The organism is Pseudarthrobacter sp. Pseusp20 (genome assembly GCF_059492155.1).
This window is the reverse complement of record NZ_CP168521.1, coordinates 3,521,900-4,420,506: the sequence shown is the minus strand read 5'-3', so window position 1 is coordinate 4,420,506 and position 898,607 is coordinate 3,521,900. Positions and strand designations below refer to the sequence as shown.

The 898,607-nt window shown below is 66.4% G+C and carries 839 protein-coding genes, 3 tRNA genes, 6 pseudogenes and 3 riboswitches (2 of these 851 running past the window's edge); of the genes and pseudogenes, 454 read left to right on the top strand and 394 right to left on the bottom strand.

Annotated features, from left to right (window positions below; genetic code table 11):
- Together ACEN9K_RS20520 and ACEN9K_RS20515 are read right to left on the bottom strand one after the other, a co-directional pair.
- Positions 1-547 carry the 5' portion of a type 1 glutamine amidotransferase domain-containing protein gene (locus ACEN9K_RS20520; RefSeq protein ID WP_268002131.1) on the bottom strand. It extends 152 nt beyond the left edge of the window, so only the first 547 of its 699 coding nucleotides appear in the window; the start codon lies at positions 545-547; the stop codon falls past the left edge of the window.
- A gap of 24 nt (positions 548-571) precedes the next feature.
- Entirely contained in the window at positions 572-1,444 is an 873-nt protein-coding gene (locus tag ACEN9K_RS20515; RefSeq protein WP_495634956.1) for an aldo/keto reductase, read from the bottom strand.
- A gap of 141 nt (positions 1,445-1,585) precedes the next feature.
- Between ACEN9K_RS20515 and ACEN9K_RS20510 the strand changes: the two genes are divergently transcribed.
- From ACEN9K_RS20510 to ACEN9K_RS20500, 3 genes are all read left to right on the top strand, one after another.
- Positions 1,586-2,575, top strand: a complete 990-nt coding sequence (locus tag ACEN9K_RS20510) for an LLM class flavin-dependent oxidoreductase (RefSeq protein WP_018769951.1) — start codon at positions 1,586-1,588, stop codon at positions 2,573-2,575.
- A 219-nt stretch (positions 2,576-2,794) separates the two neighbouring features.
- Positions 2,795-5,425 carry a trehalase-like domain-containing protein gene (locus tag ACEN9K_RS20505; protein WP_056391950.1) on the top strand — a complete coding sequence of 877 codons (2,631 nt, stop codon included), beginning with the start codon at positions 2,795-2,797 and terminating at the stop codon, positions 5,423-5,425.
- 64 nt (positions 5,426-5,489) lie between these two features.
- On the top strand, positions 5,490-6,992 hold the full coding sequence (locus ACEN9K_RS20500; protein ID WP_495634955.1) for an MFS transporter: 1,503 nt from the start codon (positions 5,490-5,492) through the stop codon (positions 6,990-6,992).
- Positions 6,993-7,029: 37 nt separating this feature from the next.
- Here ACEN9K_RS20500 and ACEN9K_RS20495 read toward each other — a convergent pair whose 3' ends face one another.
- The 4 genes from ACEN9K_RS20495 to ACEN9K_RS20480 all read right to left on the bottom strand — a co-directional run bounded on the left by ACEN9K_RS20495 (position 7,030) and on the right by ACEN9K_RS20480 (position 10,706).
- A complete protein-coding gene (locus ACEN9K_RS20495) occupies positions 7,030-8,175 on the bottom strand; it encodes an FAD-dependent oxidoreductase (protein ID WP_495634954.1) in 1,146 nt (381 codons plus the stop codon).
- Positions 8,176-8,217: 42 nt separating this feature from the next.
- Entirely contained in the window at positions 8,218-9,144 is a 927-nt protein-coding gene (locus ACEN9K_RS20490) for an AEC family transporter (protein WP_026265877.1), read from the bottom strand.
- 51 nt (positions 9,145-9,195) lie between these two features.
- Positions 9,196-9,621: an aspartate 1-decarboxylase gene (gene panD / locus ACEN9K_RS20485; protein WP_026265878.1), complete on the bottom strand. Its 426-nt coding sequence runs from the start codon at positions 9,619-9,621 to the stop codon at positions 9,196-9,198.
- 170 nt (positions 9,622-9,791) lie between these two features.
- Positions 9,792-10,706 (bottom strand): LysR substrate-binding domain-containing protein, encoded by a 915-nt coding sequence (locus tag ACEN9K_RS20480; RefSeq protein WP_488315474.1) that lies wholly within the window; start codon positions 10,704-10,706, stop codon positions 9,792-9,794.
- A 155-nt stretch (positions 10,707-10,861) separates the two neighbouring features.
- On the opposite strand from ACEN9K_RS20480, the gene ACEN9K_RS20475 reads away from it, so the two are divergent.
- Positions 10,862-12,325 (top strand): amino acid permease, encoded by a 1,464-nt coding sequence (locus ACEN9K_RS20475; RefSeq protein WP_026265879.1) that lies wholly within the window; start codon positions 10,862-10,864, stop codon positions 12,323-12,325.
- Positions 12,326-12,629: 304 nt separating this feature from the next.
- Entirely contained in the window at positions 12,630-16,136 is a 3,507-nt protein-coding gene (locus tag ACEN9K_RS20470) for a bifunctional proline dehydrogenase/L-glutamate gamma-semialdehyde dehydrogenase (protein WP_495634953.1), read from the top strand.
- 140 nt (positions 16,137-16,276) lie between these two features.
- Here ACEN9K_RS20470 and ACEN9K_RS20465 read toward each other — a convergent pair whose 3' ends face one another.
- Together ACEN9K_RS20465 and ACEN9K_RS20460 are read right to left on the bottom strand one after the other, a co-directional pair.
- Positions 16,277-16,591, bottom strand: a complete 315-nt coding sequence (locus tag ACEN9K_RS20465) for a hypothetical protein (RefSeq protein WP_018769960.1) — start codon at positions 16,589-16,591, stop codon at positions 16,277-16,279.
- 167 nt (positions 16,592-16,758) lie between these two features.
- Positions 16,759-17,613: a LysR substrate-binding domain-containing protein gene (locus ACEN9K_RS20460; protein ID WP_134165003.1), complete on the bottom strand. Its 855-nt coding sequence runs from the start codon at positions 17,611-17,613 to the stop codon at positions 16,759-16,761.
- A 140-nt stretch (positions 17,614-17,753) separates the two neighbouring features.
- On the opposite strand from ACEN9K_RS20460, the gene ACEN9K_RS20455 reads away from it, so the two are divergent.
- On the top strand, positions 17,754-19,133 hold the full coding sequence (locus ACEN9K_RS20455) for an MFS transporter (RefSeq protein ID WP_134165004.1): 1,380 nt from the start codon (positions 17,754-17,756) through the stop codon (positions 19,131-19,133).
- Here ACEN9K_RS20455 and ACEN9K_RS20450 read toward each other — a convergent pair.
- From ACEN9K_RS20450 to ACEN9K_RS20440, 3 genes are all read right to left on the bottom strand, one after another.
- A complete protein-coding gene (locus ACEN9K_RS20450) occupies positions 19,130-20,311 on the bottom strand; it encodes a N(5)-(carboxyethyl)ornithine synthase (protein ID WP_495634952.1) in 1,182 nt (393 codons plus the stop codon). The genes ACEN9K_RS20455 and ACEN9K_RS20450 overlap by 4 nt on opposite strands.
- Positions 20,308-20,448 (bottom strand): hypothetical protein, encoded by a 141-nt coding sequence (locus tag ACEN9K_RS20445; protein WP_018769964.1) that lies wholly within the window; start codon positions 20,446-20,448, stop codon positions 20,308-20,310. Before ACEN9K_RS20445 ends, ACEN9K_RS20450 begins: the two co-directional genes overlap by 4 nt.
- Before the next feature lie 104 nt (positions 20,449-20,552).
- A tRNA-Gly gene (locus ACEN9K_RS20440) sits at positions 20,553-20,623 on the bottom strand.
- Between the two features lie 239 nt (positions 20,624-20,862).
- On the opposite strand from ACEN9K_RS20440, the gene ACEN9K_RS20435 reads away from it, so the two are divergent.
- Complete coding sequence (locus ACEN9K_RS20435) at positions 20,863-21,324, top strand: SRPBCC family protein (protein ID WP_478222750.1); 462 nt, start codon at positions 20,863-20,865, stop codon at positions 21,322-21,324.
- Positions 21,325-21,345: 21 nt separating this feature from the next.
- On the opposite strand, the gene ACEN9K_RS20430 is transcribed toward ACEN9K_RS20435, so the two are convergent.
- Positions 21,346-23,076 carry a CAP domain-containing protein gene (locus ACEN9K_RS20430; RefSeq protein ID WP_495634951.1) on the bottom strand — a complete coding sequence of 577 codons (1,731 nt, stop codon included), beginning with the start codon at positions 23,074-23,076 and terminating at the stop codon, positions 21,346-21,348.
- Between the two features lie 125 nt (positions 23,077-23,201).
- Between ACEN9K_RS20430 and dcd the strand changes: the two genes are divergently transcribed.
- Positions 23,202-23,777, top strand: a complete 576-nt coding sequence (gene dcd, locus ACEN9K_RS20425; protein WP_018769967.1) for a dCTP deaminase — start codon at positions 23,202-23,204, stop codon at positions 23,775-23,777.
- 67 nt (positions 23,778-23,844) lie between these two features.
- On the opposite strand, the gene ACEN9K_RS20420 is transcribed toward dcd, so the two are convergent.
- The 3 genes from ACEN9K_RS20420 to ACEN9K_RS20410 form a co-directional block, all read right to left on the bottom strand.
- Complete coding sequence (locus tag ACEN9K_RS20420) at positions 23,845-25,026, bottom strand: cation:proton antiporter (RefSeq protein WP_026265881.1); 1,182 nt, start codon at positions 25,024-25,026, stop codon at positions 23,845-23,847.
- A gap of 5 nt (positions 25,027-25,031) precedes the next feature.
- Entirely contained in the window at positions 25,032-25,514 is a 483-nt protein-coding gene (locus ACEN9K_RS20415) for a cation:proton antiporter regulatory subunit (protein WP_018769969.1), read from the bottom strand.
- Between the two features lie 64 nt (positions 25,515-25,578).
- Positions 25,579-26,982: an MFS transporter gene (locus tag ACEN9K_RS20410; RefSeq protein ID WP_495634950.1), complete on the bottom strand. Its 1,404-nt coding sequence runs from the start codon at positions 26,980-26,982 to the stop codon at positions 25,579-25,581.
- Between the two features lie 194 nt (positions 26,983-27,176).
- On the opposite strand from ACEN9K_RS20410, the gene ACEN9K_RS20405 reads away from it, so the two are divergent.
- The 6 genes from ACEN9K_RS20405 to mnhG are packed head-to-tail and all read left to right on the top strand — an operon-like array spanning position 27,177 to position 33,674.
- On the top strand, positions 27,177-30,263 hold the full coding sequence (locus tag ACEN9K_RS20405; RefSeq protein WP_495634949.1) for a Na+/H+ antiporter subunit A: 3,087 nt from the start codon (positions 27,177-27,179) through the stop codon (positions 30,261-30,263).
- On the top strand, positions 30,260-30,865 hold the full coding sequence (locus tag ACEN9K_RS20400) for a Na(+)/H(+) antiporter subunit C (protein WP_018769972.1): 606 nt from the start codon (positions 30,260-30,262) through the stop codon (positions 30,863-30,865). Before ACEN9K_RS20405 ends, ACEN9K_RS20400 begins: the two co-directional genes overlap by 4 nt.
- Complete coding sequence (locus ACEN9K_RS20395; RefSeq protein ID WP_018769973.1) at positions 30,862-32,463, top strand: Na+/H+ antiporter subunit D; 1,602 nt, start codon at positions 30,862-30,864, stop codon at positions 32,461-32,463. Before ACEN9K_RS20400 ends, ACEN9K_RS20395 begins: the two co-directional genes overlap by 4 nt.
- Positions 32,460-33,005 carry a Na+/H+ antiporter subunit E gene (locus ACEN9K_RS20390; protein ID WP_018769974.1) on the top strand — a complete coding sequence of 182 codons (546 nt, stop codon included), beginning with the start codon at positions 32,460-32,462 and terminating at the stop codon, positions 33,003-33,005. The genes ACEN9K_RS20395 and ACEN9K_RS20390 overlap by 4 nt, the downstream gene beginning before the upstream one ends.
- A complete protein-coding gene (locus ACEN9K_RS20385; RefSeq protein WP_018769975.1) occupies positions 33,005-33,280 on the top strand; it encodes an MrpF/PhaF family protein in 276 nt (91 codons plus the stop codon). The genes ACEN9K_RS20390 and ACEN9K_RS20385 overlap by 1 nt, the downstream gene beginning before the upstream one ends.
- Positions 33,270-33,674 carry a monovalent cation/H(+) antiporter subunit G gene (gene mnhG, locus ACEN9K_RS20380; RefSeq protein ID WP_018769976.1) on the top strand — a complete coding sequence of 135 codons (405 nt, stop codon included), beginning with the start codon at positions 33,270-33,272 and terminating at the stop codon, positions 33,672-33,674. Before ACEN9K_RS20385 ends, mnhG begins: the two co-directional genes overlap by 11 nt.
- Positions 33,675-33,683: 9 nt before the next feature.
- Here the strand turns inward: mnhG and ACEN9K_RS20375 are convergent, their stop codons facing one another.
- The 4 genes from ACEN9K_RS20375 to ACEN9K_RS20360 all read right to left on the bottom strand — a co-directional run bounded on the left by ACEN9K_RS20375 (position 33,684) and on the right by ACEN9K_RS20360 (position 36,093).
- The gene (locus tag ACEN9K_RS20375; protein WP_018769977.1) at positions 33,684-33,947 is read right to left on the bottom strand and encodes a DUF4235 domain-containing protein; all 264 of its coding nucleotides are present in this window, start codon (positions 33,945-33,947) and stop codon (positions 33,684-33,686) included.
- Between the two features lie 119 nt (positions 33,948-34,066).
- The gene (locus ACEN9K_RS20370) at positions 34,067-34,282 is read right to left on the bottom strand and encodes a CDGSH iron-sulfur domain-containing protein (protein ID WP_144600106.1); all 216 of its coding nucleotides are present in this window, start codon (positions 34,280-34,282) and stop codon (positions 34,067-34,069) included.
- A gap of 55 nt (positions 34,283-34,337) precedes the next feature.
- Entirely contained in the window at positions 34,338-35,390 is a 1,053-nt protein-coding gene (locus ACEN9K_RS20365; RefSeq protein ID WP_495634948.1) for an iron-containing redox enzyme family protein, read from the bottom strand.
- Between the two features lie 160 nt (positions 35,391-35,550).
- Positions 35,551-36,093 carry a heme-degrading domain-containing protein gene (locus ACEN9K_RS20360; protein ID WP_018769980.1) on the bottom strand — a complete coding sequence of 181 codons (543 nt, stop codon included), beginning with the start codon at positions 36,091-36,093 and terminating at the stop codon, positions 35,551-35,553.
- 85 nt (positions 36,094-36,178) lie between these two features.
- A riboswitch (TPP riboswitch) is annotated at positions 36,179-36,319 on the top strand.
- A 66-nt stretch (positions 36,320-36,385) separates the two neighbouring features.
- On the opposite strand from ACEN9K_RS20360, the gene ACEN9K_RS20355 reads away from it, so the two are divergent.
- The 5 genes from ACEN9K_RS20355 to ACEN9K_RS20335 all read left to right on the top strand — a co-directional run bounded on the left by ACEN9K_RS20355 (position 36,386) and on the right by ACEN9K_RS20335 (position 42,290).
- Entirely contained in the window at positions 36,386-37,009 is a 624-nt protein-coding gene (locus ACEN9K_RS20355; RefSeq protein ID WP_018769981.1) for an ECF transporter S component, read from the top strand.
- Positions 37,009-38,559 (top strand): ABC transporter ATP-binding protein, encoded by a 1,551-nt coding sequence (locus ACEN9K_RS20350; protein ID WP_018769982.1) that lies wholly within the window; start codon positions 37,009-37,011, stop codon positions 38,557-38,559. Before ACEN9K_RS20355 ends, ACEN9K_RS20350 begins: the two co-directional genes overlap by 1 nt.
- Positions 38,556-39,356 (top strand): energy-coupling factor transporter transmembrane component T family protein, encoded by an 801-nt coding sequence (locus ACEN9K_RS20345; protein WP_018769983.1) that lies wholly within the window; start codon positions 38,556-38,558, stop codon positions 39,354-39,356. Before ACEN9K_RS20350 ends, ACEN9K_RS20345 begins: the two co-directional genes overlap by 4 nt.
- A gap of 117 nt (positions 39,357-39,473) precedes the next feature.
- A complete protein-coding gene (locus ACEN9K_RS20340; RefSeq protein WP_018769984.1) occupies positions 39,474-40,997 on the top strand; it encodes a UDP-N-acetylglucosamine 1-carboxyvinyltransferase in 1,524 nt (507 codons plus the stop codon).
- A 66-nt stretch (positions 40,998-41,063) separates the two neighbouring features.
- A complete protein-coding gene (locus tag ACEN9K_RS20335; RefSeq protein WP_018769985.1) occupies positions 41,064-42,290 on the top strand; it encodes a glutamate--cysteine ligase 2 in 1,227 nt (408 codons plus the stop codon).
- Positions 42,291-42,425: 135 nt separating this feature from the next.
- On the opposite strand, the gene ACEN9K_RS20330 is transcribed toward ACEN9K_RS20335, so the two are convergent.
- The 3 genes from ACEN9K_RS20330 to ACEN9K_RS20320 are packed head-to-tail and all read right to left on the bottom strand — an operon-like array spanning position 42,426 to position 44,317.
- On the bottom strand, positions 42,426-43,634 hold the full coding sequence (locus tag ACEN9K_RS20330; protein ID WP_056391915.1) for an O-succinylhomoserine sulfhydrylase: 1,209 nt from the start codon (positions 43,632-43,634) through the stop codon (positions 42,426-42,428).
- Positions 43,635-44,045, bottom strand: coding sequence for a rhodanese-like domain-containing protein (locus tag ACEN9K_RS20325; RefSeq protein WP_018769987.1), 411 nt, complete (start codon positions 44,043-44,045; stop codon positions 43,635-43,637).
- Entirely contained in the window at positions 44,042-44,317 is a 276-nt protein-coding gene (locus ACEN9K_RS20320) for a DUF1737 domain-containing protein (RefSeq protein ID WP_018769988.1), read from the bottom strand. Before ACEN9K_RS20320 ends, ACEN9K_RS20325 begins: the two co-directional genes overlap by 4 nt.
- 13 nt (positions 44,318-44,330) lie before the next feature.
- A riboswitch (SAM riboswitch) is annotated at positions 44,331-44,446 on the bottom strand.
- A gap of 225 nt (positions 44,447-44,671) precedes the next feature.
- Between ACEN9K_RS20320 and opgC the strand changes: the two genes are divergently transcribed.
- Positions 44,672-47,137 carry an OpgC domain-containing protein gene (gene opgC, locus ACEN9K_RS20315; protein WP_018769989.1) on the top strand — a complete coding sequence of 822 codons (2,466 nt, stop codon included), beginning with the start codon at positions 44,672-44,674 and terminating at the stop codon, positions 47,135-47,137.
- Positions 47,138-47,231: 94 nt separating this feature from the next.
- On the opposite strand, the gene ACEN9K_RS20310 is transcribed toward opgC, so the two are convergent.
- Positions 47,232-47,486, bottom strand: coding sequence for a hypothetical protein (locus tag ACEN9K_RS20310; protein WP_018769990.1), 255 nt, complete (start codon positions 47,484-47,486; stop codon positions 47,232-47,234).
- Between the two features lie 224 nt (positions 47,487-47,710).
- On the opposite strand from ACEN9K_RS20310, the gene ACEN9K_RS20305 reads away from it, so the two are divergent.
- Positions 47,711-48,415 carry a TetR/AcrR family transcriptional regulator C-terminal domain-containing protein gene (locus ACEN9K_RS20305; protein WP_056391914.1) on the top strand — a complete coding sequence of 235 codons (705 nt, stop codon included), beginning with the start codon at positions 47,711-47,713 and terminating at the stop codon, positions 48,413-48,415.
- A 38-nt stretch (positions 48,416-48,453) separates the two neighbouring features.
- Here the strand turns inward: ACEN9K_RS20305 and ACEN9K_RS20300 are convergent, their stop codons facing one another.
- Together ACEN9K_RS20300 and ACEN9K_RS20295 are read right to left on the bottom strand one after the other, a co-directional pair.
- Positions 48,454-48,918, bottom strand: a complete 465-nt coding sequence (locus ACEN9K_RS20300; protein ID WP_018769992.1) for a pyridoxamine 5'-phosphate oxidase family protein — start codon at positions 48,916-48,918, stop codon at positions 48,454-48,456.
- Between the two features lie 59 nt (positions 48,919-48,977).
- Complete coding sequence (locus ACEN9K_RS20295; RefSeq protein ID WP_495634947.1) at positions 48,978-49,907, bottom strand: aminodeoxychorismate lyase; 930 nt, start codon at positions 49,905-49,907, stop codon at positions 48,978-48,980.
- A gap of 94 nt (positions 49,908-50,001) precedes the next feature.
- Between ACEN9K_RS20295 and cls the strand changes: the two genes are divergently transcribed.
- Positions 50,002-51,477 (top strand): cardiolipin synthase, encoded by a 1,476-nt coding sequence (cls, locus tag ACEN9K_RS20290; protein WP_026265885.1) that lies wholly within the window; start codon positions 50,002-50,004, stop codon positions 51,475-51,477.
- 26 nt (positions 51,478-51,503) lie between these two features.
- On the opposite strand, the gene pabB is transcribed toward cls, so the two are convergent.
- The 4 genes from pabB to ACEN9K_RS20270 form a co-directional block, all read right to left on the bottom strand.
- Positions 51,504-53,573, bottom strand: coding sequence for an aminodeoxychorismate synthase component I (pabB, locus tag ACEN9K_RS20285; protein ID WP_495634946.1), 2,070 nt, complete (start codon positions 53,571-53,573; stop codon positions 51,504-51,506).
- Positions 53,574-53,914: 341 nt separating this feature from the next.
- Positions 53,915-54,448 (bottom strand): low molecular weight protein-tyrosine-phosphatase, encoded by a 534-nt coding sequence (locus ACEN9K_RS20280; RefSeq protein WP_495634945.1) that lies wholly within the window; start codon positions 54,446-54,448, stop codon positions 53,915-53,917.
- Positions 54,449-54,601: 153 nt separating this feature from the next.
- Complete coding sequence (locus tag ACEN9K_RS20275; protein WP_495634944.1) at positions 54,602-55,225, bottom strand: LysE family transporter; 624 nt, start codon at positions 55,223-55,225, stop codon at positions 54,602-54,604.
- Between the two features lie 70 nt (positions 55,226-55,295).
- Positions 55,296-56,114: a methyltransferase domain-containing protein gene (locus ACEN9K_RS20270; protein ID WP_056391909.1), complete on the bottom strand. Its 819-nt coding sequence runs from the start codon at positions 56,112-56,114 to the stop codon at positions 55,296-55,298.
- Positions 56,115-56,342: 228 nt separating this feature from the next.
- On the opposite strand from ACEN9K_RS20270, the gene ACEN9K_RS20265 reads away from it, so the two are divergent.
- On the top strand, positions 56,343-58,376 hold the full coding sequence (locus tag ACEN9K_RS20265) for a phytase (RefSeq protein WP_495634943.1): 2,034 nt from the start codon (positions 56,343-56,345) through the stop codon (positions 58,374-58,376).
- Positions 58,377-58,466: 90 nt separating this feature from the next.
- Here ACEN9K_RS20265 and ACEN9K_RS20260 read toward each other — a convergent pair whose 3' ends face one another.
- Positions 58,467-58,979, bottom strand: a complete 513-nt coding sequence (locus ACEN9K_RS20260; RefSeq protein WP_495634942.1) for a MarR family winged helix-turn-helix transcriptional regulator — start codon at positions 58,977-58,979, stop codon at positions 58,467-58,469.
- Positions 58,980-59,164: 185 nt separating this feature from the next.
- On the opposite strand from ACEN9K_RS20260, the gene ACEN9K_RS20255 reads away from it, so the two are divergent.
- Positions 59,165-61,366, top strand: coding sequence for an MMPL family transporter (locus ACEN9K_RS20255; protein ID WP_056392092.1), 2,202 nt, complete (start codon positions 59,165-59,167; stop codon positions 61,364-61,366).
- Between the two features lie 30 nt (positions 61,367-61,396).
- On the opposite strand, the gene ACEN9K_RS20250 is transcribed toward ACEN9K_RS20255, so the two are convergent.
- A complete protein-coding gene (locus tag ACEN9K_RS20250) occupies positions 61,397-62,326 on the bottom strand; it encodes an NAD-dependent epimerase/dehydratase family protein (protein WP_268002112.1) in 930 nt (309 codons plus the stop codon).
- A gap of 125 nt (positions 62,327-62,451) precedes the next feature.
- Here ACEN9K_RS20250 and ACEN9K_RS20245 point away from each other — a divergent pair, with 125 nt between their 5' ends.
- The 7 genes from ACEN9K_RS20245 to ACEN9K_RS20215 all read left to right on the top strand — a co-directional run bounded on the left by ACEN9K_RS20245 (position 62,452) and on the right by ACEN9K_RS20215 (position 68,667).
- On the top strand, positions 62,452-63,204 hold the full coding sequence (locus tag ACEN9K_RS20245; RefSeq protein ID WP_056391907.1) for a TetR/AcrR family transcriptional regulator: 753 nt from the start codon (positions 62,452-62,454) through the stop codon (positions 63,202-63,204).
- Between the two features lie 90 nt (positions 63,205-63,294).
- Positions 63,295-63,729: a hypothetical protein gene (locus tag ACEN9K_RS20240; RefSeq protein WP_056391906.1), complete on the top strand. Its 435-nt coding sequence runs from the start codon at positions 63,295-63,297 to the stop codon at positions 63,727-63,729.
- Between the two features lie 233 nt (positions 63,730-63,962).
- The gene (gene dnaK, locus ACEN9K_RS20235) at positions 63,963-65,840 is read left to right on the top strand and encodes a molecular chaperone DnaK (RefSeq protein ID WP_018770004.1); all 1,878 of its coding nucleotides are present in this window, start codon (positions 63,963-63,965) and stop codon (positions 65,838-65,840) included.
- A gap of 3 nt (positions 65,841-65,843) precedes the next feature.
- Positions 65,844-66,542 (top strand): nucleotide exchange factor GrpE, encoded by a 699-nt coding sequence (locus ACEN9K_RS20230; protein WP_018770005.1) that lies wholly within the window; start codon positions 65,844-65,846, stop codon positions 66,540-66,542.
- A gap of 109 nt (positions 66,543-66,651) precedes the next feature.
- Positions 66,652-67,623: a DnaJ C-terminal domain-containing protein gene (locus ACEN9K_RS20225; protein ID WP_026265889.1), complete on the top strand. Its 972-nt coding sequence runs from the start codon at positions 66,652-66,654 to the stop codon at positions 67,621-67,623.
- A gap of 15 nt (positions 67,624-67,638) precedes the next feature.
- Positions 67,639-68,064: a heat shock protein transcriptional repressor HspR gene (locus ACEN9K_RS20220; RefSeq protein WP_018770007.1), complete on the top strand. Its 426-nt coding sequence runs from the start codon at positions 67,639-67,641 to the stop codon at positions 68,062-68,064.
- Between the two features lie 216 nt (positions 68,065-68,280).
- Complete coding sequence (locus tag ACEN9K_RS20215) at positions 68,281-68,667, top strand: hypothetical protein (RefSeq protein ID WP_018770008.1); 387 nt, start codon at positions 68,281-68,283, stop codon at positions 68,665-68,667.
- A gap of 61 nt (positions 68,668-68,728) precedes the next feature.
- On the opposite strand, the gene ACEN9K_RS20210 is transcribed toward ACEN9K_RS20215, so the two are convergent.
- On the bottom strand, positions 68,729-70,138 hold the full coding sequence (locus ACEN9K_RS20210) for an aldehyde dehydrogenase family protein (protein WP_134165025.1): 1,410 nt from the start codon (positions 70,136-70,138) through the stop codon (positions 68,729-68,731).
- A 344-nt stretch (positions 70,139-70,482) separates the two neighbouring features.
- On the opposite strand from ACEN9K_RS20210, the gene ACEN9K_RS20205 reads away from it, so the two are divergent.
- Positions 70,483-70,719 carry a hypothetical protein gene (locus ACEN9K_RS20205; RefSeq protein WP_495634941.1) on the top strand — a complete coding sequence of 79 codons (237 nt, stop codon included), beginning with the start codon at positions 70,483-70,485 and terminating at the stop codon, positions 70,717-70,719.
- A gap of 61 nt (positions 70,720-70,780) precedes the next feature.
- On the opposite strand, the gene ACEN9K_RS20200 is transcribed toward ACEN9K_RS20205, so the two are convergent.
- From ACEN9K_RS20200 to ACEN9K_RS20170, 7 genes are all read right to left on the bottom strand, one after another.
- Positions 70,781-72,283, bottom strand: coding sequence for an NAD-dependent succinate-semialdehyde dehydrogenase (locus ACEN9K_RS20200; protein WP_495634940.1), 1,503 nt, complete (start codon positions 72,281-72,283; stop codon positions 70,781-70,783).
- A gap of 23 nt (positions 72,284-72,306) precedes the next feature.
- Positions 72,307-73,128, bottom strand: a complete 822-nt coding sequence (locus ACEN9K_RS20195; RefSeq protein ID WP_478222767.1) for an HpcH/HpaI aldolase family protein — start codon at positions 73,126-73,128, stop codon at positions 72,307-72,309.
- Complete coding sequence (gene hpaH, locus ACEN9K_RS20190) at positions 73,113-73,898, bottom strand: 2-oxo-hept-4-ene-1,7-dioate hydratase (protein WP_495634939.1); 786 nt, start codon at positions 73,896-73,898, stop codon at positions 73,113-73,115. The genes ACEN9K_RS20195 and hpaH overlap by 16 nt, the downstream gene beginning before the upstream one ends.
- A gap of 2 nt (positions 73,899-73,900) precedes the next feature.
- Entirely contained in the window at positions 73,901-74,986 is a 1,086-nt protein-coding gene (hpaD, locus tag ACEN9K_RS20185; RefSeq protein WP_495634938.1) for a 3,4-dihydroxyphenylacetate 2,3-dioxygenase, read from the bottom strand.
- Positions 74,987-75,086: 100 nt separating this feature from the next.
- Entirely contained in the window at positions 75,087-76,598 is a 1,512-nt protein-coding gene (hpaE, locus tag ACEN9K_RS20180; protein ID WP_495634937.1) for a 5-carboxymethyl-2-hydroxymuconate semialdehyde dehydrogenase, read from the bottom strand.
- Between the two features lie 64 nt (positions 76,599-76,662).
- Positions 76,663-77,337 (bottom strand): GntR family transcriptional regulator, encoded by a 675-nt coding sequence (locus ACEN9K_RS20175; protein WP_018770016.1) that lies wholly within the window; start codon positions 77,335-77,337, stop codon positions 76,663-76,665.
- The gene (locus ACEN9K_RS20170) at positions 77,330-78,793 is read right to left on the bottom strand and encodes a fumarylacetoacetate hydrolase family protein (protein WP_056391897.1); all 1,464 of its coding nucleotides are present in this window, start codon (positions 78,791-78,793) and stop codon (positions 77,330-77,332) included. Before ACEN9K_RS20170 ends, ACEN9K_RS20175 begins: the two co-directional genes overlap by 8 nt.
- Positions 78,794-79,024: 231 nt before the next feature.
- On the opposite strand from ACEN9K_RS20170, the gene ACEN9K_RS20165 reads away from it, so the two are divergent.
- On the top strand, positions 79,025-80,947 hold the full coding sequence (locus ACEN9K_RS20165) for an FAD-binding monooxygenase (protein ID WP_268002108.1): 1,923 nt from the start codon (positions 79,025-79,027) through the stop codon (positions 80,945-80,947).
- On the opposite strand, the gene ACEN9K_RS20160 is transcribed toward ACEN9K_RS20165, so the two are convergent.
- From ACEN9K_RS20160 to ACEN9K_RS20130, 7 genes are all read right to left on the bottom strand, one after another.
- Positions 80,920-81,774, bottom strand: a complete 855-nt coding sequence (locus ACEN9K_RS20160) for a prephenate dehydratase (RefSeq protein ID WP_495634936.1) — start codon at positions 81,772-81,774, stop codon at positions 80,920-80,922. The two genes, ACEN9K_RS20165 and ACEN9K_RS20160, sit on opposite strands and share 28 nt — an antisense overlap.
- A gap of 53 nt (positions 81,775-81,827) precedes the next feature.
- Positions 81,828-83,741, bottom strand: coding sequence for an amylosucrase (locus tag ACEN9K_RS20155; protein ID WP_495634935.1), 1,914 nt, complete (start codon positions 83,739-83,741; stop codon positions 81,828-81,830).
- 62 nt (positions 83,742-83,803) lie between these two features.
- Positions 83,804-84,619, bottom strand: a complete 816-nt coding sequence (gene ppgK / locus ACEN9K_RS20150; protein ID WP_018770021.1) for a polyphosphate--glucose phosphotransferase — start codon at positions 84,617-84,619, stop codon at positions 83,804-83,806.
- The gene (locus ACEN9K_RS20145) at positions 84,607-86,322 is read right to left on the bottom strand and encodes a glycoside hydrolase family 13 protein (protein ID WP_495634934.1); all 1,716 of its coding nucleotides are present in this window, start codon (positions 86,320-86,322) and stop codon (positions 84,607-84,609) included. The genes ppgK and ACEN9K_RS20145 overlap by 13 nt, the downstream gene beginning before the upstream one ends.
- Positions 86,323-86,368: 46 nt before the next feature.
- Positions 86,369-87,259 (bottom strand): carbohydrate ABC transporter permease, encoded by an 891-nt coding sequence (locus tag ACEN9K_RS20140; RefSeq protein ID WP_018770023.1) that lies wholly within the window; start codon positions 87,257-87,259, stop codon positions 86,369-86,371.
- The gene (locus ACEN9K_RS20135) at positions 87,256-88,194 is read right to left on the bottom strand and encodes a carbohydrate ABC transporter permease (protein WP_026265892.1); all 939 of its coding nucleotides are present in this window, start codon (positions 88,192-88,194) and stop codon (positions 87,256-87,258) included. The genes ACEN9K_RS20140 and ACEN9K_RS20135 overlap by 4 nt, the downstream gene beginning before the upstream one ends.
- A gap of 43 nt (positions 88,195-88,237) precedes the next feature.
- The gene (locus ACEN9K_RS20130; protein WP_196804766.1) at positions 88,238-89,515 is read right to left on the bottom strand and encodes an ABC transporter substrate-binding protein; all 1,278 of its coding nucleotides are present in this window, start codon (positions 89,513-89,515) and stop codon (positions 88,238-88,240) included.
- A gap of 149 nt (positions 89,516-89,664) precedes the next feature.
- Between ACEN9K_RS20130 and ACEN9K_RS20125 the strand changes: the two genes are divergently transcribed.
- Positions 89,665-90,810 (top strand): ROK family protein, encoded by a 1,146-nt coding sequence (locus ACEN9K_RS20125; RefSeq protein WP_134165112.1) that lies wholly within the window; start codon positions 89,665-89,667, stop codon positions 90,808-90,810.
- Positions 90,811-90,830: 20 nt separating this feature from the next.
- Here the strand turns inward: ACEN9K_RS20125 and ACEN9K_RS20120 are convergent, their stop codons facing one another.
- Positions 90,831-91,490, bottom strand: coding sequence for a GntR family transcriptional regulator (locus ACEN9K_RS20120; protein ID WP_082581758.1), 660 nt, complete (start codon positions 91,488-91,490; stop codon positions 90,831-90,833).
- 135 nt (positions 91,491-91,625) lie between these two features.
- On the opposite strand from ACEN9K_RS20120, the gene glyA reads away from it, so the two are divergent.
- From glyA to purU (ACEN9K_RS20085), 7 genes are read left to right on the top strand one after another with little or no spacing between them, the layout of a single operon-like run.
- On the top strand, positions 91,626-92,966 hold the full coding sequence (gene glyA / locus ACEN9K_RS20115; protein ID WP_018770028.1) for a serine hydroxymethyltransferase: 1,341 nt from the start codon (positions 91,626-91,628) through the stop codon (positions 92,964-92,966).
- Complete coding sequence (locus ACEN9K_RS20110; protein ID WP_018770029.1) at positions 92,963-94,183, top strand: sarcosine oxidase subunit beta family protein; 1,221 nt, start codon at positions 92,963-92,965, stop codon at positions 94,181-94,183. Before glyA ends, ACEN9K_RS20110 begins: the two co-directional genes overlap by 4 nt.
- Positions 94,184-94,212: 29 nt before the next feature.
- Positions 94,213-94,584 carry a sarcosine oxidase subunit delta gene (locus ACEN9K_RS20105; RefSeq protein ID WP_495634933.1) on the top strand — a complete coding sequence of 124 codons (372 nt, stop codon included), beginning with the start codon at positions 94,213-94,215 and terminating at the stop codon, positions 94,582-94,584.
- Complete coding sequence (locus tag ACEN9K_RS20100; protein WP_478222776.1) at positions 94,581-97,523, top strand: sarcosine oxidase subunit alpha family protein; 2,943 nt, start codon at positions 94,581-94,583, stop codon at positions 97,521-97,523. The genes ACEN9K_RS20105 and ACEN9K_RS20100 overlap by 4 nt, the downstream gene beginning before the upstream one ends.
- On the top strand, positions 97,516-98,154 hold the full coding sequence (locus ACEN9K_RS20095; protein ID WP_495634932.1) for a sarcosine oxidase subunit gamma: 639 nt from the start codon (positions 97,516-97,518) through the stop codon (positions 98,152-98,154). Before ACEN9K_RS20100 ends, ACEN9K_RS20095 begins: the two co-directional genes overlap by 8 nt.
- Positions 98,154-99,581, top strand: a complete 1,428-nt coding sequence (locus tag ACEN9K_RS20090; protein ID WP_134165037.1) for an L-serine ammonia-lyase — start codon at positions 98,154-98,156, stop codon at positions 99,579-99,581. Before ACEN9K_RS20095 ends, ACEN9K_RS20090 begins: the two co-directional genes overlap by 1 nt.
- A 3-nt stretch (positions 99,582-99,584) precedes the next feature.
- Positions 99,585-100,481: a formyltetrahydrofolate deformylase gene (gene purU, locus ACEN9K_RS20085; RefSeq protein WP_056391878.1), complete on the top strand. Its 897-nt coding sequence runs from the start codon at positions 99,585-99,587 to the stop codon at positions 100,479-100,481.
- 87 nt (positions 100,482-100,568) lie between these two features.
- Here the strand turns inward: purU (ACEN9K_RS20085) and ACEN9K_RS20080 are convergent, their stop codons facing one another.
- Positions 100,569-101,150 (bottom strand): TetR/AcrR family transcriptional regulator, encoded by a 582-nt coding sequence (locus ACEN9K_RS20080; RefSeq protein ID WP_268002104.1) that lies wholly within the window; start codon positions 101,148-101,150, stop codon positions 100,569-100,571.
- A gap of 168 nt (positions 101,151-101,318) precedes the next feature.
- Between ACEN9K_RS20080 and ACEN9K_RS20075 the strand changes: the two genes are divergently transcribed.
- The 3 genes from ACEN9K_RS20075 to ACEN9K_RS20065 all read left to right on the top strand — a co-directional run bounded on the left by ACEN9K_RS20075 (position 101,319) and on the right by ACEN9K_RS20065 (position 104,585).
- Positions 101,319-101,663, top strand: coding sequence for a cupin domain-containing protein (locus tag ACEN9K_RS20075; protein WP_223992883.1), 345 nt, complete (start codon positions 101,319-101,321; stop codon positions 101,661-101,663).
- Between the two features lie 8 nt (positions 101,664-101,671).
- Positions 101,672-103,006 (top strand): flavin monoamine oxidase family protein, encoded by a 1,335-nt coding sequence (locus ACEN9K_RS20070; RefSeq protein WP_495634931.1) that lies wholly within the window; start codon positions 101,672-101,674, stop codon positions 103,004-103,006.
- Positions 103,007-103,109: 103 nt separating this feature from the next.
- Positions 103,110-104,585, top strand: a complete 1,476-nt coding sequence (locus ACEN9K_RS20065) for an APC family permease (RefSeq protein WP_018770038.1) — start codon at positions 103,110-103,112, stop codon at positions 104,583-104,585.
- On the opposite strand, the gene ACEN9K_RS20060 is transcribed toward ACEN9K_RS20065, so the two are convergent.
- Complete coding sequence (locus ACEN9K_RS20060; protein ID WP_268002102.1) at positions 104,578-105,207, bottom strand: AmiS/UreI family transporter; 630 nt, start codon at positions 105,205-105,207, stop codon at positions 104,578-104,580. The genes ACEN9K_RS20065 and ACEN9K_RS20060 overlap by 8 nt on opposite strands.
- A 203-nt stretch (positions 105,208-105,410) precedes the next feature.
- On the opposite strand from ACEN9K_RS20060, the gene gdhA reads away from it, so the two are divergent.
- Positions 105,411-106,748 carry an NADP-specific glutamate dehydrogenase gene (gdhA, locus tag ACEN9K_RS20055; RefSeq protein WP_018770040.1) on the top strand — a complete coding sequence of 446 codons (1,338 nt, stop codon included), beginning with the start codon at positions 105,411-105,413 and terminating at the stop codon, positions 106,746-106,748.
- 41 nt (positions 106,749-106,789) lie between these two features.
- Here the strand turns inward: gdhA and ACEN9K_RS20050 are convergent, their stop codons facing one another.
- Positions 106,790-107,761 carry an AraC-like ligand-binding domain-containing protein gene (locus tag ACEN9K_RS20050; protein WP_056391868.1) on the bottom strand — a complete coding sequence of 324 codons (972 nt, stop codon included), beginning with the start codon at positions 107,759-107,761 and terminating at the stop codon, positions 106,790-106,792.
- A 185-nt stretch (positions 107,762-107,946) separates the two neighbouring features.
- Here ACEN9K_RS20050 and ACEN9K_RS20045 point away from each other — a divergent pair, with 185 nt between their 5' ends.
- Together ACEN9K_RS20045 and ACEN9K_RS20040 are read left to right on the top strand one after the other, a co-directional pair.
- Entirely contained in the window at positions 107,947-108,621 is a 675-nt protein-coding gene (locus ACEN9K_RS20045; protein ID WP_495634930.1) for a DUF1345 domain-containing protein, read from the top strand.
- Positions 108,622-108,657: 36 nt separating this feature from the next.
- Complete coding sequence (locus ACEN9K_RS20040; protein ID WP_018770043.1) at positions 108,658-109,095, top strand: DUF1003 domain-containing protein; 438 nt, start codon at positions 108,658-108,660, stop codon at positions 109,093-109,095.
- A 54-nt stretch (positions 109,096-109,149) separates the two neighbouring features.
- On the opposite strand, the gene ACEN9K_RS20035 is transcribed toward ACEN9K_RS20040, so the two are convergent.
- Both ACEN9K_RS20035 and ACEN9K_RS20030 read right to left on the bottom strand, forming a co-directional pair.
- Positions 109,150-109,326 carry a CsbD family protein gene (locus ACEN9K_RS20035; RefSeq protein ID WP_018770044.1) on the bottom strand — a complete coding sequence of 59 codons (177 nt, stop codon included), beginning with the start codon at positions 109,324-109,326 and terminating at the stop codon, positions 109,150-109,152.
- Positions 109,327-109,411: 85 nt separating this feature from the next.
- Complete coding sequence (locus tag ACEN9K_RS20030; protein ID WP_056392088.1) at positions 109,412-110,017, bottom strand: TetR/AcrR family transcriptional regulator; 606 nt, start codon at positions 110,015-110,017, stop codon at positions 109,412-109,414.
- A 124-nt stretch (positions 110,018-110,141) separates the two neighbouring features.
- Here ACEN9K_RS20030 and ACEN9K_RS20025 point away from each other — a divergent pair, with 124 nt between their 5' ends.
- Both ACEN9K_RS20025 and ACEN9K_RS20020 read left to right on the top strand, forming a co-directional pair.
- Positions 110,142-112,085 carry a primary-amine oxidase gene (locus tag ACEN9K_RS20025; RefSeq protein WP_495634929.1) on the top strand — a complete coding sequence of 648 codons (1,944 nt, stop codon included), beginning with the start codon at positions 110,142-110,144 and terminating at the stop codon, positions 112,083-112,085.
- The gene (locus ACEN9K_RS20020; RefSeq protein WP_223992876.1) at positions 112,069-112,533 is read left to right on the top strand and encodes a hypothetical protein; all 465 of its coding nucleotides are present in this window, start codon (positions 112,069-112,071) and stop codon (positions 112,531-112,533) included. The genes ACEN9K_RS20025 and ACEN9K_RS20020 overlap by 17 nt, the downstream gene beginning before the upstream one ends.
- Before the next feature lie 20 nt (positions 112,534-112,553).
- Here the strand turns inward: ACEN9K_RS20020 and ACEN9K_RS20015 are convergent, their stop codons facing one another.
- The 5 genes from ACEN9K_RS20015 to ACEN9K_RS19995 form a co-directional block, all read right to left on the bottom strand.
- Positions 112,554-113,540: an NAD-dependent epimerase/dehydratase family protein gene (locus ACEN9K_RS20015; RefSeq protein ID WP_495634928.1), complete on the bottom strand. Its 987-nt coding sequence runs from the start codon at positions 113,538-113,540 to the stop codon at positions 112,554-112,556.
- Positions 113,541-113,644: 104 nt separating this feature from the next.
- Positions 113,645-114,019, bottom strand: a complete 375-nt coding sequence (locus ACEN9K_RS20010; RefSeq protein WP_018770049.1) for a cupin domain-containing protein — start codon at positions 114,017-114,019, stop codon at positions 113,645-113,647.
- Between the two features lie 158 nt (positions 114,020-114,177).
- The gene (locus ACEN9K_RS20005) at positions 114,178-114,924 is read right to left on the bottom strand and encodes a ThuA domain-containing protein (RefSeq protein ID WP_134165048.1); all 747 of its coding nucleotides are present in this window, start codon (positions 114,922-114,924) and stop codon (positions 114,178-114,180) included.
- A complete protein-coding gene (locus tag ACEN9K_RS20000; RefSeq protein WP_495634927.1) occupies positions 114,924-116,093 on the bottom strand; it encodes a Gfo/Idh/MocA family protein in 1,170 nt (389 codons plus the stop codon). The genes ACEN9K_RS20005 and ACEN9K_RS20000 overlap by 1 nt, the downstream gene beginning before the upstream one ends.
- 96 nt (positions 116,094-116,189) lie before the next feature.
- On the bottom strand, positions 116,190-117,185 hold the full coding sequence (locus ACEN9K_RS19995) for a LacI family DNA-binding transcriptional regulator (protein ID WP_223992860.1): 996 nt from the start codon (positions 117,183-117,185) through the stop codon (positions 116,190-116,192).
- 275 nt (positions 117,186-117,460) lie between these two features.
- On the opposite strand from ACEN9K_RS19995, the gene glnT reads away from it, so the two are divergent.
- The 8 genes from glnT to ACEN9K_RS19955 all read left to right on the top strand — a co-directional run bounded on the left by glnT (position 117,461) and on the right by ACEN9K_RS19955 (position 126,506).
- Complete coding sequence (gene glnT, locus ACEN9K_RS19990) at positions 117,461-118,828, top strand: type III glutamate--ammonia ligase (RefSeq protein WP_495635733.1); 1,368 nt, start codon at positions 117,461-117,463, stop codon at positions 118,826-118,828.
- Between the two features lie 30 nt (positions 118,829-118,858).
- Positions 118,859-119,767: a class II glutamine amidotransferase domain-containing protein gene (locus ACEN9K_RS19985; RefSeq protein WP_488315509.1), complete on the top strand. Its 909-nt coding sequence runs from the start codon at positions 118,859-118,861 to the stop codon at positions 119,765-119,767.
- Complete coding sequence (locus tag ACEN9K_RS19980) at positions 119,755-120,486, top strand: GltB/FmdC/FwdC-like GXGXG domain-containing protein (RefSeq protein ID WP_134165052.1); 732 nt, start codon at positions 119,755-119,757, stop codon at positions 120,484-120,486. Before ACEN9K_RS19985 ends, ACEN9K_RS19980 begins: the two co-directional genes overlap by 13 nt.
- 24 nt (positions 120,487-120,510) lie before the next feature.
- A complete protein-coding gene (locus ACEN9K_RS19975; RefSeq protein WP_056392081.1) occupies positions 120,511-121,848 on the top strand; it encodes an FMN-binding glutamate synthase family protein in 1,338 nt (445 codons plus the stop codon).
- Complete coding sequence (locus ACEN9K_RS19970) at positions 121,848-123,008, top strand: FAD-dependent oxidoreductase (protein WP_056391821.1); 1,161 nt, start codon at positions 121,848-121,850, stop codon at positions 123,006-123,008. Before ACEN9K_RS19975 ends, ACEN9K_RS19970 begins: the two co-directional genes overlap by 1 nt.
- Before the next feature lie 10 nt (positions 123,009-123,018).
- Positions 123,019-124,305 carry an allantoate amidohydrolase gene (locus tag ACEN9K_RS19965; protein WP_495634926.1) on the top strand — a complete coding sequence of 429 codons (1,287 nt, stop codon included), beginning with the start codon at positions 123,019-123,021 and terminating at the stop codon, positions 124,303-124,305.
- A 38-nt stretch (positions 124,306-124,343) separates the two neighbouring features.
- Complete coding sequence (locus ACEN9K_RS19960) at positions 124,344-124,967, top strand: helix-turn-helix domain-containing protein (protein WP_056391819.1); 624 nt, start codon at positions 124,344-124,346, stop codon at positions 124,965-124,967.
- A 246-nt stretch (positions 124,968-125,213) separates the two neighbouring features.
- Positions 125,214-126,506, top strand: a complete 1,293-nt coding sequence (locus tag ACEN9K_RS19955) for an ammonium transporter (RefSeq protein ID WP_018770060.1) — start codon at positions 125,214-125,216, stop codon at positions 126,504-126,506.
- 157 nt (positions 126,507-126,663) lie between these two features.
- On the opposite strand, the gene ACEN9K_RS19950 is transcribed toward ACEN9K_RS19955, so the two are convergent.
- On the bottom strand, positions 126,664-127,710 hold the full coding sequence (locus ACEN9K_RS19950) for a family 43 glycosylhydrolase (RefSeq protein WP_495634925.1): 1,047 nt from the start codon (positions 127,708-127,710) through the stop codon (positions 126,664-126,666).
- Between the two features lie 124 nt (positions 127,711-127,834).
- Positions 127,835-131,335, bottom strand: coding sequence for a DEAD/DEAH box helicase (locus tag ACEN9K_RS19945; RefSeq protein WP_495634924.1), 3,501 nt, complete (start codon positions 131,333-131,335; stop codon positions 127,835-127,837).
- Between the two features lie 213 nt (positions 131,336-131,548).
- Here ACEN9K_RS19945 and ACEN9K_RS19940 point away from each other — a divergent pair, with 213 nt between their 5' ends.
- From ACEN9K_RS19940 to ACEN9K_RS19925, 4 genes are all read left to right on the top strand, one after another.
- On the top strand, positions 131,549-132,130 hold the full coding sequence (locus ACEN9K_RS19940) for a DMP19 family protein (protein ID WP_495634923.1): 582 nt from the start codon (positions 131,549-131,551) through the stop codon (positions 132,128-132,130).
- 86 nt (positions 132,131-132,216) lie between these two features.
- Positions 132,217-132,912: a protein tyrosine phosphatase gene (locus tag ACEN9K_RS19935; protein ID WP_495634922.1), complete on the top strand. Its 696-nt coding sequence runs from the start codon at positions 132,217-132,219 to the stop codon at positions 132,910-132,912.
- Positions 132,913-133,094: 182 nt separating this feature from the next.
- Positions 133,095-133,673: an RNA polymerase sigma factor gene (locus tag ACEN9K_RS19930; RefSeq protein WP_018770065.1), complete on the top strand. Its 579-nt coding sequence runs from the start codon at positions 133,095-133,097 to the stop codon at positions 133,671-133,673.
- Positions 133,666-134,418 carry a hypothetical protein gene (locus ACEN9K_RS19925; RefSeq protein ID WP_488315515.1) on the top strand — a complete coding sequence of 251 codons (753 nt, stop codon included), beginning with the start codon at positions 133,666-133,668 and terminating at the stop codon, positions 134,416-134,418. Before ACEN9K_RS19930 ends, ACEN9K_RS19925 begins: the two co-directional genes overlap by 8 nt.
- A 23-nt stretch (positions 134,419-134,441) precedes the next feature.
- Here ACEN9K_RS19925 and ACEN9K_RS19920 read toward each other — a convergent pair whose 3' ends face one another.
- Positions 134,442-134,999 carry a COG4315 family predicted lipoprotein gene (locus ACEN9K_RS19920; protein ID WP_018770067.1) on the bottom strand — a complete coding sequence of 186 codons (558 nt, stop codon included), beginning with the start codon at positions 134,997-134,999 and terminating at the stop codon, positions 134,442-134,444.
- 233 nt (positions 135,000-135,232) lie between these two features.
- On the opposite strand from ACEN9K_RS19920, the gene ACEN9K_RS19915 reads away from it, so the two are divergent.
- The gene (locus tag ACEN9K_RS19915) at positions 135,233-135,733 is read left to right on the top strand and encodes a sigma-70 family RNA polymerase sigma factor (protein WP_134165059.1); all 501 of its coding nucleotides are present in this window, start codon (positions 135,233-135,235) and stop codon (positions 135,731-135,733) included.
- Positions 135,730-136,383, top strand: coding sequence for an anti-sigma factor family protein (locus ACEN9K_RS19910; protein WP_144600143.1), 654 nt, complete (start codon positions 135,730-135,732; stop codon positions 136,381-136,383). Before ACEN9K_RS19915 ends, ACEN9K_RS19910 begins: the two co-directional genes overlap by 4 nt.
- Here ACEN9K_RS19910 and ACEN9K_RS19905 read toward each other — a convergent pair.
- Both ACEN9K_RS19905 and ACEN9K_RS19900 read right to left on the bottom strand, forming a co-directional pair.
- Entirely contained in the window at positions 136,380-136,859 is a 480-nt protein-coding gene (locus ACEN9K_RS19905; protein WP_134165060.1) for an SRPBCC family protein, read from the bottom strand. The genes ACEN9K_RS19910 and ACEN9K_RS19905 overlap by 4 nt on opposite strands.
- Before the next feature lie 29 nt (positions 136,860-136,888).
- Positions 136,889-137,707, bottom strand: a complete 819-nt coding sequence (locus tag ACEN9K_RS19900) for a DUF1206 domain-containing protein (protein WP_495635732.1) — start codon at positions 137,705-137,707, stop codon at positions 136,889-136,891.
- Between the two features lie 343 nt (positions 137,708-138,050).
- Between ACEN9K_RS19900 and ACEN9K_RS19895 the strand changes: the two genes are divergently transcribed.
- Complete coding sequence (locus ACEN9K_RS19895) at positions 138,051-139,625, top strand: fimbrial protein (RefSeq protein WP_495634921.1); 1,575 nt, start codon at positions 138,051-138,053, stop codon at positions 139,623-139,625.
- 5 nt (positions 139,626-139,630) lie between these two features.
- Positions 139,631-140,077 (top strand): hypothetical protein, encoded by a 447-nt coding sequence (locus ACEN9K_RS19890; protein WP_018770073.1) that lies wholly within the window; start codon positions 139,631-139,633, stop codon positions 140,075-140,077.
- 17 nt (positions 140,078-140,094) lie between these two features.
- Here the strand turns inward: ACEN9K_RS19890 and trmB are convergent, their stop codons facing one another.
- Positions 140,095-141,018, bottom strand: coding sequence for a tRNA (guanosine(46)-N7)-methyltransferase TrmB (gene trmB / locus ACEN9K_RS19885; RefSeq protein ID WP_018770074.1), 924 nt, complete (start codon positions 141,016-141,018; stop codon positions 140,095-140,097).
- Between the two features lie 44 nt (positions 141,019-141,062).
- On the bottom strand, positions 141,063-141,332 hold the full coding sequence (locus tag ACEN9K_RS19880) for a hypothetical protein (protein ID WP_495634920.1): 270 nt from the start codon (positions 141,330-141,332) through the stop codon (positions 141,063-141,065).
- Between the two features lie 314 nt (positions 141,333-141,646).
- Here ACEN9K_RS19880 and ACEN9K_RS19875 point away from each other — a divergent pair, with 314 nt between their 5' ends.
- Positions 141,647-142,993 (top strand): MFS transporter, encoded by a 1,347-nt coding sequence (locus ACEN9K_RS19875; RefSeq protein ID WP_495634919.1) that lies wholly within the window; start codon positions 141,647-141,649, stop codon positions 142,991-142,993.
- Positions 142,994-143,001: 8 nt separating this feature from the next.
- Complete coding sequence (locus tag ACEN9K_RS19870) at positions 143,002-144,408, top strand: MFS transporter (protein ID WP_018770077.1); 1,407 nt, start codon at positions 143,002-143,004, stop codon at positions 144,406-144,408.
- Here the strand turns inward: ACEN9K_RS19870 and ACEN9K_RS19865 are convergent.
- Positions 144,405-145,163: an SAM-dependent methyltransferase gene (locus tag ACEN9K_RS19865; RefSeq protein ID WP_223992840.1), complete on the bottom strand. Its 759-nt coding sequence runs from the start codon at positions 145,161-145,163 to the stop codon at positions 144,405-144,407. The genes ACEN9K_RS19870 and ACEN9K_RS19865 overlap by 4 nt on opposite strands.
- A 316-nt stretch (positions 145,164-145,479) precedes the next feature.
- Between ACEN9K_RS19865 and ACEN9K_RS19860 the strand changes: the two genes are divergently transcribed.
- Positions 145,480-147,372, top strand: coding sequence for a DEAD/DEAH box helicase (locus ACEN9K_RS19860; RefSeq protein WP_018770079.1), 1,893 nt, complete (start codon positions 145,480-145,482; stop codon positions 147,370-147,372).
- Between the two features lie 71 nt (positions 147,373-147,443).
- Here ACEN9K_RS19860 and ACEN9K_RS19855 read toward each other — a convergent pair whose 3' ends face one another.
- From ACEN9K_RS19855 to ACEN9K_RS19825, 7 genes are all read right to left on the bottom strand, one after another.
- Positions 147,444-148,094 carry an MBL fold metallo-hydrolase gene (locus ACEN9K_RS19855; protein ID WP_018770080.1) on the bottom strand — a complete coding sequence of 217 codons (651 nt, stop codon included), beginning with the start codon at positions 148,092-148,094 and terminating at the stop codon, positions 147,444-147,446.
- Between the two features lie 21 nt (positions 148,095-148,115).
- Positions 148,116-148,418: a putative quinol monooxygenase gene (locus ACEN9K_RS19850; protein WP_018770081.1), complete on the bottom strand. Its 303-nt coding sequence runs from the start codon at positions 148,416-148,418 to the stop codon at positions 148,116-148,118.
- A gap of 45 nt (positions 148,419-148,463) precedes the next feature.
- The gene (locus tag ACEN9K_RS19845; RefSeq protein WP_018770082.1) at positions 148,464-149,477 is read right to left on the bottom strand and encodes an aldo/keto reductase; all 1,014 of its coding nucleotides are present in this window, start codon (positions 149,475-149,477) and stop codon (positions 148,464-148,466) included.
- A 39-nt stretch (positions 149,478-149,516) separates the two neighbouring features.
- Complete coding sequence (locus ACEN9K_RS19840) at positions 149,517-150,143, bottom strand: nucleoside/nucleotide kinase family protein (RefSeq protein WP_495634918.1); 627 nt, start codon at positions 150,141-150,143, stop codon at positions 149,517-149,519.
- 22 nt (positions 150,144-150,165) lie between these two features.
- Complete coding sequence (locus ACEN9K_RS19835) at positions 150,166-150,543, bottom strand: DMT family transporter (RefSeq protein ID WP_056391787.1); 378 nt, start codon at positions 150,541-150,543, stop codon at positions 150,166-150,168.
- Positions 150,543-150,866: a DMT family transporter gene (locus tag ACEN9K_RS19830; protein ID WP_056391785.1), complete on the bottom strand. Its 324-nt coding sequence runs from the start codon at positions 150,864-150,866 to the stop codon at positions 150,543-150,545. Before ACEN9K_RS19830 ends, ACEN9K_RS19835 begins: the two co-directional genes overlap by 1 nt.
- 10 nt (positions 150,867-150,876) lie before the next feature.
- Positions 150,877-150,942: riboswitch (guanidine-III (ykkC-III) riboswitch) on the bottom strand.
- Between the two features lie 87 nt (positions 150,943-151,029).
- On the bottom strand, positions 151,030-152,211 hold the full coding sequence (locus ACEN9K_RS19825; protein WP_056391782.1) for an ROK family transcriptional regulator: 1,182 nt from the start codon (positions 152,209-152,211) through the stop codon (positions 151,030-151,032).
- A gap of 126 nt (positions 152,212-152,337) precedes the next feature.
- Here ACEN9K_RS19825 and ACEN9K_RS19820 point away from each other — a divergent pair, with 126 nt between their 5' ends.
- The 6 genes from ACEN9K_RS19820 to ACEN9K_RS19795 are packed head-to-tail and all read left to right on the top strand — an operon-like array spanning position 152,338 to position 159,245.
- Positions 152,338-153,666, top strand: a complete 1,329-nt coding sequence (locus ACEN9K_RS19820) for an ABC transporter substrate-binding protein (protein WP_018772145.1) — start codon at positions 152,338-152,340, stop codon at positions 153,664-153,666.
- The gene (locus ACEN9K_RS19815; RefSeq protein ID WP_018772144.1) at positions 153,666-154,580 is read left to right on the top strand and encodes a carbohydrate ABC transporter permease; all 915 of its coding nucleotides are present in this window, start codon (positions 153,666-153,668) and stop codon (positions 154,578-154,580) included. Before ACEN9K_RS19820 ends, ACEN9K_RS19815 begins: the two co-directional genes overlap by 1 nt.
- Positions 154,577-155,461, top strand: a complete 885-nt coding sequence (locus ACEN9K_RS19810) for a carbohydrate ABC transporter permease (protein WP_495634917.1) — start codon at positions 154,577-154,579, stop codon at positions 155,459-155,461. The genes ACEN9K_RS19815 and ACEN9K_RS19810 overlap by 4 nt, the downstream gene beginning before the upstream one ends.
- 23 nt (positions 155,462-155,484) lie before the next feature.
- Positions 155,485-156,573, top strand: a complete 1,089-nt coding sequence (locus tag ACEN9K_RS19805) for an ABC transporter ATP-binding protein (protein ID WP_144600155.1) — start codon at positions 155,485-155,487, stop codon at positions 156,571-156,573.
- The gene (gene ggh / locus ACEN9K_RS19800) at positions 156,570-157,925 is read left to right on the top strand and encodes a glucosylglycerate hydrolase (RefSeq protein ID WP_478222801.1); all 1,356 of its coding nucleotides are present in this window, start codon (positions 156,570-156,572) and stop codon (positions 157,923-157,925) included. The genes ACEN9K_RS19805 and ggh overlap by 4 nt, the downstream gene beginning before the upstream one ends.
- A gap of 45 nt (positions 157,926-157,970) precedes the next feature.
- The gene (locus tag ACEN9K_RS19795) at positions 157,971-159,245 is read left to right on the top strand and encodes a Gfo/Idh/MocA family protein (protein WP_478222802.1); all 1,275 of its coding nucleotides are present in this window, start codon (positions 157,971-157,973) and stop codon (positions 159,243-159,245) included.
- Here the strand turns inward: ACEN9K_RS19795 and ACEN9K_RS19790 are convergent.
- A complete protein-coding gene (locus tag ACEN9K_RS19790) occupies positions 159,229-159,798 on the bottom strand; it encodes a HutD/Ves family protein (RefSeq protein ID WP_495634916.1) in 570 nt (189 codons plus the stop codon). The genes ACEN9K_RS19795 and ACEN9K_RS19790 overlap by 17 nt on opposite strands.
- Positions 159,799-159,903: 105 nt before the next feature.
- On the opposite strand from ACEN9K_RS19790, the gene ACEN9K_RS19785 reads away from it, so the two are divergent.
- Together ACEN9K_RS19785 and ACEN9K_RS19780 are read left to right on the top strand one after the other, a co-directional pair.
- The gene (locus tag ACEN9K_RS19785; protein ID WP_495634915.1) at positions 159,904-160,515 is read left to right on the top strand and encodes a phosphoribosylanthranilate isomerase; all 612 of its coding nucleotides are present in this window, start codon (positions 159,904-159,906) and stop codon (positions 160,513-160,515) included.
- Between the two features lie 84 nt (positions 160,516-160,599).
- On the top strand, positions 160,600-161,016 hold the full coding sequence (locus ACEN9K_RS19780; protein WP_056391776.1) for a YccF domain-containing protein: 417 nt from the start codon (positions 160,600-160,602) through the stop codon (positions 161,014-161,016).
- Here ACEN9K_RS19780 and ACEN9K_RS19775 read toward each other — a convergent pair.
- Genes ACEN9K_RS19775 through ACEN9K_RS19765 form a run of 3 tightly spaced genes read right to left on the bottom strand, consistent with a single transcriptional unit; the run spans position 161,013 to position 163,128 of the window.
- On the bottom strand, positions 161,013-161,396 hold the full coding sequence (locus ACEN9K_RS19775; protein WP_495634914.1) for a VOC family protein: 384 nt from the start codon (positions 161,394-161,396) through the stop codon (positions 161,013-161,015). The two genes, ACEN9K_RS19780 and ACEN9K_RS19775, sit on opposite strands and share 4 nt — an antisense overlap.
- A 56-nt stretch (positions 161,397-161,452) precedes the next feature.
- On the bottom strand, positions 161,453-162,262 hold the full coding sequence (locus ACEN9K_RS19770; RefSeq protein WP_495634913.1) for a 2-phosphosulfolactate phosphatase: 810 nt from the start codon (positions 162,260-162,262) through the stop codon (positions 161,453-161,455).
- Complete coding sequence (locus tag ACEN9K_RS19765; protein ID WP_495634912.1) at positions 162,259-163,128, bottom strand: DUF4031 domain-containing protein; 870 nt, start codon at positions 163,126-163,128, stop codon at positions 162,259-162,261. The genes ACEN9K_RS19770 and ACEN9K_RS19765 overlap by 4 nt, the downstream gene beginning before the upstream one ends.
- 118 nt (positions 163,129-163,246) lie before the next feature.
- On the opposite strand from ACEN9K_RS19765, the gene ACEN9K_RS19760 reads away from it, so the two are divergent.
- From ACEN9K_RS19760 to clpB, 5 genes are all read left to right on the top strand, one after another.
- Entirely contained in the window at positions 163,247-163,657 is a 411-nt protein-coding gene (locus ACEN9K_RS19760; protein WP_018772133.1) for a TOBE domain-containing protein, read from the top strand.
- Positions 163,654-164,544, top strand: a complete 891-nt coding sequence (modA, locus tag ACEN9K_RS19755; RefSeq protein ID WP_495634911.1) for a molybdate ABC transporter substrate-binding protein — start codon at positions 163,654-163,656, stop codon at positions 164,542-164,544. Before ACEN9K_RS19760 ends, modA begins: the two co-directional genes overlap by 4 nt.
- A gap of 38 nt (positions 164,545-164,582) precedes the next feature.
- Positions 164,583-165,443, top strand: a complete 861-nt coding sequence (locus tag ACEN9K_RS19750; RefSeq protein WP_495635731.1) for an ABC transporter permease — start codon at positions 164,583-164,585, stop codon at positions 165,441-165,443.
- The gene (locus tag ACEN9K_RS19745; RefSeq protein WP_018772130.1) at positions 165,440-166,525 is read left to right on the top strand and encodes a sulfate/molybdate ABC transporter ATP-binding protein; all 1,086 of its coding nucleotides are present in this window, start codon (positions 165,440-165,442) and stop codon (positions 166,523-166,525) included. Before ACEN9K_RS19750 ends, ACEN9K_RS19745 begins: the two co-directional genes overlap by 4 nt.
- A 161-nt stretch (positions 166,526-166,686) precedes the next feature.
- Positions 166,687-169,329, top strand: a complete 2,643-nt coding sequence (gene clpB, locus ACEN9K_RS19740; protein WP_018772129.1) for an ATP-dependent chaperone ClpB — start codon at positions 166,687-166,689, stop codon at positions 169,327-169,329.
- A 46-nt stretch (positions 169,330-169,375) separates the two neighbouring features.
- Here the strand turns inward: clpB and ACEN9K_RS19735 are convergent, their stop codons facing one another.
- Positions 169,376-170,053, bottom strand: a complete 678-nt coding sequence (locus ACEN9K_RS19735) for a septum formation family protein (protein ID WP_018772128.1) — start codon at positions 170,051-170,053, stop codon at positions 169,376-169,378.
- Positions 170,054-170,325: 272 nt separating this feature from the next.
- Here ACEN9K_RS19735 and ACEN9K_RS19730 point away from each other — a divergent pair, with 272 nt between their 5' ends.
- Together ACEN9K_RS19730 and ACEN9K_RS19725 are read left to right on the top strand one after the other, a co-directional pair.
- A complete protein-coding gene (locus ACEN9K_RS19730; RefSeq protein ID WP_018772127.1) occupies positions 170,326-170,559 on the top strand; it encodes a DUF3073 domain-containing protein in 234 nt (77 codons plus the stop codon).
- A 126-nt stretch (positions 170,560-170,685) separates the two neighbouring features.
- Positions 170,686-171,459 carry a VOC family protein gene (locus tag ACEN9K_RS19725; RefSeq protein WP_495634910.1) on the top strand — a complete coding sequence of 258 codons (774 nt, stop codon included), beginning with the start codon at positions 170,686-170,688 and terminating at the stop codon, positions 171,457-171,459.
- A 47-nt stretch (positions 171,460-171,506) separates the two neighbouring features.
- Here ACEN9K_RS19725 and purM read toward each other — a convergent pair whose 3' ends face one another.
- Genes purM through ACEN9K_RS19710 form a run of 3 tightly spaced genes read right to left on the bottom strand, consistent with a single transcriptional unit; the run spans position 171,507 to position 174,691 of the window.
- Entirely contained in the window at positions 171,507-172,652 is a 1,146-nt protein-coding gene (gene purM / locus ACEN9K_RS19720; RefSeq protein ID WP_018772125.1) for a phosphoribosylformylglycinamidine cyclo-ligase, read from the bottom strand.
- Positions 172,649-174,319 carry an amidophosphoribosyltransferase gene (gene purF, locus ACEN9K_RS19715; RefSeq protein ID WP_018772124.1) on the bottom strand — a complete coding sequence of 557 codons (1,671 nt, stop codon included), beginning with the start codon at positions 174,317-174,319 and terminating at the stop codon, positions 172,649-172,651. The genes purM and purF overlap by 4 nt, the downstream gene beginning before the upstream one ends.
- A gap of 57 nt (positions 174,320-174,376) precedes the next feature.
- Entirely contained in the window at positions 174,377-174,691 is a 315-nt protein-coding gene (locus ACEN9K_RS19710) for a hypothetical protein (RefSeq protein ID WP_018772123.1), read from the bottom strand.
- 320 nt (positions 174,692-175,011) lie between these two features.
- Here ACEN9K_RS19710 and ACEN9K_RS19705 point away from each other — a divergent pair, with 320 nt between their 5' ends.
- The 3 genes from ACEN9K_RS19705 to ACEN9K_RS19695 all read left to right on the top strand — a co-directional run bounded on the left by ACEN9K_RS19705 (position 175,012) and on the right by ACEN9K_RS19695 (position 179,224).
- Positions 175,012-176,118 (top strand): S-(hydroxymethyl)mycothiol dehydrogenase, encoded by a 1,107-nt coding sequence (locus ACEN9K_RS19705; RefSeq protein WP_224084132.1) that lies wholly within the window; start codon positions 175,012-175,014, stop codon positions 176,116-176,118.
- Positions 176,115-176,735, top strand: coding sequence for an MBL fold metallo-hydrolase (locus ACEN9K_RS19700; RefSeq protein WP_478222808.1), 621 nt, complete (start codon positions 176,115-176,117; stop codon positions 176,733-176,735). Before ACEN9K_RS19705 ends, ACEN9K_RS19700 begins: the two co-directional genes overlap by 4 nt.
- 140 nt (positions 176,736-176,875) lie before the next feature.
- Positions 176,876-179,224, top strand: coding sequence for an FdhF/YdeP family oxidoreductase (locus ACEN9K_RS19695; RefSeq protein WP_495634909.1), 2,349 nt, complete (start codon positions 176,876-176,878; stop codon positions 179,222-179,224).
- A 77-nt stretch (positions 179,225-179,301) separates the two neighbouring features.
- Here the strand turns inward: ACEN9K_RS19695 and ACEN9K_RS19690 are convergent, their stop codons facing one another.
- The 9 genes from ACEN9K_RS19690 to purU (ACEN9K_RS19650) all read right to left on the bottom strand — a co-directional run bounded on the left by ACEN9K_RS19690 (position 179,302) and on the right by purU (ACEN9K_RS19650) (position 192,705).
- Entirely contained in the window at positions 179,302-179,520 is a 219-nt protein-coding gene (locus ACEN9K_RS19690; protein WP_495634908.1) for a hypothetical protein, read from the bottom strand.
- Positions 179,521-179,654: 134 nt separating this feature from the next.
- Positions 179,655-181,133, bottom strand: a complete 1,479-nt coding sequence (locus tag ACEN9K_RS19685; protein WP_495634907.1) for an HNH endonuclease signature motif containing protein — start codon at positions 181,131-181,133, stop codon at positions 179,655-179,657.
- Between the two features lie 499 nt (positions 181,134-181,632).
- The gene (locus tag ACEN9K_RS19680; protein ID WP_495634906.1) at positions 181,633-184,140 is read right to left on the bottom strand and encodes a GcvT family protein; all 2,508 of its coding nucleotides are present in this window, start codon (positions 184,138-184,140) and stop codon (positions 181,633-181,635) included.
- Positions 184,141-184,396: 256 nt separating this feature from the next.
- A complete protein-coding gene (locus tag ACEN9K_RS19675; protein ID WP_018771783.1) occupies positions 184,397-185,809 on the bottom strand; it encodes an MFS transporter in 1,413 nt (470 codons plus the stop codon).
- Positions 185,810-186,193: 384 nt separating this feature from the next.
- A complete protein-coding gene (locus tag ACEN9K_RS19670; protein WP_495634905.1) occupies positions 186,194-187,567 on the bottom strand; it encodes a molybdopterin molybdotransferase MoeA in 1,374 nt (457 codons plus the stop codon).
- Positions 187,568-187,724: 157 nt separating this feature from the next.
- Positions 187,725-188,630: a bifunctional 5,10-methylenetetrahydrofolate dehydrogenase/5,10-methenyltetrahydrofolate cyclohydrolase gene (locus ACEN9K_RS19665; RefSeq protein ID WP_018771781.1), complete on the bottom strand. Its 906-nt coding sequence runs from the start codon at positions 188,628-188,630 to the stop codon at positions 187,725-187,727.
- On the bottom strand, positions 188,627-189,253 hold the full coding sequence (locus ACEN9K_RS19660; RefSeq protein WP_134165081.1) for a cyclodeaminase/cyclohydrolase family protein: 627 nt from the start codon (positions 189,251-189,253) through the stop codon (positions 188,627-188,629). Before ACEN9K_RS19660 ends, ACEN9K_RS19665 begins: the two co-directional genes overlap by 4 nt.
- Before the next feature lie 4 nt (positions 189,254-189,257).
- Positions 189,258-191,750 carry a GcvT family protein gene (locus tag ACEN9K_RS19655; protein ID WP_478222814.1) on the bottom strand — a complete coding sequence of 831 codons (2,493 nt, stop codon included), beginning with the start codon at positions 191,748-191,750 and terminating at the stop codon, positions 189,258-189,260.
- Positions 191,751-191,799: 49 nt separating this feature from the next.
- Positions 191,800-192,705 carry a formyltetrahydrofolate deformylase gene (gene purU, locus ACEN9K_RS19650; RefSeq protein WP_018771778.1) on the bottom strand — a complete coding sequence of 302 codons (906 nt, stop codon included), beginning with the start codon at positions 192,703-192,705 and terminating at the stop codon, positions 191,800-191,802.
- Positions 192,706-192,827: 122 nt separating this feature from the next.
- Here purU (ACEN9K_RS19650) and ACEN9K_RS19645 point away from each other — a divergent pair, with 122 nt between their 5' ends.
- Positions 192,828-193,508 (top strand): GntR family transcriptional regulator, encoded by a 681-nt coding sequence (locus ACEN9K_RS19645; protein WP_018771777.1) that lies wholly within the window; start codon positions 192,828-192,830, stop codon positions 193,506-193,508.
- A gap of 132 nt (positions 193,509-193,640) precedes the next feature.
- The gene (locus ACEN9K_RS19640; RefSeq protein WP_495634904.1) at positions 193,641-193,922 is read left to right on the top strand and encodes a hypothetical protein; all 282 of its coding nucleotides are present in this window, start codon (positions 193,641-193,643) and stop codon (positions 193,920-193,922) included.
- A gap of 28 nt (positions 193,923-193,950) precedes the next feature.
- On the opposite strand, the gene ACEN9K_RS19635 is transcribed toward ACEN9K_RS19640, so the two are convergent.
- The gene (locus tag ACEN9K_RS19635; RefSeq protein WP_134165084.1) at positions 193,951-195,267 is read right to left on the bottom strand and encodes a helix-turn-helix transcriptional regulator; all 1,317 of its coding nucleotides are present in this window, start codon (positions 195,265-195,267) and stop codon (positions 193,951-193,953) included.
- A 130-nt stretch (positions 195,268-195,397) separates the two neighbouring features.
- Between ACEN9K_RS19635 and hxlB the strand changes: the two genes are divergently transcribed.
- From hxlB to ACEN9K_RS19620, 3 genes are all read left to right on the top strand, one after another.
- Positions 195,398-195,997 (top strand): 6-phospho-3-hexuloisomerase, encoded by a 600-nt coding sequence (hxlB, locus tag ACEN9K_RS19630; RefSeq protein ID WP_134165085.1) that lies wholly within the window; start codon positions 195,398-195,400, stop codon positions 195,995-195,997.
- A 54-nt stretch (positions 195,998-196,051) separates the two neighbouring features.
- Positions 196,052-196,675: a 3-hexulose-6-phosphate synthase gene (gene hxlA, locus ACEN9K_RS19625; RefSeq protein ID WP_495634903.1), complete on the top strand. Its 624-nt coding sequence runs from the start codon at positions 196,052-196,054 to the stop codon at positions 196,673-196,675.
- Positions 196,676-196,777: 102 nt separating this feature from the next.
- Positions 196,778-197,755, top strand: coding sequence for a glucose-6-phosphate dehydrogenase assembly protein OpcA (locus ACEN9K_RS19620; protein ID WP_495634902.1), 978 nt, complete (start codon positions 196,778-196,780; stop codon positions 197,753-197,755).
- A gap of 65 nt (positions 197,756-197,820) precedes the next feature.
- On the opposite strand, the gene ACEN9K_RS19615 is transcribed toward ACEN9K_RS19620, so the two are convergent.
- From ACEN9K_RS19615 to ACEN9K_RS19580, 8 genes are all read right to left on the bottom strand, one after another.
- Positions 197,821-199,740: a BCCT family transporter gene (locus ACEN9K_RS19615; protein ID WP_043425550.1), complete on the bottom strand. Its 1,920-nt coding sequence runs from the start codon at positions 199,738-199,740 to the stop codon at positions 197,821-197,823.
- Positions 199,741-200,125: 385 nt separating this feature from the next.
- A complete protein-coding gene (locus tag ACEN9K_RS19610; RefSeq protein ID WP_018771770.1) occupies positions 200,126-200,935 on the bottom strand; it encodes an IclR family transcriptional regulator in 810 nt (269 codons plus the stop codon).
- 81 nt (positions 200,936-201,016) lie between these two features.
- A complete protein-coding gene (uraH, locus tag ACEN9K_RS19605) occupies positions 201,017-201,355 on the bottom strand; it encodes a hydroxyisourate hydrolase (protein ID WP_495634901.1) in 339 nt (112 codons plus the stop codon).
- Positions 201,352-201,849 carry a 2-oxo-4-hydroxy-4-carboxy-5-ureidoimidazoline decarboxylase gene (gene uraD / locus ACEN9K_RS19600; protein ID WP_056392068.1) on the bottom strand — a complete coding sequence of 166 codons (498 nt, stop codon included), beginning with the start codon at positions 201,847-201,849 and terminating at the stop codon, positions 201,352-201,354. The genes uraH and uraD overlap by 4 nt, the downstream gene beginning before the upstream one ends.
- 195 nt (positions 201,850-202,044) lie before the next feature.
- On the bottom strand, positions 202,045-202,470 hold the full coding sequence (locus ACEN9K_RS19595) for an ATP-binding protein (RefSeq protein WP_018771767.1): 426 nt from the start codon (positions 202,468-202,470) through the stop codon (positions 202,045-202,047).
- Positions 202,463-202,795, bottom strand: a complete 333-nt coding sequence (locus ACEN9K_RS19590; protein WP_018771766.1) for an STAS domain-containing protein — start codon at positions 202,793-202,795, stop codon at positions 202,463-202,465. The genes ACEN9K_RS19595 and ACEN9K_RS19590 overlap by 8 nt, the downstream gene beginning before the upstream one ends.
- Positions 202,795-204,753, bottom strand: coding sequence for a glycosyltransferase family 2 protein (locus ACEN9K_RS19585; protein WP_495634900.1), 1,959 nt, complete (start codon positions 204,751-204,753; stop codon positions 202,795-202,797). Before ACEN9K_RS19585 ends, ACEN9K_RS19590 begins: the two co-directional genes overlap by 1 nt.
- Complete coding sequence (locus ACEN9K_RS19580) at positions 204,750-205,862, bottom strand: PP2C family protein-serine/threonine phosphatase (protein WP_018771764.1); 1,113 nt, start codon at positions 205,860-205,862, stop codon at positions 204,750-204,752. Before ACEN9K_RS19580 ends, ACEN9K_RS19585 begins: the two co-directional genes overlap by 4 nt.
- Positions 205,863-206,107: 245 nt before the next feature.
- On the opposite strand from ACEN9K_RS19580, the gene ACEN9K_RS19575 reads away from it, so the two are divergent.
- Positions 206,108-206,389 (top strand): hypothetical protein, encoded by a 282-nt coding sequence (locus ACEN9K_RS19575; RefSeq protein WP_223992807.1) that lies wholly within the window; start codon positions 206,108-206,110, stop codon positions 206,387-206,389.
- Positions 206,390-206,561: 172 nt separating this feature from the next.
- Here ACEN9K_RS19575 and ACEN9K_RS19570 read toward each other — a convergent pair whose 3' ends face one another.
- A complete protein-coding gene (locus tag ACEN9K_RS19570; RefSeq protein ID WP_018771761.1) occupies positions 206,562-207,134 on the bottom strand; it encodes a GNAT family N-acetyltransferase in 573 nt (190 codons plus the stop codon).
- Positions 207,135-207,205: 71 nt separating this feature from the next.
- On the opposite strand from ACEN9K_RS19570, the gene ACEN9K_RS19565 reads away from it, so the two are divergent.
- Positions 207,206-208,600, top strand: coding sequence for an MFS transporter (locus ACEN9K_RS19565; protein WP_134165092.1), 1,395 nt, complete (start codon positions 207,206-207,208; stop codon positions 208,598-208,600).
- Between the two features lie 67 nt (positions 208,601-208,667).
- Here the strand turns inward: ACEN9K_RS19565 and bcp are convergent, their stop codons facing one another.
- The 7 genes from bcp to ACEN9K_RS19530 form a co-directional block, all read right to left on the bottom strand.
- On the bottom strand, positions 208,668-209,147 hold the full coding sequence (gene bcp / locus ACEN9K_RS19560) for a thioredoxin-dependent thiol peroxidase (RefSeq protein WP_018771759.1): 480 nt from the start codon (positions 209,145-209,147) through the stop codon (positions 208,668-208,670).
- A gap of 81 nt (positions 209,148-209,228) precedes the next feature.
- Positions 209,229-209,873: a winged helix-turn-helix domain-containing protein gene (locus ACEN9K_RS19555; protein ID WP_018771758.1), complete on the bottom strand. Its 645-nt coding sequence runs from the start codon at positions 209,871-209,873 to the stop codon at positions 209,229-209,231.
- Between the two features lie 9 nt (positions 209,874-209,882).
- Positions 209,883-211,226, bottom strand: coding sequence for an allantoinase AllB (gene allB, locus ACEN9K_RS19550; RefSeq protein WP_018771757.1), 1,344 nt, complete (start codon positions 211,224-211,226; stop codon positions 209,883-209,885).
- The gene (locus ACEN9K_RS19545; RefSeq protein ID WP_495634899.1) at positions 211,219-212,412 is read right to left on the bottom strand and encodes a glycerate kinase; all 1,194 of its coding nucleotides are present in this window, start codon (positions 212,410-212,412) and stop codon (positions 211,219-211,221) included. The genes allB and ACEN9K_RS19545 overlap by 8 nt, the downstream gene beginning before the upstream one ends.
- 2 nt (positions 212,413-212,414) lie before the next feature.
- Positions 212,415-214,205, bottom strand: a complete 1,791-nt coding sequence (gcl, locus tag ACEN9K_RS19540) for a glyoxylate carboligase (protein WP_495634898.1) — start codon at positions 214,203-214,205, stop codon at positions 212,415-212,417.
- 166 nt (positions 214,206-214,371) lie between these two features.
- On the bottom strand, positions 214,372-215,325 hold the full coding sequence (locus ACEN9K_RS19535; protein WP_495634897.1) for a 2-hydroxy-3-oxopropionate reductase: 954 nt from the start codon (positions 215,323-215,325) through the stop codon (positions 214,372-214,374).
- Positions 215,326-215,362: 37 nt separating this feature from the next.
- Entirely contained in the window at positions 215,363-216,163 is an 801-nt protein-coding gene (locus tag ACEN9K_RS19530; RefSeq protein WP_495634896.1) for a hydroxypyruvate isomerase family protein, read from the bottom strand.
- Between the two features lie 189 nt (positions 216,164-216,352).
- Between ACEN9K_RS19530 and ACEN9K_RS19525 the strand changes: the two genes are divergently transcribed.
- From ACEN9K_RS19525 to ACEN9K_RS19490, 8 genes are all read left to right on the top strand, one after another.
- The gene (locus ACEN9K_RS19525) at positions 216,353-217,225 is read left to right on the top strand and encodes a hypothetical protein (protein WP_495634895.1); all 873 of its coding nucleotides are present in this window, start codon (positions 216,353-216,355) and stop codon (positions 217,223-217,225) included.
- Positions 217,226-217,406: 181 nt separating this feature from the next.
- Positions 217,407-218,690, top strand: a complete 1,284-nt coding sequence (locus ACEN9K_RS19520; RefSeq protein ID WP_018771752.1) for an ABC transporter substrate-binding protein — start codon at positions 217,407-217,409, stop codon at positions 218,688-218,690.
- 66 nt (positions 218,691-218,756) lie between these two features.
- Positions 218,757-219,644, top strand: a complete 888-nt coding sequence (locus ACEN9K_RS19515) for a carbohydrate ABC transporter permease (RefSeq protein ID WP_026266149.1) — start codon at positions 218,757-218,759, stop codon at positions 219,642-219,644.
- Positions 219,644-220,594 (top strand): carbohydrate ABC transporter permease, encoded by a 951-nt coding sequence (locus ACEN9K_RS19510; protein WP_144600184.1) that lies wholly within the window; start codon positions 219,644-219,646, stop codon positions 220,592-220,594. The genes ACEN9K_RS19515 and ACEN9K_RS19510 overlap by 1 nt, the downstream gene beginning before the upstream one ends.
- A 68-nt stretch (positions 220,595-220,662) precedes the next feature.
- Entirely contained in the window at positions 220,663-221,706 is a 1,044-nt protein-coding gene (locus ACEN9K_RS19505) for a LacI family DNA-binding transcriptional regulator (RefSeq protein WP_018771749.1), read from the top strand.
- A 39-nt stretch (positions 221,707-221,745) separates the two neighbouring features.
- Complete coding sequence (locus tag ACEN9K_RS19500; RefSeq protein WP_056391679.1) at positions 221,746-223,329, top strand: glycoside hydrolase family 32 protein; 1,584 nt, start codon at positions 221,746-221,748, stop codon at positions 223,327-223,329.
- A 34-nt stretch (positions 223,330-223,363) separates the two neighbouring features.
- The gene (locus ACEN9K_RS19495; RefSeq protein ID WP_134165098.1) at positions 223,364-224,311 is read left to right on the top strand and encodes a carbohydrate kinase family protein; all 948 of its coding nucleotides are present in this window, start codon (positions 223,364-223,366) and stop codon (positions 224,309-224,311) included.
- Positions 224,312-224,337: 26 nt separating this feature from the next.
- Complete coding sequence (locus tag ACEN9K_RS19490) at positions 224,338-225,675, top strand: NosD domain-containing protein (protein WP_495635730.1); 1,338 nt, start codon at positions 224,338-224,340, stop codon at positions 225,673-225,675.
- Between the two features lie 78 nt (positions 225,676-225,753).
- Here the strand turns inward: ACEN9K_RS19490 and ACEN9K_RS19485 are convergent, their stop codons facing one another.
- Together ACEN9K_RS19485 and ACEN9K_RS19480 are read right to left on the bottom strand one after the other, a co-directional pair.
- Positions 225,754-227,043 carry an MFS transporter gene (locus tag ACEN9K_RS19485; RefSeq protein ID WP_026266147.1) on the bottom strand — a complete coding sequence of 430 codons (1,290 nt, stop codon included), beginning with the start codon at positions 227,041-227,043 and terminating at the stop codon, positions 225,754-225,756.
- Between the two features lie 45 nt (positions 227,044-227,088).
- Positions 227,089-228,357, bottom strand: a complete 1,269-nt coding sequence (locus tag ACEN9K_RS19480) for a M20 metallopeptidase family protein (protein ID WP_495634894.1) — start codon at positions 228,355-228,357, stop codon at positions 227,089-227,091.
- Between the two features lie 137 nt (positions 228,358-228,494).
- Between ACEN9K_RS19480 and ACEN9K_RS19475 the strand changes: the two genes are divergently transcribed.
- The 6 genes from ACEN9K_RS19475 to ACEN9K_RS19450 all read left to right on the top strand — a co-directional run bounded on the left by ACEN9K_RS19475 (position 228,495) and on the right by ACEN9K_RS19450 (position 234,033).
- Entirely contained in the window at positions 228,495-229,514 is a 1,020-nt protein-coding gene (locus tag ACEN9K_RS19475; RefSeq protein ID WP_144600185.1) for an Lrp/AsnC family transcriptional regulator, read from the top strand.
- 195 nt (positions 229,515-229,709) lie between these two features.
- Positions 229,710-231,161, top strand: a complete 1,452-nt coding sequence (locus ACEN9K_RS19470; protein ID WP_495635729.1) for a cation:dicarboxylate symporter family transporter — start codon at positions 229,710-229,712, stop codon at positions 231,159-231,161.
- A gap of 40 nt (positions 231,162-231,201) precedes the next feature.
- Complete coding sequence (locus tag ACEN9K_RS19465; protein WP_026266145.1) at positions 231,202-231,501, top strand: putative quinol monooxygenase; 300 nt, start codon at positions 231,202-231,204, stop codon at positions 231,499-231,501.
- Between the two features lie 92 nt (positions 231,502-231,593).
- Positions 231,594-232,472, top strand: a complete 879-nt coding sequence (locus ACEN9K_RS19460) for a Rieske (2Fe-2S) protein (RefSeq protein ID WP_134165102.1) — start codon at positions 231,594-231,596, stop codon at positions 232,470-232,472.
- A gap of 151 nt (positions 232,473-232,623) precedes the next feature.
- The gene (locus ACEN9K_RS19455; protein WP_495634893.1) at positions 232,624-233,196 is read left to right on the top strand and encodes a GyrI-like domain-containing protein; all 573 of its coding nucleotides are present in this window, start codon (positions 232,624-232,626) and stop codon (positions 233,194-233,196) included.
- Positions 233,197-233,199: 3 nt separating this feature from the next.
- Entirely contained in the window at positions 233,200-234,033 is an 834-nt protein-coding gene (locus ACEN9K_RS19450; protein WP_018771738.1) for an MBL fold metallo-hydrolase, read from the top strand.
- 86 nt (positions 234,034-234,119) lie between these two features.
- Here ACEN9K_RS19450 and ACEN9K_RS19445 read toward each other — a convergent pair whose 3' ends face one another.
- The 5 genes from ACEN9K_RS19445 to ACEN9K_RS19425 all read right to left on the bottom strand — a co-directional run bounded on the left by ACEN9K_RS19445 (position 234,120) and on the right by ACEN9K_RS19425 (position 239,800).
- Positions 234,120-235,640 (bottom strand): HNH endonuclease signature motif containing protein, encoded by a 1,521-nt coding sequence (locus tag ACEN9K_RS19445; RefSeq protein ID WP_495634892.1) that lies wholly within the window; start codon positions 235,638-235,640, stop codon positions 234,120-234,122.
- An 81-nt stretch (positions 235,641-235,721) separates the two neighbouring features.
- Positions 235,722-236,921, bottom strand: a complete 1,200-nt coding sequence (locus tag ACEN9K_RS19440) for an N-acetylglucosamine-6-phosphate deacetylase (RefSeq protein ID WP_495634891.1) — start codon at positions 236,919-236,921, stop codon at positions 235,722-235,724.
- A gap of 3 nt (positions 236,922-236,924) precedes the next feature.
- A complete protein-coding gene (locus ACEN9K_RS19435; RefSeq protein WP_495634890.1) occupies positions 236,925-237,728 on the bottom strand; it encodes a copper homeostasis protein CutC in 804 nt (267 codons plus the stop codon).
- Complete coding sequence (gene nagB, locus ACEN9K_RS19430; protein WP_495634889.1) at positions 237,713-238,492, bottom strand: glucosamine-6-phosphate deaminase; 780 nt, start codon at positions 238,490-238,492, stop codon at positions 237,713-237,715. The genes ACEN9K_RS19435 and nagB overlap by 16 nt, the downstream gene beginning before the upstream one ends.
- A 57-nt stretch (positions 238,493-238,549) precedes the next feature.
- Positions 238,550-239,800 (bottom strand): PTS transporter subunit EIIC, encoded by a 1,251-nt coding sequence (locus ACEN9K_RS19425; RefSeq protein ID WP_018770723.1) that lies wholly within the window; start codon positions 239,798-239,800, stop codon positions 238,550-238,552.
- A gap of 231 nt (positions 239,801-240,031) precedes the next feature.
- Between ACEN9K_RS19425 and ACEN9K_RS19420 the strand changes: the two genes are divergently transcribed.
- Together ACEN9K_RS19420 and ACEN9K_RS19415 are read left to right on the top strand one after the other, a co-directional pair.
- Positions 240,032-240,262, top strand: a complete 231-nt coding sequence (locus ACEN9K_RS19420; protein WP_018770722.1) for a PTS sugar transporter subunit IIB — start codon at positions 240,032-240,034, stop codon at positions 240,260-240,262.
- Complete coding sequence (locus tag ACEN9K_RS19415; protein WP_495634888.1) at positions 240,262-240,720, top strand: PTS sugar transporter subunit IIA; 459 nt, start codon at positions 240,262-240,264, stop codon at positions 240,718-240,720. Before ACEN9K_RS19420 ends, ACEN9K_RS19415 begins: the two co-directional genes overlap by 1 nt.
- 10 nt (positions 240,721-240,730) lie before the next feature.
- Here the strand turns inward: ACEN9K_RS19415 and ACEN9K_RS19410 are convergent, their stop codons facing one another.
- Positions 240,731-241,483 carry a GntR family transcriptional regulator gene (locus ACEN9K_RS19410; protein ID WP_018770720.1) on the bottom strand — a complete coding sequence of 251 codons (753 nt, stop codon included), beginning with the start codon at positions 241,481-241,483 and terminating at the stop codon, positions 240,731-240,733.
- Between the two features lie 111 nt (positions 241,484-241,594).
- Positions 241,595-242,989: an MFS transporter gene (locus ACEN9K_RS19405; protein WP_235509804.1), complete on the bottom strand. Its 1,395-nt coding sequence runs from the start codon at positions 242,987-242,989 to the stop codon at positions 241,595-241,597.
- 59 nt (positions 242,990-243,048) lie between these two features.
- Here ACEN9K_RS19405 and ACEN9K_RS19400 point away from each other — a divergent pair, with 59 nt between their 5' ends.
- Positions 243,049-243,930 (top strand): IclR family transcriptional regulator, encoded by an 882-nt coding sequence (locus tag ACEN9K_RS19400; protein ID WP_082581751.1) that lies wholly within the window; start codon positions 243,049-243,051, stop codon positions 243,928-243,930.
- A gap of 127 nt (positions 243,931-244,057) precedes the next feature.
- Positions 244,058-244,936 (top strand): hypothetical protein, encoded by an 879-nt coding sequence (locus ACEN9K_RS19395; protein WP_495634887.1) that lies wholly within the window; start codon positions 244,058-244,060, stop codon positions 244,934-244,936.
- 84 nt (positions 244,937-245,020) lie between these two features.
- On the opposite strand, the gene ACEN9K_RS19390 is transcribed toward ACEN9K_RS19395, so the two are convergent.
- The 3 genes from ACEN9K_RS19390 to ACEN9K_RS19380 form a co-directional block, all read right to left on the bottom strand.
- Positions 245,021-246,508, bottom strand: a complete 1,488-nt coding sequence (locus ACEN9K_RS19390) for a C4-dicarboxylate transporter DctA (RefSeq protein WP_018770716.1) — start codon at positions 246,506-246,508, stop codon at positions 245,021-245,023.
- Positions 246,509-246,616: 108 nt separating this feature from the next.
- Entirely contained in the window at positions 246,617-247,201 is a 585-nt protein-coding gene (locus tag ACEN9K_RS19385) for a dTMP kinase (RefSeq protein WP_056391648.1), read from the bottom strand.
- A gap of 163 nt (positions 247,202-247,364) precedes the next feature.
- Positions 247,365-248,747 (bottom strand): SLC13 family permease, encoded by a 1,383-nt coding sequence (locus tag ACEN9K_RS19380; protein ID WP_495634886.1) that lies wholly within the window; start codon positions 248,745-248,747, stop codon positions 247,365-247,367.
- Between the two features lie 116 nt (positions 248,748-248,863).
- Between ACEN9K_RS19380 and ACEN9K_RS19375 the strand changes: the two genes are divergently transcribed.
- Both ACEN9K_RS19375 and ACEN9K_RS19370 read left to right on the top strand, forming a co-directional pair.
- Positions 248,864-249,139 carry a hypothetical protein gene (locus ACEN9K_RS19375; protein WP_495634885.1) on the top strand — a complete coding sequence of 92 codons (276 nt, stop codon included), beginning with the start codon at positions 248,864-248,866 and terminating at the stop codon, positions 249,137-249,139.
- A 2-nt stretch (positions 249,140-249,141) separates the two neighbouring features.
- Entirely contained in the window at positions 249,142-250,074 is a 933-nt protein-coding gene (locus ACEN9K_RS19370) for a threonine/serine dehydratase (RefSeq protein WP_495634884.1), read from the top strand.
- Positions 250,075-250,154: 80 nt separating this feature from the next.
- Here ACEN9K_RS19370 and ACEN9K_RS19365 read toward each other — a convergent pair whose 3' ends face one another.
- On the bottom strand, positions 250,155-250,505 hold the full coding sequence (locus ACEN9K_RS19365) for a hypothetical protein (protein ID WP_018770711.1): 351 nt from the start codon (positions 250,503-250,505) through the stop codon (positions 250,155-250,157).
- Positions 250,506-250,661: 156 nt separating this feature from the next.
- Here ACEN9K_RS19365 and ACEN9K_RS19360 point away from each other — a divergent pair, with 156 nt between their 5' ends.
- Complete coding sequence (locus tag ACEN9K_RS19360) at positions 250,662-251,579, top strand: SMP-30/gluconolactonase/LRE family protein (protein ID WP_488315553.1); 918 nt, start codon at positions 250,662-250,664, stop codon at positions 251,577-251,579.
- Positions 251,580-251,632: 53 nt separating this feature from the next.
- Here the strand turns inward: ACEN9K_RS19360 and ACEN9K_RS19355 are convergent, their stop codons facing one another.
- The 3 genes from ACEN9K_RS19355 to hisC all read right to left on the bottom strand — a co-directional run bounded on the left by ACEN9K_RS19355 (position 251,633) and on the right by hisC (position 254,146).
- Positions 251,633-252,274, bottom strand: coding sequence for an NADPH-dependent F420 reductase (locus ACEN9K_RS19355; protein WP_495634883.1), 642 nt, complete (start codon positions 252,272-252,274; stop codon positions 251,633-251,635).
- Between the two features lie 70 nt (positions 252,275-252,344).
- Positions 252,345-252,977, bottom strand: a complete 633-nt coding sequence (locus ACEN9K_RS19350) for a YitT family protein (RefSeq protein ID WP_495635728.1) — start codon at positions 252,975-252,977, stop codon at positions 252,345-252,347.
- Between the two features lie 50 nt (positions 252,978-253,027).
- Positions 253,028-254,146, bottom strand: coding sequence for a histidinol-phosphate transaminase (hisC, locus tag ACEN9K_RS19345; protein ID WP_495634882.1), 1,119 nt, complete (start codon positions 254,144-254,146; stop codon positions 253,028-253,030).
- Positions 254,147-254,238: 92 nt separating this feature from the next.
- On the opposite strand from hisC, the gene ACEN9K_RS19340 reads away from it, so the two are divergent.
- Complete coding sequence (locus ACEN9K_RS19340) at positions 254,239-254,712, top strand: Lrp/AsnC family transcriptional regulator (protein WP_018770706.1); 474 nt, start codon at positions 254,239-254,241, stop codon at positions 254,710-254,712.
- 244 nt (positions 254,713-254,956) lie between these two features.
- Positions 254,957-256,957 carry a rhamnogalacturonan lyase gene (locus ACEN9K_RS19335; protein WP_495635727.1) on the top strand — a complete coding sequence of 667 codons (2,001 nt, stop codon included), beginning with the start codon at positions 254,957-254,959 and terminating at the stop codon, positions 256,955-256,957.
- Between the two features lie 388 nt (positions 256,958-257,345).
- Here ACEN9K_RS19335 and ACEN9K_RS19330 read toward each other — a convergent pair whose 3' ends face one another.
- The 3 genes from ACEN9K_RS19330 to ACEN9K_RS19320 all read right to left on the bottom strand — a co-directional run bounded on the left by ACEN9K_RS19330 (position 257,346) and on the right by ACEN9K_RS19320 (position 260,168).
- Entirely contained in the window at positions 257,346-257,885 is a 540-nt protein-coding gene (locus ACEN9K_RS19330; RefSeq protein ID WP_134165512.1) for a hypothetical protein, read from the bottom strand.
- A 59-nt stretch (positions 257,886-257,944) separates the two neighbouring features.
- On the bottom strand, positions 257,945-258,766 hold the full coding sequence (locus ACEN9K_RS19325) for a hypothetical protein (protein ID WP_224084126.1): 822 nt from the start codon (positions 258,764-258,766) through the stop codon (positions 257,945-257,947).
- 523 nt (positions 258,767-259,289) lie between these two features.
- Entirely contained in the window at positions 259,290-260,168 is an 879-nt protein-coding gene (locus tag ACEN9K_RS19320; RefSeq protein WP_026265989.1) for a MurR/RpiR family transcriptional regulator, read from the bottom strand.
- Between the two features lie 101 nt (positions 260,169-260,269).
- On the opposite strand from ACEN9K_RS19320, the gene ACEN9K_RS19315 reads away from it, so the two are divergent.
- From ACEN9K_RS19315 to ACEN9K_RS19305, 3 genes are read left to right on the top strand one after another with little or no spacing between them, the layout of a single operon-like run.
- Entirely contained in the window at positions 260,270-261,664 is a 1,395-nt protein-coding gene (locus ACEN9K_RS19315; protein ID WP_026265988.1) for an MFS transporter, read from the top strand.
- The gene (locus tag ACEN9K_RS19310) at positions 261,661-262,152 is read left to right on the top strand and encodes a GAF domain-containing protein (protein WP_495634881.1); all 492 of its coding nucleotides are present in this window, start codon (positions 261,661-261,663) and stop codon (positions 262,150-262,152) included. The genes ACEN9K_RS19315 and ACEN9K_RS19310 overlap by 4 nt, the downstream gene beginning before the upstream one ends.
- Positions 262,149-263,387, top strand: coding sequence for a metal-dependent hydrolase family protein (locus ACEN9K_RS19305; protein ID WP_018770698.1), 1,239 nt, complete (start codon positions 262,149-262,151; stop codon positions 263,385-263,387). The genes ACEN9K_RS19310 and ACEN9K_RS19305 overlap by 4 nt, the downstream gene beginning before the upstream one ends.
- 70 nt (positions 263,388-263,457) lie before the next feature.
- Here the strand turns inward: ACEN9K_RS19305 and ACEN9K_RS19300 are convergent, their stop codons facing one another.
- The 3 genes from ACEN9K_RS19300 to ACEN9K_RS19290 all read right to left on the bottom strand — a co-directional run bounded on the left by ACEN9K_RS19300 (position 263,458) and on the right by ACEN9K_RS19290 (position 267,558).
- Positions 263,458-264,426 (bottom strand): SRPBCC family protein, encoded by a 969-nt coding sequence (locus ACEN9K_RS19300; RefSeq protein WP_018770697.1) that lies wholly within the window; start codon positions 264,424-264,426, stop codon positions 263,458-263,460.
- A 177-nt stretch (positions 264,427-264,603) separates the two neighbouring features.
- Positions 264,604-267,261: an exo-rhamnogalacturonan lyase family protein gene (locus ACEN9K_RS19295; RefSeq protein WP_495634880.1), complete on the bottom strand. Its 2,658-nt coding sequence runs from the start codon at positions 267,259-267,261 to the stop codon at positions 264,604-264,606.
- A 144-nt stretch (positions 267,262-267,405) separates the two neighbouring features.
- Complete coding sequence (locus tag ACEN9K_RS19290; protein ID WP_200953170.1) at positions 267,406-267,558, bottom strand: hypothetical protein; 153 nt, start codon at positions 267,556-267,558, stop codon at positions 267,406-267,408.
- Between the two features lie 227 nt (positions 267,559-267,785).
- Between ACEN9K_RS19290 and ACEN9K_RS19285 the strand changes: the two genes are divergently transcribed.
- On the top strand, positions 267,786-268,397 hold the full coding sequence (locus ACEN9K_RS19285) for an NADPH-dependent FMN reductase (protein ID WP_018770694.1): 612 nt from the start codon (positions 267,786-267,788) through the stop codon (positions 268,395-268,397).
- Between the two features lie 93 nt (positions 268,398-268,490).
- Here ACEN9K_RS19285 and ACEN9K_RS19280 read toward each other — a convergent pair whose 3' ends face one another.
- On the bottom strand, positions 268,491-268,967 hold the full coding sequence (locus ACEN9K_RS19280; RefSeq protein WP_495634879.1) for a sensor histidine kinase: 477 nt from the start codon (positions 268,965-268,967) through the stop codon (positions 268,491-268,493).
- Positions 268,968-269,136: 169 nt separating this feature from the next.
- Between ACEN9K_RS19280 and ACEN9K_RS19275 the strand changes: the two genes are divergently transcribed.
- On the top strand, positions 269,137-269,889 hold the full coding sequence (locus ACEN9K_RS19275) for a ZIP family metal transporter (protein WP_056391631.1): 753 nt from the start codon (positions 269,137-269,139) through the stop codon (positions 269,887-269,889).
- 12 nt (positions 269,890-269,901) lie between these two features.
- Here ACEN9K_RS19275 and ACEN9K_RS19270 read toward each other — a convergent pair whose 3' ends face one another.
- Both ACEN9K_RS19270 and ACEN9K_RS19265 read right to left on the bottom strand, forming a co-directional pair.
- Positions 269,902-270,606, bottom strand: coding sequence for an ABC transporter ATP-binding protein (locus ACEN9K_RS19270; protein ID WP_495634878.1), 705 nt, complete (start codon positions 270,604-270,606; stop codon positions 269,902-269,904).
- Between the two features lie 26 nt (positions 270,607-270,632).
- On the bottom strand, positions 270,633-271,736 hold the full coding sequence (locus ACEN9K_RS19265; RefSeq protein WP_495634877.1) for an FtsX-like permease family protein: 1,104 nt from the start codon (positions 271,734-271,736) through the stop codon (positions 270,633-270,635).
- Positions 271,737-271,902: 166 nt separating this feature from the next.
- On the opposite strand from ACEN9K_RS19265, the gene ACEN9K_RS19260 reads away from it, so the two are divergent.
- The 4 genes from ACEN9K_RS19260 to ACEN9K_RS19245 all read left to right on the top strand — a co-directional run bounded on the left by ACEN9K_RS19260 (position 271,903) and on the right by ACEN9K_RS19245 (position 275,839).
- Positions 271,903-273,222, top strand: a complete 1,320-nt coding sequence (locus ACEN9K_RS19260; RefSeq protein WP_495634876.1) for a sensor histidine kinase — start codon at positions 271,903-271,905, stop codon at positions 273,220-273,222.
- Positions 273,215-273,874: a response regulator transcription factor gene (locus ACEN9K_RS19255; protein ID WP_018770688.1), complete on the top strand. Its 660-nt coding sequence runs from the start codon at positions 273,215-273,217 to the stop codon at positions 273,872-273,874. The genes ACEN9K_RS19260 and ACEN9K_RS19255 overlap by 8 nt, the downstream gene beginning before the upstream one ends.
- A gap of 86 nt (positions 273,875-273,960) precedes the next feature.
- A complete protein-coding gene (locus ACEN9K_RS19250) occupies positions 273,961-275,574 on the top strand; it encodes an AMP-binding protein (protein ID WP_495634875.1) in 1,614 nt (537 codons plus the stop codon).
- A 79-nt stretch (positions 275,575-275,653) separates the two neighbouring features.
- The gene (locus tag ACEN9K_RS19245; protein ID WP_018770686.1) at positions 275,654-275,839 is read left to right on the top strand and encodes a hypothetical protein; all 186 of its coding nucleotides are present in this window, start codon (positions 275,654-275,656) and stop codon (positions 275,837-275,839) included.
- A 189-nt stretch (positions 275,840-276,028) separates the two neighbouring features.
- Here ACEN9K_RS19245 and ACEN9K_RS19240 read toward each other — a convergent pair whose 3' ends face one another.
- Positions 276,029-276,547 carry a GNAT family N-acetyltransferase gene (locus ACEN9K_RS19240; RefSeq protein WP_223992769.1) on the bottom strand — a complete coding sequence of 173 codons (519 nt, stop codon included), beginning with the start codon at positions 276,545-276,547 and terminating at the stop codon, positions 276,029-276,031.
- A gap of 127 nt (positions 276,548-276,674) precedes the next feature.
- On the opposite strand from ACEN9K_RS19240, the gene ACEN9K_RS19235 reads away from it, so the two are divergent.
- The gene (locus ACEN9K_RS19235) at positions 276,675-277,913 is read left to right on the top strand and encodes a sensor histidine kinase (RefSeq protein WP_056391612.1); all 1,239 of its coding nucleotides are present in this window, start codon (positions 276,675-276,677) and stop codon (positions 277,911-277,913) included.
- A 59-nt stretch (positions 277,914-277,972) separates the two neighbouring features.
- On the opposite strand, the gene katG is transcribed toward ACEN9K_RS19235, so the two are convergent.
- Positions 277,973-280,267 carry a catalase/peroxidase HPI gene (katG, locus tag ACEN9K_RS19230; protein WP_495634874.1) on the bottom strand — a complete coding sequence of 765 codons (2,295 nt, stop codon included), beginning with the start codon at positions 280,265-280,267 and terminating at the stop codon, positions 277,973-277,975.
- Positions 280,268-280,540: 273 nt separating this feature from the next.
- On the opposite strand from katG, the gene ACEN9K_RS19225 reads away from it, so the two are divergent.
- From ACEN9K_RS19225 to ACEN9K_RS19210, 4 genes are all read left to right on the top strand, one after another.
- Positions 280,541-280,738: a hypothetical protein gene (locus ACEN9K_RS19225; RefSeq protein ID WP_018770682.1), complete on the top strand. Its 198-nt coding sequence runs from the start codon at positions 280,541-280,543 to the stop codon at positions 280,736-280,738.
- A 102-nt stretch (positions 280,739-280,840) separates the two neighbouring features.
- Complete coding sequence (locus ACEN9K_RS19220; protein WP_495634873.1) at positions 280,841-281,950, top strand: SDR family oxidoreductase; 1,110 nt, start codon at positions 280,841-280,843, stop codon at positions 281,948-281,950.
- Between the two features lie 156 nt (positions 281,951-282,106).
- Positions 282,107-283,855, top strand: a complete 1,749-nt coding sequence (locus ACEN9K_RS19215; protein ID WP_056391598.1) for an ABC transporter ATP-binding protein — start codon at positions 282,107-282,109, stop codon at positions 283,853-283,855.
- Complete coding sequence (locus ACEN9K_RS19210; protein WP_495634872.1) at positions 283,852-285,888, top strand: ABC transporter ATP-binding protein; 2,037 nt, start codon at positions 283,852-283,854, stop codon at positions 285,886-285,888. The genes ACEN9K_RS19215 and ACEN9K_RS19210 overlap by 4 nt, the downstream gene beginning before the upstream one ends.
- A 144-nt stretch (positions 285,889-286,032) precedes the next feature.
- Here the strand turns inward: ACEN9K_RS19210 and ACEN9K_RS19205 are convergent, their stop codons facing one another.
- From ACEN9K_RS19205 to ACEN9K_RS19170, 8 genes are all read right to left on the bottom strand, one after another.
- Complete coding sequence (locus ACEN9K_RS19205; RefSeq protein ID WP_018770677.1) at positions 286,033-287,124, bottom strand: type I restriction endonuclease; 1,092 nt, start codon at positions 287,122-287,124, stop codon at positions 286,033-286,035.
- 247 nt (positions 287,125-287,371) lie between these two features.
- Positions 287,372-288,748: an MFS transporter gene (locus ACEN9K_RS19200; RefSeq protein WP_495634871.1), complete on the bottom strand. Its 1,377-nt coding sequence runs from the start codon at positions 288,746-288,748 to the stop codon at positions 287,372-287,374.
- Between the two features lie 87 nt (positions 288,749-288,835).
- Positions 288,836-289,288 (bottom strand): MaoC family dehydratase, encoded by a 453-nt coding sequence (locus ACEN9K_RS19195; RefSeq protein WP_018770675.1) that lies wholly within the window; start codon positions 289,286-289,288, stop codon positions 288,836-288,838.
- A complete protein-coding gene (locus ACEN9K_RS19190) occupies positions 289,289-290,482 on the bottom strand; it encodes a thiolase family protein (RefSeq protein WP_018770674.1) in 1,194 nt (397 codons plus the stop codon). It abuts the gene before it with no gap.
- On the bottom strand, positions 290,482-291,258 hold the full coding sequence (gene fabG, locus ACEN9K_RS19185; RefSeq protein WP_018770673.1) for a 3-oxoacyl-ACP reductase FabG: 777 nt from the start codon (positions 291,256-291,258) through the stop codon (positions 290,482-290,484). The genes ACEN9K_RS19190 and fabG overlap by 1 nt, the downstream gene beginning before the upstream one ends.
- Positions 291,259-291,321: 63 nt before the next feature.
- A complete protein-coding gene (locus ACEN9K_RS19180; protein WP_495634870.1) occupies positions 291,322-292,518 on the bottom strand; it encodes an acyl-CoA dehydrogenase family protein in 1,197 nt (398 codons plus the stop codon).
- The gene (locus tag ACEN9K_RS19175) at positions 292,515-292,979 is read right to left on the bottom strand and encodes an acyl-CoA thioesterase (RefSeq protein WP_495634869.1); all 465 of its coding nucleotides are present in this window, start codon (positions 292,977-292,979) and stop codon (positions 292,515-292,517) included. The genes ACEN9K_RS19180 and ACEN9K_RS19175 overlap by 4 nt, the downstream gene beginning before the upstream one ends.
- Positions 292,972-294,222 carry a CaiB/BaiF CoA transferase family protein gene (locus ACEN9K_RS19170; protein ID WP_495634868.1) on the bottom strand — a complete coding sequence of 417 codons (1,251 nt, stop codon included), beginning with the start codon at positions 294,220-294,222 and terminating at the stop codon, positions 292,972-292,974. Before ACEN9K_RS19170 ends, ACEN9K_RS19175 begins: the two co-directional genes overlap by 8 nt.
- Positions 294,223-294,396: 174 nt before the next feature.
- Between ACEN9K_RS19170 and ACEN9K_RS19165 the strand changes: the two genes are divergently transcribed.
- Entirely contained in the window at positions 294,397-295,293 is an 897-nt protein-coding gene (locus ACEN9K_RS19165; RefSeq protein ID WP_495634867.1) for a LysR substrate-binding domain-containing protein, read from the top strand.
- Positions 295,294-295,443: 150 nt separating this feature from the next.
- Positions 295,444-296,631, top strand: coding sequence for an acyl-CoA dehydrogenase family protein (locus tag ACEN9K_RS19160; RefSeq protein WP_018770668.1), 1,188 nt, complete (start codon positions 295,444-295,446; stop codon positions 296,629-296,631).
- Between the two features lie 43 nt (positions 296,632-296,674).
- On the opposite strand, the gene ACEN9K_RS19155 is transcribed toward ACEN9K_RS19160, so the two are convergent.
- Positions 296,675-297,946, bottom strand: coding sequence for an alkaline phosphatase family protein (locus ACEN9K_RS19155; protein ID WP_495634866.1), 1,272 nt, complete (start codon positions 297,944-297,946; stop codon positions 296,675-296,677).
- The gene (locus ACEN9K_RS19150) at positions 297,943-299,595 is read right to left on the bottom strand and encodes an alkaline phosphatase D family protein (protein ID WP_026265984.1); all 1,653 of its coding nucleotides are present in this window, start codon (positions 299,593-299,595) and stop codon (positions 297,943-297,945) included. The genes ACEN9K_RS19155 and ACEN9K_RS19150 overlap by 4 nt, the downstream gene beginning before the upstream one ends.
- 302 nt (positions 299,596-299,897) lie before the next feature.
- On the opposite strand from ACEN9K_RS19150, the gene ACEN9K_RS19145 reads away from it, so the two are divergent.
- The 4 genes from ACEN9K_RS19145 (at position 299,898) to ACEN9K_RS19130 (ending at position 304,278) form a co-directional block, all read left to right on the top strand.
- The gene (locus tag ACEN9K_RS19145; RefSeq protein ID WP_495634865.1) at positions 299,898-301,346 is read left to right on the top strand and encodes an HNH endonuclease signature motif containing protein; all 1,449 of its coding nucleotides are present in this window, start codon (positions 299,898-299,900) and stop codon (positions 301,344-301,346) included.
- 308 nt (positions 301,347-301,654) lie between these two features.
- Positions 301,655-302,533, top strand: a complete 879-nt coding sequence (locus ACEN9K_RS19140) for a phosphatidylinositol-specific phospholipase C/glycerophosphodiester phosphodiesterase family protein (RefSeq protein WP_495634864.1) — start codon at positions 301,655-301,657, stop codon at positions 302,531-302,533.
- Positions 302,534-302,560: 27 nt separating this feature from the next.
- A complete protein-coding gene (locus ACEN9K_RS19135) occupies positions 302,561-303,616 on the top strand; it encodes a hypothetical protein (protein ID WP_495634863.1) in 1,056 nt (351 codons plus the stop codon).
- A 179-nt stretch (positions 303,617-303,795) separates the two neighbouring features.
- The gene (locus ACEN9K_RS19130) at positions 303,796-304,278 is read left to right on the top strand and encodes an SRPBCC family protein (RefSeq protein ID WP_018770662.1); all 483 of its coding nucleotides are present in this window, start codon (positions 303,796-303,798) and stop codon (positions 304,276-304,278) included.
- A gap of 79 nt (positions 304,279-304,357) precedes the next feature.
- Here ACEN9K_RS19130 and ACEN9K_RS19125 read toward each other — a convergent pair whose 3' ends face one another.
- Complete coding sequence (locus ACEN9K_RS19125; protein ID WP_018770661.1) at positions 304,358-305,755, bottom strand: MFS transporter; 1,398 nt, start codon at positions 305,753-305,755, stop codon at positions 304,358-304,360.
- Positions 305,756-305,870: 115 nt separating this feature from the next.
- Positions 305,871-306,806 (bottom strand): dihydrodipicolinate synthase family protein, encoded by a 936-nt coding sequence (locus ACEN9K_RS19120; protein WP_026265982.1) that lies wholly within the window; start codon positions 306,804-306,806, stop codon positions 305,871-305,873.
- Positions 306,807-306,972: 166 nt separating this feature from the next.
- On the opposite strand from ACEN9K_RS19120, the gene ACEN9K_RS19115 reads away from it, so the two are divergent.
- Positions 306,973-307,998 (top strand): LacI family DNA-binding transcriptional regulator, encoded by a 1,026-nt coding sequence (locus ACEN9K_RS19115; protein WP_495634862.1) that lies wholly within the window; start codon positions 306,973-306,975, stop codon positions 307,996-307,998.
- 14 nt (positions 307,999-308,012) lie between these two features.
- Here the strand turns inward: ACEN9K_RS19115 and ACEN9K_RS19110 are convergent.
- Positions 308,013-308,493, bottom strand: a pseudogene (locus ACEN9K_RS19110) (GNAT family N-acetyltransferase).
- A gap of 190 nt (positions 308,494-308,683) precedes the next feature.
- Between ACEN9K_RS19110 and ACEN9K_RS19105 the strand changes: the two are divergent.
- A complete protein-coding gene (locus ACEN9K_RS19105; protein WP_223992738.1) occupies positions 308,684-309,604 on the top strand; it encodes a patatin-like phospholipase family protein in 921 nt (306 codons plus the stop codon).
- Positions 309,605-309,812: 208 nt separating this feature from the next.
- The gene (locus tag ACEN9K_RS19100) at positions 309,813-309,956 is read left to right on the top strand and encodes a hypothetical protein (protein ID WP_155845608.1); all 144 of its coding nucleotides are present in this window, start codon (positions 309,813-309,815) and stop codon (positions 309,954-309,956) included.
- Positions 309,957-310,194: 238 nt separating this feature from the next.
- On the opposite strand, the gene ACEN9K_RS19095 is transcribed toward ACEN9K_RS19100, so the two are convergent.
- Positions 310,195-310,554: a VOC family protein gene (locus tag ACEN9K_RS19095; RefSeq protein WP_018770654.1), complete on the bottom strand. Its 360-nt coding sequence runs from the start codon at positions 310,552-310,554 to the stop codon at positions 310,195-310,197.
- A 119-nt stretch (positions 310,555-310,673) separates the two neighbouring features.
- Here ACEN9K_RS19095 and ACEN9K_RS19090 point away from each other — a divergent pair, with 119 nt between their 5' ends.
- From ACEN9K_RS19090 to ACEN9K_RS19050, 9 genes are all read left to right on the top strand, one after another.
- Positions 310,674-311,585 carry a LysR family transcriptional regulator gene (locus tag ACEN9K_RS19090; RefSeq protein WP_495634861.1) on the top strand — a complete coding sequence of 304 codons (912 nt, stop codon included), beginning with the start codon at positions 310,674-310,676 and terminating at the stop codon, positions 311,583-311,585.
- 121 nt (positions 311,586-311,706) lie between these two features.
- A complete protein-coding gene (locus tag ACEN9K_RS19085) occupies positions 311,707-313,080 on the top strand; it encodes an MFS transporter (RefSeq protein ID WP_018770652.1) in 1,374 nt (457 codons plus the stop codon).
- Positions 313,077-313,988 carry a shikimate dehydrogenase gene (locus ACEN9K_RS19080; protein ID WP_018770651.1) on the top strand — a complete coding sequence of 304 codons (912 nt, stop codon included), beginning with the start codon at positions 313,077-313,079 and terminating at the stop codon, positions 313,986-313,988. The genes ACEN9K_RS19085 and ACEN9K_RS19080 overlap by 4 nt, the downstream gene beginning before the upstream one ends.
- Complete coding sequence (locus tag ACEN9K_RS19075; protein WP_223992734.1) at positions 313,985-314,725, top strand: SDR family NAD(P)-dependent oxidoreductase; 741 nt, start codon at positions 313,985-313,987, stop codon at positions 314,723-314,725. Before ACEN9K_RS19080 ends, ACEN9K_RS19075 begins: the two co-directional genes overlap by 4 nt.
- A gap of 66 nt (positions 314,726-314,791) precedes the next feature.
- The gene (locus tag ACEN9K_RS19070) at positions 314,792-315,916 is read left to right on the top strand and encodes a Gfo/Idh/MocA family protein (protein ID WP_495634860.1); all 1,125 of its coding nucleotides are present in this window, start codon (positions 314,792-314,794) and stop codon (positions 315,914-315,916) included.
- Positions 315,917-315,924: 8 nt separating this feature from the next.
- Positions 315,925-317,991 carry an FAD-dependent oxidoreductase gene (locus ACEN9K_RS19065; RefSeq protein WP_495634859.1) on the top strand — a complete coding sequence of 689 codons (2,067 nt, stop codon included), beginning with the start codon at positions 315,925-315,927 and terminating at the stop codon, positions 317,989-317,991.
- Positions 317,988-318,857: a sugar phosphate isomerase/epimerase family protein gene (locus ACEN9K_RS19060; RefSeq protein ID WP_495634858.1), complete on the top strand. Its 870-nt coding sequence runs from the start codon at positions 317,988-317,990 to the stop codon at positions 318,855-318,857. The genes ACEN9K_RS19065 and ACEN9K_RS19060 overlap by 4 nt, the downstream gene beginning before the upstream one ends.
- The gene (locus ACEN9K_RS19055) at positions 318,854-319,693 is read left to right on the top strand and encodes an aldo/keto reductase (RefSeq protein WP_018770646.1); all 840 of its coding nucleotides are present in this window, start codon (positions 318,854-318,856) and stop codon (positions 319,691-319,693) included. Before ACEN9K_RS19060 ends, ACEN9K_RS19055 begins: the two co-directional genes overlap by 4 nt.
- Positions 319,694-319,705: 12 nt before the next feature.
- Positions 319,706-321,499: an FAD-dependent oxidoreductase gene (locus ACEN9K_RS19050; RefSeq protein WP_495634857.1), complete on the top strand. Its 1,794-nt coding sequence runs from the start codon at positions 319,706-319,708 to the stop codon at positions 321,497-321,499.
- Positions 321,500-321,560: 61 nt separating this feature from the next.
- Here ACEN9K_RS19050 and ACEN9K_RS19045 read toward each other — a convergent pair whose 3' ends face one another.
- On the bottom strand, positions 321,561-323,432 hold the full coding sequence (locus ACEN9K_RS19045; RefSeq protein WP_495634856.1) for a pectinesterase family protein: 1,872 nt from the start codon (positions 323,430-323,432) through the stop codon (positions 321,561-321,563).
- Positions 323,432-324,706 carry a pectate lyase family protein gene (locus tag ACEN9K_RS19040; protein WP_495634855.1) on the bottom strand — a complete coding sequence of 425 codons (1,275 nt, stop codon included), beginning with the start codon at positions 324,704-324,706 and terminating at the stop codon, positions 323,432-323,434. Before ACEN9K_RS19040 ends, ACEN9K_RS19045 begins: the two co-directional genes overlap by 1 nt.
- A 235-nt stretch (positions 324,707-324,941) precedes the next feature.
- Here ACEN9K_RS19040 and ACEN9K_RS19035 point away from each other — a divergent pair, with 235 nt between their 5' ends.
- The 4 genes from ACEN9K_RS19035 to ACEN9K_RS19020 all read left to right on the top strand — a co-directional run bounded on the left by ACEN9K_RS19035 (position 324,942) and on the right by ACEN9K_RS19020 (position 326,397).
- The gene (locus ACEN9K_RS19035; RefSeq protein ID WP_495634854.1) at positions 324,942-325,244 is read left to right on the top strand and encodes a hypothetical protein; all 303 of its coding nucleotides are present in this window, start codon (positions 324,942-324,944) and stop codon (positions 325,242-325,244) included.
- Between the two features lie 82 nt (positions 325,245-325,326).
- Positions 325,327-325,641 carry an ArsR/SmtB family transcription factor gene (locus tag ACEN9K_RS19030; RefSeq protein ID WP_018770641.1) on the top strand — a complete coding sequence of 105 codons (315 nt, stop codon included), beginning with the start codon at positions 325,327-325,329 and terminating at the stop codon, positions 325,639-325,641.
- Positions 325,638-326,045, top strand: coding sequence for an SRPBCC family protein (locus ACEN9K_RS19025; RefSeq protein ID WP_056391555.1), 408 nt, complete (start codon positions 325,638-325,640; stop codon positions 326,043-326,045). The genes ACEN9K_RS19030 and ACEN9K_RS19025 overlap by 4 nt, the downstream gene beginning before the upstream one ends.
- A 103-nt stretch (positions 326,046-326,148) precedes the next feature.
- Entirely contained in the window at positions 326,149-326,397 is a 249-nt protein-coding gene (locus ACEN9K_RS19020) for a hypothetical protein (protein WP_018770639.1), read from the top strand.
- A gap of 433 nt (positions 326,398-326,830) precedes the next feature.
- Here ACEN9K_RS19020 and ACEN9K_RS19015 read toward each other — a convergent pair whose 3' ends face one another.
- Both ACEN9K_RS19015 and ACEN9K_RS19010 read right to left on the bottom strand, forming a co-directional pair.
- Positions 326,831-328,591: a DUF5671 domain-containing protein gene (locus ACEN9K_RS19015; protein WP_495635726.1), complete on the bottom strand. Its 1,761-nt coding sequence runs from the start codon at positions 328,589-328,591 to the stop codon at positions 326,831-326,833.
- On the bottom strand, positions 328,588-329,052 hold the full coding sequence (locus tag ACEN9K_RS19010; protein ID WP_488315586.1) for an LpqB family beta-propeller domain-containing protein: 465 nt from the start codon (positions 329,050-329,052) through the stop codon (positions 328,588-328,590). Before ACEN9K_RS19010 ends, ACEN9K_RS19015 begins: the two co-directional genes overlap by 4 nt.
- A gap of 265 nt (positions 329,053-329,317) precedes the next feature.
- On the opposite strand from ACEN9K_RS19010, the gene ACEN9K_RS19005 reads away from it, so the two are divergent.
- From ACEN9K_RS19005 to ACEN9K_RS18995, 3 genes are all read left to right on the top strand, one after another.
- Positions 329,318-330,688, top strand: coding sequence for an MFS transporter (locus ACEN9K_RS19005; RefSeq protein ID WP_495634853.1), 1,371 nt, complete (start codon positions 329,318-329,320; stop codon positions 330,686-330,688).
- Between the two features lie 110 nt (positions 330,689-330,798).
- Positions 330,799-332,055 carry an aminopeptidase P family protein gene (locus tag ACEN9K_RS19000; protein WP_018770635.1) on the top strand — a complete coding sequence of 419 codons (1,257 nt, stop codon included), beginning with the start codon at positions 330,799-330,801 and terminating at the stop codon, positions 332,053-332,055.
- Positions 332,056-332,117: 62 nt separating this feature from the next.
- Positions 332,118-332,954 carry an IclR family transcriptional regulator gene (locus tag ACEN9K_RS18995; protein ID WP_056391544.1) on the top strand — a complete coding sequence of 279 codons (837 nt, stop codon included), beginning with the start codon at positions 332,118-332,120 and terminating at the stop codon, positions 332,952-332,954.
- A 26-nt stretch (positions 332,955-332,980) separates the two neighbouring features.
- Here ACEN9K_RS18995 and ACEN9K_RS18990 read toward each other — a convergent pair whose 3' ends face one another.
- Positions 332,981-334,315, bottom strand: coding sequence for an MBL fold metallo-hydrolase RNA specificity domain-containing protein (locus tag ACEN9K_RS18990; protein WP_495634852.1), 1,335 nt, complete (start codon positions 334,313-334,315; stop codon positions 332,981-332,983).
- 66 nt (positions 334,316-334,381) lie between these two features.
- Positions 334,382-334,849, bottom strand: a complete 468-nt coding sequence (locus tag ACEN9K_RS18985; protein ID WP_018770632.1) for an Hsp20/alpha crystallin family protein — start codon at positions 334,847-334,849, stop codon at positions 334,382-334,384.
- 271 nt (positions 334,850-335,120) lie between these two features.
- Between ACEN9K_RS18985 and ACEN9K_RS18980 the strand changes: the two genes are divergently transcribed.
- Both ACEN9K_RS18980 and ACEN9K_RS18975 read left to right on the top strand, forming a co-directional pair.
- On the top strand, positions 335,121-335,588 hold the full coding sequence (locus ACEN9K_RS18980; RefSeq protein ID WP_056391542.1) for a DUF4383 domain-containing protein: 468 nt from the start codon (positions 335,121-335,123) through the stop codon (positions 335,586-335,588).
- A 44-nt stretch (positions 335,589-335,632) separates the two neighbouring features.
- Positions 335,633-336,088 carry a universal stress protein gene (locus tag ACEN9K_RS18975; protein ID WP_134165487.1) on the top strand — a complete coding sequence of 152 codons (456 nt, stop codon included), beginning with the start codon at positions 335,633-335,635 and terminating at the stop codon, positions 336,086-336,088.
- A 502-nt stretch (positions 336,089-336,590) separates the two neighbouring features.
- Here ACEN9K_RS18975 and ACEN9K_RS18970 read toward each other — a convergent pair.
- Positions 336,591-338,204 (bottom strand): PucR family transcriptional regulator, encoded by a 1,614-nt coding sequence (locus ACEN9K_RS18970; RefSeq protein WP_495634851.1) that lies wholly within the window; start codon positions 338,202-338,204, stop codon positions 336,591-336,593.
- Positions 338,205-338,310: 106 nt separating this feature from the next.
- On the opposite strand from ACEN9K_RS18970, the gene ACEN9K_RS18965 reads away from it, so the two are divergent.
- Together ACEN9K_RS18965 and ACEN9K_RS18960 are read left to right on the top strand one after the other, a co-directional pair.
- On the top strand, positions 338,311-339,861 hold the full coding sequence (locus ACEN9K_RS18965) for a purine-cytosine permease family protein (RefSeq protein ID WP_144600233.1): 1,551 nt from the start codon (positions 338,311-338,313) through the stop codon (positions 339,859-339,861).
- Positions 339,862-339,923: 62 nt separating this feature from the next.
- A complete protein-coding gene (locus tag ACEN9K_RS18960; protein ID WP_495634850.1) occupies positions 339,924-340,871 on the top strand; it encodes a polysaccharide deacetylase family protein in 948 nt (315 codons plus the stop codon).
- 87 nt (positions 340,872-340,958) lie between these two features.
- Here the strand turns inward: ACEN9K_RS18960 and ACEN9K_RS18955 are convergent, their stop codons facing one another.
- The gene (locus tag ACEN9K_RS18955) at positions 340,959-341,801 is read right to left on the bottom strand and encodes a helix-turn-helix transcriptional regulator (RefSeq protein WP_018770626.1); all 843 of its coding nucleotides are present in this window, start codon (positions 341,799-341,801) and stop codon (positions 340,959-340,961) included.
- An 85-nt stretch (positions 341,802-341,886) separates the two neighbouring features.
- Between ACEN9K_RS18955 and ilvD the strand changes: the two genes are divergently transcribed.
- The 6 genes from ilvD to ACEN9K_RS18925 all read left to right on the top strand — a co-directional run bounded on the left by ilvD (position 341,887) and on the right by ACEN9K_RS18925 (position 348,179).
- Complete coding sequence (ilvD, locus tag ACEN9K_RS18950) at positions 341,887-343,746, top strand: dihydroxy-acid dehydratase (RefSeq protein WP_495634849.1); 1,860 nt, start codon at positions 341,887-341,889, stop codon at positions 343,744-343,746.
- Positions 343,747-343,851: 105 nt separating this feature from the next.
- A complete protein-coding gene (locus ACEN9K_RS18945) occupies positions 343,852-344,625 on the top strand; it encodes a hypothetical protein (RefSeq protein ID WP_018770624.1) in 774 nt (257 codons plus the stop codon).
- 82 nt (positions 344,626-344,707) lie between these two features.
- On the top strand, positions 344,708-345,526 hold the full coding sequence (locus ACEN9K_RS18940; protein WP_495634848.1) for an oxygenase MpaB family protein: 819 nt from the start codon (positions 344,708-344,710) through the stop codon (positions 345,524-345,526).
- Positions 345,519-346,427, top strand: a complete 909-nt coding sequence (locus tag ACEN9K_RS18935) for a DUF817 domain-containing protein (protein ID WP_495634847.1) — start codon at positions 345,519-345,521, stop codon at positions 346,425-346,427. Before ACEN9K_RS18940 ends, ACEN9K_RS18935 begins: the two co-directional genes overlap by 8 nt.
- 70 nt (positions 346,428-346,497) lie before the next feature.
- The gene (locus ACEN9K_RS18930; protein WP_495634846.1) at positions 346,498-347,739 is read left to right on the top strand and encodes an MFS transporter; all 1,242 of its coding nucleotides are present in this window, start codon (positions 346,498-346,500) and stop codon (positions 347,737-347,739) included.
- Between the two features lie 44 nt (positions 347,740-347,783).
- Positions 347,784-348,179 (top strand): (R)-mandelonitrile lyase, encoded by a 396-nt coding sequence (locus ACEN9K_RS18925; protein ID WP_134165516.1) that lies wholly within the window; start codon positions 347,784-347,786, stop codon positions 348,177-348,179.
- A gap of 77 nt (positions 348,180-348,256) precedes the next feature.
- On the opposite strand, the gene ACEN9K_RS18920 is transcribed toward ACEN9K_RS18925, so the two are convergent.
- From ACEN9K_RS18920 to ACEN9K_RS18895, 6 genes and pseudogenes are all read right to left on the bottom strand, one after another.
- On the bottom strand, positions 348,257-348,679 hold the full coding sequence (locus tag ACEN9K_RS18920) for a universal stress protein (RefSeq protein ID WP_018770619.1): 423 nt from the start codon (positions 348,677-348,679) through the stop codon (positions 348,257-348,259).
- A 112-nt stretch (positions 348,680-348,791) separates the two neighbouring features.
- The gene (locus ACEN9K_RS18915) at positions 348,792-350,168 is read right to left on the bottom strand and encodes an LLM class flavin-dependent oxidoreductase (RefSeq protein WP_018770618.1); all 1,377 of its coding nucleotides are present in this window, start codon (positions 350,166-350,168) and stop codon (positions 348,792-348,794) included.
- A 24-nt stretch (positions 350,169-350,192) separates the two neighbouring features.
- Positions 350,193-350,947 (bottom strand): annotated as a pseudogene (locus ACEN9K_RS18910) (ABC transporter ATP-binding protein).
- Positions 350,923-351,777 (bottom strand): ABC transporter permease, encoded by an 855-nt coding sequence (locus ACEN9K_RS18905; protein WP_144600238.1) that lies wholly within the window; start codon positions 351,775-351,777, stop codon positions 350,923-350,925. The pseudogene ACEN9K_RS18910 and the gene ACEN9K_RS18905 overlap by 25 nt, the downstream one beginning before the upstream one ends.
- Positions 351,774-352,892: an ABC transporter substrate-binding protein gene (locus ACEN9K_RS18900; protein ID WP_495634845.1), complete on the bottom strand. Its 1,119-nt coding sequence runs from the start codon at positions 352,890-352,892 to the stop codon at positions 351,774-351,776. The genes ACEN9K_RS18905 and ACEN9K_RS18900 overlap by 4 nt, the downstream gene beginning before the upstream one ends.
- 340 nt (positions 352,893-353,232) lie before the next feature.
- On the bottom strand, positions 353,233-354,120 hold the full coding sequence (locus ACEN9K_RS18895; RefSeq protein WP_495634844.1) for a helix-turn-helix transcriptional regulator: 888 nt from the start codon (positions 354,118-354,120) through the stop codon (positions 353,233-353,235).
- Between the two features lie 140 nt (positions 354,121-354,260).
- Here ACEN9K_RS18895 and ACEN9K_RS18890 point away from each other — a divergent pair, with 140 nt between their 5' ends.
- A complete protein-coding gene (locus ACEN9K_RS18890) occupies positions 354,261-355,277 on the top strand; it encodes a zinc-dependent alcohol dehydrogenase family protein (protein WP_018770613.1) in 1,017 nt (338 codons plus the stop codon).
- Between the two features lie 145 nt (positions 355,278-355,422).
- Positions 355,423-356,463, top strand: a complete 1,041-nt coding sequence (locus ACEN9K_RS18885) for an NAD(P)-dependent alcohol dehydrogenase (RefSeq protein ID WP_144600240.1) — start codon at positions 355,423-355,425, stop codon at positions 356,461-356,463.
- A 93-nt stretch (positions 356,464-356,556) separates the two neighbouring features.
- Here the strand turns inward: ACEN9K_RS18885 and ACEN9K_RS18880 are convergent, their stop codons facing one another.
- The 5 genes from ACEN9K_RS18880 to ACEN9K_RS18860 all read right to left on the bottom strand — a co-directional run bounded on the left by ACEN9K_RS18880 (position 356,557) and on the right by ACEN9K_RS18860 (position 360,189).
- Complete coding sequence (locus ACEN9K_RS18880) at positions 356,557-357,594, bottom strand: nitronate monooxygenase (RefSeq protein WP_495634843.1); 1,038 nt, start codon at positions 357,592-357,594, stop codon at positions 356,557-356,559.
- 170 nt (positions 357,595-357,764) lie between these two features.
- On the bottom strand, positions 357,765-357,959 hold the full coding sequence (locus tag ACEN9K_RS18875) for a hypothetical protein (protein ID WP_018770610.1): 195 nt from the start codon (positions 357,957-357,959) through the stop codon (positions 357,765-357,767).
- Positions 357,960-358,277: 318 nt separating this feature from the next.
- Positions 358,278-359,009, bottom strand: a complete 732-nt coding sequence (locus ACEN9K_RS18870) for a GAF and ANTAR domain-containing protein (RefSeq protein ID WP_056391502.1) — start codon at positions 359,007-359,009, stop codon at positions 358,278-358,280.
- Between the two features lie 100 nt (positions 359,010-359,109).
- Positions 359,110-359,460 carry a hypothetical protein gene (locus ACEN9K_RS18865; protein WP_495634842.1) on the bottom strand — a complete coding sequence of 117 codons (351 nt, stop codon included), beginning with the start codon at positions 359,458-359,460 and terminating at the stop codon, positions 359,110-359,112.
- A gap of 9 nt (positions 359,461-359,469) precedes the next feature.
- A complete protein-coding gene (locus ACEN9K_RS18860) occupies positions 359,470-360,189 on the bottom strand; it encodes a GAF and ANTAR domain-containing protein (protein WP_018770607.1) in 720 nt (239 codons plus the stop codon).
- Between the two features lie 67 nt (positions 360,190-360,256).
- On the opposite strand from ACEN9K_RS18860, the gene ACEN9K_RS18855 reads away from it, so the two are divergent.
- Positions 360,257-360,991 (top strand): GAF and ANTAR domain-containing protein, encoded by a 735-nt coding sequence (locus ACEN9K_RS18855; protein ID WP_495634841.1) that lies wholly within the window; start codon positions 360,257-360,259, stop codon positions 360,989-360,991.
- Between the two features lie 31 nt (positions 360,992-361,022).
- On the opposite strand, the gene ACEN9K_RS18850 is transcribed toward ACEN9K_RS18855, so the two are convergent.
- Positions 361,023-361,748 (bottom strand): Type 1 glutamine amidotransferase-like domain-containing protein, encoded by a 726-nt coding sequence (locus tag ACEN9K_RS18850; RefSeq protein WP_495634840.1) that lies wholly within the window; start codon positions 361,746-361,748, stop codon positions 361,023-361,025.
- 82 nt (positions 361,749-361,830) lie between these two features.
- Between ACEN9K_RS18850 and ACEN9K_RS18845 the strand changes: the two genes are divergently transcribed.
- The 3 genes from ACEN9K_RS18845 to ACEN9K_RS18835 all read left to right on the top strand — a co-directional run bounded on the left by ACEN9K_RS18845 (position 361,831) and on the right by ACEN9K_RS18835 (position 363,429).
- Positions 361,831-362,163, top strand: a complete 333-nt coding sequence (locus tag ACEN9K_RS18845) for an ArsR/SmtB family transcription factor (RefSeq protein WP_018770604.1) — start codon at positions 361,831-361,833, stop codon at positions 362,161-362,163.
- Positions 362,164-362,175: 12 nt separating this feature from the next.
- Positions 362,176-362,673 (top strand): SRPBCC family protein, encoded by a 498-nt coding sequence (locus tag ACEN9K_RS18840; RefSeq protein WP_495634839.1) that lies wholly within the window; start codon positions 362,176-362,178, stop codon positions 362,671-362,673.
- 156 nt (positions 362,674-362,829) lie between these two features.
- The gene (locus tag ACEN9K_RS18835; protein WP_018770602.1) at positions 362,830-363,429 is read left to right on the top strand and encodes a DnaJ family domain-containing protein; all 600 of its coding nucleotides are present in this window, start codon (positions 362,830-362,832) and stop codon (positions 363,427-363,429) included.
- Positions 363,430-363,562: 133 nt separating this feature from the next.
- Here the strand turns inward: ACEN9K_RS18835 and ACEN9K_RS18830 are convergent, their stop codons facing one another.
- Entirely contained in the window at positions 363,563-365,734 is a 2,172-nt protein-coding gene (locus ACEN9K_RS18830; protein WP_478222880.1) for a transglycosylase domain-containing protein, read from the bottom strand.
- Positions 365,735-365,912: 178 nt separating this feature from the next.
- Between ACEN9K_RS18830 and ACEN9K_RS18825 the strand changes: the two genes are divergently transcribed.
- Complete coding sequence (locus ACEN9K_RS18825; protein WP_018770600.1) at positions 365,913-366,539, top strand: PadR family transcriptional regulator; 627 nt, start codon at positions 365,913-365,915, stop codon at positions 366,537-366,539.
- A gap of 24 nt (positions 366,540-366,563) precedes the next feature.
- On the opposite strand, the gene ACEN9K_RS18820 is transcribed toward ACEN9K_RS18825, so the two are convergent.
- The 3 genes from ACEN9K_RS18820 to ACEN9K_RS18810 form a co-directional block, all read right to left on the bottom strand.
- Positions 366,564-367,883: an ammonium transporter gene (locus tag ACEN9K_RS18820; RefSeq protein WP_018770599.1), complete on the bottom strand. Its 1,320-nt coding sequence runs from the start codon at positions 367,881-367,883 to the stop codon at positions 366,564-366,566.
- Positions 367,884-368,204: 321 nt separating this feature from the next.
- Entirely contained in the window at positions 368,205-368,999 is a 795-nt protein-coding gene (locus ACEN9K_RS18815) for a carbon-nitrogen hydrolase family protein (RefSeq protein ID WP_142070975.1), read from the bottom strand.
- On the bottom strand, positions 368,999-369,235 hold the full coding sequence (locus ACEN9K_RS18810; RefSeq protein WP_026265973.1) for a DUF2630 family protein: 237 nt from the start codon (positions 369,233-369,235) through the stop codon (positions 368,999-369,001). The genes ACEN9K_RS18815 and ACEN9K_RS18810 overlap by 1 nt, the downstream gene beginning before the upstream one ends.
- A gap of 85 nt (positions 369,236-369,320) precedes the next feature.
- Here ACEN9K_RS18810 and ACEN9K_RS18805 point away from each other — a divergent pair, with 85 nt between their 5' ends.
- Complete coding sequence (locus ACEN9K_RS18805) at positions 369,321-369,719, top strand: hypothetical protein (protein WP_018770596.1); 399 nt, start codon at positions 369,321-369,323, stop codon at positions 369,717-369,719.
- Between the two features lie 32 nt (positions 369,720-369,751).
- Here ACEN9K_RS18805 and ACEN9K_RS18800 read toward each other — a convergent pair whose 3' ends face one another.
- The 3 genes from ACEN9K_RS18800 to ACEN9K_RS18790 are packed head-to-tail and all read right to left on the bottom strand — an operon-like array spanning position 369,752 to position 370,856.
- Complete coding sequence (locus tag ACEN9K_RS18800; protein WP_144600246.1) at positions 369,752-370,087, bottom strand: DUF202 domain-containing protein; 336 nt, start codon at positions 370,085-370,087, stop codon at positions 369,752-369,754.
- Between the two features lie 4 nt (positions 370,088-370,091).
- Complete coding sequence (locus ACEN9K_RS18795; RefSeq protein WP_495634838.1) at positions 370,092-370,487, bottom strand: YidH family protein; 396 nt, start codon at positions 370,485-370,487, stop codon at positions 370,092-370,094.
- A gap of 9 nt (positions 370,488-370,496) precedes the next feature.
- Complete coding sequence (locus ACEN9K_RS18790; protein WP_056392051.1) at positions 370,497-370,856, bottom strand: YnfA family protein; 360 nt, start codon at positions 370,854-370,856, stop codon at positions 370,497-370,499.
- Between the two features lie 54 nt (positions 370,857-370,910).
- Between ACEN9K_RS18790 and ACEN9K_RS18785 the strand changes: the two genes are divergently transcribed.
- The 3 genes from ACEN9K_RS18785 (at position 370,911) to ACEN9K_RS18775 (ending at position 374,391) form a co-directional block, all read left to right on the top strand.
- Positions 370,911-371,939 (top strand): LLM class flavin-dependent oxidoreductase, encoded by a 1,029-nt coding sequence (locus ACEN9K_RS18785; RefSeq protein ID WP_495634837.1) that lies wholly within the window; start codon positions 370,911-370,913, stop codon positions 371,937-371,939.
- Between the two features lie 156 nt (positions 371,940-372,095).
- Positions 372,096-373,193 carry a ferredoxin reductase gene (locus ACEN9K_RS18780; protein WP_018770591.1) on the top strand — a complete coding sequence of 366 codons (1,098 nt, stop codon included), beginning with the start codon at positions 372,096-372,098 and terminating at the stop codon, positions 373,191-373,193.
- A gap of 13 nt (positions 373,194-373,206) precedes the next feature.
- Positions 373,207-374,391 carry a fatty acid desaturase family protein gene (locus ACEN9K_RS18775; protein WP_056391468.1) on the top strand — a complete coding sequence of 395 codons (1,185 nt, stop codon included), beginning with the start codon at positions 373,207-373,209 and terminating at the stop codon, positions 374,389-374,391.
- A 73-nt stretch (positions 374,392-374,464) separates the two neighbouring features.
- On the opposite strand, the gene ACEN9K_RS18770 is transcribed toward ACEN9K_RS18775, so the two are convergent.
- Together ACEN9K_RS18770 and ACEN9K_RS18765 are read right to left on the bottom strand one after the other, a co-directional pair.
- Positions 374,465-375,376, bottom strand: coding sequence for a cation diffusion facilitator family transporter (locus tag ACEN9K_RS18770; protein ID WP_495635725.1), 912 nt, complete (start codon positions 375,374-375,376; stop codon positions 374,465-374,467).
- A gap of 143 nt (positions 375,377-375,519) precedes the next feature.
- On the bottom strand, positions 375,520-375,927 hold the full coding sequence (locus ACEN9K_RS18765; protein WP_235509800.1) for an ArsR/SmtB family transcription factor: 408 nt from the start codon (positions 375,925-375,927) through the stop codon (positions 375,520-375,522).
- A gap of 173 nt (positions 375,928-376,100) precedes the next feature.
- On the opposite strand from ACEN9K_RS18765, the gene ACEN9K_RS18760 reads away from it, so the two are divergent.
- Positions 376,101-376,937, top strand: a complete 837-nt coding sequence (locus ACEN9K_RS18760; protein WP_488315602.1) for an alpha/beta fold hydrolase — start codon at positions 376,101-376,103, stop codon at positions 376,935-376,937.
- A gap of 99 nt (positions 376,938-377,036) precedes the next feature.
- On the opposite strand, the gene ACEN9K_RS18755 is transcribed toward ACEN9K_RS18760, so the two are convergent.
- On the bottom strand, positions 377,037-377,447 hold the full coding sequence (locus tag ACEN9K_RS18755; RefSeq protein ID WP_134165453.1) for a response regulator transcription factor: 411 nt from the start codon (positions 377,445-377,447) through the stop codon (positions 377,037-377,039).
- 76 nt (positions 377,448-377,523) lie between these two features.
- Positions 377,524-378,267: a GAF and ANTAR domain-containing protein gene (locus tag ACEN9K_RS18750; protein ID WP_268001990.1), complete on the bottom strand. Its 744-nt coding sequence runs from the start codon at positions 378,265-378,267 to the stop codon at positions 377,524-377,526.
- 296 nt (positions 378,268-378,563) lie between these two features.
- Between ACEN9K_RS18750 and ACEN9K_RS18745 the strand changes: the two genes are divergently transcribed.
- The 4 genes from ACEN9K_RS18745 (at position 378,564) to ACEN9K_RS18730 (ending at position 382,919) form a co-directional block, all read left to right on the top strand.
- Positions 378,564-379,157: an adenylate kinase gene (locus ACEN9K_RS18745; protein ID WP_056391456.1), complete on the top strand. Its 594-nt coding sequence runs from the start codon at positions 378,564-378,566 to the stop codon at positions 379,155-379,157.
- A gap of 46 nt (positions 379,158-379,203) precedes the next feature.
- Positions 379,204-380,082: an NAD-dependent epimerase/dehydratase family protein gene (locus tag ACEN9K_RS18740; protein ID WP_018770582.1), complete on the top strand. Its 879-nt coding sequence runs from the start codon at positions 379,204-379,206 to the stop codon at positions 380,080-380,082.
- 95 nt (positions 380,083-380,177) lie between these two features.
- Positions 380,178-382,025, top strand: coding sequence for a S8 family serine peptidase (locus tag ACEN9K_RS18735; RefSeq protein WP_495634836.1), 1,848 nt, complete (start codon positions 380,178-380,180; stop codon positions 382,023-382,025).
- Positions 382,026-382,121: 96 nt separating this feature from the next.
- Positions 382,122-382,919: a phosphatase PAP2 family protein gene (locus tag ACEN9K_RS18730; protein WP_018770580.1), complete on the top strand. Its 798-nt coding sequence runs from the start codon at positions 382,122-382,124 to the stop codon at positions 382,917-382,919.
- 60 nt (positions 382,920-382,979) lie between these two features.
- Here ACEN9K_RS18730 and ACEN9K_RS18725 read toward each other — a convergent pair whose 3' ends face one another.
- Entirely contained in the window at positions 382,980-383,297 is a 318-nt protein-coding gene (locus ACEN9K_RS18725; protein WP_018770579.1) for a MerR family transcriptional regulator, read from the bottom strand.
- Between the two features lie 144 nt (positions 383,298-383,441).
- Between ACEN9K_RS18725 and ACEN9K_RS18720 the strand changes: the two genes are divergently transcribed.
- The 4 genes from ACEN9K_RS18720 (at position 383,442) to ACEN9K_RS18705 (ending at position 386,373) form a co-directional block, all read left to right on the top strand.
- Positions 383,442-383,867, top strand: coding sequence for an Hsp20/alpha crystallin family protein (locus ACEN9K_RS18720; protein ID WP_026265970.1), 426 nt, complete (start codon positions 383,442-383,444; stop codon positions 383,865-383,867).
- 64 nt (positions 383,868-383,931) lie between these two features.
- Positions 383,932-384,309 carry a J domain-containing protein gene (locus ACEN9K_RS18715; protein WP_018770577.1) on the top strand — a complete coding sequence of 126 codons (378 nt, stop codon included), beginning with the start codon at positions 383,932-383,934 and terminating at the stop codon, positions 384,307-384,309.
- Between the two features lie 41 nt (positions 384,310-384,350).
- On the top strand, positions 384,351-384,728 hold the full coding sequence (locus tag ACEN9K_RS18710; protein WP_495634835.1) for a hypothetical protein: 378 nt from the start codon (positions 384,351-384,353) through the stop codon (positions 384,726-384,728).
- A 97-nt stretch (positions 384,729-384,825) separates the two neighbouring features.
- Positions 384,826-386,373 (top strand): glycoside hydrolase family 1 protein, encoded by a 1,548-nt coding sequence (locus ACEN9K_RS18705; protein ID WP_056391432.1) that lies wholly within the window; start codon positions 384,826-384,828, stop codon positions 386,371-386,373.
- Between the two features lie 21 nt (positions 386,374-386,394).
- Here ACEN9K_RS18705 and ACEN9K_RS18700 read toward each other — a convergent pair whose 3' ends face one another.
- Together ACEN9K_RS18700 and ACEN9K_RS18695 are read right to left on the bottom strand one after the other, a co-directional pair.
- The gene (locus ACEN9K_RS18700) at positions 386,395-387,507 is read right to left on the bottom strand and encodes an App1 family protein phosphatidate phosphatase (RefSeq protein WP_495634834.1); all 1,113 of its coding nucleotides are present in this window, start codon (positions 387,505-387,507) and stop codon (positions 386,395-386,397) included.
- A 32-nt stretch (positions 387,508-387,539) separates the two neighbouring features.
- Positions 387,540-388,271 carry a DUF72 domain-containing protein gene (locus ACEN9K_RS18695; RefSeq protein ID WP_223992668.1) on the bottom strand — a complete coding sequence of 244 codons (732 nt, stop codon included), beginning with the start codon at positions 388,269-388,271 and terminating at the stop codon, positions 387,540-387,542.
- 43 nt (positions 388,272-388,314) lie between these two features.
- Between ACEN9K_RS18695 and ACEN9K_RS18690 the strand changes: the two genes are divergently transcribed.
- The 3 genes from ACEN9K_RS18690 (at position 388,315) to ACEN9K_RS18680 (ending at position 391,259) form a co-directional block, all read left to right on the top strand.
- Positions 388,315-390,141 (top strand): glycoside hydrolase family 15 protein, encoded by a 1,827-nt coding sequence (locus ACEN9K_RS18690; protein WP_261377376.1) that lies wholly within the window; start codon positions 388,315-388,317, stop codon positions 390,139-390,141.
- Positions 390,142-390,255: 114 nt separating this feature from the next.
- The gene (locus tag ACEN9K_RS18685; RefSeq protein WP_018770571.1) at positions 390,256-390,546 is read left to right on the top strand and encodes a hypothetical protein; all 291 of its coding nucleotides are present in this window, start codon (positions 390,256-390,258) and stop codon (positions 390,544-390,546) included.
- On the top strand, positions 390,546-391,259 hold the full coding sequence (locus ACEN9K_RS18680; protein ID WP_495634833.1) for an HAD family hydrolase: 714 nt from the start codon (positions 390,546-390,548) through the stop codon (positions 391,257-391,259). Before ACEN9K_RS18685 ends, ACEN9K_RS18680 begins: the two co-directional genes overlap by 1 nt.
- Positions 391,260-391,296: 37 nt before the next feature.
- Here the strand turns inward: ACEN9K_RS18680 and ACEN9K_RS18675 are convergent, their stop codons facing one another.
- On the bottom strand, positions 391,297-391,545 hold the full coding sequence (locus ACEN9K_RS18675) for a hypothetical protein (RefSeq protein WP_134165448.1): 249 nt from the start codon (positions 391,543-391,545) through the stop codon (positions 391,297-391,299).
- 192 nt (positions 391,546-391,737) lie between these two features.
- On the opposite strand from ACEN9K_RS18675, the gene ACEN9K_RS18670 reads away from it, so the two are divergent.
- Positions 391,738-392,919, top strand: a complete 1,182-nt coding sequence (locus tag ACEN9K_RS18670) for a zinc-dependent alcohol dehydrogenase (protein ID WP_495634832.1) — start codon at positions 391,738-391,740, stop codon at positions 392,917-392,919.
- Between the two features lie 85 nt (positions 392,920-393,004).
- Here ACEN9K_RS18670 and ACEN9K_RS18665 read toward each other — a convergent pair whose 3' ends face one another.
- From ACEN9K_RS18665 to ACEN9K_RS18650, 4 genes are read right to left on the bottom strand one after another with little or no spacing between them, the layout of a single operon-like run.
- Positions 393,005-393,817 (bottom strand): bifunctional allantoicase/(S)-ureidoglycine aminohydrolase, encoded by an 813-nt coding sequence (locus ACEN9K_RS18665; protein ID WP_018770567.1) that lies wholly within the window; start codon positions 393,815-393,817, stop codon positions 393,005-393,007.
- 17 nt (positions 393,818-393,834) lie between these two features.
- Positions 393,835-395,112 (bottom strand): DUF6986 family protein, encoded by a 1,278-nt coding sequence (locus ACEN9K_RS18660; protein WP_056391412.1) that lies wholly within the window; start codon positions 395,110-395,112, stop codon positions 393,835-393,837.
- A gap of 3 nt (positions 395,113-395,115) precedes the next feature.
- Positions 395,116-396,714, bottom strand: a complete 1,599-nt coding sequence (gene aceB / locus ACEN9K_RS18655; protein WP_224084119.1) for a malate synthase A — start codon at positions 396,712-396,714, stop codon at positions 395,116-395,118.
- Between the two features lie 34 nt (positions 396,715-396,748).
- Positions 396,749-398,197, bottom strand: a complete 1,449-nt coding sequence (locus ACEN9K_RS18650; RefSeq protein ID WP_056391405.1) for an NAD-dependent malic enzyme — start codon at positions 398,195-398,197, stop codon at positions 396,749-396,751.
- Positions 398,198-398,418: 221 nt separating this feature from the next.
- Between ACEN9K_RS18650 and ACEN9K_RS18645 the strand changes: the two genes are divergently transcribed.
- Positions 398,419-399,174, top strand: a complete 756-nt coding sequence (locus tag ACEN9K_RS18645) for an IclR family transcriptional regulator (RefSeq protein WP_018769696.1) — start codon at positions 398,419-398,421, stop codon at positions 399,172-399,174.
- Between the two features lie 89 nt (positions 399,175-399,263).
- Here ACEN9K_RS18645 and ACEN9K_RS18640 read toward each other — a convergent pair whose 3' ends face one another.
- Positions 399,264-400,769 (bottom strand): nucleobase:cation symporter-2 family protein, encoded by a 1,506-nt coding sequence (locus ACEN9K_RS18640; protein ID WP_018769697.1) that lies wholly within the window; start codon positions 400,767-400,769, stop codon positions 399,264-399,266.
- A gap of 134 nt (positions 400,770-400,903) precedes the next feature.
- Positions 400,904-401,812 carry a factor-independent urate hydroxylase gene (pucL, locus tag ACEN9K_RS18635; protein ID WP_018769698.1) on the bottom strand — a complete coding sequence of 303 codons (909 nt, stop codon included), beginning with the start codon at positions 401,810-401,812 and terminating at the stop codon, positions 400,904-400,906.
- Between the two features lie 371 nt (positions 401,813-402,183).
- Between pucL and ACEN9K_RS18630 the strand changes: the two genes are divergently transcribed.
- Positions 402,184-402,354 carry a hypothetical protein gene (locus tag ACEN9K_RS18630; RefSeq protein WP_268001983.1) on the top strand — a complete coding sequence of 57 codons (171 nt, stop codon included), beginning with the start codon at positions 402,184-402,186 and terminating at the stop codon, positions 402,352-402,354.
- A 30-nt stretch (positions 402,355-402,384) separates the two neighbouring features.
- On the opposite strand, the gene ligD is transcribed toward ACEN9K_RS18630, so the two are convergent.
- Positions 402,385-403,629 (bottom strand): non-homologous end-joining DNA ligase, encoded by a 1,245-nt coding sequence (ligD, locus tag ACEN9K_RS18625; RefSeq protein WP_018769700.1) that lies wholly within the window; start codon positions 403,627-403,629, stop codon positions 402,385-402,387.
- A gap of 31 nt (positions 403,630-403,660) precedes the next feature.
- Positions 403,661-405,031, bottom strand: coding sequence for an 8-oxoguanine deaminase (locus tag ACEN9K_RS18620; protein WP_018769701.1), 1,371 nt, complete (start codon positions 405,029-405,031; stop codon positions 403,661-403,663).
- 401 nt (positions 405,032-405,432) lie between these two features.
- Between ACEN9K_RS18620 and ACEN9K_RS18615 the strand changes: the two genes are divergently transcribed.
- The 9 genes from ACEN9K_RS18615 to ACEN9K_RS18575 all read left to right on the top strand — a co-directional run bounded on the left by ACEN9K_RS18615 (position 405,433) and on the right by ACEN9K_RS18575 (position 416,639).
- Positions 405,433-405,927, top strand: a complete 495-nt coding sequence (locus tag ACEN9K_RS18615) for a nucleoside deaminase (RefSeq protein WP_018769702.1) — start codon at positions 405,433-405,435, stop codon at positions 405,925-405,927.
- Between the two features lie 9 nt (positions 405,928-405,936).
- Positions 405,937-407,478, top strand: a complete 1,542-nt coding sequence (locus ACEN9K_RS18610) for an NCS2 family permease (RefSeq protein WP_495634831.1) — start codon at positions 405,937-405,939, stop codon at positions 407,476-407,478.
- A gap of 99 nt (positions 407,479-407,577) precedes the next feature.
- A complete protein-coding gene (locus ACEN9K_RS18605; RefSeq protein ID WP_495634830.1) occupies positions 407,578-408,795 on the top strand; it encodes an XdhC family protein in 1,218 nt (405 codons plus the stop codon).
- A complete protein-coding gene (locus ACEN9K_RS18600; RefSeq protein ID WP_495634829.1) occupies positions 408,786-409,721 on the top strand; it encodes an FAD binding domain-containing protein in 936 nt (311 codons plus the stop codon). The genes ACEN9K_RS18605 and ACEN9K_RS18600 overlap by 10 nt, the downstream gene beginning before the upstream one ends.
- Before the next feature lie 2 nt (positions 409,722-409,723).
- A complete protein-coding gene (locus tag ACEN9K_RS18595) occupies positions 409,724-412,555 on the top strand; it encodes a molybdopterin-dependent oxidoreductase (RefSeq protein WP_495634828.1) in 2,832 nt (943 codons plus the stop codon).
- 98 nt (positions 412,556-412,653) lie between these two features.
- Positions 412,654-413,634 (top strand): aldo/keto reductase, encoded by a 981-nt coding sequence (locus ACEN9K_RS18590; protein ID WP_495634827.1) that lies wholly within the window; start codon positions 412,654-412,656, stop codon positions 413,632-413,634.
- A gap of 32 nt (positions 413,635-413,666) precedes the next feature.
- Positions 413,667-414,407: a HEAT repeat domain-containing protein gene (locus ACEN9K_RS18585; protein WP_495634826.1), complete on the top strand. Its 741-nt coding sequence runs from the start codon at positions 413,667-413,669 to the stop codon at positions 414,405-414,407.
- Positions 414,404-415,054, top strand: coding sequence for a uracil-DNA glycosylase (locus ACEN9K_RS18580; protein ID WP_495634825.1), 651 nt, complete (start codon positions 414,404-414,406; stop codon positions 415,052-415,054). The genes ACEN9K_RS18585 and ACEN9K_RS18580 overlap by 4 nt, the downstream gene beginning before the upstream one ends.
- 49 nt (positions 415,055-415,103) lie before the next feature.
- Entirely contained in the window at positions 415,104-416,639 is a 1,536-nt protein-coding gene (locus ACEN9K_RS18575) for an HNH endonuclease signature motif containing protein (RefSeq protein WP_495634824.1), read from the top strand.
- A 13-nt stretch (positions 416,640-416,652) separates the two neighbouring features.
- Here ACEN9K_RS18575 and nboR read toward each other — a convergent pair whose 3' ends face one another.
- From nboR to aceE, 3 genes are all read right to left on the bottom strand, one after another.
- On the bottom strand, positions 416,653-417,303 hold the full coding sequence (gene nboR, locus ACEN9K_RS18570; protein WP_495634823.1) for a nicotine blue oxidoreductase: 651 nt from the start codon (positions 417,301-417,303) through the stop codon (positions 416,653-416,655).
- Positions 417,304-417,337: 34 nt separating this feature from the next.
- Positions 417,338-418,315, bottom strand: coding sequence for an NAD(P)H-dependent flavin oxidoreductase (locus tag ACEN9K_RS18565; RefSeq protein WP_495634822.1), 978 nt, complete (start codon positions 418,313-418,315; stop codon positions 417,338-417,340).
- Between the two features lie 117 nt (positions 418,316-418,432).
- A complete protein-coding gene (gene aceE / locus ACEN9K_RS18560) occupies positions 418,433-421,174 on the bottom strand; it encodes a pyruvate dehydrogenase (acetyl-transferring), homodimeric type (RefSeq protein ID WP_144601043.1) in 2,742 nt (913 codons plus the stop codon).
- A gap of 311 nt (positions 421,175-421,485) precedes the next feature.
- Between aceE and ACEN9K_RS18555 the strand changes: the two genes are divergently transcribed.
- The 3 genes from ACEN9K_RS18555 to ACEN9K_RS18545 are packed head-to-tail and all read left to right on the top strand — an operon-like array spanning position 421,486 to position 424,600.
- Positions 421,486-423,054: an NCS1 family nucleobase:cation symporter-1 gene (locus ACEN9K_RS18555; protein WP_495634821.1), complete on the top strand. Its 1,569-nt coding sequence runs from the start codon at positions 421,486-421,488 to the stop codon at positions 423,052-423,054.
- 27 nt (positions 423,055-423,081) lie between these two features.
- On the top strand, positions 423,082-423,825 hold the full coding sequence (locus tag ACEN9K_RS18550) for an aspartate/glutamate racemase family protein (protein ID WP_495634820.1): 744 nt from the start codon (positions 423,082-423,084) through the stop codon (positions 423,823-423,825).
- A gap of 13 nt (positions 423,826-423,838) precedes the next feature.
- Entirely contained in the window at positions 423,839-424,600 is a 762-nt protein-coding gene (locus tag ACEN9K_RS18545; protein ID WP_495634819.1) for an SDR family oxidoreductase, read from the top strand.
- Positions 424,601-424,640: 40 nt separating this feature from the next.
- On the opposite strand, the gene ACEN9K_RS18540 is transcribed toward ACEN9K_RS18545, so the two are convergent.
- From ACEN9K_RS18540 to ACEN9K_RS18530, 3 genes are read right to left on the bottom strand one after another with little or no spacing between them, the layout of a single operon-like run.
- Positions 424,641-425,018 carry a sterol carrier family protein gene (locus ACEN9K_RS18540; RefSeq protein ID WP_018768993.1) on the bottom strand — a complete coding sequence of 126 codons (378 nt, stop codon included), beginning with the start codon at positions 425,016-425,018 and terminating at the stop codon, positions 424,641-424,643.
- Between the two features lie 40 nt (positions 425,019-425,058).
- Positions 425,059-426,075 carry an asparaginase gene (locus ACEN9K_RS18535; RefSeq protein ID WP_018768992.1) on the bottom strand — a complete coding sequence of 339 codons (1,017 nt, stop codon included), beginning with the start codon at positions 426,073-426,075 and terminating at the stop codon, positions 425,059-425,061.
- Positions 426,076-426,128: 53 nt separating this feature from the next.
- Positions 426,129-427,715, bottom strand: a complete 1,587-nt coding sequence (locus ACEN9K_RS18530; RefSeq protein ID WP_495634818.1) for a molybdopterin-dependent oxidoreductase — start codon at positions 427,713-427,715, stop codon at positions 426,129-426,131.
- Positions 427,716-427,810: 95 nt separating this feature from the next.
- Between ACEN9K_RS18530 and purD the strand changes: the two genes are divergently transcribed.
- Entirely contained in the window at positions 427,811-429,127 is a 1,317-nt protein-coding gene (gene purD / locus ACEN9K_RS18525; RefSeq protein WP_018768990.1) for a phosphoribosylamine--glycine ligase, read from the top strand.
- A 1-nt stretch (position 429,128) separates the two neighbouring features.
- A complete protein-coding gene (locus ACEN9K_RS18520; RefSeq protein ID WP_018768989.1) occupies positions 429,129-430,067 on the top strand; it encodes a phosphoribosylaminoimidazolesuccinocarboxamide synthase in 939 nt (312 codons plus the stop codon).
- Between the two features lie 48 nt (positions 430,068-430,115).
- Here ACEN9K_RS18520 and ACEN9K_RS18515 read toward each other — a convergent pair whose 3' ends face one another.
- Complete coding sequence (locus ACEN9K_RS18515) at positions 430,116-431,384, bottom strand: helix-turn-helix domain-containing protein (protein ID WP_018768988.1); 1,269 nt, start codon at positions 431,382-431,384, stop codon at positions 430,116-430,118.
- A 128-nt stretch (positions 431,385-431,512) separates the two neighbouring features.
- Here ACEN9K_RS18515 and ACEN9K_RS18510 point away from each other — a divergent pair, with 128 nt between their 5' ends.
- On the top strand, positions 431,513-431,731 hold the full coding sequence (locus ACEN9K_RS18510; RefSeq protein WP_018768987.1) for a hypothetical protein: 219 nt from the start codon (positions 431,513-431,515) through the stop codon (positions 431,729-431,731).
- Between the two features lie 137 nt (positions 431,732-431,868).
- On the opposite strand, the gene ACEN9K_RS18505 is transcribed toward ACEN9K_RS18510, so the two are convergent.
- The 5 genes from ACEN9K_RS18505 to ACEN9K_RS18485 all read right to left on the bottom strand — a co-directional run bounded on the left by ACEN9K_RS18505 (position 431,869) and on the right by ACEN9K_RS18485 (position 439,069).
- Positions 431,869-431,945, bottom strand: a tRNA-Pro gene (locus ACEN9K_RS18505).
- Positions 431,946-432,028: 83 nt separating this feature from the next.
- The gene (locus ACEN9K_RS18500) at positions 432,029-433,855 is read right to left on the bottom strand and encodes an ABC transporter ATP-binding protein (protein WP_495634817.1); all 1,827 of its coding nucleotides are present in this window, start codon (positions 433,853-433,855) and stop codon (positions 432,029-432,031) included.
- Positions 433,852-435,660, bottom strand: a complete 1,809-nt coding sequence (locus tag ACEN9K_RS18495; protein ID WP_268001970.1) for an ABC transporter ATP-binding protein — start codon at positions 435,658-435,660, stop codon at positions 433,852-433,854. The genes ACEN9K_RS18500 and ACEN9K_RS18495 overlap by 4 nt, the downstream gene beginning before the upstream one ends.
- Positions 435,661-435,796: 136 nt before the next feature.
- Positions 435,797-436,741, bottom strand: coding sequence for a metallophosphoesterase (locus ACEN9K_RS18490; RefSeq protein ID WP_495634816.1), 945 nt, complete (start codon positions 436,739-436,741; stop codon positions 435,797-435,799).
- A gap of 6 nt (positions 436,742-436,747) precedes the next feature.
- A complete protein-coding gene (locus ACEN9K_RS18485; protein WP_495634815.1) occupies positions 436,748-439,069 on the bottom strand; it encodes a transglycosylase domain-containing protein in 2,322 nt (773 codons plus the stop codon).
- A gap of 37 nt (positions 439,070-439,106) precedes the next feature.
- Here ACEN9K_RS18485 and sp36 point away from each other — a divergent pair, with 37 nt between their 5' ends.
- The 8 genes from sp36 to arfA all read left to right on the top strand — a co-directional run bounded on the left by sp36 (position 439,107) and on the right by arfA (position 446,771).
- The gene (gene sp36, locus ACEN9K_RS18480) at positions 439,107-439,262 is read left to right on the top strand and encodes a Sp36 family protein (protein ID WP_009359196.1); all 156 of its coding nucleotides are present in this window, start codon (positions 439,107-439,109) and stop codon (positions 439,260-439,262) included.
- A 1-nt stretch (position 439,263) separates the two neighbouring features.
- Positions 439,264-439,797: a RidA family protein gene (locus tag ACEN9K_RS18475; RefSeq protein WP_018768982.1), complete on the top strand. Its 534-nt coding sequence runs from the start codon at positions 439,264-439,266 to the stop codon at positions 439,795-439,797.
- Between the two features lie 15 nt (positions 439,798-439,812).
- Positions 439,813-440,724, top strand: coding sequence for an NUDIX hydrolase (locus tag ACEN9K_RS18470; protein WP_018768981.1), 912 nt, complete (start codon positions 439,813-439,815; stop codon positions 440,722-440,724).
- A 59-nt stretch (positions 440,725-440,783) separates the two neighbouring features.
- Positions 440,784-441,782 carry a LacI family DNA-binding transcriptional regulator gene (locus tag ACEN9K_RS18465; protein WP_026265720.1) on the top strand — a complete coding sequence of 333 codons (999 nt, stop codon included), beginning with the start codon at positions 440,784-440,786 and terminating at the stop codon, positions 441,780-441,782.
- Between the two features lie 291 nt (positions 441,783-442,073).
- Entirely contained in the window at positions 442,074-443,339 is a 1,266-nt protein-coding gene (locus ACEN9K_RS18460) for an extracellular solute-binding protein (RefSeq protein ID WP_377204863.1), read from the top strand.
- Positions 443,340-443,365: 26 nt separating this feature from the next.
- Positions 443,366-444,268: a carbohydrate ABC transporter permease gene (locus ACEN9K_RS18455; RefSeq protein WP_018768978.1), complete on the top strand. Its 903-nt coding sequence runs from the start codon at positions 443,366-443,368 to the stop codon at positions 444,266-444,268.
- Positions 444,269-444,270: 2 nt separating this feature from the next.
- A complete protein-coding gene (locus ACEN9K_RS18450; protein WP_478222905.1) occupies positions 444,271-445,167 on the top strand; it encodes a carbohydrate ABC transporter permease in 897 nt (298 codons plus the stop codon).
- Between the two features lie 65 nt (positions 445,168-445,232).
- Entirely contained in the window at positions 445,233-446,771 is a 1,539-nt protein-coding gene (gene arfA, locus ACEN9K_RS18445) for an arabinosylfuranosidase ArfA (protein ID WP_495634814.1), read from the top strand.
- A 131-nt stretch (positions 446,772-446,902) separates the two neighbouring features.
- On the opposite strand, the gene ACEN9K_RS18440 is transcribed toward arfA, so the two are convergent.
- Entirely contained in the window at positions 446,903-447,580 is a 678-nt protein-coding gene (locus tag ACEN9K_RS18440; RefSeq protein WP_011775987.1) for a Crp/Fnr family transcriptional regulator, read from the bottom strand.
- Between the two features lie 195 nt (positions 447,581-447,775).
- On the opposite strand from ACEN9K_RS18440, the gene ACEN9K_RS18435 reads away from it, so the two are divergent.
- Positions 447,776-448,960: a MarP family serine protease gene (locus tag ACEN9K_RS18435; RefSeq protein WP_134164154.1), complete on the top strand. Its 1,185-nt coding sequence runs from the start codon at positions 447,776-447,778 to the stop codon at positions 448,958-448,960.
- 10 nt (positions 448,961-448,970) lie between these two features.
- Here the strand turns inward: ACEN9K_RS18435 and aroQ are convergent, their stop codons facing one another.
- The 5 genes from aroQ to ACEN9K_RS18410 all read right to left on the bottom strand — a co-directional run bounded on the left by aroQ (position 448,971) and on the right by ACEN9K_RS18410 (position 455,151).
- Complete coding sequence (gene aroQ / locus ACEN9K_RS18430; RefSeq protein ID WP_056392571.1) at positions 448,971-449,435, bottom strand: type II 3-dehydroquinate dehydratase; 465 nt, start codon at positions 449,433-449,435, stop codon at positions 448,971-448,973.
- 81 nt (positions 449,436-449,516) lie between these two features.
- The gene (locus ACEN9K_RS18425; protein WP_056392573.1) at positions 449,517-451,709 is read right to left on the bottom strand and encodes an alpha-galactosidase; all 2,193 of its coding nucleotides are present in this window, start codon (positions 451,707-451,709) and stop codon (positions 449,517-449,519) included.
- A gap of 152 nt (positions 451,710-451,861) precedes the next feature.
- Entirely contained in the window at positions 451,862-453,208 is a 1,347-nt protein-coding gene (locus tag ACEN9K_RS18420) for an ABC transporter substrate-binding protein (RefSeq protein WP_495634813.1), read from the bottom strand.
- A 76-nt stretch (positions 453,209-453,284) separates the two neighbouring features.
- Positions 453,285-454,208 (bottom strand): carbohydrate ABC transporter permease, encoded by a 924-nt coding sequence (locus ACEN9K_RS18415; protein WP_018768971.1) that lies wholly within the window; start codon positions 454,206-454,208, stop codon positions 453,285-453,287.
- Positions 454,209-454,218: 10 nt separating this feature from the next.
- Positions 454,219-455,151, bottom strand: a complete 933-nt coding sequence (locus ACEN9K_RS18410; RefSeq protein ID WP_018768970.1) for a carbohydrate ABC transporter permease — start codon at positions 455,149-455,151, stop codon at positions 454,219-454,221.
- Between the two features lie 181 nt (positions 455,152-455,332).
- Here ACEN9K_RS18410 and ACEN9K_RS18405 point away from each other — a divergent pair, with 181 nt between their 5' ends.
- Positions 455,333-456,538, top strand: a complete 1,206-nt coding sequence (locus ACEN9K_RS18405) for a Gfo/Idh/MocA family protein (protein ID WP_018768969.1) — start codon at positions 455,333-455,335, stop codon at positions 456,536-456,538.
- A 10-nt stretch (positions 456,539-456,548) separates the two neighbouring features.
- The gene (locus ACEN9K_RS18400) at positions 456,549-457,571 is read left to right on the top strand and encodes a LacI family DNA-binding transcriptional regulator (RefSeq protein WP_018768968.1); all 1,023 of its coding nucleotides are present in this window, start codon (positions 456,549-456,551) and stop codon (positions 457,569-457,571) included.
- On the opposite strand, the gene ACEN9K_RS18395 is transcribed toward ACEN9K_RS18400, so the two are convergent.
- The gene (locus ACEN9K_RS18395; protein WP_018768967.1) at positions 457,568-458,365 is read right to left on the bottom strand and encodes a DeoR/GlpR family DNA-binding transcription regulator; all 798 of its coding nucleotides are present in this window, start codon (positions 458,363-458,365) and stop codon (positions 457,568-457,570) included. The two genes, ACEN9K_RS18400 and ACEN9K_RS18395, sit on opposite strands and share 4 nt — an antisense overlap.
- A gap of 90 nt (positions 458,366-458,455) precedes the next feature.
- Complete coding sequence (acs, locus tag ACEN9K_RS18390; RefSeq protein WP_018768966.1) at positions 458,456-460,477, bottom strand: acetate--CoA ligase; 2,022 nt, start codon at positions 460,475-460,477, stop codon at positions 458,456-458,458.
- A gap of 409 nt (positions 460,478-460,886) precedes the next feature.
- Here acs and ACEN9K_RS18385 point away from each other — a divergent pair, with 409 nt between their 5' ends.
- The 3 genes from ACEN9K_RS18385 to ACEN9K_RS18375 are packed head-to-tail and all read left to right on the top strand — an operon-like array spanning position 460,887 to position 463,820.
- The gene (locus ACEN9K_RS18385) at positions 460,887-462,308 is read left to right on the top strand and encodes an energy-coupling factor transporter transmembrane component T family protein (RefSeq protein ID WP_495634812.1); all 1,422 of its coding nucleotides are present in this window, start codon (positions 460,887-460,889) and stop codon (positions 462,306-462,308) included.
- A 43-nt stretch (positions 462,309-462,351) separates the two neighbouring features.
- Complete coding sequence (gene nth / locus ACEN9K_RS18380; RefSeq protein WP_018768965.1) at positions 462,352-463,146, top strand: endonuclease III; 795 nt, start codon at positions 462,352-462,354, stop codon at positions 463,144-463,146.
- Entirely contained in the window at positions 463,143-463,820 is a 678-nt protein-coding gene (locus ACEN9K_RS18375) for an NUDIX hydrolase (RefSeq protein WP_056392582.1), read from the top strand. The genes nth and ACEN9K_RS18375 overlap by 4 nt, the downstream gene beginning before the upstream one ends.
- Before the next feature lie 3 nt (positions 463,821-463,823).
- Here ACEN9K_RS18375 and ACEN9K_RS18370 read toward each other — a convergent pair whose 3' ends face one another.
- Positions 463,824-464,015, bottom strand: coding sequence for a YegP family protein (locus ACEN9K_RS18370; RefSeq protein ID WP_018768963.1), 192 nt, complete (start codon positions 464,013-464,015; stop codon positions 463,824-463,826).
- A gap of 165 nt (positions 464,016-464,180) precedes the next feature.
- Positions 464,181-465,917 carry a bifunctional 3'-5' exonuclease/DNA polymerase gene (locus ACEN9K_RS18365; protein WP_026265717.1) on the bottom strand — a complete coding sequence of 579 codons (1,737 nt, stop codon included), beginning with the start codon at positions 465,915-465,917 and terminating at the stop codon, positions 464,181-464,183.
- A gap of 313 nt (positions 465,918-466,230) precedes the next feature.
- Here ACEN9K_RS18365 and ssd point away from each other — a divergent pair, with 313 nt between their 5' ends.
- The 7 genes from ssd (at position 466,231) to ACEN9K_RS18330 (ending at position 471,471) form a co-directional block, all read left to right on the top strand.
- Entirely contained in the window at positions 466,231-467,310 is a 1,080-nt protein-coding gene (gene ssd / locus ACEN9K_RS18360; protein ID WP_081620179.1) for a septum site-determining protein Ssd, read from the top strand.
- On the top strand, positions 467,307-468,611 hold the full coding sequence (locus tag ACEN9K_RS18355) for a TadA family conjugal transfer-associated ATPase (RefSeq protein ID WP_018768960.1): 1,305 nt from the start codon (positions 467,307-467,309) through the stop codon (positions 468,609-468,611). The genes ssd and ACEN9K_RS18355 overlap by 4 nt, the downstream gene beginning before the upstream one ends.
- Positions 468,608-469,405: a type II secretion system F family protein gene (locus tag ACEN9K_RS18350; protein WP_018768959.1), complete on the top strand. Its 798-nt coding sequence runs from the start codon at positions 468,608-468,610 to the stop codon at positions 469,403-469,405. Before ACEN9K_RS18355 ends, ACEN9K_RS18350 begins: the two co-directional genes overlap by 4 nt.
- Positions 469,402-470,007, top strand: coding sequence for a type II secretion system F family protein (locus tag ACEN9K_RS18345; protein WP_018768958.1), 606 nt, complete (start codon positions 469,402-469,404; stop codon positions 470,005-470,007). The genes ACEN9K_RS18350 and ACEN9K_RS18345 overlap by 4 nt, the downstream gene beginning before the upstream one ends.
- Before the next feature lie 164 nt (positions 470,008-470,171).
- Positions 470,172-470,552, top strand: coding sequence for a DUF4244 domain-containing protein (locus ACEN9K_RS18340; RefSeq protein WP_018768957.1), 381 nt, complete (start codon positions 470,172-470,174; stop codon positions 470,550-470,552).
- On the top strand, positions 470,549-471,052 hold the full coding sequence (locus ACEN9K_RS18335; protein WP_018768956.1) for a TadE family type IV pilus minor pilin: 504 nt from the start codon (positions 470,549-470,551) through the stop codon (positions 471,050-471,052). The genes ACEN9K_RS18340 and ACEN9K_RS18335 overlap by 4 nt, the downstream gene beginning before the upstream one ends.
- Positions 471,049-471,471: an Rv3654c family TadE-like protein gene (locus tag ACEN9K_RS18330; protein ID WP_018768955.1), complete on the top strand. Its 423-nt coding sequence runs from the start codon at positions 471,049-471,051 to the stop codon at positions 471,469-471,471. The genes ACEN9K_RS18335 and ACEN9K_RS18330 overlap by 4 nt, the downstream gene beginning before the upstream one ends.
- 21 nt (positions 471,472-471,492) lie before the next feature.
- Here the strand turns inward: ACEN9K_RS18330 and ACEN9K_RS18325 are convergent, their stop codons facing one another.
- The gene (locus tag ACEN9K_RS18325) at positions 471,493-473,868 is read right to left on the bottom strand and encodes a DEAD/DEAH box helicase (RefSeq protein ID WP_018768954.1); all 2,376 of its coding nucleotides are present in this window, start codon (positions 473,866-473,868) and stop codon (positions 471,493-471,495) included.
- Between the two features lie 86 nt (positions 473,869-473,954).
- Positions 473,955-474,647, bottom strand: a complete 693-nt coding sequence (locus ACEN9K_RS18320; RefSeq protein ID WP_018768953.1) for a GNAT family N-acetyltransferase — start codon at positions 474,645-474,647, stop codon at positions 473,955-473,957.
- Positions 474,648-474,779: 132 nt separating this feature from the next.
- On the opposite strand from ACEN9K_RS18320, the gene trhO reads away from it, so the two are divergent.
- The gene (trhO, locus tag ACEN9K_RS18315; protein ID WP_026265715.1) at positions 474,780-475,676 is read left to right on the top strand and encodes an oxygen-dependent tRNA uridine(34) hydroxylase TrhO; all 897 of its coding nucleotides are present in this window, start codon (positions 474,780-474,782) and stop codon (positions 475,674-475,676) included.
- A gap of 66 nt (positions 475,677-475,742) precedes the next feature.
- Here the strand turns inward: trhO and ACEN9K_RS18310 are convergent, their stop codons facing one another.
- Positions 475,743-476,306, bottom strand: a complete 564-nt coding sequence (locus ACEN9K_RS18310; protein WP_026265714.1) for a DUF6023 family protein — start codon at positions 476,304-476,306, stop codon at positions 475,743-475,745.
- Positions 476,307-476,356: 50 nt separating this feature from the next.
- A complete protein-coding gene (locus tag ACEN9K_RS18305; RefSeq protein ID WP_018768950.1) occupies positions 476,357-476,833 on the bottom strand; it encodes a DUF6023 family protein in 477 nt (158 codons plus the stop codon).
- Between the two features lie 43 nt (positions 476,834-476,876).
- On the opposite strand from ACEN9K_RS18305, the gene ACEN9K_RS18300 reads away from it, so the two are divergent.
- The 5 genes from ACEN9K_RS18300 (at position 476,877) to proC (ending at position 483,937) form a co-directional block, all read left to right on the top strand.
- Entirely contained in the window at positions 476,877-478,544 is a 1,668-nt protein-coding gene (locus ACEN9K_RS18300) for a DUF7059 domain-containing protein (RefSeq protein WP_018768949.1), read from the top strand.
- Positions 478,545-478,673: 129 nt separating this feature from the next.
- Positions 478,674-481,400: a type I DNA topoisomerase gene (topA, locus tag ACEN9K_RS18295; protein ID WP_018768948.1), complete on the top strand. Its 2,727-nt coding sequence runs from the start codon at positions 478,674-478,676 to the stop codon at positions 481,398-481,400.
- Positions 481,401-481,451: 51 nt separating this feature from the next.
- Positions 481,452-481,871: an SseB family protein gene (locus ACEN9K_RS18290; protein ID WP_018768947.1), complete on the top strand. Its 420-nt coding sequence runs from the start codon at positions 481,452-481,454 to the stop codon at positions 481,869-481,871.
- A 7-nt stretch (positions 481,872-481,878) separates the two neighbouring features.
- Positions 481,879-482,868, top strand: a complete 990-nt coding sequence (locus ACEN9K_RS18285; RefSeq protein WP_018768946.1) for a Ppx/GppA phosphatase family protein — start codon at positions 481,879-481,881, stop codon at positions 482,866-482,868.
- A 235-nt stretch (positions 482,869-483,103) separates the two neighbouring features.
- Positions 483,104-483,937, top strand: a complete 834-nt coding sequence (proC, locus tag ACEN9K_RS18280) for a pyrroline-5-carboxylate reductase (protein ID WP_018768945.1) — start codon at positions 483,104-483,106, stop codon at positions 483,935-483,937.
- Here the strand turns inward: proC and ACEN9K_RS18275 are convergent.
- Both ACEN9K_RS18275 and ACEN9K_RS18270 read right to left on the bottom strand, forming a co-directional pair.
- Positions 483,934-484,620 (bottom strand): potassium channel family protein, encoded by a 687-nt coding sequence (locus ACEN9K_RS18275; RefSeq protein ID WP_026265713.1) that lies wholly within the window; start codon positions 484,618-484,620, stop codon positions 483,934-483,936. The two genes, proC and ACEN9K_RS18275, sit on opposite strands and share 4 nt — an antisense overlap.
- Positions 484,613-486,046: a TrkH family potassium uptake protein gene (locus ACEN9K_RS18270; RefSeq protein WP_018768943.1), complete on the bottom strand. Its 1,434-nt coding sequence runs from the start codon at positions 486,044-486,046 to the stop codon at positions 484,613-484,615. Before ACEN9K_RS18270 ends, ACEN9K_RS18275 begins: the two co-directional genes overlap by 8 nt.
- Before the next feature lie 104 nt (positions 486,047-486,150).
- On the opposite strand from ACEN9K_RS18270, the gene ACEN9K_RS18265 reads away from it, so the two are divergent.
- Both ACEN9K_RS18265 and ACEN9K_RS18260 read left to right on the top strand, forming a co-directional pair.
- Entirely contained in the window at positions 486,151-487,362 is a 1,212-nt protein-coding gene (locus ACEN9K_RS18265) for an acetoin utilization protein AcuC (protein WP_056392604.1), read from the top strand.
- Positions 487,363-487,422: 60 nt separating this feature from the next.
- Entirely contained in the window at positions 487,423-488,067 is a 645-nt protein-coding gene (locus ACEN9K_RS18260) for an ArsR/SmtB family transcription factor (protein WP_018768941.1), read from the top strand.
- Between the two features lie 29 nt (positions 488,068-488,096).
- On the opposite strand, the gene ACEN9K_RS18255 is transcribed toward ACEN9K_RS18260, so the two are convergent.
- Positions 488,097-489,434 (bottom strand): alpha-hydroxy acid oxidase, encoded by a 1,338-nt coding sequence (locus ACEN9K_RS18255; protein WP_495634811.1) that lies wholly within the window; start codon positions 489,432-489,434, stop codon positions 488,097-488,099.
- 66 nt (positions 489,435-489,500) lie between these two features.
- Here ACEN9K_RS18255 and ACEN9K_RS18250 point away from each other — a divergent pair, with 66 nt between their 5' ends.
- On the top strand, positions 489,501-490,193 hold the full coding sequence (locus tag ACEN9K_RS18250; RefSeq protein ID WP_026265711.1) for a FadR/GntR family transcriptional regulator: 693 nt from the start codon (positions 489,501-489,503) through the stop codon (positions 490,191-490,193).
- A 25-nt stretch (positions 490,194-490,218) separates the two neighbouring features.
- Here ACEN9K_RS18250 and ACEN9K_RS18245 read toward each other — a convergent pair whose 3' ends face one another.
- Positions 490,219-491,253, bottom strand: a complete 1,035-nt coding sequence (locus ACEN9K_RS18245) for a LacI family DNA-binding transcriptional regulator (RefSeq protein ID WP_018768938.1) — start codon at positions 491,251-491,253, stop codon at positions 490,219-490,221.
- Positions 491,254-491,612: 359 nt separating this feature from the next.
- Between ACEN9K_RS18245 and ACEN9K_RS18240 the strand changes: the two genes are divergently transcribed.
- The 5 genes from ACEN9K_RS18240 to ACEN9K_RS18220 are packed head-to-tail and all read left to right on the top strand — an operon-like array spanning position 491,613 to position 497,495.
- Entirely contained in the window at positions 491,613-493,028 is a 1,416-nt protein-coding gene (locus ACEN9K_RS18240; RefSeq protein WP_018768937.1) for a Gfo/Idh/MocA family protein, read from the top strand.
- 10 nt (positions 493,029-493,038) lie between these two features.
- Complete coding sequence (locus tag ACEN9K_RS18235; protein ID WP_488315634.1) at positions 493,039-494,004, top strand: NAD-dependent epimerase/dehydratase family protein; 966 nt, start codon at positions 493,039-493,041, stop codon at positions 494,002-494,004.
- Complete coding sequence (locus ACEN9K_RS18230) at positions 494,001-494,906, top strand: 5-dehydro-4-deoxyglucarate dehydratase (protein WP_018768935.1); 906 nt, start codon at positions 494,001-494,003, stop codon at positions 494,904-494,906. The genes ACEN9K_RS18235 and ACEN9K_RS18230 overlap by 4 nt, the downstream gene beginning before the upstream one ends.
- Entirely contained in the window at positions 494,906-496,015 is a 1,110-nt protein-coding gene (locus ACEN9K_RS18225) for a mandelate racemase/muconate lactonizing enzyme family protein (protein WP_488315635.1), read from the top strand. The genes ACEN9K_RS18230 and ACEN9K_RS18225 overlap by 1 nt, the downstream gene beginning before the upstream one ends.
- Positions 496,016-496,043: 28 nt before the next feature.
- Positions 496,044-497,495: an aldehyde dehydrogenase (NADP(+)) gene (locus ACEN9K_RS18220; protein ID WP_495634810.1), complete on the top strand. Its 1,452-nt coding sequence runs from the start codon at positions 496,044-496,046 to the stop codon at positions 497,493-497,495.
- Positions 497,496-497,573: 78 nt separating this feature from the next.
- Here the strand turns inward: ACEN9K_RS18220 and ACEN9K_RS18215 are convergent, their stop codons facing one another.
- From ACEN9K_RS18215 to ACEN9K_RS18200, 4 genes are read right to left on the bottom strand one after another with little or no spacing between them, the layout of a single operon-like run.
- The gene (locus tag ACEN9K_RS18215; protein WP_495634809.1) at positions 497,574-498,686 is read right to left on the bottom strand and encodes a M24 family metallopeptidase; all 1,113 of its coding nucleotides are present in this window, start codon (positions 498,684-498,686) and stop codon (positions 497,574-497,576) included.
- Complete coding sequence (locus ACEN9K_RS18210) at positions 498,683-500,728, bottom strand: DUF6807 family protein (RefSeq protein ID WP_495634808.1); 2,046 nt, start codon at positions 500,726-500,728, stop codon at positions 498,683-498,685. The genes ACEN9K_RS18215 and ACEN9K_RS18210 overlap by 4 nt, the downstream gene beginning before the upstream one ends.
- A 30-nt stretch (positions 500,729-500,758) precedes the next feature.
- On the bottom strand, positions 500,759-501,880 hold the full coding sequence (locus ACEN9K_RS18205; protein WP_495634807.1) for an acetylxylan esterase: 1,122 nt from the start codon (positions 501,878-501,880) through the stop codon (positions 500,759-500,761).
- Between the two features lie 54 nt (positions 501,881-501,934).
- On the bottom strand, positions 501,935-503,203 hold the full coding sequence (locus ACEN9K_RS18200) for an ABC transporter substrate-binding protein (RefSeq protein WP_495634806.1): 1,269 nt from the start codon (positions 503,201-503,203) through the stop codon (positions 501,935-501,937).
- Positions 503,204-503,575: 372 nt separating this feature from the next.
- Between ACEN9K_RS18200 and ACEN9K_RS18195 the strand changes: the two genes are divergently transcribed.
- The 3 genes from ACEN9K_RS18195 (at position 503,576) to ACEN9K_RS18185 (ending at position 507,067) form a co-directional block, all read left to right on the top strand.
- Positions 503,576-504,520: a carbohydrate ABC transporter permease gene (locus tag ACEN9K_RS18195; RefSeq protein WP_018761806.1), complete on the top strand. Its 945-nt coding sequence runs from the start codon at positions 503,576-503,578 to the stop codon at positions 504,518-504,520.
- Entirely contained in the window at positions 504,510-505,454 is a 945-nt protein-coding gene (locus ACEN9K_RS18190) for a carbohydrate ABC transporter permease (protein ID WP_018768928.1), read from the top strand. Before ACEN9K_RS18195 ends, ACEN9K_RS18190 begins: the two co-directional genes overlap by 11 nt.
- 254 nt (positions 505,455-505,708) lie before the next feature.
- On the top strand, positions 505,709-507,067 hold the full coding sequence (locus ACEN9K_RS18185) for an ABC transporter substrate-binding protein (RefSeq protein ID WP_026265709.1): 1,359 nt from the start codon (positions 505,709-505,711) through the stop codon (positions 507,065-507,067).
- Positions 507,068-507,190: 123 nt separating this feature from the next.
- On the opposite strand, the gene ACEN9K_RS18180 is transcribed toward ACEN9K_RS18185, so the two are convergent.
- A complete protein-coding gene (locus ACEN9K_RS18180) occupies positions 507,191-509,242 on the bottom strand; it encodes a beta-galactosidase (RefSeq protein WP_495634805.1) in 2,052 nt (683 codons plus the stop codon).
- 198 nt (positions 509,243-509,440) lie between these two features.
- Between ACEN9K_RS18180 and ACEN9K_RS18175 the strand changes: the two genes are divergently transcribed.
- Genes ACEN9K_RS18175 through ACEN9K_RS18155 form a run of 5 tightly spaced genes read left to right on the top strand, consistent with a single transcriptional unit; the run spans position 509,441 to position 514,580 of the window.
- Positions 509,441-510,730 (top strand): ABC transporter substrate-binding protein, encoded by a 1,290-nt coding sequence (locus ACEN9K_RS18175; RefSeq protein WP_056392636.1) that lies wholly within the window; start codon positions 509,441-509,443, stop codon positions 510,728-510,730.
- Positions 510,731-510,775: 45 nt separating this feature from the next.
- On the top strand, positions 510,776-511,729 hold the full coding sequence (locus ACEN9K_RS18170; RefSeq protein WP_018768924.1) for a carbohydrate ABC transporter permease: 954 nt from the start codon (positions 510,776-510,778) through the stop codon (positions 511,727-511,729).
- Positions 511,726-512,643 carry a carbohydrate ABC transporter permease gene (locus tag ACEN9K_RS18165; protein WP_495634804.1) on the top strand — a complete coding sequence of 306 codons (918 nt, stop codon included), beginning with the start codon at positions 511,726-511,728 and terminating at the stop codon, positions 512,641-512,643. The genes ACEN9K_RS18170 and ACEN9K_RS18165 overlap by 4 nt, the downstream gene beginning before the upstream one ends.
- Positions 512,644-512,661: 18 nt before the next feature.
- On the top strand, positions 512,662-513,297 hold the full coding sequence (locus ACEN9K_RS18160; protein WP_495634803.1) for a Poxvirus protein I5: 636 nt from the start codon (positions 512,662-512,664) through the stop codon (positions 513,295-513,297).
- A 2-nt stretch (positions 513,298-513,299) separates the two neighbouring features.
- Positions 513,300-514,580 carry an MFS transporter gene (locus ACEN9K_RS18155; RefSeq protein WP_495634802.1) on the top strand — a complete coding sequence of 427 codons (1,281 nt, stop codon included), beginning with the start codon at positions 513,300-513,302 and terminating at the stop codon, positions 514,578-514,580.
- On the opposite strand, the gene ACEN9K_RS18150 is transcribed toward ACEN9K_RS18155, so the two are convergent.
- Entirely contained in the window at positions 514,567-517,842 is a 3,276-nt protein-coding gene (locus ACEN9K_RS18150) for a family 78 glycoside hydrolase catalytic domain (protein WP_495634801.1), read from the bottom strand. The two genes, ACEN9K_RS18155 and ACEN9K_RS18150, sit on opposite strands and share 14 nt — an antisense overlap.
- Complete coding sequence (locus ACEN9K_RS18145) at positions 517,839-519,047, bottom strand: Gfo/Idh/MocA family protein (RefSeq protein WP_134164119.1); 1,209 nt, start codon at positions 519,045-519,047, stop codon at positions 517,839-517,841. Before ACEN9K_RS18145 ends, ACEN9K_RS18150 begins: the two co-directional genes overlap by 4 nt.
- Positions 519,048-519,239: 192 nt before the next feature.
- Here ACEN9K_RS18145 and ACEN9K_RS18140 point away from each other — a divergent pair, with 192 nt between their 5' ends.
- The 6 genes from ACEN9K_RS18140 to ACEN9K_RS18115 all read left to right on the top strand — a co-directional run bounded on the left by ACEN9K_RS18140 (position 519,240) and on the right by ACEN9K_RS18115 (position 524,857).
- Complete coding sequence (locus ACEN9K_RS18140; protein WP_223992630.1) at positions 519,240-519,962, top strand: YesL family protein; 723 nt, start codon at positions 519,240-519,242, stop codon at positions 519,960-519,962.
- Positions 519,963-520,086: 124 nt separating this feature from the next.
- On the top strand, positions 520,087-521,616 hold the full coding sequence (locus ACEN9K_RS18135; RefSeq protein ID WP_018768917.1) for an extracellular solute-binding protein: 1,530 nt from the start codon (positions 520,087-520,089) through the stop codon (positions 521,614-521,616).
- The gene (locus ACEN9K_RS18130) at positions 521,617-522,591 is read left to right on the top strand and encodes an ABC transporter permease (protein ID WP_018768916.1); all 975 of its coding nucleotides are present in this window, start codon (positions 521,617-521,619) and stop codon (positions 522,589-522,591) included.
- A gap of 2 nt (positions 522,592-522,593) precedes the next feature.
- Complete coding sequence (locus ACEN9K_RS18125; protein WP_018768915.1) at positions 522,594-523,466, top strand: carbohydrate ABC transporter permease; 873 nt, start codon at positions 522,594-522,596, stop codon at positions 523,464-523,466.
- Positions 523,467-523,489: 23 nt separating this feature from the next.
- Positions 523,490-524,185, top strand: coding sequence for a rhamnogalacturonan acetylesterase (locus ACEN9K_RS18120; protein ID WP_018768914.1), 696 nt, complete (start codon positions 523,490-523,492; stop codon positions 524,183-524,185).
- 15 nt (positions 524,186-524,200) lie between these two features.
- A complete protein-coding gene (locus tag ACEN9K_RS18115) occupies positions 524,201-524,857 on the top strand; it encodes a DUF1961 family protein (protein WP_223992629.1) in 657 nt (218 codons plus the stop codon).
- Positions 524,858-524,951: 94 nt separating this feature from the next.
- Here the strand turns inward: ACEN9K_RS18115 and ACEN9K_RS18110 are convergent, their stop codons facing one another.
- Together ACEN9K_RS18110 and ACEN9K_RS18105 are read right to left on the bottom strand one after the other, a co-directional pair.
- A complete protein-coding gene (locus ACEN9K_RS18110; RefSeq protein WP_223992628.1) occupies positions 524,952-525,515 on the bottom strand; it encodes an ABC transporter substrate-binding protein in 564 nt (187 codons plus the stop codon).
- Positions 525,516-525,712: 197 nt separating this feature from the next.
- Positions 525,713-525,895 (bottom strand): hypothetical protein, encoded by a 183-nt coding sequence (locus ACEN9K_RS18105; RefSeq protein WP_018768911.1) that lies wholly within the window; start codon positions 525,893-525,895, stop codon positions 525,713-525,715.
- Here ACEN9K_RS18105 and ACEN9K_RS18100 point away from each other — a divergent pair.
- On the top strand, positions 525,830-526,207 hold the full coding sequence (locus ACEN9K_RS18100; protein WP_043424831.1) for a DUF7793 family protein: 378 nt from the start codon (positions 525,830-525,832) through the stop codon (positions 526,205-526,207). The genes ACEN9K_RS18105 and ACEN9K_RS18100 overlap by 66 nt on opposite strands.
- A gap of 17 nt (positions 526,208-526,224) precedes the next feature.
- Here ACEN9K_RS18100 and ACEN9K_RS18095 read toward each other — a convergent pair whose 3' ends face one another.
- Entirely contained in the window at positions 526,225-527,244 is a 1,020-nt protein-coding gene (locus ACEN9K_RS18095; RefSeq protein ID WP_223992627.1) for a LacI family DNA-binding transcriptional regulator, read from the bottom strand.
- A 150-nt stretch (positions 527,245-527,394) separates the two neighbouring features.
- Between ACEN9K_RS18095 and ACEN9K_RS18090 the strand changes: the two genes are divergently transcribed.
- From ACEN9K_RS18090 to ACEN9K_RS18055, 8 genes are all read left to right on the top strand, one after another.
- Positions 527,395-527,739, top strand: coding sequence for an L-rhamnose mutarotase (locus ACEN9K_RS18090; RefSeq protein WP_018768908.1), 345 nt, complete (start codon positions 527,395-527,397; stop codon positions 527,737-527,739).
- Between the two features lie 120 nt (positions 527,740-527,859).
- Positions 527,860-529,026, top strand: coding sequence for an L-rhamnose isomerase (gene rhaI / locus ACEN9K_RS18085; RefSeq protein WP_495634800.1), 1,167 nt, complete (start codon positions 527,860-527,862; stop codon positions 529,024-529,026).
- Positions 529,027-529,032: 6 nt separating this feature from the next.
- Entirely contained in the window at positions 529,033-531,069 is a 2,037-nt protein-coding gene (locus ACEN9K_RS18080) for a bifunctional aldolase/short-chain dehydrogenase (RefSeq protein ID WP_495634799.1), read from the top strand.
- The gene (locus ACEN9K_RS18075; RefSeq protein WP_495634798.1) at positions 531,066-532,517 is read left to right on the top strand and encodes a rhamnulokinase; all 1,452 of its coding nucleotides are present in this window, start codon (positions 531,066-531,068) and stop codon (positions 532,515-532,517) included. The genes ACEN9K_RS18080 and ACEN9K_RS18075 overlap by 4 nt, the downstream gene beginning before the upstream one ends.
- Positions 532,518-532,623: 106 nt before the next feature.
- Positions 532,624-533,643, top strand: coding sequence for an acetylxylan esterase (locus ACEN9K_RS18070; RefSeq protein WP_495634797.1), 1,020 nt, complete (start codon positions 532,624-532,626; stop codon positions 533,641-533,643).
- A gap of 315 nt (positions 533,644-533,958) precedes the next feature.
- Positions 533,959-535,098 (top strand): 3-deoxy-7-phosphoheptulonate synthase, encoded by a 1,140-nt coding sequence (locus ACEN9K_RS18065; protein ID WP_495634796.1) that lies wholly within the window; start codon positions 533,959-533,961, stop codon positions 535,096-535,098.
- Between the two features lie 154 nt (positions 535,099-535,252).
- On the top strand, positions 535,253-535,465 hold the full coding sequence (locus ACEN9K_RS18060; RefSeq protein WP_018768902.1) for a helix-turn-helix domain-containing protein: 213 nt from the start codon (positions 535,253-535,255) through the stop codon (positions 535,463-535,465).
- Positions 535,466-535,616: 151 nt separating this feature from the next.
- A complete protein-coding gene (locus tag ACEN9K_RS18055; RefSeq protein ID WP_003792170.1) occupies positions 535,617-535,715 on the top strand; it encodes a 30S ribosomal protein bS22 in 99 nt (32 codons plus the stop codon).
- A gap of 79 nt (positions 535,716-535,794) precedes the next feature.
- Here the strand turns inward: ACEN9K_RS18055 and ACEN9K_RS18050 are convergent, their stop codons facing one another.
- The gene (locus ACEN9K_RS18050; RefSeq protein WP_018768901.1) at positions 535,795-536,613 is read right to left on the bottom strand and encodes an HAD family hydrolase; all 819 of its coding nucleotides are present in this window, start codon (positions 536,611-536,613) and stop codon (positions 535,795-535,797) included.
- A gap of 78 nt (positions 536,614-536,691) precedes the next feature.
- Here ACEN9K_RS18050 and ACEN9K_RS18045 point away from each other — a divergent pair, with 78 nt between their 5' ends.
- Both ACEN9K_RS18045 and ACEN9K_RS18040 read left to right on the top strand, forming a co-directional pair.
- Positions 536,692-536,946 (top strand): glutaredoxin family protein, encoded by a 255-nt coding sequence (locus ACEN9K_RS18045; protein ID WP_018768900.1) that lies wholly within the window; start codon positions 536,692-536,694, stop codon positions 536,944-536,946.
- A gap of 93 nt (positions 536,947-537,039) precedes the next feature.
- The gene (locus tag ACEN9K_RS18040) at positions 537,040-537,744 is read left to right on the top strand and encodes a redox-sensing transcriptional repressor Rex (RefSeq protein WP_495635724.1); all 705 of its coding nucleotides are present in this window, start codon (positions 537,040-537,042) and stop codon (positions 537,742-537,744) included.
- 113 nt (positions 537,745-537,857) lie between these two features.
- On the opposite strand, the gene ACEN9K_RS18035 is transcribed toward ACEN9K_RS18040, so the two are convergent.
- Positions 537,858-538,709: a hypothetical protein gene (locus ACEN9K_RS18035; protein WP_495634795.1), complete on the bottom strand. Its 852-nt coding sequence runs from the start codon at positions 538,707-538,709 to the stop codon at positions 537,858-537,860.
- A 208-nt stretch (positions 538,710-538,917) separates the two neighbouring features.
- Positions 538,918-539,466: a YceI family protein gene (locus ACEN9K_RS18030; protein ID WP_018768897.1), complete on the bottom strand. Its 549-nt coding sequence runs from the start codon at positions 539,464-539,466 to the stop codon at positions 538,918-538,920.
- 215 nt (positions 539,467-539,681) lie between these two features.
- On the opposite strand from ACEN9K_RS18030, the gene ACEN9K_RS18025 reads away from it, so the two are divergent.
- The 10 genes from ACEN9K_RS18025 (at position 539,682) to ACEN9K_RS17980 (ending at position 553,819) form a co-directional block, all read left to right on the top strand.
- Positions 539,682-540,362: a histidine phosphatase family protein gene (locus tag ACEN9K_RS18025; RefSeq protein ID WP_142071195.1), complete on the top strand. Its 681-nt coding sequence runs from the start codon at positions 539,682-539,684 to the stop codon at positions 540,360-540,362.
- A gap of 35 nt (positions 540,363-540,397) precedes the next feature.
- Positions 540,398-540,976, top strand: coding sequence for a TlpA family protein disulfide reductase (locus ACEN9K_RS18020; protein WP_043424873.1), 579 nt, complete (start codon positions 540,398-540,400; stop codon positions 540,974-540,976).
- Positions 540,977-540,990: 14 nt separating this feature from the next.
- Entirely contained in the window at positions 540,991-541,746 is a 756-nt protein-coding gene (locus tag ACEN9K_RS18015) for a cytochrome c biogenesis CcdA family protein (RefSeq protein ID WP_268001924.1), read from the top strand.
- Positions 541,746-543,524: a cytochrome c biogenesis protein ResB gene (resB, locus tag ACEN9K_RS18010; protein ID WP_018768892.1), complete on the top strand. Its 1,779-nt coding sequence runs from the start codon at positions 541,746-541,748 to the stop codon at positions 543,522-543,524. The genes ACEN9K_RS18015 and resB overlap by 1 nt, the downstream gene beginning before the upstream one ends.
- Positions 543,524-544,636 carry a c-type cytochrome biogenesis protein CcsB gene (gene ccsB / locus ACEN9K_RS18005; RefSeq protein WP_018768891.1) on the top strand — a complete coding sequence of 371 codons (1,113 nt, stop codon included), beginning with the start codon at positions 543,524-543,526 and terminating at the stop codon, positions 544,634-544,636. Before resB ends, ccsB begins: the two co-directional genes overlap by 1 nt.
- Positions 544,637-544,833: 197 nt before the next feature.
- A complete protein-coding gene (locus ACEN9K_RS18000) occupies positions 544,834-546,921 on the top strand; it encodes an Hsp70 family protein (RefSeq protein ID WP_495634794.1) in 2,088 nt (695 codons plus the stop codon).
- A gap of 1 nt (position 546,922) precedes the next feature.
- Positions 546,923-549,022, top strand: a complete 2,100-nt coding sequence (locus tag ACEN9K_RS17995) for a LuxR C-terminal-related transcriptional regulator (protein ID WP_495634793.1) — start codon at positions 546,923-546,925, stop codon at positions 549,020-549,022.
- A gap of 165 nt (positions 549,023-549,187) precedes the next feature.
- The gene (locus ACEN9K_RS17990; RefSeq protein WP_488315647.1) at positions 549,188-550,306 is read left to right on the top strand and encodes an IniB N-terminal domain-containing protein; all 1,119 of its coding nucleotides are present in this window, start codon (positions 549,188-549,190) and stop codon (positions 550,304-550,306) included.
- 154 nt (positions 550,307-550,460) lie between these two features.
- Positions 550,461-552,329: a dynamin family protein gene (locus ACEN9K_RS17985; RefSeq protein ID WP_018768887.1), complete on the top strand. Its 1,869-nt coding sequence runs from the start codon at positions 550,461-550,463 to the stop codon at positions 552,327-552,329.
- Positions 552,326-553,819 carry a dynamin family protein gene (locus ACEN9K_RS17980; protein ID WP_495634792.1) on the top strand — a complete coding sequence of 498 codons (1,494 nt, stop codon included), beginning with the start codon at positions 552,326-552,328 and terminating at the stop codon, positions 553,817-553,819. Before ACEN9K_RS17985 ends, ACEN9K_RS17980 begins: the two co-directional genes overlap by 4 nt.
- 3 nt (positions 553,820-553,822) lie before the next feature.
- Here the strand turns inward: ACEN9K_RS17980 and ACEN9K_RS17975 are convergent, their stop codons facing one another.
- Positions 553,823-554,359, bottom strand: a complete 537-nt coding sequence (locus ACEN9K_RS17975) for a hypothetical protein (protein WP_495634791.1) — start codon at positions 554,357-554,359, stop codon at positions 553,823-553,825.
- 38 nt (positions 554,360-554,397) lie between these two features.
- On the bottom strand, positions 554,398-554,787 hold the full coding sequence (locus ACEN9K_RS17970; RefSeq protein ID WP_018768884.1) for a PLD nuclease N-terminal domain-containing protein: 390 nt from the start codon (positions 554,785-554,787) through the stop codon (positions 554,398-554,400).
- A 61-nt stretch (positions 554,788-554,848) separates the two neighbouring features.
- Between ACEN9K_RS17970 and ACEN9K_RS17965 the strand changes: the two genes are divergently transcribed.
- On the top strand, positions 554,849-555,163 hold the full coding sequence (locus tag ACEN9K_RS17965) for a DUF4229 domain-containing protein (protein ID WP_018768883.1): 315 nt from the start codon (positions 554,849-554,851) through the stop codon (positions 555,161-555,163).
- Here the strand turns inward: ACEN9K_RS17965 and ACEN9K_RS17960 are convergent.
- From ACEN9K_RS17960 to ACEN9K_RS17940, 5 genes are all read right to left on the bottom strand, one after another.
- Positions 555,160-556,041, bottom strand: coding sequence for a 1,4-dihydroxy-2-naphthoate polyprenyltransferase (locus ACEN9K_RS17960; RefSeq protein ID WP_026265707.1), 882 nt, complete (start codon positions 556,039-556,041; stop codon positions 555,160-555,162). The two genes, ACEN9K_RS17965 and ACEN9K_RS17960, sit on opposite strands and share 4 nt — an antisense overlap.
- A gap of 76 nt (positions 556,042-556,117) precedes the next feature.
- On the bottom strand, positions 556,118-557,311 hold the full coding sequence (locus ACEN9K_RS17955) for an AMP-binding protein (RefSeq protein WP_223992608.1): 1,194 nt from the start codon (positions 557,309-557,311) through the stop codon (positions 556,118-556,120).
- A 12-nt stretch (positions 557,312-557,323) separates the two neighbouring features.
- A complete protein-coding gene (locus ACEN9K_RS17950; RefSeq protein WP_018768880.1) occupies positions 557,324-558,277 on the bottom strand; it encodes a 1,4-dihydroxy-2-naphthoyl-CoA synthase in 954 nt (317 codons plus the stop codon).
- Between the two features lie 22 nt (positions 558,278-558,299).
- Positions 558,300-558,740, bottom strand: a complete 441-nt coding sequence (locus ACEN9K_RS17945; protein ID WP_142071216.1) for a VOC family protein — start codon at positions 558,738-558,740, stop codon at positions 558,300-558,302.
- A gap of 52 nt (positions 558,741-558,792) precedes the next feature.
- A complete protein-coding gene (locus ACEN9K_RS17940; RefSeq protein WP_018768878.1) occupies positions 558,793-559,554 on the bottom strand; it encodes a CPBP family intramembrane glutamic endopeptidase in 762 nt (253 codons plus the stop codon).
- A 166-nt stretch (positions 559,555-559,720) separates the two neighbouring features.
- Between ACEN9K_RS17940 and ACEN9K_RS17935 the strand changes: the two genes are divergently transcribed.
- From ACEN9K_RS17935 to ACEN9K_RS17920, 4 genes are all read left to right on the top strand, one after another.
- Positions 559,721-560,068 (top strand): molybdopterin oxidoreductase, encoded by a 348-nt coding sequence (locus ACEN9K_RS17935; protein ID WP_495634790.1) that lies wholly within the window; start codon positions 559,721-559,723, stop codon positions 560,066-560,068.
- Positions 560,068-562,614, top strand: coding sequence for a nitrite reductase large subunit NirB (nirB, locus tag ACEN9K_RS17930; RefSeq protein WP_495634789.1), 2,547 nt, complete (start codon positions 560,068-560,070; stop codon positions 562,612-562,614). The genes ACEN9K_RS17935 and nirB overlap by 1 nt, the downstream gene beginning before the upstream one ends.
- Positions 562,611-562,946, top strand: a complete 336-nt coding sequence (locus tag ACEN9K_RS17925; RefSeq protein WP_018768875.1) for a Rieske (2Fe-2S) protein — start codon at positions 562,611-562,613, stop codon at positions 562,944-562,946. The genes nirB and ACEN9K_RS17925 overlap by 4 nt, the downstream gene beginning before the upstream one ends.
- Before the next feature lie 174 nt (positions 562,947-563,120).
- Positions 563,121-564,581: an amino acid permease gene (locus ACEN9K_RS17920; RefSeq protein ID WP_056392681.1), complete on the top strand. Its 1,461-nt coding sequence runs from the start codon at positions 563,121-563,123 to the stop codon at positions 564,579-564,581.
- 108 nt (positions 564,582-564,689) lie between these two features.
- Here the strand turns inward: ACEN9K_RS17920 and ACEN9K_RS17915 are convergent.
- Positions 564,690-565,027 (bottom strand): annotated as a pseudogene (locus ACEN9K_RS17915) (dienelactone hydrolase family protein).
- A gap of 72 nt (positions 565,028-565,099) precedes the next feature.
- Here ACEN9K_RS17915 and ACEN9K_RS17910 point away from each other — a divergent pair.
- A complete protein-coding gene (locus ACEN9K_RS17910) occupies positions 565,100-566,206 on the top strand; it encodes a DNA polymerase IV (RefSeq protein ID WP_495634788.1) in 1,107 nt (368 codons plus the stop codon).
- Positions 566,207-566,251: 45 nt separating this feature from the next.
- On the opposite strand, the gene ACEN9K_RS17905 is transcribed toward ACEN9K_RS17910, so the two are convergent.
- Positions 566,252-566,428 carry a CsbD family protein gene (locus tag ACEN9K_RS17905; RefSeq protein ID WP_018768872.1) on the bottom strand — a complete coding sequence of 59 codons (177 nt, stop codon included), beginning with the start codon at positions 566,426-566,428 and terminating at the stop codon, positions 566,252-566,254.
- 129 nt (positions 566,429-566,557) lie between these two features.
- Between ACEN9K_RS17905 and ACEN9K_RS17900 the strand changes: the two genes are divergently transcribed.
- The 4 genes from ACEN9K_RS17900 to ACEN9K_RS17885 all read left to right on the top strand — a co-directional run bounded on the left by ACEN9K_RS17900 (position 566,558) and on the right by ACEN9K_RS17885 (position 570,263).
- Positions 566,558-567,232 carry a pentapeptide repeat-containing protein gene (locus tag ACEN9K_RS17900; RefSeq protein WP_495634787.1) on the top strand — a complete coding sequence of 225 codons (675 nt, stop codon included), beginning with the start codon at positions 566,558-566,560 and terminating at the stop codon, positions 567,230-567,232.
- Between the two features lie 119 nt (positions 567,233-567,351).
- A complete protein-coding gene (locus ACEN9K_RS17895; RefSeq protein ID WP_026265702.1) occupies positions 567,352-568,578 on the top strand; it encodes a thiolase family protein in 1,227 nt (408 codons plus the stop codon).
- Positions 568,578-569,387 carry an enoyl-CoA hydratase/isomerase family protein gene (locus tag ACEN9K_RS17890; protein WP_495634786.1) on the top strand — a complete coding sequence of 270 codons (810 nt, stop codon included), beginning with the start codon at positions 568,578-568,580 and terminating at the stop codon, positions 569,385-569,387. The genes ACEN9K_RS17895 and ACEN9K_RS17890 overlap by 1 nt, the downstream gene beginning before the upstream one ends.
- A 3-nt stretch (positions 569,388-569,390) precedes the next feature.
- Positions 569,391-570,263: a 3-hydroxyacyl-CoA dehydrogenase family protein gene (locus ACEN9K_RS17885; protein WP_018768868.1), complete on the top strand. Its 873-nt coding sequence runs from the start codon at positions 569,391-569,393 to the stop codon at positions 570,261-570,263.
- 9 nt (positions 570,264-570,272) lie between these two features.
- Here ACEN9K_RS17885 and ACEN9K_RS17880 read toward each other — a convergent pair whose 3' ends face one another.
- Positions 570,273-570,506, bottom strand: coding sequence for a DUF6480 family protein (locus tag ACEN9K_RS17880; protein WP_495634785.1), 234 nt, complete (start codon positions 570,504-570,506; stop codon positions 570,273-570,275).
- A gap of 74 nt (positions 570,507-570,580) precedes the next feature.
- Between ACEN9K_RS17880 and ACEN9K_RS17875 the strand changes: the two genes are divergently transcribed.
- Positions 570,581-571,189 carry a GNAT family N-acetyltransferase gene (locus tag ACEN9K_RS17875; RefSeq protein ID WP_495634784.1) on the top strand — a complete coding sequence of 203 codons (609 nt, stop codon included), beginning with the start codon at positions 570,581-570,583 and terminating at the stop codon, positions 571,187-571,189.
- 10 nt (positions 571,190-571,199) lie between these two features.
- Here the strand turns inward: ACEN9K_RS17875 and ACEN9K_RS17870 are convergent, their stop codons facing one another.
- Entirely contained in the window at positions 571,200-572,042 is an 843-nt protein-coding gene (locus ACEN9K_RS17870) for an SGNH/GDSL hydrolase family protein (RefSeq protein WP_018768865.1), read from the bottom strand.
- A gap of 204 nt (positions 572,043-572,246) precedes the next feature.
- On the opposite strand from ACEN9K_RS17870, the gene ACEN9K_RS17865 reads away from it, so the two are divergent.
- A complete protein-coding gene (locus ACEN9K_RS17865; protein ID WP_495634783.1) occupies positions 572,247-572,972 on the top strand; it encodes a tyrosine-protein phosphatase in 726 nt (241 codons plus the stop codon).
- Positions 572,973-573,062: 90 nt separating this feature from the next.
- Positions 573,063-575,201 (top strand): S1 family peptidase, encoded by a 2,139-nt coding sequence (locus ACEN9K_RS17860; protein ID WP_144601103.1) that lies wholly within the window; start codon positions 573,063-573,065, stop codon positions 575,199-575,201.
- A gap of 69 nt (positions 575,202-575,270) precedes the next feature.
- On the opposite strand, the gene ACEN9K_RS17855 is transcribed toward ACEN9K_RS17860, so the two are convergent.
- Together ACEN9K_RS17855 and ACEN9K_RS17850 are read right to left on the bottom strand one after the other, a co-directional pair.
- Entirely contained in the window at positions 575,271-575,978 is a 708-nt protein-coding gene (locus ACEN9K_RS17855) for a DUF4397 domain-containing protein (protein WP_495634782.1), read from the bottom strand.
- Between the two features lie 104 nt (positions 575,979-576,082).
- Positions 576,083-576,526 carry a PaaI family thioesterase gene (locus ACEN9K_RS17850; RefSeq protein WP_051081334.1) on the bottom strand — a complete coding sequence of 148 codons (444 nt, stop codon included), beginning with the start codon at positions 576,524-576,526 and terminating at the stop codon, positions 576,083-576,085.
- A 144-nt stretch (positions 576,527-576,670) separates the two neighbouring features.
- On the opposite strand from ACEN9K_RS17850, the gene paaZ reads away from it, so the two are divergent.
- The gene (gene paaZ / locus ACEN9K_RS17845) at positions 576,671-578,782 is read left to right on the top strand and encodes a phenylacetic acid degradation bifunctional protein PaaZ (protein WP_495634781.1); all 2,112 of its coding nucleotides are present in this window, start codon (positions 576,671-576,673) and stop codon (positions 578,780-578,782) included.
- 198 nt (positions 578,783-578,980) lie between these two features.
- The gene (locus ACEN9K_RS17840; protein ID WP_495634780.1) at positions 578,981-579,388 is read left to right on the top strand and encodes a VOC family protein; all 408 of its coding nucleotides are present in this window, start codon (positions 578,981-578,983) and stop codon (positions 579,386-579,388) included.
- Positions 579,389-579,496: 108 nt separating this feature from the next.
- On the opposite strand, the gene ACEN9K_RS17835 is transcribed toward ACEN9K_RS17840, so the two are convergent.
- The 5 genes from ACEN9K_RS17835 to ACEN9K_RS17815 all read right to left on the bottom strand — a co-directional run bounded on the left by ACEN9K_RS17835 (position 579,497) and on the right by ACEN9K_RS17815 (position 583,604).
- On the bottom strand, positions 579,497-579,802 hold the full coding sequence (locus ACEN9K_RS17835; RefSeq protein ID WP_018768858.1) for a hypothetical protein: 306 nt from the start codon (positions 579,800-579,802) through the stop codon (positions 579,497-579,499).
- Between the two features lie 13 nt (positions 579,803-579,815).
- Positions 579,816-580,952 (bottom strand): S1C family serine protease, encoded by a 1,137-nt coding sequence (locus ACEN9K_RS17830; RefSeq protein WP_495634779.1) that lies wholly within the window; start codon positions 580,950-580,952, stop codon positions 579,816-579,818.
- Between the two features lie 101 nt (positions 580,953-581,053).
- Positions 581,054-581,659: a TetR/AcrR family transcriptional regulator gene (locus ACEN9K_RS17825; RefSeq protein WP_134164094.1), complete on the bottom strand. Its 606-nt coding sequence runs from the start codon at positions 581,657-581,659 to the stop codon at positions 581,054-581,056.
- A gap of 115 nt (positions 581,660-581,774) precedes the next feature.
- The gene (paaK, locus tag ACEN9K_RS17820; protein ID WP_134164093.1) at positions 581,775-583,127 is read right to left on the bottom strand and encodes a phenylacetate--CoA ligase PaaK; all 1,353 of its coding nucleotides are present in this window, start codon (positions 583,125-583,127) and stop codon (positions 581,775-581,777) included.
- A 6-nt stretch (positions 583,128-583,133) separates the two neighbouring features.
- Positions 583,134-583,604, bottom strand: a complete 471-nt coding sequence (locus tag ACEN9K_RS17815; RefSeq protein ID WP_018768854.1) for a hotdog fold thioesterase — start codon at positions 583,602-583,604, stop codon at positions 583,134-583,136.
- 188 nt (positions 583,605-583,792) lie between these two features.
- On the opposite strand from ACEN9K_RS17815, the gene pta reads away from it, so the two are divergent.
- Positions 583,793-585,919, top strand: coding sequence for a phosphate acetyltransferase (gene pta, locus ACEN9K_RS17810; protein ID WP_495634778.1), 2,127 nt, complete (start codon positions 583,793-583,795; stop codon positions 585,917-585,919).
- Between the two features lie 78 nt (positions 585,920-585,997).
- Here pta and ACEN9K_RS17805 read toward each other — a convergent pair whose 3' ends face one another.
- Complete coding sequence (locus ACEN9K_RS17805; RefSeq protein WP_018768852.1) at positions 585,998-587,329, bottom strand: MFS transporter; 1,332 nt, start codon at positions 587,327-587,329, stop codon at positions 585,998-586,000.
- 269 nt (positions 587,330-587,598) lie between these two features.
- Here ACEN9K_RS17805 and ACEN9K_RS17800 point away from each other — a divergent pair, with 269 nt between their 5' ends.
- From ACEN9K_RS17800 to ACEN9K_RS17785, 4 genes are all read left to right on the top strand, one after another.
- Positions 587,599-588,324 carry a GntR family transcriptional regulator gene (locus tag ACEN9K_RS17800; RefSeq protein WP_043424825.1) on the top strand — a complete coding sequence of 242 codons (726 nt, stop codon included), beginning with the start codon at positions 587,599-587,601 and terminating at the stop codon, positions 588,322-588,324.
- A 172-nt stretch (positions 588,325-588,496) separates the two neighbouring features.
- The gene (locus tag ACEN9K_RS17795) at positions 588,497-589,846 is read left to right on the top strand and encodes an L-fuconate dehydratase (RefSeq protein ID WP_056392707.1); all 1,350 of its coding nucleotides are present in this window, start codon (positions 588,497-588,499) and stop codon (positions 589,844-589,846) included.
- Positions 589,843-591,372, top strand: a complete 1,530-nt coding sequence (locus tag ACEN9K_RS17790; RefSeq protein WP_223992597.1) for an aldehyde dehydrogenase (NADP(+)) — start codon at positions 589,843-589,845, stop codon at positions 591,370-591,372. Before ACEN9K_RS17795 ends, ACEN9K_RS17790 begins: the two co-directional genes overlap by 4 nt.
- Positions 591,369-592,568 (top strand): fumarylacetoacetate hydrolase family protein, encoded by a 1,200-nt coding sequence (locus ACEN9K_RS17785; protein WP_056392711.1) that lies wholly within the window; start codon positions 591,369-591,371, stop codon positions 592,566-592,568. Before ACEN9K_RS17790 ends, ACEN9K_RS17785 begins: the two co-directional genes overlap by 4 nt.
- Positions 592,569-592,654: 86 nt before the next feature.
- Here ACEN9K_RS17785 and ACEN9K_RS17780 read toward each other — a convergent pair whose 3' ends face one another.
- Positions 592,655-592,945 (bottom strand): hypothetical protein, encoded by a 291-nt coding sequence (locus tag ACEN9K_RS17780; RefSeq protein ID WP_018768847.1) that lies wholly within the window; start codon positions 592,943-592,945, stop codon positions 592,655-592,657.
- Between the two features lie 111 nt (positions 592,946-593,056).
- Here ACEN9K_RS17780 and ACEN9K_RS17775 point away from each other — a divergent pair, with 111 nt between their 5' ends.
- The 3 genes from ACEN9K_RS17775 to ACEN9K_RS17765 are packed head-to-tail and all read left to right on the top strand — an operon-like array spanning position 593,057 to position 595,201.
- A complete protein-coding gene (locus ACEN9K_RS17775; RefSeq protein WP_495634777.1) occupies positions 593,057-593,413 on the top strand; it encodes a VOC family protein in 357 nt (118 codons plus the stop codon).
- Between the two features lie 55 nt (positions 593,414-593,468).
- The gene (locus ACEN9K_RS17770) at positions 593,469-594,629 is read left to right on the top strand and encodes an acetate kinase (protein WP_056392715.1); all 1,161 of its coding nucleotides are present in this window, start codon (positions 593,469-593,471) and stop codon (positions 594,627-594,629) included.
- 5 nt (positions 594,630-594,634) lie between these two features.
- Entirely contained in the window at positions 594,635-595,201 is a 567-nt protein-coding gene (locus tag ACEN9K_RS17765; protein WP_056392717.1) for a GNAT family N-acetyltransferase, read from the top strand.
- On the opposite strand, the gene ACEN9K_RS17760 is transcribed toward ACEN9K_RS17765, so the two are convergent.
- The 3 genes from ACEN9K_RS17760 to ACEN9K_RS17750 form a co-directional block, all read right to left on the bottom strand.
- Positions 595,198-596,394, bottom strand: coding sequence for an NAD(P)/FAD-dependent oxidoreductase (locus ACEN9K_RS17760; RefSeq protein ID WP_223992590.1), 1,197 nt, complete (start codon positions 596,392-596,394; stop codon positions 595,198-595,200). The genes ACEN9K_RS17765 and ACEN9K_RS17760 overlap by 4 nt on opposite strands.
- A 4-nt stretch (positions 596,395-596,398) precedes the next feature.
- Positions 596,399-596,605 (bottom strand): hypervirulence associated TUDOR domain-containing protein, encoded by a 207-nt coding sequence (locus ACEN9K_RS17755; protein WP_018768841.1) that lies wholly within the window; start codon positions 596,603-596,605, stop codon positions 596,399-596,401.
- A 213-nt stretch (positions 596,606-596,818) separates the two neighbouring features.
- On the bottom strand, positions 596,819-599,053 hold the full coding sequence (locus tag ACEN9K_RS17750) for a S9 family peptidase (RefSeq protein ID WP_223992589.1): 2,235 nt from the start codon (positions 599,051-599,053) through the stop codon (positions 596,819-596,821).
- Positions 599,054-599,200: 147 nt separating this feature from the next.
- Between ACEN9K_RS17750 and ACEN9K_RS17745 the strand changes: the two genes are divergently transcribed.
- The 3 genes from ACEN9K_RS17745 (at position 599,201) to ACEN9K_RS17735 (ending at position 602,371) form a co-directional block, all read left to right on the top strand.
- Positions 599,201-599,767: a hypothetical protein gene (locus tag ACEN9K_RS17745; protein ID WP_223992588.1), complete on the top strand. Its 567-nt coding sequence runs from the start codon at positions 599,201-599,203 to the stop codon at positions 599,765-599,767.
- A gap of 13 nt (positions 599,768-599,780) precedes the next feature.
- Positions 599,781-601,421, top strand: coding sequence for an FAD-dependent monooxygenase (locus ACEN9K_RS17740; protein WP_495634776.1), 1,641 nt, complete (start codon positions 599,781-599,783; stop codon positions 601,419-601,421).
- A 527-nt stretch (positions 601,422-601,948) separates the two neighbouring features.
- Positions 601,949-602,371 (top strand): Hsp20/alpha crystallin family protein, encoded by a 423-nt coding sequence (locus tag ACEN9K_RS17735; protein ID WP_018768837.1) that lies wholly within the window; start codon positions 601,949-601,951, stop codon positions 602,369-602,371.
- A gap of 177 nt (positions 602,372-602,548) precedes the next feature.
- On the opposite strand, the gene ACEN9K_RS17730 is transcribed toward ACEN9K_RS17735, so the two are convergent.
- The 8 genes from ACEN9K_RS17730 to ACEN9K_RS17695 form a co-directional block, all read right to left on the bottom strand.
- Positions 602,549-603,496, bottom strand: coding sequence for an NAD(P)H-hydrate dehydratase (locus tag ACEN9K_RS17730; RefSeq protein WP_495635723.1), 948 nt, complete (start codon positions 603,494-603,496; stop codon positions 602,549-602,551).
- Positions 603,480-604,271 carry a histidine phosphatase family protein gene (locus ACEN9K_RS17725; RefSeq protein WP_223992584.1) on the bottom strand — a complete coding sequence of 264 codons (792 nt, stop codon included), beginning with the start codon at positions 604,269-604,271 and terminating at the stop codon, positions 603,480-603,482. The genes ACEN9K_RS17730 and ACEN9K_RS17725 overlap by 17 nt, the downstream gene beginning before the upstream one ends.
- A gap of 161 nt (positions 604,272-604,432) precedes the next feature.
- Entirely contained in the window at positions 604,433-606,118 is a 1,686-nt protein-coding gene (locus ACEN9K_RS17720) for an alkaline phosphatase D family protein (protein WP_495634775.1), read from the bottom strand.
- 219 nt (positions 606,119-606,337) lie between these two features.
- Positions 606,338-607,495, bottom strand: a complete 1,158-nt coding sequence (locus ACEN9K_RS17715; RefSeq protein WP_495634774.1) for an LCP family protein — start codon at positions 607,493-607,495, stop codon at positions 606,338-606,340.
- A 133-nt stretch (positions 607,496-607,628) separates the two neighbouring features.
- Positions 607,629-608,321 (bottom strand): arsenate reductase/protein-tyrosine-phosphatase family protein, encoded by a 693-nt coding sequence (locus ACEN9K_RS17710; protein WP_495634773.1) that lies wholly within the window; start codon positions 608,319-608,321, stop codon positions 607,629-607,631.
- A gap of 141 nt (positions 608,322-608,462) precedes the next feature.
- A complete protein-coding gene (locus ACEN9K_RS17705; RefSeq protein ID WP_134164080.1) occupies positions 608,463-609,095 on the bottom strand; it encodes a DUF305 domain-containing protein in 633 nt (210 codons plus the stop codon).
- A gap of 53 nt (positions 609,096-609,148) precedes the next feature.
- A complete protein-coding gene (locus ACEN9K_RS17700; RefSeq protein ID WP_495634772.1) occupies positions 609,149-609,658 on the bottom strand; it encodes a hypothetical protein in 510 nt (169 codons plus the stop codon).
- Between the two features lie 32 nt (positions 609,659-609,690).
- A complete protein-coding gene (locus ACEN9K_RS17695; protein ID WP_495635722.1) occupies positions 609,691-611,826 on the bottom strand; it encodes a heavy metal translocating P-type ATPase in 2,136 nt (711 codons plus the stop codon).
- Between the two features lie 449 nt (positions 611,827-612,275).
- On the opposite strand from ACEN9K_RS17695, the gene ACEN9K_RS17690 reads away from it, so the two are divergent.
- Complete coding sequence (locus ACEN9K_RS17690; protein WP_495635721.1) at positions 612,276-612,974, top strand: PAS and ANTAR domain-containing protein; 699 nt, start codon at positions 612,276-612,278, stop codon at positions 612,972-612,974.
- Positions 612,975-613,057: 83 nt separating this feature from the next.
- Positions 613,058-614,410 (top strand): Na+/H+ antiporter NhaA, encoded by a 1,353-nt coding sequence (nhaA, locus tag ACEN9K_RS17685; protein ID WP_478222958.1) that lies wholly within the window; start codon positions 613,058-613,060, stop codon positions 614,408-614,410.
- Positions 614,411-614,424: 14 nt separating this feature from the next.
- Here the strand turns inward: nhaA and ACEN9K_RS17680 are convergent, their stop codons facing one another.
- The 8 genes from ACEN9K_RS17680 to ACEN9K_RS17645 form a co-directional block, all read right to left on the bottom strand.
- The gene (locus ACEN9K_RS17680) at positions 614,425-614,685 is read right to left on the bottom strand and encodes a hypothetical protein (protein ID WP_018768825.1); all 261 of its coding nucleotides are present in this window, start codon (positions 614,683-614,685) and stop codon (positions 614,425-614,427) included.
- A 197-nt stretch (positions 614,686-614,882) separates the two neighbouring features.
- Positions 614,883-616,040 carry an ABC transporter ATP-binding protein gene (locus ACEN9K_RS17675; RefSeq protein ID WP_186447816.1) on the bottom strand — a complete coding sequence of 386 codons (1,158 nt, stop codon included), beginning with the start codon at positions 616,038-616,040 and terminating at the stop codon, positions 614,883-614,885.
- Positions 616,037-617,626 carry an ABC transporter permease gene (locus tag ACEN9K_RS17670; RefSeq protein WP_026265696.1) on the bottom strand — a complete coding sequence of 530 codons (1,590 nt, stop codon included), beginning with the start codon at positions 617,624-617,626 and terminating at the stop codon, positions 616,037-616,039. The genes ACEN9K_RS17675 and ACEN9K_RS17670 overlap by 4 nt, the downstream gene beginning before the upstream one ends.
- A gap of 4 nt (positions 617,627-617,630) precedes the next feature.
- Positions 617,631-618,686, bottom strand: a complete 1,056-nt coding sequence (locus tag ACEN9K_RS17665) for an iron ABC transporter substrate-binding protein (RefSeq protein WP_018768822.1) — start codon at positions 618,684-618,686, stop codon at positions 617,631-617,633.
- Between the two features lie 182 nt (positions 618,687-618,868).
- A complete protein-coding gene (gene ctaD, locus ACEN9K_RS17660) occupies positions 618,869-620,623 on the bottom strand; it encodes an aa3-type cytochrome oxidase subunit I (protein ID WP_495634771.1) in 1,755 nt (584 codons plus the stop codon).
- Between the two features lie 15 nt (positions 620,624-620,638).
- Positions 620,639-621,496, bottom strand: a complete 858-nt coding sequence (gene ctaC / locus ACEN9K_RS17655; protein ID WP_018768820.1) for an aa3-type cytochrome oxidase subunit II — start codon at positions 621,494-621,496, stop codon at positions 620,639-620,641.
- Positions 621,497-621,657: 161 nt separating this feature from the next.
- On the bottom strand, positions 621,658-622,146 hold the full coding sequence (locus tag ACEN9K_RS17650) for a hypothetical protein (protein WP_018768819.1): 489 nt from the start codon (positions 622,144-622,146) through the stop codon (positions 621,658-621,660).
- A 60-nt stretch (positions 622,147-622,206) separates the two neighbouring features.
- Positions 622,207-622,929, bottom strand: coding sequence for a VIT1/CCC1 transporter family protein (locus ACEN9K_RS17645; RefSeq protein ID WP_134164075.1), 723 nt, complete (start codon positions 622,927-622,929; stop codon positions 622,207-622,209).
- Between the two features lie 200 nt (positions 622,930-623,129).
- Between ACEN9K_RS17645 and ACEN9K_RS17640 the strand changes: the two genes are divergently transcribed.
- Positions 623,130-624,305 (top strand): carboxylate-amine ligase, encoded by a 1,176-nt coding sequence (locus tag ACEN9K_RS17640; protein WP_018768817.1) that lies wholly within the window; start codon positions 623,130-623,132, stop codon positions 624,303-624,305.
- On the opposite strand, the gene ACEN9K_RS17635 is transcribed toward ACEN9K_RS17640, so the two are convergent.
- The 6 genes from ACEN9K_RS17635 to ACEN9K_RS17610 form a co-directional block, all read right to left on the bottom strand.
- Complete coding sequence (locus ACEN9K_RS17635) at positions 624,299-625,933, bottom strand: phospholipase C (protein ID WP_056392752.1); 1,635 nt, start codon at positions 625,931-625,933, stop codon at positions 624,299-624,301. The genes ACEN9K_RS17640 and ACEN9K_RS17635 overlap by 7 nt on opposite strands.
- 1 nt (position 625,934) lies before the next feature.
- Positions 625,935-627,137: an alkaline phosphatase family protein gene (locus ACEN9K_RS17630; RefSeq protein ID WP_224084106.1), complete on the bottom strand. Its 1,203-nt coding sequence runs from the start codon at positions 627,135-627,137 to the stop codon at positions 625,935-625,937.
- 133 nt (positions 627,138-627,270) lie between these two features.
- A complete protein-coding gene (locus ACEN9K_RS17625; RefSeq protein ID WP_495634770.1) occupies positions 627,271-628,035 on the bottom strand; it encodes an ABC transporter permease in 765 nt (254 codons plus the stop codon).
- Entirely contained in the window at positions 628,032-628,847 is an 816-nt protein-coding gene (locus ACEN9K_RS17620; protein WP_495634769.1) for an ABC transporter ATP-binding protein, read from the bottom strand. Before ACEN9K_RS17620 ends, ACEN9K_RS17625 begins: the two co-directional genes overlap by 4 nt.
- 25 nt (positions 628,848-628,872) lie before the next feature.
- On the bottom strand, positions 628,873-629,238 hold the full coding sequence (locus ACEN9K_RS17615) for a DUF1048 domain-containing protein (RefSeq protein WP_018768812.1): 366 nt from the start codon (positions 629,236-629,238) through the stop codon (positions 628,873-628,875).
- The gene (locus ACEN9K_RS17610) at positions 629,235-629,591 is read right to left on the bottom strand and encodes a PadR family transcriptional regulator (protein WP_223992555.1); all 357 of its coding nucleotides are present in this window, start codon (positions 629,589-629,591) and stop codon (positions 629,235-629,237) included. Before ACEN9K_RS17610 ends, ACEN9K_RS17615 begins: the two co-directional genes overlap by 4 nt.
- Positions 629,592-629,788: 197 nt before the next feature.
- Between ACEN9K_RS17610 and ACEN9K_RS17605 the strand changes: the two genes are divergently transcribed.
- From ACEN9K_RS17605 to ACEN9K_RS17560, 10 genes are read left to right on the top strand one after another with little or no spacing between them, the layout of a single operon-like run.
- A complete protein-coding gene (locus ACEN9K_RS17605; protein ID WP_144601347.1) occupies positions 629,789-630,145 on the top strand; it encodes an SPW repeat domain-containing protein in 357 nt (118 codons plus the stop codon).
- 14 nt (positions 630,146-630,159) lie between these two features.
- Positions 630,160-630,507 carry a CU044_2847 family protein gene (locus ACEN9K_RS17600; protein WP_018768809.1) on the top strand — a complete coding sequence of 116 codons (348 nt, stop codon included), beginning with the start codon at positions 630,160-630,162 and terminating at the stop codon, positions 630,505-630,507.
- A 5-nt stretch (positions 630,508-630,512) separates the two neighbouring features.
- The gene (locus ACEN9K_RS17595; protein WP_018768808.1) at positions 630,513-631,853 is read left to right on the top strand and encodes a phosphoribosyltransferase; all 1,341 of its coding nucleotides are present in this window, start codon (positions 630,513-630,515) and stop codon (positions 631,851-631,853) included.
- On the top strand, positions 631,850-633,184 hold the full coding sequence (locus ACEN9K_RS17590; RefSeq protein WP_495634768.1) for an erythromycin esterase family protein: 1,335 nt from the start codon (positions 631,850-631,852) through the stop codon (positions 633,182-633,184). The genes ACEN9K_RS17595 and ACEN9K_RS17590 overlap by 4 nt, the downstream gene beginning before the upstream one ends.
- A 52-nt stretch (positions 633,185-633,236) precedes the next feature.
- Entirely contained in the window at positions 633,237-635,072 is a 1,836-nt protein-coding gene (acsA, locus tag ACEN9K_RS17585; protein ID WP_495635720.1) for an acetate--CoA ligase, read from the top strand.
- Positions 635,069-636,118 (top strand): pyruvate dehydrogenase (acetyl-transferring) E1 component subunit alpha, encoded by a 1,050-nt coding sequence (gene pdhA, locus ACEN9K_RS17580; RefSeq protein ID WP_495634767.1) that lies wholly within the window; start codon positions 635,069-635,071, stop codon positions 636,116-636,118. Before acsA ends, pdhA (ACEN9K_RS17580) begins: the two co-directional genes overlap by 4 nt.
- A complete protein-coding gene (locus tag ACEN9K_RS17575) occupies positions 636,115-637,107 on the top strand; it encodes an alpha-ketoacid dehydrogenase subunit beta (protein WP_018768804.1) in 993 nt (330 codons plus the stop codon). The genes pdhA (ACEN9K_RS17580) and ACEN9K_RS17575 overlap by 4 nt, the downstream gene beginning before the upstream one ends.
- On the top strand, positions 637,100-638,485 hold the full coding sequence (locus ACEN9K_RS17570) for a dihydrolipoamide acetyltransferase family protein (protein ID WP_495634766.1): 1,386 nt from the start codon (positions 637,100-637,102) through the stop codon (positions 638,483-638,485). Before ACEN9K_RS17575 ends, ACEN9K_RS17570 begins: the two co-directional genes overlap by 8 nt.
- A 28-nt stretch (positions 638,486-638,513) precedes the next feature.
- Positions 638,514-638,756, top strand: a complete 243-nt coding sequence (locus ACEN9K_RS17565; RefSeq protein ID WP_056392768.1) for an acyl carrier protein — start codon at positions 638,514-638,516, stop codon at positions 638,754-638,756.
- Positions 638,753-639,727: an alpha/beta fold hydrolase gene (locus ACEN9K_RS17560; protein WP_495634765.1), complete on the top strand. Its 975-nt coding sequence runs from the start codon at positions 638,753-638,755 to the stop codon at positions 639,725-639,727. Before ACEN9K_RS17565 ends, ACEN9K_RS17560 begins: the two co-directional genes overlap by 4 nt.
- 9 nt (positions 639,728-639,736) lie before the next feature.
- On the opposite strand, the gene ACEN9K_RS17555 is transcribed toward ACEN9K_RS17560, so the two are convergent.
- The 7 genes from ACEN9K_RS17555 to ACEN9K_RS17525 all read right to left on the bottom strand — a co-directional run bounded on the left by ACEN9K_RS17555 (position 639,737) and on the right by ACEN9K_RS17525 (position 645,159).
- A complete protein-coding gene (locus ACEN9K_RS17555; protein ID WP_495634764.1) occupies positions 639,737-641,014 on the bottom strand; it encodes an MFS transporter in 1,278 nt (425 codons plus the stop codon).
- A 140-nt stretch (positions 641,015-641,154) separates the two neighbouring features.
- A complete protein-coding gene (locus ACEN9K_RS17550; RefSeq protein WP_134164066.1) occupies positions 641,155-642,555 on the bottom strand; it encodes an MBL fold metallo-hydrolase in 1,401 nt (466 codons plus the stop codon).
- Positions 642,556-642,661: 106 nt separating this feature from the next.
- Positions 642,662-643,024: a thioredoxin family protein gene (locus tag ACEN9K_RS17545; protein ID WP_495634763.1), complete on the bottom strand. Its 363-nt coding sequence runs from the start codon at positions 643,022-643,024 to the stop codon at positions 642,662-642,664.
- A gap of 50 nt (positions 643,025-643,074) precedes the next feature.
- Positions 643,075-643,371: a rhodanese-like domain-containing protein gene (locus ACEN9K_RS17540; protein WP_495634762.1), complete on the bottom strand. Its 297-nt coding sequence runs from the start codon at positions 643,369-643,371 to the stop codon at positions 643,075-643,077.
- A gap of 53 nt (positions 643,372-643,424) precedes the next feature.
- On the bottom strand, positions 643,425-643,766 hold the full coding sequence (locus ACEN9K_RS17535; RefSeq protein WP_056392779.1) for a rhodanese-like domain-containing protein: 342 nt from the start codon (positions 643,764-643,766) through the stop codon (positions 643,425-643,427).
- A 20-nt stretch (positions 643,767-643,786) separates the two neighbouring features.
- Positions 643,787-644,545, bottom strand: a complete 759-nt coding sequence (locus ACEN9K_RS17530) for a sulfite exporter TauE/SafE family protein (protein ID WP_018768795.1) — start codon at positions 644,543-644,545, stop codon at positions 643,787-643,789.
- On the bottom strand, positions 644,542-645,159 hold the full coding sequence (locus ACEN9K_RS17525) for a rhodanese-like domain-containing protein (protein ID WP_495634761.1): 618 nt from the start codon (positions 645,157-645,159) through the stop codon (positions 644,542-644,544). The genes ACEN9K_RS17530 and ACEN9K_RS17525 overlap by 4 nt, the downstream gene beginning before the upstream one ends.
- 124 nt (positions 645,160-645,283) lie before the next feature.
- On the opposite strand from ACEN9K_RS17525, the gene ACEN9K_RS17520 reads away from it, so the two are divergent.
- Both ACEN9K_RS17520 and ACEN9K_RS17515 read left to right on the top strand, forming a co-directional pair.
- Entirely contained in the window at positions 645,284-645,541 is a 258-nt protein-coding gene (locus ACEN9K_RS17520) for a metal-sensitive transcriptional regulator (protein WP_018768793.1), read from the top strand.
- Between the two features lie 45 nt (positions 645,542-645,586).
- Positions 645,587-645,991 (top strand): DUF302 domain-containing protein, encoded by a 405-nt coding sequence (locus ACEN9K_RS17515; protein ID WP_495634760.1) that lies wholly within the window; start codon positions 645,587-645,589, stop codon positions 645,989-645,991.
- Between the two features lie 78 nt (positions 645,992-646,069).
- Here the strand turns inward: ACEN9K_RS17515 and ACEN9K_RS17510 are convergent, their stop codons facing one another.
- Positions 646,070-646,840, bottom strand: coding sequence for a CDP-alcohol phosphatidyltransferase family protein (locus ACEN9K_RS17510; protein ID WP_495634759.1), 771 nt, complete (start codon positions 646,838-646,840; stop codon positions 646,070-646,072).
- Between the two features lie 41 nt (positions 646,841-646,881).
- Positions 646,882-647,295, bottom strand: coding sequence for a hypothetical protein (locus tag ACEN9K_RS17505; protein ID WP_495634758.1), 414 nt, complete (start codon positions 647,293-647,295; stop codon positions 646,882-646,884).
- A 160-nt stretch (positions 647,296-647,455) separates the two neighbouring features.
- On the opposite strand from ACEN9K_RS17505, the gene ACEN9K_RS17500 reads away from it, so the two are divergent.
- Together ACEN9K_RS17500 and ACEN9K_RS17495 are read left to right on the top strand one after the other, a co-directional pair.
- Entirely contained in the window at positions 647,456-648,001 is a 546-nt protein-coding gene (locus tag ACEN9K_RS17500) for a YceI family protein (protein WP_018768789.1), read from the top strand.
- Between the two features lie 38 nt (positions 648,002-648,039).
- Entirely contained in the window at positions 648,040-649,401 is a 1,362-nt protein-coding gene (locus ACEN9K_RS17495) for a phenylacetate--CoA ligase family protein (RefSeq protein WP_268001883.1), read from the top strand.
- Positions 649,402-649,442: 41 nt separating this feature from the next.
- Here the strand turns inward: ACEN9K_RS17495 and ACEN9K_RS17490 are convergent, their stop codons facing one another.
- Positions 649,443-650,189 (bottom strand): ABC transporter permease, encoded by a 747-nt coding sequence (locus ACEN9K_RS17490; protein WP_223992542.1) that lies wholly within the window; start codon positions 650,187-650,189, stop codon positions 649,443-649,445.
- Positions 650,190-650,329: 140 nt separating this feature from the next.
- Here ACEN9K_RS17490 and ACEN9K_RS17485 point away from each other — a divergent pair, with 140 nt between their 5' ends.
- The 3 genes from ACEN9K_RS17485 to ACEN9K_RS17475 all read left to right on the top strand — a co-directional run bounded on the left by ACEN9K_RS17485 (position 650,330) and on the right by ACEN9K_RS17475 (position 655,702).
- Positions 650,330-652,903, top strand: a complete 2,574-nt coding sequence (locus tag ACEN9K_RS17485; RefSeq protein ID WP_495634757.1) for a DUF4118 domain-containing protein — start codon at positions 650,330-650,332, stop codon at positions 652,901-652,903.
- Positions 652,900-653,583, top strand: coding sequence for a response regulator (locus ACEN9K_RS17480; RefSeq protein ID WP_144601359.1), 684 nt, complete (start codon positions 652,900-652,902; stop codon positions 653,581-653,583). The genes ACEN9K_RS17485 and ACEN9K_RS17480 overlap by 4 nt, the downstream gene beginning before the upstream one ends.
- Positions 653,584-653,725: 142 nt before the next feature.
- Complete coding sequence (locus ACEN9K_RS17475; RefSeq protein ID WP_018768784.1) at positions 653,726-655,702, top strand: APC family permease; 1,977 nt, start codon at positions 653,726-653,728, stop codon at positions 655,700-655,702.
- On the opposite strand, the gene ACEN9K_RS17470 is transcribed toward ACEN9K_RS17475, so the two are convergent.
- Positions 655,671-656,111: a hypothetical protein gene (locus tag ACEN9K_RS17470; protein WP_056392795.1), complete on the bottom strand. Its 441-nt coding sequence runs from the start codon at positions 656,109-656,111 to the stop codon at positions 655,671-655,673. The two genes, ACEN9K_RS17475 and ACEN9K_RS17470, sit on opposite strands and share 32 nt — an antisense overlap.
- Positions 656,112-656,277: 166 nt before the next feature.
- Between ACEN9K_RS17470 and ACEN9K_RS17465 the strand changes: the two genes are divergently transcribed.
- Positions 656,278-656,796, top strand: a complete 519-nt coding sequence (locus ACEN9K_RS17465) for a GNAT family N-acetyltransferase (protein ID WP_018768782.1) — start codon at positions 656,278-656,280, stop codon at positions 656,794-656,796.
- Between the two features lie 3 nt (positions 656,797-656,799).
- Here the strand turns inward: ACEN9K_RS17465 and map are convergent, their stop codons facing one another.
- Positions 656,800-657,573, bottom strand: a complete 774-nt coding sequence (gene map / locus ACEN9K_RS17460) for a type I methionyl aminopeptidase (protein WP_495634756.1) — start codon at positions 657,571-657,573, stop codon at positions 656,800-656,802.
- Between the two features lie 140 nt (positions 657,574-657,713).
- Between map and ACEN9K_RS17455 the strand changes: the two genes are divergently transcribed.
- The 4 genes from ACEN9K_RS17455 to ACEN9K_RS17440 are packed head-to-tail and all read left to right on the top strand — an operon-like array spanning position 657,714 to position 660,734.
- On the top strand, positions 657,714-658,064 hold the full coding sequence (locus ACEN9K_RS17455) for an ArsR/SmtB family transcription factor (RefSeq protein WP_018768779.1): 351 nt from the start codon (positions 657,714-657,716) through the stop codon (positions 658,062-658,064).
- Complete coding sequence (locus tag ACEN9K_RS17450) at positions 658,061-658,765, top strand: aquaporin (protein WP_478222972.1); 705 nt, start codon at positions 658,061-658,063, stop codon at positions 658,763-658,765. The genes ACEN9K_RS17455 and ACEN9K_RS17450 overlap by 4 nt, the downstream gene beginning before the upstream one ends.
- Complete coding sequence (locus tag ACEN9K_RS17445) at positions 658,762-660,147, top strand: FAD-dependent oxidoreductase (RefSeq protein WP_495634755.1); 1,386 nt, start codon at positions 658,762-658,764, stop codon at positions 660,145-660,147. The genes ACEN9K_RS17450 and ACEN9K_RS17445 overlap by 4 nt, the downstream gene beginning before the upstream one ends.
- 38 nt (positions 660,148-660,185) lie before the next feature.
- Positions 660,186-660,734, top strand: coding sequence for a DinB family protein (locus ACEN9K_RS17440; protein WP_495634754.1), 549 nt, complete (start codon positions 660,186-660,188; stop codon positions 660,732-660,734).
- 169 nt (positions 660,735-660,903) lie between these two features.
- On the opposite strand, the gene ACEN9K_RS17435 is transcribed toward ACEN9K_RS17440, so the two are convergent.
- The 3 genes from ACEN9K_RS17435 to ACEN9K_RS17425 are packed head-to-tail and all read right to left on the bottom strand — an operon-like array spanning position 660,904 to position 663,717.
- On the bottom strand, positions 660,904-661,734 hold the full coding sequence (locus ACEN9K_RS17435) for an oxidoreductase (protein ID WP_495634753.1): 831 nt from the start codon (positions 661,732-661,734) through the stop codon (positions 660,904-660,906).
- Positions 661,735-661,781: 47 nt separating this feature from the next.
- The gene (locus ACEN9K_RS17430) at positions 661,782-662,810 is read right to left on the bottom strand and encodes an aldo/keto reductase (RefSeq protein WP_223992529.1); all 1,029 of its coding nucleotides are present in this window, start codon (positions 662,808-662,810) and stop codon (positions 661,782-661,784) included.
- A gap of 25 nt (positions 662,811-662,835) precedes the next feature.
- Positions 662,836-663,717 (bottom strand): aldo/keto reductase, encoded by an 882-nt coding sequence (locus tag ACEN9K_RS17425; RefSeq protein ID WP_018768773.1) that lies wholly within the window; start codon positions 663,715-663,717, stop codon positions 662,836-662,838.
- A 93-nt stretch (positions 663,718-663,810) separates the two neighbouring features.
- On the opposite strand from ACEN9K_RS17425, the gene ACEN9K_RS17420 reads away from it, so the two are divergent.
- On the top strand, positions 663,811-664,692 hold the full coding sequence (locus ACEN9K_RS17420) for a helix-turn-helix transcriptional regulator (RefSeq protein ID WP_043424856.1): 882 nt from the start codon (positions 663,811-663,813) through the stop codon (positions 664,690-664,692).
- Between the two features lie 142 nt (positions 664,693-664,834).
- Here ACEN9K_RS17420 and ACEN9K_RS17415 read toward each other — a convergent pair whose 3' ends face one another.
- From ACEN9K_RS17415 to ACEN9K_RS17380, 8 genes are all read right to left on the bottom strand, one after another.
- The gene (locus tag ACEN9K_RS17415; RefSeq protein ID WP_488315697.1) at positions 664,835-665,416 is read right to left on the bottom strand and encodes a hypothetical protein; all 582 of its coding nucleotides are present in this window, start codon (positions 665,414-665,416) and stop codon (positions 664,835-664,837) included.
- 230 nt (positions 665,417-665,646) lie between these two features.
- A complete protein-coding gene (locus ACEN9K_RS17410) occupies positions 665,647-666,621 on the bottom strand; it encodes a hypothetical protein (protein ID WP_488315698.1) in 975 nt (324 codons plus the stop codon).
- A 169-nt stretch (positions 666,622-666,790) separates the two neighbouring features.
- Entirely contained in the window at positions 666,791-669,454 is a 2,664-nt protein-coding gene (locus tag ACEN9K_RS17405) for an AMP-binding protein (RefSeq protein ID WP_495634752.1), read from the bottom strand.
- A 74-nt stretch (positions 669,455-669,528) separates the two neighbouring features.
- Positions 669,529-670,161 carry a hypothetical protein gene (locus ACEN9K_RS17400; protein WP_495634751.1) on the bottom strand — a complete coding sequence of 211 codons (633 nt, stop codon included), beginning with the start codon at positions 670,159-670,161 and terminating at the stop codon, positions 669,529-669,531.
- A 48-nt stretch (positions 670,162-670,209) separates the two neighbouring features.
- The gene (locus ACEN9K_RS17395; protein ID WP_495635719.1) at positions 670,210-670,770 is read right to left on the bottom strand and encodes a sortase domain-containing protein; all 561 of its coding nucleotides are present in this window, start codon (positions 670,768-670,770) and stop codon (positions 670,210-670,212) included.
- A gap of 170 nt (positions 670,771-670,940) precedes the next feature.
- A complete protein-coding gene (locus ACEN9K_RS17390; protein WP_026265692.1) occupies positions 670,941-671,711 on the bottom strand; it encodes a CHRD domain-containing protein in 771 nt (256 codons plus the stop codon).
- Between the two features lie 154 nt (positions 671,712-671,865).
- A complete protein-coding gene (locus ACEN9K_RS17385) occupies positions 671,866-672,258 on the bottom strand; it encodes a cupredoxin domain-containing protein (protein ID WP_018768765.1) in 393 nt (130 codons plus the stop codon).
- 106 nt (positions 672,259-672,364) lie between these two features.
- Positions 672,365-673,384 (bottom strand): hypothetical protein, encoded by a 1,020-nt coding sequence (locus ACEN9K_RS17380; RefSeq protein WP_495634750.1) that lies wholly within the window; start codon positions 673,382-673,384, stop codon positions 672,365-672,367.
- A 362-nt stretch (positions 673,385-673,746) separates the two neighbouring features.
- Here ACEN9K_RS17380 and paaA point away from each other — a divergent pair, with 362 nt between their 5' ends.
- The 6 genes from paaA to ACEN9K_RS17350 are packed head-to-tail and all read left to right on the top strand — an operon-like array spanning position 673,747 to position 678,612.
- Positions 673,747-674,742: a 1,2-phenylacetyl-CoA epoxidase subunit PaaA gene (paaA, locus tag ACEN9K_RS17375; RefSeq protein WP_134164041.1), complete on the top strand. Its 996-nt coding sequence runs from the start codon at positions 673,747-673,749 to the stop codon at positions 674,740-674,742.
- Positions 674,739-675,119 (top strand): 1,2-phenylacetyl-CoA epoxidase subunit PaaB, encoded by a 381-nt coding sequence (gene paaB / locus ACEN9K_RS17370; protein WP_223992514.1) that lies wholly within the window; start codon positions 674,739-674,741, stop codon positions 675,117-675,119. Before paaA ends, paaB begins: the two co-directional genes overlap by 4 nt.
- Complete coding sequence (gene paaC, locus ACEN9K_RS17365; RefSeq protein WP_495634749.1) at positions 675,116-676,039, top strand: 1,2-phenylacetyl-CoA epoxidase subunit PaaC; 924 nt, start codon at positions 675,116-675,118, stop codon at positions 676,037-676,039. The genes paaB and paaC overlap by 4 nt, the downstream gene beginning before the upstream one ends.
- 5 nt (positions 676,040-676,044) lie before the next feature.
- Positions 676,045-676,566: a 1,2-phenylacetyl-CoA epoxidase subunit PaaD gene (paaD, locus tag ACEN9K_RS17360; protein WP_495635718.1), complete on the top strand. Its 522-nt coding sequence runs from the start codon at positions 676,045-676,047 to the stop codon at positions 676,564-676,566.
- A 9-nt stretch (positions 676,567-676,575) separates the two neighbouring features.
- Positions 676,576-677,802, top strand: coding sequence for a 1,2-phenylacetyl-CoA epoxidase subunit PaaE (paaE, locus tag ACEN9K_RS17355; RefSeq protein WP_018768759.1), 1,227 nt, complete (start codon positions 676,576-676,578; stop codon positions 677,800-677,802).
- 24 nt (positions 677,803-677,826) lie between these two features.
- Positions 677,827-678,612 carry an enoyl-CoA hydratase/isomerase family protein gene (locus ACEN9K_RS17350; protein WP_224084103.1) on the top strand — a complete coding sequence of 262 codons (786 nt, stop codon included), beginning with the start codon at positions 677,827-677,829 and terminating at the stop codon, positions 678,610-678,612.
- Positions 678,613-678,757: 145 nt separating this feature from the next.
- On the opposite strand, the gene aceB (ACEN9K_RS17345) is transcribed toward ACEN9K_RS17350, so the two are convergent.
- Complete coding sequence (aceB, locus tag ACEN9K_RS17345) at positions 678,758-680,374, bottom strand: malate synthase A (RefSeq protein WP_224084102.1); 1,617 nt, start codon at positions 680,372-680,374, stop codon at positions 678,758-678,760.
- A gap of 227 nt (positions 680,375-680,601) precedes the next feature.
- Between aceB (ACEN9K_RS17345) and ACEN9K_RS17340 the strand changes: the two genes are divergently transcribed.
- The 3 genes from ACEN9K_RS17340 to ACEN9K_RS17330 all read left to right on the top strand — a co-directional run bounded on the left by ACEN9K_RS17340 (position 680,602) and on the right by ACEN9K_RS17330 (position 684,657).
- On the top strand, positions 680,602-682,347 hold the full coding sequence (locus ACEN9K_RS17340) for an L-lactate permease (RefSeq protein WP_495634748.1): 1,746 nt from the start codon (positions 680,602-680,604) through the stop codon (positions 682,345-682,347).
- Between the two features lie 102 nt (positions 682,348-682,449).
- A complete protein-coding gene (locus tag ACEN9K_RS17335) occupies positions 682,450-683,820 on the top strand; it encodes an FAD-binding oxidoreductase (protein WP_026265688.1) in 1,371 nt (456 codons plus the stop codon).
- Between the two features lie 111 nt (positions 683,821-683,931).
- Positions 683,932-684,657, top strand: coding sequence for a FadR/GntR family transcriptional regulator (locus ACEN9K_RS17330; protein WP_495634747.1), 726 nt, complete (start codon positions 683,932-683,934; stop codon positions 684,655-684,657).
- A 1-nt stretch (position 684,658) separates the two neighbouring features.
- Here the strand turns inward: ACEN9K_RS17330 and ACEN9K_RS17325 are convergent, their stop codons facing one another.
- Positions 684,659-685,351 (bottom strand): GntR family transcriptional regulator, encoded by a 693-nt coding sequence (locus tag ACEN9K_RS17325; protein WP_018768753.1) that lies wholly within the window; start codon positions 685,349-685,351, stop codon positions 684,659-684,661.
- A gap of 156 nt (positions 685,352-685,507) precedes the next feature.
- On the opposite strand from ACEN9K_RS17325, the gene ACEN9K_RS17320 reads away from it, so the two are divergent.
- The 5 genes and pseudogenes from ACEN9K_RS17320 to galU all read left to right on the top strand — a co-directional run bounded on the left by ACEN9K_RS17320 (position 685,508) and on the right by galU (position 691,998).
- On the top strand, positions 685,508-687,226 hold the full coding sequence (locus tag ACEN9K_RS17320; protein WP_495634746.1) for an L-lactate permease: 1,719 nt from the start codon (positions 685,508-685,510) through the stop codon (positions 687,224-687,226).
- On the top strand, positions 687,226-690,057 hold the full coding sequence (locus ACEN9K_RS17315) for an FAD-binding and (Fe-S)-binding domain-containing protein (protein ID WP_495634745.1): 2,832 nt from the start codon (positions 687,226-687,228) through the stop codon (positions 690,055-690,057). The genes ACEN9K_RS17320 and ACEN9K_RS17315 overlap by 1 nt, the downstream gene beginning before the upstream one ends.
- An 81-nt stretch (positions 690,058-690,138) precedes the next feature.
- Positions 690,139-690,264 (top strand): annotated as a pseudogene (locus tag ACEN9K_RS17310) (2Fe-2S iron-sulfur cluster-binding protein); the annotation flags it as partial.
- Positions 690,265-690,288: 24 nt separating this feature from the next.
- Entirely contained in the window at positions 690,289-691,098 is an 810-nt protein-coding gene (locus ACEN9K_RS17305) for an enoyl-CoA hydratase/isomerase family protein (protein ID WP_495634744.1), read from the top strand.
- A gap of 9 nt (positions 691,099-691,107) precedes the next feature.
- On the top strand, positions 691,108-691,998 hold the full coding sequence (galU, locus tag ACEN9K_RS17300) for a UTP--glucose-1-phosphate uridylyltransferase GalU (RefSeq protein ID WP_134164035.1): 891 nt from the start codon (positions 691,108-691,110) through the stop codon (positions 691,996-691,998).
- A gap of 10 nt (positions 691,999-692,008) precedes the next feature.
- Here the strand turns inward: galU and ACEN9K_RS17295 are convergent, their stop codons facing one another.
- From ACEN9K_RS17295 to ACEN9K_RS17275, 5 genes are all read right to left on the bottom strand, one after another.
- The gene (locus tag ACEN9K_RS17295; RefSeq protein ID WP_495634743.1) at positions 692,009-692,419 is read right to left on the bottom strand and encodes a VanZ family protein; all 411 of its coding nucleotides are present in this window, start codon (positions 692,417-692,419) and stop codon (positions 692,009-692,011) included.
- 291 nt (positions 692,420-692,710) lie between these two features.
- On the bottom strand, positions 692,711-693,313 hold the full coding sequence (locus ACEN9K_RS17290) for an LPXTG cell wall anchor domain-containing protein (RefSeq protein WP_495634742.1): 603 nt from the start codon (positions 693,311-693,313) through the stop codon (positions 692,711-692,713).
- A gap of 171 nt (positions 693,314-693,484) precedes the next feature.
- Positions 693,485-695,362 carry a DUF4012 domain-containing protein gene (locus ACEN9K_RS17285; protein WP_495634741.1) on the bottom strand — a complete coding sequence of 626 codons (1,878 nt, stop codon included), beginning with the start codon at positions 695,360-695,362 and terminating at the stop codon, positions 693,485-693,487.
- 8 nt (positions 695,363-695,370) lie between these two features.
- The gene (locus ACEN9K_RS17280; RefSeq protein WP_495634740.1) at positions 695,371-696,684 is read right to left on the bottom strand and encodes a UDP-glucose dehydrogenase family protein; all 1,314 of its coding nucleotides are present in this window, start codon (positions 696,682-696,684) and stop codon (positions 695,371-695,373) included.
- 58 nt (positions 696,685-696,742) lie between these two features.
- Positions 696,743-698,128, bottom strand: coding sequence for a sugar transferase (locus tag ACEN9K_RS17275; RefSeq protein WP_495634739.1), 1,386 nt, complete (start codon positions 698,126-698,128; stop codon positions 696,743-696,745).
- A gap of 381 nt (positions 698,129-698,509) precedes the next feature.
- Between ACEN9K_RS17275 and ACEN9K_RS17270 the strand changes: the two genes are divergently transcribed.
- The 7 genes from ACEN9K_RS17270 to ACEN9K_RS17240 are packed head-to-tail and all read left to right on the top strand — an operon-like array spanning position 698,510 to position 705,975.
- Positions 698,510-699,691: a glycosyltransferase gene (locus ACEN9K_RS17270; RefSeq protein WP_495634738.1), complete on the top strand. Its 1,182-nt coding sequence runs from the start codon at positions 698,510-698,512 to the stop codon at positions 699,689-699,691.
- 42 nt (positions 699,692-699,733) lie between these two features.
- Entirely contained in the window at positions 699,734-700,978 is a 1,245-nt protein-coding gene (locus ACEN9K_RS17265) for a hypothetical protein (protein WP_495634737.1), read from the top strand.
- The gene (locus ACEN9K_RS17260; RefSeq protein WP_495634736.1) at positions 700,944-702,107 is read left to right on the top strand and encodes a glycosyltransferase; all 1,164 of its coding nucleotides are present in this window, start codon (positions 700,944-700,946) and stop codon (positions 702,105-702,107) included. The genes ACEN9K_RS17265 and ACEN9K_RS17260 overlap by 35 nt, the downstream gene beginning before the upstream one ends.
- A complete protein-coding gene (locus ACEN9K_RS17255; protein WP_495634735.1) occupies positions 702,097-703,206 on the top strand; it encodes a glycosyltransferase in 1,110 nt (369 codons plus the stop codon). Before ACEN9K_RS17260 ends, ACEN9K_RS17255 begins: the two co-directional genes overlap by 11 nt.
- Positions 703,203-704,240: a glycosyltransferase gene (locus tag ACEN9K_RS17250; RefSeq protein WP_495634734.1), complete on the top strand. Its 1,038-nt coding sequence runs from the start codon at positions 703,203-703,205 to the stop codon at positions 704,238-704,240. The genes ACEN9K_RS17255 and ACEN9K_RS17250 overlap by 4 nt, the downstream gene beginning before the upstream one ends.
- Positions 704,237-705,034: a hypothetical protein gene (locus ACEN9K_RS17245; RefSeq protein ID WP_495634733.1), complete on the top strand. Its 798-nt coding sequence runs from the start codon at positions 704,237-704,239 to the stop codon at positions 705,032-705,034. Before ACEN9K_RS17250 ends, ACEN9K_RS17245 begins: the two co-directional genes overlap by 4 nt.
- Positions 705,035-705,060: 26 nt before the next feature.
- The gene (locus ACEN9K_RS17240) at positions 705,061-705,975 is read left to right on the top strand and encodes a glycosyltransferase (RefSeq protein WP_495634732.1); all 915 of its coding nucleotides are present in this window, start codon (positions 705,061-705,063) and stop codon (positions 705,973-705,975) included.
- A 520-nt stretch (positions 705,976-706,495) separates the two neighbouring features.
- Here the strand turns inward: ACEN9K_RS17240 and ACEN9K_RS17235 are convergent.
- The 4 genes from ACEN9K_RS17235 to ACEN9K_RS17220 form a co-directional block, all read right to left on the bottom strand.
- On the bottom strand, positions 706,496-707,062 hold the full coding sequence (locus tag ACEN9K_RS17235; protein ID WP_495634731.1) for a hypothetical protein: 567 nt from the start codon (positions 707,060-707,062) through the stop codon (positions 706,496-706,498).
- Between the two features lie 452 nt (positions 707,063-707,514).
- Positions 707,515-708,057: an acyltransferase gene (locus tag ACEN9K_RS17230; protein ID WP_495634730.1), complete on the bottom strand. Its 543-nt coding sequence runs from the start codon at positions 708,055-708,057 to the stop codon at positions 707,515-707,517.
- Positions 708,058-708,074: 17 nt separating this feature from the next.
- A complete protein-coding gene (locus ACEN9K_RS17225; protein ID WP_495634729.1) occupies positions 708,075-709,520 on the bottom strand; it encodes a lipopolysaccharide biosynthesis protein in 1,446 nt (481 codons plus the stop codon).
- A 106-nt stretch (positions 709,521-709,626) separates the two neighbouring features.
- Entirely contained in the window at positions 709,627-711,090 is a 1,464-nt protein-coding gene (locus tag ACEN9K_RS17220; RefSeq protein ID WP_495634728.1) for a tyrosine-protein kinase domain-containing protein, read from the bottom strand.
- A gap of 376 nt (positions 711,091-711,466) precedes the next feature.
- Here ACEN9K_RS17220 and ACEN9K_RS17215 point away from each other — a divergent pair, with 376 nt between their 5' ends.
- From ACEN9K_RS17215 to ACEN9K_RS17195, 5 genes and pseudogenes are all read left to right on the top strand, one after another.
- The gene (locus ACEN9K_RS17215) at positions 711,467-712,294 is read left to right on the top strand and encodes an MBL fold metallo-hydrolase (protein ID WP_495634727.1); all 828 of its coding nucleotides are present in this window, start codon (positions 711,467-711,469) and stop codon (positions 712,292-712,294) included.
- Positions 712,295-712,672: 378 nt separating this feature from the next.
- Entirely contained in the window at positions 712,673-713,788 is a 1,116-nt protein-coding gene (locus ACEN9K_RS17210; protein WP_495634726.1) for an acyltransferase family protein, read from the top strand.
- Between the two features lie 542 nt (positions 713,789-714,330).
- Entirely contained in the window at positions 714,331-715,434 is a 1,104-nt protein-coding gene (locus ACEN9K_RS17205) for an acyltransferase family protein (RefSeq protein WP_495634725.1), read from the top strand.
- A 340-nt stretch (positions 715,435-715,774) separates the two neighbouring features.
- Positions 715,775-715,900 (top strand): annotated as a pseudogene (locus ACEN9K_RS17200) (MBL fold metallo-hydrolase); the annotation flags it as partial.
- A gap of 30 nt (positions 715,901-715,930) precedes the next feature.
- Complete coding sequence (locus tag ACEN9K_RS17195) at positions 715,931-716,095, top strand: hypothetical protein (protein WP_495634724.1); 165 nt, start codon at positions 715,931-715,933, stop codon at positions 716,093-716,095.
- Positions 716,096-716,240: 145 nt separating this feature from the next.
- On the opposite strand, the gene ACEN9K_RS17190 is transcribed toward ACEN9K_RS17195, so the two are convergent.
- From ACEN9K_RS17190 to ACEN9K_RS17180, 3 genes and pseudogenes are all read right to left on the bottom strand, one after another.
- Positions 716,241-716,516, bottom strand: a complete 276-nt coding sequence (locus ACEN9K_RS17190; protein ID WP_495635717.1) for an MmyB family transcriptional regulator — start codon at positions 716,514-716,516, stop codon at positions 716,241-716,243.
- Between the two features lie 19 nt (positions 716,517-716,535).
- Positions 716,536-717,093, bottom strand: a pseudogene (locus ACEN9K_RS17185) (MmyB family transcriptional regulator); the annotation flags it as partial.
- Positions 717,094-717,193: 100 nt separating this feature from the next.
- Entirely contained in the window at positions 717,194-718,165 is a 972-nt protein-coding gene (locus tag ACEN9K_RS17180; RefSeq protein WP_495634723.1) for an aldo/keto reductase, read from the bottom strand.
- Positions 718,166-718,399: 234 nt separating this feature from the next.
- On the opposite strand from ACEN9K_RS17180, the gene ACEN9K_RS17175 reads away from it, so the two are divergent.
- Positions 718,400-718,546, top strand: coding sequence for a hypothetical protein (locus tag ACEN9K_RS17175; RefSeq protein WP_495634722.1), 147 nt, complete (start codon positions 718,400-718,402; stop codon positions 718,544-718,546).
- Positions 718,547-718,887: 341 nt separating this feature from the next.
- Positions 718,888-720,126, top strand: a complete 1,239-nt coding sequence (locus tag ACEN9K_RS17170; protein ID WP_495634721.1) for a MinD/ParA family ATP-binding protein — start codon at positions 718,888-718,890, stop codon at positions 720,124-720,126.
- Positions 720,127-720,181: 55 nt separating this feature from the next.
- Here the strand turns inward: ACEN9K_RS17170 and ACEN9K_RS17165 are convergent, their stop codons facing one another.
- From ACEN9K_RS17165 to ACEN9K_RS17150, 4 genes are read right to left on the bottom strand one after another with little or no spacing between them, the layout of a single operon-like run.
- Positions 720,182-721,357, bottom strand: coding sequence for an alpha-hydroxy acid oxidase (locus tag ACEN9K_RS17165; RefSeq protein WP_495634720.1), 1,176 nt, complete (start codon positions 721,355-721,357; stop codon positions 720,182-720,184).
- A gap of 23 nt (positions 721,358-721,380) precedes the next feature.
- Positions 721,381-722,145, bottom strand: coding sequence for an amino acid ABC transporter ATP-binding protein (locus tag ACEN9K_RS17160; protein ID WP_018768728.1), 765 nt, complete (start codon positions 722,143-722,145; stop codon positions 721,381-721,383).
- A complete protein-coding gene (locus tag ACEN9K_RS17155; RefSeq protein WP_018768727.1) occupies positions 722,142-723,104 on the bottom strand; it encodes an amino acid ABC transporter permease in 963 nt (320 codons plus the stop codon). The genes ACEN9K_RS17160 and ACEN9K_RS17155 overlap by 4 nt, the downstream gene beginning before the upstream one ends.
- 4 nt (positions 723,105-723,108) lie before the next feature.
- The gene (locus tag ACEN9K_RS17150) at positions 723,109-724,023 is read right to left on the bottom strand and encodes an ABC transporter substrate-binding protein (RefSeq protein WP_026265685.1); all 915 of its coding nucleotides are present in this window, start codon (positions 724,021-724,023) and stop codon (positions 723,109-723,111) included.
- A 228-nt stretch (positions 724,024-724,251) separates the two neighbouring features.
- Here ACEN9K_RS17150 and ACEN9K_RS17145 point away from each other — a divergent pair, with 228 nt between their 5' ends.
- From ACEN9K_RS17145 to ACEN9K_RS17135, 3 genes are all read left to right on the top strand, one after another.
- Complete coding sequence (locus ACEN9K_RS17145) at positions 724,252-724,950, top strand: GntR family transcriptional regulator (protein ID WP_495634719.1); 699 nt, start codon at positions 724,252-724,254, stop codon at positions 724,948-724,950.
- A 191-nt stretch (positions 724,951-725,141) separates the two neighbouring features.
- Positions 725,142-726,542, top strand: coding sequence for a glutamate decarboxylase (gad, locus tag ACEN9K_RS17140; protein ID WP_495634718.1), 1,401 nt, complete (start codon positions 725,142-725,144; stop codon positions 726,540-726,542).
- A 241-nt stretch (positions 726,543-726,783) separates the two neighbouring features.
- Positions 726,784-727,653 (top strand): class II glutamine amidotransferase, encoded by an 870-nt coding sequence (locus tag ACEN9K_RS17135; RefSeq protein WP_495634717.1) that lies wholly within the window; start codon positions 726,784-726,786, stop codon positions 727,651-727,653.
- 24 nt (positions 727,654-727,677) lie between these two features.
- Here ACEN9K_RS17135 and ACEN9K_RS17130 read toward each other — a convergent pair whose 3' ends face one another.
- Positions 727,678-728,388, bottom strand: a complete 711-nt coding sequence (locus ACEN9K_RS17130; protein ID WP_495634716.1) for a hypothetical protein — start codon at positions 728,386-728,388, stop codon at positions 727,678-727,680.
- Between the two features lie 171 nt (positions 728,389-728,559).
- Here ACEN9K_RS17130 and ACEN9K_RS17125 point away from each other — a divergent pair, with 171 nt between their 5' ends.
- On the top strand, positions 728,560-728,931 hold the full coding sequence (locus ACEN9K_RS17125) for a hypothetical protein (protein ID WP_495634715.1): 372 nt from the start codon (positions 728,560-728,562) through the stop codon (positions 728,929-728,931).
- Between the two features lie 84 nt (positions 728,932-729,015).
- On the opposite strand, the gene ACEN9K_RS17120 is transcribed toward ACEN9K_RS17125, so the two are convergent.
- The 3 genes from ACEN9K_RS17120 to ACEN9K_RS17110 form a co-directional block, all read right to left on the bottom strand.
- Positions 729,016-729,222, bottom strand: coding sequence for a hypothetical protein (locus tag ACEN9K_RS17120; RefSeq protein ID WP_018768720.1), 207 nt, complete (start codon positions 729,220-729,222; stop codon positions 729,016-729,018).
- 56 nt (positions 729,223-729,278) lie between these two features.
- Complete coding sequence (locus tag ACEN9K_RS17115) at positions 729,279-730,205, bottom strand: multidrug DMT transporter permease (protein ID WP_495634714.1); 927 nt, start codon at positions 730,203-730,205, stop codon at positions 729,279-729,281.
- An 86-nt stretch (positions 730,206-730,291) separates the two neighbouring features.
- The gene (locus ACEN9K_RS17110; protein ID WP_268001826.1) at positions 730,292-730,570 is read right to left on the bottom strand and encodes a hypothetical protein; all 279 of its coding nucleotides are present in this window, start codon (positions 730,568-730,570) and stop codon (positions 730,292-730,294) included.
- Positions 730,571-730,987: 417 nt separating this feature from the next.
- On the opposite strand from ACEN9K_RS17110, the gene ACEN9K_RS17105 reads away from it, so the two are divergent.
- From ACEN9K_RS17105 to ACEN9K_RS17095, 3 genes are all read left to right on the top strand, one after another.
- Positions 730,988-731,239, top strand: coding sequence for a hypothetical protein (locus ACEN9K_RS17105; RefSeq protein ID WP_018768717.1), 252 nt, complete (start codon positions 730,988-730,990; stop codon positions 731,237-731,239).
- A gap of 271 nt (positions 731,240-731,510) precedes the next feature.
- Positions 731,511-731,663, top strand: coding sequence for a hypothetical protein (locus tag ACEN9K_RS17100; RefSeq protein ID WP_018768715.1), 153 nt, complete (start codon positions 731,511-731,513; stop codon positions 731,661-731,663).
- A 129-nt stretch (positions 731,664-731,792) separates the two neighbouring features.
- Complete coding sequence (locus ACEN9K_RS17095; protein WP_018768714.1) at positions 731,793-732,614, top strand: alpha/beta fold hydrolase; 822 nt, start codon at positions 731,793-731,795, stop codon at positions 732,612-732,614.
- Between the two features lie 81 nt (positions 732,615-732,695).
- On the opposite strand, the gene ACEN9K_RS17090 is transcribed toward ACEN9K_RS17095, so the two are convergent.
- Positions 732,696-733,784, bottom strand: coding sequence for a glycerophosphodiester phosphodiesterase family protein (locus ACEN9K_RS17090; RefSeq protein WP_018768713.1), 1,089 nt, complete (start codon positions 733,782-733,784; stop codon positions 732,696-732,698).
- A gap of 278 nt (positions 733,785-734,062) precedes the next feature.
- On the opposite strand from ACEN9K_RS17090, the gene ACEN9K_RS17085 reads away from it, so the two are divergent.
- The 4 genes from ACEN9K_RS17085 to ACEN9K_RS17070 all read left to right on the top strand — a co-directional run bounded on the left by ACEN9K_RS17085 (position 734,063) and on the right by ACEN9K_RS17070 (position 740,113).
- Positions 734,063-735,085 (top strand): DUF6454 family protein, encoded by a 1,023-nt coding sequence (locus tag ACEN9K_RS17085; RefSeq protein ID WP_018768712.1) that lies wholly within the window; start codon positions 734,063-734,065, stop codon positions 735,083-735,085.
- A 31-nt stretch (positions 735,086-735,116) separates the two neighbouring features.
- Complete coding sequence (locus tag ACEN9K_RS17080; RefSeq protein ID WP_026265683.1) at positions 735,117-736,811, top strand: phospholipase C; 1,695 nt, start codon at positions 735,117-735,119, stop codon at positions 736,809-736,811.
- A gap of 90 nt (positions 736,812-736,901) precedes the next feature.
- Positions 736,902-737,573 carry a hypothetical protein gene (locus ACEN9K_RS17075; protein WP_018768710.1) on the top strand — a complete coding sequence of 224 codons (672 nt, stop codon included), beginning with the start codon at positions 736,902-736,904 and terminating at the stop codon, positions 737,571-737,573.
- Positions 737,574-737,578: 5 nt separating this feature from the next.
- A complete protein-coding gene (locus ACEN9K_RS17070; protein WP_495634713.1) occupies positions 737,579-740,113 on the top strand; it encodes a zinc metalloprotease in 2,535 nt (844 codons plus the stop codon).
- On the opposite strand, the gene ACEN9K_RS17065 is transcribed toward ACEN9K_RS17070, so the two are convergent.
- The 8 genes from ACEN9K_RS17065 to ACEN9K_RS17030 form a co-directional block, all read right to left on the bottom strand.
- A complete protein-coding gene (locus tag ACEN9K_RS17065; protein WP_495634712.1) occupies positions 740,031-741,836 on the bottom strand; it encodes a glycoside hydrolase family 15 protein in 1,806 nt (601 codons plus the stop codon). The genes ACEN9K_RS17070 and ACEN9K_RS17065 overlap by 83 nt on opposite strands.
- A gap of 62 nt (positions 741,837-741,898) precedes the next feature.
- Entirely contained in the window at positions 741,899-742,654 is a 756-nt protein-coding gene (locus tag ACEN9K_RS17060; RefSeq protein WP_056392892.1) for a ZIP family metal transporter, read from the bottom strand.
- Positions 742,654-743,271, bottom strand: a complete 618-nt coding sequence (locus tag ACEN9K_RS17055; RefSeq protein ID WP_495634711.1) for a hypothetical protein — start codon at positions 743,269-743,271, stop codon at positions 742,654-742,656. The genes ACEN9K_RS17060 and ACEN9K_RS17055 overlap by 1 nt, the downstream gene beginning before the upstream one ends.
- 42 nt (positions 743,272-743,313) lie before the next feature.
- Positions 743,314-744,420, bottom strand: coding sequence for an enolase C-terminal domain-like protein (locus tag ACEN9K_RS17050; RefSeq protein WP_495634710.1), 1,107 nt, complete (start codon positions 744,418-744,420; stop codon positions 743,314-743,316).
- 3 nt (positions 744,421-744,423) lie between these two features.
- Entirely contained in the window at positions 744,424-746,214 is a 1,791-nt protein-coding gene (locus ACEN9K_RS17045; RefSeq protein ID WP_495634709.1) for a thiamine pyrophosphate-requiring protein, read from the bottom strand.
- Between the two features lie 2 nt (positions 746,215-746,216).
- Entirely contained in the window at positions 746,217-747,872 is a 1,656-nt protein-coding gene (locus ACEN9K_RS17040; RefSeq protein WP_495634708.1) for a GMC family oxidoreductase, read from the bottom strand.
- Positions 747,869-748,534, bottom strand: coding sequence for a gluconate 2-dehydrogenase subunit 3 family protein (locus ACEN9K_RS17035; RefSeq protein ID WP_495634707.1), 666 nt, complete (start codon positions 748,532-748,534; stop codon positions 747,869-747,871). The genes ACEN9K_RS17040 and ACEN9K_RS17035 overlap by 4 nt, the downstream gene beginning before the upstream one ends.
- The gene (locus tag ACEN9K_RS17030; protein ID WP_495634706.1) at positions 748,531-748,998 is read right to left on the bottom strand and encodes a hypothetical protein; all 468 of its coding nucleotides are present in this window, start codon (positions 748,996-748,998) and stop codon (positions 748,531-748,533) included. The genes ACEN9K_RS17035 and ACEN9K_RS17030 overlap by 4 nt, the downstream gene beginning before the upstream one ends.
- 84 nt (positions 748,999-749,082) lie before the next feature.
- Between ACEN9K_RS17030 and ACEN9K_RS17025 the strand changes: the two genes are divergently transcribed.
- The gene (locus ACEN9K_RS17025; protein WP_051081332.1) at positions 749,083-749,583 is read left to right on the top strand and encodes a MarR family transcriptional regulator; all 501 of its coding nucleotides are present in this window, start codon (positions 749,083-749,085) and stop codon (positions 749,581-749,583) included.
- Between the two features lie 121 nt (positions 749,584-749,704).
- On the opposite strand, the gene ACEN9K_RS17020 is transcribed toward ACEN9K_RS17025, so the two are convergent.
- From ACEN9K_RS17020 to ACEN9K_RS17005, 4 genes are all read right to left on the bottom strand, one after another.
- Positions 749,705-750,670 carry an aldose 1-epimerase family protein gene (locus tag ACEN9K_RS17020; RefSeq protein ID WP_495634705.1) on the bottom strand — a complete coding sequence of 322 codons (966 nt, stop codon included), beginning with the start codon at positions 750,668-750,670 and terminating at the stop codon, positions 749,705-749,707.
- Entirely contained in the window at positions 750,667-751,740 is a 1,074-nt protein-coding gene (locus ACEN9K_RS17015; RefSeq protein ID WP_495634704.1) for a glucose 1-dehydrogenase, read from the bottom strand. Before ACEN9K_RS17015 ends, ACEN9K_RS17020 begins: the two co-directional genes overlap by 4 nt.
- 133 nt (positions 751,741-751,873) lie before the next feature.
- Positions 751,874-752,635 (bottom strand): phosphatase PAP2 family protein, encoded by a 762-nt coding sequence (locus tag ACEN9K_RS17010; RefSeq protein WP_495634703.1) that lies wholly within the window; start codon positions 752,633-752,635, stop codon positions 751,874-751,876.
- Between the two features lie 153 nt (positions 752,636-752,788).
- Positions 752,789-754,894, bottom strand: coding sequence for a transglycosylase domain-containing protein (locus ACEN9K_RS17005; RefSeq protein ID WP_051081330.1), 2,106 nt, complete (start codon positions 754,892-754,894; stop codon positions 752,789-752,791).
- 435 nt (positions 754,895-755,329) lie between these two features.
- Here ACEN9K_RS17005 and ACEN9K_RS17000 point away from each other — a divergent pair, with 435 nt between their 5' ends.
- From ACEN9K_RS17000 to ACEN9K_RS16975, 6 genes are all read left to right on the top strand, one after another.
- A complete protein-coding gene (locus tag ACEN9K_RS17000; RefSeq protein WP_018768695.1) occupies positions 755,330-755,794 on the top strand; it encodes a hypothetical protein in 465 nt (154 codons plus the stop codon).
- Between the two features lie 73 nt (positions 755,795-755,867).
- Entirely contained in the window at positions 755,868-756,920 is a 1,053-nt protein-coding gene (locus ACEN9K_RS16995) for a S1C family serine protease (protein WP_223992434.1), read from the top strand.
- Positions 756,921-757,146: 226 nt separating this feature from the next.
- The gene (locus tag ACEN9K_RS16990) at positions 757,147-758,496 is read left to right on the top strand and encodes an MFS transporter (protein WP_018768693.1); all 1,350 of its coding nucleotides are present in this window, start codon (positions 757,147-757,149) and stop codon (positions 758,494-758,496) included.
- A 517-nt stretch (positions 758,497-759,013) separates the two neighbouring features.
- Positions 759,014-759,226 carry a hypothetical protein gene (locus tag ACEN9K_RS16985; protein WP_018768692.1) on the top strand — a complete coding sequence of 71 codons (213 nt, stop codon included), beginning with the start codon at positions 759,014-759,016 and terminating at the stop codon, positions 759,224-759,226.
- Between the two features lie 130 nt (positions 759,227-759,356).
- Positions 759,357-759,815 (top strand): SRPBCC family protein, encoded by a 459-nt coding sequence (locus ACEN9K_RS16980; protein WP_018768691.1) that lies wholly within the window; start codon positions 759,357-759,359, stop codon positions 759,813-759,815.
- Positions 759,812-760,174 carry an ArsR/SmtB family transcription factor gene (locus tag ACEN9K_RS16975; RefSeq protein ID WP_018768690.1) on the top strand — a complete coding sequence of 121 codons (363 nt, stop codon included), beginning with the start codon at positions 759,812-759,814 and terminating at the stop codon, positions 760,172-760,174. The genes ACEN9K_RS16980 and ACEN9K_RS16975 overlap by 4 nt, the downstream gene beginning before the upstream one ends.
- Here ACEN9K_RS16975 and ACEN9K_RS16970 read toward each other — a convergent pair.
- From ACEN9K_RS16970 to ACEN9K_RS16940, 7 genes are all read right to left on the bottom strand, one after another.
- Positions 760,156-760,782: a maleylpyruvate isomerase family mycothiol-dependent enzyme gene (locus ACEN9K_RS16970; protein ID WP_018768689.1), complete on the bottom strand. Its 627-nt coding sequence runs from the start codon at positions 760,780-760,782 to the stop codon at positions 760,156-760,158. The genes ACEN9K_RS16975 and ACEN9K_RS16970 overlap by 19 nt on opposite strands.
- A gap of 175 nt (positions 760,783-760,957) precedes the next feature.
- Complete coding sequence (locus ACEN9K_RS16965) at positions 760,958-763,090, bottom strand: OmpL47-type beta-barrel domain-containing protein (protein WP_495634702.1); 2,133 nt, start codon at positions 763,088-763,090, stop codon at positions 760,958-760,960.
- Positions 763,087-763,584 carry a hypothetical protein gene (locus ACEN9K_RS16960; RefSeq protein WP_018768687.1) on the bottom strand — a complete coding sequence of 166 codons (498 nt, stop codon included), beginning with the start codon at positions 763,582-763,584 and terminating at the stop codon, positions 763,087-763,089. The genes ACEN9K_RS16965 and ACEN9K_RS16960 overlap by 4 nt, the downstream gene beginning before the upstream one ends.
- A gap of 1 nt (position 763,585) precedes the next feature.
- Positions 763,586-764,722 carry a COG1470 family protein gene (locus ACEN9K_RS16955; RefSeq protein WP_018768686.1) on the bottom strand — a complete coding sequence of 379 codons (1,137 nt, stop codon included), beginning with the start codon at positions 764,720-764,722 and terminating at the stop codon, positions 763,586-763,588.
- A 78-nt stretch (positions 764,723-764,800) separates the two neighbouring features.
- Positions 764,801-765,253: a hypothetical protein gene (locus ACEN9K_RS16950; RefSeq protein WP_495634701.1), complete on the bottom strand. Its 453-nt coding sequence runs from the start codon at positions 765,251-765,253 to the stop codon at positions 764,801-764,803.
- Positions 765,254-766,145: 892 nt separating this feature from the next.
- Positions 766,146-766,607, bottom strand: a complete 462-nt coding sequence (locus ACEN9K_RS16945; RefSeq protein WP_043449375.1) for an Lrp/AsnC family transcriptional regulator — start codon at positions 766,605-766,607, stop codon at positions 766,146-766,148.
- 180 nt (positions 766,608-766,787) lie between these two features.
- The gene (locus ACEN9K_RS16940) at positions 766,788-767,015 is read right to left on the bottom strand and encodes a hypothetical protein (protein WP_056392926.1); all 228 of its coding nucleotides are present in this window, start codon (positions 767,013-767,015) and stop codon (positions 766,788-766,790) included.
- A 343-nt stretch (positions 767,016-767,358) separates the two neighbouring features.
- Here ACEN9K_RS16940 and pdhA (ACEN9K_RS16935) point away from each other — a divergent pair, with 343 nt between their 5' ends.
- The 6 genes from pdhA (ACEN9K_RS16935) (at position 767,359) to ACEN9K_RS16910 (ending at position 773,222) form a co-directional block, all read left to right on the top strand.
- Entirely contained in the window at positions 767,359-768,585 is a 1,227-nt protein-coding gene (pdhA, locus tag ACEN9K_RS16935; protein WP_018768681.1) for a pyruvate dehydrogenase (acetyl-transferring) E1 component subunit alpha, read from the top strand.
- Complete coding sequence (locus ACEN9K_RS16930) at positions 768,582-769,709, top strand: alpha-ketoacid dehydrogenase subunit beta (RefSeq protein WP_495634700.1); 1,128 nt, start codon at positions 768,582-768,584, stop codon at positions 769,707-769,709. The genes pdhA (ACEN9K_RS16935) and ACEN9K_RS16930 overlap by 4 nt, the downstream gene beginning before the upstream one ends.
- Before the next feature lie 2 nt (positions 769,710-769,711).
- Positions 769,712-771,208: a dihydrolipoamide acetyltransferase family protein gene (locus ACEN9K_RS16925; RefSeq protein WP_495634699.1), complete on the top strand. Its 1,497-nt coding sequence runs from the start codon at positions 769,712-769,714 to the stop codon at positions 771,206-771,208.
- Positions 771,209-771,380: 172 nt separating this feature from the next.
- On the top strand, positions 771,381-771,527 hold the full coding sequence (locus tag ACEN9K_RS16920; RefSeq protein WP_018768678.1) for a lmo0937 family membrane protein: 147 nt from the start codon (positions 771,381-771,383) through the stop codon (positions 771,525-771,527).
- 210 nt (positions 771,528-771,737) lie between these two features.
- Complete coding sequence (locus ACEN9K_RS16915; protein ID WP_186447800.1) at positions 771,738-772,046, top strand: hypothetical protein; 309 nt, start codon at positions 771,738-771,740, stop codon at positions 772,044-772,046.
- A 447-nt stretch (positions 772,047-772,493) separates the two neighbouring features.
- Positions 772,494-773,222: a glycoside hydrolase family 16 protein gene (locus tag ACEN9K_RS16910; RefSeq protein WP_018768677.1), complete on the top strand. Its 729-nt coding sequence runs from the start codon at positions 772,494-772,496 to the stop codon at positions 773,220-773,222.
- 278 nt (positions 773,223-773,500) lie between these two features.
- On the opposite strand, the gene ACEN9K_RS16905 is transcribed toward ACEN9K_RS16910, so the two are convergent.
- Both ACEN9K_RS16905 and ACEN9K_RS16900 read right to left on the bottom strand, forming a co-directional pair.
- On the bottom strand, positions 773,501-774,748 hold the full coding sequence (locus ACEN9K_RS16905) for an RNA polymerase sigma factor (protein WP_495634698.1): 1,248 nt from the start codon (positions 774,746-774,748) through the stop codon (positions 773,501-773,503).
- The gene (locus ACEN9K_RS16900; RefSeq protein WP_018768675.1) at positions 774,748-775,083 is read right to left on the bottom strand and encodes a YciI family protein; all 336 of its coding nucleotides are present in this window, start codon (positions 775,081-775,083) and stop codon (positions 774,748-774,750) included. The genes ACEN9K_RS16905 and ACEN9K_RS16900 overlap by 1 nt, the downstream gene beginning before the upstream one ends.
- 195 nt (positions 775,084-775,278) lie before the next feature.
- Between ACEN9K_RS16900 and ACEN9K_RS16895 the strand changes: the two genes are divergently transcribed.
- Complete coding sequence (locus tag ACEN9K_RS16895; protein WP_495634697.1) at positions 775,279-776,730, top strand: FAD-dependent monooxygenase; 1,452 nt, start codon at positions 775,279-775,281, stop codon at positions 776,728-776,730.
- Positions 776,731-776,744: 14 nt separating this feature from the next.
- Here ACEN9K_RS16895 and ACEN9K_RS16890 read toward each other — a convergent pair whose 3' ends face one another.
- From ACEN9K_RS16890 to ACEN9K_RS16880, 3 genes are all read right to left on the bottom strand, one after another.
- The gene (locus ACEN9K_RS16890; protein ID WP_056392939.1) at positions 776,745-777,161 is read right to left on the bottom strand and encodes a VOC family protein; all 417 of its coding nucleotides are present in this window, start codon (positions 777,159-777,161) and stop codon (positions 776,745-776,747) included.
- A gap of 90 nt (positions 777,162-777,251) precedes the next feature.
- Positions 777,252-777,443: an ANTAR domain-containing protein gene (locus ACEN9K_RS16885; RefSeq protein ID WP_488315755.1), complete on the bottom strand. Its 192-nt coding sequence runs from the start codon at positions 777,441-777,443 to the stop codon at positions 777,252-777,254.
- 8 nt (positions 777,444-777,451) lie between these two features.
- Positions 777,452-777,988, bottom strand: coding sequence for a GAF domain-containing protein (locus ACEN9K_RS16880; protein ID WP_488315756.1), 537 nt, complete (start codon positions 777,986-777,988; stop codon positions 777,452-777,454).
- A 143-nt stretch (positions 777,989-778,131) separates the two neighbouring features.
- Here ACEN9K_RS16880 and ACEN9K_RS16875 point away from each other — a divergent pair, with 143 nt between their 5' ends.
- Positions 778,132-779,370 (top strand): acyltransferase family protein, encoded by a 1,239-nt coding sequence (locus ACEN9K_RS16875; RefSeq protein WP_495634696.1) that lies wholly within the window; start codon positions 778,132-778,134, stop codon positions 779,368-779,370.
- Between the two features lie 31 nt (positions 779,371-779,401).
- On the opposite strand, the gene ACEN9K_RS16870 is transcribed toward ACEN9K_RS16875, so the two are convergent.
- Together ACEN9K_RS16870 and ACEN9K_RS16865 are read right to left on the bottom strand one after the other, a co-directional pair.
- Entirely contained in the window at positions 779,402-780,130 is a 729-nt protein-coding gene (locus tag ACEN9K_RS16870) for a cation diffusion facilitator family transporter (RefSeq protein WP_495634695.1), read from the bottom strand.
- Positions 780,127-780,453 carry an ArsR/SmtB family transcription factor gene (locus ACEN9K_RS16865; RefSeq protein ID WP_488315759.1) on the bottom strand — a complete coding sequence of 109 codons (327 nt, stop codon included), beginning with the start codon at positions 780,451-780,453 and terminating at the stop codon, positions 780,127-780,129. The genes ACEN9K_RS16870 and ACEN9K_RS16865 overlap by 4 nt, the downstream gene beginning before the upstream one ends.
- A 179-nt stretch (positions 780,454-780,632) precedes the next feature.
- Here ACEN9K_RS16865 and ACEN9K_RS16860 point away from each other — a divergent pair, with 179 nt between their 5' ends.
- Complete coding sequence (locus tag ACEN9K_RS16860; RefSeq protein ID WP_495634694.1) at positions 780,633-782,171, top strand: HNH endonuclease signature motif containing protein; 1,539 nt, start codon at positions 780,633-780,635, stop codon at positions 782,169-782,171.
- A gap of 17 nt (positions 782,172-782,188) precedes the next feature.
- On the opposite strand, the gene ACEN9K_RS16855 is transcribed toward ACEN9K_RS16860, so the two are convergent.
- Positions 782,189-783,724, bottom strand: a complete 1,536-nt coding sequence (locus ACEN9K_RS16855; RefSeq protein ID WP_495634693.1) for an LCP family protein — start codon at positions 783,722-783,724, stop codon at positions 782,189-782,191.
- Positions 783,725-783,927: 203 nt separating this feature from the next.
- Here ACEN9K_RS16855 and ftsW point away from each other — a divergent pair, with 203 nt between their 5' ends.
- Both ftsW and ACEN9K_RS16845 read left to right on the top strand, forming a co-directional pair.
- Positions 783,928-785,229 carry a putative lipid II flippase FtsW gene (ftsW, locus tag ACEN9K_RS16850; RefSeq protein ID WP_268001805.1) on the top strand — a complete coding sequence of 434 codons (1,302 nt, stop codon included), beginning with the start codon at positions 783,928-783,930 and terminating at the stop codon, positions 785,227-785,229.
- The gene (locus ACEN9K_RS16845) at positions 785,213-786,532 is read left to right on the top strand and encodes an MFS transporter (protein ID WP_495634692.1); all 1,320 of its coding nucleotides are present in this window, start codon (positions 785,213-785,215) and stop codon (positions 786,530-786,532) included. Before ftsW ends, ACEN9K_RS16845 begins: the two co-directional genes overlap by 17 nt.
- Here the strand turns inward: ACEN9K_RS16845 and ACEN9K_RS16840 are convergent.
- The gene (locus ACEN9K_RS16840) at positions 786,529-786,675 is read right to left on the bottom strand and encodes a hypothetical protein (protein ID WP_155845532.1); all 147 of its coding nucleotides are present in this window, start codon (positions 786,673-786,675) and stop codon (positions 786,529-786,531) included. The genes ACEN9K_RS16845 and ACEN9K_RS16840 overlap by 4 nt on opposite strands.
- A 295-nt stretch (positions 786,676-786,970) precedes the next feature.
- The gene (locus ACEN9K_RS16835) at positions 786,971-787,741 is read right to left on the bottom strand and encodes an ANTAR domain-containing protein (RefSeq protein WP_231377410.1); all 771 of its coding nucleotides are present in this window, start codon (positions 787,739-787,741) and stop codon (positions 786,971-786,973) included.
- A gap of 206 nt (positions 787,742-787,947) precedes the next feature.
- Between ACEN9K_RS16835 and ACEN9K_RS16830 the strand changes: the two genes are divergently transcribed.
- Both ACEN9K_RS16830 and ACEN9K_RS16825 read left to right on the top strand, forming a co-directional pair.
- Positions 787,948-788,466 (top strand): MarR family winged helix-turn-helix transcriptional regulator, encoded by a 519-nt coding sequence (locus ACEN9K_RS16830; RefSeq protein WP_018768662.1) that lies wholly within the window; start codon positions 787,948-787,950, stop codon positions 788,464-788,466.
- Between the two features lie 62 nt (positions 788,467-788,528).
- A complete protein-coding gene (locus ACEN9K_RS16825) occupies positions 788,529-788,972 on the top strand; it encodes a hypothetical protein (protein ID WP_495634691.1) in 444 nt (147 codons plus the stop codon).
- Positions 788,973-789,113: 141 nt separating this feature from the next.
- On the opposite strand, the gene ACEN9K_RS16820 is transcribed toward ACEN9K_RS16825, so the two are convergent.
- Complete coding sequence (locus ACEN9K_RS16820) at positions 789,114-789,437, bottom strand: aminoacyl-tRNA hydrolase (protein ID WP_018768660.1); 324 nt, start codon at positions 789,435-789,437, stop codon at positions 789,114-789,116.
- A 156-nt stretch (positions 789,438-789,593) separates the two neighbouring features.
- Here ACEN9K_RS16820 and ACEN9K_RS16815 point away from each other — a divergent pair, with 156 nt between their 5' ends.
- Together ACEN9K_RS16815 and trxB are read left to right on the top strand one after the other, a co-directional pair.
- On the top strand, positions 789,594-790,028 hold the full coding sequence (locus tag ACEN9K_RS16815; protein WP_134163971.1) for an arsenate reductase ArsC: 435 nt from the start codon (positions 789,594-789,596) through the stop codon (positions 790,026-790,028).
- Positions 790,029-790,050: 22 nt separating this feature from the next.
- Entirely contained in the window at positions 790,051-791,028 is a 978-nt protein-coding gene (gene trxB / locus ACEN9K_RS16810) for a thioredoxin-disulfide reductase (protein ID WP_142071539.1), read from the top strand.
- A 51-nt stretch (positions 791,029-791,079) separates the two neighbouring features.
- Here the strand turns inward: trxB and ACEN9K_RS16805 are convergent, their stop codons facing one another.
- A complete protein-coding gene (locus ACEN9K_RS16805; RefSeq protein WP_018768657.1) occupies positions 791,080-791,421 on the bottom strand; it encodes a thioredoxin domain-containing protein in 342 nt (113 codons plus the stop codon).
- Positions 791,422-791,608: 187 nt separating this feature from the next.
- On the opposite strand from ACEN9K_RS16805, the gene ACEN9K_RS16800 reads away from it, so the two are divergent.
- On the top strand, positions 791,609-792,223 hold the full coding sequence (locus tag ACEN9K_RS16800) for a PAS and ANTAR domain-containing protein (RefSeq protein ID WP_056392957.1): 615 nt from the start codon (positions 791,609-791,611) through the stop codon (positions 792,221-792,223).
- A 7-nt stretch (positions 792,224-792,230) separates the two neighbouring features.
- Here ACEN9K_RS16800 and ACEN9K_RS16795 read toward each other — a convergent pair whose 3' ends face one another.
- Positions 792,231-792,626, bottom strand: a complete 396-nt coding sequence (locus ACEN9K_RS16795; RefSeq protein WP_223992407.1) for a hypothetical protein — start codon at positions 792,624-792,626, stop codon at positions 792,231-792,233.
- Between the two features lie 193 nt (positions 792,627-792,819).
- Between ACEN9K_RS16795 and ACEN9K_RS16790 the strand changes: the two genes are divergently transcribed.
- A complete protein-coding gene (locus ACEN9K_RS16790) occupies positions 792,820-793,251 on the top strand; it encodes a hypothetical protein (RefSeq protein WP_056393166.1) in 432 nt (143 codons plus the stop codon).
- Between the two features lie 89 nt (positions 793,252-793,340).
- Positions 793,341-794,558, top strand: a complete 1,218-nt coding sequence (locus ACEN9K_RS16785; RefSeq protein ID WP_018768653.1) for an MFS transporter — start codon at positions 793,341-793,343, stop codon at positions 794,556-794,558.
- Positions 794,559-794,606: 48 nt separating this feature from the next.
- On the opposite strand, the gene ACEN9K_RS16780 is transcribed toward ACEN9K_RS16785, so the two are convergent.
- A complete protein-coding gene (locus tag ACEN9K_RS16780) occupies positions 794,607-795,284 on the bottom strand; it encodes an NADPH-dependent F420 reductase (RefSeq protein WP_488315764.1) in 678 nt (225 codons plus the stop codon).
- A 140-nt stretch (positions 795,285-795,424) separates the two neighbouring features.
- On the opposite strand from ACEN9K_RS16780, the gene ACEN9K_RS16775 reads away from it, so the two are divergent.
- Together ACEN9K_RS16775 and ACEN9K_RS16770 are read left to right on the top strand one after the other, a co-directional pair.
- Entirely contained in the window at positions 795,425-796,003 is a 579-nt protein-coding gene (locus ACEN9K_RS16775) for a TetR/AcrR family transcriptional regulator (RefSeq protein WP_488315765.1), read from the top strand.
- Positions 796,004-796,108: 105 nt separating this feature from the next.
- A complete protein-coding gene (locus ACEN9K_RS16770) occupies positions 796,109-796,810 on the top strand; it encodes an esterase/lipase family protein (RefSeq protein WP_495634690.1) in 702 nt (233 codons plus the stop codon).
- Here the strand turns inward: ACEN9K_RS16770 and ACEN9K_RS16765 are convergent.
- The gene (locus ACEN9K_RS16765) at positions 796,779-797,906 is read right to left on the bottom strand and encodes a flavin-containing monooxygenase (RefSeq protein WP_495634689.1); all 1,128 of its coding nucleotides are present in this window, start codon (positions 797,904-797,906) and stop codon (positions 796,779-796,781) included. The genes ACEN9K_RS16770 and ACEN9K_RS16765 overlap by 32 nt on opposite strands.
- A 147-nt stretch (positions 797,907-798,053) precedes the next feature.
- Here ACEN9K_RS16765 and ACEN9K_RS16760 point away from each other — a divergent pair, with 147 nt between their 5' ends.
- The 6 genes from ACEN9K_RS16760 (at position 798,054) to ACEN9K_RS16735 (ending at position 801,976) form a co-directional block, all read left to right on the top strand.
- Positions 798,054-798,707 carry a TetR/AcrR family transcriptional regulator gene (locus ACEN9K_RS16760; protein ID WP_495634688.1) on the top strand — a complete coding sequence of 218 codons (654 nt, stop codon included), beginning with the start codon at positions 798,054-798,056 and terminating at the stop codon, positions 798,705-798,707.
- A 157-nt stretch (positions 798,708-798,864) separates the two neighbouring features.
- Complete coding sequence (locus ACEN9K_RS16755; protein WP_495634687.1) at positions 798,865-799,416, top strand: alternate-type signal peptide domain-containing protein; 552 nt, start codon at positions 798,865-798,867, stop codon at positions 799,414-799,416.
- 74 nt (positions 799,417-799,490) lie between these two features.
- The gene (locus tag ACEN9K_RS16750) at positions 799,491-800,099 is read left to right on the top strand and encodes a hypothetical protein (protein WP_495634686.1); all 609 of its coding nucleotides are present in this window, start codon (positions 799,491-799,493) and stop codon (positions 800,097-800,099) included.
- Positions 800,089-800,733: a signal peptidase I gene (locus ACEN9K_RS16745; RefSeq protein ID WP_495634685.1), complete on the top strand. Its 645-nt coding sequence runs from the start codon at positions 800,089-800,091 to the stop codon at positions 800,731-800,733. The genes ACEN9K_RS16750 and ACEN9K_RS16745 overlap by 11 nt, the downstream gene beginning before the upstream one ends.
- Positions 800,734-801,228: a hypothetical protein gene (locus ACEN9K_RS16740; RefSeq protein ID WP_018768644.1), complete on the top strand. Its 495-nt coding sequence runs from the start codon at positions 800,734-800,736 to the stop codon at positions 801,226-801,228.
- Between the two features lie 370 nt (positions 801,229-801,598).
- A complete protein-coding gene (locus ACEN9K_RS16735) occupies positions 801,599-801,976 on the top strand; it encodes a VOC family protein (protein ID WP_018768643.1) in 378 nt (125 codons plus the stop codon).
- A gap of 135 nt (positions 801,977-802,111) precedes the next feature.
- On the opposite strand, the gene ACEN9K_RS16730 is transcribed toward ACEN9K_RS16735, so the two are convergent.
- Positions 802,112-803,044: a phosphatase PAP2 family protein gene (locus ACEN9K_RS16730; protein WP_144600849.1), complete on the bottom strand. Its 933-nt coding sequence runs from the start codon at positions 803,042-803,044 to the stop codon at positions 802,112-802,114.
- Positions 803,045-803,145: 101 nt separating this feature from the next.
- On the bottom strand, positions 803,146-804,360 hold the full coding sequence (locus ACEN9K_RS16725; protein ID WP_495634684.1) for an MFS transporter: 1,215 nt from the start codon (positions 804,358-804,360) through the stop codon (positions 803,146-803,148).
- A 53-nt stretch (positions 804,361-804,413) separates the two neighbouring features.
- Between ACEN9K_RS16725 and ACEN9K_RS16720 the strand changes: the two genes are divergently transcribed.
- From ACEN9K_RS16720 to ACEN9K_RS16695, 6 genes are all read left to right on the top strand, one after another.
- On the top strand, positions 804,414-805,400 hold the full coding sequence (locus tag ACEN9K_RS16720; RefSeq protein ID WP_495634683.1) for an ABC transporter ATP-binding protein: 987 nt from the start codon (positions 804,414-804,416) through the stop codon (positions 805,398-805,400).
- A gap of 1 nt (position 805,401) precedes the next feature.
- A complete protein-coding gene (locus tag ACEN9K_RS16715) occupies positions 805,402-807,024 on the top strand; it encodes an ABC transporter permease (RefSeq protein WP_495634682.1) in 1,623 nt (540 codons plus the stop codon).
- Complete coding sequence (locus ACEN9K_RS16710; protein WP_134163956.1) at positions 807,021-807,533, top strand: GbsR/MarR family transcriptional regulator; 513 nt, start codon at positions 807,021-807,023, stop codon at positions 807,531-807,533. Before ACEN9K_RS16715 ends, ACEN9K_RS16710 begins: the two co-directional genes overlap by 4 nt.
- The gene (corA, locus tag ACEN9K_RS16705) at positions 807,530-808,546 is read left to right on the top strand and encodes a magnesium/cobalt transporter CorA (RefSeq protein WP_018768637.1); all 1,017 of its coding nucleotides are present in this window, start codon (positions 807,530-807,532) and stop codon (positions 808,544-808,546) included. The genes ACEN9K_RS16710 and corA overlap by 4 nt, the downstream gene beginning before the upstream one ends.
- Before the next feature lie 69 nt (positions 808,547-808,615).
- Positions 808,616-809,602 carry an o-succinylbenzoate synthase gene (locus tag ACEN9K_RS16700; RefSeq protein ID WP_495634681.1) on the top strand — a complete coding sequence of 329 codons (987 nt, stop codon included), beginning with the start codon at positions 808,616-808,618 and terminating at the stop codon, positions 809,600-809,602.
- 158 nt (positions 809,603-809,760) lie between these two features.
- Positions 809,761-810,003, top strand: coding sequence for a hypothetical protein (locus ACEN9K_RS16695; RefSeq protein ID WP_018768635.1), 243 nt, complete (start codon positions 809,761-809,763; stop codon positions 810,001-810,003).
- A gap of 34 nt (positions 810,004-810,037) precedes the next feature.
- Here ACEN9K_RS16695 and ACEN9K_RS16690 read toward each other — a convergent pair whose 3' ends face one another.
- Positions 810,038-811,210 (bottom strand): serine hydrolase domain-containing protein, encoded by a 1,173-nt coding sequence (locus ACEN9K_RS16690; RefSeq protein ID WP_495634680.1) that lies wholly within the window; start codon positions 811,208-811,210, stop codon positions 810,038-810,040.
- A 300-nt stretch (positions 811,211-811,510) separates the two neighbouring features.
- Here ACEN9K_RS16690 and ACEN9K_RS16685 point away from each other — a divergent pair, with 300 nt between their 5' ends.
- Both ACEN9K_RS16685 and menD read left to right on the top strand, forming a co-directional pair.
- Positions 811,511-813,577 (top strand): PhoX family protein, encoded by a 2,067-nt coding sequence (locus ACEN9K_RS16685; protein ID WP_495634679.1) that lies wholly within the window; start codon positions 811,511-811,513, stop codon positions 813,575-813,577.
- Between the two features lie 191 nt (positions 813,578-813,768).
- Positions 813,769-815,526, top strand: a complete 1,758-nt coding sequence (gene menD, locus ACEN9K_RS16680) for a 2-succinyl-5-enolpyruvyl-6-hydroxy-3-cyclohexene-1-carboxylic-acid synthase (RefSeq protein WP_208324231.1) — start codon at positions 813,769-813,771, stop codon at positions 815,524-815,526.
- Positions 815,527-815,645: 119 nt separating this feature from the next.
- Here the strand turns inward: menD and ACEN9K_RS16675 are convergent, their stop codons facing one another.
- From ACEN9K_RS16675 to ACEN9K_RS16660, 4 genes are all read right to left on the bottom strand, one after another.
- Complete coding sequence (locus ACEN9K_RS16675; RefSeq protein ID WP_018768631.1) at positions 815,646-816,422, bottom strand: amino acid ABC transporter ATP-binding protein; 777 nt, start codon at positions 816,420-816,422, stop codon at positions 815,646-815,648.
- A complete protein-coding gene (locus ACEN9K_RS16670) occupies positions 816,419-817,381 on the bottom strand; it encodes an amino acid ABC transporter permease (RefSeq protein WP_018768630.1) in 963 nt (320 codons plus the stop codon). The genes ACEN9K_RS16675 and ACEN9K_RS16670 overlap by 4 nt, the downstream gene beginning before the upstream one ends.
- A 35-nt stretch (positions 817,382-817,416) precedes the next feature.
- Entirely contained in the window at positions 817,417-818,370 is a 954-nt protein-coding gene (locus ACEN9K_RS16665; RefSeq protein WP_018768629.1) for an ABC transporter substrate-binding protein, read from the bottom strand.
- 183 nt (positions 818,371-818,553) lie between these two features.
- Positions 818,554-819,954 (bottom strand): isochorismate synthase, encoded by a 1,401-nt coding sequence (locus ACEN9K_RS16660; RefSeq protein WP_495634678.1) that lies wholly within the window; start codon positions 819,952-819,954, stop codon positions 818,554-818,556.
- A gap of 115 nt (positions 819,955-820,069) precedes the next feature.
- On the opposite strand from ACEN9K_RS16660, the gene ACEN9K_RS16655 reads away from it, so the two are divergent.
- The 4 genes from ACEN9K_RS16655 to ACEN9K_RS16640 all read left to right on the top strand — a co-directional run bounded on the left by ACEN9K_RS16655 (position 820,070) and on the right by ACEN9K_RS16640 (position 824,514).
- Positions 820,070-820,843: a demethylmenaquinone methyltransferase gene (locus ACEN9K_RS16655; RefSeq protein WP_377204606.1), complete on the top strand. Its 774-nt coding sequence runs from the start codon at positions 820,070-820,072 to the stop codon at positions 820,841-820,843.
- A 3-nt stretch (positions 820,844-820,846) separates the two neighbouring features.
- Positions 820,847-822,178 (top strand): geranylgeranyl reductase family protein, encoded by a 1,332-nt coding sequence (locus tag ACEN9K_RS16650; RefSeq protein WP_018768626.1) that lies wholly within the window; start codon positions 820,847-820,849, stop codon positions 822,176-822,178.
- The gene (locus tag ACEN9K_RS16645) at positions 822,175-823,275 is read left to right on the top strand and encodes a polyprenyl synthetase family protein (protein WP_056392994.1); all 1,101 of its coding nucleotides are present in this window, start codon (positions 822,175-822,177) and stop codon (positions 823,273-823,275) included. The genes ACEN9K_RS16650 and ACEN9K_RS16645 overlap by 4 nt, the downstream gene beginning before the upstream one ends.
- 399 nt (positions 823,276-823,674) lie before the next feature.
- Positions 823,675-824,514 carry a type IV toxin-antitoxin system AbiEi family antitoxin domain-containing protein gene (locus tag ACEN9K_RS16640; RefSeq protein WP_495634677.1) on the top strand — a complete coding sequence of 280 codons (840 nt, stop codon included), beginning with the start codon at positions 823,675-823,677 and terminating at the stop codon, positions 824,512-824,514.
- A 141-nt stretch (positions 824,515-824,655) separates the two neighbouring features.
- On the opposite strand, the gene ACEN9K_RS16635 is transcribed toward ACEN9K_RS16640, so the two are convergent.
- Together ACEN9K_RS16635 and ACEN9K_RS16630 are read right to left on the bottom strand one after the other, a co-directional pair.
- Positions 824,656-825,084 (bottom strand): hypothetical protein, encoded by a 429-nt coding sequence (locus ACEN9K_RS16635; RefSeq protein WP_056392997.1) that lies wholly within the window; start codon positions 825,082-825,084, stop codon positions 824,656-824,658.
- A gap of 51 nt (positions 825,085-825,135) precedes the next feature.
- Positions 825,136-825,789: a trimeric intracellular cation channel family protein gene (locus tag ACEN9K_RS16630; RefSeq protein ID WP_018769000.1), complete on the bottom strand. Its 654-nt coding sequence runs from the start codon at positions 825,787-825,789 to the stop codon at positions 825,136-825,138.
- Positions 825,790-825,849: 60 nt separating this feature from the next.
- On the opposite strand from ACEN9K_RS16630, the gene ACEN9K_RS16625 reads away from it, so the two are divergent.
- The 12 genes from ACEN9K_RS16625 to ACEN9K_RS16570 all read left to right on the top strand — a co-directional run bounded on the left by ACEN9K_RS16625 (position 825,850) and on the right by ACEN9K_RS16570 (position 839,193).
- Positions 825,850-826,719, top strand: a complete 870-nt coding sequence (locus ACEN9K_RS16625) for a sirohydrochlorin chelatase (protein WP_495634676.1) — start codon at positions 825,850-825,852, stop codon at positions 826,717-826,719.
- Between the two features lie 54 nt (positions 826,720-826,773).
- On the top strand, positions 826,774-828,519 hold the full coding sequence (locus ACEN9K_RS16620; protein WP_495634675.1) for a nitrite/sulfite reductase: 1,746 nt from the start codon (positions 826,774-826,776) through the stop codon (positions 828,517-828,519).
- Complete coding sequence (locus tag ACEN9K_RS16615; protein ID WP_018769003.1) at positions 828,519-829,247, top strand: phosphoadenylyl-sulfate reductase; 729 nt, start codon at positions 828,519-828,521, stop codon at positions 829,245-829,247. The genes ACEN9K_RS16620 and ACEN9K_RS16615 overlap by 1 nt, the downstream gene beginning before the upstream one ends.
- Entirely contained in the window at positions 829,244-830,188 is a 945-nt protein-coding gene (gene cysD / locus ACEN9K_RS16610; protein WP_018769004.1) for a sulfate adenylyltransferase subunit CysD, read from the top strand. Before ACEN9K_RS16615 ends, cysD begins: the two co-directional genes overlap by 4 nt.
- Positions 830,188-831,594, top strand: a complete 1,407-nt coding sequence (locus ACEN9K_RS16605) for a sulfate adenylyltransferase subunit 1 (protein WP_488315783.1) — start codon at positions 830,188-830,190, stop codon at positions 831,592-831,594. The genes cysD and ACEN9K_RS16605 overlap by 1 nt, the downstream gene beginning before the upstream one ends.
- Before the next feature lie 110 nt (positions 831,595-831,704).
- Positions 831,705-832,871: an RtcB family protein gene (locus ACEN9K_RS16600; RefSeq protein ID WP_018769006.1), complete on the top strand. Its 1,167-nt coding sequence runs from the start codon at positions 831,705-831,707 to the stop codon at positions 832,869-832,871.
- Between the two features lie 130 nt (positions 832,872-833,001).
- On the top strand, positions 833,002-834,132 hold the full coding sequence (locus ACEN9K_RS16595; protein ID WP_018769007.1) for an ABC transporter substrate-binding protein: 1,131 nt from the start codon (positions 833,002-833,004) through the stop codon (positions 834,130-834,132).
- Positions 834,133-834,160: 28 nt separating this feature from the next.
- On the top strand, positions 834,161-834,886 hold the full coding sequence (locus tag ACEN9K_RS16590; RefSeq protein ID WP_056393004.1) for an ABC transporter ATP-binding protein: 726 nt from the start codon (positions 834,161-834,163) through the stop codon (positions 834,884-834,886).
- Entirely contained in the window at positions 834,876-835,832 is a 957-nt protein-coding gene (locus tag ACEN9K_RS16585; protein ID WP_018769009.1) for an ABC transporter permease, read from the top strand. The genes ACEN9K_RS16590 and ACEN9K_RS16585 overlap by 11 nt, the downstream gene beginning before the upstream one ends.
- Positions 835,833-836,154: 322 nt before the next feature.
- A complete protein-coding gene (locus ACEN9K_RS16580) occupies positions 836,155-836,292 on the top strand; it encodes a hypothetical protein (RefSeq protein WP_495634674.1) in 138 nt (45 codons plus the stop codon).
- 74 nt (positions 836,293-836,366) lie between these two features.
- Complete coding sequence (cobA, locus tag ACEN9K_RS16575) at positions 836,367-837,629, top strand: uroporphyrinogen-III C-methyltransferase (RefSeq protein ID WP_018769011.1); 1,263 nt, start codon at positions 836,367-836,369, stop codon at positions 837,627-837,629.
- A gap of 97 nt (positions 837,630-837,726) precedes the next feature.
- Entirely contained in the window at positions 837,727-839,193 is a 1,467-nt protein-coding gene (locus ACEN9K_RS16570; RefSeq protein ID WP_018769012.1) for an FAD-dependent oxidoreductase, read from the top strand.
- A 72-nt stretch (positions 839,194-839,265) separates the two neighbouring features.
- Here ACEN9K_RS16570 and ACEN9K_RS16565 read toward each other — a convergent pair whose 3' ends face one another.
- Genes ACEN9K_RS16565 through ACEN9K_RS16555 form a run of 3 tightly spaced genes read right to left on the bottom strand, consistent with a single transcriptional unit; the run spans position 839,266 to position 841,675 of the window.
- Positions 839,266-840,525 (bottom strand): SRPBCC family protein, encoded by a 1,260-nt coding sequence (locus ACEN9K_RS16565; protein WP_488315787.1) that lies wholly within the window; start codon positions 840,523-840,525, stop codon positions 839,266-839,268.
- 28 nt (positions 840,526-840,553) lie between these two features.
- A complete protein-coding gene (locus ACEN9K_RS16560; protein WP_495634673.1) occupies positions 840,554-841,381 on the bottom strand; it encodes a DUF1206 domain-containing protein in 828 nt (275 codons plus the stop codon).
- Positions 841,382-841,384: 3 nt separating this feature from the next.
- On the bottom strand, positions 841,385-841,675 hold the full coding sequence (locus ACEN9K_RS16555; protein WP_026265726.1) for a hypothetical protein: 291 nt from the start codon (positions 841,673-841,675) through the stop codon (positions 841,385-841,387).
- Positions 841,676-841,835: 160 nt separating this feature from the next.
- Here ACEN9K_RS16555 and ACEN9K_RS16550 point away from each other — a divergent pair, with 160 nt between their 5' ends.
- A complete protein-coding gene (locus ACEN9K_RS16550; RefSeq protein WP_056393014.1) occupies positions 841,836-842,375 on the top strand; it encodes a hypothetical protein in 540 nt (179 codons plus the stop codon).
- Between the two features lie 89 nt (positions 842,376-842,464).
- On the opposite strand, the gene ACEN9K_RS16545 is transcribed toward ACEN9K_RS16550, so the two are convergent.
- The 3 genes from ACEN9K_RS16545 to ACEN9K_RS16535 all read right to left on the bottom strand — a co-directional run bounded on the left by ACEN9K_RS16545 (position 842,465) and on the right by ACEN9K_RS16535 (position 845,780).
- Entirely contained in the window at positions 842,465-843,724 is a 1,260-nt protein-coding gene (locus ACEN9K_RS16545) for an AI-2E family transporter (RefSeq protein WP_495634672.1), read from the bottom strand.
- A gap of 147 nt (positions 843,725-843,871) precedes the next feature.
- Positions 843,872-844,552, bottom strand: a complete 681-nt coding sequence (locus ACEN9K_RS16540; RefSeq protein WP_495634671.1) for a FadR/GntR family transcriptional regulator — start codon at positions 844,550-844,552, stop codon at positions 843,872-843,874.
- Between the two features lie 4 nt (positions 844,553-844,556).
- Positions 844,557-845,780, bottom strand: coding sequence for an MFS transporter (locus ACEN9K_RS16535; RefSeq protein ID WP_495634670.1), 1,224 nt, complete (start codon positions 845,778-845,780; stop codon positions 844,557-844,559).
- A 213-nt stretch (positions 845,781-845,993) separates the two neighbouring features.
- Between ACEN9K_RS16535 and ACEN9K_RS16530 the strand changes: the two genes are divergently transcribed.
- The gene (locus ACEN9K_RS16530; RefSeq protein ID WP_495634669.1) at positions 845,994-847,589 is read left to right on the top strand and encodes a CYTH and CHAD domain-containing protein; all 1,596 of its coding nucleotides are present in this window, start codon (positions 845,994-845,996) and stop codon (positions 847,587-847,589) included.
- A gap of 43 nt (positions 847,590-847,632) precedes the next feature.
- On the opposite strand, the gene ACEN9K_RS16525 is transcribed toward ACEN9K_RS16530, so the two are convergent.
- Complete coding sequence (locus ACEN9K_RS16525) at positions 847,633-849,069, bottom strand: PucR family transcriptional regulator (RefSeq protein WP_018769021.1); 1,437 nt, start codon at positions 849,067-849,069, stop codon at positions 847,633-847,635.
- A gap of 168 nt (positions 849,070-849,237) precedes the next feature.
- On the opposite strand from ACEN9K_RS16525, the gene ACEN9K_RS16520 reads away from it, so the two are divergent.
- Together ACEN9K_RS16520 and gabT are read left to right on the top strand one after the other, a co-directional pair.
- The gene (locus ACEN9K_RS16520) at positions 849,238-850,668 is read left to right on the top strand and encodes an aminobutyraldehyde dehydrogenase (protein ID WP_056393178.1); all 1,431 of its coding nucleotides are present in this window, start codon (positions 849,238-849,240) and stop codon (positions 850,666-850,668) included.
- A gap of 37 nt (positions 850,669-850,705) precedes the next feature.
- Positions 850,706-852,076: a 4-aminobutyrate--2-oxoglutarate transaminase gene (gene gabT, locus ACEN9K_RS16515; RefSeq protein ID WP_018769023.1), complete on the top strand. Its 1,371-nt coding sequence runs from the start codon at positions 850,706-850,708 to the stop codon at positions 852,074-852,076.
- Positions 852,077-852,154: 78 nt separating this feature from the next.
- On the opposite strand, the gene rarD is transcribed toward gabT, so the two are convergent.
- Entirely contained in the window at positions 852,155-853,159 is a 1,005-nt protein-coding gene (rarD, locus tag ACEN9K_RS16510; protein ID WP_018769024.1) for an EamA family transporter RarD, read from the bottom strand.
- 119 nt (positions 853,160-853,278) lie between these two features.
- On the opposite strand from rarD, the gene ACEN9K_RS16505 reads away from it, so the two are divergent.
- The 10 genes from ACEN9K_RS16505 to ACEN9K_RS16460 all read left to right on the top strand — a co-directional run bounded on the left by ACEN9K_RS16505 (position 853,279) and on the right by ACEN9K_RS16460 (position 864,320).
- Positions 853,279-854,274 (top strand): DNA topoisomerase IB, encoded by a 996-nt coding sequence (locus ACEN9K_RS16505; protein WP_495635716.1) that lies wholly within the window; start codon positions 853,279-853,281, stop codon positions 854,272-854,274.
- A 75-nt stretch (positions 854,275-854,349) separates the two neighbouring features.
- Positions 854,350-855,777: an FAD-dependent oxidoreductase gene (locus ACEN9K_RS16500; protein ID WP_495635715.1), complete on the top strand. Its 1,428-nt coding sequence runs from the start codon at positions 854,350-854,352 to the stop codon at positions 855,775-855,777.
- 43 nt (positions 855,778-855,820) lie between these two features.
- Positions 855,821-856,051, top strand: a complete 231-nt coding sequence (locus ACEN9K_RS16495) for a DUF4304 domain-containing protein (RefSeq protein ID WP_495634668.1) — start codon at positions 855,821-855,823, stop codon at positions 856,049-856,051.
- A 138-nt stretch (positions 856,052-856,189) separates the two neighbouring features.
- Positions 856,190-856,795 (top strand): TetR/AcrR family transcriptional regulator, encoded by a 606-nt coding sequence (locus ACEN9K_RS16490; protein ID WP_495634667.1) that lies wholly within the window; start codon positions 856,190-856,192, stop codon positions 856,793-856,795.
- A complete protein-coding gene (locus tag ACEN9K_RS16485; protein ID WP_495634666.1) occupies positions 856,795-858,066 on the top strand; it encodes a glycosyltransferase in 1,272 nt (423 codons plus the stop codon). Before ACEN9K_RS16490 ends, ACEN9K_RS16485 begins: the two co-directional genes overlap by 1 nt.
- Before the next feature lie 33 nt (positions 858,067-858,099).
- Positions 858,100-859,461, top strand: coding sequence for a helix-turn-helix domain-containing protein (locus tag ACEN9K_RS16480; RefSeq protein WP_056393038.1), 1,362 nt, complete (start codon positions 858,100-858,102; stop codon positions 859,459-859,461).
- Positions 859,462-859,585: 124 nt separating this feature from the next.
- The gene (gene exaC, locus ACEN9K_RS16475; protein WP_018769031.1) at positions 859,586-861,109 is read left to right on the top strand and encodes an acetaldehyde dehydrogenase ExaC; all 1,524 of its coding nucleotides are present in this window, start codon (positions 859,586-859,588) and stop codon (positions 861,107-861,109) included.
- Positions 861,110-861,151: 42 nt separating this feature from the next.
- The gene (adhP, locus tag ACEN9K_RS16470; RefSeq protein ID WP_208324225.1) at positions 861,152-862,174 is read left to right on the top strand and encodes an alcohol dehydrogenase AdhP; all 1,023 of its coding nucleotides are present in this window, start codon (positions 861,152-861,154) and stop codon (positions 862,172-862,174) included.
- Entirely contained in the window at positions 862,174-862,581 is a 408-nt protein-coding gene (locus ACEN9K_RS16465; RefSeq protein ID WP_026265729.1) for a DUF779 domain-containing protein, read from the top strand. The genes adhP and ACEN9K_RS16465 overlap by 1 nt, the downstream gene beginning before the upstream one ends.
- A gap of 176 nt (positions 862,582-862,757) precedes the next feature.
- A complete protein-coding gene (locus ACEN9K_RS16460; protein WP_495634665.1) occupies positions 862,758-864,320 on the top strand; it encodes an amino acid permease in 1,563 nt (520 codons plus the stop codon).
- Between the two features lie 76 nt (positions 864,321-864,396).
- Here the strand turns inward: ACEN9K_RS16460 and ACEN9K_RS16455 are convergent, their stop codons facing one another.
- From ACEN9K_RS16455 to ACEN9K_RS16445, 3 genes are all read right to left on the bottom strand, one after another.
- On the bottom strand, positions 864,397-865,032 hold the full coding sequence (locus ACEN9K_RS16455; RefSeq protein ID WP_495634664.1) for a DUF2461 domain-containing protein: 636 nt from the start codon (positions 865,030-865,032) through the stop codon (positions 864,397-864,399).
- Between the two features lie 137 nt (positions 865,033-865,169).
- Complete coding sequence (locus tag ACEN9K_RS16450; protein ID WP_134163929.1) at positions 865,170-866,666, bottom strand: catalase; 1,497 nt, start codon at positions 866,664-866,666, stop codon at positions 865,170-865,172.
- Positions 866,667-866,673: 7 nt separating this feature from the next.
- Positions 866,674-867,159, bottom strand: coding sequence for a Fur family transcriptional regulator (locus ACEN9K_RS16445; protein ID WP_495634663.1), 486 nt, complete (start codon positions 867,157-867,159; stop codon positions 866,674-866,676).
- A gap of 81 nt (positions 867,160-867,240) precedes the next feature.
- On the opposite strand from ACEN9K_RS16445, the gene ACEN9K_RS16440 reads away from it, so the two are divergent.
- Positions 867,241-868,512 carry an MFS transporter gene (locus tag ACEN9K_RS16440; RefSeq protein ID WP_495634662.1) on the top strand — a complete coding sequence of 424 codons (1,272 nt, stop codon included), beginning with the start codon at positions 867,241-867,243 and terminating at the stop codon, positions 868,510-868,512.
- A gap of 29 nt (positions 868,513-868,541) precedes the next feature.
- Positions 868,542-869,408 carry a zinc metalloprotease HtpX gene (gene htpX, locus ACEN9K_RS16435; protein ID WP_495634661.1) on the top strand — a complete coding sequence of 289 codons (867 nt, stop codon included), beginning with the start codon at positions 868,542-868,544 and terminating at the stop codon, positions 869,406-869,408.
- Positions 869,409-869,611: 203 nt separating this feature from the next.
- Here htpX and efeB read toward each other — a convergent pair whose 3' ends face one another.
- From efeB to ACEN9K_RS16415, 4 genes are all read right to left on the bottom strand, one after another.
- The gene (efeB, locus tag ACEN9K_RS16430; protein WP_495634660.1) at positions 869,612-871,009 is read right to left on the bottom strand and encodes an iron uptake transporter deferrochelatase/peroxidase subunit; all 1,398 of its coding nucleotides are present in this window, start codon (positions 871,007-871,009) and stop codon (positions 869,612-869,614) included.
- Positions 871,006-872,202 carry an iron uptake system protein EfeO gene (gene efeO / locus ACEN9K_RS16425; protein ID WP_018769041.1) on the bottom strand — a complete coding sequence of 399 codons (1,197 nt, stop codon included), beginning with the start codon at positions 872,200-872,202 and terminating at the stop codon, positions 871,006-871,008. Before efeO ends, efeB begins: the two co-directional genes overlap by 4 nt.
- Positions 872,203-872,254: 52 nt before the next feature.
- Positions 872,255-873,118 (bottom strand): iron uptake transporter permease EfeU, encoded by an 864-nt coding sequence (efeU, locus tag ACEN9K_RS16420; RefSeq protein WP_495634659.1) that lies wholly within the window; start codon positions 873,116-873,118, stop codon positions 872,255-872,257.
- A gap of 326 nt (positions 873,119-873,444) precedes the next feature.
- Positions 873,445-873,936: a YajQ family cyclic di-GMP-binding protein gene (locus ACEN9K_RS16415; protein WP_018769043.1), complete on the bottom strand. Its 492-nt coding sequence runs from the start codon at positions 873,934-873,936 to the stop codon at positions 873,445-873,447.
- Positions 873,937-874,122: 186 nt separating this feature from the next.
- On the opposite strand from ACEN9K_RS16415, the gene ACEN9K_RS16410 reads away from it, so the two are divergent.
- From ACEN9K_RS16410 to ACEN9K_RS16400, 3 genes are all read left to right on the top strand, one after another.
- Entirely contained in the window at positions 874,123-874,380 is a 258-nt protein-coding gene (locus ACEN9K_RS16410) for a hypothetical protein (RefSeq protein ID WP_018769044.1), read from the top strand.
- A gap of 166 nt (positions 874,381-874,546) precedes the next feature.
- A tRNA-Tyr gene (locus ACEN9K_RS16405) sits at positions 874,547-874,628 on the top strand.
- Between the two features lie 187 nt (positions 874,629-874,815).
- Complete coding sequence (locus ACEN9K_RS16400; protein ID WP_056393052.1) at positions 874,816-875,241, top strand: CBS domain-containing protein; 426 nt, start codon at positions 874,816-874,818, stop codon at positions 875,239-875,241.
- Positions 875,242-875,346: 105 nt separating this feature from the next.
- On the opposite strand, the gene ACEN9K_RS16395 is transcribed toward ACEN9K_RS16400, so the two are convergent.
- Positions 875,347-876,354 carry a LysM peptidoglycan-binding domain-containing protein gene (locus tag ACEN9K_RS16395; protein ID WP_478223075.1) on the bottom strand — a complete coding sequence of 336 codons (1,008 nt, stop codon included), beginning with the start codon at positions 876,352-876,354 and terminating at the stop codon, positions 875,347-875,349.
- Positions 876,355-876,755: 401 nt separating this feature from the next.
- Positions 876,756-877,490, bottom strand: a complete 735-nt coding sequence (locus ACEN9K_RS16390) for an ion channel (protein ID WP_018769047.1) — start codon at positions 877,488-877,490, stop codon at positions 876,756-876,758.
- 71 nt (positions 877,491-877,561) lie between these two features.
- On the opposite strand from ACEN9K_RS16390, the gene ACEN9K_RS16385 reads away from it, so the two are divergent.
- Positions 877,562-878,116 carry an acyl-CoA thioesterase gene (locus ACEN9K_RS16385; RefSeq protein WP_056393057.1) on the top strand — a complete coding sequence of 185 codons (555 nt, stop codon included), beginning with the start codon at positions 877,562-877,564 and terminating at the stop codon, positions 878,114-878,116.
- A gap of 92 nt (positions 878,117-878,208) precedes the next feature.
- Positions 878,209-878,646 carry a thioredoxin gene (gene trxA / locus ACEN9K_RS16380; protein WP_018769049.1) on the top strand — a complete coding sequence of 146 codons (438 nt, stop codon included), beginning with the start codon at positions 878,209-878,211 and terminating at the stop codon, positions 878,644-878,646.
- A gap of 68 nt (positions 878,647-878,714) precedes the next feature.
- Here the strand turns inward: trxA and ACEN9K_RS16375 are convergent, their stop codons facing one another.
- On the bottom strand, positions 878,715-878,993 hold the full coding sequence (locus ACEN9K_RS16375) for a putative quinol monooxygenase (protein WP_018769050.1): 279 nt from the start codon (positions 878,991-878,993) through the stop codon (positions 878,715-878,717).
- A gap of 103 nt (positions 878,994-879,096) precedes the next feature.
- On the opposite strand from ACEN9K_RS16375, the gene ACEN9K_RS16370 reads away from it, so the two are divergent.
- On the top strand, positions 879,097-880,773 hold the full coding sequence (locus ACEN9K_RS16370; protein WP_495634658.1) for an AMP-binding protein: 1,677 nt from the start codon (positions 879,097-879,099) through the stop codon (positions 880,771-880,773).
- Here the strand turns inward: ACEN9K_RS16370 and ACEN9K_RS16365 are convergent, their stop codons facing one another.
- The 4 genes from ACEN9K_RS16365 to ACEN9K_RS16350 form a co-directional block, all read right to left on the bottom strand.
- Positions 880,774-881,091 (bottom strand): hypothetical protein, encoded by a 318-nt coding sequence (locus ACEN9K_RS16365; protein WP_018769052.1) that lies wholly within the window; start codon positions 881,089-881,091, stop codon positions 880,774-880,776. It lies immediately after the preceding gene.
- Positions 881,092-881,228: 137 nt separating this feature from the next.
- Positions 881,229-882,722, bottom strand: coding sequence for a calpain family cysteine peptidase (locus ACEN9K_RS16360; RefSeq protein ID WP_495634657.1), 1,494 nt, complete (start codon positions 882,720-882,722; stop codon positions 881,229-881,231).
- A 69-nt stretch (positions 882,723-882,791) separates the two neighbouring features.
- On the bottom strand, positions 882,792-883,385 hold the full coding sequence (locus ACEN9K_RS16355) for a hypothetical protein (RefSeq protein ID WP_223992354.1): 594 nt from the start codon (positions 883,383-883,385) through the stop codon (positions 882,792-882,794).
- A 104-nt stretch (positions 883,386-883,489) separates the two neighbouring features.
- On the bottom strand, positions 883,490-884,476 hold the full coding sequence (locus ACEN9K_RS16350; protein WP_478223078.1) for a DNA-3-methyladenine glycosylase family protein: 987 nt from the start codon (positions 884,474-884,476) through the stop codon (positions 883,490-883,492).
- A gap of 184 nt (positions 884,477-884,660) precedes the next feature.
- Here ACEN9K_RS16350 and ACEN9K_RS16345 point away from each other — a divergent pair, with 184 nt between their 5' ends.
- Positions 884,661-885,065 carry a VOC family protein gene (locus ACEN9K_RS16345; RefSeq protein WP_018769056.1) on the top strand — a complete coding sequence of 135 codons (405 nt, stop codon included), beginning with the start codon at positions 884,661-884,663 and terminating at the stop codon, positions 885,063-885,065.
- Positions 885,066-885,136: 71 nt separating this feature from the next.
- Here the strand turns inward: ACEN9K_RS16345 and ACEN9K_RS16340 are convergent, their stop codons facing one another.
- Positions 885,137-886,324 carry an ArsB/NhaD family transporter gene (locus ACEN9K_RS16340; RefSeq protein ID WP_223992351.1) on the bottom strand — a complete coding sequence of 396 codons (1,188 nt, stop codon included), beginning with the start codon at positions 886,322-886,324 and terminating at the stop codon, positions 885,137-885,139.
- Positions 886,325-886,383: 59 nt separating this feature from the next.
- Between ACEN9K_RS16340 and ACEN9K_RS16335 the strand changes: the two genes are divergently transcribed.
- Genes ACEN9K_RS16335 through ACEN9K_RS16315 form a run of 5 tightly spaced genes read left to right on the top strand, consistent with a single transcriptional unit; the run spans position 886,384 to position 891,668 of the window.
- Entirely contained in the window at positions 886,384-887,769 is a 1,386-nt protein-coding gene (locus ACEN9K_RS16335) for a cystathionine beta-synthase (RefSeq protein ID WP_018769058.1), read from the top strand.
- 25 nt (positions 887,770-887,794) lie between these two features.
- Positions 887,795-888,958 (top strand): cystathionine gamma-synthase, encoded by a 1,164-nt coding sequence (locus tag ACEN9K_RS16330; protein ID WP_018769059.1) that lies wholly within the window; start codon positions 887,795-887,797, stop codon positions 888,956-888,958.
- Positions 888,959-889,007: 49 nt separating this feature from the next.
- A complete protein-coding gene (locus tag ACEN9K_RS16325; RefSeq protein WP_026265732.1) occupies positions 889,008-889,514 on the top strand; it encodes a winged helix-turn-helix transcriptional regulator in 507 nt (168 codons plus the stop codon).
- Positions 889,511-890,872, top strand: a complete 1,362-nt coding sequence (locus ACEN9K_RS16320) for an MFS transporter (RefSeq protein ID WP_495634656.1) — start codon at positions 889,511-889,513, stop codon at positions 890,870-890,872. The genes ACEN9K_RS16325 and ACEN9K_RS16320 overlap by 4 nt, the downstream gene beginning before the upstream one ends.
- A 25-nt stretch (positions 890,873-890,897) precedes the next feature.
- Positions 890,898-891,668: an SDR family oxidoreductase gene (locus tag ACEN9K_RS16315; RefSeq protein ID WP_018769062.1), complete on the top strand. Its 771-nt coding sequence runs from the start codon at positions 890,898-890,900 to the stop codon at positions 891,666-891,668.
- 103 nt (positions 891,669-891,771) lie between these two features.
- Here the strand turns inward: ACEN9K_RS16315 and ACEN9K_RS16310 are convergent, their stop codons facing one another.
- The 4 genes from ACEN9K_RS16310 to ACEN9K_RS16295 are packed head-to-tail and all read right to left on the bottom strand — an operon-like array spanning position 891,772 to position 896,337.
- The gene (locus ACEN9K_RS16310) at positions 891,772-892,977 is read right to left on the bottom strand and encodes an acyl-CoA dehydrogenase family protein (protein WP_495634655.1); all 1,206 of its coding nucleotides are present in this window, start codon (positions 892,975-892,977) and stop codon (positions 891,772-891,774) included.
- Positions 892,974-894,467, bottom strand: coding sequence for an APC family permease (locus ACEN9K_RS16305; protein ID WP_134163668.1), 1,494 nt, complete (start codon positions 894,465-894,467; stop codon positions 892,974-892,976). Before ACEN9K_RS16305 ends, ACEN9K_RS16310 begins: the two co-directional genes overlap by 4 nt.
- 13 nt (positions 894,468-894,480) lie before the next feature.
- Positions 894,481-895,692 (bottom strand): glutathionylspermidine synthase family protein, encoded by a 1,212-nt coding sequence (locus ACEN9K_RS16300; protein WP_495634654.1) that lies wholly within the window; start codon positions 895,690-895,692, stop codon positions 894,481-894,483.
- A gap of 3 nt (positions 895,693-895,695) precedes the next feature.
- A complete protein-coding gene (locus ACEN9K_RS16295; RefSeq protein WP_134163669.1) occupies positions 895,696-896,337 on the bottom strand; it encodes a Tat pathway signal protein in 642 nt (213 codons plus the stop codon).
- Positions 896,338-896,517: 180 nt separating this feature from the next.
- On the opposite strand from ACEN9K_RS16295, the gene ACEN9K_RS16290 reads away from it, so the two are divergent.
- Positions 896,518-897,171 (top strand): MOSC domain-containing protein, encoded by a 654-nt coding sequence (locus tag ACEN9K_RS16290; protein WP_056393075.1) that lies wholly within the window; start codon positions 896,518-896,520, stop codon positions 897,169-897,171.
- 395 nt (positions 897,172-897,566) lie between these two features.
- Positions 897,567-898,607 carry the 5' portion of a DEAD/DEAH box helicase gene (locus ACEN9K_RS16285; protein WP_018769068.1) on the top strand. The gene runs 1,017 nt beyond the window's last position, so 1,041 of the gene's 2,058 nt are visible here — the first part of the coding sequence; it begins with the start codon at positions 897,567-897,569; the stop codon falls past the right edge of the window.

The following is an 898,607-nucleotide window of genomic DNA, read 5'->3' as shown; positions in this document are numbered from 1 at the left end:
GCCACGGGGTGTTCTCCCCGGTCCCGCCGCCCAGCTCCTCCTCGTTGGTGAAGACCGTCAAACGCCGGCCCTTGAACGCGAACCCGCCGTCGTCGTCCGTTGCACGCAGCAGCCCCGCCGGACCGTGGCAGAACGGCGCAATGATCTTGCCGTCCCTGTTGGCTGACACCAGAAGGCGTCCCAGGTCGGCGTCCTTGTAGAGGTCCGCCATGGGGCCGTGGCCGCCGGGCATCACCACGGCGTCATACGCTGCGGCGTCGACGTCGGCCAGCACCAGCGGGTGCGCCAGCTCGCCGTCGATCTTTTCCAGGTAGTCCCGGAAGCCCTGTGCCCGGTCCTCGCCACCGGCCGATTCGGCAGCCAGGCTGACTTGGTCCACGGTGGGCTTCCGGCCGCCGGGGGTTGCGATGTGGACGGTGTTGCCGGCCTGCGTCAGGGTCTGGTGGGCCACCACCAGTTCCTCTGCCCAGTAGCCGGTGGGGTGCTCGCTGCCGTCCTTCATGGTGAGGGAATCCGCGGCCGAGACGACCATCAAAATGTTTGCCATGGTGTTTCTCCTGTCTCTGATGCTTTACTTGCCGGCCGCTTCAAGCTCCGCGTACGTATCGTCGTCGAGCGTGATGCCTGCGGCGCCCATGTTCTCTTCGAGGTGCTGCACGGAGCCGGTGCCGGGGATGGGCATCATCACGGGGGAGCGGCGCAGCAGCCAGGCCAGGGCCACCTGGGAGGTGGTGGCGCCAAGGCGCTTGGCGGCCTCATCCAGCGGTCCGCCCGGCCGGGCGAGCTCGCCGGCGGAGATCGGCGCCCACGGGATGAAGCCGATTCCGTTCTCCTCGGAGTAGCGCAGCACGTCCTCGGAGCTGCGGTCCGTCAGGTTGTAGCGGTTCTGGACGGTGGACACCGTGAAGTGCTTTCCGGCGGCTTCGAGTTCGGCCACGCCCACCTGGGACAGGCCCAGGGCGCGGACCTTGCCTTCGTCCTGGAGCTCACGCAGCACGCCGAACTGCTCCTCGGCGTCCACCTTGGGATCGATGCGGTGCAGCTGCAGCAGGTCCAGCGTGTCCACCTTCAGCTTGCGCAGGCTCAGTTCCGTCTGCTGGCGCAGGTATTCCGGCCGGCCAACGGGAACCCATTTGTTGGGCCCCGTGCGTGTGAAGCCCACCTTGGTGGCGATCTTCAGCCCCTCCTTGTAGGGGTGGAGGGCCTCGGCAATGATTTCCTCGCTGATGTTGGGGCCGTACGAGTCGGCGGTGTCAATGAAATCCACGCCGAGTTCGACGGCGCGGCGCACCACGGCCACGGCGGCCTGCCGGTCTGCGGGCTCACCCCAGACGCCGTCACCCACAATGCGCATGGCACCAAAACCCAGCCGGTGCACGGTTCCCAGGTCCTTGAGGTCGATCGTTGCGGACAGTTCCAGCTGCTTCGTTGAATCAGGGCTCATAGGGGCGGCAACCTCATCAGTATGCTGAGTATTCCCCAGCTCACAGAAATAAGGCGGGGCCCGCCGTCGTTATGCATCACGTGCCCGCCGCCATCCGGCCGGCACCCCCCTACGAAACATTTTGAAAGGCCGGCACCTGACGTGACTCTTCCCCTCTCCATCCTTGACCTGGCAACCATCGGCAAAGGCCAGACGGCGGCGGAGAGTTTCGCAGGTAGCGTGGCCATGGCGCAGGACGCCGAGAAGCTGGGCTACCGGCGCGTCTGGTACGCCGAGCACCACAACATGTCCTCCATCGCCTCCTCCGCCACCAGCGTGCTGATCGCCCACGTGGCGGCGCACACCGAAAGCATCCGGCTGGGCGCCGGCGGCGTCATGCTGCCCAACCATTCCCCGCTGACCATCGCAGAGCAGTTCGGCACCCTGGAAACGCTGCACCCCGGACGGATCGACCTGGGCCTGGGCCGGGCCCCGGGCAGCGACCAGAACACCATGCGCGCCCTGCGCCGGGACCCGATGTCCGCCGACAGCTTCCCGCAGGACGTCCTTGAACTGCAGGGCTACCTGACCGGCCCCACCCGCATCGAGGGCGTCGAGGCCACCCCGGGCAAGGGGACCAACGTGCCGCTGTACATCCTGGGCTCGTCCCTGTTCGGCGCCCGCCTGGCCGCACAGCTGGGCCTGCCCTACGCCTTCGCCTCGCACTTCGCCCCCGCCGCTTTGCAGGACGCGGTGGCCATCTACCGCAGCGAGTTTAAACCGTCCGCCCAGCTGGACGCGCCGCACGTGATCGCCGGCGTCAACGTCATCGCCGCCGACTCCGCGTCCGAGGCGCAGGCCATGTTCCAGGCCACCAAGCGCGCCCGCGTCTCCCTGTTTTTCGGCGGCGGCCGCGAATTCACCGACGACGAGGCGGACATGATCCTGGACTCGCCGCAGGGACGCCACATGGCACAAATGATGACGTACTCCGCAGTGGGGACGCCCGACGTCGTCATTGACTACCTGGACAGCTTTGGAAAGCACGCCGATGCAGACGAACTCATCGTGGCGCACCAGAGCCCGGGGACGGAGGCGCGCCTGCGGTCCGTGGAACTCCTGGCCGAGGCGGCCGGGCTGGTCCGGGTGTAGCCGCTGTGGTTTGCCGGCCGGTGCGCAACATGCAACGCCACTCGGCCGGTCGGACTTTTACACATACGCAATGAAGGGGACTTCCGGGGGTAACTGCCCGGGCTGAGGATGGGATGTGCCCCGGGTCATCCACCCGGAACCCCGGGGCGCCAACCGGTAGCCCGCGGACCGTCCGTGCGGCTGTGTTCCCGGCCTGGCCCTGCCTCAAAGGGGTTTTGGATGCCGACGCCATTGAACCAGAGCGTGGCGGATTCCGCGCTGCTCACCCGGTCCCTTCCGCTGGACATGCTGCGCGCCTTCATCCAGTCCGATGCGGCGGACAACGGGCTGACCCCCGCTCTGCTCACGGAACTCAAGGTGCTGGCCCGCGTCCCCAGCCTCCTGGTGGCCTGCAATTACGGCGGAACGCTGTGCGACGCCGAAGGCATCTCCACCGAGACGCTCCCGCTGGGCAGCGCGGCCATTGCGCTTCGTGCGCTGGCAGCGCTGCCCAATACCCATGCGGCGATCATCTCGGGCCGCTCACTGCGTGACCTGGCAGCGGTGTCACGGCTGCCCGCGGAGGTGCACCTCATCGGTTCGCACGGCGCCGAAGCGGACATGGGGTTCGCCCACGCGCAGACCCTGGCCACCGAGTCCGTCCTGCAAAAGGTCAATGCCGCCCTCAACGAGGCCGTCGGCTTCCACGAGGGCATCTGGATCGAACGCAAACCGGTGGCAGTTTCGGTGCACACCCGGCCGGCCCGGCCGGACGTGGTGGCCACCGTGACGGAAATTTCCCGGCAGATCGCTGCTGCCCACGGGCTGTTCTTCATTGTGGACGGCTCCGTGCTGGACCTGTCCGTGGTGGAACCGTCCAAGGGCGAGGCCTTGGAGACCCTCAGGTCCCGGCTGGGGGCCAGCGCGGCCATGTTCGCCGGGGACGCCGCCAGCGACGAACTGGCCATCGCCACCCTGCGCGGGCCCGACCTCGGGCTGCACGTGGGCCCGGGCGAGACGGCAGCACCGCACCGCCTCCGCGACCCCCAATCCTTCGCCCGCGTCCTGGCGTTCCTCTTCGAACTGCGGCGGGCGTGGCTGTTCGGGGAGGACGCGGTTGGCCTTGAACGCCACTCGATGATCGGCAACGGCTCCTCCACCGCGCTGCTGACGCCCGACGCGAAGATCTGCTGGATGAGCCACCCTCTGCCGGACTCCGGTTCACTGTTCGCCCACATTTTGGGCGGCGATGCCGCCGGGCACTTCTCGGTGGAACCGGTCAAAGCCTCCCAAGTGCTGGGACAGCGCTACGTGGACAGCACCATGATTGTCGAAACCCGCTGGGCGGACGTCACGGTCACCGACTACCTGGAGCCCGCACCGGAAGGCATCACCAGCCTGGTCCGGGTGCTGACGGGCCACGGCGCAGCCAGGATCACGTTTGCTCCGCGGCCGGACTACGCCAACGCCCCGTTCAGCATGGAGGCGCGGGGCGGGGAACTGCATGTGCTGGGCACCTCGGAGCCCATCATCCTGTTCGCGCCGGGCGCCGCGTTCAGCATCACCTCGGACGGCCGCCATGCCACGGCAACGGCATCCGTCAACCTCCAGGACGGGCCCGTGGTACTCAACCTCCGCTGCGGGGACACCGAACCGCAGTCCGCGGACCCCGGCGGGGAGACGGAACGGCGGGCCCGGGTGGCGCTCCATGCCCGGCAGTGGGTGCAGAACCTTTCCCTGCCATCGGTCAAGCCCTCGCTGGTACGGCGGTCGGCACTGGTGCTCCGCGCCCTGGTGCATGAACCCACGGGCGCCGTACTCGCGGCCCCCACCACTTCCCTGCCCGAGGGAATCGGCGGGACCAGGAACTGGGATTACCGGTACTGCTGGCTGCGGGATGCCTCCATGACCGTCAATGCGCTGGTGGACCTGGGCTCCACGGCGGAGGCAGCCGGATTCCTGGGCTGGCTGGGCCGGATCCTCGAACACGCACCCGGCCCCGAATGGCTGCACCCCCTTTACTCGGTGACGGGCGCGCCGCTGTCCACGGAAGCCGTGGTCGACAGCCTTCCCGGGTACGCGGGCTCCCGTCCGGTGCGGATCGGAAACGCGGCGGACCACCAGGTCCAGCTGGACGTCTTTGGGCCGGTGGCCGAACTCATCCACTCGCTGAGTGAACGCGAGGGCGCGCTCGCCGACGACCACTGGGAGCTGATGATCCAGATGGCCTCGGCGGTCCTGGCCCGCTGGCATGAGCCGGACCACGGGATCTGGGAAGCCCGGCGGGCGGCACGGCATCACGTGTATTCAAAGGTGATGTGCTGGGTGACCCTGGACCGCGCGCTGCGGACCGCGGCGCGGCACGGCCGGGAGCCGGACCCGGCCTGGGCGCCGGCGGCAGCCACGATCCGTGCGGAAGTGCTCCGTGAGGGCTGGGACGAGTCCGCGAAGTCCTACACTGTTGCCTACGACAGCCCGGACCTGGATGCCGCCGTCCTTCACATCGGTCTCTCCGGCCTGCTGGACGTCACGGACCAGCGTTTCCTGGACACCGTCACCGCTGTGGAGCGGGAGCTGCGGGTGGGGCCAACGGTCTTCCGCTACAGGTACGACGACGGGCTGCCGGGCCTGGAGGGCGGGTTCCACATCTGCACCACCTGGCTGATCGAGGCGTACGTGGCCGTGGGCCGCATCGATGAGGCCTGGGACCTTTTTGACCAGCTGGTGAACCTTTTCGGCCCCACCGGGCTGCTCCCCGAGGAATACGACCCCGGCACCGAGACCCACCTGGGCAACCATCCGCAGGCCTACTCGCACCTGGGTTTCATCCGCTGTGCCCGGCTGCTGGACGAACACCAGGACAGGAGATAGTCGGCTCCCGTCGTGGGTACGTAGAGTGGAGGTAACAGGGACCCACATTACTGAAACGAGACTGATGACGACCGCCCGCGCCCAGGGAGTGGGGTTCCGGTCCGAACGCGGACCCATCCTCATCGCACTGATGCTGTCCACGGGACTCGTGGCCATCGACTCCACCATCGTGGCCACGGCCGTGCCGTCGATCGTCCGTGACGTGGGCGGCTTTTCGTCCTTCCCCTGGCTGTTCTCCGCCTACCTGCTGGCGCAGGCAGTCACGGTACCCATCTACGGGAAACTTTCGGACATGGCGGGCCGCAAGCCCATCATCCTGACCGGCATTGGCCTGTTCCTGCTGGGCTCCGTGCTGTGCGGCTTCGCCTGGAGCATGCCGTCGCTGATCGCCTTCCGGGCCCTGCAGGGACTGGGCGCCGGCGCGGTGCTTCCGGTGTCCATCACCATCGCGGGCGACATCTACACCCTGCAGGAGCGCGCCAAGGTCCAGGGCTACCTGGCCAGCGTGTGGGCTGTTTCCTCGGTGGTTGGCCCCAGCCTGGGCGGCATTTTCTCCGCGCTGGGCATCTGGCGCGGCATCTTCCTGGTCAACGTCCCGCTCTGCCTGCTGGCCGGGTGGATGCTGGTCCGCACGCTCCACGAAAACGTGGAACGTGCCAAGCACAAGGTGGACTACGCCGGTGCCGTGCTCCTGGCCGGCTCCCTTGGCCTGCTGATCCTCGGCGCCCTCCAGGGCGGCCAGGCCTGGGCCTGGAATTCGCCCATCAGCATTGGCGTCTTCGTGGTGGGCGCAGTCCTGCTGGCCGCGTTCCTCCTGGTGGAGCGGCGCGCGGCCGAACCCATCCTGCCCTCCTGGGTGGTATCGCGGCGCCTGCTGGCCACTACCGCCCTGGTGTCCTTCGGGGTTGGCACGGTGATGATCGGCCTCACCTCCTACGTGCCCACCTTCCTGGAGGGAGCACTGTCTTCCTCGCCCCTGGTGGCCGGCCTGGCCCTGGCAGCCCTGACCCTCGGCTGGCCGCTCAGCGCTTCGCAGGCCGGCAGGTTCTACCTGCGCATCGGCTTCAAGTCCACGGCCCTGATCGGCATCGCCATTTCCGTGGCGGGCCTGCTGATCCTGTCACTGACCGCCGGCGCGCCCAACGTGGCGCTGATCGCCGTCAGCTGCTTCGTCGTCGGGCTCGGCCTGGGCCTGCTGGCCACGCCAACCCTGATCGCCGCCCAGTCCAGCGTCCCCTGGCATGAACGCGGCGTGGTGACCAGCACCAACATGTTTGCCCGCTCCATCGGCAGTGCGCTGGGCGTGGCCGTGTTCGGTGCCGTGGCCAACGCCATCTACGGCCGCAGCAGCGGCGGCGAGGGGGACCCCGCCACCGTGGTGGCCGCGTCCGGGGCTGTGTTCCTGGCCGCGCTGGTGGCCGGGTTGCTGACCGTCGCGGCGGTGCTGGCCATGCCCGCCGTCAAGGCCGAAACAGCGGAGCCTGCCGCAGAACCTGTGGAGGAACCTGTCGATCCGGAACCCGTGTCCAGCCCCGAAGGCGGCTCCAGCCATGGCCGCGCCGTCTAGTGGAATGCCGGCTGGCGCGATGCCCGCCGGGGGATGACTACCGGGAGGCTCGGAAGATCGACGGCGCGGGCCGGGCCCCGGTGGCAAGGTCGGCCAGGATCCGTCCGATGACGGGGGTGAACTTGAAGCCGTGCCCGGAGAAGCCGGCGCCGATCACCACAGGCCCCACCCGGTCCAGGATGAAGTCCTCGTCCGGGGTGGTGGTGTACGTGCAGCTGATGGCCTCGAGGTCATCGGGGTCGACGCCGGGCAGCCACTGCCGCGCGTAGTCCTGCAGCGCTGCCAGCTGCGTCGGTTCGGGCCGGAAGTCGCGGTGGTCCGGGTCCACCACGGGTCCCACCCCATGCCAGCCGGCCTTGATGCCCTCGCCCGGAGTCTGCATGCCATAGACAGGGGAGTACCAGCCCCGGTAGTCCAGGCCCGGATAGTGGTTGAAGCCGGGCCACACGGCGCCGGCGTCCGCCACCCGGAAATGCGCAGGCTGCTCCTGCGTCACCCGGAGCCGGGGTAGGCGGATCCCGCCAGCGTCCACGCCTGACGCGTTGCCGGAGAGAATATCCAGCAGCTTCCCGGTCCAGCCGCCTGCCGTCACCACTGCCTGCGCTGCCGTAACCACCTCGGTGCCCGCAGCCGATTCGAGCGTCAGCCGCACGCCGTCGTCGAGCACCACAAAGTCCACCACCTTGGTGTGGTGCCTGATCTCGGCGCCCCGGGCGGTGGCCAGCCGCTGGAAGGCGGGCAACGCGGCTTCCGGGTTGAGCTGGCCGCCGTCGGGCATGTGCAGGACCTGCTGGTCGAAGCGGATGCCGCGCCACCGTTCATGCGCCGCGGCAGGGTCCAGGAACTCGGCCCGGATCCCGGCAGCGGTGAGGGCAGCCGAAACCTTTTGGAGGTCCCCGCCGGGGCCGTGGTTGACGATCCCGGTGCGCGCCAGCAGCTGTGTGCCGCTTTCCTGCTCCAGCTCGTCCCACAGGGCCAGCCCCTCGGCCAGCATGTCCACGTACTCGGGCCGGTGGTAGCCCGGGTTCAGGTTCCGTGTTGCCCCGTGGGATGCGCCGATCCTGTGCCCGGGACCGAACTGCTCCACCAGCGTTACCTGCCGGCCGCGGCGGGACAACGCCCACGCGGCGGCGGAGCCCATGGCGCCGCCGCCGATCACCACGGTGTCAAGAACAGTGTTCATCAGCCCTCCAAGCTGGGTGTGCGGTTCAACAGATTCACAGGCTTATGCCAACAAAAGCGCGACGCCGATCATCGCCGGCACTGCCACCACGGTGGTGATTAGCACGGTGTCCTTCGCCACGGTGAGCCCCGTCTGGTACCTGCTGGCGGCCACGAACACGTTCTGCGCGGTGGGCAGGGCCGACGTGACCACCACCGCGAACAGGGCGTGGCCGTCCATCCCCAGCGCGAAGCGCGCGAAAACATAGGCAAGGGCCGGCTGGACCACCAGCTTGAAGCCGCTCGCCAGCAGGGTGTCCACGCGCCGCCCGGCCGAAGCCTGCAGCGGGCGGGTGCCGTTCAGGCTCATCCCGAAAGCGATCAGCATGGCGGGAATCGCCGCGCCGCCAATGAGGTGGATGGGTTCCATCACCAGCGCCGGAACCTGGAATCCGGTACCGGCCACCAGCAGCCCCAGGCCGGAGCCCACAATCATGGGGTTCCGCAGGATCATCAGGAGGAAGCCCAGGGCAGTGGTGCGGTGCGTGCTGGTGCTCGAGTCGAGGATCATCAGGAACATCGGGGTGAAGAACGCCAGCTGGAAGATCAGCAGCGGGGCCACGTAGCTGGCATCGCCCAGGACATATACCGCGATGGGAATACCCAGGTTCGCCGAGTTGGCCAGCGATGCTGACATGGCGGACATCAGCGATTCGGGGAGCGCCCGCTTCAGCCAGAACCTGGCGAGGGCGAAGAAGATGCCGGCGGTGGTGATGGCCGCCGCCGCGGTAACCAGCAGCGGTTCGGCGAATACTTCCTGCAGCCGGGCCTTGCTGAGGGTTTCGAAGAGCAGCGCCGGGCTGGCGACGAAGAAGGTGAGGCCGCTGAGTACGGGCCGGGCGTTGTCGCCCAGGATCCTCCGCCGGCCCACGAACCATCCCACCAGGATGATGCACCAGACCACGAAGAACCCGGCCAGCACCCCTAGCAAGGATCAGCCTTTTGGGCGCACTGGAGTAAAGGACCGGGTTGCACGCTCCGGTTACAGGGTGGCGTTGTTAAGCGCGAAAGGGGGGCGCATCATCCCGGGGGTGAGGCCCTCTGCGGGATCGTTGCCCAGCTGGATCATCCGGTTGTTTTCATCCACATGGACCACGCGGGGCTCGTAGGCCTTGGCCTCTTCGGTGGTCATCTGGGCGTAGGTGATGAGGATGACAATGTCGTTCTCGTGCATGAGGTGCGCCGCTGCACCATTGATGCCGATCACGCCGGAGCCGCGCTCACCGGCGATGGTGTAGGTCTCAAGCCGCGCGCCGTTGGTGACGTCCACAATGGACACCAGCTCGCCGGGGAGGATGTCGGCGGCCTCGAGCAGGTCAAGGTCCACGGTGACCGACCCAACGTAGTGCAGGTCGGCGTGCGTGACGGTGGCCCGGTGGATTTTGGACTTGAACATTGTTCGATTCATAACGGCTCCAGTCTAGACCTGCGGCCTTCTGCCCGCAGTGACGCAGGAAACACAAGAGTCACGTACGCTGCTGCGCAGTGATGCCGGGGATCGCTGCGCAAGGGGGGGCGCACCTGCGCAACGACGTGCTGTGTGGCGGCGCAGGGAAGGGTGCGTACGACGGCGGCCGGTCACCCGGCGTCGTCCCTTGCCACTGCGGCGGCGGCCGCAGCCAGGGTCTCCCGGGCGGCCAGGATGGCCGGGCGCTGGGCGCTGGAGCGGCGGACCGAGGTGAAGATGGTGCGGTGCGGCTTGCCGGGAAGCTCCAGCAGCTGGGCCGTGGTGCCGCGGCCGGTCCACACCAGGTCCGGCATCAGGGCCACGGCATTGCCGGACTCGATCAGGCGTGCCTGGGCCTGCAGGTCTGCGGTCTCAAAGCGGACATCGGGCTCGAAGCCGGAGCTGCGGCAGGCCTGTTCCGCCCAATGGCGCGACGCGGCACCCCTCGGTTCCATGACCCAGGCGAGGTGCGCCGTGTCCTCGATTCCGCGAATGGCCGGGCCGCCGTCGGACGCCGGGGGGACCGCCAGCCGGATGGCGTCGGTGGTCAGCTTTACCCGGTCCAGCTCCGGATAGCGCGGGGCGGCGTGCCCGGGGTATTGCTCGGCGATGACCAGGTCGAAGTCGCGCGCCCATGTCTCATGCAGCGCTGTCTCGGGCTCGCGCTGGATCATCTCGATCCGGACCTCGGGGTAGGCGGTGGCCATGCGGGTGAGGGTGTCCGGCATCAGGGCCAGCGCCGCGGACTGGAACACGGCAATCCGCACCGTCCCCGTGACTGTGGTCAGGGACGCGGCCAGGTCCGCTTCGGCCTGCTCCATGGTTTCCAGCAGCTGCGCCGTGTGCGCCACGAGCACCTCCGCCTGGGGTGTCAGCTGCACCCGCCGCCCGGTCTTCCGGAGCAGTTCCACGCCCACTTCCTTCTCCAGCAGGGCCAGCTGCTGGGATACCGACGACGGGCTGTACTGCAGTGCCTCAGCCACCTCTGCCAGCGTCCCCCGGATGCTTAACTCGCGGAGCAGCCGAAGCCTGCGGACGTCAAGCATGATGGATTCCTAACTGAAACTAATGAATATAGGTTAGAAGTAGTCACTTTATCTAACGCAACCGCGCACGCATACTGTTGAAACCGAGTTACCCCCGTCACAGCCAGTTTCCTTGGCGTGCCGCGGCGGGGTCGCACCCCAAGCAGGAGTTCCTGATGAGCAGTAAAGATATGAGCCAATCGATCATGCGGCGCAAGCCAATTGATGACATCGAAGAAGAAAACAAGCACAGCGGACTGTTCAAGTCCCTTGGCCTGTGGCAGCTCACCGCCATCGGCGTTGGCGGAATCATCGGCGTCGGCATCTTTTCCCTCGCGGGACTGGTGGCCGCCGGCAGCGAAGGAACACCCGGGGTGGGGCCCGCGGTACTGATTTCCTTCCTGATCGCAGGCCTGGCCTCAGCGGCCGCAGCCCTGTCCTACGCGGAGTTCGCGGGCATGATCCCGCGCGCCGGCTCCGCCTACACCTATGGCTACGTAGCGCTCGGCGAGGTGATCGGCTGGTTCATCGGCTGGGACCTGCTGCTGGAATACATTGCCATTGTGGCGGTGGTGGCCATCGGCATCTCCGGCTACCTTGACGCCTTCCTCGCCGGCATCGGCATCCATTTGCCCACCTGGATGACCTCCACCGCAGACGAGGGCAAGGGCGGAATCGTCAACATTCCCGCCATCCTGGTCTGCCTGCTGGTGACCTGGATCCTCTCCCGCGGCACCAAGGCGTTCGGCCGGTTCGAACTCGTGGCCGTGGCCATCAAGGTCATCCTGATCCTCTTCATCATCGGGCTGGGCATCTTCTACATCGACACCAACAACTACAACCCGTTCATGCCCAGCGGCTTCGGTCCCGTGGTGGCAGGCTCCGCCACTGTCTTCTTCGCCGTGTTCGGCTACGACGCCATGAGCACCGCGGCAGAGGAAGCCAAGGACGGCAAGAAGCACATGCCCAAGGCCATCGTGCTTTCGCTCATCATCGCCATGCTGCTTTACGTTGCCGCCACCCTGGTCCTCACCGGCATGCAGAACTACAAGGACATCGACCCCAAGGCGGGCTTCGCCTCGGCCTTCACCTCCGTGGGGCTCCCGGTCATCGCCACCATCATCTCTGTGTTCGCCGTGCTGTCCATCCTCACCGTGATGCTGACGTTCCTCCTGGGCGTTACCCGTGTCTGGTTCTCCATGAGCCGCGACGGCCTGCTCCCCGGCTGGTTCTCCAAGACCGACCGCCACGGCACCCCGCAGCGCGTCACCTGGATCGGCGGCATCGCGTCTGCTTTCCTTGCCGGCGTGTTCCCCATCAAGGCGGTCGCTGACCTGACCAACATCGGCATCCTGGCCGCGTTCGTCGTCGTCTGCCTGTCCGTGATCATCTTCCGCTATAAGCGCCCCGACGCCCCACGCACGTTCCGCCTGCCGCTGATGCCCCTGGTTCCGGCCTTCGGCGTCCTTGCCTCGGCCTTCCTGATGCTGCAGCTGCACTGGGAGACCTGGCTGCGGTTCGTGGTGTGGCTGATCATCGGCCTGGCCATCTACTTCGGCTACGGCCGCAAGCACTCGCTGATGAACCCCAACAGCCCGCGCCATGAGGAGCTCGTGGAGCTGCACCGCCCCCTCGCCTAGCCCACCTCCGGGACGCCCGCTCACATCCGGCGGGTTTTCCGGGAACCCCCGCTCACTTATGGGCGTCCCGCAGCGAACCCCCGCTCACCCAGTGAGCGGGGGTTCGCTGTTTGTTGCCGGAAGTGAGCGGGCGTTGAGGTTTCGGGCGTCAAAGGTGAGCGGGCGTGCGGGGGCGGAACCAGGGCGGCAAACCATCGGTTTTCCTAACCTGTATTGGTTGGAAAAGATCGCTTTATCTTATGTGAGCAGAAGCTCATACTGGTGGAAAGACCTTCTCCCACGGCAAGAAAGATCGGGAAAAATCATGACCCACGTTGCAATGGAACCAGCAACTTCAGCCGGTACCGCACCGCAGACCGTCGACGTCGACGTCCCCCAGGCAAAGGCCCTCGCCAATGAGTCAGTCGCCTTGGTCCGCCGCTGGCTCACCGAGGCCTCCAAGGTCCCCGTGGACGCCTCCGCCGAGCAGCTGGCCGGCGTGCTGAAGGACCCCAACGGCCTGGAGTTCACCGTGGGCTTCGTGGATGGCGTGGTCCGTCCCGAGGACCTGAACGTGGCGGCCCGCAACCTGGCCAAGCTCGCCCCCAAGGTCCCGGCCTTCCTGCCCTGGTACATGCGCAGTGCCGTGGCCATCGGCGGCACCATGGCCCCCGTCATGCCGCAGGTGGTCATCCCCATCGCCCGCAGGGTGCTCCGTGAAATGGTGGGCCACCTGATCGTTGACGCCACCGACGCCAAGCTGGGCCCGGCCATCGCCAAGATCCGCAAGGACGGCATCAAGCTCAACGTCAACCTCCTCGGCGAGGCAGTCCTGGGGGAGCACGAGGCGTCCCGCCGGCTCGAGGGCACGCACACGCTGCTGGCCCGTCCCGACGTCGACTACGTTTCCATCAAGGTCTCCTCCACCGTGGCCCCGCACTCCGCCTGGGCGTTCGATGAAGCCGTGGAACACGTCGTCGAAAAGCTCACCCCGCTCTTCCAGCGCGCAAACTCCTTCGCCGGCCCGGGAAAGAAGGCCAAGTTCATAAACCTGGACATGGAGGAGTACAAGGACCTGGACATGACCATCGCGGTCTTCACCAGGATCCTGGACAAGCCCGAGTTCAAGGACCTCGAAGCCGGCATCGTGCTCCAGGCCTACCTCCCGGACGCACTCTCCGCCATGATCCGCCTGCAGGACTGGGCCGCCGAGCGCCGCGCCAAGGGCGGCGCGGGCATCAAGGTCCGCGTGGTCAAGGGTGCCAACCTGCCCATGGAGCAGGTGGAGGCCTCCCTGCATGACTGGCCGCTGGCCACCTGGGGCACCAAGCAGGACTCGGACACGAGCTACAAGCGGGTCATCAACTACGCGCTGCACCCGGACCGGATCCAGAACATCCGGATCGGCGTGGCCGGCCACAACCTGTTCGACATCGCCTTCGCCTGGCTCCTGGCCAAGCAGCGCGGCGTGGAGTCCGGCATCGAGTTCGAGATGCTGCTGGGCATGGCGCAGGGCCAGGCAGAGGCGGTCAAGAAGGACGTGGGCTCCCTGCTGCTCTACACCCCCGTGGTGCACCCCTCCGAGTTCGACGTCGCCATCGCCTACCTGATCCGCCGCCTGGAAGAAGGCGCCAGCCAGGAAAACTTCATGTCCGCCGTCTTCGAACTCAGCGAGAACGAAGGCCTCTTCGAGCGCGAAAAGCAGCGCTTTCTGTCCTCGCTCGACGCCCTGGACAACAGCGTGCCGCTGCCCAACCGGCGCCAGGACCGCAACCTCCCGCCGGAGCCCATGCCGCACGCCGGTTTCCGGAACACCCCGGACACCGATCCCGCGCTGCCGGCCAACCGCACCTGGGGCCGCGCCATCCTGGAACGCGTCCCGGCCTCCACCCTGGGCAACGCGTCGGTCAAGGCCGCGTTCATCAACGACGAAGCAACCCTCAACACGGCCATCGCCAACGCCGTGGAAAAGGGCAAGGACTGGGGCGCCCTGTCCGGCAACGAGCGCGCGGACATCCTGCACCGCGCCGGGGAAATCCTGGAAGCCCGCCGGGCCGACCTCCTGGAGGTCATGGCCAGCGAGACCGGCAAGACGATCGACCAGGGCGACCCCGAAGTCAGCGAAGCCGTGGACTTCGCCCACTACTACGCCGAGTCCGCGCGGAAGCTGGACACGGTCGACGGCGCCACGTTCGTCCCAGCCAAGCTCACCGTTGTCACGCCGCCCTGGAACTTCCCGGTCGCCATCCCCGCAGGGTCCACCCTCGCGGCACTCGCCGCCGGCTCCGCCGTCGTCATCAAGCCTGCCAAGCAGGCCGCACGCAGCGGCGCCGTGATGATCGAAGCCCTGTGGGAAGCCGGCGTGCCCAAGGGCGTGCTGACCATGGTGCAGCTGGGGGAGCGGGAACTGGGCCGGCAGCTGATCAGCCACCCGTCCGTGGACCGCGTGATTCTCACCGGCGGCTACGAAACCGCCGAGCTGTTCCGTTCCTTCCGCAAGGACCTGCCGCTGCTTGCTGAAACGAGCGGCAAGAATGCCATCATCGTCACGCCCAGCGCGGACCTGGACTTGGCGGCCAAGGATGTGGCCTACTCCGCGTTCGGCCATGCCGGCCAGAAGTGCTCCGCGGCCTCGCTGGTGATCCTTGTGGGCTCGGTTGCCAAGTCCAAGCGCTTCCACAACCAGCTGATTGACGCCGTGACGTCCCTGAAGGTGGGCTACCCGCAGGACCCCACCAGCCAGATGGGCCCCATCATCGAGCCCGCCAACGGCAAGCTCCTCAACGCCCTGACCACCCTGGGCGAGGGCGAGAACTGGGCCGTGGAACCGCGGAAGCTGGATGACACCGGGCGGCTGTGGAGCCCCGGCGTGCGGTACGGCGTCAAGCGCGGCTCCTACTTCCACCTGACCGAGTTCTTCGGCCCGGTCCTGGGTGTGATGACCGCTGACACGCTGGAAGAGGCCATCGCCATCCAGAACCAGATCGAGTACGGCCTCACCGCAGGCCTGCACTCGCTGAACTCCGAGGAGCTGGGCATCTGGCTGGACACCATCCAGGCCGGCAACCTCTATGTGAACCGCGGCATCACCGGCGCCATCGTGCAGCGCCAGCCGTTCGGCGGCTGGAAGAAGTCCGCCGTCGGCGCCGGAACCAAGGCCGGCGGCCCCAACTACCTGGCCGGGCTCGGCGATTGGGCGCCGGGCACGGCCTCGGCGAATGCCGCTGTCACCCACCCCGGCGTGCGGCGCATCGTCAACGCCGCCGTCCCCGCCCTGCAGCCCGCCGAGCTCGAGTCCGTCCAGCGCGCCCTGGCCTCCGACGCCGAAGCGTGGGCCAAGGAGTTCGGCACCGCCAAGGACGTCTCCGGACTCAGCGCCGAGCGCAACATCTTCCGCTACCGGAGCCTGCCGGTCACCATCCGGCTCTCCGAAGGCGCGCCGCTGGCGCACCTCGTCCGGACTGTGGCGGCCGGCGTGCTGGCGGGTTCGGCAGTCACCGTGTCCACCGCCGTCGAACTTCCCGCCCAGCTGCGCTCCGTGCTCACCGCCCTTGATATCGACGTAGTGGTGGAGTCCGACGCCGGCTGGCTGGCTTCGGCGGCAGGCCTCGCCTCCGCGGGCAAACTGTCCGGTGCGCGCATCCGCCTGATCGGCGGCGACGCTTCCGCGCTCGCCGATGCGACCTGCGGCCGGCCGGACGTGGCCATCTATGCCCACGCCGTCACAGAGGCCGGGCGCGTGGAACTGCTTCCGTTCCTGCACGAGCAGGCCGTCAGCATCACGGCACACCGGTTCGGCACCCCGAACCACCTGTCGGACGCGCTGATCTGAGCCATTGAGGCTCTGATCCCTTGAAACCCGCGCGCCGGAGCCAGGCGCAAGGAATGGCCGGGCAGCCACCGCACGGTGGCTGCCCGGCCGTGTCTCTTTAGGGCCTTGTCTCTTTAGAGCAGTGTGTTTAGCCGGTCTCGCTAGCCCAGATACCAGCCCGGTGGTGTCCAGGTGGCCGGGACGCTGTGGGCCGAGAATTCCTCGCAGCGGGTGCAGGTGTACGCCACTTCGCCAAGAGTGGCCACGGTTCCGTCACGCCGGTAGGTGGGCGGAATGTACGATTCGAGGTAGACGAACTCGTCGGTACGGCATTTGTCGCAGGTGGGTTTTCCCACGTAGCCGGAGTCCACGGAGGCGTGTCCGGTTCCGAGGGTGTTCTGGCGGGTGGACGGCCGTGCGGTGTTGTACGGGCGCGCGTGCGCTGAACCGAGATGGATGTTCCTGGCTGTCGTCATTGGCTGCCTGTCCCAGGCGCGGCTTTCCGGCATGCGGATGCGCGCTTGTTTTAGTGAACCGGCCTGCTGCTTGACCTTGGTAATTGAGCATAGGGGATGGCACCTCCCCTATCAATGGACACGGGCCCCTAACTCCCCTAAATGCAGGAATTTGTGCCGATAGGGAGTTAAGTTTGGCGGTTAATGGTCCTTCCGACGATCGATTGGGTGAGGGCGTCGATCACCTCGGCGTTGGCCAACGGGTTGCGGATCAGCGTGAAATCCACATCCCCCACGGCGGGAAGATCGAACCGGCGCGTGATGATTTTCAGGTCCTCGGGCACCAGCGACGTCGGCATCACGGCCACGCCGATGCCGGCCCGGACTGCCGCAAGCACGCCGCTGATCTGGCGGGTGGTGCAGGTGATCCGCCAGGTCCTGCCATGGGCTTCCAGCGCATCGATGGCCAGCTTCCGGCTGAGGCTGGGGGCCGGGTAGGCGATCAGGGGCACGGGCGTTCCAGGCTCCAGCACCGTCTGCTCCAGCCCCACCCAGGAGAAGGAATCGTGCTGGACCACGGTGCCGTCCTTTGCGCCGGCCACCCATTTCACGAACACCAGGTCCAGCTGTCCGGCGTTGAGCTTCCGGTACAGCTGGTCGCTTTGCCCAACGGTCAGTTCCAGGTTGATCTGCGGGTAGATCTGCCGGAATTCACGCAGGATCCGGGGCAGCCCGGTGATGGCGAGGTCGTCCGCGGTGCCGAACCTCAGGCGGCCGCGCATTGCCGAGCCGGAGAAGTAGCGCGCGGCGGCGTCGTGCGCGGACAGGATGTTGCGGGCAAAACCCGCCATGGCGTCGCCGTTGTCCGTGAGCCTGACGTCTCGGGTATCCCGGGCAATCAGGCTGCGTTTGGCGGCCGCTTCAAGTTTTCGGATGTGCTGGCTGATGGTGGGCTGGGCCAGGCCCAGGCGCTCGGCGGCCTTGGTGAAACTCAGGGTGTCCGCCACCGCGAGGAAGGAACGCAGCTGGGCTGGTTCAAACATTGTGGGTTCCCGGGCCTTCCACTCTGGATGGGTTATTGCGTTTCGCAATACGAGTTATAGGGACCATACGCCTCCATAATCTGCTCCGCCAGCCTAGCGTTAAGGACATCCCAGACCGCCCGCAATTTGAGGACACTCCTGTGGCACCCCCACCGCCTTCGTCGGCCTCCGTCTCCCAGCCAGTCATCGACGCCGCGGGCACCCCGCCGCCGGACAACCAGACCCAGCCGCTCGCCGTCGTCGCCGAAAAGCTCCCCTGGAAGCACACCTTCATCTCGTTGAAAGTGCCCAACTTCCGGATCTTCGCCGTGGGCCACTTCATCGCCGTCATTGCCATCTGGATGCAGCGCATCGCCCAGGACTGGCTGGTGCTGCAGCTCTCGGGATCGGTGACGGCCGTCGGATTCACGGTGGCCCTGCAGTTCATGCCCTCCCTGCTGCTTGGCCCGTGGGGCGGCATGATCGCCGACCGGTTCGCCAAGCGGAAAATCCTCATTCTGTGCCAGGCTATGGCCGCCATCCTGGCTGCGTCACTGGCCCTGCTGGCGCTCACCGGCGTCATCATGGTCTGGCATGTTTATGTCATCGCCTGCGTCCTGGGCCTGGTGACCGTCCTTGACCAGCCCGCACGGCAGGTGTTCGTCAATGAACTCGTCGGCCCCAAGTATCTGCGGAACGCCATCAGCGTCAACTCCACCACCTTCCAGCTGGGCGGGCTGATCGGTCCCGCGATCGCGGGCCTGCTCCTGACGGCAGTAGGGGCGGGCTGGGCGTTCGCTGCGAACGCCCTGGCCTGCTGCTCAACGGTGACCATGCTCCTGCTCCTGCGCAAGGACCAGCTGTACGTCAGCGCCCCGACGCCCAAGAGCAAGGGCATGCTCCGGGAAGGGCTGCGCTACGCCCTGAGCAAGCCCACCATCTACTGGCCATGGCTCATGGCGGGGTTCATCTCGGTCTTCGCCATGAGCCTGCCGGTGCTGCTTGCCGCCTACGCGGACCACATCTTCCAGGTGGGCGCCGGCGGGTACGGACTCCTCAACGCCCTGGTGGCACTGGGTGCCCTGTCCGGCGCCGTGGCGTCCACCCGCCGTCGGCAGCTCCGCCTCCGGTCCGTGGTGTTCTGCGCGGGGATGTATGGCCTGATGCTCTGCCTCGCAACCCTCGCCCCGTCCATGGTGTGGTTCGGGGCCGTGATGGTCCTGTCAGGGTTCTGGTGCCTGATGTTCCTTACCGGCTCAAACCAGCTGGTGCAGGTCAGTTCCAACATGGCCATCCGCGGCCGCGTGATGAGCCTGTACATCATGGTGCTGATCGGGGGCCAGGCGCTGGGCGGCCCCATGCTGGGCTGGATCGCCGAACATGCCGATCCCCACGTTGCCCTGCTGGTATCCGGCGGTGTTCCCGCGCTGGCGGCCATGACGGTGGCGGTGGTCCTGGCGCGCAAGGGTGGATTGAAGCTCCGGATGGACCTGAAAGGCGGCCACCCGGTGAGGATCGTCAGCCGCCACGCAGGTGCCTAGGACTGCGCCAGCCGGTCCGCCATGTGAAGAACCTGGTGCGGATACTCCGGGGAGCGCTCCTGGAACTGGAGCACGGCTTCATTGCGGATGACCCCGTCACGGATCTCGATGGCCCGCGCGATGGTGTCATTGCCTTCCCAGGCGTCAGGACCGGCCATCACGGTTTCGAGGAACGGCTGCAGGGCCTGGCTTATCTCCCAGCTGGAGGAGTTCCAGAGGTAGGAGGGGCTGTGGTCCACCGCGTAGTAGTTGATGTGGTCCCCGACCGTAAACATCGGATCGGCAAACGTGGTGGAGCGGGCCCAGCTGAATCCCATGCCCTCATCACAGGAGACATCGATGATGAGGCTGCCCGGGCGGAATCCCGCCAGGTCCTCTGGCCGCAGGTACGTCAGGGGGTTGTTGGGGTCCTGCAGCGTGCAGTTGACCACGATGTCGCTTTCGGCGAGGAACGGGGCCAGCGGAACCCGGCCCCGCTCGGTGATGACCTGGCTCAGGAAGGGGGCCTCGGCGTCGTGGTCAAACTGCACGATGTTCACCGAATGGATAGGGGCACCCACCGCAGCCACACCGCGGTTGGTGAGCACCTGGACGTCGTGGACGCCGTGCGCGTTCAGTGCCGTCACAGCCCCGCGGGCGGTGGCGCCGAAACCGATCACCACGGCACTGAGGCGGCGCCCGTAGTCCCCGGTGGAACCGGTCAGGGCCAGCGCGTGCAGGACCGAACAGTAGCCGGCAAGTTCGTTGTTCTTGTGGAACACGTGCAGGCCGAACCCGCCGTCGCTGGCCCAGTGGTTCATCGCCTCAAAGGCGATGAGGGTGAGCTTCTTGTCAATGGCGAGTTGGGTGATGGCACGGTCCTGGACGCAGTGCGGCCACCCCCAGAGGACCTGCCCATCGCGCATGTCGGCAAGGTCTTCCGGCTGGGGTTTGGGCAGGAGCACGACGTCGGCCGCGGCCAGCAGCTCTTCCTTGTCCGCCATTCTTCCCACCAAGGTGGAGAGGTGGCTGTCCGGAACACCGAAGCGCTCGCCGTAGCCCTGTTCCAGGATGATGCGTCCGCGGAGTTCGGGGTCGATCCGCTCAAAATGCAGGGGATGGATGGGAACCCGGCGCTCGTCCGGTTTCCGCGTAGTGGCCAGGACGCCCAGGCTCAGCTGGGCCTGTTGGCCTGTCACTTCTTCTTAGCGGCCTTGCTGGATGTGATGTCCAGGGAGCTGGCCGGCGCAGCGGCGGCCTTCTTGTCTGCGCGCTTTTCCTTGAGGGACTTGCCGGACTTTTTTGATGCCGTTTGACGCGGGGACTTGTCAGCCATGATTGCTCCTGTAGCGGAACCGAAAAGGTTCCTGACTACCGACCCTACACCCCTGTACCTAATACGCGCCGGGGGTTGCAAAGCTGTGGGAAGAGGGAAAACAGAGCGGCTGACGGGAATCGAACCCGCGTATCAAGCTTGGGAAGCTAGCGCTCTACCATTGAGCTACAGCCGCATGCCGCCACTCGCGCGGGGCAGAACTTAGCTTAGCGCAGATCTGCGGGCTCCCCGCCAACCCCGAAGCTGTGCGGGTTCCGTGTCCTGAACGCGGGACGTCATCCAGTAACTCTTCAATAACGTCGGCGCTGTCGGCTGGGTCTGGGCGCCGGGCGCTGGCTAACCTGATCCGGGTAGCGGCCGCGTTGGGGGAGGCAGCTATTGCGGCAGCCGACGTCAACCACAGGAACTATCTTCATGGCAATCGCAGAGTACGAGGTCCTCATAGAACGCGACGCCATGGCGGTCTACCAGTACCTCCTCGACGCCACCAATCTTCCCTCCTGGCGCAACGATGTCCGCAGCGTGAAGCTCGTGCAGGGGCCGGCCGAGGCCGCGGGGGCTGTCTACCGGAAAATGGTGGCGGGCCGTTCGGGCCTGAGCATTCCCGCGGACCTGGAAATCACCAACGTGCGCCCCGGCGCAGAAATCCAGTTCCACGTTGTGTCCGGGCCGGCAACCCGCTGGGGCGGCTATTACCTGAGCACCGAAGACGGGGGAACCCGGGTCCGGTTCGCCATGGAAGCCAAACGCGAGGGGCGCCTCGGTTTCTTCAGCAGGTTCGGCTTCCTGGACGGTATGCTGCAGCGCCGTGTCAGCGCGGATGTGGCCCAACTGGACCGGCTGAAGCACGTGCTGGAGCTCCAACCGGCCATCTGAGCCCATGCCGGCAGTCCCGGCCTACTGGGCCAGGCGCTGCCCGGTCCAGGGTCCGGCAAGGTTCGACGGCGAGGCAAGGCTTCCCGCGGTCAGGTCCCAGTACTGCACGGTGTCGTTGGCGCGGCGGAGCGCCACGCCCGTGGAGTTCAGCCCAGTGACGTTGCGCAGCGCCCGGATTCCCGTAACGTCCGTCCAGCCGGTGGCCACGGTGGGCCGCGTCTCTGCACGGAGTGCGGTGGTGCCCCACCCGCGGTAGAGCTGCACGCTGCCGTCCGCTTTCAGCGCCAGCACGTCCTGGAAGCCATCGGCGTCATAGTCCACCATCGAAAGCCGGGAAGCGTAAACACCGGTGGCAACGGTGGCCCGCTCCGCGATATCGCCGGTGCCCTTGTTGGCGTAGAGGAACAGGTTCCCGGCCCCGTCCAGGGCCAGGATCTGGGGCATCCGGTTGTTGGCGCACCAGCCGCCCACGGCCAGGGTCAGCGTGTTCCAGCCGCCCTTACCGAGAGTGATGGCGGCCTGGAACCCACCCCCGGCGATGCCCCGGTGCAGTGTGAGGTCGCCGCCGGTCCACTGGGTGAGGACGTCATACGTGCCGTCACGGTCCCAGTCCGTGACAAAGACTTCCTTCGCTCCGCTGAACCCTGAGCCGATCACCCTGGCCGGAGCATAGGTGCGGGGTCCGGTGGATGCCCTGTCCAGCAGCTGCCCCGCGGAGTCGACGGACACGATGTCGGCCGGGCCTGTGATCGCGGCGGCGGCGAGATTAAGCGTGGGCGGCATGTGCTTGGCGGGTGCATCGCACAGGCTAGGCGCCGGCGGCGGGAAAGCGTCCCCTGATCCCGGGCCGCCCGGGGAATCCAGGGTCCCCGCCGGCAGCGTGGTGTAGCCGAAGAAGTTCACCACGCCCCAGATCTGGTAGGTGGAGTTGGTGTAGGAAATGCCGGCACCCATCACGTTGAACCGTGGATCGAGGAGCATGGCGTTGTGGCCCGGTGACCCCTTCCACCATTCCACCAGCTGGGCGGCGTCGCGGTCGGTACGGATGGCGATCACCTCGCCGGCGCCGTTGTTGGGGCTGAGGGCGCGGGGATCGGTCCAGAAACTTGCCCGGTGCTCGATCACGTCACGGCCGGCGATGCTGTCCGACCATTCCTGCGACATGCCGGCCACCGTGGGGTGGTACTTGACCTTGTTCAGGCCGTTGGCCACCCGGTATTCGTTGATCCTGGTGAACACGGTGAGGACGGCTGCAGCATTCGAGTCCGGGACCAGTGCCTCCGTGGAGGGAAGCGCGGTGCCGGACTCAGGGGTGGCCAGCCGGGTGGCCGGCGGCGAAGCCAGTTCCTGGTCCGGCGCCCACAACGGAGGGATGGACACCGTCCGGGGTGCGGGCTCCGCCGGAACGGCAGTTGGTGATGCCACCGGTGACGTTTCCGTGGAGGGCACAAGCGCAGTAGTTGCAGGAGCGGCTGTCACAGGCGCGGACGCTGCAGTTGGCGTGGCTGTGGCCGCCGGCAGGGGCGAGGCCACCCGGATGTCCGGGTCCACGGCAGGGGTGAGGCGTCCTGCGGAACCGTCACCATCGACGGATGTTCCGCCCCGAACCACGGGAGCCGCCAGCGAGATGCCAGCCGAATCCGCCTGGCTGAACGGCAGCGGCGCGGGAGGCGCTGCTGCCGACGAAGAGACCAGTGCCCACGCACAGAGCACGCCAATAAAAGAGGGTGCCACCAATTTATTCACAAACATCCCCAGCCCTGTTACGCCATCCGGGAGACCATTCCGGCGGCTTTCATTCGCAACATTAGCCCCACGAGGCCACAGCAACAACGGGAAAGTGCGGCTGTGGATAACCGATACGGTAATTTGGGACGGTGCTGATCTCTGACCGCGACATTCGTGCCGAAATTGATTCCCAGCGGATCGTGCTGGAACCGTTCGATCCTGCGATGGTCCAGCCGTCGTCCGTGGATGTCCGGATCGACAAGTTCTTCCGCCTGTTCGACAACCACAAGTACGCGCACATCGATCCCGCGCAGGAGCAGCCTGAGCTGACGAGGTTGGTGGAAGTGGAGCAGGACGAGGCCTTTATCCTGCACCCGGGGGAGTTCGTCCTGGGTTCCACCTATGAAACCGTGACGCTGCCCGACGACATCGCGGCCCGCCTGGAAGGCAAATCATCCCTGGGCCGCCTGGGCCTGCTCACGCACTCCACCGCAGGTTTCATCGACCCCGGATTTTCCGGCCACGTCACCCTGGAGCTGTCCAACATGGCCACGCTGCCCATCAAGCTGTGGCCGGGGATGAAGATCGGGCAGCTGTGCTTCTTCCGGCTCAGCTCGGCCGCGGAATACCCCTACGGCCAGGGCGAATACGGCAACCGGTACCAGGGCCAGCGCGGCCCGACCGCAAGCCGCAGCCACCTCAACTTCCACCGCACCAGCATTTAGCCGCACCAGCGTTCAGCTGCGGCAGTGTCCGGCAGAACCGGCACGGCCGCCGGCGCGCCTCCAGCGCCTAGAGCTGCGGGGCGACGGCCGGCCTCCGGATAAACGGCCTGGCCAGCGGTTCCACGTAGCGTGCGGCCAGCGGGCCCAGCACCGCCATCAGCAGCACGTAGGCCGTAGCCAGCGCCGCCAGCTCGCGCGGGACCACTCCCGATGCAACGGCCAGGCCGGCGATCACGATGGAGAATTCGCCGCGGGCCACCAGCGCGGCGCCGGCGCGGAACCGGCCGGGCCTGGCGATGCCGGCGCGTTTGGCGGCCCAAATCCCGGTGGCCATCTTGGTGGCGGTGGTGGCCGCCGCAAGGACCAGGGCCCAGCCAAGGACCGGGGGAATGGATGACGGGTCCGTGTTGAGTCCGAACGCCACAAAGAAGATGGCGGCAAACAGGTCGCGCAGGGGTTCAAGGATCCGGGTGGCGTTGTGGGCCGTGGAACCCGAGATTGCGATGCCCAGCATGAAGGCCCCCACGGCTGCGGAGACCTGCATTGCCGATGCCGCCCCCGCCACCAGCAGGGCGGCCCCCAGGACGTTGAGCAGGAAGACCTCGGAATTTTCGCTGTGCACCGCCTTGGAAACATGGTGCCCGTGCCGCAGCGCCACCATGAGGACCATGGTGACCACCGCCAGGGCGATGCCCACCGCGGTGAGCCCGCCCAGGAAACTTACTCCCGCGAGCGTTGCCGTGAGGATGGGCAGGTAGACGGCCATGGCCAGGTCCTCGAACACCAGGATGGACAGCACCACTGGTGTCTCGCGGTTTCCCAGCCGGCCGAGGTCGGTGATGACCTTGGCGGCGATGCCGGACGAGGATATGTACGTGACGCCGCCCATGACCATGGCGCCCACGCCGCCCCAGCCCAGGAGCAGGGCCAGTCCCGCGCCGGGCAGGAAGTTAAGGACCAGGTCCAGGACGCCGGCCTGCCACGAGCGCCGCAGGCCGGTGAAGAGCTCAGACGCCGTATATTCCAGTCCCAGCATAAGCAGCAGCAGGATGACGCCGATCTCGCCGGAGAGATGTGCGAACTCGTGCATGCCTTCCAGTTTGACGATGCCGCCCGCACCAAAAGCCAATCCGCCCAGCAGGTAGAGCGGGATGGGCGACATTCCGATCCGTCCGGCCAGCCTGGCCAGCAGCCCCAGGCAGAACACAACGGCCCCCAGTTCAATGAGGGTCAGGGCCAACGGGTCCATAGGGCTTAGCCGTGGCGCAGGATATCGGCCGCTGAGTCGAGGCCTTCCTGGGTACCCACAGCCACCAGCAGGTCGCCGGGGTGCAGCACGACGTCGGGGCCGGGCGACGGCAGCACCTCGCCCTCGCGCATGATGGCCACGATCGACACGCCGCAGCGGGTGCGGATGCAGGCCTTGCCCATGGGCTGGTTCTGGAACGGGGAGTCCGCGGCGATGGAGAACTGCCGGGTGACAATCCCGGGAACGTCCTTGTGCTCTTCCGCGAGCTTCATTGCCAGGTGCGTGCCGCCGAGGAGGTTGCCCAGGGTGGCGGCTTCGTCGCTGGTGAGCGGAATGGAAGCCTGGCAGGTGTCGGGGTCGTCCCAGGTGGAAACGATGAGTTCCGTCTGGCCTTCCCGCCGCTCCACGACACCGATGCGGCGTCCGGAGGCGGTCATGAAATCCTTCCGGCGGCCCAGGCCGGGAAGGTTGGTTTCGTCCACGTTCATAGGTCAAGCCTAGTCTGCCTGGCAACACTTGGCCGGGGCCTGGAACGTGGCCCGTAAGGTGTTTTCAGGCGGCGGGGACCACGGCGATGGGTGCCTTGGCCGGCGACTTCACCGGTAGCAGCACCACGAGCCCTGCCAGGAGGACCACCATGATGCCCAGGATCCCCCACCGCTGTGCCTGCCCGGCCGGCACCAGGGGGGTGGCCACGGTGATGCAGAGGGTGAACAGCGCCGGCGCCAGGAAGCTGACGGCCCGTCCGGTGGTGGCGTAAAGGCCGAACAGCTCCCCGGATTCGCCGTGCGGCGCGAGCCGGGCCAGGTATGCGCGGGAGGAGGACTGGGCAGGCCCGACGAACAGGCAGAGGAAGAGCCCGAATACCCAGAACGTGGTGGTCCCGGCCCACTGCATGCCGAAGAAGACATAGTCCCCGTTGCCCAGGGCCAGGATCGCCGACCCGGCGACCAGGAGGCCCGCCAGGGACCCGGTGATGACAGCTTTGGGGCCCACCTTGTCGTCCAGGAATCCGCCAATGACCGCCCCGACGGCAGCCACCACGTTTCCGAAAATGGCGAAGAAGATCACTTGGGACAGGGCAAAGCCGAAGGTACCGGCAGCGATGATGCCGCCAAACGTGAAGACGGCGGCCAGTCCGTCACGGAACACGGCACTGGCCAGCAGGAAGTGGATGGTGTGCGGGCTGGTGGCATAGATCGCCTTGATGCGCCGGAACAGCAGCCCGTAGCTGGCAAAAAAGCCCAGGCGGCCCGCCTGTGCGGACCGGGGCAGTTCGGGGACGGCAAACAGGACGGGGAGGGCGAAGACGAAGAACCACAGGGCGGAGAAGACGGCAACGAGCCTGATGTTGAGGCTGTCCCGGGTGGACGCGCCGAACCAGTCAAAGGCCGGCTGGACGAACAGCTGCAGGACGATCAGGAGTGCCACGATGCCGCCAAGATAGCCGGCTGCCCAACCCAGGCCGCTGACCTTTCCGATGTTTTGCGGCGTGGAGACCTGGGCCAGCATGGCGTTGTAGTTCACGCCGGCAAATTCAAAGAACACGTTGCCCAGGGCGATCAGCGATACCCCGAGGAGCAGGAATTCCGGGCGGGGGAATACGAAGAAGCACAGGGCCGTCAGGATGGCGACGGCGGCCGAGTTGACTCCCAGCCACAGCTTCCGCCGGCCCCCCGCGTCCGAACGCTGGCCCGTGACGGGCGCCAGCAGGGCGATGGCGAACCCGGCAACGGCAAGTGCGGCGCCCAGGACCGCCGAGGCACTGTCCTCGCCGCCGAAAGCCTTGGACGTCAGGTAGACGGTGAAGACAAAGGTGGTCATCACTGCGTTGAAGGCCGCCGAGCCCCAGTCCCAGGAAGCCCAGGCCAGTACGCGGCCCTTGCTGGAGTTCCGGGTTCCGGCTTCGAGTTCCGAGGCAGGCTGCATTGCTCCCGGAGCGCTGGCGCTGTTCATACGATGCATCGTATCCGCCGGTGGCGAACACCCTTGGGACCACGGGCCTTTGACGGCGGGGTTCCGCCGTCGGTGGCGCCGCTGACGGGGGAAGACACCCGACGGGCCTTGATAAACTGAGCCCTCCCGGACCTTACTTTTTGCCGCCTGCTCCAACTTTTGACAATCGAATTCCTGACGTTGCGGAGAATACAGTGATCACAGTCCTTGCCGTGCACTTTTCGGTGGCTGTCCTCGCGCCCTTCCTCTTCAGGCTCTGGGGCCGCAACGCCTTTTACGCGCTGGCTGCCGTTCCGGCTGCTTCCTTCGGCTGGCTGGTGTTCCAGCACGGTCCCGTCTACTCAGGGTCAGGGTCAGGAGCCGTCACCGAGGCCTTGGACTGGATCCCCAGCCTCCACCTGGAATTCGCCTTCCGCATGGACGCACTGGCTTGGGTGATGTCACTGCTGGTGCTTGGCGTCGGCGCCCTGGTGCTGGTTTATTGCGCCCGGTACTTCAAACGGAAAGACCAGGACCTCGGCCAGTTCGGCGCCCAGCTGCTGGCTTTCGCTGGTGCCATGTTCGGGCTGGTCACCGCCGATGACCTGCTGCTGCTGTTCATCTTCTGGGAACTGACCACCATCCTGTCCTACCTGCTGATCGGCTTCGCCCGGACCAGGCTTGCCGCCCGCCGGTCCGCCCTCCAGGCACTGATGGTCACCACTGCCGGCGGCCTGGCCATGCTGGTGGGCCTGATCATGCTGGGCTACACCGCGGGCACGTACCGTATCTCCAGCATCCTGGAGCAGGCTTCCACACTGGCGTCCGGACCGTCCGGCGCCGTGGTGGGTGCCGCCGTCGTGCTCATCCTGGTGGGTGCCATCACCAAGTCCGCGCTGGTCCCGTTCCACTTCTGGCTCCCCGGCGCCATGGCCGCGCCCACCCCCGTCAGCGCCTACCTGCATGCCGCCGCCATGGTGAAGGCCGGCATCTACCTGGTGGCGCGCCTCGCTCCGGGATTCTCCGCGACGGCGTACTGGCAGCCCGTGGTCCTGGGCCTGGGCCTGGCCACCATGCTGGTGGGCGGCTACCGGGCACTGCGGCAGACCGACATCAAGCTGATCCTCGCGTACGGCACCGTCAGCCAGCTGGGCTTCCTCACTATGGCGGTGGGCCTGGGAACGCCCGACGCCGCGCTGGCGGGCCTTGCCATGCTGCTGGCCCACGGCCTCTTCAAGGCCACGCTCTTCCTGGTGGTGGGCATCATCGATCACCAGTCCGGAACCCGCGACGTGCGCAAGCTGTCAGGGGTCTTCCGTTCCTCCCGTGCGCTGGGCATCGTGGCCGGCATCGGTGCCGCGTCCATGGCGGGCGTTCCGCTGCTGGCCGGCTTCGTCGCCAAGGAATCCGTGCTGGAGGCGTTCGTGCACCACGCCGCGGACCCGCACTCCGGACCGTGGGGCACGGTGGTCCTGGCTGGGCTGGTGGTGGGGTCAATCCTCACGTTCGCCTACAGCGCCCGCTTCATGTGGGGTGCCTTCGCGGTCAAACCCGGCGTGGACCCCATCCCCTTCAAAGCCATCCGGCCCTCCTTCCTCGCCGCCCCTGCCGTCCTCAGCGTCCTGACCATCGTGTACGGGCTCTGGCCCGTGCCGGTGGACGCCTGGATCCAGCCGTACGCGGCGCTGTTCGCTTCCACAGCGCCCGACGCCGGCACTCCGGCCGCGCAGGCGGGCCACCTTGCGCTGTGGCACGGACTGACCCCGGCGCTTGGGCTGACGGCCGTCACCTTCGTGCTTGGCGCGGCCATGTATCTTGGCCGCAACGCGGTGGCCCGCGTCCAGTCCCTGGTCCCGGCCTGGGTGGACGGCGACCGTGCCTACCAGCTGACCATCGGCGCCCTGGACGACGTGGCCGTCTGGATCACCGGCCGGACCCAGCGCGGCTCACTGTACTTCTACCTTGCCGTGATCCTCAGCGTGGCGTTCGTCCTGCCGCTCACGGTCATCCTCCTGGGTGGCAACCCCCTGCCGCAGAACGTCTACCTGGTGGATCCCAACTCCCCGCTGCAGCTTGTGGCCGGGGTGGGCATCGTGATCGGCGCCCTGGCCGCCGTTAAGGCGAACAAACGCTTCCTCGCTGTGCTGATGGTCTCCGTGACCGGGTACGGCATCGCCTTGGTGTTCGCCCTGCAGGGCGCTCCGGACCTGGCGCTGACCCAGATGCTGGTGGAGACCATCATCCTGGTGGCGTTCGTCCTTGCCATGCGCAGCCTCCCGCCGGAACTGCGGGACCGCACCGGCGGCAAATACCGGGTGGTGCGTGTCATCATCGGTTTGGGTTTCGGCGCCACCATGGTGTTCGCGGCCATTTTCGCCATGGGCGCCCGGACCGCCCTGCCCGTATCACTGCAGTTCCCGCAGCTTGCCTACGAGGGCGGCGGCGGCCTGAACGTGGTCAACGTGACCCTGGTGGACATCCGCGCCTGGGACACCTTCGGCGAGATCAGCGTCCTTGCGCTTGCCGCCACCGGCGTCGCCAGCCTGATCTTCGTACGCGGGCGCGGCGACCGGCTGCAGCGGTCCGCATCCGTTGCCGAGGGCACGGTGGGACGGTCCCACGGCGTGGATCCCGGTTCCCGCGACGGCGCGGCACTGGCCATCAGCCGCAGGTTCGCAGCCGCAGCCCGGGATCCCTGGATCGTCGCGGGCCGCACCCTGGCCCCCGAACGGCGCTCCATCATCTTCGAAGTGGTCACCCGGCTGCTCTTCCACTCGATGATCATCTTCTCGCTCTACCTGCTGCTGGCCGGCCACAACCTGCCGGGCGGCGGTTTCGCCGGCGGCCTCACCGCCGGCCTGGCGCTGACCATCCGCTACCTGGCCGGCGGACGCTTCGAACTGCGGGAGGCGGCGCCACTGAGCGCCGGCGCGCTGCTGGGCACCGGCCTGGCCCTGGCCGCCGTGTCCGGCGTGGTGCCCCTGCTGCTGGGCGGCCAGGTGTTCCAGTCCGCCATCATCCAGGTGTGGCTGCCCGTCTTCGGGGACATCAAATTCGTCACCTCCACGATCTTCGATATCGGGGTGTACATCGTGGTGGTGGGGCTGGTGCTTGACGTGCTGCGCAGCCTCGGGGCCGAAATTGACGAGCACATGGAGGAACGGTCGGCGGCCGCCCCACACCAGGACGAGCCGGACATCGACCGTCCCGGGCAGCCGGAACTGGAGGCTGAACGGGACCTGGAACCCCCGCTGGAGCCCGACACCGTCCCCGCCGAGACCACCGCAAAGGGCCACGCATGAGCGTCAACCTGACCCTGCTGATCGTCATGGGCGCCCTGTATGCCTGCGGCATCTACCTCATCCTGGAACGCAGCCTCACCCGGGTGCTGCTGGGGCTGATGCTCCTGGCCAACGCCACCAACCTGCTGATCCTGGCCACCGGGGGCTATGCAGGACTGGCGCCGCTGTTCGCCAAGGACACCCCGGCACAGGACTACAGCGACCCGCTCCCGCAGGCCCTGATCCTGACCTCGATCGTCATCTCCTTCGCCGTCACGGCGTTCATGCTCGGCATCATCTACCGCACCTGGCTGCTGGCGCGCCAGGACGACATCCAGGACGACCTGGAAGACCGCCGCGTGGCGGCGACCCCCAGCTTCGACGCGGAGGACGACGCCGAAGTTCCGGCGGAAACCTCCGAGTTCCCGCTCACCATGCTGGGATCGGACGGCCGGGACGTCTCAAACCATGCAGCGTCCAACAACAACGCAGATCTGCAAACGGACCAGCCGGTGGCCACGCTTGTGGCTGGCGGCCGGGAGATGCCCGCCGAACACGCTGCCGCGGAGGAAAAGCCCGGCTCACTCAACGTCGACTCCGGCCCGGAAGGAGGCGGAAAGTGAACATCGCAAGCTTTGCCCCGCTCGCCGTCGTACTTCCCATCCTGGGCGCTGCCCTGACCTTCCTGCTGATCCGGCATACCCGGGCCCAGCGCGCGGTGAGCATCGCCCTGCTCTCGCTGACGCTGGCGCTCGAATGCCTCCTGCTGGCATCGGCGTGGAACGGCGGGACCGCTGCCGTGGCCATCGGCGGCTGGCTGCCGCCGTGGGGCATCGTGATGGTGGTGGACCAGTTCTCGTCCCTGATGCTGGTGGTGTCCTCCGCCGTGAGCCTGGCCGTGCTGGTGTATGCCACCGGGCAGGGCATGGCCGACGGCGACCAGGACGCCCCGGTCTCGATCTTCCACCCCACCTACCTGATCCTGGTGGCGGGGGTGTCCAACGCGTTCCTGTCCGGGGACCTTTTCAACCTGTACGTGGGCTTCGAGATCCTGCTCACGGCAAGCTACGTCCTGATGACGCTGGGCGGCACCGGGCCGCGCATCCGCGCCGGCGTCACCTACGTGGTGGTGTCCGTGGTGTCCTCGGTGCTGTTCCTGATCTCCATAGCCATGGTCTACGGCGCCACCGGAACGGTGAACATGGCGGATCTGGCCATCAAGCTCGGGGACCTGGACCAGGGCACCAGGACCCTGCTGCACGTCATGCTGCTGGTGGCCTTCGGCATCAAGGCCGCCGTCTTCCCCCTGTCCTTCTGGCTCCCCGACTCCTACCCCACGGCGCCGGCCCCCGTCACCGCCGTGTTCGCCGGGCTGCTCACCAAGGTGGGTGTGTACGCGATGGTCCGGACCGAGACCCTGCTGTTCCCCGGGGACACCCTCAACACGCCCCTGATGGTGGCGGCGCTGCTGACCATGGTGGTGGGCATCCTTGGTGCCCTGGCCCAAAGCGACATCAAGCGGCTCCTGTCGTTCACCCTGGTCAGCCACATCGGGTACATGGTGTTCGGCCTGGCCATGTCCTCCGTTGCCGGGCTGGCCGCAGCGGTTTTCTACGTGGCCCACCACATCACCATCCAGACCAGCCTCTTCCTGGTCACCGGCCTGATCGAACGGCGGGGCGGGAGTTCCTCCGTGGACCGGCTGGCCGGCCTGGCCAAACTGTCGCCCATGCTGGCGATGCTGTTCTTCGTTCCGGCCATGAACCTCGCTGGCATCCCGCCCTTCTCGGGGTTCCTCGGCAAGGTGGGCCTGATGCAGGCCGGCGTTGAGCTGGGCACGCCACTGGCCTACGCCCTGGTGATCGGCGGGGTGGTGACGAGCCTCCTGACCCTGCTGGCCGTTGCCAGGGTCTGGAACCGCGCGTTCTGGCGCAGGCCCACCGACGCTGAGCATCCGGATCCGGTGCTCCTTGCCAGCCCGGCCCGGGTGTCGGGACCGGGCGCCAAGCTGAACACCGTGACCCTCCTGCCGCGCACCATGGTGGGCCCCACATTGGGCCTGGTGGCGCTGGGCGTTGCCCTGACCGTCTTTGCCGGGCCGCTGTTCGGGCTCTCGGACCGGGCAGCGCGGGACATGCTGGACCGGACCCCGTACATCCAGTCAGTCCTGGGCCCTGATGTCCCGGTTCCCGCCACGCCTGCCGTGGGAGGTATGCGATGAGCCGCAAACGCATCTCCCTGCGCCAGGAACTGCCTCTCCTGGTCTGGCTGGTGATTGTCTGGGGCGCCCTGTGGCAGGACTTCAGCCCCGGGAACCTCCTCTTCGGTGCCCTGCTGGCAGTGGGCGTGGCCCGGTTGTTCTACCTTCCGCCGGTGGAGCTCAGCGGCCGGTTCAACATCCTTTACGCGGTTCCCTTCGCGCTTGCCTTCGTGGGCAAAGTGGTGGTGGCGAGCGCCCAGGTGCTGTACCTGGCCACGGTCCGCGGCCCCAAGGTGACCAACGCCGTCGTTGCTGTGAGGCTGCGCAGCCACCAGGACCTGATCGTCACCGCCACCGGCCACGTGATCTCCCTGATCCCGGGGTCCCTGGTGGTCGAGGTGGACCGCTCCACATCCACCCTCTACCTGCACGCGCTCAACATCGCCTCCAAGCAGGACGTGGAGGGCCTGCGGAACGAAGTCCGGTCCATCGAGGCCGGCCTGATCCGCATCATGGGCAGCCCGGAGGAACTCGAAGCCGTCCGAATGGAGGCCGCCACGTGATGCATGTTGTCCTGGCTGTTACAGCCGTCATCTTCTCGCTTGCTGCGGCCGGTGCCATCATGCGGATCGCCCGCGGCCCGTCATTGCTGGACCGGGTGCTGGCGGCCGACGTCCTCCTGGCCATCCTGGCCGGAGCCCTGTGCATCGACATGGCCGTGAACCGGCACCTGAACAACCTCATGCTGGTGGTGGCCATTTCCATCATCGGCTTCATCGGGTCCGTCACCGTGGCCCGTTTTGTGGCGGACCGAAGGGTGAAGCCCGATGAATCCTGACTTGTCCGGTCCCGACGGCTGGATCGACGCCGTCTCGGCAGTATTCATGGTGGTGGGGGCGCTCATGTCCCTGGGCGCCGCCATCGGCCTGCTCCGCTTCCCCGACCTGCTGAGCCGCATGCACGCGGCCACCAAACCGCAGGTCCTGGGCCTGTTCCTGCTGCTGGCGGCTATTGGACTGCAGATGCGGACGTGGTGGGTATGGCCCGTCCTGGTGGTTGCCTGGATCTTCCAGCTGCTCACCGTACCGGTGTCCGCGCACATGGTGGGCCGCGCGGGGTACCGCACCAAGCACCTGCACCGGGAGCTGCTCACGGCCGACGAGCTGGAGGCCGTGGTGCAAAAAGCCGCCGCCGAGGCTGCCCGGAAAGACAGCCCCGACGGCGGCGGGTAACGCCGGGAGCTAGACGATGTCCTGCGACTTGGCGAAGCGGGTGATGGCGCGCTGGGTGCCGCGGTTGGCCAGCACCTGGATGATGGCGCTGACGGACGCCGAGATCAGCGCGAAGGTCAACGCCGAACGCAGGCTGGTGGGGACATCCTCGTTCTTGCCGGTGGGGGCTTTCTGCCCGGTGGTCTTCTCCCAGATGGTGTTGACCAGCTTGGTGCCGGCCAGGCCTGCGCCGAGGCTCACCCCGGTTCCGAGCAGCTTGATGAAAAGGTTCATTCCTATTACTCCTTGCGGGCGGAAAACGGACTGCCTCCAGCCTAGCCGTACGCCCGTGCCGGTCCGGGCAAGGCCGTGGCGTGCTGCAGGCGGGTTGTTGGACTAAATGGCTTGTTGGACTACTTCGCGGGCGGCTCGGTGCGGAACTTGATCATCTTGTGCGTGCCGTCGCAGTAGGGCTTGATGGCCGAGGCGCCGCAGCGGCACAAGGCAACGGTCCTGCGGTCGCGGGGCACCGCGTCCCCGGATGGGGTGACGATCTCGAAATCACCCCTGACGATCAGGGGCCCGTCCGGGCAGACCACGATGGAGCCCGCGGCGGATTCCTGGTCCATGTCCGATCCTGTTCCATGCTGTCCGGGTTTCATGCCTGCACCGCTTTCGTCGTAGTCATGCTGCGGCCGGCCCGGCCGCCCGCAGCGATGATGCGCCGGCTTCCCATGAGGACATCAGATGGGCGGACAGCCGGCCGTCGAGGGCCATGGCGGCAGTGGCCCCAAACAGGACGTCCGCGAGGAGTTCCGGTTCGGCTTCGACGAGGCCGCCGGCGAGGTCCCGGCCTGCGATCTGCTCGTGGACGGCGTCGGCCTCCACATGCTCATCGAAGTAGTGGGTGACGTCCGCGCCGAAACCGTGCCGGCGGAATCCGTTGCCGTAGAACCGGTTGGGCTGGGAGGAGGTCATCTCGTAGATCGCCAGGTGGCCGGTGATGGCACCCCGGAGCCGCCGGTTCAGGCCGCACAGCGACATGAGGTTGACGGACGCGAGGGAGACGGCGGGGACGGCATCCACGTACGCGCCGTAGCTGACGTCGAGGCCCAAACCGCGCATGGTCCGGGCGAACAGCGCGCTGTGCATGCGCTCGGGGCGGCCGCCGCCGTATTCATCCGCCTGGATTTCCACCAGGGCCGCCTTGGGCCGTCCGCTGAGCCGCGGAATGGCCCATGTATGCGGGTCGGCTTCCTTCAGCTGGTACATCGACTTGTGGATCAGGAACTCCCGGAGCTGGTCCAGGCCCGCCTTCCTGGCGACGTAGCGGGAGACGCTGGGCCCGGTGTCCGTGGCTGCGAGGCCGAACAGGACGTCGGCTACCTGGTCGCTGGTCAGGGCACCGGCAGGCAGTTCGAAGTCTGCGGCGGCCTGGTGCGCGGCGGTACGGAGGGCTGCCTCAAACGGTGCCTCGACCAGCTGCCGGACCCGGATTAACGCCGGCTCCCACTCCCAGTCGTCGGAGACGCCGGCCAGGCCGGAATAGTGGAGCTCGTAGAGGCAGAAGAGGGCCAGCTGGATGTCCTCGTCGCCGATGATGTCACTAGTGCCGGCCACCTGCCGTGCCGCGAGGTGGTACAGCCCGTCCAGCCCCGTCCCGGCTTCGGCCGGAGCCTGCGCAAGGAGTGCGAACAGGGCGTTGCTGAGGGGGCCTCTGGATTCCGGGATTCTCATGGTGCTCCTTGGTCTGCCGCGCTGGTGACGGGAACGAACGCGGGACCGCCCATGGTGACTCCCATGCCCTGTCCTCCTCGAAACCCGGGAACCAATATAGTAAGCATGATTACTAATAAAAGCTAAGCAGGCTTCCTGTTGGCGGCAGGTCAACCGGCGCCTAATCCCGCAGCGACGACCCCAGGATGTCGCGCAGCGCCTCAACCACCAGGTCATGGTCCTGCAGCTGCGGCAACCCGGAGACGGTCAGCGTGGCCACGGCGCCCACGCCGGTGACGTAGATCGGAAAGGCGCCGCCATGGGCTGCATACCGGGATTGGTCGAACCAGGCGTTGTCCTCGATCCGGCCGCCGCCCAGCCGGCCGCGAAGCCCCACCAAAAGTGACGGCACCTCGTACCGGGCGGCAGTGCGCTGCTTGGCGCGGATCCAGTGCCCGTTGTCCGGCGTGGCGCCCGGGAGCGCGACGTGGAACAGGACCTGCTCGCCCTTGGTGATGTCGATGGCGATGGGAAGGGACCGCTCCTTGCCCAGCTCCACCAGGAGCAGGCCCAGGTTCAACGCGTCATCCAGCGAAAAGCCGGGGAACTGGAGCTCCCGGACCTCCGCCTCGATGCGGGCGATCGACGCTTCCAGTGACCCCTCCAGCTGGGCGTCGGCGGAATCAGGATCGAATCCGGTCACATCCGGTGGAATGGCGCTCATGGCCCTCAATCTACCCCCGCCAGGTGTAAACTTGACCACGCCCGGAAGGGCAGTTCAAAAAGCCTTACCCATCCAAAAGCACCACTAATAACGACAGGGGAGCGCCGCCGTCGGACATCCTGGCACAAGCCGGGCACCGCAGGTGGGCGCTGAGAGTGCGGACAGCCGCAGACCCTCGAACCTGATCCGGTTAGTACCGGCGCAAGGGAGTCGAGTTCTCAAAGTGCCGCGGCTGCACGGCAACAGCCGTCAGCCGGGTCCACTTTCCCCTCCTGTTTCCCAGGAGGATCACATGAGTACTGCAGCAATCAAGAAGACCACCAGTAAGTCCTGGCGCGTCGTGGACATCGTGGTCGCCGCGCTGGTGGCCATCGCGGGCGGCGTCATTTTCTGGGCGTGGGACCAGGGAGCAGCCGCGCTTTCTGCCCCCATGAATGCCGCCTACCCGCCCCTGACCGGGCTGCTGGCGGGCGGCTGGATGATTCCCGGCGTGCTGGGAATGCTGATCATCCGCAAGCCCGGGGCCGCCCTGTTCTGTGAAACCGTGGCCGCCACCGGGGAACTCCTCATGGGTTCCCAGTACGGTGCCTCGGTCCTCTTCTCCGGCTTCATCCAGGGCCTCGGCGCGGAAATCATCTTCGCCATCTTCGTCTACCGCAAGTTCAACCTGCCCGTCTCCCTGCTGGCAGGCGCCGCGGCTGGATTCTTCTGCGGACTGAATGACTCATTCGCACCGTGGGGCTGGAACATCGCCTACTCCGGTGCGGACAAGCTGGCGTACATCGTGCTGACCACCCTCTCCGGCGCCATTCTCGCCGGCGCCCTGTCCTGGCTGGCCACCCGCGGCCTGGCGCGTACCGGCGTGCTGAGCTCCTTCGCTTCGCGCAAGGCCGCCACGGAGCCTGTCTTCTCCTGATGGCACCAGCCCAGCGTGACGGCGGCACCGTCCGCCCTGCCGCCGTCACAGCCCGGGGCTGGGGATGGCGGCACGCCGGCAGGGCCAAGCCTGCCGTCCATGCGCTTGACCTGGACATCAGCCCGGGGGAGCGGGTGCTCCTGCTCGGCCCCTCGGGCGCCGGGAAGTCCACGCTCCTGCACGCGCTCGCAGGGGTGCTGGGGGACATCAACGACGACGGCGGCGAGGCGGGGGACGCCGACGAGTCGGGTTCGCTGCTGGTTGACGGCGCCGTGCCCCGCGCCCAGCGCGGGCGCGCCGGACTTATGCAGCAGGACCCCGAGACGCAGGTGGTCCTGTCGCGGGTGGGGGACGACGTCGCCTTCGGTGCCGAAAACCTTGCCGTCCCACGGGAAGCAATCTGGGCGCGCGTGCACGAGGCGCTTGCCGACGTCGGACTGTCCCACCTGCCGCTGGACCACCCGACGTCGGCCCTGTCCGGCGGGCAAAAGCAGCGCCTGGCGCTGGCCGGCATCCTGGCCATGCGCCCGGGCCTGATCCTCCTGGATGAGCCAACCGCCAACCTGGACCCGGACGGCGTGTTGGAGGTCCGCGATGCCGTGGCGCGGTGCCTGGACAAGACCGGGGCCACGCTGGTGGTGGTGGAGCACCGGGTGTCCGTGTGGAAGGACCTGGTGGACCGGATCGTGGTCCTGCAGCCGGGCTCCGCCGCGGATCCTGCCGTACTCCTGGACGGGCCGCCGGACCAGGTGCTCACGGAGGCGCGGGCCATGCTGGCCGCCGCCGGTGTGTGGGTCCCCGGCTACGTCCCGGCAACCCGTGCCCGGGCGGTGGTCCCGGCCCCCGGCACGGGAAACCTCCTGCTCGCAGCCGAACAGTTGGCAGTCGCCCGCGAACGTCCCCGACGCAAGGGCTTAAGGAAGATTCCGCCGTCACCGGTCCAGGAAGGCCTGGCCGCGCAGGTGCGCGCCGGGCAGGCGCTCGCCGTGACGGGTCCCAACGGCGCCGGTAAGTCCACTTTCGCCCTGACCCTGGCAGGGCTGCTGGAACCGGTGTCCGGAAAGGTCTCCGCCACCATGGACCTGAGCCGCGGTGCCGGCATTGACCCGTACCGGTGGAAGGCGGATCAGCTGATTTCCCGAGTGGGGACGGTGTTCCAGGAGCCGGAGCACCAGTTCGTGACCGGCAGGGTGCTTGACGAACTGCTGTTCGGCCCCCGGCACCTGGGCCACGGCGGGGATCGGGTGGACGAACTGCTGGAGCGGCTGCGGCTCACCGCGCTGGTGGACGCCAACCCCTACACGCTCTCCGGTGGCGAGAAGCGGCGGCTGTCCGTGGCCACCGTCCTTGCCGCCAGCCCGCAGGTCCTGGTCCTGGATGAACCCACGTTCGGGCAGGACGCCAACACATGGGCCGAGCTGGCGTCCTTCCTGTCCGAGCTCCTGGATGCCGGCACTGCCGTGGTGTCCGTGACCCATGACGCCGAATTCACCCAGGCCTTGGGCGGGGCCGAACTGCGGATGGCCGCGGCGGAAGCGGTGGCGCCATGAGGCAGCAACTCACCCTGGGCGGCAACCATGCCCTCCTGGTCCGCGCCAATCCACTAAGCAAGTTCGCTGCCGTCCTGCTGATCACCGCCGTCCTGGCGCTGTCCATCGACTGGGTTTCGGCGTCCGTGGCCCTGGTCTTTGAGCTTCTGCTCTTTCCCCTGGCCGGGCTCACCCTGTCCCTGCTGTGGCAGCGCGGCTGGCCGCTGATCCTTGCCGCTGCCGTGGGTGGCTGGAGCACCTCCATCCTGGCCCCGGACAGCGGCCGGATCCTGCTCGACGCCGGGATCTGGTCCATGAGCGAAGGTTCCCTGCAGCTGGGCATCGGCTTCCTCCTGCGCGGCTTTGCGATCGCCCTTCCGGCCGTGCTCCTGATGAGCTGCACCGATCCCACGGACCTTGCCGACGCGCTGGCGCAGAAGGCGCGCCTGCCGCACCGCTTTGTCCTGGGAACGCTCGCCGCGATGCGCCTGGTGGGGCTCATGGCTGAAGAATGGCAGACCATCGGGATGGCCCGGCGTGCGCGTGGCGTGGGTTCGCGCGGCAGCGTGGCCCAGCGGGTGAAGGCCACGCTGGGCCAGAGTTTCGGGCTGCTGGTACAGGCCATCCGCCGCGCGTCCCGGCTTGCTGTGACCATGGAAGCCCGCGGTTTCGGCGGCGGCAACCGGACCTGGGCCCGGGAATCCACGTTCAGCGCGCTGGACCTTGGGGTGGTGGCCGGCGGTGTCCTGGTGGCCGGCCTCGCGCTATTTGCTGCCCTGGCCGCCGGGACCTGGAACATGGTGTGGCTGGGCAGTTGATGTTGGCGGTCCGGCCCAGGTGATTCCTATCGCATGCAGTGGGTAGAGGCTTTCCCGATGCCCCATACCAGTGGCCGATCAGGGCCCGCGTAACTCATCTATGATATATTTGCGGATATGACGCAGGAGACCGCTGAGCACGTTGCCGCCATGTTGAGGGATGCCCGGAGCGAGAAGGGCTGGACCCAGGGCCAGTTGGCCGCCGAGCTCGGCACCAGCCAGAGCGCCGTTGCCCGGATGGAGCAGGGCAAGCAGAACCTGAGCCTGAAGATGATCCAGAGGCTGGAAAAGATCTTCGACCGCAGCATCGTCAACGTCGGCAAGCCGCAGATGACGCACCTGCGGGTGGAGGGCGGCCGTACCCTCTCCGGTGCCGTGGATGTCAACAGCAGCAAGAACGCCGGCGTCGCCCTGCTGTGCGCCAGCCTGATCAACCGTGGCACCACCGTGCTCCGCCGGCTGGCACGGATCGAGGAAGTCAACCGCATTGTCGAAGTGCTGACCAGCATCGGCGTCGAGTGCACCTGGCTCAACGACACTGACCTGCGTCTTCGCCGTCCCGCCGTCCTGGACCTGGAAGCCATGGACGTTGACGCGGCGCGCAGGACCCGCAGCGTCATCATGCTGCTGGGTCCCCTTCTGGATGAGTCGCGGGAGTACCGGCTGCCCTACGCCGGCGGCTGCGACCTCGGCACCCGCACCGTGGAACCGCACATGCAGGCGTTGCGCCAGTTTGGCCTTGCCGTGGAAGCCACGGCCGGTTTCTACACGGTCCAGGCTCCGCCGGCGGACGCGCAGGACCGCTCCTTCGTCCTCACCGAACGCGGGGACACCGTCACCGAGAACGCCATCATGGCCGCGGCGCACCGGCCGGGAACCACCGTGATCCGCAACGCCAGCCCCAATTACATGGTGCAGGACCTGTGCTTCTACCTGCAGATGCTGGGCGTCACCATCGAGGGCGTGGGCACCACCACCCTGAAGATCACGGGCCGGGCCGACATTGACGCGGAGATCGAGTACTTCCCCTCCGAGGATCCCATCGAGGCGATGAGCCTCATCACGGCCGGCATCGTCACCAATTCCGAGGTCACGGTGCGGCGGGTGCCCATCGAGTTCATGGAAATCGAGTTGGCCACCTTGGGCCAGATGGGGCAGAAGCTGGAAATTTCGGGCGAGTACATGGCCCGCAACGGCCGCACCCGGCTGGTGGACGTGACCACCAAGCCCTCCGAGCTGCATGCCCCGGAGGACAAGATCCATCCGATGCCGTTCCCCGGGCTGAACATCGACAACCTGCCGTTCTTTGCCGTCATTGCCGCGAACGCCGATGGCCAGACCATGATCCACGACTGGGTCTACGAGAACCGGGCCATTTACCTGACAGAGCTGAACAGGCTTGGGGCGCAGGTGCAGTTGCTGGATCCGCACCGGATCTACGTCAACGGGCCCACCAAGTGGCGCGCCGCCGAGGTGGGCTGCCCGCCTGCACTTCGTCCGGCCGCCTGCCTGCTGCTGGCCATGCTCGCCGCCCGGGGCGTATCCGAACTGCGGAACATCTACGTGATCGAGCGTGGCTACGAGGACCTGGCGGAACGCCTGAACACCATCGGCGCCAAGGTGGAGTACTTCCAGGACTAGCATTCACGGTTCGTCATGAATCGCCGGGGCCCCTCGAATGCCGGACAAGTATCGCAGAATGTTCGTATGCGTACTTTTGGCGTAGAGGAGGAACTCCTGATCGTTGATCCGGAGTCCGGGGAACCCCTTGCCCTGGCCGACGCCCTCCTGGCCGGCCACCGCGTTGCGGCTGACGATCTTCCCGTGGACCCGGAGGTCCACCACTCCGGAAAACAGGCGGATTACGACGACGAGATGGGCTTGAGTGCCGAGCTGAAGCTTGAGCAGATCGAGACCCAGACCCGTCCGTGCCTCGAATACGGGAGCCTGCTCGAACAGATCCGCGCGGGCCGCGCCCTGGCGGACCAGGCCGCCAGGAAGCATGGCGCCAGGGTGGCGGCCCTCGCCACCTCGCCCTTGGCCTCCACCACCCACACGACGCCCGACCCCCGGTACGCCAAAATGCTGGAGCGCTTCGGCCTCACCGCCCAGGAGCAGCTGACCTGCGGCTTCCATGTGCACACGTTCATCGAATCGCCCGAAGAGGGCGTGGCGGTCCTGGACCGGATCCGCGACAAGCTGGCAGTGCTGACGGCCCTGAGCGCCAATTCACCCTTCTGGAACGGCGTTCCGACCGGGTTTGAAAGCTACCGCACCCAGGCCTGGAACCGGTGGCCCACGGCGGGCCCGGCCGGTATTTACGGGACGTACCCTGCCTACCGGCGCGTGGTGACGCGGCTGCTGGAAAGCGGCGTCATGCTCGATGAGGGCATGCTGTACTTCGACGCCCGGCTGTCCCGCAACCACCCCACCGTCGAGGTTCGCGTGGCGGACGTCTGCCTTCGTGCCGAGGATGCAGCGCTCATTGCCGTGCTGGTTCGGGCGCTGGTGGAATCCGCCAGCAGGGAATGGCAGGCCGACGTGGATCCTGCGCCGGTTCCCACCGTCCTCCTCCGGATGGCCTCGTGGCAGGCCAGCAGCGCCGGGCTAAGCGGTGAACTCCTGGATTTTGGGAATTTCCGGCCCGCACCGGCCGCGGACGTGGTCCGGTCCCTGGTGGATTACCTGGCTCCCGTCCTGTCCGAACAGGGGGAGCTGGCACTGGCACGGCAGGGGGTGGAGGACATCATCGCCCGCGGAACGGGAGCCGCCGAACAGCGCCGCGCCCGGGACAAGGCGGTGGCGGGACCGCCCCCGGAGGACATGGGGTTCGGCGCCGTGGTGCGGCAGGCCGTCAACGTGACCATGCGGGATGCCCTGGACCTTGCTGACGTGGAGGGCACGCCCGAACTGCTGCGGGTCCGCCAGAGCTGACCTTCGACGCGCATATCCATTCCCGACGCGCAGATTCCTCCTCGCGGCCCATATTTGGTGCGCGCCAGGGAATCTGCGCATCGAAAGGAGGAAGCGCGTCGCCCGGACCCAGAGGAGCTAGGGCTTCCCGCGCGGCTAGATCTGCTTGAGTGCCTGTTCCAGGTCGCGGAGGAGGTCCTCCGGGTCCTCGAGCCCTACCGAGAGCCGCACCACGCCGTCACTGAGCCCAATGGCGGCGCGCCCTTCCGGCCCCATGGCGCGGTGCGTGGTGGTGGCGGGGTGCGTGATCAGGGACTTCGAATCACCAAGGTTGTTGGAGATGTCGATGATGCGCAGCCCGTCCAGCAGTGCGAAGGCCGCTTCCTTGCCGGAGCGCCCGCCGGAGGGAGCCAGCTCAAGCGTGAGGACCGTACCGCCGGCGCTCATCTGCCGTGCCGCCAGGTCGTACTGCGGGTGGGACTTGAGCAGCGGGTACTTCACCCAGCTCACGGCGGGCTGTTCTTCCAGCCACTCTGCGAGCCGGAGCGCCGTGGCGGAGGAATGGTTCACGCGCAGACTCATGGTCTCCAGGCCCTTGGTCAGGACCCAGGCGTTGAACGCCGAGAGTGCGGGCCCGGTGTGGCGCATGAGCTGTTTTACGGGACCGTCGATGAACTCCTTGGTGCCCAGGATGGCGCCGCCCATGACCCTGCCCTGGCCGTCGATGTGCTTGGTGCCGGAGTAGACGATGACGTCGGCGCCCAGGTCACCGCAGCGCTGCAGCAGGGGAGTGGCGAAGACGTTGTCCGCCACCACCTTGGCGCCGGCGGCATGCGCAAGTTCGCTGACCGCGGCGATGTCCACGATCTCCTGCATCGGGTTGGACGGGGATTCGAAGAAGACGGCGGTGGTGGGCTTGGAGAGGGCCTCGCGCCACTGGTCCAGGTCCGGCCCGTCCACGAAGACGGTCTCCACGCCCCACCGGGGAAGGATCTCGTTCAAAATCACGAAGCACGAACCGAACAGCGACCGGGCGGCCACCACCCGGTCGCCGGCAGCCAGCAGGGCACCAAGCGCGGTGAACACCGCGGACATGCCCGACGCCGTCGCGAAGCAGGCTTCGGTGCCTTCCAGCAGCCGGAGCCGCTCCTGGAAGGTGGCCACGGACGGGTTTCCGTAGCGGGAGTAGACAAAGCGTTCGTCCTCGCCGGTGAAGGCGCGTTCAGCTGCTGCCGCGGATTCGTAGACGAAGCCGGAGTTCAGGAAAATGGCCTCGGACGTTTCCTGGAAGTTGGTGCGGTCCAGCCCGCCACGGACAGCCTGGGTGTCGGGGTTCCAGCCGGGGGCGTCTTGGTTGAAGGTCACTTAGTTCTTTCCGAGGTTGGTGGGAAGGCCGCGGTTTTTCCAGCCGTTGACGGTGCGTTCGCCATAGCGGTCCGGCTCGCCTTCAAAGCCCTCCAGCACGTTGTAGGAGGTGAAGCCGGCCCGGGTGGCCGCGATGGCTGCCGCGATGGACCGCTGGCCGGAGCGGCACAGGAACACCAGTTCGGTTGAACGGTCCTCGGGCGCCTGCTGGCTGAGGTCGTTGATGAAGTCGGGGTTGGGGATGCCGCCGGGGAAGGTCCACTGGATGAAGAGGGGGTCGTTGTCCGTGGCCTTGGTGTCCGGAATGCCGATGTGGGCCCATTCGCCCTCGGTGCGGACGTCCACCAGGATGGCGCCCTGTTCCAGCTTCTCCCATGCTTCCTGGGGCGTGAGGTCTCCCGCGTAGCTCATGCGTGGCCCTCGCCGTCGAACTCGCCTTCAAATTCGGCGTCCAGTTCATCCACTGCGGTGGCAACCGCGGCATCGGCCGAGGCGATTGCCGCCGGAAGGACCACTGCCTGCGCCACGATCACGCTGGTGCCGTTGAAGGTGGCTGCCGGGCTGCCGTGCAGCACATAGCCGTCGGCCAGGGCCGTGGAGATCCGCTCGCAGAATGAACGGTCATCCGGGCCGGTGATCAGGCGGTAGGACAATTTTTCGTCAGGGGCAGGTGCGTCAGACACGACGGATCTCCTTCTTTCACGCTTGCAGCTCGAATCGGTCGATATGCCGAGTATTCACCTGAGGCACCCCGCCGCGAAAGGGAGGGTTGCCGACCGGCCAGTCAGGGCTTCACACCGGTACTCATTACTCCCCAAAAACGTAACATCTGCCGCGCCAAGCCGCACCGCCGCCGTCGTCATGTTCCGTAATTGAGCAGCGCTGAAGGGAGGCGCGGGGTTGAAGGAAAGCGCGACGGCGGACATCGCCGCAGGTGGGCGGCCGGCCACGTGCCGCCCGGGGCCGCAGGGCCGATAAAGTTCTTACCGGGGCGCCGCCCCGTCGTCACAGCAATGAGCACCGGGGGTCCTGTCAGCATGCGGGCAAACACATCGCGCCACCAGGCCGCCATCCGGGGGACCCGCCGGCCGTCCATCGGGGCGTTCCTGGCCGCGGCCCTCGTCAGCCTCCTGGCCCTGCTGGCGGCTGCGCCGGCGCATGCGGCGGACGTTGCGCCGGAAAAGGGAAAGCCCTGGCTGGGCGCGGTGCTCGAGTGGGGCGAGGACACCGCCGCAGGTTTCAGCGGCCGGCTTGGTGCCAGTCCGGCCGTCTTCGGCCACGACATCACCATCCCCTACCGCGATGCGGAACGGAACGACCTTGACGGCTTCCTTCAGCAGGCCGCGTCCCTAGGCGCCCACGCCCTGCTCACGGTGAAGCCGTCAGTGCCCCTGGACCAGCTCGGCACCGCGGAAGCGGAAGCATTCGCAGCGCAGGTGCGCGACCTTACGTCCGGGTTCAAGGGGCAGTTGCTGATCCGGTTCGCCCCGGACATGAATGCAAGCTGGGTGGCCTGGGGCCAGCAGCCCGCCGCGTACCGGCAGGCCTTCAGGGCTGTGGCGGCAGCGTTCAAGAAGTACGACGGCGGCCGGGCCACCTTGGTGTGGGCGCCTTACCTGGGCAAGGACTACCCCTTTGACCGCAACCGGGATGCCCCGCAGCCCGGAACCGAAGGCTTTTCCCTCCTGGACACGAACGGCGACGGGGCCTGGAACTCAAGCGACAGCGCCTACGCCCCTTACTACCCGGGCGACGACGCAGTGGACTGGGCGGGGCTGGCCGCCTATCACGACGACACGGCCGGCGGCCCCGCCGTCAACTCCCAGCCGAGGGCCGGCGAGCTCCAGGACATGCTGACGGCCTCCGGCGGCGAAAACTTCTACGGCACCTATTCCGAGGGGCGCAACAAGCCGTTCCTCCTCCAGACCTCTGCTTTCTACAGCCCCGCGTCCGGCGGCGCGCAGGAGGCGGACATCAAGGCGGGCTGGTGGGACCAGGTGGTGGGAACTGCCACTTCCCCAGCTTTTGCCGGGACGGCCGCCGTTGTCTGGGACGAGCGCACCAGCACCAGGGATACCGGCGTGGCGAGCATCAGCTGGCTGCTCACGGGACAGGCGGGCATCGCCAAAGCGGCCCTGGACAGGCTGAAGGCATCGCCAATGGTCACCGGGCCGGTCACCGACGTGGCATCCGGGAGCACCTACGTCCGGGCCAACACGCTCTCCGGGGCTGCCGCCTGGACTGTTGCCGCCGCCATGGCCATCCTCCTGGTGGCCCTGTGGCAGATACCCCGCCGGATCAACGCAGCCACGGCCTGGGGCTACCAGGATCCCTCCGCCAGGGACTCGCGCATCGATCTGCTGCGCGGGATGGCCATCGTCTTTGTGGTGGTGAACCACCTGGGCATGGCATCGCTGTTCCAGCTGCTCACCCAGGAGGCCGTGGGCTTCGTGTCGGGTGCGGAACTGTTCGTCCTGTTCTCCGGACTGGTGGTGGGCATGGTGTACGGACCCAAGGCCAGGGAGGACTTCGGGCAGGTGGTCGACCTCACGACCCGCCGCGCCGGCAAGCTCTACCTGACGGCGCTGGCCGTGCTGATCGGCGTCTTCCTTCTGTCCCTGCTCCCGTTCTTCCACACCGAGGCCCTGACCACGTTCGTGGACCAGGGGACCGGTGGCGCCGGGCACAACGGGGCCGGCCGGACCTACGACCTCTATGCGGGCATGTCATCGCTGTTCCAGTTCCCCGTCCCGCCCCAGGTGCTTCCGGCCATCGTGCTGCTGCAGTTCGGTCCCTGGCAGTTCAATGTCATGGGGCTCTATGTGGTGCTGTTGCTGGTCAGCCCGCTGATCCTCGCGGCGCTGAACCGCGGAAAGGCCATCTGGGTCGTGGCGGTGTCGGTTGCCGTGTATGCGGCAGGTGCCATGACCAGGTTCCGGATCCTGCCCTCGCAGTTTGAGGACTCCTTCCCGCTGCTGGTGTGGCAGGTGCTTTTCGTGCTTGGGCTGGTTGCGGGCTACCATCGGCGCAGCATCACAGCGTGGCTGTCGCGCCACACGTGGGTGGTGGTTGCCTGCACCACGGCAGCATTCGCTTTGGCCTTCCTGTCCTGGGGCAACCCCTACCTGGCCAACGCCTATGACGTCCGACTGGCGCTGCTGCCGGATGCGTCCTACCGGGCAATGTATGACGCCTTCTTCGGCCGGACATACCTGGCCCCGGGCCGGCTGCTCAACGTCCTGGTCCTGGTGGTGGCTGCGTACGCATTCCTCAGTGCTTACTGGAAACCGGTGGACCGGGCCCTGGGCTGGTTCCTGGTCCCGCTGGGACGGGCCACGCTGTACGTCTTCATCATGCACGTGGTGCTGATCGCCGTCGTGGCCAACATCCCGGCCCTGCAGCAGCAAAGCATCCTCCTCAACACCGTGGCCTACGCCGTGGTCCTTGGGATGCTCTGGGTGATGGTCCGCACCAGGTTCCTCTTCCGGATCATCCCTGCCTAGCCCGGGGCATGAAAAATGCTGCGGCACGGGCGTGCCACAGCATTTGATCATGTACCACCCGGCTGCCCGGTGGCCTCTTACGAATCCGGGGGTCTCAGACCAGGCCCGGGTAGCTGGTCATGATGTAGTCCGCAGCGGCAGGACCCTTCATGCGCAGCCCGTTGCGGCGCGGCGGGATCCGGTGCTTCATGGCTGCCCAGAAGGTGGACTCGGTGCCGGCCGGCTGCTGGTTGAGGAAGCACCAGCTGGTGTACAGGCCGTAGAGGCGGTCGCGGTCCATGCTGGAACCAGCGGCGTGGTCGGGGTAGGTGGCTTCGTGGAGAAAAGTATCGAACTGCGAATGTGCCATGATGGCTTCCCTTCGCTAAGTGCTCGGCGCCGCCGTTCGGCTACAGCAGCAAGATTTGATGCCCTGCACATGGCCATCGAATCTATAGGTTGGGTCCCGTGAAAAGCATCCGGGGACTCAGCGTCGTCAGCGCCTGTCTACGATGTAGACTTTACCCGTAGACTACAAGTAAGGCAACCGTCTCGATTAATCCGGGCCGCCACTTCCACCGCTAGGACAACACCATGAATCCCCCGCACGCTTCCGGCCGCACCCCCGCCAAGGCCAGGCTGAGCAGGGAGGTCGTGCTGGCCAAGGCCCTGGAACTGGTTGATGCCGAAGGACTGGATGCACTGACCATGCGCCGCCTGGGGCAGGAGCTTGGCCGGGACCCGATGAGCCTGTACCGCTACGCCGAGAACCGCGCGGCGCTGCTGGACGGGGTTTCTGAGCTGGTGCTCAACCAGCTTCCGATTCATCCGGAGGACCCGGATTGGAAAGCGCAGCTTCGGAGCATCGCCCACAACCTGCGGATGCTGGCGCTCAAGCATCCCAACGTTGTCCCCCTGCTGGTGACGCGGCCCCTCTCCACGCCGCTGGGCATGCGTCCGCTGGGCACGTTGCGGCCATTGGAGCAGATCCTGACCCTGCTGGTGGCGGCAGGATTCGAGCCGGCTGATGCGCTGCACGTCTACCGCGCCTACTACGGCTTCCTCTACGGGCACCTCCTGAACGAACTGCAGGAGTACGTGGTGGACCCGGAAGAGAACGAGGTGCTGCTGCGGCTGGGGCTCCACCGGCTGCCCGCGAAGGAATTCCCCCGGCTGCGTGCGCTGGCGCCGGCGTTGGCTGACTACGACGGCGCCAAGGAGCTTGACCAAGGGCTCACCATCCTGCTGTCCGGGCTGGAAGCCCAGCTTTCACGGCAGGCGGCAGGCTCCAGCGCCTGACGGAGCGGCCGTGTAAAGGCGTGGTCGTTGAGCGGCCGCTATTCGAATGACGCCCGGCGCCGGTCCTGGAGGCGGGTGTTCCAGACGTCCGGCCGGTTCACCTGGAACCTGCGTCCGGTCAGCGCCTTGGCGTTCAGCCTGACGTAGTTTGCCTTTTCGCCGGGCTGCCACGGCTCCAGGCCAAGGCTGTCCACCGCATCTTTGACGGCCTGGTCTTCGATGATCCCGGTATTGCCCCGCGCCACCACGCTCCAGGCCAGTTCGGTGGTGGGGTCGTAGCCGTCGATCTCCAGTGCGGCAGGGCGTTCCATTTTCGCGTCCCACAGTTTTGAGCCGGGTGCCGTGCGGAAGACGATGCTGCGCAGGTGGACAACGTAATTCACGGGGAAGATTTCCGGATGTCCGTCCACCACGATGGCCAGCCTGCCCACCGTGTCGGTGTCAAGGAGTTCCCAGCAGTCGTCAAAGGACAGTTTTTCGATCGGCAGCTTGTGCGAGTCCATGGTGCACACCTTACGGGTGATGCCGGGGCGGGAAAAGGGCCGGCCCTGCCTGTTGCGGGCTAATGGATGCCGGCGAAAAGTCCGCTCAGTTCTGTGGTCAGTTCCTTTTGCACAGACGGGGTGCCGATCTCCCTGCCGTCAATCCGGTTCACGGGCGCCAGCAGGCGGACACTGGAGATCAGCCAGACCGCGTCTGCGTCCAGGAGGTCCTGTGGCACCAGCGGCCCGTAGCCCAGTTCCCAGCCCGCCGCCTTGGCGGCAGCAAAGAGAGCCCCCTGTGACGTTCCAGGCAGGATGCCGCTGTCCAGCTGTGGTGTGATGAGGCGCTTCACTGTTGTGCCGTCGTCGGACTTCTCCACATGCGCCAGCAGCACCGTGGAGGTGGGCCCTTCCAGGACCCGGCCATCGGAGGACGTGAAGATGACGTCGTCGGCGCCCTGTTTATGCGCGTGGCGCAGCGCTGCCATGTTGACGGCGTAGGAGAGCGTCTTGGCGCCCAGAAGCAGCCAGGGTGCCCGTTCGGCCACGTCACTGTCGTAGCCGCGGTCAAGGAGGATGACGTCGACGCCCGTTTCCCGCTGGCGGCGGGCGGCAGCTCCGGCCGGTGAGGCCTGGACCCAGGCGGTGGGGGCGGGCGCGCCTTCCACGCCGCGGGTCACCACCAGTTTGACCACCAGTTCATCTGCCGCCGGGTCTGCCGGCGGGTTCTCCGAACGGTGCCGGGCAACGGCAGCGGCAATGGCGCGCCGCCACGCATCCTGGTCCGGGATGTCCAGGTCCAGCGCCGCGGCGGATCCGCCAAGCCGGTCCAGGTGGGCCTGCATCTTCCGCACCGTTCCCCCAACCGCCAGCATGGTTTCGAACACGCCGTCGCCGCGCGTGACGCCAAGGTCCGTGACCAGCAGCTGGGGCTGGGAGGCATCCGCCACCCTGCCGTCGGGGAAGGCGGGGTCAAGGAAAACGAGAACCACGGGGGCTGGAGAGCTCATGGCACCAGCTTAGTGCGGCACCGCGGATAAGCTGGGCAGAGCGCCCCGGCCGGAAACCGTTCCCCGGGGCCCAACCTCCCCGGGAGTTATTGACGTGTTGTGGCCTTTTTCGCTTGCCGGCACCGCGCCGACGTGGGTTGTGGTGCTCCTGGGCTTCGCCGACCTTGTCATCAGGGTCCTGGCACTGGGCATCATCCCCGGCAACAGGCGGCCCACCACGGCGATGGCCTGGCTCCTGGGCATCTTCTTTATCCCATTCGTGGGCATCGCGCTGTTCCTGCTGTTTGGAAACTTCCAGCTGTCCAGCCGCCGCCGCGCCCAGCAGGAGCAGGTCAACGACAGGGTGCGGGCCGGCATCACCGCCCTCTCGGACGTGGACAGCGACTACCCCGGCCCCGAGTGGGTCAAGTCCGCCGCCGAGCTCAACCGCACCCTGGGTTCGCTGCCCATGGTGGACAACAACTCCGTTGACCTCATCCCCGGCTACCCGGATTCCATCCTGGCCATGACCCACGCGGTGCGGAAGGCGAAGAAGTTCGTCAACGCCGAGTTCTACATCATGAGCTCCGACCACGTCACCAACGACCTGCTCACGGCCATGGAAGAGGCCGCCGAGCGGGGCGTGGAAGTGCGGCTCCTGTTCGACCACATCGGCACGCTGCGCATCAAGGGCTACCGGAAGCTGCTGAAGCGCCTGAGGGCCGGCAAGATCCAGTGGAAGCGGATGCTTCCCCTCCTGCCCATCCATGGCCAGTGGCGCCGGCCGGACCTGCGCAACCACCGCAAGATCATGGTGATCGACGGCGAAATCGCCTTCACGGGGTCGCAGAACCTGATCGAGCCCTCCTACAACAACCCGCGCCACCGCAAGGCCGGCCGCGAGTGGGTGGAGCTGATGGCGTGCCTGCGCGGGCCCATCGTGACCACCCTGAACGTCGTCTTCGCCACCGACTGGCTGAGCGAGACCGACGAATCCCTGGAACACCAGTTGCAGCTCCCCGCGAATCCGGAGCCCGGCCACGTCACGGCCCAGGTGGTGCCCAGCGGTCCCGGGTTCATCACGGAAAACAACCTCCGGCTCTTCAACACGCTCATCTACTCCGCGCAGCACCGGATCTCCATTTGCAGCCCCTATTTCGTTCCGGACGATTCACTGCTGTACGCCATCACCACGGCAGCGCAGCGCGGCGTCGACGTGGAGCTGTTCGTGTCCGAGAAGGGCGACCAGTTCCTGGTCCACCACGCCCAGCGCTCCTACTATGAGGCGCTCCTTGAGGCCGGCGTGCGGATCTACCTCTACAAGGCGCCGTTCGTGCTGCACGCCAAGCACTTCACCATCGACGACGAGGTGGCCGTCCTGGGTTCCAGCAACATGGACATGAGGTCCTTCTCGCTGAACCTCGAGGTCTCCGTGATGCTCCTGGGCGAGGACATCGTGAACAAGATGCGGGCGGTGGAGGACACCTACCGGGACATCTCCCATGAGCTGAAGCTGGCAGACTGGCTGAACCGGCCGCTCGCCGCGCGCTATGTGGACAACGTGGCACGGCTGACGGCCACGGTGCAGTAGGACGGCCGTGCCTCCCTAAACCCGGGTCAGTCTTCGGGAAACTCCGCCCCCAGGGTGGAGAGCACCCCGTAGGCCTTGGTGCGGATCTCCTCATATTCGTCGTCCGGGTCGGAGTCCGAGGTGATGGCACCGCCGACGCCGAGCGACAGTTCCGCGGTTCCGTCGCCAGCCGTGCTGACCACCAGGGTCCGGATGGCGACGGCGAGATCCGCCGCCGCGTTGAGCGAGAAGTAGCCGATGGCACCTGAATAGATCCCCCGCGGCCCTGCCTCCAGGTCGTCAAGGATGGCCATGGTGCTGATCTTCGGAGCGCCCGTCATGGAGCCGGCCGGGAAGCAGGCCGCCACCGCCTCTGCCCGTGGTGCTCCGGGCAGGAGGTGGGCGTCGATGGTGCTGACCATCTGGTGGACGGTGGCGTAGCTCTCGATGGCGCAAAGCCTGCTGACCGTAACGGAGCCAGGCATGGCGAAGTGGCTGAGGTCGTTGCGCAGCAGGTCCACGATCATGATGTTCTCGGCCCTGTCCTTGACGGAGGTGGCCAGGTCCGTCCGCAGGCGGCTGTCCTCCTGCGGGTCGGCAGCCCGGCGCCGGGTGCCCTTGATCGGTTCGGCGCGCATTCCGCCGTCGGACCCTATCTTCAGGAACCGCTCGGGCGAGGTGCTGGCCACGGCAACGTTTCCCAGCCGGAGGTAACTGGCGAACGGGGCCGGGTTCCTGCTGCGGAGCGACAGGTAGGTGGCCCATGGATCCAGCGAGCCGGCCGGGACAGTGGCTTCTAGGGTGGTGGTCAGGCACACTTCGTAGGTGTTTCCCTGGGCGATCTGATGCTGTGCGGCGGCAATCTTCTCCCGGTACCGTGCCCCGGTGTCCCGGCTGCGGAAAGTGGGCGGTGTGGTGGGACGCACGACGCCGGTGCTGCCGCCGGCTTCCTGCGTTGGGTCCGCGGCGGCTTCCACGGCTGCCCGCGCCTCCACCAGCCACCCGCCGGCGTCCGGTGCCTCCAGGGCCAGGAGCCAGGCCGTGCCTTCGGCGTGGTCCAGGACCACCGCTCGGCCCGCGAAGATCAGGGCTGCGTCCGGCGTGGGCGCGGAAAGATCGCTGCCGCCGGTTTCGCGTTTCAGCTCATACCCCAGGCAGCCCAGCCAGCCCAGGGTGAATTCGCCGGGGTAGCCCTCGGGGGTCCGCACCGCCCGGCGGCCCCAGACGGTGTCGAGCCAGCGGAAGAAGGGGCCGGGAACGTTGGCAGTGGACGAGCCGGCGCTGATCCGGCTCACACCGCCACGGTGGGTGACGCACTGGCCGAATGTGCCGCCGTCGTCCGCCATGATGCTGAACCGGCTGCGCTCTGCGGCAGTCCGCTGTACAGGATCCGTGCTGTCCGGTCTGCTGCCTGTGTTGGAGGAGTCCAGCCAGACGGCGTTGCCAGAGCCGCCATACAGTGAGTGGAACAGGGTGGGTGCGTCCGGGGCGGCTTCAATGCGCTCGGCATGAAGGCGAAGGCCGCGGCGGGCTGACAACTCGGGGGCGAGGACCGGAGCCAGGGCGGGCAGGTAGGGGAGGAGTTGGAGGAGGTCCGCGGGGGCTGAGCCGTCGGCGAGGTTCCGGACGCGGAGGTCCGCGTGGCCGGGGACGTCGTCGCGGCCCAGCCACTCTTCCTCCTGGGCTGCCCAGAGGTCCCAGTACGGTTCATATGTTGCGCCGTCGCGCTCCAGTGCCCGGGTCCGCCGGACGTCGTCCGGGGATTCCGCCCAGATCACCGCGCCCAGCATGGGGCGGGCGGCCTCGGCGGCGGCCCCCACTCCCTCAACGATGACGATCTCCGCAGGCAGCGTCACCCGGGCGTCGCCGTCGTAGTGGTTAGCCCAGTCCCAGCTGGTCCAGGAGGCCGCCTGCCCCCGGCTCAGCGGGGTGAGGACCGTGGAGACGTAGCGTTCAATGCCCGCCGCCAGTCCGTCCCAACCCGGGTAGATGTCCTCAAGGTGGAACAGCGAGACCTTGTGGTGCGCCCGGAGCCGGGCCGCGAGCTCGACGGCGAGGGTGGTCTTGCCTGCGCCGGAGCGCCCGTCGATGGCGATGATGACGGGGGCTGGGCTCATGGACTAGAGCGTACCGTTTTCCGTTGCACCCTTTCACCCGTGGGGCAGTTGCTGCGCCGATGCGTGACGGCCGCTGCTCAGGTGGCCGCCCAGGAACCCGCTCACCAGCAGCAGGACAGCCCCTGCCCTCGCCAGGCGGCGTTGGCGCCGGCATGCACGATGCCTGCACGCTTCAGGGCGCGGTCCTTGCCGGGCCATGTCGCCCAGCCGGAGACTCTGCCTCTTCCAGTGTGGCGAGGAGCCGTGCGTACTTGCCGGATGTGCTGGGAAAGCCGTCCAGGCAGCAAGAAAATACTCCTGGTGCCGCTGGATTGCACCGTCTTTTGAAGAGTTTTTGGTGCCTAGTGCGGCTGCAGCTGGGTGTTCCGAAGGACCGCGGACCTGATGTGCTGGACCAGGCCGGGCAGGGCTGCATGGATCTGGTGCCAGACGGCGTCGAAATCCGCGTGGCCGCCGTACCAGGGGTCCTCGATGCCCTGATCCAGGCGGTCCCGCTCCGCCATGGTGGGATCGAAGCTGCGGAGCATCCGGATCTTGTCCAGGGATTCCCGGTCCGGCGCCGCCTCCGTGAGCCAGGCGTAGTGGTCGATGTCCAGGGCCAGGATCAGGTCGCGCTCGCGGAACCACCCGGGTTCCCACTCGCGGGCCACGTGGTGGTCCGAGGCCAGCTGGGTTGCGGCGAGCCGGCGGGCGGCGCGGGGATCAATGGGCCGGCCCGCCTCGTAACCGGTGGTGCCGGCGGAGTCCACCTCCACCAGGCCGTCAAGGCCCTCGCGTTCAAGCGCTGCCTTGAGCATGAGCTCGGCCATGGGGGACCGGCAGATATTGCCCGTGCAGACGGTGATGACGCGATATGCGCTCGACGCTGAGTTCATGCCCCTAAGCATGCGCGCTTCCGAACGCTCTTGGCTAGCCGCCTGTTCACAAAGTTTTACGGGTTTGTAAAGATGCATGACTAACGCCCGAATGGGTACGTCACACGCTGGTGCTACGTCACACGCTGGTGCCGAGTTTGGTGGGTACCTGGTTCAGTGGATCAGGGCCAGCAGGATACCCACACCCACGAACAGGACACCGAACACCCTGCTGAGGACCATTTGGCCCTGTTCCGTGTTGGTGAAGCGCTGGAATGACCTGGCAGCCGCCGCAAAGAAGAACCACATCACCAGGATGTCGATGACAACGATTGTCGCCGTCAACACGGCGTACTGGGTGAACAGGGGCAGGTCGGGCCGGATGAACTGGGGAGTGAAGGCGAGGAAGAACACGATCGCCTTCGGGTTCAACAGGTTGACCCAGAAGCCGCGCCGGAAAATGGACCACGCGGGTTCGTTGCGAAGGGCAGCTGCCTGCTCCTGGGCCACCGTGGGCTTGCTCAGGAACTGGCGGATGCCCAGGTACACCAAATAGGCCGCGCCCGCGTAACGGATCACGTTGAAGGCAAGGGGGGAACTGGCCACCAGCACCCCGACGCCCAGGGCCACGATCAGGACGTGCACCATCAGCGCAGCCTGCTGGCCCAGGATTCCCCAGATGGACCGGCGGAACCCCGCGTTCAGCGAGTTGCTCATGGTGTTGATGGCCCCGGCGCCCGGGGTGAAGCTGATCAGGGCGCCGGCACCTGCCAGGGTCAGCCAGAGGGAAAATTGCACTGAACAATCCTACGGTGGCAATTGGCTGCCCCTTTTTCAGTCCCTGTGCTGCTGTCTGGGCAACCAGGGATCAGGCCCGGGCGATGACCTCACCGTTTGGGATCAGGAACCATCCGTCGTCCGTGGAGCCCCAGCGGTGCCAGCCTGCAGAGATACGGGCAAGGTCGGCCGGGTTGGCAAACCCGTACTCCAGCGCCTGCTCGGCGAAGGCTGAGTGGAGCACCCGCTCACCCCAGACGCGCGCCTGCCAGCGCCGCTGCTGCGCGGTGGCGTAAAGCCAGTTGCTGCTGGTGGGGGCGACGTCGGTGAATCCCGCAGCCTGTGCCCAGCTGACCAGCCGCCGCCCGGCGTCGGGTTCTGCACCGTTCCGGCGGGCAATCCGCTGGTACAGGTCCATCCACTCGTCCAGTTCCGGAATGGCGGGGTACCAGCTCATGCCGTGGAAGTCGGCGTCGCGCACTGCCACGATGCCGCCGGGCTTGGCCACCCTCCGCATCTCCCTGAGGGCCTCAACGGGATCGGTCAGGTGCTGGAGCACCTGGTGGGCATGGACGACGTCGAACGTTTCGTCGGCGAAGTCGAGGTCGTAGATGTTGCCGGCAACGAATTCAACGTTGGGTACTTCCCTCTCGGTGGCGAGGGCCTGCGCCTGGGCGATGATGTCAGGTGAGCGGTCCAGGCCCGTGACCTTGCCGGGGCTGACCAGGGCGGCGAAGTCGCAGGTGATGGTGCCGGGGCCGCAGCCCACATCGAGCAGCGACTTACCAGGCGTGAGGTGCGGGAGGACAAACGCCGCGGAGTTTTCGGCGGTACGGGCGGCATGGGCGCGGACCACCGATTCGTGGTGGCCGTGCGTGTAAACGTCGTCTTCAGGCTGCTGCGCACTCATAACCAAACGCTACCCCCAACCTGCATTGCATGAGCGGACGCCCGGTCCGCGTCATGCAGCCCCCGGAAGGCGGGCCCGAAGGTATGGGTGCTATCCCCGTATCCCCCTGCCTGCGGCCGGGAATACGATGGCCCTCCAGCCGGCGCCGGGCTCCTGACCTCGCTGGACGTTCCATGACACCGCCGTTGCCGCCGAATAGGTGCGGCAACCAGTATTGGGGAGGCAAGAGTGACGCTCAAATCGAGGTTGGCTGCCGGATTGACGGTAGGCGGACTGCTGTCCGGACTGCTCGCGGGACTGGGTGCCCCGGCGGCAAACGCGGCCGTGGCACAGGTGAATGCGACGGTGGAAACTGCCCCAATGCACGGAACGGGGGACGCTGCGGACGACGCAGCGATCTGGATCCATCCCACCGACCCGTCGAAGAGCACCATCATCGGCACGGACAAGAGCACGGATGGCCACGGTCTGGTGGTCTATGACCTGTCGGGCCGGGAACTGTTCTATTACCCCGACGGGCGGATGAACAATGTGGACGTCCGCTACAACTTTCCCCTCGGCAGCAGCCGAGTGGGCCTGGTGGGTGTCAGCAACCGGGTCCGGAGCCTTGACTTCTACAAGGTCAACGAGGCCGACCGTTCGCTCACCAAGGTGGGCAGCTTTGCGCCGACCTCCAACATCGCCACACCCCGCGGGTTCTCCTTCTATCACTCGCCGGACACCGGCAAGTACTTTGCCTACGTCACTGACGTTGGCAAGGTCGAGCAGTGGGAGCTTGACGGCTCCACCGGATCGGTCACCGGCAAGCTCGTGCGCAGCTGGACCGTAAGCGGCCCCGCCCACACCGAGGGCCTGGTGGCCGATGACGAGATGAAACGGCTCTACATTGCGCAGGAGGATATCGGCGGAATCTGGCGGTACGGGGCTGAACCCGGGGATTCAACCGCGGGGACGAAGGTTGTCAGCACCACCGAGAATGGCGGGGACATCGTCCAGGACATCAAGGGCATCAGCATCTACTACGGCAGCGGGGGCGCCGGCTACCTGCTGGCAGCAAGCCAGGGCTCCAACCGGTTCCACGTCTACTCCCGCGACGACAACCGGCCATTGGGGGCCTTCGCCATCCCGGCCGGTAACGGAATCGACGCTGTCACGGGCATGGACGGCATAGACGTCACCAACTTCGGGGTTGGGGGCCCGTTCCCCCAGGGTTTCTTTGTCACCCAGGACACCAGCAACGACACCGGCAAGCAGAACTTCAAGCTCGTACCATGGCAGTCCATCGCAGCCGCCTACGTACCTGCCCTGCTCGTCGATGCGGCCTACGACCCCCGGAAGGTCGGGGCCGGCACCTCCACTCCGCCTCCGCCGGGGGACACCACGCCGCCCGAGACAACCATCACTTCCGGACCGCCCGCGACAACGACGTCGACCAGTGCCTCCTTCGCATTCACCTCGAGTGAGGCCAATTCAACCTTCCAGTGCAGCCTGGACGGCGCGGCGCGGACAGCGTGCACCTCGCCACAGACGTACTCCGGACTGGCGGTTGCATCGCATAACTTCAGCGTGTGGGCCACCGACGCTGCCGGCAATACGGACGCCACGGCGGCCACGCAGGCCTGGAGCGTCACCTCCGGCAACACCGGCGGTGGCGGCACCATCGTCCGCGAGTCAGTGAGCCAGGCCGTGAACACCACGGCAACCACCACCCTCAGGATCCCCAAGCCGGCCAATGTCGCGCAGGGCGACCTGCTGGTCAGCTGCGTGTCCCTCACGGGCGGTACCATCGCAACGTCAGGTGTCCCCGCCGGGTGGACAGTGCTGGCATCGGTGACCAATATCGCGAACCCCAAGGTCTACGGCTACTACAAAGTCGCCACCGGGACCGAGCCGGCGGATTATGCCTGGACCACCTCTTCGACGACGAGCGGGGGAGGCATCGCCAGGTATTCCGGCGCCTCAGGGCCCGACACCGCTGCCACGTCCGGCTCGGGCGCGGCGGCATCGTCGGGATCCATTCCAGCGGTGGCCACCACGGCCGCGAACGCGATGCTGGTGGGATGCATGAGCGTCAACTCAAGCTCCGTGACCCTGACTTCGCCGGCCGGGATGTCCCAGGCAGTGGAAACCGGTGCGCGCCGCTTCGAAGTTGCGGATGGCATCCAGGCGGCAGCGGGGCCAAGCGGGGCGAAGACGTGGAACTTCAGTGCGGCCCGCGAGTGGGCCGGGTGGCTGGTGGCGCTTCGACCCAAGGCGCCTTAGTCCCCGGGCGCCGCCCTGATTGGGGGAAGCAGGAAGGGCCGTCTTCGGAAATCCGAAACGGCCCTTTCCTGCGCTTTCCGGGAATGTCACCTAGCCATCGGCGGACTCGCTCCGGGCAGCCACCGTGGCCTCCACCATTGCGGTCATGAAGCGTGTGACTGTTTCCAGCTCGTCTTGCGAGAAGTCCGCCATGGCGCTGCCCATGTGCTGGGCCAGGGGAGCGAAGACAGCGCCCCCGTCCTGGAAGGCCTTGGGGGTCATCTTCAGCTGGACCTGGCGCCGGTCCGTGCTGTTCCGCTCGCGCACGATATGCCCCGAGTGGTCCAGTCGGTCGATGAGGGCGGTGGTGGCAGGCGAGCTCAGGTTCAGCTCTTTGCGCAGGACCCCGGGCGTCACCACGCTCCCGGCGGCCGTGTGCCGCATGATGACGGCGAGGGCATTCATGTCCGTGCGGTGCATGTCCTTCCTGCCGCCGGCGACATCCACATAGCGGTTGGCCTCCATGGTGAACTCCTGCAGGAGGCGGACCAGCGGGTGTGGCGGACCGCCGGGAGGGCCGCCGGATGGTCCTGGTGCCGCGCCAGCTGACGTCTTGCGTGCCATGCCCACCTCCCTGCCTTCCTGGTTCCACGCCCACACTTCCGTCCGGCCGTCCTGACGGATATTACTGCAGGCCCGGCATTCGTCCCCTACCTGCCGAATAAAGCTTGGCAGCCACTTATCTCTATGGTGGAGATAATCTATGCTGGAACAAATACTACTCCACCCGCTTATCGATGGAAGGCGCCATGAACCGCAATAAAGTTGCCAAGGAGCGAGTCCCTTTCTGGCTGCGCTGGCTGGTCCCTGTCGTCCTGGTGCTGACCTGGCTGGGTCTCGCCGGGGTCGGCGGCCCCACCTTCGGCCGGTTGGAGGAGGTCTCCTCCAACGATCAGGCGTCATTCCTGCCCGCCAGCGCCGAGGCCACCGAGGCGCAGGACTGGCAGGCAAAGTTCCGGGACTCGGATGAGGTCCCGGGGATCATCGTCATCGAGAAAAGCGAGGCTTTCACTCCCGCCCAGCTGGGGGAGCTGGCCACGCTCAAGACCAGCCTTGAAGACCTCAAGCTGGGCAGCACGGTGATCGGCCCGATTCCCTCCAAGGACGCCAAAGCGGTGCAGTTCGTGGTCCCGGTGGGGTCCTCGGTTGAGCTCAAGGATGCGGTCAAGGAACTCCGCGGGACTGTCACAGAAGCGGCCCCGGCAGGTGCCCAGACCTTCGTGACCGGCCCCGCCGGCCTTGCCGCCGACCTCACCGCAGCCTTCGGCGGCATTGACGGCATCCTCCTGCTGGTGGCCTTGTCCGCGGTGTTCGTCATCCTCCTCATCGTTTACCGGTCCCTGCTGCTGCCCATCATGGTGCTGCTGACCTCCGTGTTTGCCCTGTGCGCAGCAATCCTGCTGGTGTTCGGCATGGCCAAAGCCGGCTGGATCCAGCTCAACGGCCAAAGCCAGGGCATCCTCTCCATCCTGGTAATCGGCGCGGCCACGGACTACGCCCTGCTGTTCGTGGCACGCTTCCGGGAAGCTCTCACCCACACCACCAACCGCACCGCGGCTGTCCTGAACGCCTGGAAGGCGTCCTTCGAGCCCATCCTGGCCTCCGGCGCCACCGTGATCATCGCGCTGCTGTGCCTGCTCTTCTCCGACCTGAACTCCAACAAGGCGCTGGGACCGGTGGCGGCCGCAGGCATCCTGTGTGCCCTGTTCGCAGCGCTGACCCTGCTGCCCGCGCTGATGGCCCTGCTGGGCCGGGCAGCCTTCTGGCCGTTCCGTCCCAAGCTCCTCCCTGCAGACCAGCGTGAACCCGAACTGGTTACGGGCCTGGAAGGCCAGAAGGGGCTGTGGCGTGCCACCGGTTCGCTGGTAGCGCGGCGGCCCAGGACCGTCTGGGTGGCTTCGGTCCTCCTGCTGCTGGTTGCGGCAGGCGGCCTGTTCCAGCTGAAGGCCAACGGCGTACCGCAGACCGACGTCATCCTCACCGCCTCCAACGCCGTCGACGGCCAGGACGCACTGGCCCGCCATTTCGACGCCGGCAGCGGCAGCCCCGCCGTCGTGATTGCTGACCAGGCCAAGGCCGCCGAGGTGCTGGACCGCGTGAAAGCGGACGACGGCGTGGGCGAGGCCTACCTGCTGGGACCGGGCAGCGTCCCCATCACCGGAGCCCCCGGGGCTCCCAGCGCCCCGGACGTCCGCGAAGGAAAGGTGATCATCAACGCCACCCTCAACGACGCGGCGGACTCGCTGGAAGCGGAGGAAACCGTCAAGGCGCTGCGGGCCGGGGTGAAGGCCGTCGATCCCGGCGCCCTGGTGGGCGGCGTCACCGCTACGGCGCTGGACACCAACACCACCGCCCAGCACGACCTGGTGGTCATCATTCCGGTGGTCCTGGTGGTGATCCTCTTCATCCTGATGCTGCTGCTGCGCTCGATCGTGGCCCCGGTCCTGCTGGTGCTCTCCGTGGTGCTTTCCTACGCGGCGGCGCTCGGTGTGTCGGCCTTTGTCTTCAACAACATCCTTGGCTTCCCGGGCGCGGATGCGACGGTTCCGCTGTTTGGCTTCGTGTTCCTGGTGGCCCTGGGCGTGGACTACAACATCTTCCTGATGAGCCGGGTCCGTGAAGAGTCGCTCAAGCACGGCACCCGGCCCGGCATACTCCGTGGCCTGGTGGTGACTGGAGGGGTCATCACCTCCGCGGGCGTGGTGCTCGCGGCCACATTTGCAGCGCTTGGCGTCATTCCCATCATGTTCCTGGTGCAGTTGGCGTTCATAGTGGCGTTCGGTGTGCTGCTGGACACCGTCCTGGTGCGCTCGCTGCTGGTGCCGGCCCTGGCCTACGACATCGGACCGAAGATCTGGTGGCCCAGCAAGCTGGGGCGCGCGGACGGCGGGAATGCAGCCCGGCCGCGGGAGCCCGGCGTCGAGCCGCTGGAAGAAGTGCCCAGCCGCTGACCCTGCGCCAAAGCGCTAAAAATCGGAGCACTAACCCTGCTGCCGCCACCAGTCCACGGTGGCGGCAGCAGCCGTTTCCAGCGGAGTCGGACCGACTTCCAGGGCAGCCTGGGACGCGGCCGAGTCCATGATGAACGGCCGCTCAAACTGGTACAGCATCTCGGCCAGCTCGCGGGCGTCGGTTGAGAGCATCCCGGCGGTGCGGAGGGTCCAGCCGGGCAGGGCGCGCACCTTGGGCGCCGGCCGTCCTGCCGCGGCGGCGAAGGCGTGGGCCAGCTCCATCTGGGTAAGGGCCGGACCCGTGGGGGCGTGCCATACGGCATTCCAGGCGGAGGGCCTGTCCGCCGCCGCGATCATCGCCGTGGCCAGGTCCGGGACGTACGTGAACGAGTGCGGCTGCCGTGAGCTGCCCACCACGCTGACGTTCTTCCCCGCCAGGATGGGCACCACCATGCGCTCCCCGCCGTGCGCCATCCGGACGCGGGGACCAAAAAAGTCGCCTGCCACCACGCTCACCGTTGGCGTTGTGGCGGCCTCGCGGGCCCGGAGCAGCTCCGTCCGCACCCCGCGTTTGCCGCCCGCAGCGTGGCGCGGGCTGACCTCCGTCATCACGCTGTCCGGCTCGCTGTAGGAGTAGAGGCTTTCCGGGAATACGACGACGGCACCCGCTTGGTGCGCCGCAGTGAGGACCGCCTGCTCGGCGGCGGGAAGCTCCGCCCGCCATGCCGCGGCGGTGTACGCCGAGCCGTGAATGCAGTGGAAGACTGCCCGGGCGCCGGCCAGGGCTGATCGCAGAACCTCGGGATCCTTCGCATCACCGGCGATGAGCTCGATCAGCGGGTGCTGTGGTCCGCTGCCCGACCGCGTGAGGACGCGCACCTGCCGTCCCAGGTCTGCCAACTGTTCGGCCACCGTCCACCCCACCGGTCCCGCTCCGGTTACTACGTACACATCTGCCATTGTGGCCTCCTTGTTCCTTTTCCGAGAGCACTGCTCTCGGAAACAGCATGACCCTATAAGCCGGCTAAGTCAAGAGCGGTGCTCTCTTTTGATTCCGGCGCTCTCGTTTATGGCATGCTGGACCCGTGACTGACGTCGAAAAAACAGCCGGCACTGTTGTCCGCCCCCTCACCCCGCGGCAACGGGCACGGGCGCAAACCGTGGCGGATATCGTCCGCCTGGGGCGGCAGCACCTGGCAACGCACGGTGCGGCCGCTCTCTCCCTGCGGGCGGTGGCGAGGGACCTCGGGGTGGTGTCCTCCGCGGTCTACCGCTATGTGGAGAGCCGGGACGAGCTCCTGACCTTGTTGCTGATAGACGCCTTCGGCGAGCTTGGGGACGCGGTGGACGCCGCCGTCGCCCAAGCGCCGGAGGATGACCACACTGCCCGCTTCCGGGCGCTGGGCCGCGCGGTCCGGGAATGGGCCCTGCGCGAGCCTGCCAGCTACGCGCTCCTTTTTGGCAGCCCCGTGCCCGGCTACAGCGCCCCGGCGGAGCGCACGACGGGCCCGGGCACCAGGGTCATCGTCAGCCTCATCGGCATCCTGGATGCAGCTTCCCGGGCAGGGCAGCTGGCAGTTCCGGCCGAAGGCGCACCACAACTGCCGCCAACCCTGGGCAGGGACCTTGCCGCCATCCGTTCCGAGTTTGGCCTGGACCTTCCGGAGGAACTGGTGGCGAGGGGTGTCCTGGTGTGGAGCTCCCTCTTTGGTGCGGTCAGCTTCGAGGTGTTCAACCAGTACGGGCCGGATACCTTCCATGCGCCCGCTGACCTCTTCGACCATCACCTCGCCGTCCTGGCAGGCATCGCCGGCCTGCCGGCAGGGGCCTCCCGATAGGTGCCGGCGAAGCCCTGTTGGTGCGCGCGGGCCGTCGATAGACTGCCAGTGCGCCCGCATGGACGCGGAGCCTCGAAGGAGAGATGCACCATGACCGAGAACCCTGAAGTTGCAGCCGAGGAGCCCCGCAAGGGAAGCAGCGCGCCCGGACTGGAGGGTGAAGGCGGGCAGTACGTGGATGGTGACTATGGCGATGCCGGAGCCGTGGAAAGGCCGGCGGGCGAACGGGACGACCAGTATCCGGAAGGCAACTACGGCGATGCCGGAACAGTTGGGGCCCCTGCCGGAGGTGCGGGCGAAGGCGGGCAATACGTGGACGCGGACCATGGCGCCGCCGGTACCGTCAACGGGCCCGGGCGGGACCTTGCCGACGGCGAATACGAGGAAGGCGACTACGGGGAGGCCGGCACAGCCGGCGGCGCCCGAACAGAGGAGGCCGTCCGCGAAGGGCTTACCGACCGCCAGGTCCAGGCGACGGCGGAAGAGCGCGGCCCGCTGCACGGCGATCGGGACACGGAGCGCTGAGTAGCCCGGCGCCGCGTTCTCCTAAAGCGAACCCGCCTTCCGGCGTCGTAATTCTGCGCGCAGAAGCCCGCAAATCCAAGGAATACCGCGGCTGTTATCCGGCGCGGCATCCAAAGTTGAGCGGACTGCACTCAACTTTGGATTGACATCGGTGGCGCCCTGAGTAAAGTTGAGTGCAGAACGCTCAATGCTTAGGGCGCCAACGAGTTTCCAAGGAAAGAAGGAAGCAACACATGTCACGTGCAGTAGGTATCGACCTCGGAACCACCAACTCCGTCGTCTCCGTTCTCGAAGGTGGCGAGCCCACCGTTATTGCCAACGCCGAGGGTGGCCGCACCACGCCGTCGGTCGTTGCATTCTCCAAGTCCGGCGAGGTCCTGGTTGGCGAAATCGCCAAGCGCCAGGCCGTCAACAACATCGAGCGCACCATCGCTTCAGTCAAGCGCCACATGGGCACCGACTGGAAGGTGGACATCGACGCCAAGAAGTACACCCCGCAGGAAATTTCCGCGCGTATCCTCATGAAGCTGAAGAACGACGCCGAGTCCTACCTGGGTGAAAAGGTCACCGACGCCGTCATCACCGTCCCGGCCTACTTCAACGACGCCGAGCGCCAGGCCACCAAGGAAGCCGGCGAAATCGCAGGCCTGAACGTCCTGCGCATCGTCAACGAGCCCACCGCCGCGGCACTGGCCTACGGCCTGGACAAGGGCAAGGAAGACGAACTCATCCTGGTCTTCGACCTCGGTGGCGGCACCTTCGACGTCTCCCTGCTGGAAGTCGGCAAGGACGAAGACAACTTCTCCACCATCCAGGTCCGCGCCACCGCCGGTGACAACCGCCTGGGCGGCGACGACTGGGACCAGCGCGTCGTTGACTACCTGCTGAACCAGCTCAAGGTGAAGGGCATCGACCTCTCCAAGGACAAGATCGCCCTTCAGCGTCTCCGCGAAGCAGCTGAGCAGGCCAAGAAGGAACTCTCCTCCTCCACCAGCACCAACGTCTCGCTCCAGTACCTCTCCGTCACCCCCGACGGCCCGGTCCACCTGGACGAGCAGCTGACCCGCGCCAAGTTCCAGGACCTCACCAAGGACCTGCTGGAGCGCACCAAGAAGCCGTTCCACGACGTCATCAAGGAAGCCGGCATCAAGCTCTCCGACATCAACCACATCGTGCTGGTGGGCGGTTCAACCCGTATGCCCGCCGTCTACGACCTCGTGAAGGAACTGGCCGGCGGCAAGGAGCCCAACAAGGGCGTGAACCCGGACGAGGTCGTCGCAGTCGGCGCAGCCCTGCAGGCCGGCGTGCTGAAGGGTGAGCGCAAGGACGTCCTCCTGATCGACGTCACCCCGCTGTCCCTCGGCATCGAAACCAAGGGTGGCGTGATGACGCACCTGATCGAGCGCAACACCGCCATCCCCACCAAGCGGTCCGAGACCTTCACCACGGCGGATGACAACCAGCCGTCCGTGGCGATCCAGGTCTTCCAGGGCGAGCGCGAGTTCACCCGCGACAACAAACCGCTGGGCACGTTCGAACTCACCGGCATCGCCCCGGCACCGCGCGGTATTCCGCAGATCGAGGTCACCTTCGACATCGACGCGAACGGCATTGTGCACGTCTCCGCCAAGGACAAGGGCACCGGCAAGGAGCAGTCCATGACCATCACCGGTGGCTCCAGCCTCTCCAAGGAAGACATCGACCGGATGGTCCGCGACGCCGAGGAGCACGCAGCCGAGGACAAGGCGCGCCGCGAGGCAACCGACACCCGCAACACGGCCGAGCAGCTTGCCTACTCCGTGGACAAGCTGATCGCCGACAACGCGGACAAGCTGCCCGAAGAGGTCAAGACCGAGGTCCAGGCCGACGTCGACAGCCTCAAGAAGGCCCTTGAGGGCACCGACGACGCCGCTGTGAAGTCCGCGTTCGAGAAGCTGCAGGCTTCCCAGACCAAGCTGGGCGAGGCCATCTACGCCCAGGCCGGTTCGCCGGACGGCGCAGGCGCTGCAGGTGCTGCAGGTGCTGAAGGTGCCGCCGGAGCTTCGGCAGGTTCCAAGGACGAGGACATCGTCGACGCCGAAATCATCGACGAAGACGAAGCGAAGAAGTAACCCATGCCGCACCACGGTAACGAGGAAGAGCACAACACATCCGCAAGCCAGCAGAACACGCAGGGCAACGGCCAGGAGCCCGTCATTCGGGACAACCGCAAGGTTGACCCGGTGACCGGGCAGGCCCGGCACCCCGAGGGCGGCCAGTCCGCTCCGGGGGCCGGTTCCCGGGCCGGGGCAGCAGATTCCGACGGCGACGCGCTGGCCCAGGCCGAGGAGATTCTCAACGGCGTGGACGTGCCGGCCGAGGAATCCGTGGCCCAGGGTGCGCCCGCAGGGTCCGCCGGCGCCGAGGCAGCCGAACTGCGCAACGACCTGCTCCGCCTTCAGGCTGAGTACGTCAACTACCGCAAGCGCGTTGAACGCGACCGTGCCGTGGCAGGGGAAATGGCCGTCATCGGCGTCCTGAATTCCCTGCTCCCGGTTCTGGACGACGTCGACGCCGCACGGCAGCACGGTGACCTCACCGACGGCCCCTTCGCCGCGATCGCCACCAAACTGGAGAACGCGCTGAAGACCTACGGCCTGGTCCGCATCGACGAAACCGGCGTGGAGTTCGATCCCACGATCCACGAAGCCCTGATCCAGCAGCCCGGCGAGGACATCGAGGTTGACACCGTCAGCCAGGTCCTCCGCTCCGGCTACAAGTCAGGCGACCGTGTCCTCCGCGCAGCCCAGGTGATCGTGGCCGTCCCGGCTTAGTTGCCCCTCGCCTCCGCGGATGAGGGGGTCCCGCCCGGGCCCCCTCATCCGCTCCGGCGTTCAGCGGTAATCTCGCCCTAACGCTTTTGTACTTTGAAAGGAAACGCCATTGGCTAGCCAGGATTGGGTGGACAAGGACTTTTACAAGATCCTTGGTGTTGCCAAGGACGCTTCCGACGCCGACATCAAGAAGGCCTACCGGAAGCTTGCGCGGCAGCACCACCCTGATACGAATGCGGGGAACGCCGCTTCCGAGAGGAAGTTCAAGGACATCTCCGAGGCTTATTCGGTGCTTTCGGATCCGGATGAGCGCCAGCAGTATGACGCCATCCGGGCCATGGGCAGCGGGGCCCGCTTTGCTCCCGGCGGCGCCGGCGCCCCCAACGGCGGGTTCGAGGACATGTTCGGCGGCCTGTTCACCGGCAATACCGGACGGCACGCCGGTGGTTTCAATCCCTCCGCCGGCGGCATCCCGCCCGAGTTCGCCGACCTCTTCGGCGGCTTCGGCGGCGCCCCCGGATTCCAGCGTGCCCCGCAGAAGGGCGCCGACCGGACCGCGTCGACCAGCATCTCCTTTGCCGGCTCCATCCGCGGCACCACCATCGGCCTGCGTGAACCCAGCGGCGAGGTCATCGATGTCCGGGTTCCCGCGGGTATCAAGGACGGCCAGAAGGTCCGCGTGCGTGGCAAGGGCCAGCCCGGTCCTGCCGGCAATGGTGACCTGGTGGTCTCAGTGTCGGTCCAGCCACATGCGTTTTACACGCGCGACGGCGACAACCTCCGGATCCACGTCCCCGTCACCTTCCCGGAGGCTGCTTTGGGCGCGGACATCGAAGTTCCCACCATCGACGGCGACAAGGTCAAGGTCCGCGTCCCGGCAGGCACGCCGTCCGGCCGTACCCTGCGGGTCAAGGGCAAAGGCGTCAAGACGCCCAAGGCCACCGGCGACCTGCTGGTGACGATCGACGTCGCGGTTCCCAAGAATCTCAACAAGGACGCCGAAGCTGCGGTCAAGGCGTTCGCCGAGGCCACGTCGTCGGCGGACGTTCGCGAGGGCCTGGCAGCCAAGGCCCGGCTCTAGGCGCGGAGGTGAGCCGTGGACATCAATGCTGACCAGCCGATCTTTGTGATTTCGGTGGCGGCAGAGCTGGCGGACATGCACCCCCAGACCCTGCGGCAGTACGACAGGCTTGGCATCGTCAAGCCCAGCCGTGCCCCCGGAAAGTCCCGGCGCTATTCGCAGCGTGACGTGAACATGCTGCGGGAAGTGCAGCGGCTGTCGCACGAAGGTGTGTCGCTGGAGGGGATCAAGCGCATCCTGGAACTCGAAAACCAGGTGGCAGCCCTCCAGAGCCGGATCGCTGAACTCACCGAGGAACTCGGGCGGCGGCCGCGTTCCGTGGATTCGCGCATCTTCGCCGCCGGCGCCGCGGGCGATGTGGTGAGCCTGGCCCGTGGCCAGCGCCCCCGGCCCCGGTCACAGGCGGTCATGCTGTGGCGGCCCCGGGCGATCGGACAATAAGTGCGATCGGACAATAACGGGATGCCGGAGAGCAGGTAGCGTTTCCCGGTGCCCCGGACAAATATGAGTACCCGCTACTCGTGACGGAAAAGCCCCCTGGAATTTGAATGGAACCATCGCCGGATCAGCGGCGATGGTTCCGCAATTTCTGGGGGTTTTCGTGTTTAAGGTTCTCAGCGAAGCTGCTTCAACCCGGGTCCGGCCATGAGCCCGGGGATGGAATCCGTGGCCGCGTTCAGCAGCTCCTTGCCGGGGCAGATCCTGCTGGCCATCGGGCAGACCATTGTTGTGGTCTGCGTCTGCTTTGACATGGTCCGTGAATTGTCCGTCCCGCGGTCCCACCGGCGTTACGTGGCCAGCACCGTCTTCCGTACCCTGGCGATCCCGTCGATCGTGGCCAATGCCATGACCGTCTTCATCGCCCTGGTGGTGTCCTCCTGGGTGGACGTGGTGATGGGCATGTTTGTCCTGGTGGCCATTGTTTTCCGGTTCCACCACAACCAGGACGAGGACAACTGGTGGAAGGGCAAGGGCAAGAAACTTGCCCGGTGGGCCCGCCGGCAGTTCGCCGGCCGGACGTCCACGGCCCCGGCCATGGGGTAGCGCCGCGAAGCCCCGGGAGCCCGGCGCCGGCAACCTTGCGTGCCGGGCTCCCGCGTCAACATCAGCCGTTGATCACCTGCGGTACGCCCAGGGCCTTGAGGCCCTCCACGCCGAATTCCACGCCGTAGCCGGACTGCTTGGCGCCGCCGAACGGGATGCGCGGGTCCACGGCGCCGTGCCGGTTGATCCACACGGTTCCGGCCTGGATGCGGGCCGCGACCTCCCGGGCTGCTTCCAGGTTGGGGGACCAGACGGAGGCGCCCAGGCCGACGTCGAGCCCGTTCGCCTTTTCCACCGCCTCGTCGATGCTGCTGTAGCGGATGATCGGCAGGGCGGGGCCGAACTGTTCCTCGGCCACCAGCGGGTTGTCGTTGTCGATGTCCGCCACCAGGGTGGTGGGGTAGAAGTAGCCGGGCTGGCTGGTATCCGGGTTCCCGCCCAGCAGGACGCGTGCCCCGGAAGCCTTGGCCGCCTCCACGAGGGTGGCCACGACGTCGTACTGCGCCTTGTTCTGCAGCGGTCCCAGCACGTTGTTCTCGTCCAGGCCGTTGCCCATGGGCATCTGCTTGGCGACCGCCACGAGCTCGTCACAAACGTCGTCGTAGATGTCGTCGTGGACGTAGAGGCGCTTGAGCGCGGCGCAGGTCTGGCCGGTGTTGAGGAAGGCGCCCCAGAAGATGTCCGTGGCAATGGCCTTGGGGTCGGCGTCGGGCAGGACAATACCGGCGTCGTTGCCCCCAAGTTCCAGGGTGAGCCGCTTGACGGTGTCGGCGGAGGACTTGATGATGGCGCGGCCGCCGGCGGTGGAGCCGGTGAACATGATCTTGCCGATCGCCGGGTGGTCGGTGAGGCGGGCGCCCACCTCGCGGCCGCAGGACACCACGGACAGGATGCCTTCGGGGAGTTCCTCGTTGAGGACCTTGACCAGCGCCAGCACGGAGAGCGGAGTGTTGCCGGAGGGCTTGACGACGACGGTGTTGCCCATGCGCAGGGCCGGCGCCAGCTGCCAGACGGCGATCATCATGGGCCAGTTCCACGGGCCGATCGCCCCGACCACGCCGATGGGCCGGTAATGCAGCTCAGCGCGGGTCTCACCGTCGTCCACGATGGTTTCCGGTTCCAGCGGCAGGCCGGCCGTGGCGCGGAGCCAGGCGACGCAGGCGCCCACTTCGAAGCGGGCGTTGGGGCCGTTCAGCGGTTTGCCCTGCTCGCGGGAGAGCAGCTGGGCGAGTTCCTCGGCGGAGCGTTCGACGGCGTCGGCTGCCTTGAGCAGCGCGGCGGACCTTGCGTCGTGGCCCAGGGCAGCCCAGGCTGGCTGCGCGGCCACGGCTGCGGCCACGGCGCTTTCCAGGTAATCGAGGCTGTGGACGGGGGCTTCGCCTACCGGTTCGCCCGTGGCCGGATTGAGGATGGTCCGGCCAGTGCCGGCAGCGGGGGCAATGGAGGCAAGAAGTGCATCGTACGTTTCCAAGGGATACTCCACATCGAGTAGGCGAGGACGCCAGCCGGTCGGCGTAGCGGGTTACTCCCCAGTTTGGGTGAGTGCCCGCCCCCGCTCTTGTGTTTGTGCGCAGGACTGTTGGCGGAGAGGGAACGGCGTAAAAATCAGCCCGCCTTATTGTGAACTTGTCAGATTAAGCCTTAGGGTGGGGATCAGGCCGGCGAAGCCCTCGAGAACCGCCGGGTAACTCCTCCCCGGATCCAGGCAAACGACCCCGTCAAACGCCCAGCAGCGGTACCGCGGCCCTTATTGCGCCACGGCGCACAGGTGCTGGGTTTTGCGTCGTCGACGCCCCCGACAAGCAGGAGAACACCATGACCGTAGAGTCCGAGCTCACTGAAGCGCCCGCAACAGCACCTACCGACATCTCCCGAGGGGGCCGCTACGTTACGTTGCCACCCGGATCGGAGGGATCGCCGAAGCTTGAGGGCAGCTACGTCACGGTGCCCGGAGCCCTTCCCGGACATGGCAACAGGGCCCAGGGCACGTACGTGACACTTCCCGCGGCGCCGGCGGGGGCGACCGAGATCAGCTACACCCGCGTCGGCTGACCCGCGTCAAGAAGCACCTGCCACCCTTTCGACCAGGGCGGCAGGTGCTTCTTCCCCGCGGTTACCCGGCGTAGGGATCGGCGATGCCGATGTATTGGGTGGTGGTGTATTCGGCGATGCCTTCGGAGCCGCCTTCGCGGCCCAGGCCGGATTGCTTGACGCCGCCGAAGGGTGCGGCGGCGTTGGAGATGACGCCGGCGTTGAACCCGACCATGCCGAATTCGATCTGTTCGGCCACGCGCAGGAGGCGGTTGAAGTCGCGGCTGTAGAGGTAGGACGCCAGGCCGTATTCGGTGTTGTTGGCGAGCCGGATGGCGTCTTCCTCGGTGGTGAAGGTGGTCACCGGGGCTACGGGGCCGAAGATTTCCTGGCCAAGGATCGCCGCGTGGTTGGGCACGTTGGCCAGGACGGTGGGCTGGTAGAAGTAGCCCGGTCCGTCCACTGGTGCGCCGCCGGTCACGGCCACTGCTCCGGCGTCGACGGCGGCGCTCACCAGTGCATGCACCTCATCACGGGCGCCCGCGTCGATGAGGGGTCCCACCTGGGTGTCCGGATCGGTGCCGCGCCCGGTGTGCAGGGCGCCCATGGCGGCGGCGAACTTCCGGGTGAACTCCTGCGCCACGGATTCGTGGACGAGGAAGCGGTTGGCGGCGGTGCAGGCTTCGCCCATGTTCCGCATCTTGGCTGCCATGGCACCTTCGACGGCTTTGTCCAGGTCGGCGTCTTCGAAGACGATGAACGGCGCGTTCCCGCCGAGCTCCATCGAGGTGCGCAGCACGTTTTGCGCGGCGTCTGCCATGAGGCGCTTGCCGACGGGGGTGGAGCCGGTGAAGGAGACCTTCCGCAGCCTTGAGTCCTTCAGGAGCGGGCCGGAGATCCCGGACGCGGAGGAGGATGCGACGACGTTGAGGACCCCGGCGGGAAGGCCGGCGTCGAGCATGGTCTGGGCGAAGTACTGCGCCGTAAGCGGGGTGAGCTTGGCGGGTTTGAGGACCATGGTGCAGCCGGCGGCGATGGCGGGGGCGACCTTGCGGGTGGCCATGGCGAGCGGGAAGTTCCAGGGGGTGATGAGCAGGCAGGGGCCCACGGGTTTGTGCTGGACCAGGATCTTGTTCCTGCCCTCCGGGGTGGTGAGGTAGCGGCCGTAATCGCGGACGGTTTCCTCCGCGAACCAGCGCAGGAACTCCGCCCCGTAGGTGACCTCACCGCGGGCCTCGGCCAGCGGTTTGCCCATTTCCAGGGTCATCAGCAGGGCGAAGTCCTCGGCCCGCTCGGTCACCAGGTCGAAGGCCCGCCGGAGGATCTCCGCCCGGGTCCTGGGTGCGGTGCGCGCCCAGGACGCCTGCACGGCGTCGGCTGCATCGAGTGCGGCAATGGCGTCTTCGCTGGTGGCGGAGGCGAGGGTGGCGAGCACCTCCCCGGTGGCGGGGTCGTGCACATCGAACGTGCCGCCGTCGGACGCCTCGCGCCACTGACCGTTGATGAGCAGGCCGGTAGGGACGGAAGCCAGGAGCGAGGCTTCATGCTCCGGCGAAAAGGCAGGGGAGATCGCAGAAAGTGTCATGGGAAGTCCTTAGGAAGGGAAGGTCAGTAGCTGGCGGGGGTGTCGCCGTCGGCGTGGGGAATGTACTTTGCTGCGAGGGCCTCGGAACCGCGGGCGAGGAGTGCGACGTCGGCGCCCACCAGGATGAAGTCCGCGCCGTTGGCGAGGTAGTGCTCGGCCGTGGCGGGAGCGAAGGCGTTGACGCCCCCGGGTTTCCCGGCCGCCTTGGCAACGGACAGGCAGTGTTCGACGGCGGCGCGCACCTCGGGGTGTTCCTGCTGTCCCAGCAGGCCCATGGAAGCGGCGAGGTCGGAGGGGCCCACGAAGATGGCGTCCACACCGTCCACTTTGAGGATGTCCTCCACAGCCTCGACGGCCGCCGTCGATTCAATCTGGACGGTGACGCTGATGGTCTCGCTGGCCCGGGCGAGGTAGTCCGGAACCCGGTTCCAGCGTGCGGCGCGGGCCAGGGCCGAGCCCACGCCGCGGGCGCCGTGGGGCGGATAGCGGGTGGCAGCAACCGCCGCCTCCGCTTCCGCCACCGAATTCACCATGGGGATCAGCAGGTTCTGAACCCCCAGGTCCAGGTACTGCTTGATCACCACCGTGTCATTCACCGGCGGCCGGACCACGGTGTGGACCGGGTAGCCATGGATGGCCTGGAGCTGGGCGAGGATGGACTCGAGGCCGTTGGGGCTGTGCTCCGCGTCCACCAGCAGCCAGTCCAGCCCTGCCCCCGCGCAGAGTTCGGCGACCAGCGGGCTGCCGGAGCACACCCACATCCCGGCGAGCGGGCGGCCTGCCTTTCCCTTTTGCTTTTGCGCAGCCAGGGCGGAGCGGAAGGTGTCTTCTATTCGAAACGGCATGTCACAGCTCCCAGGGGTCCGTAGTCGGCGTGGACGGTGTCGCCCTTGTACACCCACAGTGGGCGGGTGAACGAGCCGGCCAGGATGATGTCGCCTGCCTTGAGCGCGTCGCCGTGGGCGGCGATCTTGTTGGCCAGCCAGTGCACGCCGTTGGCGGGATGGTCCAGCACGCCCGCGGCCACGCCGGTTTCCTCCACGGTCTGGTTCTTGTAGAGGATGGCGGAGACCCAGCGCAGGTCAACCGCGTCCGGCTTGACCGGGTTGCCGCCGATCACCATGGCGCCCATGGCGGCGTTGTCCGAGATGGTGTCCACGATGGTCCGGCCCTCCATCTCGATCCGGGAGTCCAGGATTTCGAGGGCCGGAACCACGTAGTCGGTGGCCTTCAGGACATCGAAGATGGTCACGCCCGGGCCCTTGAGTCCGTCCCTGAGGACGAACGCCAGCTCCACCTCCACGCGCGGGTGGGTGTACTGGTCCCACCGAACGGAGCAGCCGGTCTCCAGCACCATGTCATCGAAGATGGCGCCGTAGTCCGGTTCGGTGATGCCGGTGGCGGCCTGCATGGCCTTGGACGTGAGGCCGATCTTGCGCCCCACCAGGGTCCGGCCGGCGTCCTCGTTGCGGCGCCGCCACAGCTGCTGCACCGCGTAGGAATCCTCCACCGTCATCTCCGGGTACCGGGCGGTCAGGCGGGGGACAGGGGTGCGGGTCCGGCCGGCTTCCACCAGCTCGTCCGCGATGGCCTCAATCGTCGTGCGCTCCAGCATGGCTAGACCTGGACTCCCAGCTTGAAGCCCGTCCGGTCGCCTTCGGGCGAGCCGTCCTTGCGGGTGTAGGAGAAGCCGTCGGCACCCACCGTGACCGCCATCTCGGACTTTTCCTCGCGGACGATGACCGGCTGCGGGTTGCCGTCCAGGTCCAGGACCAGGGAGGCCTCGGTGTACCAGGAGGGGACCACGGGGTTGCCCCACCAGTCGCGGCGCTGGTTGTCGTGGACGTCCCAGGTGATGGTGGGGTTGTCCGGGTCGCCGGTGTAGTAGTCCTGGGTGTAGATCTCAATGCGGTGGCCGTCCGGGTCCAGGATGTAGAGGTAGAACGCGTTGGACACGCCGTGGCGGCCGGGGCCGCGTTCGATCCGGTCGCTGATGCGCAGGGCGCCCATCTTGTCGCAGATCTGGATGATGTTGTGCTTCTCGTGCGTGGCGAACGCGACGTGGTGCATGCGGGGGCCGTTGCCGCCGGTCAGGGCGGTGTCATGGACGGTCTGCTTGCGGTGCATCCAGGCGGCGTAGGTGACGCCGTCGGCATCCTTGATGTCCTCGGAGACGCGGAAGCCCAGGTCCTCCAGGTACTTGCGGCCGCGCGGGACGTCCGGGGTGACTTGGTTGAAGTGGTCCAGGCGGACCAGTTCACCGGCGGAGTAGAGGTCGTAGCGCTGGGTGAGCCGCTCCACGTGCTCCACGTCGTAGAAGAACTCGTACGGGAAGCCCAGCGGGTCCTCCACGCGGACGGAGTCGCCGATGCCTTTGGTGAAGCCTTCCTTGCGGCGCTCCACCCGGCAGCCGAGCTCCTTGTAGTAGGCCTCGGCGGCATCCACCTCCGCAGGGGACTTCACCCGGTAGGCGAAGGCGGCGACGGCGGCGATGGGTCCCTTGCGGAGCACCAGGTTGTGGTGGATGAATTCCTCCAGGGAGCGCAGGTAGATCGCGTTCTCGTCCTCCTCGGTGACGTGCAGGCCCAGGACGTCGACGTAGAACTCGCGGGACCTGGCGAGGTCGGTGACCACGATCTCCATGTAGGCGCAGCGGACGATGTCCGGTGCCGGGACGCTGGGGGTGGGAACGAAGTTGGTCATGATGGTCTCTCTTCTTTGAAAGGGGGCTTCTTCCCCAACTGACTGGCAGTAGTTGTCGTTTTGAGGCCTCAAAACGACAACAAGTGCGAGCTGGTTGGGTTCAGGCGCCGAATTTGGGGGTGTGGACATTGCCGAGCGTGATGTGCACGGCCTGCTGGTCGGTGTAGAAGTCGATGGAGCGGTAGCCGCCCTCGTGGCCCAGGCCGGAGGCCTTGACGCCGCCAAACGGGGTGCGCAGGTCGCGGACGTTGTGGCTGTTCAGCCACACCATGCCGGCCTCGACGTTCTGCGAGAAGTTGTGGGCCCGGGTCAGGTTCTGGGTCCAGATGTAGGCGGCCAGGCCGTACTTGGTGTTGTTCGCCAGGGCGAGGGCCTCGTCGTCGTTCTCGAACGGGGTGATGGCCACGACGGGTCCGAAGATTTCCTCCTGGAAGATCCGGGCGTCGGGCGCGACGTCGGCGAACACCGTGGGTGCGATGTAGTTGCCTTCGGGCAGGTGGCCGGGGCGGCCGCCGCCGGCCAGGAGCCGGCCTTCGGACTTTCCAATCTCCACGTAGGAGGCCACCTTGTCGTAGTGCTCGGGGTGGACCAGGGCCCCCACTTCGGTCTTGGGGTCATGGGGGTCACCCACCACGATGTTCTTTGCCCGGGCGGCGTACTTTTCGCAGAATTCGTCGTAGATGGCGCGCTCCACCAGGATGCGTGAGCCGGCGGTGCAGCGCTCCCCGTTGAGGGAGAAGACCCCGAACAGGGCGGAGTCGATGGCGGCGTCCACGTCGGCGTCGGCGAACACGACGCAGGGGGATTTGCCGCCGAGCTCCATGGACAGGCCCTTGAGGTTGGCCGCGGCGTTGCGGAAGATCGTCTGGCCGGTGGTGGTCTCGCCGGTGAAGGAGATCAGCGGGACGTCCGGGTGCTTGACCAGGGCGTCGCCGGCCTCCTCGCCCAGGCCGTTGACCAGGTTGAAGACGCCGTCCGGCAGCCCTGCATCCTTGAAGATGGTGGCCCACAGGGAGGCGGACAGCGGGGTGAATTCGGCGGGCTTGAGGACCACGGTGTTGCCGGTGGCCAGCGCCGGGGCGAGCTTCCACGACTCCAGCATGAACGGGGTGTTCCACGGCGTAATCAGGCCGGCGACGCCGATGGGCTTGCGGTTGACGTAGTTGATCTGGGAGCCGGGGACCTTCATGGCGTCGTCGAACTGGGCCACGATCAGGTCGGCGAAGAACCGGAAGTTCTCCGCAGCGCGGAGGGCCTGGCCCTTGGCCTGGGTGATCGGCAGGCCGGTGTCGAACGTTTCGAGTTCGGCGAGCCGGGCTTCCTGGGCCTCGACGGCGTCGGCAATCCGGTTCAGGACACGGGCGCGTTCACGGGGCTTCATCCGGGGCCACGGGCCGTTCACGAATGCTTCACGGGCGGCCGCGACGGCGAGGTCGATGTCTTCCTTCTGGCCGGCCGCGGCGGTGGCGTAGTTGCGGTTGGACACCGGGTCCAGGACATCGAAGGTCTTGCCGGAGATTGAGTCCACGAACTGGCCGTTGATGTAGTGCTGGATGTGGCTGGGCAGGTCATCCGGAACGTAGTGCTTGGTGGTTTCTACTGAGGTCGTCATCGTTGAAGTCCTAACTGTGGTCTCTTCGTACAAGTGGTCGCGTCGTACAACTGGTCTTTTCGTACTAATTGGTTTGGGCGAGGTAAGCGTCCAGGGTCGCCGTGCGGTGCCGGCGGGCTGCCTTCTCGATGTCGTCGGCATCGGCGCCGGACTCGATCAGCTTCAGGAGTTCCTCATGTTCTTCCACCGAGTCGCGGGCCCGGCCGGGGACGAAGCGGAAGGTGGAGGACCTGAGTGCGGCCAGCCGGTTCCAGCCGCGGTGTACCAGGTCCAGGATGTGCGGGTTGGGGCAGTGTTCGAACAGGACGCTGTGGAAGTCCTGGTTGAGCTGGGTGAAGCGCACCGGATCGAAGTGCTCCAGGCACTGGCGCATTTCCTGGTTCACGGCACGGGCCCGGGCAATGGCCTGGCCGTCGATCAGCGGTGCGGAGAGTGCCGTGGCGGCACCTTCCACGATGCTGAGGGTCTGCATGGTGTAGAGGTATTCGGTGGGGTCGATGCCTGCAACCGTGGCGCCGACGTTCCGTTCAAACGTCACCAGTCCCTCGGCTTCAAGCCTGCGGATCGCTTCCCGGACCGGAACCACGCTGAAGCCCAGGTCCTTCGCTATGGCACCCAGGACCAGCCGGTAGCCGGGAGTGTAGGTGCCTTCCACGATCCGTGCCTTGACGGCCTGGTACGCCTGTTGGGACTTGCTGCCGGGAGTGGCTGCCACGCCGGCCACGGCGGTTTCAGTCATGGCGGTTGCCTGCCCATTCCTTGTACCGGGCCTGCCATTCGGCGTTCATCGGGTAGAGGCCGTCCACGCTGTTGCCCTGCTTGACCATCTCGAAGATGAAGGTTTCCTCCTTTTCCTGCTGGATGCAGTCCTCAACGAGTTCTTCGGCGATGGCGGGCGGGATGACCAGGATGCCGTCGGAGTCGGCCACGATGATGTCGCCGGGCTGGACGGTGGCTCCGCCGCAGGCGATGGTGATGTCCGTGTCCCACGGGATGTGCCGGCGGCCCAGCACGGCGGGGTGCGGGTTGGCGAAGTACGTGGGCATTTCCAGGCCGGCCACCGCGGTATAGTCGCGGACGCCGCCGTCGGTGATGATCGCTGCCGCGCCGCGGACCTGGGCGCGCAGGGCCAGGATGTCGCCCACGGTGCCGGTGCCCTTTTCGCCGCGGGCTTCCATGACCAGGATTTCGCCTTCGTTGACGGAATCGATGGCGCGTTTCTGGGCGTTGAAGCCGCCGCCATGGGTCTTGAAGAGGTCTTCCCGGTTGGGCACGTAGCGCAGGGTCCGGGCCAGTCCCACCACGCGCCGGTCCGGGCGGGTGGCCTGGAGGCCGTCGATGCTGACGTTGTTAAGGCCGCGCTTGCGCATCTGGGATGACAGGGTGGCGGTGGCGACCGACTCGAGCTTGGCTTTCAGTTCCGGGGTGAGGGCGCTGTCAGGAGCAGGGAGCCCTGCGGCTTCGCGGGATCCGTAGGCCTCCTCCCGCTGCAGGTCGTCAACCTTGGGCTGGGCACCAAAGTCCGCGAACGCCGTCGTGCCTTGCTCAACGGTGGTGACCAGGCGTCCGGTGGTGAGGGTGCCATCAATCGTGCCCGCCTCAACCTCCAGGACGTCGCCCGGTGCGGCCACGGAGGCGCCGGCAGGGGTGCCGGTGAGGATGATGTCGCCCTCCTCGAGGGTGAGGAGCTGGGACAGGTCCGCCACCAGCCGGGCGAAGGGGAAGAGCAGGTCAGCGGTTGTGTCGTCCTGGACCAGTTCACCGTTGTGCCAGGTCCGGATGCGAAGTTTGGAAGGGTCGACGGCGTCTGCCGGAAGAAGTGCCGGGCCCACAGGGGTGAACCCGTCCCCGCCCTTGGACCGGAGGTTGGAGCCCTTGTCCGCGTAGCGCAGGTCGTACACGCCGAGGTCGTTGCTGGCGGTGACGGCGGCAACGTGGCTCCAGGCCTCCTCGACCGTGACGCGGCGGGCGGCCTTGCCGATGATGAGCGCAATCTCGCCTTCGTAGCCGAGCAGTTCGCAGCCGGCCGGGCGCTCCACGGGGCTTCCGCTGAGCGCCAGCGAGCTGGAAGGCTTGAGGAAGTAGGACGGTTGGGCCGGGGTGCGGCCACGCTGGGCGGCCCGGCTGGGGTAGTTGATGTGCACCGCGACCACCTTGCGTGCTGCTGCCAGGGTGTCGCCGTTGACCTGCTCCAAAACGTCTCCTCATCAGGTACGAAATCGTATACGATCACTATCCACAGATTTGCAGCTTCCGTCAACCCCCTTGTTTCGGCTGTTTTTGCGGCACTTCCGGAGCCACTTGTCGCCCGCGTCACAACCGGCGTACAGTGGAAAACAAGTTTAGAGTTTTCGATTATCGAATCTACTGTTCTGATATAGAACACGAACTGATGTGAATCATCCACAACGAAGTGAGGAAAGCCCGTGCAGTTCCACCACCACGGATACGTATCCGGTGACCCGCGCATCAAGCCGGCAGCCGGCGTCGGACTGAACCGCCCCGAGGAGCTCCCGGAGGAAGTGGACGTGCTCATCGTCGGCACCGGCCCAGCCGGAATGCTCGCCGCCGCGCAGTTGTCCATGTTCCCCAATGTCACCACGCGGATCATTGACCGCCGGCCGGGCCGCCTCGCTATTGGGCAGGCTGACGGGATCCAGGCGCGCAGCGTCGAAACCTTCCAGGCCTTCGGGTTCGCAGAGCGGATCATCGCCGAGGCCTACCGGATCACGGAGATGGCGTTCTGGAAGCCGGACCCTGCCAACAACGCCAACATCATCCGCGCCGCACGCGCCGTCGACGACGAAACAGGGATCAGCGAGTTCCCGCACCTGATCGTCAACCAGGCCCGCGTGCTGGACTACTTTGCCGAGTTTGCGGCGAACTCACCCACCCGCCTCAAGCCCGACTATGGCTATGACTTCCAGGGCCTCACCGTCGCCACCGAGGGCGACTACCCGGTCACTGTGACGCTGCTTCACACCGCCGGACCCAATGAGGGCCAGGAGCGGATTGTCCGTGCAAAGTACGTGGTGGGGGCCGACGGCGCGCGCAGCAAGGTTCGCCAGGCGATCGGCTGCACGCTGGCAGGGGACCAGGCCAACCACGCCTGGGGCGTCATGGACGTCCTGGCCGTCACCGACTTCCCTGACATCCGCACCAAGTGCGCCATCCAGGCCGAGAAGGGCAGCATCCTGCTGATTCCGCGGGAAGGCGGCTACCTGTTCCGCATGTACGTGGACCTGGGCGAAGTGGATCCTGCCACCCACCACGCCGTCCGCAACACGAGCATCGAGCAGATCATCCACAAGGCAAACGAGATCCTGCACCCCTACACCCTGGATGTACGCAACGTGGCGTGGCACAGCGTGTACGAGGTGGGCCACCGCCTCACGGACAGGTTCGACGACGTCCTGCCCGCGGACCGCGGCACCCGCACCCCGCGGGTGTTCATCACCGGCGATGCCTGCCACACCCACAGTGCCAAGGCCGGCCAGGGCATGAACGTCTCGATGCAGGACGGGTTCAACATCGCCTGGAAGCTGGGGCATGTGCTGGAGGGCCGCAGCCCCGAGAGCCTGCTGACCACCTACTCGGAGGAGCGGCAGGTGGTGGCCAGGAACCTGATCGACTTCGACAAGGAGTGGTCCACCATGATGGCCAAGAAGCCCGAGGAGTTCGAGCACCCCTCGGACCTTGAGGACTTCTACGTGCGGACCGCCGAGTTCCCGGCAGGTTTCATGACCCAGTACGCGCCGTCCCTGATTGTTGGCGGCACCGACCACCAGGACCTGGCCGCCGGCTTCCCCGTGGGCAAGCGTTTCAAGTCGGCACCGGTAGTCCGCGTGGGCGACACCAACCCCATCCACCTGGGCCACCACGCCACGGCTGACGGCCGCTGGCGGATCTATGTCTTCGCGGATGCGGCCCAGCCCGGAACGGACTCCACCACGGACAAGCTCGCCGAGTGGTTCGCGCACTCGCCGGAATCACCCCTGGCAGCAACACCCGCGGACGCCGACCCGGACGCGTGGTTCGATCTGAAGGTCATTTACCAGCAGCCGCACACCGCCGTCGACATCAATGCCGTCCCCTCCGTCTTCAAGCCGCAGGTGGGCCCGTTCAAGCTCACCGACTACGAGAAGGTGTACGCAACCGATCCCACGGCGGACATCTTCGACCTGCGCGGACTGGACCGCAACGGCGTCGTCGTGGTGGTCCGCCCGGACCAGTACGTGGCCAACGTCCTGCCGCTGACGGCAACCGCCGAGCTCGGCGCGTTCTTCGCGCCGCTGCTCAAGGCCGCGCCCGCACAGCCACGTCAGGCGGTGGCTGCCGCCGCCCGGTAGTCAGCCGCGGGGTACACGCCGAGGATCCGCACCTCGGTGGTGAAGAAGTCCAGTTCCTCGAGGGCCAGCTTCAGCGGCAGGTCCTCGGGGTGGCCCTCGACGTCGGCCATGAACATGGTGGCGGCAAACTCGTTGCCCACCATGTAGCTCTCCAGACGCGTCATGTTCACGCCGTTCGTGGCAAACCCGCCCAGCGCCTTGTACAGGGCGGAGGGGACGTTGCGGACGCGGAACACGAAACTGGTGACTGCCGGTCCGGGAAGATCCTGCCGGGCCGGCAGTGCCGTTTCCCGGGCAAGGACCACGAAGCGGGTGGTGTTGGAGGGGTCGTCCTCCACGCGCGAGGCCAGCACCTGGAGGCCGTAGATCTCCGCGGCCAGCGGGGGAGCCAGCGAGAGCTTGCGGGGGTCATTCCACTCGGCCACCTCCCGGGCGGACCCGGCGGTGTCGCCGGCGATGACCGGCTTGAGGCCGTGGTCGCGGATCAGCTTCCGGCACTGGCCCAGGGCGTGGATGTGGCTGTGCACCTCGGTGGCGCCCTCAATGGTGCTGCCCGGAATGCCCAGCAGGTCGAAATGGATGGGCAGGAAGTATTCGCCCACGATCTGCAGGTTGGACTGCGGCAGCAGGATGTGGATGTCCGCCACCCGGCCCGCGATGGAATTCTCGATGGGGATCATGGCCAGTTCCGCTTCGCCGCCGGCCACCAGTTCGAAGGCGTCCTCGAAGCTGGCGCACGGGACGCTTTCCATGTCCGGGAACATCTGCTGACACGCGATATTGGAGTTGGCGCCGGGCTCACCCTGGTACGCAATCTTGGAGGCCATGGTCCGTATGCTTTCACGCGCGCGGGCCCGTTGCGAAAACGGGCCCGCGAGTGCTACGCGGGGGTGACGCGCAGCCAGAGGTACTGCCGGGGGAGGAGGGTGATGCCGTCGTCCAGTTGCAGGGTGGCTTCGGAGAGAAGGTCGACGGCGGCAGGGGAGTACCCGCTAAAGGTTTCCGCCGGGAGGGTCTGGGCGGAGTCGCTGAAATTGGCGAGGGCCAGGACGGTGCTGCCACCGTCCGGACCGCCCGGGCGCTGGTAGCCGAGCACCGAGCGGTTGTTCGTACGGAAATCCACCAGCGTGGTTCCGGCAAATTCAGGAGTGCCGGCCCGGACCTCGATCATGCGCTTCAATCCGGCGTAGACGGCCCCCTCGGGGGTGGAGGGATCGTCACGGCGGGCGTATTGTTCGGCGGGAAAGTGCGGCCGGTGCACCCAGCGGCTGTCCTCCTCGTGGCCGGGCTCGGACGCGTAGGAGTAGTCGTTGACCTGCCCCACTTCGTCGCCCAGGTACAGCAGCGGGATGCCGCCGGTGCTGAAGGGCACCGAATGGGCCAGGAGGATCCGTTCCACCGCCTCCGCCGGGTCAACCTCCATCCCGCACAGGGACGCCGTCGTGCCGGAAATCCGGCAGTCACCCGTCTTGGGGTTGTCCTGGAAGGGGACGCCGCGGGCGAAGCTGCCCGGGAACCGGTTGACGTAGAAGGAGTTCAGGAAGCGGCGGTGGTCAAAGCCGTTGATGCCCAGCTCGGCCGCGTCCTCATCGGCGAAGGTCCAGCCGATGTCGTCATGGCTGCGGACGTAGTTCACCCATGCCGTACCGTCGGGGATGTTGTGCCTGCGCTCCAGCGCCTGTGACAGCAGGGACACGTCCCTGGTGGCCAGGGACTCCCAGATCAGGGCCATCTGCAGCGGGTTGTAGGAAAGCTGGCATTCCGCGGGGTCGATGTACAGTGCCACCTCGTCGGGGTGCACGATGGCCTCCGACTTGAACAGCAGCGACGGTGCCGCCAGGCGGCAGACCGCGTTGAACGCCCGGAGCAGCGTGTGCGCCTGGGGGAGGTTTTCGCAGGGCGTCCCCAGCTGCTTCCAGATGAAGGCGACAGCGTCCATGCGCAGGATATCCACCCCCTGGTTGGCCAGGAACAGCATCTCGGCGGCCATGGCCCGGAAAACGCCGGGGTTGGAGTAGTTCAGGTCCCACTGGTAGGTGTGGAACGTGGCCCACACCCACCGGCCGTCCGCCATCTGGATGAAGGACCCCGGATGGTTCTCCGGGAAGATCTCGCGGACATTCGCCTCAAAGGCGTCCGGCATGGTCCGGTCCGGGAAGATCCAGTAGTAGTCGCTGCACTCGGGATCGCCCGCGGCTGCCTTCCGGGCCCATTCGTGCTCGTCCGAGGTGTGGTTGAAGATGAAGTCCACCACCAGGCTGATCCCGTTGGCGCGCAGTTCGGCCGCGAGGGAGCGCAGCTGTTCCATGGTGCCCAGCTTGGGGTTGACCTCCCGGTAGCTCGACACGGCGTAGCCGCCGTCCGAATGCGGTTCGGGCGCCAGGAACAGCGGCATCAGGTGCAGGTAGGTGAGGCCCAGCTCCTTGAAATAGGGAATGCGGCTGCGCACTCCCTCCAGGCTTTCGGCGTAGCGGTCCACATAGCAGACGCCGCCCAGCATGCCGTTGGACTGGAACCAGTCCGGCGCCTCCTCGCGTTCGGCGTCCAGCGCCTTCAGCTCCGGGGAGCGCTCCTGCCACGACCGCGCGCTCTGCACCACCAGGGCGGACAGCTGCTCCAGCCAGTCCTGCCGGGCGCCGTAAAGCGAGTGGAACAGGCTGCGGAGGGTGGGGAAGTGCTCATCCAGCCGCCGGTCAAAGTCCGGATCCGCAGGGAGGCCGAGGTCCCGTTGCCGGGCGAGTGAAGCGATGACGGCCTGGCGCGCCTCTTCGTCCTCGTTAACGGTTTCCTGCATGCCACTGCCCCTTCCAGCCGCCGCCGAGATGTCCGGCCGCACATGTACTGAAGTATTCCATGTCACACATACTGAGCCTGTCCATCCTTGAGCCGCCTGCCGGCAAGGGCGGCGCCCACAACGCCCGCGGCGTTCTCGAGGCTGGCCGGAATGACCGGGGTGCGCAGTGAGAGGCGAGGGAGGTATTCGGTACTGCACGCTGAAATGCCCCCACCGATGATGATGAGGTCGGGCGAGAAGAGGAACTCCACGTGCGACAGGTACTGCTGCAGCCGGTCGGCGTACTCCACCCAGGTGAGGCCTTGGTTCTCCCTGACGACGGCCGATGCCCGGGACTCTGCCTTGCAGCCGCCGATTTCCAGGTGGCCCAGCTCGAAATTGGGAACGAGCCTGCCGTCCACCAGCAGTGCGGATCCGATGCCCGTCCCCAGGGTCAGGACCAGGACAACGCCGCGCTGGCCTTTCCCGGCGCCGTACAGGGCTTCCGCCGTACCGGCAGCGTCTGCGTCATTCACGACGCAAACGGATCGTCCAAGCCGGGACTCCAGGTAGGACTGGACATCAAGTCCCACCCAGCTGCCGTCCATGTTTGCTGCCGACAGCGCCACTCCGCGCTGGACAATCGAGGGGATGGCGACGCCGGCAGCCAGGTTCCCGTGCCCGGGGCTTTCGGATTGGAGCTCACTGATGAGCTGGTCCAGGGTGTCGGCCACGTCATCCACCCTGCCGCTGGACGGGGTCCGCAGGCGGCGGACACCGCCGGCCGGGGTGCCGCTGCCCAGGTTGACGAGTGCACCCTTAATCCAGGTCCCGCCAACATCGATTCCTATTCCGAAATCCAGTCCGGAGCCGGCGGCAGGGGCGCTCACCGCAGCCACGCCGTGGCAGCGCCGGGCAGCCGGCCGGCTTCGAGTGGCGAGCTGGAGACCAGCAGCTGGCCCGCGGGCAGCTCGAAGGGTTCCGTACCGAAGTTCGTTATGGAGGTCCAGCCGTTGGGGCGCCGGAAGGCCAGGACGTCATCCCGGCCGGTTTCCAGCAGCTCCAGCGCTTCTGTTGTTTGCAGCTGCGACCGCAGGGCGAGCGCCCGGCGGTAGAGGGACAGGGTTGAATCCCCCTTGCCCTCCTGGGCCTCCACTGAGCTGCCCGCGAACCATTCCGGCTGCGGCAGGTGGGAGCCGCCGGGGCCGAAACCGAATGAGCTGCCCGCCGAGGTCCACGGCAAGGGGACGCGGCAGCCGTCGCGGCCGATCTCCACGCCCTTGTTCCGGAAGAAGGCCGGATCCTGCCGGGCGGAGTCCGGGATTTCACTGCCGACTTCCTGCAGTCCCAGTTCCTCGCCTTGGTACAGGTACGCAGAACCCGGAAGGGCGAACATCAGCAGGGACGCGGCTCGGGCGCGGCGCAGGCCGAGTTCGGCGTCGACATCTTCCTGCCTGCCGCCGGCCAGAAGCCACCGCTTGCCCGCCTGCCCGGCCATGATGTCACCTCCGGCCGAAGGCTCGGACGCGGGGAGGCCGTAGCGCGTGGCATGCCGGACCACATCGTGGTTTGAGAACACCCAGGTGGACGACGCGCCGGATGCTTCGGCCTCTGCCAGGTTCTTGATGATCGTCTTCCGGAACTGGGCGGCGTCGAAGTCCGCCTGCAGCAGGTCGAAGTTGAAGGCCTGGCCCAGTCCCTCCGGGCTGGCGTAGCGGGCGCGGCGGTCGGTATGGACCCAGGCTTCGGCGACGGCGGTGCGCGGCGGGTTGTATTCATTGAACACGCGGCGCCACTCGGCGTAGATTTCGTGGACCTCGTCGCGGTCCCAGTACGGGTGCTGCCCCGTGAGGTACAGCGCCTCGCCCTGGGCCTCGAGGTCCGCCTTGGTGGGCAGGGTTTCTTCCAGGTTCTTCGTCAGGGCGTGGGCGACGTCGATGCGGAAGCCGTCCACGCCCCGGTCCGACCAGAAGCGCAGGGTTTTCAGGAAGTCTTCGCGGACTTCGGGGTTGTCCCAGTTGAAGTCGGGCTGTTCCTTGGCAAAGATGTGCATGTACCACTGCCCGGGGCTGCCGTCGGGTTCGGTGATGCGCTCCCAGGCGGGGCCGCCGAACACCGAGTCCCAGTCCGACGGCGGCAGCTCGCCTTCTTCGCCCAGCCCGTCGCGGAAGATGTACCGGTTGCGCGCCGCGGACCCCCTGGGCGAGGCGAGGGCTTCCCGGAACCACTGGTGCCGGTCCGACGAGTGGTTGGGCACGATGTCCACGATCAGCTTGAGGCCGGCGGCGTGCAGGGCGTTGGCCATCGCGTCGAAGTCCTCCAGCGTGCCCAGCAGCGGGTCCACGTTGCGGTAGTCGTCCACGTCGTAGCCCCCATCGGCGAGTGCGGAGGGGTAGAAGGGGCTCAGCCAGACGGCATCGATGCCCAGGTTTTTCAGGTACGGAACCTTGGCGGTGATGCCGTTGATGTCGCCGATGCCGTCGCCGTTCGAGTCCGCAAAGCTGCGGGGGTAGATCTGGTACACGGAGGCGTGGCGCCACCAGTTGGGGTCGGCCGTGGGGGCGGGATGGCTTTGGGTTGCCTGGGTGGCGGTGGTGGGCAAGATTGCTTCCTTCAGTTTCAGCTGTATCAGGTGTGTGGGTCCGGAGTTACTTGACGGCGCCCTGGGTGAGGCCGGACATGACCCAGCGCTGGGTAAACAGGTAGACGATGATCGCGGGGGCCATTGCCATCAGGTAGGAGGCGAAGGCCACGTTGTAGCTGTTGCTGAACTGCGTCTGGAAGATCTTTTGCAGCACGGGGATGGTCTGCAGTTCAGGATCGGAAATGATGAGTGACGGCATCATGAAGTCGTTCCATGACGCGATGAAGGCGAAGATGCCCACGGTTGCGCTCATGGGCCCCAGCAGGGGGAAGATGAGCTTCCAAAACACCTGCCACGTTCCCGCGCCGTCCATCCGCATACTTTCCTCCAACTCCAGGGGGATCGAGCGGAGGAAGGCGGTGAAGAGCATGGTGTTGAAGGCCAGGGCGAAAACGATGTGCAGGATGGCCACCCCGAGCGGGTTGTCGAGTCCGACGAGTCCCGTGAGCTGGATCTGCGGCAGCGCCACCACGGGGAACGGGATGAACATTGCCGCGAGCAGGTAAAAGAAGGACCAGCGGAAGAGCGGACGGTCCCAGTTGCGGACGATGGCGTAGGCGGCCAGGGCCGAAACGATGATCTCCCCTGCAACGGCGATCACCGACACGAACACGGAAATTCCAAAGCCGCGGGGGAAGTTTGTGAGCGTCCAGGCCTGGGCAAAGCTGTCGAAGGTCAGGGGGCTTGGCAGGGAGAAGGCGTTGCCGTCCACTGCCTGGCCAGTGGTTTTGAAGGCCATGCTGACCGTGACGTAGAGCGGGACGAGCACGCTGAGCGTGCAGACAATGAGGATGATGGTGGCGGGCCACTGGATGCGTTCGGGCCCGGCGGGTATCCGGCGGCCCTTGGCGGCCGCCGTGGGTTCTACCTGGATGATGCTGGGTGCGCTGCTCATGCTGCGATCCCTCCCTTGCCACGTGTGAAGCGAAGTTGGACGAGTGCGATGACGATGCTGATGAGGAAGAAGATCACGGCGTTGGCCATCTGGTAGGCATAGTCGCCGCCTTCGAAGCCGCGGAAGATCGACATCGCGACGCTTCGTGTGGCCACGCCGGGCCCGCCGTCGGTGAGGCCGATGATGATGTCGTAGGCGTTGAGGTAGTTCTTGAAGCCGAGGACCGTGTTGATCACGGCGTACCCCGCAATGAGCGGCAGGGTGATGTGCCGCAGGTTCTGCCAGGGCGATGCCCCGTCGATGGAACTCGCCTCGTAGACCTCGGCGGGGACCGTGAGGAGCCCCGCGATGTAGATCAGCATGGCACTCGGGATGGACTGCCACGCCGTGACGAAGACGATCGCAAGCCACGCGAGCTGGGGGTTTGCGAGAAGGCTGGTGGCCAGCGGCTCGATTCCCATGCTTTTGCCGGCAAGGGGCAGCGAGTTCGAGAAAAGGTACTGGAACACGAACGCGATGACGATGCCGGAGATCACCATGGGGATGACGAAGACGGTGCGAAGCGCGGCACGGAAGCGGACGCGGGACGTGAGGCCCAGGGCCAGGAGGAAGGCCACGGCATTCACGACGATGACGGTGACCAGCGAGAAAACGAGGGTGAAGCCGTAGGCGCCGAGGACTCCTTCATCACGGAACACCGCAATGAAGTTCCGGATGCCGATGAAATCAAAGTCACCGAAGCCCACGGAGTTCGTGAAGCTGTAGATGAACCCGAGAACGGCGGGCAGCGTGACGGCCAGCGTGAAGATCACCAGCGAGGGCAGGAGGAAAACATAGTAGAGCGGATCAACGCGGCTTTTGCGCACGCGTGTGGTTCCAGCCGCTGCCGGGGCCGTCACCTCCACCCTGGTGGAAGGTCTCGTCATTGATGACATGGATGGTCCTCGTTTCGTGCTTTGAGAGATCGAAAGTGTGGGTCTAAGCGCGGAAAGCCAGGCGGGCCCAGTCGGCGTCCATCCTGCGCAGCGTGCTCTCGGCATCGGCGCCGCCGATGATCGACTGGATGTAGTTGGCGGCCGGAATCGAGTTCGGAATGAACTGTGAGGCGCCCATGTAGAAGCGGCCCTCGTCGTAGTACTTCTGCATCTCGACGATTCGTGGGTCGGTCACCGGTGGCGCGTCCTTGGTCGTCCCGAAACCCAGGAATTTGGCGTTGTAAGGGTTCTGGATCTCCGGCCGCATCAGGTACTGCAGGAAATCGCGGGCACCCTGCTGCCCGTTGGCGACCTCGGGAACCCAGAGCGAGAGGTCGATGTTGACGCGGACTTTGAGATCTGCGGGATCACCGGTCATGGGCAGCGGGAAAGTTCCCAGATCCAGGTCTTTGCCGGCCTTTTCGATCTCGCCAAAGGCCCAGGGTCCCTGGAAGTACATGGCGGCCTGGCCCTGGGCCATTGCCGTGTTGCCGTCTCCGTAGCCGCGGCTTGCCGCATCGGGATTGACGTATTTGGTCAGTTGGACCATGCGCTTCACCGGCTCGAGCATCGTTTTCTGGAACGAAACTTCCGAATCCGGTCCGACGTTTTCGCCAATCCCATGCATTTTCTGATAGAAGTCGCGCACGTTGACCATGCCGCCCACCGTGTAGTCGAACAATCCCTGTGCCACGGTCCAGGGGTCGCGGAAAGTGCCGTAGATCGGCGTGATGCCTGCTGCCTTGAGCACCTCGCACACCTCGATCAGTTCATCCCAGGTTGTTGGGACGGCCACCCCGTTCTCTTCGAAGATGCGGCGGTTGTAGATGACCGAGGCCGCCATGACCGAGTAGGGGATGACGCTGGTGCGGCCGGCATAGGTTGGATACCAGTTGGTGAGGTCCAGCACGTCGTCCCGGATGGAGGCCGCTGCCGGGAGGTCGGAAAGATCCGAGAGCGCCCCGCGCTCCATGAACCGCGCCATCTCCAGGTTGTAGTTGAGGCATCCGAGGTCCGGGGGACTGCTGCGGACGAAGCTGGCAGAGAGATTTGTGGCCATGTCATGCAGGACACGCACCCGGTCCTGCGAGTCGGTGAACTTCGCAGCCAGGTCCCGGAAGTATGGAACTGCCTCCGGCTTTGACTGGTGGAACGTGATGGTGGGCCTGGCACTGGCCGGGGCGCAGCCGGCCAACCCGAAAGCGGTGAGCGCACCTCCCGCAGCGGCAAGGAAAGTGCGCCGGGAAACGTGTCTCCCGGCGGACGTCAAAGGTGGCAACATCGGCTCCTCTTGGACTCTCGGATAATTTATATGGGTCTTATATTTAGGACCTATATGAGGATGGGGGACGCAGGGGCTATCGTCAAGGGGTGGACGGAAATACGGCGAGCTCGACACAACTGTTACGGCAGATCAACTCGGAGGCGCTGTTGCGCTTCGCCCTCCAGGAACAGGTGTTTACTGCCGGAGAAGCCATGGCTGCCACCGGGCTTACCCGCGCCACGGTGCTCGGGGTTTGTGACGGCCTGGTTGATGCGGGCTGGCTGGAGGAATTGACTGACGCCCGTACCGAGGCCGGCAGGCTCAAGGGCAGGCCGGCGCGGCAGTACCAGCTGCGCGAAGCTGCGGGTGTGGTTGTGGGCCTGGATGCCGGGGAGGGCTACTTCACAACCATCGTTGCCGACCTGCGCGGCCGCGAGCTGGGCAAGCGCCGCCAAAGCATTGATTCGCACGCGCTGGGACGCGCCGGCCGCGTGGCGAATGCACGGGAGCTGATCCGCCTGACCCTTGAGGATGTTTCATGCACCCCGGAGGATGTCCTGCTCACGGCCGTCGGCGTCCCGGCGCCCATTGACGCGAACGGCGCGTCTCCCGCCGGAGGAGAATTCTGGCAGTTGATGAATTCCGGCTTCGCAGGGCACCTTTGGGGCACTGTCATCGTCGAAAATGACGCCAATCTCGCCGCCATCGCGGAGCAGGCACAGGAGCCGTCAGCCAACGTGGCCACCTTGCTGTCGGGTGAGCGGTTTGGTGCCGGCCTGATTGTCGATGGGCGCCTGCTGCGGGGTCGCCAGGGGGGCGCGGGGGAGATGCGGTTCCTGGATGAGCTGGACAGCAAGTTCGTGCCGGATGAGGGGAGCTCGGACGGGTTCGGAGCACTTGCGCGGAAGTGGGCGCGTGCCCGCATCCATTCCTACGATGGCGAGACGGTGCTGCGGCAAATACCCGAGGAGGACATCAACGCCGAAGATGTCTTCCAGGCGGCCCGCGCGGGAGACCCGCTGGCACAGGACATCATCGCCAGGCTCGGGGTGCGGCTGGCGCGAATCGCTGTGGTGCTCTCCAGCCTTCTTGACATTGAGCGGGTGGTCATCGCCGGCGCGATCTCACGCGCCATCGAACCGGTCCTGGAGCACGCCCGCAGCCTGCTGCCCACGGATTCCGGCCTGCCGCTGCCGGATCTGGTTGCGAGCACTCTCGGGGCGGAATCCGTAGTCCGGGGTGCCATTGAGTCGGCGCTGATGCGGATCAGGCGTGAACCCTCAGCGTTCATTCCGCGGGCGCCCCGTTCCTGAAAGGCGGGCGGGCGGACAGCCTAAAGCACGCTGCGGATGGCCTGCTCGAAACTGGTCACGTGCTCAAGGGCCAGCTTGCCCGCCCGGTCCGAGTCGCCGTCGGCCACTGCCTCCAGCAGTTCCACGTGTTCGGCGATGTGCTCCGCCACTGACGGCACCTTTTCCAGCACCATGCACCAAATGCGGGTGGCCAGGTTGTCGTAACGGATCAGCACGTCCTCGAGGTGGGTGTTGGCGGCGGCCCGGTAGATGAGGCGGTGGACCTTGATGTCATACCGCATGAGGTCATAGGGATCGTCATCCGCCCCCATCCTGGCAATTGCCGCCGCGGTTTCCCGTATTTCCTTGCGCAGGGCAGGGGTTGCCAGCTTGGCGGCCCGGCGGGCTGCCAGGGGTTCCAATGACTCCCGGAGTTCGGAGACGTCCGCGAGTTCGGTGATGTCGACGACGGTGGCGAACGTTCCACGGCGGGGGTACGACACGACGAGGTGGTCACCTTCCAGGCGCTTGAGCGCTTCCCGGACCGGCGTGCGGCCGATCCCGAGCTCGGCGGCGAGCTTGCCGTCGTTGATGGCCTCACCCGGCCGGATGTCGAGCATGATGAGCCGGTCCCGGAGGTGCCGGTAGGCCTGCTCGGCGAGCGAGAGGTCGCCTTCTCCGGCCAGCTGGTTCTCTGTCATTACGCTCATTCCGAGCTCTCCCAAGGTAGCTATTGACTGCCGCGTGATCTACAACATACTATTACGTCAGTTCTAATATATCAGTTACAGATCAGTTATGGATCAGTAACTCCGAAGGGCCCCAGAAGGAGAACCATGCAGGATGTACTGAACGCCTCGCTCGCCACGGTTGACGCCGACGTCGCCGCCGCTGTGGCGCGGGAACTGCACCGCCAGCAGTCCACCCTTGAAATGATCGCGTCGGAGAACTTCGCTCCGTCAGCCGTGATGGAAGCCCAGGGCTCGGTCCTGACCAACAAGTACGCCGAAGGCTACCCGGGCAAGCGCTACTACGGCGGCTGCGAGCACGTGGACGTCATTGAACAGCTCGCCATCGACCGCGTCAAAGCCCTCTTCGGCGCCGAATTCGCCAACGTCCAGCCGCACTCCGGCGCGCAGGCCAACGCCGCCGCCATGTTCGCCCTGCTGAACCCGGGTGACACCATCCTTGGCCTCTCCCTGGCCCACGGCGGCCACCTGACCCACGGGATGAAGATCAACTTCTCCGGCAAGCTCTACAACGTGGTCCCCTACCACGTCCGCGAATCAGACCTCCGCGTGGACATGGCCGAGGTGGAAGCGCTGGCCCTGGAACACAAGCCCAAACTGATCGTGGCCGGCTGGTCCGCCTACTCCCGCCAGCTGGACTTCGCCGAATTCCGCCGTATCGCCGACCTCGTGGGCGCCTACCTCATGGTGGACATGGCCCACTTCGCCGGCCTGGTGGCTGCAGGCCTGCATCCCAACCCCGTCCCGTACGCCGACGTGGTCACCACCACCACCCACAAGACCCTTGGCGGACCCCGCGGCGGCGTCATCCTCGCCAAGGAGGAATACGCCAAGAAGATCAACAGCGCCGTGTTCCCCGGCCAGCAGGGCGGACCGCTGGAGCACGTGGTTGCCGCCAAGGCGGTGGCCTTCAAGCTTGCCGCTGCTCCTGAATTCAAGGAACGCCAGGAGCGCGTCCTGCAGGGAGCAAAGCTGCTGGCAGAGCGACTCCTCCAGCCGGACGTCCAGGCCGCAGGCATCTCCGTGGTCAACGGCGGCACCGACGTCCACCTGGTCCTGGTGGACCTGCGCCACTCCGAACTGGACGGCCAGCAGGGTGAAGACGCCCTCCACAAGATCGGCATCACCGTCAACCGCAACGCCGTCCCGTTCGATCCCCGCCCGCCGATGGTTTCCTCCGGCCTCCGGATCGGCACCCCCGCCCTGGCCGCCCGCGGATTCGGCGCCGCCGAGTTCACCGAAGTGGCCGACATCATCGCCTCCGCGCTGATTGCATCGGCCGGCACGGGCACCCTGCCCGGGGACACCGCCGTCGAACTCCGCGAACGCGTGACGGCCCTGGCCGAAAAGTTCCCCCTTTACCCGCACCTCACCGCCGACGCCGGCCTGGCCGACGCTGAAGCAGACCTGATTGGAGCCGCCCAGTGAGCACCCAGCACCTTCCGGAGCACCCGGACTTCCTCTGGCGGAACCCGGAACCCAAGTCCTCCTATGACGCCGTGATCGTGGGCGGCGGCGGGCACGGCCTGGCCACCGCCTACTTCCTGGCCAAGAACCACGGGATGACCAACATTGCCGTCCTGGAAAAAGGCTGGCTGGCCGGCGGCAACATGGCCCGCAACACCACCATCATCCGCTCCAACTACCTCTGGGATGAGAGTGCGGCCATCTACGAGCACGCCCTCAAGCTCTGGGAGATCCTGCCCGAGGAACTCGAGTACGATTTCCTGTTCAGCCAGCGCGGCGTGATGAACCTGGCCCACACCCTGGGCGACGTCCGCGAAAGCATCCGCCGCGTGGGCGCCAACAAGCTCAACGGCGTGGACGCCGAATGGCTGGACCCGCAGCAGGTCAAGGAACTCTGCCCCATCCTGAACATCCGCGACAACATCCGCTACCCCGTCATGGGCGCCACCTACCAGCCGCGCGCCGGCATCGCCAAGCACGACCACGTGGCCTGGGCCTTCGCCCGCAAATGCGACGAAATGGGCGTTGACATCATCCAGAACTGCGAGGTGACCGGCTTCCTGAAGGAGGGGGACCGCGTGGTGGGCGTCAAGACCAACCGCGGCACCATCAACACCGAAAAGGTGGGCCTCTGCGCCGCAGGCCACAGCTCGGTCCTGGCCGAAATGGCCGGCTTCCAGCTGCCCATCCAGTCCCACCCGCTGCAGGCGCTGGTGTCCGAACTGCACGAGCCCGTCCACCCCACGGTGGTCATGTCCAACCACGTCCACGTCTACGTCTCCCAGGCCCACAAGGGCGAACTGGTCATGGGCGCCGGCGTCGACTCCTACAACGGCTACGGCCAGCGCGGCTCCTTCCACGTCATCGAGCAGCAGATGGCGGCCGCCGTCGAGCTCTTCCCCATCTTCGCCCGGGCCCACGTGCTCCGGACCTGGGGCGGGATCGTGGACACCACCCTGGACGCTTCCCCGATCGTGGGCCTGACCCCGGTGGAGAACATGTTCGTGAACTGCGGCTGGGGTACCGGCGGGTTCAAGGGCACGCCCGCCGCCGGCCTGACCTTCGCGCACACCATCGCCACCGGCGCCCCGCACGCACTGAACAAGCCGTTCTCGCTGGAGCGCTTCGAAACCGGCGCCCTCATCGACGAACACGGCGCCGCCGCCGTGGCCCACTAGCCGCCGCCACCAGAAAAGGACTAACGCACATGCTGCTGATCCCATGCCCCAACTGCGGCCCGCGGGACGAAACCGAATTCCACTACGGTGGCCAGGCCCACGTTCCGTACCCGGAGAACCCGTACGAGCTGAGCGACACCGAATGGTCCCGCTACCTCTTCTACCGCGAGAACCCCAAGGGCATCTTCGCCGAACGCTGGGTCCACAGCACCGGCTGCCGCCAGTGGTTCAACATGCTCCGCGACACCGTGAGCTACGACATCCAGGCCGTGTACCCGATGGGCGTGCCGCGGCCGGCCGCGCCCGTCCCGCCCGCAGCCGATACCGGCACCGCAAGCACCAGCCCGGCGAGCACCACCCCCCTCAGCCCCAGCACCGCCCCGGAAGGAGCGACCAAGTGACTTCCCAGAACGCCCGCCTGGCAACCGGCGGCCGCATCGACCGCACCATTTCCTGGCGCTTCACCGTTGACGGCGAGGAGTTCACCGGGCACCCCGGCGACACCCTGGCCTCGGCGCTGCTGGCCAACGGCCACATCGCCGCAGGCAACTCGCTCTACGAGGACCGCCCCCGCGGCATCATGTCCGCCGGCGTCGAGGAAGCCAACGCCCTGGTCCGCGTGGAGGCCCGGTTCCCCGGCCACGTCGCCGAGTCCATGCTCCCTGCCACCACCGTCTCGCTGGTGGACGGGCTGCAGGCCACCCTGCTGAACGGCCTGGGCAAGCTGGATCCGGAAGATGACCGCGCCGAGTACGACAAGAAGTACGTCCACACCGACATCCTGGTCATCGGCGGCGGCCCTGCCGGCCTGGCCGCGGCCCGCGAGGCAGTCCGCAGCGGTGCCCGCGTGATGCTCCTGGACGACCAGCCCGAGCTCGGCGGCTCCCTGCTCTCCGGCTCCACGGCCCCGGGCGTGGCAGAGACCATCGAGGGCAAGCCCGCCCTGGAATGGGTGGCCGACGTCGAAGCCGAGCTGGTGTCCGGCGCGGAATCCACCGTGCTGAACCGCACCACCGCGTTCGGCGCCTACGACGCCAACTACGTCATCGCCGTCCAGAACCGCACCGACCACCTGGGCAGCCCCGCGGCTCCCGGTGTGTCACGCCAGCGGATTTGGCACATCCGTGCCAACCAGGTGGTCCTGGCGCCCGGCGCCCACGAGCGTCCCCTGGTGTTCGAGAACAACGACCGCCCCGGCATCATGCTGGCATCGGCCGTCCGCACCTACCTCAACCGGTACGGCGTGGCCGCCGGGAAGCGCGTGGTCATCAGCACCACCAACGACAGTGCCTACGCCGCCGCAGCCGATCTCGCCGCCGCCGGCGTCAAGGTTGCCGCGGTGGTGGACGCCCGCCCTGCGCTGACCGCCGTGGCAACTGCCGCCGTCGAATCCGGAATCCGGGTGCTGATCGGCAGCGCGGTGGCCAACACCTCTGCCGACGCATCCGGCCGGCTGGACGGCGTCACCGTCCGCAGCATCAACGACGACGGCGAGCTCACCTCCGGCATCGAGCAGATCGCCTGCGACCTGCTGGCGGTGTCCGGCGGCTGGAGCCCGCTGGTCCACCTGCACTCGCAGCGGCAGGGCAAGCTGCGCTGGGACGACGAGCTGGCAGCCTTCGTGCCCAGCACCGAAGTGCCCAACCAGCAGACCATCGGCTCCGGCCGCGGCTCCTTCGCCACCGCCGACTGCCTTGCCGAGGGCGTTTCCGCCGGCGCGCGGGCCGCCATCGCCGCGGGCTTCGAATCCGCCGTCGAGCCTTCCGTTTTCGCTGAGCCCAAGGCCGCCGCCCCCACCCGCCAGCTCTGGCTGGTGCCGGGGGAGAACGGCACCCCCGACGACTGGCACCACCACTTCGTGGACTTCCAGCGCGACCAGTCCGTGGCTGATGTGCTGCGCTCCACCGGGGCCGGCATGCGTTCCGTGGAGCACATCAAGCGGTACACCTCCATCAGCACCGCCAACGACCAGGGCAAGACCTCCGGCGTCAACGCCATCGGCGTGATCGCGGCGGCCCTCCGCACGGCCGGCGAGGCCTCGCGCGGCATCGGCGACATCGGCACCACCACCTACCGTGCACCGTTCACCCCGGTGGCCTTCGCGGCACTGGCCGGACGCCAGCGCGGTGAACTGTTCGACCCCGCCCGCATCACCTCCATCCACCCCTGGCACGTCGCCAAGGGCGCACTGTTCGAGGACGTTGGACAGTGGAAGCGGCCCTGGTACTACCCCCAGGGCGGGGAGGACATGGACGCTGCCGTGCTCCGCGAGTGCGCCGCCGTCCGCGAATCCGTGGGCTTCATGGACGCCACCACCCTGGGCAAGATCGAGATCCGCGGCAAGGACGCGGGGGAGTTCCTGAACCGGGTCTACACCAACGCGTTCAAGAAGCTCGCCCCGGGTTCGGCGCGTTACGGCGTCATGTGCACGCCGGACGGGATGATCTTCGACGACGGCGTGACCCTCCGCGTGGACGACGACACCTACTTCATGACCACCACCACCGGCGGCGCCGCGAAGGTCCTGGACTGGCTGGAGGAGTGGCTGCAGACCGAGTGGCCCGAACTGGACGTGCACTGCACCTCGGTGACGGAACAGTGGAGCACCATCGCCGTCGTGGGACCCAAGTCCCGCGAAGTCATCGCGAAGGTGGCTCCGGAACTGGCTGCCAACGGTGGCCTGGAGGCCGAGGCGTTCCCGTTCATGACCTTCCGCGAAACCATCCTTGCCTCCGGCGTGCGGGCCCGGATCTGCCGGATTTCGTTCTCCGGTGAACTGGCCTACGAAATCAACGTGCCGGCCTGGTACGGACTGAACACCTGGGAAGCCGTGGCCGCCGCAGGTGCTGAATTCAACATCACCCCCTACGGCACGGAAACCATGCACGTGCTGCGCGCCGAAAAGGGTTACCCGATCGTCGGCCAGGACACGGACGGCACCGTCACGCCGCAGGATGCCGGGATGGAGTGGATTGTCTCCAAGGCCAAGGACTTCATCGGCAAGCGCTCCTACTCCCGGGCCGATGCCCAGCGCGAGGACCGCAAGCACCTGGTGAGCGTCCTGCCCGTCGACGGAACGCTCCGGCTGCCCGAAGGCACCCAGCTGGTGGAAAAGGGCCGCTCAACCAACCCGGCCTACGGCCCGGTGCCGATGGAAGGCTTCGTGACTTCCAGCTACCACAGCGCAGCGCTGGGCAGGTCCTTCGGCCTGGCCCTGATCAAGAACGGCCGCAACCGCATCGGCGAAACACTGGTGGCCGCCGCCGGCGACCAGCTGGTTGACGTGGTTGTTGCAGAAACAGTGCTTTTTGACCCAGAAGGGACCCGTAAAGATGGCTGAAACAGCAGCATCCCCCACCGCCGCAGACAAGAATCTCGCAGCCCGCGTCAGCCCTGCCAGGCAGCTCGCGGAGGCCTTCGCGGCAGGCTCCCTGGCCGGCACCGTCGAACTTAGGGAGCTGCCCTTCCTCACCATGGTGGGTCTCCGGGCCCAGGCAGGATCGGACACCGCGCAGCGCCTGGCCGCCGTCACCGGCGGACTGCCGGCCGGCGTCGGCGCCGTGGACAGCTCCGGCGACACCTCGGTCCTCTGGCTGGGACCCGGTGAATTCCTGGTGGTGGCACCCACCGAGGCACACGAGTCCCCGGGCGGCGGCCTGATCCCCGCCCTCCGGGACGCGCTGGGCGACGGCGCGGGCCAGGTGGTGGACCTGTCCGCCAACCGGACCACGTTCGAACTGTCCGGCCCCCGTGCCCGGGCGGTCCTGGAAAAGGGCTGCTCGCTGGACCTGCACCCCCGGGTGTTCAAGGCCGGCACCGCCTACTCCACGGAGATCGCCAACATCCCCGCCATCCTGTGGAAGACCGGTGAGGACTCCTTCCGGATCTTCCCGCGGGCATCGTTCGCCGAGTTCCTGGGCCGGTGGCTGCTGGACGCCATGCGGGAGTACGCCTCGCCAGAGGTCCCCTGATGGCGCTCAGCGTCCTGGACCTGTTCTCTGTTGGCATCGGGCCCTCGTCATCACACACGGTGGGCCCGATGCGGGCGGCCAAGCTCTTCGCCGATGGCCTGAAGGGCGACGGCCAGCTGGCATCCACCGTGCGCGTCCAGTCGGAACTGTTCGGTTCCCTGGGCGCCACGGGGCGCGGCCACGGCTCCGACAAGGCGGTGGTCCTGGGACTGCAGGGCCTGGAACCCGAAACGGTGGATACGTTCACCGCGGACGACCAGGTGGCGGCCGCGGCCCTCAACGCTGAACTGCACGTCGCCGGTTCGCACCGCGTGGACTTCAACTGGGAAGAGGACGTGGTGCTCCACCGCCGCAAGTCCCTTCCCGCGCACCCCAACGGCATGACCTTCCGGGCTTTCGACCACACCGGAGCCGTGCTGAGCGAGCGGAGCTTCTACTCGATCGGCGGCGGGTTCGTGGTGGACGGCGACGCGGAAGGCGCGGACAAGGTGGTGGCGGACGACACCGTCCTGCCCTACCCGTTCTCCACGGCGGACGAGCTCCTGCAGATCTGCAGCCGCGAAGGCATGTCCATCTCCGACGTCATGCTGGCCAACGAGCTCACCTGGCACAGCGAAGCCGAACTGCGGGAGAAGCTGCTGGGCCTGTGGGCCGTGATGCGCGAATGCGTGGAGAACGGCTGCAACGCCGAGGGCATCCTGCCGGGCGGCCTCAAGGTACCCCGGCGCGCACCTGCGCTGTTCCGCACGCTGACTGCCTCCGCAGCATCGGCGGAGGCGTCCGCAAAGGCGGCGGCAGCAACGCCGTCGCCCGTCCAGGCGCCGGCGGACCCGCTGCTGGCGATGGAATGGGTCAACCTGTTCGCGCTCGCCGTCAATGAGGAGAATGCGGCCGGCGGGCGGATCGTCACCGCGCCCACCAATGGCGCTGCCGGGATCGTGCCTGCCGTGCTGCACTACTACGTGAAATTTGTTCCGGGAGCAGACGACGACGGCGTGGTCCGCTTCCTGCTGGCGGCTGCCGCCGTCGGAATCCTGTTCAAGACGAACGCCTCCATCTCCGGTGCCGAAGTGGGCTGCCAGGGGGAGGTGGGCTCCGCCTGTTCGATGGCGGCGGCCGGGCTCTGCGAAGTGCTCGGCGGAACGCCCGCCCAGGTTGAGAACGCCGCGGAGGTGGGGATCGAGCACAACCTGGGCCTCACCTGCGATCCGGTGGGCGGCCTGGTGCAGATCCCCTGCATCGAGCGGAACGCGATCGCCAGCGTGAAGGCGATCAACGCAGCCCGACTGGCCCTGCACGGGGACGGCAGCCACAAGGTCTCGCTGGACAAGGCCATCAAGACCATGCGCGACACCGGAGCCGACATGAAAACCAAGTACAAGGAAACCTCCAGAGGAGGACTCGCCGTGAATGTGATCGAGTGCTGAGCCATGACTGTTACTGAAACCCAGATGCCCGCCCCGAAGGCGCCCACCACCGTGGAACACGTCCTGACCCTCGACTGCGCCGAGGGCCCCGGCATTGTGCACGCCGTCTCCGGCTTCCTGCTGGAACACGGCTGCGACATCATCGACAACAAGCAGTTCGGTGAGCGCTCCGAGGGCCACTTCTTCATGCGCGTCCACTTCGTGTCCGAGGGGGACGAGTCCACGCTGGATACCCTGCGGAAATCGTTTGCTCCCGTGGCGGACAAGTTCGGCATGCGGTGGCAGCTGGAACGCCACGGTTCAAAGCGCAGGGTGCTGATCATGGTGTCCAAGTTTGGGCACTGCCTCAACGACCTGCTGTTCCGGGCCCGCATCGGCGAACTTCCCGTTGACGTGGTGGCGGTGGTGTCCAACCACCGTGACCACCAGGCCCTGGTGGAGTGGCACGGCATCCCGTTCCACCACATCCCGGTCACGGCTGACACCAAGCCCGACGCCGAGGCCAGGCTCATGGAACTGGTTGATGGGCTGGAGGTGGAACTGGTGGTGCTGGCCCGCTACATGCAGGTGCTCAGTGACGACCTGACCCGGAAGCTGGACGGCCGCGCCATCAACATCCACCACTCGTTCCTGCCCAGCTTCAAGGGCGCCAAGCCGTACCACCAGGCCTATGCACGCGGCGTCAAGACCGTGGGCGCCACCGCCCACTACGTCAACGCCGAACTGGACGAGGGACCCATCATCGCCCAGCAGGTGGTGGAGGTGGACCACACCTACGGGCCCGAGGACCTGGTGGCCGCCGGCCGCGACACGGAATGCAAGGCCCTCTCCAACGCGGTGAAATGGCACTGCGAGGGCAGGGTCCTGCTGCAGGGCAACCGGACCGTGGTGCTGCGGTAGGCCGGTACAACTAAACATCACCGGCGCGGCCGGCTGCCCCCAAGGGCGGCCGGCCGCGCTTTGGCGTGCCCGGGCGGTGGCGGCCGCTCACGCCTCCCGCCGCGAAAGCACAACCCGGTGTACCTCCTCAAGGGCCGCGGCAATCTGGTCCCGCCCAACCCCGGCCAGGTACTGCAGCACCAGTCCGTCCAGGGCCGCGAAGAGCGTGCGGGCAACAATGCGGACGTCGCCCTGGACGCCAAAAGCCTGCAGCCCCTCGGCAAGTGCGTTGACGTAGTTTTCGTACAGTTCCGCCACCGGGCCGGCCAACTCGGGGCGCCGGCGTGCTTCCAGGATCATCTCGTACTGGAATACCTGCAGTCCGGGATCCTCCAGCAGCAGCTCCAGCAGTGCTTCGGTGAAGCTTCCCTCCTGCTCCGCTGCCTCCCGCAACCTGGACGCGGCGATGGATTGCTCCGAAGCCCATCGCAGCGCGGCGGCAATCAGCGCATCCCGGGACCCGAAGTGGTGTGCCACCAGGGAATTGTTCACGCCCGCGGCCTCCGCCACTGCCCGGTAGGTAAGCCCGCGCAGGCCCTTTTGCGCCACCACGTCCACCGCGGCCCGCAGCAGGGCTTCACGCCCTTTGCCGTACCCAGGAGTCCCCGCGGGAGCAGTTGAAGCAGTCATGACGACGAGTCTAGCCAGCACCAGGCCGGTTCAAATCCCCTATTGACTTAAAACTAAGCAATTGCTTAGATTGCTTTCATCGGGTGATGCCCATCACAGGCGAACCTCTTCCGTCCCGTTTTCCGGTGACCGCCCCGGCAACAAGCCGGCCCTTCCCTTGGAGCACTTATGACCACAACGACTGCATTCACCACCTCGTCCTCCTTTGACCCCGCCAGGAATGAGCCCTTTGAACTTGGCCGCGTCCAGTGGATCCGCCGCTTTGGCGAGGGCGGCCGGCCTGCCCTCGCCTGCGGCTACTGGCACGTCGACCCCACAGAGGCGCCCGAGCCTTTCGATCTCGTTATGGAGGCGGACGAGACCATCCACATCATCGAGGGCCACCTCCGCATCGAAGTGGAGGGCGGGGATGTGCATGAGCTCACCGCCGGCGGTGCCGCATCCTTCAACAAAGGGGCACGCACACGCTGGGCCGTGCTGGCGCCCACCGTCGAATTCTTCGTCTACTCCTAGGCCGCCCCATGGATCAGGAACGCAGCGCCGCGGAAAACGACGGCCTGGACGTCATTATCGTGGGGGCCGGGTTCGCCGGCCTGACCGCTGCCCGGGAACTGAACCGGCAGGGGTTGTCCGTGCACATCGTGGAAGCCAGGGCCCGCATAGGAGGCAGGACCTGGCTGGACCACCGGCTGGGCCGGGACCTTGAGATCGGCGGAACGTGGGTGCACTGGACCCAGCCTTACGTTTGGGCCGAACTGAAGCGCTACGGCATCGGCACGGTTCCGAGCCCGGAGCCGCAGCAGGCCTTCTGGTGGGCCGACGGCGCCCGCCGGGCAGGTGCCCCCGCCGACCTTCTGGAACTGATCGGCACCTGCAATGCGCAGTTCGTCCAGGACTCGCGCCGCTACTTCCCCGAGCCCTTCAGTCCGTTGGCCAGCGATGACTTCAAAGAGATCGACCACATCGCGGTCCAGGACCGGATCCGGGAGCAGTTCCCCGCGGGGACTGCGCGGGACATCCTGGAATCGTTCTGGGCATTGAACTTCAATGGTCCGCTGGAGGACGCCGCCCTGACCCAGGCGCTGCGTTGGGTGGCCCTGACCAACGGTGACTGGGCCGTCAACTTCGAAGCCTGCGCCACCTACAAGATCCAGGGTGGAACCGCGGCCCTGGCCAACGCCATCCTCCAGGACACACAGGCGGGCATGGACTTCGGCTTCACGGCAGCGGGGATCGTCGACGACGGACATTCCGTGACCGTCCGCAGCGCCGGCGGCCGGACGGTGACCGCAAAGACGGCCATTGTGACGGTGCCTATGCATGTCCTCCCGGGAATCGTGTTCGAGCCGCCGCTGCCACCGGCCAAAACGGACGGCGCCCGGCGCGGGCAGATCTCCAAAGGCGTCAAGGTATGGATCCGGCTCCGGGGCGAACGTGCACCCTTTGTCGCACTGGGGAACGCCGACTGGCCGTTGAACTTCTTCCAGGCTGAATACACGCTCGACGGCGACACGATCGTCGTCGGCTTCGGCCCGGACGCGTCGAAGATCGACGCCGCTGACAGGGCCGCAGTGCAGGCTCAGCTGTCCCGGCTGGTGCCCGGCGTTGAGGTGCTGGAGGTGGCCACCCACGACTGGGTGGCGGATCCGCTGGCAGGGGAGACATGGCCGATGCACAGGACAGGCTTCCTGGCCAACCACCTGGCCGCCCTGCAGGCGGGGCACGGAAACGTCCTCTTTGCCGGCTCTGACATCGCCAACGGCTGGGGCGGCTTCATTGACGGTGCCATCGAGAGCGGCATGGAGGCCGCGCTTGAAGCAGCATCGATTGTCAGCGGCCGGCCGGCACTGCGCTGACGGACAACAACTCATCGCTGGTGGACAAAGCAGCAGCGGGCGCCGCTGCCAAGCTGGATCCCACAGCAATTTTCCCGAACTCATGACCGTTAAGAAGGATCCAATGAGTATTTCGAATTCCGAGGCCCGGACCACTGACGCTCCGGCAAAGGAGCATTCCACGGCCCTCCGCGCCGGCAGCATCGGCGTGCTGGGCATCCTGTTCTTCGTCCTGTCCGCCCAGGCACCACTGACGGGGATCGTCGGCGCAGCGCCGCTCGCCGCAGCGCTGGGCAACGGCGCCGGCGCCCCGGGCGCCTACCTGATCGTGGGCATCGTCATCGTGATCTTCGCCGTGGGTTTTGTGGCGATGAGCCGGAAGATCCAGGCCAACGGCGCCTTCTACGCCTACGTGACGGCGGCATTCGGCAGGCGGACAGGAGCCGGCGCGGCCTGGCTGGCACTGCTGGCCTACAGCACTGTCCAGGCTGCCATGTACGGGCTCTACGGTGCGGCCTTCTCCGGGCTCCTTGCCTCTGCCGGGCTGGACATTCCCTGGTGGTTGCTGGCCCTGGCCACCATGGCCGGCGTCCAGGTACTGGGCTCCCTCAACATCGAACTCGGCGCCCGCGTGCTCGCCGTGCTGGTGGGGCTGGAGGTGGCCATCCTCCTGATGTTCGGCTTCACCGTGCTGTTCCATGGCGGCGGCCCGGAAGGCATCAGCGTGGCCGCGTCCTTCTCCCCGGAAGCCATCGGCGCAGGAGCTCCCGGTGTTGCCATCATGTTCGCGGTGGCCTCCATGTTCGGCTTCGAGTCCACGGCCATCTACTCCGCCGAGGCCAAGGATCCGCACCGCACCGTGGCCCGGGCAACCTACCTGTCCGTCGGCGTGATCTCGGTGTTCTTCGCCTTTATTTCCTGGATGCTGGTCAGCTATTACGGCCCCTCGCAGGTGATGGACGCCGCGGGCGCCGCGCTCGAATCAGGGGATGCCACGTCCTTCGTCCTGGGCCCGCTCGTGGAACTGTTCGGCCCCTGGGCGGGCATCGTGGCCGGCATCCTGCTGGTCACCTCGCTGCTCGCCGGCATCATCGCCTTCCATAACGGCATCAACCGCTACCTCCACTCCCTGGCGCTGCGTGGTTCCATGCCCGCCGTCCTCGCCCGGACCAACCGGCACCGGGCACCTGCCGTGGCAGCCTGGGTCCAGTCCGCCACCGCCGTCGTGCTGGTGGTGCCCTTCGCCATCCTGGCCCTGGATCCTGTCCTGACGCTGTTTTCCTGGTTCAGCGGCCTGGCCGTAGCGGCACTGCTGGTGCTGTACATGCTGTGCTCCGCGGCCGTCGTCGCGTTCTTCCGCCGGGAAAGCGCCGGCGCCCAACTGTGGCAGACCCGCGTCGCTCCCGTCCTGGCGGCGGTCCTGCTGGCCTGGGTTTTGTCCCTGGTGGTCAGCAACTTCACCGCCCTCATCGGTGGCAGCGCCGAGACTGCGACGGCCCTGCTGGTGGCGGTCCCGGTGGTCTTCCTGGCCGGCGTCCTGGTGGAATCGGCCATCCAGCGCCGCCACCACATTGCCACCCTGGGCCACGCGCTCACTTAGCCGGCAGGGACTTCCCGGCACCGGCCCGGCGCGGAACATTCTGTCCGCGCCGGGCCAGTGTGCGTGCCGCCACGAACAGGCCCGCCAGGAGCAACGCGGCCAGCCACGCAACGGCGGCCGATCGCGGCCAGAGACCGGCCAGGCCAAGAAGCGCCGGAACCGTGGCCGACGCCTGGCTGGTGAGCACCAGGGCCCAGCCCGTGAAGGGTTCGAGCCGCACTGCGTCGAGGGCCATGCCGGCGAACAGCAGTGCCCACAGCGCGGACCAGCACAGCCAAAGAACCGCGAGCAGCGGGTCAACGGTCAGCCAGGCGGCCGCCAGCACCAGCCCGCAGAATGCCACCATCCCGCAGAACCAGCCCAGGCCACGGCCCCCGAGTGCCAGCAGCAGGTCCAGTCCCGAGTACAGGTAGGTCACCGCGAACAGGAACATGCCGGCGGCCGTCAGGAGCATCGCCGGAGCGTCCCCGGACGAGGAAAGCTGGACGACGCCGAGCGCCAGTTGGGTGCCCCCGACGACGAGGCTGAGGACGGCGGCGTCGCGGCGGGGGAGGTGCCCAAGGGTGGCGAGGCCGTTGACCAGCAGGGCGGCGCCCGAAAGGAGGAGGCAGACGTACGGCATCAGGGCATCCTGTCCCGGCCACGCGGCTGATGGAATCTCATATAGCGGAAAGTTGCTTTCACAATGTGGAGATTATCGCACGTGGGGGCGCCCGGCTAACGGCGTCCGGTCGCAATCCGATAGGTTGAAGCGTAAACCTATCGGGGCGATGTTGCCTGCCTGGCGGCCGCTCCTGCCCCGGCGCAACGGTAAGGAAAAAGTTCATGGACGCACGGCTGGAAGCCATTAGGGACACCGTCCTGGCACGGAACCCGGGGGAAACAGAATTCCACCAGGCGGTGGTGGAGGTCTTTGAAAGCCTGGGCCCGGTGCACGACCGCCACCCCGAATTCCTGGAAGCCGCGATCCTGGAGCGCCTCTGCGAGCCCGAGCGCCAGATCATCTTCCGGGTCCCCTGGACGGACGACTCCGGCCGCGTGCGGATCAACCGCGGCTTCCGGGTGGAGTTCAACTCCGCCCTGGGCCCGTACAAGGGAGGCCTGCGCTTCCACCCCTCCGTATACCTCGGGATCGTCAAGTTCCTCGGCTTTGAGCAGATTTTCAAGAACGCCCTGACGGGAATGCCCATCGGCGGCGGCAAGGGCGGTTCCGACTTCGATCCCCGCGGCCGCAGCGACGCCGAAGTCATGAGGTTCTGCCAGTCCTTCATGACCGAGCTCTACCGCCATATCGGCGAATACACCGACGTCCCCGCCGGCGACATCGGTGTGGGCGGCCGCGAAATTGGCTACCTCTTCGGCCAGTACAAGCGGATCACCAACCGGTATGAGTCCGGGGTTCTCACCGGCAAGGGCATCTCCTGGGGCGGATCACTGGTGCGGCCGGAGGCCACCGGATTTGGCACTGTGATCTTCACAGAGCAGATGCTCCGGACCCGCGGGACGTCCTTTGATGGCCAGCGCGTCGTTGTCTCCGGATCCGGCAACGTGGCCATCAACGCCATCGCCAAGGCGCAGTCGCTCGGCGCCACCGTGGTGGCCTGCTCCGATTCCTCCGGTTATGTGGTGGATGAGGCGGGCATCGACGTCGGACTGCTCCGCGAGGTGAAGGAAGTGCAGCGGGCGCGGCTCAAGGACTACGCCGAGCGGCGGGCGGGCGTTGCCTACGTGGACGGCGGCTCGGTCTGGGACGTGGACGCTTCGGTGGCGCTGCCGTGCGCCACCCAGAATGAGCTCGACGGCGGTGCTGCCGCCCGGCTGGTGCGCGGCGGCCTGATGGCCGTCGGGGAAGGTGCCAACATGCCGTCCACGCGCGACGCCGTGGCGGTGTTCCAGGACGCCGGGGTGCTCTTCGGTCCCGGCAAAGCGGCGAATGCGGGAGGGGTAGCCACGTCGGCCCTGGAAATGCAGCAGAACGCCAGCCGGGACGCGTGGTCCTTCGAGCATACCGAGGCGCGGCTGACGGACATCATGGTGGGCATCCACGACCGGTGCGCGGCAACCGCCGAGGAATACGGCGAACCGGGCAACTACGTGCTCGGCGCGAACATCGGCGGCTTCATCAAGGTGGCCGACGCCATGTTGGCGCAGGGCTTGATCTAGCAGGGCTTGATCCGGGAGGGCTTTTTCCAGCAGGGCTTGATTTAGCCGCCGCGGCGCCACTGGGTGGGGGAGACCCCGAACGCGTCCCGGAACGTGCGGCTGAAGTGGGCGGCGTCCAGGAATCCCCAGGCGGCGGCCACGGCGCCCACGGACTTTCCGGCGTGCAGCGGGTCCCGAAGGTCCCGCCGGGCACCGTCCAGGCGCTGGCTCCGGATGAAGCCGGCAACTGTGCTGCCGGACTCGTGGAAGACGTTGTGCAGGTGCCGGGTGGAGATGAAGTGCGCCGCGGCGATTCCCGCCGGTGACAGCAGCGGCTCGGAGAGGTTGGCCTCGATGTACTCCCGGATCGACACGGCCAGGAGTGCCTGCGGCTTCATCCTGTCCGGGGAGATGTCCATTTCCGCATGCAGCATGGTGGACACCAGGTCCAGGGCATTCGTGGCCAGCCTGGATCCACTGGGCCCGTTCAGGACATCCAGGTTCGACGACAGCTGCCGGATGAACTGGCCCACAATGCCGCTGAGGCCGCTGCTGCCCATCCGTACCGCCGCAAGCTGGCCGACGTAATCCGTGGGCAGGGACAGCGCGTCGCAGGGAAACATGAGCACCATGATCCGGGTATTTTCCTCGAAGGCGAGGGTATAGGGCCGGTTGGTGTCGTAGATGGCAAGGTCCCCGGGGTGAAGCACCGCTTCCCGGTTGTCCTGGATCAGCAGGCCCGTTCCCTCCAGCTGCAGGTTCAGCTTGAAGTAGCGCTCGTGGGCCTGGGCGATCAACGCCGGCGTGCGGTGGACCTCGTGGGAGCTGGCGGTGACTTCAACGATGGACATCCGGTCCAGCACCCGCGAACGCATCTGTCCCCGGAAGCCGTCCACGTCGTCGGTCCGCGCTGTGAGGGGCACGAAGGATTCGGCCACCAGGTGCTTCCAGTGGTCGAACGAGCCGGCCACCCTGGAAACAAGGTCCTGCGGTGCATGTCCGGACGTTGCCCGGGTTGGAGCTGTTGCTGGCATGGTGTTCCTCGTTACGTATGCAGCGTGACGTTCCCCCGGCTGTGTCGTGGGACACAGTGAGTCCAGATTAACCCCGGCTCCGTCTTTTTTCAACAGTTGGCGAAAATAAAACTGCGGCTCCGCGCTGGGTAAATCCGGCGCGCGCTTCACAGGTGGGCTGCAGCCTCCCGTGGCAGGATCGAGCCATGGACGGAGCAGCTGCCCCCGGGGGCATCAAGCGGAACTTTAATTCCCCTGCGCACCACTCGCGGCTCAGGATGCTGGTGATGCTGGGCGTGGGCCTGGCTGCCGCCCTGCTGGTGGGCTTTTGGGGCAATTGGGCATACGCACCCGCTCTTGGCTGGGCTGCTGCGTCCGTGACGTACCTGCTGTGGGTGTGGATCGTCATTGGGCGCCTGGGGCCCGCCGCCACCGCGGCCCATGCGTTGCGTGAGGACCCGGGCCGGGTCTTTTCGGATGCGCTGGTGCTCACGGCCACGGTGGCCAGCTTTGCGGGCGTGGGGCTGATCCTGGCGGATGCCTCCAATGCCCAGGGCTACACCAAGGACGCAACCGTGGCCATGGCCCTGGGCAGCATTGCCTTGTCCTGGTTCCTGGTCCACACCCTGTTCACCCTGAGGTATGCGGCCATTTACTACCGGGACGGGACCGGCGTTGATTTCAACGAGGAGACCCCTCCCCGGTACGCGGACTTCGCCTACCTGGCCTTCACTGTGGGGATGACGTTCCAGGTGTCCGATACCAACCTCAAAACCAACGCCATCCGTTCCACCGTCCTGCGGCAGGCACTGCTGTCCTACCTCCTTGGTGCGATCGTGCTGGCCACCACCATCAACCTCGTGTCGGGTCTTATCCACTAGCCGCGCCGCCGGGCTGGCGGGACATAGTCTGGGTCCATGGCGGACATCAGAGTCAACTGGCACCGGCGGCACAAGGAAGGGCTCACCCCTGGCGAAAGGGCCGCGGACACCCTCCGGAACGGGATGGGCAGCTGGCCCTTCGTGGGCATCTTTTTGGCTTTCATGATGCTGTGGGCTGCCCTGAACTCCTACGTCCTGGCAACCAGTGCGTGGGACCCCTATCCCTACATCCTCCTGAACCTTTTCCTGTCCATGCTGGCCGGCCTGCAGGGGGCCATCCTGCTGATCGCGGCCAAGCGCCAGGATGCCATTGCCTCGGCGATGGCGCAGCATGACTATGAGACGGACGTGAGGGCGGCGGCGCAGATAGAAATGCTCATGAACATCAATGCCGAACAGTTGAAGCTGCTGCAGGAACTGCGGGACATGAGGAACGGGCCGCCCGCCGAAGGCGCCGGAGCCGAATTCCCCTGAAAACGACAATGGGTGCAGCTCCTGCTGGAGCTGCACCCATTACGCGAGCGTCGATTAATCCTTCTTGAACGCATCCTTGACGTGCTCGCCGGCCTGCTTGAGGTCCGACTTTGCCTGGTCTGTCTGGCCTTCGGCCTTCAGGCTTTCATCGCCTGTGGCGTTTCCGGCAGCTTCCTTGCCCTTGCCGCCGAGCTTCTCTGCTGCGTTGCCAATCTTGTCATCCAAACCCATGGAGATGCTCCTTACAGTTCGTGCTCGCTCCGGTGTGAACCAGAACCTGACCCCTCAATAGTAAGCATACTTTCGAGTATGGCGCTCATTTGCCCGCGGGATTTTTGCCGAGCAGCGCAAGGTAGCCCTCAAGCTGGGCGGCGTGTCCAAAGTCCGTCCTGCCCTCCGGCGCAAGGGCAGCCTCAATCTGCGCGCCGAGGAGCATGTTCAAAAGTTGGCCGGCCAGGACGTGGTCGTCGACGGCGGCGGTCACGTCCCCGCTGTCCCTCGCCTCCGCCAGGTAGCGCCGGATGGCAGCCAGCCATTCGTCCATGGAGCGCTGGTGGATCCCGGCTTTTTCGGCATCGTTGACCGCCCTCTGCCAGAACGGGATAACAATCCGTGCCTCGTTGACGCGCTCCTCATCCAGGGGGAGCACTTCAAGGCAAAAGGCCCGGAGTGCGGCGAGGCCGGACTTGCCCTGCGTGACCTCTGCAATCCGCTGGTTGGTGCGGTTGAACACATGGCTGAATGCGAACTCCAGCAGTGTGTCCTTGGTGGGGAAGTAGGGTTTCAGTGCGCCGTTGGCGAATCCTGCCTCCATGGCAATCTCCCGCATGGTGGCGCCTTCGAGACCCTGCCGGGCAATGATCCGCCAGGTGGCATCCACCAGTTCCAGGCGCCGCTCGTCATGGTCAACAATCTTGGGCACTGCGGCCACTCCCCGAAAAAATATTGGTCCAGCCTCTTGTGAGCCATGTTACGGACGTTTATTCTCTACAACTATAGAAAATAAACCCAGTGGCCGGAAACGGCCCGGACAAAGGTTCACCCCCATGACGCCTGCCCCAACCGAAACTGTCTCCGCCTTTGGCCTGGCAACCGCCGCCGAAATCCTGCAGGTTCGGGCCATCCTGCAGGCGGAAGGCCACCTGGGCCCGCAGCACAGGATCGCCTACCTTGGCCTGCTCGATCCCGCCCGCGGCGCGGCTCCGGAAACCGCGGACCGCCGCTTCCGTGTGTTCATCCACGACGTCTCCGGCGCGGCCCCACGCGACGTCATTGTCTCCGCCACGCACCAAAAGGTGGCCTCCGCCGTCGAACTCGACACCGCGGTGACCGGCGAACTGCCGGTCCTGGAGGAGGAATTCGAAGTGGTGGAGTCCCTGCTGGCCACCGATGAACGGTGGCTCAAGGCGCTGGCGGACCGCGGTCTCGCCGTGGAGAAAGTCCGCGTGGCTCCGCTGTCCGCCGGTGTCTTCGAATATGCCGGGGAGAAGGGCCGGCGCATCCTGCGCGGGCTGGCATTCGTCCAGGAGTTCCCGGAGGACAGCGCCTGGGCGCACCCCGTGGACGGCCTGGTGGCCTATGTGGACGTGGTCAGCAAGGAGGTCACCCAGGTGATCGACCTCGGCGTGATGCCCATCCCGGCCGAGCACGGCAACTACACGGACCCGGAACTGACCGGGCCGCTGCGGACCACCCAGAAACCCATCAGCATTACCCAGCCGGAGGGGCCCAGCTTCACGGTGACGGGCGGCAACCACGTGGAGTGGGAAAAGTGGAGCGTGGATGTGGGGTTCGATGTCCGCGAAGGCGTGGTCCTGCACAACCTTGCCTTCCAGGACGGCGGCCGGAAGCGGCCCATCATCAACCGGGCGTCCATCGCCGAGATGGTGGTCCCGTACGGTGACCCGTCACCGGTCCGGTCCTGGCAGAACTACTTCGACACCGGCGAATACCTGGTGGGCCAGTACGCCAACTCCCTGGAACTGGGCTGCGACTGCCTGGGCGAGATCACCTACCTGAGCCCCGTCATCTCCGATGCCTTTGGCAACCCCCGGGAAATCCGCAACGGCATCTGCATGCACGAGGAGGACTGGAGCATCCTCTCCAAGCACTCGGACCTCTGGAGCGGCGTCACCTACACCCGCCGCAACCGGCGCCTGGTCATTTCCTTCTTCACCACCATCGGCAACTACGACTACGGCTTCTACTGGTACCTCTACCTGGACGGCACCATCGAATTCGAGGCCAAGGCCACCGGCATTGTCTTCACGTCTGCCTTCCCCGAGGGCGGCTCGGATAACATTTCGCAGCTGGCACCCGGGCTGGGCGCGCCCTTCCATCAGCACCTCTTCAGTGCCCGGCTGGACATGGCCATCGACGGGTTCACCAACCGCGTGGAGGAGGAGGATGTGGTCCGCCAGCCCATGGGACCCGGCAATGAGCGGGGCAATGCCTTCTCCCGCAGGCGCACCGTCCTGGCCCGTGAATCACAGGGTGTCCGGGAGGCCGACGCGCGCACCGGCCGGACCTGGATCATCTCCAACCCGGACTCCCGGAACCGGCTGGGCGAACCCGTGGGCTACAAGCTGCATTCCCACAATCAGCCCACCCTGCTGGCGGATCCCGGCTCCTCCATCGCCCGCCGGGCCGCGTTCGCCACCAAGGACCTGTGGGTCACCCGCTACGCCGAGGACGAGCGCTACCCCACGGGCGACTTCGTGAACCAGCACGCCGGGGGAGCGGGTCTGCCGGCCTACGTGGCGCAGGACCGCGATATCGACGGGCAGGACATCGTGGTGTGGCACACCTTTGGCCTCACCCACTTCCCCCGCGTGGAGGACTGGCCCATCATGCCCGTGGACACCGTGGGCTTCAAGCTCCGTCCCGAGGGCTTCTTCGACCGCAGCCCGGTGCTGGATGTCCCGGCCAATCCGAACATGCAGGCTGCGGCCTGCCACACCGAGGGCGGCAGCGGTGGCTCCTGCCACTGACCTCCTTGCGCCGGCAGGGAGCACGACGGCGGCAGGACGGGCCGGTGCCAGGGGTCCGGTCCTGCATCCGCGGCTGGTGGCCGTGGTCACCGCCGTCTGCTGCGCGGCACACCTGTGGCTGGCCGCTGCCGGCCGTCATGGGGTGTGGCTGAGTGTACTCATGCTGGCACTCGCCGCCATCTGCATGCCGTGCGCGGTCCACATCTGGCGGCACAGCCGCGTGGGCGCCCTGCACCAGGTCACCGCCGCTGCAGTGGCCATGGCCGCCGTGCACGCTTTTCTGCTGCTGGCCGCGGGCGGTGCGGGGCACGCCCATGCCGGCGCTCCGCCGTCGTCCGTTGCCCCTGCGGACGGCGCGGCGGAACTGCTGCTGGTCATCGCACTGGAATTGGCGACAGCCCTGCTGGCCGCCGCGCTGGTGGCACGGCTCCGGCGGGTGCCCGTTTAGCGGGTGCCGCCCGGCCGGAGTCAGCCCGCGGGGACGCCCAGGGGCCGGGCGACGTGCAGCCGCTCATGCTCCACCAGCCATTGGATGGATTCGAAGACGGCCTGCTCCGGCTCATACCGGGGCGCATAACCCAGCACGGACGCGGCCTTTTCAATGCTGAAGCAGTGGCTGCGGTAGAGGTGGCCCCAGCTGGACTCGGCGTAGTCCCGGGAGGTGTTTTCGCGGAAGCGGTCCCACGTCACCGTCTCCAGCACGGCGGCGTGCCCGAACCAGGCAGCCGCGATGTCCGCGTAGCCACGCACGGTCAGGGCTGTGGGGGCCACGATGTTGAAGTCCTCGCCGGCGGCCGCCTCCCGCTGCGCGATGGCCTTTTCGAAAGCCTGGGCGACGTCGTCGGCATGCACGTGGTGCATCAGTTCCGCGCCGCTGCCGGGGATCCGGAGGGATTGGCCGGCGGAGAGCGTCTGCCAGACGGACGGATCCAGGTTTCCGAGCGGGCCAACGGGGTGCCACCCCGGACCGACGATGTGGCCGGGGTGCAGCGACGTGGTTGCCAGGCCTCCGCTGGCGGTCTCTTCCTTGAGCATCAACGCGATCCGGTTCTTCTGGATGCCGTAGTCGCCAAAGGGTGCTGCGGCGGAATCCGAACCTTCCCGGATGGGCAGCTTCAGGCTTTGCCCGTAGCGCCAGATGGAGCCGCAGTGCAGCAGGTGCCCCACCTCGCCGCGCAACCGGTGCACCAGCGCCGCCGCAGATTCGAGGGTGAAGCAGACCAGGTCCACCACGGCATCCGGCTTGAGCGCGGACACCCGCTCGGCGAACGTTCCGTCCCGGTCTTCCTCCTGCCGGTCCGCGGTGACCTGGTGGACCTGTTGCCATTCGGGCGTGTCCGTGTAGGGGGCGCTGGTGCCGCGGCTGATGTTGGTGACTTCGTGGCCTGCGCGGACCAGCCGGGGGACCAGGAACGAACCGATGTGGCCGCTGCCGCCGATGACGGTGACTTTCATTGCTCTCCGATCGTCGTGTTCCCCTCAACGGTAGGGCCCCGGCGGCAGGAAAGGGAGGTCTGGGGGACCTCCCTTTCCTGCCGGGTCGCCGTGCTTCCGCAGAATCAGGCGGGCTTGGCGTACTCGGCCGCGCTGATGACTTCATACCCAACGAACGTCTCGCCGCCCTCCACCCAGGCGTCGTGCCCGGCCGGGATGGAATAGGCGTCACCGGCGTGGATGGTCTTCTGCGTTCCATCGTTGAGCTGCACCGTCAAGGTGCCGCCGGTGCAGAAGCCCAGATGGTTGTTCTGGCAGCTGTCCGTCTTGACCACCGTCTTCACGGTTTCAGACCAGCGCCAGCCGGGCTCGAAGGTGAACCGGCCAAGGGTGGCGCCGCCAATGCTGACCACATCCACCTGGGTCTTGGGTGGGCGGCGCTTCTCATCGGGCTCGTCGAAAGATTTGGTTGCAAGGTCCGTGACCGTTACTGCGGGCATTTCTGGCTCCTTCATAAGGAGTGGTTATTGAGTTCGTCCGGGGCTGTGTGCGCCGGGAAAGGGGACCGGCAGGGCGGGATGTGCCCGTCCAGAACCTGCCGGCCCCGTGTGCGACGCTCCCAATGTGCTCCCGGACGGACCCGATGTCAATGACGCTTTTACTCCTGGAACCACTCCCGGGCAGGGTTGGTCACCGCCGGGGCTGAACGGGCCAGCTCCGGCTGGGCGGCCCACTTCACGCCGTTGGCCAGGACCCGCTGGATCTGCGGGTGGTGGTACACCGGGTACTCCTGGTCGCCGGGGCTGAAGTAGAAGATGCGGCCCTTGCCCCGGGTGAACGTAACGCCGGAGCGGAACACCTCGCCGCCCGCGAAGGAACTGATGAAGATCAGGTCGTCCGGATCCGGGATGTCGAACAGCTCGCCGTACATCTCCTGTTCGGGAATGACGATGGGACTGTCCACGCCTTCGGCGATGGGATGGGACGGCTTGACGGTCCAGACCAGTTCCCGCCCGCCGTCGTTGCGCCAGGCGAGGGAGCAGCTGGTGCCCAGGAGTTTGGTGAAGATCTTCGCGAAGTGCCCCGAATGGAGCACAATCAGTCCCATGCCGCCAAGCACGTGCCGGTGGACGCGTTCGACGACGGCGTCGCCCACCTCGGCGTGGGCCATATGGCCCCACCAGAGCAGGACGTCCGTCTCCGCAAGCACCTCCTCGTCAAGGCCGTGCTGGTCGTCGGTAGCCAGCACCGCCGTCGTGATGTCAGCGTCCGGGAAGTAGGAACGAAGTCCTGCCGCAATGGCACCGTGGATGCCGTCAGGATAGATCTCCCCGATGTGCGACGGCTCGTTGATGGCCTCGTGGACGCCCTCATTCCACACCCGGATCCTCAGTTTGCCGTTCATTAGAGACGAACCTCCCTCTGCTCCAGTGCGGACTGGTAGCACGCGTCGATGATCTGTGCACGGTAGAGCGCGAGGGAGCCGTCATGCCCGGCCCAAACGGCGTCGCCGCCGCGCACTGCCGTAACGAAGTCTTCCACCACTGCGTCATGCGCGCGGCCCGGGAGCACAGCCGGCACGTAGTCTGCGGATTCGCCGTCCTTGTCGGTAAACACCCGGAGCTGGCCGACCGGCGGGAAGGGTGCGCCGTGCACCTTGAGCTCCGCGCCGCCGTCGGTGCCGTAAACCGTGAAATCGAGCAGGTCGTCCTGTTCCCGGTAGGTGGCCCAGCCCGCTTCGATCAGCAGTGTGCCGCCGCCCTCAAGCCGGAGGAACGCTGACGCGAAGTCTTCCACCTCGAACGCGTGGCTGGTGGCCAGGGCCGTATACCGGCTGCCGCCACCCCTGCCCTGCGGGCCAAGCTCCGAGTGGGTGGCGGCGGAGACAGCCAGCACCTTCGGTTCGCCCAGGAGGTGGAGGGCGTAATCCAGCGCGTGCACGCCGATGTCCGCCAGCGGTCCGCCGCCGGCAAGCTCGGGGTTGGTGAACCAGCTTCCCAGCGTCGGGATGCCGGAGCGGCGCAGCCAGGAGGCCTTGGCGTAGTAGGGCCGGCCCAGCCCGCCGTCGTCGATCACTTCCTTCAACGCCTGGATGTCGCCGCGCCGGCGGTGGTTGAAGGCGACGTCCAGGACACGGCCTGCCTTGCGGGCGGCGTCCACCATGGCCTGGCCCTCGACGGCGTTGCGCGCGATGGGCTTTTCGCTCAGCACGTGGATTCCCCGCTCCAGGGCGGCGATGGCGATGGGTGCGTGGAGGAAGGTGGGCACTGCCACACTGATGGCGTCCAGGCCGCCGTGGTCCAGCATCTCTTCCCATCCGGCGAAACCGTTGGGAATGGCGTACTCGGCCTGCAGGGAGTCACGGAGCTCCTGCTCCATCCCGGCCAGCGACACGATGCGGACACCGTCCAGCTCGGAATAGGCCTTGAGGTGCTGCTGGCCGGCCCAGCCAATGCCCACCACACCCACGCGCAGTTCCGGGTTTCCTCCTGGCGCTGGCGGCTGCTGGACGGGGGTTTGCTGGTTGTTCACGAGGTTCTTTCCTTTTCCGGGCGGCGTTGGGGTGAGGGTCATGGAATCGATTCCAAAGTGGTTTGAATGGTGGATCGCAGAGGTTTTGGAATCGATTCCAAAATCCTTTCAGGAACTGCCCCGGGGAGTCAACCCCTGTCAGTTCTTTGTGGAATCCCGGATGACGAGCTCGTGCGGGAGGAATGTCCGGCCGCGGCGGTGGGCCGGGCCGGTCATCCGTTCGAGGAGTGCTTCGAAGGCCACGCGGCCCAGGTCGTAGGCCGGTTGCCGGATGGTGGTGAGCTCCGGGATGCACATCTCCGCCTGGATGGAATCATCGAAGCCGGCAACCGCCACATCGTCCGGCACCCGCAGGCCGGCGTCGATGATTTCCCGGACGCAGCCCGCCGCCACCGTGTCGCTGCCGCAGAACACGGCATCGGGCAGGCGGTCCATGGCCAGCAGTTCCCTGGTGAGGCGGCGGCCGGCGTGGAAATCGAAGTCACCGTTGGCGAACAGGCCCTGTTCCGCGGCCAGGCCCGCCTCGGACAGGGCCTCCCGGAACCCCTGTTCGCGCAGCCTGCCGGAGCGGGCAGCCCGGTTGCCGATGATGGCAAGCCGCCGGGCGCCTGTCCCGATGAGGTGCCGCGTAATGTCGTAAGCGGCCTGCCGGTCGTCAATGGATACACCGAACGCTGCCTCGGAATCGACGATCTCGCAGACCTGGACAACGCTCAGCTGCTCAGCCAGCGCTTCAACGTCGCCGTCCGGCATGGTGGGGGAAAACAGGATCAATCCGTCCACGGACCCGTTGCGCAGCATATCCACGAGCTGCTGTTCCCGCTCGAGGTCGCCGGACGTCGGGGCGATCAGGCTGACATAGCCGGACAAGGCCGCGGCGTCACCGAAGCCACGGAACGCTTCGCTGATGACGGGGGACTCGAGGTTTTTCGAGAGCGCCAGGATGCGCATGGTGCGGTCGCGGCGCAGGTCGCGTGCGGAGGCGAGCGGGCGGTAGTTGAGCTGCCGGATGGCACCGGCCACCTTTTCCCTGCTTGACGCGCTCACGGCCGGGCTTCCATTCAGCACGCGCGATACCGTGCCGACGGACACTCCCGCCGTTTTGGCGACGTCCTGCACAGTTGCTCGAGCCATTCCGATTCGTCCTTCCGCGGCCACTGGCCTAAGCCGCCCTCCACCCCGTGGTTGCGATTTTCAGCTTAGCCGCCGTTGCGGGTGCGGCGGGCCGGCTGCTGCGGCCACCATCATGCCCATCCCTTCCCGTCGGCTGAAACATGCATTTAACGTTCCTGTCCGACGCACGAAATCACCCCTTGGCTAATCTGGTGCAACAAGGTTTACTGATAGCTAACGCCAACCCTGACAGGAATGTTTCGATGACGAGTGTCGCAACCCCTGCTGTGACCCCAATGCCAGAAGGCGGCCTGAAGGCGCCCGCGCCGGCCGAAGAACCAACCATCTCCCTGGCCGATATTGCGCGGGCCCACAACGTCCGCTTCCTGCTGGCCACGTTCGTGGACATGACCGGGAAGCCCTGCGCCAAGCTGGTCCCGGTGGAGGCCGCGGCTGAACTCGAGGACGGCGCCATGGGGTTCGCGGGCTATGCCGCGGGCCTGATGGGGCAGAAGCCGCAGGACCCGGACCTGATCGCTGTTCCCGATCTGGCGTCCTTCACCCCGGTCCCCTTCATCAAGGAAGGCCTGGCCATCATCCACTGCGACCCGCATGTGGGCGGGAAGCCCTGGCCCTACGCCCCGCGCGTCATCCTGAAGAACACGTTGGCCGGCCTGGCGGAGAAAGGCATGCAGGCCAAGGTGGGCGCCGAGGTGGAGTACTTCCTGGTGAAGAAAAACGACGACGGGACGCTGAGTACCGCCGACGACAGGGACGATTCGCCCCGCCCCTGCTACGACGCCCGCGGCGTCACCCGGATGTACGACCACCTCACCTCCATTTCGGAGGCGATGAACTCCCTGGGCTGGGGCAACTATGCGAACGATCACGAGGACGCCGCCGGCCAGTTCGAGCAGAACTTCAACTTCACGGACGCGTTGACCACGGCGGACCGCGTGGTGTCCCTCCGCTACATCCTGAATATCCTGGCCGGGCAGCGCGGCATGACCGCCACCTTCATGCCCAAGCCGTTCACCGACCGCACCGGCACCGGCCTGCACTTCCACTTTTCGCTGTGGGCAGGTTCCGATCCGCTGTTCCCCAGTGAGGGAACGGACGACGGCGGCCGCGGCCTCGGGCTTTCCGGCCTGGCTTGTTCGTTCATCGCCGGGATCCTGGAACATGCTCCTGCGCTGCAGGCCTTCCTCGCCCCCACCGTGAACTCCTACAAGCGGACCGGCGCCACCACCAGCTCCTCGGGTGCCACCTGGTCGCCGCGGAAGGCATCCTTCGGCGGGAACGACCGCACCCACATGATCCGGGTGCCGGACAACAAACGGATCGAGCTCCGCTCCGGCGACGGCTCCGCCAACCCGTACCTGGCCATCGCCACCGCCCTTGCCGCCGGGCTGGACGGCGTGGAGAAGTCCCTGGATCCGGGTCGGCCGTCCGGGCCGGGAGAGTCCAAACCCGACGCGCATCTCCTTCCGGCCACGCTGCTCCACGCCGTGGAAGCACTGCGGAAGGACCCCGTGATCCTGGCCAGTCTCAGCGGGGATCCTGCCGTCGGCGGCTACTACGCGGACGCCAAGGAAGAGGAATTCCTCAGCTGGCACAACCAGGTCAGCGACTGGGAAATCCGCACGTACCTGACCTCGATTTAGCAACCCACACATCCAAGAAAAGGACTTTCCATGTGCGGAATCGCCGCGCTGCAGCTGCGCAATCCCTCGCTGCACCCCCAAATGGGCGCCCTGCTGTCCTCCATGCTCTGCCAGATCGTGGACCGCGGACCAGACTCGGCCGGCCTGGCCGTCTACAACACCCCGGGCCTAGTTTCCCCCGGAACCTCCACCCTCAGCCTCCTGGGCAAGGACCAGGGAATGACGCCGGCGGCCATCACCGCCGGCGTGGCCGTCCTCCTCCCGCTGGACGCGGCAGCAGCCGTCCGCGTGGTGGGTGACACCACCCTGGTGAGTGCCGGCGTCGGGACGGACCTCCTGGTGAAGGCCGTCGGCGAAACCCTGCCCGCCGCCACCATCATTGGCCGTGGCGAACACGTGGCCGTGATGAAGAGCGTGGGCCATCCCATGGAGATCGCCGCCGAGCACGGACTTGAGGCGATGGCCGGCAGCCAGGGCCTGTCCCACACCCGGATGGCCACCGAGTCAGCCGTCACCGCCGGGGGCTCGCACCCCTTTTCCGTGGCCGACGACCTCTGCCTGGTGCACAACGGCTCCTTCTCCAACCACGCCACCGTCCGCCGGGAACTCAAGCGCGAAGGCGTGGTGTTCGATTCCGAGAATGACACCGAGGTGGGCGCCCGATACGTAGCCTCCCGCCTGCAGCAGGGCGACACCCTCGAGGAAGCCCTGGTGAACCTGGGTAAGGTCCTGGACGGCTTCTACACGCTGGTGGTCACCACGGCGGACAGCATGGCCGTGGTCCGCGACCCCATCGCCTGCAAGCCGGCCATCATCGCCGAAACGGACGACTACGTGGCCATGGCCTCCGAATACCGTGCCCTGGCCGGGCTGCCCGGCATCGACAACGCCCGCATCTTTGAACCGGAACCCGGAAAGGTCTACACATGGTCACTCTGACGGCCCCCGAAACTTTCGCCCCGACGGCCGCCCCCGATGCCGGGCAGGTAGTGGTTGACCTGGCCATCAGCTCTGTCCGGGAACTGAACCAGGCCATCCACGACGCCGAAGACGGCCAGTCCTGGACCGTCACCAACCCCGGCGGGAAGCACAGCCTGGCCGTTGGCATCGACGCGGACATCGCGGTGGCCATCGACGGCCATGCCGGCTACTACGCAGCCGGGATGCACCAAAAGGGGAGCGTGGCCATCAACGGCAATGCCGGCGTCGGGCTGGCGGAAAACATCATGTCCGGGAAGGTCCATGTGACGGGGGATGCGTCCCAGTCCGCCGCGGCCACCGGGCACGGCGGCCTGGTGGTCATCGACGGCAACGCCGGAGCCCGCTGCGGGATCTCCATGAAAGGCGTGGACATCGTGGTGGGCGGCAACATCGGCCACATGTCCGCCTTTATGGCCCAGGCCGGCCGGCTGGTGGTCTGCGGCGACGCCGGTGACGCCCTGGGCGACTCCATCTACGAGGCACGGATCTACGTCAAAGGCACGGTGGCCTCCCTCGGCGCGGACTGCGTCGAAAAGCCGCTGCGAGATGAGCATCTGGCCGAGCTCGCGGAACTGCTCGCCGCCGCCGGGCGTACCGACAACCCGGCCGACTTCAAGCGCTACGGCTCAGCCCGGAACCTCTACCACTTCCACGTCGACAATTCGACTGCCTACTAGGAGGCTACCGTGACCATTACCTCCATGCCCGCCCCTGACATCGCTGAGCTTGGCCTGCGCGAGTCCGCCACCTTCGACCGCGCCACCATCGCCGACATCCAGCGCGCGGCCGCCACCGGCGTGTACGACATCCGCGGCTGGGGCGCCAAGCGCAAGGTCCCGCACTTCGACGACCTGCTGTTCCTCGGCGCCTCCATGTCCCGCTACCCGCTGGAGGGCTACCGCGAAAAGTGCGATACCGACGTCGTCCTCGGCGACCGGTACGCCAGCCGCCCGCTGCACCTGCAGACCCCGGTGACCATCGCCGGCATGAGCTTTGGCGCCCTCTCCGCCAACGCCAAGGAAGCGCTGGGGCGCGGCGCATCCGAGGTGGGAACCTCCACAACCACGGGCGACGGCGGCATGACGCCCGAGGAGCGCGGCCAGTCCAGGCACCTGGTGTACCAGTACCTGCCGTCCCGGTACGGCATGAACCCTGACGACCTCCGCAAGGCGGACGCCATCGAGATCGTGCTGGGCCAAGGCGCCAAGCCCGGTGGCGGGGGCATGCTCCTGGGCCAGAAAATCACCGAACGCGTCGCCGGGATGCGCACCCTGCCGGTGGGCATCGACCAGCGCTCCGCCAGCCGCCACCCGGACTGGACCGGCCCGGACGACCTGGAAATCAAGATCGGCGAGCTGCGTGAAATCACCGACTGGAAAACCCCCATCTACGTCAAGATCGGCGCCTCCCGGCCGTACTACGACACCGCCCTGGCAGTGAAGTCCGGCGCGGATGTGGTGGTGGTGGACGGGATGCAGGGCGGGACCGCCGCCACGCAGCAGGTGTTCATCGAGAACGTGGGCATCCCCACCCTGGCCGCCATCCCGCAGGCCGTCCAGGCCCTCCAGGAACTCGGCGTCCACCGCAAGGTCCAGCTCATCGTCTCCGGCGGAATCCGGACGGGGGCCGACGTCGCCAAGGCCATGGCCCTGGGTGCCGACGCCGTGGCCATCGGCACCGCGGCGCTGATCGCGCTGGGCGACAACGATCCCCGCTACGCTGCCGAATACTCCGCGCTGGGTTCCGCCGCCGGCTTCTACGACGACTTCCAGGACGGCCGCGACCCCGCCGGCATCACCACCCAGGACCCCGAATTGTCCTCCCGGCTCGACCCAGTGGTTGCCGGCAAGCGCCTGGCCAACTACCTGCGCGTCCTGACCATGGAGGCCCAGACCATCGCCCGGGCCTGCGGAAAGTCGCACCTGCACAACCTGGAACCGGAGGACCTGGTGGCACTGACCATCGAGGCGGCCGCCATGGCCCGGGTGCCGCTGGCCGGGACCAGCTGGATCCCGGGGGCAGGCCAAGGGGGCTTCTGATGACCGAGGCTTCCGACTATGTGGTGGTGGGTGCCGGCCTGGCCGGCGCCGCCACCGCCTGGCAACTGGCATCCCGCGGCCACCAGGTCACCCTGCTGGAACGCGACATCCCCGCCGCGCACGACGGCAGTTCCCACGGATCCGCCCGGATCTTCCGCTACGCCTACCCGGACCCGTTCTACACGCAGGCGGTGCTGGACTCGAAAGTCCTGTGGGACAGGCTCGCCCTGGATGCCGGCACGGAGCTGATCACACCTTTCGGGGCGGTGGACCACGGGTCCAGGCGGCAACCGGACCTGCTCGCCAAGGTGCTCGCCGACGTCGGAATTGACCACGAACTCCTCTCCGCCGCGGACGCCCGGAAGCGGTGGCCGCAGATCGCCTTCGACACGGAGGTCCTCTGGCACCCTGGCGCCGGCGTGATCGACGCCGAAACCGCGGTCAACGCCCTGGTGTCCCTCGCCGTCAGGAAGGGGGCGCGGCTACTGACGGGCTGGCACCTGGAGAGCATTGAGCGGGACGGCACCGGCTACCGCCTCTTCTCCTCCACCGGGGAAACGTTCGACGCGGGCCACGTGGTGGTCAGCGCGGGCGGCTGGCTGCCGGAGCTGCTGGGCTCCCTGTCACTTCCGGCGGGCTTCCTGGCCGCGCTCCCGGCGATCACCGTCCGGCAGGAGCAGGCGTTCCACTTCCGGTACAGGGACCACGACGGCGGCGCAGCCCCGGGTGCGGGCCCCTGGCCGACGTTCATCCACAAGGCGGCGGACATCCAGGCCTACGGTCTGCCCGGGGGCCGGGATGCCGGGTTCGCGGGCCAGAAAGTCGCCGAATACAACGGCGGCAGGCTCATTCCTTCCGCGGCAGGCCAGACGGGCCGGGTGGACCCGGCCAACCGCGCACGGGTGGTGGACTACGTGCGCCGCTGCCTGCCCGGCCTGGACCCGGAACCGTACGCCGAAACCACCTGCCTGTTCACCAACACTCCAAACGAGGACTTCCTCATCGACCGCGTGGACAACCTCACCGTCGTCTCGCCGTGCTCCGGGCACGGGGCAAAGTTCGCACCCCTGATCGGCCGGTGGGCAGCGGACCTGGCCACCGGCAGCGGGAATGTTCCGGACCGGTTCCGGAGCGCCTCTTCCACAGCATTCACCACCTAGAACGGACACCGTGAGCATTTCCCAGACAGCACCGGCGTCGGAGGCCCTGCCCTCCGCCGCAGCCAGCGCATCCACTGTTACCGGCCTCCTGCAGGACATCTCCACCGTCGGCAGGGATGCCTCCCGCGGCGGCTACTCCCGCCCGGTATTCTCCACCGCCGAGACAAACCTCCGCAGTTGGTTCATTGAGCAGGCGGCCCGGCGCGGGCTGGACGTGCACACGGATGCCAACGGGATTATCTGGGCCTGGTGGGACACAGCAACCGGAGTGCGGAAAGACGCCGTCGCCACCGGAAGCCACCTCGATTCCGTCCCCGGCGGCGGGGCGTACGACGGCCCGCTGGGGGTCGCCTCGGCGCTGGTCGCCGTCGACCTCCTCAAGGCCCGGAACTTGCGGCCGCGGCGGCCGCTGGCGATCGCCGTCTTCCCGGAAGAGGAGGGGTCACGGTTCGGCGTGGCCTGCCTGGGCTCACGGCTCCTCACCGGGGAACTGGACGCCAACAAGGCGCGCAACCTCAAAGACCCGGACGGCAACACGTATGCGGATGTCGCCGCGGCAAACGGCCAGGACCCGCGGCTGATCGGAGCCGACTACAAGACCCTGCAGCAGCTGGGGATGTTCGTGGAGCTGCACGTCGAGCAGGGGCGGGGGCTGATCGACCTCAACCAGCCGGTGGCCATCGGCTCGTCGATCCTGGGCCACGGCCGCTGGAAGCTGAGCATCACGGGGGAGGGGAACCACGCCGGCACCACGCTGATGAAGGACCGCCGGGACCCGATGATCGCCGCGGCCAAGGTGATGGTTTCCATCCGGGACACTGCCCGCAAATACCGTGACGCCCGTGCCACCGTGGGCCGGCTGCAGCCTGTTCCCGGCGGCACCAACGTCATCGCCTCCCGCGTGGACCTGTGGATCGACGTCCGGCACCCGGAGGACTCGGTCACCGCGGCCCTGGTGGAGGCCATCGGGCTCAACGCCCAGGTCCTTGCCGCCGAGGAAAACTGCACGGCGAGCCTGGGCACGGAGTCCCTGAGCCCCACAGTGCATTTCGACGGCGGGCTGCTGGACCGGCTGCGGGAACTGCTGCCTTCCGCGCCGGTGCTGGACACCGGCGCCGGCCACGACGCCGGCGTGCTGGCCGCGCGCCTGCCCACCGCCATGCTGTTCGTCCGGAATCCCACGGGCGTCTCGCATTCACCGGACGAACTGGTGGAAGACTGGGACGCCGAAGCCGGCGCGCTCGCCCTGGCGGACTCACTCTCCGGCCTGCTGGGTGAGGCACGGGCGATCGGCTAGCGCCGCCGTCGTCCGTCCACCCGCCTAAGATGGCTGACATGACCGAACAGGCCGGGGACCGCGCAGAAGACCAGCACGCCGGCGACGGATCTGCCGAGGTAGCCGGGCGCCTGGAACAGGTCATCGCGGCGCAGGTGCGGCACTACCGCACGGCCGCAGGCCTGTCGTCCGCTGAGCTTGCCGCCCGCACCGGCCTGTCCAAAGCCATGATCTCGCGGGTGGAAACAGCCACCACATCCTGCTCGCTCACCACTTTGCAGCGGCTGGCGGACGGGCTGAAGGTTCCCGTGACCGCGCTGTTCCGCGGCGCGGACACGGACCGGGACGCCACCTTCACCAAGAGCGGCCAGGGAAGCCTCACCGTCCGCAGCGGAACCCAGCATGGCCACGAATACCGTGTCCTGGGCACGCTGAAAGGGCGCACCGACGCCATCGAACCCACGCTGGTCACCCTCACCGACGCCTCCGACGTGTTTCCCCTCTTCCAGCACCCGGGCACCGAGTTCATCTACATGCTCTCCGGCAGGATGGTGTACGGCCACGGCTCCTACGAATACGCCATGGAAGCGGGCGACTCGCTGCTGCTGGACGGCGAAGGCCCCCACGGACCGCTGGAGCTGCTGGACCTGCCCATCCAGTTCCTGGCGATTTCCGCCAAATAGCTTCCTGTTGCCGGCTGTTTCTGCAGCAACTCCTGCGTGCGGCGGGACGCCTGAAACTCGGTGGCGGATGACCGAAACGATCATTTAACACGCCGGAAACCCACCCAGAAACAGCCGCCATACAGTTGGAACCAGACGGCAACAGCCGCCCCTCCGCTGAACGTGGTCTCTCCATCCGCGTCCCTCCACGGAGCGGCTCTGACGGCAACTTACCGTTCTCTCTTCGCATCTTGAAAGGGGTTTCCCATGGATTCGGGAAATGTCGCTTGGATTTTGGCCAGCTCGGCGCTGGTTTGCATGATGATCCCCGCCCTGGCCCTGTTTTACGGGGGCATGGTGGGGTCGCGGCGCATCCTCAACATGATGATGATGTGCTTCGGCGGCGCCAGCCTGGTGGCCGTACTCTGGGCATTGTTCGGGTACTCGATGGCGTTCGGCAACTCGGTTGGGGGGCTGGGGCTGATCGGTGACGTCACCGAGTTCCCCGGCATGGGGCAGATGCTGGCAAAGGATGACGCAGCGTCCATCCCGGTCATCCTGTTCGCCGCATTCCAGCTGTTCTTCGCCTGCGTCACCACGGCACTGGTTGCCGGCGCGGCGGCCGGGCGCATGAAGTTCGGGGCCTGGATGCTGTTCGCAGGCATCTGGGCCACCGTGGTCTACTTCCCCATCGCGCACTGGGTGTTCGCATTCGACTCGGCGGACGGCAGCACGGCTGGCGGCTGGATCGCCAACGGCATCAAGGCCATCGACTTCGCAGGCGGCACCGCGGTCCACATGAACGCCGGTGCGGCCGCCCTGGCCCTGGCCCTGGTCCTCGGCAAGAGCTCCGGCTGGCCCAAGGTGGAACACGCCAAGCCGCACAGCCGGCCGCTGGTCCTGGTGGGCGCAGGCCTGCTGTGGGTGGGCTGGTTCGGCTTCAACGCCGGTTCCGCCCTCTCTGCCGGCCAGTCGGCGTCGGTGGTCTTCCTCAACACCGCTGTGGCCGCATCCGCCGGCCTGCTCGCCTGGGCCCTGGTGGAGCGCGTCCGCCACGGTGCCGCCACCAGCATGGGCGCCGCCTCCGGCCTGATCTCCGCTCTCGTGGCCATCACCCCCGCCTGTGGTGCCGTCAGCCCGTTGGGCGCGGTGGCCATCGGCGCCATCGCCGGCGCTGTCTGCTCCCTGGCCATCGAGCTGAAGTTCCGGCTCGGCTTCGACGATTCCCTCGACGTCGTCGGTGTCCACCTGGTGGGCGGCATCCTGGGCACCCTGCTCATCGGCCTCTTCGCCACCGACGCAGCACCCAACGCCGTCAGCGGCCTGTTCTACGGCGGCGGGGTTGAACTGCTGGGCGTCCAGGCCCTCGCCACCGTCACGGTCCTGGTCTACTCCTTCGGCATCACCTGGGTCCTGGCAAAGATCCTGGACAAGACCATCGGCCTGCGCATCAAGCCCGAGGACGAACTGCGCGGCATCGACCTCGCGGCCCACTCCGAGCTGGCGTACCTGACGGACGAGGACCCGGTGGAACTGGGCTCGCCGCAGCGCGTCTCATAAAAGCTGCCGGGCGCCCGCCTGCTGGGGGCGGCGCCCGGTGCAGTGTTCACGCGGAGTGTCCCACGCGCCCCAGCGCACGAGTCAGGGCCAAACCTTGGACCGGTGCCGGCAGCCGCCGGCTTATAGTTCCGGGGTTTGGCCCTTCTGTGTTTTGGGTTCAGTGTTCCGTGCAGACCAGGATGCCGTCGCGCACCTCAAGCACCGCGGCCCGTACGTGGCTCAGCCGGGTGCGCGGGTCCGGCGCCATGGTGCCAATGTCCTCGCCGTTCCAGTGCGGGTGCGTGAAGTAGACCAGCAGTGCCCTCTCCGCGCCGCCGTCGCCAGAGTCCCCACCCTCAAGCGACACCACGTCCGCGTGGCGTCCGACGACGGCCCGCCCGTCCACCGATTCCGGCACCGTGAGGATCAGCCCGTCCAGGTGCTCCTGCCGGGTCCAGTTTCCGGTAGCGTCGCGGGAGCGGTAGACGCCCTGGCCTCGCCATTCGTCCACGATCATCCAGTACCAGCCGCCCAGCCGGAAGACCTTGGGCCCTTCGTGCGGCCGGCCAGGGATCGCGACGCCCTCGCGGACCCAGGATGCTGGATCCGCCGGGGTCTCCGTCACGGCGCTGTAAGTATTTGAGCCTCGGGTTTCGTCCTTGTACCAGAGCCGGTACCGGCCGTCCCCGCACCGTGCCACGGCGGCGTCGATGACCCGCGGTGAGGCCAGGTCCACGGCGCCCAGGTACTCCCAGTGCTCCAAGTCGCGGCTGGCGAGCTGGACGATTCCGGCCGTCCCGGTCCAGTCGGTGCGCCTGCCGCCGAGGACCGAGAGGTACATGATCCACCGGTCGCCGATGCGTACGACGTCGGGCGCCCAGAGGGTTGCCGGAAGGTCCGTTCCGGGCGGGATAAGTCCTCCGGCGGTGCCTTCGTAGCGCCAGGTGGCGCCGCCGTCGGACGACCTTGCGACGCCAATCCCGGTGCCGTGCACCCATTCAACCCCCGTCAGCCCCGGAGCGGTGGCGCGGCGCTGCGTGTAGAAGAGGACCCACTCGTCCCGCAGGTGGTCCGCCACCAGGACGGGATCTGTGGGGCCGTCCCACACCGGGTCGCGGTACGGGGTGGCAAAGGCGTCAGGACGCAGGTGGGGGAGGGCCGGCGGTGCAGTCATGTGCTGGGACACAATTTCTCCAACGTTGTAGTTTGCGTTGGGCACCAGCATAGGCGTCGATTTTCGACGCGCAAACGCACTTGCGCTGCGCGGATTCGCTGGCGCTACCAAGATGTGGGCCGCGACAGTGAAGATGCGCGTCGAAAACCAGGATGCGCGTCGGTAACGACGGGACCTACTCCTTGAACAGGCCCGCCAGGTCCTCGGCCGTGATGGCCCCGCCGGCCAGGGCATCGCCCTCCATGACGTCGGCAAACAGCTGCGACTTCCGGGTCTTCAGCGCCATGACCTTCTCCTCGATGGTGTCCTTGGCCACCAGCCGGTACACCATCACGTTCCGGGCCTGGCCGATCCGGTGCGTCCGGTCCACAGCCTGCGCCTCGGACGCCGGGTTCCACCACGGATCGAGCAGGAACACGTAGTCGGCCTCCGTGAGGTTGAGCCCAAAACCGCCGGCCTTCAGCGAAATCAGGAACACCGGCGCGCTGCCGTTCTTGAACTCACTGACCACGTCGGCGCGGTTCCGCGTGCTGCCGTCGAGGTAGCAGTACTCGATGTCCTCCTCGTCCAGGCGCTCCCGGACCTTGCCCAGGAACCCGGTGAACTGGCTGAAGATCAGCGCGCGGTGCCCCTCGGCCACCAGGTCCTCGAGCTGCTCGAACAACACATCCAGCTTGCTGGACCGCACCGCTGACAACGCCGGGTCCACCAGCGACACGTCCAGGCTCAACTGCCGCAGCAGGGTCAGCGACTGGAAGATGGTGAACCGGTTCTTGTTGACGTCCTCGATCAGTCCCAGGATCTTCTGCCGCTCGCGCTGCAGGTGCGTCTGGTACACCTTCTGGTGCCGCGGGTTCAGCACCACTTCAAGGATCTGTTCCTGCTTGGGCGGCAGGTCCTTGATCACCTGGTCCTTGGTTCGGCGCATCATCAGCGGGCGGACCCGGCGGCGGAGTTTTTCCAGCTGCCCCTTGTCGCCGTTCTTTTCCACCGGCTTCTGGTAGTACTCCGCGAAGCGCTTGGGGCTGGAGAACAGGCCGGGGGCCACGATGGAGGTCAGCGCCCAGAACTCCATGAGGTTGTTCTCCAGCGGAGTGCCCGTGATGGCGAGCTTGAACGCGGCCGGCAGCTTCCGTGCACACTGGTACGCCTTGGACTGGTGGTTCTTGACGAACTGCGCCTCATCAAGCACCAGCCCGTTCCAGGTGCGGGAGGCGTAGGCCTCGTAATCGATGCGGAACAAGGCATAGGAGGTGATGACGATGTCGGCACCGTCAAGGGCCTCCGCCACCTCCTGGCCGCTCTTGGCAAAGGTCTCGCCGACCGTCCGAACGGTCAGCCCCGGCGCAAACCGGGCCGCTTCGAGGGCCCAGTTGCCCACCACGCTGGTGGGCGCCACCACCAGGAAAGGCGCGACGGCGGCGGGCCGGCTTTCAGCGGCAGCGGCAGCACCGGCGTTGGTATTCCCGTCGTCGGTGTTCCCGCCGTCGGTATTCCCAAGGGACGAAGCAGCCGCGGCGGCCAGCTCCTTGGCGGCGCACATCAAGGCCAGGGCCTGCACGGTCTTGCCCAGGCCCATATCGTCGGCCAGGATGCCGCCCAACCCGTGCTTGTACAGGAAGCTGAGCCAGTTGTAGCCCTCCAGCTGGTACGGCCGCAGCTCCGCGTTCAAGGTGGGGGGCAGCGGCAGCCCGTCCGTGCCGCCCTCCAAGAGACCGCCCACGGCGGACCGCCAGGCCGCGGCCTGTTCGTCCACGATTCCCAGCTGTGCCAGTTCATCCCAGAGCCCCGCCTGGAACCGGCTGATCTGCAGCGGCGCATCCTTGTTGTCCTGCAGCGCCCTGGCTTCCTCGATCAGGGCCCGCAGCTGGTGCAGTTCCGGGAGGTCAAGGGAGAAGTAGGCGCCGCTGGGCAGCAGCATTTTGGTCTGTCCCGCGGCCAGGGCGGAGAACACGGCGGCGAAGGAAACAGGCTGGCCTTCCAGGGAAATCTGGATGCCCAGGTCGAACCAGTCGCGCTGTTCGGTTGCCTTGGTGGAGATGGACACCACCGGGGCCTCTTCAGCCTCGCGGTAGTCGGCGATGTCGCCCACCGTCTCCACGTCAACGTCCGGCGCCTCCCGCAGCCGCGGCAGCACTTCCTCGGTGAAGGCCAGCGTGTCCAGGCCCGTCAGTTCGGCCGACGCGGCCAGCCGGGGAGTGCCCCAGCCGCCCGTGGCGGACTCGCCCAGCGCGGGCACCGCGTCCCACGGACGGCCAATGCCCTCAAGGATGCGGGACTCCGCCGTGTCATCGCGGTAGCCCGCATCGCCGGGGTGCCGCCACAGAGGTTGCGCGGTGACCAGCTTGCCGGTCTTGTAGTGCCACTCCCAGTGCAGCCGCACCCGGTGGTCCGCCCCGTAATTGGCCAGCAGCGACAGGGTGGGGACGGCCAGTTCGGGCAGTTCCACCGACTCGTCGCGGGCCGTCACCCGGGCCGCCTGCTTGAGCTTTGGATAAAAGCCCGTGAGGAAGCGTGACTCGTCCCTGGCCGGTATGTGCAGGGTGCTTGCGGCCGTGACGAATGCCAGCAGTTCCTCGCTGAGCCCGTTCTCCAGCGGCGCCAGGGTGATGGTTCCGTCGGGGTCGGGAACGCCGGGCAGCGCGGCCTCGCCGGATGTGAAGAACAGCCCGTGCGCCGGCCGGCCGATGGTGCCCACCGACGCCGGATCAACCTCAGCGCCCTCCACGGTGATGGTAGGCGACAGCTCCAGCCCGCCGTCGGAGGTCCTGGCGGTGGTGCCGGCCTCAGCGGCGTCCGCCACCGGAGTGCCGTACCGGCTCAGGGAAAGCCCGACGGCGGCAGGGGCCTCGGCCAGCCGGACCGGCCCGGTGCCGCGCGAGTGGACCAGGGCGAGCCCGATCTTCCCGGCCTCGGACAGCAGGCTCCACAGGTTCTTCCCCGAGTAGGAGTTCAGGCTCAGCCACAGTCCCGCGGAGTTGTGCATCCGGCTGGCGGTAGAGGAGTGGCCGGCGAGGAACTCCTGCAGCCATTCCACGTGCGCCTGGTTGGATTCGCGCCGGAAGTTCAGGTAGTTCAGGGTGTTCCAGGAAACGTCGCCGCGGATCCACTTGCCCTTGGCCCCCATGATGACGGGCCGCGCCTTGAGCTGCCGCACCCCGCGCACCGGGTCCCGGCGCCCCGTGTAGGAGAAATGCGGCGGCGGTTCCTCGATCTCGAACTGTAGGGCCAGGGGAACGCCGCTGGTGGAAGGGGCTGAACCGGGCTGGGAGATCAGCGGGCTGAGGGCCTGTTCCCAGTCGGACAGGACCGCCGAGGGTGCGCGGGATACCTGCGTGGAGGTGGACGGCGCCAGCAGCTGCACCCGGATGGACGGGTTGTCCTCAGCCGCGAACAGCAAGGCCGCCACGTGCTTGCAGTCCTTGCGGACCGGGCAGCTGCACACTCCCACGGTGCAGCTCCAGCCGCCCGCCTTCCGGACCAGCTTGGCCGTGGTGGAATAAGGGACCTCCGCGCCGCCCCGGACCTTTCCCAGCATGAGGCCGGTGCCGCCGTCGAACGATATTCCCGAGACCCTGCTCGCCATGGCATAGGCCAGCCCGGCCGCCAGCGAGCGGTCGTTGATGGCGGGTGTCTGTATTGCCAGTTCCGCACTTTCGTCCGGTTGGGATGGCATGTACGCGCTACTTTCGGCAGGTCACGGCGGGGCCGGGTCCGGTGGGTGGTTATCTGATCCATCTTAGTTCGCCCGGCGGCACGCCCATGCCGGGCGCCTTCCCGGCCGGCCCCGAAAACTTCGCTTGACGTTCATTTGTCCGCCGATCCTGCCGTGGCCTGGCCGCCGTAGCGTGAAGGCGTCCGGCGTACCACCACCCCAGCAAGGAGTGCCATGACCACCAGCCAGCAGCCCGTCGTCCTGACCAGCAGCAGCATCGAAGGCAGGGACGAGGAGGTGGTGGAGGCCAACGTGGCCATCATCGATGCAATGCACAACGCCCTGCTGGCCACGGAGGACATGTCTCCCGTGGCCGTCCGCAGCTATTTTGTGGACTTCTACCTTTGCCAGGCCCTGGAGGGCGGGTTCGCGCAATACGCCGTCATGGCGGCCGCACGGTCCACCATGGACACGCTGGTCCGGGAGGGGATGGCCGGAATGGGCGCCGGCGCGCACCTGGACCCGTTCAACCGCGGCGTGGACGCCTATGACGCACTGACCGCCGAAACAGCTGCCGCCTACCTGGACGGCATTGATGGCATCGGTGCCGTGCCCGACGGCGTCTTCCGGATGGAGGAGCTCGACGGCGAGTTTGAAGAGCTGCTGGAACGCGAAAACATCACTGCCCTCAATGCCCGCTGGCTGCGCGGCCAGGCGGACCTTCTGGTGCTGGACGATGAGGAAGTGGGCCCGTATATCCAGCGCCTCGCGGCAACCCTGGTTCCCAGGGAGAAAGAAAATTCGAGGCGCCCGTAACCTTTCCGCAACCGGAGGCGATGTAGTCCGTGATGGGTCCCCCGGCGGACCCGATCCGATGTGTTGTCTAGGTTTGGAGAAGTTAGATGTCTGTGTTCACCGTTCTCGCCACCAGCAAAGTCGCCGCCGGAGTCCTGGCTGCAGGAACCCTGGCAGTGGGAGGAACCGGCGCCGCCGCCGTCTCGGGCGTCCTTCCCACCCAGGCCCAGCAGACCGCCCACGAGCTCTTCGGCGCACCTGCCCCCAAGCTTGCAGCCGAAGCAGCGGCTGACGCCCAGGCCACCCCGGCGCCCACGGCGACCGAAGCTGTGACCGGTGCCCTGAAGACCGCCGACGCCGATGCTTCCGCCACGGCCTCCGGTTCGGCTGCGGCCTCCGACGACAAGGTCACCGCCGGTGCGACTGCTTCCGCGGCAGCCAACACCGCCGTTGACGCCGCCGGTCCGGCGGCCCTGGGCCTGTGCACCGCCTATACCCACGGTGGCGTGGACGCTTCCTCCAAGGCGTTCTCCTCGCTGTCCATCGCAGCCCAGGGTGAGGCGAACATCGAGGGCTACTGCACCGACGTCGTGGCCAAGGCCGATGCCGCTGCCAAGGCTGCGACCGAGGCCAAGGGCTCCGCTGCCGTCGAGGCTGAGAAGCCTGAGCTTCCGTCCGCTCCCGCCGTTCCGGCAGTTCCTGCCGTCCCGGGTGCCGACGGCGCAACCGCTGTTCCTGCCGTTCCTGCCGTTCCCGCCGTGGGCGGCGACACCGTGCACGCTCCGTCGGTTTCCACCCGCTAAGGCACGTTGGCTAGTCTGGACTGCGGCCGCCGCTCCGGCTGCGGCCGCAGTCCAGGCAGCCGGCCGGGCGCGCACGCCTTTGGAAGTGCACCCCCGCCAGGCCTGCAAAGAGGCAGCTGGAAGGCCACGGAGACTGGCAGTCCGTACCGGAAACCGGGACAGGGCGCGGGCCGGATCCCGGGATGGAGGAGCCGCTGGTGCTAGACACTTTGGTCCAGGAAGAGATCGACATATTCGACAACGCGGCCGGAACCGATCCGGCCGTGTTGTTCGCGGCTGCCTATCGAACCTTCGCGGGGCCGGTGCACGGCTACCTCAAGGCCCGCGGCCTGGATGATCCCGAAGCTGTCACCCAGGACGTCTTCCTGGCCTTTTATCCCAAAATCGGCAGCCTCACCGGCGGTCTGGCGGGCGCCAAGTCCCTGCTCTTTTCCATCGCGCATGCCCGCATGGTGGACCACTACCGCCGGCTGGAGCGCAGGCCGCAGCTGACACCGTACGATCCCCAGCAGGACGGCCGCACCTCGCCGTCCGCGGAGGACCACGCCGTGGAACTGACCGCCGGGGCCGCGGCGATGCTGGAAGGCCTCAGCGCGGAACACCAGGAAGTGCTGGCCCTGCGCGTCGTGGCGGACCTGTCCATCGACCAGGTTGCCGACATCATGGGCAAGAGCGCCGGAGCCATCAAACAGCTCCAGCGCCGCGCCCTGCAGAACCTCAAGGCCCAAACGCTCAAGAGAAACCAGGCGAACCATGAGTGACACCGCAGGATCCCGCAACGACGGGACCGTTGACCAGCTCCTGCTGGAGGCCGGCGTGGACGACGACGGCCAGCTCCGTGATGCCCTGGTCAACCTGCGCGCCCTCGCGGCAGGCGCCCCTGAGCCCTCCGCCGAAATCGCGGCCCTGATGGCGGGAACTTCCGCTGCCGGCCCCGCCCCCACCACGGTGCTCTCCGCCGCCGAACCTGCGGCACCGTCCCCGCGTCCGGCCGGCCGCCCGGCCGATGAACTCGCCGCGCGCCGCAAGGCCAAGCGCCGGGTCACGCTCACCACCTTGTCTGTTGCCGCTTCGCTCGCGGCAGGTGGTGCCGTTGCCGCTGCTTCGGACCAGGGGTTCCGGGAATCCTTCACCCAGCTGAACCACGCCGTCACGTCATTCGTGACAGGGTCCAGTGCGGCACCCACCGGCCACGACATGCCGCAGGTGCCCGCGCCACAGCCTGCGGCGCCTGCCCCGCAGGCAACCAGCGGCCCGGACGCCGTCCCGGCGGCACCGGCCCCGGCTTCGGCACCTGCCGGTGCGGCGCCGTCGGGTGTTCCGGCACACGGAAACACGCCGAGCCATGGGGCTGCCACGCAGCAGCCCGCGGCTACGGAGCCGTCACTGCCCGCCACCGTTACGGAGGATGTCAGGAAGGGCCTGGAACCAAGCTCCAAGCTGCCCGTTCCCGTGCCCACGGAAGTCCCCCTCCCGGGCAAGGTCCCGGACGTTCCCCTGAAGTAGGCCGGACCGGTGGGCCTGCAGGCCTAGTAACCCTGGCCGGCTGCCTTGATCATCGCGCCCGACGGGTCCGACAGGTACCAGACGCCGCCCACACCCTGGCCCAGGATGTCGCCCGGCTTGGTGTCCTTTGCGAAGTAGTAGAGTGGCATGCCGTTCAGTGTCACCTGCTTCTTCCCGTCAGGGGTGCTGATGGTGCCCAGCTTGCCGGTCACGCCTTCGCCCGCGGGGGAGCCCGAGGTGGTGGTCAGCGGCGGCCACTGGACCAGGCAGGAGCCGGTGCAGGCGCTGGTGCCGGAGTCCTTGGTGTCCTTGGTGAAGAAGTAGAGGCTCATTCCCTTCGCATCCACCACAATGCTGCCTGCGGATGAGGATGCCGTTTTGAGGTCGACGGCGGCGCCCGCCTGGGTCGATGACGCGGAGGCTGAGGCGGTGCCGGACGAAGAAGCCGTGGCGGACGCGGTGCTGGAGGCACCCGTGGCCGGGCTGGTGGCCGACGGAGTGGTCCCGGTGCTGCTGCCGCAGCCGGTGAGGGCTGCTGCCAGGGCCAGGATGGCAAGGCCTGGCCCGACATGGTGCTTCATGATGTGCTCCTTGGCTGGTGTTTCCTGCTGATGCTGGTGCAGGCGCCCGGAGCTGAATTGCCGGACGCTAACCCCTACGACGCTTCCAGGTAAAGAATGGTTCACAGGCGCGCTCCGGAGCCACCCGGTTGAACCTTTTCCTGCTGCCCAACGTGGTAACAGCCGGGAGCGCAGGATGCCGTGGCGTTCCACGCTGTGCAGTGATGTGAACGGGCAGGGACGGGGGAAGCGGGATGCCGCTTGACGACAAGGTGGTGGAAGCCATCTACCGTGAACACGGCAGCGCCCTGCGCCGGTTCGTGCTCAGCGCCATCCGGGATCCGCAGCTCGCGGAGGACGTGGTGCAGGAAACCGTGCTGCGCGTCTGGCAGCATGCGCCGGACATCAACGGCAGCTTCCGCAGTTATCTGTACCGCACGGCCAGGAACATCATGATCGACAACTACCGCCGGAGCCAGCGCCGGCCGAACGAGGCGCTGGAGAGCAGCCTTACCGACCCCGCCGCAGTGATGGGCCGCGTTGACGAGATGCTCAACCGGGTCCTGATGGAGGAAGCGCTGCTGCGGCTGAGCAAGGAACACCGGGACGTCCTGGTGGCCCTGCACTACCGCAGGTTCACGGTCAACGAGGCGGCCGTCCAGCTCAACATCCCCAGCGGAACGGTCAAATCCCGCGCCTTCTACGCGCTTCGGGCACTGCGCACCATCCTGGACGAGATGGGGGTGGAGCGGTGAACACCGACCTCCACCACCTGCTGGGTGCCTACGTCCTGGGCGGCCTGGATCCCGACGACCTCGCACTCTTCGAGGCACACCTCCAGGACTGCGGCGCCTGCCGCAGGGAACTGGCGGTGCTGGAGAAGGTGCCCATGCTCCTTGACTCCCTTCCGGTCCCCGACGCCGTGGCGCTGACCGCCGTCCCCGGCGGCAGCGGGGGTGCCGGCGCCACCCCCGCCCGCCTGCTCGACGAACTGGGCCGCCGGCGTCGGACATTACGACGGCGGTGGGCGGCGCTGGCAGGTGCCCTTGCCGCCGCGTGCCTGGCCGTGGGACTTGCGGTGGGTCCCATGCTCGCCAGGCCGCCGCATCCGGACGCCACCTACTCGGTGGCATCCGGGGGAGGGCTGCAGGTCAACATCGACATGGCCCGGAAGACGTGGGGAACCGAGCTTGCGGTGAGCGGCAGCAGCCTCCCGGCGGAAGGGACCCTTTCACTGTGGGTGCGCGACCGCGCCGGCGGGGAGGACCGTGCCTGCGCCTGGACGGCCACCCCGAGCGGGAAGGTCAAGGTCACCGGGGCAACCCCCATCCAGCTGGGCAGCATCTCAAGCGTGGAACTGCGCGACGGCGCCCAGCACGCGGTGGCGGTCATTACCGTTCCCTAGGGTGTGAGTCCCCTGAACTCCGCGACCAGTGACTCGTCCTCGCAGGCGCGGGCGAAGGCCTCGATCCGCCGTTCGATCTCGTAGCCCAGCAGCCGGCTGCCGATCCGTTCCATGAGGGGCCGGAGCGCAGCCGGGCGGCACGAAAAGGTGTATTTCCAGACCGCCCGGGTGCCGCCGTCGTCCGCCGTGAAACGCCAGCCGCCGCCGAAGTTGGTGAAGAACCAGGGGCCGGAGACCATGGTCATGCCCACGTTGCGGGGCGGCGCATAGGAGACATACTGGCTCACCATCGCCAGGCCAAGCCGGGACCTGGTGCGGGTGCGGACGCCTTTTCCTGGCGCCCGGGCGCCGTCAAGGAAGCCCTGGGCGGAGATGAAAGGGTCCCACTTGAGCCGGAAGTCCCCGGTGGTTTGGGAGAGGGCGAAGGCAGTCTCCGGATCGATGCGGATCAAGCGTTCGGCACGTACCTGGGGCATGCCTCTACCTAACCATGCTGATTGACGGCTTACTTGGTCATTTTGGCCAGCCGCGCGCGCATGATCATGTATGCGCCGTAGCAGACCAGTCCGGCTCCCACCGCGGCCAGCAGGTAGGGGCCCAGCGGCTGGTCGCGGAGGGCCCGCAGCCCGCCGTCCAGGCCGGTGGAATCCTCAGGGTGCTCCTTGAGCGTGGCGATGGCGATAAGCAGTCCGGCCAGCAGCAGCACGGTTCCCTTGGCCAGGTAGCCCGCCACCCCCAGGGCCGTCACCGCTGTCCTGGCCGGGCCGGGGGAAGGCATCCGCAACTGCTTCTCAAACGATTTCTTTGGTCCCCGGATGCCGTACGCCACGCCCGTGACTGCCACCGCCACGCCGATCAGGACGAGCAGCGCCACCCCGCCAGGGGCCTGCATCATGGAAATGGTGAAGTCGCTGGCGGCCTTCCGGTTGTCATCGCCCGTCCCCGTGCCCAAGGCGAAGTGCCACAGGGTCAGGGCCAGGACGGCGTACACGATCGCCTGCAGGGCGGCCTTGGCCTTGTTCTTGATTTTCTTCCTGGTGGGCTGGTGGTTGAAGTCGAAGATGGCGTCGCCGGTCTGCCAGAGGGACAGTGCGGCGCAGGCGGCGAAGCTTCCCCACAGCAGGAACGGCCCCACGGGCATGGTGGCAAGTTCGGCAACGGCGCCGCTGAAATCGGCGTGGCCCGTGCCGCCCATGGCCAGGCGGATGGCGATGGCACCCACCAGCAGGTGCAGGATGCCGCTGGCTGCGAATCCGGACCGTGCCAGGATCTCGAGGACGCGCGAATTGGTGACGTCCTCTGCCGTGTCGACGGCCTGTTTCAGTTCTTCTTTGATCGTCGTTCCTTTGGACAGGCGCGTTGTGCGCCGCTGTGCGTGCCCTTCTTACACGGGTAATCGTGCCATGCCGGCCGGGCCCCGAACAGCCGGCCTGGAACAGCCGGCCCCGAACAGCCGGCCCGGAGCAGCCGGCCTGGAACAGCCGGCCTGGAACCGCCGGCCTCGAGCAGCCCGCCCGGCACGGCTCCACAGGAGACCGGCCACCCGATGCCCGGTTGTCCCGGCAGCCGCGGGCGGATGGGGAGGGATCCCCATCGCCGGGCCCCGGCAGCCTGTGCAACCATAAGGACCAGCGATTGACACGTACCGCACTTTTCCCGGGGGAACCATGACTTTTTACGGCGCAGACACCAGCCAGTTGCGGGCGCTGGCCAAGGCGGCAGACCAGGCAGCGTCGCTGCTGAGCAGCCGGGCAGGGTCACTGCACAGCCAGATCCAGTCCGCGCCGTGGAAGGGACGGGACGGGGACCGCTTCCGCCAGGAGTGGAGTGCCAGCCACCGGCCCGGCCTGGACAAGGTGGTGGCCAGCCTGCGGGAGAACTCGAAAATCCTGATGAAGCATGCCGACGAGCAGGAAAAGGCGTCGGCCGCCGGCGGGTCCGGCACCAGCGCTTGGGACCGGCTGACGTCGCTGGCCGCGCAGGCCAGGGAATGGCTCAGGGAAAAGGCCGAGGCAGCCAGGGCGGCGGCAGAACACCGCCGGGAGCTCGAGTCCGGGCTGGACCGGATGCTTAACGCCGGCCCGGAAGAGCAGGCGAAGTGGTGGGCCGCCCTCTCCGACGCGGACCGGAAATACCTGATTGAGGGCGAAGGCAGCGACGGCCCTTTCGCCGAGGACCTGATGCGCATGGATGGCGGCATTCCCGCCGCCGCCCAGCAGCTGGCCAAGCAGCACCTGCAGGAGCTGGCAAAGGCGGACATTCCGGTTTACTCGGAGACCGGGAAGGCCTCCATCGAGGCCCGGGTGGCCTGGGTCCATGGCGGTGCCGAGGTGGGGACCGAAGTGGTGGAGAACGCCGATGGTTCCGCCACGATGAAGGTTTACGGAAATATGGGCCTGGGCGTCAACGACACCACCGGAACGGCGGGGGCAACACTGACCGGGGAGGTCTCCCGCGAGTACACGTTCGCCAGCGTTGAGGAAGCGATGGCGGCGCGCCAACAGATGTACCGCGACCTTCCGCCGGACAGCATCGGCGAGATCAAGGACGTGGCGGGCAACCCGCCCGGATACATCCTGGACACCATTAATGATGCAGCGAAGGACAACGGCTCCACAGGGCAGACGGACAAGGCCAAGGGCACGTTTTCGCTGGCTGCCGAGGGTGAGGCCGGCACCGCGTCCGGCGGGGCAAAGCTTGACCTTGCGTACGAGCGGAACCTCACGGACGGTACCTCCACAGCCAGCGGCGAGGTCTCGGCACAGGGCAAGCTCAACCTGGACGGCAGGGTCTTCGAGGCCTCCGGCAAGGGCGGGCTGCAGGTCACCATGGACAAGGGCAACAACATCGAGTCAGTCTCCGTATCCATGGACGGCACCGTGGCCCAGGGGGTGACCTCCGGCGTGAAATCCGAGGCCGCCAAGTTCGATTCCACCGTGACCGCCGGAACGCAGGGGACGGTGAAGATTGATGTGGACTACTCACCGGAGAACCGGCCCGTCATTGACAGCTACCTTCGCAACGTCGCCCTGGGGAATGAGGCGGGCGCCGCCCGCGACGCCGCCCGCCTGTACGAGGCCGGCTCCGCCACCATCCAGGTGAACTCCGTGCTGACGGCCACCAACGAGGCAGGGTTCGACGTCAAGGTGGGTGAGGTGGAGGTCAAGACCGAGAACCAGTCCACCACCAACGTGTCCACATACTACAAAGTCCCCAATGACACCAAGCTCGAGAGGCTCTGAAACCAATGTCAGTGCACATCGAATCCCCGCTGGGCTTCACCGCAGACTTTCCCGAGCACACCCAGGTCCTGGATGATTCCACGGCTGGGCCCAACAGCGAGCAGTACGGCCTGCTGGGCGGCGTCCTGGTCACAGTGATCAAGGACGATACCTCGGTGCAGGATGCGCCGCAGGCCACCGGCTGGGCGCACCTGATGTCAGGGTTCTACCTTGAGGAGCGCGGCGGCACCCTCCTGGCGGAGGGCGGGCTGAACCTGCCCGGCAAGGCCGCCTATGCGGTGGTTGTGGGATATGACGACGACGGCGGGCCGGCCAAGGTGGCGGCCACCGTGGGCGTGTGGGAAAGCGGGCGGTTCATTGGCGTGGTGGTCATCTGGCCCTACCTGAACCCGGAGGCCGAACCCCGGCTGGACATGCTCAAGGAGATCGTGGCCTCGATCAGCGTGGCCTGACCGCCGCCCGGCACCCCTCAGCGGCGGCGGTAGCAGAGATCGAAGATCAGGCGGCCTGCCTCGTGGGCCTTCGACTCGAAGCTGGTCCGGATCCTGCCCTCGAAGCGGGGAGCCCAGCCGCCCGTTTCATCCACGCCTTCGTTGGGACCGGTGTGCTCCGTGCTCACCGGCGCGCGTCCCTCGCGGACGGGGGCGCCGCCCACCACGGATTCGACGCCGGACTGCCACACCTGGGTGAGCGGGCTTTCGGGTCCGCGGCGCTCGCCGGTGTGCAGGTTCTCGAAGTCCGCTGAGCCTGCCATGACGTCCCGGACATGGACGGCATAGTTGGACCAGTCGGTGGCGATCCGGAACAGGCCACCGGGCTTCAGCGCCCGGGCCGCCAGCTTGGCGAACTCCGGCTGGATGAGCCGGCGTTTGTGATGCCGCGACTTATGCCAGGGATCGGGGAAAAAGACCCACAGTTCGCTGACCGAGCCTTCGGGCAGCATGGTGGCCAGCACCTCCGGGGCATTTGCCTCCACCACCCGGACGTTGTCCAGGCCGCGGCTGTTGATCTTGATGATCGTGTTGGCCAAGCCCGGAGTGTAGACCTCGACGGCCAGGAAGTTGGTGTCCGGGTTCTGTTCGGCCGCATGGCAGATGGCGTCGCCAAGGCCGGAGCCGATTTCGACGATAAGCGGGGCCTCCCGGCCGAACTCTGCGGCGGCGTCGAAGGTGTAGTCGGGGTGGACCGAGGTGTTGGCCACGTGACGTGGAACGTTGACGGCCCAGCGCTCGGCGTGCTCTGCCCAGGCAGCCTGCCGCCGGCCCTGCAGCCTGGTGCCGCGGCGCACGAAGCTGACAGGCCGGCCGCCGTAGGTGCCAAAGGAGGCCTGGGTCCCGGGCGTAACGGGCCTGGGGACATGCGGCTGCTGGGGGTTTTCAGGGGATTCGCTCATCCCTTCCAGAATAGCGCCGCGGGGGCAGCGGAAGATCAGGGCGGTCAGAACAGGCCAATAGCGTCGAGTGCCGGGCCCAAGGCCAGGGCGAAGACCAGGCCGCAGATGCAGAGGGAAACTGCCGCGGCAGACCAGTTGCCCGATCCCCGCGGGGACCCCTTCAGGGCAGGCAGTGCCAGCCGCAGCGCCAGTACGGCGAAGAGGAGAGGCAGGCTGAACAGCACCATGGGGGTTACCCACGGCCTTGGGGACGGCCCTTCGTCCGGGTAGGTCATCAACATGGCGAACATGGACAGCGGCCCGGTGAGGAACATGCTCGCTGGGGCAAGAATCGCCAGGACCAGGCTGTTCGTTCCCTTGTTGCCTGGCCCTGCATTTCCTGTTCCTCCGTTTCCTGTTCCTCCGTTGCCTGGCCCTCCATTGCCGTGCACGCCCGGGGGCAGGGGAGGGTGGGGATCCTGTGATGGCGTCGTTTCCATGATGCTCCCTCAAGTTGGTGCGGCTTGTTGGTCCAGCCATTTGCCGGGCCGCGGCTGCTTACAACCTATGAAGCTGCAGGGGGTGCGGGAAGCTACCCGGCTTCGTATGTGGAAAACTCCCGGCGGCGCTTCCCTGCAAGAATGGGCGCATGACGGACGCAACGAATGCCGAAGCGAAGAAGCAGCGGCGGGGGGATGCCTCCGGCGACGCCCGGGGAAGGGCCCGGACAGGCAGCAGCGTGGTGGACACCAGCACGCTCGTGGACGCAGAAATCGATGAGCTTCCGGCAGCGGAGCCCACCCGGGTGGGCAGCCGCCGTGCCCTTGCCTATCTGGGGGTGTGCCTGGTCCTGATCGGACTGAACCTGCGCAGCGTCTTTTCCAGCCTTTCCGCGGTCCTTCCGGAGGTGACCTCGCAGGCAGCGCTGCCGGGTTGGTCCGTGGTGGTGCTGACCACCGTTCCCGTCACCCTGCTGGGTGTGTTCGCGCCGCTTGCGCCGGTCCTGGCCCGCCGGTTCGGTGCGGAGCGGGTGCTGCTGGGGGCCATGGCCCTGCTGACCGCGGGGCTGCTGCTGCGGCCAGTGGACACCGGTGCTGCCCTGGGCGGCGCCGGCCACCTGCCTGCCCTCCTGGTGGGCACGGCAGCCTGCGGCGCGGCCATCGCATTGTGCAACGTGCTTCTTCCGGGCCTGGTGAAGCGCGACTTCCCGCACCGGCTGGGACTTATGGGCGGCCTCTACACCACCGCGATTTGCGCCTCCGCCGCGCTCGGTGCCGGCTTTACCTACCCGGTCTACACCGCGACGGGGGAGTGGACCAGGGCGCTGTGGGTCTGGGCGGTGCCCGCCGCCGTCGTCCTTCTGTTGTTCCTTCCCGTGGCCGTTCGGCAGGGGACCGTCCGGCACCAGGCGGTCAGGGACGGGGTCAACGTGTGGCGCTCACCCGTTGCCTGGCAGGTGACCATCTTCATGGTGCTGCAGGCCATGATGTCCTTCAGTGGCTTCGCCTGGCTGGCCCCCATCCTCCGCGAGAGGGGTGTTGACGGGGCCACCGCGGGGCTGATCGTTGCCGTGTGCATCGTGCTGCAGATGCTGGGTTCCCTGTTCGCCCCCGCACTGGCCGCCAGGTTCCGGGACCAGCGCGCCATCAACACGGTGGTGGCGCTGATGACCGGCAGCGGGTTCGTGCTGAGCATCCTGGGCCCGCTGGACCTGGTCTGGGTGTGGGCCGGGCTGCTGGGGCTGGGGCAGGGAAGCCTTACCGCCTGCGCGCTGACCCTGATCATGCTCCGCACGCGCGACGGGCATACCGCCGCGCATCTTTCGGGCATGATGCAGGGTGTTGGCTACGGGGTGGGCTCCACGGGAACCCTCATGGTGGGCCAGCTGCACCAGGCCACCGGGTCCTTCATTCCCGCCGGAGTCCTGTTCATGGTGGTCGGCCTGCTCGCGGCGGTCTTCGGCTACCGTTCCGGCCGGGACCGGTACGTGGGCTAGGGAACGCTGTGCGCGACTCCACCCTCCCGGCCGCCCATCCCGCCACCGGGATCTTCCGGCCCCCGTACTTCTGGGTCACCATCGGCACCTGCGCCCTGGTGTTCCTGGCCGCCTTCGAATCTCTTGCCGTAACCACCATCATGCCCCTGGTCAGCCGGGAACTGAACGGCGGAAGCCTCTACGCCCTGGCCTTTGCGGGACCCCTGGCAACCGGCGTGATCGGCATGGTGGGCGCGGGCAACTGGTCCGACCGCCGCGGCCCGGCCATGCCGCTCTACACCTCCGTGGCACTGTTCGTGGCCGGCCTGCTGATCGCGGGCACCTCAAGCTCCATGCCCGTGCTGGTTGCCGGCCGGCTGGTCCAGGGGCTCGGCGGCGGCGCCCTCACCGTGGCGCTTTACGTGCTGGTGGCGCGGTTCTTTCCCGGGCCGCTGCACCCCAGGATCTTCGCCGCATTCTCGGCCGCCTGGGTGGTTCCCTCGCTGGTGGGGCCCTTCGCCGCCGGCGTCGTGGCCCAGGTCTTCAGCTGGCACTGGGTGTTTCTGGGTGTGGTTGGCCTGGTCATTCCGGCGCTGGCAATGATCGCCCCGGTACTGCGGGGGCTTGCAGAGCGCGAAAAGACAGGAGCGCCGGATAACACTGCTCCGCCCTGGGCCCCCGGACGCCTGGGGTGGGCGGCGCTCGCCGCGCTCGCCGTGCTGGGCCTGAACCTTTCCGCCGACGTCAGCATCCCCGCTTTTCCCGCCGCCACGGCACTCCTGGCGTCCGCCGCCGTCGTCCTTGCCTTGGTGGCTGTCCGGCCCCTGGTGCCCGCCGGTACCCTCACAGCCCGCCGCGGGCTGCCGAGCGTGATCCTGGCGCGGGGCCTCGCCTCGGCGTCGTTCTTCGGCGCTGAGGTCTATCTGCCCTACCTGCTGATCGACCGGTACGAATTCCCGCCCACCCTGGCGGGCCTGACCCTCACCGGGGGTGCGCTGGCCTGGGCCGGTGCCGCCGCTGTCCAGGGCCGGCTGGGCTCCCGGCTCCCGGATCTCCGCGCCGTCCGGGTGGGGTCGCTCATGGTCCTGGCGGCCGTGCTCCTGGCCCTGGCCACCACCGCGCTGCACTGGCCGGCCGCCGTCGCCATCGCCGGCTGGGTCCTGGCGGGCGGCGGCATGGGCCTGCTCTACCCGCGCCTGAGCGTGATGACCCTGGCGCTGTCCACCAAGGAGAACGAAGGCTTCAACAGCTCCGCCATGTCCATCTCCGATTCCCTCGGCGGGGCATTGTCGCTCGCCACCACAGGGCTCGTCTTCGCAGCCTTTACGACGGCGGCCCAGTCCTTCGCGGGCGTCTTCGCCTTCACCGCGGCCATCGGCGTCGCCGCGGCATTGGTGGCACCCCGCGTCACCGCCGGGAAGCCCGCGGGGAACTAGGGCAGGCGGGTGGCGCGCAGGACGACGTCGGCAATGGTCGCCTCCTGCCCCTCCGGCCCGGTCACCGGCCGCTCCCTGCTGGTGAGGACCTCGATCTGCCACCCGGGGCCGTTGAGCTTCAGTTCGCGGACCACGTCATCACCCGTGTAGAACATGTCCAGGTGCTGGTGGTGGTCGTTGCCCCAGGGCGGCAGCCGGTGCGGGTGGTGGCCCACCACCAGCAGGGTTCCGCCGGGCTTGACGGCGGAGGCAGCCGTGCGCAGCGGGATCCGCCAGTCCAGTTCCTGGGAATGCAGGAACTGGGACGTCACCAGGTCATAGGAAGTGCCGGGTTGCCACTGCGTCAGGTCCGCCAGTTGCCAGGTGATCCGGCTGGCGATGTCGCCATTGGACGCGCGTACGCTTTCCCGCGCCAGCTCCGCCAGTTCGTGGGAATGCGCCCGTTCCAGGGCGACGGCGGAAACGTCGACGGCGGTCACGGACCAGCCCTGCTGGGCAAGCCAAATGGCGTCGGCGCCTTCGCCGCATCCCAGTTCCAGCGCCTTGCCCGGACGCAGTCCGCCGGCTTCCCGGACCAGCTGCGGGTTCGGCTTTCCGCTCCAAAGCCGCGCCTTGGTGCGGTACCGCTCGTCCCATGCCGCTGCGGGATCGATGCCGCCGCCGCCCCCTTCCGGCGCGCCGCCGCCGTCGTTCCCGTGATGCCGGTGGGTCTCCTCGTGCTGCGTCTCCTGGCGTCGGCCCGGCTGTTCGCTCATGCCTCAACAGTGCCCCGCCGGAGCCCCGAAGGCAACGCCGGGGTCGGTTACAGGGCCGCGGGGTGCTAGACTGGAGGAACTTGATGTGCAGTGATGCCGCCTGCTCCTGATCTGGAGAACCTTTCCAGGGAGTGGGCTTTCTTCATGTGAGAGGCACATCCTGCGTCGATGAACGCGTTCCATTTGGTCCCTGCCGGCTGTCCTTATTTGCAGCGGCACGGTTGATCACCTGACTTTTCTTCGGCGAACCCCTGGTCCAACCGGCATCGGGGGCCGATATCCGCATGGATACCGCCTGAAAGACCGTAAAAACTACATGACAACTTTTGCTGCCCTCGGTACTCCCAAGGCCCTTGCAGACACCCTTTCCGCCCAGGGAATTGTTGAACCGTTCCCCATCCAGGTGAAGACCCTTCCGGACACGCTGTCCGGTCGTGACGTCCTGGGCCGCGGCCGGACCGGATCCGGCAAGACCATCGCTTTCGCCATCCCGCTTGTAGCAAGACTCGCTGAGCGGGAAGCCAAGCACTTCCGCAAACCCGGCCGCCCCATGGGCCTGGTCCTGGCACCCACCCGTGAACTGGCAACCCAGATCAACGCCACCATCGAGCCGCTGGCCAAGGCCGCCGGCCTGAACACCACCGTGATCTACGGCGGCATCTCCCAGGCCCGCCAGGAGAAGGCGCTGCGTGCCGGCGTCGACATCGTCATCGCCTGCCCAGGCCGCCTGGAGGACCTGATCCGCCAGCGCATCCTGACCCTGGAGGCAGTGGAGATCACGGTCCTGGACGAGGCCGACCACATGGCCGACCTCGGCTTCCTGCCCGTGGTCAAGAAGCTCATGGACATGACCCCCAGCCAGGGCCAGCGCCTGCTCTTCTCCGCCACCCTGGACAACGGCGTGGACAAGATCGTCCAGCGCTACCTGTCCAACCCGCTCACCCACTCTGTGGACGACCCGCAGGCCGCGGTGACCACCATGGAGCACCACGTGCTGGTGGTCAACGACCAGACCGTCAAGAAGCAGCTGATCGTTGAGCTCGCTTCGGGTGCCGGCCGCCGCGTCCTGTTCATGCGGACCAAGCACCACGCCCGCAAGCTGGCCAAGACCTTGACCGACGCCGGCATCCCCGCCGTCGACCTGCACGGCAACCTGTCGCAGAACGCCCGCGACCGCAACCTCGCCGAGTTCTCCAACGGCGACGTCCGCGTCCTGGTGGCCACCGACGTCGCTGCCCGCGGTGTCCACGTCGACGACGTCGAACTGGTCATCCACGTGGACCCGCCCACCGAGCACAAGGCGTACCTGCACCGTTCCGGCCGCACCGCGCGTGCCGGCTCCGACGGCACCGTGGTCACGCTGACCCTCCCGGAGCAGCAGTCCGACGTCAAGAAGCTCATGAAGGCTGCCGGCGTCGACGTGAACTTTGAGCGCGTCACGGCAAACTCCCCGCTCGTGGCCGACCTGGTGGGCGAGATCGCCGACAAGGTCGACCCCCGCACCCGCGCCGCTCTGATGGCCGCCAAGGCTCCCCGCCAGGGCGGCGGCACCTCCACCGGTGCCAATGCTGAGCGCAAGCGTGCACGCCGCCAGGCTGCACCGTCTGCCGGTGGGCGCGGCGGCCGGGGCGGACGCGGCAAGGTTTCGGCCGAACCGGCCCGCACCGATGTTCCCCGCGCCGAGCGCCGGGCCGTGGCCTTCGAGGGCCGCACGGAAGCCCGCGCGGCATTCGACCGCAATGCCGAGCAAAATGAGGACCGCGCGGTGGCAGCAGCCGCTGCCCGCCGCAACGCCCGTGGCCGTGGTACCGCTTCGACCCACCGCAACGACGTCCCCGCAGCAGGTGGCCGCTCATCGGCCGGCCGCGGTTCGGACGGCCGTGCAGCAGAGGGCCGGGGCGATTCCCGAATCACCCGCAGCGACGCACCGCGCGGCGGCACCGGCCGTCCGGCTTCAGGCGGACGCCCCGCCGGCGGCGGCCAGCGCAGCGGCCGCCCCGCAACCGGCCAGCGTGCAGCAGCGGGGGCATCCGGCCAGCGCTCAGGTGCGGGCGCAACCGGCGGCAGCAAGGCTGTCTGGTCCTCCAACACCGGTGGAACCTCAGGCGGCTCCTACAGTGCAGGCAATGGCGGCGGCTCCGGCCGTCCGGCCCGCAGCGGCCCGCGCCGCGCGTCCGCCCCGGCGTCGAACGAACGCCGCGGCCGCTAGCCAATGAACTAGCCAATGAAAATGGCGGGCTCAACCACACGGTTGAGCCCGCCTTTTTGTGTTTGACGTACCTACCAGCCGCGGGCGCGCCACTCTTCCAGATGCGGCCGCTCGGCGCCCAGCGTGGTGGGCTTGCCGTGCCCCGGGTGCACCACGGCGCTGTCCGGGTAGGCGTTGAACAGCCGCTCCGTGACATCGGACAGGAGCTGGGTGAACCGGCCGGGATCCTTCTGCGTGTTGCCCACTCCGCCCGGGAACAGCGAGTCGCCGGAGAAGATGTGGGCGGGGCCGTCCGGATCCTGGTAGACAAAAGCGATCGAGCCGGGCGTGTGCCCGCGCAGGTGCACGGCGGTCACGTCGAAGCCGTCGAAATTGCCGACGTCCCCGTGGCCAAGCCGCACGTCCACGGGAACCGGCAACGCATCGGCGTCGTCCGCTCCGGCGGCTGTCCGCGCGCCGGTGGCCTCCACCAGCCCCTTGAGCGCCCGGACATGGTCCCAGTGCTGGTGCGTGGTTGCGACCAGCGCCAGGCGCGGAGTGGCCGATGTGTCCGCAGCGCCGTCCGCGAGCAGCTGCTGGATGGCAGGGAGATCGTCAGCGGCGTCAATCAGCAGCTGTGCCCCGCTTTCCTTGGCGGTCAGCAGGTACACGTTGTTGTCCATCGCACTGACGGAGATGCTGCGGATGGTCAGGGCCGGCAGGTCGTAGCGAAGTGATTCCATGGGCTTTGTTCCAGCCACGGGCTACAGGTCGAGCGGCAGGGTGGTCGAGTAGACCTGCTTGGATGGCGGCGCGGCCAGGACCTCATGCAGCGCGCTCTTGCCTTCCGGTGTTCTCCGCCAGGCGGCGTAGTCGTCATGGTCCTGCGTGGTGGCCCAGGTTTCCACCACCAGGATGTGGCAGGGGTCGGCGTCATCCACCAGCGCTTCGATGCCCTGGTTGCCGGGCCACGCCCGGGTGGCGGCCAGCGTTTCGGACAGGTACTTCGCGGCGTTCTCGCGGTGGGCGGGGTCGATCTGGACTTCGAAGTGGACGATGGCAGGCATGGGGCTCCTTGGGTTGGGTGAGGGACGGGTTTTTGGAGAGCGGCTTTATTCCCGGCCTTCGGACACCCAGGCGGGGTCCGCTGAGCGGGAGCCGACGACGGCGTCCGACGCTGCGTCGAGGGCCTCCAGGTGCGCCGGGGTGAGGTCCAGGGCAAGCGCGCCAAGGTTTTCGTCGATGCGTGCGGCCTTGCGGGTGCCGGGAATGGGGACGACCGGCAGGCCGAGCCGCTTGCCCTGGGCGAGCAGCCAGGCCAGGGCCACCTGCGCCGGCGTGGCGGCCAGCTGGTCCGCCACGGCCCGGACGGCGTCCACCACGGCCTGGTTGGCGCTTGCGGCGTCCGGCGCAAAGCGGGGGATGTTCCGCCGGAAGTCCTTCTCGCCCAGGCTTGCGGTATCGACGGTTCCGGTGAGGAATCCGCGGCCCAGCGGCGAGTAGGGGACGAATCCCACTCCCAGGGCGGCTGCGGCGGGAACAACATTGCGTTCCACGTCCCGGCTCCAGATGGACCATTCGCTCTGGACCGCGGCGATCGGGTGGACCGCTGCCGCGTCCTGCAGCTCCTGCGCCGTCACTTCTGACAGGCCCAGGTGCTTGACCTTGCCCTGCTGGACCAGTTCCGCCATGGCGCCCACGGTTTCCTCGATGGGCACCCTGACGTCCCGGCGGTGCATGTAGTACAGGTCGATGGCGTCGGTGCCCAGCCGCTGCAGGCTCCGCTCAACCGCCTGGTGCACGTACCCGGCGTCGCCACGGATGTCCGTGTAGCCGTCAGTCGGCGTGCCCACCAGCGCGAACTTGGTGGCCAGCTGGACCTCGCCCCGCCGGTCCTTGAGCAGCCGGGAAATCAGTTCCTCGTTGCTGCCGCCGCCGTAGATGTCCGCGGTGTCGATGAAGCTGACGCCGGCGTCAACGGCGTGATGCAGTGTCCGCAGTGCCTCGGCGGGGTCAACCTCGCCGTATACGGGGGTAAGGGCCATGCCCCCGAATCCAAGGGGGCTGACGGCCAGGCCGTCGCCAAGCTGGACGGTGCCGCGGCGGTCGGTGGGTGCGTTTGCCATGGGTGCTCCTGTTCGTTTCCTGCTCTTGGAATTGGTTGTCTAAAGCCAGGGGATGATGCGGTCCGCGGCCGGGCGGGTGGCCTGGATCAGCCGGGCATTTGCTTCATCGGGTCCGCCGGCCCAGGCCACCGCAGCCTCCCGGTCCATCCCGAAGGATACGTGCCGGTCCACCAGCCGCTGCAGCCGCAGCGCGGGCGGGGTCTCGAGGAACCAGACCTGGTCCAGTTGCGCCCGTACCTCCTTCCACGGTTCCTGGTCCGCCAGCAGGTAGTTGCCCTCCGTGATGACCAGCGGGACGTCCGCCGGCACGGCAATGGAAGCCGCCACCGGCTCGTCCAGGGCGCGGCGGAACTCCGGTGCGTAGACGACGGCCTCGTCCCGGCGCACCAGGCGGCGCAGCAGCGAAAGGTACCCGCCGGCGTCGAACGTATCAATGGCGCCTTTACGCCGCCGCAGCGGGGTCCCCTCGATGATGGCGTTGCCCAGGTGGAAACCGTCCATGGGAACCACAACCGACATTCCCGGGCCGACCTGCTCCTGCAGCCAGGCGGCAAAGGTGGACTTCCCGGAGCCCGGCGCCCCGGCGATGCCCAGGATGGTCCGCGTTCCGGGCGCTACCCGGTGCCGCAGGGCGTCCAAGGCGTCAGTGATCTCGGGGGAGTCCATGGCAAAAGCCTAACCGCCGGGATCAGCGGCGGCTCGACTCCACGGGATAGTCAGCGGCGGCGTGGTCCCTGGCCGGCAGCGCCTTGAGGCCGGCCGCGCAGCCCACGATGCCTGCGATGAACAGCAGTTTCACCACACTGAACGGTTCCACCCCGGTGGCCATCGCCCAGCCCACCGTCAATGCGGCGCCAATGCCCACCCAGATGGCGTAGGCGGTGCCGAGCGGAATGCTGCGGATGGACATGCCCAGGCCCAGCATGCTCAGGGCGGCCGTGACGGCGAAGACGAGCGTGGGCAGCGGCCTGCTGAAACCGTCGGACAAGCCCAGCGCCGTGGCCCACACGGCTTCCAGGACAGCGGAGGCCAGGAGCACCAGCCAGGGAAACGGGCGCTTCATCATCACGCCACCACCTTCAGGCCAACCACGCACGCGGCGATGCCGGACAGCAGCAGCAGGCGCGCCGCCGTCGGACGTTCAACCTTGCTGGCCATCGCATAGGCGGAGGTCAGGACCACGCCCACCCCCACCCAAACCGCGTAGGCAGTGCCGGTGGGAATGGACTGCATGGCCACGGCCAGTCCGCCGGTGCTGGCGGCGACGGCCACAAGGAACAGGGCGGCAGGGGCCACGCGCCGGCGGCCGGAAGCCCGGGAGGCGTTGTGCAGGGCGGCTGCCCAGACGGCCTCCAGCGCGCCGGAAAGAAGAAGGATTAACCACGCCATGACCAGATCCTTTGGCCAGTCTTGTCGCGTGCCGGGTACTGAACCGTCGTCCGGAGGCTCGGGGTGGAGCCTTGGATCCCAGCGTAGCAACGCACGACGGCGGGCGGCCACGTTGGTGCCCAACCTCACCACCCGCGGTGGCCGGCCGGATCAACCGGCGCTCTCAGCCGGCGCGTTGCGCCAGCAGCTGTTCCACCCGCTCCGGCGCGTAGAGGCTCTCCTCCACCAGCCGGCACAGACCCACTGCGGTGGCCTTCCGGCTGTCAGCAGGGACGATCTCCAGATCCACCAGCGAGGGTTCGAAGGCATCGGCCAGGATTTGCTGCCGGCAGGCCTGCAGGAAACCAGGGAGGACCCCCACCAGCCCGCCCACCGCCACCCGGCCGGGGTTCAGCGTTCCCACGATGGCGGCGAGGACGCGTCCGAGCACCCTTCCGGCGTCTGCGACTGCGGCACGGACGTCCGGATCGTCGTCGGCCGCGTCAACGAGCCGCCGCAGCGACCCGTAATGCGCAAATTGCGGGGCGGCAAGCAGCGCGCGCCCGGAGGCCACCGCCGCCAGGCAGCCGTCCCTGCCGCACCGGCACCGGCAGCCGGCGGCTTCCGGGATGCGCACATGCCCGATGTCACCGGCGGCCCCGTGGGCGCCGCGCACCAACGAGCCCCGGACAATGATGCCGGAGCCGATCCCGGTGCTGACCTTCACCGCGACGAGGGAGTCGAGCGGGCCGCGGACCTCCCCCACCGCCATTGACCGGGTGTCGTTTTCCAGCAGGACCGGGCAGTCGAGCCTGGATTCCATGGCCTCCTGCAAAAGCTGCAGGTCCCAATGGGCAAGGACGGTCCGCTCCAGGCCCAGGCGGTGGAGGGGGTCAACGGGGGCGGGCAGTCCCACTCCTGCCCCTACGGGTTGCCGGCCGTCCAGCAGCCGCAGCGCCTCACCCACCACCTGGTCCACCACCACCTCCTGCGCATTCCCGATCTCCACAGGGATGCGGACGGAAGCCACCACCTCCCTGCTCAGGGACAGGAGATGGATTCCGGCGTGCGTATGGCCGATTTCCAGGCACACCACCAGCTTGTCGCGGTCATCGAACCGGAGGGAGCGGGGCGGCCGGCCCCGCTGGGCGCGCAGGGGAGTGGACTCGTAGACAAGGCCCGCCGCGAAAAGTGCATCGAGCCGCTCGTAGAGGGTGGATCGCGCCATTCCGGTGATCTCCAGCAGGTCCGCCCGGCTGTACCCCGCGGTGTTGGAGCGCAGGAGCTGGAGAAGATGCCCGGCGCTGGTGGCCGGCCCCGGCGACGGCTGGGCGGTCTCGCCCACCAGCGTCCTCTGCTCCGTCATGCGGCAGGCTTCCTTTCCACTGCGGGCGCGGGTATGGCCCGTCCATCATTGACGCGATCTGTATCACACAATTATGATCGATCATCAGACAAAATACCTAGCAGCCCTTCACCCCAGGAGGCTCTAATGTCCGTTTCCGCCCACCACGACGTCAGCCGGCGAGCATTGCTGAAGGGGGGCCTGACGGTTTTGGCGGCCGGTCCGGTCCTTGCAGCCTGCGGGGTGAATACCAGCGGGAGCGGAGGCAAGGGTTCGGTCAGCTTCCTCTCCACGCAGTTCTCCCCGGTGGAGGAACGCCAGAAGTACGAGGCCACGCTCAAGAAATTCGCGGGGGACATCAGCGTGGCCTACAACCCCGTTGACACGGGCGTATTCAACACCACGCTGAAATCCCAGCTGGCAGCGGGGAAAGTCGAGGTGGGAATCGCAGGAGGACTGCACGGTGACCTGGCCCCCTTCGCCTCGCAGCTTGAGGATCTCAGCTCGCTCATGAACGACCTCTCCTCGGCGGGCTACTCCAAGGACGTGACCGAGCTGGCCAAGCTGGGCACCGACGTCCCCCGGTACATCCCCTGGATCCAGGCCACCTACGTGCTGGCCATTAACAAGAAGGCGCTGCAGTGGCTGCCGTCGGGAGCTGATGTCAACAAGCTCACCTACGACCAGTACCTTGCCTGGGCCAAGGCCGCCAAGGACGCCAACGGCCGGCCCGTCTTCGGCCTTCCCGCCGGCCCCAAGGGACTCCACCACCGCTTCTACCAGGGCTTCCTGCTGCCCAGCTTCACGGGCGGGCAAATCACCACCTTCCGCAACCAGGACGCCGTCAGCGCCTGGACGTACATGCGCGAGCTTTGGGCCAACACGAATCCGGCGTCCACCAACTACGACTTCATGCAGGAGCCGCTGGCCAACGGCGAGGTCCTGGTGGCCTGGGACCACGTGGCGCGCCTCATCACGGCCGTCAAGGACAAGCCGGACGACTGGCAGATGGTTCCGGCCCCGTCCGGGCCCAAGGGCAGGGGCTACCTCCTGATCGTGGGTGGCATGGCAGTGCCGAAAGGTTCCCCCGAGAAGGACAAAGCCTTTGAGCTCATCAAGGCCCTGTCCAAGCCCGAGGCGCAGATCGAGACACTGAAATCCAACGCATTCTTCCCTGTGGTGAAGACGGACATCGGCGGTGACCTGCCAGGCGGCATCGCCCTTGAAGCGAAGGCCGTCAAGGCACAGCAGGAGGCTTCCGACGCCCTGCTCGCCCTGCCGCCCGTGGGCCTGGGCGACAAGGACCCCCAGGTCTCCCAGCTGTTCAAGAACTGCTTCCAGGAGATCTGCCTGAACAACTCGGACGTCAAGGCCACGCTGGACAAGCAGGGCGCGGAACTGGCCAAGATCATGGACACCCTCAACGTCCCGTGCTGGGCGCCGGATCCCAAGACATCCCCCTGCAAGGTCGCGTGATGGCCGCACCGGACGCGCCGGCGGCAGCCAGGCCGCACGTTCCCCCTGCGGGGCCCAAGGTCCGTGCCCCCAGGAGGAGGGGAAGCTCCGCGGCCCTGCTCCTGATCGCCCCGTCGATCGTGTTCATGACGCTGCTCTTTGGCTGGCCGATGGTCAGCGGCGTCCTGCAGGCATTCGGCGGCCCCGAAGGCTTGACGACGGCGAACTTTACCCGGATGTCCCAGGACCCGTACTTCTGGTCCTCCGTGGGCAACACCCTCCTGCTCATCGTGGTGATGATCCCCATCCAGTTCGTCCTCGCCCTGGCGATGGCCCTGCTGATCCGGGCCAAGCCCCGGGGGGCGTCTGCCTACTTCTACATCTGGGCCATCCCGCTCGCGGTCAGCGACCTCGCCGCCGGCCTGGTGTGGCTGACGGTCTTCACGGACCGCGGCTACCTCAACTCGCTCCTTGCATCCATGGGCCAGCAGCCCGTCTCCTGGCTCGCCTATGACAACTACCCCTCCATGTTCGCGGCGGTGCTCATTGCGGAGGTGTGGCGTGCCACGTCGCTGGTGTTCGTGATTGTCGTGGCCGGCCTGCAGTCCATTCCCAAGGATTACGAGGAAGCTGCCGGGGTCTTCGGGGCCAGCTTCTGGAACCGGCTGTGGCACGTGACCCTGCCGCTGCTGCGTCCCAGCCTGCAAACAGCGTTGATCCTGAGGACCATCCTGGCCTTCCAGACATTCGCCGTTGCCCTTGCCCTCACCGGCCAGAACTTTCCGCTGGTGGTGGGCGAGACCTACCGCTGGTACACAGGCCTGCAGGATCCCAACGTGGCATCGGCGCTGGCGCTGGTGGTCATGTTCGTCTCCATGGTCACGGCCGTGGGCTACCTGAAACTCCTGAGGGACCAGACGGAGGCGGCGCGATGAGCCATGCAACGACGGCCAGGACCACTGCCGGTGCCGACCGGCCCGAACCCGAGGTGGACCGCCGGCCCCTGGCCCGGCAGCGCCGCAACCGGGTGCTCCTCCAGGTGGCCTGCATCCTGATCACGCTCTTCATGGCACTGCCCATCTACCTGATCGCCCTGGCCGCGATGTCCAGCCGGCAATCGCTGCAGAAGTTCCCGCTCAGCTTCATCCCTGACAACTTCTCCACCGAGACCATGCAGACATTCCTGCAGTCCACCGGCATCCTGGGCGGCCTCATCAACTCCGTCCAGGTGGGCGTGTTCACGCTTGTGCTGTCGCTGCTCATCGGCGTTCCGGCAGGATACGCCGTGGCGCGCTTTGCCTTCTGGGGCAGGGAGCCGTACCAGCTCTTCCTGCTGTTCACCCGCGCCCTGCCGATCGTGGTGCTGTCCGTGCCGCTGGCCCAGCTCTTCCTGCAGACGGGGCTGTACGACAGTGCGCTCGCCGTCGTCCTGCTCCACTCGGCGCTGGCCCTGCCCACCACCATCCTGATTACGGCCTCGGTGTTCCTCGGTGTTCCGCGGGACGTGGAGGAAGCGGCGCGGATCTTCGGCTGCAGCCCGGTGCAGGCCTTCCTCAAAGTGGTGCTGCCCATGGCCATACCCGGCATCGCGGCGGCCTCGATCTTCACGTTCGTCATGTCCTGGAACGAGGTCCTGGGCGCGTCGATCCTGACCCTGAACCAGCGCACCCTACCTGCCCAGGTCCTCAGCTCCCTCGCCGAATCGCCACTTGCCTACCGCTTCGCCGGCGGCTTCCTGCTGGTGGTCCCGGCACTGGTCTTCATCTTCTTCATGCGCCGCTACCTCACCAACATGTGGGGCTCCACCATCCGCTGATTGCGTCCCAGAGAGGCCGTCCCATGGCTGACATCTCCATCAAGGGTCTGCACAAGACCTACCCGGGCAGCACCGAGCTGGCCACGAACAACGTCTCCCTCGAGGTTGCCGAGGGCGAGTTCATGGTGCTGCTGGGACCCTCCGGCTGTGGGAAGACCACCCTGCTGCGCATGGTGGCGGGCCTGGACTTCCCGGACCAGGGCAGCATCTCCATCGGCGGGAGGGACGTGACCTACCTGCCCCCGCAGGACCGCAACCTGTCCATGGTCTTCCAGTCCTACGCCGTCTTCCCGCACCGGAACGTCCGCACCAACATCGCGTTCGGGCTGATGATGAAGAAGGTCCCCCGGGAAGAGCTGGAACGGAAGGTGGAATGGGCGGCGGACCTGCTGCAGCTGAGCCCGTACCTGGACCGCTACCCCGCCAACCTCTCCGGCGGCCAGCGGCAGCGTGTCGCCGTTGCCCGGGCCATCGTCATGGACGCCGATGTGCTGCTGATGGATGAGCCCCTGTCCAACCTGGATGCCCTTCTTCGCCTCGACTTCCGCGCCGAGTTGAAGAAGATCGTCCAGCAGCTGGGTTCCACCACGCTGTACGTCACCCACGACCAGGTGGAGGCGATGAGCCTCTCGGACCGGGTGGCGGTGATGAAGAAGGGCCAGATCGCCCAGCTCGGCCACCCGATCACGGTGTACGAGGAGCCGGCCGACCGCTTTGTGGGCGGTTTCATCGGATCCCCGCCCATGAATTTCCTGGACGGCCGGATCACCCCGCAAGGTGGCCTGGAAGTGGGCGGCCAGAGCATTGCGGCGCCCGAATTCCTGGCCCGGGCAGCGGCCCGTACCGGCGGCACGGCGGTCATGGTGGGCATCCGGGCCGAGAACATTTCGCTGGAGCAGCGGGGCGCGGAGGGTTCCCTGGATGCGGCCGTGGAGGTGGTGGAACCGCTCGGACACGCCACCTTGCTGACCGTGGACCTGGGTGGGCAGACCGTCAAGGTCCAGGTTCCCTCAACAGCGCGGGTTTCGGCGGGGGACACGGTGGGACTGCGTTTCGAGCAAAGCGCCCTCCGCTTTTTCGACACGGAAACCCAGTTGGGGCTGACGGCGTGAGCGCCGAAGCGGACGCGACTGGTTTTCCGCTTCGGGACCTGGCGGACATGAGGCAGCGGGCCAGGGATGTCCTGGCCGCCAATGACCTGGGCACCATGGTCACCGCCGCGCCGAATCTCTATCCGCACATGTGGAGCTGGGACGCGGCCTTCGTGGCCACCGGCCTGTCCACGGTGAGCGTGGCCCGGGCGCTGCAGGAGCTGGACTACCTTCTCGCGGCGCAGTGGAAAAGCGGGATGATTCCGCACATCGTGTTCTCCGACGTCCCCGGCTACTTCCCGGACGTGGAGCGGTGGGGAACGCGCGGAGCATCGCCCGAGGGGGTGCAGTCCAGCGGCATCTGCCAGCCGCCCGTCCACGCGACGCTGCTGCGCCGCATCGTGGAGCGCGCGACGGCGGCGGGCGGCGAGGACGCCCGGCTCGCCGAAGAGTTCACCCGGCGGACGCTGCCCCAGTGGATCCGCTGGCATGCGTGGCTGCGCACCAGCCGCGGTGGCGACGGCTCGGGCCTGCTCACGATCTACCATGGCTGGGAGTCCGGCATGGATAACTCGCCGCGGTTCGACGGACCATACTCCAGGGTCCATCCCGGGCCGATGGAGCCCTTTGTCCGGACGGACACGCAAAAGGTGACCGACCGGAGCCAGCGGCCCAGCGACGAGGAATACAGCCGCTACCTCTGGCTGGTGCAGCAGATGGCCGACGTCCGGTTTGACGACGCCCGGCTGCCGGAAGTGATGGACTTCCAGGTCAAGGACGTCTTCATGTCGGCGATCTTCGCCGCGGCCAACGAGGACCTGGCCGTGTTGGCTGAACACATCGGCCTGCGCGGGGATGTGGCCCGGTTGCGGGAGTGGGCGGAGGAGTTCCGGGAGGGCGTGGACGCCACCGTGGATGACCAAACCGGGCTGGCGCGGGACCGCGATGTGCTGGCCGGTGAATGGATCGGGTTGCCCACGATGGCCGGTTTCGCCCCGCTCATCTCCACGGCGGATGACTCCCTGTTGCGGCGGCAGCTGGACATCTTCGAAGGACCGGACTGGACCGGCGACCCGCGCCTGGCCTTCCCGCTGCCGGCATCAACCTCCACCACCTATGAGGGCCTCAAACCCCGGCAGTACTGGCGCGGACCGGTCTGGCCGGTGATGAACTGGTTCCTGGCGGGCTGCCTGCGCAGGCGCGGTGACGGGGAACGGTACCTGCGGCTGCGGGACGCTTCCCTTGCCCAGCTGATGGAGGGCCACTTCGCCGAGTACTACGAACCGTTTACCGGCGAGCCGCTTGGCAGCATGGACCAGTCCTGGACGGCGGCCGTTGCCCTGGAATGGCTCGCCGATCCTGACGCCGGCTGACCCGTGGAGGCGCCGCCGTCGTCCCTTCCAGTAACCGCACCACCGGTGCGCCTCCTCATTGCCGGCGCCGGTGCACGGGGTTCCGCCTATGCCCGTCTTGCCGTGGATACCGGCCGGGCCGCCGTGGTGGGGATCGCGGAGCCGCGACGGCACCTGCGCGAAGCCATCGCGGCGGAGCTCCACGTGCCGGCGGAGCGTGTCTTCGAGGACTGGCAGGCCATGCTCCGCAACCGGCTGCCTGCCGACGGCATCATCATTGCCACCCCGGACCGCGACCACGGAAGGCCGTTTGCGGCCGCCGCAGCCCACGGCTACCCGGTCCTCCTGGAGAAGCCCATCGCGCCCGACCCCGCCGGCTGCGCGGAGCTGGCGCGCCTGCAGCAGGAATCGGGAATCAGGGCAGCCGTCTGCCACGTCCTGCGCTACACGCCGCTGACCACCCTGCTGCGGCAACTTCTCTCCGCCGGGGCAGTGGGCCGGGTCATCTCCGTCCAGCACCTGGAACCCGTGGGCTTCTGGCATTTCGCGCACTCCTACGTCCGCGGGAACTGGCGGCGTGAGGCGGAGTCCAGCCCCTTCCTGCTGGCCAAGTGCACGCACGACGTCGACTGGCTCTCCTTCATCATTGGAAGCCGGCCCCTTCGGGTGTCCTCCTTTGGCAGGCTGTCGCATTTCCGTCCGGAGGAAGCGCCGGAAGGCGCGTCAGGGCGCTGCACGGACTGCCCGGCGGAAGCCCGCTGCCCCTATTCGGCCCTGCGCATCTACGCGCCGGGCCGGCCGCCGGACGGTGCCCCTGCGGACCCCGGCAGGGCCTATTTTGCCGACGTGGTGGACCCGGGCGGCACACCGGAATCGCTGTGGAAGGCGTTGGCAACGGGGCCCTACGGGCGGTGCGTCTACTCAGGAGGCAACGACGTGGTGGACCACCAGGTGGTGAACATCGACTACGAGGACGGCACCACCGCCGCCTTCACCGCCACGGCCTTCACCGCCGCAGGCCCGCGCCGCACCAGGATCTTCGGGAGCCACGGAGAAATCTCCATCGAGGCAGGCAGCATCTCGGTCCATGACTTCCTGACCGGGACCACCACCGCCTACCCCGCCCCCGCCGCTGCCCCCACGGTGCCCGGCGAAAAGCATGAAGGCGGCGACCGGGGACTCGTGCAGGCCTGGGTCGCTGCCCTGGCCGGCGGTGACTGGTCCGGAGTGGTGTCGGGGCTGGAGGAGTCATTGGTCAGCCATGCGGTGGTTTTCGCGGCTGAGGAGGCGCGCCGGAGGGGCGCCGTGGTACCGGTGGAAGGGTTCAGTTCCCGGCTGTAACCGGATCGAGCGACACCACGGCCAGGAAGCCGCGGCCCAGGACCTCGGGCGAGTCGGCGTCGGAACCCACCACGGCGTCGTACCTGCCCAGCTCCAGCGGCTCGGTTCCGCTGTCGCTGACCGTCGCCTGCCCCTGCAGCAGCACCGCAAGCTGGCCCTCAAACACTGGGTGGGCGCGCTTCTTGGACAGCTCGATGATGGACGTGTAGCCCTTGAAGGCGGCCGTTCGCGTGATGACGTTCAGGTCCCGGATGTCACCGGTGGGCAGTTTGGCCACGGTGGCGGCGCCGCCGTCGAACCTGAAGGGACGGTACTTCTCCAGGGGCTGTTCCGCCCCGTCCACGGTGAGCAGCAGCAATTCTCCCTCGATGACAGTCAGGACCCGCTCCATGCCGGGGAACGCGGAGAAGTCCCCGGCCTTGGCCACGTCTGCGATGCTCACACGCCAGTCCCAGCCGCCGTCGGCCGCGCCCTGGCGGGCGATTTCCCTGGTCACCCCGCCGCCGTTGCGCCATGGTTCGGCCTTGAGTTCAGCGAAGCGGATGATCTGCATCAGCCCAGCCTAGTTCGCTGCGGTGGTCACGCGTCGCAGCCCGTACCCTGTCCCTGCTACTCTCCTGCGGGGGGTCATCACGAAAACAGCCTGAAGGAGCCGGGAATGTTCGTTAAAGTGTGTGGTCTCAGCACGCCCGAATCGGTGCGTGAAGCGGTGGATGCCGGCGCGGACGCCGTGGGGTTCGTCCTCACCGCAAGCCCCCGCGTTGTCTCGCCGTCGCAGGTGGCCTCCCTGCTGTCAGGGGTCCCCAAGGGTGTTTCCCCGATCGGGGTCTTCCGGGATGAGCCCGTGGCGGACGCCATCGCCATTGCCCGGGCCGCAGGCCTGGAATGGATCCAGCTGCACGGCCAGCGGTCGCGTGCGGACGTGGCAACAGTGCACGACGCCGGCATGAAGCTGGTCAGGGCCGTCACCATGGGTGCCGGCCAGGATGAGTTCGACGACTGGGGCGAGGACCTGCTCCTGATTGACGCCGCGGTGCCGGGCTCAGGAAAATCCTGGGACTACGCCTCCGTGGCGGACCTGCCGGTGCTGCAGGGACGGAACTGGCTGCTCGCCGGCGGACTGGACGCTGCCAATGTTGGCCAGGCATCAGCGGCCGCGCATGCCTGGGGAGTGGATGTTTCCTCAGGCGTGGAGGCATCCCGGGGCGTGAAGGACCCTGCCAAGATCCGCGCCTTTGTCCACGCCGCAAAGTCGGCCGCCACGGTGTAGGCGCCGCAGCCCGGCCGGGGATCAGGGCAGGATCAGGGGAGTCCCCCAGCGCCGTGTGGCAGGGGCTGGGGGCAGAATGGGTGCATGAAGACACTTCTGAACATCATCTGGCTGGTTTTCGGCGGCCTGTGGCTGGCCCTGGGCTATTTCCTCGCGGGCGTGGTCTGCTGCCTGCTGATCGTCACCATCCCCTGGGGCATCGCCTCGTTCCGGATCGCCGCCTACACGTTGTGGCCGTTCGGCCGGATGGTGGTGGACAAGCCCGGCGGCACCGGTGTCTTCTCGCTGCTGGGCAACGTGATCTGGCTGCTCGTGGCCGGCATCTGGATCGCCATCGGCCACGTGGTGACCGCGTTCGCCATGGCCGTGACCATCATCGGGATCCCGCTGGCCATCGCCAACCTCAAGCTCATCCCGGTATCCCTTATGCCGCTGGGCAAGCAGATCGTGCCCACCAATGCGCCGTTTGTGAGCAACTACCCCGTCAGCCGCTACCGCTAGGCGGATCCGTCCGGGCGCATCGCCCGCAGCACGCAGAACTCGTTGCCGTCGGGATCAGCCATGACAACCCAGGTTGCCGCTGCCCCCTGTCCCACCGAGATTTGCCGGGCGCCCAGCTCTTCCAGCCTGGCCACCTCCGCGTCCTGGTCCTCCGGGCGGAGGTCCAGGTGAAGGCGGTTCTTGAGTTCCTTCTGCTCCGGGACCCTGAGGAAAAGCAGGTCCGGCAACACGCCTTCCCCGGCGCTGCCTGCCGGCGGCTCCAGCACGATCTCGTCGTCCTCTTCATGGGTGCGGCGCCAGCCAAGCGCTTTTTCCCAAAAGGCAGCAGGAACCCGGGGGTCGGTGGAATCAATGGCAAGGGCTTGGATGCGCAGGCTCATCCGTGCAGTTTTGCATCCGGTTCCGGCATCCGTAAACCCGAGGAAGCCGCAGCCCCTTAGAGCGGCCGGAACGCCCCGTTGCGCAGGAGGGCCACCGAATCGCTTTGGTCCAGTTCCGCGGCGATGTCCACGTCCTCTCGGTAGCCGGCCCCGGTCAACTCGCGGCCGCTGGAACACAACTGGAGCATCTCACGCAGCCGAGGTTCGGCGGCTTCGAAAACGGCCATGGCAGCTACCGCCTCCGGCGCGTAGCCGTGCCTGCCGTCCCCGGCTTCGTAGCCGCCCCTGCCGGCGGCCGCCAGCCCGGCGATGAACGCGCCCGCCCCGATCTGGTCCTCCACCGCAGGCCGCAGCGTGCCGTCCGGCCAGCGCTCCCCGGCAGCAACCACCGCCAGTACCGCGTCCTCCGGAAGGTTCGCCGCCACCCAGTCGGCCGTGGCTGCGGCGTTCCGGAGGCACACTGCGGCCACCAGCGGTACGTCCCCGGCCAGCGCGTGGCAAAGTTCCGACCCGTTGGGGGAGGGCAGGACCACCTTTCCCAGGGCTTCTGCCGCGCGGAGGCTTGCGGGGGAGAGGCTCAGCCCGCCACCGCCGCGCGGGCCGGCCAGCTGCGCCTGGTGGTGGGCGGCGAAGTCTTCGGCGCTGGTGTCCCGCCACGGGTAGGGAAACACCTCCGCGCCGCGGTCCAGCGCCACACTGACGCAGGTGCTGAAGGAAAAGACATCCACCACCACCGCAATGTCGGCGCCGGACGCCACGGTCCCGGCTCCATCAAGGCCCCAGTCCAGCCTGACCGTGAACGGAAGCTGGCGGTGCGCGGCATTGGCGGAGTGCGTGTGCCGTGAACCGGGGCCCGGGGCGTTCATGCCAGTTCACCTTTTAGGTTCAGGTGCGCGGCGTCCTGCCACAGTTCCCGGGCCCGCGGGTGGTGGAAGAGCGGGTCCAGTTCCAGCAGGTGGCGCACGACGGCGGCCCTGCCGGCTGCGAAGTCGGCGTCACCGATGTGCGCGTAGTCTTTGCGGACAGCGGCAAGGTAGCGGGCGTATTCCTCAGGATCGCCGCCGAGGACCGAGAGGTCCGCGTCGCAGAGGAGGGCGCCGTCGTGGTCCCCTGGTTCGGGCCGGTGGTCCGACGTGAGCCGGACCAGCCGCGCCACTTCCGCCACCTCGTCCGGCGGCAGTCCGGTCCCGGCCAGCCGGCTTTCCGCCAGCCGGGCGGACTCCTCCTCGTCCCTGCCCGCCGCGCCGCGGTACACGGCATCGTGGAACCAGGCCGCCAGCAGCACGGTCCGCGGCGCCTGGCCCGGTTCGGTGAGCAGGTCCAGTGCCTCCAGGACGGAGAGCAGGTGGGTGCAGCCGTGGTAATGCCGGTGTGGTTCGCTCCACCGGTCCAGCAGGTCCAGGAACAGTGCGTCACGGCCCGGCATGATGGCTTCCCAGCGGGTCAGCAGCGGGACCTTCAGCGACTTGTTCCGCCGGCGTGCCGGGATCCGGAGCCCGCTGGCGATCAGTTTGCGGACCAGCACCCTGCCCTCCACCCGGACCGCGCCTGCCGTCACCAGCTCCTGAATGCGGCGTTCCGGCACATCGTAATGGTCGCCGTCGAACGCCCGCTCCGGGATCCCCGCGGCAGCTGCGAACGCATGCAGCTCATCCAGCGAAGAGTCCGAGACCAGGTGCGAGAAATGTGTTCCGTGTGCAGGCCACAGAGGCGGGTCAATGTAGATGGCCATGGAAGGAGTCTAGTGCCGCCCTTCGGGCAGGGGACGCGCAGCCACGGGGCACGCAGTCATTTTGCATATGCTCCCAGAAGCGGAGGCCTAATCCGCATCTGCGGACTAGAATCAAGAAATGACCCTTATCCGCGTTTCTGAAGCTGCCCGTCTCCTGGGCGTAAGTGACGATACCGTCCGCCGCTGGACGGAGCACGGAACACTTACCCCGCTCCGGGACGGTTCCGGCCGGCTCGCCGTCGATGGACTCGAGCTGGCCACGCATGCGCAAAAGCTGGCCCAGCTGCCCGATGACCCCAAGAGCGGGAGCAGCTCCGCCCGGAACCGGTTCGTGGGCCTGGTCACCAACGTCATCACGGACAAGGTGATGGCACAGGTGGAACTGCAGTGCGGGCCGTTCCGGGTGGTCTCGCTGATGAGCAGCGAGGCCGTGCGGGAACTGGGCCTGGAACCGGGCTCGGTGGCCACGGCGGTGGTCAAGGCAACAACGGTCATCATCGAATCCCCGAAGGGCAGGGCCGCCGCATGACCCGGACCTCCACGCGTACCGCGGTGTCCGCCTCCCTGGCGCGGCTCCTTTCGCTTGCTGTCCTGCCGGCCGCCGTGCTGCTGCTGGCCGTCCTCACCGGCTGCGCTGCGGGCGGAGCGGCCCAGGGCACAGGCCCTGGCGAGGAGAACAGCGCGGGCAACAGCGCAGCCGGCTCAGGCGCCAAGCCGGAAGGCACCATCACCGTTTTCGCGGCCGCCTCCCTCAAAGGCACCTTCACCGAACTCGCCCGCACCTTCGAGGCGGAAAACCCCGGCACCACGGTTGCCCTGAGCTTTGCAGGGTCCTCGGACCTGGCCAGCCAGATCAGCCAGGGGGCGCCGGCGGATGTCTTCGCGCCGGCGGACCTGGCCAACATGAAGAAGGTGCAGGACGCCGGGCTGGTGGACGGCGCCGCCAGGAACTTCGCCACCAACACCCTCGCCATCGCAGTAGCGCCGGGCAACCCGGCAGGAATCACCGCACTGAAGGACCTTGCCCGGCCGGGCCTCAAACTGGTCACCTGCGCAAGGCAGGTTCCCTGCGGGACTGCCGCGGCCACGGCCGCGGAGGCGGCCGGAGTGGCGCTGAATCCGGTCAGCGAGGAGAACGCGGTCACGGACGTCCTGGGCAAGGTGGCCTCCGGGGAGGCCGACGCCGGGCTGGTCTACGGCACGGACATCAAGTCCGCCGGGTCCAAGGTGGCCGGGATCCAGTTCCCGGAATCAGGGAGTGCGGTCAACACCTACCCGATCGCCGGCGTCGCCGGCGGCCGGAACAAGGCCGCCGCCCGGGCTTTCCTGGACCTGGTCACCGGTCCGGAAGGCCGGCGCGTCCTCGCTGCAGCGGGGTTTGGGCCGGCCGGCGCCGGTGACGGAAGCGTCAAGTGACCCGGGAGCAGGCAGCAAGGCGGCAGCCCTTTCTGCCCATGGTGCGGCGACGCACCCCAAGTCCGGCCTACTCCGGCATCCCCGGCTGGGTCCGCGTGCTGGCCGTCCTGGCCGCCGTCGTCGTCGTGCTTCCGCTGCTGGCGATGGTGCTCCGCGTGGACTGGCCACGGTTCCTTCCGCTGGTGACCTCCGGGCCGTCGCTGACGGCGCTGGGGCTGAGCCTGCGGACCTCGGCCGCCAGCACCCTGCTGTGCATTGTGCTGGGCGTGCCGCTGGCTATGGTCCTTGCCCGGGGCACCTTCCGCCTGCAGGGGCTGCTGCGCTCGCTGGTGCTCCTGCCGCTGGTCCTTCCTCCTGTGGTGGGCGGCATCGCGCTGCTCTACACGTTCGGCCGGCAGGGGCTGCTGGGGCAGGCGCTGAACGTGCTCGGCCTGCAGATCGCCTTCTCCACCACCGCGGTGGTCCTGGCGCAGACGTTCGTGGCGCTGCCGTTCCTGGTGGTGAGCCTTGAGGGTGCCCTGCGCACGTCGGGCTCCCGGTATGAGGCGGTGGCGGCGACACTGGGTGCCCGGCCCGGCATGGTGTTCCGTCGCGTCACGCTTCCGCTGGTGCTCCCGGGGCTGGCGTCCGGCGCGGTCCTCGCCTTCGCGCGGAGCCTGGGCGAGTTTGGCGCCACGCTGACGTTCGCGGGCAGCCTGCAGGGGGTGACGCGGACCCTGCCGCTGGAAATCTACCTGCAGCGCGAAACGGACCCGGACGCCGCCGTCGCCCTGTCCCTGGTACTCGTGGCCGTCGCCGTGGCGGTGGTTGCCCTTGCATACCGGCGCCCGGCACCGGGCCGTTCCGGGTCAGGCAAAAGGACGACGGCGCCGGCCCCGGCAGGAGGGGGTGTCCGGTGACATTGTCCTTCCACGCAGTGGTGGCCGGGCGCAGCTTCGACGTGGCCCTGAGCGTCCGACCGGGCGAAACCGTGGCCGTCATGGGGCCCAACGGTGCCGGCAAATCAACCCTGCTGGCCGGCATCGCGGGCCTCCTGCGGCCGGACAGCGGCCGGGCCGAACTCAACGGCAGGACCCTCTTTGACCTCGACGGCGGAAAACGTACGTGGGCGGCTCCGCACCGCCGCGGCACCGCCCTGCTGGCCCAGGAACCGCTGCTCTTCCCCCACCTGAATGCCCTGGACAATGTCTCGTTCGGGCCCCGCAGCGCCGGAGTTTCCAAGCGGAATGCGGAGGAGCAGGCGCTGCACTGGCTGGCCGAGGTGGAGGCCGGAGAACTGGCCGGGCGGCGTCCCGCCCAGCTGTCCGGCGGCCAGGCCCAGCGCGTGGCCGTGGCCCGTGCGCTCGCCGCCGACCCCGCCCTCCTCCTGCTCGACGAGCCGCTGGCAGCCCTGGATATCCACTCCGCGCCGCTGCTGCGCCGCCTGTTCAAGCGCGTCCTCGCAGGCCGGCAGGCCATCATCGTGACCCACGACGTACTGGACGCGCTGGTGCTCGCGGACCGGGTGGTCATCCTGGAAAACGGCCGGATCGCGGAGGAAGGCCCCACCCGGGCGGTGCTGGAGCGGCCGCGCAGCTCCTTTGCCGCCGGGCTCGCCGGGCTGAACTTCATTCCGGGCATCCTCGACGGGGCGGGGGTGCGGACCAGCCACGGCCTGCGGATTGCCGGCCACGACGAGGAAGCCGTCCCCGCCGCGGCGTCCGGGGAGCCTGGCCCGCTGCCCAGGGCGGGCGGTCCCGGCGTCGCCGTGTTCCCGCCGTCGGCCGTTTCCGTGTTCCTCGACGATGCGCACGGCAGCCCGCGGAACTCGTTTGCCGTCACCATCACGGACCTCGAGCCGCACGGCGACCAGATCCGCGTCCGGGCCGGCGGCCTGGCCGCGGACATCACCCCTGCCGCCTCCGCCGACCTGGGCCTTGTCCCCGGCATGACGGTGCACTTCGTGGTCAAGGCTGCGGCCGTGTCCGTGTACGGGACCTAGGCGGAGTATGTCCCGGCAGCCGATTGTCCAAGCAGGCCCGGCGGGACCTCCGGCTCTGGACAGCCGTTTCGCCGTGGGCAAACATGGCTAGTGGACGTCGCCGTCCAAAGTTGAGCGTAGTAGACTCAACTTAGTCAACAAGCCCCCGAAAGGAGCTCTCTTTGGACGTCAAATTCACCACCAAGAGCCAGGAGGCTCTTTCCGCCGCGGCAATGAACGCCTCGACGGCCGGCAACCCCCAGGTGGAACCGGCCCACCTCCTCAAGGCGCTGATGGACCAGCGTGAGGGCGTCGCCGTCGCGCTGCTTCGCGCAACCGGCGCCGATCCCGATGCCGTCAGCGTCCAGGCCAGCAGTGCCATCAAGGCACTGCCCGCCACGTCGGGCGGCTCCAGCCAGCAGGCGCAGCTGTCCCGGCCCGCACTGCAGGCCATCCAGCACGCCAAGGAGGAAGCGGACCGTCTGGGCGACAGCTTTGTCTCCACCGAGGTGCTCCTGGTGGGCCTCTCCACCGGCAACGATGCCGCCGCCCGCTTGCTGCGCGACGCCGGCGCCTCCCGCGAGGCACTCCTCGCCGCCCTGCCGGGCGTCCGCGGCGACCGCAAGGTGGACAGCCCGGACCCCGAAAACACCTTCCAGGCGCTCGAGAAGTACGGCACCGACCTCACCGCCATGGCCCGCGCCGGCAAGCTGGACCCCGTGATCGGCCGGGACGCCGAAATCCGGCGCGTTGTCCAGGTCCTGTCCCGCCGCACCAAGAACAACCCGGTGCTCATCGGCGAACCCGGCGTGGGCAAGACCGCCGTGGTGGAAGGCCTGGCCCAGCGGATGGTGGCCGGCGACGTCCCGGAGAGCCTGCGGGGCAAGACCCTCATCTCCCTTGACCTCGGCTCCATGGTGGCCGGCGCCAAGTACCGCGGCGAATTCGAGGAGCGGCTGAAGGCGGTCCTCGAGGAGATCAAGGGCTCAGACGGCCAGATTGTCACCTTCATCGACGAGATCCACACCGTGGTGGGCGCCGGCGCCACCGGCGATTCCTCCATGGACGCCGGCAACATGCTCAAGCCCATGCTGGCCCGTGGCGAGCTGCGGCTGATCGGCGCCACCACGCTGGACGAGTACCGGGAGAACATCGAGAAGGACGCAGCCCTGGAACGCCGCTTCCAGCAGGTGTACGTTGGCGAGCCCAGCGTGGAGGACACCATCGGCATCCTCCGTGGCCTGAAGGAGCGCTACGAGGCGCACCACAAGGTCTCCATCGCCGACTCCGCGCTGGTGGCGGCAGCCACGCTGTCCAACCGCTACATTTCGGGCCGCCAGCTGCCGGACAAGGCCATCGACCTGGTGGACGAGGCCGCGTCCCGGCTGCGCATGGAGATCGACTCCGCCCCGGAGGAGATCGACCAGCTGCGGCGCCAGGTGGACCGGCTCACCATGGAGGAGCTCGCGCTGGAGGGCGAGACCGACGCTGCCTCCGTGGAGCGGCTGGCTGCGCTCCGGGCCGACAAGGCGGACAAGGAGGAGGAGCTCTCCGCGCTCAACGCCCGCTGGGAGGCTGAAAAGGCCGGCCTGAACCGGGTGGGTGACCTGAAGGCCAAGCTCGATGAGCTGCGGTCCGCCGCGGACAAGGCCCAGCGCGAGGGTGACCTGGAGACCGCCTCGCGGATCCTCTACGGGGAAATTCCGGCGCTGGAACGCGAGCTGAACGCCGCTGCCGAAGCGGAGGCCGCCGTGACGGACAAGTCCGCGCAGATGGTGGCGGAGGAAGTGACGGCAGAAGACATCGCGGAGGTCATTTCCGCGTGGACCGGCATCCCGGCCGGCCGCATGCTGCAAGGTGAAAGCCAGAAGCTGCTGCACATGGAGGAGGAGCTCGGCAAGCGCCTCATCGGCCAGGGCAAGGCTGTAGCCGCAGTCTCAGACGCCGTCCGGCGCGCCAGGGCGGGCATCAGTGACCCCAACCGGCCCACGGGTTCCTTCCTGTTCCTGGGCCCCACCGGCGTAGGCAAGACCGAGCTGGCCAAGGCCCTGGCGGACTTCCTGTTCGACGACGAACGCGCCATGGTGCGGATTGACATGTCCGAGTACGGCGAGAAGCACAGCGTCGCCCGGCTGGTCGGGGCGCCTCCGGGATACGTGGGCTACGAGGAAGGCGGGCAGCTGACCGAGGCCGTGCGCCGTCGTCCCTACTCGGTGGTGCTGCTGGACGAAGTGGAGAAGGCGCACCCCGAGGTGTTCGACATCCTCCTGCAGGTGCTCGACGACGGCCGCCTCACCGACGGGCAGGGCCGCACCGTGGACTTCCGCAACGTGATCCTGGTGCTCACCTCCAACCTGGGCAGCCAGTTCCTGGTGGACCAGACGCTGGACGCCGAGGCCAAGCGCAATGCGGTCATGGCCACGGTGAACGCGTCCTTCAAGCCGGAGTTCCTCAACCGGCTCGATGAAGTGGTGCTGTTCGATGCCCTCACGGTGGAGGAGCTGGCGCACATTGTGGAACTGCACGTGGCGGAACTGGGCCGCAGGCTGCACGAGCGCCGGCTCACCCTCGATGTGACCGACAGCGCCAAGGCCTGGCTGGCCCTGTCCGGCTACGACCCCGCCTACGGCGCCCGGCCGCTGCGCCGCCTGGTGCAGCGCGAGATCGGCGACCGGCTGGCCAAGTCCATCCTCGCCGGTGAAATCAGCGACGGCGACACCGTCCTGGTTGATACCGCGCCGGACTTTGGGGAACTGACCGAAGGCAACGTGGACGCGTTGACGGGCGCCCCCAGTTCCGGACTGTCGGTGCGGCGGAAGGACTAGCCGCAGGGCCTCTGAAGCGGGCCGTGCTGCCCTGGCGGGCTGACCGTCAGGGCAGCACGCTCGCGTTAATCACATTGCCGGTGTCTGCCGTGACGTAGCAATCAACCCTGCGGTCGCCGGATTCCCAACTGGTGCTGCTGGGGAAGCTGCGCTGGTAGTTGAGCTGGAAGTTTTTCGCCGCCGGGCCGAGTTTCGCCGCCTGGCAGACTTCCAGTGCCTTGGCCTTGAGCGGCTCCGCCCCCGGGTACTTGGCGCTTTCCGGATATGTCAAGGTGGCCACCAGCTGGGCCGAATGGCCCGTATCGCAGGGCACCAGCGTGGACGTCAGGGCCTGGGGATCGAAATCCTTGAAGCAGTCACCCAGTGCGTACGCCGGGGGTGCGACCCCTTCGCGGGGAAGGGGTTGGGGAGTGGCCGGCGGCGTGACCGCGGTTTGCAGCACGCCCTGTGCGTCATTCTTTGCCGCATCGGTGCCAGGCGAGGAGTTCAACCAGACGGCAAGCCACACCAGTGAGCCGGCAACGGCGAGGATGACGACGACCAGAAACGCCTTCCACAGGGCAGGCTTCCTGTTGGTGTGTTTTTCCGGCGCAGGATCATGGCGCGGCTGGGACCAGGTAACGGATTCCGGGGCGGGGGCTGAACCGGTCCCACTGTGGATCTTCGGCAGGCTTCCGGTCCGCGGAGGCGAAGCGGGTTTCGGCGGGATGTCCTGGTGGTTCACGGGTGCGCATCCTCCTGGGTTTTGGTGCCACGGCTCGCCAACGGCCAGATAAAATCGGCAGTTCTTAAGCGACTCTACCGAAGAAAAATGCCGGAATCCCGCGGGAGGAGGTGCATCATGGTACCCCACCCGGCCGTCCGGGGCGCCGGGCGGCAAGCGGGGCCCGCCGAAAGCATGTAATCTAGGTGTACGACAAATTGACCAAACATTCCGGGGCCTCACCGATCGCCAAGGTGACCACCTCCGGTCCAAGTACAAAAGGGGGTCACGCCATGGGGCGCGGCCGTCAAAAGGCAAAAGCTACCAAGCAGGCTCGGGACATTAAGTACTACTCCCCGAACACTGACTACTCGGCACTTCAGCGTGAGCTGACGGGCCCTGGAAGTCGTTCAACGAGCCATTACTCGAATGAACCGGTCGAACCGGACTATTCGGCTTATGTGGATAAGTACGCGGATGATTTGGATGACGATGACGACGAGGTAGACAACCGTCGCATCGGCTAGTTGTCGCAAGCCTGCTGTGGCCCCTGGCCCGGCTGCTGTGGCGCCGCTTACGTCATGGAGCCCGCTGCCCCACCGAATTACCGGCAGGGCAGCGGGCTTTCCGTGTTTGGTTGGTAACCTGACCGCATGACTGTTCGGACCACGTACGCCAGCGGCGAGCCCTGCTGGGCGGATCTCCAGACCCCCGATGTTGATGCCGCCAAAGATTTCTACGGCCGCCTGTTCGGCTGGACCTACCAGGACTTCCCCACTCCGGACGGCCGCAGCTACGCGCAGGCCTTTGTCCGCGGGCAGTTGGTGGCCACCATTGCGCCGCAAAATCCCTTGCAGCTTGAGGCCGGCACCGCTGCCGAGTGGAACGTCTACTTTGCGGCCGCAGATGCCGCGGACGTGCTCCAGGAAGCGGGCCATGCCGGCGGAACCGCCCAGTTCGGGCCTGAGACGGTGGGCGACACCGGGGTGCTGGGCTTTTTGGCCCCTCCCGGCGGCGGAACCACCGGGATCTGGCAGGCGGGTACCCACTTCGGCAGCCGGCTCTTCAACGAGCCGGGCGCCTTGGCCTGGGCTGAGCTCTTTACACCCGAGCCGCAGGCCGCCATCGGCTTCTTCCAGCAGCTTTTCGGCCATGAAGTCACCGAGTACCCCCAGGACGACGGCGGCAGCTACAGCACGCTGCTCATCGACGGCAGCGAGGTGGCCGGCATCGTTCCTGCCGACGAAGGCGAGGAAGCGGACTGGCAGATCTACTTTGGCGCGGCAGATATTGCCGCGGCGGCAGCGGCCGCCCTGGCAGCAGGCGGCGAAGTCCTGGTGGAGCCGGATGACCGTCCCACGGTGGGATCACTGGCCACCATCGAGGACCCGCAGGGCGGTGTGCTGAACCTCATCCAGGTCGCTTAAAAGTGGAGGCTCCCCACCGCGTGCAGTGGGGAGCCTCCAGCAGTTGGCTAGGCGTAGGCGTTGACCAGGCGGACAGCGCCGCCGTCCACGCCCTTGGCGCCCTGGACGTAATCCGGGCCGGACTTCAGGATGGAGTCCGAATCCTCGGTGACCGTGCCCATGATCCAGGACGGCAGGCCCCGGTCGTTCAGGCGGGCAACGGCGGCGTCGGCAGCTTGGGGCGACACGATGGCCACCATGCCCACGCCAAGGTTCAGGGTGCGCTCGAGGTCCGCCAGGGGCACGTTGCCCAGCTCCGAGACCAGCTTGAAGATGGCCGGCAGTTCCCAAGTGGCGCGGTCCACGGTGGCCACGAGGCCCTGGGGGAGGACGCGGGCCAGGTTGGCGGCCAGGCCGCCGCCGGTGACGTGGCTGAAGCCGTGAACAGCCGCTTCGGCGCTGACCGGGAAGGTGCGGGCCAGGTCCAGGCAATCGGCCGCGTAGACGCGGGTGGGTTCCAGGAGTTCCTCACCCAGGGTGCGGCCCAGTTCGGACACCTGGCGGTCCAGGGCCCAGCCGGCGTGGTTGATGACGCGGCGGACCAGCGAGTAGCCGTTGGAGTGGAGGCCGGAAGAGGCCATGCCGATCACGACGTCGCCCGCACGGACGCGGTCCGGTCCCAGCAGGGCATCGGCCTCGACCACGCCGGTGGCTGCGCCGGCAACGTCGTATTCGTGCTCGCCCAGCAGGCCCGGGTGCTCGGCAGTCTCGCCGCCCACCAGGGCGGTGCCGGCCACGGAGCAGGCGGCCGCGATGCCGCGGACAATGCCCGCGATGCGTTCCGGGACCACCTTGCCGCAGGCGATGTAGTCGGTCATGTAGAGCGGCTCGGCGCCTACCACCACGATGTCATCCACCACCATGCCCACAAGGTCGAACCCGATGGTGTCGTGGATGTCCATGGCCTGGGCGATGGCAACCTTGGTGCCCACGCCGTCGGTGGACGTGGCCAGCAGCGGCCTCTTGTAGGTCAGCAGCCGGGAAACGTCGTAAAGGCCGGCGAACCCGCCCACCCCGCCGATCACCGAGGAGTTGTGGGTTGCCTTGACGGCATCCTTCATGAGCTCGACGGCGCGGTCCCCGGCTTCAACGTCCACGCCTGCGGAGGCGTAGGTGATGCCGGAGTTGTTTGCGGCGGGGCTAACGGAAGTCATACGGACTCTTTCTTATCGGCGCTGGTGGCGGCGGGTACGTCGGGCACAAGGTCGGCTTCGGTCAGCAGGTTCTCGAATTCTGAGTCCGGGCCCGGATCACAGCCGGTAGCCCCGGCCTTCTCAGCGGGGTCCTCGGTGGCGTCAACGGCCAGGGCGGCGGTTTGGCCGGGAAGCGCGGACGGGGAGGGCTTCAGGCCGCCCAGGTCGGTGCGTTCCAGGAGGTTCTTTCCCAGCTTGTCCGCGTCCGGGAGCTTGATGGGGTACTTGCCGGTGAAGCAGGCGGTGCAGAGGCGTTCGCGCGGCTGGCGGGTGGCACCGATCATGCCGTCCTCGGAGATGTAGGCCAGCGAGTCTGCGCCGATGGCTTGGGAGATCTCCTCAATGGTGGCACCGTTGGCAATCAGTTCGGCCCGGGAGGCGAAGTCGATGCCATAGAAGCACGGCCACTGCACAGGAGGGGAGGAAATCTTCACGTGCACTGCGGCGGCGCCGGCTTCCCGGAGCATCCGCACAATGGCGCGCTGGGTGTTGCCGCGGACGATCGAATCATCCACCACCACAACACGCTTGCCGCGGATCACGGATTCAAGGGCGTTGAGCTTGAGCCGGATGCCCAGCTGGCGCAGGGTCTGGGAGGGCTGGATGAAGGTACGGCCCACGTAGGAGTTCTTGACGAAGCCGTGCGCGAACGGGATACCGGATTCTTCGGCGTAGCCAACAGCCGCGGGGGTGCCGGATTCCGGCACGGGGATGACGATGTCCGCCTGCTGCGTGTTTTCGCGGGCCAGCTGGCGGCCCATCTCCACGCGGGACTCGTACACGGAGCGGCCGGCGATGGCCGCGTCCGGGCGCGCGAGGTAGACGTACTCGAAAACGCAACCTGCCGGCGTCGGCTCCGCGAACCGCTTGGACCGCACGCCTTCCTCGTCGATGGCAATGAACTCGCCCGGCTCGATCTCCCGGATGAAGCTGGCGCCCACGGTGGCCAGGGCGGACTGCTCGGAGGCAACCACCCAGCCGCGCTCCAGCCGGCCCAGGACCAGCGGGCGGATGCCGAAGGTGTCACGTGCAGCGTAGAGCGTGCCCTCGTCCATGAACACGAAGCAGAAGCCGCCCTTGATCTTGGGCAGGAGTTCGGTGGCGGTTTCTTCCAGGGTCTTGCCGGGCTCGCCCTCCAGCAGGGCGGTGACCAAGGCAGTGTCAGAGGTGTTGCCCTGCTTCATTTCGCCGGTGAGGTGGCCGCCGTTGCGTTCGGTGATCATGGCATTGAGCTCGGCGGTGTTGGTCAGGTTGCCGTTGTGTGCCAGGGCCACCGTGCCGGTGGCGGTGGCGCCAAGGGTGGGCTGCGCATTGGCCCAGTGGCTGGCGCCGGTGGTGGAGTAGCGGCAGTGGCCCACGGCCAGGTGCCCGGTCAGGGTGTTCAGCGTGGTCTCGTCGAAGACCTGGGACACGAGGCCCATGTCCTTGTAGACGTTGATCCGCTTGCCGTCGCTGGTTGCTATGCCAGCCGACTCCTGACCGCGGTGCTGCAGTGCATACAGCCCGTAATAGGTAAGTTTTGCTACCTCTTCGCCTGGGGCCCAGACGCCGAAGACGCCGCAAGCGTCCTGCGGGCCTTTTTCGCCGGGGAGAAGATCATGGGAAAGTTTTCCATCGCCGCGTGCCACTGGTCGATTATCTCACGATATGGGGTATGACTTTTCCGGCCGCCCGTTTGTGACTTGCTACGCCTGGGGATCGGTGTCCGGCTCCGAGTCGGGAACGGCCTCCACGACGGCCCGGTCCTGCCGCTTCAGGCTGCGGCGGTCCAGGACCAGCGCCAGTGCGGCGCCCAGGATTGCGCCGCACGCGGCAAACATCACCAGGAAGAATCCGAAGACAGCGCCGGGGTCGAACGTTGCATCGCCCGGTACCGCGTAGGCAACCACTGCGGCTGCAGCAACACCCACCAGCGCACCCAGGACCAGGAAGGGAACGTACTTGGGTGCCCGGCGGACGGTTACTTCGCGCCGCTCGGCAGCGGATTCTTCAAAAGCCATGCCATCAAGCGTACTGCCGGAGATTTTGGGGACATAACGGGGCGTACGCCGCCATTGAGCGCCCCGGGCGACCAAAAACGCCCAGGCGGCCAATGCCGGACGCCTATCGCCCCGCTGCCCTGCAACTGATATATCTATTGACACGAGGTGTGGCCGCTGTCATATTGCTAGGTAGCGCTATGTGCATTCTGTTGTGCATTACGCAATTGTTCAGGGGTTGGTAGGCCCAAGACCCCGTCCTTGAACAGCTGCGTCAGCTAGATTGGCACACGTCGCCGACTTACCGGACTGCCAAGGTCCAGGAAAGGAACACAAGAACAATGGTCCACAAGGTTCAAGCTGTCATTGTCCGGGAGAAGGACGCTCCGGTGTCGTTGGAGACCATCCTGGTGCCGGATCCGGGCCCGGGCGAGGCGCTGGTGGACATCCTGACCTGCGGCGTCTGCCACACCGACCTGCACTACAAGCAGGGCGGTATCGGAAACGACTTCCCGTACCTCCTGGGCCATGAAGCCACGGGTGTGGTCAGTGCCGTTGGCCCGGATGTGACCTCGGTGGCCCCCGGCGACCGGGTCATCCTTAACTGGCGTGCCGTCTGCGGGCAGTGCCGTGCGTGTGCCAAGGGCCAGCCGCAGTACTGCTTCAGCACGCACAACGCCACCCAGAAGATGACCCTGGAGGATGGAACCGTGCTTTCGCCGGCCCTGGGCATCGGCGCCTTCGCCGAGAAGACGCTGGTCGCCGCCGGGCAGTGCACCAAGGTGGACCCGGACGTTGACGCAGCCGCCGTGGGCCTGCTGGGTTGCGGCATCATGGCCGGCATCGGCGCCGCGATCAACACCGGCGAGGTCAAGCGCGGGGAATCCGTGGCCGTCATTGGCTGCGGCGGCGTGGGCATCGCTGCGGTCGCCGGGGCCAGGCTGGCCGGTGCCACGACGATCATCGCCGTGGACATCGACGACAACAAGATCGACATGGCCAAGTCGCTCGGTGCCACCCATGGCGTGAACTCGCGCCGGGAGGACGCCGTGGAAGCCATCCGTGCACTCACCGGAGGCCACGGAGCGGACGTGGTGATTGACGCCGTCGGCCGCCCTGAAACGTACAAGCAGGCCTTCTACGCCCGCGACCTTGCCGGCCGCGTGGTCCTTGTGGGTGTGCCGACGCCGGAGATGACGCTGGAACTGCCGCTGCTGGATGTTTTTGGCCGCGGCGGGTCGCTGAAGTCCTCCTGGTACGGCGACTGCCTTCCGTCCCGTGACTTCCCGATGCTCGTCTCGCACTACAAGCAGGGCAACCTGGACCTGGATGCCTTCGTGTCCGAGCGGATCACCATCGACCAGGTGGAGGAAGCGTTCGGCAAGATGCACGAGGGCAAGGTGCTGCGCTCCGTCGTCGAGGTCCAGCCGGCGGGAGCGTCCGCATGAGCGTCACCATCGAAAACCTGGTCACCTCCGGCACATTTTCGCTCGACGGCGGCACCTGGGACGTGGACAACAACGTCTGGATCGTGGGCAATGACGAGGAATGCATCATCATCGACGCGCCGCACGACGCCGCCGCGATCATCGCCCAGGTCCGCAGCCGGAAGGTGAAGGCCATCCTGCTCACGCACGCGCACAACGACCACATCGGTGCCGCACGCGAGGTCGCCGATGCCCTGGGCGCTCCGATCCACCTGAACAAGGAGGACCTGGTGTTGTGGGAGCAGGTCTACCCGGACGCCAAACCGGACCACTACCACTCCGATGGCGACGTGTTCCAGGTGGGCGGGGCAACCCTGAAGGCAATCCACACGCCGGGGCACTCGCCCGGGTCCACCTGCTTCTACCTGGAAAGCGAGGGGACGGTCTTCACCGGGGACACGCTGTTCAACGGCGGCCCAGGCGCCACCGGACGGTCCTACAGCGACTACCCCACCATCCTGGCGTCCATCCGGGGGAAGCTGCTGACCCTCCCGGCCGACACCGTGGTCCGCACCGGCCACGGCGGGAACACCACCATCGCCGCCGAGCAGGAAACGCTGGCGAAGGTAGCCCAGTAGCGCGCGACATTCAGTAAGGTGACGTGCCGGAGAAAGGCGCGCGGGGTGGCCGGGCGCGCCTTTCACTGGCCCTCGAACACCACTCGCCTTCGAACACCACTCACCTTCGAACAACACAGGCCGGTAAGGAAGTTGGAACGATGAAGTTCGGTAAGCAGCCCGCCCCCGTCGCGGACATCAATGAGGACAACCTTGAGGTCCACAAGCCCAAGACCGAGGCCGCCGGCGTCAAGGCCGTCATGGTTGCCCTGGAGCGTGCAGTCGCCCAGGCAGGGGTGGCCCGCACGGCGCAGTCGCTGCTGCGGTTGAACCAGCGTGGCGGCTTCGACTGCCCGGGCTGCGCGTGGCCGGAATCGGACAAGAAGCGCAAGACGGCCGAGTTCTGCGAGAACGGCGCCAAGGCGGTGGCCGAGGAGAACACCCTGCGCACCGTAGGTGCGGAGTTCTGGGCCAGGCACTCCATTGCCGAGCTGTCCACCAAGACCGAGTACTGGCTGGGCAACCAGGGCCGGCTTTCCGAACCGGTGGTGATCCGGGAGGGCGAGACGCACTACTCGCCCATCTCCTGGAATGAGGCGTTCGAGCTGATCGGGGAGCACATCCGGGCCAGCACCCCGGACCGCTGCGTCTTCTACACCTCCGGACGCACCGCGAACGAGACTGCCTTCCTCTACCAGTTGTTCGCCCGGTCCATCGGGACGAACAACCTGCCCGACTGCTCCAACATGTGCCACGAGTCTTCCGGCTCGGCGCTGAACCCGACCATCGGCATCGGCAAGGGCACGGTGTCCCTGGACGACATCCACGACGCCGAACTGATCTTCGTCGTCGGCCAGAACCCGGGCACCAACCACCCCCGCATGCTGTCCGCGCTGAAGGAATGCAAGGACAAGGGCGGCAAGGTAGTGGCCGTGAACCCGCTGCCAGAGGCGGGCCTGTTCAACTTCAAGGACCCCCAGACCGTCTCCGGCGTGGTGGGCGGCGGCACCCCGCTCGCGGACGAATACCTGCAGATCAAGGTGGGCGGGGACCTGGCGCTGTTCCAGGCGCTCGGCCACCTGCTCCTGGCGGCTGAAGAAGCCAACCCGGGGACCGTCGTCGACCATTCCTTCATCGCCGCGCAGACGGACGGATTCGACGCCTACCGCGAAGCCCGCCGGACTCTGGACTGGGACGAGACCGAGCGGGCCACCGGCCTGACCCGTGGGCAGATCGAGAAAGTGGCGTCGATGCTGGTGGCGTCCAAGGCGTCCATCTTCTGCTGGGCGCTGGGCGTGACGCAGCAGCCACACTCGGTGGACACCATCAAGGAGATGGTCAACGTGCTGCTGCTGCAGGGCAACTTCGGCAAGCCCGGCGCCGGCGCCTGCCCGGTCCGCGGGCACTCCAACGTCCAGGGCGACAGGACCATGGGCATCTGGGAGAAACCCAAGGAATGGCTCCTGCAGGCCCTGGACAGCGAGTTTGGAATCACCTCCCCCCGGCACCACGGCTACGACGCCGTGGAATCCATGGAGGCGTTCGAGCGCGACGAGGTGGACGTGTTCGTCTCGATGGGCGGCAACTTCTCGCTCGCCTGCTCGGACACCGAGGCCCTGGAAGCCGGGATGCAGCGGATCGGCCTGACCGTGCACATCAGCACCAAACCCAACCGCTCCCACATCGTGCACGGCCGCACCTCGCTGGTCCTGCCCACCCTGGGCCGGACCGACAAGGACGACAAGCACCCCAACGGCGCACAGTTCCTGTCGGTGGAGGACTCCATGTCCGTGGTCCACTCCACCCAGGGCCGCCTGACCCCTGTGTCCGAGCACCTGCTGGCCGAGCCCGTCATCGTGGCGCGGATGGCCGAGGCCACCTTCGGCCCGAACCACCCCGTCAACTGGAAGGCCATGGCCGAGGACTACGACGTGATCCGCGACCACATTGCCCGCGTCCTGCCCGGCTTCGAGGACTTCAACACAAGGGTCCGGACCAAGAACGGCTTCGTGCTGCCCAACCCGCCGCGCGACACCCGCTCCTTCGCCACCGACATCGGCCGCGGCCGGTTCACGGTCAGCCCGCTGGAATACCTCACCCCGCCGCCGGGGCACCTGGTGCTGCAGACCATCCGCAGCCACGACCAGTACAACACCACGTTCTACGGCCTGGATGACCGCTACCGCGGCATCTCCGGCGGCCGCCGCGTGATCCTCATCCACCCCGAGGACCTTGCCGAATCCGGCTTCCAGGACCGGGAGCTCGTGGACGTGGTCAGCACCTTCCAGGGCGTGGACCGCCGCGCGGACAAGTTCCGGTTGGTGGCCTACCCGACTGCCAAGGGCTGCGCCGCGGCGTACTTCCCCGAGGCCAACGCCCTGGTCCACAAGGAGAACGTGGCCCGCATCTCCAACACCCCCGGCTTCAAGGCCATGTTCGTCCGCTTCGAACCCCACAAGGGCGAGGACGCGGTGGCCGAAGAGGCAGGATTGCTGCAGGCCAGCGTGTAGATGGCGCGACAGAGCGCCCCTGCGTCCCCGGCTGGATAACAGCGGGGAGGCGGGGGCGCTCTTCCGTCGTTTACGGCCTAAACAGGGTTGTTTCCGTGGGGCTCGGCCTCCGGATCCAGGTCCTTGCCATAACCGCTGGCCGAGGCAAGCCCCGACACCTGCTGGCCGGCGTTCGTTTGACCGGGGGCAAACTGCCCGTCCTGTGGGTCCTGGGCTTCCCCCTCCGACCCGCCTGCGACATCCTGCCGCAGGTGCTCGTCGGAAGGAACGTTCTTGGATACCTCTTCATCAGCCATGCCAACAGCCAAACACTTGGGTCATAACGGCGGCAAGGGGTAAACGTGGGCCGCGTTCCGGCCATGCTCCCGGCATACAGTCCGCCCAGTAGAACCGTGGGGCACGTCCAAAACAGACCGGGGTGCAGCAGTCCTCATACGGGGGCGTGGAGGAACCGTTCCAAGGCTTCTTCTCCCGGGGACAGCGGAAGGAACGCAAGGTCCGGTGGGCCGCCGAGTGACTTTCCGGGGGGTCCCACTATCCGTTTGAGCCACTGGGGCCACCATGGTGGTTCCCAATCCTGGTGTTCGGACGTGTAATGGCGGCCGGTGGGTGAGGTCCAGCCGGGTGGTTCGTTCCTGGTGGCCGGGGTGGGTGTCCAGCCGGTGCTGTGCCGGAGTTTGTGGTGTTTTCGGCAGGGTTGTCCCAGGTTGGAGATCCCGGTGGTGCCGCCGTTGTTCCAGGCGATGATGTGGTCGGCGTCGTTGTCGAGTGAATTGTTGCTGCAACCGGGGAACGGGCATTTTCCGTCCCGCAGCCGCAGCCAGGCCCGCATCGCGCCCGTGACCCTGTAGCTGGTCCGCCCGATCTCCAGCGGCGCCCCGTCCCGCGGATCCACCAACACCCGGTAGAACGAGCTGGCGCCGTTGGCGACGAGTTGCCTGGCCATGGACGGCGGGATGGGCCCGTAGCCGTCGAGCATGGCTGGTTCATCGGTCAATCCCATCAGCGAGGAAACCGGGACGGTGACCAGCACCTGCGCTTGGATCCGTGGCGATGGGACATGTGCTGCTTCACCGTCTTCAACATCCCCGGTTGCGGTGCCGCTGCCCAGAATCGCGTCGGCGAAGGTGTCGGCCCGGAGCTGGGGCATGCTGCGGGGCTCGTCGGGGCCCTGCATGCTCCGGGCGAGGGCGGTGAGCCGGTTCCAGCCGGCCAAGGCTTGGTGGGCGGGCAGGTGTGCGGAGAGCCAGGCCATGCCGTCCTGGTCCGGCCGGAACTCCACCCGCCGATCCGCCACGGACTTAGCGTGGCGTTTTTCGATGCTCTCGGCATGGTGGCGTTCCCGCCAAATCCTTGCCTTGGCCCTGAACCGGTGCGCGGGCATCTGCCCGGCCGGGCAGCCCCGTGCCGGGTCCGGGGCGCCCGGGTCCAGGAAGTGCCCTTCCAGTGGGGCGGCACCGGCGGCATCAAGGCTGGCCGTCTCGTCAACCATGGCCAGGGCATGCTGCCACGACAGGTCCCCGGCTTCCAGTGCCGACAGCGTCCGGGGCAGCGTGGTGGCCAGGGCGTGGGAGGCGGCCAGGAACGACGACGCGGCCCGCGGCCCCAGAGACAGCACACACCCGACCTCAGCCGCGACAGCCATCTCCTGCGCCTGCACCGAAGCATCCGGCCCAGCAACACGATGGGCGCTGTCCGAGTACGTCACCGCGGCCTTCGCCTTCAACGCCGCGAACCCTGCCTCCACCTGACGGGCCCCGGCAATAATATCAAGGCAACCATCGGCGAGCCCCGCCAAGGGATCAGCCGGCGAGAACGGCTCGGGACCGTGCCCCTCCACCTCGGCATGAAGCACAGCAAGGGCACCACGGATATCCGCATATGCCTTGGCCACCGCTGCTTTCCCCATGAACTAATCATCGGGGGAGGGTCTGACATTAAGAGGAGCGGCCGGACCTTTCACCGGCAGGGGAGATCGGAGCTAAACGACGGCTCCGTCATGGCGCTGCACCCGGCGGGAACGGCGGGGGAGGCGCCAGGCCCAGTACGCAATCATGAGTCCTGCCGTCGCTGCCCCTCCCGCGTATGTCGACGGCGAGCGGGAGGACCCAGGGACGGGCCGAACAACAGGAGCGTCAGCGAGGTCACCATCACGCAGACCGCGGCGAACGTCCAAGGGCGGCGGCCCGGGCGCTGCTGAATCACGGCAGTGACGCCAGAATGTCATCTGGCCACACCCTGGTCAGCACGCTGTTCCCCCAAACACCTGTTCCCTCAAATTTGTTGTTGCTCCGGTGAGTCTACGACACGGTTTTGCCGCGCGAATCAGTGCCCTCCCCGAGGCACCAAAAAGGGTGGGTGGTCCTGCCGGTCTCAAGCAGGTCCACCCACCCTTTGGGCGGGGCTGGTCAGCCGCGGAGGCGTTCCATGCCCGGGTCAAAGAGCGGCTCCGCAGTGACGGTGGCGGCCACCCGCCGGCCGAAGTACTCGATCTCCACGGCGTCCCCTTCGGACACTGACGAGGGCAGCCAGGCGTAGGCGATGGGCTTGCGGATGGTGAAGCCGTACGCCGCGCTCGTGACGTACCCAACGGCTTCCCCAGCCACAAACACCGGTTCCTTGCCCAGCACCACGGACGTGCCGTCGTCGACCGTCAGGCAGCGCAGTGTCTTGGCCGCCGGCTGTTCGCGGAGCGACGCCAGGGCCTCGGCACCAACAAAGCCCGTCTTGTCCTTGGCCACGGAGAAGCCAAGGCCGGCCTGGTAGGGGTGGTGCTCGGACGTCATGTCCGTGCCCCACAGCCGGTAGCCCTTCTCAAGGCGCATGCTGTTGAAGGCACCGCGGCCGGCGGCGACGATGCCGTGCTCCTGGCCCGCCTCGAACAGCAGGTCCCAGAGCTTCAGCCCATATTCGGCCGTGGTGTAGAGCTCCCAGCCGAGCTCGCCCACGTAGGAGAGCCGCATGGCCGTAACGGGGATGCCCCCAACGGAGATTTCCTTGGTGCGGAAGTACTTGAGGCCGTCGTTGCTGAGGTCGTCCCCGCTGACCTTGCCGATGACCTCGCGGGCCAGCGGGCCCCAGAGCCCGATGCAGCAGGTGCTGCCCGTGATGTCGGTGACGTGGACCCACTGGGCAGGAGCAGCGGCCGACTGCTTCCGGGCCTCCACCCGGAGGTAGTCGAAGTCAACGTTGCTGTTGACGCCCAGCTGGAACTCCTCCTCGGCGAGCCTGGCGACGGTCACGTCACTGCGGATGCCGCCGTCGTCCGCCAGCAGCAGGCAGTACGTCACGGCACCCGGCTTTTTGGCGATATTGCCCGTGCTCAGGCGGTGCAGCAGTGCTTGGGCGCCGGGGCCGGCGACGGAGAGGCGCTTCAGCGGCGTCATGTCGAAAAGTCCGACGGCGGTGCGCGTCTTCCACGCTTCGGCGGCGGAAATGGGGGAGTGGAACATGGCGGACCATTCGTCGCGCCCAGGAGCCCGCCATTCTTCCGGCAGTTCGGCCAGGAGTCCGCGGTTGGCTTCGAACCAGTGCGGGCGCTCCCAGGCGGCGGACTCCAGGAAGAAGGCCCCGAGTTCCTTCTGGCGGACGTTGAACGGGCTGACGCGCAGGTCGCGCGGGGATTCGCGGGGCTGCAGCGGGTGCAGGACGTCGTAGATCTCCACGAAGTTCTGCTGCGACGTCTCGCTGACGTACGCGTCGGAGGTCTGCACCTTCTCGAAGCGTGTCAGCTCGCAGCCGTGCAGGTCGGTCTGCGGCTGGCCGTCGACGAGCAGTTCGGCCATGGCCTTGGCGACGCCGGCCGAGTGCGTGACCCACACTGCCTCGGCCACGAAGAAGCCGTCGAGGTCCGGCGCCTCGCCCATGAGCGGGCCGCCGTCAGGAGTGAAGGAGAAGATGCCGTTGAAGCCGTCCTGGATTCCGGTGCTGCGCAGTGCCGGCAGCAGGTCCTGGCTGTCCTCCCACGCGGGCACGAAGTCTTCAAGGGTGAAGTCCAGGCGGGAGGGCATGCGGTGGTCGGACATCTCCCCGGCCGGGACCTTGGGCAGTGCAGCCATGTCCACGGGCATGGGACGGTGGGCGTAGCTGCCGATGCCAATGCGGTCGCCCCACTCGCGGTAGTACAGGTCCTTGTCCTGGTAGCGCAGAATCGGCTTGCTGGCACCCTTCGGAAGCTCGTTGACGCCCTCAAGTTCGGCAAGGGGCGTGGTGACCACGTACTGGTGGGCCAGCGGCAGCAGCGGCACCTCCAGGCCCACCATCCGGCCGAGCTCACGGCCCCAGAAGCCTGCGCAGGACACCACGATGTCGGCTGGGATCACACCGGAGGAGGTCTCGACGCCGGTGACCTTGCTGCCCTCCCGTGCGATGCCGGTGACGGTGGTGGAGCCGAGGTAGGTGACACCGAGTTCGCGCGTCCGCTCGATCAGCAGCTGCACGGCCCGGGCCGCCAGGGCGATACCGTCGGTGGGGATAAGCAGGCCGCCCAGGACCTCACGGCCGCCGGCAAGCTTGCCGGTGTTCAGCAGCGGGTAGATCTTTTCGCATTCGTCGGCGTCCACGATCCGGCTTTCGACGCCCCAGGAGGTCATCAGGCCCATCTTGCGCTTGAGGTCGGCCAGGCGCTCTGGGGTGGTTGCCAGTTCCAGGCCGCCCACTTGGTTGAAGCAGGACTGGCCGTCCTTGGTCAGGGCGAGCAGCTTGTTAACGGTGTAGGTTGCGAATTCCGTCATGGTCCTGGACGGGTTGTTCTGGAACACGAGGCCAGGGGCGTGCGACGTGGAGCCGCCTGCGAGCTCCAGCGGGCCCTGCTCGACGACGGTGATGTCGTTCCAGCCGCGGCTTGCCAGCTCGTCGGCGAGGTTGGTGCCGACGATGCCGGCTCCGATGATGACGACGCGGGGTGATGCGCTCATAATTCTTGGTTCTCCTGGTTGGTGCTGAAATCCGCCTGGCCGGGGTGATGGAGTTCGCTTCGCTATGAGCAACGCGCATCACTATATGCAACAGGGTGTCTCAGCTCACATAGGATGTCAAGGGTTTCCTGCTTTGTTGCGGGGATGGGCGGTGCTGTGATCACAGGCGGCAAAGAGGCCCCCGCCGCTGGTGGGGCGAAGGCCTCTTTGGTGCAGCTCCGGTTATCCGGCGGCGTGTGTCCGTGCGGTCCCGGTGTCAGTGGGAGAAGTCTGCTGAAATCTCGGCGAGGGTGCGCCCTTTCGTCTCAGGCGCGAGCCATTGCGAGAGGACTGCGCCGAGTAATGCGACGGCGGCGGCTACGACCATGGTTGCGCCCATGCCGATGTTGGCGATCGCCCATGGCAGGGCGAAGGTGCCTAGTGCGGCTCCGATCCGGCTGAAGGACGCAGCGAAGCCCATACCGACGCCGCGCAGGTGGCCGGGGAATACCTCGGCCGGATAGACCTGGGTCATCGTGGTGTAGCCGGCATTGAAGTAGGAGAAGGCGAGAAACAGGACGAGCACGAGGATCGCTGGTGCGTTCCCCCATACTCCGATGACCAGCAGGATGCCCGCGCAGAGCCACTGCCCGGGCACAGTGAGGATTCGGCGGCCGAGCTTATCAATCAGAAGTACGCTGGTGACAACGCCCGCGACCGCAAGTGCGGACAGGCCGACTCCACCGGCCCAGCCGCCGCCGAAGCCGAATTGGTTGAGTACCTCGTCGGCGAAGGTCGCGATCGCGAAGTACGGAGTGACCGCGCAGAACCAAAAACCTGCAGTGAAGACAGTGGCGCGCCAGTACTGCCTCGAGAACAGCATTCCGAAGGAGGCGTTCTTGATTTTGGTCCCACTCTCCGCGGCTTGGGCCTCCTGGAGCATCCTCAGATCCATCTCTCCGGTGATGCTGTCGTGCATCTGCGGCGATTCGACATATCGGTGTGCGATCTCGAGTGCTTCCTTGTGCCGTCCCTTAGTAATGAGCCAGCTCGGCGATTCGGGGAGGCCCATGCGGGCGAGGAACAGAACGAATGCCAGTATCGTGCTCGTGCCGAGTACTAGGCGCCATGGGGTGCCGGCGTCGTGCAGGAGCGTGCCGATGATGAATGCCATCATGAAACCGACGTACCAGGCGATCAGGGTCAGCCCGAGCAACCGCCCGCGGAGCTTGGGTGGGGAGAACTCTGACAGCAGTGGCCCACCGATTGAGTACTCGCCGCCGATCGCGACGCCCATCATGAATCGGATGATGGCCAGCTGGATCACGGCGCCGTCTCCAGAGGTTACGAAGAATTGGGCTCCTGAGGCGACCAGGAACAGGCCCATGTCCACCAGGAACATTGGCTTGCGTCCGAACTTGTCAGTAGCCCAGCCAGCCAGCGGGGAGCCGATGAAGATACCAGCCAGCGGGCCTGCAGCGATCATGCCCAGCGATAGTGCGTCGAGCTGGAGATCTGACCGCATGGATCCGGTGACCGGGCCGATGATTCCGAGGATGTAACCGTCGAGGAACATCCCGCCTATGAAGACCGCTACAAGCCGCATCATGAAGCGGCGCTTGAACTTGGAGCTGGTCTCTTTTGATGAGGAGGTGTCGACGGGGGCCGTCGTCTTGGTTGGATTGATCATTGAGATTCGTTCCCTTCCGGCTTCAGCGCAAACCGCTGAAGGTGCCAGAGCGCTGTTTCCTGGACCCACGGACAGGCTTCGGCGTCGTTCCCCGGTTCCGGCGCCCCGCGCTGCTTTGATCGATGGTGCTGCCATCCCTGATAGTCATAGACAGTTTCCTTTGGTGATCTGGCGCTGCCGCATGGATACTGGCAGCGTTGTGCGGCCGATGCACGGGCCAGGGCCCCTTTCGGATCGGCCATCATGAATTCGTTCGTCTGTTCCCCAAAGTCATCACGGGTGGAGCCGGGGGACGGGAGGAGCGTATCCGGGCGTGCCTCGTTCCGTGATGATCAACAACCTTCGCTGTATGCAACAAAATCGTGCGCTAGCTCACATTCAATGTCAAGAGTGTGACCCCCTAAAGGCAAAGTGTGTAGGCGCTCCTGCTGGGGACTCCGGGTCACACCAAAGGCCCTGACCGCTGGGAGCTGGTGCTGCCCACGGAAGCGGGAGCACGGGAACGGGTCCCCCGGAATCAACACCCTGGGGTGGAACGGCCATGACCGCGTCCGCCCAGGCAAGCCCGCGCATCATGCCGGGCCCGGTGTGCTGGACTGGGAACGCAAGGCCGGACAGGAACCGGCAGGGGACCAGGCGTGTCCTTCCCGGATCGCCCTCGAGGTCGCAGCCGGACATCACGAGCTGCAACGGAGGCAGCTGCGCGCCCCCAAGCGAGGCCATCAGCGGTGCGCCCAGGGTGAGGAGGGCCATCATGGCCGCCAGGGGATTGCCGGGCAGGCCAATGACGAACCGGCCGCCGGGAAGCGCGGCGAGGACTGCCGGGTGCCCGGGACGCATCGCGATGCCGTCCACCAGCAACTGCCCGCCCATGGCGTCGACGGCGGCACGGAAATGGTCGGTGCCGGATTTTCCGGTGCCGCCGGTGGTGATGAGCACGTCTGCGTGCCCGCCATGGGGCATCACCGGGTTCTCCAGGGCAGCCAGCCAATCGCTGAACGAGTCACCGATTCTTTGCGGGCTGTCCGCAACACCGCCGAGCAGGGAAACCACGTGTCCGAGCTGCGGGCCAAAGGTGTCCCGGACCTGTCCCGGGCCCGGAATTCCTTGCGTCACCACTTCGGCGCCGGTGAGTACGACGGCGGCAGCGGGCCGGGCGCGGACCTGGACGGTGTCGTGCCCTGCCGCCGCAGCCAGGGCCACGTGCGCGGGATTAAGGACGGTGCCGGCAGGGATGAGTACGTCCCCTGACCGGGCTTCCTGCCCGGCAGGGCGGATGTGTTGGCCGCTGCACGGCTCACCGGGCTTCGCATCGGCACGCAGCGCCAGGATGTGGTTGCCGTTGGGGTCCCGCACGGCCAGGCCGCTTTCCTTGCGCAGGACGGCGTCGGCGCCGTGCGGTACCAGGCCGCCGGTGGCAATCACGGCGGCACTGTTTGCGGATAAAAATCTGTTGCCCTCACCGGGCAGGGATCCATGCTGGCCGGCTCCGGCCAGCAGCCATGGACCAGGCCCGTTCACGGCCCAACCGTCCATGGCGGACGAGGCATAATGCGGGAGGTCCTGGAGGGCGGTGACATCCCGGCTCAGCGTGCGTCCATTGGCTTCAGCGAGCGGGACTGCCACGGGCGGGAGCGGACCGGCGGAACCGAAGGCCACATGGCGCGCTTCGGACCACGGTATGCACCCGCGTTCCGGGACGGGACCCGGCGCAGCCGTGCTCCTTGAAACGCTGGCTGTCAATCCATTGGCAGGCATCCGGGGCCCCTCCTTGTTAAGTCACCGGCACCATGCCGGTTGCGGGGTCCCGTTTTCCGAAAACGGTGCTTCGATGAGGAATACCTCCCCAGGTCTTAGGCCCATCGAAGCACCTTTCACGGAAAACGGGACGCCCGTTGCTAACGCTGTGCCTTTCCTAGCCCGCGGCTTCCAGGACCTGGGACTCCAGGGGCCCGGCCGCCAGCGGCAGGGAAGACACTTGCCTGCGTGCAGCCTCCACGGTGTGAAGCAGCAGCAATGCCGTGGTCACTGAGCCCACGCCGCCGGGAACCGGGGTGAGCGCCGCTGCCGTCCCGGTGACGCCGGCTTCGTCCACGTCACCCACCAGCGAGCCGTCGGGAAGGACGTTCGTGCCGACGTCGACCACTACCGTCCGGGAGGAGACATGGCTGCCGGTCAGCAGGCCGGCGCGTCCGGCGGCGACCACCACGACGTCGGCATCCTTCGTGTAGCGCTCAAGAGGGCCCGACCTGGAATGGCAGACCGTCACGGCGGCATCGCGTGCCAGCAGCAGGAGGGACAGTGGCTTGCCCACCACGGCGGACCGGCCCACGACCACCACGCCCTTGCCCGCCAGGGGAACCTGGTAATGATCCAGGATTTCGACGACGGAGCGCGCGGTGGCGGGCGCAAAGGCCGGCTGCCCCACGGCAAGGCGACCCAGGCTCAACGGATTTGCGCCGTCAATGTCCTTTTCCGGGGCGATAAGGCCCACCAGGTTGTCCGTCCGGACACCGGGCGGCAGTGGAGTTTGCAGGATGATGCCGTTCACGGACGGTTCGGCGCTCAGGTCCCGCAGGACGCTGGCCAGCACCGGTTCCGTTGCGTCATGGCCCAGGTCGATGATCCGGCAACCCACTCCTGCCCGCTCCGCTGCCCGCTCGATGGAGCGGACGTACCAGTGCGTTGACTCATCGGCGGTCGCCATGACCACCGCCACGACCGGGCGGACGCCGTCCAGTTCAAGCGACCGGACCTGCTCCTGCACTTCCTTGTGGAACAAACCGGCCAAAGGCTTTCCGGAAAGTACTGCGGTGCTCAACCAAGGATCCTTTCCCGCACGCGGGCCGAGAGGGCCTCAGCCGCCAGGACTACCTTTTCCTCAATACCGTCCGTCTGCCGGGCAAGCAGCGCGCGTGCCTCCGGGTCCTTGACCGCCACGACGTTGATGTCGATGTTGACGCGCGCGGTGGCGGCAGCTGCGCGGGCGGCATCGGCAGCCGCTGCCACGTCGCTGATGACGTTCGCGTTGGCCACGTCGAACAGCTCCGTGGCGAGGTCCACGATGTCGCCTGAGACCTTGATGAGCTGGGCGGGTGTCTGTGCAGCCTGGATGAGTGCCGACTGGATCCCGGCCGCGCGCGCGGCCTTGGACTCATCCGTGTCGGACGGCAGCCTGTAGGAGTCGATGACTGCCTGGAAGGCCTGTTCGTCCGCGTCGGCCAGGCGCAGTGCCTCGGTAATGAGATTGTCTGCTGCCTGGGTAATGCGCTGCACCTGGGGTGCGTGCTGTTCGTACCTGGCGCCTGTGGTGTAACGCGCCACCATGGCCACCAGGGCTGCACCCTGGGCCGCATGCAGGGCCGCGGCTGCACCGCCGCCCGGCGTGGGCTGTTTTGCGGCCAGGCGTGTGAGGTAGCTGCTGACTGTCTCTGAGCTGATCATGGCACTACCCGCGGAGCCGGGTCATGGTGGGGTCGTACAGCGGGTCCTGGGTCACCGTGGCAACGATCCGGCGTCCGAAGTACTCGATCTCCACGGAGTCGCCGATCGAAACTTCGGCGGGCAGGTAGGAATAGGCGATCGGTTTCCTGACCGTGTAGCCGTAGGCGGCGCTGGTCACGTAGCCAACTGCCTGGTCCTTGTAGAACACCGGTTCCTTGCCGAGCACCAGGCTGCGGCCGTCGTCGACCGTGAGGCAGCGCAGGCGCCGCGCGGAGTTCTCCTCCGTGCGGCCTTCCAGGGCCGCCTTGCCGACGAAGTTGTCCTTGGCCATCTTCACCGCGAAGCCCAGGCCGGCCTCGAAGGGGTCGTGCTCGGTGGTCATGTCCGTGCCCCAGGAGCGGTAGCCCTTTTCCAGGCGGAGCGAGCTGAACGCGGCCCGCCCGGCAGCGATGACGCCAAACGGCTGGCCGGCCTTCCACAGTGCATCCCAGAGCCGCTGTCCGTTGTCGGCGCTGGTGTACAGTTCCCAGCCCAGCTCACCGACGTAGGACAGGCGCATGGCGGTAACGGGGACGCCACCGATGACCACCTTCTTGGCGCGGAAGTATTTCAGGCCATCGTTGGAGAAGTCATCACTGCTGACGGTGCTGACGAGGTCGCGGGCGAGCGGGCCCCACAGGCCGATGCAGCAGGTGCCGCCGGTGGTGTCGCGGACCTGGACCCAGTCGTCGGCGCTGCCGCTTGCTGTCTGGTGGCGGGCTGCGCGTTCAAAGTAGGCGGTGTCGATGTTGCCGTTGGCACCGAGCTGGAAGGTGTCCTCGCTGAGGCGGGCCACGGTGATGTCACTGCGGACCCCGCCCTGCTCGTCCAGGAGCAACGTGTAGGTGACGGCTCCGGGCTTCTTGTTCATTTCCGCGGTGGTCAGTTCCTGCAGCAGCTTCAGGGCGCCCGGTCCGGAGATTTCGAGGCGCTTGAGCGGGGTCATGTCGTACATGGCGACGGCGGTGCGCGTCTTCCATGCCTCGGCCGCGGCAATAGGCGAGCTGAACATGCCGGACCAGGAATCACGGGCCGGCGGCTGCCAGTCAGCGGGCATCTCCTTGAGGAGCTCGGCGTTGGCCTCGAACCAGTAGGGCCGTTCCCAGCCGCCGCCTTCCAGGAAGTAGCCGCCCAGCTGCTTGTGCCTGGCATGGAAGGGGCTGACGCGCAGGTTGCGCGGGGAGAGCTTGGGCTGCAGCGGGTGCAGGACGTCGTAGATCTCCACGAAGTTCTGCTGCGAGGTTTCGCTGACGTATTCGGGGGTCAGCTGCACGTCCTCGAAGCGGTGGATGTCGCAGTCGCCCAGGTCGATGGAGGACTTGCCGTCCACCAGGAGTTCGGCCACAGCGCGCGCGATGCCGGCGGAGTGGGTGACCCAGACGGCTTCGGCCACGAAGAAGCCGTCGAGTTCCCTGGACTCGCCAACGAGGGATCCGCCGTCGGGGGTGAAGGAGAAGATGCCGTTGAAGCCGTCCTCGATCTCGCTTTCGCGCAGGGCGGGCAGGATCTGCTTGGTGGCTTCCCACGCGGGGAGGAAGTCCTCGAGGGTGAAGTCCAGCCGGGACGGCATGTTGTGCTCGCTGATCTCATGCGGCTTGAAGCTGCCGAGTTCGTCGAGGTCCACGGGCATGGGCTTGTGGGCGTAGGAGCCGATGCCGTAGCGGTCGCCGTGTTCGCGGTAGTAGAGGTCCTGGTCCTGGTGCCGGAGGATGGGCAGCCGGGCGCCGTTGGGCAGTTCGTTCTTGCCCTGCTGTGCCGGAACCGGGGTGGTCTTGACGTACTGGTGGGCCAGGGGCAGCAGCGGCACGGACATGCCGATCAGCTCGCCCACCTTTGCACCCCAGAAGCCGGCGCAGGAGACCACGATGTCTGCCGGGATCACGCCGTCGGGCGTCTGGACGCCGGTGACCTGCCTGCCGGACTGTTCGATGCCGGTCACAGTGGTGTTGCCCAAGTACTTGACGCCGGCCGCTTCGGTGCGCTTGATCAGCAGCTGCACCGCCCGCGCCGCGCTGGCCAGGCCGTCGCTCGGGACGTGCAGGCCGCCGAGGATGTCCTCATCGTTGATGAGCGGGTAAAGCTCCTTGCATTCTGCCGGGGAAAGAATGGAGCCTTCGATGCCCCATGCCTGCGCATAGCCGAGCTTGCGCTTCAGGTCCGCGAGGCGGGTCTCGGTGGTGGCAACCTCCAGGCCGCCCACCTGGTTGAAGCAGCTGACGCCGTCTTCGGTGAGGGACAGCAGTTTCTCCACGGTGTACTTGGCGAACAGCGCCATGGACTTGGAGGGGTTGGTCTGGAAGACCAGTCCCGGGGCGTGCGAGGTGGAGCCGCCGGGCATGTTGAGGGGTCCCTGGTCCAGGACGGTGATGTTGTTCCAGCCGCGCGTGACGAGTTCATCCGCGAGGTTGGTGCCGACGATGCCGGCTCCGATAATGACAATGCGTGGTGACGATTCCAAGGAAGTCTCTCCTGCTGCTTTACGGGTTAGGTCTGCGGACGAGGGCTGCTTACCGGAACACCACGGTGCTGGTCTGGTCCAGCAGCACGCGGTGCTGGCAGTGCCAGCGGACGGCGCGGGAGAGGGCCAGTGCCTCGGCGTCCTGGCCCACGGTGGACAGCTGCGCCGGGCCGTAGCTGTGGTCCACGCGGATGACTTCCTGCTCGATGATGGGACCCTCATCCAGGTCCGCCGTGACGTAGTGGGCGGTGGCGCCCACCAGCTTGACTCCGCGGTCGTAGGCCTGGTGGTAGGGGCGTGCGCCCTTGAAGCCAGGGAGGAAGGAGTGGTGGATGTTGATGGCCCGGCCCTCCAGCGCCCGGCAGAGATCGTCGGAGAGCACCTGCATGTAACGGGCCAGGACCACGAGGTCGGCCTCGTACTCCTCCACCAGCTCCAGCAGCCTGCGTTCGGCGTCGGCCTTCGTGTCCGGTGTGACGGGGACGTAGATGAAGGGGAGCCCTGCGGCTTCCGCCATTGCACGGTGGGTCTCGTGGTTGGAAACGACCGCTACCAGTTCGCCGCCAAGGCTGCCGCCGCGCCAGCGGAAGATCAGGTCATTCAGGCAGTGCCCGAACTTGGACACCATCACCAGAACGCGCGGCTGGGTCTTGTCGTGGAAGCTGAAACTCATGTCGAACCGGCCTGCAATGGACGCAAATTCTTCCTCGAGCATCGCCGGCGTGTAGTTGGGGGAGCCGGAGAACGCTGTGCGCAGGTGCAGGGTCTCACGCAGGCTGTCATCGAACTGCTGGTGTTCCTCGATGTTGAAGCCACGCTCGAAGAGGAACGTGGTCACGGCCTGCACAATCCCTGCCTGCTCGCGGCAGGACAAGGTCAGCACGAACTTCTGCGCCTGCTCTTCCTTGAGCGCCGGCAGGGTAGCGGTTGCTGAAGCTGTTTCAATGAGGGTCATGTCCCTCCTCCTTCTAGATATATTCAAAAGCTGCGGACTGATATATTAGATTGGGTGTCAGCGTATACTGGTCTCGAGGCGAGGTCAATAGTTTTTTTCTGGTTGGGAAGAAGGGGCTCAGCATGGCATTCGAAGCTTTGGCGGTGGCGGACGACGCCGGCAGGAAGTCGCTGGCAGACGTCGCGTACGAGAGCATCCGCGACTGGTTGCTGACCCTTGAAATCAAGCCCGGCGAGCTGCTGAATGACGAGCTCCTTGCCAAGAACCTGGGCGTGGGGCGGACTCCGGTGCGCGAAGCGCTGAAGCGGCTGGAGCTGGACCGGCTGGTGAAGACCTACCCCCGGCGGGGTACCTTCGCCACCAGGGTGGACGTGACCGACCTTTCCTTCATCTCGGAAATCCGGGCCCAGCTCGAGCCCCTTGCTGCCGCACGTGCTGCCCGGGTGGCATCCCCGGCGGTTCGGGACGGGCTGCGTGCCACGCTCGAGAAGGTCGAGGCATTCGATGTTGCCGCAGCAACCGTAACCGAGACGCTGCAGCTGGATGCCCGGGTGCACCAGGGCATTTACGCCGCCGCTGCCAACCCTCACCTGGAGGACATCCTGATCCGCTATGACAACCTGGCAACGCGGATCTGGTGCATGGTCATCGACCGCCTGCCGGACCTGTCCCACCACGTGCGCGAACACCTCGATCTGCTCCGCGCCGTCATTGACGGGGATGAGGAGCGGGCCTCCGAGCTTGCCAAGGCCCACGTGAGTGGATTCGAGCATGCGGTCCGGGAGGCCCTCTTCAAGGCTTAGTCCCGGCCGGTCTGCGCGTCTGTTGACATCGGGTGTGACCTGCACCATACTCTGAATCCAGATTGATATATCAATCAAATATCAGAGTTGGATTCCCATGAGCGGCGATGGCGCCGGCGAACGGAGCGACCAGTGAATTCCCAGGCAACCCTTGAAGCCCCGCGGAGAGCCACCGGCCTTGACCGTCAACAACGTGGCCAGGGCGGCGGCACGTCGAAAAAGGCCCTTGGCCTCCGGACTGACTGGGCGCGCCTGCCTGGCCGCAATGTCGAGGTGTGGCTACTGGGGGAGTGCGTGGCCAGCGGGGTGGTGGACCAGGCTGCGGAGGATGGATCGGTGCTCTGGATAGCCGCCGAGGGCATCGGCACGCGGCGCATCTTCGACAAGCAATCGGGCTACCAGATCTGGGTGTGACTGTTCTTAGCCCTCGACGCTGCAGGTCCTAACGCAGTCCGTGGCTGTGGGCCAGCGCAATGGCTTCGGTCCGCGAAGCCACGCCCAGCTTCCTGAACAGGTTCCGCACGTGGAACTTGACCGTGTTCTCGCTGATGTTGAGCGCGGCGGCTATGCTTCGGTTGCGTTGGCCCGCAGCCAGCAGTTGGAGGACCTCGAGTTCCCGGGCCGCGAGGTTCCAGCCCGAGACGTCTGCCGGAGAAGCAGGCGGGTCCAGGGGCAGCGTGACGGAAATGTCCGCGCCCCACCCCGGCATGAGATCGACTTCCATGCGGCCGTCCAGTGCCTGGACCCTGCGCTGCAGCCGTTCCATGTTCGGGGCGTCAGCCGAGAGTCCGCCCCGTCCGTCGTCCCGGACATTGATCAGCAGGTTTTCGCCGTCGCAGTCCCACTGGGTCCGCACCCTGCGGACTTCCGGTTGCTCCATCATGGCCAACAGCAGCCCGCGCACGATGGCCCGCGCCGCGATGGCTACCTCGCCGGGCAGCGCCCGGCCATTCAAGGGGGGTTCGATGAATTGCACGTCGATCCCACTGAACCGGGTCAGCGGACGCAGATCCTCGCGAAGCCGTTCGAAGGCGGTGGCCACCGGTTCCTTCACCAGTTCTGCCGTCTGGTCATTGTGCGTGCGCAGTTCCACCAGCGCCTTGGCCGCGGCGTCACTGACGGTGGCCCGTGCCGTTGCGTCATCCAGGGAGCCTGACCGTGCGGCCGCCAGGATGGTTTCCAGGGTTGTGGAATGAAGGTCCACCAGCTCGCCCGTGACCCTGATCCGTTCCGCGGATGCTGCCCGTGACTCCAGCAGGTAGGACGGCGGCGCATCCTTCACCTTCTCCTGGATCCGGCGTGCTGCCATTACCCAGAGATAGGACACGAGGTCCAGGTTCTCCATGTCCCCGGCCTGCTGCCGGCCCCCGGCCGTCCCGGGATAGGTAATGACCAGCAAAGCGTTGCTGGGAGCGTACCTCAGGGCGAAGGCCTGCCGTTGCCTGCCTGCGATCTGTGCCGTTCCCGCCCAAGGCCCCTCAGCGGCCACCTGCTCGCGCAGCTGCTGGAGTTCGCTGATCGATACCCGGGCCACCACCTCCCCGTCGCCTGACTTCTTCTGCGGGCGTCCTGTGCATTCCTCGGTGAAGATCACCAGGGCGTCGCCGCCAGTGTAGGGGCGGACAGCTTCGTGCAGCCGTTCGGCAATGGCGGAGAGGGGCGCCTCCGCGATCCGGGCCACCGCGCGGAGCAGGGGCCAGGGAAGGGCGGTTTCGGGGAAGTCCGTAACCAGCCGAACGGGCGGGGTGCTCTCAATCATCTCGACAGATTACGCGAAGAATCCCGTCCTGAACTACCCGAACGGGTGGTTAAAACCATCCCGAATTGGCGTATCACCTACCCGCCCGTTTCGGCACGATGGATGCCAGGTACACGATGAAGGAGGAGATATGGACTCAACCGTTCTGACCGCTCCCGCGGTGGAAGCAACCGGCGGGGCCATCACGGGCAATATCTCCCTGGTGTTAAGGGAGATCGCAGACACCGCGGCCCGCATCAGCCCGGACAGGCTGCGCCAGGCGGTCTCGATGCTGGAGAACGCCGACCGCGTCTTTGTGGCCGGGGCAGGCCGCAGCGGCCTGGTGCTGAGGATGGCAGCGATGCGGCTGATGCACCTCGGCCTCGTGGTCCACGTGGCCGGGGACACCACCACCCCCGCCATCCGGAAGGGTGACCTTCTGCTCGTCGCATCGGGCTCCGGCAGCACGTCGGGGATCGTGAAGGCCGCCGAGACCGCCGCCAAGGCGGGGGCCCGGATCGTCGCCTTCACTGCCAACCCCGGTTCGGCACTCGCAGGACTGGCTGACGCCGTCGTGCTGCTCCCGGCCCAGCAAAAGACCGACCACGGCTCGGGCGTCTCCCGCCAGTACTCCGGGAGCCTCTTCGAACAGGTGCTCTTCGTGGCAACGGAGGCGGTGTTCCAAACACTCTGGGACAACGCCGACGTCCCCGCCGAGCAGTTGTGGCTGCGCCACGCCAACCTCGAATAGACCTTTCCCGACTTTCCAGTCCTTTGGACAAAACCCCAACAGAAAGAAGAAGCAATGAAACTTCAGGTAGCCATTGACCTCCTCACCGTCGAGGGCGCCCTCGAGCTGGCCGGCAAGGTCGCTGAATACGTGGACATCATCGAACTGGGCACGCCCCTCATCAAGGCTGCGGGCCTCTCCGCCGTTACGGCCATCAAGGAAGCCCACCCGGACAAGCTGGTTTTCGCCGACATGAAGACCATGGACGCCGGCGAACTCGAAGCCGACATCGCCTTCAAGGCGGGCGCCGACCTGGTCACCGTGCTCGGCTCCGCCGATGACTCCACGATCGCGGGCGCCGTCAAGGCCGCAAAGGCACACAGCAAGGGCGTCGTCGTTGACCTGATCGGCATCGCGGACAAGGCCACCCGGGCCAGGGAAGTGCGCGCCCTGGGTGCGAAGTTCGTCGAGATGCACGCGGGCCTGGACGAGCAGGCAAAGCCCGGCTTCGACCTGACTGGACTGCTACGCGCGGGCGAAGAATCGCAGGTGCCCTTCTCCGTGGCAGGCGGCGTGAACGTCAGCACCATCGCAGCCGTCCAGGCCGCAGGAGCCGACGTGGCGGTGGCCGGCGGCGCCATCTACGGCGCCGCAGATCCGGCTCTGGCCGCCAAGGAACTCCAGGCTGCCATCAACTAGGCCCTGGCATACGGCGGCGGCTCCACCTGGACCGGGGTGGGGCCGCCGCTGTGCCATGCCCTCATCGAGCCCGTTCCGTGGCGGACGAACCTGGAGAAGGCCATGATCGTTAACCTGCCCGACACCACCACCTCGAAGGTGTCCAAGAAACTCATGGCCCTGCGCGAGCAGGGCGGCGTGATCGCGCTGGGCCGGGTCCTGACCCTGGTGGTCGTGACCAAGTCCGGGATCGAGGAAGAAGCGATCGAGGCCGCGAACGACGCCAGCCGGGAACACCCCTGCCGGATCATCGTCCTCGCCGACGCCGGGAAGGACGCCGGGGACCGGCTCGACGCGCAGATCCGGGTGGGCGGGGACGCCGGCGCCTCGGAAGTGATCGTGCTGCGCGGCTACGGCCAACTGGCCCACGAGTCCGAGTCCCTGGTGGCCGCGCTGCTGCTTCCGGACGCCCCAATCGTGGCCTGGTGGCCGCACGGCGCCCCCGCGAACGCGTGCGAGACCTCCATCGGCGCGATCGCGCACCGCAGGATCACCGACTCCGCGAACGAACCCGACCCCCAGGCCGCACTGGAACGGATCCACCGCACCTACAAGGCCGGCGACACCGACCTCGCCTGGACCCGACTGACCAACTGGCGGATCCAGCTCGCAGCAGCCCTGGACCAGGTCGACCCATCCTTGGTGCTTGCCGCCGAAGTGGAGGGCGCCCCGGATTCCCCCAGCCCGCTGCTGATGGCTGCCTGGCTCAACGACGCGCTGGACGTACCTGTGAACAAGGTTGCAGGACCGGCAGGATCAGGCCTTGGCCGAGTGAGCCTCACGCTGGCCGACGGTCGGATTCAGCTTCTCCGCCCCGGAGGCTTCGTCGCCGAACTCACCCAACCCGGCCAACCCGTCCAGCGGATCCCGCTCCCGCGCCGCAGCCTCAGCGAATGCCTCGCCGAAGAACTCCGCCGCCTCCAGCCGGACCCTGTTTTCGGCGAGGTGCTGGCCACCGTGGGGCGTTTGTGCGCGGAAAGGCAAGTGCAGCCGGCGCCTGAGGCCGGTTACCAGCTGCAGGGTTGCATGGTGGTGGCCTAGCCGCAGGGCCGTTTAAGGATTTGGCCCCGGCGCATGATGCGCCGGGGCCAAATTCGGGTGTTTACCTAACGTGTGGCTGCCTTCTCCAGATCCTGCCCGTTGCCCGGGCACCTCTGGCCATCGGCGCACTCTTCTGCGCACTCGTGCTTTGTCACAAGGTCGAACTGCGCGCCCCGGTGTTGCTCCACGCCCGCCCGGATAGCCCGTTCCACCACAGAGTCCGCCAGCCGGCGGCGCAGGGAAAGGGGGTCCCTGCGCAGGTCCTTGGTGATGGCGAAACAAAGCAACAGCATGACGATCACGAAGGGCAGGGCAGCGACGATGGTGATCCGCTGCAGGCCCGACAACGCTTCGGAGGGCTGGTCACCGCCGGCCAAAAGCATGACCGCGGCCACGGCGCCGGTGAGGGCGCCCCAGAAGATGACCAAGGCACGCTTGGGGTCGGAGCTGCCATTGGAGCTCAGCGACGCCATGATCAGGGAGGCGGAATCAGCACCGGTAATGAAGAAGATTGCCACCAGGACCATGGCCAGGACAATTACGGCCGCAATCATCCACTCCGGCAGGGGGAGGTTCTTCACCAGGTTGAACAGGGCGCCGTCAAAATCGATGGTTGCCTTGCCGTCGGTGACGGTCATCAGGCCCGGCGTGCCGGCTTTGTCAGCTTCCTGCTGGATGTGGAAGGCCGTACCGCCGAAGATGCCAAACCAGATGACGCTGACAATGCTGGGGACCAGCAGTACGCCGGTGACGAACTGCCGGATGGTCCGGCCGCGGCTGATCCTGGCGATGAACATGCCCACGAAGGGCGTCCAGGAAATCCACCAGGCCCAATAGAAGATGGTCCAGCCGGACATCCAGGTCCGCAGCGCCTCGTCGCCAACGGCCTCGGTGCGGGAGGACATTTCGGCCAGGTCGCGCAGATAGTCGCCCACCGCCGAGGGGATGAGGTTGAGGATGAAAAGAGTGGGGCCCGCCACGAAGACGATGGCGGCGAGGACCACTGCAAGGACCATGTTGACGTTGGACAGCCACTGGATTCCACGGCTGATGCCGGACACGGCGGAGGCGATGAAGCACGCTGTCAGGATGGCCACGATGGCCACGAGCACGGGTGTTCCGATCTCGCCTGTCCAGCCGTTCGAGGTGAAGCCGCTCCCGATCTGCAGGGCGCCAAGACCCAGTGACGCGGCGGTACCGAAGAGGGTGGCGAAGATGGCCAGGATGTTGATGACCTTGCCCACCGGCCCCTCAACGGTCCTGATGCCGAACAACGAGGTGAAGGCGGCGGAGATCAGTTGCCTGCGTCCCAGCCGGTAGGTGCCATAGGCCATGGCAATGCCCACCACCGCATACATGGCCCAGGGGTGCAGGGTCCAGTGGAAAATCGAGGTGGCCATGGCAGTCTGGATGGCTGCCGGGGTGCGCCCGTCAACCGTTCCGGGCGGGGGAGAAACGAAGTGGTACAGCGGCTCGGCCACCCCATAGAACATCAGGCCGATGCCCATTCCGGCGGCGAACATCATGGCGATCCATGACACCGTGCGGAATTCGGGTTTTTCGCCGTCCTTGCCCAGCGGAATGTTGCCGAACTTGCCCATGGCCAGCCACAGGACAAACACGACGAACAGGGACGCCAGGACCATGAAGAGCCAGCCGGTGTATTCCATGACCCAGTCCAGGGCGTCCTTGGAAGTGGTGGCCAGGCTGTCCTTGTCGGCAAATCCCCACACCACGAAGGCAAGGGCAATGGCGCCGGTGATGCCGAACGTGGCCTTGTCCAGCGTCAGCTTCCGGTCGCGGCGCTGGGAGACGGCCTGCTCCCTGTTACTCAGCCGCAGTTCCGCCAGAATCTGCTTGTGTTCGTTGACGGCGGGAAGGGCGGCTGTCGATTCCTCTTGGTCGGTGTCCAGAGGCTCGGGGGGAGCGCCATCTGAAGGCGGCACTTTTGGCTTGGCGGAGGTTAGATCACTATTAATGGCCATGAAAGCGGGTCCTTTGGCTAGTCCATGGGCTTGCGTTTAGTGCTGGGAATCGGGCAGAGCAATCCGGGGGTGAATTGCCGCGTGGCCGTTCGCCAGCGGTGGCAGGGCCTTGAGCCCCATGGGGAGGTGTTCCGCAAAGATCAACAGAGTTCGCGCTAAGCAACAAGAGTGCTGTACGTCACTTTGAAAGTCAAGGATGCCAGGCAGCGTGAACCTTTTGGGGCGCATTGTGTCGGCGGACCGAGCTGTTGCATAGTGCGCTTGTTGTTGCGCTCCAGCGTCCGGGTTCAGCGCGCCGGCAGCGGCTCCCGCATAGGCGAAAGGGCAGGCCAACCGTTTGGGGACACAACAATGGCCCCGGGCACTGCCCGGGGCCATTGTTGTGTCATTTCCGCGTGTACCCCATATTGGCGCTGACCTGGAGCCCGGCTTCCTTGAGCGATTCGAGCAGGCCAGGAATCTTCTCGGGGTCGAACCGGAAGGCCGGGCCGGAGATGCTGAGGGCGCCAATCACGGTGCCCTGGTGGTTGTAGACCGGCACCGCCACTGCATTCAGGCCGATCTCGAACTCCTCGCGTACTACGGCGTATCCCTTGGCGGCTACCTCGAGCAGCTGTGCGTCCAGTTCCTTGCGGCTGGTGATGGTGCGGGCAGTCCGGGCAGCAAGGCCCGTCTCCTTGAGGATACGGTCCCGGTCGTCCGCCTCCAGGGCAGCCAGGAGGACTTTGCCGCTGGACGTGGCGTGCAGCGGGGTGAGGCTCCCCACCCAGTCGTAGGTGGCCAGGGTGGACGGGCCCATGGCCTGGTCCACATTCACCGCGTAGTTCGAGCGCAGGACCGCGAGGTTGACGGTTTCCTTGAATTCGTCGGCCAGGCTTTCCAGGACGGGCCGTGCCTCGCGGACCAGGCTGAGCCGCCCGGGGATGGAACTGGCCAGGCGCAGGATTCCAAAACCGAGCTGGTACTTGCCCCGCTCGCTGTTCTGGTGCACCATCTCGCGGGTCACCAGCGATCCCATCAGCCGGGAGACGGTGGACTTGTGGATCCCCATTTCCTCGGCTATTTCGCTCACGCCCGCGTGCCCTTCCCGGGCGAGGATCTCCAGGACGGTCAGGGCGCGCTCCACGGACTGCACGCCGCCGGACTGGCCGCCTTCGGCATCGGTATCGGATTCAGGGTCTCTATTCGAAGCCATACTTCCTGATCCTATGCCGGAAACTGTGACGGCGGTGACATTGGGTTAACGCGCTTGACACCCGGGCGCCCCCAGGCCGGCCTAGCTGCCGCGGTAGGTGGAGTACGCGAACGGGCTCAGGAGCAAAGGAACGTGGTAATGCTCCGGGCCGGTGACTTCGAAGACCAGGTCCACTTCAGGGAAGAACGTCGCGGTCTGCAGGCCGGCGTAGTACGTGCCCGTGGCGAAGTTCAACTTGTAGTGCCCGGGCTCCAGCTGTTCAGGCCCCAGGTCCTTCGCCCGGCCGTCGGCGTCCGTGCTGGAGGTGGCCAGCTCGCGCCAGGTACCGCCGTCGTTCTTAAAAAGGACGACGGCGACCCCCGCCGCCGGGCGCCCGGCGCCGGTGTCGAGGATGTGGGTGGTCACGTGGGAAACGCTCATTCGCTGATCAGTCCTTCAAGCCGCAGTACGGCGATTTCGCGCAGCTGCTGGGCCACGATGGTGTCTTCCTCCTGCGGGGAATTGCCGAGCCGCTGGTTCAGGGCCTGCAGGATTTCCGGAGCGGTGCGTCCGGCGGCCCGGATCAGGAAGACGCGGCCGAACTTCTCCTCGTACTCGCGGTTCCCCCGGGCCAGGGCTTCTGCTGCCGCAGCATCGGCCGGATCCACCCCGGCCTGCTCGGAACGGGACATGGACGCCTCGGTGCTGGCCGCCGTCGGACGTTCCCCGATCCTGGGGTGGTGGGCCATGGCGGCGTCAACCTCCGCAGGAGTGAAGGGGTTGGCTGCCTGGGCGGCGAACTCCAGCAGCTGGTCCCGGCTGGCGAACGGCCGGGCTGCTGCCACCGCCTCCACCCAGCGGCTGACGTCGATGCAGGGCCGGAGGGTGGCCTGGGCCGCGGCGGAGCCGGCGGCGTTGAATTCGGCAAGCTTCATGCTGGCGTATTCCTCGATGGTCATGCTGGCATCCATGGTGACGGCTATGCGGATGCCGGAGAACCCGGCGCCTGTTCGGGGATTTCCCCAAACAAGGCTTCCGCATCATGGAACTGTTATTTCAGCATACGTAATATTCAAGAACAGCCGCGTGGCCGTGTCAAGCGGCGGCGCGCAGCTCCAGCAGGGGCAGTCCTAATCCTGGGAGGACGTCCTGGAAAGGACCCAGGTGTTGGTGGCACCCTGGCGCTCGAAGGTCACCGTGGTGACCAGCGCCTCGATCAGCGCCAGGCCGCGGCCCGACTCGGCGTCGTCGCCGGGCGTGGCCGGCTCCATGGGGCCGTACGGTGGCTTGGCGTTGTAGGCACTCACCCGGGCCTGCAGCAGCGTGGGCTGCACGGTGGTCTCCACCCCCAGTTCCACCTCCCGGTCCCCGGCGGGCCTTGCGTGCTGGACGATGTTGGAGGCGGACTCGATGACGGCGGTGGTAAACGTCATCTGGTCCATGTCGTTGACGAACGGAACGTCCAGCCAGAGGCTGTCCAGGTCGTTGTGGACCGCTTCGATGGCGTCCTCGGCAGCAGGCCCCCGGAAGCTGCGCGAGGCCAGGACCTCAGTCATTGCCGAACGCCTCTTCGGCTGTGGCATACGCCGTAAGGACCTTGTCCATGCTGGTGAGCTTCAGGACCATGTTCACCTGGGGCTGCACCGCCGCGATCCGCAGGTCGCCGCCGGCCTGGCGGGCCGCCTTGAGGCAGCCGATCAGCGCGCCCAGCCCGGAGGAATCCATGAAGGCGGTGTTTTCCAGGTTCACCACGATCCGGTTGGACCCGCCGGCAATGACATCCGTGACGAACTCGCGCAGCTTGGGCGCGGAGACCATGTTGAGCCGCCCGTCCGCCTTGACTTCCGCGTACGAATCTTTGACCTCGTAACTGAACTCCATCAGGGTTCCTCTCTGTTTGCAGGTTCTGCGGCCGGTTCGTACCCCTTGTAGAGCACGGCGCGGACCAGGATGCTCATGACCACCAGGTCGAAAACCACCCAGACAACATTGACCAGGGTGCCCAGCGGTTCCGCCAGCCCGGCGGCAAGGCGGATGATTCCGACGACGGCGGCGACGGCAAGCAGGATGGACACCACGATCTGGGGCCGGATGAGGCTCCAGCTGGGTCCGCCGCTTTGGCGCGCCTTGGGGGTGACCGCGAACCCAAGGGGACGGCCGAACCACACGTTACGGGCCGCCGTCGTGCATGCCTTGATCCAGGTGGGGAACAGCGCCAGGCTGTACTGCTGCCCGCGCCAGGTGGGGATTCCGCGGCCGGCCACGGCGAACAGCAGCTGGTTGACCACCATGAACGGGATGAAGCGGATGAAGAAGTCCCAGCTCAGGCTGCTGACCGGCAGGATGCCCAGCAGCAGGTAGATGATGGGGGCCGCGAAGTAGATGACCGCGGCGAACCCGCTGAGGTAGGTCCACATGGTGGCGAAGTACATCAGGCGCTGGCCGAGCTTGAGGCCCTTCTGGACCAGCGGGTTTTCGCGGAGCAGCACCTGGATGGTGCCCTGCGCCCAGCGGAGGCGCTGGGTGAGCATGGTCTTCAGGTCCTCCGGCGCCAGGCCGTAGGCCAGGATCTCGTGGTGGTAGACGCTCTCCCAGCCCATGGCGTGCATGCGCATGGCGGTGGCCATGTCCTCGGTGACGGAGATGGTGGCCAGCGGCATTACCGGCTGGGCCTCGTCGCTGCGCTCCACGGTCAGCGCATCCAGGACGGCCTGGACGGATTCCAGGGCGCCCAGCGGCGACCAGTCGCGGGCGGACATGCGCTGGACGGCGTCGTCCGCCACCACCGGGACGCCGGACTCGCCCACGTGGGCCAGTTCCATGGCAGCGATCTCTTCGAGGTCGGCCTGCAGGGCAGCGACGTCGGCCTGGACCAGAATCTGGACGGCGGCATCCACGCGGCGGCGGACGCGGTACGTGACCTCGCTGAGGGGCCTGCCGGCGTCCACTTCCTCCTGGGCCTCGCGGGTGGCTGCCTCCACCTCGTCGAGGACCTCGGCCACCAGGGGAGAGTCCACGTCCGCCGACTTGCGGGCCTGCTTGATGGCTGCCCGGGATGCGGCCAGGGCACGGCGGATACTCTTCTCGGTCTCCTTGACGTAGCCCACCAGGCCCAGCTGCATCAGGGCCTCGCGGCGAAGGATGGCGTTGGAGCCGCAGAAGAAGGCGGCATTCCAGCCGTCCTTGCCCTGCTGGATGGGACCGTAGAACAGGGGCGCCTGGCTGCCTAGCGGATCATCGGCCGGCACATTGTTGAAGTATTGGGGGGTTTGGACCAGGGCCACCCGGCGGTTGTTGAAGTAGCCCAGGGTCTTTTCCAGGATGTCCGGCTCCGGGATCTGGTCCGCGTCCAGGATCAGCAGGAACTCGCCGTGGGTCACCATGAGGGCGTTGTTCAGGTTCCCGGCCTTGGCGTGGCGGGGGAGGTCCTTGGTCCAGTCCTCGCTGCGGGTGACGTAGCCCAGGCCATGCTGTTCGGCCAGGGCCTTGAGCTCGGGCCGGGCGCCGTCGTCCAGGATCCAGGTGCTGTGCGGGTGCCGGATCTTCTGGGCCGCCAGTGCGGTGGTGAGGACCATGTCCAGGTCTTCGTTGTAGGTGGTGATGAAGACGTCCACGGTTGCATCGTGCGGCGGCGCGGGAGCGCCTTTGCGGATCCTCAGTTTCCATACGGTCATGCCGAAGAGCATGACGTCGATGAGGCTGTAGGTTTCGGCCACCACCAACGGCAGGGCGATCCACCAGGCGTCCCAGTTGAGGGACGCCATCCAGCGCCACGCGATGTAGTTCAGGCCGGTCAGGACGGTCAGGACAACCACCACGCGGGTCCAGAAGCGGGTCAAGCCGGCACCTCCACGGGCAGGCGGCGGACCACAACCACCGTGACGTCGTCTTCGGCGGTTTCTGCGGGGGCCAGGGCCAGGATGGAGTTGCTGGCTTCCTGCGCCGTACCTGCGGACTGCGTTGCGTGCTGCACTGCCTCGGTGAAGTCCTCCACTGACCCGAACACATCCAGCACTCCGTCGCTGACCACAACCAGCGAGTCGCCCGGGGCCAGCTCCAGGCCCGCCTGCGGCCACTGAGTCCCGGGCCAGGCGCCAACCGGTGGTCCGCCGGAGGGGAGGCGGTCCGCCGGTCCGGCCGGCTGGACATGCAGCGCAAGGCCGTGCCCGGCGTCTACATAGCTGACCTTGCCTGATGCCGCGTCCAGGCGGGCATGGAACAGGGTGACAAAGGAGTTGGAGGAGTCCAGGTCGGCGGCGATCGCCTTGCTGGCGGCGCCGAACCCGGCGTCGAGGTCCTGCCGCAGGCCCGTGGAACGCATTACTGCGCGGACTGTTGCCGCGATCAGCGCCGCCCCCATGCCTTTGCCCATGGCATCGGCGAAAGTGAGGTGGAGCCCGTCCGGCGTCTGGTACCAATCGTAGAAGTCGCCGCCCACGCTTTGGGACGGGCGGAAGAGGCCCGCCACGTCGTAACCGTCAACCCGGATGTCTTCCTTGGGCAGGAGGCTTTGCTGCACTTCGGTGGCGCGTTCCAGCTCGCCCCGGGCAGCGGACTCCGCCGCGGCAGAGGGCCGGCGCCGGAACAGTGCATTGATCCGGGACTGCAGTTCCCGGGGGCTGAACGGCTTGCTGATGTATTCGTCGGCGCCGTTGTCCAGGCCGGTCAGCTTGTCGAGTTCGTCCGCACGGGCGGTGAGCATCACGATGAACGCGTCCGAGAACTCGCGAAGGAGCTTGCAGACCTCCAGCCCGTCAAGGTCCGGCAGGTTCAGGTCCAGGGTTACCAGGTCCGGCCTGGTGCGGCGGACTTCCTCCACCCCCGGGAGCCCTGCCCCGGCCTGGGTGACGTCGAAACCCTGCTTCACCAGGACGCGGACCAGGAGCCCGCGGATGTCGGGGTCGTCTTCGATGACCACGGCACGGCGGGTTTCGGGGGGAGAGACCATAGCTCTACTTCTACAGTATTAAGGCGCACGGGGCATGTCTTAGGCTCCACAGTTTCCGGTGACTTCGCTGACAGAAACGTTGTGTGCGGCCCCCTCAGCAGATCTTGCGGAAATCTTGGCATCTGCTTGCCGGGACGTTGAGGAACGGACGTCACACTCGAAGGAACGCAGCAGCGTGCAGGCGGAAAAGCCCGACGACGGGCCACGCGGCGGGCTGCATGGTTTGCGGAGAGCGGGGAAGCAGCATGGAACAAGTCAAAAAGAGGGGAGCGGACAAGGCCAAGGCATTGCTTCGCCTCTATTTCCACTCACGAAAAGTGCGGGCAGCGGCCAGGGAACTGGAGAACGCGCTGGCCGAATCGCGGGAAGTTTCCAGCTGGCCCGGAGACCGGCTCCCCGTGGGGGAGGAGATGTCCCGGCACGTGGAGAAACTGACCCGCCGGCTCAAGCTCGAGACCGAGGCGCACCACAGGCTGGGAATCCTTTTCAAGACTGCGGGTGGAGGGCATTCCGTAGCGGCGCTCTAGGTGCCACACTTAGCAGCAATCGATTGGCTGGGGATAGTCAGGAGATTGCTGTGAGTTTGTTTGTCGGTTGGTCGTACCTGATGGCTGGACTCATGACCATGGACGCGATGCTGCTGGCGCTGTGGGCCATGGAAGTCGATTGGCGAAAGTACTGGCACCGGAAGTAGCGCAGTTATTCCAGTTGCAGCCGCATCAGCACCCGGGGAAAGCCGTTGAGCACCGAGGTGGTGTCCGCAGCCTTGGTGAAGCCAGTATCCTCGAACAGCTTCCGGGTGCCCACGTAGGCCATGGTGAGGTCCACCTTGCGGCCGTTGTTGTCCACCGGATAACCCTCGATGGCCGGGGCCCCATAGGAGCGGGCCATCTCCACGGCGCCTGCCAGCAGAACGTGCGAGATGCCTTTGCCGCGGTGGCCGGGACGGACGCGCAGGCACCACACCGACCACACGTCCTGGTTGTCCACATGCGGGATCTTCCTGTTGCGGGCAAAGGCCGTGTCCGCCCGCGGATGGACCGCTGCCCACCCAACGGGTTCGCCGCCGTCGTACGCCACAATGCCGGGCGGGGGATCCTGGGCCACCAACTGGCGGACCAGCTCCCCGCGTTCCCCGCCACGGAGGGAGACGTTCTGGCGGGACGGGATGCGGTAGCTCAGGCACCAGCAGACGGTGGCATCCGGCCGTTTGGGCCCCACCAGTGTCTTCACGTCCTCGAAAATTGTTGCCGGACGAACCTCGATCGCCATGGAACTATCCTCACACCCACGTGCGAAACAGGGGGGACCAAAAGGCGGGCGCCGTCACTACACTGGGACGCATGACCGAGCAGGAACCGGGCAGGGCGGCTGCGGATTCCGACTCCACCGGCACCTTCCTGCGGAGCCCGGCAGAGCGCTCCCGCACCTTCACCGGCATCCTGGTGAACACAGCCCTGGCCAACATCACCACCAGCTATTTGTGGTTCGCGCTGACTTTTTGGTTGTACCTGGAGACGCGGAACGTGATTGCCACCGGGGTGGTGGGCGGCGCGTACATGCTGCTGATTGCCCTCTCCAGCATCAGCTTCGGCACCTTCGTGGACCGCTGCCGCAAGCTGGCCGTGATGCGCTTCGCTGCCTGCTTCACGCTGGTCATGTTCGTGCTGTCCGGGGTGATGTTCCTGCTGGTGCCTGCCGCGTCACTGCTGGACCTGGGGCAGGCATGGTTCTGGATCTTCACTCTGGTCATCCTGGTCGGCGCCGTGGTGGAGAACCTGCGGAACATTGCCCTGTCCACCACCGTCACCATCCTGATCGAACCGGAGCGCCGTGCCAATGCCAACGGGCTGGTGGGGATGGTGCAGGGGCTGATGTTCATTGTCACCTCCCTGCTGTCCGGATTGTCCGTCGGTCTGCTGGGCATGGGCTGGACCATCGCCGTCGCGCTGGTGCTCACGGCGCTGGCCTTCGCCCACCTGCTGACCCTGCGGATGCCCGAGGAGGTGCGGCCCGCGGCAACAGACGCCCGCGGCGGGTTCGACCTGAGGGGCTCGATCGCGGCAGTGCTGGCCATTTCGGGGCTGTTCGCGCTGATCCTGTTCTCCACGTTCAACAACTTCATCGGCGGCGTGTACATGGCGCTGATGGATCCGTACGGGCTGGAAATGTTCTCAGTGCAGATGTGGGGTGCTGTCTTTGCGGTCGGATCCACCGGGTTCATCATCGGCGGCGCCTTGATCGGCAAGTTCGGGCTCGGCGCCAACCCCCTGCGCACCCTGCTGGTTGCGGTGGCGGCCATGGGAGTGCTGGGTGCGGTCTTCACGCTGCGGGAGTGGGCGTGGCTCTACATCCTTGGGATCTGGCTGTACCTGGTGCTGGTCCCGTTCGTGGAGGCGGCCGAGCAGACCGTCATCCAACGGGTGGTGCCGTTGGAGCGGCAGGGGCGCGTTTTTGGCTTCGCCATGGCATTCGAGTCCGCTGCCGCACCGGTCACCGCGTTCGTCATCGCGCCCATTGCCCAGTTCTGGATCATCCCGTACGCACGGTCAGCGGAAGGTGCAGCCCGACTGGACCCGCTGCTTGGCGGGGGCACCTCCCGCGGAATCGCCCTGGTTTTCCTGGTGGCCGGCATCATCATGATCGCGGCCGCCCTGCTGGCCTTCCTGACTCCCGTTTACCGCCGGGTTTCGGCTTCGTATGCCCACGTGGCGGCGGAGGCGAAGGCAGGTGGTTAAACGCCCGGACGCTCCCGCAGCACGTGCGGAAGCGTCCGGGAAAACCCGCAGCAGGTGATGGATCGTCCTAGACGCCCAGGGCCTCCTTGAGGCGGGCGACGTGGCCGTCGGCCTGCACCTGGTACTGGGCCAGGGTGACTTTGCCTTCGGGGTCCACCACAACGGTGGAGCGGACAATGCCTTCGTGGATTTCGCCCTTGACCAGCTTCTCGCCCCAGGCGCCATAGGCCAGGGCAACGGCATGGTCGGGGTCCGAGAGCAGGGGGAAGGTCAGGGAGAAGTCGCCGCTGAAGCCGGCCAGGGCTTCCTGGGCATCCGGGGAAACCCCGATGACTTCGTAGCCCTTGCCCTGGAGGGAGGCTAGGCTGTCGCGGAAGTCGCAGGCCTCGGTGGTGCAGCCGGGGGTGGCGGCCTTCGGGTAGAAGTAGACAATGACGTTCTTGCCACGGTAATCGGCCAAGGAGGTCTCCCGGCCCTGGGCGTCCCGGAGGGTGAATTCAGGAGCCGGGGTGCCGGGCTGAAGCTTGGTGGTCAGGGTGGGGCTCATGGCGTTCCTTTGTAAGACTCGGTCAGTGATGGCCAAACATCAAGTGAAGCGGGTTGCCGCATACTGATACAAACCAGCGCGTCATATGCAGTATTCCGCCGGTCCACGAACTGCAGCGTGCGGACCCGGCACAAACTGGTACCCGCCGCCGCGGACAGTTGCCACGGCATGGCGGGCGTTGCCCAGTTTCTTGCGGATCCTGCCCACGTAGACGTCGATGGAGCGTGCCGTAGCGCCGGGGAAATCGAGGGACTCCAGGAACTCCTGCAGTTCCTCGCGGCCCACCGTCCGTGACAGGTGGGTCACCAGGTAGCGCAGCACTTTGTATTCGACGCCGGTCAGGGCCACGGGCCTGCCGTCCAGCAGGACGGTGTCGGCGGCGAGGTCCACGGCGACCCGGCTGACGGGGCCGGCCGACGGCGGCAGGCGGGTGCCGCCGTCGTCATCAGTTGCGCCGGGGTTCTCCGCCGCGGAGGGAGCCGGAGAGGAGTCGGCTGCGGCTCCTTCCGCGGCGGACGTGGGGGCTCCGGCGGCAGGCCAATGGACTTCCGCCTCCGGAGCAGTTTCGAGGGCCCTTGCCAGGACCATTTGGGCGGCGTGGCGCAGGAGTTCCGGGCTGGTTCCTTCGGCCGGAACCACCCACACCGCGAGACCGCGGGCGGCGGCCTTGCGTGAAGGAAATCCCGGCCGCGCCCCCGCCCCCGGATAGTGCGCTTCCACTGCCATGGCGTCTCCCTAGACGCCGCCGCGGCGGATCAGCCTGCCCGTGGGGGTCTGGCCGTCCACTACGGCGCCGCGGAGGAAGGTCTTGCGCACCACGCCGGACAGGGCTTTGCCGTCGTACGGGGTGATGGGGTTCTTGTGCTTGAGCTTGGACACGTCCACCACGAAGGCCTCGTCGGGCGCAAAGACGGCGAAGTCGGCGTCGTAGCCCAGCGCCAGCTGGCCCTTGTTGGTGAGGCGGGCCAGTCCGGCGGGCTTCTCCGCCATCCAGGACACCACCTGTTCCAGCCGGATGCCGCGGTGCCGAGCCTCGGTCCAGATCAGGGACAGGCCCAGCTGCAGCGAGGAGACGCCGCCCCAGGCCACGGCGAAGTCGCCGTTTTCCAGATCCTTCAGGTCCAGCGTGGAGGGGGAGTGGTCAGAGACGATGCAGTCGATGGTGCCGTCCAGGAGGCCCTGCCACAGCAGCTCCCGGTTGGAGGCCTCCCGGATGGGTGGGCAGCACTTGTAGGCGGTGGCACCGTCCGGGATCTCCTCCGCCATCAGGGTCAGGTAGTGCGGGCACGTCTCCACGGTGAGCTTGACGCCGTCGCGCTTTGCGCTGGCGATCATGGGCAGCGCGTCCGACGACGACAGGTGCAGGATGTGCGCACGCGCACCGGTCCAGCGGGCCCGTTCGATGACCTCGGCGATGGCCTTGTTCTCGGCGCCACGGGGGCGGGAGGCAAGGAACGTGGAGTAGTGGTCGCCGCCGGGGTGCGGGGCGCGGTCAATCGCGTGCGAGTCCTCGGCGTGGACGATCATGAGGGAGTCGAAGGACTTGAGCTCGGCCATGTCCTCCTCCATCTCGTCCGCGTCCAGGTGCGGGAACTCGTCCACGCCGGAGTGCAGGAGGAAGCACTTGAAGCCGAAGACGCCCTCATCATGCAGGGGGCGGAGGTCGGCCTTGTTGCCGGGGATGGCACCGCCCCAGAACCCGACGTCGATGAACGCCTGGTCTTCGGCCACCTCGCGCTTGAGCTTGAGGTTTTCCACCGTGGTGGTGGGCGGAACGGAGTTCAGGGGCATGTCGATGATGGTGGTCACGCCGCCTGCTGCCGCGGCCCGGGTGGCAGACGCGAAGCCCTCCCACTCGGTGCGGCCGGGCTCGTTGACGTGGACGTGGGTGTCCACCAGGCCCGGGAGCAGCGTCTCATCGTCGGCGAGGTCGATGATCTCGGCGCCGGCCAGGCCGTTGCCAAGCGGTTCGAGGGCCACGATCTTGCCGTTGCGGACGCCCACCTCGCGTGGCGCGATGCCGGCGGTGGTCAGGATGCGCCGGCCCCGGATGACGAGGTCGAAACGTTCTTCAGACACGGAGGTCCTCCTTGGTACTTGCGGCGGCAGGCCTGTTGGCTGCCAGCCCCGCACTGATTTGGGTGCCCAGCTGCTCCAGCAGCGGCCCTGCCTCTGCTATGCACCTGTTTACATCGGTTTCGAGCGCCGTCAAAGCGTAAACATCCTCGAATCCTGCGGCCGCTGCCTGGCCCTGGTCCAGGGTGGTCCGGCCGCAGACGGCGATGACCGGAACGCCCTGCGCCGCAGCAGCCCGGGCAACACCCATGGGGGTCTTGCCCAGCAGGCTTTGCTCATCCAGGCTGCCTTCGCCGGTGATCACCAGGTCGGCGCCGGCCAGCCGCTGCTCCAGTTCCGTGAATTCAAGGACGACGTCGATCCCCGGCCGCCGCGTGGCGGCCAGGACGGCGATGGCGGCGTAGCCCACGCCGCCGGCTGCCCCGGCTCCGGGAGCCTCGGCAGCCTTGACGGCGCGGAATCCGATTTCCCTGGCCAGGACTTCGACAAACCTGGCCAGGGCGGCGTCGAGCATGCCGACGTCCTGTTGTGTGGCTCCCTTTTGCGGGCCGAAAACCGCCGGGGCGCCCTGGGCGCCCAGCAGCGGGTTGTCGACGTCGGATGCCAGCACAAAGCGGGTGTCCACCAGCCGGGGCTCGAAATCGGTGAAGTCGATGCTGTGCAGGTTTGCCAGCGCAGCCCCGCCCGGTGCAAGTTCGTTGTTCCTGCTGTCCAGGAACCTGGCACCAAGCCCCTGCAGGAGCCCCGCGCCGCCGTCGGTGTTGGCGCTGCCGCCCACGCCCAGGACGATCCGCCGGCAGCCGGCGTCCAGGGCGGCCCTGATGAGCTGGCCCGTGCCCAGGCTGGTGGCTGTGGTGGCGTCAGCCGAGCCCGGCCTGCCGCCGTTCCGGACGCCCGGCATCAGCGCGAGCCCGGATGCCGTGGCCATCTCGATGACGGCTTCGTGCCCGCGGACGGCGAAGTCCGCATCCACGGGCTGCCCGCTGGGACCGGTGACCGTTGCGCTCCGGCGGGTGAAGCCGGAGCCGACGGCGGCGTCGAGGGTGCCCTCGCCGCCGTCGGCCACCGGAATCCGGACCACGTCAAGGTTCCCGCCGGCCCCGCGCTGCAGGCCCTTTTCGAGGAACCTGCAGACCTCCGGCGCGGACAGCGAACCCTTGAACTTGTCCGGGGCGATAACCACGCGCATGGTTATGCCTGCAGGGCCAGGATGGCGGTGGGTGCGTCTGCGGCGGTCTCGGCCAGGGGCTCGAACTCGTTGACGGCGTTGATTTCCACGCCCATGGAGATGTTGGTGACCTTTTCCAGGATCACTTCCACCACCACGGGAACCTGGAACTCGCCCATGAGCGCCTTGGCCTTGTCGAACGCGGCGGCGAGGTCGTTAGGGTCCTCCACGCGGACGGCCTTGCAGCCCAGGCCCTCGGCCACCTTGAGGTGGTCAACGCCGTAGCCGCGGGTGTCCTCGGACAGGTGTGCGCTGTTGATGTTCTCGAACGCCAGGGACACGTTCTGCTCCATGTTGAACCCGCGCTGGGACTGGCGGATCAGGCCCAGGTAGGAGTTGTTCACCACCACGTGGATGTAGGGGAGGTTGAACTGGGCGCCCACGGCCAGTTCCTCGATCATGAACTGGAAGTCGTAGTCGCCGGAGAGGGCCACCACGGTCTCATCCGGCTTGCCGCGGACCACGCCAAGCGCCGCCGGGGCGGTCCAGCCCAGCGGGCCTGCCTGGCCGGCGTTGATCCATTTGCGGGGACCGAACACGTGGAGCATCTGGGCCCCGGCGATCTGGGACAGGCCGATGGTGGACACGTAGATGGTGTCGCGGCCGAAGGACTTGTTCATCTCCTCGTACACGCGCTGCGGCTTGATGGGGATGTTCTCGAAGTGCGTCTTGCGGTGCAGGGAGGCCTTGCGGTCCTGGCACTCGGCAACCCAGGCGGTGTAGTCCGGCAGGGATCCTGCCGCCTTGCGCTCTTTGGCGAGTTCAACCAGCCCTGCCAGCGCCGCGCCGGCGTCGGACGCGATGCCCAGGTCCGGGGAGAACACGCGGCCGATCTGGGTGGGCTCGATGTCGATGTGCACGAACTTGCGGCCGGCGGTGTAGGTGTCCAGGCCGCCGGTGTGGCGGTTGGCCCAGCGGTTGCCGATGCCGATCACGAAGTCGCTCTTCAGGTAGTTCTCGTTGCCGTAGCGGTGGCTGGTCTGCAGGCCCACCATGCCGGCCATCAGGCGGTGGTCATCCGGGATGGTGCCCCAGCCCATCAGGGTGGGAATGACCGGAATGTTGAGGGTTTCGGCCAGTTCCACCAGCTGCGCGGAGGCGCCGGCGTTGATGATGCCGCCGCCGGCCACGATCAGCGGGTGCTTGGCCGCGGTCAGCATGTCCAGGGCCTTTTCCAGCTGCTTGCGGGAGGCCTTGGGCTTTTCGACGGGAAGGGGCTCGTAGGTATCGATGTCGAACTCGATCTCGGCCATTTGAACGTCGATGGGCAGGTCCAGGAGAACCGGGCCGGGGCGGCCGGAGCGCATCAGCTGGAAGGCCTTCTGGAAGGCGCCCGGAACCTGGCCGGGCTCCAGGATGGTCATGGCCATCTTGGTGACGGGCTTGGCGATGGATTCGATGTCCACGGCCTGGAAGTCTTCCTTGTGCAGCTTGGCAACCGGGGCCTGGCCGGTGATGCAGAGCATGGGGATGGAGTCTGCCCAGGCGGCGTAGAGGCCGGTGATCATGTCGGTGCCGGCAGGGCCGGAGGTGCCGATGCAGATGCCGATGTTGCCGTCCTTGGCGCGGCTGAAGCCGTCGGCCATGTGGCTGGCGCCTTCAACGTGGCGGGCAAGGGTGTGGCGGATGCCGCCGTGGGCGCGCATTGCGGAATAGAAGGGGTTGATCGCGGCGCCTGGCAGGCCGAACGCCTCGATGGCGCCTTCCTTTTCCAGGATGGCCACCGCTGCATCAACGGTACGCATCTTGCTCATGGGGTGCTCCTTGAAAGCTTGGGAAGTCTGTTTTTAGGTGTGCTGAAGGAAGGCCCGGCGGTCGCGGGGCACTTTGGGAGTGTCGGCGTCGTAAATTACGACGGCGGCCGGCGTGTCCGTGTCAATGTGCCCCGTTTTCGGGGCGGCCGGCTGGGCTGCGTGAGGTTTACTTGCGGCCGCTGAGCTGGAGGACCTGCTTGAAGAGTCCGGAGTGGTCCAGTGCGCCGTCACCCTGGTTGACGGTGGCGGCGACGAGCTGGGCGACGACGGCGCCGAGCGGGATGGCCACGTTGGCTTCGCGGGCGGCGGAGGTGACGATGCCCAGGTCCTTGTGGTGCAGGGCCAGGCGGAAGCCGGGATCGAAGTTGCGGTCCAGCATCTTCTGGCCCTTCTGCTCCAGGACCTTGGAACCGGCCAGGCCGCCGCCGAGGACCTTGAGGGCGGCGTCGGTGTCCACGCCGTAGGCCTCGAGGAAGGCGATGGCTTCGCCGAGGACTTCGATGTTGACCGCAACGATCAGCTGGTTGGCTGCCTTGACGGTCTGGCCGGATCCGGAGGGGCCCACGTGGACGATGGTTTTGCCGACGGCATTCAGGACGTCCTGGGCGTCGTCAAAGTCAGCCCTGTCCCCGCCCACCATGATGGAAAGGACGGCGTCGATGGCGCCCTGTTCGCCGCCGGAAACCGGGGCGTCGAGGGGGCGGATGCCTGCTTCCCTGGCCTCCGCCGCGAGGCGGACGGCGACGTCGGGGCGAATGCTGGAGGCGTCGATCCAGAGGGCGCCCTGCTTGGCGTTGGCGAAGACACCATCCTTGCCGCTGACCACGCCCTCGACGTCGGGGGAGTCCGGCACCATGGTGATGACGACGTCGGCATCCTTGACGGCGCCCGCGATGCTGGTGGCGCCCTTGCCGCCTTCGGAGACCAGCTTGTCGATCTTGTCCTGGCTGCGGTTGAAGCCGGTGACGGTGTGGCCGGCCTTGACCAGGTTGATGGCCATTGGCAGGCCCATGATTCCGAGTCCGATGACTGCAACGTTGCTCATGATGGTTCTCTTTCCTGAAAAGTCTGTTCGTGGTTTCCCAACTGACTCGCATTTGTTGTCGTTTTGAACGCTCATAACGACAACTACTGCGAGTTAGTTGGGCGGGTGGGGACTACTTGGCGATGCGTTCGCGGATGGCCCAGCTGAAGGCCGTCTCCTGCGGTTCCTTGTACTCGAGGCCGATGTAGCCCTCGTAGCCGAGTTCGCGGCTGCGGGCGATCCATTCGCCGAGCGGGAGGGTGCCGGTGCCGGGGGCGCCGCGGCCGGGGTTGTCGGCGATCTGGATGTGGCCGAAGTCCTTGGCGTGGTTTTCGATCACGGCCGGGACGTCGTCGCCGTTGACGGCCAGGTGGTAGAAGTCGGCGAGGAGCTTGATGTTGCCGGCGCCGGCCTCGGCCTTGACGCGGGCAATGACCCTGAGTGCGTCGTCGGCGGTGAGGAGCGGGTACCTGGGTGCGCCGCTGACCGGTTCCAGGAGGACGGTGCCGCCGATGCGGGCAACCCCTTCTGCCGCTGCCGCCAGGTTCCTGACAGCCAGTTCGTCCTGTTCTTCAGGGGCGAATTCGTCCTGCCTGTTGCCGTAGAGGGCGTTGAAGGCCTTGCAGCCCAGGCGCCCGCCGATGCCGGCAACAACGTCCACGTTGTCCTTGAACTCCGAGCAGCGTCCCTTCCATGAGACCAGGCCCCGGTCGCCGCCGGGCATGTTGCCGGCGTTGAAGTTCAGCCCGGTGAGCTGGACGCCGGCGTCCGTGATGGCGTTCTCGAACTTGGTGATCTCGCTGTCCGCCGGAACGGAGGTCTCGAAAGGCCACCAGAACTCGACGGCGTCAAAGCCGGCTGCCTTTGCCGCGGCAGGGCGCTCGAGCAGGGGAAGCTCCGTGAGGAGGATGGAGCAGTTCACTGTGTACGTCATCGTAGGTCCTTCCGAGGAGGGGCTTTGATCTATCTTCCCTTGCTTCCGGCTCCCTTGCGGTTTCCGCTTCGTGGAATTTAGATTCTGCTTTATGAAAAGTGTAGGGAAGGTGGGGTGGGGTAGTCAAGGGGAGCCGGGGGCAGGAGACTGGGATGAGGTAAGCCCGCTCAACAGGAATGGACTCGAGCGATGACCACCGGTGCCCGCCTGCGTCTCCTGGCCTGGCTCGTTGCCCTGGCCGGATTCCTTGCGGCCTGTGTTCCCGTGGCGGGCCTGCAGGAGGCCGCCACGGCTCCCGCTCCGGCTTCGGCCTCCGCGGAGACCGGCCTGCCGGGGGACGCTGCGGGTGGTGCGGCCCTTACTGCCCCGCCGGTTTCCAGTGATCCGGCGGCTCCGGTCCAGGCTTCCCTCCCCACCTCGGAGCCTTCGCCGGCGCCGGCACCCGTCCCTGCCCCGGTGCCGCAGCCGTTCGCCCTGAACCTCTACCGGGAGGGTGACTTCGTTCCGCAGTACACCTTTGACTGGTGCGTTGCCGCGAGCATCCAGATGGCGCACAACCTTATTGACGATACGGGCGGGGGCACCTGGGCTGACCGTGCGCAGCAGAATGAACTGTGGGAGATGGCGCGCGCCCGTTCCTCTGATTCGTTCAACGGTGCCAACCCCTTTGGCTGGGCCCAGGTGCTCACCGAATCGGGAATGGGACCGTACCGGGTGGTTAGCATTCCCGACTATCCGGAAGCGCTGAGGACGGCGGCCCGGGCCATTACCGACACGGGCCGGCCGGTGGGACTGGTCATGTGGAGCGGCAGGCACGCCTGGGTGATGAGCGGGTTCGAATCCCTCGGCGACCCCCGGCAATTCTCCGACTTCGCCGTGACCGGCATCCGCGTCCTGGATCCGCTGTACCCGTACGGCAGTGGACAGTGGGGCCCGTCGCCTGTTCCCAACAGCCTGCTGACCCCCGAGGAGCTGGCCACCCAGTTCGTGGTGCGGGAGCCGCGCCGCTGGAGCAGCGGGCTCCCCACCGGCTATCTCCTGGTGCTGCCGGTCACTGCCTGAACCTGCAGGCGGCTTCCCGGGACTTCTTTCTTGGGACTTCTTTCCCTGGACGGTTCTTCGCTGTGACACTTGACACCTTTCCCCGGTGAAACCTAAAGTAAATGCCAAGTCGTTTTGGCAAAACGATTTTTCACCCCGATAGTCTCTCCGTTTCCGTTCAAGAGAAAGTGAGTCGACAGCGATGTCCACTCGTAAAAACATCAACAGGCTCGCCACCATCGGCGGTATCTGCACCGTCGTCGCCCTGGCTGCCTCCGGGTGCGGCGCAGGGGGCCCGGCATCATCGTCCGGGAGCGCCGGCACCAGCACCGTAAACGTCCTGGTGGAAGCCGGCGGCCACGCCGAGCTGACGGGCGTCGCGGAACAATGCAAGAAGGAAACCGGCGTCGACGTCAACTTCGTCGAACTGCCCTACGACGGCATGTTCAACCGTCTCTCCAGCGAATTTTCCTCCGGCACGGTCTCCTTCGACGTCGCCGCCCTGGACTCCGTCTGGCTGCCCAGCTTCAAGGACGCCGTCCAGCCCATTGACGAACTCTTTACCGATGAGGCAAAGAAGGACATCTTCCCGGCGTTGGTCAAGGAAGCCAACGTGGACGGCCATTTCATCGGGATGCCCGCCTGGACCAACGCGGAAATCATCCTGTACCGCAAGGATCTGTTCGAGGACGCCAAGAACAAGGCTGACTTCCAGGCCAAGTACGGCTACGGGCTCGCCGCCCCTACAACATGGAAGCAGTACCAGGACATTTCCGCGTTCTTCACCAAGGACGGCATGTACGGAACCGACGTCAAGGGCGGTGTGGAAACCGAATGGCTTGCCCACGTCCTGCAGGCCGGCTCGCCCATGGTCCTGGATGCGAACAACAAGGTGGTCATCGACAACGCCGCCCACAAGGAAGCCCTGGACTTCTACACCAGCCTCGTCAAGGACGCGCCCTCGGGTGCCGCACAGGTTGACTGGGCTGCCGCGCAGAACCTGTTCAACCAGGGCAAGACGGCCATGACCCGTTTCTGGGCCCACGCTTACCGCCAGATCCCCAAGGACTCGGCAGTGGCCGGCAAGGTTGGTGCTGCACCCATGATCGCCGGTTCAGCCGGCGTCGGCGGCGTGCCAGGCCCCTGGTACCTGTCCGTACCGAAAGCCACCAAGAACGCGGACGCCGCCAAGAAGTTCGTCAAGTGCGCCTACGACTACAACGACAAGGGTATCGAGTCGAATCTTGGCCTGGCCGCACGCATCTCCGCCTTCGAGAAATACCAGGACAAGCCAGGCTATGAGAGCTTCAAGCCCCTGATCCAGACCCTCAACGGCAAGGCCACGGCCACGCGCCCCGCTACCGAAAAGTGGCAGCAGATCGTGGACACCGTGCTGGTGCCCATGCTCCAGAAGGCTGTCGCCGGCGGTGACTCCGCAACTCTCCTCGCCGATGCCAAAAAGCAGATCGAGGACCTCCTTAAGTAAGACCCCCGCGGCCGGCGCCTGACTCACCGGCGCCGGCCGCGGCCCCAACCAGCGGAAGAGAAAACCGTGCGTATCTCCGATCGCCGCTTCGCATTGTTCCTGATGACACCAGCGGCGCTGTTCCTGGCAGTTTTTGTGGCCTTTCCGCTGTTCCGCCTGGTGGCGGACAGCTTCTTCAAGATTTCCCCGATTGCCGGCGGCTCCCGCGAGTTCGTAGGCCTGGACAACTACGTCAGGGCCTTCGCCTCGGAGGCCTTCACCGGCGCAGGGTGGCGGACACTTGCCTACACCCTGGTGGTGGTCACGCTGGAATTCGCGCTGGGCCTGGGCATGGCGCTGCTGTTCACCATGCTGGGCAAGAGCTCCCAGATCTGGCGGACCGTCTTCATGTATCCGCTGATGATCGCCCCCATCGTGGCCGGCCTGCTGTGGAAATTCCTGATGATCGACAACTTCGGCCTGATCGGAACCCTCCTGCACCAGGCGGGGATCCTGTCCGACCCCAACCAGATCGGCTGGCTGTCGGACCCGGGCATCGTGCTCTACTCGGTGGCCGTCCCTGACATCTGGCTGACCACATCGTTCATGTGCCTGGTGCTCTTCGCAGGCCTGCAAAACATCCCCGGTGACCTGATCGAGGCAGCACGGCTGGACGGTGCACGCGCACCGGCACTGCTGTTCCGGATCATCCTGCCCCTGCTGCGGCCGGTCATCGCCGTCGCCCTGGTGGTCCGCGGCATCGACGCAGCCCGCGCCTTTGACACCATCCTCATCCAAACCAATGGCGGCCCGCAGTCCGCGTCGGAAACCATGAGCCTGCTGATCTACCGGACCATGATCCGGTTCGGAGACCCCGGGCTGGCAAGCGCCATGGGCACCCTCTACCTGCTGGCGATGCTTGCTGTCGCCTTCGTGGCGGTATCCACCATTTGGCGGCCAGGGAAGGACAACTGATGAGAACCGCAGAAAGAGTCAGGCACGACGGCGGGGCCACGCCCATGGCGCCCGGGACACCTTCGGCGCCGGTCGCCACAGGCAAGGAACGCATGCGCCGCGGTGTGAACCGGGAAGGCCTGGAAGCGGGCCGGCGCGGCACCCGCACGCTGCTGTGGGTCCTCCTGGCGGCAGCGATGGTGCTGTACGGGTTCCCGTTCCTGTACCTGCTGTTCACGTCCTTTAAGACGCCGATCGACACCATCGCGGTGCCGCCCACCATCCTTCCCCGGGAGTGGACGCTGGAGAACTACGCCAATGCGCTGGGCCGCAGCGGCGTGCCGGCGTCGTTCATCAACAGCATCCAGACGGCCATCATCAGTACCGTGCTTTCGCTGGTGCTGGCGGTGCCGGCGGCATACGGCATCACCCGGTACAAGACCCTCAGCGGCCGGATCTTCATCATGGCCGCGCTGGTGACCCGGATGGTGCCGCCGGTGGCCATCGGAATCCCGCTGGCGTCCATGATGGCCTCAATGGGGTTGGCCGACACTCCCATTGCACTGTCCATCGCCCACACCACCATTTCCTTGCCGCTCTCGATCTGGCTCATGTCCAGCTTCTTCGAAGCGGTGCCGAAGGACCTGGAGGAAGCGGCCACCGTGGACGGGTGCAGCCGGCTGGGAGCCCTGTGGCGCGTGGTGATCCCGGTGGTGTCCGGCGGCATCGCGGTCACAGCCATCTTCGCCTTCCTGGCCTCCTGGAACGAGTTCCTGTTCGCGCTCCTGATGACGGCCATCCGCTCCCAAACAACGCCCGTGGTGATCGCGAACTTCCAGACGCAGTTTGGCCTGGACTGGGGATCCATGACGGCCCTCGCCGCCGTGTATTCCATCCCCGTCATCCTCCTCACGCTGCTCCTGCAGCGCAGGATCGTGGCGGGCATGACCCTCGGCGCCGTCAAGGGCTAGATCACCAGCAACGAGTAGCCTACTGGTAGCCCCAGGGGCATCACTGACCATAAGGACGTGGGAGACAGATGAGCAACAAGAACATCGGCATCAAGGACGTGGCCGTGGCCGCCGGCGTGTCCGTCACCACCGTCTCCCATGTCCTCAATGACGTCTCATACGCCAGGGTGAGTCCGGAAACCCGGAACAAGGTGCGGTCCGCCGCCGAGCAGTTGGGGTACGGGCCAAACCGCCTGGCCCAGGCGCTGCGCACGCAGAGGACCGGCATGCTGGGCCTGGTCAGCGAGGATATCGCCACCACGCCGCACGCCGGGCGGATCATCCTCGGCGCCGACGAGGCCGCCAAAGCACGCGGGTACAACCTGATGATCATCAACACCTCCGGCTCGGCCAGCCTGGAGTCCCGGGAGGCCGACGTCGAGGCCCTCCTGGACCGCCGGGTGGACGGAATCCTCTACGCCACCATGTACCACCGCAACGTGGAACTGCCACCCAACCTCGGCAGCGTGCCCTCCGTGCTGGTGGACTCCGTGGCCACCGGCGGAAACATCACCGCAGTGATCCCGGATGAGGAAGGTGGTGCCCGCGCGGCCGTGACCGCGCTCCTCGAAGCGGGCCACACCCGGGTGGGATTCATCAACAACACTGACGACGTCCCCGCGACCCGTCAGCGGCTCCGGGCCTTCCGGGCCACGCTGACGGAAGCAGGGCTCGACGGCGACGCGGCACCTGTCGAGTCCGAGGTTTCCGAGGTGCATGGCGGCTATGAAGCGGCCCGGCGCATCCTGGCAGGCGCCCACCGGCCGACGGGCCTGTTCTGCTACAACGACCGGATGGCCATGGGCGCCTATCGCGCCGCTGCCGAACTGGGCCTGTCCATCCCGGCCGACCTTTCGATTGTCGGCTTCGATGACCAGGAACTGATCGCCGCCAACCTTTATCCGGGCCTCACCACCGTGGCCCTGCCGCACTACGAGATGGGTGCCTGGGCCACCGAGCACCTGATCGACGCCGTCGAGGGGAAGACGGACCTTTCCCTCATGGCCCTTCACCCGACCATCCTGAGTTGCCCCCTGGTGCGCCGCGACTCCATCGCGGCGCCCCGCCAGTAGGCAGCCAGCTCCTTCCACTTCCCAAGGGGAACACCAGACATGTCCAGTTGCCTTGATGCCGCCCGCCCGGAAACAGCTCCGGCAGAAATCTCCAGGTTCCGGCCTGCCATCCACTTCACGGCAAGGGATACCTGGCTGAACGATCCCAACGGCCTGGTGTTCCACGACGGCCTGTACCACCTCTTCTACCAAAACAACCCCTATGGCAGCGTCTGGGGCAACATGTCCTGGGGCCACGCCACCTCCCGTGACCTGCTGCACTGGACGGAACACCCGGTGGCGATTGCGTGCGACGAGACAGAGGACATCTTCTCCGGCAGCGTCGTGGTGGACCGCGGCAACACGGCCGGTTTCGGCACGGCGGACGCACCCGCCCTGGTGGCCATCTACACCAGTGCCTTCAAAGCCGCGTCAGAACTGAACGGCACGCAGGCCCAGTCCCTCGCGTACAGCACCGACGGCGGCATGACGTGGCAGAAATACGACGGAAACCCTGTCCTCACCAGGAATTCGGCGAACTTCAGGGATCCCAAGGTGTTCCGCTACCAAGGGGAGCTGGGCGCGTACTGGGTCATGGTCGCGGTCGAAGCGCATCACCAGCAGGTGGTCTTCTACCGTTCGGATGACCTCAAGTCGTGGGATTTCCTGAGTGATTTCGGCCCGGCCAACGCCGACGCCGGTGACTGGGAGTGCCCCGATCTTTTTCCCCTCGCAGTGGACGGGGACCCGGCCAACACCAAATGGGTCCTGATCGTCAACGTCAACCCCGGCGCAGTGGCTGGGGGATCCGGTGGCCAGTACTTCGTGGGCCAGTTCGACGGCGCCCGGTTCGTTCCGGACGCAGGTTCCCTCGTGGCTCCGGCCGGGCTGCGTACCGTCCCGGACCCCTCGGAGGCTTCGGCCGCGCTGCGGCAGTGCCTGTGGCTTGACTGGGGACGCGACTGCTACGCCTCCGTTTCGTTCAGCAACGCCCCGGATGACCGGCGCATCATCATCGGCTGGATGAACAACTGGGACTACGCCAACGAACTGCCCACAGCCCCATGGCGCTCTTCCATGACCCTGGCCCGCGAACTGCGTCTCACCGCAGTCGATGGCTGCGCCCGCCTGGTCCAACAGCCGGTCCTGCCGGAACCCGGCACAGGGGGAGCACTGCCCGCCGCAGGGGAGCACCTGACCGTGGAAACGGTTGAGCTGCGGAACGAAGCCCTCCGCCTGCCGGACCCCGTACCCGGCAGTGCCCAGGTCATCGAGGCTGACATACTGCCCGGCACGGCGGACCGGATCGGGTTCCAATTCTTCGGAAACAGCGACGGCACCGCCGGCGCCATCCTCAGTTACGACCCAGCAACTGCCCAACTCATCCTTGACCGCAGGCAGTCGGGAAACACTGGCTTTCACGGGAAATTCGCTTCGGTTGAGTCCGCGCCGGTCCACCTTGAAAACGGTGTCCTGAAGCTGCTGATTGTCGTGGACCACTGCTCGGTCGAAGTCTTCGCCCAGGGCGGCAGGACGGTCCTGACGGATCTCATCTTCCCAGGCCCCGGCAATACGGAGAACCGGCTGACGGTCGACGGAGGCCCGGCAACAATACTCAAGCTCGCCGTCAGTGAACTTGCTTAACGGTTCGCCCTCGCCCAACGAAAGGTCCAAAAAGATGCCAACAGTCCAGCAGGCTGCCGACCCAAGGCAGGGCATCGACGTGGTTGTTGTCGGTGAAGCCCTCATGGACATCGTGGTCACGCCGCGGGGCACCGTGGAGCACCCCGGCGGGTCGCCGGCCAACGTGGCCTATGGGCTGGGGCGGCTGGGGGCAAGCACGGCATTGTTCACCTCGATCGGCGACGACCACCACGGCTCCGCCATCGAACAGCACCTCCAAAGCGCGGGAGTCCAACTCCTGCCGGGTTCCCGGGTCCGCGGCGCAACCTCTACGGCCACCGCGGTTCTGGCGTCCGACGGTTCCGCCCAGTACGACTTCAACATCCGGTGGGACCTCCCACGGACCGCCCCGGCGGTCCTTCCCAAAATCCTGCACACCGGTTCGATCGCCTCCTTCCTGGCACCGGGCGCGCAAGGAGTCAGGGAGCTCCTTGAGCAGTCCCACGAGCGCTGCGTGGTCACCTACGATCCCAACATCCGCCCTGCCCTGCTCGGCAGCCACTTTGAGGCAAAGACCGTCTTCGAGGAACTTGTTCCGTTCACGGAGGTGGTGAAACTCAGCGATGAGGACGCCCGCTGGCTCTATCCGCGGCTGGCCGTGGATGACATCGCACAGCGAATCGTTGGGCTTGGGGCCGGTCTCGTCGCCGTCACCATGGGCGCGGAAGGATCCCTGCTCACAACAGGTGGCGCACGGGTGGAAGTACCGTCCGTCAGGTCGGCGGTGGTGGACACCATCGGGGCCGGCGACTCGTACATGGCTGCCCTCATCTACGGACTGCTTATGCGCGGAGCAGACGGGCTGGCACCGTCGGTGCTGGAGTCCCTGGGCCGCATGGCATCCAAGGCAGCGGCCATCACGGTGCGCCGCCCAGGGGCCCACCCTCCAACACTGGAGGAACTGCGGGAGGACCTTCCCGAGCATCAGCCGGTGGCCCCATGAACACCACAACACAAAGGGAAGAAGCCATGTCCAGCAACAACTACTACGACGTGACGACGTGGCCTGCCGGCGACCCGTTCGAGGACGTCGGTGAAGTCATCAACAGCATCATCGATGACATCAAGCACCGGCAGGCCGCCACCGATGCGAACAGCGGCGGAAAACCCGGCGCGGTGATCTACATACCGCCGGGGGACTACCGGCTGCGTACCCAGGTGCTGATCGACATCAGCTTCCTCAAGATCCAGGGATCGGGACACGGGTTTACGTCCTCCAGCATCCGGTTCAACGTTCCCGAAGACGACTGGCCCAACCTGCACGAGCTGTGGCCCGGCGGCAGCCGCATCCTGGTGGACATTCCCCTCAGTGGCGGCAGCGGGGAATCCCAAGGCGCCGCCTTCTACGTGGAGCGAACCGGGAGCCCGCGGATCAGCTCGGTGGAGTTCTCCAATTTCTGCATTGACGGGTTGCACTTCAGCCCGGACGGCTCGGGGATGCATCCGGAGAACACGTACGTCAACGGCAAGACTGGCATCCATGTGGCGAACGCGAATGACTCGTTCCGCGTCAACGGCATGGGATTCGTGTACCTCGAGAACGCCCTGACCATCTACAACGCTGATGCGCTTTCCATCCACGACAATTTCATCGCCGAATGCGGAAGCTGCATTGAACTGCGCGGGTGGGGGCAGGCGTCAAAGATCACTGACAACCTGATCGGGGCAGGCTTCAAGGGCCACTCGATCTACGCGGAGAAGCATGGCGGCCTCCTGGTCACCGCAAACAACGTCTTCCCCCGGGGTGCCAGCAGCATCCGTTTCAACGGCGTCACGCGCTCAAGCGTCACCAACAACCGCCTGCATTCGTTCTACCCCGGCATGGTGGTGCTCGAAGCGAACAGTTCGGAAAACCTCGTGGCCACGAACCACTTCCTGCGCGACCATGAGCCATGGACCCCGTTCCAGGGAGTCGGGAACGGTCTGGACGACCTCACAGGGCTTCTCTGCGTCAGCGGCAACAGCAACTCGGTGATCGGGAACCACTTTTCCGAGGTCATCGACGCGCACAGCGTCCGGCCGGCCGGCGCCACGCCGGTCATCATCCGGCTGATGGAGGGGGCGGGCAACTTCGTTTCCAACAACCATGTGGTGGCCCTTGACGTTAATGCCTCGTCGAGTGACTCCTGCTTCGAGGCCCAGGTGGGCGCCCTGCTGGCCACTGGCGCTGCCGACGGCCTCGCCGTGACGGCCGTCGTGGTCGATTCCGCGTCAACGCGGAACACCATCCTTGATTCCGGAACTGACGCCCAAATCAGCGCTGACAGGGCCGCGAATGCCGTCAGGGCCACCCCAAAGGCCGGCTGACAACGACAAGCCGGCTGACAACGACAAGAGGTCCCCGGCGCCGGAATGCTCGCCGGGGACCTCTTGGCAGCGGGACGGTCAGTGCGTCAGGTCCTTGCCCTTGGTCTCAGGGATGGTGAACACAAATGCGGCGCTGACCACCAGCAGCAGCACTGCGTACGCATTGAACACCTGCGGCGCGCCAAGCGAGGAACCCAGCCACTGCTGCAGGTAAGGGGCGGTGCCACCGAACAGGGCCACGCAGATGGAGTAGGGGACGCCCACGCCTACGGTGCGGATGGACGTTGGGAACAGCTCGGCGTACACGGCGGGGACGATGGCTGCGCTCGCGGCGATGAACACCAGCATCACGGACATGGAGACCGCCAGCTGCCAGGCCGAATCCTTCAGGAGCCAGGTCATGGGGAAGTGCAGCACTGCCGAGCCGATGGCGCCGGCCCAGAGGACTTTCTTGCGGCCGATGCGGTCGGACAGCTTGCCCCATACCGGCAGCGCGGCGATGAAGACGATATTCGCGATGACGCCGGCCCACAATGCCTCGCCGCGGTCGATCTTCAGGGCGGTGGTGGCGTAGCTCGGTGCCACGACGCCCCAGATGTAGTAAATCACCGTGAGGCCCACGGTCAGGCCGATGACCTGCAGCGCCTGCTTGCGGTAGCGGACAATCTGCGGCCAGATCCGCGCGCGCTTTTCGGTGACGGCTTCGCCCTGGAAGGCCTCGGTTTCGTGCAGCCGCGACCGCATGATCAGCGCGTACAGGCCCATGGCGGCACCGATGAGGAACGGCACTCGCCAGCCCCACGCGTTCATCGCCTCGGTGCTCAGGGCCATGTTCAGCACGGCTCCCAGCAGCGTGCCGAAGAGGATGCCCACCGTCCCCGACGTGTAGATCAGGGTGGCCCAGAAGCCGCGGTGCTCCTTGGGAGCCATCTCGGACAGATACGTTTGCGACGACGGCAGCTCACCGCCGTGCGCCAGGCCCTGCACCAGCCGGGCCACCAGCAGCATCAGGGAAGCGAACGCCCCGACGCTGGCAAAGGTGGGGGCGACGCCGATCATCAGGCTGCCCAGCGACGCGAGGCCGACGGCGAGCGTCATCGACGTCTTGCGGCCCACCCGGTCGCCGATCCAGCCGAAGAGGAAGCCGCCGAAGGGCCGGGCCACGAAGCCCACGGCGAAGATCGCCAGCGTGGACAGGACGGCCGATGCCGGGTCCGCTTTGCTGAACAGCTGGCTGGCAATGAACGGGGTAAACGTGGCGTAGATGGCCCAGTCGTACCACTCAACGGCGTTGCCGATGCCGGTGCCGACGACGGTCTTGGCGGTGGACATGCGTCCAGTCTGTGGCTTGGTTGCTGCAACGGACATGGTCTTCTTCCTGGTGGGTTGGGGCATGGTGGCGGTGCTGCCGGGCTAGGAGGCCTGCGAAAGGGCGGCCAGCCGGGAGATGGCGAGTTCCGCATAGAGGGCGGCCCCGTCAGCCAGCACGCCGTCGTGGAACGTTGCGTAGGGTGAATGGTTGAACGGCGAGGTTGCCGGATCGCCGCCCGGGGCCACGGCGCTGAGCCCCACAAAGGTGCCCGGTACCTCTTCGAGGACCCGGGAGAAGTCCTCCGAGCCGCTGAGGGGGGTGGCCCAGCGCGAGAGGCGGCGCTCGCCGAAGAGTTCGGTGATCACCTTTTCGGCGGTGTGGGTTTCGTCCTCGCTGGTGATGGTGAGGGGATACTCCTGCAGGTAGTCGACGGCGACCTCCACCCCGTGCGCGGCGGCGATTCCCTTGAGCAGGCGCGGCACGGCGTCCATCATCTTCAGGCGCGATGCTTCGGAGAACGTCCGGATGGTGGCCTCGATGCGGGCCGATTCGGGGATGACGTTCCGTTTGGTGCCGGCATGGAGCACGCCCACGGACAGGACCACGGGATCGAACATGTTGAACTGCCGGGTGACCATGACCTGCAGGGCAGTCACCATCTCTGCCGCCACGGTCACCGGATCCTTCGCCGAGTGCGGGGCCGAGCCGTGGCCGCCGGCGCCCAGCACCGTGACTTCCAGCCCGTCGGAGGCGCTGAGCATGACGCCGGGCTTGGTGCAGAAAGTGCCATGCGGTTCCAGTGAGGAGAACACGTGCATGCCGTAGGCCGCCTGGACGCGCGTGCCCGCGGCGTCCAGGACACCTTCCCGGAGCATGTAGCTGGCGCCGTCGAACCCTTCCTCACCCGGCTGGAACATGAGGACGACGTCGCCACGGAGTTGGTGCCTCTTCTCGGCCAAAAGGGTGGCGGCACCGGCGAGCATGGAGGTGTGCAGGTCGTGGCCACACGCGTGCATGGCACCGTCAGCCTGGGAGGTGAAGTCCACGCCGGTCTTCTCCTGGACAGGCAACCCGTCCATGTCGGCGCGAAGCAGGACGGCGGGGCGGACCGCGCTGTCCCCGGCATGGCTGTCCCCGGCACTGCTGCCGCCGTTCCCCTGCTCCCCGCCCGGGTGCCCGCCGCGCAGGACCGCGGTGACCGACGTCGTGTCCTTGCCCAGCGTGATCTCGTAGGGAAGTCCGTCCAGCGCCTGAAGGACCCGCTCCTGGGTGCGGGGGAGGTGCAGGCCAATTTCCGGCTGCCGGTGCAGGTCGTGGCGGAGCCGGATGAGGTCTACCTGCAGGTCCTTGGCGTCGTCGGTTATGGGCACGTGTCACTCCTTGGAAATAGGCATCAGGGCTTGTGGACTATTCTGAAGTGGCGTGGTTCACATCAGACGAAAGCGCTGGAATTATTCGTGGAATGCCGTTTGCGGGCAGAATTCGCGCATCAAAGAAAGGTGGTCCGATGGAGCTCAGTGAGGATGACCTTGCCCTGATCCAGGTCCTGCAGGCCGCGCCGCGCCTGGGGTGGACGGACGCTGCCAAGGTACTGGACGAGCATGCCACCACGCTGGCGGCCCGCTGGGAGCGCCTTACGGAAAGCGGGGCGGCGTGGGTGACGGCGCACCTGGCGGGTGACCCGAAGCAGATGCTCCTGGCCTACGTGGCGGTGGACTGCGAAATGAACCGCCGGGACAGTGTCACGGCGGAACTGGCTGCTGTTCCCGAGATCGTGACGGTGGAGGAGGCGGCCAGCAACCGCGACCTGATGCTGACCGTCATCACACGTTCACTGGAGGAGTTCAGCGACAAGATCATTACCCGCCTCAAAGCGGTTGAGGGGCTCACAAAATACCAGGTGGCCCTGTGCACCCGGCTGCACAGCAGTGGCGACGACTGGCGGTTGAATGTCCTGAGCCGTTCACAGTTGGCCACGCTGCGGACGCTTGGCTCCCCGGCTGCTCCGGATTCCGCTCGGCCCGGCCACCTTCCGCAGAGCCACCTCGACCTGCTGCCGTTCCTTGCCAGGGACGGCCGCGCGACGGCGGCTGGGATGGCCCGCTCCCTCGGACGGCACCCGGCAACCGTGCAGCGTCAGTTGAACCGCGTGCTGGCAAGCGGCATCCTGTCGTTTCGCTGCGAGATCGCCCAGCGGTATTCGTCGTTTCCGGTGACCTGCCAGTGGTTTGTCAACGTACCAGCGGGCCAGCATGAGGCGGCTGCCGCCGGGATCCGCACCATTAGCAATGTCCGGTTGAGTGCCTCCACCACCGGGCCCACCAACTTTGTCATCATCATGTGGCTCCACACGCTGGCGGATGTCATGTCCGCCGAACTGGCGCTGCAGCAGAAGGTGCCGGGCATCGAGATCGTGGAAAGTGCGGTGATGCTGCGCACCGTCAAGCGGGTGGGCTGGATGCTGAAGGAAGACACGACGGCGAGTGGCGCCGTCGTGCATGCCGGAAGCCTGGGTGCCGCGGAGTGAGCGGGCATTGCGCCGCAACAGCGCACACGTCCCCTGGATAGCACGCTTCATCTTTAATAGTTCCGCATTACGGATTTATCTTTCCGGAAACATCCGTTTCCTACCGTTGGGGTGATCCTGCGGCGTCCGATGGCGCCGCCGTCCGAAGCAGGCGTCCTCCTGGATGACGTCCTCCCTAACGAACAGGCACCCCGCATGAAGACCACCGCGCCCGCACCGCAGCCGCAAGTTCCGGCATCCGCGCCACGCACGAAACAGCTGTACAGGTCCCTCTTCGTCCAAATCCTCGCGGCGGTGGTGGCGGGTATCCTGGTGGGCCACTTCTGGCCGGATCTCGGCGCAGGGCTCCGTCCGCTGGGCGACGGCTTCATCCAGCTGATCAAGATGATCATCGCGCCGCTGATTTTCCTGGTCATCGTCACCGGCATCGCCGCGGTCAGCGACGTGAAGGCGGTGGGCCGGGTGGGTATCAAGGCCCTGGCCTACTTCACGGGTGCCACCCTGTTCGCGCTGGTCTTAGGGCTGGTGGTGGGGAACCTGGTGCAGCCGGGAGCCGGGCTCAACATCGACCCCGCAACCCTGTCCCAGGATGCCCTCAATGCCAAAACCGCCACCGCCCCGCCCAAGGATGCCGGAGCCTTCCTGCTGGGCATCATCCCCACCAGCGTCATTGGCGCCTTTGCCGGCAACAACCTCCTGCAGGTCCTGTGCTTCTCCGTGTTCTTCGGGGCGGCGATCGTCGTCGTCGGACGTGAACGCTGCCTGCCGGTGATCACCCTGATGGAAACGGTGCTGGAACTGTTCTTCAAGATCATGGCCTGGGTGATGCGGGCAGCGCCGGTGGGTGCCTTCGGTGCCATGGCCTTCATCATCGGCCAGTACGGCCTCGATTCCCTGGGGACGTACGCTGTGCTGATTGCGGCCTGTTACGGCGCCGCGGTGGCATTCATCGGGCTGCTGTTCGTGGTGGCGTGGGCCTACCCGCGGGTGCCGCTGTGGCAGTTCATGAAATATACGCGCGAGGAGTTCCTCCTGGCGCTGGGGACGGCGTCCACGGAGTCCGTACTGCCCCGGATCATGACCAAGCTGACCAACGCCGGCTGCTCGCGTGCCACCACCGGGCTGGTGGTTCCCACCGGCTACTCCTTCAACCTTGACGGGGCCGCCCTGTACCTCTCCATCTCGCTGCTCTTCCTGGCGCAGGCATTTGGCTACAACCTGGACCTGGGCCAGCAGTTGGCGGCCCTGGGAGTCCTGATGCTGACATCCAAGGGCATGGCGGGCGTTCCCGGTTCCGCCTTCCTGGCCCTTTCCGCCACCGCGGGGGCGCTGGGCATCTTCCCGGTGGCCGGCGTCGCGCTGCTGCTGGGCGCCGACCGGCTGATGGACTCCATGCGCGTCGTGGTGAACCTGCTGGGAAACTGCGTGGCCACCTTTGTCGTGGCCAAGTGGGAAGGGCAGTTCGACCGCGCCGCCATGTTGCGTGCATTTGCCGGTGAAGGTACGACGGCGGAAGCGGCCGGGCAGCCAGCCCCCACCAAGGTGCCGCAAGAGGAAGCGCCGCGCTCCGCCGTCGGGCCTGCCCACCAAAGCGCCGTGTCAGGCGGCGTCCCTGCGGAGCCCGCCGCGCCGGCGGTGGTCCCGTAGGTTCACCACCTCCTTCAGCCCCATGCTGCACAATGTCCCCATGACGTTTGCCAATGTGGGACTTCTTGGAACCAAGCCAGGCCAGCGCGACGCCCTCGTGGCCATCCTGCTCCGGCCCAAGCCCGGGATGAAGGAAGCCGGCTGCCTTCTCTATGAGGTGGGCATCAACGATGACCTGCCGGACACCGTCTTTGTTTCCGAACTCTGGGAATCCGCGGAAGCGCACCAGGCGTCGCTGGAACTGGCCAGCACGCGCGCCGCAATCGCCGAGGCGATGCCGCTGCTCTCAGGGGAGATGGGAGGCCACCGGTTTGCCGTTGTGGGGTCACCCCTGCGCTGACGGCGCCGGAGGCAGCCTGCCCAATAAACAGGTCTCCTGGACAGGGTGTTCTGTGATGAGTGGATTGCGGCGATTGGGGTAAGGGAGGACACATGAAACCGTTGCCCGCACTTGAGCTTGTCACCCGTTTCGAAGATGCCGAATGGCTTGACCCGTTGGCCAGGACTGTCCGGAAAGCCGTCAAGAAAGTCATCAAGCCCCAGTGGGCCCGGGACATCCTGCACGGCGTCCCCATCGGCCACCCGGTCCACCCCCTCGCTGTCCAGGTGCCGATTGGCGCCTGGGTCTCGGCGGGCGTGCTTGATGCCGTTCCCGGTGGCGAAAAAGCTGCCAGGTTGTTGATCGGTGTGGGCACCGCAAGCGTGCTTCCGTCCGCGCTGGCCGGGCTCATGGACTGGTCGCAGCTGCACCCGCAGCAGCAGCGGGTGGGCCTGGTGCACGCGGCGGCCAACGTCACGGCAACAGGCCTCTACATTGCATCACTCGTCCAGCGGGCCAGGGGCGGCCAGGGCGGCGGCAAGGTGCTTGCGTACCTGGGGCTCGCCACTGTGGGCGCCGGCGGGTTCCTTGGCGGGCACCTGACCTACCGCCAAGCCGCAGGGGTCAACCACAGCGAGGAGATTCCGCACCGCTTTCCCTCCGGCTGGCATCCGCTGTCCCCGCTGGCCGAACTGCCGGAGGGCGGCCTCCATAAGCGCGTCGTGGCCGGTATTCCGCTGCTGGTCCACCGCGAGGGCACCACCATCAATGTGCTGTCCGATGTCTGCAGCCACCTTTCCGGACCGCTTCACGAAGGCAAGATCAAGGACGTCGGCGGGGACGCATGCGTGGTCTGCCCCTGGCACCGGAGCACGTTCGCACTGCGCACGGGCGAAGTGAAGGCCGGTCCCGCCACGTCCAGGCAGCCGGTCTTCGAAACGCGCGTCACCGGGGACACCGTAGAGGTGTGCCTGCCCGGGGCCGACGGGTAGTGCGGGCGGACGGGTAGTAAGGACATTCGGCCCTACTGGCTGCTGTCACGCCGGGGAAAACTGGCTCCATGGGTTGGCTGCGTGTACGGTGAGTGACCTCCGGCAGGACATTGCGTCTCTCTACAAAACCCGCAAAGGAACTGTCGACTTCGTGGACGTTCCTCCGCTGCTCTTCGCTGTCGTCCAGGGTCAAGGGGACCCTGATGGGCCAGCATTCGCCGGGGCGGTGCAGGCGCTGTTTACCGTCAGCTACGCGGCACACTTTGGTCTTAAGAAGCAGTCCGGTGAGGTGACAAAAGTGATGCCCCTCGAAGCCTTGTGGTGGTTCGAGGACCCGGATCACACGGAGCCGCCGGAAGCCGTGAGCGCAGGCTTCACGGGACTCGGGGGCTTTGCCCGGGAGTCATGGCGCTGGCAGGCCATGATGGTGCAGCCTGAACCGATCGATGAAGCCCTTCTTGAGCGGGCCGTGGAAGAATCCCGTCCCAAAGGGCTTCCCGGTTTGGAGTTGGTCCGCTTCGAGCGTTGGGAAGAGGGCCGCTGCGCGCAGGCGCTCCATATCGGTCCCTACGCGGATGAAGGCCAGACCATCGCCCTTCTGGACGCGGCCATCACGGCCGCCGGATTTAAGGTCCGGGGGCGGCACCATGAGATCTACCTCGGCGATCCGCGACGCAGCGCACCGGAAAAGCTGCGCACTTTGCTTCGCCACCCAGTGGTGTGATTCATGATGGTGCGGATTTCAGAACCACGGGAGATTGCCTCCGGAGTGGTCCTCATGACCACCGGTTCAGGGCCCATGGCCTCAAATCTCTACCTTGTGAGGTCAGGTTCCGCGTGGGTGATGGTTGACTGCGGATGGGCGGCCAGTGCGGAGCCGGTCCGCAAGGCTGTGGAAGACATGCTCGGATCCGGGACTGCGCCCGCAGCCATCTTCCTGACGCACATCCATCCCGACCACTCGGGCGCTGCCGGGGCCCTGGCACGGCGGTGGGACATCCCGGTGTTCGTCCACCAGGCTGAATTGCCCATGGCTGCCGGGCGGTACATCCCTGAGTTCTCCATGCCGTTGGACCGGTGGCTCATCGCCCCGTTCCTGTGGTCCCTGCCGGCCCGTGCACGCCGGCGGGTTGAAGCCGCAGGCGACATCACCGACGTGGTGCAGAGCCTGCCCCGGGACGGAAAAATGCCAGGTCTACCCGAGTGGGTCGCCGTCCCAACGCCCGGCCACACCGCCGGACACGTGGCCTACTGGCGATCCCGCGACGGTGTCCTGATCACTGGTGATGCTGTTGTGACGGTCAACTTGAACTCGATTCGCGGGCTCCTGCCGGGAAGACAGGATCTGTCCGGGCCTCCCTGGTACACCACGTGGAACTGGAAGCTGGCCATGGAATCAGCCAGGCGCCTGGCGGAGCTGGGCCCACGGTTGCTGGCACCCGGGCACGGACCGCCCCTGGCCATGGGGGTGGTGCCCCGGCTCCGGGCCCTGGCCGCCAGGGAGCGTGCCTTGCGGATTCCACTTCGTCGCCGCCTTGGGGGAGCGCCCGAGGCTGCATAGCCACATGGGCGTCGGCAGTAAACCAGGCATGCGTAACCGCTGCTCCGCCGCAGCCTGACGGTCAGTCTCAACCTACGTGGCCAGTCTTAGACGGCGAGGCGCTCCAGGAGCGCTTCCTCTAGGAGGCTTCGTTGCCCCGGGAGGGTGCCTGGCGGCCAGTGGGTTGGTTGGGGGTCTTGGTGTTCGGGGTTGTAGTGGCGGCCGGTGGGTGAGGTCCAGCCGGGTGGTCCGTTGTTGGTGGCGGGGTCGGGGGTCCAGGCGCGGGCGTGCTTCAAACGGTGATGTTTGGGGCAAAGCTGCGCCAGGTTCCGGACGGCTGTTCTGCCGCCGTGTTCCCAGGCTGTGCCATGGTCGGTGTGGTTGTCGGGGGTGTGGTTGCTGCAGCCGGGGAAGGTGCAATTTCCGTCCCGCATGCGGATCCATTGTTTGATGGTTTCGGGGAGCCGGTAGCGGGTGCGTCCGATCTCCAGGGGTGCCCCGTCGCGGGGGTCGACCAGGACGCGGTAGAACGACTCCGCCCCGTCCGCGACAAGCCTCCGCGCCATCGACGCCGGGATGGGGCCAAGGCCGTCCAGCACGGCCGGCTCATCGGTGAGTCCGAGCCGGGCGAAGACCGGGACGGTGACCAGGACATCGGCCCGCGGGGTGGGGACCTTGCCAACATCACCAGTGCTCCCTGTGCCGGAAACGCTGCCTGCGGCCGCCGTATCACCTGTAGCCCGTGCAGCCTCACCCACAGCAGCCTCGGCCGTGGCCGTGGTGTTTCCTGCGCCGAGGAGGAGTGCTGCTGCGATGTCGGGGCGGAGTTGGGTGAGGGTGCGGGTTTCGTTAGGGCCTTGGAGGCCGCGGGCGGTGGCGGTGGTGCGGTTCCAAATGGCGCAGGCGGTGTCGCCGGGGAGGTAGAGCGAGAGCCAGGCCATGCCGTCGCGGTCGGGGGTGTATTCCATCCGCCGGTCCGCGACGCCTTTGGCGTGGCGTTTTTCGAGGGTTTCGGGGTGGTGGCGTTCCCGCCAGGCGCGGACCTTGGCGCGGAACCGGGCGGGGACGAGTTCGCCGGGCGCGGCGCCGCGGGCGGGGTTGGGGGCGTCGGGGTCGAAGAAGTGCGCCACCAAGGCAGCAGCCCCGTCGGGGGTGAGGCCTTCGGTTTCGTCGGCGACAAGCCTGGCATGCTGCCACGACACCGATCCAGACGACAATGCACCCATCACCCGCGGCAATGAAAACATCCGCCGGGACTGCTCCACCAAAGCACCCGCCGCCCCAGAACTCACTGTCAGGACTCCGGCGATCTCCTCCACCGCGGACATCTCCGCAAACACTTGCTCATTCAGCGGGGCGTCGGGGGCAAGGAGTGCCTGCTGGATTTCGACGCACTCCGCCACATCGCGCGCCTTCACCGCCGCGAGCTGAGCCTCCAACCGCCACACAGCCGCCAACCGCTCCAGACACAACTCATACCGCCGCTGCAACACATCAACAGCGGCACCTGCGACGGCCCCCAAACCAGCTGAGTCGAGGGAAGCGTCTTCCAGAACCAGTACATCCAACGCAGCAACGGAGGCACGAACGGCCTCCATCACCGCCGCCAGGTCAGTACTGATTTCCATAAAAACATCGTCCTACGAGGCACTGACAATAATAGGTCGTGGGTAGGCCACGGCAGCAGACGCCCATCGCCGCAATGCAGCTCAGCCGGGTGCGGTGACCCATTCGCCGCTTCGCAGCACTGCCTTCAGGTTCAGGTCCTGGTCAAGAACGACGACGTCGGCCTGCATTCCGGCGCGCAGGTCGCCCGCATGCGCCGAGAGACCCAGCAACGATGCCGGGACTGCCGACGCGGAGGTGACGGCATCCCGCAACGGAACTCCGGCAGCAACGCAGGAGCGGATGACGTCCAGCAACGTGCTGGTGCCGCCGGCAATGGCGCCAGTGGCGTCAACCCGGGCTACGCCGCCGGCAACTGTGACGGAGAGGGACCCCAGCCTGTACTGTCCGTCCTCCAGCCCGGTGGCGGCCATCGAATCGGTCACCAGCGTGATGTTGTGCGGCCCCACAAGGTCAAACACCAACTTCACGGTTTCCGGTGCCAGATGCACGCCATCGGCAATCAGCTCCACCACAGCCTGCCCGGCCTTGGCTGCGCTGAGGCTCGCCGATACTGGCCCGGGGGAGCGGTGGTGAAGCGGAGGCATGGCATTGAACAGGTGGGTTACCGTTGGGCGGTTCCTGCCGGTGGAATTGCCGGCCGAGTCCAAAGCCGCGGCCGCGCGCGCCAGGAAGGCTGCCGCCGTCGCATGGTCCGCGGCGGTGTGGCCCAGGGATGGGATGATGCCGCGGGCCGCAAGCTGGGCGGCGAGTTCGGAGGCGCCGGGCAGCTCGGCCGCCAAGGTCATGGAGGCCAGGGTTGGCCCTGCCGCGGCCAGCATGCGGGCCACCACCTCAGGATCCGGCTCCAGGAGCAGGACGGGATCGTGCGCGCCACACTGCTGGCCTGAGAGGAATGGACCTTCCAGGTGCGATCCGGCAATCAGCCCCAGGCCTGCCAGCTCCCGCAGTATCTCCAGGTTCCGGACCAGGTCCCCGGGCTCTCCGGTAACCAGGCTGGCCAGCAGCGTGGTGGTCCCGCGGCTGTGCAGGTAGCGTGCCGCCCGCTCGGCGCCGTCGGGATCGCCCTCCGAGAAATCCGAACCGTAGGCGCCATGGCAGTGCACGTCCACCAGTCCGGGCACCAGGAAGCGTCCGCCGGGTGCGTCCGGCGGAAGTACCCCGGGGAAGTCCTGCGCCGGGCCCGCGAAAGTGACCAGGCCGCCGTCGGCCGCCACCACCCCGTCCGCAATATCCAGCGAGGCGGTGACGATGCGGCCGCGAAGAAACAGTTCCTTGCCCATCGTTTACCGTCCTTCGTTCGTGGGTTGGGGCAGCGGCACGGCCGCCACGGCGGCAGCCATGCGGGCGGCCAGTCCGTGGTCCGCGGCGCCGGCGCGGTCCCCGCCCGCCCCGCCCCCTTCCCGGGGCCGCGCCGAGGTGTGCACGGCATGGACTCCCGCTTCAAGGAGCGACGGTACCAGCGCCAGGGTGACACCCCCACCGGCCATGATCTGGACCGAGGGAGCACTCCGGCGTCCCTGCCGCACAATCCTGCGCAGCATCTCCAGCCCCGCGGCGCAGTCGGGGGCCCCACCACTGGTGAGGAGCCGGTCCACCCCTGCGTACTCCAGCCGGGAAAGTGCCCCGGCAGGGTCCAGGCCGGCGGCCAGGGCTGCGTCGAACGCGCGGTGGAACGTGACTTCGGCATCCGGCCTCACGGCCCGCACTGCTGCCACAATGTGCCGGATTGCCTGGACATCCGGGCCGCCGTCGGATGCCAGGACACCAACCACCACGCCCGCGGCTCCGGCACCCAAAGCCGCAGCGGCATCGCGCTCAATGACATCGAGCTCGCCGGGCGAATAGGTGAAGTTGCCCGGCCGCGGACGCACCAGGACATGGACGGGAAGGCCCAGGCCGCACGCCTGCCCGATGGTGCCGATGCTTGGCGTGACGCCCTCTGTCTCCGCCAGGGCGGCGCACAGTTCAACCCGGGCCGCGCCGACGGCGCCGGCCAGCCGGACGCCGTCGGCATTCTCCACGGCCAGCTCAAACTGCGGCGCGGTGCATTCCACGGACACCAGCCTGCCGCTCAGAGTCCCTGCCATGCCGGCTTCCGGCCGAAGGTGTCCTGGTAATACTCGCGGTGGGCGAGCCGGGAGGCTGCGGCCTCGTCCACCAGTACCGAGACGTGCGGGTGCAGCTGGAGGGCCGACGCCGGGCAGATGGCCGCTACGGGACCTTCGACGGCGGCAGCCACAGCCTCTGCCTTGGCCTCCCCCATGGCCAGCAGCAGCAGGTGCCGGGCCTCACGGATGGTTCCCAGGCCCTGGGTCAGCACATGGTCCGGCACCTCCTCCGGTGCATCAAAGAAGCGGGCGTTGTCCAGGCGCGTCTGCCGGGTGAGCGTCTTGATCCGCGTACGGGAGGCCAGCGAGGACATGGGTTCATTGAAGCCCACATGGCCATCCGTCCCGATGCCCAGAATCTGGATATCCACGCCGCCCGCGGCGGCGATCCGGGCCTCGTAAGCGGCGGCCTCCGCCTGCGGATCCCGGGCCATGCCGTCCAGTCCGCGGACCGCGCCGTCGCCGAAGTCCACGCTGGTCGTGAATTCCTCCCGGATGACCGAGTGGTATGACTGCGGATGCCCGGCAGGCAGTCCCACGTACTCGTCCAGCAGGAACGCCTGGGCCTGCGCGAAGCTCAGGCCGCCGCTGCGGTGCCGTCCGATAAGTTCCTGGTAGGTGCCCAGCGGGGTGGACCCGGTGGCCAGTCCCAGGACGGACGGGCCGCGGCGGACCTGGTCCTCGATGGCATCAGCGGCCGTGCGGGCCACGTCGTCAGGGGTGGGAAGGATGATGATTTCCATGCGCTCTGGGTGCTTCCGGTTGCAGTTGCGGGAGATGGGGATGAAAACGGGGTGGCGCTACTTGGCGGCGTCGGTCTCCACGGTGACTTCGTCGTCCTCGCGGCCGGGGGTGCGCAGATTCCAGCGCTTGATGACGAAGGAGAAGAGGAAGTAGTAGATCGCCGCGTAGCCAAGTCCTATGGGGATGAGCAGCCAGCCGTTCTGTGATTTGCCGAAGTTGAGGACAAAGTCGATCAGGCCTGCAGAGAATGTGAACCCGTGATGGATTCCCAGCGCGTTGACCAGGGCCATGGACGTTCCGGTCAGGACGGCGTGGACGATGTAGAGCGGGAAGGCCACGAACATGAAGGAGTACTCAAGCGGTTCGGTGATGCCGGTGAAGAAGGCGGTCAGTGCGGTGGAGAGCATGATGCCGCCGACGATCTTCTTCTGCGAGGGCTTGGCGTGGCGCCAGATGGCAAGCGCTGCTGCAGGCAGGCCGAACATCATGATGGGGAAGAAGCCGGTCATGAAGATGCCCGCGCTGGGGTCTCCGGCGAAGAAGCGGTTGAGGTCACCGCGGACCAGGTGGCCCGAGGCGTCGGTGTAGTCGCCGATGAGGAACCAGACGCCGGAGTTCAGGATGTGGTGCAGTCCCGCGGGGATCAACATGCGGTTGGCGAAGCCGTAGATCCCGCCGCCGGCAACAGCATTGCTGGCCACGGCCTGGCCCACCGCGGAAAGGCCGGCGTTGAAGAGCGGGTAGGCCAAGGCAAGGACGACGCCGGCTACCAGGCTGGAAACGGAGGTCAGGATGGGCACCAGGCGGCGGCCGCTGAAGAATCCAAGGAAGTCCGGCAGTTTTGTGCGGTAGAAGCGCTGCCACAGTGATGCGGAAAGCAGGCCCACCACAATGCCGGCCAAGACGCCGTAATTGATCATCGCCTGCTTGCCGGCCGGGTCAACCTGTCCTGCCAGGACCAGCGGGGACATGGCCTTGAAGACGCCGTCGATCACCATGTAGCCAACGACGGCGGCCAAAGCAGTGGAACCATCAGCCTTCTTGGCCCAGCCGATGGCAATGCCCACCGCAAAAATGAGCGGCAGCCAGGTGAAGACCGCATTGCCGGCTGCGGAGATGACGGCGGCGCCGCCTTCGAATCCAGGAATGGCGCCAAGCAGGTCGGCCTGGCCAATGCGCAGCAGGATGCCTGCGGCGGGAAGAACGGCGATGGGCAGCATCAGGGTGCGGCCCAGGCGCTGCAGTGTGGCAAACGCCTTGTTTGGCTTCTTTTCGGGAGCCAAGGCGGCGGTCTCGGATGTTGACATGGTTGCACCTCTGCGGGTTCGGGTGGGGCTTGTAAAGGAGGGGTTCCAGCCGGTACTGTCTGGTTATGACCAGTTCAGTGTGATTCATCCCACGAGTACCTGTCAAGGCAATGGGAAATCCCGCCGGGCCATTCAAAAGGCCGGTGGTGGAAGCCATAATTGGTCGCACTTGGGCCGCCGGCCCCGGTGAGGAAGCAGTGCTCCCAGCGGGCACCATCAGAAAGGGCAACCATGTCCAAAGCAGAAAAGATCATTGAAGGACTGGGCGGCGCCGGCAACATCGTGGAGATTGAAGCCTGCATTACCCGCCTTCGCACGGAGGTTAAAGATGGTTCCCTCGTGAACGAGGCCTCCTTGAAGGCCGCCGGAGCCCACGGCGTGCTGACCTCCGGCACGGCTGTCCAGGTCATTGTTGGCCCGGAGGCCGACAACCTGGCCGAAGACATCGAGGACCTCCTCTAGTGGGTCAGTCCCTGGTGGTGCTGGCACCCATCGCGGGTACCGTAATTCGCCTTGCCGAAGTCCCGGACCCTGTGTTCGCCGGCCAGATGGTGGGTTCCGGCGCCGCAGTGGAACCGCCGGCGGGCGAGATGTTCGACGTCGTGTCCCCCGTGGCGGGAAAGGTGGTCAAGCTGCTGCCGCACGCCTTTGTTGTGGTTGAGTCCTCGGGGCGCGGCGTCCTCACCCATGTGGGCATCGATACGGTCAAGCTCAAAGGCGAAGGCTTTAAGCTTCTGATTGCCCAAGGCGACACTGTCGACGCCGGCGCTGCCGTCATGCGTGTCGATCCCACCGCCGCCCTTGCGGCAGGTTACTCGATGGTGAGTCCCGTCGTCATCCTCGATACCAAGCCGGACGTGGCAACGCTTACTGGAGCCGGCACGGTCACCGCCGGCCAGGAGCTGTTCTCGCTGGACTAGGGGTTGGCTTCTAGAGCCGGACTTCCATGTTCAGCGAGTAGCGGTCGGAGCGGTACCACGAACGTGAATGTTCGATGGCAAGGGGGCCTGAATAGGACACCCGGTCGAAGGCCAGAACCGGCGCCCCCGTGCCGGTTCCGAGGAGCGCCCCCACATCCGCGGGGGCGCCCTCGGACCGCACGCTCTGCCGTGCCCTGTCGATCTGGTGCCCGAACTGCGCGGCGAGGGCTTTGTAAACCGAGCCGGTCAGGTCGATGTCCAGAAGGCCGCGGGCATGTTCGGGGTTGTACCAGGCGTCATCCACGCTGACCGGCCGGCCGTCTGCCAGGCGGAGGCGCTTCAAGTGGATGGCCTCGGAGCCCGGCGGCAGGCTGAGCGCCTCTGCCGTATCCGCGGGGGCAGCGCCCGCTTCGGCCACCAGCACCACCGTACTGGGCACGTGTCCCATCGCCTCCATTTCCTGCGTGAACGAGGCCAGGTGGAGTGTTGACTGCACTGGGGAATCCGCCACGAAGGTACCCTTCGCCGGAACCCGGACCAGGTGCCCCTCGTTGACCAGGCGGCCGATGGCGGCGCGGACTGTAATGCGGCTGACACCGTAGGAGTCCATGAGCGTCCGCTCGCTGGGAAGCCGGGCGCCGGGCTCCAGTTCCTCTTTGGCGAGCTTGAGTATGATCAACCGCAGCTGCTCGTGCTTGGGGACCTGGGTGTTATTGATGGCCGTGGCCGCCGCTCCGGCGGTGCTCCTTGATGTGGCGGACAATTGAGGCCCCTCCTGCTGCTGGATAAGTCCGGTCCGGACCACCTGCTTGGATTATTCCACAGGCGCGGGCCGCGGGGGGCCGCCCGGCCACCTTTGTTGCCGGGCCGGGCGTTAGCGCACCAGTTCCGCATCGCGGGGCGCGGCAGGCTGCCGCACTGCCCTGGTGCGCAGTGCGAGCATGAGCACCGCACCCAGCAGGGCGGGCGCCGCGAAGGCAATGGCGGCTACGGGGACGCCGCCGCCTAAGCCCACCAGCAGTGCGCCGTAGGTTGGGCCTGCGATGGCTCCGATGCGTCCCACAGCAAGTGCCCAGCCAAGGCCGGTGGCGCGGGTGGCGGCAGGGTAGAACTGGGCGATGTAGTCGTTGATCATGTTCTGCGTGCCCAGGCCGCCGAAACCTGCGACGGCGGCGAGCACCGTCATGAGCGCGGCCGGCGGGTTGGCGGACATCAGGAGCAGGGCTGCCGCTGCACTGGCGAACCCCACCACCACCAGCGGCCCGGGCCCGAACTTCTGGCTGGCCACAGATGCCAGGACGGTGCCGACCACGGCACCCACCGAGTAGGCCAGCAGGAATGACACAGAGGATCCGACGCCGAACCCGGCAGTGCGCATGATCTGCGGCAGCCACGTGCTGACGCCAAAGATGGTCAGCAGGCTCAGGAGAGTGATGCCCCACAGCAGGACTGTGGTCTTGCCGGTGCCGTTGGCGAAGAGGGCGCGCGTGGGAGAGACCCGCACGGCTGTGGCCGGGACATCCGTGGTGCGGGGCAGCCCGTAGGCGGCCTCGATGCTGTCGGCCTCTGCGGTGCGGGACCGGGTCCGCAGGAACGACGGTGACTCCGGCAGCAGGAACCAGGCGAAGGGAACGATCAGCAGCCCTGCGGCACCGATCGCGTACACCGGGCGGAAACCACTGGACTCCAGGACAGCGAGGGACGTCAGCGAAGCGGCAACAGTACCCGTTGCCGGCCCGGTCAGCACCGCACCGAGGACCAGTGACTTTTTCCCCGGCGGCGCGAATTCATTGGTGAGGGCTACCGCCGTCGGCAGCAGGCCGCCCACGCCGAAGCAGGCGATGAAGCGGAACGCTGCGAAGAGCTCCCAGCTGGGTGCCATGGCGCAGGCGAGCATGGCCAGCGAGAACAACGCCAGGGCGGACACAAAGATCCGGCGGCGGCCCAGCCGGTCCGTGAGCGTACCCACGATGAGTGAACCGAGCAGCATCCCCACCAGCGCCAACGAGCCCACCGCGCCTGCCGCGGCGGGCGTGACATTGAAGGGCGGCTGCCCGATCAGGGCGGGGAGGGTGGCGCCGTAGACGTAGAGGTCGTAGCCGTCGGCGAGCAGGCCAAGCCAGCACAGCACGAAGATACCGGCCAGGGATTTGCTGGGGGCATTGGAGTTCATCATTGATTCCAATCGGGTCAAGGGACGCTGGCTGTATGCCTGCGGGACGTCCATCAGCTTGGCTTGCTGCAGCAGCCCTGCGAACGGTCTTTTCACTGGGTGAAAAGCCTCTTTGTGGCGGGGCCCACACCGCCCAGGCTTGAAGGACGCAACGGATGGAGGCAGAGATGGCGGGAGCGGGCAGGGCGGCAGCCGCCGCGCCCACAGAGGCCGCCACCGGTCTTCCGGGCACGCCCGTACTGGTGCGGGCTCTGAGCCTGCTTGCCCAGTTTACGGAACAGCGCCGTGCCCTGAATCTGTCCGAACTTTCCCGCCAGGCCGGACTTGCCCCTGCCACGGCCCTGCGGCTGGTGCGGCACCTGACGGAGTGGGGCGCGCTGGAACGCCTCGAGGACGGCCGCTACGTGGTGGGTGTGCGCCTCTGGGAAATTGCCTCGCTCTCGCCGCGGGGCCACGGGGTGCGGCAAATCGCCCTGCCTTACCTTGAGGATCTGTACGAGGTCACCCGGCATCACGTGCTGCTTGCCGTCCGCGAAGGCACGGACGCGGTCCTGATCGATCGGCTCTCTTCCCGGACCGCGACGGAGGTGGCTTACCGGGTTGGCGGACGCATGCCGCTGGGGACCACCGCCGTCGGGCAGGTCCTGCTGGCCCACGCCGCTCCGGAGCTGCTGCAGGAACTGCTTTCGCAGCCGGCGCCCCCAGGGGTGCCGGGCAGTGTTTCGGGTGCCGGGAGTCTCCCGGCGGCCCGGCTTCGCGGTGTCCTGGCAAACGTAAGGCAATCCGGCGTCGCAGTGGTTCGGCGGGACCATCCCTCCCGCACTGTCTCCGTCGCCGCACCCATTCATGGGGCTGCCGGCGATGTAGTGGCTGCATTGTCCATTGTGGTCCCGGATGCCCAGACGCCGGCGCATGAGCTGGTGCCGCTGGTCAGGGCCGCCGCGCGGGCCATCTCGCGAAGCCTCGGCCACCAGGCGAAGGCCAGCGGAGCATGGCGGCACCCGCAGCTCCAGGAGCCGGGCCACCCCCCGGCCTGACACTTGGCGTCCTCCCGGCGCTCGCCAATCCCGCCGGTTTTGAGACCGTTCCGTTATTTGCGTCCCGCCTTTCACCCTTTACGCTTGAGACTACTAAGCATGCTGTCTATTTCGGAGGTTAACCCTGATGCGAAAAGTTTCTGTGCTTGGAGTGGTAACTGCGGCGATGCTGGCCTTGGCCGGCTGTTCGGGAGGAGGCGGCGGAACTGCCAGCCCGTCAGGCACGGCAACGACGTCGGCATCCGCCTCTGCCAGCCAAACCGCCAACGCCAAGGTGTACTCGGAGGACGAGCTCCGCGACCTCATTTCGGGCATGAAGGACGCTGACGGCAACGAACTCAAGCTGTACTCCAAGGAGCAGGTTGACCAGGGCGGAAACATTGCCAACCTGCTCATGAGCACGGCAACCATCGACCCCAAGGACTGCAAGGACATCGCCACCGCCGGCTTGCTGGACAAGGTGGAAAGCGGCGACGTAGCCGTGGCGCTTTCCGAGGGCAACCAGCCGCGCACGCTGTCAGCACAGTCCGGCAGCCAGGGCCCCGACGCCGTCAAGACACTGAGTGACATCAGCGGCAAGATGAACCAGTGCGCCAAATTCTCGGTCTCCGCCCTTGGCCAGAAGTACGACGTTTCCAGCCAGGAGCTGAAGGCGGACACTGACGCTGATGAGACCTTCGCAACCGTCAGCACCCGCAGCGGCGACAACCAGCAGAAGCTGATGCAGGTTTCCGCTGCCCAGGGGCGCCTGTTGGTGGTTGCCACCAAGGGCGGCACCGATCTGGGCGACAAGGACCAGAAGGAGCTTGAGGAGCTCATTAACGACGTGTTGAAGAAGGCCGAAGGCGGCGCAACGTCCAGCCCCACCTCCACCAGCTCGTCCGGTTCTTCCGGCACGTCATCGCCGGGCAGCTCGGCGTCGTCCACTGCCTCGTCCACCTCGTCGGCGACGATGACCTCGGGCAGCGGTTCCTCGTCGTCGGCCTCCCCGACGGCGTCGCGGTAGCGGCACCAACTCCGCAATATTGAAACGGGGCGGGCCAGGACAATTACTGTCCTGGCCCGCCCCGTTCTCTCGTTGCCCGGCGCCCTACTTGGCTTTGCCGCTCAAGCCGACGCTGGCGCTTGTGTTTTCCGGCAACTCGGAGACGACCTCCCGTGTTGGTGCGCCCCGGAACTTCGGTGATGGGTCCTGTCCCGCTGTAAGCCGCTGCAGCTCCTGCCCCTCAAAATCCTCTTCCTTGCCCAGCAGGATCGCAGAGTCGTGGTTGGTGATCTCACCCTTGAAGGCGCGCAGCATGACGCTGCGGTCAAACTGGCCTTCCCACTTCGAGACAACGAAGGTGGCAACACAGTTGCCCAGCAGGTTGACTACGACGCGCATTGAGTCCATGAGCCGGTCTGCGCCAAGGAGCAGTGCCACGCCGGCCACCGGGAAGATACCCAGTGCTGCAGCAGTGGCGGAAAGTGCGAGGAACGAGGAGCCGGGAACTCCCGCCATGCCCTTGGACGTCAGCAGCAGTACGCCAAGGGCGGCCAGCTGTTGGCCAAGGTCAAGGTGGTGGCCGAAGGCCTGGGCCAGGAACAGCAGGGAGATCGAAAGGTAGATCGCGGCCCCATCGAGGTTGAAGGAGTAACCGGTGGGCACCACAAGGCCGGTGGTGGCACGGGAGCAGCCCGCGTTGGTCAGTTTGGTCATGATCCTGGGCATCACCGCTTCGGTTGATGCGGTGCCCAGGGCCAGGAGGAACTCCTCCCGCGTGTACTTCAGGAACTGCCAGAGCGGCACCCGGGCAAACCCCCAGGCCACGACGAACAGCAGGCCGATGAAGACCAAAGCGGCGCCGTAGCAGGCTGCGATCAGGACCGCGTAGGTGCTCAGGGTATCCAGCCCGTACTGGCCGATGATGAATGCCATGGCGCCGAAGGCGCCCAGCGGGGCGACCTTCATGATCCATGCCATGATCTTGAAGATCAGTTCCAGGATGGTTTCCATGACGTTGATGACCGGCAGGCACTTTTCGCGCCCGATCACTACGATGGCAGCACCAAAAAACACTGAGAAGAAGAGCACTTGCAGGAGGCTGTTGCTGGCAAATGCGCCGATGACGCTGGCCGGGATGATGTCCAGAATGAAGGACGCTGCATCCTTGGGTGCCGCGGACCCGGTCTTTGCGTCCAGGTCTGCCTGGGAGAGCGTCGACGGGTCGATGTTCAGGCCGGCTCCGGGCTGGACGATGTTTCCCACAATGAGTCCGAAGACCAGGGCGAACAGGGTTGCTCCCGTGAAGTAGAGCAGGGCCTTTACCCCAACCCTTCCGACCGCCTTGACGTCGCCTACGGCTGAAATTCCGGTAACGATCACCAGGAAGATCAGCGGCGCGATGATCATTTTGATGAGTTTGATGAAGCCATCTCCGAGCGGCCTCAGTTGTGATCCAAGGTCCGGCCAGAAATGCCCGATGAGGACACCTGCCACGACGGCGATCAGAATCTGGAAGAAGAGCGACTTGTACAGCGGCTTCCTCTTCGCGGGCACCGAACTCGCCTTCAGTGCCTCAGGGTTTGGGATCTTCATTGACCTTTGCCTATCAATCGGGAACAGCCCGTTTTCGGGGCCGTTTCCAACGTAATCCTCGTCACACTAATTCCGCAAGAGGAAAACCAAATTCCGCTATGTGGAATGTTAAATAGTGTTTGTGACTGCGACCCCGTCGAGTCGTGAGCGCAACTCGGCCATCAACTGCTGTGCGGGGACGGAGGCGTCCAGCTTCACGAAGCGCGCGTACTCCGGCAGGTCCCGGTATCCCGACTGGAATGCGGCGAGGTCATCAAGGCTCTCTGAGTCAGTGCCCCGGACAATGATGCGGTGGTGCGCCTCGACGGGGTCGATGTCCAGATGGAAGATGGCGTCCGGTTCCGGCAGGCGGGCCAGCAGCCACGGAAGGAACCGGCCGCGTGGCAATCCGTTGGCGGTCCGCAGTGCCAGCTGGCAGTGGAGGTGCCGGTCCATGATTACCAGGCCGTCGAACCGGCTGGCGCGCAGGTGCGATACCAGTACGTTGCCCACCCGGAGGGCGGTTTCGACGGCGTCGGCCAGTTTGGCGGGCAGGCGCACTCCCAGCCTGGCGGACAGCAGGGACATGACCCGCCGGCCCGCGTGGTTGCTCAGGAGCAGCGCACGGCCGCCCTCCGCCCGCACCGACGACGCCAAGGCGCGGGCCGCCGTCGACTTCCCTGATCCGTCGATACCCGTCAGCACAATGATCATCCGGCCTCCTCCCGCCGCCTTGTTCAACGCCGGGGGAGGGCGCAACGTCCCGGGTGAGCTGCAATTCACAGCTGGGGGACAGAGTCCGGGGCGGCAGGTCAAGGAAGTGAACAGCAAAGCGGGCCGCTAGATGCTGACGGGCCGCCTGATGGTGGAAAAGGACCTACATGATGCCGGTGGGTACCAGCAGGGCCCACGCCAGTACCGGTGCCACCAGCACCACGCCGCCTGCGTAGAACATCAGCTGCTTGTAGACGCGCTGCCGGTCGTCGTCGCGGGCGTTGGCCACTACGAGTGCTCCGTCCGTGGAGAAGGGGGATACGTCGACGACGGTGGCTGCGATGGCCAGCGCGGCCACGGTTCCGGAGGCGCTGAGCGAGCTGGTGGCCAGGAGTGGGCCGGCCAGCGGGATGAAAGCGGTCAGCAGGGCGGTGGAGGACGCGAAGGCCGAGCCGACACCGATCACGTAGCAGAGGACCAGGGCGATCAGCAGCGGAGCCCCCAGGGCCAGGGCGTGCTCGGCAAGCGTGTCGATGACGCCCACGTGCTCCAGCAGGGATACGTACGTGATCATGCCTGCCACGAGCAGGACGGTGGACCAGGAGATGCCGCCGATGAAGGTCTTGTGTTCCTTGATGTTGATGAACGCGAGCAGGAGGCCGGCGGAGAGGGCCACGAAGCCGATGGGCATGTGGAAGCCGAGGGTGCACACCAGCATTGCCGCGATCAGCGCCAGCGTCAGGATCTGCTGGCCGTGCGGGCGTCCGGCGGAGGAAGTGTCGATGTCCACGTGCAGCCCGCTGGCACCGTCGCGCAGTTTGCCGATCAGGGCGAACAGGACGATGGTCAGCACCGAGAGGATGAGGTTCAGGGCGAAGCTGGCAATGAACAGGCCGCCCTGGGAAATCGGGAAGTCGTTCTTCAGTGCGATGTTGTGGACCAGCACGCCGGCCACGGACAGCGGGGAGAATCCGCCGGCGTGTGCGCCGTTGATGATGAAGGCGCCCATGACCACGGGGTGGATGCGCGATTCGTAAGCGAACCCGATCGCGGCCGGTGCCAGCAGCGCGATGGCGGCCGGGGAGAACGTTCCGAGCGAGGTCAGCGCGGCGGCGACCAGGAAGAACACCCACGGCAGCAGCATCGTCTTGCCGCGGACAATCCGCACACATCCCTTGACGATGATCTCGACGGTGCCGTTGCGCTGGGCCATGCTGAAGAAGTAGGTGACGCCGATGATGGTGAGGACGATGGTGGCCGGGAACTCCTCGAGGATCTGCTTGTCAGACATCCCGAGCATGAAATAGCCGACGCCGAATGACGCGACGAGTCCCATCACCCCGATGTTCAGCGGCCATTTGGTGGCGACGACGAACATCACCACGAGGATCACCAGCGGGATGATCTGGACAGCGGTCATGGTCGGCTCCGGGTCCGTGGCGGCCGCCTGGTTGAACATGCCGCCGGCAACGAGGGCAATCACACCCAGGATGGCCAGGCCGGCCACCACCCACAGCAGGATACGACGGCGGAGGTTGCCTTCCACTCAACACTGCTGGAAATCGCGCGGGAACGGGCCGGCGACTACCTCCAGACCGTAGGCTGGAAGCCGGTCGGGGGTTCCCCGGCCGGTACAGCAGTTCCCAGGTGAAAGGCAGGACCATGACCGTTTCCAGCGACGATCCCCAGAACACGGCAGACCTCCGCGGGCCGGGCGACCCGGACGGGCCCAAGGACGAAACCAAGGACGACGTCACCAAGGCCCCGCAGTCCGGCCAGCACCTGGAACAGCCGGGAGCATCCAACATCCGCGAGGAACAGCAGGGCCATGCTGCCGGAACGGTCCCGGCATCGTATGTGGGCGGCGAAGAGGCCGACCCGGAACAGAAGCCCGAAGAGGCGCTGGCGGAGCCGGGCGCCTGGGATGACGAAGTCTGACAATGATCACCCGCGCTGACATTGACCAGGCCGCGCAGCGGACAGCGGGCCTTGTCCGCAGGACGCCCGTCCTGCAGGCGGATGCGGGCACCGCCGCCGGCCCGGTCTGGTTCAAATGCGAATTCATGCAGCACACGGGCACGTTCAAGGCTCGGGGCGCGCTGAACCGGATCCTGGCCAGCAAGGAACGGGGTGAACTGCAGGCGGACGTGGGGGTGGTTGTTGCATCCGGCGGGAACGCGGGCCTGGCCAACGCCTATGCGGCGGCCCAGCTCGGGGTGCCTGCAACGGTCTTCGTTCCTGAAGCGGCACCGGCCGTCAAAGTCGGCAAGCTCAGGGCCATCGGTGCCACCGTGGTCCAGGGCGGTTCAGAATACGCGGCCGCCTACCAGGCCGCCATTGCGCACGCAGAGAAGACCGGCGCCATCTACTGCCATGCCTACGACCAGCCGGAAATTGCCGCCGGCGCCGGGACGGTGGGCTCCGAATTGCTGGAACAGGTGCCGGACGTGGACACCGTCCTGGTGGCCGTGGGCGGTGGCGGCCTGATGGCGGGAGTAGCCGCCGCCGTCGAAGGCTTTGCCAAAGTGGTGGCTGTGGAACCGGAAACTGCGCCCACCCTCCACGCCGCCCTGGCGGCAGGGGAACCGGTGGACGTCCCGGTATCGGGCGTCGCCGCGGACTCCCTGGGTGCCCGTAGCGTTGGTGACATCGGCTTCTCCGTCGCGGTCCGCTGCGGCGTCGGGAGCGTCCTGGTCTCCGATGAACAGATCATCGCCGCCCGCTCCGCGCTGTGGAACGACTACCGGATCGTGGTGGAGCACGGTGCCGCAGCCGCCTACGCCGCGCTCGCCTCCGGCGCCTACGTGCCCGGAAAGGACGAACGCGTTGCCGTCATCCTTTGCGGCGCCAACACGGATCCGGCCACGTTCTAGGCCGGAGACAGAGATAGGCCGGAGACAGAGAAAGGACCGGCCGCCTGTCCCGCAGGCGGCCGGTCCCTTCAGAAGATTGTCTAGCCGCCGGCCTGGCCGCAGAACTTGCTGTAGGTGCTGCCGGCTTCCTGGTAGCCCGACTGCAGATCGGCCAGCTTGTCCTTGTCCGGGTTTTCCTTGGCCTGCTCGTCCGTGTACGCCAAGATCGAGGCCAGGGCGGGCTTGAGGTCGTCCGAAGCAACGGCGTGGATGGGTCGGATCTGGTTGGCGAGGTTGTTCATCCCCGTCTTGCCGGCGTTGTTGGCGGGGTTCGACACAACGGCCTGGATCCGCTCGCAGGTTTCAGCGGTGGACAGTTGGTGCGTGGCGGAGCAGGCCGTGGCGGAGGCAACGAGGCCGGCGGCAAACAGGGCTGTGGCGAATTTCTTCATGGGTCCCTCAGTAGTGGTCAGAGGTTTCGATTGTAAGCAGATTGGGTAGGCCGATGCCTTCGCAAGCCCAATACATGCGCTTAAACTGGCAGCACCAATCGTGCGGAGCTTCCGCAGATGGGCCCCGCGCGCATCGACCCAGACTAAGGAACAAGCATGCGCCATCCAGTACGCCACGGTGCCGCCGCAGGGCTCGTGGCCTCTTTTTCATTGCTTCTTCCCACTGCCCTTCCGGCGTCGGCTGCTCCACCGTCCGGGGAGATAGTGCTCGACGGCGCCACCTCCGCCGAAGGCATCGCGGCAGGGGAGGGCAGGACTTTCTATGCAGGGGAACTCACCACGGGCGATATTTTCCGCGGCGACATCCGCAAGGGCACGGCAACCCGCTTCATCGATGCACCGGCAGGCCGCGCCGCCGCCGGGATGAAGGCCGATCCCTGCCACCACCTGCTGTTTGTGGCGGGCGCCAACACCGGCAAGGCATTCGTCTACAACACCGACACGGGCAAGCCGGTTGCCGATATCCGCCTGGCCCAGGGATTCATCAACGACGTCACCCTCACCAGTGACGGGGCCTGGTTCACCAACTCAGCCGCCGCGGAGCTCTACTTCCTGCCGGTCGGCGGGGACGGGGAACTGGGCAAAGTGAAGACCCTCAAGCTCAGTGGCCCGGCGGCGGACGTCAAACAGGGGTTCAACCTCAACGGCATTGCGGCCGTGCGGGACGGCAAAATGCTCATCGTGGCCCACTCCCTCAACGGAGCCCTCTACACGGTGGACCCCAGGACCGGGGATAGCGCTGCGATCAAGGGCGTCAAGGTTCCTTATGTTGACGGCATCCTGGTGCGCGGCGACAACCTTTGGGCCGTCCAGAACCAGCTGAACCAGATAGCGCGCATCGACCTCTCCGGCGACCTGGCTTCCGGCGAGGTACGGGACACGATCAAGAGCAGCGACTTCAATGTGCCTACAACGGTCGCCTTGTTCGGGAATACGCTCGCCGCGGTCAACGCCCAGTTCAACCAGCCGCCCAGCCCGTTCGAAGTGGTGCTGGTACCGGCCTGGAACCGTTAAACACAGAACTGGCTGGCAGTAGGCACTGCCAGCCAGTTGTCGGACGGGACGAATCAGACAGTCCGCGCAGCCTTTTCCAGGTTGTCCTTCAGCTCAACGGCGTTCTGCCTCTTCACGTAGGCAGGACGGTCCCGCTCCACGCGCCAGCTCTCGGACAGCGGCCCCACGTTAACCGTGTCGAAACCGAATTCGTCGTACAGCCGGGTCACCAGGTCCGCGGCTTCCTGGTGGTCGCTGGCGGTGGCCAGGGCGCGCCGGTTTTCCGTGCCGTCCGGAGTTCCGTCCGTGGTGATGTCCTTTGCCATGATGTGGTTGAAGCCCTTGGCCACCTTTGACTGCGGGAGGTGCTCCTGCAGCAGACCGGAGGTGGTGGCTTCGCCGTTGTCCAGGGCGGGGATCCTGCCGTCCCGCTCCCAGTAGTAGTTGTTGGTATCGATCACAATCTTGCCGGCCAGCGGCTCCACCGGGATGTCCTTGTAGTTCTTCAGCGGCACCGTGACCACGGCGAAGTCGCCGGCCGCTGCTGCTTCAGCCGGCGTGGCGGCCCGCGCCCTGGGGCCAAGTTCCGAAACCAGCTCCTGGAGGGTTTCGGGCCCACGGGAGTTGCTGATGACTACGTCGTAGCCCAGCTCCACGGCCTTCCGTGCAACCTGGCTGCCAATATGTCCTGCACCGATGATTCCGATTGTTGTCATATGGGCGGCAACGCAGGTCCCCGCGCAGATATTTCAGCGGCCTGCAGGGAATAAAAAGCCGGTGAGCCGCCTACTTTCCCAGGTACCGGCCCGGCCGGTGGTTCAGGGCGAGGATCAGGTTCAGGAGGGTGGCGCCGGCCGCGGACAGCAGCACCATCAGGGGCGGAACGAGTGCCAGGGCCGCCAGGACGATGGCCACGTCCAGCACCATCTGCACGTACCCTGCGCGCCATTTCAGCTTTTCCTGCAGCAGCAGGGCCAGGATGTTGAAGCCGCCCAGGCTTGACTGGTGCCGGAACAGGATCAGGAGGCCGACGCCGGCGAGCAGGTTTCCGCCCAGCACGCCATACACGGGGTCAATGTGCAGGGACCCCAGGGCCGCCGGGTGCAGGCTGGCCATCACGGACACCAGGGAGATCGCGGCGCCGGTGCGGAGGGCGAAGTTCCAGCCCTTCTTCCACACTGCCAGGGCGAAGAACGGCAGGTTCACTGCGAAGAAGACGACGCCAAACGGCAGTGCGACCGAATAGCTGAGCAGCAGTGCGAGGCCGGCGGTGCCGCCCGTCACGGCCCCGCTCGACTTGAGCAGGAACAGCCCCAGCGACGCCGCGAAGGTGCCGGTCAGGATGCCCAGGACGTCCTCAACCACGGAATGACGGACGGCCGACGGCGGCGCTGAAGGTGCCGCCGTCGGCCCTTCCATGTGCCGGGCTGGGGCAGGGGTTGCGGCAGCCGGTCTTTCTGTTGTGGTGCTCACTGGGCCGCGGCCGCCTCACGCAGGAACCGCCCGCGGTTGGCCAGGACAGCAAGGACCCTGTCGTTGGTGGCCCGGTCCGCCAGCGTGATGCGGACCCCGTCCACGGCGTAGCCGCGCACCAGGATGTCGGCGTCGGCCAACGCGTCCACGAGCTGCACACGCACATCATCGTCGGCACGCAGCCAGTAGAAGTTGGCCTGGCTGTCCGGCACATCCCAGCCATAGTCCCGTAGCGCGCCGATGACCCGGGTGCGTTCCCGGGCCACCGCCTCGGTCCGCTCAAGAATTTCGTCCCCGGCGGCCAGCGAAGCAACCGCGGCCGCCTGCGCCATCCTGTTCACGCCGAAGGGGACGGCCGTCCGGCGGAGGCCCTCAGCAATTTCCGGCCGGGCAATGGCGTACCCGATCCGCAGGCCCGCCAGCCCGTATGCCTTGGAGAAGGTGCGCAGAATGCACAGGTTGGGGTAGCGGCGGTAGAAATCGAGCGAGTCGACGCCTGGTCCACGCTGGAATTCGACGTAGGCCTCGTCCAGTACCACCAGCACCCGCGGCGGAACGGAGCGGAGGAACTCCTCAAGGTCCGCGGGGCTGATGGACACACCCGTGGGGTTGTTGGGTGAGCACAGGATGACCAGGCGAGTGCGGTCCGTGATCGCCGCGGCCATGGAGTGGAGATCGTGCTGCTCGGTGGCCAGCAGCGGCACGGGGACCGAAACGGCGCCCGCCACTGCCACCAGGATGGGGTAGGCCTCGAAGGAGCGCCACGCGTACACCACCTCGTCGCCGTGGCCGCAGACTGCGGAAATGATCTGCTGCAGGACGCCGGAGCTCCCCGGTCCGGCGGCGACTTCCCCGGCGCTGACGCCGAACTGCCTGGCAATGGCGTCCCGCGCCTCCACCGCACCCATGCTTGGGTAACGGTGGATCCTGCCCGCCTCGGCCGACATTGCCTCAATGACGGACGGCAGGGGAGCAAAGTGGCTTTCATTCGAGGCCAGGGCGGCGGTCAGGTCAGACTGCGCGCTCTTGCCGGCCAAGTAGGCGGGAAGTTGGGCGACGGCGGTACGGACCTCGGGTGCCTGGGTTTCGGGAAGGGTGCTGGTCATGGAGAGCATGCTCCCGGAGCGCAGGACGTTTGCGCAACACAACTGTGTGCAGGAGGACAGATCCGGTGCGCAGGGACTGCAGGGGTGGCAAAATGCTCAGTATGCACCGCATTGATGCCCTTGACGCTGAGATCCTCCTCACACTTGACCGGGATCCGCAGGCCACGGTCCTGTCCCTCTCCAGGACGCTGGGCGTTGCCCGCAATACGGTGCACGCCCGGCTCCGCCGGCTGGTCAACGACGGCAGCCTGGCGCCCTTCAGCCAGCGGGTGCGAACGGAAGCGCTGGGCCTGCCGCTGATTGCCTTCATCTCGATCTCCATCAGCCAGTCCGCCAGCGACATTGCCGTGGCAGCGCTGCAGACCATTCCGGAAATCATCGAGATGCATGCCACCACCGGGGACGCGGACCTGCTCGCCAAGGTGGCCGCAAGGGACCCCGCCGACCTGCACAGGATCACCAACGCGATGCTGGCGATTGACGGCGTCGTCCGCACCAGCACGGCCATGTCCCTGGTGGAAGTCATGCCCACCCGCACCCTGCCGCTGCTGCAGGCGGCGACGGGGAAGCAGTGAATCCAACGAGGTGGGAAACAAACGCAATGGAACAAAATCTCCCAATTACTTCCGTCACACTATTGACCATATTTGTCATGCGCTGATAAACCTAAAGGGCAGAAAGCGTTTCCCCGCGGCTTCCATCCCTCCTCCACATCACTCGGGAGGGAGATCTTTGCAGCGAATGAAACGTTCCAAACTGACGTGCGGCAGACTCAGCTGCCGCCGCATCAAAGGAGATGTTCTTTTGGCACAACCCTCAATGTGTTCCCCGCAATCCCCAGCGGGCAGGGCCTGGAAGGCCGCGCCGGCCGCAGCGGCGGCAACGCTCGCCGCAGCACTGGCTTTCACTGGCGTCCCGCTTGCTGCTGCTGATCCCGGCCAGGCCGGGCCGGCCGCCCAGGCCAGCCCCGCCGCCCCGGCACCGTCCGGGCCCACACGCCAGGTGGAAACCCTGGACCGTGCCCCCGTGGCTGTGCTCACGGACCGGGGCGTCACCCTGGGTTGGCGGATGCTCGGCCTGGACAAGGACAGCGTGGGCTTCCACGTCATCCGTGACGGCGTCCAGATCACCGACGAGCCCATCCGCAGCACCACCACCTATGTGGATCCTGCGGGAACGGCGGCCTCGAAGTACGTCATCAAGACGGTCGGGAACGGCAACGGGCAGGACAAGCTCAGTGCCGAATTCAGTCCGCTGGCGCAGAACTACCTGCCCATCAAACTGGACAAGCCCGCCGACGGCGTCAGCAAGGACGGCAAGCCATACACCTATACGGCCAACGATTCGAGTGTGGCGGACCTGGACGGCGATGGCGCCTACGAAATCATCCAGCTCTGGAACCCGTCCAACGCCCAGGACAACTCCAAGTCCGGCTACACCGGCAATGTGTACGTGGACGCCTACAAGATGGACGGCACCAAGCTTTGGCGAATCGACCTTGGCCGCAACATCCGTGCCGGCGCCCATTACACCCAGATGCTGGCCTACGACTTCGACGGCGACGGCACAGGCGAAGTGGCCTTCAAAACTGCGGACGGCACCACTGATGCGGCAGGGACCGTCATTGGCGATGCTGCGGCTGACTACCGCAACAGCGCCGGCTACGTCCTGTCAGGGCCGGAATTCCTCACTGTGTTCAACGGTGCCAGCGGCACCATTATGGACACGATTCCCTATGATCCGCCGCGCGGGAGCGTAGCCGCCTGGGGTGATGGTTACGGCAACCGCGTGGACCGTTTCCTTGCCGGAGTGGCGTACCTCGATGGTGAGCACCCGTCCATGATGTTCAGCCGCGGCTACTACACCCGCACGGTCCTGGTCACCTACGACCTGGTCAACGGCAAACTGGTCAAGCGGTGGAAGTTCGATTCCGACGTGGCCGGGGCCGAATACAAGGGCCAGGGCAATCACAACCTGTCTGTGGCGGACGTGGACCAGGATGGCAAGGATGAGTTCGTCTTCGGCTCCATGACGATCGACGACGACGGCACGCCGCTGTACAACACCAAGCTGGGCCACGGCGACGCCATCCACACCGGCGACCTTGACCCCTCGCGGCCGGGCTTTGAGACGTTCGCCGTACACGAGAGCATGTCCGCGAGCGGCAATCGCGGTGCCACCTTCCGCGACTCCGCCACCGGTGAAGTGCTCTGGAGCATTCCCGCTGTCAAGGACACCGGCCGAGGCGCCACCGGCGACATCGACCCCCGGTTCCCAGGCTCGGAAAGCTGGGCCGTGGGCGGTGACGCTGCCTGGAACTCACCGGCGGGGTTCCTGATGTCGGCCAAGGGCGAGCGGGTTTCGGACAAGATCCCGGCGGCCAACTTCATGGCCTGGTGGGACGGCGACCTGCTGCGGGAAATCGTTGACCACGACTTCAATGCCGAGGCAGGCGTGGGCGTACCCACCATCTCCAAGTGGAACTGGGAAACCGAAACCAGCGACCGGCTCCTGACAGCCACCGGCGCTAGGACCAACAACGGCACCAAGGGCAACCCGTCACTGCAGGCCGACTTGCTGGGTGACTGGCGCGAGGAACTGGTGTTCCCCTCCGCCGACAGCACCGAGCTGCGGATCTACACCACCACCTCGCCCACCGAGGTCCGGCTCCGCACCCTGATGCACGACCCCATGTACCGGACCGGCGTGGCCCGCGAGACGGTCGGCTACAACCAGCCTCCGCACCCCAGCTTCTTCATCGGTGAGGGCATGCAGACGCCGGCCTCACCGGCTGTCTTCTACGCAGGCAAGGCCAGGTAAGCCGCCGGACTCCGGCGAAGTCATCATGCAGATGCAGCCTGATTAAGGGCTATATGGAGGATCGGGAAGGGCGCGCTCAGCTACTCGGGGCGCGCCTTTTTCATGTCGTCGATCGGGAGGCCAGAGCCCAAAGATTTGGCGCTGCCATAGGTGCGGAGGGGTGCTGTGGGACGACGACGGGCCCCCGTTCCGACGCAGTGCGCTGGAACGCGGCGCGTGCTTAAGCGTCTGCCCGTCTGGCGGCGGGGGGCGCAGTTGTTCCCGGCTCGCGGCAAGGCGGCCACGGCGGGGCACCAATAGCCGCCGGAATGCTTCACGCTAGTGAGGATTCTTCATCTCGTCGACAAACTCCTGCGCTATCTGCGACATCAGGGTCAGTGCCTCTTCCTCAGTTATCGCCGCACCTGTGTTGGCACCCATGTCCAGAGACACCGTTCCGGCAAGGACGCGGAGCCCCGACCCCAACAGCGTTGCCGTCGAAGGATTCCTTGGTCAGGTACGCCTTCTCACCAATGTCCGGACCAGGGAGAAGTTGAATGGTGAACCTCTGGGGTCCATTGGCTGAGGAAAGTGTCTGGTCAAACATGGCGCAGCGAGCCATCAGCTCCGGGCTGTAGTCAAAGTCCGCTTTGGCGAGCGTCTCCCGAGGCGCGCTCCGCACATCAAAGAGAACCATGCCCATGCCTCGATTGCCGGCGTTGAAGATCTCGGCCAGCGCGAAGCCCATGGAGGGATCCAATTGCGCCTCGTGCTGCCACGACCTGTGGAAGACGTTGCATTCACCTGGCTCGGTCGGACCGAGGATCGGCGGAGTCGATCCAGACGCCGGTGGTTGGGTGATCAAGGCATAGGACTTGCGGACCATGGCTGTGTCTTCGGCCCTTCCGCCGTAAGGCTCCAGCACTTTGCTGCTGGCTTCTGGATGCATCGGGGTCCTCCTCCTGTTGGTTTCCGTCCCAGAGCTTGTTGGGGCGGGCAGGGGCTGTCTCAGAAGTCGATCCCCTTGACCAAGGTGACGAACTGTTCCTTAACCTGCTCTTCGGTGGGTCCAGCTGGTGAGATCAGGATCTCTGCGACGAATATGGCCATGTTCTGGCCGCGGGCCACCATCAGTGACATGTAGGTAACCGGTACATCACTTGGCGGCCGGAGAGCCTTGGGTCCGCCCGGGTCTGATCGGATTAGCAGGATTGCTTTGTCTCCAACGCCTTCGATGCTTTGGCCATCAGGCGGCATAGGCCCCGAGAGCGCGGACGCACCGCCTTGATGGAGCTCGATGGCGAATTTGAGCGAGTCCGCCCCGGGCGTACCCAGAGCACCAAATTGGTACCGACAGTTACCCTCACCCGGGAGAACCTGCGCCTGCGTTGTGGTGCCAAAGGCCTGCTTGAGCGCGTCTACGCTTACCAAGGCACATACGGGATTGTTCGTCTCAGTCTGGGGACCGACGGGCGGGGCGGGCGGTACACGGAGTTCAGCCCCGTTGCCCCACCCGCCCTCGACAAGGGCCTGGGCAAGTGCGCGCGCCGCGGCGTCGCCGTCCGGTCCCGGGGTGTCCGGTGACATTGGCGGCATGGCCACGATCCGCAGGTCGAGCGACTCGTTGCCGCGGACAGCCTTGAGCACCGTGTTTGCCGACGCCCCGCCGGACTCGCCGCGGAACCAGCCCGACCACTGCATGCATGCGAAATCACCGATGCCCTCAATGACCGAGCAGTCCGGTGTCTTTTTCGTTTCGGCGATCTCCGCCGCCGACGCGGGTGAGGTCAGTGAAACGGTGAGCGCAAGGACCTTCTCCGCCTTGCTCATGTAACTGCACACATACCCCTGGCTCCCCGCCGGTTTGCCCCCTGGGCCCATTTGGGCCAAACCAGGATCGATCTTTACGGCGATCTCGGGTGTGATCAGGTCACAGGCCGGACTTCCCGACTTGGCTGAAGCTGACCGCGTTGGTCCGGACAAGGGGGACTGCATTGGTTCGGATGAGGGCGACGCTGTTGGTGACGGAGGCGCACCGCCTTGCGCGCACCCTCCGAGGAGAAGGGCCTGTGCCGCGACAAGCGCAAGACCTTTCCACGGGGAAAGTTTCCGGTCAGCGCTCATTGCTTTCCCCTCCACCTCCAAAAAGCTGCCAAGCATCCGGCTGTTCTAATGCGCTGATGCTATGGGTGTGAAGGGCGGGTCGAAAGAGGCTAAGGACCCGCTGAAAAGAGAAGACGTGAACCGCTGAACATCACCGTGAGTTGTTCCGATGAAGCCGCGCGCACATCAGTACCGATACACCGGCCACCCACCTGAACGACTACCTCTGCCGGTCCTATCATTGGGCAGCTTATGAACTGGGCCGCGGGTGCATGATCCGCATCTGGTCCCAGGTGCGTTCCGAAGCCGCGATACTCCGCGTCGACCGATCGCGATCCAAGGAAGCGAGCTCAACAGCCACAGCCTGCACCGCCGCCACTGCGCCCGTCAGGGAGGGGAAGAAGCCCGCACTTTCGGCAGGCACCACAATCCGGTCCGTTGCATGTTCCGCAACCGGTGAGCTGGCGGTGTCCGTGATGGTAACGATCCTGGTGCCGAGACTGTGTGCGATGTCCACGGCCCGGACGGTGCTGTCATAGACGCGCCAAAGGCTGATGGCAATGACCAGATCGTCCGGCGTCAGGCGAGCCACAGCATTGGTCAGTGCCGCCACGTCGGCGTCGAACAGCCTGACGTCGTACCCGGCAATGATGGCGTTGTGTTCCAGCGCCTTACCCGGAATGGCATAACTGCCGGCAGCAATAATGAGGGTTTGCCGCGCACCTGCGATGGCCTCGGCAACCGCATGGACCACGCCCGGATCCACGGTCCGCTCCAGGTGCGCCAGGTTGGACCGATCGGTGGTCAGCGAGGCCTGCGCCGGGCTGCTGACGTGGCCGTTGTGTTCGGCGGCGATTTCGACTGCGCTCAGCGATGCGAGGAACCGGGAGCGGAGCTCGAATTGAAACTCAGCCCACCCCTTGAAACCAAGCGTTTGGGCGGTGCGGGTCACGGTCGACGCGTTCGACGATGCCGCGGCCGCTATGTCGCTGACTGAACCGTAGGAGGCCAGCCGGGGCTGGGATCGAAGGACACCCAGTACCTGCAGCTGCCGGGCTGCAAGCTTGCGTCCCTGGGCCTGGCCGTCGAGCCATTCGGTCAAGGTGGCGCTGTTAACTTCTTGTTTCACCTATTGACCTCCGCAAGTGATCCACGTAACTTCAATCTACATGCACGGATCTGTGCAAATTCTAAAAACTGTACAACTTGGCCCACTTCGGCAGGATTCCCATGTCTCTAACAGCTCGCCTGGACCGGCTCCCACTCAGTCGTCCACACTACAAGCTTCTCCTTATCGGAGGGCTTGGATACTCCTTTGACGGCATGGACGGCGCGGTCGTGGCTTTCCTGCTGCCCCGCATCCAGGAACTCTGGGGCCTCAGCACGGCGTCCCTGGGCCTGGTTGGCTCCGCTGCGCCGCTGGGCTTCTTCTTTGGCGCTATTCTTTCCGGCTGGATGGGGGACCGGTTCGGGCGCAAGAAGGTCATGCTGTGGGCCCTTGCCTTCTACTGCGCCATGTCCGTGGTTGCTGCCATGGCGCCCAATTTTGAAGTCTTCCTCGTTGCACGTGTCCTTGCAGGGCTCGGCGCTGGAGCGGAAAGCGTCATCATCGCCCCGTTCCTCTCAGAGTTCATCCCGCCCAAGCGGCGTGGCTGGTTCATCGGGACGCTGGCCGGGTTCTTCTCCTTCGGCTTCGTTGCCGCCGCATTCATCGGACGGTTCGTCGTCCCCGTGGGCGACGACGGATGGCGGTGGGCGCAGGTCATCACGGCAGTTCCCATCCTGCTGCTCCTCTGGTGGCGCCGCAGCCTGCCTGAATCACCCCGCTTCCTCATGAGTCAAGGCCGTGCGGCGGAAGCCCAACGCGTGGTTGAAGGCTTCGAGCAGAAGGTCCTCCGCGCAACAGGCAAGGAGTTGCCGGCAGCGGAGGAAGGCGTCGAGGATATTGCCAAGCATGGGCAAAAAATCAGCATTTGGAACGCCCTGAAGGTCATGTGGTCGCCTGCCCTCCGTCGCAGGACCGCCGTGATCTGGCTGATTTGGTTCGTCATCACCTTCTCCTACTACGGATTCTTCTCCTGGATCCCCACCCTTCTTGTGGGGCGCGGAATCACGGTCACCAAGAGCTTCGAATACTCCATCATCATTTACCTGGCCCAAATCCCCGGCTACTTCTCCGCCGCCTGGCTCTGCGACCGCATCGACCGCAAGAACACCATCGCCCTGTACCTGGCGGGCTCGGCCCTCAGCGCGTTCTGGCTCAGCCAATCCAGCGATGCCGGGATGATCCTGGTGGCGGCAGCAACGCTTTCCTTCTTCCTCAACGGCACCTACGCCGGCGTTTACGCATACACGCCGGAACTTTTCCCCACGTGGATGCGGGCTACCGGCGTAGGGCTGGCAAGTGCCGTTGGCAGGGTGGGAAGCATCCTGGCCCCGTCCATCATCGGTGTGTTCGCCGCAACCCTGGGCTTCGGCGGTGTCTTCACCATGACCACGGTGGTCCTGGCAGTCGGCGTTCTGGGTGTGGTCATCTTTGGAACGTCGACAGCGGGCAAGTCCTTGGAAGATATCAACGCCCGCACTGAACCGGAGCGCCCGGCCGCAGTGGGAGGCGGCAAATGAACGGATCGAAAGTCGACGCAGCACTCCAGGCCGTCTACGGAGAATTGCGCCAGGATCCTGGAGTCATCCTGTTCACCGCACTCCGTTGGCTGCAGGCAGACTCCGTATTGCGGCGTGTGTTCACCAGCCATCCAGAGGAGTACCCGCTGGGTGCTGAAAAGTCCGTGGAAATCTCTGCAGGCTGGCTGGAAACCGTCATATCTAAGCAGCAGCCATTCCTGGCACCCGATCTGGAGTCGCTGGCCGAAGTGTTTACTGATGTTGCCCTGATTCAGTCCCTCGGATGCGGTGCGGTCATCAATATTCCCGTGGTCTCCGGCGGTGCGGTGGTGGGTGTGTTGGCACTGCTTGATGCCGAAGGAAAGTACACCGATCGGAGCCTCAGCACCGCATCAGCAGTTGTGTCCGCTGCGACCGAAGAGATCGCATCGGCCTTTATCAATTCAGACCAAACCGTCTTTACCGGAAAGGAAGCAGTCCGCCCGTGACTCAATCCACCCAACCACTTGTCATTAGGAACGCCAGTGTCCTGGACGTTCACGGCGGCACCTTCTCGGTCGCCGACGTAGTCACAGCAGGCGGAAAAATCAGGAGCGTAGAGAAGGGTGCGGATGCTCCGGAAGAAGCGCAGATCATCGACGGAACGGGCAAATATGTCATCCCGGGCCTCATTGACGCCCACGTGCACGTCGTGGCCTCGAGCGCGGACTTCCGTTCGCTGACCTGGACTCCGCCCTCCTATGTGTATGCGCAGACCGCCCGAATCATGCAGGGTATGCTGCGGCGGGGCTTCACCACCGTCCGTGACCTTTCAGGTGCAGATTTCGGCCTGGCGAAGGCGCAGGCCGAAGGGCTTCTTGAGGGTCCCAAGCTTCACTTCTGCGGGCGGGCCCTCAGCCAGACGGGTGGCCACGGCGATATGCGCCTTCCCGGCGAGGACCATGAGCCCAACCGCAAAGGCTGCTGCGGGATCGGCCGGGTTGCCGATGGTGTGGACGCCGTGCGCGCCGCGGCCCGTGACGAGCTCCGCAAGGGAGCCCACCACATCAAAATCATGGCCTCAGGAGGGGTATCGTCCCCCACCGATCGCATCGACTCCACCCAGTACTCGCGCGATGAAATGCGGGCCGCCGTGGAGGAAGCGGAGGCGGCCAACCGGTACGTCGCCGCGCACGCCTACACTGCCCGCGCCATCAACCGGGCCCTGGAGGCAGGAGTCAGGTCGATCGAACACGGCAACCTTCTTGATGACGAGAGCCTTCGTCTCTTCCTGGAAAAGGACGCCTTCCTGGTGCCCACCCTGGTGACATATTGGGCCCTGAAGGAAGAAGGCCGGGAGTCCGGGCTGACGGAGGAGATGTGGGCCAAAGTGGATTCTGTCCTAAACAGTGGACTTGAAGCCATTGCCCAGGCCCACGAAGCAGGCGTGAAGCTGGTCTACGGTTCAGACCTGCTGGGCGGCATGCATCGTCACCAGAACGAACAGTTCAGGCTGCTGGGAAAGGTCCAGCCGGCCATCGACGCTATCCGTGCCGCGACCACCACGGCCGCCGAGTTACTGGGAAGGCCCGGTGAAATTGGAATTATCGCGCCCGGAGCGGACGCCGACATGCTCGTCCTGACGGCTGATCCGGTACAGGACATTGCTGTGCTTGCCGACATGGCCGACCATCTTGAGTTCGTCATCCAGGACGGCGCCGTCATCCCGGGGGCCGCAAACTAAGCAGTGACGGCAAAGCGCCGCCCGCCTTTGGGGGAAAGGCGGGCGGCGCTGGTTCTTGGGTTGGGACGGGTCAGTGGCCGCCGAGGTTGCCACCCACAGGCGGAAGGCCGCCGTCGGCGTTGCTGTCGTCCTCGCGCCGTTCGCCGGCGCTCAGGTTTTCGCCGGCAACCGTGTCATCGGACTCGCCGGTGGTGTCCACGAGGCCGTTGGTCTGGTCAAAAGCGTGGCCGATCCTGTCATCGCCCAGGTCGGCGACCGAGCCGGTGGAGCCGGCCCCCGACGTCGTGCCTGGGGTTGTGGTATCAGTTGTCCCCGTGCCCGGGTAGGCGCTGCCGGTGGTGGCGCCGGTGGTGAGGGGCTCCGCGGGCACAACCGGTTCTGCCGGGACCGCGGGAGTGGTCTGCGTAACCGTCACGTCACGCGTTTCGGTGTCTTCCTTGTTGCCGCTGGCAGCCATGGCCGCTGCTGCGCCCGCAGCCGCTGCGATGCCGACGCCGGCCGCAACCTTGCCGGAGACGCCGGCCTTGCCGGAATCGCCGCGGGAGCCCCCTGCATGTTCAACACCGGGCGTGCCCACAGCTGAGCCGGCATTGACAGATCCGCGCCAGGCGCCGCTGGCGTAGCCTTCGTCCTCAATAAATTCCTTGAACTTCTGCAGGTCCGATTCCGCCTGCCGGTCCACGACGTTGAGCTTGTCGCCCACCTTCTCGATCAGGCCTTCGGGCTCGTATTCGAGGCTCAGCCGGATGGAGGTCTGGCCGCCTCCCACGTCCTCGAACTCCACAGCGCCGGCGTTCGTGGCACCTTCGGTCGCGGCCCACGCAACTTTGCGGTCCGGGACCTGCTCCAAAATCTTGGCTTCCCATTGCCTGCGGACGCCGCCGATCTCGGCCACCCATTCCAGCCGGTCGTCACTGAGCTGGGTCACGCTCTTGACGCCGCCCATGAAGTGCGGGAATTCCTCGAACTGGGTCCACTGGTTATAAGCGGTGCTCACCGGTACGTTCACCAGAATGCGTTTTTCCACCTTCGTGCTCATAACGTCTCCTTCGCTTTGCTACCGGAAACCAATGACTCGGGAAGAATCATCAGCATGCTTACTAACATACCTTTTGATCTTGGATGTTTCCAGAGTCCAACTTGGTCATGGGGGAAAACGGACGACGGCGCCACCCGGCCAGGTGCCGCCGTCGCGGTTTTGTGCCACGCAGGAGTGTCAGTCCAGGTACCGGCCCACGAGCGCCAGGTTCTGGATGACTGCCAGCCCGAACTGGGCGGTGTCATTGGTGGACACCGTCGGCGCCTCGTCCACGGGCGCCAGCACGTGGGGCGGCTCGATTTTCCGCAGGGTGAAGGCCGATTCGTGGTTCAGGTGCTCCCCGCCTTCGGCAAAGCTTTCCCATGCCCGGGCTGCCAGTTCGGGGTCCTGCAACCTGGCCGCCGCGTAGGCCGTCAGCCTGCTGTGGGCCTGGGTGAGATGGATGCCGTCGAGCGGCTGGCCCACGGCTTCCACCTGTTCCTCCTTCGATGCCAGAAAGAGCCGGCAGTACTGCAGCCAGGCCCGCTCGAACTCCGGGTCCGGCACCAGGTCCACCAGCTCGCTGCAGATTTCCACCAGGCCGAACACCGCGCTGAGGTGTGACACCTGGATCTGCTCGCGGCCGGTGTCGAACCGGCCCTTGTCCAGGTCATACAGCGCTTCACCGGTGAGGAAACCGTACTTGAGCGAACCGATGTCCGCCATGGTTCCCAGCAGCCGGTCGCGGGAACGCGGGTTGCCGGTGCGTTCCCAGTCCGTCAGCCAGGTTGCGGCGAGGGAACCCCAGTCCGTCCCCAGCCCAACGCCAAGTGCGCCGCGGTTGGGACGGTAGGTGTCGGCATCCGGGCGGACCTTGCGCACGGGGTCAAGACCCAGGAAGTTCTGGTCGCTGTCCACCAGTTCGGTCAGCAGGTCCCCGGTGCGCTCGTCCGCCGTCAGGTAGTAGTAGAAACGCCGGTAGGCCGGCGTGCTGATCCGCAGCTGCTTGGCGCTGCAGCCCCAGTGCTGGACGTTGTGCCGTGAGCCGAGCCCCTTCCAGGGACCCAGGTGGTAAACGTCCACTTCTCCCGTGTGCCGGGTCATGGCCTCGGCAAAGCGGAAGATGTCCGCCCGGCCGGAGCGCAGGTAGGAATACCAGAGCCACAGGTCGGGGGACAGTTCCGAATTGTCCCAGGCGTAGCCGCCCACGTCGTACCGCCACACGTGCCGGTCAAAGTCGTAGGTGTGCATCACGTCGCCGTAGTTCCAGAAGCCGTACCAGCGCCGCTGTTCCACCTGGCCGGCGTAGAAATCGAACAGGAAGTCCAACCGGTCTTCAAGCACGGCCCGCGCGGGAGTGCTCCGGTCCACCGGATCCCAGTCGCCAAAGACGCCCGCCGAGTGCAGATACTCCGGTGTGGCCTGCAGCAGGGCCGGGGTGGCAGCGGAGGCGGCGTCGGCCGCGAGGCTTTCGGTGGGCGCAGTGGCATCGTAGGCGAACAGGGTCAACTCGTGGGTGCGGGCAATTCCCGTAGGGTTGCCGAAGCCCGGCTCATAGTCCTCATACGTGATTTCCAGGCCGTCGAGCTGTTCCTCGAACGTTTCCTGGCCCAGGCCGTCGTGGTAGAAACGCAGGTCCATGGGCTGGGCCTCGGGGGAGAACAGCCACGCCGTGAGCGAGGCCTCGCCGGTGGCGGCGCCGCGGATGTCCAGCTGGCCCGGGTGGGACTGCCAGAAGTCCTTGATGCCCACCCCGAGTCCGCCGCGGGTATCGCTCAGGGAGCAGAAGCCGCCGGCGCGGGTGCCGCCGGTGATTCCCACCCAGCCGTGGCCGGCGGCGGTGCGCTTGCGCAGCTCGAATCCGTCGGCGCTGAGCTGGCTGAGGGTGTAGTCGCCCCACGTGGGAACCAGGTGGAGGCGGGTCGAGACGTCAGGGTTCCAGGTATCCGGCGGGGGAGTGGGGCGGCCGTTAATCTGCGCCTCCCGTACGTCCTCGCCCGGGTCGCGGCGGAGTCCGGTGAGGCCGCGGACTGCCTCGGCGAGGAACCCGCCGTCGGCTCCGGCGATGCGGATGTGCCGGTTGTGCAGCTCCGCCGCCAGTGGCACCGTGAACCGCACGCCCAGTCCTGCCAGGAAGTCCTGGTCCGCGTCTCCGTCCCAAATGAAAGAGTGCACCATCCGCACGCTGCGGGCGTTGGCATGGAAGTAGAAGCGGACCACAAACGGCAGCCAGTCCCGCTTTCCGCTTTGTGGAGTGTCCGGACGGTGGTTGCCTTCCAGCCGCACCACCGCCCGCACGGGGCCGCTTTGTTCCAGGACGACGGCGGTGACCCCGCCGGTGAAGGCGTCCCGGCCAACCGTTCCCGCGCCCTCGCGGACGCTGTCCTGCAGCAGGCTGACCAGCCGGGCGTCCCGGGCAACTTCCCGCCCGTTCCGGGAAAGGGTGCTGAACAGGGTGGAACCGCCGCGGTTGATCACCATCTGCAGGACGCCGGTGTCCACGGTGAGGGTGTCCGCACTTTCGGTGACCGTGACGGACGCGCCGGCCGACGACGGCTGGCTGGGTTCGGCGGCCGTGCCGCCGTCGGCCCTCACCTGATAGGTGTCCGAGGGCGTGTCCGTTGCCGGCAGCGCAATGCCCGCCCACTTCAGGGACCCGTCCGGCCAGGTGGCCAGGGGCCAGGCCTGGCTGGGGACCGGCGTGCCGCTGCCGTCCGCAACTGACAACGCCTCCACACCTTGCGCGGTGCCGCGCGGGAACGGCATCCCCCACGTGGTTCCGCCGCTGATTTCTGCGGGTGCCTGCCCGTCGATCCACCTGATGAGGGTGTTGTCCGTCATGTCATCCAATTCCACTGGTGATTGCTGCGCGCGGAAGCCCCGATAGTGGGAAAGCGCTTTCTCGATGACCTACAACGTAGTAGACAGGTGGCGTGCGTGCAAGGGGATTTTGCCAGGCGGGACGGTTGGCTGCTGGGCCGGGGGCTGGCGTCCGGGCGGCTATTTCCTGGCGGGGTCCCCGTCGTCGTCTGCTCCCTCGGCGGGGTCCTGGGAGTGGACGCGGATGTCGGCAGGGTCGGCGTCCGGATCGCCTTCGGCGGGCGATTCAGCGTGGACCCGGTCGTCGTCGTTCCGTGAGCGATCTTCAGTCATGGCTGCTCCTCGTGGCGCTGGTTCGCGGTACCCCTCATTCAGCGCTTCGCTCCATGACGTGTCAAGGACCTCCCACGCACTCTGGCCGAAGCAGGGCTTGTGTGCTGGACTGGTGAAGCAGTGAGCACCAACCGCCGTTTCTCCGCCCCTCCGGGCTGCTGGGACGGCGCCATTTCCAACCCAAACCGACCCAGCCGGCGCGGCCCGGCTGTTGGAAAGGACCACTCATGGCAACGTACAAGATCGGATATTTCGTGGGCAGCCTGGCCAGCGGCTCCATCAACCGGGTTCTGGCCAAGGCCCTGATCAAACTCGCGCCCGGGGAACTGGAATTCACGGAGATCCCAATCAAGGACCTCCCGCTGTACAGCTACGACTATGACGCCGACTTCCCGCCGGAGGGCCGGGCCCTCAAGGAAGCCATCGAGGCCGCGGACGGGATCCTCTTCGTGTCCCCGGAATACAACCGCTCCATCCCGGGAGCCCTCAAGAACGCCATCGACTGGGGATCCCGGCCCTGGGGCACCAACTCCTTTGCCCGCAAGCCCACCGGCATCATCGGCGCCTCACCTGGCAGCATCGGGACGGCCGTGATGCAGTCCTCCATGCGGGCCGTCCTGAGCTTCCTGGACGCACCGCAGCTGAATGCGCCGGAGGCCTACGTCAAGTACGATCCCAAGGTTTTCGGCGACGACGGCGAGGTCAAGGACGGGTCCACCGCCAAGTTCCTCAGCCACTACATGGAAGAGTATGCGGCCTTCGTGGCACGGGTCCTGGCCGCCAACGCGCCCGGTCACATCGGCGACCTGGAACCGGACGCCGCCAAGCTTTCCCGCTGATTCCCTGGCGGGTTTTCATAAGGCGTACGGATGCCCGCCGTCCCGGCAACGGCGGGCATCCGAGTCTTTATGCCGGCATCGCGAGCCGGCGGGTCAGTCCAGCGGCAGCGTCACCGTCACGCTGGTGCCCTGGCCGGGGCTGGAACTGATCTCCACTGCGCCGCCCGCTTCCTGCACGGCGACCGCCATGAGCCGCAGGCCGTAGCCGTGGTGCCGCCCGCTCTTGGCGAGGACGCTGTCGAAGCCCGTGCCGTCGTCGGCCACTACCAAGCGGATGCCGTGGTCAACAGCCGCCAGCTGGATGCTGAGCGTGGACGCCGACGAGAATTTGAACGCGTTGCTGAGCGCCTCCCGGGCCGACTGGTACAGGAGGGACGCGCAGTCCGCCGGGATCTCGACGCCCCAGTGCGGAGTATCCCAGTGGACCGAGGTCCCGCGCTGCCTCAGGGGGGCGGTAAGCCGGTCAATGCACCCGGCCAGTCCCAACGTGTGGAAATCCAGCGGCTGCTTGTCCGTCAGCACGCCTCCCACGGTTGTGACCCCGTTGTCCAACGCTGTTCTGCTTCCCATGACTTCCTGCTCCCCACAAGCTGGTTTGGTCCTATGGCTAAAGCGTGGACCTGCAATGTCTAGGGATGGCAAGGTTTGCCTCAAGATCCCATCAATTCTGCCCGTGGAGGGTGACCGGGTGCACTGCTGCCCCTTGTTTCATTGCCGCCGCGCTGGGGACGGAAGAGGTATGCCTACCTGGTTGATGTCACTTGTATGGGGCACCGGTGCCGGTGCTGCCCTGGTCCTGGGAGCTGCCGTGTCCTGGCGGTGGTCCATCCCCTCCAAAATCGTCTCGACGGTCATGGCTTTCGGCGCAGGCGTGCTGATCTCGGCCCTTGCCTTTGAACTGGTGGACGAGGCGGTCAAGGGCGGTGGCCTTTGGCCCACGGTGGCGGGCTTCCTGGCGGGGGCAGTGGTTTACGTGGGCGCCAACGTGCTCCTGGCCAGGGCCGGCGCCAAGCACCGCAAGCGGTCCGGGGACCAGCAGCCCTCCGAAAAGGACAATCCGGGCAGCGGCACCGCCATCGCCGTCGGTGCACTGCTGGACGGCGTCCCGGAATCGGTGGTCCTGGGCGTCGGCCTGCTGGCCGGCGGAGCGGTGAGTCCTGCCATGCTGGCAGCCGTCTTCATCTCCAACGTGCCGGAGGGCCTGTCCGGCACCGCCGGCATGAAGAAGGCGGGCCGGAGCAGGGGGTACGTGTTCGGGCTCTGGGGCGGCATTGCGCTCCTGAGCGGAGTGGCAGCGCTGCTGGGATATGTGGCGCTGGAGGACGCCCCGGATGAGCTGGTCGCATTCATCACCTCCGTTGCCGCCGGCGGCATCCTGGCCATGCTGGCGGACACGATGATTCCCGAGGCCTTCGAGGAGCACCACAACCTGACCGGACTCACCGCGGCCGTGGGGTTCCTGACGGCGTTTACGGTGCACCACCTGGGGTGAGGACAGGGGCCCCTACGCCCCCGTCAACACCGGCGCCGTCAGCCTGCCGTCCCGCATGGTGGCCACCACGTCCGTCAGCGGCACGAACTCGGTGTCATGGGTGACCATCACGGTGGCCACCCCGAACCCGGTGGTTACCTGGCGGAGGAGCCCGATGATCGAGGCGCTGCGTTCATGGTCCAGAGCGGCGGTTGGCTCGTCCACCAGCAGCACCTTGGGGCTGCCCATGAGTGCCCGGGCGATGTTCACCCGCTGGCGCTGGCCGCCGGAGAGCTGGTGCGGCAGTTTCCTGGCGCTCGCGGAGAGGCCAACGACGTCCAGCAGTTCCGCGGCCTTCGTCCGAGCCGCCTTGGCAGGCTTTCCGCGCAGGTGGTCGCTGATGATGAGCTGTTCGACGGCGGTGAGCGAGGGCAGCAGGTTGGGCTGCTGGAAGATGATGCCCACCTTGTGCCGGCGCAGCGAGGTGAGCTCCTTGTCCCTGAGGCCACCGGTATCGGTGCCGTCAATCATGACCTGCCCGTGGGAGGGGCGGACCAGGGTGGCGGCGACGGCCAGGAGGCTTGATTTGCCGGAGCCCGAGGGGCCCACGAGGGCAACCAGCTGGCCGGCCGGGGCCGTGAGGCTGACCCGGTCCAGGGCGGTGGTGGTTCCGCCGCCATCCGGATATTCGAGGGTGACGTTGACCAGGCTCAGGGGAGCGGGGGTGGGGGAGGGCATGATGGCGTTCCTTTCGTAAGGGTGGATTAGTTGCCGCCGAGCGCCAGGAGCGCGTCGACCTTGGTCACGCGGCGGACCGCCAGTGCGGCGCCGGCCAGGCCCAGGGCAACAATCCCGACGACGGGAAGCACCGTGGTGCCCGCGTTCAGCAGGAACGGGGCAGCCTGGGCGGCAAGGGAACCGGCCGCGACGCCCACGGCTCCACCTACGGCGGCACCGGCGGTGAGGACGATCGCGGCCTGGGTCAGGGCGTCCCGGAGGATGTAGGCACCGGGCGCGCCCATGGCTTTCAGCACGGCAATGTCCCGGGTCCGCTGGATGGTCCATACGGTCAGGAATGCCACGATCACCAGTGACGAGATCCCGTACAGGAACGCCTGCATCAGGGTCAGGGACCCGTTCTCGCTCTTGAAGGAGCCCAGCGCCTGGAAGGACCCGGCGCGTGAGGTGCTGACTGTATGCGCGGCTGCGTCGACGGCGGCGCCGTCCACCGTGGCCTCCGGGGCGTAGGTGACGGCGACGACGGTCGCCAGCTGTCCGCCGTCGGACACGTGCGCTGCCCTGGCCCACGCCGGCAGGGCCGTCCACACCACGCTGGTATGTGCGTACCACTGATCCGGCACCACCGCGGCGACGGAAAGCTCCACGCCGTCCAGGGAGAATTTGTCGCCTTCGCCGGCCGACAGAGCCTCCGCAACCGAGGTACCCAGCACCGCGGTGCCGGCGGACACCTCAACGGGTGCCAGCGGGCTTCCCGGGGAAACGCCGAAAACCGCCACGTTGGCCGTGCCCGACCCCTTGACGGTCTGGGCCCGGGTCTGGGTAATGCCCAGCGGCTCTGCGGACCTGACGCCGGGCTGGTTCTTCCAGCGCTCCACCTGGGCGGCCGTCACGGAGCTTTCCGTGTAGGACGCCTTGGGGGTGGCGGAGCCGGGAGCGCCGAAGACGATGGTGTCCACCGGCCTGGTGCCGGCCGCGCCCAGCTTGTCGATGGCCGACGTCGACTGCTCGGCCAGGCCCGCCGTCAGGCCTGACAGCATGACCAGCAGGAGGGTGATCAGGGCTACGACGCCGCCCATCATGGCGAACCGGCCTTTGGCGAAGCGGATATCGCGGATTGCCAGGAACACGTTGTTTCTTCTCTCAGCAGGGGTGGATTCTTCTGTCCTTCCACTCTCCCGGGGGCTGCCCCCGGCGGCATCGCGGGGACGGTTGATCCTCCGGGATGGAAGGGTTGAGCCGGGAGTCAACCGTTCGGTTGATCCCCTGCAGGCGGTCCCGGCATAAGCTGGGGAAATGCCTGCCACGCCCCTGCCGCAACCACCGGAGAAGGCCGGCGGCATCCCCGCGACGGGGCCGTTGAATGCGCTGGAAAACGCATCGTCGGCGGCAATCCTTCGGGTCCTGCGGGTCACCCTGCACACGGGGTTCGCGGTGCTGCTGGCCGTGGCCCTGGTCCGGATGCTGATGTCCGGTGGTTCCCTGCGCTGGCTGTGGGCGGGCGCCGCCGTGGTCCTCGCTGCTGTGTACCTGGCCGGAACGGTCCTCGAAAAGCGCCACGCGGAAGCCCGGAGCGGCTTCAACCCCCGCCGTTACGGCCTGCTCTGGCTGGCCCTGGTCACGGGCTTGTGGGCGTTGCTGCTTGCCGGGAGTGCGGACTTTGCGTGGCTGGCGTTCCCCATCTTCTTCCTGCACCTGCACCTGCTGCCCCGGCGGGCTGCGCTGCCGACCATCGCGCTGATGACGGTGGCGGTGGTTGCCTCCCAGTGGGCTGCCAGCGGCGCCCCGGTGCCGCACGCCGCGGCCGTGGTGGGACCTGTGCTGGGTGCGGTCTTCTCGGTAATCACCGGGCTGGCATACGCGGCCCTGTACCGCGAGGCCGAAAACCAGCGGCGTGCGGCCGACGAACTGCGCCGGACGCGGCAGGAGCTGGCCAGGTCCCAGCACGACGCCGGGATGCTGGCGGAGCGGGAGCGGCTGGCCCGGGAAATCCACGACACCCTGGCCCAGGGCCTGTCCAGCATCGTGCTCCTGGGACGGGCGGCGGAGCAGTCCCTCGCCGACGGTGATGCCGCGACCGCATCCTCACGGCTGGCGCTGGTGCAGCAGACCGCCGCCGACAACCTGGCGGAGGCGCGCAGCTTCGTCCGCGGCCTGTCCTCGCCACAGCTGGAGGGGACCACTTTGGTGGAGGCCCTGCGCCGGTTGTGCGGCAAGACGGAGGCAGGCGCCGCGGCCGCTGGGGTGGCGTTGCGGTGCCGGCTGGAGGTGGACGGTGAGCCGCAGGATCTGCCCCAGCCGGTCCGCGTGACCCTGCTGCGGGCGGCTCAGGCGAGCCTCGCGAATGTCCGCGAACACTCCCGGGCAGCGAACGCCGTCGTCACCCTTGCCTTCCTGGGCACCGAGGTGACCATGGACATTTACGACGACGGCACGGGCTTTGATCCCGCCGCTGCGGCCGGTGCCGCGGACGCAGCGGACGGCAGCGGGTTCGGGCTGCGCTCGCTGCGGGAGCGGGTCACCGGATTGAACGGGACGCTTGCACTGGAGTCCGCGCCCGGCGAGGGCGCCGTGGTGGCCATCCGGCTGCCGCTGGACGGTGGTCCCCGTGGGTGAGGTGCACGTCCTGCTGGTGGACGACCACCCCGTGGTCCGTGCCGGGCTGCGTGCCATGCTCACCGGAATCGAGGGCATCTCCATCGCCGCCGAGGCCGCTGACGGGGCCGCTGCGCTGAAGGAACTGGCCCGGCTGACGGCGCTGGGCGAGGCGCCGGATGTGGTCCTCATGGACTTGCAAATGGGCGAGGGGATGGACGGTGTCACGGCCACTGCCGAGATCCGCAAACTTCACGCCGCTCCGCCGGTACTCATCCTCACCACGTACGACACCGACGCGGACATCCTGGCGGCCGTCGAGGCGGGAGCCAGCGGGTACATGCTGAAGGACGCGCCGCCGGACCAGCTCCGGCAGGCGGTTTTGCAGGCGGCTGCTGGCGGGACGGCCCTGGCGCCGCGGGCGGCTGCGCTGCTGATGGACCGGATCAGCAACCCCGGCACTTCGCTGACCCCCCGGGAGGTGCAGCTGTTGGAGCTGCTGGCCACGGGCCTGTCCAACCGCGCCATCGCCAGGCAGGTCTTCATTTCCGAGGCGACGGTGAAGACCCACCTGGTGCACATCTACGGCAAGCTCGGCGTGGACAACCGCACCGCCGCCATCGCGGCCGCTGCCCAGCGGCGCATCATCAGGCCGCCGGGCGCCAGGGGCTGACCTGCAGTACGTTTGTTCCACTGCGTTACAGAGGCCGCTGTTTCCAGGTGCCGCTGTTCCAGGTCACATTGTTCAAAGGAGAATGAATGTCCCGTCCGGTCCCAGCCGTTGATGCCCTTCTTGCCACCTACGGTGCGGCCGACGCCTGCGCGGCCGAACTCCTGTGTGACAGCCACGATCCCAACGCCGTTGCCTTTACGGTGGTTGCTGCCGACCTGTCCGCCGAGGACATCACCTACGGCGAGCTCCGGGAACGCTCGGAACGGGGAGCCGCCGCCTTGGCGGAGTTGGGAATAGGTCCGGGAGATGCGGTGGCCACCCTGATGGGAAAGTCGGCGGACCTGGTGGTCATGCTCCTGGCTATTTGGCGCCGCGGTGCCGTCCACGTGCCGCTGTTCACCGCCTTCGCGTGGCCGGCCATCGAGCTTCGCCTCACAGCCTCCGGCGCAAGGGCTGTGATCACCGACGCCGACCAGCGGGCGAAGATCCACGAAACCGAGGCCGCCGTCGTGGTTGCCGGCGCAGAAGCATCCCTGCCGGACCTGGCGCTCACGCCGCTCCTTGCCAGGCAGCAACCGGGGATCGCGGCCGAAGCTGTGGGAGGTGACGGTGATTTGGTGCTGATCTTCACGTCCGGAACCACCGGTGCACCCAAGGGCGTACCGGTGCCCGTCCGGGCGTTGGCCGCGTTCCGCCAGTACGTCGAGCTGGGCCTGGACGTCAGTGACGAGGATGTTTTTTGGAATGCCGCAGATCCCGGCTGGGCCTACGGCCTGTACTACGGGATCCTCGGTCCCATGGCGGCAGGGCGGCGGAACCTCCTGCTGCGCCCGGGTTTCTCGCCGGAACTCAGCTTCAAAGTGCTGGATGCGTTTTCCGTCACCAACTTCGCGGCTGCCCCCACCGTGTACCGCACCATGCGCGCGAAAGCCGGCGCCGGAATCAGTCCTTTCCACCTTCGGCGCGCCTCGTCCGCCGGCGAACCGCTGACCCCGGAGGTGATCAGCTGGGCCCGGGAGGTGCTGGGGGTTCCGGTAAGGGACCATTACGGACAGACCGAACACGGGATGATGATCATCAATGCCTGGCATGACGACGTGCGGACGGAACTCAGGCCGGGTTCCATGGGCCGGCCACTGCCGGGGTGGAGCTGTGCGGTCCTCAAGGACAACGCCGACGAGCCGGCCGCGCCGGGTGAACTGGGCCGGGTTGCCGTCAATGTGGCAGACAGCCCCATGATGTGGTTCAAGGGGTACCAGGACGCACCGGAAAAGACGGCGGAAAGATTCAGCGCGGACGCCAAGTGGTACCTGACCGGCGACGCGGGCACGGTGGACGCGGACGGCTACTATTTCTTCTCCTCCCGTGATGACGACGTGATCATCATGGCCGGCTACCGGATTGGCCCTTTCGATGTGGAGAGCGTCCTGGCCACCCATCCGGCGGTCCTGGAAACTGCCGTGGTGGGCGCTCCCGACGAACTGCGCGGAGAAGTCCTGGAGGCTTATGTTGTCCTGGCGGAAGGGACCACCGGCAGTGATGCCCTGGTGGCCGAACTGCAGACCATGGTCAAGACGCAGTTCGCCGCACACGCCTACCCGCGCCGCATCCACTTCGTTGAGGACCTGCCAAAGACGCCGTCGGGCAAGCTGCAGCGCTACATCCTGAGGCAGCAGCGGGCCGCGGAACTGGGCCGCTGACTTCAGGAGATGGCCGCCTTCCGGCGCCTTTTGGGTCGGGGGCTGTTAGCGTGGAGGCCCAGCCACAGAAGGAGGAGCGATGTCCATCAATTCACCTGATTCACTGCCCGGGGATGAGCCGCAGGAAGGCTCGGCGGCCGGCAAAGGCAATGCCGACGGCGGGATCCCCGGTGGTAAGGACGGCGTCGGGATTTCCGACGGCGCCGAGCCCAACACCTTTGAACCGGAAGAGGATCCGGATGCCGCGGCGGGGCCAACGGACTGAGTTCCGATGAGATCGCGCAGCGAGCTCCGCTCAAGGTTGGCTCAAGATTGGCCGAAGGTGCCGGTTTTGGGCATTTAGGCAGGCTACCGACCGGTAATTTCTTAACTGCTTCCACGTCAGTTCCCCGGCAGGAAGCATTGGAGGCCCCTGCGCTGGAGCTAGACTCGCGCGGGGGCTTCCCCCCATGGGCTAGGCGTTCTCTATCCAATAGCGGCGCTTGCCGTTGCGCGTGTCTTCGTACTGCCCGCCATTCTTTTCAATGGTGGCCCTCGACCCGGCATTGGCCTCGTCGCAGGTCAGGAGCACCCGTTCGATCCCCAGCGCCCGCGCCACGGGAAGCGCGTCTGCCAACGCTTTCGCTGCATGGCCGCGCCGCCTCGCGGAGGGCCTGACGCTGTAGCCGATGTGCCCGCCTTCGTTGAGGAGGTAGTCGTTCAAGCTGTGCCTGATGGCCAGCGAGCCGAGGAACGTGCCGCCGTCGACAATCCACAGGTAGGTGCAGGGCACGTAGCCGGGCTTCCGCACCGTTTCCGGCCTGGCGTCTTTGATGAGGACGTCAACGAACCGGCTGAACGCCTGTGCACCGATGAGATCGTCCGGGGACCAGCTGTCTGCGCCCGCACCGTCCTGCCGGGCACCGGCAAACTCTGCCGCTGCCTCAAGCCAGGATGAGTGGAGGCTGACGTCTGGTGCGATGAGCTGGGCCATGAGAAGATCCTATGCTGCGGGTGTGCCTGCGTTCCGGCCGTGCACGGTGAGCGCGTTCCCGGGAAATCGCTGCTGGCCTGTACTATCGGCCCCGGACCCAAATTTGCGGTCTGAAAGGGGACAATTCATGGCGCGCACTCAGACGGTAACTGCAGCTCCCGCGGATCCGGCCGGGCGGGACGAACTGCTGCAGGAATACGGGTTCGCCTTTGCTGCTGACGAAGGATCCACGCACACCCCTGACGAGCTGTCTACGGAACCCCTGAAGAATCTGGTTCAGTTGGCCGCCAAACTTTGCGGCGTCCCCTTCGGCGTGATCAATGTTGTCACCTCCGATCAGCAACAGCAGGTGGCGGCCGTCGGCTTTGAGGCCGCCGTCTGCGCCCGCGAAGATTCCATGTGTTCACAAGTCTTCCTTTCGGGGAAGCCAACCGTTGTCCCCGACGCATCCCTGGACCCCCGCCTCGCATCGAATCCGTTTGTGACAGGGGAGATCGCCTCCGTGCGGTTCTACGCGTCGGTGCCCCTGGAGACCGCGTCCGGGTTCGTGCTGGGCTCCCTCTGCGTCTTCGCCAATACCCCGGGCACCCCTGGGAAGGACCAGCTGGGCATGCTGGAGATCCTGGCCCGCCAGGCCGTCCAGCTCCTGGAACTCCAGCGGCGAACCCTCCAGCTGAACAGCGCCCTCAGCGAAGTGCGCGAAAGCAATGCCAAACTGGCGGAGTTCGCGGGACGTGTCAGCCACGACCTGCGCGGACCACTCACCACCATGCTGGGCTACGTGGAGATGGCCGGGGACGAGGTGGACGGCGACCACCCTGCGGCCGAGTACCTACAGATCATCGATGCCAGCGGGCACCGGATGCTCGCCATGCTTGAAGACGTCCTGACCTACTCCCGGATGGGCGGTGCCCTCCAGCGGCAACGGGTCTCCCTCCAGACGGTGGCAGCAGAGGTCGCCAAGGATCTGGGCCTGTCCTTCGGCAGTGGCGCCGTCCTGGACGCCGAGGCTATGAAGCTCCATGTGGATCCCGGCCAGCTGCGCACGCTGCTGCAGAACCTGGTGGCCAACGCCGTGAATTACCGGAGCCCGGACCGGGACCTCAAGGTCCGCATCAGCGGTATTTCCAACTACCACGGAACCACGGTGTTTGTGGCGGACAACGGCAAGGGGATCGCCCCGGAGGACCGGCAGCGCGTCCTGGAACCCCTCGTCCGGCTCCACAGGGACGGTGACGGACACGGCTCGGGTCTGGGCCTGGCAATCGCCCGGCGCGTTGTGGAAGCCCACGGTGGAGAGCTGAGCCTGAAAGAGACGCCGGGCGGCGGCACCACCGCGGTGATCAGCTTTCCCGCCGGACCCTGACAATCGCTTCAAAGGAGTCAGGGCCGGCTGCGGTATGCAGCCGGCCCTGGCTTAGGGGTCTAGTTCAGGTCGAAGCGGTCCAGCTCCATGACCTTGGTCCAGGCGGCCACGAAGTCGTTGACGAACTTCTCCCGGGCGTCGTCGCTGGCGTAGACCTCGGCGAGGGCGCGCAGTTGCGAGTTGGAGCCGAAGACCAGGTCCACGGGGGTGGCCGTCCACTTCAGCTCACCGGTGGCGGCATCGGTAATTTCGTAGACATTTTCCTCCGACTCGGACGCCTTCCATTTGGTGCCTGGTGAGAGAAGGTTGACGAAGAAATCGTTCGTCAGGACCTGCGGCCTGTCCGTCAGCACGCCGTGGCCGGCGCCGCCCACGTTGGTGCCCAGGGCACGCATGCCGCCCACCAGGGCCGTCATTTCCGGCGCGGAGAGGTCCAGCATGTAGGCCTTGTCCAGCAGGAGGGTCTCTGGCTGGAGCTTCAGGCCGGGCCGCAGGTAGTTGCGGAACCCGTCAGCCCGCGGCTGCAGGTACTGGAATGATTCGACGTCGGTCTGCTCCTGGGTGGCGTCCGTGCGGCCGGGCCGGAACGGCACAGTCACGGGGAACCCTGCGTCGGCAGCGGCCTTTTCCACCGCAGCCGCGCCGCCCAGGACGATCAGGTCGGCGAGGGACACCTTCTTGCCGCCGGCCTGGGCTGAATTGAACTCATCCTGGACACGCTCAAGGGCCTGGAGCACGGTGGACAGCTGCTCCGGTTCGGAGACGTCCCAGCTGCGCTGCGGCTCCAGCCGGATCCGGGCACCGTTGGCGCCGCCACGGCGGTCCGTCTTGCGGTAGGTGGCAGCCGAGGCCCAGGCCGTGCCGGCCAGTTGCGGGATGGTCAGGCCGGAATGCAGCAGCTTGGCCTTCAGGGAGGCGACGTCCTGGTCGTCAATCAGTTCATGGTCGACGGCGGGAACAGGGTCCTGCCACAGTTGCGGCTCCGGGACCCACGGGCCCAGCATGTGGGGCCCCACCGGGCCCATGTCGCGGTGCAGCAGCTTGTACCAGGCCTTGGCGAACGCCAGGGCGAACTCGTCCGGGTTCTTGAGGAAGCGCCGTCCGATCGCCTCATAGACGGGGTCGAAGCGCAGCGACAGGTCCGTTGTCAGCATGGTGGGCCGGTGCTTCTTAGCGGGATCGTGGGCGTCCGGGATGATCTCGGGGGCGTCCTTGGCCACCCACTGGTGGGCGCCACCCGGGCTCTTGACCAGTTCCCACTCGTACTCGAACAGGATCTCCAGGAAGCGGTTGCTCCATTGCGTAGGCCTGTCCGTCCAGGTGACCTCAAGTCCCGAGGTGATGGTGTCGCCACCCTTGCCGCTGCCGTAGGTGCTGAGCCAGCCCAGGCCCTGTGCCTCAAGGTTGGCGGCTTCCGGTTCGGGACCCACGTGAGCATCGGCGGGGCCGGCGCCATGGGTCTTGCCGAAGGTGTGGCCGCCGGCGATCAGCGCGAAGGTTTCTTCGTCGTTCATTGCCATCCGCTTGAAGGTCTCGCGGATGAACGCGGCAGCGGCCACCGGGTCCGGGTTGCCCTTGGGGCCTTCGGGGTTGACGTAAATCAGGCCCATTTCGGTGGAGCCGACCTCTTCGGACATCTGCCCTTCGCCGACGTAGCGCTCGTCGCCGAGCCAGGCATCCTCCGGGCCCCAGAAGATCTGCTCGGGCTCCCACACGTCCTCCCGGCCAAAGGCAAAGCCGAAGGTCTTGAAGCCCATCGATTCCAGGGCAACGTTTCCGGCCAGGACCAGCAGGTCGGCCCAGGAGAGCTTCTGGCCGTACTTCTGCTTGACCGGCCACAGCAGGCGCCGGGCCTTGTCCAGGTTGGCGTTGTCCGGCCAGCTGTTCAGCGGGGCAAACCGCTGGCTGCCGTCACCCGCTCCGCCGCGGCCGTCCTGGACGCGGTAGGTGCCTGCGGCGTGCCAGCTCAGCCGAATCATGAGGCCGCCGTAGTGGCCGAAGTCCGCCGGCCACCAATCCTGCGAGGTGGTCAGGACCTCGGTGATGTCACGCTTGAGTGCCTCCACGTCCAGCTTCTGGAATTCCTCGCGGTAGCTGAATGACGGGCCCAGCGGGTTGCTCGCCTGGCTGTGCGCATGAAGCACGGAAAGGTCCAGCTGGTTGGGCCACCAGTCCTGGTTGGTCCGTGGCCGGTGCCCCTTGGGCTGCGGCGTGTCAATCGCCGGGTTTTCACTTTCGCTGCCCTGGGCCGTGGCGCTGCCATGGGCTACGGGGCACCCACCCTCAACCTTCTGGTCCAGGCCCTGTGCGCTCCCGGGCGTGGGGACCGGGGGATGGTCTTGGGGTTCGGTCATGTGCTTCTTCCTTCCGTTGGGCCGAGGCCGCGGTTGGACTCGGGCAGCCGGTGCAACCCTCCTATTGGAACATAGACGCGGGGGAGGGAAACCCCTCTTTTCCAGGAGGGATCCGTTCTCCAAGTGAGGGAACGTAACAGTTGGTCAACCGGTTGGGAGGCTGCCGCTGCCCCCAGCCATAATCAAAGTGCGGGTCCTCTCTCAGTCAGTCCGCACTCTCCATTTCTTCCCACCCTTTTGCGTGGGACTTTCGAAATTTCAGGAAACAACTTCATGGACGGTTCAAGCCTTGTAGCCCTCTTCCTTGCGAGGAGCGACGACACTGCCACCAGCGCGCTGCCGCGTGCGCCCAAGAGGGTTCGGGTAAAGAAGCCCGGCCTGTCACCCTGGTCAATCCTGCGGGGGCGGACGGCAAGTGTGCTGCACCGCCTTGCGTGGGCGATTGAGCCTGACACGGAGGGCACCTTCTAGCCCCCTCCGCCTCCACCTCGACTGAGCGGCGGAATATCTGCCTGACGCTGGGGCTTGTCGCAAGGGGGCGTCGTCGGACAACCCTGCAGCAGAAGGAGCACTATGACCATTGGTTCAGGAACAGTAGCGGGAGCAGGATCAGCAGCGGGCAACGGGCGGACGGCCCTGGTGGTGGGTGCCACCGGCATCGCGGGGTCCGCGCTGGTGGATACTTTGGTTGGCGAAGGCTGGGCGGTCCTTGCCTTGTCCCGCAGGCCCGGAGCTGAGCGCCCTGGCGTCCGGTGGCTCTCGGCGGACCTGACCTCAGCTTCCTCCCTGGCGGCTGTGCTTGGTCCGGAGAACCCCTCCCATGTCTACTTCACCGCGTGGTCGCGCCGGGCCACCGAGGAAGAGAACATCGCCGTCAATGCCGGCATGGTGCGTGATCTCCTCGGAGCACTGCAGGGCAAGGACGTGTCCCACGTCGCCCTGATGACAGGCCTTAAGCACTACCTGGGACCGTTCGAGGCGTACGCGGCCGGGGAGATGCCGGACACGCCCTTCCATGAGGAGGAGCCGCGCCTTCCAGTACCCAACTTCTACTACGCCCAGGAGGATGAACTCTGGGCGGCAGCGGCTGGGCAGGGCTTTACCTGGTCCGTGCACCGCGCACACACCGTGATTGGCCACGCGGTGGGCAACGCGATGAACATGGGCCTTACGCTTGCTGCGCAGGCCACCCTGTGCCGGGACAGCGGGGAGCCGTTCGTGTTCCCGGGATCCGAGACGCAATGGAACGGCCTCACTGACATGACGGATGCTGGCCTGCTGGCCGAGCACATGCTCTGGGCCTCCACCACCCCGGAAGCCGCGAACCAGGCTTTCAATATCGTCAACGGTGACGTGTTCCGCTGGCGGTGGATGTGGCCGAAACTCGCCGCCTACTTCGGCGTGGAGTGGGAGGGGTATCAGGGAGAGCCCCGTCCCCTGGAGCAGTCCATGGCGGGGCGCGGGGACCAGTGGCGGCAGCTCGCCGCCCACCACAACCTCAGCGAGCCGGAGCTGGACCGGGTGGCATCCTGGTGGCACACGGACGGCGACCTGGGACGCGGCATCGAGGTGGTGACGGACATGGGCAAGAGCCGGGACGCCGGCTTCATGGGATACCGGCGGACGCTGGATTGCTTCACGGCCCTGTTCGACCGCTACCGCGCCGATAGCCTGATTCCCTGATCAAGGAGGCCCAAAGAGCTGATCGGAGGGCCCGCGTACGCCGTCAGTGAACCCTGAAAGTTCTGGCTCGAACCCCCGGTTAAGTCCCAGCCTCCGGACGTACACTGACCTTCGCACCACGTTTGTGGACACTCCGTCAGGTGAGGGCTTGTACGTATGCTCTGGAAGTTGCTTGTCGAATACCTGCGGCCGCACCGGCCGCTGCTGGTCGCCGTCGTGGTTTTCCAGCTGGCGCAGTCCATCGCGTCGCTGTACCTGCCAACGCTGAACGCGGACATCATTGACCAGGGTGTGGCCCGCGGCGACACCGCCTACATCATGTCCACGGGCAGCGTCATGCTGCTCATCACCCTCGCGCAGATCGCCTGCGCCGTGGTGGCCGTGTACTTCGGTGCCAAGGCCGCGATGGGCCTGGGCCGGGACCTGCGCGGCGCCATCTTTGACCGCGTGGGCGAGTTTTCCGAGCAGGAGGTCACCCGCTTCGGCGCCCCGAGCCTGATCACCAGGTCCACCAATGACGTCCAGCAGGTCCAGCAGCTGGTGCTGATGTCCGCCACGCTTATGGTGGCCGCGCCCATGCTCAGCATCGGCGGCGTGATCATGGCCATCCGGCAGGACGCCCAGCTGTCCTGGCTCATTGCCGTGTGTGTCCCGGTGCTGCTGATCGCCGTCGGGCTCATTGTCACGCGGATGGTGCCGCTGTTCCGCAAGATGCAGGCCCGGATCGACACCGTGAACCGGGTGCTGCGCGAACAGCTCGCGGGCATCCGCGTGGTGCGGGCATTCGTGCGGGAGGACATGGAAACGGCGCGGTTCGCCCAGGCCAACACGGACGTCACGGACGTTGCCCTCCGGGCCGGACGCCTGATGGCGCTGATGTTCCCCACCGTCATGCTGATCCTGAACGTATCCAGCGTGGCGGTTATCTGGTTCGGCGCCTTCCGGATCGAGGACGGGTCCATGCAGGTGGGCACCCTGATCGCGTTCCTGAGCTACCTGATGCAGATCCTCATGTCCGTCATGATGGCCACCTTCATGGCGGTGATGATCCCGCGCGCGTCGGTGTCCGCGGACCGGATCGGCGAGGTGCTGGGCACCAGTTCCAGCGTCCTGCCGCCGGAGAACCCGGTCACCAGCGCGGCGTTCGCCGGCAGGCAGCGGCGCGGCGAGTTGGAGATGCGCGACGTCGGATTCGCCTACCCGGGTGCCGACCAGCCGGTTCTGTCAGGCATCAGCTTCACCGCCCGCGCTGGGCAGACGACCGCGATCATCGGCAGCACGGGCTCCGGCAAGACCACCCTGGTGAACTTGATGCCGAGGCTCTTCGACGTCACCTCCGGCGCGGTGCTGATGGACGGAGTGGACGTCAGGGACCTGGACCCGGACCTGCTCTGGGGGCACATCGGCCTGGTGCCACAACGGCCATACCTGTTTTCCGGCACCGTGCGCAGCAACCTCCTGTACGGCAACCCGGACGCCACCGAGGACGAGCTGTGGACCGCGCTGGAGATCGCCCAGGCCCGGGACTTCGTGGAGCAGATGGAGGATGGGCTGGACGCGGCGATCTCGCAGGGCGGCACCAACGTCTCCGGCGGGCAGCGGCAGCGGCTGGCCATCGCCCGGGCCCTGGTGAAGCGGCCCGAGCTCTACATCTTTGACGACTCGTTCTCGTCCCTGGACACCGGCACCGACGCCCGGCTGCGCCAGGCGCTCAAGCGCAGCACTGCCGGTGCCACCATGGTCATCATCGCCCAGCGCGTGTCCAGCATCGTTGATGCGGACCAGATTATGGTGCTCGACGACGGCAGGATCGTTGCGCACGGCACGCACCATGAGTTGCTGGAGACATCCGAGACGTACCGTGAGATTGTTTCGTCCCAGCTGGCAGCGGAGGAAACAGTATGAGCACCCAACACCCGGGGACCCGTCCCGCTCGCGGCGCCAAAGCCGGGCCCGGCTCCGGAGCCGGCCAGGCCGACGTCGTACGCATTCCCCGGCCGCGCGGCGGCCCAGGGCACGGCGGACCGTTTGCCGGGATGAACGTCCCGGCAGAGAAGGCGATGAACTTCAGCGGTTCGGCCAAACGGCTGCTGGGCACCCTGCGGCCGGAAAGGCTCTGGCTGGTGCTGGTGCTGGTAATGGCCGTGGCGGGCGTAGTGCTGCAGGTGATTGGGCCGCGGCTGCTCGGCGAGGGCACCAACCTGATTTTCGCCGGTGTGGTGTCCAAGCAGCTGCCGCCGGGGATGACGCAGGCGCAACTGATTGCGCAGCTGCGGGCGGCGGGGGAGAACCAGAAGGCGGACATGCTGGGCGCCATGACGCTGACGCCGGGTGCGGGGATCGACTTTGCGGCGCTGGCCAGCGTGCTGACGTGGGCGCTGGTGCTGTACGTGCTGGGGTCGGCGTTCATGTGGGGGCAGGCGTATGTTCTGAACGGCGTGGTGCAGCGGACGGTATTTGGGCTGCGCGAGAAGATCGAGGCGAAGATCAACCGGCTGCCGCTGCGGTATTTCGACTCGATCCAGCGCGGTGAGCTGCTCAGCCGGGTGACCAACGACGTGGACAACATTTCGCAGAGCCTGCAGCAGTCCATCAGCCAGGCGGTGACGTCGTTGCTGACGGTGGTGGGCGTATTGGTGATGATGTTCATCCTGTCCCCGACGCTGGCGCTGATCGCGCTGGTGACCATTCCGCTGACGCTGGGGATCACGGCGCTGATTGCCAAGCGCTCGCAGAAGCTGTTTGTGCAGCAGTGGAAGAACACCGGTGAGCTGAACGGGCAGATCGAGGAGACCTACACCGGGCATGCACTGGTAAAGGTGTTCGGCCGGAAGCGCGAGGTGGGGGAGCGGTTCCGGCAGAAGAACGTGGAGCTGTATGAGGCGAGTTTCGGGGCGCAGTTCATTTCCGGGCTGATCATGCCGGCCATGACCTTCATCGGGAACCTGGTGTACGTGGGGATTGCCGTGGTGGGCGGCCTGCAGGTTGCGTCCGGGGCCATGCAGTTGGGTGACGTGCAGGCGTTCATCCAGTACTCGCGGCAGTTCACCCAGCCGCTGGCGCAGCTCGGCTCGATGGCCAACCTGCTGCAGTCCGGCGTTGCGTCGGCTGAGCGGGTGTTCGAGTTGTTGGATACGGAGGAACAGTCTGCCGATCCTGTGGGTGCTTCTTTGCAGAGTCCTGATGGTGCCGGGCGCGGGCGGCTGGTGTTCGAGGACGTGTCCTTCTCGTATTCGCCGGACAAGCCTCTGATTTCCGGGTTGTCTTTGGTGGCGGAGCCGGGGCAGACGGTGGCCATTGTGGGGCCGACGGGGGCGGGCAAGACCACGCTGGTGAACCTGATGATGCGGTTCTACGAGCTGGATGCCGGCCGGATCACGTTGGACGGCGTGGACATCACCACCATGACCCGGAACGACCTGCGCTCGCGGATGGGGATGGTGCTGCAGGACACGTGGCTGTTCGGTGGGACCATCCGGGACAACATTGCCTACGGCCGGCCCGCTGCGTCTTCGGACGAAATCCTGGAGGCGGCGCGGGCGACGTATGTGGACCGGTTCGTGAAGTCGCTGCCCGAAGGGTACGACACCGTGCTGGACGACGAAGGCTCCAACGTGTCAGCGGGTGAGAAGCAGCTGCTGACCATCGCGCGGGCCTTCCTGGCGCGGCCCTCTGTTTTGATCCTGGACGAGGCGACGTCTTCGGTGGACACCCGGACCGAGGTGCTGGTGCAGAAGGCCATGAGCGCCCTGCGGTCAGACCGGACGTCATTTGTGATCGCGCACCGCCTGTCCACGATCCGCGACGCCGACCTCATCCTGGTGATGGAGGCCGGCCAGATCGTGGAGCAGGGGACCCACTCATCACTGCTGGCCGCCGGCGGGGCTTACGCACGGCTGTACGAGGCCCAGTTCGCTGCGCCGGTTGCGGAGGTTTAGGACCTGGCTGCCAGCTGGAATCGAGTTCCAAACTGCCAATTTCAGTACTGAATGGCACGGCGAATGAGCCCAATGGCCACTTATGTCCTGAGGCGATGAAGGCTTTGGCGCTGGTGGGTACGGCGCCTGGTGGCCCCCAAAAGATCAGAGGTAGCTTTTTACGGTCGCCCGCAGTGCTTCCGTGTGCTCGTAGATCTCCTCAAGGGAGTTGATGGGAACCCGAGTCTCTTCCTTGCTGTCGTCGAAGATGCCGATGTATTTCTGGGTTCGGTTAAAGTGCAGCCGCGCAATGGGCTTACGGTTGTTGTCGTCGAGGAGCACCGCGAAATAGGACTTTGCATCACGCTGAGCCACGCGTGCCGGTTTGACCTCGCTGCAGACAATTGCACGCACGATCTGGTAGCCCTCAATTTCCTCAAGCGTCGTCTCCAGCCCATCGGCTTCAGCGAGATCGGCTTCGGCTACTGGGGCGCTGGTGACCGCCAAGGGGGCGGCTGTGTCCTCAGTTTGCGGGAATCCAGGGTTGCCGAGGGCCTTCTTCAGCCGCTCGTTCACCTGGTCATTAAGGAATTGCTTGGTGGCCTTCCCCACCAGCGTTGTGAACTGCTCCCGCACTTTTTGCGTGTACGGTCCCGAATAGACCCTGGCTGTGAGGAACTTGACCCATTCATCTTCAGGCTCCTTGAACTGTGCAGCCAGGGTCCGCTTCAGTTCGCCGATGTATTTCAGTTCACCCGCGGCGCTGATGATCGAGTCGAGGTCGAAAACGTCCTTGGAAAGCTTCTGCAGTTCTGGGATAAGTGACTGGTCGATGTCGTTCAAATCCAGCACTAGGAAAGGCTTGGCATCCATACGATTTGGTGCGTCGAGGTCCGTAAAGAACTGGTACACCTCGCCATTGGTAAGGATGGCGATCCGCGCGTTGGTGACGGCAAAGTAGCGGAAGAGCTGTGATGCATGCTCGATCTTCACGGGCTCCGTGGATTTCTTGCACTCAATCAGGATCTGCACTTCGCCGTCCTTGACGATGGCGTAGTCGATCTTCTCACCCTTCTTGAGCCCCACGTCGGCGATGAATTCCGGGACAACCTCCAGAGGATTGAACACGTCGTAGCCGAGAATTGTCGAAATGAACGGCATCACGAAGGCATTCTTAGTTGCCTCTTCTGTCTGGATCACATCCCGCTGCTGACGCACCTTTGCCGCCAAAGCTGAAAGCTTCTCCGCGAATTCCATGTCCTACCCCCAGTAAGTTTCCTGTAGCCGGACGCCACCACGTGCCCGTCAGCAAATTTCAAAGCTGCTGCTGCAAAACTTACATCCGGGGAGCGACATTCTCACGCAACCAGGTAGTAGCTGACGTCATGTTGCATTCATTCGCAACGAAGACCGAACGACAAGACGGCGGAATCGAACCCCCGTCCCCCTGCAAACGAAAGCGTACGACGCCGGGTGTCCACCCGCCGTCGTACGCTCCGTGGGATTAGAAAGCGTCGGCCTCCGCATTGAGGTCCCGGCCCTTGGTTTCCGGCGCAAAAAACCCTGCCACAATACCGATCGCAGCGTAGGCCATGAGGATTCCGGCTACCGGGATCCACCCCGGCCCGGTCGCAGCAACGACGCTGGCTGCAATGATGGGGCCGAGACCGCCGGACAGGACGGCGCCGATTTCCTTGACCGTGGTCATGAAGGAAAAGCGGCGTTTGGACCCGAACATTTCCACCAGCCAGGTTGACTCCACGCCGTACAGATTCGGCAGTGGACCGCCAACGAAGATGACGAAGACCAGGGCCACCAGCACAGGGTTACGCGTTTCGATCATCAGCATCGCGGGAATCGTAAAGGCAAACTGGAATCCGGAGAGCCAGAGCCAGACCCTGCGGCGGCCGAATCGGTCAGTGAGCTTCCCGGTCAGCAAGACTGTGGCCACGCCCAGGACGGAGCCGAGTGTTACACCGGTGGTGACGAGGTTTGCGTCCATTTTCACCACCGATACCGTCCAGCCGATAAGGAAGCCCTTGACGAGGTAGACCGAACCGTTTTCGCCGAGTTTGATACCCAGTGAGACGAGGAAGGCCTTTTTGGCATCCGCGGCGTCACGCCAGATGCTTTGCTGCCTGGCTTCCAGACGTGCTGCGGCACGCCGCGCCTTGACCGCCTCGAAGACCGGTGATTCGCTCACGCTGCGACGAAGGTAGAGCGCCACTAGGGTGGTACCGACGCTGAGCAGGAAGGGAATACGCCATCCCCAGGCAAGGAAATCGTCCTTGGGCATCTGCGAGAGCAGCAGCCACAGTCCGCTGGCCAACAGCACACCGGTCGCAGTTCCAAGTGCCACCACGGAGCCGTAAAAGCCGCGCTTACCGGAAGGAGCGGATTCCACCAGCAGCAGCGAGGCCCCGGATAGCTCCGCGCCCGCGCCGAAGCCCTGGATAAGCCGCAGGAGCACAAGGAGGATTGGGGCCGCGACCCCGATCTGGGCAAATGTGGGCAACAGACCCATTCCCAAGGTGGCGATACCCATCATCCCCACGGTGATGACCAGGACGGATTTCCGCCCATACTTGTCGCCAAGGTAGCCAAAGTAGATCCCGCCCAGGGGCCGGACGAGAAACCCTGAACCGAAGGCGGCAAAGCTCGCCATCAATGCCATCGCCGGGTCCGTGTTGGGGAAGAAGAGCGGCCCGAAGACCAGCGCTGCCGCCAGGGTGTAGAGCGTAAAGTCCATGTATTCCAAGGCGGAACCAAGGAACGACGAAATGGAGGTGCGGCGCAGTTCAGCCGGCGCCACCTCCAGCTCCGATACCAGGCCCTGCGGCTCAGCGGCGGCATATTTCAGGTTTGGGTTTTCTGTGACCATGGGGTTTCTCCCTTGTGTAGAGCCTGTCGGCAGGCCCGGAGGCAAACGTCATTGTTCGGATGGTGGTGCAAGGTCTTCAAGGGCAGTTCAGTTCGGGAGCAGGGAGACAGTCTCCGCTATGCAGGCAGGCTTTTGTGAGCCTTCCAGTTCGATCAGGTGATTGAACTGCAGCTGCCGCCCATTGGCCGTCTCGCTCACCGATGCCAGCGTCAGCCGGTCCCTGATGCGTGAGTTGACCCTGGCCGGCGCCGGGAACCTTACCTTATTCAGGCCGTAGTTGATGATCATCGCGGCCCCGTCGACCCGGTATACCTGGCCGGCCAGGTATGGCAGCAGCGACAAGCTGAGGTAGCCGTGGGCGACAGTGGCCCCGAAGGGCCCGCCTGCTGCCCGCTCCGGGTCCGTGTGTATCCACTGTTGGTCCAGGGTGGCATCGGCGAAAGCCTGGATCTGGGATTGGTCCAGGGTATGCCATCCACTCACCCCGATTTCCTGGCCAGCCATGGTGGCGAGCTCGGCGGCGTCCTTGAACAGTTTCATTTAGACCCTCTCCAGCAGCATGGCGACGCCCTGGCCCAGGCCCACGCACATGGTGGCCAGGCCGCGGTTTGCGTCTTCGCGTTCCATCCGGCCCAGTAGCGTGACGACGATCCGTGATCCGGAGGATCCCAGGGGATGGCCCAGGGCGATCGCACCGCCGTCGTTGTTGACGGTTCCCTTATCCATTCCGAGCAGCCGAATGCAGGCCAGAGCCTGCGCTGCGAACGCCTCGTTGAGTTCGACGGCCCCCACCTCGGCCAGGTCCCAGCGCGCCTTGGCCAGGGCCTTTTGTGTCGCAGGCACCGGGCCGATGCCCATTACATCCGGCGCCACACCGGCCGCTTGGCTGGTCACGATGCGGGCCCGGGGCGTGAGCCCGTAGCGCTCCACGGCCTCGCCGCTGGCGACCAATACAGCTGATGCGCCGTCGTTGAGGGAACTGGAGTTGCCAGCGGTGACCACTCCGCGGGGCGCCACGATCGGCCGGAGGGCGGCCAGGGCATCAGCGGTTGACCCGCGTCTGGGTCCCTCATCGGTGACTACCAGCGAGACTTCCCCCCGCCTGCCCGTGACCGGAACAGGGACTATCTCGTCGCTGAAGCGGCCGGCGTCGATCGCCGCTACTGCCAGGTTGTGGGAGCGCAGTGCAAAGCTGTCCGCGTCGGCACGGGAAATCCCCTCCCGCTTCGCTACCTCTTCTGCCGTTTCGGGCATGGAAAACAGTGCCCCCGACTCCATCCGCGGGTTAACAAACCGCGCACCGATTGAGGTGTCCGCGAGTTCACCCGGTTTGGAGTAGGGCTTCTCCGGCTTTGCCATCACCCACGGCGCGCGGGTCATGGACTCTACGCCGCCGGCCACCACAAGGTCGGCGTCACCGTTGCGCACCGACTGCGCCGCCATGCTGATGGCTGTTAGCCCGGAGGCACAGAGCCGGTTGACGGTCACGGCCGGTACGGCGTGCGGGAACCCGGCCAGCAGTGCGGCCATCCGGGCAACGTTACGGTTGTCCTCACCGGCCTGATTAACACAGCCAAAGATGACCTCGTCAACGGTGGCAGGATCGACGCCGGCCCTGTCTACTGCGGCCTGGAGCACAAGCGCGGCCATGTCGTCGGGACGGACAGTGGCGAGCACGCCGCCGTGACGGCCCACCGGGGTACGGACGCCCCCGACGAGGAATGCCTCGGGCATCAGCGGGCCCCGCCGTTGATGTAAAGGGTCTGGCCGGAGATGTAAGAGGAGTCGTCACCGGCGAAGAAAGCCACGGCCGCTGCCACTTCCTCCGGCTGGCCTACACGTCCCAGTGGGGTTCGCTCCGCCACCGCCTGCTGGTGCTCGGCCGGGCTGGCCCCCACCCGCTCTGCCGTTGCGGCAGTCATTGAGGTGGCGATGTAACCCGGCGCCACCGCATTGACCGTGATGTTGAACGGACCAAGTTCGATGGCGAGCGTCGCGGTCAGGCCCTGGATACCGGCCTTTGCAGCCGCGTAGTTTGCCTGGCCGCGGTTGCCCAGCGCGCTGCGGCTGCTGAGCGAGACGATCTTGCCGTACTTGGCCGGAACCATGTAGCGCTGGGCAGCGCGCGTGCAGAGGTAGGCGCTGGTGAGGTTCGTGGCCAGGACCGAATCCCAATCCTGCCGCTCCATCTTGAAGAACATGTTGTCGCGGGTGATCCCGGCGTTGTTTACCAGGATGTCCAGCCGGCCGAACTCCCGGTGGATGTCATCGAATACCCGGTCTACTGCTGCCTCATCCGTGACGTCGCAGCAGGCGGCAAGGGCCTTTCCGCCCGCCGCCACGACGTCCGGGTGGTCCGAGATACGCTGCGCGGTGTCCTTGGCGCGGTCCTCGTTGAGGTCCAGGACGGCGACAGTGGCGCCGCCATTGGCCAGTTTCAGCGCGGTGGCTGCGCCGATTCCCTGCGCCCCTCCAGTGACTACTGCCACCCGGTTGGTGAAATTGCTCATGACATTTCCTTTGCTGGTGTTTGGAGCGTGCTTTGGCAAGCCCGGGTCGGGCCCGCCCGGGAGCTAGCTGAAGGCGGAGAGGCCGGTGATCTCGCGGCCAACGAGAAGGGATTGGATCGAGTCCGTGCCCTCATAGGTGGAGACGACCTCCATGTCGGTCATGTGCCTCGCCACGTGGTTCTCCAGCAGCATTCCGTTGCCGCCGAGCATGTCCCGTGCCTCTGAACAGATCCAGCGGGCTTTCCGGGCCGTGTGCATCTTGGCCATGGAGGCCATGGGCCCGGTCATCCGGCCGTCCTCGGCCAGCACGGCAAGGCGAAAGCAGATCAGCTGCATGGCTGTCAGTTCTGCAAGCATGTTGGCCAGCTTGTTTTGCACCAGCTGGAAACTGCCGATTGGTTTGCCGAACTGCTGGCGGGTCTTGGCATAGTCCACTGCGATCTCGTAAGCGGCCATTGCGTGGCCGTAGGACTCCCAGGAGGCGCCGCTGCGTGTGGAAGTGAGTACCTTGGTGACGTCCTTGAACGAATGGCATTCCGTGAGCCGGTTGGCCGCCGGGACCCGGAGGTTCTCAAGGGTGATGTCCGGTTGGAGGATCGCCCGCTTGCCAATCTTGCCGGTGATGACTTCGGTGGAATACCCCTCTGGAAAGCTGCCGTCCTCGTTACGCTCCATCACGAACGCCTTGACCTTGGCATCCGCTTCGTCGCGGGCAAAGATGATGACGACGTCGGCCATGCTGGCGTTGCCGATCCAGCGTTTGCGCCCGTTGATGATGTAGCTGTCCCCCTCGCGCCGTGCGCTGGTTTCGAGCGCCACGGAGTCAGACCCGTGCTCGGGTTCGGTCAGGGCGAAGGCGCCGATCTTGCCGAGGGCGGCCATGGCAGGGAGCCAGCGCTGCTTTTGCTCCTCGCTGCCGAGCATGTTGATGGTTCCCATCGCCAGTCCGGACTGGACGCCGAGGAAGGTGTTGACGGAACCGTCGCCGCGGGAGACCTCGGCGGCGACAATCCCCGCGGCAAGCCGGCTTAGCCCAGGGCATCCGTAGCCCTGAATGGTTGTTCCGACGATGCCGAGCCCGGCAAGTTTGGGTACAAGTTCGAAGGGGAACTCGGCACGTTCCCAATAGCCGTTGATGACCGGCAGCAGGTCTTTGTCGACGAAGGCGCGGACTTTCAGCCGGAGCGCCCGGTCCTCAGCGCTGAGGAAATCGTCCATGAGGTAAAAATCGGTGCCGTTCGCGGCCGTTTCGGGTTTCATTGAGTGAGCTCCAGTGGTGTGTGATCGGGGACCCATTTGCCCTGCGGGTCTGTAGTTCGATGTGAAGGCTGGAAAAGGGTGAGCCAGTGGCGCTCGTGTTCCGCCAGGGGCCGGGACTTGCCAGTGTCCGGCTGGACTGAAACCAGCACGGTACGGCCGTCTACGGCGACCGCCCCGAATTGGCTGCCCCTGAATTCCAGGCTGAACGAACTCGTGCCGATCCTGGTCACCGCGAGTTCAACCTCCAGGTCTTCGCCGTGGTGGACTGGCCGCCGATAGTTCACTTCGAGGCTGGCTACCACCGTGGGGGTCGCTTCGGCTCGGCGTATGCCCGGCATCGAAGACCGCCATTTGATTCTTGACTCCTCCAGGAGCGTGACGACGGCGGCGTGGTTGACGTGCCCGTTGAGGTCCTGGTCGGACCATCGTGGGCAGACTCGGGTCCGGTAGGTTTCAGGCATCGACCAGGGCTTTCCGATGGAGTAGCCATTCCCGCACCAAGCGGGAGCTTTCGTTCAATCCCGGGGGTGCGAGCGAATAGTCCACCGGCGTAAGGGAATACTCGACAGGATGGCGGACCGTGGGTATCTTCCGGGGCCCGTCGCCAGCCATCACTACCGGGTTCAGCCCCAGCTGTTCAGCGAGCTCCACACCGCCGCGGACATCCTGGATCGGAGCGCAGGGCAGCCCTGCCGAGGAGAGCTCACGGAACCATTCGTCGGCTGACTGGCTGGCCAGTTGGGCGTGGAGGATGCCGCGCAGCTCGTTACGGTTGGCGTTGCGCTGCAGAGTTGTGACGAACTTTGGATCACGGGCGACTCCGGGAATCCCCAGCGCCTCGCACAGCCGGACGAACTGGGCATCATTTCCCGTCGCGATGATGATAGTGCCGTCCCCGGTCTGCATCGGAGCGTATGGATACATGCTGGGGTGTTCGTTCCCCATCCTGGTCGGTACCACACCGCCCGTTACGTAGGCCGCAGACTGGTTCACCATGCCGGACAGGGCCGAGGTCAGCAGGTTCAGTTCCACCAGCTGACCCTCGCCGGTCCGGTCCTTGTGGTGTAGTGCCCCCAGGATGCCGATGGCAGCGTGCAGGCCCGTGATGACATCGAACAGCGCGATGCCTGCCCGGTACGGTTGGGAGTCCTGGTCCCCGGTAAGGCTCATCATCCCCGATGCGGCCTGTACCAACAGGTCATACCCCGGAATATGTGCGCCCGCTCCAGTACCGAACCCAGTGATGGAAGCATAGATTATGTTCGGGTTCAGTTCGGCCGCGGACGCGTAATCCAAGCCCAGCCGCGCCATGTTGCCGGGCTTGAAATTCTCGATCATGACATCAGCGCTGGCGATCAGGGAACGCGCAACGTTGAGGTCCTCCGGGTCTTTCAGGTCCAGGGCAATGGAATGTTTGTTGCGGTTAACCGCGAGGAAGAACGTGGCCTCGCCGTCCCGTACGGGGGGCATATACGTGCGGGTGTCGTCACCCTCAGGTCCCTCCACCTTGATAACCGTGGCGCCCATGTCAGCCAGGAGCATGGTGGCGTACGGGCCTGCCAGCACCCTGCTGAAATCTGCCACCACAACGCCGGCGAGGGGACCCGCGCTGGCCCGGCCCAGGACGTCACCTTCAGGATTGTCGTCACCGCCAGCGGGACGACTATGTCCGCTGGAAACCGGTTTTTTGATCGGTTGTGTCATCTGCTTCCTCCGCTTTGTGGTGTGCATCACCTACCTTCCCAAGCGGACTGATTCGCGTCCAATACACATTGGGTGCCGGACTGATACCTCAGCGCCATCAATGTCAGCTGGGTCTGCCTTCGGTATGTTGGGCGTATGAACAACGACGTTTACCTGGTCAGGAGCTGAGCGGAAGTGGAGATACACCAGATCCGGGCCTTTCTCGCCGTGGCAGAGGAACTGCACTTCGGCCGGGCCGCGCGTCGGCTCCATATGGCCCAGCCGCCGCTGAGCCGGTCCATCCAGCGGCTTGAGCACGAACTGAAGGCGCCGCTGTTTATCCGCAGCACGCGCACGGTGCAGCTGACCGCCGCGGGTGAGGCCCTTCTCGGCCCGGCACGCGAGATACTCGAGGGGTGCCGGCGGGGCCGCCTCGCGGTCGCCTCGGTGGGCCGCGGCGAAACCGGGCGCGTGCGGGTCGCCTTTGCCGGGGTTTCCTCGCATGTCATGGTTGGCAAGCTCGCCAAGCGTGTCCGGGAGGTGCACCCGGGAATCGACTTTGAGCTGTCCAGCTCCAATTTCGCCCTTCCGGCCATGGACAAGGTTATGAGCGGGTCCATGGAAGTCGGCCTGGGCCGCTGGAATTTCATTCCTGCTGTCCTTGACTCGCGGATCGTGGCCAACGAGCGGCTCGTCGTTGCCCTGTATGAAAGCCACCCCCTGGGCGGACAGGCTTCGCTGCGTATGGCAGACCTCGCGGGGCAGCCTTTCGTCACGTTGCCGGAGCACCCGGGCGCCATCCTCCATGACCACCTTCGAAGGCTCTCCAGTGCCGCAGGTTACGTCGTGGAGATTGCCCAGGTGGCGCCGGATTCCCAGACTCTTATGGCGCTGGTGGCAGCCGAGATCGGTGTCGCCCTGACAGTGTCCTCCGTGCCGGAAAACTTCAGCCACCCGGGTGTCGTGTTCATTCCCCTTGATGATCCGGTTGACCCCATCCAACTGCGGCTGGTCTGGCGGAAGGACAACACCAGCCCGGCGCTGCGCGAGGTCCTTCGGCTGTCGGAAGAGGTCCTTCCATCGCCGGACTGAACCGTCCATTGATGCGCATGGGGCATAACCGGAATCACTATTAGGTATTGGATCTGACGGCAATCAGGCTGGCACAGTGGTTCGGGTCACCGGGTGCAAGTACGCCCGTGCTGACGCCAACCCTTCCCTTGACCTGCCAGGAGAATCACCGTGACCGTAACCGCACCTGCCCTGGTCTTCGACGACGTGCTAAACCTTGACACCCTCCTGACCTCCAGGGAACTGGAGCTGCGCAGCACTGTCCGTGCCTTTGTGGATGAACGGATCCGGCCCAACATCGCCGAGTGGTATGAGGACGCCCACTTCCCGCTCGAGCTTGTTCCCGAGCTTGGGGAGTTGGGGGTCCTCGGGATGCACCTCAAGGGCTACGGATGCCCGGGCCGCAGCGCCGTCGAGTATGGCCTCGCCGCCATGGAGTTGGAAGCCGGCGACTCCGGGCTTCGGACCTTCGTCAGCGTCCAGGGTTCCCTGGCCATGAGTGCCATCCACAAATGGGGGTCCGAGGAGCAGCGGAACGAGCACCTGCCGGCGATGGCGCGGGGCGAGAAGATCGGCTGCTTCGGACTCACCGAGCCCACGGCCGGCTCCGATCCTTCCAGCATGGCAACTTTCGCGGCACCCGACGGAGACGGCGGCTGGGTCATCAACGGCGCAAAGCGCTGGATCGGGCTCGCCTCAGTCGCCCAGATTGCGGTCATCTGGGCTAACACTACCGAAGGTATCCGCGGGTTCATCGTCCCGACGGACACCCCCGGCTTCACTGCGACGCCCATCAACTCGAAGCTGTCCATGCGGGCCTCCATTCAATGTGACATCAGCCTCGATGAAGTACGGCTGCCGTCCACTGCGCTCCTGCCCGGTGCCCGCGGGCTCAGCGGCCCGTTTTCCTGCCTTAATGAGGCCCGTTACGGAATCATTTGGGGGGCTATGGGTGCCGCGCGGGACTCCTACGAAACGGCCTTGGCGTATTCCAGCGACCGCCTCCAGTTTGGCAAGCCCCTCGCCGGCTACCAGCTTACGCAGGAAAAACTGGTCAATATGCTGCTGGAAATCCAAAAGGGGACCCTGCTGGCGCTTCATACCGGACGCCTGAAGGACTCCGGGACGCTGGAGCCAGTTCAGATCTCCGTGGGAAAGCTGAACAACGTCAGGGAGGCCATTGCCATCTGCCGCGAAGCCCGCACCATCCTTGGGGGAAACGGAATTACCCTGGACTACTCGCCGCTGCGGCACGCTAACAACCTTGAATCAGTGCGAACGTATGAAGGTACGGACGAGGTCCATACCCTAATCCTGGGTCAGCGGATCACGGGCATCCCGGCGTTCCGGCAGGAGTGACGGCATGCCACGCGGCTGTGCGGCCGCGTGCCATGCCGGCCGCTTAAAGCCCAAGTGCTCCTGCCCGGGAAGCCCCGTCATAGCCGCCGGCCGGTGGGTTGAGTCCGTAGATCGCGCCAATGGTCGGCGCCACGTCGGCCGTCCTGGCCGGATCCGAAGAAACCCCCGCGACTACCTTGGGGCTGCCGCCGGTAATGAAGAAGGGGATAGGTTCCGTGGCGGGATGTCCGTGATTACCGGGAATCGGATTTGAGATCACGTACGGGTCGGAGAAGCGCCAGCCCGCCCGGCAATAGGCCACCAGGTCTCCCGCCTCGGCCCCGAGCCGGAGTTCGCCGTGCTTATGTACTGACAGCACTCCCTCATGCGCGTCCACAAGCTGTTCGACGGCGGCCAATCCCGCAAGGCGGTCCGCTTCGGAACCGGTCCAGTACAGCAGGTCCGCCCCGCCATTTTGGGCGATCCTGATGTTGGCCTGGAGGTCAGGGCGTGCCTGCAGGATCAGGTCGACGGAAACCACATTGGTGGGAATGGACCAGTCCATGGAGTGGTCAGCAAGCACCATGATCACGCTCGACTCCCATTTGCCCGTGCCCTTGAGGTGATCGATGAAACGTCCCACCTGCTGGTCAGTGTTCATCAGCGCGGCCTCGCGTGCCGCCCGCAGCGTGGTGCCGGTGAGGTCGGAGTGCCCCACCCGGTCGATGTCGCCCAGGTTGGTGAACACGAAGTCGGGGTCCGGCCCGCTGACCATGGCCAGCAGGGCGTCCATCGTGGCCAGATCGGGTGCGTGGCCGGTTACCGGGAGAAGCGGCTGGGGTTCCCAGCGGTAGCTGGCTCGGGTTCCGAAAATGCCGTAAAGGTACTTCTTGCTGAGTACAGACCCCGTGGTAAGTCCGCGCTCCTGCAAACGCTCCAAAATAGTTGGAAAGTGCAGGTCGGTGGGCCGGTCGAGGTCGCGGACCACACTTTCCGTGCTGTCGAAGATGGAGTTGGCAGGGACCCCGGAGCGGTCCGGACGGACACCCGTCATCATCATCACGTGGTTTGGAATGGTCTCCATGACGGGGAGCGACCGGGCTGCCGGGAAGTTGGTGCCAGCGGCCCGGAGCGCGGCCAGCCGTGGGGTCAGCGTGGTGGAGATTTCGTCTGGGCGGCAGCCGTCCACCACCAGCACGTAGCTTCGCACACGTTCGGCGGCGGGTGCTGCCCATGCCGCCCCATGGGCGGCGGAAAGCACGACGGCGGAACCTCCTGCGGCGGCGAGTTTCAGGAACTGCCGGCGTCCTGGGTTCTGATGAGTTGATGAGCTCAAGAGAGGCCTCCTTGTGCCGGCGTTACTTTGCCGGTGTTGGCTGCGATATTAAACGAGGTGGACAGGGTGGATCCTGAGCCGGCGGAAGTTCGCTCGGCGAGGACATACCAATCCATCCGCACTCCGCCGGGCGTGACGTCCAGGACGGAATAGCCGTGCGAGTCGAAATCGAGGTACTTCACGTGCGGGTTTGCCCCCTTGATGGCGCTCTCGACGCCGACGGAGACCGTACGGGGTGGCACGTTGAGGATGTCGTCCAGGTTGTCACTCGTCACCGAAGTACAGACAAGTTCGGCCGCCACGGAATCGCCCGTGACGGGGTAGGTGGCGGGATCGGCCGGGATGTCGCATGCCCAGCCGGAGTGGATGTCGCCGGTCAGGAACACAGTGTCCTTGACCGCGTTGTCCCGCAGGTGGCTGATGACGCGGTGCTGGTCCGCCTCGTAGCCGTCCCACTGGTCGACGTTGATCTGCGCCCCGTCGATGGTGGTGCCGCCCATAAGTTTCTGCACCCCGCCCAGTTCGGCCGTGCTCAGCGATGACGGGACGCGCACTGGCGTGATCATGACCGGGTTGCCGACCAGCTTCCATTGCGGGCCAGTGGACTTCAGGTTGCCAAGGAGCCAGTCCATCTGTGCGGCGCCAGTGATGCTGCGGTCAGGGCTGTCGACTGTGGGGTCGGCTGCGTTGGCGGCCTGATGATCGCGGTAGGAGCGCAAATCCAGCATGGACAAGCTGGCCAGGGAACCGAAGTCCAACCGCCGGTAAAGTTGGCCGCCAGGTTCGTACCGCACTGGCATCCATTCGGCGTAGGCCTGATGTGCCGCGGCAAAACGCTCATCCCACGCTCCCTCGGCTCCCTCAGTGTGGTTTTCCGCGCCGCCCTTCCAGGCGTCGTTGGCCGATTCGTGGTCGTCCCAGGTCACGATGAACGGCGCGGCGGCGTGCAGCGACTGCAGGTCCGGGTCGGTCTTATATTGTGCGTGCCGGCGGCGGTAGTGGGCCAACTGCGTCATTTCGTGGGCAGGCTCGTGGGGACGGACCACCACGTCACGTGCCTGGTATTCGCCAGGCCCGTATTCGTAGAGGTAATCGCCGAGGTGAAGCACGGCGTCGAGGTCTCCGCGGGCGGCGAGGTGGCGGTAAGAGGAAAAATAGCCGGCCTGCAGGTTGGCGCATGACACCACGCCAAACTTCAGCCGGTCCACGGGGGTACCGGCGGCGGGTGCTGTTCGGGTCCTGCCTACGGGGGAAACTGATTGCCCCAAGGTAAACCTGAACCAGTAACTGGTGCCTGGGGAGAGCCGGGGCGCAACAACCTTGACCGTGTGGTCCCTGGCCGGGCTGGCGTTGGCGATGCCGCGGGCAACTATTTTTCTAAAGTCTGCATCAGCCGCGACTTCCCACCCCACCGTGACCTCCGGGCCCAGCCCGCTCCCGGGCAGGGCCTCAGGTGACGGCGTGACCCGTGTCCAGAGCAGCACGCTGTCAGGAAACGGGTCGCCCGAGGCAACACCGTAGGCGAAAATCCCCGTACCAGCTGCGGCCGCGCTGGCCGCGGCGGTCCCGGCCCAAAGCGAGCCACTGCCACCCGCTGCCGCAACCACCGCTGCGGACCTTAGCATTTGACGACGAGTGTAAGTGTTCATAATTCGAGTATTCCTACTCGCCAGTAGCGGATTGGGCTTTCCGTCCGGGAGTTCGCCTGCAGTTTCCCAAGTGTTTGCTCCCGGGCAACTGACGGATACCTCCCATGTCTGCCTCCCGATGATGGCAAGGCCAGGTGGCGCGGATGCACAGTCCTGGCCGCCCCGTTCAGCGCATGGGCCCCGAAGAACCATGGCTGGAGATGTGGGCGCCGATGTCCTGATGAACACAATCGCTTGCCTCAGCACGGTGGACAGGTTGAATCGGAACTCGAATTGTCAGACCCCAGTGACAGCATTTGGGTATGGAAACCGGAGCGGTTGTGGACGTGGGACGCAGGGCCGGGTTGCCGGCTGCTGTCACCTCCCTGGCCGGACTGGTGGACGAGTTGGCCGGAGTCCTTGCCCGTTCCTCGGAAGCGCCGGCTCGTGGAGACGGCCTGGCTGGCCATGATCCTCTGCGGGAACTTTCCGAGTCCTGCCTGGACGGCCTGGCGGTGGTGGCCCGGATCGAAGCTGCCACAGCCGCGGCGAAGGTCCAATTGCTGGCCGGTTACGCAGAGGCGTCAGATGCGTTGGAAGGGCCGGCGCAAAGTGCCTATGAATCGTCGGCGCGGGAAATGAGCATGGTGGCAGAGGTTGCCTGCGTCCTCACCATCGGTGAACGTGCCGCGTCTGCACTTTTGGGGGAAGCCCAGGCGCTGACCAGCTCTTTGCCGTCGACGCTGGATGCGCTCCAGGACGGAAGCATTTCCTGGCAGCACGCACGGATCCTTGTGGACGAAACCTCTGGCCTCAACCCCGCTGCGGCCGCTTCATTGGAAGCTCACTTCCTTGACCCGGAGGCACCGAACGCGGCCAGGGGAGCCGCTGCTGGCGAATTGGTGCCGGCCCGGTTTCGTCGGAAAGTCCGTTCCTGGCGGGAACGGCATCACCCGGAGTCCCTGGATTCGAGGCACGCGAAGTGCGCAGGGGACCGGCGGATGGAGTACTCCCTGGACCGGGACGGAATGGCATGGGTCTCGCTGTACATGCGGGCGGACACGGCATGCGCGGTCTGGAACAGGATGTCCGCCATGGCCCGCGGCCTGCAGGGCCCGGATGAACCGCGGACGCTTGCCCAGCTCAGGGCGGATGTGGCTGCGGGGTTGCTGTTGGGCAATCCAGCCCAGGCAGTTGGCGCGGCGCCCTCCCTTAAAGCCGACGTGCTGGTCACCGTGCCGGTGTTTTCACTCCTCGGAACCGCGGACGAGCCCGCAGAGCTTGACGGTTACGGACCCATCCCGGCGTCGATGGCCCGAAGGCTCGTCACGGAAGGTGCCGGCTCGTTCTACCGGGTCCTCGTGGATCCCCGGGACGGGGCACCGCTGGAAATCAGCCGGACCAGCTACCGCCTCCCGGAATCACTGAAGCGGTGGTTGCGGATGCGCGATGGAAAATGCACTTTTCCCGGCTGCAGCAACGCCAGCCTGGATAATGAATCAGACCACCTCACAGCCTGGGAACATGGCGGAACTACCGGAATCAGCAACTTGGGTCGCCTGTGCCCCAAGCACCACAGGCTCAAGCACCGAACGGGCTGGAGCCCCGGACCAGCCGCCAGGAACGAACCACCCGGCTGGATCTCGCCCACCGGGCGCCAATACAACGCCGAACAACCGGACCGGGAACCGCCACTGTGGCCGCCGGGCTTCCTGCCCGGAGAAGGAAGCCTCTTGGAAGCAGTATGCGTGGATTATCTGGCTGCGTCATAGCCGGGGTATTCATGCTCTCCGTCGGCGTGCTCCGTTGGTGTGCGCCCCGGCACAGCCAGGACCGCGTCCAACCACGGCGCCACGTGGAGCAATCATCCGTACCGGTCTTGGAAGTGAAGTAGACATCCGTGCCGGTCTTGGAAGCAGGCTGCCGGTCCTGTAGGGACCGGCCTGTTGTTCCCTTCCGTTTACCCACCATCAACCAAAGCGCTCCAAACCGTTCCAGCAGGCACAGCAAGCTGTTCGGGCACCCTTCCGCCCGTCACACCCCGGCCGGGCAGACATCCCCGACGCACCAGGAGTACTCCGTGTTCGTGAAAAGCACCCTCGCCACCGTCGCCATCCTCGCTTCCCTTGCCGGGACAGCCGTAGCCCCCGCCCAGGCGCAGACTCAAGCCCCGGCTGAGGCACCCAGGCCGGCTCCCGTCGTCGTCGGCCAGCCGCTTGCCGGGACACACGCCCACAATGATTACGAGCATGACCGGCCCCTGTTCGACGCCCTGGAGCACGGCTTCACCAGCGTCGAGGCGGTCGTGTGGCTTGTGGACGGCGAACTGCGGGTGGCCCACGACCTCGCCGACGCCAAGCAGGGCGTCACGCTCGAGAGCCTCTACCTCGACCCGCTCCAGGACCTGGTCCGCAGCCAGCCCGGCCACAGCGTCTACCCCCAGTGGGACGGCAGCCTCCAACTCCTGATCGACATCAAGAGCGAAGGCGAGGCCACCTACGCCGCCGTCGAACAGGAACTGTCCGAACACCGCGGCATCATGAGCCGCTACACCAACGGCAACGTCAAGACCGGCCCGGTGACCGCCGTCATCAGCGGCAACCGCCCACTGGCCACCATGCAGGCACAGACCCAGCGCTTCAGCTTCTACGACGGCCGCTCTACGGACCTCGCCTCAGGCCTCCCCGCCGCCCTGATGCCCCTGGTCAGCGACAACTGGACCAAGCTCTTCACCTGGCAGGGCGTGGGCCCCATGCCCGAATCCGAGCGGACCAAGCTGCGCGCCTTCGTTGCCACGGCCCACGCCAACGGCTACCGCGTCCGCTTCTGGGCCACCCCGGACCAGCCCGGCGCCGCCCGCGACGCCGTCTGGACCGAACTGGCCGACGCCGGCGTGGACCACATCAACACCGACGACCTCGCCGGCCTCCAGCAGTTCCTCACCGCCCGCGGCGCCTAGGCATTTAGCAGAAACAGGAGCAATCACATGCCCACAAAGACTTTGAAAATTACGACGGCGGCACTCACCCTGGCGCTTGGCCTCCTTGCGTCCCAGCCCGCATTCGCCGGAATACAGGCTGCGGACAGCAGCAGCGACAACAACCAGGCCTTCACCTTCGCCGCGATCGGCGACATCCCCTACGGCGCAACCGAGATCGCCAAGTTCCCGTCCCGCATCCAGGACCTCAACGCCGACAAGGACCTGAAGTTTGTAGCACACGTGGGCGACATCAAGAACGGCTCCTCCGTCTGCTCCGACGGGTACTTCTCCTACATCCGCTCCCAGTTCGACACCTTCACCCACCCGCTGGTCTACACGCCTGGCGACAACGAATGGGTGGACTGCCACCGCGCCAACAACGGCGCCTACAACCCGCTGGAACGTCTGGACAAACTGCGGGAGGTCTTCTTCAACCAGCCCGGCAAGACACTCGGCGCCACCATGCCGGTGAAGTCCCAGGCGAACCTGGGCCTGCCCGAGGACGTCCGCTTCACCAAGAACCGGGTGGCCGTCTCCGTCCTGAACGTCCAGGGCAGCAACAACTCCCTCCTGCCGTGGACGGGCCTGGGCAAGACAGAACCCACCCCGGAGCAGCTGGCGGAGGTGGAGCACCGGACGGACGCCGTCATCACCCAGATCCACCAGACCTTCGCCGACGCCAGGCGCAGCAATGAGCGCGCGGTGGTGCTCATGCAGCAGGCCGACATGTTCGACCCTTCCCTCCTGGCCGACGCCACCGCCAATCCCGAAACCGTCTCCGGCTTCCGCGGGATCGTGCAGGCGATCGTCGAGGAAACCAACCACTTCGACGCACCGGTCTACCTCATCAACGGTGACAGCCACGTCTTCGCGGAGAACCAGCCCCTCGCCGCGGGATCGCCGTGGCTGGGCATCTACGGCTCGGCCCCAGCGGACAACCTGCGGCGCATCACCGTGGACGGCGCCAACAACGCCGTGGACTATGTGCGCTTCACTGTGGCCGGCAACAGCGCCACGGGTGAGGACGTCCTGAGTTGGGAAAAGGTCGCCTTCAGCGGGTAGGCACCAACCGGAAGCGGACGACGTCGGGCGCCCACCCGCCGTCGTCCGCTTGGGAATTCCAAGGCTCTGGACACAGATAGCTGCCGGACTTATCGTGCTGGGGTGGCGGCTGCCTGACTGGCAGGAAGGCCAGTGCTGCCGGTCTGTCGCTGCGGCCGTCCGTCATAAGGAGGAAGCAGATGGAACACTTCGAAGAGGTTGAAGAGACCGTTGAAGTCGCCGTCCCGGTGGGTACCGCTTACAACCAGTGGACCCAGTTCGAATCCTTTCCGCGGTTCATGTCCGGAGTGGAATCGATAACCCAGCTGACGGACACCACCAACCACTGGGTTACCAAGGTGGGTGGCGTCAGGCGGGAGTTCGACACTGAAATTGTCGACCAGGAGCCCGATGACCGGATCGCCTGGCGCAGCGTCGACGGCAAGTCGCATGCCGGTATCGTCAGGTTCACGCCGCTGGACGCTACTCACACCAAGGTCAAAGTCCATTTCGAATGGGCCCCGGAAACCGTCACCGAAAAGGCAGGCGCGGCGCTGAAGATCGACAAGATGCAGGTCAAGGCGGACATGCGCAAGTTCAAGGACTTCGTTGAATCGCGCGGCACAGAAACCGGAGGCTGGCGTGGCGAAGTCAAGGACAGCGGCCCCACCGGCCAGTTGTAGACCTGGCAAACAGAAACGTACGACGGCGGGTGCCCGCCCGGCGTCGTACGTTTCCTTGTTTTTGTGGTTGTGGTGCGGGTCAGGGCGAGAGTTCCTCGAGGACCCGGCCCTTGGTTTCGATGGCAAAGAAGATGGTGACCAGTCCACCGATGAGCGCGACTGCGGCGAAGACCGTGAAGACGTAGCTGACCCCGTAATTGTCCACGATCCAGCCGACCAGGATGGGCCCGATCGCGGAGCCTGCCCGAAGCCAGGCACTTCCGAATCCGGTGCCGATGGCGCGGAGACGCGTCGGGTAGAGCTCGGCCGAGTAGAGGTAGAGGGAAAACGAGATGGTCTGGAGGATGGCGTAGGCGATGCTGGCGAACACCACAACCTGCGTGGCGGAGACGGCGCCGAGGGCGGTGAGCACTACCAGCGGGACCGTAGCGGCGAGGAATGCCCATGAGTACCAGCGCTTGCGGCCCACGCGGTCGATGAGGAGCGCGCACAGGATGGACGCCACGACGCCTACTGCCGATGTCACCCAGCCGTAGGCAAGGCTGGCCTGAAGCGGGAGGTTGAAGGTCTGCTTATAGAGCGTTGGGAGCCAGGTGATAAGGCCGTTGTTGACCATGTAGACGCAGATCCAAAGCATCCAGATCATGAGCGTGCGTTTGCGGTAGATGCCTGAGAAGAGTTCGCGCCAGTCGGTCCGGGCGGTCGCTTTCGGGTCCACGGGGCGCACAACGGGCTCGGAAAGGGCGTGGCCTGCTTTTCGGGCTTCATTTTCCAGCATGGTGACAACCATGTCTGCCTTGTTGACGTGTCCCCGGGAGGCGAGCCAGCGGGGGGATTCGGGCATCAGCCAGCGCATGGGAATGGTGAGCAGGGCGGGGACGATGCCGACGATAAACATCGCCTTCCAGCCCACCACCGGGACAAGGAAGTACCCGGCGATGCCGGCGAACATGAGGCCCACGGGGAAGATGACCTCGTAGAGGAGGAAGAACCTGCCGCGCTTTTTCGCTCCAACGAATTCGTTGATGTAGGCGCTGGCCACCGGGACCTCACCACCGGTTCCAATGCCCTGGATGAAGCGGAAGACGATCATCGACGCGGCGCCCCACGCGAACAGGCAGGCGACGTCCATGGAGACGAAGAGCAGGATGGTGATGAGCAGGACGGGAAGCCTGCCGATCCTTTCGGCCAGCTGGCCAAAGAAGAGTGAGCCGAAGATCTGGCCGACGTATCCGGCTGACAGGATCATCCCGATCTCCCCGGCCGTCAGGTGCCATTCCGTGGACAGCTGCGGCATGGCGAAGGCGATGGCCAGGACGGTGTAGGCGTCGAAGAACGTGGCGGACCCGATGATCACGCGGATCAGGGTCAGACGCCGGGTGAGCGGAAGCCTTTCGAGACGGGCTACGAGCTCTGCATTTATCCGGGCGGCGTTGGGGCCGCCAGCCATGGTGGTGGTGTTGTTCGGCTCGCGCATTGCGAGTCCTCCTTCTCCAGCGCGGTGCTGGGGTCCTCATTGACCAAGAGTGGAGATGGCAAAAGCCTAGGGGAGGATGGCGGGAGTTGTCCCCGCCATCCTCAGGATCCGTGGATCAGACAGTGGCGGTGACCTTGCCGATGTTTGCGGCGGCGAAGGCTTCCGCAATTTCGGTCTCGGCGCCTTCCGGCAGGGGAAGGAGCGGGGTGCGCACTGTGGCGTGCTCGAGGATGCCACGGTTCACCAGGCCCCACTTCAAGGCGACGGTGCCCTCCATGTGGGAGCCGCGGTGGTAAACGTTCTTGGTCACTGGCAGCAGCCGCTCATGAATGGCGTGGGCACGCTTGTAGTCCTGCGCCTTGCCGGCCTCGATCAGTTCGACGAGCAGTTCGGGGGCGATGTTGCCGTAGCCGACGAGCAGACCGTCGACATCGAACATTGTCGGGAGCAGGTACTCGTCATGGCAGGACAGCACCTGCAGCTCGGGGTACGCGGCGCGCAGTGCGGGAATCTCGGTGTACCACCGGCGCATGTTGCGGACACCGTTCTTCGTGGCAAAGACGCCCTCCTGGCCGGCGATCTCCAGCTGGGTGTCGAGGTCGTAGGTCGCCTTGGTGTTATCGGGGTACTGGAAGAGGATCAGCGGCAGGCCGGACTCTTCGTAGATCTCCTGGTAGCGCGACTGCGGGGCACCCTTCTGGTATCCGAAGCGCAGCCACCCGTGCGAGGGGTAGACGAGACCAGCTGACGCGCCGGCCTCGACGGCCTTCCTGGCCTCGAGGGCCGCGGTCTTGTTGCCCTCCTTCGTGATGCCCGCCACGACCGGAATGCGGCCGTCGGTGGACGCCACGAACGCGCGGATGACGTCCAGCTGCTCCTCTTCGGTAAGGAACGTGCCTTCGCCGGCGTGGCCCAAGACGACGAGACTCTTCACGCCCTCAATCGATCCGAGCCACGAACCCAGACGCTGGATCGCAGCGAAGTCGACAGCGCCATCTTCGGTGAACGGGGTGACAGGTGCGGGGCTGAGTCCGCGGAGATCGAGTGTCATTACAGCTACCTTCTTCTCTTCTTTGATAGTTGGCAGTTCCGCTAGTATGGGAACGTTTGCAGGAACGTTTTCAAGTTTGCACGTGTCGCAGCTCACTGTCAAGGGAACGTTTGCAAGTTGGAGGAATAGAGTGTCTGTTACACCCTTGCTGAAGAGGAGAACCGCGATGGAACGGGCCTTACCGGCTGAGATCGTTACCCTGAAGGACGTCGCAGCTGCCAGTGGCGTCAGCATCTCCACGGCCAGCCGGGCCCTGGATGAACGCACCCCGTCCCGTTCAGCGGCCGCAATACACGTCCGGAAAATCGCTGAGGAGCTCGGCTATCGGCGGAACTCCTTCGCCTCAAGTCTTCGCCGCGGCGAGACCCGGACGTTGGGTGTCTTGGTCCCCCGCCTGAGCGACACCGTCATGGCCCTGATGTTCGAAGAACTCGAAAAGGCCGCCTCTTCCCGCGGCTACTTCGCCATGGTCGCTACCAGTGGGGATGACCCCGAGGATGAACGACGCGCAGCCGAAACACTCCTGGACAGAAACGTCGACGGGTTGATTCTCGCCACGGCACGCCTCGATGACGAACTCCCCCGGCGGCTGCGTGAGCGCCGGGTAGCCCATGCGCTGGTGCTGCGCACCGACGGTATCAGCCCCTCCGCGCTCGGAGACGACGAGATTGGTGGCTACCTCGCCGTACGCCACCTCATCGACCTCGGTCACCGTGACATTGCTGTTGTTACCGGTCCCGCCTTCACATCAACCGGAACCGCACGCCTGGCAGGAGCCCGGAAAGCACTGAGCGAAGCAGGGATACAGCCGCGCGAAGAATGGCTGATCGCGGCCGGATACGGCATCGAGAACGGATATTCGGCAGGTGAAACCCTGCTTGGACACACTGCGGGAAACCGACCCACAGCCATATTCGCAGCCAATGACAACATTGCCATGGGGGTCATTGCCGCTGCGCACCATCACCGGATCGAGATAGGGAAAGACCTGGCCCTCGTGGGCTATAACGACATCCCCCTGGCTGCCAGGCTCTCCACGCCCCTGACGTCCGTGCGGGTACCCCTGGACCAGATCGCCGCCACCGCGATCGACCTCATTGTGAATCCCGGAAAGGAACCGCGCATACGGAAATCCCTTCCAACGCTCATTCCCCGCGAATCCAGCGGCGCCCCCAAACACTTTCCGCGGTAAGGGGGCGTCTACCCTTACGCCTGGAGCCTCAGCTCCATGAACACGCTGTTGGGGTCCAGGACGTAGTCGGCGAAGGGCGGGCACTCGGTGAAACCGTGCCGGGCGTAGAGACGCCGTGCGGGCGCGAAGTAATCCTCTGTTCCAGTCTCCAGGAAGACGTGCCCAAGGTTCCGGGCACGGGCGTCCTCAAGGATATGCCGAATCATGAGGGTGGCCACACCCCGTCCCCGCGCCGTTGCCGTGGTGCGCATCGACTTGATCTCGCCGTGCCTAGCGGTGCCGGCCGGGGGAAGGCAAAAGTTTGAGGGCGCCGCACCCCAGCAGTGCGCCGTCCTCGCGTGCGGTCCAGAACGAGATGGACGGCGCGGACAGCGCGGAATGGTCCAGGGCGTGGACGCTTTCGGCGGGCGAGGTGGCGAACATGTCCGCCAGGTGCTCGCTCAGGAGCAGACGGACGTCATCACGCGCGGGGCTGTCCCGCTCAATCAAAATCATCGCTACAAATTTACCCGTTGCGCCCGGCCCCGCAGGTGTGCCAAGATTCCCATGATCGTGACCAGGCCGCAGGAGGTGAGACCCATGAATGCTGTATCCGCAATGGGTGCTCCCCGCAGTCCACGATCGAGCGGCTGAACTAGTCGCCACCGGGAGCGCCGAATCAGGCAATTCGCGAAGGGCGACTCCCATGAACTCAACACCTTCTTTAACCCCGCACGGCACCTCCGCGGTGTCTTCCGGGCGGGCACTGGTCCTTGGCGGCGGCGGCTCAACAGGAAATGCATGGCTGATCGGCGTCCTCGCCGGGCTGGCCGATGCCGGTTTGGACGTGGCCGGCGCCGAGCTGGTCATCGGCACCTCCGCCGGGTCAACAGCTGCAGCCCAGATCGCCGGCGCCCCTCCCGCCGAACTCTATGCGGCCGTCCTTGACGCTGCGCCGCAGCAACGAACGGCTCCGGCCGGAGCAGCTGCTGGGGTGAGTCCCGCCAGGCCGGTGTCCGACCACCTCGAGCGGACTGACCGGATCATCGCCTCAGCTGCAGATCCAGCCGACATGCGCCGCAGGATGGGCGCGCTGGCGCTGGACCTCGCTTCCGCGCATGACGCCACCGGGCGGTGGCGCGAAACCGTCGCCAGCCGGCTGCCAATCCGGGAGTGGCCGCAGCACAGGCTGCTCATTACGGCGGTCGATGCCCGCACCGGCGAACCGGCCGTCTTCGACCGCAACAGCGGCGTGGACCTGGTGGACGCCGTCGCCGCCAGCTGTGCCAGCGGGTTCGCCTACGGGATCGGGGACAGGCGCTATATCGACGGCGGCTACCGGCGCAACGAGAACGCCGACCTTGCCGCGGGGCACGGGCGCGTCCTGGTGCTTTCGCCCTTTGGCGGCAGGACCCGGATGCCGCTCGAATGGGGCATGCAGCTCACCGCGCAGATGGCGGAGCTGACTGCAGGTGGGAGCAGGGTGGAAACGGTCTTCCCGGACAGCGGTTCCGAGCACATGTTTGGTGCCAACGCCATGGATCTGTCACTTCGTCCGGCCGCGGCCCGGGCTGGGTTCAGCCACGGTGAAAAGCTGGCCCCGCAGCTCACTGAATTCTGGCGTTGAGTGGGTGGTTTTCCTGCGGCAATTTCGGAAATTTCGGCGCCATGCCCAAATCAGCAGAATCATCAATTTAATGTTTTTGTACTCCGCTCCGAAAATGACCAGACCCCGCCGCAGGGCAGGCGGGGGCGGCTGCGTGGGGCGATTTTGGGAGGGCTGGATAAAAAAATAAAACGGCGTAGGGTGGCGGGTATCGCAAGCAAGGAAAGGCGTGATTCCGATGTCCGGAAAATCTCCCAGGGGCTCCGCTGCCAAAAAGGTCGGCAAGTCGATTCTTGAAAAACGGGCCGACAAAAAAGCGAAACATGAAAGCGGCATACTCAACATCGTGAAGCCGCGCAAGAACCAGCGCTGACAGGCGCGCGGGCGGCCGGAACTCCTAGCCCGGCCGCCCGCTGCTGACGGCCGGGATCAAAGCAGGAAGGACGACGGCGGGTGCCCACCCGCCGTCGTCCTTCCTGCCTGACTGCCAGTCCTCCGATGGTGACGCCGCGCCAGAAGGTGTTTTTGCCGCTCTCCCGCAGGTAGCCGGCGTTGACAGTGTCGCGCGGGAAGTAGTGGTGCCGGCGGCGGGCTTGTTTCCGGTGACGGCGCTATCGCGGGCTTTTGTCGATGACGCAGAACCGGTTCCCGTCCGGATCCTCCAGGACCACGAAGTCCGGGTCATCCGGGTACAGGTCCCAGTCCACCCGCTGGGCGCCCAGCGAGACCAACCGGTCAACCTCCGCAGCCTGGTCATCCGCGTAGAGGTCCAGGTGGATCCGCGGGTGGTCCTGGACGGGCGTTTCGCTGAGCTGGAGGGACAGTTCCGCGCCAGGGCCCGACGCCGGCACGAGGGTCACCCACGTGTCGTCGCCAGGTTCCCGCGGGACGTAGCCGATGGCGGCGTTCCAGAAGTTGGCGGCGGCGGCAACGTCGTTGACGCCGAGGACGATGGTTCCGATGGTCAACATCCGCCCAGCCTAAACCCGGTCCTTGGGGCCCGGCCAGGTTCCTGCGCATGGGGGAGCGCCGGTGTCTGCGAAAGCTGCGCGCCCACGGCAATAGGCACGAAAGAGTAAATTCTGAAGATATGACAGAGATCCGCTGGCTGGAAGCATTTGTTGCGGTCGCCGAAGAACTGCATTTCGGCCGTGCCGCACAGCGCCTGCACACTTCGCAGTCGCCGCTGAGCCAGACCATCCGGAAGCTGGAGGCGGACCTGGGGACGCGTCTCTTTGAACGCAACACCAGAAGCGTAGCCCTCACACCGGCAGGGTATGCCCTGCTGCCGCGGGCGTACCGTGTGCTCCATGAAATGCGCCTTGCCCGGGAGGCGGCCCAGACCGAGGAGGCGGGCATCCGTGGCAACATCAGGATTGGATTCTCAGGTGCTGTAAACCATCTCACTCTTCCGCCGCTCACCCGCGCCGTCCGGCGTCGCTATCCCGACATCAAGATGGACCTCACCAGCCGGGTCCGAACGGCTGATGGACTGGCCAGCGTCGCGAAGGGCGCTCTCGATCTTGCTTTCGTTGGCCTTCCCGAATCCCCGCCAGCGTCGGTGATGACCAGGCTGGTTGCCAGTGAGGAAGTCGGCGCGGTACTTCCTTTGGACCATCCGCTGGCCCAGGAACAGTCCATCCCATTGAAGTCACTGGCAACCGACGACTTCATTTCCCCGCCGCTGGATGGCTCATCGTCAATGACCGACGTGATGCTCGCGGCCTGCCAGGCGGCGGGATTCCGTCCCCGCATCGTCCAGGAGTTGTCAGACCCCTACATGGTGTTGACCTTCGTCGCCGCCGGTGTGGGGGTCACCCTGATGAGCAGCGGGATAGCGGGCATCATTCCCTCCGGAGCCACATACGTGGCCCTGGATGACCCGCCGCATTTCATGAACCATGCCATCGCGTGGTCGGCGGAGAACGATTCAGCCGTCCTGGCCGCTGTGCTCGGAGTTGTCGAAGAGATCTTTCCGGAGATCCCCGCTGACGGCACCTAACTCCACTTAGTGGAATAGCAGCATAGTGATAGATCATTTTAGTCGTGGACTAGCTAAGTGATGACAGCCACACTGGATGGAGCAGCCGCATCAAGCGGCGAACCACAAGAAAGGGAACTCCATGTCAGTGTCGACATCGGCTCCAGCACGCCCCAAAAACAACGCGAAAATCGCGGCCGTATCCGGCTTCGTGGGCAGCGCACTTGAGTACTACGACTTTTTCATCTTCGGCTCCGCGGCAGCGCTGATCTTCGGCAAGCTGTTCTTCGCGCCCGGCCCCTCCGCCATGCTGCTGTCCTTTGCAACGGTGGGCGTCGCCTACATCGCCCGCCCGCTCGGAGCAGTGGTCTGCGGGCACCTCGGCGACAAGTTCGGCCGCAAGCGGGTCCTGCTCCTGACCCTGCTGCTAATGGGTACCTCGACCTTCCTCATCGGCTGCCTGCCTACCTATAGCCAAATCGGGATGGCAGCGCCCATCCTCATCGTGGTTCTTCGCCTTGTGCAGGGACTTTCGGCGGGCGGCGAATCACCCGGATCAAGCTCACTGACCCTTGAGCACGCCCCTGACGGGAAGCGCGCCTTCTACACCAGCTGGACGATGAGCGGCATCATGTTCGGCATCGTGCTTTCCACCCTCGTCTTTATTCCGGTGGCATCCATGCCCGAAGACCAGCTGTTCTCCTGGGGCTGGCGCATCCCCTTCCTCGCCAGCGCAGTAGTCACAGTCATCGCCTTTATCCTCCGCCGCCTCCTCGAAGAGCCTGCCGTCTTCGAGGAAGTCAAAGAGCACGACGCAGTGGTCAAGGTACCGCTTGTTACGCTGTTCCGGCATCACTGGGCAACCGTCATCCGCGTCACGGCAATGTCGCTGTTCACCATCATCAACACCATCATCAACGTCTTCGCCCTCTCCTACGCCACCTCGGTGGTCGGCGTGGAAAAGGGACTCATGCTGACGGTGATCGCCGTCGCGAACCTTGCCGCCGTCGCCATGGGTCCGCTGGCAGGCATGCTGTCGGACCGGATCGGCCGCAAACCCGTCTTCGTCTCCGGGCTGCTGCTGCAGATCGGCATGATCTACGTGTTCTTCATGGCCCTCTCCGCCGCGAACGTCCCGCTGATCTTCCTCACCGGCATCCTGCTGATCGGTGTCGCCTACACGTCCACCAACTCCATCTACCCCGCCTACTTCCCGGAGCAGTTCCCGGTCAGGGTCCGGTACTCGGGCATGGCCATCAGCCTCATGTTCGGACTGCTCCTGGCCGGATTCGCCCCGGTCATTTCCGAGCTGCTGATCGGTGGGGACAAAGCCAACTGGGTGCCGGTCGCAACCTTCGCCGCGGTGGCCTGTGCCATCTCCGCGGTCGCTGCGCTGATGGCACCCGAGACCTTCAAGACTCCAACTGCCCAGCTGGGACTCAAGAAGTCTGACCTGGCGCGCCACCCGGCGTCGTCCGCCATTCCTGCGGCAGCCACCGCCAAGGTGCAGGCATGAGCCAGCTCGCGCTGCCTGGCCTGTGGTCATTCCAACCACGTGAAGCCGATACCGGCCACCGGTTTGTCGTCGGACTGCTCGGATCGGGGATCGGCGGCTCACTGACCCCGGCCCTACATGAAGCGGAAGCCGATAGCCTGGGCCTTTCCTACACGTACCGAGTCATCGATCTGGACGTCATCGGAGAACCCGCAGAGCGGTCCGCGGCACTGGTGCGGCGCGCAGCAGACCTCGGATTCGACGGCCTGAACATCACCCATCCGAGCAAACAACTGGTGCAGGACGGCCTCGACGAACTCTCACCCGAAGCCCGGATCCTCGGTGCCGTCAACACCGTCACTTTCCACAACGGAAGGGCGGTGGGCCACAACACGGACCACGTTGGCTTCATCGGCGGTCTCCGGGCCGGCCTTCCGACCGCAACGACCGGCTCGGTGGTTCAGATCGGTGCCGGGGGAGCCGGTGCGGCAGTGGCCTTCGGGCTGCTCAGCGCCGGAACCAGGAACCTGGTCATTGCTGATATTGAACCGGCAAGGGCCGAAGATCTCGCCGCCAGGCTCGCCCGGCACTTCCCGGGCAGCCAGCTGTCAGTGAGCGGGACGGATGCCATCGCCGGAAGCCTCCGGGAGGCCGACGGGCTGGTGAACTCCACGCCCATCGGCATGACAGGCCACCCCGGTACACCGGTGGATCCGGACCTCATCCACCCCGGCCTGTGGGTGGCGGACGTGGTCTACCGGCCGCTCGAAACCCAATTGATCAGGGCAGCGCGTGGCAAGGGCTGCGCTGTACTTGACGGCGGCCGCATGGTGGTTGGCCAGGCAGCCGCCGCCTTCGAACTCTTCACCGGGATTCCCGCAGACGCTGACCGCATGCTTGCCAACTTCCGACGGGCGGTTAGCCGATGACACGCCAGGCACCGGCCACCATCACCGGGTCCCGCTGCCTGGTGGTCGGGGCAGCCAGCGGCATCGGGCGTGCGACGGCGTCATGCCTTCGGGCGTCCGGGGCGGCGGTGGTCGGCGCCGACCTGCCCTCGGCAACCTGGCCCGGAGAAGCCGGGACCTCGTCACTGGCCATGGACGTCACCAACCCGAAGTCCGTTGCTGCGGCCGTGTCCGCCGCAACGGAGGACATGGGAGGGCTCGACGCGGTGGTGAACTGCGCCGGCATCCTGGGTCCCGTGTCCCCTGCGGCGGACATGTCCGTGGAAGACTTCGAACGCATCATCAGGATCAACCTGACCGGGGCGTTCATCGTCTCCCGGGCCGTCCTGCCGCGAATGGCAGAAGCAGGCTACGGCCGGCTGCTCCACATTTCCTCGACAGCCGGCAAGGAAGGCGTGGCCAACATGGCCGCCTACTCTGCCAGCAAAGCCGGGATCCTGGGCCTGGTCAAGTCCCTCGCCAAGGAGTTTGCGCTGTCAGGGGTCACCGTCAACGCCCTCGCCCCGGGCAATGTTGTAACCCCGCTCTTCGCCGAAGTTCCGCAGGAACAACAGGCAGCCCAGGCCGCCAAAATCCCGATGGGCAGGTTCGGCACGCCCGCCGAGGCGGCCTCGCTCATCCAATTCATCATTTCGCCGGCGGCCTCCTACACCACTGGCTTCGTTTTCGACCTGTCCGGCGGCCGCGCCGCCTACTAGGCCGGAACCAGCCGGCCGCCCGGACCCACACACTTTCCCACCGCACCAGAAAGACGGCACCAGTCGATGAACACCGCACCACCTCCCACCGCCCGCCCTCTCCGGATTGGAATCGCAGGATGCGGCGCAATCTCCCGCAACCACCTGGAGGCCTTCCGCGCCCTTGACCACGTCACCATCGCCGGGGTCTGCGACATCGACCTGGACCGTGCGCGTGGCACTGCCGGGGCGTGGGGGATCCCGGCGGCAGTGAACACCGTCCGGGAGCTCCTGGACCTGGGCCTGGATATCATCTCCGTCTGCACGCCGCACCCCACCCATGAGGATGTGGTGTTGCAGGCCGCTGCGGCAGGGGTCCATGTTCTTTGTGAAAAGCCCATCGCCATTGAGCTGGCATCGGCTGAGCGGATGGTGAAGGCCTGCGGGGATGCCGGTGTGAAGTTGGGCGTCCTCTTCCAACGCCGGTTCTGGCCTGCCGCGCAGCGCATCCGTGCAGCGATTGACGACGGCACGCTGGGCCGGCCCATCATGGGCCAATGCTCGGTGATGTTGTACCGCGAACCGGAGTACTACTCCCGGGATGCCTGGCGCGGAACGTGGGCCAACGACGGCGGCGGCGTCCTGATGACCCAGGCCATCCATTACATCGACCTGCTGCAGTGGTTCATGGGAGATGTGGCAGAGGTCTACGGGAAGATCACCACCTACAAGCACGGCGGGCACATCGAAGTGGAGGACTCAGCGACGGCCGTCATTACCTTCACCTCCGGTGCCATGGCCACCCTTGAAGCGTCGACGGCGGTGTCCCCGAGCCTTGGCGTGCAGGTCCGGATCACGGGGGAGACCGGTGCCTCCGCGTCCCTCACCGAATTCCCGGAAGGCAGCGACGGGCGGGTGGACCTGTGGGCAGTATCCGGGACGGTCAGCACCGAGCCTGCCTACCCGGAAGGAATGCAGGGGAACGTTCCCCTGGAAAGGATCAATGGCCAACTCATCCCCCACCACACCTCCCAGGTCAAGGATTTTGTCCAGGCCGTCCGTGAAGGAGGCGAACCGGCCATCACAGGCCGGGACGCCACGAAGGCCCTGCGGATCCTGCTGGCGGTTTACGAATCGTCCCGTACCGGCAAACCCGTCCACTTCACCCAACTGCCGTCAGATACCCTGCCCCGTGTTCGGGTTGGAGGCTAAGGAACGTCATGGAATCCAACGCACGCCACGCCGCCCGTCCGCTCACCCTGGGCCGCAACGGCCGCACCCCAAAAACTCTCCGTAACCGCCTCGCCTCCGCTCCCATGGAACGCAATTACGGAACCGCCGACGGCCGGATCACCGAGCAGTACATCGACTATCTGGTGACCCGCGCCAAGGCCGGGCTGGGGATGGTCACCACCGAGGCCACGTATGTCCGCGCCGACGGCAAGGGCCGCACCCACCAGCTGGGCCTGCACAGTGATGCCATGATCCCGGGTTTGCGCAGACTCACGGACGCCCTGCACGCGGAAGGCGCGCTGGCCGCCGTCGAACTCAACCATGGTGGGCGCACCGCCCAGGCCGCCGTGTCCGGTCTCCGGAACGTGGCGCCCTCACCGGTGGCGTGCGAGGTGGCCGGCGGCGAGGTTCCGCGTGAACTCACTGTGGAAGAGTGCCACGAACTGGCGGAAGCCTACGCCCACGCCGCCCGCCGGGCGGTCCAAGCAGGGTTCGACGTCATCAACATCCACGGCGCCCACGGCTACCTGATCCATCAGTTCATGTCGCCCATTTCCAACCACCGCACGGATGAATTCGCCGCCCCGGAACGTTTCATGAACCTGGTCATCGATGCAGTGCGGGCGGCTGTCCCGGACACCATTGTGGGCATGAGGGTGTCAGTTGTTGAAGGTCCAGCGGACGGCATCACCGCCGAGCAGCAGGTGGCCATCATCGCCAGGGCCCACCTGGAGCACCTGGACTTCCTGGACCTCTCCGCCGGCAGCTACGAAGCCGGCGAATGGATTGTGCAATCCGGCGAATGGAAACCTGGAATCCTCGCTGACTACGCCAAGGCGTACCGACAGTTCGGCCTGCCCCTTGGGATGGCGGGGCGCCTGAACTCCCCGGCCATCATCGAAGAAGTACTCCGGGAGGAAACCTGCGATTTCGTCAGCCTTGCCCGCGCCATCCACGCCGACCCGGCTTTCGTCGGCGGCGTCCTCCAGGGCGGCCGCTACCGTCCCTGCATCGCCTGCAACGTCTGCATCGACAACCTGGGGCTCGGCCAGGTGACCTGCACCGTTAACCCGGCCGTGGGACGTTCCCGCGTTCCCGTTCCCACACCTGCCGTTCGCGAAGGATCCCGCGTTGTCGTGGTGGGTGCCGGCCCTGCGGGCCTTACGGCAGCCCGGGAACTTGCTGAAGCGGGAGCGCAGGTGACCGTCCTCGACGACGGCGCCCGCGCGGGCGGTCAGTTCGCCCTCGCCGAGCGGATGAAGTCCACGCCGGACTTCCACCGTTTTGCCGAATGGTCCGCGGAGGAGAATACACGGCTGGGCATCGATGTCCGGCTGGGGGTCCACGTGAATACCGGCCGCCTGGACGACCTTGTCCGCGGCATGGAAGCAGACGCCGTCGTGCTGGCAACGGGGGGTCTCCGACCCGCGGCAGGATTCACCGGGGCAGACTCCGCCAACGTTCTGGATGTCCGCGAGTGGCTCGCCAAGCACCCGGAGGTTCTCGGCGCCAGTCCGTCAGACAGTGAAGTCCCTGATGCCGTGACCATCTGGGGAGCGGACTCCGTCGCCATGAGCGTCGCTGACACTTTGGCCCACAGGGGTACGGCTGTGCTCCTGGTGGGCCCGCAGGCGGCCATCGCGCCGGAATCCGGGCGGAGGGCCAAGATCCTGGCCGTGCCCCGGCTTGAGGCCAACCCACGGGTACGGATCCGGCTTGGCTCGACGATTGAAGAGTACGACGGCGGCCGGGTCCGGATCAGCGGTCCGGGCCTGGCTCCCGAGGGGGAGTGGCTGGACGCGCCGGGACCGCTCCTGGTTTCGCGCTCCGTGGTTCCGCTTGACGGGTCCGTCCCGGCGCGGATCCGGGACGGAGAGCTGGGCCGCCAGGCCACCGTGCCGGTGACGCTGGCCGGGACCGTGGCGGACCAGGCCCCGGCCATTGCCTCCAACGCCGTCAAGAGCGGCTATGACGCAGCGCAGAGGATCGCCGGGCTGCTGGCGTCCAGCGCCGCCGCAAACACCGAATTGAGCCTGAACGGAGCATCGTCATGACCGGAAATGCGCACAGGCCCATCGGCCTGGCACAGCTGTCCCTGCTGAACACGGCCCCGCCTGAACTTGTTGGCGTGGCAGCCCGGGCGGGCTTTGATTTCGTCGGCGTCCGGGTCCGGCCCGTAACGCCGTCCGAACGGCGTTACGAGCTGCAGCCCGGTTCACCGATGCTGCGCGAAACGCTGGCCCGGATCCAGGACACGGGCGTCGGCGTACGGGACATCGAATTCCTGCTTCTTGACGGAAGCGACCAGCGCGACGCGTGGCTGCGGATGATGGAAGCCGGCCAGGCACTCGGTGCCAGTTCCCTGACGGTGGCCGGCGGCGATCCGGACAGCACCCGCCTGACGGACACACTGGCGCGGATGACCGAGGACGGTCGAAGTTTCGGCATCACACCCACCCTGGAGGCGATCTCCTACCAGCCGGTCGCCTCCATCGCCCATGCAGCTGGCATCGCGCGACAGGCGGGCTGCGGGATCGTGGTGGATACCCTCCATTTAAACCGCTGCAGCGGTCCGGGCGCGGCCGCCCAGTGGAAGGAGCTGCGCGCCAACGCGGACCTCGTGCCGCTCCTGCAGTTGTGCGACGGGCCGGCAGCACAGCCGGTCAGCCGTGAGGCGCTGGTCTTAGAGTCGCGGTCTGAGCGCGGGATTCCCGGCGAGGGCGGGTTCGGCCTTGCGGAGGCGGTTGCCGCGGTGCCGCCCGGACTTCCGGTCAGTGCGGAGGTGCCCTCGGACCGGCGCGTGGCGGAATTCGGCGAGCTCGGCTGGGCACGCAGGCTCAAGGCAGGCGTTGACACTGTGCTGGCGCAGGCCGGCAGCAGGCAGTCGAACAGCTCTGTCCGCGCGGCGGCCGCGACATGAGCGCCACCACAAGCGAGATCACGACGGCGGAGCTTACGCCGGGTGTGCGCATTCCGCTCGTCGGCCTGGGAACATGGCCCTTGACTGGTGAGGGCGCCGCAGCGGCGGTGCAGCAGGCCATCGGCAACGGCTACCGGCATATCGATACGGCCGAGAACTACGGCAACGAAGAAGCGGTGGGGGAGGGGATCCGCCGCAGCGGTATCGGGCGCGGAGACCTTTTCCTCACCAGCAAATTCAACAGCCGGTGGCACAGCCGCAGCGGAGTGCGTGATGCCTTCGGCGAGGCTGTAAAGCGGCTCCGCGTCGACTACCTGGACTTGTTCCTGGTTCACTGGCCCAACCCAACCCAGGGGAGGTTCGTCGAAGCCTGCGAAGGACTGCAGGAACTTGTCAATGACGGCTCCATCAGGGCCTGGGGCGTCTCCAACTTCAAGCCGGCGCATCTACGGCTCGTTCAGGACGCAGGCCTTGCCGTCCCGCTGAACCAGGTCCAGGTGGACCCCGAGCACGGCCAGCCGGCGCAACTGGCCTGGCACCGTCGGCACGGGATAGTCACTGCCGCCTACAGCCCGTTGGGCCGCAACGGTAAGTTCCTCGGCCATCCTGCGGTGACCGGACCGGCGCGGCAGCTCGGCAAAACCCCCGCCCAAATTGTCCTGCGCTGGCATGTCCAGCACGGCCGGGTGGCGGTGCCGAAGTCCGCGGACGGCCAACGCCAGCGCGAGAACCTGGACGTTTTCGGCTTTGCCCTGGCACCGGAACAGCTTGAGGCCATCGACGCCCTGGAGACCGGCGCGCCGCCGCGCCTGGACTCCGACACCTTCTTCCATTAAGAAAGCACCGAAATGACTGCATCATCAACAACACCTTCATCTGCCCTGCCGACGATAGACTGCGACGTCCTGGTAGTCGGCTCCGGGGCCGGCGGCCTGTCCGCCGCCGTCACGGCTGCCTACCACGGCTTAAAGGTCATTGTGGTGGAAAAAGCCGAGGTCTGCGGCGGGGCCACATCATGGTCCGGTGGGTGGGCCTGGACGCCCGGAAATCCATTGGCCAAGGCCGACGGCGTCGCCGAGGACCGGGAACTGTTCCGTACGTACCTGCGCCACTGTCTCGGCCGGAATTATCAGGAGGAGCGGGTAGAGGCCTTTCTGGAAGCGGTCCCGCACATGGTTGGCTTCTTCCAGAACAAGACAAGCCTCCAGTTCGTGCCGGGAACCAAGATCAAGGACATCTACGGCAACACCCCGGGCGCGGGCGCCGGCCACCGCTCAGTGGGGCCCAAGCCAATGAACGCCCGCCGGATCAAGCCAGAGCTGCGCGCCAAGATGCGCCACCAGCTCTACGAAACCTCGTTCCTGGGAATGGGGATCATGGCGGGTCCTGACCTGACCAAGTTCCTCTCCGCCTCCCGGGGCAACATCAGGGGCATCGTCCATGCAGGTTGGCGGGTGGGCTTCCACCTCCTGGACCTCCTCACACACCGCCGGAACATGCAGCTTGTCAACGGCACGGCCCTCACCGGGCGCCTGCTGAAGTCGGCAGATGACCTGGGGGTGGAAATCCGCGTCTCCAGCCCAGCCAAGCACCTGCTTACCGACGGTTCCGGCACGGTGACGGGCGCCGTCGTAAGTTCCCCGCAAGGTGAGCTGCAGATCAATGCCTCCCGCGGCGTCGTCCTGGCCGCAGGCGGCTTCCCCAATGACATCTCCCGGCGCAAGGCGCTGTTCCCCGGGAACCCCACGGGCCGGGAGCATTGGACACTGGCACCGAAGGAAACCACCGGGGACGGCATCACCATGGCCCAGGCCATTGGGGCACGCTTCGAGACCGATGTCGCGTCGCCCGCTGCATGGTGCCCGGTGTCGCTGGTCCCGTACCGGAACGGACGGACCGGTACGTTTCCGCACATCATGGACCGTGCCAAGCCGGGCAGCATCGGAGTCCGCCGGGATGGCAAGCGGTTCGTCAACGAGGCAAACGGCTACTACGACTACGTTGAAGGCCTGCTCAATGCGACCCCCGAGGGTGAGCCCGTAGAGGCGTGGCAAATCGCCGATGCCGCGTTCGTGCGGAAGTTCCCCCTGGGCATGGCGAAACCCCTGCCGGTGCCTCTCTTCCCGTACATACGGTCCGGCTACCTCAAGAAGGGCAACACCCTTGAGGAACTGGCGGCAGCATGCGGGATTGATCCACAGGGGCTCACGGCCACAGTGGCAGCCTTCAACGCCAATGCCCGTCTGGGCATTGACCCCGACTTCAACCGCGGTGAGACCGAGTTCAACAGGTACGGCGGCGACCCCGGGAACACCCCCAACCCTTCACTGCGTCCCCTGGAGAAGGGCCCCTTCTACGCAGTGAAAATTGTCCCCGGATCCTTCGGTACCTTTGCCGGACTCGCAGCCGATCATCACGCACGGGTCCTGGATACGCAGGGCCAGCCCATCAGCGGCCTTTACGTTGCGGGCAACGACCAGGCCTCGGTCATGGGTGGGCACTACCCGGCTGGCGGAATCAACCTGGGCCCCGCGCTGACCTTTGGGTACATTGCGGGGCGCCGCCTCGCGGACGCTACGGAGTATGAAGACGACAACACCCTCGAACCGGGAGTACAGGGGAGCCAAGTTCATCCAGGCTGAGAGACGTGCAAGCTGCGAGAGCCCGGCTCCCCTGCCGGAACCGGGCTTTCCCGTCCCGGGACTAAACGGCAGGCACCACGCTGCAATCCGCCCTTGAACCAGCGAGCTGCGGCGCCCACCCGTCACTTCCCTGCAGGTAGGTCCTGGTCGTGTACTTGGCCGCCTCAGCCGCGGGCAACTGCGGACGGTCGGGGGTAACCTGCGCGCCGGGGCCGTGGTTGTTGTACTCATGGAACCGCGCCTCGCGCCAGGAGAAGCCGCTCATGTCCGTCCACGGCGTGCCGGAGATGTGGGCGCCAAGCCAGGAGTCCCGCACCAGGACCTGGGCAACGGCTTTCGGGTCGCCGCTGGGATGCCACGGCCTGCCGAGATGGACGGTGTCCCTCGCCGCGTCCGACACCAGCCGGCACTGGTCGAAGAGGTAACCGTGCGGGATGGACAGGTCCTGGCTGCCCGCCGTCACGTAACCGTTGTTGGTGGTGGAACCCCGATCCAGGGATTTGATTTCGCAGCCTCTGAAGACGGCCGTTCCGCGGCCGAAGATGAAGTCCACGTCGCCTTCCACATAGCAGCCGTCAAAGTAGAAACGGGCCTGGACGCCTGCAGCCGGTGAGTTGACCAGCAGGGTGTCCTGGTTGCCCAACAGCCTGATGTTGGACAGCACCGACCGGTCCGCCGTGATGTGCAGCGCCACGGCCTGGCGGTCCTTCATCCCCGTGTTGGCTGCCTCGTCGAAATCGTTGCTGATGGTCAGGTTCCGGGCCACAAAGTCCGGCCCGTCGATCCGGACGGACGCGCTGCCGGAGGTGCCAAAGTTCCCGCTGCCACCCGGCTTGGGGGTGCCGGACGCGTTGTTGAAGACCAGCACCACATCCTCGGGACGTCCGCCCTGGCCGATGAAGGAGATCCGCGGCTTGTCGGCCGGAACCCGCACGGCTTCGCGGTAGGTGCCGGGCTGGATCCTGATGACGGCCCGCTGGAGGCTCCCCGCAGGCGCGGAATCCACGGCGGCCTGTACGGTAGCGAACGTCCTGCCGGGTCCGACGTCGAGCGTCATCGGGACGTCGATGGGCCGCTCGGCCGGCCAGTACATGTCGAGCAGGGGTTCCGTGACGGCATCGATGTTCTGGAAATAGCCCGGCGGGACGATCTCCTTGGACTGCAGTTCACGTGCCACGAGGCGGGCCACCGCCACCGCGCCGGCGGCTTGGAAATGCGTGTTGTCCTCCGAACCCTGAGGGTACTGCGGGTGCTCGCCGGGAGCCAGGAAAAGGAACTGCGACTTGGTTCCTTCCGGCCCCAGCTGCTGCCAGAGCTGCTTCGAGGACGCGGTGAGGTCCACCAAAGGAGTGCCGGACGCGGCGGCAAGCTCCCGGACAGCCTGCGGATACGCGCCGTGGGAGTCCTTCGCATTGCCGAACGAGTCGAAGCGGCGGCGTTCCACCGGGGTGACCAGCACAGGTTTTCCCCCGCGTGCCCTGGCCCCGTCGATGTACCTGCCCAGGTACTCCTTGAACGTGGTGTCCGGGAGCGTTCCGCGCGCTGGGTCCGCCACCTTTTCGTCATTGTGGCCGAAAGAGACCAGCAGGTAATCGCCCGCCTGCATCAAGGTCAGCACCTGGTCCAGCAGCCCGGCGTCGGCAAAGCTCTTCGAGGAGGCGCCGGACCATGCGTAATCAAAGACGGTTGCCTGCGACCCCAACAGGAGTGGCAGGGCCTGGCCCCAACCGGCGCGGGGGCGCTCGGACTGCTGGTAGGCCGACGACGTCGAGTCCCCGACCACGAAGATGACCGGCCTGTTGCGGGGTTTCGTGGGGTCGGGGCCAGCTTGGGCGAAGGCCGCCGCCATGCCCGTTCCAGGGAAGGCTGCGGCGCCGGCGGTGAGTGCCAGCGCTGTCAGGACGCTGCGGCGGCTGGGCAGGATGGCAGCCATCAGAGGTCGCCTCCGGCCGTGAAGACCGGGCCCGTGGAGTCCTTGAGCAGTGCCGGCACGGCCTGGGCCGGGTGGACCTGGGTGCGCAGGGCAGGTATCCAGGACGTGTCCTCGGCCAGCTGGTCTGCGGGCGCCGCGGCGGCGTTGTACTCGGCGCGAATGTCGGTGATCTTGCCATTGACTGCATTGGCGGTGGTGGTAATGGCCGTTCCCTTGTAGCGGCCGATGATCTCCGCCGCATCAACGCCGGCTGGAAGCGTGAAGGCGTTCGCCTCCGCGTAGAGGTGTGAGCTGAACCCGGCGCCCAGGCTGTATTCGTAGGGGATGGCGCTGTCTTCGGTCACCTTAAAGTGGTTGTTGTACACGTCCACGTGGCCGAACCGGACGCGTGGCGCGCGCTGGCCCACATTTTCAAAGACGTTGTGGTGGATGGTGACCCGCAGTTTGCCGGGGTCCCCGCGCGTGGGCGAATCGGTGGAGCCGATCAGCAGCAGCTTGTCGTGGTCGGAGAACCGGTTGTAGGACATGGTTACCAGGTCCGATCCGTTGGTGACATCGACGGCGCCATCATGCACCTGGTAGGGGCGGCCGAAGTAGAGCGGCTGGGAGCTGTCGAGATTGGGGGCGTCCGTGAAAGCAGAGTGGTCGATCCAGACGTGCGTGGCCTTGTTGATGACTTGCAGCAGGTCGTATTCGCTGTTCCAGTTCCCCTCAGTGCCATCTGTGGGATCCCACGCGGGAAAGCAGTCGGCAGCGTCCCGCAGGGTGAGGTTACGGACGATGACATTGCTGGCTCCGTTGATGCGGAGGGCTGCGCCGGTGATGCTGCTGCCGGGAGTGGCACCGACGATGGTGGTGTTGCCTGGGATGTCCCACCGGATGGTCTTCGCCTGCTTTGCGGCGGCCAGGCGCCTCGCGTCCTCCTGCGGGCCCTCCGGCTTGCGGTCCCGGCCGTAGGTTGCCGGATCAAAATCCTCGAGGTACTGCGCCAGGCTGTAGTTCGTGCCGCCCGCGTAGCTTTCGCAGGTGAGTGGCGAACCATCCGCGGCAGTGTTGGCGTCGATGCTGCCGTGGACACGGACAATCTTGGGCTGGTTGCCGCCGGTGGCGAATGCACCCAACAGTTCCGCCTTTGTGGAGACGTCGTAAACATTGGCGGCCTTTGCTGCCGAGCCGCCGGTGGTTCCAGTACCTTCGGATGCCCAGCCGTTTCCATTGGGAAGAATCTGGCGCTCAAGCGGCGTCTGGGCGGTCTGGGCCGTGGGATCCGCCACTGGAACTGGGGAAGCTCCTGCCGGTCCGGCAACTAGGAGTGCTCCTGCAATGGCAATGGCTGCAGACATGGACAAGTGCGTACTGCTTTTTCGCATGTTCTCTCTTCCGTCATTGGAATGAACTGCGCCCAGGACCGGGGGGCCACTATGCCGCCGACATTTGTGAGCGCTGACAAGGACCATATCCAGAAAACGGTTTCTCGGCAATAGTTCTACTCCGGCTAGACTCGCCTGCATGGGGGAGAACAACATGCCTGACGAGCGCCAACCGTCCAAACGCGGCAAGCTTCCAGCCGCCGTCGTGCCAGTGCTCGGTGCTGCGGCGGTGCTGCTTGGCTGCCTGATCGCGTACCTGAACCGGAACTTCACCGGCTGGTCTGCCTATGCGCCGCTGAGCAAGACGCCCTTCAGCGCCAACGGCGCGGCCTTCGTCACCCAAGGGACCCAGATAGGCCTGGCCATCATGGCCGCCGGGCTGCTGGTGCTCGCATTCTGGGCCGGCTACCGGTTGGGACGGCGGGCGAAGCCCGGACGCTAAGGCGTCGCCAGACCCGAGCCAGCGGAGCCGCCCAGCGGAACCCGCCTTGATACGTCGGGAAATTCCGACATATACTTTGGGTGTGCTTCCCGATGTCTTTGCCGCCGTAGCCAACCCGGCACGGCGCACCATCCTGGACGAGCTTCGGCAGGGACCGCGGACGGCCGGTGAGCTTACCGGCCTGCTGGACCTCAGCCGCCCCGCCGCGTCCGAACACCTGGCCGTGCTTCGCGAGGTGGGGCTGGTCCGCGAGGAGCGGCAGGGCCGGAACCGGGTGTACCACCTCCAGCCTGCCGCCCTCGCCGAGGTCGGCGGCTGGGTAAAGAACTTTGAGCACTACTGGAACCAGCGGCTGGACGCGCTGGCAGACCTTTTGGACGAGGAGAATCCGTCATGACCGAGAATGCCATCCGGCTGGAACGCCACTACCCGCACCCTGCCCCGGCGGTGTGGGCTGCACTGACCACACCGGAACTGCTGGCGCGCTGGTGGGCGCCCGGCGATATTGAGCCCGTGGCGGGACATCGTTTCACCATGGACATGGACGCCTGGGGCCGGCAGCAGTGCGAGGTCCTTGCCGTGGAGGAGGGCAGCTCCATCAGCTTCCTCTTCTCCGAAGGCCAGCTGGACACCACCATCACCTGGCGGCTCGAACCGGTCGACGGCGGTACCGTCCTCCACTTCGAACACGCGGGCTTCCAAGTCGATACCCCTTTGGGCCGCCATGCCATAGAAGGCATGGGCAACGGCTGGCCGGGCCTGCTGGCCCGCATTGACGGGATCCTCGCCGAAGTCTCCTGACGCCTAGGGGGAGCGGACGACGGCGGGACGCGCCCGCCGTCGTCCGCTCCCTTCGGCGCCTTCCGCGGGTTTACCGCCCGAAGGAGAAGGGTAACGATGGAGTATGACTGATTCAGGAGCGGGCGGCGCCAACGACCCCTTTGACGGCAGCGACGGGATCGTGGCCGGAACCGAGCACCTTGAGACGCCTGAAAGCATCGCCGAGGATGTCCGCCACGACATCCAACTGGGCCACGTCCAGGACGATGTTACCCACGTCCTTGAGGAGCGGTTCGAGGAAGCAGGCATTGAGGCCCGCCCTGAGGAAGTGGATGACCTCGCCGAAGAAATCGAGCGGGACGCATCAAGCTAAGCCCCTGGCGTCGACGCCAAGGAGCAGGTGCTTCACCGAGCAGGACGGGCCTGAAACGGCAGGTAACAACCTGGTCCAGTGCGCTGGCCGTGTTGGGCGCATGGCTTCAAGGAGTCATACCGGTGGTCCAGGTGGCCCGCCCCTCAACAGGGTGGTCGCGGCTTAGGGCCAATCGGCCCGGGTGAAGCGTATGGGGCTCCGCAGTGTGAGAAGGCAATCGGATGTCCACTCGGCGACCTTGCCTTGTGAGTCCTGTGCATTGGGCGCTGCGACCTGCTGCACGTCCTGGTTTGCAGCGTCTTGAGGACCATCGGCGATGCTTTTCATTTATCCCCCTTGGCAAGCGTGTGTGCCCACCCTAGGCACCCCGGAATGCCAAAGGAAGAGGGTTAATCCACCAGCGGGATAAACTGCGCAAATCTTGAGTATCACGCTACTCGGCACCAGGAACGGTCCGTGTTCGCGCTGTGGTTGCTGCCTTCCAGGGCCCCGCCCCGGCTGCTACCAGCGGCGTGACTTCCAGCCGGGTTCCCGGCCCTGCCAGCACCAGGACATGCTGGGCTGCCACGCCATCCAGGGCGGCAGCCACCTGCGGGACGATGTCCTCCACCCCGGCAGGAAGGACGGACGACGGCGGAAGTCCGGCGCCGCCGTCGTCTGCCCTCAGCCACGTGGTCACTTTGGCGCCGCCGGTGGCATCAGCGATGCCACGTGCCAACGCCTCCGGGTCCACGGTTCCCGGCGCGTAGCCGCTGATGAGCGTGACCCGCTCAATAACCCGTTTATGGATGGGTGCGGCGGCGGCAAGCAGGGCCCGGTCATGCCGCCACAGAGCAAAGTGGTAACCCGCCACCAGCCCGGCCGCCACCAGGAGGCCCAGCGGGGCCCGGATCCGGTCCAAAAGGCTGCCGCCCGAAACGTCACCCAGGAGGAATTCGAAGAGCCGGTAGCCAATGACCAGCAGCGTAATGAGCGCCACCACCGCACTGACACCGAAAAACGCCACCAGGTAGACGCGCCGGCCGGGAGGGATATCGGCTGCCGTCCGCGGCTGGTGCCTCGGCTTCCAGGCCTGCCACCAGACCGGGCCGCCGACGGCGAGGGAACTGATGCCGCCCAGGAGCAGGGTGCGCGTGGCACCACCGGCCAGTGGCGATACCGCAGCGGCCAGCAACGCGTTCACCACCACTCCGATGCCGGACGCGGCCGCGGCAAGCGCCACGGCCGACGTCACCAGGAGACTGGCGCGGCGGGTCCGGGGTGATCGGTGGACGGACGTGGTGCGGTGGTACCGCCACACCAGGGCGCCGATGACGGCGGCCGCAATGGCCGGGGCGAGCGGTTCGAGCAGGTCGTTCAGCGGGTCGTTCCGGTCAAACGCCAGCCGCAGGAGGACAAACAGGATGACACCCAGCCCGCCCAAAGCGGAGATCCCGGCGACGAAGATGCCGACAACGATGATGGTGACGTCCACCAGCCCTGTTTGGTAGCGCCGGCCACCCTCCCGGAACCAGTGCCACCACCACACCACTGCTCCGCCGGCGGCCCAAATGAGGGACCGGAGGACGTCGACCCACCACGGCTCAAAGGTGGCGGTGGCCGTGAAACCGCGGATGGCGACATCCAGCAGCGTACTGAGCGCGGCAATCGAAGCGCCGGCGGCCAGCAACAGGCCAAAGACGAAGCCGACGACGGCGCGCACGTCCTCAAGGTGCGATGACGGTTTGCGGGGGTGCTTCCACATCCACCGGTGCCACCACCAGATAGCTGCCCACACAAGGGCGTTGGCCAACGGGGACTGCCACTGGCTTTCCTTCGCATCAACAAAAGATGAGGCGAGGTCCAGCAGCGATGTGGTGCCGATGATGAGCGAGACCGCGTACATACCGGTCAGGTAGAGGCCCCACCCGGGCGCAGTCCGCTCCGATTCGTCGTCGAGCCTCCGCCACACGAACCACCAGAGAAGCAGTGCCAGCGGTCCGCCGATCAGGGTGAAGGCCAGCGACAGGGCCAGCCCGGCCACGTCGCCCGCCGCCAGGACGGACGCCGTTCGGAACAGCCGTTCCAGCAGTCCGCTGAGGCCTGACGCCGTGATAACCACCAAGGCAAACAGCAGAACGTACAGGATCAGGCGGCGAAGTGTGGCCAGGCCGCTGGCGGGAGCGGGAGCCAATGGTGCTGCCGGCGCCGTCATTGCTTCACCGGCGTCACGGTGCAGGCCATCAGGGGGTACGGCGGCTGGTCGATCATCCATGTCCCGTTCACCTTGAGGAGCGAGAAGGCGTCCTCCATCTCATACTCTGAGGGGCCGAACGGTCCGCCCTGGGCTGACCGCACGATCGAAACTTTGACGGTGGCTGAATCGGTGCGCTCCGTCGTCGAAATCAACACCACCCGGGCAGGGCGCGGTTCGCCCGGATAGGACCCACTGCACCTGCTCCGGGCACCCTCGGTGAGGAAGGACTGCGCGGTGGGGATGTCGCCGTCGATCACGGCTTTGCTGTACTGCTGGACCACTCCGGCGGGGCTCGCCTTATCCAGCGGTGCCGGCTCACCCCGGGTAAATACCACGGCCAGCGCAACCACCACCAGCACCACCACAACGCCCGCCAGCGCGAGCAGGATCCGGTCCGGTTTTCGCGCTGCGTCGTCCATGGCGCAAGTATGCGGCAGGTCGGCGGCTTTCGCCCGTGTCTTAGGACCTGATTTTCCGCCGCCACTCGAAAACTCAACAACGTTGCGCCTCACGCAACATAATCGGGCATTGCTGGCCGATTGCGTTCGTCCTGCGACGGCGTTGCCACTCCGTGGAATGAGCTAAGAAACTTTATCGGCGGCTATTGACTGTGGCACGCGTCACGGCCTATCTTGAAACAACCATGTTGCAACAGCTGCAACTCCTACTTTTACTGGTGGTTCCATGAGTAACGAATCAAACTCACCCGTCGCAGGAGTCATTGCCAATGACGTTGATGCTCCTTCCGCGGCAGGCCACGGCGCGGACAACCCGGTGGCCAGCAAGGACGTTCGACGCCGGGTGGTCACGGCGAGCTTCATCGGCAACTTCGTCGAGTGGTTCGACTACGCCGTGTACGGCTATCTCGCGGCCGTGATTTCCTCGGTATTCTTTCCCGAAGCCGACCGGCAGACCGCGCTGCTGGCAACCTTCGGCGTCTTTGCCATTTCCTTCTTCGTCCGGCCCCTGGGCGGCTTCTTCTGGGGCCACATCGGCGACAAGCTGGGCAGGCGCAAAGCCCTGTCGCTCTCCATCGTCATCATGTCCGTCTCCACCTTCTGCATCGCCCTCATTCCGGGATACTCAACCATCGGCATGCTGGCTCCGGTCCTGCTGCTCCTGGTCCGCGTGGTGCAGGGCTTCTCGGCAGCCGGCGAATACGCAGGCGCCTCAGCCTTCCTGGTGGAATACGCCCCGGCCAACCGCCGCGGACTCTACGCCGCGGTGGTCCCGGCCAGCACCGCAGCGGGCCTGCTCCTGGGTTCCCTGATCGCTGCGCTCCTCAGCTCTGTGCTCAGCACCGAACAGCTGCACCAGTGGGGCTGGCGGCTGCCGTTCCTCCTGGCGGCCCCCATGGGCCTGATCGGCCGCTACATCCGCACCAAGCTGGAGGACACACCTGCCTTCCGCGCCCTGGCCGACCAAGCCGAATCAGCGCCTAAGGCTCCTGCGCTGGACATGTTCCGGACCTACCGCAAGCAGCTGATCATTGCCTGCGGGGCAGTGCTGCTCAACGCCGTCGGCTTCTACGTCATCCTCAGCTACATGCCCACGTACCTTTCCGAGGAACTGGGCTTCGGGCCCACCGAATCCTTCCTGGCCACTACCATCGCCCTGGCCAGCTACATCGGATTCATTTTCCTGACCGGCATCGCATCGGACCGGTTCGGCCGCAAGAAAATGCTGATCACCGCCTCCGTGCTGTTCATCCTCCTGACCGTCCCCGCCTTCATGCTCCTGGACACCGGCAACTTCCTGGTCATCGTGCTGGTCCAAATCCTGCTGGGCGGCATGCTCACCCTGAACGACGGGACCCTGCCCAGCTTCCTTGCCGAACTGTTCCCCACCAAGGTCCGGTACAGCGGATTCGCCGTCAGCTTCAACCTGTCCAATGCATTGTTCGGCGGCACCGCACCCTTCATGGCCACACTGCTGATCGGCCTGACGCAGAGCAAGCTGGCCCCCGGCTGGTACCTGGTGGCGGCCTCTGTCGTATCCCTGGTGGCCGTGCTGTTCGCCGCCGAAACGTCGCGGAAGCCCCTTAAACACCTCTGAGCGACCAGAGGCCCCTCAACCAACCCCTCGCACAAACAACACCAACTGCAGCGCAATCACCTGCCGCGGCATGCCCTGGCAGCAGCTGCATCCATTAGAAAGGCACACCCGTGACCATCACTGCCGACAACGCCTCATCCATCGCCGAGCTGGAGCGCCTCAAGGTCCTGCATAACGGCACCAAGGGCAAGCTCACGTTCTCCGACGCAGAGTTCGAGCGCCGCCTGGGCGGGCTCCGCCGGATCATGGCCGCCAAGGACCTGGACGCTGTCATCCTCACCAGCTACCACGGCATCAAGTACTACTCCGACTTCCTGTACACCACGTTCGGCCGCAACTACGCCCTGGTGGTCACCGCTGACGACTCCGTCACCGTCACGGCCAACATCGACGCCGGCATGCCCTGGCGCACCTCCTACGGCGAGAACATCGTCTACACCGACTGGCGCCGCGACAACTTCTACTTCGGCCTGCAGGAGGCACTGCGCCAGCGCGGCGTCAAGGCCTCCCGCCTGGGCGTCGAGGACGACTTCCTCCCCGGCCTGACCCGCGAGAAGATCGCCGCCGCCTTCCCCGGAGCGGAACTCCTGGACGTTTCGCAGGACGCCATGCGCCAGCGCATGATCAAGTCCGCCGAGGAGATCGAGGTCATCAAGCACGGCGCCCGCATCGGCGACCTGGGCGGCGAAGCCATCCGCAACGCCATCCGCGAGGGCATCACCGAGTACGAGGTGGCCCTGATCGGCACCGAGGCCATGGTGCACGAAATCGCCCGCACGTTCCCGCACCGCGAGGTCCGCGACACCTGGGTGTGGTTCCAGTCCGGCATCAACACCGACGGCGCCCACAACTGGGCCACCACCCGGAAACTGCAGCAGGGCGACATCCTCTCGCTCAACTGCTTCCCGATGACCTCCGGCTACTACACCGCCCTGGAGCGCACCCTCTTCCTGGGCCAGCCGGACGAACGCTCCCTGGAACTGTGGAACATCAACGTGGAGGTGCACCGCCGCGGCCTGGAACTCATCAAGCCCGGCGCCGTCTGCAAGGACATCGCCGCCGAGCTCAACGAGATCTACATCAGCCACGGCCTGCTGGCCAACCGCACCTTCGGCTACGGACACTCCTTCGGCGTCCTCAGCCACTACTACGGCCGCGAAGCCGGCCTGGAACTGCGCGAGGACATCGACACCGTCCTGGAACCCGGCATGGTGGTCTCCATGGAACCCATGATCACGGTAGCGGACGGCCTGCCGGGCGCCGGCGGCTACCGCGAGCACGACATCCTGGTCATCGGCGAGGACAACACGGTGGAGAACATCACCAAGTTCCCGTTCGGCCCGGAACACAACATCATCCAGGCATAACCATCACACCGGGAGGCGGCGCCACGGACACGTGGCGCCGCCTCTGCCGTCCATGAGGAAAGATGGTGTCCACCATGACTCCTGCAAAAACCTCCGACAGCAACGGCAACGGGACCGGCACCAACGGCGGGACGGACGCGAAAGGCGCCTCCGTCGTCGTCAATGCCATCGCCGTCCTGCGCACCTTCACGGCTGACGAACCCCTGCTGGGCGTCACCGAAATCGCCAACCGCGTAGGCATGCACAAGAGCAGCGTCTCCCGGATCCTGGCCACCTTCGAGCAGGAAAACCTGGTGGAACGGGACCCCGAAACCAAGCGGTTCCGGCTGGGACTGGGACTCATCGCCGTCGCCGGGCCGCTGCTGGCCGAGATGGAGGAACGGCGCGTGGCGTATCCGGTCCTGCGGCAATTGACCGAGCAGACCGGGGAAACCAGTGCGCTGATGCTCTGGAACGGGGATGAGGCCATCTGCGTGGAGCAGATCGCCAGCCACCATCAGATCAAGCACACCACGCCTTTGGGGGCGCGCTACCGGGACGCCATGAGCGCCTCCGTCCAGGTATTCCTCTCCACCCTCCCGGCCGAGCGGGTACGGGAGCTGCTGCGCAGCGGAACCATCACCTTTCCAGGACTGGACGACGCCGGACTGGCAGCTTACGAAGCCAGGCTCCAGGATGTGGCGGAGCGGGGATGGGCGGGAAACTACGGCGAATCGTCCATGGACGAGGTTGGCGTCGCCGCCCCCGTCCGGGACCACCGCGGCGACATAGTGGCCGCCGTCCTCATCCCAGCCCCCCGCTTCCGGGTATCGAAGGAACAGTTCGAAAGCCTGGGGGAGGCCTGCGTGGCCGCCGCCGCCAAAGTCACCACCCGCCTGGGCGGGCGCCCCACAACCTGAAGCGGCGTGGCGGTGTTGTGCGTCTTTTAGCTGGGGTGTTCGAGCGAGATGGTTTCCAGGTGCTCGGGGACGCGGGCTTTCCAGCCAAGTTGGCGCTTGATGCGGGCCCGGAGGGTGTCTGCGGCGTCCGGTTCACCATGCGTGACGTAGGTCATGGCCGGCGCCAGGGAAGCGGTCTTCATCCATTGGATCAGCTCGTCGGAATCCGCATGGGCTGACAGTCCTTCCATTTGGATGACTTCTGCTCCGATTTCAACGTCCTGTCCGTAGATGCGGAGGTGTTTTTCACCCGCGGCGAGCGATGCTCCGCGCGTGCCTCCGGCCTGGTATCCGCTGAGGATGATGGCGTTGCGCCGGTCCGGCCCGTAGGCCGCGAGGTGGTGCAGGATCCTGCCGCCAGTGAGCATGCCGCTGGCGGAGATGATGATCATGGGTCCGCCGCGAAGGTTGAGCAGCTTGGATTCGTCAGCGCTTCGGACGGGCGTAGCCACTTTGTACATGCTTTCGAATTCGTGCTGTTTGAGCCTGTGTTCCTCGCGGTGGCGCTGGTACATACCGGAGGCGTCAATGGCCATCGGGCTGTTGAGGTAGATCGGGATGGAGGGGATGGCATTCCTGGCCAGAAGGCGTGAGAGGTGCAGCAGGACTGTTTCGGCCCGGCCGACGGCGAACGCAGCGATCATGATGACGCCGCGTCGTTTGGCCACCCGGCTGATGATCTCGCCCAGTTCGGTTTCAGGGTTCCCCGCGGGATGTGCCCTGTTGCCGTAGGTGGATTCGGTGACCAGTACGTCCACGGGCTCAAGGTCACGGGGCGGGTACATCAGTGGGTCGTGGGTGCGGCCCAGATCCCCGGTGAAATGGATCGTCCTGCCGCCGAGTTTGAGGTGCACCTGTGCGGCGCCCAGGATGTGGCCGGCGGGAAGGAATGTCGCTTCGATGCCCCCGGGCAGGGAAAACGGGGAGTCGAAGCCCTGGGTCCTGAAACTGTTGAGCGATCGGACGGCGTCTTCTGCAGTGTAGAGGGGCACTGGCGGATGATGTGTTGATGATGCTGTGCGGTCCGCATACCGGGCTTCCTCTTCCTGGAGGTAACCGCTGTCGGGAAGCAGCAGTGAACACAGTTCTGCCGTACCAGGTGTCGCATAGACAGGGCCGTTGAAACCGTCGCGGACCAGGGCAGGAACATACCCGGTGTGGTCCAGGTGGGCATGTGTGAGGACAACGGCGTCGATGTTCGCGGGGCTGACCTGGAACGCTACCCGGTTACGGTCGCGGAGGTGTTTATAGCCCTGGAACAGACCGCACTCGATCAGGACCCGGTGGCCGCGTGAACGGATCAGGTATCTGGAACCCGTCACAGTGTCGGTTGCACCGAGGAACTGCAACGTCGGGGGATGCTGGTCCCTTGGCTGGGGCACTGCCCGTTACCCGCGGGTGATGGGAAGTTTTTTCGGTTCGGTGGGTTGGGCCTGCTCGGGCAACGGGGTGCGGACTTCCAGGACCCCGTTGGTGTAAGTGGCTTTGATGTCTTCTTCCTTGACCCCGTCAGGGAGCGGGATGTTCCGGCTGAAGGACCCGTAGCGGAACTCTGACCGATAGCTGCCTTTGTCCTTGTGTTCTTCCTTTTCCTGGCGTTCAGCGCGGATCCGCAGGAACCCGTCATCCATTGTCACTTCAATGTCTTTGTCAGGATCGACGCCGGGCATCTCGGCACGCACCACAAGGGTCTTGTCGTCGACGAACTCTTCGACCCTGATCGGGGCGGGGCTGGCCGGTGACTCAAACATGCGCTCTATGGAGTCCAGCAACTCCGCCGGGGAGCGCAGGGCAGACGTGAAGGGGGAGGGCCACCGGGAGGCTGCGAAGGGGGACCATTTGAGCAGATCAGACATGACAAAAACTCTCCAGATTCGGTGCGGAGGACGCCCGGAAGGGGCCGGATCAATCCAGTAAATACCCGTGCATCCGGGGTTGGCAGGGGCAAAAGACCCGCCCGCCCGGAGCCCTCACGCACAGCCCTGAAATTCATGGATACCTGAGGACTAAAGCCTCTGAAGGCAAGACGCGCCCGGCTCGAAGCTGGAACCATAGGGAGGCTTGCCCCACCCCGGCAGCCGAACTTAAACACAACAATTTCCCTCCCTGCGTACAAGGAAGCAAGCCATGTCTGCATCATCAGCACATCCGGGCGTAGGCGCACGTCACCACCGCACGGCCATCGAAATCACTGCCCTGGCGGCGGGAGCAGTTTTCGCCCTGGTGGGCGTTCTCGGTTTCATCCCTGGAGTCACCACGAACTATTCGGAACTGAGTTTCGCCGGCCCCGACTCCGGCGCGATGCTCCTGGGTGTCTTCCAGGTATCCATCCTGCACAACATTGTTCACCTCCTCTTTGGAGCAGCCGGCCTGCTCATGGGCAGGACCGCGTCCCAGTCGAAGTACTATCTCATCGGCGGCGGCGCCCTCTACCTGGTTATTTGGCTCTACGGACTCCTGATTGACCAGGCATCCTCGGCCAACTTCATCCCGGTGAACACCTCAGATAACTGGCTCCACGTGGTGCTGGGAGTCGTCATGCTCGCAGTGGGGATTGTGCTTGGCCGCGGAACCGGCCCGGCGAAAGCACCCTGATCCCTCTCACGCTTACGGCTCGGGGGCAGTGAAAGGAAAGACGAATGACCAGCACTGGTCCATTCCTGATTGTTGTCGGCTTTGACGGCTCCGAACCCTCCCAGGCAGCACTGGACTGGGCGATGGATGAGGCCCGCCAACGCAATGGCCAACTCCGCTTCGTCACCGCCTGGAACAAGCCGCCAATGGCGTGGTATCCGGCTGTCCTGGAAACGGCCGCAGGTGAAATTGCCGCCGAAGAGTCTCCGGAGCACATCGCCCGGACGCTCCAGGGTGAGGCGCTGAAGGCCGCCGCAGATGGCGGCGTGACCGCTTCGGGGCAACTCGTAGACACCCATTCACCTGCTTCGGCGATTCTTGACGCCGCCAAGGACGCGGATCTCATTGTCGTCGGCTCCCGGGGCCATGGGGGATTTCCAGGGCTGCACATGGGCTCCGTATCCACCCAGGTGGTCAACCACGCCCCCTGTGCTGTCCTGGTGGTCCAATCCAAGGCGTAATGCCCCTGGAGCCTGCTCAGCTGGGCCCTGTCAGCCGCTGCAGCTGGGCGCGTGAAGGGGACGCACACCAAAAGTTCAAGCGGAGTGCGCTCTACCTCTGGTGGAGTGCCGGGGCCGGTCGTAAAGTGGAAGTGCCTGCAGGTAACCATCAGATGACGCCGGGTTGTTCAGGACATGAGAATGTCCGAGCCGTCTCTTAGCGAGATCGCGAAGGTACCTGCAGGTTCTGCGTTTAAAACACTTTTCTCCGCTGGAAATTTGGCTCTTGCGTCCCCGCAAAACCAGGCGTAACACTGTTAATACGTTCTTCGAAAGAAGGGCGGGAACGGACAACAGGGAACCCTGGAACACACCGTGGATCTGATCCAAGTGGTCTGCCGGTGACGAGGCAGGAAGCACCAGGATTCCCGCAAGTTCGGGAGATGATGTTCGTCATAACGGAATCAAAACAGTCGAAGCCCCTTCAGCATTGCTGGTGGGGCTTCCCCTATGTACTGCCAGGTCAGGGCAGTCCGGCCATCCGGGCCGCCAGGTGCAGTGCCGCCAGCCGGCCCGTGCCGCGCGGATCACCGCCGCACAGCTCGAAAATGCGCTGCAGCCTGTGGTGCATCGACTGGCGCTCCAGGTGCAGTTCCCGTGCAGACTGCGCTGTGTTGCAGCCTGAGTCCAGCCACACCTGCAGGGTCTCCAGCAGCTGGGACTGCCGCTGCGCATCATGCTCAAGGACCGCCCGCAGCTGCCGGTTGACGAACGCCTCCCGTGATGAGGCATCAAGGCAGGTCAGGGACAGGCTCTCCACGGCAGCGTCCTCCGCATCCACCACCACCAGGCCGCGGGCCGGATAGCGCCTGCGCGCCGACGCGTTCCTGCGCCGGATCTGGCGCACCTCCAGGGTGCGGCGGGCTTCGGCCAGGGACCAGGCGGCTTCCGCCACGCCGCCGGCCAGGGGACCGACGGCGATCACCGCATCATGGTCCCCTTCCAGCCCCTTCAGCGATTCCACAAGCTGCCGCCGTTCACCGACAGTGTCAGCGCAGGGCAGGCCGATCATCACCACCAGTTCGGCATCATCCAGATAGGCGGCGCACGGAATGCGCCGTGAGCTGAGGAAGCTTTCGACGGCGCCACGCAGCTCCTGCGGTGACGCGGCGTGGATTGCCGCCACCACGGAGGGGGAGTCCGTGGGGAAGCCGGCACCCGGAGCCAGCTGCTCAAGGCGCCACTCCGGAGCTGCGTTCAGGACTGCCCGCATCAGTTCGGCGCCAGCCAGGGCATGCAGTCCGGGAGGCGTGTGCTGCAGCAGCGCCAGGCCCAGGATGTCCACGGCGCGTTCCCCCCCCACCTGCGCCAGGGCCACGTCCGCGGCCTCCGGAACCCGCACCTCCAGGCGGCCCATGAGGACACCCCGCACGGGAATGTCCACGGTGATCACCGTTCCGCCGGCCCTGCCGTGAAAGCCGCCGTGCCCGCCCGGCCCGGAGCCGCCGTCGTCCGCTGTATCGCCAGCTGTCGCCGCCCCGGCTTCCGCGCAAATGTCAGCGTTCCAGCCCTCGGGCATGGCGCTGCCCATGGTGACTCCCCAGGGGGAGGTGAGCTTCACCGCGGAGCTGGTGATGCCGGCCAGTACGCCCAGGATCTTGTCGAGTGAAGCGCCGTGGGCCAGCTCCGCCGCCATGGCCCGGGTGGCAGCGTCAGCCTGCTGCAGGTGTCCCACGGACTCGCTCACAAGCAGGGAATTGATGGCCTGCATGACGCCCACGAACGGCACCACCTTGCGCAGCTCCACCACCGGAAGGCCATATTCCTCGGCCTTTTCGAGCATGTTGGCCGGGATCTCCGGCAGGGCGCCACCGGTCTCGATGGCGAGCGCTGCAATCCCGCGCTGGGCCAGTTCGCGCACGTAGTCCTCGCGCTTGGCAGGCGTGGCCGTGGCCAGGGTGATCCCGCCGCACAGCAGCAGTTCGCCGCCCCGGAGCAGGGGTGCAATGTCAAGCACTTCGCTGGAGTGGACCCAGCGGACCGGTTGCGCGTCGGCCGCCACACCCAGGGGGTGGACCACGGGATCGGCGGCGGCGAGGGCGGGGTGGGCGAGTATTTCGCCAAGAAACACTGACACGACAGTCCGTAACGTAGTAGGGGAATCTGTTCGACACATCGTATCTTGTTCCTTGTGATGGGGGCCACATAGCCTTTTGGTACTTATCCACCTCACGGAGGCCCCCATGCAAGAAAAGCTTTCACCAGCCACGCACGGCCAGCCCGGCCAGGCCACGCAGGACCACAACGCCGTGGACCACGAAGCCTGGCTCCAGCCCATCCCCGAATCAGCACGCACACGCAAGGTTTCCGGCCAGTTCTGGATCTGGGCGGGCGCCAACCTGGCACCCATCAACTGGGTGCTGGGGGCACTCGGGATCCAGCTGGGACTCGGGTTGGCGGACACCGTCACCGTCCTGGTCCTGGGCAACCTGATCGGCATGCTGCTCTTTGGCTGCTTCGTCCTCCTGGGCCAGAAGACCGGCGCCACTGGCATGGTCCTGGCCCGCGCCGCATTCGGACGGCGCGGCAATTACCTCCCGGCCGCCATCCAGGCCCTCCTGGTCATCGGCTGGTGCGCGGTGAACACCTGGATCATCCTGGACCTGGTCATGGCGCTCTTCGGAACCCTTGGGTGGGTTGACCCGGAAGCCCCCAACTACGCCTGGAAGATCGGCGTCGCCACCTTCATCATGGCCCTGCAGGTAGCCATCGCCTGGTTCGGCTACAAGGCCATCGCGGCCTTCGAAAAATGGACCGTACCGCCCACCATCCTCATCCTGGCCGTCATGTCGGCCGTCGCCTGGTTCGGCATGGACATCGACTGGGGCTACGCCGGACCGGCCGGCGCCATCCTGGAAGGCTCGGAGCGGATCGCCGCCATGAGCGCCGTCATGACCGCCATCGGCATCGGCTGGGGCATCACCTGGTTCACCTACGCCGCGGACTACTCCCGGTTCGTCAGCACCAGCGTCCCCAAGAAGAAGGTCTACCTCGCCTCGGTCCTTGGCCAGTTCATCCCGGTGGTCTGGCTGGGTGTCCTGGGCGCCAGCCTGGCCACCAACTCCGGGGAGATCGACCCCGGCAAGCTGATCGTCCTCAACTTCGGCGCCATGGCGCTGCCGGTGCTGCTCATGGTGCTCCACGGCCCCATCGCCACCAACATCCTCAACATCTATACGTTCTCCGTCGCAACCCAGGCACTGGATATCTCCATCAGCCGCCGCAAGCTCAACCTGTTCGTCGGCGTCTTCTCGCTGGCCGCCGTCGTCTTCTTCATCTTCCAGGAGGACTTCGCCGCGGTACTCGACGCCTGGCTGATTGGCCTGGTGGCCTGGGTGGCCGCCTGGGGCGGCATCATGCTGGTGCACTACTTCTGGCTGGACAAGCGCTGGCCGGGCGAGCCGGAGCGCCTGTTCGACGCCGTGGGCACCAAGCGGCTGCCCGGCGTCAACTGGGCCGGTGTCATCTCCCTGGTGGCCGGGATTTTCGCAACGTGGCTCTTCATGTACGGCCTGATCCCCATCATGCAGGGCCCCATCGCGGTGGCGCTGGGCGGCTGGGACCTGTCCTGGCTGGCCGGTGGACTGACCAGCGCCGGGGTGTACGCCATCCTCGGGCCGCGGCAGCACATCCGCTACCTGGCCCTGCAGCCCCGCATCAAGGAGGCGGCGGACAGCGCCCCTGGAGCGGACGGCAAGGCAGCGGACAGCGCGCCCGCCCTTCCCGCCCTCTAAACGGCCCTGCCCTTCTTCCCCAGCACCTGGCGGGCGCACTGCGCCCGCCGAAAGGATTTCCCATGAACCAGCCCGCCATCGCAGACCCGCTGCACCCCATCATCTGGCCCGACGGCGCCAAGGCCGCCGCATCCTTCACCTTCGACGTGGACGCAGAGTCCTGCACCATCGCCCACAACCCCACCAGCACCCGGCGCATGTCCCTGATGAGCCACCAGTCCTACGGCCCCAAAATCGCGGTGCCGCGGCTCCTGGCCATCCTGGCGCGCCAGGACATCCAGGCCACCTTCTTCATCCCGGGCTTCACCGCCGAGTCCTACCCGGACGTGGTGCGGCAGATCGTGGACAGTGGTCATGAAGTGGCGCACCACGGCTACCTGCACGAACCCATGCAGGGCATCGACGCCGCCACCGAGGCAAGCTACATCGACCGGGGCCTTGAGGCCCTGGCCACGGTGGCCGGAGTCCGGCCGGTGGGCTACCGGGCACCGTGGTGGGAGCTGAACTGGCACTCGCCGGGCCTGCTGGCCGACCGCGGCTTCCTCTACGATTCCAGCCTGCTCGACGGAGACGCCCCCTACCGCTTCGCCGTCGCCGCCGATGATCCCCGGGACATTGTGGAGATTCCGGTGGACTGGACCCTTGACGACTGGGAGCAGTACGCGTTCTATCCCGGCGTGACGGGCAGCGGGGTGATCGAGAGCCCGGCCAAGGTCCTGGAGATGTGGACCCTTGAAGCCGAGGCCCACCACTCCCAGGGCAGCTGTTTCGTGCTGACCAACCACCCGTTCATCTCCGGCCGGCCGTCCAAGGCGGTGGCGCTGGAGCAGCTGATCGAGCGGGTTAAGGCGATGGACGGCATGTGGGTAACCACCATGGAACAGATTGCCCGGCACACCAAGGAAACCGTGACGGAGGTCCACACCCACGCTCGGATCGACGTGCCGGTATTCCCGGGCGCGGGTGCACAGTTCCAGCCCGCCTTGGTGCGGCAGGGGGTGCTGGCCTAGCGTCCTGGGGTAGCGTCCGGGCCCAGCGACCCGGGCGAGGAAAGCGGCCGACGGCGGGAGTTCCAGCCGCCGGCCGCTTTCGGTTGTTTACGACTGGTCAGCCGTGGTCATCAGGGACTGCATCTGGGCTGCGGCGCCGCTGCCCGGGGCGGGCGTGTAGACAACGATGTGCAGGTCCGGCCGGTCCGAAGGCGACACCTGGTGGTGTTCCAGCTGGAGGACTCCGACGGCGGGGTGGTGGAAGAGCCGCTCGCGGGATTCGAAGCCCAGGATGTCGTACAGGTCCCAGCCCTGGCGGAACTCGGGGCTTGCCTCCTTGAGCCGTTCCACCTGGTACTGGATGTCCGGATCACCCAGCCGCTGTCCGGTTTCGGCGCGGAATTCGGCAAGGAAACGCTTGCTGGTGGTGTCCCAGTCCGGGAGCAGGTCCCGGACGTAGGGGTCGGTGAACACCAGCCACAGCAGGTTCCGGTCCGCCGGGGGCACGGTGGCGATGTTGGGGTACAGCGCGGCATAGGCCTTGTTCCAGCCGGCTACGCCCCAGTCCGGGAACAGGGCAAAGGACGGATTGGGATCAAGTGCATCCAGCAGCCGCTGGATGTGGGGCGGAGCAGTATCGGCGGCGGGGCCCGAGGGCGCCGCGGACGCATACCCGCCCAGGGACAGGACATAGCCAAGGCCGGTGGTGGAAAGATGCAGCGCACGGCTGACGGCCTCCAGGACCTGGCGGGAGGGGCTGATGTCCCTGCCCTGCTCCAGCCAGGTGTACCAGGTGACGCTGACACCGGAGAGGAAAGCCACCTCCTCGCGGCGCAATCCCCGGTCGCGCGAGCGGCCGATCGGCGGCAGGCCATAGTCGGCCCGCAGCGCCTGGTCGCGGCGGGCGCGCAGGAAGAGGCCAAGTTCCTTGCGCCGTCCGGGATCACTCACCCGGAAATACTATTACTCTGGTACTCCTACTACTAGTATCAAAAGCGTCTTCCACCCCGGCCCATGAGCCCGCAGGATGGTAGGCATGCCTGCACTTCGCTCTAAAACAGTCACCCATGGCCGCAACATGGCCGGCGCCCGCGCACTGCTGCGCGCTTCCGGCGTCGCCAACTCGGACATCGGAAAGCCGATCATCGCCGTGGCCAACTCCTTCACCGAGTTCGTCCCCGGCCACACCCACCTCGCCCCCGTGGGCCGGATCGTCTCCGACGCGATCCTCGCCGCCGGCGCCGTGCCGCGCGAGTTCAACACCATCGCCGTGGACGACGGCATCGCCATGGGCCACAGCGGCATGCTCTACTCGCTGCCGTCCCGCGACCTGATCGCCGACTCCGTGGAGTACATGGTCAACGCACACTGCGCCGACGCCCTGGTATGCATCTCCAACTGCGACAAGATCACCCCCGGCATGCTCATGGCCGCGCTGCGCCTGAACATCCCCGTGGTCTTCGTCTCCGGCGGCCCCATGGAAGCAGGGCGCGTGACCCTGACCGACGGCTCCGTCCGCTCCCTGGACCTGGTGAACGCGATTGCCGATGCCGTGGACGAGTCCATCTCCGATGCCGACATCAACCTCATCGAAGAGAACGCCTGCCCCACCTGCGGCTCCTGCTCCGGCATGTTCACCGCCAACTCAATGAACTGCCTCACCGAGGCCATCGGCCTGTCCCTGCCGGGCAACGGGTCCGTGCTCGCCACCCATACCGCACGCAAGGCCCTGTACGAGAAGGCCGGTGCCACCGTCGTCGAGCTGGTGAAGCGCTACTACGACGGCGACGACGACTCCGTGCTGCCGCGCTCCATCGCCACCGCGAAGGCCTTCGATAACGCCATGGCCCTGGACATCTCCATGGGCGGCTCCACCAACACCATCCTGCACCTGCTGGCCGCCGCCCAGGAGGCCGGCGTGGACTACGGCCTGGCCGAGATGGATGCCAAGTCCCGCCAGGTGCCCTGCCTGGCCAAGGTGGCTCCGAACGTGGCCAAGGACAAGACCTACTACATGGAGGACGTGCACCGCGCCGGCGGCATCCCCGCCCTGCTGGGCGAGCTGAACCGAGGCGGCCTCCTGCACAAGGACGTCCACTCCGTGCACTCCGATAACCTGGACGGCTGGCTGGATGACTGGGACATCCGGGGCGGCAAAGCCACCGAGGAAGCAAAGGCCCTGTGGCACGCCGCTCCCGGCGGCGTCCGTTCCTCCACCGCGTTCTCCCAGTCGAACGAGTGGACCTCCCTGGACACCGACGCCGCAGAAGGCTGCATCCGCTCGGTGGAGCACGCCTACTCCAAGGACGGCGGCCTGGCCGTGCTCCGTGGCAACGTCGCAGTGGACGGCGCCGTGGTGAAGACCGCCGGCGTGGACGAGTCCATCTGGACCTTCTCGGGCCCGGCCGTGGTGTGCGAGTCCCAGGATGAAGCCGTGGAGAAGATCCTGAACAAGACCGTCAAGGAAGGCGACGTGGTGGTCATCCGTTACGAAGGCCCCCGCGGCGGTCCCGGCATGCAGGAAATGCTCTACCCGACGTCGTTCCTCAAGGGCCGCGGCCTGGGCAAGAAGTGCGCCCTCATCACTGATGGCCGTTTCTCCGGCGGCACGTCCGGCCTGTCGATCGGGCACATCTCGCCGGAGGCTGCCTCCGGCGGCGCCATCGCCCTGGTGGAGGACGGTGACATCATCAGCATCAACATCTCGCAGCGTTCCATGCAGCTTGAGGTCTCGGACGAGATCCTGGCCGAACGCCGCGAGAAGCTGGAGGTCAACGGCGGCTACAAGCCCAAGGACCGGGACCGCCAGGTCTCCGCTGCACTGCGCGCCTACGCCGCCATGGCCCTGTCCGCGGACAAGGGCGCAGTACGGGATGTGTCGCTGGTAGAGCGGTAAGGCGTCCGCGGCGGGAGAGGGGAGAAGCAGGTCCTCCGGCCCTCCCCCGCCCGGGGCCGGCGCGCCACACTTGAAGGGTCATCGGCAGGCCCAAAGGAGGGTGTGGTGCGCAGGCTCATCACGGCGTTTTCGGCAGCGGCCCTGGCAATGCTGTTCCTGGCCGGCTGCTCACCGCAGCCGGGAAGTCCACAGCCCTCGCCATCCACGGCGGGCTCTGCCGCCACGTCAGCAACGGCCACCGGTACGGCCGCCGGGCCGACGCCGTCGAGCGTCCCTTCCACACCAACAGCCGCGCCCGGCACTTCTGCGGCCGGTTCTGCCGCGGCTGCCTGGACCACGTTCACGACGGCGGATGGCGCCATGGCGTTCGACTTACCTGCCGCCTGGAGCGTCAAGGATCCGGCAGGGGAGTTGGCGGAGGGCGGAGGGGCCTTTGCGGAGGTGCGGAACCAGGCCGGAAAGGTGATGGCAACGCTGCGGACCAACATGGCCACCGGCTCCACGTGTACCGAGAGGTACCCGTATGAAGTCCTGGACAGCGCGGACATCCCGGTACTGGTCCAGGGCGGCGTGGTGCCGCAGTTCGTGTTCGAGACCCGCGCAAACGCCGCGGCGCCGGGCATGTACCGCACCCCGGCGGCCGGCTACGGCATTACGTCCGGCCCTCCGCCGAGCGGTCCCGACGCCTGCCCCATCTTCCAGTTTTTCCGGTGGCCGCCCAACGCTGCCATGTTCGGCGCCTCCTACGACCCGGAAATCAACGCGACACCCGGCGACCAGTCACTGCCGTACCTTGAGCTGGCGCGGAAGTACCGGGACACGGCCGAGTACGCGGACATCAAGAGAATGATCACCTCGCTGCGGCCGGTAAACCGCTGACCGGACGATACGTGGGCCTGGCCCCTTGTCAACGGGCCAAAGGTCCGGTCCTGCCGTCCTGCCGTGACGGTACCCTGTTGACATGGTGCAGGAATTTTCCGACTACCGGGCGGAAGGCATCCTGCTTGCTGGGGCAGGGCGGGCCATTCTGCTGCAGCTTGCCAATCCGGCCATTGGCCGGGGCGTGGCGGAACACAGCACGTTCACTGAGCGCCCCGTCAACAGGCTCAAAGGCACACTGACGTATGTCTACGCGGTCGTCTATGGAAACGACGCCCAGGTTAACGAGGTCCGCCGCAGGGTTAACCGGGCTCATGTTCCGGTGCACGGCACTGCGGACAAAACGTCCGCCGGGTACAACGCCTATGATCCGGAACTGCAGCTCTGGGTGGTAGCCACACTCTACGACACCGCTCTGACCATCATCGAGAAGATCTACGGCCCGCTGGACGATGCAGCTGCCGACGCCATGTACCTGGACTACGCGCGGATCGGCACCGCGCTGCAGCTTCCGCCGGGCATGTGGCCCAAGGACAGGGCGGAGTTCGGCCGCGACTGGGCCGAACACGTCTCCACCCTGCACGCGGAGGCCCCCGGGGTCCGCGTTGGACGCGGCCTGCTGTTTCCCAAGCACACAGCCCTGTGGTACCGGGCCATCATCCCCCCTGCCAGGTTCCTCACCGCCGGACTCCTTCCCCACCAGTTGCGGAAAGACTTCGGCCTCGGCTGGAGCGACCGGCACGAACGGCGCTTCAACCGCACCTTTCGCATCCTGGCCGTTGCCTACCCGCGGCTGCCGCGGGGCATCAGGTACTGGTTCAAGAACTACTGCCTGCGCGAACTCGACAGGGACCTGAAGAGGAACACCCGGCCAAGCCAGCGCCAGGGGATCAGTGCCTAGCCCCAGACGCGGTTCACCACCGGTGGAGCAGCGGATCGACGAACGGGCCAGGAGGTTCCTGGCAACTGCTCCGGCCGGCGGCGGCAAAACAAGACTCACTGAGTTCGTGGTCTTTGGCCTCAAGCAGGGCTGGGCCTGCATCTTCGGCGCGGCGCTCCTGGCAGTGCTCATGGCCGCCAGGATCTGGTATCCGGACACTGCCGGCCTGGCGCGCAACGACTTCCTGACGATCGCCGCCGTCGTCATCCAAATCCTGATGGTGGCGTTCAAGCTGGAAACCCTGCGGGAACTGCGGGTCATCGTCCTGTTCCATCTGGTGGGGACCGTCATGGAGCTGTTCAAGACCGACGTGGGTTCGTGGTCCTACGATGCCCAAGGCTTCCTGCGCATCGGGGCCGTGCCGCTCTTCAGCGGGTTCATGTATGCCGCCGTGGGCTCGTACATGGTGCGCGTCTACCGGCTGTTCGACCTGAAGTTCGCCGCCTACCCCCGGCGCTGGATCACCGCCGTCCTCGCCGCCGCGATCTACGCCAACTTCTTCACCCACCACTACATCTGGGACCTGCGCTGGGTGCTGCTCGCCGCCGTCGTGCTCATCTACGGCCGGTGCGTCATGCACTTCCGCGTGTTCCGCCGGGAGTTCCACATGCCGCTGCCGGTCTCTTTCCTGCTGGTGGCGCTGTTCATCTGGCTCGCCGAGAACATCGCCACCTGGTCCGGCGCCTGGCTCTACCCCAGCCAGGTGGACGGCTGGCACCCGGTGGGCCCTGAAAAACTCGTGGCTTGGTTCCTGCTAATGATCATCTCTGTAGTGCTGGTGGCCTGGGTGTACAAGCCGCAGCCCCCGGTGGCGGCCACGGGAGGGCGGCGGGAGGCCCCGTCGTCCGCTGTGCTGCGGTAAGGGGGGTCTGCCAAGACCCGTTTCAGCAGGGCCCTCGCTAGGGCTTCGGAAGCGCGCTTTGATGGAGGCTATGGCCTCCGAAACAACCGTCATCAACACCAGCGGGCAGCAGCGACCAGGCATCCCCGGGCACCAGCAGGCCCACTGGGGAGGCGTCTTCGCGATGTCGCTGTGCGTCTTCGCGCTGATCGCCTCCGAGTTCATGCCGGTCAGCCTGCTCACGCCGATGGCATCGGAACTGCAGGTTTCCGAGGGCATGGTGGGACAGGGCATCGCGGTCTCCGGCGTGCTGGCCGTCCTGACCAGCCTGTCCGTGTCCACTCTGGCCGGCGGCATAAACCGCAAGACCCTGCTGCTGGGCCTGACGGCGCTGATGGCCGCCTCCGCGGCGCTGGTGGCCACGGCCCCTGGGTACCTGCTCTTCATGATCGGCCGCGCCCTCATCGGCGTGGTGATCGGGGGGTTCTGGTCCATGTCGGCAGCCACCGCCATGCGGCTGGTGCCGGCCCACCAGGTGGCGCGGGCCTTGGCCATCTTCAACGGCGGCAACGCCCTCGCAACCGTGCTGGCTGCACCGCTGGGAAGCTACCTTGGCTCCGTCATCGGCTGGCGCGGGGCGTTCTTCTGCCTGGTGCCGGTGGCCGTGCTCGCGCTTCTCTGGCAGTGGATCAGCCTGCCGTCCATGAACGTCCAAAGGCAGGCGCGTGCGGCGGGAAACATCTTCGGGATCTTCGCCGCGTTCAAGAGCCGGCCGATTGCCTGGGGCATGGCCGCCTGCGGCGCCTTCTTCATGGGGCAGTTCGTCCTGTTCACCTACGTCCGCCCGTTCCTGGAAACGGTGACCCGCGTCGATGCGGGCATGGTGTCCCTGGTGTTGCTGGTCATCGGTGCGGCGGGATTTGCAGGCACCCTGCTGATCGGCCGGTTTCTCGGCACCGGACTGTACCGGACGCTGGTCTTTATTCCGGCGCTCATGGCGGTCCTTGCCGCAGCGCTCGTTCCCTCCGGCGGGTGGATCGCCGCCGTCGTGGTTCTCCTGGGCCTGTGGGGCCTGATGTCCACGTCCGCGCCGGTGGGCTGGTGGAGCTGGATTGCGAAGGCGATGCCCCACAACGCGGAGGCGGGCGGCGGCCTGATGGTGGCCGTCATCCAAACATCAATCGCCATCGGATCCACGCTGGGCGGAGTGCTGTTCGACTGGGCCGGCTACCGCGTCACCTTCCTGGTGGCCGCAGCGGTCCTTGCGGCGGCGTCCGTCCTGGCCTTCGTGACGTCCCGGGCCACGCCTGCCGGCCCCGGGCAGGCAGCATGACCAACGCACACCTTCCCATCTACCCGAACCACCAGGAGGAGAACATGAAGTACACCCAGAGCGGCGGCCAGACGGCGGCCGGGCCCAAGGAATGGTTCACGGGTACGGTCCAGATCGACGGGATCCGGAATCCGGATGAACAGTCAGCCATTGGCTGCGCGCACGTCCGGTTCGCGCCCGGCGCCCGGACCGCCTGGCACCACCACCCCATGGGCCAGACCCTCTACGTGACGGACGGCATCGGCCTGGTGGCCCGCCGCGGCGGCGAGGTCCAGGAAATCCGCCCCGGCGATGTGGTCTACATCGAACCCGGCGAGGAGCACTGGCACGGGGCCACCCCTGAGCGGTTCATGGCACACATCGCCATGCAGGAAGCCGACGGGAACGGACAGGTTGTCACCTGGCTCCGCCACGTGACCGATGAGGAGTACGGGGCGTAACTGACCGTTGCGCACAAGGAGGGCCGACGACGCCGGGAGTTCCCGCCGTCGTCCGCCCTCCTTGTGTGTGGAGCAGGTCAGTCCTCGTACGTGTTCGCGATGTAGACATCGCAGGGGGCATTGTGCGCCACACTGTTGGCGACGCTGCCCAGGAGCCGGCCGATGCCGCGCATCCTGCGGTTGCCCACCACGATCAGCCGGGCATCCAGGCGGATGGCTTCCTTGATGAGGGAATCGGCCGGCTTGCCGCGGGCAGCGAAGTGGGTAATCTCCACTCCCGGCCGCGAGGCGCCGAGCGACTTTGCCACCATCTCCGAGCTGTCCGCGTTGGAGATGCGCACCTTGTCCGAGCCCACCCCGAAGGTTTCGGCGTTCTCCATTTCAAAGGCGGTCACCACATGGAGTGTCGCTCCCAGCGACTCCGCCAGCCCCAGCGCCACTTCCGCAGCCTTCCGTGCGGACGGGCTGGCGTCCACACCTACAACGATTACACCGCTCATGTCCTGCTCCTTCGTCCAGTCCTGGCCTTAATGTTCACTGCCAGTCTAGGGACTACCCCTCCCGGGCCCTCGTATCACACGGCCTGGGGCACCGTCTCATGGATCCCGGCAGTCAGAACGCGGATCCAATCGAGGCAAGGCCGGCGGCGGACGCCCCCGCGTACCGGTTGGCCGGCCGTGGCAGGCCGTAGTGCTCCCTCAGGGTCCGGCCCGTGTATTCGGTCCGGAACAGGCCGCGCTCCTGCAGGATGGGCACCACCTGGTCCACGAAGGTTTCCAGCCCGGACGGGAGCACCGGCGGCATGATGTTGAAGCCGTCCGCCGCTCCGCCGTCGAACCATTCCTGGATGGCGTCCGCCACCTGCACCGGGGTGCCGGTGAAGGTGCGGTGCCCGCGGCCGCCGCCCAGGCGGCCGATCAGCTGCCGCACGGTGAGCTGCTCCCGGCGCGCCAGCTGGACGATCAGGGTGTAGCGGCTCTTGGCGCCCTCGATCTCATCCTCGCTGGGCAGGTTGTCCGGCAGTTGCCGGTCCAGCGGCAGGTCCTCCGGGTCCACGCGCAGGGTCTTGGCCAGCTGGATCCGGGCGTATTCGGGTTTGATCAGCCGGTCCAGCTCGCGCTCCAGCTCCTGGGCTTCCTCCGCTGTGGCACCAATGACCGGCACGATGCCCGGCAGGATCTTGATGGCCTCCGGATCACGGCCGGCGGCCGCGGTGCGGGCCTTCAGGTCGCGGTAGAACTCCTGCGCATCGGCAAGGGTCTGGTGGGCGGTAAAGACGGCGTCCGCGTACCGGGCAGCGAGGTCCTTGCCGTCCTCGGACGAGCCCGCCTGGACGATCAGCGGGTGCCCCTGCGGTGAGCGGGGAACGTTCAGGGGACCGCGGACCTTGAAGTGCCTGCCCTCGTGGTCGATGGCCCGGATCTTGTCCGCGTCACCCCACACGCCTTCGGCCTTGTCGGCCAGCACGGCGTCGTCCTGCCAGCTGTCCCACAGCTTCTGCGCCACCTCGATGAACTCTGCGGCGCGCTCGTACCGGACAGCGTGGGCGGGCTGGTCGTCCACGCCGAAGTTGCGGGCGGCGTCCGGGCCGGCCGTGGTCACCACGTTCCACCCTGCCCGTCCGCCGCTGGCCCAGTCCACGGACGCGAAGCGGCGGGCCAGGTTGAAGGGCTCGTTGTAGGTGGTGGACGCGGTGGCGATCAGCCCGATCCGTTCGGTGGCGCCGGCGATCGCCGTCAGCAGCACCGTGGGCTCGAGCTTGCCGGCAGGACGGCGGCCCACCTCGCCGAACAGGACGGGGGAGTCGGCAAAGAAGATGGAGTCCAGCTTGCCGCGCTCGGCAGTCTGGGCGAGCAACTTGTAGTGCCCAATATCCGTGCTGGCCTGCGGATCGCTTTCCGGCAGCCGCCATGAGGCCTCGTGGTGGCCGGTGCTCATCAGGAACGCGTTCAGGTGGAGCCGGCGCCGGGGAGGGTTATTGGAAGTCATGGGTAGTCCTTCGGGTCTGGTGGTTCAGTGGGTGGCGCCGACGACGCCAAGATCGGTGAGGAGGCCGCGGCGGAGGGCTTCATGCCCGGCCGCATCGGCGGAGGAGCGGATCTCCGGCGTTACCGGGCGGACGGTGGCGATGCGGCCGTGGTCCAGGACCACGATCCGGTCTGCAAGCGCGATGGCCTCGTCCACGTCGTGCGTGACCAGCAGGACGGCTGGGCGGTGGCCACCAGGTCCTGGAGCAGCCCGTGCATCCTGATCCGGGTCAGCGCATCCAGGGCGCCGAACGGCTCGTCGGCCAGCAGCAGCTGGGGTTCGCGGACCAGTGAACGGGCCAGCGCCACGCGCTGCTGTTCGCCGCCGGACAGCTGGTGCGGCCATGCTTTTTCACGTCCGGCGAGCCCCACTTCGGCGAGGGCCTTGCGGGCGCGGGCTTCGGCGTCGTGCTCCCGGACGCCCAGGGTGACATTGCCCAGCACGCTGTCCCAGGGCAGGAGCCGCGAGTCCTGGAAAACCACGGAGACGCGGTCCGGGACGCTGATCACGCCGCTGCCCCGGACGTCGTGGTCCAGGCCGGCCAGGGCGCGCAGCAGGGTGCTTTTGCCGCAGCCGCTGGGTCCCAGCAGGGCCACGAACTCGCCGGGGGCGATGTCCAGGTCAACGCCGTTCAGGACACTCTTGGTACCGAAGCTGCGGATAAGCCCGCGGACGGAAACGGCGGAACGTACGGGACGTGCGGGGCCGATGGCGGTCAGCCCGCCAGGGTGCGCTGCCATGAGAGGGCCTTTCGTTCGATGAAGCGGACAATGCCGTCGGAGAGGAGGCCAAGGATGCCGTAGACGGCCAAGCCCAGGACGATGATGTTGGTCTGGCCGTAGGTGCGGGCGAGCTCCATCATGTAGCCGATGCCGCTGGTGGCGTTGATCTGCTCCACCACCACCAGGGACACCCAGGCGCCGGTCACGGCGAAGCGCAGGCCCAGGAAGAACCCGGGCAGGGCACCGGGGAGGACCACCTTGCGGATGAAGCCGGCCCGGCTGAGCCCCACGGTCTGTGCGAGCTCCACGAAGCGCAGGTCGATGCCGCGCAGGCCCGCATGCGTCTGCAGGTACACCGGGACAAAGACGCCCAGGGTGATGGTGAGGACCTTCATGGTCTCGTCGATGCCGAACCACAGGATCAGCAGCGGGATCAGGGCCAGGCCGGGGATGGCGCGCTTGATCTGCACGGGCCCGTCGATGAGGGCCTCACCCACCCGGCTCAGCCCGGACAGGAGCGCCAGGACGGCGCCCACCAGGATGCCGAAGAAGAGCCCCAGGCCGGCGCGCTGGGCGGAAATGGCCAGGTTCTCCTGGAGCCGGCCGTCCGCGATGAGCTCACCGGCGGTGGCCACCACGGTCCAGGGTTCGGAAAGGATGCGCGGGTCCAGGAGCCCTGTTGCGGAAGAGACTGTCCACAGCAGCAGCAAGGCGGACGGGCCCACCCAGGCGAGCTGCCGGCGTCGTCCGGGCCCCAGTCGCTTCCCTGCGGGCCGCACATCCGGCCGCCCTGCCGGTGCCGGATCCTGGTGGGCTGCCACCACGGGCCGGTCCAGTACGGTGCTCAAGCGGCACCTGCCTTCCCGGCGGGCGCAAATGCCGTGCCGGCGATGGCTTCAAACCTGGTGTCGTACAGGTCGGCCGCCGTCAGCTGCGGCTTCTTCTGCTCGCGGGCCAGGAGGTCGATGGTTTCCTGGTGCCTGGCGATCGCTTCGGTCCAGGCGGTGGGCAGGTCGCGCTTGCCGGTGGCATCGATCAGGTATTGGCCGTCCTCGCGGGACAGGCCCTGGTCCTTGACGTAGTAGCCGTCAAGCCACTGCGCCGGGTGGTCTTCGATCCAGCGCTGCGCCTTGCCCCAGACCTTCACGTAGGCGGCCAGGGCGGCGGCCTTGGCCGGATCGGCCAGGACCTTGGCGGGGGAGTAGAGGAGGCTGGGATCATCGCGCAGCCCGTGGCGGATGGTGGTGGCGCCGTCGGCCTTGTACTTGGCCAGGTAGCGTTTGATCTGGACCCCGCCCAGGGGAGCGGCGTCCACCTGTTTGCTGGCCAGCGCCGTGGCGTAGGCGTCCCCGGTGCTGGGCAGCTCCACCAGCTTGACGTCCTCCTGCCTGAGCCCGGCCTTGTCCAGGATCCGCAGCACCAGCGCACCCTGCGCCTGGCCCGGGCTGTAGGCCACTTTCTTGCCGCGCAGGTCTTCCAGGCGGCTGATGCCCGCTCCCGGGGCGACGCCCAGCTCATAAATGGGATGGTTCACGGCATCCTGGCGGTAGCCCGCGGCGATGATGCGGACGTCCAGGCCGGTCCAGGTGGCGTGGATGGGCGGGATGTCCGCCACGGACCCCGCATCCAGGGCGTTCGCCCGGAACGCCTCGGTGGTCTGCGGGCCGCCGGAGATGTTGGCGAACTCCACCGTGAAGCCGTCCAGGTCCTTGATCAGGCCGGACAGTTCCAGCGCCACTTTGATGCTGGGATCGCCCACCTTGATGGTGGTCCCGGCAGGCACCGAGGCAGCCAGCGGTTCCAGGGCGCCCTGGCTGATGCGGGCTCCGCCTGCGGTGGCGGTCCCGCCGCAGGCGGACAGCAGGCCGACGGCGGGAATCGCCAGAAGTGCGCCCAGCGCACGGCGGCGGGTGAATGCCGGGGAGCCGGGGCTGGAGTGGGGCGGGGGTGCTGGGAAGGACATGGTGTTCCTTTCGGGGAAAGATTCCGGGTACGACGACGGCACCCGGGGTGTGTGCCCGGGTGGACGTGGGAGGTGGGTGGGGCCGTCGGCGCGGCGGCGTGCCCGCGCTTTGGGCTGGTGCTTACGGCCTGGCCGGTGCCGTGAAAACACTCAAGCACGGTCCGCAGGGCGTTGGCCAGCAGCACGCAATGGAGGCTAAACGCTGCGAAACGGCGCTACTTATGGCGCCATCCGGCCGACAAACGCGGACCAATGGGGACAAGCCAGGCAACGCGGAGCCACGAACCGCAACGGAGGTTAATGTGACTGGAATTCGTGTGCGTGGACGCCCGGGCGGCCGTCAGGCGCGGGCGTGGGCCATCCCCACGATGTTCTCGGTGGCCGCCCAGGACGCCAGGAGCTTGAGGGCCTCCTCGGAAGGGCTGCCGGGAGTGGCGGGATACACGGTGAGGGTGTGCCCCGGGTCCTCTTCGAGGCCCAGGACCTGGTAGTTCAGTTCCAGCAGGCCCACTACGGGGTGCTGGAAAAACTTGGTCCCCGCGTAGTGGCGGCGGACGTTGTGGGCTGCCCAGAGCGTGCGGAACTCGTCACTCCGCATTGACAGCTCACCGATGAGTTCGGCGATGCCCCTGTCGTGCGGGTTGCGGCCCGCCTCGCGGCGGAGGATGGCCACATTGGTGTTGGCGGCCCGGTCCCAGTCGGTGTAGAAGTTGTGGGCCCGGGGGTCAAGGAAGATGAACCGGGAGTGGTTGGCCGGCCGTGACGGGGTGCGGTACATGTCCGAGTAGAGGGCGTAGCCCAGGGTGTTGGCGGCCACGATGTCCAGCCGGTTGTTGCCGATGAAGGCAGGCGCTCCGGTGATGGTGTCCAGGAGGTACTGCAGCTCGGGCCGGACTTTCGAGGGCGCGGAACCGCCTGCGCCCGCAGCCCTCTTCCGGCCCGACGTGTTGGCCGCCCGGGCCAGGTCGTAGAGGTGGTCGTGTTCCGCGCGGTCCAGTTCCAGGGCACCGGCAATGGCATCCAGGACACTGTCCGAAACGCCGCTGAGGTTCCCGCGTTCCAGCCGGGTGTAATAGTCCACGCTGACGCCCGCCAGCCGGGCCACCTCCTCGCGGCGCAGCCCCGGTACGCGCCGCCGGCCGCCGTACGGTTCGATGCCGGCCTGCTCAGGGGTGATGCGCCCACGGCGGGAGGACAGGAACTGTCGGACCTCGGCTCGGTTATCCATGGGGACCACGTTACGACCATCGGCATCGCCCTAAGGAGGTTCTGCCAGAACCAGTTACAGCAGGGCCCTCGCCAACATTCCCCGGGCCGGGTTTGATGGGATTGTCCGTTTTCAGCTTTCCACCCCTTGGAGGACCCAGCATGCGCGCAGCCATCATGCACGCCCCCGGAGACGTGCGCGTCGAGGACCGTGACAAACCCGCCATCAGGCAGCCCAGCGACGCGGTCATCAAACTCGTTGCCGCCTGTGTCTGCGGGTCCGACCTCTGGCCCTACCGGGGCGCAGACAAACTGGCCAAACCCATGCCGATGGGCCACGAATACGTGGGAATCGTCGAAGAAGTGGGCGCCGACGTGAAGAATGTCCGCCCCGGCCAGTTCGTGGTTGGCTCCTTCTTCGCCTCGGACAACACCTGTGAGATCTGCCGCTCCGGCTACCAAAGCGGCTGCGTCCACCGGCAGGGCGTGGGCGGTGCGCAGGCTGAGTACCTGCGCGTCCCGCTGGCGGACGGCACCCTGGTGGCCACGCCGGAGATGCCCGACGCCGGCATGGTTCCGTCGCTGCTTGCCGCCTCCGATGTCCTGGGCACGGGATGGTTTGCCGCCAAGGCGGCCGAAGCGGGACCAGGCAAAACCGTGGCGGTGGTGGGCGACGGCGCCGTGGGGCTTTTGGGGATCCTGGCCGCACAGCAGATGGGCGCCGAACGCATCATTGCCATGTCCCGCCACGCCGACCGGCAGGCCCTGGCCCGCGAATTCGGCGCCACCGACATCGTCGAGGAGCGCGGGGACGCAGGCGTGAAGAAGATCAAGGAACTCACGGGCGGGCTCGGCGCACACTCGGTCATCGAGGCCGTTGGCACGCAGGAATCCATGCTGCAGGCAATCCACGCCACCCGTGCCGGCGGCCATGTGGGCTTCGTCGGTGTCTCCCATGACGTGGCGCTGCCAGGCCGGGACCTGTTCTACTCGCACGTCCACCTGCACGGCGGTCCCGCTCCGGTCCGACAGTACCTTCCCGAGCTGATCGACCTGATCCTCCGTGGCGACATCAACCCCGGAAAGGTGTTCGACCTCGAACTCCCCTTGGACCAGGCAGCAGAGGCGTACAAGGCCATGGACGAACGCCGCGCCATCAAGGTGCTCCTCCGGCCCTGACGTTTCACCGGCTTGGCCAGGCTGCGGAGGGTAGGACTGCCAAGACCAGGTACAACAGGGCCACTCTGGCCCCACCTTTTCCGGGGTTTGATCCGAACAACCCCGGTAGCATTTCAGTTATCCCCCAACAGATCACAGGAGAACCATGACTACCGTCAAGGCTTATGCATCCCCGTCCGCCACGGAGGACCTGGTGGCAACCACCATTGAGCGCCGCGAGGTGGGTCCCCACGACGTCATGATCGACATCAAGTTCGCCGGCATCTGCCACTCGGACATCCACACTGTCCGCGGCGACTGGGGCCCGCAGCAGTACCCGCTGGTTCCCGGCCACGAAATCGCGGGCATCGTTACCGAGGTGGGCTCCGCGGTGACCAAGCATGCCGTTGGCGACCGTGTTGGTGTTGGCTGCATGGTCAACTCCTGCAAGGAGTGCGCCAACTGCCAGAAGGGCGAGGAACAGTACTGCCTCAAGGGCAACGTTGGCACGTACGGCGCCGTTGACCGCGACGGCACCATCACCCAGGGCGGCTACTCCACCCACGTTGTGGTGACCGAGGACTTCGTGGTGACCATCCCCGAGGGCATCGAACTCGATGTCGCCGCACCGCTGCTGTGCGCCGGCATCACCACCTACTCACCGCTGCGGCACTGGGGCGCCGGTCCCGGCAAGAAGGTCGCCGTCGTCGGCCTCGGCGGCCTGGGCCACATGGCCGTCAAGCTCGCCCACGCCATGGGCGCCGACGTGACTGTCCTGTCCCAGTCGCTGAAGAAGCAGGAAGACGGCCTGCGCCTGGGCGCTGACAGCTACTTCGCCACCAGCGATCCCGCCACGTTTGAGGTGCTCGCCGGCTCCTTCGACCTCATCATCAACACGGTCAGCGCTTCAATCGACATCAGCTCCTACCTCGGCCTGCTGAAGCTTGACGGCGCACTGGTCAACGTTGGTGCTCCTGCCGAGCCGCTTCCCGTCAATGCGTTCGCACTGATCGGCGGCCGCCGCTCCTTCGCCGGTTCCATGATCGGCGGCATCCGCGAGACCCAGGAGATGCTCAACTTCTGCGCCGAGCACGGCCTGGGCGCCGAGGTCGAGGTCATCCCGGCTGAGAAGATCAACGAAGCCTACGAGCGCGTCCTTGCCTCGGACGTCCGCTACCGCTTCGTGATCGACACCGCCACCCTCTAAAGCACCACCCCCGCGCGGCGGGCCGGCTCCGAAAGGGGCCGGCCCGCCGTCGTCCGTGGCAGAAGCAGCAGCCGTGGCAGAAGCATCAACCCGCTACGGGGCGAGGCTCTTGAGGATCGCCGCCGCGGGGCCGTCCACGGCATGCCGGTAGTTGATGCCGGCCCACAGGTTCAGCCAGTCCGGCTCGTCGGCGGCTGCAGCCGCTGCCCGCAGGGGAGTGGTCAGGTGGTGGATCTCCGGGTAGCCGTAGGGGGCATCGGGGTCGTGGCGGCGCATGAATTCGTTGTAGAGGCCGCGGGCGTTGCGGCCCGAGAAGGCGCGGGTGACGGCGGTGGTGGTGAACCGCTCCGATGACGACAACGCGGCCCGGTGCGCCGCCTTGGTTCCCGCTTCATCCGCGCGGAGGAAGGCGGTTCCGGCCTGGACCGCCGCGGCACCCACGGCGAGGGCAGCCCGCGTGTCATCGGGCGTGGCAATCCCGCCGGCCGCGATGAGCGGCACCTCAAGGTCGGAGAGCTCTTCGAGGATGCCATGCAGGGGCACCTCGGGAGGCGGAACATCCGCCTTGAACGTCCCGCGGTGGCCGCCGGCTTCCGGGCCCTGGACGCACAGGGCGTCGGCGCCTGCCTCAAGCGCCTGAAGCGCTTCGCCGCGGTCCGTCACCGTGGCGACCACATACACACCCTGCTTTTGGAGGGCCTGGACCACGCCGGTAGCGGGAACGTCGAAGGTGAAGGACACAACGGCCGGCGCGAGCTCCAGCAGGACCTCGAGCTTTTTGTCCCAGTCGTCATGGTCATGCCGTGGCTCGCCCAGGCTGACACCGAAGCGCTCGGCGTCAGGGGCCAGGGACGCCGCGTACTGCTGAAGGGACGCCGGGCTGATGACCGACGGCTGGGGAACGAACAGGTTGACCCCGAACGCCCGGCTGGTGAGTGAGCGCACCGTCTCAATCTCGGAGCGCATCGCCGCGGCGGTCTTGTATCCGGCCGCGAGGAAGCCGAGGCCGCCCGCGGCAGTGGCAGCCGCCGCGAGCTGAGGTGTGGAGGGCCCGCCTGCCATCGGTGCCTGGATGACCGGCACTGCCAGGGACCCGAGGCTGAACCGGCCGGGCTTTTGCTGGGTATCCATGTTTCCTCCCCGTCCTGCTGCGCGTACCTCACGAATGCTACGCCGTTCCGCGGCGGCGGGCTGCGCCAGGTTGTGCGGTCAGGGCCCCCGTCCCCGCGGGGCAGCAAAAAGGCGCGGACGACGGCGGGTGGTTCCCCGGCGTCGTCCGCGCCCCCTGGTGGTGGGAGTGCCTAAAGGGCCAGTGCCGCCTCGTCGCCGCGCACACTCAGGGTGAAGGTGTTGGGCCCGCTGCACGTGACAGCGATGCGGCAGGTGGTGGTGTTGTGGCGCGACGACAGGTCGCTGACCGCGGAATCGAGGGTCTCGTGGAGTGAGGTACGGTCCCAGATCTTCAGGGTCACGGATTCGGCAGTATTAAACGTCATTGTTCAGACTTTCCTGTATCAAGCCGGCGCTGCGTCCGGTCATTTGGCCTGTCCGCGCTCAGAGGATCGGTGGCCGGTGCTCACCGGTGGGCCTCATTGCGTCACCAGGATGTCGAGGGCCGATGTGTCCTGCCCTGCCCTTCCATAGTGCCCATGACGAAAGTGCCTGCTCAACCAAAATGCCCTATTATTGCGAGTGATTCTCATCACTTGTGAGCGGGCGCACAGTCCACTCCGGCGTTACGGAAGCGCAGTGCTGCTCCACGCCTTTGCTCGTCGGCTTCGATCAGCTGGTCCGGCCCCCGGTCCATTCGGCATTCATCTTTTACCCCCACCCGGATCGGCATTAAGGCTGCCCCTCGCCACGATCTCCTGCGCAATCTCTTGGATCCGGCGGTTGCCGGATGCGGCAGCGGCCTGGAGGAGGTCCAGTGCGCCGTCCCGGCCGCCGCGGGCCTGGAGCATGACCAGCGCAATGGCCGCGTCAACCACCGCGCGCGACTTCAGTGCGGCCCGCAGGTCCTCGGAAAAGACCTCAGGGGCGTGGAGCCGCAGGGCGAGCCGAAGGATGCGGGACATCGACGCCGCCTGGTCCTCCACCAGCTTGACGGTCTCGGGGTCGAAGGCATGGACAGCATGCGCGTAGCAATTGAGGGCCGCTTGGGAAAGGGGCTCCGTGCGGATGGGTACCGCCAAAACCGAGCGCACACCCAGCTTTGCAACGGCATAGGTGTACGGTGCCCACCTCTGGTCAAGCTGCAGGTCGTCGATCAATACGCTGCGCTGCTCCCTGAGCGCGGCGAGGCATGGGCCTATGCCAAAGGCGTACTGGGTCTCGTCCAGCCGGCGGCCCTCTTCGCTGCTGTAGGCAAACGTGGACAGGGCGCCGTCGCGCTCCACGGTGACCGTACATGCCACCGGCGTCCCGTCTCCCCCCAGCTGCGACGCGGATATGGTCGCAAGGCCCAGGAGGAACTGCGAAAATTCCGGGGTGTTGAGCAATAAATCCTGATACTGGTCTGCGGTGGTGACTGCATCGTTGTTGGCCATAAGGCCTCAATCCCTAGTTGCGCCAGTGATCCTTTATTCGACACTACGCCTGTAAAGGGGATTCCGAACAGGGTTTGATGCCCGTCTCACTGATGCTGCTTCAGGAGCTTGGCGCGGCGGCGCCTGGTTCGCTGCCGCCGTCGTCATCCCCTTCCGCATCCCCATCCGTATCCTCTTCCGCGGCCTCCGGCCTGGATGTGAAGTCATTGGAGTAGGGCGCACGCGGCCGCGGCCGCTCGTCAATCAACTCGTTCGCCGCAAGCGCCAGCAGGTCGCGCTGGATCGGCGGCAGCGAGAGAAGGCCCTGCAGGTAGGCCTCCACCTCATATTCGCCTGCGTCTCCGGACATGCCAAAGTACTTCAACCACAGCTCCGACACGGAGATATCCGCTGCCCTGAGGGCTGCACGGAGCCGGCGCCTTTGTTCCGGTTCGTGTGGATCGAAACCCATCCGCGCTGCCTAAATCCCGGACGCCGGCGTCCCGGCCAGAATGGATTCGCTGATGTTCAGCAGGGTGGTGCGCTCGTTCCGCGCCTGGTTCATCAGCTGTTGCAGCGCCGCCTTGTGCGTCGTGCCCAGGCGTTCCATCACCACACCGCAGGCGCGGTTGATGACATCCCTGCTGTGGAGCGAAGTCTGCAGCCCTTCCGTCATTTTGCGCGGAGCTTCGCTTCCTTGGACGTGCGACAGAAGGGTCGCGGCCGGCCCGGCGAACAGTTGAATCAGCCGCACGCTGGTTTCGTCGTAGCCGGACGGTGTGGCGGCATACAGTTTGAGGGCGCCGATCGCTTCCTTGCCGGCCATCAACGGTGCACTCACCACTGACCGGATGGGTAGTCCCCGCACCGAGTCCCGCCATAGCGGCCACCGCATGTCGTCGTGGAGGTCCTGGACCAGGACGGGAATCTCTGCCGCCCAGGCTGTCAGGCAGGGACCTTCGCCATGGCGGTACTGTTCGGCGTCAGCCTGTTCCACCACACCGTCGGTGTAGCCGCTGCTGGTCCGCCGGCCCCGGGAGTCAAGCAGGGACACGCCAGCACCGATGGTGCCCGGGACTGACTCCTTGGCGGCCCGCGCCAGGAGGCTGACCGCGGTGCCCACCTTTTCCTCTGTCAGCAACAATCCCTGAATCCGAGCAATCACAATGCTGAGCTCGTCAATGGGCAGGTGCTGGGGCATCTCTCCAGCATATGTTAACCACTTGGCGTCTCCACGCGCCGCTTGGCTGCAACAGTAGGATTGCAGCATGTCGACATCAGCAGATAACGAGTCGGTCCGTCAGCTGCAGGAAATCCTGGTGGGCGCGGAGGGCATTGTGGATTTCCTGTCCGGGCTGTCGGGCATGGCTGCCGCAGCGGTCTCCGAAGCTGCGAACGACACGATCGAGTGTGCTGTCACCCTCAAAGTCCGGCGGCGTCCTGCCACTGCAGCCGGCAGCAGCGACCGTGCGCTGGAGCTCGACCTCATAGAGCAGCTGTTGGGCGACGGGCCTTGCGTCCGTGCCCTCCGGGAGATGACTCCGATCATGATTGACGACGTCGCAAAAGACCCGAGATGGCCGGACTTCAACAAGAAGCTGGCCGAACACAGCGTGCGCAGCAGCCTCGGCGTGCCGTTGGTGATAACCGGTGATGCAAGGGCGGCGTTGAACTTTTTCGCCGCCAAACCCCACGCGTTCACCGCTGATGTATACGATAAGGCAGTTGGTTTCGCTGGTGCCGCCCACAACACCATGCAGCTCTCCGTGCGCATCAACACGAGCGAAAACCGGGCCGACGACCTGGAAGCCGCCCTTGAGAGCAGGACCGCCATCAATCTGGCCTGCGGCGTGATCATGGCGCAGAACCGATGCTCGCAGGAAGAGGCGATGGAGATCCTCACCAAGGTCTCAAGCAACCGCAACCGTAAGCTCCGGGATGTTGCCAAGGAACTGATTGAGCAGTTGTCCGGCACCAGCGTCCGCACGCACTTCGACTCGTAGCCGGCAGGTTGCCAACCTGATCCCGGCCCGGTCAGGGTGCAGCTCTCAAGGATACGACGGCGGTCCCTCCGCTTCGGTGAACGTCCCAGCAGTGGCCGCTGCCGATGACGTCGTAGTCCCCGTCGCCCAAGGCCGCTAAAACCACGGCTGTGCGCTCGTCAATGGCCACCGTCCTTTCCACCAGGCCAGCTGCCACGGCGCCCACGGCACGGCTCAGGGTCCCGGCCTGGGCGGCATGGACATCCACGGAAAACCCGGCCAGCCCCAGACCCTCGCGGATATCCACTGAGTCCAGGCCCTCCGAGCACTCTTCGCCGCAAACTTCCACTCCGTTGACCTTGTATCCGCCAACCAACGCCCGCCGGGGTGCCACCATGGCGCCGGCGGAAAACCCCAGATAGGGTGCGCCGTCGGCAACCAGGCGCCGTATCGTTGCGGCCGCGGGGTGCAGGGCCTCCCAATAGGCCGGTGTGAGACCGCCGCCCACCACCACCGCATCGACTTTCGCGAAAGCGCCGGGGTCGGCAGGCTTGCCGTCTGGAAGCGGTACGGCAGCAATTTCGCACTCGATCCTGGCCTGGAGGGGTTCGGCGCAGGCGGCCACGAGTTCCTGCAGGTTGCCGCCGTGTTGGTGCACGGCTACGGCGATGCGGGGAGTCCGGCGGCCGGCATGTTCCCGGACGTCGAGTGCGAACCGGTCGAAGACCTCCTGGAATGCCAGCGGATCCGGGCCCGCCCCGGCGAGGAAGATGCTCATGGCCTTCAAGATACCGGCACGGCCGGGGTGCCCACGGCAGGACCATTGACGCACGTCCAACTGAGGGCTAATCTACAACCAAATGGTTGTAGATACGCTGACTGAGACTGAACTGGACCGCCTCTTCCAGGCGTTCGCCGATTCCACCAGGCGGGACATCGTCCGCCGGGTGACTGTCGGCGAGTACTCCGTTTCCGGCCTGGCAGCGCTTTATGCCATGAGTTTTGCGGCCGTCCAGAAGCATGTGGCGGTGTTGGCGCGGGCATCCCTGGTCACCAAGGAAAAACGCGGAAGGGAGCAGATCGTGCGGGGCAATCATGAAGGACTGCGGAAAGCCCGGCAGCTGCTCGACGAATATGAACAAATCTGGCGGCAGCGCGCCGCCAGGATGGCAGACATTCTCGCTGAAGGTTAGGAAGGCATTGCCATGGCAGTCATCACTATGGACAAGAACCCGGAGGCGCTGACCCTCACCCTGGTCGCAGAGTTCGACGCCGGCGTCGATCGTGTGTGGCAGCTGTGGGAGGACCCCCGCCAGCTGGAGCGCTGGTGGGGCCCACCCACCTGGCCGGCCACATTCCACAAACTGGAATTCGTCCCCGGCGGCCGTGCCAACTACTACATGACCGGCCCGGAGGGGGAGAAGGCCCACGGCTGGTGGGAATTCACAGCGATTGATGCCCCGCGGACGCTGAAGTTCGACGACGGGTTCGCGGACGACGACGGCAATCCCACCGGCGACCTGGGCGTCACCCACGCCACGGTCACGTTGGAGCCGCTGGGGGAGCGTACCCGCATGACCATCCAATCGTCCTTTGAATCCGAGGAGCAGTTGGAGCAGATGGTGGCCATGGGCATGGAGGAGGGCCTGAAGGGAGCCGTGGGCCAGATCGACGGCATCCTCGCCGAGCACGCCAACGCCTGACTGCACGGTTGCCACGACGAACTCCCGCCACAGCATCTGGTGGGCGGACGACGGCGGGACGTCCCGCCGTCGTCCGCCCACCTTTGCCGTTGAACAAGGAAGCCGCCCGTTGAAATACTTGAAGGTGGTTCAGGCCGAGGGAAGGCGGTGGCAGCAATGAGCGGCGGGACAGGGGATTTCCGGAAGCGCCTGGAGAGGGCAGTGGAGCTCCGTTCATACCGCGGCGCCGGCATCAGTGCCGAGGAGGAAGCCGCGCTGGACGCCCTCGACGAGAGGGAGCGTGAGAAGCGGAGGAAAGTCAGTGATGCCGCCCGCGCCGAGTACCTGGTCCGGGACGCCATGGCACAGGGCAAGTTCGACAACCTCAAGTACGCGGGCAAACCGATCCCCGGCCTGGGGGACTCGTACGATCCCGACTGGTGGGTCAAGGGGCTGATCCAGCGGGAACATATCAGCGGCCTGGGCCCGGCTGCCATCCTGCTCCGCGCCGAGGACGCTGAGCTCGAAGCCAAGCTGGATACCCAGTACACCGAGCAGCAGGTCCGGGACCTCCTTCAGGATTTCAACCGGCGCGTGATCGATGCCCGCCGCCAGCTGCAGGGCGGGCCGCCGGTGGTCACCAAGACCCGTGACGTGGAGGAGGAAGTGGAGCGCTGGCGCAGCCGGCGTGCGGCGCGGAGTGTGGAAGTTCCTGCCGAACCGGAGCCCCAGCGTTCCTGGTGGAAGCGGTTATGGAAGGGGACGGGCCAGGAATAAGGGTTCCACTGCTCATGGAGCCGACTGGCAGATGGGGGGACAGTTAACGGCGGTCAGCTGGTTTTCCACATAGGGCTTTTGGGTGGCTGTCGCTGTCGGACCCTGAGGTCTGCCGCTCCGCTGAAGCCAGGGCCTACGGCTTCGGGGTAGGGCTGGGACCAATCATCGAAGCGGGAGGCGGCGCGAACGGGGTTGCGGGATAAAGCGGCGCCACCTTGAGCATGTAGTTGGCCCACTGTGGACCGGCGATCATGTATCCGTCCAGCCGGGGGTAGAAGGTGCCGTTGATGGTCACGTTTTGTCCTGGCCGCTTTTGGCCTTCCAGGGCATCCCCGAAGAAGGAAGCGGTGACCATGCCGGTGGTGTATCCCACCACCCAGGTGGAACCGTTGTTGTTCGAGGTCCCGGTCTTGGCTGCGGTGGGGACCTTGTCATGGACCTTCGGGTTGATCCAGACACCGGAGCCCTTCTTCAGGACATCCTGCAGTACCGAGTTGACGCCGCGGGCTACGTCCGGTTTGACGGCATCGTGGCAGTCCGGGGCCTGGGCGGGCAGCTTCGCCCCGGCTGCATCCGTGACATCAACCAGTCCAATGGGTGCGCAGAAGCGGCCGTCCGTGGCGAAAGTGGCAAAGGCATTGGCAAGGGTAAGGGGGGCAACGCCGGTTCCGCCCAGCAGGTTGCCCAGCTGGTGCATGTTGACCGGGGTGCTGTCGAGGCCACTGTGCAGCCCGACGGCATCCACCATTTTCTGGATGCCGCAGAAGTCCAGCTGTGCCGCCGCGGCGAAGGTGGCGGTATTGATCGAGTTGTACAGGCCGTAGTTGACGGGCATCGGCCGGTAGAAGCCATCCTCGGCATTCTGCAGGTCGTCGGCAGCACCAAGGGCGGGGTTTGCCTGCGCGGTGCTGTAGGCTCCCAGCACCTTTCCGCAGCTGTCCTTCCACGGGAACCCCAGGGGATAGACGCGGCGTGAGGCGTCCACTTCGGCGGTGATCGACTTTCCCTCGTTCAGCCACTCCGCAAAGGTGAAGGGCTTCATGGTGGACCCGGGCTGGAAACCTCCGGCGCCGTTCAGGTCGTTGCCCTGGGCGTCCTTGGCATCCACGTTGAAGTTGAGGTTGGTGTCGAACTTGCCGGGTTGCGGAAGGAACACCGTGTTTTGGGCCATCGCCAGGATCTTGCCGCTGCCGGGCTGGATGGTTAGCAGCGAAGCTGCCCACCGGTCAGGATTTGCGCCTGCGGTTCCGTCAACCTGGGCCTGTGCGGCGGCCTGAAGCCTGCTGTCCAGGGTGGTGACGATAGTGAGCCCACCCCGGTACAGCCTTCGTTCCCGCTCAGGTTCCGTCGGGCCGTAGGCAGGATTGTTGAGGATCAGGTGCGAGATGTAATCGCAGAAGTACGGCGCGATGGCCGCATTGGCGCAACCCTGCTGCTGGGGCGTGATCTTCAATTCAATCGGAGCGGCCACGGCCTCGTCATGCTGGGCCTGGGTGATCTTGCGCAGGCGCAGCATCTCGGACAGGACCTGGTTGCGGCGCACAATGGACTTGTCCGGGTTGGTGGCCGGGTTGTACAGGGTTGGGCTGTTGACCAGCCCGGCCAGCAAGGCTGCCTGGGGAAGGGTGAGGTCTTTCGCGCTGGTGCTGAAGAAGTAGCGTGCCGCGGCTTCAATTCCGTAGGCGTTGCTGCTGAAGAACACGATGTTGAGGTAACCCTCAAGGATCTGGTCCTTGGTGTACTTCTTCTCCAGCGTGATGGCGAGCTTCATTTCCCGCAGTTTGTCGCCAAGGGTCTTCTGCCCGTTCAGCACCACCGCGTCCGGCCTGTCCTGTGAGAGCTGTGCCTCGTTCAGGACGTTGGTGACGTACTGCTGGGTGATGGTCGAGGCGCCCTGCTCGCCGCCCTTGGTCAGGTTGGACACCATCGCCCGCAGGATCCCCTGCGGATCAACACCCGCATGGTCGTAAAACCTGCTGTCCTCGATGGCGACAATGCCGGTCTTGATGAAGGGCGACATCTGGTCCAGCGGTACCCGCACACGGTTCTCCGCGTAAAACGTGGCGATCGGTTGCCCATCGGCGGTCAGGACCTTCGTAGCCTGCGACGGCGGCTGCACCGTCAATTCCGCCGGCAGGCTTTCGAAGAAGCCAATGGAGGAACTGACGCCCATCCCGGCGGCTGCCACAGCCGGAACCACCAGGCTGGCTGCCAGAACGCCGCACATGACGCTCGCTGCAAGGAACCCCAGGATCCGTCCCAGGGCCGCGCCAAAACCGCCCCTGCGCTTCCGCTTCTTCACCATTCCTCAGCCCTCGTCCTGTGAGGTGGGAACAGGATACGCCCCTGCCAAGGGCCGAAACAGTGGCGGAAGGTCAGGATTTGGTCACACAAAACCATTGACCGAGCGATAGTTACCGACATATCGTTAACTATCGCTGAACAAAACAGCGAGCTTCTGAAAACGAAAGGACCATGCCACCATGAAAGGCATATTTGATGACAGGAATCCCGGCCCGGAATTCGGCAAGGGCCGCTTCGAGCGGGGGAGGGGCCACAGGGGACCGCACGGGCACCGGGGTCCGGGCTTTGGTCCCGGTTTCGGACCTGGTTTTGGACCTGGTTTCGGACCCGGATTCGGGCCGGGCTTTGGCCCGGGTTTCGGGCGGGGCGGCCGGCGGGCCAGCCGGGGCGATGTCCGTGCAGCCATCCTCTCGCTCCTTGCGGAGGCGCCATCCAATGGTTACGGACTGATCAAGACCATCGCCGCAAAGACCGGCGGAATGTGGCGGCCAAGCCCGGGATCCATTTACCCCACGCTCCAGCAGTTGGTGGATGAGGGCCTGATCGAGGCGCTCAGTGAAGGCCGCGGGACCGAGTTCGCACTCACGGACGCAGGCAGGGCCTATGTGGCAGAGCATGCCGAGGAGATGGAGAACGCCTGGAACGCCGAACCGGACAGCGCCGACAGGGACTTCCACCAAAGCATCGGCAAGCTCCTGGGCGCCATCCATCAGTTCCGCACCGGCGTGACCCAGGAACAGCGTGCTGCTGCGATCGAGAAGATGGACGAAACCCGCCGGGCGCTCTACAAAATCCTTGCGGACTAGATCCTTAGGCCGCGGCTGCGGAAGCTACGCGAAGGAGTCTTCCCGCGCGTGCCGCTCCGCGGGAGCAGCAGCGGTCGGGATGTGCGCAGCTGCCTGGCGCAGGGGGTTGAAGCCTGCTCCGATCTCGCCGAACGCGTAGGCGGTCTCGGCGTGCTCGGACAGGTCCACGCCGGCGGTCTCGGCCTCGTGGCTGACGCGGAAGCCCACCGCCTTGTTGATGACCCGCGCAATGACCGCCGTGCCAAGTCCGGACAGCAGCAGGGTGATGACGACGGCGGCTGTCTGGGCGATGAGCTGCTGGACACCGCCGCCGTAGAAGAGGCCGCCGCCCTGGCCGTTCACGGGGAGGGCGATGAATCCCAGGGACAGGGTGCCAATGAGGCCGGCCCCCAGGTGGACGCCCACCACGTCGAGGGAGTCATCAAGGCCGAACCGGTACTTGAGGTCCACGAATACGCAGCATGCCGCTCCCGCCACCAGGCCCAGGCCGATTGCTGCCACCGGGCTGACGTTGGCGCAGGAAGGGGTGATGGCCACAAGGCCGGCCACAACGCCGGAGGCGGCGCCCAGGGAGGTGGGGTGCCCGTGGCGGATCTTTTCGGTGATGAGCCAGGTGAGCATGGCCGCGGCGGGGGCCACCAGCGTGTTGATCCAGATGAGGCCGGCCTGTTCAGCGCTGGTTGCGGCGCCGCCATTGAAGCCAAACCAGCCGAACCACAGGATGGCCGCGCCCAGCATGATGAAGGGCAGGTTGTGGGGGCGGTGATTGGGGTCCTTCGCGAAGCCGTGGCGCTGGCCCACGATGATGGCCAGCACCAGCGCGGCAGTTCCTGAACTGATTTCCACCACGGCGCCACCGGCGAAATCGATGACCTGGCCGAAGATTGCGGTGACGGCCCCGCCTGCACTCATCAGCCCGCCACCCCAGATCATGTAGGCGAGAGGGCAGTAGATCAGGGTGATCCACACGGGAACGAACAGTGCCCATGCGCTGAACTTCGCGCGGTCGGCGATGGCGCCGCTGATCAGGGCCACGGTGATGATGGCGAAGGTGGCGCTGTAACCGGCCTTGAGGAGGTCCGGCGAGCCCATCAGGTTCTGCAGGCCGAAACTCGTGAAGGGATTGCCGAAGAGCCCCAGGATGCCGTCTCCGGTAGTCATGGAGTAACCCCAGAGAACCCACACCACGCCCACGATCCCGGCGGAGATGAAGCTCATCATGATCATGTTCAGCGCGGCCTTGGCGCGGGTCATGCCGCCGTAGAAGAGGCCGAGCCCAGGGGTCATCAGCAGTACCATGGCGGCCGAAATCATCAGCCAGACGTGTTGGGCAGTGATTTCCACCGGTGGGTCCCTTCGCAACGTGATCTTGGTCCGGGGCCCGTTTTGGCCCCAAGCATTTCCCCCGGGATCCATTTTTGGCGTCGCGTGTTTCAGTCAATGCCGCTTAAAGTTGCAGGCACGTTACACAAATCGCTCCCGCGTGAAGTTCACGTATCCGGTATGTTTCGGGAATGTAAACGGCTTCTCTGGCCGGAGCCACCCACGCTGGCACCTTCCCAAAACTTCCCCGCCGGCACAGGCGACGCAGCGCACCTAAGGTGAGAAACGCCGTCGTACCCTGCTTGGCCTTCTGTTTCAGAGCTATGAACGGCAGCTCACAGGTCAGAACCTGCGCGCGTTGGCCAGGACCGGCAGGTTGGCCCGTACGTCGGCCACCGTGGCGGGGTCAATATCGACGACGGCGAGTTCGGGTTTTCCGCCAAGGGTCACCAGCGGTTTGCCGAGTGGGGTCACAACCGCGCTGTGGCCGATTCCCGTGGGTGCTGTTCCGGCGGGACCAGCGCCGACGGTTTCGGGATCCCCTTGGCCGCAGGCAATCACGAACGCGGTGCTGTCCAGCGCCCGTGCGCGAACCAGCAGGTCCCACTGCTCGGCCTTGCCCTCCCCGGCGCCCCAGGAAGCGCACACGATGTTCACCTGCGCCCCCGCGTTCGCGTTTGCCGTGAACAGGCCGGGAAAGCGCACGTCGTAGCAGGTGGCAAGGCCGAAGACGGTCCCGTCGAGTTCGAACGTAACCGGCCCTTCCCCTGCGTCCACTGTCTTGGACTCCGTGAACCCAAAGGCATCGAAGAGGTGGATCTTGTCGTAGGAAGCATCCACACCGGGTCCGGTGACCAGCAGCGTGTTGCGGACGCGGCCGTCCTTCCCCGGCGTGAACATGCCGGCCACAATCGTGATCTCCAGCTCCCGGGCCATCCTGCGGACCTCGCTGGCCCACGGGCCGTCGAGGGGCTCGGCAATGTCCCTGAGGGAGTGCCCGAACGCGCGCATCGTCGCTTCGGGAAACACAACCAACTGCGCGTCCGCATTACTGGCCTGCGCGGCGTAGTCCCACATCAGTTCAAGGTTGGCGGCGGTGTCTGCACCGCTGATGATCTGCGCTACTGCAATACGCATTACTGCCGGTAGCCCTCAACCTCGCTGATGGGGCGGGCCTCGGCGTCGTTCGGGTTCTCCCCGGAATCCTTCTTGGCCCGGCGCTGGCGCAGCAGGTCCCAGCACTGGTCCAGGCTTTCTTCCACGTACTTCAACCGCGCCGGGTCCGGGGCCTGCCCGCTGCCCGATCCCTCGCGCAGCGAGTGCTCCTCCTCCACCAGGGCCTGGATGTGCGTCAAAATGTCCTGATCATTCATGGCTTCCCCTAACTCCGGACCGGTCACCTTCAGCGTACGGATCAGGTGCTGAAGCCACCAGTCCCCGCGCGGTACCATCAACTTCATGCCCACTGCGCTCGATATGGCAGGTCCCATCCTGGAAGTGCTCACCTGGTTGTGCCTGCCCGCCGGGCTGGGACTGCTCTTCTACACCGGCTTCCTCCGCCGCTTCGTGCACCCCTGGGACGTGGCCGAGGCCGTGGTGTACTCCGATTCCACCGGCGTGGGGTTCCGCTGGTTCGACCGGAAGCACCAGGTCCACAACGCCCCCATGTCTCCCTACGACATCAGGGACATGGCGGCGGGAGACACCCTCCCCATCTACTACCACCCCAAGCGCCCAACGCAGTGGCAGACCACCGCGCCGGAGGAAGCCGGCAGGACAGCCTCGGTCCTGGGCCGCTGCCTGACGGCGATCGGCTCGGTAGCGCTCCTGGCCGGCTTCGTCCTGCCGATGTTCTAGGAATCGGCTGTGCTCCAGGGGCTGGCTGTGTTCTACGGACTGATCAGGACCACAACAATGCCAAGTCCGCCAAGGACCACTCCGGCGAGAGCGGTCCAGAGCACGGCAGGCAGGTCCGCTTCGATGCTTTCGCCTGCCAGGCCATGGGACCTGGCCCGGTACCGGCGGCGCTGCGTGAGGTAGATGGCAAGGGCGGCGCCGCCGGAAATCGCCGGCAGCATCAGGATGGGTAACCCGTAGACGGGTAGCCAGCGCAGGAAGAAGGCGCTCGCCGTCACCAACGCCAGCATGGTGCGGCCCCATGCCAGGGCGGTCCGCTCGGGCTGGAGGCCGGGATCGCCGTGGGGGCTGGGAGCATGGGCTGCCACAGGCTCAGCGCCAGAGGATAAAGACCAGGACGACGGCGGCAGCCAACGCACCTGCCCCGGCCAACAGGGGCACAAAAAACGGCAGGGGCAGCGGGGCCCTGGTGCGCATGCTCCGCTCCACCCGAAGCCACCGCACCGCGGCACCACCGCTGAGCATCATGCCCAGCAGCAACAGGATGACCGCAAGGCCTTTACGGACAGGCTCAACAAAAAGTCCGGACGTGAACGCCTCAACGGCAATGCCGCCTGCCAGCAGCGCCAGCGACGTGCGGATCCAGGCGAGGAAGGTGCGCTCGTTGGCAAGCGTGAAGCGGGGGTCCGGTTCCTCGCCGCCGGGGAGCAGCCGTTCGGCCATTTTTCCGCGCGGGGGCGGGCCGGGCGGCTGCTCACTGTTGGTCACCGGGCCAGTTTAGCCGCCGCTCCGCGGGGCAAACATGATCACGGCAACACCCAGCAGGCAAACCAGGGAGCCTGTGATATCCCACCTGTCGGGGCGGAAGCCGTCAAAGACCATGCCCCATGCCAGGGAACCTGCCACAAACACCCCGCCATAGGCCGCCAGGATCCGGCCGAAGTGCGCGTCCGGCTGCAGGGTGGCCACGAAGCCGTAGGCGCCGAGCGCGGCCACGCCAAGTCCGGCCCACCACCAGTCCCTGCCTTCGCGGACGGACTGCCACACCAGCCAGGCGCCGCCGATCTCCGCTGCCGCGGCCAGCACGAACAACACAATGGCCTTGAAAATACTGACGGTTTCCTCCGGTATGCCCACGGAGCCATCTTTCCAGCCGGGAATGCCACCGGTATCCGGACAGTTGGGCAAGGTATGCAGCGCATAGGATTCCTTTCATTCGGCCACTGGGGCCCCGGCCAGGGCTCGCGCACCAGGACGGCGGCGGACGCCCTGCTCCAGGGGATCGAACTGGCGGTTGCCGCTGAAGAACTCGGCGTGGACGGGGCATTCTTCCGGGTCCACCACTTCGCCAGGCAGCAGGCATCACCTTTCCCGCTCCTGTCAGCCATCGCCGCCCGCACCCGCCGGATCGAAATTGGCACCGGCGTCATCGACATGCGCTACGAAAATCCCCTGTACATGGCGGAGGAGGCTGCAGCGGCAGACCTGATCAGCGGTGGCAGGCTGCAGTTGGGCATCAGCCGCGGGTCACCCGAGCCGGCCCGGGAAGGCGCCTCGGCATTCGGCTACCGGCCGCAGCCGGGGGAGACCGACGCCGACATGGCCCGGCGCCACACCGCCGTCTTCCGCAAGGCCATCACGGGTGCCGGCATGGCTGAGGCGGACCCCAGGTACGCCGGCGGCGCCACCGGCCTCCTCCCCGTCCAGCCCCAGTCCCCGGGCCTCGCGGAACGGATCTGGTGGGGCACCGGCAGCAGGAAGACCGCCGTCTGGGCCGCGGAACTGGGCATGAACCTGATGAGCTCCACACTGCTCACCGAGGACACCGGTGTCCCCTTCCATGAACTCCAGGCCGAACAGATCCAGCTGTTCAGGGACGCGTGGGCGGAAGCAGGACATACCCATGCCCCGCGTGTTTCGGTCAGCCGCAGCGTCCTTCCCATCGTGGATGAGGAAGACAACTACTACTTCGCCGGCAGCGCCCTTCGTGACGGCCGCGACCAGGTGGGCGTTATCGACGGACTGACTGCCAGGTTCGGCAAGAGCTACGTGGGCGCGCCGGACCTCCTGGCGGAAGAACTCGCAGCCGATGCGGCAGTGCAGGCAGCGGACACCCTGCTGCTGACCGTTCCCAACCAATTGGGCGTGGACTTCAACGCCAAGTTGCTGGGAAACATCGCCGGGCACGTCGCCCCGGCCCTGGGCTGGAGCCGCCAATAAGGTGCGGAAACCAGGTGCGGGAACAATTTGTGAGACCGAACCGTTACTCTTATAGTGCGGCGTGGGGGCTTCGCGCCCTTAACTAGTGTGTGACTGCGGAACGGTCATATGACGGAGAGAGAGATATATGGCTCGCACCGCTCTAGGCTTAACCGTATGATCCGGCTACGTCAGCTGGCCCAGGCGGCCTCAGTGCTTACCACCCCTTTGGCGCCGGAAGACATTCTGGCACTATTCAACCCTGTCTACTCAGCCAGGCAACTGCGCGGCGTGGTCACCCGCGTGGTCCAAGAGACGGCCCAGTCGGCCACCATCTTCTTCCGCCCCGGCCGCGGCTGGAAGGCGCACCTTGCCGGTCAGTGGGCCCGCATCGGCGTCGAACTGGACGGCGTCCGGCACTGGCGCTCCTACTCGCTCAGCGCTCCGGCAGGCAAGGATCCTGCCATCACCGTCACGGACGTCGGCGCTGTGTCCGGCACGCTGGTGCGCACCACCAAGCCCGGCGATGTCCTGTTCCTTGCTCCGCCGCAAGGCGACTTCGTGCTTCCGGAGCACCCCCGGCCCCTGCTGATGGTTACGGCGGGCAGTGGCATCACCCCGGTGATGTCCATGATCCGTACCCTTGTGCCGCGGCGTCCGGATGCCGACGTCGTGCTGGTCCACTCCGCACGCACTCCGGGCGACAGCCTGTTCCGTGAAGAGCTGGCCGAACTCGCGGACCAGTTCCCCAACTTCCGCCTGGCCCACTGGTACACCGGTGAACAGGGGCGGATGGACTTCTCCAGCACCAAGGAGTTGGACGAAATCTGCCCCGACTGGAAGGACCGGGCTGCGTACGCCTGCGGTCCGGACAGCTTCCTGGACGACGCCGAGGCCCTCTGGAAGCGCGCTGCGCTGACCACCCGGTCGCCGGGGACCGACGTCGCCGTTGCCGGAGACGCCGGCAACCTCATGATCGAGCGCTTCAACACCACCTTCAACGCCGGTGTAGGGCACGACGGCGGCTTGGTCACCTTCGAAGCCTCGGACCGGGAGGTGGAGGCCGACGGCGACACCCCCATCCTGGACATCGGCGAGGACGCCGGGGTGCTGATGCCCAGCGGCTGCCGGATGGGCATCTGCCACAGCTGCCTCACACCGCTCCTGGCCGGCCAGGTCCGCGACCTGCGGACCGGGGAAATCCATGGCGAACCAGGCCAACTTATCCAAACGTGTGTCTCGGCAGCCGCCGGGCCCGTCAACCTCGAACTCTGAGGAGCAGTACCGTATGACTGTCATCTCACCCACAAAGACCACGGCCGCCGGAGGAGCCAGCGCCGGCACCTCACGGACGCGCCCGGGCAAACTCGCCGAATCCGGCAGCCCCACCGTCCGCCCGCCGGCCGCCGCGCACCTCAGCGACGAGCAGGTAGCTGAACTCGGCCGCGAACTGGACGCCATCCGGGACGAGGTCCTGGCCAAGCGCGGGGCCGAGGATGCTGCCTACATCCGCCGGATGATCAAGATCCAGCGCGGCCTGGAGATTTCCGGCCGCGCCGCCCTCCTGGTCAGCAAGAACAAAGCCGCCTGGGTTACCGGCACCACCCTGCTGAGCCTGGCCAAGATCCTGGAAAACATGGAGCTGGGCCACAACATCCTGCACGGCCAGTGGGACTGGATGCGGGACCCGGACATCCACTCCACTACCTGGGAATGGGACTTCGTCACGCCCTCGCGGTCCTGGCAGCACACCCACAATGACCTGCACCACCGCTGGACCAACGTGGTGGGCAAGGACAACGACGTCGGATACAACCTTCTGCGCATGGACGAGAACCAGCCGTGGAAGCCCATCAACCTGGCCAACCCGCTGTTCAATGCCATCCTGGCGCCGGTTTTCGAGTGGGGCATCGCCATCTACGACCTCGAGCTGACCGAGTACAAGGAAGGCACCAAGTCCAAGGAAGCCCTGCTCAAGGACCTCAAGGCGCTGGGCAAGAAAGTCGTTACCCAGTTCACCAAGGACTACGCGGCCACTCCTGCCGTCGCCATGCTGACCGGATCCGGCAAGCAGGCGCTGTTCGGCACGATCACTGCCAACGCTGTCCGCAATGTGTGGGCCCACGCGGTTATCTTCTGCGGCCACTTCCCGGAAGGAACCGACACCTTCACCGAAGAGATGGTTGACGGCGAAACCCGCGGTGACTGGTACGTGCGGCAGATGATCGGCTCGGCGAACATCTCGGGCTCCAAGTTCATGCACCTCATGACCGGCAACCTCTCGCACCAGATCGAGCACCACCTTTTCCCCGACCTGCCCTCCAACCGGTACGCCGAGGTGGCGCCCAAAGTCCGCGAGATCTGCCAGCGCTATGGCCTGAAGTACACCACCGGCCCGCTGCTGAAGCAGGTGGGTTCGTCTTGGGCCAAGGTCTTCAAGCTGGCCCTGCCCGGCAAGGCTGCGCGGGCCTAGAAGCCTCAAAGCAAAACCCGGGAAGTGACCCGGCCGGCGCTGCCCGGCCGGGTCACTTCTGCGTTGGCGGCCTTTAGCGCCGGGTGCCTGGAACCAGGAGCACGTGGTCCAGCTTGGGCAGTGCATGACGCAGTCGGTGTTCGGCGCTTTCAAGGACCGCTTCCGCCCGGGACAATTCCGTGTCCGCCAGGTCAATCCGTGCCGAGCCCTGCAACCGGTGCCCGGACCACCGCAGCTGCAGGTGCCGGACTGCCAGGACGCCCGGCGTCGCCGCCAGCGCGGCTTCGGCACGCGACACCAGGTCCGGCTCGATGCCATCCATGAGCCGGCGCCCAATGCTGCGGACCGTTCCCCACAGCAGGACCATGATGGCAGCGGAGATGATCAACCCGACGATCGGATCAGCCAGCGGGAAACCCAGCATGACCCCCACCGCTCCGATGACCACGGCGAGCGAAGTGAAGCCATCCGTCCTGGCATGCACACCGTCCGCCACGAGCGCCGCGGAACCGATCCTGCGGCCAACCCGGATGCGGTAGATTGCCACTGCCTCATTCCCGGCGAAGCCGATCAGGCCGGCGGCGATGACCCAGCCGAGGTTTTGCAGCGGCTGGGGATGGATCAGCCGGTCCACGGACTGCCAGCCGGCCACCACTGCAGAGAGGGCCACCACGGCCACGATGAACAGTCCGGCCAGGTCCTCAGCCCTGCCGTAGCCATACGTGTAGCGGCGGGTGGCGGCCCTGCGTCCCAGGATGAAGGCCACCCACAGGGGCACCGCGGTCAGGGCGTCCGAGAAGTTGTGGATGGTGTCCGCGAGCAGGGCCACCGAACTGCTGAACAGGACCACCAGGAACTGCAGCGCCGTCGTGGCCAGCAGGACGAACATGCTGATCTTCAGCGCCCTGATGCCCTCGGTGCTGGCCTCCATGGCATCGTCAATGGAATCTGCGGCGTCATGCGTGTGCGGAACGAGGAGCTCCATCAGCCAGCCCTTGAAGCCGGTGTGGTGATGATGGTCGTGGTCGTGGTCGTGGTCGTGGTCGTGGTCGTGGTCGTGCTGGTGGCCGCCGTGGTCCGTCCCGTGCGGGTGGCTGTGGCCGTGCGTTGACCCGCGGTGCGGGCCGCTCACGACGCGTTCCCCTGTCCGGTGTGGACGAAGCCCTGGTTGTGGGGGACCTGCTTGTGGGGAGCGCGGTGGTGGGCAGGTTCGCCGCCGAGTGCATGCTCGGCCTGGAAGATGGCGTCCGCCACCAACTGCCGCGCGTGTTCATTTTCCAGCCGGTAGAGCACCCGGGTCCCGTCCTGCCGCGTGGAAACCATTCTTGCCAGCCGCATCTTGGCCAGGTGCTGGGACACGGCGGCGGGGGACTTGCCCACCACGTCCGCCAGGGCACCCACCGCCATCTCGCCGTCACGGAGGGCCAAAATGATCCGCACCCTGGTGGCGTCCGCCAGCATGGCAAAGACCTCCACGGCCAATTCCACGTACTGGCTGTCCGCCTTCAGTGAGCAAGCATTACTATCTGCATTCATGCGCATATAGTGTCACACTACTTCACAGCAGCGCATCCAGGCCGCGGCGGGCACCGAACGGCGCCACGAATCGAGGCTGCTGGAGCGGGGGCCGCCCCCTAGAGTAGGAGGTGCAGGGCCGGCGTTCCGCCGGGCTGCTCCGATCAGATCAGTCTCGAAAGGAACTTGCCTCCATGGCTTTCATTACCGTAGGTACCGAGAACAGCACTGACATCGAGCTCTACTACGAGGACCACGGCTCCGGCCAGCCCGTCGTGCTGATCCATGGCTACCCGCTGGACGGATCATCCTGGGAAAAGCAGACCGCCGCCCTCCTGGATGCCGGGTACCGTGTCATCACCTATGACCGCCGAGGCTTCGGAAAATCCAGCAAGCCCACCGAGGGCTACGACTACGACACCTTCGCAGCGGACCTCAACACCCTGCTCAACACCCTGGACCTGAATAACGTGGTGCTGGTGGGCTTCTCCATGGGCACGGGAGAGGTGGGCCGCTACCTCGGTACGTACGGCTCGGCCCGCGTGGCCCGCGCGGCGTTCCTCGGGTCCCTGGAGCCCTTCCTGCTCAAGACCGATGACAACCCCGACGGCGTGCCGCAGGACGTGTTCGACGGCCTCAAGGAAGCGGTCACCGCCGACCGCTACGCCTTCTTCACCGAATTCTTCAAGAACTTCTACAACTCCGACACCTTCCTGGGCACCCCGCGGCTCAGCCAGGAAGCCGTCAACGCCAGCTGGAACCTGGCTGCCGGCGCCGGAGCGCATGCTTCTGTCGCAGCGCAGCCCACCTGGCTTACGGATTTCCGCCAGGACATCCCCAAGATCGATGTTCCGGCGCTGATCCTGCACGGCACCGCTGACAACATCCTGCCCATCGATTCCACCGGCCGGCTGTTCGCCAAGGCCCTGCCGAGTGCCGAGTACGTGGAGATCGAGGGTGCACCGCACGGCCTGCTCTGGACGCACGCCGCGGAGGTCAACGAAGCGCTGCTGGCCTTCCTTTCGCAGTAGGGGTCAAGCGGACAAACGGCGACGACGGTATGCCGCCGTCGCCGTTTGCTCACCACCGCGGTCCGCTGAGGTGTCATGCCTCATTTCCAGGAGGCGAACTTAGCAGGCGGGTTTGCCCGTTATGTGCGGCTCCTGGGAAACCGGCGGCGGTGTCACCAGTTGTACGGCGAGCTCCCTGAGCTCCTGCGGACGGAAAGGCTTGGTGAGGTACCCCGCGGCCCCCGATGCCATGCCGGCCAGCACGTCGTCCTGCTCGGAACGGGCCGTGAGGAACAGCAGGGGCGCGCTGGTAAGGGCGCGGATGGCGCGGGCCACCACGTACCCGTCCATATCCGGCAGCCCAACGTCCAGGGTCACCAGGGCGATGGCGGGATCAGCCGCGGCGGCAATGGCCTCGGCCCCCGTGCCCACCATCCTGACCTCAAAGCCCGCGCGCGACAGGACCACTTCGATCAGTCCGCGGATATCGTCGTCATCCTCCACGACAAGGCAAACACGCTGCTGTTCCATCAAGCCCCCCGGCGAAAAGTTGGCACCAGTCTACCTGCGGGAACGCTGCCGGCATGACCGAAGCAAAAGATGGCCACTAGCCGTCGTAATGCGTGCGCGCCGGGCCCTGGCCCAGGGCGTTGACGACCGCGGCGGCCACATCATGCAACTTGGTGTTCCGGGTGCTGGAAGCGGTCTTCAGGATGTCGAAGGCTTCCTGCTGGCTGCACCGGTTCTGGGCCATGATGATGCCGACAGCCATGTCAATGACCGTGCGGGACTCAAGGGTGGCCCGAAGGTTCGCGGCCGTTTCGCTGTAGTGCGCGAACCGCACCGCAAGGCGGAGCGCCAGCGAGGTCTGGCCGACGAAATCCTCGGCAAACTTCAGCACGCGGCCCTCGAACCGGTGCGGGCGGCGGGAGTACAGCAGCAGCGATGCCTTGGTTTCCCCCTCAAGCCGGAACGGAACCGCCGCCACGGAGCGGATCCCCTCGGCAGTCGCGGCGGCGGCGTACTCAGGCCAGCGGCCATCCGCGGTGAGGTCCGGAGCGTGCACGATCTCCTGGGCCGTGGAAGCCGTGAGGCCCGGGGTGTCGCTGTACCTGTGTTCAAGCCGTCCGATGGACTTTGCATCCGGGCTGCTGCTGGCGACCGTGGCGGCCTTGCGTTGCCGGAGGAGGGTGATGGCGCACAGCATTTCGTCGCCGGGCTCGGAGAGATTGCGTGCGGAGACCTGTGCCAGTTCATTAAGGAAGTCCTCAACGTCGGAGCTGTTGAGGACAAGTTCATGCAGGTGCTCAGTGATGGATGTATCGGTTTTTGCTGTTGACTCGCTGGCCACGATTTTCTGGTGCCATTCGCTCAGGTCAAAACGAGCCGGCAACACGCCAACGCCCCGCAACTGGGCGGGGAGCCGGTGATGGTCGCTGGATCGACGAACTTTCCAACGGCCTGCTGCTAAACCGATAACCAGAAGTATATACATCCCCGTGCCGCCCAAAGCGTCATATATGGCTGCCCCGGAGCGGGCAAAAGGCTGGCGCGGGGCCGGGCATACCGGCACAATGAAGCAGGCGCCGGTGCTGCTGCGGGCTGGCCGCGGGACCAAGGGCTGCTCAGCGGCGGAGGGACAGGAACATGACCAGGCTGCTCATCATTGGACCACCAGGGTCCGGCAAGGGAACCCAGGCCGAACACCTCGCGCGGCACTTCCGGGTCCCTGCCGTTTCCACCGGGGATATTTTCCGGAGCAACGTCAGCCAACAGACCGACCTGGGGAACCAGGCCGCCCGGTACCTGGATGACGGCCATTTCGTACCGGACCACCTCACCAACGCGCTGGTCAAGAACCGTCTCCTCGAAAGCGACGCGATGCACGGGTTCCTGCTGGACGGCTATCCGCGGACAGCTCAACAGGTACTGGAGCTCGACCGCATGCTTGAGGCACAGGGGCATGCGCTGGACGCCGTGATCGAACTGCAGGCGCCCGACGAGGAACTGGAGCAGCGGATGCACCGCCGCGCCCTGGAGCAGGGGCGCACGGATGACACCATCGACGTCTTCAGGCGCCGGCTGGACCTCTACCACCGCCAGACGCATGAAGTAGTCTCGGTGTACGCGGGCCGGGGCATTCTTGTGTCCGTCAACGGCAGCGGGGACCCGGGCGGGATAACTGCACTGGCAATCGCCGCCGTCGAAAAGTTCCTTGCAGCCCCGCAACCCCCGTCCTGACCGAAAACACCGCACGGTGAACGCACTCGAGCAAAAGGAAACAGTGATGAGAATTGCCGTTACAGGCGGAAGCGGAAAACTGGGGCGGCACGTGGTGCGCCGGCTGACAGGCGACGGCCACCAGGTCCTCACCCTGGACCGTGCGGGTGCCCGCAGCCCGGAACTGCTGGTGGTTGACCTGCGCAACTACGGCCAGGTGGTGGACGCGCTGCTGGGCGTTGATGACCGGCATGACGGGTTCGACGCCGTGGTGCACCTGGGTGCCATTCCCGCCCCGGGCATCCTTCCGGACGCAGCCACCTTCGAAAACAACATGCTGTCCACCTACAACGTCTTCCAGGCGGCGCGGCGCGCCGGCATCAAGAAGGTGGTGTACGCCTCCAGCGAGACGGTCCTGGGGCTGCCGTTCGACATCGACCCGCCCTACATCCCGGTGGATGAGGAGTACCCGCCGCGGCCGGAAAGCACCTACTCGCTGGTGAAGACGCTGGAGGAGCAGATGGCTGTGGAGATGACGCGGTGGGACCCCGAACTGAGCATCACCGGCCTGCGGTTCTCCAACGTCATGGACGAGGCCGACTACGCCAAATTCCCCTCCTTCGACGCCGACGCAACGCTGCGGAAGTGGAACCTGTGGGGCTATATCGACGGCAGGGACGGCGCGCAGGCCGTAGTACGTGCGCTGGAGAACGCCAAACCAGGGTTCGAAGCCTTCATCATCGCCAACGCTGACACGGTGATGAGCCGGTCAAGCGCCAGCCTGGCGGAAGAGGTCTTTCCCGGCGTCAAGGTCACCAAGGACCTGGGAGAGCACGAAACGATGCTGTCCATCGACAAGGCGCGGCGCCTGCTCGGTTTCGAACCCGAGCACAGTTGGCGTAACCACGTGGCGGCCGGCTCCAACACGGTGGAAAGCCAGCGATAACCACCGGTCCGCAGGAATCGCCGAGGGTTCGCGAAGGATCATCCAAGGAGCCGGAAGCCGTGTGCTTCCGGCTCCTATCCTTTTGGTATCCCCCCTTGCCCCGCCACCACAAGGACCCCAAAATTCGTACCCGATTCTTCGTGCTGCCGGCCCTCACGGCGCTGCTCTCCGCCGTCGGCCTTTCCACCGTGTCCCTGCCGGCGGCTGCTGCTCCTGCCCCCGCCGCCGCAACCGGCCGTTACATCGTGCAGTACGCCGCCACTGCCGACCTCGCAGCCGAGGTGTCCGGGCTGCGCGGCCAGGGCCTCGCCGTCGGCCGTACCTTCGAGCATGCAGTCCGCGGCGCCGTCGTCACGGCCAACCCCGCGCAGGCGGCAGCCCTTGCCAGGTCCGGGAAGGTGCTGTCCGTGGAGCCCGACGCCCCCGTCAAGGTTTCCGGGACCGAGCAGCCCGCCCCCTGGGGCCTGGACCGCGCAGACCAGCGGACCCTTCCGCTCTCCGGTTCGTACTCGTGGACCGCGGCGGGCGCCGGGGTGACCGCCTACGTGGTGGACACCGGCATCCTGGCATCGCACACCGACTTCGGTGGCCGGGTCGCGGCAGGCTGGACAGCGGTGGCGGACGGCAACGGCACCACCGACTGCAACGGCCACGGCACCCACGTGGCCGGAACCGTGGCCGGAGCCACGTATGGCGTCGCCAAGAGCGCCACGCTGGTGCCCGTGCGGGTGCTCGACTGCAGCGGGTCCGGCTACAACTCGGACGTGGTGGCCGGCCTGGACTGGATCGCCGCCAACCATGCGGCCGGAACCCCCGCCGTGGCAAACCTCAGCCTGGGCGGAGCGGCCAGCAGCACCGTGGACGCCGCCATCCAGGCAGTTCTTGACGACGGCGTCACCACAGTGGTTGCCGCAGGAAACTCCGCCGTGGATGCCTGCACCGCTTCGCCCGCCCGCGTCCCCGGGGCTGTCACGGTGGCAGCCAGCGACTCCGCCGACAAGCAGGCCTCGTTCTCCAACTTCGGGTCCTGCGTGGACCTGTATGCGCCCGGCGTCGGCATCACCTCCGACTACTACACCTCCACCACCGCCACCGCATCCATGTCCGGAACCTCCATGGCCGCGCCGCACACCGCCGGAGCAGCCGCCGTCCTGCTGTCGCAGAACCCTGCCCTGGCACCGGCCGACGTAGCAGCGGCACTGGTAGCCAATGCCACGTCCGGCGTCATCGCCGGCGCCTCCGCGGGAACCCCGAACCGCCTGCTGTACACCGGGGCAACGGCACCTGCACCTGCGCCTGCCCCTGCACCCGCTGTCACGTCTGTTTCACCGGCCGCCAAGGCCACCGCCGTGGCAGCTGGAACGAACGTCACGGCCACCTTCAGCACCGCTGTTCAGGGCGTGAGCGCCGGGACGTTCGTGCTCAGGAATGCAGCCGGCAACAGCATCGCGGCCACCGTCACGTACAACGCCACCACCCTGACCGCCACCCTTGACCCGGCAGCAAGCCTTGCCCCCGATGCCAGCTACACCGCAATCCTGACAGGAGGAGCCTCGGCCATCCGCGATGCCGCAGGCACCCCGCTGGCGTCCACCAGCTGGACGTTCACCACTGGCCCCGCGCCCACCGTCACCAGCTACTCGCCGGGCAGCAACGCCCTCCTGGTCCGCAGGAGCAGCAGCATCAGCGCCACCTTCAGCGAGGCGGTCCAGGGCGTTAACACCACCACGTTCACCCTGAAGAACCCGGCCACCGGCGCCGTGGTGGCAGCAACGGCCTACCGCAACGGCACCACCAACCAGTGGATCCTTGACCCCCAGGAGACCCTCGCCGCCAAGACGCGGTACACCGTGACCCTCACGGGCGGGACCAGCGGCATCCGGGACCTGGCCGGCAACCCCCTCGCCAGCCGGAGCTGGCAGTTCACCACCGGCTCTTTCTAGCCGCCTGATGGAGTGAATGGGCCGTGGCCGGGATAATCTTCACCCTAGGCATTCATCACGGCACGCATCTTCCGCGGCGTAGGGACGGGCAGCACATTGGCACAGAAATCAGCAGGTTCCGCAGTCTCTGAACGGAAAGCGGGAAGGTGGCACGCCTTCCACGAGAAGTTCGTGGTGGAGGAACGCTACGTGGACCCTGCCGACCGGCGGGGCCTGTACCGCGCGTCGATCATCCTGGCCGTCGTGGGGCTGGCACTCTTCATTGCCACCCTGGTCAGCGTGGTGCAGGCCGACGGCCTTTCCGTTGCCGACACTCCCGTGCATGACTGGCTGCTGACCACCCGTTCAGCGGCCGTCACTGCCATCATGATCTTCCTGGCGGTGATTTTCGGCCCCATCGCGCTGCCCATCATCGTGCTGGTGGTGATCCTTGTCTGGGGATTCGCAGCCAAGCACGCCTGGCGCCCCATCCTGCTCGCCTCCGCGATGCTGACCGGAGTGATCATCTCGCAAATCATCCTCCACATCGTCCAGCGCTCCCGGCCCCCCGTGGACCAGATGCTGTTCGGCGCGGACCAGACCTTCTCGTTCCCGTCCGGGCACGTCCTGGGGGCCTGCGACTTCCTGCTGGTGGGCGCCTACCTGATTTTCTCCCGGCGCCGGAACCCGCGTGCCGCGGTGTTCGGCTTCATCGGGGCCGGGATCGGCATCATCCTCGCTATCGCCAGCCGGTTGTACCTTGGCTACCACTGGCCCACGGATGCGTTGGCGTCGTTCGCGCTCTCGCTGCTCATCCTCTCCGGGGTCATCGCGCTTGACACGTGGCGGACGGCCAGGATTCCGGGGGAACCGATCACCGGAGAGCTGTCAAGGGCCGAATCCACCGGAGAGTAGGAGCTTACCGGGAGCAGTCCGGGAACCGGATCCCGCTTACTGGGCCGCTTCCTGGCCCACTTATTGCGGCCGCGATTTTGCCCGCTTGAGTGCCCGGTGCAGCTTCACGATGGCTGCCTCCAGCTCCAGTACCTTCGCAACGCCCGCCAGGTTCAGCCCCTCCTGCAGGAGTTCGCCGATCCGCAGCAGTACGGCAATATCGTCGTCGCTGTACTGGCGCGTGCCGCCCGCCGTCCGCGAGGGCGTCAACAGTCCCTTGGTTTCGTACAGCCTGATGTTCTGCTGTCCGGTTCCCGTGAGCTCCGCCGCCACCGAGATGGCGTACAGGGCGCGTGAACCGGGGGAGCGGCCAGCCCGACCTGCTTCAGGATCCGCCATTCTTTCTCCCAAAAATCGCTTCCGCTGGTACCTTGCTTCAGTTTTGCACGAGTGCTATAAAAAATCTATATCCACCACCATAGATTAATGGAGATGGTGGGTAGCTGCAGATCCAGCACCTGGAAGCTAAAGGAGTGGGAAATGATGTTGATGCGTACGGACCCGTTCCGTGAGCTGGACCGGCTCACGCAGCAGGTCTTTGGAACCTCCGCCCGCCCGGCAGCCATGCCCATGGACGCGTGGCAGGAAGACGGGGAATTCGTGGTGGCGTTCGACCTTCCCGGTGTGAACGTGGATTCCCTGGACCTGAACGTTGAGCGGAACGTCCTGACCGTCCGGGCGGAGCGCAAGGACCCCACGCAGCCCAACGTGGAGCTCGTGGCCTCTGAGCGTCCCCGGGGCGTGTTCAGCCGCCAGTTGATCCTGGGTGACACCCTGGACACTGAGCACATCAAGGCCAGCTATGACCAGGGTGTCCTGACCCTGCGGATTCCGGTTGCCGAGCAAGCCAAGCCGCGCAAGATCGAGATCCAGACCCAGCAGGGCGAGAAGCACCAGATCGGCAGCTAGGACCATTCTTTCGTGCCGGCGCCCCTGACCCTCCGGGCGGGGCGCCGGCGAAACAGGAGGCAGGATGACTGATCTCCCCGACTACTACGCCATCCTGGGCGTAGGCCGGGACGCCGGCCGCCAGGAAATCTCGCATGCCTACCGCGCCCTCATGCGCACCCACCATCCGGATATGGACGGTGGGCGGGCTTACGAAGGCATGGAGACCATGGGGGATACGACGGCGGAGAAGGGCAACACTGCACAGGGGGAGGAACTTCTCCGGATCATGCAGGCGTTTAACGTGCTGCGTGACCCCGGGCGCCGCGCCGACTACGACAGGAAGCTGGCGGCAGCTGCGCCCACCATCATTCCGGTCCGGAAAGTCCGCAGCCGTGGCGGGCAGTCCGGACCTCCCATCCGCGTCACGCCGGTGCGGTGGGAAAGCGGGCCCTGGTCCTGATCCAGGCCCTGGGCCATTGATCCAAGGAGGCGGAAAACTGCATGGGCGACTGGCGGCGCTACGATTCACACCTCATTCCTGCATTCTTCGAACGCTTTGAGCAGCGGTGGGGCGAGGGAACCGCGCCCTTCCTGGACCCGGAGGCGCACGAACAGCCTCTGCCGCGGGCACAGTGGATCAACCCCACCACGGGTGCTGCGCTGGCGGTGGTTCCGGTATGGACCGCCGATGAGAGGCAGCAGCGTTCCTTCGGCGTGTTCTACCTCCCGCCGGGCGGGGACATCTGGGTCCTGCGGCCCGGGTACACCGGCTACCTGGAGCCGTCCGACGACGACACGGAACAGCTGGTGACGCTCCGGAATGATGCCTTCCGCAAGGCAGTGGCGCACGCCAAGGAGTTCCTGTTCGGCACCCAGTAGTTGCCGGCGCAGGGAGCGGAGTTGCTGCTCGTCAGCCGACCTCCGCTGTGACATTCTGGGACGTACCCTAACTACCGTGACCAAAGGCTGGACCCCAATGCACATCACCGCCAAGGACCTCGCAGCGCTCATCCCCCCGGGGTTCACGCTTGGCGTCGCAACCGCAGCATTCCAGATCGAAGGGGCGCTGGACGAGGATGGGCGGGGACCGGCGGGCTGGGACAGGTTCGCTGCCCGGCCCGGTGCCATCGTTGAGGACCACAGCCCGGTGGTGGCCACGGACCACTACCACCGGATGCCGCAGGACGTGGCCCTCCTGAAGCAGCTCGGCGTTGACTCCTACCGGTTCTCCTTCTCCTGGCCGCGCATCCAGCCGGGCGGCACCGGCCCGGCCAACCGCGCAGGCATGGCGTTCTATGACCGGCTCCTGGACGAGCTCCTGGCCAACGGAATCTCGCCCATGGCCACCATCTACCATTGGGATACGCCCCTGGAACTGGATGAGGCCGGCGGCTGGATGAACCGGGACACCGCCTACCGGCTGGGGGAGTACGCGGCGCTGGTGGCGGATGCCTTCGGTGACAGGGTGGCCCGGTGGGTCACCATCAACGAGCCGGCAACGGTGAGCGCCAACGGCTACTCGCTGGGGCTGCACTCCCCAGGCAAGGAGCTGGCCCTGGGTGCCTTCCCCACGGTCCACCACCAGCTGCTGGGCCACGGGCTCGCCGTCCAGGCCCTTCGCGCGGCGCGGGTGCCCGGCGAAATCGGCATGACCAACGTCTACTCACCCATGGTGCCCAACTCCATCAACCCGCTGGACAAGATCAGCGCGGGACTTATGGACCTGGGGCAGAACCGGCTCTACGCGGACCCTGTCCTGACGGGCAAGTACCCGGACCTCATCCGCGCGGCCAAGTTCTTCAGCTCCTTCGAACATCCCGAAGAGGACATGGAGATCATTTCCCAGCCCCTCGATTTCTACGGGCTCAACTACTACATGCCCACCAAGGTGGCCGTTGGGCCGGGCAACGGCGCCGTGCCGGCCAGCATGGCCGAGGCCATGGGCAGCGACCTCAGCGCGGCCGGAAACGGCGCTACGCCCTTCCACGTGGAGACGTGGCCGGAAGCGGACGTCACCGCATACGGCTGGCCGGTCAAGCCGGAGTACATGGCCGTGGCCCTGAAGGAGATGGCGGAGCGGTACCCCAACCTGCCGCCCGTGATCATCACCGAGGGCGGAGCCAGCTTCGAGGACATCATTGTCCGGGACAAGTCCACCAACACCAGGTTCATCCCGGACGAGCGGCGGCTGAAGTACATTTCAGACCACCTTGAAACCGCGCTCCGGGCCACGGCGCCCGGTGGGGTGGCCGAATCCGTGGACCTGCGCGGCTACTACGTGTGGTCCTTCCTGGACAACTTCGAGTGGTCCGCCGGCTACAACCAGCCGTTCGGCCTCCTGCACGTGGACTTCGAAACGCTCGACCGCACACCCAAGGCGTCCTACTTCTGGTTCCAGGAGCTCATCGAGGAACGCGACCTGGCTGCCGCGGCCGGGGCGGCCATCGCGCAGGCAGCGGTTCCGGAGCTGTTGGACAGTGAATTGCCCGACGACGGCGCACCCCTGGGTGCCAACGCGCAGTAAGGCTGCGCAGCCGGGAGCCGTTCAGCCCCGGAGCAGGTCCAGCATGGCCAGCTGCTTGGCGATGCCGGCGCCGTCGGGCGAGTAGATCCACGGCACGCGGGAGGTGGTGTGGTCGCCGTCCTCGGAGTGGCCGCCGGCGAACACGGATTCGCTGACGGACAGTTGCCGGATGGCGATTGCTGCAACCTTGTCCGGGTTTTCGGCGGCAAAGGCGGAGTAGATGGCCTCGTCATGCTGTCCGTTGTCGCCGATCAGGAGCCACCGCATGTCCGGGAATTCCTGGGCCAGCCGCTCCAGGTTGCGGTGCTTGTGGTCCTGGCCGCTGCGGAACCAGCGGTCCTGGGTGAGTCCCCAGTCCGTGAGCAGCAGCGCGCCCTTGGGGTACATGTTGCGGGTCAGGAACCGTGCCAGGGTGGGGGCCGCGTTCCAGGGGCCGGTGGACAGGTAAATGACCGGGGCTTCAGGGTGCTCGATGGTCAGCCGGTCCAGCAGCACGGCCATCCCCGGAGTGGCCATGCGCGCCCGTTCGCTGAGCACGAAGGTGTTCCACAGGGCCAGGAAGGGCCGGGGCAGGGCGGTCACCATGACGGTGTCGTCGATGTCCGAGACGATGCCGAACTGCACGCCCGGAGCGATCACCTGGATCAGTGCCTCCGCCGGCTCGGTTCCCTCGGCCCGCAGCACGGCAGTGTGCCAGCCGGGGGACAGCTGCACGTCCACCTCGGTGTCGATCAGCCCGCCCCGGTCCGCCGTGACGTGGGTGACCACATCACCGATGGTGATTTCGACGTCGGAAAACTGCAACGGCACCCCCGTGAACGCCCGCCAGCCGCGGATGTTCTGGTTGCCGTTCCTGGCCGCGTGCTCGGCCTTGCTTCCGGGCGGCGGCTTCTGTGTCAGCAGTACCCTGCCCAGGACGCGCACCCGGGCGGTGGAGCCATAACCCTGGTACGCGATGGTCTGCGGCACGAACTTCCACCGCATGGCGAGCTGGATCCGGACGTCGTTGACCGCGTCCGACAACCGGTGTGCCAGCCGGAAGAACTGGCTTCCGGACAGGGCGGTGCGGCCCTTCGTGTTCCGCCGGGGTGGGCGTGCCGTGTCCTGGTCGGGGTTCTGCGGGGCCGAGTCCATGCCACCACTCTGCCACAGGGCGGCAGCGGGCATCAGCCGTTGCCGAGGATCGCGCGCAGGGTCCGGGCATTCCACACGGCGTTCCCGCCGCCGTCGTTGTTGAAGTACGCGTAGACATCGATGCCCGCGCCGTCCCACTCACGGATCCGGTCGGCCCACCAGTGGAGGTCGGCGTCCGAGTAGGAGCCGCCGTAGAGGTGCTGGTGGTCGGGTCCGTGCAGCCGGACATATGCGAAGGGGGCGGTGGTCCGCAGGATGCAGGGCAGGTTGGCGCCGCTCATGATGCAGTAGGCGGCCTGGTGCCGCTCCAGCAGGGCAAACACCTCAGGGCAGTCCCAGCTGGGGTGCCTGAACTCCACGGCAACCCTGATCCACGGCGGAACCGCAGCGAGGAAGTAGTCCATCCTGGCGTCGTCGCGCTCCAATTGGGGCGGCAGCTGGACCAGGAGCACGGCACGTTTGTCCCCCAGTTCGTGCCAGCAGCGGGCAATCCGCTCCACCCAGACTTCCGGTGAATACAGTTTCCGCGCGTGCGTGAGTCCCCTGGGAGCTTTGACGGACATGGCGAACCCGGGCGGCAGGCGTCTGTTCCATCCGGCGAAGGTGGTATCCCTGGGCCAGCGGTAGAAGCTGGCGTTCAGTTCCACCGTGCTGAATTCGGCGACGTAGCACTGGAGCCGGTCCCGCACGGGCAGCCCGGGCGGGTACAGGACGTTCTCCCAGTGGTCGTAGCTCCAGCCGGAGGTGCCGATGTGGATTCCCATTTGCCTCAGGCTACACCGGGCTTCCACTTCCGTTCGGGCCCGGGTGTGGCAGGGTAATGTCATGGCGCGAATCGAAGATTATGCGGTTGTTGGCGACCTTCAAACCGGGGCCCTGGTCAGCAGGGAAGGCTCGATCGACTGGCTCTGCCTCCCGAGGTTCGATTCCCCTGCCTGCTTCAATTCACTGTTGGACACGCCGGACTCGGGGCGCTGGCTGCTGGCTCCGGAAAGAGGGGGTGAATGCACCCGCCGGAGCTACCGCGAGGGCACCCTCATCCTGGATACGGAGTGGGAGACGCCGGACGGAACCGTGCGCATCACCGATTTCATGCCGCCGCGTGATTCCGTCGCTGACATAGTCCGGATTGTGGAAGGCATCAGTGGCAGCGTCAGGATGCACGGCGAACTGGTCCTGAGGTTCGACTACGGGCACATCATTCCGTGGGTGCGCAAGGACAAGCGCGGGCTGCACGCGATCGCCGGTCCGGATGCCGTCTACCTGGTCACTCCGGCACCCCTGCATGGCGAGAACATGCACACCGTCAGCGACTTCACCGTGAATGCAGGCGAAAAGGTACCTTTCGTGCTGACCTGGGCGCCCAGCCATGTGGGACGCCCGGTATCCGTGGACGCGGAAGTAGTCCTTGACAGCACCTTTGCATTCTGGCGGGGCTGGTCCTCGCAATGCACCGTCAAGGGCAAGTACCGGGAGGCCGTGGTCCGTTCCCTGATAACGCTCAAGGCGCTGACGTATGGCCCAACCGGCGGGATCGTCGCGGCCGTCACAACGTCGCTGCCGGAGCAGCCGGGCGGCCAGCGTAACTGGGACTACCGCTACTGCTGGCTCCGGGACGCCGCCATGACGCTGCAGGCGCTGCTGGCGGCCGGCTACACCGCGGAGGCCGCGGCCTGGCGGGACTGGCTGCTCCGGGCCGTGGCCGGCGACCCCGCCGACCTGCAGATCATGTACGGGATCCATGGCGAGCGGCGGCTGCCGGAAATGGAGTTGCCGTGGCTGAAGGGCTACGAGAACTCGGTACCGGTGCGGATCGGGAATGCGGCGGCTGAGCAGTTCCAGCTGGATGTATGGGGTGAGGTCCTTGACTGCCTGGCGCTGACCCGGAACTCGCTGCTGACGCATACGGACGAGGCCTGGGACGTGCAGATTGCGCTGATGGAGCACCTTGAAACCATCTGGGACCAGCCGGACAACGGGCTCTGGGAGATGCGAGGGCCGCGCCGGCACTTCACCCACTCCAAGGTCATGGCGTGGGTGGCTGCGGACCGGATGGTGAAGGGTGTGCGCGAGTCCGGCCTGCCGGGCCCCGTGGAGCGCTGGGAGCTGCTGCGGGACCAGATCCGCAAGGACATCATGGCCAACGGCTTCGACGCGGAGCGCAATACGTTTGTCCAGTCCTACGGCCGTCCGGAGCTGGACGCCAGCCTGCTGTTGATTCCCAGGGTGGGGTTCCTGCCGCCCGATGATCCCAAGGTGGTGGGAACCATCGAAGCAATCCAGCGGGAGCTGACCCAGGACGGGTTTGTGCTGCGGTACCGGCCGGAGCAGAGCGACGACGGCCTGCCGGGCGACGAGGGCGTCTTCCTGGCGTGCTCGTTCTGGCTGGTGGAGGCGCTTCTGGGGGCGGGCCGCCATGAGGAATCCCGCGAACTCTTTGAGCGGCTGCTGGAACTGCGCAACGACGTCGGGCTGCTAAGCGAGGAATGGGCGGTGAAAGCCAAGCGTCAGCTGGGCAACACGCCGCAGGCGTTCAGCCATTTTGCCCTTGTGACTAGCGCCCTGGAGCTGCATCAGGATACGGTTCGGCGCAGTGACAGCCCCATTCCGCCTGAAGGGGTGGATTCGCGCTGAGGCGGCGCGGACCGGGGCTGGAACTTCTCCTTCGCAGGATAGATAAGTATACTTACTAATACCTCATGGAGTGCTCCCAAGCACAGCGCCGTGATTGATGGAGGAGTGATAGTTATGGCCGGATATTTTGAGCTCGTTGATGCCCCCGACGGCGGGTACCGGATCAGGATGATGGACGGAAGCGGGAACCTGATGGCCATCTCGGTAACCTTTCCCACCAAGAGGGCTGCTGTGGCGGGCGTCGCGATGGCCCGGGAAATTGCCGGCACCGGCCTGATCCGGGACAAGAGCCTGGACGGGGCCGGATCGGTCATCCGCGACCGCGTGCGGCCCGTCAACTCCCCCAAGGAGGAGGCGGCCCGGCGGAAGAAAGCGCCGGAGGCACGACGGGCAGCGGTGAGCTGATGCCGGGTTCCACTCCACCCCCCGGCGGCCCGCGCCGGGGGGTCCTCTTTGACGTTGACGGGACGCTGATCGACTCGTCCTACATCCACACCGTCGCCTGGTGGGGGGCGTTCCGCCAGTACGGCCACGACGTGCCCATGGCCTCCATTCACCAACTCGTTGGCATGGGCGGCGCCCGGCTGGTGGACAATCTCCTGCCGTCCGGCCGCGACCGCGGCGAGGATGAGGACATCATGGCCAGCCACGGCGCGCTGTATGCCTCGCACTGGCCCTCCCTCCGCGCCCTCGACGGGGCCAAGGAACTGTTAGGCCGGTGCCATGCAGGCGGGCTGGCCGTGGCCCTGGCATCCTCGGCGAGGGACCGCGACCTCCAGGTGATGCGGTCCGTCCTCGACGCCGACCCCTTCATCGATGCCGCCACCAGCGCGAATGATGCGGAGGAAAGCAAGCCTGCGCCGGACATCCTGGAGGCGGCCCTGGCGGCCACCGGCCTCGATGCCGCAAACGTTGTCTACGTCGGGGACGCGGTATGGGACATGAAGGCGGCGGCGGCGCTGGGGATCCCTTCCATCGGCGTGACCTGCGGTGGAATCCACGCCGGCCAGCTGCGTGACGCCGGCGCGGTGGAGGTCTACCAGGGACCGCGCGACCTGCTGGAAAACCTGGGCTCAAGTGCCATTGGCCGGCTGCTCGCGCTCCAGCCGAACGCCTGACAGCACCCCGCTTGACGGCACCCACGCCTGGCGGCGGTCATAACGGCTGGCCGCCGGGCACCGAATCCTCGTTGCCGGCGATGGCGGGCTTCGTCCACGACACCACCACCTTCACCGAGCCGTCGTCATTCCGCTCGATGTCAGTGGCCACCTCTGCTGCGGGCGCGCCCATTTCCGCGATCCGCGCGCGGTAGGTGCTGACCAGCTCAGCCAGGCTTTCTTCCGTCCATTCACCCGGACGCATGCGGGTGGAGATCTCGACTGGTTCCGGCTGGTACAGCGACATGGCATTCCTCTTTCCCGTTGTCTTTTGCCTGCCCTTCCTACGCTAGGAGCAGTCGACGGCGGTCACAAGGTTTTCATCAGCATGCTTACTTTTTTCCCCTAAAACAGATAGCGTCGAAGAAAGGGTGCCTGCAGGCGCCCTTCGCACGCCCCCGGAGAGAGCCCGGCGGCAGGACAGAGTGAAAGGGAGACTGTGAAAGCACTGACGTGGCAAGGAAAACGGTCGGTAAGCGTTGAAGAAGTACCCGATCCCGTCATCCAGGAACCGACGGATGCGATCGTCCGGATCACCTCCACAGCCATCTGCGGCTCGGACCTGCACCTCTACGAAGTCCTGGGGCCATACATGCACAAGGGCGACGTCATCGGCCACGAGCCGATGGGCATCGTGGAAGAAATGGGAAGCGGCGTCACCAACCTCCGCAAGGGCGACCGCGTGGTGATTCCCTTCAACATCTCCTGCGGTTCCTGCTTCATGTGCAGCCAGGGCCTGCAGTCGCAGTGCGAAACCACACAGGTGAAGGAGAAGGGTTCCGGCGCGGCACTGTTCGGTTTCTCCGAGCTGTATGGATCCGTACCCGGCGGGCAGGCGGAATTCCTTCGCGTCCCGCACGCGGATTATGGTCCCATCAAGGTGGGCAGCGAGCTACCGGATGAACGCTACCTGTTCCTTTCCGATATCCTGCCCACGGCGTGGCAGGGCGTGGAGTACGCCAATGTCCAGCCCGGTGGCACCTTGACGGTTTTCGGGCTGGGGCCCGTAGGCCAGTTCGCCACCCGGATCGGGATCCACCGCGGTTACCGGGTCATTGGTGTGGACCCGGTCCCGGAGCGGCGTGAAATGGCCGCCCGCCACGGCGTGGAAACCCTTGACTACAGCAAAGGCGTTGCCGACGAACTGCGGGAGATAACAGACGGCAGGGGCCCGAACGGCATCGTGGACGCCGTCGGTATGGAGGCGCACGGTTCCCCGGTGGCCGGCTTCGCCCACCAGGCCCTTGGCCTCCTGCCGGACAAGCTCGCACAGAAAGCGATGGAGACTGCCGGCGTGGACAAGCTGGCCGTGCTGCATACCGCAATCGACGCTGTCCGCCGCGGCGGCACCCTGTCGCTGAGCGGCGTCTACGGCGGCGAAGCCAGCCCCATGCCACTGATGACCATGTTCGACAAGCAGCTCCAGCTGCGCATGGGCCAGTGCAATGTCCGTAACTGGACGGACCAGCTCATCCCGCTGGTGGAGGACGACGCCGATCCGCTGGGCGTCATGGACCTGGTCACCCACCGCTCCGGCCTGGAGGGTGCGCCCGCCCTGTACGAAAAGTTCCAGAAGAAGGAAGACGGCTGCATCAAGGTGGTCCTCAACCCCGGCGCCTGATGCCCGGGTGTCTGTACACACAAGCAGGGGCGGTTACGGAAAACCGTAACCGCCCCTGCTCCTGTCCGGACAGGCCGGAAAACTCCTAGGTGAGCTTCACCTGGCGGTTCATGTCCTTGTAGAGCAGGTAGCGGAACTCACCCGGGCCGCCGGCGTAGCAGGCCTGCGGGCAGAAGGCACGCAGCCACATGAAGTCGCCGGCCTCCACCTCCACCCAGTCGTTGTTCAGCAGGTACATGGCCTTGCCCTCCAGGACGTACAGGCCGTGCTCCATGACATGGGTTTCCGGGAACGGGATCACGCCGCCCGGCTGGAAGGTCACGATGTTGACCTGCATGTCATGGGCGAGGTCGCTGGAGTCCGTGAAGCGGGTGGTCTTCCAGACGTCGTTGGTGTCCGGCATGGACGTGGGCGCCACGTCCTTTTCGTTGGTGACGAAGGACTTGGCCTCATAGCCTTCCAGGCGCTCGTAGGCCTTGCGGATCCAGTGGAAGGACACGATGTCGTCGGAGATGTTCTCCAGCCCCCACTGCGCGCCGGCGGCCAGGTAGGCGTAGCCGCCCTCCTCCAGCTGGTGCAGCTCGCCGTCGAGGGTCAGGTTGACCGTGCCCTTGGTGACGAAGACGACGCCCTCAACGCCTTCCTCGAACTCCGCCTTCGGCGCCCCGCCGCCGGGAGCGATTTCGACGATCAGCTGCGAGAACGTGGTGGCGAAACCGGAGATGGGGCGGGCAATGATCCAGGAGCGGGTCTTCGAGAAGCCGGGCAGGTTGGACGTGACGATGTCCGTCAGCACGCCCTTGGGGATGACCGTGTAAGCCTCGGTGACGATGGCGCGCTCGGTGGTGAGGTGGGTCTGCGGCGGCAGGCCGCCTTGCGGGTAGTAGTACTTGCCCATGAACGAAGGTCCTTTTCTTAGGAGTTTGACGTGGTGGCGAGCCGCGGGTGCGCCAGCGCGGTGAGCTGCGGAATCCCGACGCCGGCAAGCGCCTGGACTTCATCCGCACCGACTGCGCCGCACTGGACGCCGCGGAGCACGAAGGCGGCCAGGGCCCGTGCGGTGGCGGGCTCGTCCATGACGCCGCCTTCGGTCCGCTCCACATAGTTCCGCAGGCGGGCGGCGGCGGCCGGCAGGCCCTCGCGGTAGAACGCATAGGTGGCGGCAAACCGGCTGGGCAGCTGGGCCGGATGCAGGTCCCAGCCCTGGTAGTAGCCGCGTTCCAGCGACCGGCGGACCAGGCGCCCGTGCAGCTGCCAGGCGTTCTCCACGTTGTCGCCCACCGGGATGATGTTGGTGGACCCGTCGGAGAGCCTGATGCCGGTGCCGGCGACGGCCAGCTGCATGACCTCCTTGGCGAAGTCGGCCACCGGGTGCTCCATGGACTGGTACTCGGCAGAGATCTGCAGCGACGCCGAGTAGTCGTAGGTGCCGTAGTGCAGCCCGCTGATCCGGCCCGGCACGGCATGCGGCAGCTGCGCCACCGGGGAGGTGCCGTCGGGGCCGAGGATCAGCTGTGGCGTCTCCACCTGGACCTCGAAGCGGAGCCGTCCGGCGGGCAGCGAGTGGACTTCCTCCAGCCGCGACACCGCGTAGTCCATTGCCTGGACCTGGGCCACGGTGGTGACCTTGGGCAGGGTCAGGACCAGGCCCTCCGGCAGTTCGCCGGCGGCGGCGAGGCCGGAGACAAACAAGTCCAGGGTGCGCAGCCCCCGCGCACGGGTGGCCGCCTCGAAGCACTTGAAGCGGATGCCGATGAACGGGGGAGCGGACCCGGCCGAGACGGCGGCGGCCACCGCGGACGCCGCGGCAACCGCGGCGGCGTCCTCCGCGTCGTCGCCCCGGTCCCCGAAGCCGTCCTCAAAATCGAGGCGCAGGTCCTCGATAGGTTCGCTGGTGAGCTTCGCTTCCACGCGCCCGGCGACTGCTTCGGCGAGGCTGCCTTCCTGGCCCAGGAGCCGGCCCAGTGCTTCCAGGCCGCCGTGGGCGTTGGCCACAGCCAGCGCCTGGGCGCCCCAGTCGGCAGCGAACGACGGCGTGAACCGGTCCGCGGGCACGTAGACCGTATGCACGGGCTGGCGGGAGCCGTCGTCGCCCGGGTAGTTGCGCTCCAGCAGCCGGTCGGTGGCGGCCAGCTGCCCGTCGATGTGCGCGAGGTCCCCTGCGGACAGCGAGGGCCTGGATGCTGCGGCCATGCCTCAGCCCACCAGTTCGTAGGCCGGCGTGGTGAGGAAGTCCGTGTACTCGTCGGAGAGGCAGATGTCCGCGATCAGTTCGCTGGCCGGCTGGTAGTAGCGGCGGAACGCTTCATCGCCGAACTCCGTGCGGAGCCGTTCCGTCTCCTCGGCCAGGATCCGCTCCACCAGTTCCCTGGTCACGGTGTTGCCGGTGTCGGCCAGGACGGACTTGTTGCGGATCTGCTGCCATACCTGTGAGCGGGAGATTTCCGCGGTGGCGGCGTCCTCCATCAGGTTGTGGATGGCCACGGCACCGTTTCCGGACAGCCAGACGGCCGTGTAGGCGACAGCCACGTAGAGGTTCAGGCGCAGGCCGGCCTCGGTGACCTGGCCGTCGGCGGAGGAAACATCCAGCAGCTGCTCCGCCGTGACCGAGACGTCCGGGCGCTGCTTGTCCACCTGGTTGGGCTTGTCACCCAGCACCGAGTCGAAGACTTCGCGGCAGGTGGGGACCAGGTCCGGGTGGGCAACCCAGGAGCCGTCGAAGCCGTCGTTTGCCTCGCGGGTCTTGTCCGCCCGCACCTTTTCGAAGGCAGCCTCGGTGACTTCCGGGTGGCGCCGGTTGGGGATCACCGCGGCCATGCCGCCCATGGCGAAGGCGCCGCGCTTGTGGCAGGTCTTGACCAGGAGCTCGGTGTAGGCACGCATGAACGGCGCGGTCATCACCACGGAGGCGCGGTCCGGGAGGACGAATTCCTCGCCGGCGTCCCGGAAGTACTTGATGATGCTGAACAGGTAGTCCCAGCGGCCGGCGTTCAGGCCGGAGGCGTGGTCCCGCAGTTCGTACAGGATCTCGTCCATCTCGAAGGCGGCCGGGATGGTCTCGATCAGCACGGTGGCGCGGATGGTGCCCTGGTGCAGTCCCAGGAAGTCCTGCGCGAAGACGAACACGTCGTTCCACAGCCGGGCTTCAAGGTGGCTCTCCATCTTGGGCAGGTAGTAGTACGGCCCCTGGCCGTTGAGCACCAGCTGCTTGGCGATGTGGAAGAAGTGCAGGCCGAAGTCCACCAGCGCACCCACGGCCGGCTCGCCGTTGACCAGCAGGTGCTTCTCCTGCATGTGCCAGCCGCGGGGGCGGGCCACCACCACGGCGAGCGGCGCGTCGGTGCGGAGGCGGTACTCCTTGCCTTCCTCCGAGGTGTAGCTGAGGGTGCCCTGGGCGGCGTCCCGGAGGTTCAGGATGGCGTCGATGACGTTGGCCCAGGTGGGTGTGCTGGCGTCCTCGAGGTCCGCCAGCCACACCTTGGCGCCGGAGTTCAGGGCGTTGATGGCCATCTTCGCCGGCGAGGCGGGCCCGGTCATCTCAACCCGGCGGTCCTGCAGGGCTGCCGGTGCGGGCGCAACCTTCCAGTCGCCGTCGCGCACGTCCTTGGTTTCCGGGAGGAAATCCAGCTTGCCGGTTTCTGCCACCCGCTGCCGCTTGACGGCGCGGGCCGCCAGCAGCTCGTTGCGGGTGCCGGCGAACCTGTTGTGAAGTTCCTCCACGAAGGCCAGTGCCTTGGGCGTGAGGATCTCCTCTGCGCGTGCGATGGGCCGGGGATCTGTGACGGTGATGGCCATTTCTGGTCCTTTCCTTTGGCTGGACGTCGGGCGGTCAGGCGGAAGCCAGTGCTGCTGCTGGTTCCAAGGCGGAATCGGCCGGTTCAGCCGTTGCAACGTGTGCGGACCGGGCGGCCGCGGCCACCGCTGCGGCAACGTCGGCAGCCACATGGGGATCGAAGACGCTGGGGATAATGTAGCTGGCATTCAGCTCATCGTCAGCCACGCGGTTGGCAATGGCCTCCGCGGCGGCCACCAGCATGTCCGGTGTGATGTCCGAGGCTCCGGCGTCCAGCAGGCCGCGGAAGAAGCCGGGGAATGCCAGCACGTTGTTGATCTGGTTGGGGAAGTCGCTGCGCCCGGTGGCCACCACGGCGGCGTGCCGGGACGCGATGACGGGATCGATCTCGGGCGTGGGGTTGGCCATGGCGAACACGATGGCGTTCTCCGCCATGGCTGCCACCTGCTCCTCGCCGATCACGTGCGGTGCACTGACGCCGATGAAGACGTCCGCGCCCACGAGGGCCTGGTGCAGGCTACCGGCAAAGCCTTCCCCGTTGGTGTTCGCGGCGATCCAGCTGCGGTGCTCATCCCCGTAGGTCTCGCCGGAGTGGATGGCACCGGAGCGGCCGGCGGCGATGATGTGCCGCGCACCCTGGGCTTTGAGGAGCTGGATGATGGCGGAGCCGGCGGCGCCGACGCCGGAGACCACGATCTTGACGTCCTCCAGCTTCTTGTCCACTACGCGCAGGGCGTTGACCAGGGCTGCGAGCGTGACGATGGCGGTGCCGTGCTGGTCATCGTGGAACACGGGGATGTCCAGCTCCTCGCGGAGCCGGTTCTCGATCTCGAAGCAGCGCGGGGCGGCGATGTCCTCAAGGTTGATGCCGCCGTAGACGGGGGCCATGGCCTTGGCGATCATGATGATTTCTTCGGTGTCCTGGGTGTCCAGGCAGACCGGCCACGCGTCCACGTTGGCGAACTGCTTGAACAGGGCAGCCTTGCCCTCCATTACGGGGAGGGCTGCGGCGGGGCCGATGTTGCCCAGGCCCAGGACGGCCGAACCGTCGGTGAGGACGGCGATGGTGTTGCGCTTGACCGTCAGGTTGCGGGCTGCCGCGGGATCCTCGGCAATCGCCAGGCAAACGCGGGCGACTCCGGGCGTGTAGGCGCGGGAGAGGTCGTCCCGGTTGCGCAGGGCTACCTTCGGGACGACCTCGAGCTTGCCGCCCAGGTGCATCAGGAACGTGCGGTCCGAGACGTGCTGGACCGTGACGCCGTCGAGCGCGTCCAGGGCGTCCTTGACGCGGGCGGCGTGGGCGTCGTCGGTGGTGTTGCAGGTGACGTCCACCACCAGGGTCTCGTGGTGGGATTCGCTGACGTCCAGGGCGGTGATTGCTGCGCCTGCGGCTCCCACGGCTGCGGCGAGTTCGCTGGTGGCGCTGAAGCTTGACGGTGCTTCCACGCGCAGGGTGATCGAATTTCCGGGGCTGGGGTTCGCCATTGAATGTCCTCCTGTTGGGCCTTGGGCCGGCTGCTGCTCGGATCCGAATGTTTTCGTATTATGGATATTATTATCTACTTTATGGAAACACAACCCCTCCGATTGCGACCGGAGGCCAACGTCGCCGTGGAAACCCGCGTGCTGTATCTTGGGTGTTCTAAGCAATTCTTTTCACGATGCGGATAAGAGTTGTCGGATTCCGAGCCGTAGGAGACAACGGAATGGCAGAAAAAGCCTCTGGTGGGGTGCAGTCGGTGGAGCGCGTCTTCGAACTGCTGGAACTCATCACCGATGCCGGCGGCGACGTCACGCTCAGCGAGCTGTCGTCCTCCACGGACCTGCCGCTGCCCACCATCCACCGCCTGCTGAGGACCCTGGTGTCGCTGGGCTACATCCGGCAGCTGCCCAACCGGCGCTACGCCCTTGGTCCCCGGCTCATCAGGCTGGGGGAGGGTGCCAACAAACAGCTGGGTGCCCTGGCCCAGCCGCAGCTGAAGATCCTGGTGGACCGGCTGGGGGAGACCTCCAACATGGCTGTGCTGGACTCGGACATGGTGATCTACGTGGCCCAGGTGCCGTCGCTGCATTCCATGCGCATGTTCACCGAAGTGGGCCGGCGCGCCCATACCCATGCCACCGGCGTGGGCAAGGCCATCCTGGCCCAGCTCGACGACGACACGGTCCGCGGCATCGTGGCCAGGGCCGGGATGCCCACCCCTACCGCCAAGAGCATCGGAGACGTGGACGAACTCCTGGCGGACCTTAAGCTCATCCGCGAGCGGGGATACTCCATTGACGAGGAAGAGCAGGAACTGGGTGTCCGCTGCTTCGCCATGGCAGTACCCAACGCGCCCACCCCCACGGCGATTTCCGTATCCGGTCCCGTGTCCCGGGTGGACGAGGACTTCGCCGACAAGGCCGTGCCGGTCCTCCGCGAAGCGGCCGAGGCCATCTCCCGCGAGCTCAACCGCACCTGACGCACCTGCCCTGCGCGGGCGGTGCCAACCACGCGCGACGGCGGCCCCTCCTTTCCGGAGCGGGCCGCCGTCGTCGTTTGCGTGGAAGGTCAGTGCTCTGTTGCCTTGCCGGCTGACTGGATGGGGACTTCCTTACCGTCGCAGTCGATGAGCTTGCCGTTCTCGAAGCGGTCGCCTTCGGCCAGGCACCGGAGGTCCTCCGAGCGCACCAGCCGCTCCGTGCCGGCCACGAAAACGGACTGGTTGTCCGAATTTCCGGCCCGGAGATGGTTGAACAGCAGGTTCAGCAGGATGGCCATCACGGCGGCCGAGCTGATGCCGGAGTGGAAGATGGTGCCGAACCAGGACGGGAACTGGTCGTAGAAGGCCGGGGCGGCGATGGGGATCATGCCGAAGCCGATGGAGGCGGCCACCACGATCAGGTTCATGTTGTTCTTGTAGTCCACCTTGGACAATGTCCGGATGCCGCTGGCCGCAACTGTGCCGAAGAGCACGACGCCGGCACCGCCCAGGACGGGGGTGGGCACCGCGGCCACCACCCGGCCAAGGACCGGCAGCAGGCCAAGGACCACCAGGATCACGCCGCCGGCGCTGACCACGAACCGGCTCTTGACGCCGGTGATGGCCACCAGTCCCACGTTCTGCGCGAAGGCGCTCTGGGTGAAGGAGTTGAACAGCGGGGAGACGGCGCTGGACAGCATGTCCGCCCGCAGGCCGTTGCCGATCCGCTTGGAGTCCACCTTGGTTCCAACGATCTCGCCCACGGCAATGATGTCTGCGGAGGTCTCGGTGAGGGTGACCAGGATGACGATCAGCATGGAGATGATGGCGGCGAGTTCAAACGTGGGCGGTCCGAACGCGAAGGGGGTGGGGAAGGCGACGATCCCGCCCTGGCCCACCTTGGAGAAGTCGGCCATGCCGAACGCGACGGCAATCAGCGTGCCCAGGACCATCGCCAGCAGGATGGACAGCCGGGAGATGGCGGCGCTGCCCACCTTGCTCAACAGCAGGACGATGCCCATGGTGGCTGCTGCCAGGCCGATGTTCGCAACGCTGCCGTAGTTGGGCGCCTTGTTGTTGCCGCCCATGGCCCAGTTTGCGGCAACCGGCATCAGCGTCAGGCCGATGGTGGTGATCACCGTGCCGGTGACCACCGGCGGGAAGAACCGGATGATCTTCGAGAACAGGGGGGTGATCAGCAGGCCGATCAGGGAGGCCGCGATGACCGAACCGAAGACGGCCTGGATGCCCCCGCCGCCGTGGACGATAGCCACCATCGTGGAGACCCCTGCGAAGGAGACGCCCTGGACCAGCGGCAGCTGCGAACCGAAGAAGGGGACGCCGACCGTCTGCAGGATGGTGGCCAGGCCGCCGACGAAAAGGCAGGCCGCAATGAGCAGGCCAATGTCCTGGGAGTTCATGCCTGCGGCCGCGCCGATGATCAGGGGCGGGGCAATGATGCCGCCGTACATTGTGAGGACGTGCTGGAAGCCGTAGGCAAACATGCTTCCGATCGGGAGGCGCTGGTCCTCGGGGCGGGCGGGCCGTGCGCCTTTTTCGGCGGCTGCAGTGGCCAGTTTCTTCTTGGTGTTCATGGCAGACTTTCTTGGTTCATGGCAGACGTCATCGTCTGGCTAACGTTGTCTGGCTAACAGGTGAAGCTGTGGGGTGGCCTCGACGGGCCCAGCCGCCAATGGTGGTTGGGCCCGTCGAAACCTGTTGTCGTGCTTTAGCAGAAGCCGGCGATACCCGACCAGGCGGCCGGGGCCGCCGCAGCGTCCTCGCGCTGGACGGTGGCCTCGATCAGGCCGTACGGGCGGTCGGCCGCGTAGAAGACCTCATTGGGGTTGTCCAGGCCGAATGGGGAAAGGTCCACCAGGAAGTGGTGCTTGTTGGGCATGGAGAACTTGATCTCGTCGATTTCGCTGTGCGCCTCCAGGACCTTGGCGCCCATGTCGAACAGGGTCTGCTGCAGTGCATGGGAGTACTTTTCCGTGAAGCCTTCGAGCAGGAGGCCCTTGACGTCGTCGTAGCTCTTGTTGAAGTCCAGCGCGCTGAAATCGGTGCCGGTCTTGAAGCGCCAGCGGGCCGAAACGTCCGTTGCAAGGATGCGGTCGGTGGTCTCGGGAAGCGTGGTGTAGCGGTCCCGGGGGTAGCCGACAAAGCCGGACTGGGTGGACTTGAGGACGGTGAGGTCCTTCAGCCCGGAAATCAGGTGGCTGGTGGCCCCGTCACGGACCAGGACGGCGGTCCGGACTTCCTGGCCGTTGCGGACGAACGAGTGGTCGTGTTCGCTGCCGTGGGCCTGGATCCGGTTCCATGCGTAGGACTCGGCTTCCCAGCGGCCCCCGGTGACCCAGTCGAAGCTGGACGTGAAGTGCTCGCCGAGGCGCAGCAGGAACGCTTCCGGCGAGCCGATGCCCTCACGGGCGAAAGCGTAGATGGTGTTTTTCTGGGTGTCCGTGGCCACCACGTGGGCGTTGTCGCCCTCAAGGTGGGCCGCGGCAAAGTCGCCCCGCAGCTGCGAGGTGACGTTCAGGTCCTCGATCTCGTGGCGGTTGGTGTCGCGGGTGATCTTGACGACGCGCACTTCTGCCTTGCCGTACTGGTTTTCGCCGAGGATGATCTTGCTGCTCATGGTCTTTTCCCAACTTCCGGTAAGTGGAACCTAGGTTCCATCACTGAAATTAAGCGCGCATTTCATGCGCGTTTCCGATGGAGCCGACCCAACAAAAAAGAGCCGGCATCCGTTGATGCCAGCTCATTACGACCCTGCCTGCTGCTCCCAGGTTACGTGACGTGCGCCACGAGTTGCCTAACAGCGTACCTCCGCAAACCGGTGGTGTACATCACAAGGCCAAAAATCATTTTATGACTGCCGTATGCCCAGCCGGCCCCGGAGCGCCATTGACGGCACCGTTGACGGCAAGCTGCTCCACTACCTACACTTTTCATATAGCAATAAATAAATTCCGAGATACGGAAACGCTATAGGAACAGGAGGAGCAGATGAACCCCCAGGAACAGAACCAGGTTGTGGAATTCCCGGCGCCGGGCCAGGAGTTGTACCTGCCCTTCGGAGCCAGTGATCCCGACTTCTACATTCCGGCCGACCACGAGCGGCGGTCCGGAGGCATTTCACGCTGGCTCCGCGCCCTTCCGGTGTTCGGGCGCCGCTGACCCCGGCCGCCGCTGACCCCTGGCCGGGCGTCAGGAGCCGGGGCCTCCGGGCCACTGCTTGCCCGCCCAGGGGTCGTAGTCCGCGACGAGCTCCTCCTGGGGCGGCCGGTCCGCCTCGGGTACATGCTGCAGGTTTACCCGCACCCGGTACCAGAGCGAGCTGGATCCACGCATCCCGTCCACAAGGACATCGGCGGGCTGAAGGGCCGCCACGACTCCGGCGTGCCGGGACCTCCATTCATCGAGCGCGGCGAGCGCCTCGGGCTTGGTCCTGGTCCGGGCCACTTCGATGAGCGGCATCACCGACTGCCGGCGTCCGGATCCGTTGCCGCCGCGCGGTGCCTTCTCTGCGGGACCCAGTTTTTCGGCAAGGGCCAGGAGTCCATCGAGCCTGCCCACCGCGCCGTCAATACCCGCATGCGGATCGCCGATCTCGGCGAACCGCTCCAGGACGGTGGGCACCGTGAACTGTTCCGGCCTGGCGGTGCGCACCTCTTCCCAGGTAAGCGGCGCCGAGACCCGGGCATCGGGCAGCGGCCTGACTGAATAGGCGGAGGCCACGGTGCGGTCCTTGGCGTTCTGGTTGAAGTCCACGAACACGCTCTCGCCGCGCTCCTCCTTCCACCACCGTGCCGTGGCGAGTCCGGGAGCGCGGTTTTCCACCTCCCGGGCCAGGGTTTCCGCAGCGAGCCGGACATCGCGGTAGGACCACTCCGGGGCAATGCGCACCAGGATGTGCAGCCCCCGCGAACCGCTGGTCTTCGGCCACCCCTCCAGGCCCACGTCCGCCAGGACCTCCTGCGCCACGTAGGCCACGTCCACGATCTGCGGCCAGTCCACTCCCGGCATGGGGTCCAGGTCCACGCGGAGTTCGTCCGGGTGTTCCAGGTCCTCTGCCCGGACCGGGTGCGGGTTCAGGTCAAGGCAGCCGAGGTTGATCACCCAGGCCAGGCCGGCCGCATCGCGGATCACTGCCTCCTCCGCCGAGGTCCCGGACGCGTAATGCAGCGTGGTGGTGTCAATAAAGGGCGGGTGGTTTTCCGGGACGCGCTTCTGGAAGAACGGCTCCGCGTCGATCCCCTTGGGAAACCGCTTGAGCACCATCGGCCGCCCTCCCGCACCCCGCAGCGCTCCGTCCGCCACAGCCAGGTAATAGCGCACGAGGTCAAGCTTGGTCAGCCCCGGCTGGGGGAATACCACCTTGTCCGGGCTGGAGATCCGGACCTCAACACCCTCGATATCCAGGACTTCGGCCGGCGTCTTTGACGGAGTCATGCCGCCACGGTAGCAGCGGCCAGTATCCCTGTCAGCCGTTTATCAGGCGTCGTGCCGCGGCGGAGTGCTCCGCGATGAGCCCCGCCACGTCCAATCCCGGAACCTGGCCGTCCACCACACGCCACTGCCCGCCGACCATCACCCGGTCCGCCCGGTCCGCGGCGCACAGGAGGAGGGCGGCCACGGGATCGTGGCTGCCGGAGAAACGCAGGTCGTCGAGCCGGAAGAGTGCCAGGTCCGCCTGCATCCCGGGTGCCAGCTGGCCCAGTCCGGTTCTGCCCAGGACCGCGGCGGATCCGCGGGTGGCCCAGCCCAGGGCCCGTTCCACCGGTACGTCGGCCCCGTACCGCAGCCGCTGGAGGTAGAGGGCCTGCCGCGCTTCCAGGATCATGTTGGAGGCGTCATTGGATGCCGAACCGTCAACGCCCAGCCCCACCGGAACTCCGGCGTCTTCCAGTTCCAGGACCCGGGCGGTGCCTGACGCCAGACGCATATTGGAGGTGGGGCAATGCGCCACCGCGGTCCCCGCGGCACCCAGCCGGGCGATCTCCGCGTCGCTGAAATGGATGCCGTGGCCCAGCCAGGTGCGGTCCGTCAACCAGCCGACGCTGTCCAGGTAGTCCACCGTCCGCAGCCCGAACATCTCCCGGCAGAAGTCCTCCTCGTCGAGGGTTTCTGCCAGGTGGGTGTGCAGCCGGACGTCCAGCCGCCCGGCGAGGGCCGCGCTTTCGGCCATGATCTCCTTGGTTACCGAGAACGGGGAGCACGGCGCCAGCGCAATCTGGATCACCGCGTCATCGCCGCGCTCGTGGTACCGGCCCACCAGGCGCTCGCTGTCCGCCAGCACCACTTCCGGGGCCTGCACGGTGGACTGCGGCGGCAGGCCGCCGTCGTCCGTTCCCAGCGTCATGGACCCGCGGGTGAGGGTGGCCCGCATGCCCAGCCGGCGCACCGCCTCCACTTCAATGTCAATGGCGTCCTCAAGGCCCGCGGGAAAAAGGTAGTGGTGGTCGGCAGCGGTGGTGCAGCCCGAGAGCAGCAGTTCGGCAAGGGCCACCGTGGTGGCCAGTTCCAGGTCTTTCGGCGTCAGCCGGGCCCATACCGGATAAAGGTTCTGCAGCCACGGGAACAGCGGGGCGTTGGCCACCGGACCCCAGGCCCGGGTGAGGGTTTGGTAGAAGTGGTGGTGCGTGTTGACCAGGCCCGGCAGCAGGACGTGGCTGCCGGCGTCGAACGTTTCGGTGCAGGGCGCGGCCGGCTTCTGCCCCGCTGCCAGGACTTCTTCAATCACTCCGCCGTTGACCACCACGCCACCCGAGGCGTCAAGAGTGTTGGCGGTGAAGGCGGCCAGGGGGCTCCGGATCCACAGGCGGGAGGCGGGCGCTGGATGGGGCTGGGGCATGGGATGTCCTGTTCTGGGCGCAGTGGCAGTTGTTCCAGCTCAGTGAGGCCCTGTCTGCTGATCCAGGTGCCCGCCACCTGCGGGCAGGACGGGTGGGATCAGACTAGGAAAACGCCTCCACCTGCGTCAATGGAAGTGATTGTGACTGCGTGGCGGCATCCGACGTGAAGGCGTCGAAACATGGATTTCACATTGCGAAATTAAATTTCCAGAAAACTATGGCGCAGCCCACAAAGCGGTGCTAATCTCGATTCTGCCAAAGGCGGGCGCCCCTCCTCGGGGAAGCTATCTACCAGGCGCAACTTAACCTTCACAGCACATGCTGAAGCCTGGTAACCGTTCGCACCTGGTTCTACTGGTACTGCACGGCATCAGGCTTCCCGGCAAAAGGAAGTCGCATCATGAGTACCACCGTCACGGCCGAACAATTTCTGGCCCGCTCCATCCGGCTGGCAACGGCCAACGTCCTTAACAGCGGAGGCCCGTTCGGCGCCATGATCGTCACGGCGGACGGCCAAACGTTCGACGGCGTCAACCGTGTCACAGCGGACAACGATCCCACCGCCCACGCCGAAGTCACCGCCATCCGCACCGCCTGCCGCGAACTGGGCACCTTCGACCTCAGCGGCGCAGTCCTGTACACCAGCTGCGAGCCATGCCCCATGTGCCTGGCGTCCGCACTTTGGGCCCGGGTGGGCCGCGTGGTCTACGCCGCGGACCGCCACGACGCCGCCTCCGTCGGCTTTGACGACGCCGTCTTCTACGAATACTTCGAAAACCAGGACAGGGACTCCCTGATGCCGGTATCCAAACTGGAGCTGGGCGATCCCCAGGCCCCGGCACCACTGGAGCCGTTCAACACCTGGAACACGCTCGAATCCAGGATCGACTACTAGGCGGCTGGGATGACCATCCTGGACCATTCCCACGAGGAGCATCCGGCTCCAACCACCAGCACCTCCCGGCGGGCGCCGCGCACTTCGGCACAGGGACCGCACGTCCCGCTGCCGCCGGCCCCGGAATCCTTCCTGGACCGCTTCTTCCAGGTCACCCGGCGCGGCTCAACCCTTGCCCGCGAATTCCGCGGGGGCCTGGTCACCTTCTTCACCATGGCGTACATCGTCATCCTGAACCCCCTCATCCTCGGCGGGTTCAGCGCGGACAACGCCCCCACCGACGTCGCCGGGGGCTGGCTATCCGCAGCCCAGGTGGGTGCCGTCACCGGCCTCACCGCCGGCGTCATGACCATCCTCTTTGGCCTCATCGCCAACCTGCCCTTCGGACTTGCCGCCGGCCTGGGCATCAACTCCTTCCTGGCCGTCTCGGTGATCCAGGAAGTCACCTGGCCCGAGGCCATGGGCCTGGTGGTGATCAACGGCATCCTGATCGTCCTCTTCGGCGTCACCGGCGCCCGGACCGCCATCTTCCGGGCAGTGCCCAAGGAACTGAAGGCCGCCATCACCGTGGGCATCGGCCTGTTCATCGCCTTCATCGGCTTCGTGGACTCCGGCTTCGTCCGGCCCACGGCAGGCGGTCCGCCGGTCCAACTGGGCGACGGCGGCTCCATCACCTCGGTACCCACGCTCGTCTTCGTCATCGGCCTCCTTGCCATGGGGATCCTGGTGGCGCGCAAGGTCCAGGGCGGCCTGCTCATCGGCATCGTCGGCACCACCGTGCTGGCCGCCGTCGTGGAAGCCGTCCTGAAGCTTGGCCCGGCCAGCGCCACCAGCCCCGGCGGCTGGCACCTGAACACCCCCGTCCTGTCCGGCCGGCTGGTCTCGGCACCGGACCTCGGTTTGGTGGGGCAGTTCGACCTGTTCGGCTCGTTCGCCCGGATCGGCGGCCTGGCCGCCACCATGCTGGTGTTCACGCTGGTGTTCACCAACTTCTTCGACGCCATGGGAACCATGACCGGCCTGGCCAGGAGCGCCGGCGTCGCCCACAAGGACGGCACGTTCCCGCGGCTGAAAGCGGCCTTCATCGTGGAAGGCTTCGGCGCCGTGGCGGGCGGGGCAACCTCCGGTTCCTCCAACACCGTGTACATCGACTCCGCCGCCGGCATCGGCGAAGGGGCACGGACCGGCCTGGCCTCGGTGGTCACCGGCGTGCTGTTCCTCGGCTCGATGTTCCTCACCCCGCTCACCAGCGTGGTGCCGCTCGAGGTCGCGGCCGCCGCCCTGGTGGTGGTGGGGGCGATGATGATGGCGCAGATCCGGGAGATCAAGTTCACCAAGTTCACCGTGGCCCTGCCGGCATTCCTGACCATCGTCACCATGCCGCTGACCTACTCGATCGCCAACGGCATCGGTGTTGGCTTCGTGAGCTGGGCCGTCATCGGGGCTGCGTCAGGCAAGGCGAAGAAAATCCATCCGCTGATGTGGGTGGTGAGCATCGGGTTCCTGGTGTACTTCGCCCGCGGTCCGATCAACCACCTGCTCGGAGGCTGAGCTTGCCCCAGCCACACCGGGGGCCGGGCCAACCCTTGGCCCGGCCCCTGCCAGGACCGACAATGGACACCACCGCCGCGCGGAAGAAGGAGTGCCGCCATGCTTGACCTGATCCCTTCGCTGGGCCCGTGGCTGCCCCGGCTTGCAGACGGGCAGTTCGCCGTTGCCACCATCGTGGCGGCGTCCGGTTCCGTGCCCCGGCCGGTGGGAACATCCATGCTGGTCACCGAATCCGGCGAGATGCTGGGCAGCCTCTCCGGCGGCTGCGTGGAAGGCGCCGTGGTGGTGCTCGCCCAGGAGGCAATGGACGACGGCGGCCCGCGCCTTGAGTCCTACGGGTTCAGTGCCGCCGACGCCTTCGCCGCGGGGCTCACCTGCGGGGGACGGCTGGACATCCACATCCAGCCGGTGCCCGCCGCGGTTCCGGCCGAACCCGCCCATCCGCTGCGCACCGCCCTGCTGCAACTCGCCAAACCCGGCCCGGACCAACCCATGGCCCTGGTACGGCTGCTGGGCAGCCCGGGAGGCGCCGCCGTCGTACTGCACCATCCCGCCACGGCCGGCCTGGCCGCATCCCCGGAGCTGTCCTTCCTCCAGGGGGAGGCGGCACTGCAGGTGGAGGCCATCCTGCGCCTCGGTGGCACCGGCCTGGTCAGTATTCCCGGGGCAGGGGACTGTCTGCCAGACCGGACAGGGCAGCCTATGGACGGGTCCGCCGTCCTCGTGGAGTCGCGGCTGGCCCCGCCGCGGATGCTGGTGTTCGGCGCCAACGACTTCGGCGCGGCACTGGTACCGGCTGCGAAGCTGCTGGGCTACCACGTGACCCTGGTAGATGCCCGGCCCGCCTTCGCCAGGCAGCCCCGTTTTGCCGCCGCCGACCAGGTGGTGGCCGACTGGCCGCACCGGTACCTGGCTGCGGAAGCCGCTGCAGGCAGGACGGACCACCGCACCGTGGCCGCCGTCCTGACCCACGATCCGAAGTTCGACATCCCGTTGCTGGAAGCCGCGCTGGCCCTGGACCTCGCCTACGTTGGCGCCATGGGCTCCCGCCGCAGCCACCTCCAGCGGGTGGGCGAACTCCTCAGCGCGGGTGTCCCGCCGGAGCGGATCGCCCAGCTGCACTCACCCATCGGGCTGGACCTTGGTGCCGCCACCCCCGCCGAAGTGGCGGTGTCCATCACCGCGGAAATCATCGCAGCCCGCAACCGCGCCGCCAGCTGCCTGCCGCTGCGCGAAACCTCCGGCACCATCCACCCCCACCCCGCGCCCACGCCGGCGCCTACAGACTCTGACAAGCAGGAGATCGCATGGACATGAACACCATTGAGGCGGTGGTCCGCACCACCGACCCCGCGGAATGGCGCGACGGCGACGCCTGGCTTGCCGGCGGGACGGTCCTTTTCTCCTACGGCAGCTACGCCTTCGGGCCCCAGCCGCTCAAACGGCTCCTGGACCTCGGCGCCGCAGGCTGGCCGCCGATCACCGTCACCGACGACGGGATCGAGCTTGCCGCCACCTGCACCATCGCCGGGCTGTACAGCCTTCCCGGGCTTCCGGACGTGTCGGACCGCGGCTGGCCGGCGCTGGACCTGGTCCGGGCATGCTGTGACTCCTTCGTGGCTTCCTTCAAGGTGTGGAACATGTCCACCGTGGGCGGCAACCTCTGCACCTCGCTGCCCGCCGGCCCCGTCATTTCGCTGTGCGCCGGACTGGACGGCACAGCCACCCTCATCGCACCGGATGGCGGCAGCCGCACCCTTCCGGTGGCGGACTTCATCACCGGCGACGCGAAAAACGCCCTGGCACCCGGTGAGCTGCTCCGCAGCGTCCACCTCCCGGCGTCGGCCCTTTCCGCCCGCGTGGCGTTCCGCCGCCTGTCCCTGAGCAACCTGGGCCGGTCCGGCGTGCTGCTCATTGGAAGGCTCGACGGCGGCACCTCCCTGGTGCTGACCGTCACCGCCGCCACCAAGCGGCCCGTGCAGCTGCGCTTCGACGCGCTGCCGGACGCGGACCGGCTGGCGGCCGGACTTGATGACCATATTCCGGCGGAGCTCTACCACGACGACATCCACGGGCTGCCCGCCTGGCGCCGCGACATGACGTACCGGCTGGCCGAGGAAATCCGGGCCGAGCTGGCAGCGCCGCAGGGAACGCCGGGACTGGCTGTGTCCGGGGACTTCTGGCCGCCCCGGACCGGCGGGATGCCGGGCTCCGGGCCCACAACTCTTTCGAAAGGGGCCTGAGCATGGCCATCGAGATTAACGGAATTTCCGCGGACACGGCACCCCGTCCCGGGCAGTGCCTGCGCACGTTCCTGCGGGAGCAGGGAAACCTGGGGGTAAAGAAAGGCTGTGACGGCGGCGACTGCGGTGCCTGCACGGTGCACGTGGACGGCACCCCGGTCCACAGCTGCATCTACCCGGCTGTCCGGGCGGAGGGCCATGCCGTCACCACTATCGAGGGGCTCGCGGATGCCGGCGCCCACGACGGGCAGCTCCACCCGGTGCAGCAGCAGTTCCTGGAGCGCCAGGGCTTCCAGTGCGGCTTCTGCACGGCCGGCATGGTGATGACGGCCGCCACCTTCACAGATGAACAGAAGGAGAACCTGCCCCGGAACCTCAAAGGCAACCTCTGCCGGTGCACCGGCTACCGTGCCATCGCGGATGCCGTCTGCGGGGACGCCGGGCACCCGGATCCCCAGGGGCCGGGCTCCGGCATCGCAGGGGACGGGCAGCCGGATCCGGAGCCGGGCCGGCTGGGCGATGACGTCCCGGCGCCGGCCAGCCGCGCAGTCGTCACGGGCGCTGCCCGGTACACCCTGGACGTGCCGCCGGAGCAGCTGCAGGGGCTGCTGCACCTGAAGATCCTCCGTTCGCCCCATGCCCACGCGCGGGTGGTGTCCATCGACAAGGCTGCGGCGCTGAGGGTTCCCGGCGTGGTAGCCGTCCTCACCTCCGAAGACGCCCCGGAACAGCTGTTCTCCACCGCACAACACGAGCTGTTCACGGACGACCCCGATGACACCCGGGTGCTCGATGACGTGGTCCGGTTCATTGGGCAGCGGGTGGCCGCCGTCGTGGCTGAATCGGTGGGCGCCGCGGAAGCCGGCGTCCGTGCCCTCCGGGTGGACTATGAGGAACTCCCGGCGGTCCTCTCACCGCAGGATGCACTGCTGCCCGGCGCCCCGCTGGTCCACGGTGGCAAGGATGCTGCAGGCTCCCGGATCGCCCGGCCTGAGCGGAACGTGGTGGCGGAGCTCCACTCGGAGCTGGGCAGCGTGGCCGACGGTTTCGCTGCCGCCGACTTCATCCACGAAAAGACCTACCAAACCCAGCGGGTCCAGCACGTGGCACTGGAAACCCATGCAGCCATCGCCTCGGTGGACGCTGAAGGACGGCTGCAGGTGCGCACCTCCAGCCAGGTCCCCTTCCTGGTCCGCCGCACCCTGTGCCGGATCTTCGGCCTGGAAGAGGACAAGGTGCATGTGGTGGCCGGCCGCGTGGGCGGCGGGTTCGGCGGCAAGCAGGAAGTGCTCACCGAGGACCTCGTGGCGCTCGCGGCCCTCAAGCTCGGGCGGCCCGTCCAGCTGGAACTGACCCGCACCGAACAGTTCACCGCCACCACCACCCGGCACCCCTTCACCATCAAGCTGAAGGCCGGAGCCAGCAAGGACGGGAAGCTGACGGCCCTGGAGCTGGACGTGGTGACCAACACCGGCGCCTACGGAAACCACGGCCCCGGCGTCATGTTCCACGGGTGCGGCGAATCGCTGGCGGTCTACAACTGCGCCAACAAGAAGGTGGACGCGCATTCTGTGTACACCAACACCGTGCCGTCCGGAGCTTTCCGCGGGTACGGGCTGAGCCAGATGATCTTCGCCGTCGAGTCCGCCATGGATGAGCTCGCCGCCGGGATCGGCATGGACCCGTTCGAGTTCCGCCGCCGGAACATGGTCCGGGAAGGGGACCACATGCTGTCCACCCAGCCGGACCCGGAAGAGGACGTCCATTACGGCAGCTACGGGCTGGACCAATGCCTGGACCTGGTCAGGGACGCGCTGTACCGCGGCCGCGAACGCTACCGGCAGGCCGGCCTTGAGGACCTGGGGCCTGACTGGATGGTAGGCGAAGGCACGGCCCTGTCCATGATCGACACCGTGCCGCCGCGCGGCCACTTTGCCCATTCAAGGCTCCGGCTCCTGCCGGACGGAACGTACCAGGCCGACGTCGGGACCGCCGAGTTCGGGAACGGCACCACCACGGTGCACGCCCAGCTTGCCGCTACCGCCCTCTCCACGGAAGCGTCCAGGGTGGCGGTGCGGCAATCGGACACGGACTTGGTAGAGCACGATACCGGCGCCTTCGGCTCGGCCGGCACCGTAGTGGCCGGCAAAGCCACCCTCGCCGCAGCAGAGGAACTGGCCGTCCGGATCCGTGCATTCGCCGCCGGCATCCGGCAGACCCAGGCGTCCGCCTGCGTCCTTGAGGACGACGTCCTGGTGGTCGACGGGACTCCCGTGGCACTGTCTGAACTGGCCCAGGCCGCGGAGAGTGCCGGCGTCGAACTCGCCGCCGAGGGGCGCTGGGGCGGGACTCCGCGCTCCGTCGCATTCAATGTGCACGGCTTCCGGGTGGCGGTGAACCGCGGCACCGGCGAGCTGAAGATCCTGCAAAGCGTGCAGGCGGCCGACGCCGGCGTGGTGGTCAACCCGCGGCAGTGCCGCGGCCAGATCGAAGGTGGGATCGCCCAGGCCCTTGGCGCCACGCTCTACGAGGAGGTGGTGGTGGACGACGCCGGGAAGGTCACCACGGACATCCTGCGGCAGTACCACATCCCTACTTTTGCGGACGTGCCGCGCAGCGAGGTGTACTTCGCGGACACCAACGACAAGATGGGGCCGCTGGGGGCCAAGTCGATGAGCGAAAGCCCCTTCAACCCGGTGGCGCCGGCGCTGGCCAACGCCATCCGCAACGCCACGGGCGTGCGCTTCGCGTCGCTGCCAATTGCCCGGGACCGCATCTACCTGGGGCTGAAGGAGGCGGGGCTGGTGCCCAAGCTCGAGCACGCCCAATCATAACCCCGGGGCCGTGCCCGCACCGTGCGTGCGGAAGGCCCAAAAGGTGCTCGCAGCGGGGCAACCTGACTGCGGGTTGCATCGTTGCATATAGTCAGGGGATGGAACAGCGGATTTTAGGCAAGACCGGACGGAACGTCTCCATCGTGGGGCTCGGCACCTGGCAGCTCGGCGCGGACTGGGGCAACGTGGACCCGGCACAGGCGCAGGCCATCCTCGCCGCCTCCGTGGAGGCCGGGGTCACCCTCTTCGACACCGCAGACGTGTATGGCGATGGCAAGAGTGAGCAGGCTATCGGGAAGTTCCTGGCGGACAACCCGGGCCTCGGCGTCACGGTGGCCACCAAGATGGGCCGCCGGATGGAACAGCGGCCGGAAAACTACACGCTGGCCAATTTCCGCCAATGGGTGGACCGCTCAAGGAAAAACCTGGGCACGGACACCCTGGACCTGGTCCAGCTGCACTGCCCGCCCACCCCGGTCTACAGCAACAACGAGGTCTACGACGCCCTGGACACCCTTGTGGCCGAAGGCGCCATCCGTAACTACGGCGTCAGCGTGGAGCGGACGGACGAGGCCCTCGAAGCCATCCGCCACGAGGGAACTGCCTCGGTGCAGATCATCCTGAACGCCTTCCGGCTCAAGCCGCTGGACGAGGTGCTTCCGGCCGCCAAAGCGGCCGGGGTGGGCATCATCGCCCGCGTGCCGCTGGCGTCCGGCCTGCTGTCCGGGAAGTACTCGAAAGAGACCACCTTCGCGGAGAACGACCACCGGAACTACAACCGCAAGGGCGAGGCGTTCGACGTTGGCGAGACTTTCTCCGGCGTGGACTACGAACTGGGCCTGAAGGCCGTGGCGGAGTTCGAACAGCTGGTGCCGGAGGGCGCCACCACCGCGCAGACGGCCATTGCGTGGATTGCCGCGCAGGACGGCGTCACCTCGGTGATCCCCGGCGCGCGCAACGTGGATCAGGCCAGGGCGAACGCCGCTGCGGCCACGGTCAGCATCAGCGAAGAGTTCGACGCCGGCGTCCGCTGGATCTACGACCACTACTTCCGTGAGGCCATCCACCCCCGCTGGTAAGGCAGCACCTGTGGGCGGCGGGGAGTTGAACGATGACCAAGACGTCGGACTACCGGGCGGTCCTGGAAGCGCTGCCGTCGGCGCAATGGGAGGCGTACCTCCAAGCCGAGTCAGGATTGCCGGGGCCGCGCGGCAACCTTGAACTGGTTGCGGCGTTCGCCGACGTGGCGGATCCCGGCCTCATCCGACGGCTCGTTGATAGTCCGGACGAGTACCTTGCCATGTGCGCTGCTGTCGGCCTCGGCCGCCTGCTTGCCGCGGGTGACCAGCGCGCCGCGGAAACACTAAGGGTCTTGGCGGAGGACGGGCGCTGGCGGGTTCGTGAAGGTGTTGCCATGGCCCTGCAGCGGCTGGGAGACGCGGACATGCGGGCACTGTGGGCGTTGGCCAGGGAATGGGTGGACGGGAAGCCCCTGGTCCAACGTGCCCTTGCAGCCGGGGTCTGCGAACCACGGCTGCTCCGCATACCGGAAGACGCAGCCAAGGCAGTGGAAACCCTTGACTGGATCACTGCCTCGGTCGAAGGAACCGGCCCCGAATCGCGGAAGCTGGATCAATTCCGCGTGCTGCGCCAGGGGCTCGGCTATTGCTGGAGCGTTGCCGCGGCCGCTTCCCCTGCCCTGGGCTTCGCGCGGCTGGAGCGGTGGGCAGCCAGCCAGGACAAGGATGTCCGCTGGATCGTGCGCGAAAACCTTCGGAAAGCCCGGCTGTCCCGCGCGGACGCACCGGCAGCGGAACGCGTTGCGGCGATCCTGGACCACTCCGGCGGATGACAGCGCCAGCAATTCAAGCCTTCGTTGAGCGGCTGGCCGCCGTCGAGGCCGGGCCGGCCTGCAACAACTTCTTCAACCGTTCCGTCCCGGCGAATGAGCTGCGCCGGCGCAACCTTGAGATCTACCTGCAGGAAATGCTGGACCGGCGGCCCAGGGTACTGCTGGTGGGTGAGGCCCCGGGGTTTAGGGGCATGCGGATCACGGGCGTGCCCTTCACCAACAGGACCATCATCGAAGGTCCCGTCAACAGGTTTGGACTCTTCGGCCCCGGCAAAGGCTATGTGCTGCCGCCGGACGCCGCGGGAATAGCCGCCGAACCTACTGCAACGGTGCTGTGGCAAGTCCTCGAAGAAGTGGACTTCGTACCGCTGCTCTGGAGTGCTTTCCCCTGGCACCCCCACCAGCCCGGCAAGCCCTTGTCCAACCGCACACCAAAACCCTCGGAAACCAAGCTCGGAACATCCTTCTGGCAGGAGCTCGCGGAGATCTTCGGGATCAGCTCCATCGTGGCAGTGGGAAATGTGGCCCAGCACAGCCTGCAGCGCAGCGGCCTGGCTGCCCCTAAGATCCGGCATCCTGCCCATGGCGGCCGGTCCGGCTTCAAGCGGGGACTCGAGGAGTTGCTTGAGGGAAGGCTGCAGGATTGACCTGACTCTTCACGGCCAGAATGTCCGACCCCCTTGTCATGATGGGTTTATGGGGAAAGCGGCGGTGGTGAGGGCGTTCGAGGAGATCCGTGCTGCCCTTGCTGTGCTTCAGGCTGAGGTGGATGGGGAGGGTCTGGAGGCGTTCGCGGATGCTGATGCGGTTTCTGATCCGCTGGCCGGTTTGGCGGATGGGTGCCTGGACATCCTCGCCGGGGCCCGGGAGGTCGAGGCGCGGGTTGCGGGGGTGAAGGCGAAGGCTGCGGTGGGGTACGCGGAGGCTGCGCATGCTGTGGCGGGGCCGGACGTGCCGGTGGTGGCGCAGGAGATGGCGGTCGCGGCGGAGATCGGGTGCGTGCTGGCGTTGGGTCCGCGGGCGGCGGGGTCGTTCCTGGCCACCTCCCATGCCCTGACCAGCAGCTTGCCGCGGACTTTGGACGCGTTGCAGTCCGGGGCCCTGTCGTGGCAGCACGCGCTGGTGCTGGCAGATGAGACGGCGTCCCTTGATGTGGCGGGGGCGGCGGCGTTGGAGGCGCATTTCCTGGACCCTGAAGCACAGGACGCCGCCCGCGGCTGCCCGGTTGGGGAGCTGCCGGCGCACCGGTTCCGGGTCAAGGCCCGGACCTGGCGGGAACGCCACCACGCCGAATCGATCGAGAAGCGGCATGCCAGGGGTGTGGCGGAGCGGCGGGTGGAGTTCCGGGCGGACCGGGACGGGATGGCGTGGCTGGGCGCGTACCTGCCCGCGGACCAGGCCATGTCCGGGTGGAACCGGCTCACCGCTGCCGCGCGGGGTTTGCAGGGCCCGGCCGAGGACAGGACCATGCCCCAGCTGCGGGCCGACAGTTTCGCCGCAGCCCTCCTCGGCAGCGGCGACACCCGGGGCGGCAGCACCAGTCTCAGCCGTGCCACTGCCGGCGTCGTGGCTGCTGCGGGGCCGGGCGCCGGCACCAGCGGCAGCGGTACCAGCGCCGCATCGGGAACTGGCCACCATTCGTCGCCGGTCCGCGCCGAGGTCCTGGTTACGGTTCCGGTGTTCGCGCTGATGGGCCTGACCGATGAACCGGCGATGCTGGACGGGTATGGTCCGGTGCCGGCGTCGATGGCGCGGCGACTGGTCGCGGACGGGGCGGCCTCGTTTTACCGGGTGTTGGTGGATCCCCGGGACGGGGCGCCGTTGGAGATTGGCCGGAAGAGTTACCGGGTTCCCAGGGCGATGCGGGCCTGGCTGCGGATGCGGGACGGGAAATGCCCGTTCCCGGGCTGCAGCAACACCTCCCTGGACACGGAGGCCGACCATCTCCTCGCCTGGCACCACGGCGGCACCACCGGCATCAGCAACCTGGGACAGCCCTGCCCGAAACACCACAGGCTCCGGCACACCACCGCCTGGAAACCCACCCCGGCCAGCACGAACGAACCACCCGGCTGGACCTCACCCACCGCCCGCCACTACACAAGCGAACACCAGGACTGGGAACCACCAAGGTGGCCGGAACGACCACAGCCGGGCAGCATCGACATCGTTCACCACGGCACGTCCCCCTGGGAGGATGCCCTTGAGAAGTTCCTGCACGCCCATGCCTGACCACCCTCGGTTGCTAACGGAGAAGCCCCAACTGGTCCGGGGTATCCACATCCTCACCCGTTGATTGGTCGCTGCAATCCACCTCATCCACCAGTTCCGGATGCGCCCGCAGGAAGCCGCGTGCGCCGGCGTCGCCCTTCACTGTTGCACACACCGCTTCCCGCAGGGACACGTCGATGAGCAGGGGATGGCCGCGCTGGAGTTCAGCGTCCCCGCCCTCGCCCGGGCCGTCGCGTCGGCGGTAGGCGGCAGCGGTAATCCGTCCGCGGCGGTGGCGGTCCAGCAGCCGCTCCACGGTTTCGGAGGTCAGGCCCGGCTGGTCCACCAGCGCAACCAGCAGGTGATCCTGCGGAGCCGCGGCCTGGTTCCCGAGCAGGAAGGAACTGCCCATGCCTGACTGCCATTCCACGTTGGTCAGCACGCGGCACTGGTCCAAACGGGCAGCAGCCTCAACATCAGCTGCTCCAGCCCCCAGGACCACCACCACTTCCCGGCAGCCGCCGTCGAGCAGCCTGCCTGCGATGGCCTCAACCAGTGGCCGACCGCGATACGGCAACAGGGCCTTGGGGCCCAAACCCAGCCGTGTCCCGCCTCCGGCTGCCAGCACAATGCCCGTCACCCCGGGGCCAGCCGATTCCGTTCCGCGGGCATCCATGCTCGTCATAGCTGCACTGTAGTGCTTCCGAGGCGGTGGCCTTTTACACACCAAGTTCCCGGGCACGCCGCAATGCGCCAACGGCTCCAGCCACGAGCTCCTGCACGATCCCTGCGGCCGGGAGAATGCTGCTGACCAGCCCCGCGGACTGGCCGGTGAATGGTACATACTCCTCCATCCGCCCCTCCCGGATTCCCGTTCCAATATCTTCCTGGAGCCGGGCCGACTGCTGCACCGCTCCAGCCCGGTTGGGTTGCCACTGATCTATGAAAGGGGTCCGCAGGGCGCGGGGAACCACATCGAAGGCACCGCTCCCCGGTTTCGTGAAGATATCGTCCCAGACCTCCACCTTGACGGCGTCCTGGGCTTCGGCGGCTACCAGGGAGCGTTTCCAGCCTTCGCTGATCGATGCTTCTGTCGACGCCAGGAAACGCGTCCCCATATTTGCTCCCTGGGCGCCCAGCATGAGGGCAGCCGCCAAGCCCCTGCCGTCTGCAATTCCACCCGCAGCCAGAACCGGCAAGGGATTCACCGCATCCACCACCTGCGGCACCAGGACCAACGTGGAGATACTCCCGCCGAACCCGCCGGCTTCAGCTCCCTGGGCAATGATCACGTCCGCGCCGCGGTCCGCAGCCAGCCGGGCCTGCTGGACAGTGTGGACCTGCTGTACAAAAAGGCCACCCGCTGCATGCACCTTTGCCGGGAACCCGTACGGATCGCCCAGCGCCATGGAAATCACAGGCGCCTGCATCTCCACAGCTATGTCGAAGGACTCGGGGTGGCCCTGCAGCCAGGGCTGGGTGAAGTTCACCGCGAAAGGCCGCCCGGTGAGCTCCCGGATTCGCCGGATGCTGCCGCGAAGATCCTCGGCGGTGCGAAGTGCACCGCCGAGGCTGCCCAAAGCGCCTGCGTTGGAAACAGCAGCAGCCAGTGCTGCATCGCTCCCGAAGGGCCCCATTCCCGCCTGCATGATGGGGTAGTCAATTCCGAGGAGTTTACAAAAAGACGTCCGCAGCATCGGACTCCACCGCTGCTCCTTCACACAACAGGGACGGGCTTACAGGGCAAGTACAGACCGCAGCTGCACCGTCGTCAATAGGCCCAAAGGCCTCCGGAATTTGGGCGGTTCCCCGTCTCAGGCGTCGCCGCCCGCGCCACCGGTGGTGCCGGCGTTGACGTCCAGGAGTTTGTAGCGGTCCAGGGCATACGACGGCGCGCCCTCCTCAACCTCGCCCCTCGCCGCCAGCATTTGCAGCACTTTCACCACGATGGAGTGGGTGTCGTTCTTGAAGTAGCGGCGCGCTGCTGCGCGGGTGTCGGAGAAGCCGAAGCCGTCGGCGCCGAGGGTGGCGAATTCGTTGGGGACGAACTGCCGGATCTGGTCGGGGACGGCTTTCATGTAGTCGGAGACGGCGACGATGGGGCCGGTGGCGCCTTCGAGTTGCTGGGTGACGAACGGGGTGCGGGCGGGTTGGCCGGGGTTGAGGAAGGCTTCTTCTTCGGCGGCGAGGCCGTCGCGGCGCAGTTCGTTCCAGGAGGTGACGGACCAGACGTCGGCGGAGACGTTCCAGTCGTCGGCCAGGACGCGCTGGGCTTCGATGGCCCAGGGCACGGAGACGCCGGAGGCGAGGATCTGGGTGCGGGGACCGTCGATCTTTGCCGGTGCGAGCAGGTAGATGCCCTTGATGACGCCTTCGATGTCGAGGTTTTCGGGTTCGGCGGGCTGGACGATGGGTTCGTTGTACACGGTGAGGTAGTACATGACGTTCTTGTCCGTTGAGTCCGGCCCGTACATGCGTTCGAGGCCGGAGCGGATGATGTGGCCGATTTCGTAGCCGTAGGCGGGGTCGTAGGTGAGCACGGCGGGGTTGGTGGAGGCGAGCAGGGGGGAGTGGCCGTCGGCGTGCTGGAGGCCTTCGCCGGTGAGGGTGGTCCGGCCTGCGGTGGCGCCGATGATGAAGCCGCGGGTCATTTGGTCTGCTGCGGCCCAGAAGGCGTCGCCGGTGCGCTGGAAGCCGAACATGGAGTAGAACACGTAGACCGGGACCAGGGGCACGCCGTGGGTGGCGTAGGAGGTCCCGGCGGCGGTGAAGGCTGCCACGGCGCCGGCTTCGTTGATGCCGGGGTGGATCAGTTGCCCGGCGGGGGATTCCTTGTAGGCCAGGACCAGGTCGCGGTCCACGGACAGGTAGTTCTGGCCCTCGGGGTTGTAGATCTTCGCGGTGGGGAAGAACGCATCCATGCCGAACGTGCGTGATTCATCCGGCACGATGGGCACAATCCTGCCCCCGAACTTTTTGTCACGGAGCAAATCCTTGAGCAGGCGGACGAAGGCCATGGTGGTGGCGGCCTGCTGCTTGCCAGAACCCCGCCTGGCTACCTCGTAGGACTTTTCATCCGGAAGCTCCACAGCACTGTATCGGCTGCGGCGCTCGGGAACCGATCCGCCCAACGCCCGCCGCCGTTCAAGGAGGTAGGCGATCTCGGGTGCATCCAGGCCCGGGTGGTAATAGGGAGGCCGGTATGGGTCGGCGTCCAGTTGTTCGTCCGAGATGGGGATCCGCAGGTAATCCCTGAAGTCCTTGAGATCCTCGACCGTCAGCTTCTTCATTTGGTGCGTGGCATTCCTGCCTTCAAACCGCGGTCCCAGGCCGTAGCCCTTGACGGTGTGGGCGAGGATGACGGTGGGTTTGCCCTTGAATTCGGTGGCGGCTTTGTAGGCTGCGTAGACCTTGCGGTAGTCGTGGCCGCCGCGTTTGAGGTTCCAGATCTGGTCGTCGGTGAGGTCCGCGACGAGGTCTTTGGTCTGCGGGGTTTTGCCGAAGAAGTGTTCGCGGACGAACCCGCCGGATTCGGCTTTGTAGGTCTGGTAGTCCCCGTCGACGGTTTCGTTCATGATTTTCACCAGGGAGCCGTCGGTGTCGCGGGTGAGCAGGTCATCCCATTCCCGGCCCCAGACGACCTTGATCACGTTCCAGCCCGCGCCGCGGAAGAACGCTTCGAGTTCCTGCATGATCTTGCCGTTGCCGCGCACCGGCCCGTCCAGGCGCTGGAGGTTGCAGTTGATCACGAAGTTCAGGTTGTCCAGGTTTTCGTTCGCCGCCAGCTGCAGCAGGCCGCGGGATTCGGGTTCGTCCATTTCGCCGTCGCCCAGGAACGCCCAGACCTGCTGGTCCGAGGTGTCTTTCAGGCCCCGGTTGTGCAGGTACCGGTTGTTCTGGGCCTGGTAGATCGCGTTCATCGGGCCGATGCCCATGGACACGGTGGGGAATTCCCAGAAGTGCGGCATCAGGCGCGGGTGCGGGTAGGAGGACAGGGCGTGGCCCTCGCGGGACTTTTCCTGCCGGAACCCGTCCAGGTCCTCCTCGGAGAGGCGTCCTTCCATGAACGCCCGGGCGTACATGCCGGGGGAGGCGTGGCCCTGGAAGAAGACCTGGTCCCCGCCGCCGGGGTGGTCCTTGCCGCGGAAGAAGTGGTTGAACCCGACCTCGTACAGGGTCGCGGCACCGGCGTAGGTGGAGATGTGCCCGCCGACGCCGATATCGGGCCGCTGCGCCCGGTGGACCATGACCGCGGCGTTCCACCGCATGTAGGCCCGGTACCGGCGCTCGTACTCCTCGTTGCCCGGGAACTGGGCTTCCTGGTCCACCGGGATCGTGTTCACGTAATCGGTGGTGGTCACCATCGGCACCCCGACGCTCTGCGCGCCGGCGCGCTGCAGCAGGCTCCGCATGATGTATTGGGCACGCTCGGTGCCCTGTTCCCTGATCAACGCATCCAGGGACTCAACCCACTCGGCAGTCTCTTCCGGATCACGATCAGGCAGCTGGTTAGTCAACCCGCTGAGGATATGGGAGGTATCTTCTCCTGCAGCCACGGCAGCCTCTTTTCATCTTCGAATGCTCGGCTTGAGTTTTCATATTACGAGAAAACATTATTGCTAGATGAGATTAGTCAGACGCAGGGGTATGGTCAATGCGACCGGTGCCCCTGAGCCCGCAGAGTGCGCAGGCCGGGAGGAAGAAACAGTTTGTGACTGCCTGCCCATGCCGGCATTGCTTGACGTTCCCGTGACGCAGGTCATACTCTTATTTCGCTATTCAATATCTCGATTCCGCAATGTGGAATAACAGAAACGACCCGAGGTCGGCCTCACCACACGGAATCCACCAAAGAATTGAGACCCCTATGCAGACCCCTCCATCGGCGGGCGTTGACGCGGACCTGGATCTGACAGCGCCGTCAGCCGGGTCGGTCCACCCGGCCGGCAGCGTTGAAGCCCTGTGCGAATCGGCCAGCGCGGCTTCCGGCAAGAGCATCAGCCCTTCCCTCTACAATGCAGACCTTGCCCCCACCAAACGCGCAGGCCGCAGCTGGACGAGCTACAGCATCTTCACCCTGTGGGCCAATGACGTGCACAGCCTGGGCAACTACGCCTTCGCCATCGGGCTGTTCGCATTGGGGCTGGGTGGGTGGCAGATCCTGATGGCACTCGGCATTGGTGCCGCGCTGCTGTTCGGCCTCCTTACCCTTTCCGGCTTCATGGGGGTGAAGACCGCCGTCCCCTTCCCGGTCATGAGCCGCATCAGCTTCGGCATCAGGGGCGCCCAGATCGCCAGCCTCCTCCGCGGCGCGGTGGCCGTGGCCTGGTTCGGCATTCAGACGTACCTGGCGTCCGTTGTCTTCCGCGTCATGCTCGTGGCCATGTTCCCGGGCCTCCACGACCTGGACCAGGACTCCCTCCTGGGGCTGTCCACGCTGGGGTGGATGGCATTCGTGGCCCTCTGGGTGGTCCAGCTGGTCATCGTCAGCTTCGGCATGGAGATGATCCGCAAATACGAGGCCTTCGCCGGCCCTGTCATCCTGGCCACCATGGCCGCAATGGCTGTCTGGATCTTCGTGGAAGCCGGCGGAAGCATCGCCTGGTCCTCCAACAAGGCCCTGGAAGGGCCGGAAATGTGGCTCACGATCTTCGCCGGCGGCGCCCTATGGGTTTCGATCTACGGCACCTTCGTCCTGAACTTCTGCGATTTCACCCGCTCAGCCGTCTCAAAGAAGGCCGTGGTCCGCGGAAACTTCTGGGGCATCCCCATCAACATGCTCGTGTTCGGCGCCATCGTGGTGGTCATGGCCGGTGGCCAGTTCAAAATCAACGGGACCATCATCAAGAGCCCCTCGGATATCGTCCAGACCATCCCCAACACGCTGTTCCTGGTCCTTGCGTGCCTTGCCCTGCTGATCCTGACCATCGCAGTGAACCTCATGGCCAACTTCGTCGCCCCTGTCTACGCCCTGACCAACCTGTTCCCCCGGCGGTTGAACTTCCGCAAGGCAGCAATGGTCTCCGCCACCATCGGCCTGGTCATCCTGCCCTGGAACCTCTACAACAACCCGCTGGTCATCGTGTACTTCCTGGGCGGCCTCGGTGCCTTGCTCGGCCCGCTGTTCGGCGTCGTCATGGCTGACTACTGGCTGATCCGCCGTGGCAAGGTCAACGTCCCCGAGCTCTACACGGCATCACCGGAGGGCGCGTACTTCTACAGGAAGGGCGTCAACCCCCGGGCGATCATCGCCATGGTTCCGGCCGCCGTCCTTGCCCTGCTGATCGCCTTCGTACCGGCACTGGCTGCCGCGGCACCCTTCGCCTGGTTCTTCGCAGCGGGCATTGCGGCGGCACTGTACTTCTTCATCGCCGACCGCAACCAAAGGCTGGACGACCACGACGGGGAAGCCATCGCCGTCGTCAGTACCCACTGAGCCAGTCACAAGCCAAGGACCTACCCAATGCGCATACTTGTCGCCAACGTAAACACCACGCAATCAATGACGGACTCCATCGCGGCCTCGGCACGCAGTGTTGCCGCTCCCGGCACGGAAATCGTGGGAATCACCCCGAGGTTCGGCGCGGACTCCTGCGAAGGCAACTTCGAAAGCTACCTGGCTGCCATCGCCGTGATGGACGCCGTCACCTCCTTCCCGGCAACGTTTGACGCCGTCATCCAGGCCGGCTACGGCGAGCACGGGAGGGAAGGGCTCCAGGAACTGCTGGACGTGCCGGTGGTCGACATCACCGAGGCTGCCGCCGGCACAGCCATGTTCCTGGGCCATAAGTACTCGGTGGTCACCACGCTGGACCGGACGGTTCCCCTCATCGAGGACCGGCTGAAGCTGGCCGGCCTGGACGCAAGATGTGCTTCCGTCCGTGCCAGCGGAATGGCGGTCCTGGAACTCGAGGAGGAACCGGAACGCGCCGTTGAGGCAATCATCAACCAGGCCATGCTGGCCGTCACTGAGGACAAGGCCGAGGTCATTGTCCTTGGCTGCGGCGGGATGGCGGGGCTGGACGAACAGATCCGGCAACGGGCAGGCGTTCCCGTAGTGGACGGTGTGGCCTCGGCCGTAACCATCGCCGAATCGCTGGTCCGGATGGGCCTTTCCACCTCCAAGGTGCGGACCTTCGCTGCGCCGCGTCCCAAGACCGTCATAGGCTGGCCGCTGAACAAGCCGGCCGTGCCGGTGCAGTTTTAGGCCAGGAGACCGCATGACCACTTCCCTTCCCACAGCACGCGTCGCCGTAGTGACCGGGGCCGGCTCCGGCATTGGCCGGGAGGTTGCCCGGCAGATGCTGGCCGACGGCTACCGGGTGGTGCTGGCCGGCCGCCGCGAGGCCCAACTTGCTGAAACGGCGGACGGCCACGTGGACGCCCTGGTGGTGCCGTGCGACGTCACCCGGCCCGACGACGTCGAACGGCTTTTCGAGGCAGCGCGCCGGAAGTGGGGGCGGGTGGACGTCCTGTTCAACAATGCCGGCGTGTTCGGCCCCGCTGCCGGGGTGGATGAGATCAGCCTGGAAGACTGGAACGCCACCCTTGCCGTGAACCTCACCGGGTCCATGCTGTGCGCCGCCGCGGCGGTAAGGACCATGAAATCGCAGGAACCCCAGGGCGGCCGGATCATCAACAACGGCTCCATCTCGGCGCATTCACCGCGGCCGCGGACGGTGGCCTATACGGTCACCAAGCACGCCATGACAGGCCTGACCAGGAGCATCGAACTGGACGGCCGGGGCTACGGCATCACCTGCGGGCAGATCGACATCGGCAACACCGCCACCGACATCATGGACACCATCGGCGTCGGCTCGGGGGCCCTGCAGGCAGACGGCAGCCGCAAGGTGGAGCCCATGTTTCCGGTGGCGGACGCGGCCCGCGCAGTACTGATGATGGCCAACATGCCGGCCTCGGCCAGCGTGGGGTCAGTAGTGGTCACCGCTGCGGGCATGCCCTTCATTGGTCGCGGCTAGGGCTTCTGCCGGGCCGGAGCAGCGCGAAGGGCCGGAGGGGCTAGAGGGGCAGCAGGGCTGACAGGTCCGCCCGCAGCCCGGACGCGGCCACCTTTCCGGCGCTGACTGCGTCGGCCCACTCCATCTGTCCCGTCACCATCGCAAGCCAGGTGGCGGCGTCGCACTCAATCACGTTGGGCGGGGTGCCGCGCGTATGCCGCGGGCCCTCAACGCACTGGGTGACGCCGAACGGCGGGACGCGCACCTCCACGGAGTTTCCCGGTGCACGCGCCGTCAGCTCCTCCAGCGAGTACCTGACGGCAGTGGCCAGGACGGTTCGCGGCAAGGGAGCGTCCGACGACGGCTGGGCAGCTTCCAGCCATGCGTTCAGTGCTGCTTTGCCTTGCTGGACGTCAATACGACGGCGGGCTACGGCCATGCGGTCAGCCTTCCTTTGATGTCTGGTGTGGGAAGGGGTGTCAGTCCAGGAGGGCGGAAACAGCGGGGCCCAGGCGGATCTTTCCTACCGGCCGTCCGCCGCCCATCACCGGTTCCACAACCTGCTCCAGGGCGCTGGCAACTCCCGGGATCTCCACGGCCCCCGCCGCGGCGAGCAGCGTCAGGGCCACCAGCGAGGTGGCCCTGATGTTTCCGTCCAGGATCTTGACGGCCACGGACACGCCCTGCGGAGTGGCCATGGCCAGCACCCCCTCTGCCCCGATCTTGGCGATGATCTCCAGCTCGTCCATCACCAGGGTGTTGGCCTCGCCACGGCCCTGTACCGCCCATGGGTAATCGAGCATCGAAGTGGCGATGGTGGCGGCCCTGGCGCTGAAGCTCTGGTCCCCGGGAGCCTTGGCGAGCTGGGAGTAAGCCCTGGCCAGGCCTTTCAGGGAGACAGCCGCCACGGGGGCGCCGCAGCCGTCGATCCCCAGGTGGGCGATCTTCTCACCCGTGTATTCCTCCACAACGGTGCGCACGCGCTGCTGCAGCGGGTGGTTCGGCTCCAGGTAGCTGTGCGTGTCCCACCCGTTTTCCGTGCAGGCCCACAGGAAAGCGGCGTGCTTTCCGGAGCAGTTGTACGCCAGCCGCGACTTGCCCTTTTCGGAGCGCACCAGCCAGTTCCGGGCCGTTTCATCCTGCGGCCAGGCCTCGGGGCACTGCAGCTGGTCTTCACGGACTCCGGCGGCCTTGAGCATGCCCGCCACCACGTCCATGTGGTCCAGGGAGCCCGTGTGGCTTCCGCAGGCAATGGCCACCTGGGCGCCCCGCAGCGGAACCCCGGACTGCATGGCGGCCAATGCCTGGAACGGCTTGAGCGTGGACCGCGCGAAGATGGGCGTGTTGATGTCTCCGAGTTCGGTGACCACCGAGCCGTCGGCGGACAGGAGCACGGCGGAACCGATGTGCCGCGACTCCACAAAGCCGCTGCGTTCGATCACGGCCAGTTCGACGGCGGAGTCAACAGTGAAGGTGGCATGCGGATTATGCGGCATACTGCCAGTCTATGGGCCAGCCCCGCAGAAGCCCGGGCACTCCGGGCTGCGGCCTACTGCACGGTGACCATTATCGACTGCCAGCCCGACGCACCGTCAGGCACGGGATCTGCGCGCTGGTCGGTTTGGACCGCCCCGGTCCCGTCGGTTGCCCGTACCTTGATGTAGTGGGGGCCGGGCGTGGCGTCCCACTCATAGGACCACTGGCGCCAGGTAACGGTGGACGCTTCGGCGGAGAGGGTGGCTTCCGCCCACCCGCCGTTGTCGATCTGGATTTCCACTTTGCTGATGCCGCGAGTTTGGGCCCATGCGGTGCCGCCCACCGCGACTTTCCCGGCCGGCACCTTCGCGAAGGACTTGGGCACGTCCACGCGGGCCATCGTCTTGATGGGGCCGCGCTCGGACCAGCCGCGCTCGGTCCAGTAGGCCTTGCTGTCCGCGAAACGGGTGACCTCCAGGTCCACCACCCATTTGGTGGCGGACACAAACCCGTACAGTCCGGGGACCACCATCCGCACGGGGTAGCCGTGCTCCAGCGGAAGCGGCTCACCGTTCATGCCGATGGCCAGCATGGCGTCCCTGTCATCCTGCAGGACCTCAAGGGGAGTGGAAGCGCTGAAGCCGTCGATGGACTTTGACAGCACCATGTCTGCTCCGTCTTTGGGCTTGGCGCGCGCCAGCACCTCACGGATGGGCAGGCCCAGCCACTTGGCGTTTCCGGCGAGGTTGCCGCCCACTGGATTGGACACGCAGGTGAGCGTGACGTGGGATTCGATGAGCTCGGCGTCGAGCAGGTCCTGGAAGGTGAGCGTCACTTCCTGCTCCACCAGCCCGTGAACGCGCAGTTCCCAGTCGTCAACGTTGATTTCCGGCACGCTCAAAGCCGTATCGATCCGGTAGAACTCGCCGTTGGGCGTCAGCCACGGCGGGACGCCGGGGACCGTGGACTGGACCCCGGCCGGTACGGCGGCTGCAGCTTTCGCCGGCGTTGGCAGGCTCAACGCTTCACGGGCCTGGGCCACATTGCTGCGCGCCGCAGCCAGCAGCCGCCCACCGGTGGCGGCGATGCCCGCGGCTACGGCCGTGATCCCGGCAGTGGCGAAGAAGCGCCGGCGGCTGGTGCCTTCGCCCCCAGGCCGTTCGCCGCCGTCGGACGCTGTATCCGCCGGCGCTTCCGGCCACGCCTTCAGCCCCCACAGCGGCACCATCAGGCGGTGCAGGACCACCAGTCCGGCCAGGGTTCCCAGCACCGAAGGGATGGCGTCAGCGGCGCCGACGCCGGCGCGGGTCACCACGCTGGCCACGATCACGGCCCCCATGAAAAGTACACCCAGGACGCCGAGGGCCCATTTCCGGTAGGCCACCACGCCCAGGATGCAGGCGAGCACCGCAATGGTCAGGCCCATGCCCACGAATAGCGCTGTCTTGTCGTTGGTGCCGAACGTGGCGATCGCAAAGTCCTTGAGCCACGGCGGCGTGAAGTCGATGAAGGTGGACCCCAGGGCAAAGAGGGGGGTGGCGCGGGCGGTAAAAAATGCGCCAATCAGCTCCGCAACGGCAAGTACGACGGCGGCTGCCACCACGCCTGCCAACGCGGCCATGGTTCCGGCGCCTGTCATCCTGTTTCGCAGCTTTGTCATATGTATGGTTCGGAGCGGGCGGGACTCCGGATTGACCAGGCGGGGGAGGACACAGCTTAGGAGCGGGGAGGGTGCACAAAGTACCCTTGGACACTGTGAAGGTACTCGTCATTGGCCCCGGAGGCCGCGAACACGCCATTGTCCGCTCCCTGCTCGCCGACCCCAACGTGTCCGAGGTCCACGCGGCACCTGGCAATGCCGGCATCAGCAAACTGGTTCCCACCTACGACATCAACGGCAACGATCCCGACGCGGTCGCCGGGCTGGCCGCACGGCTCGGTGTGGACCTCGTGGTGGTGGGCCCGGAAGCTCCGCTGGCCGCCGGCGTATCGGACGCCGTCCGCGAAGCCGGGATCCCCGTCTTCGGACCCAGCAAGGCAGCAGCCCAGCTGGAGGCCTCAAAGGCCTTCGCCAAGGAGGTCATGGCGGAAGCCGGCGTCCCCACGGCGATGGCCATGGTGGCCACCAACGCCGAGGAAGCAGCATCGGCACTGGACACCTTCGGCGCCCCCTACGTGGTGAAGGACGATGGACTCGCCGCCGGCAAGGGTGTTGTTGTCACCCGCAACCGCGATGAAGCTTTGGCGCATGCCCAGTCCTGCTTCGACGCCGGCGGCTCCGTGGTCATCGAGGAGTTCCTGGACGGCCCGGAGGTTTCCCTGTTTGTGCTCTGCGACGGGCAGAACACGGTGGCGCTCTCGCCCGCCCAGGACTTCAAGCGCATCTTCGACAATGACGAAGGGCCCAACACCGGCGGCATGGGTGCCTATACCCCGCTTGAGTGGGCCCCCGAGGGACTGGTGCAGGAAGTCCTTGAACGCGTGGCCCAGCCCACCGTCAACGAGATGGCCCGCCGCGGCACCCCTTTCGTCGGCGTGCTGTTCGTCGGACTGGCCCTCACGTCACGCGGCACCCGCGTGATCGAGTTCAACGTCCGCTTCGGCGACCCGGAAACCCAGGCCGTCCTCGCCCGGCTTAAGACCCCCCTCGGTGCGCTGCTGATGGCCGCCGCCAAGGGCGAACTGGACAAGGCTGAGGAGCTGCGGTGGTCCAAGGAGGCCGCCGTCGCCGTCGTCATTGCCTCCGAAAACTACCCGGACACGCCCCGCACCGGTGACCGGATCCGTGGCCTCAAGAAAGTGGAAGCGCTGGACGGCGTGCACGTTATCCACGCCGGAACCGCCCTGGACAAGGAAGGCAAGGTGGTGTCCGCCGGCGGCCGTGTCCTGGCGGTTGTCGCCCTGGGCAGTGACCTGGTGGAGGCGCGCGAGAAAGCGTACGACGGCGTGGAGCTGGTTCAGCTGGACGGGGCGCAGTTCCGCACCGACATCGCCCGCAAAGCCGCCCGTGGCGAGATCAAGGTTCCTTACGGCGCCACCGGTTCGATGCCCATCGTGAAAGCAAAGGCCTGACATGACTGAAAACCGAGAGAACCGCGGCTACGCCACCAAAACACTGGATCTTCCCGGCTGGACCCACGTCTACTCCGGCAAGGTGCGCGACCTCTATGAGCCCGCCGACGAATCCATCCTGCAGCGCGTTGGGCAGGACTGCGTACTGGTGGTGGCCAGCGACCGCATCAGCGCCTTTGACCATGTGCTGTCCAGCGAAATCCCGGACAAGGGACGCATCCTCACGCAACTGAGCCTCTGGTGGTTCGACCAGTTGGGCGTGGAACACCATGTGCTCGGCTCCACGGTGGAGGACGGCGTCCCGGCCGAGGTTGAAGGCCGGGCCATGATCTGCAAGAAGCTGGACATGTTCCCGGTGGAATGCATCGCCCGCGGCTACCTCACGGGCTCCGGCCTGCAGGAGTACAAGGCCTCCGGAACCGTATGCAACATCCCGCTGCCGGAAGGGCTGGTGGACGGATCCCGGCTGGAGCACGCCATCTTCACGCCGTCGGCCAAAGCGCTGATCGGGGAGCACGATGAAAACATCACCTACGACGCCGTAGTGGCGCTGGTGGGCGACGACATCGCGGGCCGCCTCAGTGAGTTGACACTGAAGATTTACACGACGGCGGAAAAGATCGCCCGGGAGCGCGGCATCATCCTGGCGGACACCAAGGTGGAGTTCGGCTACGACGCAGCCTCCGGGTCGATCACCCTGGGCGACGAGGTGCTGACCCCTGATTCCTCGCGTTTCTGGGACGCTGCCACCTACAAGCCGGGCCAGGCCCAGCCGTCCTACGACAAACAGTATGTGCGGGACTGGCTGACATCGGCGGAGTCCGGCTGGGACAAGGCCTCGGACACGCCGCCGCCGGCGCTCCCCGCTGAAGTAGTGGAACGGACCCGCAGCCGCTACGTCGAAGCATACGAGAAGATCACGGGGAAGGCGTTCTCCTAGAACAACCGGAAGCCAGGTAAGCCCGCACTGCGGGTTTACCTGGCCTGGTCAGCTGGCTTTCGCAGCCGCAGCGGCGGCGCGTTTCTGCGCCAGCTTAATCTCGAGGATCGCGTCCAGCGCCTGTTGAACCCGGTCCTGGGCGCCGGCGGTGGCGAAGGCCTTTTGGGCTTCCTCGAGATGCACCAGTGCTTCGTCCGTATCACCCGCGGCCTTGAGGGACTTGCCCAGGAGGAGGGAAACTTCACCCGCGGTGTGCTTGGCGAGCTCCGCGCGTTCGGCGTGGATTTCCCGCAGCTTTTCGACGGCGGCCACAATGTCCCCGGTCAGGTACAGCCAGCGGGCACGGATGAAGGCGACCTCCAGCTGATCGGACTTGTTCCCACCCACAATCGACAAGGCCAGTTCGGCACGTTCGATTGCCGACAGGGTCTCCGGCTCCACGATGCCCGAGGAAAGCCGGACGGCTGCGGAGGCCTTGTTGAACCGGGCCCACAGTTCGATGTCATTGGCGGGGGAGAGCAGGCGTGCTGCCCGCTCATGGTGTTTGACGCCTTCCGTGTAGTCATGCCGCATGAACGCAACGTTCCCCACAACCCAGGCCACCTCGCCGGCGAGCTGCGTCATGGAAAGCTCATCCACGTGGTCGATCATGGCCTGGCAATACTTCCAGGCCTCGTCGAGCCGCCCGCTTTCTGCAAGCGCCCCGATCAGCGCGTGATGGGCGTTGATGATCAGGGTGGATCCCTTGGGAAGCTGCCTGCAGAGGTCCACTGCCTGGATCCCCTGGTCCACGGCAAGGCTCAGCTGGCCTTGTCCCTGGTAGATACCCGCCAGCATCTGGTGTGCCCGTACGGCAAGGCCTGCCGATTCCCTGGCCATGGGATGCTCCAGCAAATGCTCCATGATCTTCTGGGCTTCGCGCCAGTTTCCCTGCTTGATGAGGCATTCGGCCTGCATATAGGTCATGTTCCACCAGGCGCTGGTGTTCCGCCCCTCGAGGGCAATCTTTGCGGCCGTGGCAGCGTGGCTTGCCGCCAGTGGATAATCACGAAGGTCCCACGCCTGGCGGGCATAGAGGCCTGCCAGCACGTACTCGGCGTCGCTCACGGAAATTGGCTGGCTCCAAGCCTCCAGCGCCTTGGGGGCCAGTTCCAATCTGCGTGCCAATTCTTCAATTACTTCGGCTGTCGGCTCCCGGCGGCCGGTTTCCAGCAGCGAAATGTAGCTGGGTGAATACAGGTCCTTGCCCAGTTCGGCCTGTGTCAGTCCACGCTCCAGGCGCTCCGCGCGGAGCTTTTCTCCGAACCCGTTGCCCACGCGTTTCCTCCTTCTGGACACTTGGGCTGCCGAATGCTTGACAGTCCCTGTGGAAAATATTTTACAATGTGTGTCAACAAGGACAGTGCTGGCTTTGTAACGAATCCGACTCGTATTGAGGAACTTATATGTTGAAGAAGATCGCAACCGCGGCCGTCCTGGCTGGGGCCCTGGCTTTTTCTGCGGCGGCTCCGGCCGTCCTGGCTTCAGGTTCCGTCGCCGATAATTCGGGTGTGTCGGTAGCTGTTGGTAACTGGCCTGATCCCGCCTCAGCAAAGGTGAAGAAGGACAAGAAGACCGATACTACCTACACAACGTACGTGGGCAACTGGCCTGATCCCGCTTAAACAGCTTCCTCACACAGGAGGCGGGAGTGGCCCCGGAGCAACAGCTCCGGGGCCACTCGTTTTAACCCCGGGGTGCCGGGCCGTGACCACATCGAGACAAAAAAGAGGGCCTCCGCAAGGAGACCCTCTTTTCGTTATGGTCGGGATGACAGGATTTGAACCTGCGACCTCTTCGTCCCGAACGAAGCGCGCTACCAAGCTGCGCTACATCCCGATCCGCTGCAAAAGCAACTTTACAAGGATAGCCGATTCCGGGTCCCGATGCGAAATCCAGCCCGGTCCGGGGCGGGACGCGGGTCAGACCAGGGAGTCCTTCCACGCCCCATGCAGGTCGGCGAAGCGTCCGCCGCCGCCGATCAGTTCCTCCGGCGTGCCGTCCTCCACGATCCGCCCGTCGTGCACCACCAGGACACGGTCCGCCGTCTCCACCGTGGACAAGCGGTGGGCAATGATCAACGCCGTCCGGCGTCTGGCTTCCGTGCCGGCCAGCAGGCGGGCCAGTCCGGCCTGCACCAGGCGTTCGGACGGGATGTCCAGTGAGGAGGTTGCCTCGTCCAGGATCAGCACGGCCGGCTGCGCCAGGAACGCCCTGGCAAAGCTGATCAGCTGCCGCTGGCCGGAGGAGACCCTGCCGCCGCGCTTGTTGACGTCGGTGTCGTAGCCCTCGGGAAGTTCAAGGATGAATTCGTGGGCGCCAACTGCCTTGGCGGCCTCTTCGATTTCGGCGCGTGATGCCTCCGGCCGGCCCAGGGCGATGTTGTCCGCCACCGAGCCGCTGAACAGGAAGGCCTCCTGGGTGACCATGACGATGTTCCGGCGGAGGTCGGTGGTGGCCAGGTCGCGGAGGTCCACGCCGTCCAGGGTGAGCGTTCCCGAGGTGACGTCGTAGAACCGGGCGATGAGTTTGGCCAGGGTGGATTTTCCAGCGCCCGTTTGTCCCACCAGCGCCACTGTCTGTCCGGCCGGGATGTGCAGGTCCAGGCGCGGCACCACCAACGGACCGTCGCCATAGCGGAACTCGACGCCGTTGAAGTCGATGCGTCCCGTGGCACTGGGCAGGGCCACCGGGTTCCTGGGTGGCCGGACCGTGGGAACCTCTTCGAGCAGTCCGGACACCTTCTCCAGTGCTGCCTGCGCGCTCTGGAATGAGTTGTAGAACATGGCCATCTGGTCCACCGGCTGGAAGAAGCGCTTGGTGGACAGGATGAGGGCCAGGAGTACGCCCACTGCCAGGCCGCCGTCCAGCACCCGGAATCCGCCGAAGAGCAGGACCACGGCAACGCAGACGTTGCCAATCAGCACCAGTCCCGGTTGGAAGATGCCGTTGAGGTTGATGGAGCGGACTGTGACCAGGCGGTAGTCCTCGGCGAGTTTCCCGTAGCGCTCCGAGTTCTCCTTCTCCTTGCGGAAGGCCTTGACGGCGCGGATGCCGGTCATGGTCTCCACGAAATGCACGATCAGCCGGGCGGAGACCACGCGGGACTCCCTGAAGGCAATCTGCGAGTGCTTCTGGTACCAGCGCGAAAGGAAGAACATCGGCACGCCGGCGGCCAGCACCAGCAAACCGCTCCGCCAGTCCAGGGCAAAGATGGTGACGGCGGTGAAGGCCATGAAGAGCATTCCCGAAGCCAGTGAACTGACCCCCGAGTCGAGGAGTTCGCGCAGTGCTTCAAGGTCTGAGGTCTGCCGGGCGATGATCCTGCCGGAGGTGTATTTCTCGTGGAACTCCAGGCTGAGCCGCTGCGTGTGCCGGAAGACGCGCACCCTGAGGTCCAGCAGCATCGCCTGGCTGAGCCGCGCCGTGGAGGTGACGTACAGGGCGGTGAGTCCCGCCGTCGCAATGGCTGCCAGAAGGTAGGCGACGCCGGTGAACACCAAGGGGGCGTTGTTGCCGGCCTGGAGGGCGGGAAGGGCATGGTCGATCCCGAACGCGATCAGTGCCGGGCCGGCCACCCGCGCGGTCTGGGACAGGACCACCATGGCGATGGTCAGCCAGAACCGCGCCCGCACGGGACGGATCAGCGATCGCAGCAGGGCAAGTGACCGCCGTCGTACTGCCCGGCTGTCGCTCTTGCTGAGGTGGGCATTGTCTTCATTTGCGGTGCCGAACGTTGCAGTGCTCATCGGGACACTTCCTCAGCATTGTCTTCAAGTGCCGACAGTTCAGAGTCCAGGTCCCGCGGCTCCCGGTCCAGGCTGGCGATGACGTAGCGGTAGTGCTGGTTATGGGCCAGCAGTTCGGTGTGCGTTCCGACGGCGGCGATGCGGCCGTCCTCCAGCAGGGCCACCCGGTCCGCGAGGGCCACGGTGGACGGCCGGTGGGCCACGATCAGGGTGGTGGTATCCTTCAGGACCTCGCGGAGGCGGGCCTCCACCAGCTCCTCGGTGTGGACGTCCAGGGCTGACAGCGGGTCGTCCAGGACCAGGATCCGCGGACGGGCGGCGATGGCACGTGCCAGGGCGATCCGTTGCCGCTGGCCGCCGGACAGGCTCAGGCCTTCCTCGCCGATCAACGTGTCCACACCCCCGGGCAGGGAATAGGCGAAGTGCGCCTGCGCCACATCGAGGGCCTCGTCCAGGACCGCCTCTGTGCGGGCCGGGGCGCCGAGCAGGACGTTGTCCCGCACGGAATTGAAAAAGAGCGTGGTGTCCTCGAAGGCCACCCCCACGATCCGGCGCAGCTCCTCCACACCGAAGTCCCGGATGTCGACGCCGTCGATGGTGATGGCGCCGCCGGTGACGTCGTACAGGCGCGGCACCAGCTGGATCAGCGCACTCTTGCCGCTGCCGGTGATGCCCACCAGGGCCATGGTTTCGCCGGGCCGGATGTCCAGGTTGATGTCCTTGAGAATGGGCTTGTCCGGGGCGTCCTCGAAGGCGAAGGTTGCGTTGTTGAAGCGCAGTGCCCCGGCCAGCTCAGCCGGCCGGCGGGGCTGGGCGGGACTGGTGATGGTGTTTTGCGTGTCCATCACTTCGTAGTGGCGGTCGACGGCGGTCTTGGCGGTGAGTGCCATGGCCAGCAGCATGCCGGAGAATTCCACGGGGGAGGCGATGACTGCCGCGGTGGCGAAGAACGCCACCAGGGAGCCGATGCTCAACTGGCCGCTGGCGCACAGCATGACCCCGACCACCAGGCCGGCTCCCAGGGCGAGTTCAGGAAGCAGGGTGACCACCATGGTGAACGTTGCCTGGTGGCGTGCCTTCTCGATCTCTGTCTGGCGCAGGCCCTCTGCCTGCTCGTTGAAGTTTTCCAGGGCTTCCCGGCTGCGTCCGAAGGCCTTGAGCACGCGGATGCCGTGGACCGATTCCTCCACGGTGGTGGCAAGGTCGCCGGCCTGGTCCTGGCTTCGCCGCGCCACCTTGCTGAACCGGGTGCGGAACCGGAAGCTGTTGATGGTGATGGGAACGGCGGCGGCCAGGAAGATCAGGGCCAGCTGCCAGCTCATGGCGAACATGGCCACGACGCCGATGATCACCGTCAGGGTGGTGACCACCAGCATGATGGCGCCAAAAGCCATCCAGCGGCGCAGGAAGTTCAGGTCCGTCATGGCCCGGGACAGCAATTGGCCGGATCCCCACCGGTCGTGGAAGGAGACGGTCAGGTCCTGCAGATGGTTGTAGAGGGACACCCGCATGCGGGTCTCCACGGTGGTGGCGGGGTTGATGACGAACTGCCGGCGCAGCGCCACCAGTCCGGCTTCTGCGATGCCCAGGACCAGGATGACGGCAGCCGACACCCAGACCGCCTCCGGCGTGGCCCCTGGCTGCAGCGCGGTATTGACCAGGACCCGCAGCACCTGGGGGATGGTCAGCGCCACGACGCTTGCGAGCAGGGCGCACAGAAGTCCCAGCAGGAGCCTGGGGATGATGGGCCGGACGTGCGGATAAAGACGGCTGATGGATCGGAAAAATGGAGTCTGCTTGGCCATGCCCGCTTCTCAAGCTCTAAAACGAATGTAGTTTCCTCTAGCAACTACCCTATGCCATTGGCGTGAGGCGGTTCACAGGGATTTGCGGTGCTGGCCGGCTGCTTGCCCAGTTATTGCAGACCGTAATGCTTTCGGTTCAGTTGGGGGAGGTAAGGGTCAGCAGGACGGCCTCGGGTTTGCAGGCGATCCTTACCGGGGCGAAGCGTGAGGTGCCGATGCCGCCGGACACGTTGACCGGCGTCGTGCTTCCGTTGCTTGACCAGTCGTTGAGGCCCTTCGCCCGCCATGTGGGGAGGTCGCAGTTGGCCACGAGGGCGCCATACCCGGGGATGCACAGCTGGCCCCCGTGTGTGTGGCCGGCCAGCAGGAGGTCCGCGCCGCTTTCGGTGAAGTGGTCCAGGACCCGCTGGTACGGTGCATGGATGACCGCGATCCTGAGGTGGTCCTTGGCATCCTGGCTGACCGTTCCACGGGGCCAGCCGGCGTACCGTTCCCGGTTCAGGTGCGGGTCGTCGACGCCGGAGAAATCGAAGCGCATGCCGTTGAGGACCAATGACTGGTGGCGATTGGTCAGGTCCACCCAGCCGCTCATGCCGAAGCCGGACCGCAGGCGCGGCCAGTCGAGGGCAACAGGCGTGGGCTTCGCCTTGGACGGCCCCAGCAGGTAGGACGCAGGGTTCTTTGGGCTGGGCGCGAAGTAGTCGTTGGACCCGGGGACAAAGACGCCGGGGAACTGCAGCAGCGGTTTCAGGGCATCCAGCAGCGGGTCCACAGCCTTCACGTGGCTGAGGTTGTCGCCGGTGTTCACCACCAGGTCCGGCCTGAGGTCCGCCAGGGACCTTAGCCAATCAGCCTTCTTCCGCTGCCCCGGCACGAAGTGGATGTCGCTCAGGTGCAGGATGCGGAACGGACCGCGGCCGGGAGGGAGGATGGCCAGGGTTTCCTCCCGGAGGACGAACTGGTTCTTCTCCCACAGGCCGTAGCCGAAGGCTGCCATTCCGGCCGCGGCCCCGGCGCCTGCAGTGACGGCAAAGCCGCGCCCGATTGCGCGGGCGCGGCCTGCCAGGCTGTCGATGCTCATGCGTGCTTAGCCGTTGCCCTTTCCATTCCCGTTGCCATTGCTGGTGGGGGCGGGGGCCGGCGCCTGGGTGGCGGGCGCCTGCGTTGCCGGCGTGGACGGTACGGGAGCCTGGGTGGCCTGCGGGGTGGTCCTTCCAGGCGAGGTAGTGGTTGTTCCGTTGACCATGTTGCTCGGCGGTGCCGGGAACGGGTTGGTGCCGTATGCCGGGGCGATCTTCGTCATGTAGTTGGAGAACATGGGACCGGCGATCATGTAACCATCGATGCCTTTATAGAACTTGCCGTTGACCGTGATGTTCTGCCCTGCACGGTCCTGTGCTCCCAGCGGGTCGCCGAACCAGGCGGCCGTTGCCAGGCCGGTGGTATGCCCAACAACCCAGGTGGAGCCGTTGTTGTTGGACGTACCGGTCTTGGCACCAATGGGGAAGCTGGTCTTGGTGGAAATCCGGGGCTGGATCAGCGAACCGGAGCCCCTGTTCAGCACTTCCTGGAGCGCGTAGTTCACGCCGCGTGCAACCTCCGGTTTGATGGCGTCACGGCAGCTGCTGGACTGTGCCGGGAGCTGCTTGCCGGTGGCGTCCGTCACCGAGGTGATGGCGATGGGCTCGCAGTACTTGCCATCGTTAGCGAAGGTGGCAAACGCGCTGGCCATGGTCAGCGGAGAGGTCTGCGTGGACCCCAGCAGGTTGCCCAGCGTCATCATGTTCACCTTGGGGTTCGGCTCGCTGCCGTCCGCTGAGGGCAGGCCGCTGTGCAGTCCCACCGCATCAGCGATCTTCTGGATGCCGCAGAAGTCCAGCTGTGCCGCGGACGCAAACGTCACCGTGTTGATCGAGTTGTAAAGGCCCTCCAGGACCGACAGCGGCTTGTACCACTGGGGCTCGGCGTTCTGGAGGTCGTCAGCCGCGTCCAGGCCCGCGTTCTTCTGCGCCGTGCTGTAGGCACCCTGGACCTTGCCGCAGGTGTTGCGCCACGGATAGCCGATCGGGTAAACGCGCTGGGCCGCGTTGACCATGGTGTTCATGGACTTGCCCTCGTTGAGCCACTCGGCAAAGGTGAACGGCTTCATGGTGGACCCGGGCTGGGCGCCGCCCATGCCGTTGAGGTCGTTGCCGTCCTTATCCAGCTTGTCCACGTTGAAGTTGAGCTGGGAATCGAAGCCCTGGCCGGGCAGGAATGTGGTGTTCTGGGCCATTGAGATGATCTTGCCCGTACCCGGCTGCACCGACACCATGGAGGCACCCCACTTGTCGGGGTTGGCGCCGGCGGCGGCATTGGCCTGCTCCTGGGCCGTGGCCTGGGCCTTGGGGTCCAGTGTGGTGGTGATGGTCAGGCCGCCGCCGTAGATCAGCCGCTGGCGCTCCTTGACGTCCGCGCCGTAGGCAGGGTTGTTCTCCAGCAGGTGCAGGATGTAGTCGCAGAAGTACGGGGCCGAGGCCGCGTAGGCGCAGCCCTGCTTGGGCTGGGTCACCTTGGGCTCCACCGGGGTGGCGACGGCGGCGTCGTGTTCCGCCTGGGTGATCTTCTTCTGGTCAAGCATCAGTCCCAGCACCAGGTCCCTGCGCTGCTTTGACTTCTCGGGATTGATGATGGGGTCAAAGGCGGAGGGGCTGTTCACCAGGCCGGCCAGCAGCGCTGCCTGGGGGAGCGTCAGGTCCTTGGCGGTGGTGCTGAAGAAGTACCTGGAAGCGGCCTCGATGCCATATGCATCACGGTTGAAGAACACGATGTTCAGGTAGCCCTCAAGGATCTGGTCCTTGCTGAACTCCTTCTCCAGGGCGATGGCGAGCTTCATCTCGCGGAGCTTGTCACCAACACCCTTGTTGACGCCGTTCAGCTTGATCTGGTCCTCCTCGCCGGCGGCGGCGAGGTTGGCGTTGAGAACGTTGTTGACGTACTGCTGAGTGATGGTGGAGGCACCCTGCTTGTTGCCTCGGATGGTGCTGACCAGCGCGCGGAGGATACCGGTGGTGTCCACGCCGCCGTGGTCATAGAACCTGCTGTCCTCGACGGCGAGGATGGCGTTCTTCATGTTCGGTGAAATCTGGTCCAGCGGAACCTTGGTGCGGTTCTCGGTATAGACGCTGGCGATCTCGCTGCCGTCGGCAGCCAGGATCCGGGTGGTCTGGCTGGGGGGATCTACCTTCAGCTCCGCCGGAAGGGAATCGAAAAAGTCGATGGAACCGCTTGCCGCGCTGCCGGAGACGGCCGCGGCAGGCACCAGGAGGCCTGCCACGAGGACACCGCAAATTGCGCTCACACCAAGGAAAAGAAGGATCTTACCCAGTGTGGTGGCAGTGTCGAATAAGGGGTTCTTGCGAGTCGCCATGTTTTCCACTTTACCGGCAAGGGCTACGCTTTCTTTCATGACCAAATGGGAGTACGCGACGATTCCGCTCATTATCCACGCCACAAAGCAGATCCTGGACCAGTGGGGAGAGGACGGCTGGGAGCTCGTCCAGGTAGTCCCCGGACCTGACGGCAACGGCCTTGTCGCCTACCTCAAAAGGGAGAAGCAGTAGCATGAGCACCCCCGCAGAAGCCCAGTCCAGCGCCGCAGCGGCGCCCGTATCCGCCGTCGAGCAGCGCCTCGCGGAACTCGGCATCACCCTGCCCGAGGTCGCCGCCCCGGTGGCCTCCTACGTTCCCGCCGTCGTCTCCGGGAGCCATGTCTACACCTCGGGCCAGTTGCCGTTTATTAACGGCAAACTCGAAGCTACGGGCAAGGTGTCCGCGGGCACCGAAGGGTACGCCGACGAGCCCACCGTTTCCCCGGAGGACGCGCAGCGCTTCGCAGCGGTCTGCGCCGTCAACGCCCTGGCCGCCGTCAAGAGCGTCATCGGGGACCTGGACCGGATCACCCGGATCGTGAAGGTGGTGGGATTCGTCGCTTCGGATCCCTCGTTCACGGGCCAGCCCGCCGTCGTCAACGGTGCCTCGGAACTGCTGGGCCGCGTCCTCGGTGACGCCGGGCAGCACGCACGTTCCGCCGTCGGCGTTGCCGTTCTTCCGCTCGACTCTCCCGTAGAGGTCGAGCTCATTGCCGAATTCAGCTAAGACCGGACACTTCCCTTGCCGCACCTCGCACGACGCCTTTTTGCACTTCCCCAAGACCTTGAAGGGGCGGCGCAAAGCTGGCTCGAACACGGCGAGCGCACCCCCCGGGCCGCGCGCTACGCCTCATCCGTAGTCCTCCTGCGTGATTCACCCACCGGCCTGGAGACTTGGCTGGGTTACCGGCCCGGCTCCTCGCCGCTGGGCGTCCTGGCGTTCCCCGGCGGGTCCCTTGACCCGGCCGACGACGACGCCATGGGTTGGCTGGGACCCTCACCGCAGCATTGGGCCGAGCAGATGGGAACGGACGACGTCGGGCTGGCCCGCCGCCACGTGGTGGGCGCCATCCGGGAACTCTTCGAGGAGACCGGCGTGCTCCTGGCCGGTCCCGACATGTCCAGCACGGTGGAGGCCACGTCCACGTCCGAGTGGATGCGGGCACGCGTGGCGGTGGCCGACCAGGAGAAGACGCTTGCCCAGGTGCTGGGCAAGCGCGGGCTCTCCCTGCGCACCGACCTGCTCAAGTCCCTCGTCAACTGGCGCAGCCCCGACTTCGCGCACCGCCGCTTCGACACCCGCTACTTCGCCGCCACGGTGCCGCTGGGCCAGGAACCTTCGCTGCTGGACGGCAAGGGCGTGTGGGGCAGGTGGGTCAACGCCGCGCAGGTGATCCAGGAGCGGAACTCCACGGCGCTGGGCGACGAGGCAGGCCAGGAGAACACGGTGGGCCGCCCGCTGGGCGAACTGCTGGTCCCGGGTTCCGAAATCATGCTCGAGAAGATGGCCGCGGCCAACGGCTGCATTGCCTACCTGAGCTACAAGCGCAAGCCCCACGTTTACCAGCCAACCCTGGTTGAAGAGGACGGCAGGCTCATGCTCGAAGTCGAGGCTGCCAAGACCGTGGCGGGGGACCACCAGCGCGAACGCTGACGCTCCACGGAGCCGGGTAAAATCTTCACCAAAGCCACACCGGGAGCAAGGGGGCGCCTTTGCGCGCAACGGTCAAGGACGTAGCGCGCCTCGCAGGGGTTTCGCCAAAGACCGTCTCGAACGTCATGAACGGCATTGTTCCGGTCAGCGGCCCCACCAGGATCAAGGTGGAGCAGGCCATGGCGGAACTGGACTACGTTCCCAACCTCTCTGCCCGGGGACTGCGCAACGGAAGGTCGGGCGTCATCGCCCTGGCCCTGCCCGATCTGGCCACGCCGTACTCCGCCGAGATCGCACACAGCGTGGTGGAGGTGGCCCACGAGCAGGGGTGGAGCGTGCAGATCGAGGAGACGGGGTCCGATCCCACGCGCGAATACGAGCTGATGTCGCGGGCGCGGTCCAACCTCATCGACGGGCTCATCCTCAACCCCGTGGTTTTGGACGAGAGTGCCGTGAAGGTGGGGGTTGCCCTGCCTCCGGTGGTCCTGCTGGGTGAGGTGACGCAGAAACTGGCTGACCGTGTATGGGTGGACAGTGTTGCCGCCGCACGGGACATGACGCTGGCGCTGGGCAGCACCGGCAGGCGCCGTATTGCCGTGCTGGGGGCCGCGGAAGGCAGGGGCTCGGCGGCGGCCGTCCTCCGCACCCGTGGGTACCAGGCTGCACTCGAAGAACTTGGCATTGGCTGGGATGACTCACTGATCATCCCCTGCGAAAAGTGGAGCCCGGATACGGCGGCGAAAGCGCTGTCCACCTACCTTGACTCGCATCCCCTGCCCGAGGCCTTGTTCTGCTTCACCGACTCCATGGCCATCGGGGCCCTCAGTGTGCTGTGGAAGCGGGGCATCAGGGTGCCCGACGACGTGGCCGTAGCCGGCTTCGACGACATCGCCGACGCCAGGTATGCAGTGCCGTCGCTGACCACCGTTTCCTTTGACAAGCGCCAGGTGGCCAGGGAGGCCTTGCGCCTCCTGACCGAGCGCATGGCCGACCGTGAGGGCCCGCAGAAGGTAGTGGCCATCGATTACCGGATCGTGGAACGGCAGAGTACCTCCTAGGCTCCTGCCCTCCGACCGGGATCCTGGCGCGGGAGCCCTAATCGAGAGTGGCGGGTCACTTTGCGAACGCTAACAATTATCCATTGCGGTGGCCATTACATCGATGTAATGTGAGGCGTGCGTCACACCGGGGGCCCCGCGGGGCATGGCTGCCCAGCATGCGGCAGCAACGGTTTGTGGCGCGGGAATGACTTTCAGCGGACCCATCCAAAGGAGTGACGGGTGAAGCAGTTTGATTTTTTCGCAGGCAGGCAGCTGTCGAGACGGCAGCTGTTGTCGGGAACCGCAGCAATGGGCAGCGTCATTGCTGCGGCGGCCCTGGCAGGGTGCGGTGGGAATGCCTCCGCAGCGGCCGCCAGGGACATCCAGTTCTGGCATCTGTTGTCCGGCGGCGACGGCATCAAGATGCAGGCCATGATCAACAAGGCGAACGAAGCCAACCCCGGGTTCAAGGTGCACCCGACCGTCCTTGCGTGGGGCCCGCCCTACTACACCAAGCTCGCCATGGCCTCGGCTGGCGGCCGGCCGCCGGAGTTGGCCATCATGCACGCCAGCCGTGTCCCGGGCTACGCCCCGGGCGGCCTGATTGAGCCCTGGGACCTCTCGCTGCTGGCAGAGCACGGCGTCACCGGCGCCGACTTTGCCCCGCGGATCTGGCAGAAGAGCCAGCAGGACGGCAAGGTGTTTTCCATCGCCCTGGATTCGCACCCGTTCATCATGTTCTACAACACGGACATTGCCCGCAAGGCCGGCGTCCTGGGTGGTAACGGGCAGCTGCAGGAGGTCACGTCCCCGCAGGGGTTCATGGCCATGGCCAAGGAAATGCAGAAGGTCACGCAGGCCCACGGGTTGTCCTTTGGCTACCTCGGCAGCGGATCCCAGATGTGGCGGCTGTTCTACACGCTCTACAAGCAGCACGGCGCGGACATGACGCTGACGCCGGGCCAGCCGATGAAGGTTGACCGGGACGCCGCCATTGAGTCGCTGGAATTCATGGCATCGCTTTTCGACGACACCATTGCGGCAAAGAGCGGCGACATCAGCACCGGCATCGCGGAATTCGCCCGCGGCGGCTCGGGCATGCTGTTCAGCGGCGTCTGGGAACTGCCGACCATGAAGAAGGCAGGCCTCCCGGTGGACGCTGCAACGATCCCCACGCTCTTTGGCACCCCGGCCGCGTACGCGGACTCGCATTCCTTCGTCCTGCCACGGCAATTGAACGTGGACGATACGAAGCGGCGCGATGTCTACAAGTTCGTCAGCGACATCCTCAAAGGATCGCTGTCCTGGGCGGAGGCAGGACACATCCCCGCCTACCAGCCCGTGGTCCAGTCCCAGGCGTATAAGGCCCTCACACCGCAGGTGCATTACGCCAACGCCGCGGACGTCATTGCCTACGATCCCGAAGCCTGGTTCAGCGGCTCCGGTTCCGACTGGCAGACCTACTTTGCCGAAAACGTCCAAAACGTCCTCCTAGGCCGCGACAAGGCAGCGGCCGGATGGGACGCCTTCGAAAAGCGCACCAACACCCTTCTTTCCCGGCCAAATCCGGTCTAACCGCCCGAGCGACAAAGGAGTCCTTCATGAGTTCTTCACCAGCAGCCCGGCGCAGGACCGGGAGCCTCGCCAGGAGCAACCTCAGCGGTTGGGGGTTTGCGGCGCCCTTCCTGGCTTTCTTCGTCGTCTTCCTGGTGTGGCCGGTTCTTTACGGCATCTATATGAGCCTCACCGGCAAGTCCCTTACCGGAGCCAACGACAGCGTGATCGGTTTCGCGAACTACGCCGAAGCCTTCGCCGATGCCGACATGTGGCGTTCGCTCGGCAACACCCTCTACTTCACCGTCATCAGCACGGTCCCGCTGGTGCTGGTCGCTTTGGTGATGGCGGCACTGCTCAACGCCGGCCTGCCGGCGCAGTGGCTGTGGCGGCTGTCCTACTTTGCCCCGTACCTGCTCGCGTCCACCGTCGTTTCGCTGTTCTTCAGCTGGATGTACAACCCGCAGCTGGGCCTCATCAACGATTCCCTGTCCAGGATCGGCATCCCCAAAGTCGCCTGGCTCAACGACCCCAACGTGGCCATGTGGGCCATCGTCATTGCCACGCTGTGGTGGACGGTGGGGTTCAACTTCCTGCTGTACCTGGCGGCCATGCAGAACATCCCGCAGCAGCACTATGAGGCGGCATCCCTCGACGGCGCCGGAGCCTGGCGCCAGCTCTTCTCGATCACCTTGCCGCAACTGGGCCCCACCACCGTGATGATCGTGCTCCTCCAGGTCCTTGCCTCGCTCAAGATCTTCGACCAGGTGTACCAGATGACCGCCGGCGGGCCCGGAGGGTCCACCAGGCCGGTGGTGCAGTACATCTTCGAAACCGGGTTCACCGGCTACCGGCTGGGCTATTCCGCAGCCATCTCCTACATCTTCTTCGGACTGATCGTGGTCGTCTCGGTCATGCAGTTCGTCATCACCCGCCGCAGGAGTGCATAACCATGGCAACCCAGACCATCAGCCGGCCCCGGCCGGGCACCAACACCAGCCAGGAATCCCGCCAGCCCCGCAAGACGATGACCCCGGGCAAGATCGCCACCCTGGTGGTGGCCGCGGCCATCGCGGTCCTGTGGCTGGTCCCGTTCGCCTGGGCCACCGCCACCGCCTTCAAGAGCGAGACGGATGCCGCAGCTCCGAAGGTCAGCTGGCTGCCGCCGTCGGGCTTTACTGCCGACGCATTCGTCAAGGTCTTCCAGGACGGAAACATCCCGCTTTGGACGTGGAATTCCCTCTATACTTCGGCCGCCATCACGGCCATCACCCTGGTGATCTCGGCGCTAGTGGCCTACGCCTTGTCCCGGATCGACTTCAAGGGCAAGAAGGTGCTGATGACGGTGATCATCGCCTCCATCATCGTCCCGCCGCCGGTCCTGATCATTCCGCTCTTCTACCAGATGCTCGCCCTGCACATGGTGGACACCTCATGGGCCATCATCCTGCCCCAGGTCATCCACCCGGCCATGGTGTTCGTACTCAAGAAGTTCTTCGACCAGATTCCCCGCGAACTTGAGGAGGCCGCGGTGATGGACGGTGCCAGCCGCATGAGGATCTTCACCCAGATCATCCTGCCGTTGTCCCGGCCCATCCTGGCCGCCGTCGCCATCTTTGTGTTCATCGGCGCATGGAACAACTTCCTGTGGCCGTTCATCGCCACCAACGACGCCTCGCTGCTCACCCTCCCGGTGGGCCTGCAAACCATCAAGAGCGCCTACGGCATCCAGTACGCGCAGAACATGGCGTCCGCCCTGCTCGCGGCGCTGCCGCTCATCCTCGTGTTCCTTTTCTTCCAGCGCCAGATCATCAAGGGCGTCGCGACGACGGGCCTCGCCGGAACCTGAGCCGGCACCTTCCGCCCATCCAGACCCACACCTGCGAACCAACCACAACCAAGGAGATGTCCCACATGTCCCGCGCACGGATCACCCTCGACCGCGACTTCACCATCGGCGAAGTCCCCCGACGCCTCTTTGGCTCCTTCGTGGAGCACATGGGCCGCTGCGTCTACACCGGCATCTACGAACCGGGCCACCCTGAAGCGGATGAGCACGGCTTCCGGCAGGACGTCCTCAAACTCGTCAAGGAACTCGGCGCCACCGTCATCCGCTACCCGGGCGGCAACTTCGTCTCCGGCTACAACTGGGAAGACGGCATCGGCCCCCGCGAAAACCGGCCCCGCCGGCTGGACGGCGCCTGGCACACCGTGGAGACCAATGCGATCGGCCTCCACGAATTCGTGGACTGGTCCCGCCAGGCCGGCACGGAAATCATGGAAGCCATCAACCTGGGCACCGGGGGTGTGGACGCGGCCCGCGAGATCGTCGAGTACGCCAACCACCCCGGCGGCAGCTACTGGTCCGACCTCCGCGCGAAGAACGGCCACAAGGATCCGTTCAACATCAAGCTCTGGTGCCTGGGCAACGAGATGGACGGGCCGTGGCAGATCGGCCACAAGACCGCAGGGGAATACGGCCGTCTGGCCCAGGAAGCCGCCAAGGCCATGCGTTTCGTGGACCCGGACATTGAACTGGTGGCCTGCGGAAGTTCCAACTCCGGCATGCCCACCTTCGGCGCCTGGGAGCAGACTGTCCTGACCCATGCCTACGACGAGGTGGACTACGTCTCCCTCCACGCCTACTACCAGGAGCACGACGGCGACGTGGGCAGCTTCCTCGCCAGCGCAGTCGACACCGACTATTTCATCGAGTCAGTCATCGCAACCGCCGACGCCGTCCGGGCGAAGGGAAAGCACAAGAAACACATCAACCTTTCCTTCGACGAATGGAATGTCTGGTACCAGCGCGGCCGGGACACCGAGGATCAGCTGCGCAACGTCGCCAAGGCCGGCTGGCGCGAGCACCCCCGGCTTATCGAGGACAAGTACAACGTGACGGATGCCGTGGTGGTGGGAACCCTGCTGAACTCGCTGCTCCGCCACGGCGACCGCGTCAAAATCGCCAACCAGGCGCAGCTGGTCAACGTCATCGCCCCGATCTTCAGCGAGGAGAACGGCCCGGCCTGGCGCCAGACCATCTTCCACCCGTTCGCCCGGATGGCAGAGCTGGCCAAGGGCCAGATCCTGCGGTTGTCCGTGGACTCGGACCAGTACGCCAACAGCCGGTTTGGTGACACGGACCTGGTGGATGTCAGCGCCACCTGGAACGAGGAAACCGGCCGCGTGGCCCTGTTCCTGGCCAACCGCGGCCTGGAAGAGGCCGCGGACGTGGAGGTCAGCCTGCGGGGCTTCGACGCACGGCGGGTGGTCAGGGCGGAGGTGCTCGAGATCCCGGAAGGCGGCGACCGCTTCACCATCAACAACCAGGAAAAACCCGACCGGGTGGGCCTGAAGCCGCTTGAGGGAGCCAAGGCAACCGGATCTGAGCTCCGGCTGGGACTTCCCGCCCTGTCGTGGGCTGTGGTGGAACTGGACGTGGCGAAGAACTGACCCACGTTCCAGGCACAAAAGGTCAGGCACAAAAGGTCAGGCACAGGAAAGGCCGCCCCGAGGGGCGGCCTTTCCTGTTGGGCCTGGTTTTTGTTGGGCTTGGTATTTCTTGGTTCTGGTTTTTGTTGGTCCTAGCGGGAGCGCTGGCGGAGGCGCTGCATGTCCAGGATGACCACCGCGCGGGCTTCGAGGCGCAGCCAGCCGCGCTGGACGAACTCGGCCAGGGCCTTGTTGACCGTTTCGCGGGAGGCGCCCACCAGCTGCGCCAGTTCTTCCTGCGTGAGCTCGTGGGCCACCAGGACGCCGTCGGTAGCCGGCCGGCCGAAGCGGTCCGCCAGGTCCAGCAGCGCCTTTGCCACGCGGCCGGGGACGTCGGAGAACACAAGGTCCGAGAGGGAGTCGTTGGTGCGGCGCAGGCGGCGGGCCAGGGCCTGCAGCAGCTGGGCCGAAACCTCCGGGCGGGTGCGCAGCAGGGCGTTCAGGCTCTCGTTCTTCAGCCCGGCCAGCCGGGTTTCGGAGACCGCGGTGGCGGTGGCGGTGCGGGGGCTGGGGTCGAACAGCGCCATCTCACCAAAGAGCTCGCCCGGGCCGAGGATGGCCAGGAGCGATTCACGGCCGTCGGGCGAGGTGCGGCCAAGCTTTACCTTGCCGGAGACGATGAAGTACAGCTGGTCACCCTGGTCACCTTCGCGGAACACCGAAGCGCCGCGGGACAGGTCCACCTCGGTGAGCTCGTCCGTCAGCAGCCGGAATGCGTCGTCGTCGAGCGTGGCGAAAAGGGGTGCTCGGCGCAGTACCTCGATGTCCATGAAATCTCCTGAGTAAAAGTATCGGCTGTGGCGCTTGTGCCATTGTTTCAGAATTTTCAACGTTCTGTGACGAACTTGGCAGCCGAAACGCCTGCGGGCAACCGAATGCAGGTCTGCCGGAGGGCGGTGCACGCCACAGAAGATTGTCAGCGTCCGCCACTAGAATGGGGGTTCAACTGTAAATAAGGAGCCTTTGTGGTCGGCCTGACTGTCCTGGACATCGTCCTGATCCTGGCGCTGCTGTCATACCTGATCTATGGCCTCCGCAACGGGTTCCTGGTCACTGTCGGCGGCCTCGCCGGGTTTGCTGCCGGTGCCATCGCCGCATTCTTTGCCGTCCCCCTCGTCAGCACCTTTGTCGAGGACTCCGGGTGGAGGCTTACCGCCATCATCGCTGCCGCCGTCGTGCTGATGGCCGTGGGACATGGCCTGGGCACCATGGCCGGGCGGCAACTGCGCGGCGTGGTGCGGATCCGTCCCTTGCGGGCGGTGGACCGGCTGGTGGGCGGGGCGTTGAACCTGGTGGTCTCCGCGCTGGTCATGTCCATGCTGGCGTTCAGCGTCAGCTCCCTGGGCGTGCCTTTCGTGTCCCAGCAGCTGGCCGAGTCCAAGGTGATCCGCTTCATCGACGGGCTCACCCCCACCCCCGTCAAGGCCACCATGGCGCAGCTGCGGTCCACCGTGATCGGCAACGGCATTCCCACGTTGATCGAAGGGCTGGACCAGGGCCAGGCGGTCCAGGTGCCCAACACCAGCACCAACACTCCGGCGCTGAACAAAGCGGCGCAGTCCGTCCTGAGGATCGCCGGCACTGCCTACGAATGCGGCCAGAACCAGACCGGCAGCGGCTTCGTGGTTTCCCCGGACCGCGTGGTGACCAACGCCCACGTCGTTGCGGGCGTGTCGCAGCCGGTAGTGGAGATGCCCGACGGCGGTGCGATGCCCGGCCGCGTGGTCTACTTCGACACCAAGCGGGATCTGGCGGTCCTGGCGGTGGACAACCTGCCGTCCCGGCCGCTGCCGCTGAGCCGCGACCTGCCCGGCGGCAGCCAGGCCGCGTTCGCCGGGTACCCGCACGGCGGGCCTTTCCAGTCCAAGCCCGCCACCGTGCAGGACATTGCCACGGTCCTGGTCCCGGACATCTACGGGAACAACCCGTCCCCGGAGGACATCTACCGCCTTGCCGGGGACGTGCAGCCGGGAAACTCGGGCGGCCCGCTGCTGACCACTGACGGCCAGGTGGCCGGGGTGGTCTTTGCCAAGGCAACCTCTGACGCCGAGGTGGGGTTCGCCATCACCATGAACGATCTTGACCCGGTCGCGGAGCAGGCACCCGCATTGTCCACACCCGTCTCCTCCGGGCAGTGCATCCAGAAGTAGCGGCTCCCGGCTACAGGACCTCGGCCAGGTAGTCGATGGCAAGTTTGTAGCCGAACACCCCGGCACCAACGATCACCGCCGCGCAGACCGGCGACAGGTAGGAGTGGTGCCGGAATTCCTCGCGCTGGTGCACGTTGGTGATGTGCACCTCGACGGCGGGCACCTGCACCGCGGCCAGGGCGTCACGAAGAGCAACGGACGTGTGCGTGAAGGCGCCGGCGTTCAGGACAATGCCCACCGCGGTGCCCCGGGCGGCGTGGATGGTGTCCAGCAGGACGCCTTCGTGGTTGGACTGGACGCACTCCACTGCGAAACCGTGCCGCTCTCCGGCGGAAGCGGCCAGCCGCTCCACATCGGCAAGGGTGGAGGTGCCGTACTTCTCCGGCTCCCGCGTACCCAGCAGGTTCAGGTTGGGGCCATTGATGACCAGGATGGTGCCGCGGCCGGCTTCGACAGTGGAGGAGGCTTCAGTCATGCCTGCAAATCTATCGGTTGGCCCTGCCCGCCGCGCATTCTTACGTCCGGATGCGCGGCGGGCAGGGGGTCCGATGGCTGTTTAGAGGGCCGTCGCCTTCAGCAGCAGGGCATGCTCGGGGTTCAGCACCGGCATCGGCAGCCCTACCTCCGCGAGGAAACGGCCGTTGGCAACGGCTCCACCGGCAAGCCACGCCGGCGGTTGCGCCTGGGTGAAGGTGTGCGCGTAGTCGGCGTCCTCCTGGACGGGGGCGAGGACCTCAATCCGGTAATTCCGCTCCGGCTCCAGGCCGGGGAGGCCCATGCGTCCGGGCTGCTCCGCGGCAGAGGTGCGCGTGCCCACAACGGCGAACAGGGCCGCCGTCGTGCTGTCCGCGATGGACCCGTCCGCCACCACGCCGTGCAGCAGGAAGGCATCATCGGCGACGTCCGCGTGGACCCGGCGGCCGCTGTGGATCAGGTCCCGGTGTTCCTTGTACAGGCCCACGATGCGCCGAAGTTCGTCGCGCTCCTTGCCCTGGACGCTCCGGACGTCCCATTCCATGCCAAAGTGGCCGAACAGGGCGGTGATGGCCCGGAAGGACAGGTCGTGCGTGCGGGCGGTGGTGTGCGACGTGGTGGGGCCGATGTGGCTGCCCACCAGCTCGGGCGGGACCACCGCGCCGGTCCAGCGTTGGATGGTCTGCCGTTCCAGCGCATCGTTGCAGTCCGAGGCCCAGATCCGGTCGGTCCGCTCCAGGATGCCCAGGTCCACGCGCGCGCCGCCGGAGGAGCAGCTTTCAATCTCCACGCCGGGGTGTGCCTTGCGGAGCTCGTCGAACAACCGGTACGCGGCGAGGGTCTGCGCGTGGACGGAAGGGGCGCCGGCGTGGCCGTGTTCCACGAGGTCGCGGTTCTGGTCCCACTTCAGGTAGCTGATGTTGTTGCCGGACAGGAGCCCGTCGATCCGGTCGTAGATGTACTGCCACGCGTCCGGGTTCACCAGGTCGATGACGTGCTGGTTGCGCCACTCCAGGGGCAGCCGGCCGCCGTCCTTGTGTGCCTTCGCCGACGGGCCCACGATCCAGTCAGGGTGGGCGCGCGCGATGTCCGAGTCAAGGTTGACCATCTCCGGTTCAACCCACAGCCCAAACTCCATGCCGCGGGAGGTGACGGCGTCGATGAGGGGGGCCAGGCCGTTGGGCCACAGGGTTTCGTCCACGTACCAGTCGCCCAGGCCTGCATGGTCGTCCCGGCGGCCGCGGAACCAGCCGTCGTCGAGCACGAAGCGCTCCACGCCGAGGTCGGCGGCCGATTCCGCCAGTTCGGTCAGGATGTCCAGGTTGTGGTTGAAGTAGACGGCCTCCCAGACGTTGAGGACGACGGGCCGCGGCTTGCCGGCGGGCAGGCCGGTGGACGCGGCGGGCAGGACATGGTGGGGACGGGAGCGGAACCAGCTGTAGAACGCTTCGGTAATGCCGTCCAGGCCGTGGTCGGAGTAGGCGGCGAACAAAGCGGGGGTGGTGTAGCGGGCACCTGGTTCAAGGATGACTTCGGCGGGACCCAGCAGCTCGGAACCGCCGATCATGGTCCGGCCGTCGCCGATGGTGTCGGCGAACTGTTCATGGTTGCCGCTCCAGGCCAGGTGGGTGGCCCACACCCTGCCGTGCCGGTTGCCGAAGCCCTTGGTGCCGGCGGCGAACAGCAGGGAGGAATCGTGGCCGGTGCGGCCGTGCCGGCCGGTGCGAACCCAGGTGCCCTGCTGGATGGGGCGGCGCTGGGGATGCCGCTCGCGGCACCAGCGCCCGGTCAGGTCAAGGAGTTCGACGGCGTCCGGTGCCACGGGCAGGACGGTCGCCAGCTCGTCCACCTGGAAAGGCGTGGTTCCCTCATTGGTGATGGTGTGGCGCAGTTCCAGCAGGCCGCCCGCATGAAGCGCAAGGGACGTGGCGACGCTCAGGCCCGTGTCGCCGTCGGCCTGCACGATGGTGGCGCAGGATCCTTCGGTGCTGACGGAGGTGACGCGGAGGCGGGAGGAGAAGTCCCGGCCGGCGCCGCTGTCCGTGATCCTGTGGCCACGCAGGGCCGGGCGCCCGCGCCAGGCCGAGGAAGCCTGGGGGAGGAGGCCCGCGGGAACGCGGACGTCGATCGACGAGGGCGGCACCGCAGCCGTGAGGATGGCCAGGTCCGGCAGGTCTGCGCCCAGCTCGGCGCCCCAGTGGATGACTTCGGCCTCTCCGCTGTCGAAGCTGATCACCAGGCTGGTGCCGGCGGAACGGAGGTGCAAGGGATCCATAGGGAAGTCTCTTTCAGTGTTCAGGGATTGCGTCGTCACGAACGCGCAAAAGGAAAATCACGGGAAGGGGAGGCCGGGTGCCGCCGCCGCGAGGAGGGGACGGCGGCACCCGGCCGGGTGGCTGCGACCACATACGCAGCCACGTGCGGGGGTTACTTGAAGAGGGCGTTGACCTGGTCGTTGGCGGCCGTCAGGGAGCTGGCCTTGGATTTGCCGGAGACCACGGAGTCCATGGCCGGCTTCATGATGCCGTCAACCTTCGCGGCGTTGTCAGCGATCGGGTAGAGGAACGTGGTGCCGTACTTGACCTGCTGGCTGAAGGGGGTGACGTCCACGCCCTTGGCCTTGAAGGCTTCCACGGCCTTGTCTGCGGAGGTCTTGATGGCGGGGAAGACGACGGCCTTGGAAGCCACCACGTCCTGGCAGGCGGCGGAGCCGAGGTATTCGACCCACTTGATGGCGGCTTCGGGCTTCTTGGTGCCGGCGTAGATGGAGTCCGCCAGGCCGTTGTACATGCTGGCGCGCTTGCCGTTGACACCCACCGGGGTGGGGGCGATGCCCACCTTGACGTCCTTGTAGCCGGTGTACTGGCCGATCATCCAGGAGCCGTTGGCGTTGATGACGGACTTGCCGGCGGCGAAGGTATCGGCCATGCTGGCGCCCACCGTGGTTTCGAGCTTGGGCATGTAGCCCTTCTCCACCAGCCCGGCGAACCAGTCGATGCTTTCCTGGAACTTGGGGTCGTCGTAGTTGAAGTGCTTGCCCCACGGGTTCTTGTCCGTGTGCGTCCAGCCGGTGGTGCCGGTCAGGTAGCTCCATTCGGTCTGGCCCTGGCCGGAACCGGAGCCGTTGAGGCCGAGCCCGTAGACGGCAACGTTGTTCTTGTCGAAGCCGGGCTCGTCGCCGCGCTTGCCGTTCTTGTCCACGGTCAGGTGGGCGATGGTCTTTTCGTACGAACCGCCGTCCTTCGGATTCCACGTCAGGTTGGCCATCTGCTCCGGGGTGACGCCGGCGTCCGCGGCAAGTTTGGTGTTGTAGAACAGCGCGATGGTGTCCCAGTCCTTGGGAAGTCCGTAGCGCTTGCCGTCCTGGCCCACCCAGAGGTCCGCCAGGCCGGAGTTGTAGATGCCGGTGTCGATGTTGTCCTTCTTGACGGCGTCGTCCAGGGCGAGCAGCTGCTTGTTCTTGATGAATTCGGGGTACTTGCCCAGGTGGTCGGTGAAGACGTCCGGGGCGGTGCCTGCCACGAATCCGTTGGTCAGGGTGCCCCAGTAATCGTCCCAGCCGCGCTGGGTGACCTTGACGGTGATGTCCGGGTTGGCCTTGTGGAAGTCGTCGGCGCACTGCTTGTAGGCGGGGAGCTGGTTGGCGTCCCAGAGCCAGTAGTTGATCTCGCCCTTGCCGGCTTCCGCGGAGCCGCCGCCTCCGCAGGCGGAGAGGGCCAGGACTGCTGCCGCGGCTGCTGCGAGGGAGCCGAGTGCTTTCTTGTTCAGGTTCATGGGGGTCCTTTCAGGGTGCTTCCGGGCAGGCCGCCGTGGCGCGCGCCGGGAGGGGGAATTTCGAGGGAAGGGGTGATTACTTGATGCCGGAGAAGCCGATGGAGTTGACGATTTTCTTGCCGAAGACGGCGAACAGGATCAGGACGGGAAGGGCGGAGACCAGCGTGGCTGCCATGAGGCCGGACCAGTCCGGCGCTCCCTGCGGCGATTGGGACTTGAACACGCCCAGGCCCACCGTGAGGACGCGGACGGACTCCTCCTGGCCCACCAGCAGCGGCCAGAAGTACTCGTTCCACTGGCCGATGAAGGTGAGCAGGGCCAGGGTGGCGATGGGGGCTGCGGCGTTTGGCAGGATGATCTGGAAGAAGATCCGAAGGTGCTTGGCGCCGTCGAGCATTGCCGCTTCCTCCACCTCGCGGGACATGTTCAGGAAGAACTGCCGGAGGAAGAAAATGGCGAACGGGGTCATGAAGATGTAGGGGAGTACCAGCCCCGCCATGGTGTTGAGCAGGCCCAGGTTCTTGATCAGGAGGAAGTTGGGCAGCGCGGTGAAGATCGGCGGCACCATCATGGTGGCCAGGAACAGGCTGAAGACCAGGTTCCGTCCCCGCCACCGCAGCCGGGCGAAGGCGTAGGCGGCCATGGCGCTGAAGAACACTGCGCCGGTGGTGGTGATGGAGGCAAAGAGCACGGAGTTGCGCAGGTAGATCCAGAAGTCGATTTGCGCGCCGGATCCGCCCTGGGCCACTGCCTCTTCGGGGGACTGCAGGCCGAAGACGCGCTGGAATGCGCCCAGGCTGAATTCTGCGGGCAGCAGGTTGGTGGCGTTGCCGGCCAGGGCCCCGTTGGTGGACAGTGCCGTCCGGAGGATCCAGTAGAAGGGGAGGACCGAGACAGCCACGGCGATGGCCACAAGGAACCAGGCGGCGGTGCGGCGCCAGTTGAACGGACGACGCCGGGTGGCGGGCCGGGCGGGTGCGGAGACTTTTGCGGTGGTCATGGAAGTGTCCTTAATCCAGGTCTGATTCGTTGCCCTTGAGGAACTTCATCTGGATGAAGGCCACCAGGGCGAGGATGACGAAGAGGATGACCGCCAGGGCGGAGCCGTAGCCGAAGTCCGATTCCGTGAAGGCCTTTTGGTAGATGTAGAACTGCAGCACCCGGCTGGCATTGACGGGTCCGCCCAGGGTGGTGACGGCAACGGTGTCGAACACCTGGAAGGAACCGATGACGGTGACGATCAGGACCAGCGCGAGCACCGGGCGCAGCAGCGGCATGGTGATCTTGCGGAATGTTTGCCAGGGTGAGGCGCCGTCCAGGTTGGCCACTTCGTAGACGTGGCTGGGAATGGCCTGCAGGCCGGCGAACAGCAGCAGGGCGGTGTAGCCCATGTGCCGCCAGGTGTTGATGAGGGCCTGGGTGGGGATGGCCCATTCCTCGCTGCCGAAGAATGCCACCTTGGGCAGGCCGATGGCGTCGATGAAGTAGTTGACGATGCCGATCTGGTAGTCCAGGAGCCAGAACCAGAGGAGGGCGGCGATCACGTTCGCCATCAGGTACGGCAGCAGAAGCGCGCCGCGGATCACGGTTGATTTGGCTACCCGGTGCATCAGCAGGGCAAGCCCCAGCGCGAGCGTGGTCTGGAGGAGGATGTTGATTAGGACGTACTGCCCGGTGACAGCCAGCGCATTCCAGAACAGGGGGTCCTTGGCGATGGCCTCATAGTTGGCGGCACCGATCCACGTCGGGTCGCCGAGGATGCTGTATTCGGTGAAGCTGAGGTAGATGCCCCGCAGGGTGGGCACCAGGTAGAAAACGATAAATCCGATCATCGCCGGGGCTATGAAGAACAATGCGATCTTCAGGTCGCTCTGTCCCCGGCGCTTCAGCGGCCGGTGCGCTGCGTGCACTGCCGGGCTGGCGTTCCTGGTAAGGGTGGTCATCGTCGACCCTTTCCTGAGTGTGATGGAAGTAACAGGCTGGAAAGAAATCTACACGAGTAGATATTCGACGGCAAGGGCTTATTTCAATGTTTCAAAACCAGGGCAATTACGCCAGTGACTGGATATTGACTCGAGTAGATGCGGATGAAACACTCGGATAAACTTCAATCGGAAGGCAACAATGACGTTCTCCATCGGCATCGTGGGCGCGGGCCAGTTCGGCAGCCAGTTCGCACACCTGTTCAACCTGCATCCCGGCGTCAGTGCGGTCTATGTTGTGGACGAGCTGCCGGAGCGGGCTGAATCCGTGGTCCGAAGGCTGGATCTTGCCGGCGTCGTGCCCGACTTTGACGCCCTTCTGGCCTCCGACGTCGACGCCGTGGCGGTCTTCACCCAGCGCTGGACGCACGGACCCCTGGTGGAGCGTGCTCTCCGCGCCGGCAAGCACGTCTACTCAGCCGTGCCCATGGCGGTTGCCGAAGAGGAGATCGCCCGCATCATCCAGGCCGTCCGGGACACCGGCAAGGTGTACATGATGGGTGAGACCAGCTACTACAACCCCGCCACCGTGTATGCCCGCGAACAGCAGGCGGCCGGCAGGTTTGGCCGGGTCTTCTACTCCGAAGGCGACTACGTCCACGACATGGACCTCGGCTTTTATGACGCCTACCAGTACAGCGGGGGCGAGCGGTGGAAGGAGACGGCAAGCTACCCGCCAATGCTCTACCCCACCCATGCGATCGGCGGGGTGCTGGGGGCCATCCCGGCGCACGCCGTCAGCGTCAGCTGCGTGGGCGTCAAGGACCAGCGGGATGACGGGGTATTCGACAAGGACGTCAGCATGTTCGGCAATGACTTCTCCAACGCCACGGCGCTCTTTGAACTGAACGACGGCGGCGTGATGCGCACCAACGAGATGCGCCGCGTGGGCTATCCGTCCCACATCCGCGAATCGCGCTTCCGGTTTTTTGGCACGGAGGCAAGCTTTGAACAGCTCGCCAGGGTCACCGTCTGGCAGGACAAACAGAATGTCCACGACATCTCCGAGCAGATGGAAACCCGGCCCAGCATGTCCCTGGACGATCCCTCACTGGCCAACGTGGCCCCGGAACTCCGGGACGCATTCGTGTCGGGACTCGCTCCCGTCCACGACGCCGGACGGTTGCCTGAGGAGTTCCGCGGCGCACCGAACGGGCACGAGGGAAGCCACCATTTCCTGGTGGACGACTTCGTCACGGCGGTCAATGACGGCACACTGCCGCCCGTGAATGCGTGGGTGGCCGCCCGCTTCACCCTCCCGGGCATCGTGGCCCACCAGTCCGCCCTGCAAAACGGCGTACGGCTTCCCATCCGTGACTTTGGGGATGCGCCGGGTATGAGTGGTTAGCATGGACAGCATGACTTCCCCGGCCGCGCAGGCCTCCCGCGGCGGCCCGGTGACCCGCAAGGATGTGGCGCGCTATGCCGGCGTCAGCACCGCCGTCGTCAGTTACGTGGTCAATGGCGGACCCAAGAAAGTGGCGCCGGCAACCGAAGCCAAGGTCCAGGACGCCATCCGCGTCCTGGGCTACCGGCCCAACGCCGCCGCGCGGGCGCTGAAGCTCGGCTCAAGCGAGACCCTGGGGCTTATCGTCCCGGACATCTCGAACCCGTTCTTCTCACTGTTTTCGCACGCCGTGGAGGATGCCGCCGCAGACCTGGGGTACGCGCTGGTGTTGAGCAACTCGGACGGAAACCTGGCCAAGGAACGCCGCAACATCCGGAACCTCGCCGCCCGGCAGGTGGACGGCGTCCTGCTGGCCAGCGTCCTTTTCGAACCCGATCTCGAGGCGCTGGAAACGGCGGACATCCCGTCCGTGCTGCTCAACCAGGAACGTGACGCCCCGGGCTTCAACAGCATCGGTGTGGACCTGGCGGCCGGAGCCAGGATCGCGGTGGAACACCTGATCAGCCATGGCCACACCAACATCGGCCTGGCCATGGGAACCAACGTCTCCGGGGAGACCGACGGCCGTGAAGTAGGTTGGCGGCAAGCGCTCCAGGAAGCTGGTCTGCCCGAGGGGCCCATTGCCTACAGTGCCTTCACCCGGCCCGGAGGGTACGTGGCCGGGCAACGCCTCCTGGCGTCAGTGAACCGGCCAACGGCCGTCTTCGCCACGTCCGATATGCAGGGGATTGGACTGCTGCGGGCCATCCATGAAGCGGGACTGTCTGTTCCGGGCGACATTGCCGTGGCGTCTTTTGACGGCTCGGCCGACTCTGAATACTCCTGGCCGCCGCTGACCACCGTTGAGCAGCCGGTGGCGGCCATGGCGGAGGCTGCCGTGGCGGCACTCGTTGGAGCCAGCCGGGGGGAGGACCCGCGGCACCGGATCTTTCCCACCAAACTGCACGTACGCCAATCCTGCGGCTGCCCCTAGCCGGCCGACTGCATGGCGGGCAGGCGCAGCCTGGTCCGCTCCTGCAGGACCCGCCGGGCCTCCGGGCCAAGTCCGGAATCGCTGATGACCTCATCCACGTCATCCAGGGCGGCGATGGAACTGATGCCCAGCATTCCCCATTTGGTGTGGTCGGCCAGCACCACTGTCTTGCGCGCTGCTGCCATGAAGGCCCGGTCGGTTTCGGCTTCGAGCAGGTTGGGTGTGGTGAAGCCCGCCTCGGCATCCATCCCGTGGACGCCCAGGAACAGCACGTCCAGGTGCAGTTGCTTGAGGGCGCCCGTTGCGATGGGCCCCACCAGGGCGTCTGAGGGCGTGCGCTCGCCGCCCACCAGGATCACGGTGGAGGAGTAACGGGCCGAGCCGGACGAGGCAGCGTGGTGGAAGAGGTCCGCGATCCTGACAGAGTTGGTGACCACCGTGATCCGCGGCCCTCCAACCAGTTCCTTGGCCAATGCCCACGTGGTGGTGCCGGCACCCAGGCCGACCGCCATGCCCTCGTGGACCAGGGCGGCCGCCTCCACGGCGATGGCGCGCTTCTCCGCGGTCAACTGCGTGGACTTCAGCTCGAAACCGGGCTCATGCGTGCTTGCATCCCCCGGCAGCTTGGCGCCGCCGTGGATTCGTTCCAGCTTGCCGCCCTCCTCGAGCAGCTCGATGTCCCGCCTCACCGTCATCAACGAGACGCCAAGCTGGGTGGCGAGGTCCGAGACCCGGACCACCCGCTCCCGCTGGACGGCATCCAGGATTGCTTGGTGTCGGGCGGCAGGCAGCATGGAGGCGGATCCTTCAACGCGGGTGGCAAGGGTGCTCCCAGCATACGGCGACGGCGCCTCCCCGGCTGGGGAAGCGCCGTCGCCGTATTGCTACTTCCGGAGGCTGGCCGCGATCTGCTGCATGATCGTGGGGTCGGACAGCGTGGTGGCGTCGCCCGGGTCGCGGCCTTCCGCCACGTCCTTGAGGAGCCGGCGCATGATCTTGCCGGACCGGGTCTTGGGCAGTTCGGGCACCACCAGGATGTTCTTGGGCTTGGCAATGGGCCCGATTTCCTTGCCCACGTGGTTGCGCAGCTCCTGTACGGTGGCGTCGCCGTGGTTCACGGCATCGCCGCGGAGGATCACGAACGCAACCACGGCCTGGCCGGTGGTTTCGTCCGTGGCGCCCACGACGGCGGCCTCCGCCACGGCGGGGTGGCTCACCAGGGCGGATTCGATTTCTGTGGTGGAGAGCCGGTGCCCGGAGACGTTCATGACGTCGTCCACGCGGCCCAGCAGCCAGATGTCCCCGTCTTCGTCCTTCTTGGCGCCGTCCCCGGCGAAGTACATGTTTTCGAAGCGGGACCAGTAGGTGTCCTTGAACCGCTGCGGGTCGCCCCAGATGCCGCGCAGCATGGCCGGCCAGGGTTCGCGGATCACCAGGAAACCGCCGTGGCCGTTGGGGACGGACTCGCCCATTTCATCCACCACATCCACGGCGATACCGGGCAGCGGCACCTGGGCGGAGCCGGGCTTGGTGGCGGTGACCCCGGGAAGCGGGGCGATCATCTGTGCGCCGGTTTCGGTCTGCCACCAGGTGTCCACGATGGGCGCCTTGTCGCCGCCGATTACCTTGCGGTACCACATCCAGGCCTCGGGGTTGATGGGCTCGCCCACCGAACCCAGCACCCGCAGGGAGGAAAGATCGTACTTCGCCGGGATCTCCGCGCCCCACTTCATGAAGGTGCGGATGGCGGTGGGAGCGGTGTACAGGATGGAGACCTTGTACTTTTCCACGATCTCCCACCAGCGGCCCTGGTGCGGGGAGTCCGGCGTGCCCTCGTACATGACCTGCGTGGCGCCGTTGATGAGCGGGGCGTAGGCGACGTAGGAGTGGCCGGTGACCCAGCCGACGTCGGCCGTGCACCAGTACACGTCCGTTTCCGGATGCAGGTCAAAGACCGCCCTGTGGGTGTAGGCGGTCTGGGTGAGGTAGCCGCCGGTGGTGTGCAGGATGCCCTTGGGCTTCCCGGTGGTACCGGACGTGTAGAGGATGTAGAGCGGGTGCTCCGAATCGTGGCCCACTGCGGTGTGCTCTGCGCTGGCCGTCCCCACCGTGTCCGCCCACCAGTGGTCCCGGCCCTCGTGCCAGTCCACGTCCTGGCCGTTGCGCTTGACCACCACCACGTTCTGGACCGTGTGGCCATCGTGGGCCAGGGCATCATCGACGGCCGGCTTCAGGGGGCTCGGCTTGCCTCGGCGGTAGGTGCCGTCGGCGGTCACCACCAGCTTGGCTTCGGCGTCGTCGATCCGGGACCGGAGGGCCTCCGCCGAGAATCCACCGAACACCACCGAGTGGACCGCGCCGATGCGTGCGCATGCCAGCAGCGTGATCACGGCCTCCGGGATCATGGGCAGGTACACCGCAACCCGGTCACCCTTGGCAACGCCCAGGGACTCGAAAGCGTTGGCCGCCTTCTTCACTTCCTCGGTCAGCTGGGCGTAGGTATAGGTGCGGGTGTCGCCGGGCTCGCCCTCGAAGTAGATGGCCACGCGGTCGCCGTTGCCGGCCTCCACATGCCGGTCCAGCGCGTTGTACGCCGCGTTGATTTCGCCGCCAACGAACCACTTGGCGAACGGCGGATCAGACCAGTCCAGCGCTTGTGTGAAGTCCTTGGACCACGTCAGCAGCTCCCGGGCCTTCTTCGCCCAAAACGCGGGCCGGTCGGCGTTCGCCTCCCCGTACTCGGCGGCGGTGACAACGGCGTCGGCCGCGAATTCCGGGGAGGGTGGAAAGGCCCGCGTCTCATGCAGCAGGTTCGCGAAGGCGTCGCCCTGGTGGCCTTGCTGTCCTGCCGGCTGGGCGGAAGCGGACGGAACGGTAGCCGTGGAGCTGGGAGTGTCCTGGGACATGTGAACCTCATCATTCATCGATCTTTGCCGCGCGGGACGCCGCCACCGCATGGCCCGCCGATCGCACGGCATTGGGCTCCAGCCGGGGGCGGGCATACCGCAAAGAGCTGTTCCGCAACCAAGCCTAATGCTTACGGTGCATCCGCTGTGTGCCCCGTCACATACGCGGCCATGAGCGGCATTTTTTATGCGGTGAATGGTCTCTTCATGACTCGCCAGGCACCGCCGGAGGCCTGCCCCAGCTAGTGATCGGCCGGGCCGTTGACTAGGCTGAGATGGAATTGTGACTTCACTTCGGACCTCTCCGGCCGGGCGCAAACAGCGCCTTGCCGGGCCCGGACCGCATGTCAAGACGGCACAGTTTTCGGGTCCGGACCGGGCCCGGTGCCGCCACGCTAAGGAGAGCAGAATGAACCAGCAGAGTTACGGCCAGCGAACGGGTCCGGACACCAAGGCAGGGCCAGGAGCCTCCGGGCCTGCCGTGGGAGGATCCGCGCACGCGACACCGGCCGGCAACGCCGCCAAGGGGCAGGCTGCAGGGCAGAAGGCCGGCTCCGGGAAGATCGACCCGAACGCCAACCAGGCGGTCCTCGGTCCGTTCACCGTGCGCGACCTGGCCGTCTTCGCAGGCACCCTGATCCTCTTTGTCGCGTCCCTGCTTCCCCTCTTCGGCGCCCGGTACAACCTGTGGAACCTCAACAACCTGTTCTTCCTGGGACTGGGCATCGTCCTGCCGCTGATCGCCAGCGCATTGTTCGCGGCGCGCCGCCTGGCACCCGCCACAAGGATCCGCGTGGGGTCGCTCTCGATCGACCAGTTCGCCTCCGTTGTGGCCTCCTTCGCCCTGGCCTTCTTCTTCCTGTCCGTTGCAGGCGGCTACGTCACCAGCCTGCTGGTGGGCCTGATCGGCTCGCTCGTCCTCTTCGCCGCCACCGTGCTGGGCCGGTTCCTGCCGTACCTTTCCGGTGACTTCAAGGACCGGCCAGAGACGCCGGCGCACATTGTGGCCCGCGAGGCCGCGGTCCCGCTGCGGAAGCCGCGCACCCCCAAAGCCCCCAAGCCGGAGTCCGGCTCCAACCAGTCAAAGGGCGGCTTCAAAGGTGCCACCCTGTTCGGTGGGGCCGGTGCAGGTTCCTCCGCCGTCGAGCCGGGATCTTCCAGCCCCAACCCTGCGCCGGCGCGTTCCACCCACACGCCCGCCACTGCCGCCGTCCCCGTGGCCAATGCCGGGGCTGCCGTTGCAGGGACCGGCGCTGCAGCTGCCGGCGCTCCAGCTGCGGGCACCGCCGCGGGTCCGGCTGCCTCTACCCCCGCGGCGCCAACCGCCCCTGTATCAACCAGCCCTGTATCATCCACCCCTGTATCAACCGCCCCCGAAGCCGCTGACCGGGATGCCGGCACGCCGCATCAGGACGCCGGCCCGCCCACCCAGGCGGCCGACGTCGTCCGTCCTGACTCAACCCCGGCCCCGGCAGCCGAGGAGACCCAGCACGGTGCCGTCCCCGCCGCGGGCGCTCCGCAGGCAGCGTGGGAGCCGCCGGCCGCCACCGCTGTCCACCAGCAGGTCCGTTCCGAGCAGCCCATCGGCGCGACAGTGGACCCGTCCACCCGCCATGACGAGACCGACGGGCAGCCCATCCATGAGGCTTTCTGGTTCGCCGTCGCCCAGCACCGCACCGCCTACGACCCCCGCACCGGTGCGCCTGCCTTCGTGATCGAGCCCGGCGGCTGGGTACTGGCGCTTGAGGACCGGGGCCACGAATTCCTGGTCCAGCACACGGACGGACGGCTGGGCGTCCTGCGCGACCTCAGCAACATCGAGCGCGGCTGACGCCGTGGCCGGGCCACGCAGCAAGAACGGGCAGGCCGCGGGGATGCCCGTGGTTTCATCCGAATCCGTCCTGGCGCTGAAACGGCGGGCACGGCGCATCCACCGGGCCCTGGCCGAAAAATATCCCTACGCCCACGCGGAACTGGACTTCCGCAACCCCTTCGAACTGCTGGTGGCCACCGTGCTGTCCGCCCAGACCACCGACGTCACGGTCAACCAGGTCACCAAAGTGCTGTTCGCACGCTGGCCCAATGCCCGGTCCCTGGCCGAGGCGGACCCCACGGAGCTTGAAACCATCCTCAAGCCCACGGGGTTCTTCCGCGCCAAAGCGAGGAACGTCCTGGCGCTGTGCACCCGCCTGGTGGATGACTTTGACGGCGAGGTCCCGGGGCGGATGGAAGACCTGGTCACCTTGCCCGGGGTGGGCCGCAAAACCGCCAACGTGGTGCTGGCCAACGCCTTCGGCATCCCGGGCATCTCCGTCGATACCCATTTCGCCCGGCTGGCCAAGCGGTTTGGGTGGACCCAGTCCGAGGACCCTGTGCAGATCGAACAGGACGTGGCGGAGTTGTTTGACCGCAGGGACTGGACCATGCTGTCCCACCGTGTGATCTTCCACGGCCGCCGCGTCTGCCACGCCCGGAAGCCCGCCTGTGGTGCCTGTCCCGTGGCTAATTGGTGCCCGAGCTATGGCCTGGGGGAGACCGACCCCGTCAAAGCAGCCAAGCTCCTCAAGTATGAACTTGCGCCCGGCAGCGAGGCGTTGCTGGAGCAGTACCTGTCTGAACAGCAGCGGGCTGCGGAGATCCGGATGGCCTCCCAGGCGAGGGCCACGTGAGCGCAAGGGAAGACCTGGCCGCGCTGGTCCAGCGGGCGGAAGCCGGGACGGCCGGGCCCCCTGATCCACGCTGGGCTGCACTGACAGTAGATGCCTCCCGCGCCCGCAGGGCCGCGGTCCTGATGCTTTTCGGGGTGCTCGACGACGTCCCGGCCGCGTCCGGCAAGCCACTGGCGCCGGCGGATCTGGACGTCCTGCTCCTGGAGCGCGCCCACACCCTGGGTTCCCATCCAGGGCAGGTGGCGTTTCCCGGCGGCAGCATCGACCGGGGCGAAACGCCGGTGGCGGCTGCGCTTCGGGAAGCCGAGGAGGAAACCGGACTGGACACCGGCGGGGTGGAAGTCCTCGGCACGCTCCAGGAACTGGGCCTGGCGCACAGCAACTTCCTGGTGACGCCGGTGCTCGGATGGTGGCACTCGCCGTCGCCGGTCCGGGTGGTGGACTACGCCGAATCTGCCCAGGTATTCCGCGTCCCGGTCAGGGACCTCCTGGACCCGGACAACAGGGTGATGGCCACGGTCCACCGCGCAGGCCGCACGTTCGACAGCCCTGCCTTCACTGTCAACGGCGTGGTGGTGTGGGGCTTCACCGGCATTGTGCTGAGCGGCCTCTTCGACCAGCTCGGCTGGTCCGTTCCATGGGACCGCACCAGGCTGCACCCGATCGGGGTCTAGTTTTCAGGCCTGCTGGTGGCGCAAATCCACCACGATTCCGGTGGCGGCATTCTCGCGCATGGCGTTGATCCCGTCGCGGAGCAAGCTGAGGGACCTGAAGGTTGGTGACACCGCAACGATATTGCCTTCGGCGTCGGTCAGCCGCAGCCGGTACGACTCATCGCCTGCACGGTGAATTTCAAATCTTCCCGCCATGGACGGGGACCTCCCTGGTATGCGTCGTTGCATCAGCGTGTGGACCGGTCTGCATCAGCCCCGCTTCGACTGTAACGTCCGTCACCGGGCGCGCATAGCTACCGCCGGGTAGATTACTTATCGTCTCGACGACAGTAAGAGAGGCAGCACGGGAGGCGCTCCGCCCTATTTGGCGAGGTCGTAGGAGTCCACCACGGCCATGCTGACGGGGAACTCCACCGGGATGGGACCGAACAGCAATTCCTTGGCGGCCTTGGCCGATTCCTCGATTGCCGCGATGCAGGCATCGACGCGGTCCGAGGGCGCGTGCACCATGACTTCGTCATGCAGGAAGAAGGCGAGTTGGGCCCCCACAGGTCCGCCGCTGCCGCCGGTTCCTGCCGGCCGCAAGGCGCGCAGCCGCCGTCGCAATTCTGCCAGCCAGCAGGCCGCCCAGTCCGCTGCCGAGCCCTGGACCACGAAGTTCCGGGTAAAGCGCCCGCGGGACCGCGCGATCGACTCTGCCCTCCGCTGCTCCTCCGCCGTGGCCGAGCGCTGGCTGAGGAACCACTGCCCGGACGGCGGAGGGCTGCTGCGGCCCAGCCTGGTGGTGACCGTCCCGCCCGCTTCGCCCGCCCGCGCCGCCCGCTCCACAAAGTCCACGGCACGCGGGTAGATGCGGGCCAATTGCGGCATGAGGCGGCCGGCCTCGCCGGAGGTGGCGCCGTACATGGCGCCCAGCAGGGCCATCTTCGCCTTGGCCCGGTCGCCGCCAAATCCCTTGGCGGCGATCCCGGCGTACAGGTCCTGGTCCCGCGCCGCCTCAGCCATGGCCGAGTCCTGCGCCAGGGCCGCCAGGACGCGCGGCTCCAGCTGCGAGGCGTCCGCAACGATGAGCTTGTGGCCAGGGTCGGCGTGCACCGCGCCGCGGACCTGGCGCGGAATCTGCAGCGCCCCGCCGCCGCGGGATGCCCAGCGGCCCGACACCACGCCTCCCACCACGTATTCCGGGCGGAACCGGCCGCCGTCCACCCACGCGTCCAACCAGGACCAGCCGTTGGCGGTGTGAAGGCGGGAAAGCCTCTTGTACTCCAGCAACGGCTCGATGGCGGGGTGGCTGGACTCCCTCAGCTCCCACTTGCGGGTGCTTTTGACCTCGATCCCGTTGCGGTGCAGGGCGCGCATCAGGTCCTGCGGGGAGTCCGGGTTGAGCCCGGGTGAGTTGAGCATGACGCGCAGCTCCGCCGCCAGCGCCTCCAGTTTCACGGGACGCTGCCCGGCGGGCGGGCGGGGTCCCAGATGGCCGGCCAGGATCTGTTCGTGCAGGTCTTCCCGCCAGGGGACCCCGGCGTGCTGCATCTCGGCGGCCACAATAGCTGCCGCCGACTCCGCCGCGAGCAGCAGCTGGAGGCGGTTCCGGCGGTTTTCCTCCGTGCCCACGCCTGCCAGCGCACTCTGTTGGGCTGCGTATTCGGAACGGAGTTCCTCGAGCGGCGCCCCCGGCGGCAGCCCGGTTGCGGGATCATCGAACAGCGCGCCCTGGTCTGCAGGGGGACGCGGCGGCTGCAGCGCCTTTGGCGGAAGAGCGGGATCCTCCACCGGTACCCTGTCCGTGTTCCGGGCGTAGTCGGTGTGCGCGCTGAACTGCGAGAAGGCCAGGATGTTGCCGCACAGGGTGAGGTCGTAGCAGCGCTCCACCTCCACCTCGGATGCGAGCAGCGCCGGGTACCAGTCCTGGGTCCGGTGCCATATCCAGCGGGGCGGTTGGCCACCGGGGCGCCGTGCCTCCAGTTCGCGGACGACGGCGGCAAGGTCGGTGAGTGCCACAACGCGGGGTTCGGGATTGGCCGGCTGGGCGAGGCCCGCCTGCGTCAGTTCCTGGAGCGCCGCGCCGCGGGGGTGGGCGGCGAGCAGCAGGTACATGTTCCCATTGTGCCTTGTTGGAGGCTGTGCCTCGTTGAGGTGTCCGCGCTGCAGGTTGTCCACATACGGGACTTGCTCCCTTAACCAGGCCGCACCGCCGCGGCAGAGTGGCTCCATGAGCAGGCACCAGCTGAACGCATCCACATCCGGTCCGGGACAGGCCTCCGGCTCCTCGTGGCGGCCAACGAACACGGCGCCACCATCCCGCGGGGGTCCTGTTGCGGACAGCGGGGAAGCGTCCGAGGCCGCCTGGCTGCCGGAGCATTCAAGGCCTGTCGGTTCAGGGCTCAGGGGTTCAATGCCTGGGGGTTCAATGCCCGCCGGGATTCGGCCGGATGGTGCAGGAGAGGTTCTGCTGGTGACCTCCTCCGGCGTCCTCCGTGCCGAAGTGGAGCGTATTGTGGCAGCCGCCGGCGCGCACCTGCACGTTGTCCCGGACGCAGTGGAGGCAGGCCGCTACTGGGAGGCGGCAGCTGCCGTCCTGGTGGGCAGTGACGTGCGTGAACTGCCGCCCCGGCGCAGCACGCCTGCGGTCATGGTGGGCCTCGACGGCGAGGGCGACAGCCTCTGGCACCTGGCGGCGGCCCTCGGGGCAGAGCGTGTTGCCGTACTGCCGGATGCCGCCGCCTGGCTGGCAGACCATCTGAGCCGGTCGCGGTCGCCGGGCCCGGGCGGAATGGTCCTTGGCATCACGGGGGGTTGCGGCGGTGCAGGAGCCACCACCGCCGCCATCTGGATAGCGCAGGCGGCAGCAGGGCTGGGGGTACGGGTCCTGCTGGTTGACGGCGACCCATGGGGTGGCGGCCTGGAGCTGGCGCTCGCAGCAGAGGAAACCCCCGGGCTCCGATGGCCGGACCTCGCCGAGGCCAGGGGAAGCATCGACCCCCTGCAGCTCTCGGATTCCCTACCCGTTGCGGGAGGCTTTTCCTTCCTGTCCTGGCCTGCCACACGGGAGCAACCCCTTCCCGTCGCCGCCGCAGCCGCAGCAGGTGTGCTTGATGCTGCGCGCCGTGGCTATGAACTGGTCCTGCTCGATGTGGGAAGGGGGGCAGAGCCGCTCCATACGGTGGCCTGGGACTGCGACCGGATCATGATGGTGGTACCCGCACAACTGAAGGCAGCAGTGGCGGCCGTACGCCTGATGCAGGAGCTTCCGCCGGTGGAGGCGGCCCTGCTGGTGCGGGGCCGGCCGGGCTCCGCGCTGGACAGTTCGCTGATCGCTGACGCCGTGGGACTGCCGGTCCAGGGCCGGATACCAGAAGTCCGCGGCGTCGGCGGAGCCATGGAATCCGGCCGGCTGCTGGACCTGGGGAAGCGCCGGAACATCCGGCGCTTCGCTGCATCTGTGCTCGATTGGCTTGGCGATGACCTGCCGGCTGGAGAGTTGGCATGAGCCCGGCGCCGGGTAATCCGTCGGCTCCGGCCGGGAAAGCGGGCAGCGCAGCGGGGGCGGGAGGCCTGGGCTCACGGCGCAGCGTCCGCATCCTGGAAGCAAACCAGGCAGGCCGCCTGACGCGCAGCAGGGGAACCGCCGGCAGCGGCAGGACCATCGATTCAGGGCTGCTGGAATCCGTCCGCGAATCGATGATGGCAGAGGCCGGTGCCGTGACGCCGTCACGGGTTGCCGCGGCAGTCCAGGCCACCGGCAAGCTGTTGGGCACCGCAGGATCCCTTGCCGCCGTAGAGCGGATCAGTGCCGAACTCAACGGGCTGGGGCCGCTGCAGGAGCTCACCCGGGATCCCGCCGTCACCGACATCTTCGTCAACGCTCCCCACTCCGTCTGGGTGGACCGGGGCCGCGGCATCGAGCGGGTCCCCGTCCTGTTCGACGGCGAGGCACAGCTGCGGGCGCTGGCCTGCAGGCTCGTCGCTGCAGGCGGGCGCCGCCTCGATGACGGCTCGCCCTGTGTCGATGTCAGGCTCGCCGGCGGCTACCGTGTCCATGCCGTGTTGCCGCCGGTTTCCACGTCCGGGACGCTGCTGAGCGTCCGGATCCGCAGGGAGAAGGTCTTCAGCATGGAGGAGCTGCGCACCGGGGGCATGTTCGGCCCGGGAGTGCAGGCGGTGCTTGAGAAGGTCGTGGACAGGAGGCTGAGCTTCCTGATCAGCGGTGCCACGGGTTCCGGGAAGACCACGCTGCTGTCTACGCTCCTGGGATTGTGTGCGGCGGAGGAGCGGCTGGTCCTGATCGAGGATGCGTCCGAACTGAATCCTGTCCACCCGCACGTAGTCGCGTTGGAATCACGGCACGGAAACCTCGAAGGCGGCGGGACAGTGGACCTGGGGGAACTCGTCAGGCAGGCACTTCGCATGCGTCCGGACAGGTTGGTGGTGGGCGAGTGCCGGGGCGCGGAAGTCCGCGAGCTCCTTACCGCGATGAACACCGGGCACAGCGGCGGTGGAGGAACCATCCACGCCAACACGGCAGCAGCAGTCCCCGCCAGGCTCAACGCCCTGGGCGCGCTCGCCGGGCTGGGACCCGAGGCTGTTCGGCTCCAGGCTGCCAGCGCCCTTGACGCTGTGATCCACGTGGGCAGGACGTCCCGGGGGAGGGAAGTCCTTTGCATCGGACTTATCGGCGACGGCCCGGAGGGGCTGACGGTGGTGCCGGCGGTTGAAGAATCGGGGGTGGCGGGTCCCGCATGGCCGGCGCTGGCTGCCCGTTTGGGAATGGACTCCGGGGTCACCCTGTGACGATCCTCCTCATCGGAGTTCTGGGCGCCGCTGTGGTGCTGCTCCTGAAGCCGCCCCTGGATGCTGCGTCCAGGTTGCGTGCAGCAGGCGGCAGCAGCCAGAAGGCACCGGGATCCCGGCAGAGCCGGATACTGCGCTGGGGCAGCGCAGGCGGACGGGGCTCGGCGAAAATGCGGGGCCCTGGACTGACCCTGGTGGTGCAGCAGCTGGCGGCGCTGCTCAGGGGCGGCCGGACACCCGGGCGGCTGTGGGACGAGCTGTGGTCCGTGTACGGCACGCCGCAGGACGGGCAATGGCATGACCACGCGGCGCTCCCATCCCCAGCGCTGTCAGAGGGTTCAACTGCCGTCCTGGCTTCCGCACGCGCGGCCGCGGCAACCGGAGCCCCTGTCTCGGAGGCCATCCGGCGTGCGGTTTCCACGGCGTTGCCTCACAGGGACCGGGAGGCCAGGACCTGGTCTGAGCTTGCTGCCTGCTTTGACATAGCCGAAGCCAGTGGATGTCCGCTCGCCGACGTGCTGACCCGGTTCGTGGCCCAGCTGGAAGCGGAGGATGATGCGGATGCAGCCAGGCAGACCGCCCTCGCCGGCCCCAAAGCCACGGTCCGTCTCTTGACCTGGCTTCCATTGATGGGTCTTGGACTGGGTGCTGCCCTGGGCGTGGATCCATTGGCCACCCTGCTGGGAACACCCCTGGGACTGGCCGCATTGTTCAGTGGCGCGGTGCTCACGGCAGCAGGAAGGGCGTGGTCCGCCAGGCTTGTTGCGGCGGCCGCAGGGACAGGAGTGCCATGACCCCGGGTTTGGCTGCAGGCTTTGCACTGTTCCTGCTGCTCGCCGCAAGTGCCTGGCTTGCCTGTTCCGGCTTTAACCGGTCGTGTCACCGGCTCCGCCACCTGTTTCATGCCGTCCCGGGGGCGCAGCAGGTGGCCGAAGCCGAGTGGCCCGCAGGGAGCCGCGGCGAAGGCTTGAAGGACACTGCCATGATGCTCGAACTCGTGGCGGCGATGCTGGATGCCGGAGCCGGCATCGGGCGATCGCTCGAACTGGTGGCTGCCTCGGCCGCGCCGCAGTACAGGGACTCACTGCGGCCGGTGGTCTCGGCGCTGGCCATCGGGGCCGACTGGGAAACAGCGTGGCGCAGCTCCGCCGTCCGGCTCCCCGAAATCCTGGAGCTCCGGGATGCGCTGGGCTTCGCCGCGCTCACGGGGGCGCCATCGTCTGCAATCCTCTACGCCCAGGCAGCAAGGCTTCGCCGGGAACGGTTCCGGGCCGCGGAAAAGCGGGCCGCTTCGCTTGGCGTGAAGCTGGTAGTTCCGCTGGGCCTGTGTTCACTCCCTGCCTTTATCTGCCTTGGCGTCGTCCCCGTGCTGCTTGCCCTGGTTCCCACCGGATAACCTGCCGCTGCCGTGGCCACCGCGAAGGCCGATCCCTTCCTCCACAACACCGGGACGGCCCACCTTTTCCACTTAGCGCATCCCCTCCCTTACCTGCTCCCGCTGGGCGGGGAAGAGTCAAGACAGCCGGGAAACCACCGGAAACCAATGGAAAGGAAAACCACATGTCCATCCACCACCGCCGTCACTACACGGCAGGAACCTCCGCGTTCGCCGCGTCCGGCCAGAAGCCCACGAAAAAGGACGGCGCCCCGCGCAGCACCAGCAGCATCCCATCCGCTTCCGCCCCTGCCTTGGGCCCAAAGACTTCCCTCCCGGAGGCAGGCAGGATCGTCGAACTCCACCCTGGTTCGGGAAGTCTCCGGCCCAAGACATGGCGCCCCACGGGGCTGCTGGGTTCCCAGGCCGGCATGGCCACCGCGGAATATGCCATTGCTACCCTGGCCGCCGTCGGGTTCGCCGGGCTGCTTGTGTTCATCCTCCGCAGCGACGAGGTACGTGGTTTCCTGCTCAACCTCATCCGCACCGCGCTGGCGCTGCCGTGACACCTCTGCCGGCGGGGCTGCGAATTCATGGACCCCTCACGGCCGTCGTCGGCAGCAGCGCCGGCGGCAACGATGACCGGAAGACGGCGGACGCCGGTGCAAACGCCCGCGGCGCGGTTACCGCAGAGTTCGCCGTGGCACTGCCTGCCGTACTGGCATTGCTGGCCATGCTGCTTGCAGCAGCCGCCGCGGGGATGACGCAACTGCGCATCGAGGAGGGAGCCAGGGCCGGTGCCAGGGCGCTGGCCCGGGGCGATGACACCGTGGCAGTGGAACGGACGGTCCGGACGCTCGCCGGCGGTACGGCGGCTGCGTCAGTTGCTGCAGACGGCGAGTGGTTCAACATCACGGTCACGGACCGCGTGCCTGGGCCATTGGGAGCATCCATCCCGTGGACCCTCACCGCGCGTGCGTCAATGCGGAGCGAAACAGCCGGGACGGGAGCCGGCATCGGCGCCGGTGCCCTCAGGGGCTCCACGCATGGCCAGGCCGCCAAATGATGGCCGATGCCGGACGGCCCCACACTGCCGCCGCCAGGCGCCACACCACCAAGGGCAGGCGCGGGGCGGGAAGGCATGACGGCCGCGAACGCGGTTCGGGCACAGTCCTGGCCGCAGGGCTGGCCCTTGTGGTCATGACGGCCATGGCCGTCATGCTGCTGCTGGCCCAGTCCGCCGTGCTGGCCAGCAGGGCGGCAGCGGCTGCGGACCTGGCGGCCCTTGCCGCAGCGGATGCGCTCCGCGGCATCACCACGGGCGAGCCCTGCAGTGTTGCCGCCGAGGTCGCCGCGCGGCACGCCGCCACGGTCCTTAGCTGTACCGAGGGCGCGGGCCAGACCATTGAGGTGCGGACCCGGCTCGGCGAGCGCCCGCTGCTGGGAGCCGCAACCGGACATGCCCGGGCAGGGCCGCCGCCATAGCGATGACGCCGGCATCGGGCGTCAGCTCCTCGCCTCCACATCCACACGGGACGTCTCGGAGGCATCCTTGAGCAGGACATCCAGCAGGGTCACCGCGGCGGCCTTGTCCAGCGGATTGTTCTTGTTGCCGCACTTGGGGGACTGCACGCAGGACGGGCAGCCGGACTCGCACTCGCAGGCCTTGATGGCGTCCCGGGTTGCCGCCAGCCACACCATGGCCTTGTCGAAGCCCCGTTCGGCAAACCCCGCCCCGCCGGGGTGCCCGTCATACACGAAGATGGTGGGCACCCCGGTGTCCGCATGCAGTGCCGTGGAGACCCCGCCGATGTCCCAGCGGTCGCTGGAGGCGACGAGGGGAAGGAGCCCGATCGCGGCGTGCTCGGCGGCGTGGAGGGCACCGGGGAACTGGGCTTCGATGAGGCCGGCCCGCGTCAAGGAACGGTTGTCCACCACGAACCATACGGCCTTGGTGAAGAGCTCCCGGGCACCCAGCTCAAGGGGCTCCTCACCCAGGACTTCGTTGGAAATCAAGGCCTTGCGCTGGAAGGAGACAACCTGCGTGGTGACCTTCACATCGCCGAAGTGGACGGTTACATCGCCCCATTGCATGGTCCGCACCGTGTCCAGGACCTCGATCTGGGTCACGTCCCGTGCTGTGGTGTAGTAGTCGGGGTTTGCCCGGCGAACCATGACAGAGTGGTCGTCTTCGTTCAGGTCCTCCACCACGTAGGTGTCGCCCTGGTGGACGTATACCGCGCCCGTGTGGGCCTGGTAATGGGTCTGGGGCGAGTCCATGGTCCCCAGCAGCGAGCCGGTCTCGGCGTCAACGATGCTGACCGGACCGCCGCCGTCGGCCCGGAGATTGACCATGGCCGCGGCGCTTTGCGAGTGGGTCCAGAACCAGCCGGCGGGACGCCGCCGCAAATATCCCTGCGCCACCAGACGGTCCAGGAGCTTTTCGGCAGTTCCGCCAAAAAGGTCCAGCTCCGCCGGTCCCAGGGGGAGTTCCGCTGCCGCGGCGCAGAGGTGTGGTCCCAGCACATAGGGGTTGGACGGGTCGAAGACCGTGGCCTCCACCGAGACATCGAAAATCGCCTCCGGGTGGTTCACCAGGAAGGTGTCCAGCGGATCATCGCTGGCCACAAATGCGGCGATGGCATCCTGGCCCGCCCTGCCGGCGCGGCCAATCTGCTGGAACAGGGAAGCCCGCGTCCCGGGCCAGCCGGCCACCAAGACCGCATCGAGACCGGAAATGTCGATTCCCAGCTCCAGGGCGGACGTGCTGGAAACGCCCAGCAGCTGGCCCGACCGCAGCGCCTTCTCCACCGCGCGCCGCTCTTCCGGAAGGTATCCGGAGCGGTAGGCGGCCACCCGCTGCGGGAGGCTGGGGTCCACCTCGTCAAGGAGCCGCTTGGTGATGGCGGAGATGGTCTCGGCGCCGCGGCGGGATTTGATGAAGGCAATGGTCCGGATCCGGGCGGACACCAGGTTGGCGAGCAGGTCAGAAGTTTCGGCCACTGCCGTCCGCCGCTCCTTGGCCCCGTTCTCGCCCCGGACCTCGGTCAGCGCCGGTTCCCAGAGCGCCACGGTGGTGGCCCCGTGGGGCGAGCAGTCCTCGGAGACCGCCTTCACGGGGGCGCCGATGAGGCGTGAGAAGGAGACATCAGGCTCGGAGGCGGTGGCGGAAGCCGCGATGAAGACCGGTTCGGGGAACGAGGTGCCCGCGCCATAGTACGCGCAGATCCGGCGGAGCCGGCGCATCAGGTTAGCAACATGCGATCCGAAGACGCCACGGTAGCTGTGTGCCTCGTCCACGATGACGTAGCGCAGCCGGCGGAAGAACCCGGCCCACCAGGCATGGTTGGGAAGGATGCCGAAATGCAGCATGTCCGGGTTGGCCAGGATGAAATTCGCGTGGTCCCGGATCCACCGCCGGGCGGCCGGATCCGTGTCGCCGTCGTACGTTTCCGCCCGTACCGTGGGCAGCCTCAGGGCCCGGATGGCGTTCAGCTGGTCGGCCGCCAGCGCTTTGGTGGGGGAAAGGTAAAGGGTGACGGCACCGTCGTCGTGAATCTTTCCCGGCTCCGCCAGCACGCGCAGCTCGGAACGGTGGATCGCATCCAGCGCCGGCAACTGGTACGCCAGCGACTTCCCGGACGCGGTTCCGGTGGCCACCACAACGTGCTCCCCGGCATATGCTGCATTGGCCGCGTCCACCTGGTGCCGGTACGGCTCGCGGATGCCAAGCGACCCGTACGCCCCGAGAATGTCCGGGTGCACCCAGGCCGGCCACGGCGCGTGGATTGCCTCCCGCGCCGGGATCCTGCGGACATGACGGAGCTGTTCCGGGTCCGGGCCGCGGCCCAGCAGAGGAATCAGGGAGTCATGGGGGTTCACCCCACCATTCTTTCATCCGATGCACCGCGGCAGGTCACGGGTCACCAACGGGAACCCCGCAGCCCGGCTCCGCCGGACGGGCCGGCTCAGCTCAGCGACAGATCCGATCCGTCATGCGATGCCGAAAGCATCAGGACCCGGGCAATGGTGCTCCAGCCGAGGTGCGAATAGAGCTTCTGCCCGTCCACGGACGCCAGCAGGAGGCCGGTCCGGATGCCGCGGCCGGACGCCTGCGCCGCCAGCGCCCGCATGATCAGGCTCCCCAGGCCCCTGCGCTGGAATGCCGGCTGGGTGATGATCTTGTCAAAGACGGCGGTATCACCCACCACGAAGGCCCGGCCGCCCGCCGCGACCGCGTCCCCCGAAAGGACTTCGGCGTAATACACGCCGTCCCTTTCGTACGTGGAAAGTCTCAGGTCGTCATCGGAAAGCCACGGGTCCTCCGCGTCCTGGGTTTCCATGTCAACGATCATCATCGCCTGCGAATCCGAGGTGACATTCAGGCCCTGCCGGCCTGCCATTGCCGCATAGCGGGAGGGGTCATTGGTAAGGATGGTCAGCACCCGCGCGGGGGTTTCTGCGGTTCGGGCGGCCAGCGTGGCGAACTCGTCATCAGTAGGTTCTGAGGCGAAGACTTCCCACTCGCCGCTGGTATCAGCACGGAGTGCTGCCGGGAAGCGGCCCTCCTTGGCGGTCTGGTAACCGCGACACCCGGCCCAGCCCGCAACCCACACCTCAAGCAGGCCAGTGATGTCTTCAACAGCGGTTTCCGGACTCATGGCAAGAAGACTATTCCAGCCCGATCGCCAGCAACAGGGGGTAGGGAATCGCTTATGCAATCGTAATGAGGCCCTCCTCCGGGCGTTGTGAAGCAGGACCAGGCCGCCGCTGCAGCCGGTACCCTTAAATGCGTGGCTTTGAACAAAATTGTGCTTTTCTACGGCTTCACCCCCATCACCGATCCGGACGCCGTCCGGCTCTGGCAGCGCGCCCTCTGCGAGAAGCTGGGCCTTACGGGCCGCATCATCCTCTCCAAGGACGGAATCAACGCCACCGTGGGCGGGGAAATCGGCGCCGTTAAGCAGTACGTCAAGACCACGCGCGAATACGCCGGGTTCCGCGGCATCGACGTCAAATGGTCCGACGGCGGAGCAGAGGACTTCCCCCGGCTCAGCGTCAAGGTGCGGGACGAGATCGTCTCCTTCGGCGCACCCGGAGAACTCAAGGTCGACGCCAACGGCGTGGTGGGCGGCGGGAAGCACCTCAAACCCGAGGAACTCCATGAACTGGTGGATGCCAGGAAGAAGGACGGCGAGGACGTCGTCTTCTTCGACGGCCGCAACGCGTTCGAAGCTGAGATAGGCCGGTTCAAGGACGCTGTAGTCCCGGACGTGGCCACCACCCACGACTTCATCAAGGAACTGGACTCCGGCAAGTACGACTCCCTGAAGGACAAGCCGGTGGTCACCTACTGCACCGGGGGCATCCGCTGCGAGGTGCTCTCCAGCCTGATGGTGAACCGCGGCTTTAAAGAGGTGTACCAGCTGGACGGGGGCATCGTGCGCTACGGCGAAGCCTTCAAGGACCAGGGACTGTGGGAAGGCTCGCTCTACGTCTTTGACAAGCGTATGCACCTGGAGTTCAGCGACGACGCCAAGACCATTGGCCAGTGCGCCCGCTGCTCCGCGCCGACCAGCAAGTTCGAGAACTGTTCCAATCCCACCTGCCGCACGCTGACGCTGTACTGCACGGAGTGTGCCGCCAGTCCCGAGACGTTGCGCTGCCCCCAAGGCTGCACCGCCGCCTGAGGACGGTGCCGCTCCGGACGCAGGTGCCAAGCCAGGGTGAGGCCCCCGCCGGGACGACCCCGGCCGTCAGAGCCGGTACACGCAGAACGCATAGTTGGCCGCGGTCCTGGCCTCCACCCTGACCGTCAGGACGCTGTCCGTGGACAGGTAGATGACGTTTTCGCGGTTGATGCCGCACCGCAGGCCCAGGTCCACCAGCGTGAGGGTCTCAGTGCGCACCGTGAAGGTCACCCGGCGCTGGCTCCTGCAGGCGATGGCCAGGGTGTAGGTTCCGGTCTTCAGGACCGGTGAGGAGATGGTCCGCACTTCCGCGGGGGCCAGGAGCCCGGCATCGGCCTGGACCACCGGACCGGTGCCGTCGGGGAGCGCCCGCGACACCCAATCGCCCAGTTCCGCCTCGCTGACCGGGTCCTGCTGCAACGGGTCACGGGTGAAGGCCGGCGCCGGGGCGGCGCTGGCGGTGCCCTGCACGGTGCCGGTCCGGGCGTCGTCGTACGTATATTCGCAGCCGGCCAGCGCACCTGCCGCAAGCACCAGCCCAAGGGCGACGGCGGCGGCGGGCTTCGGTGCCAGCGGCGCCCGTGCTCTCCCTCGGGGAAGGGGCGCGGAGATTCTCCGCACACTGGGCATAGTCAGACTTTATGCCCGCAGCGGGCGGCGGACCATAGCCCGAGCGGGCGTTATTGGGCCGGTACCAGCTGGTAGGCGTAAAGCAGCGGAGCGTCCACGCTGGAGCTGCTGATTTCTACCCGTCCGGCAGCCGGCAGGCTGATTTTCGTGGTCTCGCGCCGGCCGTTGCAGGCGGCCCCGGCTTCCGCCACGGGCTTGCCGTCCAGCGTCACCGCGAAGAAGGCCTTCCCCGTCCCGTCACAGACTGCCGTCAGCGTGTAGCTTCCGGCAGGCACCCTTGCGGCCGCCTGCACGATCCGGTCGCGGTTAAGGATCTTGCCCGAGTCCTGGAGCACAACGGCCGCTGAGGAGGAGGGCAGGGCCGTGGCCCGCCACTTGGGGACATCCGCATTCTCCACGGAGGTCCCGGGCGAACACCCCGCAACGGCCAGGGCGAGGACCGCGGCAAACAGAGTCCCCGGCAGCGGCCGGCGCACCGCAGCGGCTGCCATGCGGGCGCGCGGAAGGAGGGCAGGACGTGAAGGCATGGCTCCACCGTACCGCGCAGGCAGGCCGGACTAAACTTGAGCGGTGCCTAGATCCCCTCACGAGTTCACCGCCGGCAACACCCCCGACGCTCCCCGCAGCGACCTTCCCGGCCTGCTGGCGGCGCTAGCCGCAGACCTCCGCCGCCTCGATTACACGCTCGACGGCGTCGCCCGGCTGCTTGGCCCCACCGCCTCCGCGGCACTGAACCGGGACCAGATCATCCCCGCGCTGCTCGCTGCCGAGCGGGCAGTGCGGCAGGACAACCAAGCAGCGCCGCTTGCCGCCGTCGTCCGTCTGTGGCTCCTTGCCGAGCCCCAGGAACGGGAAACGCTCGACGCCGCCCTGCCGGGCACAGGCGTGGAAGGCCTCCTCGAGCTTGGGCTGGTACAGCCCGTTCCCGGCTCGGGCCTGCTCACCGCCAAGGCCGACCTGCGGCCGTACGGATGGGACAGGAATGACGACGGCAGCGGCGGCGCCGAGCTGTGGGTGGCCAGCGACCTTGCCGCCCACCAGCAGGCCGGGGTGCTGCGGCACGACCACGTCCTGGGCATCGGGCAGGCCTCCACCACCCTGGTGCAGACCACCATCCGCCGCCACACCGAGCGCGCCCTGGACCTGGGAACCGGCTGCGGCATCCAGGCCTTCCACCTGCTCCACCACTGCCAGCACGTGACCGCCACCGACATCTCCGAGCGAGCCCTGGCCTACGCCCGGTTCAACATCCTGCTCAATGCAGAGGCGCTGTCCGTCGATCCCGACCGGCTTGAGGACCGGGTGAGCCTGCGCCTGGGTTCCCTCCTGGGGCCTGTAACCGGTGAGGAATTCGGCCTGGTGGTCTCCAATCCGCCGTTCGTCATCACCCCGCGCAGTTCCGGCGAGGATGCCGCGGACCAGTTCACCTACCGCGACGGCGGCCTCCCGGGCGATGACATCGTCGCCTCCCTGGTGGCGGACCTGCCCGGGATCCTGGCCCCCGGCGGTTCGGCACAGATGCTGGGCAACTGGGAAGTCCCGGCCGGCTCTGGCTGGGACGAGCGGCCAAAGTCGTGGGTGCGGGCGGGAACTGACGCATGGTTTATCCAGCGCGAGCAGGTCAGCCCGGAACAATATGCCGAAACCTGGCTGCAGGACGCCTCGGAATCCCGGGACCGGCAGCACTACCGGGACGCGTACGCCGCCTACCTTGACGACTTCGCCTCCCGGAACGTGGCAGGGATCGGTTTCGGCATGGTGTGGCTGCGGCGCCCCGCACACGGCGGCCCGGCCGCCATCAGCCGTTTCGAGGAAATCAGCTACCCCATCGAGCAGCCCATCGGACCCCACCTGGGTGCCGCCGTCGAACGCAGCGACTGGCTGGCCGCGCATGATCTTGCCGGCACGCACCTGCTGGTGGCCGACGACGTCACCGAGGAGCGCCACCAGCGCCCCGGCGCCGAACACCCGGGCGTGATCCTGCTCCGGCAGGGTGCCGGGCTTCGGCGCACCAACCTGATGAGCACCGAGCTGGCGGGCTTCGTGTCCGCGTGCGACGGCGACCTCACCGCCGGTCAGATCGCCGGTGCCCTGGAGGCCCTCCTGGGTGGGGCCCTGGACGCCGGCGGGGACGGGGAGCAAGGGTTCGACGCCGGATCCTTCCAGGGTGCGCTGCTCGCCGACGTGGCCAACCTGGTCCGCGACGGCTTCCTCATTCCGGCAGGGAGCCCAGCCTGACGGGAGGCCCCCTAAGACGCTCGCCGGAACCCCGTCTTTTCCACATGAATGCGCACGATTCCCCAAAATATGGTGAACTAGGCGAACATGGGCTCATCTGCCCCAGCAACCTTTTTCTGTAGGAGCACAGTGCCAAGCAAGGCCAAAACCGGCAAGAAACTCGTGATTGTGGAGTCTCCGGCCAAGAGCAAGACCATCGCCAAGTACCTCGGCGAGGGCTTCATCGTTGAGGCCTCCATTGGTCACATCCGCGACCTGCCGCAGCCGTCCGAACTCCCTGCCGAGCTGAAGAAGACATCGGTGGGCAAGTTCGCCGTGGACATTGAGCACGACTTCAAGCCGTACTACGTGGTGTCCCCGGACAAGAAGAAAAAGGTGACCGAGCTCAAGGCTGCGCTCAAGGACGCCGACGAACTCTATCTCGCAACCGATGGGGACCGCGAAGGCGAAGCCATCGCGTGGCACCTGCTGGAAGTGCTGAAGCCCAAGGTCCCGGTGTACCGGATGACGTTCGGCGAAATCACCAAGGAAGCCATCCAGCGCGCCATGGGCAACCTGCGCGACGTGGACCAGGACCTGGTGGATGCCCAGGAAACCCGCCGCGTGCTTGACCGGCTCTACGGCTACGAAATCTCCCCCGTGCTGTGGCGCAAGGTGGCGCGGGGACTGTCCGCCGGGCGCGTGCAGTCCGTGGTCACCCGCATGGTGGTGGACCGTGAACGCGAACGCATGGCCTTCAAGGCAGCCTCCTACTGGGACCTGACCGGCCAGTTCGGTGCCGACTCCGGCTCCTTTAAGGCCAAGCTTGCCGCCGTTGACGGCGCCAAGGTGGCCACGGGCCGCGATTTCAACGACAACGGCGAACTCACTTCCCGGAACGTGGCCCACCTCAACGAGGAACTGGCAACGTCCCTGGCGGCAGGGCTGCAGGATGCGGAGTTCCGGGTCCGCTCCGTTGACACCAAGCCGTACACCCGGCGTCCCGCGGCGCCGTTCACCACCTCCACGCTGCAGCAGGAGGCGGGCCGGAAGCTGCGCTTCTCCTCCAAGAGCACCATGCAGATCGCCCAGCGGCTGTATGAAAACGGCTACATCACCTATATGCGTACGGACTCCTCCGCGCTGAGTGACGAAGCCATCACCGCTGCCCGCCGGCAGGCTTCGGAGCTGTACGGCCCCGAGTACATCCCGCAGTCACCGCGCGTGTACACCGGCAAGGCAGCGAACGCGCAGGAGGCACACGAGGCCATCCGCCCCGCCGGCGACTCGTTCCGCACCCCGGCCCAGGTGGCCAAGCAGCTGTCGGGCGACGAATTCCGTTTGTACGAACTGATCTGGAAGCGCACCGTCGCCTCCCAGATGGGCGACGCCAAGGGTTCGACGGCGACCATCCGCCTGGGTGCCGTGGCCACCGACGGGCGGGACGCGGAATTCTCCGCCTCCGGCACCGTGATTACCTTCCCCGGCTTCCTCGCCGCCTACGAGGAAGGCAAGGACGAGACGCGCGGCGACGACGACTCCGACGAAGCGCGCCGCCTGCCCAACGTGGCCAAGGGCGACTCCCTCACCGCTGCGGACATCCAGGCCGTGGGCCATGAGACCTCCCCGCCTCCGCGCTACACCGAAGCATCCCTGACCGCGGAACTGGAAAAGAAGGGCATCGGCCGCCCGTCCACCTACGCCTCCACCATCTCCACCATCCAGGACCGCGGCTACGTCCGGAAGCAGGGCTCCGCGCTGGTGCCCAGCTGGATCGCCTTCTCGGTCATCCGGCTCCTGGAGCAGCACTTCTCCGACTACGTGGACTACGAGTTCACCGCCGACATGGAAGGCGATTTGGACAAGATCGCCAACGGCCAGGAAGCCGGCGCGTCATGGCTGCGGCACTTCTACTTCGGCGAGGACTCCGACCCCGGCCTGCTGAGCATCGTGAACAACCTGGGCGAGATCGATGCCCGGGAAATCAACTCGATCCCCATCACCGACGACATCACCCTCAGGGTGGGCAAGTTTGGCCCCTACCTGGAAAGCTCGGCGGCAGTGGTGGACCCGAAGACCGGCGAAATCGTCGAATCGGCGCGCGCCAATGTGCCCGAGGACCTGGCCCCCGACGAGCTCACCGCCGCCAAGGCCATCGAACTGATGGAGACGGCGGCGCCGGAGGAACGCGTGCTGGGCACCGACCCGCACACGGGCCACACCGTTGTTGCCAAGAACGGCCGCTACGGAGCCTACGTCACCGAAATCATCCCGGAGATGACCGAGGAACAAATTGCGGCGCAGCCGGTGGAGTACTACAAGAACGGCAAGCCCAAGCCGCCCAAGAAGCCGGTCAAGGCCAAGCCGCGCACCGGTTCGCTGTTCAAGTCCATGACCGTCGAATCGGTCACGCTGGACGAGGCGCTGCAGCTCATGAGCCTGCCCCGCGTCCTGGGCGAGGACGCCGAGGGCAACCTCATCACGGTGCAGAACGGCCGGTTCGGCCCGTACCTGAAGAAGGGAACCGACTCCCGGTCCATCGGCTCGGAAGAGGAAATCTTCACCATCACGCTGGAGCAGGCGCTGGAGATCTACTCCCAGCCCAAGCAGCGGGGCGCCCGCGCCGCGGTTCCGCCGCTGGCAGAGTTCGGCCCGGACCCGGTGTCCGAGAAGAACATCGTGGTGAAGGAAGGCCGGTTCGGCCCCTACATCACCGACGGGATCACCAACATCACGGTTCCGCGGGCCACGCCCCTCGAGGAACTGACGCGCGAACAGGCCGTGGAACTCCTGGCCGAGAAACGCGCCAAGGGTCCGGTCAAGCGGACCGCCACCCGCAAGGCTCCGGCCAAGAAGAAGGCAACGGCGAAGAAGTAGCCCGTGGCCGGCGCGTTTGCGCCGGCCACCAGATCGTGATCGGCTAGTGGTATGACTGAACAGCCAGCGCACACGGACCTCCAGCCGCTCAACGACCTCGAAGAGAAGCTCGCCACCGGCGGACAACCCGACGCGAACCCTGTGGACGTCATCCTGTCGTTCCTGAACAGCGAGGTCTACATCATCAGCTCGGACACGGTTGAGGGCATCGACTCCCAGGTGGAGCCCCTGGTCCTTGCCAACGCCGACGGCGACCCCGTCCTTGCCGTGTTCTCGCACCCGAGCCGGGTGGACCAGCAGTACCTGGAAGCTGCACCCAACGTGCTGGGCACCCAGGGCGCCGCCATCATCGCCAACCTTGGCGATGAACTCGGCATGGTGATCAACCCCGGTGCTGCCTATGGTTTCGAGATCAACCCCGAAGGCGTGGCCAACATCAGGCGCGACTTCAAGCGCGCTGACGAGCAATAATGTCCCCATGCGTCTAGGCGTCCTCGATATCGGTTCCAATACTGTCCATCTGCTCCTGGTGGATGCCCACCCCGGTGCGCAGCCGGTCCCGTTCGCGTCCCACAAGCGGCCGCTGTCCCTGGTCCAGTACCTGGAGCCGGACGGCAGCATCAGCGACGAGGGCCAGCACGAGCTGACCGAGTTCGTGCTGGAAGCGTGGGAATTTGCTGCCCGGCACAAGGCCGAGGACCTGCTGGCCTTCTGTACGTCAGCCATCCGCGAGGCCACCAACGGCCCGGCAGTGCTGGCCCGGGTCAAGCACGAAACCACGGTGACCCTCCAGGAACTCACCGGAAGCGAGGAAGCGTCCATGACGTTCTTCGCGGTGCGGCGCTGGCACGGGTGGGGCGCCGGACCCATCCTGAACCTGGACATCGGCGGCGGTTCCTTTGAAATGGCTTTCGGCCAGGACGAGCTCCCCGAAGTGGCCACGTCCGTGCCGCTCGGCGCAAGCCGCCTCACCCGGGACTGGCTCGCCGAGGATCCGCCGTCGGCCAAAAGCGTCAAGGAACTCCGGCGCTATATCAGGGCGACGCTCAAGCCCGCCGTCCGCGGGTTCGACGGCCTGGGCCGGGCCAATGTGGTGGCCGGCACCTCCAAGACCTTCCGCTCCCTGGCCCGGATCGCCGGGGCTGCCCCCAGCGCTGAGGGCCCGTACGTCAAACGGGAACTGCACGCCTCGGACCTGGGCATCTGGACCCAGCGGATCTCGGCCATGAGCTCGGAGGACAGGCTGCACCTTCCCGGCGTATCCGAGGCGCGGGCCCATCAGCTCCTGGCCGGCGCGCTGGTGGCCGAAGCCGCGCTTGAGATGTTCAAGTTCAAGAAGCTCCGCATCTGCCCCTGGGCACTGCGTGAAGGTCTCATCCTCCGGCGCCTGGACCAGCTGGTATTTTCCGGTCCGCTGGAGCCGGCACCGCATGTGGCCGCTTCCCGGCCGGTGGAAGCACCGGTCTAGGGGCCCAACGCCCCCGCTGCCGCGGCCGTTAAAAGCGGAAGCACCGGGGCGGGCAACAGGAAAATGGGGGAAAACCTGTCGCCGCGCCGCCGGTGCCCTGGCAGGCATCCCCATGCCTGCCGCATCACTCGCACCCTCAATGAGGTAATAACTACGTTAGGACCGCAAGTTGTGTGCTGCCTGCGGTGAAGATGGGAGTTGCCTGTGAATGCCTGCCTCCTGCAATGATGGAGGCATGAGCAACCGAATCGCATTCCTTGGCTGTGGATCCATGAACGAGGCCATTCTTGGCGGCCTGCTGGAGGCAGGGACGGATCCCGGGGATGTGGTGGCCACGGTCCGCCGCGCGGAGCGTGCATCCGAGCTGGCCGAGCGCTACCCGGGGATCACTGCCATTGCCGGCGAGGAGGAACCTGACAACAACAGGCAAGCCACCAAGGGGTCCGCCGTCGTCATCCTTGGCGTCAAGCCGGTGGGCATCGCGGACCTTGCCCGGGAGATCAGCCCGGCACTTTCGCCGGACACCGTGGTGGTCAGCGTCGCCGCCGCGGTCTCGATCGCCCAACTCGAGGCAGCCCTCCCGGAAGGGCAGCCGGTCATCCGGACCATGCCCAACACGCCGGCAAAACTGGGGCGCGGCGTCGTGTCCGTCTCGCCAGGAACCCACTGCAGCCCTGGGCAGCTCCAGAAGGTCAAGGACATCCTCCAGGGAGCAGGCACCGTGGTGGAGGTCCCGGAGGAGCAGGTGGACGCGCTCTCCGCCATCAGCGGGTCCGGCCCGGCCTACGCCTTCTACCTCGCAGAGGCCATGGCGTCCGCCGGGGAGGAACTGGGCCTGGACCGGGAGTTGTCCCTGCTGCTGGCGCGCGAAACTGTTGCCGGTGCGGGCCTCATGCTCGCCCAGCCCGGAGCGGACCCGGCAGCGCTGCGCAAAGCCGTGACCAGCCCCAACGGCACCACCGAACGCGCCATCGCCACCTTCGACGAACAGGGCATCCCGGCCATCATTGCGGCCGGTGCCCGCGCCGCAGCCGACCGGGCAGCGGAGATTACCAGGCAGCTCGGCTAGGGCCGCGCGGCGAACCGTTCGAGCAGGTCCACGTGGCCGGAGACGATGAGCATGTCGCGGGAGGACACCTTGGTCTCGGGCCGGGCATAGGTGAAGTCCTCGCCGGGGGACTTCACGCCCACAATGGTCACGCCGTACTTGGAACGGACCTTTGACTCGTCCAGGGTGAAACCCACCGTTTCGCGCGGCGGGTACATTTTCACGATGGCAAAGTCGTCGTCGAACTCGATGAAGTCCAGCATGCGCCCGGAGACCAGGTGCGCGGCGCGGACACCGGCGTCGGCTTCCGGGTAGATCACGTGGTTGGCGCCGATGCGGGTCAGGATCTTGCCGTGGGAGGGCGTAATGGCCTTCACCCACAGGTGCTCGATGCCGAGGTCCACCAGGTTGACGGTGATCAGCACGGAGGATTCGATGGAGGTGCCCACACCCACGACGGCGGAGCTGAACTCCTGGGCGCCGAGCTGGCGGAGCGCATCGATGTTGGTGGCGTCCGCCTCCACCACGTGGGTCAGGAGGGGCGCCCATTTCTGCACCAGGTTCCGGTCCCGTTCGATCGCGAGGACTTCCCGGCCCTGCTTCACCAGCTGTTCAGCCGTGGATGATCCGAAGCGGCCCAGCCCGATCACCAGTACAGGGGCATTGTGGGCGGGGCGCCGGGGGGCGTCTGTGGAACTAGCCAATGATCGGCCTCTCTTCGGGATAGTGGTACAACTGGCTGCGCTGGCGCAGGGCCAGGGCAGCGGCGAGGGTAACGGTACCCACGCGGCCCGCGAACATCAGCGCCGTGAGGACGTAGACGCCGGCGGGCGGCACCTCCGCGCTGAGGTTGGTGCTGAGTCCCACCGTGGCGAACGCGGAGATGGTTTCGAACAACACACGGTCAAGTGACTGGCCGCTGATGTGCAGCAGCAGGAAAGCCGACACGGAGACCAGGGTGGCGCCGGCGACGATCACGGAGATGGCCACCCGCATGCTGCCCTGCGGGATGGTCCGGCCGTAGACCTTGACGTCGGCGTCGCCACGGGCTTCGGCGACGATGGCCAGGAACATGACGGCGATGGTGGTCACCTTGATGCCGCCGGCCGTGGAGGCGGAGCCGCCGCCGGCAAACATCAGGGCATCGGTCAGCAGCATGGTGGTGGAGTCCATTTGGTTCTGGTCCACCAGGTTGAATCCGCCCGAACGCGTCATCACGGACGCGAAGAGCGCGTGGGTGATCTTGTCGCCCACGCTCATGGTGCCGATGGTCCGGGCGTTGTCCCACTCCATCAGCGCCCACAGGAACGCCCCTGCCGCCAGGAGGATCAGGGAAACCTGGATGGTGAGCTTGGTGTGGAGATTCCACTTCTTCCAGTTCAGGCCGTTCTGCTGCAGGACCATCACCACGGGGAATCCCAGGCTGCCCATGAAGACCCCCACCATGAGGGGGATCAGGATCCAGAGGTCCGTCTCGTAGGGCACGATCCCGTCCGAGTGCGGCGTGAAGCCGGCGTTGTTGAACGACGAGATGGCATAGAAAATACCGTGCCACACCGACTGCCAGAAGGGCTCACCCAGGGTGAGGAACCGGGGGACCAGCGCGAGCGCCAGGACACCCTCGATGACCACGGACGTGGTGATGACGATCCGCAGCAGGGTGCCCACCTCGCCCAGGCGCCCGGCGTTGTTCATGGACTCCGCCGCGATGATCTTGCCCCGGACACCCAGCCGCTTGCTCACCATCAGTGCCAGCAACGACGCCAGCGTCAAGGTGCCCAAGCCGCCGATGAAGATGCCCACCAGGATCACCAGCTGGCCGAAGAAGGACCAGTGGACCGCCGTCGACACCACCGTGAGCCCCGTGACGCACACCGCAGAGACCGCGGTGAACAGCGCCTGGTGGATAGGCGTGGGGGTTCCGTCAGCTGAGGAGACCGGCAGGGACAGCAGGAACGTGAACACCGTGCAGACGGCGGCGAACGCCGTCAGCGCCAGCCGTGCGGGTGTGGTGTTGGCAATGTCGTCAATGAAGTCGCGCAGCCGCGTGAGGACCCGGAGGCCCTCCCGCTCCTGCGCCGGGGGGTGCCAGGTGGCCGGCGTCCGGGGCCTCGACTGGCTCTGGGTCATGTGTGGCTTTTCCTCGGTTGTAACGGCTTCCCCCAGTAGTAAACCACTAAAGCCCGCGTCATGGCCGGGTGGGCGGCCGTGCGGGCTCGGGTAGCCTGTGATTGATGACATACCTGCCCGGCCTCAGCCAGCCCGCGCCGCCAACGATGGTGGCGTGGAGTCCTGACATGACAGCCTACAACTTTGGTCCGGGCCACCCCATGGCGCCGGAGCGGATGGACCTGACGGCCCGCCTTGCCCGCAGCCTGGGTCTGTTCGACCTGGACCATGTTGACGTCGCGGCGCCGGAGGTGGCCTCGGACGCCGACCTGCAGTCCGTTCACTCGCCGGAATACGTGGCGGCGGTCCGCCGTGTCAGCACGGACCCCTCCCGGCCGGACGAGTCCCGGGGGCTGGGAACTGAGGACGATCCCGCGTTCGCCGGCATGCATGAGGCCGCGGCACGCCTGGCCGGCGGCTCCCTGCTGGCGGCATCGCGCGTGCTGGAGGGGTCGGCCGTCCACGCCGTCAACTTCGGCGGCGGCATGCACCACGCGTCCCGGGACCGTGCCAGCGGATTCTGCATCTACAACGACGCAGCGGTTGCGGTGCAGAAGCTGCTCGACGGCGGCGTACGCAAAGTGGCCTACATCGACGTCGACGCCCACCACGGGGACGGCACCCAGAACATCTTCTGGGATGATCCCCGGGTCCTCACCCTCTCGCTGCATGAGACAGGGCTGACCCTCTTTCCCGGGACCGGGTTCGCCAACGAGATCGGCGGCCCGGCGGCAGAAGGAACCGCAGTGAATGTTGCCCTGCCTGCGGGCACCGGTGACGCCGGGTGGCTCCGCGCCTTCTACGCCGTGGTGCCGCAACTGGTGGGCGCCTTCGAACCCGAGGTGATCGTGAGCCAGCACGGCTGCGATTCACACCGCAGCGATCCCCTGACGCACCTCAACCTCAGCGTGGACGGACAGCGGGAGGCAGCGAACGCCGTCGGGCATCTGGCCGAGCGCTACTGCGGTGGCCGGTGGATCGCCACCGGCGGCGGCGGCTACAACGTGCTGGACGTGGTGCCGCGGGCCTGGAGCCACCTGGTGGCCATCGCCGCCGGACGGCCCGTGCCGCTGCGGACGCCCGTGCCCGGGGACTGGCGGCAGTATGTGACGGAGAAGTTCGGCAGGGAGGCGCCGGCCCTCATGGGGGATGACGTGGAGCTGTGGTGGCGGTCCTGGGAAGTGGGCTTCGACCCCAACGACGCCGTGGACCGCACTGTCATGGCCACCCGCAAGGCAGTGTTCCCGCTGCACGGGCTGGACCCCTGGTTCGACTAGGCTCCCTGGCGGCCGAAATAGTTGATGCCTTTCGGGGCATATGTCGCTAGGGTGGGAGGCATGGTGACAGACGACGTATTTGCCGTCATAGCGGAATCCACCCGGCGGGATATCCTGGTGGCCCTCCGGGCAGGAGACAAGGCCGTGGGGGAGCTGGTGGAGGAACTGGCGGCGAGCCAGCCCACCATTTCCAAGCACCTGAAAGTCCTTCGTGAAGCACAGCTGGTCAGCATGCGGGCCCAAGGCCAGAAGCGGTACTACGCGTTGAACCGCGGGCCGCTGGAGGGCATCGCCAGCTGGCTGGAGACGTTCGACGTCGGCCCTGGAGCCAAAGCCGCCACGGCACCGCGTGGCCATCATCAGGAAATCCCGGATCAGGCAGTCCCGGCCCAGGCGGGCAGTGCCACAGCGGGCGCTGCCCACCTGACCGAAGGCGTCGCCGCCGCGGCCCCCTCCCTGTCCCGGGCCGCCGGCGCTGCCGGGCCAGGCACGTCGCAGACCCGGGAGGAAGTCCCGGCGCCCGTCCTGGTGCGCGAAGGCGCCGAGCTGAGCCCCGCCGTCGTGATTCCCGGCGGGACGGCCGCCCCGTTGAGCGATGACAGCGTGCCCCAGCAGATCGGCAGGACTGTTGGCCGCGCCGCCACCAAGGCCGCCGACCTGCTGGCGAACCTGCCCAACCTCCCTAAGTTCGGCCGCAAGAAGTAATCCCCGCGGAGCGGTAAGCGCAGCGCAGCCTACTTGGCCAGCAGGCGCACGTGGTCCGGGGTGAGTTCGGACACCTTGCTGACGCCCAGCAGCGCCATGGTCCGCGCCATGTCCTTCTCGATGATCTGCAGGGTGCGGTCCACTCCCGCCCGTCCGCCGGCCATCAGGCCGTAGAGGTAGGCGCGGCCGATCAGGGTGAAGTCCGCGCCCAGGGCCAGGGCGGCCACGATGTCCGCGCCGCTCATGATCCCGGTGTCCAGAATGATGGCGGCATCGGTGTTGTCCGCCGCGAAGGCCTCCTTGACCCCGGGCAGCAGGTGGAACGGGATGGGGGCCCGGTCCAGCTGGCGGCCGCCGTGGTTGGACAGGACCACGCCGTCGGCGCCGTGGTCCACTACCTCGCGGGCGTCCTCAACGGTCTGGATGCCCTTGACCACCAGCTTGCCTTTCCAGGTTTCGCGCAGCCAGTCCAGGTCCTCGAACGTGAGGGTGGGATCGAACATGGAGTTGATGAGATCGGCCACGGTGCCGGTGTAGCGGGAGAGCGAGGCGAACGTGAGCGGCTCGTGGGTGAGGAAGTTGAACCACCAGGCCGGCCGGTAGGAGGCATCCAGGACGGTCTTCACCGTGAGCGCCGGCGGGATGGTCATGCCGTTGCGGACGTCGCGCAGGCGGGCGCCGGCCACGGCAGTGTCCACGGTCACCATGAGGGTGTCGTTGCCCGCCCTGGCTGCGCGCTCGATCAGTTCCAGCGACCGGTCCCGGTCCGTCCACAGGTACAGCTGGAACCAGTTGCGCCCGTTGGGTGCGGCAGCGGCGACGTCCTCGATCGAGGCGGTGCCCATGGTGGACAGGGTGTAGGGGATGCCTGCGGCCTCCGCTGCCTGCGACCCTGCGTATTCGCCCTCGGACTGCATCATCCGGGTGAACCCTGTCGGTGCGATGCCAACTGGAAGCCGCGAGGGCTTTCCCAGGATCTCCGTACTGAGGTCGATGGCGGAGACGTTCCGCAGGATGCCCGGCCGGAACTCGATGTCCAGGAAGGCCTGGCGGGCGCGGCGGAGCGTGATCTCCTCTTCAGCCGCGCCGTCGGTGTAGTCGAAAGGCGCCTTGGGGGTGCGGCGCTTGGCGATGTCGCGGAGTTCCCAGATGGTGCTGGCCCGCTTCAGCCGCGCCTCCTTGCTGAACTCCGGCTTCTTGAACTGCATCAGCGGCGCCAGGTCCGAGTACTTGGGAATGCGGCGCTTCAGGGCTGCGGGCAGCGCGGACGACGACGGTGCCGGGGCGGGTGCCGGCGCTGCGGGGATGTCGGTGGTGTCCGGCGCCGGGGTCGCCTCAGGGTTGTTGGGCTGGATGGTATGCGTCATGGATCCTCCTATGGTCCAACCACACTCTAGGTTATGTGGTCCAACCACATCAAGTACCATTGGCCTATGCGTACCCATCAGCTGGTCCTGTCCTGGATCGAGGACCAACTCTCGGCCGGCCGGTTGGCCGTGGGTGGAAGGCTGCCGGCGGAGCGCACCTTGGCCGAACAGCTCAAGGTCTCCCGCACATCGGTCCGCGAGGCGATCCGGATTCTGGAGGCAATGGGAGTGGTCCGCGCGGGCGTCGGGTCCGGGCCGGAAGCCGGGACGGTGGTGATTTCGGACCCCACCGCGGCGCTGGGCTCCGCCCTGCGGCTGCACGTGGCCACCCAGCACCTGCCCGTGGCGGACATCGTGGAAACGCGGGTCCTGCTGGAGTCATGGGCTGCGGCGAAAGCCCCGCAGGACGCACCCGAACTTGACGGGGCGGCCGCGCTCCTGGCGGCCATGGATGCCCCGGACGGACTTTCGGCCAGCGATTTCCTGGCCCTCGATGTCCGGTTCCACCTGGCCCTGGCCAACGCCGCCGGCAATGCGGTGGTCAGTGCCATGATGGGGTCGCTCCGGGAAGCCATCCAGGGCTACGCTGCCGAACTCACGGCCACCTTGCCGGACTGGGAAGCCACAGCGTCGCGCCTGCGTACCGAACACCACGCCATCCTCGCTGCGGTCAGGAATGGCGACGGCGCCCGGGCCGCGGAACTCGTGGCGGCCCACATCGAGGGATTCTACAAAGAGGCCGGGCTGGGCGCGGGATAAACCTGGGCGGAGCGTACAGAAAGGCTCAGCCGTGGACCGTGCTGCGCGGCGCCTTGGCCGGCCCGGTGCTGGCCCGCACTTCCAGCCGCGGCTGGTAGCGGCTGCCCGTGGACGCATTGCCTTCCTTCCGGATCAGCGCCCGGAGCTGGTGCCATGCCTGCTCGCCCAGTTCGGTGATGGGGACCGCGCCGGTGGTGAGGGCCGGCGTCGTGTACCTGGCGAAGGGGATGTCATCGAAGCCGGTCACGGAAATGTCCCCGGGGACGTCCAGGCCGCGCTCATGCAGTCCGCTCATCAGGCCCATTGCCACCAGGTCATTGAATGCCAGGATGCCTGTGGCCCCGCTCGCCAGGACGGCATCCACCGCTTCGTGCCCGGTGTCGAAGTCGGAGCCGCCCTCCAGCATGGTCACCTCCACCTCGGGGTGGGCGGCCCTGAAGGCCTCCAGGCCCTTGAGCCGCATCTCATTGGAGGCGCTGCGGGGCGGGCCCGCGAGGAAGGCCAGGCGGGTGTGGCCCAATTCCACAAGGTGCCCCGCGATGTCCTGGACGCCCTGGCCGTAGTCCACCACCAGGCTGGGCACGTTCGGAGTGGAGGTGGTGCGGTTGATCAGCACCAGCGGGTGCAGCGAGGGTGCGATCTCCTCCAGTTCCGCATCGGACATGCGCGGGGCGCACAGGACCAGCCCGTCGCAGCGCCGGCGCGCCTCGCCCGCGAGGATGGACTCCTCGCTGGACACTTCGAATGAGTCCGCGATGAGCACGCGGTAACCGTCCTGGGCGGCTGCCCGGCTCAGGCCGCGGAGGATCGCCTGGAAGGTGGGGTTGGCCAGGTCCGGCACCACAATGCCGATGGTGTCCGTCTTGCCCAGGGCCAGGCTGCGGCCCACGGGATTGGGCTGGTACTTCAGTTCGGCGGCCGCTGCACGGACCCTGGCGGCGATGTCCGGGTCCACGGTGAAGTTTCCGTTCATGACACGCGAAACGGTGGCATGGGAGACTCCCGCCTTCACGGCGACATCTGCGATGCCGATCCTGCCGCTTGCCGATTTCCTGGCCATGGGGAACCCTTCGTTTGCGCCATCCGCCGGAGCTGCCGCGACCGGTTGGTGCCCGGGCGGCCGGCCGTGATGGCAACCTGCTTTGAAAGACAGCATATACGGGCGTAGGAAAGCGATTTCTATGCTTTTCCCAGCCGTTTTCCCGGACCGCCGGCAGATGTCCTGCGCCGGGAGCGAAGAAAGCGCTTTCCCTCAGCGCGGGAAATGGTTGACGAATGCCCCGCGGGGTTGGTACAACTTTTATAGACAACTGAGAAAACGCTTTCTCGCCTGCTTTTCCAACCGGTGCAGCAGAGTGCCGCCGCTGATCCACAGCCGCCGTTCCCACGGCCGTTCAATGAGCTTTCGAAAGGGACCCCATGGTCAACACAGCCGAGACGACGTCGGCCGCAGCTGCCGCCCAGGCCACTGCCAAGGACGGCGGGAAGACCCGCATCGCCCTGATCGGCACCGGTGGCCGCTCCGAGATGTACATCCGGGCCATCTTCGGCAAGCACGCCGATACCGCCGAACTGGTGGCGTTCTCCGACGTGAATCCCGGACGCGTGGAGTTTTACCAGAAGCTCATCCAGGAACTGGGCGCGCCGGGACCGGTGGCGTCCTTTGATCCCGCGGACCTGACAGCGTTTATCCAGGCCAACGGCATCGACCGGATTATTGTCACCACCCCGGACTACACCCATGCGGACTATATTGTTGAGGGTCTTCGTGCCGGAGCGGATGTCGTGGTCGAAAAGCCACTGACCATCGATGCCGAAGGCTGCCGCCGCATCACCCAGGCCGTCCAGGAAACCGGCCGGAACGTGGTGGTCACGTTCAACTACCGCTACTCGCCCCGCAACAGCGCGCTCAAGGAAATCATCCAGAGCGGCGTGATCGGCAAAGTCACGTCCGTCGACTTCAGCTGGGTCCTGGACACCGTCCACGGCGCGGACTATTTCCGCCGCTGGCACCGTGAGAAGAAGAACTCCGGCGGGCTGCTCATCCACAAGGCGTCGCACCACTTTGACTTGGTCAACTGGTGGATCGACGACGTCCCGGAGCGGGTCTTCGCTTCCGGTGGCCTGAAGTTCTATGGCGACAAGAACGCTGCCGAGCGCGGCCTTGGCCCACGCCCGGAACGGGGAACGCCCGACGCCGATGCCCCCGCCGGCGAGAAGGACCCCTTCGCGCTGGACCTGCGCGAGGACGAGCGGCTCAAGGCACTGTTCCTGGACAACGAACACTACGACGGCTACCGCCGCGACCAGGATGTCTTCACCGCCGGCATCACCATTGAGGACAACCTGGCCCTGGTGGTGGAGTACCAGGGTGGGCCGCGCCTGAGCTACTCGCTGAACGCGCACAGCCCCTGGGAAGGCTACCGGGTGGCGGTCAACGGCACCGAGGGCCGGGCGGAGCTTGAAGTGGTGGAACGCGCCGCCGTCCTGCACAGCACCGACCAGAAAACCGTCGTGGACCCTTCCGCAACCCCCGTGGAGGAAGAGGACGCCGTGCGCCGCAACGGCGAGCGGCTGGTGGTCCAGCGCCACTGGGAGGCCGCCTACGAGGTGCCGATCGTCAACGGCGAAGGCGGGCACGGCGGCGGTGACGAACTGCTGCTGTCGGACCTCTTCAACGGACCGGGCGAGGACCCCCTGGGCCGGCCCTCCGGTTACCTGGACGGCCTGCGTTCAGTGTCCGTGGGCATCGCAGGCAACCGCTCCCTGGAATCGTCCCTGCCCGTCCGGGTCGAGGACCTGGACCTCGGCGTCGACCTTCGCCGCGCCAAGTAGAGGAAAAACCATGAGCAGGATATTCGTGACCGGCGGCGCGGGCCGCCTTGGCCGCAGCGTGGTGGCGGGGCTGGCCCAGGCGGGCCATGAGGTGGTCTCGGTTGACCGTGACGCCGTCCCCGCCGGGCTCCTGCCGGCCGGCGTCGTCCAGGAGACCGCGGACCTCCTGGCGCCGGGCGAGGCACTGCGCCTCCTTCGGGGTGCAAGGCCCGACGCCGTCATCCACCTTGCGGCGATCGCGGTACCGTTCAGCGCACCCGAGGACGTCATTTTCGCCACCAACACCCGGCTCGCCTTCGCGGTCATCAGCGCCGCAACGGAACTGGGCGTTGGCAAAATCGTCACCGCCAGCAGCCCCACGGTCCTGGGCTACGGATGCCCGGCGGGGTGGCTGCCGCCGTCGTTCCCGTTGGACGAGCGCACGCCGCCCAAGCCCTGGAACGCCTACGCGCTGTCCAAGCTCATCGCCGAGCAGACCATGCAGATGTTCGCCACGGCGCAGGGAGAGAAGATCCGGTACGCGGCGTTTCGTCCCTGCTTTGTCATCTCGCCGGAGGAATGGGACGGTGCCCCCACCCAGCAGGGGCACACGCTCGCCGAACGCCTGGCCGACCCCGCCCTCTCCGCTCCGGCGCTGTTCAACTACGTGGACGCCCGGGATGTGGCTGATTTCCTGGACCTGCTGCTGCAGAAAATGGCAGACATTCCGAACGGGGAAACCTTCTTCGTAGGGGCAGCCGACGCACTGGCCACCGCGCCCCTGGCGGAGCTGATGCCAAAATTCCTGCCGGGAAGCGAAGCGCTCAGCGCCGGCCTGACCGGAACCAACCCGGCGTTCTCCATTGCCAAGGCCCGGGAACTGCTCGGCTGGCAGCCCAAGCGCAGCTGGCGCACAGAACTCAAGTCCCACCCAACCCTCAACGACGAGGCTTCCACGCTGGTTACCGCCAGCGCCGGAGGCAAGGAGACATCATGAAATTCGACGGCGTACTCTTCTTCCCCGTCACCCCGTTCACGGCCGAAGGTGCCGTTGACGTGGAACTGCTCAAGGAACACATCAGCTCCCGGCTGCCTTTCGGCCCGGGCGGCGTCTTCCCCGCCTGCGGCACCGGCGAATTCCACGCCCTCAGCATCGGGGAGGTCCGCACCGTGGTGGCGGCCGCCGTCGAGGTCGTTGCCGGGCGAGTCCCTGTGGTGGCCGGTGCGGGCGGACCCCTGGGCCACGCCCTCGCAGCCGCCCGGGCTGCCGAGGAAGCAGGCGCCGACGCGCTGCTGGTGCTTCCGCCGTACCTGGTCACCGGCCCCACGGACGGGCTGGTGGCCTACATCGAGGCCGTGGCCAACGCCAGCAGCCTGCCGGTCATCGTGTACCACCGCGGCAACGCCAAATTCACCGCGGCGTCAATGGCCAAGCTCGCCGCCAACCCCAAGGTCATCGGTTTCAAGGATGGTCTTGGCGACGTGGGCCTCGCCCAGGAAATCGTGTCCGCGGTCAAGGCAACGGGCCGCAAGGACTTCGCCTTCTTCAACGGCCTGCTCACCGCCGAACTGACGCAGGGCGCGTACCGCGGTCTGGGCATCCCGCTATACTCCTCGGCGGCTTTCGCCATGGCCCCGGAGATCGCCAAGGCCTACTACGATGCCTACGCTGCCGGAGACGAGGAACGGCGCAACGCCCTCCTTGAGGGCTTCTACGCACCCCTGGTACGCCTGCGGGACCAGACCCCCGGCTTCGGCGTTTCCCTGATCAAGGCGGGCCTCCGGCTGGGCGGAATGCCGGTGGGTTCCGTCCGCCCGCCGCTGGTGGACCCCACGGAGGAACAGCTCGTGGAGCTCAAGGCCATCCTGGCCAAGGGTTACGAGCTGGCCGGGCACTGATGGGCGCACCGGCGGCCGAAGCCGTCCGTACCGTTCCGCGCATCACCGGCCTGTCGACGCGGCTCCTCACCGTTCCGCTGCGCCGCAGCTGGGGCGCAGAGGCGCCGGAGAACCACGTGATCGCCACGGAGGTTCACACGGACGACGGCGGCACGGGCTTTGGTTTCTCCTGGATGCCCACCATCGGTCCCCAGGCAGTCAAGGCGCTGCTTGATCACGACATCGCCCCTTTCATCGCCGGTCTGCCCGCCACCCCCGAGGGCGTGTGGGACGTGCTCTGGAAGCGGCTGCACGAGGCCGGCGGCGGAGGGCTCACCACCATCGCCATGGCTGGTGTGGACCTGGCGCTGTGGGACCTGCAGGCCCGCCGTGCCGGGACATCGGTCACCGGCCTGCTGGGCCAGCGGCAGGAATCAGCCGAGGTTTACGGCTCCGGCGTGAACCTGCACTACACCCTGGACGAGCTGGTGGCACAGGCTGAACGCTGGGTTGCCGCCGGCCACCAGGCAGTGAAGATCAAGGTGGGCAAACCGGACCTCCGCGAGGACCGCGAACGCGTTGCCGCCGTCCGATCCGTCCTGGGCCCGGACCGCAGGCTCATGATCGACGCAAACCAGCGGTGGGACCTGCCCACCACCTTCCGGGCCCTCGATGTGCTGGCCGAATTCGGGCTGGAATGGCTGGAGGAACCCATCCGCGCGGACGATCTCTGGGCCTACCGCAGGCTCCGGAAGCACTCGCCCGTGCCCATCGCCCTTGGCGAAAACCTGCACACCATCTACCGGTTCCGCGATTTCATAGAGGCGGAGGCGGTGGACATCATCCAGCCCAACATCATCCGGGTGGGCGGCATTACCCCGTTCCGGCGGATCGTTGAGCTGGCACGGACCAACAGCATCAAGGTCATGCCGCACCTGCTGCCCGAACTGTCCGGGCAGCTGGCCCTGACCCTGGCGGAGCCCACCATGGTGGAGGACGTCGAGGAGGCATCCTTCGAACAGTTGGGGATCCTGGCCGGCCCGTCGCCGGTGCGGTTCGCCAACAGCAGGGTGGCCCTGGCGGACCGGCCCGGACTGGGCTTCCGCTTCCGGGAAACCCCGCAGCCATGAACTTCCATACGACGAACAGGTACCTGACGTGACAACTGCAACGCTTTCCCTGACAGAGCTCACCGCTGCGGCCACAGCAGCAGCCAGGATCTCGGCCGCAGCCCCTGACGCAGAGCGCGCCGGCTGGCTGAACGCGGTGGCTGACGCCCTGGACGCCAATGCTGCTGAACTGGTGGACATCGCGGACGCCGAGACCAGCCTGGGTGCCCCGCGGCTGACGGGGGAGGTGGCCCGCACCACCGGCCAGCTGCGCCTGTTCGCCCGGGTGATCACCGAGGGTTCCTATCTTGAAGCCATCATCGACCACGCGGATCCCGCTGCCACCCCGCCCAGGCCTGACCTCCGCAGGATCCTCAAGCCCATCGGCCCTGTTGCCGTCTTTTCCGCCTCCAATTTCCCGTTTGCCTTCTCCGTGGCAGGCGGTGACACCGCCTCGGCCCTCGCCGTCGGGTGCCCGGTCATCGTCAAGGCACACTCAGGCCACCTGCGGCTGTCCGAACGCACCGCGGAGATCGTGGCGGAGGCGCTTCGCGGCGCGGGTGCACCGGACGGCCTGTTCGCCCTGGTCCACGGCCGTGAAGTGGGAACAGCCCTGGTCCAGGACCCCGCCATCAAGGCCGTGGGCTTCACCGGGTCCATCCCCGGCGGCCGGGCCCTGTTCGACCTTGCCACCTCCCGCCCCGACCCCATCCCGTTCTACGGGGAACTGGGGAGCCTGAACCCCGTGGTCATCACCGCGGCGGCACTGGAGGCACGCTCCGCGGAACTCGCCGCCGGACTGGCGGGCTCCTTCACCCTTGGGGCGGGCCAGTTCTGCACCAAGCCGGGCCTGGTGTTCATCCCCGGGGGGACGCAGTTTGCCGGGGCCGTGGCGGAGGCCAGCAAGGACAAGCCGGCCCTGGGCATGCTCACCAGCCGGATCGCGGAAGCCTACCCGGACGGGTTGCGCGCCTTCGCGTCAGTCGACGGCGTGGAGGTGGTCAGCGGCACCGTGGACCAGGACGCGGCCGCCAACGGCGCCGCTCCGGTGGTCTTCTCCACCACCGCCGCCAAGGTGCTGGAACGCCCGGAGCAGCTGCTGGAGGAGTGCTTCGGCCCCACCACCATCCTCATCGAATACACGGGCCAGGACGAACTGTCCGCCGTCCTGGCCAAGGTCCCGGGGAGCCTGACCGGCACCCTGCACGCCCAGCCCGGTGAGGACATCGCAGGCCTGGTGGAGCAGCTGTCCGGACTTGCAGGACGCGTCCTGTTCGAAGGCTGGCCCACGGGCGTGGCCGTCAACTGGGCCCAGCAGCACGGTGGCCCGTACCCGGCCACCACGTCACTGTTCACCTCGGTGGGTGCGACGGCGGTCCGCAGGTTCCAGCGACCGGTGGCCTACCAGGACGCCCCGGAGGCAGTGCTGCACCCGGCACTGCGTGAGGACAACCCCCTGGGCATCCCGCGCCGCGTGGACGGTGAACTGCAGCTTCCGTAAGCCAAGGGCCGGCAGGACCATCGACTAAGCCCCGGGACCGCAAGGTCCCGGGGCTTACGTGATGCCTGCAGAAGCGCCTTACAGCTGCAGCGTCACCGGCCGGTCCAGCCCATTCACGGTGGCCACAGGCCAGCGCGGGTCCACGGTGAGCACTCGAAGTCCGGATTCCGTGAGCTGTACCGTGTCTTCGATCTTGACGCCGGGGCCGGAAGGGTTCCAAGTGAAGGCCTGGTCCAGCACCACAGTGTCGGTGGCTTCGGATGTCACCCGCGGGTCACGGCCCGCGTAGCCGGCCGGACCACCCTGGTGGTGCTGCTCCCACTGGTCCGCCCCGAAACCGTGCCGCACGTAGGATGCCTGGATCTCGGCGAAAATCCTGTCCAGCCCGACTCCCGGGACGGTGGCGTCAAAAACATCCGCTTCCACTGCCGCGATGCGCGCCTCGGCGTCGCGCTCTTCCGGGGTGCCGGCGTCGAACCTGATCCAGCGGGTGATGTTGGCAACCAGGCCTTCGCGGCGGGCGCACACGACGGCCATGGCACGCCTGCCGAGGGGGGAGTGCGTGGCCAACGGGTGCCGGAAGGTGGTGCGGGAGCTGCCGTTGCACAGCAGGACCAGCGGCTCCGCGCCGGCGGCCACCACCCGGCCCGCCAGGGCCGAAACCAGCTCGAATTCCGTGGTGTCGGGGCGGGCGGCAGACAGGACATCGGTCATCATGGCGGCCAGTTCCGCGCTGAGGGTGGAATAGCGGGCGCTTTCAGCGGGAAGGAGCCGCTGGCGGGCGGCCCGCAGCTGCGAAGAGACGTCCGCTTCCGCCAGCGGCCGGGAGCCGTTTCCGACGGCGGCCGCGGCCTGGTGCAGGTTCCCGTACCAGGGCACGGTGTGCAGGTTGACGCCGCCGGGAAGCTCCTCGGCCGCGATCCTGCCGGCTTCGTTGTTGAACGTGACCAGGTGGTCGCCGTCCCGGTCCACCAGCAGGGCGGCGATGGGATCGCCGGCCAGGCTGATGTGGACGCGGCTGCCGTCCAGGTACCACGTCAGGGCGGTGTTCGTGGTGAGAAGCACGGAGTCATGCCCGGCGGCGTCGAGAATGTCCAGGACACGCTGGCGCTTGATGGCCCGGTCCGTCCTGGACCCGGGAGCCACCCGCGCCTCCCGCCCGGAAACGGCTGATGTTGTTGTTTGGCTCATGACGGCTCCCCCTGCTGGTTGGTCAAATCTTCGATGTCGGTTGTGGACAGGATTCCGTCGGCCACAAAGACGGTGACGCGCCGCCGCACGGGACTGCCCGGCCGGGCCATCACGGGGGCGTCCCATGCCAGGGACTGGCCCACTCCGGGGTAGCCGTCCACCCGGACAAACCAGGGATCCGTGGACCCTTCCGGTGCGACGAACACCAGGGTGGCGGGCCCGCCGTCGAACTTTCCTGACCAGGCGAGCCAGGGCGTGACGCTTCCGTGGGTCTCCGCCTCGCCGGAACCGGCGGTGGTCCAGACCGCGGCGTCACCGCAAGGGGGCAGGCGCCAGAAGAAGCCACCGTAACCGCCCTCGAAGCGTCCGTTCGATCCCGGGCTGCCCAGGCTGACCGGCTTGTCACCGGCGGGGGACAGCGCGAAGTCGAGGGACAGCCGCCAGATGGAGGGCGTGACGCCGGACCACGCCCAGGAGCGCTCCTCCACCAGGATGGGGGCACCGTCGGGCCCGTTCCAGTCCAGGGTTTCCTGGAGCTTGCCCGCACGCCCTTCGCCGGCGTCGGCCTGCACCGCCGTGGTGGCGGTGCGGACGATGCTGCCATGGTCAGGACGCCAGACGTACTGCCCGGCTTCCCGGGTATAGGTGCGGCCGCCCCAGAAATTCACCCCGTCCACGTCCTGCAGCGCCACCCCAACCCCCAGGTGCCACACGTGGTCCAGCGGCTGGTGGTCCGTCACCACGGTTCCGGCCAATGTCCGGACGGGGTGCAGGTAGGGGCGGGGGGAGGACACTGCGCGGATGTGGCTGCCGTCCTGGTAGTCCGCCACCGGGTGGCCGTCCAGGGTCAGGGTGCGGGCGGGCGGCAGGGTGCGGGCCCAGGGGACGCCGAGTTCGGCGAACGTTGCCTGCGCCTTGACGGCGCGGGCCATCAGGTCGGTGATGCCCGGGACCACGGGGTGGGCGTCGTCGCCCCCGCCCTCCCAGGAGACGTACCGGGCGTCGATCGGGGCCGGTGCCGGAGAGGTGCGGATGGCCTCCAGGACGGCAGTGAACGCGCCGGTGTCCTCAAGGGCGCAGAGCAGGGGAGCCCCCGTGGCCCGGGCCTCGAGCAGGTTCTCCAGCAGGTCCGTCCGCGCGTAGGTCTGCCGGCGCTCGCCGTCGGGCGTGGTGATGACCACCTCATCGCTGGTGTAGGAAAGGGTGATGTCACCCAGGGTTCCGTGCACGGTCACGGTGGGGTCCAGCTGTTCCGGGGCGCAGAGCGTGAGGGCGCACAGCAGCGTGGTTCCCTGGGAAGTGCGGACGCGCAGCACGGAGGTGTCGTCGCTTTCGGTCTGGTTGGCCCGGTACAGGTCCGTTTCCACGGAGGCAATGTCTGCCAGGGTGTGTGCCCCGGCCAGATGCAGGGCGGTGGCCACTGCGTGTGCCAGGGCATTGGTGGCCACGCCGTCCACCACGTCCACGCCGTCGAGGCTGCGCTTCCCGGCCCAGCGCGAGCGCTTGAAGTATGCCGTGGTCCGGAGCCACTGGCCGGTGGCGCTGATGCCCAGGACGGTGCCGATGTCCCCCGCGGCCACCAGGTCCCTGATGGCGGGCAGGGCGTGCGATCCCAGGCTCTGGAAGCCGACCTGGACCAGGCGGTCCGCTTTCCCGGCGGCTGCCAGCACGTCCTGGAACTGGGCGAGGGATGCTACCGGCGGCTTTTCCACATACACGTCCTTGCCCGCTGACAGGGCGGCGAGGGCCAGGGGAGCATGGGTCTGGATGGGGGTGGCAATGATGACGACGTCGACGCCCGGCTGGGCGGCCAGCAGCCCGTCCATGTCCGGGTACACAGCCACCGAACCGGCCAGGCTGCCGGGCTGCGGCGGGTTGGGATCGGCAACGGCCACCAGTTCAAGGGCGCCTGCCTGTTCAAGGCGGGCCAGGTTGGCAAGGTGCCGCTCGCCGAAGCCGTGCACGCCCACCAGGGCCACCCTGGGGAGGTCTGTGGACGGGGGCTGCCGGTGTGTGGATTCCGCCGAATGCTGTGTGGTCACGTGGGTCCTTGGGGAGGTTGTGGAAGAGGGTCAGAAGGCCAGCGTCTTGGCCAGGAACTCAAGGGCTTCGTCCTGCATGGGCGCGGTGAAGACGTGCCCGCCGGGCCAAAAGCTGCCCGTGTACCTGTCGGTGCCCCCGTACAGGGATTCCAGTATCCGGTGCGCCTGGCGCATTCCGTCTTCCGGAAAGAGATCGTCGGCCAGGGCGTACTGCACCAGGAACCGGGCGGCTCCTGCGCGGGCGGTGAGATCGGGCCAGTCGCCCAGCTTCCACAGCCCGGGAGTCTGCAGCAGCCACGAATGGGCGTCCAGGTAGGCCGGGAGCAGGGACTCGAAGGTGGTCATCATGCAGGACACCACGGCGGCCCGGATACGCGGACTAAGGACTGCCAGGGCCAGGGAACGGCCGCCGCCGCCGGAGAATCCGATGCAGCCCAGCCTGTCCTGGTCGACGTCCGGCAGGGACGCCAGGATGTCCAGCGCGGCGAGGTCGTCGTGTGCCACCATGCCTGCCAGGCTGCTGCCGAGCAGCCCTGCGGCCTTGGCCACCGTGTCCTCGTGAAAGCCCGCAGCAGCGTTGTAATCGTCCGCGTCGGAAGGTACGACGCCGTCGTCCCGCCATTGTGCCCGCCGCGCGTCCAGTGCGGCGGAAGTGCGCCAGGGGGGAGCAGAAAGGTCGAATTTGCGGCTGCCCCAGGCGAAAGAGTCATGGGCCAGCACAGCGAAGCCGCGGCGAGCGGTGTCGGTGGCCAGGGCGTGGCCGTCGTAGCGGCCGGCGCGGGCTGCCGCCGCCGACGGATGGTTGTCCGGCAGTTCCACCAGCCGGTCGGCGCCGCCGAACTTGTTGCCGCCGTGGCAGTGCAGCGCCAGGACCCCCGGCAGGGGCCCGGAGCTTCCGGCCGGCCGGACCAGCCAGCCCGTGGTCCGTGGGCCGAAGCCCAACTGCCAGCTGAGCTGGGAGGTGGTGGCGCCGTCGTGCGTTTCCTCCCAGTGCACGGTTAGTCCGGAAGGTGCGCATGCGCCGGGAACACCCAAGGCGTCCGAGAACTCCTGCGCAGGAGGGGCGGAGGCCTGATGCCGTGGATGGTTCCGGACGTAGGCAGGCCAGTCTTCATAGCCGGCAATTGCACTGGGGCGTGCTGTCGGGGTCATCCAGCCTGCCTCCTTTCGGCGGTGATTCTGCTGTTACAGCGCGGTCGGTCCGGTTCACGCGAGGTTCTGATTAACCTCGGAGATCATGCCCTTGGCTGCGTCCCTTGGGGAGATCTTCCCGAAGAGTACATCCGTGTTGTAACGGTTCAAAACTTCCAGGGTTGCGGATGATCCCGCAGGGAAGGGCTTGGGGGCCTCGACCTTCAGGGCGGCGATGCGGTCCAGGTACGCTGCCTCCTTCTGCTGTGTTTCCTTGAGCAGGGGAGTGATGCCCGCCTTCAGCTCGGTGTTGGCAGGCATGCCCCGGTCGCTCTTGATCTTGGACGCTGCATCCATGTTGTTGACCAGGTAGTTGATGAAAAGGGCCGCTTCCTTGGGCTGCGCGGACTTGGACGAGATGGCGTATTCCATCGAGGACCGCAGCCAGGCGCCGGGCTGTTTGCTCTCACCCGGCAGCTTGGCCATGACCAGGGGTGCACCCGAGTAGGACGTCATCTGGTTGCTCCAGGAAATCTTCATGCCTTGTTTCCCCTGTCCCATCAGCGTCAGTTCCGGCTGCGCGGAACCGTCCTCAACGGTCTGGGACGCGGAGGGGGCGCCTCCGGTTTCCATCAGCTTCTTGTTGAGCTCAAACCACTTGGCGAGCGTGTCCTCGCTGATGCCCATTTTCTTGCCGTCGTCCGTGTAGAGCTCCTGGCCATTCTGGCGCGCCCAGACGGCAAGGAAGGAGTCGTTGGCCATGGGGGTCGTGCCGAAGGTGCCGGCGGGCGACTTTTTGGTGATTTCCGCGGCGATCCGCGCGTAGTCGTCCCAGGTCCAGGTTTCGTCGTCCGGCAGCGGCACCCCGGCGGCCTCGAAGACCTTGGGGTCCAGGACCATGGACATGGAGTTGACGCCCGCCGTAATGGTGTACTGCTTTCCGTTGATCTTGCCCAGGTCAACGGTCCCGTCGGCGAACTTCGAGGTGTCGATCTGGTCCTTGACCTTGTCGAGGTCCAGGAGGACGCCGCGGCTGGAGTATTCGCTGGGGTAGGCGCCGCTCATGGCGATCACGTCCGGGGTGGTTCCGCCGGCGATCTGGGTGGCCATCTTGTCCCAGTAGGAACTGAATTCGGTGTTCTCGCCCTGGACCTTGATGGTGGGGTTGGCGGCTTCGAAGGCTTTGATGACCTCCATGGTGGTCTTTGCCCTGGAGTCGTTGCCCCACCATGCGAACCGGATCGTGACGGGATCCTCCGCAGTCCCTACTTTCCCGGCCTGCGGGCTGTTGCCGCAGCCGGTAAGAGCAATAGCCAGTGCGGCGGCGGCGCCGGTGATTCCCATTACCGGTTTCCTGAGACCAAACCTCATTGTTGTCCCCTCATATTTGGTAGTCACGTCCCCCTGCCACATGTAACAGAAAACGTTTTCTCAAAAACTAACAAAGGGCTGTACAGGAGTCAAGAAACCGTTTACTTTGGTACGGAGCCGCTTTCTAAAACGACGCTCCCGGCGGGCGGAACCGCTCCAGCCCTGGCGGGCATGCAGCGGGCCCCGCAAAGGGAGTCCCGATCCCCCATCGCCTGGCGATGACCGAAACGTGGAGGCCACGATGACCGAAGGAGACCACATGGCCGCAAAACATATTCCCAGGACGCGCCGTCCGGCCCAGTTGCCGGCCGCAGCGTGCCTGCTGTCCGTGACGGAGCAGCAACCGTGAGCGCCATCAGCGAACTGTCTTCGCTGAGCCGGCGGAAGGGCAAAGCCACCGCTGAGGAGAAGAAGGCCAACAGGCGGGACAACAAGGCCGCCTACATCTTCCTGCTCCCGTGGCTGGTGGGCCTGGTGGCCATCACCATCGGCCCCATGTTGATGTCCCTCTACCTGTCCTTTACGGACTACAACCTGCTGCAGCCGCCTGAATGGACGGGGCTGGACAACTTCACCAGGATGCTCAGCGATGCCCGGCTGCACAACTCGTTGCGGGTTACGTTCACGTACGTCCTGGTGGGTGTTCCACTGCAGCTGGCTGTTGCACTGCTGATCGCGCTCGTCCTGGATAAGGGGCTCCGCGGCCTTCCGTTCTACCGCTCGGTGTTCTACCTTCCGTCGTTGCTGGGCGGTTCGGTGGCCGTCGCCATCCTGTGGAAGCAGATCTTCGGTACCACGGGCTTGGTCAACCAGGTGCTGGCCATGTTCGGGATCCAGGGTCCCGGCTGGATCTCGGATCCCAGCACCGCCCTGGGATCCATCATCCTGCTGCACGTCTGGACCTTTGGCGCTCCCATGATCATCTTCCTTGCGGGGCTGCGACAGATCCCAAATATGTACTATGAGGCGGCCAGGGTGGATGGTGCCACCACGCTGCAGCAGTTCTGGCGGATCACCATGCCGATGCTGAGCCCGATTATCTTCTTCAACCTGGTGCTGCAGATCATCGGTTCGTTCCAGTCCTTCACCCAGGCGTTCATCGTCTCCGGCGGCAACGGCGGACCATCCGACTCGACGATGTTCTTCACCCTGTACCTCTACCAAAAGGGCTTCGGCCAGTTCGACATGGGCTACGCCTCAGCCATGGCGTGGGTGCTGCTGCTTATCATCGGCGTCTTCACCGCCATCAACTTCATCGCTTCTAAGTATTGGGTTTTCTATGACGACTAAGCTTGAGACGCTGCCCACCCCGGAGAAGAAGTCCGGGGGCGCCGGCAAGCCTACGAACCGCAAGCCCAGGGTCCGCGAGTCCCGGGGAACCCTGGCCTTCAGCCGTGCCCAGCGCAGCAAATCGCTGATGAAGCACGGCATTCTGATCCTCGCCGGCACGCTGATGATCTACCCGCTGCTGTGGATGGTGGTGTCCTCGCTGCGTCCGAACGAGATGATCTTCCGTGAACCGGGCCTGTGGCTGAACAGCCTGGAAATGAGCAACTACACGTCCGGATGGTCGGCCCTGACCCATCCGTTCGGCCACTACATGATCAACTCCGCGATCGTCGTGATTGGATCGATCCTGGGCAACCTGGTCTCATGCTCGATGGCTGCCTACGCGTTCGCCCGCCTGCAGTTCACCGCCAAGAAGCTGTTCTTCGGCATCATGCTGCTGACCATCATGCTCCCGTTCCACGTGGTGATCGTTCCGCAGTACATCCTGTTTTCGCAGATCGGCTGGGTGAACACCTTCTGGCCGTTGATCGTCCCCAAACTGCTCGCCACGGATGCGTTCTTCGTCTTCCTCATGGTGCAGTTCATCCGCGGCATCCCCAAGGAGCTTGACGAGGCCGCCAGAATCGATGGAGCCGGCCACCCGCGCATCTTCCTTCGCGTGATTCTGCCGCTGATGGTGCCGGCCCTGGCCACCACCACCATTTTCACCTTCATCTGGACCTGGAACGACTTCTTCGGCGCCCTGATCTACCTCACGGACCCGGACATGTTCACGGTTCCGGTGGCCCTGCGGGCCTTCGTGGATTCGCAGTCGGCCACGAGCTGGGGCTCCCTGTTTGCCATGTCCATCGTGTCCCTGCTGCCGGTTTTCCTGGTCTTCCTCTTCGGCCAGCGGTTCCTCATCAAGGGCATCGCCACCACCGGAATCAAATAACGGCAGGCCTCGCCCGTCGCCGCGGTACCACCCTGCACTATCTGTTCGAACGGCCCGTCGCCAGCGACGGGCCGTTCGTGCGTCACGGGACGGGCGCATTTCGTCCGCATCTTGTAATACAAGTAATGAACTTGTAGCATTAGGTACAGAAAGCGCTTTCGCGGACTGTGGCCGGCCTTCGAAACCTCGACGGCCATGCCACCGGCCAGCCCCAACATCACCGCACCTGGATCAAAGAAGATCGGAGTCAAACAGTGCCGCTATTTCCCCGTCCTGCATCCGCTGCCAAGCAGCCGGCAGGGGTACCACCTTCACGCCCATTGCGCCGAACCCGTACAGCAGGTGCGGTCGCCGCTGCCGTCGCCGCCGTCCTTGCCCTCAGCGCCTGCGGCGGGGGAGCCACTCCCCAGAACGCTGACGGAACCGTTGAGCTTCGCTTCTCCTGGTGGGGCGGCGACAAACGCGCCCAACTGACGCAGGAAGCCATCAAGCAATTCGAAGCCGAAAATCCCAAGATCAAGATCAAGCCGGAGTTTGGGGACTGGAGCGGCTACTGGGACAAGTTGGCCACGCAGGTGGCAGCCAACGATGCCCCGGACATCATTCAGATGGACGAGAAGTACATCACGGAGTACTCCAGCCGCGGCGCCCTTCTTGACCTGTCCAAGTACGACATCGACACGTCCAAGCTGGACGAGGCAGCACTCAACGCAGGCAAGGGCGAGAAGGGGCTGACGGGGATTGCCGCCGGCATTAACGCGGCCACCATCCTGGCCAATCCTGCCGTCTTCCAGGCTGCCGGGGTTCCGCTCCCGGACGATAGCAAGTGGACCTGGGACGACTTTGGCCGCATTGCGGCTGAGATCACCGCCAAGTCGCCCAAGGGGACCTACGGCGCTGCAGCCTATGGAACTGACGAGGCGTCCCTGGGTGTCTGGCTTCGGCAGAACGGCAAATCCCTGTATACCTCCGATGGAAAGCTGGGCTTCGAGCCGAGCGATATCGCCGAGTGGTGGGCATTCCTGAAGCAGCTGAGCCAGAAGAAAGCAGTCCCATCCGCGTCCGAGGTAGTGGAAGCCGAGGCTGCCCCGCTTGACCAGAGCGGATTGGCAACAGGCAAGAACGGAATGGCCTTCTGGTGGTCCAACCAGGCGCCGGCCCTGGAAAAGGCAAGCGGCGGGGACCTGAAGATCCTGCGGTTCCCCACCAAGACCGGCTCTGCCGCTGATGCAGGCCTCTGGTACAAAGCGTCGCAGTTCTGGTCAGCTTCCTCGCGCACCAAGCACCCGCAGGAAACGGCCAAGTTCATCAACTTCCTGACCAACAATGTCAAAGCCGGCGAGGCCCTCCTCGCTGACCGGGGTGTCTACCCCAACTCCGACGTGCGGGCCGCGATCCAGCCGAAACTCACCCCGGCCGATGTCAAGGTGGTCAAGTTCATCGACCAGATCAAAGACGAGCTCGGCGAGGCGCCGGCGCCGCCGCCGAAGGGAGCCGGTGCCATCCAGGAGATCATCAAGCGTTACACCTCTGAGGTCCTCTTCGAGCGCTTGTCCCCGGATGATGCCGGCAAGAAGGCCACCGACGAGATGAAGTCGGCCATCAGCAAGTAGGACTCCACACCGCCAACACGGCTCCGGACAACATGGGTGGGTGCCTCCCCACCCAGATGTCCGACGGCGGGTGGCAGCTCCGCCCCGGCGGGAACCGATGGTTCCTTTCCGGGGCGGAGTTGTTTAAAGCGCAGTTGTACGGCTGCCGGCTTGCTGCGCCTGGCTTTCAGCCACCACTGCGACGCCGCCGGCAGGAACTGTACCCGGAAACTGCTCACCGGTCAGCAGGTCCACACCGGCGGCTGTGACGGCGGCATCCGCCCGCGTGTGGTTGATCGCGAAGAGGAAGCTGCGCCCGTCGGCGGACCGGCGTCGCACCACTTCCACTCCGGGATCGGCAGTGGCAACGGGGGATACGCCTGATTCGGCCAGCAGTTTGTCAACCAGGGCCTCAATCCCGTCGGCATCGGGGAACGTGGCCAAGTACCAGGCAGCCCCGGAACCCACGGGCCGGCGGGTGAGGGAAGGGACGCCCTCCAGCGGGTATTCGGTGAAGGTCTGGATGGCCTCGGCGCCGGCAAGGTGCAGGTGTTCGCTCCAGACGGATGACACAGTGCCGTCGCCCAGCTTCAGCTGCGCCCCGGCCAGCAGCGGATGGAACTCCTCCACCCTTACGCCCAGGAGCTCACGGAAGGCGCCCGGATAGCCGCCCAGCCGCACATGGTCCTGCATGTCCACCATCCCGCTGAAGTAGCTGACCAGCACCGTTGCGCCGGAGTCGGCCGCAGCGGCGACATTGTCAGCGGACTCATCGGACGCGGCGTACAGCGTGCACACCAGCACCAGGTCGTAGCCTTGCAGTGACGTTGACGGATGCACCAGGTCCACGGAGACTCCGCGCAGGACCAACGACCGGTGGAACGCCCGCAGCAGGTCCAGGTACTTCACGTCGATGCTCGGCTTGGAGTCGATCTCAGTGGCCCACCAGGCCTCGTAGTCGAACACAATGGCGGTACGCGACTGGACCCGCGAACCGCGCACGGGTTCGAGGCGTTTCAGTGCCGCGCCGAGCTCCACCACCTCACGCCACACCCGCGTGTCCCGTCCGCCGTGCGGGACCATCGCTGAATGGAATTTCTCGGAGCCCACATAGCTCTGCCGCCACTGGAAGAACATCACGGCGTCGGCCCCGCGTGCCACGTGCGACAGTGAATTGCGCAGCATCTCGCCGGGCATCTTGGGCTGGTTGCGCGGCTGCCAGTTAACGGCCGACGTCGAATGCTCCATCAGGATCCACGGGTCGCCCCCCGAGATACCACGGGTGAGGTCCGCGCTGAACGCGAGTTCCAGGTGGCGTTCCGGGTCCGCGGCCACAAGGTAGTGGTCGTTGGCGATGACGTCCAGGTCTTTGGCCCAGCTGAAGTAGTCCATGGATTTGGTGGCACTTGAGGCCATCAGGTTGGTGGTGCAGGGGATGTCCGGGGTCACCTCGCGAAGGACGGCCACCAGCTCTCGGTAGTAGTCCATCAGCGCCCACGAGTTGAACCGCTGGAAATCCAGTTGCTGGCCCGGGTTCAGGGTGGACGGGGCGACGGCGGGCGGCAGGATTTCGTCGAAGGAGCCGTAGTTCTGGGACCAGAATGCCGTGCCCCAGGAGGCGTTCAAGGCATCGATGCTCCCGTACCGGCGTTCGAGCCAGGCGCGGAAGGCGGCTGCGTCCTCTTCCCCGTAGAACTCCGAGACGTGGCAGCCCAGTTCGTTGTCAACGTGCCACAGCGCCAGCGCGGGGTGATTCTTGTACCGTTCGGCGAGTGCGCGCGTGATCCCGGCGGCGTAGCGGCGGTACACGGCCGACGACGGCGTGTAGTGCCGCCGTGAGCCTGGTCCCAGCACGGTCCCGTCAGCCGTTACCGGCAGGATTTCCGGGTGTTTGCGGACCAGCCAGGCGGGAGGCGCGGCGGTGGCGGTGGCCAGGGCCACTTTAACGCCGACCCCGGCGAGGTTGTCCATGACTTCGTCCAGCCAGCCGAACTCGTAGTGCCCTTCCGCGGGTTCCAGCAGGGCCCAGGAGAAGATGCCGACGCTGAGGAAATTCACGCCCGCTTCCTGCATGAGTTCCAGATCCTCCAGCCGGACACCCGCGGGCCATTGCTCGGGGTTGTAGTCGCCCCCGAATGCGATGCCCCCGACGTTGCTCCAAACTTTGGACGGGCGGGTGCTTTCCTGCTGTGTCATGGGACTCCTTTGTCGACTGAGGTGCTGCCTTACAGTAAGGAAACGCTTTCTTGGAAAACGCTTGCCTGAGGGCTTGGAAAACGCTTGCCCATTGATCCGAATGCAGCTATTGTATCGTTTCAGAAGCCATGTTAGCCAGCTCACTACTTACGTTGTAGACCGAGCCAGGCCAGGCACCCGTAGAGCAAGGAGGCTCCCGTGATCAACAGAAGGCATTTCCTCACAACCGTGGCCATCGGCACCGCATCTGCCGCAGCCCTGGCAGCCTGTGGGAACGGAGGCAGCTCGTCCGGCCAGACCGGATCCGCTGAAAAACCCGTGACCATCAACTACACCTGGTGGGGCAACGACGACCGCGCCGAGCGGACCCGCAAAGCCATCGCCCTGTTCGAGTCGAAGAACCCGGACATCAAGGTCAACGGCAACTTCACGGACTTTGCCGGCTACTGGCAGAAGCGCGCCACCGAAGCGGCAGGCGGCGGCCTGCCTGACGTGATGCAGTGGGACCTGTCCTACCTGCGCGATTACGGCCAGCGCAACCAGCTCCTGGACCTGGGCACAGTGAAGATCGATACCTCCGCGTTCGAGAAATCACTCCTGCCGTCCGGCCAGATCAAGGGCAAGACCTACGGCATCCCCACCAGCACCAACGCCTTCGCGGTCTACTACGATCCCGCCAAGCTGGCCTCCCTGGGCATCGCCGAACCCACCGGTAAGTGGACCTGGTCCGAATTCCAGGCATTCCTTAAGGAAGTTGGGGACAAAGGCAACGGCACCCTGTACGGCTCCACGGACTTCACCGGCGTGTGGTGGCAGTTCAACATTTGGCTCCGGCAGAAGAACATCCAGGCTTTCACCAGCGACGGGAAGCTGGGATTCAGCAAGGACGACCTGAAGACCTGGTGGAACCTCAACTCGAAGCTGCGCGGCACCCAGGCCCTCGTGCCGGAAGACCGGGTAACCCAGCTCAAGCCCAAGTCGCCGTTCGGCTCCAACGTCAGTGCCGCCGAGGTTACCTGGGACAACTTCATGGCCGGATACCTGGCCGACAGCGGTGCCAAGCAACTCAAGCTGGTACCGGTACCCTCGGACGACCCGAACAACCTGGGCCTGTTCCTGAAGCCGTCCATGCTGATGGTGGCCAGCGCCAAGACCAAGTTCAAGGACGCTGCCGCACGCTTCATCGATTTCATGGTCAACGACCCCGAGGTGGGCCAGATCTTCAAGACCTCCCGCGGCGTTCCGGCCTCCAAGACCCAGCGCGACGGCACCACGTTCGATGGCGCCGACAAGCTGGTGGTTGATTACGAGAAGTCCATCGAGCAGTACCTCAAGGACGCACCCGAGCCGCCCATCGTCGGTTTCGGCACGCTCGAAGCGTCGTTCGGCCGGATCGCCTCCGACCTCAACTACGGCAAGCTCACCGTTGACGGTGCCGTCGACGCGTGGTTCAAGGAAGCCGAAGACCTCATCAAGCAGAATGCCTGATCCGGCCAGTGCCGATCGAGTGTTCACGACTGACGGATTGAACTCGTGACTCAAAGCCCAACCCTGAGCAGGCGCCAGGGGCACTCCGGTACCGCGCTGCCGCGCAAGTCGCGGCAGCGCGGGGCGGATGCCCGCGCCGGTTACACCTTCCTGCTGCCCTGGCTGCTGGGTTTCATCGCCCTGACGGTCGGGCCGATGATCTCCTCGCTGTACCTGTCGTTCACCAACTACAACCTGTTCGAGCCGCCCAAGTGGATCGGCTTCGACAACTACGCCACCCTCTTCCAGGACGAGCGGTTCCTGCAGTCCGTGGGCGTGACCCTGTCCTACGTGGTCTTCGGCACCCCGCTCAAGCTCGCCGCGGCCTTGGCGGTGGCGATGCTGCTGAACAGCAAGCGCCGCGGCCAGGGCTTCTACCGGTCGGCTTTCTACGCCCCGTCCCTGATTGGGGCCTCGGTGTCCATCGCGATCGTCTGGAAGGCCATGTTCGGCGATTCCGGACCCGTTGACCAGGGCCTGTCCTTCTTCGGGATCAACATCGGCGGCTGGGTGGGGAATCCGTCCATGACCATGCCCATGATGATCCTGCTGACCGTGTGGCAGTTCGGCGCCCCGATGGTGATCTTCCTGGCCGGCCTGAAGCAGATCCCGGGCGAACTCTACGAAGCAGCATCGATGGACGGTGCCGGTCCTGTCCGGAAGTTCTTCAACATCACCTGGCCCATGCTCTCCCCGGTGATCTTCTTCAACCTCCTGATGGAAACCATCCACGCGTTCCAGATCTTCGCGTCGGCGTACATCATTTCCAACGGTGAAGGCGGCCCCGCCGGATCCACCCTCTTCTACACCCTCTACCTGTACCTGCGGGGCTTCAGCGACTTCCGGATGGGCTACGCCTCAGCCATGGCATGGTTGCTGGTGATCGTGGTAGGCATCATCACCCTGATCTTCTTCCGCACGTCCAAGTCCTGGGTCCACTACAGCGGTGATGCAAAATGACAACCACGGCAACCCCCGTCCAGCCGGCCCCGGGCGCCACCGCCCCGGCCTACAACCCGAAATCCGAATCCAGCAGCGCAAAACGCGCCAAGAGCACCATCTTCCACGCCGCAGCGCTCGTGCTGACCTGCGTGGTGCTCTACCCGGCCCTGTGGATGATCGCCTCCGCGTTCAAACCCAACTCGGAAATCGGCGGCCAGAACACCTCGCTGTGGTCCAACAACTTCAGCCTTGACAACTTCGCCACCGCGATGGACGGCATCGGCGGGGTCTCCACCCTGCAGTTCTTCACCAACTCGCTGATCCTGGCCGTCGGCGCCGTTGTGGGCACCATCCTCTCAGCGAGCGTGTCCGCCTACGCCTTCGCCCGGATCACGTTCCCCGGCCGCAGCGTGTTCTTCGGCATGATGATCGCCACCTTGCTGCTGCCGTTCCACGTGGTGATCATCCCGCAGTACATCATCTTCCAGCAGCTCGGACTGGTGGACACCTACGTCCCCCTGCTCATCGGCAAGTTCCTCGCCGGAGACGCGTTCTTCGTGTTCCTTATGGTCCAGTTCATGCGAAACCTCCCCGCCGAACTCGACGAAGCAGCCCGCATCGACGGCGCAGGGCACGTCCGGATCTTCACCTCCATCATGCTGCCCCTGATGAAACCGGCCCTGATCTCGACCTCGATCTTCTCCTTCATCTGGAGCTGGAACGACTTCCTGGGCCCGCTGCTCTACTTGAACACCCCCGACAAATACCCGCTGCCCCTGGCCCTGCGCCTCTTCGTGGACCAAACCCAGTCTTCGGACTACGGCGCCATGATCGCCATGTCCGTCCTGGCCCTGCTCCCCGTGCTGATCTTCTTCCTGATCTTCCAGCGGTACATCGTCGAAGGCGTTTCCACCCAGGGCCTCAAGGGCTAACGGTCAACGGAGAGAAAAATGAGCATCATGGACAGCACCACACCGGCAGCCCACCAGCACGAGCCCATCCCGGTGAACAGGTTTGCCCTGTTCTCCGAAACCCTCCTGGCAGGACTGCTGGTGCTGGTGCTGTCCATCCCGCTGGTCACTATGCCCGCCGCCTACGCCGCCGGCATCGCCCACCTGAAACGCCACCTGGCGGGCCGGGATGATTCGGTCCGCGGACTCTGGAGCCTCTTCAAGGAGGCCCTGCCGGGCAGCTGGAAGCTGGGCCTCACGACGGCGGCTGCCGCCGTCGTGATTGTCCTCAACCTCCTGCTGGCCTGGGTGGGGCAGCTTCCCGGCCGTGGTGTGGTGCTGCCTGCCACCCTGCTCCTGGCGGCCGGGGCGGCGATCGTGCTGCTCCGCACCGCCTCCGCCTGGTCCGACGGACAGCCCACCGGCGCCACCGGCAACAACATGTGGCACCAGGCCCTCCGTACCGGCAAGGACATCTCCCTGCGCGACTGGACCGGTTCGCTGCTCCTCGCGGCCGCGCTGTTCTGCGCCGTGGTGTTCGTCTGGATGCTCGCGGCGCTCTTCGTGGTAGTCCCCGGCACCCTGATCCTCGCCGCGGCCGCAGTCAAACTCCGTTCCCACCGCACCCTCCGGTAGCTGTGGCTTCCCGACGAACCCGTTCCGAACCCGCCGCCAGTCCCGGTACCACCCGGGCCCGCTGGTACCACCCCCTCAGCCAACACAATTACCGTCTGTTCCTGGCCATGCAGCTGGCCGGGAGCCTTGGCGTGTGGATGCAGCGGCTGGCGCAGGACTGGCTGGTGCTGCAGCTGACCGGAAGCCCCGCGGCGGTGGGGGCCGCCGTCGCCCTGCAGTTCCTGCCCATGCTGGTGGTGGGCCCGCTGGCCGGACTGGTGGTGGACCTCTTCCCCAAGCGCCGGATCATGATGGTGTGCCAGTCCGTCATCGTGCTCCTGGGCCTTGGGCTGGCGGCATGGGCGGCAAGCGGCACCCTGACCGTCTGGGTGGTCTACGGCAGCTGTATCGCCCTGGGCGTCACCGCCGCAGTGGACCAGCCCACCAGGCAGGTCTTCGTCAATGAAGTGGTGGGCGACGCCGCCCTGCGCCCGGCGATCGGACTCAACAACGCCCTGTCCCAACTGGGCGCCATGGCCGGGCCTGCGCTGGGCGGCATCGTGATTGCGCAGGCAGGACCGGCGGCCGCGTTCGCTTTGAATGCGTTGATCGGGGTTGCGGTGCTCGGCCTGATTGCCGGCATCCGGTTGCACGAACTGCACCCCGGCGCACCGGCCGAAAGGGGCCGGGGCCAGGTCCTTGCCGGCTTCCGGTATGTCCGGGAGAGGCCGCGCCTGCTGCTCCTTATTGTGTTGGCCGGGCTGCTGGGCGCCTTTGGCATGAACGGGCCGGTGGTCCTTGCCGCCTTTGCCGAGCGGGTGTGGCACAACGGGGTGGAAGGCTTTGGCCTGTTCAACACGGTCAGCGCCTTGGGCGCACTGGCAGGCGCACTCCTGGCGGCACGGCTGGGCAACATGGGCCGAAAGGGCATCGTGGCCGCGGCGGCCCTCTTCGGGTTGTCCCAGCTGGTGGCCGCGCTCATGCCCACCCTGGTGCTGTTCGTGGCGATGCTGCTGGTGGTGGGTGTGATGACGCTGCTGTTCCTGACCTCCGCCGCCACGGCCGTCCAGCTCGAAGCCGGTCCCGCTATCCGCGGCCGGGTGATGGCCCTGTATTTGCCGCTCCTGCTGGGCGGCCATGCCTGCGGCGGCCTCCTGGCCGGCTGGCTGACCGAGCAGTTCGGTGTCCGGGCCGGGCTGGTGGTCACCGGCTGCCTGGGCATGCTGTCCGCCGTGGTCATCGGCTTCCTGCTCTGGCGGCACGGGCGGCGCACCCGTCCTCCCGTGGCAACTACCGGGCCGTAAACGTCCAGGTGCCGGTGTGCACGCGGAATTCCCTGGCGGCGCCGGCCGCTGCGCGCAACGGGACGGAAGGTACGACGACGGCATCCGCGGAGGGCCCCTTCACCCCGTAGGCGCCGTCGGGCAGCCGGACGATTGCCGTGGTTCCGGGCGGAATGGTGCATTCCAGTACCACCAGGCCGCCGCGCCGGTGCCAGCCGGCCTGAACGTATCCGTTGCCGGTAGGGACGCTGCCGCGGGCATGCTCCAGCCGGCAGAGCGGTGGTTCGACCACTACTTCGGTGCCGCCGGCCACGGCGTACCGGATGCCGAGCAGGTGCTCAAGGATCTCCTTGAGCACGGACGCGGACCAGGCATGCGACTGGCTGTAGTCGCTGCCGTCAACCAGGTCCCACGCCTCCCACGTGAAGGTGGCCCCGCGGTCCAGGAGCCGTGCCCAGCCGGGCTGCCCCTCGCCGGTGAGCAGGTCCAGCACGGCGTCCGTCATGCCCTGGTCCACCAGCGCGCGGACCAGCCGGTGGACCGTCATGGGTCCCTGCCGCATTCCCATTCCGGCAATCCGGGCGGCATCCGCAGCAGCATAGGCGGGGTCAGTGATGCCGAGCGACAGCGGGAAGGACGTGGCGTGCTGGGAAGCGTGGGAACTGGGTGTCCCGTCCTCGTGGAGCCCGTCCACCATCACCCCGCCAACGCGCAGCCGGCTGCGGATCGCGCCGGCCAGGGTGCGGGCCATGCCGGCATAGTGGGCCGCCGCGTCCTGTTCGCCGGCCGCGCCGCAGAGCCGGGCGGTGGACACCAGGGCCGAGTAGGCCTGGGCGTTGACGGTGGTTTTGGCCGCGCAGTCCATGTCGTAGCCGAACCGGCCGGGCGCCGGCCAGTCGACGATGCCGTGCAGGTAGGGTCCGGAGCCGCCGCCCAGCCTGGTGACCAGTCCCGCCGTCGGGCCCTCCGCCGGAATGTACCGGAGCGCATAGTCGGCCGTGTCGCGCAGGTGCGGCAGCAACTCCCGGACCAGGGCAAGGTCACCCGTGCGCAGGTGATACTCCTCCGCCCATTCCGGCAGCATCAGGGAAAAATCGGGGATGTCGCGCTTCCCGTCGCCGTTGGGATAGACAGCGTTGTAGCGCCCCTTCTCCTCCCCGTCATGCCAATAGCGGCAGGCTGACCAGGCGAACTCCCGGAGCGCCTGCGCCGTATAGGCGTGTTCGCCGAACAGCGCCATGGTGGCATAGGAAATGTTCGCGGCGTCGGCCAGGAACTGGCCTTTTTCCCGGGTGGGAGTGTCCACGAACTGTTCCTGGATGCCATGCAGCGCAGAATCGCGGAGCAGGCCGAACACCGCGTCCAGGGTTGGGTCCGAACTGCTGAAGCTGCCCTCGGCGGGGTGGCTGGCATGGACGATGGCGGCGCCAACGCGTGAGACTTCCGCGGCATCCACGCCGGGAAGCTCGAGGTAGCGGAAGCCCAGATGCACTGAGGCCCGGTACTGCTGGGGCCCGGAAGCCTGGGTGTAGGGGAAGGACATGTCGGTGTTCTGGCTGGCGGTCTTCCCGGCGTCCACCCTGCCATCGGGGCGCAGGACGTAGCCGGCCCGGAGCATCACGGTGCGCCCGGGCACCCCGTCCAGGAAGTCCACCTCCGGCCGCGCGGCGATGACCTGGCCAAAGTCGGCAACCATTGTGCCGTCGTCGGCCGTCAGGAACTGCCGTGGCGCCACGAACCCGCCGGCAAGGAAGGTCCTGCGGGGGTGCAGCCGGGGAAAGTCCGACGACGGGTGGCCGGCAATGGGGATGGCGGCCGGCAGGTCAAAAGCCGCGTCAAGGGACGCGGCTGCCTGTCCGTCGAGGTGCTCGACGGGATCGCCCTCGTCGTTGCGGTAGCCGGCCTGGCGGTACGGCGCCTCGCCGGCGGACCAGCCAGGGCCCGAGGTAAGGATTTCCCGGCGCCCGTCGTCGTAGTCCACGGTGAGCCGGATCAGGAGGCCGGGGATGCCGGCGGCGCGGCCTTGGCCCGGGCCGTACCAGTGAAGCAGGGCCGTCACCGGCACGGGCGTGTCCGTGGGGTGTCCGGCGAGGAGCTCCGTAAGGTCGGCGGCGTCGTAATAGCCCTCGCCGGGGTAGCCGAACGAGGTGGTGCTGAGGCAGTGCGTTCCTGCCACGGAGAACTGGGCGTGATGGTGGGCTGCGGCGTAGAGCCGGGCACGCCGCACGGTCCCGCCGAGTGTGAAGGTGGTCCGGAACAGGGTCCACTCATCCGGCTGGCGGTGAAGGGTGGTTCCGGGCCAGTGCGCCAGGCATGCCAGGGCCTGGTCAGCGTCCGTGTCGAAACGGTGGTCCAGCAGCAGGTTTTCGCGTCCACCGGCAGTCCCGGCGACGCGCAGGGAGGCGTACTCGGCCTGGCTCCGCGGGCCCTGGTGCAGCGCAAGCATGGCTGCGCCGCCTTCGTCAACAGGGAGGTCAACCGCCAGCAGTTCGGCGCCGTCCACGGCGACGCGGATGATCCGGCCATCATCGCTGACCGCAAGGTTCCGCCAGGCGCCGCCGGACGCCGCGTTGGTGGCCTGGGCGCTGGCTATTAATGCCGTCTCCGGAGCCGCGGGGGAGGGGATCTCCCATGCCGGGGCGTGGCGGAGCACCACTTCCCCCGTGGCACCCAGTTCCAGCAGCAGGCCGGTTCCGGGGCAGCTGCTGCGCAGGAGCAGGCCGGCCCGGCCCATCACGGGGCGTACCCGGGCCTCAAGCCGGAAGCTGGGCAGCGCAGGGCAGGGAACAGGGAGGAAGGGGGAACCTGCCACCCGGAGTGCGTGGTCGAGCACTTCCAGCGGGGCCCGTCCACCCGGGGCCCGTCCCATCCAGCCGGCCCGCCACGAACTGTCCGTGAGGCCGGTGCTGAAGGGCTGGAGGGCGGACCAGGGACCGGGGACACCGGTGGCGTCCCGGATGCGCACGCGCCAGGCGTAGTCGGTGTCCTCGTCAAGGCGGGAACCGCTGTACGGAACCCCACGCTGGGAGGAGGCCGGCACCTGCCCCGAGTTCCACAGCACGGCGCCCAGGGCATCCTGGACCTCAAGCTCGTAGCCGGTCTGCCGCGCAAGGGCGGGATCGCCGTCGTCGTCCTGCCCCAGCTGCCAGCTGAACTGAGGTGACAGTGCGGCGGTCAGGCACGAGGCAAGCCCGTCCGTCAGGAGGTTGATGGCGTGGAGCTGCCCTGCGTCTTCCGAAATCGCTGCGGCCTCGCGGTCTGGGGCTTCCTCCACGCCCCTCATGAGGCCGGGATTTCGAAGGAAGTTGGTTTGGCGGCAGCCCAGGGGAGGCCAAGCTCACTGAACGTGGCATGCTGCCGGCCGGCGCGCTCCAGGGCGTCCTCGATGCCAACCACCACGGCATGGGCTGCATCGCCTTCGCCTTCCCACCGGACATGCGCTGGATCGATGGGAACGGGACGCGGTGCTGTCCTGACGGCCTCAAGCACCAGCATGAACGCCCCGCTGTCCAGCAGGCTGCTGATCAGCGGAACGCCGTGGGCCCGGTGGGCCAGGAGGTTCTCCGTCAGGTCGTCGCGGCCGTAGGTCTCCTCCGTGCGCCCGGACGCCGTCTCGATGGTGAGCCGGTCCTCGGTGTAGTGGAACACCGCACTGCCGGCCGAGCCCTGAAGGGTGACATAGGGCTCCACGGATTCCGACGCGCAGATGGTCAGGGCGCAGGTGATCGGCAGGCCCGTAGCGGTGCGGATCCGGATCACGGACGTGTCATCCGACTCGATGTCGTTGGCACGGTACAGGTCGGTCTCCACGGAAGCGAGGTCCGCGGTGGTGCGCGCCCCGGCAATCCGCAGCGCGGTTGCCACGGCGTGCGCAAGTGGATTGGTGGCAACACCATCCACCACGTCCACCCCATTGATGCTCCGTTTTCCCGCCCAGCGGGAGCGCTTGAAGTAGGCCTTGTCCCGCACCCAGCGGCCGGTGGCGGAGATGCCTTCCAGGGTTCCGATGGTTCCGGCGGCAACCAGTTCTTCGATGGCTTTCAGGGCGTGCGAGCCGAGGCTTTGAAAGCCGATTTGTACCTCCCGGCGCGGTTGCGATGCCGCCGAACACAGCCGGTTGAAGTCCACGAGGGAGGCCACGGGAGGCTTCTCCAGGTACAGCTCAGCGTCCGTTGAGAGGGCGGCCAGGGCCAGCGGGGCATGGGTCTGGATGGGCGTAGCCACAATGATCAGGTCCAGGTCCCGGGTCGCCTCGAGGAGGTCATCGAGCCCCTGGTAAACAGCGGCCGACGGCGGGACGGCGCCGGGTGCCGGCGGCTGCGGGTCCGCCACGGCCACCAGTTCAACGCTCCCGGCCGCCTGGAGGCGTTCGAGGTTCCGAAGGTGATGGGTGCCAAAGCCGTGCACCCCCACCAGGGCAATCCTTGCCGCAGCAGGTGCGGCGACTGTCCCGGCGCCGCCGCCGGCGGCTTCCGTTGCTGTTCCCAATGGTTCTCCGTTCTGCCCGGGCACCGGCCTGCGGGTACCAGCATCGAGGTGCGCAGCAGTCCAGCAAGCGCTTTCCACCTTTTAGTGTGCGGTATGCAGGCGTCCCCCGTCCAGCTATGTAACGATTCAAAATTCCGCTTGACCCGGGTGTGGAGGGAGGGCTAGATTTTCGAGGAACCGATTACTGGCGTGATGCGGACCACTTTCCGCTTCGCCTCTGCAACGATGGAGAAGGGGGATTGCGGCATGCTGTCCGGAACCTTGAGTGCGCGCGCCTACTCATTTTTTGACACGCTCGTATGGATAGCCTGCCTCAATCTGCTGTGGATCGCCTTCACCGTTCTGGGTCTGGGGGTCTTCGGTGCTGGACCGGCTACTGCCGCCGCCCAGATTGCGGTGCGCAAGCGGGCCGCTGGGGACGCCGCTCCTCTGCTGCGTGGCTTCACCGCCGCATACTTCCGGAGCTTCCCCAGGGCGAACATGCTTTCACTCCCGGTCATGGCCATCGCAGCGGCGCTTGTCCTGAACTGGAACTACTTCTCCCGGGGCGCAGGCCTCTTTTCGCAGCTCATGGCGGCCGGCATTTTCGTTGCGGCGATCTTCGTGGCCGGTGCCGCCTGCTACGTGTTCCCCATGTATGCGCGGTATGAGCTCCCAATGGCGCAGTACCTGCTGGTGTCCTCCCGGTTTGCGGTGCGGCACCTGGCGGGAACGGTGATCCTGCTCTTTGTTTCGGCCGCGGTGGTTTATGCCAGCGGCAGCCTTCCGGGCCTGATCCCGTTCTTCAGTATCGGCGTCTGGCTCTACCTCACCGGCTGGTTGTGTGACCGCTTCTTCACCGCCAATGACGCGGCCGTAGCAGCTGTGGCGGAACCAGCCGTCCCGCCAGCCCTCCAGCAGGCCTCGACTGCCTGACTTCCCCCGGGCAGCCGGCCGCTTGCATTGATGTGGCCCAGACCTGCCCGGACACGTGACTGAAACGTATCAACAAGGGGCGGAACAACCCCCAAGTACCCCAACGAAGTGGAAAAGGAAGAATATGATCCGCAGGAAACTTTCCCTGGCCGCCGCCGTCGTCACCGCCACGGCACTGAGTCTCACGGCCTGCAGCGGGAGCAACACTCCCGCTGCGGACCTCACCTCGGTCTCCATCATGGCCCCGTTCCTGGAGGCGCAGCCGCCAGCAGCGGACGGCGCGGTCCAGAAGAAGCTGGAAGAACTGACCGGCAAACAGGTCAAGATCAACTGGGCCCCCAACGCCTCCTATGAGGACAAGACCAACATCACGCTGGCCGGATCCGACATCCCGCAGGTCATGGTGATCCAGGGCAAGACACCCGGCTTTGTGAAGAACGCCCAGGCCGGCGCCTTCTGGGACCTCACGGACAAGCTGGACAAGTACCCCAACCTCAAGACAACTCTTCCGGACATCCAGAAGAACGCCAGCGTCAACGGCAAGGTCTTTGGGGTATTCCGGGGCCGCGCCCCCATGCGTACGGCCGTCATGTTCCGGCAGGACTGGCTGGACAAGCTGGGTCTCCAGCCGCCCAAGACCGTGGAGGACCTGTACAAGGTGGCCAAGGCCTTCACCGAACAGGACCCGGACGGCAACGGCCAGAACGACACCTACGGCATCACCATCCCTAAGTGGGGTGCGCTGGGCACCAACAGCCCCTACGACGTGATTGAGGAGTGGTACGGCGCGGGGAACCGCTGGACGGAGCGGGACGGGAAACTCATCCCCAGCTTCGAAACGGACGAATTCCTCGAGGCGGACCGGTTCATCAAGAAGATGGTGGACGAAAAACTCATCAACCCGGACTTCGCCACCTTTGACAGCACCAAGTGGAACGAACCGTTCTTCAACGGAAAGGGCGGCATCATTGTCGACGTCGATTCCCGGGTGAGCGTGCTGATCAACCTGTTCAAGCAGGCAGACCCCAACAACTTCCAGAACAAGGTGGGCTTCGTGGGCAACCTCGAAGGACCCGACGGCGAACTGCACGCGCACCCCACCGACGGCTACTCAGGATTCCTGGCCATTCCCAAGGCCAGTGTCAAGAGCGAGGCCGAGCTGGGCAAGGTCCTGCAGTTCCTGAACACCATGAACGGCAAGGACGTGGCCGTCCTGCTGAACAACGGCATCGAAGGCGTGAACTTCACGGTGGAGGACGGCAAAGCGGCCACCATCAAGCCCGAGACCGCTGAGGGCAAGGCTGTGACCACCGATATCAAGAGCTACGCGCAGCTTGGCATGAATGTGGCGGGCAACCAGTTCTACCCGGTCAAGCAGCCCACCGACTACGAGCAGCAGGTGTTCGACAAGCGCACCGAAGTGATGGCGGAAGACTTGAAGAGCGCCGTCTACAACCCGGCCGCCCCCTACGTCTCAGAAACCTACGTTGCCAAGGGTGCGCAGCTGGACAACATTGTGGCCGATGCGCGCATCAAGTACCTCGCCGGCCAGATCGATGAGCAGGGCCTCAAGGACGCCATCAAGCTGTGGGGCACCAGCGGCGGCAACAAGGTCAAGGAAGAGATCAACAAGCTGTGGCAGGACAACAAGTAAATGGCAGCCCCTGTCATTGACACCCTCGCCGGGGAGCAGACGCGCGGGAATGCCACCGCTCCCCGGACCGGGGGCAGGTTCTCTGTCCATTTCGCCCACTACAAGTGGCTGTACCTGCTGCTCCTGCCCGGTGTGGTGTACTTCGCGGTGTTCCGCTACGCCCCCATGTACGGGGTGTCCATCGCGTTCAAGGATTACGTCCCGTTCCTTGGCGTGAACGGCAGCCCCTGGGTGGGGTTCCGGAACTTCGAGGACTTCTTCGCGAACCCCGACTTTCCCCGGCTGCTGGGCAACACCCTGATCCTGGCCTTCCTGAACCTGGGCGTGGCCTTTCCGCTGACCATCATCCTGGCGCTGCTGCTCAACGAGGTCCGGCTGTCCATCCTGAAGCGTACGGTCCAGACGCTGGTGTATATCCCGCACTTCCTGTCCTGGACCATCGTGGCATCGCTGAGCTTCCTGCTGTTCGCGTTGGATATTGGCCCGCTGTTCCAGCTCCTGAACAACGTCCTGGGCACCCACATTGATTTCCTGTCCGACCCCGCGTGGTTCCGGCCCCTGATCGTGCTGCAGGAAATCTGGAAAAACACGGGCTGGGGGACCATCATCTTCCTGGCGGCTCTGTCCACCGTGGACCAGGACCAGTATGAGGCGGCGATCATCGACGGCGCCGGCCGGTTTCGGCGGGTCTGGCACATCACCCTTCCCGCGATCCGTTCCACGATCATCGTGATGCTGATCCTGGCCATCGGGCAGATGCTCAACACGGGCTTCGAGCAGATCTACCTGATGACCAATGCCCTGAACCGGGAAGTGGCGGATGTCTTTGACACCTACGTCTACTTCGTGGGCATCACCCAGGGTGCCTACAGCTACTCCACCGCGGTGGGCCTGTTCAAATCCCTGGTGGGCATTTTGCTGATCTTCGGCACCAACGCCCTGGCCAAGCGATTCAACCAGAGCGGACTGTTCTAGCCATGAAAATCCACAACACCCGCGGCGGCCGCGTCTTCGATGCCGTCAACTACGTCTTCCTGTCCCTGATCGGCATCATCACGCTGTTGCCGTTCGTCTACGTCTTCGCCGGGTCCTTCGCCAACGAAGCCGAGATCACCCGCCGGGCCTTTTTCGTGTGGCCGGAGCAGTTCACCCTGGGCTCCTACGAATACATCTTTGCCACCCCGGCGTTCATCCGCGCTCTGGTGACCACCATCCTGGTCACCGCGGTGGGCACCCTGGTCCAGCTGGCCTTCACCGTGACCATGGCCTACCCGCTGGCCAAGAAAACCCTCCGCGGCAGGAACGTCATCCTGTCCCTGGTGGTTTTCGCAATGGTTTTCTCCGGCGGCATGATCCCTACCTTCCTGCTGGTCAAGGACCTGGGCCTGCTCAACACCTACTGGGCCCTGATCCTGCCCGCGGCCATCAACCCGTTCAGCCTGATCATTATCAAGAACTTCTTCCAGGAACTCCCCGCGGAGCTTGAGGAATCAGCCAAGATGGACGGCGCCACCGAGATTGGGATTCTCTGGCGGATCCTGCTGCCGCTGTCCAAACCGGTCCTGGCAACGTTCGCGCTGTTCTACGCCGTGGGCATCTGGAATGACTTCATGTCGCCCCTGCTCTACCTCAGCGACAACTCCAAGTGGACGCTCCAGATGTACCTCCGCCAGGTCACCGCCGCCTCGGACCTGCTGGGAACCGGCAACGTGGACCCCAACTACATTCCGCCGGAACAGGGCATCAAGTTCGCCGTGATCGTCGTGGCTACTTTGCCCATCCTTATTTTCTATCCGTTCCTGCAAAAGCACTTCGCCAAGGGCATGCTCATCGGTTCCGTGAAAGGCTGATCCGCCCGTTGAGGAAAGACACCATGAAGATCCTGCTGGCCGGAGATTCCACCGTGGCCAACTGTCCCACCCATGAGTTCCCCATGAGCGGCTGGGGTGCACACCTGCCTCCGCTCACGTACAGGTGGGGAGCGGTCCACAACTTCGCCAAGGGCGGGGCCAGCACGGAGTCCTTCCGCGATGACGGGCTGTGGGCGGCGCTGCTGGCGGAGGCCGGTGAAGGCGACGCGGTGCTCATCCAGTTCGGCCACAACGACCAGAAGAAGCAGCACCTGGCCGCCCGGACCGGCTACGCGGCCAACCTGCGCGCCATGGTGGGGGAGGTCCGGGACCGGGGCGCGGCTGCGGTGCTGTGCACCTCCGTGGAGCGGCGGCACTTCCTGGACGCGCCGTCGTCGGACGCTGTCCTGGCGGAAAGCCTGGAGGACTATCCGGAGGTGGTCCGCGAACTCGGCCTGGAGCTGGCGGTCCCCGTCGTGGACCTGAATGCCTGGACCCGGCGCCTGTACCGCCGGCTGGGGCCGGACAGATCCCGGGAGCTCTTTTGCCACTTCGGGCCCGGGGAGCACGCACATTGGCCTGCCGGCCTGGCGGACAACACCCATTTTTCCCAGTCCGGGGCTGCGTTGGTGGCGGGGGAAGTGGCCCGGCAGCTTGGTTCGCTGGGATACGGCGCGGCCGGCACCAAAGAGTTAAGTACGACGGCGGGACGCGGCTAGGTGGGCACGACGGGCTTGGAGACGGGCATCCTCTACAGCAACCCGCTGGCAGGACCGGATGACGTGGCCGGTTGGGTGGCGGAAGGGCCGCTGCGGATGGGGAGCCATGAAGGAGCCCTGGAGCTGTCCGGCGCACTGGACGACCAGGAGTTCGGCGACCACGCGCATTGGACGGTCTGGTGCCCCCGGGACTTCCCGGACGGCATCCGCATCAGCTGGGACTTCCGGCCGCTCGCGGAGCCCGGCTTGGCCATGCTGTTCCTTGCAGCCACAGGACAGGCCGGGCTGGACCTGTTCAGCCCGGCCCTTGCGCCCCGGACGGGCTTCTATCCCCAGTACCACTCCGGCGACATCAACACCCTGCACGTCTCCTACTTCCGGCACAAGCACCCGTCCGAGCGTGCCTTCCGTACCTGCAACCTGCGCAAGAGCGCGGGATTTGAGCTGGTGGCGCAGGGTGCGGACCCGTTGCCGCCCGCGGAGGATGCCGCCGGCTTCTACCGGCTGGAGGTGGTGAAGGACGGGCCCCGGGTGGCATTCTCCATCAACGGCCTGCTCCTCTTTGAGTGGGACGATCCCTCGGGAAGGGTGCTTGGCGGCGGCCGGATCGGGTTCCGGCAGATGGCTCCGCTCCGGGCTGCCTACCGGAACCTGGTGGTGGAGAGGCTTTAGGGACAGCGCAAAACTTGGGGGGACAGCGCAAAAGCGGACGGCCTCGAAGGGCCGCCCGCTCCTGGCAATACCTGGTTGTTGGAGTGCTGGCAGACTACAGTCCCAGGACCCGGTTGAGCAGGTTGGCCAGGCCGCTCAGGCCGGTCCCGCCGTCCAGGAGTCCGGTGATGGCGCACAGGAGGTTGCCCACCAGCTTGCCTGCGCCGGACTGCGCCACGATGTCCAATACCACCTGGTTCAGGTCGACGTTGAGTCCCAGGACATCGAGGTGAAGCGGGCCGAGGACAAGGTTCACCACGTCGCAGCCGCCACCGCCGCCGCCGGCCATGGTGGTGGGTGCAGCAGCGGCGGTTGTGGTTACCGTCTGGCTCACCTGGGTGGCCTTGCCGGCAAGGTCGGTGAAGGTGCCCTGCACCAGGCCGGTCACCATGAGCTGGCCGTCCTGGGCATCGAAGCCGGTGGGAGTGAAGGAGCCCGCAAAGCTGCCTACGCCCTCGATGGTCTGGTTGATGGTGCCCGTAACGCCGGCAACCTTTGATGACTGGGAGGCGGCAGAAGGAGCCGCGGGTGCTGCTGCCGTGGCCGGGCCTGCCATGCCAAAGAGCATGGCGCCGGAGAGGGCGAGAGCGGTGATTGAAGCTGAGACCTTGGTTCGCATTTTCGGTAAATCCTTTCAGCGCCGGGTGGCGGCGCAATGAATCCTCCGAGGCTCCGCCCCCATGGAGAACCCCGGCGAAACTGTTTATTTCAAATGCAGTTCATTTCAAATGCAGCCTCGACGGGCCGCGACACGTGGCGTTTGACTGGTGATCCAGGCCACGGGCACGTCGACCAACCTATTAGTAAGCATGCTGATCAGTCAAGCCCGTCGGAGGGCAGGCCCGTGGTCCGGGGAGTGGCGCGCGCCTGGCTGTCCATGCGTGGGGCAAGATAGAGGGGTTCAGCAACTGCCCACTGGAGGGAGGCGGCGTCATGGAGCCCGTAACGGTCGACGGTGGCAAGGGCACCGTGGAATTGCGCACCGATGGCATCATCCATCTCATTTGGGAACCTCGTGTCCGGATAGAACTCCAGGATGCGCAGGCGGCCATGGCGACGGTGAACCGGATAGCCGGGGATGGCAGCTACCCCATGCTGGTGGATATGGCCACCACGGAGGCCGTCAGCAGGGATGCGCGGTCGGTCTTCTCCATTCCATGTGCGGCCAACCGCATCGCGCTGCTCGGGGCAAGTCCGGTGGACCGGATCATCGCCAACTTCTTCCTGGGAGTCCATATTCCACCCTGCCCCACCCGCTTTTTCACTTCGCGGGATGAGTCCATGAAGTGGCTGCAGCAGGGCGGAAACTAGCCTGGCCGGTGGGGTTGTCAGCCGGCGGTCGGTGCCGTGCTCTGCCGGATGACAAGCTCAGGCGTGAAGACCACTGACCGGTGGACGGGGTTCTGGGACTCCACTTCCTCGGCCAGCAGCTCGATGGCTGTCCGGCCCAGCAGCTCGGTGGGCTGGCGGATGGAGGAGAGCGGCACCACGGCGGAGACGGCAAAATCGATGTCGTCGTAGCCGATCAAGGCTACGTCCTCAGGAATGCGGAACGTATGCGTCATGGTCAGTGACTGCATGACACCCAGGGCCAGAAGATCGTTGGCGCAGAAGATCCCGTCCGGCAGGTCCGCCCGGCCGCGCTGCACCAGCATGTCGCCCACGCTGCGTCCCGCAAGGACCGTCTGCCCCTTTGAATCCAGCACCTCCAGCGTGGCGTCCGGTTCCTCTTTCACGGCCCGCCGGGCACCCTGGAGGCGGTCCGCCACCTGCCGGATGGAGGTGGGGCCGCCAACGAAGGCGAGCCGGCGGCGGCCGGTGTCCAGCAGGTGCCGGGCTGCGAGGTACCCGCCGGCGTCGTCATCCACTGCGACTGAACTGAACTTTGATTCGTCAGCCAGCCGGTCCACCAGTACCGTGGGCACCCCGCGCTCGCGGAGGAGGTCCAGCCGCTCCGTGATGTCCCCCACCGGCGAAATCAACAGGCCCTGGACACGCTGCTCCTGGAAGAGGTCGATGTAATTGGCCTCCCGGCCGGCGTTGTGGCCGCTGTCGCCCAGCAGGACGGCGCTTCCCTGCAGTGCGGCAGCGTCCTCGGCGGCGCGGACCACGGAGGTGAAGAAGGGGTTGCCGACGTCCAGGACAATGAGTCCGATGGTGCGGCTGTGGCCCGCGCGGAGTTGCCGGGCGGCGTCGTTTCGGACAAAGCCAAGTTCATCGATGGCGCGCAGGACCCGTTCCTTGGTCCGTGCCGACACCCGGTCCGGATAATTCAGGACGTTCGACACCGTCCCCACGGCCACGCTTGCATGGTTGGCCACGTCCTTGATACTGGCTGTGCGGTTCATCGATTCTCCGTGCTGACTTGCCCGCTGCAGGAGGTTCCGTGCGGGAGATCAAAAGTTCCTGTCATTGCTTGACAGCTGCTCAAGTCCAAGAGTACTTTGAATCGTATTAATGAAACGATTCAAAGATCAACGTTTGAAAAAGGAGTCCCAATGAGGGTGTGCTTCCGTTCCTCGGTGCAGCCGGCGCTGATCGATGAATACCGTCGCCGGCACGCCGCGGTGTGGCCGGAGATGCTGCATGCGCTCAAGGAAGCGGGATGGCATAACTACTCCCTCTTCCTGGCGGAGGACGGCCTCCTGGTGGGCTACGTGGAGTGCGACGACTTTGACGCCGTCCGCGCCCGCATGGCCCTGACCGAAGTCAACGCCCGTTGGCAGGCGGAAATGGCAACCCTCTTTGCAGATTCCGGCCAGGCGCCCGACGAAGGGTTCCAGGTCCTGGAAGAAGTTTTCAACCTTGACAGCCAGTTGGCCGCACAGCCCTCGGCGGGCTGACGGGCTGAAGCAGGCAGCCCGCCGTCGAATCCGTCGGGCACCACCACCAGCACGGCTCCAGCAGCGGGGCACCCATCCACAACGCATCAGACAGACGCTCAGACACCGGAAAGAACCATCATGAATGACGTAGCAAAGGCGCTGGGCAGGCTCGGGGAGCTTGCCATCGAGGTCCCATCGTGGGCTTATGGAAATTCAGGCACGCGGTTCAAGGTGTTTGGCACACCCGGTACGCCGCGGACGGTCCAGGAAAAGCTGGCCGACGCCGCGAAGGTCCACGAGTTGACCGGGCTGGCTCCCACCGTGGCCCTGCATATCCCGTGGGACAAGGTGGACGACTACTCCGCACTGAAGGATTACGCCGCCGGACTGGGGGTGGGGCTGGGCACCATCAACTCCAACACCTTTCAGGATGATGAGTACAAATTCGGTTCACTGACCTCCTCCAACGAGTCGGTCCGCCGCCGGGCCATTGACCACCACCTGGACTGCATCGACATCATGCACGCCACGGGTTCGAAGGACTTGAAGATCTGGCTGGCGGACGGCACCAACTACCCGGGCCAGGACGACATGCGCGGCCGCCAGGACCGGCTGGACGAGTCCCTGCAGGAAATCTACGCGGCCCTGGGGGATGGGCAGCGGCTGGTACTGGAGTACAAGTTCTTTGAGCCGGCTTTCTACCACACCGATGTTCCGGACTGGGGCACTTCCTACGCCCAGACCCTGGCCATGGGTGAGAAGGCGTTTGTCTGCCTCGACACCGGCCACCACGCGCCGGGCACCAACATCGAGTTCATCGTGATGCAGCTGCTGCGCCTGGGCAAGCTGGGTTCCTTCGACTTCAACTCGCGCTTCTATGCCGACGACGACCTGATCGTGGGTGCTGCGGACCCGTTCCAGCTCTTCCGCATCATGTGCGAGGTGATCCGCGGTGGCGGCTTCGGCAAGGATTCCGGTGTGGCCCTCATGCTGGACCAGTGCCACAACCTGGAGGAGAAGATTCCTGGCCAGATCCGTTCCGTCCTGAACGTCCAGGAAATGACCGCCCGCGCCCTGCTGGTGGACACCGCGGCGCTGGCCGAGGCGCAGCGCGCCGGCGATGTGCTGGCCGCCAACGGCATCTTCAACGATGCGTTCTACACCGACGTCCGCCCGGTCCTTGCCGAGTGGCGTGAATCCCGCGGCCTGCCCGCGGACCCGATCGCTGCCTTCAAGGCCAGCGGCTACCAGAAACAGATCAACGAGGACCGCCTTGGCGGCCAGCAAGCCGGATGGGGCGCATAACCAGCCATGAGCAACAAGACTGTTGAAGACCTGATTTCCCGTTCCAACCGCCTGGGTGCGGACAAACGGAACACCAACTTCGCCGGTGGCAACACCTCCGCCAAGGGCACGGAGAAGGACCCGGTCACGGGCGAGGATGTACAGCTTTTGTGGGTCAAGGGTTCCGGTGGTGACCTGGGCACGCTGAAGGCACAGAACCTGGCGGTGCTCCGGTTGGACCGGTTGACCGCCCTGAAGAACGTGTACCCGGGTGTTGAGCGTGAAGACGAGATGGTGGCGGCTTTCGATTATTGCCTGCACGGCAAGGGCGGCGCCGCTCCGTCGATCGATACGGCGATGCATGGTTTGGTGGACGCCGCGCATGTGGATCACCTGCACCCGGACTCCGGCATCGCCATTGCCACCGCCGTTGACGGGGAAGCACTGACCACCAAGATCTTCGGCAACAAGGTGGTCTGGGTTCCCTGGCGCCGTCCCGGATTCCAGCTGGGCTTGGACATCGCCGCCATCAAGGACGCCAACCCGCAGGCCATCGGCACCATCCTGGGCGGCCACGGCATCACCGCCTGGGGCGCTACCAGCGAAGAAGCGGAAGCCAATTCCCTGTGGATCATCGAACAGGCCGAAAAGTACATCGCAGAGAACGGCACGGCCGAGCCCTTCGGCGCCAAGCTGCCCGGATATGCGGCCTTGCCAGAAGCTGAGCGCCGCGCCAAGGCCGCAGCCCTGGCGCCTGTGATCCGCGGCCTGGCCTCCACGGACAAGCCGCAGCTGGGGCACTTCAGTGACGACGCCGTCGTCCTGGACTTCCTCGAAGCCGCCGAGCACCCGCGCCTGGGCGCCCTGGGCACCTCCTGCCCGGACCACTTCCTGCGCACCAAGGTCAAGCCGCTGATCCTGGACCTTCCGGCCGACGCCTCCATTGAGGATTCGATTGCCCGGCTGCAGGAGCTCCACGCCGGCTACCGCGAGGACTACCAGGCCTACTACGACCGCCACGCGGATGCCGATTCGCCGGCGCTGCGCGGCGCCGACCCGGCCATCGTGCTCGTGCCCGGCGTGGGGATGTTCTCCTTCGGTGCCAACAAACAGACCGCCCGGGTTGCCGGCGAGTTCTACATCAATGCCATCAACGTCATGCGCGGCGCCGAGGCCATCTCCACCTACGCACCCATCGAGGAATCCGAGAAGTTCCGGATCGAATACTGGGCGCTGGAGGAAGCCAAGGTGGCCCGGATGCCCAAGCCCAAGTCGCACGCCACCCGCATTGCGCTGGTGACCGGCGCGGCATCCGGGATCGGCAAGGCCATCGCCAAGCGCCTCGCCGCGGAAGGCGCGTGCGTGGTCATCGCCGACCTGAACCTGGAGAACGCGCAGAAGGTCGCTGAGGAACTCGGCGGCCCGGATGTCGCGGTCGGCGTCCAGGCCGACGTCACCGACGAAGCCCAGGTCGCCGCGGCGATCGACGCCGCCGTGCTGGCCTTCGGCGGCGTGGACCTGGTAGTCAACAACGCCGGACTGTCCATCTCCAAGCCGCTGCTGGAAACCACCGAAAAAGACTGGGACCTGCAGCACAACGTCATGGCCAAGGGCTCCTTCCTGGTGGCCAAGGCCGCCGCCAGGGTGATGATCGCCCAGGGCCTGGGCGGGGACATCATCTACATCTCCTCCAAGAACTCCGTGTTCGCCGGCCCCAACAACATCGCCTACTCCGCCACCAAAGCAGACCAGGCCCACCAGGTCCGGCTCCTCGCGGCCGAACTGGGGGAGCACGGCATCCGCGTCAACGGCATCAACCCCGACGGCGTGGTCCGCGGCTCCGGCATCTTCGCCGGCGGCTGGGGCGCCAAGCGCGCAGCGGTCTATGGCGTTGACGAGGAGAAACTGGGCGAATACTACGCCCAGCGCACACTGCTCAAACGTGAAGTCCTGCCCGAGCACGTAGCCAACGCGGCCGCCGTCCTCACCAGCAACGAACTGTCCCACACCACCGGCCTGCACATCCCCGTGGACGCCGGAGTAGCCGCAGCCTTCCTCCGATGAGTGCGGCTGTGATTGCCGCCGTCGACATCGGTGCCTCCTCCGGGCGGGTCATGCTGGGCCGGGTCTCCCCGGACTCGGGGGTATCGCTGGAGACCGTCCACCGGTTCCCCAACGGTGTAGTGGAGCTCGACGGCGGCCTCCGCTGGGACTTCGACGCCCTGTTCGCGGAGGTCCTTGCGGGCCTCCGCGCCGCGGCTACGGCGGCGGCGGCGCAGGGCGAAACAATTGCCAGCATCGGCATCGACACGTGGGCCGTGGATTACGGCCTGGTGAACAAGGCCGGCGAGCTGGTGGCACAGCCCTTCAGCTACCGCGATGACCGGAGCAGGGCCGCCGTCGCGCCGGTGCACGCCAAGCTGGACCCTGCACGGCTCTACCGGACCACCGGGCTGCAGTTCCTCCAGTTCAACACCATCTACCAGCTGGCCGCCGAGCGTAACCTGGCCGGGCTGAAGGCCCTGTTGATCCCGGACCTGATCGCGTTCCTGCTCACCGGGGTGCGCCGGACCGAGGCCACCAACGCCTCCACCACAGGGCTGTTCGATGCCGTCGCGGGGGAGTGGGCCACCGATTTCTTCACCGCGCTCGGGCTGCGGAAGGACCTGTTCCCGCCGCTGATCCAGCCCGGGGAACCCTACGGGTACCTCCTGCCGGACATCGCCGCGGCCCTGGGACTGCCGCGTGAAACCACGGTGGTGGCGGTAGGTTCGCACGACACTGCGTCCGCCGTCGCCGCAGTCCCAGCGCAGGGCGAAAACTTTGCCTACATCTCCTCCGGCACCTGGTCCCTGGTGGGGCTGGAGCTGCAGCAGCCCGTCCTGACCGAGGCCAGCCGGGAAGCGAACTTCACCAACGAACGCGGCGTGGACGGCACCATCCGCTACCTGCGCAACGTGGGCGGACTCTGGCTCCTGAGCGAGTGCCAGCGGACCTGGGCGGGCGAGGGTTTCCAGCCTGACCTGGCCGCGCTGCTCTCCGCTGCCGCAGCCCTGCCTGCCGGCGGTCCCCAGGTCAACGCCGACGACCCCTACTTCATCGCCCCGGGCGATATGCCCGAGCGCATCCGGGCAGCAGTCCGGCGAACCGGGGACGTCCTGCCCAACGAGCCCGCGGCGATCACCCGCTGCATCATGGACAGCCTCGCAGCTGCTTATGCCAGGACCATCACCACGGCCGAACGCCTGGCAGGCCGTGAGGTGGACATGGTGCACGTGGTGGGCGGCGGCTCGCAGAACACCCTGCTCTGTCAGCTCACCGCCAACGCCACCGGCCGCCCGGTCATCGCCGGTCCGGTCGAAGCCACCGCCCTGGGAAACGTGCTCATCCAGGCCCGCGCCGCCGGGGCTGCCACCGGGGGCCTGCCACTCCTGCGCGGAACCATCGCCGCCGGAACGGACCTTCGACGGTACGAACCCCAGAAGCTGACACTGAACGCCGCCAGGAATTGAACTCCTGGGTGTCCACAGGCCCAGGCGGCGGGATGCCGTCATCGTGCGCTAGAAATAGAGGAGCGTCCCGCTGGGGCGCCAACAACCGAAAGCAGGACGGACAACGATGCCCCTCTTCGACCTACCCCTGGCCCAGCTCCGCAGCTACACCTCCGACGTCACCCCGCCGGAAGACCTGGATGCGTTCTGGGATTCCACCCTGGCGGAGGCCCGTGCCTTCCCGTTGAACCCCGCGTTTGAGCAGGTGGAGAACTACCTGGCGCTGATCGACACCTTCGACGTCACGTTCGCCGGCTTCGGCGGGGCACCGGTCAAGGGTTGGCTGCACCTTCCTGCCAACCGGGACGAGGGGGCCCGGCTACCGGTGGTGGTGAACTACATCGGCTATTCCGGTGGCCGCGGCCTGGTCAACCAGGACACGCGCTGGGCGCAGGCCGGGTACGCGCACTTCATCATGGACACCCGCGGCCAGGGGTACGGCGGCACCCTGGGCCACACCGCGGATCCCCACCCCTCGGCGGGGGATGTGGCGCACGCAGGCCTGATGACCCGGGGCATCGCGGCCCGGGAGGACTACTACTACCGCCGGGTCTACGTGGATGCCTTCCGGGCAGTGGAGGCGGCCCAGGCCCACCCCGCGGTCGATCCGTCCAAGGTGGTGCTGGCCGGAGTCAGCCAGGGCGGCGGCCTGGTGGTGGCCACGGCAGGGCTTACCGCGGGACGGCTCGACGGCGTCATCGCCGCGCTGCCCGACGTCCCCTTCCTCCAGGACTTTCCCCGCGCCATCGACATCACCCCGCGCGGGCCGTACCCGGAGATTGCCCAGTTCCTGGCACGCCACCGGGACCGCTATGAGTCCACCCTTGCCGTCCTCAACTACTTCGACGGCGTCAACCTGGCCGGCCGCGCCACCGCCCCGGCACTGTACTCCGCGGCGCTGATGGACGACATCTGCCCGCCGTCCACCGTTTTCGCCAGCTTCAACGCCTACGGTTCCGGATCGGGCGCCTCCTCCGCCAGCGGGGCGGACAAGGAGATCGAGGTGTACCGGTTCAACAACCATGAAGGCGGCCAGGAACATCACTGGATCCGGCAGCTCCAGTACCTCCGCAAACTCCTCGGCTGAGCCCGGGCAGCGGGCCGCTAAAGCCTAAGCTTGTTCGCGGATCCGCACCTTGTGCGTCCGGATCCGCGAACAAGCCCGGGATGGAATGTGACGGAAGCCGATTTTGCTCCCGCGGCGGCCCGGGTTTATGGTCTTTTCCATGACTAACCGTTGGTATGCGTATTTTTCGTTGGCTCTGGAGGGGCCCGCGTCTAACTGACACGCATCCAGCATTCCTTCAGAGCCAACAGGGCAGAGATTATTCTCTGCCCTTCGCCGTTTCTCCGGCGGGTTCTGAAATCCGGGCCCGCTTCCCACCTGGAACAGGACCCGAACATGAGCACCGCAACAGCACCGGCACAAACCACCTCAAACCAGCGCGCCAGCGACACCAAGTCCACGTCCAACCTGCGCGTCAGCGAGTTCACTCCGCTGCCCACTCCTTCCGACCTCCTCGCGGAACTGCCGCTGGACGCCCGGGCCGCTGCCGTCGTCGAACGCGGCCGCGACGAAGTGCGCGCCATCATGGACGGCGTGGACGACCGCCTGCTGGTCATCGTGGGTCCCTGCTCCATCCACGACCCCAAGGCAGGGCTGGAATACGCCCGCCGGCTGGTCAGCCAGGCGGAGAAGCACAAGGAAGACCTGCTGATCGTCATGCGGACGTACTTCGAAAAGCCGCGCACCACCGTGGGCTGGAAGGGCCTGATCAACGATCCACGGCTGGACGGCACCCATGACATGGTCACCGGCCTCCGCACCGCCCGGCTGTTCCTACAGCAGGTCACCGCGCTGGGCCTCCCCACGGCAACGGAGTTCCTCGAACCGATCAGCCCCCAGTACATGGCGGACCTGATCTCGTGGGGTGCCATCGGTGCCCGCACCACCGAGAGCCAGATCCACCGCCAGCTCGCGTCCGGGCTGTCCATGCCCATCGGCTTCAAGAACGGGACCGACGGCGGCCTCCAGGTGGCCATCGATGCATGCGGTGCCGCGGCGGCGGCGCAGGCCTTCCTGGGGATCGACGGCGACGGCCGGGCTGCGCTGGTGGCAACGGCTGGAAACCCGGACACCCACGTGATACTGCGCGGCGGCCGCAAGGGACCCAACTACTCAGCGGCCGATGTGGAACGCGCCTCCGGTGAACTGGCAGGCAAGGGGCTGAACCCGCGGCTGATCGTGGATGCCAGCCATGCCAACAGCGGCAAGAGCCACCACCGGCAGGCTGAGGTGGCCCTGGAGATTGGCGCGCAGCTGGAGCAGGGCGGGGCTGCCGCGCGGGCCGTGGCCGGCGTGATGCTGGAAAGCTTCCTGGTGGGCGGCGCGCAAAACCTGGATGTTGGCGAGCACGCGGCCGGACGCGCGGAGCTGGTGTACGGGCAAAGCGTCACGGATGCGTGCATGGACTGGGACGTTTCCGCGTCCGTCCTTGAGCAGCTGGCGGCATCGGCACGGAAGCGGCGGCAGTCAGATTAGGGGCTGAAATAGGGGAAGCACTACTTTCACATCTGCCACATGAACATCTAGAGTATCTTTTTAGGTGGTTGGTGGATGGCTCAGCATCGTAACACCGCATTGGCACGTACCTGGGGTCACTGTTGTCCATCCGTCAGCAAAGGAAAATAGGGAAATGTCGGCAGAACAGAACTTCTCCAACGCGAAGTTCCTGACCGTGGCTGAAGTAGCCGAGGTCATGCGGGTCTCCAAAATGACTGTTTACCGGCTGGTCCACTCCGGCGAAATGCCGGCGGTGCGCTTCGGCCGCTCCTACCGGGTCCCCGAAAACGCCGTCGAACAGTACCTCAGGGGTGCTGTCGTGGAAGGCCACACCGAAACCGCCTGAGGCTGCCTGTCCTGAGCGGCTCCCGATAAGCGGTACCCTGTTAAGGAACGTTTTACGTCATTGTAAGAATCTGTCAGTTGTTCAGTTCGTAGCTTTGTCCACGGACATTCTCCATCAGACAGGTACTGCATCTAGTTTGTAAGGAACTTTCGTGGGTTCAGTTATTAAGAAGCGTCGCAAGCGTATGGCCAAGAAGAAGCACCGCAAGCTGCTTCGCAAGACCCGTCACCAGCGCCGCAACAAGAAGTAGCGATACTTCAAGCAGCGTGGAAATGCCCGTCGCCTTCCAAGGCGGCGGGCATTTCGTTTAACCCGGCAAGAGGTAAGAATTATGCCCGCGGGCCGCGGATGCGGGCGAAGCCCTTCCAGAGGCCGTAGATGGCCCCGCCGAAGGTGGCCGCCTTGAGTCCCAATGTCGCGGCACGGCGGCCTGCGCGGAAATCGTAAACCGGCCAGTTGCGGTCGCGGGCGTGGCGTCGCAGCCTGGCGTCCGGATTTATGGCCACCGGATGGCCCACCAGCGACAGCAGCGGGACGTCGTTGTAGGAGTCGCTGTAGGCCCAGCAGCGCTTGAGGTCCAGGCCCTCATCATCGGCGATGGCCTGCACGGCCACGGCCTTGGCCGAGCCGTGCAGGATGTCTCCCACCAGCCGCCCGGTGTACAGGCCGTCCGAGACCTCCCCCACGGTCCCCAGGGCTCCGGTCAGTCCCAGCCGGGTGGAGATTACGGTGGCCACTTCGATGGGGGTGGCTGTCACCAGCCAGACGCGGCGGCCCACCCTCAGGTGCTGTTGCGCCAGCGCTTTGGTGCCGGGCCAGATCCGGGACGCGATCATCTCGTCATAGACTTCTTCGCCCAGCGCCTTGATGTCATCCACACTGATGCCTACGGCCAGGGTCAGGGCCGAGTCCCGGACGGCATGGACATCGTCCATGTTCTCGCCGCGGGCCACAAACTTGAACTGCTTCCAGGCCATACCCGCCGCCTGCCTCAGGGTGAAGGCTCCCCGCTGGTGCATCTTGCGGGCCACATGGAACAGGCTGGCACCCCGCATCAGGGTGTTGTCCACATCGAAGAACGCCGCCTCGCCGGGCTGCGGCGCAGCAACCGGCCGTGTGACTACGGCGACGTATTTCTCCTGGGGCATGGAGTTGAGTCTAGTCAATCCACTGGCCCGCCGCCGTCGGCGTCAGCCTCACGCCGGGAACGGCGATACCGTTAAGCCATGGCTACACCCCGCGTCGTCCTGGTCACCAAAGCTGACTGCCACCTTTGTGAGGAGGCGCGCGACGCCGTCGGCCGGGTCACTGCCTCATTGGGCCTTACCTGGAGCGAAGAGCTGGTGGACAACCAGCCTGAACTGCGGGAGCGCTACGCCGAAGAGATCCCGGTGGTCCTGGTGGACGGCGTGCAGCGCGACTTCTGGAAGATCGACGAGGTCCGGCTGGCACGCGTGCTGCAGCGCGCCATGGGCCGGTAGGGCAGTGGCGGCAGTTTCTGATGGTCCTGGTTTTGAAGGCATGAGCGGCAGGGACCTAGAGTGGACTCACAACGCGACGCAAGGGAGGTGCGGGTGACATCCCTGGGTTCTTCGCCCCAGTCTGTCCCGGACCTTCCGGATGCCACGGTCGCATTGACCAAGCAGATACCTCCTGCCGCCGTGGCCCGGCTCACCATCTACCTCCGTGCCCTGAACACATTGCTGTCCGAGGGCGTGGAGCGCGTTTCCTCCGAATCCCTGGCAGAAGCCTCCGGCGTCAGTTCTTCAACCCTCCGCAAGGACCTCTCCCATGTGGGGTCCTATGGCACCAGGGGCGTCGGTTATGAGGTGCAGTACCTCAGCCGCCACATCGCCGCCGCGCTCGGACTGACCCACGACTGGAAAGTGGCCATTGTGGGCGCCGGCAACTTGGGCAAGGCGCTGGCACGCTACGGCGGCTTTGAGTCGCGCGGGTTCGATGTGGTGGCCATCTTCGACGCCGACCAGATGGTGGTGGGCAACGAGGTGGGATGGCTGCGCGTCAGCGACGTGGCAGACCTGGAGACCGTCCTGCACCGCACCGGGGCCAACATGGTGGTCCTGGCCCTTCCCGCGGCCGTCGCGCAGGGCGTTTGCGACCGTGTGGTGGCGGCAGGCGTGCGCAGCGTGCTGAGCTTTGCACCCGTGATGCTGCAGGTTCCCGAAGGGGTCAATCTTCGCAAGGTGGACATGGCCACTGAACTCCAGATCCTGGCCTACCACGCCCAGCGGGCCCAGACGCCCGGGCAGACGGCCTAGGGTTTCCCTGGAAGTTTCCCCCCGGCCCAAGTCTTGGCGGACCCGTTAAAGCAGGTGGCCCGGGATGCGAATGATGCATCCCGGGCCGCGTGCAGTGTCAGCGGGCGGAGTGGCTACCGCCCGTACGGGTTGCCGAAGCCGCCCGAATAGGGGTTGGCGAAAGGCTGCTGCTTCCGGAAGTACGGGGCGGCTGCCGGAAGGTAGAGCAGCACGATGGCCGCAATTCCCAGGAGCGTTCCGATGGTGGCAAAGCTGGGGGGACCAAAGAGTCCGAAGACGGACAGTGCAGCGAAGACCGTTCCCAGGATGCGGGCCCAGTTCTTGCCCTTTCGGACGAAGAAGGCCACCAGCAGGTAGAGGGCCACGCCAATGATCGCGAACACCACCAGGGTGCCGGCGATGACCCCCTTAATGTCGTCATAGGTGACTCCACTGGCGCCTCCGGCCGCCATCTGGTCCTCGAATGTCCGCCGGAACACCGGATCATCCAGCTGCGTCAGCCCGGTCAGCAGGGAGATCACGAAGATCACTGCCGACGCGATCAACAGCCAGAACGAGATGTTCACCAGCTGCGGGACGCCGTTGCCTCCGGCCGGCTGCGGCTGCTCCGACGGGTACTGGCCGTAGGGGGACTGCCCGTAGGGCGGCTGGCCGTACTGGGGTGCATTCTGCCCGAACTGGGCGCCATACTGCGGCGGGTTCTGGCCGTAGCCCGGGGCCTGCGGCGCATTCTGGCCGTACTGGGGCTGATTTTGGCCGTACTGCGGCGCTGCCGGCGGCTGGTTCTGGCCGTACTGGGGCGCGTTCTGCCCAAATTGCGGGGCGTTCTGGCCATACTGCGGCGCATTCTGCCCGTAGCGGGGCTGCTGCTGGTCTCCGGACTGGGGGCTGCCGGCCTGTTCATGCCCCGGCTGGTCGTTGCTGGGGTCTTGGGGCGACGGGGGCGGGACGGGAGGAGTACTCATGGCGTTCCTTCTGCAGGTCGGGATCCGGGTAGGCTGCCGGGAATCAGTCCTCTGCCTTCCCCCAGCATGGCTTAAGTCCACCGTACCCCCGGCGGGCGGCGTTGTGGGTGATTCAGCGGGTATTGGCGCAGGTGGTTGCCGTTAAACAGGGAACCCCGGCGCCAGGCCGGGGAGGCCTGGTGCCGGGGTTGTGCCCTGGCGGGCGGAACTACGCTGCGGGCGCGATGAAGGCGAGTTCGAGGTTGATGGCAACCTTGTCGCTGACCAGCACGCCGCCGGCTTCCAGGACGGCGTTCCAGGTGAGGCCGAAGTCCTTGCGGCTGATGGTGGTCTCGGCGGAGACGCCGGCGCGGGTGTTGCCGAACGGATCAACGGCAACACCGTTGAATTCGGTTTCCAGGGTCACCGGGCGGGTGACACCCTTGATGGTCAGGTCGCCGGTGAGCTCGTAGCTGTTGCCCTTGGCCACCAGGCCGTTGGATACGAAGGAGATCTCGGGGAACTTCTCCACATCGAAGAAGTCCTCGCCCTTGACGTGGCCGTCGCGGTTGGCGTCGCCGGAGTCGAAGCTGGCGGTCTGGATGGTGGCGTTGATCCTGGACTCAGCCACATCCTGGCCCAGGTCCAGCGTGGCAGCGGCCTCTTTGAACTGGCCGCGGACCTTGCTGATGCCGGCGTGCCGGACAGTGAAGCCGATCTCGCTGTGGGAGTTGTCCAGGGTCCAGGTGCCGGTGGTGACGTCTGCGGGAAGTGCCATGATGTTGCTCCTTGTAAAGGTGTATGTACTGAGGTCCTGCCGTTGAACCTTCATCTGTTGAAGCCTCAACTAACTTGCTGCATCCAGTATAAACATGCATTTGCATGTTTTGTTCCCGTCCACGGAACATTTCTTCAAAAACTGAAGTTCTACTCTTTGTAGAAGGAGCGGCCCGAGATTTCGGATCGCACGCCATCTTTGAGAAACTGGTAAACATGCCCCAAGCCACTGTCCATCTGCTCCGCCACGGCGAGGTCCATAACCCCGAGGGCGTTCTCTACGGACGGCTTCCCGAATTCCACCTCTCCGAACTGGGGCAGGAGATGGCCCGGACGCTCGCCGAATACTTCCGGCAGCGCGCCGAACGCGGCGCCCGCATCACCTACCTGGCCGCCTCCCCACTGGACCGCGCGCAGGAAACGGCGCGGCCGACGTCGGAAGCCCTGCAGCTGCAGATCCACACCGACGAGCGGATCATCGAAGCGGAAAACTACTTTGAGGGCATGAAGGTCACCAAGGCCGAACTCCGCCGGCCCAGGCACTGGCCGCACCTGGTCAACCCGCTGCGCCCCTCCTGGGGCGAACCGTACAAGGAGCAGGCCGCGAGGGTGGCGGCCGCGGCGCAGGACGCCCGGCTGCGGGCCATCGAGCTTGCTGCCGGCGACTTCGGTGCCCACGGCCCCGAGGCGATCCTGGTGAGCCACCAACTGCCGATCTGGGCTGCCCGGCTCAGCGCCGAAGGCCGGCCCCTGTGGCACGACCCACGCAAGCGCGAGTGCACCCTGACGTCCGTCACGTCCCTGGTGTTCGACGACGACGGCTCGCTTTTGCGGGTCGAGTACAGCGAACCCGCGGCGTCCCTTCTTCCCGGTGCCGCCAGCACCCCTGGAGCCTAGAAGTGAGCAACAACAACCTCCCCTCCCGCCGCAGCATGCTCGCCGCCGGCGGCATGGCCCTGACCGCGCTGACCCTGGGCCTCTCCGGCTGTGCCCAGGAGGATGCGCTGGCCAAGCAGGCCAAGGCGGGGGACAACAAGAACTATGTGGCCGGCGACGGCTCCGTGACAGAGTTCGCTGCCGGGGACCGCAAGGAAGCCGTGCAGATCCAGGGTGCGCTTTTCAACGGCACTGCGGTAACCCCGGCCGACTTCAAGGGCAAGGTGAGCGTCCTGAATTTCTGGTTCGCCGCCTGCGCGCCGTGCCGCGTGGAAGCTCCCCTCCTGGAAGCGCTGCACCAGGAGTTCAAGGACCAGGGCGTGCAGTTCTTCGGCGTCAACCTCCGGGACGAGAAACCCACGGCGGAGGCGTTTGAAAAGACCTTCAACCTGACCTACCCGAGCTTTGACGACAAGGACGGAAGCGTCCTGCTGTCCGTGTCCGGCCTGGTACCGCCCGGCGCCGTGCCCACCACCCTGGTCCTGGACAAGCAGGGGCGGGTGGCCTCGCGCGTCCTCGGCGAGATCGAGAAGGGCACCCTGAAAGCCCTCATCACCGCCGCCGTGGCCGAGTAGGGCGGGCCGGGACCGTGAACAGCCCCTTCGCCGAAGCCATCCTCAGCGGCTCCATCCTGCTGGCCATTCCGGTGGCGCTGCTTGCCGGACTGGTCTCCTTCCTTTCCCCCTGCGTCCTTCCCCTGGTTCCCGGCTACCTGGGTTACGTCACGGGCCTGAGCGGTGTGGACCTGCAAAAGCAGAAGCGCGGCCGGATGCTGGCCGGGATCGGGCTCTTCGTCCTGGGCTTCTCGGTGATCTTCGTCCTGCTGGGCGGCGCATTCGGCCAGTTGGGCACCCTCATTACCGGCAGCCAGAATGCCTGGATCACCCAGCTCCTGGGGGTCCTGGTGATCATCATGGGCATTGTCTTCATGGGCGGCTTCAGCTGGCTCCAGCGGGACGCCAAGATCCACGCCAAGCCGCCCGCCGGGCTCTGGGGAGCACCGCTGCTGGGCCTGACCTTCGGCCTGGGCTGGGCGCCGTGCATCGGCCCCACCTACTCGGCCGTACAGCTCCTCAGCCTTTCCGGCGGCTCCTCGGCCGCCAAGGGCGCCTTCCTGGCATTCGTCTACAGCCTGGGACTGGGCATTCCGTTCCTGTTGATCGCGCTGGCCCTGCGCCGCGGAATGGGCGTCATGGCGTTCTTCCGCAAGCACCGCGTTGCCATCCAGCGGACCGGCGGCGGAATCCTGGTGGTGCTGGGCCTGCTGATGGCCACCGGCGTATGGGGAGCCTGGGTGACCGGGCTGCAGTACTGGTTCCAAACCGACGTGAAGTTGCCGATCTGATGAGCGAGCGTGTGAACGTAAAGAAGAAGCAATCCGCCCCCGTAGCGGAGGCAAAAGCCCAGGCCGCCCTTCCGGCCCTGGGCCCCAAGGGCATGCTGCGGTGGGCCTGGACCCAGCTGACCAGCATGCGCACCGCGCTGTTCCTGCTGCTGCTCCTCGCCGTCGCCGCCGTCCCCGGATCCCTGTTCCCGCAGCGGCCCGCCAACCCGGCCGTAGTGACCCAGTACATCAAGGACCATCCGGACTACGGCAAGCTGCTGGACTCCCTGCAGCTCTATGACGTCTACTCCTCGGCCTGGTTCTCGGCGATCTACCTCCTGCTGTTCATCTCGCTGATCGGCTGCGTGGTGCCGCGTGCCATCGCCCACTACAAGGCCATGCGCTCCCAGCCGCCACGGACGCCGCAGCGCCTGTCCCGGCTGCCGGAATACGGCACCCTGGTGATTCCCGCCCGCACCGGCATCCCGGCGTCGGAGGCCATCAACAGTGCGGCCGGACTGCTGCGGAAGCGCGGCTACCGGGTGGAGGTCAGGGACGCCGACGGCAACCGCCCGTCCCTGGGGGCCGAGCGCGGCTTCCTGAAGGAAGTGGGCAACCTCGTCTTCCACACCTCGCTCATCGGCGTGCTGGTGGCCGTGGCCGCAGGCGGCCTGTTCGGCTACAGCGGCCAGCGCATCCTGGTGGAAGGCGACACGTTCGTGAACACCCTGGTGGGCTACGACCAGTTCAACCCGGGCACCAACTTCCAGTCCAGCCAGCTGCAGCCGTACTCGCTCCAGCTGGACAAGTTCAACATCACGTTCGACCGCGAATCCAAGGGCAAGTTCGGCCAGCCCATCGACTTCGCCGCCACGGTGACCACCAAGGAAAACCCGGACGCTCCAGCCAAGCAGGAAATCCTGAAGGTCAACGATCCCGTGACCCTGGGCGGCACCAGCATCTACCTCACCGGCAACGGCTACGCACCGGTGGTGACCGTACGGGACGGCGCCGGCAACGTGGCCATGCAGGGCCCGGTGGTGGCCAAGCTGCAGGGCGATAACTACTACTCGTCCGTGGTGATCAAGGTTCCGGACGCCCAGCCGGACCAGCTGGGGTTCGTGGGCTTCTTCCTCCCCACCGCGTTCGTGACGGACAAGAACGTTTCGTTCAGTGCCGACCCCGAACTGTTCAACCCCCAGCTGACCCTGAACTCCTACTACGGGGACCTGGGCCTGAACACCGGTGCCCCGCAGAACGTCTTCGAACTGGATGTCAAGAACCTGACGCCGCTCAACGCCAGGAACCTCGCGGCCGGCGGCATCACGCTGGCACCCGGCTCCACCTTCACACTGCCGGACGGCAAGGGCACCATCAGTTTCGACGGCGTGAAGCGGTACATCGGCGTGGACATCCACCACAACCCCGGGCAGGTCTACGCCCTGGTCTTCGCTTTGCTGGCCGTGGCCGGCCTGATCCTCTCGCTCTACGTCAACCGCCGGCGCGTCTGGGTACGGACGGGCACCGCCGCGGACGGCCGCACCATGGTGGAATACGGACTCCTGGCCCGCGGCGAGGACCACCGCCTCGCGGGCGAGGCGGCAGCGCTCCGGAAACTGTTCTCCGCCGAGTGGCAGTTGCCGGAAGACACCGAAGACACGGGCCAGTCCCAGCAAACTCCCAGCCGGCGGGGCGATAATGTCGCAGGCTCCGCCGCTAATGCCGCAGGCTCCGCCGCTAATGCCGCAGGCTCCGTCACCACCCCAGCAGGCCCCACCGGGCCCGAAAAGGACCAGTAATGCCATTTGGAATCAATGAAACCATGGGCCAGTACAGCGAACTCTTCATGCTGCTGGCGGCGGGTACCTACACGGTGGCCTTCATCGCCTTCGCCTGGGACCTGGCCAAGAGCAGCAAGGCGCTGCGCGCTGTGGACCTCAGGGCCGCGCAGGCCGGTGCTGCCGCCAAGGTCCCCGTAACCGCCGGCGTTGCTGCCGGAGCAGGGGCGCGCGAAGGATCCCGCGGTGTTGAGGCCCGACTGGACGGGCCGGCCGGACGGGCCGAGCGCCCGTCGTCGTCCGCCGCCAAAGCCAGCGGTGCAGGAACCGGAGGCTTCATGACTGCCGACGGCGACATGAAGTACGCCGCCGAGCGCCGGGTTCCGGCGCGTGTTGCGGTGGCCGTGACCACCCTTGCTGTCGTCATCCACGGCGCCGGCGTGGTCACCAGGGCCCTGGGCGCAGGCCGGGTGCCGTGGGGCAACATGTACGAATTCCTCACCACCGGCGCCTTCCTGGTGGCGGCCGTGTTCCTGCTCTCGCTGATCCGCCGCGACCTCCGCTTCCTGGGCACCTTCGTGGTGGGCCTGGTGATCATCATGCTGGTGGCTGCCTCGGTGGCGTTCTGGACCCCCGTGGGACACCTGGTTCCCGCCCTGCAGAGCTACTGGCTGGTCATCCACGTTTCCATCGCCGTGCTCTCCTCGGCGCTGTTCACCCTGACCTTCGCGATGTCCGCACTGCAGCTGGTGCAGACCCACCGGCAGAAGACCGTGGCCGCCGGCGGTGCCGACAAGCTCGGCTTCATGCGTCTGGTGCCCTCCGCGCTGAGCCTGGAAAACCTGTCCTACCGCATCAACGCCATCGCCTTCATCGGCTGGACCTTCACCCTCATGTTCGGTGCCATCTGGGCGGAAAAGGCCTGGGGCCGGTTCTGGGGGTGGGACACCAAGGAGGTCTGGACCTTCGTGATCTGGGTTGTCTACGCCGGCTACCTGCACGCCCGGGCCACCCGCGGCTGGACCGGAACACGGGCCGCCTGGCTGTCGATCGTGGGCTACCTTTGCGTGATCTTCAACTTCACCATCGTCAACCAGTTCTTTAACGGACTCCACTCCTACTCCGGCCTTTAAACAAGGGCCTTTCGGCCCCTAAAACGGGGGTTTCCGGGTCCTAAAACCGGGGGCGCAGTCGAGAGACGGCAACGGTCCGATAAATAACCATTCGATGTAGCAACAGGGGTGTTCCCCGGTCCTTCGGAAATGCTACGTTGGTGACGTTCCCTGTGATGAAGCTTGCAGGTGGACCACCAGCCTTTCGAGGTACCCCAATGAGCTACGCTCTCGCCGTTGACGTCGGGACCAGTTTCACGGCAGCTGCCGTTGTGCGCTTTAACCAAGGTCCCAACGCCGTGCCCGAATGCCTGCCCCTGGGCACGCGTGGAGCGTCTGTGCCCTCCGTGGTGTACTACCCGGAGGAAGGCGCGGTCCTGGTGGGGGAGGCGGCAGAACGCCGAGGACTGGACTCGCCGGAACGCGTGGTCCGGGAATTCAAGCGCCGGATTGGCGACGACGTACCCTTCGTCCTGGGCACCCTGGTCCTGCGGCCGGAGGACGTCTATGCCACCGTTGCCCGCTGGGTGGCGGACCGGGCCACCGAGCGTGAGGGGGGCCCGGCGTCGGCCATTTTCCTGACCCACCCCGCAGCCTGGGGCAACCACCGGCTTTCCGTCGTCCGCGACGCCCTCGCCGCGCATGGCCTGGAGAACGTCACGCTCCTTCCCGAACCCGAGGCCGCAGCCCTGCATTACGCCTCCCAGGTGCGCGTGGAGGAAGGCAGCACCATCGCCGTGTACGACCTCGGCGGCGGCACGTTCGACACCGCCGTGCTGAGGAAGTGCGGCAGCAGCCGCTTTGAGCTCCTGGGGCACCCGGAGGGCATCGAGGACCTGGGCGGCGCCGACTTTGATGCCGCAGTGTTCCGGTACGTGGCTGCGCACACCGGGAACGCCCTGGACGATCTGGACACTGGTGACCCGGCGGTGCTGGGGGCCCTCACCCGGCTCCGCCGCGAATGCGTCGAGGCCAAGGAAGCACTCTCCGCGGACAGCGAATCCACCATTCCGGTGCTCCTGCCCGGCATCCAGCAGCAGATCCGGCTGGTCCGTTCAGAATTCGAGGCGCTGATCGAAGAGCCCGTACGGGAAACAGTGGAGGCGCTGGAGCACTCCCTGGCCCAGCTCCACCTGGTACCGGCAGACTTGTCCACGGTGCTGTTGATCGGGGGATCGTCCCGGATCCCCCTGGTGGCCCAGGTGGTGTCGGAGGAGCTGGACCGGCCTATCGCTGTGGATGCCGATCCCAAGTCCTCCATCTGCCTGGGGGCGGCAGTGGCAGCCGTCCTCGCCCACACGGCCGCAGTGGCGGCAGCAGCTGACCCGGCAGAAACTGAAGCGGACGCCCGGGAGGCGCCGGCCGCCGTCGTACCCTCCGACGTGCCGCCCGCTCCAACCGGCCCAGGCAGGCCCAGTTGGTCGCGGAAATATACGACGGCGGCAGGCGCCCCGGCAGGGCCAGTCGCCGTCCGCGGTGCCCGGCGCGGGGCGCGGGGCGCGCACGCGCCGAAGCCCACCGTCCGCGTGACCGCCGTGGCCGCGGCTGCTGCGGTCCTGACGGTCCTCACGGCAACGGCCGCGCAAAGCCCGGACGGTTTCGGAAGCCTGACTGCCATGTTCGTGCCGCAGGCCGGTGCCAGTACCACGGGAGGCTCCGCCGGCACCGATGCGGGCGGTTCGGACGCCGCCGGTGCAGGGGAGTCAGCAACCCCGGCCGCGGTGGCCCAACCACTCGCGGGCATCGAGGCCAGCGCCAGGAAACCCCTTGCTCCAGGGACCGGACTGGAAGCATCTGCCACGCCCCCCGGCGGGCAGGCGGCCGGCAACGACGGGCCGGCGGCTGGAAGCAGCGCGATTGCTGACGGGCCTGTCGTCGCAGCGGCGGCAGTCCCCGATGCGCTTGCCGGCTCCGGGGGGACAACGGGTGGGTCAGGCGTTGCTCCCGAGGCCGTTACGGTGGTTCCCACGCCCGCTTCCGACACCCCGCAGGCGGGCGGTTCCGCCGACCCCACACAGAGTGAAGGCACCCCAACGCCCACCGACTCCGGGACGGCTGACCCGACGACTCCTGCGGCGACTGATTCGCCCACGGCAACTGAATCGCCTACACAGGACGACACCAGCCAGCCCACGCAGACAGAGAGCCCAAGTGCCACAACTGCCCCGGATCCCTCGATGACACCAACGGAGGTGGCCGTGGAAGCTACCGGCAGCCCAGCGCCGCAAGTAACACCGCTTGAACCCGAAACCACGTCCGCCGCAGCCGCCGTTGAAACGGCCACGACCGCCGCTCCGGGGGCCTGAGATGGACGGGCAGCTTCAGGACGGACAATTCCAACGGGAGGAACAACCCGGGGCGGCGTCTACGGGACCGGACCACCAGGGGCACCCGCTGCACGCTGCCGAGCAGATGGCCAAGCAGCTGAAGGGTGCCAACGCCGTGGTGCGGGAACTGCTGCTGGCGCTCTCGGTGGGCTTCGCACTGCCGGGGCCGCTGCCTGCGGACCTGCAGCAAAAGTTCGGCAGCGGCGGGGCGGAGGACCTGGATGTCCTGGTGGACCGGGCCGAGGCCGCGGGACTGCTTGGGCCGGACGGCACCGTGGTGGGGACCGCGCAACACGCACTGCTGGCTGCCACACCCATTGCCAAGGTGCACGCGCTCCAGCGTGAGCTCGTGGGCGTCTACACGGCCGCCGGACAGCGGTTGGGTAATCTCGCCCGCGAGCTTGCCCGCGGCGGGCTCACCGACCCCCGGGTGGCTGCTGAACTGGAGCTGGCCGCGGACAGTGCGTTGGAGCATAACCCCCGGCTCGCGTCGCAGCTTTACGAGGAGGCCCTCCTGGCGGGCGCCGATCCGGTAGCGACGGCAGCCCGCCGCGCGCAGGCGGCGGCCGGTGATGGTGAGCTTGATGCGGCTGCGCGCATCATTGACACCCTCCTGGTCAGCGCCGACCCGCGGGATGTGCGCCGGGGTGCGGATGTGGCCGCCTCCGTGTGGGCGCAAAGGGGCATGCTGGCCCGCGGGGCCGATGTTTACAACTGGTTGGGCCCCGAGCGTGTGGGCGTATCAGCGCCCCTCGCCGCCGTTGTCCTGATAGGAGTCGGAGACCGGTCTGGGGCGGAGGCGTTCTTCCAGCCCGCCGCGCCGGCAGCTTCCCCCACCCTTCTTGCCGCCACGCTGGTCCAGACGGGGCAGGGGGTCTTCGCATCCCTGGGGGAGAAACCACAACAGGGCATCTCCGTGCTGATCCATGCCGCGGACATGCTGAACTCGGCAGGCATATCGCTTCCGCTGCCGGAAACGCCGGCTGCGCTGGCAGCCCTGCTGGCCCTGCACACCGGTGAGCCGCACCTGGCGGAAACCGTCTGCCGGGCAGCGGCCGCTGCCGGGCAGGGAGGCAATGCCGCACAACCCAGGCTCCTGCTGCTGCAGGCCTGGGCGGACATGATGCAGGACAAACTCGAGGATGCCCGGCTTGCCGCCACGGAAGCCGCCAAGGCCAACCATTGGCCGCTGGTCCCGCGCGACGAGTTCATGTGCGCTGCACTTGAGGTGGGGCTAGCCCGGCGGAACGGTGACGTGCCGGAGCTCCTCAGGGCGTGGGAACGGGCCCGCGAGGCCATGCTCCATACCTCGGTGGACCTCTACAACCTCCTGCCGTGGGGGGAAATGCTGATTGCTGCTGCCCGCCTGCGCGAAACGCGGCGCGTGGCGCACTACCTGGAAGAAGCCTGGAAGCTGCTGGGGCGCCTGGACGAACCCGCGCTGTGGGCCGTTCCCCTGCACTGGGCCGGCGTCCAGGCCGCACTGCTGAATGAAAGCCCCGCCGATCTTGCTCCGCATGCCACTGCACTGGCCCGGGCCTCCGTCCACAGCCAGCTTGCCGCAGTCTTGGCCACCGCGGGAAAGGCCTGGGTTTCGGTGCTCGCCGGCCGCTTCCGTACTGCCGACGTGGAGGGCGCGGCCCGGCTGCTGGGCGCTGTAGGAATGCCCTGGGAGGGTGCAAGGCTGGCCGGCCACGCTGCCGCACGTGCCGACGAGCGGCGGGACATGATGCGCCTGCTGTCCTGCGCCCGGGACCTCCACCCGCAGGGCAACCCGGCCGGTGCCGCGTCAGGGGCCGCCATCCAGGCAGGAACCCCCGCCGACAACGGCGGCAGGGCGCACCAGCCGGACGGCTCCGGACTGAGTGAGCGGGAAAAGGAAGTTGCCAGGCTGGTGCTTGAGGGCAAAACCTACCGGGAAATCGGTGAGGCCATCTACATCTCGCCCAGGACGGCAGAACACCACATTGCCCGGATACGCCGCCGCCTGGGCGCCGAAAACCGGTCTGACCTGCTGGCCCGTTTACGGGTGGCCTTGGGCGTTGAGAATTCCCAGCACATGAACCCGCAACAGGAGTAGTCCCTAATGCCCCTAGCCGCGGACCCGGGAGCACCCCGGCACGGCTTCCACCGGTAGGGGGAATGCGCCCGATGCCCAGTCTCCGGCAGCGAACCTAGTTTTGAAGCAGCCAGACACGTTCCGCCGGATGATCCGCAACTCGACGAAGATGTGAGGACCACTCATATGCCAACACTCGCAAACGACCTTGTTCAATTCCTGATGCACCTCTTTGGCAGCCGCAAGGCAATCCAGGCGTTCCTGGACAACCCGGAGAAGACGCTGGCCGAACACGGCCTGGGCAACGTGTGCTTGGCCGACGTTGACGCTGCAATGCCTGTTGTCCTCGACTACGCTCCCATCACCGTCAACGCCTCGTCGTTCGAACGCGAATACAACACAGGCGGCAGCAGCGCATGGGCGGGCGCAGGTGCGTCGGCTGGCTCTGTGTCAGCGGGTTCTGTGGGGGGCGCAACAGCCATCCACGCCGGAAGCCAAGGAATGGTACATGGCATCCCGAACTACGACCAGGACGACCACGCCCACGCAGTACAGCAACTGCACAACGTGATAAACCACTTCTCCTACACCACCAGCACCACCACGGTTGACGACCGGGACACCATGACCGACCAGTCCGTCAACCAGAACATCTGGGCGCACGGAGACGTGGAGCAGTGGTTCGACAACGACGCCGTGGTGGCCACCGGGGACCGGGCCGTCGCCGCCGGCGATGACGCCGATCTCAGGGACTCGAACAACATCAGGGATTCCTACAACACCGACCACTCCACCGATAACTCCACGGACAACTCCATCCACGCCGGCGGGGACGTCGGCATCGGCAATGAGGAGACTGACATCTCGGACTCCTTCAACACCGACGTCGGCCTGGATGTTGACGACTCCTTCAACGACAACTCGGACAACTCCGACTACTCGGACCATTCGGACCACTCCGTCAGCACCGATACTGACCTCGATGTCCGCGACTCGTTCAACGACAATTCCGACAACTCCACCCAGGCCTCGGTGGATGTGGAGGACTCCTTCAACCAGGACAGCTCCAGCACCACGACGCTGGAAGATTCGTTCAACCAGGACAACTCCACCGCCAGCACAGTGGATGTCAACGTGGAGGACTCCTTCCAGGACAATTCGGCCACGAGCATCGTGGAGGACAACGTGGTGGTGGCAGACAACCAGTTCGATTTCACGGAGGACAATTCCAGCCACACCGATATCGACCAGGACAACCACACCACCATCGACGATTCAGTGGTTGACGACTCCACCGTCCTGTAACACGCTGTTTCCGGGAGGCGAACCGCCCGGCAGGAGGCATCCCACCTTCTGCCGGGCTCTTCCCGTATTACCGAAGGCGCACTGGACACATTTTCCGCACTGGAACGAGGGGCACGCTGTGGCAGAAGCAGGACCGGCAAGGGCGGCGGGGCCCATGACGGCCGGCCAGCTGGTGAGGCTTGTTGACGAGGGCCTGCAGCTGGTGGGCGGCGGGGAGCGTGCGGACCTGCGCAGGAGGCTGGAGCAGGCCATGGCACGGCTGCAGGATCCCAGCATCCGGGTGATTGTGGTGGGGGAGTTCAAACAGGGGAAGAGCAAGCTCATCAATGCCCTGGTGAACGCGCCGGTGTGCCCGGTGGATGACGATATTGCCACCTCGGTTCCCACCATCGTCCGCTATGGTGAACCGGCCTCGGCCGCCGTGCTGGTCCCGGCAGCTGAAAAGGCGCCCGGGGAGGCTGCCGCCGACGGCCGGGAAGGAAACGTTGAGCGCCGGCCCGTCGACCTGGCAGAACTGCCGGCCCTCGTCTCGGAGCAGGGCAATCCGGGAAACAGCCTGAAGCTTGCGGCCGCGGAGGTCTGCCTGCCCCGACGGATCCTCACCGGTGGGCTAACCATCATCGATTCCCCTGGGGTGGGCGGCATGGGCTCCACCCACACCCTCACCACCCTTACCGCCCTTCCCACCGCGGATGCCATGCTGCTGGTCTCGGACGCCTCCCAGGAATACACGGAACCGGAACTGCGGTTCCTGCGCCAGGCCATGCGGATTACGCCCAGCGTTGCAGCCGTCCTTTCCAAGACGGACCTCTACCCGGACTGGCGCCGCGTAGGGGAACTGGACAGGACACACCTGGACCAGGTGGCACCGGACATTCCCCTGTTCCCCGTCTCCGCGGACCTCCGCCTTGAGGCCTCCCGGCTCCAGGACAGCGAGCTCAACGCGGAATCGGGCTTTCCCGGCCTGGTGGCCCATCTGCGCAACGATGTGGTGGGCAAGGCGCAGCGCATCCAGCGCCGCTCCGTCAGCCAGGACCTGCTGTCCGTGACGGACAACCTGCGGCTGTCCCTGCAGTCCGAGCTTGAGGCCCTGGAGAACCCTGCGGGTACGCCGCAGATGCTCGCGGACCTTGAGCAGGCGAAAACAGAGGCGGACGACATGCGGAAACGGTCTGCGCGCTGGCAGCTGACCCTCAGCGACGGCATCAACGACCTCATTGCCGACATGGAATACGACCTCCGGGACCGCCTGCGCCGGATCCAACGGGAAGCCGAGTCGGCCATCGACCAGGGCGATCCCGGGCCGGTCTGGACGGAATTTTCCCAGTGGCTCGAAGATTGCGCCGCCGCGGCGGTGTCGGACACCTTTGTCTGGACCAGCGAGCGGTCGCAGTGGCTGGCGGCGCAGGTGGCGGAACATTTCGCTGCCGACGAAGTATCGCTGCCCGTCCTGCACGTTGCCGATTCAGGGGACGCGCTGGATCCGGTCGACCAGATGGCGGAACTGGACCCGGGCCGGGTCAACCCAATCCAGAAAGTCCTGATCGGCATGCGCGGCTCCTATGGCGGCGTTCTGATGTTTGGCCTCCTCACAGGTATTTTCGGGATGGCCCTGATAAATCCCCTGTCGGTGGGCGCCGGACTGCTGCTGGGGCGCAAGGCCTACCGGGAGGACAAGGAAACGCGGCTCAAGCGGCGCCAGGGCGAGGCCAAGGCGCTGGTGAGGCGCCAGCTCGACGACGTGACGTTCCAGGTGGGAAAGCAGCTCAAGGACAGGCTGCGCCTGGTCCAGCGGACCATCCGGGACCACTTCACCGACATCGCGGACGAGTACCACAGGTCATTGTCGGATTCGGTGGCCGCGGCCCAGAAGGCCGCCAAATCGTATGCCGAGGAGAGGGAAGGGCGGATCCGGGAGATCAGGGCCGAACTCAAAAAAGTGGATGCGCTGCACCGGGCCGCGGAAGCCGTGGCCGCGGAGGTCATGGCCGCCGGGACCCGTGCCGGGGCGGGCGTTGGATGACGCCGTCCACCACGGCCGGGGCAGCCGGACTGATCCGGGAAGCGCTGGAGGTCTACGGCGACGACACCCAGGCTGCCGAAGCGCTGCGCGGCTACGCGCGGCGGCTTGCCGAGCCATTGCGGATTGCCATTGCCGGCATGGTGAAGGCAGGAAAATCCACGCTCCTCAACGCCATCATTGGTGAGGAGATCGCGCCGACGGACACCGGCGAATGCACGCGGATCGTCACCTGGTACCGGCACGGCCACACTCCCCGCATCACGCTCCACCCCGTCACTGGGGAGCCCCGGAACCTGCCGTTGAAACGCGTGGACGGGCGCCTGGTCTTCGCCCTCGACGGCGTCGAGGCGGAGGAAGTGGAACGGCTCGACGTCGAATGGCCTGCGCCGGCCCTGCAGGCCATGACGCTGATCGACACCCCCGGCATCGCTTCCGTGTCCCAGGACGTGTCCGCACGGTCCATACGTTTCCTGACTCCGGAGGATTCGGCGTCGGAAGCTGATGCCGTCATCTACCTGATGCGCCACATGCACGCGTCCGATCTGAGGTTCCTGGAATCCTTCCGCGACACCGCGGCGGGCCGCTCGGGTACGGTCAACGCCATCGCGGTGCTGTCCCGTGCCGACGAGGTGGGAGCCGGACGGATCGACTCCCTGTTGTCCGCCGGCAGCATCGCGGAAAGGTACAGCCGGGACCCCAACCTCCGGAAGCTGGCACTGGGCGTTGTCCCGGTGGCCGGACTCCTGGCCCAAAGTGCCCGCACCCTGCGCCAGCCGGACTTTGAAGCCCTCCAGTTGCTGGCCACCCTGGACCGGGCCGCGCGCGAACGGATGTTGCTGTCCGCCGACAGGTTCCGCCGGTCCAGGGAACCCGTGGCACTGACGGAAGAGGCACGGTCCTCACTGCTGGAGCGCTATGGGCTTTTCGGTATCCGGCTGGCCGTGGTCCTTATCCGCAATGGCTACCCCGAGCCAACGCCCCTGGCCCATGAGCTGGCCCGGCGCAGCGGCCTGGATCCGCTGTTGGAGGTGCTGGACCGGCAGTTCCAGGCGCGGGCGGAAGCGTTGAAGGCCAGGACCGTGCTGGTGGCGGTGGGGAACCTCCTGGACACCCGGCCCCGCGAGGGAACGCAAGAGTTGGCGGCGTCCCTGGAGCGCGTCCAGGCCAACGCGCATGAGTTCCGCGAACTCCGGCTGCTGGCGGCCCTGCGCACTGCCGGAGTGGACCTGGCTCCCGAACTGGCGGCGGAAGCTGAACGGCTCATTGGCGGCCGCGGCGCGGCGGCATCCCTGCGGCTCGGCATGGCGCCTGACTCCGGTCCGGACGTGCTGGCCGCTGAGGCGCGGCGCTGCCTGGCGCGGTGGCGCAGGGTTGCTGAAAGCCCGCTGACGGCCAGGTCCGCTGTTGAAACGTGCCGGGTGGTGATCCGCAGTTGCGAGGGTGTCCTTGCGGATTTCGCAGCCAGGGACGCCCAGGCGCAGTCAGCGTAGGGCTCAGGCCTGCGTGGCCTCCCGCTTCAGCCAGGAGCCGGCGGACGGCAGGAACAGAAGCACCAGCCCGGCGAGCGCCAGGAGCAGGCCGGCACCCCACAGCATCACCACGTAGCTGCCGTCGGCGCCGTTTGGGACCAGGAAGGCGGATGCCAGGAGGAGGACGGGAAGGTGGGCGGCCAGCAGCAGGACCAGGACCCAGCGGGCCCAGTTTTTGCGGCCCAGCGCCGCGGCCAGGACAGCAGCTTCAAGCACGGTGACCAGCAACAGGGCGCCGATGCTCCCCCAGAAGACGATCTCCGCCGCGGTCCCTACCGACCCGGCGTCGCTGCCCGCAGCCATGTCCGCCACTACGCCACGGAGCCGCTGCAGGTTGGAATCCCGGGCCACGAAGCATCCCAGCAGGACGGCCAGGCCCGCCACGAAGCTCAAGATCCAGAGCGTGCGGGCCGTCCGGACAACTTGGGGTACCGGGGGAGTGACGGGGATGGGCGGCGGCGCGGAGTAGGACAGGCCGGGCCTCGGTGGGGGAGCCGGCACGCGCCGCTCTTCTCCGCCGGGTTGGAACGCCATAAGCGTTATTTCAGTCCGTCGGTATCGTGTTCATCGGTGCCGCGCTGGCCTTTGCCGCCGTCCTCCTTGGCTTTTGCGTCCAGCTCGTCCCGGAGTTTCTTGAGGCGCTCCGTTTCGGCCTGCTTGCGGCGCCGTGCCTCAAGGTTGCGGAGGAAGTCCGGGTCATCGTCCGGAGCCACGGGATGCGGGTAGCTGGGCCGGGGCTGCTCAGTACCGCGCGGCCTGCCAATCAGCAGCCACAGGATGGCTCCCAGGACGGGCAGGACAATCTGGACGATGATCCAGGCCGGTTTGGAAATCCCGCGGGTCAGTCGGCCCTCAGTGCGAATCACGTCCACCAGGCCATACACGAAGATGACGAGGACTGCGACGGCCAAAGCCACACGGAAGAGCATGCCATTAAGTCTATCGTCAGGACGCGCAGGGGCCGCTGGCGGAGGCGGCTAAACTTGAATAGTGGCCTTTTTGAAATATTCCCTGATCCGGCTGGCAATCTTCGTGCCCCTGTTTGCCCTGTTCGCGCTTCTGCAGGTGGGGGTGCTGATGTCCGTGATCTGCGCCGCGCTCATTGCCTTTGCCATCAGCTACCTGTTCTTCCAGAAGCAGCGCGACGCTGCCGCCGCGGCCCTGCAGCACCGCTTCTCCGGGAAGGCCAAGCCGCTGCGCTCCGCCGGCGAAGTCCAGGACGCCAACGCCGAGGACGCCCTGCTGGACGCCAACCCGGACATCACCATCAACAACGCCAAGGGCAGCAACAACAACAAGCGCTAGAACCCGTGGCTGAGGATCAGCCCCAGTGAGAACAGCACGCTGTAGCCAAGGTTGATCAGGCCGGTCTGCTTCAGGACCGGGATCAGGCTTTTGCGCTTGCGCCCGTTGATCATCAGCCAGGCCGGCATCAGGCAGGCCGGAATGAGCAGCAGCACGATCAGGATCCACGGCCGGCCCGGTGCCAGGATCACCACCAGCAGGATAGCGACGGCGAGCATCAGCACGTAGCTTTCCCGCGCATGCTTGTCGCCCAGCCGCACCGCCAGGGTCTTCTTGCCGGCCTGCATGTCGGTGGGGATGTCCCGGACGTTGTTGGCCATGAGCAGCGCCGTGGCGATCAGGCCGGTGCCGATCGCTCCGATGACCGCGGACAGGCTGATGTGGCCCGCCTGCGTGTAGGTGGTGCCCAGGGTGGCCACCAGGCCGAAGAAGACGAAGACGAACAGGTCGCCCAGGCCCATGTAGCCGTAGGGGTTCTTGCCGCCGGTGTAGCCCCAGGCGGCCATCACACAGCCGAGCCCCACCAGGATCAGCCACCAGGCCTGGGTGAGGACCACCAGGACCAGGCCGAACACCATGGCCAGGGCGAACGTTCCCAGCGCCGCCCACTTGACGTGTTCAGGCTTGGCGGCGCCCGAGCCCACCAGCCGCAGCGGACCCACGCGGTCGTCGTCGGTCCCGCGGATGCCGTCCGAGTAGTCGTTGGCATAGTTCACGCCCACTTGGAGCAGGAGCGCCACCAGAGCCGCAAGGATGGCGTTGGGCAGGAGGAACGAGTCCATTTCGTAGGCGGCGGCGGTGCCGATCAGCACTGGCGCGATCGCTGCCGGCAGCGTCCGGAGTCGGGCGCCTTGGATCCATTGGGCGGCTGTTGCCACGGTTAGTACCTCGTGTTGTTTCGGTAAGACGGCAGGATGGAACGTGCGCACCCGCCGCGGTGGTGCAGGTCCAACTCTACTTTCCCCCGTGCAGGGCGCTGAGTTCGGCGGTCATGGCGAGCCGGTCCGGTTTGCCGTTGGGCAGCATCCGCAGGGCCGGTGCGGTGAGGACGGTCTTGGGCGCCAGGACGCCCAGTTGCTGCTGCCACAGTTGTTGGAGCACGACGGCGGCGTCCCCGGCTTCCTGCCCGGACGCGCCTTCGGGGGTTAGCGCCACGTAGGCGGCCACGGCCTGCCCCCACTCCGCGGACGGCACACCGGCCACGAAAGCCGCGGCGACGGCGTCGGATTGTTCCAGCTGCTCCTGGACGTGACCGGCGGAGACCTTCACGCCGCCGGTGATGATGACGTCGTCGGCCCGGCCCAGCACGGTGAGCCGGCCGTCGTCGTCAATGGAGCCCAGGTCGCTGGTGCGGTACCAGCGCACGCCGTCCTCCTCGAAGAACGTCCCGGTTTCCTCGTCCGGCGCCTCGATGTAGCCTGCGGCCACCGTGTCCCCGCCCAGCAGGATCCGGCCGTCCTCCGCCACGCGGACCGAGACGCCTTCAAGGGGGTAGCCGTCGTAGACGCAGCCGCCGGAGGTCTCTGCGGAACCGTAGGTGGTGATGACCCTGGCCCCGGCGTCCCGGGCGGCTGCCAGCAGGGCCGGCGGGGCCGGGGCGCCGCCCAGCAGGATGGCATTGAAGCGGCGCAGCACGGCGAGCGTGTCCGGTGACGGGTGGTCCAGGAGCCGCTGCAGCTGGGTGGGAACAAGGGAGGTGAACCGGATTTTGTCCGTCAGTTCCAGCGCGGCGGCCGTGAACGCCTCCGGGGTGAAGCCGCCGGACATGTCCATGACCCAGGGCCGGGTGCCGGCGAACAGGGAGCGCACCAGCACCTGGATGCCGGCCACGAACTGGACGGGCAGCGCCAGCAGCCACTGGCCTTCGCCCTTGAGCCGCAGGGCGGTGGCCATGGAGGAGGCCGCCAGGGATTCCACGGTCAGCACTGTTGCCTTGGGTGTGCCGGTGGAACCTGACGTGCGGACCACGGCTACGGCGTCGTCGCAGCCCGGCGTCTCCACGTGGCCCACGACCAGGCTGCCGTCCGGGCCCAGGGACAGTTCGACGGCGGGGCCCTCACCATGGAGGGCGGCCGCGAGGGCTTTCAGGGCGGGTTCGATATTCAGTGGCCCGGTGGGGACGGGCGCCGGTGTTGCTTCGCTGTTCATTGCCGTCCTGCCTTAGAAGTAGTGCGGGAAGCGTGACCAGTCGGGGTCGCGTTTTTGCAGGAAGGCCTCCTTGCCCTCCACGGCTTCATCCGTCATGTACGCCAGGCGGGTGGCTTCGCCGGCGAACACCTGCTGGCCGGCCAGGCCGTCGTCCGCGAGGTTGAAGGCGAACTTCAGCATGCGGATGGCCTGCGGGGACTGGCGGGCGATGTCCGCGGCGTACTCCAGCGCCACTTCCTCGAGCCGCGCGTGGTCCACGGCCTCATTCACTGCACCCATGCGAACCATGTCCTCTGCGGAATATTCGCGGGCCAGGAAGAAGATCTCCCGGGCTGTCTTTTGCCCCACCTGGCGGGCCAGCAGCGCGGAGCCGTAGCCGGCGTCGAAACTTCCCACGGTGGCGTCTGTCTGCTTGAACTTGCCGTGCTGCCGGGAGGCGATGGTGAGGTCGCTGACCACGTGCAGTGAATGTCCGCCGCCGGCGGCCCAGCCGTTGACCACCGCGATGACCACCTTGGGCATGGTGCGCATGAGCCGCTGGACTTCCAGGATGTGGAGCCGGCCGGCGCGGGCGGGGTCGATGGTTTCCTGCGTCTCGCCGTCGGCGTACCGGTAGCCGTCCCGGCCCCGGATCCGCTGGTCGCCGCCGGAGCAGAAGGAGTGGCCGCCGTCCTTGGGGGAGGGGCCGTTGCCGGTGAGGAGCACGGTGGCCACGTCGGGGGTCATCCGGGCGTGGTCCATGGCGCGGTAGAGCTCGTCCACGGTACCCGGCCGGAACGCGTTGCGGACCTCGGGCCGGTTGAATGCGATGCGGACCGTGGGCAGGTCACGCACCCAGCCGCCGTCGGAATCCCGCTCCACCTGCCGGTGGTAGGTCATGTCCTGGAAGTCCTCGAAGCCGGAGACCACCCGCCAGCGCGTGGGATCGAAGACGTCGGACACCGGGGCGGGGATCTGGTTGCTCACCGTCCAAGTCTAGTAATCGGCATCAGCTGATGCAGAACTCGTTGCCCTCGGGGTCCGCCATGGTGTGCCAGGAATGGGGCCCCTGCCGCGCCGACCACAGGAAGGAGGCGCCGCGGGCCTCAAGCTCGCGCCGCACTTCGTCCTTGTCCCGGCCGTCCAGCCTGACGTCCCAGTGCACCCGGTTCTTCACCGTCTTTCCCTCCGGGACCGACTGGAACAGCATGCGCCGCGCAGGCGCCTTGGCCTCGATCTCCTCCGGCGGCCGGATGGCAGCGCCGTCCTTCCACACCAGGTTCCCGCGGTGCGTCATGGTCTGGTCCTCCGTGGCGAAGCCCTGGTCGATCATGGAGCGGATGAACCCGGCGTCCTGCGGTTCCACGGCCCACTGCAGGGTTTCCGCCCACCAGTCGGCGAGCTCGTGCGGCCTGGCGGAATCAATGACTATCTGGATATTCAGTCCCATCCGTCCACCGTAGAGGCGCCCGGGGCGGTGCGGAAGATGTTGTGGAGCGGGCCTATGCCTGGATGTTCTGCATCTGCTCGAAGAGTTCCGGCGGGATGGCGTAGACCAGGATTACCGCCAGCAGGTTCTTGGCGGCGTGCACGAAGTAGGAGAACATCACGTTCTTCCCCGTCCACACGTAAACGAACACCAGCGTGGCGCCCATGGCCAGGTAGGGGAGCAGTGCGGTGAGAGTGATCGCTTCCTGCCCCACGATGTGGAGCGCTGCGAACAGCAGCACGGACAGGGCACAGCAGATCCAGATGTTGAGGCGCCTGCTGAGCTTGCCGATCAGCAGGTGGCGGAAGATGTATTCCTCCACGAACGGGCCCACCACCACCAGCAGCGGAACCATGAGCCACGCGGGAACCTGCTGCATGAGCGCCTGCAGGCCTGCCTGGTTCGCGGAGGTCTCCACCTGCCCATTGGCGGCCACCACAATTGCGGTGAGGATCATCATGGCGATCACGGCCGCCGGCACCATCAGCAGCGTGAACCAGGGCCGGGTTGCCAGGACCTTGAGGTCCCGGACCACCACTTTGCGGGCGGCCAGCAGCGCCAGTATTCCCACCGAGGCATAGAACAGCAGGTTCACGGCGTAGGTGGCGGCGGCGGGGGACGGTGCGATCTGCCGGACGAAGGGAACCACCAGATCGCCGGCAACCGCGAAGAACCCTGCGATGGCAACGTAGAGGCACAGCGTGGCCAGGTCCATGGGGGAGAAGCGGTACAGCTGGGGCTGTGGCGCGGGCGGTACGCGGTGGACTGTTGCCATGCTTTCAGCCTATCCCCCAACCAAGCAGCAGCAGGTGCCGGTATCCGGGCTGACGGAACGGTGAGAATCGCGTAAAGCAGTCTTTACCGGGGGACCGGCGGCCGGAAACATCGGCGGCGGAAGATGGGCCCATGCCCGTCTTTCCGCCGGCCGAAAGGATCTGTCCGTGATCACCAAGAACCTTTTCCTGCAAGGCATTTACCACTTCCAGGGCGTGGGAATGGACAAGCCCGTCCCCCTGCACAGCGAACTCTCGCACTACGTCCCGGACGGGGTGATCAACCAGGCGCTGTACTTCCGCGGCGGCAACTCAAGCAGCGAACTGATCGCCGTGGTGCTCATGCGCAACGGCGTTCCGATGCGGTACTTCCCCATCGGAGCCAGGAACGAGGTCCATGTTCCGCTGCGCGTGGTGGAGGACATCGACGGCGGCTCGGTGATTGAGCTGTACCTGGCGGCGCCCGAGGGAGTCCACGGATCCGTGGTGATCGACCTGGGGATGGTGGAACACTGATGGGCAGCATGGCGGAGCAGACGCAAACCGGGGCGCAAGCCGCAGCCCGACCCAGGCCCCGGTCCCGCGCAGGGGACAGTCGCCGGCGCCTCGTGGTCATCGGCAACGGCATGGCCGGCGCCCGGGCGGTCGAGGAGATCCTGGCCCGGGGCGGTGCGGAGCAGTTCAGCATCACCATGTTCGGGGACGAGCCGTACGGAAACTACAACCGGATCATGCTCAGCCACGTCCTTTCGGGCGAGGAGAGCGACGCGGACATCTTCCTCAACCCCCTGTCCTGGTACCAGGACAACGGGATCACGCTGCACGCGGGCGTCCGGGCGGACAGGATCGACCGGTTCGCCAAGCACGTGTTTTCCAGCGACGGCCGGGTGACGCCCTACGACACGCTGATCATCGCCACGGGAAGCCGCTCCCACCTTCCTCCCCTGGACGGCCTTTACACCCCCGGCGGGTCGGTGAAGCAGGGCGTCTTCGGCTTCCGCACCATCGATGACACCCGCAAAATGGCGGCGCACGCGCAGCAGGAACATCACCGGCATGCCGTGGTGATCGGCGGGGGCCTGCTGGGGCTGGAGGCCGCTGCCGGGCTGCGCAGCTTCGGGCTGGGCGTGGACGTGGTCCACTCCGGCGGCCACCTGATGAGCGCGCAGATGGGGCCCGACGGCGGTGCGGTGCTCCGCCGGAGCGTTGAGGCCCTGGGCATCGGGGTGCTGACCGGCTGCCGGACCACGGCCGTCCTTGGCAGGGAGAGGGTGACCGGCGTCAGCCTCCGCGGCCGGCCGGACATTGCGTGCGACATGGTGGTGGTGGCGGCCGGGATCCGTCCCAACGTGGACCTGGCTGTCCTCAGCGGGCTCCCGGTGGAGCGGGCCATTGTGGTGGATGACAGCCTGCGGGTCCAGGACGAGGACGACATCTACGCGGTGGGGGAGTGCGTCCAGCACCGCGGTGAGGTGTACGGGCTGGTGGCCCCGCTGTGGGAGCAGGCGGTGGTGCTGGCCAACCATGTGACGGGGACGGACACGGGCGCCGCGTACCTGGGCTCGCGCACCGCCACCAAACTGAAGGTGGCCGGCGTCGAGGTGGCTTCCATGGGCCTGCACGGGCCGGAACTTGAGACGGACGAACACATCGTCTTTTCCGAGCCCAGCCGCGGGGTCTTCAAGTCCATCGTGGTGCGGGACAACAAGATGGTGGGCGCCACGCTGCTGGGGGACAGCCGCAAGGTGGCCTACCTGACCCAGGCGTTCGACCGCGGGCTTCCGTTGCCCGAGGAACGGCTCGGGCTGATGTTCGATCTTGGCGCGCCCGGGGAGGAGACCGGAGTCGCGGAGCTCGACGGCGAAGCACAGGTCTGCAACTGCAACGGCGTCAGCAAGAAGGACCTGGTGGGCGCGGTGAAGGGCGGCTGCACCTCGGTGTCCGGGGCCATGGAGGCCACCCGTGCCGGCAAAGGGTGCGGCTCCTGCAAGCTCCTGGTGCGGCAGGTGGTGGAGTGGGCGGCCGACGGAGCGGTGGAAGAGGATCCCGCTGCCGGCTACTACGTTCCCGGCATCCCCCTGGACAAGCAGGCCCTGATGGCAGAAGTCCGGGCACGCGGCCTGCGGTCGGTTTCGGCCGTGTTCCAGGCGCTGGCGCCGGGCGGCGCCGAGGATGCAAAGTCGAAGATGGGCCTGGCTTCGCTGCTCAAGATGATGCTGGGGGACCGGTACATCGACGAACGCGACGCCCGCTTCATCAACGACAGGGTCCACGCCAACATCCAGCGGGACGGCACCTTTTCCGTGGTGCCCCAGATGAAGGGCGGCGTGACGTCGGTCCAGCAGCTGCGCCGGATCGCAGATGTTGCGGAGAAGCACAACGTCCCACTGATCAAGCTCACCGGGGGGCAGCGCATCGACCTGCTGGGGATCCGCAAGGAGGACCTGCCGCAGGTGTGGGCGGACCTGGACATGCCCTCCGGCTATGCCTACGGCAAGAGCTTCCGCACCGTGAAAACCTGCGTGGGAAAGGACTTTTGCCGCTACGGCACCGGCGACTCCACCAAATTGGGTATCGAGATCGAATCCCGCTTCCAGGGCCTCGAGGCGCCCGCCAAACTCAAGCTCGCAGTCTCTGGGTGTCCCCGGAACTGCGCCGAATCGCTGGTGAAGGATGTGGGCGTGGTGGCAGTGGAGGGCGGCCGCTGGAAGATCTATGTAGGGGGAGCCGCCGGTGCCCACATCCGCAAGGGAGACCTGCTGGCCACCGTGGACGATCCGGAAGAGGTGAAGGTCCTCACCGGCCGTTTCATGCAGTACTACCGCGAACAGGCCAACTGGCTGGAACGGACATATGCCTTTGTCCCGCGCGTGGGCATCGAGCACCTGCGGGCCGTGATTGTGCAGGACGCAGAGGGGATCGCCGGACGGCTTGACGAGGCGGTGCAGGCCTCCGTGGACAGCTACGTTGATCCGTGGCAGGAACGCGATGACCCGCGAACGCCCGGCCAGTTCAGGACTTCGCTGCCCCTGACCGTCCTCCCTCAGGTGCCGGTCCGATGAGCGGCGCCGGAACAGGTGCCGGCGCCCATGTCCTGGGACCGGTGGACCAGATTCCGCTGGGCGAGGGAAGGGCCTTCGGAGTCGGGAGCGAACAGGTGGCCGTCTTCCGGCTGCGGGACGGTTCGTTGCGGGCGGTCTCCGGGGTCTGCCCCCACCGCGGCGGCCCTGTTGCGGACGGCACCGTGGACCGGCAGGTGGTGATTTGTCCGCTGCACCAGCACGCGTTCGACCTCACGTCGGGATGCTCCACCACCGGAGCGGAACCCCTGCGGACCTACCGGATTTCCCTGGATCCGGAGCAGAATCTGGTGCTGGAGACGGCTGAGATGTAGTGCGCGTCACGTACCACTCCGGACTGTCTTGTAGGATGGTCAGGTCGCGTGAAGCTTCGGCAGTTCGACGATCCGCCCACACATCTGCAGGTTCAACGGCCCAGAGGCCGAATTTTGTGAGCTTGATCATACGAAGTCCGGATGCGGCCAACCCCCAACCCACAAGGAATCGTTGTGCCTCAAAGTACCCCCACAGATCTCGAGAACCGCACGGCCCCACCCGTCGCCGTCGACTCATCCCTCAGCGCCGAGGGCTACAGCAAGACGCTGGGCCGGCGCCACGTCACCATGATCGCCATGGGCGGCGCCATCGGCGTCGGCCTCTTCATGGGAGCCGGCGGCCGCCTCGCCTCCACCGGCCCGGCCCTGATCTTCTCCTACGCCATCGCCGGCGTCATCGCCTACCTGCTCATGCGGGCCCTGGGCGAACTCATCATGTACCGCCAGACCTCCGGCTCCCTGGTGAGCTACTCCGGTGAGATGTTCGGCCAAAAGGGCGCCTACCTGTCCGGCTGGATGTACTTCATCAACTGGGGCATGACCGGCATCGCCGAGCTCATCGCCATCGGCCTGTACTTCCAGTTCTTCTTCCCCAATGTCCCCGTGGAAGCCTCGGCCATCGCCGCCCTGGCGCTCCTGGTGGCCGTCAACCTGCTGAGCGTCAAAGCGTTCGGCGAGTTCGAATTCTGGGCCTCCTGCCTCAAGGTCGGCGCAATCGTCATCTTCCTGGCCGTGGGCACCTTCATGGTGGTCACCAACGCCAAGGTGGGCGACGGCCACGCGTCCGTGTCGAACCTCTTCGCGGCCGAGGGCGGCATGTTCCCCAAGGGCGCGCTGGTGATGGTCCTGGTCCTCAATGCCGTCATCTTCGCCTACAACGGCATCGAACTGGTGGGCGTCACCGCCGGCGAGATGGAAAAGCCGGAACGCGAAGTGCCCAAGGCGATCCGCGCCGTCGTGCTGCGCATTGTGGTGTTCTACGTAGGGTCCGTCCTGCTTCTGGCCATGCTGCTGCCGTCCGACCAGTACAAGGCCGGCACGTCCCCGTTCGTGACCGTCTTCGGCCAGATGGGCCTGGGCTGGGTGGGCGACGTCATGAACATGATCGTCATCACCGCCGCCCTCTCCTCCTGCAACTCCGGGCTGTACTCCATCGGCCGGGTCTTCCGCACCATGGCCAACAACGGCCACGCCCCGCAGTGGCTCACCAAAATGTCCAAGCGGCACGTCCCGTATGCAGCCATCCTGGCCATCGCCGCGTTCTACCTCGTGGGCATCCTGCTGAACATCTGGCTGGGCGGCTCGCACGCGTTCGACCTGGCGCTCAACAGTGCCTCCATCGGCGTGATCTTCTGCTGGGGCTCCATCTTCGCCAGCCAGATCGTGCTGCGGCGCCGCAAGGGCGTCACTTCCACCCTGCCCATGCCCGGCTCGCCGTGGACCAGCTGGGCGGGCATGCTGGGCCTGCTCGCCATCACCGTGCTGATCGGGTTCGACACCATGACCAGCAAGGACGGCGAGGTGTTCTACCTGGGCCTGTGGACCCTGGCCACCATTCCGTTCTTCGCGCTGGTCCTGTGGCTGGGCTGGCAGAAGGTCAAGAACAACCAGCCCAAGAGCCAGCTCTTCAGCTAGCCCTTCCGGCCCCAGCAGCACGGACGACGGCGGGACTCCCCTTGGCGGGAGACCGCCGTCGTCCGCGTTTGGGCCACGTGGCCTCGCTCCGTCCAGCCAGGCGGCCCGTCAGCCGCGAAGGTACCTGGCGAAGTGATCCTCAATGCGCTGCCAGGCTTCGGGCGAGGACTCCGGGTCCGGTCCCACGCCCATGACGCGCATCAAGGGCCGGAGGAGGACCGGACCCAGCTCTTCATCATTGAGGAAGGCGTGTCCGGCGGTAGGGAATTCCTTGACGCTGCCAGCCTGTCCGCGTGCCGGCGGGTCTGGTCATCCAGGCCGAACACCTCGTGGATCATGACGACGGCGGGAAAAGGGCCTTGGCCTTCAGGTACCGCCAGATAGCCGCGCAGGCCGGGGGAACCGCCCGCGGCGGCGCTCCCTGGGCCCAGGTCAACGATGGTCATCGGCCAAGGCTAACCGGCCGCCCCGGGGAAATCCCGCCTTTTGCGTTCCAGCCCTGAAGGGATGCGGGAAAGATGGCCTGCGGCGCCCGGCCGGGGCAGACTGGGCATGTGAGCGAACCATGGGTGCTGCATGTGGACCTGGACCAGTTCATCGCTGCCGTCGAGGTGCTCCGCCGGCCGGAGCTTGCGGGCAAGCCGGTGATCGTGGGCGGCCGCGGTGATCCCACCGAGCGGGCGGTGGTGTCCACGGCGTCCTACGAGGCCAGGGCCTACGGCGTGGGCTCCGGCATGCCGCTGCGCATCGCCGCGCGGAAAGTGCCGGACGCGGTCATCCTTCCCGTGGACCACGAGGCGTACCTGGAGGCGTCGGAGAAGGTCATGGCAGTGCTGCGCTCGCAGCCCGGGTCAACGGTGCAGGTGCTCGGCTGGGATGAGGCGTTCGTTGGCGTCGAGACGACGGATCCGGAGGCCTGCGCCCGGCAAATCCAGCAGGCCGTCCTGGCGGAAACGCGCCTCCACTGCAGCATCGGGATTGGCGACACCCTGGTCCGTGCCAAGGTTGCCACCGGATTCGGCAAGCCCGCCGGCATCTTCCGGCTGACGGAAGGCAACTGGCTTGACGTCATGGGGGGCCGTCCCACGATTGAGCTGTGGGGCATTGGTGCAAAGGTCTCCCAGCGCCTGGCCAAGCTGGGCATCAAGACTGTCGAGGCGCTCGCAGCCGCGGACCCCGGCGACCTGGTCCCCGAGTTCGGTCCCAAGATGGGTCCCTGGTACGCCCAGCTTGGGCGGGGCGACGGCGCGCGGGTGGTCGACGATACTCCCTGGGTGGCCCGGGGGCACAGCAGGGAGACCACCTTCCAGCGCGACCTGACGGATGCGGCGGAAATTGACGACGCCGTTAGGGAGTTGGCCGCGCGGGTGCTGGAGGATGTTGCTGCCGAGGGGCGGCCGGTGATTGGCCTGACGTTGAAGGTGCGGTACGCCCCGTTCAGCACCACGACCTACGGACGGAAGATCCCCGCGACGTCCGATCCGGGCGAAGTACTGGCCCGGACCTTCGACCTCCTGGCGAAGATCGAGCCGGGCCGGCCCATCCGGTTGCTCGGCCTCCGGGCCGAGATGACCATGCCCGAGGATTCGCGAAAGGGGCACACGCCCACCCGCAGTGGATGGTGAGGGCTGGTGCAGCACGCCGTTCGCTGCGGCCGCACCAGCAAGGAACTAGTCCCGCTTGAACTCGTCCTTCACACTCTCGCCGACCTTCTTGGCATCGGCTTTGACCTGGTCGGCCTGGCCCTCTGCCTTCAGCCGGTCATTGTCGGTCGCGGTTCCTGCAGCTTCCTTGGCCTTGCCGCCAAGGTCCTCTGCCGCGTTACTGATCTTGTCTCCGAGGCCCATGGTTCCGGCCTCCTTTCGTTTCCGTCGATCAACCGTGCTCTCTCACAATATGCAAAGCTTGCTTACTATTTCAAGCCCCTGGCCCTGGGCGTGCTGTTCCTTGTCGGTGCCGGCCGTTAGGCTCGGGCCATGGATAAAGTGCGAGGCAAGGGGGTGGCCAAAGTGGCGCCGCCCCGGCTCTCCCCGGTGGAACTGCAGGGTCTTGAGGACCGCCCGGACCTCGAGTTCCGGCGTGGCGGGAGGCATGAGAACGTCCGGTTCAGCCGTCCCGCCGCCGACGGCCTGGACCTGGGCGGTGCCGTCTTTTCCGAGTGCGTCTTCGAGGCCGGGTCCTTCAACGAGACCCAGCTGCGCGGTGCCTCGTTCCGCGACTGCATCCTGGCCGAACTGTATGCGCCCGTCTTCCGGGGCGCACGGAGCACCTGGCAGGAGGTGGAGTTCCGCAATCCGCGCCTGGGCTCTGCCGAGCTCTATGAAAGCGGCTGGCGGTCCGTCCGGATCGACGGCGGCAAGCTGGACTTCCTCAACCTCCGCGGCGCCAAGCTCACGGATGTGCTGATCACCGGCTGCATCATCAATGAACTTGACCTTGGTGCCGCCGTGGCAACCCGCGTGAAGCTTGTGGACTGCACGGTGGGATCGCTGGACCTGGCTGGAGCCAAGCTGAAGGACTTTGACCTCAGGGGCGCGGAATTCCGCAAAATCAGTGGACTCGGCAGCCTGGCCGGCATGGTGATTGACGATTACCAGCTGGGACTCCTCGCGCCACTCCTTGCCGCCCACCTGGGGGTGACAGTCCTGTAACTGGATGCGCATGCACAGCATCGCCGTGTACCATTTACAGAACGAACGGTCGGTAAGTGGAGGATTCCGCTGTGCCGGCCGCCGATGACAGTGCTGTTTATCGCGTGAAGGGTGTTTCCATGGCTGCAACCGCAGGTCCGCAGGCTTTCCTTGTTGGCGGGGTCCGAACGCCCGTGGGCAGGTACGGAGGCGCGCTGTCCGCCGTGCGTCCGGACGACCTCGCCGCCCTGGTGCTCCGCGAGGCCGTGGAACGCGCCGGCCTGGATCCCGAGAGCATTGACGAAGTAATTCTCGGCAACGCGAACGGCGCGGGGGAGGAGAACCGGAACGTGGCCCGGATGGCCACCCTGCTTGCCGGGCTGCCGCTGCACATCCCGGGCATAACGGTCAACCGGCTCTGTGCCTCCGGCCTGAGCGCCATCATCCAGGCCAGCCATATGATCAAGGCCGGCGCCGCGGACATCGTGATTGCCGGCGGGGTTGAGTCCATGAGCCGGGCACCCTGGGTGCAGGAGAAGCCCACCGCCGCCTTCGCCAAGCCGGGCCAGATCTTTGACACCTCCATCGGCTGGCGGTTCACCAACCCCCACTTCCAGCACGGCGGGCTGTCCCGCGACGGCAAGATGACCTACTCCATGCCTGAAACGGCAGAGGAAGTGGCCAGGGTGGATGGCATCTCCCGCGAGGACGCCGATGCATTCGCCGTCCGCTCGCACCAGCTTGCCCTGGACGCCATCGAAGCCGGCCGCTTCAAGGACGAGATCGTTCCCGTGACCGTCAAGACACGCAAATCCGAAACGGTGGTGGATACGGACGAAGGCCCGCGCCCCGGCACCAGCATGGACGTTCTTGCAGCGCTGAAGCCGGTGGCGCACGGCGGATCCGTGGTGACGGCCGGGAACTCCTCGTCCCTCAACGACGGCGCCTCGGCGATCATTGTGGCGTCGGAGGCAGCCATCGAGCGGTTGGGCCTGACACCCCGGGCGCGCATCATCGACGGCGCGTCTGCCGGCTGTGAACCCGAGATCATGGGCATTGGTCCTGTCCCCGCAACCCAGAAAGTACTCAAGCGCAGCGGCCTGGGCGTCGGTGACCTGTCCGCCGTCGAACTTAATGAAGCCTTTGCCACGCAGTCCCTGGCCTGCATCCGGCGCCTGGGGCTGGAGCCGGAAATCGTGAACCGCGACGGCGGAGCCATCGCCCTGGGGCACCCGCTTGGTTCCAGCGGCTCACGGATTGCCATCACCCTGCTGGGACGGATGGAGCGTGAGGACGCCCGAATCGGCCTTGCCACCATGTGCGTGGGCGTCGGCCAGGGCACCGCCCTGCTGCTGGAGAAAATCTGATGGCGGCCTGCGTGGACTTGGCGGCGGAAGAGTTCACCGCCCTTTTGGTGGAGGAGCGGGACGACCGGGTGGTGGTGCTGCTCAACCGGCCCGAGGTGAAGAACGCAATTGACCAGCAGATGGTGGATGAGCTCCATGTTGTCTGCACAGCGCTGGAACAGAACCCCAAGGTGCTGATCATTGCCGGCGTGGAGGGTGTCTTCGCCTCCGGCGCGGACATCGCGCAGCTTCGCGAAAGGCGTCGGGACGATGCCCTGCAGGGGATCAACTCCACCATCTTCGTCCGGATCGCCAAGCTGCCCATGCCGGTCATTGCCGCACTGGACGGTTACTGCCTGGGCGGCGGGGCGGAGCTTGCCTACGCTGCGGACTTCCGGATCGGCACCCCCAACGTGCGGATCGGCAACCCGGAAACCGGGCTGGGAATCCTTGCCGCGGCCGGGGCCAGCTGGCGGTTGAAGGAGCTGGTGGGCGAACCGCTGGCCAAGCAGATCCTGCTGGCCGGCCTTATCCTCGGCGCCGATGAGGCCAAAGCGGCCAACCTCATCACCGAAATCCACGATCCCGCGGAGCTTTTGGATGCAGCCCACGGCCTGGCCAACAGGATCGGGCGGCAGGACCCGCTGGCCGTCCGCATTACCAAATCCGTGTTCCACGCCCCTGCCGAGGCGCATCCGCTGATCGACCAGCTGGCCCAGGGCATCCTGTTCGAATCCCAGGCCAAGTTCGACCGGATGCAGACGTTCCTGGACCGGAACGCAGCCAAGAAGGCCAACGCCGCCTCCGCCAATCCAGCCGACGGAAAGTAGACCATGAGCAACATTGAAGTCCCCGCCAACCTTCCCACTTACGTGGGAGTGCTGGGCGGCGGCCGCATGGGCGCCGGTATTGCCCACGCTTTCCTGATCAAGGGCGCCGACGTGCTGGTGGTGGAGCGCGACGACGTCTCCGCCCAGGCCGCCCGGGAACGGGTGGAGTCCGCGGCCGCGAAGAGTATTGAGCGCGGCGGTGTGGACGCCAACTTCGAAGAGCTGGTGTCGCGGCTCACCGTCAGCACCGACTACGACTCCTTTGCCGGCCGTCAGCTGGTGGTGGAAGCCGTGCCCGAAGACTGGGACCTCAAGGTGACGGCGCTGCGCGGGATCGAGGAACGGCTGACGGAGGATGCCTGCATCGCGTCCAACACCTCGTCGCTGTCCGTCAACGGCCTGGCCCGTGAACTGAAGCGGCCGGAGAACTTCCTGGGCCTTCACTTCTTCAACCCCGTGCCGGCCTCCACCCTCATTGAGGTGGTGCTGGGTGAGCGCACGTCTCCCGAACTTGCCGCCGCGGCGAAAACGTGGGTGGAGGCACTCGGCAAGACCGCCGTCGTCGTCAATGATGCCCCGGGGTTCGCGTCATCCCGGCTTGGCGTGGCCATCGCCCTCGAAGCCATGCGGATGGTGGAGGAAGGCGTGGCGTCCGCTGAGGACATCGACGCCGCGATGGTGCTCGGCTACAAACATCCCACCGGACCGCTCAGGACCACGGACATCGTGGGCCTGGATGTGCGGCTGGGCATCGCCGAATACCTGCACTCCACCCTGGGCGAGCGGTTCGCGCCGCCGCAGATCCTCAAGGACAAGGTGGCCCGCGGTGAACTGGGACGCAAGACGGGCAAGGGCTTTTTCGACTGGCCCAGCTAGAAACGCTGCCTAGTCGAAGAAGCCCACAATGTAGCCGATGAAGTACAGGAGGCTCAGCAGGACCACGACGCCGATAACGGCGATCCACAGGAACTGCGTGCCCTTCCCGGGCCCGCGCTCCTCATGGCCATGCGGGCCGACGGTGGATGCTTCCCCCGGCGGAGTTTCGCCCGGCGGAACCCCGCCGCCCGGCTCCAGGCCGGTGATCTTGTCGTCCTCGGGATCCGGGTTGGTTCCTGACACAGTAACTCCCTCGCTCGACGCCGTGGTGCTGCCCCCAAGCGTAACCCGCCTACCGGCGGCCCTAGGCTGGTGCAGTGACTTTCCTTGAACCCTTTACCCTGACCGGCCGCTACGTAATCCTGGAGCCGCTCGCGGAGGAGCACCACGACGGCCTGGTGGATGCGGCCAGTGACGGCGAGCTGTGGAAGCTTTGGTACACGTCGGTCCCGGCTCCGGACGCCATGGCGGCAGAGATCCGGCGCCGCCTGTCCCTGCAGGAGCAGGGATCAATGCTCCCCTTCACCACCCGTATGATCGACGCCGCCAGCGGCGGGCCGGGCCGCATCATCGGCATGACCACCTACATGAACATCGACCCCGCCACGCCGCGCGTGGAGATCGGCTCCACCTGGAACGCCGCCTCCGCGCAGGGCACCGGCACCAACCCGGACTCCAAGCTCCTGCTGCTTCGGCACGCCTTCGAGGTGGTCGGTTGCCCGGCCGTGGAGTTCCGCACCCACTGGCTGAACCACCAGTCGCGGGAGGCCATCGCCCGGTTGGGCGCAAAGCAGGACGGCGTGCTGCGCAGCCACTCACGGACCAGCGACGGGAACTTGCGGGACACCGTGGTGTTCTCCATCCTGGACCATGAATGGCCTGCCGTCCGTGCCGGGCTTGAGTACCGGCTGGCCCGGCGGACGTAGGGCGGGATGGCTACCGCACGAGTTGGCCGAGCCTCACCGACGCGAGTAATGCAGAGGCATAGGCCCGGTGTCCGGCCTTGTTCGGGTGGAAGCTTCGCGGATCAAGCTGAACCGTGCCGGTTGAATCGACATAAGCGGCAAAGAAGATCCAAGGATCCCCGGAATTGACCTCGTGCCCGGCGAACCGGTCAGTCACGTCAACGTAAACGGCGTTCGTGCCGTAGTTCACATTTGCGAAGTTCACCGCATCCATAATCGCCCCGTTAATGGCCAATGTTCCGAGGTTGATTAGCTCCTGACTCGTCAGGGGGATGGGGAGTGGAACAACCGGGTCAGTTGTATCGAACAGTTGCGGGTAACCCAACACGACCACCGTCGCATGCGGTGCGGCTGCCTGGATCGCCTTGTATGTGTCTGCCAGCGCCAGGGTGAGGGCACCGAGGCTGGCCTCTGAAGTGGCCGCAGTGACGGCATTCCTGCAATCCGTCGGGCTCAAGGTCGCGCAGATTCCGATTATTTGTGCAAAACCCAAATCGTTCGCGCCTGCTGTGATACTCACCAGTTCGGCATCCGCCAAAGCGGCCTGCGTCTTGGGGTCGCTTAGCTGTGCGGCCACGCTTGTTGGCCCGCCAGTGAGCTCCGCACCGCTACAAGCGGCGTTCACGAGCAGGTTCACACGGCCTGTCTTAGCCACAATGTCCACATAGCCGCCGGGGGTCTGGATGCAGGTTTTGGTCTCGTCATAGGGCCCGGCGCCAATGCCAGCGGTATAGGAATCTCCCAGCGCGACATAGTCGATTGGGGGAGGCGCTGCCTGCGCCGGAATGGCCGCAAGGCCCAACGCCATGGCCATGCTGGCAAGGCCGGCCGCTATAGCCGGGAGTCGGCGTCGTAGTACAGCATTTCCCACTGGAGTCCCCTTTGAACATCAGTCACATGAAGTAGCTAGTGCCCGCAACAGTATTGCCCAGCGGGTGGAAGCCAGGAGGCCTTTGTACCCTTCCCTGTTGTGACCTTTTGTGGTGCAGCATTCAGGAGCTTGTGGTTAGCTGTGCGGATGAGTGAGCGTGGCAGGCCCATGGACTGGGACGGAGCTGTCAACGCGTGGCACGTTTCCGGGGGCATCTACCGGATGGGCCGGCGTGAATGGCTGACCGGGGCGGGATGGAAGCAGGTGTTCGACGACGGCGTCCGCACGGTGGTGGATCTCCGTAACACCGCGGAGGGGCGGCGCCGGGACAACGACCCGGTGGTGCCGGAGGAGGCGTGGACGGGGATCGACATGGTGCAGGCACCCACGGAGGATCCGGATGACCCGCGCTTCACCGCAATTACCGGACGCTACCTGAATGATCCCGCGCATTACGCCGCGAATGCCCGTTTTTTCCCCGAGAAGCTGGTGGGCGTCTTCCGGAGCATCGCCCTGGCCGCGCCCAAGGGGAACGTCCTGCTGCATTGTGCCGCAGGCCGGGACCGCAGCGGGCTGGTGGCCGCCATGGTCCAGGACCTCGCGGGGGACTCCGACGACGCGATCGCCGAAGGGTACCGGCGGGCTGCCCGCGGCATCAACGAGCGCTACCGCACGCACGGTCCGCCGCACAGCCGGGAACGCTGCCTGCCCGAATCGGAACTGGCTCCGCTGCTGGAGCAACGCGGGCTGGCGGTGGTCGCGTTTGTCCGCGGCCTGGACACCCGGAGCTACTTGCTGGCGAACGGATTGAGCCCTGCGGAATTGGATGCCGCTTCCGGCCTTGCACGCCAAAAGGATACTCTTGTGACTTGAGTGACAGGTGTGGTTGCTGTGACCTGTGCGACCGCGCCGTCATCCCAGCGCGTGTAAACGCAGATGCGGACGAGCGGAACGGCGATCCCAATGAAAAGAATTACTGCCACAGGAACGGTAGCCGGCGTGGCACTGGCCTTGGGCCTCGCTGCCGGGCCCGCTGCGGCCTTCCCGGCACCCGCCGGCTCCGAAAACCCGTCGCCGGCTCCGGGAACCTCCGCAGGGACGTTCACGTCTTCCGGTACAACACCAGGCGCGGGCACAACCACCCTGTCAGAGGCAGCGCTGGACGATGCGGTGCAGCGGGACCTCAAGCTGACTCCCCAGCAGTTCGAGGCCGCGGGCGAGTTGGGTGCGCAGGCGGCTGCCGCGGCTGTTCAGTTGCGCCAGGTCCCGGGCTACGCAGGAATCCGGATCGACGGCCGCACCATCATCGTGACCGGATCCGGCGATGCGCTTGGGAGGGCGGTTGCCGCCCTTGCCGGCAATACATTCCCCATGTTGCTCGAAGCACCCGCGGCGGAGCCGCCCACGGCGGCGCCGGCTCCCTCACCCTCGACGGCTGCGGACGGCTCCAGGGCACAACTGGCAGTGAACACGGAGCAGCTGTTCCAGGCATACCTCCGCGACGTCGGCCCGCAGGGTTTGCAGGCCGTCATGTCCGCGGGGGGAAAATTCGTGATCCGAACCGGCGGAATCAACACGCCGGAGGCGCTTTCCGCCGTTTCCCCCGCAGCCGGGGCAGACGCAGCCGGCAAGAGCACCGGCAAGGTTTCCCCTGAACAGTTCGTGTCCCGCTACGCCAACGTGGAGCTCGACGGCGGGACTCCGCTGAAGCCCGAGGCGGACGTTCCCGGCGGCATTGGATACCAGACGGACATCGGCTTCGTCTGTTCCACAGGCTTCTCGGCATTCGACCCCGCCGGGCTTCCCACCGTCCTGACTGCCGGCCACTGCGCATCGGATGGTGCCGCCAAGACAGCAACCCTGGAATTCCAGGGGGTACCGGCCGGGCCCCTGGGAAAGTTCGGCTTCAGCCAGTTCGGTGGCCCGGGCAACTCACCGGTTCTTGATCCCAGTACGCCTTCAGGCCCTGATTACACCGCCATCACAGACCCCGGGAATGTCGGCACGGACATATCTGTCATCCAGTCACTAAGACAGGACATCGATCCGCTTCCTGCTGCCAGTACCTGGGGCGACCCTTCAGCGCCCGGGCCGGACGTGAAGATCATTGGTTCGGCGGACCCGGTGGTTGGGATGCCTGTTTGCCGGTCCGGCAGATCCTCAGGCTGGTCCTGCGGAACCGTCGACGCAGTGGGGATCTTCCTGGTGCCAGGACCTGACTATAAGAAGAACGCCAACGACATCCGGGCCTTTGATGGATTTCTGTCCTACGGAGTACAGTCCAGCGGCGGCGACTCCGGCGGACCATACCTCAGTGGGAACTACGCCCTGGGCACCCACTCCGCGGGGGATACGCCGGATGCGAATGGCAATGTGGTGCAGAATTTTGCTGTCGCAGCAACCCTGCGGGACAGCCTGGCTGTGCTGCCCGGCTACCAGCTGGAAGTGTTCCTCAACAAGCCTGCCATCACGGCACCAGCGCCCGGCGAAACCTACAAGCCCGGCCAGGTCCTTTCCGGCCAGGTTCCTGCCGCGCCCGCTTCGGCCGTCGCTGCCGGGTCCAGCGTCAGGATCACAATCCAAGGGAAGGACCCGTTCGACGTGCCCGTGGACGCGGCCGGAAAGTGGAGTTTCACGGCTCCGCAGGGTGCGGACACGCTACGGTTCACCGCTGAGACGGTCAATGGGTTCAGCCGGTCCGGGGTCAGCAGTTTCGAGTTCGCGGCCGCCACAACGGGACCGCCGACTCCAACGCCAAGCCCGACGCCGACTGCGCCGACAGCGAGCAATCCAGCGCCAAGCAGCCCTGCCCCTGCTCCAACCACGCCTGCTCCCATCGCCCCTGCCCCCGCCGACCCGTCGCCTGCCCTGCCGACTGTAACTCCCGCCGTCGTACCTCCGCCGGCGGCCAGCCCGACTCCCAGCGCACCACCTGCGGACCTTGCCAACACCGGTGGACACGATGATCGTGGCGCCGGCGGCCTGGCCAACACCGGAGCGTCCGGATTGATTACCGCAGCGGCCTGGGCGGCGGGAGCCCTCGCCGTCGGAATCCTGCTCATGGTCCTTGTCCGCCGGCGGAACAGGCGTGCATCACGGTAACCGGACCCGGGCAGGGCCCCGCCAGGGGGCCTGCCCGCAGCCATAGCGCTGTGGATGGTAACTGCGTGGTTAGTCGTGCTCGTCGCACTTCTCCTTGCCGCCAACCACCTGGACGGCCAGTTTCAAGGTGTTGTCGGCCAGGCTTCCCCACGCGTAGACGATGGTGTTCTTCCCGGCTTCGACGTTGATGTCCGCTGGGCCGATCACGGGATCGGTTGTTCCGGCCGCGGCTACCGCTGCTGAAATGGTCCCGGCCTTCAGCTTCAGGGTGGCCTCGTCCGGGTTGCGGAGGTCCTCGATCACTGCCGATCCGCCGGCCAGCACATCCACGGCGGGGGCTGCGGCCACGTGCCGGACCGTCAGCTTGCCCTTCTTGTCGTTGCGGGGCGCCTTGGTGTCGTTCGTGAACAGCGATGCGGTGGGTGCCCCATCAGCGCTGAGGTGCGCCACGGCAGTGTAGTTGCGGCCCTCGTCGAGTTCCACGTCGACCGGCCCGATCACCGGGTTCTCCGCACTGGTGGCATCCGATGCCGTGATGGCGATCCGGTAGTCACCGGCAGCCAATTCCAGCGGGCCGGCCAGGGTCCCTGGTGTGAAGTCATCGAGGGTGAGCTCGCCGTTCACCCACACGTCGACGGTCAGGCCGGGAACCCCGTGCAGGACGGACAGCAGGGCGGGATCGTCATGGTGGTGCCGGCCGCCTGCCTGGGCGGGGGCGGCGAAGGCCAGCGAAGCGGCAAGGGAAAGCGCTCCAGCGGCGTAGGTCATTTTGCGCATGTCGAACTCCTTGAGGGAAGCCCGGTAGCCGGGCAGAGGATGCTTACGCGCTTACTACCGCCGCAACACCGTCCCTGGATGCACGGCCCGGCATCTTTTTTAAGTCAGCTTTTTCTTTTCATCAGCAGGTTGGTGATGCGCAGGGTGCACAGCCGCTGGCCCGCCTCGTTGGTGATCAGCACCTCGTGCGTGGCCAGGGTGCCGCCCAGGTGGATGGGGGTGGCGGTGATGGTGATCTGGCCTTCGCGTGCGGAGCGGTGGTGTGTGGCGGAAACGTCCACGCCCACCGCCGTCTTGCCCATGGTGCTGGCGTGGATGACGGCAGCCCAGGATCCCACGGCCTCGCCCACGGCAAGGGAGGCGCCGCCGTGCAGCAGTCCGAAGGATTGCCTGTTGCCCTCCACCGGCATGGTGGCCACCACGCGTTCAACGGACTCCTCCAGGATCTTCACGCCCATCTTTTCGTCCAGCTCGCCGAGCGTGATCTTCCACAGCTCGTGCGCATCGGGCTGGTTCCCGGCAGCATCCATGGGGGTTGGGGCGCTCATACGTTCTCCTTTGGGTGGCCGAATTCAGTCCCGGCCTTCTAGTGTGCAGCACGGCACTTCATGTATGGTGAATATATTACCGAACGGACGGTCAGTAATGACCCGTCCTGTTTGCCTGCCCCCTTGTTGGAAGGACCGTCAACGATGACCACCACCGCCACAGCTCCCCAGGCCACGGTCGACACCGTGGAGACAGTGCCCAGCTTCATCATGGATGCATGGTGGACGCCCGACGCCGGGTCGTCGGCTTCGGCAGTCCCCGTCCGTGATGCGAGCACCGGGGAGATCCTGGCGAAGGTGAGCACGGAGGGTCTGGACCTGGCCGCCGTCGTGGACTACGGCCGCACCACCGGCCAGGCCGAACTGGGCAAGCTGACCTTCCACCAGCGGGCGCTCAAGCTCAAGGAGCTGGCGCAGTACCTGCACGCCCGGCGCGAACACTTCTACACCTTCTCGGCCCAGACCGGTGCCACCAAGGTGGACTCCATGATCGACATCGACGGCGGCATCGGCGTCCTCTTCACGTTCGGGTCCAAGGGCCGGCGCGAGCTCCCCAATTCCCAGGTGGTGGTGGACGGGCCCATGGAGGTGCTGTCCAAGGACGGGTCCTTCGCGGGCGAGCACATCTACACCCGGATCCCCGGCGTGGCCGTGCAGATCAACGCGTTCAACTTCCCGGTCTGGGGCATGCTGGAGAAGTTCGCGCCCGCCTTCATCGCCGGCGTGCCCACCATCGTCAAGCCCGCCACGCCTACCGGCTACGTGGCCGCCGCCGTGGTCAAGGCCATCGTCGAGTCGAACATCCTGCCCAAGGGCTCGCTGCAGCTGGTCTCCGGTTCGGTCCGCGGGCTGCTGGACGCCCTGGACTACCGCGACCTGGTGGCCTTCACCGGCTCCGCGTCCACCGCACTGTCCCTGAAGTCCCACCCCAACGTGGTCCAGGGCGGCGTCCGCTTCACCTCGGAAACCGACTCCCTCAATGCCGCCATCCTTGGCCCCGACGCGGTGGAGGGCACACCGGAATTCGACGCCTTCGTCAAGTCCGTGGTCACCGAGATGACGGCCAAGGCCGGGCAGAAGTGCACGGCCATCCGGCGTGCCATCGTGCCGCAGGAACTCGTTCCGGCCGTCTCCGCCGCCATCGGCAAGCGCATCGCCGAGCGCGTCGTCCTCGGTGACCCACGCGCTGACGGCGTTACCATGGGCGCCCTCGCCTCCGTGGAGCAGCTGAACGATGTGCGCGCGGCCGTGCAGTCCATGCTCGACGCCGGCGGTGAGCTTGCGTACGGAACGCTGGATTCGCCGTCGGTCACCTCAGCAGACGGAACCACCGGTGTGGTGGAGGGCGGGGCATTCATGGCGCCCGTCCTGTTGAACTGGCAGGACCCGGAAGCGGAGGAAGTCCACTCTCTGGAGGCCTTCGGTCCCGTTTCGTCCGTGATCGGGTACAAGGACATTGCCGACGCCGTCCGCCTGGCCGCCCGCGGCAGCGGCTCGCTTGTCGCCTCGGTGTGCACCAATGATCCTGACGTGGCTCGGGAACTGGTCACGGGAATCGCAGCGCACCACGGACGTGTCCTGATGCTCAACCGCGAGGACGCCCGCAGCTCCACCGGGCACGGTTCGCCCGTGCCGCACCTGGTGCACGGCGGTCCCGGCCGCGCCGGCGGCGGCGAGGAACTGGGCGGCATCCGCTCGGTGATGCACCACATGCAGCGCGCCGCCATCCAGGGTTCGCCCAACATGCTCACCGCCGTCACCGGTGTGTGGCACACGGGCGCGGACCGCAACTTCACGGTGGAAACCGAGGGGACGCACCCGTTCCGGAAGTCCCTGGAGACGCTGCGGATCGGTGATGCCGTCCGCTCGGACCTGCGGCAGGTCACCCTCGAGGACATCACTGCTTTCGCCAACTCCACGGGCGACACGTTCTACGCCCACACCAACCAGGAAGCCGCCGAAGCCAACCCGTTCTTCCCGGGCATCGTGGCCCACGGCTACCTGCTCCTCGCCTGGGGCGCCGGACTGTTCGTCGAGCCCGCCCCGGGCCCGGTCCTGGCCAACTACGGGCTGGAAAACTGCCGCTTCACCACCCCCGTGGCCGCAGGTGATTCGATCCGGGTGACCCTGACCGCCAAGAAGATCACTCCCCGCGAAACGGACGAATACGGCGAGGTGGCCTGGGACGCCGTGCTCACCAACCAGAACGACGAGATCGTGGCCACTTACGACGTCCTCACCCTCGTGGAGAAGTAGCCTCCAACGCCCCATCACCTGCTGCGGGTTTTTCCCCGACGCCCCATCACCTTCCGTCAGGAGGTGGTGGGGCGTTTTGGGTTTTGGTGCGGGAGGTGGTGGGGCGTTTTGGGTTTTGGTGCGGGAGGTGGTGGGGCGTTGGGGAGGGTCTTTTCCGGCATCCCGGGCGTAAGATTCTTCCCGTAGGAGGTGGCCCACATGAACCTTAAACTGAGCACAGCCACAACCATCCTGCCCGTCGATGATGCAGCCCGCGCCCGCAGTTTCTACACAGAAAAGCTCGGGCTCCCGCACCGCGGCAAGGCGGACGACGGAAGCGAATTACTCGGCACCGACGGCGGCCCCCTGCTGCAGCTGATGCCGGTCGCGGACGGCAAGCACTCCGATCACACTGCGCTGAGCTTTGAGGTCCCGGACATCGAGGCAACTGTCAGGGACATGGAAGCCAAGGGTGTGGTGTTCCAGGACTATGACCTGCCTACGCTGCGGACGGAGAACCACATTTGCACCACGGACTCGGAGAAGTGCGCCTGGTTTATAGACACGGAGCACAACATCCTGTGCGTCCACCAGAACCTCGGCAGCGCCCTCGAGTACCAGGTCTAGGCGAGTACCAGGTCCAGGCGCGGCAGCTGCAGGCAAGCCCAAACTGAAGCAGCAGAGGTGTCCCGGTCGGATCGGGGCACCCCTGCTGCTTGTCTTGGTTCGCCCGCGTCAGCTTTCGGCGCCGCCGTGCAGGCTGTCGTCGCTGCTGTCATCCTCGCGGCCGGTGCCGTGGCCGTCCTCGCTGCGGTCGGAGAGGTCCATGTTGCCGCGGGCCTCGTCCATGGTGGGGCCGCCGGAGGGAATGCTGTAGGTGTCCGGGCGGACGCCGTGCGACTGTTCCTCGATCAGGGCCTGCTCCTCGCTGAAGCGGATCACGTTGGCCTCGTCGCCGGCGTCGCCGGGAACGTCCTCGCGCATTTTTGAGGGGTCCGGGATGATGAATCCTGCGTCGGGCTCTTCCTTGGGGTGGCTCATATTCTTTTCCTTCCTATCGGGTGGTTGTGCTGGCAGGCCGGTCGCTCAGGTCCACCCTGATATCCAAACTTTGATCGCCGCGCTTGACCTTGAAGCCTACGGTGTCCCCTGGGTTGCGCTTGCGCAGTTCCGCCAGGAGCTTCTCCGGGGTGGTCAGCTCCACGCCCTCCATGGACTGCAGGACGTCGCCCGGCCGGATCCCCGCGCGCCCGGCAGGACCGTCACCGTCGGCAGCGAGCACCACGACGCCGGCCCCTTCCTGGATTCCCAGCTGGTCCGCAATCTGCGCCGTCAGCTCGCCTGGCGTCAGCCCCAGGTAGGCGTGTTTTGCGGTGCCGTTGGCCAGCAGTTCTTCGGCGACGTCCACGGCGGTGGCGGCGGGAATCGCGAAGCCCAGTGACACCGCGCCGGCTGACGGCGGGATGTAGGCCTCGCTGATCCCGATCACCTCGCCGCGCATGTTGATCACGGCGCCGCCGGAGTTGCCGGGGCTGATGGGCGCGTCCGTCTGGATGAGGTCCACCAGGGAGAGGCTGTTGGACGCGGAGCCGGGGATGGAGCGGTGGAGTCCGGAGATGATGCCGGCGGTGGCCGTGTTTTCAAAGCCGAGGGGTGAGCCCAGGACCAGGGCGCCTTCGCCCACCTTGGGCAGGTTGCTTTGATAGGTGGGCTTCGGCAGGCCGGTGCGTTTGGCCTGCACCAGCGCAAGGTCCGTCACCGCGTCGCTGGCCTTCACCGTTCCTTCCACCCGCTGACCGTCCGCGAACCCCACCTCAACCTTGGCGGCGCCGCGGATCACGTGCTCGTTGGTCAGGATCAGGCCGTCGGCCGAGTACACCACCCCGCTGCCCAGGCCGCCCTCCGTGAAGATGGTGACAACCGACGGCGACAGGTTTTCCACGAGTTGCGGCAGGTTTCCGGCCGCTGTCCCGGAGTTGCCGCCTTCCGTCCCGGCCGAACCGGAGGTGGAGGGAGCGGGCGTGGAGTTGGCGGAGGCCGACGGCGACGCCTGGCTTGGGGAGGTGCCGCTGGGGGCCGGGGGGCTTGGCGTACCGGTGCAGCCGCTGAGTGCCAAGGCGGCCGCCAGGGCGCCGCCGGCAAGCACTGTCCGGGGGCGCCGTGAACGCCGTGGATCTGTGGCCTGGCCCATCGGTACCTCCCTGCGGATGCTGGTTTTCTACCACCGTAGCCGGGGAGCAGGAAAATACCAAGCACACTTATTATTGATGCCTGGGCCGGCCCGGCTGCCGCCTATGCGTCAGCATGCAGGCCGTCGAACGCCATGGTGATGACGTCGTCAGCCAGCCGCTGCGGGGACAGGGAGCCGCCGGGCTTGTACCACTCGACTATGGAGTTGATCATGCCGAACAGGAGCCGTGAGACGGTCCGCGGGTCGATGTCCTGGCGGAGCGAGCCTTCGTCGCGCGCGGCGGAGATCAGGGCCGCCACCTTGTGGTCGAAGGTGCGCCGGCGTTCCAGCGCATCCCGTTCGATGTCCGTATTCCCGCGAAGACGCAGGAGCAGCGTGACGAAGGGCAGGCGGTCCACCAGCACCGCCACGGTCTGCCGCAGCACAAACTCCAGCCGCGCGTCGGCTGCCCCGGAGGTAGCCTGGGGCTGCTCCAGGATGGCCTCGAGGCCGCCCAGGGCGTGGTCCAGGGCAAGCTTGAGGAGGTCGCCCTTGGACGGTACGTGGTGGTAGATCGCAGACTTGGAGATGCCCAGGTTCTCGGCCAGGATGCCCATGGAGGTGGCATCGTACCCGTGGCGGTTGAACACGTCGACGGCAATCAGCAGCACCGACTGCTGGTCATACCCGGGCCGGCCGCGCTTTGCAGGAGCATCTGTGGAAGACATAGCCGCCATTTTCTCATGAACGTTCGGTAATCGGCCGGAGCCCGGCCACCGGGTCCGGCAGCGCTGGAGCCGGTGGCCGTCTAAGCGGCCCCGGCCGACCGTGGAGAACTGACTCCTAGCCCTTCGGGCGCAGGTCGTAGATCCGGCGCAGCTTGCCGTTGGACCGCTCCAGCGACCCCGGCTCCACCACGTCCACCGTGCACGAAGAACCCACGTGGATCTTGATCTGCTCCTTCAAGGTGCGTGCCGCCGTCGTGCCCTGTTCAATGCTCACCGCGTCGCGGCGCTCGATGCGCACGGTCAGCTGGTCCATCCGCTGGCCCTCGGGGCGGGTGAGTTCGAGCTGGAAGTGCGGGCTGAGCTCAGGGATCCGCAGGGCGATTTCCTCGATCTGGGACGGGAAGAGGTTCACGCCGCGCAGGATGATCATGTCGTCGCTGCGGCCGGTGATGCGGCCCATCCGGCGGTGCGCTGGGCGGGCCGTGCCGGGCAGCAGGCGGGTGAGGTCCTTGGTCCGGTAGCGGATGATGGGCAGCGCTTCCTTGGTGAGGGACGTGAACACCAGCTCGCCGTGTTCGCCGTCGCGCAGGACGTTCTCCTTGCCCGCCACCGGGTTGAAGGGGTCGATGATTTCGGGGCGGAAGTGGTCCTCCCAGATGTGGCTGCCGTCCTGGGTCTCCACGGCCTCGCCGGCCACGCCCGGGCCCATGACCTCGGACAGCCCGTAGATGTCGCATGCCTTGAGGTTCATGGTGACCTCAAGTTCATGCCGCATCTCCTCGGTCCACGGCTCGGCGCCCAGCACCGCATACTTCAGCGATGTGGAGGCGGGATCGATGCCCATGTGGGCCATGGCGTCGGCGATGGTGAGCAGGTACGTGGGCGTGGCCAGGATGGCGTCCGGCTTGAAGTCCTGGATCAGCTGGATCTGGCGTTCGGTCTGGCCGCCGGAGATGGGGATGACGGTGCAGCCCAGGGCTTCGGCCCCGGCGTGGGCGCCCAGGCCGCCGGTGAACAGGCCGTAGCCGTAGGCGTTGTGGACCTTCATGCCCGGGCGGATGCCGGAGGCGCGGAAGCTGCGGGCCACGAGCTTCGCCCAGTCTGCCAGGTCCTGCTTGGTGTAGCCCACCACGGTGGGGCGGCCCGTGGTGCCCGAGCTCGCGTGGACGCGGGCCACTTCGTGCTGCGGTACCGCGAACATGCCGAACGGGTACTCCTCGCGCAGGTCGTCCTTGGTGGTGAACGGGAAGTTGCCCAGGTCGCTCAGTTCACGCAGGTCGTTGGGGTGGATGCCGGCGTCGTCGAACTTGCGCTTGTACAGCGGCACGCGCTCGTAGGCGTAGGCCACCGTGTGCTGCAGGCGGCTGAGCTGGAGGGCCTCGAGCTCATCGCGGGAGATGGTTTCCTCGCGGTCCAGGCCGGGGTCGATGCCGGCAGCGGCGGGGGTTTCGGGGGCATGCAGGGTCATGGTTTCCTACTTCTTGGGAATGGTGCGGCTGCGTCCGCGGAACTCGGCGATGAGCTCGCCCGGGGAACTGGGTTGGGTTTCGGAAGCCGGCGCGGCGGCGTCGGCCGCGAAGATCTGGATGTCGTACAGTCCGCTTCGCCCGGCACTGGAGCGGCGGTCTGCGACGGCGGTCAACACCTGGCCGCGGAAGGCGGGCTTGAGGAAGTTGATGTCGACGCCGGAGGCCACGGTGATGGTGCCTTCCTCGCCGGGTGCAGGGTGGATGGGGTTGCACGCGAGGGCGAAGGCGGTGTCCCCGAACGCGAAGATCATTCCGCCGTGGGCCATCCCGAAACCGTTGAGCATTTCCTGCCGAAGGGTCATCCGGATGGTTGCATGGCCGTCGCTGAGGGCGAGGACCTGGATTCCCATCCATTCGGAGGCGTAGTCGTTTTCCAGGATGGGGTGGGTGGCCCCGGAAAGTGTTGCTTCAGCCATGCGTCATTGCCTCCAGCTTTATTTACCGAATGTTCATTAGGTAATCCCATGAGGGGGTCCGGTGTCAAGGGCAGCGTGCGTTGGCTGGAAGGCATCCGGGGTGGAATGCCCGACGGCGGCGCGCGCCACGGGGCTTGAAGTGCAAGGATGGGAGGACCTGCACCAGCAAGAACAGCAAAGGGCGGACCATGGCCAAAGGCATCTACGTCAGCGCAACCACCCCCGGCTCGGGCAAGTCCCTGGTAGCCCTGGGCCTGGCGGACACCCTGCACCGGCACGCGGACCGGATCGGCTTCTTCAAGCCCGTGGTCCACGGCCCCTCGGCAGCCGAGGACCCCATGGTGGCGCTGATGAAGTCCCGGTTCGCCTTGGACGATGACCGGTGCCGCGGCGGCCTGACCTACGCGGAGGTCCGCACGCTGCTCGCGGAGGGAAACCGGGCCGAGATCGATGCCAGGTGCGTGGAGATCTTCGCCGACATCGCCCGCCTCTGCGACGTGGTGATCGTCGAAGGCACAGACCTGGTGGGCCAGGACTCCGCCGTCGAATTCGACCTCAATGCCCGGCTTGCCAACAACCTGGCCACGCCCGTGGTGGCCGTTGTGGGCGCCAAGGGGCGGACCGTTCCGGAGACCGCTGCCGCCGTCGAAGTGGCGCGCAAGGAACTTGCCGCGGAAAAGTGCTCGCTCCTGGCCATCATGGTCAACCGGGCAAACGCCGATGACCTGGATGCCATTGCGGCGGCCCTGAAGCCCGGTGCCTCCGGCCGGCCCGTGTACATCCTGCCGGAACTGGAGGAGATCGCCCGGCCCACCACCGGGGAGGTGGCCATGGCGCTGGGCGTGCGGCAGATCGCCGGCACGCCGGACATGGAACGCGACGTCAGGGACATCAAGGTGGCCGCCATGAATGTGGGCAACTTCCTGAACGTGCTGGATGAAGGCGCCCTGGTGATCGTGCCGGGGGACCGGGCGGACGTGATGGTGGCCTGCCTGGCATCCTCCTTCTCACCCGAGTTCCCGGTGGCGTCGGCGCTCATCCTCACCGGCGGCCTGGCCCCGGATGCCAACATCTACCCGCTCCTGGCGCAGGCACCGTTCCCGGTGTTCGCCACCGGAGATGACACCTACCAGACCGCCCGCCGGGTCTCCGAGGTCCGCAGCGAGATCTGGTCCGGGCACCGGCGCAAGGTGGCCTCCGCCCTGGGGCTCTGGTCCCGGCGGGTGGATGAAGCCGAGCTGGTGGAGCGCCTGCACCTGCCCAGGCCCGAGCGGATGACCCCGCTGCGGTTCCTGCACGACCTCATCGAGCGGGCCCGGTCGCAGCGCCGCCACGTGGTCCTGCCGGAGGGAACCGATGTCAGGATCCTGCGCGCAGCCGAAATCCTGCACCGCCGCGATGTCTGCGACCTGACGCTGCTGGGCCCCGAATCCGCCGTCCGGGAACTGGCCGCCGCGAACGGCATCGACCTCACCGGGATCAACGTCATTGACCCTGCCACCTCCGAGCTTCGGCTCACGTTCGCAGAGAAGTACGCCGAACTGCGGGCGCACAAGGGCGTGGACCTGCCCAAGGCGCTGGAGATCATGCAGGACGTGAGCTACTTCGGCACCATGATGGTCCAGCTGGGCGTGGTGGACGGGATGGTCTCCGGCGCGGCGCACACCACGGCGCACACCATCCGGCCGGCCCTGGAGTTCGTGAAGACCCGGCCGGGCGTGAAGATCGTGTCCTCGGTGTTCCTGATGCTCATGCCGGACCGCGTGCTGGTCTACGGCGACTGCGCGGTGAACCCGGACCCCAACGTGGAGCAGCTGGCGGACATTGCCCTGGCCTCGGCCGAGACCGCCGCCCAGTTCGGCGTGGAGCCGCGGGTTGCCATGCTCTCCTACTCCACCGGAGGCTCAGGATCGGGCGAGGCGGTGGACGAGGTGCGGCAGGCCACCGAGCTGGTCCGCCGACGCCGCCCGGACCTCGCCGTGGAGGGCCCCATCCAGTACGACGCCGCCGTGGATGCCTCCATTGCCGCGTCCAAGATGCCCGGCTCCTCGGTGGCGGGGCAGGCCACGGTGTTCATCTTCCCGGATCTGAACACCGGCAACAACACGTACAAGGCGGTGCAGCAGAGCTCGGGTGCCGTTGCCGTGGGCCCCGTCCTGCAGGGGCTGCGGAAGCCGGTCAACGACCTGTCCCGCGGCTGCACGGTGGAGGACATCGTGAACACCGTGGCCATCACCGCCATCCAGGCGCAAAGTGCTGCGAAAGCCCAGGTGCAGGAACAGGCGCAGGTCTCCGCAGAGGCACCGGCCTCCTAGGGCACCACGCAGAAAAAGTACGACGCCGGCACTTTGGTAAGTGCCGGCGTCGGTCTTTTGCATGGGGGCTGGGAAGGCCTAGGCGGCTGCCTTGACCTTCAACGGCTCGATCTTGCCAATGACGAACAGGTAGTTGGCTGCGCCAATGAGGGAGATCGCGCCGATGACGGCCAGCGGCGCCACGAAGGATCCGGTCTGGTCCACCAGCACGCCGATCAGGATCGGCGTGAAGATGCCGGCCAGGTTGGAGGCGAAGTTCTGCAGGCCGCCGATGGAGCCGACGTGCCGTGAACTTGGGGCAACGTCCGCCGGCAGGGACCAGATGCCGGTTGCCGCCACGGTGAGGCTGGAGTAGGCGACGGACAGGAGGGCAAGGGCCATCCAGGCTTCCGGGACCAGTGCGGCAAACATGATGACGGAGCCGCCTGCCAGGCCGCCGGCGATGGCCGTTTTGCGGACCTTGCTGACCGGGGACCCGGCGCGCACGGCACGGTCGGCCAGGTAGCCACCCAGCCAGCCGAACAGGACGGCGCAGATGCCGGGGATGGCGCCGAAGAAGCCGAGCTTGAGGAGGTCGAAGCCGCGTTCCTTGACCAGGTAGCTGGGGAAGAACGTGATGAAGAAATAGATGGCGCTGTTCAGGCAGAAGAAGCCGAACATCATGCTCAGGATGGTGCGGTACTTGAAGAGCGAACGCCAGGGGAGTTTGGCTGCGCTTTCGTCGTCGCTTGCCGCGCCGCGGGCGCCGCCGTCCTGGATGTAGCTGACTTCGGCGGCGTTGGCGCCGGCGTGCTCCTCCGGGCCGCGGTAGTACTTCCACCACACGGCGGCCCAGATGATTCCAAGGACACCGATGATGATGAACACCGCGTGCCAGGAGGTGAAGGCGACGATCAGGGTGACGATCGGCAGGGCGATGACGGCCCCGACGCGCGAGCCGGAGTCCCAGATGCTGGTGGCGAAGGCGCGTTCGCGGACCGGGAACCAGGTGGCCACCACCTTGGCGGCTGTGCTGGGCGCCGGGCTTTCACCCACGCCGAGGAGGAAGCGCGCCGCGAAGAGGGACCAGAAACTGGATGCGGCGGCGGTGACCATGGTGAAGACGGACCACCACACGGCGGCCAGTGAGAACGAGCGGCGCGGGCCTACCTTGTCCACGTACCAGCCCGCTGCGAGCTGGAAGAAGTCGTAGGCCCAAAAGAAGGCGGCAAAGATCAGGCCCTGTTGGGTGGCGCTGAGTTCAAAGTCCTTGCCCATGAAGGGCAGTGCGACGCTGAGGCTGGAACGGTCCAGGTAGTTGATGCTGAGGCCTATGAAGGCAAGCCAGATGATCACCCAGCGTTTGCGGGTCATCAGGCGGGGCTGCCGGGCTGGAGTGCCAAGGGTTGTTTTACTTCCGAGCGTAGTCATGCGGTCTCCTTCGACATATACATGGCTTCGGGTGCGGTGCGCACGGGCGGGAGGGGAGACGCGGAAGATATCAGCGCCAAAATCATATAGGAATCGGGTTAATCATATAGATTTTGTGATCCAGATCAAGTGTTGCTTTTGGAAAGCCTGCGGAGAAGCTGCCGGCGGCGGGTGGCTTATGATTCCCCCAGCAGCTTCACTCCAACCGGCGCCCGTGCAACCGGGTGCCCCGGTTCAACCCGGTCCACTCCAGTTCAAGAGGTAATTGCGTGCCCCCACGTCAACCATCCGAAGTTCCGCGCGGCAAAGCAGCCGTTCCCGACGTCTACACGGCCATGCGCGCCTCCATCCTGGACGGCGGGATTGCTCCGGGCACCCGCATCAACATTGATGCCGTGGCCCGCAGCCTTGGCGTCTCGCAGACCCCGGTCCGTGAGGTGCTCCAGCGGCTCGAGGGCGACAACCTGGTGGTGTACAACCCCGGCCGCGGCTACAGCACCACCCCGCTCCTGGACCTGCCGGAACTGCGCTCGCTGTTCGAGTTCAGGCTCCTGGTGGAGCCCTGGGCGGCGCGTGCGGCGGCGGTGGACCGCCTTGCCAATCCGGCCGCCGCGCTGGAAAAGGAGCTGGCGGGCTTCCGGGGCACCATGAAGCGCAGCAAGGACCTGAGGCAGGATCTGGTGGCGCACGACACCCGCTTTCATGACACCATCCTGGCCGCCTCCGGAAATCCTGTGGTCCGGCACGCCTTTGCCCAGACGCACTGCCACCTGCACACCTTCCGGCTCTACCCGGCAGATGTGGACGGCGCCATCACGGTGGCTGAGCATACGGCCGTGCGTGAGGCGATCGAAGCCTGCGATCCGGAGCGGGCCGAGGCGGCCATGACCACCCATATCCGCAACTCCTTCGACAGGTTTGCCCAGGCCTTCGAAGGTGAACTTGCCCCCCTGGAGGACAGCGGCCCGCCGCGCAGGCGGATCATCACCGGCTAGCCCAGTGCGGCGCAGCCCCGGCCCTGCAGGGCCGGGGCTTTTGTGTGCCCGGGCAAGCGAATGCCTGCCGGGCAGGTCTTGACCTGGATCACATGTCCTATATGATTTTAGAAATTCGTATAGGAATCGAATCTTTCCCCTCCCAGCAGTCGTAAACCGAAAGTTGAGTTCCATGCCTTCCATCACGTCCATCAAGACCCAGGACGTTCGTTTCCCCACATCCCTCGAACTTGACGGTTCCGATGCGGTCAACGTCGACCCTGACTACTCCGCCGCCTACGTTGTCATCCGCACCGACGCGGGCGATGAGGGCCACGGCTTCATCTTCAGTTGCGGCCGCGGCAATGAAATCCTCACGTCCGCGATTGACGCCTACGCACGCCTGCTGGTGGGCCGCGACATCGACGAGCTGATTTATGACCTGGGCGGCGCGTCCAGGCTCCTGGTCCACGACTCCCAGCTCCGCTGGCTGGGACCCGAGAAGGGCGTGACCCAGATGGCCTGCGGCGCCCTGGTCAGCGCTTTGTGGGACATCCGTGCCCGCCGCGAAAACAAGCCGTTGTGGCTCCTCCTTGCCGAAATGACACCGGAGGAACTGGTCAGCGTGGTGGACTTCACCCACATCCGCGACGCCCTCAGCCCCGAGGAAGCCCTGGAGATCCTCCGCGCCGGCCAGGAAGGCAAAGCCCAGCGCATCGAGTCGCTCCGGAACAACGGGTTCCCCGCCTACACCACCTCCCCGGGCTGGCTGGGCTACAGCGACGAGAAACTGGTCCGGCTGAGCAAGGAGGCGGCCGCGGAAGGCTTCTCCATGATCAAGCTCAAGGTGGGCGGCGACATCAACGATGACCGCAGGCGCATGGCCCTGGCCCGTGAGGCGGTGGGCGCCCTGCCCATCGCCATTGACGCCAACCAGCGCTGGGAAGTCTCCGAGGCCATCGAGTGGGTCAACCAGCTGGCCGAATTCACCCCCTACTGGATCGAAGAGCCCACCAGCACGGATGACATCCTGGGCCACGCCGACATCCGCAAGGGTGTCACCCCGGTACGGGTGGCCACCGGAGAGGCCGTGGCGAGCCGGATCGTCTTCAAGCAGCTCCTCCAGGCCGGCGCCATCGACGTCCTGCAGCTGGACTCCACCCGTGTGGCCGGCGTCAACGAGAACATCGCCATCCTGCTGCTGGCAGCCAAGTTCGGGGTCCCCGTCTGCCCGCACGCCGGGGGAGTGGGCCTGTGCGAACTGGTCCAGCACTTCTCCTTCTTCGACTACGCCGTGGTGGGCCGCAGCCAGGAAAACCGCATGATCGAATTCGTGGACCACCTGCACGAGCACTTTGCCGAACCCGTCCGGATCATCGACGGCCGCTATGCCGCCCCGGCACTGCCCGGCACGGGCGCCGAGATGCTCACCGCCTCCCGCGCCCGCTGGGAATTCCCCAACGGCGCAGGCTGGCAGGAAGTGGGCAACCGGGCCGCCGTCACCGGCGGATCCCTGGCCGCGGCGGCAGGAGCCGGCCGATGACCGCGGCCCCCCACGCAACGGCCGTCCTCGCCGGACCCACCACCGCAGGGGAGCTCGACGCCGCCGTCGGCGCCGCCCACCGTGCCTTCGAACAGGCCCGTTTGGCGGACCCGCACCGGCGCGCCGGCTGGCTTGAAGCCATTGCCGCCGGCCTGGAGCAGGACGCTGCGGGACTTGTGCAGACCGCCGTGGCCGAAACACACCTCGGGACGGCCAGGCTGGAAGGGGAACTGAAGCGCACCGTGTTCCAGCTGCGGCTCTTCGCGGCGGAAATCCGCCTCGGGGAGCACTTCGACGCCACCATCGACCACGCCGACCCCAACTGGCCCATGGGCCCGCGCCCGGACCTTCGGCGCTACAACGTCCCGCTCGGCGTTGTGGGCGTCTTCGGCGCCTCCAACTTCCCCTTTGCGTTCAGCGTGATGGGCGGGGACAGCGCGTCGGCCCTGGCGGCCGGCTGCGCCGTCGTCCACAAAGCCCACGACGCCCACGCCGGGCTTGCGGCCCGGACCGCGCGGACCGTGATCGATGCGCTGGAAGGTGCAGGTGCGCCGTCGGGCCTGTTCTCCATGGTGACCGGGCGGCAGGCAGGCGAGGCGCTGGTGGACCACCCCCAGGTGAAAGCCATCGGTTTCACCGGCTCCACCGCGGGCGGCCGCGCCCTGCTCGACCGCATCGCTGCCCGCCCGGAGCCCATTCCGTTCTTCGGTGAACTGGGCGGCATCAACGCCGTCTTCGTCACGGGCAGGGCCTGGGCCGCGCGGCGGGCGGACATCCTCGCCGGCTATGCTGCCTCGTTCACCCTGGGCATGGGCCAGTTCTGCACCAAGCCCGGGCTGCTGTTCGTCCCCGCGGGGCAGGCCGATGACGTTCGCCGCGAACTGGCGCAGGCCCTGGCAGGTTTCACGCCCGCCCGGCTGCTCAGCCCCCGCCTGCACGACGGGTACTGCGATGCCGTCAGCCGGCTCCGGGACACCGACGGCGTGGACGTCCTGGTGGAAGGCGACTTTGCCGAGGAGCCGGCCCCCACCGTCCTGCTCACCACTGCCGACGAGGTCCGGAAGAATCCGGAGCTGCTCCGCCAGGAGATGTTCGGGCCGGCCAGCCTGGTGGTCGCGTACGACGACGAATCCGGGTTGCCGGACCTGGCCGGGCTGCTGGAAGGGCAGCTGACCACCACGCTCCAGGCGGAAGCGGACGACGACGTCGCCGCGCTCGCTGCCCGGCTGGCGGACATCAGCGGCCGGGTCCTGTGGAACGGCTGGCCCACGGGAGTTACCGTCAGCTACGCCCAGCACCACGGAGGGCCATACCCCGCCACCACCTCGGCCACCACGTCGGTGGGCACGGCGGCGGTCCGCCGGTTCCTGCGGCCGGTGGCATACCAGGACTTTCCCGCGGACCGGCTGCCCGAACCCCTGCAGGACAGCAATCCCTGGCAGGTTCCGCAAAGGGTGGATGGCGTCTGGCAGCGCCCATCCGGCGCCGCAGCCGGGGTTGTGGCCACCCAGGAGGACAAGCAATGAACGCCACAGGCCCGGAAGACGTCCACGCCATACTCCCCGAGGACGCGGACCAGGCCCTGCTGATCGGGCGGGTCTGGGATGTGGAGAGCGGGGGACCACGCGTTGTGGCCGTCAGCGGGGGCAGCGTCTTTGACCTGCACCGCCTGGCCGGAACGGTCGCGGATCTCCTGGAGCTGCCCGATCCCGCTGCCGCCGTCCGCTCAGCCCTGGCAGATCCCGGCCTGGCGGAACCGCGTTGGGACACGGCCGGCGTCGTCAAGGCGTCCCTGGAGGGTGACAGCACCCGGACCCGGTTGCTGGCCCCCGTGGACCTCCAGGTCATCAAGGCCTGCGGCGTCACGTTCGTGGACAGCATGATCGAGCGCGTCATCGAGGAGCGCTGCGCCGGCGACGCCGGACGCGCGGCCGGGGTCCGGGAACTGGTGGGCCGCGCCCTGGGTGGAAGCATTTCCGCCCTGCGGCCGGGATCGCCGGAAGCCGCCGAAGCCAAACGCGTCCTGATCTCCGAAGGCCTGTGGTCGCAGTACCTGGAAGTGGGGATCGGTCCGGACCCGGAAGTCTTCACCAAGGCCCCGGTCCTCTCCTCGGTAGGCCTGGGCGCGGGCATCGGCATCCCGGCCTTCTCGTCCTGGAACAACCCGGAGCCGGAGCTGGTCCTGATCGCCACCTCCGGCGGCACAGTGGTGGGTGCGACGCTCGGCAACGACGTGAACCTGCGTGATGTTGAGGGCAGGAGCGCGCTGCTGCTGGGCAAGGCCAAGGACAACAACGCCTCCAGCGCGCTGGGACCGCTGATCCGGCTGTTCGACGGCCAATTCACCCTGGATACGCTGCGCGGCGAGGAGATCCTGCTGCGCGTCGAAGGCCCGGACGGCTACCTGCTGGAGGGCCGGAACAGCGTGTCCCGGATCAGCCGGCCCTTCGAGGAGCTCGTGGCGGCGACGCACGGGAAGCACCATCAGTACCCGGACGGATTCGCACTGTTCACGGGGACCCTGTTTGCGCCCACACAGGACCGCGACGTGCCCGGACAGGGCTTCACCCACAAACACGGTGACCGGGTGACCATCCGCAGCCGGCACCTGGGTGCCCTGATCAACCGGGTGGGGCCCTGTGAGGAACTGCCGGAGTGGTCATTCGGCCTGCGCCGGCTGTTCGCATACCTGGCCGCGCAGCAGCAGGAGGCGCGGGCCTAGCTGTGGTGCAACAACGTACGACGCCGGCACTTTGGTGAGTGCCGACGTCGTACGTTGTTCATGGGGTGCTTTGGTGCCTGCGGTGCTTAGCTGTTGTCCGGCTTGGCCAGGCTCTCCTGATCCTCTTCCTTGGCAGGCTCGTCGGAGAGGCCCTGCGGGGTGAGGTCCAGGTCCTCCCGGTTCTCGGGCGCCTCCGGCGCTTCCCCGGTTTCTGCGGCCTTGAGGTTGCCCGTGTCGTCCAGGGCCGGATTGGCGCCCTCCACTCCCGTGGGATCACCCTTGCCGCCGGATCCCGTTCCGGCGTTGAGCGGGGCGGTGCTGCTGGATCCCGTGTTGGTGGGGTCGTTCTCGTCGATCGAATTGGGCTCGTTCGTCATGGAATTGTCCTCTCGGCGTGGTCCAGCCTTGTCCGCCGACCATAATCACAGCGGGGCCTGATCCGCAAGGAAGGGCCCGACCCGATGTTCCCCTCGGCTAACATCGCTGGCATGCCCGGTACAGCCATCACCACTGCCTTCATCCCTGTCCGCAACCCACACGCCGCGGCCGACTGGTACCGCCGGTTTCTTGGACTCAGCGTCGCGGAGGCGAACACCTTCTCAGCAGTCCTCACCGCTGCGGGAACCGCATCCGTCACGCTGATGGGCCCGGACAGCGGCATCAAGGCCGCCCCCGGTCTGGCGTGGGCAACCTGCAATTTCATGGTGGACGACCTGACTGGAACGCATGCCGTGCTGGCGGAAAGCGGTGTTCCGGTCAGTGCCATCGAGGGGTCTCCGGAGGTATGCCTCTTCTTCACGGCGCAGGACCCGGACGGCAACACGCTGCTGCTCACCGACCGATAGCGGCTCAACCTATAGTGGGGGTTGAACTGCAGACGCCAGGCTGAGGAGGCCCCGCATGCTCGTGCTCGTCATCAACTCCGGTTCGTCCTCCCTGAAGTACCAGGTCCGTGACGTGGCCGCCGGAACGGTCCTCACCGAGGGGCTGATCGAGAAGATCGGCATGGGCAACGGCGGCGGCGGGGACGGCGAGATCGAGGGCCCGCGGGACCACGCGGAGGCGCTGGAGCAGGTGGACGCGGCCATCCACCGGGAACTGGGCGGCCTTGAGCTCGGTGCGGTGGGGCACCGGGTGGTCCACGGCGGCGAGCGGTTCGCCGAACCCGTCCTGGTGGACAACGAGATCACCCGCGCCATCGAACGCCTCAACCCGCTGGCGCCGCTGCACAACCCCGCCAACGTGCTGGGCATCCGCGCCATCACCAAAAAGTGGCCCAAAATGCCGCAGGTGGCCGTGTTCGACACCGCCTTCCACCGCACCCTGCCCGAGCACGCGTGGCGCTACGCCGTCCCGGACGAGCTGTACACCAACCACGGCATCCGCCGCTACGGCTTCCATGGAACCTCCCATGAGTACGTGGCGCGCCGGTCGGCCGCCCTGCTGGACCTTCCCGCTGAGGAGTTCGACGGCGTCATCGCGCACCTGGGCAACGGTGCCTCCGTGACCGCCATCCGCGGCGGGAAGTCGGTGGACACCTCCATGGGCTTCACCCCGCTGGAGGGCCTGGTCATGGGCACCCGCTCCGGCGACCTTGACCCTTCCATCCTGGTGTTCCTTGGCCGCGCCGGCTGGACGCCCGAGGACATCGACACCATGCTCAACCGGGAATCGGGGCTGAAGGGCCTGGCCGGCAACAACGACATGCGCTCGGTAGTGGAAGCCTCCGAGTCCGGGAACGAAAAAGCCACGATGGCGCTCGCGGTGGCATCCTACCGGCTGGCCAAATACATCGGCGGCTACCATGTGGCAGTCGGTGGGGCCAAGGCTCTGGTGTTCACCGCGGGGATCGGCGAGAACTCCTCCCAGTTCCGGGCGCAGGTGGCGGACCGGCTGGGCGCCCTGGGCATCGAGCTCGACGGCGGCCTGAACTCCCAGCGGTCCAAGGAACCGCGCGTCATTTCCACGCCCTCGTCCGCGATTCCCGTCCTGGTGGTCCCCACGGATGAGGAACGCGCCATCGCAGAGGCAACAGCCGCCGTCGTCTCCGCCGGCCGATAAGCCCCATGCCTGACATTTCCCTGCCGATCCGCACCGAACGGCTGGTACTCCGCCGTTTTGACGGCGGTGACCTTGAGGCCTTCCACGCCTACCACTCGTTGCCGGAGACCGCCCGGTTCCTGCCCGGCCCGGCCAAGAGCTACACCCAGTCGATGGAGCGGGTGGGCCGGTACGCCAACTTTGCCTTCGAGAAGGAGGGCGACTGGGTGGCCCTCGCCATCGAGGCAGCGAATGAGCCCGGGCTGCAGGGGGAGGTGGTGCTCAAATGGCTGCCGGGACTCGGCCAGGGCGAAGTCGGGTGGACACTGGCGCCCGGAGCACGCGGTAAGGGTTACGGCACGGAGGCCGCCCGGGCCATGCTCCAGCTGGGCTTCGGGGAACTGGGCATGCACCGGATTGAAGCCCGGCTGGATGAACTCAATGTGGCGTCGGCGTCAGTGTGCGGCCGGCTGGGCATGCGGCTGGAGGCGCGGCACATCGACAAGTGGCATTACAAGGGCCAGTGGGCCACTGAGCTCATCTATGCCATCCTGGCCGATGAATGGCGCATCGGTTCCGGCGGTGAGCTTTAGGCCCTGCCCTTGAGGATCAGGTTCCAGTAGATCTTCGGGAACAGGTCCCGGTCCACAACCCATGAGAACTTGCTTTCGTTCCAGGTGGGCACCCGCGGAAGGGTGGGCATGGGGCGGTAACGGTCATCGAACTCGGCGAACACCACCGTGTCCCGTGACACCGTGAACGGGCACACCGAGTAGCCGTTGTACTTCGCCGGCAGCCGCTTGCCTTTCCGGGCTGCCACCAGGTTCTTGGCCACCACTTTGGTCTGCTTGCGCAGCGCCCCGCCGGATTTGGAGTTGGTGGTGCCTGCGGCATCGCCCAGGGACCACACGTTGGGGTAGCGGAGGTGCCGAAGGGTCTGCCAATCCACCTCCACGAAGCCGCCCGTGTCACCGGCGGCCGGCAGGTCCGTGGCCTTGAGCCAGTCCGGGGCCGACTGCGGCGGGACGGCGTTGAGGACGTCGTAGTGCAGGTTCTCCACGGTACCGGCGGCAAGATCCCGGATGGTGGCTGTTTGGCCTGCAGCATCCACGCCAACCAATTCGCTGTTGGTCCGCAGTTCGATGCCGTACTCCGCAATCTTGCGGTCCAGTTCGCGGTCCACCTCCGGGACCCCGAAAACGGTGGGGTAAGGCTGGACCATCACCACGCGGATCCGGTCCAGGAGGCCCTGTTCCCGCCAGTAGTCGCAGGCCAGGTACATGGGTTTCTGGGCAGCGCCGCCGCACTTGATGGGGCCCGCCGGCATGGTGAAAACGGCGGTGCCGGACGTCATGCTGCGGAGCAGCGTCCAGGCCTTGGACGCCAGTTCGAACTCGTAGTGGGAGGCGCCGGAGGGCGAGTGCACGGCCTCGGCCAGGCCCGGTACCGCGTCCCAGTCGTATTGCAGCCCGGGGCACACCACCAGCTGCCCGTAGGCCACGGTGGAACCGGACGCCAGGGTGACCGTGTTGGCGGCGGCATCAATGCCCGCGGCGGCGTCATGGATCCACGTCACGCCCTGGGGCGTCACGGATTCCTGCGAGCGGATGGCTTCCTGTGCCTGGGCGCGGCCTCCTGCGATATGCGAAAACAGCGGCTGGTAGAGGTGATGGTCCTTGGGCTCGATGACAGCCACGTCCTTGACCCCGTACCGCTGCAGCCGGGCTGCCAGGGAGATGCCGGCGTTTCCGCCGCCGATGATGACTACCTCGTACTGGGCAGCCACGGCGCTACTTCTTCTCGGTCAGCGCGGATGCCTTGTGCGCCGCGCGGGCACCCGTCTTGTCCGACTCCACCACATACTGAGGTTCGTCCTCAGTGGCGCGGTGCGTGTTGCCGTCGAGTTCAAAGTCGCTGGTCTTTTTTTCGACGATTTTGCCGTGCGTCTTGCCCTGCGAAGTGTTCCACTCCACATGCGTTCCCTTGCTCAATGACATGCCTGCTCCTCTGGGATCCCTGCGGAAAACAAGTGCCCCCCAATAGTAAGCATGGTTAGCTTATGGGCGCATTGACAGGGAATTCCTCTGTCACCGCCTCTGAGCAGGTGGGCGGCGGTCCCGTCACGAAGGGAACCAGCCCTGAAGCAGTGCCTGCCGCAGGGCTGGCGAAGGAAAGCGTACGACGGCGGGACGCGCCCGCCGTCGTACGTTTCAGTCCTGCTTCAGGCCGGCTCCGGGCAGCAGTTCTGTTGCGCCCAGGGAATCGGCGATGAAGGCGTAGTCCCAGGCCCTCTCGCGCCACTGCACGTACCGTCCGGACGCGCCGCCGTGGCCACCGTCCATCTCGATCTTCATCACGATAGGTTCGGACCCCGTGGTCTTGTTCCGCAGTTCCTGCACCCACTTGGCCGGCTCCACGTACAGGACCCGGGTGTCGTTGAAGGACGTCACCGCGGCGATCTTGGGGTAGGCCACCGCCCGCACGTTTTCGTAGGGGGAGTAGGACTTCATGTAGGCGTAGGCCAGCGGGTCCGTGATGGGATTGCCCCACTCCTCCCACTCCAGCGCGGACAACGGCAGGTCCGGATCCAGGATGCTGGTGAGCGGGTCCACGAACGGCACCTGCGCCACGATGGCCGCGTACTTCTCCGGTGCCATGTTGGCCACGGCACCCATCAGGAGTCCACCGGCCGAACCGCCCAGGGCGGCGATGCGGGAGGGATCCACCCAGCCCGAGTCCGCCAGCCAGTCGGTGGCGTCCACGAAGTCGGTGAAGGTGTTCTTCTTGGTGAGCTTCTTGCCGTCCTCGTACCAGTGCCGGCCCAGCTCGCCGCCGCCGCGGATGTGGGCGATCACGAACACCACACCGCGGTCCAGCAGGGACAGCCGTGCTACTCCGAAGCCGGGGTCCATGCTCATCTCGTAGGAGCCGTACCCGTACACCAGGCCGGCCGCCGTCGAATCCTGTTTGACGGCCTTGTGCCGCAGGACCGACAGCGGGATGCGCGTGCCGTCACCTGCGGTGGCCCATTCCCGGGTGGCCACGTAATCGCTTCCGTCATAGCCACCCAGCACGGGGCTCTCCTTGCGGAGCAGCAGTTCGCCGGTGGGCTGCTCCGGGGTGGGCAGGACGAAGTCGTAAATGCGGGACGGCGTGAAGTAGGACGTGTAGCCCAGCCGGATCACGGGTGCCTCGTAGTCCGAACCGCCCACCCCCGCCGTGTACAGCTCCTCGTCGAACGCCGGCTCCACCGGCGCCTGCTGCGCAGGCGTGCCCAGGCCGGCCAGCCCCATCACCTGGACGCGCTCGATGGTGTCCTTGCGGATGGACACGACCAGGTGCGTGGCGGTGACACCGGCGCCGTTGACGCGGACGTCGCCGGAATGTTCCACGATGGTCTGCCAGGTCTGTTCTGCCAGCGGCTTGTGGAGTTCTTCCGCGTCAGCCAGGGAGACCATGGAGTTGATGGCGCCGTGGTTGTGCGTGAGCAGGATTTTCTCGGTTTTCCCGTCGGGGCCGTCGAGCAGGAAGGGCTCGGCCTCATACAGGATGCGTTCATCCCGCGAGATCACCGTGCTGACGGTTCCGGTGGGGTCGTCGAAACGGAGCAGCCGGGTTTCGCTGTACTCCGAGCATCCAATGCCCAGCACCAGGTAGCGCCGGTCCGCGGAGAGCTCGAAGCCCAGCCACATGGCGGGGTCGTCCTCCTGGTACACCACAACGTCGTCGGCCACGGGTGTGCCCAGGACGTGCGCCTTCACCTGGTACGGGCGCCAGGACTCGTCCACCACTGTGTAGAAGATACGGGTGCCGTCCGGGGAGAACGCCACGCCGTAGAAGATGTTTTCGATGGCATCCGGCAGCAGTTCACCGGTGCGGAGGTCCTTGATCCGGAGGGTGAAGCGTTCGTCTCCGGAGTTGTCCACTGCGTAGGCATAGAGGGTTCCGTCAACCGTGACGGCGGTGCCGCCTATGGAGAAGAACGGCTTGCCTTCGGCTTCCACGTTGCCGTCCAGCAGGATTTCCTCGCCGGGGATCTGCAGGCCGGGTTCCACGGCGGGCGGAGTCCAGTCCGCCACCTTGTCTCCGGTGTCCTGCGCCTTGACCCGGCAGTGGATGCCGTATTCCTTGCCCTCCGCGGAGCGGCTGAAGTACCACCAGCCGTCCTTGCGGTGTGGAACGGAGAGGTCTGTTTCCTGGGTGCGGCCCTTGATCTCCTGGAAGATGGCCTCGCGGAGCGGCTCCTGGTGCGCGGTGACGGCTTCCTGGTACGCGTTTTCGGCCCGCAGGTGCTCCACGACCTCCGGCGATTCCTTGTCCCGCAGCCACTCGTAGTTGTCCACGAACGTCTCCCCGTGGTGGGTGCGTTCGGTGGGGATCTTCTTGGCAACCGGGGGCGCCGGGGTGGCAGTGCCGGTGGAATCCTGCAGGGAGGTGGAGGTCATGGATTCAATATATAGACCAGCCCGGACAAGTCGGCAGGCCGTTCGCTACCGGGGGAGAAGGGACGCCCCGAATGGGGCGAAAGACTCTGGGATCCTACCCGCGGTTCCCGGCACCCTGAAAGGGTCCCGCAGGGAAAAGGAGAAACCATGACCCCCGAATCCGGACCGGCTCCCCGCGCCAAAGCATGGCTGGCGGTGACCCGCTGCATGGGAACGTCGTGCGTGATGCTGGTCCGCAGGCAGGTGCATCTTCCCAAGGAAAACGTGGGCCGGGTGCTGCGCTTCGCTGACGGCAGCACCTCGCGGGTCTACCGGGAGACCGCCGTCGACCGGCAGCCCGGCGAGCCCTGCATCCTGGTGGTGGCCTTCACGCTGCGCCTGGTCCGGGGCCGGATGCACCGCCTTTTCGAGGCGGAAAGCCTGCTGAACACCCCGCTCTTCGTCGGGTTCCCGGGCTTTGTTTCCAAGCTGTGGTGCGCCCACGACACCTTCGGTGCCTACCGCGGCCTGTACGAATGGGACGGTGCCGAGCGGGCGCGAAGCTACGCTGCGGCCCTCTGGCGGGTCCTGGAACTGGTCAGCGTACCCGGGTCCATCAGCTACAAAGTGGTTCCCGGGCTGCGCCGCGACGAGGTGCTCGCAAACCCCGCCCGGATGCAGGAAGCAGCAGCCACCCAGGACCACGCCTGGTGGCGGCTTCTCGGCCAGGCATGACGGCCGGGCGGGTATGGCAGGCAGGCAACGCACGACGGCGGACACCGACCTTCTGGTGGTAGGCGCCGGTCCCGCCGGGCTCACCACGGCCCTCCAGGCGCACGCCCACGGAGCCACGGTCCGGGTGGTGGACCGGCGCGAACACCGTGTCCGGCCGTCCCGGGCGATGATGCTGCATGCACGGGCACTGGAGGGCCTTCGCCCGCTGGGCGTGACCGACGCGTTGCTGGACCGGGCCGACACCACGCCCCTGGCACGCATACACTTCGGCCGGCGCGTGGTCGAAGCCCGGTTGGGCCACGCGGACCTCCCGGATACCGCCTTTCCGCACCTGACCCTGGTCCGGCAGGCCGACGTCGAGGACGTGCTCTGGCAGGCACTGCAGGCCAGGGGCGTGCCGGTGGACTGGGGCGTGGAGTTCCGCGGACTGGGACCGGAGGGCACCCTGGATACCGGCGGTGGCCCGGGGCCTGGCCTGGTGCATGTGGAGCTTCGCGACGCCGGGGGCGGAGCCGGCGGCCACGCTTCCCGGTTCCTGGCCGGATGCGACGGGCAGTCCAGCACGGTCCGCGGCTTCACCGGCGCGCAGTGGCGGGGTGCCCCGTACCGGGTGGAGGCGGTCCTGGCAGACCTGGAGCTTGATGGCGCCCTGGACCCTGGCCTGCTGCACGTGGCCGTCGGGACCGGGGGACTGGCCTTCCTCTTCGCGCTGGGCGAGGGCGCCACCTGGCGGATGCTGGCCACCCGGCCGGCGCTGCCGCAATCCACCGCCGGCTTCGGCCAGCTGGGTCCGCCCGTTCCGCCGGATGAAGTGGCCCGCCTGATGGGGGAGTCGGGACTGGGTGCTGCCGTCCGGGACATGCGCTGGTCGGCCCAGGTCCCGCTTCAACACCGCCTGGCCAGTACGTTCGGGGACACTCCGCTCTTCCTCGCCGGCGACGCCGCGCACGCCCACTCGCCTGCGGGCGGGCAGGGCATGAACAACGGCATCCTGGACGCCCTCAACCTCGGGTGGAAGCTCGGTTTCGCCTCGACGGCAGGCGGGCCGCTCCCGGAACTGCTGGCAACCTATGGGCACGAGCGGCGGCTCGCGGCCCGGCGCGTGCTGGCGCTGACGCACGTCATCTTCTTCGGCGAAGCCTCGCCGCACCCGGTGGCCCGCCTGGCCCGGAGCCTCCTGCCCGTCTTCGCTCCGGTCCTGCCGGTGCTGCTCCGCCGGCAGTGGCTCACCTCCCAGGGCATCAGGCTGTTGTCCCAGCCATTCGTTCGCTACCGGAACAGTGCCATCTCCCTGGACGGCACGCCGCGCGCCGCCGGGTGGCCGAGGCCCGGCGAGCGGCTGCCGGATGCGCCCGTGACGGTCGGCGGGCGGGCGGCCCGCCTACACGAACTGACCGCCGTGCCCGGCGTCCACCTTTTGCTGGAACGCGACGCCGGCACTGGCACCTTGGGTGAAGACCCCACCCTGCGGGCAGGGGCAGGACCCGGTCCCCTGCTCCATGTCCACCGCCTCGACAGCCACCCGGGCCGGGGCGTTGTGGCGGTCCGCCCGGACGGATACGTCGGTTTCCGCTGTGGGGAGGCAGGCTCCGCCCAGCTGCGCGGCTGGCTGCGGCTGGTCGGCGCCGTCCCGGACCAATCAGCGCTGTACTAAACGGGGCCTGACTGGAGGGTAGTTGCCGGCGGGCCGCAGGCGTATTCTGTTCAGTTCAAGGCACATCCGCCCAGCGTGAGAGGGGAAGTTCCATGACCATCCCGCCAGTGCACGAACCCGAGCCGTTTCCGCCCGAACCCGGTCCGGAGCCCACATCGCCGGATCCCACCCAGCCGCGCCCGCCCGGCCCGCCGTCTCCCAATCCGTTCCCCGCGCCGGCGCCCCCAGGCCCGCTGCCCGTCCCGGATCCAGGGCCCGCACCGCTGCGTCCGGACCCCACCAGGGACTGACCGGAGAAGCCAGAACCTAGTCCGGAAGGGGCCTCTTGCACAGCAGGAGCTGTGCAGAGGCCCCTTCCGTGCGCCCGGGCCAAGGCGGAAATCCGAAGCCTGCAGGACCCAAAAATTCTTCAGGAATCGGCACCCAAACCCCTTGCGGACCTGCTTCCACGGTGCTAAAAAATCTATGTCAGCGAATATAGATCGACTGACGTGGATGTTGGATCAACTCTCACGAGGAGGGAAGCCATGTTGATGCGAACCGATCCGTTCCGCGAGCTGGACAGGCTAACCCAGCAAGTCCTCGGAACCACTGCACGTCCGGCGGCGATGCCGATGGATGCATGGCGCGAGGACCAGGAATTCGTCGTGGCCTTTGATTTGCCGGGTGTCACGGCGGACTCGGTGGACCTGGATGTCGAACGGAACGTCCTGACGGTGCGGGCGGAGCGTCCCGATCCCGCTGGCAAGGATACCGAGCTGATTGCCGCTGAGCGGCCGCGCGGCGTCTTCAGCCGCCAGCTGATTCTTGGCGACACCTTGGACACAGAGAAGGTGAAGGCCAGCTATGACGCCGGTGTCCTGACGCTGCGGATCCCGGTCGCCGAAAAGGCCAAGCCGCGCAAGATCGAAATCGAAACGAAGGGGGAAAAGCAGGAAATCGCTGCCTAGACCTTAAGGACCGGGAGGCGGCCATATCTGTTGACTGCCTTTTTGGGGCGAATCGCCATTCTGTGCACGCCACAGCGCCAAACAGCGCAACGGCAGCGTAGGCCCTGACCTCCCGACACGGCGGCCCCCGGCTTTGGCCGGGGGCCGTCCGCATGTCCGGGCGGTCCACGTCAAGGGTCAGGTGCCCAGTTCCAGCATCAGGGCCGGCAGTTCGTCGGCAAGTTCACGGGCCAGGAACCCCAACGGGCCCAGCCTGCTGGCCAGCCTGTCTGCCGCGGCTGCGTGCAGGTGGGTACCCCAACAGGCTGCCTGCGCGCTGCTGGTTCCCCGGGCACGGACCCCGGAAATGGCCCCGGCCAGCACGTCCCCGCTGCCGGAGGTGCCCAGTCCGCCGTACCCCGTGGTGATCTTCCACAGGTCCGGCTCGTCGGGGTTCAGCCCTGGCGGCTGGGTGATCAGCCCCTGGCAGCTGACTACGGCGTCGAACCGTTCGGAGATTTCGGCCAGGTCCTTCTCGAGGTCATCCGTGTCCCGCCCCAGCAGGATGCCGGCCTCCGTGGGATTCGGTGTGAGGATGAGGCGGCCGCGCCACGGGTCCAGCTGGTCCTCCAGGTGTACCAGCGCGGCCAGCGCGTAGGCATCGAGGACGACGGCGGCGCCTTGCTTGCTGCCGGCGCCACCACCGGGGTTGCCGCCACCGCCGTGGTCGCCGCCGGCCTCGCGCTTAAGCAACGCCTCCAGCAGTTCACCGGCAAGGTCGGGGTCGTCCAGGCCGGGCCCCACCAGGAGGGCATCCGCCTGGTCCACGTAGGAGTGGATGCTGTCCAGTTCCGGTTTGACCGAGCCGCCGGCAGTCTCCGGCAGGCCGATGGAACCGCACTCGGGCAGCGCCACCCCCAGCTGGACGGCCACCGACCCGGCAACGGCCAGGGTCAGCTTTCCGGCGCCCGCGCGCAGCGCTGCGGTGCCGGCCAGCAGGGCGGCGCCGGGGGTGGCCCGGGCACCGCCCACCACCAGCACTGAGCCACGGGAATACTTGTCCGCGCCCGGTGCCGGCAGCGGCCAGTCCCGCAGGAGCGACGGCGTCACCAGGGTGGCGCCGGAGGATTCACCGCGGCCGGACACTGGTGTCTCCGGCATGCTCGGTGACGGTGACGCCCTGCTCGGCCAGGTGGTCGGCCACGTTGAAGCTCTCCAGCGTCCACGGCCCAACGCCGGAGGGGCGGACGAACCGGGTCACCGAGGCGTTGAGGATGGCCTCCGTGGCTGCCAGGTCCAGCAGTTCCTTCTCGCTCAGCCCCTCCAGCACGTACCGGAACAGCATGATCACGGCGTCGTGGCACACCAGCATCACCCGCTGGCCGGTGCCCAGGCCGTTCAGCTCTGCCAGGACGGACCGCAGCCGCAGCGCCACGTCCGCCCAGGATTCCCCTCCCGGCGGCCGGTAATACAGTTTTCCCAGCCAATCCCTGCGTTCGGATTCCTCGGGGTAGCGGCTCTCCACGCCCAGCCGCGTGAGCCGGTCCAGGATGCCGAGTTCGCGGTCGCGGAGCCGCTCGTCCGTGCGCACCTGCAGCGGCCAGCCGGCTGTTTCCACCGCAATTTCAGCGGTCTGGCGGGCACGGGCATAGGGGGAGGACACCACGGCGTCAGGGCGGAACTCCCCGGCGGTCCGGCCCAGGGCGATACCCAGCGCCTTGGCCTGTTCCCTCCCGGTTGCCGACAGGTCCACGTCCGCATCACGGGCCGGAACCTCGATGACCTCCACGCCGGCCGCACGGGCCTCGGTGGCCGCCACGTTGCCCTCGCTCTCGCCGTGCCGGACCAGGAGCAGCTCCACGGCCCCGGCCTGCTGGACGGCCTCCGTCAGGCCGTCGTCGTTTGCTGATTCACCCTTCAAGAAACCACCCCGTCCTCGCCGTGCCCGAAATGCCGTGCCGATTGCAGGAACACTACCAACGGCGTACCCAGGGGGCGGCGGAAAATAACGGCCGACGGCGGCCGCGCACCATGGGTGCGCGGCCGCCGTCGGCGCAGCAACAGTGCCGCGGGGACCCGAAGCTACGGCTCCGGCGTCAGGACCTTGGAGAACACCGTGGCTCCGTTGGCGTTGCGAAGGCTCACGGTGAAGCTGTTGTCCGCATCCAACTGGACGTGCCCGAAGAACTGGTTTTCGCCGCCGCGCGGGGACTCCCCGGCAAAGCGCCCTGCCTTCGAGAACACCACCTCGGGCCCGAACGTGCCGTCCATCGTGTTGGGGCCGAATGATCCCGCGGCGATGGGCCCGGCCACGAACTCCCAGAACGGATCGAAGCCGGTGAAGGCTGCCCGTTCGGGGGAGTAGTGGTGGGCGGCGCAGTAGTGCACATCGGCGGTGAGCCACACCGTGTTCTTCACGCCGTTGCGCTTGAAGGCGCTCAACACCGCGGCAATTTCCAGCTCACGGCCCAACGGGGCGCCGGCGTCGCGGTTGGACAGGCTCTCCTGGTTGACCGGGCCGTCCGGCACCACGATGCCCAGCGGCAGGTCCGCGGCGATCACCTTCCAGGTCGCCTTTGACTTCGAAACTTCGCCGATCAGCCAGTCCACCTGCTCCTGGCCCAGGATGGAGGTGGCGTAAGGCTCCTTGCCGTCCGTGTTGGGCGATTTGAAGGTGCGCATGTCCAGGCAGAAGACGTCCAGCTGCGGTCCGCGGCTGATCTTCCGGTAGATCCGGGCGGGCTGGTACTGGCCGGCGTCGTCGAACGTTCCCGGGCGCCAGACGGCCGAGCTGTCCGCGATGGGCATGTTTTCCTGCCATGCCTGCCGGCCGCGGGCAGCCAGGGTGTTGACGTCCCGCACCGTGTAGCGGGAGTCATCGATGATCTGGCCGGGGTACCAGTTGTTGTGGGTCTCGTGGTCGTCCCACTGGGCGATCACGGGGACGTCAGCGAACATGGCCCGCATGTTGGCGTCCATGGAGTTGTACCGGTGCCGGCCGCGGAACTCGGTGAGCGTTTCAGCCACCTTGGAGACCTCCTCTGTCACCAGGTTCCGCCACACCTGGCCGTCCTTTTCCACCACGCTTTCGGCGATGGGCCCGTCGGCGTAGATGGTGTCGCCGGAGTGGATGAAGAAGTCCGGGCGGGTCTGGTGCATGGCCCGGTAGCCGCGCATCCCGCCGATCTCCTCGTTGATGCCCCACCCCTGGCCAGCGGTGTCGCCGGTCCACACAAAGCTTTGCGCAGACGACGCCGGGACGTCGCCGCCGCTGCTGGTGCCACCGGTGCGGCCCGTGCCGTTGATCGTTCCGGCGTCCGGCGCCGTGCGGAAGCTGCCGCGGACCGTCTCGCCGGCCGCCCCGCCGTCGTCCTCGAAGCTGATGTCCAGTGCGAAGCGGGTGTTGGACGGCAGGTTTCCCGCATGGATCTTGGCGGTGAAATCGGACGCCTGGGTGGCCCGGGGCCCGCGGAGCACCCGCTCAAAGGCGCCGCGCCCGCGCAGGACCTGGCCGCCGTCGTCCACGGCCCGCAGGACTGCCGTCATCCGGCCGGCGCCGGACGCGCGGGACCACAGGACGGCTGAATCGGAGGTGACGTCGCCGGTGGCGATGCCGCTGGGCAGGGTCAGGCGGTTGCGGACCAGCGCGACGCCTGACGGTGTGGTGCCCGCCTGGGCAGCGGCCGGGACGGATGCGAGCGCGGCGGCCAGGACCGACCCCTTGACGACGGTGCGGCGTGAAACGGTGGCGCGGGAGTTCTCAGTCATGCCCTCAGGTTCGCTCCGGCGGGCGCACAGACTCTGTCCCGACGGTGAACCCCGGGTAAGCCGCTGCTGAACAAGGCGTGGCGGCCGCGTCCGGAGCGTATTGCCGCAGTGGCGACGCGCAAATTCCGCTGCGACGCCCAAAGTCATCGGCGCACCCCAAATATCGCCGCGCCAGGGAATATGCGCGTCGCCAGTGACTAAGCGTGTCGCTGGCGTGCCCTAAGGCCTCGCGAAGTCGCCGATCCGGCCCTCCCGAAGTGCCGCCCCCACGGCCGCGATGCCTCCGTAGTCCGGAAACAGTACGGACTGCCCGGCAACGAATCCGGAGCCCGCCGTCGGAAGCGTCATGGTGCCGATGGCGTTAGTATCCAGATTGCGCAGGCTGTAGGCCAGGATCGCTGCCTGGACGGGATCGAATCCCTTGTCCACCGTGAGGCAGCAGGAGGCAAAGTCGACCAGCGACCGCACCGCGTTCACGTCGTTCAGGGCACCGCCCCCGGTGAGGCGGGCCAGGATGGCACGGAGCATGATCTGCTGGTCGCGGACCCGTTGGAAATCGCCGTCGGAGAACGCGTAGCGCTCGCGGGAAAATTCCAGGGCGGCCTGTCCGTCCAGGTGGTTCATGCCCTGGGTGAAGACGTGCTGGGTTTCGATCGAGGACTGGAAGGACATCGGCACATTGACGTCGATGCCGCCCAGGCCGTCCACCAGGAGCTTGAACCCGCCAAAGTCGAGCATCAGGGTGTGGTCGATGGTAATTCCCAGCAGCTGCTGCACCGTGGCGGTTTGCAGGTCGATCCCGCCATACTGGAGCGCGGAATTGATCTTGGCGCTGCCGAAGCCGGGGATGTCCACCCAGTTGTCGCGGTTGATGGAGACGAGGTAGAGGTTCCGGCGGTCGGCAGGGACATGGACCACCATCAGGGTGTCCGCCCTCTGGTCCTGCGGTTCACCGGTGGCCGCCGTGTGGGCGGCGGCATCCCGTGCCGGGGTGCCGCCGCGGATGTCGCTGCCGATGACGAGGATGTTCATCGGGGCGGCGGGCAGGTCCGGGATCGGGGCAGGCGGCGGTGGGGGAGCAGGAGCGGGCGGGGGAGTTTCAGAGGGAGTCGGGGTGGGTGTGGGCGTCGGCGTCGGGCTGGGCGACTCGGTTTGGGTGGCTGCAGGCTGTGCTTGCTGGCCGGAGCGGCTCAGGCTGAAGACCGCGACTCCGGCAGCCACCACAAGTGCCAGCACCACCAGGGCGGCGACCCAGCGGCGGCGGCCCAGAGCCGCCAGCCAGGCCGGCCGGTGGGAACCGGAGGAACCCGGCGGCAGGGAACCGGAGTTCCCGGAGTTACCGGGCCCGGATGGATCAGAACCGCCTGGGATGCTCATGACGCCTCCACCTCATTGTGTTTGGTGGGTTCAGTGTGCGTCGGGCACGCCCCGGTTGGCTACAAGGTTATCCAAACTGTCACCTGCGAAGGTTCCATCCGGTTCGGCGTCGAGCTGCTGTAACGCTGTTCCGCTAGGGCGACTGGGGCGCGGTCCCGGGGACCGGGGCGTTAAGGCGGGCATGGCGCAGGATGGAGACAATGGCGGGGGCCAGCTGGTCCTCCATCTCCCGGTACACCTCCGGCGCACGGCGGTACGGGTCCACGATGTCGTTGTCTGCGGTGTCGGCGGGGAGCGAAAGGTGGCGCACCCCGGCGGCCCGTGCCGGCAAGCCGCGCCACAAGGCGGCGTTGGCAGCCAGCCGGGCGTCGTCGTCGGACGCCTTGCCGCCCGGAAGCGCACCTGGGGAAGATTCGACGGCGGCCCGCTGGCCGTCTGTCCCGGAGGCCCGTTGGGCCAGGACATCAAGCATCCGGGCGAACTCGCGGATGGTGAACGTCCGCTTGAGCAGGGAGGCATCAAGCTGCAGGACCTCGCCGCGGTGCCCGGACGTCATGGTGAGCACCAGGTCAACGCCCCGCAGGATCCTGGGCGTGAGCTGCCGTGCCGCGAACCCTTCGGGATCACCGCCAAAGGTCCGCACGATGTCGGCCGAAATGGGCTGCATGGGTTCGCCCACCAGGGCGCGGGTGCCGGCGCTGGACACCTGGAAACCACCCGGCACCACCTGGTCGAGTCCTGCCTGCAGCAGCCGTTCGGCCACCGGCGAGCGGCAGATGTTGCCGGTGCAGACGGTCAGGATTCGTACTGGTGCGGAAGTGTCCAAGGAGATGTCTCTTTTCCCAGCTGCTGGCGGATCCGGTCCGGACCCGTGCCTTTCAACTTAACACGCAACGGCGCGGCGGCGGGCTCCCGGGCCGGGTGCCGCCGCCGCGCCGCAGGACTGCCCGGCGGCCGGAAGTGCCGGTTACAGGGTGGTCAGCAGCTGCTTCATCTGCGTGATCTCCGCCTGCTGCGCGTCCACGATGTCGTGGCCCAGCTTCACGGCGTCCGGGAATTTGCCGGCGCTGATCTCCTGCTGGGCCATGTCGATGGCGCCCTCATGGTGGCCGATCATCTGCTCGAGGAACAGCCGCGCGGCCTCGGTACCGGTGGCAGACTTCAGCTTCTCGATGCCGTCGTCGTCCACCATGCCGGTCATGCCGTGTCCGGAGTGGTCGCTCATCATGGTGGGCACGTTCCACCCGCTGAGCCAGCCGGTCATCTGCGCGATCTCCGGTGCCTGCGCCGCCTTGATCTTGGTGGCGAGCGCGGTCACCTCTGCGGGCATGTCCGGCTTGGCCAGGATGATGCCGCTCATCTCCACCGCCTGGGCGTGGTGCGGGATCATCATCTGGGCAAACATGATGTCCGCCTGGTTATGGTCGGCGTTGGCGCTGGGCATGGTGCCGGCGCTTGGCATCGTGCTGGACATGGGGTTGGAGCTGCCGTGGTCCATGGGCATGCCGTTGCCGGAGCCGGCATTGGCCGCGCATCCTGCCAGGCCGAGGGAAGCCGCCAGGGCAGCAGCAATGGACAGGGTTTTGATAGTGGTGTTCATGGGTCCTTCAGGGATGTAGTGGAACTGGGCCGGGGTACAGGGCGCAGTCCGGTTTACGTCCGGCTGATGGAGAGGTCGCACGGTGATGGGCTGGGCGGCAGGTACCCGTAGGAAGAGCCTGGGTTGCCGGCCGCCGGCAGCAACGGAAGGACGGCAAGGGTTGCCTGCGGCGGGAGGACCGTCACGGGGCCGCCGGGGACCGACGGCACGCAGGGCGCCCCCGACTCCTGCGCCCCCGGGCAGGAGTTGCCGCAGGTGCCCGGCGCCAGGGCCGGCGGGTCGGTGGAAGCCGGGTCGGTGGAAGCCGGGGCGGTGGAAGCCGGGGCGGCCGCGTGGCCGGCGTGGCCGGGATGGTCCCCAACCGCGGAATGCACGACGGCGGCGGCCCCGGTCGGTGCCGCGGGGGCGGCCGCGCTGTGCGTATCCATGCCCTGGGCAACAGGCCCGTGCGAGGCATGCCCGGCGGTCAGCACGTGCATGCCCAGCAGCCCGGAGATGACGGCCAGGGTGGCGGCCAGCAGCCAGGCAGCGCGGAGGAAGGACGCCACGGCGCGGGTGGTCATGGCTGTCCCTCCTTCCGATCTGTCCATGCTGTTCAACGTACCTCAGACGGGTTCAGTTTCAGGCGCCGGAGCAGCTGGGCGTTCAGGGCCACCACGATGGTGGACGCGGACATCATCACAGCCCCGGCAGCCGGGGACAGAACCACCCCGGCGAAAGCCAGGACGCCCGCGGCCAGCGGCACGGACAGGATGTTGTAGCCGGTGGCCCACACCAGGTTCTGCCACATCTTGCGGTAGCTGGCGCGGGACAGGTCCACCATGGACAGCACTGCCCGGGGGTCGTTCCCGGCCAGCACCACGCCCGCCGATTCCATGGCGACGTCGGTTCCGGCGCCAATGGCGATGCCCACCTCCGCGCGGGCCAGCGCCGGCGAGTCGTTGACGCCGTCGCCCACCATGGCCACCTTCAGCCCGCGGCCCTGCAGCTCGGCCACCTTCTTGTCCTTGTCCGAGGGCAGGACCTCGGCGAACACTTCGTCAATGCCCAGGTCCGCCGCCACGGCCTGCGCCACCTGGTGCGCATCACCGGTGACCATGGCCACCTTGACGCCCCTCCGTTGCAGGGCGGACACAGCCTGCCGCGACTCCGGCCGCACCGCGTCCTCCATGCTCACGGCACCCAGGACCGTGCCGTCGTCGACAACGTGGAGCACGGCGGCTCCGCGGTCCATCCACGCCCGGGTGCTTGAGGCCAGGGCCTCGGGTTCGACGACGCCGAGCTCGCGCAGGAGCGCAGGCCCGCCCACGTGCACGGTGCGGCCGTCCACGCTGGCCCGGACGCCCCGGCCCGGCAGGGAGGTGAAACCGGTGGCTTGGGGCAGTGGCAGGCTCCGGGCCCTGGCGGCGCGGACGATGGCCCGCGCCACGGGGTGCTCGCTGTCCGACTCGACGGCGGCGGCGAGGGCCAGCACGGCGTCCGCCCCGACGCCGCCGGCCACGGCAACGTCCTTCAGCTCCGGCTCACCGGTGGTCAGCGTGCCGGTCTTGTCGAACAGGACCACGTCGATGGTGCGCATCCGTTCAAGCGCCATCCGGTTCTTGATCAGCACCCCGGCCCGGGCCGCCTGCTCCGTGGAAATGGCGATCACCAGGGGTATCGCCAGACCCAGGGCGTGCGGGCAGGCGATGACCAGGACGGTGACGGTGCGGGTGACGGCGTCTGGAACGCTTCCCAGCAGTGTCCAGGCGATGAAGGTCAGGACACCGGCGCCGGCGGCGAAGTAGAAGAGGAAGGCCGCTGCGCGGTCTGCCAGTGCCTGGGCACGCGACGACGACGCCTGCGCCTCTTCCACCAGCCGCTGGATCCCGGCCAGGGTGGTCTGGTCGCCCACGGCGGTGACGCGCACCCGGACACTGCTGTCCGTGGCCACGGTTCCGGCCACCACCGGGTCGCCGGCGCCGCGTGCCACGGTTTTGGATTCCCCCGTGATCATGGACTCGTCGAACTCAGCCTGTCCGTCCACCACGGTTCCGTCCGCGGGCATGCGGGCGCCGGGGCGGACCAGGACCAGGTCGCCGGTCTTGAGGTGGGAAACGGGGACGGTTTCGGTGCCGCTGTCCGTAATGCGTTCGGCCTCGTCCGGCAGCAGAGCCGCGAGGGCATCCAGGGCGCCCTGCGCCGACCCGAGGGCACGCATCTCGATCCAGTGGCCCAGCAGCATGATGGCCACCAGCAGCGCCAGCTCCCACCAGAAGTCCAGGTCGAAGCCGCCGATGCGCAGGCTGGTGACCCAGGAAGCGGCAAAGGCCACCGTGATGGCCATGCCGATCAGCAGCATCATTCCCGGAGCGCGGTCCTTGAGCTCCTGCAGGCCGCCTTTGAGGAACGGCTGGCCGCCGTACAGGAAGATGACGGTGCCCAGGACCGGCGGGATCCAGGCGGAACCGGGGAATTCGGGCGGCATGTAGCCCAAAAGGTCGCCCATCATGGGGCTGAAATAGACCACCGGAACGGCCAGGACCAGCGTCAGCCAGAACCGGTCCTTGAACATGGCTGTGCTGTGCCCGGCGTGCTGGCCGTGCGTGTGGACGGTATGGTCGTCGTCGCTGTGGCCGCCGTGTTGTCCATGCCCGGCGCCGTGCGCCGGCGGCTGGGTCAGGGTTCCGCTGGGTGGCTGGTGATGGTCGTGCGGGCCGCCCTGGTGCTGCATGTCGTGATGGTCCTGCATCATTCCCCCTTCGAGGAAGCCGCTGCCAGGCGATCGGAATTTCCGACGGCGGCAGGGCGCTTTTGTGCCTCAGGCGCGGGCAGGGTGGTGGCCGGTTCCGCGGCGCCGGCAGGGGCGCAGCAGCTGCAGCCGGAGGAAGCGAGGGGGAGCTGGGGGCGGTTCCCGGTGTTCATGTCAGTTCCAATCCGTTGAGGGAATCAAGGGGCGCTGGGGTTGAACGGCTGTGAAGGCCGGTGTGGGCACCAGCCGGGACATACCACTTCACTGACAACACCACCAATATACCCCCTAGGGGTATAAGTGGCAAGGGTCCCTACTCTATGTATCCGGTGCATCCATAGGGCATCCCGCCCTACCTTCCGGCGCGCGGGCCGACCATACTGGGAGTAGTGACGAGAGCCCGCTCCCACAGGGGGGGGCTGGCCGGTGTGCGGGAGGGTGGACCTGTGATGGAGCTCAGCAACCTATACACGTATTCGAGTGCGCTCAGAGACAGTGAAAGCGATGCGGGCATCTTCAGGGTGGAGATGGGGCCTGCAGGCCCAACCTTCCACTGGTCGGACGGGATGTTCCGGCTGCACGGCTACCAGCGCGGCGATGTTGTCCCCAGCATGGAACTGATCTTGTCCCACAAGCACCCGGATGACCGGGAGCGGTGCGAGGAGATCCTGGCGCAGGTATCGACCACCGGCGGGTTCTTCTGCATGTACCACCGGATCGTCGATGCCCGCGGCCGGACCAGGCGTGTGCTCACCTCCGGCGAGGCGATCCTGGCCGCTGATGGAACGCTGGCGGCGTTCGAAGGCGTGACGGTGGACCTCAGCCGGACGCTGCAGCGCGAAACTGAAGAGGCTGCGCGCGAGGCCGTGGTGGGTGCCACCGCAACCCGCACGTTGATCGACCAGGCCAGGGGCATCCTCATGGGGCAGCTGAAGCTCGGCTCCGACGACGCCTTCCAGATGCTGGTCAGCACCAGCAGCCACCGCAACGTCAAGCTGGTGGTGGTGGCAGCGGAGTTGGTGCAGCTGGCCAACTCCCCGGAGGCGCGGACTTACCTCGACCGGGCCGTGCGGGCCATCCAGTTGAACGGCAGGGCAGAACGCATGAACGGCCGGGCAGACCGCACTGGAGGCCGCCGCGCCGGGTAGCCGGTACCCGGTAGGATATGGGGAGGTGCGCCGGGAAGTCTGGTCGGCATGGATTTGCCGAACCCGGATTTAAGGACGCCTTCATGACCTCCACCCCGCCCACGCCCAGCAGGAACAAGTTTTTCGGCTCCACCGTCTTCGCCCGCGGCAGCTACGCCGAAGCCCTGCGCATCGGGGAGATCCTCCGCAAGGAAACCGTGGGTGGAGCCCTCCTGGTCCTGGCTGCCGTGATTGCCCTCATCTGGGCCAACTCCCCGGCGTCGGACAGCTACTTTGCCCTCCGGGATCTCAGGGTGGGCTATGGGCCGTGGCACCTGGACCTGAGCCTGGGGGCCTGGGCAGCGGACGGGCTGCTGGCCATCTTCTTCTTCCTCGTGGGCCTGGAACTCAAACGCGAATTCGTTGCCGGCGACCTGCGGCAGGTCAGCAAGTCCATCGTGCCCGTCGCGGCCGCCGTGGGCGGCGTGGCTGTCCCGGCGGTGATTTACGCCGTCGTCAACCTCGCCAGCCCGGAAACTCTGCGCGGCTGGGCCATCCCCACCGCAACGGACATTGCCTTTGCCGTCGCTGTCCTGGCCATCATCGGATCCCACCTGCCCAGCGCCCTGCGGATCTTCCTGCTGACGCTGGCCGTGGTGGATGACCTGATTGCCATCACCATCATCGCGTTCTTCTACTCCAGCGACATCCAGGCCGCGCCGCTGCTCCTGGCCCTCATCCCGCTGGCCGTCTACACCTTCCTGGCCCAGAAGTACCGCCGGTTCTTCGGCCGCCACGCAGTTGCCGCCTGGCTGATCCTGCTGCCGCTGGGTGCCGCGACCTGGGCGCTGGTGCACGCCTCCGGCATCCACGCCACCGTGGCCGGGGTGCTCCTGGGCTTCGCCATTCCCGTGATCCGGTCCCGGGCCTCCGGCGGCCCGGAGGCAGGGCCCGGACTGGCCGAGATCTTCGAACACCGGTTCCGTCCGATTTCCGCCGGCGTGGCCGTTCCCATCTTCGCGTTCTTCTCCGCCGGCGTGGCCGTTGGCGGGTGGGAGGGCCTGGGCTCAGCCCTGACGGACCCGGTGGCGCTGGGGATCATCCTGGGCCTGGTCCTGGGCAAGCCGGTGGGCATCATGGGCACCACGTGGATCCTGACCAAGGCCACCAGGGCCAGCCTGGACAGCTCCTTCAAATGGATCGATGTGTTTGGCGTGGCGCTGCTGGCAGGGATCGGGTTCACCGTGTCCCTGCTGGTGGCGGAGCTCAGCTTCGGCCATGGCAGCCTCCATGACGACCACGCCAAGGTGGGCATCCTGGCTGCGTCACTGATCGCCGCGCTGCTGGCCACGGCTGTGCTGCGGACCCGGAACCGGCAGTACCGGGTCGCCGAAGAGCTTGAGAGGGTGGATTCGGACCACGACGGCGTCCCGGACGTCTACCAGGAACGCACCTGACCCTTCGCCGGGCTTCAGGCGGGGGCGAGTGGTTTTGCCTGGGTCTTGGCTGATACCTGGGTTCCCGTTTCGGCGGGGGCTTCCACGTGGCGGATCTCCAGGGCCTCGGGGTCCAGCAGCTTGCGGGTGCCGGTGCGGGCGTCCAGGATCCAGAAGAGTTCCAGGTGCGGGACGACGTCCGTCACCCGTCCCTTGTGGAAGAGCCTGCCGCGGTGCCATGCCTCAATCTGGTCCCCGATGCGGAGCTGGGCGGTACGTACTCCTTGTGCCTCCATGTGGGCTGCCTCCTGCTGTTGTATCCCCGTAAGCACAGCTTGCCCTGACGAGGTTGCCGGAGTGTTTCCGCCCGGTGTTTTTTCTGTGTCAGCAGGGGCGGGCGCACCGATCAGAAGCTTGTTCGTCCATCTGTGCCCTGTAGCTTCGGATGGGCGGACAAGCTTCTGATACGCAGCTGAGCGCGGCGGGCCGGAGCTCAGTCCTCGATCGGGAACGCGACGGCTTCGCCCACAACCCGCAGGCACAGCTCCATGCCGGGCCGCGCGATCGACGCGTTCCAGTGCCGGATGGTGATCACTTCGCCGCCGCCGGGGTAGCGGTGGTCGGCGTGCTCTGCCACTTCCTGGGGCACGTTCAGCTTCAGCCGCACCGTGGTTTCGGGCCCGAAGTAGTCGGTGTCCACCACCACGCCGCGGATGGGGCCGTCTTCGGCGATGCGGATCTGTTCCGGCCGCAGCATCAGCTGCACCCGTCCCTGCGCCGGTGGCCTGCGCACCGGGATGCCGCCCAGGGAGCAGGTGGCCAGGGACCCTTCCAGCCAGGCGTCCAGGATGACGGCGTCGCCCAGGAATTCAGCGGTGGCGCGGTCTGCGGGGCGGGTGTACACCACAAAGGGGTTGCCGATCTGGGCCAGCTTGCCTCCGCGCATCACGGCCACCTGGTCGGCGAAGGAGAGGGCCTCGGCCTGGTCGTGCGTGACCAGGATGGTGGTGACGCCGGCCTCGGCCAGCACCTTGGCCACGGCGCGGCGGGTGGCCACGCGGAGCCCGGCATCCAGGGCGGAGAAGGGCTCGTCCAGGAGCATCAGCTCCGGTTCACGGGCCAGCGCCCGGGCCAGGGCAACCCGCTGCTGCTGGCCGCCGGAGAGCTGGTGCGGCCGGCGCTTGGCCATGGCGGCATCCAGGGACACCATTTCCAGGAGTTCGGCAACGCGTGCTGCCACGGCCCGCCTGCCGCCTTCAAGCTTTGCCGCATCAAGGCCGAAGGCAACGTTCTGGCCCACGGTGAGGTGCGGGAACAGGGCACCGTCCTGGGCCACGTAGCCGATCTGGCGCTTGTGCGCCGGCAGCCAAGCGCCCTCACCCGCCACCAGGGTCCCGTTGAGCGAGATGCTGCCGGTGTCCGGATGCTCAAACCCGGCGATCAGGCGCAGGAGCGTGGTCTTGCCGGAGCCTGACGGTCCCACGATGGCGGTGGTTCCGCCCTTGGCCACGGACAGGTTGACGCCCCTCAGGACCGCCTGCGATCCGAAGTTCTTGGTGACGTCCGTGATCTGCAGGTGGCTGTTGGTGGTTGCGGCCACTGAGGGTGCCACCCGCGGCTCGGGCAGCCTGCGGGTCGATGGTGCTGTCACTGTCCGGCTACTTTCTTGGACTGTTGGAAGAGGAGATAGGTCATGGGTGCGGAAAGCAGGATCATCAGCAGGGCATAGGGTGCGGCGCCGGCGTAGTCGATTTCGCTGCTCTTGCTCCAGAACTCGGTGGCCAGGGTCCGGGTGCCGTTGGGGGACAGGAGCAGCGTGGCGGTAAGTTCGTTGGCGATGGCCAGGAACACCAGGGCAGCCCCGCCCGCGGCGGCCGGAGCCGTGAGCCGCAGGGTGACACGGATGAAGGCCAGCAGCGGCGGCTTGCCCAGCGCCTGTGCTGCCTCGTCGAGTTCCTTGGGCGCCTGTGCCAGGCCGGCCCGGAGGTTCACCAGGGCCCGCGGAAGGAACAGGAGAACATATGCGGCCACCAGCACTCCCGCCGTCTGGTAGATCCCCGGTACCAAGCGGATGCTGACGGTGACGAAGGCCAGGGCCACCACGATGCCGGGCATGGAGCTGGTGACATAGTTGGACAGTTCCAGGGACTTGCTGAACCAGCCGGGCCTCCGGACCGCGAGGTAGGCCATGGGGAAGGCGACAACGATGGTGGCTGCGGCGCCGAGGAGCCCGTACCAGAACGTGGCAAGTAGTGCGGGGAGGAATTCGGAGGCGGTCCAGGCCTCGGCCCCGCCGGCCAGGATCCACTTCAGCACGTAGAACAGCGGGAGGCCGAACGCCAGGGCGGTCAGCGCCAGCAGGAAGAGCTGCGCGGGGACGTGGTAGGCATGCAGGGGGAGCCGCAGAGCCTTGGCCTGCACGCCTGAACCGATCCTCGCGTAGCGTGCCGTGCCGCGGCTGCGGACTTCGGCCACCAGCAGCAGCAGGCAGAAGAACACCAGCACGCTGGCCAGCATGTTCCCGGCGGCGCCGTTGAACGTGGACCGGTACTGGGTCATGATCGCGGTGGTGAAGGTGTCGAAGCGGATCATCGCGAAGGCGCCGTATTCGGCCAGCAGGTGCAGCCCCACCAGCAGCGCGCCGCCCGTCAGTGCGATCCGCAGCTGGGGGAGCACCACCCGGAAGAAGGCCCGCCAGGCGCCCAGTCCCAGCGCGGCGGCCGACTGCTCTATGGCCGGGTCCAGCCGGCTCAAGGTGGCTGCCGCCGGAATGTAGACCAGCGGGAAGTAGGAGAGGGTGGAAATCAGGATCCCCGAGCCCAGGCCGCCCAGCGACGGGATGGCCGACACCCAGGCGTAGCTGTTCACAAACGCCGGGACGGCCAGCGGCGCGGCCAGCAGGACTGCCCAGATTCGGTGGCCGCGCAGTTTGGTCCGTTCCACCAGCCATGCCCCCGCCACGCCAAGCAGCAGGCACAGCGGGATGGTGGCAGCCATCAGGAGCAGGGTGTTCAGCAGCAGTTCGCCCACCCGGGGGCGCAGGATGAGGCCGACGGCGGTGTCCCACCCGGTTGCCACCGTCATGTAGGCCACGTACCCCAGCGGGATGAGGGAGAAGAGGGCGATCAGCACCGCCACGACGGACACCGCGGAAACGCCGAAAGGCGGGCGGGGGCGTGTGCCCCGGCCCGCCGTCGTCGTGCTCCGCCGTGGGGGAGCCGATAGATCGGAGGTCACGGAATTACAGTAGTCCTGCCTGGGTCATCAGATCGCTGACCTTCTGGGAGTTGAGTTTCGCAGCGTCCACCTTGGGGGCCTGCAGGTCCTTGATGGGAACCAGCTTGTCGTTGGCAGGCACATCAGAGCCGATGGCGTACTCGAAGGACGTGCCGTTCTTCAGGACTTCCTGCCCCTTCTTGCCGGTGATGAACTTCAGGAAGGCCTGCGCGGCTGCAGCGTTCTTGGACGATTTGAGCACGCCGCCACCGGAGACGGACAGGAACGCGCCCGGGTCCTCATTCTTGAAGTAGTAAGGCGTGACGTTGTTGGAGTTCTCGCCGGTCTTGGCCTGGTCGCCGTAGTAGTAGTAGTGGTAGATCAGCGCGGCATCCACTTCACCGGCGTTGACTGCCTTCATGGCCGTGCTGTTGCCTTTGTACGCCTTGGAGTTGTCCTTCATGGCCTTGAGCCAGTCCTCGGTGGCGGACTCGCCCTTCAGTTCCAGCAGTGCGGAGACAATGGCCTGGAAGTCCGCGCCGGTGGGCGACGCAGCCCAGCGGCCCTTCCATTCGGGCTTGGCCAGGTCAAGCATGGACTTGGGCAGCTGGTCCTCGGTGAGCTTGGTCTTGTTGTAGACCAGGACGGTGGAGCGTGCGGCGATGCCCGTCCACTTCCCGGTGGAGGGGGTGAATTCGGAGGGGACCTGGGCCAGGGTGTCCTTGTTGACGTCGGCGAACAGGCCGGCGTTCTCCACCTGGGTCATGGCGGGGGAGTTTTCGGTGAGGAACACGTCCGCGGGGGACGCCTGGCCTTCCTGGATGATCTGGTTGGACATCTCCGTGTCATCGCCCTGCCGGAGGGTCACCTTGATGCCGGTTTCGGCCGTGAAGGCATCCACCCATTCCTTGGTGAGGCTCTCGTGCTGGGCGTTGTACACCGTAATCCCGCCCGCGGCGGCGCCGCCGGAAGCGGAAGACGAGCCGTTGCCGGCGGGGGTGGCGCCGCCGCAGGCGGTCAGGCCAAGAGCGGCGGTGGCGGCGAGTGCGATGCCGGCCAGCGCGCTGTTGCGGATCTTCATTGAGGCTGCTTTCGGTGGGGAAAAAGTCTGCTTGAACCTAAGTCCTGATGGGCGCCGGTAAACGGTGCCTATGTCAGGAAACTGTAGGGTAGGCAAACCTAAGCTCCAAGCCGGAAAGCGCTTTAAGTGATGAGGTTCACATCAATTACGCAAACAAGGCGTGACGTAATTCTGATGGTCCGCTAGGTGTTCGGGTTGGGGTCGTGGACGTCGTGCTCCCCGATGTCCGCGGCACCCAGGAGGCTCTCCGCGGGGGCGTTTTCGGACGGGTGGAGCCGGACGCTCAGCTCCGGGTGGTGCAGGTCCAGGGCGGGACGTTCCGAACGGATCCGGGGCAGCGAGGTGAAGTTGTGCCGCGGCGGCGGGCAGGAGGTGGCCCACTCCAGCGAAGCGCCGAAGCCCCAGGGATCGTCCACGGTGACCTTCTTGCCGGCGCGCCAGGTGATGTAGACGTTCCAGAAGAACGGGATGAGGGACGCTCCAAGGAGATACGACCCGATGGTGGAGAACTGGTTCATTCCGGTGAAGTTGTCCTCCGGCATGTAGTCCGCGTACCGGCGGGGCATGCCCAGGACACCCAACCAGTGCTGGATGAGGAACGTGGCGTGGAAGCCCAGGAACAGCATCCAGAAGTGGATCTTGCCCAGGCGCTCGTTGAGCATGGTGCCGGTGAACTTGGGCCACCAGAAGTAGAACCCGGCGAACATGGCGAACACCACCGTGCCGAACACCACGTAGTGGAAGTGCGCCACTACGAAGTAGGTGTCCGAGACGTGGAAGTCCATGGGCGGCGAAGCCAGGATAATCCCGGTGAGGCCGCCGAACAGGAACGTGGCCAGGAACCCCATGCTCCAGAGCATCGGCGTTTCGAAGGTCAGCGACCCGCCCCACATGGTGCCGATCCAGTTGAAGAACTTCACGCCGGTGGGCACCGCGATGAGCATGGTCATGAAGGCGAAGAACGGCAGGAAGATCGCGCCGGTGACGTACATATGGTGGGCCCACACCGTCACGGACAGGGCTGCGATGGCGATGGTGGCGTACACGATGCCCTTGTAGCCAAACAGGGGTTTGCGGCTGAAGACCGGGAAGATCTCCGACACGATGCCGAAGAACGGCAGCGCAATGATGTACACCTCCGGGTGGCCGAAGAACCAGAACAGGTGCTGCCAGAGGATGGCGCCGCCGTTGGCCGGGTCGAAGATGTGGGCCCCGAACTTGCGGTCCGCGCCAAGCGCGAACAGGGCGGCGGCCAGCGGCGGGAATGCCATGAGCACCAGGATGGCGGTGACGAGGGTGTTCCAGGTGAAGATGGGCATCCGCCACATGGTGAGCCCCGGGGCGCGCATGCAGATGATGGTGGTGATGAAGTTGACCGCACCAAGGATGGTGCCGAAGCCGGACAGCGCCAGGCCGAAGACCCACAGGTCACCGCCGATGCCCGGGGTGAACGTCGTGTTCGACAGCGGCGCATAGGCGAACCAGCCAAAGGACGCTGCGCCCTGCGGGGTGATGAAGCCGGACACCGCGATGGTGGAACCGAACAGGAAGAACCAGAAGGCCAACGCGTTCAGGCGCGGGAACGCCACGTCAGGAGCGCCGATCTGCAGCGGCATGATCACGTTGGCGAACCCGGCAAACAGCGGGGTGGCGAACATCAGCAGCATCACCGTGCCGTGCATGGTGAACAGCTGGTTGTACTGTTCCTTGGTCTGCAGGATCTGCATGCCGGGCTCGAACAATTCGGCGCGGATGAGCAGCGCCATGACACCGCCCAGGCAGAAGAACACGAAGGACGCAATCAGGTACATGTACCCGATGGTCTTGTGGTCGGTGGAGGTGATCCAGTTGACGATGATGGTGCCTTTGGAGCGCCGGACCACTGCCGGTGCCGCCGTGGCTGCGGTTCCGCCCATTCTTTGGCCTGTGGTGGTCATGTTCGGTGCCCTCCTTTACTGTGCTGCGTCCGGGGCCTGCGGTGACGGGGCCGACATCGGTGCCCTGTTGTAGTCGGCGCCCAGGTTGCCCGTGTTGCCCTTGGCCTTCAGGTCCGCGATGTGGCTGTCATACTCCTGCTGGCTGACCACCCGGACCTTGAAGAGCATCTCGGAGTGGTACTCGCCGCAGAGTTCGGCGCACTTGCCCATGTATTCGCCCACGCGGTTGGGGGTGATGTTGATGTAGGGGTTGTACTGTTCGTGGCCCGGATACAGGTCGCGTTTCTGCAGGAAATCCACCACCCAGAAGGAATGCTGCACGTCGCGCGACTGCAGGTGCAGTTCCACTTTCTTGCCCACCGGCAGGTAGAGGGTGGGCAGCCGGTCCGGGGTGCCCCAGTCGCCGGTCAGGTGGGCCTGCTGTCCGGCGTCCTCGTGGACCTGTTCCTTGACGTAGTTGAAATCCCAGGACCACTGCTTGCCGAAGACGTCGATCACCACGTCCGGGTTGGGGTAGCGTGCATCGATGGCCCGCTGTTCCCGGTCCGTGAAGACGAACAGGACGCCGATGACGATCAGCGGGATGGCCAGGTAGAACACTTCCAGCGGAAGGTTATAGCTCAATTGCGCGGGGAACCCTACGGTGTTCTTCCGGCGCCGGTAGGCAACGATGACCCAGATCATCAGTCCCCAGGTGATGATGCCCACCACCAGTGCAGCGATCCAGGAGTTGACCCACAGGTCCGTGATCAGCGCGGTGTTGTTGGTGGTGTCACGGTTGCCGGGCAGGAAGCCGCGGGACACTTCGGCGGAGCAGGAGGCCAGCAGCGGCAACACACCAAGGCCAGCGCCCAGTCCTGCCAGGCGCCGCATGCTTTGGTTTTTGAATGGTTTCCTACCCACCTGTGGTCCCTCCGGCATGCTCCAGAAGCCCAACTGCATGAGCCCACTGCTGGCCCCGGGACCAGCAGTTGTGTGCCCCACCCTACGCCGGGGCGGATGCTGATGGGAAGAGGTTTTCGGGGGGGGCTGCGCTAGCGGCTGCCGGCCCAAACGGACACTGCTCCCGAATGGCCGGTCACGATGCTTTGGTACACCAGGAACAGTCCCGCCAGTACGCCCAGCACCGAGGTGGCGGGGAGCAGCCAGCGGGACTCCAGAAGCCCGCGGAGACCGTGGAAGGCGGGTCGGCGTGTCAGGAGCGTGGGGAAGGCTGCGGTGATCTGGGCACCCACGGCCACCAGGAACAACACTGTGACGTAGCGGAGGAAACTCCCCTGGTGGGCGTGCTCCTCAACCAGTTGTGACGCGCCCCTGGCCTTTTCCAGCTGTTCCCCCGCTTCGGCGGTAAGGACGGACAGCGGAACCAGCAGCAGTGCCAGGACTCCCATGGGCCAGGCCAGGTAACGCCTGGTGCGCCGGAGCAGGGCGAAAACCACTGCCGAGACCCCGGCCAGCGGAGCCAGGACCACCACGCCGTGGATCAACAGAATATGGGCCGGAAGGCCGGCGATCTCCAGCACGGGAAACTCCTGATCAGTAGCGGGCAGCGGAATGTGGGAAGTGGCTGGGTTCGAGAAGGGCTAGGCGATGCCGGTGGTGCCCAGGAGGCTTCCCACTGCGAACGTGAAGGCCATGGCAAGCGCCCCGCCAACCACCAGCCGGATGGTGGCCTTGCGCTTGGAGCTGCCGCCGATTTTGGCGCTGACGGTGCCGGTCAGCGCGAGCGCCAGGATGACGGCGACGAACGTGACCGGGATGCGCGCCCCTTCGGGCGGGAAGATGATGGCCAGCATAGGCAGCACGGCGCCGACGGTGAACGCGATGGCGGAGGCGAAGGCTGCGTGCCAGGGGCTGACCACTTCCTCTTCGTCGATGTTCAGTTCGGCAGACAGGTGTGCCTTCAGTGCGTCCTTTGCCGTCAATTCTTCGGCAACTGTCCGGGCCGTGGCTTCGCTGAGTCCCTTTGCCTGGTAGATGTGCGCAAGCTCTGCCAGTTCGCCGTCGGGATCGTCCCTGAGCTCCTGGCGTTCCTTTTCGATCAGTGCCCGCTGGCTGTCGCTTTGGCTGCTCACGGAAACGTATTCGCCCAACGCCATGGACACGGCGCCGCCCACCACCGCCGCGGTGCCTGCCACCAGGATTGGCGCGAGGTCGTTGGTCACCCCGGCCACGCCCACCACAGTTGCCGCCACGGAGACGATGCCGTCGTTCGCGCCCAGGACACCGGCCCGCAGCCAGTTCAGGCGGGATGCCACGCTGCTGTCGTGCGGTTCGTTGCGGCTCAGCTTGAGAGTTTCAGACATGCTGGCAGTAAAGCACTGCAGGGACCCCTCTGCCACGAAGGTTTGCATCCCCTAACCACACGGGCATGCCTGGTGCAGACCCTGTACCAACTGCAATCCTGGGCGTACCTTAAAACAAATAAGTTTACTTACTAGTCCTGAAAAGGCAGGATCCAGGCCTGGACGCTCCATGAGCAGGCAACGGGAGAAGGACGACGGCGATGGACACCTACGGCAATGACGGCAACGGAGGCGCGGGCGCAGGCAGGCGGACGTTCGGCGTCGAGGAGGAGCTGCTCCTGGTGGACCCCGCAAACGGGGAAGCCGTGCCGATGGCCGGAGCACTCCTGAACCTGTACGTCCGCCCCCTGCAGGCCGGAGCCGGGCCCGTCCTGGCCGCTGAGTTCCAGCAGGAAATGATCGAGGTGGTCACCCCGCCCCACGCCACCCTGGCACGGCTGGAACAGGACATCATTGCCGGGCGGGGCATCGCCCGGCAGGCGGCAGGGGACATCGGCGTCAGGGTGGCCGCGTTGGGCACCTCGCCGCTCCCGGCCGACCCGCATCCCGTACAGCTCCGGAGATTCAGGGCAATGACGGAGGAATACGGGCTGACCGCCAGGGAACAGCTCACCTGCGGGTGCCACATCCACGTTTCGGTGGAGTCGCCGGAGGAAGCCGTGGCCGTGCTGGACCGGATGCGTATCTGGCTGCCGGTGCTTATCGCCCTCAGCGCCAACTCACCGTTCTGGCACGGCCAGGACAGCGGCTACGCCAGCTACCGCTCCCAGGTCTGGAACCGCTGGCCCTCGGCCGGTCCGCTGGACATCCTGGGGACCCCGGACGCCTACCACCAGCTGGTGCACGACATGGTGAGCACCGGCGTCGCCCTGGACGAGGGCATGGTCTACTTCGATGCCCGCCTCTCGCGGCACTACCCCACAGTAGAGATCCGCGTGGCCGACGTGTGCCTGCGGCCGGAGAACACCGTCATGCTGGCGGGAATTGCCAGGGGCCTGGTGGAAACGTCCGCGCGGGAATGGCGCGAGGGCATCGAGCCGGTGTCGGCGCCCTCGGCGCTGCTTCGGCTGGCCGCCTGGAAAGCAAGCCGGTGGGGGCTGCGGGGAGAACTGCTGGACCCGCATACGCACCGCCCGGCGTCCGCGCTCGCCGTCGTGAATTCCCTGCTGAACCACATCCGTGGGGCGCTGGAAGACATGGGTGACCTGCCCCGGGTGGAGGCCCTGGTGGACGCGGTACTCAACACCGGCACCGGCGCCGTGCGGCAGATGGAGGTGCTGCACCGCACCGGCGACCTGGAGCAGGTAGTACAGGATGCGGCTGACTGCACTGCCGGCTCCTCCTGGGAGCCGCGTCCTGGACGCAGGCGTCAGTAGGTGGTGGCGTTGGGCAGGATCAATGGCGGCAGCGGTGTCTGGTTGAAGTCGAAGGCGTTGGCCAGATCGCCCAGTTGCGGGTTGTTCTCCCGGACCCCGGGGCGGTTGTCGGGCCGGCCGTCGGTGGCGGGGTCGATCCTTTCGCCGCCCAGGAAATCGTCCTCGATGAATTTGAAGTAGGCGTCCTGGCTGAGGATCTGATGGTCGATGTAGCCCTTCTTCGCGTAGGGGCTGATGACCATGGCGGGGACGCGCAGGCCGTAGCCGCTGTTGTCCACCGCAGGTGGCTGGACATGGTCATAGAACCCGCCCCAGTCGTCCCAGTTCAGGAAGATGGCGGTGCTGTCCCAGTCCGGGCCGCTCATGATCGCGTTGACCAGCCCGGCAACATACTGCTGGCCGGTGCTGACCTTGGCCGGGGGATGTTCGCTGACCTCGTCGCTGGGTGCCACCCAACTGACGGCCGGCAGCCTGCCCTGCCTGGCGTCGTCGTAGAAACCGGCAAGCGGTTTGATGTTGCCTTGCTCGCCGTCCTCCTTGACCGTGTCGAAGTACGGCAGCGGATTCCACCGCCCCGGCGTTTCGGCATCCTGCTCAACGGGGGCGCACGTGGCGGCATCGTTGCGGCAGTCCGGCTCGGTGCCGCTGAAGACGTAGTAGGCCCACGGCACATTGTGTTTGTGGAGCAGGTAGGTCAGGTCGGTCCAGGCGTAATTGGGCTGTTTCAGGTTCTTGGCTGCTGCTGCCAGCTTCTCCTTCAGCGCGGCCGGGAATGGTGCTGCGTCGACGGCGGCCTTGCAGGTGGCGTAGGAATCGGTGCGTTTGCAGCTGGCCGTTGCCAGCTGCTGGGTTTGGACGGCAAGGTCGGGGCCACTGCCTGCCTCCCCGAGGGCGTCGCGGCAGGTCTGCAGGTCCTGGTCTGCCTGGCATTCGCCGATCAGGCTGTCATCGAACTCCGCCTTTTCAGGTTCGTTGTCCAGGCCATCCAGTGCATCCACGCACGACGACGGCTCCCCGGGCTTCGTGCACTTGGCCGACCACTCGGACACCATGTAGAGGTGGGCCTGCAGGCTTCCGGCTGCGGCGGAGGTGAACATGTGGTCCTGAAGCACGAAATTGTCGGCGTATGTCCAGTAGGTCGGCAGCTGTTTTCGGTCGTGGTAGCCCATCACGTCGGTGCGCCTGGTCTTGTACGTGCAGTCGGTGGCAGTCGCCTCGCAATGGGCAATGCCCTTTTCCGCCTGGGCCACGAACCCGTCCATGGCACCGTTGTTGATGTCTGCCGCCGCGTCGGCCGGACTGTGCGGGCCGCCGTCGTTGCTGTCTGATGAATCATAGAACGGCGCAACGCAACCTCCGCGCGCCGGGTCCGGCAGGCAAACGGCAGGCTTGCCGTCCTGCATGGGAATGCCGTCGGCACCCGGGTAGGTGCCGAAGTAGCTGTCGAAGGACCTGTTCTCCTGGGTAATGATCACCACGTGCTTGATCTTGGAGATCCCTCCGTTGGTTCCGGACGAGGTCCCGGGGCGCAGGGCAACGGGAACCACGACGGCGAGCAGCACCAGGGCCGCCACGGTCAAGGCGGCGGCCGGGACACCGGGCCGTCGTCCCTGCCCCGGGAAGCCCATCTTAGGAAGCCTGCCGGAAGACATCGCCGCCAAAGGCCTGCACGCCCGGGTCGCCGGCCATCCCGAGCCGCGGCAGGTGGAAGATGTCCTCCATGGTGGCCAGCAGGCTGTAGTGGTTGTACGGCTGGTCCGATGTGGCCCCTGCCGGGCTGAACGGGGACAGCACCAGGGCACCCACCTTGCCGCCGGCTGCACCGCCTCCGGGGCTCCCGGCGTCTCCGGCGGACGGCCCGGCCGTGTCGCCCTCGGCCTCGTCGAAGGTGATGACCAGCACGCCGTCCTGCTTGTATGCGGGGGAGGACAGGATGGCCGGCACATGGGCCTTAAGCCACGAGTCCACGGCCCTCAGTCCGCCGCGGGTGCCGTCGGCGCAGGATTCGTCATGCCCGTCGTGGCAGAGGTTGGGCGTGATGTAGGCAAGGTTTGGAGTGGTGGCTGCGGATTTCAGGTCTTTTGCCAGCGCCGAAAAGTTCACCACGTTCTTCACGCAGTCCGGGGACGACGTGATGGCGTGGAAGTAGACGAAGGGGTTGTGGTGCGTGGAGTACATCTCATCGGCGGTCGCCCGGATGTGGTTGTCGGGTTCGCCGGGGACCGGGTGCTCACAGGGCTGCTGCATGTCCTCCATGTACCCCTTCCACGTCTTGCCAGACGCGCTCAGCTGCCCGGCGATGGTCTGCGCCTGGTCCGGGTAGAGGCAGCCGTTGCCCTGCAGGGTGCCGTCCCCGTCGCTGCCCGTGGTGTTGAACTCCGTGTAGGTGCGGCAGTCCTGCTCCGTATTGTCGTTGGGCCGCTGGCCGGAAATCTGGGCCAGGTAGTTGGGCAGCGAGTTGTGGGCGATGCCGTAGTAGTTCTGCAGCAGCACGCCCTTCTTCCGGAGGGTTCCGGACAGGTAAGGCGCGGCGGAGTTGCCACCCCACACGGAGTCGTAGCTCTTGTTCTCCAGGTTGATCACGAATACGTGCCCGGGGGCTCCGGCGGCCGTGGGGGTGCCCTGTGGATCGACGGCGGTGCCTGGGGTCTCTGTGGGTGTTGGTTCCGCCTCGGGGCTTTCGGATGGCGTGGCGCTTTGGGAATCGGGAGGCGATGCCGGTGCTGGACCCTGGCAGGCCACGAGCCCGAACAGCAGCAGGGCCAGCAGTGGCAGCAGCGCGGGTGAGGGCCGCCGCCGAACAGCGGTTGAGCGGGCTGATATTCGGTACACACGCGGCCCCTGTCGTCGGTCTCTACAGCGCCCCAGCGTTGACGCCACTCTTGCATACAGATGCCGAGTTGTGCAGGGGCAATCGCTGTGAGTTGGCAGTGAATCAGGTTCCGGGTTGCCGCCGGTGCCGGGTTCAGGTGAACTTTCGGCGGTATACGGCGGCGGCGACTGCGCTGGCTGCCACGAGAAGTCCCGCCAGCCAGGCCAGGGCCGTCCAAATGCCGCTGCCCACGGCTTCCTGCGCCAGCAGGGCACGGATGGCATCGACGATGGACGTCACCGGCTGGTTCTCGGCGAACCAGGCCACCGGGCCGGGCATGGAACCGGTGGGAACAAAAGCGGAGCTGATGAACGGCAGGAAAATCAGCGGGTAGCTGAAACCGCTGGCCCCGTCCACGGTTTTCGCCAGCAGCCCGGCGATCACGGCGATCCAGGTCAGTGCCAGCGTGAAGAGGGCGAGGATTCCGACGACGGCGAGCCAGGCGGCCACGGAGGCTCCGCTGCGGAATCCCATCAGCAGGGCAACGCCCACCACGGCGGCCAGTGCCCCGAAATTGGCGGCCAGTGACGTGAGCACGTGGGCCCACAGGACGCTGCCCCTGGCCACCGGCATGGAGGTGAACCGTTCGAATATGCCGCCCTGCAGGTCCAGGAACAACCGGTAGGCGGTGTAGGCGACGCCGGACGAGATGGTGATGAGCAGAATCCCGGGGAGCAGGTAGTTGACGTACGGGCCGCCGGCGCCGGTGTTGATCGCACCGCCGAACACGTAGACGAACAACAGCATCATGGCCACCGGTGTGACGGCGGTGGTGATGATGGTGTCCGGGCTGCGCAGGATATGGCGGAGCGAGCGTCCGGCCAGGACCCGTGTGTCGCTGAGGACATGGGTGGTCATGGCAGTTCCTTTCGTGCGCCGGTGGTGCTTTCGGAGCCGTCCTTGGCCGGGTCCCCGACGAGGGCGAGGAAGACGTCCTCCAGCGAGGGCTGCTTCTCGACGTATTCCACCGTGGCGGCCGGAAGCAGCCGCTTGAGTTCGGCCAGGGTTCCGTTCCTGATGATGGTGCCCTGGTGCAGGATGGCTATCCGGTCGGCCAGGTGTTCGGCCTCCTCGAGGTACTGCGTGGTGAGCAGCACCGTGGTTCCGCGGGCAGCAAGTTGGCGCACGGTCTGCCAGACGTCAAGGCGGGCCTGCGGGTCCAGGCCGGTGGTGGGCTCGTCCAGGATGATGACCGGCGGGCTGCCAACCAGGCTCATGGCGATGTCCAGTCGCCGGCGCATCCCGCCGGAGTAGGTGGACACCCTGCGGTTCCCGGCCTCGGTGAGGGAAAACCTGGCAAGGAGCTGGCCGGCAATCTCCCCAGGGCTCCGCAGGTGCCGCAGCCTGGCCATCAGCACCAGGTTTTCCCGCCCGGTCAGCACGTCGTCCACCGCGGCGAACTGGCCTGTGAGGCTGATGGAGCCGCGCACGCCCTCCGGCTCCGCGCCGGCGTCGTACCCGTTCACCATGGCGGTGCCCGCATCCGCCCGCAGCAGCGTGGACAGGATGCGCACCAGCGTGGTCTTTCCGGCGCCGTTGGAGCCCAGGAGCGCGAAAATGCTTCCCGGCGGCACGTCGAAGTGGACGCCCCGCAGAACGCGCAGGCCCTTGAACGACTTTTCGATGCCCTGTACCCGGATGGCGGGTGCCGGGGCCTGGTCATGGGTCATGGCCGGTCCTTTCCCGTGGCGGTGGTCAGGCGCCGTCGGCGGCGGCCCTGTTGATGGAGTCCGTCAGGCGCTGCCGCTCCTTGTTGATCCACTGGCCGTCGGAGTAGTTGCTGATGAAGGTTTCGGCGAACTCCACCGGATCGTCCCCCACGATGTCCCGAATGGCCGTACCGTCAGCGGCGGCCCCTTCCACCAGGTCCGCCAGGTCTTCGAGCATTTGCATGAGGACGTCGCCCTTGACGATGGCCCCGGCATAGGTGAAATAGCGCTCAAGGGCGTCAATGGTGGTGCGGTAGCTGCCGGGCAGCTGCTCTTTGCGCGCCTTGTACTGGCGCCAGCGCTTCTTGTCGTCGAACGGGCCGGTGACTTTCTCGATCCATCCCTGCGTCATGGTTGTTCTCCTTTTTCCTGTGGCTGGTTCTTGTTGTGGTGAAGGTGCTCTATCCGTTCGGCGATGAAGCTCCAGGTGCTCCAGAACTCGTCCAGGTAGGCGCTGCCTGCCGTGTTCAGTGTGTAGACCTTGCGGGGTGGCCCCTTTTCGGATGGGACCTTTGCGACGTCCACGAGGCCGCGCTGTTCTAAGCGGACCAGCAGCGCGTACACCGTGCCCTCGACAATGTCGGCGAAGCCCTCCTCCCGCAGCCGGGCCGTTATTTCGTACCCGTAGGCGGGCTGCGCGGCGAGGATGGCAAGGACGATGCCCTCCAGGGTGCCCTTGAGCATCTCGGTCATTTGCTTGCCCATTGGGGGCTCCTCATTACTACTTAGTGATGCTGACTACCAGTAGATAGTATCACTGAGTACCAGGAGTGCAAGGGCCTCGTAGGTCTTTCTGCCCTAGCACCCTGCTGTTGCCGGGCGTTGACTTAAACCGCGGGAAGCTGGGGCCTGCGGGGCGGACACGCACAGGGCGTGCCGCCCGCAACAGAAAGGAAAGTTCAGTGAAAAAGTGGTATCGGTGGCAGGACTACGTAACAGTCGCCGCCGGTCTCTTCACCGCTATTGCGGTCCTGTGGACGCGGCAGCAAAGCATGTCCACCACGCTCATGCTCCTCTTCGGCGGGCTCCTGGTGGTCAGCGGCGTCATCAACCTGGCCATGCCGGGAATGCCGGCGATGGAATGGGCACAGGCCGTGCTGGCCGCTGCGCTGGTCCTCTCGCCGTGGGTGGGGTCCTACACGGGCGCGACGGGCGCTGCATGGACATCGTGGATCGCCGGGGCAGTAGCGCTGGTGGTCACCGCGGTGGCCATTAAGCCCAGCACGGAAGCCCATCACAATCTCCGCATCTCGCATTAGCGGAGGCATCCGCCATGACTGAAGTGCTGCGTTACGAAGTGGGCTCCGGAACAGTGCTGGTTGAGACTGCGGACGACAGCTACGGCGTGGACCATCCTGCCCGCAATGAACAGGGGATCCTGGACACAGGCAGGCGGCTGGAAGACGCTCTTGCCAGCGTCCGCCCGGCCGCCCGCGCAGCACTGGAGGCCATGGCGGAACTCACCCCCGAACAAATAGAGATCGAGTTCGGGGTGAAGCTCGCGGGGGACGCAGGGGCGGTGATTGCAAAGAGCAGTTCCGACGCCCATTTTGTCCTTCGAATGTCCTGGAGCCCGGCGGCTGGAGCCCTGCCCGGGGAAGAAATCACGCATAACGGGTGATGGCTATGGTTGCGTTTCATGACAGGTCCGACGCCGGGCGGCGGCTGGGTAAACGGCTCGCCCCCCTGCGCGGAAAGGACGTTGTGGTGCTGGGACTGCCCCGGGGCGGCGTCCCGGTGGCGTTCGAGGTAGCCAAGGCCCTGGACGCGCCGCTGGATGTGATCGTGGTGCGGAAACTGGGGGTTCCGTTCCAGCCCGAGGTGGCCATGGGAGCCATCGGGGAGGGAAATGTCCGGGTCCTGGATCCGCGCACCATTTCCATGGCCCGGGTGACCCAGGAGGACCTGCAGCAGGTTGAACGGCATGAACGCGCCCTGCTGGAAAGCAGGGTGGCGCGGTTCCGCCAGGGGCGCCGGCGCATCGACCTCACCGGCCGCACGGCCATCATCGTGGATGACGGCATCGCCACCGGCTCCACCGCCAGGGCGGCCTGCCAGGTGGCCCGGCAACTCGGTGCGGCAAGAGTCATCCTTGCCGTTCCTGTTGCCCCCGCCCGCGCCGTCGTGGAGCTCAAGGAACCGGACGACGTCGTCTGCCTGCTTTCACCCCAAAACTTCCAGGCCGTGGGCTACTACTACCACGACTTCTCGCCCACGGAGGATGGCGAGGTGGTGCAGCTGCTCGACGCCGCCGCGTCCCCGCCCCGCCACCGCGCCGAGGAAGGGGAAGACGGGAGCCTGGAAGAGAATGTTGAGATTCCGGCGGGAACGGTGACACTGCGGGGCAGCCTCTACCTGCCCGCCAGGTGTGACGGCACGGTCCTCTTTGCCCACGGCAGCGGCAGCAGCCGGCACAGCCCGCGCAACCGCTTCGTGGCCTCCGTCCTGCATGGGGCCGGCCTTGGCACCCTGCTCCTTGACCTGCTCACACCCCAGGAGGAGGTGAACCGGGCCAACGTGTTCGATATCGCCCTGCTGGCCCAGCGCCTCTCCTCCGCCACCCATTGGCTGGAAGCGCGCCACGACGGATCCGCCGGCCGGATCGGCTACTTCGGCGCAAGCACCGGGGCCGGCGCCGCTCTGTGGGCTGCAGCCGAGCCCGGCGCCCAGGTTGAGGCCGTCGTCTCCAGGGGCGGCCGGCCGGACCTTGCCGGGCCGCGGCTTCCCGCCGTGAAGGCCCCCACCCTGCTGATCGTGGGCGGGGCGGACACCCAGGTGCTGGCCCTCAACCGCCAGGCCATGGCCCAGATGCATGCCCCCACGCGGCTGGAGATCGTTCCCGGGGCCACCCACCTGTTCGAGGAACCGGGCACCCTGGCCATGGCGGCCACCCTGGCCGCGGACTGGTTCCGGCAGTACCTCCTGCCGTCCCCGGTGGGGCGCGCCCGGCCGGAGGCCAGGGAATGACGGCGGCCCAGGGCAACCGGGATGAACACGGCGGGGAACGGGCGGCGGAAGCCGGCCAAATCCGCAGCCTCGCCCACCCGCTGGCCACCGCCGACGACCTCGAACCGCTGGTCCGCCTCGCCGCCCCGGCCCGTTTCGTGTGCCTGGGCGAGGCATCCCACGGCACCCAGGAGTATTACCACTGGCGGGCGCTGCTGAGCCGCCGGCTGATCGAAGAGTACGGCTTCACCTGGATCGGTGTGGAAGGCGACTGGCCGGACTGCTGGCGCATCAACCGCTGGGTCCGGGGGGAATCCGGACAGGAGATGGACGCGCGCCGGCTGCTGGCCGGATTCGAACGGTGGCCCACGTGGATGTGGGCCAACCACGAGGTGGCCGAATTCCTCACCTGGCTGCGCGAATGGAACCTCCGCCTGCCCGAACACCAGCGGACGGGCTTCTATGGCCTGGACGTCTATTCGCTGTGGGACTCGCTGCGGGAAATCTTCGCCTGGCTGGAGGCCAACGCCGCCGACGCCCTCCCGTCCGCCCTGCAGGCCTGGCACTGCTTTATCCCGTTCCGGGAGGACCCGCAGCGGTATGCCATGAGCAACCGGCTGGTGCCGCAGTCCTGTGAAGCGGACGTGGTGGCATTGCTGGCGGAAGTCCGGCGGCGGACGCTGGGCCGGATGCAGGACGATCCGGCGGCCTTCGACGCCATCCAGAACGCCATCGTGGCCACCAACGCCGAGCGCTATTACCGGACCATGGTGCGCGGCGACCAGCAGTCCTGGAACATCCGCGACCACCACATGAGCGACACCATCGAACGCATCGCCGCCCACCACGGGCCGGCATCCAAGGGGCTGGTGTGGGCGCACAACACGCATGTCGGCGACGCGCGGGCCACGGACATGGCGCTTGACGGCATGGTCAACGTCGGCCAGCTGGTCCGCCAGCGCCACCCGGGACAGGTGGTGCTGGCCGGGTTCGCGTCCTACTCCGGGTCCGTTACGGCCGCCGAATCCTGGGGTTCGCCGGAGTGGACCATGGATGTTCCGGCCGCAGTGCACGGGAGCCACGAGGACCTCCTCCACGAGGCGCTGGGCGAACCGTCGGTGCTGGTGTTCGGTCCGGAACGGGCCGGGCGGTGGCTGACGTCCTGGCGCGGGCACCGGGCCATCGGCGTGGTGTACAACCCACGCCGGGAGAGGGGCAACTATGTGCCCACCCGGATGGGCGACCGTTACGACGCGCTGTTCTGGCATCCGCGGACCGAGGCCCTGCGGCCGCTGCACCACGAGTACCAGCCCGGCGAACCGGAGCTCGAAACCGAGCCCTCGGGGTTCTAGCCCACAGCGGTTCCACCCATAACAAAGGAACATGATGGACCAGAGGAGCACCATGGCCACCGGAACCGAGGGGTCCACGCGCTGGCCTGCCATCACCAAGGACGTGGCAGCCTTCCCGGTCCAGCCCAATTTGGCCGATTATGATGCCGCCCGGCGGGACTTCAGCTGGGACCAGGCACGGCAGGCGCTGGCTGGGCTGCCCGGCGGCCGCGGCCTCAACATTGCCTACGAAGCCGTTGACCGCCACGTGGCGGAAGGCCGCGGCGGCAAGGAAGCCCTGCGCTTTGTGCAGGCCGACGGCGGCACCCGGTCCATGAGCTACGGCGACCTTGCGGACCAGACCAACAGGTTCGCCGCCGTACTTCGAAGCCTTGGGGTGGGGCGGGGCGAGCGGGTCTTCTCGCTCCTGGGCCGCAGCCCCGGGCTGTACGTGGCCGTGCTGGGCACCTTCAAGAACGGCAGCGTCTTCTGCCCGCTCTTTTCCGCCTTTGGCCCCGAGCCTGTCCGGCAGCGGCTGCACCTGGGGGCCGGCCGGGTACTGGTGACCACCAAAACGCTCTACCGCAAAAAGGTTGCGCCGCTCCGGGACACCCTTCCCGAACTCCGCCACGTCCTGCTGGTGGACGCGGACGGCAGCCCCGAACCGGGAACCCTGGACCTGGCCCGGCTCCTGGCTGGGGCTGACCCAATCGACGCGGTCGCGGACACCCAGCCGGAGGACATGGCCCTGCTGCACTTCACCAGCGGCACCACGGGCACGCCCAAGGGCGCCATCCATGTCCATGGCGCCGTCGCGGCCCACTATGCCACCGGCCTCTACGCGCTGGACCTGCACCCCGATGACATCTACTGGTGTACCGCCGATCCCGGCTGGGTGACCGGCACGTCCTACGGCATTATCGCGCCGCTGGTGCACGGGGTCACCGCCATCGTGGACGAGGAGGAGCTGGACGCCGACCGCTGGTACCGCATCCTCGCGGAGCAGCGCGTCACCGTCTGGTACACCGCCCCCACGGCCCTGCGGATGCTCATGAAGGCAGGCGCGGAACGAGCCGCCGGCCATGACCTCTCCGCGCTGCGCTTCATCGCCAGCGTGGGGGAGCCGCTGAACCCGGAGGCAGTGGTGTGGGGCCAGGACGTGCTGGGCCTGCCGGTGCACGACAACTGGTGGCAGACCGAAACGGGCGGGATCATGATCGCCAACTACCCCGCCATGGACATCCGTCCGGGCTCCATGGGCCGGCCACTGCCCGGCATCGAGGCCGCCCTGGTGGCCCGGGACGCCGACGGCAAGCCCGTGCTCCGGGACGGCCAGGCGGTCCTGGTTACCGAGCCGGACGCCATGGGGGAGCTGGCGCTGCGGCCCGGCTGGCCGTCCATGTTCCGCGGCTACCTCAACGAGGAGGAACGGTACCGGCGGTGCTTCGCGGGCGGCTGGTACCTCACCGGGGACCTGGCAAAGCGCGACGGCGATGGCTACTTCTGGTTCGTGGGCCGCGGCGACGACGTGATCAAGTCCTCCGGCCACCTGATCGGGCCCTTCGAAGTGGAAAGCTGCCTGATGGAGCACCCGGCCGTCGCCGAAGCGGGCGTGATCGGCGTGCCGGACCCCGTGGCCGGCGAAGTGGTCAAGGCCTTCGTGGAGCTCAAGCCTGGCAACGAGCCCACGGAGGAGCTGCAGCTGGACATCATCGGGTTCGCGCGGAAACGGCTGGGCGCCGCCGTGGCACCCCGGCTGCTCGACTTCACCGCCACCCTGCCCAAGACCCGCAGCGGCAAGATCCTGCGGCGGCTCCTCAAATCCCGCGAGCTGGGGCTGCCCGAAGGCGACACCTCAACACTGGAATCACCGGCAGGACCGGCCGTGACACTGAAGGACCAGCCGTGAGTACCCTCAAGAACCAGGCCGTCCCGGACGCGGAGCATGCCCTCCACCTGCTGCGGCAGATGCTGCGGGTGCGCCGGCTCGAGGAAAAATGCATCGAGCTGTACAGCGCCGCCAAAATCCGCGGCTTCCTGCACGTCTACATCGGCGAGGAAGCTGTGGCGGCCGGGGTAATGGAAACCCTGGCACCCGAGGATGCCGTGGTGGCCACCTACCGGGAACACGGGCACGCCCTCCTGCGCGGCGTCTCCGCCGGAGCCATCCTGGCCGAAATGTACGGCCACGCCGAGGGATGCTGCCGCGGGCGCGGCGGATCCATGCACCTGTTCGACGCCGCCACCCGCTTCTACGGCGGAAACGCGATCGTGGCAGGGGGCCTGCCGCTTGCCGTCGGCCTGGCGCTCGCGGACCGGATGGCCGGGCGCCAGCGGGTCACCGTCTGCTTCTTCGGCGAAGGCGCGGTGGCCGAAGGCGAGTTCCACGAAAGCATGAACCTGGCCGCGCTGTGGCAGCTGCCGGTGCTGTTCTGCTGCGAAAACAACCTTTACGCCATGGGAACCGCGCTGGGCCGTTCCGAGTCCCAGACGGACATCGCGCTCAAGGCCGCCGGGTATGAAATCCCCGCCTGGGCCGTGGACGGCATGGACGTGCTCGCGGTCGAGGAAGCAGCCAGGCGTGCCGTGGACGCCGTCCGGTCCGGCGGCGGCCCGCACTTCCTGGAACTGCGCACGTACCGCTTCCGCGCCCACTCCATGTTCGATCCGGAGCTGTACCGGGAGAAAGCCGAGGTGGCGCAGTGGATGGAACGGGACCCCATCAGCCTGCTGCAGGGTGCCATGCGGGCGGCGGGACGGCTGCCGGAGAAGGACTGGGCCGCACTTACGGCGGACGTGGACGCGGAGATCAGCACCGCCGTCGGGTTCGCCGAGAACGGGACGCCGGAACCGGTGTCCGAACTGGCGCGGTTCGTGTACAGCGACCGGGCGGAGAGTGACAGTGGCGATGTCAGTGCCGGCGACGGGGCCGGGAAAGGCAGGGCGGAAGGATGAAAACCACCTACCGGGAGGCCATGCGTGCCGCGCTGCGCGAGGCCATGCAGCGGGACGAACGGGTGTTCCTGATGGGCGAGGACGTGGGCCGGTACGGCGGCAGTTTCGCCGTGAGCCTGGGGCTGCTGGAGGAATTCGGGCCGGAACGGATCCGCGATACCCCGCTGTCCGAGTCCGGCTTCGTGGGGGCAGGGATCGGGTCTGCGCTGGGCGGGATGAGGCCCGTCGTCGAGATCATGACCGTCAACTTCAGCCTGCTGGCGCTGGACCAGATCATCAACAACGCGGCCACCCTGCTGCACATGTCCGGCGGCCAGTTCAACGTGCCCATCGTCATCCGGATGACCACCGGCGCCGGCCGTCAGCTCGGGGCCCAGCACTCGCACAGCCTGGAGGGCTGGTATGCCCACATTCCGGGGCTGCGCATCCTTGCCCCGGCCACCCTGGCCGACGCCCGCGGTATGCTCTGGACCGCGCTGCAGGACCCGGACCCGGTGCTGATCTTCGAGCACGGTTCCCTGTACAACATGGCCGGCGAGCTCGACGACGATGCCGGCGCCGTGGACATCGACAAGGCGGCGGTCCTGCGGCAAGGGAACGGAGGCGGGCAGGGCCTGACGCTCATCACCTACGGCGGCACCTTGCCCATGGTGCTGGACGCGGCCGGTCAGCTGGCCGGGGAAGGGATCGACGCCGACGTCATCGACCTCCGCTCCCTCCGCCCGCTGGACATGCACACCGTCCTCGCCAGCGTGGAAAAGACGCACCGCGCCGTGGTGGTGGACGAAGGCTGGCGCAGCGGCAGCATCTCGGCCGAGATCGCGGCCAGGATCGCCGAGCAGGCCTTCTTCGACCTGGACGCGCCGGTGGAGCGGGTGTGCAGCCTGGAGGTCCCTGTCCCGTACGCCAAGCACCTGGAGCAGGCCGCGCTGCCGTCCGTGGAGCGGGTCATGGCCGCCGCGCGAAGGGCCGTGGGCGCCGGTGGCTGAGTTCCGGATGCCATCCCTGGGCGCGGACATGGAGCATGGCAAGGTGGTGGAATGGCTGGTCAAGCCCGGGGACTACATCCACAAGGGTGACCTGGTGGCGGCCGTGGACACCGACAAGACCGTGATGGACATCGAGTCGTTCCAGGAAGGCGTGCTGGCCGAGTTCCTGGTGGACATCGGCGACACCGTGGACGTGGGCACCCCCATCGCCCGGATCACCGCCACGCCCGCCGAACTCCCGCCAGCCCCGCCCGCGGACCACGGCGCAAAGGCAGCACCCCCGGTCCGGCACCTTGCGCACACGCTGGGGGTCGACGTCGGACGCATCAGCGGCAGCGGCACGGACGGCGAGGTGACCAGGGCCGACGTCGAACGCGCCGCTGCGGCGTCCGGCACCCGGGCGCCGGAGCCGGCAACAGCACCCGAAGCGCACCGGGTCCGGTCGTCGCCGCTGGCACGGCGGCTTGCCGCCGAACTCGGCGTCCAGCTGTCCGCGGTCACGGGGACGGGCCCGGGCGGTGCCGTCACCGAGGAGGACGTGCTCGCCGCCGTTCCGCCCCGGGGACGGCCAGCTAAGGAAGCCGGTGCGGAAAAGCCTGCGGCAGCACCGCCGTCGGAAGCCCAACCGGTGGAAGCCCCAACCGCGGAAGCGCCGCGCGGAACCCCGGAGGAGGAGCAACCCGGGCGGAAGCGGACGACGGCGGCCGGCGGCAAGGCGGAAAGCCTGCGGCAGGCCATCGGCGCGCTGATGTCCCGCTCCAAGAAGGAAATTCCGCACTACTACCTGTCCACCACCCTGGACCTGGCGGCGGCGATGGCGTGGATGCAGGCGGCGAACCAGCAGCGCCCCGTGTCATCGCGGCTGGTGCCGTCGGCCCTGCTGCTGAAGGCCACCGCGCTGGCGGCGAAGGAAGAACCGGACATGAACGGGTTCTTCACCAAGGGCGCGTTCCATCCCAGCAGTGCTGTGCACCTGGGCGTCGCCGTTGCCCTGCGGCACGGCGGGATCGTGGCCCCGGCGGTGCACCACGCGGACACCCTTAGCCTGGACCAGCTGATGGACCAGCTGCGGGACCTGGTCGGCCGGGCCAGGGCGGGGCGGCTTCAGCGCGCGGAGATGGCCTATCCCACCATCACAGTGACCAACCTCGGGGACCTCGGCGTGGAAAGCGTGTACGGGGTGATCTACCCGCCGCAGGTGGCCATGGTGGGCTTCGGCAAGGTGCTGGAGCAGCCGTGGGCGCACAACGGGATGCTCGGCATCCGGCACGCCGCCATCGCCACCCTGTCCGCGGACCACCGGGTCAGTGACGGGCTGCGCGGCGGGCGTTTCCTGGCCCGCATCGACGAACTGCTTCAGGCGCCGGAAAAGTTGTGAGCAGCGGGAGCCGGACGGAGGAGGAGCCATGAACGAACAGGATGCGCGCCAGGCGGTGGAGGCCGCCATCGGCAAAGTGGCGCCCGACGTGGGGCCCGAAGACCTGGAGGGCAGCGCCAGGCTGCGCCAGGACCTGGAACTGGACTCGCTAGATTTCCTCCGCCTGGTGGAGGTCATCGCGGAGGGCACGGGAGTGGACATCCCGGAGGCCGACTACCCTGCGGTGGCCACCGTGGACGGCCTGGTCACGTACCTGGCAGGGCACGGGTGAATACCCGGAAGAAGCGCCGCCGTTGGGGCCGCCGCCTGGGGATCGCGGCGCTGGTTGTCCTGGGGCTGGTCCTGGTCTCGGCGGTGGCCAACGCGGCCCTGGAGGCGCAGGAGAAGGCAACCATGCCCGGCTACGGTGAGCGGGTGGCGGTGGCCGGGGGATCGTTGAATGTGGTCCGCAATGGAAACGCGGCAGCACATCAGGGCCCGCCTCTCATCCTGCTCAGCGGCCTGGGAACCGCCGCGCCCGGCCTGGACTTCACCCCGTTGATCCGCGAACTCGGCGACTTCGATGTGATCGTGGTGGAAGGGTTCGGCTATGGCTACAGCGACATGGAGGCCAGCGCGCGGACCAATGAGAACATCAGCAACGAGCTCCATGAGGTCCTGTCAAAGCTCCAGGTCCGGCAGCCCTATGTCCTGGCCGGCCACTCTATCGCCGGGTTCTACCTGCTGGACTATGCCAACCGTTACCGCCCGGAAGTCTCAGCGGTGGTGGGCATCGACGCGACAATTCCCAAACCGGGGGACCATCCGGTGGAGGAGCCGCAGCCCGGCATCAACTGGGCGAAGCTGGTGGCCGCAACGGGGCTGGTCCGCGACGTTGCCGCCGTGGCGCCGGGCCTCTTCGATCCGGACAGCAACGCCTATTCCGACGAAGAGCTGAAGCGGATGCGAACCATGATGATCTGGAACTTCGGCAACTCCGCGGTGGCCGATGAAACGGCCCGCATCGCAAACAACGCTGCGGCGCTCCGCGGCGTCACATACCCCGCAGACCTTCCGGTCCTGGCCTTCATCGCTGATGAACAGAATGACAGGACAGCCACTAAAACGGCCGCGGCTGAAGACCTGCTGAGGAACGTCACGCGGCACCAGGTGCTGCCCCTTGAGGGCGGTCATTACCTCCACTGGACGCAGTCCGGGCGGATGGCGGCGGAGATCCGGCGGTTCGTTGCCCCCGGCGGCTAACGGCCGGCTTTATCCCGCGGCGTGGTCGCTGCCGCGCATCCGGACGGCAACCACGGCGCCGGAGGCTGCGGTAAGGACCGCGACGGCGGCGATCGCGGCGGGGATGCCGTAGAAGTCGGCGAGGACTCCCGAGAGGAGGGCACCGACGGCGAATCCGCCGTCGCGCCACAGCCGGTAGACCCCCACGGAGCGGGCCCGCCAGGCCGGGTGGGCCACGTCTCCGATGGCGGCCAGCAGGGTGGGGTAGACCATGGCGGTACCGAGGCCCAGCACGACGGCGGCGGCGAGCCACGGCCCGAAGCTGTGCGCTGATGCGACCACTCCCAGTGCCACGGCCTGCACCAGCATGCCGGCCGCGATGAACCATTTCCGTCCCCACCGGTCCGACGCGGCGCCGGTGGCCAGCTGGGCGGCACCCCAGGCGGCGGGGTACGCGGCCGCCAGGATGCCGATCTGGCCGAGGTCCAGGCCTGCGCCGGCGAACAGGACGGGGAAGAGGCCCCAGGCCAGGCCGTCGTTGAGGTTGTTGACCAGGCCGGCCTGGCTGGCTGCCGAAAGGGATCGGTCCCTGAAGCTGGTGAGGGTAAACACCTGGCCCGTGGAGAGGCCGGCATGGGCGTTGCTGTGGACGCCGACGTGTTGTGAGGCCTCAGCCATGGCATGGTGGTGGGTCTCCCGGACGGCCAGGACAGTCAGGCCCAGTCCCAGGGCAATGAACGCGGCACCCAGCAGGAACGGGGCCGGGCGGAGGCCGTAGGCAGTTGCCAGGTAGCCGGTGGCCAGCGCGGTGGCGGCGACGCCCAGGTAGCCCGCCGCCTCGTTGAAGCCCATGGCCAGGCCACGCTGCCTGGGGCCCACGAGGTCCATCTTCATGATCACGGCCGTGGACCAGGTGAGGCCCTGGCTGATGCCCAGCAGCACGTTGGCCGCCACGATCCAGCCCCACGATGGGGCGAAGATGAGCATCAGCGGTACGGGCACTGCCACCAGCCAGCCCGCCACGAGGACGGGTTTCCGGCCGTACCTGTCCGAGAGCGTGCCGGCGAAGTAGTTCGTCGCGGCCTTGGACAGGCCGAAGGCCAGGATGTAGGTCAGCGCGCCCGTGTACAGGTCCAGATGGAACGTCCGGGATGCGAGCAGGGGCAGGACGGTGCGTTCCTGGCCCAGGGTGCCGCCCACCAGCGCGTTGACAGCCACCAGCAGCATGAACTGCGCCAGGTTCTGCCGCAGGCCCAGCACGGCACCGGCTGTTCCGGTGGCATCGCGGGGGAGGGTCCTGCCCGGCATGGGGTGCTCCGTTCGTGGGGACGTAAGGTGGCCCGGGCGTGCGGGGGCACGCCCCGGCCGGGTCCGGACACGCGAGGACGCGCCCGGACCTGAACCCGGGCAGGAGGGGGGTCCTGCCCGGGTGGTCTTGGGTGGAGTGGCTAGGCGGCGGGGACGCTGTTCTGCCAGGCGTTCCAGGCGGCGTAGCTGCCATCGAGTTCGACGACGTCGTACCCGGCCCGGCGCAGGGCGCTGGCGGCGACGGAGTTCCGGACGCCCGACTGGCAGTAGGACACGATGGTGCCGCCGGCCGGCAGTTCATCCAGGTGCCACATGAGGCGGCCGCCGCTGAGCTGGTACGCGCCCGGGACATGCCCGGCCTTGTACTCGGTCTTGTTGCGGACGTCCAGGAGCATCGCGGCGTCGAACTTCCCGAGTTCCTCCGGCTGGATCAGCTTGGGAGTGAAGGTGGGCAGGCCGTCCATGCCGGTGACGTAGCCGGCCACGTTGTCGATGCCCACCCGGACCAGATGGTCCCACATGTCCTGGGCCTGGTCCCGGTCCTTGGCAAGGAGCACCAGCGGGTTCTTGTCCGTTTCCGGGTTGACCACCCAGGCGCCGTAGCTGGCCACGGACTTCCCGGCGGGGACGTTCAGGGACCGGGCCACCGTGCCGCGGTGCACTTCGTCATTGGAACGGGTGTCGATGAAGGTCAGCGTGTCCTCCGCCAGGCCCTTGGCCACGACGGCGGTGTCCAGTTCCTTCAGCGGAGCGCGTTCGCCCATGACGGCCGGCCCCACGCGGTTTTCGCGCTTCATGCGGCCGAAGTAGGCGTGGGCATCGGGCTGGCCGTCCAGGAGTTCATCGATGAAGCCCTGCTCGTCATTGGCGGCGAGGTACGGGCCCCACCAGGCGTAGAGGCGTTCGTAGCCCACGGTGGAGGACGGGATGGCGCCGAGGGCCTTGCCGCAGGCGCTGCCCGCGCCGTGCGCGGGGTGGACCTGGACGTAATCCGGCAGGGTCAGGAACTTGTCGCGCAGGCTGGCGAAGAGCTGCCTGGCGCCCACGAAGCGGGTGTCCACGCCGCCGGCTGCTTCGTCCAGCAGGTCAGGCCGGCCCAGGTCGCCGGAGAACACGAAGTCGCCTGAGAGCAGGTAGCCGGGCTGGTTGCTGAACGCGCCGTCGGTCACCAGGAAGGACAGGTGCTCCGGGGTGTGGCCCGGGGTGTGGACCGCCTTGATGGTGATGTTGCCCAGGGTGATGGTGTCGCCGTCGTACAGCCGCTCGCCGTCGAATTCGTACTGCCAGTCCGGGCCGCCCTCGCCGGAGACGTAGATCCTGGCGCCGGTGGCAGCGGCAAGTTCGCGGGTGCCGGAGAGGTAGTCGGCGTGGATGTGGGTCTCGGTGACGGCCACGATCTTCATGCCGTTTTTCGCGGCGAGGTCCTGGTAGACGGCGATGTCGCGGCGGCCGTCCACCACGATGGCTTCACCCTTGGCCTGGCAGCCGATCAGGTAGCTGGCTTGGGCCAGGTCTTCGTCGTATATGCGTTCGATAAGCATCTGGTGCTCTCCTTCGGGTGAAAGGGGATGGAGGGGGTTCTGAATCAAGTATAGATACCCCCAGGGGTATAACGCAACGAGGGGAACTGATGTGGCCGCCGGTGGCTCAGGCGTGCTGGTGGCCGGCTTCGGCGCGGAGTTTGTCCATGTCCAGGTTCTTGACGGCCTGGATGACTTCCTCGAGGCCGGTGGCGTTGAGTGCTCCAGGCTGGGAGAAGACGAGGGTCTTGTCCTTGAAGGCCATCAGGGTGGGGATGGAGGTGATGTTTGCTGCGGCGGCGAGGGCCTGTTCGGCTTCGGTGTCCACCTTGGCGAAGGTGATGTCCGGGTGGCGTTCGGCGGCGGCGCCGTAGGTGGGGGCGAACATGCGGCACGTGCCGCACCATGCTGCCCAGAAGTCTACGAAGACGATGTTGTTGTCCTCCAGGGTCTGGGCGAAGGATTGCTCGGTGATGTCGATGGTTGCCATGGTCTGTCGTGTCCTTTCGGGCGGGTGGGGTTGTTGCCTCGCGGCAGGGCCTAGGTGGTGGGGAGTCCGGCGCGGGTCCACGCGGTCATGCCGCCGGCCATGGTGTCCGCCTTGTAGCCGACGCCCTTGAGTGCTTCAGCGACGGCGGCACTGCGGTTGCCGCTGCGGCAGATGGCGATCACGGGCACGGCCGGGTCCAGTTCGGACAAGCGGGCCTGCAGCTCGCCCATGGGGATGTGCAATGCGCCGGGGATCATCCCTTCGGCGACTTCGAAGTCCTCGCGGACGTCAAGGATCCGGGCGGTGGAGCGGCGCTGGTCGGTTTCGGTGATGGTGATTTCAGCCATGGTGGTTCTCCTTTGAAGTGGTTTCGGCTGGCTTGCCGGGTGGTGCTGCTTGCCTAGCGGACGGGCTCGCCGGCTTGGCGCCATGCGGCCATGCCGCCGCGTACCGAGTAGGCGTCGTACCCCTTGGCGGCCAGGAGGCGTGCTGCTGAGGCGGACCGTACTCCGGAGGCGCAGACGGCGATCACGGGGCGGGTCTTCTGGATCCCGGCGGTGCTGGCCTGCAGCCGGTCCAGGGGGACGTGCTTGGCCTGCGGCGCCCGGCCGGTCCGCCATTCCTGGGCTGACCTGACGTCGATCAGGGTGGCCCCCGAGCCCAGGAGTTCCTTGGCCTGCGCCACGGATACCGTCTTGTAGGGCTTGCTGAAGGCTTTTTTGAGGGAATCGATGAGTCCCATGGTGTTCTCCTCTTGGTGGGTCAGGCGGTGACCGTGCCGGCGGTGACCCATGCCGCGACGGCGAAGATGAGTACCGCGAATGAGATGCGGATGTGCTTGTCATGCAGGCGGCGGGCCAGCCGCGCGGCGACGACGGATCCCAGGATTGCCGGGACCGCGAACGCCAGGGTGGTGGCCCAGTCGACGGTGTAGCCGGCGGCGTGGGCGCTGAAGCCGGCAGCGGAGTTGACCACGATGATTGCCAGTGACGTTCCGACGGCCTGCTTCATGCGCAGGCCCAGGAAGATGGTCAGCGCCGGGGTGATGAGGAAGCCGCCGCCCACGCCGAGCAGCCCGGTGAGGAACCCGACGAGCAGGCCAACGCCTACGGCCTTCGGGGCGCAGGAGCGGAACGCCCGGTGCGGCCCCGTGCTGCAGGACCCTTCGGTTTCACGGGGTTTCATCAGCATCCGGATGCCTGCGGCCACCATGATTCCGGCGAACGCCAGCATCAGGAGGTTCGGGTCCAGCAGCTTGCCCACGGCCGCGCCGGCCCAGGCCGCCGGAATCCCGGCGCCGCCGACCAGGGCGATCACGGGCCAGTTCAGGCCCTCCCGGATCCTGGGGAGCAGGGCCGTGAGCGAGGATACGCCCACCACCAGCAGCGACGTCGGAATCGCCTGGGCGGGGCTCATGCCCACGCCGTACACCAGGGCCGGAACGGCGATGATGGAGCCGCCGCCGCCCACGACGCCCAGGACGATGCCGACGACAAGCCCCAGGCCCAGGGCCGGAATCATGCCGCGGCGTCCTCTTCTGCTGCCGGAACGGGAAGCTGGAGGATGGCGCTTTCGCGGGTGGGCTCCTTGGCGGCCTTGTTCCACGGCATGGCCGAAAGGGCCTTGCCCATGGCGCAGGTGTTGGTTGCGGCCGAGAACGTCAGGCCGGTTCCGATGGCGCCGGCAAGCATGCGGACCTTGGGGGAGACGAACTTGCCGCCCACCAGGCCCAGCATCACCAGGGAGCCGGCGGTCAGGCGGACCTGGCGCTCCAGGTCCCAGCGGTCCTTGCCCTTGACCACGTCGCCGCCCGCGGCGGCGAAGCCCGGAACGCCGCCGGTGAGGACGTAGGCGGTGTCGAGGCCGACGGTGGCCATCCGCTGCCGGGCCTGCTCGGCGCGGACGCCGGACTGGCAGACCAGGACCACGCGTGAACCCAGCCGGGCGGCGAGCTCATCGGTGTGCTCCGAGAGCAGCGGCAGCGGCACGTTGTAGGAGCCGCGGATGTGCATGGACTCGAATTCGGCGGCGGAGCGCACGTCGATGACCACGAGGTCCTGGTGCTCCGTGAACCAGGACCGGAGGGTTTCGGGGGCAAGCGCTTTAACGGCGGTTGCTTTTGAAGGGGAAGTCATTTATGCCTCTCGGAAGGGATGGGCTGGATACCCCACCGAGTATCACAGATACCCCCGGGGGTAGTCAAAACACCCGGAGGGGTATACAGTTGACGGGAGCACCCCATCAATGGAGACCCTTCTTATGGAACTGAACCCAACCGAACTCACGCCCGTGATCAACCGCCTCAAGCGCGCCCAGGGACAGCTCGCCGCCGTCACGCGGATGCTTGAAGAAGGCCGGGACTGCAAGGACGTGGTCACCCAGCTGGCCGCCGTGTCCAAAGCCCTCGACCGCGCCGGCTTCGCCATCATTGCCACCGGGCTGGAGCAGTGCATCACGCAGAAGGACCAGACCATGGACCGGAAGGACCTGGAGAAGCTCTTCCTCTCCCTGGCCTAATCAGCCTGCATTATCAGCGGACCGTCGAATATCCCGAGGAGCACCATGACGTACACCCTGGCCACCACCGTGTCCCTGCCCTGGGCGGAAGCGCTGGAGCGCACCCGCGAGGCCCTTGCGGCACAGGGCTTCGGGATCCTGACGGAAATCAACGTCCGGTCCACCTTCGAAGCCAAGCTGGGCACCGAGGCCGCGGACGCCGTCGGGGATTACGTCATCCTGGGCGCCTGCAATCCGGCCCTTGCCAGCCGTGCCCTCGCGGCCGAGCCGGAAATGGGTGCGCTGCTGCCCTGCAACGTGGTGGTGCGGCGTAAGGCCGATGCCAACGAGACCACCGTCGAGGCCATTGACCCGCAGGCCATGGTCCAGCTCAGTGACGCTGCCGCGGTCAAAGAGGTTGCGGACGACGCCGGCGCGCGCCTTCGGAAGGCCCTCGCCAGCCTGGGGTGAGGCAGGGGAAGTCCGCACCGGACTTCTTGTGGCGACGCGCTTGAACACCTGCGACGCGCATATTCCCTAGCGCTCGGGCTATTCGGGCAGCGCCGGGGAATGTGGGTGTCGAAAGTGGGCGTGGGCAGCGGGAAGCTCTCGGGAGCGGTGGCGGGTCTCCAGCTGGACCACATCGCGCGTGAAGGAATACGTGAGCAGCGCCAGCGCCACCGCCGGGAAGGCGGCAGCCCACGGGATACCCGGGAGAAGCGCCACCAGCAGCGCCAGCGGTTGGAAGGCTCCGATGGCCTTGCGGGAAACACTGGGCGGCAGCGGCTCACGCAGGTGCGGCCTGAAGAACGCGGCGGCCGTGAACACGTAGTACATGCCCCCGATCGCCAGTGTCCACGGGCCCGCCACCGCCGCGGCCGCGATGGACAGCACAAGCACCAGCGCGGCGTCGGTGGCGGCATCGAAGCGTGCCCCCGCCGGGGATGCTGTCCCGGTCCGCCGCGCCACGGCGCCGTCCAGCCCGTCCAGCAGGAAGGCGACGCCGCCCAGGGCCGGCACCAGGAAACTGCTGCGCCCGGTCAACAGTTCCGGGACGGCCACCACGGCGCAGAGTGCCACCAGGACGGCACGGAGCAGGGTGACGCGGTCTGCCGGAGTTGAAAAGCGGGGGATGCGCCGCAGGACAGAGCCGACGGCGGCCGCGGTCACCACGGCGCCCGCACACAGGCCGGCCATTTGGAGGACCGGTCCGGAGGCGGACAGGGATGACAGCCACAAGGCCGGGAGCGCGTAGGCGGCCAGGGTTGCCACCGCGTCAGGCATCGCGTGCCCGGACATCGCCCATCCGGCTGCGCCCATCTGCCACCTCCCCCGCATGCTGGCAACGGCCCCGGCGATCGTCACGGCCGGCGACGCCCGGCACGGACCGCCGTGCCGTCGTCGGCCCTTCTCCCGCGGCCGCTACGGACCAGGCCTGCCAGGGCCAGCAGCGATCCCGCTCCTTCGGCGACGGCGCTGAGGGTTTTCGAGAAGAACCATACGGGATCGTACATTGCCGGAATCGGACCTATGGCCGGGATGTCCACGTATCTGTAGAGCATGACGGCGGCGAAGGCGCTCAGTGCCACCGCCAGGGCGAGTGCATAGGCGGCGCGGCTGCCGCGGACCAGGACATAGAGGCCGGCCACCAGGGCAACCGCGGCTTCGAGCAGGAACAGGGTGCCCTGGCTGATGGTGCCCGGCTGCGCGGCCTGGTAGCCCGGGGCCAGGAAGAGATGGACGCCGGCATCGATGAACAGCGCCAGGGCGGTCAATAAACGTAGAGCCACGTCTATGTATACGCCCGAAGTTCCCTCCCGGTTCACCCCGGACCCTTATATCTGCGGGTTTTATGGGGAATATTTAGGGGCATCCGCAGTCTTGCCCCTGTAGCGGGCAGCGAAGCCTGCGGCCCTACGAGTAAGGAGAATGACAATGACCCTTCCCCAGGAACTCACGCCGGGAACATGGCTCCTGGACATGTCCCACAGCGAGATCGGCTTCAGCGTCCGACATGCCGGAATCAGCAAGGTCCGTGGCCGCTTTACCCAGGCCAGCGCCGAAGCCAGGGTGGGGCGGTCCCTGGAGGAGTCCTCGGTGCATGCCACGGTGTCCACGGCAAGTTTTGACTCCGGTGACGCCAACCGTGACGCGCACGTGAAGGGCGCGGACTTCTTCGACGTCGAAAAGTATCCCGAAATGACGTTCCGCGGCACCCACATCGAAGGGGACGGGGAGGAATACACCCTGACGGGGGACCTGACCATCAAGGGCGTGACCCGGCCGGTGGAGCTTGAGGTTGAGTTCACCGGCGTCGCCGTGGATCCCTTTGGCGCCACGCGGGCAGGATTCTCCGCGGAAGCCGAAATCAGCCGCAAGGAGTTCGGGCTCACCTGGAACGCCGCGCTGGAAGCCGGCGGCGTGCTGGTCAGCGACAAGGTCAAGATCAACCTCGAGGCGGCTCTGGTCAAGCAGGGCTGACAGGCCGGACCGCGGCAAGGCAACGTCAGGCAACCGCCGTGGACCTCCGCCTGGTCCCCCGTGTGCTGTTCCTCCGGGCTGCGTGGCGGAAACGGGACCGCTGGGACGCCGCCCGGATCGCCGCACACCAGGACCATGCCCTGACGGAACTGCGCCGGGCGGCCTACGCCGGCTCGGAGTTCTACCGCCGCCACCATGCCGGCCTGCACGACGCTCCGCTGGACCGGCTGCCGCCCGTGACCAAAGCAGACCTGATGGAGCACTTCGATGAGGCCATCACCACCCCGGACCTGACGCTGGCGGAAGTGGAAGGCCATCTGCGGTCGCTCGTCGAGAGCGGTGGAGACCCCGGACTGCCATGGAAGGGCCGCTGGTGGGCGGCGGCGACAGCCGGGACCACCGGCCGGCGCGGAACGTTCGTCTGGAACCGCGCGGAGTGGGCTACCGTCCTGGCCTCGTACGCCCGCGCGAACGACTGGGCAGGGTTTACCCTGGGGCTGACCCGGCCGCTGAAGGTGGCCCTGGTCAGCTCGCGGGTCCCCACCCACCAGTCAGCCGTCGTCGGCGCATCGGTGCGCTCCGGAGTGGTCCCCACCCTTCGCCTGGACGTCACCGCACCCATGGAGGAGAACGTCGCCGCCCTCAACCGGTTCCAGCCCCGGGTCCTCGTCGGTTACGCCTCAGCGCTCAAACCCCTGGCCGCGGAACAGCTGGCAGGGCGGCTGCACATCGCGCCGCAGGGGGTGATGTCAGCCTCCGAGGTGCTCAGCGCCCAGGCCGCAGCGGAACTGGAATCCGCGTGGGGCAGCGCCCCTTTCGACGTCTACGCCGCCACCGAAACGGCGGGGATCGCATCCCCCTGCACCTACCGGAACCGCCACGTTTACGAGGACCTCCTCATCATCGAACCCGTGGACCAGGCCGGCAACCCCGTCCCGGCGGGGACAACCGGGTCCAAGCTCCTGGTCACCGTCCTGTTCTCCCGGACCGTGCCGCTGATCAGGTACGAGATGTCGGACACCGTAAGGCTCGGCGGCAGGGGCTGCCCCTGCGGACGCAGTTTCACCGTCATGGAGGATATCGAGGGGCGCATCGAGGACGTCCTGCAACTGCCGGGCAGGACCGGCACCGTGAACGTGCACCCGAATGTCTTCCACCAGGTCCTGGACCAGGCGGCCGTCGCAGGCTGGCAGGTCATCCAGGAACCGTCCGGGCTGCGGGTGCTGCTGGCCGGACTCGCACCCGGGCAATCCGAGGAAGGCGTCCGGGCTGCGGTGACCGCCGCCCTTATGGCTGCCGGCGCGGCGCACATGCCCGTGGACATCCGGCTGGTGGAGCGGCTTGAACGGACCGCCCTAGGGAAAGCACCATTCGTGCGCGCCTGGAAAAACCGGCCCTAAGGTGCCCCCGGACGGAGGTAACCGGCCCGTTGACGCCCGGCCTACACCGGTTCCGGCCGCACCTTCACGTTGCCCAGCGAGCGGATCAGAGCGACGGCGGTGATGGACCCGGCCGCCATGATCGAGGCCAGCACCACCACCTGGAACCGGCCGGCCTCCAGGGGTGAGGCGCCGCCGAAGATCGCGCCCACGAACGCGCCGGGAAGGGTGACCAGCCCGGTGGTCTTGGTTTGGTCCGTGGACGGGATCAGGGCCGAGTGCACTGCCTGCCGCGCCTGGAGCAGGGTGGCCTGCCGGGGCGTCGCCCCCAGCGCCAGCCAGCCCTCCACCTGGTCCCACTGCTCCAGGACGGCCTCGAAGAAACGGCGTCCGGCCAGGGTGGCGATGGTCATCGAGTTGCCGATCACGATCCCGCCCACGGCCAGCAGGTACCGCGGCGCGAATTCGATGGCGCCCGTTCCAAACACGACGGCCACCGTCACCAGGATGCCGGCAGCCATGGTCACCGCCACCAGGGCGAAGCGGCGCCAGGACCAGGTGAGCCTTCGTGTTGCCGTCACGGACGCTACGGTGAACATGACCAGCAGGGCCACCCCCACCCACAGCGGGTTGCTGATGACGCCGCCCAGCACCAGGCTGATGGCCGCGAGCTGGGCTGCCCCGCGGAGGATGGCCAGGGCAGGGGAGAGGTACGACGGCGTCCGCGCGCCCCAGAGGATTCCCACCGTGAGTGCCGCCAGGATGGCAAGGGCCACCAGGGTGGGCAGCAGGGTGGAAAGGGCGGGCATGCCGCCAGCTTACTGAGCGAGCGGTCCCGTCCCTGCAACGCCCGCTCACACCCGGCAGGTTTTGCTCGAGCGCCCGCCCACGTCTGACCCGCGGAGGCAACGGGTTGGTCAGTATGGCCGGAGGGGATAAGACTGTGGGTATGGCACGGGGAACGCTTCGGATCTTCCTGGGTGCGGCCGCGGGGGCCGGCACCACGTACTCCATGCTGCGTGAGGCGCACCAGATCCTGGCCGGCGGCAGGGACGTCGTGATCGGCATCGCCGCCGCGCACGGGAGGCCTGACACCGGGCAGCTCCTTGACGGGCTCGACGTCGTGGCGCCGCGCCTTCTGCCCGACGGCAACGGGGCGGAGGTACCCGAGCTTGACCTGGACGCTGTGCTGGCAAGGAAACCGGAGGTGGCCGTCGTCGACGAGTATGCGCACGTCAATGCTCCGGGCAGCAGGAATACCCGCCGCTGGCAGGACATCGAGGAGCTTCTGGCGGCGGGGACGGACGTGCTCACCACGCTTGCCGTCCAGCATGTGGCATCGCTGAAAGACGTCGTCGCCGCAATCACCGACGAACCAGACGGGGAACCGGTCCCGGACGCCGTGGTGCGGCGGGCAGACCACATCGAGCTGGTGGACATATCGCCCGAACTCCTGCGCCAGAGGGTTGCTGACGGGAACGTTGTGCCCAGGGACAGGATCGACGCTGCCCTGGCCAACGAATTCCGGCTGGGCAATCTCATTGCCCTGCGTGAAATCGCCTTGATCTGGCTGGCGGACCGGGTGGACGAAGGGCTGGCGGGCTACCGGAAAAGCCAGGGGATCACCGCCACCTGGCCGGCCCGCGAGCGGGTTGTCGTCGGACTCAGTGGAGGCCCCGAAGGGGAGCTGCTCATCAGGAGGGCGGCCCGGATCCTGTCCCGGGTCAACGGCGGGGACCTGCTGGCGGTTCACGTCCGGCGCGCCGAAAGCACGGCCGCGACGCGAGGGCAGCTGCTGGACGCGCAGCGGCGCCTCGTCGCCGACCTCGGCGGCACCTGCCATACGGTGTCCGGTGAGGACGCAGCGGGGTCCCTCCTCGAATTCGCCCGCAGCGTCAACGCCACCCAGATCGTCATCGGCGCCTCACCGGGGACGCTCCGGAGCAGGATCCTCGGTATCGGTGCAGGCGCCAAAGTGGTCCGGGGCTCGGGCGATATCGACGTGCACATCGTCTCCCTTCCCCAGGGCGGCCCTGGACTGCCGGGGCCATCTCCCGCGGCGCTCAGCGGCAGGCGCACGCTGATCGGCTTCGTCCTGGCTGTGGTCCTCCCGGTCCTGGTAACGGCGGCGCTGTCCCGCAACCCGGAGCTCAACCTCGCCACCCACGCACTGGTCCATCTGACCGGGGTGATGGCCGTGGCGTTCATCGGCGGCCTGTGGCCTGCGGTGCTCGCCGCCGTCCTGGACTCGCTGCTGCTGAACTACTTCCAGACGGACCCGGTGGGAACGCTCAATATCAGCGACCCGCAAAACGTCTTCGCGCTGCTGGTCTTCCTCAGTGCCGCGGTGGCCGTGTCACTGGTGGTGGGACTGTCCGCAAGGCGCGCCCGGGAAGCCGCACGGGCCCGCGCGGAAGCCGCCACCCTCGCGGACCTCGCCCACGATGCCCTCCTGGCCGATGACACCGTTGCAGCGTTCATGGGCAAGGTCCGGGAAACCTTCCAGGTCCGTTCGGCCGGGCTCTTCACCACATCCGGGGACAAAGACGCAGCATGGGAGCTCCAGGCGTTCTCCGGGGAGGCGCCTCCTCCCTCCCCGGACACGGCAGGGTTGACGGACAGCGTGGAACTCGCCGACGAGCGGACCGCCCTGGTCCTCTCCGGACGCACCCTCACCGCCGGGGACCGGCTCCTCCTGTCCGCCCACGGCGCCCACCTCCTGTTGCTGCGCCAGCGCCATGCCCTTCAGCGGACGCTGCAGAGCACCGCGAAGATGGCCGAGGGCAACAACGTCCGCACGGCCATCCTGCGGGCGGTCAGCCATGACCTGCGCACGCCGCTGGCGGGGATAAAACTGGCCGTAACGGCCCTGCGGCGCCAGAGCCGCAGGCTTCCCGATGAGGTGCAGGCCGAGATGCTCGAGACCGTCGAGTCCTACACCGAGCGCCTGGACGCCCTGATCGCCAACCTCCTGGACATGTCCCGGATCTCCAGCGGTTCGGCTGCGCCACTGACAGCGCCCGTCACGTGGCGTGATGCAATCGAGGACGCGCTGCGCGGCCTCCCGGCGGACCGGATCCGGGTGGAGCTTCCCCCGGACATCCCTGCGATCTATGCCGACCTGGGGATGTTGGAGCGGGTCATCGCCAACATCGTGGAAAACGCGCTTAAATACGCGCCGGCGTCCGACGTGGCCATCGTCGGCGTTTCGACGCGAACCAGGGGAGTGGGCGACGGCGGAACCCCCTTTGGCGAGTTGCACATCGTCGATCACGGGCAGGGCGTGCCCGCTGCCGCCGTCGAGGGCATGTTCCAGCCCTTCCAGCGCCTCGACGACGCCCCCGCGGGACTCGGGATGGGGCTTGGCCTCGCCGTCGCGAAAGGCTTCACCGAGGCCATGGGCGGTCACCTGCTGGCCGAGCCGACCCCGGGCGGGGGACTGACCATGGTCATCCGCCTGCCCCAGGTTGCCGCACCGGACGTTTCCACCCCTCGCCGGAAAGCAGGCACCAGCACCTCATGAGGACCGTATTGATCGTTGACGACGAGCCGCAGTTCCTGCGTGCCCTCCAGGTCAACCTGGAGGCTGAGGGCTACCGGGTGCTGACCGCCCTGGACGGGGTGGCCGCCCTGAAGCACGCGGAAGGCGGCCATCCGGATGCCATGGTGCTGGACCTCGGACTGCCGGACATCAACGGCGTGGACGTGATCACCAGGATCCGCCGCACCAGCAGCATGCCCATCATCGTGCTTTCCGCCCGGCACGGGTCCGTGGACAAGGTCCGGGCCCTGGACGCCGGGGCGGACGACTACGTCACCAAGCCGTTTGGCCTGGACGAACTCCTGGCCCGGCTGCGCGTTGCCGGCCGCCGGAGCGGCACGCTGGACGTGGCGGACGGCGGGGCCGCCATCGATGTGGGTGACTTCCAGGTGGACCTGGCCAACCGGAAGGTGACCCGGGCGGGGGACCCGGTCCGGCTCACCCCCCGCGAGTGGGCCATCCTGGAAATGCTGGTGCGGAATCCCGGCCGGCTGATAACGCAACAGCAGATGCTCGCCAGGGTCTGGGGTCCCGGCTATGACAACGAGACCCACTACCTGCGTGTCTACATGGGCCAACTGCGGCGCAAACTGGAGGCGGATCCCGCCCGCCCCCGCCACCTGCTGACCGAGGCCGGCATGGGCTACCGCTTCGAGCCGTGACCTGCCGCCGGACCGCTCCGGCCGCCGTCGAACATCACGCGTAAAGGAAACATCAAGAATTCCCTTTCTGGCGCTTCCGCCAATTTCGCCGGTGCTAGCTTCGCAATGATCGCGGTGCAACGGGCAGCGCGGAAAGGCAGACATGACCACGTTGAGCAGGCCCCCGGCGGATCCTTCCGCCACCCACCCGCACGGAAGGGAGGCGCTGAAGGACTGGCTGCTGTTCGGGCTGCAGGACAGCAAGGGCACCCACCAGGGCCCCGGCGGTGTTCCCACCCAGCACGAAAAAAAGCACTCGTGGTGGCAGGTCATGTGCCTTACCGGCGTGGACTACTTCTCCACCCTGGGCTACCAGCCGGCCATCGCCGCGCTGGCAGCCGGTGTCATCTCCCCGCTGGCCACCCTGGTCCTTGTGGCCGTGACACTGTTGGGCGCCCTGCCGGTCTACCGCCGGGTTGCCGGTGAAAGCCCCCGCGGTGAGGGCTCCATTGCCATGCTGGAGCGGCTGCTGCCCCGCTGGGGAGGAAAGCTCCTGGTGCTGGTCCTGCTCGGGTTCGCCGCCACCGACTTCATGATCACCATGACGCTCTCGGCCGCCGATGCCACCGCGCACCTGATCGGCAACCCTGTTGCCCCCGGTTGGCTCCAAAACCAGAACGTCCCCGTAACGCTTTTCCTGCTGGCCCTGCTGGCTGCCGTGTTCCTGCGCGGGTTCAAGGAAGCGATCGGCGTCGCCGTCTTCCTGGTTGTCCTGTACCTGGGCCTGAATGCGGTGGTGGTGGTTGCCACCCTGATGCAGGTGGTCTCCCACCCGGTGGCGATGGGCGACTGGTGGACGAATCTGTGGGTGTCCCACGGCAACCCCCTGATGACGGTGGCCATCGCACTGCTGGTGTTCCCCAAACTGGCGCTGGGCCTGTCCGGCTTCGAAACCGGCGTTGCCGTGATGCCGCAGGTCCGCGGAGCGGCGGATGACACGGAGGAGAACCCGGCGGGCCGAATCCGCGGAGCCCGGCGCATGCTCACCACCGCTGCGGCGATCATGAGCGTGTTCCTGCTGACCACCAGCTTCATTACCGTTGTCCTGATTCCGGAACAGGAATTCCAGCCCGGCGGCCAGGCGAACGGGCGCGCCCTGGCCTACCTGGCGCACGAATACCTGGGCGTGGGCTTCGGCAGCGTCTACGACATCAGCACCATCGGCATCCTCTGGTTTGCCGGTGCCTCGGCCATGGCCGGCCTGCTGAACCTGGTTCCCCGGTACCTGCCCCGCTACGGCATGGCCCCGGAGTGGGCCAAGGCTGTCAGGCCCCTGGTGCTTGTGTTCACCCTGGTCGGGTTCCTCATCACCTTCATCTTCAACGCCGACGTCGACGCCCAGGGCGGTGCCTACGCCACCGGCGTCCTGGTGCTGATGACCTCCGCAGCGGTGGCCGTCACGTTGTCGGCGCGCCGGCGCGGGCAACGGAACCTCACCTTCGGCTTCGGTGCCATCTCCGTGGTGTTCGCGTACACCACGGTGGCCAACATCTTCGAGCGGCCCGAAGGCATCCGGATCGCGGCGATCTTCATCCTGGGCATCATCGTCATCTCCCTGCTGTCCAGGGTCCGCCGGTCCTTTGAGCTGCATGCAACCCGGGTGCACCTGGACCAGCAGGCCCTGGAGTTCATGTCCAGCACCCTGGACGGCCCCATCGCGATCATCGCGCACGAGCCGCTGCGGATGTCTGCGGAGGCATACCGGGACAAGCTTGAGTCGGCCATCGAGGTCAGCCACCTCCCGCTGGCAGGCGATGCCCTGTTCCTGGAAGTGATCGTGGATGACTCCTCCGACTTTGAAACGGAACTGTACGTCCGTGGCGTGAACCGCCACGGTTACCACATCCTGGAAGTCCACGGGCCGGTTGTTCCCAATACCATCGCCTCGGTACTGCTGCATATCAGGGACGTCACGGGGCTCATGCCGCACATCTACTTCCGCTGGACTGAGGGGAATCCGATCACCAACCTGGTGCGGTTCCTGTTCCTGGGCGAGGGCGAAATCGCGCCGGTGACCAGGGAGGTGCTGCGCGAGGCCGTCCCGGACGTCACCCAGCGCCCGTGGGTCCACGTCGGCTGACCGGGGGATACGTCGTCGTCCCGTCCCTGTGCGCAGGGGCAGCCACGTGCGGCACTGTTGCCGCCACCCGCGCGGCGTCCGCCAGGCTGACCGGGACGTCCGCGCGGAAGGCCGCCTCGGCGTCGTCCTCCCGCACGCCCGCCGCCAGCACCATCACATGCACCATGTCGCCGTAGGAATCGTTGCAGGCCAGGATGTCGCCGGGCACTCTGTGCCCCTGCCCGCCCGTCGAGGGCCACGGCTGGAAAATGACCCACCACCCCTCGCCGTCCTGGTCGGGGAAAAGGTAGCCGCCGGCCGGGTGGAGGGCGCGGCCGTTCAGTGCGCGCCCGCCGTAGCCCTCCACGGCCTCGGCTGCCGCGGCAAACCTGACCCTGCCACGGTCATCGGGCGCCTCATCCCACCGCATCTCCGCTCCTTGCCGTCACGTGCATGTGCTGACCTGCCTCCATCAAAGGACGGTGCACGCGCGGCCGGGGCGGCAGGGCCGTTTTATTGACGGAATATTTACAGCCTGTCCCGCCGGGGAGATGCCTGGGCCACCAGCGCCGTGGTCGGCCACCATAATGGAACCCATGCACAGCCCCGTCACCATCCGCCCCATGTGCCCCGAGGACTGGGACGCCGTCCACGCGATTTACGCCGCCGGCATTGCCACGGGGGAGGCGACGTTCGAGAGCGAGCCGCCCACCTGGGAGGCGTTCGACGGCGGCCGGTTGCCCGGGCACCGGCTGATCGCCGAGGACGCGGGCCGGGTTCTGGGCTGGGCCGCCGTGACGTCCGTTTCGTCCCGGGAGGTCTACCGGGGCGTCGTGGAGCACTCCATTTACGTGGCGCCGGAAACGCACGGCCGGGGCGTGGGCAGGCTGCTCCTCGGTGCACTGATCGATTCCACGGAGGCGGCAGGAATCTGGACCATCCAGTCCAGCATCTTCCCGGAGAACACGGCCAGCCTGGCGCTGCACCGGAAGCTCGGCTTCCGGGTGGTGGGAACCAGGGAACGGATCGCGCGGATCAGCCACGGCCCCAAGGCCGGGCACTGGCAGGACACCCTGCTCCTGGAACGCCGCAGCGCGGTGGCCGGGACGGAGTAAGGCCTACCTCGAAGGCAGCGTCAGGATCTCGGCGCCGTCCTCCGTGATGGCGATGGTGTGCTCGGTGTGGGCCGTCCTGCAGCCGGTGGCGCTCCTTAGCGTCCACCCGTCGTCGTCCGTCACCAGCTGGTCCGTGTCCGCCATGATCCAGGGCTCCAGCGCGAGCAGAAGCCCGGGCCGCAGCTTGAAGCCGCGGCCGGGCCGCCCGGTGTTGGGCACGTGCGGGTCCTGGTGCATGGTGGAACCGATGCCGTGGCCGCCGAACTGCGTGTTGACCGGATACCCCGCATCAATGAGGACGCGGCCGATGGCGTACGAGATGTCCCCGATCTTGGATGCCGGCCCTGCGGCGGCGATCCCGGCTGCCAGGGCGCGTTCCGTCGCCTCGATCATCGCCACGCTCTCCGCCGGCCGTGATTCGCCCACGATGAAGCTGATGGCGGCATCCGCGGCCATCCCGTTCTTGACGACGGCGAGGTCCAGGGTCAGCAGGTCGCCGTCGGCCAGTGCGTAGTTGTGGGGCAGCCCGTGCAGCACGGCATCGTTGACGCCCGTGCAGATGTAGTGGCCGAAGGGACCCCGGCCGAAGGACGGCGCGTAGTCCACGTAGCAGGATTCCGCCCCCGCGTCGGTGATCATCTCCTTGGTCCACTGGTCGATGTCCAGGAGGTTGGTGCCGACGGTTGCGCGGCTTTTCATCGCCTGCAGGATGTCAGCCACCAAGGCGCCGGTCTCCCGGGCGCGGGCCACCTCAGCCGGGGTGAGGATCTCGATCATGGTGCGCCCTTCGTGTGCGGCGGTTAGCTCCAGGTGCCATCCTATTTGCCCCTGCGCAGAAGGGTGCAAGGGGCTCTTTCGTACAGCGGAATGTTGGGGTTGCCAAAGACATAGATGAATGTAAATATTTACGTGTGTCTATGTCTTTGGAGTTGACCCCGGTCCAGGCGGTGGCGTGCTGCGCGCCGCTGGCCCGGGAGCCTTTGTCCCTGCCGGAAGCTGAAGGGATCGCCCCCTTGCTGAAGGCCCTGGCGGATCCGGTCCGGCTGCGGCTGATGTCCATGGTCGCCTCGCATGAGGGCGGCGAAGCCTGCGTCTGCGACCTCAACGATGCCTTCGAGCTGTCCCAGCCCACCATCAGCCACCATCTGAAGATCCTTCATGAGGTGGGTCTGCTGGAGCGGGAAAAGCGCGGCGTGTGGGTCTACTACCGGGCCCGCACCGAGGCCCTGCAGAACCTGGCCGCCCTGATCGGCGGGCAGGCCGCATGACAGGTCTGGCCCGGCGTGCCACGGCAGAGTTTCTCGGCACCGCGTTCCTGGTCATGGCCGTGGTCGGCTCGGGCGTGATGGCCTCCAGGCTGTCACCGGACGACGTCGGCCTGCAGCTTTTGCAGAACAGCCTCGCCACGGGTGCCGCGCTGGTGGCGCTGATCATGGCACTGCAGCCGGTGTCGGCGTCGTTCAATCCGGTGGTGACCCTGGTGGAACGCGCGCTGGGGATGATCGACACCACCACGGCGGCCGGCCTGGTTGCGGGGCAGATCCTGGGCGGCCTGGCCGGCACGGTGGCCGCCAACCTGATGTTCGGGCTGGACGCGGTCAGCTGGTCCACGCACCAGCGCACCGGCGTCCCGCTCTGGCTGGGGGAGGTCATTGCCACGGTGGGCCTGCTGCTGGTCATCTTCGGCACCGTCCGGTCGGGCCGTGCTGACCGCGTGGCGTTCGCCGTCGGCGGCTACATCACGGCCGCCTATTGGTTCACCAGCTCCACCAGCTTCGCCAACCCTGCGGTGACCATGGCGCGCACCGTCACGGACACCTTTGCCGGCATCGCGCCGCCGTCGGCCCCTGCCTTCATCCTGGCGCAGCTGCTGGGCGGCGCCGCCGGATTCCTCCTGGTCCGCTTCCTCTACCCCTCCTTTGCTGCTGTTTCCGCCGCCCCGGCGGCCGACCGAAAGGTGCTCTCATGAGCTACAAGGCAAGCTCCGCATCCCTCCCCGTGGCCGTCATCGGCGCCGGGCCCGTCGGCCTGGCCGCGGCCGCGCACCTGCTGGAACGCGGACTGGAACCCATCGTGCTCGAGGCCGGGCCCACGGTGGGTGCCGCCATCCGCGAGTGGGGCCATGTGCGCGTCTTCTCCACGTGGAAGTACAACCTGGATGCCGCCGCCGTGCGCCTGCTGGAACGGGCCGGCTGGGAAGCGCCCCGCCCCACCGCGCTGCCGTACGGCTCCCAGATCGTCTCCGACTACCTGGAACCGCTGGCCGCCACACCGGAACTCAAGGACCGGATCCGGACCGGGGCGAAGGTAGTTGCTGTCAGCCGGCAGGGCATGGACAAGGGCCGCAGCCAGGGCCGCGACGACGCCCCGTTCCTCCTGCGCATCCAGGACGGCAGCGGGGAAACGTCGGAGCTCCTGGCCCGCGCCGTTATTGACACCTCCGGAACCTGGACCACGCCGGCACCCCTGGGAGCTTCCGGCCTGCCCGCCCCGGGTGAGACGGAAGCCCGGGCCGCCGGGCTGGTCACCGGGCCCCTGCCGGACGTGGCCGGCGGCGGATTCGCCGGCCGCCGCACCCTTGTCATCGGCTCCGGACACTCCGCCGCCAACATGGTCCTGGACCTGGCCCGCGTGGCCCGCGCCAACCCGGGAACGGAAGTCCTCTGGGCCATCCGGGCCGCCACGCCTGCCCGTGCCTACGGCGGCGGGGACGCCGACCAGCTGCCCGCCCGCGGCCAGCTGGGCGCCCGGCTGCACACCGCCGTCGACACCGGTGCAGTCCAGCTCCTCACAAACTTCCACACCGGCCGCCTCGAAACCCGTGACGGCAAGGTCACCGTGCACGCAACGGATGGCCGCAGCCTCACCGTGGACAGGGTCATCCCGGCCACAGGGTTCCGGCCGGACCTGTCCATCCTGTCCGAGCTGCGGCTGGACCTGGATCCGGCCGTCGATGCCCCCAAGGCCCTGGGCCCGCTGATCGATCCTGACTTCCACAGCTGCGGCACGGTTCCGGCCCATGGCGCCAGGATCCTGGAACAGCCGGAAAAGGACTTCTACCTGGCCGGCATGAAGTCCTACGGCCGGGCGCCCACCTTCCTCATGGCCACGGGCTACGAACAGGTCCGCTCCATCGCCGCAGCCCTGGCAGGTGATACCGAAGCCGCGGACGCCGTGGAACTCGAACTGCCGGAGACCGGGGTGTGCTCCACCAGCCTCCCTACCGAGGCCGGTGACGCCGCCGACACCGCCGGGGACTCCTGCTGCGGAACGCCCGCGCCGGTGCCCGTGACCATCGGCTTCGCCACGGGCCTGCAGCACGGACGCACCGCCGAACCTGCCAGCCTATGATGTGACCACCGGCTGATGTCCAAGGACGGGAGGCCCCGATGACGGAACCGGACAGTGACCCCGTGAAGGCGGACCTGCTGTGGATCGCGGCCGACTTCCGGAACATCGTCCTGGGCGCCAGCGATGACGAGCTGGACCTCCCGTCCATCGGAACGCGGTGGACCAACCGGCAACTGCTCTTCCACATGGTCCTGGGCCAGAACATCACGCTGGCGGGCATACCGCTCCTGGGGCTGTTCTCGCACCTGCCGCCCCCGGCCTCCCGGACCTGGAGCCGCCTCCTGGATTCGTGCGCCCGCCCGTACAACTGGGTGAACTGGGCCGGGAGCGCGGCCGGGGGCCAGGTCCTGAAGCCAGCCGGCATGCTCCGGATGATGGACCGGACTACGGCGGTGATCGTGAACTGGTACGGCCACGCGAACCAGGATGCGCTGGGCCGCGGCATGACGATGCCCACTGCGTGGGACCCCTATTTCATGCCGTGGATGAGCCGCCGGGACGTCCTGGAGTGGGCGCCCAAGCACTACCGTCACCACCGCGCGCAGCTCAGCCTGACCACGCTGCCGCCCCTGCGCCCAGGCAGGTAGCGCGAACTAACCCTCGCACCGGGCCTGCGCCGTTTTGCTGCGACGCGCCTCTTCATTTCCGACGCGCACATTCCCCTTCGCGGTCCTGATTTGGGCTGCGTGGGGGAGTTTGAGCCGCGAAGATGAAGTTGCGCGTCGCTGAAGCCAGCCCGGCCGGTAGCTGACCGGCTCAGTCCGTGATGTCGGTGCTGGTGCTCAGCTCCTGCCACTGCTCCAGCTCGGCGCGCTGGGCTTCCGCCACCTTGCCGAACGCGCCGAAGGCGTCGGTGCCCAGGACCAGGAGGCCTGGCGGGTTGGCGGATTCGACGACGGCGATGATGGCCCGGGCGGCTTTGTCCGGGTCGCCGGGCTGGTTGCCGTGGGCGGTGTCGTGTTCCTTGCGGCGCTTGCCGGCCGTGTCCGCGTAGTCGTCGATCGCCGTCGAGGACTGGGTCAGCGAGCGGCCCGCAAAGTCCGTCCGGAAGCCGCCTGGTTCGATGGCGGTGACGTTGATGCCCAGCGGTTTCAGCTCGTTGCGCAGCGACCCGGACATGCCCTCCAGCGCGGCCTTGGTGGCCGCGTAGTAGCCGGAGCCGGCGGGGGTGATCCGGGCGCCGATGGATGAGATGTTCAGGATGGACCCGGCCTTGTTGGCACGCATGCCCGGGAGGACTGCCTTGATCATGTCCACGGCCCCGAAGAAGTTGGTGTCGAACAGGCGGCGGATGTCGCCGTCGTCCGCTTCCTCCACGGCGGCCCGGTAGCCGTAGCCGGCGTTGTTGACCAGCACGTCGCTGCTGCCGAACTTTTCCTCCGCCGCCTTGACCGCCGCGCTGATCTGCGTCTTGTCCGTGACGTCCAGCGGGAGTGCCAGCGCGCTGTCCGGGAAGCCGGCGGTGACCTCCTGCAGCGTTTCCACCTTGCGGGCGGTGACGACGGCGTTGTGCCCGGACGCGAGCACGGCTTCCGCCAGTGCCCGGCCAAGTCCGGTGGAGCAGCCTGTGATGAGCCACGTTGCCATGGTTTTTCCTTTCATAGGGGGTTGGAGAGTGAGGCGGGCGCCGGCATTTAAGCCCGGTGCCGCCGTCGTGCCTGTGCCGTCAGTTCATGGGCGCCGTAGCTGTTGTCGTCCGGGTTGACGGTGACGCCGGGCGCCACCAGCTGGTCGATGCGGTCCAGCACCTCGGGCGCCAGCTTGGTGTCCGCCGCGGGGAGGTAGGACTCCAGCTGCTCCATGGTGCGCGGACCCACGATGGCGGAGGTAACGCCGGGGTGGTTGATCACGAACGCGATGGCCAGCTCGATCATGGTGACGCCGGCCCATTCGGCCACCTGGGCGAGCTCCTCCACGATGTCCAGCTTGCGCTGGTTGGCGGGCTGGGTCATGTCGAACCGGGCGCTGGGGCGGGCACTGGAAGTGGGCCTGGATGCCGAGTCCTTCCGCCACCGGCCGGAAAGCCAGCCGCCGGCCAGCGGGCTGTAGGTCAGTGTCCCCATGCCGTGCCGCTGCACGGTGGGCAGCACATCCTCCTCGATGCCGCGGGTCAGGATGGAGTACGGCGGCTGCTCGGTGACGAACCGCTCCAGGTTCCGCTCGCGGGACGCCCACTGCGCCTCCACGATCTGGGAGCCGGAGTAGGACGAGGAGCCGATGTAGCGCACCTTGCCCTGGCGGACCAGGTCGGTGAGGGCGCCCAGGGTTTCCTCCACGTCGGTGTCCGGGCTGGGCCGGTGTACCTGGTACAGGTCGATGTAGTCGGTGTTCAGCCGGCGCAGCGAGTCCTCTACCGCGCGCATGATCCAGCGGCGGGAGCCGCCCCGGCGGTTGGGGCGGTCCTCATCCATGGGCATGAAGAACTTGGTGGCCAGGAAGACGTCATCGCGCTTTCCTGCGAGCGCCTCCCCGACAATCTCCTCGGAGGCCCCGGCGGAATAGACGTCCGCGGTATCGACGAAGTTGATGCCGGCATCCAGGGCGTGGTGGATGATGCGGGTGGCGTCGGCGCGGTCGTTGTTGCCCCACGGGCCGAACATCATGGCACCGAGGCAGAGGGGGCTGACCTGCACACCGGTGCGGCCAAGCGGGCGGTATTCCATGCTGGTTCCTTCTCTTCTTGGGCTTCTAGGCTTCGGGGATGACCATGGCGAACCGCTCGGGGCGGGCCACGTCCGGGTCGGGACCGCTGCGGACGCCGGTGTCCAGGGCGTCGATGGCGGCGAGCTCGGCCGCGGAAAGCTCGAAGCCGAACACGTCGAAGTTCTCCGCGATGCGGGCCGGGTTGGTGGACTTGGGGATGGCGGAGCGGCCCTGCTGCAGGTGCCAGCGGAGCATCACCTGTGCGGGGGTCTTGCCGTGGGCCTGCGCGACGGCGGCGATCGCCGGGTCCCGCATGACGTTTTTCCGGTTCTCGCCCCAGCCCGGGTAGAACGTGATGCCGCCGATGGGCGACCACGCCTGGGTGAGGATGCCGTGCTCGGCGTCCGCCGCCTGGACGTTCCGCTGGGCGAAGTAGGGGTGCAGTTCGATCTGGTTGACGGCCGGGACCACGTCGGTTTCCTCGAGCAGCTGCGCCAGGTGGTGAGGCATGAAGTTGCTGACGCCGATGGCCCGCACCCGCCCGTCCTTGAGCAGGGTCTCCAGCGCCTTGTACGCGGCGATGGTCTTCTCGAACCGGTCCGGGGCGGGCTGGTGCAGGATGAACAGGTCCAGCTGCTCCACGCCCAGCTTGCCGGCGGCCTTGTCCCAGGCGTGCAGGGCCCGGTCGTAGCCGTAGTCGCTCACCCAGACCTTGGTCTCGATGAACACCTCGGCCCGGTCCAGGGCTGAACGGCGGATGCCCTCGCCAACCTCCCGCTCGTTGCCGTAGGCGGCGGCGGTGTCGATGTGCCGGTAGCCCACCTCGAGCGCGGTCTGGACCGCCGACGTCGTCTCTTCCGGGGGACTCTGGAAGACGCCCAGGCCGAGCGCCGGCATTGTGATTTTGTTGTTGAGCGTGAGTTCCATAACCATGCCTTTCACGGTATTGGGGTGGACGGGTTTGTGGGAGGGGCTGGCAGTCCCTCCCTTGGGATATTTGCCCGGCGTAGCGTGGGTGCCATGACGAACAGCGATGACGTGCGGAAGTTCCTGACCTCCCGCCGCGCCAGGATCACACCGGACGACGCCGGGCTGCCCGCGTACGGCGGCAACCGGCGGGTTAAGGGCCTGCGCCGGGAGGAGGTGGCCATGCTCGCCGGGATGAGCATCGATTACTACATCCGGCTGGAGCGGGGAAATCTGTCCGGAGCGTCGGACAGTGTCCTGGAGTCCCTGGCCCGCGCCCTGCAGTTGGACGACGCCGAGACCGCCCACCTTTTCGACCTGGCCCGCGCGTCCACGGCTGCTCCGCGGGCACGGCGCAAGCGGAGCCCGCAGACGGTGCGGCCCAGCGTGCAGCGGGTGATCGATGCGATTACGGCGGCGCCGGCCTGGGTCCGCAACGACCGCGGCGATGTGCTGGCGTCCAATGAGCTGGGCCGGGCCCTGTACCTGGAGATGATGACCGACGGCGGCACCCCACCCAACAGCGCACGGTTCACCTTCCTGAGCCCGAAAGCGCGGGAGTTCTTCGCCGACTGGGAGCGCGCCGCTGACGACATCGTGGCCGTGCTGCGGTCCACGGCCGGGAAGAACCCGTACGACAAGGACCTGTCCGACCTGATCGGGGAGCTCTCAACGCGCAGCGGGGAGTTCCGCGTCCGCTGGGCCCGGCACGACGTGAAGTACCACCGCACCGGCCGCAAACGACTCCACCACTCGATCGTGGGGGACCTGGACCTGGCCTACGAGGCGATGGAGCTCCCCGCGGATCCCGGGCTGCGGATCAACATCTACACCGCCGAGCCAGGCAGCCCGTCCGAGGACGCGCTGAAGGTCCTCGCCAGCTGGGCGGCTACGCAGGCGGCGGCCGGGGTTCCGGCCCAGGAGAAGGCCACCTGAGCCAGCCTGCGCTGCGCAAACCCGTTCTCGACGCGCATATTCGGTTGTGAACCCCATATCCGTCCTCGACGCGCATATTCGTAAGCGCACCCCATATTTGGGCCGCGCCAGGGAATGTGCGCGTCGTCAGCGGCTTTGCGCGTCAGGACTGCGCGTTGATGAACCCAATGATGATCGCCGTCCACCAGCAGAGCTGCGAGACCACCAGGCATGACATCAGGTGGACGCGCTGGCCAGTGGATAGATCCTTGAACGCAGTCCTGGCAGGGAGCCGCGCGAGCCGCCGCATCAGGGGGATCAGCATGATTCCGTTCAGGCTGAGCACCAGGACCGCCGCGAGCTTGACCTCTGTAATCGGGCTGTCCAGGTGCGGACTCAGGAACACCCCGGTGGCAAGCATGCCGGCCAGGCCACCCCAGATTAACGGTGTTGCTGCCCCATCGAGTCGAATGATTTCACCGAGTGTCCGCCGGCCGATCAGCCACAGGAATCCATGCCAGTCGACCAGGATGATGGCGCCGAATGCCACAACGAGGAAAAGGTCATGCACCACCAGATCGACGTCGTGGACGAAGCCGTCAACGCTGACCGCGGCTGACAGCAACACGGACAATAGCCACGCCGCGATGGCAACACCGGACAGGGCAGCAACAAGGCGCCGCGTGGACCGCTCGGATTCACGGTGCAGCCTGATGGTGCGTCTGCTGACGGGGACATAACTCATGACATACCTCTGCGAGACCTGTCAGCGATGGCCGTCCCAGCCGGGCCCGGGCGTAGCTCCAACATAGCCCCGTCGCGTGGCCGTCAACAAGGAAAAATCACCCGCTGATGCACCGCCCGCTCCTGGCCCCGCTTCGGTGCACGGCCGCCGTTTTCGACGCGCATATTTGTCGCCGCCACGCATACTCCCTTGCGACGCTCGTATACGGGGCGCGGGAAGGGATATGCGCGTCAGAGGCGGTTTTGCGTGTCGATAACGGCAGAGCGCGTACGACGGCGGCCCACACCTGCCGCCGCCAGCTTCCGTTCCAGCGTCCCGGGCACCTTGAGGTCGGCCCAGTCCCAGCGCACCACGTTGCAGCCCAGGGCGCGGATCCGGTTTTCGCGCTGCTTTTCAGCTACAACAGCCTGGGATGCGGTCAGGCCCTTGAGGAACTCGGACTTGAGGTACTTTTCCTCGCCGTCGAATTCGCCAACAACCCTGGACTCCTTCCAGTAGAAATCCGAATAACCAACCAGCCCGTCCGCGTCGGAAAACCGCTGTTGGAGGACCGGGGGTTCGAAGCGGGCCGCATGGATCAGCGCCCGGCTCCAGGACTCCCCGGCCGAGCCTGAAGCGGGATCGGCAAACTCGATGGCCGCCCGGATTCTCCGCGTGGCAGCGGCGGAGTAAATCGATCCCATCCCGCTCTCCAGCTCAGCCTTGGTGATGGCAGGCAGCTGCCGGCGCGGATCCGGCCGGAGCACATGGTCCAGCGGCGCAACGGCCTCGGCGAAGGGGCTGAAGGCCGCCAGGTCCAGGACAGTCCGGATGCGGTCGGTGACCAGGAGGCCCTCCAACCGGACCACCTTCAAATCCGCCCGCGCCGCAAAGTGCCGGCTGACCCCGGCACGTGACCGGCCGCCGTCGTTTTTCAATGTGAGTGCCTTGACCGGGTGATGAAAGCCGATGGTGGGGATTTCCCACACGCTTGCCGCGGAATGGCGGGCGAAAACTGTGGGCTTCTCGAATGCTTCCGCGGCCGCCTGGATGCGGACCCGGTACTGTTCCCACGGTTTCATGGCCCGCCACGCTGGGCCGTCGATGTAGATGCCGTGCCGCACCCGGACCAAAGCGCCGGACCGCACGCGTTTGGCGAGATCGTTGGCACTCAACCCGAGCAGGTTGCGGTCGCGCGACAACAGCAACGGTGGAAGATCGGTCATGCAACCACATTGCCCGGCACACCTTCGCTGCAGTAGTGGAGAGTGCCGCTATGTGGAAAAGCCCCGGCGACGCGGTCGCCCATTTTCGACTCGCATGCTCCCCGGCGCACGCAACATACGGTCTGCGCAGGGGAATCTGCGCGTCGAAAACCGGTCTGCGCCCAACCCGCTACACAGCGGCCGGCTCAACCGAGGCGCGGGAGAGGGACCGCCGCCGCTTGATCCACCGTTCCGCCGCACCCATGGCCCGGGCGGCCCCTGCCCAGTAGAGGACGCCGCAGGCCAGGGACGCCAGCACGGCCAAACCTTTGTCCGCCCGCTCGAAGAGGTCAACGGAATCAAACAGGGGATACACCAGCCAGTGGGTGACGTAGATGTAGAGCGAAGCGCTCGCCAGCAGCGCCATGATCCGGTGGAGTCCCCGGGGCACCCGCAGCGTGGGCAGCCAGAGCAGGATGAGGCATCCTGCCAGGATGGTGGCGCTGCGGTACGGGTTGTCGAAGGAGGCCGGAGCCGCCAGGACGGCGAGAACCGTAACGGCTGAACGTTGCCACAGGGTGCGGGACGCGGCGGCCGCCCAACCCAGCCCGAACAGCCACAGGACCGGCCCCTGCCCCGGATAGCGGCTCTCCACCAGGCCAAAAAGCAGGGGCAGATCCACCAGGACCAGGGCCACCCCAAACGCCCACGGCCAGCGCCGCACCGCCCGGTCAACGGCCGGTACCGCCAGCAACAGGGCCAGGCCCAGCAGGATGTGGACCAGGACCTCCACGAACCAGAACCGCGAGTAGTCGCTCCACCCCGCCGGCCCCACCAGTGAGTTCAACAGGAAAACGTTGTGCAGGGCGTACTTGTCCGTCACGGCGAAGGCCAGCGCGATCACGGCAACGCTCGGCACCACGATCCGCGCGACGCTGCGCAGGTGCCGCCGGAACCGTTCCGTACGCTCCCCCGACAGCTGGAAGCGGGCGAAGTTGTAGCCGGCCACCGCCATGAGCACGTGGGCCGTGCCTTGCCAGTGGAAGAACCCAATATGCGTGGAGACGATCGCGATGATGGCGACGGCGCGCAGCACTATCCCAGTCTCCATCGGCGCGAGCAGCCTCCGCCGGGCCCTGCGCACCCAATTGCCGGAAGCAGTGCCGGAAGGCCCAGCAGTGCCGGAAGGCCCAGCAGTGCCGGAAGGCCCGGCACTGCCGGGAGGCGCGACGGCGGCGGGCACCACGTGCGGCGATGGCGACAGTTCGCAGACCGGCATCAGGTGCCAGCCCCCGGGAAGGTAGCCCAGGGCCCGCTCCAGCCGGACGGACGCCGCCACATAGGACAGTGAATCGCCGCCCAGGGACACGAACGAATCGGTCCCGGCAACCTCGTCCACCTCCAGCACCTCGGCGAAGATGCGCCCCACGTCATCCGAGCCCGCGTCCACAACCCCGGCCGGGCCGCCGTCGTCCGCTTCTCCTCCACAGGCCAGGGCGGCGACGGCGGGATAGTCCGGCTTTCCGTTGCCCAGGCGCGGAATGGCTTCCACCGGGCAAAGGTCGACGGCGGCGCGCGGCAGGCCCAGGCCCTGCGCAAGGGTTTTGGCGAGCAGCGCTACGTCGTGGTCGCCTTCGACGGCGGCCACCACCGCGTCGTCGGAGCCTGCGGCCGCAGCCGTCACCCCGAGGTCGGCCAGCATCCGCTCCACCTGGCCCAGATCCACGCGGAGCCCAACGATCTTCACGAACCTGCTGCGCCGGCCCACAATCTCGTAGAGCCCGTCCGGGCCGCGGCGCGCCAGGTCGCCGGTGCGGAGGTCGGTGACCACCCGGCCCAGGCCGAGGTCCGCCGGCTGTTCGGCGTACCCCAGCATCACGTTGGGGCCGGAGTACACCAGCTCGGACGCGCCCAGGCCGGGCACCGGCTCAAGCCGGAAGGACCCGCCCGGGATGGGCACGCCGATGGCCTCCGGGCGCTCCAGGGCCTGGTCCGGCGGCAGGTAGGCCATGCGGGCGGTGGCCTCGGTCTGCCCGTACATGACGAACAGGTCCCATCCTTGCCGCCGGCCCTGTTCGGCATAGGCGCGCACGCGGTCGGGGGCCAGCCGTCCGCCGGCCTGGGTGATGTACCGCAGGCTTGGCACATCCATGTCCTTGAAGCCCACCCGGTCCAGCAGGTCGAAGGTGTACGGCACTGCCGCGAAGGATGTCACCTGTTCCGTGCGGACCAGGTCCCAGAAGCAGGGGTCCACCACCGAGAGGTCGGTCAGCGCCAGGGATGCACCCGCCAGGAGGTGGCTGTTCACCACGCTCATGCCGTAGCAGTAGGAGAGGGGCAGGGTGGTGGCCGCTGTGTCGCTGGGGCGCAGCTGCAGGTACTCCGCGATCGCGGCGGCGTTGGCCTGGATGCCGTCGGCGGAAAGCCGGACGAGTTTGGGGGAGCCGGTGGACCCGGACGTGCTCAGCAGCAGCGCGAGTTCCGGGTGCAGGTCGTGCCGGGTCTGCTGCCGCCGGACATCCAGGACCGCTTCGCCGTTCGACGCGCTGACAACAACGTCGGGGTCGTAGGCCGCCACCAGTGCGGCCGCGGCAGAGTCCCCCGCGGGCAGGATCAGTAACGGAGTGCCGGAGGACAGGGCCGCCAGGTAGGACACCAGGGCCGGCAGGGTGTTCCCGGCTTCCAGCGCAATGAGGCGCCGGGCCGGCCCGAACGCGCGGACCATGTCCTCCACCTGCCGGGCCAGTTCCCGGTAGCTCAGCGACCGGCCGTGGGCGCTGACGGCTGGGCGGTCGCCGAAGCGGGCCAGGTCCGCGGCGAACGGAACCCCGGCGAGCTTTGTCTCTGTAGTCACCGGAGAACCATAGAAGGGTAACCTAACCTAACTCAAATGGATTAGGAAAGATTTTTGTGCCGTAAAGCCGTCGGTTAGTGGTGTTCCACCCAGCAGGCCAGGATCGTCGTCGAAAGCTGGTAGGCCAGGGCGTTGCGGGTGATGCTGTCCGGCCCCAAGGCGGGGGGAAGACCTGACGCGTCTACGTGCAGCACGAAGCTGTCCTTCTGGAAGACGGCGGATCCGTCGGCCGTTTCGTATGCCGGAAAACCAAGATTTGCCAGGCCGTCGATTGGTGTTGCGCCTTTTGCGAGGGCCTGCATTGCGGTGAAGTACTTGAGTGCCGCCGCCTTGTCCGCCGTTTCCTGGACAGAAATGACCAGCGATCCCTCGGCCAGATGGTAGGTGCAGGTGAAGGTGCTGTCCGCCCAGATGTCCACGGTGTGCGGGTTCGAAGCCAGGTCCAGGATGGACCGCAGCCTCTCCTTCGGCTGGTCGCCGCAAACCATCAGGGCAGCAGCGCTCGGCCCGCCCGCCGGCGGACCAGGGGATGCCGATTCCTGGGCGTGGTGGCCGCCGCCGTCGTGGCCCACCGCCGGTGACGTTGCCGGCGGGGCCGCCGTCGAACTGTCTGGAGCTGCGGTGACGGATCCCGCCGCTGTTGCACAGCCGGAAAGCAGCAGGGTGCATAGGGCCACGGAGGCCAGCAGGGACCTGTGCTGTTTCATGGCGCATCCAATTCTGCCGGCCCCTGGGAGTGGGGTGCGCGGCTGTTGTCAGGCTTTGAGCTTGGCGTAGATCACGTAGTTGTCATCGAAGAGCCCCGTTGCGGGGTCGTAGCCGTCGCAGGTGATGAGCCGAAGCTCTGCACCGGCAGTGTTGCCGTAAACCTCGAGGGTGGGGAATTCGTTTTTGGAGTAAAGGGTCCCGTGGTCGACTGTGAAGACGGCAGTACTGCCATCGGCCCGCGAAACGTTGATCTCGGCACCGGGCCTGAGCTTCCGGAGGTCAGCGAACACGCCCTTGTGCCCTCCGAGGGCGTTGACGTGGCCCAGGATCACCGAGGGGCCCCGTTCTCCCGGCGTGGGGGAACCGTTGTACCAGCTGGCCGGTGCGCCGTTGCCCACATCATCCGGCACTTTCAGCGAACCGTTCTCCTCCAGTCCCAAGTGGAGAAGGTCCGTTCGCACCCCGATGGAGGGAATGCTCAGGACAGCGGGAAGCGACGCATTCAGAACGGCCGGGGGCTGCGGCGCAGCCGGGGCCTCTGGTGGAGCAGGGGCTTCTGGTGGAACAGGGGGCGCCGGTGCCGTTGATGTAACCGCGGGGGAAGCCACTTGCGGGGCGGAGGCGGAAGGGGAAGGCCTGGTGTCTGAAGTAGTGGCGCTCCCGGCGGCACAGCCCGCCAGGGAAAGCGCGAGCAGAACCCCGGCCACCGCAGAGGCCCCGGGACCTCCACGGCGGCCGAAATTCCTTGATGTCACAGAATTGATCCGTTCAGCCTTGGTTATGCTGCCGCGTTGCGGCGGCGGACGGCGTAAGCTCCGCCTGCGAGGGCAACCAGGGCCAGGCCGCCGCCGATGGCGAGGGCCCCGGTGTCGGTGCCAGAGCCGGGTTCAGAGGGGATGCCGGTGTTGGCGCCGCCTGCAGGCATCTTCATTTGGCCGGCCGTAAGCGTTCCGCACAGGGCGGGGGACGTAGCCGCCAGCGGCAGTGATGGAACCAGGTCACTCTTGGCGGCCTGGCCTGCGGCGCTGAGGGTGGCGGGGTCAAGGCCGTGGACCACAACCACTGCCGTGCCCGATTCCAGGGCCGCCTTGGTTTCGGCGTTCAGTTCGAACGTGCGGTCCACCGTATAGGAAGCGCCCTGTCCGGCGACCTTCAGGTCAAGGCCTGCTGCCTTACTGGTATCGCCGCTGGTGGAAAGGGTGGTGACGATGCCACCGTATGAGGGTGCGCCCTCGGTGGTGGAGATGACTTTGTCGCCGTCCTTGTCCGCAGAAGGGTCGGGGCAGACGCCCTTGGCCCCGCCGTGGATGTGCTGGACGTGGGGGTACGGCGCATCCATGAAGGTGGCGGGCAGGCCCGACACCTTGAGGACGACGTGGGCCTGGTTGCCCATGACATCAACTGTTACGGTGCCTGATCCGGCGCTGCCGTTGATCTGCTTCAGCGTTGACTGGTACGAGCCGTCGGCGGCCATTGCAGGTGAACCGGACAGGGCGAGTGCGGCGAGGGCAAGGGTGGGGACTGCCATAAAGCGAAGTGACTTATTCATTCGGAAAATCTCCTCATTCACGTCCGTGTGATGGTGGCGTCCCCAGACAGGAGACACCGGTACTTCGCGGCGGCACCATCAGCGGATGGGTGTGGACGTGGCCTGATTCACTTTTTCCGTGTGGTCATTGCTCTTTTGATGGAGGCTGTGGCGGTCACTTCACCATCAGCGTTCCCGTCATTCGGGAATGGAAGCTGCAAACGAACCCGTACTCCCCGGGTGAGTCGGGCGCTTTGAAAATTGCGGTTTCACCGGGATCGACCGCAACGTCGAACCCGCCATGGTCCTTTGCCGTCACCGTGTGCGGGGCGCTGTCGGCGTTCGTCACCGTCACCATCGATCCCGGTCTGACCGTGGTGGGGACCTCGAACTTGAAATTCCGTATCGTGATCACCGAAGTGGCGGCTTGCGCCGATCCCTCCGCCGACGATCTGGGGGAACCAGCTGAAGGCGTGGCAGGAGTATTCCCACTCCCGGCAGCGCACCCGGTGATCCCGCCCAAGGCGATGGCCACGGTGACGGCCCGGATCCAAGAAGAAGCTTTCATGGCAATCCCTTTCAGGAGGGATGCGTCCGTTGCCCGCCGGATGGCGGGCCTTCAGGAAACTACCCTGTGCGCCCTATTCGTTGCCCCCGGCCTCCAGGATGGGGGGTCAGTTCGCCACCGTAAAGGGCACAACCATCACCCCGGAGTTGGTGGAGCCCAGCTTGTCGTCCCGGCAGGACGTCCGCAGGTGCAGCTTGTGCACGCCGTTGGCCAGGCCACGGGTGTCGATCGCGAGGGGAGCGGCCCCGAAGGGCTCGGGTCCGAAGGCGCCCGCCGAGTCCCAGAGGACCAGCCCCGGGTTGGCCGGAACCGCGTGGAAGTCCGGGTCTACCGAGATGAAGGAGTGGGTAGCCGGCCGCGAGCCGTCCGTGTGGCTGGTCAGGCCCACGAGGGGAGCCCAGACTCCCGACACCGGTCCGTCGGGAAGGGGCAGGCTGCGGACCGAGGACTCGCAGTATCCGGCGTGGGTGTACCAGCCCTTGCCCCGCAGGAAGGGGTCCCTGGTCACATCGGAGGCGGACTTGCCGTTCTGGATGTTGACCTGCCAGTTGAAGTTGGCCCTCATTTCGTTGCCGTCCGGCTCGGAAACGAACCCGCGGAAGCGGACCTCCTGCGTGCCTGAGTGGTTGAAGCCGGAGATGGGTGCGGAGAAGGTGAGCCAGCGCTCGCAGGTGCCGGTGCACGTGAAGTCGCCCCCGCCGGCGCCGGCCGGCCCCGGGCAGCTGAAGTCCGGTGCCGCGGCCCGCAGGTAGCATTTCTGGACGGTGGTTTCCCGGTCCGAGGTTTTGAACACCATGGCCACGTAGTCGGCGGTGCCCGGGTTGTCGTGAAGGATCACCCGGACGTTCACGGTGAGGTTGCCCGAGCTGATCGTTTCCCGTTCCGGGACGCAGGCCCCCAGGTGGAGGTGGCCGGTGTTGGTGACGGCGTTGTTGGCCTGGTCAGCGTCCGGCATCCACCACGACTGCGTGTCCACGAACTGCCGGTTCTCCGCGTACACGGTGCCGTCGGCAGGCGGCGCACCCATGCACAGCCCGGCCGCAGCCCTGGCGGTACCGGGACTCAACCCGGTTATGGCAATGAAGGCCAGCGCAACAGCAGATACCAGGGCAAGGGACCGTCTCAAGAGCATCCATCCTTCACGGAGAAACTGCGCGCATTGCTGTCGCCGGCGTCGGAACGCCGAGCCATGGGATGTTTCGTTATTTGTGCCCGGTAGGGCGTGGAAAGTATAAGACCGGACTCAGCGCCAAAACCAGAGTTGACAGGCCATTACGACGGCGGCACGCACCTTTTGCAGGACCTGATGGAGCGTCTGGGGAAAGGGTGCAGGAAGTGATGGGGGATCGCGGGAAAGGGGGCAGGAAGTGATGGGGCGTCGCGAGGGGGAGGGGGACGCTTGACGAGGTCCGGCGCTCCCGCATATCCTGAACGAACGGTCGGTAAATAATTCGGCACGTCCCAGACGGTCTTTGCATAGGAGCAACCATGGCAGCGCAGAACCTGCAGTCAGTGCCCGCTGAGCTAACCCCGGAAGAAGAAGCCGCAGGCCAGGCCCACTTCGACCGGATCATCGCCGAGGACTCGCGTATCGAGCCCCGCGACTGGATGCCCGCGGCCTACCGCAAGACCCTGCTGCGCCAGGTGTCCCAGCACGCGCACTCCGAGATCATCGGCATGCAGCCGGAGGCCAACTGGATCTCCCGCGCCCCCAGCCTGAAGCGCAAGGCCATCCTCATGGCCAAGGTCCAGGACGAGGCCGGCCACGGGCTCTACCTCTACTCCGCCGCCGAAACCCTGGGCCAGTCCCGGGACAAGATGATGGACGACCTCATCGCCGGCAAGGCCCGCTACTCCAGCATCTTCAACTACCCGGCCCTGACCTGGGCGGACATGGGCGCCATCGGCTGGCTGGTGGACGGCGCAGCCATCTGCAACCAGGTCCCGCTGTGCCGCGCCTCCTACGGACCCTACGGCCGCGCCATGGTGCGCATCTGCAAGGAAGAGTCCTTCCACCAGCGCCAGGGCTTCGAGATCCTCCTCGAACTCTCCAACGGCACCCCCGAGCAGAAGCAGATGGCCCAGGACGCCGTGAACCGCTGGTACGCCCCGGCCCTGATGATGTTCGGCCCGCCGGACGACGATTCCCCCAACTCCAAGCAGTCCATGGCCTGGAACATCAAGCGGTTCAGCAATGACGAGCTCCGCAGCCGCTTCGTGGGCATGATGGTGGAGCAGGTCAGGGTCCTGGGCCTCACCCTCCCCGATGACCAGGTCCGCTTCAACGAGGACACCAAAAAGTGGGAGCACGGCCCGCTGGACTGGCACGAGTTCCAGGAAGTCCTGGCCGGCCGCGGTCCCTGCAACGCCCAGCGCCTTGAGCGGCGGAGGGCAGCGCACGACGACGGCGCCTGGGTCCGCGAGGCAGCGGCGGCTTACGCAGCAAAACAGTCAGCAAAGCAGCAGAAGGAATACGCAGCATGAGCCCGCACGGCAACCCGGAAACCCCGGCCAGCTCCGCCACCGAGATCAACCGCGAAGCCCCCAAGGCATCGCCAGCCCCGCAGGAGCACCATGACAAGAGCGCCTGGGGCCTCTGGGAGGTCTTCGTCCGGTCCAGCCGCGGCCTGAGCCACGTCCACGCCGGATCCCTGCATGCCCCGGATGCCGCCATGGCCCTGCGGAATGCACGGGACCTCTACACCCGCCGCAACGAGGGCGTCTCCATCTGGGTGGTCCCGGCCGATGCCATCGCCGCGAGTGACCCCGACTCCAAGGGCTCGTTCTTCGAGTCCCCGCAGGGCAAGGACTACCGGCACGCCACGTACTACACCAAGAGCGAAGGGGTGAAGCACCTGTGAGTACCCCCGAAACCAGCACCCACGAAACCACCGGCCACGGCGACATCTCCACCGGTGTGGCCGGCGACTCCAACGCCTCCGCCACCCGCATCACCCCCGGCAACGCCCTGCGCCCGGAGGACATCGCCCTCGAGGTCCGCACCGGCCTGGTGAAGCCCTCGGAGGACATCGCCGAGTACGCCCTCCGCCTGGGCGACGACGCCCTTATCCTGGCACAGCGCCTGGGCCACTGGATCTCCCGCGCCCCGGAGCTGGAGGAGGACATCGCCCTGGGCAACATCGCCCTGGACCAGCTGGGCCATGCCCGCAGCTTTCTCACCTACGCCGGCGCCGCGTTCACCGACGAGGACGGCTCGGCGAAGTCCGAGGATGACCTGGCGTACTTCCGCCGCGAGCACGAGTTCCGCAGCGTCCAGCTGTTCGAGCAGCCCAACGGCGACTTCGCGGCCACCATCGCCCGCCAGTTCGTGGTGAGCTACTACCAGTACGAGCTCTACCGCCGCCTCACCGGATCCACGGACGCAACCCTGGCCGCCATCGCTGCCAAGGCCGTCAAGGAAGTGGACTACCACCGGGACCACAGCGCCCAGTGGGTGCTGCGCCTGGCCGGCGGCACCGAGGAATCCCGCAAGCGGATGATCCACGGCCTGCGCCTGATGTGGCCGTACGTCAACGAACTGTTCCAGGACGATGACCTGACGCAGCGCCTCGCTGAGGCGGGTGCCGCCGTCGCGCCTTCCTCGCTCCGGGAGGACTTTGACCGCCTCACCGCAGAAATCCTCACCGAGGCCGAGCTGGAGGTCCCGGACGTGCCCGCAGCCCCGGGCGGCGGCCGGTACGGCAAGCACTCGGAGTACCTGGGCTACATCCTTGCGGAGATGCAGGTGCTGGCCCGCGAGCATCCCGGGGCCAGCTGGTGACAGCCATGTACATCTCGGACTTCGAAAGCCGCACCCGGACCCCGCAGCAGCGGGCCTGGGACATCGCGGCCACCGTGGTGGATCCGGAGATCCCGGTGCTCACCATCGCGGACCTGGGCATCCTGCGCAACGTGGACGTGCAGGGCAACAGCGTCACTGTCACCATCACGCCCACGTACTCGGGCTGCCCGGCCATGGACGCCATCCGCGACGACGTCTACGCCGCCTTCAAGAAGGAGGGCTACGCGGACGTGCACGTGGACCTGGTCCTGGCCCCGGCCTGGACCACGGACTGGATGACGGAGGCCGGAAAGCAGAAGCTGCAGGAGTACGGCATCGCCCCGCCCACCGGGCACAGCAAGGCCGGCGGCCACTCCGGCCCGGTCCGGCTGAGCCTGGCCGTGAAGTGCCCGCAGTGCAACAGCCTCAACACCAAGGAACTCACCCGCTTCGGTTCCACGTCCTGCAAGGCGCTCTATGTGTGCCAGGACTGCAAGGAACCGTTCGACTACTTCAAAGTCCTGTAAGGAAGCCCCATGCCTGTTGTCCGCCAGACCGCCGCCGAAGAGGCTGAGCTGACCGGCCGCCGTCGTCCGTCCTTCCACACCCTCACCGTGAAGGAGGTGCGCCGGCTCACCGACGATGCCATCGAGGTCAGCTTCCATGTACCGGCGGAACTCGCCGGCAAGTTCGACTACCTGCCCGGCCAGTACGTGGCGCTGCGCACCACGCTGCCGGATGAGAACGGCGAGCCCAAGGAGATCCGCCGCAGCTACTCCATCTGCGCCGAGCCGCGCAGCTTCGCGGACGGCACCAGCGAGATCCGGGTGGCCATCAAGAAGGACCTGGGCGGGCTGTTCTCCACGTGGGCCAACGCCGAGCTGAAGGCGGGGGACACCCTGGACGTGATGAGCCCCATGGGCGCGTTCGTGTCCAAGCATGGCCGGGACGGTGTGGCCGTGGAGCAGAATGTCATGAACTCCATGAACCACCCGGAGGACCTGGCGGGGGAGCCGGGGAATTTCGTGGCCATCGCGGCCGGGTCCGGCATCACCCCGGTGATCGCCATCGCCCGGACGCTGCTGGCCGCCAACCCGGACACCCGGTTCGATCTGATCTACGCCAACAAGGCCGCCATGGACGTGATGTTCCTGGAGGAACTGGCGGACCTGAAGGACAAGTACCCGCAGCGGCTGGCCATCCACCACGTGCTCTCCCGCGAGCAGCGGATCGCGCCGCTGCTGTCCGGCCGGATCGATGCCGAGAAGCTGCAGCAGCTGCTGGGCACCGCCCTGCACGCGGACGATGTGGACGAGTGGTTCTTGTGCGGGCCGTTCGAGCTGGTGCAGCTGTGCCGGGACACCCTGGCCGAGCGCGGGGTGAAGCCGGAGAACATCCGGTTCGAGCTGTTCACGTCCGGCAAGCCGGACCGTCCGGAGGGGCAGGCCGGCCGTCCCGTGGTGGTGGACGAGTCCAAGGAGACGTACAAGATCACGTTCAAGCTGGACGGCCTGCAGGGCGAGGTGGCCAGCCCCACGCACGCCCGCGAGTCCATCCTCAACGCGGCGCTGCGGGTCCGCCCGGATGTGCCGTTCGCGTGCGCCGGCGGAGTGTGCGGCACCTGCCGGGCCAAGGTGGTCACCGGCAGCGTGACCATGGACGAGAACTACGCGCTGGAGCAGGATGAGCTGGACAGGGGCTACGTGCTGACCTGCCAGAGCCACCCCACCAGCAAGGAAGTCACGGTCGACTTCGACGTTTAAGTTGTTACTCACTAAAGGAGCCCCATGATTTCCCTTTCCATCAGCAACGGTGTTGCAGAAGTCGTCCTGGACGCACCCCACAAGCTGAACTCGCTGGATGAGCAGGCGCTGCGGGATTTAGCACAGGCGTACGACGACGCTGCTGCCGCCGCCTCACGCGGTGAGGTGCGGGCGCTGCTGCTGAGGGGGGAGGGCCGCGCCTTCTGCGCGGGCCGGGACATCGCGGGCGTCACCCCGGAGAGCGACGACGCCGCCGCCTACCTGGGCGGGCTGGTGGAGCCGCTGCTGAAGAAGATGGCTTCATTTCCCGCACCCACCTTTGCCGCGGCGCAGGGCGCGTGCCTGGGCGTGGGGCTGGGCCTGCTGCTGGCCACGGACGTGGTGTACGTGGCGGAGAACGCCAAGTTCGGCTCGCCGTTCGCCAAGCTGGGGGCCACGCTGGACTCGGGCGGGCACTGGTACTTCACGGAGCGGATGGGCATGCACCGGACGCTGGACCTGATCTACACGGCGGACCTGATCTCCGGTGCGGAGGCGGTGGCGCAGGGGATGTTCAGCCGTGCCATGCCGGCCGCCGAGCTGCTGGACTCCACGCGGGCGATCGTTTCGCGCGTTGCTGCAGGTGCCACCGAGGCATTCGTTGCCTCGAAGGAGCTGGTGGCGCACATCCGTGACCAGCGGCTGGGCCTGTGGCAGGCCATGCAGGAGGAAAACGAGGAGCAGGCACGCCTCTGCAAAACCGACGACTACGCGGAGGGTTTCCGGGCCTTCCAGGAGAAGCGCGAACCGAAATTCACCGGCGGCCACTGATTACACCTCCTCGATTGGTCCGCAACTGTCCTTTCCGGGGCCGAAAACGGCAGTTACGGAGCAATCGATGAGGCTGGAGGTCCGCCGCCGCATTGGCGCCGGGCCTCCAGCCGTCTATCGGTTGAAACCGCCCAGGCAGGTACCCCTACCGGGCCGCCATCTCCGATTCCAGTAGCTCGTAGGCCGGTGTGGTGAGGAAATCGGTGTAGTCCTCGGACAGGCAGATCCGGGAAATGATGCCGGATGCCGGTCCGTAGTACCGGTTGAACAGATCGTCGCCCACCTCGTTCCGGAGCTTTTCCGTTTCCTCGGCCAGCAGGCGCTCAACCAGTTCGCGGGTTGCCGTGTTCCCCGTGTCGGCGAAGACTACCCCGTTGCGGATTTGCTGCCAGACCTGCGACCGGGAGATTTCCGCCGTCGCGGCATCCTCCATCAGGTTGTGGATGGCAACTGCCCCGTTCCCGGACAGCCACACTGCGGTGTAGGCGATGGAAACGTACAGGTTCCCGCGAAGACCGGCTTCGGTGGCGTCGCCGGGTGCCGACTCGATGTCGAGCAGTTGTTCGGCGGTGACGTGGACCTCTGGGCGGGTCCGCTGCACCTGGTTGGGGGCATCTCCCAGGACCTGGTCGAATACCTCCATGCAGATGGGAACGAGGTCTGGGTGTGCAACCCAGGAGCCGTCGAATCCGTCGTTGGCCTCGCGGGTCTTGTCTGCCCGTACTTTTGCGAACGCCTCTTCCGTGACTTCGGGCTCGCGGCGGTTCGGAATGACTGCTGCCATGCCACCCATAGCAAACGCGCCGCGCTGGTGGCATGTCTTGACCAGGAGTTCGGTGTAGGCGCGCATAAAGGGAACGGTCATCGATACCGCTGCACGGTCAGGCAGGGTGAATTTTGAACCGGAATCGCGGAAATACTTGATGATGCTGAACAAGTAGTCCCAGCGCCCCGCGTTGAGGCCGGAGGCGTGGTCCCGCAGTTCATACAGGATCTCGTCCATCTCGAAGGCCGCGGGAATGGTTTCCACCAGGACGGTGGCCCGGATGGTTCCTTGCGGGATGCCGATGGCGTCCTGTGCGAAAACGAAGATGTCGTTCCACAGCCGGGCTTCAAGGTGGCTTTCCATCTTCGGAAGGTAGTAGTAGGGGCCGTGGCCGTTCTCAAGGAGCTGCCTGGCGTTGTGGAAGAAGTGCAGTCCAAAATCCACCAGGGCGCCGATGGCGGGCTTGCCGTCGAATTCCAGGTTCCGCTCCTCCATGTGCCAGCCGCGGGGGCGCATGATGACGACGGCGGTGGGCGCATCGGTTCGAAGGGCGTACGTCTTGCCCTCGGGGGATGTGTAGGCCAAGGTTCCGCGTGCGGCGTCGTACAGCGAGAGTTGGCCGTCGATGACGTTGAACCAGGTGGGGCAGCTGGCATCCTCCAGGTCTGCCAGCCATACTTTTGCCCCCGAATTCAGGGCGTTGATCGCCATCTTGGCGGGGGAGCATGGGCCGGTGATTTCCACCCGGCGGTCCCGGAGGGCGGGGGGCGCCGAGGCAACGGTCCAGTCGCCTTCGCGGACGGCTGCTGTCTCCGGCAGGAAGTCCAGGGCTCCGGTCTTTGCGGCTTCTGAACGGCGCTCCTGCCGTGCAGCAAGGCGGGCATCGCGTTCGGCGGCGAAGCGTCCATGGAGTGCGGCGAGGAAGTCCAGGGCTTCCGGTGTCAGGATTTCGGCGGCGCGGTCAAAGGGCAGGGCAGCGGTTCGGGTCAGGGGCATTGCTTGGTCCTTTCGAGGAGTTTCACGATACGGACATTATGTTCTGCCAGATGAAAAAACAAGAGCTTCAGAATAATCGGTCAGACCATTGACTAGCGGTCAGACCAATACATACAGTTTGTCCACGAGACAATATCTCAATCTCACATTGTGGAATTACCGCTCGGCGTTTCTTATCCCATTCATCGCGCCCTACCCTCCCCGCTCCAAATACAAAGGAGTTTTTTGTGAGCACTTACCAGCAAGTCGTGGACCCCCTCTGGGGTTCACTCGGCCTGTCCGCGCTCTGCGCGGCGTTGCCGTTGATTCTCCTGTTTGTCCTGCTGGGCGTCTTCCGGGTGAAAGCGGCTATAGCCGCGATCGCCAGCCTGGCGCTGTCCATCCTCCTGGCCCTGATGGTCTGGCGTATGCCTGTGGACCAGGTCTTCAGCGCCACGGCAGAAGGAGCCTTCTACGGCCTGTTCCCCATCCTGTGGATCCTCATTAACGCGCTCTGGCTCTACAAACTCACGGTGGCCACGCCTTGGTTTGATGCCCTGGGCCGGACCATCCGCTCCATCTCCAACGATCTGCGGATCCTGTCGATCCTGATTGCGTTCTGCTTCGGCGCGCTCCTCGAATCACTCGCCGGTTTCGGCGCCCCGGTTGCCATCACGTCGGCGATGCTGATGGCCGCCGGCATGAAGCCGCTGAAATCCGCCATCGTCTCGCTGTTGGCCAACACCGCGCCGGTGGCCTTCGGTGCCATGGCCGCGCCCATCATCGCCCTGAACGGCGTGACCGGCCTGTCGCTGCACGACCTGTCCTCGATGGCCGGCCGCCAGACCCCCTTCATCGCCCTCATCGTGCCGCTGCTCCTGGTCTTCATCGTGGACGGCAGGCGCGGCCTCAAGCAGACCTGGCCCGTTGCACTGGTGGCCGGCGCAGTCTTTGGCATCTTCCAGTTCATCACGTCCAACTTCATCGCTGTGGAACTGACCGACGTCGTGGCTGCGGTGGCTACCGTGGCCGCCGTGCTGCTGATGCTCCGTGTCTGGCAGCCGCGGGAAACCATTGATATGTCCGGGCAGTCCGGCGGGTCGGGCGATCTTGAGGAAGGACGTCCGTCCGGCCCGTCATCCTCCAGCCGCGGTTCGGCAAGGATACCGGCATCCGCATCGGTTACGGAGGCTGTCTCCGCGGCTGCGACCACCCGGGTCGCGGTGCGGCCCAGCGCCACGGAGCGGCCCGTCCGCCGGGAAATCTGGATGGCTGTGGCGCCCTACCTGATCATCATGGCCGTCTTCTCCATCGCCCAGATCCCCGCAGTCAAGGACTGGCTGAGCGCCAACGGAAGCCTCAGCTTCGCCTGGCCGGGCCTGGACGTCGTGGACGCCGGCGGGAAGCATGTTGCCGCGCAGAAGTTCAAGTTCGACCACCTCAAAGCCACCGGAACCCTGCTTCTGGTCTCCGGCCTCATCACCATGATCCTGTACCGCCTGTCGGCAGCCCAGGGCCTGCGCATTTACTGGGAAACCCTGAAGCAGCTGCGCTGGACCATCCTCACGGTCACCACCGTCCTGGCCCTGTCCTTCGTCATGAACCTGTCCGGACAGACCACCTCCCTGGGCCTCGCCCTCGCGTCCGCCGGCGGCTTCTTCGCCTTCCTCTCGCCGCTGATTGGCTGGATCGGTGTTGCCCTTACCGGATCGGATACCTCGTCCAACTCACTCTTCGGGCAGATGCAGGCCACCGCCGCCGCGCAGACCGGCCTCCCGCCGGTGCTGATGGCTGCCTCCAACTCCTCGGCCGGCGTGATGGGCAAGATGCTTTCGCTGCAAAACCTGGCCGTCGCCTCAGCGGCGGTGGGCCTGGAGGGCGCCGAGGGCACGCTGTTCCGCAAGCTGATCGGCTGGAGCCTGGGCCTGCTGGCCCTGATCACGGTGCTGATCGTCCTGCAGTCCACCCCGGTACTCGGCTGGATGATCCCCTAGCCGGCGCCACCCTTGCACACCGGGAATACGGCCGGGCGGAGCGGTTCCGCCCGGCCGGGTGCCCAAAGAACCCACCCTAGAAAACAAAGAGGTTTCCTTCCCATGAGTACAACTACAGCTGTCACAGCATCAGCAGCGCTTTTGGCTGCAAGCGCTCACACCTCCACAGACCTGGATGAGCGGGTCAGGGTAAGCACGGACCGTTCCGGCTACGTTCCGCCGAGCCTGCCCGATGGCGTCGTTTATGCCACCAGTGCCGAAGAAGTTGTGGCAACCATGAAGCTTGCCGCGGCCCACAATGTCCCGGTGGTTCCCCGGGGAGCCGGAACGGGCCTTGCCGCCGGAGCTTCCGCGCAGGCCGGGGAAGTAGTCCTTGACCTGGCCCGGATGAACCGGATCCTGCACATCGATCCCGTGGAGCAGTTGGCCGTGGTTGAACCCGGCGTCCTCAACGCGGAGGTGAACGCGGCCGCGGGGGAGCATGGACTCTTCTATGCGCCGGACCCGGCCAGCACGGCAATCTGCTCCATCGGCGGCAACATTGCCACCAATGCCGGCGGAATGTGGTGCGCAAAATATGGGGTTACACGGGAATCCGTGCTCGCCCTCCGCGTGGTCCTGCCCGACGGCCGGGTGCTGCGGACCGGGCGGAACACCATCAAGGGCGTCACGGGGTACGACCTGAACGCGCTGATGATCGGCTCCGAGGGAACGCTGGGCGTGGTGGTCGAAGCTACGCTCCGTCTGCGGCCCAAACCCATCCAGACCGCCACCGTCGCCGCCTATTTCCCGGACGTGGACGCCGCCGCGCTGGCAGCATCCGCCATCATCGCCGCCCGGCTGCAGCCCTCGGTGCTGGAACTCATGGACGGCCCCACGCTGGAAGCCGTCGATACCGTGCATGGCACCAACCACCGGTCCAAGGGCGGCGCCTTCCTGCTGGCGCAGACTGACGGGTACGGCGCGTTCCTTGAGCAGGACGTCCTCCTCAAAGCCATTGAACCCTTCGCCAGTCACGTCGAGAAAGCAGTGGACACGTCGGCAGCGGATGCGCTCGTGGCCACCCGGCGGGAAGCGATTCCCTCGCTTGAGACGTTGGGCCGCGTGTCCATTTGCGACATCGGCGTGCCGCGGAACCGGCTGGCAGATGTCTTTGCGGGGCTGGAGGACATCTCCCGGAAGACGGGGGTCCGGATCTTCAATGTGGCCCACGCAGCGGACGGCAACCTGCACCCGATGATCGTCGTCAACCCCGACCAATCCATCACGGAAGGACCGGCCAAAAAGGCCCTTGGCGACATGTTCTACCTGGCACAGCGCCTGGGCGGCACGCTGACCGGGGAACACGGCGTCGGCCTGCTCAAGCGCGATTGGCTCGAGGACGAGCTCGGCAGCACCTCGCTGGAACTCCAGCGCGCCATCCGCAATGTCTTCGACCCCCAGGGAATCCTCAATCCCGGCAAGGCAATCTGAGCCGGACAACCCGTCCCACGGTTCCTTGATCCGCTTCTGTCCTGCTGCGCCGGTTCTCCGTGGCGCAGCAGGACAGAATGCAGGTGCTGGTTGTTAGGGCAGGATGGATCCATGACCAAACCTTCGGTGGCACCGGGATCCAGGCGGACGTACGACGTCCTGGTAGAGGATATTGAGGCGGGGCTGCGCTCTGGCCGGTTCAAAATCGGGGATCAGCTGCCAGGTGAACGGATACTGGCGGAAACCTACGGCATTTCGCGCGCTTCAGTGCGCGAAGCCATGCGCCTGCTGGACGCCATGGGGGTCCTTCGAAGTTCCAACAGGTCCGGCCCCAAGTCTGGCTCGGTCATCGTTTCCGAGCCGTCAGCCGGCTTGTCCGCCACCCTACGCCTGCACATTGCCAGCAGCCGTCTTCCGGTTGAGGAGATCGTCGAAGCCCGGATTCTTCTGGAAACCTGGGCAGCCAGGACGGCGGCCCTGCACGACGACCCGGCCGGGATCCAGCGGGCCAGGGAACTGCTTGAGGCCATGGATGCCCCGGACATCGATCCGGAAACATTCCACGCCCTCGACGCGGAGTTCCACCTGGCCCTCAGTGCCATGGGCGGTAACACGGTTATCGAAACGATCATGGAGTCGCTCAGCGGCTCAATCCGTGGCTACCTCAAGGACGCCCTGGATGCCCTTGGGCAGTGGCCCATGGTGCTGGAGCAGCTGAGGGCCCACCACCACGGGATCTTCGATGCTGTGGAGGCAAAGGACGCCGAGCGCGCCGCGGAGCTGCTGCGGAGCCATATCGCATGGCTGTACGAACAGACAGCTGACAGGGTGCGCTGAGTTACTGCCGCACCGGCATGGACGGCAGGTCCGCTTCCGGGCCCGCCTCGCCGCCCATCGCGGCCACCAGGCGCTCGCGGGCGCGTCCCAGGTGCTGGTCCAGGAGCTGGGCGGCCTCTTCGCCTTGTCCGGCCTCGATCAGCTTCAGGAGCTTTTCGTGTTCAGCCTGGATCAAAGTGGTGTCCAGGAGGTGCAGCGACTGTACCCGGGACATGCACAGGCGTACTTCGGCCACGAGGGACGAGTACATCCTGCTGATCCGCTCGTTCCCCACGGCGTCGATCAGGCTGGTGTGGAACCGCATGTCCGGTTCCACCACGTCCAGCGGCGCTCCGGTGGCCAGCGCAGCGATATCCCGGTTGGCCTGTACCGCCCCGGCGGGCACTGTGCGTGCGGCGGCGAGCCGGCGAAGCACTTCGCTCTCCAGGTACGCCCGGGCCAGGTAGATATCCCGCACCGATTCCGGTCCCAGGTCCGCCACCCGGGCGGTCTTGTGCGTGCCGCGAACCAGCAGGCCCTCGGCCACCAGCTTCTCGATGGCTGCCTTCGCGGTGGGGCGAGCGACGTCGTAGGACGTAGCCACGTCCGTCTCCGTCAGCGCGTGGGCGGAGGGTAGCTCACCGGAGAAAATGCGGAGCCGCAGATCCGAAGCCACCGCTTCCACAATCGAGACAGCTGCAATACGGCCGGCCACAGATCTCCGTTCCAACAAATAAGTTTCGAGCAAACAAGGGGCGTCTCCATCCCATTTTGCCAGACAAGTATTCATCGCTCTTGACGGACATGTGTACTTGTTAGACAATCGATGAGTCGTCACGCCGATGTGGCGCCGCTCACCATCTGGAGTCCAATGTTTCAGCAGATCCTTGACCCCATCGCCGGGTCCCTCCTGCTTTCCGCCCTGTGCGCGGCCCTTCCCCTGGTCCTACTGTTCGTCCTGCTGGGCGTCTTCCGGGTCAAGGCCGCCAAAGCTGCCATCGCCAGCCTGGTCCTGTCCTTCGTCCTGGCCGTCGCAGGCTGGCAGATGCCCCTGGACCAGGCCCTCAGCGCCACCGCCGCGGGCATCTTCTACGGGCTGTTTCCCATCCTGTGGATCCTCGTCAATGCGCTCTGGATCTACAAGCTCACCGTGGCCACGCACTGGTTCGACGCCCTGGGCCGGACCATCCGCTCCATCTCCAACGACCTGCGGATCCTCTCGATCCTGATTGCGTTCTGCTTCGGTGCGCTCCTCGAATCGCTGGCAGGCTTCGGCGCGCCCGTCGCGATCTCCGCAGCCATGCTGATGGCCGCCGGCATGAAACCGCTCAAGTCCGCCGTCGTCTCGCTGTTGGCCAACACCGCCCCGGTGGCCTTTGGCGCCATGGCCGCGCCCATCATCGCCCTGAACGGCGTCACCGGCCTGTCGCTGCACGACCTCTCCTCGATGGCGGGCCGCCAAACCCCCTTCATCGCCCTCATCGTGCCGCTGCTCCTGGTCTTCATCGTGGACGGCAGGCGCGGCCTCAAGCAGACCTGGCCCGTTGCACTGGTGGCCGGCGCCGCGTTCGCCGCCGCGCAGTTCATCACCTCCAACTTCCTCGCCGTGGAACTGACGGACGTGGTGGCCGCGGTGGTCACGGTGGCGGCGGTCCTGCTGATGCTGAAGGCCTGGCAGCCGAAAGAGTCGGTGCGCGTGGAAGGATCGGTACAGGATGTGTCGGTTCCAGCCATGGCCGGCCGAGAGAGTGCGGTCGGCAACGGCACGCAGGTAAGAACGACGGCGGGTGCCCGGCAGGGGAGCGTTCCGGACCGTTCCGGAGTCCCCACGGACAATTCCCGCCCAGCGCCCCGTGAGGTGTGGCTCGCCGTCGCGCCCTACCTGATCATCATCGCCGTGTTTTCCATCGCCCAGATCCCGTTCATCAAAACCTGGCTGGGGCAGGTGGGCACCGTGACGTTCGCCTGGCCCGGCCTGCACATTGAGGACTCGGAGGGCAAAGCGGTAGCGGCCACCAAGTTCAAGCTGGACCACCTCAAATCCACCGGGACGCTGTTGTTGCTCTCCGGCCTGCTCACCATGGCGCTGTACAGAATCCCGGTTGGCAAAAGCCTGCGCGTCTATTGGGAAACCCTGAAGCAGTTGCGCTGGACCATCGTCACGGTCACCACCGTCCTGGCCCTGTCCTTCGTCATGAACCTGTCCGGGCAGACCACCACGCTGGGATTCGCCCTTGCCTCGGCCGGCGGCTTCTTCGCACTCCTTTCGCCGCTGATCGGCTGGATCGGCGTGGCCCTCACCGGCTCGGACACATCATCCAACTCCCTCTTTGGCCAGATGCAGGCCACCGCCGCCGGGCAGACCGGACTCTCCCCGGTACTGATGGCCGCCGCCAACTCCTCGGCCGGCGTCATGGGCAAGATGCTCTCCCTGCAGAACCTGGCCGTCGCCGCCGCCGCGGTGGGGCTGGAAGGCGCAGAGGGAATCCTGTTCCGCAAGCTGATCGGCTGGAGCCTGGGCCTGCTGGCCCTCATCACGGTACTGATCTTCCTGCAATCCACCCCCCTACTCGGCTGGATGGTTCCCTGATGCAGAAACTCGAATTTTTCCGGCAGGCCGTGGCCGATCCCGCACAGGTGAAGACCCGCGCCATCGACCTGCACGCCAACGCCCATGACGCCTCGCACTTCCTGCTCATCCCCCAGGCGGTGGCCGTGGCCAAGGACGCCGCGGAGGTGGGCGCGCTGCTCCGGGCCAGCGCGGCGCAGGGCGTTCCGCTCACCCTTCGCTCCGGCGGCACCAGCCTCAGCGGACAGGCCGTCACGGACGGCGTGCTGGTGGACGTGCGCCGCAACTTCCGGGATGTTGAAGTGCTCGACGGCGGTGCGCGGGTCCGCGTGCAGCCGGGAGTCACGGTGCGGGCCCTGAATGCGCGGCTGGCGCCCTACGGGCGCAAGTTCGGGCCGGACCCGGCCAGCGAGGCCGCGTGCACCATCGGCGGCGTGGTGGCGAACAACTCCTCGGGCATGAACTGCGGAACGGTGGACAATGCTTACCGCACGCTCGAGTCGCTCACCGTGGTGCTGCCGTCCGGGACGGTAATTGACACCGGGGCAATGGACGCGGACACCCGGCTGCGGACGCTGGAACCGGAACTGTATGACGGCCTGGTGCAGCTCGCGGCAAGGGTGCGGGGGAACAGCGATTCCGTGAACCGCATCAGGCAGCAGTTCAGCATGAAGAACACCATGGGCTACGGCCTGAACTCCCTGCTGGACTACACGCGCCCGGTGGAAATGCTGGCGCACCTGATCGTCGGCAGCGAAGGCACCCTGGGCTTCGTGGCAGAGGCGGTGTTCCGGACCATCCCGCGGCTTTCGCACTCCGCCACCGGCTTGCTTGTCTTCCCGGACCTGCAGGCCGCCAACGCGGCGTTGCCGGCGCTGGTGGACACCGGCGCCGCCACGGTGGAACTCCTGGACGCGCTCTCGCTCAAGGTGGGCCAGACGCTGAAGGGAACTCCCGCCGTCGTACGCGACCTTGCGGTGCGCGAACACGCGGCGCTGCTGGTGGAATACTCCGCCGGGCAGCCGGACCAGGTTGCGGCCCTGCGTGAGGTGGGCGAACGCGCCCTCGCCGGCCTCAAGCTGGCGGCCCCGGCGCAGTTCACTGCTGATGCGTCCGCCCGCGCCCAGCTGTGGCACCTGCGCAAGGGCCTGTACGCCTCCGTGGCGGGTGCCCGGCCGCAGGGGACCACGGCACTGCTGGAGGACATTGTGGTGCCGGTCCCGGTCCTGGGCCGCACGTGCCGTGAATTGATAAGGCTGTTCGACAAGTACCGGTACGAAAACAGTGTGATCTTTGGGCATGCGAAGGACGGCAACGTCCACTTCATGCTTACGGACGGCTTCGCCACGGCGGAGGAGCTGGACAGGTACAGTGCGTTCACCGAGGACATGGTGGACCTGGTCCTGGGGGAGGGCGGCTCGCTCAAGGCGGAGCACGGCACCGGCCGGGTGATGGCACCGTATGTGCGGCGGCAGTACGGGGACGAGCTGTACGGCGTAATGCGCCGGATCAAGGAGCTGTTCGATCCCGCCGGCATGCTCAATCCCGGCGTGCTCATGGACGATGATCCCAAGGCGCATCTGCGGCACATCAAGACGGCGCCGCCGGTGGCTGAGGAAGTGGACCGCTGCGTCTCCTGCGGGTACTGCGAGCCGGTGTGCCCCAGCAAGGACCTGACCCTGACGCCCCGCCAGCGCATCGTCACCCTGCGCGCCATCGAGGCCGCACGGCTCGCCGGCGACACGGCGTTGGTTGAAGAGCTGGAGCGGGACTACGACTACGAGTCCGTGCAGACCTGCGCCGTGGACGGCATGTGCCAGACGGCCTGCCCCGTGGACATCAACACCGGCTTGCTGGTCAAGCGGTTGCGCCGCGAGGACGCCGGTCCGGTGGCCAACGCGGCCTGGAACGCTGCGGCCAGGCACTGGGGCGGGGTCACGCGCGGGGCTTCGCTGGCCCTGACCGTGGTGGACAGGCTGCCGGCCCCGGCCGTCGTGGCGCCCAACAAGGCGGCGCGTGCGGTGCTGGGCACGGACACGGTGCCCCTGTACTCGCCCGAACTGCCCGGCGGCGGTTCCGCACGCAAGCGCCCGACGCCGGACCGGGCATCGGACGCCGTCTACTTCCCCGCCTGCGTGGGGACGATGTTCGGGCCGGCCGGTGCGGGTTCCCAACCCGGTGGTCCCGCTGGCGGACGGGGCGTCCAGTACAGCCTGGAGCAGCTGTGTGAACGGGCCGGGATCACGCTGCTGGTCCCGGAGGGCATCGATTCCCTCTGCTGCGGGACGCCGTGGTCTTCGAAGGGAATGGGGGCCGGCCAGGCGACCATGAAGGAGAAGACCCTGGCAGCGCTGCGGGAGGCAACCCGGGACGGCGAGCTGGCCATCATCTGTGATGCGTCGTCCTGCACCGAGGGCCTCCGGCAGGTGGTGGAAGCCGACGACCCACTGGTAGGTCAGCGGCCGTTGCGGATCGTGGATGCCGTGGACTTCGTCGCCGAGCGCATCCTGCCCAGGCTGCCGGAGCACGCAAAGCTCGAGTCCCTGGCCTTGCACCCCACCTGCTCTTCCACACGGATGGGGATCAACGGTGCCTTGGAATCGGTGGCCCAGGCCGTGGCGGAGAAGGTGGATGTGCCGGTGAACTGGGGCTGCTGCGCCTTCGCGGGGGACCGCGGAATGCTCCACCCCGAGCTCACGGCATCCGCCACCCGGAAGCAGGCTCTGGAAGTGGAGCAACTGGACGCGACGGCGCACGCCTCGTGCAACCGCACCTGCGAGCTGGGCATGACCCGCGCCACGGGCCAGGACTACCGGCACGTGCTGGAACTGCTGGAAGAGGTCACGCGATAGGGAACCGGTATCTTCCCGCCACGTGCTCTCCCGGACAGCAGCGGATAGCCCCGCTGCCGGCCGTCCCGTGGTGGTGGATGAGTCCAAGGAGACGTGACCATGGACGAGAACTACGCGCTGGAGCAGGATGAGCTGGACAGGGGCTACGTGCTGACCTGCCAGAGCCACCCCACCAGCAAGGAAGTCACGGTCGACTTCGACGTCTAAGTTGTTACTCACTAAAGGAGCCCCATGATTTCCCTTTCCATCAGCAACGGTGTTGCAGAAGTCGTCCTGGACGCACCCCACAAGCTGAACTCGCTGGATGAGCAGGCGCTGCGGGATTTAGCACAGGCGTACGACGACGCTGCTGCCGCCGCCTCGCGCGGTGAGGTGCGGGCGCTGCTGCTGAGGGGGGAGGGCCGCGCCTTCTGCGCGGGCCGGGACATTGCGGGGGTCACCCCGGAGAGCGACGACGCCGCCGCCTACCTGGGCGGGCTGGTGGAGCCGCTGCTGAAGAAGACGGCTTCCTTTCCGGCTCCTACGTTTGCTGCGGCGCAGGGGGCCTGCCTGGGCGTGGGGCTGGGGCTGCTGCTGGCCACGGACGTGGTGTACGTGGCGGAGAACGCCAAGTTCGGCTCGCCGTTCGCCAAGCTGGGGGCCACGCTGGACTCGGGCGGGCACTGGTACTTCACGGAGCGGATGGGCATGCACCGGACGCTGGACCTGATCTACACGGCGGACCTGATCTCCGGTGCGGAGGCGGTGGCGCAGGGGATGTTCAGCCGTGCCATGCCGGCCGCCGAGCTGCTGGACTCCACGCGGGCGATCGTTTCGCGCGTTGCTGCAGGTGCCACCGAGGCGTTCGTTGCGTCCAAGGAGCTGGTGGCGCACATCCGTGACCAGCGGCTGGGCCTGTGGCAGGCCATGCAGGAGGAAAACGAGGAGCAGGCACGCCTCTGCAAAACCGACGACTACGCGGAGGGTTTCCGGGCCTTCCAGGAGAAGCGCGAACCGAAATTCACCGGCGGTAAATTGCCTTTGTCTGCCGCTGATTTGTAAGGTTCAGCTATGACTAAGGGGAAAGCTATTACCAAAGCCGTCATTCCTGCTGCCGGATTGGGGACACGCTTCCTGCCCGCCACCAAGGCAATGCCGAAGGAAATGTTGCCGGTGGTTGATCGCCCGGCCATCCAGTATGTGGTGGAGGAAGCGATTGACGCAGGCCTCACGGACCTGCTGATGATCACGGGCCGCAACAAGCGGGCCCTGGAGGACCACTTTGACCGCGAGCCGGGCCTGGAGGCCGCGCTCGAAGCCAAGGGGGACAAGGACAAGCTGGGCCTGGTGGAGTACGCCTCCAACCTGGGCCCCATCCACTATGTCCGCCAGGGCGAGGCCAAGGGCCTGGGCCACGCGGTCCTGTGCGCCCAGCAGCACGTGGGTGACGAGCCGTTCGCCGTCCTGCTGGGTGACGACCTCATCGACGAGGCAGAGACCCTCCTGAGCACCATGATGGAGGTGCAGCAGAAGACCGGTGGTTCTGTGATCGCTTTGATCGAAGTTGATCCGTCGCAGATCAGTGCCTACGGCTGCGCAGACATCACTGCCGTGGATGGCGAGGACTACGTGCGCGTCAACAGCCTTGTGGAGAAGCCGGCCGTCGGCGAAGCTCCGTCCAACCTAGCCGTGATCGGACGCTACGTGCTGCACCACTCCGTGTTCGGGGTTCTTGAGAACACCGAGCCGGGCCGCGGCAACGAGATCCAGTTGACGGACGCCCTGCAGACCCTTGCCGCCGGCGAGGGCGAGGGCTCTGGCGTTTACGGCGTGGTCTTCAAGGGCCGCCGTTACGACACCGGCGACAAGCTCAGCTACCTTAAGGCCGTGATCACTCTCGCATCCGAGCGTGTGGAGTTCGGCGAGGACCTGAAGACCTGGATGAAGAACTTCGTCGGCTAGCCCCGACTCTCTATTGCTTCTTGGAGGCCCGTTGCCGGAAGGTGGCGGGCCTCCTGCGTGTTTGGGCCGCCAAGGCTGCCAGGAGGCCTCCCATGACAGCTCCTGACGTGTTTGTCACGATGTCTGACGGGCTTGCAAAGCGCTCGTGAAGAAACAAGAGCTGGCCCAGCTCGATGCAGCCGGAAACCAGCAATCCGAATGCCCCGATCTGCCACCAGCGTTTTTCTGGAAATGCGAGTGCACTCACAAAACCGACCGGTACAAATAGGACGACGTTGGCGGCGGCCTCCACAAATTTGTAATTGAACCAGCCAGGGATGCCGTGGCCGTGTAGGAAATGCAGGATCGCGGTGAGTTGTCCCGAGACAGGCTTATCCACCGGTGACGGCCAGAAAGCAACGAGCGCCAGCGGAATGAGCATAGCTGCCAGAACCTTGCGCCAGAAGCGATAGTTGTGAAGGAACGTCAAACGGACCTCAAGAGGCCCGTACTAGGGCGAACACCGCGGTTCCGAAGGCTGCTGTAGCTAGCAGCATAAGAAGCATGTAGTGCAGCGCCCTGGGCTGGGGGAGCGGGATGGAAAAGTCGTACTCTCGTGGTGCTCTGCGCCAATGTCTCCCCATAGATCAAATAGATACCACACAAAGCAAAAGGTGGGTGCTTCTCCGTTTCCGGAGAAGCACCCACCTTCGTTGGTGCTGGAAAAGCGTTGTTAGGCAGCAGCCTCTGCCTTGGCGCGGCGGCGGACCACCACTACCGAGGTTGCGCCGGCAGCAAGTGCACCTGCGCCAACCAGGGTCCAGAGAACAAGGCCGGAGTCGGCACCGGTGTTGGCAAGGCCGCCGGTGTTGGCCAGCGGAGCGCCGGCAGCGTTGCCGCCGGTGTTGGCCAGTGAAGCTGCCACGGTGACTGTGACGGGGCCGACGGTGACACCAGAGGTCTCGCCGGTAGCGGTGATGGAATAGGTGCCCGCCTCGCTGATGGCGATCGGCAGTGCGACTGCACCCTGAGCGTCAGCAACAGCAGACAGGTTCTGGGTTTCGGTGACAACGGCGATGCGGCCAGCTACCGCGCGGCTTCCGGCAATGTTGGCGCCATTGGAGGCAGGAGCCTGGCCGGGCGTGACGCGGATGATCAGCCGTTCACCGGCAAGGAAGCCCTGGCCGCGGAAGACGAAGGTTTCGCCCGGGCCAACAACGCCATCGGAAACAGCTGCCTGCGGCGGAAGAGCCGGGTATGTGGCGGCCATGGCAGGAGCCGAGCCGATAAGTGCGATGGAGCCTGCAAGCGCGAGTGCGGCGAGTGTTTTCTTCATTTTTGTCCCCCCGGAGACGTTTAAGTTTTTGATACCCGATTTTGGGGAGATGTCCCCTCCGCACGAGACCATGTGCAGAACTACGGATAGTTATCCCAGATAGAAGGTACCATCCCGGATCGGTTGTAACCAACCTCAATCCAGTCGGTTTACATAGTGTTAACGCGACCGTCACTGGCCTTGATCACAAGAGGCATTTTCCATCGGAAGGATAACGTCCTTTACATGCTGCACGGTTGGTGTGACAACCACGTTAGGTTCCGTGTGTTGAACAATTTTTCCGAAAGTGAACTCGACGGTCTTGCTTTCGCCAGGCGCAAGCTGTTGGGCAACAACGCCTACTGGCCTGTTCGCGTGCAAGTACGGCGCAAACGGGGTTTTCTGGCCGTCAACGGTGGCTGACTCCACGTTTGCTTGTGCGGGTCCGTAGGCGACGACATTTGTTTGGACTGTACCCGGTGTGATGCCAAAAGCACCTGCCCCTGTCACGTAGGCCGGAAGTGAAGTGGCAGCATCGGCAGGTGCTGTATTAGTGCTAGTAACACGTACGGTGGTTTCTTCGTACCCGTCTGCAGGGCACTCCTTGACCAGCTGGACTGTGCGCTTGACGTAGTAGTCCATCTTGGCGCCGGTCCCGTCGTTAAAGTAGACGCCAAACTGAGCAGGCGGCACACTGGGACCAGAGATGGAGCCGCTAAGTGCATATTTTGAAATCACGGACTGTTCGGACGCGTTGGAGGACCAAATGAGGACGCGCCCTTCTCCCGCGCCGCGTGTAATGCCGCTGATGAGTGCTTTGGCTTCGCCCTTGCCGCTGGAGAGCGCGGAGAAGACTTCCTTTGCGACACCAGCGAAATATGCGTCCTGTAGCTTAGGTTGCTTGATTTTCGCGTAGACGTCTGAGAGCAGAGTCTTTACGACGTTGTCACCCGTCAGCACCGTGGGCAAGCCTGATGCCTTGACCGACGCCAGTTCGGGGCCATCAACTGAAACTGGTCCCGTGGACTGAAGGATGTAGCTAAGGACAAGCGGGTCGATGGAAATGACTCCGTCCACACGTTGCCCAGTCTTTCTTTCCCACATTGTTTGGGCGCTACTCGCAGCAGTAGGAAAGTCGGGAGTGAGATTCACGTCTTGGAAGTACTTCCCTAGCCGCGTCGAGTAGATCTGCTGCTGTTGCGGATCCACAGATACCACGGGTGACATAATGCCGACGTCCCCTGCGCTGCCCTGAGTGCCGAGTGTGAGCTTCCCATGGTCGAATGTCAGTACCGCCAGCGCACCCGGTATTCCGCCCGAAGCCCGTGCCTCTGCGTTGTTTTGAATTATGAGCAGGTAATTTTTTGTGCCGTCAGCGCCAAGCATTGCAGGGGCTATGTTTGCTGCATCCGCGGCAGAACTCAGGGCTCCACTCGCAAGCTTCAGTTCCGCCGTGGCGTCCCCCAGCGGCTTGGCTATCTGGGGCAGAAGTTGGCCAGGGTCGATTTCTTCCAGCCTTTGCGACGAAGCGCGAACGGCGTAAGCCGACGAAGCCACGCTCGGGGCTGCGGACCGAAGCGGCTCAAGGTTCGAACCTGCATCGCTGGGAATAAGGGCATTCCAATTCAAGGATTCATAGACACGGACCAGCGGCGTCAGGCCGAGCGTAGCAACATCGTCGGCCGATCTGGCCACCTCGGAAATGGCGCTGAGGTTGGGTCCGACCCAGGGTAGTCCGGACGCGAGAGCCCATACGGGATCTCCCACATCCGTTCGTGCCTGGGAGGTGTGCCCGCGCATTTCCGCGACAGTATTTTCAGCCGAATTGGCATCCGACGCGACAATTTCCTGTTTGAGTTGCGGGATAAGCGCGGAGGCGGCCTCTAGGTTTGTCCTGATAGACGTCGCTTTGAGACCCAACCAGGCTGCGCAGCCAAACATAACGAGCACGAGGGCTACTAAAGGCAAACCGACTTTTACAAGAAGGCGGCGTTTAGGAAAACGGCTTCGGCGCTTGGCGCTCCGACCAGGTGGGGACGTAGGAGCTTCGCAATTGTCTTTGTTGCTCATGGTCATTGTCAGGGCCGGCCGAGGCCGCGAAAAGTCCAACCGGCAGCCCGCCATTTGTTGGAGTTCAGGGCATTCCGCCCATCCAGAATTCGAGTGGCCGAGACAAGCGCCGCAGCCTCGTAGGGGTCAAGGTCCCGGTATTCCTGCCACTCAGTCAGCAAAAGAATGGCATCGGCGCCGCGCAGCGCAACCTCCGTAGATTTTTCGTAGTGGAGTTCGGGGAATCGACGTGCCGCGTTTTTGAGTGCTTCTGGATCACTTACAGTCACTACTGCTCCTTGGAGTTGCAGCTGAGCGGCAATGCTAAGAGCTGGCGAGTCCCGTACATCGTCACTTTCCGGCTTGAATGCGGCTCCCAAAACGGTGATCCGCTGTCCAAGAAGGGATCCTCCGCACAGCTCACGAGTTAGCTCAACAACGCGGGTTCGGCGTCGCATGTTGATCGCATCCACCTCACGTAAAAACGTCAGGGCTTGGTCCGCGCCCAATTCACCAGCACGAGCCATAAAAGCTCGTATGTCTTTGGGAAGGCACCCGCCCCCGAATCCGATACCAGCGTTCAGAAATTTGCGGCCGATCCTATCGTCCATGCCGATGGCGTCTGCCAGAAGCGTGACATCCGCACCGGCAGCATCACAAAGCTCGGCCATTGCATTTATGAAAGAAATCTTTGTTGCCAAAAACGAGTTTGCGGCAGTCTTTACCAATTCTGCGGTAGGTAAGTCCGTGACCAGCCGCGGCGTTCCAGCTTCCAACGGACCAGCATAGACCCGGTCTAGTGTCCGGACGGCGTTGTGGTCCTCGCTTCCGTCGAGCACCCCATACACGAGTCGGTCGGGCGTCAGTGTGTCTGACACAGCGTGCCCTTCACGGAGGAACTCTGGATTCCAGGCCAGTTCGGCGGTCGACTGAGCCCCCTTAACGACCTCAGACAACCTGGCTGCGGTTCCAACAGGGACGGTCGACTTACCCACAACGAGATCTCCTGGTGAAAGATGTGGGAGCAAGGCGGTGGTGGCCGCATCAACATAGCTGAGGTCTGCTCCGTTTTCTCCCTTTTTCTGCGGAGTCCCTACGCAGACGAAGTGCACCTCACTGCCTTTAACGACTGACATGTCGGTCGTAAAAGCCAAACGACCCGTTTTTTGGACTTCTTGGAGCAGGTCCTCAAGTCCGGGCTCAAAAAATGGGGCACGGGCAGCAGATAAGTCCGCAATTTTGCGCTCATCAACGTCAACTCCTACAACGTCGTGACCGAGCTTTGCCATGCAGGCCGCGTGCACAGCGCCTAGATAACCGCATCCAATAACGGAAACGCGCATTATTTCCCCAATTCTAAAATTTGTGGCGTGTGCCGCCCGAATGTTAGCGACGGCTGCACTACACCGCACCCGTGCTTCTGAGAACTGCCTTGAATGTTTTGAAAAGAATGACTATGTCACCCATTAGAGACCAATTCTCAACGTAGTAGAGGTCCAAACGGATACTCTCTTCCCAAGTAAGATTTGATCGACCGCTGACTTGCCAGAGTCCGCTCATGCCAGGGCTGACATATAGTCGTCGGTGTGCTGCATCGTCATACAAAGCAACCTCACCGGCCCGTTGGGGGCGAGGGCCCACCAAGCTCATGCTGCCGCCTAAAACGTTTAGGAGCTGCGGCAGTTCATCAAGAGAAAATTTCCGTAATATGCGGCCGAGGGAGGTGACGCGAGGGTCATCGGCCACTTTGAAAAGAGGCTTATCGGCGGATCCCTGAGCCGACAGCAGAGTCTGCAACTCCGAGTCTGCGTTGACCTTCATGGACCTGAATTTCAGCATATCGAAAGTTGTCCCCCGCAATCCTACTCGTTCCTGTTTGTAGAAGACGGGACCAGGATCAGTAAGGCGAACGAGGACGGCGAGAAGAAGGAACACGGGAATGAGGGCAACAACGAGTAATCCGGCGACTAAGATATCGAATGTACGCTTTGCAACTTTCTTCCCACCAGTTAGCTTCGGAGTTGATACGTGGATCAACGGCAAGCCGGCAACAGGCTGAGTATGAATTCGTGGGCCAGCAACGTCGGTCAGGGCCGGCGCCAGAATCATGCCGATATCCCTGGCGGCCAACTCCCACCCGAGACGACGCAAGTCTTGAGGGTGCAGGTTTACTCCAGCCGAGACTGCGACGGCATCGACGTCCGCTTCGGTTATTGCACCCAGAATGCTGGAAAAATCCGATTGCACTCCCGTTATTGGAACGGCAAGTGCATGCTCATCGATAAACGATTGGTCCGCTCCGGGTAGATATACGGCCACAGGCCTGTACCCTGCGGCTGGGGCGCTTTCAAGGGACTGAACTAAATGCCTAGCCGAGTGCGGCCCCCCAATAATCAGGACGCGTGAGCTGCTCTTGCCCCGCTTGCGCTCCAGACTCAGGTGCTGTCGAACTAGCCATCGGGCCGCCAACAAACCAAAGGCACCAGCAGGAAATGCCAAACCAACGTAGCCGCGAGCTGTATCAATCCGCAAAGCATAAGACACGATTGCTACGAACCCGAATAGCCAGGCGGTACTTGCGATGACTCGCTTGTATTCCTCGGTGCCGCTCCCAAGTACCCGGGGCTCTCTAGATCCCCAAACTTCGAGCATTACCCACCACGCGAGGGCGAGCCCGCAGGACAGAAGGACGTAGTCAATGTCGCGAACATCGTGTGTTGACTGACTATCAAAAAACCCAAATCTGACACCAAATGCACCGGCGACAGCCCACACAACAACAAGCATGTCAACGATGCGCAGGCGACGCGCGTAAGTAGACCGCCATCTCAACCCAGCACCAGCCACTGATTCCCCCACAAGACCTCCAAGCCCACCCCGGACCTGGACTTGATCATAATGGTCCAAGGCGAAAACCTACTTGTTCGGGGGCCGGATGTTTCGTTCAGGAACCAAGTCGGACGGCTTGGAGAAGTTGGTTGTCCGTTCTTAAGCTGTCTACATCAAGTCATGTCTTGCTATGCCTGATACGAGTACTTCAACACGATCCTGCTAACCTGACGACGTTCAGGGCATGAGAGAGCCGCCGTTGTCACGTTTCGCGCCGGCGCGCCTGCTCCTGTCAACCGCCGGAACGCTTGTGTGTTAGTTATTTGGGGGCTTAGAAGATTGTCAGAGACTATTTCGCCAGTAGAAACGGCAACAACGGTCATCGTTTGTCCCACGCCAGCCGGCGGTCACATTGAGCATGCATGTGACGTTGCTCTCGCGACCTTAAGTGCCACGGGTCAGCAGGCCGTCCTGCTGACCCGTCCTGGTGCAGTCGAATATCTGCCGACCGCAGTTACGAGTCGTGTGAAGGTTCTGGAAATCATTCCCCCGCTTGTACCTCAAATACAGAGCGCCACGCTAGTGAAACGCGTTGAACGCGCCGCAAAGCAGCTAATCGGCCTGCTTCAGGAGCATTGGCGTATTAGAAAAACACTGGGTTCGCTTCCCGGCAGGAAAGTACTCCTGCTGGAGGAGCCTCGTTACCCCTTCCCCGGGCTTTTGAAAGATACGAGGCGTAGGACGACCGTATGCCTAATGTTGCACAACGCCGTTGAGCATGCCACGTCGGGGCGTTCATTCTCACTTAGGATAAAATCCTGGATTGCTTCACAGATATGCCGAAAAGTCGACCGAATAGCGGTACACGGCGATCGGCAGTTGGCGCTGGTAAAGAAAGCCGTTGACACGCCGGCGCGTTCTTTTGCTTTACCTGGGGACTCATATTTGAGCGGCCTGATGCCCTACGCTGCAACTGGGCTTTCTAAACAGTTCGAGCAACTCTCCGAATCTTTTGTTTGCCTCGGTGAGATCCGCGAGAATAAGGGTATTGAATTGGCAATTCAAGCAGCCAGAATCTCTAGCGCCAAAGTTACGGTGCTTGGAAAGGCGATAGATCCGCATTACCTGGAAAGCCTCCACAAGGCGTCGTATGGTCTACCCAATGTGGAAATCCGCGACGAGTTTTTGTCGGCTCAAGCGTTTGAATACGTTATTTCGAATTGCAAAGCGCTGTTGCTTCCGTACTCTCAGTTTGGTGCGCAGAGCGGAGTACTTGCCCGGGCAATGCGAAAATCAACATGGATAATTGCCTCGGATTTACCGAGTCTGAAGGAACAAGCTAGCGCTGCTCATAACGTCGCCTTTTTTACTGCTGGCTCTAGCGAAGACTTGGCAAATAAGATGTGCAACTTCGAACCGCAGACTTCCGAGACTACCGCAGCAGTCAAGAGCGCAGATTTGAACGAGAGATGTATTCCTCAGTGGGATGAATTAGCCTTGGCAGTACAGGCCGGTTGGTAGTTGCTTATGTCACGGGCGTACACAAAGCCGGCAGTTGCGCCAATGAGCAATTTTTCTACAGTTTGGTGGAATTTGCGATCCGGCCTCCTGATTCTTTCGACGTTTTTCCCCTATTTTGCTTTACCTGCCGGATCAAACACAAACCTCCCAGCGAGTTCGCTCCTTTCTTTGCTGGTAATTCATCGTGCACTTCGAATTCCAGGGGTGCTTATAGCATTCATCCTAGTCGGGAGCGGGCCCACCGTCTTAGCAGCGCTGCATTCGATGCTGGGAACTCCAGACGTTAACTATCTCAGTTTGATAATCTGGCCCGCTCATGTGCTTCCACTTTTCGGCTTTGCCGGCATTGCTATTGCAAACCCGAGATTCCCTCTTGGTTTTCTGAGAACCGGAATTGGCGTCACGGTGCTATATTCTGCCGTACAGAAAATTTTTCTTGAAATGGGCATAATACCTCTGATCGGCTATTACAATGTTCCTGGATACGCCAGTGTTCAGGCATACGCGGAAACCATCACGCGCTACATTCGAAGACCGTTTGCATTCTTCCCTGAACCTTCATTCATGGCCGGTTCTCTGGCGCTTTCTGTAGTGGCCTTGATTGTGCTGACGCACCACCTCGAGCAGGGACCAAACATATGGGACTATCTCCTTTCCCTTGGTTCCGTCGGGGCTATCTACTTGAGTGATTCAGGTAGCGCTCTCGTATCAATTGGGCTTATCCTCTTCACCCTACTCTGGCCTCGGGTGCAGGGAGCGTGGAAAGCTACTCTAATAGTTATTCTCATTGCGGTAACCGTATTTTTGGGTAGCCAAGTATTGAACTCCCGAAGCTCTGCCCAGAACTATTCATGGAATGATCGTTCTGCGTCAATTATCGGTGCTCTCCGATATTTTTCGTCATCGAGTGAGAATCTGCTCCTGGGAGCGGGCAAAGGAATAGCGTCATCGTTGTTCTCCCAGGGCTTGATCCCATTGGATGGACTTCAGTACTTCAGTGCTCTTCCCGACGTTTTTTCTGTTATCGCGCGTTTGTGGCTTGAGTGCGGGTTAATTTTCGGTGTCACGCTGACGATTGGCTGTCTTGTCGTAATTTTCTTCCCTGTAAGAGCTATAGCATCCTCGAGCGTCGCAGTCGCCTGCTCGCTTCTATGGGTTTTGGTAGCCGGACTGACGATTAGCTATGAGTCGGCTGCCTGGATTTGGGCTTTCCCTGGAGTTTTTTTTGGTCTTTGGATGAAATCCGCTTCGGATGATGATATCGCGTCATCGCGGATCCCCGTTTAGTGAGGTAGGGAAATTGCGAGTTCTGCATGTTGTTAACGACGCCAATACAGGGGGCGCCCAGACGCTTATTGAGCAACTCGCCCAGATTCAAGACGATCTTGTCGAGGTTCACATTTTGGTGCTTCTCGGCAGAGGATCACTAAGCGAGCGATTCGAGAGTTGCGCCGAAAGTGTCATGCATCTTGACCTAGACAAAAGGTCCCTCCGTTTGGACCGGTTGGTGGTTGGAACACGACGCGCAATCGAACGGATCAAGCCGGATTTGGTTCACAGCCATTTATTGCAGTCTGATTTAGCGGTCTCCTTGGCGCTCTTTGGGCTTCAGATAGGAAGCGTTTCCACAGTCCATACAACAGGAATGACGGCAAACGACCCGCTGAAGTCCAGGCTCTTGGGTAGATTGATGGGTTTGATTTCAAATCGATTGATTGATAAATCTGTGGCATGTGGGTCTAGCACTGTAGGTTACATGGTCAAGAACGGCTACGACCCATCAAAAATGGTCGTAATTAATAACGGGGTTGCCCTGTCAACCATGCAACCCAAGGTCCGTGGAAATTCCACAGTCATCGTAAGTTTGTCTAGGTGGCATCCCATGAAGGATCACAGGAACCTCTTCGATGCCTTTAGAATAGCTCGTACTATGAACTCTTCACTGCATCTGGTCTGCGCAGGTTACGGCATGGATTCCAACAATAGCAATTTGATGGAGCTGATTGCAGAACGCGATTTGGAAAGGTCCGTTTCCTTACTCGGTTCTATTCAGGATGTTCGCCCAACTCTGAGAAGCTCCGACGCGCTGATAATTTCCAGCGAGTATGGCGAGGCTCTTCCGATGGCAGGCTTGGAGGCTTTGTCAGAATCTACACCGGTCATTACGACCGACGTAGGAGATTGTACTAAATTGACTGTTCTACCATGGCAGTGTGTTTCTCCCCGGGACTCTGAGGCTTTAGCCGGTGCTATACGCACGCTTTCTTCTCTGTCTGCTCCGGAGTATGAACTTCTATCGAGAGCGTCTTTCAAAATAGCCGTGAACAACTACTCGATTCAAACTACAGCTTCTGCCTATTCGGATTTGTATACTCACGTCCTGTCCAAGCGGAGGAATACTCACGATGGAAACTAGGGTCCACTCCATCCTTCACATTACAGAAGCATTTGCCTCAGGAACACTAGAAGCTATGCGTCGTATAGTGTCGGCCCAGACAGCGGAGGGCGCAGTGGTTTCGGTGCTTCACGGCGTACGCCCCGACTCTCCCTCCGAATCGCAGTGGGGTGGCCTTTTCCCGCCCACCGTCTGCAGGAGTCGCGTTCGGCCTAGAAATAGGCTGCTTGCTCTTTGGTCAATGGGTACCTCCGCCCGCAGGGCGCTCCGCCAAGACCAGGCCGTCATCGTGCACGTTCATTCGACTTATGCGGCTGCCGTCGTACGGCTGTTTCTCGCATTCCAGAATGCTAACCGCAGGATTGTGTACTCGCCGCACGGTTTTGCATTTTTGAGGCAAGATTTGCCTAGGCCGGCCAGGAAAGCGCTCCTGCTTATAGAGAGATTCCTTTCCCGACAGTGTGGGGGGTTGATGCTGGTCTCCGAATCGGAGGCGCAACTAGTGAGGAAATGGGTTTCACCCGACCGGATCACCGTGGTGGAGAACGCTGTCAATCTAGATGAGATGCCAGTGACCATCGCCGAGAATGATCGTGAGTGTGATGGGCTGAACCCAATAGTTGTGACGATGGGACGTGTCACTTATCAAAAGGCGCCTTGGAAGTTCGCCGAGCTTGCACGTACTTTTGGGGATGTGGCGAGCTTTGTATGGATAGGCGACGGTACTCCCTCCAACAGAGACCGCTGGTTGAGTGGTTCGCCCGTGCATGTGACAGGGTGGCTGGCGAAGGAGGAGCTCGTCGCGCAACTCGGAGCAGCCAGTTTGTTTGTTCTTCCTTCCCTATGGGAGGGAATGCCGCTCGCCTTGATTGAGGCGCAGTGTTTGGGACTGCCGGCTGTTGTATCTTCCATCGTGGGTAACAAGGACGTCGTTGTTCACAATCAGACAGGCTTTTTGGCGGACGATGATAGTGAGCTATTTGAATACGTAAAAACGTTGATCTTGGATTCTTCGCTCAGAAGAGCTATGGGTGACAGGGCCCTCGAACAGAGGGAACGTTTTGGTCACGAGCGCCTAGGCAAAGAAACGATACGCATATATGAACGGTTGTTGAAATGAGCGCTGAACGTTCTTCCCTGTCGTCTGGAAATTTGAGTCAGCCCAGGCTTTACATATGGATGGTAAATTACAAGTCCGCTGCTTTGATTGAAAGTTCACTCGCATCGCTAGCCTCTGAGCAAGTTGATCACGTAATGATATGGGACAACGCTTCTGGTGACATGGAGACTGCGAAGTTAGAGGAGCTTGCTGGTACCGACAGTCGAATAGAGCTGTTTCTATCGCCGGTGAATCTTGGGTTCGGTGCTGCTATGAATGCCATCGCGGATAGATCTCATGCTAGAGACGATGATTTGATCTGGATTCTGAACCCGGACACGAAGCTCCTGTCTGGCTCAACCGACGCTCTGAAGGATGCTCTGTTTGCCCAAGAAGTCGACATCGTAAGCCCCTTATTGGTGTTTGGTGACGTCCAGAATCCATCCCTGTGGTTCAGCGGCGGAGGAATCGATGTCAGAAGGGGAATGTGTTGGCACGAGGATTACGGGTCTAAAGATCTTTCGGAGTTTTCTGAATTGCGTCGTACAGATTTTATGACGGGTGCGGCGCCGATGATGCGCAGAAGAATCTGGGACAGAATTGGAGGCTTTCACGACGGCCTCTTCCTGTACTGGGAGGATGTTGAGTTCTCACTACGGGCCCGGGATCTAAATGTGTCGCAGGGCGTCCATCCGGGGTGCATAGTTTGGCATCTTGAGGGTGGGTCGGGTCCTTCTGAGGAAGGACACAGCACGGCTTACTATTTTTACAACGCACGAAACAGGGTTCGAGTCTGCTCGCAGCGCGCTGGCCTCTTGACCGTGGTCTTCGGTTCGGGCATTCGGGAAACCGTGATGTCCGTGCTAAGGCCGTTGCTGAGGGAGAAGGTAAACCGTTGGAGTAAGACATGGGCTGCTTTGCGGGGGACATTCAAGGGGATTCTTACCTGGCGTGGTTTAGGGCCCCGTCGGATACCGGGACTGATTCCATTTGTCACATCGTCTATTGGCTTGGCTGAAGCAGGGGCCGCCACTCAGGAGGAGAATCCTTCATGAGTTGGGCGTTGATAGCTGTTAAAAGTGCAAGTCTTCAGCTAATATCGACTGCGATTGATCTGCTGGCCCAACAAGGGGAAGAAGTATCGAAGGTCTTTGTAGACGCAGACGAATCAGTAATTTACGTTGATGAAAACGGCACCTCTGCATCTAGAATCGCGACTGGGCGGGAAGGCCTTGGATTCTATTTAAATCGATGCATTGAAGCGTGCGACAATGACGAAGACCGGATCGACTGGTTTTTAGTACTTGGTGGGGACCTGAATCCTGAATTGACGTTTACGGAACTTGCGGATGGGATCAATAAGGCCGTCTCGACGCGACAGACAGTGGTTAGCTTCGGAGGAAGTTCGTTGCTGCCGTCTACGAGTGCCTTAGTAGGTCTGCACACACAGCGTGGTCCCCGGCTTCTATCTTCCGGCGACGGGGGCTGCATGATCGTACCAAAAGATACTTGGATTGATGTCTCAGGCTTCCGGGAGGACATCGGTTCATGGGGCATTGAACTCCATTTTGCCTTGGATACACTGTCTAGGGGTAGCGGCGTCCAAACAATTCCGTGGTCTGCTCTCTCTGCGCGCAGTAACCGCGACCGCGATGATGATACCCATTTAGTCTCCGCCCTAGTGGCATACGCGACGTATAGCGAAGGCCAGGGACTGCCTTTCAGAACTATTTTCTGGATAAGAAGTTGGTTGTGGTTGCTTCTTGATAGCCCTAAAGCATCCCTAGGTAAATTTCTTCGAGCGCGTGAGGTTTTACGAACTAGAGAATTTTTTGGGACTGGACGATGAATGGCCTGTCAGGTGAGGAGACCCCTTTGAGCAACTCTGATGTCGTAGACGTCCTCATGATCACTCATAAACGCCCAGAATACGTTAAGAGGTCTTTGCCAGCTCTGCTTAACAGTGCCGACTCACGAACTAGGGTCTGGCTTTGGCATAACGGAGATGACGAAGAAACTCTTTCAATAGTGAAGAGCTACTGGGATCACCCAGCAGTGCACAGGGTCAACCACAGTGAAACAAACGTCGGAATTAGAATTCCGACTAACTGGGCTTGGCTTCAGTCTAAAGGGAGTTTTGTTTCAAAAGTAGACGACGATTGCCTGGTGGGTGCTGACTGGATAGAGAAACTTCGGTCTGCCCATTCCAGCGAGCCGGATGTTGGTGTACTTGGCTCATGGAGGTTCTATCCTGAGGACTTTGAGCCAGCCGCTGCAATGACAAAAATGCAGCGTCTTGATAATGGTACTCGCATCCTTAGGAACCATTGGGTACAGGGGAGCAGCTATTTAGCTAAGCGATCAGTTATCGAGAAAATTGGAGGTATTGAGGAAGGCGAAAGCTTCCCAGACTGGTGTTTACGCGCCGCCTCCGCCGGTTTCAGGAATGGTTGGATCTACCCCTTTATCTGGGAAGAACATATGGACGATCCAAGATCCGAGCACACAATTTTTCGGGACACCGCGACATTTCTGAAATTCCGTCCGCTGCACGCGAAACTGACGGGTATCCGGACTCTTGAAGCGTGGACCGCTGAGCAGCATAATGAAGCTTTGGCGGTACAAAGAGCGCCAATATATATCTACGACTACTACAAGCCCATGACGAAGCTGACTAAGAGAGTCAAGGTGCTTGCCAGGGAACCCAGGCAGACGATAAAAAAGCTCGCGAATCGTGCTGGCCTCAAGAGGGCCGCTGGAAAGGTGCCAGCTACACGGAGATCTATTTGATGAAAGGCGCGTCCATCTTGGACCGTTCAGGGCTGGGTAAGTCATTTGTTGCCAGCCCTCCCCCGGAAACTATTCCTCATTCGACACCAGACTTCGCTGTTTTTCTAGTGCGTGAGTCTTGGGCCTTGGATGGTATCGAGAAAAGCCTGCTGGCGGCGGCAATGTCGGGGGACACTAGTCTGAGTGATGTAGTTGGTGTTGATGGTCGCTGAACCTAGAGGGTCATGAGTTAGCTGATGACGTTACGCCTAAGCGAGCTGCCCGCCAACTTCCAACCGACGTTCTCCGAGCCGGCAGAACACATAGTCAGGTCAGGAGAGCGGAGGTGGCGTTGGACCCCTCGAGGCCTTTACGGTGGGAAGTTTAGAAACTTCCACCATCAGAAGACGTCGACACCTACTCAGCCAACGACGCGTCCTTCACAGCTGCGCCCCAAATGCGATAATTCACCTATTCTGGCCCAACTACATCAACTCGCGGCTGGCCAATCGTAACTACTTCGGGCTTGAAGCGCCGTTCTTCATTTCTGTAGGAGAGATCGGTAAAGTTCCATGTGCTGGGTTCCAACCTCATCCCAATCCCGTTCCGACAGATTAGGAGCGCCGGTGGCGATGCTACCAGCGTTTTCTTCGGCCAGTTTATGGAGATCGTGTGGCCGAACTGTTTCGTCAAATGTAAGCAGCCACCCTGGGCCAACTTCATCACTTATAGTACTATTTGCGGGACTTGCCGGGGCAAGTACTCTCGTATTGGCGGACAAGGAGTAGATAAGGGCGCCAGAGTTATACATGTAGTCGTACGGTAGAACGACTCCAGTCGCATTAGAAACGAGTTCAGCCAACTCTTTCTCTGGTATATGCCGAAAATCTAGATGGATTCTCTCATCTGGAGAGGCGAGACTTTCAACAAGTTCGCCATATTCTCTATTAACGGGAAGGCCGGCGATAATGAGCTTTTCTACTGGTCCATAGTAGCCGCGGTAGGCTTCAATCAAATTTTCCATTCCTTTGTAGGGGCGGACGAGCCCAAAAAATAGAAAGTATCTTGATTGAGAAGGTACCGGCTTGAGATTAAGCTCCTGAATCACGTTGCGATAGTGTCCGTGCAAGATGACTGAGCCTTTACTCAGGTCATTTTCACAGGAGCGGTTTAGGTATATGCGGTGTTTGACGCGGGTGCGTAAAGCGTTGAGTGCTGCACGTTCTAGAAAGGCAGACTGGTCATGGGGCCTCAAATTATGAATGGTTTCGACAACCGGAATCCTGGACGTGAGTAAGCGAAAAATCCAGATGTAGCATAGAAGAAGATTCAAGAGCCGCAAACTAAGGCGCTTCTCACGGAATACATACTCAGGCCACTGTAGATGCACTATGTCGTATTTTCCGATGATTGCTGTCTTCCATGTAAACGCAATCGGATTAGCGCAGCTGGATAGGCTAGTTAGCAGTAGATTCGAAAAGGGATTGGTTGGATCAATCAGCCGTCGCTGCGAAAACAGTACCCTGGGAGCCGATGTTGATCGAGACTCTGCCGCATTGCTCATTGGAATGGCAGGTGGTAGTCAAGTTTGTAGTTCAGGTCTCGACTACGATCACCGATTTTGCGGGCTGGAACACCGGCCACAATCGAGTACTCTTGTACGTCTTTGGTAACAACCGCTCCTGCAGCTACAACCGCCCCTTTGCCAATGCTCACACCAGGGAGAATAGTCGACCTTGTGGCTATGTAAGCCCGATCACCGATATTGACCGGACCGCCCTTTATGCCAAACTGACTATCTTGCGGATCATGCTCAAGTGTGAATATCTGCACGTGGCCGCCAATGTTGACGTTGTCGCCGATGCAGATACCGCGGCGGGCATCCAGAAATGCGTCATTTCCGATAATCGAGTTTCCGCCGATAGAAAGCCCCTGCGGTGCAAAAAACGCGGCGCGCCAGTGAAAGGATGTGTTTGCGCCAATTTTAATACGAAGTACGTGCCTGTATGTCCATATTCGTAGGCTGTGTACGGGAATTCTTCCGACCAAGAAGGCCAGAAACAACTGAAGTCCGACAATATGGTCGTGCACCTTAGCATTCATGTATGTTCCTTACTACGCTAACGACGCACTACTTGGCGCGCCGCTATCAGTACTTTGTCTAGATCCGACCGAACTGGCTTGAAGACCAAGCTCAGTCCGACACACATCATAAAGACACCGGTGAGAGTGCCCAGTTGGAGGGCAGGTGCCATTACTTGGACTGCATCCAGTGCTTGTACTAGCTTGGAGACCGCATAGCAGCAACCAAAAACCAGCGCAGGCAAAGCTGCAATGCGAACCAATCGTAAGCTGCTAATATTCACATGCCGGACGCCGAAGAGAGTGGTCACAAGCCAGGTAAGAAATAGGCCAGTGGAGACTGCTAAGGCTACATAAATAGTCCCGCGTGGGGCGGCCAAGATGATTAGGGCAATCATGGCAGTTCGACCAGCGACTTCACATGCGAGCAGAACGTTCATGCGCGCCCGTGCTAAGAACATCCAGTAGTAGACATATCCTAGGGCTTGAAAAACTCCTCCTAGACAAAGAGCCTCAAGAATCACTGCTCCCGGAACCCACTGCTTCCCTAGTACTACCTCTATAAGCGGCGCCGACGTTGAAGCAATATATGCCAACATACCAAGAAGGCTGTAGGAAAGCACGAGTTGCATCTTTTCAACGTAACGTGCAAATTTACGCGATCCCTGCAGACGCGACAATACAGGAAGTGCGACTCTGGTCAGAGGGGCAGCCAGCTGCTGTAGAGGTAAGGAAAATATCTGAAAAGCTCGATTATAAAGCCCAACGTCTACGCTTCCGTGATACCTTCCCAAAGCAACGGAGTCGACATTAGCGCTACAATAATTGATAACTTGAGTGCCGAAGGTCGAGGCACCAAAAGTATAAAGTGACCGCATTTCGGCTGTGCGGTTCGGCAGTTTAGGTCGCCAGCTTGTTTTCGCAATAAGTCCGACGAGTGTTACCGAGGCGAAGATAACTTGCTGTGCCACCAGCGACCAGAAACCTGCGCCGAGCATAGCTAGAACGATGGCGAGGCTAAACGAGATTGCTTGGGCAAGTAAATCAACGGATGCCAAGGCAAGAAACTTCAGGTCCCTAACTAGTTCTGCGCGAAACTGAGATGACATTCCGTTGAAGACGAAAGTCAAGGACAAGACCGCTGCGATCGACTGTAGACGCGGCTCTTCGTAGAATGCGGACAGTAATGGCCCGCAGGCAAATACAGCAGCGCCGGCAATTAGGCCAATCAGTGTGTTCATCCAGAAAAGGTTGTCTCTTTGCAAATCCGTAAGATTTTCGGCCTGAACGGCTGAGAGACCGAGACCGAAATCGCCTATGACAAGGGCGATGCCAACAACTGCACTTACCATTGCCACCAGGCCGTAGTCCTCGGGAGCGAGAAGCCTGGCTAGAAATACGAGTGCCGCCATCTGAATGACGTACTTGAGGAACTGTCCTCCAAGCGTTGTGGCTGCTCCGCGAACTGCGATTGCAGATTTCATCTATTTAAGCTCCTCGCCATAAAGGCGGCTCGGCCTTGCTGGGTAGAGCGAATCCGTCGGGGCACGGATACCCATTCACGCAATGAACCAATAAAAGTAGGTCTAGCTAGCCTTTTCTGATGAATCGAGCCGGAGAGCGAAATTCTTGTCCTGCTAGCAAGCCGACATCGTGGTTCTGGCGCGTCTCGTCCGCGTAGTCTTGAGGCTGGTGATCAGAAGCACTTGCGTATGAGTAGTAGCTCTGAGCGTAGGCGTCGGGACCCTTAGTCGGAAGCTGGTTAAGCACGATTCCCAATAATTTGGCGTCCACGAGCTGTAGCGCGGCCAGTGCCCGTTCGACGTCGTGGCGTTTTGTTTTCTGCGCGCCGACCACTAGGACCGCACCTCCGACGAACTGGCTGAGAACAGCTGCATCCGTTACTGGTAGGAGCGGAGGAGCGTCTATGACGACTGTGTCGAAGTGATCTTCGAGCCGCGCCAAGAGGAAGCGCATTGCCTCGGACCCCAGAAGCTCGCTGGGATTCGGAGGAATTTGGCCGGAAGTAAGGACAAAGAGGTTGTCCATTCCCCACGGCTGTAGGAGATCGTCCAGTTCGGCGTCTCCAACTAGCGCGGTGGTGAGACCAACATTACGGTCGAGACCCAAATACTCGTTGACCATTGGCCGGCGAAGGTCTGCGTCAATCAGACATACATTTTGACCGGCTTGAGCGAGAGAGATAGCAAGGTTGGTAGCTGTCGTACTCTTTCCTTCGCCGGGCAGCGAAGAAGTCAGAAGGACAGATTTGGCGCGGCCAGCGATGTTGGCAAATTGCAGGTTTGTGCGGAGTTGCCTAAAAGATTCCGCTCGTGGGCTCTGCGGTGGGGCTTGAGTCAGTAGCGGCTTTTTCGCAGCATCTTGGTCGAAGGAAATCCCACCCAGTAGGGGTGCACTCGTTACAGTCCTAAGATCTGCTTCGCCCCGAATTCTATAGTCCATCGTCCCTCGAAGGATGGCTGCCGCAAGGCCAAGCGCCAGGCCGGCCGCCAGGCCTAAAGCAATGTTGAGGCGAGTATTAGGTGCCGAGGGGGTGGTGGGTGCCTCCGCGGGAGTAATGATCGAGAGGCTAACGGGAGAAGTACCACCGGACCTAGGTTTTTCGAGAGTGTCAACTGCTCGAACAAGGCTGTCGGCAACTGCCTGGGCTATGGCCGCAGCTTGAACGGGCGAAGTGTCATCAACCGAGATGTTAATCAAAACCGTGTTAAGGTCTGCGCTGGCCTTGACCTGTTTGGCCAAGACGCCAGGGCTCTTATCAAGACCGAGGCTTTCTACGACTGGCGAGAGAACCACGGGAGTTCCAACGGTCTTTACGTAGGATTGGACTCTCGCTTGGCTGAATGTGTTGCCCTGCTGGAGTTCGCTAACTGAGCCGCTTCCTTGGATGGCGACGAAAAGCTGTGTCTGTGCGGTATATGTTGGCTTCACAAGCAGGGAAGCCGCTCCGCCGATAAGGAGTCCGATCATCGCCAGGGCCGCGACCACGATCCAGTTGCGGCGTAGGATGCGCAGGTAGTCGCGTAGGTCCAATGGAATTTCCCCCTATTTCTGCAGCTGGGGGCAGCCGTCGGCCTTCCACCAGAACAGCACTCGTCTTGCGGTCCAGCCCAGTCTAACGGTTACGGCTGTTCTTATGCGTTTGCTTACGCCGGGTAGGTAAGCAAGAGCTTCTTGGGAACAGTTCATCAAGACTCTTGTCGTCGGCTGTTGATTTTATGAGCGGATGCCAGTTAGGCGGCGGTCCTCTGACTGGTATCTCGGGCATTACGGCCGCTTGCTGTCCGACTCGCAGCCTCGTCCATACGCACACGTTACGACCCTGTTCTACTCATCTCAAAGGGGTTGAGGTGAGTAGAATCGGTCACCAAGACGAACGCACACTGCTTTGCCGGAGGTACTGAGAACAATGTCAGAATGGCTCGAAGTCGGCACGGACAACTATGTACTGGTCACTGAAGGATCCCTGCTGAATACGGGCCTGATCGTCGGCTCCGAGCGTGCCATGGTCATCGACACAGGGTGTGGCCCCCGTCAGGGACGCGAGATCTTGGATGCGGTCAGGGAGAAGACGGCGCTGCCCCTCGTTGTCGTCAACACCCACGCCCACTATGACCACTTCTTTGGCAACGCTGTCTTCGCCGAAGAGGGCGTAACAGAATTTTGGGCTCACCAGAACTGTGCCATAGAGATCGATCAACGCGGTGAGGTGCAGCGCCGACTCGTTGGAACTTTGGAGCCTGAGATGGCCACCGGCGAAGGTGAGAACGTCGAGCTTGTGGTTCCCAACGCAATCGTCAAAGACCAGCCCGTCCTGGTTGATCTCGGTGGCCTGACAGCAACGCTTTTCCACCTGGGTTGCGGCCATACTGACGGTGATCTCCTGGTGGGCACGCCGACCACTCTTTACGCGGGCGACCTTGTGGAACAGGGAGCCCACCCGTCCTTCGAGGACTCATATCCCGAGGAATGGGCCGACGCCCTCAGGCACATCTCGGCGCTGCGCCATCGCTACGAATTTCTGATCCCTGGCCACGGCAAACCGTGTAGCGACCAATTTGTCAAAACCATGGCCAACACTATGACCACGGCCGTCCGCCAGGCCCGCCAGTCCATCCGGGACACACCTGACGACGCGACCAAGGCCATTCCGGTCTTGCCCTACGGACCCGAACAGTCGCGTTGGTTCATCAAACGTTTGCAGGAGGCCCGCCGGGAAGCTGGACGGGCCTCATAGTCTTTCAAAACTAAGATGATGCGTGACCATGGACACTTAGCCAGCGGCAACGGCCTTTGCGTCGGTTCATGCCATCGAGGTCATAGGCAGGCACATGACTGGTCATATTGGCCCCTGCCGCAATATAGGATTGTGGCAGATCAACCGGAAGTTGTCGGGGGAAGTTGTGCTCAAAGTGTTCGCCGAAAGTACCTCATCAAGCTAGCGCTGCAGGAGCTTTTGGCCACTGTCAGTGCCTTGGTCGTCGGGCTCGCCATCAGTAAAGAAGCAAAACCGCCGCTAAGCGTACTAGTCATGATCATGACCATTCTTCCTCATTAGACTGCGGACAAGAACCCAGGGCGGTCATGGTCTCGGCTTCTACAATTTGGGGGAAACATGGCTCTTCACACTGAGGGTTCTAACGCTCGCGCTCTGGGTCGGCCTGCGGTCGGTTATCTGCCCGCACTTGACGGGGTACGGGCAATTGGTATCGCCCTGGTCTTCGTGCATCACATGGTGACGCCGCTGCCGTTCGGTGGGGCCGTCGGCGTGGATGTCTTCTTCGTCCTGTCCGGGTATTTGATTACGGACATCCTTCTGCGCGAGCGGAAGAAGCACGGCGTCATCCGACTGAAACGGTTCTACCTTCGCCGGGCTGCGAGGCTTTACCCGGCCCTGTTGGTTGTTGTCGCTGCCATGCTTATTCCTGGCGCTCTATTCGCCCCATCAGTTGGCAAGTACCTGCTGGAGAACCTGCTGGCCGTCACGTACATGACGCCCGTGGCCTTGCAGGTATCGAATGGTGCAGCGTGGGCGTGGCGGCACACGTGGAGCCTCGGCATCGAGGAGATGTTCTATCTCGCGTGGCCCCTGCTAATGATCCTTGTAATTGGAAAAGGCAGGACGAAGATGCGGCTTGCCTTCCTGGCTGCTGGCGCCGGGCTGGCCTTGCTGCTTGTTCCGGTAGTTCTGGAAGTCGCCGGGAAGCCCGGTTCCTTGCTGCTCCGATCCGGCGGCTTGCTGTTGGGGTGCGCATTGGCCGTTTACTTTCGACGGAAACGTGAAGTCAGGATACCCGCAGCCTTGGCTTGGGCCGGGCTCGCGCTTATCGCTGCCGCCGTCACAATAGGCACCATCTCCCAAGCTTCAGCTCTGCCTGTCCTGCTGACTGGCGTTGGCACCGTTGCGGTTATCGGTCATCTTGTGCAGGCCCGAGACGGTGCCCTGAGCAGCATCTTGGGCTGCGTGCCGATGGCTTATCTTGGCCGAATCAGTTACGAGCTCTACCTGTGGCATTACCCGTTACTGATTATCCTTGGGTGGGCGTTCAAGGTAGACCCTGTGGCTATCGCGTGGGTTGCCGCGCCTGCGTCGATTGGACTGGCGGCGGCAACCCACGCTTTCCTGGCGCCCAGGGTGGAGGCCCTGAAACGTGGCGTATCAGGCGGTCTGCGTAAGACCAGCGCTCATATAACTATTTCGCTCCCTGAGGGACCGGGAGGATTTCGTTAGTCAGGTAAGAGGCCACCTGCCCATTGGTTGGCATGGTCAACAGCGGGTCGATCTGGGCAGATGTCAGGCCGGTAGTGTCACTTCCTTCGCCCCAGGAGGACGGTCCTGTCGGATGCTGGCGCCAACGCTTTCCGCAATACCCTGCCCGCCGAATGCGTTGCTCCAGGCACAAAGTGGTTGGTGTTCCATCAACCGGCTATGTCGCGATTCCGCCCAAAGTAGGAGGCGCTGGCCGCGAAAGTCATTGGAATCGGCATAGATTCCGGCCATTGTGTAACTGGTCGGAGTAGCCGAAGTCAGCTTCATTGTCGTGTGTCGATAGTGATTTGCTGGAGGACCGCGTTCTAAACGAAAGAGGTCGGGCGGGGGCGGCATTATATTTCCAGCCGACCCCGGCACCGCCCTGCCGGAAAGGTTGATTCGCGTGCCGATGAAGTTGACCGCACAGATCGTATGGCGGTACTTCACTCCCGGTCTTATGGAGCCCCAACATTGCGTCCAGCGTTTAGGCCGCAGGCCGATGGCTCTGACATAATCCGAGCATGAATCTTGGGGGAGTCACTGCCGTTTCCGCGGCGCAGCCGGGCAGTGTTCAACCGCAGAAGTTCGCATACAACCCAGCCCTTGACGGCCTACGCGCTCTTGCGGTTTTCGCAGTCATCGCCGGGCATGCCGGCGTCCAGGGGATTGGTGGCTATCATGGCGTGACGGTGTTCTTCGTCATAAGCGGATACCTGATCACCAGCTTGCTGCTGCACGAGAAGGACAAATGGGGTGGCATCGCACTCTTCAAGTTCTATGGTCGGCGCCTTGCCCGCCTGGGACCTGCATTGGTCGTGGTCACGCTGGCGACGATGGCGTGGCTTCTCGCTACCGGTGTCCCGGCTGGGACGTGGTGGGCGGGCACTCTGGGGTCCCTGACCTACACCACGGATATTATCGAGGCCGTCGGGAGTGATGCCGTTGGAGACTTCCAGTGGTCATGGTCACTGAGCGTCGAAGAACAGTTCTACCTGGTCTGGCCCATCCTTCTGCTGGTCATCCCAACAGTGAAGCGGTGGCGGTGGACAGTGGCCGGATTGACGACGCTTGTGGCTATCCAATGGGCATGGCGGACGGCCATCGTTGCCAGCGATCCAACTCACGAGCGGCTGTTCTATGCTCCGGATACGCATGTTGACGCGCTGATCGCAGGCACCATCATTGCCGTATTCACTTACAACGTGAAACTGACCGGACTGACTCTGTTGGTGGCCCGGCTCGCAGGGCTCGCAGGCACGATTGGGCTGTTGATCCTGCTTGCGTGGAAGCCGGGCGGCGCCTTTCAGCTGGTCCGCTTCGATGACGGGGGGTTCGGGCAGTCTGCACTGCTTTCGGCCGGCGTCATCTTCCTTCTGGCCGTATCGCCCACTGGGTGGGCGGGGAAAGCGCTCGCTAGCCGCCCGTTGGTGTTCCTGGGCAAGCTCTCCTATGGCCTGTACCTCTGGAACTGGCTGACCGTCGTGGTCTTCATGGCCATCTTCGGAGTCCGGCCCGTGGTCTCATGGTGGGGCTTCGTCTGGCTCGCCGCACTGATTGCCATCTGCTATGTCTCCTGGCGTTTTGTAGAGACACCGCTGCGGAAGAAGTGGGCGCCTGCGCACTGACGCCCACCCGCTCAATTCACCCGCGAAGTCAGGCGAATCTTGGTGATCCCAGCGTTCGTGACTGCCGCCGTACCTATTCCGGTGGCGATAGCCGGCGTGACGGTGTTGTTGGTCACCATGGACGTAAGACTTTGAGGCTCCGGCTACCGGACGGCCTTCCCGCATGTAGACAATCTTCTTCGCGTACACATCAGGAACGTACGGGTGACCGACTCGACCTGCGCTGCGTTGAACGGCGCATAGTTGAGCGTGGTCGAAATTTCGGCGTTGGCAATAAGTTGCTGTCTCCGCAGTGTCTTCGCGTTGTCCATCTGACTAGCTGAGTCTCTGCTGTGCTCCGTCCACCCGGGACACCCCCAACGACGCCACCAAGGCCATCCCCGTCCTGCCCTATGGCCCCGAACAGTCCCGCTGGTTCATCAAGCGCCTCCAGGAAAACTGGCGCAACAGCCACGACGCTTCGTAACAAACGGCTCGTCTTGGGTAAACCTTCAGGTTGGCTCCTTATCCTCTGCCCATGGGCCGCTATGGGGGAAGTTACGACGTTCGCTATTCAAAGCGGGATGCACGGCAGCGCAGACTGCGGTTCATCTCCGACGTGGCAATGACCGCCCTGGCAGTAGCCACCATCGGGATGGTCCTGATGGCGGTGAAGCGCTAGTGCGTCGCCTGCATACGGAGCCACAAATCAGTCCTGACCTGCGCAGACCCCCATTCTTGAGTCAACCTTGATCCGCCGTCACCGCCGTCCGCCGTCGTAAACGGCCTGCTGCACCCCTGAGGTGGGCATGTGCAGGTCTGGCGGGTCAGGACTGGAAGGCCGGGGCGGTCCAACTGGCCAGGATCCGCATGGCGTCCGCCGTGGCGGATCCTGGTTCCACGGTGTACACCAGCATCACCAGGCCTGGGCCGGTGGAGAGCTCGAAGGACTCGTAGCCGAATTCGAGGTCTCCTGCGACCGAATGGGTGAGCATCTTTTGGCCTGACCGGTACCGGAATACATCGTGGGAGGCCCAAAGCGAGCGGAACTCCTCGCTTTGGGGCCGAAAGAGTGCCGATGATTTCGATGAGTTCCCGGTCATAGGGGTCCCGTGCGGTGGCGGCGTGCAGTAGGGCCACCACGTTGTGCTTTGCGGTGGTGAAGTCGCGGTGGAAGCGTGGGGCCCGCGAATCGAGGAACAGGTAGTGCGCGTAATTGAACCTGTCGCCGGAGCCGTCATCCGGGAGCGAGTAGAGCGCCCGACCGATCCTGTTGGAAGCCAGGCGGTCCAGGCGGGCGTTCTGCACGAAGGCGGGGGCATCGATCGAGTCCAGGACGCTCTGGATCCCCGGCCGGACGGTGCTTCGGTTGGAGGGTTTCCGCCGCCGTGCGCGCCGCTGGGTGATCCTGGCGAGGTCCAGCAGGTGGTCGCGCTCGTCTTCGTCGAGCTGCAGTGCCCGGGCGATCGCTTCCATAACTTCACGGGACGCTCCGGAGATTTTCCCGCGTTCCAGCCTGGCGTAGTAGTCCACGCTGACACCGGCAAGGTGGGCCACCTCTTCGCGGCGCAGCCCAGGGACCCGGCGGGCTCCGCTGTAGAGCGGGACGCCTGCCTGCTCCGGGGTGAGCTTGGCGCGCCGGGAAGCGAGGAAGCTGCTGATCTCGGACCGGGAATCCATAGCTCCAAGGGTAGGCCTGCCGCTTTCGGTGCCGGGAGGGCCTGCGGGTTCCTCCCCGCCGCCGGGGCCGGTTCCCCCCCCGGCCCGTCCGTGGGCGGTGTCAGTACCATGCCGGGCCGTAGTTGACGTAGGGGGCTTCGAGTTTGGCGACTTCGTCGTCGCTCAGTTCAACGGACAGGGCGTCCACAGCCTGTTGGAGGTGGTGCGGCTTGGTGGCGCCGACGATGGGGGCCGAGACGTTCGGGTGCCGCAGGACCCAGGCAAGTGCCACCTGCGCCATGGCGACGCCGCGGGCTTCGGCCACTTCCTGCACCGCATTGATCACGGGCCCGTCGAATTCGTTGTCGAATGCCTGGACCACCTTGTCCGTGGTGGAGCGGGTGCTTTGTTCGCCTGCGGGGCGGGCCAGACGGCCTTTGCCGTTAGGCGAGTACGGCACCAGGCCCACGCCCATATCTGCGCACATGGCCATGAGCTCCGGCTCGTCCTGACGCCGCAGCAGGTTGTACTGGTTTTGCATGGACACGAATCGGGTCCAGCCACCCAGGTCCGCTGCGTGCTGGAGCTTAGCAAACTGCCAGGCATGCATCGATGAAGCTCCGATATAGCGGACTTTGCCTGCCTTGATGACATCGTGGAGGGCCTCCATGGTTTCCTCCACCGGGGTCCCGTCGTCGAAGCGGTGGATCTGGTACAGGTCGACGTAGTCCGTGCCCAGGCGGGCCAAGGAGGCGTCGATCTGTTCCATGATGGCCTTGCGTGACAGGCCTTCGCCGCCGGGGCCGTCGTGCATTCTGCCGCGGACCTTGGTGGCCAAGACAACGTCTTCACGCCGCGAGAACCTGCTAATGGCCCGGCCCACAACTTCCTCGGAGGTACCTGCCTGGTACACGTTGGCCGTGTCCCAGAACGTGATGCCCAGTTCCACGGCCTGGCGGAAGAACGGGGCGGCGTCCTCTTCGGTCAGAGCCCACGCGTGCGCGTTCGACGTGGTGGGGTCGCCATAGCTCATGCAGCCCAGGGCAAGCCGGCTGATCTTCAATCCCGTGGTGCCGAGTCGGGTGTATTCCATGCTGGTTCCTTCTTTCCGGCGCTGTATTCGATCCTTCGACGGTACGAGCATCGATGGCCGCGAAACAGGACCTGCCAGACCACGTCAGAACAAGGCCCCGCCTGGACCTTGGCCAGCCGCGTGGGTGAAGAAGAGCATCTTGAGGAAACCTTGAGCTTTTGACTCAATTTGTCAATTACGTTCTTGTCTGGTTGGGTCTATACAGGGGGCTCACTATCACCAATGGAGACTGTTGTGGCTTTTGAAGACTATGCCCTGGCGCTCTGCGCACTGCTCGGCACGTTGTTGATCCCCTTTGCAGTCCTCTACCAGATGCTGCGGCTCAAGCGCCGCGCACTCCGGATCCCCGTCCGGCCCGCACCCCGAGGTAATCAACGCTGACCATGCCGTACGTCGACATCAACCCACACAAAGGCCGTCCCAAGTGGGTGGGGTACACCATTCTTGCCGTCCTCCTGGTCCTCACCGTCGCGGTGGTAGCGGCCGCCCTCACGCACCACTAACTAAACAGCCTGGCTGGGTAACCCGGTCCCAGCGCCTAGACTTACTGTTTGAACTAGTGCTGCATAACAGTTTGCCGATCGTCCGGGGGGACAGACATGCCAGAACCGGCGGATCAGAATGCAGGCGCCCCAGCAGAGGATGCAGGGCAGCCGCAACTGCGCCGACGCCGCGACCTTCGTCGTGCCGACGGCTCAGTGGACGATGCCTGGACAGGAACCATGCCAGCAGTAAACCCTTCCCCTTCCAGTTCCAACGGCGCCGGGACGCCAGCTACTCGCCGCACGTCCTGGGCGGCAGCGGCTGCCGCAGCCGATGCCACCAAGCCGTCGCGGGCACCATCACCTGCACCGGCCCCTCCTGCGCCACCCGCGAGGCAGCCCGCCGCGGATACAATCGCTTCTGTTCCCTCCGCCGTGCCGGCCGCTGCTCCGGGTGAGGCGGTTCCCGAAGCCGCCGCGCCGCCGTCGGACGCTCCTGCCTTCCGCCGTAGCCGGCCCACCGTGGCCGATGCCATTGCCGAAAGCGCCATGCCGGACTTCATCAGCTCGCCGGGCCTGTTCGTCAAGGAACAGAAGCCACGACCCAAGGGTGGCATCCGTGGGGCGCTGTACAACCTTACCGGCGGCGCCTGGAACCTGGGCCCCGGACCCAAGCAGCGCCAGGAGGACGAGCTGGGGCGCCGGATTTCCCGGCAGCTCCAGGGCAGCTACAACACTGCGATCCTGAGCCTCAAGGGCGGCATCGGCAAGACCTCCACCACCGTGGGCGTGGGCCTGACCCTGGCCGAATACCGCGGTGACGCGCCCTGCGCCATCGATGCCAACCCAGACTCCGGGGACCTGGTGGAGCGCGCGCTGGGCGAGGGCATCTACCAGCAGGCCAGCCCGCGGACCATTACGGACCTGCTGGAGAACATTGAATCCATTGACTCGCTGACGGCGCTTGCCCGGTACATGCACCATGCCGGCCGGCTGCACCTGATCGCGGGGGAGCAGGACCCCGAGGTCTCGGACTCCCTGACGGCAGAGGAGTACCTGCGGATCCGCAAGCTCATCTCCGGCTACTACTCGGTGGCGCTGACCGACTGCGGCACCGGCGTAACCCACAACGCGATGAGCGGCATCCTGCAGTCGGCCGACAACCTGGTGATCGCCGCCGGGTATGCCGTTTCAGGGGCCAAGCGGGCCCGCAGCACCCTGCACTGGCTGGCCAGCCACGGCTATGAGGACCTGGCGCGGAACGCCATTGTGGTGATCACGGACAAGGACGAGGTGTCTTCGCGGGTGGACAAGGACGCGATTGAGGAGCACCTGGCAGGGATCTGCCGCGAGCTCATCGCCGTACCGCACGACCGTGGCGTTGCCGACGGCGACCTGGTGACCCTTGACGTGCTGAAGCCGGAGACCCGGCGGGCGTACAAGGAAATTGCTGCTGCGATCGTGGACGGGTACCGGTAGGACAAAGGAACTGCCCGCCTCCTTTGGGGGAGGCGGGCAGTTCTTGATGCCGTCATTAGACGAGCACACTCTCAGCTGGCGAAGGCTGGACCTGCCCCGCGAAGATGCTGCTGTCCAAGTCCGCAACTGACGATTTGCCCACGAACCCCATGGCGCCCTTGAGCTCGTCCTGGAGGATTCCGAAGACCCGGTCCACCGCCGGCTCACCGCCAGTGGCGAGGGCGTAGGCGAACGGCCGCCCGGCCAGTGCAGCCTTGGCGCCCAGCGCCACTGCCTTGACGATGTCGTGGCCGCGCCGGATACCGCCGTCGAGATAGATCTCCGCCCGGCCGCCGACAGCGTCCGCGATGGAGGGGAGGACATCGATGGTGGCGGGTTGGGAGTCGAACTGCCGCCCGCCATGGTTGGAGACAAAAATGCCGTCCGCCCCTTCCTCCACGGCCCGGGCTGCGTCCTCGGCGTCCATGATGCCCTTGATCACCAGGTTCCCCTTCCACTCGGACCGGAGCCTGGCGAAGTCCTCCCAGGTGGCGCCCGGGTTCTTGTTGGTCGCCATCCAGTTGTTCATCTCGTCCATACGCAGCGGGCGGCCGTTGATCTGGTAGTTCCCGTAGGTCATCTTCCGGCCGGTGAGCCAGCGCCACAGCCAGGCCGGGCGGGTGGCGGCATTGAAGTAGTCCGCCACCGGCGGGCGCGGCGGCATGGACAGCCCGTGGTGCAGGTCCCGTTCCCGCTTGCTCGATGAACCCACGTCACCTGCCACCACCAGGGTCTCCACCCCCACGGCCCGGGCCCGGTTGATGTAGCTGGCGGTCTCCTCCGGATCCTTCCAGAAAGCGATCTGCGCCCACAGATTGTTGGGGGCCACCTTGGCAACCTCTTCCAGCGAGCAGCCGGCCCACGCGCTGTGGATGAAGATCGACCCCGCCCTGACTGCGGCCCGGGCAACGGCAGGATCCGAACCCGGGTGGAAGATGGTGAGCATGCCCATCGGTGCCACCATCAGCGGCAGCGCCAGGGGATGGCCCAGCACGGTGGTGGACGTGTTCAGGCCCCGGAGGTCCACCATTGACCGTTGGCGAAGCATCAGGGCATCGAACCGGTCTTCGTTGGCGCGCATGGTGGTCTCGTCCAGCGCGCCGCCCTCCAAGTAGTCCGAGATCATTTTCGGAAGCTGTTTCCGGGAAGCCTTGCGGTAGTCATCGATGCTGACAATCCATTTGTTTCTCAAGGGTCCTGCTCCAATGTGAAGGTCTAAATTACTTTCGCCAAGAATTGTTTGGTGCGTTCGTGCCGGGGGTCGCGCAGGACAGTCCGGGGGTCGCCCTGCTCCACGATGCCGCCGCCGTCCATGAAGATCAGGTGGTCGCCCACTTCCCGGGCGAAGCCGATCTCGTGGGTGACCACGATCATGGTCATCCCGCCGTCAGCGAGCTTCCGCATCACGTCTAGCACCTCGCCCACCAGCTCCGGATCCAGGGCCGATGTGGGCTCATCGAACAGCATCAGCCGTGGCTCCATGGCCAGTGCCCGGGCGATGGCCACGCGCTGCTGCTGGCCGCCGGACAGGGACGCCGGGTAGGCGTGGACCTTCTCGGAAAGCCCCACCCGCTCCAGGAGGATCCGGGCCCGGTCCTGGACGGCCTTCCGGTTCTCCCTCTTCACCCTGACCGGCGCTTCGCAGATGTTCTCCAGCACCGTCATGTGGGGGAAAAGGTTGAAGCTCTGGAAGACCATGCCGATGTTCTCGCGCATCCTCGCCGCCTCGGCGTTGTTCTGCGCGTGCAGCCGGCCTTTCCTGATCTTCACGCCAACCGGCTGTCCGTCCACGAGGATGTACCCGCCGTCGAGCGTTTCCAGCTGGTTGATGCAGCGAAGGAACGTCGACTTGCCGGAGCCGGACGGCCCGATAATGCAGGTCACACTGCCCTTGGGAATGGTGAGGTCGATGCCCTTGAGGACTTCGAGGTCGCCGAAACTCTTGGTGACCCCCTGCGCTTCGATCATCACGTCACTCATGGCCGGGCCTCCTCTGGTGTGGTGCGGGGGTTTGCCGCCTTGGGCTTGCGGGGCCGGCGGGGGCTGCGTCCGGAAGTGATTCCGCCCCGGTTGAAGTGCCGTTCAATAAAGAACTGCCCAAGGCTCAGAACGCTGGTCACCAGCAGGTACCACATGCTTGCGGCGATAAGCAGCGGAATGGTTTTGAAGTTGGCGCTGTAGACCAGCTGCGCTGAATAGAGCAGCTCGGGGAAGGCCAGGACGCTCACCAGGGAGGTGGTCTTCAGCATGGAGATGGTCTGGTTGCCCGTTGGCGGGATGATGATCTTCATTGCCTGTGGCAGGACGATCCGGGAAAGGATCGCGAACCGGCGCATGCCCAGCGCCGTGGCCGCTTCCGTTTGTCCACGGTTGACGCTCAGGAGCCCTGCCCGGACGATCTCGGACATGTAGGCGCCCTCATTCAGGCCCAGCCCCAGGATCGCCGCCATGAAGGGGGTGATCAGCACGTTGGCATCCACCGAGAAGAACTCGGGCCCGAACGGCACGCCCACCGCAATCCGCGGGTAGATGGCGGCAATAAACCCCCAGAAGAGCAGCTGGACGAAGACCGGCACCCCGCGGAAGAGCCAGACCAGGAACGCGGCGGTCCCGGCCACAATGGCGTTCGGGGCGAGCCTGGCCAGCGCCAGCAGGACGCCGACGACGATTCCCACAGCCATGGAGATGGCCGTCAGTCCCAGCGTCCGCAGGAGACCCGTGAACAGCCGCTCCGAGGTGAACCAGCCGAAGACCACGTTCCACTCGAACCGCGGATTGGTGACGAGGGAGTAGCCCACCAGGAAGATCGCGCACAGGACGATTGCCGCCGTCAGCCACAACCCTCCGTGGCGCTGGTGCGGACGGCCCAGGAGAAGCTGGCGGTCCAGCGCGTCACCGGCGGGTGCCTTGGCGTCGGGTTCCGTGGCTGTGTTGGCCATGTGGCTACTGCGCTTTGTTGAAGGCGAAGTCAGAGATTGCACCGGTGCCCACGCCCCACTTGTCGAGGATTTCCTTGTACTTGCCGCTCTTCGCGAGAGACTCCATGCCGAGCTGCACCGCCTTTTCCATGCCCGCGCCCTTCTTGAAGCCGATGCTGACGGGGGAGACGTCCTTTTCGCCGAGCAGTTCGATCTGGCCGCCCTGCTTGATGGCGTAGCCCAGGGTGGGTCCGTCGATGTAGACCGCATCAATGCGTCCAGCCGTCAGTGCGAGATTGGGGGCCTGCATATCGGGGTAGGTCATGGCCTCGATGGCTGGGCTGCCGGCGGCGGTGCACGCCTGGGAAAGGGCAGGCAGGCGCTTGAGGTCCTGGAATGAGCCCTTCAGCACGCCAACACGCTTCCCGCAGAGTGTGTCCAGCGTCAGGTGCTGCGGGTTGCCCGGAGCCACGCCAATGCCGCTGCCTGACTGGTAGTAGTCGACGAAATCAAGCACTTTCATGCGTTCCGTCGAGGGGGACATCTGGGAAATGGCCATGTCGAACTTGCCGGCAGCAATACCGGGGATGATGCCGTCGAAGGGGCCGCTCTTGACCTCCGTTTTCAGGCCCAGCGTCTGGCCCAGGGCCATGGCAATTTCCGGGTCAATACCTTGAATGGTTGTCCCGTCGGCGGCCATGAAGTGCAAAGGTGGTGAGCTCTGGCTCATGGTGACGGTCAGGGTTCCCCTGTCCCGCGCCTCCTTGGGGAGGGCTGCGGCGGCGGCTTCGTCGACTTTGACGGCCTCCGCGGAGCTTGGGCTTTTAGGGGCATCGGACTGGGCTGAGCTGGTCATTTCGGGGTTGGAGCACCCGGAGAGAAGCACGCTCGCCATGGAAACTGCGGCGACGGTCACCAACATCGATCGAAACTGAATCATCTACACGCCTTCGGAAGTGGGGGAGGAGGGGTGGTAGGAGAGCTTCCAACCTTGATGGGCAGCTTGGTTGTGGTACAGATCACTTCGCTGTCCGGTATCATGTACCGTACATCATGCACGATTTTCTGCAAACACCCTTTTCACCGTGTTTGGTTTGTGACGACGCGCTCGTGGAAGTGGTGTTACGGCTGCATGCGACAGACCGAAAAATTCACATAGGATTCCGAAATGAACGCCGCTTCACCTGAAGAAGAAGTCCTGATCCCCGGCAGGCCCATGCTGGTCGACCAGGTGTTCGAGGCCATCCTGTCCCTGTTGCTCGACGACAAGATCTCCACCGGATCGCCGTTGAGCATTGACGGATTGGCCAAGCGCTTTAAAGTTTCTTCGACTCCCGTGCGGGAAGCCCTGGCACGCCTGGAAACCACCGGCATGGTCAGGCGGGAAGCCCTGCGCGGCTACAAGGTTGCGCCGGAGCCCACCGCCAGCGACATCGCGGCGCTTCTGACGTCGCGTCAGATCCTCGAGCCTGCATGCACCAGCATCGCCTGCACCAACTCAACACAGGAGCTGGTGGCGGACCTGGAAGGGTTTCACCGCGACCTTGAGGCGTCACGCCATGGCGGCGACACGTTCGCGGGGTACCGGGCCTACTGGAAGGCCGACGAAAACTTCCACCGGCGGATCGTGGAGGCAACGGACAACGAGTTCCTGCTCCGGGCCTACGGGTCCATCGAGGGAAGCATCCAGCGCTTCAGGCTGATGGTGCACAACGACATGAGCGGTGACCACACGGTGCAGGAGCACCAGGCCATCATTGATGCCTTCAAGGCCGGGGACTGCGCAGCGGCGACGGCCGCGATGAACAACCACATCGAGGGGATCAGGTCCCGCTCGCTAAGCCTGACGAAGTTCGGCCAGCAGTAGGTCTCTGCCGGCCCTTTGGTACGGTGCGGCTGGCTCCCTGGTGCGTGCCGCCGTCGTACTTCTGCCGCGCCCTAACCCGCCATCCCTGCTGCCGTTTGCTCCGGGTGCATGAATAATACGGAGTGCTGGGAACAGCGGAAGTGCGGCCGCAGGCGCCTGCCTGCGGACGACGGCGGGCGAAGGAACTGGACATGACGAGGTCACACCGGAGCGAACGGCACGAGCCCGAAACGAGCGTGGAGCTGAACCCGTTGTTCAGCCGGCCGGGGGAGTCCACCCTCTTTCCGCGCTTCACCATCCCGGACGGGGAGTCGCTGCCGGGCACCGCCTACCAGGTGGTCCACGATGAGGTGATGCTGGACGGCAATTCCCGCCTGAACCTGGCCACGTTCGTGGGGACCTGGATGGAACGGGAAGCATCCCAGCTGTACGCGGAAGCGTTCGACAAGAACATGATCGACAAGGACGAGTACCCGCAGACCGCGCTGATCGAAACCCGGTGCTGGCGGATGCTCGCGGACCTGTGGAACTCGCCGGATCCTGCGGCGGCCATCGGCACCTCCACCATCGGCTCCTCCGAAGCCTGCATGCTGGCCGGCCTGGCCTTCAAACGCCGGTGGCAGCACCGCCGCCGCGCCGAGGGCAAGCCCACGGACGCGCCGAACATCGTCCTCAGCTCCGCCGTGCAGGTGTGCTGGGAGAAGTTCTGCAATTACTGGGAGGTGGAAGCCCGCTACGTTCCCGTGTCCAGGGAACACCCCACCCTGGACGGCCATGACCTGGACCGCTACGTGGATGAGAACACCATCGGCGTCGCCGCCATCATGGGCGTCACCTACACCGGCGCCTACGAACCCGTGGAGCAGATCTCCGCCGCGCTGGACCGCATCCAGGCCGCCACGGGCCTGGACATTCCCATCCACGTGGACGGCGCCTCCGGGGCCATGGTGGCACCGTTCCTGCAGCCGGAACTGGTGTGGGACTTCCGGCTCCCCAGGGTGGCCTCCATCAACACCTCCGGCCACAAGTACGGGCTGGTGTATCCCGGCCTGGGCTGGATCGTCTGGCGGGACCAACAGTCCCTCCCCGACGACCTGGTGTTCCACGTCAGCTACCTGGGCGGGGACATGCCCACCTTCGCCCTGAACTTCTCCCGGCCCGGCGCCCAGGTGCTGCTGCAGTACTACCTGTTCCTCCGACTGGGCTTCGCCGGCTACAAATCCGTGCAGGCCAGCTCCCGCGACGTCGCCCTGTACCTCTCCCACGAGATCGGGAACATGGACGCCTTCACGCTCTGGAGCGACGGCTCCGACATCCCGGTCTTCGCCTGGCAGCTCACCGACGGCCACACCAGGAACTGGGACCTGCACCACCTGTCCGAACGCCTGCGCATGAACGGCTGGCTGGTCCCGGCCTACGCCCTGCCCGAAGGGCTCAGCGGCATCACGGTGCAGCGGATCGTGGTCCGCAACGGCTTCACCCGGGACCTCGCCTCCAGCTTCCTGGACGACCTCAAGAAGGAAGTGGCCTACCTGGACGCCCTGACGTCGCCCATGCCCACCGACAAGCACAAGGAAGCGTTCCACCACTAGGTATCGCTGTCCGCAGATTGAAGTATCTGGTTACTGGTCCAATTTTCCGGCCAGGCGCATAGCCTTCATCCATGCTGAACACCATGCTTAGGAGCCTTCGACCCAAGCCAAAATGCAAGGTTTGCGGCTTGGACCTGCCTCCAACTCCCTCTGCGCTGTTTTGCTCCCGTGACTGCTACGACCGCTATCAGGCCATGGATCACACATCCCGCCACTAGCCCGTTGCCGGGAGGAGCGCTCCATGTGCCGGTTGTTCGGGCTCCATGCCGGATACCGGCCCGTCCGCGCCACCTTTTGGCTCCTTGACGCCCCGGACAGCCTGTCCGAGCAGAGCAGGAAGGAGCCCGACGGCGCCGGGATCGGCACGTTCGATCCCGACGGCGGCCCGCGGGTCACCAAACGGCCGCTCGCCGCATGGGAGGACCACGCCTTCGCCCGGGAGGCGAGGGAGCTGCGGAGCACCACCTTCCTGGCCCACGTCCGGTACGCCAGCACAGGTGCGCACACCCTGGTGAACACGCACCCGTTCGAGCAGGACGGCCGGCTGTTCGCCCACAACGGTGCCTTCCACGGACTCGACCGGCTCGACGCGCGGCTGCGTGAGTTCGGTGTGGCGGACCTGGTGCAGGGCCAGACCGACAGTGAGCGGCTCTTTGCCCTCATCACGGCAGAGAGCCGCAGGGCCGGCGGGGACGTGGCCGAGGGCATCTCCCGGGCGGTGGGCTGGGTGGCCGCCGAACTGCCCGTCCTGGCCCTCAATATCATCGTGACGACGGCCACCGACCTTTGGGCGCTCCGCTACCCGGCAACCCATCCGCTGTATGTGCTGGAACGCGACCCCTTGACTGAACCCGCTCCGGTGGCACCGCTGGACGCCAGAAGCCCCCGGATCCACTCCCGAAGCACCGAACTGGCGGCTGCCCGCTCCGTGCTCTTCGCCACCAAACGGATGAACCAGAACCCCGGCTGGCGTCCCATGGCACCGGGGGAGCTGGTGCATGTTGGCCCGGACCTGGCGGTGACGTCCACCTTCCCATTCCCGGACCAACCTGCCCACCCGCTCACGCTCGCGGACCTGGAACCGTCCGCGGCGGCGTCGCAAATGTCCTGACGGTGTATCTCCGGAAGGCGCGGCTTACGTGGACGGTGCCGCGGCAGCCTTCTTCGCCAGCGCCTGGGCCATCTTCTGCACCTTGGCACCGTAGCCGCCGTTGATGGCGGTGTCCTTGATCTTGTTCGCCTGGGCATCCAGGTCCGCCGGGGCGGCGTTCTTGAGTGCGGTCAGGTCCGCCTGGAGGTTGGCCGGGAGCTTGGCGAACAGCTTGGGGTGGTTGATGAGCTGGTCGGCCACCTTCTGAAGCCCGGCGCCGGGATTGTCCGAGTTGAACGCGGTGCGCAGCTCCTGGCGCAGGCCGGCCAGGCCGGTGGCGGTCTTCTCCAGCGCTTCGGCACGCTTCTGGATCTCGGCACCGTACCCGCCGGAGAGGGCGGTGGTCTTGATCTTGTAGGCATCCTTAACGCGGTCCGCAGGTGCGGCGTCCTTGAGGGCTATCACGTCCGCCTGGAGGGCAGCGGGGAGTTTGGCGAAAAGCTTGGGATGGTTGACCAGCGCCGCGGCTGCTTCCGCCGCACGGTCCCCGGCGGCCTGCGGGCTGTCAGCGTTCAGGGTCAGGAAGGCCTTCAGGCCGCCGGCGCCCTTTGCTGCCTTGACGTCGCTGGATGCTGTGGTTGAGGTTGCAGACACGGATGTTGGGCTGGGGGATGCGGACGCGGCACCCACGCCCGCGGCGGCCATGGCACCGGCGGCCAGGACTGCTGCCGCTCCGACGCCGATGCGGGCCCTCATTGACGGAATTGATGGCTTCACCACGGTGTGTTCCTCCAAATTTGCGCGTGGGTCCACCCGACGGGTTGGACCGGCAGGGTTCACTGTAGGACCGCAGGCTGGGGAAATGCTGAATGCCGGTCCTCCACCTTTATCCCTACCTTTATCCGGGACGCGGATTATGCTCGGCCTATGAAGATGCGTGATCCCCGGGCGAAGCCTGTTCCTGCCGGCAAACTGGGTTTTTGGCAGCAGCGGACGTGGCTGTGGATTGTCGCCGCGGGATTCGACGTGTACATCCTCGGTTTCGTCATCGGGTTGCAGCCGTCCGGCCCGCTCTGCGGCAGCCCGTTGCTTCCCAACAGCCGCGCCGCCGAACTGGCTGACCTGGAAGAGGCCGGCAGAGGGGCTGCGGCCACGTGCTGCCGGACCATCGACTCCGATTCCGTGCCCGTGTGGAGCCTCATGGCACTGGGAATCGGCCTGGTTCTGCTGGGAGTGGTGGTTCGGATAGTCCGCATCCGGCTTTTCGCCGGCTCTGCCGACGCCGTGAAGGCCGGCTAGGTGCGGTAGGCGCCCAAAGACAGGAAAGCTCCCGGCCTGCGCCGGGAGCTTTCCTGTGTTTGCTGAAGGGACGGATGGTGCCCGCTACTCCGCGAGCTTGGCGACGGAGTGCGCCCAGAGGAAGAACTTGTTGGTGCCCAGGTCCTTGACGGTCTTGATGTTCAGCGCCTCTTTGAGCTTCTGCGCGTCGCTTTCGGACAATCCCTTCAGCGCCTCCACGGGCGCCTTCGCCAATTCGTCGATGCCCTTGTCGAGGTACTCCTTGTCGAACTTTGCGTTGATTCCAGCCATAGTGTCCTCCTGGTGCTCGGATCGGTCCTGACTGTGCTCTGGGGCACAGTGGTCATTCAACCACGAACCGAGGCACGCGCCGCCGTAGGCGGCTTCTTGACCGTGGCGAGCAGGAAAACGCCGGCGACGGCGGTGGCCCCGGACATGAGGAACAGGACGATGGCCAGCGGGGGTGCTGCGTCCGCCTCGCCCAGGATGGTGATGCCGATGGCGACGGCGACGAGGGGGTCGATGACGGTCAGGCCGGCCACCACGAGTTCGGGTGTTCCCCTTGTGTGGGCGTTCTGGACCAGGAAGCTGCCGGCCAGGGCAGCGATGAGCAGGCCTGCCAGGCATGTCAGCGACAACCACTCGAAGTCGCCCTGGAACAGCCGGGCGATGACGGTCTTGGCCAGGGCCGCAACGAACCCGAAGAGGATCCCGGCTCCGGCGGTGAACACCACGGCACCCGACCGGTGGCGCCATAAGGCGAAGGCCACGGCAACACCGGCCAGGACCACGGCGAGCACGATCAGGATGGTGATCAAGTGCCGGTCGCTGACCTCCACGTCCTCCGCGGACAGCGCCGCCACGGCAACGAACACACCCACGCCGCCAACGCATAACGCCACTGCGGTGAGGGCCCGCCGCCCGGGGGGCCGGCGGGTCATCCGGGCCGTTGCGAGGGTGGTGACCACCAGGGCGATGGCGCCGATGGGCTGCACCACGATCAGGGGCGAGAACCGCAGGCTGGTGAGCTGGAGGAGGATGGCGGCGCCGAGCATCCCCGTCCCGGCCAGCCACACCGGCCTCCGGACCAGGGCCTGCAGGCGTCCGCCGCCCATGCTGCCCGCCGCGCGCCCGGCTGCAGCCGGCTGGTCTTCCACGGCACGGTGCTGGAACAGCGTTCCCAAGGCAAGCAGGACGGCGCCGGCCGCGGCAATCGGGATGCCCAGCCAGTGGTAGGACGACAGCGCGGACACGGCCGCAGCCTGCTGGATCATGATCAGACCTTACCCAACCCGGACCCGGCTACCCACCCGGGCGGCCACCCGCCGTCGTGCCTCTTGCCCTGTTACAGCCTGCCCGGCTACAGCAGGCTGGGCCGGCTGGCGAGGATGTAGTCCACGGCCGCAGGGCCGGTCATACACAAATCCGGCCACTCGTTCCGGCCGCCGCGGTGCCGCTGCAGGTACCCTTCCTGCCGCACCGCTGCCCACAGCGATGCGGTGGGGCCGGGCTTCCGAGCATTGAGCAGGCACCAGCTCAGGTACAGCCCGTACACCTCGTCGTCGCTGAGGCCCGGCTGCTTTGCGGGGACGGGGACAAGGCATTCGGACAGGAATTGTCGATGATTCGGGGCGCTCATGTTTGGCCCTTCAGCCGGGTGCGGCCGTATGCTCACACATGCTGCATTCGCAGCCGCGGATGCCCTGGATGGGTCCGCTCCCGGCATTCCTTTGGGCCTGGAAATCAGGCAACCCCTCGCCGTGTGCCACGCCGCCCCCAGCTTGCTTATTACTGGGTCTACACCTAAAGTCTACAGTGTAGAGAAATTGTCGACATGGTTTTAGTCAAGGGATCAGAGTTTGCATGGCCGCCACGGCTGCTCACACATATCCCAGAGAACTACATGGCCCCCCTTCTCCTCCCACCCCACGTTTGATTTTCCCTGCCGGGCACTCACAGCTCCCCGCAAACCCGCCCGGTGCACTGTGCAAGGCTCCGGGTTTGAACCGCTGTAGCCGAACGGCGAACAACTGCACCTTGTTTGAAAAGAGCCACCATGGCGCAATCACAGTTCGACCAGTTCCTCACCGAAGCCACCTGCCCGGACCACGAGTCCGGGAGCAGCCTTGACGACGACACCCTGTACGGCCTCTACACAAGCTGGTGCAACCTGTCCCAGCAGGAGCCGCAGGACGAGCACGTCTTCTTTGAGGCGATGAGCCGACGCGTCCGCCCCGACGCCTGCCTGCGCATGACCGGACCGGCGGCCGCCGACTACATCCTGTGCAGCTACCGGGCCGTGGTGTGACAGTCCTCGTCACCCAGGCCTCCAACAGCTACGTGCCCAGGCACACTCTCCAGCCCCACGGAAAACGCCCGTGGTGCGCCCACTGCGACACGGACTTCCACCTGTTCGTTGACTCGCCGCCCGTCCTGAACCGCCGCGCCTCAACAGTTGCAGTGGCCATCCACTGTTCCCAGTGCCGCCATTCCCGGGTCCTGGAGACCACGGCAGAGCACGTGGCGGCGCTTCCCGCGCACACCCCCATTCCGCATGAAACGCAAGGAATTTCACACCCATGATGAACAACACCCATACCCCGCACGGCCCCGCCGCCGCCCGCGAAGCCCGTGCCGCCGTCGAGCATTTTGACCTCACGCCCGCCGGCCTGGCCGACGCGCCTGCCCAGCAGCTGGACCTGGACAGCCTTGTCCACACCGGCAACAGCTAGGAACCGGCGCATGGGCACGCCGCGGACCTTCGACGCCGACACGCAGGTCACCGTCCATAGCGCACCTGCCGCGCTGGCCACTTTAGGGTAGGAACCGCTCGATGGATTTGAACTTGAAAAGGACTGCCGGTGCACGCCGCAACCGACCAACCACCCGCCGCTGAACCCGCGCGCCGCCCGATGCACCTGCCCGGCATGCGGCCCTGCCTTACGCCCCGGATTGTCGCCGCCGGCGGACTGACCTCACACGTGTACCTCCTTGCCGGCCCTGCGGGTTCCCCGCGACCGGTCTTCGTGCTGCTCCACGGCATCGGAATGTCGCACCGCTATTACCGGCGGCTGCAGGCGCTGCTGGCCCGGCACGGGGACACCTACGCCGTGGACCTCCCCGGCTTCGGCGGCACCCCCACCCCGGACCGGCAGCTGTCCGTGGCCGACTACGCCGCACACACGGCTGCGGTGCTGGAAAAGATGGGTGTACCCCGCGCAGTGCTGGTGGGGCACTCCATGGGCACCCAGTTCGCCACCGAGCTGGCGGTCCAGCGGCCGGACCTGGTGTCCCATGTGGCGCTGCTGGGCCCGGTAGTGGACCCGACCCGCCGGACCGTCCTGGAGCAGTCCCTGGCCCTTGGCCTGGACGGGCTGAAGGAGAGCCCGCTGGGCAATGCCATCGTGTTTACCGACTACATCCGGTCCGGGCTCCGCTGGTACCTGACCGAGCTGCCCGTCATGATGGGCTACGACCTGGACGCGCGGCTGGCCCTGGTGAGCCAGCCGGTCCTTGTGGTCCGAGGTTCACGCGACCCCATCGCCCCGAGGGACTGGTGCGAGAAGCTGGCCGCGACGGTCCCCAACGGCACCTTCCTGGAAATTCCCGGCAAGCCGCACATCGTCCAGCACGGTGGCGCTGCCGGGACCGCGGCGGGGATCCTGGGGCTCGCCCGGAGTTAGTTCCCGGCGCCGGCCGCGGAACGTAGAAGGCCCCCGTCCCGGAAACTCCGGAACGGGGGCCTTCTGCGGGTGCGGAGAGGTTCAGCCCGCTGCCGTTGCTGATGCTCCGGGTTCCAGCGTGTACTGCTTGGGCAGCTTCAGCGACCGTTCGGCCATCACGTCACGCAGCACGTTGGGGTAGTCGGTGATGAGCCCGTCCACACCCACGTCCATCAGGGCGCGCATGGTGGGCTTGTCGTCCACCGTCCAGGGGATGACCTGCATTCCCTTGGCGTGGGCCCGGTTCACCATGTCCACGGTGACGTACGGGACGTAGCCGGGATCGGTGACGGTTCCGTTCTGCGGTGTGCCGTGAACCGGCGAGACGGCGTCGAAGCCCAGGGACGCGGCTGCATCGACGAGGTCACCGCCGAAGTCGTCGGCGTCGATGCCGCCCAGCCAGGGTGAGGCGCCGGGCATGCCGGCCTGCAGGAAGTCCTTGTTGGTCAGGGCCACCGTGCGGATACCGGGCTGGCGTTCCTTCACCACGCGCAGGGCGCCCCAGTCGAAGCTCTCGATGGACACCCGCTCGGCCATGTTGGCGGCGTTGATCTCACGCAGGGCCACGTCCACGAACTGTTCACGCGGCGCCGTCTGCTCGGGAGCCCCTGCCTCCACCTTGGTCTCGATGTTGAACTTGACCTGGCTGGCGCGGTACTGCCTGGCCAGGTCGAAGACCTCGGCGAGGGTGGGCATCTTGGCGCCGGGGGAAGCCTGCTGGCCGGGGAACTGCGGCAGGGTCTTTGAGCCGCAATCAAGGCTGCGGACCTGGGCGAACGTGAGGTCCTTGATGTATTTGCCCACGTAGGGGAACTGCGGATCCCCGGGGGTGACGGGTGCGGTGTCCTGGCACTTCTGGCCGCTGATCTTGCGGTCGTGGGTGATGACTTCGCGGCCGTCCTTGGTGATCTGCAGGTCCAGTTCGAGGGTGGACACGCCCGTTTCGATGCCCTTGGCGAAGGACGCCAGCGTGGACTCGACCGTCAGGCCGATCCCGCCGCGGTGGGCCTGGAGGTCAAAGTGGTTTTCGGTGCCGTTGGGGTTGGTGTCCGCTGCGTGGGCCGGGAGGGATGTTCCCATGGCCAGGCCGGTGCACACGGCGGCTGCGGTCAGCAGCTTTGCATACTTCATCAGACAAGTCTCCAATTGTGGGGGAGGGGGGCCCCGGGGCGGGGCCTTCGCCACTGTTCCCACCCACGGCAAATGTCCGGCGACGCCCAGGCAAACTGCACGTGGCCGTCGCGCGAACGGGAAACCCGCTGCTCCAACCGGCTGACCAGCCCAGACGCCTGCCTTTGGAACGTGATCCATGACGCCATCTGGCGTTCACCTACCTGCCAACAGGCATTAATTACCGCTAAGTAACTTGGGGACCTCTTGCTACGACCCATCTTTGAGAGGCTCCCCCAATGAGCACGTCCCCTACCCGAGGCATTCTCACGGCCGCCGCAGCCATCATCCTGGCGGCGTCGGCACTCGGCGGCACCGCCGTCGCCCAGGCAGCAGGCAACAGCAACGCCAAGGCCGGCAACGAATCCGGCGACCATAAGGAAGCCGACACCGCCCTGGCCGAAGCCTTCACCGGCGTGGACCGGGGCACCAAGTGGCAGCAGACCTCCAAGCTGAAGCTGAATTTCCCCACCTACCACACCGAGGGCATGGCCTACAGCGCGGACCACATCTTCCTGTCGGCCGTCCAGATCACCGAGCCAACCACCAAGTTCCCCACTCCGCAGGGAGGATTCGACCGCACCCCGGGCAAGGGCATCGGCCACCTCTTCGTCATGGACAGGGCCGGCAACCTCCAGAAGGACATCATCCTGGGCGAGGGGGACATGTACCACCCCGGCGGCATCGACTTTGACGGCACCAACGTCTGGGTCCCCGTGGCCCAGTACCGGCCCGACAGCAGTGCCATCATCTACCGGGTGGACGCCACCACCCTGGACGTGCACAAGCAGTTCGAAGTGGCAGACCACTTCGGCGGCGTCGTGATGGACAAGAAGACCGGCCACCTTGTGGGCAACACCTGGGGATCGCGCCGGTTCGCGGAATGGGACCTCCAGGGCAAGCAGCTCTCCACCTGGGAAAACCCCAACTACTTCATCGACTACCAGGACTGCCAGTACGTGCCCGACTCCAAAATGCTCTGCGGCGGGATCACCAACCTCCCGCAGACCCCGGCCGCCGGCGGCACCGGTGCCACCTACGAACTGGGCGGCATGGCGATGATCGACCTGAAGTCCCGCAGCGTGAGCCGCGACGTGCCGTTCCAGCAGTGGTCCTCAGCAGGCCACGTGGCCACGCGCAATCCCTTCAAAATGACCGCCGACGGCGGCCACCTCACCATGACGGTGGCCCCGGACAACGGCGAAGAAGCCAATGGCACCGAAATCCTCACCTACGAAGCCACCGTCACCCCCGCCCCGTAGCCCGCAGCACCAGGAACGAACGGATTCAACCATGCCCCAATCACGACGACGGTCCACACCAAGGCGCGTGGCCGCGGCCACCGGCGCCACGGCCCTGGCTGCCTCGGCACTGACGGCCGGGCTCTTCGGCCTCGGCGCGGCGCCCGCCACCGCAGGCGATAACACCGCGACGCCCATCAAACACGTGGTGGTGATCTTCCAGGAAAACGTCTCCTTTGACCACTACTTCGCCACCTACCCCAACGCCGCCAACACCCCAGGTGAAACCCAGCAGGGCTCCGGCGCGCCGACGGCCGCCTTTACAGCCTCCGAGGACACGCCCAAGGACATCAACACCCTTGCCAACGCGGGGCTGCTGGCACCGAACAACCCCAATTCCATCCAGCCCGCCCGGCTCTCCCCGATGCAGGCCGTCACCTGCGACCAGGACCACGGGTACAACGCCGAACAGAAGGCCTTCAACGGCGGGCTCATGGACAAGTTCGTCCAGTACACCAGCCGGGACGCCTGCGGCACCAACCAGTACGGGCGCCCCGGGCTCACCATGGACTACTACGACGGCAACACCGTGACCGGCATCTGGAACTACGCCCAGAACTATTCCATGAGCGACAACCACTTCAGCACCGTCTTCGGCCCCTCCACCCCGGGCGCCCTCAATCTGGTGTCCGGGCAGACCCACGGCGCCAAGGAATACACCGCAGACGGACAGCCCGCTGCCACTCCGGCCACCGGGAGCACCGCCGTCCGCCAGCCCGACGCAAACGGGGTGGGGACCGTGATCAACGACCCCGACCCCGTCTACGACGACTGCTCCAACAACAGCCACGCCAAGGCGAACAACCTGGCCGGCATGACCGGCACCAACATCGGCGACCTGCTCACCACCAAGGGCGTCTCCTGGGGCTGGTTCCAGGGCGGGTTCACGCCCACCACCCCCGCGACGGCCACCGGACCGGCGTCGTGCCTGTCCACGCACACCAACGCCGCCGGTGCCGGCGTGACGGACTACTCCCCGCACCACCAGCCGTTCCAGTACTACGCCTCCACCGCCAACCCGCACCACCTGGCGCCAGCCACGGACGCGGAAATCGGGCACAACGGGCAGGCCAACCACCAGTACGACCTGACCGATTTCACCAAGGTGCTAAATACGGACAATATGCCCGCCGTGTCCTTCCTCAAGGCCGGCATGTACCAGGACGGCCACGCCGCCTACTCCGACCCCGTGGACGAGCAAAACTTCATCACCGCCACCGTCAACCAGATCCAGCAGTCCAAGAACTGGGACGACACCGCCGTCGTGCTCGCCTACGACGACTCCGACGGCTGGTACGACCACGTGGCCGCGAAGGTGAAGAACTCATCCAACACCGCGGATGACGCCGCCTGGTGCCAGGACGCCGCGGCCAGCGGAGTCCCCATGGCCGGTGGCTACGCAGACCGCTGCGGCCCGGGCCCCCGCCAGCCGCTGGTGGTCATCTCCCCGTATGCGAAGAAGAACTTCGTGGACCACACCGAAACGGACCAGGCCTCCATCCTTCGCTTCATCGAGGACAACTGGAACACCGGCCGGATTGGCGATGCCTCCGCTGACGCCGCTGCGGGTTCGCTGGGTGCCATGTTCAACTTCCACCACCAGCGCAACGACAAAGTCCTGCTCAACGAACAAACCGGAGCCATTGACTCGGTCAGCCATATTCCTCTTCCCTCTGCACAAAACTAATAATCATGCTTACTATTGTGTGGCGCGGGCTGTCCGCTGGGGGCAGAGCACCCGCGCCGCACCGGAGGTCTCTCAAGCATGGACAATGAAATGCGTCCCCTCACTGATGAAGAACTGATGTCGGAACAGGCCACCGCGCTTCCGGACAAGGAAGTTGCATCGGTCCTGGACCTGAACGCTGACCTGGACCTTGGTATCAACGCCGCAGCACCCATCGACCTGGCCGTAGCCGCCAACGCCAACGTGGCGGCACCGATCGACGCAGCAGCCTCGGCCAACATCCTGTCCTTCGGCTCGGACGCGCAGGCACTGTCCAGCCAGGACGCCGCCATTGACCAGGGCATCACTGCCGACGCGAATGCGGACTCCACGCAGGACAGCGTCATCGGCCAGGCTGATGGCACCGCTGACGGGGGTACCACCGATACCGGAACCACGGACGGGACCACGGACGGAACGTCCGGTTCGGTAACGGTCCCCTCGGGCACCGGCGGGCTGACGGATGCAGCGGGCGCCCTGAACGGCAACCTTCTGAACGTCGATGTAAACCTGGACGCCGACGCCGCCATCGCGGCACCCATCAACGGTGCCGTGGCCGCCAACGCCAACGTTGCCGCTCCCATCGACGCGGCGGTGGCCGCGAACATCGGCTCCATCGACAGCCAGGCCTACGCCATCTCGGACCAGAGCGCCACCATCTCGCAGCACATCGACGGCGAGGCCAACGCCACGGCCGATCAGCAGTCCGACCTGCAGCAGTAAGGCAGATGACCCAAACCCACGGCGGGCCGCCTCCCGAGGCGGGCCCGCCGTCGTCACGCGCCACCCTTGCCCAGGACCCGCCGGACCAAGGCAGCTCGACGGCGGGCGGCCACCTTCCAGCCCTGGCCGACGGTGTGCAGCTGCTTGGCCCCGCTGAGGGATCCGGCTACCGCGAACCGCCCGCCTTGGTTCGGCGCGCCGACGGCCAGACCCTGCAGCTGACCAGGCTCCTGTACCTGGTGCTGGAGGCCGCCGACGGGACGCGGGACCTTGAGGGCATCGCCCGGCACGTCAGCGAAGGCTCCGGACGGCTGGTCAGCGCGGACAACGTGCGCACCCTGATGGACACCCAACTGCTGCCGATGGGCCTCCTCCGGCTCGCCGACGGCACCCAGCCCGAAGTCAGGAAGGCCAACCCGCTGCTGGGCCTGCGGTTCCGCTACATCGTGTCCGACCCCCAACGCACCCGCAGGATCACGGCCCCGTTCGCTGTCTTCTTCAACCCGCTGATCGTGGTGGCCGTGACCGCGGCGTTCCTGGCCGCCTGCTGGTGGGTGCTCATGGTCAAGGGCCTGGGCTCGGCCACCCACGAGGCGTTTGCCCAGCCCGCCCTCCTGCTGCTGATCCTCGCCGTCACCATCCTCTCCGCCGGCTTCCACGAATTCGGCCATGCCGCCGCCACCCGCAAGGGCGGGGCAACACCCGGGGCAATGGGCGCCGGGCTGTACCTGCTGTGGCCCGCGTTCTTCACGGACGTGACCGACTCATACCGGCTGGGCCGCGGCGGCCGGATCCGCACGGACCTGGGCGGCCTGTACTTCAACGCCATCGTGGCAGTGGCCATCATGGGACTGTGGTGGGCCACCGGCTTTGATGCGCTGCTGCTCGTAGTGGTCACGCAGATCCTGCAGATGGTCCGCCAGCTGATCCCGCTGGTGAAGTACGACGGCTACCATATCCTGGCCGACGCCAGCGGCGTGCCCGACCTTTTCCAGCGGATCAAGCCCACCCTCCTGGGGATCCTTCCGTGGCGGTGGGGCAACCCTGAAAGCAAGGTGCTCAAGCCCTGGGCCCGGGCCGTGGTCACCGTCTGGGTCCTGGTGACCGTTCCGGTGCTGCTGTTCAGCATGGTGATGATGGTGCTTTCCCTGCCGCGGCTGGTGGCCACGGGCTGGGCGAGTGCGGTCAAGCAGCAGGAAATGCTGGCGGCGAGTCTGTCGTCCGGCGACGTTTTGGGCGCGGCGGTGCGGGCACTGGCGGTTGTTGTGGTGGCCGTGCCGGTGCTGGGCGTGCTGTACATCGTGGTGCGGCTGCTGCGGCAGCTGGTGACCGGGCTGTGGCAGAAAACGCGCGGCAAGGCGGTGCAGCGCACCGTTGCCATGGCCGCCGTCGCGGCTCTTCTGGCAGGGCTCGCCTGGGCATGGTGGCCCGACGGCGGGACGTACCGTCCGGTCCAGGCTTACGAACGCGGGACACTTGGGGACGCCACCCGGGCAATCCTTCCCCAGCGTGAGCGCGGGGCGCTCCGGCAGGGAGCAACCGGGCAGACCGTTGCGCTGTGGCCGGCCGGCGCCACCAAGCCCACGCGGGACAACCCGCAACTGAGCATGGTGCTGGTACCCGCAGTTGCCTCTGGTACCGGGGCGTCCTCCAGCGGCGGGGGTGCTGCTTCCGGCACTGCGGCGCCGTCCTGGGTGTTCCCGTTCGACCGGCCCGCCGCCCCGGAGGGCGACGGAAACCAGGCGCTCGCGGTCAACACCACCGACGGCTCGGTGACGTACAGCGTGGCGTTCGCGCTGGTGTGGGCCGAGGACGCCGACCCCGTCACCACCACCAACGAGGCCTACGCGTTCGCCAACTGCACGGGCTGCGCCGCCGTGGCTGTCGGATTCCAGGTGGTCCTGGTGGTGGGGCAGGCGGACGTCATCGTCCCGCAGAACCTCTCCGCGGCGGCGAACTACAACTGCCTGGACTGCCTTGCCTACGCCCTGGCCAGCCAGCTGGTCCTGACCCTGGACGGGCCGCTGGATCCGGCCAGCAAGCAGCAGCTCGAGGCGTTGTGGGCACAGATCGCCGAGTACGGCCGGAATCTCCAGGACGTGCCGCTCTCCGATATCCAGGCCACGTTGAACGGGTACAAGGAGCAGATCACGGCCATCGTTAAGGGCACTTCCGGGACGTCGTCCTCCGGGCCGACATCTCCGGCATCAGCAGGAGCCTCCCCGGGCCCCACGACGTCCAGTTCCCAAACCGAACCCAGCGTCCCGGCCCAGCCGACGGCCCCGGCCGGCGCGCCCAACCCGGCTCCGACTGAGGTGGCCACAGCGCCGGCGGGCCAGGACGGGGGAGGCGGGCAGCCGACGTCGTCCGTTGACGAGGCAACGCCGGCACCACCGTGGATTCCGGCGCAGGGGGGACCCCCGCACCAATCCCGACCTCAAGCGCAGGCTGAGCCGTTCACTTCAGGCCAGCATGCCTTTCCTTCAGCGGCATATTGCTATGGTGCGGGCCGTGCTGCAGCTGGAGGGCGCAGTGGATGAGCGGGAAATGGCTGAATGCCTGGGGCGTGTTGCCCAGCTGGCGGCTGTTGCGTGGGTCCCATTCCTCACTGAGCAGGCCCACGTCGTTGCGCAGCGAAAGCAGGCGTTCAAACAGGTCCACGGCCTCGTCCCGGCGGCCGATGCCCAGCAGCGCGTCGGCGAGCCAGAAGGAGCATGCCAGGAAGACGCCTTCGGTGCCAGGCAGCCCGTCATTGCTGGCCTCGGGGTGGTACCGCAGGACGAACCCGTCCTCGGTCAGGTTCTTCTGGACCGCGTCCACCGTGCCCACGACGCGGGGATGGTCATGGGGAAGGAACCCGACGCGGGGGATCAGCAGCAGGCTGGCATCGAGTTCGCTGCTGCCGTAGGACTGGACGAAGGTGTTGCGTTTTTGGTCGAAGCCGTGCGTCATGACGTCGTCGTGGATCTGCTTGCGCAGTGCGGCCCAGCGCCCCCCGGGTCCGGGAAGGCCGGATTCCTGGACGGCCTTGACCATCCGGTCCGCGGCCACCCAGGCCATGACCTTGGAATGGGTGAAATGGCGCCGGGGCCCCCGCATCTCCCAGAGCCCGTTGTCCGGCTGGTCCCACGCGCCCTCCAGGAACTCCATCAACGCCACCTGGATATCCCAGGAATCATCCGTGGTGCCTGGGTCCGCGGCCCGGGTGAGGGCCAGGCCGTCCAGGACCTCTCCCCACACGTCCAGCTGCAGCTGCGGGGCCGCGGCGTTGCCGGTCCGGACAGGCTTGGAACCTTCGAACCCTCCAAGCCACGGCAGCTCGGCCTCGGGCAGCCGGCGCGTCCCGTCCAGCCCATACATAATCTGCAAATCCGCGGGGTTGCCGGCCACCGCACGCAGCAGCCATTCCCGCCACGCCGCTGCTTCATCCTTGTAGCCGCAGGCCAGCAGGGACTGCAGCGTCAGGGTGGCGTCCCGCAGCCAGCAGAAGCGGTAGTCCCAGTTGCGGCTGCCCCCGGGGTTCTCAGGCAATGAGGTGGTTGCGGCGGCCACGATGCCTCCGGTCGGGGCGAAGGTAAGTGCCTTGAGGGTGATCAGGGACCGTTCCACCGCGTCTTTGTAGTCGCCAGCCATGGAGTTCCGGCCGGTCCATTGCTCCCAATACTCCTGCGTGGAGGCCAGCGCCTTCTCCGGCTCGGTTTGGTCCGGGACGGGCTTGTAACTGTGTGCCCAGCGCAGGACGAACGGGATGCGGTCACCGGCGTTGACGGTGAATTCACTGACGGTCCGCATGTCCTTGCCCTCCAGCGGCGCGGGGGTGCTGAGGTAGGCGGCGTCAGGGCCCGCGATGGCGCTGATGCCGTGGCTGGTCCGCCGGACCCACGGAACGATCCGGCCGTAATCGAAGCGCAGGGACAGTTCGCCCTGCATGGCAACGCTCCCCTTCAGGCCCTCCACCATGCGCACCACGTCAGCGGAACCATCGCGGACCGGCATCAAGTCCGTTACCCTGACGCTTCCGTCCGCCGTGTCCCATTCCGTCTCCAGGATCAGCGTGCCGGGCCGGTAGCGCCGCCGGGTGCAGTCACCGGCTCCGGCCGGGGCCAGCCGCCACCGCCCCGCCTCCGGCGAGTCCAGCAGGGCCGCGAAGCATGCCGGTGAATCGAAGTTTGGCATGCACATCCAGTCGATGGACCCGCTGCGGCCCACCAATGCAGCCGTGTGCAGGTCACCGATGATCGCATAGTCTTCGATCCTTGCCATCTGTTCCTCCGGGTTTCGTATCCGACATGGTGCGGCTTCCCGCCAGTTGGGAAGCCGGGAAGCTATCCGCCCACCTGGTCCACGGTGAATGCCGCCAGGAATCCCGCGGCGGCGATCAGGCCGGTAAGCAGGTGATGCTCCTCGAAGGCCTCGGGAATCATTGTGTCGGCGAGCATCGCCAGGATGGCGCCGGCCGCAACGGCGGTGATGAAGGCGACCAGTTCCCCGGGGGCGTTCTGCAGGACCAGGAACCCGACCAGCGCGGCAAGCCCGGAGAGGACGGCGATGCCGCCCCACACGCCGAACACGTAGCCAGGCCCGCGGCCGGCCCTTTTCATCCCGGCTGTGCTGGACAGTCCCTCGGGGACATTGGAGATGAAGACGGCGGCCAGCATGGCAGGGCTGACCGCGCCCGCTGTCACCAGCCCCACCCCCAGGACCACCGATTCCGGGATGCCGTCCAGCAGCGCGCCGATGGCGATGGCCGTCCCGCTGCCCGGCTTTTCCTTTTCGGAGGGCTGCTTGCCGCCCGACCGCTTCCGATGCTTCGCGCCCTTGCTGGCCAGTACGGCATTGGCAGCCACATACACCAGGGCGCCGCTGGCGAACCCGGCGATGGTGGGCCACAGTCCGCCGCCGTTGACGGCCTCCTCCACGAGCTCAAACGACAGCGCAGAAATCAGCACACCGGCGCCGAACGACATCACAGAGGACACCACCTTTGGCGGGATCTTCCATTTCCACGCCAGCGCGCATCCCACCACCAGCGCCCCGCCGGCGATGGTGCCCCACATCCATGCCTGCAGCCATGCCGGCATTAGGCACCACCCGCCGTCGAACGTCCGCTTCTCCAGCGCCGTGCGTTCCTCGCCGCCCGGACCGCCGCAAAGGCCAGGCCCGCGGCCGCGCCTGACGCCGCCACGGCAAGCATCCGCCGCGCCGCACGGGTGCTTTCCAGCACGGCCCGGGCATCGGGGCCCGGCTCCGGCCTTCTGCCGGTGACGTCGCTCTCATCCAACTCCCAGGCCGACGCGGGAGGAAAGATCCCCGACGGCAGTTGTTCCCGCCGCAGCTCCCGGCGTACGGCCAGCCGCTCCCGTACCTCCTGGTTGGGGGCGGGCACCGCACCCTCCGCCGCCAGGGCTGCGGGGAGGTCGATGATATACGGCTCTCCATAGAACGCCGCGGAAGCCACCGAGTCCAGCCATGCATTGGTAGGTGCCGCCACGCCGGCGCGCGCGAAACCTGACTGCAGCATGTCCCGGATATCCGCCAGCCCCCGGCCTTCGGTCTCCCGTGCGACCTCGAAGATCACCGCCTGCAGCAGCGCTTTCTGCCTCCCGCCGGGGTCCTCGGCGCTCGGATCCTGGCCTGTGGGGTCAGGGTCAAGTGGCTTTGCCCCGGAGGGGTTCGCGTTGCCTGGGCTGGTGCTCATGGGCTTCCTTTCGGTCCTGTCATGGTTGGCGGGTACCTGCTTTTACTGGACCCGGTAAGGGCGGGCGTCGGCAGCGCGGAAGGCCAGCCCGTTGCCGGGGACATCCGACGGACGGACCCACCCGCCGTCCGGGTCAAGCGCTCCGTCAAAGAACAGGTTTTCGATCCGGACGTGGTCGTGGAACCACTCAAGGTGCCGGAAATTAGGGGTGGCTGCGGCGACGGCGGCACTGAGGTGGGGTGCGCAGTGGCCTGAGATTTCCAGTCCGTGGGCGGCAGCGACGGCGGCCACGCGCAGCCATTCGCTGATCCCGCCGCACCTGCTGACATCGGCCTGGAGGCAGTCGACGGCGTCCGCGCTGCACATGCGCCGGAAGTACACAAGTCCCGTTCCGTACTCCCCGGCGGCCACGTCGGCGTCGACGGCGGCGCGCACCGCCCGCAGTCCGGCGAGGTCGTCGCTGGAGACGGGTTCTTCGAACCAAGTGACGTGCTCATCTGCTGCGTCCCGCATCACCCGGATTGCCTGCTTGGCGCTGTAGCCACCGTTGGCGTCCACGAACAGTTCCGTGCCGGGCCCGATGGCGGCACGCGCCTGGCGGATGCGCTCCAGGTCCCGCGCGACGTGCGTCCCGCCGTCCTGGCCGATCTTGATCTTCACCCGGGGGATGTGCTGGCCCTGGGCCCAGCCCTGGAGCTGGTCCCGCAGCTGGGCTTCGGTGTAGGTGGTGAACCCGCCGCTCCCGTAGACCGCCACGGAATCCCGGACAGCGCCCAGGAGTTTGTGCAGCGGCACCTCCAGCAGCCGGGCCTTCAGGTCCCAAAGGGCACAGTCGACGGCGGACACGGCATAGGATGCCAGGCCGGTCCGGCCAGGGTTGCGCACCGTCCGCGCCATCGCCGCCGCGGCGGCCGGCACGTCCAAAACGTCAATGCCCTGGACGGCCGGGGCCAGCAGGCCTTCCACCAGGGCCGCCGCCGGCGCCGGGGCGTAGGTCCAGCCCAACCCGGTCTTCCCGCCGCCGTCCGCTTCCACCAGGACCAGGGTGGTGGAGTCCCAGCTGTAGGTGCCGTCCGCTTCGGGTGCGTCGGTTGGAACCGTGAAGGCGCTTGCCCGGATGGCGGTGACCGGGGTGGCGGCGGCGGACACGGTTCAGCCCTCCTTGTGCGGCAGGAATTCCTGGATCTTGGTCTTGACCCCTTCCTTCACCACGCCCCAGGCGCTGTCGTCCCCCTTGACCATGGCCTCCGCAGTCTTCCGCGCCTGTTCAAAGGTGGCGTGCGGCGGGATCGGCGGAATATCGGGGTCGGTGCGGACGTCCAGGAGGGTGGGCCGGTCCGCGGCGAGGGCCTTCTCCCAGGCCGGCCCCACGTCGTCGGGGTCCTCAACGTGGATGCCCTGCAACCCCAGGCTCTCCGCAAAACCCGCGTAGTCGACGTCGGGCAGGGCCTGGGACTCGCGGAAGGCCGGCACCCCGCCCATGGCCCTCATTTCCCAGGTGACCTGGTTCAGGTCATTGTTGTGCAGGACGGCCACCACCAGCCGGGGATCATTCCATTCGCGCCAGTAGTGTTTCACCGTGATGAGCTCCGCCAGCCCGTTCATCTGCATGGCGCCGTCCCCGGCGAAGGCGATGGCGGGCCGGGCCGGAAAGGCGAACTTGGCGCCGATGGCGTAGGGCACACCGGGGCCCATGGTGGCCAGGTTGCCGGACAGCGAGCCGCGGACGCCTTCCCGGAACTTCAGCTGCCGCGCGTACCAGTTGGCTGAGGAGCCGGAATCGGCGCTGAGCATCGCGTCCGCCGGCAACCGGGTGGAGAGTTCGGCGAACAGCCGCATGGGGTTGACCGGGTTGGCGCTGACCATGGCTTCGTCGTGCATGGTTTCCCACCAGCGGCTGATGTTCGATTCCAGGTTTTCCCGCCAGGACCGCTCCTGCTTGCGGGCCAGGTGCGGAATCAGGGCGCGCAGGGCGGCAGCGGCGTCGGAGACGATGTTGAATTCGTTGGTGTAGCGCAGCCCGATCATCTTGGGGTCGACGTCGATCTGCACGCCACGCGCCTGGCCCGGTTCAGGCAGGAACTGCGTGTACGGGAAACTGGATCCCACCGTGAGCAGGGTGTCGCAGTCCCGCATCATCTCGTAACTGGGGCGGGTGCCCAGCAACCCGATGGAGCCGGTGACGCAGGGCAGGTCATCGGGCAGGGCGTCCTTGCCCAGCAGCGCCTTGGCCACCCCGGCTCCCAGCAGTTCAGCCACTTCCCGGACCTCCGCGGCCGCGCCCCGCGCCCCTTGTCCGATCAGGATGGCCACCTTCGATCCCTCGTTCAGGAGCTGGGCAGCTCCCCGGATGGAGTCGCTGTCCGGCTGGATGTCGGGCCAGCGGACACCGACGCTGGAAGGGACCATCTTGAAGTCGTGGGTGGGGGCGGCATACTCGAGTTCCTGCACATCGGCCGGGATGATCACAGCGGTGGGTGCCTGTTGGGCCTCCGCGATACGGATGGCGCGGTCGATGACGTTGGGCAGCTGCTGGGGGACGGTCACCATCTGGACGTAGTCGGAAGCCACGTCCTTGAAGAGAGTCAGCAGGTCAACCTCCTGCTGGTAGGAGCCGCCCATGGCGCTGCGTGCCGTCTGTCCCACGATGGCCACCACCGGAACGTGGTCCAGCTTGGCGTCGTAGAGGCCGTTGAGCAGATGGATGGCTCCGGGCCCGGAGGTGGCCATGCACACGGCCACGCGGCCGCCGAACTTGGCGTAGCCCACGGCCTCGAACGCGGCCATCTCCTCGTGCCGTGCCTGGATGAATTTCGGCTGGTTGCCGGCCTTGCCAAAGGCGGCCAGGATGCCGTTGATACCGTCTCCGGGGAAACCGAAGACCTTGTCCACACCCCACTCACCGAGGCGTGCGAGCAGGTAGTCGGCCACTGTGGTTGCCATGATCAGTCTTCCTTTGCGCTCATCGTGGCGCCGCGGCGGGCGCCTTGGACCAGGACGCGGGCGGCGCGGGCCGCCAGCGCCATGATGGTCAGGGCGGGGTTGGCGCTGCCCTGGGTGGGCAGCACGCTGCCGTCCGTGACCAGGAGGTTGGGTACCGCGAAACTGCGGCAGTTCCGGTCCACCACACCGGCGTCCTGGGTGGCTGCCATCCGGGCCCCGCCAACCAAGTGGGCATAGCGGTTGATGGTGATGACTTCCTCTGCCCCTGCAGCGGTCAGGATTTCTTCCATGACCTGCTGTGCTGCGGACATCAGCTGCCGGTCGTTGTCGCACTGGCCGTAGCTGAAGCGCGCCACGGGAATGCCGTGCCGGTCCGTCTCGTCCGCCAGCGTTACCCGGTTCTCCTTCAGGGGGAGGAATTCGCACAGGGCGCCCATGCAGGCCCAGTGCGGGTAGTCGCTCATATAGCGGCGCAGCGCCGGGCCCCAGTGCCCTTGCGCGGCAACATGCTCGGCCCAGGTGATGGGCAACGGGGACACGCACTGGATGGAGAATCCCCGCTTGTATGGCTTTGCCGGGTCCGTTTCGTAGAACTCCTCCGTGCTGACTTCGGGGGGAGGGGCCTTCCACATCCGCACCTCGGCCTGGAACCGCCCGGCGGTTTGGGGCGCTCCCTGGACCATCAGGTACCGTCCCACCTGGTCGAAGTCGTTGCACATCCCGTCCGGGAAGCGCGGCGTGGCGGAGTTCAGCAGCAGCCGCGGGGTTTCTATCGAGTAGCCGGCCACGGCCACCAGGCGGGCCCGCTGGAACTTCGTGACGCCGCCCTGGACATATTCGACGCCGGTTGCCAGCCCGCTGCGTTCGTCAAAGCCGATCCGGGTGGCCATCGAGTCGGGGCGGATTTCGGCGCCGTGGGCCAGCGCGTCCGGGACGTGCGTGATCAGCGGGGATGCCTTGGCGTTGACCTTGCAGCCCTGGAGGCAGAATCCCCGGTAGATGCAGTGCGGCCGGTTGCCGAACCTGCCGTTGGCGATGGCCACCGGACCCACCTTCGCGGTGATGCCGCGGGCGTTGGCGCCGCGCAGGAACAGCTCGCCGTTGCCGGACACAGGATGCGGCCGGTGCGGGTAGCCGTGCGGGTCGCCCCACGGCCAGCGCTCCCCGGCGACCGGCAGTTCCGCTTCGATGTCTTCGTAGAACGGCCGCAGTTCCGCGTACTCCAGGGGCCAGTCGGCGCCCACCCCATCAGCAGTGAAGGTCCGGAAATCGCTGGGGTGGAAACGTGGCGTGTACCCGGCGAAGTGGACCATGGAGCCGCCCACCCCCCGGCCCGAGTTGTTTGACCCCAAGGGCACGGGATCAGTCCCGGCAATAACCCGTGGTTCGGTCCAGTACAGATGGTGGGATCCGGCTTCATCGCTGACCCAGTCCTGCTCGGGTTCCCAGAACGGACCCGCCTCCAACGCCACCGCCCGCCACCCGGCCCGTGCCAGGCGCTGCAGCAGCGTGGAACCTCCTGCTCCGCAGCCCACGATGACCATGTCCACCTCATCGGTTTCGGCGTACCGCCGCATGTTCTCCCGCAGCCGAAGGTTGCTGCCGGGTCCGGAAGGGAGCAGCCACGCAGACTCATTGCGTTCGCGGACCCTGTTCACCGGTCTGCCCCGTGGCCTGCGTGGTGGGTTGGCCCGTGGGTGGGGTCAGCATCGGGGCGGATGTCGCGCACCTCGAACGGCTCCAGGCGGTTCACACCCAGGTTCTTGTAGCCGCGCGGGTAGGCCGGTCCCGCGAAGCCGATTTCGTCCCAGGCCAGGGGATGCGAGTAGAAGGCGGTGCAGGCGTACCGGGTCCAGAGGCTCCACACCCGGTCCGCCGGCAGGCCGTGCCAGAGTTCCCGGTGCAGATTGCAGATGTCCTGCAGGAGCCCGGCCTGCTGCTCTGGATCCAGGCCGGCATAGGTGGAGCCGGCACGGGAGTGCGCTTCACGGTCCAGCGCCGCGAGCGTTGCCCGCCACGCTTCGCCGTCCCTCGGCATGTTGTCATAGTGCCAGCCGTCGGTTTGCTCATCGGCCAGGCGGGCGTCCACCATGTTCACCACCGGCACCCGGGGCTCGCCCTGCTGGCCCAGTAACTGGTCGAAGAGGGCGCGCGCTGCGGCCTCCTCTGCGGGCGTGAAGAAACGGACGTCCGGCGGCATACCCAGGCGGGACTCGACGACGGCGGCAGTCGCCCGGTCCCAATGGCCCGCCTGGGCGCGGGCGCTGAAGCCGGGGTAGCGGCCGCCGCCGTCGGACATGTCCAGTGGGAGGCTGCTCATGGTTCCCGCCTCAGGACGGAGGCCAGCACCCCCATTCCGCCCACCAGGGTGACCAGCAGCGGCGCGAACAGCGGCGGACCCATCTCCAGGTTGTAGCGCAGGTTGGACAGGCCGCCCGGTTTCTGCCGGATGCCCTGCAGGTGCAGCCAGGTTCCTTGCAGCCCGTTGGCAATGATCGCGGCGCTGGCCAGCGGGAGGGCGGTCTTTGCCATGCGGCGGCTGAATACGCCGGCTACTCCCGCGGCGGCACCCAGCGGGCCCAAGGCAACGGGAACCCACATCCACTTGTTGCCGAAACTGGCCTTGTCATGTTCCAGATAGATTTCCGCCGCCGTGACCAGGGCACCGGCAGCCGTCAGGCCTGACAGGGAGCGCTCAAACCTCCCCGTCTGCACATTCCGTACAAGCCGGTCGATGCCATTCACCGTGCTGCGGACCGGATCTGCCCGGTGTTGCGTCTTCATGATTCTCCTTCGGGCCGCCTGCGAACAGACGAGGGAAGCTGGCAAACTTTGCGGGACAGCAACCATTAGAGGAAACTGGTGCCCATGGATACATCTGCCGGATCTGCGTTGATCCCTGAACCTTCAAGTCGGGAAGTCGAAGCGGTGATGGGCGCCGCCGACACTCTTCTGCGCGTGGTGGCCCGCTCTGTTGCTGAGGTTGAGGACATCGTCAATACGCCACAGCTGCGGGTGCTGGTCCTTATCCATACCCGCGGACCACAAAACCTCGGCGGCGTCGCCGCAGAGCTTGGCGTGCACGCATCCAATGCCACCCGCATCTGCGACCGGCTGGTAGCGGCTGACCTGCTGCAGCGCCGTGAAGACCCCGCGGACCGCCGATACATCCGGTTGGAGTTGACCAGCAAGGGCAAGGAACTGGTCAACTCCGTGTTGGAGCACCGGCGGCAGGCCATCGCAGAGGTGATTTCCAGGATGCCTGCGGGCCGGCGTCCTGCGCTGGCCGCCGCGCTGGAGGCCTTCGCAGCCGCCGCCGGTGGCCAGGGTACCTCCGACGGTCGCTTTACGTTGGGAGCCGGTACGTGACGTGACCGGATCCTGGTGCGGCAAGCCATGTTTTCATTGAAACCCAATATTTGCGTTTGCGCAATAGTTGGCAAAAGTGGGATGTCTTCTCTGCTGGACCCGGATCGGCGGAGGGAATCCTTCAGGCTGGCTTGATGCCCCACTGTCCGGTGTGGGATTGCCCGGGGTCCAGGGTGATCAGGCCTTCGCCGGAGTTGAAGGCGTCAGGGGCGCACGTCATGGGCTCCACGCCCAGCCCGGTCCGGCGGCGGTCCCGTTGGGGGAGGGTGTCCCCGGTGAAGATCTCCAGGTAGGGGTATGTGTCGTCCACCCACAGCTCAACTCCTCCGGAGCGGTCCGGGCGCAGCAGCCTTACGCGGGCGCGCCCATCCCCGCCGCGGAGAAGGTCGGTGTAGGCCACGTCGATGTGCCGGCCACCAAGTTGCTGGAGTTCCCGCAGGTCGTACTTTGTGCCGTCCACACGCTCGTGCCCGGTGGGGATGCCGCGTTCATCCACGGGCAGGTACGTCCGCCCCGGCACCTGGACCAAGGCGGTGTCGATACCCGCGCGCACCGTTCCTGTGCTGAGGTAAGGATGCGCCCCAGTCCCGTAGGGGCACGGCGAGTCGCTCCGGTTCACCGCCGTGCTCCGCACCGTCAATCCGTCCGGACCGAGTTGATAGTCCAGCCGGCAGTCGAGGACCCAGGGCCAGCCTTGGCAGGCGTGCAGGGTGTAGGCGAAGGAGATGGAGTCGTCGGTCTGCTCCACAACCGGGGCATTCCAGTTCCGCCAGCGGGTCAGTCCGTGGATGGCCCCGCCTTTGTCCGGCTCGCTCAGGTCAAGCTGGAGCCGACGGCCTTCCCACTCATAGCTGCCGGCCTTGATCCGGTTCGGCCAGGGGATGAGCGACTGACCGCGTGCGCCCGTGCACATCTCATCCGGTCCATACCCGTCCAGCAAGGTGCGGCCGTCCAGCAGGTAGTCCCGCAATGCCCCGCCAACCTCGGTGAGGTGCGCGGTTTGCCCGCCGTACCGGATTTCGTACTGGAGCCCGGACGGGTGCCGGTGGTCGATGGTGGCTTCTGTTGGTTCCCGGCGGGGAATCATCGCTGGTTGCCTCTGCCGCCGCGGGACTTTTGCAGGTCCAGCACAACCTTGACGTCGTCAGGCCTGTGATGGAAGGCCTCAGCGTAGTTTTCGAGGGGTACCCGGCGGCTGATGAGGCGGCGCAGCCAGTCGGGGTTGGCAGAGGACAGGGCCTTGGCGCCGGCATCGTAGTGGCGCCGGTTGGCGTTGACACTGCCGAAGACCACGCCGTTCATCAGCACTTCCTCGCGGTTGAGGGCGCCGACATCCACTTCCGTTTGGTTCCCGGTTCCCGAGACGCCGGTCAGGCAGGTGATGGCGTCCTGGGCGCGGCAGCGCAGTGCGTCCAGGACCACGGGGGTGACGCCCGTGCACTCAACCAGGACGTTCGGTTTCAGGCCGGAGTCCGGCAGTGATTCGCTGTGGTAGATGGCTCCGAGGTCCCGGACCAGCTCCGGCTTGGGCCCGTCCTTGACGATGTCGAAGACGTGGACTTCCAGGCCCTGCTGGACGCCCAGAAGTGCGGCGAGCAAGCCAACGGGTCCGGCTCCGGTCACCACGGCGATATGAGGGTCGAAGAAAGCCCGCTGCCCGATCCTGGTGATCTGTTCCCAGGCCTTGGCCACGATGGTGGTGGGCTCCAGCAGCACACCCACGTCTTCCAGCCCCGCCTGCAGTTTCACTATGGACTGCGGGTCGGCGCGCCATTGCTGGCGCGCGAATCCGTCCAGGCCTTTGATGCCGTGCTCGGTGTACTTGCCGTTCAGGCACATGTCCCACTCGCCGGCGGCGCAGGCTTTGCAGGGTTCGGGATCGGGCCTGCGGACAATGCCCACCACCAGGTCTCCCTCGGCGAGGCCGGAATCCCGCGGAGCTTCCCGCACCCGGCCCAGGTTTTCATGGCCCAGCACCAGGTAGTCCTGACCCGGCGGAGCCTCGCCGTAATCTGCCGCGATGATCTCGGCGTCGGTGCCGCAGAGGCCAACCGCCAGGGCATCCACCAGCACTTGTCCTTCACCCGCTGCCGGTTCCGGAATGTCGCGCAGGTGAAGGGAGTCCTTGACTCCCGGGGTCACTGTCAGCGCACGCATGATGTCTCCCTTTAGCCGTGGTTGTCCTGGCCAGTGTCTCGCTTTATTTGCGATGACGCAACAGTGTGGGGGAAGCAAGCGCTAACGTCCGTCGAGCCCGCTCAGCAGCCGGGCAGCCAGTCGGCTTTCGCACTCATTGTTCTGCCGCATGGCCGCCGCGGTTGATATCCAGCATGATCACGACCGCGAGGAGAACCACGGAGATGGAGGCGGACGCGAGCGTATCTGTAAACCAGTGATAGCCGAGGTAAACGCGGCTTGCTGCTTCCAGTGTCAGGCCTCCGGCTGCAGCGCTGAAGGCAACGATCACGGATACCGTGCGGGAGGAGCGGGAATAGAGCAGGTATGCGCCGATCAGCAGAAAGTTTGAGGCACCGACCACGTGCCCGGAAGGAAACGATGAAGTGGCATCGGCGCCCAGCATCATCAGTGCCGCTGGGGGACGGGAACGTCCCACGGCGTGGGCGATGACCTCCGTAATGATGACCCCCGTGAGCATCGACCCGGCGAGCAGCAAGGGGCGCCAAAGGCGGCGGGTCAAAAGGGCCCAGGCCGTGGTGGCGAGCAGTGTTATCAGCGGAAGGGCGACCGGGCCGAACATAATGGCGAGTCCCGCCAGAACCATGGTGGCAGCACTGGTCCGGTGATTCACGAACCACTCGGTCATGGGCCCGTCAGCCGCTGTGACGCCATTGCCGTGAAGCACTTCCCCCAGCGTCAGCAAAAAGGAAGCGGCGCCGGCCAGGGCCAGCGCAAGTGACACTGCGCTCAGGACGAGGAACCGGCCTGGGGGAACAATGAATCCGTCGCCTAAGCGAAAAGCCAAGGATTGAGACTGCGACTCTTTTACATTAGGGCGGACATCGTCGTAATCGCTTGCCACGGCGGCACCCATTCCTCCTGCTGGACTGGTTCCTCGTCGTTGGGGAACTTTCGCGGTTTGGGAAGTGAAGCTCGTGAAAAAGCCACCGTTGCTTCACCGAGTATCAATGAACGATAGCGCAATAATTGTAATTGCGCAATGGAATACGGGGCTGGCCCGCCCCCGTCAGCGGAGCATTGACGGTGGTGGCGAGGGAAAAGGGCCGCCTGGGTATTTTGGGGCCGCGGCGTTCATGAGGTGGGCCCACTGGGTGCCGGCGATGTTTGCTCCGTCCAGACCGGCGTAGTACTTTCCGTTGATGGTGATGTGCTCATTTGCCCATTCCGGCCCGAATCCTTTGTAGCTTCCGAACCATGAGGCGGTGGCGATGCCTGTGGTGGCGCCAACGGTCCATGTCTGGGTGTGTCCGTCGGTGGTGCCGGTTTTGGCGAAGATGTCCTGTTCCTTGTTCACGGGAATGTTGTAGCCCGATCCTTTGGTCAGTACTGGCTTCAGGGCGTACGTGACGCCGGCAGCGACGTCCGGGTCGATGGTCTGGGTGCAGTCCGCGGCTGGCACCGGGTAGTGGTGTCCGCCGGGTCCGGTGACCGTCTCCAAGGCGACGGGTCTGCAGCGGATTCCTCCGGCCGCGAAAGTTGCGTAAGCGGTAGCCATGTCCAGCGGCGCGACATCCTGGGTGCCGATCAGGTTGGCGATACTGGAGAGGTCGTAGGGCTTGTTGGTGTGGCCGTCCTTGATGCCCGCCGCTGTGGCCATCTTCTGGATGTTGCAGAAATCCAGCTGCGTTGCTGACTGGAACGTGATGGTGTTGATGGAGTGGTACAGGCCTTCCAGGACACTCATCCGGTAGTAGTGGTAGGGGTCATCGTTGGGCAGGGGTGTCTGGCCGAGGGCGGGATCGTAGGACCCGGCCGTCGTGCCGCAGCTGTTTTTCCATGGGAAGCCGGCCTTGTAGGTGCGGACCGAGCCGTCCAGCCGGACAGCCATGGACCGGCCGGAATTGAGCCATTCAGCAAAGACGAATGGTTTCATCGTGGAACCGATCTGGAAGCCGCCGGCACCATGGAGCGGCTTACCGCGGCTGTCCGTTTCTGGGAGGGCGAAGTTGCCCGTGTAGTGTCCGGGCCCAGGCGCCGGGTTGTATATGGTGTTTTGGGCCATGGCAAGGATCTTGCCCGTCCGGGGCTGGACGCTGACAAGGGCGGCCCCGCGCTGCAGGGGATCCGCCGGGGGAAGCGAGGCATTGACCTGTCCCTGGGCCACTTTTTGCAGGTCCGGGTCCAGAGTGGTGTGGATGGACAGCCCACCCTGGTACAAAAGTCTGCGCCGGGCCGTCTCGTCGGCCCCGAAGGCGGGGTCGTTGAGGATCAAACGTTGGACGTAGTCGCAGAAGTATGGAGAAGTCGCCGCGGCGCATCCTTGGACGGTTGGCTGGACGTTCAAGGCGAGGGGCGCGGCGGCAGCCTTGTCGTGCTGGACCGTGGAGATGTAACCCTGTTGGAGCATTTGGTCCAGAACTTCATTGCGCCGGGCCACCACATGGCCTGGTTCGGTGATCGGATCGTAGTACAGGGGCCTGTTGACCACTCCTGCCAGGGCGGCGGCTTGGGTAAGGCTGAGGTCGCTTGCGGCGACGCCGAAATACTCTTTGGCTGCCGACTGGATGCCGTAGGCTCCGTTGCCGAAATACACCAGGTTCAGGTAGCCCTGAAGGATCTGGTCCTTGGAGTACTTGTCCTCGAGGCTGACGGCGAGTTTCATCTCCCGAAGTTTGTCGCCGATGGTCCTGGCCGCGCTGGACTTGACCTCGTCCGCCCTGCCGCTGGAGATCAGCGCCTGGATGAGCACGTTCTTGACGTACTGCTGGGTGATGGTCGATGCGCCCTGCCGGCCGCCCAAGGTGTCCACGTAGAGGGCCCGGAGAATGCCCGCTGGATCGATGCCGCCGTGCTCATAGAAACGGGAGTCCTCGATGGCCACGATCCCGTCGCGCATAAACGGTGATACCTGCTCCAGTTCCACCGGCACGCGATTCTGCGAATAGAACGTGGCGATGACCGACCCATCTTTAGCCAGCACCTCCGAGTTCCGGGCCGGGGGGTTCAGATCCAGCACTGAGGGCAGCTGCTCGAAAAGCTTGGTGGATGTAGCGGCCAGGGATGAGCCCAACGCCGCCGCGGGGACCAGGAGCCCGGTGACCAGGAAGCCGCCGATGACGCAGGCAGCCATGAAGGCGGCAGCCTTTCGCCACAGTTTGTCTCTAAGGAGCATGCAGGAGAATTCCTTGTCGTGTCGTCACTGCACTTCGATCAAGGCGTCGCATGGACAGGGGTGCCTGGAAGCAACCCCTCCTGGGTCTAGTGCCGCTTGTCTCGGAATGATTGCCAATGTGCAAACAATGCTATGTCCCGAATCTGCATCGACAGGGCTGAATCCGGTAACAGGAGGGCAACAATTCAGAAAAGTGGAACTTGCTAAGTGGATAGTGATTGCGTTGGCGCAAGTGCTGCGCCACACTGAGGGAGGGGATATATCGGGGAAGCCCACGGATGAAGCCCTAAAGCTAACCACGGTGGGGCAGGGGAAAAGCTGTACTGGGCTGCCAGGCGACCTGCGCCATCTCCGCCGCATTGTCACCTGCAGATCTCATGCAGGCTTCTGTTTTGACCAGCCGGCAGCATCTCAACGCCAGGGAAAGGAACATCCATGAAACCCGCCCACGGCACCATACGGTTTTTCCGCCTCCTGCCCGTCCTGGTGATCTCGGCCCTTCTGGCTACCGGCTGCTACAACCCTTCCGAAGGGGACCGCGATCCCATTGCGCTCGGTTCCGACTTGAACTTTGCCGGGCTGGAGTTGCGAAGCGTTCTGCTTGTGACATCAGGGCAAAATGAACCCGCACGCGTGTTGGGAACGATCATCAACACCACGGCTGCTGATATTGAGATGGTCCTGGCCGACTCCGACGAGCAAGTCCAGGTCAGGATCCCGGCAAGCGGGAACAAGGAGTTTGACCAGACGCCCCTCATTCTCAACAGTGCCGCGGAGGCTCCCGGGGCGCGCACTGACCTGACAGTAAGCGTGAAGGGGCAGGAAACCAGAATCAACGTCCCCATTCAGGACGGGACTTTTGACCAGTACCAGCCTTATGTTCCTTCGCCCAGCCCTTGACGCTGGCAGCAGCCCTGCTGGGCAAGACAGGCGACCGCCCCTCCCGGGCGATCTCTCAAAGAGGAGGTATCCAATGAGGTTAAGACTCTACGCGGCGGCTGGAATGACCGCAGCGGCGCTGACGCTGACGGGCTGTACGGGAAACCCGGCACCGGGGCCCGGTTCCTCCACTGCATCACCGGACGCATCCAAGGCAAGCCTGTCGGGCGGCGGCGGCCTGGCCGCGGTTCCCGGCGTGGTCAGGGAGGTCGAACCATCCGTGGTCACCATCAGGACTGCTGTCGGCCTTGGCAGCGGTGTCATCTACGACGGCAATGGATCCATTGTCACAGACGCCCATGTCGTGGAGGACCAGCAAAAACAGCCCTTTAAGAACGTTGAGGTCCAGTTCGCTGATGGCTCTCAGTCCCAAGGCACAATAGTTGGCGTTGACGACGTCACGGACCTTGCTGTCCTCAAGGTCGACCGCACCGGCCTTCCGGCCGCAAAATTTGCTGCAACAGATCCGGAGGTGGGTTCGATGACCGTTGTCATCGGAAGCCCGCTGGGGTTGGAGGAAACCGTCACTGCCGGAATTGTCTCCAGCCTGCACCGGAACATGCCGCCGTCGAAGGAATCACCCCACGGCGCCATCGACCTGCTGCAGACCGATGCGCCGATTTCCCCCGGTAATTCCGGCGGTGCGGTGGCGAATGCCGGCGGACAGGTAATCGGTCTTTCCGAGGCTTACCTTCCACCCAGCACCGGAGCCGTAGCCATCGGGTTCGTTACGCCATCTTCCACTGTCACCGACGTTGCAGACCAGCTGTTGGCCAGCGGATCGGTCAAACACGCCGCCCTCGGTGTGGTCCCCACCGACATCACGCCGCAACTCGCCCAACGGTTCTCCCTGCCCACGACGGCGGGGGCGCTGATCGTGAGCGTTTCGCAAGGAAGCCCAGCGGAACAAGCCGGCATGAAGGCAGGAGACATCATCACCAAGTTCGCCCAGGCAGACATTGGAAACGTGACGGACCTGCTGGTGGCCCTCAGGAAACAGGACCCCGGGCAGCAGGTGGACGTCATCGTGCAGCGCGGCTCAGCATCCCAGAACCTGCACGTCACCCTTGGCGACCTGGCTAAATGACTTATTGCGCTAACGCAATAGTTGCGTGAAAATAAGAAAATGCTGCTCGGGTAAGGGTCGCCAACTCAAGGCGTAAAAGCCTGCAACGTCAGGTCGGCTCTGTCCGAACAAGTCCCGCTCGTTCCGCCGCTTGGCGGAAAGCGAACCCCGACGAGGTCCGCGGGAGAGCAGTAGCTTTACTGGGGGGGGGCGGTCTGATCAGCCATATCGCGAAGGAGCATTTCCAATGGCACAGAACGTCAAGTCAGCAACGGCAGTGGGCAATGCCCGGTGGAAGCGGTTGATTCCCGTCGCCATTGTCGTCTACATCATTTCGTTTATGGACAGGACCAATATCGGGTTCGCCCTGAACGGACTCCATCAGGACCTGGGCATCGACGCCGCCCAGCAGGGCCTGGCTGCAGGCATCTTCTTCATCGGCTATCTCGTCCTGCAAATTCCAGGCGGCCACCTCGCCGAGCACTGGAGCGCGAAGAAGTTCGTCGGAATCATGGTGCTCATCTGGGGCGTACTGGCCGTTCTTTCCGGATTCATCCAAAATTTCACGCAACTGCTGGTGGTGCGCTTTTTCCTGGGTGTCGCCGAGGCCGGAATCTGGCCTGCGATCCTTGTCCTGATCAGCCACTGGTTCCCGGCCGCTGAGCGGGCACGGGCCTACGCATTCTGGATGATGAACATCGCCATCGCCTCCATCATTACGGGCCCCCTCTCCGGCTGGATTCTCTCCTTCTCGGACTGGCGGTGGCTGTTCATCATCGAGGGCATCTTCCCCTTCGTCATCGCCGCACCCCTGTGGTGGGCCCTGATCGCTGACCATCCGCGCGAGGCGGCATGGTGCTCGGTCCAGGAGCGTGAGTACATCGAGAATGGGCTCGCTGCGGATGCAAGGGAACATCCTCAGCAGGAGAAACTGGGCCTGCGCCACGTTATGTCCAACACGGTTGTGTGGCGGCTGACCTTGGTGTACTTCCTCATCCAGATTGGCTTCTATGGCATCAACATCTGGCTGCCGCACGTGATCAAGACAATTACCTCCGGATCGTCTATGGAGGTGGGGCTCATCACCGCAGTTCCGTACGTGCTGGCGATGGTCGGCCTCTGGTACAACGCCAAAGCGGCCGACCGTTCCGGCCGCTACTCCACTCACGTGCTGCTGTCGATGGCAGTCGGTGCTGTTGCGCTGGTGGTCTCGGTAGCAACCGGAGACAATATGCCGTTCCTTGCGGTTACCCTCATTAGCATCGCCGTCGCCGGGGCCTTGGCCTACGACGGTCCATTCTGGGCTTCAGCGTCCCGGGCCATGCCGGTGGCCGTCGCCGGCACCGCTATGGGACTGATCAATGCGGTAGGAAACCTCGGCGGATTCGTTGGACCCTACGTTGGTGGTTTCCTGCAGGATGTGACGCACGGCAGTTTCCTGGCCACGTCCATCTTCCTGGCATGTTGCCTCCTGGCTGCAGGCCTGGTGATGCTGACATTGCGGCGAAGCGGTGACAGGCCGCTGTCCGGTGCCCGGCTGCAGGGTGCCCTCTCCGGCGGGGCAGAGGCAGAAGCAACCAGGAGGAAAACATCCTGACGGGCGCCCTTGCAGCACGGGCAACTGCGCCGGTAGCGGGATGCCGGTCGCAGCCTCGTCACTGGTAGGCGCTCGTCACGGTAACTCAGCGGTGAAGGTGGGCCATTCCGAGACATGACCCACCCCCGCATCAGTTGCGCCAGTGCAACGGATTGTGGGTTTGTGGGGGAGAGGAGTCCGCATATCCACGCGAACAACTAAGGGCCGGGGAGGGTTCCGGAGGGGTGGGTGTTGGGGGATAAGCCTCCAGGAGGAGGGGATTTTCCTTTCGTTGCGTAGGCCCACCCCGCGCCCGTTCCCGGGATTGCGGGAGTCATGATTGGGTAGGCCGTGCTGCATAAGGGGTGCCCGGGACCCTTATGGCTGCCCGGGCGGTTCATGTACTTTGGTCCTGCCGGAGAGTCCTGAGCTGGCAGGATTCGCATTTTGGGGAATCGGCTGGGGACCCAGTTGCGCTGGCCCTCGTCCAGGGCCGGCCGCCCGTCAATCTCCCTTGCCGAATCCAAGGAGCCCCCCGTTGCACAAGCGCACTGTCCCGGTCATCGCTGCCGTTTTTCCGGCACTCTTCCTCTCCGCAGGGCCAGCCCCGGCCACCGCGGGCTATGACGAGGAAGTCCTTAACACCTACGTGGATTGCCCGCTGGAGCGCATCGGCACCCAGCTGGTCCGCTGCGACAACCTCACAGGAGCGGGGGTGAATGCCCCGTTCTGGATACCCGAGCAGAAGTAGGCAGGCGATCTCAGCCGTCGTCATCTCTGCCGCTCCGGGTTGGCGAAGACGCCTGCGCAACCGATGGTTGCGCTTCGGGTGCTGCGTCGTTTAGGCTCTTAGCAACCAATGGTTGCGAAAGGAACTGGACATGCACAACAGCATTGAGCGGGAAATCCACATTGAAGCGGCGCCGGAGATTGTTTTCGAGGTCATCAGCACCCCCGAACACCTGCGCCAATGGTGGCCCGATGAGGCCGCCTTTGACCCCACCGCGGGTTCAAGCGGGGACATAGTCTTCGGCGACCGGACGGCGGCAGATGCAAAAGTGGTGAAGCTGACGGTTGTGGAGGTCGAGCCGTCGCGGCGCTTCTCCTTCAGGTGGGTTTACGACGAAGCCGCGGCATCGCCGGAAAACTCCCTCCTGGTGACTTTTGAGCTGATTCCGCAGGGCTCGGGGACACTGCTGCGCTTTACGGAGGCAGGGTTCCAGGACAAGGGATGGGAGCAAGCTGACGTCGAGCTTAACTACAATGACCACGTCCGGGGCTGGGACTACTTCCTGCCACGGCTTGTGGCCTACATCGGCCGGCTGGTCGCTGCGCAATGACCATCGCTATCGACGACGATCTCTGGTCCGCGGTGGGTGATCCCACCCGGCGGAAGATGCTCGACCTGATCCTGTCCGAAGGCGGCGGCACGGCCACGGGCCTGAGCACCCGGCTGCCCGTGACCAGGCAGGCGGTGGCGAAGCACCTGGAGGTACTGCACCGTGCGGGGATGGTCTATGTCAGGCCCGCAGGCCGGCAACGCGTTTATGAGGTGAACCAGGCAGAGCTTTCCCGCGCCGTTGCCCAGTTGTCGTCGGTCAGCGCTGCATGGGATGCCCGGCTCCAGAGAATCAAGAGCATGGCCGAAGCCATTCAACGAAGCAGCCGGGATCGGGAAAGTCAGCGGCCCCTGCCCTGAAGCAGAATGGCTCCTTCGCCGGTCAGCTCGGCTGCGGATCCCTGCCGCCCCGCAAGGGTGGAGATCAGGGCCGACGCGCTGCCCAGCACCTGGGCGCCGGTGCCGTGCCTCCAGCCCGTGTCCTGGGTGGAGAAGGCAAGCCCATCGATCAGGCCCGGTTTCAGTGAACGCTGGGCCTGGGGCGTGGTGAGCTGGTCCAGGACGATGTTGGCACTCTCCGGCTCTATCACATGGTCGATCTTCAGGGGCCTGTAGATGTCCTCCGCATGTATGACAAGGTGGCTCAGCGGTGCTTCAGGGCCGGCGCCTGGAACCCCGAAACGCTCCGCCTTCGTGCGCCGAAGGGCTGACAGCAGTTCATCCTTCGGGCGGGTGTCCCGGGTGGCCCAGCGGTCCGCCATCCTGTCGAACGCGAACCCGGCTGCGGCCATATTGATGAAGAACCGCGGTAGGGACATTTGGTAGGGCATCAGGAGATGGACGACGACGTCCCTCACCCGCCAGCCACCGCACAGGCTCGGTGAGTTCCAGCGTTCGTCGTCGAGCCTTTCCAGGGCGCCGATGAGGCGGTTCCGTTCGGCGTCGATCAAGGCATCAAAGTCCGTCATTACGTTGGGTTCCTGTTCCCTTGGGCGGTCCGGGGGTGCTTGATCACGCGCCCCTTTGCTGGATCCGCTAGCCAAAGTGTATGTGGGGTGTGTCGTAAGGAGCGTGAACCACACCCCGGCCGGACACGCACCGGCTCCCCGCCGAATAGTCGGTGGGGAGCCGGTAACGCGTCACCTATCCCAGTCCTGAGGAGAGGGTGTCTCTGAACGAGACAGTACCGATCAGGTTCCCCGCCACGTCGGTCAGGCTCTGTGGTGGGGCGTACGCCGGCAGGCCCGCAGGGACACCCGCGTTGAGTGTGCCCGCGCCTGCGCTGCCGTTAGGCGCATTGCCGAGTTTGATAACCATGGCGTTGTTGGCGGCATCCCAGTTGAGGGTTGAGCCTGTTCCCTGGGCTCCAAAGGTGGCCGCGGCGCCGTTGAGGTAGTCCCCGCCGAGGGATACCGTGCCGACGGAGCAACCGGGGATCGTGACACCCAGTATGTCATTGCCCGCATTATCAGTGATCGTTGCAGTGCCCGACAATTGGGAGCCGGTCCAGTTGGTGCACACCTTGGCCAGGTCCAACTTTTCCGAGAATTTGAGGGTAATGGTGTCGCCAGCGTCCGCTGAGGCCTGGCGGGTATTGGTCGAGCCGCCGTTGAGCAGCTTGACTGAGGTAACTGTGGGCCCTTGGGTGTCCTTGACCGCTGTGGCCGTGACCGTACTGCTGTTTCCTGCCGCATCGCTTGTGGTGGCAGTGATAGTGACCGTGACCACCGGTACAACCGTGGACGTCTCCTTGAGGCCCGCCAGATTGAGGCCGCCGGTTGTCCATGGCGTCCCTGATGCCGTTGCCGGGACGCTGGTGGTCGAATCGCTGACGCTCAGGTTGACGGTCAGGCCAGGATCATTGGTGCCGCTGACCTTATAGCCGCCCACGTTGCCCGAGTAGATGTACGCCGGGGTGCCAATGGTCAGCTTCGGTGCCACAGTGTCCTTCAAACTGGTGGGGCTCGGTGTAACGGCCGAACTGCTGTTGCCTGCGGCGTCCTTGACTGTGACGGCGTAGGTGACTGTTCCATCCTTGAGCGGCGTGAGGTTCAGGTTCAGTGACCAACCCGTTCCGGCGTCAGTGGCCGTGCCAGTGACCGGAGGGGCAGTAGTGGTGTCCGTGGCCGCAACCGTCACAGTGGTCCCGGCTTCGGCGCTTCCGGAGACCCGCACGGAGGAAACGGTGGAGCTGTTGACGTATATAGGCACGCCCACGCCCTGCGCTGGTGCCGGAGCGATGGTGTCCTTGATGCTCGCCGCCGTCCTGGCCGTGCTGGTGTTTCCGGCAGCGTCCGTGGCCACCGCCGAGTAGGTCAGGGTGCCCTGGTTCAGGCTGGTCAGGTCCAGGCTCGCTGTCCAATTGCCGGTCCCGTCAGCCGTGGCGGTAGCGGGGGGAGCGGAATGGGCGGAGCCGGTGTCGCTGGCAGTAAGGGTGATCTTGGCCCCTGCCTCCGCCGTCCCGGTGACGGGTACGGCGGCAACGTTGGCGGAGTTCACAAAGGCGGGCACGCTGAGCCCCGGTGCGGCAGGCGCCTGGGTGTCGATCCGCACCGTCTGGCTCTGCGCCGTGCCGGCATTGCCGGCGTTGTCGGTGGCGAAGTAGGAGACCGTGTGCGTTCCGTCGCCGCTCACCGGGATGCTGGTGACGCTGCCGCCCACAGTCTGCTTGGCGCCGCCGTCGACCGCGTAGGTAATGGAGGCGACGCCGGATCCAGCCGTCCCGTCGTCGGCGGTGATGGTCACGGTGACCGGGCTGGTGCTGTTCCAGCCGGCGGCGTTGGGGGTGGGCGAAATGCCGGACACCGAGGCCACCGGGGCGGTGGAGTCACTGCTGACGCCGGTGCTGCGCGGGCTTTCCGAACCCGTCCACAGCGCGATGGTGGGGGTGACCGTGTAGTACCAGATGCCGCCCGGGACATTCTGTTCGGTGCAGGTGAGCGTGGTGACGGTCCCCGCGCAACCACCTGTTGCCGGTGTTCCGGTGCCACCGGTGGCCGCCGCGTACCTGGTGACGGTGTACCCGGTGGCCGCCCGGCCGTTGACCGTGGTGCCGGCTGCCCAGCTGACGCTGAGCGAGGCACCGTTGGCGGTGACGGCGGGCTTGGACCCGGCGGACAGCGCGTCGGCAGCGGCGGCCGCGTTGTTGCTGCTGGTGGTCGAGGCCCAGAAGGCATAGGCAGCGGTACCCGTGCCCAGCAGGAGCAGGAGCGCGGTGATGATCCAGGGCACCCGGCGGGACGGGCGGCCGAATAAAGCACGGATGGCGAGGCTCATTTGCGCACCTCCGCCGTGACGGGAAGGTGGAAGGTGGCGCCCTGGCAGGCTGCGAGAGAGGTGGTATCCATGGCGGCCGATCCTGGAAGGGTGAGCAGGGTGGACGAGTTGGCCGGAACGAAGGTGGCCGGGGACAGTGGCGCCGCGCTCCCCACGAAGCTGACTCCGGTGGTGGTGCAGCCGGGGTGTGCCGCGTCCGCGGTGGCGGCCCCGTTGGCCGTGACGCTGTAGACCTGCACGGCGTAGGGGTTGGGGTTGGTGAGGCGGAGGACGACGTCGGCAGTACCGCCGGGAACAAGCGTCGACTTTGGGTTGTCCCCGGCGACGAGCGCGTCCACGGTGACGGCCTGCATGGTGGCCGCGGCTGCGGAACCGGTGCCGGTGCCCGCGGTGCCCCAGTACGCGTAGGCGGTTCCGGCGCCGGCAGCGGCCAGGAGTCCGGCGAGGGCCGCTGCCCTGACTGCACGACGGCGGGTGGTTGGGTTGGCGGTCATCTCAGTTCCCCTGTCCTGATCCTGAGTAGGTGAGCTGGAGCGAGGCACCCTTGCAGCCGTCCTGGTTGGCGGAGGTGTCCAGCATTCCCACCCTGGGCCACACCGACGGTGCCAAACGGAGCCCGGAAAGGGAGCTGCTGCCCGCCGGAACGGAGACCGGGTAGGGGCCGCTGTACTGCGTGACCACGAAGTCCGCTGCGGTGCAGGGAAGGTTCCTGGCCACGGCGTCCGTGCTGCGGGTGACGCCTGCCACCGCCACGGACATGTTGGTCAGCGAGAGCGCCTTGTTGTTGGGGTTGCTGATTTGCAGGTCCAGGCCGGCCGACGTGCCGGGGGACAGGGTGCCGGGGACGTTTCCGGAGAGGACGAACTGCTTGATGGTGGAGTCCAGGACCAGTTGCACGTTGGCGTAGGCGTACTGGGCCTTCCCGGCGGCATCCTTGCCCGTGCCCATGAGGTAGAGGCTGTAGCTGCCGTTCGGTGAAGCGGCCGTTGTTGCCACCTGCAGGGTGGTGGAGGTGCCGGTCACCGGATTGGGCGAGAACGTTGCGGCGGCGCCGGAGGGCAGTCCGCCCAGGACGCTGAAGGTGACCGGCCCGGACAGGTTGTTCCGGGTGATCTGCAGGGTGTACACCGCGGTGGAACCGGGCGGGACGGTGAGCGAATCAGGGGAGGCGGCGACTGTCAGGCCGGAGGAGATCTTGTAGTTGACGGTGAGGCCGGCGGTGACGCTGCCGGAGACCTTGCCGCTGGTGCCGGTGATGGTCAACGAGCTGGTGCCCGCCGGGGTGGTGGCTGCCGTGCTGACGTTCAGGGTGGAAGTTGACGTGGTGCCTGAGCTGAGGGGGACGGACGACGGCGTGAAGGCACCTGTTGCTCCGGCCGGCAGTCCCGCGGTGGTCAGGTTGACCGTACCGCTGAAGCCCCCGGTGGACGTCACCGTCACCGTGTAGGCCGCGGACTGCCCCTGCTGGACCGACTGGCTGGCGGGCGAGACCTGGACCGTGATGCCCGCTTTGGTGCTTTGCGTTGCGGCGAACAGCGCCCCCGCGCTGGCCAGCATCACCGCAAGCCCGATCAGCGCCACCTTGATGGCCTGCCGCAGGCGATGCCGCGGTTGCCCGTCTTTGTTGTGCACCCCGTGCCCCTTCCACTTTGGTGCGGTTGACGACGAACCGGGGACGGGGTTTTCACCCGTCCCCGGCCCGCTCGTTTGTTAGTTGCTGCCGACGGTCACAGTGATCGTGGCGCCCTTGCAGGCGTTTTGGTCCGTGTCAGGGAGATCGCTGAGCGTCAGCGTTCCGGTGCCAAGGCCGGTGGTTGCGCCGGCGAGGACTGTGGTGGGGCCGGCCGGGACTGTGGCCAGGAACCAACCCGGCAGGCACTTTGCGTCGCTGGTTGAGACCTGTGGGTTGACCAGTGTCACCGGGGTGCTGCTGGTGTTCGGGTTGGTGGCCGTGTAGGTGATGCTCTTGGGGGTGCCCGGGGCGACGCCCTGTTCCACCGTCACGGTGATTGAGACCGGCTGGGTAGTGGACGCCGCCGTGGCTCCGCCGGTGCCGGAGCCCGTGGTGCTCCAGTAGGCGTAGGCGGCACCCCCGCCAACAGCCACCAGGGCGGCGGATGCGGCAACAGCGGCGATCTTGTTCTTCTTGGTCATTGGGCGCATGGAAAGACTCCTTGTGAATGTGATTGAGAACCCGTTCCCCCATGAGCGGCCCCATCCTGGTGCCTTTCGGTGGATCGATGACCCAATGTTTTCGGCTGGCGCTCTGCCCAACAACACGTACCGGTACTCGAATTTTCAGGGGAGTGTGAATTCCACTACTGGGATTCGTGCGCCCCTACTCGGGTGGCCAAAGTCAAAGCGGGTGCCAATGCCCCCAGTCCGCTGTCCGCAGCCGGCGGGGCGACGACGACGGACGGACGTATGCTGTTGGCGTCAGTAACGATGTCTCGCTGGAGAGGAGTTCCGGCATGCTTGACGGTCCCAGCGCAGGAGTCAGCATCGGCGCGTTGGTGGCGGTGGCTGTTGCCCTGTACATCGTGCTGGTGGTGCGCCGCAGGAAGTGAACTTCGACGCGCTTCGTGATTTTCGACGCGCATATTCCGTGGCGCGGCTCGAATGTGGGCGGCGAAAGGGAATGTGCGCGTCGTGGGCGAATATGCGCGTCAATCAACGCAGGGACGCGAGCGTACGACGGCGGCCGCGTCCCGCCGTCGTATGTCCCACTTGGGGTGCGGGGGCCGGCGGCTTTTTCGGATCGACGCTGATCCGTGCCTCCGCCGCAGGCCCCTGGTCTTGTGTGGAAAGTTGAGTTGGATGCCTGGCGGCGCCCTTGCTTAGCGCCGCCAGGCTTCTGAGACCGTCGGTGTTATCCGACGCAGGCGCGGGTTGACTGGGACCCAGTACCCAGGTGCATCAGCGATGCGCTCCCGTCCTTCACGCATCACTTTGGAGGGAACGCCTCAAGGACGTCCCCGGATCCGGTCAAGAATTCATCAAGGTCGGCTCAATATTGGCCGCTTGATTTCAGTGCGCGGCAGCGAGGAAGGCCGGCTTACCGCGTATCCACGTCCTCGAACACCAGGAACGTCTGCGTGTCCAGCACGCCGGGCATGGTCTGCAGCTGGTCGAAGATGACGCGGCGCAGGTCGATGTTGTCCACGGCCCGGACCAGCAGGATTACGTCGAAGTCGCCGCCCACCAGCGCGATGTGGTGGACCTCCGGGATGGCGCCCAACTGGTCGCGGAGTTCCCGCCACGAATCCTGCTTCAGCTTCAGCGTCACGTAGGCGGAGGACTTTAACCCTGCCTTGATGGGATCCACCAGCGCGGTGAACCGGGTGAGCACGCCGTCACCGGTCAGCCGGGCAATGCGGGAATAGGCATGCGCCCGGGAAATGTGCACGTTTTCCGCCACCTGCGTGACGGACATGCGGCCGTCCCGGGTGAGTTCGCTGATGATGCGCCGGTCGATCTCATCCAGCGGAACCTCGGCCGCCGCATCCTTGCCCGCCATTGTGCCCTCGGCTCCCGTCGGTACTCCACCTCACGAATACAAATCGTCTTCCATAGTAGGCAGATTTGAGGAGAGTCTCCGTGGCCGGAGCGCGCAGGAATACAAAACCGGCAGCAGGAACGCCGCTGGAACGAATGATGCTCGGCCGGTCGGCCTTTCCCGGGCCGTCCGGGGTGTGGATCAGGACCCGTGGTGGCGGGTCCCGGTCCCCTCCGCTGCGCCGCGGATGAAGTCGCAGTCGCCGGGGGAGAGCACGGTTTCGCCATGCCGGTCCTGTTCGAATTCGACTCCGGTGCTCTTCATGATGGCCGCCGCGACGGTTCGCGGAAGGATCTTGCAGCCGGGATTATCAACCAGCCATTGCCGCGTGTCCGGGTCGAGCCTGTCCCACAATTTGGCTATTTCCATAGCTAACGCCCCCGCCTGTCACTGCTGTTAGGAAAATGCCGCAGTCCCGGATGTCCCGGGACGGTGCGTACCCGCATCATCCGAGTGTGGGCCTTCGGGAGACAGGGGTCAATGCACTTCTTTCCGTTGGCCGCCAGGCTTTCGCGCCCGGATGGAAGCAGGTGCAGTTTCCCTGCCCGCCATTTTGTCCACGGCGCGGGTCGGTAATCCACGTCACAGTTACAAATCGTCTTCCAAACCCGGCACTTCAGGGCAGCTTCTCCACGATTTGCGGAGGTGCTGGATACGAAACCTCGCCCGGGACAATACTGGGAGGGAATAGTGGCTAACGAAGGACGGACCAATGACGATCTCCGCAGACCACACCGCGCCGGACACCGCCAGCACCGAGCCCGCAGACGATGCGCTCACGGAAGCTGTGAAGAAGTTCGGCATCACGGTGGAGGACTACATGCTCCCCGCCCGGCACCAGATCCAGATGGTGGATCCGGACGGCCGGCTCATCCCGGACAGCGAGCAGGGCACCCAGCCCGGCCACGAATACCCTGTACCCGGCGATGACGAACTGCTGGCAGCGTACGAACGCCTCGTCGTCGGACGCCGCGTCAACGACCAGAACTCCGCCCTGGTCCGGCAGGGCCGCATGGCCGTCTACCCCTCCAGCCACGGCCAGGAAGCCTGCCAGGTGGCCGCCGCCCTCTGCCTGTCCGAGCGTGACTGGATGTTCCCCACCTACCGCGACGCCGTGGCCGTGATGACCCGCGGCGTGGACCCGGTACAGGTGATGACCATCTTCCGCGGCGACTGGCACGGCGGCTACGACCCCCTCAAATACAAGGTGGGCATCCAGTGCACGCCGCTGACCACCCAGTTGCTGCATGCCGTGGGCGTGGCGCACGCCGCCAAGCTCCGCGGCGAGGACACCGTGGTGCTGGCCATGTGCGGTGACGGTGCCACCAGCGAAGGCGACTTCCACGAAGCCCTCAACTTCGCCGCCGTCTTCCACCTGCCGGTGGTCTTCTTCGTCCAGAACAACAAGTACGCCATCTCGGTGCCCCTGGCGCACCAGTCCGTGGCGCCGTCGCTGGCGCACAAGGCCGTGGGCTACGGCATGGCCGGCGAACGCGTGGACGGCAATGACGTGGTGGCCCTCCTCGCCGTCCTGGACCGCGCCGTGAAACTCGCCCGCGAAGGCTCCGGACCGCTCCTGGTGGAAGCCAACACCTACCGCATGCAGGCCCACACCAACGCCGACGACGACACCCGCTACCGGGAAAACAGCGAGGTTGCGGAGTGGCGGGCCAAGGATCCCGTCAACCGGATGCGGACGTACCTGACGGACCGGGGGCTGCTGGATGACGACGCCGAAGCACGCATCGCTTCCCACGCTGAAGCGGTTGCCGCCCAGCTGCGCGAGGGCCTGAGCGAGGACGTGCAGGTGGACCCGCAGGAACTGTTCCGCCACGTCTTCGCCCGGCAGACGCCGCAGTTGAAGGAACAGTCCGCCATGCTCGCCGACGAGCTGGCCCGCGACGCAGCAGCTACTGATTCACAGGAGGCCGGCAAGTGAGCCCCACCATAACAACCTCGTCCGAAGCCAACGGCAACGTCAGTGCCGCCACCGCCCGGGCCGCAGCCTCGGCCGCCGCGTCCGCCGAAGCCGCGGGTCCCCAGCCCGTCACCATGGCCAAGGCCCTCAACACCGCCCTGGCGGACGCCATGCACGCCGACTCCTCCGTCCTGGTGTTCGGCGAGGACGTGGGCATGCTGGGCGGGGTCTTCCGCATCACCGACGGCCTGACCGCTACGTTCGGCGAGCAGCGCTGCTTCGACACCCCGCTGGCCGAATCCGGCATCGTGGGAATGGCCGTGGGCATGGCCATCAACGGGATGCGCCCTGTCATCGAGATGCAGTTCGACGCGTTCGCCTACCCTGCGTTCGAGCAGATCGTCAGCCACGTGGCCAAGATGCACAACCGCACCAAGGGGGCCGTGAAGCTGCCCATGGTGATCCGCATCCCCTACGGCGGCGGCATCGGGGGAGTGGAGCACCACTGCGACTCCTCCGAGTCCTATTACGCCCACACCGCCGGCCTGAAGGTGTACACCCCGGCCACGGTGGCGGACGGCTACCGGATGCTGCGTGAAGCCATCGACTCTGACGACCCCGTCGTCTTCATGGAGCCCAAGAAGATGTACTGGACCAAGGACTCCGTGGACCTTGCCGAGCTCCGCCGCCTTCACGAGGAAGGTGCTTCCGTGGAAGGCACGACGGCGGGACGCACCTCCGACGGCCGTGCCGCCGTCGCACGTCCCGGCACGGACGCCACGCTGATTGCCTACGGCCCGTCCGTCCCCACCGCGCTCGCCGCCGCCGAAGCGGCCGCGTTGGAAGGCCGCTCGCTGGAGGTCATCGACGTGCGGACCATCGTCCCGTTCGACGACGACACCGTGTGCGCGTCCGTCCGCAAGACCGGCCGGGCCGTGGTGATCGCCGAGGCGCACGGCTTCGCGTCCGTGTCCTCCGAGATCGTGGCCCGGGTCCAGGAACGCTGCTTCCACTACCTGGCCGCCCCCATCCGCCGCGTTACCGGATTCGACGTCCCCTACCCGGCACCCAAACTCGAGAAGTACTACCTGCCCGGCGTGGACCGCATCCTCGACGCCGTTGACGACCTTCAGTGGGAGAACTGACCATGAGCGAACCACGTGTGTTTTTGCTGCCCGACCTCGGCGAGGGCCTTACCGAAGCTGAACTCGTCTCCTGGCACGTTGCCGTGGGCGACGAGATCGCCGTCGACCAGCCGATTGCCGAGGTGGAGACCGCCAAGTCCGCCGTGGAGGTGCCGTCCCCGTATGCCGGGATCGTCACCGAACTGCACGGCCAGCCGGGCGAGACCCTGGACGTGGGGAAGCCGCTGATTACGGTGACACCTGTTGGTGCTAATGCCGGGGCCGCCGCGGATGATGCCGCCCCCGCCCCTTCGCCGGCCCAGCCGGAAGTCCAGCCCACAGAGACCGAGCTTGCCGGGCCCAAGCCGGCCAATGCGGCAGCCGAAACCTACCGGGAAGAGGAGAAGGCCGGATCCGGCAATGTGCTGATCGGTTATGGGACTCCCGGCGGACACGGTGTTGCCCGGCGCACCCGTGCCCGGAAGACCGCCGTCGCCCTCGCTGAGCCGGCTGAACCGAAGCCCACCGAGGACGACCTCACCCTCCTGCGCACCCGCGTCCCCGGCAAGCTCGGCGCGGTGATCTCGCCGCTGGTCCGGCGCATGGCCCGGGAGCATGGCGTCGACCTCGGGGACATCTCAGGCTCCGGCGACAGCGGCCTGATCATGCGGCGCGACGTTGAAGCTGCGCTGCGGACCACTGCACCGGTGGAAGCCCCCGCAGCCAAGCCCGAGGAGGCCAAGCCCGCCGAAACGCGGCCGGCCACGGCGCCCCGGGAAGCCGCCCCGGCCAACGGCGTGGACGCCCGCACCGGGCTTGGCATTGCCGCCCGCACCCCGGTCCGTGGGGTCCGCAAGGCCGTGGCCGCCAACATGGCCCGCAGCCGGGCCGAGATCCCGGAAGCAACCGTATGGGTGGATGTGGACGCCACCGCACTGATGGAGCTCCGCGAGGGACTTAAGGCCAACGGCGCCGAGGCTCCTGGCCTGCTGGCATTCATCGCCCGTTTCGTCACCGCAGGGCTGAAAAAGTACCCGGAGCTGAACACCCGGATCGAAGCCGCGGAGGACGGGTCGCAGGAGATTGTCGCGTTCGACGGCGTCAACCTGGGCTTCGCGGCGCAGACCGACCGGGGCCTGGTGGTCCCGTCCGTCCGCGGCGCCGAGAAGCTCAGCGCCAGGGAGCTCGACGGCGAGATCCGCCGCCTCACCCAGGTGGCCCGCGACGGGAAGGCGACGCCCACCGAGCTGGGCAGCGGCACGTTCACCCTGAACAACTACGGCGTGTTCGGTGTGGACGGGTCCGCGGCGATCATCAACCATCCGGAGGTGGCCATCCTCGGCGTCGGCCGGATCATCGACAAGCCGTGGGTGGTCAACGGTGAGCTGGCGGTCCGCAAGGTCACCGAACTCACGCTGACCTTCGACCACCGCGTCTGCGACGGCGGCACCGCTGGCGGCTTCCTCCGCTTCGTGGCAGATGCCATCGAAAACCCCACGTCGCTGCTGGCCGACATTTAGTGGCCGCTGTTTGAGGGACGAATTCTTGGTGCGATTCGTGGCGCCATTTTCTCTAATGGAAATCTGAATTAGGGTAAGAGGCACCACGCGGTAAACCTTTGTGGGCCTTTCCAGGGGCCGCCCCTGGCGGGGGTATATATGTGCCATCTGGAAACGAACCAAGGAGATTCTGATGTTGCTTTGGATAGCCATTATCATCGCGGTCCTCTGGCTTCTGGGCCTGCTAGCCAATATCGGCGGGGGACTGATCCACATACTTCTGGTTGTCGCCGTGGTGGTCCTGATCTTCCATTTCCTGCGTGGCAGGACCCGCGCCTGACATTCCTGCAAAGGCCCGTCCGTCACACAAAGGCCCGGTCCCGGTACTCGGCTAGCACCCGCGATCCAGGGCCGGGCCTTTGCGTGGGCTCGTGCGGTGCCCCGCACCCAAAATGTCAGGGAATCATCATCCTGTAGACACCCGGCAGTCAGCTTGCGCAGGAAGGATATGAGACAGGGGGATCTGTAAGCCAAGAGAAAAGGATGAGTCGTGACAAGTCTTGACCCCCATGTCGTTGGATCCTGCAGTGAGCTCGTTTCCGGCGATGCGATCGAAGCTTTCTACCAGAACACGTTGATTCATCGGGGCCCGGTGACGGACACAGACCCGGAATACGGGCGGTTTTGGATTCTGGACACATTGACGGGAAGCAGGTGTCTGCTCGATATCTTCGAACTCGAAATTGTCCGTATTCCGCCGCCTATGGCCGAGTCAGGGACAGGGCTTTTTTCCCGTAACGCGCACCAAAAGGAAACCGGCGCAACCTCATACTGGCGCACGGTATCCCCATTGGGCTGACGGTCCTCCCCGTAATCAACCTAACGCGTAGCCCCCTCAAGGCCCTGAACGGAAATATGAGTACCCACTACTCGTGACCGAATGCGCGGCTTGTCCGTAGGCTGAATTGACTAGGGGGACCAGGCTCCCGTCCAAGGTCTTCTGGGAGGAGCGAAACTCTTGAAGAGGATTCAGCATCGTGCATGGACTTGCGTCGTCCTCGTCTTGGTTATGACGCTTTTTTCAGCTGTGGCATGCGGCGACCTCAGGCGTGCTCCAGGTTCATCGCCGCCCCAGGGAGCCGAACCGGAGAGCACGGTCTCCGATTCTGCGCAGGCGGCGACGGACGTCCCTTCCGCGGCCTCTGAGTCAGCACAGCCACCAACGGAGGAGCCTTCGCCTGGTTCGGTACCGCCCCTTGTCCTCGATCGACCCTCAGACCCTTCTGCAGCCTCCCTGTCCGTGCCAGTGGGAGACCTGCCTGGCTGGAGGCAGGTTTTTGTTGAGGACTTCGCCGAAGGAGACGTTGGCACTGGCGGATTCCCGGGCCCCGTCTACGGCACGCGCTGGAGCGCGAACTACGCGGACGGCACGCCGGACACAGCCGCCCAGCAGCAAAACAAGGGCGAACGGACATCCGGGTATTTCCCGTCGAAGGTCCTGAGTGTCCACGATGGCGTCCTGGACTTCTACCTGCATTCTGAAAACGGCGTGGCAATGGGTGCTGCTCCGTCACCGAAACTGGATGGGGCCAGCCAGCGGCCGTACAACAGCTTGGTGTACGGGCGCTATTCGGTCCGCTTCAAGGCCGATGTCCTGCCGGGATTCAAACTGGCATGGCTGCTGTGGCCGGACAGCAAGCGATGGCCCGAGGACGGCGAGATCGATTTTCCCGAGGGAGACCTGTCAAAGCTCATCTACGCAGCCGTACACGGCGTGGAGAACGGCGTGCACCGTTGGGACGCCCTGCGTCCGGAAGTACCGTACGGGGACTGGCATATCGCTACTACTGAGTGGCGTGCCGACGGCATCGAATTCTTCCTTGATGGAAATTCGATCGGCGTGTCCAGGTCGTTCGGACTGAACACACCCATGCATTACATCCTGCAGACCGAGTCCTGCTCGCCAAAATGCCCGCTGCCCGAGACCAGCGGCCACGTCCTGGTCGACTGGGTATCCATCTGGGCTAAGTCCTAGCCACGGCGAAGGCTTGGACTGACCCAACCAGCCATGGCACGACGGCGGCCCCGCGCCGTCGTCCTTCCTTTCAAGTTTTTCGGCACAAAGGGTCTTTACGCACTGGCCACATGTTATTAAAGTGGGTTGGGTCATAGTCCGGATGGGCGCCGGGGGCGTCCGGGAAGGGGGAGTGCATCACCACTGACCGTTACCTACAGACAAATGACCACTACGTTGAAAGCCCCTCCTGGGAGGGGCTTTCCCTTTGCCCGGAACAGGACAGGAACCGGCGATGGCTACTCCACGAGTTGACCCAGGCGGGCCCGGAGGGAACGCCGCTCCGCCTCATTGCCGGTGAGGATCAGGGCTTCCTGGAACGCCACCCGCGCCTCCTCCGGGTGCCCAAGCCGGGCCAGGAAGTCGGCCCGCGCCGCGGCAAGATACGGGTACCGGGCGAGCTGCGGCTCGGCACCGAGCGCATCCAGCTCCGCCAGGCCTTCCGCATAACCCACGGCGAAGCCCAGCGCGATGGCCCTGTTGAGCTGGACCACCGGGGACGGCCACCTTTCCATCAGCAGGTCATACAGGACCAGGATCTCCTGCCAGTCGGTGTCGGACCAGGATCCGCTTTCATCGTGCACAGCGGCAATCGCGGCCATCAGGGCGAACCTGCCGGGAGGCCGCGAAACCAAGGCCTCCCGCAACAGCCCAACACCTTCCGCGATGGCACGCCGGTCCCATTTCGACCGGTCCTGGTCCTCGAGCAGAACCTGCTCGTCGTGCTTGTCCATCCGGGCGTCCCTGCGGGCGTCCGTAAGCAGGACCAGGGCCAGCAGGCCGGCAACATCGGGGTCAGCGGGTAGCAGGACCCGCAGTGTCCTGGCCAGCTCCAAGCCGCGTTCGGCAAGGTCGCGGCGCATCAGGTCCGAACCTGACGGGGAGGTGTGCCCCGTCGTGTACACCAGGTACACCACCGACAGCACGCCGTCCACGCGTTCGTGCAGCTCAGACACCGGCGGTACCCGGTAGGGGATGCCGGCGGCGGCAATCTTCTTTTTCGCGCGGGTGATCCGTGCCGCCATGGTGGCTTCCGGGACCAGGAACGCGCGCGCCACATCGGCGGTGGACAGTCCGCACAGCAGCCGCAGCGTCAGCGCAACCTGGGCTTCGAGCGCCAGGGCGGGATGGCAGCAGGTGAAAATCAGCCGGAGCCGGTCGTCCGGGATGTCATCAGCGTCCGGCACGTCGTCGCCATACTCCTCAGGTTCCAGCAGCTTGGGCAGGGCCCGCTGAAGGGTGGCCACGCGGCGCCGCATGTCCAGGGCCCGCCGTCGTGCCGTAACCGTAAGCCAGGCCCCCGGATTCCTGGGGATTCCGTTCACGCCCCACGTGGACAAAGCACTGGCATACGCGTCCTGGACCGCCTCTTCGGCGGCGTCGATATCCCCGGCAACACGTACCGTGGCCGCCAGCACGAACCCCCATTCGCGCCGGTGGGCGTCGGCCACCGCCGCGGCGACCTCGGAGCTGGCGGCGTGCGGCATCAGCTGACCACCCGAACGGGCCAGACCTCGACTCCAACCCCGGCGGGTACCTCCTTGGCGATTTCGAGGGCTTCATCCAGGTCGGCTGCCTCCACCAGGTAATAGCCGCCCAGGGTTTCCTTCGACTCCGCGAACGGACCATCCGAGACCAGGAAGCCGCCCGACCCATCACGCCGGACGGACGTCACGGTCGAGGATGGCTGCAGGGCGGCCCCGTTGATCAGGTTGGAACCGCGCCGCTGCATGAACTCCTGGTAGCTGGCGCTGATCGACTCGCCTTCGGCCTGCCGCGCTACCGCCTCATCCTGGAAAATCAGGATCAAATACTTGGACATGTCGTGCTCCCTTCGCTGTTGGCTGGAGCCCTTCAGTGGAGCCCCTACCCATACGACGCGCACCGGAAGCGAAAATCGACAGCAGCGCGGGAATCCCCTTCCATTTCCAAGGTACCCCGCCGCGGGGGCCTTGCCGCAAGGCCCCGGGGGTGCCGCATACTGGCGGTCGACTATTCGTGGATTGAGGGGGACGGCATGCATGACGTGGTGATTGTGGGGAGCGGGCCCACGGGGTTGATGCTGGCGGGCGAGCTGCGGCTGGCGGGGGTGGACGCCGTTGTCCTTGAACGGCGGGAGTCCCAGGAGTTGGCGGGCTCCCGCGGGGGCGGAATCCATTCCCGCACCCTTGAACTGCTGGACCAGCGCGGCATCGTGGACAGGTTCCTTGCCGAGGGCAAAACGATTACCGCGGCCACGTTCGGCAACACCCCGCTGGACCTGGGCGGGCTGCCCACCCGGCATCCATACACGCTGGCGCTGTTCCAGAACCACATTGAGCGGCTGCTGCTTGAGTGGGTGGAGGAGCTGGGCGTGCAGGTCCGGCGCGGTGTAGAGGTCACCGGCGTGGAGGCGGACGACGGCGGCGTGGACGTTCAGCTTGGCGCCGGCGGATCGCTGCGGGCCCGGTATGTGGTGGGCACCGACGGGGGCCGTAGCACAGTGCGGCGTTCGGCGGGCATCACGATGGCGGGCCCGGACGCAACCCGGAGCAGCCTGATTGCCGAGGTGAAGGTGGCGGGGGAGCCTGTCCAGCAGGGAAAGGTGGACGCCCGCGGCATCCACGGCCTCTACCCGATGGGGGACGGCACGGTCCGCGTGGTGGTGACCGAGGCTGTGCTCGGTCCAACCACCGAGCCCACCCTGGCGGACCTGCGGCAGGCGCTGACCGACGTGTTCGGCACCGACTTCGGCGTGCACAGTCCCACCTGGCTGTCACGGTTCACCGACGCCACCCGCCAGGCGGAGACCTACCGGAAGGGCCGGGTGCTGCTGGCCGGCGACGCGGCGCATGTCCACTCACCGACAGGCGGGCTCGGTATTGGCCTCGGCGTGCAGGACGCGGTCAACCTTGGGTGGAAGCTGGGGCAGGTAGTGCGGGGCCTCTCCGGTGAGGAACTGCTGGAGACCTACCACGCGGAGCGCCACCAGGCGGGGGAGCGGGCGCTGAAGTACACCATGGCGCAGTCGCTTTTCCAAAAATCAGACCCCCGGCAGGAGGCGCTGCGCGACCTGCTGGGCGAGGTGCTCCGCGTGGAGGGGGCCGGGGTTCCCATCGCGGCGCTTGTGACAGGGCTCGACGTGGCCTACGACCTGGGCGCCGGCCATCCGCTCCTGGGTCGCCGGATGCCGGACCTGGAAGTCACCACTGCCGAAGGTCCCATCCGGGTCTTCGAACTGCTGCACCAGGCGCGGCCCCTGCTGCTGGACTTCAGCGGGCAGGAGTTGGGTGCGGGCCTTTCCAACGGCAGGGTGCGGCATGTTCCGGCCACGTACGACGGCGGCTGGCTGCTTCCCGTGCTGGGTGCTGTAGGTGCGCCCGCCGCAGTCCTGGTGCGGCCGGACGGGTACGTCGCCTGGGTGGGTGAGGGCTCAGCAGACGGGCTTGCCGAGGCCCTGGACACCTGGTGCGGCAGGGCCGGCGGCTGACCTCTCAGCGCAGGTTACTGCTTCGGCCCGGCGATGTTCACCAGCCACTGGACACCGAATTTGTCGGTGCACATGCCAAAGGTGTCACCCCAGATGGCTGTGTTCAACGGCATTGTCACCGTGCCGCCGTCGGACAACTTCTCCCAGTAGCCCCTGAGTTCCGCGTCGTCACCGCCGCTGAGGGAGATGCTGAACGTGTTTCCGGGCGTGTAGTCCATCCGCTGCGGAGTGTCCGACGCCATCAGGGTCAGCCCCGTTGGGGTATCGAGTTGTGCGTGCATGACCAACTGGTCTTCGGAGGGATCCTGGCTGGCCTGGAATTCCGCGAACGTGCCGATGTTCAGTTCACCGCCAAAGACGTCTTTGTAGAATTCCATGGCTTCACGGGCATTGTTTCGAAAGCTCAGATAGGGATTGAGCCGGGTGGGCATACGGGGACTCCTTTTGTGAGCGGGACTTCGTTGTCGGCACGCGTCATGCTAACAGGGCCCTCCCCAAGCGGGAAGGGGTCGGGTGAAGCCTCAGTCGTCGAAGTGGGCCTCAGCTGTTCCAGGGCCCGAGAACCGGTCCACCAGCGTTTCGGCGAGTTCGTTGAGCTTTTGGTTCCGGGTGCTGGAGGCGTTGCTGAGAAGGCCGAAGGCGGCATCCCTGCTGCAGTTGTTCTGGGCCATAATGATGCCGCAGGCCAGGTCGATGGCGGTCCTGGTGTCCATGGCCGACTTCAAGTGCTCGGCCCGCTGTTCCGCAGCCACGATCCGGACTGCGAGCCGCAGGGCCTTTCCCGCCATTTCGGCGAACCGGAGCCCATCAGACACCGCCTGCTCAGTGAAGCACCCGTGGAGGGGGCAAAGAAATCCAGGACTGCCCCGGCGTCGTCATCCATCTTCATGGGGATGCCAAGGGCACTGGCAACCCCCGCGGCAGAAAGGGCGCTCCGGTATTCCGGCCACCGCAGGTCGGACGAAACGTCTCCCAACAGGACGGGAACTCCGCTTTCCAACGCTTCCACGCAGGGCCCGTCTCCCAGCGTTTGTTCAATCCGGTCAAGCACCGCGGCCCTGCCGCTGCTGCCGCCGATGGTGGCCGTACGCTTGCGCCGGTGCAGGGTGACAGCGCATTCGATAGGCACTCCGGTAGTGCTGGTCATGCTGGCTGCCGCGAAGCCGGTGAGTCCATCCAGCACCGACTTGATGTCCTCCGTCCCGGCGATCAGATCCACAATCCCTTCAAAGTCGTCCGCCATGTCCTGGTCCACCATCTTTTCAATGTAGAAGCAGCAGGAATCAGCCACAAGGGCGGGATCAGCGCACCGATACCAGCCTTCTCCAAGCCCGCGCACAGCGCAGTTATGGAAACGTTATATATGCTTGCTTAGTGGTTTTTAGGTCCAGCAGCGGAAATTTGTCAGTACCGGAACGCCCGTCGGCGCCCCAAGCGGGGCTGATCGCGGGGCGCAAGCATGCCCTGGATGGGCTCCGGAGCATCGCCGTGGCGGGCGTGTTCTTTTTCCATACCGCCACCGACTCCATGCCGGGTGGATCCATCGGTGTTGACGTGTTCTTCACGCTGAGCGGCTTCGTGATCACGCTGCTGATCATGAAGGAACGGATCGCCACCGGCCGGCTCCTGGGCGTCTTCTACGCCAAGCGCCTGGCCCGGCTTTGGCCGGCGCTCCTGGCACTCTGCGCGGTGGTCGTCGCCGTCGGCCTTCTCTTCCCGGCGTCAGGCTGGGGCGGCCAGGCGGGGTTCGTCCTTCCCGCTGCCGCGTACGTGATGAACCTGGCGCACTTTGGCATGTTCGGCGAGTCCATTGCGGGTGAAACCCTCGGCCCCACCTGGACCCTCGCCGTGGAAGAGCAGTTCTACCTGGTGTGGCCGCTGCTCCTGCTGCTGATGCTCCGCTTCTGGAAGGTCCGTACCTCAGCCTTGGCCACCGTCGCCCTGGCCGCCGTCTTCGTACTGAACCGGTTCCTGCTGGTGAACGCGGGCGAGCCGCTGGACCGCATCTACAACGGACCGGACACCCGGGCGGACGAACTGCTGATCGGCTGTGCGCTCGCCTTGATGTTCACGGCCGTGCGGGACGGTTCCCGGCTGCACCGCGCACTGGTGTCCGCTGCCCGCTGGGCTGCACCGCTGGCCGGCATCTCCCTGGTGGCAGCGCTGTTCCTGCTTAAGGAGCCGGACACCCCCGGCGACTGGTTCAACCTGTTTTGGACGTGGGGGCCCGCGGCGCTCGCGTTGTTGTCCGCGGTACTGATCGGTTCCCTGGTGCTCCAGCCGGCTGGGTTCCTCTCCCGTATCCTCAGCCACCCCTGGCTGGCCCGCCCCGGCCGCGATCTGTCCTACGGCCTGTACCTCTGGCACCTGCCCGTCTACCTGCTGCTGACGCCCCTGATCCCGGCGCTGCCGCTCCGCATCGCACTGACCGCAGCCCTCACGGTATTGCTGGCGTACGCGTCCTTCCGCTTTGTTGAGCGGCCGCTCCGGGGATGGGCGAACAAAAGGTTGGAGCCCGCCGTCGACCGTTCAACGCCTGCAGGTTCCACTCCTGGGACTCCGGGCCGCGCGCCTTTGGCGCCTAATGCTTCCAAGCAATCAGCGCAGGAACCCGAGCCTGCCGGCCAATTGACCAACTGACGCCTGACCAACCGACGCCGGAAGCTGCAGGTCAGTCCTTTCGGATGCCGGGCATGCCCATGGACTCCGGTTTAGCGGTGCTGGAACAGTCCGGGCAGCACACAGTGTTTTCGGCTTCGTCAGCCACCACGTGGGGAACGGCGCAGCAGGCGTCCCCGCGCCACGCGTTGACGCCTTCACGCACCGCAATGCCGGCGATCACCAGCGCCGCGCCGGCGTCTGCCCACCACCAGCCCAGGGTGCTGTTCAGGACCAGGCCAACCAGCAGCACGGCGGAGAGGTAGGTGCATAGCAGCGTCTGCTTGGAATCGGCCACCGCTGTCCGTGATCCCAGTTCCCGCCCAGCCCTGCGTTGGGTCCAGGACAGGACCGGCATGACGGCCAGGCTTAGCGCCGCGATCACGATGCCGGGCACCGAGTGCTGGGCTTCTCCCGCACCCGCCAAAGAGCGGATGGCATTCACAGCCACGAATGCGGCCAGGGCGAAGAATGAGATGGCGATGATGCGCAGGGTCAGATGCTCACGCCGCTCCGGGTCCTTGGCGGAGAACTGCCAGGACAATGCCAGTGCGGAGGCTACCTCGATCACCGAATCCAGGCCGAAGCCGATCAGCGCCGAGGAGTCGGCCGCGCCGCCCGCCCACAGGGACACGACGGCCTCGATGACGTTGTAGGTGATGGTTGCTCCCGCCAGAAGCCGGATTCGCCGGCTCAGCACCCTGCGGCGTTCCACGGTGGGGGAGTTAAGTGCAGCGGTCATGCGAAGCATTCCCCATCCGGAGCGCAGCAGGCTGGGTCCACCGCGAGGACAACATTGATGAGGTCCTTGATAGCGTGGCCGATCCGGGCGTCCGCCAGTTCATAACGGCTCCGCCGCCCGTCCTGCACCGCAACCACCAGTCCGCAGCCGCGCAAACAGGTCAAGTGATTGGACATGCTCTGCCGGGACACCCCTAAGTTGTCCGCCAGGTCGGAAGGATAGGAAGGGGCGTCTGCAAGTGCCAGAAGGACTCGGGCGCGGGTAGGGTCCGACACCGCATAGCCAAAACGGGCCAGCACAGGGGCGTGGGTGAGGGTCTGCATGGGCTGGAGGGTTTGCACGGTTTTAGAGTACATCCATCACTGTATTCAGGTGAAGATGAACCGTAATCCCAGTCCCCGCGACAAGTTTTCGGCTTGAACAACCGCCGCTGAAGTGAAGGAGGCGTTCAACGTTCGGTGGCCCGCCGGCAATTGTCGGACCCCCTTGTCATGATGGGTTTATGGGGAAGGCGGCGGTGGTGAGGGCGTTCGAGGAGATTCGCGCTGCCCTTGCTGTGCTTCAGGCTGAGGTGGACGGGGCGGGTCTGGAGGCGTTCTCGGATGCTGATTCGTTTTTGGATGCTGAGCCTTTCTCGGTTCCTGATCCGTTGCGCGGTTTGGCGGATGGGTGCCTGGAGATTCTCGCCGGGGCCCGGGAGGTGGAGGCGCGGGTTGCGGGGTTGAAGGCGAAGGCTGCGGTGGGGTACGCGGAGGCTGCGCATGCTGTGGTGGGCCCGGACGTGCCGGTGGTGGCGCAGGAGATGGCGGTCGCGGCGGAGATCGGGTGCGTGCTGGCGTTGGGTCCCCGGGCGGCGGCGTCGTTCCTGGCCACCTCCCACGCCCTGACCAGCAGCTTGCCGCGGACTTTGGAGGCGCTGCAGTCCGGGACCCTGTCATGGCAGCACGCGATAGTGCTGGCCGACGAAACGGCGAGCCTTGATGCGGCCGGGGCGGCGGCGTTGGAGGCGCATTTCCTGCCACCCGATACACCGGACCCGGACGCCCTTCCCCCGGCCAGGGGGTGCCCGGTTGGGGAGCTGCCGGCGCACCGGTTCCGGGTCAAGGCGCGGACCTGGCGGGAGCGCCACCACGCCGAATCGATGGAGAAGCGGCATGCCAGGGGTGTGGCGGAGCGGCGGGTGGAGTTCCGGCCGGACCGGGACGGGATGGCGTGGCTGGGCGCGTACCTGCCCGCGGACCAGGCCCAGGCTGGCTGGAACCGGCTCACCGTTGCCGCACGGGGTTTGCAGGGGCCGGCCGAGGACAGGACCCTCTCCCAGCTGCGGGCCGACAGTTTCGCCGCAGCGATCCTCGGCAGCACCAGCGGCAGCGGGACCAGCGCCGCATCGGGAACTGGCCACCATTCGTCGCCGGTCCGCGCCGAGGTGCTGGTTACGGTTCCGGTGTTCGCGCTGATGGGCCTGACCGATGAACCGGCGATGCTGGACGGGTATGGTCCGGTGCCGGCGTCGATGGCGCGGCGACTGGTCGCGGACGGGGCGGGCTCGTTTTACCGGGTGTTGGTGGACCCGCGGGACGGGGCGCCGTTGGAGATTGGCCGGAAGAGTTACCGGGTTCCCAGGGCGATGCGGGCCTGGCTGCGGATGCGGGACGGGAAATGCCCGTTCCCGGGCTGCAGCAACACCTCCCTGGACACGGAGGCCGACCATCTTCTCGCCTGGCACCACGGCGGCACCACCGGCATCAGCAACCTGGGACAGCCCTGCCCGAAACACCACAGGCTCCGGCACACCACCGCCTGGAAACCCACCCCGGCCAGCACGAACGAACCACCCGGCTGGACCTCACCCACCGGCCGCCACTACACAAGCGAACACCAGGACTGGGAACCACCAAAGTGGCCACCCGGGTTCCTGCCCGGCGAACGAAGCCAGTCCCGCCAACGAAGCCGGGCCCGCGAACGATGCCGGACCCGCGAACGAAGCCTCCTGGGGAAGCACGCCTTCAGCCCCATGCCGTGTGAGCCGCCGCGCCGGTAGACCGGCCTGTAGTCCTGCTACCCCAGAGGGTTGGCCGATTGGCAGGTCTGGTCGCTGCCCGTCTGGGCCACCACGCCGCCTGAGGAGTCGGCGGACGACGGCGGTACGGCGGGTTTGGTGCCGGCGGCAAAGTCCGTGCCCGCGTACAGTTGCACGCCCTGGATGTTCGCCACCTGCTGCACGTTGCCTGCGGGCAGGCCGAACAGCGCTGCCACGTCCGCGGCCACGTCCTCGAACCCGGGCGAGTAGTAGACCATGGTCTTCTCCTGCGCCTGGGCCTGCAGCTTGGTCAGGTTGGTGAAACCGGCCTCAGAGAGCAGCCCGGCAATGGCATTGCTCCGCCCAGTCACGCCGGTGCCGTTGGCAATGGAGATGGGCTGCAGTGACTTGTCGTAGGCGGGTGCCGCGGGAGTTGCGGGCGCCTCCGTGGGGGAGGCGGAGGAGGGCTGGCTCAGGTCCGGGCTGCTTCGGAGCGCGGCGAAGAAGTTGGAGGCTGTCGGCTCATTCAGTGCCAGCCGGTTGGGGTCCGCCGGCGCCGGCACCGTGGGCGTGGTGATGAAGTTGATGTTGGCCGGGTCGATGTTCTTCAGCCGGTTGGCGATGGTCAGCAGTGATGGGATGGAGGACAGGCCCGAGTCAACGGTCAGGTTCCTGGTGATGGTGTCGGCAATGGTCAGGGTTTTCTGCGGATTGCCCAGCGTGCCCTCGGACTTGAGCTTCCGGCTGAGCGAAGCCAGGAAGCCCTGCTGGGCCTGGATGCGCCCCAGGTCCCCGCCGTTGGCGAAAGCGTGCCGGGTCCGCAGGAACGCCAGCGCCTGTTCGCCCTGCACCTGGGACGTTCCGGCAGGCAGGTTCAGCCCGCTGTCCGGATCGTGCACGGCATCGCTGACGCAGACCTCCACGCCACCCACGGCATTGGACAGTTCCTTTACCGCGTTGAAGTCGGCCATCATGAAGTGGTCCACCTCCAGGCCGGTCAGTTTGTTCACGGTGTCCACGGCGCAGCCGATGCCGGCCTGTGCCATGGCGCTGTTGATCATCACGTCCTGGCGGGCGGGATATGCCTGCTTGGTTTTGGGGTCCGTGCACGCCGGCACGTCCACCAGCAGGTCGCGCGGGAAGCTGACCACGTTGACGTGCTTGTTGTCCGCGGAAATGTCCAGCAGCATCATGACGTCGGACTGGCCGTAGCCGGAGGAGTCCTCCGCGCTGCCGTACTGGCTGTTGCTGCCGTCCCGGGTGTCGGAGCCCAGGACCAGGATCTGCATCCGGTCCGTGCTGTCGTTCACGGTCCCTTCGGTCCGCTCCCCACCCGCCGTCAGTTCAGACGTTGTGATGTTCGACTGCAGGCGCCACGCCCAGTAGCCGCCGAAGGCCACGGCACCGACAAGCAGCGCGGACACCACGGCGGTAACGGCCTTGAGCCAGCGCGGGACACGGCGTACAGGCCGACGGCGGCGCAAACTGGCGGCGTACAACTCGCCTTGGCCGGGGTAGGCGCCGGGGGCGGAGCCAACCTGATCCGGGTCGGGGGATTTTCTGGAACCGAACACGAAAAAATGACCTTCGGGAGGGGACAGGTTTCGGCTACCCTACAGGCCCAAGCTGGCAATTCCCCAAGAACGGCAGCCTGCAGCCGCGCCGTCCCGGTCCTGGCGGCGGCAGAGGGCGTACTCTTTTTTCTCGGCGGGTACCCGCCCCGGAGATGGGCCCGGCCATGGGGAAAGCCCTGCTGTGCAGGCTGAGGAACGGACAGATGAATACAGGACAAAAGCAGCGCGTGGCGGGCCGTCCTGCCCGGCGCGGGCTGGGCAAAGTGGCGGTGTGGCTGGTGGATGACTCCCCGGGACGCCTCCGGCCGCTGATCCTGGCGGTGGTCCTCACGCTCTCGGCGATCGGACTCGTGGAGGTGGCATCGGCGTCGTCCGTGGAATCTGTGGCGGCAGGAAACAATCCGTACGACCTGCCCCTGAAGCAGGCCATGTGGACCGTGGCTGGCGTGGTGATCATGCTGGTGCTGGCCCGGATGCCCGTGCGGCGGATCCGATGGCTGGGTTGGCCGCTGCTGATCGGCTCCCTTGTTGCCCTGGTGCTGGTGTTCACACCGCTGGGAATGTCCGTCAACGGCAACCGGAACTGGCTGAGCGTGGGAGGTTTCACCGCGCAGCCCTCCGAGTTCGCAAAGCTCTCGCTGATCGTCTGGGCCGCCGCCATCCTGGACCGCAAGCAGGCCCTCCTGGGGCAGTGGAAGCATGCGGTCATTCCGTTGGCACCCGCAGGGGGACTGATCATGCTGATCGTGGCGCTGGGGCACGACCTGGGCACCACCATGATCATCATGATGATCCTCGCCGCCACCATGTTCTATGGCGGAGTCCGGATGAAGGTGTTCTCGGTTGCGGGGCTGGTCTGCGCGGTGGCAGCGCTCCTGCTCGCGGCCACCAGCGGCAACCGGATGGGGCGGATCTCATCCTGGCTGGGCATGGGATCCGACGAGGACGCGCAGGGAATGGGCTACCAGGCGCAGCACGGCGCGTACGCCCTGGCCTCCGGCGGCTGGTTTGGCGTGGGCCTGGGACAGAGCCGGCAGAAGTGGAACTGGATCCCCGAAGCCCACAACGACTTCATCTTCTCCATCCTCGGCGAAGAACTCGGCCTGGCCGGAACCCTGCTGGTGCTGGGGCTGTTCGCCATCCTGGCCATCGCGGTGTTCAAGACCATTGCCCGCACCACGGACACCTTCTCGCGGATCGTGGCCTGCAGCGTGATCACCTGGATCCTGGGACAGGCCGTGATCAACATCGCCATGGTCAGCGGACTGCTGCCGGTGATCGGCGTGCCGCTGCCGTTCATCTCCTATGGCGGATCGGCCATGGTCTCCTCACTGGCGGGCATCGGGGTGATCCTGGCGGTAACGCGTCCGGAAGGTGTACACCCTCACCCCACCCGGTCCCGTCGCGCCGGACCCGGCCGTCCCGTGTCAGCCCGGCCCGTGTCAACCCGAGCTGTGTCCGGCCGGGGCGTGAAGCAGGCCCGGGAGCATGCGTACCAGCGGTAGCGCCGGCGGGACAACTCCTCCGGCGCCCATGACTGCCATCCGCTTCATCCTGGTCTTCGGGGTGGTCAGTGCGCTGATGGACATGGTCTACGAAGGGGCGCGGAGCGTCACCGGCCCTTACCTGGGTGCGCTGGGCGCGTCCGCGCTCCTGGTCAGCGTGGTCACGGGGGCTGGTGAAGCGGTGGCCTTGGTGCTCCGCCTGGTGTTCGGGCGGCTGGCCGACCGGCCGGCGCTGCGATGGACGCTCGCACTCAGCGGTTATGCCCTGACCGCGCTGTCCGTGCCGTTGCTGGGGATCACCGATGCGCTGTGGATAGCCTGCCTGCTGGTCCTGGCGGAAAGGCTGGGCAAGGCGGTGCGGAGCCCGGCGAAGGACACCATGCTGGCCGAGGCCGGTTCAGCGATGGGGCAGGGCAAGGCGTTCGCGCTGCACGAGGCGCTGGACCAGGTGGGGGCGCTGGTGGGGCCGCTGCTGGTGGGGGCGGCCCTGGCGCTGTCCGGCAGCTACGGTCCCGGGTTCCTGCTCCTGGCTGTTCCGGGGCTTGCTGCCATGCTGATTCTGTTCCGCCTCAGGCGACGCGTTCCCGACCCCGGTGTCTACGAGCCTTCCGCCGCGCCGCCAGCCCCACCCACCCCCGTTCCCGCCAGCCCCGTTCCCGCCAGCCCCGTTCCCGCCAGCCCCGTTCCCGCCCAGGACACAATTGCTGGGAAGCCGGCCCCAATGCCGCGCCAGTACTGGCTCTACGCAGCCTTCAGCAGCCTGACCATGTTCGGCTATGCCACGTTCGGCCTGCTGTCGTTCCATCTGGTGGCCACCGGACTCCTGCCGCCCTCATTGGTCCCGGTGCTTTACGCCGCGGCCATGGGAGTGGATGCCGTGGCGGCATTGGTTTCCGGCTGGCTTTTTGACCGGGTGGGGTTGAAGGTTCTCCTGGCCCTTCCGGTCCTGGCCGCCGCGGTCCCGTGGCTGGGCTTCAGCAACAGCACGGCGCTTGCGGTGGCGGGGGTGCTGCTGTGGGGAGCAGCGATGGGTGTCCAGGAAAGCACCATGCGGGCCGGGGTGGCGGGCCTCGCTCCGGTGGCCCGGCGGGGGAGTGCTTACGGGATGTTCACTGCCTGCTACGGCCTTGCCTGGCTGGCCGGCAGTTTCGTCATCGGCCTGCTCTACGAGATCTCAGTTCCTGCACTTGCGGTTACCGTCACGGTGGTCCAGGCCGCGGCCCTGGCGGTCTTCGCCGTCGTGCGTCCGCACGCCTCCGGCATGGAAGGCCAACTGCCGTCTTCGGGGAACGAAACTACCTAGGCGACCGCCCCGGCAATCTCGGGGCACTCAACGCAGCGGACGTCCGCAACCAGGGACCCGGCGTCGTCCTTTTGGAAATGGGTGACGTGATTGGTGGTCCTGCCGCAGGTGGGGCAGAAGCTCTGGCTTTGTTTTGTCCACATGCATGAATAATACGGAACGCCCCCACAAAGAGAAGATCGCGGGCCAAAGTATGTGGATCGCCGCAGTTTTCCTTTACCGGATCTTGACCAAAGCTGCTGGCGATCCTTCAGGAAATGCTGAGTTTCGCCGCATAGCTTGGGCTCATCAGGCAGTACGGAAGGAGCGCAGGACAATGACCATTACCGATTACTTTGTGGCTCTCGGCGGCATGCTGGCTTCACTCGGAGGTGCAGGGCTGGTGGCGGCCGGCCTTATCAGGGCACGGGCACGGCACTAGGATTTTCGCCGCAGTTCCTACGCGATTGCCGGGGGCTCGAACCGTGTTCCGGGCGTGCCGCTGGGCAGTGACCTCAGGATGTTCTCCGCAACGCTGCGGACCTTCAGGTTCCGGTGCCGCGAGGTGCCGGCAAGCTTGCTGAACGCCTCCGTGTATGAGCAGCGGTTCTGCGCCATGAGCACGCCGCAGGCCACGTCGATGCTGGTCCGGCTCTCCAGTACCTGTTTCAGGTTGTCCCCGGCGCGGATGACGCCGTGCACGTCGAGGGCCAGCTTCAGGCTGTGCGATGCCACCTCGCCAAACCAGGCTGCCTCGTTGATCACCTTGGCGTTGAAAACGTAGTTTGCCGGTCCCAGGAACACGAGGGCTCCAGCCGAGCCCGGCTGCAGTTCCAGGGGAACGGCAAGCGCTGAGCCGAAGCCTTTGTCCAGCAGCCGCCTGCGGTACGCCTCCCAGCGGGCGCCGGCCTGGTTGATCACTGCCGGCGCCATCAGCGGCGAACCAAGAGCGGTGGGGCTGTCCCCGTGCTCGTCCTCCGATGCCACGCTGGCCGCGGCCGGAGTGCTGCCGGCGGTGGCAAAACAGGACCGCTGCCGGTGCAGGACGGCGGCGCACTCCAGTGCCCTTCCGGCGGAAGTGCTGATCCAGCGGGCGGCAGCATCGGTGAGCTTCTGCAGGGACCCTGCATCGCCGTCGGCCCCTGTCACCAAATCCAGCAGGAACCCCTGCCGTTCGGGCTCCACATTGTCTGCCGGGCCAACCGCCACCCTGCACCCCCGTCTCGTCACGCCCCTTGGCCGTGGCGCCGCGGGTTGGAAGAAACCTATTGGGCCGGGACGGTGTGCGGCACGAGTAGCCGGTACTCTACTTTTCCCGTGCCGCCCGCCCGGGTACTTGCCTGCTGCTTTTCAACGTTGTGGAGGTGGCGGGGGAACAAGTGGGCTACCATGGGTTTGTTAGACAGCCAAGCAAGTAGGATATCGAAGGAATTCGCATGAACCCGCATGGTGCAAGCGAAGGCTACTGGTACCCACCCGTCGAGGGCGTCGAGCCCGGGGCTGTTGATGTCATCAACGCGCTCCGCGAATTCCGGACCTCGGAGAGCGCTATGAGAAGGCGCACCCGCTCGTCCGCCGCAATGGGGGAGACGGACCTCCTGGCGCTGCGGTACCTCATCGATGCAGAGGCTGCCGGCGTGGGAATCCGACCCACGGAACTTGCAGCCCGCCTGTGCATCACGTCCGCCTCCATGACCAGTCTTGTGGACCGCCTGGTGTCCGGCGGCTACGTCACCCGGGAGCCCCACCCCTCGGACCGCCGCGCCGTCATCCTGCGGCCTACTCCCGGCGCCGACGAGGAAGTCCGGCACAACCTGAACCAGATGCACAAGCGCATGCTGGAAGCCGCCGAATCGTTGTCTTCCGAAGAAATCAAGGCCGTCATGCACTTCCTGGTGCGCATGCGGGAAGCAGTGGACGCCGTCAATTCCGGCCCCGGCATTACCGGCCGGTAGACAAAGAGATAATCCTAGTTAGACTAGCTACATTGTTAGTTAACTATCGGACGGCGGATTGCATGACTGCAGTACTTGAACCTCAGGCGCCGGGGCAGTCGACCCGCGTTGAGCATTACGAAGAACTCCCGCTTCAGCCCGCGCCCTCTGTGATTGGCGACCCCGCGGCACCCTTTCACTGCGGCGCAGCGATGGCGGCCGGCCCCGTACCGATAGCGTCGCTGGGGTGGGCACCATTGGAGCTTGGCTCGGCGGAATGGTCCTGCGCATGCGGTTACAGGATCGTCGAAGGCGGCACTGCCGGTGATCCGCTGGAGGCCGTCCAGCTGGCTTCCGCAAGGGTGGAGAGCCTCCAGTGGGAGCTGGATGCGGCGCAGGAGCGGTTTGAGCATGCAGTCCAGAGCGCCGCGAGGCTGGGTGCAGGGCAGGAGGACCTGGGCAGGGCCGCCGGCCTCACCGTTGAGGAGCTTCACGACATCCTGGTTGCCAAGGACCAGCTGCGGTAAAACAAAAACTGCTCCACCACCCCGAAGTGCAGCCATCCGTTTGTTCAGATGCAGCTGCACTTCGGGCTGTTGGAGCGGAAAGAGAAGCGGTGGTCGGCCTGCTCTGGCCCGAAAAATGGGCGCGGCGAGCGGCCGGGGAATTTATGCGGCCAGGCGGCCGGCCGTGTGACGCGGATGTCGGCGGTCAGCCAGCACGCTGATGGTGCAGGGAGCCTGTTCCGGATCGATTTTGGCTGGAAGGTGCCTTGTTTCAGAGGCGGCGCGGAGCATTTCCAGTGCTTCCTCGTCCACCCAGGCGCTGGAAACGTCCAGTTCCAGGTCCAGGCCTCCCCTGAGGGAGTTGGCACGCTTTGCCACTACATAGAGGGCGTTGACGCTGTGAATGGTGATATGCCCCGTTGCAATCACCTTGGCCTTGCTGTGGTCCAGATCCACCCGGACAACGATGTTCAGCTTAGAGTTCAAGTTGTAAAGCCTTCCCCGGCATTGGCTGCGACGCTGCAGCTTCTTGCATGGCCCGTTTGCATGAGCCTCAATTAGATTAGGCAACAAATGTGACCTGCGCAACACGGGGGGCCTTTATTACACCGAACGTAGTTTCCTACCAGTTTGAGGAGTGCCATGAGCATCGACCCCGCAGGAAAGCCTTCCGTCCTCTTTGTCTGCGTCCACAACGCCGGCCGGTCCCAGATGGCGGCAGCGTTCCTCACATCCTTGTCCAGGGGAGCCGTCGAGGTGCGCTCCGCCGGTTCCCAGCCGGCCGACAAGGTCAATCCGGCGGCGGTGGAGGCCATGGCCGAGGTAGGCATCGACATGTCCGCAGAGGTCCCCAAGGTACTCACCACCGAGGCAGTGAAAGAATCGGACGTGGTGATCACCATGGGCTGCGGTGACGAGTGCCCGTTCTTCCCGGGCAAGCGCTACGAAGACTGGGTCCTGGAGGATCCGGCCGGCAAGGGCGTTGAGTCCGTCCGTCCAATCCGTGATGAGATCAAGGCACGCGTTGAACAACTGATCACCGAACTCCTGCCCGCGCAGCACGCGGACGCCCAGTAGTACCGCCACCGAAGGACAATCCATGAGCAAAGAACAGCTGATCATCATCGGCTCCGGCCCCGCCGGCTACACCGCCGCCATCTACGCCGCCCGCGCGGGCCTGAACCCCCTGGTCCTGGCCGGCTCCGTCACCGCCGGCGGCGCGCTGATGAACACCACTGAAGTGGAAAACTTCCCGGGCTTCCCCGGCGGCATCCAGGGCCCTGAGCTGATGGACGGGCTGCAGCAGCAGGCGGAAAAGTTCGGCGCGCGCATTGAGTACGACGACGCCACGTCCGTTGACTTGAGAGGTTCCGTTAAGCGCGTGGTCACCGGCGGCGGGGAGACTTACGAGGCTACGGCCGTCATCCTGGCCACCGGCTCTGCGTACAAGGAACTCGGCCTGCCTGAGGAGAAAAAGTTCAGCGGCCACGGTGTTTCCTGGTGTGCCACCTGCGACGGGTTCTTCTTCCGTGACCAGGACATCATCGTGGTTGGCGGCGGCGACTCCGCCATGGAGGAAGCCACCTTCCTGACCCGGTTCGGCAAGACCGTGACCGTGGTGGTGCGCAAGAACGAGCTGCGCGCCTCCCGCATCATGGCGCAGCGGGCCAAGGACAACCCCAAGATCCGCTTCGCCTGGAACTCTGCCGTTACCGCCATCCACGGCGACGGCAAGGTCACCGGCGTAACCCTCACAGACACCCGTTCCGGTGAGACCCGGCACCAGGACGCCACCGGCATCTTTGTGGCCATCGGACACCTGCCGCGGACCGAACTGGTGGCGGGCCAGGTGGACCTGGACGAGGAAGGCTACATCAAGGTGGACGCCCCCACCACGTGCACAAACCTGCCGGGCGTCTTTGCCTGCGGCGACGCCGTGGACCACCGTTACCGGCAGGCCATCACCGCCGCCGGCACCGGCTGTGCCGCCGCCCTGGACGCAGAGCGGTTCCTGGCCGCACTGGAGGACGCGGCCAGCATCGCCACCGCCCTCGTGGAAGAACCCACGCACAGCTAAGTACTCCTGCCCGGGCACTCACTGTTGCCCGGGCAGGCTTCATTCCGCGGGTCAGACGACTTCGGGAAGCCGTCCGGTTAATACTGAAACTGGAGCTGCGGACCAGCGTTCACGCTCCGGCTCGTAGGAGATCACCATGGACGCGTCGTTCTCGCGCGCCTCGTCGATGGCCAGCAGCAGGGCGTCTTCCATATGCCTGGCATATTCCAGCCGTTCGGGCAGGGACCCCTGCAGCCCGCCGTCGTCAATCAGCACGTGGCCCTTGCCGTCCACGATCACTTTCAATGAATACCCGCTGTCCTCATGCAGGGACCCGCGGGTAGATGAAATCTCCGTGACTCGATCTGCCCGGACCAGCCCGTTGCCCAGCGTGCGGATCCACACTTCGCCCATGAATTGACCTCCCCTTGGCTGCGGGCGCGGATCAGCGCCCATAAGGCGAACGCTACTCCTCCGCGCGGCTTTTGTGACCCCCCGAATCCGCCTGCTGCGCCAGCGGATATGGCAACCAGCGGCCGCCGGATTCAGCTATTGTTGTGCGAGAAAACCCGCACTGGGTATGTGAGTTTTGGAGGAATGCATGTGGTCGAAGTTGGATGCGTACCTCTTTCCGCTGCCGATCACTGCCGTCTGTCCGTCGGGGACCTTTGAGCTGGACGTTGCCTCAGGAAGCATGAACTGGTCCGAGGGCATGTTTGGCATTCACGGGCTGCAGCCAGGTGAGGTGGTGCCCACTTTTGACGTGCTGATGGCCCACAAGCACCCGGGGGACCGGGAACCGGTGCGCGCGCTGTGGGCGGACCTCCTTGAGGGCGGTGGCCAGGGTGCCCTGCTGCACCGGATCATTGACGTCCGCGGCAGGGAGCGGCGCGTCTTTTCTGCGATCCAGGCCGTCGCCGCGCCTTCCGGGCGCGTAGAGCTGGCCCGCGGCTTCATGGTGGATGTGACCCAGAGCCTGCGCATCGAGTCCCAGCATGCCGCGACGGAGGCCATCGAGGGTGCGTTCGGGCACAAGGCGGTCATTGAGCAGGCGAAAGGCATTGTCATGGCCCTGCACAGTGTGGATGCCGAATCGGCGTTCCGGGTGCTGGCCGCCAGAAGCCAGCACGCCAACGTCAAGCTGCACCTCGTGGCGGAGGAGTTGACCAGCGCGGCGGCAAACGGGAAGGCCAGGGAAGTCCTGGAGGGTTACTGATTCCCGGTTATCCCATGACCTGCTGGTTCACCCACCGCTCCAGCGACGGGACCAGCAGCAACACCGCGACGCCGGCCACCATCAGGACGTGGACGAACACATTCCACGCCGTGGTCCCGACAGTTTCGCCCCCGCCGATGGCTGCGAACCAGAAGGGCGCCAGGGCCACAAGCCCAAGTGCAGCCGACGCGAGGGCCGCATTTTCCCACCAGCTCCACCGGGCAAACAGTCCCCACGTGGCCACCAGGAACCCCAAGACGGTCAGCAGCGCAAGCACCATGGTGATGTTCCACCAGATACCTGACGTGTTGACCCCGCGGGTGGCGAAGGTGGGCGTAATCCACAACCAGCTGCTCCCGGCCATCAAGAGGGCGATGCCGCCCAGGGTGCGAAGCGTAAACATCTTCCACCACCTCCTTCAGCCAGCGTGGTTGCCCTGGGCGTCGGCGAAACAGGGCCGAAGGGCCCGCCGTTGTCCGGTTCGTGGGTCCATGGGTTCTCGGCGGCTGGGCGGTAGGGCCGGGCGGTGGCAGGAAGGCGCCGCCGGGGGACCTTCGGCACTTTCGGGCATGGTCCCTATGCCAGACCCTGTTGCCATGGCGGACAGGACAACCACCAGCCGCAGCGGCAACCTTGGCTCAGCCATCGTCAACGCCCTGCTGCTGTACGGGATCAACATGTGGCCTGGGTGGCAGGTGCTGCCGTTCCTGACAGCCGACATGTCCCGCGTCCTTGACCTCATCAACGCGTCCCTGATCGCGGGCATCATCGTCAACCTCGTCTGCGTGGTGATCCACGCACGTACCCTCGTGGCGCTGGGCAACCTGGTGGTCATAGGCTTCGGGGTTGCCGCCATGCTGCGCCTGTGGGAGGTATTTCCCTTCGACTTCGGCACCGGCTGGTCCGGCTGGCCGGTGCTGGTGCGGGTGCTGCTGGTGCTCGGCATCGTGGGCTCGGCCATCGGGGCGGTGGTGGAAGTCGTCAACCTGTTCCGCGCCCTGGCCGGGTTGGAACCAAGGGCCCGTTGATCCACTCTCCGCGGAGGCCACTGTGAGTCCCTGTCCGCTGCGTCACACTGCAGCCTCCCCAGGGAGGGGGCGGCCATAGGATAAATCTGATGACTTCCCCGGACCCCTCCCAGCCCTTCAGCCTGCGCAGCATTGCGGTCGCCGCTTTCGGACCCACACTGCTCTTCGGAATTGGGCAGGGCGCCATCCTTCCGGTGGTGGCATTATCTGCCCGCGAGTTGGGCGCTTCGGTGGCAGTGGCGGCCCTGATCGTCACCCTCATCGGACTGGGATCCTGGTTCTTCAACCTGCCAGCGTCGCTGGTAACCCTTCGATTCGGTGAACGCTGGTCCATCGTGGGCGCCGCCGTCGCCGGTGGCCTGGCGCTGGCAGCCGCCGCCACCTCCGCCCTGGCCCCGAACGGGCTGTGGCTGCTCGCCGTGGCGATGGCCGTCGTCGGGATGTCCGGGGCGGTGTTTGGCCTGGCCCGCCAGAAGTACCTGACGGAGGCGGTGCCGGTGGCCTTCCGCGCCCGGGCGCTGTCCACGCTGGGCGGCGTGAACCGCATCGGCGTGTTCATCGGCCCGTTCGCGGGCGCGGCGGTGATGCAGTTCTTCGGCATCGCCGGCGCCTACTGGGTGGGGGTGGTGGCCATGGCGGCCGCCGCGCTGCTGTCCCTCACCATCCCGGACCTTGCGACGCCGGATGTCCCCTTGGGCGGGGACGCGGGCCCCCAGCCCACGCTTCGGAGCGTCGCGGTGTCGCATGCCGGCGTGTTCCTTTCGCTGGGCGTGGGCATCCTGCTGCTCAGCGCGCTGCGGTCCTCCCGGCAGGTGGTGATCCCGCTCTGGGCCGACCACCTGGGCATGGACGCCACCTCCGCATCCCTGATCTACGGGCTCTCCGGTGCCATCGACATGCTGGTGTTCTATCCCGCCGGGAAACTGATGGACCGGAAAGGGCGGCAGTGGGTGGCGATTCCCTCCACGCTGCTCATGGGGACTGCGCTGCTCCTGATCCCGCTCACCGGTTCCTTCGTGGGACTGCTGCTGGCGGCGCTGCTGATCGGCTTTGGCAACGGCATCAGCTCCGGCCTGGTGATGACGCTGGGCGCCGACTTTTCGCCGGACCGGGGCCGCGGCCAGTTCCTGGGCCTCTGGCGGTTCATGGCGGATGCCGGCTCCACAGGCGGCCCGGTCCTGCTGTCCGGGGTGACCGCCCTGGCCTCCCTGGGCCCGGGGATCTCAGCCACAGGCCTGCTGGGGTTCGCGGCGGCGGCCGTGTTCGGCGTCGTCATTCCCCGCCTGAAGCACCGCCGCAACTACTGACCGCCGGGACGCCACCCCAAGGCTGGCGTCCCGAACCGGTTCCCCGGGTCAGCGAACGATCTTGAAGTTGAACTCCGGCGTGCCGAGGGCGCCCCAGAGGCGAAGCCAGACAGGGAGGAGCATCTCCGTGCCACGGGCGGTCGAGATGTCCCCGAGCTCGATGACGTCCTGGTGCCCGAAATCCTTCAACAGTTCCGTGACCATGTGCTTGGCGTCCGCGTCGTTTCCGGAGACGAAGACAGTGCTGGCCTCGGGAAGGGTGTCCGGACGCGCCATGAGGTCGGCATTGAGGGTGTTGAGGGACTTCACCACGCGGGCGGTGGGGAAAGCGCGCTGGATCTGCTCACCGAGTGAATCGGTGTCCTTGACGAACAGGGTGGGCGGCATGCCCTGGCTGAAATCGAGCGGGTTGGCGATATCCAGAATGACCTTGCCGTCAAGGTTCTCCGCGCCTACCTGTGCCAGGGCATCCAGGGATCCGTTGCCGTTGGTGGCGTTGATGATGAGCTCTGCCCCGACGGCGGCCTCTGCGTAGCCGGCCAGCGAGACGCCCGGGTTTGCTGCAGCCCAGGTGGCGAAGGGTGCGTTGCCCATGGCGTCTGCCCCAGTGCGGGCGAGCGTGGCTTCGGGGCTGCGGGTGCCAATGGTCACGGTATGTCCGAGCTCTGCCAGGCGGGCGGCGATGGTGCGGCCGACAGTGCCGGTTCCGAGGACAGCAGTCTTCATGGTGGTTCCCTTAGCTTCATATTTAACGGGGTCGGATCCGATGTGACGGATCGTTCTCATTAGTTTGTGACGGATCGATCCGTCTGTCAAACTAAAGGCGGTACATTTTTCGGCTTGGGTTTTGGAAGGGTGGGTTTGCCGTGGCGCGCAAGAGCGGCGAGGAGAACCGGCGCAATGTGCTTGAGGTGGCCACGCGCCTGTTCTACCAGCGGGGAATCCGCGCGGTCGGGATGGATACGGTGGTCAAGGAATGCGGGGTGGGAAACGCCACCATTTACCGCCAGTTCCCCACCAAGGACGCTCTCGCCACAGCGTTCGTTCAGGGACGCGCGGACGCCTGGTTCGAGCGGATGCGGCAGGCGGCCGGGGAACGCGACGACGCCCGGGAGAAACTCACTGCCGTTTTTGAGGTGTTGGCCGGAGATACCGCCGGTGCTACCTACCGCGGCTGCCCGATGCTGAACACGAACACCGAGTTTCCGGAGGGCAACCACCCGGCCCATCTGGTGGCGGCAGCGCACAAGCAGCAGGTGCGGGACTGGTTCCAGTCGCTGGCAGCCGACGCCGGTGCGCAGGACCCTGGCGAGCTGGCCGAGGAGTTGCTCATCGTCCTCAACGGGGCCTATGCAACAGGCGCGGTTCTCGACGGCGCCCGCTACGGCAAGCGTGCCCTGAACCTGGCCCGGCGCCTCGTGGACGACGCCTGCACCCAGCGCTAGTCACGGTGAAGCTGGTCGGGGCTAATACGCCAGGTCCAGCTGCGGCTCCACTTCCCCCGGACCGTCATTGCGGGAAGTGTCGCAGGAGCGGGTTATTCTCGACACATGAGTGATCCCGGCGCTGAAGCCCGCATCAGCCCGCTGCAAAAAGCCGTGTGGTGGGCGCAGGACTATGTTTATGCCGCGGGCTGGCAGGTCCGCGGATTCCTGTCGCGCGTGCAGCCGGAGTCCTTCCACAACGGCACCCGGCAGCCCGTGCTGATCATTCCCGGCGTGTACGAAAACTGGCAGTTCATGATGCCGCTCATCCAGGCCATCCACGACGCCGGGCATCCCGTGCACGTGGTCACGGTGCTGCAGCGCAACAAGATGAAGGTCCCGGACGCTGCAAAGCTGGTGGCCCAGCACCTGGAGGAGGCGGGACTGCGCGATGCCATCCTGGTGGCGCACAGCAAGGGCGGCCTGATTGGGAAGTACGCCATGCTGTCCCTGGACCCGGAGCACCGGATCGACCGGATGATCGCCGTGTGCGCACCGTTTTCCGGCTCGCGATACGCCCGGTACATGCTGCTGCCCAGCCTCCGGATCTTCTCGCCGCGCAACGCCCTGACCCTCCAGATGTCCCGTGAACTGACCATCAACAGCCGCATCACGTCCATCTACGGGCCGTTTGATCCGCACATTCCGGAGGGGAGCGTCCTTCCCGGGGCCACCAACATTGAACTCCCAGTGGCGGGGCACTTCAGGATCCTGGGCGACCCCGGAACCGCGCGGATCATTGTGGAGCAGCTGAACCTTCCGGCCTGACGCCGGCGGGTGTCTGTGTTGCCGTGGATGCCCTGGTTGCTGCGATGCGCCTGGCGATGAACGCTGCGTCCGTGCCTACGCCGTGGACCATGGAGGACGCCAGCGACTGCTGGAAGATGGCGCCCAGGAAGTAGAGCCCCGCCTGTGCCCGTGCGACGCCGCGGTCCTGCTCCGGCCCGCCGTCCGGGCCGAACACCGGCAGGCGGATCCACTCCAGCGCGGGCCGGAAGCCGGTGCACCACATGACGTTGGCAACCTCAAGGGTCCGGCCGTCCGCCAGCAACGGGCGGCCGTCCCTGACGCCTTCCGTCCTGGGGGCGCGTTCGACGCCGGCACGCACCAGGTCCCGGTCTTTCACCCTGACCAGTGGTCCGCTGTGCGCAAGGATTTGTGGGCGGGCCTTGCGGCCCATCGGCGTGTTGAGCGTCAGGACGTGGGAGAAAGCGAAGAAGACCGCGAGGGTCAGTGGCCTTGCTGCCACGGCGTCGATGGGCCAAGGAATCTCGCCGGGATGCCTGCCGGAGAGATATGTCGTGCGGCTGGTGGCCAGCTCCAGGGCAATGTCCGCGCCCGAATTGCCCGCGCCGACCACCAGGACCGGGCCCGGGGCGAGGTCTCCTGGGTTCCTGTAGCTTGCCGCCGTGAACTGCTGGATGTCCGGGTTGAGGTGATGTGCGAATGCCGGAACTTTGGGCTTCCGGTCCCAGCCGGCGGCCACCACCACGTTGTCCGCCTCGAACTGCCGGCCGCTCTCGGCTTCAATGACGAAGTGATGTCCGTTGCGGCTGAGGCTGGTGACCCGCACGTTGTTCCGGATCGGCAGCGCAAATCTTTCCGCGTACCTGCGCAGGTAACCGGCAAACTCCTCCCGGGACGGGTAGGACCACGGGGGAGCCGGGTAGCGGCTGCCGGGAAGGGCGTCGTACCGGGCCGGGGTGAACAGCCGGAGGGAGTCCCAGCGGCTGCGCCAGCTGTCCCCGGTACTGGCGTTCTCATCCAGGATGACGTAGGGGCGCTTGAGGCGGGACAGGTGGTAGCCCATGGCCAAACCCGCCTGGCCGCCGCCGATGACGACCGTATCGAAGTGCTCTGACATGACGCCTGCCCTTTCGCCCGGACTGCTGTGAGCCTGCCACGGCGTTGCGGCTTTTGCCGCCGCCTTGCGGGTTCGCTACTGCCTGTCCGGGCTTCCTGCTAAGATTCATCCGAATATACTTCGGATGAAATTAGGGTAGGCCTCCCGATGGATGCAGTCAATGCCCCGGCCCGCCGCTATCACTCGCCGCTCCGGAAGGAACAGGCGGCGGCCACCCGCGACGCCGTGTTGGCTGCTGCCCGTGAGCTTTTCGTGGGGGAGGGCTACCGTTCCAGCACCGTGGCCGGCATCGCACGGAGGGCTGGCGTCGCCGTCGACACCATCTATGCCACCATCGGCCGAAAACCGGACCTCCTGAGGGAAGTGGTGGAAACGGCCATCTCCGGGACCGGCCGGGCGGTGCCCGCCGAGCGCCGCGACTATGTGATCCGAATGCGGGAGGCGAAGGCTGCAGCCGAAAAGATTTCCATATACGCCCATGCTCTGGCCCGCATCCAGCCGCGCCTTGCTCCGGTATACGTGGCGTTGCGCGATGCCGCCGGCACGGATCCCGACTGCGCAGCACTGTGGAAGGAAATCTCCAACCGGCGGGCGGCGAACATGCTGAAGTTCGTTGAGGACCTTGCCTCCACCGGGGAACTGCGGACGGACCGGCCTGCCGAAGAGCTGGCCGACGCCGTGTGGAGCATGAACGGGCCCGAATACTGGGTGCTGCTGGTGGACCAGCGCGGGTGGAGTCCGGAACGGTTCGCAGACTGGCTGACCGATGCCTGGTGCCGGCTATTGCTGGAGCAGAAATAAGCTGTATTCCGATAGAAGTGCAGGTCAGGGGCGGGTTGAAATTTCAAATAACTTGAGCTTTCGTTGACGTTTTACCCCCTCACTTCCTGAGCTTGGCACGGCAATGTTGTCCCCAGCTAGACAAAACGCACACACCAAAAAAGTCTGAGGGGACATCATGAAGAACAGCACTCTGATCAAGGGAACCGCAGCCATCGCCGTTGGCGCAGCACTGTTGCTGGGCGGCGGGGGAACCCTGGCCAACTGGAACGCGGCAGATGCCGCGACTCCCGGCATCATCGTGGCCGGTGACCTCAATGTTAAGGCTGGCGCCGGCGTATGGACGGACCGCAACGGTGCCACCATTGACATCAGCACTTACAAAGTGGTCCCGGGTGACAAGCTCACCTTCACCCAGGATCTGACCGTAACCCTGGTCGGCAACAAGATGGCCGCCAACGTTGTTCTCGCCGATGTTCCCACCAGCACTTTCACTACCGACAACGTCATCGTTTCACCGCTCAAACTCACCAACAGCGCGGGCGATGTAACGTCCAGCACTGTCTTGAAGCCCGTTACCGGAAGTACCACCCAGACGGTCACGGCAACAACCGTTTTCGAATTCAAAGGCGCCACGACCGGCCGCAGTGATGTCACCAAGAACTACAACCTCGGAAACGTGAGCTACACCGTGACCCAGGTGAACTCCGCTAACGACGGTCTTTCCTAGCCTTGCGCAGGCGGGTGGCCTCAAGGTCACCCGCCTCGATTGACCGAAGCCCGGAATCAGGACCAGGAGGAACCATGCGCACCAAGCGCAGGCTGCAGGCGGCAGCGCTGACCGCCGTTGCAGTGGTCCTGGGACTGTTCACCGTTCAGGGAACCTACGCGTTGTGGAGCGCGGCGGCATCAGCCTCCCCTGGGACCATCACGTCGGCGTCGTTCGATACGGCGCTGACGGCGGTCAACACGGGACAAACAACCACAATGACCCTTGCTGACGGTTCGGCTGCCACCTTGACCCTTTCTCCCGCAGGGACACTGGGCCCGGGCACCTCGGTCTACGGCGGCGTGGTGGTCACCAACAACACCAACGCCGGCGGCCAGTTCAACACGGCGATCACGGCAGGCCAGCCCACCATCGCAAATGTCAGCGGCGGAACCCTCGCCGGTTACGTCACCGTCAACGCGAAAACTGCGGCTTCCTCCGCGGAATGCAGCACCGCCACAGGCTTCGCGTCAATCAGTACCGCAGGGCTTGTCTCGCCCACGGTTGTCAAAGGCGGTTCCACCGTCTTCTGTTTCCAGGTGAGCCTGGGCTCCAGCGCCCCCTCCACAGTGAAAGGACAAGCAGTGAACATCTCGCTCCAACTCACCGCACGTCAGCTCTGCGGGGTGCCCAGTGGCTGCTGACCTGACCGAACGCCTGCTGGGCGGCGAAGCCGACCCGACAGAACCGGGGAGCGGGACTCCGGCAACCACCCGGCAGCGTGGACGAAGGCGCACTGCCGCCTGGGCCGTCGTCGGACGTTTCCTGAGCATGGCAGCCATGCTGGTGTCACTGTTCGCCGCCCTGGTCCTCATCGTGGTTCCGGTGGCGACGGGTTCGCAGACCTACACGGTGCTGACCAAATCCATGGCGCAGAAGTACCCGCCGGGCACGTTCATGGTGATGAAACCTGCCCCGTTTGATGAGCTGAAATATGGTGACGTCATCACTTTCCAGCTCTACTCAGGCCGGCCCGATGTGGAGACGCACCGGATCGTGGGGTTCGGGTCCACCCAGCAGGGCGAGAAGACACTGATCACCAAGGGCGACAACAACGGCGCCAACGATGAGAACCCCGTCCGCGCCATCCAGGTCAAGGGCAAGCTGTTCTACGCAGTCCCGTACGTGGGTTTCGTGGCCAACTTCCTGGGGAATTCCGACCGTGGGACCTGGACAGTCATCGCTGCCGTGGCACTCATCGGCTACGGAGCCATCACCGTGTACAGGTCGGTCCGCAAGACCCGTTCCCGGGACAACGCGGCCGCCGGGGCGCAGTAGATGGCACGGATCCGGAATGCTCCCGGTGCGGGCCTCGCCGTCGGGGCCTTCATCCTCACGGTGCTGCTGGGCATAGGCGGCGCCTCGGCCTCGGCCCTCTGGCAGCAGAGCGCCACGGCCACCATGACCGTCACTGCCTCCGGCGCGTGGCCGAACCAGTTCTCGGGATTCACCTGCACCAATGACAACCCGCGGCAAACCGCAACCTTGTCAGCGGTGGGGACGACGGCGCCAACGACACTTACCTACGCCGCACTCCAGTCGAACGGCACGTATGGGCCCTCCTACAACGAGTCCGTAAGCCTGGGAACAACCAGCACCATCACCCTGACCATCAACTCGCAGATCGTGCTGGCCAACAGGACCACCACCCCACTGACCATCCGTGTCACAGCGACATACGCGAACCAGGTGCAGACCACCGCGTCAGCCACCGTGTCACTGGAACAAGGAAACAACAGCAACAAAGTCACCTGCTTGTCCACGACCTTCTAGGCGCCGGTCCACCGCCAGCCCGACGGAAGAAGGCGCCGCTGCTAACACCCCCCACGCAGCGGCGCCGCCTCCCGCCGGGCTGGGGATTGCCCGTCCAGCGGTGGTTCTGCCCGCCCTCGTCACGACGCGCATATTCACTTTCGACCCGCAGTTGCCTTTGCGCCCCGGATATTTGGGCCGCGGAGGGGAATATCCGCGTCGAGAACAACTACGCGCGTCGAGAACAACCCTGCGCGTCGAGAACAACCCTGCGCGTCGGGAAAGGCGATGCGCGTCGAAGGTGAGTTCCCGCGCGAGGTGCGTGCCGCCGTCGTGCCTTCCGGTCCGTGTCCGCCCGCACGCAGCCGCGGCCCGTCCGTACACTGGCACCATGTCATGCCGTATCAGCGAACTGGTCCTGAACTGTGCCGACCCGGAACTGCTTGCGCGGTTCTGGAGCGGGGTCCTGGGTTATGTGGAGATCGACCGGGAGGATGGTGCGATTGAGATCGGACCGCCCGATGCCGGCTTTGGCGGTCTGCAGCCCACCATCTTCCTGAGCCCCAGCAGCAATCCGCGGGTGGGGAGGCTTCCGCTGCATATCGACGTCAACCCCGTGGACCGGGACCAGGACGCGGAGCTGGAACGCCTGCTGGCCCTCGGCGCACGGCCGGCCGACGTGGGGCAGACCGGCGACGAGCAGTGGCACGTGCTGCAGGACCCGGAAGGCAACGAGTTCTGCCTCCTGCGCAAGCGGCTCGATCCCTGAGACCTCCGCCGGAGAGGCTGCAAGCGGGAGAACAGTGGGGGTACCGGGCGGCGCCCACTTCAAGACGCCGCCCGGGCACCTGCAACTATCCCGGGCATGGCTCAAGCCAGGGGGTATCAATTCCTCAAGATTTGCTCAAAACCCCGCTGCCGGCGGCCGCTCCGTGCTACTGGGCGCGTCCCGCCGTCGTGCCGCGTAGGCGAACAGGGAGGTTGTGGCAACGGTGGCCAGGTATCCCGCGATCACAATCAGGGAGATGCCTGCCCAGAAGTAGTTGGTGGTGCTGGCCTCCTGCCACGGACTGGGCGCAATCCGGATCAACGAATACACCGCCACCACGGCCGAGGCCAAGCCGATCAGCACCGGCAGCGTAAGCCAGATCCGGGCGGATCCCACATGCTCGCCGAACCCGTCCCATTCGTTCCATGAACCACGGCGGAGGATCAGCCAGCCAGCAGGGATCATGAACGCCCCCACCAGCAGGAAGGCTGCCACCACGTCGGCGGGCCGGTGCCATTGGTTGATCAGCGTGGACACCCCCGAGGCGATGGCAAAGGTGCCGCCAATGAAGCCGGCCATGGGGCGCCAGCGCGGCGACGCCATCAAAAACACCGCAGCCGCCGCGGACGCGGCCAGAGTGGTATGCCCCGACGGCAGCGAATTCAGCTCCAGCGTCAACACGCCTTTGTCCGGGCGCGGCGGCAGGAGGTCCTTCAGTACCTGGGTTGCCACGTTGGCGCCGATGCACGCGGCCACGGCGATCCCTGCCTCCGTCCAGTGCCGCCGGATCACCGTCACAAAAAGGACCACGACGGCGGCCATCACCAGCGAGATGGTGGGCAGCAGGTCCAGGAACCGGGTGGCGGCCTTGCCGGCGGGGCCGTGGATCTCCACGGCCTCCACCAGCGCGGACTCGTCAATGAACTGTCCGGTGGTGGTCTGGACGAAGAAGTAGTAGGTGGCAACCAGCCCGGCAATGCACGCCAGGGTGGACAGCACGAACAGGAACGCCGAGCCCGGGGCAGGCCGGGCCGGGGTCCTGGTGGGTAGTTGCCGTGAAAAAGTCATCGCGGTTAAGGGTGACACAGAAAGCTGGAAGACCTCTCAAGCGTTGAAACTGGCTCGCACTAACTGTCGTTTTCAGGGCTCAAAACGACAGTTACTGCGAGCTAGTTGGGCGGCGGGGGGTTGATTGGGCCGCGGTGGGTGGGTTGGACCGGGTCCAGCCGGGGGATGCTCGCCGCGGCCACCAGCAGCGCCAGCACACCCAGCCCGAACGGAAGCGCCGTGGCCGTGGCGATGCCGCCCACCAGCAGCGGCCCGCCGGCGTCGCCCAGTTCGCGTCCCAGTTCCGCCGAGCCCATGGTCCTGCCCATCCGTTCGGGGGGTGTGGTGTCCGCCAGGTGGGCGAAACCGAGGGGGGTCACCGCGCCGATCCCAACCCCGATGAACGCCGCGGCAACGAAGATGGTGACCACTCCCGGGGCGGCCGCCACCAGGCCGACGCCCGCGGCAATCAGCAGCAGGCCCGTCGTCGTGCCCCTGTTGTCCGTGACGGCGTGCCGGTCCCGCAGCCGCCCGATCCACGGCTGGGTCAGCACCGAGCCCAGCGCCACCACGCTCACCGCCGCCGTCCCGGCGAAGGCGTCCAGGCCGTGCCGGGTGGCCAGCGCCGGAAGGAAGCCGACGGCGGCACCCAACGCACCCGTTGAGGCAGCCAGCACCAGCGTGGGGACCAGAAACCGGCGCTCGCCCACCTGCCGCGCGAGGTCCAGCACCGTGTACCGCTTCCGCGGCAGCGGCGCCAGATGCGGCACGGACAGCAGCACCCGCACCGCGGTCACCGCAGCCAGCGCGGACAGCGTGCCGAACAGCAGCGGGAAACCGCCGGCCAGGATCAGCCCCGCGCCCAGCGGTGGGCCGATGATGTATCCCAGGCTTTTCCAGGACCCGTACCGGCCAAAGTAGGTGCCGGCCTTCCCGCCGCGGGCCATCCTTGCCACCATGGCGGACGACGCCGGCGAGAAGGCCGACGCCGCCGCGCCCTGTCCCAGCCTGGCCAGGGCAAGGATCAGCGGGTCAGCTGCGCCAAGGCCGATCAAGGACAGGGCGGCAAAAGCGAAGAGGCCGCCGACGACGACGGGTTTGGCGCCGATGCGGTCGCTGAGCGCACCGAAGACGGGCTTCAGGAAGACCTCGGCAACGTCGTAGAGGGCCAGCAGGATGCCCAGGTTCAGCAGGGTCAGCCCGATGTTTCCGCTCTGCGCGCCCAGCCCGGCCGCGATGCTGTGGGCACCGAAAGCGGTGACGAACCCCGCGGCATACAGCGGTGCCGAGGACGAGCTGGCGGCCTTGCCGCTGGACTGGGGGTGGCCGGTGCTCATAGTGGGGACTTTAGTACCTTCATAAATTTGTGAAAACTTCGAAGACTTGAACCATGAACACCGTTGTCCACACAGCGAACCTGCACAAGCACTTTGGGCACGTCAGGGCCCTTGACGGCCTCGACCTGGAAGTCCAGCGCGGTGAGATCCACGGTTTCCTGGGTCCCAACGGCGCCGGGAAATCCACCACCCTGCGCATCCTGCTGGGGCTGGCCAGGCCCACGTCCGGCTCCGCGTCCGTCCTGGGTTTCGAGCCCTGGACCCAGGCGGTGGAGCTGCACCGACGGCTGGCCTACGTTCCCGGGGACGTCCGGCTCTGGCCCAACCTCTCCGGCGGGGAAACCATCGACCTGCTGTCCCGGCTGCGCGGCGGCACCGCCGACGGCGGTGCGTACCGTCGTCGAAAAGCCCGGCTGTGCCAGGTCTTCGACTTCGATCCCGCCAAGAAGGGACGCGCCTACTCAAAAGGCAACCGGCAAAAAGTGGCCCTGATCGCGGCCCTCGCCACCGAAGCCGAGGTGTACCTGCTCGACGAACCCACCAGCGGCCTTGACCCGCTCATGGAGGAGGTCTTCCGCAGGGAGCTGCTCACCGCCGTCGACCGCGGAGCCACCGTGCTCCTCTCCAGCCACATCCTCTCCGAGGTGGAGGTGCTGTGCCACCGGGTGAGCATCATCCGCGCGGGCAGGATTGTCGACGGCGGGACGCTGGACTCCCTGCGGCACCTCACCAGGTCGGAGGTGTCGTTCGCCGCTGACGGTTTGGACCCCGAGGCCCTGGCCCGCCTGGGGGCTGTGCATGACCTGACGGTCGACGCCGGGCGGATCCGGTTCAGCGCCGACACCGACCGGATCGCGGAGGTGCTTCCCGCCCTGGGCGCCCTGGGCGTTCAGGGCCTGACGATTGTTCCGCCGTCCCTGGAGGAACTGTTCCTGCGCCACTACGGCGACAGCGCCGGTACCGCCGGGCCACAGGCTGATGCGCCCGACGGCGGACATGGCTCCCGGCGCCACCTGCTCGGCGCGAGGGGGCGGGCCTGACATGGCCGTCCTCCTGATCCTTTGGGGCCAGCGGCTGCGCCGGGACCGCTGGCAGCTGGTGAGCTGGGTGGCGGCCATCGGGGCGTTCGCCTGGTTCGCAGCCGCCGCAGTGACCCAGACCTACGGCAACGTGGCCAGCCGCACGGAAATCCTGCAGGTGGCCATCGCCACGCCCGCCATCCTGATGCTGCGCGGCCTGCCCCGTGGCGCCGACCAGGGGGCCTTCACGTTCTTCCTGATCTACGCGTTCCTTGCCCTGCTGGCAGGCCTGATGAGCACCTTCCTGGCGGTCCGCCACACCCGGGCGGACGAGGAGACGGGGACGGCGGAACTGGTGGCCGCCACGCCTGCCGGCCGCCTGCTGCCCAATACCGCCACCCTGCTGCACGGCGTCACAGCCAACATCCTGGTGGCGCTCGCGGTGTTCGGTGGCTTCGCCGCCCAGGGGCTGGACGCGCAAGGCTCCCTGACCGCCGGGGCCGCAGCGGGCGCCGCCGGCCTCGCCTTCCTTGGCGTGGGACTGCTGGTGGCCCAGTTCATGGGGACTTCGCGCGGTGCGAACGGGGTCTCGGCCGCGCTGGTGGTCCTGGCCTATGTCCTGCGTGGGATCGGGGACGCCACCGGAACGCCCGGCGCCGACGGGACCACTATGACTGAAGGGGCTGCCAGCTGGTTCTCACCGATCGGCTGGGGCCAGCAGACGTTCGCGTTCTCCGGCAACCGCACCTGGCCGCTGCTGCTGCCGGTGGGGCTCGCCGCCGGCTGCCTCGCCGCCGCCTGGCTCATCCTCCGCACGCGGGACAGCGGGGCCAGCGTCTGGGGCGCCAGGCCGGGACGCGCCGCCGCCCGGCCGGGGCTGCGAAGCCCGGCAGCCCTGGCACTGCGGCTGCAGTCCGGGTCGATCATCGGGTGGGGGCTCAGCGGGCTGGCCCTCGGGCTGCTGGCGGGGTCGCTCGGAAAGGCGATTGCCGCCGTCGACACCCCTGACACCAACATCACTGCCGTGATGCGGGCCATGCTCCAGTCGCAGGGCACATCACTGACCCAGCTCATGGTGTCGGTACTCTTCTCGATGGCCGGGGTCCTGGCGGCGGCGTGCGCCCTCCAGGCGGTGATCAGGCTCCGGCAGGAGGAAGCCGCCGGAACCGCCGAACTCCTGCTGGCCGCACCGGTGGGCCGGGTCCGGTGGCTGGCCGGCTACCTGCTGCTGGGCGCGGGGGCCGTGGTGCTGGTGGTGGGCCTGGCCGGGGTGGGGGCGTGGGCCACGCTCACCGGTTCCGGGGATACCTCAATGCCGGCCGATGCGCTGTGGGAAACCGCGTTGGCCCAGCTGCCCGCAGCGTTGATCTGCCTTGCCGTTCCGGCGCTGGTGTTCGTCCTGTGGCCTGCCGGGACCACCGCCACCAGCTGGGCGTTGCTGGCCCTGGGCGTGATGCTGGGAATCTTCGGGGGCATGCTGGGGCTGGACCAAAGCCTGCGCGACCTGTCCCCGTTCACCCACACACCGGTACCGCACGGGGACGCCACGGACTGGAGCGGCGCATGGTGGATGCTGGCCATCGCCGCGGCTGCCGCCGCGCTGGCCATTGCGGGCATGCGGCGGCGGGAAGTGGGGTCGGCATGAGCACCCGAGCTGAGGTGGCGGCTGCCCGGGACACGCTGGCCGCCGCGGCTTCCACCGCCGCCGCTGCCGAAATAACTGCCGCTGCCTTCGCCGCCGCCGGTTTCCCCAAGATGCCGGCACGGACCCTGCTGGCACTGGTGTCCTCCGAGCAGGGGAGCCTCACGGCTGCGGAACTTTCGGAGCGGCTGGGGGCCAGCGCCGCGGCGGTCTCCGGGGCTGTGCGGTACCTGCAGACGGTGGGCTTCGTCCATCGCGTCTCCCAGCCCGGCAGCCGCCGCGACCTCTACGCCCTGCATGAGGACGAGTGGTACGTGGTGTCCATGCGGAACAGCCCCATCTACGAAAAGCTGGCGGCCCTGACCGACGCCACGGCGGAAACCCTCCCGGAGGGATCAGCGGCCCGGGCCCGGGTGGCGGACATGGCCCGGTTCTACCGGTTCCTCAATGCGCGGATGCCGGCCCTGCTGGACGACTGGGAGCGCGAACGGGCAAGGGAGGCCACGCCGTGACCATCATCGACAACGCCGTGTACGTAAACGGGCTGCGCACCGAGGACCCGGAAGACCTTGACGAGACCTACTTCCTGCTCCGCCAGCGGGAGGGGATGGCGTGGATAGGGCTGTACCGGCCTGACGCAGAGGAACTGCAGTCGGTCGGCGAGGAATTCGACCTCAACGCGCTGGCCATCGAGGACGCACTTGCCGGCCACCAGCGGGCCAAGCTGGAGCACTACGGCGAGTGCCTGTTTTTGGTGCTGAGGCCAGCCCGGTACCGTGACGACGAGGAAAGGGTGGACTTCGGCGAGATCCACGTCTTCGCGGGCGACGAGTACGTGGTCACCGTCCGGCACGCCGAGTCCCCGGATTTGGCCAAGGTCCGCCGCCGGATGGAGTCCATGCCGGAATTCCTGGCCCTGGGACCGGACGCGGTGCTCTACGGGATCCTGGACCAGGTGGTGGACGAATACGAGCCGGTGGTGGCGGGCCTGGAAAACGACATCGACGAAATTGAGGATGACCTGTTCGGTGCGGATCCGGACGTATCCCGCCGCATCTATGAACTGTCCCGGCAGGTCATCACCTTCCAGCGGGCCACGAGTCCGCTGGCGGGGATACTGCAGGCCCTGATCGCCGGAGCCCCGGACCGCGAACAGTCAACCGAGCTTCGGGACCACTACCGCGATGTCCTGGACCACGTCCTCAGGATCAATGAACGCGTGGCATCCTTCCGGGCCCTGCTCCAGAACGCGCTCGCCGTCAACGCCGCCCTCGTGGCCCAGCGGCAAAACGATGAAATGCAGCGGATGACAGAGTCCAGCTTTGAGCAGAACGAGCAGGTCAAGCGCATCTCCTCCTGGGCTGCCATCCTGTTCGCCCCCACGCTGGTGGCGTCCATCTACGGCATGAACTTCGTCAACATGCCCGAACTGGCGTGGACCTATGGCTACCCCTATGCGCTGGGTGTGATGGCGGCCATGGGGCTGGCCCTTTACCTGGCGTTCAAGCACAACAAGTGGATCTGACGTCCTTCGCTGGCCCTGCGCCTCCTCGACGCGCAAAATTCGCAGTGAGGTGCGGCTACAGTAAACGGCATGCTTGACGAACTCCTGGCCAGCGCGCACGTGGTCAGCCTGCCCATGCGCGTGAAGTTCCGGGGAATCATGGAACGCGAGTCCCTCCTGCTCCGCGGGCCGGCGGGCTGGGGCGAGTTCTGCCCCTTTCCCGAGTATGGCGACGCCGAGGCATCGCACTGGCTGGCCGCCGCCATCGAGGCGGGCTGGCAGGGGTTCCCGGCCCCGCTGCGGGACAGCATCCCGGTGAACGCCACCGTGCCGGCTGTCTCCGCGGACCGGGTGCCCGACGTCCTGGCCCGGTTCGGCCGCGTGGACGCCGTCAAGGTCAAGGTGGCGGAGCAGGGCCAGTCGCTTGACGACGACGTCGCCCGGGTCCGTGCCGTGCGCGCCGCTTTGCCGGACGCGGCCATCCGCGTGGACGCCAACGGCGGCTGGGACGTGCCCGGCGCCGTGGAGGCGTTGACCCGGCTGGCGCCTGTTGGGCTGGAATACGCAGAGCAGCCGGTGCCTTCCATCGAGGGCCTTGCCGAGGTCCGGTCCCGGCTTCGGGACGCCGGGACGCCGGTGTTGATCGCGGCCGACGAAAGCGTCCGCAAGGAAACCGATCCGCTCCGGGTGGCCCGGGCGGGCGCGGCGGACCTGATCGTGGTCAAGGTGGCACCGCTTGGGGGAGTGCGGCGCGCCCTGGACATCGTGGCACAGGCCGGACTCCCCGCCGTGGTCAGCTCCGCGCTGGACACCTCCATCGGCATCCGCGCGGGCCTTGCCCTCGCCGCCGCCCTGCCCGAGCTGCCCTACGCCTGCGGCCTGGGAACAGTGTCGCTGTTTGACTCGGACATCACCACGGACCCCCTAGTGGCCGAGGACGGCGCCATCCGCCTGCGCGACGTTGCCGCCGACGCCGGGCTGCTTGAGCGGTTTGCGGCTCCTGCGGAACGCCGCGACTGGTGGCTGGCACGGCTCCGCCGCGTGCACGCCCTCCTCACCCGAGCGACTGCTGAGTAGCTGCCGTTTTCACGCCCCAAACGGCAGTTAGCCGGCATTGGACGTCGCTGCAGGGTGGCGTCCTGCGGGTGATTGCCGGAGGGTTGCGTGGCTCCTATCATGGTTCCACCGGTTCCTCCCTGCACCGAACAGGGACGTTATTTAAGGTCGCGAGTGCCATGGTGAAGATACCTTTCAGGCATCAGGCGGATGAATCGAAAAAGCGGGAAAACTCCGGGGAGCATCACCGGCTGCACCTGGCGGAATGGCTGAGGCGGGAGGACGAGGGCATCGAGCGTGCCTCCAGCAGTATCTTCCTCAGCAGCCATGACCGGCCACTTGCCCCGCAACGGACCTGCATCCAGGGGCATGAGATCCTGCCGGGGGAGGACCACTGCTCGCACGGGCATCCCGTGGGTTGAGGAAGACGGCCACCAATCGGGGAGTGGTGTTTCCTCATTTTGCCGGCGCGCACAGCCGGTCAAGGGCCTCGTTAAGGGTTGACTCGATTTGGCCGACCAGGAGTTCGCGCATGTTCTGGGTGGACTCATCCTCCAGCTCTGTCGGAAGCGGCGGGGTGGTGACGGTCATCGCGGCCTGGTAGCGCCCGTCGCTGCTGCTGACCGCCACAGTCTGATAGTCCCAGAAGAGCCCCCTGCCCGCGTAGCGCGGCTGGGGCGAGCAGCCATCTGCGTGTTCCCAGAGGCCCAGCCCGTACGGCGAGAAGACGGTCTTCGCCGTCATCGCGCCCAACGACGCGGCGGAGATTGCCCGGCCCTGGAAAAGGGCCGCCATGAAGTGGTTCATGTCCTCCACTGTCGAAACGGCGCCCACGGCCGGCGAACCGGCACTGAAGATGTTGTCAGTGGTATCGATCCGCTCACCCCGGAGGGTCACATAGCCGTGGAGAAGCCCGGATTCGAGCGGGTCGAGGTGGTCCAGGGTGGTGCTCTTCAAACCAAGCGGACCAAAGATCTCCTCACGCATGACGCTGGTAAAGGGCTTATGCCGCAGTTCCTGGATAAGCAGGCCGAGTGCGAGGTAGTTCGTGTTCGAGTACCTAAAGGAGCCGACGCTGGACCCATCCCACGGGAGGGTGCCGGCCAGCTGCAAACCCCGCTCCATCGTCATCGTCCGGGAAACACTTGGGCGGAAGTCGACGTCGCGCGGCAACGCATCGTTGGCCTCCGGCATGCCAGACGTGTGGCTGAGCAGCTGTCTCACCGTGATGGGGCCCGGAGGCTTGAGTGCTGTGAAGCCGGGGATGACATCGTTTACGGGGTCGTCCAGGCCGATGAGGTGGTCGTCGACGAGTTTGAGTACTGCCACGGCCGTCATCGTTTTGGTGACGCTGGCGATCTGCACACGGTCGGTGGCCCGTGCCGGGGTCCTCGTTTCAAGGTCGCGCATGCCAAAGGCCTTGGACCACTCACCTTCCGGCCATTTGACCTGCACGACGGTGGCCACCGCGCCGTCGTTCATGAACAGCTTCACCTGGTTCTCAAGGGAACCGAAGGGGTTGGGGGAGCTTGGGGAGGGGACGGGCTCGTCCGGGGTGTAGGTGCAGCCGGTCACGGCGAGGACGGCGGCGAAGACCGCCCGCCGCCAGGCAGGTCTGTTCGTGCTCATGCCGGGGCATCCGCTCTGGACAGGGTGACGTGTTTGGGCCGCCTGCAGCGCCGTGTCCGGCCAAACCTCTGATGGCGCCGTCCGCCCAGCACTCCAATTTTAAGTCCGCCACCGCCAGCGGGAAGCAGCCGCGGCATGTTCAGCCAACCCACGGAACGGGCGGTACCACCTGCATTGACGGATGAAACGTTCCTGCAGGTCACGGGCGGTTCACCATAACTTCATCCAATTGATGGCTTCCTGTAGGAACCGGCTGGAAGGGTGATCGGGCACCCCAGCGAGAATTCTTGGAAGGTTCCCATGTCTGAAACTGCCCGCAAGTTCACCCTGCTGCCCATGCTCGGCCATACCAAGGGCAAGCGCAGCCCCGTCACCTGCGCGCTCAAGTGCGACAACGCCTGCGCCGGTGACGTCTGCAACACCAGCTCCAACAGCTACTTCCGCGACATCGCCTCCGCCACCCTGTCCCGCCGCGCCGCCCTGGGCATGGGAGCCGCCGGTGCACTCGCCGTCGTCCTCGGTTCCGCGGTGAGCCCCGCCGAACCCGCCTCCGCTGCGGGCCTGTCCAAGGCCGCCAAGGAAGGCTTCGGCAACTCCAAGCTGCAGTTCACCGCCATCAAGCCCGTGGACAAAGCCGTCGACGCCTTCACCGTTCCGGAAGGTTTCACCTGGCAGCCGATCATCCGCTGGGGCGACCCGCTGTTCGCTGACTCGCCGGACTTCGACCTCAACAACCAGACTGCCGCAGCCCAGGCCCGCCAGTTCGGCTACAACAACGACTACACGGACATCGTGGAAATCCCGGGCAGCAAGGGCCGCCGCGCGGTACTGTTCACCAACCACGAATACACCAACGAGAACATCATGGTCCCGGCCGGCTACGACGCCGCCGAAACCCGTGCCATCGGCCGCGCAGCGCACGGCCTGGCCGTGGTGGAACTCGAGCGCAAGAACACCACCAAGCCGTGGAGCTACGTCAAGGGCGCCCCGCTGAACCGCCGCTACCTCTCCGATACCACCTACGAACTGACCGGCCCCGTCGCCGGCTCGGCCCTCGTCAAAACCGTCGCCGATCCCTCCGGCCGCGCCATCAAAGGCACGTTCGGCAACTGCTCCGGCGGCACCACCCCCTGGGGCACCATCCTCTCCGGCGAGGAAAACTTCAACGGCTACTTCATGGCCGGCGGCACCTCCGCCAGCGACAAGCGCTACGGCCTCACCGCCAAGCCCACCGCCCGCAAGTGGGAGCTGGACGATCCCCGCTTCGACACCCGCAACGCCGGCTACGAAAACGAAACCAACCGCTTCGGCTGGATCGTGGAAGTCGACCCCTTCGACCCCACCTCAACGCCCAAGAAGCGCTCCGCGATGGGCCGCTTCAAGCACGAGGGTGCCAACGTGATCGTGGCCGAATCCGGTCACGTGGTGGCCTACATGGGCGACGACGAGAAGTTCGACTACCTCTACAAGTTCGTCTCGGCGGAGAAGTACCGTGAGGGCGACCGCAGGCACAACATGGACCTGCTGTCCGAGGGCGATCTGTACGTCGCCAAGTTCACCGGCAACTCGCCCGCCGCGGAAATCACCGGAACCGGGGCGCTTCCCGCCGACGGCGCGTTCGACGGCACCGGCGAATGGCTGCCCCTGGTGGTCGGCGGCAAGTCAGCCGTGCCCGGCATGTCCGTCGAGGAGGTCCTGGTGTACACCCGACTGGCCGCGGACAAGGTGGGACCAACCAAGATGGACCGGTGCGAGGACGTCCAGCCCAGCCTGCACACCGGCAAGGTCTACGTGGTCTGCACCAACAACTCGGACCGCGGCACCGGCACCAAGGAAGGCGCCACCGAAGTCAACCCGCGCACGCAGAACCGCGACGGGCACATCGTGGAAATCACCGAAACCGGCGACCAGACCTCCACCAAGTTCAACTGGACCCTCCTGATGGTCTGCGGCGACCCCGCCCAGGGCGATGTCACCTACTTCTCCGGCTACCCGGCGGACAAGGTCTCGCCCATCTCCTGCCCGGACAATGTGGCCTTCGACTCCGTGGGCAACCTCTGGATCTCCACGGACGGCGCGCCGTCCGGCATCGGCTACAACGACGGCCTCTTCAAGGTCACCTTGGACGGCGCCGAGCGCGGCAAGGTGGAGCAGTTCCTCTCCGTTCCCCGCGACGCCGAAACCTGCGGCCCGGTCATCCACGACGACGAGCGCATGGTGTTCGTCTCCGTGCAGCACCCGGGCGAGGAAGGCACCTTCGAGGCGCCGCACTCCTACTTCCCGGACTACGTCCCGGCAGGCACGACGCCGGCACCCGGCCAGGTGCGCGCGCCCCGTCCCGCGGTGGTCCAGGTGTTCCGCGGCTAGTCTTCCTTAAGACTGGAAACGCCCGCTCACCTTTGACGGGTTTTCTGGAAACGCCCGCTCACCTTTGACTCCTAATGGGGCCCGGAGGTGAGCGGGCGTTTGGTTTTGGGCGACCAAAGGTGAGCGGGGGTTGGGAGATTGTTTGCCATACATGAGCGGGCGTCGCGGGGTGGCAGACTGGTTGGGTGACTTTGCCGAACGAACCTGCCCCGGAGGCCACCCCTGGATTCCCTGACGGGGATGACCCGGAAGCCCAGTTGAGCGCCCTGGCTGCGGCGCGGATCGCCGTCGACGTCCTGCTCGACGGCGGTGTGCGGCACGTGGTGGTGTCGCCTGGTTCCCGGTCGGCCCCCATGGCGTACGCCCTGGCCGAGGCCTCCGCGGCTGGCCGGGTGGACCTGCTGGTCCGGATCGACGAACGGTCCGCCGGGTTCACGGCCCTGGGCCTGGCCCTGTCCACCGGTTCGCCCGCAGCCGTGCTCACCACGTCCGGGACCGCCGTCGGAAACCTGATGCCGGCGGTGATGGAGGCCAACCATGCTGCCGTACCGCTCATCGTCCTGTCCGCGGACCGGCCGGAGGAGTTGCGCGGAACCGGCGCCAACCAGACCACCGTGCAGCCTGACCTGTTTGGTGACCAGGTCCGGTTCGCGGCCGACATACCCGCCGGAACCAGTCCGGAGCGGGCCATTCAAACCGGGCTTTCCGCGGCAACCGGCGCCTTCCCGGACCTGCCGCCGGGCCCTGTCCAGCTGAACCTCGCGTTCCGCGACCCCCTGGTCCCGTCCCCTGAAGAAGGTCTGCCGGAAGCGGTGGAACGGACGCGCTACCGGGTGGGCACCGAGCCCCTGGTCATGAACCTGCCCCCGGCAGCGGACAGCCTGCCCGAGCGGCGCACCGTGGTGCTGGCAGGGCACGACGCCGGGCCGGTCGCCGAGGCGTTCGCCCGCGCCCACAACCTGCCGCTGCTCGCCGAACCGTCCTCCAATTCCCGGTTCGGACCCAACGCCGTGGGCCCGTACCGGCTGCTGCTGGAGCATTTCGGACCCAGCTCGGCGCAGCCGATTGAGCGCGTGGTGCTGTTCGGCCGGCCCACCCTGTCCCGTCCCGTGGCCGCGCTGCTGGCCCGCGACGATGTTGAATCCGCCCTGTACCAGCCGGTTCCGGTCGCATGGTACGAGCCTGGCCGGCGCACCGAGCTGCCGCTGGAGAACCTGGCCGACCTCGCCGATTTCGCCGGCCGGGGCACCTCCGCCTGGCTGGACACCTGGCTCCTCGCCGGCTCGGCTGCCCAGCATGCCCTGGACCAGGTGGTCTCCGCAGAGGCCGCCGCCACCGGCCCCTCCGTTGCCTCACAGGTCTGGAAGCATGCACGCGGCCAGCTGCTGCTCGGGTCCTCCAATGGCATCCGGGATGTGGACCTGGCCGGCGTGCCCGCCACTGATCCGGCCGCCACCGTCTACGCAAACCGGGGTCTTGCCGGGATCGACGGCACCATTTCCACAGCAACCGGCATCGCGCTGGGCGGCCGGCAGGAGACCACCGCCCTCATGGGCGACGTGACCTTCCTCCATGACGCCGGCGGCCTCCTCCTCGGCGCGGGGGAGGAGCAGCCGGACCTGCGGATCGTGGTCCTGAATGATTCCGGTGGCGCCATCTTCGGGCTGCTGGAGCACGGGGGAGTCCAGGAGGGCGGCCGCTACGGGGACGTCGTCGAGCGCCTCTTCGGTACCCCGCACTCAGTGGACATCGCGGCACTCGCCGCAGCGTACGGCGTCGCACATTCACTGGTAAGTACGACGGCGGGACTCGCCGAAGCGCTGGCCCGGCCTGTGCAGGGGCGCAGCATCGTGGAGGTCCGGACGGACCGCCGGTCGCTGCGGCAGCTCCACGCCCGCATCAAGGAAGCGGTGGCCGCGGCAGTTGAGGGCGTGCTGGCCAGCCGGTAAGCGCCTGGGGGGGCGTGCGCACGTCCTCGACGCGCATATTCCCTCTGGAAGCACAAATTCCCTGGCGCTACCGAGATAACGGCAGCGCCAGGGAATTTGGGCTTCGAAAGCGGACGAAGCTACAGCACGCGGCTGAGGAACTCCTTGGTGCGCGCATGCTGGGGGTTGGCGATGATCTCGCGGGGATCGCCCGACTCCACCACCACGCCGCCGTCCATGAAGGTCAGGGTGTCGCCCACTTCGCGGGCGAAGCCGATCTCGTGGGTCACCACGATCATGGTCATGCCGGACTTTGCCAGGTCCTTCATCACGTTCAGGACGTCGCCCACCAGCTCCGGGTCCAGGGCCGAGGTGGGCTCATCAAAGAGCATGAGCTCAGGCTCCATGGCCAGCGCCCGGGCGATGGCCACGCGCTGCTGCTGGCCGCCGGAAAGCTGGGACGGGTAGTGGCCTGCCCGGTCGCCCAGCCCCACACGGTCCAGCAGCTCAAGCGCCCGCTTCTGGGCCTCGGCCTTCGGCTGGCCCTTCACATGCACCGGTGCTTCCATGACGTTCTGGAGCGCGGTCTTGTGCGGGAACAGGTTGAACCGCTGGAACACCATGCCGATTTCCCGGCGCTGGGCGGCGATTTCCTTGGTCTTGAGGTCGTGGAGCCGGCCGTTGACCTCGCGGTAGCCGATCAACTGACCGCCCACGGAAATCCGCCCGGCACTGATCGTTTCCAGGAGGTTCACGCAGCGCAGCATGGTGGACTTGCCGGAACCCGAAGGCCCGATCACCACGGACACCTCGCCCTGTTTGACGGTCATGTCGATGCCCCGCAGCACATGGTGGTGCCCGTAGTACTTGTGGAGGCCCTCGATCTGGACCAGCGGCTTTTCTGCTGTGATCGTCATCGTGCACTCTCCTCGGGGAAGTCCGTCTTCATTGACCGGTGTGCATCGGCACCGGCCGCGGCAGCCTTGGCAGCAGCCGGGTTGACACCGGCTGCGGGGGCCTGGTTGTCCACGCCCCTGCCGTAGTAGGCCTCGATGAAGTGCTGACCCACCATCAGGATGCTGGTGATTACCAGGTACCAGATGGCTGCCACGATCAGCAGCGGCACGGGCAGATATGTGCGGTTGGCCAACGCATTGGTGGCAAATGTCAGGTCCAGGGTGAACGGGACCGCCAGGACCAGCGAGGTGGTCTTCAGCATGCCGATGGTTTCGTTGCCGGTTGGCGGCACGATCACCCGCATGGCCTGTGGCAGGATGATCCGCCACATGATTTTGCCCTTGGACATGCCCAGCGCCTCGGCGGCTTCCTGCTGGCCCCTGTCCACGGACTTGAGGCCGGCGCGGAAGATCTCCGCCAGGTAGGCGGATTCGTTGAGACCCAAACCGAGGATGGCAGCCACCGTGGCAGTGATGACTGCGGAGGTGTCCAGGCTGAAGAATTCAGGTCCAAACGGAATGCCCGCACTGATCTTGGGATAAAGGACCGAAATCAGGCCCCACAACACCAGCTGGGTATAGACGGGTGTGCCGCGGAAGAACCACACCCAGACCCAGCTGGACCAGCGGAATATGGGGTTGTCGGACTGGCGCATGAATGCCAGCAGGATGGCCAGGACGATGGCCAGGACCATCGAGGCCACGGTAAGCAACAGCGTCCAGCCCACACCCTGGACCACCTTGACGTCCAGGATGTAGGTGCCCACAACGTCCCAGCGGAAGTTGGGGTTGGTGAACAGGCTCTGCAGGAACACTGCTACGACAGCGAGGATGATGAGGGCGCTGATCCACCGGCCGGGGTGGCGCACCGGCACTGACTTGTTCAGTACCGGCGCATCCCGGTGTTGAGGGTGTTCCATATGCACGCCTGACTTGTCGTCGGTAACGCGAAAACTCAAGACTTGACCGCCGGGTTGACCTCGGACTTGGTGATGGCGCCCTCAGAGTTGCCCCAGCCCTCAAGGATCTTCTTGTAGGAGCCGTCTTCCATCAGCTTGGTGACGGTCTTCTGGATGACCTCTGCCCAGGCGGTGTCAGCCTTGGCCACAGCAATGCCCTGGGGAGCGGAATCGTAGACGTCGCCCAGCTTCTCCAGCTGGCCGTTGGTCTGGGTCAGCGCGTAGCCGATGATGGGGGAGTCGGCGGTCATGGCGTCGATGCTGCCGTTCACCAGGCGGGTGGTGACATCCGTCTGGTTCTTCAGGGTGACGATGTCAATGGGCTTCTTGCCGTCTGCGACGCACTTCTTGTTGCGGTCGGAAAGATCGGGGTCTTCCTGGACGGTGCCGGTCTGCACACCGATGGACTTGCCGCAGACATCATCCAGGGAGAACTTCTTGGGGTTGCCCTTCTGCACGGCCCAGGCGGTGCCGGCGTTGAAGTAGCTGACCATGTTCACGGCGCCCAGTCGCTCCGGGTTGATGGTGAACGAGGAGATGCCCAGATCGTACTTGGGGCCGAGGGCAGGAAGGATGCCGGTGAATTCGGCAGTCTGGACCTGGACCTTGAGGCCCAGCGTGGCGCCGATGGCCTTGGCGATGTCCACGTCGTAGCCCACGGGAGTCTGGCCGTCCGGACCCAGGAATTCGGCCGGTGCGTAGCTGGTGTCGGAGCCTACCGTGATGGTGCCCTTGGACTTGATGGTGTCCGGGACCATGGCAGCGAGGGCGTCGTCCTTCTTAACCGTGGACGGATCAAAGCTCGCGCTGGCCTTGCCTGAGGACGTGGCCGCGCCGGAGGGACCCGTTTCCGAGGCGTTCGTGCATGCTGAGAGGGCCAGGGCGCTGATGGCGATCATGGTGGCAGCGGTCAGCTTGGAAGTGCCCAGGAGGGTACGGGGAGTCTGCATTTCTTACCTTTTGTTGCAGGGGCTATGAGGTACTAACGCGGCTTATAGTGTAACGCTCAACAAGAGAGGTACGTCACACGCAACTAAGTTTCACTATTGGATAACTGTAGCGGGGGCAAAAGCAAGCCTTTAGGAGCGGGAAGAGTCTGTGATCCCAGACCTCGTACCGAATCCGGGGGAAAATCAGCTCTTGATGCCCAGCGATTCCAGCATGGGCCGGAACTTGGCCCACGTTTCGGCCAGCTCGGCTTTGGGCTGCGAGCCGTCAACGATGCCGCAGCCGGCATATAGCCTCACGGTGTCGGTCGACTCGATGACCGCACCGCGCAGGGCGATGCCCCATTCGCCGTTCCCGGCGGCATCCAGCCAGCCCACCGGCCCGGCATAGGGGCCGCGGTCAAGATGTTCCAGCTTCCGGATCAGTTCGCCCGCCACCAGAGTGGGGGTTCCGCAGACAGCTGCCGTGGGATGCAGGGCGTTGATCAGGGCCAGGCAGGTGGGCACGTGGCCCTCCACCTCGGTGAGTTCCGCCTTGACGTCCGAGGCCAGGTGCCACACGTTGGGCAACTCCAGGATGAAGGGCTCATCATGCGCATTCATGGCCTCCGAGAACGGCGCCAGCTGCCTGGTCAGGGACTGGATGGCAATCTCGTGCTCATGCCGCTGCTTCTCGGAGCCGGCGAGCACGCGCGTAGCGTAATCCATGGGCGGACCGTCCTCGCCGTGCGCGTCGCGGCGGTCCAGGGTGCCGGCCAGCACGCGCGCCTGCGCGGTGCGGCCCTCCACCTGGATCAGCATCTCGGGCGTGGCCCCCACCAGCCCGTCCACGCCGTACGTCCAGCATTCGCGGTACCGTGCGGCAAGTTCGCGCAGCACGTCCGCGGCATGTACGCCGGAAGGAATAGTAGCCACAACGTCCCGCGCCAGCACCAGTTTCTCCAGTGCCCCCGTGCGGATCTCGGCAACACCGGCGGCCACGGCCTCCATCCAGGCTTCCTCACTGAGGGAACCGGTGTGCAGCGTTGCGCCGGCCGCCAGGGGGAGGGGGCGTACGACGGCGCCGCGGGCTTTGCCGGGCACGCCGCCCAGGGAAGCGTCCCCGGCGGAGTCCGCTGCCGCCGTCGTGCCTTCAACGTCCGGTTCCCCGGCGGGAGCACTGCTGAGCCAGCGGTCCAGTGCGGCGAGGGCGGACTCTTCGGTGAGCGGTCCGTCGTCGAACGTCAACTGGGTGAGCCATGCCTGGTTGTCCCGCACGCCCACCACGATCTCCGGTACGATCAGCCGCGACTCGTGGGCGGAAGTCTTGGAAAAGGCAAAGGAGCCGAAGGCGACGGGGCCAGTGCCGGGCAGCTCCACGGAGTCCGCGACCTCAGCCTCGAGGACCAGGTGCCGCCACCAGATGTCCGCCTCCAGGAACCGGTCCGGCCCGGTGGCAGTGAAGCGCGCAATCTCGCCAAACCCGGCCAGCCCGGCTTCCCTGCGGGTCCAGCACAGGACATCGTCCCTGACCAGAAACGAAGGCAGCCCCCCGGGGAACGCTTTGCCATCCAGGGGGACTGTCAAGGTGCGGAACGTGCTCGTCATGATGAGACAACACTACTCCCGCGTACACGGTGGCCTCCCCGGCGCCCTGATGCAGGCTTGAGTGGGCAAAAAAGGGCTGGTTAGCACGCCCGGGAACATTTGAGACAATGTCATGGTGAACCGAGCATCCTTGGATAAGCGTCCGGACGAAGTAGCCACGATGTTTGACGACGTCGCACCGAAATACGACGTCGTCAACGATGTCCTCTCCATGGGGCAGACCCGCCGCTGGCGGAAGATCGTGGTGGACGCGATGGAAGTCTCCAAGGGCCAGCGCGTCCTGGACCTCGCGGCCGGAACGGGGACCTCCAGCGAGCCATATGCCGACGCCGGCATAGATGTGGTGGCCTGCGACTTCTCCCTGGGCATGCTCAAGGTGGGAAAGCGCCGCCGCCCGGACATCAACTTCATTGCCGGTGACGCCACCAACCTGCCGTTCGCTGACAACACGTTCGATGCCACCACCATCTCCTTCGGCCTCCGCAACGTGAACGAGCCCAAGAAGGCGCTGCTGGAGATGCTGCGCGTCACCAAGCCGGGCGGCCGGCTGGTCATCGCCGAGTTCTCCCAGCCCGTGGTCCCGCTGTGGCGCACCATGTACACCGAATACCTGATGCGGGCCCTGCCGGCCATCGCGGTCAAGGTCGCCTCCAACCCCGACGCCTACGTCTACCTGGCCGAGTCCATCCGTGCCTGGCCGGACCAGGACCACCTGGCCGCCTGGCTGCAGGAGGCCGGCTGGGAGAATGTCACCTACCGCAACCTGACCGGCGGCATCGTGGCAGTCCACCGCGCCTTCAAGCCCGCCTCGCCGTCCAACGGCGGCGCTGCCGCCATCGCCGCGCACAAGGGCCCGGTGGCCAAGCTGCGCCGCAACATCGTCCGCTGACCTGTGAAGGTACTGATTGTCGGCGCCGGCCCTGCCGGATCCACCGCCGCGTACTACCTCGCCAAGGCCGGCCTCGATGTCACGGTCCTGGAGAAAACCAGCTTCCCGCGCGAGAAAGTCTGCGGCGACGGGCTCACGCCCCGGGCCGTCCGCGAGATCCAGAAGCTCGGCCTGCCGCACCCTGAGAACGACGGCTGGCGGCGGAACAAGGGCCTGCGCCTGATCGCCGGCGGCCGCACCATCGAACTGCCCTGGCCCGAGGTGTCCGACTTCCCGCAGTACGGCCTGATCCGCACCCGGCTTGGCTTTGACGAGGAACTGGCCCGGCACGCCCAGGCCGCGGGTGCCACCATCCTCGAGCGGCACAGCGTCACCGATGCCCTCCGGGACGACGACGGCCGGGTCACCGGGGTCCGCGCAGCGCTCCTTGACGAGTCCGGACGGAAGACGGGCCAGACGCACGACTTCAGTGCCGACGTCGTCCTGGCCGCCGACGGCAACTCCACCCGCACCGCTGTCTCACTCGGCATCCAGAAGCGCGACGACCGGCCGCTCGGCGTCGCCGTCCGCACCTACTTCACCTCGCCGCGCACCGACGACGACTGGATGGAAGGCTGGCTGGAACTTCCCGGCCGTGACGGCAAGCTGCTGCCCGGCTACGGCTGGGTGTTCGGCGTGGGCGACGGCACCTCCAACGTGGGCCTGGGCATCCTGAACTCCTCCAAGGAATTCGGCAAGCTCGACTACAAGCAGGTCCTGCGTGAATGGACCGCCGGCATGCCCGCCGACTGGGGCTTCACACCGGAAAACCAGGTGGGGGAGATCCGCGGCGCCGCGCTGCCCATGGGCTTCAACCGCACCCCGCACTACTCGCCGGGACTCCTGCTGCTGGGCGACGCCGGCGGCATGGTGTCCCCGTTCAACGGTGAGGGCATCTCCTACGCGATGGAGTCGGCGCGTTTTGCCGCGGAGTTCATCATCGACGCCTCCTCGCGCTCCATGGCAGCAGGCGGAACGTACGACGCCGACGCGCACCTTTCGCGGTACGCGGACTACGTGCGGGACCAGTGGGGCTCGCACTTTACCCTCGGCCGGGCCTTCGCCGCGCTGATCGGCAAGCCGGCCGTCATGAAACTCGCGCTGCGGACAGGCATGCCAATCCCAGTGCTGATGCGGTTCGTGGTCAGGCTCCTTGCCAACCTCACGGACCCCACCGCCAAAGGCTTCGAGGACCGGGTGATCCGCGTCCTGGAATCGCTGGTTCCGGCCACGTCCAATACCCCGTCAGCTCCGAATCAGCGGTATCCGCAACAAAAAGTTAGGGTTAACCCGTGACCAAATCCGCAGACCACAGCTGGACGCACGCCGGGCACGGCCTGCCGGACTCCGAACCCAGCCTCAACACCACCGCCATTGCCACGGGCCTCCAGCTGCCGGCAGGCTTCGCGGCCATCGCGGGGGACGCCGAGCTGGGGCCGGCCATCACCAACAACCTGGCCAAGGTGGAGAAGAAACTCCGGGAAGCCATCGCCAACTCGGATCCGCTGGCTGACGCAACGTCGCGCCACTTGGTGGAAGCCGGCGGCAAGCGCATCCGGCCGCTGCTGACCCTGCTCTGCGCCCACCTCGGGGACGCATCCCTGCCCGCAGTGGTGCAGGCCGCCGTCGTGGTGGAACTGACGCACCTGGCAACCCTGTACCACGACGATGTCATGGACTCGGCCCCGTTCCGCCGCGGCGCCCCTACGGCCCACGAAGTATGGGGCAACTCCGTGGCCGTCCTGACGGGCGACCTGATCTTCGCCAGGGCCTCCATCCTGGTGTCCGAACTCGGCGGGCGTGCGCTGGGCATCCAGGCCCGCACGTTTGAGCGGCTGTGCCTGGGCCAGCTGCACGAAACGGTGGGGCCCCGCCCTGACGAGGATCCGGTGGAGCACTACCTCTCCGTGATCGCGGACAAGACCGGCTCGCTGGTGGCAGCTTCCGGCCAGTTCGGTGCCATCTTCTCCGGCGCCGACGAGGCCTTTGAGGACATCCTGGTGGAGTACGGCGAGAAGGTGGGCGTCGCGTTCCAGCTGGCCGACGACGTCATCGATGTAACCGGCGTGAAGGTGAAGTCCGGCAAGTCGCCCGGAACGGACCTGCGTGAAGGCGTTCCCACCCTGCCCGTCCTGCTCCTGCGCAAGGCTGCCGCTGACGGTGACCAGTCCGCCGTCGACCTTTTGACGCTGATTGACGGTGACCTGTCCTCTGATGATGCACTGGCTGCCGCCGTGGCCGGGCTGCGCGAGCACCCTGTCACTGCTCAGTCCTGGGTGGTGGCACGCCGCTGGGCCGACGAAGCCATCGCTGCCCTGGCCCCGCTGCCCGAGGGCGTGGTCAAGGAGTCGCTGTCCAACTTCGCGCTGGCCGTGGTGGACCGCGCCAGCTGATCCTTGGTTTTTAGGAGCCCGGTTCCCCTGGTTCATCCAGTTGGTGCCGGGCTTCTTCTTGTGCCCCCGCTTAACGGGACAGCCCCGGTCCTCAACAACCGAAGCTGCTGTGAACCGGGGCCATCTCTCCGTTCGCATCAGACCCGCCGGAGGCGTTTAGCGGATCCGTGAATAGCTTATGACAGCTTTGTCATAACGCGCAAGTCCCTTGTTACTGCCGGTGTCAAAGATTTTTCAGGGCTGCCTTTGCGGCCGTCGTGGGGCACATTGAGGGCCGCCCCCTGCATACAGGGCTGAACCCGCGGCGGGTCCGTGTCGAAGTGCCCCACGACTGCAGGTTCTCCACATGGCGCGGCCCGGACCTGTCGCTTGCGGCAAGGTGCAGGGGACTGTGGAGCCATGGATATTGAGGCTTTTCTCCGTCGCCGGGGAGGGGTGGCCCGGACTGCAGCACTGCACCGGGCGGGATTTTCCAGAACGCGGGTGGACAAGTTCCTGGCAGCAGGCCTCATCGTGAGGGTCCGGCGGGGTGTTTATGGCCTGCCGGTGGAAGGCGGCGTGCTCGGTTTGGCGCTGCAGCACAATGCGCTCGTGACCTGCCTTTCCGCTGCCCCCGTTTATCAGCTGTGGACCCTGGAGAAGGCGGGTGTGGTCCATCTGAGCCCTGGGCACAGGAAGACAGTGCGGGGCACCCTCACCCACGGCCGGATCCGCCACCCTGTCCATCCCTGGCTGCCGGTGGCAGGCCTGGCCGACGTCCTCATCCATGCCCTGCACTGCCTGCCGGAACTGGAGGCGCTGGTAATGGTCCAGGGCGCCGCGCAACGCGGTGATGTGACGGTGGACTTCCTGCGGCGCAAGCTTCCCGGGAACCGCAACGCCCGTGCCCGGTCAGTCCTGGATCACGTAATTCCGCGGGCGGACTCGCTCCTGGAAGTCTTGGCCAACTACCACTTCCACAGGGCCGGCCTCCATGTCCGCCGGCACGTGGAGCTCCCGGGCGTGGGGGAAGTGGACTTCCTGATTGAGGATTTCCTGGTGGTGGAAACCGACGGCGCCAGCCACCTGGAGGCAAAGCAGGTTAAGAAGGACAGGGCACGCAACAATGCCACAGTGATTGGCGGGCGTCTCTGCCTGAGGTTCGGCTATGCGGATGTGGTCCACCATCCCGAGGTGATGGTGGACCAGGTCCTGGCGGTGCTGGAACAGAGCCGGCGGGGATCATTCAGTGCGCGGTGAGTTCCCGCGGCCGCGGGGCACTTTGGCCGCGACAGTTGGCAAAACAGGCTGGCATCACGGCGTGTCCGTGTCAAAGTGCCCCAGGACCGCAGCAGTGCCCCAGGACCGCAGCAAGGCAGCCCAGCCGGAAGCGGGGAGTCCCTACTCTTCCTCTTCGTCCTCGAACGCCCACTCGAACATGTCGAAGACGAATTCGGAGAAGGTGCCTTCCTCGGACTTCCACTGGCCGCGGGCATTGTTGCGGCGGTACACGATGGGATCGGGGACGCTGAGGTCTCCTACGCGGAAGCCCCAGGTGAACTGTTCCTCTTCGTCCTCGAGGAACATGAGGAAGCCCTCGTCGTCGACCTCGAGCTCTTCGGGGTCCCAGAAGTAGTGGTAGGCCTCCATGAGGTCCTCGCAGCCGCCAAGGGCCAGGTAGAACTCGCGCAATACCAGGGGGATCTGGAACTGGTGCCCGGCGAGGGCCTTATCCAGTTCCTCCGGGGTCAGGCCGTCCTCTTCCTGCCATTCATCCTCGAGATACTTCGGAACAAGCGCACGGAACTTCTCGAGGAACATGTCAGTCATGCTCATATCCTAGCCAATGCGGAGCACCCCAAAATGACACCGGGGCAGCACTCACAGCCCTGGATCGGTGCCGCGCCGGTGCCACCCGCGGACTGCGAGGGGGGCCTGCCAGGAACGCCGCCACGCCAGGACCCGGAACGTGAAAACCACTGCCGCGATGGCGGCCGCCGTCAGGACGTTGAACACGCCGAAGACCCAGAGCACGGCAGTCATGGCAGCCCCTACAAATGCCGGCAGCGCGTAGATGTCCTTGGGGTTGAACAGTTCGGGAACCTCATTGGCGGTGATATCCCGCAGCAGCCCGCCGCCCACCGCCGTCGTCACCCCCAGCAGCACGGACGCCACCGGGTTAAGGCCCGTGGCCAGCGCCTTGAGCGTGCCGGTCATGCAGAACAAGGCCAGGCCCGCGGCGTCGAACAGGATCAGCAGGGACGTGTAGCGCTGCACGCTGGAGAACAGGAAGAAGACCAGCACGGTGGCCAGCAGCGGCGGGGCCAGGTACGCCGGATTGGTGAAGGCCGCCGGAACAATGGCCAGGATGATGTCCCGGATGACGCCTCCGCCGAGCCCCACCAGGGAAGCGAGCAGCAGCGATCCCACAATGTCGATCTGCTTCCGCGCCGCCAGCAGCGAGCCCGAGACGGCAAAGAAAAACACGCCCAGCAGATCCAGCCACACCGGGGAGTTGTCAAAGGCGAATGTCATGGGGCGTCCCGGTATTTCAAAGAGGGCGGACAGGGCGGCTCCAACGTTACGCTAGCCCCTATGAACAGCCCCATCATGATCGCCTGTGCCCATGGGACGTCCAACACACAGGGGGCCGCGGAGGTCAACGCCCTGCGCGCCGCCATTGCTGAACTGCGGCCAGGCCTCGACGTCCGGGAAGCCTATGTGGACGTCCAGCAGCCGGACCTGGTGGATGTGGTGGCGGGCCTGCCGGAGGGGGAGGCCGCCGTGGTGGTTCCCTTGCTGCTCAGCGTTGGCTACCACGTGAAGGTGGACATCGCGCGGGCCGTGAAGAGCCGTCCGGGCAGTGCGGCCGCCGCACCGCTGGGCCCCGACCCGCGGCTCGCCAGACTGCTGGACCAGCGGCTGCGCGAAGCCGGGACCACGGACAACGACGTCATCGTCCTTGCCGCCGCCGGCTCGTCCAACCCCAACGCCGCCGTCAGCGTGGAGGAGTTGCTGCGCCAGCTTCAGGAGCTCCGGTCCAACCGGATCGTGGCCGCCTACGGTGCCTCGGCCAAGCCCTCAGTGCCCGACGCCGTCGCCATGCTTCGGGAGGAACTTGAAGGAGGTGCCGGGGCGGGGGAGTCCGCCGGGGCCGTCGACGTCGGCGGAAGGGTGGTGATTGCCTCCTACCTCCTGGCGCCGGGCTTCTTCCACGACCAGCTCGCCAAGGCAGGAGCCGACGTCGTGACCGAACCCCTGCTGCCGTCCCCCGTGCTCGCCGACATCGCGCTGGACAGGTACGACGCCGCCGTCGCAACGATGAACGGGACCCCTGCGGAAGCACCGGCAGCGGCACCCCTGGAAGCCGCCGCACCGGCCCCGGCCGCACCCGCCGCGGATGCACAGGAGGGTGGCATCTTCAAGGCCCTCCGGCGTTTCGTGACGAAATATTTCCCTAGGTGACTTAGCGTTTCCGGCCCTTTGTGACGCAATTCGGGCGGGACCTACAGTCGATGCATGACTGATACAGCTCTAGCCGGAGCGTCCGCGGACTCCGCTGCCACCAAGCGCCCCGCCCGCCCGTCCCGTCCTGCTGCGAAGCCGCACGGGCAGTGGAAGGTGGACGGCAAGACGCCCCTGAATGCCAACGAAACCTGGAAACAGGAAGACGACGGCCTGAACGTGCGCGAGCGTATCGAGACCATCTACGCCAAAGAGGGCTTCGACGCGATCCCCGGCCAGGACCTGCACGGCCGGTTCCGCTGGTGGGGCCTGTACACCCAGCGCAAGCCCGGGATCGACGGCGGCAAGACCGCAACGCTTGAGCCGCACGAGCTCGAGGACAAGTACTTCATGCTGCGCGTGCGGATCGACGGCGGCGCCCTGACCACCGAGCAGCTGCGCGTCATCGGCCAGATCTCCGTGGACTTCGCCCGCGACTCCGCCGACCTCACCGACCGCCAGAACATCCAGCTGCACTGGATCCGCGTGGAGGACATCCCCGAGATCTGGAACCGCCTGGAAGGCGTGGGCCTGTCCACCACCGAGGCCTGCGGCGACGTTCCCCGCGTCATCCTGGGCTCGCCCGTGGCGGGCATCGCCAAGGACGAGATCATCGACCCCACCCCGCTCATCGAGGAGCTGGGGGAGCGGTTCATCGGCAACCCGCTGCTGTCCAACCTCCCGCGCAAGTACAAGACCGCCATCACCGGCCACCCCAGCCAGGACGTGGTGCACGAGATCAACGACTGCGCCCTGGTTGGTGTGAAGCACCCCGAATTCGGCGCCGGCTACGACCTGTGGGTGGGTGGCGCGCTGTCCACCAACCCGATGCTCGGCAAGCGCCTGGGCGCGTTCGTGAAGCCGGAGCAGGCCGCGGACGTGTGGCTGGGCGTCACCAGCATCTTCCGTGACTACGGCTACCGCCGCATGCGCACCAAGGCCCGCCTGAAGTTCCTGCTGGCTGACTGGGGTCCGGAGAAGTTCCGCCAGATCCTCGAGGACGAATACCTGGGCTACAAGCTGGCCGACGGTCCCGCCGCGCCCAAGCCCACCGCACCGGGCGACCACATCGGCGTGCACGAGCAGAAGGACGGCAAGTTCTTCATCGGCGCCACCCCGCTGGCCGGCCGGCTGTCCGGTGCCCAGCTGGTCAAGCTCGCGGACACCCTTGAGGCCCGCGGCTCCCGGCGCCTGCGCACCACCCCGCACCAGAAGCTGGTGGTCCTGGACGTCGAGAAGGAACAGGTTGAGCCCCTGGTGGCTGAACTGGACGCCCTGGGCCTGTCCGCCCGCCCGTCCGTGTTCCGCCGCGGCACCATCGCCTGCACCGGCATCGAGTACTGCAAGCTGGCCATTGTGGAGACCAAGCACACCGCCGCCACGGCCGTGGCCGAGCTGGAGCGCCGCCTGGCCGACCTCGCCGAATCCGGCGAGCTGCCGCAGGCACTTTCGCTGCACATCAACGGCTGCCCCAACTCCTGCGCCCGCATCCAGACGGCGGACATCGGCCTGAAGGGCATGATGCTGCCAACGCCCGACGGCGACCCCTCCCCGGGTTTCCAGGTCCACCTGGGCGGCGGGCTGGCTTCCAACGACCGCGAGGAAGCAGGGCTGGGACGCACCGTCCGCGGCCTGAAGGTGTACGTGGACGACCTGCCCGACTACGTGGAGCGGGTGGTCCGCCGGTTCGTGGCCGACCGTGCCGAAGGCCAGACCTTCGCCGAATGGGCCCACGCAGCAGACGAGGAGGCATTGCAGTAATGGCAAAACACCTGGCACCCGCACCCGCCAAGCGTCCCGTCGAGGAGCTCAAGGCGCTGGCTGAAGCCGGCGCGGCCGAACTCGGCTGGGACGCCCCTGCCCGCGATGTCATCGCCTGGGTGGAGCGCAACTTCGAACTGCCCGCCGTCGCCGTCGCCTGCTCCATGGCCGACGCCGTCCTGCCCGCCCTGGTGGCGGACCAGATGCCCGGCGTCGACGTCCTCTTCCTGGAAACCGGCTACCACTTCCCGGAAACCTACGCCACGCGTGACGAGGTGGCCGCGAACCTCCGCGTCAACGTGGTGGACGTGCTCCCCGAAAACACTGTGGAGCAGCAGGACCGGCTCCTGGGCAAGGACCTCTTTGCCCGCGACGCCGCCCAGTGCTGCGCCCTCCGCAAGGTGGCCCCGCTGCAGCGCACCCTGGCCGGCTACGAGCTCTGGTTCACCGGCGTCCGCCGCGACGAAGCCCCCACCCGGACCAACACGCCGCTGATCGGCTGGGACGAGAAGAACGGCCTGGTCAAGGTCAACCCCATGGCCGCCTGGACATTCGACCAGCTGGTCCAGTACTCCGACGACAACCTCCTGCCCGTCAACCCGCTGCTTTCCCAGGGCTACCCCTCCATTGGCTGCCAGCCCTGCACCCGCAAGGTGGCACCCGGCGAGGACCCCCGCGCCGGCCGCTGGGCAGGAACCGACAAGACAGAATGCGGACTACACGTATGAGCACTTCACTTACCGAGGAGACCCAGGTGACTGACGCCGCCGTATCCACGCGCCTGTCCAGCCTGGACACCCTGGAGTCCGAGGCCATCCACATCATCCGCGAGGTTGTTGCCGAGTTCGAGAAGCCCGCGCTGCTGTTCTCCGGCGGCAAGGACTCCGTGGTGATGCTGCACCTGGCCACCAAGGCGTTCTGGCCCGGCAAGGTGCCGTTCCCCGTGCTGCACGTGGACACCGGCCACAACTTCCCCGAGGTCATCGACTTCCGCGACCGCACTGTTGAGCGGCTGGGCCTGAAGCTGGTGGTGGGCTCCGTCCAGGAGTTCATCGACCGCGGCGAGCTGGCCGAGCGCGCCGACGGCACCCGGAACCCGCTGCAGACCGTCCCCCTGCTGGACGCCATCCAGCAGAACAAGTTCGACGCCGTGTTCGGCGGCGGCCGCCGCGACGAGGACAAGGCCCGCGCCAAGGAGCGCATCCTGAGCCTCCGCGACGAGTTCGGCCAGTGGGACCCGCGCAACCAGCGCCCCGAGCTGTGGAACCTCTACAACGGCCGCCACACCGTGGGCCAGCACGTCCGGGCCTTCCCCATCAGCAACTGGACCGAGCTGGACATCTGGCGCTACATCGAACGCGAGAACATCGAGCTGCCGGGCCTCTACTACGCCCACGAGCGTGAGGTCTTCGCCCGCGACGGCATGTGGCGCGCGGTGGGCGAAGTGTCCCAGCCCCGCGACGGCGAGGAAGTCATCACCAAGACCGTCCGCTACCGCACAGTGGGGGACATGTCCTGCACCGGCGCTGTGGAATCCAACGCCTACACCGTGTCCGACGTCGTGGTGGAAGTCGCCGCCTCCACCCTGACCGAACGTGGCGCCACCCGCGCAGATGACCGCATCTCCGAGGCCGCCATGGAAGACCGCAAGAAGGACGGGTACTTCTAATGACCACCGAAGCAGTTCTCCCGGCAGACCTGGAAACGGCCCTGCCCACCACGCTCTTCCGCTTCGCCACGGCAGGATCGGTCGACGACGGCAAGTCCACTCTGGTGGGCCGCCTCCTTCACGATTCCAAGGCCATCCTGGCTGACCAGCTCGACGCCGTCGCCCGCACCTCGGCCGACCGCGGTTTCGGCGGCGACAAGGGCGGGATCGACCTGGCCCTGCTGACCGATGGCCTGCGCGCCGAGCGCGAACAGGGCATCACCATCGACGTGGCCTACCGCTACTTCGCCACCGACCAGCGCAGCTTCATCCTGGCCGACTGCCCCGGGCACGTGCAGTACACCAAGAACACGGTGACCGGCGCGTCCACTGCGGATGCCGTCGTCGTGCTCATTGACGCCCGCAAGGGTGTGCTGGAGCAGACCCGCCGGCACCTGTCCGTGCTGCAGCTGCTGCGCGTGGCGCACGTGATCGTGGCCGTGAACAAGATCGACCTGGTGGACTTCAGCGAATCCGTGTTCCGCGGGATCGAAGCCGACGTGCAGCAGGTGGGCCGCGAACTGGGCCTGGGCGCCGACGGCATCAGCGACCTCCTGGTCATCCCGGTCTCCGCTCTCGACGGCGACAACGTGGTGGAGCGCTCCGAGCGCACCCCCTGGTACACCGGCCCCGCACTGCTGGAGGTCCTGGAGACCCTCCCCGCCGCCGATGAACTGGAAAGCCACCTGGAAAGCTTCCGCTTCCCGGTGCAGCTGGTCATCCGGCCGCAGGGCGCCCTGGCCCCCGACGCCGTCGCCGCCGGCCTGGATGTGGAGGCCTTCCGCGACTACCGCGCCTACGCCGGCCAGATCACCGAAGGCTCCGTAAAGGTGGGGGACCAGGTGTCCGTTCTGACACCGGGCCAGTCGCCGCGGACCACCACTGTGGTGGGCATCGACTTTGCCGGGGCTTCCCTGCAGGAGGCCGCCGCCCCGCAGTCGGTGGCCATCCGGCTGGCGGACGAGTTCGACGTCGCACGCGGTGACACCATCGCGGCCGCCGGCACCGTCCGCGAGGCTTCCGCCGACCTGTACGCCGCCCTGTGCTGGCTGTCCCCGAAGCCGCTCCGCGAAGGCCAGAAGGTGCTGGTCAAGCACGGCACCCGGACGGTGCAGGCGATGGTCCGCAGCGTCTCCGGCAAGCTGGACCTGGCCACCTTCAAGCTTGAAGGCGCCTCCAGCCTGGAACTGAACGACATCGGGCACGCGCAGCTCCGGCTCGCCGCCCCGCTGCCGCTGGAGAACTACCTGCACCACCGCCGCACCGGCGCATTCCTGGTGATCGACCCGCTGGACGGCAACACGCTGGCCGCCGGCCTGGTCAAGGACCACCCGGGCGACCACGAGGACGAGCGCTACAGCATCTAGGTACTCCTTTCGAAACCGCGGCTTGTTCGCAGATCCGGACCGTGAAGGTTCTGACGCGCGAACAAGCCGCGGTTTTGCCGTCTCGTAAGGTTGTCAGAGGAGGCGAAAGCATGGAGACCATCAGCCCGAAGCTCCTCAACTGGGCGTCCATCCTGGATGACAAGACCCGCGAGCAGGCAGTGATGACCGCGGCCCTGCCGTTCATCTACCCGCACCTGGCGCTGATGCCGGATGCGCACCTGGGCATGGGCGCCACCGTGGGCTCCGTCATCCCCACGCTGCGCGCCATCATTCCGGCCGCGGTTGGCGTGGACATCGGCTGCGGCATGATCGCGGTCCGCACCCAGTACTCCGTGAAGGACCTGCCCAAGGACCGCAAGCGCCTCCGGGAGGACATCGAGCGGGTCATCCCCTTATCGGCAGGGCATAACAACAGGCAGGTCCTTCCCACGGCGCAGCCGCGGATCGCGGAGCTGAAGCAGCGGGCCGCGAAGGCCGGTTTCAACCCTGCCCAGTACGTTCCCAAGTGGGAGCTGCAGCTGGGGTCCCTGGGCTCGGGGAACCACTTCATCGAGGTGTCCGCAGATGAGGACGACGGCGTGTGGCTCTTCCTGCATTCGGGCTCGCGGGGCATCGGCAACAGGATCGCCCAGCACCACATCGGCGTCGCCCGGCTTATCAGCCGCAAGAACCAGATATACCTGCCGCACCCGGACCTCGCGTACCTGGACGAGGGAACCCCGCAGTTCGAGCGGTACATTGCCGAGCTGCGCTGGGCCCAGCACTTCGCCCTGCTGAACCGGGAGGAGATGATGGACCGCGTAAGAACCCAGTTCAGCCACTGGGTGGGCGGGCCGGTCCGCGAACGCGAGCGGATCAACTGCCACCACAACTTCACCGAGCAGGAAACGCACTACGGCAAGTCCGTGTGGGTGTCCCGCAAGGGCGCCATCAAAGCCGCCCCCGGAGATCCCGGACTTATCCCCGGGTCCATGGGGACGGCGTCGTATGTTGTGGTGGGCCGTGGCAACCCGGCGTCGCTGAACTCCTCACCGCACGGGGCGGGGCGTGAGTACTCCCGGAACGCTGCCCGGAAGGCCTTCACGCTGGAGGAGCTGAAGCGGGCCATGCGGGGCATCGAGTTCCGCGCCTCGGAGGCCTTCATTGACGAAATCCCGGCCGCGTACAAGCCGATCGACCAGGTCATGCAGGATGCCGCGGACCTGGTCACGGTGCGGCACAAGCTGCGGCAGCTGGTCAACGTCAAAGGCAACTGAATCTGCGAAACAGGGCAGGAGTGCGGCCAAATGTGACGCTAGATGAACGTGCGTGACCCCCCGTTTCCGCGTCGTTGAACGCGTTTGGGCCACTCCCTATGGTGAAACAATGACTAGTTCCAAGCCCGGGATGACCCGCATCGTGGCAGGCGAAAGCGCGGTTCCCACGCGCAGGCGCGCCGTCGAGGCTGCCTTGGCCATCGGGCTGGTCCTGCTGATCGCCGTCGGCGCCATCGTGGCCTCGAACATTTCCCGCAACAGCGAGGCGCAGGCCGCCGAGCCCACCCCGGCCGCGGAACTGAAGCTGGGCTACTTCGGCAACGTCACCCACGCCGCGGCCCTGGTGGGCATCAAAAAGGGGTTCCTCGCGCACGCCCTGGGCAGCACCAGGCTCAGCACCGAAACCTTCAACGCCGGCCCGGCAGCCATCGAGGCCCTGAATGCCGGTGCCATCGACGCCGCCTACATCGGCCCCAATCCGGCCATCAACTCGTTCGCCAAGAGCCAGGGCCAGTCCGTGCGGGTGATTGCGGGCGCCGCGGCGGGCGGTGCACAGCTGGTGGTCAGGCCCGGGATCAACTCCGCCGCCGACCTCAAGGGCAAGACGCTCGCGTCCCCGCAGCTCGGCGGCACGCAGGACGTGGCCCTCCGGGCCTGGCTCAGCAAGCAGGGCTACAAGACCAACGTGGACGGCAGCGGCGATGTCGCCATCAACCCCACAGACAACGCCCAGTCCCTCAAGCTGTTCCAGGACGGAAAGCTCGACGGCGCGTGGCTGCCTGAGCCGTGGGCCTCACGATTGGTGCTCCAGGCCGGCGCCCAGGTGCTGGTGGACGAAAAGGACCTGTGGGACGGAACCGGCACCGGCAAGCCGGGCGAGTTCCCCACCACCATCCTGATCGTGAACCAGAAGTTCGCCGCGGACCACCCGGACACGGTCAAGGCGCTGCTGAAGGGGAACGCGGAATCGGTAGCGTGGCTCAATTCGGCGCCGGCCGGCCAGAAGGCGGAGCTCATCAACTCCGCCCTGCAGGAAACCGCCGGGGCAGCACTGCCGGGAGATGTCCTTACCAGGTCGCTGGCCAACATCACCTTCACCCTGGACCCCCTGGCCGGCAGCTACTCCAAGCTCCTCCAGGACGGCGTGGAGGCCGGCACCACCAAGAAGGCCGACATCAACGGCCTCTTCGACCTCCGTGCCCTCAACCAGGTCACCGGCGGTACCGACAAGATTTCTGCGGCCGGACTCGGCCAGGACTGACCCACCCCCACTACCTAAGGACGGCACCATGCCAGTCGTACTGGAACACCTGGGCAAGCGCTTCGGCGACGGCGCCCCGGTACTGGACGACGTCAACGCCAACATCAAGCAGGGCGAGTTCGTTGCCCTCCTCGGTGCCTCCGGCTGCGGCAAATCCACCCTCCTGAACATCATCGCGGGACTCGAAGCGCCGACGTCGGGCGCCCTGGAAGTACCTAGCGACGGCGCCGCCTTCATGTTCCAGGACGCCGCCCTCTTCCCGTGGCTCACCGCCCGGGAAAACATCGAGCTGGCCCTCAAGCTCCGCGGGGTGGGCAAGGCCGAGCGCAAGGCCAAGGCCCAGGAGCTCCTGGAACTGGTGCACCTGGGGACGGCGGGGGACAAGCGCCCGCACGAGCTCTCCGGCGGCATGCGGCAGCGCGTCTCGCTGGCACGTTCGCTGGCCCAGGACCGGCAGCTGCTGCTCATGGACGAGCCGTTCGCCGCGCTGGACGCAATCACCCGCGACCTGCTGCACGACGAGCTGGAACGCATCTGGAAGGAAACCGGGCGCACCATCGTCTTCGTCACCCACAACGTCCGCGAGGCCGTCCGGCTGGGCCAGCGCGTCCTGCTGCTGTCCTCGCGCCCCGGCCGCGTGGTCCAGGAATGGGCCGTCACCGAGGAACACCGAACCGACGCCGGGCTCGCCGGCCAGCTGACCGGGGTCATCACCGCCCGGCTGCGGGAGGAGATTCGCCGCCATGCCAAGTAAGTCCCTGTCCGGCTCCGCGCCGGTGGTTGAGCCCGACGAAACCAAAACCCGCGAGCCAGTCCATGCCGCCCTGACCCGGACGTCCACCGGCAACGAGGACCTCCGGGAGCTGGAATCCGGCCTTGACTCGCTGCAGTCCGACGCCGACCGCAAACACCGGATCGACTGGAGCCGCATCCTCCTGCCCGTAGCCGCGCTGCTGGTGCTGGTGCTGGTCTGGCAGTTCTACGTGTCCCTGGGCGTCAAACGGCGCGACCTGGTTCCCGGGCCGCTGGACGTCCTTGGCCAGCTGGGCGTTCTCTGGGGCGACGGCAAGTTTCAGGAATCAGTCTGGACGTCGCTGCAGCGCGGCGTGGTGGGCTTCCTGATTTCGGTGGCCATCGCCACGCCGGTCGGCCTGCTGCTGGCCCAGGTGGCACCGTTGCGGCGCGCGTTTGGACCGCTCATTTCGGGACTGCAGGTCCTGCCCTCCGTGGCGTGGGTTCCCGCGGCGATCATCTGGTTCGGCCTTACGGACGCCACCGTGTACTTCGTGGTGTTCATGGGCGCCATCCCGTCCATTATCAACGGGCTCATCTCCGGTGTGGACCAGATCCCGCCGCAGTACCGCCGGGTGGGCACGGTGCTTGGCGCGTCCCGGCTGCAGATGGCCCTGCAGATTGTCCTCCCGGCCGCGCTGCCGGGCTACCTGGGCGGCCTCAAACAGGGCTGGGCCTTCTCCTGGCGCTCCCTCATGGCCGCGGAGATCATCGCTGTGGGCGGCACCATCGGCTTCGGCCTGGGGTCGCTGCTGGACCAGGGCCGGACCCTGTCCGACATGGGCGTGGTCATGGCCGCCATCCTGCTGATCCTCGCGGTCGGCATCCTGATTGAGCTTCTGGTGTTCGGCCCCATCGAGAAGCGCCTCCTGCGCCGCCGCGGCCTCCTGGCCGGCAGCACCCGCTAAGTCAGCCCGCACCCAGGCACCCTGAGAGCCCGAAGGCGAGTCCCGCCGTCGGTCTCTCTGCTGTCCTGTGCCCTGACTGTCCTGTGCCCTGACCTGACGGAACCGGGGCACTTTGACACGGACACGCCGGGTTTCAGGGCCGGTTCGACGCCGGAACGCGCCAAAGTGCCCCGGGACCGCCGGCGCCCACCAGGACGGGCCGTGGCAGGGGTGACAACCGGGCTTACCGTCCCCGCGCAGTTTTACCGACGAACAGGTCAAGGGCCCCTTCAAGGCCTTCCGGCACGTCCACGAATTCGCGCCTACTGCCACGGGAAGCCTGATGGTTGACCGGGTGGAGTTCACCGCCCCGCTGGGGGTCCTGGGCCGCGCCGTCGAGCGCCTGTTCCTGGCCCGGTACCTGGAGCGCCTCATCGTCCGCAGGGGCAGGTTCCTCGCCGCCGCGGCTAAACGTTTGTGACGCAGCATTACCTTACGTGAACTGGTGTTGCTCGGCCTTTGTGGGCGAATGTGACGCGGACCTACCGTTGATTCATGGCAATTCAGGACATTTACCCCACGGCGCTGCGGCTGCTCGGCCGCCCGGTGCTGGTGGTGGGCGGCGGCCCCGTTGCCGCCCGCCGCGCCAAGGGGCTGCTCGACGCAGGGGCCGTGGTCACCGTCGTGGCTCCGGTTGCCTCGCCCGCGCTGCTGGAGATGGCCGGCGCCGGCCTGCTCACCTGGGAAGCGCGGCCCTACCTTTCCAGCGACGTCGACGGCGTGTGGTTCGTCCAGACCGCCACCGGCGATTCCGCAGTGGACGCCCAGGTGTCGGCCGACGCCGAGGCACAGCGCGTTTGGTGCGTCAACGCCTCCAACCATGAAGCTTCCGCCGCCTGGACTCCCGCCGTTGCGGAGGTCGACGACGTCAAGATCGCCATCAACGCCGGGGGAGACCCGCGGCGGGCCATGGCCGTGCGCGATGCCGTGGCCACCGCCCTCGAAACCGGCGACCTGCCGCTGCGCCGCCGCCGCGCACACCAGGGATCCGTCGCGCTGGTTGGCGGCGGTCCCGGCGATACGGGCCTCATCACGGTCCGCGGCCGCCGTCTCCTGGGCCAGGCCGACGTCGTGGTCGCCGACCGCCTGGGCCCCCGCGGACTGCTCAACGAACTCGCCCCGGACGTCCGGATCATCGAAGTCGGCAAGACCCCCGGCCACCACCCCGTTCCGCAGGCTGGGATCAACCGGATCCTCGTCGAGGAAGCCCTCAAGGGACACCGCGTTGTCCGGCTCAAGGGCGGGGACCCCTACGTGCTGGGCCGCGGCGGCGAGGAAGCCGAATACTGCCGCCAGCACGGCGTCGAGGTTGAAGTGGTCTCCGGCGTCACCTCGGCAATCTCCGTTCCCGCAGCAGCCGGCATTCCCGTCACCCACCGCGGCCTGGCCAAGGGCTTCAGCGTGGTCACCGGCCACGAGGAACTCTCCGAGGTACCCGCCCGTCCGGACCACACGATCGTCCTGCTCATGGGCGTCGGCCAGCTGCGCGAATCCGCGTCCGCGCTGGGCGAAGCCGGCCTGCCGCAGGACACTCCGGTTGGTATCGTGGAAAACGGCTATTTGCCGGACCAGCGCGTCACCATTGGCACGCTCGGTTCCATCGCCGACCAGGCCCAGGCGGCCGGCGTCGCAAATCCTGCCGTGATTGTCATCGGTGACGTGGTGCGCGTGAGCCCCTTCGCGCCGTCGCACTTCAAAACCGCTGACTACAGCACCACCACCCCGAACAGCCCCCGCAAGACCGTCCTCACCACCTAGCCCCACCCAACTGACTGGCAGTTGTTGTCGTTCTGAGCCGTCAAAACGACAACAAATGCGAGCCAGTTGGGCCGGAACGAAGAAAAGGAACACAGCCGTGTCATCCAGCACCACCGTAGGAACTGCTGCGCGTCCGCTGCGCGTCGCCGTCGTGGGCTCCGGCCCGGCCGGCGTCTACGCCGCCGACATCCTCACCAAGAGCGAAGCCGTCAAAAGCGGCGAGCTGACCGTCAGCATCGACCTCTTTGACCGCTACCCGGCACCCTACGGCCTGATCCGCTACGGCGTGGCCCCGGACCACCCCCGCATCAAGGGCATCGTGAACGCCCTGCACAAGGTGCTGGACCGCGGCGACATCCGCTTCTTCGGCAACGTGGACTACGGCACTGACCTCACCATCGAGGACCTCCGGACCCACTACGACGCCGTCATCTTCGCCACCGGCGCCATCAAGGACGCGGACCTGAACATCCCCGGCATCGAGCTGGAGGGCTCGTTCGGCGGCGCCGACTTCGTCTCCTGGTACGACGGCCACCCCGATGTCCCGCGCGAATGGCCGCTCGAGGCCAAGGAAATCGCGGTGATCGGCAACGGCAACGTGGCCCTGGACGTGGCCCGTGTTTTGTCCAAGCATGCCGACGACCTCCTCACCACCGAGATCCCGGACAACGTCTACGCCGGCCTGAAGGCTTCCCCGGTCACCGACGTGCACGTCTTCGGCCGCCGCGGCCCCGCCCAGGTCAAGTTCACCCCGCTGGAGCTGCGCGAGCTGTCCCACTCCAAGGACGTGGACATCATCCTGTACCCGGAGGACTTCGAGTTCGACGAGGAATCGGACCGCCAGATCCAGACCAACAACCAGACCAAGACCATGGTGGGCACGCTCACCAACTGGATTGCCGAGCAGCCCGAGGACGTCTCCGAGCTCAAGGCGTCCCGCCGCCTGCACCTGCACTTCCTGCACAGCCCGGTGGAGATCTATGACGACGCCGAGACCCCGGGCAAGGTGGCCGGCATCAAGTTTGAGCGCACCGAGCTGGACGGCACCGGCAACGCCCGCGGCACCGGCGAGTACGTGGACTACCCGGTCCAGGCCGTCTACCGCGCCATCGGCTACTTTGGTTCCGCCCTCCCGGACGTGGAGTTCGACCACAAGAAGGGCGTTGTGGTGAACGACGGCGGCCGCGTCCTGGACTCCGACGGCAACCACGTGCCTGGCATCTACGCCACCGGCTGGATCAAGCGCGGGCCGGTCGGCCTCATCGGCCACACCAAGGGCGACGCCCTGGAGACCGTCACCTACCTGCTGGAAGACCGCGAAAACCTTCCCGTCGCTTCGGCACCGGAGGAGGACGCCGTCACCGAACTCCTCGACGCACGCGGCGTGAAGTTCACCAGCTGGGAAGGCTGGCTGGCGCTGGACGCGCACGAACTCGCACTGGGTGCAGCTGCCACTGAGGCCGGGGGATCGCACGGCGTGGAGGTCAAGCGTGAGCGCATCAAGGTGGTGCCGCGCGAGGACATGGTGGACATCTCCCGCGACGGTGTGGCCGCGCAGGTCTAACGCACGGATTCAACGCACCATCAGACAGGAACCGCGGGGCCATTGGTCCCGCGGTTCCTGCTTTAATATGCCCTAATCCTGTTGCTTACCAGCGCCGCCAACGGCCATCAGCTCCAGGCGCCGCAGGGTCTCCCGGTTCCGCGCCGAAATCAACGGGTCCCGCAGGAATTTCGGCATCAGCCTGCCGGGCCCGCGGATGGCATCCTCGGCGATGGTCACCAGGCACTGGTCGCCCCGGTCCTCCAGCGTGATCTCCACCTTGGCCTCGCCCATCGGCCAGCCCCGCGCCACCAGTTCCAGCGAGCGGCCTGGCTCGACGGCCGCCACGCTGGTGCTGTCATCAATCACCAGCGGCCAGGCGCCCACGGAGTGGTGCAGCCGGGAACCCTGCCGGGGCCATTCGGCGTCCACGTCCCTGATCCGGGATGCGCCCACCACCCAGCCGGAATACAGCCAGCCGTCGGCGATGACCCGCCAGACGTCGGCCGCGGGGGAGGTGAACAGCTGCGAGACGGTGGACATTGAGTTCCTTCCGGTTCCGGTCATGCTTTGGTGCGGTGCTTCGGCGGACCCCGCCGGGTGTCCGGGGTCCTTCAAGTGTCCGACGGCGGGAGGTGCGGGCCGCCGTGCGGCCCGGTAGGACGGCTTCCGCAGGCGGCGGGTCCAGGCGTACGTCCGGGCGCCCGGCGGCTGGTTCTCAAGGGGGTCGAAACGCAGCGGGATGTCCGCGGGGTCCGCACCCGCGTTCAGCCGCAGTTCACCGCACGCCCGCCACGGCCCTCCGGGTCTGGCCCAGGACAGTCCCAGCACCCATTCGCCGGAGGCCGGCGACCCCGAAGGCAGGTTCAGCGTCCGCAGTCCCAACAGCACCGGGCCCGTCCGGCCGCGGTACGGCATCAGCGTGGTCAGGGTGGCTCCCGCAATGTCCAGCCGCGGCATCAGGAGGAACCTGCCCGGCAGTCCCCAGCCGGTGGAGGCAAACAGGACGTCCGCGGGGTTGGTACCGGAGGCAGCGGCAGGGGTCGAGGAACCGGCGGAAGCACTGGTCGGCGAAACCCGGAGCGCCAGGCCCAGGATGTCCGGCAGCGCCTGCGGCAGGCCCAGGGACCGTGAAAAGCGGGCCACCACCTGGTCGGTCCCCGGGGAATCGAGCCAGTCGATGCCGCTGGGCTGTGCGGGGTTGCCGGTCCTGGTGAGCTGTCCGGCCAGGCCCAGGCCCTGGGGGTGGATGGGCCGGTCCGGCCGCGCGAGTTTGAGGAGCCGGAAGAGGGCGGCAAAGGCCTGCCCGGCACTCCCGGTGACGGTGGAAAGAACGCGCGGCTGCTGGGTCATACTTCCTTCCTACCCATAAAGCGGCGGACTACATGCGCCCGAACCGGGCCCGGATCAGCGCGAAGATTCCGTAAGCGATGAAGCCGGCGCCAATGGCCACCAGGAGGGTGGGCCCGAACGGGTGGTGCTGCAGTGCCTTGAGGCTGCCGTCCAGGCCGGTGGATTCCTCGGGCCGGTGCTTGGCCGCGGCGATCACGAACAACAGGCCCGTGAGGTCCAGCGCTATCCCTTTGGCCACATGGCCGGTGACGCCCAGGCTGTCGATAAGCCTGCCGCGCCGGGTGCCGTCGAAGTGGAACAGCTCCTCCTTGAAGCCGCGACGGATTCCCTTGACGATGAAGTAGATGCCGATGCCCAGGATGGTCAGCCCCAGCGCCACCAGGACCCACGGCCCCAGGGGGTTGGCCATCAGGCTGGCACTGAAGTCCCGGGTGTTGTCTCCCGAGTCGCTGCGCTGGCCCAAGGCGAAGCCGGCGAACGTAAGGCCCACAGTGCCGTATGCGATGGCCAGGAATCCCGAGGAGACCAGCTTGGCCAGCCGTTCCTTGCGGGCCAGGCTCCGTGCGCGCAACGTCGCTTCGCTGGCCTGCCACAGGGCAAGGCCCAGGCAGGCCGCCACGCACCCCCACATGACCACGGGTCCCCACGGGTTGTCCGCGAGCTGGGCGATGGCGCCGGTGGGTTCGGCATCGCCCGGATGGCCGAGGGCGATGGCAACGGCGATGGCCCCAACGATGATGTGCAGCACCGCCATGACGGCAAATCCGGTGCGGGCCAGGACGTCCAGGGCCTTGTGGTTGGACGCCTCCTCGACAGCGTCTGCTGCCTGGCTGAGGGTGGAATCGCCGTCGGACATGGTTCAGCCGTTCATGGGCCCTTCGGCCCTCAGCTTCTCCGCGCCCGGTCCCTCCACGTGCACGGTGCAGCGGACCACCAGCTGGCCCGGGGCGTTGTCCAGTTCCACCAGGGAATCGTCCGCGCTGAGGACGGTGAACACCTCGGACCCGGTGACCGCCTCCACGCCCTTGGCTTTGGCGGTTTCCCGCGCATTCCTGAGCGCCTCGCGCTGCAGGCCGTCCACGTAGCCGCCGTCACTTTCACGGGCGGGGTCCCCGAAGGCCCAGCCGAACAATGTTCCTGTTTTTCCCATGGCGACGATATTACGCGGTTGCCCCCGCCCGGGACGGGGTTTCGTAATATTAGTAAGTGTGCTTACCATGGGCGCACCATACCTCGATGGAACAGGCAAGCGAAGTCCGCTGCACAGCGGCAAAACCCGGAACCAGTTCACAACGTTAGGAACGCACATCATGGCAGGAAACCTCATTGCCCGTTCAGTTCACGACCTGACCGCGGCAGCATGGTTTGGCGGATCACTCATGGGCGCCATCGGACTCAACGGAGCGGCGGCCCAGGCCAAGGACCCCGCCGAGCGCACCCGGCTTTCCAGTGCCGGCTGGATGAAGTGGGCGCCGTTCCAGACGGCGGCTTTCGCCTCCCACCTGGTGGCGGACCTCGCCATCGCCTGGGAGAACAAGGGCCGCATCGCCAAGCAGGAGGGCGTGGCCCGCGACACCGTCATCAAGACGGCGGTCACCGTGGTGGGCGCCGCGGTGACCCTGTACTCGGGCATCCTGGGCAAGAAGGTGGAAAAGCTTGCCGGTGAAGGCGCCGAAGGCGCAACGGAGCCGCACGGCGCGGCCTCGGACGAATTGAGGACGGCCCAGCAGCAGCTCAAGCTCCTGCAGTGGGCCATCCCCGGCTTCGCAGCCCTGGTGATCATCCTCGGCGCCAAGCACGGCGAGATGCAGCGGCCCAAGAACGTCTTTGCAGGCCTCCGCGGCGAGTAGGGCGGACACGCAGTAAGAAGCTGACGACGGCGGCCCGGCACGTAAGTGCCGGGCCGCCGCCGTGTCCGGGGTGCTTGGGCCCGGGCCCGCTAGACCGGTTGCGTATTGGCCGGGGGCAGGTCCGGGTTCATGTCCTTCAGGTCCGGGTCCTCGGCTGTCCACACTTGGATGATGGCCCAGGCCACCGCCGCCAGCGGCACGGACAGGACCGCGCCCACGATCCCGGCCAGGATGGTGCCGGCAGTCAATGCCATGAGGATCACCAGGGCATGGAGTTGAAGTGACTTGCCCATGACGACCGGCTGCAGGAGGTCGCCCTCCAGCTGGTTGACCGCGACGACGACGGCCACCACAATGAGGGCCACTACCGGCCCGTTGGCAACAAGCGCCACGAGGGCGGCCAGGATGCCTGCGACCGTTGCCCCCACCAGCGGGATGAAGGCGGTAATGAAGACGATGATGGCCAGCGGAATGGCCAGCGGTACCTGCATGATCAGCAGCGCCGCACCGATGGCCACGGTATCCACCAGGGCCACGATCGCGGTGCCGCGGACGTAGCCGCCCAAGACCTCGAGCGTGCGGCGTCCGGACCGGCGCAGCTTGGCTTCACGCTGGCCGGAGAAGGGGCGGAGGAAGAAGTCCCAGATCTTGGCGCCGTCCTTGAGGAAGAAGAACAGGATGACCACCATGAGGCTGGCCCCGGCAATAAATTCGGTCACCACGGACAGCCCGGTGACCGCGCCGGAGCGGACCTGGCTGCTGGTGGCAAACTGCACCACCGCCTCCCGTGCCTGGTTGAGCTGTTCCTGCTCGATGGGGATGGGCCCCGTCAGCAGGAACTGCTCCAGCTCGTCGAGGCCGGAGGAGGCCTGCGCCGCCAGTTCGCCCCACTGGTTCCGGACGGAGAAATAGATGACGGTGGACACACCGGCCAGGATCACCAGCAGCGCCACGAACGCCATGCCGGTGGCCAGGCCGCCCGGTATCCCGCGGCGGCGGAGCATGTTCACGAACGGGCCGATCGCTGCTGCCAGGATCAGGGCGATCAGGGCAGGGATCACCAGGAGCTTGATCTGCATCAGCGCGAAGACGGAGACGGCGACCACCAGCACAACCAGCAGAACCTGGGCTGCGCGGGTGCCTGCCCTGCCCAGGCCGTCAGACCAGAGCGCGCCCGGCGGCCTGGAGCCCGGTGCTTTCCCGATGGTGCCTGCGCGCTGACCCTGGCGGGCTGCACCGCCCGGCAGCCCGGCATCGGCATGTGCCCCATCGGCAGCCGCTGCATCCTGCGCCTGCCGGAGGGGCTCGTTGCCCAGCTCTTGATCACTAAGGCGTGTTGATCGCGCCATGGGTACTCCTCATCGTCCGGAGGGTGCCCTGCGCCACGGGATGCGGCGCAGGGCAGAACAACCTTCGTCAGATGGTAAGCCTACTGATGGTTTGGGGGGTGCGGAAACCCCGGAGCGGGCCCTTCCCCGCAGGGTGTGCCGCCGGGACTACTCGGCCAGCCACTCCTCGCAGGAGTTCAGGTTCCGGTTCACCGTGGCGACGGCAGCGTCCTCATCGCGCCGCTCGATCGCAGCGAGCAGCGTCTCGTGGCCGTCCCGCGGAAGCCCGTTGAAGCCGGACCGGCCCTGCTGCTTGAGGAGATCCCGGTGGAACGCGGTTCCGAAGCTGGCGTAGAGCTCGTGCAGCAGCGGGTTCCCGGACGCCCGCGCGATGCCTTCGTGGAAGTGCCAGTCGGCGTCCGCCCAGGCTTCGACGTCCCCGTTGTTCCAGGCCCGGTCCCGGCTGGCGAGCAGGGCACGCAGGGCCGTGACGTCGTCGTCCGTGGCATTGCGGGCGGCCAGCCGGGCCGCCTGGGTGTCCAGACCCAGCCGCACCTCAAGGATGTGCTGCTCAGTGTGGTCCTGATACATCCGCTGCGCGGCGCCGGACATCTCGCTTGTGGCGCGCACATAGGTGCCGTCCCCGCGCCGGACCTCCAGCATGCCGCCGTGGGCAAGGGCCTTCACCGCTTCACGGAGGGTCCCGCGGGAGACGCCGAGCCGGGCCATGAGTTCCGGTTCGGGCGGGATGCGCTGGTTCAGGGCCCACTCGCCGGAGTGGACCATCCCGCGCAGCTTGGCCGTGACTTCGGCGGCGAGCGGCGGCCGGACTGACGGGCTCAGGGACATGGCGTTACTTCCTTCCATCCGCAGCCCGGACCGGAGCTGCCCCTGCGGGCTTTCCGGTCATGGCGCGGCCGGTAATCAGGTGGGATACCACAATCTGTACCAGGGCCAGTGCCAGCAGCAGCACCAGCGGCAGGATCCAGCCGCCCGTGGCGCTGTGCAGCAGGCCCATGCCGAACGGGCCCACCGTGGCCAGCAGGTAACCCGACGACTGGGCCAGCGTGGACAGTGCAGTGGTTTCGGCGGTGCTGGTGCCGCTGCGGCTGATCATGACCATCACCAGCGGGAAGATGCCCAGGCCAAAGCCCAGCAGGACGGCGGGCACGGCCGCCAGCCCCACGGGGAGGACCAGGAGCGCCAGGATTCCCACGGCCATGGTGATGCTCACCAGGTAGAACGCCGGGCGCAGCATCCGCGGGCGGGAGCCGATGGCGATCAGCACCATGCCCGCCGGAACGGAGACCAGCTGCATGAGCCCGAACATCAGTCCGCTGTCCGAGGCGCTCAGGCCCATGGTGGTGAGCATGTAGGGAAACCAGCTGAGCAGGGCGTACGCGAGCAGGGCCTGAAGGGCGAAGATCGCGGTGAGGAGTTGACCTTTGCGGGTCCGCAACAGCGGCCAGGGGGACACGCGCAGGCCCGTGGCCGGGGCGGCGTTGCGGTGCGCGTGCAGTGCCACGGGCAGGAACCCCAGGAAGGCGGCCACGGCAGCGATGCCGACGGCGCCCACCGCGGCGGACGGGGATCCGAGGGCTTGGGCCAGGGGTACGACCAGGACGGAGGTCAGGGTGCCGCCGGTGGTCATGGTCACGGTGTAGACGGCGGTCATGAGCGAGGTGCGGGAGGCGAAGTGCTCGCGGATGAAGGACGGCATGGCCACGTTGCAGATGGCCAGTCCGGACATGCCCACCACGCTGCCGGCCACGAGCATGCCGGTGGCGGGGATGCCGCGCAGCAACAGGCCGCCGGCCAGCAGGGCGAGCGACAGCAGGATGGCTTTCTCCACACCCGCCTTGCCGCTGAGCCAGGACGTCGCGGCGCCGGCCACCGCGAAGCAGAGTGTGGGAATCGACGGAATGATGGCCGCCACCAACGCCCCGTAGCCCAGTACCGACTGGAGGTCGTGCAGCAGGGCTGACGCCCCGGTGATGCCCGCGCGGAGGTTCAGCCCGATCAGCACCAACGCAATGACACCGAACACGACGGCGGAGCGTGGCTTGGCAGGCGCCATGCCGGGTGCCGGCGCGGCGGGGGCTGCGGCGGGCGCCTGGATGCTTGCGGGCGGGGAGGCGGGGGAGTGGCGGACATACCCTCCACCCTAAAGGTTAGACGTTTGATGTTTGCGCTTTTGTGGCCAACCTCTCCCGGTCCGGCGCCGCTGCAATAGACTGCCAACGGACTGTCGGAGGGCCTGGCGCGGACCAGGTGGTGCGGAAGGACGGCTGTGGAGGCTTCCCGGGGACTCGAGATCGAGAAAAAATACGACGTCGACACTGGCGCCGCAGTGCCTGCATTGGAGCAGGCGGCAGGGGTGGCCCGCACGGGCAAGCCGCATACCGATCTCCTTGAAGCGGTCTACTTCGACACGCCAAAGCATTCCCTCGCCGCCCGGCGCATCACCCTCCGCCGGCGCACGGGCGGGAAGGACGCCGGGTGGCACCTGAAGCTGCCACCCCAGGCCGCCGCCGCAGCCGGGGAAGGCCCGCAGCAACGCACGGAACTGCACGCACCCCTGGGCCGCCCGGACGTGGTCCCGGACGCCCTGCTCACCCACCTGCATGCCTACCTCAGGGGTGCCGTCCCGGTGCCGGTGGTCCGACTGCACACGCGGCGCACCACCTACCCCCTGTACGGTGACGACGGCGTGCACCTCGCCGACCTCGCCGACGACCAGGTCACCGCCGAACGGCTGCAGGATGGGGCCGCAGCCACCCGGCAGCAGTGGCGCGAGTGGGAACTGGAACTGGTCCACGGCGACCCAGGCCTCTTTGGCCCGGTGGAGGAACTGCTTGCCGCTGCCGGCGCCCGCCCCGCAGGCCACGCCTCCAAGCTGGCCCGCGCACTGGGGCCGGGCAAGGCGGCCGGAACGCGGTCCCCCGGCGGCGGGGACGCCGCCGGCCCCGCCGGCGACGAAGGCAGCCCGGCGCTGCTGGCCGGAAAGCGCGCCCCCGCAGCCGCCGTCGTCACCGTGTACGTGGGGGCGCAGATTGAGCAGATCCTTGCCACCGACGCCGCTGTCCGGGGCGAGGAGCCGGAAGCGGTCCATGCCATGCGCTCGGCAACGCGCCGGATCCGCTCGGTCCTGGGCGCCTACGGGAGGCTGTACCGGGCGTCGCCGGTGCGCAAGCTGCGGAGCGAGCTGAAGTGGCTGGGCCAGCTGCTGGGCCGGCCGCGCGACGCTGAAGTCCTGCGGGAGCAGCTCCGCGGAGAGCTGGCCGGGCTGCCGCCCGGGGACGGTGTTGCGGGAGCAACGGCAGGGCTGGAACAGCGCACGGCCGCCGATTACGACGACGCGTACCGGCTCCTGCGCGAAGCCCTGGGAACGGAGCGCTACTTCCGGCTCCTGGACAAGCTCGAGGACTTCCGGGACAACCCACCGGTGCGGGCCGAAGCGGTGACGCCCGGCCGGCGGACGGCGGCAAAGGCGGTGGACAAGGCCGCCAAACGGCTGCGCCGCTCACGCAAGGCTGCCAAGGGGGCACGGCGCGGCAGGGAACAGGAACTTGCCCTCCACCGTGTCCGCAAGGACGCCAAGCGGCTGCGCCACGTGGCCGAATCAGCCGCGCTGGTGCATGGCAAGCGTGCGGGCAAGGTGGCAAAGGCCGCCCGCCGGCAGCAAAAGATCCTGGGCAGGTTCCAGGACGCCGCAGTGGCCCGTGACCTGCTTGCCGGTGTCGCCGCCGACAACACCGACGCGGCCGCCGCAGGCATCTATGCCCACCTGCTCAGCCGGCAGGAAGAACGGATGCTGGCAGCCCGGGCCGGCTTCCGGAAGGCCTGGAAGAAATCCCGCGACCTGTTGGGGCACGGCGTCATCTGACCCGGCAGCAGGGCGCTGCCGGCCCCCTTTTCCGCCTCCCTGCCTACCGGCCCTGGCGGGCCGACAACCGGGCCACGGCCAGGGCGAGCCACAGCTGCACCCGGTCGGCGGTGACGGCGGGGTCGTACCCCGTCAGTTCGGTGATCTGGGCCAGCCGGTAACGGACGGTGTTGCGGTGCAGCGTGAGCTCCTCCGCCACCGCGGCCACCGAGCCGTTGTTGTTCAGGTAGCTCTCCAGCGTGGCCATCAGCTCAGAGCCGTGTGCGGCATCGAAGGACCGCAGGGGGTTCAGTGATTCGTGGGCCATATCCGCCAGCGGCACATCCTCGCTGGCCAGCAGCAGCGACGTCAGGCTGAGCCGCTCGGGTTCGTTGACGGGCAGGCCGTGGCTGGCGGCGTCCCGGGCCTCGAAGTAGCTCCAGCGCAGGCCGTTCGGCTTGGTGTACGCCCCGCCGATGCCGATCGTGGCGTGGATCCCGGCTTCGGCGAGGTGGTCGCTGAGCTTCCGTGCCAGCGCCGGCGCCGTCCCGCCGTCGTCATTGACCACCAGTACCAGGTCCTTGCCCACGACGGCGGCAACGGCCTTTTCCAGTTCCAGCGGCACCGAGGTGCTCCCCAGGGCCTTGCCATGGGCGGCCGAAACAGCGAGCAGCACCACGTTCTTGCGGGTGCTGTTCACGCCCACGCCGGCCAGGCGGCGCTGCGCCTCGCTGGTCTCCAGCGCACCGTGGATCACGTCCTCCAGCACCTGGCCGCAGAGGGCACGCTGGGCCTGCCGCTGCTTGACCATGTTGTTCAGCTCCACGCTGATCAGGTTCTGCGCGTAGCCAATGATCCCTGTGTCCTCGAACGGCTGGCGCACCCACAGCGTGCACGCATCGCGCCGCCCGGTAGGGACGGGATAGCTGGACCAGGTCTCCGCCGACGGGCTGGCGGTGCTGCTGTTGTACAGCTGCGCCGTGAACTGCGTGAGCGCAATGTCGGTACGCAGCATGCCCCCCAGGTTCTTCAACAGCTCGGAAAGTCCGCCGCCGGTTAGCAGCGCCCGCGCCAGCACCTGGTGCCCTGCGATCAGCCGTTCCAGCTTGGCGTAGTGGTCCGCCGACTGCGCGTCCGCCACCAGCTTGGTGATGGCAATGAAGGGAGTCTCGTACGGCACCTCCACCACGGGCAGGCCCCAGCGGTTGGCCTCCGCCAGGAGGGCCGGCGGCACCGCCTCATGCGAAAGGCCCACGCCGAAACCGATGCCCACCGCGCCGGCGCGCTGCACCTGGCGGACAAAACGGCGCTGCTCAGGGGCGGAACGCAGCCGCAGGCCGGTGGTGAGGACCAGCTCGCCGCCGTTGAGGAACCGCTGGGGATCCTCCAGCTCCGTGACGGCAACCCAGTTGATGTCCTGGTTCCAGGTAGTCTCCGCCACGCCCGCCTTGGACAGCTTCAGGGAGGACACGCCCACCAGGGCAGCAAGGGAAATGGCCATGAAGCAAGGATAAACGTGAGCTGGGCAACCGCACTAAACCTCTTTGGCAAGGGTGTGCAGGTGGCTATTCACCCCGCTTGGGCGCTGGCATAGGCTCAAGGCAGTTCCATCCATCCGTCGTGGTCTCCGCCCGGCCGCCGATGGCCCTTACGAAAGAGGTTGCACACCGTGGTCCAAACCTTGCAGAACTTCATCAACGGGAAGTTCGTCACCCCCGCCGGCACCACCCTGCTGGACGTGGTCAACCCCACCAACGGCGACGTGGTGGCGCAGGCCCCCGTTTCCGTGCAGGCGGACGTCGATGCCGCCATGGCGGCTGCCAAGGACGCCTTCAGGACCTGGAAGCATGTCACCCCGGGCCAGCGCCAGCTGATGCTGCTCAAGCTCGCCGACGCCATTGAGGCCAACAGCGACGAGCTCGTCGAAGCCCAGCACCGCAACACCGGCCAGGTCCGCTCCCTGATCGCCTCCGAGGAAGTGGCTGCCGGCGCCGACCAGCTCCGCTTCTTCGCCGGCGCCGCCCGCATCATGGAAGGCAAGTCCGCGGGCGAGTACTTCGAGGGCCACACCTCCTACGTCCGCCGCGAACCCATCGGCGTAGTGGCCCAGGTGGCGCCCTGGAACTACCCGTTCCTGATGGCCATCTGGAAGATCGGCCCCGCGCTCGCGGCCGGCAACACCGTGGTCCTGAAACCGTCGGACACCACCCCCGAATCAACCCTGGTCCTGGCACGCCTGGCCGGCGGCATCTTCCCGGCCGGCGTGCTGAACGTGGTGCTCGGCACCGGCGAAACAGGCGCCATGATGGTGGAGCACAAGGTCCCCGGCCTGGTGTCCATCACCGGTTCCGTGCGCGCCGGCATCGCCGTTGCCTCCGGTGCCGCAAAGGGCCTGAAGCGTGCGCACCTGGAGCTCGGCGGCAAGGCCCCGGCCATCGTGTTCAAGGACGCCGACATCAAGAAGAGCGCCGCGGCCATCGCCGAGTTCGCCTTCTTCAACGCCGGCCAGGACTGCACCGCCATCACCCGCGTGCTGGTGGAGGAGTCCGTGCACGACGACGTCGTGGCCGCCATGGTGGAGCACACCAGGACCCTGCACACCGGCTCGCAGAACGACGAAGACAACTACTTCGGCCCCCTGAACAACGTGAACCACTTCAACGCCGTCACGTCGGTGGTGGAGAACCTGCCGGCCAACTGCCGGATCGAAACCGGCGGCCACCGCGCGGGGGAGAAGGGCTACTTCTTCGAACCCACCATCATCACCGGAGCAAAGCAGACCGACGACGTGGTGCAGAAGGAAACCTTCGGCCCGGTCATCACGGTGCAGAAGTTCAGCACCGAAGAAGAGGCAGTGGCCATGGCCAATGACGTGGACTACGCCCTGGCCTCCAGTGTCTGGACCACCAACCACGGCACCGCCATGCGGCTGAGCCGCGACCTGGACTTCGGCGCCGTCTGGATCAACACCCACATCCTGCTCACCGCCGAAATGCCGCACGGCGGCTTCAAGCAGTCCGGCTACGGCAAGGACCTCTCCATGTACGGCGTGGAGGACTACACGCGCATCAAGCACGTGATGTCCGCCCTCGACGCGTAAAACCACCCACCGCCAGGCTTCAAAGAAAGGCCTTCCCATGACCACCACCGCATCAGACATCACCTACCGCCTGGAGCAGAAGCGCAACGTCCAGGCCGACTTCCCGGGCCCCAAGTCCGTGGCACTGACCGAACGCCGCAAGTCCGTGGTGGCTGCCGGCGTCGCCTCCAGCGTCCCGGTCTACGTTGCAGACGCCGACGGCGGCATCATCCACGACGTCGACGGCAACTCCTTCATCGACCTCGGCTCGGGCATCGCCGTGACCAGCGTGGGAGCGTCCGATCCCGCCGTCGTCGGCGCCGTCAAGGAAGCGGTGGAGCACTTCACCCACACCTGCTTCATGGTCACCCCGTACGAAGGCTACGTGGCGGTCGCCGAGCAGCTGAACCGCCTCACCCCGGGCGACCACGAAAAGCGCACCGTCCTCTTCAACTCCGGCGCGGAAGCAGTGGAAAACGCCGTCAAGGTGGCCCGCCTGGCAACCGGCCGGGACGCCGTCGTCGCCTTTGACCACGCCTACCACGGCCGCACCAACCTGACCATGGCGCTGACCGCCAAGGCCATGCCGTACAAGACCAACTTCGGACCGTTCGCTCCCGAGGTCTACCGCATGCCCATGAGCTACCCGTACCGCGAGGAAAACCCCTCCATCACCGGTGCCGAGGCCGCCAAGCGTGCCATCACCATGATCGAGAAGCAGATCGGCGGCGACCAGGTGGCCGCGATCATCATCGAGCCCATCCAGGGCGAGGGCGGCTTCATCGTTCCCGCTGAGGGGTTCCTGCCCGCGCTGGCCGCCTGGGCCAAGGAAAAGGGCATCGTCTTCATCGCGGACGAGGTCCAGTCCGGCTTCTGCCGCACGGGCGAATGGTTCGCAGTGAACCACGAGGGCGTCGTCCCGGACATCATCACCATGGCCAAGGGCATCGCCGGCGGCATGCCGCTGTCCGCCATCACCGGCCGCGCCGACCTGCTGGACGCCGTCCACCCCGGCGGCCTGGGCGGCACCTACGGCGGCAACCCGGTGGCCTGCGCCGCGGCGCTGGCCTCCATCGGCTCCATGGAGGAGTACGACCTGAACGGCCGTGCCCGCCACATCGAGGAACTCGCGCTGGGCCGGCTCCGCGGCCTGCAGACTGAACTGGCCGGCTCCGGCACCGCCGTGATCGGCGACGTCCGCGGCCGCGGCGCCATGCTCGCCGTCGAACTTGTCCAGGCAGGGTCCAAGGAGCCGAACCCGGAACTGACCAAGGCTGTTGCCGCCGCCTGCCTCAAGGAAGGCGTCATCATCCTCACCTGCGGCACCTACGGCAACGTCATCCGCCTGCTGCCGCCGCTGGTCATCACCGACGAACTGCTGAACGACGGCCTGGATGTCCTCGCCGCCGCCATCAAGGCCAACGCCTAACCGGAACGACTCCCTCCGGCAACGCAAAGAAGGTGGGCTCCCGGTTGGGAGCCCACCTTCCTTGTCATCGGACGCTTTCTAGGCGGCCTGGCGGAGCGCTGCCCGGCGGGCCACCGAGTTCCTGCGCGCCGTCCGCAGCATGTCCAGGGTCAGCAGGAGCAGTGCCAGCCACACCACCCCGAACCCCATCCAGCGCTCCACGGTCATGGCCTCCCGGAACACCAGCAGCGCTACCAGGAACTGCAGCACGGGGGCAAAGTACTGCAGCAGCCCGATGGTGGTCATGGGCAGCCGCCGCGCGGAGGCGCCGAAGAAGAGCAGCGGAACGGCGGTGATCACGCCGGACGCCAGCAGCAGCCAGAAGTGCCCGGGCCCCTGGGAAGTCAGCGTGGAGCTGCCGTTCGCGGCCAGGACCACCATCGCCACGGCGGCCAGCGGCGCCAGCACCATGGTCTCCACGCTGAGGCTGGTGATGGCGTCCACCCTCGACCCCACCCGGTTCTTGACGAAGCCATACAGGCCGAAGCTGAACGCCAGCGTCAGCGCAATCCACGGCAACTTCCCGTAGGAGTAGGTGAGGACGCCCACGGCCACGAAGCCCACGCCCACCGCGGCCCACTGGAGCGGACGCAGCTTTTCCTTCAGGACGAGCACGCCGAGGAGCACCGAGACCAGCGGGTTGATGAAGTAGCCCAGTGACGTTTCCACCGCCTGCCCGGTGGTCACGCCGTAGGTATAGGTCAGCCAGTTGATGGCGATCAGGAAAGCAGCCAGCGCCAGGGAACCAAACACGCGGCGGTCCTTCAGCGCCGCAGCCAGCACACCCCACGCCCGGGTGACCGTGATCAGGAGGGCGCAGAACAGGAGCGACCACACCACGCGGTTGGCCACGATCTCGACGGCGCCGGCCGGCATCAGGATGAAGAAGTACAGCGGGAGCAGCCCCCACAAAACGTACGCGCCGATGCCGAACAGCATTCCCGCCGTCGAATCCCCGGCGACTGCCTTGGGACCCGCGGGCACCGCATCACCTGCCGTGGAGCGTGACGTGGGGGAGGTGGCTACGGGGGTTCCTTCTGGCATGGGCACGCTTTCCATAACAGCAGCCCGCGGGCAGGTATTCCGGGAGGCAGGCGGGAAAACCGGAAAATAGTCAGTAGGCTTTCTTTCATGACATGTGCCCGTACCCCGCAGCCGGCCCCATGAGGCTCCGGCGCAGCAACGCCTCGGGCCGCGGCTACCGCAGGGTACCGGCAGGCAAAGGCTTCAGTTACCGGGACCTGGACGGCTCCACCCTGCCGCCCGGTCCCGTCCGTGACCGGCTGGAGAGCATCGGCATCCCGCCCGCGTGGACGGACGTCTGGATTGCCCCGTTTGAGAACGGCCACATCCAGGCCACCGGGGTGGACGCGGTGGGCCGTCGCCAGTACATCTACCACCCGGAGTGGCGTGAGCGTAAGGATCGGGTGAAGTTCGACCGGTCCCTCCAGCTGGCCGAATCGCTGCCCGCGGCACGCCGCATGGTCACCATGGACCTGCGCAGCGATGGCTTCACCCGCGAGCGGGTCCTGGCGGCCGCGTTCCGGATGCTGGACAGCGGATCCCTGCGCGTGGGGTCCGAACGCTACACCAATGAAAACGGCAGCCGGGGCCTGGCTACCCTGCTGTGCGCCCACGTCCAGGTCCGCAAGGACCGCATCCTGCTGCGCTTCCCGGGCAAGAGCGGCAAGGACTGGGAATCGGAGATCCGCGACCCGGACCTCGCCGTCGTGCTGCGCCTCCTCAAGCGCCGCGGGCCCAACGCCCGGCTCCTGGCCTACAAGGAGGGCAGGACCTGGCGTCCGGTCACCAGCGCGGACATCAACGCCTACGTGAAGGAGCGGACCGGATCGGACTTCACCGCCAAGGATTTCCGCACCCTTCGCGGGACGGTGGCCGCGGCGGCAAGCCTTGCCCGGACCGGCCCCCAGCGCACGGCGGCCAAACGGAAACGGGCCATCAGCCGGGCCATGCACGAGGCCGCGGAGACGCTGGGCAACACACCCTCCATCGCCCGGGAGAGCTACGTGGACCCCCGCGTCCTGGACCACTTCCATGACGGCGAAACCATCGATCCAAAGCGCCTGGACTCGGCGGAGGCCGAACTCCGGGCACTCCTGTACCGCGAAGGCAAGGTGGTGGCCCTGGCCGCCAACTAGAATGGGGGACTGTGCGCTGCATGACGCGGCGCAGTCTCATGAAACGTGAGCAGGACCAGTTCAGAAGGGCTCCCGGTGTCCAACAAGAGCGAAACCGCCAACCGTCCCCTCCGCGTCGCCATCGTCGGCGCAGGACCGGCAGGAGTCTATGCTGCGGACATCCTCACCAAGTCCAGCGGGGTGAAGGACGGCGACTTCCAGGTCAGCATCGACCTCTTCGAGGCCTACCCCGCGCCCTACGGACTGATCCGTTACGGCGTGGCCCCGGACCACCCCCGCATCAAGGGCATCGTGAACGCCCTGCACAAGGTCCTGGACCGCGGGGACATCCGGTTCCTGGGCAACGTGACCTACGGCCGGGACCTTACCCTGCACGATTTCCGGGCCTTCTATGATGCCGTGATCTTTTCCACGGGCGCCGTGAAGGACGCGGACCTGGACATTCCCGGCATCAACCTCCAGGGCTCGTTCGGCGGCGCCGACTTCGTGTCCTGGTACGACGGGCACCCCGATGTTCCCCGGGAATGGCCGCTCGAGGCCAGGGAAATCGCCGTCATCGGCAACGGCAACGTGGCCCTGGATGTGGCCCGCATGCTGGTCAAGCACCCCGAGGAGCTGCTGAGCACCGAGATTCCGGACAACGTCTACCAGGGCCTGAAGTCCTCGCCCGTCACGGACGTCCACGTTTTCGGCCGCCGCGGACCGGCCCAGGTGAAATTCACCCCGCTGGAACTGCGCGAGCTCAGCCATATGGACGACGTGGACATCGTCCTGTATCCGGAGGACTTTGAATTCGACGAGGCCTCGGATGAGGCCATCCGCAGCAACAACCAGGTCAAGACCATGGTGAACACGCTCACCAATTGGCTGGTTGAGGAGCACGCGGAGTCGGAGAGCCCCTCCTCCCGCAGGCTGCACCTGCACTTCCTGCACAGCCCCGTGGAAGTGCTCGACGACGGCACGGGCAGGGTGGGCGGCATCAAGTTTGAGCGCATGCAGCTGGACGGGACCGGCAACGCCAAGGGCACCGGGGAGTACGTCGAATACCCCGTCCAGGCTGTCTACCGGGCCATCGGCTATCACGGCTCCGCCTTGGACGAACTCGAGTACGACGCCAAGCGCGGCGTCATCCCCAATGAGGGCGGACGCGTCCTGGATGCCGACGGGAGCCCCGTCCCGGGCATCTACACCACGGGCTGGATCAAGCGCGGACCCGTCGGGCTCATCGGCCACACCAAGGGCGATGCGCTGGAGACCATCGGCTTCCTGCTGGAGGACCGGCCGAACCTCCCCGCTGCACAAAACCCGGATCCCCAGGCCATCATCGACTTGCTCGAGGAACGCGGTATCGAATACACCACCTGGGAAGGGTGGAACAAGCTCGACGCCCATGAGGCTGGACTCGGGGCCGCTTGGACCGGACCCGAAGGCCTGGACCACGTGGTGCGCGAACGGATCAAAGTGGTGCCGCGCGAGGACATGATCCGCATCTCCCGCGGCTGACTCCGGCCGCACTCCACCAGCAGGTGGTTACTTAGGGAGGGCCATGAGCAGGAACGTCATTCAAACCACTTTTGACGGCTTCATGAAGGGTGCGGGATTCTCGAAGCACATCGGATCCTGGTACCGCGACACCGATGACGTTTTCACTGTGGCCGAATTGCAGAGATCGCAGTCTGGACTGCAGTACTACGTGAACATTGCACTGTGGCTGCGCCCTCTGGGAGAGGCGAAGACCCCCAAAGAGCAGGCCTGCCACGTTCGCAGCCGCCTCTAACTGCTTGTTGGAAGCGCGGACGGGCAGCTGGAGGCGCTGGCCGGGAAGGGGCCATCTGATGGGTCGGGCGGGCCCTGGTTGTAAACCTGGCCCTGTGACCTCTGGCCGCAGAGCCGTGTTCAAGTTAGTCTGATTAACATGAATATGGCGGGAACCCGTGCCTACGACTCCCGGAAGCGTGCGGCCTCTGCCGCCGCAACCGGGCGCCGGATCCTGCAGGCAACGCTGGACCTCTTCATGGAGGGGCCGCTCGCCGGCGTGACGCTGAACGCCGTTGCTGAACGGGCCGGGGTGACCGTCCAGACCGTCATCCGCCGCTTCGGCGACCGCCCGGGCCTGATCCACGCCACGGCGGAATTCGCGTCAGCGGAGGTTGCCGGCCAGCGCGGTGCCGCTCCTCCCGGCGACGTACCCGCCGCCGTCGACAATCTCCTGGAACACTACGAAACCACCGGCGCCCTGGCCCTGAAGATGCTGGCCGAGGAGGAAACGTCCCCTGTCCTCGCAGAGATCACCGAAGGCGGCCGGCAGCTCCACCGGCAGTGGTGCGAACGCGTCTTCGCGCCCTTCCTCGCAGATGACTTCCTGCCGGACGGGGTAGAGCGGAAGCGCCGCCTTGCCCAGTTCGTCGCCCTCTGCGACGTCTACACCTGGAAGCTGCTGCGCCTCGATGCCGGGCTCAGCCGCGACCACGTGGCCCACTGCCTGCTCGAAATGCTGGAACCCTTCATCCGGAGGCCCTGATGTCCACCGTCCTTGCCTACACCTCTCCCGCCATCGGCCACCTTTTCCCCATGGTCCCGCTGCTCCAGGAGCTGAAGGCCCGCGGCCATGATGTCCACGTCCGTACCCTGCGCCGGCAGGTCCCGCTGCTCATGGAGGCGGGGTTCCAGGCCGGACCGGTGGATGACCGGATACTTGCGGTCGAGGCCACTGACTACCGCGCCAACAACGCGAAGGCGGCCCTGGCTTCCAGCGTGGAGACCTTCACGGCCCGCGCCCGGTTCGACGCCCCGGACCTGCAGCAGGCCATTGATGACGTTCGCCCGGACCTGCTGCTCATCGACATCAACGCCTGGGGAGCCCGCATCCAGGCCGAATCCTCGGGGCTGCCGTGGGCCACCTTCAGCCCCTACACCCCGCCGCTCCAGTCGAGGGGAACGCCGCCGTTCGGACCCGGGCTTGCCCCCATGTCCGGCCCGCTGGGGAGGGCCCGTGATGCACTGGCCCGCCGCCTGGTGACCGGCGCCGTGGAAAAGCTGATGCTGCCGCACATCAACGCGCTGCGGGCTGAGCTGTCCGCCGGCCAACTGCCACCCGTCAGCGGCGCGGACGAGATGTTCCGCACCGCGCCGCTGATGCTTGTGGCCACGTCGCAGCCGTTCGAGTATCCCCATCCGGACTGGGGGCCGGACGTGCGGATGATCGGCGCGCTCGGCTGGGAACCGCCCGCGGAGCCTCCCTCCTGGCTCGGGGATGGCCAGGACCCCGTGGTCCTGGTGACCACATCCTCCGAATACCAGGCCGACGAAGCCCTGGTACGGGCGGCGCTGGCCGGCCTGGCCGCTGAACCCTTCACCGTGGTGGCCACCCTGCCGGCAGCGGACACCGGGTCCGCCGGGGCGCACCGGGCATCCGGCGCCGAAGCCTTTGCGTCCGTCCCGGCCAATGCCCGGCTGGAACACTTCGTGCCGCACGGTCCCGTCCTTGACCGCGCCGCCGTCGCCATCACGCACGGCGGCATGGGGGCGACGCAGAAGGCGCTCGCCAAAGGGGTGCCCGTGGTGGTGGTTCCGTTCGGCAGGGACCAGCACGAGGTGGCGGCGAGGGTGGTGGCCGCCGACGCCGGGGTGCGGCTGAGCCGGAAGCACCTCACCCCGGAAAGGCTCCGCGCCGCCGTCCACCAGGCCCGGACCAAGGCGCCGGGGGCGCGGCGGGTTGCGGAGGGCTACGCTGCCGCGGGTGGAGCAGTGGCAGGGGTGGATGCGCTGGAGGAACTGGTACGGCTAGACTAGCCGCGCCAGAAGCCTGCACTTTCCGGGAGTTCGATGACGAACCTGCTCCAGCCTGAACCGCGCCAGCGCGCCGCGCTGGCAGGTCACGAGCGCCTGGACGGTGCCATTCCAGAGATGCCGGGCCTGGGCGATGCCACGCCCGAAATCCCCGGCCTGCGCAAACTCATCAGGGAATCGTGGCTACGGTCCGCCGGCTTCAAAGCCAATCCTGACAATGCGGCCGCGCCGCTTGCCTTCGACTGGGACGAGCTGGAGGACTACCGCCGGCAGCACCCCCTTGCAGCGATCATGCCGGTCATCAACAAACTCCTGGTCCAGCCCAGCCATGACAGCGGCCTCCTGGTGGCCGTAGGCGATGAGGTGGGCAGGCTCCTGTGGGTGGACGGCGACCCCACGCTCCAGCGCCGCGCCGAAGGCATGATGTTCGTCCCCGGTGCCGACTGGTCCGAGGCCAGTGTTGGCACCAGTGCCCCGGGAACGGCCCTGGCCCTGGGCAAGGGGATCCAGATCGCCGGCGCCGAGCACTACCAGCGGGCCGTCCATCCCTGGAGCTGCACCGCCGTCCCCTTCCACGACCCCGATTCAGGCGCCGTGCTGGGCGTCGTGGACATCACCGGGACAGCCACCGCGGTGGCGCCGCATACGCTGTCGCTGGTGGAAGCCACCGTGGCGGCCGCGCAGGCGCAGCTGCGGGTGGAGCGCCTGCAGCGCGCGGCGGAGCTGGCCAGGAAGCCCGTACGACGGCGGTCCCCGGCGTCCGCCGGCAGGCAGGGCCAGGGTGCCAAGGAAGGCAGCCTCTACCGGAACAGCCTGCAGCTGCTGGGCCGCGACCAGGCGCTGCTCAGCCTGGGCGGCAGGACAGTTTCGCTGTCCGCCCGGCACAGCGAGATCCTGGCCCTGCTCAGCACCCACCCGGACGGGCTCACCGCGGAGGAACTCAGCTCCCTGCTGTATCCCGGGGACGGCCCGACCATGACGCTGCGCGCCGAGATGGTCCGCCTGCGCAAGGTCATCCAACAGCTTTCCCCGGACGCTGTTCCCGGCTCGCGCCCCTACCGGCTGCCTGTCGACCTGGTGCCGGACACCGGCCAGGTGCTTAGTTGCCTGCAGCGCGGTGCACACCGGATTGCCCTGGAGATTTACCGCGGCGGCGTGCTCCCGCGCTCCGAGGCGCCCGGCATCATCGAGCTGAGGAACAGGGTCTCGTCCCTGCTCCGGGAGGCCGTCCTCACGGATGGAAGTGCCGAGTCCCTGCTCAAGTACGCCGCGCTTCCCGAAGCAAGTGACGACGTCGGAATCCGCCGCGCCGCGCTCCGCCTCCTGCCGCCGCGCTCACCCAAGCGGGCCGCCGTCGTGGCCGACCTGGAGCGGCTGGAAGCCGAACTGCGCGCCTGACAACTCACCCCTGTGACACCGGCCACAGGCCTGCAACCTGGCTGCAACCTGCCAACTCCTACGCTGTCTCCAACGGCGAACGGCCCCTGGGGCCCGCCTTCTGCACAGCAAAGGAGCTAAGCACATGACCGTTTACGCACAGCCGGGAACCGACGGTTCGAAGGTCACCTTCAAGGACCGGTACGAAAACTGGATCGGCGGCGAATGGGTGGCCCCCGTGAAGGGGCAATACTTCGACAACATCACTCCGGTGACGGGCAAGGCGTTCTGCCAGGTGGCCCGCGGCACGGCCGAGGACATCGAACTGGCGCTGGACGCGGCGCACAAGGCGGCACCGTCCTGGGGCAAGACCTCAGCAGCGGAACGTGCCGCAATCCTGAACAGGATCGCCGACCGCATCGACGAAAACCTGGAAATGCTCGCCGTCGCCGAAACCTGGGACAACGGCAAGCCGGTCCGGGAAACCCTGAACGCGGACCTGCCGCTGGCGGCGGACCACTTCCGCTACTTCGCCTCAGCCGTCCGTGCCCAGGAAGGCAGCCTCTCCCAGCTGGACGAGAACACCACCGCATACCACTTCCACGAACCGCTCGGCGTGGTGGGCCAGATCATTCCCTGGAACTTCCCCATCCTCATGGCCGTCTGGAAGCTGGCACCCGCGCTCGCCGCCGGAAACACGGTGGTGCTCAAGCCCGCCGAACAGACGCCAAGCTCCATCCTGGTGCTGGTGGAACTCATCGGGGACCTGCTGCCCGCCGGCGTGCTGAACGTGGTCAACGGCTTCGGCGTGGAGGCCGGCAAGCCGCTGGCCTCCAGCTCCCGGATCCGGAAGATCGCGTTCACCGGCGAGACCACCACCGGCCGGCTGATCAGCCAGTACGCCAGCCAGAACCTCATCCCCGTCACCCTGGAACTGGGCGGCAAGAGCCCCAACATCTTCTTCAACGACGTTGCCCAGGAGAACGACGCGTTCTACGACAAGGCCCAGGAAGGTTTCGCGCTGTTCGCCTTCAACCAGGGCGAAGTCTGCACCTGCCCGTCCCGGGCGCTGGTCCAGGAGGACATCTACGACTCCTTCATGGCGGACGCCGTGGCCCGGGTGGAAAAGATGGTCCAGGGCAACCCGCTGGACACCGATACGCAGGTTGGTGCACAGGCCTCCAACGACCAGTTGGAGAAGATCCTGTCCTACATTGACATCGGAAAGCAGGAAGGCGCCAGGATCCTCACCGGCGGCGCCCGCGCCGAACTCCCGGGCGATTTGGCGGGTGGCTTCTACGTCCAGCCCACCGTGTTCGAGGGCCACAACCGGATGCGGATCTTCCAGGAGGAGATCTTCGGGCCCGTGGTGGCGGTGACCAAGTTCAGCGACTACAACGACGCCATGGGCATCGCCAACGACACCCTCTACGGGCTGGGCGCCGGTGTCTGGTCCCGCAACGGCAACGTGGCCTACCGCGCCGGCCGGGAAATCCAGGCCGGCCGTGTCTGGGTCAACAACTACCACGCCTACCCGGCGGGTGCCGCCTTCGGTGGCTACAAGTCCTCGGGCATCGGCCGTGAAAACCACGCCATGATGCTGGACCACTACCAGCAGACCAAGAACCTGCTGGTCAGCTACGACGAAAACAAGCTGGGCTTCTTCTAGGCCAGCACTACCCCCCGCTACAACGACGCAAGGATTTCGCCAATGACGACGACAATGCAAGCAGCAGTAGTAAACGAATTCGGTGCCGACCTGTCCGTCCAGGACGTCGCCATGCCGGTACCCGGGCCCGGCCAGGCACTGGTCAAAGTCTTGACCACCGGCGTATGCCACACCGACCTCCACGCAGCAGAAGGGGACTGGCCGGTCAAACCCGCCCCGCCGTTCGTTCCCGGCCACGAGGGCGTGGGGGAGGTGGTGGCACTGGGTGAAGGCGTCACCGACCTCCGCATCGGAGACGTGGTGGGCAACGCCTGGCTGTGGTCCGCCTGCGGCGACTGCCAGTACTGCCGCACCGGCTGGGAGACCCTCTGCGAGGCCCAGCAGAACGGCGGCTACACGGTGGACGGGTCCTTCGGGGAGTACATGCTCGTGGACTCACGCTTCGCGGCGCGCATACCGGCGGGATCCGACCCCGTCGAGGTGGCGCCGGTACTCTGTGCCGGCGTCACCGTCTACAAGGGCCTGAAGATGACCGAGACCCGGCCGGGGCAGTGGGTCACCATCTCCGGCATCGGAGGGCTGGGGCACATCGCCGTCCAGTACGCCGTCGCCATGGGCCTGCGGGTGGCCGCCGTGGACGTCGCCGACGACAAGTTGGCCCTGGCCAGGACCCACGGAGCGGAAGTGACCGTCAACGCGCTGCATGAAGATCCGGTAGAGGTGATCCAGCGTGAAACAGGAGGGTGCCATGGGGTGCTGGTTACGGCGGTGCATCCGTCAGCGTTCGGACAGGCCATTGGCATGGCCCGCAGGGGCGGCACCATCGTGTTCAATGGACTGCCTCCGGGGGACTTTCCGGCGCCGATCTTCGACATCGTGCTCAAGGGGCTGACGGTCCGCGGTTCCATCGTCGGAACCCGGCAGGACCTTGAGGAAGCGCTGGATTTCTACGCCAGGGGAAAGATCCGCCCCACAGTGTCCGTCCGGGAGCTCTCCGAGGTCAACGCCGTCTTCGATGAGATGAAGCACGCCAAGATCGACGGCCGCGTGGTGCTGAGGTTCTGATGCCGGACCACGGGATGGACGCCGCCGTGACGCTGCCCGGGGAAGACTTTTCCCGGGTGGCGCTCACGCCGGCGGCCGTGGACCTGCTGCGGATGCTCTGGGACCGGCACGGACCGCTCATGTTCCACCAGTCCGGAGGCTGCTGCGACGGGTCCTCACCCATGTGTTACCCGGCAGGGGACTTCATCACGGGGGACTCGGACGTCCTCCTGGGGCTGTTCGACCTGTCCGACGGCCTGCAGCCACTTCCGCTGGAGTTCTGGATGTCCCGGGAACAGTTCAATTACTGGAGCCACACCCACCTGACCGTGGACGTTGTACCGGGCCGGGGGAGCGGCTTTTCGGTGGAAGCGCCGGAGGGCAAACGCTTCCTGATCCGGTCAACGCTGATGGACTGGCCTGCCTAGCAAGTTCGATGCATTATGCCTCGGGGCTCTCTATTAGGAGGGCCCCGAGCGCGTTGGCGGAAGAATATTCGGCGCAGAGGCCGTCTCACTATTCGGGACGATTGGGGCCGTCCAGTGGATGGACACTATCGTTGATAGGTCTGTTTCCATCACAAACCAGGATTGTGACCCCCCTTATGAATCTTCTGCGGACAAAATCCATCGAGCAGTCGATTGCCGACGCCGATGAGCCAGGGCGCAAACTCAAGCGTTCCCTCAGCACCTGGGACCTCATGATCATGGGCGTCGCCGTTGCTGTGGGCGCCGGTATCTTCTCGGTGGGCGCCAAGGCCGCTGCGAACTTCGCGGGCCCCGCCGTCACCGTTTCCTTCGCCATCGCCGCCGTCACGTGCGCGCTGGCCATCATGTGCTACGCCGAGTTCGCCACCGCCATCCCCGTGGCAGGATCGGCCTACGTCTTCACCTACGCCACCATGGGCGAACTCCTTGCCTGGATCATCGGCTGGAACCTGATCCTCGAGCTGTTCACGGCCGCCGCCGTCATCGCCAAGTACTGGGGTATCTACCTCAGCAAGGTGTTTGCCCTCACGGGCCTCGACATCCCGCCGGCCCTCTCGCTGGGCGGCGTGGACCTCTACTGGGGCGCCTTCCTGATCGTGGCCATCTTCACCGTGCTGCTGGTGCTGGGCACCAAGCTGTCCGCCCGCGTGGGCAACATCTTCACCCTGATCAAGATCGGCGTGGTGCTGTTCGTGATCGTGGTGGGCTTCACCTACGTGAAGCTGGAGAACTACAGCCCGTTCGTTCCCGCCGCCCAGCCCACGGCAGGCACCGGCGCCGCGGACGTCCTGAAGCAGTCCTTCTTCGGCTTCCTGACCGGTGCCGCGCCCGCCCAATACGGCACCATGGGCATCTTCGCCGGGGCCGCACTGGTGTTCTTCGCCTTCATCGGATTCGACGTGGTGGCAACCTCCGCCGAGGAAGTCAAGAACCCGCAGAAGACGCTGCCCCGCGGCATCTTTGGCGGCCTGGCCCTGGTGACGCTGCTCTACATCCTCGTGTCCCTGGCCCTGACCGGCATGGTGTCCTACACCCAGCTGGCCGAGGCCAAGAGCCCCACCCTCACCACTGCCTTCGAGGCCGTGGGCGACACGTCCGCCGCCAAGGTCATCGCCTTCGGTTCCCTGGTGGGCCTGACCACCGTGATCATGGTGCTCCTCATGGGCCTGTCCCGCGTGGTGCTGGCCATGAGCCGCGACGGACTGCTGCCCCGGTCGCTGTCCAAGACCAGCGACAAGCGTTCCACCCCGGCGCGACTCCAGATCATCTGCGGCGCCGCGGTTGCCCTGGTGGCAGGCCTGACCAACGTGGACCTGCTCGAGGAAATGATCAACATCGGCACGCTGTCCGCGTTCGTGGTGGTCAGCCTGGGCATCCTGGTGCTCCGCAGGAAGCGCCCGGACCTGAAGCCCGCCTTCCGCGTCCCGTTCGGCAAGGTACTGCCGGTTGTCTCCGCGGTGCTGTGCCTGTACCTGATGACCAACCTCGCCGTGGAGACCTGGATCTTCTTTGCCGTCTGGCTGGTCATTGGCCTGGCGATCTACTTCGCGTACGGACAGCGGCACTCCCGGCTCAACGAGCGCTTCGCCGAGGCCAACACCAGCGTCAACGGGGCCGCGGGTTCCGCTGCAGCCCCCGCCGCCGAACGGGACGACGAGGATGAGCTGAGCCGCACCTGACGGCCCGCGACCACTCCTCCTGAACTGCCCGCCCGGCCTGTGCCGGGCGGGCAGCCGCAGTTCCGGCAGCCGCGTTTCAGGGCGCCGCGTACCGGCCCACCCATTCCACGAGCGGCCGGAGCTGCCGCCACCGTTCCGCGATCCGCTCCTTCGCGGCGGGTGTGGAGACCCACTCCGGCCGGCCCACCTCGACTCCGGCGGAGAGCGATTTGTGCTTGAGCAGTTCGGCGCGGGGATGGTCTTTGTCGAATCCCCGCGGGACGGTTTTCAGCGTCTCGCCCTCGATGGCAAAACCGGCGCCGGCCACGGCATCAACAATGTCATGCAGGGCGGCGCCGCTGGCGGAAGCGTCGGCGGCCGCGCGGAACCGTGCCAGCTGGGCGGGAGTGTGGGAGTGGTAGCCCCCACCGATCAACAGCCCGTCAGCATTGATTTGGAGATAGAAACCCACGCCTTCCTGGCGCGCAGCGAATGCTCCCTGGGCAGTTTTGTAGGGCGACTTGTCCAGTGAGAAGCGGACGTCGCGGTTGGGGCGGAAAAGCTTGGCCGGTCCGAACTCGGGTTCCAGCTCGGAGAGCAGGAGGGTGAGTGGTGCCTTGACTGATTCCTCGTACGTTGCCTTGTGTGCCAGCCACCAGTCGCGGTTGTTGTTGTCCTCCAGCTGTGCGTAGAAGCGGAAAGCTTCGATGGGGATGCCTGCGAAAGTGTTCATCTACGGAGCGTAGGGCTGCCGCCCGCAACCAGCCAGATCTACGCCGCCGTATGTGCAAAAGCGGCCCGACAGCAGAACACCCCGCCACGGAGGCCCGTGACGGGGTGTTCTTTCGGTTCAGCCGGCAGGAAGCCTGGTCAGCCGATCTTGTTGGCGGACTCTGCATCCGAGGCCGGAGCGGAGGGGGCATCCCCTGCGCCGAGGTTGGCGCGCAGCTTGGCGCCGAGTTCGGCATCAACGTTGGTCCAGTACTGGATGGCGCGTTCCTTGATGCCCGGGCTCTTGACGCCGCCCACGGCACCGGTGATGGTCTCCAGGAAGCGGGCCTTTGCTGCCTCGTCGTAGACCTCGCGGTACAGCGCGCCGGCCTGGACGAAGTCGCTGTCCTCGGCGTGGAGGGAGTGCGCGGCAAGGGTCAGCTCGCCGTCGTTCTCCCAGCCGCCGGCCGGGTTCTGCGGCTCAACGGCAGCCGGGCCGCCCACGGAGTTGGGTGCGTAGACAGGCACGGAGGGAGCGTTGAACAGGTAACGTCCGGCACCGTCCTGGCTGTAGTTGTTGACCTGGTTCTTGGGCTGGTTCACCGGGATCTGCGCGTGGTTGGTGCCCACGCGGTAGCGGTGTGCGTCCGCGTAGGAGAAGATGCGGGCCTGCAGCATCTTGTCCGGCGAGGCGGCGATGCCCGGCACGAAGTTCGACGGCGCGAAGGTGGCCTGCTCGATCTGCGCGAAGTAGTTCTCCGGGTTCCGGTTCAGCTCCATGGTGCCCACCTTGATCAGCGGGTAGTCGCCGTGCGGCCACACCTTGGTCAGGTCGAACGGGTTGAAGCGGTAGGTCTTGGCATCCTCGTACGGCATGACCTGCACGTGCAGGTCCCAGGACGGGAAGTTGCCCGCGGCGATGTTCTCGGACAGGTCGCGGATGTAGAAGTCCGCGTCAGAGCCGGCCAGCTGTTCGGCCTGCTCGGAACTCATGGAGTTCACGCCCTGGTTGGACTTGAAGTGGTACTTGACCCAGAAGCGCTCACCGGCTTCGTTGATCCACTGGTAGGTGTGCGAGCCGTAGCCCTGCATTTCGCGCCAGGAGGCCGGCAGGCCGCGGTCACCCATGAGCCAGGTGACCTGGTGGGCGGACTCGGGGGACAGGGTCCAGAAGTCCCACTGCATGTCGGCGTCGCGGAGGTGCGTGCCCGGCAGGCGCTTCTGGGAGTGGATGAAGTCCGGGAACTTGATGCCGTCGCGGATGAAGAAGACGGGGGTGTTGTTGCCCACGAGGTCGTAGTTGCCCTCGGTGGTGTAGAACTTCACGGCGAAACCGCGGGGGTCGCGCCAGGTGTCCGGGGAGCCGTTCTCGCCCGCGACGGAGGAGAAGCGGATCAGCATCTCGGTCTCGACGCCGGGCTGCAGGAACGCGGCCTTGGTGTACTTGGAGATGTCTTCGGTGGTCTTGAACGTGCCGAATGCGCCGCCGCCCTTGGCGTGCACTACGCGCTCCGGAACCCGCTCGCGGTTGAACTGCGCGAGCTTTTCAACGAGGTAGTGGTCGGTCAGGATGATGGCACCATCGGCACCAACTGACTTCGAGTGAGCGTCGGACGTAACCGGCGCGCCTGACTGGGTTGTGGAAACGGCAGTCATTGTTCTCCTATTTCTCTTTTTCTTGCGAGGGACTATGGGGAGGAAGTTGCTGGGCCTGCTGGCATTCCTGGCAGATGCCCTGGTACATGACGTCCGCGATCTGGATGGTCATGGGCTTGGCGTCCGGGTTCCAGTGCGGCGTGAGGCAGGGGGCGTGGCCGACGGCGCAGTCCACGTCCTCCACCCGGCCGCAGCTGATGCAGATGGCGTGGTGGTGGTTGTCGCCCACGCGTGTCTCATACAGGGCAGGGGAGTGCGGCGGCTCGAAGCGGCGCAGCATGTGCAGGTCCGTCAGGTCGCCGAGAACTACATAGACGGACTGGGCCGTCAGGTCGGGCAGTTCGGCCCGGGCGGCGGCAAGGATGCTTTCGGCAGGCGAGTGGGGGTGGCGTTCGACGGCGGCAAGGACGGCCAACCGCTGCTTGGTCACCCTGCGGCCGTGGGCGCGCAGGGCTGCAGCCCACGCTTCCTGGCCGTCAAAGTGCTCCATCATGGCTCCATTGAAACACTTATTTTTAGCAACTCACAATAAGGCGTGGCTTACCTTCCCGTGTCGCCCGCTAGTGTTACGGGGGTGGGGAAACTGCTTGCCGATGTCACACCGCTCAGGGAAAGCCCGGCATTCCGCCGGTTGTGGCTCGGATCGGCGGTGTCCGCCGTCGGCAGCCAGCTCACCCTGGTGGCAGTGAGCCTCGAGGTGTACCGCCTGACGCAGGACAGCTTCTACGTGGGCCTGCTGGGCATCTTCGCGCTGGTTCCCCTCGTGATCGGTGGCCTGATGGGCGGCTCCATCGCCGACGCCCACGACCGCAGGCGGATTGCCCTGCTGGCCACCACCGTGCTCTGGCTGACCACCGGCCTGATCGCACTGCAGGCCTGGGTGCAGCTCGGCAACGTGTGGGTGCTGTACCTGCTGGTGGCACTGCAAAGCGGGGCCCAGGCCATCAACCAGCCGGCACGCAGCGCCATCATCCCCACGCTCATCCGCAAGGAACTCCTGCCGGCCGCCAACGCGCTGAGCATGCTGACCCTGGGCCTTGCCATGACCGCGGGGCCGCTGCTGGCCGGCCTCCTGGTGGCGTGGCTCGGGTTCGGCTGGACCTACACCATCGACTTCGTGAGCTTTGCCTTCGTCTTACGGGCTGTCTACCGGCTGCCACCCATGCCGCCCACCGGTGGACACAACAAGGCGGGGATCCGCTCCGTCATCGAGGGGTTCCGGTTCCTTGGTACGCGGCCCAACCTCCGCATGACCTTCATCATCGACCTCATCGCCATGGTCCTTGCCCAGCCGCGGGCGCTGCTGCCCGCCGTCGCGGCCCTCATGATCGGCGGCGGCGAGGCAACCGTGGGCATCCTGCTGGCCTGCACCGCCGTCGGGGCCTTCCTGGCCGGCTTGTTCTCCGGTCCGCTGGGCAGCGTGCGCCGCCAGGGGACCGCCGTCGTCGTTTCGGTGATGGGCTGGGGCGCGTCCATCGGGGCGTTCGGCCTGGTGGTGCTGCTGGCCGGTCCCGCGCCGGCCGGGGCGGTGACCCTGTGGCTCCTGCCCGCCGCCGTCTGCTGTGTCCTTGCAGGCATTGCCGACTCCATCAGCAGCGTCTACCGCAACACCATCCTGCAGGCCGCGGCCCCTGACCACCTCCGCGGCCGGCTGCAGGGCGTGTTCATCGTGGTGGTGGCCGGCGGCCCTCGAATCGGGGACCTGCTGGCGGGTGGCGCGACTAAGATTTTGAATGAGGGCTGGGTCCTGCTGCTCGGCGGTGCGCTGTGTATTGCGGGGGCCTTGCTGGCGGCGAAACTGCAGCCGGGCTTCCGGACGTACGATGCGCGGAACCCGGTTCCCTAGCCGGCCGTTCCTTTTAACGAGGAGGAAACGTGCACAACCATCACAACGGACTGAAGACCGCGGCACTCTTCGGGGTGCTGTGGGCGGTGCTGCTGGGCCTTGGTGGGCTCATCGGCGTGGGGACACGCAGCTCGGCCCCCATCTGGATCATGGCCCTGATCGGCGTCGGCACCACCTTCTACGGGTACTGGAACAGCGACAAGATTGCCATCCGGGCCATGCAGGCCATCCCGGTCTCCGAAGCCCAGGCGCCGCAGCTCTACCAGATTGTCCGCGAGCTTTCGATGCGCGCCAACCAGCCCATGCCGCGCATCTATGTGTCGCCCACCATGAACCCCAACGCGTTCGCCACCGGACGCAATCCGCAAAGTGCCGCGGTCTGCTGCACCGAGGGCATCCTCCAGCTCCTGGACGCCCGCGAACTCCGCGGCGTCCTGGGACACGAACTGATGCACGTCTACAACCGGGACATCCTCACCTCATCCGTGGCTGCCGCCGTCGCGGGCGTCATCACGTCCGTGGGGCAGATGCTGCTGTTCTTCGGCGGCGGTGACCGGCGCAACGCCAACCCCCTGGCCATGATCGCCATGGCACTGCTGGCGCCGTTCGCGGCGTCGCTGATCCAGATGGCCATCTCCCGCACCAGGGAGTACGACGCCGACGAGGACGGTTCGCAGCTCACCGGCGATCCGCTGGCGCTCGCCTCGGCCCTGGCCAAGATCGAACGCGGCGTCACCATCGCGCCCCTGCCGCAGGACCAGCGGCTGGTCAACGCCTCCCACCTCATGATCGCCAACCCCTTCCGCGGCGGCGCCATGAACAAGCTGTTCGCCACCCACCCGCCCATGCGGGACCGGATCGCCCGGCTGGAGCGGATGGCCGGCCGGCAGCCGTAGCCGGTTGCCCGCCGTCGGACCTGTATGCCGACGCCCTGCCTTCAGCAGCGACCCGCGCCTTCGCCGGCGACGCGCACCTTCTTTTTCGCTGCGCAGATTCCTTGGCGCCCCTGGTATTTCGGGTGCGCCAAGGAACCTGCGCAGCGGTTAGCCTTTGGCGCGTCGGGAACGACGGCGGGGCGGGGCCGGCATGGGCGGTCCCGCTACGCGAAGAGGCCTTCGCCGATGAAGCCGCCGGGCTTCACCCCGCCCGGCACCGCGAAAAGTCCGGAGCCCGTGTGCTTCAGGTACTCCACCGCCAGGGTGTCGCCCTTGGCCATCGCCATCTGCATGGGGACATAGTGGGTCCGTGGATCGGTGACGAACGCAATGAAGAACAGCCCGGCGTCCAGGTGCCCCAGGCCGTCGGAACCGTCGGTGTAGTTGTAGCCCCGGCGCAGCATCCGCACGCCGCTGTTCTGGCTGGGATGTGCCATCCGCATGTGGGAATCGAGGGGGATCAGGGGTTTTCCGCCCTTGCCCTGCCGCGCGAAATCGGGCTCGGTGAACTCCCCGCCGCCGGACAGGGGTGCACCCGTTCCCTTGGTCCGGCCGATCAGGCCTTCCTGTTCGCCCAGGGACGTGCGGTCCCAGATCTCGATGTGCATGCGGATCCGGCGGGCCACCAGGTAGCTGCCGCCTGCCATCCAGGCATCCTGGGGCCGGGCGGCCGCTGCCCACACATGCTGGTCCAGCAGTTGCTGGTCCTCCACCTTCAGGTTGTGGGTGCCGTCCTTGAACCCGAAGAGGTTCCGCGGGGTCTGCTGCGTGCGGGACGTGGACGAGGTCCGGCCGAAGCCCAGCTGGGACCACCTGACCCGCACCTTGCCGAAGCCGATCCGTGCCAGGTTCCGGATGGCGTGCACCGCCACCTGGGGGTCGTCCGCGCAGGCCTGCACCACCAGGTCGCCGCCGCTGCGGGCGGGGTCCAGGTCCTCGCCGGGGAAGTGCGGCAGGTCGGCCAGGGCCTCGGGCCGGCGTCCTTCCAGTCCGAAGCGGGCCACGCCGTCCTTTTCGAACAGGCCGGCGCCGAAGCCGAAGGTCAGGGTCAGCTTTCCCGCGTTGAGGTCCAGCGCCTCGCCGGTGTCCTCCGGAGGGGCGCCATAGGGTCCGTCCACGGCGCCGGTTGCGCCCGCCGGGCGGCCCTCGGTCAGTGCTTCCGCAGCCCGCGTCCAGTCCTTGAGCAGCTGGACCAGTTCCTCACGCTTCGTCGTGGTGACGTCGAACGCGGCCATGTGCAGGCGGTCCTGGGCGGGGGTGGTGATGCCGGCCTGGTGGTCGCCGTGGAAGGGGACCACCGGGCTGTCGGCGGCCGGCGGCGCGGCAGAGGCGGCCGGCGGCGCGGCAGAGGCGGCCACGGCGTCGTGCCCCAGGAAGCCTGCGGCGAGCCCCGCTGCCGCACCGCCCAGTCCGGCGATGCCAAACAGGCCGCGCCTGCTCAGGCGGGCTCCCGCCGTCGGCTGTTCCCGGTCCCCGCCATCCTGCGGCGCCCCAGGTGAAGCGGCAGGTTCATCCGGCGCGGAGGCCTCCGGCGGCCGGCCGCCAAAGGGGCAGCCGGTCACAGGACCACCGCCGCCGTCAGCCGGGACAGCGGTTCGCCGAGCGCGTCAACCAGTGACGCCAGCCGCTGGACCTGCTCAGGGGCCAGCTTGTCGTAGGAGGCGAAGCCGGTGCCCTGGGCGTGCGTGGCCAGCTCCGCCTGCAGTGCGGCGAATTTCTCATCCAGGGAGGAGGCCAGGGCAGCGTCCTTCCGAAGCAATGCGGGCTTCAGGCTTTCGAAGGCGATGCGGGCGCCGTCGACGTTCGCCTGGAAGTCCCAAAGATCCGTGTGCGACCAGATCTCCTCCTCCCCGGTCACCTTTCCGGTGGCAACCTCGTCCAGCAGTTCCTTGGCGCCGTTGCCCAGCATGTCCGCGGAAATCTCCAGGGTGCGGGTGCGCTCCACCAGGTCCTTGGTGTCGGCCACCATCCGGTCTGCGATCGAGGACCGTTCCGCTGCCGTCAACGCCGTGTAGTCCGCCGGCGGGAACAGATCCTTCTCGGCACGGTGCCAGCCGGTCCACTCCTGGCCCGGTTCGAGATCGGCTTCACGGGCATCAAGTTGCGGGTCCAGGTCCCCAAAGGACTCGGCCACGGGCTCGATCCGTTCCCAGTGCTGGCGCGTTGCCGCGTACAGGGAGCGCGCCTCCTCCGCGTTGCCGGCCGCGAAGGCGGCGGCGAACTGCTGGGTGCCGGTGAGCAGTTGCTCGCTCTGGTCCTTGACGTAGGAGGCGTACTGCCCGGTGGCGGTGTCCAGGAGGTGCTGGAAGTCCGTGTCGGCCGACGGCTGGTTTCCGGACTGGGTGACTTCCAGGGCGCCCCTGATCCCGTCGCCTTCCATGCCCGGCTTGCAGGCTGTCGTGTAGGTGCCTGCCGGGGCGGTGACCACCAGGTTGCGGGTCAGGCCGGGGCCGATGTTCTCCACCTCGCCCAGGATGCGCAGCCCGTCCGCTGCCAGCAGGTAGAACTCGGTGACCTCCGTGCCCTCGTTCTTCACGGAGAAGCTGAGGTTTCCGCTGGGCACGCTGCCGGCCGAGACCTTGCACTCGGTATTTGAGCTGACAACCTCGATGGCGCCACCCGAGGTGTCCGCTGCCTTGGTGTTGTCCGTGCAGCCGGTGAGGAGCAGCGGGACGGCCACGACGGCGGCAGCAAGGGCGGCGGGCTTGTTTCGGAAGACGTACCGGGGTGTTTTGGGCAGGGTGAAGCCGGGCATTGGGTTGTCCTTTGGGTGCGGGTGCGGAGGTCTTTGGGGGTCAGGCAGTCGGTCAGGCAGCGGCCGGGGCTTTGGCGGCGTGGTTGTTGCCGGCCATGGTCCTGCCTGGCGGCACCGACGTGAAGTGGGTGCGCAGGTAGAGGAACAGCACGGGCAGTACGTACACAAGCCACGCCGCGGCTTCCAGCCAGGTGGTAGCCGGGGAGAAGTTCAGGGTGCCCTTGAGCAGGGTGCCGTACCAGGACGACGGCGGTACCGCGGCGCTGATATCGAACGCCAGGGAGTGCAGGCCCGGAAGGAGCCGGGCCTCCTGGAGATCATGGACGCCGTAGGACAGCACGCCGCCGGCGATGACGATCAGGGCGGCGCCGGTCCAGGTGAAAAAGCGGGAGAGATTGACCTTCAGGACGCCGCGGTGCAGCAGGTAGCCCAGGCCGGCCGCGGTTGCCAGGCCAAGCAGGGCGCCCAGCAGTGGCTGGGTGGTCTCACCGGTGGCCTTGGCCGCCGCCCACAGGAAGAGGGCCGTTTCCAGGCCTTCCCGTCCCACGGCGATGGCTGCCACCACGGCCAGGCCCCAACCGGCCCCGCCTGCGGACCGGTCAACGCGCGACTTCAGGTCGCTGCCGAGTGTCCGCGCGGTGCGGGCCATCCAGAAGACCATCCAGGTGACCAGGCCGACGGCGACGATGGACAGGCTGCCGCCAATCGCCTCCTGCGCCTCAAACGTGAGGCCCTTGGGGCCGAAGGTCAGGAGGGCCCCGAACCCGACGGAGACAGCCACGGCCGCCGCAACGCCTGTCCACAGCCGGGGGATGAGGTGGCGGCGGTCCGTCTTGGCGAGGTAGGCCATGAGGAGGACCACCACCAGGGTGGCTTCGAGTCCTTCGCGCAGGCCGATCAGGTAGTTGGCAGTCATGGAGGTTCTTTCGCTCAGGTAAGCCTTACTTAGGCAGGCCTAAGGATGAGATTACCCGGCGCCGGCAATTACGCAAACTAAACGTGCTGTAATTTCGTGTTCGTTACGCATGGCGGGGCCGCAGCGGAATCGGCGACCGGCTCCGCCGCCCGCGACACGCAAAGTCGCCCGCGACACGCAAAGCCGTCCGCGACACGCAAAGCCGTCCGCGACACGCAAAGCCGTCCGCGACACGCAAAAAGGCCGGCGCCCCCCGTATATCGGGTGCGCCGGCCGTTAGGCGTAGCGGAGGAAATTATCCGCGTCGAAATCGACGGCGGGGAGGGCTAGCTGCGGAAGTTCACAAACTGCAGGTCGGCTTCCTCGAAGTCCTTCAGCAGCGCCATGGTGGCCTGCAGGTCATCGCGGGACTTGGAGGAGACCCGCAGTTCGTCGCCCTGGATCTGGGACTTCACCGATTTGGGCGCCTCGTCCCGGATCAGCTTGTTGATCTTCTTGGCCAGGTCCTGCGCAATGCCTTCCTTGATGGAGGCTTCCAGGCGGAACTCCTTGCCGGATGCGTAGGGCTCGCCGGTATCCAGCGACTTTAGTGAGATTCCGCGGCGGATCAGCTTGGACTGCAGTACGTCCAGGACCGCCAGGACGCGTTCCTCGGAGTTGGCCTTCATGAGGATCTTCTCGCCGCTGAAGTCCACCTCGGCCCCGACGCCCTTGAAGTCGTAGCGCTGGGCGAGTTCCTTCTGGGCCTGGTTGAGCGCGTTGGCCACTTCCTGCTTGTCCACTTTGCTTACGACGTCGAACGTTGACTCGCCTGCCATGACTCTCCTTTGTTGATGGGGCGCCCCGTGCGGAACAGGGCCAGGATCACTGGAATCCAGCCTAGTACGGATGCCCGGACCGGTGGGGGCCGCGGATTCACAGTTCCCTCTCAGCGGACGCACCGGGGGAACGAAGGCGCGCTGGCGAGAGTTGGAGCAGTTGTACTGAAGTTCGAGAGGAACACCATGCACCGCAAGGCCGCCCGTTATGTCACCCGGACCACATCAGCAGCAGCGGGGGCGGTGGCCACGGCGGCGACCTCGGTGGCGGCGGCAGCGCTGGCAGCCTCCATCATCTTCAGCCCGGTGGCCGACGCCTCCTCCCGCATGGACGGGGTACGGGCGGACCTTCAGCGGGCCGTGCAGCTGAACCAGATCACCGAGGAGCAGGCCCTGAGCTTCGAGGCCAAGCTGGCCGGACGCATCCTGGGCCAGGAGGCATAAAACAGCGGTTTTCCGGCGCTGTTCCGCGGCTTTTGGGGCTGCCCGGGGCTCGATTCGATTCTTCGGCGGAAGTTCTGTAAAGTTGTCTTGCCCGCGGTTACTGAAGCGGAACGGACGGAAACGGACGCTCCGAACACTGCATCAGCGGGTACTTCTTTTGAAGTTCGGCAGATTACCCGAGCGGCCAAAGGGGGCTGACTGTAAATCAGCTGGCAACGCCTACGGGGGTTCGAATCCCTCATCTGCCACCCAAGGAAAGCCTCCGGAACCATCAGGTTCCGGGGGCTTTTTCGTGTCTTCAGGCAGGGCCGGAGGCCGCCTGGAAACGGTGCCAAACCGTCGTCGACACCATGGGGGTGCGGGCGTAGTCTGACAGAATCGGCGCACGTGCCCCGATGCCCTGCGTCGATAAATCCATCGATGAAGGAGGATTCAATGAGTGCTGTACGTGAATTCATGACCACGGATGCGCGATGTATCCGTGAAGGCGAGTCCCTTGTGGACGCCGCCCGGATGATGCAGGACCTGGACTGCGGCGCCCTCCCCATCTGCGGGGATGACGGCAAGTTGAAGGGCATGATCACCGACCGCGACATTGTGCTCAAGTGCGTCGCCGCCGGCCGTGACCCGGGCCAGATGATGGCCCGCGACCTCGCCTCCGGCAAGCCCTACTGCGTCGACGCCGACGCCAACGTCGATGCAGCCATCGACATGATGGAAAAGCACCAGGTCCGCAGGCTTCCGGTGATCTCCGACCACAAACTGGTGGGCATCATCAGCCAGGGCGACATTGCGCGCAACTACTCCGAACAGCGCGTAGGCGAACTGGTGGAGCACATCTCGGAGCGCCACGGGGTGTAGGGCCGGCGACACGTCATGGCCTTGTCCGCGGATCCAAGCCGTAAAAGGTTCGGACCCGCGGACAAGCTTTTGATAACCCGGGTCAGCTCCCGGGTTCATGTGCATTCAGTTCAGTGCGATCAGCAGCATCTGGCTGGTGCCCGGGATGCAGGTCTGCAGGATCGCCCGGGGGAAACCGCCGAACACCGCAATCACGTCGTTGGTGGTTCCGGGATTGGGGACCGTCCCGCGCCCCGTTACCGTGAAGGTTCCATAGCCCGGGATGCTCACCGTCTCACCCACGCTGATCCCGGAGAACCGGGCCCAGCCGCCGCAGAAATCATGCTCGGTGATGAACAGCGAATAGCCGTCGTTGGGGGTGAAGTGGATGGGCCCGATGCAGGCGTCCACCATGGACTGGCCGCCGGAGCCGGCAACGTAAATGGTCCGGATTGCAGGCGCTGCGGGGACGGGAGCCGGAGCAGGTGCCGGTGCGGCCGCTGGAGCCGGGGCCGCGGCAGGTGCCGCGGCCGGAGCCGGGGCGGGTGCGGCCACTGCGATGGCCGGACCGGTCAGCAGGAGCGTCTGGCCAGGGTAGATGATGCTGTAGGCGCTGAGCCCGTTGGCCGCGAGCATGGCGTTCATGTCCACGCCATGGCCGGCAGCAATCGCGCCCACGGTGTCGCCCGGGACCACGGTGTACACGTTGGGGTCACCGGCAGGCGCGGGGGCCGGTGCGGGGGCCGGTGCGGGCGCAGGTTCGGCTGCTGCCGGTGCGGGGGCAGGCGCCGGGTCGGCGGCCGGCGCAGCAGCCTGTGCCGCCACCGCCGATGCCGCACCCGGATCGCTTTGTCCGGATGCCACGGCGTCCGTGGCTGTTTCGGCTGCGGCGCTTGGCGACGGTGGTGAGGCGGCCTCTGCCACCTGGGCCGCCGCCGTCGTGCTTCCGCCGAGGGTAGCGGGCGGCGCTGCCATGGCGCCCACGCCTACCGCGGCCACAACGGCCGCCGTGGCCATGCCGGCCCATAACTTGTTGCTGATGACCGGCCGGCCGCTGTTGAGGTCAGTCCGTGGTTCGTCGGTGGCGAAGCTTCTGCTGGTGCCCTCGGGGGAGGGGATGAAAGGCTGTTTCATGGAGTTGGCCCATCTGGGTTCGGTCCAGCCAGGTTGTGCTGCTGCACACCGGTGCGCCGGACGGATGGCGAAGTCATTGCACCGCCGGCCCCGGCAGTTGCCGGAGCCGCAGGCGGCACAGGGTGGAGGCATCCGCATACCCAGAAAATGCGGAACTCCGCGTGAAGGCAGGAACGTCCGGAAGCCACCCGGGGGACCTGCCAGTGCGTGTTGGTCCTAGGAATCCCGAGTCTAGGAATCGCCCCAAGGCCGGGGCACCAGTAGGAATTACCCGAGTTTTCGGGGCCGGTACCCGCCCGCGGCAGCGAAGCTACTCAGCATCCGGAAGCCCAATACTTGCCACCGGCCGTGACCTGGAGGGCGCAGGCCAACCACCAAACGGAATCTCTCAATCCCCGCTTCTACGGCGTCCGGCGTTCCCGCAGCTCGGCGATTTCCCGGCGCAATGAGGCAATCTCGGCCACCAGTTCCGTCACTTCAACCCGCAGCGGCTCTTCCACGGCCTCCGCCACCGTTTCCGCTGTATCCTCAACCCGCTGGACGAGCCAGGAGGCAATGGACGCCGTCACGACACCCAGCACGGCGATGCCGCTCATCATCAGCGCCGTGGCCACCAGCCGGCCGATGGGCGTCACCGGGTACATGTCCCCATAGCCCACCGTGGTGATGGTTGCGGTGGCCCACCACAGGGCATCGCCGAACGTGGTGATCTTGGCGTCCGGCGCCCATTGTTCGACGTCCAGCACAGCCAGCGCACCGACAAAAACCAGCAGCGCCGCGGACCCCGCCACATACGTGACCACGCGGCCGCGCAGCGTTTCGCCCACGGTACGGTGCAGGACGGACAACAATGTGACCAGGCGCAGCAGGCGCAGCGGCCGGAAGAACGGCAAGGCCACGATCACCAGCTCGTGCAGGTTCCGGATGAACCACTGCCGCCGGTCAGCCGAGAGCCACAGGTTTGCCGAGTAGTCCAGGACGAAGACGAACCAGGTCACCCACATGACCGCCTCAAGCCAGTCCGCCCCACTGCCCTCGACCCTGCCGATGACCTGCCAGGCGTATGCGCCGAGAAATACCAGTGCCGTCGCCATCAGGGGCCACTCCGCCAGGGCCCGGTAGCGTTGCTGCGTCATGCAGAAAATCCTAAGGGGATGGACCGCGGCACAGCAGGCCAAAAGATGTTACCGGCGGGTAACATTGAGGCATGCACCTGCTCCTGAGAACACTGCTTCTGCTTTTCCGGTCGAAACGGCGGCCGCCGCTCACCGTATGGGAACCGGCATCCCTGCCATTGCGCGTCCTGCCCACGGACATCGACATCGCCATGCACGTCAACAACGGCATGTACCTGTCCCTGATGGACCTGGGCCGGTTCGACCTCATGGTGCGCAGCGGCGTCTGGAAGCGGATGCGCCGCCGCGGCTGGAGCCCGGTGGTGTCGGCGGAAACCATCTCCTTCCGCAAATCCCTGCAGCTGTGGCAGGACTACGCCATCGAGACCCGCATCATCGGGCTGGACACCAAGGCGATCTTCTTCGAGCAGCGCATGGTGGCCGACGGCGAGATTTACGCACGTGCCTACATCGCCACCCGGCTGGTCACCAAGACCGGCCCGGTCAGCCAGGAGGAGATCATCGCGGAGTTCGGGACACCGCCCGGGGACCTGGTGCTGCCCGAGTGGATCCATGAGTGGCGCGCCTCCAGCGCCCTGCCCGGCAGCCGCACGCCTTCCCCGCACCTGTGGGATGCCAACCGCTGAACCCCCGTGCCGGCGTCGTCCTTCCCCTATTCCCGATGACGCGGGGAGCGAACACGGGCGACAGCCGGGGCCCCGGCGCGTAGCGTGGACACATGGCTACCCTCGACATCACAGGTGAACAGTTCGCATCCACGATCGAAGGCAACGACATTGTCCTGGTCGATTTCTGGGCAGAATGGTGCGGCCCCTGCAAGCAGTTCGGCCCCACCTACGCAGCAGTTTCCGAGAAGCACCCTGACGTCGTGTTCACCAAAGTGGACACCGAAGCAGAGCAGCAGCTGGCGGCGGAGGCAGGCATCACCTCCATCCCCACCCTGATGGCCTTCCGTGAAAAGGTGCTGGTGTTCTCGCAGCCCGGCGCCCTGAACGCCCAGCAGCTGGAACAGGTGGTGGACGCGGTGAAGGCACTGGACATGGACGAGGTCCACGCCCACGTGGCCCGCCAGCGGGAAGAAGCGGCAGCGGCGGCCAGCCAGCCTGCCGGCCCCCGGGACGGCACGCAGGACGGCACCCAGATCCCCGACTTCTAAGACTCTGACAGCACAAAAAATGCGGGAACCTCCCACTGGAGGTCCCGCATTTTTGCGTTCAGGCTGCGTCAGACGCGTTCCAGCTTGACCGGTTCGGCCAGCAACGCGCTCAGCGACTCGTTCAGGTCCTGCACAGCGGTGCCCTTGGAGTGCTTGTCCAGGTCCTCCTCGGACGCCCACTGTTCGGTCAGGACCAGCTTCTCCTCCGTGGCTTCGGTCAGCTCGTAACGGATGCAGCCTGGCTCGTTCACCACCTCATCGATCGCGATTTCCAGGGCCAGCTTGACGCGGAAGAACTCGCCGTCGTTGGGAATGAACGTTGCTATCAGGTCAATGGGTGCACTCATGCGTTTCACAATACCGGGGCTGCAGGTGGCGCCCCGTTGTGTTGCGCCCGTTTCCCCGCCTGTCTTCCTTCTCCTGCAGGGATCCTGTTGGTAGCGTGCCATCATGCGTGCTTATACAGCCGGGGACACTGACGTCCCGCTCCTGGAGGAAACCATCGGCGCGAACTTCGAGCGCGTGGCCGCCCAGTTCCCCCTCCATGACGCCTTGATTGAGGCCGCACCGGTGCCGGGCGCCGATGCCCGCCGCTGGAGCTACACAAAGATGAACGACGACGTCGACCGGCTGGCGCGTGCGCTCCTCGCCCTGGGCATCGCCAAGGGGGAGCGGGTGGGCATCTGGAGCCCCAACTGCGCCGAATGGACGCTGCTGCAGTACGCCACCGCCAAGGCCGGCGCCATCCTGGTCAACGTCAACCCGGCCTACCGCAGCCATGAACTGGAATTCGTGGTCAAGCAGAACGGCATGCGCATGCTGTTCACGGCGCCGTCGGACAACAACAGCGACTACGTGGCCATGGCGCGGCAGGCCCTGCTGACTTGCCCGGACCTGCGGGAGCTGGTCTTCCTGCCGGACCACGGCCTGGAGGGGCTGACGGCCGGGAGCCCCCAAAGCGATGCCGAACTGACGTACGCCGAACTGCTCAAGCGGGCGGACGACGTGAGTCACGCTGCCCTGAAGGCCCGCATGGCCGAACTCCACCCGCACGATCCCATCAACCTGCAGTACACGTCCGGCACCACGGGCTTTCCCAAAGGCGCCACGCTCACGCACCACAACATCCTGAACAACGGCTACGCCATCGGTGAGCTGCTGGGCTACACGGACCATGACCGGGTGGTCATCCCGGTGCCCTTCTACCACTGCTTCGGGATGGTGATCGGCAACCTCAATGCGCTCAGCCACGGCGCCGCCACCATCATCCCTGGCCGCGGCTTCTCGCCGCCGGCCGCGCTTGAGGCAGTGCAGGACTTCGCCGGAACATCCCTCTACGGGGTTCCCACCATGTTCATCGCCGAGCTCGCGCTGCCGGACTTCGCCTCCTATGACCTGTCCACGCTCCGCACGGGGGTGATGGCCGGTTCGCTGTGCCCCATCGAGGTGATGAACCGGGTGATCTCCGAAATGAACATGGTGGATGTGGCCATCTGCTACGGCATGACCGAGACCTCGCCCGTGTCCACGATGACCCGCAAGGGGGACACCCTCCAGCAGCGCACCGAGACCGTGGGCAGGACCATGCCGCAACTGGAGAGCCGGATCGTTGACCCTGCCACGGGGGAGGAACTGGAGCGCGGGCAGATCGGTGAGCTCTGCACCCGCGGCTATGCGGTGATGGCCGGGTACTGGAACCAGCCTGACAAGACGGCCGAAGCCATCGACGCCGACGGGTGGATGCACACCGGCGACCTCGCCCGGATGGACGCCGACGGGTACGTGGTGGTGGAGGGCCGGATCAAGGACATGGTGATCCGGGGCGGGGAGAACATCTACCCCCGGGAAATCGAGGAGTTCCTGTACACGCACCCTGCCATCCAGGACGTCCAGGTGATTGGGGTTCCTGATCCCACATATGGGGAGGAGCTGATGGCCTGCATAATCCTCAAGCCGGGCGCGGAAGGGCTGGACGCCGCAGCGGTGGCCGAGTACTGCCGGGGGAGGCTGGCCCACTACAAGATCCCGCGCTACGTGGAGGTGCGCGAGAGTTTCCCCATGACGGTCTCAGGGAAGGTCCGCAAGGTCCAGATGCGCGAGGAAGCGGTGGCCCGGCTGGGGCTCTGACTAGCGGGGCTGCTGCACCAGGTCGAATCGGACTTCGCCCTCGCAGATCGAGGTGATCCGGATGGTGTAGCCGTCAAATGTGGCTTCCTGCCCGAGTGCCAACCCCGGAAAGTCTTTCGATGCCGGGCTGCTGACCTCGAACAAGGCTACCGACAGGTCCACCGTCGGCGGGTCATTCTTCAGGTGTGTGCTGGACAGTCGCACGAGCGGTGTGGCATCCGAGCCCCGCGGGGAATCCGGCAGAAGCGGAAAAGAGCCATTTGCAGACGGGATGATCCGGTAAATTCCAGTGTTGGTGCAGCTTGCCGTTGACGTCATGGCTGGCTCCTTTGATGCTTGGGGTGAGTGCTGTTGGGACGGCTCTGCGGAGGGGGAGCAGCCGCTCAGAGAGAGTGCCAGAGGCAAAACCGTGCAAGAGAGAATGCGGCCACGAAGCCGCAGGGCTGGACGCGGCATCAGCGCGCCACCGTGGCATCGCTGAAGAGCTTGGTGAATTCGTCCTGCGAGATGTACATGCGCGGCTCGGAGGGGCCCCATGGGTTTTGAAGGATGATGTTCCCCCGCTCGTCAACTCCGGTAACGAAATAGGCGTGGCCGGCACGGTATCCGTTGGGCGCCTCCTCCGGCGTTTCACCCAGTGTTGTGACCAAGGCCGGACGTCCCCGGCCGGCCGCCTCCCACAGCTTCCCGGCGTCGTCGGTGCGTTCCACGTCCGGTCCTGCCAAAAACTGGAATGCGTCGGGACCCCAGTTGCCTTCAAGGGCGCGGTAGTTGCCTGGCGGATACGCCTGGTCCGGGGGCGCCCCTTCCGCTGTCCCGTCGTTTCTGTCGTCCTCGGTGTAAACCTGTGCCAGCGCTTTCTCGACATAGGCAGGCCAGTTGCCGCCAAACCCTGCTTTGGCTCCCATCTGTGCGCCCTTGCTGTTTGCCGGCAGGTCCGAGGTGACGGTGACCCACTGCTCCTCTCCGTTCTTGTCGAACAGCAGGACGGAAACCGTGCCGTTGCCGTTGTCCGTTACGTGCTCGCGGGCCCAACCCGAATCGGCATTGATCATGGCCCCGGCGGCGGCCAAAACCACGCAGTCCCCGTACTGCCCCTGCCTGATGTCGTCAGTGCCCGGGCGTTGTCCGATCACCGGCCACTTGGGTTCCATCCACCGGTTCGTGCTGCTGGCGTCAGGGCCATCAGGCCTCGCTGCATCTCCCATGGCCTGCCCGTCCGGCTGGGCCCACGGTATGAGGTCCTTCAGGCGCCCCACCTGCTCTGCTGACGCCTTGGACAGGAGCTGGTCCAGCAGTTGCTGACGTTCGAAAGGCGTGGTTCCCTCCCAGTTGAACAGTCCCTTGCCGTCGGTCGCCGCGCCGCTGCCCAGGCTTCGGAGCTCATCATCGGTTAACGACTCCAGCAACTGGTTCAGCTGGGCAGGTTTGAGCCCGGTCAAGGCGTCGCGGAGCTTGTTGACGTCCGAATCGTTGCCCACAAAGAAGTTGTCGCCCGAAGCAGCGTCCCTGACCAGGCCCTGTAGCCTGTCCAGTTCGGGCGCGGCAAGGTTCGCTTCGCCGCGGTCGGGGTGGCGCGCCACAGAATGCTCCCCGCCGGTCAGGTAATCGGACGTCGCATCCCCGGCGGCCTTGCCGGGAGGGCCCCCGGCCGTACTGGTCCGGCCTGACGCGCCACCGGCGCCGCTGGCGCGTTCCTGCTCGTCCGCGTGCCGTGCGGCTGCCTTCCCTGCGTCCGCAAGGGCCTCAATGACGCGGCCCAGCAGGAGGCTGTGCGTGCCATTCCAGTCGTTCCGGAACCTCTCGGCGTCGGCCCCTTTCCAGGTGCCCGGCTCGCCCATGTTCTTCGACAGCGCCGTGGCAGTGGACATCAAGCGCGCGGAAGAGGCGGTAAGGGCCTTTCCCAGGGCGCGAAGTTGGGCGACGTCCGCCCCATAAATGCCTGCCATTATTCCCCCAAATATCCAGGCTCAAGCTTACGCGAGGCGCGCCGCCGGAGGCATGGGGAGAACTGCCCGCTAGCTACTGCGGCCGGTTGGGCGGCGGGATAGCCGTAGCGCCACAACGGCCACGACGGCGCCCGCCGCCAGTGCGACCAAGGCCAGGACCGCTGCCCCGTTCCTTCCGGCCATGGTGGCCTGTCGCGTCCTGCCGCCGGTGACCTCGTTGGCGGGAATGTGCCACTCGGACGGAGCCGGAAGGATCCCCTGCGGCAGTTGGGTCTCGCGCAGTTTCCGTCGGGCGGCCAGCCGCTCCCGCACCGTCTCATCGGGGGCAGCCTCCAGATCGTCGGCGGCGATGGCTGTTGGGTAGTCGATGATGTAGGGCTCACCGTAGAACGCCGACGACGCCACGGACTCCACCCAGGTGAACGGTGGTGGGGCAACGTCCCGCGCGGTGAACGCGGTCAGCAGCATCTCCCGGATTTCCTCAAGGCTCTTGCCCGTGGCCCCGCGGCGAGTCACGTCGAAGATGGCCAGTTGCAGCTTCAATTTGGCATCCCCGTCAGGATCGTGCGCCTCCGGGTCCACCACCGCGGGGTCTTGCCCGGTTGGATCCACGTCCAGGGGTTCCCCGCCGGCGTAGTTGGTGCGTCCAGGATCGGAGCTCATGGATTCCTCTCAATCGTGGTCCGGCCGTGCCTGGCTGGACGCCACACCGTAGCCTTACCCATCGCGGTCCGGATCAAGCACCCGTTGACCTGCCGTGGCAAGCCTCAGTGCCCCCGGTGGTCCTGGATGGTCATCCGCGGGCCAAAAGTGGGCTTGCGGTAACCGGTGCTCTGGATCATCCGGACCACGCGCTGCCGGTGCCCCCGCCAGGGTTCCAGCAGCCGGAGCATCCCGGCGTCGTCCGTCCTGCGTCCGGTGAGCGCCGCCCCCACGTAGGCGGCGAGGTGGTAGTCGCCCACGGAGATCGAATCCGGGCAGCCGTGGGTGCGCTGCACAACCTCGGCGGCGGTCCATACCCCGATGCCCGGAATGACCTGCATCTTCCCGGCAGCCTCCGCGGCCGGCAGCGCGGCGAGCCGTTCAAGTGCGGCGGCGGAGCGCAGCGCGCGCATGACGGTGGCTGAGCGCTGGGGACCCACGCCGGCCCTGTGCCACTCCCAACTGGGAACCTGCAGCCACTGCGCTGCCGTTGGCGCCACCACCAGCCCGGCCGGGGTGGACGTACCGGCCCGGGGCGCCGGGGTTCCGTACCGGTGCACCAGGTAGCGGTAGGCGCGCCGCGCCTCAATGACCGTCACCTTCTGCTCCAGGATGATCGGCACCAGCTGGTCCACCATGCGGCCGCTGGACGGCAGCCGCACCGCCAGGCTGCGCCGCCGGGCCTCCCGGACCATGTGGGGCAGTGTGGCATGGAAGGAGGGTTCGTCGAAACCCCGCCAGTCGTCGTCGTCCCCCAGGAGCCGGGGCGCTGCCCTGACGGCGGCCGCGGCACCGGGACCCCAGGCCTGGATGTCCACCAAGGGGGCGCCTGCTGCCTCGCCGCCTGCCGGGGCGAGCCGCATTGTTGCCGGACCGGCCGGCGTCGTAAACGCATTCCAGATAACGTCGCCTTGAACGCAGAAGGAAGGATCACTGTTGCCCCGCAGAAGAGGCGCAAGCGTGCGGGAAAGGCTGTACGGAGCCTCCGGATACCACCGCAGGGACACGTCCGCCGCGGCTGCCACCCGGGGAGGTGCCTCTGCGATCGTCATGCCTTCAATCGTCCCACGGACCACTGACAGCGGCGGGACAACCAGCCGGCCCATAAGCCAGCCGGGGGAGGAAAACGGCCGGAAGCAAAGGTAGAACGGCCCTAATTCGCCGCCCGGGCAAAACCTAGAATCCACCCTGTGGCGCGGAACAGACTGCGCCGCAACCCGACACGGCAGGAGGGCCATGATGGGCGGAGTGGTGCATTTCGAAATCCCCGCGGACGACCAGGACCGGGCCAGTAAGTTCTACCGGGAAGCCTTGGGCTGGCGGATCGAACCAGTGCCAGGGATGGACTACAGCATGGTCATCACCGCGGACATGGATGACAACGGCCAGCCAGTGGCCGCCGGTGCCATCAACGGGGGCATGATGGCCAGGGAGGGGGAGATCACCAACCCGGTGGTCACGGTGGACGTCCCGGACATCAATGCCACCCTCAAGAGGGTGGAGGAACTGGGTGGATCAGTGGTGGTACCGAAGAACGAAATTCCCGGCATGGGCTACACGGCCTACTTCAGGGATTCCGAGGGCAACGTGATGGGCCTCTGGGAGAATCTCCCGGCCGAAGGGGACGCCCAGCGCGGCTGACAGCCTTCGCTGTACGGTGCCGTTTCACGGGTGCCGGTCCGGGGCTGCCGTTTCACGGCGGCCCGGCCGTTTCACGGCGTGCCGGAAACCAACCACAGCGCCAGGACGGCCAGCGGCACCGTCAGCACCACGGCCACCAGGCCCGCCAGGGCGAACCCGCCCCACCGGATGGGGACGTTCAGCACCCGCAGCCGCTCATGCCAGAGCAGGGTGGCCAGCGACGCCCACGGAGTCACCAGCGGCCCAAGGTTCACTCCGATGAGCAGTGCCGCAAGCCTTGCCGGCGATCCCGCCACCGGTTCCAGTGCCAGGTAGGCGGGCAGGTTGTTGGCGGCGTTGGCGGCACCGGCACCCAGCCCGGCCAGCTGCAGGAGCGCAGGCAGGCTCTCACCGGAACCGGCAACACCCGCCAGCAGTGCGGTCAGGCCGTGCGCGTGCAGCGCTTCCATGAGCATGAACAGGCCCACCGTCAGCATCAGCGGCCGCCATGGCACCATTGACCACCGCAGGACGGACGGCCGGCGGCGCAGGAAGACCACCAGGAGGAAGGCCGCGGCTGCCAGTGCCGGATACTGCACCGGCACTCCGGACACCAGCGCAGGCAACAGGACCAGGAGCGTGACGGCAGCAGCCTTCAACAGGGTGCGGTCGCGGATGGGGTGCGCAGGCTGCGGCCCGTATGTTCCGCGCAGGTCCCGCCGGAAAGCCAGCCACAACAGGACCAGGGGGACCAGCAGGCCCACCAGGGCGGGCGCCCACACCAGCCCCGCAAAACGCCAGGGGCTCAGGCCCAGCCGGTCCTGGGCCAGGAGGTTGGTGAGGTTGGAAACGGGAAGCAGCAGTGAAGCGGTATTGGCCAGCCAGATGCTGGTCAGCGCAAACGGCAGCGGCGGGATCCGGGCATGGACGGCCAGCAGGACCACCACGGGCGTCACCAGCACCGCCGTCGTATCCAGGGACAGGAACACGGTGGACACCGTGGCCACCGCCACCACCAGCAGCCACAGCTGGAAGACCCGGCCACGGCCCAAGGCCGCCAGCCTGTCCGTCACCACCCGGAACAGTCCTGCCTCGTCCACCAGTTCGGTGACCAGGGACATGGCCAGCACGAAGGCCAGGATGGGAATGGTCCGGGAAGAAAGCTCCCCGAACGCGGGCAGGGGGAGCGCACCGAGTGCCAGGGTGGCTATACCTGCTGCCAGCGTTCCGCCGGGCAGCAGGTAGCTCCGGGCGGCTTTCAGCCATGCGAACTGCTTCACCGGCCTATCCTCGCATCCCGCACCGGGGCGGGCGCGCAGGAAGCGGTAGCTTAGTACCTATGAAGTACGCCCAGTCCATCCTGGACCTCATCGGCAATACCCCGCTCATCAAACTCAACCACGTGACCGACGGCCTCAAGGCCACCATCCTGGTCAAACTTGAGTACCTGAATCCGGGCGGATCCATCAAGGACCGCATCGCCGCGCAGATGATCGAGGACGCCGAGCGCGAGGGCAAGCTGAAGCCCGGCGGCACCATTGTGGAGCCCACCTCCGGCAACACCGGCGTGGGCCTGGCCCTGGTGGCGCAGCAGAAGGGCTACAAGTGCATCTTCGTGGTCCCGGACAAGGTGGGCGAGGACAAGCGTGCGGTGCTGCAGGCGTACGGCGCGGAAGTGGTGGTCACGCCCACCTCCGTTCCGCCGGACAGCCCGCAAAGCTACTACGGCGTCTCGGACCGCATCACCCGGGAGACGCCGGGCGCCTACAAGCCGGACCAGTTCTCCAATCCCGCCGCCCCGGGCAGCCACTACAAGACCACCGGCCCCGAGATCTGGCGCGATACCGACGGCAAGGTAACGCACTGCGTTATCGGCGCGGGCACGGGCGGCACCATCACCGGCACCGGGCGGTACCTCAAGGAGGTTTCGGCGGACCGGCCGGAGTCCGACGGCGGCGTGGTCAAGATCATCGGCGCGGACCCCGCGGGCTCGGTCTACTCCGGCGGGACCGGGCGCCCCTACTTCGTGGAGGGCGTTGGCGAGGACATGTGGCCGGCCAACTACGACAAGTCGGTCCCGGACGAGGTGATCGCCGTCAGCGACGCCGATTCCTTCGCCATGACCCGCCGGCTGGCGCGGGAGGAGGGACTGCTGGTGGGCGGCTCCTCCGGGATGGCCGTGGTAGCCGCGCTGCAGGCGGCCCGGGACCTGCCGGAAAGCGCCGTCGTCGTGGTCATCCTCCCAGACTCAGGACGCGGCTACCTGGCCAAGATCTTCAACGACCAGTGGATGCGCTCCTATGGTTTCCTCTCCGGCGGCGAGGAAACCTCCGTGGGGGAGGTCATCAAGTCCAAGAACGGCGAACTGCCGGACCTGGTGCACATCCACCCCAACGAGTCTGTCCGCGACGTCATCAACATCATGAACGAGTTCGGCGTCAGCCACATCCCGGTCCTGTCCCAGGAACCGCCCGTGGTCATGGGCGAGGTCCTCGGCGCCGTGGACGAGCGCACACTGACTGCCAAACTGTTCCGGGGCGAGGCCAAGCTGACGGACAAGATCTCCGAGCATATGGGACCCAAGCTGCCCGTCATCGGATCGCTGGAAACCATCTCTGCCGCCAGGGAACTGCTGTCTGACACGGACACCCTGATGGTCACGTTCGTGGGTGCGCCCGTTGGCATCCTCACCCGGCACGACCTGCTGGCCTACCTCAGCAACTGATCTGCGTTACCCGCAAAGGAGCACCATGTCCCTGCCTGAAAACCAAGGTTTCAACACCCGCGCCGTCCACGCCGGCCAGGACTTCGAGCCCCGCACCGGAGCCGTGGTGCCGCCGCTGCACTTCAGTTCCACCTATGCCCAGGACGGGATCGGGGGACTGCGCAGCGGCTACGAATACGGGCGCGGCGGAAACCCCACCCGGGACGCGCTGCAGGAACAGCTCGCGTCGCTGGAACTGGGCACCTCCGCCTACAGCTTCAGCTCCGGCCTGGCCGCGGAGGACGCCCTGATCCGCGCGCTGACCCGCCCCGGGGACCACATCGTGCTGGGCAATGACGCCTACGGTGGCACGTACCGGCTGATCAGCCGGGTGCTCGGCGACTGGGGAATTGGCAACACCCCCGTGGACATGGCCAACCTGGACATGGTCCGCGACGCCGTGGCCTCCCATAAGACCCGCTTCCTGTGGGTGGAGACACCCTCCAATCCGCTGATGAAGATCACCGACATCGCAGCGCTCGCGGACATAGCGCACGACGCCGGGGCCCTCCTGGTGGTCGACAACACCTTCGCGTCCCCCTACCTGCAGACCCCGCTCGCCCTGGGTGCGGACGTGGTGGTCCACTCCACCACCAAGTACATCGGCGGCCACTCCGACGTGGTGGGCGGCGCCGTCGTGGTGAAGGACGCCGAACTGGCGGAAAAGATCGGCTTCGTCCAGTTCGCCGTGGGCGCCGTGTCCGGGCCCATGGACGCCTTCCTGACCACCCGCGGACTGAAGACCCTGGGCGTCCGCATGGACCGGCACAGCGAGAACGGGCAGGCCGTGGCGGAGTGGCTGCTGGAACGACCGGAGGTTGAGGCCGTCCTGTATCCGGGCCTGCCCAGCCACCCCGGCCATGAGCTCGCCAAAAAGCAGATGCGGAAGTTCGGCGGCATGGTCTCGGTGCAGTTCAAGGGCGGTGAGGCGGCGGCCCGGAAGGTGGCGGAGTCCACGTCCGTGTTCACGCTCGCCGAATCCCTGGGCGGGATCGAGTCGCTGATGAACTACCCCTCCGAGATGACCCACGCGTCCGTCAAGGGCACCGAGCTGGCCGTCCCGGTCAACCTGCTGCGGCTGTCCTGCGGCATCGAGGACGTGGAGGACCTGATCGCGGACCTGGACCAGGCGTTCTCGGCCATCCCGTAACCACGAAAGGGTCTGGCTTTCTTGAGGAAAGCCAGCTAGGGTTTTCCCTATGCCTCTTCGATCCGACTGGTCCCAACGCAGCTGCAGCATGGCCCGCGGCCTGGACATCCTGGGCGACCCCTGGAGCATCCTGGTGCTGCGCGAGGTCTTCTTTGGGAATGGCCGCTTCGACGCCATGAAAAGCCGGCTGGAAGTGGCGGACTCGGTGCTCACCAAACGCCTGGCAGGCCTGGTTGAGTCCGGGCTGCTGGCCAGGAAGGCCTACGACGACGGCGGCCGCACACGCCAGGAGTACGTCCTCACCCCCAAGGGTGAGGACGCCCTGCCGGTGCTGAACGCGGTCACCATCTGGGCGGAAAAACACCTGCCCGCGCCGTCGGACCAGGCGCACCTTTACGTGATCCACACCGGCTGCGGGAAACCCACCACCTCGGCGGACACCTGCACCGAATGCGGCGCGCGGCTGACGGCGGCCAACACCAGCTGGCACAGTCGGTCCAGGTCCGATCAACCCATCCGGCTGTCTACCGCATCCGGGAAGGGAGCGGCATCGTGAGCACCCTGCCCGAGGAAACGGCCGGAACTCCCTCGCAGACCACCGTTCTTCAGGCACCCGGACCTCGACGCCGCCTGCACCCGGCCTGGATCGTCGCCGCCGTGGCATTCCTTGCCTTGGTTGGGGCAGCCGGGTTCCGGGCCGCCCCGGGCGTCCTCATGGTGCCGCTCCAGCAGGAGTTCGGCTGGTCCACCACCGTGCTCTCGGCGGCCGTCAGCATCAACCTGGTGCTGTTCGGCCTCACGGCTCCGTTTGCCGCCGCCCTGATGGAGCGGTTCGGCATCCGGGCCGTCACATCAACAGCCCTGGTCCTGATCGGCATGGGCAGCGCGCTGACCGTGCTGGTCAACCAGTCATGGCAGATCCTCCTCACCTGGGGGCTGCTGATCGGGCTCGGCACCGGCTCCATGGCACTGGTCTTCGCCGCCACCATCGCCAACACGTGGTTTACGAAAAACCGGGGCCTGGTCATCGGCATCCTGACGGCCGGCAGCGCCGCCGGCCAGCTGGTCTTCCTGCCCTTCATCGCCCTCCTCGCGCAGGATCCCGGGTGGCGCCAGGCCTCCCTGCTGATCGCTGCCGGGGCGCTTGCCGTGGTCCCGCTGGTGCTGAAGTTCCTCAAGAACTCGCCGGCCGACGTCGGGGTGCTGCCCTACGGCGCGGAAGGGCCAGCCATTGAAGAACAGGCTGGTTCCCCGGCAGCGGCTCCGGAAGGCGCCCCGCGCAGCAACGCCGCCGTCCGGGCGCTCCAGGTCCTCAAGCGCGCCAGCAGGGTGCGCACGTTCTGGGCGCTCGCGGCCGGTTTCGCCATCTGCGGCGCCACCACCAACGGCCTGATCGGCACCCACTTCATCCCCTCCGCCCATGACCACGGCATGCCCGAAACCACGGCCGCGGGCCTGCTGGCCGTCGTCGGAATCTTCGACATTATCGGGACCATCGCCTCGGGCTGGCTGACGGACCGCTTCAACCCCCGCGTCCTGCTCGCCGTCTACTACCAGTTCCGCGGCATCGGGCTGCTGGTGCTGCCGCTGCTGCTGAATGCAGACGTGCAGCCCAGCATGATCGTGTTCGTGGTGATCTACGGATTGGACTGGGTGGCCACCGTTCCGCCCACGGCCGCCATCTGCCGTGAAACGTTCGGTGCTGACGGCAGTGTGGTGTTCGGATGGGTCTTCGCCGCCCACCAGCTGGGCGCCGCCGCGGCGGCCATCGCGGCCGGGGCCTTGCGGGATGCCACCGGCCACTACACCTACGCCTGGCTGGGAGCCGCAGCCATGTGCACCATCGCTGCGGTCATCAGTGCCACCATCCGCCGGCACCACAGTTCGCGGGAAGCGGAGCCGGCAGCGGCTTGATCTGGGGCGCGGCTAGGCTGGTCGGATGGAACCCGTCGCACCCGCCCCTGTCCGTCCCGTTGCCCTGGTCACCGGCGTGGGACGGCTTGCCGGCATTGGGGCCGGCATTGCCCGGCAGCTCGCGGCGGACGGCTGGGACCTGGCCCTGTCCTACTGGGCCGACTACGACGCCCGCATGCCGTGGGGGAGCGAACCCGAGGACGTGGTCCGCCTCACCGCCGAGCTGGAAGCGATTGGCGCCAAGGTCCAGGTCTTGTCGGCAGACCTCCAGGATCCCGGCGTCCCGGACAGGCTGGTGGCCGAGGCCGGGCAGCTGGCGGGCCCGCTTCAGGGCCTGGTGCTCAGCCACGCTGAATCGGTGGATTCGGGCGTGCTGGACACCAGTATCGAATCCTTTGACCGCCACTTCGCCGTCAACACACGCGCCAGCTGGCAGCTGATCGCCGCCTTTGCGCGGCAGGCACCGGACGACGGCGGCGCGATCGTTGCGCTGACCAGTGACCATACGGCGTTCAACCTTCCGTACGGTGCCTCGAAGGGTGCCCTGGACCGGATCGTCATCGCCGCCGCCCGCGAGCTGGGTCCGCAGGGGATCTCGGCCAACGTGCTCAACCCGGGGCCGGTGGACACCGGCTGGATGTCCCCGGAGGTCCGCCGGGAGCTCACCGCGCGCCAGCCCACCGGGAGGCTCGGCACCCCGGCCGATGTCGCCGGCACCGTCGCGTTCCTCCTGTCCCCGGCCGGCCGCTGGGTATCCGGGCAGCTGATCAAGGCGGACGGCGGCTTCTCGGCCTGAGTGCCCTGCACCCCCTTCGCGCCGCGCCCTCCCAACTGACTCGCAGTAGATGCCGTTTTGGGCCCCCAAAACGGCATCTACTGCTAGCTGGTTGGGGGAGGGGTCAGTGGAAGGCGTCCAGGCCGGTGATGTGCCGGCCAAGGATCAGGGTGTGCACCTCGTCCGTGCCCTCATACGTGCGGACCGACTCCAGGTTCGCGGCGTGCCGCAGCGGTGAATAGTCCGTGGTGATGCCGTTGCCGCCCAGGATGGACCGCGCCTCCCGGGCCACGGCAATCGCCTCGCGGACGTTGTTCAGCTTGGCCAGCGAAATCTGCTCCGGCCGGATGCTCCCGGCGTCCTTCAGCCGGCCCAGGTGCAGCGCCAGCAGGGTGCCCTTCTGGATTTCCACCAGCATGTTCACCAGCTTCGCCTGCGTGAGCTGGTAGCCGGCCAGCGGCCTGCCGAACTGCAGCCGCTCCTGCGAGTACGCCAGGGCGGCTTCGTAGGAATCCCGGGCGGCGCCCATGGCACCCCAGGCGATGCCGTACCGGGCCTCGTTCAGGCAGGTGAACGGCCCACGCAGCCCCCGCGCTCCCGGGAGCAGGGCCTCGGGACCCAGCCGGACGTCGTCGAACACCACATCGCACTGGATGGAGGCGCGCATGGACAGCTTCTGCCGGATAGGCGTGGCAGTCACGCCGGGGGTGCCCGCCGGAACCAGGAAGCCGTGGACGCCGTCGTCCGTCATGGCCCAGACCACCATCACCCCGGCCACTGAGGCGAGCCCGATCCAGCGCTTGGCACCGTTGAGCACCCAGCCGGCGTCATCCCCGCTGCCATCCCGCTCCGCGAAAGTGGCCATGGAGGCGGGATCTGAACCCGCCGTTGGCTCGGTCAGGGCGAAGCACCCGATGACCTCCCCGGCCGCCATCCGGGGCAGCCACTCCTGCTTCTGCTCCTCGGATCCCCACGTATGGATGGCCGTCATGGCCAGCGAGCCCTGGACGGACACGAAGGTGCGGATGCCGGAATCGCCGGCCTCCAGCTCCATGGCCGCCAGGCCGTATTCGACGGCGGACCGGCCCGGGCAGCCATAGCCGTCCAGGTGCATCCCCAGGACGCCCAGCTCCCCCAGTTCCGTCGCGAGGTCGAGGGGAAAGACGGCGTCCTCATACCAGCGGGCGATGTCCGGTTTGATCCGCTGCCGGGTGAAGTCGCGGACCTTTTGCCGGAGCTCCAGTTCCTCCGCGGACAGCAGGGAGTCGAGGTCCAGGACGTCCGACGGGCCCGCGGTCACGGCTTCACCCGGCATTTCTTCACCCGTCATTTCTTCACCTGGAAGTATCCGCGGGTGGACGGCATGAAACGGCACGCGGCCGCGAGGACCACTCCCAGCGCCAGCAGCAGCACCCCGCTCACAAAGGCGCCGCCGACACCGAAGATTTGGGTGTCGCCGTACGCCGGGTCCCACATCTGGACCGCCGAGATGAAGAAGGCGGCGGTCAGGAGCAGCGCGCCGGCGAGGGGGAGGATGCCGCGGAACCAGAGGTTGCGCGCCGATGCCCGCAGGGTTCCGCGGAAGTACCAGAAACAGGCGAAGCCGGTCAGGGCGTAGTAGAACGCGATGAAAAGGCTGATGGCACTGATGGAGTCCGCCAGCAGGTTCTCGCTCAGGAAGCTCATGGCCACGTAGTAGGCCGCGGCGGCGCCTCCCATCACCTGGGTCGAAAATCCCGGGGTCTGATTGCGCGGATGCACCTCTGCGAACTTTGCCGGCAGCGCGCCGTGGACCCCCATGGAGAGGGTCCCGCGGGCCGTGGGCAGGATGGTGGTCTGGGTGGAGGACAGCACCGAGGCAAGAACCGCGACGACGATCAGCCAGCCCCACGGGCCCAGCACCACGTCCTTCATGGCCAGGAACACATCGTCCTGGTTGGCCTCGTTGCCCAGGCCGATCCCTTCCGAGCCCACGGTGGCGTACATCATCACCAGCAGTGCCACGGAAACGTAGATTGCCACCAGGACAAACGCCGAGATCACGGCGCCGCGGCCGGGTGTGGTGGACGGGTTCTCGGTCTCCTCGTTCACCGCCAGGCAGGTGTCCCAGCCCCAATAGATGAACAGGGCAAGGAGGGCGCCGTGTACTACGGCGCCGGGGTCGGCAAAGGCGCCGGCCGGGTTGAACCATTCCAGGTCAAAGGCCTGCCCTTCCGGTGCCCCGCCCACGATCCGCACCACGATGGCCAGTGCGAAAATGCCCAGCGCAATGTACTGCACGTAGGTCAGCACGCGCTGGACGTGCTCGCCGAGCCGGATCCCGCGGTAGTTCACCAAGGTCATGAGGATGATGAACAGCAGCCCCGTGCCGGTGACCAGCAAGGTGTTCTCCGCCAGCGATCCGTCGCCCACCAGCAGCCAAAGATACTTCCCCGCTACCTGGGCGAGGTTGGCCAGGACGACGATTCCGGCCAGGGCCACGCCCCAGCCGCCCAGCCAGCCTGCCCAGGGGCCGAAGGCCTGGCGGGACCACGTGAAGGTGGTGCCGCAGTCCGGGATGGCGCTGTTCAGCTCGCGGAACGCGTAGGCGATGAACAGGACCGGGATGAAGCCCAGCAGCAGGATCAGGGGAGTGTAGTTGCCGTTGACTGCAACGATCAGGCCCAGGGTGGCGGCGAGGGAGTACACCGGCGCGGTGGAGGCCAGCCCCAGCATCACGGAGTCGCCCAGGTCCAGGATGCCGGCCCGCAGTCCCTTGGCCGGCACGGTGGTGCCGGTCCCGCGCCCGGGGCCGCCCGTCGTCGTCATGTCCGTGCTCATGCTGTCACCGGTTTCATAGAACGATTCCTGCCTTGGTGGAGTCCGCCACCGCCGAAAGCGGCGCCGGCGCGTCAATGGTGTTGGGGACGAAGCGGCAGAAGTAGTCCGTGACCGGCCCGTCCGATTCCCGGATGCCGCAGCCCACGGACTCGCCGTCCACCACCCAGAGGCCCAGCACCGGATGGTTGCCGTCGAAGTCCGGCAAGGGGTGGTACTGCTGGTAGCACCAGCCCTCCCGCCCGTAGCCGCCGGGCTGCTCCAGGCTGATCCCGTCCGCGTGGATCCGGATGTTGTCGCCTTCACGGCCGTGGAGGGGCTTGCCCACCCACTCCTTCAGCGGCCCCGGATCCGTGAGGTACGCGGGCAGCACGTTGGGATGGCCGGGGTACAGATGCCACAGGGCGGCCAGCAGGGCCTTGTTGGAGAGCAGCATCTTCCAGGCGGGTTCCACCCAGCGCGGGTTGTGCGCCCGCTCCAGCAGGCGGGGCCCGAACTCCTCCTTCATCATCAGCTCCCAGGGATAGAGCTTGAAGATGGTGTTGATCAGGAAGTTGTCCAGGTCCACGAAGCGGTTCAGGTTGGGGTCCCAGCCGATATCGGACATGTTGATCCCGATGGTGGTCCACCCCGCCTGGCCGGCGACGTCGCGCATGTACGCGGCGGTCATCCAGTCCTCGCCGGATTCCTCCACCTCGGAGTGGGCCACGTGGAGGGTGCTCATGCCGGTGCGGTACTGGAATTTCTTCCACTGCCGGATGAGGGCCTCGTGGATGCCGTTCCACTGGTCCTTCTCCGGAAACACGTCCTGGAGCCAGAACCATTGGGCGACGGCGGCCTCGATGAGTCCGGTGGGGGTGTCGGCGTTGTATTCGAGCATCTTGGCCGGCCCGCCCCGGCCGTCGTAGATGAAGTCGAACCGGCCGTAAACATCCACGTCGCCGGCCTGCAGCGATGCGGCCGCCAGTTCCAGTGCCTGGGGACCGATGCCGATGCTGCCCATGGCCCCGGTGGCCAGGAACTTCGCGGCTTCCAGGCACATCCGGTGCATCTCCTCGGCCGCCACTTCAAGGGTCTCCACCTCGTCCATGGTGAACTCGTAGTACGCGGATTCGTTCCAGTACTCGATCCGGCGCCCGTCGTCCATGGTGGTGGTGGAGAACACCAGGCCCTGCTCTTCGATCTTCTGCTTCCAGCCCGGCCGGGGTTCGGACAACATCCTCTTCATCCGTCAGCCCCCCGAGACCTTGCCGCCGCCACCGCTTGAGCCGCTCTTGGCGCTGGAGCCGAAACCGCCGCGGCTGACCGTGCCGCCCTGGCTGCTGTACCCCGTGGAGGCCTTTGCGCCGCTGGGGACGGTCCGCGTGTAGTTGGGCGCGGTGGACCGGTTCTGGCCAATGGGCGGAACACTTGCCCCGCGGGAGTAGAAGTACCAGGCGTAGATGCCGCCCCCGCGGCCCGCAGAGCTATCGCAGTTGGTGTCCGCCACGCGCTCGCCGGTTTCGTCGTTGAAGCACACCTGCGCGTACTCGGGATCATCCTCATTGCTGGCCACCACGGCTGTGATGGTCCCGGCCAGGAGGGCTGTCACGCCCAGGCCCACCACCACGGTGCGCCGCTGGGAACGCTTCTTCCGTGCGGCCGCGTCATTGAGCTGCTTTTCCCGCTCCCGCGCGAACGGGTCGACAGGGGTGACGGGCTCATTGAGGAGTTCGGGGCGCAGGTCCGGCTTGGGGACCTGCCAGGGCGGAGGCTTGGCGGTGCTGCTGCCGGTTCCCGGTTGCGGCCGGCCGGACGCGCCGTGCTGCGCCTCGGAAGCGTTGTCCGGCTCCTTGCTGGGATCCTCGTTCGGGTCCATGGTGTTTGAATCCACAGCGTCCCCTTCAGTTGTCCACGTGAATTGGGCACAGCGCTGCACCCCCAATTGCAATCCTCGGATCAGCGTAATCCCTGGGCAGGCCGGCTGCGAGTAAAACCGCGCTCGACGGCAGGGGAGAACTGCCCATCCCCGCGCCGCAGGGAGCCAGGGCGCGGGAACCCTAGACTGGATGCCATGGAATCTGGTTCTGTCCTTGCTGTCTGCCGCGTCCACCAGCTCATCGCGGACCAGGGAAACGTTGGCGTGACGGCCATCGACAAGCGCCCGGCGGACGGTCCGGTGAAGGTCCACAAGCTGGGCCTGCGCGGAGACATCCAGGCCAACCGGGTGCACCACGGCGGAGAGGACCAGGCCGTCTACGCCTATTCCCAGGCCGACGCCGACTTCTGGGCGCGCACCCTGGGACGCGAACTGCCGCCGGGCATGTTTGGTGAGAACCTGCGGGTGGCCGGCATCGAAGCCACCCACGCCGTCATCGGGGAGCGCTGGAAGGTGGGGGCCGACGTCGAACTTGAGGTCACCTCCCCGCGCGTCCCCTGCGCCACGTTCCAGCGCCGGATGAAGGAACCGCAGTGGGTGAAGCGGTTCACCGAGGAGGGGCGGGTGGGGACCTACCTGCGCGTCATCCGCACCGGCAGCATCCGCGCCGGCGACCCCATCCAGCGGACCTTCGTGCCGCGCCACGGCATCACGATCGGCCAGTGGTTCAGTGAGCCGGACGCGGAGGTCATCGAGGCGCTCCGCAGTGCAGAGGCCGACGGCGAGATCCGGCTCCAGGACGAATACCACACAAAGTTTGGGCTGCTGCTGCGGCGGCTGGGGCAGTAGCATCCCTGCCCGGGGCGGGCTGTGTGCGCAAGCTCACCGCCGCCGTCGGGCATTGAATTGGCGGTCAATGGCGTCCGTACCTTACACTTGAAATATCCCCCACTCCGGAAATCCCTTATTCCTGCCCAATTTTTGAGGCAGGACTGGCAAGTGTTGGGGCCCGCACAAGCGATGCGGGCATTTTCATAGGGAGAGCCGGCTAAAGAAAACGCTGTACAGACTGCTGGGATAGCAGCCAAGAGATGCAGCGCGAAGTCCTGCCACGGGATTGCGAAAGCGCCGGACTTCTGTGACCGGCCGGTCAACGTTTGCCCGGCATCATCGGCACGCGTACTGCGGCTCCGCTCACCTCGGGTAGTGCCGCCTGGCCCCCTATGGATGAGGAATATCCCCCTATGCCCGAAAACCAGAACGAAACCACCGCCGTTGTTGAGGATGCCCCCGTGGCTCCCGCCGCCGAGGCTCCCGCAACCGCTCCCGCCGCCGAGGCTCCTGCCGCTGCGGACGCCCCTGCCGCTGAGGCAGAAGAAAACACCGTGAAGTTCGCCGACCTTGGCATCGACGGCCGCGTCCTGGCCGCCCTGCAGGACGTTGGCTACGAAAAGCCTTCCCCCATCCAGGCAGCAACCATCCCGCTGCTGCTTGAAGGCCGCGACGTCGTGGGCCTCGCCCAGACCGGCACCGGTAAGACTGCAGCATTCGCAGTACCGGCACTGTCCCGCCTGGCCGAGCTCCACGACCTCAACGGCCCGTCCCGCAAGACCCAGGCCCTGGTCCTGGCACCCACCCGCGAGCTGGCCCTCCAGGTGGCCGAGGCCTTCACCTCCTACGCCAAGCACATCGACGACTTCACCGTCCTGCCCGTCTACGGCGGCTCCGCCTACGGGCCCCAGCTGGCCGGCCTGCGCCGCGGCGCCCAAGTGGTTGTTGGTACCCCCGGCCGCGTGATCGACCACATCTCCAAGGGTTCCCTGGACCTGTCCGAACTCCAGTACCTGGTGCTGGACGAGGCCGACGAGATGCTGCGCATGGGCTTCGCCGAGGACGTTGAGCAGATCTTCCAGCAGACGCCTTCGGACCGCCAGGTGGCACTGTTCTCCGCCACCATGCCGAGCCAGATCCGCCGCATGTCCAAGCAGTACCTGAACGATCCCGCCGAGATCTCCGTCAAGTCCAAGACCACCACCGGCGCCAACACCCGCCAGCGGTACCTGCAGGTCATGGGCCCGCACAAGCTCGACGCCATGACCCGCATCCTCGAGGTGGAAGACTTCGACGGCGTCATCGCCTTCGTGCGCACCAAGATGGCCACCGAGGACCTTGCTGACAAGCTGAAGTCCCGCGGTTTCCAGGCCGCCGCCATCAACGGTGACATCCCGCAGCAGCAGCGCGAGCGCACTGTTGACGCGCTGAAGGAAGGCCGCATCGACATCCTG

Bases quoted from the DNA above. Each gene is read 5' to 3' on its own strand.
- ACEN9K_RS20515 (WP_495634956.1), bottom strand. From the start codon at position 1,444: ATGAGCCCTGATTCAACGAAGCAGCTGGAACTGTCCGCAACGATCGAC.
- ACEN9K_RS20505 (WP_056391950.1), top strand. From the start codon at position 2,795: ATGCCGACGCCATTGAACCAGAGCGTGGCGGATTCCGCGCTGCTCACC.
- ACEN9K_RS20500 (WP_495634955.1), top strand. From the start codon at position 5,490: ATGACGACCGCCCGCGCCCAGGGAGTGGGGTTCCGGTCCGAACGCGGA.
- ACEN9K_RS20495 (WP_495634954.1), bottom strand. From the start codon at position 8,175: ATGAACACTGTTCTTGACACCGTGGTGATCGGCGGCGGCGCCATGGGC.
- panD (WP_026265878.1), bottom strand. From the start codon at position 9,621: ATGAATCGAACAATGTTCAAGTCCAAAATCCACCGGGCCACCGTCACG.
- ACEN9K_RS20480 (WP_488315474.1), bottom strand. From the start codon at position 10,706: ATGCTTGACGTCCGCAGGCTTCGGCTGCTCCGCGAGTTAAGCATCCGG.
- ACEN9K_RS20475 (WP_026265879.1), top strand. From the start codon at position 10,862: ATGAGCAGTAAAGATATGAGCCAATCGATCATGCGGCGCAAGCCAATT.
- ACEN9K_RS20470 (WP_495634953.1), top strand. From the start codon at position 12,630: ATGACCCACGTTGCAATGGAACCAGCAACTTCAGCCGGTACCGCACCG.
- ACEN9K_RS20465 (WP_018769960.1), bottom strand. From the start codon at position 16,591: ATGACGACAGCCAGGAACATCCATCTCGGTTCAGCGCACGCGCGCCCG.
- ACEN9K_RS20460 (WP_134165003.1), bottom strand. From the start codon at position 17,613: ATGTTTGAACCAGCCCAGCTGCGTTCCTTCCTCGCGGTGGCGGACACC.
- ACEN9K_RS20445 (WP_018769964.1), bottom strand. From the start codon at position 20,448: ATGGCTGACAAGTCCCCGCGTCAAACGGCATCAAAAAAGTCCGGCAAG.
- ACEN9K_RS20435 (WP_478222750.1), top strand. From the start codon at position 20,863: ATGGCAATCGCAGAGTACGAGGTCCTCATAGAACGCGACGCCATGGCG.
- ACEN9K_RS20430 (WP_495634951.1), bottom strand. From the start codon at position 23,076: ATGTTTGTGAATAAATTGGTGGCACCCTCTTTTATTGGCGTGCTCTGT.
- ACEN9K_RS20420 (WP_026265881.1), bottom strand. From the start codon at position 25,026: ATGGACCCGTTGGCCCTGACCCTCATTGAACTGGGGGCCGTTGTGTTC.
- ACEN9K_RS20415 (WP_018769969.1), bottom strand. From the start codon at position 25,514: ATGAACGTGGACGAAACCAACCTTCCCGGCCTGGGCCGCCGGAAGGAT.
- ACEN9K_RS20410 (WP_495634950.1), bottom strand. From the start codon at position 26,982: ATGAACAGCGCCAGCGCTCCGGGAGCAATGCAGCCTGCCTCGGAACTC.
- ACEN9K_RS20400 (WP_018769972.1), top strand. From the start codon at position 30,260: ATGAGCGTCAACCTGACCCTGCTGATCGTCATGGGCGCCCTGTATGCC.
- ACEN9K_RS20390 (WP_018769974.1), top strand. From the start codon at position 32,460: ATGAGCCGCAAACGCATCTCCCTGCGCCAGGAACTGCCTCTCCTGGTC.
- ACEN9K_RS20385 (WP_018769975.1), top strand. From the start codon at position 33,005: ATGCATGTTGTCCTGGCTGTTACAGCCGTCATCTTCTCGCTTGCTGCG.
- mnhG (WP_018769976.1), top strand. From the start codon at position 33,270: ATGAATCCTGACTTGTCCGGTCCCGACGGCTGGATCGACGCCGTCTCG.
- ACEN9K_RS20375 (WP_018769977.1), bottom strand. From the start codon at position 33,947: ATGAACCTTTTCATCAAGCTGCTCGGAACCGGGGTGAGCCTCGGCGCA.
- ACEN9K_RS20370 (WP_144600106.1), bottom strand. From the start codon at position 34,282: ATGGACCAGGAATCCGCCGCGGGCTCCATCGTGGTCTGCCCGGACGGG.
- ACEN9K_RS20365 (WP_495634948.1), bottom strand. From the start codon at position 35,390: ATGAGAATCCCGGAATCCAGAGGCCCCCTCAGCAACGCCCTGTTCGCA.
- ACEN9K_RS20360 (WP_018769980.1), bottom strand. From the start codon at position 36,093: ATGAGCGCCATTCCACCGGATGTGACCGGATTCGATCCTGATTCCGCC.
- ACEN9K_RS20355 (WP_018769981.1), top strand. From the start codon at position 36,386: ATGAGTACTGCAGCAATCAAGAAGACCACCAGTAAGTCCTGGCGCGTC.
- ACEN9K_RS20350 (WP_018769982.1), top strand. From the start codon at position 37,009: ATGGCACCAGCCCAGCGTGACGGCGGCACCGTCCGCCCTGCCGCCGTC.
- ACEN9K_RS20345 (WP_018769983.1), top strand. From the start codon at position 38,556: ATGAGGCAGCAACTCACCCTGGGCGGCAACCATGCCCTCCTGGTCCGC.
- ACEN9K_RS20340 (WP_018769984.1), top strand. From the start codon at position 39,474: ATGACGCAGGAGACCGCTGAGCACGTTGCCGCCATGTTGAGGGATGCC.
- ACEN9K_RS20335 (WP_018769985.1), top strand. From the start codon at position 41,064: ATGCGTACTTTTGGCGTAGAGGAGGAACTCCTGATCGTTGATCCGGAG.
- ACEN9K_RS20325 (WP_018769987.1), bottom strand. From the start codon at position 44,045: ATGAGCTACGCGGGAGACCTCACGCCCCAGGAAGCATGGGAGAAGCTG.
- opgC (WP_018769989.1), top strand. From the start codon at position 44,672: ATGCGGGCAAACACATCGCGCCACCAGGCCGCCATCCGGGGGACCCGC.
- ACEN9K_RS20310 (WP_018769990.1), bottom strand. From the start codon at position 47,486: ATGGCACATTCGCAGTTCGATACTTTTCTCCACGAAGCCACCTACCCC.
- ACEN9K_RS20305 (WP_056391914.1), top strand. From the start codon at position 47,711: ATGAATCCCCCGCACGCTTCCGGCCGCACCCCCGCCAAGGCCAGGCTG.
- ACEN9K_RS20300 (WP_018769992.1), bottom strand. From the start codon at position 48,918: ATGGACTCGCACAAGCTGCCGATCGAAAAACTGTCCTTTGACGACTGC.
- ACEN9K_RS20295 (WP_495634947.1), bottom strand. From the start codon at position 49,907: ATGAGCTCTCCAGCCCCCGTGGTTCTCGTTTTCCTTGACCCCGCCTTC.
- pabB (WP_495634946.1), bottom strand. From the start codon at position 53,573: ATGAGCCCAGCCCCCGTCATCATCGCCATCGACGGGCGCTCCGGCGCA.
- ACEN9K_RS20280 (WP_495634945.1), bottom strand. From the start codon at position 54,448: ATGAACTCAGCGTCGAGCGCATATCGCGTCATCACCGTCTGCACGGGC.
- ACEN9K_RS20270 (WP_056391909.1), bottom strand. From the start codon at position 56,114: ATGAGTGCGCAGCAGCCTGAAGACGACGTTTACACGCACGGCCACCAC.
- ACEN9K_RS20260 (WP_495634942.1), bottom strand. From the start codon at position 58,979: ATGGCACGCAAGACGTCAGCTGGCGCGGCACCAGGACCATCCGGCGGC.
- ACEN9K_RS20255 (WP_056392092.1), top strand. From the start codon at position 59,165: ATGAACCGCAATAAAGTTGCCAAGGAGCGAGTCCCTTTCTGGCTGCGC.
- ACEN9K_RS20250 (WP_268002112.1), bottom strand. From the start codon at position 62,326: ATGGCAGATGTGTACGTAGTAACCGGAGCGGGACCGGTGGGGTGGACG.
- ACEN9K_RS20240 (WP_056391906.1), top strand. From the start codon at position 63,295: ATGACCGAGAACCCTGAAGTTGCAGCCGAGGAGCCCCGCAAGGGAAGC.
- dnaK (WP_018770004.1), top strand. From the start codon at position 63,963: ATGTCACGTGCAGTAGGTATCGACCTCGGAACCACCAACTCCGTCGTC.
- ACEN9K_RS20230 (WP_018770005.1), top strand. From the start codon at position 65,844: ATGCCGCACCACGGTAACGAGGAAGAGCACAACACATCCGCAAGCCAG.
- ACEN9K_RS20215 (WP_018770008.1), top strand. From the start codon at position 68,281: ATGGAATCCGTGGCCGCGTTCAGCAGCTCCTTGCCGGGGCAGATCCTG.
- ACEN9K_RS20205 (WP_495634941.1), top strand. From the start codon at position 70,483: ATGACCGTAGAGTCCGAGCTCACTGAAGCGCCCGCAACAGCACCTACC.
- ACEN9K_RS20200 (WP_495634940.1), bottom strand. From the start codon at position 72,283: ATGACACTTTCTGCGATCTCCCCTGCCTTTTCGCCGGAGCATGAAGCC.
- ACEN9K_RS20195 (WP_478222767.1), bottom strand. From the start codon at position 73,128: ATGCCGTTTCGAATAGAAGACACCTTCCGCTCCGCCCTGGCTGCGCAA.
- hpaH (WP_495634939.1), bottom strand. From the start codon at position 73,898: ATGCTGGAGCGCACGACGATTGAGGCCATCGCGGACGAGCTGGTGGAA.
- hpaD (WP_495634938.1), bottom strand. From the start codon at position 74,986: ATGACCAACTTCGTTCCCACCCCCAGCGTCCCGGCACCGGACATCGTC.
- hpaE (WP_495634937.1), bottom strand. From the start codon at position 76,598: ATGACGACCTCAGTAGAAACCACCAAGCACTACGTTCCGGATGACCTG.
- ACEN9K_RS20175 (WP_018770016.1), bottom strand. From the start codon at position 77,337: ATGACTGAAACCGCCGTGGCCGGCGTGGCAGCCACTCCCGGCAGCAAG.
- ACEN9K_RS20160 (WP_495634936.1), bottom strand. From the start codon at position 81,774: ATGGCCTCCAAGATTGCGTACCAGGGTGAGCCCGGCGCCAACTCCAAT.
- ACEN9K_RS20155 (WP_495634935.1), bottom strand. From the start codon at position 83,741: ATGCAGGAAACCGTTAACGAGGACGAAGAGGCGCGCCAGGCCGTCATC.
- ACEN9K_RS20140 (WP_018770023.1), bottom strand. From the start codon at position 87,259: ATGAGCAGCGCACCCAGCATCATCCAGGTAGAACCCACGGCGGCCGCC.
- ACEN9K_RS20135 (WP_026265892.1), bottom strand. From the start codon at position 88,194: ATGTCATCAATGACGAGACCTTCCACCAGGGTGGAGGTGACGGCCCCG.
- ACEN9K_RS20130 (WP_196804766.1), bottom strand. From the start codon at position 89,515: ATGTTGCCACCTTTGACGTCCGCCGGGAGACACGTTTCCCGGCGCACT.
- ACEN9K_RS20120 (WP_082581758.1), bottom strand. From the start codon at position 91,490: ATGACAGAGAACCAGCTGGCCGGAGAAGGCGACCTCTCGCTCGCCGAG.
- glyA (WP_018770028.1), top strand. From the start codon at position 91,626: ATGCAGGATGTACTGAACGCCTCGCTCGCCACGGTTGACGCCGACGTC.
- ACEN9K_RS20105 (WP_495634933.1), top strand. From the start codon at position 94,213: ATGCTGCTGATCCCATGCCCCAACTGCGGCCCGCGGGACGAAACCGAA.
- ACEN9K_RS20095 (WP_495634932.1), top strand. From the start codon at position 97,516: ATGGCTGAAACAGCAGCATCCCCCACCGCCGCAGACAAGAATCTCGCA.
- ACEN9K_RS20090 (WP_134165037.1), top strand. From the start codon at position 98,154: ATGGCGCTCAGCGTCCTGGACCTGTTCTCTGTTGGCATCGGGCCCTCG.
- purU (WP_056391878.1), top strand. From the start codon at position 99,585: ATGACTGTTACTGAAACCCAGATGCCCGCCCCGAAGGCGCCCACCACC.
- ACEN9K_RS20080 (WP_268002104.1), bottom strand. From the start codon at position 101,150: ATGACTGCTTCAACTGCTCCCGCGGGGACTCCTGGGTACGGCAAAGGG.
- ACEN9K_RS20075 (WP_223992883.1), top strand. From the start codon at position 101,319: ATGACCACAACGACTGCATTCACCACCTCGTCCTCCTTTGACCCCGCC.
- ACEN9K_RS20070 (WP_495634931.1), top strand. From the start codon at position 101,672: ATGGATCAGGAACGCAGCGCCGCGGAAAACGACGGCCTGGACGTCATT.
- ACEN9K_RS20065 (WP_018770038.1), top strand. From the start codon at position 103,110: ATGAGTATTTCGAATTCCGAGGCCCGGACCACTGACGCTCCGGCAAAG.
- ACEN9K_RS20060 (WP_268002102.1), bottom strand. From the start codon at position 105,207: ATGCCGTACGTCTGCCTCCTCCTTTCGGGCGCCGCCCTGCTGGTCAAC.
- gdhA (WP_018770040.1), top strand. From the start codon at position 105,411: ATGGACGCACGGCTGGAAGCCATTAGGGACACCGTCCTGGCACGGAAC.
- ACEN9K_RS20050 (WP_056391868.1), bottom strand. From the start codon at position 107,761: ATGCCAGCAACAGCTCCAACCCGGGCAACGTCCGGACATGCACCGCAG.
- ACEN9K_RS20045 (WP_495634930.1), top strand. From the start codon at position 107,947: ATGGACGGAGCAGCTGCCCCCGGGGGCATCAAGCGGAACTTTAATTCC.
- ACEN9K_RS20040 (WP_018770043.1), top strand. From the start codon at position 108,658: ATGGCGGACATCAGAGTCAACTGGCACCGGCGGCACAAGGAAGGGCTC.
- ACEN9K_RS20035 (WP_018770044.1), bottom strand. From the start codon at position 109,326: ATGGGTTTGGATGACAAGATTGGCAACGCAGCAGAGAAGCTCGGCGGC.
- ACEN9K_RS20025 (WP_495634929.1), top strand. From the start codon at position 110,142: ATGACGCCTGCCCCAACCGAAACTGTCTCCGCCTTTGGCCTGGCAACC.
- ACEN9K_RS20015 (WP_495634928.1), bottom strand. From the start codon at position 113,540: ATGAAAGTCACCGTCATCGGCGGCAGCGGCCACATCGGTTCGTTCCTG.
- ACEN9K_RS20010 (WP_018770049.1), bottom strand. From the start codon at position 114,019: ATGCCCGCAGTAACGGTCACGGACCTTGCAACCAAATCTTTCGACGAG.
- ACEN9K_RS20005 (WP_134165048.1), bottom strand. From the start codon at position 114,924: ATGAACGGCAAACTGAGGATCCGGGTGTGGAATGAGGGCGTCCACGAG.
- ACEN9K_RS20000 (WP_495634927.1), bottom strand. From the start codon at position 116,093: ATGACCCTCACCCCAACGCCGCCCGGAAAAGGAAAGAACCTCGTGAAC.
- ACEN9K_RS19995 (WP_223992860.1), bottom strand. From the start codon at position 117,185: ATGGCTCGAGCAACTGTGCAGGACGTCGCCAAAACGGCGGGAGTGTCC.
- glnT (WP_495635733.1), top strand. From the start codon at position 117,461: ATGCCAGAAGGCGGCCTGAAGGCGCCCGCGCCGGCCGAAGAACCAACC.
- ACEN9K_RS19985 (WP_488315509.1), top strand. From the start codon at position 118,859: ATGTGCGGAATCGCCGCGCTGCAGCTGCGCAATCCCTCGCTGCACCCC.
- ACEN9K_RS19980 (WP_134165052.1), top strand. From the start codon at position 119,755: ATGGTCACTCTGACGGCCCCCGAAACTTTCGCCCCGACGGCCGCCCCC.
- ACEN9K_RS19975 (WP_056392081.1), top strand. From the start codon at position 120,511: ATGCCCGCCCCTGACATCGCTGAGCTTGGCCTGCGCGAGTCCGCCACC.
- ACEN9K_RS19970 (WP_056391821.1), top strand. From the start codon at position 121,848: ATGACCGAGGCTTCCGACTATGTGGTGGTGGGTGCCGGCCTGGCCGGC.
- ACEN9K_RS19960 (WP_056391819.1), top strand. From the start codon at position 124,344: ATGACCGAACAGGCCGGGGACCGCGCAGAAGACCAGCACGCCGGCGAC.
- ACEN9K_RS19955 (WP_018770060.1), top strand. From the start codon at position 125,214: ATGGATTCGGGAAATGTCGCTTGGATTTTGGCCAGCTCGGCGCTGGTT.
- ACEN9K_RS19950 (WP_495634925.1), bottom strand. From the start codon at position 127,710: ATGCTGGTGCCCAACGCAAACTACAACGTTGGAGAAATTGTGTCCCAG.
- ACEN9K_RS19945 (WP_495634924.1), bottom strand. From the start codon at position 131,335: ATGCCATCCCAACCGGACGAAAGTGCGGAACTGGCAATACAGACACCC.
- ACEN9K_RS19940 (WP_495634923.1), top strand. From the start codon at position 131,549: ATGACCACCAGCCAGCAGCCCGTCGTCCTGACCAGCAGCAGCATCGAA.
- ACEN9K_RS19935 (WP_495634922.1), top strand. From the start codon at position 132,217: ATGTCTGTGTTCACCGTTCTCGCCACCAGCAAAGTCGCCGCCGGAGTC.
- ACEN9K_RS19930 (WP_018770065.1), top strand. From the start codon at position 133,095: ATGGAGGAGCCGCTGGTGCTAGACACTTTGGTCCAGGAAGAGATCGAC.
- ACEN9K_RS19925 (WP_488315515.1), top strand. From the start codon at position 133,666: ATGAGTGACACCGCAGGATCCCGCAACGACGGGACCGTTGACCAGCTC.
- ACEN9K_RS19920 (WP_018770067.1), bottom strand. From the start codon at position 134,999: ATGAAGCACCATGTCGGGCCAGGCCTTGCCATCCTGGCCCTGGCAGCA.
- ACEN9K_RS19915 (WP_134165059.1), top strand. From the start codon at position 135,233: ATGCCGCTTGACGACAAGGTGGTGGAAGCCATCTACCGTGAACACGGC.
- ACEN9K_RS19905 (WP_134165060.1), bottom strand. From the start codon at position 136,859: ATGCCCCAGGTACGTGCCGAACGCTTGATCCGCATCGATCCGGAGACT.
- ACEN9K_RS19895 (WP_495634921.1), top strand. From the start codon at position 138,051: ATGACTTTTTACGGCGCAGACACCAGCCAGTTGCGGGCGCTGGCCAAG.
- ACEN9K_RS19890 (WP_018770073.1), top strand. From the start codon at position 139,631: ATGTCAGTGCACATCGAATCCCCGCTGGGCTTCACCGCAGACTTTCCC.
- trmB (WP_018770074.1), bottom strand. From the start codon at position 141,018: ATGAGCGAATCCCCTGAAAACCCCCAGCAGCCGCATGTCCCCAGGCCC.
- ACEN9K_RS19880 (WP_495634920.1), bottom strand. From the start codon at position 141,332: ATGTTCCTCACCGGGCCGCTGTCCATGTTCGCCATGTTGATGACCTAC.
- ACEN9K_RS19875 (WP_495634919.1), top strand. From the start codon at position 141,647: ATGACGGACGCAACGAATGCCGAAGCGAAGAAGCAGCGGCGGGGGGAT.
- ACEN9K_RS19865 (WP_223992840.1), bottom strand. From the start codon at position 145,163: ATGAGCGAACAGCCGGGCCGACGCCAGGAGACGCAGCACGAGGAGACC.
- ACEN9K_RS19860 (WP_018770079.1), top strand. From the start codon at position 145,480: ATGACAACTTTTGCTGCCCTCGGTACTCCCAAGGCCCTTGCAGACACC.
- ACEN9K_RS19855 (WP_018770080.1), bottom strand. From the start codon at position 148,094: ATGGAATCACTTCGCTACGACCTGCCGGCCCTGACCATCCGCAGCATC.
- ACEN9K_RS19850 (WP_018770081.1), bottom strand. From the start codon at position 148,418: ATGCCTGCCATCGTCCACTTCGAAGTCCAGATCGACCCCGCCCACCGC.
- ACEN9K_RS19845 (WP_018770082.1), bottom strand. From the start codon at position 149,477: ATGGCAAACGCACCCACCGACCGCCGCGGCACCGTCCAGCTTGGCGAC.
- ACEN9K_RS19840 (WP_495634918.1), bottom strand. From the start codon at position 150,143: ATGGACTCCCCCGAGATCACTGACGCCTTGGACGCCCTGCGGCACCGG.
- ACEN9K_RS19835 (WP_056391787.1), bottom strand. From the start codon at position 150,543: ATGATGAAGCGCCCGTTTCCCTGGCTGGTGCTCCTGGCCTCCGCTGTC.
- ACEN9K_RS19830 (WP_056391785.1), bottom strand. From the start codon at position 150,866: ATGGCGTGGTTAATCCTTCTTCTTTCCGGCGCGCTGGAGGCCGTCTGG.
- ACEN9K_RS19825 (WP_056391782.1), bottom strand. From the start codon at position 152,211: ATGACGGAGCAGAGGACGCTGGTGGGCGAGACCGCCCAGCCGTCGCCG.
- ACEN9K_RS19820 (WP_018772145.1), top strand. From the start codon at position 152,338: ATGTCCGTTTCCGCCCACCACGACGTCAGCCGGCGAGCATTGCTGAAG.
- ACEN9K_RS19815 (WP_018772144.1), top strand. From the start codon at position 153,666: ATGGCCGCACCGGACGCGCCGGCGGCAGCCAGGCCGCACGTTCCCCCT.
- ACEN9K_RS19810 (WP_495634917.1), top strand. From the start codon at position 154,577: ATGAGCCATGCAACGACGGCCAGGACCACTGCCGGTGCCGACCGGCCC.
- ACEN9K_RS19805 (WP_144600155.1), top strand. From the start codon at position 155,485: ATGGCTGACATCTCCATCAAGGGTCTGCACAAGACCTACCCGGGCAGC.
- ACEN9K_RS19790 (WP_495634916.1), bottom strand. From the start codon at position 159,798: ATGCAGATCATCCGCTTCGCTGAACTCAAGGCCGAACCATGGCGCAAC.
- ACEN9K_RS19785 (WP_495634915.1), top strand. From the start codon at position 159,904: ATGTTCGTTAAAGTGTGTGGTCTCAGCACGCCCGAATCGGTGCGTGAA.
- ACEN9K_RS19780 (WP_056391776.1), top strand. From the start codon at position 160,600: ATGAAGACACTTCTGAACATCATCTGGCTGGTTTTCGGCGGCCTGTGG.
- ACEN9K_RS19775 (WP_495634914.1), bottom strand. From the start codon at position 161,396: ATGAGCCTGCGCATCCAAGCCCTTGCCATTGATTCCACCGACCCCCGG.
- ACEN9K_RS19770 (WP_495634913.1), bottom strand. From the start codon at position 162,262: ATGAACGCCCCGGGCCCCGGTTCACGGCACACGCACTCCGCCAATGCC.
- ACEN9K_RS19765 (WP_495634912.1), bottom strand. From the start codon at position 163,128: ATGGCCATCTACATTGACCCGCCTCTGTGGCCTGCACACGGAACACAT.
- ACEN9K_RS19760 (WP_018772133.1), top strand. From the start codon at position 163,247: ATGACCCTTATCCGCGTTTCTGAAGCTGCCCGTCTCCTGGGCGTAAGT.
- modA (WP_495634911.1), top strand. From the start codon at position 163,654: ATGACCCGGACCTCCACGCGTACCGCGGTGTCCGCCTCCCTGGCGCGG.
- ACEN9K_RS19750 (WP_495635731.1), top strand. From the start codon at position 164,583: ATGGTGCGGCGACGCACCCCAAGTCCGGCCTACTCCGGCATCCCCGGC.
- ACEN9K_RS19730 (WP_018772127.1), top strand. From the start codon at position 170,326: ATGGGGCGCGGCCGTCAAAAGGCAAAAGCTACCAAGCAGGCTCGGGAC.
- ACEN9K_RS19725 (WP_495634910.1), top strand. From the start codon at position 170,686: ATGACTGTTCGGACCACGTACGCCAGCGGCGAGCCCTGCTGGGCGGAT.
- purM (WP_018772125.1), bottom strand. From the start codon at position 172,652: ATGACTTCCGTTAGCCCCGCCGCAAACAACTCCGGCATCACCTACGCC.
- ACEN9K_RS19710 (WP_018772123.1), bottom strand. From the start codon at position 174,691: ATGGCTTTTGAAGAATCCGCTGCCGAGCGGCGCGAAGTAACCGTCCGC.
- ACEN9K_RS19705 (WP_224084132.1), top strand. From the start codon at position 175,012: ATGGTCCACAAGGTTCAAGCTGTCATTGTCCGGGAGAAGGACGCTCCG.
- ACEN9K_RS19700 (WP_478222808.1), top strand. From the start codon at position 176,115: ATGAGCGTCACCATCGAAAACCTGGTCACCTCCGGCACATTTTCGCTC.
- ACEN9K_RS19695 (WP_495634909.1), top strand. From the start codon at position 176,876: ATGAAGTTCGGTAAGCAGCCCGCCCCCGTCGCGGACATCAATGAGGAC.
- ACEN9K_RS19690 (WP_495634908.1), bottom strand. From the start codon at position 179,520: ATGGCTGATGAAGAGGTATCCAAGAACGTTCCTTCCGACGAGCACCTG.
- ACEN9K_RS19685 (WP_495634907.1), bottom strand. From the start codon at position 181,133: ATGGGGAAAGCAGCGGTGGCCAAGGCATATGCGGATATCCGTGGTGCC.
- ACEN9K_RS19680 (WP_495634906.1), bottom strand. From the start codon at position 184,140: ATGAGCGCATCACCCCGCGTCGTCATCATCGGAGCCGGCATCGTCGGC.
- ACEN9K_RS19675 (WP_018771783.1), bottom strand. From the start codon at position 185,809: ATGATCAATCCAACCAAGACGACGGCCCCCGTCGACACCTCCTCATCA.
- ACEN9K_RS19670 (WP_495634905.1), bottom strand. From the start codon at position 187,567: ATGCCTGCCAATGGATTGACAGCCAGCGTTTCAAGGAGCACGGCTGCG.
- ACEN9K_RS19660 (WP_134165081.1), bottom strand. From the start codon at position 189,253: ATGATCAGCTCAGAGACAGTCAGCAGCTACCTCACACGCCTGGCCGCA.
- purU (WP_018771778.1), bottom strand. From the start codon at position 192,705: ATGACCCTCATTGAAACAGCTTCAGCAACCGCTACCCTGCCGGCGCTC.
- ACEN9K_RS19645 (WP_018771777.1), top strand. From the start codon at position 192,828: ATGGCATTCGAAGCTTTGGCGGTGGCGGACGACGCCGGCAGGAAGTCG.
- ACEN9K_RS19635 (WP_134165084.1), bottom strand. From the start codon at position 195,267: ATGATTGAGAGCACCCCGCCCGTTCGGCTGGTTACGGACTTCCCCGAA.
- hxlB (WP_134165085.1), top strand. From the start codon at position 195,398: ATGGACTCAACCGTTCTGACCGCTCCCGCGGTGGAAGCAACCGGCGGG.
- hxlA (WP_495634903.1), top strand. From the start codon at position 196,052: ATGAAACTTCAGGTAGCCATTGACCTCCTCACCGTCGAGGGCGCCCTC.
- ACEN9K_RS19620 (WP_495634902.1), top strand. From the start codon at position 196,778: ATGATCGTTAACCTGCCCGACACCACCACCTCGAAGGTGTCCAAGAAA.
- ACEN9K_RS19615 (WP_043425550.1), bottom strand. From the start codon at position 199,740: ATGGCCATTAATAGTGATCTAACCTCCGCCAAGCCAAAAGTGCCGCCT.
- ACEN9K_RS19610 (WP_018771770.1), bottom strand. From the start codon at position 200,935: ATGGCTTCGAATAGAGACCCTGAATCCGATACCGATGCCGAAGGCGGC.
- uraH (WP_495634901.1), bottom strand. From the start codon at position 201,355: ATGAGCGTTTCCCACGTGACCACCCACATCCTCGACACCGGCGCCGGG.
- uraD (WP_056392068.1), bottom strand. From the start codon at position 201,849: ATGAAGCTTGCCGAATTCAACGCCGCCGGCTCCGCCGCGGCCCAGGCC.
- ACEN9K_RS19595 (WP_018771767.1), bottom strand. From the start codon at position 202,470: ATGACTGAGGTCCTGGCCTCGCGCAGCTTCCGGGGGCCTGCTGCCGAG.
- ACEN9K_RS19590 (WP_018771766.1), bottom strand. From the start codon at position 202,795: ATGGAGTTCAGTTACGAGGTCAAAGATTCGTACGCGGAAGTCAAGGCG.
- ACEN9K_RS19580 (WP_018771764.1), bottom strand. From the start codon at position 205,862: ATGGTCTCTCCCCCCGAAACCCGCCGTGCCGTGGTCATCGAAGACGAC.
- ACEN9K_RS19575 (WP_223992807.1), top strand. From the start codon at position 206,108: ATGGAACAAGTCAAAAAGAGGGGAGCGGACAAGGCCAAGGCATTGCTT.
- ACEN9K_RS19570 (WP_018771761.1), bottom strand. From the start codon at position 207,134: ATGGCGATCGAGGTTCGTCCGGCAACAATTTTCGAGGACGTGAAGACA.
- ACEN9K_RS19565 (WP_134165092.1), top strand. From the start codon at position 207,206: ATGACCGAGCAGGAACCGGGCAGGGCGGCTGCGGATTCCGACTCCACC.
- bcp (WP_018771759.1), bottom strand. From the start codon at position 209,147: ATGAGCCCCACCCTGACCACCAAGCTTCAGCCCGGCACCCCGGCTCCT.
- ACEN9K_RS19555 (WP_018771758.1), bottom strand. From the start codon at position 209,873: ATGGCAGTGGAAGCGCACTATCCGGGGGCGGGGGCGCGGCCGGGATTT.
- ACEN9K_RS19545 (WP_495634899.1), bottom strand. From the start codon at position 212,412: ATGCGCGTGGTTATCGCCCCGGACAAGTTCAAGGGTTCGCTGTCCGCG.
- gcl (WP_495634898.1), bottom strand. From the start codon at position 214,205: ATGAGCAAGATGCGTACCGTTGATGCAGCGGTGGCCATCCTGGAAAAG.
- ACEN9K_RS19535 (WP_495634897.1), bottom strand. From the start codon at position 215,325: ATGAGCGTTCAAAACGACAACAAATGCGAGTCAGTTGGGAAACCACGA.
- ACEN9K_RS19530 (WP_495634896.1), bottom strand. From the start codon at position 216,163: ATGACGTACACAGTGAACTGCTCCATCCTCCTCACGGAGCTTCCCCTG.
- ACEN9K_RS19525 (WP_495634895.1), top strand. From the start codon at position 216,353: ATGACCACCGGTGCCCGCCTGCGTCTCCTGGCCTGGCTCGTTGCCCTG.
- ACEN9K_RS19520 (WP_018771752.1), top strand. From the start codon at position 217,407: ATGTCCACTCGTAAAAACATCAACAGGCTCGCCACCATCGGCGGTATC.
- ACEN9K_RS19510 (WP_144600184.1), top strand. From the start codon at position 219,644: ATGAGAACCGCAGAAAGAGTCAGGCACGACGGCGGGGCCACGCCCATG.
- ACEN9K_RS19505 (WP_018771749.1), top strand. From the start codon at position 220,663: ATGAGCAACAAGAACATCGGCATCAAGGACGTGGCCGTGGCCGCCGGC.
- ACEN9K_RS19500 (WP_056391679.1), top strand. From the start codon at position 221,746: ATGTCCAGTTGCCTTGATGCCGCCCGCCCGGAAACAGCTCCGGCAGAA.
- ACEN9K_RS19495 (WP_134165098.1), top strand. From the start codon at position 223,364: ATGCCAACAGTCCAGCAGGCTGCCGACCCAAGGCAGGGCATCGACGTG.
- ACEN9K_RS19490 (WP_495635730.1), top strand. From the start codon at position 224,338: ATGTCCAGCAACAACTACTACGACGTGACGACGTGGCCTGCCGGCGAC.
- ACEN9K_RS19485 (WP_026266147.1), bottom strand. From the start codon at position 227,043: ATGTCCGTTGCAGCAACCAAGCCACAGACTGGACGCATGTCCACCGCC.
- ACEN9K_RS19475 (WP_144600185.1), top strand. From the start codon at position 228,495: ATGGAGCTCAGTGAGGATGACCTTGCCCTGATCCAGGTCCTGCAGGCC.
- ACEN9K_RS19470 (WP_495635729.1), top strand. From the start codon at position 229,710: ATGAAGACCACCGCGCCCGCACCGCAGCCGCAAGTTCCGGCATCCGCG.
- ACEN9K_RS19465 (WP_026266145.1), top strand. From the start codon at position 231,202: ATGACGTTTGCCAATGTGGGACTTCTTGGAACCAAGCCAGGCCAGCGC.
- ACEN9K_RS19460 (WP_134165102.1), top strand. From the start codon at position 231,594: ATGAAACCGTTGCCCGCACTTGAGCTTGTCACCCGTTTCGAAGATGCC.
- ACEN9K_RS19450 (WP_018771738.1), top strand. From the start codon at position 233,200: ATGATGGTGCGGATTTCAGAACCACGGGAGATTGCCTCCGGAGTGGTC.
- ACEN9K_RS19445 (WP_495634892.1), bottom strand. From the start codon at position 235,640: ATGGAAATCAGTACTGACCTGGCGGCGGTGATGGAGGCCGTTCGTGCC.
- ACEN9K_RS19440 (WP_495634891.1), bottom strand. From the start codon at position 236,921: ATGGGCAAGGAACTGTTTCTTCGCGGCCGCATCGTCACCGCCTCGCTG.
- ACEN9K_RS19435 (WP_495634890.1), bottom strand. From the start codon at position 237,728: ATGGCAGGGACTCTGAGCGGCAGGCTGGTGTCCGTGGAATGCACCGCG.
- nagB (WP_495634889.1), bottom strand. From the start codon at position 238,492: ATGGAAATCATCATCCTTCCCACCCCTGACGACGTGGCCCGCACGGCC.
- ACEN9K_RS19425 (WP_018770723.1), bottom strand. From the start codon at position 239,800: ATGTCAACATCCGAGACCGCCGCCTTGGCTCCCGAAAAGAAGCCAAAC.
- ACEN9K_RS19420 (WP_018770722.1), top strand. From the start codon at position 240,032: ATGTCCAAAGCAGAAAAGATCATTGAAGGACTGGGCGGCGCCGGCAAC.
- ACEN9K_RS19400 (WP_082581751.1), top strand. From the start codon at position 243,049: ATGGAGGCAGAGATGGCGGGAGCGGGCAGGGCGGCAGCCGCCGCGCCC.
- ACEN9K_RS19395 (WP_495634887.1), top strand. From the start codon at position 244,058: ATGCGAAAAGTTTCTGTGCTTGGAGTGGTAACTGCGGCGATGCTGGCC.
- ACEN9K_RS19390 (WP_018770716.1), bottom strand. From the start codon at position 246,508: ATGAAGATCCCAAACCCTGAGGCACTGAAGGCGAGTTCGGTGCCCGCG.
- ACEN9K_RS19385 (WP_056391648.1), bottom strand. From the start codon at position 247,201: ATGATCATTGTGCTGACGGGTATCGACGGATCAGGGAAGTCGACGGCG.
- ACEN9K_RS19375 (WP_495634885.1), top strand. From the start codon at position 248,864: ATGACCGTTTCCAGCGACGATCCCCAGAACACGGCAGACCTCCGCGGG.
- ACEN9K_RS19370 (WP_495634884.1), top strand. From the start codon at position 249,142: ATGATCACCCGCGCTGACATTGACCAGGCCGCGCAGCGGACAGCGGGC.
- ACEN9K_RS19365 (WP_018770711.1), bottom strand. From the start codon at position 250,505: ATGAAGAAATTCGCCACAGCCCTGTTTGCCGCCGGCCTCGTTGCCTCC.
- ACEN9K_RS19360 (WP_488315553.1), top strand. From the start codon at position 250,662: ATGCGCCATCCAGTACGCCACGGTGCCGCCGCAGGGCTCGTGGCCTCT.
- ACEN9K_RS19355 (WP_495634883.1), bottom strand. From the start codon at position 252,274: ATGACAACAATCGGAATCATCGGTGCAGGACATATTGGCAGCCAGGTT.
- ACEN9K_RS19350 (WP_495635728.1), bottom strand. From the start codon at position 252,977: ATGGAAGGGCCGACGGCGGCACCTTCAGCGCCGCCGTCGGCCGTCCGT.
- hisC (WP_495634882.1), bottom strand. From the start codon at position 254,146: ATGCTCTCCATGACCAGCACCCTTCCCGAAACCCAGGCACCCGAGGTC.
- ACEN9K_RS19340 (WP_018770706.1), top strand. From the start codon at position 254,239: ATGCACCGCATTGATGCCCTTGACGCTGAGATCCTCCTCACACTTGAC.
- ACEN9K_RS19335 (WP_495635727.1), top strand. From the start codon at position 254,957: ATGTGTTCCCCGCAATCCCCAGCGGGCAGGGCCTGGAAGGCCGCGCCG.
- ACEN9K_RS19330 (WP_134165512.1), bottom strand. From the start codon at position 257,885: ATGCATCCAGAAGCCAGCAGCAAAGTGCTGGAGCCTTACGGCGGAAGG.
- ACEN9K_RS19325 (WP_224084126.1), bottom strand. From the start codon at position 258,766: ATGAGCAAGGCGGAGAAGGTCCTTGCGCTCACCGTTTCACTGACCTCA.
- ACEN9K_RS19315 (WP_026265988.1), top strand. From the start codon at position 260,270: ATGTCTCTAACAGCTCGCCTGGACCGGCTCCCACTCAGTCGTCCACAC.
- ACEN9K_RS19310 (WP_495634881.1), top strand. From the start codon at position 261,661: ATGAACGGATCGAAAGTCGACGCAGCACTCCAGGCCGTCTACGGAGAA.
- ACEN9K_RS19300 (WP_018770697.1), bottom strand. From the start codon at position 264,426: ATGAGCACGAAGGTGGAAAAACGCATTCTGGTGAACGTACCGGTGAGC.
- ACEN9K_RS19290 (WP_200953170.1), bottom strand. From the start codon at position 267,558: ATGACTGAAGATCGCTCACGGAACGACGACGACCGGGTCCACGCTGAA.
- ACEN9K_RS19285 (WP_018770694.1), top strand. From the start codon at position 267,786: ATGGCAACGTACAAGATCGGATATTTCGTGGGCAGCCTGGCCAGCGGC.
- ACEN9K_RS19280 (WP_495634879.1), bottom strand. From the start codon at position 268,967: ATGGGAAGCAGAACAGCGTTGGACAACGGGGTCACAACCGTGGGAGGC.
- ACEN9K_RS19275 (WP_056391631.1), top strand. From the start codon at position 269,137: ATGCCTACCTGGTTGATGTCACTTGTATGGGGCACCGGTGCCGGTGCT.
- ACEN9K_RS19270 (WP_495634878.1), bottom strand. From the start codon at position 270,606: ATGCCCTCCCCCACCCCCGCTCCCCTGAGCCTGGTCAACGTCACCCTC.
- ACEN9K_RS19260 (WP_495634876.1), top strand. From the start codon at position 271,903: ATGCCTGCCACGCCCCTGCCGCAACCACCGGAGAAGGCCGGCGGCATC.
- ACEN9K_RS19250 (WP_495634875.1), top strand. From the start codon at position 273,961: ATGTCCCGTCCGGTCCCAGCCGTTGATGCCCTTCTTGCCACCTACGGT.
- ACEN9K_RS19245 (WP_018770686.1), top strand. From the start codon at position 275,654: ATGTCCATCAATTCACCTGATTCACTGCCCGGGGATGAGCCGCAGGAA.
- ACEN9K_RS19240 (WP_223992769.1), bottom strand. From the start codon at position 276,547: ATGGCCCAGCTCATCGCACCAGACGTCAGCCTCCACTCATCCTGGCTT.
- ACEN9K_RS19235 (WP_056391612.1), top strand. From the start codon at position 276,675: ATGGCGCGCACTCAGACGGTAACTGCAGCTCCCGCGGATCCGGCCGGG.
- katG (WP_495634874.1), bottom strand. From the start codon at position 280,267: ATGACCGAACCCCAAGACCATCCCCCGGTCCCCACGCCCGGGAGCGCA.
- ACEN9K_RS19225 (WP_018770682.1), top strand. From the start codon at position 280,541: ATGGACGGTTCAAGCCTTGTAGCCCTCTTCCTTGCGAGGAGCGACGAC.
- ACEN9K_RS19220 (WP_495634873.1), top strand. From the start codon at position 280,841: ATGACCATTGGTTCAGGAACAGTAGCGGGAGCAGGATCAGCAGCGGGC.
- ACEN9K_RS19215 (WP_056391598.1), top strand. From the start codon at position 282,107: ATGCTCTGGAAGTTGCTTGTCGAATACCTGCGGCCGCACCGGCCGCTG.
- ACEN9K_RS19210 (WP_495634872.1), top strand. From the start codon at position 283,852: ATGAGCACCCAACACCCGGGGACCCGTCCCGCTCGCGGCGCCAAAGCC.
- ACEN9K_RS19205 (WP_018770677.1), bottom strand. From the start codon at position 287,124: ATGGAATTCGCGGAGAAGCTTTCAGCTTTGGCGGCAAAGGTGCGTCAG.
- ACEN9K_RS19200 (WP_495634871.1), bottom strand. From the start codon at position 288,748: ATGGTCACAGAAAACCCAAACCTGAAATATGCCGCCGCTGAGCCGCAG.
- ACEN9K_RS19195 (WP_018770675.1), bottom strand. From the start codon at position 289,288: ATGAAACTGTTCAAGGACGCCGCCGAGCTCGCCACCATGGCTGGCCAG.
- ACEN9K_RS19190 (WP_018770674.1), bottom strand. From the start codon at position 290,482: ATGCCCGAGGCATTCCTCGTCGGGGGCGTCCGTACCCCGGTGGGCCGT.
- fabG (WP_018770673.1), bottom strand. From the start codon at position 291,258: ATGAGCAATTTCACCAACCGGGTGGCAGTAGTCACTGGAGGGGCGCAG.
- ACEN9K_RS19180 (WP_495634870.1), bottom strand. From the start codon at position 292,518: ATGAAACCCGAAACGGCCGCGAACGGCACCGATTTTTACCTCATGGAC.
- ACEN9K_RS19175 (WP_495634869.1), bottom strand. From the start codon at position 292,979: ATGCCTGAAACCTACCGGACCCGAGTCTGCCCACGATGGTCCGACCAG.
- ACEN9K_RS19170 (WP_495634868.1), bottom strand. From the start codon at position 294,222: ATGACACAACCGATCAAAAAACCGGTTTCCAGCGGACATAGTCGTCCC.
- ACEN9K_RS19150 (WP_026265984.1), bottom strand. From the start codon at position 299,595: ATGAACACTTACACTCGTCGTCAAATGCTAAGGTCCGCAGCGGTGGTT.
- ACEN9K_RS19145 (WP_495634865.1), top strand. From the start codon at position 299,898: ATGGAAACCGGAGCGGTTGTGGACGTGGGACGCAGGGCCGGGTTGCCG.
- ACEN9K_RS19135 (WP_495634863.1), top strand. From the start codon at position 302,561: ATGCCCACAAAGACTTTGAAAATTACGACGGCGGCACTCACCCTGGCG.
- ACEN9K_RS19130 (WP_018770662.1), top strand. From the start codon at position 303,796: ATGGAACACTTCGAAGAGGTTGAAGAGACCGTTGAAGTCGCCGTCCCG.
- ACEN9K_RS19125 (WP_018770661.1), bottom strand. From the start codon at position 305,755: ATGCGCGAGCCGAACAACACCACCACCATGGCTGGCGGCCCCAACGCC.
- ACEN9K_RS19120 (WP_026265982.1), bottom strand. From the start codon at position 306,806: ATGACACTCGATCTCCGCGGACTCAGCCCCGCACCTGTCACCCCGTTC.
- ACEN9K_RS19115 (WP_495634862.1), top strand. From the start codon at position 306,973: ATGGAACGGGCCTTACCGGCTGAGATCGTTACCCTGAAGGACGTCGCA.
- ACEN9K_RS19105 (WP_223992738.1), top strand. From the start codon at position 308,684: ATGAACTCAACACCTTCTTTAACCCCGCACGGCACCTCCGCGGTGTCT.
- ACEN9K_RS19095 (WP_018770654.1), bottom strand. From the start codon at position 310,554: ATGTTGACCATCGGAACCATCGTCCTCGGCGTCAACGACGTTGCCGCC.
- ACEN9K_RS19090 (WP_495634861.1), top strand. From the start codon at position 310,674: ATGACAGAGATCCGCTGGCTGGAAGCATTTGTTGCGGTCGCCGAAGAA.
- ACEN9K_RS19085 (WP_018770652.1), top strand. From the start codon at position 311,707: ATGTCAGTGTCGACATCGGCTCCAGCACGCCCCAAAAACAACGCGAAA.
- ACEN9K_RS19080 (WP_018770651.1), top strand. From the start codon at position 313,077: ATGAGCCAGCTCGCGCTGCCTGGCCTGTGGTCATTCCAACCACGTGAA.
- ACEN9K_RS19075 (WP_223992734.1), top strand. From the start codon at position 313,985: ATGACACGCCAGGCACCGGCCACCATCACCGGGTCCCGCTGCCTGGTG.
- ACEN9K_RS19070 (WP_495634860.1), top strand. From the start codon at position 314,792: ATGAACACCGCACCACCTCCCACCGCCCGCCCTCTCCGGATTGGAATC.
- ACEN9K_RS19065 (WP_495634859.1), top strand. From the start codon at position 315,925: ATGGAATCCAACGCACGCCACGCCGCCCGTCCGCTCACCCTGGGCCGC.
- ACEN9K_RS19060 (WP_495634858.1), top strand. From the start codon at position 317,988: ATGACCGGAAATGCGCACAGGCCCATCGGCCTGGCACAGCTGTCCCTG.
- ACEN9K_RS19055 (WP_018770646.1), top strand. From the start codon at position 318,854: ATGAGCGCCACCACAAGCGAGATCACGACGGCGGAGCTTACGCCGGGT.
- ACEN9K_RS19050 (WP_495634857.1), top strand. From the start codon at position 319,706: ATGACTGCATCATCAACAACACCTTCATCTGCCCTGCCGACGATAGAC.
- ACEN9K_RS19045 (WP_495634856.1), bottom strand. From the start codon at position 323,432: ATGGCTGCCATCCTGCCCAGCCGCCGCAGCGTCCTGACAGCGCTGGCA.
- ACEN9K_RS19035 (WP_495634854.1), top strand. From the start codon at position 324,942: ATGGGGGAGAACAACATGCCTGACGAGCGCCAACCGTCCAAACGCGGC.
- ACEN9K_RS19025 (WP_056391555.1), top strand. From the start codon at position 325,638: ATGACCGAGAATGCCATCCGGCTGGAACGCCACTACCCGCACCCTGCC.
- ACEN9K_RS19020 (WP_018770639.1), top strand. From the start codon at position 326,149: ATGACTGATTCAGGAGCGGGCGGCGCCAACGACCCCTTTGACGGCAGC.
- ACEN9K_RS19015 (WP_495635726.1), bottom strand. From the start codon at position 328,591: ATGACGGCGCCGGCAGCACCATTGGCTCCCGCTCCCGCCAGCGGCCTG.
- ACEN9K_RS19010 (WP_488315586.1), bottom strand. From the start codon at position 329,052: ATGGACGACGCAGCGCGAAAACCGGACCGGATCCTGCTCGCGCTGGCG.
- ACEN9K_RS19005 (WP_495634853.1), top strand. From the start codon at position 329,318: ATGAGTAACGAATCAAACTCACCCGTCGCAGGAGTCATTGCCAATGAC.
- ACEN9K_RS18995 (WP_056391544.1), top strand. From the start codon at position 332,118: ATGGTGTCCACCATGACTCCTGCAAAAACCTCCGACAGCAACGGCAAC.
- ACEN9K_RS18985 (WP_018770632.1), bottom strand. From the start codon at position 334,849: ATGTCTGATCTGCTCAAATGGTCCCCCTTCGCAGCCTCCCGGTGGCCC.
- ACEN9K_RS18980 (WP_056391542.1), top strand. From the start codon at position 335,121: ATGTCTGCATCATCAGCACATCCGGGCGTAGGCGCACGTCACCACCGC.
- ACEN9K_RS18975 (WP_134165487.1), top strand. From the start codon at position 335,633: ATGACCAGCACTGGTCCATTCCTGATTGTTGTCGGCTTTGACGGCTCC.
- ACEN9K_RS18965 (WP_144600233.1), top strand. From the start codon at position 338,311: ATGCAAGAAAAGCTTTCACCAGCCACGCACGGCCAGCCCGGCCAGGCC.
- ACEN9K_RS18960 (WP_495634850.1), top strand. From the start codon at position 339,924: ATGAACCAGCCCGCCATCGCAGACCCGCTGCACCCCATCATCTGGCCC.
- ilvD (WP_495634849.1), top strand. From the start codon at position 341,887: ATGCCTGCACTTCGCTCTAAAACAGTCACCCATGGCCGCAACATGGCC.
- ACEN9K_RS18940 (WP_495634848.1), top strand. From the start codon at position 344,708: ATGGTGCAGGAATTTTCCGACTACCGGGCGGAAGGCATCCTGCTTGCT.
- ACEN9K_RS18930 (WP_495634846.1), top strand. From the start codon at position 346,498: ATGGCCTCCGAAACAACCGTCATCAACACCAGCGGGCAGCAGCGACCA.
- ACEN9K_RS18925 (WP_134165516.1), top strand. From the start codon at position 347,784: ATGAAGTACACCCAGAGCGGCGGCCAGACGGCGGCCGGGCCCAAGGAA.
- ACEN9K_RS18920 (WP_018770619.1), bottom strand. From the start codon at position 348,679: ATGAGCGGTGTAATCGTTGTAGGTGTGGACGCCAGCCCGTCCGCACGG.
- ACEN9K_RS18915 (WP_018770618.1), bottom strand. From the start codon at position 350,168: ATGACTTCCAATAACCCTCCCCGGCGCCGGCTCCACCTGAACGCGTTC.
- ACEN9K_RS18900 (WP_495634845.1), bottom strand. From the start codon at position 352,892: ATGTCCTTCCCAGCACCCCCGCCCCACTCCAGCCCCGGCTCCCCGGCA.
- ACEN9K_RS18895 (WP_495634844.1), bottom strand. From the start codon at position 354,120: ATGGATAACCGAGCCGAGGTCCGACAGTTCCTGTCCTCCCGCCGTGGG.
- ACEN9K_RS18890 (WP_018770613.1), top strand. From the start codon at position 354,261: ATGCGCGCAGCCATCATGCACGCCCCCGGAGACGTGCGCGTCGAGGAC.
- ACEN9K_RS18885 (WP_144600240.1), top strand. From the start codon at position 355,423: ATGACTACCGTCAAGGCTTATGCATCCCCGTCCGCCACGGAGGACCTG.
- ACEN9K_RS18880 (WP_495634843.1), bottom strand. From the start codon at position 357,594: ATGGATACCCAGCAAAAGCCCGGCCGGTTCAGCCTCGGGTCCCTGGCA.
- ACEN9K_RS18875 (WP_018770610.1), bottom strand. From the start codon at position 357,959: ATGACGTTTAATACTGCCGAATCCGTGACCCTGAAGATCTGGGACCGT.
- ACEN9K_RS18870 (WP_056391502.1), bottom strand. From the start codon at position 359,009: ATGGCCAACAACGATGCAGTCACCACCGCAGACCAGTATCAGGATTTA.
- ACEN9K_RS18865 (WP_495634842.1), bottom strand. From the start codon at position 359,460: ATGGGTTTCGATCCACACGAACCGGAACAAAGGCGCCGGCTCCGTGCA.
- ACEN9K_RS18860 (WP_018770607.1), bottom strand. From the start codon at position 360,189: ATGCCCCAGCACCTGCCCATTGACGAGCTCAGCATTGTGATTGCTCGG.
- ACEN9K_RS18855 (WP_495634841.1), top strand. From the start codon at position 360,257: ATGTCGACATCAGCAGATAACGAGTCGGTCCGTCAGCTGCAGGAAATC.
- ACEN9K_RS18850 (WP_495634840.1), bottom strand. From the start codon at position 361,748: ATGAGCATCTTCCTCGCCGGGGCGGGCCCGGATCCGCTGGCATTCCAG.
- ACEN9K_RS18845 (WP_018770604.1), top strand. From the start codon at position 361,831: ATGGTTGTAGATACGCTGACTGAGACTGAACTGGACCGCCTCTTCCAG.
- ACEN9K_RS18840 (WP_495634839.1), top strand. From the start codon at position 362,176: ATGGCAGTCATCACTATGGACAAGAACCCGGAGGCGCTGACCCTCACC.
- ACEN9K_RS18835 (WP_018770602.1), top strand. From the start codon at position 362,830: ATGAGCGGCGGGACAGGGGATTTCCGGAAGCGCCTGGAGAGGGCAGTG.
- ACEN9K_RS18830 (WP_478222880.1), bottom strand. From the start codon at position 365,734: ATGGTGAAGAAGCGGAAGCGCAGGGGCGGTTTTGGCGCGGCCCTGGGA.
- ACEN9K_RS18825 (WP_018770600.1), top strand. From the start codon at position 365,913: ATGAAAGGCATATTTGATGACAGGAATCCCGGCCCGGAATTCGGCAAG.
- ACEN9K_RS18815 (WP_142070975.1), bottom strand. From the start codon at position 368,999: ATGCGTATTGCAGTAGCGCAGATCATCAGCGGTGCAGACACCGCCGCC.
- ACEN9K_RS18810 (WP_026265973.1), bottom strand. From the start codon at position 369,235: ATGAATGATCAGGACATTTTGACGCACATCCAGGCCCTGGTGGAGGAG.
- ACEN9K_RS18805 (WP_018770596.1), top strand. From the start codon at position 369,321: ATGCCCACTGCGCTCGATATGGCAGGTCCCATCCTGGAAGTGCTCACC.
- ACEN9K_RS18785 (WP_495634837.1), top strand. From the start codon at position 370,911: ATGCAGCGCATAGGATTCCTTTCATTCGGCCACTGGGGCCCCGGCCAG.
- ACEN9K_RS18780 (WP_018770591.1), top strand. From the start codon at position 372,096: ATGATCCGGCTACGTCAGCTGGCCCAGGCGGCCTCAGTGCTTACCACC.
- ACEN9K_RS18775 (WP_056391468.1), top strand. From the start codon at position 373,207: ATGACTGTCATCTCACCCACAAAGACCACGGCCGCCGGAGGAGCCAGC.
- ACEN9K_RS18770 (WP_495635725.1), bottom strand. From the start codon at position 375,376: ATGGAGCTCCTCGTTCCGCACACGCATGACGCCGCAGATTCCATTGAC.
- ACEN9K_RS18765 (WP_235509800.1), bottom strand. From the start codon at position 375,927: ATGAATGCAGATAGTAATGCTTGCTCACTGAAGGCGGACAGCCAGTAC.
- ACEN9K_RS18760 (WP_488315602.1), top strand. From the start codon at position 376,101: ATGGCTTTCATTACCGTAGGTACCGAGAACAGCACTGACATCGAGCTC.
- ACEN9K_RS18755 (WP_134165453.1), bottom strand. From the start codon at position 377,447: ATGGAACAGCAGCGTGTTTGCCTTGTCGTGGAGGATGACGACGATATC.
- ACEN9K_RS18745 (WP_056391456.1), top strand. From the start codon at position 378,564: ATGACCAGGCTGCTCATCATTGGACCACCAGGGTCCGGCAAGGGAACC.
- ACEN9K_RS18740 (WP_018770582.1), top strand. From the start codon at position 379,204: ATGAGAATTGCCGTTACAGGCGGAAGCGGAAAACTGGGGCGGCACGTG.
- ACEN9K_RS18725 (WP_018770579.1), bottom strand. From the start codon at position 383,297: ATGGCGGATCCTGAAGCAGGTCGGGCTGGCCGCTCCCCCGGTTCACGC.
- ACEN9K_RS18720 (WP_026265970.1), top strand. From the start codon at position 383,442: ATGTTGATGCGTACGGACCCGTTCCGTGAGCTGGACCGGCTCACGCAG.
- ACEN9K_RS18715 (WP_018770577.1), top strand. From the start codon at position 383,932: ATGACTGATCTCCCCGACTACTACGCCATCCTGGGCGTAGGCCGGGAC.
- ACEN9K_RS18710 (WP_495634835.1), top strand. From the start codon at position 384,351: ATGGGCGACTGGCGGCGCTACGATTCACACCTCATTCCTGCATTCTTC.
- ACEN9K_RS18705 (WP_056391432.1), top strand. From the start codon at position 384,826: ATGCACATCACCGCCAAGGACCTCGCAGCGCTCATCCCCCCGGGGTTC.
- ACEN9K_RS18700 (WP_495634834.1), bottom strand. From the start codon at position 387,507: ATGGACTCGGCCCCGCAGAACCCCGACCAGGACACGGCACGCCCACCC.
- ACEN9K_RS18695 (WP_223992668.1), bottom strand. From the start codon at position 388,271: ATGGGAATCCACATCGGCACCTCCGGCTGGAGCTACGACCACTGGGAG.
- ACEN9K_RS18685 (WP_018770571.1), top strand. From the start codon at position 390,256: ATGGCCGGATATTTTGAGCTCGTTGATGCCCCCGACGGCGGGTACCGG.
- ACEN9K_RS18680 (WP_495634833.1), top strand. From the start codon at position 390,546: ATGCCGGGTTCCACTCCACCCCCCGGCGGCCCGCGCCGGGGGGTCCTC.
- ACEN9K_RS18675 (WP_134165448.1), bottom strand. From the start codon at position 391,545: ATGTCGCTGTACCAGCCGGAACCAGTCGAGATCTCCACCCGCATGCGT.
- ACEN9K_RS18665 (WP_018770567.1), bottom strand. From the start codon at position 393,817: ATGGGCAAGTACTACTACCCGCAAGGCGGCCTGCCGCCGCAGACCCAC.
- ACEN9K_RS18660 (WP_056391412.1), bottom strand. From the start codon at position 395,112: ATGGCCGCAGCATCCAGGCCCTCGCTGTCCGCAGGGGACCTCGCGCAC.
- aceB (WP_224084119.1), bottom strand. From the start codon at position 396,714: ATGGCCATCACCGTCACAGATCCCCGGCCCATCGCACGCGCAGAGGAG.
- ACEN9K_RS18650 (WP_056391405.1), bottom strand. From the start codon at position 398,197: ATGGCGAACCCCAGCCCCGGAAATTCGATCACCCTGCGCGTGGAAGCA.
- ACEN9K_RS18645 (WP_018769696.1), top strand. From the start codon at position 398,419: ATGGCAGAAAAAGCCTCTGGTGGGGTGCAGTCGGTGGAGCGCGTCTTC.
- ACEN9K_RS18640 (WP_018769697.1), bottom strand. From the start codon at position 400,769: ATGAACACCAAGAAGAAACTGGCCACTGCAGCCGCCGAAAAAGGCGCA.
- pucL (WP_018769698.1), bottom strand. From the start codon at position 401,812: ATGAGCAGCAAGATCATCCTCGGCGAAAACCAGTACGGCAAGGCAGAA.
- ACEN9K_RS18630 (WP_268001983.1), top strand. From the start codon at position 402,184: ATGAACCCCCAGGAACAGAACCAGGTTGTGGAATTCCCGGCGCCGGGC.
- ligD (WP_018769700.1), bottom strand. From the start codon at position 403,629: ATGACTCCGTCAAAGACGCCGGCCGAAGTCCTGGATATCGAGGGTGTT.
- ACEN9K_RS18620 (WP_018769701.1), bottom strand. From the start codon at position 405,031: ATGCCCCAGCCCCATCCAGCGCCCGCCTCCCGCCTGTGGATCCGGAGC.
- ACEN9K_RS18615 (WP_018769702.1), top strand. From the start codon at position 405,433: ATGAGTACCACCGTCACGGCCGAACAATTTCTGGCCCGCTCCATCCGG.
- ACEN9K_RS18610 (WP_495634831.1), top strand. From the start codon at position 405,937: ATGACCATCCTGGACCATTCCCACGAGGAGCATCCGGCTCCAACCACC.
- ACEN9K_RS18605 (WP_495634830.1), top strand. From the start codon at position 407,578: ATGCTTGACCTGATCCCTTCGCTGGGCCCGTGGCTGCCCCGGCTTGCA.
- ACEN9K_RS18600 (WP_495634829.1), top strand. From the start codon at position 408,786: ATGGACATGAACACCATTGAGGCGGTGGTCCGCACCACCGACCCCGCG.
- ACEN9K_RS18595 (WP_495634828.1), top strand. From the start codon at position 409,724: ATGGCCATCGAGATTAACGGAATTTCCGCGGACACGGCACCCCGTCCC.
- ACEN9K_RS18590 (WP_495634827.1), top strand. From the start codon at position 412,654: ATGGAACAGCGGATTTTAGGCAAGACCGGACGGAACGTCTCCATCGTG.
- ACEN9K_RS18585 (WP_495634826.1), top strand. From the start codon at position 413,667: ATGACCAAGACGTCGGACTACCGGGCGGTCCTGGAAGCGCTGCCGTCG.
- ACEN9K_RS18580 (WP_495634825.1), top strand. From the start codon at position 414,404: ATGACAGCGCCAGCAATTCAAGCCTTCGTTGAGCGGCTGGCCGCCGTC.
- ACEN9K_RS18575 (WP_495634824.1), top strand. From the start codon at position 415,104: ATGGGGAAAGCGGCGGTGGTGAGGGCGTTCGAGGAGATCCGTGCTGCC.
- nboR (WP_495634823.1), bottom strand. From the start codon at position 417,303: ATGACGAGCATGGATGCCCGCGGAACGGAATCGGCTGGCCCCGGGGTG.
- ACEN9K_RS18565 (WP_495634822.1), bottom strand. From the start codon at position 418,315: ATGCTGCGGACGTCTTTTTGTAAACTCCTCGGAATTGACTACCCCATC.
- ACEN9K_RS18555 (WP_495634821.1), top strand. From the start codon at position 421,486: ATGCAGACCCCTCCATCGGCGGGCGTTGACGCGGACCTGGATCTGACA.
- ACEN9K_RS18550 (WP_495634820.1), top strand. From the start codon at position 423,082: ATGCGCATACTTGTCGCCAACGTAAACACCACGCAATCAATGACGGAC.
- ACEN9K_RS18545 (WP_495634819.1), top strand. From the start codon at position 423,839: ATGACCACTTCCCTTCCCACAGCACGCGTCGCCGTAGTGACCGGGGCC.
- ACEN9K_RS18540 (WP_018768993.1), bottom strand. From the start codon at position 425,018: ATGGCCGTAGCCCGCCGTCGTATTGACGTCCAGCAAGGCAAAGCAGCA.
- ACEN9K_RS18535 (WP_018768992.1), bottom strand. From the start codon at position 426,075: ATGCCGCATAATCCGCATGCCACCTTCACTGTTGACTCCGCCGTCGAA.
- ACEN9K_RS18530 (WP_495634818.1), bottom strand. From the start codon at position 427,715: ATGACAAAGCTGCGAAACAGGATGACAGGCGCCGGAACCATGGCCGCG.
- ACEN9K_RS18520 (WP_018768989.1), top strand. From the start codon at position 429,129: ATGACTGAAAACCGAGAGAACCGCGGCTACGCCACCAAAACACTGGAT.
- ACEN9K_RS18510 (WP_018768987.1), top strand. From the start codon at position 431,513: ATGTTGAAGAAGATCGCAACCGCGGCCGTCCTGGCTGGGGCCCTGGCT.
- ACEN9K_RS18500 (WP_495634817.1), bottom strand. From the start codon at position 433,855: ATGAGCACTGCAACGTTCGGCACCGCAAATGAAGACAATGCCCACCTC.
- ACEN9K_RS18495 (WP_268001970.1), bottom strand. From the start codon at position 435,660: ATGGCCAAGCAGACTCCATTTTTCCGATCCATCAGCCGTCTTTATCCG.
- ACEN9K_RS18490 (WP_495634816.1), bottom strand. From the start codon at position 436,741: ATGAGCATCGACAGCCTGGCAGGCCGCGCCCGCGCAATCGGGCGCGGC.
- ACEN9K_RS18485 (WP_495634815.1), bottom strand. From the start codon at position 439,069: ATGGCGACTCGCAAGAACCCCTTATTCGACACTGCCACCACACTGGGT.
- sp36 (WP_009359196.1), top strand. From the start codon at position 439,107: ATGACCAAATGGGAGTACGCGACGATTCCGCTCATTATCCACGCCACA.
- ACEN9K_RS18475 (WP_018768982.1), top strand. From the start codon at position 439,264: ATGAGCACCCCCGCAGAAGCCCAGTCCAGCGCCGCAGCGGCGCCCGTA.
- ACEN9K_RS18460 (WP_377204863.1), top strand. From the start codon at position 442,074: ATGGGCAGCGTCATTGCTGCGGCGGCCCTGGCAGGGTGCGGTGGGAAT.
- ACEN9K_RS18455 (WP_018768978.1), top strand. From the start codon at position 443,366: ATGAGTTCTTCACCAGCAGCCCGGCGCAGGACCGGGAGCCTCGCCAGG.
- ACEN9K_RS18450 (WP_478222905.1), top strand. From the start codon at position 444,271: ATGGCAACCCAGACCATCAGCCGGCCCCGGCCGGGCACCAACACCAGC.
- arfA (WP_495634814.1), top strand. From the start codon at position 445,233: ATGTCCCGCGCACGGATCACCCTCGACCGCGACTTCACCATCGGCGAA.
- ACEN9K_RS18440 (WP_011775987.1), bottom strand. From the start codon at position 447,580: ATGGACATCGAGGTACTGCGCCGAGCACCCCTTTTCGCCACGCTCGAC.
- aroQ (WP_056392571.1), bottom strand. From the start codon at position 449,435: ATGACTGAAGCCTCCTCCACTGTCGAAGCCGGCCGCGGCACCATCCTG.
- ACEN9K_RS18425 (WP_056392573.1), bottom strand. From the start codon at position 451,709: ATGGATCCCTTGCACCTCCGTTCCGCCGGCACCAGCCTGGTGATCAGC.
- ACEN9K_RS18420 (WP_495634813.1), bottom strand. From the start codon at position 453,208: ATGAACCTGAACAAGAAAGCACTCGGCTCCCTCGCAGCAGCCGCGGCA.
- ACEN9K_RS18415 (WP_018768971.1), bottom strand. From the start codon at position 454,208: ATGACCACCGCAAAAGTCTCCGCACCCGCCCGGCCCGCCACCCGGCGT.
- ACEN9K_RS18410 (WP_018768970.1), bottom strand. From the start codon at position 455,151: ATGACCACCCTTACCAGGAACGCCAGCCCGGCAGTGCACGCAGCGCAC.
- ACEN9K_RS18405 (WP_018768969.1), top strand. From the start codon at position 455,333: ATGACGTTCTCCATCGGCATCGTGGGCGCGGGCCAGTTCGGCAGCCAG.
- ACEN9K_RS18400 (WP_018768968.1), top strand. From the start codon at position 456,549: ATGACTTCCCCGGCCGCGCAGGCCTCCCGCGGCGGCCCGGTGACCCGC.
- ACEN9K_RS18395 (WP_018768967.1), bottom strand. From the start codon at position 458,365: ATGCTGCCTGCCGCCCGACACCAAGCAATCCTGGATGCCGTCCAGCGG.
- acs (WP_018768966.1), bottom strand. From the start codon at position 460,477: ATGTCCCAGGACACTCCCAGCTCCACGGCTACCGTTCCGTCCGCTTCC.
- ACEN9K_RS18385 (WP_495634812.1), top strand. From the start codon at position 460,887: ATGAACCAGCAGAGTTACGGCCAGCGAACGGGTCCGGACACCAAGGCA.
- nth (WP_018768965.1), top strand. From the start codon at position 462,352: ATGCCCGTGGTTTCATCCGAATCCGTCCTGGCGCTGAAACGGCGGGCA.
- ACEN9K_RS18370 (WP_018768963.1), bottom strand. From the start codon at position 464,015: ATGGCGGGAAGATTTGAAATTCACCGTGCAGGCGATGAGTCGTACCGG.
- ACEN9K_RS18365 (WP_026265717.1), bottom strand. From the start codon at position 465,917: ATGTACCTGCTGCTCGCCGCCCACCCCCGCGGCGCGGCGCTCCAGGAA.
- ssd (WP_081620179.1), top strand. From the start codon at position 466,231: ATGCCCGCCGGGATTCGGCCGGATGGTGCAGGAGAGGTTCTGCTGGTG.
- ACEN9K_RS18355 (WP_018768960.1), top strand. From the start codon at position 467,307: ATGAGCCCGGCGCCGGGTAATCCGTCGGCTCCGGCCGGGAAAGCGGGC.
- ACEN9K_RS18345 (WP_018768958.1), top strand. From the start codon at position 469,402: ATGACCCCGGGTTTGGCTGCAGGCTTTGCACTGTTCCTGCTGCTCGCC.
- ACEN9K_RS18340 (WP_018768957.1), top strand. From the start codon at position 470,172: ATGTCCATCCACCACCGCCGTCACTACACGGCAGGAACCTCCGCGTTC.
- ACEN9K_RS18330 (WP_018768955.1), top strand. From the start codon at position 471,049: ATGATGGCCGATGCCGGACGGCCCCACACTGCCGCCGCCAGGCGCCAC.
- ACEN9K_RS18320 (WP_018768953.1), bottom strand. From the start codon at position 474,647: ATGAGTCCGGAAACCGCTGTTGAAGACATCACTGGCCTGCTTGAGGTG.
- ACEN9K_RS18310 (WP_026265714.1), bottom strand. From the start codon at position 476,306: ATGCCCAGTGTGCGGAGAATCTCCGCGCCCCTTCCCCGAGGGAGAGCA.
- ACEN9K_RS18305 (WP_018768950.1), bottom strand. From the start codon at position 476,833: ATGCCTTCACGTCCTGCCCTCCTTCCGCGCGCCCGCATGGCAGCCGCT.
- ACEN9K_RS18290 (WP_018768947.1), top strand. From the start codon at position 481,452: ATGACTGAACAGCCAGCGCACACGGACCTCCAGCCGCTCAACGACCTC.
- ACEN9K_RS18285 (WP_018768946.1), top strand. From the start codon at position 481,879: ATGCGTCTAGGCGTCCTCGATATCGGTTCCAATACTGTCCATCTGCTC.
- proC (WP_018768945.1), top strand. From the start codon at position 483,104: ATGAGCAACCGAATCGCATTCCTTGGCTGTGGATCCATGAACGAGGCC.
- ACEN9K_RS18270 (WP_018768943.1), bottom strand. From the start codon at position 486,046: ATGACCCAGAGCCAGTCGAGGCCCCGGACGCCGGCCACCTGGCACCCC.
- ACEN9K_RS18265 (WP_056392604.1), top strand. From the start codon at position 486,151: ATGACATACCTGCCCGGCCTCAGCCAGCCCGCGCCGCCAACGATGGTG.
- ACEN9K_RS18260 (WP_018768941.1), top strand. From the start codon at position 487,423: ATGGTGACAGACGACGTATTTGCCGTCATAGCGGAATCCACCCGGCGG.
- ACEN9K_RS18255 (WP_495634811.1), bottom strand. From the start codon at position 489,434: ATGACGCATACCATCCAGCCCAACAACCCTGAGGCGACCCCGGCGCCG.
- ACEN9K_RS18250 (WP_026265711.1), top strand. From the start codon at position 489,501: ATGCGTACCCATCAGCTGGTCCTGTCCTGGATCGAGGACCAACTCTCG.
- ACEN9K_RS18245 (WP_018768938.1), bottom strand. From the start codon at position 491,253: ATGGCCAGGAAATCGGCAAGCGGCAGGATCGGCATCGCAGATGTCGCC.
- ACEN9K_RS18240 (WP_018768937.1), top strand. From the start codon at position 491,613: ATGGTCAACACAGCCGAGACGACGTCGGCCGCAGCTGCCGCCCAGGCC.
- ACEN9K_RS18235 (WP_488315634.1), top strand. From the start codon at position 493,039: ATGAGCAGGATATTCGTGACCGGCGGCGCGGGCCGCCTTGGCCGCAGC.
- ACEN9K_RS18230 (WP_018768935.1), top strand. From the start codon at position 494,001: ATGAAATTCGACGGCGTACTCTTCTTCCCCGTCACCCCGTTCACGGCC.
- ACEN9K_RS18225 (WP_488315635.1), top strand. From the start codon at position 494,906: ATGGGCGCACCGGCGGCCGAAGCCGTCCGTACCGTTCCGCGCATCACC.
- ACEN9K_RS18215 (WP_495634809.1), bottom strand. From the start codon at position 498,686: ATGAGCCAAACAACAACATCAGCCGTTTCCGGGCGGGAGGCGCGGGTG.
- ACEN9K_RS18205 (WP_495634807.1), bottom strand. From the start codon at position 501,880: ATGACCCCGACAGCACGCCCCAGTGCAATTGCCGGCTATGAAGACTGG.
- ACEN9K_RS18200 (WP_495634806.1), bottom strand. From the start codon at position 503,203: ATGGGAATCACCGGCGCCGCCGCCGCACTGGCTATTGCTCTTACCGGC.
- ACEN9K_RS18190 (WP_018768928.1), top strand. From the start codon at position 504,510: ATGACGACTAAGCTTGAGACGCTGCCCACCCCGGAGAAGAAGTCCGGG.
- ACEN9K_RS18180 (WP_495634805.1), bottom strand. From the start codon at position 509,242: ATGACACAGCAGGAAAGCACCCGCCCGTCCAAAGTTTGGAGCAACGTC.
- ACEN9K_RS18165 (WP_495634804.1), top strand. From the start codon at position 511,726: ATGACAACCACGGCAACCCCCGTCCAGCCGGCCCCGGGCGCCACCGCC.
- ACEN9K_RS18160 (WP_495634803.1), top strand. From the start codon at position 512,662: ATGAGCATCATGGACAGCACCACACCGGCAGCCCACCAGCACGAGCCC.
- ACEN9K_RS18150 (WP_495634801.1), bottom strand. From the start codon at position 517,842: ATGAGGGGCGTGGAGGAAGCCCCAGACCGCGAGGCCGCAGCGATTTCG.
- ACEN9K_RS18140 (WP_223992630.1), top strand. From the start codon at position 519,240: ATGCGGACCACTTTCCGCTTCGCCTCTGCAACGATGGAGAAGGGGGAT.
- ACEN9K_RS18135 (WP_018768917.1), top strand. From the start codon at position 520,087: ATGATCCGCAGGAAACTTTCCCTGGCCGCCGCCGTCGTCACCGCCACG.
- ACEN9K_RS18130 (WP_018768916.1), top strand. From the start codon at position 521,617: ATGGCAGCCCCTGTCATTGACACCCTCGCCGGGGAGCAGACGCGCGGG.
- ACEN9K_RS18125 (WP_018768915.1), top strand. From the start codon at position 522,594: ATGAAAATCCACAACACCCGCGGCGGCCGCGTCTTCGATGCCGTCAAC.
- ACEN9K_RS18120 (WP_018768914.1), top strand. From the start codon at position 523,490: ATGAAGATCCTGCTGGCCGGAGATTCCACCGTGGCCAACTGTCCCACC.
- ACEN9K_RS18110 (WP_223992628.1), bottom strand. From the start codon at position 525,515: ATGCGAACCAAGGTCTCAGCTTCAATCACCGCTCTCGCCCTCTCCGGC.
- ACEN9K_RS18100 (WP_043424831.1), top strand. From the start codon at position 525,830: ATGGAGCCCGTAACGGTCGACGGTGGCAAGGGCACCGTGGAATTGCGC.
- ACEN9K_RS18105 (WP_018768911.1), bottom strand. From the start codon at position 525,895: ATGGATGATGCCATCGGTGCGCAATTCCACGGTGCCCTTGCCACCGTC.
- ACEN9K_RS18095 (WP_223992627.1), bottom strand. From the start codon at position 527,244: ATGAACCGCACAGCCAGTATCAAGGACGTGGCCAACCATGCAAGCGTG.
- ACEN9K_RS18090 (WP_018768908.1), top strand. From the start codon at position 527,395: ATGAGGGTGTGCTTCCGTTCCTCGGTGCAGCCGGCGCTGATCGATGAA.
- rhaI (WP_495634800.1), top strand. From the start codon at position 527,860: ATGAATGACGTAGCAAAGGCGCTGGGCAGGCTCGGGGAGCTTGCCATC.
- ACEN9K_RS18080 (WP_495634799.1), top strand. From the start codon at position 529,033: ATGAGCAACAAGACTGTTGAAGACCTGATTTCCCGTTCCAACCGCCTG.
- ACEN9K_RS18075 (WP_495634798.1), top strand. From the start codon at position 531,066: ATGAGTGCGGCTGTGATTGCCGCCGTCGACATCGGTGCCTCCTCCGGG.
- ACEN9K_RS18070 (WP_495634797.1), top strand. From the start codon at position 532,624: ATGCCCCTCTTCGACCTACCCCTGGCCCAGCTCCGCAGCTACACCTCC.
- ACEN9K_RS18065 (WP_495634796.1), top strand. From the start codon at position 533,959: ATGAGCACCGCAACAGCACCGGCACAAACCACCTCAAACCAGCGCGCC.
- ACEN9K_RS18060 (WP_018768902.1), top strand. From the start codon at position 535,253: ATGTCGGCAGAACAGAACTTCTCCAACGCGAAGTTCCTGACCGTGGCT.
- ACEN9K_RS18050 (WP_018768901.1), bottom strand. From the start codon at position 536,613: ATGCCCCAGGAGAAATACGTCGCCGTAGTCACACGGCCGGTTGCTGCG.
- ACEN9K_RS18045 (WP_018768900.1), top strand. From the start codon at position 536,692: ATGGCTACACCCCGCGTCGTCCTGGTCACCAAAGCTGACTGCCACCTT.
- ACEN9K_RS18035 (WP_495634795.1), bottom strand. From the start codon at position 538,709: ATGAGTACTCCTCCCGTCCCGCCCCCGTCGCCCCAAGACCCCAGCAAC.
- ACEN9K_RS18030 (WP_018768897.1), bottom strand. From the start codon at position 539,466: ATGGCACTTCCCGCAGACGTCACCACCGGCACCTGGACCCTGGACAAC.
- ACEN9K_RS18025 (WP_142071195.1), top strand. From the start codon at position 539,682: ATGCCCCAAGCCACTGTCCATCTGCTCCGCCACGGCGAGGTCCATAAC.
- ACEN9K_RS18020 (WP_043424873.1), top strand. From the start codon at position 540,398: ATGCTCGCCGCCGGCGGCATGGCCCTGACCGCGCTGACCCTGGGCCTC.
- resB (WP_018768892.1), top strand. From the start codon at position 541,746: ATGAGCGAGCGTGTGAACGTAAAGAAGAAGCAATCCGCCCCCGTAGCG.
- ccsB (WP_018768891.1), top strand. From the start codon at position 543,524: ATGCCATTTGGAATCAATGAAACCATGGGCCAGTACAGCGAACTCTTC.
- ACEN9K_RS18000 (WP_495634794.1), top strand. From the start codon at position 544,834: ATGAGCTACGCTCTCGCCGTTGACGTCGGGACCAGTTTCACGGCAGCT.
- ACEN9K_RS17995 (WP_495634793.1), top strand. From the start codon at position 546,923: ATGGACGGGCAGCTTCAGGACGGACAATTCCAACGGGAGGAACAACCC.
- ACEN9K_RS17990 (WP_488315647.1), top strand. From the start codon at position 549,188: ATGCCAACACTCGCAAACGACCTTGTTCAATTCCTGATGCACCTCTTT.
- ACEN9K_RS17985 (WP_018768887.1), top strand. From the start codon at position 550,461: ATGACGGCCGGCCAGCTGGTGAGGCTTGTTGACGAGGGCCTGCAGCTG.
- ACEN9K_RS17980 (WP_495634792.1), top strand. From the start codon at position 552,326: ATGACGCCGTCCACCACGGCCGGGGCAGCCGGACTGATCCGGGAAGCG.
- ACEN9K_RS17970 (WP_018768884.1), bottom strand. From the start codon at position 554,787: ATGCTCTTCCGTGTGGCTTTGGCCGTCGCAGTCCTCGTCATCTTCGTG.
- ACEN9K_RS17955 (WP_223992608.1), bottom strand. From the start codon at position 557,311: ATGAACAGCGAAGCAACACCGGCGCCCGTCCCCACCGGGCCACTGAAT.
- ACEN9K_RS17945 (WP_142071216.1), bottom strand. From the start codon at position 558,740: ATGGGACTGAATATCCAGATAGTCATTGATTCCGCCAGGCCGCACGAG.
- ACEN9K_RS17940 (WP_018768878.1), bottom strand. From the start codon at position 559,554: ATGGCAACAGTCCACCGCGTACCGCCCGCGCCACAGCCCCAGCTGTAC.
- nirB (WP_495634789.1), top strand. From the start codon at position 560,068: ATGGGCAGCATGGCGGAGCAGACGCAAACCGGGGCGCAAGCCGCAGCC.
- ACEN9K_RS17925 (WP_018768875.1), top strand. From the start codon at position 562,611: ATGAGCGGCGCCGGAACAGGTGCCGGCGCCCATGTCCTGGGACCGGTG.
- ACEN9K_RS17910 (WP_495634788.1), top strand. From the start codon at position 565,100: ATGGCCTGCGGCGCCCGGCCGGGGCAGACTGGGCATGTGAGCGAACCA.
- ACEN9K_RS17905 (WP_018768872.1), bottom strand. From the start codon at position 566,428: ATGGGCCTCGGAGACAAGATCAGTAACGCGGCAGAGGACCTTGGCGGC.
- ACEN9K_RS17900 (WP_495634787.1), top strand. From the start codon at position 566,558: ATGGATAAAGTGCGAGGCAAGGGGGTGGCCAAAGTGGCGCCGCCCCGG.
- ACEN9K_RS17895 (WP_026265702.1), top strand. From the start codon at position 567,352: ATGGCTGCAACCGCAGGTCCGCAGGCTTTCCTTGTTGGCGGGGTCCGA.
- ACEN9K_RS17890 (WP_495634786.1), top strand. From the start codon at position 568,578: ATGGCGGCCTGCGTGGACTTGGCGGCGGAAGAGTTCACCGCCCTTTTG.
- ACEN9K_RS17885 (WP_018768868.1), top strand. From the start codon at position 569,391: ATGAGCAACATTGAAGTCCCCGCCAACCTTCCCACTTACGTGGGAGTG.
- ACEN9K_RS17870 (WP_018768865.1), bottom strand. From the start codon at position 572,042: ATGGCCATGGCGTTGGGCCTTGCGGCCATTCCGGCGCAGGCAGCGCCT.
- ACEN9K_RS17865 (WP_495634783.1), top strand. From the start codon at position 572,247: ATGAGTGAGCGTGGCAGGCCCATGGACTGGGACGGAGCTGTCAACGCG.
- ACEN9K_RS17860 (WP_144601103.1), top strand. From the start codon at position 573,063: ATGAAAAGAATTACTGCCACAGGAACGGTAGCCGGCGTGGCACTGGCC.
- ACEN9K_RS17855 (WP_495634782.1), bottom strand. From the start codon at position 575,978: ATGCGCAAAATGACCTACGCCGCTGGAGCGCTTTCCCTTGCCGCTTCG.
- ACEN9K_RS17850 (WP_051081334.1), bottom strand. From the start codon at position 576,526: ATGAGCGCCCCAACCCCCATGGATGCTGCCGGGAACCAGCCCGATGCG.
- paaZ (WP_495634781.1), top strand. From the start codon at position 576,671: ATGACCACCACCGCCACAGCTCCCCAGGCCACGGTCGACACCGTGGAG.
- ACEN9K_RS17840 (WP_495634780.1), top strand. From the start codon at position 578,981: ATGAACCTTAAACTGAGCACAGCCACAACCATCCTGCCCGTCGATGAT.
- ACEN9K_RS17835 (WP_018768858.1), bottom strand. From the start codon at position 579,802: ATGAGCCACCCCAAGGAAGAGCCCGACGCAGGATTCATCATCCCGGAC.
- ACEN9K_RS17830 (WP_495634779.1), bottom strand. From the start codon at position 580,952: ATGGGCCAGGCCACAGATCCACGGCGTTCACGGCGCCCCCGGACAGTG.
- ACEN9K_RS17825 (WP_134164094.1), bottom strand. From the start codon at position 581,659: ATGTCTTCCACAGATGCTCCTGCAAAGCGCGGCCGGCCCGGGTATGAC.
- paaK (WP_134164093.1), bottom strand. From the start codon at position 583,127: ATGACCCTGCATGCCCCCGAAACCCCCGCCGCTGCCGGCATCGACCCC.
- ACEN9K_RS17815 (WP_018768854.1), bottom strand. From the start codon at position 583,604: ATGGCTGAAGCAACACTTTCCGGGGCCACCCACCCCATCCTGGAAAAC.
- pta (WP_495634778.1), top strand. From the start codon at position 583,793: ATGGCCAAAGGCATCTACGTCAGCGCAACCACCCCCGGCTCGGGCAAG.
- ACEN9K_RS17805 (WP_018768852.1), bottom strand. From the start codon at position 587,329: ATGACTACGCTCGGAAGTAAAACAACCCTTGGCACTCCAGCCCGGCAG.
- ACEN9K_RS17795 (WP_056392707.1), top strand. From the start codon at position 588,497: ATGCCTTCCATCACGTCCATCAAGACCCAGGACGTTCGTTTCCCCACA.
- ACEN9K_RS17790 (WP_223992597.1), top strand. From the start codon at position 589,843: ATGACCGCGGCCCCCCACGCAACGGCCGTCCTCGCCGGACCCACCACC.
- ACEN9K_RS17785 (WP_056392711.1), top strand. From the start codon at position 591,369: ATGAACGCCACAGGCCCGGAAGACGTCCACGCCATACTCCCCGAGGAC.
- ACEN9K_RS17780 (WP_018768847.1), bottom strand. From the start codon at position 592,945: ATGACGAACGAGCCCAATTCGATCGACGAGAACGACCCCACCAACACG.
- ACEN9K_RS17775 (WP_495634777.1), top strand. From the start codon at position 593,057: ATGCCCGGTACAGCCATCACCACTGCCTTCATCCCTGTCCGCAACCCA.
- ACEN9K_RS17770 (WP_056392715.1), top strand. From the start codon at position 593,469: ATGCTCGTGCTCGTCATCAACTCCGGTTCGTCCTCCCTGAAGTACCAG.
- ACEN9K_RS17765 (WP_056392717.1), top strand. From the start codon at position 594,635: ATGCCTGACATTTCCCTGCCGATCCGCACCGAACGGCTGGTACTCCGC.
- ACEN9K_RS17755 (WP_018768841.1), bottom strand. From the start codon at position 596,605: ATGTCATTGAGCAAGGGAACGCATGTGGAGTGGAACACTTCGCAGGGC.
- ACEN9K_RS17750 (WP_223992589.1), bottom strand. From the start codon at position 599,053: ATGACCTCCACCTCCCTGCAGGATTCCACCGGCACTGCCACCCCGGCG.
- ACEN9K_RS17745 (WP_223992588.1), top strand. From the start codon at position 599,201: ATGACCCCCGAATCCGGACCGGCTCCCCGCGCCAAAGCATGGCTGGCG.
- ACEN9K_RS17740 (WP_495634776.1), top strand. From the start codon at position 599,781: ATGGCAGGCAGGCAACGCACGACGGCGGACACCGACCTTCTGGTGGTA.
- ACEN9K_RS17735 (WP_018768837.1), top strand. From the start codon at position 601,949: ATGTTGATGCGAACCGATCCGTTCCGCGAGCTGGACAGGCTAACCCAG.
- ACEN9K_RS17720 (WP_495634775.1), bottom strand. From the start codon at position 606,118: ATGACTGAGAACTCCCGCGCCACCGTTTCACGCCGCACCGTCGTCAAG.
- ACEN9K_RS17715 (WP_495634774.1), bottom strand. From the start codon at position 607,495: ATGAGCATCCCAGGCGGTTCTGATCCATCCGGGCCCGGTAACTCCGGG.
- ACEN9K_RS17705 (WP_134164080.1), bottom strand. From the start codon at position 609,095: ATGAACACCACTATCAAAACCCTGTCCATTGCTGCTGCCCTGGCGGCT.
- ACEN9K_RS17700 (WP_495634772.1), bottom strand. From the start codon at position 609,658: ATGACCACCCGCGCCGTGGCGTCCTTCCTCCGCGCTGCCTGGCTGCTG.
- ACEN9K_RS17695 (WP_495635722.1), bottom strand. From the start codon at position 611,826: ATGCAGGACCATCACGACATGCAGCACCAGGGCGGCCCGCACGACCAT.
- ACEN9K_RS17690 (WP_495635721.1), top strand. From the start codon at position 612,276: ATGGAGCTCAGCAACCTATACACGTATTCGAGTGCGCTCAGAGACAGT.
- nhaA (WP_478222958.1), top strand. From the start codon at position 613,058: ATGACCTCCACCCCGCCCACGCCCAGCAGGAACAAGTTTTTCGGCTCC.
- ACEN9K_RS17680 (WP_018768825.1), bottom strand. From the start codon at position 614,685: ATGGAGGCACAAGGAGTACGTACCGCCCAGCTCCGCATCGGGGACCAG.
- ACEN9K_RS17665 (WP_018768822.1), bottom strand. From the start codon at position 618,686: ATGAAGATCCGCAACAGCGCGCTGGCCGGCATCGCACTCGCCGCCACC.
- ctaD (WP_495634771.1), bottom strand. From the start codon at position 620,623: ATGACCACCACAGGCCAAAGAATGGGCGGAACCGCAGCCACGGCGGCA.
- ctaC (WP_018768820.1), bottom strand. From the start codon at position 621,496: ATGCGGCGCCTGGCAGGACTGGGCGCTGGCCTTGGTGTGTTGCCGCTG.
- ACEN9K_RS17645 (WP_134164075.1), bottom strand. From the start codon at position 622,929: ATGTCTGAAACTCTCAAGCTGAGCCGCAACGAACCGCACGACAGCAGC.
- ACEN9K_RS17640 (WP_018768817.1), top strand. From the start codon at position 623,130: ATGGACACCTACGGCAATGACGGCAACGGAGGCGCGGGCGCAGGCAGG.
- ACEN9K_RS17635 (WP_056392752.1), bottom strand. From the start codon at position 625,933: ATGGGCTTCCCGGGGCAGGGACGACGGCCCGGTGTCCCGGCCGCCGCC.
- ACEN9K_RS17625 (WP_495634770.1), bottom strand. From the start codon at position 628,035: ATGACCACCCATGTCCTCAGCGACACACGGGTCCTGGCCGGACGCTCG.
- ACEN9K_RS17620 (WP_495634769.1), bottom strand. From the start codon at position 628,847: ATGACCCATGACCAGGCCCCGGCACCCGCCATCCGGGTACAGGGCATC.
- ACEN9K_RS17615 (WP_018768812.1), bottom strand. From the start codon at position 629,238: ATGACGCAGGGATGGATCGAGAAAGTCACCGGCCCGTTCGACGACAAG.
- ACEN9K_RS17610 (WP_223992555.1), bottom strand. From the start codon at position 629,591: ATGGGCAAGCAAATGACCGAGATGCTCAAGGGCACCCTGGAGGGCATC.
- ACEN9K_RS17600 (WP_018768809.1), top strand. From the start codon at position 630,160: ATGACTGAAGTGCTGCGTTACGAAGTGGGCTCCGGAACAGTGCTGGTT.
- ACEN9K_RS17595 (WP_018768808.1), top strand. From the start codon at position 630,513: ATGGTTGCGTTTCATGACAGGTCCGACGCCGGGCGGCGGCTGGGTAAA.
- ACEN9K_RS17590 (WP_495634768.1), top strand. From the start codon at position 631,850: ATGACGGCGGCCCAGGGCAACCGGGATGAACACGGCGGGGAACGGGCG.
- acsA (WP_495635720.1), top strand. From the start codon at position 633,237: ATGGCCACCGGAACCGAGGGGTCCACGCGCTGGCCTGCCATCACCAAG.
- ACEN9K_RS17575 (WP_018768804.1), top strand. From the start codon at position 636,115: ATGAAAACCACCTACCGGGAGGCCATGCGTGCCGCGCTGCGCGAGGCC.
- ACEN9K_RS17565 (WP_056392768.1), top strand. From the start codon at position 638,514: ATGAACGAACAGGATGCGCGCCAGGCGGTGGAGGCCGCCATCGGCAAA.
- ACEN9K_RS17555 (WP_495634764.1), bottom strand. From the start codon at position 641,014: ATGCCGGGCAGGACCCTCCCCCGCGATGCCACCGGAACAGCCGGTGCC.
- ACEN9K_RS17550 (WP_134164066.1), bottom strand. From the start codon at position 642,555: ATGCTTATCGAACGCATATACGACGAAGACCTGGCCCAAGCCAGCTAC.
- ACEN9K_RS17545 (WP_495634763.1), bottom strand. From the start codon at position 643,024: ATGGCAACCATCGACATCACCGAGCAATCCTTCGCCCAGACCCTGGAG.
- ACEN9K_RS17540 (WP_495634762.1), bottom strand. From the start codon at position 643,371: ATGGCTGAAATCACCATCACCGAAACCGACCAGCGCCGCTCCACCGCC.
- ACEN9K_RS17535 (WP_056392779.1), bottom strand. From the start codon at position 643,766: ATGGGACTCATCGATTCCCTCAAAAAAGCCTTCAGCAAGCCCTACAAG.
- ACEN9K_RS17530 (WP_018768795.1), bottom strand. From the start codon at position 644,545: ATGATTCCGGCCCTGGGCCTGGGGCTTGTCGTCGGCATCGTCCTGGGC.
- ACEN9K_RS17525 (WP_495634761.1), bottom strand. From the start codon at position 645,159: ATGACTTCCCCTTCAAAAGCAACCGCCGTTAAAGCGCTTGCCCCCGAA.
- ACEN9K_RS17520 (WP_018768793.1), top strand. From the start codon at position 645,284: ATGGAACTGAACCCAACCGAACTCACGCCCGTGATCAACCGCCTCAAG.
- ACEN9K_RS17515 (WP_495634760.1), top strand. From the start codon at position 645,587: ATGACGTACACCCTGGCCACCACCGTGTCCCTGCCCTGGGCGGAAGCG.
- ACEN9K_RS17510 (WP_495634759.1), bottom strand. From the start codon at position 646,840: ATGGGCGCAGCCGGATGGGCGATGTCCGGGCACGCGATGCCTGACGCG.
- ACEN9K_RS17500 (WP_018768789.1), top strand. From the start codon at position 647,456: ATGACCCTTCCCCAGGAACTCACGCCGGGAACATGGCTCCTGGACATG.
- ACEN9K_RS17490 (WP_223992542.1), bottom strand. From the start codon at position 650,189: ATGCCCGCCCTTTCCACCCTGCTGCCCACCCTGGTGGCCCTTGCCATC.
- ACEN9K_RS17485 (WP_495634757.1), top strand. From the start codon at position 650,330: ATGGCACGGGGAACGCTTCGGATCTTCCTGGGTGCGGCCGCGGGGGCC.
- ACEN9K_RS17480 (WP_144601359.1), top strand. From the start codon at position 652,900: ATGAGGACCGTATTGATCGTTGACGACGAGCCGCAGTTCCTGCGTGCC.
- ACEN9K_RS17475 (WP_018768784.1), top strand. From the start codon at position 653,726: ATGACCACGTTGAGCAGGCCCCCGGCGGATCCTTCCGCCACCCACCCG.
- ACEN9K_RS17470 (WP_056392795.1), bottom strand. From the start codon at position 656,111: ATGCGGTGGGATGAGGCGCCCGATGACCGTGGCAGGGTCAGGTTTGCC.
- ACEN9K_RS17465 (WP_018768782.1), top strand. From the start codon at position 656,278: ATGCACAGCCCCGTCACCATCCGCCCCATGTGCCCCGAGGACTGGGAC.
- map (WP_495634756.1), bottom strand. From the start codon at position 657,573: ATGATCGAGATCCTCACCCCGGCTGAGGTGGCCCGCGCCCGGGAGACC.
- ACEN9K_RS17455 (WP_018768779.1), top strand. From the start codon at position 657,714: ATGTCTTTGGAGTTGACCCCGGTCCAGGCGGTGGCGTGCTGCGCGCCG.
- ACEN9K_RS17450 (WP_478222972.1), top strand. From the start codon at position 658,061: ATGACAGGTCTGGCCCGGCGTGCCACGGCAGAGTTTCTCGGCACCGCG.
- ACEN9K_RS17445 (WP_495634755.1), top strand. From the start codon at position 658,762: ATGAGCTACAAGGCAAGCTCCGCATCCCTCCCCGTGGCCGTCATCGGC.
- ACEN9K_RS17440 (WP_495634754.1), top strand. From the start codon at position 660,186: ATGACGGAACCGGACAGTGACCCCGTGAAGGCGGACCTGCTGTGGATC.
- ACEN9K_RS17435 (WP_495634753.1), bottom strand. From the start codon at position 661,734: ATGGCAACGTGGCTCATCACAGGCTGCTCCACCGGACTTGGCCGGGCA.
- ACEN9K_RS17430 (WP_223992529.1), bottom strand. From the start codon at position 662,810: ATGGAATACCGCCCGCTTGGCCGCACCGGTGTGCAGGTCAGCCCCCTC.
- ACEN9K_RS17425 (WP_018768773.1), bottom strand. From the start codon at position 663,717: ATGGAACTCACGCTCAACAACAAAATCACAATGCCGGCGCTCGGCCTG.
- ACEN9K_RS17420 (WP_043424856.1), top strand. From the start codon at position 663,811: ATGACGAACAGCGATGACGTGCGGAAGTTCCTGACCTCCCGCCGCGCC.
- ACEN9K_RS17415 (WP_488315697.1), bottom strand. From the start codon at position 665,416: ATGAGTTATGTCCCCGTCAGCAGACGCACCATCAGGCTGCACCGTGAA.
- ACEN9K_RS17410 (WP_488315698.1), bottom strand. From the start codon at position 666,621: ATGACCGATCTTCCACCGTTGCTGTTGTCGCGCGACCGCAACCTGCTC.
- ACEN9K_RS17400 (WP_495634751.1), bottom strand. From the start codon at position 670,161: ATGAAACAGCACAGGTCCCTGCTGGCCTCCGTGGCCCTATGCACCCTG.
- ACEN9K_RS17390 (WP_026265692.1), bottom strand. From the start codon at position 671,711: ATGAATAAGTCACTTCGCTTTATGGCAGTCCCCACCCTTGCCCTCGCC.
- ACEN9K_RS17385 (WP_018768765.1), bottom strand. From the start codon at position 672,258: ATGAAAGCTTCTTCTTGGATCCGGGCCGTCACCGTGGCCATCGCCTTG.
- paaA (WP_134164041.1), top strand. From the start codon at position 673,747: ATGGCAGCGCAGAACCTGCAGTCAGTGCCCGCTGAGCTAACCCCGGAA.
- paaB (WP_223992514.1), top strand. From the start codon at position 674,739: ATGAGCCCGCACGGCAACCCGGAAACCCCGGCCAGCTCCGCCACCGAG.
- paaD (WP_495635718.1), top strand. From the start codon at position 676,045: ATGTACATCTCGGACTTCGAAAGCCGCACCCGGACCCCGCAGCAGCGG.
- paaE (WP_018768759.1), top strand. From the start codon at position 676,576: ATGCCTGTTGTCCGCCAGACCGCCGCCGAAGAGGCTGAGCTGACCGGC.
- ACEN9K_RS17350 (WP_224084103.1), top strand. From the start codon at position 677,827: ATGATTTCCCTTTCCATCAGCAACGGTGTTGCAGAAGTCGTCCTGGAC.
- aceB (WP_224084102.1), bottom strand. From the start codon at position 680,374: ATGCCCCTGACCCGAACCGCTGCCCTGCCCTTTGACCGCGCCGCCGAA.
- ACEN9K_RS17335 (WP_026265688.1), top strand. From the start codon at position 682,450: ATGAGTACAACTACAGCTGTCACAGCATCAGCAGCGCTTTTGGCTGCA.
- ACEN9K_RS17330 (WP_495634747.1), top strand. From the start codon at position 683,932: ATGACCAAACCTTCGGTGGCACCGGGATCCAGGCGGACGTACGACGTC.
- ACEN9K_RS17320 (WP_495634746.1), top strand. From the start codon at position 685,508: ATGTTTCAGCAGATCCTTGACCCCATCGCCGGGTCCCTCCTGCTTTCC.
- ACEN9K_RS17315 (WP_495634745.1), top strand. From the start codon at position 687,226: ATGCAGAAACTCGAATTTTTCCGGCAGGCCGTGGCCGATCCCGCACAG.
- ACEN9K_RS17305 (WP_495634744.1), top strand. From the start codon at position 690,289: ATGATTTCCCTTTCCATCAGCAACGGTGTTGCAGAAGTCGTCCTGGAC.
- galU (WP_134164035.1), top strand. From the start codon at position 691,108: ATGACTAAGGGGAAAGCTATTACCAAAGCCGTCATTCCTGCTGCCGGA.
- ACEN9K_RS17295 (WP_495634743.1), bottom strand. From the start codon at position 692,419: ATGCTCATTCCGCTGGCGCTCGTTGCTTTCTGGCCGTCACCGGTGGAT.
- ACEN9K_RS17290 (WP_495634742.1), bottom strand. From the start codon at position 693,313: ATGAAGAAAACACTCGCCGCACTCGCGCTTGCAGGCTCCATCGCACTT.
- ACEN9K_RS17285 (WP_495634741.1), bottom strand. From the start codon at position 695,362: ATGAGCAACAAAGACAATTGCGAAGCTCCTACGTCCCCACCTGGTCGG.
- ACEN9K_RS17280 (WP_495634740.1), bottom strand. From the start codon at position 696,684: ATGCGCGTTTCCGTTATTGGATGCGGTTATCTAGGCGCTGTGCACGCG.
- ACEN9K_RS17275 (WP_495634739.1), bottom strand. From the start codon at position 698,128: ATGCTTGTTGTTGTGTGGGCTGTCGCCGGTGCATTTGGTGTCAGATTT.
- ACEN9K_RS17265 (WP_495634737.1), top strand. From the start codon at position 699,734: ATGAGCAATTTTTCTACAGTTTGGTGGAATTTGCGATCCGGCCTCCTG.
- ACEN9K_RS17260 (WP_495634736.1), top strand. From the start codon at position 700,944: ATGATGATATCGCGTCATCGCGGATCCCCGTTTAGTGAGGTAGGGAAA.
- ACEN9K_RS17255 (WP_495634735.1), top strand. From the start codon at position 702,097: ATGGAAACTAGGGTCCACTCCATCCTTCACATTACAGAAGCATTTGCC.
- ACEN9K_RS17250 (WP_495634734.1), top strand. From the start codon at position 703,203: ATGAGCGCTGAACGTTCTTCCCTGTCGTCTGGAAATTTGAGTCAGCCC.
- ACEN9K_RS17245 (WP_495634733.1), top strand. From the start codon at position 704,237: ATGAGTTGGGCGTTGATAGCTGTTAAAAGTGCAAGTCTTCAGCTAATA.
- ACEN9K_RS17230 (WP_495634730.1), bottom strand. From the start codon at position 708,057: ATGAATGCTAAGGTGCACGACCATATTGTCGGACTTCAGTTGTTTCTG.
- ACEN9K_RS17225 (WP_495634729.1), bottom strand. From the start codon at position 709,520: ATGAAATCTGCAATCGCAGTTCGCGGAGCAGCCACAACGCTTGGAGGA.
- ACEN9K_RS17215 (WP_495634727.1), top strand. From the start codon at position 711,467: ATGTCAGAATGGCTCGAAGTCGGCACGGACAACTATGTACTGGTCACT.
- ACEN9K_RS17210 (WP_495634726.1), top strand. From the start codon at position 712,673: ATGGCTCTTCACACTGAGGGTTCTAACGCTCGCGCTCTGGGTCGGCCT.
- ACEN9K_RS17205 (WP_495634725.1), top strand. From the start codon at position 714,331: ATGAATCTTGGGGGAGTCACTGCCGTTTCCGCGGCGCAGCCGGGCAGT.
- ACEN9K_RS17190 (WP_495635717.1), bottom strand. From the start codon at position 716,516: ATGACCGGGAACTCATCGAAATCATCGGCACTCTTTCGGCCCCAAAGC.
- ACEN9K_RS17180 (WP_495634723.1), bottom strand. From the start codon at position 718,165: ATGGAATACACCCGACTCGGCACCACGGGATTGAAGATCAGCCGGCTT.
- ACEN9K_RS17170 (WP_495634721.1), top strand. From the start codon at position 718,888: ATGCCAGCAGTAAACCCTTCCCCTTCCAGTTCCAACGGCGCCGGGACG.
- ACEN9K_RS17160 (WP_018768728.1), bottom strand. From the start codon at position 722,145: ATGAGTGACGTGATGATCGAAGCGCAGGGGGTCACCAAGAGTTTCGGC.
- ACEN9K_RS17155 (WP_018768727.1), bottom strand. From the start codon at position 723,104: ATGGCCAACACAGCCACGGAACCCGACGCCAAGGCACCCGCCGGTGAC.
- ACEN9K_RS17150 (WP_026265685.1), bottom strand. From the start codon at position 724,023: ATGATTCAGTTTCGATCGATGTTGGTGACCGTCGCCGCAGTTTCCATG.
- ACEN9K_RS17145 (WP_495634719.1), top strand. From the start codon at position 724,252: ATGAACGCCGCTTCACCTGAAGAAGAAGTCCTGATCCCCGGCAGGCCC.
- gad (WP_495634718.1), top strand. From the start codon at position 725,142: ATGACGAGGTCACACCGGAGCGAACGGCACGAGCCCGAAACGAGCGTG.
- ACEN9K_RS17135 (WP_495634717.1), top strand. From the start codon at position 726,784: ATGTGCCGGTTGTTCGGGCTCCATGCCGGATACCGGCCCGTCCGCGCC.
- ACEN9K_RS17130 (WP_495634716.1), bottom strand. From the start codon at position 728,388: ATGAGGGCCCGCATCGGCGTCGGAGCGGCAGCAGTCCTGGCCGCCGGT.
- ACEN9K_RS17125 (WP_495634715.1), top strand. From the start codon at position 728,560: ATGAAGATGCGTGATCCCCGGGCGAAGCCTGTTCCTGCCGGCAAACTG.
- ACEN9K_RS17120 (WP_018768720.1), bottom strand. From the start codon at position 729,222: ATGGCTGGAATCAACGCAAAGTTCGACAAGGAGTACCTCGACAAGGGC.
- ACEN9K_RS17115 (WP_495634714.1), bottom strand. From the start codon at position 730,205: ATGATCCAGCAGGCTGCGGCCGTGTCCGCGCTGTCGTCCTACCACTGG.
- ACEN9K_RS17110 (WP_268001826.1), bottom strand. From the start codon at position 730,570: ATGAGCGCCCCGAATCATCGACAATTCCTGTCCGAATGCCTTGTCCCC.
- ACEN9K_RS17105 (WP_018768717.1), top strand. From the start codon at position 730,988: ATGGCGCAATCACAGTTCGACCAGTTCCTCACCGAAGCCACCTGCCCG.
- ACEN9K_RS17100 (WP_018768715.1), top strand. From the start codon at position 731,511: ATGATGAACAACACCCATACCCCGCACGGCCCCGCCGCCGCCCGCGAA.
- ACEN9K_RS17090 (WP_018768713.1), bottom strand. From the start codon at position 733,784: ATGAAGTATGCAAAGCTGCTGACCGCAGCCGCCGTGTGCACCGGCCTG.
- ACEN9K_RS17085 (WP_018768712.1), top strand. From the start codon at position 734,063: ATGAGCACGTCCCCTACCCGAGGCATTCTCACGGCCGCCGCAGCCATC.
- ACEN9K_RS17080 (WP_026265683.1), top strand. From the start codon at position 735,117: ATGCCCCAATCACGACGACGGTCCACACCAAGGCGCGTGGCCGCGGCC.
- ACEN9K_RS17075 (WP_018768710.1), top strand. From the start codon at position 736,902: ATGCGTCCCCTCACTGATGAAGAACTGATGTCGGAACAGGCCACCGCG.
- ACEN9K_RS17070 (WP_495634713.1), top strand. From the start codon at position 737,579: ATGACCCAAACCCACGGCGGGCCGCCTCCCGAGGCGGGCCCGCCGTCG.
- ACEN9K_RS17065 (WP_495634712.1), bottom strand. From the start codon at position 741,836: ATGGCAAGGATCGAAGACTATGCGATCATCGGTGACCTGCACACGGCT.
- ACEN9K_RS17060 (WP_056392892.1), bottom strand. From the start codon at position 742,654: ATGCCGGCATGGCTGCAGGCATGGATGTGGGGCACCATCGCCGGCGGG.
- ACEN9K_RS17055 (WP_495634711.1), bottom strand. From the start codon at position 743,271: ATGAGCACCAGCCCAGGCAACGCGAACCCCTCCGGGGCAAAGCCACTT.
- ACEN9K_RS17045 (WP_495634709.1), bottom strand. From the start codon at position 746,214: ATGGCAACCACAGTGGCCGACTACCTGCTCGCACGCCTCGGTGAGTGG.
- ACEN9K_RS17035 (WP_495634707.1), bottom strand. From the start codon at position 748,534: ATGAGCAGCCTCCCACTGGACATGTCCGACGGCGGCGGCCGCTACCCC.
- ACEN9K_RS17030 (WP_495634706.1), bottom strand. From the start codon at position 748,998: ATGAAGACGCAACACCGGGCAGATCCGGTCCGCAGCACGGTGAATGGC.
- ACEN9K_RS17025 (WP_051081332.1), top strand. From the start codon at position 749,083: ATGGATACATCTGCCGGATCTGCGTTGATCCCTGAACCTTCAAGTCGG.
- ACEN9K_RS17020 (WP_495634705.1), bottom strand. From the start codon at position 750,670: ATGATTCCCCGCCGGGAACCAACAGAAGCCACCATCGACCACCGGCAC.
- ACEN9K_RS17015 (WP_495634704.1), bottom strand. From the start codon at position 751,740: ATGCGTGCGCTGACAGTGACCCCGGGAGTCAAGGACTCCCTTCACCTG.
- ACEN9K_RS17010 (WP_495634703.1), bottom strand. From the start codon at position 752,635: ATGGGTGCCGCCGTGGCAAGCGATTACGACGATGTCCGCCCTAATGTA.
- ACEN9K_RS17005 (WP_051081330.1), bottom strand. From the start codon at position 754,894: ATGCTCCTTAGAGACAAACTGTGGCGAAAGGCTGCCGCCTTCATGGCT.
- ACEN9K_RS17000 (WP_018768695.1), top strand. From the start codon at position 755,330: ATGAAACCCGCCCACGGCACCATACGGTTTTTCCGCCTCCTGCCCGTC.
- ACEN9K_RS16995 (WP_223992434.1), top strand. From the start codon at position 755,868: ATGAGGTTAAGACTCTACGCGGCGGCTGGAATGACCGCAGCGGCGCTG.
- ACEN9K_RS16990 (WP_018768693.1), top strand. From the start codon at position 757,147: ATGGCACAGAACGTCAAGTCAGCAACGGCAGTGGGCAATGCCCGGTGG.
- ACEN9K_RS16980 (WP_018768691.1), top strand. From the start codon at position 759,357: ATGCACAACAGCATTGAGCGGGAAATCCACATTGAAGCGGCGCCGGAG.
- ACEN9K_RS16975 (WP_018768690.1), top strand. From the start codon at position 759,812: ATGACCATCGCTATCGACGACGATCTCTGGTCCGCGGTGGGTGATCCC.
- ACEN9K_RS16970 (WP_018768689.1), bottom strand. From the start codon at position 760,782: ATGACGGACTTTGATGCCTTGATCGACGCCGAACGGAACCGCCTCATC.
- ACEN9K_RS16965 (WP_495634702.1), bottom strand. From the start codon at position 763,090: ATGAGCCTCGCCATCCGTGCTTTATTCGGCCGCCCGTCCCGCCGGGTG.
- ACEN9K_RS16960 (WP_018768687.1), bottom strand. From the start codon at position 763,584: ATGACCGCCAACCCAACCACCCGCCGTCGTGCAGTCAGGGCAGCGGCC.
- ACEN9K_RS16950 (WP_495634701.1), bottom strand. From the start codon at position 765,253: ATGCGCCCAATGACCAAGAAGAACAAGATCGCCGCTGTTGCCGCATCC.
- ACEN9K_RS16945 (WP_043449375.1), bottom strand. From the start codon at position 766,607: ATGGCGGGCAAGGATGCGGCGGCCGAGGTTCCGCTGGATGAGATCGAC.
- ACEN9K_RS16940 (WP_056392926.1), bottom strand. From the start codon at position 767,015: ATGGAAATAGCCAAATTGTGGGACAGGCTCGACCCGGACACGCGGCAA.
- pdhA (WP_018768681.1), top strand. From the start codon at position 767,359: ATGACGATCTCCGCAGACCACACCGCGCCGGACACCGCCAGCACCGAG.
- ACEN9K_RS16925 (WP_495634699.1), top strand. From the start codon at position 769,712: ATGAGCGAACCACGTGTGTTTTTGCTGCCCGACCTCGGCGAGGGCCTT.
- ACEN9K_RS16920 (WP_018768678.1), top strand. From the start codon at position 771,381: ATGTTGCTTTGGATAGCCATTATCATCGCGGTCCTCTGGCTTCTGGGC.
- ACEN9K_RS16905 (WP_495634698.1), bottom strand. From the start codon at position 774,748: ATGCCGCACGCCGCCAGCTCCGAGGTCGCCGCGGCGGTGGCCGACGCC.
- ACEN9K_RS16900 (WP_018768675.1), bottom strand. From the start codon at position 775,083: ATGTCCAAGTATTTGATCCTGATTTTCCAGGATGAGGCGGTAGCGCGG.
- ACEN9K_RS16895 (WP_495634697.1), top strand. From the start codon at position 775,279: ATGCATGACGTGGTGATTGTGGGGAGCGGGCCCACGGGGTTGATGCTG.
- ACEN9K_RS16890 (WP_056392939.1), bottom strand. From the start codon at position 777,161: ATGCCCACCCGGCTCAATCCCTATCTGAGCTTTCGAAACAATGCCCGT.
- ACEN9K_RS16885 (WP_488315755.1), bottom strand. From the start codon at position 777,443: ATGGACACCAGGACCGCCATCGACCTGGCCTGCGGCATCATTATGGCC.
- ACEN9K_RS16880 (WP_488315756.1), bottom strand. From the start codon at position 777,988: ATGGTGGACCAGGACATGGCGGACGACTTTGAAGGGATTGTGGATCTG.
- ACEN9K_RS16870 (WP_495634695.1), bottom strand. From the start codon at position 780,130: ATGACCGCTGCACTTAACTCCCCCACCGTGGAACGCCGCAGGGTGCTG.
- ACEN9K_RS16865 (WP_488315759.1), bottom strand. From the start codon at position 780,453: ATGCAGACCCTCACCCACGCCCCTGTGCTGGCCCGTTTTGGCTATGCG.
- ACEN9K_RS16860 (WP_495634694.1), top strand. From the start codon at position 780,633: ATGGGGAAGGCGGCGGTGGTGAGGGCGTTCGAGGAGATTCGCGCTGCC.
- ftsW (WP_268001805.1), top strand. From the start codon at position 783,928: ATGAATACAGGACAAAAGCAGCGCGTGGCGGGCCGTCCTGCCCGGCGC.
- ACEN9K_RS16845 (WP_495634692.1), top strand. From the start codon at position 785,213: ATGCGTACCAGCGGTAGCGCCGGCGGGACAACTCCTCCGGCGCCCATG.
- ACEN9K_RS16840 (WP_155845532.1), bottom strand. From the start codon at position 786,675: ATGTGGACAAAACAAAGCCAGAGCTTCTGCCCCACCTGCGGCAGGACC.
- ACEN9K_RS16830 (WP_018768662.1), top strand. From the start codon at position 787,948: ATGAACCCGCATGGTGCAAGCGAAGGCTACTGGTACCCACCCGTCGAG.
- ACEN9K_RS16825 (WP_495634691.1), top strand. From the start codon at position 788,529: ATGACTGCAGTACTTGAACCTCAGGCGCCGGGGCAGTCGACCCGCGTT.
- ACEN9K_RS16815 (WP_134163971.1), top strand. From the start codon at position 789,594: ATGAGCATCGACCCCGCAGGAAAGCCTTCCGTCCTCTTTGTCTGCGTC.
- trxB (WP_142071539.1), top strand. From the start codon at position 790,051: ATGAGCAAAGAACAGCTGATCATCATCGGCTCCGGCCCCGCCGGCTAC.
- ACEN9K_RS16805 (WP_018768657.1), bottom strand. From the start codon at position 791,421: ATGGGCGAAGTGTGGATCCGCACGCTGGGCAACGGGCTGGTCCGGGCA.
- ACEN9K_RS16800 (WP_056392957.1), top strand. From the start codon at position 791,609: ATGTGGTCGAAGTTGGATGCGTACCTCTTTCCGCTGCCGATCACTGCC.
- ACEN9K_RS16795 (WP_223992407.1), bottom strand. From the start codon at position 792,626: ATGTTTACGCTTCGCACCCTGGGCGGCATCGCCCTCTTGATGGCCGGG.
- ACEN9K_RS16790 (WP_056393166.1), top strand. From the start codon at position 792,820: ATGGCGGACAGGACAACCACCAGCCGCAGCGGCAACCTTGGCTCAGCC.
- ACEN9K_RS16785 (WP_018768653.1), top strand. From the start codon at position 793,341: ATGACTTCCCCGGACCCCTCCCAGCCCTTCAGCCTGCGCAGCATTGCG.
- ACEN9K_RS16780 (WP_488315764.1), bottom strand. From the start codon at position 795,284: ATGAAGACTGCTGTCCTCGGAACCGGCACTGTCGGCCGCACCATCGCC.
- ACEN9K_RS16770 (WP_495634690.1), top strand. From the start codon at position 796,109: ATGAGTGATCCCGGCGCTGAAGCCCGCATCAGCCCGCTGCAAAAAGCC.
- ACEN9K_RS16765 (WP_495634689.1), bottom strand. From the start codon at position 797,906: ATGTCAGAGCACTTCGATACGGTCGTCATCGGCGGCGGCCAGGCGGGT.
- ACEN9K_RS16760 (WP_495634688.1), top strand. From the start codon at position 798,054: ATGGATGCAGTCAATGCCCCGGCCCGCCGCTATCACTCGCCGCTCCGG.
- ACEN9K_RS16755 (WP_495634687.1), top strand. From the start codon at position 798,865: ATGAAGAACAGCACTCTGATCAAGGGAACCGCAGCCATCGCCGTTGGC.
- ACEN9K_RS16750 (WP_495634686.1), top strand. From the start codon at position 799,491: ATGCGCACCAAGCGCAGGCTGCAGGCGGCAGCGCTGACCGCCGTTGCA.
- ACEN9K_RS16740 (WP_018768644.1), top strand. From the start codon at position 800,734: ATGGCACGGATCCGGAATGCTCCCGGTGCGGGCCTCGCCGTCGGGGCC.
- ACEN9K_RS16735 (WP_018768643.1), top strand. From the start codon at position 801,599: ATGTCATGCCGTATCAGCGAACTGGTCCTGAACTGTGCCGACCCGGAA.
- ACEN9K_RS16730 (WP_144600849.1), bottom strand. From the start codon at position 803,044: ATGACTTTTTCACGGCAACTACCCACCAGGACCCCGGCCCGGCCTGCC.
- ACEN9K_RS16725 (WP_495634684.1), bottom strand. From the start codon at position 804,360: ATGAGCACCGGCCACCCCCAGTCCAGCGGCAAGGCCGCCAGCTCGTCC.
- ACEN9K_RS16720 (WP_495634683.1), top strand. From the start codon at position 804,414: ATGAACACCGTTGTCCACACAGCGAACCTGCACAAGCACTTTGGGCAC.
- ACEN9K_RS16715 (WP_495634682.1), top strand. From the start codon at position 805,402: ATGGCCGTCCTCCTGATCCTTTGGGGCCAGCGGCTGCGCCGGGACCGC.
- ACEN9K_RS16710 (WP_134163956.1), top strand. From the start codon at position 807,021: ATGAGCACCCGAGCTGAGGTGGCGGCTGCCCGGGACACGCTGGCCGCC.
- ACEN9K_RS16700 (WP_495634681.1), top strand. From the start codon at position 808,616: ATGCTTGACGAACTCCTGGCCAGCGCGCACGTGGTCAGCCTGCCCATG.
- ACEN9K_RS16695 (WP_018768635.1), top strand. From the start codon at position 809,761: ATGGTGAAGATACCTTTCAGGCATCAGGCGGATGAATCGAAAAAGCGG.
- ACEN9K_RS16690 (WP_495634680.1), bottom strand. From the start codon at position 811,210: ATGAGCACGAACAGACCTGCCTGGCGGCGGGCGGTCTTCGCCGCCGTC.
- ACEN9K_RS16685 (WP_495634679.1), top strand. From the start codon at position 811,511: ATGTCTGAAACTGCCCGCAAGTTCACCCTGCTGCCCATGCTCGGCCAT.
- ACEN9K_RS16675 (WP_018768631.1), bottom strand. From the start codon at position 816,422: ATGACGATCACAGCAGAAAAGCCGCTGGTCCAGATCGAGGGCCTCCAC.
- ACEN9K_RS16670 (WP_018768630.1), bottom strand. From the start codon at position 817,381: ATGGAACACCCTCAACACCGGGATGCGCCGGTACTGAACAAGTCAGTG.
- ACEN9K_RS16665 (WP_018768629.1), bottom strand. From the start codon at position 818,370: ATGCAGACTCCCCGTACCCTCCTGGGCACTTCCAAGCTGACCGCTGCC.
- ACEN9K_RS16660 (WP_495634678.1), bottom strand. From the start codon at position 819,954: ATGACGAGCACGTTCCGCACCTTGACAGTCCCCCTGGATGGCAAAGCG.
- ACEN9K_RS16640 (WP_495634677.1), top strand. From the start codon at position 823,675: ATGGATATTGAGGCTTTTCTCCGTCGCCGGGGAGGGGTGGCCCGGACT.
- ACEN9K_RS16635 (WP_056392997.1), bottom strand. From the start codon at position 825,084: ATGACTGACATGTTCCTCGAGAAGTTCCGTGCGCTTGTTCCGAAGTAT.
- ACEN9K_RS16630 (WP_018769000.1), bottom strand. From the start codon at position 825,789: ATGACATTCGCCTTTGACAACTCCCCGGTGTGGCTGGATCTGCTGGGC.
- ACEN9K_RS16625 (WP_495634676.1), top strand. From the start codon at position 825,850: ATGAACAGCCCCATCATGATCGCCTGTGCCCATGGGACGTCCAACACA.
- ACEN9K_RS16620 (WP_495634675.1), top strand. From the start codon at position 826,774: ATGACTGATACAGCTCTAGCCGGAGCGTCCGCGGACTCCGCTGCCACC.
- ACEN9K_RS16615 (WP_018769003.1), top strand. From the start codon at position 828,519: ATGGCAAAACACCTGGCACCCGCACCCGCCAAGCGTCCCGTCGAGGAG.
- cysD (WP_018769004.1), top strand. From the start codon at position 829,244: ATGAGCACTTCACTTACCGAGGAGACCCAGGTGACTGACGCCGCCGTA.
- ACEN9K_RS16605 (WP_488315783.1), top strand. From the start codon at position 830,188: ATGACCACCGAAGCAGTTCTCCCGGCAGACCTGGAAACGGCCCTGCCC.
- ACEN9K_RS16600 (WP_018769006.1), top strand. From the start codon at position 831,705: ATGGAGACCATCAGCCCGAAGCTCCTCAACTGGGCGTCCATCCTGGAT.
- ACEN9K_RS16595 (WP_018769007.1), top strand. From the start codon at position 833,002: ATGACCCGCATCGTGGCAGGCGAAAGCGCGGTTCCCACGCGCAGGCGC.
- ACEN9K_RS16590 (WP_056393004.1), top strand. From the start codon at position 834,161: ATGCCAGTCGTACTGGAACACCTGGGCAAGCGCTTCGGCGACGGCGCC.
- ACEN9K_RS16585 (WP_018769009.1), top strand. From the start codon at position 834,876: ATGCCAAGTAAGTCCCTGTCCGGCTCCGCGCCGGTGGTTGAGCCCGAC.
- ACEN9K_RS16580 (WP_495634674.1), top strand. From the start codon at position 836,155: ATGGTTGACCGGGTGGAGTTCACCGCCCCGCTGGGGGTCCTGGGCCGC.
- cobA (WP_018769011.1), top strand. From the start codon at position 836,367: ATGGCAATTCAGGACATTTACCCCACGGCGCTGCGGCTGCTCGGCCGC.
- ACEN9K_RS16565 (WP_488315787.1), bottom strand. From the start codon at position 840,525: ATGACCCAGCAGCCGCGCGTTCTTTCCACCGTCACCGGGAGTGCCGGG.
- ACEN9K_RS16560 (WP_495634673.1), bottom strand. From the start codon at position 841,381: ATGTCCGACGGCGATTCCACCCTCAGCCAGGCAGCAGACGCTGTCGAG.
- ACEN9K_RS16555 (WP_026265726.1), bottom strand. From the start codon at position 841,675: ATGGGAAAAACAGGAACATTGTTCGGCTGGGCCTTCGGGGACCCCGCC.
- ACEN9K_RS16550 (WP_056393014.1), top strand. From the start codon at position 841,836: ATGGCAGGAAACCTCATTGCCCGTTCAGTTCACGACCTGACCGCGGCA.
- ACEN9K_RS16545 (WP_495634672.1), bottom strand. From the start codon at position 843,724: ATGGCGCGATCAACACGCCTTAGTGATCAAGAGCTGGGCAACGAGCCC.
- ACEN9K_RS16540 (WP_495634671.1), bottom strand. From the start codon at position 844,552: ATGTCCCTGAGCCCGTCAGTCCGGCCGCCGCTCGCCGCCGAAGTCACG.
- ACEN9K_RS16535 (WP_495634670.1), bottom strand. From the start codon at position 845,780: ATGGCGCCTGCCAAGCCACGCTCCGCCGTCGTGTTCGGTGTCATTGCG.
- ACEN9K_RS16525 (WP_018769021.1), bottom strand. From the start codon at position 849,069: ATGGCCATTTCCCTTGCTGCCCTGGTGGGCGTGTCCTCCCTGAAGCTG.
- gabT (WP_018769023.1), top strand. From the start codon at position 850,706: ATGACCACCACCGCATCAGACATCACCTACCGCCTGGAGCAGAAGCGC.
- rarD (WP_018769024.1), bottom strand. From the start codon at position 853,159: ATGCCAGAAGGAACCCCCGTAGCCACCTCCCCCACGTCACGCTCCACG.
- ACEN9K_RS16505 (WP_495635716.1), top strand. From the start codon at position 853,279: ATGAGGCTCCGGCGCAGCAACGCCTCGGGCCGCGGCTACCGCAGGGTA.
- ACEN9K_RS16495 (WP_495634668.1), top strand. From the start codon at position 855,821: ATGAGCAGGAACGTCATTCAAACCACTTTTGACGGCTTCATGAAGGGT.
- ACEN9K_RS16490 (WP_495634667.1), top strand. From the start codon at position 856,190: ATGAATATGGCGGGAACCCGTGCCTACGACTCCCGGAAGCGTGCGGCC.
- ACEN9K_RS16485 (WP_495634666.1), top strand. From the start codon at position 856,795: ATGTCCACCGTCCTTGCCTACACCTCTCCCGCCATCGGCCACCTTTTC.
- ACEN9K_RS16480 (WP_056393038.1), top strand. From the start codon at position 858,100: ATGACGAACCTGCTCCAGCCTGAACCGCGCCAGCGCGCCGCGCTGGCA.
- exaC (WP_018769031.1), top strand. From the start codon at position 859,586: ATGACCGTTTACGCACAGCCGGGAACCGACGGTTCGAAGGTCACCTTC.
- adhP (WP_208324225.1), top strand. From the start codon at position 861,152: ATGACGACGACAATGCAAGCAGCAGTAGTAAACGAATTCGGTGCCGAC.
- ACEN9K_RS16465 (WP_026265729.1), top strand. From the start codon at position 862,174: ATGCCGGACCACGGGATGGACGCCGCCGTGACGCTGCCCGGGGAAGAC.
- ACEN9K_RS16460 (WP_495634665.1), top strand. From the start codon at position 862,758: ATGAATCTTCTGCGGACAAAATCCATCGAGCAGTCGATTGCCGACGCC.
- ACEN9K_RS16455 (WP_495634664.1), bottom strand. From the start codon at position 865,032: ATGAACACTTTCGCAGGCATCCCCATCGAAGCTTTCCGCTTCTACGCA.
- ACEN9K_RS16450 (WP_134163929.1), bottom strand. From the start codon at position 866,666: ATGACTGCCGTTTCCACAACCCAGTCAGGCGCGCCGGTTACGTCCGAC.
- ACEN9K_RS16445 (WP_495634663.1), bottom strand. From the start codon at position 867,159: ATGATGGAGCACTTTGACGGCCAGGAAGCGTGGGCTGCAGCCCTGCGC.
- efeO (WP_018769041.1), bottom strand. From the start codon at position 872,202: ATGCCCGGCTTCACCCTGCCCAAAACACCCCGGTACGTCTTCCGAAAC.
- efeU (WP_495634659.1), bottom strand. From the start codon at position 873,118: ATGACTGCCAACTACCTGATCGGCCTGCGCGAAGGACTCGAAGCCACC.
- ACEN9K_RS16415 (WP_018769043.1), bottom strand. From the start codon at position 873,936: ATGGCAGGCGAGTCAACGTTCGACGTCGTAAGCAAAGTGGACAAGCAG.
- ACEN9K_RS16410 (WP_018769044.1), top strand. From the start codon at position 874,123: ATGCACCGCAAGGCCGCCCGTTATGTCACCCGGACCACATCAGCAGCA.
- ACEN9K_RS16400 (WP_056393052.1), top strand. From the start codon at position 874,816: ATGAGTGCTGTACGTGAATTCATGACCACGGATGCGCGATGTATCCGT.
- ACEN9K_RS16395 (WP_478223075.1), bottom strand. From the start codon at position 876,354: ATGAAACAGCCTTTCATCCCCTCCCCCGAGGGCACCAGCAGAAGCTTC.
- ACEN9K_RS16390 (WP_018769047.1), bottom strand. From the start codon at position 877,490: ATGACGCAGCAACGCTACCGGGCCCTGGCGGAGTGGCCCCTGATGGCG.
- ACEN9K_RS16385 (WP_056393057.1), top strand. From the start codon at position 877,562: ATGCACCTGCTCCTGAGAACACTGCTTCTGCTTTTCCGGTCGAAACGG.
- trxA (WP_018769049.1), top strand. From the start codon at position 878,209: ATGGCTACCCTCGACATCACAGGTGAACAGTTCGCATCCACGATCGAA.
- ACEN9K_RS16375 (WP_018769050.1), bottom strand. From the start codon at position 878,993: ATGAGTGCACCCATTGACCTGATAGCAACGTTCATTCCCAACGACGGC.
- ACEN9K_RS16370 (WP_495634658.1), top strand. From the start codon at position 879,097: ATGCGTGCTTATACAGCCGGGGACACTGACGTCCCGCTCCTGGAGGAA.
- ACEN9K_RS16365 (WP_018769052.1), bottom strand. From the start codon at position 881,091: ATGACGTCAACGGCAAGCTGCACCAACACTGGAATTTACCGGATCATC.
- ACEN9K_RS16360 (WP_495634657.1), bottom strand. From the start codon at position 882,722: ATGGCAGGCATTTATGGGGCGGACGTCGCCCAACTTCGCGCCCTGGGA.
- ACEN9K_RS16355 (WP_223992354.1), bottom strand. From the start codon at position 883,385: ATGAGCTCCGATCCTGGACGCACCAACTACGCCGGCGGGGAACCCCTG.
- ACEN9K_RS16350 (WP_478223078.1), bottom strand. From the start codon at position 884,476: ATGACGATCGCAGAGGCACCTCCCCGGGTGGCAGCCGCGGCGGACGTG.
- ACEN9K_RS16345 (WP_018769056.1), top strand. From the start codon at position 884,661: ATGATGGGCGGAGTGGTGCATTTCGAAATCCCCGCGGACGACCAGGAC.
- ACEN9K_RS16335 (WP_018769058.1), top strand. From the start codon at position 886,384: ATGAAGTACGCCCAGTCCATCCTGGACCTCATCGGCAATACCCCGCTC.
- ACEN9K_RS16330 (WP_018769059.1), top strand. From the start codon at position 887,795: ATGTCCCTGCCTGAAAACCAAGGTTTCAACACCCGCGCCGTCCACGCC.
- ACEN9K_RS16325 (WP_026265732.1), top strand. From the start codon at position 889,008: ATGCCTCTTCGATCCGACTGGTCCCAACGCAGCTGCAGCATGGCCCGC.
- ACEN9K_RS16315 (WP_018769062.1), top strand. From the start codon at position 890,898: ATGGAACCCGTCGCACCCGCCCCTGTCCGTCCCGTTGCCCTGGTCACC.
- ACEN9K_RS16310 (WP_495634655.1), bottom strand. From the start codon at position 892,977: ATGACGGGTGAAGAAATGCCGGGTGAAGCCGTGACCGCGGGCCCGTCG.
- ACEN9K_RS16305 (WP_134163668.1), bottom strand. From the start codon at position 894,467: ATGAGCACGGACATGACGACGACGGGCGGCCCCGGGCGCGGGACCGGC.
- ACEN9K_RS16300 (WP_495634654.1), bottom strand. From the start codon at position 895,692: ATGAAGAGGATGTTGTCCGAACCCCGGCCGGGCTGGAAGCAGAAGATC.
- ACEN9K_RS16290 (WP_056393075.1), top strand. From the start codon at position 896,518: ATGGAATCTGGTTCTGTCCTTGCTGTCTGCCGCGTCCACCAGCTCATC.